Source organism: Streptomyces sp. JNUCC 64, from assembly GCF_054484115.1.
Genome location: NZ_CM137015.1, coordinates 3,396,164 through 4,311,004, shown reverse-complemented (window position 1 = coordinate 4,311,004; position 914,841 = coordinate 3,396,164). Strand labels below are relative to the sequence as shown.

The 914,841-nt window shown below is 73.0% G+C and carries 764 protein-coding genes, 16 tRNA genes, 3 rRNA genes, 20 pseudogenes, 2 CRISPR repeat arrays and 3 riboswitches (2 of these 808 only partly in view); of the genes and pseudogenes, 381 read left to right on the top strand and 422 right to left on the bottom strand.

What is annotated here, in order from left to right:
- Positions 1-908: the beginning of a PhoX family protein gene (locus tag ACVWNX_RS17760; RefSeq protein ID WP_454408128.1), read on the bottom strand. Its footprint begins 1,189 nt before the window's first position; only the first 908 of its 2,097 coding nucleotides appear in the window; it begins with the start codon at positions 906-908; its stop codon lies beyond the left edge, outside the window.
- A 236-nt stretch (positions 909-1,144) separates the two neighbouring features.
- On the opposite strand from ACVWNX_RS17760, the gene ACVWNX_RS17755 reads away from it, so the two are divergent.
- Together ACVWNX_RS17755 and metG are read left to right on the top strand one after the other, a co-directional pair.
- The gene (locus ACVWNX_RS17755) at positions 1,145-3,238 is read left to right on the top strand and encodes a VWA domain-containing protein (protein WP_454408127.1); all 2,094 of its coding nucleotides are present in this window, start codon (positions 1,145-1,147) and stop codon (positions 3,236-3,238) included.
- A 196-nt stretch (positions 3,239-3,434) separates the two neighbouring features.
- Positions 3,435-5,150 carry a methionine--tRNA ligase gene (gene metG, locus ACVWNX_RS17750; RefSeq protein WP_454408125.1) on the top strand — a complete coding sequence of 572 codons (1,716 nt, stop codon included), beginning with the start codon at positions 3,435-3,437 and terminating at the stop codon, positions 5,148-5,150.
- 106 nt (positions 5,151-5,256) lie between these two features.
- On the opposite strand, the gene ACVWNX_RS17745 is transcribed toward metG, so the two are convergent.
- The 5 genes from ACVWNX_RS17745 to ACVWNX_RS17725 all read right to left on the bottom strand — a co-directional run bounded on the left by ACVWNX_RS17745 (position 5,257) and on the right by ACVWNX_RS17725 (position 8,702).
- Positions 5,257-6,006, bottom strand: coding sequence for a ComF family protein (locus ACVWNX_RS17745; protein ID WP_454408123.1), 750 nt, complete (start codon positions 6,004-6,006; stop codon positions 5,257-5,259).
- A 16-nt stretch (positions 6,007-6,022) separates the two neighbouring features.
- Complete coding sequence (locus tag ACVWNX_RS17740) at positions 6,023-6,907, bottom strand: DNA-processing protein DprA (protein ID WP_454408121.1); 885 nt, start codon at positions 6,905-6,907, stop codon at positions 6,023-6,025.
- A 41-nt stretch (positions 6,908-6,948) separates the two neighbouring features.
- Positions 6,949-7,209, bottom strand: coding sequence for a Uma2 family endonuclease (locus ACVWNX_RS17735; RefSeq protein WP_454408119.1), 261 nt, complete (start codon positions 7,207-7,209; stop codon positions 6,949-6,951).
- On the bottom strand, positions 7,209-7,562 hold the full coding sequence (locus tag ACVWNX_RS17730) for a hypothetical protein (RefSeq protein WP_454408118.1): 354 nt from the start codon (positions 7,560-7,562) through the stop codon (positions 7,209-7,211). Before ACVWNX_RS17730 ends, ACVWNX_RS17735 begins: the two co-directional genes overlap by 1 nt.
- 258 nt (positions 7,563-7,820) lie before the next feature.
- Entirely contained in the window at positions 7,821-8,702 is an 882-nt protein-coding gene (locus ACVWNX_RS17725; protein ID WP_454408116.1) for a helix-turn-helix domain-containing protein, read from the bottom strand.
- A 177-nt stretch (positions 8,703-8,879) separates the two neighbouring features.
- Between ACVWNX_RS17725 and ACVWNX_RS17720 the strand changes: the two genes are divergently transcribed.
- From ACVWNX_RS17720 to ACVWNX_RS17710, 3 genes are all read left to right on the top strand, one after another.
- Entirely contained in the window at positions 8,880-9,818 is a 939-nt protein-coding gene (locus ACVWNX_RS17720) for an alpha/beta hydrolase (protein ID WP_454408114.1), read from the top strand.
- A gap of 46 nt (positions 9,819-9,864) precedes the next feature.
- Positions 9,865-10,779: an alpha/beta hydrolase gene (locus ACVWNX_RS17715; RefSeq protein WP_454408112.1), complete on the top strand. Its 915-nt coding sequence runs from the start codon at positions 9,865-9,867 to the stop codon at positions 10,777-10,779.
- A 488-nt stretch (positions 10,780-11,267) separates the two neighbouring features.
- Positions 11,268-12,572: a YncE family protein gene (locus ACVWNX_RS17710; RefSeq protein WP_454408110.1), complete on the top strand. Its 1,305-nt coding sequence runs from the start codon at positions 11,268-11,270 to the stop codon at positions 12,570-12,572.
- A 36-nt stretch (positions 12,573-12,608) separates the two neighbouring features.
- Here the strand turns inward: ACVWNX_RS17710 and ACVWNX_RS17705 are convergent, their stop codons facing one another.
- Positions 12,609-13,001 carry a hypothetical protein gene (locus tag ACVWNX_RS17705; protein WP_454408108.1) on the bottom strand — a complete coding sequence of 131 codons (393 nt, stop codon included), beginning with the start codon at positions 12,999-13,001 and terminating at the stop codon, positions 12,609-12,611.
- Positions 13,002-13,162: 161 nt separating this feature from the next.
- On the bottom strand, positions 13,163-22,033 hold the full coding sequence (locus ACVWNX_RS17700) for a tetratricopeptide repeat protein (RefSeq protein WP_454408106.1): 8,871 nt from the start codon (positions 22,031-22,033) through the stop codon (positions 13,163-13,165).
- 218 nt (positions 22,034-22,251) lie between these two features.
- Here ACVWNX_RS17700 and ACVWNX_RS17695 point away from each other — a divergent pair, with 218 nt between their 5' ends.
- Positions 22,252-24,522: a CHAT domain-containing protein gene (locus ACVWNX_RS17695; RefSeq protein ID WP_454408104.1), complete on the top strand. Its 2,271-nt coding sequence runs from the start codon at positions 22,252-22,254 to the stop codon at positions 24,520-24,522.
- Positions 24,523-24,735: 213 nt separating this feature from the next.
- Here the strand turns inward: ACVWNX_RS17695 and ACVWNX_RS17690 are convergent, their stop codons facing one another.
- Both ACVWNX_RS17690 and ACVWNX_RS17685 read right to left on the bottom strand, forming a co-directional pair.
- Complete coding sequence (locus tag ACVWNX_RS17690; protein ID WP_454408103.1) at positions 24,736-25,020, bottom strand: hypothetical protein; 285 nt, start codon at positions 25,018-25,020, stop codon at positions 24,736-24,738.
- Positions 25,011-27,407 carry an AfsR/SARP family transcriptional regulator gene (locus tag ACVWNX_RS17685; RefSeq protein WP_454408102.1) on the bottom strand — a complete coding sequence of 799 codons (2,397 nt, stop codon included), beginning with the start codon at positions 27,405-27,407 and terminating at the stop codon, positions 25,011-25,013. The genes ACVWNX_RS17690 and ACVWNX_RS17685 overlap by 10 nt, the downstream gene beginning before the upstream one ends.
- Positions 27,408-27,739: 332 nt before the next feature.
- Here ACVWNX_RS17685 and ACVWNX_RS17680 point away from each other — a divergent pair, with 332 nt between their 5' ends.
- Positions 27,740-28,951, top strand: a complete 1,212-nt coding sequence (locus tag ACVWNX_RS17680) for a helix-turn-helix domain-containing protein (protein WP_454408100.1) — start codon at positions 27,740-27,742, stop codon at positions 28,949-28,951.
- A 133-nt stretch (positions 28,952-29,084) separates the two neighbouring features.
- On the opposite strand, the gene ACVWNX_RS17675 is transcribed toward ACVWNX_RS17680, so the two are convergent.
- Genes ACVWNX_RS17675 through ACVWNX_RS17665 form a run of 3 tightly spaced genes read right to left on the bottom strand, consistent with a single transcriptional unit; the run spans position 29,085 to position 30,375 of the window.
- On the bottom strand, positions 29,085-29,294 hold the full coding sequence (locus ACVWNX_RS17675) for a DUF397 domain-containing protein (protein WP_454408099.1): 210 nt from the start codon (positions 29,292-29,294) through the stop codon (positions 29,085-29,087).
- Between the two features lie 47 nt (positions 29,295-29,341).
- Positions 29,342-29,542, bottom strand: coding sequence for a DUF397 domain-containing protein (locus ACVWNX_RS17670; protein ID WP_454408098.1), 201 nt, complete (start codon positions 29,540-29,542; stop codon positions 29,342-29,344).
- Positions 29,539-30,375: a helix-turn-helix domain-containing protein gene (locus tag ACVWNX_RS17665; RefSeq protein WP_454408096.1), complete on the bottom strand. Its 837-nt coding sequence runs from the start codon at positions 30,373-30,375 to the stop codon at positions 29,539-29,541. Before ACVWNX_RS17665 ends, ACVWNX_RS17670 begins: the two co-directional genes overlap by 4 nt.
- 156 nt (positions 30,376-30,531) lie before the next feature.
- Here ACVWNX_RS17665 and ACVWNX_RS17660 point away from each other — a divergent pair, with 156 nt between their 5' ends.
- The 4 genes from ACVWNX_RS17660 to ACVWNX_RS17645 all read left to right on the top strand — a co-directional run bounded on the left by ACVWNX_RS17660 (position 30,532) and on the right by ACVWNX_RS17645 (position 33,741).
- Positions 30,532-30,735 carry a hypothetical protein gene (locus ACVWNX_RS17660; RefSeq protein WP_454408095.1) on the top strand — a complete coding sequence of 68 codons (204 nt, stop codon included), beginning with the start codon at positions 30,532-30,534 and terminating at the stop codon, positions 30,733-30,735.
- 328 nt (positions 30,736-31,063) lie between these two features.
- On the top strand, positions 31,064-31,507 hold the full coding sequence (locus ACVWNX_RS17655) for a hypothetical protein (protein ID WP_454408093.1): 444 nt from the start codon (positions 31,064-31,066) through the stop codon (positions 31,505-31,507).
- Positions 31,508-31,691: 184 nt separating this feature from the next.
- Positions 31,692-32,588 carry a radical SAM protein gene (locus ACVWNX_RS17650; protein ID WP_454408091.1) on the top strand — a complete coding sequence of 299 codons (897 nt, stop codon included), beginning with the start codon at positions 31,692-31,694 and terminating at the stop codon, positions 32,586-32,588.
- Between the two features lie 4 nt (positions 32,589-32,592).
- Entirely contained in the window at positions 32,593-33,741 is a 1,149-nt protein-coding gene (locus tag ACVWNX_RS17645; RefSeq protein WP_454408090.1) for a methyltransferase domain-containing protein, read from the top strand.
- 40 nt (positions 33,742-33,781) lie between these two features.
- Here the strand turns inward: ACVWNX_RS17645 and ACVWNX_RS17640 are convergent, their stop codons facing one another.
- Complete coding sequence (locus tag ACVWNX_RS17640; protein ID WP_454408088.1) at positions 33,782-34,063, bottom strand: GntR family transcriptional regulator; 282 nt, start codon at positions 34,061-34,063, stop codon at positions 33,782-33,784.
- 183 nt (positions 34,064-34,246) lie between these two features.
- Here ACVWNX_RS17640 and ACVWNX_RS17635 point away from each other — a divergent pair, with 183 nt between their 5' ends.
- Both ACVWNX_RS17635 and ACVWNX_RS17630 read left to right on the top strand, forming a co-directional pair.
- Positions 34,247-34,642 carry a hypothetical protein gene (locus ACVWNX_RS17635; protein WP_454408087.1) on the top strand — a complete coding sequence of 132 codons (396 nt, stop codon included), beginning with the start codon at positions 34,247-34,249 and terminating at the stop codon, positions 34,640-34,642.
- Positions 34,639-34,833, top strand: a complete 195-nt coding sequence (locus ACVWNX_RS17630) for a hypothetical protein (RefSeq protein WP_454408085.1) — start codon at positions 34,639-34,641, stop codon at positions 34,831-34,833. Before ACVWNX_RS17635 ends, ACVWNX_RS17630 begins: the two co-directional genes overlap by 4 nt.
- 130 nt (positions 34,834-34,963) lie before the next feature.
- On the opposite strand, the gene ACVWNX_RS17625 is transcribed toward ACVWNX_RS17630, so the two are convergent.
- The gene (locus tag ACVWNX_RS17625; protein WP_454408084.1) at positions 34,964-35,920 is read right to left on the bottom strand and encodes a pirin family protein; all 957 of its coding nucleotides are present in this window, start codon (positions 35,918-35,920) and stop codon (positions 34,964-34,966) included.
- Between the two features lie 85 nt (positions 35,921-36,005).
- A pseudogene (locus ACVWNX_RS17620) lies at positions 36,006-36,500 on the bottom strand (glycosyltransferase family 4 protein); the annotation flags it as partial.
- Positions 36,501-36,530: 30 nt separating this feature from the next.
- Here ACVWNX_RS17620 and ACVWNX_RS17615 point away from each other — a divergent pair.
- Positions 36,531-36,758, top strand: a pseudogene (locus tag ACVWNX_RS17615) (response regulator transcription factor); the annotation flags it as partial.
- Between the two features lie 208 nt (positions 36,759-36,966).
- Here ACVWNX_RS17615 and ACVWNX_RS17610 read toward each other — a convergent pair.
- Positions 36,967-37,332 (bottom strand): PH domain-containing protein, encoded by a 366-nt coding sequence (locus ACVWNX_RS17610; RefSeq protein ID WP_454408083.1) that lies wholly within the window; start codon positions 37,330-37,332, stop codon positions 36,967-36,969.
- A gap of 256 nt (positions 37,333-37,588) precedes the next feature.
- Between ACVWNX_RS17610 and ACVWNX_RS17605 the strand changes: the two genes are divergently transcribed.
- The 3 genes from ACVWNX_RS17605 to ACVWNX_RS17595 all read left to right on the top strand — a co-directional run bounded on the left by ACVWNX_RS17605 (position 37,589) and on the right by ACVWNX_RS17595 (position 43,332).
- Positions 37,589-38,437, top strand: coding sequence for a CAP domain-containing protein (locus ACVWNX_RS17605; protein ID WP_454408082.1), 849 nt, complete (start codon positions 37,589-37,591; stop codon positions 38,435-38,437).
- Positions 38,438-38,811: 374 nt separating this feature from the next.
- Complete coding sequence (locus ACVWNX_RS17600; RefSeq protein ID WP_454408080.1) at positions 38,812-40,479, top strand: TlrC/CarA/OleB/SrmB family ABC-F type ribosomal protection protein; 1,668 nt, start codon at positions 38,812-38,814, stop codon at positions 40,477-40,479.
- 567 nt (positions 40,480-41,046) lie between these two features.
- Positions 41,047-43,332, top strand: coding sequence for an MMPL family transporter (locus ACVWNX_RS17595; protein ID WP_454408078.1), 2,286 nt, complete (start codon positions 41,047-41,049; stop codon positions 43,330-43,332).
- An 89-nt stretch (positions 43,333-43,421) separates the two neighbouring features.
- On the opposite strand, the gene ACVWNX_RS17590 is transcribed toward ACVWNX_RS17595, so the two are convergent.
- Together ACVWNX_RS17590 and ACVWNX_RS17585 are read right to left on the bottom strand one after the other, a co-directional pair.
- On the bottom strand, positions 43,422-44,186 hold the full coding sequence (locus tag ACVWNX_RS17590) for an ABC transporter permease (RefSeq protein WP_454408076.1): 765 nt from the start codon (positions 44,184-44,186) through the stop codon (positions 43,422-43,424).
- A 172-nt stretch (positions 44,187-44,358) separates the two neighbouring features.
- A complete protein-coding gene (locus tag ACVWNX_RS17585; RefSeq protein ID WP_454408074.1) occupies positions 44,359-45,285 on the bottom strand; it encodes an ATP-binding cassette domain-containing protein in 927 nt (308 codons plus the stop codon).
- 384 nt (positions 45,286-45,669) lie between these two features.
- Between ACVWNX_RS17585 and ACVWNX_RS17580 the strand changes: the two genes are divergently transcribed.
- Together ACVWNX_RS17580 and ACVWNX_RS17575 are read left to right on the top strand one after the other, a co-directional pair.
- Entirely contained in the window at positions 45,670-46,971 is a 1,302-nt protein-coding gene (locus ACVWNX_RS17580) for a hypothetical protein (protein ID WP_454408073.1), read from the top strand.
- Between the two features lie 130 nt (positions 46,972-47,101).
- On the top strand, positions 47,102-47,866 hold the full coding sequence (locus ACVWNX_RS17575) for a TetR/AcrR family transcriptional regulator (RefSeq protein ID WP_454408072.1): 765 nt from the start codon (positions 47,102-47,104) through the stop codon (positions 47,864-47,866).
- A gap of 25 nt (positions 47,867-47,891) precedes the next feature.
- Here ACVWNX_RS17575 and ACVWNX_RS17570 read toward each other — a convergent pair whose 3' ends face one another.
- Positions 47,892-48,590, bottom strand: coding sequence for a bactofilin family protein (locus ACVWNX_RS17570; RefSeq protein WP_454408071.1), 699 nt, complete (start codon positions 48,588-48,590; stop codon positions 47,892-47,894).
- 200 nt (positions 48,591-48,790) lie between these two features.
- Between ACVWNX_RS17570 and ACVWNX_RS17565 the strand changes: the two genes are divergently transcribed.
- Positions 48,791-49,183 carry a hypothetical protein gene (locus tag ACVWNX_RS17565; RefSeq protein WP_454408069.1) on the top strand — a complete coding sequence of 131 codons (393 nt, stop codon included), beginning with the start codon at positions 48,791-48,793 and terminating at the stop codon, positions 49,181-49,183.
- A gap of 172 nt (positions 49,184-49,355) precedes the next feature.
- Here the strand turns inward: ACVWNX_RS17565 and ACVWNX_RS17560 are convergent, their stop codons facing one another.
- Positions 49,356-50,162: a carbon-nitrogen family hydrolase gene (locus tag ACVWNX_RS17560; RefSeq protein ID WP_454408067.1), complete on the bottom strand. Its 807-nt coding sequence runs from the start codon at positions 50,160-50,162 to the stop codon at positions 49,356-49,358.
- 293 nt (positions 50,163-50,455) lie between these two features.
- Between ACVWNX_RS17560 and ACVWNX_RS17555 the strand changes: the two genes are divergently transcribed.
- Positions 50,456-51,277 (top strand): maleylpyruvate isomerase family mycothiol-dependent enzyme, encoded by an 822-nt coding sequence (locus ACVWNX_RS17555; RefSeq protein ID WP_454408065.1) that lies wholly within the window; start codon positions 50,456-50,458, stop codon positions 51,275-51,277.
- Positions 51,278-51,423: 146 nt separating this feature from the next.
- Positions 51,424-51,897 carry a GNAT family N-acetyltransferase gene (locus tag ACVWNX_RS17550; RefSeq protein WP_454414816.1) on the top strand — a complete coding sequence of 158 codons (474 nt, stop codon included), beginning with the start codon at positions 51,424-51,426 and terminating at the stop codon, positions 51,895-51,897.
- A 37-nt stretch (positions 51,898-51,934) separates the two neighbouring features.
- On the opposite strand, the gene ACVWNX_RS17545 is transcribed toward ACVWNX_RS17550, so the two are convergent.
- Together ACVWNX_RS17545 and ACVWNX_RS17540 are read right to left on the bottom strand one after the other, a co-directional pair.
- On the bottom strand, positions 51,935-53,521 hold the full coding sequence (locus tag ACVWNX_RS17545; protein ID WP_454408063.1) for an MFS transporter: 1,587 nt from the start codon (positions 53,519-53,521) through the stop codon (positions 51,935-51,937).
- Positions 53,518-54,312 (bottom strand): GntR family transcriptional regulator, encoded by a 795-nt coding sequence (locus ACVWNX_RS17540; protein ID WP_454408062.1) that lies wholly within the window; start codon positions 54,310-54,312, stop codon positions 53,518-53,520. The genes ACVWNX_RS17545 and ACVWNX_RS17540 overlap by 4 nt, the downstream gene beginning before the upstream one ends.
- A 331-nt stretch (positions 54,313-54,643) precedes the next feature.
- Between ACVWNX_RS17540 and ACVWNX_RS17535 the strand changes: the two genes are divergently transcribed.
- Positions 54,644-55,540, top strand: a complete 897-nt coding sequence (locus tag ACVWNX_RS17535; RefSeq protein ID WP_454408060.1) for a D-alanyl-D-alanine carboxypeptidase family protein — start codon at positions 54,644-54,646, stop codon at positions 55,538-55,540.
- A 129-nt stretch (positions 55,541-55,669) separates the two neighbouring features.
- Here the strand turns inward: ACVWNX_RS17535 and ACVWNX_RS17530 are convergent, their stop codons facing one another.
- Genes ACVWNX_RS17530 through pdhA (ACVWNX_RS17520) form a run of 3 tightly spaced genes read right to left on the bottom strand, consistent with a single transcriptional unit; the run spans position 55,670 to position 59,490 of the window.
- Positions 55,670-57,331 carry a dihydrolipoamide acetyltransferase family protein gene (locus ACVWNX_RS17530; RefSeq protein WP_454408058.1) on the bottom strand — a complete coding sequence of 554 codons (1,662 nt, stop codon included), beginning with the start codon at positions 57,329-57,331 and terminating at the stop codon, positions 55,670-55,672.
- Between the two features lie 15 nt (positions 57,332-57,346).
- Positions 57,347-58,327 (bottom strand): alpha-ketoacid dehydrogenase subunit beta, encoded by a 981-nt coding sequence (locus ACVWNX_RS17525; protein ID WP_454408057.1) that lies wholly within the window; start codon positions 58,325-58,327, stop codon positions 57,347-57,349.
- The gene (pdhA, locus tag ACVWNX_RS17520) at positions 58,324-59,490 is read right to left on the bottom strand and encodes a pyruvate dehydrogenase (acetyl-transferring) E1 component subunit alpha (protein WP_454408055.1); all 1,167 of its coding nucleotides are present in this window, start codon (positions 59,488-59,490) and stop codon (positions 58,324-58,326) included. Before pdhA (ACVWNX_RS17520) ends, ACVWNX_RS17525 begins: the two co-directional genes overlap by 4 nt.
- Before the next feature lie 336 nt (positions 59,491-59,826).
- Between pdhA (ACVWNX_RS17520) and ACVWNX_RS17515 the strand changes: the two genes are divergently transcribed.
- Both ACVWNX_RS17515 and ACVWNX_RS17510 read left to right on the top strand, forming a co-directional pair.
- The gene (locus ACVWNX_RS17515) at positions 59,827-60,507 is read left to right on the top strand and encodes a response regulator (protein WP_454408053.1); all 681 of its coding nucleotides are present in this window, start codon (positions 59,827-59,829) and stop codon (positions 60,505-60,507) included.
- A 136-nt stretch (positions 60,508-60,643) separates the two neighbouring features.
- Positions 60,644-61,087 carry a pyridoxamine 5'-phosphate oxidase family protein gene (locus tag ACVWNX_RS17510; protein WP_454408052.1) on the top strand — a complete coding sequence of 148 codons (444 nt, stop codon included), beginning with the start codon at positions 60,644-60,646 and terminating at the stop codon, positions 61,085-61,087.
- A 320-nt stretch (positions 61,088-61,407) separates the two neighbouring features.
- Here the strand turns inward: ACVWNX_RS17510 and ACVWNX_RS17505 are convergent, their stop codons facing one another.
- Positions 61,408-63,210: a protein kinase domain-containing protein gene (locus ACVWNX_RS17505; protein ID WP_454408050.1), complete on the bottom strand. Its 1,803-nt coding sequence runs from the start codon at positions 63,208-63,210 to the stop codon at positions 61,408-61,410.
- Between the two features lie 331 nt (positions 63,211-63,541).
- Between ACVWNX_RS17505 and ACVWNX_RS17500 the strand changes: the two genes are divergently transcribed.
- The gene (locus ACVWNX_RS17500; protein WP_454408048.1) at positions 63,542-65,188 is read left to right on the top strand and encodes a protein kinase domain-containing protein; all 1,647 of its coding nucleotides are present in this window, start codon (positions 63,542-63,544) and stop codon (positions 65,186-65,188) included.
- Positions 65,189-65,235: 47 nt separating this feature from the next.
- Here ACVWNX_RS17500 and ACVWNX_RS17495 read toward each other — a convergent pair whose 3' ends face one another.
- The 6 genes from ACVWNX_RS17495 to ACVWNX_RS17470 all read right to left on the bottom strand — a co-directional run bounded on the left by ACVWNX_RS17495 (position 65,236) and on the right by ACVWNX_RS17470 (position 70,037).
- Positions 65,236-65,673 carry a hypothetical protein gene (locus tag ACVWNX_RS17495; protein WP_454408047.1) on the bottom strand — a complete coding sequence of 146 codons (438 nt, stop codon included), beginning with the start codon at positions 65,671-65,673 and terminating at the stop codon, positions 65,236-65,238.
- A 130-nt stretch (positions 65,674-65,803) separates the two neighbouring features.
- A complete protein-coding gene (locus tag ACVWNX_RS17490) occupies positions 65,804-66,346 on the bottom strand; it encodes a bacterial proteasome activator family protein (RefSeq protein WP_454408046.1) in 543 nt (180 codons plus the stop codon).
- Between the two features lie 337 nt (positions 66,347-66,683).
- Positions 66,684-67,439 (bottom strand): hypothetical protein, encoded by a 756-nt coding sequence (locus tag ACVWNX_RS17485; RefSeq protein WP_454408044.1) that lies wholly within the window; start codon positions 67,437-67,439, stop codon positions 66,684-66,686.
- Positions 67,440-67,559: 120 nt separating this feature from the next.
- Complete coding sequence (locus ACVWNX_RS17480; RefSeq protein ID WP_454408042.1) at positions 67,560-68,537, bottom strand: NAD(P)H-quinone oxidoreductase; 978 nt, start codon at positions 68,535-68,537, stop codon at positions 67,560-67,562.
- Positions 68,534-68,869: a hypothetical protein gene (locus ACVWNX_RS17475; RefSeq protein WP_454408041.1), complete on the bottom strand. Its 336-nt coding sequence runs from the start codon at positions 68,867-68,869 to the stop codon at positions 68,534-68,536. The genes ACVWNX_RS17480 and ACVWNX_RS17475 overlap by 4 nt, the downstream gene beginning before the upstream one ends.
- Positions 68,870-69,200: 331 nt before the next feature.
- Positions 69,201-70,037 carry a phosphotransferase family protein gene (locus ACVWNX_RS17470; RefSeq protein ID WP_454408039.1) on the bottom strand — a complete coding sequence of 279 codons (837 nt, stop codon included), beginning with the start codon at positions 70,035-70,037 and terminating at the stop codon, positions 69,201-69,203.
- A gap of 155 nt (positions 70,038-70,192) precedes the next feature.
- On the opposite strand from ACVWNX_RS17470, the gene ACVWNX_RS17465 reads away from it, so the two are divergent.
- Together ACVWNX_RS17465 and ACVWNX_RS17460 are read left to right on the top strand one after the other, a co-directional pair.
- The gene (locus ACVWNX_RS17465) at positions 70,193-71,035 is read left to right on the top strand and encodes a helix-turn-helix domain-containing protein (protein ID WP_454408037.1); all 843 of its coding nucleotides are present in this window, start codon (positions 70,193-70,195) and stop codon (positions 71,033-71,035) included.
- Entirely contained in the window at positions 71,019-71,234 is a 216-nt protein-coding gene (locus tag ACVWNX_RS17460) for a DUF397 domain-containing protein (protein ID WP_454408035.1), read from the top strand. Before ACVWNX_RS17465 ends, ACVWNX_RS17460 begins: the two co-directional genes overlap by 17 nt.
- Before the next feature lie 99 nt (positions 71,235-71,333).
- On the opposite strand, the gene ACVWNX_RS17455 is transcribed toward ACVWNX_RS17460, so the two are convergent.
- From ACVWNX_RS17455 to pdhA (ACVWNX_RS17430), 6 genes are all read right to left on the bottom strand, one after another.
- Entirely contained in the window at positions 71,334-72,443 is a 1,110-nt protein-coding gene (locus tag ACVWNX_RS17455) for a potassium channel family protein (RefSeq protein WP_454408034.1), read from the bottom strand.
- On the bottom strand, positions 72,431-73,978 hold the full coding sequence (locus ACVWNX_RS17450; protein WP_454408032.1) for a molybdopterin molybdotransferase MoeA: 1,548 nt from the start codon (positions 73,976-73,978) through the stop codon (positions 72,431-72,433). The genes ACVWNX_RS17455 and ACVWNX_RS17450 overlap by 13 nt, the downstream gene beginning before the upstream one ends.
- Positions 73,975-74,892 (bottom strand): NTP transferase domain-containing protein, encoded by a 918-nt coding sequence (locus ACVWNX_RS17445; RefSeq protein ID WP_454408030.1) that lies wholly within the window; start codon positions 74,890-74,892, stop codon positions 73,975-73,977. Before ACVWNX_RS17445 ends, ACVWNX_RS17450 begins: the two co-directional genes overlap by 4 nt.
- A 145-nt stretch (positions 74,893-75,037) precedes the next feature.
- Entirely contained in the window at positions 75,038-76,633 is a 1,596-nt protein-coding gene (locus ACVWNX_RS17440) for a dihydrolipoamide acetyltransferase family protein (RefSeq protein ID WP_454408029.1), read from the bottom strand.
- Positions 76,633-77,643, bottom strand: coding sequence for an alpha-ketoacid dehydrogenase subunit beta (locus ACVWNX_RS17435; protein WP_454408027.1), 1,011 nt, complete (start codon positions 77,641-77,643; stop codon positions 76,633-76,635). The genes ACVWNX_RS17440 and ACVWNX_RS17435 overlap by 1 nt, the downstream gene beginning before the upstream one ends.
- Positions 77,640-78,929, bottom strand: a complete 1,290-nt coding sequence (pdhA, locus tag ACVWNX_RS17430; RefSeq protein ID WP_454414815.1) for a pyruvate dehydrogenase (acetyl-transferring) E1 component subunit alpha — start codon at positions 78,927-78,929, stop codon at positions 77,640-77,642. The genes ACVWNX_RS17435 and pdhA (ACVWNX_RS17430) overlap by 4 nt, the downstream gene beginning before the upstream one ends.
- 578 nt (positions 78,930-79,507) lie before the next feature.
- Between pdhA (ACVWNX_RS17430) and ACVWNX_RS17425 the strand changes: the two genes are divergently transcribed.
- Positions 79,508-80,062 (top strand): Lrp/AsnC family transcriptional regulator, encoded by a 555-nt coding sequence (locus ACVWNX_RS17425; protein WP_454414814.1) that lies wholly within the window; start codon positions 79,508-79,510, stop codon positions 80,060-80,062.
- A gap of 96 nt (positions 80,063-80,158) precedes the next feature.
- Here the strand turns inward: ACVWNX_RS17425 and ACVWNX_RS17420 are convergent, their stop codons facing one another.
- Positions 80,159-80,749 (bottom strand): TetR/AcrR family transcriptional regulator, encoded by a 591-nt coding sequence (locus ACVWNX_RS17420; protein WP_454408025.1) that lies wholly within the window; start codon positions 80,747-80,749, stop codon positions 80,159-80,161.
- Positions 80,746-82,260, bottom strand: a complete 1,515-nt coding sequence (locus ACVWNX_RS17415; RefSeq protein ID WP_454408024.1) for a 3-hydroxyacyl-CoA dehydrogenase — start codon at positions 82,258-82,260, stop codon at positions 80,746-80,748. Before ACVWNX_RS17415 ends, ACVWNX_RS17420 begins: the two co-directional genes overlap by 4 nt.
- A gap of 149 nt (positions 82,261-82,409) precedes the next feature.
- Here ACVWNX_RS17415 and paaN point away from each other — a divergent pair, with 149 nt between their 5' ends.
- The gene (gene paaN, locus ACVWNX_RS17410) at positions 82,410-84,107 is read left to right on the top strand and encodes a phenylacetic acid degradation protein PaaN (protein ID WP_454408022.1); all 1,698 of its coding nucleotides are present in this window, start codon (positions 82,410-82,412) and stop codon (positions 84,105-84,107) included.
- Between the two features lie 271 nt (positions 84,108-84,378).
- Here paaN and ACVWNX_RS17405 read toward each other — a convergent pair whose 3' ends face one another.
- The 3 genes from ACVWNX_RS17405 to ACVWNX_RS17395 form a co-directional block, all read right to left on the bottom strand.
- Positions 84,379-85,113 (bottom strand): TrmH family RNA methyltransferase, encoded by a 735-nt coding sequence (locus tag ACVWNX_RS17405; RefSeq protein ID WP_454414813.1) that lies wholly within the window; start codon positions 85,111-85,113, stop codon positions 84,379-84,381.
- Positions 85,114-85,431: 318 nt separating this feature from the next.
- Positions 85,432-86,805, bottom strand: a complete 1,374-nt coding sequence (locus ACVWNX_RS17400) for an HTTM domain-containing protein (RefSeq protein WP_454408020.1) — start codon at positions 86,803-86,805, stop codon at positions 85,432-85,434.
- Entirely contained in the window at positions 86,802-87,674 is an 873-nt protein-coding gene (locus tag ACVWNX_RS17395; RefSeq protein ID WP_454408019.1) for a DUF5819 family protein, read from the bottom strand. Before ACVWNX_RS17395 ends, ACVWNX_RS17400 begins: the two co-directional genes overlap by 4 nt.
- 847 nt (positions 87,675-88,521) lie before the next feature.
- Between ACVWNX_RS17395 and paaA the strand changes: the two genes are divergently transcribed.
- The 5 genes from paaA to ACVWNX_RS17370 all read left to right on the top strand — a co-directional run bounded on the left by paaA (position 88,522) and on the right by ACVWNX_RS17370 (position 92,474).
- Positions 88,522-89,604 (top strand): 1,2-phenylacetyl-CoA epoxidase subunit PaaA, encoded by a 1,083-nt coding sequence (gene paaA / locus ACVWNX_RS17390; protein WP_454408018.1) that lies wholly within the window; start codon positions 88,522-88,524, stop codon positions 89,602-89,604.
- Positions 89,601-89,897 (top strand): 1,2-phenylacetyl-CoA epoxidase subunit PaaB, encoded by a 297-nt coding sequence (gene paaB / locus ACVWNX_RS17385; RefSeq protein WP_454408016.1) that lies wholly within the window; start codon positions 89,601-89,603, stop codon positions 89,895-89,897. Before paaA ends, paaB begins: the two co-directional genes overlap by 4 nt.
- 104 nt (positions 89,898-90,001) lie before the next feature.
- Complete coding sequence (gene paaC / locus ACVWNX_RS17380; protein WP_454414812.1) at positions 90,002-90,712, top strand: 1,2-phenylacetyl-CoA epoxidase subunit PaaC; 711 nt, start codon at positions 90,002-90,004, stop codon at positions 90,710-90,712.
- Between the two features lie 164 nt (positions 90,713-90,876).
- The gene (gene paaD, locus ACVWNX_RS17375; RefSeq protein WP_454414811.1) at positions 90,877-91,419 is read left to right on the top strand and encodes a 1,2-phenylacetyl-CoA epoxidase subunit PaaD; all 543 of its coding nucleotides are present in this window, start codon (positions 90,877-90,879) and stop codon (positions 91,417-91,419) included.
- Positions 91,419-92,474, top strand: coding sequence for a 2Fe-2S iron-sulfur cluster-binding protein (locus tag ACVWNX_RS17370; RefSeq protein ID WP_454408015.1), 1,056 nt, complete (start codon positions 91,419-91,421; stop codon positions 92,472-92,474). The genes paaD and ACVWNX_RS17370 overlap by 1 nt, the downstream gene beginning before the upstream one ends.
- 39 nt (positions 92,475-92,513) lie before the next feature.
- Here ACVWNX_RS17370 and ACVWNX_RS17365 read toward each other — a convergent pair whose 3' ends face one another.
- From ACVWNX_RS17365 to ACVWNX_RS17350, 4 genes and pseudogenes are all read right to left on the bottom strand, one after another.
- Positions 92,514-92,843 (bottom strand): rhodanese-like domain-containing protein, encoded by a 330-nt coding sequence (locus ACVWNX_RS17365; protein ID WP_454414810.1) that lies wholly within the window; start codon positions 92,841-92,843, stop codon positions 92,514-92,516.
- Positions 92,844-93,216: 373 nt separating this feature from the next.
- Positions 93,217-94,089, bottom strand: a pseudogene (locus ACVWNX_RS17360) (hypothetical protein); the annotation flags it as partial.
- 325 nt (positions 94,090-94,414) lie between these two features.
- Positions 94,415-95,971: a DUF2252 domain-containing protein gene (locus ACVWNX_RS17355; protein ID WP_454414809.1), complete on the bottom strand. Its 1,557-nt coding sequence runs from the start codon at positions 95,969-95,971 to the stop codon at positions 94,415-94,417.
- Between the two features lie 257 nt (positions 95,972-96,228).
- On the bottom strand, positions 96,229-96,585 hold the full coding sequence (locus ACVWNX_RS17350; RefSeq protein WP_454414808.1) for a winged helix-turn-helix transcriptional regulator: 357 nt from the start codon (positions 96,583-96,585) through the stop codon (positions 96,229-96,231).
- Between the two features lie 405 nt (positions 96,586-96,990).
- Here ACVWNX_RS17350 and ACVWNX_RS17345 point away from each other — a divergent pair, with 405 nt between their 5' ends.
- Positions 96,991-97,650: an FMN-dependent NADH-azoreductase gene (locus tag ACVWNX_RS17345; RefSeq protein ID WP_454408013.1), complete on the top strand. Its 660-nt coding sequence runs from the start codon at positions 96,991-96,993 to the stop codon at positions 97,648-97,650.
- 120 nt (positions 97,651-97,770) lie between these two features.
- Here ACVWNX_RS17345 and ACVWNX_RS17340 read toward each other — a convergent pair whose 3' ends face one another.
- On the bottom strand, positions 97,771-98,880 hold the full coding sequence (locus ACVWNX_RS17340; RefSeq protein WP_454408011.1) for a hypothetical protein: 1,110 nt from the start codon (positions 98,878-98,880) through the stop codon (positions 97,771-97,773).
- A gap of 291 nt (positions 98,881-99,171) precedes the next feature.
- On the opposite strand from ACVWNX_RS17340, the gene ACVWNX_RS17335 reads away from it, so the two are divergent.
- Together ACVWNX_RS17335 and ACVWNX_RS17330 are read left to right on the top strand one after the other, a co-directional pair.
- A complete protein-coding gene (locus ACVWNX_RS17335) occupies positions 99,172-101,433 on the top strand; it encodes a heavy metal translocating P-type ATPase (protein ID WP_454408009.1) in 2,262 nt (753 codons plus the stop codon).
- Positions 101,434-101,787: 354 nt separating this feature from the next.
- Entirely contained in the window at positions 101,788-103,230 is a 1,443-nt protein-coding gene (locus tag ACVWNX_RS17330; RefSeq protein ID WP_454408008.1) for an MFS transporter, read from the top strand.
- Between the two features lie 114 nt (positions 103,231-103,344).
- Here the strand turns inward: ACVWNX_RS17330 and ACVWNX_RS17325 are convergent, their stop codons facing one another.
- Both ACVWNX_RS17325 and ACVWNX_RS17320 read right to left on the bottom strand, forming a co-directional pair.
- Entirely contained in the window at positions 103,345-103,965 is a 621-nt protein-coding gene (locus tag ACVWNX_RS17325) for a DUF4240 domain-containing protein (protein WP_454408006.1), read from the bottom strand.
- Between the two features lie 180 nt (positions 103,966-104,145).
- The gene (locus tag ACVWNX_RS17320; protein WP_454408004.1) at positions 104,146-104,520 is read right to left on the bottom strand and encodes a cupin domain-containing protein; all 375 of its coding nucleotides are present in this window, start codon (positions 104,518-104,520) and stop codon (positions 104,146-104,148) included.
- A 73-nt stretch (positions 104,521-104,593) separates the two neighbouring features.
- On the opposite strand from ACVWNX_RS17320, the gene ACVWNX_RS17315 reads away from it, so the two are divergent.
- The 12 genes and pseudogenes from ACVWNX_RS17315 (at position 104,594) to ACVWNX_RS17260 (ending at position 121,993) form a co-directional block, all read left to right on the top strand.
- Positions 104,594-105,067, top strand: a complete 474-nt coding sequence (locus tag ACVWNX_RS17315) for a MarR family winged helix-turn-helix transcriptional regulator (RefSeq protein ID WP_454408002.1) — start codon at positions 104,594-104,596, stop codon at positions 105,065-105,067.
- Between the two features lie 641 nt (positions 105,068-105,708).
- Entirely contained in the window at positions 105,709-109,167 is a 3,459-nt protein-coding gene (locus ACVWNX_RS17310; protein WP_454408000.1) for a helicase-related protein, read from the top strand.
- The gene (locus ACVWNX_RS17305; protein WP_454407998.1) at positions 109,164-111,905 is read left to right on the top strand and encodes a DUF1156 domain-containing protein; all 2,742 of its coding nucleotides are present in this window, start codon (positions 109,164-109,166) and stop codon (positions 111,903-111,905) included. The genes ACVWNX_RS17310 and ACVWNX_RS17305 overlap by 4 nt, the downstream gene beginning before the upstream one ends.
- A 34-nt stretch (positions 111,906-111,939) precedes the next feature.
- Positions 111,940-115,404, top strand: coding sequence for a DUF499 domain-containing protein (locus tag ACVWNX_RS17300; RefSeq protein ID WP_454407997.1), 3,465 nt, complete (start codon positions 111,940-111,942; stop codon positions 115,402-115,404).
- 122 nt (positions 115,405-115,526) lie between these two features.
- A complete protein-coding gene (locus tag ACVWNX_RS17295) occupies positions 115,527-116,492 on the top strand; it encodes a hypothetical protein (protein ID WP_454407996.1) in 966 nt (321 codons plus the stop codon).
- Positions 116,493-116,545: 53 nt separating this feature from the next.
- The gene (locus tag ACVWNX_RS17290) at positions 116,546-117,085 is read left to right on the top strand and encodes a hypothetical protein (protein WP_454407995.1); all 540 of its coding nucleotides are present in this window, start codon (positions 116,546-116,548) and stop codon (positions 117,083-117,085) included.
- A gap of 110 nt (positions 117,086-117,195) precedes the next feature.
- A complete protein-coding gene (locus ACVWNX_RS17285; protein ID WP_454407994.1) occupies positions 117,196-117,495 on the top strand; it encodes a transposase in 300 nt (99 codons plus the stop codon).
- Positions 117,492-117,791 (top strand): annotated as a pseudogene (locus tag ACVWNX_RS17280) (IS3 family transposase); the annotation flags it as partial. The gene ACVWNX_RS17285 and the pseudogene ACVWNX_RS17280, both read left to right, overlap by 4 nt.
- Positions 117,731-118,120 carry a DDE-type integrase/transposase/recombinase gene (locus ACVWNX_RS17275; RefSeq protein ID WP_454414807.1) on the top strand — a complete coding sequence of 130 codons (390 nt, stop codon included), beginning with the start codon at positions 117,731-117,733 and terminating at the stop codon, positions 118,118-118,120. The pseudogene ACVWNX_RS17280 and the gene ACVWNX_RS17275, both read left to right, overlap by 61 nt.
- Before the next feature lie 867 nt (positions 118,121-118,987).
- A complete protein-coding gene (locus ACVWNX_RS17270; RefSeq protein WP_454407993.1) occupies positions 118,988-120,256 on the top strand; it encodes a Mu transposase C-terminal domain-containing protein in 1,269 nt (422 codons plus the stop codon).
- Positions 120,257-120,284: 28 nt separating this feature from the next.
- On the top strand, positions 120,285-121,040 hold the full coding sequence (locus ACVWNX_RS17265) for a TniB family NTP-binding protein (RefSeq protein ID WP_454407991.1): 756 nt from the start codon (positions 120,285-120,287) through the stop codon (positions 121,038-121,040).
- 269 nt (positions 121,041-121,309) lie between these two features.
- Positions 121,310-121,993, top strand: coding sequence for a hypothetical protein (locus ACVWNX_RS17260; protein ID WP_454407989.1), 684 nt, complete (start codon positions 121,310-121,312; stop codon positions 121,991-121,993).
- A 210-nt stretch (positions 121,994-122,203) separates the two neighbouring features.
- On the opposite strand, the gene ACVWNX_RS17255 is transcribed toward ACVWNX_RS17260, so the two are convergent.
- Positions 122,204-122,515 (bottom strand): helix-turn-helix domain-containing protein, encoded by a 312-nt coding sequence (locus ACVWNX_RS17255; protein WP_454407987.1) that lies wholly within the window; start codon positions 122,513-122,515, stop codon positions 122,204-122,206.
- Positions 122,516-122,626: 111 nt separating this feature from the next.
- On the opposite strand from ACVWNX_RS17255, the gene ACVWNX_RS17250 reads away from it, so the two are divergent.
- The 3 genes from ACVWNX_RS17250 to ACVWNX_RS17240 all read left to right on the top strand — a co-directional run bounded on the left by ACVWNX_RS17250 (position 122,627) and on the right by ACVWNX_RS17240 (position 125,304).
- On the top strand, positions 122,627-122,941 hold the full coding sequence (locus ACVWNX_RS17250; RefSeq protein WP_454407986.1) for a hypothetical protein: 315 nt from the start codon (positions 122,627-122,629) through the stop codon (positions 122,939-122,941).
- Complete coding sequence (locus ACVWNX_RS17245) at positions 122,839-123,537, top strand: hypothetical protein (protein ID WP_454407984.1); 699 nt, start codon at positions 122,839-122,841, stop codon at positions 123,535-123,537. Before ACVWNX_RS17250 ends, ACVWNX_RS17245 begins: the two co-directional genes overlap by 103 nt.
- A 225-nt stretch (positions 123,538-123,762) precedes the next feature.
- Entirely contained in the window at positions 123,763-125,304 is a 1,542-nt protein-coding gene (locus ACVWNX_RS17240) for a hypothetical protein (RefSeq protein ID WP_454407983.1), read from the top strand.
- 213 nt (positions 125,305-125,517) lie between these two features.
- On the opposite strand, the gene ACVWNX_RS17235 is transcribed toward ACVWNX_RS17240, so the two are convergent.
- Positions 125,518-125,601, bottom strand: a tRNA-Leu gene (locus ACVWNX_RS17235).
- Between the two features lie 977 nt (positions 125,602-126,578).
- Here ACVWNX_RS17235 and ACVWNX_RS17230 point away from each other — a divergent pair.
- The 6 genes from ACVWNX_RS17230 to pknB all read left to right on the top strand — a co-directional run bounded on the left by ACVWNX_RS17230 (position 126,579) and on the right by pknB (position 134,883).
- Complete coding sequence (locus ACVWNX_RS17230; protein WP_454407981.1) at positions 126,579-127,454, top strand: FhaA domain-containing protein; 876 nt, start codon at positions 126,579-126,581, stop codon at positions 127,452-127,454.
- Positions 127,455-127,464: 10 nt separating this feature from the next.
- On the top strand, positions 127,465-127,977 hold the full coding sequence (locus ACVWNX_RS17225) for an FHA domain-containing protein FhaB/FipA (RefSeq protein ID WP_454407979.1): 513 nt from the start codon (positions 127,465-127,467) through the stop codon (positions 127,975-127,977).
- Between the two features lie 125 nt (positions 127,978-128,102).
- Positions 128,103-129,728, top strand: a complete 1,626-nt coding sequence (locus ACVWNX_RS17220) for a Stp1/IreP family PP2C-type Ser/Thr phosphatase (RefSeq protein ID WP_454407978.1) — start codon at positions 128,103-128,105, stop codon at positions 129,726-129,728.
- Between the two features lie 26 nt (positions 129,729-129,754).
- On the top strand, positions 129,755-131,182 hold the full coding sequence (locus ACVWNX_RS17215) for an FtsW/RodA/SpoVE family cell cycle protein (RefSeq protein WP_454407976.1): 1,428 nt from the start codon (positions 129,755-129,757) through the stop codon (positions 131,180-131,182).
- Positions 131,179-132,642, top strand: a complete 1,464-nt coding sequence (locus tag ACVWNX_RS17210) for a peptidoglycan D,D-transpeptidase FtsI family protein (protein WP_454407974.1) — start codon at positions 131,179-131,181, stop codon at positions 132,640-132,642. Before ACVWNX_RS17215 ends, ACVWNX_RS17210 begins: the two co-directional genes overlap by 4 nt.
- A 171-nt stretch (positions 132,643-132,813) precedes the next feature.
- Positions 132,814-134,883, top strand: coding sequence for a Stk1 family PASTA domain-containing Ser/Thr kinase (gene pknB, locus ACVWNX_RS17205; protein ID WP_454407972.1), 2,070 nt, complete (start codon positions 132,814-132,816; stop codon positions 134,881-134,883).
- Positions 134,884-135,039: 156 nt separating this feature from the next.
- On the opposite strand, the gene ACVWNX_RS17200 is transcribed toward pknB, so the two are convergent.
- From ACVWNX_RS17200 to ACVWNX_RS17180, 5 genes are all read right to left on the bottom strand, one after another.
- Complete coding sequence (locus ACVWNX_RS17200; RefSeq protein WP_454407970.1) at positions 135,040-135,804, bottom strand: class E sortase; 765 nt, start codon at positions 135,802-135,804, stop codon at positions 135,040-135,042.
- A gap of 51 nt (positions 135,805-135,855) precedes the next feature.
- Positions 135,856-137,649, bottom strand: a complete 1,794-nt coding sequence (locus ACVWNX_RS17195) for a class E sortase (protein WP_454407969.1) — start codon at positions 137,647-137,649, stop codon at positions 135,856-135,858.
- On the bottom strand, positions 137,646-138,284 hold the full coding sequence (locus ACVWNX_RS17190; RefSeq protein WP_454407967.1) for an aminodeoxychorismate/anthranilate synthase component II: 639 nt from the start codon (positions 138,282-138,284) through the stop codon (positions 137,646-137,648). Before ACVWNX_RS17190 ends, ACVWNX_RS17195 begins: the two co-directional genes overlap by 4 nt.
- The gene (locus tag ACVWNX_RS17185) at positions 138,281-138,457 is read right to left on the bottom strand and encodes a hypothetical protein (RefSeq protein ID WP_454407965.1); all 177 of its coding nucleotides are present in this window, start codon (positions 138,455-138,457) and stop codon (positions 138,281-138,283) included. Before ACVWNX_RS17185 ends, ACVWNX_RS17190 begins: the two co-directional genes overlap by 4 nt.
- Before the next feature lie 271 nt (positions 138,458-138,728).
- Entirely contained in the window at positions 138,729-139,517 is a 789-nt protein-coding gene (locus ACVWNX_RS17180; RefSeq protein WP_454407963.1) for a DUF881 domain-containing protein, read from the bottom strand.
- Positions 139,518-139,669: 152 nt separating this feature from the next.
- Here ACVWNX_RS17180 and crgA point away from each other — a divergent pair, with 152 nt between their 5' ends.
- On the top strand, positions 139,670-139,924 hold the full coding sequence (gene crgA / locus ACVWNX_RS17175; protein WP_454407962.1) for a cell division protein CrgA: 255 nt from the start codon (positions 139,670-139,672) through the stop codon (positions 139,922-139,924).
- Positions 139,925-140,290: 366 nt separating this feature from the next.
- Here the strand turns inward: crgA and ACVWNX_RS17170 are convergent, their stop codons facing one another.
- Both ACVWNX_RS17170 and ACVWNX_RS17165 read right to left on the bottom strand, forming a co-directional pair.
- Positions 140,291-141,190, bottom strand: coding sequence for a rhomboid family intramembrane serine protease (locus tag ACVWNX_RS17170; protein WP_454407960.1), 900 nt, complete (start codon positions 141,188-141,190; stop codon positions 140,291-140,293).
- A gap of 184 nt (positions 141,191-141,374) precedes the next feature.
- Positions 141,375-141,902: a peptidylprolyl isomerase gene (locus ACVWNX_RS17165; RefSeq protein ID WP_454407958.1), complete on the bottom strand. Its 528-nt coding sequence runs from the start codon at positions 141,900-141,902 to the stop codon at positions 141,375-141,377.
- Positions 141,903-142,171: 269 nt separating this feature from the next.
- Here ACVWNX_RS17165 and ACVWNX_RS17160 point away from each other — a divergent pair, with 269 nt between their 5' ends.
- A complete protein-coding gene (locus tag ACVWNX_RS17160) occupies positions 142,172-142,888 on the top strand; it encodes a DUF5324 family protein (protein WP_454407956.1) in 717 nt (238 codons plus the stop codon).
- A 243-nt stretch (positions 142,889-143,131) separates the two neighbouring features.
- Here the strand turns inward: ACVWNX_RS17160 and ACVWNX_RS17155 are convergent.
- Positions 143,132-143,204 (bottom strand) — tRNA-Ala (locus ACVWNX_RS17155).
- Between the two features lie 175 nt (positions 143,205-143,379).
- Here ACVWNX_RS17155 and ACVWNX_RS17150 point away from each other — a divergent pair.
- Both ACVWNX_RS17150 and ACVWNX_RS17145 read left to right on the top strand, forming a co-directional pair.
- Entirely contained in the window at positions 143,380-143,928 is a 549-nt protein-coding gene (locus ACVWNX_RS17150) for a helix-turn-helix domain-containing protein (protein ID WP_454407954.1), read from the top strand.
- A gap of 43 nt (positions 143,929-143,971) precedes the next feature.
- Complete coding sequence (locus tag ACVWNX_RS17145) at positions 143,972-145,771, top strand: serine/threonine-protein kinase (protein ID WP_454407953.1); 1,800 nt, start codon at positions 143,972-143,974, stop codon at positions 145,769-145,771.
- Positions 145,772-145,808: 37 nt separating this feature from the next.
- On the opposite strand, the gene ACVWNX_RS17140 is transcribed toward ACVWNX_RS17145, so the two are convergent.
- Together ACVWNX_RS17140 and ACVWNX_RS17135 are read right to left on the bottom strand one after the other, a co-directional pair.
- The gene (locus tag ACVWNX_RS17140) at positions 145,809-147,302 is read right to left on the bottom strand and encodes a hypothetical protein (RefSeq protein ID WP_454407951.1); all 1,494 of its coding nucleotides are present in this window, start codon (positions 147,300-147,302) and stop codon (positions 145,809-145,811) included.
- A gap of 306 nt (positions 147,303-147,608) precedes the next feature.
- Positions 147,609-147,737, bottom strand: coding sequence for a DLW-39 family protein (locus ACVWNX_RS17135; RefSeq protein WP_003999697.1), 129 nt, complete (start codon positions 147,735-147,737; stop codon positions 147,609-147,611).
- 364 nt (positions 147,738-148,101) lie between these two features.
- On the opposite strand from ACVWNX_RS17135, the gene ACVWNX_RS17130 reads away from it, so the two are divergent.
- Positions 148,102-148,728, top strand: a complete 627-nt coding sequence (locus ACVWNX_RS17130) for a DUF6344 domain-containing protein (protein ID WP_454407949.1) — start codon at positions 148,102-148,104, stop codon at positions 148,726-148,728.
- Between the two features lie 1,080 nt (positions 148,729-149,808).
- Here the strand turns inward: ACVWNX_RS17130 and ACVWNX_RS17125 are convergent.
- The 9 genes from ACVWNX_RS17125 to dnaA form a co-directional block, all read right to left on the bottom strand.
- Positions 149,809-149,882, bottom strand: a tRNA-Ile gene (locus ACVWNX_RS17125).
- Between the two features lie 106 nt (positions 149,883-149,988).
- The gene (locus tag ACVWNX_RS17120; protein ID WP_454407947.1) at positions 149,989-150,783 is read right to left on the bottom strand and encodes a DUF3566 domain-containing protein; all 795 of its coding nucleotides are present in this window, start codon (positions 150,781-150,783) and stop codon (positions 149,989-149,991) included.
- 17 nt (positions 150,784-150,800) lie between these two features.
- A complete protein-coding gene (gene gyrA, locus ACVWNX_RS17115; RefSeq protein ID WP_454407946.1) occupies positions 150,801-153,422 on the bottom strand; it encodes a DNA gyrase subunit A in 2,622 nt (873 codons plus the stop codon).
- Between the two features lie 41 nt (positions 153,423-153,463).
- Positions 153,464-155,584, bottom strand: coding sequence for a DNA topoisomerase (ATP-hydrolyzing) subunit B (gene gyrB, locus ACVWNX_RS17110; protein WP_454414806.1), 2,121 nt, complete (start codon positions 155,582-155,584; stop codon positions 153,464-153,466).
- Positions 155,585-156,348: 764 nt separating this feature from the next.
- Positions 156,349-156,873, bottom strand: a complete 525-nt coding sequence (locus ACVWNX_RS17105; RefSeq protein WP_454414805.1) for a DciA family protein — start codon at positions 156,871-156,873, stop codon at positions 156,349-156,351.
- A 221-nt stretch (positions 156,874-157,094) separates the two neighbouring features.
- Positions 157,095-158,216 carry a DNA replication/repair protein RecF gene (recF, locus tag ACVWNX_RS17100; protein WP_454407945.1) on the bottom strand — a complete coding sequence of 374 codons (1,122 nt, stop codon included), beginning with the start codon at positions 158,214-158,216 and terminating at the stop codon, positions 157,095-157,097.
- A 175-nt stretch (positions 158,217-158,391) separates the two neighbouring features.
- Entirely contained in the window at positions 158,392-159,267 is an 876-nt protein-coding gene (gene gnd, locus ACVWNX_RS17095; protein ID WP_454407944.1) for a phosphogluconate dehydrogenase (NAD(+)-dependent, decarboxylating), read from the bottom strand.
- A 231-nt stretch (positions 159,268-159,498) separates the two neighbouring features.
- Complete coding sequence (gene dnaN / locus ACVWNX_RS17090) at positions 159,499-160,629, bottom strand: DNA polymerase III subunit beta (protein WP_454407942.1); 1,131 nt, start codon at positions 160,627-160,629, stop codon at positions 159,499-159,501.
- 1,241 nt (positions 160,630-161,870) lie between these two features.
- Positions 161,871-163,955, bottom strand: a complete 2,085-nt coding sequence (dnaA, locus tag ACVWNX_RS17085; RefSeq protein WP_454407940.1) for a chromosomal replication initiator protein DnaA — start codon at positions 163,953-163,955, stop codon at positions 161,871-161,873.
- 529 nt (positions 163,956-164,484) lie between these two features.
- Between dnaA and rpmH the strand changes: the two genes are divergently transcribed.
- From rpmH to ACVWNX_RS17040, 9 genes are all read left to right on the top strand, one after another.
- Positions 164,485-164,622, top strand: coding sequence for a 50S ribosomal protein L34 (gene rpmH / locus ACVWNX_RS17080; protein ID WP_008746848.1), 138 nt, complete (start codon positions 164,485-164,487; stop codon positions 164,620-164,622).
- A gap of 21 nt (positions 164,623-164,643) precedes the next feature.
- A complete protein-coding gene (gene rnpA, locus ACVWNX_RS17075; RefSeq protein ID WP_454407938.1) occupies positions 164,644-165,015 on the top strand; it encodes a ribonuclease P protein component in 372 nt (123 codons plus the stop codon).
- Positions 165,012-165,368: a membrane protein insertion efficiency factor YidD gene (yidD, locus tag ACVWNX_RS17070; protein ID WP_454407937.1), complete on the top strand. Its 357-nt coding sequence runs from the start codon at positions 165,012-165,014 to the stop codon at positions 165,366-165,368. Before rnpA ends, yidD begins: the two co-directional genes overlap by 4 nt.
- A 3-nt stretch (positions 165,369-165,371) precedes the next feature.
- On the top strand, positions 165,372-166,640 hold the full coding sequence (yidC, locus tag ACVWNX_RS17065) for a membrane protein insertase YidC (protein ID WP_454407935.1): 1,269 nt from the start codon (positions 165,372-165,374) through the stop codon (positions 166,638-166,640).
- 15 nt (positions 166,641-166,655) lie between these two features.
- Positions 166,656-167,168, top strand: coding sequence for a Jag family protein (locus tag ACVWNX_RS17060; protein WP_454407933.1), 513 nt, complete (start codon positions 166,656-166,658; stop codon positions 167,166-167,168).
- 106 nt (positions 167,169-167,274) lie between these two features.
- Positions 167,275-167,991: a 16S rRNA (guanine(527)-N(7))-methyltransferase RsmG gene (rsmG, locus tag ACVWNX_RS17055; RefSeq protein WP_454407931.1), complete on the top strand. Its 717-nt coding sequence runs from the start codon at positions 167,275-167,277 to the stop codon at positions 167,989-167,991.
- A gap of 419 nt (positions 167,992-168,410) precedes the next feature.
- Complete coding sequence (locus tag ACVWNX_RS17050) at positions 168,411-169,487, top strand: ParA family protein (RefSeq protein ID WP_454414804.1); 1,077 nt, start codon at positions 168,411-168,413, stop codon at positions 169,485-169,487.
- Complete coding sequence (locus ACVWNX_RS17045; protein WP_454407930.1) at positions 169,484-170,470, top strand: ParB/RepB/Spo0J family partition protein; 987 nt, start codon at positions 169,484-169,486, stop codon at positions 170,468-170,470. Before ACVWNX_RS17050 ends, ACVWNX_RS17045 begins: the two co-directional genes overlap by 4 nt.
- Positions 170,471-170,769: 299 nt before the next feature.
- Positions 170,770-171,387, top strand: coding sequence for a GNAT family N-acetyltransferase (locus tag ACVWNX_RS17040; RefSeq protein ID WP_454407929.1), 618 nt, complete (start codon positions 170,770-170,772; stop codon positions 171,385-171,387).
- Positions 171,388-171,461: 74 nt separating this feature from the next.
- Here the strand turns inward: ACVWNX_RS17040 and trxA are convergent, their stop codons facing one another.
- The 8 genes and pseudogenes from trxA to ACVWNX_RS17000 form a co-directional block, all read right to left on the bottom strand.
- Positions 171,462-171,794: a thioredoxin gene (gene trxA / locus ACVWNX_RS17035; protein WP_454407927.1), complete on the bottom strand. Its 333-nt coding sequence runs from the start codon at positions 171,792-171,794 to the stop codon at positions 171,462-171,464.
- A gap of 49 nt (positions 171,795-171,843) precedes the next feature.
- On the bottom strand, positions 171,844-172,806 hold the full coding sequence (trxB, locus tag ACVWNX_RS17030; RefSeq protein WP_454407926.1) for a thioredoxin-disulfide reductase: 963 nt from the start codon (positions 172,804-172,806) through the stop codon (positions 171,844-171,846).
- 215 nt (positions 172,807-173,021) lie between these two features.
- On the bottom strand, positions 173,022-173,540 hold the full coding sequence (locus ACVWNX_RS17025; protein ID WP_454415048.1) for a hypothetical protein: 519 nt from the start codon (positions 173,538-173,540) through the stop codon (positions 173,022-173,024).
- A 318-nt stretch (positions 173,541-173,858) separates the two neighbouring features.
- Positions 173,859-173,972, bottom strand: a pseudogene (locus ACVWNX_RS17020) (hypothetical protein); the annotation flags it as partial.
- Positions 173,969-174,688: an RNA polymerase sigma factor SigM gene (sigM, locus tag ACVWNX_RS17015; RefSeq protein ID WP_454407925.1), complete on the bottom strand. Its 720-nt coding sequence runs from the start codon at positions 174,686-174,688 to the stop codon at positions 173,969-173,971. The pseudogene ACVWNX_RS17020 and the gene sigM, both read right to left, overlap by 4 nt.
- A gap of 33 nt (positions 174,689-174,721) precedes the next feature.
- On the bottom strand, positions 174,722-176,449 hold the full coding sequence (locus ACVWNX_RS17010; protein ID WP_454407923.1) for a protein kinase family protein: 1,728 nt from the start codon (positions 176,447-176,449) through the stop codon (positions 174,722-174,724).
- Positions 176,450-176,566: 117 nt separating this feature from the next.
- Positions 176,567-178,819 carry a murein biosynthesis integral membrane protein MurJ gene (gene murJ / locus ACVWNX_RS17005; protein ID WP_454407922.1) on the bottom strand — a complete coding sequence of 751 codons (2,253 nt, stop codon included), beginning with the start codon at positions 178,817-178,819 and terminating at the stop codon, positions 176,567-176,569.
- Between the two features lie 47 nt (positions 178,820-178,866).
- Positions 178,867-181,368 carry a DUF6049 family protein gene (locus ACVWNX_RS17000; protein ID WP_454407921.1) on the bottom strand — a complete coding sequence of 834 codons (2,502 nt, stop codon included), beginning with the start codon at positions 181,366-181,368 and terminating at the stop codon, positions 178,867-178,869.
- Positions 181,369-181,751: 383 nt separating this feature from the next.
- Here ACVWNX_RS17000 and ACVWNX_RS16995 point away from each other — a divergent pair, with 383 nt between their 5' ends.
- Positions 181,752-183,245 carry a CCA tRNA nucleotidyltransferase gene (locus ACVWNX_RS16995; protein WP_454407920.1) on the top strand — a complete coding sequence of 498 codons (1,494 nt, stop codon included), beginning with the start codon at positions 181,752-181,754 and terminating at the stop codon, positions 183,243-183,245.
- A gap of 82 nt (positions 183,246-183,327) precedes the next feature.
- Here the strand turns inward: ACVWNX_RS16995 and ACVWNX_RS16990 are convergent, their stop codons facing one another.
- The 3 genes from ACVWNX_RS16990 to ACVWNX_RS16980 all read right to left on the bottom strand — a co-directional run bounded on the left by ACVWNX_RS16990 (position 183,328) and on the right by ACVWNX_RS16980 (position 186,687).
- On the bottom strand, positions 183,328-184,626 hold the full coding sequence (locus ACVWNX_RS16990) for an MFS transporter (protein WP_454407919.1): 1,299 nt from the start codon (positions 184,624-184,626) through the stop codon (positions 183,328-183,330).
- A gap of 223 nt (positions 184,627-184,849) precedes the next feature.
- Positions 184,850-185,932, bottom strand: a complete 1,083-nt coding sequence (locus ACVWNX_RS16985) for an inositol-3-phosphate synthase (protein ID WP_454407918.1) — start codon at positions 185,930-185,932, stop codon at positions 184,850-184,852.
- A gap of 44 nt (positions 185,933-185,976) precedes the next feature.
- Positions 185,977-186,687: a PadR family transcriptional regulator gene (locus tag ACVWNX_RS16980; RefSeq protein WP_454414803.1), complete on the bottom strand. Its 711-nt coding sequence runs from the start codon at positions 186,685-186,687 to the stop codon at positions 185,977-185,979.
- Between the two features lie 393 nt (positions 186,688-187,080).
- Between ACVWNX_RS16980 and ACVWNX_RS16975 the strand changes: the two genes are divergently transcribed.
- Positions 187,081-189,951, top strand: a complete 2,871-nt coding sequence (locus ACVWNX_RS16975) for a transglycosylase domain-containing protein (protein ID WP_454407917.1) — start codon at positions 187,081-187,083, stop codon at positions 189,949-189,951.
- Positions 189,952-190,105: 154 nt separating this feature from the next.
- Positions 190,106-191,662 carry a glycosyltransferase family 87 protein gene (locus ACVWNX_RS16970; RefSeq protein WP_454407916.1) on the top strand — a complete coding sequence of 519 codons (1,557 nt, stop codon included), beginning with the start codon at positions 190,106-190,108 and terminating at the stop codon, positions 191,660-191,662.
- A 209-nt stretch (positions 191,663-191,871) separates the two neighbouring features.
- On the opposite strand, the gene ACVWNX_RS16965 is transcribed toward ACVWNX_RS16970, so the two are convergent.
- The 3 genes from ACVWNX_RS16965 to ACVWNX_RS16955 all read right to left on the bottom strand — a co-directional run bounded on the left by ACVWNX_RS16965 (position 191,872) and on the right by ACVWNX_RS16955 (position 194,668).
- Positions 191,872-192,903 carry an alanine racemase gene (locus tag ACVWNX_RS16965; protein WP_454407915.1) on the bottom strand — a complete coding sequence of 344 codons (1,032 nt, stop codon included), beginning with the start codon at positions 192,901-192,903 and terminating at the stop codon, positions 191,872-191,874.
- A gap of 107 nt (positions 192,904-193,010) precedes the next feature.
- Positions 193,011-194,132 (bottom strand): lipid II:glycine glycyltransferase FemX, encoded by a 1,122-nt coding sequence (locus ACVWNX_RS16960; RefSeq protein WP_454407914.1) that lies wholly within the window; start codon positions 194,130-194,132, stop codon positions 193,011-193,013.
- A gap of 221 nt (positions 194,133-194,353) precedes the next feature.
- Positions 194,354-194,668 carry a hypothetical protein gene (locus ACVWNX_RS16955; RefSeq protein WP_454407913.1) on the bottom strand — a complete coding sequence of 105 codons (315 nt, stop codon included), beginning with the start codon at positions 194,666-194,668 and terminating at the stop codon, positions 194,354-194,356.
- Between the two features lie 257 nt (positions 194,669-194,925).
- Here ACVWNX_RS16955 and rpsF point away from each other — a divergent pair, with 257 nt between their 5' ends.
- The 4 genes from rpsF (at position 194,926) to rplI (ending at position 196,630) form a co-directional block, all read left to right on the top strand.
- Positions 194,926-195,216, top strand: coding sequence for a 30S ribosomal protein S6 (rpsF, locus tag ACVWNX_RS16950; RefSeq protein WP_052578287.1), 291 nt, complete (start codon positions 194,926-194,928; stop codon positions 195,214-195,216).
- 74 nt (positions 195,217-195,290) lie between these two features.
- Positions 195,291-195,884 (top strand): single-stranded DNA-binding protein, encoded by a 594-nt coding sequence (locus tag ACVWNX_RS16945; RefSeq protein WP_454407912.1) that lies wholly within the window; start codon positions 195,291-195,293, stop codon positions 195,882-195,884.
- 44 nt (positions 195,885-195,928) lie between these two features.
- Positions 195,929-196,165 carry a 30S ribosomal protein S18 gene (gene rpsR, locus ACVWNX_RS16940; protein ID WP_003949403.1) on the top strand — a complete coding sequence of 79 codons (237 nt, stop codon included), beginning with the start codon at positions 195,929-195,931 and terminating at the stop codon, positions 196,163-196,165.
- A gap of 18 nt (positions 196,166-196,183) precedes the next feature.
- Positions 196,184-196,630, top strand: coding sequence for a 50S ribosomal protein L9 (gene rplI, locus ACVWNX_RS16935; RefSeq protein WP_454407911.1), 447 nt, complete (start codon positions 196,184-196,186; stop codon positions 196,628-196,630).
- Positions 196,631-196,750: 120 nt separating this feature from the next.
- On the opposite strand, the gene ACVWNX_RS16930 is transcribed toward rplI, so the two are convergent.
- On the bottom strand, positions 196,751-198,097 hold the full coding sequence (locus ACVWNX_RS16930; RefSeq protein ID WP_454407910.1) for an MATE family efflux transporter: 1,347 nt from the start codon (positions 198,095-198,097) through the stop codon (positions 196,751-196,753).
- Between the two features lie 450 nt (positions 198,098-198,547).
- Between ACVWNX_RS16930 and dnaB the strand changes: the two genes are divergently transcribed.
- Positions 198,548-200,038: a replicative DNA helicase gene (dnaB, locus tag ACVWNX_RS16925; RefSeq protein ID WP_454407909.1), complete on the top strand. Its 1,491-nt coding sequence runs from the start codon at positions 198,548-198,550 to the stop codon at positions 200,036-200,038.
- Between the two features lie 41 nt (positions 200,039-200,079).
- On the opposite strand, the gene ACVWNX_RS16920 is transcribed toward dnaB, so the two are convergent.
- Positions 200,080-200,562, bottom strand: coding sequence for a GNAT family N-acetyltransferase (locus tag ACVWNX_RS16920; RefSeq protein WP_454407908.1), 483 nt, complete (start codon positions 200,560-200,562; stop codon positions 200,080-200,082).
- Between the two features lie 148 nt (positions 200,563-200,710).
- Between ACVWNX_RS16920 and ACVWNX_RS16915 the strand changes: the two genes are divergently transcribed.
- Positions 200,711-201,265, top strand: coding sequence for a hypothetical protein (locus ACVWNX_RS16915; RefSeq protein WP_454407907.1), 555 nt, complete (start codon positions 200,711-200,713; stop codon positions 201,263-201,265).
- 1 nt (position 201,266) lies between these two features.
- On the opposite strand, the gene ACVWNX_RS16910 is transcribed toward ACVWNX_RS16915, so the two are convergent.
- Positions 201,267-201,881, bottom strand: a complete 615-nt coding sequence (locus ACVWNX_RS16910; RefSeq protein WP_454407906.1) for a hypothetical protein — start codon at positions 201,879-201,881, stop codon at positions 201,267-201,269.
- 224 nt (positions 201,882-202,105) lie between these two features.
- On the opposite strand from ACVWNX_RS16910, the gene ACVWNX_RS16905 reads away from it, so the two are divergent.
- Complete coding sequence (locus ACVWNX_RS16905; protein WP_454407905.1) at positions 202,106-203,494, top strand: serine hydrolase domain-containing protein; 1,389 nt, start codon at positions 202,106-202,108, stop codon at positions 203,492-203,494.
- 46 nt (positions 203,495-203,540) lie between these two features.
- Here ACVWNX_RS16905 and ACVWNX_RS16900 read toward each other — a convergent pair whose 3' ends face one another.
- From ACVWNX_RS16900 to ACVWNX_RS16890, 3 genes are read right to left on the bottom strand one after another with little or no spacing between them, the layout of a single operon-like run.
- Entirely contained in the window at positions 203,541-203,993 is a 453-nt protein-coding gene (locus tag ACVWNX_RS16900) for a GNAT family N-acetyltransferase (protein ID WP_454407904.1), read from the bottom strand.
- Between the two features lie 37 nt (positions 203,994-204,030).
- Positions 204,031-204,906 carry a GNAT family N-acetyltransferase gene (locus tag ACVWNX_RS16895; RefSeq protein WP_454407903.1) on the bottom strand — a complete coding sequence of 292 codons (876 nt, stop codon included), beginning with the start codon at positions 204,904-204,906 and terminating at the stop codon, positions 204,031-204,033.
- A gap of 5 nt (positions 204,907-204,911) precedes the next feature.
- Positions 204,912-205,448: a DUF2269 domain-containing protein gene (locus ACVWNX_RS16890; protein ID WP_454407902.1), complete on the bottom strand. Its 537-nt coding sequence runs from the start codon at positions 205,446-205,448 to the stop codon at positions 204,912-204,914.
- A gap of 647 nt (positions 205,449-206,095) precedes the next feature.
- Here ACVWNX_RS16890 and ACVWNX_RS16885 point away from each other — a divergent pair.
- Positions 206,096-207,538: a globin domain-containing protein gene (locus ACVWNX_RS16885; protein ID WP_454407901.1), complete on the top strand. Its 1,443-nt coding sequence runs from the start codon at positions 206,096-206,098 to the stop codon at positions 207,536-207,538.
- Between the two features lie 6 nt (positions 207,539-207,544).
- Here the strand turns inward: ACVWNX_RS16885 and ACVWNX_RS16880 are convergent, their stop codons facing one another.
- From ACVWNX_RS16880 to ACVWNX_RS16870, 3 genes are all read right to left on the bottom strand, one after another.
- The gene (locus ACVWNX_RS16880) at positions 207,545-208,027 is read right to left on the bottom strand and encodes an NUDIX domain-containing protein (protein ID WP_454407900.1); all 483 of its coding nucleotides are present in this window, start codon (positions 208,025-208,027) and stop codon (positions 207,545-207,547) included.
- A 174-nt stretch (positions 208,028-208,201) separates the two neighbouring features.
- Positions 208,202-209,371 (bottom strand): cystathionine gamma-lyase, encoded by a 1,170-nt coding sequence (locus ACVWNX_RS16875; RefSeq protein ID WP_454407899.1) that lies wholly within the window; start codon positions 209,369-209,371, stop codon positions 208,202-208,204.
- Positions 209,372-209,545: 174 nt separating this feature from the next.
- Entirely contained in the window at positions 209,546-209,923 is a 378-nt protein-coding gene (locus ACVWNX_RS16870) for a phage holin family protein (RefSeq protein ID WP_454407898.1), read from the bottom strand.
- Between the two features lie 150 nt (positions 209,924-210,073).
- Here ACVWNX_RS16870 and ACVWNX_RS16865 point away from each other — a divergent pair, with 150 nt between their 5' ends.
- From ACVWNX_RS16865 to ACVWNX_RS16850, 4 genes are all read left to right on the top strand, one after another.
- Entirely contained in the window at positions 210,074-210,391 is a 318-nt protein-coding gene (locus ACVWNX_RS16865) for a cupin domain-containing protein (protein ID WP_454407897.1), read from the top strand.
- A gap of 281 nt (positions 210,392-210,672) precedes the next feature.
- Complete coding sequence (locus ACVWNX_RS16860) at positions 210,673-210,885, top strand: DUF5326 family protein (RefSeq protein ID WP_454407896.1); 213 nt, start codon at positions 210,673-210,675, stop codon at positions 210,883-210,885.
- A 124-nt stretch (positions 210,886-211,009) separates the two neighbouring features.
- On the top strand, positions 211,010-211,774 hold the full coding sequence (locus ACVWNX_RS16855; RefSeq protein WP_454407895.1) for an IclR family transcriptional regulator: 765 nt from the start codon (positions 211,010-211,012) through the stop codon (positions 211,772-211,774).
- Positions 211,775-211,873: 99 nt separating this feature from the next.
- Positions 211,874-212,311 (top strand): SsgA family sporulation/cell division regulator, encoded by a 438-nt coding sequence (locus ACVWNX_RS16850; protein WP_454407894.1) that lies wholly within the window; start codon positions 211,874-211,876, stop codon positions 212,309-212,311.
- Between the two features lie 163 nt (positions 212,312-212,474).
- On the opposite strand, the gene ACVWNX_RS16845 is transcribed toward ACVWNX_RS16850, so the two are convergent.
- A complete protein-coding gene (locus tag ACVWNX_RS16845) occupies positions 212,475-214,286 on the bottom strand; it encodes a YibE/F family protein (RefSeq protein WP_454407893.1) in 1,812 nt (603 codons plus the stop codon).
- 231 nt (positions 214,287-214,517) lie between these two features.
- Between ACVWNX_RS16845 and thiC the strand changes: the two genes are divergently transcribed.
- The 8 genes from thiC (at position 214,518) to ACVWNX_RS16805 (ending at position 220,044) form a co-directional block, all read left to right on the top strand.
- Complete coding sequence (thiC, locus tag ACVWNX_RS16840; RefSeq protein WP_454407892.1) at positions 214,518-216,395, top strand: phosphomethylpyrimidine synthase ThiC; 1,878 nt, start codon at positions 214,518-214,520, stop codon at positions 216,393-216,395.
- 139 nt (positions 216,396-216,534) lie between these two features.
- Positions 216,535-216,765 carry a FitA-like ribbon-helix-helix domain-containing protein gene (locus ACVWNX_RS16835; RefSeq protein ID WP_454407891.1) on the top strand — a complete coding sequence of 77 codons (231 nt, stop codon included), beginning with the start codon at positions 216,535-216,537 and terminating at the stop codon, positions 216,763-216,765.
- Positions 216,762-217,169: a type II toxin-antitoxin system VapC family toxin gene (locus ACVWNX_RS16830; protein ID WP_454407890.1), complete on the top strand. Its 408-nt coding sequence runs from the start codon at positions 216,762-216,764 to the stop codon at positions 217,167-217,169. Before ACVWNX_RS16835 ends, ACVWNX_RS16830 begins: the two co-directional genes overlap by 4 nt.
- A 14-nt stretch (positions 217,170-217,183) precedes the next feature.
- A complete protein-coding gene (locus ACVWNX_RS16825; protein ID WP_454415047.1) occupies positions 217,184-217,363 on the top strand; it encodes a thiamine biosynthesis protein ThiC in 180 nt (59 codons plus the stop codon).
- Between the two features lie 136 nt (positions 217,364-217,499).
- Positions 217,500-217,721, top strand: a complete 222-nt coding sequence (locus ACVWNX_RS16820) for a type II toxin-antitoxin system VapB family antitoxin (RefSeq protein ID WP_454407889.1) — start codon at positions 217,500-217,502, stop codon at positions 217,719-217,721.
- The gene (locus tag ACVWNX_RS16815) at positions 217,718-218,137 is read left to right on the top strand and encodes a PIN domain-containing protein (protein ID WP_454407888.1); all 420 of its coding nucleotides are present in this window, start codon (positions 217,718-217,720) and stop codon (positions 218,135-218,137) included. The genes ACVWNX_RS16820 and ACVWNX_RS16815 overlap by 4 nt, the downstream gene beginning before the upstream one ends.
- Before the next feature lie 256 nt (positions 218,138-218,393).
- A complete protein-coding gene (locus ACVWNX_RS16810; RefSeq protein WP_454407887.1) occupies positions 218,394-218,966 on the top strand; it encodes an RNA polymerase sigma factor in 573 nt (190 codons plus the stop codon).
- Positions 218,959-220,044 (top strand): hypothetical protein, encoded by a 1,086-nt coding sequence (locus tag ACVWNX_RS16805; protein WP_454407886.1) that lies wholly within the window; start codon positions 218,959-218,961, stop codon positions 220,042-220,044. Before ACVWNX_RS16810 ends, ACVWNX_RS16805 begins: the two co-directional genes overlap by 8 nt.
- A gap of 161 nt (positions 220,045-220,205) precedes the next feature.
- On the opposite strand, the gene ACVWNX_RS16800 is transcribed toward ACVWNX_RS16805, so the two are convergent.
- From ACVWNX_RS16800 to ACVWNX_RS16785, 4 genes are all read right to left on the bottom strand, one after another.
- On the bottom strand, positions 220,206-220,925 hold the full coding sequence (locus ACVWNX_RS16800) for a peptidase inhibitor family I36 protein (protein WP_454407885.1): 720 nt from the start codon (positions 220,923-220,925) through the stop codon (positions 220,206-220,208).
- Positions 220,926-221,222: 297 nt separating this feature from the next.
- Positions 221,223-222,281: a hypothetical protein gene (locus ACVWNX_RS16795; RefSeq protein WP_454407884.1), complete on the bottom strand. Its 1,059-nt coding sequence runs from the start codon at positions 222,279-222,281 to the stop codon at positions 221,223-221,225.
- A 249-nt stretch (positions 222,282-222,530) separates the two neighbouring features.
- The gene (locus tag ACVWNX_RS16790; RefSeq protein ID WP_454414802.1) at positions 222,531-223,787 is read right to left on the bottom strand and encodes a metallophosphoesterase; all 1,257 of its coding nucleotides are present in this window, start codon (positions 223,785-223,787) and stop codon (positions 222,531-222,533) included.
- A 180-nt stretch (positions 223,788-223,967) separates the two neighbouring features.
- The gene (locus tag ACVWNX_RS16785) at positions 223,968-225,089 is read right to left on the bottom strand and encodes a LacI family DNA-binding transcriptional regulator (protein WP_454407883.1); all 1,122 of its coding nucleotides are present in this window, start codon (positions 225,087-225,089) and stop codon (positions 223,968-223,970) included.
- A 377-nt stretch (positions 225,090-225,466) separates the two neighbouring features.
- Here ACVWNX_RS16785 and hisC point away from each other — a divergent pair, with 377 nt between their 5' ends.
- From hisC to ACVWNX_RS16755, 6 genes are all read left to right on the top strand, one after another.
- Complete coding sequence (gene hisC, locus ACVWNX_RS16780) at positions 225,467-226,546, top strand: histidinol-phosphate transaminase (RefSeq protein ID WP_454407882.1); 1,080 nt, start codon at positions 225,467-225,469, stop codon at positions 226,544-226,546.
- A gap of 281 nt (positions 226,547-226,827) precedes the next feature.
- Positions 226,828-228,336: a cytochrome ubiquinol oxidase subunit I gene (locus tag ACVWNX_RS16775; protein ID WP_454407881.1), complete on the top strand. Its 1,509-nt coding sequence runs from the start codon at positions 226,828-226,830 to the stop codon at positions 228,334-228,336.
- Between the two features lie 17 nt (positions 228,337-228,353).
- Entirely contained in the window at positions 228,354-229,358 is a 1,005-nt protein-coding gene (gene cydB, locus ACVWNX_RS16770; protein WP_454407880.1) for a cytochrome d ubiquinol oxidase subunit II, read from the top strand.
- 191 nt (positions 229,359-229,549) lie between these two features.
- The gene (gene cydD / locus ACVWNX_RS16765) at positions 229,550-233,224 is read left to right on the top strand and encodes a thiol reductant ABC exporter subunit CydD (protein ID WP_454407879.1); all 3,675 of its coding nucleotides are present in this window, start codon (positions 229,550-229,552) and stop codon (positions 233,222-233,224) included.
- Positions 233,225-233,468: 244 nt separating this feature from the next.
- The gene (locus ACVWNX_RS16760) at positions 233,469-235,145 is read left to right on the top strand and encodes a sensor histidine kinase (protein WP_454407878.1); all 1,677 of its coding nucleotides are present in this window, start codon (positions 233,469-233,471) and stop codon (positions 235,143-235,145) included.
- Positions 235,146-235,469: 324 nt separating this feature from the next.
- Positions 235,470-236,534 carry a murein hydrolase activator EnvC family protein gene (locus ACVWNX_RS16755; protein ID WP_454407877.1) on the top strand — a complete coding sequence of 355 codons (1,065 nt, stop codon included), beginning with the start codon at positions 235,470-235,472 and terminating at the stop codon, positions 236,532-236,534.
- Positions 236,535-236,808: 274 nt separating this feature from the next.
- Here the strand turns inward: ACVWNX_RS16755 and ACVWNX_RS16750 are convergent, their stop codons facing one another.
- The 4 genes and pseudogenes from ACVWNX_RS16750 to ACVWNX_RS16735 form a co-directional block, all read right to left on the bottom strand.
- Positions 236,809-237,696 (bottom strand): HAD family hydrolase, encoded by an 888-nt coding sequence (locus ACVWNX_RS16750; RefSeq protein ID WP_454407876.1) that lies wholly within the window; start codon positions 237,694-237,696, stop codon positions 236,809-236,811.
- A 389-nt stretch (positions 237,697-238,085) separates the two neighbouring features.
- Positions 238,086-238,373 (bottom strand): annotated as a pseudogene (locus tag ACVWNX_RS16745) (LLM class flavin-dependent oxidoreductase); the annotation flags it as partial.
- Positions 238,374-238,943 carry a peptide deformylase gene (locus ACVWNX_RS16740; protein WP_454407875.1) on the bottom strand — a complete coding sequence of 190 codons (570 nt, stop codon included), beginning with the start codon at positions 238,941-238,943 and terminating at the stop codon, positions 238,374-238,376.
- Positions 238,940-239,908 (bottom strand): helix-turn-helix domain-containing protein, encoded by a 969-nt coding sequence (locus ACVWNX_RS16735; RefSeq protein WP_454407874.1) that lies wholly within the window; start codon positions 239,906-239,908, stop codon positions 238,940-238,942. The genes ACVWNX_RS16740 and ACVWNX_RS16735 overlap by 4 nt, the downstream gene beginning before the upstream one ends.
- Positions 239,909-240,050: 142 nt before the next feature.
- Here ACVWNX_RS16735 and ACVWNX_RS16730 point away from each other — a divergent pair, with 142 nt between their 5' ends.
- Genes ACVWNX_RS16730 through ACVWNX_RS16715 form a run of 4 tightly spaced genes read left to right on the top strand, consistent with a single transcriptional unit; the run spans position 240,051 to position 244,037 of the window.
- On the top strand, positions 240,051-241,211 hold the full coding sequence (locus ACVWNX_RS16730; RefSeq protein ID WP_454407873.1) for a glycosyltransferase family protein: 1,161 nt from the start codon (positions 240,051-240,053) through the stop codon (positions 241,209-241,211).
- A complete protein-coding gene (locus ACVWNX_RS16725) occupies positions 241,208-241,912 on the top strand; it encodes a hypothetical protein (protein WP_454407872.1) in 705 nt (234 codons plus the stop codon). The genes ACVWNX_RS16730 and ACVWNX_RS16725 overlap by 4 nt, the downstream gene beginning before the upstream one ends.
- Positions 241,909-243,144, top strand: a complete 1,236-nt coding sequence (locus tag ACVWNX_RS16720; RefSeq protein ID WP_454407871.1) for a hypothetical protein — start codon at positions 241,909-241,911, stop codon at positions 243,142-243,144. Before ACVWNX_RS16725 ends, ACVWNX_RS16720 begins: the two co-directional genes overlap by 4 nt.
- Positions 243,141-244,037, top strand: a complete 897-nt coding sequence (locus tag ACVWNX_RS16715) for a glycosyltransferase family protein (protein WP_454407870.1) — start codon at positions 243,141-243,143, stop codon at positions 244,035-244,037. The genes ACVWNX_RS16720 and ACVWNX_RS16715 overlap by 4 nt, the downstream gene beginning before the upstream one ends.
- Here ACVWNX_RS16715 and ACVWNX_RS16710 read toward each other — a convergent pair.
- Entirely contained in the window at positions 243,995-244,495 is a 501-nt protein-coding gene (locus tag ACVWNX_RS16710; protein WP_454407869.1) for an AAA family ATPase, read from the bottom strand. The two genes, ACVWNX_RS16715 and ACVWNX_RS16710, sit on opposite strands and share 43 nt — an antisense overlap.
- 101 nt (positions 244,496-244,596) lie before the next feature.
- Between ACVWNX_RS16710 and ACVWNX_RS16705 the strand changes: the two genes are divergently transcribed.
- From ACVWNX_RS16705 to ACVWNX_RS16695, 3 genes are all read left to right on the top strand, one after another.
- Entirely contained in the window at positions 244,597-245,514 is a 918-nt protein-coding gene (locus tag ACVWNX_RS16705; RefSeq protein WP_454407868.1) for an FkbM family methyltransferase, read from the top strand.
- Positions 245,515-245,705: 191 nt separating this feature from the next.
- On the top strand, positions 245,706-246,128 hold the full coding sequence (locus ACVWNX_RS16700; RefSeq protein ID WP_454407867.1) for an NUDIX domain-containing protein: 423 nt from the start codon (positions 245,706-245,708) through the stop codon (positions 246,126-246,128).
- A 62-nt stretch (positions 246,129-246,190) separates the two neighbouring features.
- Positions 246,191-247,093 (top strand): LLM class flavin-dependent oxidoreductase, encoded by a 903-nt coding sequence (locus ACVWNX_RS16695; RefSeq protein WP_454407866.1) that lies wholly within the window; start codon positions 246,191-246,193, stop codon positions 247,091-247,093.
- 63 nt (positions 247,094-247,156) lie between these two features.
- On the opposite strand, the gene ACVWNX_RS16690 is transcribed toward ACVWNX_RS16695, so the two are convergent.
- The gene (locus ACVWNX_RS16690) at positions 247,157-247,570 is read right to left on the bottom strand and encodes an SHOCT domain-containing protein (RefSeq protein WP_454407865.1); all 414 of its coding nucleotides are present in this window, start codon (positions 247,568-247,570) and stop codon (positions 247,157-247,159) included.
- 167 nt (positions 247,571-247,737) lie between these two features.
- On the opposite strand from ACVWNX_RS16690, the gene ACVWNX_RS16685 reads away from it, so the two are divergent.
- Complete coding sequence (locus tag ACVWNX_RS16685) at positions 247,738-248,763, top strand: CHAT domain-containing protein (protein WP_454407864.1); 1,026 nt, start codon at positions 247,738-247,740, stop codon at positions 248,761-248,763.
- A gap of 45 nt (positions 248,764-248,808) precedes the next feature.
- Here the strand turns inward: ACVWNX_RS16685 and ACVWNX_RS16680 are convergent, their stop codons facing one another.
- The gene (locus tag ACVWNX_RS16680; protein ID WP_454407863.1) at positions 248,809-249,096 is read right to left on the bottom strand and encodes an LLM class flavin-dependent oxidoreductase; all 288 of its coding nucleotides are present in this window, start codon (positions 249,094-249,096) and stop codon (positions 248,809-248,811) included.
- 355 nt (positions 249,097-249,451) lie between these two features.
- On the opposite strand from ACVWNX_RS16680, the gene ACVWNX_RS16675 reads away from it, so the two are divergent.
- Entirely contained in the window at positions 249,452-250,789 is a 1,338-nt protein-coding gene (locus tag ACVWNX_RS16675) for a serine hydrolase domain-containing protein (RefSeq protein WP_454407862.1), read from the top strand.
- Between the two features lie 121 nt (positions 250,790-250,910).
- Here the strand turns inward: ACVWNX_RS16675 and ACVWNX_RS16670 are convergent, their stop codons facing one another.
- Entirely contained in the window at positions 250,911-251,459 is a 549-nt protein-coding gene (locus ACVWNX_RS16670; RefSeq protein ID WP_454407861.1) for an RNA 2'-phosphotransferase, read from the bottom strand.
- A gap of 351 nt (positions 251,460-251,810) precedes the next feature.
- Complete coding sequence (locus ACVWNX_RS16665; RefSeq protein WP_454407860.1) at positions 251,811-253,832, bottom strand: SDR family oxidoreductase; 2,022 nt, start codon at positions 253,830-253,832, stop codon at positions 251,811-251,813.
- A gap of 486 nt (positions 253,833-254,318) precedes the next feature.
- Between ACVWNX_RS16665 and ACVWNX_RS16660 the strand changes: the two genes are divergently transcribed.
- The 6 genes from ACVWNX_RS16660 (at position 254,319) to ACVWNX_RS16635 (ending at position 258,773) form a co-directional block, all read left to right on the top strand.
- Positions 254,319-255,317, top strand: coding sequence for an ABC transporter ATP-binding protein (locus ACVWNX_RS16660; RefSeq protein ID WP_454414801.1), 999 nt, complete (start codon positions 254,319-254,321; stop codon positions 255,315-255,317).
- Complete coding sequence (locus ACVWNX_RS16655) at positions 255,307-256,206, top strand: ABC transporter permease (RefSeq protein WP_454407859.1); 900 nt, start codon at positions 255,307-255,309, stop codon at positions 256,204-256,206. The genes ACVWNX_RS16660 and ACVWNX_RS16655 overlap by 11 nt, the downstream gene beginning before the upstream one ends.
- Complete coding sequence (locus ACVWNX_RS16650) at positions 256,203-257,114, top strand: ABC transporter ATP-binding protein (RefSeq protein WP_454407858.1); 912 nt, start codon at positions 256,203-256,205, stop codon at positions 257,112-257,114. The genes ACVWNX_RS16655 and ACVWNX_RS16650 overlap by 4 nt, the downstream gene beginning before the upstream one ends.
- A 10-nt stretch (positions 257,115-257,124) precedes the next feature.
- Positions 257,125-257,844, top strand: a complete 720-nt coding sequence (locus ACVWNX_RS16645; RefSeq protein ID WP_454407857.1) for an ABC transporter permease — start codon at positions 257,125-257,127, stop codon at positions 257,842-257,844.
- A 193-nt stretch (positions 257,845-258,037) separates the two neighbouring features.
- Positions 258,038-258,328: an SGM_3592 family protein gene (locus ACVWNX_RS16640; protein ID WP_454407856.1), complete on the top strand. Its 291-nt coding sequence runs from the start codon at positions 258,038-258,040 to the stop codon at positions 258,326-258,328.
- 361 nt (positions 258,329-258,689) lie between these two features.
- Positions 258,690-258,773 (top strand) — tRNA-Ser (locus tag ACVWNX_RS16635).
- A gap of 653 nt (positions 258,774-259,426) precedes the next feature.
- Here the strand turns inward: ACVWNX_RS16635 and ACVWNX_RS16630 are convergent.
- The 9 genes from ACVWNX_RS16630 to ACVWNX_RS16590 all read right to left on the bottom strand — a co-directional run bounded on the left by ACVWNX_RS16630 (position 259,427) and on the right by ACVWNX_RS16590 (position 270,799).
- On the bottom strand, positions 259,427-260,218 hold the full coding sequence (locus ACVWNX_RS16630) for an HAD family hydrolase (protein ID WP_454414800.1): 792 nt from the start codon (positions 260,216-260,218) through the stop codon (positions 259,427-259,429).
- A 214-nt stretch (positions 260,219-260,432) separates the two neighbouring features.
- Positions 260,433-261,719, bottom strand: coding sequence for a serine--tRNA ligase (gene serS, locus ACVWNX_RS16625; protein WP_454407855.1), 1,287 nt, complete (start codon positions 261,717-261,719; stop codon positions 260,433-260,435).
- A 778-nt stretch (positions 261,720-262,497) separates the two neighbouring features.
- Entirely contained in the window at positions 262,498-263,433 is a 936-nt protein-coding gene (pheA, locus tag ACVWNX_RS16620) for a prephenate dehydratase (protein ID WP_454407854.1), read from the bottom strand.
- 101 nt (positions 263,434-263,534) lie between these two features.
- A complete protein-coding gene (gene efeB, locus ACVWNX_RS16615; protein ID WP_454414799.1) occupies positions 263,535-264,827 on the bottom strand; it encodes an iron uptake transporter deferrochelatase/peroxidase subunit in 1,293 nt (430 codons plus the stop codon).
- A 351-nt stretch (positions 264,828-265,178) separates the two neighbouring features.
- Positions 265,179-267,203 (bottom strand): copper resistance CopC/CopD family protein, encoded by a 2,025-nt coding sequence (locus tag ACVWNX_RS16610; protein WP_454407853.1) that lies wholly within the window; start codon positions 267,201-267,203, stop codon positions 265,179-265,181.
- A 14-nt stretch (positions 267,204-267,217) separates the two neighbouring features.
- On the bottom strand, positions 267,218-267,727 hold the full coding sequence (locus ACVWNX_RS16605) for a copper chaperone PCu(A)C (RefSeq protein WP_454414798.1): 510 nt from the start codon (positions 267,725-267,727) through the stop codon (positions 267,218-267,220).
- Positions 267,728-267,774: 47 nt separating this feature from the next.
- Entirely contained in the window at positions 267,775-268,440 is a 666-nt protein-coding gene (locus tag ACVWNX_RS16600) for an SCO family protein (RefSeq protein WP_454407852.1), read from the bottom strand.
- A 244-nt stretch (positions 268,441-268,684) separates the two neighbouring features.
- A complete protein-coding gene (locus ACVWNX_RS16595) occupies positions 268,685-269,491 on the bottom strand; it encodes a YcnI family copper-binding membrane protein (RefSeq protein WP_454407851.1) in 807 nt (268 codons plus the stop codon).
- A gap of 522 nt (positions 269,492-270,013) precedes the next feature.
- Positions 270,014-270,799 (bottom strand): hypothetical protein, encoded by a 786-nt coding sequence (locus ACVWNX_RS16590; RefSeq protein WP_454407850.1) that lies wholly within the window; start codon positions 270,797-270,799, stop codon positions 270,014-270,016.
- Positions 270,800-271,089: 290 nt separating this feature from the next.
- Here ACVWNX_RS16590 and ACVWNX_RS16585 point away from each other — a divergent pair, with 290 nt between their 5' ends.
- Positions 271,090-271,692 carry an ATP-binding protein gene (locus ACVWNX_RS16585; RefSeq protein ID WP_454407849.1) on the top strand — a complete coding sequence of 201 codons (603 nt, stop codon included), beginning with the start codon at positions 271,090-271,092 and terminating at the stop codon, positions 271,690-271,692.
- Between the two features lie 48 nt (positions 271,693-271,740).
- Here ACVWNX_RS16585 and ACVWNX_RS16580 read toward each other — a convergent pair whose 3' ends face one another.
- The 3 genes from ACVWNX_RS16580 to ACVWNX_RS16570 form a co-directional block, all read right to left on the bottom strand.
- The gene (locus ACVWNX_RS16580; protein WP_454407848.1) at positions 271,741-272,439 is read right to left on the bottom strand and encodes a hypothetical protein; all 699 of its coding nucleotides are present in this window, start codon (positions 272,437-272,439) and stop codon (positions 271,741-271,743) included.
- A 555-nt stretch (positions 272,440-272,994) separates the two neighbouring features.
- Entirely contained in the window at positions 272,995-274,518 is a 1,524-nt protein-coding gene (locus tag ACVWNX_RS16575) for an aminopeptidase P family protein (protein WP_454407847.1), read from the bottom strand.
- 193 nt (positions 274,519-274,711) lie between these two features.
- On the bottom strand, positions 274,712-276,178 hold the full coding sequence (locus tag ACVWNX_RS16570) for a PP2C family protein-serine/threonine phosphatase (protein WP_454407846.1): 1,467 nt from the start codon (positions 276,176-276,178) through the stop codon (positions 274,712-274,714).
- 615 nt (positions 276,179-276,793) lie between these two features.
- Between ACVWNX_RS16570 and ACVWNX_RS16565 the strand changes: the two genes are divergently transcribed.
- Positions 276,794-277,456, top strand: coding sequence for a bifunctional DNA primase/polymerase (locus tag ACVWNX_RS16565; protein WP_454407845.1), 663 nt, complete (start codon positions 276,794-276,796; stop codon positions 277,454-277,456).
- Between the two features lie 1,102 nt (positions 277,457-278,558).
- Here the strand turns inward: ACVWNX_RS16565 and ACVWNX_RS16560 are convergent.
- From ACVWNX_RS16560 to ACVWNX_RS16550, 3 genes and pseudogenes are all read right to left on the bottom strand, one after another.
- Positions 278,559-279,530, bottom strand: a complete 972-nt coding sequence (locus ACVWNX_RS16560; RefSeq protein ID WP_454407844.1) for a DUF5926 family protein — start codon at positions 279,528-279,530, stop codon at positions 278,559-278,561.
- 538 nt (positions 279,531-280,068) lie between these two features.
- A pseudogene (locus ACVWNX_RS16555) lies at positions 280,069-280,737 on the bottom strand (ATP-binding protein); the annotation flags it as partial.
- A 266-nt stretch (positions 280,738-281,003) separates the two neighbouring features.
- On the bottom strand, positions 281,004-281,852 hold the full coding sequence (locus tag ACVWNX_RS16550; RefSeq protein ID WP_454407843.1) for a glycerophosphodiester phosphodiesterase: 849 nt from the start codon (positions 281,850-281,852) through the stop codon (positions 281,004-281,006).
- A 577-nt stretch (positions 281,853-282,429) separates the two neighbouring features.
- Here ACVWNX_RS16550 and ACVWNX_RS16545 point away from each other — a divergent pair.
- The 5 genes from ACVWNX_RS16545 to ACVWNX_RS16525 all read left to right on the top strand — a co-directional run bounded on the left by ACVWNX_RS16545 (position 282,430) and on the right by ACVWNX_RS16525 (position 286,553).
- Entirely contained in the window at positions 282,430-284,049 is a 1,620-nt protein-coding gene (locus tag ACVWNX_RS16545) for a S1C family serine protease (protein ID WP_454407842.1), read from the top strand.
- A 43-nt stretch (positions 284,050-284,092) separates the two neighbouring features.
- A tRNA-Ser gene (locus ACVWNX_RS16540) sits at positions 284,093-284,179 on the top strand.
- A gap of 682 nt (positions 284,180-284,861) precedes the next feature.
- Positions 284,862-285,308 (top strand): hypothetical protein, encoded by a 447-nt coding sequence (locus ACVWNX_RS16535; protein WP_454407841.1) that lies wholly within the window; start codon positions 284,862-284,864, stop codon positions 285,306-285,308.
- Between the two features lie 123 nt (positions 285,309-285,431).
- Positions 285,432-285,743, top strand: a complete 312-nt coding sequence (locus ACVWNX_RS16530) for a hypothetical protein (protein WP_454407840.1) — start codon at positions 285,432-285,434, stop codon at positions 285,741-285,743.
- A 63-nt stretch (positions 285,744-285,806) separates the two neighbouring features.
- Positions 285,807-286,553 (top strand): histone deacetylase, encoded by a 747-nt coding sequence (locus ACVWNX_RS16525; protein ID WP_454407839.1) that lies wholly within the window; start codon positions 285,807-285,809, stop codon positions 286,551-286,553.
- A 43-nt stretch (positions 286,554-286,596) separates the two neighbouring features.
- On the opposite strand, the gene ACVWNX_RS16520 is transcribed toward ACVWNX_RS16525, so the two are convergent.
- The gene (locus ACVWNX_RS16520) at positions 286,597-287,256 is read right to left on the bottom strand and encodes a SigE family RNA polymerase sigma factor (protein ID WP_454407838.1); all 660 of its coding nucleotides are present in this window, start codon (positions 287,254-287,256) and stop codon (positions 286,597-286,599) included.
- A 362-nt stretch (positions 287,257-287,618) separates the two neighbouring features.
- Here ACVWNX_RS16520 and ACVWNX_RS16515 point away from each other — a divergent pair, with 362 nt between their 5' ends.
- Entirely contained in the window at positions 287,619-289,268 is a 1,650-nt protein-coding gene (locus ACVWNX_RS16515; RefSeq protein WP_454407837.1) for a long-chain fatty acid--CoA ligase, read from the top strand.
- A 62-nt stretch (positions 289,269-289,330) separates the two neighbouring features.
- On the opposite strand, the gene ACVWNX_RS16510 is transcribed toward ACVWNX_RS16515, so the two are convergent.
- Both ACVWNX_RS16510 and ACVWNX_RS16505 read right to left on the bottom strand, forming a co-directional pair.
- Complete coding sequence (locus tag ACVWNX_RS16510; RefSeq protein WP_454407836.1) at positions 289,331-293,833, bottom strand: hybrid sensor histidine kinase/response regulator; 4,503 nt, start codon at positions 293,831-293,833, stop codon at positions 289,331-289,333.
- 245 nt (positions 293,834-294,078) lie between these two features.
- Positions 294,079-294,555 carry an SSI family serine proteinase inhibitor gene (locus tag ACVWNX_RS16505; RefSeq protein ID WP_454407835.1) on the bottom strand — a complete coding sequence of 159 codons (477 nt, stop codon included), beginning with the start codon at positions 294,553-294,555 and terminating at the stop codon, positions 294,079-294,081.
- 315 nt (positions 294,556-294,870) lie between these two features.
- Here ACVWNX_RS16505 and ACVWNX_RS16500 point away from each other — a divergent pair.
- Positions 294,871-294,961 (top strand) — tRNA-Ser (locus ACVWNX_RS16500).
- Between the two features lie 352 nt (positions 294,962-295,313).
- Positions 295,314-295,386, top strand: a tRNA-Arg gene (locus ACVWNX_RS16495).
- A 210-nt stretch (positions 295,387-295,596) separates the two neighbouring features.
- Here ACVWNX_RS16495 and ACVWNX_RS16490 read toward each other — a convergent pair.
- A complete protein-coding gene (locus tag ACVWNX_RS16490) occupies positions 295,597-296,955 on the bottom strand; it encodes an erythromycin esterase family protein (protein ID WP_454407834.1) in 1,359 nt (452 codons plus the stop codon).
- 411 nt (positions 296,956-297,366) lie between these two features.
- Here ACVWNX_RS16490 and ACVWNX_RS16485 point away from each other — a divergent pair, with 411 nt between their 5' ends.
- The 4 genes from ACVWNX_RS16485 (at position 297,367) to ACVWNX_RS16470 (ending at position 302,263) form a co-directional block, all read left to right on the top strand.
- A complete protein-coding gene (locus tag ACVWNX_RS16485) occupies positions 297,367-298,206 on the top strand; it encodes a DUF2797 domain-containing protein (protein ID WP_454414797.1) in 840 nt (279 codons plus the stop codon).
- A 228-nt stretch (positions 298,207-298,434) separates the two neighbouring features.
- Positions 298,435-299,181 carry a response regulator transcription factor gene (locus ACVWNX_RS16480; RefSeq protein WP_454407833.1) on the top strand — a complete coding sequence of 249 codons (747 nt, stop codon included), beginning with the start codon at positions 298,435-298,437 and terminating at the stop codon, positions 299,179-299,181.
- A gap of 409 nt (positions 299,182-299,590) precedes the next feature.
- Complete coding sequence (locus tag ACVWNX_RS16475) at positions 299,591-301,213, top strand: MFS transporter (protein WP_454407832.1); 1,623 nt, start codon at positions 299,591-299,593, stop codon at positions 301,211-301,213.
- A 117-nt stretch (positions 301,214-301,330) separates the two neighbouring features.
- The gene (locus tag ACVWNX_RS16470; RefSeq protein ID WP_454407831.1) at positions 301,331-302,263 is read left to right on the top strand and encodes a TetR/AcrR family transcriptional regulator; all 933 of its coding nucleotides are present in this window, start codon (positions 301,331-301,333) and stop codon (positions 302,261-302,263) included.
- Between the two features lie 95 nt (positions 302,264-302,358).
- Here ACVWNX_RS16470 and ACVWNX_RS16465 read toward each other — a convergent pair whose 3' ends face one another.
- Positions 302,359-303,867, bottom strand: coding sequence for an MFS transporter (locus tag ACVWNX_RS16465; protein WP_454414796.1), 1,509 nt, complete (start codon positions 303,865-303,867; stop codon positions 302,359-302,361).
- A 221-nt stretch (positions 303,868-304,088) separates the two neighbouring features.
- Complete coding sequence (locus ACVWNX_RS16460; RefSeq protein ID WP_454407830.1) at positions 304,089-304,586, bottom strand: MarR family winged helix-turn-helix transcriptional regulator; 498 nt, start codon at positions 304,584-304,586, stop codon at positions 304,089-304,091.
- A gap of 179 nt (positions 304,587-304,765) precedes the next feature.
- On the opposite strand from ACVWNX_RS16460, the gene ACVWNX_RS16455 reads away from it, so the two are divergent.
- Positions 304,766-304,984, top strand: coding sequence for a hypothetical protein (locus ACVWNX_RS16455; RefSeq protein ID WP_454407829.1), 219 nt, complete (start codon positions 304,766-304,768; stop codon positions 304,982-304,984).
- A 169-nt stretch (positions 304,985-305,153) separates the two neighbouring features.
- On the opposite strand, the gene ACVWNX_RS16450 is transcribed toward ACVWNX_RS16455, so the two are convergent.
- The 4 genes from ACVWNX_RS16450 to ACVWNX_RS16435 all read right to left on the bottom strand — a co-directional run bounded on the left by ACVWNX_RS16450 (position 305,154) and on the right by ACVWNX_RS16435 (position 309,435).
- Positions 305,154-306,164, bottom strand: a complete 1,011-nt coding sequence (locus ACVWNX_RS16450) for a BtrH N-terminal domain-containing protein (RefSeq protein WP_454407828.1) — start codon at positions 306,162-306,164, stop codon at positions 305,154-305,156.
- Positions 306,161-307,072 (bottom strand): MerR family transcriptional regulator, encoded by a 912-nt coding sequence (locus ACVWNX_RS16445; RefSeq protein ID WP_454407827.1) that lies wholly within the window; start codon positions 307,070-307,072, stop codon positions 306,161-306,163. The genes ACVWNX_RS16450 and ACVWNX_RS16445 overlap by 4 nt, the downstream gene beginning before the upstream one ends.
- 291 nt (positions 307,073-307,363) lie before the next feature.
- A complete protein-coding gene (locus ACVWNX_RS16440; RefSeq protein WP_454407826.1) occupies positions 307,364-308,272 on the bottom strand; it encodes an RNA polymerase sigma factor SigF in 909 nt (302 codons plus the stop codon).
- 245 nt (positions 308,273-308,517) lie between these two features.
- On the bottom strand, positions 308,518-309,435 hold the full coding sequence (locus tag ACVWNX_RS16435; RefSeq protein WP_454414795.1) for an RNA polymerase sigma factor SigF: 918 nt from the start codon (positions 309,433-309,435) through the stop codon (positions 308,518-308,520).
- A 118-nt stretch (positions 309,436-309,553) separates the two neighbouring features.
- Here ACVWNX_RS16435 and ACVWNX_RS16430 point away from each other — a divergent pair, with 118 nt between their 5' ends.
- Positions 309,554-309,694 carry a hypothetical protein gene (locus ACVWNX_RS16430; protein ID WP_454415046.1) on the top strand — a complete coding sequence of 47 codons (141 nt, stop codon included), beginning with the start codon at positions 309,554-309,556 and terminating at the stop codon, positions 309,692-309,694.
- A gap of 466 nt (positions 309,695-310,160) precedes the next feature.
- Here the strand turns inward: ACVWNX_RS16430 and ACVWNX_RS16425 are convergent, their stop codons facing one another.
- From ACVWNX_RS16425 to ACVWNX_RS16385, 9 genes are all read right to left on the bottom strand, one after another.
- Positions 310,161-310,454: a Dabb family protein gene (locus tag ACVWNX_RS16425; RefSeq protein WP_454407825.1), complete on the bottom strand. Its 294-nt coding sequence runs from the start codon at positions 310,452-310,454 to the stop codon at positions 310,161-310,163.
- A 56-nt stretch (positions 310,455-310,510) separates the two neighbouring features.
- Positions 310,511-310,684 (bottom strand): hypothetical protein, encoded by a 174-nt coding sequence (locus ACVWNX_RS16420; RefSeq protein WP_454407824.1) that lies wholly within the window; start codon positions 310,682-310,684, stop codon positions 310,511-310,513.
- 469 nt (positions 310,685-311,153) lie between these two features.
- Positions 311,154-311,381 carry a hypothetical protein gene (locus tag ACVWNX_RS16415; protein ID WP_454407823.1) on the bottom strand — a complete coding sequence of 76 codons (228 nt, stop codon included), beginning with the start codon at positions 311,379-311,381 and terminating at the stop codon, positions 311,154-311,156.
- A complete protein-coding gene (locus ACVWNX_RS16410) occupies positions 311,378-311,818 on the bottom strand; it encodes a PIN domain-containing protein (protein WP_454407822.1) in 441 nt (146 codons plus the stop codon). Before ACVWNX_RS16410 ends, ACVWNX_RS16415 begins: the two co-directional genes overlap by 4 nt.
- On the bottom strand, positions 311,815-312,060 hold the full coding sequence (locus tag ACVWNX_RS16405) for a type II toxin-antitoxin system Phd/YefM family antitoxin (protein WP_454407821.1): 246 nt from the start codon (positions 312,058-312,060) through the stop codon (positions 311,815-311,817). Before ACVWNX_RS16405 ends, ACVWNX_RS16410 begins: the two co-directional genes overlap by 4 nt.
- A 102-nt stretch (positions 312,061-312,162) precedes the next feature.
- A tRNA-Ser gene (locus tag ACVWNX_RS16400) sits at positions 312,163-312,250 on the bottom strand.
- A gap of 62 nt (positions 312,251-312,312) precedes the next feature.
- Positions 312,313-312,744 (bottom strand): tRNA adenosine(34) deaminase TadA, encoded by a 432-nt coding sequence (gene tadA / locus ACVWNX_RS16395; protein WP_454414794.1) that lies wholly within the window; start codon positions 312,742-312,744, stop codon positions 312,313-312,315.
- A 166-nt stretch (positions 312,745-312,910) separates the two neighbouring features.
- Entirely contained in the window at positions 312,911-313,459 is a 549-nt protein-coding gene (locus tag ACVWNX_RS16390; protein ID WP_454407820.1) for a tRNA adenosine deaminase-associated protein, read from the bottom strand.
- 420 nt (positions 313,460-313,879) lie between these two features.
- Positions 313,880-314,098 carry a hypothetical protein gene (locus ACVWNX_RS16385; protein ID WP_454407819.1) on the bottom strand — a complete coding sequence of 73 codons (219 nt, stop codon included), beginning with the start codon at positions 314,096-314,098 and terminating at the stop codon, positions 313,880-313,882.
- Positions 314,099-314,222: 124 nt separating this feature from the next.
- Here ACVWNX_RS16385 and upp point away from each other — a divergent pair, with 124 nt between their 5' ends.
- Positions 314,223-314,858, top strand: coding sequence for a uracil phosphoribosyltransferase (gene upp / locus ACVWNX_RS16380; protein ID WP_454407818.1), 636 nt, complete (start codon positions 314,223-314,225; stop codon positions 314,856-314,858).
- A gap of 214 nt (positions 314,859-315,072) precedes the next feature.
- On the opposite strand, the gene ACVWNX_RS16375 is transcribed toward upp, so the two are convergent.
- Entirely contained in the window at positions 315,073-315,747 is a 675-nt protein-coding gene (locus ACVWNX_RS16375; protein WP_454407817.1) for a LytR C-terminal domain-containing protein, read from the bottom strand.
- Positions 315,748-315,897: 150 nt separating this feature from the next.
- Positions 315,898-316,194 carry a type II toxin-antitoxin system VapB family antitoxin gene (locus ACVWNX_RS16370; RefSeq protein WP_003949502.1) on the bottom strand — a complete coding sequence of 99 codons (297 nt, stop codon included), beginning with the start codon at positions 316,192-316,194 and terminating at the stop codon, positions 315,898-315,900.
- A gap of 131 nt (positions 316,195-316,325) precedes the next feature.
- On the opposite strand from ACVWNX_RS16370, the gene ACVWNX_RS16365 reads away from it, so the two are divergent.
- Entirely contained in the window at positions 316,326-318,029 is a 1,704-nt protein-coding gene (locus tag ACVWNX_RS16365) for a helicase HerA-like domain-containing protein (RefSeq protein ID WP_454407816.1), read from the top strand.
- A 108-nt stretch (positions 318,030-318,137) separates the two neighbouring features.
- Here ACVWNX_RS16365 and ACVWNX_RS16360 read toward each other — a convergent pair.
- The 3 genes from ACVWNX_RS16360 to ACVWNX_RS16350 all read right to left on the bottom strand — a co-directional run bounded on the left by ACVWNX_RS16360 (position 318,138) and on the right by ACVWNX_RS16350 (position 323,168).
- Positions 318,138-319,018, bottom strand: a protein-coding gene (locus ACVWNX_RS16360; protein WP_454407815.1) for an IS5 family transposase whose coding sequence is annotated in 2 segments (ribosomal slippage) — positions 318,138-318,658 and positions 318,658-319,018 — 882 coding nt in all. Because the reading frame shifts where the segments join, the coding sequence is not laid out codon by codon here.
- 146 nt (positions 319,019-319,164) lie between these two features.
- The gene (locus tag ACVWNX_RS16355) at positions 319,165-319,803 is read right to left on the bottom strand and encodes a hypothetical protein (RefSeq protein WP_454407814.1); all 639 of its coding nucleotides are present in this window, start codon (positions 319,801-319,803) and stop codon (positions 319,165-319,167) included.
- Positions 319,804-320,549: 746 nt separating this feature from the next.
- Positions 320,550-323,168 carry a hypothetical protein gene (locus ACVWNX_RS16350; RefSeq protein WP_454407813.1) on the bottom strand — a complete coding sequence of 873 codons (2,619 nt, stop codon included), beginning with the start codon at positions 323,166-323,168 and terminating at the stop codon, positions 320,550-320,552.
- A gap of 461 nt (positions 323,169-323,629) precedes the next feature.
- Here ACVWNX_RS16350 and ACVWNX_RS16345 point away from each other — a divergent pair, with 461 nt between their 5' ends.
- Positions 323,630-324,223, top strand: a complete 594-nt coding sequence (locus tag ACVWNX_RS16345) for an HhH-GPD-type base excision DNA repair protein (protein ID WP_454407812.1) — start codon at positions 323,630-323,632, stop codon at positions 324,221-324,223.
- Between the two features lie 137 nt (positions 324,224-324,360).
- Here the strand turns inward: ACVWNX_RS16345 and ACVWNX_RS16340 are convergent, their stop codons facing one another.
- Both ACVWNX_RS16340 and ACVWNX_RS16335 read right to left on the bottom strand, forming a co-directional pair.
- On the bottom strand, positions 324,361-325,095 hold the full coding sequence (locus ACVWNX_RS16340; RefSeq protein ID WP_454407811.1) for a siderophore-interacting protein: 735 nt from the start codon (positions 325,093-325,095) through the stop codon (positions 324,361-324,363).
- A gap of 138 nt (positions 325,096-325,233) precedes the next feature.
- Complete coding sequence (locus tag ACVWNX_RS16335) at positions 325,234-327,690, bottom strand: ATP-binding cassette domain-containing protein (protein WP_454407810.1); 2,457 nt, start codon at positions 327,688-327,690, stop codon at positions 325,234-325,236.
- Between the two features lie 448 nt (positions 327,691-328,138).
- Here ACVWNX_RS16335 and ACVWNX_RS16330 point away from each other — a divergent pair, with 448 nt between their 5' ends.
- Genes ACVWNX_RS16330 through ACVWNX_RS16315 form a run of 4 tightly spaced genes read left to right on the top strand, consistent with a single transcriptional unit; the run spans position 328,139 to position 332,107 of the window.
- Positions 328,139-329,683: an APC family permease gene (locus ACVWNX_RS16330; RefSeq protein WP_454407809.1), complete on the top strand. Its 1,545-nt coding sequence runs from the start codon at positions 328,139-328,141 to the stop codon at positions 329,681-329,683.
- Positions 329,680-330,117, top strand: coding sequence for a hypothetical protein (locus ACVWNX_RS16325; protein WP_454407808.1), 438 nt, complete (start codon positions 329,680-329,682; stop codon positions 330,115-330,117). Before ACVWNX_RS16330 ends, ACVWNX_RS16325 begins: the two co-directional genes overlap by 4 nt.
- Positions 330,114-331,556 carry a dipeptidase gene (locus ACVWNX_RS16320; protein ID WP_454407807.1) on the top strand — a complete coding sequence of 481 codons (1,443 nt, stop codon included), beginning with the start codon at positions 330,114-330,116 and terminating at the stop codon, positions 331,554-331,556. Before ACVWNX_RS16325 ends, ACVWNX_RS16320 begins: the two co-directional genes overlap by 4 nt.
- Positions 331,553-332,107 carry a potassium channel family protein gene (locus tag ACVWNX_RS16315; protein ID WP_454407806.1) on the top strand — a complete coding sequence of 185 codons (555 nt, stop codon included), beginning with the start codon at positions 331,553-331,555 and terminating at the stop codon, positions 332,105-332,107. Before ACVWNX_RS16320 ends, ACVWNX_RS16315 begins: the two co-directional genes overlap by 4 nt.
- Here ACVWNX_RS16315 and ACVWNX_RS16310 read toward each other — a convergent pair.
- The 5 genes from ACVWNX_RS16310 to ACVWNX_RS16290 form a co-directional block, all read right to left on the bottom strand.
- On the bottom strand, positions 332,061-332,375 hold the full coding sequence (locus ACVWNX_RS16310; RefSeq protein WP_454407805.1) for a 4a-hydroxytetrahydrobiopterin dehydratase: 315 nt from the start codon (positions 332,373-332,375) through the stop codon (positions 332,061-332,063). The two genes, ACVWNX_RS16315 and ACVWNX_RS16310, sit on opposite strands and share 47 nt — an antisense overlap.
- A gap of 318 nt (positions 332,376-332,693) precedes the next feature.
- Complete coding sequence (locus ACVWNX_RS16305; protein ID WP_454407804.1) at positions 332,694-335,177, bottom strand: UvrD-helicase domain-containing protein; 2,484 nt, start codon at positions 335,175-335,177, stop codon at positions 332,694-332,696.
- 238 nt (positions 335,178-335,415) lie between these two features.
- Positions 335,416-337,020, bottom strand: coding sequence for a toll/interleukin-1 receptor domain-containing protein (locus tag ACVWNX_RS16300; protein WP_454407803.1), 1,605 nt, complete (start codon positions 337,018-337,020; stop codon positions 335,416-335,418).
- A 192-nt stretch (positions 337,021-337,212) separates the two neighbouring features.
- Positions 337,213-337,809, bottom strand: a complete 597-nt coding sequence (locus ACVWNX_RS16295) for a DUF1700 domain-containing protein (protein ID WP_454407802.1) — start codon at positions 337,807-337,809, stop codon at positions 337,213-337,215.
- A complete protein-coding gene (locus ACVWNX_RS16290) occupies positions 337,806-338,177 on the bottom strand; it encodes a PadR family transcriptional regulator (protein WP_454407801.1) in 372 nt (123 codons plus the stop codon). The genes ACVWNX_RS16295 and ACVWNX_RS16290 overlap by 4 nt, the downstream gene beginning before the upstream one ends.
- 482 nt (positions 338,178-338,659) lie before the next feature.
- Between ACVWNX_RS16290 and ACVWNX_RS16285 the strand changes: the two genes are divergently transcribed.
- The 3 genes from ACVWNX_RS16285 (at position 338,660) to ACVWNX_RS16275 (ending at position 341,866) form a co-directional block, all read left to right on the top strand.
- Positions 338,660-339,889: a hypothetical protein gene (locus ACVWNX_RS16285; RefSeq protein ID WP_454407800.1), complete on the top strand. Its 1,230-nt coding sequence runs from the start codon at positions 338,660-338,662 to the stop codon at positions 339,887-339,889.
- A 151-nt stretch (positions 339,890-340,040) separates the two neighbouring features.
- Positions 340,041-340,526 (top strand): DUF7144 family membrane protein, encoded by a 486-nt coding sequence (locus tag ACVWNX_RS16280; protein ID WP_454407799.1) that lies wholly within the window; start codon positions 340,041-340,043, stop codon positions 340,524-340,526.
- A gap of 134 nt (positions 340,527-340,660) precedes the next feature.
- Entirely contained in the window at positions 340,661-341,866 is a 1,206-nt protein-coding gene (locus ACVWNX_RS16275) for a cation:proton antiporter (RefSeq protein WP_454414793.1), read from the top strand.
- A gap of 272 nt (positions 341,867-342,138) precedes the next feature.
- Here the strand turns inward: ACVWNX_RS16275 and aspS are convergent, their stop codons facing one another.
- Complete coding sequence (aspS, locus tag ACVWNX_RS16270) at positions 342,139-343,902, bottom strand: aspartate--tRNA ligase (RefSeq protein ID WP_454407798.1); 1,764 nt, start codon at positions 343,900-343,902, stop codon at positions 342,139-342,141.
- Between the two features lie 196 nt (positions 343,903-344,098).
- Here aspS and ACVWNX_RS16265 point away from each other — a divergent pair, with 196 nt between their 5' ends.
- Positions 344,099-346,267: an ATP-binding SpoIIE family protein phosphatase gene (locus tag ACVWNX_RS16265; protein WP_454407797.1), complete on the top strand. Its 2,169-nt coding sequence runs from the start codon at positions 344,099-344,101 to the stop codon at positions 346,265-346,267.
- A gap of 168 nt (positions 346,268-346,435) precedes the next feature.
- Here the strand turns inward: ACVWNX_RS16265 and ACVWNX_RS16260 are convergent, their stop codons facing one another.
- The 4 genes from ACVWNX_RS16260 to ACVWNX_RS16245 form a co-directional block, all read right to left on the bottom strand.
- Positions 346,436-347,278, bottom strand: a complete 843-nt coding sequence (locus tag ACVWNX_RS16260) for a calcium-binding protein (RefSeq protein ID WP_454407796.1) — start codon at positions 347,276-347,278, stop codon at positions 346,436-346,438.
- Between the two features lie 199 nt (positions 347,279-347,477).
- Entirely contained in the window at positions 347,478-348,539 is a 1,062-nt protein-coding gene (locus ACVWNX_RS16255; RefSeq protein WP_454407795.1) for an AI-2E family transporter, read from the bottom strand.
- A gap of 122 nt (positions 348,540-348,661) precedes the next feature.
- A complete protein-coding gene (locus tag ACVWNX_RS16250) occupies positions 348,662-349,609 on the bottom strand; it encodes a hypothetical protein (RefSeq protein WP_454407794.1) in 948 nt (315 codons plus the stop codon).
- Complete coding sequence (locus ACVWNX_RS16245; protein WP_454407793.1) at positions 349,606-350,592, bottom strand: protein phosphatase 2C domain-containing protein; 987 nt, start codon at positions 350,590-350,592, stop codon at positions 349,606-349,608. Before ACVWNX_RS16245 ends, ACVWNX_RS16250 begins: the two co-directional genes overlap by 4 nt.
- Positions 350,593-350,773: 181 nt before the next feature.
- Between ACVWNX_RS16245 and ACVWNX_RS16240 the strand changes: the two genes are divergently transcribed.
- Positions 350,774-351,013 (top strand): hypothetical protein, encoded by a 240-nt coding sequence (locus ACVWNX_RS16240; RefSeq protein WP_454407792.1) that lies wholly within the window; start codon positions 350,774-350,776, stop codon positions 351,011-351,013.
- 267 nt (positions 351,014-351,280) lie between these two features.
- Here ACVWNX_RS16240 and ACVWNX_RS16235 read toward each other — a convergent pair whose 3' ends face one another.
- The 3 genes from ACVWNX_RS16235 to ACVWNX_RS16225 form a co-directional block, all read right to left on the bottom strand.
- Entirely contained in the window at positions 351,281-351,946 is a 666-nt protein-coding gene (locus tag ACVWNX_RS16235) for a vWA domain-containing protein (protein WP_454407791.1), read from the bottom strand.
- Between the two features lie 79 nt (positions 351,947-352,025).
- Positions 352,026-352,526 (bottom strand): hypothetical protein, encoded by a 501-nt coding sequence (locus tag ACVWNX_RS16230; protein WP_454407790.1) that lies wholly within the window; start codon positions 352,524-352,526, stop codon positions 352,026-352,028.
- A complete protein-coding gene (locus tag ACVWNX_RS16225) occupies positions 352,523-354,178 on the bottom strand; it encodes a methyl-accepting chemotaxis protein (protein ID WP_454407789.1) in 1,656 nt (551 codons plus the stop codon). The genes ACVWNX_RS16230 and ACVWNX_RS16225 overlap by 4 nt, the downstream gene beginning before the upstream one ends.
- A gap of 455 nt (positions 354,179-354,633) precedes the next feature.
- Here ACVWNX_RS16225 and ACVWNX_RS16220 point away from each other — a divergent pair, with 455 nt between their 5' ends.
- The 11 genes from ACVWNX_RS16220 to ACVWNX_RS16170 all read left to right on the top strand — a co-directional run bounded on the left by ACVWNX_RS16220 (position 354,634) and on the right by ACVWNX_RS16170 (position 363,453).
- A complete protein-coding gene (locus ACVWNX_RS16220) occupies positions 354,634-355,488 on the top strand; it encodes a tellurium resistance protein TerA (protein WP_454407788.1) in 855 nt (284 codons plus the stop codon).
- Between the two features lie 348 nt (positions 355,489-355,836).
- Positions 355,837-356,409, top strand: coding sequence for a mycothiol transferase (locus tag ACVWNX_RS16215; protein ID WP_454407787.1), 573 nt, complete (start codon positions 355,837-355,839; stop codon positions 356,407-356,409).
- Positions 356,410-356,689: 280 nt separating this feature from the next.
- Positions 356,690-357,043: a hypothetical protein gene (locus tag ACVWNX_RS16210; RefSeq protein WP_454407786.1), complete on the top strand. Its 354-nt coding sequence runs from the start codon at positions 356,690-356,692 to the stop codon at positions 357,041-357,043.
- Positions 357,044-357,104: 61 nt separating this feature from the next.
- Entirely contained in the window at positions 357,105-357,896 is a 792-nt protein-coding gene (locus ACVWNX_RS16205; RefSeq protein ID WP_454407785.1) for a hypothetical protein, read from the top strand.
- A gap of 17 nt (positions 357,897-357,913) precedes the next feature.
- Entirely contained in the window at positions 357,914-358,765 is an 852-nt protein-coding gene (locus ACVWNX_RS16200) for a transporter substrate-binding domain-containing protein (RefSeq protein WP_454414792.1), read from the top strand.
- An 863-nt stretch (positions 358,766-359,628) separates the two neighbouring features.
- Positions 359,629-359,949, top strand: a complete 321-nt coding sequence (locus ACVWNX_RS16195; RefSeq protein ID WP_454407784.1) for a helix-turn-helix domain-containing protein — start codon at positions 359,629-359,631, stop codon at positions 359,947-359,949.
- A gap of 60 nt (positions 359,950-360,009) precedes the next feature.
- Positions 360,010-360,336, top strand: coding sequence for a hypothetical protein (locus tag ACVWNX_RS16190; RefSeq protein WP_454407783.1), 327 nt, complete (start codon positions 360,010-360,012; stop codon positions 360,334-360,336).
- A 122-nt stretch (positions 360,337-360,458) separates the two neighbouring features.
- Positions 360,459-361,175, top strand: coding sequence for an ABC transporter ATP-binding protein (locus tag ACVWNX_RS16185; RefSeq protein ID WP_454407782.1), 717 nt, complete (start codon positions 360,459-360,461; stop codon positions 361,173-361,175).
- Complete coding sequence (locus ACVWNX_RS16180; RefSeq protein ID WP_454407781.1) at positions 361,172-362,698, top strand: hypothetical protein; 1,527 nt, start codon at positions 361,172-361,174, stop codon at positions 362,696-362,698. The genes ACVWNX_RS16185 and ACVWNX_RS16180 overlap by 4 nt, the downstream gene beginning before the upstream one ends.
- The gene (locus tag ACVWNX_RS16175; protein ID WP_454407780.1) at positions 362,613-362,921 is read left to right on the top strand and encodes a hypothetical protein; all 309 of its coding nucleotides are present in this window, start codon (positions 362,613-362,615) and stop codon (positions 362,919-362,921) included. Before ACVWNX_RS16180 ends, ACVWNX_RS16175 begins: the two co-directional genes overlap by 86 nt.
- Before the next feature lie 52 nt (positions 362,922-362,973).
- Positions 362,974-363,453, top strand: a complete 480-nt coding sequence (locus tag ACVWNX_RS16170) for a hypothetical protein (RefSeq protein WP_454407779.1) — start codon at positions 362,974-362,976, stop codon at positions 363,451-363,453.
- 148 nt (positions 363,454-363,601) lie between these two features.
- On the opposite strand, the gene ACVWNX_RS16165 is transcribed toward ACVWNX_RS16170, so the two are convergent.
- Positions 363,602-363,892: a hypothetical protein gene (locus tag ACVWNX_RS16165; protein WP_454407778.1), complete on the bottom strand. Its 291-nt coding sequence runs from the start codon at positions 363,890-363,892 to the stop codon at positions 363,602-363,604.
- Positions 363,893-363,977: 85 nt separating this feature from the next.
- Positions 363,978-365,213 (bottom strand): cobalt-precorrin-5B (C(1))-methyltransferase, encoded by a 1,236-nt coding sequence (locus ACVWNX_RS16160; RefSeq protein ID WP_454407777.1) that lies wholly within the window; start codon positions 365,211-365,213, stop codon positions 363,978-363,980.
- A 17-nt stretch (positions 365,214-365,230) separates the two neighbouring features.
- Between ACVWNX_RS16160 and ACVWNX_RS16155 the strand changes: the two genes are divergently transcribed.
- Positions 365,231-366,031, top strand: coding sequence for a cobalt-precorrin-6A reductase (locus ACVWNX_RS16155; protein ID WP_454407776.1), 801 nt, complete (start codon positions 365,231-365,233; stop codon positions 366,029-366,031).
- Between the two features lie 289 nt (positions 366,032-366,320).
- On the opposite strand, the gene cobJ is transcribed toward ACVWNX_RS16155, so the two are convergent.
- The 4 genes from cobJ to ACVWNX_RS16135 form a co-directional block, all read right to left on the bottom strand.
- Positions 366,321-367,943, bottom strand: a complete 1,623-nt coding sequence (gene cobJ, locus ACVWNX_RS16150; RefSeq protein WP_454414791.1) for a precorrin-3B C(17)-methyltransferase — start codon at positions 367,941-367,943, stop codon at positions 366,321-366,323.
- Between the two features lie 176 nt (positions 367,944-368,119).
- Complete coding sequence (locus tag ACVWNX_RS16145) at positions 368,120-368,746, bottom strand: precorrin-8X methylmutase (protein WP_454407775.1); 627 nt, start codon at positions 368,744-368,746, stop codon at positions 368,120-368,122.
- Positions 368,747-368,779: 33 nt separating this feature from the next.
- Positions 368,780-370,441 carry a cobalamin biosynthesis protein CobG gene (locus ACVWNX_RS16140; protein ID WP_454407774.1) on the bottom strand — a complete coding sequence of 554 codons (1,662 nt, stop codon included), beginning with the start codon at positions 370,439-370,441 and terminating at the stop codon, positions 368,780-368,782.
- Between the two features lie 409 nt (positions 370,442-370,850).
- Positions 370,851-371,723, bottom strand: a complete 873-nt coding sequence (locus ACVWNX_RS16135; RefSeq protein ID WP_454407773.1) for a GntR family transcriptional regulator — start codon at positions 371,721-371,723, stop codon at positions 370,851-370,853.
- Between the two features lie 336 nt (positions 371,724-372,059).
- On the opposite strand from ACVWNX_RS16135, the gene ACVWNX_RS16130 reads away from it, so the two are divergent.
- Positions 372,060-372,512 (top strand): hypothetical protein, encoded by a 453-nt coding sequence (locus ACVWNX_RS16130; protein WP_454407772.1) that lies wholly within the window; start codon positions 372,060-372,062, stop codon positions 372,510-372,512.
- A 9-nt stretch (positions 372,513-372,521) separates the two neighbouring features.
- On the opposite strand, the gene ACVWNX_RS16125 is transcribed toward ACVWNX_RS16130, so the two are convergent.
- The 4 genes from ACVWNX_RS16125 to ACVWNX_RS16110 form a co-directional block, all read right to left on the bottom strand.
- Positions 372,522-373,415 (bottom strand): ABC transporter ATP-binding protein, encoded by an 894-nt coding sequence (locus ACVWNX_RS16125; RefSeq protein WP_454407771.1) that lies wholly within the window; start codon positions 373,413-373,415, stop codon positions 372,522-372,524.
- Positions 373,416-373,500: 85 nt separating this feature from the next.
- A complete protein-coding gene (locus tag ACVWNX_RS16120; RefSeq protein ID WP_459016866.1) occupies positions 373,501-374,484 on the bottom strand; it encodes a FecCD family ABC transporter permease in 984 nt (327 codons plus the stop codon).
- A gap of 29 nt (positions 374,485-374,513) precedes the next feature.
- Positions 374,514-375,614, bottom strand: a complete 1,101-nt coding sequence (locus ACVWNX_RS16115; RefSeq protein ID WP_454407770.1) for an ABC transporter substrate-binding protein — start codon at positions 375,612-375,614, stop codon at positions 374,514-374,516.
- A 299-nt stretch (positions 375,615-375,913) separates the two neighbouring features.
- A complete protein-coding gene (locus ACVWNX_RS16110) occupies positions 375,914-376,843 on the bottom strand; it encodes a nitroreductase/quinone reductase family protein (protein WP_454407769.1) in 930 nt (309 codons plus the stop codon).
- A gap of 946 nt (positions 376,844-377,789) precedes the next feature.
- Here ACVWNX_RS16110 and ACVWNX_RS16105 point away from each other — a divergent pair.
- The gene (locus ACVWNX_RS16105) at positions 377,790-378,884 is read left to right on the top strand and encodes an outer membrane protein assembly factor BamB family protein (protein ID WP_454407768.1); all 1,095 of its coding nucleotides are present in this window, start codon (positions 377,790-377,792) and stop codon (positions 378,882-378,884) included.
- A gap of 336 nt (positions 378,885-379,220) precedes the next feature.
- Here ACVWNX_RS16105 and ACVWNX_RS16100 read toward each other — a convergent pair whose 3' ends face one another.
- Genes ACVWNX_RS16100 through ACVWNX_RS16065 form a run of 8 tightly spaced genes read right to left on the bottom strand, consistent with a single transcriptional unit; the run spans position 379,221 to position 386,379 of the window.
- On the bottom strand, positions 379,221-379,814 hold the full coding sequence (locus ACVWNX_RS16100; protein ID WP_454407767.1) for a histidine phosphatase family protein: 594 nt from the start codon (positions 379,812-379,814) through the stop codon (positions 379,221-379,223).
- Entirely contained in the window at positions 379,807-380,568 is a 762-nt protein-coding gene (locus ACVWNX_RS16095) for an SDR family NAD(P)-dependent oxidoreductase (protein WP_454407766.1), read from the bottom strand. The genes ACVWNX_RS16100 and ACVWNX_RS16095 overlap by 8 nt, the downstream gene beginning before the upstream one ends.
- Positions 380,553-381,689, bottom strand: a complete 1,137-nt coding sequence (locus ACVWNX_RS16090; protein WP_454407765.1) for a hypothetical protein — start codon at positions 381,687-381,689, stop codon at positions 380,553-380,555. The genes ACVWNX_RS16095 and ACVWNX_RS16090 overlap by 16 nt, the downstream gene beginning before the upstream one ends.
- Positions 381,686-382,798: a glycosyltransferase family 9 protein gene (locus ACVWNX_RS16085; RefSeq protein WP_454407764.1), complete on the bottom strand. Its 1,113-nt coding sequence runs from the start codon at positions 382,796-382,798 to the stop codon at positions 381,686-381,688. Before ACVWNX_RS16085 ends, ACVWNX_RS16090 begins: the two co-directional genes overlap by 4 nt.
- Before the next feature lie 41 nt (positions 382,799-382,839).
- Entirely contained in the window at positions 382,840-383,415 is a 576-nt protein-coding gene (locus tag ACVWNX_RS16080; RefSeq protein WP_454407763.1) for a phosphoribosyltransferase family protein, read from the bottom strand.
- 49 nt (positions 383,416-383,464) lie between these two features.
- A complete protein-coding gene (locus tag ACVWNX_RS16075) occupies positions 383,465-385,264 on the bottom strand; it encodes a DUF4254 domain-containing protein (RefSeq protein ID WP_454407762.1) in 1,800 nt (599 codons plus the stop codon).
- On the bottom strand, positions 385,261-385,908 hold the full coding sequence (locus tag ACVWNX_RS16070) for a hypothetical protein (protein ID WP_454407761.1): 648 nt from the start codon (positions 385,906-385,908) through the stop codon (positions 385,261-385,263). The genes ACVWNX_RS16075 and ACVWNX_RS16070 overlap by 4 nt, the downstream gene beginning before the upstream one ends.
- Positions 385,909-385,911: 3 nt before the next feature.
- Positions 385,912-386,379 carry an NUDIX hydrolase gene (locus ACVWNX_RS16065; RefSeq protein ID WP_454407760.1) on the bottom strand — a complete coding sequence of 156 codons (468 nt, stop codon included), beginning with the start codon at positions 386,377-386,379 and terminating at the stop codon, positions 385,912-385,914.
- Between the two features lie 273 nt (positions 386,380-386,652).
- Between ACVWNX_RS16065 and ACVWNX_RS16060 the strand changes: the two genes are divergently transcribed.
- Genes ACVWNX_RS16060 through ACVWNX_RS16050 form a run of 3 tightly spaced genes read left to right on the top strand, consistent with a single transcriptional unit; the run spans position 386,653 to position 389,240 of the window.
- Positions 386,653-387,726 (top strand): helix-turn-helix domain-containing protein, encoded by a 1,074-nt coding sequence (locus ACVWNX_RS16060; RefSeq protein ID WP_454414789.1) that lies wholly within the window; start codon positions 386,653-386,655, stop codon positions 387,724-387,726.
- Between the two features lie 25 nt (positions 387,727-387,751).
- Positions 387,752-388,321 carry a cysteine hydrolase family protein gene (locus ACVWNX_RS16055; RefSeq protein WP_454407759.1) on the top strand — a complete coding sequence of 190 codons (570 nt, stop codon included), beginning with the start codon at positions 387,752-387,754 and terminating at the stop codon, positions 388,319-388,321.
- A gap of 4 nt (positions 388,322-388,325) precedes the next feature.
- On the top strand, positions 388,326-389,240 hold the full coding sequence (locus ACVWNX_RS16050; protein ID WP_454407758.1) for an FAD-dependent oxidoreductase: 915 nt from the start codon (positions 388,326-388,328) through the stop codon (positions 389,238-389,240).
- A 377-nt stretch (positions 389,241-389,617) separates the two neighbouring features.
- Here ACVWNX_RS16050 and ACVWNX_RS16045 read toward each other — a convergent pair whose 3' ends face one another.
- The gene (locus ACVWNX_RS16045) at positions 389,618-391,528 is read right to left on the bottom strand and encodes an amidohydrolase (protein WP_454407757.1); all 1,911 of its coding nucleotides are present in this window, start codon (positions 391,526-391,528) and stop codon (positions 389,618-389,620) included.
- Positions 391,529-391,823: 295 nt separating this feature from the next.
- A CRISPR array of direct repeats spans positions 391,824-392,280; the repeat unit is 29 nt; unit sequence GGGACCACCCCCGCACGCGCGGGGAGCAC.
- A 547-nt stretch (positions 392,281-392,827) separates the two neighbouring features.
- Positions 392,828-392,906, top strand: a riboswitch (cobalamin riboswitch).
- 236 nt (positions 392,907-393,142) lie between these two features.
- On the opposite strand from ACVWNX_RS16045, the gene cobN reads away from it, so the two are divergent.
- Positions 393,143-396,985, top strand: a complete 3,843-nt coding sequence (gene cobN, locus ACVWNX_RS16040) for a cobaltochelatase subunit CobN (RefSeq protein WP_454414788.1) — start codon at positions 393,143-393,145, stop codon at positions 396,983-396,985.
- A 470-nt stretch (positions 396,986-397,455) separates the two neighbouring features.
- Here the strand turns inward: cobN and ACVWNX_RS16035 are convergent.
- A pseudogene (locus ACVWNX_RS16035) lies at positions 397,456-397,671 on the bottom strand (sigma factor); the annotation flags it as partial.
- 116 nt (positions 397,672-397,787) lie between these two features.
- Between ACVWNX_RS16035 and ACVWNX_RS16030 the strand changes: the two are divergent.
- Positions 397,788-398,300, top strand: a complete 513-nt coding sequence (locus tag ACVWNX_RS16030; protein ID WP_454407756.1) for a DinB family protein — start codon at positions 397,788-397,790, stop codon at positions 398,298-398,300.
- An 18-nt stretch (positions 398,301-398,318) separates the two neighbouring features.
- On the opposite strand, the gene ACVWNX_RS16025 is transcribed toward ACVWNX_RS16030, so the two are convergent.
- Positions 398,319-398,495: a hypothetical protein gene (locus tag ACVWNX_RS16025; protein WP_454407755.1), complete on the bottom strand. Its 177-nt coding sequence runs from the start codon at positions 398,493-398,495 to the stop codon at positions 398,319-398,321.
- An 84-nt stretch (positions 398,496-398,579) separates the two neighbouring features.
- Positions 398,580-399,911, bottom strand: a complete 1,332-nt coding sequence (locus tag ACVWNX_RS16020) for an AAA family ATPase (RefSeq protein ID WP_454407754.1) — start codon at positions 399,909-399,911, stop codon at positions 398,580-398,582.
- A gap of 265 nt (positions 399,912-400,176) precedes the next feature.
- On the opposite strand from ACVWNX_RS16020, the gene ACVWNX_RS16015 reads away from it, so the two are divergent.
- Complete coding sequence (locus ACVWNX_RS16015) at positions 400,177-400,917, top strand: hypothetical protein (protein WP_454407753.1); 741 nt, start codon at positions 400,177-400,179, stop codon at positions 400,915-400,917.
- 153 nt (positions 400,918-401,070) lie between these two features.
- Here the strand turns inward: ACVWNX_RS16015 and ACVWNX_RS16010 are convergent, their stop codons facing one another.
- Complete coding sequence (locus tag ACVWNX_RS16010; RefSeq protein WP_454407752.1) at positions 401,071-401,529, bottom strand: hypothetical protein; 459 nt, start codon at positions 401,527-401,529, stop codon at positions 401,071-401,073.
- Positions 401,530-401,763: 234 nt separating this feature from the next.
- Positions 401,764-402,624, bottom strand: a complete 861-nt coding sequence (locus ACVWNX_RS16005; protein ID WP_454407751.1) for an AAC(3) family N-acetyltransferase — start codon at positions 402,622-402,624, stop codon at positions 401,764-401,766.
- 138 nt (positions 402,625-402,762) lie between these two features.
- Here ACVWNX_RS16005 and ACVWNX_RS16000 point away from each other — a divergent pair, with 138 nt between their 5' ends.
- Positions 402,763-403,485 (top strand): hypothetical protein, encoded by a 723-nt coding sequence (locus tag ACVWNX_RS16000; protein ID WP_454414600.1) that lies wholly within the window; start codon positions 402,763-402,765, stop codon positions 403,483-403,485.
- A gap of 205 nt (positions 403,486-403,690) precedes the next feature.
- On the opposite strand, the pseudogene ACVWNX_RS15995 reads toward ACVWNX_RS16000, so the two are convergent.
- From ACVWNX_RS15995 to ACVWNX_RS15980, 4 genes and pseudogenes are all read right to left on the bottom strand, one after another.
- A pseudogene (locus ACVWNX_RS15995) lies at positions 403,691-404,227 on the bottom strand (DUF3291 domain-containing protein); the annotation flags it as partial.
- Positions 404,228-404,938: 711 nt separating this feature from the next.
- Complete coding sequence (locus ACVWNX_RS15990; RefSeq protein WP_454414599.1) at positions 404,939-405,940, bottom strand: acyl-CoA thioesterase; 1,002 nt, start codon at positions 405,938-405,940, stop codon at positions 404,939-404,941.
- 5 nt (positions 405,941-405,945) lie between these two features.
- The gene (locus ACVWNX_RS15985; protein ID WP_454414598.1) at positions 405,946-406,338 is read right to left on the bottom strand and encodes a PPOX class F420-dependent oxidoreductase; all 393 of its coding nucleotides are present in this window, start codon (positions 406,336-406,338) and stop codon (positions 405,946-405,948) included.
- Positions 406,339-406,401: 63 nt separating this feature from the next.
- The gene (locus ACVWNX_RS15980; RefSeq protein ID WP_454414597.1) at positions 406,402-407,703 is read right to left on the bottom strand and encodes an alpha/beta hydrolase; all 1,302 of its coding nucleotides are present in this window, start codon (positions 407,701-407,703) and stop codon (positions 406,402-406,404) included.
- A gap of 215 nt (positions 407,704-407,918) precedes the next feature.
- Between ACVWNX_RS15980 and ACVWNX_RS15975 the strand changes: the two genes are divergently transcribed.
- On the top strand, positions 407,919-409,574 hold the full coding sequence (locus ACVWNX_RS15975; RefSeq protein ID WP_454414596.1) for an FAD-dependent monooxygenase: 1,656 nt from the start codon (positions 407,919-407,921) through the stop codon (positions 409,572-409,574).
- Positions 409,575-410,177: 603 nt separating this feature from the next.
- Here ACVWNX_RS15975 and ACVWNX_RS15970 read toward each other — a convergent pair.
- Complete coding sequence (locus ACVWNX_RS15970) at positions 410,178-411,137, bottom strand: NAD-dependent epimerase/dehydratase family protein (protein WP_454414595.1); 960 nt, start codon at positions 411,135-411,137, stop codon at positions 410,178-410,180.
- An 11-nt stretch (positions 411,138-411,148) separates the two neighbouring features.
- Positions 411,149-412,309 (bottom strand): ScbA/BarX family gamma-butyrolactone biosynthesis protein, encoded by a 1,161-nt coding sequence (locus ACVWNX_RS15965; protein ID WP_454414594.1) that lies wholly within the window; start codon positions 412,307-412,309, stop codon positions 411,149-411,151.
- Positions 412,310-412,465: 156 nt separating this feature from the next.
- Between ACVWNX_RS15965 and ACVWNX_RS15960 the strand changes: the two genes are divergently transcribed.
- A complete protein-coding gene (locus ACVWNX_RS15960) occupies positions 412,466-413,086 on the top strand; it encodes a ScbR family autoregulator-binding transcription factor (RefSeq protein WP_454414593.1) in 621 nt (206 codons plus the stop codon).
- A 163-nt stretch (positions 413,087-413,249) separates the two neighbouring features.
- Here the strand turns inward: ACVWNX_RS15960 and ACVWNX_RS15955 are convergent, their stop codons facing one another.
- The 3 genes from ACVWNX_RS15955 to ACVWNX_RS15945 all read right to left on the bottom strand — a co-directional run bounded on the left by ACVWNX_RS15955 (position 413,250) and on the right by ACVWNX_RS15945 (position 416,158).
- Positions 413,250-414,899 carry a pentapeptide repeat-containing protein gene (locus ACVWNX_RS15955; RefSeq protein ID WP_454414592.1) on the bottom strand — a complete coding sequence of 550 codons (1,650 nt, stop codon included), beginning with the start codon at positions 414,897-414,899 and terminating at the stop codon, positions 413,250-413,252.
- 201 nt (positions 414,900-415,100) lie between these two features.
- Entirely contained in the window at positions 415,101-415,322 is a 222-nt protein-coding gene (locus tag ACVWNX_RS15950; protein WP_454414591.1) for a DUF397 domain-containing protein, read from the bottom strand.
- On the bottom strand, positions 415,304-416,158 hold the full coding sequence (locus ACVWNX_RS15945; protein WP_454414590.1) for a Scr1 family TA system antitoxin-like transcriptional regulator: 855 nt from the start codon (positions 416,156-416,158) through the stop codon (positions 415,304-415,306). The genes ACVWNX_RS15950 and ACVWNX_RS15945 overlap by 19 nt, the downstream gene beginning before the upstream one ends.
- 849 nt (positions 416,159-417,007) lie before the next feature.
- Between ACVWNX_RS15945 and ACVWNX_RS15940 the strand changes: the two genes are divergently transcribed.
- From ACVWNX_RS15940 to ACVWNX_RS15925, 4 genes are all read left to right on the top strand, one after another.
- Positions 417,008-417,427: a hypothetical protein gene (locus tag ACVWNX_RS15940; protein ID WP_454414589.1), complete on the top strand. Its 420-nt coding sequence runs from the start codon at positions 417,008-417,010 to the stop codon at positions 417,425-417,427.
- A 122-nt stretch (positions 417,428-417,549) separates the two neighbouring features.
- A complete protein-coding gene (locus ACVWNX_RS15935) occupies positions 417,550-418,329 on the top strand; it encodes a radical SAM protein (RefSeq protein WP_454414588.1) in 780 nt (259 codons plus the stop codon).
- A 91-nt stretch (positions 418,330-418,420) separates the two neighbouring features.
- Positions 418,421-418,831 (top strand): hypothetical protein, encoded by a 411-nt coding sequence (locus ACVWNX_RS15930; RefSeq protein ID WP_454414587.1) that lies wholly within the window; start codon positions 418,421-418,423, stop codon positions 418,829-418,831.
- A complete protein-coding gene (locus tag ACVWNX_RS15925) occupies positions 418,828-419,034 on the top strand; it encodes a hypothetical protein (protein ID WP_454414586.1) in 207 nt (68 codons plus the stop codon). The genes ACVWNX_RS15930 and ACVWNX_RS15925 overlap by 4 nt, the downstream gene beginning before the upstream one ends.
- A 12-nt stretch (positions 419,035-419,046) precedes the next feature.
- Here the strand turns inward: ACVWNX_RS15925 and ACVWNX_RS15920 are convergent, their stop codons facing one another.
- On the bottom strand, positions 419,047-419,832 hold the full coding sequence (locus ACVWNX_RS15920; RefSeq protein WP_454414585.1) for a TetR family transcriptional regulator: 786 nt from the start codon (positions 419,830-419,832) through the stop codon (positions 419,047-419,049).
- A 345-nt stretch (positions 419,833-420,177) separates the two neighbouring features.
- Between ACVWNX_RS15920 and ACVWNX_RS15915 the strand changes: the two genes are divergently transcribed.
- Together ACVWNX_RS15915 and ACVWNX_RS15910 are read left to right on the top strand one after the other, a co-directional pair.
- Entirely contained in the window at positions 420,178-421,380 is a 1,203-nt protein-coding gene (locus ACVWNX_RS15915; RefSeq protein WP_454414584.1) for a sensor histidine kinase, read from the top strand.
- Complete coding sequence (locus ACVWNX_RS15910; RefSeq protein WP_454414583.1) at positions 421,377-422,204, top strand: response regulator; 828 nt, start codon at positions 421,377-421,379, stop codon at positions 422,202-422,204. Before ACVWNX_RS15915 ends, ACVWNX_RS15910 begins: the two co-directional genes overlap by 4 nt.
- Here the strand turns inward: ACVWNX_RS15910 and ACVWNX_RS15905 are convergent.
- From ACVWNX_RS15905 to ACVWNX_RS15895, 3 genes are read right to left on the bottom strand one after another with little or no spacing between them, the layout of a single operon-like run.
- A complete protein-coding gene (locus tag ACVWNX_RS15905; protein WP_454414582.1) occupies positions 422,119-423,273 on the bottom strand; it encodes a beta-ketoacyl synthase N-terminal-like domain-containing protein in 1,155 nt (384 codons plus the stop codon). The genes ACVWNX_RS15910 and ACVWNX_RS15905 overlap by 86 nt on opposite strands.
- Positions 423,270-424,499: a beta-ketoacyl-[acyl-carrier-protein] synthase family protein gene (locus ACVWNX_RS15900; RefSeq protein WP_454414581.1), complete on the bottom strand. Its 1,230-nt coding sequence runs from the start codon at positions 424,497-424,499 to the stop codon at positions 423,270-423,272. Before ACVWNX_RS15900 ends, ACVWNX_RS15905 begins: the two co-directional genes overlap by 4 nt.
- Positions 424,492-424,770, bottom strand: a complete 279-nt coding sequence (locus tag ACVWNX_RS15895; protein ID WP_454414580.1) for an acyl carrier protein — start codon at positions 424,768-424,770, stop codon at positions 424,492-424,494. The genes ACVWNX_RS15900 and ACVWNX_RS15895 overlap by 8 nt, the downstream gene beginning before the upstream one ends.
- A gap of 505 nt (positions 424,771-425,275) precedes the next feature.
- On the opposite strand from ACVWNX_RS15895, the gene ACVWNX_RS15890 reads away from it, so the two are divergent.
- Positions 425,276-426,316, top strand: a complete 1,041-nt coding sequence (locus tag ACVWNX_RS15890) for a ketoacyl-ACP synthase III family protein (RefSeq protein WP_454414579.1) — start codon at positions 425,276-425,278, stop codon at positions 426,314-426,316.
- Between the two features lie 527 nt (positions 426,317-426,843).
- On the opposite strand, the gene ACVWNX_RS15885 is transcribed toward ACVWNX_RS15890, so the two are convergent.
- On the bottom strand, positions 426,844-427,062 hold the full coding sequence (locus tag ACVWNX_RS15885) for an acyl-CoA carboxylase epsilon subunit (RefSeq protein ID WP_454414578.1): 219 nt from the start codon (positions 427,060-427,062) through the stop codon (positions 426,844-426,846).
- A gap of 761 nt (positions 427,063-427,823) precedes the next feature.
- Positions 427,824-429,425 (bottom strand): acyl-CoA carboxylase subunit beta, encoded by a 1,602-nt coding sequence (locus ACVWNX_RS15880; protein WP_454414577.1) that lies wholly within the window; start codon positions 429,423-429,425, stop codon positions 427,824-427,826.
- A 324-nt stretch (positions 429,426-429,749) separates the two neighbouring features.
- On the opposite strand from ACVWNX_RS15880, the gene ACVWNX_RS15875 reads away from it, so the two are divergent.
- From ACVWNX_RS15875 to ACVWNX_RS15860, 4 genes are all read left to right on the top strand, one after another.
- A complete protein-coding gene (locus tag ACVWNX_RS15875; protein ID WP_454414576.1) occupies positions 429,750-430,811 on the top strand; it encodes an AfsA-related hotdog domain-containing protein in 1,062 nt (353 codons plus the stop codon).
- Positions 430,808-431,545: an HAD-IA family hydrolase gene (locus ACVWNX_RS15870; RefSeq protein WP_454414575.1), complete on the top strand. Its 738-nt coding sequence runs from the start codon at positions 430,808-430,810 to the stop codon at positions 431,543-431,545. Before ACVWNX_RS15875 ends, ACVWNX_RS15870 begins: the two co-directional genes overlap by 4 nt.
- A 10-nt stretch (positions 431,546-431,555) precedes the next feature.
- Entirely contained in the window at positions 431,556-432,260 is a 705-nt protein-coding gene (gene fabG, locus ACVWNX_RS15865) for a 3-oxoacyl-ACP reductase FabG (protein ID WP_454414574.1), read from the top strand.
- A 225-nt stretch (positions 432,261-432,485) separates the two neighbouring features.
- A complete protein-coding gene (locus tag ACVWNX_RS15860) occupies positions 432,486-432,935 on the top strand; it encodes an ester cyclase (RefSeq protein WP_454414573.1) in 450 nt (149 codons plus the stop codon).
- A gap of 329 nt (positions 432,936-433,264) precedes the next feature.
- Here ACVWNX_RS15860 and ACVWNX_RS15855 read toward each other — a convergent pair whose 3' ends face one another.
- On the bottom strand, positions 433,265-433,852 hold the full coding sequence (locus tag ACVWNX_RS15855; protein ID WP_454414572.1) for a TetR/AcrR family transcriptional regulator: 588 nt from the start codon (positions 433,850-433,852) through the stop codon (positions 433,265-433,267).
- A gap of 242 nt (positions 433,853-434,094) precedes the next feature.
- Here ACVWNX_RS15855 and ACVWNX_RS15850 point away from each other — a divergent pair, with 242 nt between their 5' ends.
- The 10 genes from ACVWNX_RS15850 to ACVWNX_RS15805 all read left to right on the top strand — a co-directional run bounded on the left by ACVWNX_RS15850 (position 434,095) and on the right by ACVWNX_RS15805 (position 445,369).
- Positions 434,095-435,378 (top strand): alpha/beta hydrolase, encoded by a 1,284-nt coding sequence (locus ACVWNX_RS15850; protein ID WP_454414571.1) that lies wholly within the window; start codon positions 434,095-434,097, stop codon positions 435,376-435,378.
- A 342-nt stretch (positions 435,379-435,720) separates the two neighbouring features.
- Complete coding sequence (locus ACVWNX_RS15845) at positions 435,721-437,325, top strand: MFS transporter (protein WP_454414570.1); 1,605 nt, start codon at positions 435,721-435,723, stop codon at positions 437,323-437,325.
- A 151-nt stretch (positions 437,326-437,476) separates the two neighbouring features.
- Positions 437,477-438,493, top strand: a complete 1,017-nt coding sequence (locus tag ACVWNX_RS15840; protein WP_454414569.1) for a 4'-phosphopantetheinyl transferase superfamily protein — start codon at positions 437,477-437,479, stop codon at positions 438,491-438,493.
- 24 nt (positions 438,494-438,517) lie between these two features.
- On the top strand, positions 438,518-439,348 hold the full coding sequence (locus ACVWNX_RS15835; RefSeq protein ID WP_454414568.1) for an AfsR/SARP family transcriptional regulator: 831 nt from the start codon (positions 438,518-438,520) through the stop codon (positions 439,346-439,348).
- A gap of 47 nt (positions 439,349-439,395) precedes the next feature.
- The gene (locus tag ACVWNX_RS15830) at positions 439,396-441,156 is read left to right on the top strand and encodes an acetyl/propionyl/methylcrotonyl-CoA carboxylase subunit alpha (protein ID WP_454414567.1); all 1,761 of its coding nucleotides are present in this window, start codon (positions 439,396-439,398) and stop codon (positions 441,154-441,156) included.
- A gap of 243 nt (positions 441,157-441,399) precedes the next feature.
- A complete protein-coding gene (locus ACVWNX_RS15825) occupies positions 441,400-442,497 on the top strand; it encodes an SMP-30/gluconolactonase/LRE family protein (RefSeq protein WP_454414566.1) in 1,098 nt (365 codons plus the stop codon).
- 21 nt (positions 442,498-442,518) lie between these two features.
- Positions 442,519-442,971: an FAS1-like dehydratase domain-containing protein gene (locus ACVWNX_RS15820; RefSeq protein ID WP_454414565.1), complete on the top strand. Its 453-nt coding sequence runs from the start codon at positions 442,519-442,521 to the stop codon at positions 442,969-442,971.
- A gap of 7 nt (positions 442,972-442,978) precedes the next feature.
- The gene (locus tag ACVWNX_RS15815) at positions 442,979-443,407 is read left to right on the top strand and encodes a MaoC family dehydratase (protein WP_454414564.1); all 429 of its coding nucleotides are present in this window, start codon (positions 442,979-442,981) and stop codon (positions 443,405-443,407) included.
- Positions 443,408-443,664: 257 nt separating this feature from the next.
- On the top strand, positions 443,665-444,645 hold the full coding sequence (locus ACVWNX_RS15810) for an aldo/keto reductase (RefSeq protein WP_454414563.1): 981 nt from the start codon (positions 443,665-443,667) through the stop codon (positions 444,643-444,645).
- Between the two features lie 85 nt (positions 444,646-444,730).
- Positions 444,731-445,369, top strand: a complete 639-nt coding sequence (locus ACVWNX_RS15805; RefSeq protein WP_454414562.1) for an NAD(P)H-binding protein — start codon at positions 444,731-444,733, stop codon at positions 445,367-445,369.
- Between the two features lie 365 nt (positions 445,370-445,734).
- Here the strand turns inward: ACVWNX_RS15805 and ACVWNX_RS15800 are convergent, their stop codons facing one another.
- The 12 genes from ACVWNX_RS15800 to ACVWNX_RS15745 form a co-directional block, all read right to left on the bottom strand.
- Positions 445,735-446,949, bottom strand: a complete 1,215-nt coding sequence (locus tag ACVWNX_RS15800; RefSeq protein WP_454414561.1) for an LLM class flavin-dependent oxidoreductase — start codon at positions 446,947-446,949, stop codon at positions 445,735-445,737.
- Positions 446,946-448,346, bottom strand: a complete 1,401-nt coding sequence (locus tag ACVWNX_RS15795) for an NtaA/DmoA family FMN-dependent monooxygenase (RefSeq protein WP_454414560.1) — start codon at positions 448,344-448,346, stop codon at positions 446,946-446,948. Before ACVWNX_RS15795 ends, ACVWNX_RS15800 begins: the two co-directional genes overlap by 4 nt.
- 260 nt (positions 448,347-448,606) lie before the next feature.
- Entirely contained in the window at positions 448,607-449,566 is a 960-nt protein-coding gene (locus ACVWNX_RS15790; RefSeq protein ID WP_454414559.1) for a fumarylacetoacetate (FAA) hydrolase, read from the bottom strand.
- A 113-nt stretch (positions 449,567-449,679) separates the two neighbouring features.
- Positions 449,680-450,951, bottom strand: coding sequence for a pyridoxal phosphate-dependent aminotransferase (locus tag ACVWNX_RS15785; protein WP_454414558.1), 1,272 nt, complete (start codon positions 450,949-450,951; stop codon positions 449,680-449,682).
- 499 nt (positions 450,952-451,450) lie between these two features.
- The gene (locus tag ACVWNX_RS15780; RefSeq protein WP_454414557.1) at positions 451,451-453,442 is read right to left on the bottom strand and encodes an AMP-binding protein; all 1,992 of its coding nucleotides are present in this window, start codon (positions 453,440-453,442) and stop codon (positions 451,451-451,453) included.
- The gene (locus ACVWNX_RS15775) at positions 453,439-454,560 is read right to left on the bottom strand and encodes a Glu/Leu/Phe/Val dehydrogenase dimerization domain-containing protein (protein WP_454414556.1); all 1,122 of its coding nucleotides are present in this window, start codon (positions 454,558-454,560) and stop codon (positions 453,439-453,441) included. The genes ACVWNX_RS15780 and ACVWNX_RS15775 overlap by 4 nt, the downstream gene beginning before the upstream one ends.
- A gap of 152 nt (positions 454,561-454,712) precedes the next feature.
- Entirely contained in the window at positions 454,713-455,276 is a 564-nt protein-coding gene (locus ACVWNX_RS15770) for a type 1 glutamine amidotransferase (protein WP_454414555.1), read from the bottom strand.
- 11 nt (positions 455,277-455,287) lie between these two features.
- Positions 455,288-456,070 carry an amino acid kinase family protein gene (locus ACVWNX_RS15765; RefSeq protein ID WP_454414787.1) on the bottom strand — a complete coding sequence of 261 codons (783 nt, stop codon included), beginning with the start codon at positions 456,068-456,070 and terminating at the stop codon, positions 455,288-455,290.
- Positions 456,071-456,171: 101 nt separating this feature from the next.
- Positions 456,172-457,230, bottom strand: a complete 1,059-nt coding sequence (gene argC / locus ACVWNX_RS15760; protein WP_454414554.1) for an N-acetyl-gamma-glutamyl-phosphate reductase — start codon at positions 457,228-457,230, stop codon at positions 456,172-456,174.
- On the bottom strand, positions 457,227-458,078 hold the full coding sequence (locus tag ACVWNX_RS15755; protein ID WP_454414553.1) for an ATP-grasp domain-containing protein: 852 nt from the start codon (positions 458,076-458,078) through the stop codon (positions 457,227-457,229). The genes argC and ACVWNX_RS15755 overlap by 4 nt, the downstream gene beginning before the upstream one ends.
- Position 458,079: 1 nt before the next feature.
- Positions 458,080-458,265: a lysine biosynthesis protein LysW gene (locus ACVWNX_RS15750; protein ID WP_454414551.1), complete on the bottom strand. Its 186-nt coding sequence runs from the start codon at positions 458,263-458,265 to the stop codon at positions 458,080-458,082.
- A gap of 228 nt (positions 458,266-458,493) precedes the next feature.
- Positions 458,494-459,639 carry an isopropylmalate synthase gene (locus ACVWNX_RS15745; protein WP_454414550.1) on the bottom strand — a complete coding sequence of 382 codons (1,146 nt, stop codon included), beginning with the start codon at positions 459,637-459,639 and terminating at the stop codon, positions 458,494-458,496.
- 282 nt (positions 459,640-459,921) lie between these two features.
- Here ACVWNX_RS15745 and ACVWNX_RS15740 point away from each other — a divergent pair, with 282 nt between their 5' ends.
- Positions 459,922-460,716, top strand: coding sequence for a maleate cis-trans isomerase family protein (locus ACVWNX_RS15740; RefSeq protein WP_454414549.1), 795 nt, complete (start codon positions 459,922-459,924; stop codon positions 460,714-460,716).
- Between the two features lie 51 nt (positions 460,717-460,767).
- Positions 460,768-460,893 carry a hypothetical protein gene (locus ACVWNX_RS15735; protein ID WP_454414548.1) on the top strand — a complete coding sequence of 42 codons (126 nt, stop codon included), beginning with the start codon at positions 460,768-460,770 and terminating at the stop codon, positions 460,891-460,893.
- Between the two features lie 138 nt (positions 460,894-461,031).
- Here the strand turns inward: ACVWNX_RS15735 and ACVWNX_RS15730 are convergent, their stop codons facing one another.
- The 4 genes from ACVWNX_RS15730 to ACVWNX_RS15715 form a co-directional block, all read right to left on the bottom strand.
- Complete coding sequence (locus ACVWNX_RS15730; protein WP_454414547.1) at positions 461,032-462,318, bottom strand: response regulator transcription factor; 1,287 nt, start codon at positions 462,316-462,318, stop codon at positions 461,032-461,034.
- A 37-nt stretch (positions 462,319-462,355) separates the two neighbouring features.
- Complete coding sequence (locus tag ACVWNX_RS15725; protein ID WP_454414546.1) at positions 462,356-463,627, bottom strand: IS701 family transposase; 1,272 nt, start codon at positions 463,625-463,627, stop codon at positions 462,356-462,358.
- A gap of 476 nt (positions 463,628-464,103) precedes the next feature.
- On the bottom strand, positions 464,104-465,333 hold the full coding sequence (locus ACVWNX_RS15720) for an MFS transporter (RefSeq protein ID WP_454414545.1): 1,230 nt from the start codon (positions 465,331-465,333) through the stop codon (positions 464,104-464,106).
- A 381-nt stretch (positions 465,334-465,714) separates the two neighbouring features.
- Positions 465,715-466,266 (bottom strand): SDR family oxidoreductase, encoded by a 552-nt coding sequence (locus tag ACVWNX_RS15715; protein WP_454414544.1) that lies wholly within the window; start codon positions 466,264-466,266, stop codon positions 465,715-465,717.
- A gap of 370 nt (positions 466,267-466,636) precedes the next feature.
- Between ACVWNX_RS15715 and ACVWNX_RS15710 the strand changes: the two genes are divergently transcribed.
- From ACVWNX_RS15710 to ACVWNX_RS15685, 6 genes are all read left to right on the top strand, one after another.
- On the top strand, positions 466,637-470,029 hold the full coding sequence (locus ACVWNX_RS15710) for an AfsR/SARP family transcriptional regulator (RefSeq protein WP_454414543.1): 3,393 nt from the start codon (positions 466,637-466,639) through the stop codon (positions 470,027-470,029).
- 71 nt (positions 470,030-470,100) lie between these two features.
- Positions 470,101-470,373 (top strand): ribbon-helix-helix domain-containing protein, encoded by a 273-nt coding sequence (locus tag ACVWNX_RS15705; protein WP_454414542.1) that lies wholly within the window; start codon positions 470,101-470,103, stop codon positions 470,371-470,373.
- Positions 470,370-470,813: a PIN domain-containing protein gene (locus tag ACVWNX_RS15700; protein ID WP_454414541.1), complete on the top strand. Its 444-nt coding sequence runs from the start codon at positions 470,370-470,372 to the stop codon at positions 470,811-470,813. Before ACVWNX_RS15705 ends, ACVWNX_RS15700 begins: the two co-directional genes overlap by 4 nt.
- A gap of 137 nt (positions 470,814-470,950) precedes the next feature.
- The gene (locus tag ACVWNX_RS15695; protein WP_454414540.1) at positions 470,951-472,057 is read left to right on the top strand and encodes a class I SAM-dependent methyltransferase; all 1,107 of its coding nucleotides are present in this window, start codon (positions 470,951-470,953) and stop codon (positions 472,055-472,057) included.
- Between the two features lie 273 nt (positions 472,058-472,330).
- Positions 472,331-472,957 (top strand): hypothetical protein, encoded by a 627-nt coding sequence (locus ACVWNX_RS15690; RefSeq protein WP_454414539.1) that lies wholly within the window; start codon positions 472,331-472,333, stop codon positions 472,955-472,957.
- 178 nt (positions 472,958-473,135) lie between these two features.
- Positions 473,136-473,654, top strand: a complete 519-nt coding sequence (locus tag ACVWNX_RS15685) for a hypothetical protein (protein WP_454414538.1) — start codon at positions 473,136-473,138, stop codon at positions 473,652-473,654.
- A 259-nt stretch (positions 473,655-473,913) separates the two neighbouring features.
- Here ACVWNX_RS15685 and ACVWNX_RS15680 read toward each other — a convergent pair whose 3' ends face one another.
- Entirely contained in the window at positions 473,914-474,591 is a 678-nt protein-coding gene (locus ACVWNX_RS15680) for a hypothetical protein (RefSeq protein WP_454414537.1), read from the bottom strand.
- Between the two features lie 500 nt (positions 474,592-475,091).
- Positions 475,092-475,437 (bottom strand): annotated as a pseudogene (locus ACVWNX_RS15675) (ATP-binding protein).
- An 89-nt stretch (positions 475,438-475,526) separates the two neighbouring features.
- Here ACVWNX_RS15675 and ACVWNX_RS15670 point away from each other — a divergent pair.
- Positions 475,527-475,664, top strand: a pseudogene (locus ACVWNX_RS15670) (UTRA domain-containing protein); the annotation flags it as partial.
- 138 nt (positions 475,665-475,802) lie between these two features.
- On the opposite strand, the gene ACVWNX_RS15665 reads toward ACVWNX_RS15670, so the two are convergent.
- A tRNA-Gly gene (locus ACVWNX_RS15665) sits at positions 475,803-475,876 on the bottom strand.
- Between the two features lie 342 nt (positions 475,877-476,218).
- Here ACVWNX_RS15665 and ACVWNX_RS15660 point away from each other — a divergent pair.
- The 3 genes from ACVWNX_RS15660 (at position 476,219) to ACVWNX_RS15650 (ending at position 477,961) form a co-directional block, all read left to right on the top strand.
- Complete coding sequence (locus ACVWNX_RS15660) at positions 476,219-476,341, top strand: hypothetical protein (protein ID WP_454415056.1); 123 nt, start codon at positions 476,219-476,221, stop codon at positions 476,339-476,341.
- A gap of 467 nt (positions 476,342-476,808) precedes the next feature.
- Positions 476,809-477,384 (top strand): dCTP deaminase, encoded by a 576-nt coding sequence (gene dcd / locus ACVWNX_RS15655; protein WP_454414535.1) that lies wholly within the window; start codon positions 476,809-476,811, stop codon positions 477,382-477,384.
- 46 nt (positions 477,385-477,430) lie between these two features.
- Positions 477,431-477,961: a phosphoribosyltransferase gene (locus ACVWNX_RS15650; RefSeq protein WP_454414534.1), complete on the top strand. Its 531-nt coding sequence runs from the start codon at positions 477,431-477,433 to the stop codon at positions 477,959-477,961.
- Between the two features lie 96 nt (positions 477,962-478,057).
- Here the strand turns inward: ACVWNX_RS15650 and ACVWNX_RS15645 are convergent, their stop codons facing one another.
- The 8 genes from ACVWNX_RS15645 to ACVWNX_RS15610 form a co-directional block, all read right to left on the bottom strand.
- Positions 478,058-479,224 carry a Yip1 family protein gene (locus ACVWNX_RS15645; protein ID WP_454414533.1) on the bottom strand — a complete coding sequence of 389 codons (1,167 nt, stop codon included), beginning with the start codon at positions 479,222-479,224 and terminating at the stop codon, positions 478,058-478,060.
- A 518-nt stretch (positions 479,225-479,742) separates the two neighbouring features.
- A complete protein-coding gene (locus ACVWNX_RS15640; RefSeq protein ID WP_454414532.1) occupies positions 479,743-481,284 on the bottom strand; it encodes an FG-GAP and VCBS repeat-containing protein in 1,542 nt (513 codons plus the stop codon).
- A 423-nt stretch (positions 481,285-481,707) separates the two neighbouring features.
- Positions 481,708-483,987: a (Fe-S)-binding protein gene (locus ACVWNX_RS15635; RefSeq protein WP_454414531.1), complete on the bottom strand. Its 2,280-nt coding sequence runs from the start codon at positions 483,985-483,987 to the stop codon at positions 481,708-481,710.
- 354 nt (positions 483,988-484,341) lie between these two features.
- Positions 484,342-484,418 (bottom strand) — tRNA-Phe (locus ACVWNX_RS15630).
- Positions 484,419-484,445: 27 nt separating this feature from the next.
- Positions 484,446-484,520: transfer RNA gene (locus ACVWNX_RS15625), tRNA-Asp, on the bottom strand.
- 31 nt (positions 484,521-484,551) lie between these two features.
- A tRNA-Glu gene (locus ACVWNX_RS15620) sits at positions 484,552-484,624 on the bottom strand.
- Positions 484,625-484,779: 155 nt separating this feature from the next.
- Entirely contained in the window at positions 484,780-485,130 is a 351-nt protein-coding gene (locus tag ACVWNX_RS15615) for a metallopeptidase family protein (protein WP_454414530.1), read from the bottom strand.
- Positions 485,131-485,333: 203 nt separating this feature from the next.
- Positions 485,334-485,933 carry a hypothetical protein gene (locus tag ACVWNX_RS15610; RefSeq protein ID WP_454414529.1) on the bottom strand — a complete coding sequence of 200 codons (600 nt, stop codon included), beginning with the start codon at positions 485,931-485,933 and terminating at the stop codon, positions 485,334-485,336.
- A gap of 657 nt (positions 485,934-486,590) precedes the next feature.
- Here ACVWNX_RS15610 and ACVWNX_RS15605 point away from each other — a divergent pair.
- Both ACVWNX_RS15605 and ACVWNX_RS15600 read left to right on the top strand, forming a co-directional pair.
- On the top strand, positions 486,591-488,978 hold the full coding sequence (locus ACVWNX_RS15605) for a DEAD/DEAH box helicase (protein ID WP_454414528.1): 2,388 nt from the start codon (positions 486,591-486,593) through the stop codon (positions 488,976-488,978).
- A gap of 243 nt (positions 488,979-489,221) precedes the next feature.
- Positions 489,222-489,294 (top strand) — tRNA-Lys (locus ACVWNX_RS15600).
- A gap of 278 nt (positions 489,295-489,572) precedes the next feature.
- Here the strand turns inward: ACVWNX_RS15600 and ACVWNX_RS15595 are convergent.
- Both ACVWNX_RS15595 and ACVWNX_RS15590 read right to left on the bottom strand, forming a co-directional pair.
- Positions 489,573-489,887 (bottom strand): 4a-hydroxytetrahydrobiopterin dehydratase, encoded by a 315-nt coding sequence (locus tag ACVWNX_RS15595; RefSeq protein WP_454414527.1) that lies wholly within the window; start codon positions 489,885-489,887, stop codon positions 489,573-489,575.
- A gap of 23 nt (positions 489,888-489,910) precedes the next feature.
- A complete protein-coding gene (locus ACVWNX_RS15590) occupies positions 489,911-491,164 on the bottom strand; it encodes a helix-turn-helix transcriptional regulator (RefSeq protein WP_454414526.1) in 1,254 nt (417 codons plus the stop codon).
- Positions 491,165-491,463: 299 nt separating this feature from the next.
- On the opposite strand from ACVWNX_RS15590, the gene tgmA reads away from it, so the two are divergent.
- The 5 genes from tgmA to ACVWNX_RS15565 all read left to right on the top strand — a co-directional run bounded on the left by tgmA (position 491,464) and on the right by ACVWNX_RS15565 (position 495,362).
- Positions 491,464-491,754: a putative ATP-grasp-modified RiPP gene (tgmA, locus tag ACVWNX_RS15585; protein ID WP_454414525.1), complete on the top strand. Its 291-nt coding sequence runs from the start codon at positions 491,464-491,466 to the stop codon at positions 491,752-491,754.
- Positions 491,754-492,758 (top strand): MvdC/MvdD family ATP grasp protein, encoded by a 1,005-nt coding sequence (locus ACVWNX_RS15580; RefSeq protein WP_454414524.1) that lies wholly within the window; start codon positions 491,754-491,756, stop codon positions 492,756-492,758. The genes tgmA and ACVWNX_RS15580 overlap by 1 nt, the downstream gene beginning before the upstream one ends.
- The gene (locus ACVWNX_RS15575) at positions 492,755-493,846 is read left to right on the top strand and encodes a methyltransferase domain-containing protein (RefSeq protein ID WP_454414523.1); all 1,092 of its coding nucleotides are present in this window, start codon (positions 492,755-492,757) and stop codon (positions 493,844-493,846) included. The genes ACVWNX_RS15580 and ACVWNX_RS15575 overlap by 4 nt, the downstream gene beginning before the upstream one ends.
- A gap of 245 nt (positions 493,847-494,091) precedes the next feature.
- Positions 494,092-494,508 (top strand): hypothetical protein, encoded by a 417-nt coding sequence (locus tag ACVWNX_RS15570; RefSeq protein WP_454414522.1) that lies wholly within the window; start codon positions 494,092-494,094, stop codon positions 494,506-494,508.
- A 47-nt stretch (positions 494,509-494,555) separates the two neighbouring features.
- Positions 494,556-495,362: an alpha/beta fold hydrolase gene (locus tag ACVWNX_RS15565; protein WP_454414521.1), complete on the top strand. Its 807-nt coding sequence runs from the start codon at positions 494,556-494,558 to the stop codon at positions 495,360-495,362.
- Between the two features lie 294 nt (positions 495,363-495,656).
- Here the strand turns inward: ACVWNX_RS15565 and ACVWNX_RS15560 are convergent, their stop codons facing one another.
- Both ACVWNX_RS15560 and ACVWNX_RS15555 read right to left on the bottom strand, forming a co-directional pair.
- Positions 495,657-495,938, bottom strand: coding sequence for a hypothetical protein (locus ACVWNX_RS15560; protein WP_454414520.1), 282 nt, complete (start codon positions 495,936-495,938; stop codon positions 495,657-495,659).
- A gap of 167 nt (positions 495,939-496,105) precedes the next feature.
- Positions 496,106-496,261 (bottom strand): hypothetical protein, encoded by a 156-nt coding sequence (locus ACVWNX_RS15555; RefSeq protein ID WP_454414519.1) that lies wholly within the window; start codon positions 496,259-496,261, stop codon positions 496,106-496,108.
- A 229-nt stretch (positions 496,262-496,490) separates the two neighbouring features.
- Here ACVWNX_RS15555 and ACVWNX_RS15550 point away from each other — a divergent pair.
- The 4 genes from ACVWNX_RS15550 to ACVWNX_RS15535 all read left to right on the top strand — a co-directional run bounded on the left by ACVWNX_RS15550 (position 496,491) and on the right by ACVWNX_RS15535 (position 500,906).
- Positions 496,491-496,564, top strand: a tRNA-Met gene (locus ACVWNX_RS15550).
- Between the two features lie 221 nt (positions 496,565-496,785).
- Positions 496,786-497,931 carry a PP2C family protein-serine/threonine phosphatase gene (locus ACVWNX_RS15545; RefSeq protein WP_454414518.1) on the top strand — a complete coding sequence of 382 codons (1,146 nt, stop codon included), beginning with the start codon at positions 496,786-496,788 and terminating at the stop codon, positions 497,929-497,931.
- A 398-nt stretch (positions 497,932-498,329) separates the two neighbouring features.
- A riboswitch (cyclic di-AMP (ydaO/yuaA leader) is annotated at positions 498,330-498,473 on the top strand.
- A gap of 10 nt (positions 498,474-498,483) precedes the next feature.
- A complete protein-coding gene (locus tag ACVWNX_RS15540) occupies positions 498,484-499,596 on the top strand; it encodes a M23 family metallopeptidase (RefSeq protein WP_454414517.1) in 1,113 nt (370 codons plus the stop codon).
- 365 nt (positions 499,597-499,961) lie between these two features.
- Positions 499,962-500,906, top strand: coding sequence for an aldo/keto reductase (locus ACVWNX_RS15535; protein ID WP_454414516.1), 945 nt, complete (start codon positions 499,962-499,964; stop codon positions 500,904-500,906).
- On the opposite strand, the gene ACVWNX_RS15530 is transcribed toward ACVWNX_RS15535, so the two are convergent.
- Positions 500,887-504,729: an nSTAND1 domain-containing NTPase gene (locus ACVWNX_RS15530; RefSeq protein WP_454414515.1), complete on the bottom strand. Its 3,843-nt coding sequence runs from the start codon at positions 504,727-504,729 to the stop codon at positions 500,887-500,889. The genes ACVWNX_RS15535 and ACVWNX_RS15530 overlap by 20 nt on opposite strands.
- A gap of 91 nt (positions 504,730-504,820) precedes the next feature.
- On the opposite strand from ACVWNX_RS15530, the gene ACVWNX_RS15525 reads away from it, so the two are divergent.
- Positions 504,821-506,362, top strand: coding sequence for a hypothetical protein (locus ACVWNX_RS15525; RefSeq protein ID WP_454414514.1), 1,542 nt, complete (start codon positions 504,821-504,823; stop codon positions 506,360-506,362).
- On the opposite strand, the gene ACVWNX_RS15520 is transcribed toward ACVWNX_RS15525, so the two are convergent.
- The 4 genes from ACVWNX_RS15520 to ACVWNX_RS15505 all read right to left on the bottom strand — a co-directional run bounded on the left by ACVWNX_RS15520 (position 506,359) and on the right by ACVWNX_RS15505 (position 512,891).
- The gene (locus ACVWNX_RS15520; protein WP_454414513.1) at positions 506,359-508,071 is read right to left on the bottom strand and encodes a PrsW family intramembrane metalloprotease; all 1,713 of its coding nucleotides are present in this window, start codon (positions 508,069-508,071) and stop codon (positions 506,359-506,361) included. The genes ACVWNX_RS15525 and ACVWNX_RS15520 overlap by 4 nt on opposite strands.
- Before the next feature lie 470 nt (positions 508,072-508,541).
- Positions 508,542-509,288: a tRNA (guanosine(46)-N7)-methyltransferase TrmB gene (gene trmB / locus ACVWNX_RS15515; protein WP_454414512.1), complete on the bottom strand. Its 747-nt coding sequence runs from the start codon at positions 509,286-509,288 to the stop codon at positions 508,542-508,544.
- Positions 509,289-509,976: 688 nt separating this feature from the next.
- A complete protein-coding gene (gene lhgO, locus ACVWNX_RS15510) occupies positions 509,977-511,215 on the bottom strand; it encodes an L-2-hydroxyglutarate oxidase (RefSeq protein ID WP_454414511.1) in 1,239 nt (412 codons plus the stop codon).
- Between the two features lie 251 nt (positions 511,216-511,466).
- Positions 511,467-512,891, bottom strand: coding sequence for an MFS transporter (locus ACVWNX_RS15505; RefSeq protein ID WP_454414510.1), 1,425 nt, complete (start codon positions 512,889-512,891; stop codon positions 511,467-511,469).
- Positions 512,892-514,239: 1,348 nt separating this feature from the next.
- Here ACVWNX_RS15505 and ACVWNX_RS15500 point away from each other — a divergent pair.
- Positions 514,240-516,393: an asparagine synthase-related protein gene (locus ACVWNX_RS15500; protein ID WP_454414509.1), complete on the top strand. Its 2,154-nt coding sequence runs from the start codon at positions 514,240-514,242 to the stop codon at positions 516,391-516,393.
- Positions 516,394-516,526: 133 nt separating this feature from the next.
- Here ACVWNX_RS15500 and ACVWNX_RS15495 read toward each other — a convergent pair whose 3' ends face one another.
- Both ACVWNX_RS15495 and ACVWNX_RS15490 read right to left on the bottom strand, forming a co-directional pair.
- The gene (locus tag ACVWNX_RS15495) at positions 516,527-518,692 is read right to left on the bottom strand and encodes a sigma-70 family RNA polymerase sigma factor (protein ID WP_454414786.1); all 2,166 of its coding nucleotides are present in this window, start codon (positions 518,690-518,692) and stop codon (positions 516,527-516,529) included.
- Between the two features lie 495 nt (positions 518,693-519,187).
- Positions 519,188-520,057 (bottom strand): TetR/AcrR family transcriptional regulator, encoded by an 870-nt coding sequence (locus ACVWNX_RS15490; protein WP_454414508.1) that lies wholly within the window; start codon positions 520,055-520,057, stop codon positions 519,188-519,190.
- Positions 520,058-520,546: 489 nt separating this feature from the next.
- On the opposite strand from ACVWNX_RS15490, the gene ACVWNX_RS15485 reads away from it, so the two are divergent.
- Both ACVWNX_RS15485 and ACVWNX_RS15480 read left to right on the top strand, forming a co-directional pair.
- The gene (locus tag ACVWNX_RS15485) at positions 520,547-522,001 is read left to right on the top strand and encodes an NAD(P)/FAD-dependent oxidoreductase (RefSeq protein WP_454414785.1); all 1,455 of its coding nucleotides are present in this window, start codon (positions 520,547-520,549) and stop codon (positions 521,999-522,001) included.
- 122 nt (positions 522,002-522,123) lie between these two features.
- A complete protein-coding gene (locus tag ACVWNX_RS15480; protein WP_454414507.1) occupies positions 522,124-523,815 on the top strand; it encodes an ATP-binding SpoIIE family protein phosphatase in 1,692 nt (563 codons plus the stop codon).
- Positions 523,816-523,921: 106 nt separating this feature from the next.
- Here the strand turns inward: ACVWNX_RS15480 and ACVWNX_RS15475 are convergent, their stop codons facing one another.
- A complete protein-coding gene (locus ACVWNX_RS15475; RefSeq protein ID WP_454414784.1) occupies positions 523,922-525,256 on the bottom strand; it encodes an MFS transporter in 1,335 nt (444 codons plus the stop codon).
- A 125-nt stretch (positions 525,257-525,381) separates the two neighbouring features.
- Here ACVWNX_RS15475 and ACVWNX_RS15470 point away from each other — a divergent pair, with 125 nt between their 5' ends.
- The 4 genes from ACVWNX_RS15470 (at position 525,382) to rrf (ending at position 531,799) form a co-directional block, all read left to right on the top strand.
- Positions 525,382-525,930, top strand: a complete 549-nt coding sequence (locus ACVWNX_RS15470) for a MarR family winged helix-turn-helix transcriptional regulator (RefSeq protein ID WP_454414506.1) — start codon at positions 525,382-525,384, stop codon at positions 525,928-525,930.
- Between the two features lie 668 nt (positions 525,931-526,598).
- Positions 526,599-528,126, top strand: a 16S ribosomal RNA gene (locus ACVWNX_RS15465).
- Positions 528,127-528,460: 334 nt separating this feature from the next.
- Positions 528,461-531,588: ribosomal RNA gene (locus ACVWNX_RS15460) — 23S ribosomal RNA — on the top strand.
- Between the two features lie 94 nt (positions 531,589-531,682).
- Positions 531,683-531,799, top strand: a 5S ribosomal RNA gene (rrf, locus tag ACVWNX_RS15455).
- Together the 16S, 23S and 5S rRNA genes form the textbook arrangement of a ribosomal RNA operon.
- A gap of 121 nt (positions 531,800-531,920) precedes the next feature.
- On the opposite strand, the gene ACVWNX_RS15450 is transcribed toward rrf, so the two are convergent.
- The 8 genes from ACVWNX_RS15450 to ACVWNX_RS15415 form a co-directional block, all read right to left on the bottom strand.
- Positions 531,921-532,598 (bottom strand): response regulator, encoded by a 678-nt coding sequence (locus ACVWNX_RS15450; RefSeq protein ID WP_454414505.1) that lies wholly within the window; start codon positions 532,596-532,598, stop codon positions 531,921-531,923.
- Positions 532,595-533,914: a sensor histidine kinase gene (locus ACVWNX_RS15445; protein ID WP_454414504.1), complete on the bottom strand. Its 1,320-nt coding sequence runs from the start codon at positions 533,912-533,914 to the stop codon at positions 532,595-532,597. Before ACVWNX_RS15445 ends, ACVWNX_RS15450 begins: the two co-directional genes overlap by 4 nt.
- A 79-nt stretch (positions 533,915-533,993) precedes the next feature.
- Positions 533,994-535,619 carry a type IV secretory system conjugative DNA transfer family protein gene (locus ACVWNX_RS15440; protein WP_454414503.1) on the bottom strand — a complete coding sequence of 542 codons (1,626 nt, stop codon included), beginning with the start codon at positions 535,617-535,619 and terminating at the stop codon, positions 533,994-533,996.
- The gene (locus tag ACVWNX_RS15435) at positions 535,616-537,025 is read right to left on the bottom strand and encodes an ATP-binding protein (RefSeq protein ID WP_454414502.1); all 1,410 of its coding nucleotides are present in this window, start codon (positions 537,023-537,025) and stop codon (positions 535,616-535,618) included. Before ACVWNX_RS15435 ends, ACVWNX_RS15440 begins: the two co-directional genes overlap by 4 nt.
- Positions 537,026-537,281: 256 nt before the next feature.
- Positions 537,282-538,838: an SCO6880 family protein gene (locus ACVWNX_RS15430; RefSeq protein ID WP_454414501.1), complete on the bottom strand. Its 1,557-nt coding sequence runs from the start codon at positions 538,836-538,838 to the stop codon at positions 537,282-537,284.
- Positions 538,835-540,268, bottom strand: coding sequence for a hypothetical protein (locus ACVWNX_RS15425; protein ID WP_454414500.1), 1,434 nt, complete (start codon positions 540,266-540,268; stop codon positions 538,835-538,837). The genes ACVWNX_RS15430 and ACVWNX_RS15425 overlap by 4 nt, the downstream gene beginning before the upstream one ends.
- Positions 540,258-541,100, bottom strand: coding sequence for a hypothetical protein (locus ACVWNX_RS15420; RefSeq protein ID WP_454414499.1), 843 nt, complete (start codon positions 541,098-541,100; stop codon positions 540,258-540,260). The genes ACVWNX_RS15425 and ACVWNX_RS15420 overlap by 11 nt, the downstream gene beginning before the upstream one ends.
- 377 nt (positions 541,101-541,477) lie before the next feature.
- Positions 541,478-541,786 carry a hypothetical protein gene (locus ACVWNX_RS15415; protein WP_454414498.1) on the bottom strand — a complete coding sequence of 103 codons (309 nt, stop codon included), beginning with the start codon at positions 541,784-541,786 and terminating at the stop codon, positions 541,478-541,480.
- Between the two features lie 445 nt (positions 541,787-542,231).
- Here ACVWNX_RS15415 and ACVWNX_RS15410 point away from each other — a divergent pair, with 445 nt between their 5' ends.
- On the top strand, positions 542,232-543,257 hold the full coding sequence (locus ACVWNX_RS15410) for a C40 family peptidase (protein WP_454414783.1): 1,026 nt from the start codon (positions 542,232-542,234) through the stop codon (positions 543,255-543,257).
- A gap of 487 nt (positions 543,258-543,744) precedes the next feature.
- Positions 543,745-544,446: a phosphatase PAP2 family protein gene (locus ACVWNX_RS15405; RefSeq protein WP_454414497.1), complete on the top strand. Its 702-nt coding sequence runs from the start codon at positions 543,745-543,747 to the stop codon at positions 544,444-544,446.
- Between the two features lie 112 nt (positions 544,447-544,558).
- Here the strand turns inward: ACVWNX_RS15405 and ACVWNX_RS15400 are convergent, their stop codons facing one another.
- On the bottom strand, positions 544,559-546,184 hold the full coding sequence (locus ACVWNX_RS15400; RefSeq protein WP_454414782.1) for an FAD-binding oxidoreductase: 1,626 nt from the start codon (positions 546,182-546,184) through the stop codon (positions 544,559-544,561).
- A gap of 288 nt (positions 546,185-546,472) precedes the next feature.
- Positions 546,473-546,652 carry a hypothetical protein gene (locus ACVWNX_RS15395; RefSeq protein ID WP_454414496.1) on the bottom strand — a complete coding sequence of 60 codons (180 nt, stop codon included), beginning with the start codon at positions 546,650-546,652 and terminating at the stop codon, positions 546,473-546,475.
- 135 nt (positions 546,653-546,787) lie between these two features.
- Here ACVWNX_RS15395 and ACVWNX_RS15390 point away from each other — a divergent pair, with 135 nt between their 5' ends.
- The gene (locus tag ACVWNX_RS15390) at positions 546,788-547,624 is read left to right on the top strand and encodes a hypothetical protein (RefSeq protein WP_454414495.1); all 837 of its coding nucleotides are present in this window, start codon (positions 546,788-546,790) and stop codon (positions 547,622-547,624) included.
- A gap of 301 nt (positions 547,625-547,925) precedes the next feature.
- Complete coding sequence (locus ACVWNX_RS15385) at positions 547,926-548,303, top strand: hypothetical protein (RefSeq protein WP_454415055.1); 378 nt, start codon at positions 547,926-547,928, stop codon at positions 548,301-548,303.
- Positions 548,304-548,543: 240 nt separating this feature from the next.
- On the opposite strand, the gene ACVWNX_RS15380 is transcribed toward ACVWNX_RS15385, so the two are convergent.
- Positions 548,544-548,936 carry a metal-sensitive transcriptional regulator gene (locus ACVWNX_RS15380; protein WP_454414494.1) on the bottom strand — a complete coding sequence of 131 codons (393 nt, stop codon included), beginning with the start codon at positions 548,934-548,936 and terminating at the stop codon, positions 548,544-548,546.
- Positions 548,937-549,153: 217 nt separating this feature from the next.
- Between ACVWNX_RS15380 and ACVWNX_RS15375 the strand changes: the two genes are divergently transcribed.
- Both ACVWNX_RS15375 and ACVWNX_RS15370 read left to right on the top strand, forming a co-directional pair.
- Complete coding sequence (locus ACVWNX_RS15375) at positions 549,154-549,774, top strand: DUF47 domain-containing protein (RefSeq protein ID WP_454414493.1); 621 nt, start codon at positions 549,154-549,156, stop codon at positions 549,772-549,774.
- 6 nt (positions 549,775-549,780) lie between these two features.
- Positions 549,781-550,779 carry an inorganic phosphate transporter gene (locus ACVWNX_RS15370; RefSeq protein WP_454414492.1) on the top strand — a complete coding sequence of 333 codons (999 nt, stop codon included), beginning with the start codon at positions 549,781-549,783 and terminating at the stop codon, positions 550,777-550,779.
- A gap of 355 nt (positions 550,780-551,134) precedes the next feature.
- Here the strand turns inward: ACVWNX_RS15370 and ACVWNX_RS15365 are convergent, their stop codons facing one another.
- Both ACVWNX_RS15365 and ACVWNX_RS15360 read right to left on the bottom strand, forming a co-directional pair.
- Positions 551,135-552,283: an asparaginase gene (locus ACVWNX_RS15365; protein WP_454414491.1), complete on the bottom strand. Its 1,149-nt coding sequence runs from the start codon at positions 552,281-552,283 to the stop codon at positions 551,135-551,137.
- Between the two features lie 62 nt (positions 552,284-552,345).
- Entirely contained in the window at positions 552,346-552,978 is a 633-nt protein-coding gene (locus tag ACVWNX_RS15360; protein ID WP_454414490.1) for an RsiG family protein, read from the bottom strand.
- Positions 552,979-553,161: 183 nt separating this feature from the next.
- On the opposite strand from ACVWNX_RS15360, the gene dtd reads away from it, so the two are divergent.
- Complete coding sequence (gene dtd / locus ACVWNX_RS15355; protein WP_454414489.1) at positions 553,162-553,587, top strand: D-aminoacyl-tRNA deacylase; 426 nt, start codon at positions 553,162-553,164, stop codon at positions 553,585-553,587.
- A 34-nt stretch (positions 553,588-553,621) separates the two neighbouring features.
- Here dtd and ygfZ read toward each other — a convergent pair whose 3' ends face one another.
- From ygfZ to ACVWNX_RS15325, 6 genes are all read right to left on the bottom strand, one after another.
- On the bottom strand, positions 553,622-554,608 hold the full coding sequence (ygfZ, locus tag ACVWNX_RS15350) for a CAF17-like 4Fe-4S cluster assembly/insertion protein YgfZ (RefSeq protein ID WP_454414488.1): 987 nt from the start codon (positions 554,606-554,608) through the stop codon (positions 553,622-553,624).
- Positions 554,609-554,642: 34 nt separating this feature from the next.
- The gene (locus tag ACVWNX_RS15345; RefSeq protein WP_454414487.1) at positions 554,643-555,143 is read right to left on the bottom strand and encodes a Fur family transcriptional regulator; all 501 of its coding nucleotides are present in this window, start codon (positions 555,141-555,143) and stop codon (positions 554,643-554,645) included.
- Between the two features lie 167 nt (positions 555,144-555,310).
- Positions 555,311-555,883: a heme-binding beta-barrel domain-containing protein gene (locus tag ACVWNX_RS15340; protein ID WP_454414486.1), complete on the bottom strand. Its 573-nt coding sequence runs from the start codon at positions 555,881-555,883 to the stop codon at positions 555,311-555,313.
- 212 nt (positions 555,884-556,095) lie between these two features.
- Complete coding sequence (locus ACVWNX_RS15335) at positions 556,096-556,983, bottom strand: hypothetical protein (protein ID WP_454414485.1); 888 nt, start codon at positions 556,981-556,983, stop codon at positions 556,096-556,098.
- Positions 556,980-557,759 (bottom strand): hypothetical protein, encoded by a 780-nt coding sequence (locus ACVWNX_RS15330; RefSeq protein ID WP_454414484.1) that lies wholly within the window; start codon positions 557,757-557,759, stop codon positions 556,980-556,982. The genes ACVWNX_RS15335 and ACVWNX_RS15330 overlap by 4 nt, the downstream gene beginning before the upstream one ends.
- Positions 557,756-558,463, bottom strand: a complete 708-nt coding sequence (locus ACVWNX_RS15325) for a hypothetical protein (RefSeq protein ID WP_454414483.1) — start codon at positions 558,461-558,463, stop codon at positions 557,756-557,758. Before ACVWNX_RS15325 ends, ACVWNX_RS15330 begins: the two co-directional genes overlap by 4 nt.
- 102 nt (positions 558,464-558,565) lie before the next feature.
- Here ACVWNX_RS15325 and ACVWNX_RS15320 point away from each other — a divergent pair, with 102 nt between their 5' ends.
- A complete protein-coding gene (locus ACVWNX_RS15320; protein WP_454414482.1) occupies positions 558,566-558,928 on the top strand; it encodes a DsrE family protein in 363 nt (120 codons plus the stop codon).
- 252 nt (positions 558,929-559,180) lie between these two features.
- Here ACVWNX_RS15320 and ACVWNX_RS15315 read toward each other — a convergent pair whose 3' ends face one another.
- From ACVWNX_RS15315 to ACVWNX_RS15285, 7 genes are all read right to left on the bottom strand, one after another.
- Positions 559,181-559,432: a DUF3099 domain-containing protein gene (locus tag ACVWNX_RS15315; protein WP_454414481.1), complete on the bottom strand. Its 252-nt coding sequence runs from the start codon at positions 559,430-559,432 to the stop codon at positions 559,181-559,183.
- 255 nt (positions 559,433-559,687) lie between these two features.
- On the bottom strand, positions 559,688-559,975 hold the full coding sequence (locus ACVWNX_RS15310; protein ID WP_385490085.1) for a DUF1416 domain-containing protein: 288 nt from the start codon (positions 559,973-559,975) through the stop codon (positions 559,688-559,690).
- 29 nt (positions 559,976-560,004) lie between these two features.
- The gene (locus ACVWNX_RS15305; protein ID WP_454414480.1) at positions 560,005-560,844 is read right to left on the bottom strand and encodes a sulfurtransferase; all 840 of its coding nucleotides are present in this window, start codon (positions 560,842-560,844) and stop codon (positions 560,005-560,007) included.
- Positions 560,845-561,041: 197 nt separating this feature from the next.
- Positions 561,042-561,149, bottom strand: coding sequence for a putative leader peptide (locus ACVWNX_RS15300; protein ID WP_385490079.1), 108 nt, complete (start codon positions 561,147-561,149; stop codon positions 561,042-561,044).
- Positions 561,150-561,546: 397 nt separating this feature from the next.
- A complete protein-coding gene (locus ACVWNX_RS15295) occupies positions 561,547-562,293 on the bottom strand; it encodes an LmeA family phospholipid-binding protein (RefSeq protein ID WP_454414479.1) in 747 nt (248 codons plus the stop codon).
- A gap of 172 nt (positions 562,294-562,465) precedes the next feature.
- Positions 562,466-564,148, bottom strand: coding sequence for a hypothetical protein (locus tag ACVWNX_RS15290; protein WP_454414478.1), 1,683 nt, complete (start codon positions 564,146-564,148; stop codon positions 562,466-562,468).
- 9 nt (positions 564,149-564,157) lie between these two features.
- Positions 564,158-564,412 carry a MoaD/ThiS family protein gene (locus ACVWNX_RS15285; protein ID WP_454414477.1) on the bottom strand — a complete coding sequence of 85 codons (255 nt, stop codon included), beginning with the start codon at positions 564,410-564,412 and terminating at the stop codon, positions 564,158-564,160.
- Positions 564,413-564,921: 509 nt separating this feature from the next.
- Here ACVWNX_RS15285 and ACVWNX_RS15280 point away from each other — a divergent pair.
- The 3 genes from ACVWNX_RS15280 (at position 564,922) to ACVWNX_RS15270 (ending at position 567,606) form a co-directional block, all read left to right on the top strand.
- Positions 564,922-565,722, top strand: coding sequence for a response regulator transcription factor (locus ACVWNX_RS15280; RefSeq protein WP_454414476.1), 801 nt, complete (start codon positions 564,922-564,924; stop codon positions 565,720-565,722).
- A gap of 316 nt (positions 565,723-566,038) precedes the next feature.
- Entirely contained in the window at positions 566,039-567,061 is a 1,023-nt protein-coding gene (locus tag ACVWNX_RS15275) for a LacI family DNA-binding transcriptional regulator (protein WP_454414475.1), read from the top strand.
- A gap of 215 nt (positions 567,062-567,276) precedes the next feature.
- Positions 567,277-567,606 (top strand): YciI family protein, encoded by a 330-nt coding sequence (locus tag ACVWNX_RS15270; RefSeq protein ID WP_454414474.1) that lies wholly within the window; start codon positions 567,277-567,279, stop codon positions 567,604-567,606.
- 135 nt (positions 567,607-567,741) lie between these two features.
- Here the strand turns inward: ACVWNX_RS15270 and mshD are convergent, their stop codons facing one another.
- Positions 567,742-568,668 carry a mycothiol synthase gene (mshD, locus tag ACVWNX_RS15265; protein WP_454414473.1) on the bottom strand — a complete coding sequence of 309 codons (927 nt, stop codon included), beginning with the start codon at positions 568,666-568,668 and terminating at the stop codon, positions 567,742-567,744.
- 224 nt (positions 568,669-568,892) lie between these two features.
- On the opposite strand from mshD, the gene ACVWNX_RS15260 reads away from it, so the two are divergent.
- The 4 genes from ACVWNX_RS15260 (at position 568,893) to ACVWNX_RS15245 (ending at position 572,209) form a co-directional block, all read left to right on the top strand.
- Positions 568,893-569,423: a hypothetical protein gene (locus tag ACVWNX_RS15260; protein WP_454414472.1), complete on the top strand. Its 531-nt coding sequence runs from the start codon at positions 568,893-568,895 to the stop codon at positions 569,421-569,423.
- 145 nt (positions 569,424-569,568) lie between these two features.
- Positions 569,569-570,288 (top strand): ATP-binding cassette domain-containing protein, encoded by a 720-nt coding sequence (locus tag ACVWNX_RS15255; protein WP_454414471.1) that lies wholly within the window; start codon positions 569,569-569,571, stop codon positions 570,286-570,288.
- A complete protein-coding gene (locus tag ACVWNX_RS15250) occupies positions 570,285-571,535 on the top strand; it encodes an ABC-2 family transporter permease (RefSeq protein ID WP_454414470.1) in 1,251 nt (416 codons plus the stop codon). Before ACVWNX_RS15255 ends, ACVWNX_RS15250 begins: the two co-directional genes overlap by 4 nt.
- Positions 571,532-572,209, top strand: a complete 678-nt coding sequence (locus tag ACVWNX_RS15245) for a hypothetical protein (RefSeq protein WP_454414469.1) — start codon at positions 571,532-571,534, stop codon at positions 572,207-572,209. The genes ACVWNX_RS15250 and ACVWNX_RS15245 overlap by 4 nt, the downstream gene beginning before the upstream one ends.
- Positions 572,210-572,473: 264 nt before the next feature.
- Here the strand turns inward: ACVWNX_RS15245 and ACVWNX_RS15240 are convergent, their stop codons facing one another.
- Positions 572,474-572,737 carry a hypothetical protein gene (locus ACVWNX_RS15240; protein WP_454414468.1) on the bottom strand — a complete coding sequence of 88 codons (264 nt, stop codon included), beginning with the start codon at positions 572,735-572,737 and terminating at the stop codon, positions 572,474-572,476.
- Positions 572,738-572,906: 169 nt separating this feature from the next.
- Here ACVWNX_RS15240 and ACVWNX_RS15235 point away from each other — a divergent pair, with 169 nt between their 5' ends.
- Positions 572,907-574,730: a bifunctional metallophosphatase/5'-nucleotidase gene (locus tag ACVWNX_RS15235; RefSeq protein ID WP_454414467.1), complete on the top strand. Its 1,824-nt coding sequence runs from the start codon at positions 572,907-572,909 to the stop codon at positions 574,728-574,730.
- A 142-nt stretch (positions 574,731-574,872) separates the two neighbouring features.
- Here the strand turns inward: ACVWNX_RS15235 and ACVWNX_RS15230 are convergent, their stop codons facing one another.
- The 3 genes from ACVWNX_RS15230 to ACVWNX_RS15220 form a co-directional block, all read right to left on the bottom strand.
- Positions 574,873-576,288, bottom strand: coding sequence for a sensor histidine kinase (locus ACVWNX_RS15230; RefSeq protein WP_454414781.1), 1,416 nt, complete (start codon positions 576,286-576,288; stop codon positions 574,873-574,875).
- A gap of 185 nt (positions 576,289-576,473) precedes the next feature.
- A complete protein-coding gene (locus tag ACVWNX_RS15225; protein ID WP_454414466.1) occupies positions 576,474-577,211 on the bottom strand; it encodes a response regulator transcription factor in 738 nt (245 codons plus the stop codon).
- A gap of 130 nt (positions 577,212-577,341) precedes the next feature.
- A complete protein-coding gene (locus ACVWNX_RS15220) occupies positions 577,342-578,535 on the bottom strand; it encodes a S1C family serine protease (RefSeq protein WP_454414780.1) in 1,194 nt (397 codons plus the stop codon).
- Positions 578,536-579,262: 727 nt separating this feature from the next.
- On the opposite strand from ACVWNX_RS15220, the gene ACVWNX_RS15215 reads away from it, so the two are divergent.
- The 10 genes and pseudogenes from ACVWNX_RS15215 to ACVWNX_RS15170 all read left to right on the top strand — a co-directional run.
- Positions 579,263-579,781 (top strand): GntR family transcriptional regulator, encoded by a 519-nt coding sequence (locus tag ACVWNX_RS15215; RefSeq protein WP_454414779.1) that lies wholly within the window; start codon positions 579,263-579,265, stop codon positions 579,779-579,781.
- Entirely contained in the window at positions 579,778-580,737 is a 960-nt protein-coding gene (locus tag ACVWNX_RS15210; protein WP_454414465.1) for an ABC transporter ATP-binding protein, read from the top strand. Before ACVWNX_RS15215 ends, ACVWNX_RS15210 begins: the two co-directional genes overlap by 4 nt.
- Positions 580,734-581,828, top strand: a complete 1,095-nt coding sequence (locus ACVWNX_RS15205) for an ABC transporter permease (RefSeq protein WP_454414464.1) — start codon at positions 580,734-580,736, stop codon at positions 581,826-581,828. The genes ACVWNX_RS15210 and ACVWNX_RS15205 overlap by 4 nt, the downstream gene beginning before the upstream one ends.
- Positions 581,829-582,141: 313 nt before the next feature.
- Positions 582,142-584,373, top strand: a complete 2,232-nt coding sequence (locus tag ACVWNX_RS15200; protein ID WP_454414463.1) for an RNA degradosome polyphosphate kinase — start codon at positions 582,142-582,144, stop codon at positions 584,371-584,373.
- A complete protein-coding gene (locus ACVWNX_RS15195; protein ID WP_454414462.1) occupies positions 584,354-585,676 on the top strand; it encodes a CHAD domain-containing protein in 1,323 nt (440 codons plus the stop codon). The genes ACVWNX_RS15200 and ACVWNX_RS15195 overlap by 20 nt, the downstream gene beginning before the upstream one ends.
- On the top strand, positions 585,673-586,251 hold the full coding sequence (locus ACVWNX_RS15190; RefSeq protein ID WP_454414461.1) for an NUDIX hydrolase: 579 nt from the start codon (positions 585,673-585,675) through the stop codon (positions 586,249-586,251). The genes ACVWNX_RS15195 and ACVWNX_RS15190 overlap by 4 nt, the downstream gene beginning before the upstream one ends.
- A gap of 231 nt (positions 586,252-586,482) precedes the next feature.
- A complete protein-coding gene (locus tag ACVWNX_RS15185) occupies positions 586,483-587,301 on the top strand; it encodes a DUF5753 domain-containing protein (protein ID WP_454414460.1) in 819 nt (272 codons plus the stop codon).
- Complete coding sequence (locus ACVWNX_RS15180) at positions 587,298-587,621, top strand: DUF397 domain-containing protein (RefSeq protein WP_454414459.1); 324 nt, start codon at positions 587,298-587,300, stop codon at positions 587,619-587,621. The genes ACVWNX_RS15185 and ACVWNX_RS15180 overlap by 4 nt, the downstream gene beginning before the upstream one ends.
- Positions 587,622-587,773: 152 nt before the next feature.
- The gene (locus tag ACVWNX_RS15175; RefSeq protein WP_454414458.1) at positions 587,774-588,943 is read left to right on the top strand and encodes an RCC1 domain-containing protein; all 1,170 of its coding nucleotides are present in this window, start codon (positions 587,774-587,776) and stop codon (positions 588,941-588,943) included.
- A gap of 355 nt (positions 588,944-589,298) precedes the next feature.
- Positions 589,299-589,940, top strand: a pseudogene (locus ACVWNX_RS15170) (YdcF family protein); the annotation flags it as partial.
- A gap of 172 nt (positions 589,941-590,112) precedes the next feature.
- On the opposite strand, the gene ACVWNX_RS15165 reads toward ACVWNX_RS15170, so the two are convergent.
- Positions 590,113-590,622 carry a hypothetical protein gene (locus ACVWNX_RS15165; RefSeq protein ID WP_454414457.1) on the bottom strand — a complete coding sequence of 170 codons (510 nt, stop codon included), beginning with the start codon at positions 590,620-590,622 and terminating at the stop codon, positions 590,113-590,115.
- 275 nt (positions 590,623-590,897) lie between these two features.
- Between ACVWNX_RS15165 and ACVWNX_RS15160 the strand changes: the two genes are divergently transcribed.
- The 3 genes from ACVWNX_RS15160 (at position 590,898) to ACVWNX_RS15150 (ending at position 595,384) form a co-directional block, all read left to right on the top strand.
- A complete protein-coding gene (locus ACVWNX_RS15160; protein WP_454414456.1) occupies positions 590,898-592,109 on the top strand; it encodes a hypothetical protein in 1,212 nt (403 codons plus the stop codon).
- Positions 592,110-592,562: 453 nt separating this feature from the next.
- Positions 592,563-593,954: a hypothetical protein gene (locus ACVWNX_RS15155; protein ID WP_454414455.1), complete on the top strand. Its 1,392-nt coding sequence runs from the start codon at positions 592,563-592,565 to the stop codon at positions 593,952-593,954.
- A 494-nt stretch (positions 593,955-594,448) separates the two neighbouring features.
- Positions 594,449-595,384, top strand: coding sequence for an alpha/beta fold hydrolase (locus ACVWNX_RS15150; RefSeq protein ID WP_454414454.1), 936 nt, complete (start codon positions 594,449-594,451; stop codon positions 595,382-595,384).
- 124 nt (positions 595,385-595,508) lie between these two features.
- Here the strand turns inward: ACVWNX_RS15150 and ACVWNX_RS15145 are convergent, their stop codons facing one another.
- Positions 595,509-595,811: a hypothetical protein gene (locus tag ACVWNX_RS15145; protein ID WP_454414453.1), complete on the bottom strand. Its 303-nt coding sequence runs from the start codon at positions 595,809-595,811 to the stop codon at positions 595,509-595,511.
- A gap of 280 nt (positions 595,812-596,091) precedes the next feature.
- Here ACVWNX_RS15145 and ACVWNX_RS15140 point away from each other — a divergent pair, with 280 nt between their 5' ends.
- From ACVWNX_RS15140 to ACVWNX_RS15115, 6 genes are all read left to right on the top strand, one after another.
- Entirely contained in the window at positions 596,092-596,529 is a 438-nt protein-coding gene (locus tag ACVWNX_RS15140; protein WP_454414452.1) for a hypothetical protein, read from the top strand.
- Positions 596,530-597,576: 1,047 nt separating this feature from the next.
- On the top strand, positions 597,577-598,710 hold the full coding sequence (gene pstS, locus ACVWNX_RS15135) for a phosphate ABC transporter substrate-binding protein PstS (protein WP_454414451.1): 1,134 nt from the start codon (positions 597,577-597,579) through the stop codon (positions 598,708-598,710).
- Between the two features lie 287 nt (positions 598,711-598,997).
- Entirely contained in the window at positions 598,998-600,008 is a 1,011-nt protein-coding gene (gene pstC, locus ACVWNX_RS15130; protein ID WP_454414450.1) for a phosphate ABC transporter permease subunit PstC, read from the top strand.
- Positions 600,005-601,078: a phosphate ABC transporter permease PstA gene (gene pstA, locus ACVWNX_RS15125; protein WP_454414449.1), complete on the top strand. Its 1,074-nt coding sequence runs from the start codon at positions 600,005-600,007 to the stop codon at positions 601,076-601,078. Before pstC ends, pstA begins: the two co-directional genes overlap by 4 nt.
- A gap of 29 nt (positions 601,079-601,107) precedes the next feature.
- Entirely contained in the window at positions 601,108-601,884 is a 777-nt protein-coding gene (pstB, locus tag ACVWNX_RS15120) for a phosphate ABC transporter ATP-binding protein PstB (RefSeq protein WP_454414448.1), read from the top strand.
- A gap of 218 nt (positions 601,885-602,102) precedes the next feature.
- Positions 602,103-603,368: a GNAT family N-acetyltransferase gene (locus ACVWNX_RS15115; RefSeq protein ID WP_454414447.1), complete on the top strand. Its 1,266-nt coding sequence runs from the start codon at positions 602,103-602,105 to the stop codon at positions 603,366-603,368.
- Positions 603,369-603,604: 236 nt separating this feature from the next.
- Here the strand turns inward: ACVWNX_RS15115 and ACVWNX_RS15110 are convergent, their stop codons facing one another.
- The 8 genes from ACVWNX_RS15110 to ACVWNX_RS15075 form a co-directional block, all read right to left on the bottom strand.
- Entirely contained in the window at positions 603,605-604,180 is a 576-nt protein-coding gene (locus ACVWNX_RS15110; RefSeq protein WP_454414446.1) for a tetratricopeptide repeat protein, read from the bottom strand.
- A 59-nt stretch (positions 604,181-604,239) separates the two neighbouring features.
- Positions 604,240-605,166 carry a hypothetical protein gene (locus ACVWNX_RS15105; protein ID WP_454414445.1) on the bottom strand — a complete coding sequence of 309 codons (927 nt, stop codon included), beginning with the start codon at positions 605,164-605,166 and terminating at the stop codon, positions 604,240-604,242.
- Between the two features lie 121 nt (positions 605,167-605,287).
- On the bottom strand, positions 605,288-605,449 hold the full coding sequence (locus ACVWNX_RS15100) for a hypothetical protein (RefSeq protein ID WP_454414444.1): 162 nt from the start codon (positions 605,447-605,449) through the stop codon (positions 605,288-605,290).
- A gap of 172 nt (positions 605,450-605,621) precedes the next feature.
- Positions 605,622-606,800: a helix-turn-helix domain-containing protein gene (locus tag ACVWNX_RS15095; RefSeq protein WP_454414443.1), complete on the bottom strand. Its 1,179-nt coding sequence runs from the start codon at positions 606,798-606,800 to the stop codon at positions 605,622-605,624.
- 202 nt (positions 606,801-607,002) lie between these two features.
- On the bottom strand, positions 607,003-607,209 hold the full coding sequence (locus ACVWNX_RS15090) for a hypothetical protein (RefSeq protein ID WP_454414442.1): 207 nt from the start codon (positions 607,207-607,209) through the stop codon (positions 607,003-607,005).
- Positions 607,206-607,604 (bottom strand): hypothetical protein, encoded by a 399-nt coding sequence (locus ACVWNX_RS15085; protein ID WP_454414441.1) that lies wholly within the window; start codon positions 607,602-607,604, stop codon positions 607,206-607,208. Before ACVWNX_RS15085 ends, ACVWNX_RS15090 begins: the two co-directional genes overlap by 4 nt.
- 82 nt (positions 607,605-607,686) lie before the next feature.
- On the bottom strand, positions 607,687-608,451 hold the full coding sequence (locus tag ACVWNX_RS15080) for a radical SAM protein (RefSeq protein ID WP_454414440.1): 765 nt from the start codon (positions 608,449-608,451) through the stop codon (positions 607,687-607,689).
- A gap of 13 nt (positions 608,452-608,464) precedes the next feature.
- Positions 608,465-608,884 carry a hypothetical protein gene (locus ACVWNX_RS15075; RefSeq protein WP_454414439.1) on the bottom strand — a complete coding sequence of 140 codons (420 nt, stop codon included), beginning with the start codon at positions 608,882-608,884 and terminating at the stop codon, positions 608,465-608,467.
- Positions 608,885-609,704: 820 nt separating this feature from the next.
- On the opposite strand from ACVWNX_RS15075, the gene ACVWNX_RS15070 reads away from it, so the two are divergent.
- Together ACVWNX_RS15070 and ACVWNX_RS15065 are read left to right on the top strand one after the other, a co-directional pair.
- Complete coding sequence (locus tag ACVWNX_RS15070) at positions 609,705-610,547, top strand: helix-turn-helix domain-containing protein (RefSeq protein ID WP_454414438.1); 843 nt, start codon at positions 609,705-609,707, stop codon at positions 610,545-610,547.
- The gene (locus ACVWNX_RS15065) at positions 610,531-610,746 is read left to right on the top strand and encodes a DUF397 domain-containing protein (RefSeq protein ID WP_454414437.1); all 216 of its coding nucleotides are present in this window, start codon (positions 610,531-610,533) and stop codon (positions 610,744-610,746) included. The genes ACVWNX_RS15070 and ACVWNX_RS15065 overlap by 17 nt, the downstream gene beginning before the upstream one ends.
- A gap of 88 nt (positions 610,747-610,834) precedes the next feature.
- Here ACVWNX_RS15065 and ACVWNX_RS15060 read toward each other — a convergent pair whose 3' ends face one another.
- The gene (locus ACVWNX_RS15060; protein ID WP_454414436.1) at positions 610,835-611,236 is read right to left on the bottom strand and encodes a hypothetical protein; all 402 of its coding nucleotides are present in this window, start codon (positions 611,234-611,236) and stop codon (positions 610,835-610,837) included.
- A 378-nt stretch (positions 611,237-611,614) separates the two neighbouring features.
- Between ACVWNX_RS15060 and ACVWNX_RS15055 the strand changes: the two genes are divergently transcribed.
- Entirely contained in the window at positions 611,615-612,289 is a 675-nt protein-coding gene (locus tag ACVWNX_RS15055) for a LuxR C-terminal-related transcriptional regulator (protein WP_454414435.1), read from the top strand.
- Between the two features lie 103 nt (positions 612,290-612,392).
- On the opposite strand, the gene ACVWNX_RS15050 is transcribed toward ACVWNX_RS15055, so the two are convergent.
- Positions 612,393-613,019: an RICIN domain-containing protein gene (locus tag ACVWNX_RS15050; RefSeq protein ID WP_454414434.1), complete on the bottom strand. Its 627-nt coding sequence runs from the start codon at positions 613,017-613,019 to the stop codon at positions 612,393-612,395.
- A gap of 202 nt (positions 613,020-613,221) precedes the next feature.
- Entirely contained in the window at positions 613,222-614,418 is a 1,197-nt protein-coding gene (locus tag ACVWNX_RS15045) for a helix-turn-helix transcriptional regulator (RefSeq protein ID WP_454414433.1), read from the bottom strand.
- Between the two features lie 380 nt (positions 614,419-614,798).
- On the opposite strand from ACVWNX_RS15045, the gene ACVWNX_RS15040 reads away from it, so the two are divergent.
- Complete coding sequence (locus tag ACVWNX_RS15040; protein ID WP_454414432.1) at positions 614,799-615,788, top strand: HAD family hydrolase; 990 nt, start codon at positions 614,799-614,801, stop codon at positions 615,786-615,788.
- Positions 615,789-615,792: 4 nt separating this feature from the next.
- Here the strand turns inward: ACVWNX_RS15040 and ACVWNX_RS15035 are convergent, their stop codons facing one another.
- The 5 genes from ACVWNX_RS15035 to ACVWNX_RS15015 all read right to left on the bottom strand — a co-directional run bounded on the left by ACVWNX_RS15035 (position 615,793) and on the right by ACVWNX_RS15015 (position 620,645).
- Positions 615,793-617,628 carry an ABC transporter ATP-binding protein gene (locus tag ACVWNX_RS15035; RefSeq protein ID WP_454414431.1) on the bottom strand — a complete coding sequence of 612 codons (1,836 nt, stop codon included), beginning with the start codon at positions 617,626-617,628 and terminating at the stop codon, positions 615,793-615,795.
- A 262-nt stretch (positions 617,629-617,890) separates the two neighbouring features.
- Positions 617,891-618,319 carry a lasso peptide biosynthesis B2 protein gene (locus ACVWNX_RS15030; protein WP_454414430.1) on the bottom strand — a complete coding sequence of 143 codons (429 nt, stop codon included), beginning with the start codon at positions 618,317-618,319 and terminating at the stop codon, positions 617,891-617,893.
- On the bottom strand, positions 618,316-618,612 hold the full coding sequence (locus ACVWNX_RS15025; RefSeq protein ID WP_454414429.1) for a PqqD family peptide modification chaperone: 297 nt from the start codon (positions 618,610-618,612) through the stop codon (positions 618,316-618,318). Before ACVWNX_RS15025 ends, ACVWNX_RS15030 begins: the two co-directional genes overlap by 4 nt.
- A complete protein-coding gene (locus ACVWNX_RS15020; RefSeq protein WP_454414428.1) occupies positions 618,606-620,369 on the bottom strand; it encodes an asparagine synthase-related protein in 1,764 nt (587 codons plus the stop codon). Before ACVWNX_RS15020 ends, ACVWNX_RS15025 begins: the two co-directional genes overlap by 7 nt.
- A 102-nt stretch (positions 620,370-620,471) precedes the next feature.
- Entirely contained in the window at positions 620,472-620,645 is a 174-nt protein-coding gene (locus tag ACVWNX_RS15015; RefSeq protein WP_454414427.1) for a hypothetical protein, read from the bottom strand.
- Between the two features lie 204 nt (positions 620,646-620,849).
- On the opposite strand from ACVWNX_RS15015, the gene ACVWNX_RS15010 reads away from it, so the two are divergent.
- Complete coding sequence (locus ACVWNX_RS15010; RefSeq protein ID WP_454414426.1) at positions 620,850-622,241, top strand: helix-turn-helix domain-containing protein; 1,392 nt, start codon at positions 620,850-620,852, stop codon at positions 622,239-622,241.
- Here the strand turns inward: ACVWNX_RS15010 and ACVWNX_RS15005 are convergent.
- The 5 genes from ACVWNX_RS15005 to ACVWNX_RS14985 all read right to left on the bottom strand — a co-directional run bounded on the left by ACVWNX_RS15005 (position 622,194) and on the right by ACVWNX_RS14985 (position 625,723).
- Positions 622,194-622,583, bottom strand: coding sequence for a hypothetical protein (locus ACVWNX_RS15005; protein WP_454414425.1), 390 nt, complete (start codon positions 622,581-622,583; stop codon positions 622,194-622,196). The genes ACVWNX_RS15010 and ACVWNX_RS15005 overlap by 48 nt on opposite strands.
- Entirely contained in the window at positions 622,580-623,326 is a 747-nt protein-coding gene (locus ACVWNX_RS15000; RefSeq protein ID WP_454414778.1) for an AAA family ATPase, read from the bottom strand. Before ACVWNX_RS15000 ends, ACVWNX_RS15005 begins: the two co-directional genes overlap by 4 nt.
- 26 nt (positions 623,327-623,352) lie before the next feature.
- A protein-coding gene (locus tag ACVWNX_RS14995) for an IS5 family transposase (RefSeq protein WP_454414777.1) occupies positions 623,353-624,284 on the bottom strand; the annotation gives its coding sequence in 2 pieces (ribosomal slippage) (positions 623,353-623,840 and positions 623,840-624,284; 933 coding nt in all).
- Between the two features lie 193 nt (positions 624,285-624,477).
- On the bottom strand, positions 624,478-624,804 hold the full coding sequence (locus tag ACVWNX_RS14990; RefSeq protein ID WP_454414424.1) for an SPASM domain-containing protein: 327 nt from the start codon (positions 624,802-624,804) through the stop codon (positions 624,478-624,480).
- A 61-nt stretch (positions 624,805-624,865) separates the two neighbouring features.
- Positions 624,866-625,723 (bottom strand): class I SAM-dependent methyltransferase, encoded by an 858-nt coding sequence (locus ACVWNX_RS14985; RefSeq protein WP_454414423.1) that lies wholly within the window; start codon positions 625,721-625,723, stop codon positions 624,866-624,868.
- Positions 625,724-625,864: 141 nt separating this feature from the next.
- On the opposite strand from ACVWNX_RS14985, the gene ACVWNX_RS14980 reads away from it, so the two are divergent.
- From ACVWNX_RS14980 to ACVWNX_RS14970, 3 genes are all read left to right on the top strand, one after another.
- Entirely contained in the window at positions 625,865-626,542 is a 678-nt protein-coding gene (locus tag ACVWNX_RS14980) for a TetR/AcrR family transcriptional regulator (RefSeq protein ID WP_454414422.1), read from the top strand.
- A 375-nt stretch (positions 626,543-626,917) separates the two neighbouring features.
- Positions 626,918-627,568, top strand: coding sequence for a TetR/AcrR family transcriptional regulator (locus ACVWNX_RS14975; protein WP_454414776.1), 651 nt, complete (start codon positions 626,918-626,920; stop codon positions 627,566-627,568).
- A gap of 98 nt (positions 627,569-627,666) precedes the next feature.
- Positions 627,667-630,033, top strand: a complete 2,367-nt coding sequence (locus tag ACVWNX_RS14970) for a HelD family protein (protein ID WP_454414421.1) — start codon at positions 627,667-627,669, stop codon at positions 630,031-630,033.
- Positions 630,034-630,276: 243 nt separating this feature from the next.
- Here the strand turns inward: ACVWNX_RS14970 and lpdA are convergent, their stop codons facing one another.
- The 6 genes from lpdA to ACVWNX_RS14940 all read right to left on the bottom strand — a co-directional run bounded on the left by lpdA (position 630,277) and on the right by ACVWNX_RS14940 (position 637,298).
- Positions 630,277-631,689: a dihydrolipoyl dehydrogenase gene (lpdA, locus tag ACVWNX_RS14965; RefSeq protein ID WP_454414420.1), complete on the bottom strand. Its 1,413-nt coding sequence runs from the start codon at positions 631,687-631,689 to the stop codon at positions 630,277-630,279.
- A 181-nt stretch (positions 631,690-631,870) separates the two neighbouring features.
- Positions 631,871-632,431, bottom strand: a complete 561-nt coding sequence (locus tag ACVWNX_RS14960) for a TIGR03618 family F420-dependent PPOX class oxidoreductase (protein WP_454414419.1) — start codon at positions 632,429-632,431, stop codon at positions 631,871-631,873.
- 247 nt (positions 632,432-632,678) lie between these two features.
- Positions 632,679-634,085: an MFS transporter gene (locus tag ACVWNX_RS14955; protein WP_454414775.1), complete on the bottom strand. Its 1,407-nt coding sequence runs from the start codon at positions 634,083-634,085 to the stop codon at positions 632,679-632,681.
- A 525-nt stretch (positions 634,086-634,610) separates the two neighbouring features.
- On the bottom strand, positions 634,611-635,486 hold the full coding sequence (locus ACVWNX_RS14950; RefSeq protein ID WP_454414418.1) for a class I SAM-dependent methyltransferase: 876 nt from the start codon (positions 635,484-635,486) through the stop codon (positions 634,611-634,613).
- 229 nt (positions 635,487-635,715) lie between these two features.
- Entirely contained in the window at positions 635,716-636,204 is a 489-nt protein-coding gene (locus ACVWNX_RS14945) for a MarR family winged helix-turn-helix transcriptional regulator (protein WP_454414417.1), read from the bottom strand.
- A 233-nt stretch (positions 636,205-636,437) separates the two neighbouring features.
- On the bottom strand, positions 636,438-637,298 hold the full coding sequence (locus ACVWNX_RS14940; RefSeq protein WP_454414416.1) for a DJ-1/PfpI family protein: 861 nt from the start codon (positions 637,296-637,298) through the stop codon (positions 636,438-636,440).
- A 238-nt stretch (positions 637,299-637,536) separates the two neighbouring features.
- Here ACVWNX_RS14940 and ACVWNX_RS14935 point away from each other — a divergent pair, with 238 nt between their 5' ends.
- Complete coding sequence (locus ACVWNX_RS14935) at positions 637,537-638,724, top strand: hypothetical protein (RefSeq protein WP_454414415.1); 1,188 nt, start codon at positions 637,537-637,539, stop codon at positions 638,722-638,724.
- A 276-nt stretch (positions 638,725-639,000) separates the two neighbouring features.
- On the opposite strand, the gene ACVWNX_RS14930 is transcribed toward ACVWNX_RS14935, so the two are convergent.
- Genes ACVWNX_RS14930 through ACVWNX_RS14920 form a run of 3 tightly spaced genes read right to left on the bottom strand, consistent with a single transcriptional unit; the run spans position 639,001 to position 640,804 of the window.
- Positions 639,001-639,414 (bottom strand): VOC family protein, encoded by a 414-nt coding sequence (locus ACVWNX_RS14930; RefSeq protein WP_454414414.1) that lies wholly within the window; start codon positions 639,412-639,414, stop codon positions 639,001-639,003.
- 10 nt (positions 639,415-639,424) lie between these two features.
- On the bottom strand, positions 639,425-639,844 hold the full coding sequence (locus tag ACVWNX_RS14925) for a helix-turn-helix transcriptional regulator (protein WP_454414413.1): 420 nt from the start codon (positions 639,842-639,844) through the stop codon (positions 639,425-639,427).
- 27 nt (positions 639,845-639,871) lie between these two features.
- Positions 639,872-640,804: an aminoglycoside phosphotransferase family protein gene (locus tag ACVWNX_RS14920; protein WP_454414412.1), complete on the bottom strand. Its 933-nt coding sequence runs from the start codon at positions 640,802-640,804 to the stop codon at positions 639,872-639,874.
- A gap of 233 nt (positions 640,805-641,037) precedes the next feature.
- Here ACVWNX_RS14920 and ACVWNX_RS14915 point away from each other — a divergent pair, with 233 nt between their 5' ends.
- Positions 641,038-641,793, top strand: a complete 756-nt coding sequence (locus tag ACVWNX_RS14915) for a hypothetical protein (RefSeq protein WP_454414411.1) — start codon at positions 641,038-641,040, stop codon at positions 641,791-641,793.
- 141 nt (positions 641,794-641,934) lie between these two features.
- On the opposite strand, the gene ACVWNX_RS14910 is transcribed toward ACVWNX_RS14915, so the two are convergent.
- Both ACVWNX_RS14910 and ACVWNX_RS14905 read right to left on the bottom strand, forming a co-directional pair.
- Complete coding sequence (locus ACVWNX_RS14910) at positions 641,935-642,762, bottom strand: MerR family transcriptional regulator (RefSeq protein ID WP_454414774.1); 828 nt, start codon at positions 642,760-642,762, stop codon at positions 641,935-641,937.
- A gap of 153 nt (positions 642,763-642,915) precedes the next feature.
- Positions 642,916-643,889, bottom strand: a pseudogene (locus ACVWNX_RS14905) (helix-turn-helix transcriptional regulator); the annotation flags it as partial.
- 194 nt (positions 643,890-644,083) lie between these two features.
- On the opposite strand from ACVWNX_RS14905, the gene ACVWNX_RS14900 reads away from it, so the two are divergent.
- From ACVWNX_RS14900 to ACVWNX_RS14885, 4 genes are all read left to right on the top strand, one after another.
- Entirely contained in the window at positions 644,084-645,046 is a 963-nt protein-coding gene (locus ACVWNX_RS14900) for an alpha/beta fold hydrolase (RefSeq protein ID WP_454414410.1), read from the top strand.
- A gap of 149 nt (positions 645,047-645,195) precedes the next feature.
- Positions 645,196-645,678, top strand: coding sequence for a helix-turn-helix domain-containing protein (locus tag ACVWNX_RS14895; RefSeq protein WP_454414409.1), 483 nt, complete (start codon positions 645,196-645,198; stop codon positions 645,676-645,678).
- 2 nt (positions 645,679-645,680) lie between these two features.
- The gene (locus ACVWNX_RS14890) at positions 645,681-646,382 is read left to right on the top strand and encodes a hypothetical protein (RefSeq protein WP_454414408.1); all 702 of its coding nucleotides are present in this window, start codon (positions 645,681-645,683) and stop codon (positions 646,380-646,382) included.
- A 150-nt stretch (positions 646,383-646,532) separates the two neighbouring features.
- Positions 646,533-646,874, top strand: a complete 342-nt coding sequence (locus ACVWNX_RS14885) for a DUF2516 family protein (RefSeq protein WP_454414407.1) — start codon at positions 646,533-646,535, stop codon at positions 646,872-646,874.
- 172 nt (positions 646,875-647,046) lie between these two features.
- On the opposite strand, the gene ACVWNX_RS14880 is transcribed toward ACVWNX_RS14885, so the two are convergent.
- The 3 genes from ACVWNX_RS14880 to ACVWNX_RS14870 form a co-directional block, all read right to left on the bottom strand.
- The gene (locus ACVWNX_RS14880) at positions 647,047-648,498 is read right to left on the bottom strand and encodes a PP2C family protein-serine/threonine phosphatase (protein WP_454414406.1); all 1,452 of its coding nucleotides are present in this window, start codon (positions 648,496-648,498) and stop codon (positions 647,047-647,049) included.
- A 369-nt stretch (positions 648,499-648,867) separates the two neighbouring features.
- Positions 648,868-650,001: a C40 family peptidase gene (locus ACVWNX_RS14875; RefSeq protein ID WP_454414405.1), complete on the bottom strand. Its 1,134-nt coding sequence runs from the start codon at positions 649,999-650,001 to the stop codon at positions 648,868-648,870.
- Between the two features lie 456 nt (positions 650,002-650,457).
- Positions 650,458-651,243 (bottom strand): class I SAM-dependent methyltransferase, encoded by a 786-nt coding sequence (locus tag ACVWNX_RS14870; protein WP_454414404.1) that lies wholly within the window; start codon positions 651,241-651,243, stop codon positions 650,458-650,460.
- Between the two features lie 865 nt (positions 651,244-652,108).
- Here ACVWNX_RS14870 and mshA point away from each other — a divergent pair.
- From mshA to ACVWNX_RS14845, 5 genes and pseudogenes are all read left to right on the top strand, one after another.
- Positions 652,109-653,467: a D-inositol-3-phosphate glycosyltransferase gene (mshA, locus tag ACVWNX_RS14865; protein WP_454414403.1), complete on the top strand. Its 1,359-nt coding sequence runs from the start codon at positions 652,109-652,111 to the stop codon at positions 653,465-653,467.
- 135 nt (positions 653,468-653,602) lie between these two features.
- Positions 653,603-654,079 (top strand): annotated as a pseudogene (locus tag ACVWNX_RS14860) (type III secretion system chaperone family protein); the annotation flags it as partial.
- A gap of 350 nt (positions 654,080-654,429) precedes the next feature.
- The gene (locus ACVWNX_RS14855) at positions 654,430-656,466 is read left to right on the top strand and encodes a YncE family protein (protein ID WP_454414402.1); all 2,037 of its coding nucleotides are present in this window, start codon (positions 654,430-654,432) and stop codon (positions 656,464-656,466) included.
- 259 nt (positions 656,467-656,725) lie between these two features.
- On the top strand, positions 656,726-658,162 hold the full coding sequence (locus tag ACVWNX_RS14850) for an FG-GAP and VCBS repeat-containing protein (protein WP_454414401.1): 1,437 nt from the start codon (positions 656,726-656,728) through the stop codon (positions 658,160-658,162).
- 132 nt (positions 658,163-658,294) lie between these two features.
- Positions 658,295-659,731, top strand: coding sequence for an FG-GAP and VCBS repeat-containing protein (locus ACVWNX_RS14845; RefSeq protein WP_454414400.1), 1,437 nt, complete (start codon positions 658,295-658,297; stop codon positions 659,729-659,731).
- Positions 659,732-659,831: 100 nt separating this feature from the next.
- Here the strand turns inward: ACVWNX_RS14845 and ACVWNX_RS14840 are convergent, their stop codons facing one another.
- Positions 659,832-660,593, bottom strand: coding sequence for a phosphoglyceromutase (locus ACVWNX_RS14840; RefSeq protein ID WP_454414399.1), 762 nt, complete (start codon positions 660,591-660,593; stop codon positions 659,832-659,834).
- Between the two features lie 231 nt (positions 660,594-660,824).
- On the opposite strand from ACVWNX_RS14840, the gene ACVWNX_RS14835 reads away from it, so the two are divergent.
- A complete protein-coding gene (locus ACVWNX_RS14835; protein ID WP_454414398.1) occupies positions 660,825-662,237 on the top strand; it encodes an MDR family MFS transporter in 1,413 nt (470 codons plus the stop codon).
- A 271-nt stretch (positions 662,238-662,508) separates the two neighbouring features.
- Here ACVWNX_RS14835 and ACVWNX_RS14830 read toward each other — a convergent pair whose 3' ends face one another.
- Positions 662,509-663,078: a MarR family winged helix-turn-helix transcriptional regulator gene (locus tag ACVWNX_RS14830; RefSeq protein WP_454414397.1), complete on the bottom strand. Its 570-nt coding sequence runs from the start codon at positions 663,076-663,078 to the stop codon at positions 662,509-662,511.
- 484 nt (positions 663,079-663,562) lie between these two features.
- On the opposite strand from ACVWNX_RS14830, the gene ACVWNX_RS14825 reads away from it, so the two are divergent.
- Positions 663,563-664,003 (top strand): hypothetical protein, encoded by a 441-nt coding sequence (locus tag ACVWNX_RS14825; RefSeq protein WP_454414396.1) that lies wholly within the window; start codon positions 663,563-663,565, stop codon positions 664,001-664,003.
- Between the two features lie 189 nt (positions 664,004-664,192).
- Here the strand turns inward: ACVWNX_RS14825 and ACVWNX_RS14820 are convergent, their stop codons facing one another.
- Both ACVWNX_RS14820 and ACVWNX_RS14815 read right to left on the bottom strand, forming a co-directional pair.
- A complete protein-coding gene (locus tag ACVWNX_RS14820) occupies positions 664,193-664,828 on the bottom strand; it encodes an NADPH-dependent F420 reductase (protein WP_454414395.1) in 636 nt (211 codons plus the stop codon).
- Positions 664,829-665,593: 765 nt separating this feature from the next.
- On the bottom strand, positions 665,594-667,408 hold the full coding sequence (locus tag ACVWNX_RS14815) for a trypsin-like serine protease (RefSeq protein ID WP_454414394.1): 1,815 nt from the start codon (positions 667,406-667,408) through the stop codon (positions 665,594-665,596).
- A 706-nt stretch (positions 667,409-668,114) separates the two neighbouring features.
- On the opposite strand from ACVWNX_RS14815, the gene ACVWNX_RS14810 reads away from it, so the two are divergent.
- Positions 668,115-668,258, top strand: a complete 144-nt coding sequence (locus tag ACVWNX_RS14810) for a hypothetical protein (protein WP_454414393.1) — start codon at positions 668,115-668,117, stop codon at positions 668,256-668,258.
- Between the two features lie 288 nt (positions 668,259-668,546).
- Here the strand turns inward: ACVWNX_RS14810 and phoU are convergent, their stop codons facing one another.
- Positions 668,547-669,227, bottom strand: coding sequence for a phosphate signaling complex protein PhoU (phoU, locus tag ACVWNX_RS14805; protein ID WP_454414392.1), 681 nt, complete (start codon positions 669,225-669,227; stop codon positions 668,547-668,549).
- A gap of 200 nt (positions 669,228-669,427) precedes the next feature.
- On the opposite strand from phoU, the gene ACVWNX_RS14800 reads away from it, so the two are divergent.
- Together ACVWNX_RS14800 and ACVWNX_RS14795 are read left to right on the top strand one after the other, a co-directional pair.
- Entirely contained in the window at positions 669,428-670,723 is a 1,296-nt protein-coding gene (locus ACVWNX_RS14800) for a sensor histidine kinase (protein WP_454414391.1), read from the top strand.
- Positions 670,720-671,400 carry a response regulator gene (locus ACVWNX_RS14795; RefSeq protein ID WP_454414390.1) on the top strand — a complete coding sequence of 227 codons (681 nt, stop codon included), beginning with the start codon at positions 670,720-670,722 and terminating at the stop codon, positions 671,398-671,400. The genes ACVWNX_RS14800 and ACVWNX_RS14795 overlap by 4 nt, the downstream gene beginning before the upstream one ends.
- 106 nt (positions 671,401-671,506) lie before the next feature.
- Here the strand turns inward: ACVWNX_RS14795 and ACVWNX_RS14790 are convergent, their stop codons facing one another.
- Positions 671,507-672,217 carry a copper chaperone PCu(A)C gene (locus ACVWNX_RS14790; RefSeq protein WP_454414389.1) on the bottom strand — a complete coding sequence of 237 codons (711 nt, stop codon included), beginning with the start codon at positions 672,215-672,217 and terminating at the stop codon, positions 671,507-671,509.
- An 872-nt stretch (positions 672,218-673,089) separates the two neighbouring features.
- Here ACVWNX_RS14790 and ACVWNX_RS14785 point away from each other — a divergent pair.
- The 7 genes from ACVWNX_RS14785 to ACVWNX_RS14755 all read left to right on the top strand — a co-directional run bounded on the left by ACVWNX_RS14785 (position 673,090) and on the right by ACVWNX_RS14755 (position 680,414).
- Positions 673,090-673,572 carry a CarD family transcriptional regulator gene (locus ACVWNX_RS14785; protein ID WP_003953493.1) on the top strand — a complete coding sequence of 161 codons (483 nt, stop codon included), beginning with the start codon at positions 673,090-673,092 and terminating at the stop codon, positions 673,570-673,572.
- Between the two features lie 552 nt (positions 673,573-674,124).
- A complete protein-coding gene (gene ispD / locus ACVWNX_RS14780) occupies positions 674,125-674,892 on the top strand; it encodes a 2-C-methyl-D-erythritol 4-phosphate cytidylyltransferase (protein ID WP_454414388.1) in 768 nt (255 codons plus the stop codon).
- A complete protein-coding gene (ispF, locus tag ACVWNX_RS14775) occupies positions 674,882-675,382 on the top strand; it encodes a 2-C-methyl-D-erythritol 2,4-cyclodiphosphate synthase (protein WP_454414387.1) in 501 nt (166 codons plus the stop codon). Before ispD ends, ispF begins: the two co-directional genes overlap by 11 nt.
- A gap of 191 nt (positions 675,383-675,573) precedes the next feature.
- Positions 675,574-675,978, top strand: coding sequence for a PPOX class F420-dependent oxidoreductase (locus ACVWNX_RS14770; protein ID WP_454414386.1), 405 nt, complete (start codon positions 675,574-675,576; stop codon positions 675,976-675,978).
- A 104-nt stretch (positions 675,979-676,082) separates the two neighbouring features.
- On the top strand, positions 676,083-677,480 hold the full coding sequence (cysS, locus tag ACVWNX_RS14765) for a cysteine--tRNA ligase (protein WP_454414385.1): 1,398 nt from the start codon (positions 676,083-676,085) through the stop codon (positions 677,478-677,480).
- Positions 677,481-677,615: 135 nt separating this feature from the next.
- Positions 677,616-678,563 carry a 23S rRNA (guanosine(2251)-2'-O)-methyltransferase RlmB gene (gene rlmB, locus ACVWNX_RS14760; RefSeq protein WP_454414384.1) on the top strand — a complete coding sequence of 316 codons (948 nt, stop codon included), beginning with the start codon at positions 677,616-677,618 and terminating at the stop codon, positions 678,561-678,563.
- A gap of 135 nt (positions 678,564-678,698) precedes the next feature.
- Entirely contained in the window at positions 678,699-680,414 is a 1,716-nt protein-coding gene (locus tag ACVWNX_RS14755) for a DoxX family protein (RefSeq protein WP_454414383.1), read from the top strand.
- 394 nt (positions 680,415-680,808) lie between these two features.
- On the opposite strand, the gene ACVWNX_RS14750 is transcribed toward ACVWNX_RS14755, so the two are convergent.
- From ACVWNX_RS14750 to ACVWNX_RS14740, 3 genes are all read right to left on the bottom strand, one after another.
- A complete protein-coding gene (locus ACVWNX_RS14750; protein ID WP_454414382.1) occupies positions 680,809-681,540 on the bottom strand; it encodes a nucleotidyltransferase family protein in 732 nt (243 codons plus the stop codon).
- Positions 681,541-681,662: 122 nt separating this feature from the next.
- Positions 681,663-682,109, bottom strand: coding sequence for a hypothetical protein (locus ACVWNX_RS14745; protein WP_454414381.1), 447 nt, complete (start codon positions 682,107-682,109; stop codon positions 681,663-681,665).
- A gap of 281 nt (positions 682,110-682,390) precedes the next feature.
- Positions 682,391-683,521, bottom strand: coding sequence for an ABC transporter ATP-binding protein (locus tag ACVWNX_RS14740; RefSeq protein ID WP_454414380.1), 1,131 nt, complete (start codon positions 683,519-683,521; stop codon positions 682,391-682,393).
- 226 nt (positions 683,522-683,747) lie between these two features.
- Between ACVWNX_RS14740 and ACVWNX_RS14735 the strand changes: the two genes are divergently transcribed.
- Positions 683,748-683,821 (top strand) — tRNA-Thr (locus ACVWNX_RS14735).
- Positions 683,822-684,021: 200 nt separating this feature from the next.
- On the opposite strand, the gene ACVWNX_RS14730 is transcribed toward ACVWNX_RS14735, so the two are convergent.
- The 11 genes and pseudogenes from ACVWNX_RS14730 to ACVWNX_RS14680 form a co-directional block, all read right to left on the bottom strand.
- Entirely contained in the window at positions 684,022-684,825 is an 804-nt protein-coding gene (locus tag ACVWNX_RS14730; RefSeq protein WP_454414379.1) for a class I SAM-dependent methyltransferase, read from the bottom strand.
- A 60-nt stretch (positions 684,826-684,885) separates the two neighbouring features.
- Positions 684,886-685,902 (bottom strand): phosphoketolase family protein, encoded by a 1,017-nt coding sequence (locus ACVWNX_RS14725; protein ID WP_454414773.1) that lies wholly within the window; start codon positions 685,900-685,902, stop codon positions 684,886-684,888.
- Between the two features lie 108 nt (positions 685,903-686,010).
- Positions 686,011-686,933 (bottom strand): annotated as a pseudogene (locus tag ACVWNX_RS14720) (phosphoketolase family protein); the annotation flags it as partial.
- Between the two features lie 98 nt (positions 686,934-687,031).
- A complete protein-coding gene (locus ACVWNX_RS14715) occupies positions 687,032-688,192 on the bottom strand; it encodes a GGDEF domain-containing protein (RefSeq protein WP_454414378.1) in 1,161 nt (386 codons plus the stop codon).
- A complete protein-coding gene (locus tag ACVWNX_RS14710) occupies positions 688,176-688,907 on the bottom strand; it encodes an HAD family hydrolase (protein ID WP_454414377.1) in 732 nt (243 codons plus the stop codon). The genes ACVWNX_RS14715 and ACVWNX_RS14710 overlap by 17 nt, the downstream gene beginning before the upstream one ends.
- On the bottom strand, positions 688,904-690,067 hold the full coding sequence (locus tag ACVWNX_RS14705; protein ID WP_454414376.1) for an enolase C-terminal domain-like protein: 1,164 nt from the start codon (positions 690,065-690,067) through the stop codon (positions 688,904-688,906). The genes ACVWNX_RS14710 and ACVWNX_RS14705 overlap by 4 nt, the downstream gene beginning before the upstream one ends.
- A complete protein-coding gene (locus tag ACVWNX_RS14700) occupies positions 690,067-691,131 on the bottom strand; it encodes a radical SAM protein (protein WP_454414375.1) in 1,065 nt (354 codons plus the stop codon). Before ACVWNX_RS14700 ends, ACVWNX_RS14705 begins: the two co-directional genes overlap by 1 nt.
- A 91-nt stretch (positions 691,132-691,222) precedes the next feature.
- The gene (locus ACVWNX_RS14695) at positions 691,223-691,645 is read right to left on the bottom strand and encodes an ATP-binding protein (protein WP_366117399.1); all 423 of its coding nucleotides are present in this window, start codon (positions 691,643-691,645) and stop codon (positions 691,223-691,225) included.
- 122 nt (positions 691,646-691,767) lie between these two features.
- Positions 691,768-693,009 (bottom strand): helix-turn-helix domain-containing protein, encoded by a 1,242-nt coding sequence (locus ACVWNX_RS14690; protein WP_454414374.1) that lies wholly within the window; start codon positions 693,007-693,009, stop codon positions 691,768-691,770.
- A 67-nt stretch (positions 693,010-693,076) separates the two neighbouring features.
- Positions 693,077-694,270, bottom strand: coding sequence for a helix-turn-helix domain-containing protein (locus ACVWNX_RS14685; RefSeq protein WP_454414373.1), 1,194 nt, complete (start codon positions 694,268-694,270; stop codon positions 693,077-693,079).
- A gap of 657 nt (positions 694,271-694,927) precedes the next feature.
- Positions 694,928-695,965: a hypothetical protein gene (locus ACVWNX_RS14680; RefSeq protein ID WP_454414372.1), complete on the bottom strand. Its 1,038-nt coding sequence runs from the start codon at positions 695,963-695,965 to the stop codon at positions 694,928-694,930.
- A gap of 477 nt (positions 695,966-696,442) precedes the next feature.
- On the opposite strand from ACVWNX_RS14680, the gene ACVWNX_RS14675 reads away from it, so the two are divergent.
- The 3 genes and pseudogenes from ACVWNX_RS14675 to ACVWNX_RS14665 all read left to right on the top strand — a co-directional run bounded on the left by ACVWNX_RS14675 (position 696,443) and on the right by ACVWNX_RS14665 (position 698,609).
- Positions 696,443-697,642, top strand: coding sequence for a hypothetical protein (locus ACVWNX_RS14675; RefSeq protein WP_454414371.1), 1,200 nt, complete (start codon positions 696,443-696,445; stop codon positions 697,640-697,642).
- A 95-nt stretch (positions 697,643-697,737) separates the two neighbouring features.
- Positions 697,738-698,352, top strand: a pseudogene (locus ACVWNX_RS14670) (transposase family protein).
- A gap of 188 nt (positions 698,353-698,540) precedes the next feature.
- Positions 698,541-698,609 (top strand) — tRNA-OTHER (locus tag ACVWNX_RS14665).
- Between the two features lie 348 nt (positions 698,610-698,957).
- Here ACVWNX_RS14665 and ACVWNX_RS14660 read toward each other — a convergent pair.
- Positions 698,958-699,758: a nucleotidyltransferase domain-containing protein gene (locus tag ACVWNX_RS14660; RefSeq protein ID WP_454414772.1), complete on the bottom strand. Its 801-nt coding sequence runs from the start codon at positions 699,756-699,758 to the stop codon at positions 698,958-698,960.
- A gap of 186 nt (positions 699,759-699,944) precedes the next feature.
- Here ACVWNX_RS14660 and ACVWNX_RS14655 point away from each other — a divergent pair, with 186 nt between their 5' ends.
- Complete coding sequence (locus ACVWNX_RS14655) at positions 699,945-700,685, top strand: pyridoxine/pyridoxamine 5'-phosphate oxidase (protein WP_454414370.1); 741 nt, start codon at positions 699,945-699,947, stop codon at positions 700,683-700,685.
- 68 nt (positions 700,686-700,753) lie between these two features.
- Here ACVWNX_RS14655 and ACVWNX_RS14650 read toward each other — a convergent pair whose 3' ends face one another.
- The gene (locus tag ACVWNX_RS14650) at positions 700,754-701,719 is read right to left on the bottom strand and encodes an NmrA/HSCARG family protein (protein ID WP_454414369.1); all 966 of its coding nucleotides are present in this window, start codon (positions 701,717-701,719) and stop codon (positions 700,754-700,756) included.
- 137 nt (positions 701,720-701,856) lie between these two features.
- Here ACVWNX_RS14650 and ACVWNX_RS14645 point away from each other — a divergent pair, with 137 nt between their 5' ends.
- Positions 701,857-702,525, top strand: a complete 669-nt coding sequence (locus ACVWNX_RS14645; protein ID WP_454414368.1) for a TetR/AcrR family transcriptional regulator — start codon at positions 701,857-701,859, stop codon at positions 702,523-702,525.
- Between the two features lie 209 nt (positions 702,526-702,734).
- Here the strand turns inward: ACVWNX_RS14645 and ACVWNX_RS14640 are convergent, their stop codons facing one another.
- Together ACVWNX_RS14640 and ACVWNX_RS14635 are read right to left on the bottom strand one after the other, a co-directional pair.
- Positions 702,735-703,361, bottom strand: a complete 627-nt coding sequence (locus tag ACVWNX_RS14640) for a hypothetical protein (RefSeq protein WP_454414367.1) — start codon at positions 703,359-703,361, stop codon at positions 702,735-702,737.
- Positions 703,362-703,422: 61 nt separating this feature from the next.
- Complete coding sequence (locus tag ACVWNX_RS14635; RefSeq protein ID WP_454414366.1) at positions 703,423-706,407, bottom strand: AfsR/SARP family transcriptional regulator; 2,985 nt, start codon at positions 706,405-706,407, stop codon at positions 703,423-703,425.
- A 161-nt stretch (positions 706,408-706,568) separates the two neighbouring features.
- Here ACVWNX_RS14635 and ACVWNX_RS14630 point away from each other — a divergent pair, with 161 nt between their 5' ends.
- From ACVWNX_RS14630 to ACVWNX_RS14615, 4 genes are all read left to right on the top strand, one after another.
- The gene (locus ACVWNX_RS14630; RefSeq protein WP_454414365.1) at positions 706,569-706,991 is read left to right on the top strand and encodes a hypothetical protein; all 423 of its coding nucleotides are present in this window, start codon (positions 706,569-706,571) and stop codon (positions 706,989-706,991) included.
- Positions 706,992-707,065: 74 nt separating this feature from the next.
- Positions 707,066-708,448 (top strand): VanZ family protein, encoded by a 1,383-nt coding sequence (locus ACVWNX_RS14625; protein WP_454414364.1) that lies wholly within the window; start codon positions 707,066-707,068, stop codon positions 708,446-708,448.
- A 131-nt stretch (positions 708,449-708,579) separates the two neighbouring features.
- On the top strand, positions 708,580-708,954 hold the full coding sequence (locus ACVWNX_RS14620; RefSeq protein WP_454414363.1) for a peptidase inhibitor family I36 protein: 375 nt from the start codon (positions 708,580-708,582) through the stop codon (positions 708,952-708,954).
- Complete coding sequence (locus ACVWNX_RS14615; RefSeq protein WP_454414362.1) at positions 708,915-709,916, top strand: hypothetical protein; 1,002 nt, start codon at positions 708,915-708,917, stop codon at positions 709,914-709,916. The genes ACVWNX_RS14620 and ACVWNX_RS14615 overlap by 40 nt, the downstream gene beginning before the upstream one ends.
- Before the next feature lie 192 nt (positions 709,917-710,108).
- Here the strand turns inward: ACVWNX_RS14615 and ACVWNX_RS14610 are convergent, their stop codons facing one another.
- Positions 710,109-711,485: a hypothetical protein gene (locus ACVWNX_RS14610; protein WP_454414361.1), complete on the bottom strand. Its 1,377-nt coding sequence runs from the start codon at positions 711,483-711,485 to the stop codon at positions 710,109-710,111.
- Between the two features lie 165 nt (positions 711,486-711,650).
- On the opposite strand from ACVWNX_RS14610, the gene ACVWNX_RS14605 reads away from it, so the two are divergent.
- Positions 711,651-712,565, top strand: coding sequence for an ATP-binding protein (locus tag ACVWNX_RS14605; RefSeq protein WP_454414360.1), 915 nt, complete (start codon positions 711,651-711,653; stop codon positions 712,563-712,565).
- Positions 712,566-712,965: 400 nt separating this feature from the next.
- Here the strand turns inward: ACVWNX_RS14605 and ACVWNX_RS14600 are convergent, their stop codons facing one another.
- From ACVWNX_RS14600 to ACVWNX_RS14590, 3 genes are all read right to left on the bottom strand, one after another.
- On the bottom strand, positions 712,966-713,757 hold the full coding sequence (locus ACVWNX_RS14600) for a DUF2785 domain-containing protein (protein WP_454414359.1): 792 nt from the start codon (positions 713,755-713,757) through the stop codon (positions 712,966-712,968).
- 356 nt (positions 713,758-714,113) lie between these two features.
- Positions 714,114-714,698: a PASTA domain-containing protein gene (locus ACVWNX_RS14595; RefSeq protein WP_454414358.1), complete on the bottom strand. Its 585-nt coding sequence runs from the start codon at positions 714,696-714,698 to the stop codon at positions 714,114-714,116.
- Positions 714,695-715,216: a SigE family RNA polymerase sigma factor gene (locus ACVWNX_RS14590; protein ID WP_454414771.1), complete on the bottom strand. Its 522-nt coding sequence runs from the start codon at positions 715,214-715,216 to the stop codon at positions 714,695-714,697. Before ACVWNX_RS14590 ends, ACVWNX_RS14595 begins: the two co-directional genes overlap by 4 nt.
- A gap of 741 nt (positions 715,217-715,957) precedes the next feature.
- Between ACVWNX_RS14590 and ACVWNX_RS14585 the strand changes: the two genes are divergently transcribed.
- The 3 genes from ACVWNX_RS14585 (at position 715,958) to ACVWNX_RS14575 (ending at position 720,109) form a co-directional block, all read left to right on the top strand.
- Complete coding sequence (locus ACVWNX_RS14585) at positions 715,958-718,369, top strand: restriction endonuclease (RefSeq protein WP_454414357.1); 2,412 nt, start codon at positions 715,958-715,960, stop codon at positions 718,367-718,369.
- A gap of 165 nt (positions 718,370-718,534) precedes the next feature.
- Positions 718,535-719,452 (top strand): aminoglycoside phosphotransferase family protein, encoded by a 918-nt coding sequence (locus tag ACVWNX_RS14580; protein WP_454414356.1) that lies wholly within the window; start codon positions 718,535-718,537, stop codon positions 719,450-719,452.
- 138 nt (positions 719,453-719,590) lie between these two features.
- Positions 719,591-720,109, top strand: coding sequence for a GNAT family N-acetyltransferase (locus ACVWNX_RS14575; protein ID WP_454414355.1), 519 nt, complete (start codon positions 719,591-719,593; stop codon positions 720,107-720,109).
- Between the two features lie 138 nt (positions 720,110-720,247).
- On the opposite strand, the gene ACVWNX_RS14570 is transcribed toward ACVWNX_RS14575, so the two are convergent.
- The 3 genes from ACVWNX_RS14570 to ACVWNX_RS14560 form a co-directional block, all read right to left on the bottom strand.
- Complete coding sequence (locus ACVWNX_RS14570) at positions 720,248-720,847, bottom strand: dihydrofolate reductase family protein (RefSeq protein ID WP_454414354.1); 600 nt, start codon at positions 720,845-720,847, stop codon at positions 720,248-720,250.
- Between the two features lie 142 nt (positions 720,848-720,989).
- Positions 720,990-722,540 carry an MFS transporter gene (locus ACVWNX_RS14565; protein WP_454414353.1) on the bottom strand — a complete coding sequence of 517 codons (1,551 nt, stop codon included), beginning with the start codon at positions 722,538-722,540 and terminating at the stop codon, positions 720,990-720,992.
- 242 nt (positions 722,541-722,782) lie between these two features.
- The gene (locus ACVWNX_RS14560; RefSeq protein WP_454414352.1) at positions 722,783-723,892 is read right to left on the bottom strand and encodes a zinc-binding dehydrogenase; all 1,110 of its coding nucleotides are present in this window, start codon (positions 723,890-723,892) and stop codon (positions 722,783-722,785) included.
- Between the two features lie 240 nt (positions 723,893-724,132).
- Here ACVWNX_RS14560 and ACVWNX_RS14555 point away from each other — a divergent pair, with 240 nt between their 5' ends.
- Positions 724,133-724,798 carry a pentapeptide repeat-containing protein gene (locus tag ACVWNX_RS14555; protein ID WP_454414351.1) on the top strand — a complete coding sequence of 222 codons (666 nt, stop codon included), beginning with the start codon at positions 724,133-724,135 and terminating at the stop codon, positions 724,796-724,798.
- A 188-nt stretch (positions 724,799-724,986) separates the two neighbouring features.
- Positions 724,987-725,481 carry a hypothetical protein gene (locus ACVWNX_RS14550; RefSeq protein WP_454414350.1) on the top strand — a complete coding sequence of 165 codons (495 nt, stop codon included), beginning with the start codon at positions 724,987-724,989 and terminating at the stop codon, positions 725,479-725,481.
- A 28-nt stretch (positions 725,482-725,509) separates the two neighbouring features.
- Here ACVWNX_RS14550 and ACVWNX_RS14545 read toward each other — a convergent pair whose 3' ends face one another.
- From ACVWNX_RS14545 to ACVWNX_RS14530, 4 genes are all read right to left on the bottom strand, one after another.
- Complete coding sequence (locus tag ACVWNX_RS14545) at positions 725,510-726,010, bottom strand: hypothetical protein (RefSeq protein ID WP_454414349.1); 501 nt, start codon at positions 726,008-726,010, stop codon at positions 725,510-725,512.
- A 305-nt stretch (positions 726,011-726,315) separates the two neighbouring features.
- Complete coding sequence (locus ACVWNX_RS14540) at positions 726,316-727,551, bottom strand: LLM class flavin-dependent oxidoreductase (protein ID WP_454414348.1); 1,236 nt, start codon at positions 727,549-727,551, stop codon at positions 726,316-726,318.
- A gap of 869 nt (positions 727,552-728,420) precedes the next feature.
- The gene (locus ACVWNX_RS14535; protein ID WP_454414347.1) at positions 728,421-729,107 is read right to left on the bottom strand and encodes a response regulator; all 687 of its coding nucleotides are present in this window, start codon (positions 729,105-729,107) and stop codon (positions 728,421-728,423) included.
- Complete coding sequence (locus ACVWNX_RS14530) at positions 729,104-730,387, bottom strand: sensor histidine kinase (RefSeq protein ID WP_454414770.1); 1,284 nt, start codon at positions 730,385-730,387, stop codon at positions 729,104-729,106. The genes ACVWNX_RS14535 and ACVWNX_RS14530 overlap by 4 nt, the downstream gene beginning before the upstream one ends.
- 692 nt (positions 730,388-731,079) lie before the next feature.
- Between ACVWNX_RS14530 and ACVWNX_RS14525 the strand changes: the two genes are divergently transcribed.
- Positions 731,080-731,709 carry a GlcG/HbpS family heme-binding protein gene (locus ACVWNX_RS14525; RefSeq protein ID WP_454414346.1) on the top strand — a complete coding sequence of 210 codons (630 nt, stop codon included), beginning with the start codon at positions 731,080-731,082 and terminating at the stop codon, positions 731,707-731,709.
- A gap of 1,002 nt (positions 731,710-732,711) precedes the next feature.
- On the top strand, positions 732,712-734,148 hold the full coding sequence (locus ACVWNX_RS14520) for a M1 family metallopeptidase (protein WP_454414769.1): 1,437 nt from the start codon (positions 732,712-732,714) through the stop codon (positions 734,146-734,148).
- Positions 734,149-734,743: 595 nt separating this feature from the next.
- Here ACVWNX_RS14520 and ACVWNX_RS14515 read toward each other — a convergent pair.
- Positions 734,744-735,319, bottom strand: a complete 576-nt coding sequence (locus ACVWNX_RS14515; RefSeq protein ID WP_454414345.1) for a TerD family protein — start codon at positions 735,317-735,319, stop codon at positions 734,744-734,746.
- A 243-nt stretch (positions 735,320-735,562) separates the two neighbouring features.
- On the opposite strand from ACVWNX_RS14515, the gene ACVWNX_RS14510 reads away from it, so the two are divergent.
- From ACVWNX_RS14510 to arfB, 3 genes are all read left to right on the top strand, one after another.
- Positions 735,563-736,954 (top strand): FG-GAP and VCBS repeat-containing protein, encoded by a 1,392-nt coding sequence (locus tag ACVWNX_RS14510; protein ID WP_454414344.1) that lies wholly within the window; start codon positions 735,563-735,565, stop codon positions 736,952-736,954.
- Between the two features lie 182 nt (positions 736,955-737,136).
- Positions 737,137-738,519: an FG-GAP and VCBS repeat-containing protein gene (locus ACVWNX_RS14505; RefSeq protein WP_454414343.1), complete on the top strand. Its 1,383-nt coding sequence runs from the start codon at positions 737,137-737,139 to the stop codon at positions 738,517-738,519.
- A gap of 94 nt (positions 738,520-738,613) precedes the next feature.
- A complete protein-coding gene (gene arfB / locus ACVWNX_RS14500) occupies positions 738,614-739,042 on the top strand; it encodes an alternative ribosome rescue aminoacyl-tRNA hydrolase ArfB (RefSeq protein WP_454414342.1) in 429 nt (142 codons plus the stop codon).
- A gap of 132 nt (positions 739,043-739,174) precedes the next feature.
- Here arfB and ACVWNX_RS14495 read toward each other — a convergent pair whose 3' ends face one another.
- Positions 739,175-739,750, bottom strand: a complete 576-nt coding sequence (locus ACVWNX_RS14495; protein ID WP_454414341.1) for a flavin reductase family protein — start codon at positions 739,748-739,750, stop codon at positions 739,175-739,177.
- A gap of 513 nt (positions 739,751-740,263) precedes the next feature.
- Between ACVWNX_RS14495 and cdgB the strand changes: the two genes are divergently transcribed.
- Both cdgB and ACVWNX_RS14485 read left to right on the top strand, forming a co-directional pair.
- Entirely contained in the window at positions 740,264-741,952 is a 1,689-nt protein-coding gene (cdgB, locus tag ACVWNX_RS14490; protein WP_454414340.1) for a diguanylate cyclase CdgB, read from the top strand.
- A 1,099-nt stretch (positions 741,953-743,051) separates the two neighbouring features.
- A complete protein-coding gene (locus tag ACVWNX_RS14485; RefSeq protein WP_454414339.1) occupies positions 743,052-744,038 on the top strand; it encodes a carbohydrate-binding protein in 987 nt (328 codons plus the stop codon).
- Between the two features lie 295 nt (positions 744,039-744,333).
- On the opposite strand, the gene ACVWNX_RS14480 is transcribed toward ACVWNX_RS14485, so the two are convergent.
- From ACVWNX_RS14480 to ACVWNX_RS14470, 3 genes and pseudogenes are all read right to left on the bottom strand, one after another.
- Positions 744,334-745,281 carry a 1-phosphofructokinase family hexose kinase gene (locus ACVWNX_RS14480; RefSeq protein WP_454414338.1) on the bottom strand — a complete coding sequence of 316 codons (948 nt, stop codon included), beginning with the start codon at positions 745,279-745,281 and terminating at the stop codon, positions 744,334-744,336.
- Positions 745,282-745,516: 235 nt separating this feature from the next.
- Positions 745,517-746,662 (bottom strand): N-acetylglucosamine-6-phosphate deacetylase, encoded by a 1,146-nt coding sequence (nagA, locus tag ACVWNX_RS14475; protein ID WP_454414337.1) that lies wholly within the window; start codon positions 746,660-746,662, stop codon positions 745,517-745,519.
- A gap of 377 nt (positions 746,663-747,039) precedes the next feature.
- Positions 747,040-747,996 (bottom strand): annotated as a pseudogene (locus ACVWNX_RS14470) (ROK family protein); the annotation flags it as partial.
- 241 nt (positions 747,997-748,237) lie between these two features.
- On the opposite strand from ACVWNX_RS14470, the gene ACVWNX_RS14465 reads away from it, so the two are divergent.
- From ACVWNX_RS14465 to otsB, 4 genes are all read left to right on the top strand, one after another.
- Complete coding sequence (locus ACVWNX_RS14465; protein ID WP_454414336.1) at positions 748,238-749,476, top strand: extracellular solute-binding protein; 1,239 nt, start codon at positions 748,238-748,240, stop codon at positions 749,474-749,476.
- A 431-nt stretch (positions 749,477-749,907) separates the two neighbouring features.
- On the top strand, positions 749,908-750,126 hold the full coding sequence (locus ACVWNX_RS14460; RefSeq protein ID WP_454414768.1) for a DUF3263 domain-containing protein: 219 nt from the start codon (positions 749,908-749,910) through the stop codon (positions 750,124-750,126).
- A gap of 156 nt (positions 750,127-750,282) precedes the next feature.
- Positions 750,283-751,080, top strand: coding sequence for an SAM-dependent methyltransferase (locus tag ACVWNX_RS14455; protein WP_454414335.1), 798 nt, complete (start codon positions 750,283-750,285; stop codon positions 751,078-751,080).
- A gap of 106 nt (positions 751,081-751,186) precedes the next feature.
- Complete coding sequence (otsB, locus tag ACVWNX_RS14450) at positions 751,187-752,044, top strand: trehalose-phosphatase (protein ID WP_454414334.1); 858 nt, start codon at positions 751,187-751,189, stop codon at positions 752,042-752,044.
- A 126-nt stretch (positions 752,045-752,170) separates the two neighbouring features.
- Here otsB and ACVWNX_RS14445 read toward each other — a convergent pair whose 3' ends face one another.
- From ACVWNX_RS14445 to ACVWNX_RS14435, 3 genes are all read right to left on the bottom strand, one after another.
- The gene (locus tag ACVWNX_RS14445; protein ID WP_454414333.1) at positions 752,171-753,625 is read right to left on the bottom strand and encodes an alpha,alpha-trehalose-phosphate synthase (UDP-forming); all 1,455 of its coding nucleotides are present in this window, start codon (positions 753,623-753,625) and stop codon (positions 752,171-752,173) included.
- 135 nt (positions 753,626-753,760) lie between these two features.
- Positions 753,761-754,033, bottom strand: coding sequence for a hypothetical protein (locus ACVWNX_RS14440; RefSeq protein WP_454414332.1), 273 nt, complete (start codon positions 754,031-754,033; stop codon positions 753,761-753,763).
- A gap of 294 nt (positions 754,034-754,327) precedes the next feature.
- Entirely contained in the window at positions 754,328-755,335 is a 1,008-nt protein-coding gene (locus tag ACVWNX_RS14435) for a glucosyl-3-phosphoglycerate synthase (protein WP_454414331.1), read from the bottom strand.
- 132 nt (positions 755,336-755,467) lie between these two features.
- Positions 755,468-755,656, top strand: a riboswitch (SAM riboswitch).
- A 17-nt stretch (positions 755,657-755,673) separates the two neighbouring features.
- On the opposite strand from ACVWNX_RS14435, the gene thrC reads away from it, so the two are divergent.
- The 4 genes from thrC (at position 755,674) to groL (ending at position 760,416) form a co-directional block, all read left to right on the top strand.
- Complete coding sequence (thrC, locus tag ACVWNX_RS14430; RefSeq protein ID WP_454414330.1) at positions 755,674-756,960, top strand: threonine synthase; 1,287 nt, start codon at positions 755,674-755,676, stop codon at positions 756,958-756,960.
- A 314-nt stretch (positions 756,961-757,274) separates the two neighbouring features.
- On the top strand, positions 757,275-757,550 hold the full coding sequence (locus tag ACVWNX_RS14425) for a MoaD/ThiS family protein (protein ID WP_454414329.1): 276 nt from the start codon (positions 757,275-757,277) through the stop codon (positions 757,548-757,550).
- 496 nt (positions 757,551-758,046) lie between these two features.
- Positions 758,047-758,250, top strand: a complete 204-nt coding sequence (locus ACVWNX_RS14420) for a cold-shock protein (protein ID WP_037910665.1) — start codon at positions 758,047-758,049, stop codon at positions 758,248-758,250.
- 543 nt (positions 758,251-758,793) lie between these two features.
- Positions 758,794-760,416: a chaperonin GroEL gene (gene groL, locus ACVWNX_RS14415; protein ID WP_351243527.1), complete on the top strand. Its 1,623-nt coding sequence runs from the start codon at positions 758,794-758,796 to the stop codon at positions 760,414-760,416.
- A 215-nt stretch (positions 760,417-760,631) separates the two neighbouring features.
- On the opposite strand, the gene ACVWNX_RS14410 is transcribed toward groL, so the two are convergent.
- Positions 760,632-760,883 (bottom strand): hypothetical protein, encoded by a 252-nt coding sequence (locus tag ACVWNX_RS14410; RefSeq protein WP_454414328.1) that lies wholly within the window; start codon positions 760,881-760,883, stop codon positions 760,632-760,634.
- Between the two features lie 483 nt (positions 760,884-761,366).
- On the opposite strand from ACVWNX_RS14410, the pseudogene ACVWNX_RS14405 reads away from it, so the two are divergent.
- The 4 genes and pseudogenes from ACVWNX_RS14405 to ACVWNX_RS14390 all read left to right on the top strand — a co-directional run.
- Positions 761,367-761,792 (top strand): annotated as a pseudogene (locus ACVWNX_RS14405) (MarR family winged helix-turn-helix transcriptional regulator); the annotation flags it as partial.
- A gap of 330 nt (positions 761,793-762,122) precedes the next feature.
- Positions 762,123-764,441 (top strand): MMPL family transporter, encoded by a 2,319-nt coding sequence (locus ACVWNX_RS14400; protein WP_454414327.1) that lies wholly within the window; start codon positions 762,123-762,125, stop codon positions 764,439-764,441.
- 554 nt (positions 764,442-764,995) lie between these two features.
- A complete protein-coding gene (gene melC1, locus ACVWNX_RS14395; protein WP_454414326.1) occupies positions 764,996-765,436 on the top strand; it encodes an apotyrosinase chaperone MelC1 in 441 nt (146 codons plus the stop codon).
- A gap of 19 nt (positions 765,437-765,455) precedes the next feature.
- The gene (locus ACVWNX_RS14390; protein ID WP_454414325.1) at positions 765,456-766,280 is read left to right on the top strand and encodes a tyrosinase family protein; all 825 of its coding nucleotides are present in this window, start codon (positions 765,456-765,458) and stop codon (positions 766,278-766,280) included.
- 125 nt (positions 766,281-766,405) lie between these two features.
- On the opposite strand, the gene ACVWNX_RS14385 is transcribed toward ACVWNX_RS14390, so the two are convergent.
- The 4 genes from ACVWNX_RS14385 to ACVWNX_RS14370 all read right to left on the bottom strand — a co-directional run bounded on the left by ACVWNX_RS14385 (position 766,406) and on the right by ACVWNX_RS14370 (position 771,590).
- On the bottom strand, positions 766,406-768,148 hold the full coding sequence (locus ACVWNX_RS14385; protein WP_454414324.1) for a PTS transporter subunit EIIC: 1,743 nt from the start codon (positions 768,146-768,148) through the stop codon (positions 766,406-766,408).
- 56 nt (positions 768,149-768,204) lie between these two features.
- Positions 768,205-769,230: an N-acetylmuramic acid 6-phosphate etherase gene (gene murQ / locus ACVWNX_RS14380; protein WP_454414323.1), complete on the bottom strand. Its 1,026-nt coding sequence runs from the start codon at positions 769,228-769,230 to the stop codon at positions 768,205-768,207.
- Between the two features lie 133 nt (positions 769,231-769,363).
- Positions 769,364-770,317, bottom strand: a complete 954-nt coding sequence (locus tag ACVWNX_RS14375; RefSeq protein WP_454414767.1) for a MurR/RpiR family transcriptional regulator — start codon at positions 770,315-770,317, stop codon at positions 769,364-769,366.
- Between the two features lie 184 nt (positions 770,318-770,501).
- Complete coding sequence (locus ACVWNX_RS14370) at positions 770,502-771,590, bottom strand: AraC-like ligand-binding domain-containing protein (protein WP_454414322.1); 1,089 nt, start codon at positions 771,588-771,590, stop codon at positions 770,502-770,504.
- Between the two features lie 714 nt (positions 771,591-772,304).
- Between ACVWNX_RS14370 and ACVWNX_RS14365 the strand changes: the two genes are divergently transcribed.
- The 4 genes from ACVWNX_RS14365 (at position 772,305) to ACVWNX_RS14350 (ending at position 777,362) form a co-directional block, all read left to right on the top strand.
- Positions 772,305-773,552: a helix-turn-helix domain-containing protein gene (locus ACVWNX_RS14365; protein ID WP_454414321.1), complete on the top strand. Its 1,248-nt coding sequence runs from the start codon at positions 772,305-772,307 to the stop codon at positions 773,550-773,552.
- An 828-nt stretch (positions 773,553-774,380) separates the two neighbouring features.
- A complete protein-coding gene (locus ACVWNX_RS14360) occupies positions 774,381-775,139 on the top strand; it encodes a hypothetical protein (RefSeq protein WP_454414320.1) in 759 nt (252 codons plus the stop codon).
- 187 nt (positions 775,140-775,326) lie between these two features.
- Positions 775,327-776,217: a radical SAM protein gene (locus tag ACVWNX_RS14355; protein ID WP_454414319.1), complete on the top strand. Its 891-nt coding sequence runs from the start codon at positions 775,327-775,329 to the stop codon at positions 776,215-776,217.
- On the top strand, positions 776,214-777,362 hold the full coding sequence (locus tag ACVWNX_RS14350) for a methyltransferase domain-containing protein (protein WP_454414318.1): 1,149 nt from the start codon (positions 776,214-776,216) through the stop codon (positions 777,360-777,362). The genes ACVWNX_RS14355 and ACVWNX_RS14350 overlap by 4 nt, the downstream gene beginning before the upstream one ends.
- Positions 777,363-777,589: 227 nt before the next feature.
- On the opposite strand, the gene ACVWNX_RS14345 is transcribed toward ACVWNX_RS14350, so the two are convergent.
- Positions 777,590-777,850, bottom strand: coding sequence for a GntR family transcriptional regulator (locus ACVWNX_RS14345; protein WP_454414317.1), 261 nt, complete (start codon positions 777,848-777,850; stop codon positions 777,590-777,592).
- A 345-nt stretch (positions 777,851-778,195) separates the two neighbouring features.
- Between ACVWNX_RS14345 and ACVWNX_RS14340 the strand changes: the two genes are divergently transcribed.
- Together ACVWNX_RS14340 and ACVWNX_RS14335 are read left to right on the top strand one after the other, a co-directional pair.
- Positions 778,196-778,402 (top strand): hypothetical protein, encoded by a 207-nt coding sequence (locus ACVWNX_RS14340; RefSeq protein ID WP_454414316.1) that lies wholly within the window; start codon positions 778,196-778,198, stop codon positions 778,400-778,402.
- The gene (locus ACVWNX_RS14335) at positions 778,399-778,596 is read left to right on the top strand and encodes a hypothetical protein (protein WP_454414315.1); all 198 of its coding nucleotides are present in this window, start codon (positions 778,399-778,401) and stop codon (positions 778,594-778,596) included. Before ACVWNX_RS14340 ends, ACVWNX_RS14335 begins: the two co-directional genes overlap by 4 nt.
- Positions 778,597-779,296: 700 nt before the next feature.
- Here the strand turns inward: ACVWNX_RS14335 and ACVWNX_RS14330 are convergent.
- The 4 genes and pseudogenes from ACVWNX_RS14330 to ACVWNX_RS14315 all read right to left on the bottom strand — a co-directional run.
- Positions 779,297-779,593, bottom strand: a complete 297-nt coding sequence (locus tag ACVWNX_RS14330; protein ID WP_454414314.1) for a DUF4031 domain-containing protein — start codon at positions 779,591-779,593, stop codon at positions 779,297-779,299.
- Positions 779,590-779,916 (bottom strand): hypothetical protein, encoded by a 327-nt coding sequence (locus ACVWNX_RS14325; RefSeq protein WP_454414766.1) that lies wholly within the window; start codon positions 779,914-779,916, stop codon positions 779,590-779,592. Before ACVWNX_RS14325 ends, ACVWNX_RS14330 begins: the two co-directional genes overlap by 4 nt.
- Before the next feature lie 145 nt (positions 779,917-780,061).
- Positions 780,062-781,339 carry a Cmx/CmrA family chloramphenicol efflux MFS transporter gene (locus ACVWNX_RS14320; RefSeq protein WP_454414765.1) on the bottom strand — a complete coding sequence of 426 codons (1,278 nt, stop codon included), beginning with the start codon at positions 781,337-781,339 and terminating at the stop codon, positions 780,062-780,064.
- A gap of 506 nt (positions 781,340-781,845) precedes the next feature.
- A pseudogene (locus ACVWNX_RS14315) lies at positions 781,846-782,526 on the bottom strand (HD domain-containing protein); the annotation flags it as partial.
- Positions 782,527-782,986: 460 nt separating this feature from the next.
- On the opposite strand from ACVWNX_RS14315, the gene ACVWNX_RS14310 reads away from it, so the two are divergent.
- Entirely contained in the window at positions 782,987-783,688 is a 702-nt protein-coding gene (locus ACVWNX_RS14310; protein WP_454414313.1) for a copper homeostasis protein CutC, read from the top strand.
- 140 nt (positions 783,689-783,828) lie between these two features.
- On the opposite strand, the gene ACVWNX_RS14305 is transcribed toward ACVWNX_RS14310, so the two are convergent.
- Positions 783,829-785,994 carry a HelD family protein gene (locus ACVWNX_RS14305; RefSeq protein ID WP_454414312.1) on the bottom strand — a complete coding sequence of 722 codons (2,166 nt, stop codon included), beginning with the start codon at positions 785,992-785,994 and terminating at the stop codon, positions 783,829-783,831.
- A gap of 209 nt (positions 785,995-786,203) precedes the next feature.
- On the opposite strand from ACVWNX_RS14305, the gene ACVWNX_RS14300 reads away from it, so the two are divergent.
- From ACVWNX_RS14300 to ACVWNX_RS14290, 3 genes are all read left to right on the top strand, one after another.
- Positions 786,204-786,818: an SRPBCC family protein gene (locus tag ACVWNX_RS14300; protein WP_454414311.1), complete on the top strand. Its 615-nt coding sequence runs from the start codon at positions 786,204-786,206 to the stop codon at positions 786,816-786,818.
- Positions 786,819-786,922: 104 nt separating this feature from the next.
- Positions 786,923-787,141 carry a hypothetical protein gene (locus tag ACVWNX_RS14295; RefSeq protein ID WP_454414310.1) on the top strand — a complete coding sequence of 73 codons (219 nt, stop codon included), beginning with the start codon at positions 786,923-786,925 and terminating at the stop codon, positions 787,139-787,141.
- Positions 787,142-787,503: 362 nt separating this feature from the next.
- The gene (locus ACVWNX_RS14290; RefSeq protein ID WP_454414309.1) at positions 787,504-788,211 is read left to right on the top strand and encodes a hypothetical protein; all 708 of its coding nucleotides are present in this window, start codon (positions 787,504-787,506) and stop codon (positions 788,209-788,211) included.
- Between the two features lie 190 nt (positions 788,212-788,401).
- Here the strand turns inward: ACVWNX_RS14290 and ACVWNX_RS14285 are convergent, their stop codons facing one another.
- Complete coding sequence (locus ACVWNX_RS14285; RefSeq protein ID WP_454414308.1) at positions 788,402-790,051, bottom strand: DNA repair helicase XPB; 1,650 nt, start codon at positions 790,049-790,051, stop codon at positions 788,402-788,404.
- Positions 790,052-790,308: 257 nt separating this feature from the next.
- Here ACVWNX_RS14285 and ACVWNX_RS14280 point away from each other — a divergent pair, with 257 nt between their 5' ends.
- A complete protein-coding gene (locus ACVWNX_RS14280) occupies positions 790,309-790,575 on the top strand; it encodes a hypothetical protein (RefSeq protein WP_454414307.1) in 267 nt (88 codons plus the stop codon).
- Between the two features lie 41 nt (positions 790,576-790,616).
- Here the strand turns inward: ACVWNX_RS14280 and ACVWNX_RS14275 are convergent, their stop codons facing one another.
- From ACVWNX_RS14275 to ACVWNX_RS14260, 4 genes are all read right to left on the bottom strand, one after another.
- On the bottom strand, positions 790,617-791,375 hold the full coding sequence (locus ACVWNX_RS14275; RefSeq protein ID WP_454414306.1) for an NAD(P)-dependent oxidoreductase: 759 nt from the start codon (positions 791,373-791,375) through the stop codon (positions 790,617-790,619).
- Positions 791,376-791,645: 270 nt separating this feature from the next.
- Entirely contained in the window at positions 791,646-794,036 is a 2,391-nt protein-coding gene (locus tag ACVWNX_RS14270; RefSeq protein ID WP_454414305.1) for a tetratricopeptide repeat protein, read from the bottom strand.
- Positions 794,033-795,667 (bottom strand): hypothetical protein, encoded by a 1,635-nt coding sequence (locus tag ACVWNX_RS14265; RefSeq protein WP_454414304.1) that lies wholly within the window; start codon positions 795,665-795,667, stop codon positions 794,033-794,035. Before ACVWNX_RS14265 ends, ACVWNX_RS14270 begins: the two co-directional genes overlap by 4 nt.
- Positions 795,668-795,778: 111 nt before the next feature.
- The gene (locus ACVWNX_RS14260) at positions 795,779-798,634 is read right to left on the bottom strand and encodes a helicase C-terminal domain-containing protein (protein ID WP_454414303.1); all 2,856 of its coding nucleotides are present in this window, start codon (positions 798,632-798,634) and stop codon (positions 795,779-795,781) included.
- Positions 798,635-798,979: 345 nt separating this feature from the next.
- Here ACVWNX_RS14260 and ACVWNX_RS14255 point away from each other — a divergent pair, with 345 nt between their 5' ends.
- On the top strand, positions 798,980-800,203 hold the full coding sequence (locus tag ACVWNX_RS14255) for a hypothetical protein (RefSeq protein ID WP_454414302.1): 1,224 nt from the start codon (positions 798,980-798,982) through the stop codon (positions 800,201-800,203).
- 138 nt (positions 800,204-800,341) lie between these two features.
- On the opposite strand, the gene ACVWNX_RS14250 is transcribed toward ACVWNX_RS14255, so the two are convergent.
- From ACVWNX_RS14250 to ACVWNX_RS14235, 4 genes are all read right to left on the bottom strand, one after another.
- Positions 800,342-801,061, bottom strand: coding sequence for a flavin reductase family protein (locus ACVWNX_RS14250; protein ID WP_454414301.1), 720 nt, complete (start codon positions 801,059-801,061; stop codon positions 800,342-800,344).
- 234 nt (positions 801,062-801,295) lie between these two features.
- On the bottom strand, positions 801,296-802,135 hold the full coding sequence (locus tag ACVWNX_RS14245) for an ABC transporter ATP-binding protein (protein ID WP_454414764.1): 840 nt from the start codon (positions 802,133-802,135) through the stop codon (positions 801,296-801,298).
- A 185-nt stretch (positions 802,136-802,320) separates the two neighbouring features.
- Complete coding sequence (locus ACVWNX_RS14240) at positions 802,321-803,448, bottom strand: FecCD family ABC transporter permease (protein WP_454414300.1); 1,128 nt, start codon at positions 803,446-803,448, stop codon at positions 802,321-802,323.
- A 154-nt stretch (positions 803,449-803,602) separates the two neighbouring features.
- Positions 803,603-804,595 carry a FecCD family ABC transporter permease gene (locus ACVWNX_RS14235; protein WP_454414299.1) on the bottom strand — a complete coding sequence of 331 codons (993 nt, stop codon included), beginning with the start codon at positions 804,593-804,595 and terminating at the stop codon, positions 803,603-803,605.
- A gap of 208 nt (positions 804,596-804,803) precedes the next feature.
- On the opposite strand from ACVWNX_RS14235, the gene ACVWNX_RS14230 reads away from it, so the two are divergent.
- Positions 804,804-805,505 (top strand): HAD family hydrolase, encoded by a 702-nt coding sequence (locus ACVWNX_RS14230; RefSeq protein WP_454414298.1) that lies wholly within the window; start codon positions 804,804-804,806, stop codon positions 805,503-805,505.
- 163 nt (positions 805,506-805,668) lie between these two features.
- On the opposite strand, the gene ACVWNX_RS14225 is transcribed toward ACVWNX_RS14230, so the two are convergent.
- Positions 805,669-806,208, bottom strand: a complete 540-nt coding sequence (locus ACVWNX_RS14225; protein ID WP_454414297.1) for a hypothetical protein — start codon at positions 806,206-806,208, stop codon at positions 805,669-805,671.
- Between the two features lie 230 nt (positions 806,209-806,438).
- The gene (locus tag ACVWNX_RS14220; RefSeq protein WP_454414296.1) at positions 806,439-806,708 is read right to left on the bottom strand and encodes a hypothetical protein; all 270 of its coding nucleotides are present in this window, start codon (positions 806,706-806,708) and stop codon (positions 806,439-806,441) included.
- Positions 806,709-807,956: 1,248 nt separating this feature from the next.
- Between ACVWNX_RS14220 and ACVWNX_RS14215 the strand changes: the two genes are divergently transcribed.
- Positions 807,957-808,340, top strand: coding sequence for a cold-shock protein (locus tag ACVWNX_RS14215; RefSeq protein WP_454414295.1), 384 nt, complete (start codon positions 807,957-807,959; stop codon positions 808,338-808,340).
- Positions 808,341-808,510: 170 nt separating this feature from the next.
- Here ACVWNX_RS14215 and ACVWNX_RS14210 read toward each other — a convergent pair whose 3' ends face one another.
- The 4 genes from ACVWNX_RS14210 to ACVWNX_RS14195 all read right to left on the bottom strand — a co-directional run bounded on the left by ACVWNX_RS14210 (position 808,511) and on the right by ACVWNX_RS14195 (position 812,536).
- Positions 808,511-809,458 carry a 1,4-dihydroxy-6-naphthoate synthase gene (locus ACVWNX_RS14210; RefSeq protein WP_454414294.1) on the bottom strand — a complete coding sequence of 316 codons (948 nt, stop codon included), beginning with the start codon at positions 809,456-809,458 and terminating at the stop codon, positions 808,511-808,513.
- Complete coding sequence (locus ACVWNX_RS14205) at positions 809,455-810,198, bottom strand: futalosine hydrolase (protein ID WP_454414293.1); 744 nt, start codon at positions 810,196-810,198, stop codon at positions 809,455-809,457. Before ACVWNX_RS14205 ends, ACVWNX_RS14210 begins: the two co-directional genes overlap by 4 nt.
- Positions 810,199-810,211: 13 nt before the next feature.
- The gene (locus tag ACVWNX_RS14200; RefSeq protein WP_454414292.1) at positions 810,212-810,730 is read right to left on the bottom strand and encodes a DUF2771 domain-containing protein; all 519 of its coding nucleotides are present in this window, start codon (positions 810,728-810,730) and stop codon (positions 810,212-810,214) included.
- 402 nt (positions 810,731-811,132) lie between these two features.
- Positions 811,133-812,536, bottom strand: coding sequence for an MFS transporter (locus tag ACVWNX_RS14195; RefSeq protein WP_454414291.1), 1,404 nt, complete (start codon positions 812,534-812,536; stop codon positions 811,133-811,135).
- A gap of 972 nt (positions 812,537-813,508) precedes the next feature.
- Between ACVWNX_RS14195 and ACVWNX_RS14190 the strand changes: the two genes are divergently transcribed.
- The gene (locus ACVWNX_RS14190) at positions 813,509-814,600 is read left to right on the top strand and encodes a DUF3027 domain-containing protein (RefSeq protein ID WP_454414290.1); all 1,092 of its coding nucleotides are present in this window, start codon (positions 813,509-813,511) and stop codon (positions 814,598-814,600) included.
- 343 nt (positions 814,601-814,943) lie between these two features.
- Here the strand turns inward: ACVWNX_RS14190 and ACVWNX_RS14185 are convergent, their stop codons facing one another.
- Genes ACVWNX_RS14185 through ACVWNX_RS14165 form a run of 5 tightly spaced genes read right to left on the bottom strand, consistent with a single transcriptional unit; the run spans position 814,944 to position 818,045 of the window.
- Positions 814,944-815,387 carry an NUDIX hydrolase gene (locus ACVWNX_RS14185; RefSeq protein WP_454414289.1) on the bottom strand — a complete coding sequence of 148 codons (444 nt, stop codon included), beginning with the start codon at positions 815,385-815,387 and terminating at the stop codon, positions 814,944-814,946.
- 16 nt (positions 815,388-815,403) lie between these two features.
- Entirely contained in the window at positions 815,404-816,195 is a 792-nt protein-coding gene (locus ACVWNX_RS14180) for an STM4013/SEN3800 family hydrolase (RefSeq protein ID WP_454414288.1), read from the bottom strand.
- Positions 816,192-816,671, bottom strand: coding sequence for a hypothetical protein (locus ACVWNX_RS14175; protein WP_454414287.1), 480 nt, complete (start codon positions 816,669-816,671; stop codon positions 816,192-816,194). Before ACVWNX_RS14175 ends, ACVWNX_RS14180 begins: the two co-directional genes overlap by 4 nt.
- Entirely contained in the window at positions 816,664-817,020 is a 357-nt protein-coding gene (locus ACVWNX_RS14170) for a hypothetical protein (RefSeq protein ID WP_454414286.1), read from the bottom strand. Before ACVWNX_RS14170 ends, ACVWNX_RS14175 begins: the two co-directional genes overlap by 8 nt.
- On the bottom strand, positions 817,017-818,045 hold the full coding sequence (locus ACVWNX_RS14165; protein ID WP_454414285.1) for a radical SAM protein: 1,029 nt from the start codon (positions 818,043-818,045) through the stop codon (positions 817,017-817,019). Before ACVWNX_RS14165 ends, ACVWNX_RS14170 begins: the two co-directional genes overlap by 4 nt.
- Positions 818,046-818,288: 243 nt before the next feature.
- On the opposite strand from ACVWNX_RS14165, the gene ACVWNX_RS14160 reads away from it, so the two are divergent.
- The 17 genes from ACVWNX_RS14160 to ACVWNX_RS14080 all read left to right on the top strand — a co-directional run bounded on the left by ACVWNX_RS14160 (position 818,289) and on the right by ACVWNX_RS14080 (position 842,082).
- Complete coding sequence (locus tag ACVWNX_RS14160) at positions 818,289-819,650, top strand: tetratricopeptide repeat protein (protein WP_454414284.1); 1,362 nt, start codon at positions 818,289-818,291, stop codon at positions 819,648-819,650.
- A 35-nt stretch (positions 819,651-819,685) separates the two neighbouring features.
- Positions 819,686-820,525, top strand: a complete 840-nt coding sequence (locus tag ACVWNX_RS14155; protein ID WP_454414763.1) for a glycosyltransferase family 2 protein — start codon at positions 819,686-819,688, stop codon at positions 820,523-820,525.
- Between the two features lie 199 nt (positions 820,526-820,724).
- Positions 820,725-822,218: a CRISPR direct-repeat array (repeat unit 29 nt; unit sequence GGGACCACCCCCGCACGCGCGGGGAGCAC).
- 460 nt (positions 822,219-822,678) lie between these two features.
- A complete protein-coding gene (locus tag ACVWNX_RS14150) occupies positions 822,679-826,056 on the top strand; it encodes a sacsin N-terminal ATP-binding-like domain-containing protein (protein ID WP_454414283.1) in 3,378 nt (1,125 codons plus the stop codon).
- 234 nt (positions 826,057-826,290) lie between these two features.
- The gene (locus tag ACVWNX_RS14145; RefSeq protein ID WP_454414282.1) at positions 826,291-827,103 is read left to right on the top strand and encodes a calcium-binding protein; all 813 of its coding nucleotides are present in this window, start codon (positions 826,291-826,293) and stop codon (positions 827,101-827,103) included.
- A gap of 399 nt (positions 827,104-827,502) precedes the next feature.
- Entirely contained in the window at positions 827,503-828,348 is an 846-nt protein-coding gene (locus tag ACVWNX_RS14140) for a calcium-binding protein (RefSeq protein ID WP_454414281.1), read from the top strand.
- 242 nt (positions 828,349-828,590) lie between these two features.
- The gene (locus tag ACVWNX_RS14135) at positions 828,591-829,436 is read left to right on the top strand and encodes a DUF5707 domain-containing protein (protein WP_454414280.1); all 846 of its coding nucleotides are present in this window, start codon (positions 828,591-828,593) and stop codon (positions 829,434-829,436) included.
- Positions 829,437-829,677: 241 nt separating this feature from the next.
- Positions 829,678-830,562: a calcium-binding protein gene (locus ACVWNX_RS14130; protein WP_454414279.1), complete on the top strand. Its 885-nt coding sequence runs from the start codon at positions 829,678-829,680 to the stop codon at positions 830,560-830,562.
- A 249-nt stretch (positions 830,563-830,811) separates the two neighbouring features.
- Positions 830,812-831,612, top strand: a complete 801-nt coding sequence (locus ACVWNX_RS14125) for a calcium-binding protein (protein ID WP_454414278.1) — start codon at positions 830,812-830,814, stop codon at positions 831,610-831,612.
- Between the two features lie 403 nt (positions 831,613-832,015).
- The gene (locus tag ACVWNX_RS14120) at positions 832,016-832,852 is read left to right on the top strand and encodes a calcium-binding protein (protein ID WP_454414277.1); all 837 of its coding nucleotides are present in this window, start codon (positions 832,016-832,018) and stop codon (positions 832,850-832,852) included.
- A gap of 371 nt (positions 832,853-833,223) precedes the next feature.
- Positions 833,224-834,054, top strand: coding sequence for a calcium-binding protein (locus ACVWNX_RS14115; protein ID WP_454414276.1), 831 nt, complete (start codon positions 833,224-833,226; stop codon positions 834,052-834,054).
- A gap of 370 nt (positions 834,055-834,424) precedes the next feature.
- Positions 834,425-835,285 carry a calcium-binding protein gene (locus tag ACVWNX_RS14110; RefSeq protein WP_454414275.1) on the top strand — a complete coding sequence of 287 codons (861 nt, stop codon included), beginning with the start codon at positions 834,425-834,427 and terminating at the stop codon, positions 835,283-835,285.
- A 467-nt stretch (positions 835,286-835,752) separates the two neighbouring features.
- Positions 835,753-836,589 carry a hypothetical protein gene (locus ACVWNX_RS14105; protein WP_454414274.1) on the top strand — a complete coding sequence of 279 codons (837 nt, stop codon included), beginning with the start codon at positions 835,753-835,755 and terminating at the stop codon, positions 836,587-836,589.
- A 261-nt stretch (positions 836,590-836,850) separates the two neighbouring features.
- Entirely contained in the window at positions 836,851-837,708 is an 858-nt protein-coding gene (locus ACVWNX_RS14100; protein ID WP_454414273.1) for a calcium-binding protein, read from the top strand.
- A gap of 271 nt (positions 837,709-837,979) precedes the next feature.
- Complete coding sequence (locus ACVWNX_RS14095; RefSeq protein WP_454414272.1) at positions 837,980-838,840, top strand: calcium-binding protein; 861 nt, start codon at positions 837,980-837,982, stop codon at positions 838,838-838,840.
- Positions 838,841-839,021: 181 nt separating this feature from the next.
- A complete protein-coding gene (locus tag ACVWNX_RS14090; protein ID WP_454414271.1) occupies positions 839,022-839,864 on the top strand; it encodes a calcium-binding protein in 843 nt (280 codons plus the stop codon).
- Between the two features lie 238 nt (positions 839,865-840,102).
- Positions 840,103-840,942 carry a calcium-binding protein gene (locus ACVWNX_RS14085; protein WP_454414270.1) on the top strand — a complete coding sequence of 280 codons (840 nt, stop codon included), beginning with the start codon at positions 840,103-840,105 and terminating at the stop codon, positions 840,940-840,942.
- A gap of 318 nt (positions 840,943-841,260) precedes the next feature.
- Positions 841,261-842,082, top strand: a complete 822-nt coding sequence (locus ACVWNX_RS14080; RefSeq protein ID WP_454414269.1) for a hypothetical protein — start codon at positions 841,261-841,263, stop codon at positions 842,080-842,082.
- 136 nt (positions 842,083-842,218) lie between these two features.
- Here ACVWNX_RS14080 and ACVWNX_RS14075 read toward each other — a convergent pair whose 3' ends face one another.
- From ACVWNX_RS14075 to ACVWNX_RS14040, 8 genes are all read right to left on the bottom strand, one after another.
- Positions 842,219-843,388 carry a GNAT family N-acetyltransferase gene (locus tag ACVWNX_RS14075; RefSeq protein ID WP_454414268.1) on the bottom strand — a complete coding sequence of 390 codons (1,170 nt, stop codon included), beginning with the start codon at positions 843,386-843,388 and terminating at the stop codon, positions 842,219-842,221.
- Positions 843,385-843,927, bottom strand: a complete 543-nt coding sequence (locus ACVWNX_RS14070; protein ID WP_454414267.1) for a MaoC family dehydratase — start codon at positions 843,925-843,927, stop codon at positions 843,385-843,387. Before ACVWNX_RS14070 ends, ACVWNX_RS14075 begins: the two co-directional genes overlap by 4 nt.
- Entirely contained in the window at positions 843,924-844,769 is an 846-nt protein-coding gene (locus tag ACVWNX_RS14065; RefSeq protein WP_454414266.1) for an HpcH/HpaI aldolase/citrate lyase family protein, read from the bottom strand. Before ACVWNX_RS14065 ends, ACVWNX_RS14070 begins: the two co-directional genes overlap by 4 nt.
- 8 nt (positions 844,770-844,777) lie before the next feature.
- Positions 844,778-845,008, bottom strand: a complete 231-nt coding sequence (locus tag ACVWNX_RS14060) for an acyl carrier protein (protein WP_454414265.1) — start codon at positions 845,006-845,008, stop codon at positions 844,778-844,780.
- Positions 844,998-846,008, bottom strand: a complete 1,011-nt coding sequence (locus tag ACVWNX_RS14055; RefSeq protein ID WP_454414264.1) for a beta-ketoacyl-ACP synthase III — start codon at positions 846,006-846,008, stop codon at positions 844,998-845,000. Before ACVWNX_RS14055 ends, ACVWNX_RS14060 begins: the two co-directional genes overlap by 11 nt.
- Positions 846,005-847,030 carry a 4-hydroxy-2-oxovalerate aldolase gene (dmpG, locus tag ACVWNX_RS14050; RefSeq protein ID WP_454414263.1) on the bottom strand — a complete coding sequence of 342 codons (1,026 nt, stop codon included), beginning with the start codon at positions 847,028-847,030 and terminating at the stop codon, positions 846,005-846,007. Before dmpG ends, ACVWNX_RS14055 begins: the two co-directional genes overlap by 4 nt.
- A gap of 14 nt (positions 847,031-847,044) precedes the next feature.
- The gene (locus tag ACVWNX_RS14045; RefSeq protein WP_454414262.1) at positions 847,045-847,914 is read right to left on the bottom strand and encodes an acetylating acetaldehyde dehydrogenase; all 870 of its coding nucleotides are present in this window, start codon (positions 847,912-847,914) and stop codon (positions 847,045-847,047) included.
- Between the two features lie 73 nt (positions 847,915-847,987).
- Positions 847,988-848,779: a 2-keto-4-pentenoate hydratase gene (locus tag ACVWNX_RS14040; protein WP_454414261.1), complete on the bottom strand. Its 792-nt coding sequence runs from the start codon at positions 848,777-848,779 to the stop codon at positions 847,988-847,990.
- A 192-nt stretch (positions 848,780-848,971) separates the two neighbouring features.
- Between ACVWNX_RS14040 and ACVWNX_RS14035 the strand changes: the two genes are divergently transcribed.
- Positions 848,972-850,345, top strand: a complete 1,374-nt coding sequence (locus tag ACVWNX_RS14035; protein WP_454414260.1) for a hypothetical protein — start codon at positions 848,972-848,974, stop codon at positions 850,343-850,345.
- A 2-nt stretch (positions 850,346-850,347) separates the two neighbouring features.
- Here the strand turns inward: ACVWNX_RS14035 and ACVWNX_RS14030 are convergent, their stop codons facing one another.
- Positions 850,348-851,088, bottom strand: coding sequence for an NUDIX hydrolase (locus ACVWNX_RS14030; RefSeq protein ID WP_454414259.1), 741 nt, complete (start codon positions 851,086-851,088; stop codon positions 850,348-850,350).
- Between the two features lie 422 nt (positions 851,089-851,510).
- On the opposite strand from ACVWNX_RS14030, the gene ACVWNX_RS14025 reads away from it, so the two are divergent.
- A complete protein-coding gene (locus tag ACVWNX_RS14025; RefSeq protein ID WP_454414258.1) occupies positions 851,511-852,305 on the top strand; it encodes a calcium-binding protein in 795 nt (264 codons plus the stop codon).
- 133 nt (positions 852,306-852,438) lie between these two features.
- On the opposite strand, the gene ACVWNX_RS14020 is transcribed toward ACVWNX_RS14025, so the two are convergent.
- The 5 genes from ACVWNX_RS14020 to ACVWNX_RS14000 form a co-directional block, all read right to left on the bottom strand.
- Entirely contained in the window at positions 852,439-852,645 is a 207-nt protein-coding gene (locus tag ACVWNX_RS14020; RefSeq protein ID WP_454414257.1) for a hypothetical protein, read from the bottom strand.
- Positions 852,642-853,025 carry a hypothetical protein gene (locus ACVWNX_RS14015; RefSeq protein ID WP_454414256.1) on the bottom strand — a complete coding sequence of 128 codons (384 nt, stop codon included), beginning with the start codon at positions 853,023-853,025 and terminating at the stop codon, positions 852,642-852,644. Before ACVWNX_RS14015 ends, ACVWNX_RS14020 begins: the two co-directional genes overlap by 4 nt.
- 83 nt (positions 853,026-853,108) lie before the next feature.
- Positions 853,109-853,873, bottom strand: coding sequence for a radical SAM protein (locus ACVWNX_RS14010; protein ID WP_454414255.1), 765 nt, complete (start codon positions 853,871-853,873; stop codon positions 853,109-853,111).
- 72 nt (positions 853,874-853,945) lie between these two features.
- Complete coding sequence (locus ACVWNX_RS14005; RefSeq protein WP_454414254.1) at positions 853,946-854,350, bottom strand: hypothetical protein; 405 nt, start codon at positions 854,348-854,350, stop codon at positions 853,946-853,948.
- A 274-nt stretch (positions 854,351-854,624) separates the two neighbouring features.
- Positions 854,625-854,876, bottom strand: coding sequence for a hypothetical protein (locus tag ACVWNX_RS14000; protein WP_454414253.1), 252 nt, complete (start codon positions 854,874-854,876; stop codon positions 854,625-854,627).
- Between the two features lie 91 nt (positions 854,877-854,967).
- Here ACVWNX_RS14000 and ACVWNX_RS13995 point away from each other — a divergent pair, with 91 nt between their 5' ends.
- The 5 genes from ACVWNX_RS13995 to ACVWNX_RS13975 all read left to right on the top strand — a co-directional run bounded on the left by ACVWNX_RS13995 (position 854,968) and on the right by ACVWNX_RS13975 (position 858,794).
- Entirely contained in the window at positions 854,968-855,807 is an 840-nt protein-coding gene (locus ACVWNX_RS13995) for a helix-turn-helix domain-containing protein (RefSeq protein WP_454414252.1), read from the top strand.
- Positions 855,804-856,013, top strand: a complete 210-nt coding sequence (locus ACVWNX_RS13990) for a DUF397 domain-containing protein (RefSeq protein WP_454414251.1) — start codon at positions 855,804-855,806, stop codon at positions 856,011-856,013. Before ACVWNX_RS13995 ends, ACVWNX_RS13990 begins: the two co-directional genes overlap by 4 nt.
- Before the next feature lie 469 nt (positions 856,014-856,482).
- The gene (locus tag ACVWNX_RS13985; protein ID WP_454414250.1) at positions 856,483-857,487 is read left to right on the top strand and encodes a chymotrypsin family serine protease; all 1,005 of its coding nucleotides are present in this window, start codon (positions 856,483-856,485) and stop codon (positions 857,485-857,487) included.
- Positions 857,488-858,046: 559 nt separating this feature from the next.
- On the top strand, positions 858,047-858,361 hold the full coding sequence (locus ACVWNX_RS13980) for a hypothetical protein (RefSeq protein ID WP_454414249.1): 315 nt from the start codon (positions 858,047-858,049) through the stop codon (positions 858,359-858,361).
- Between the two features lie 217 nt (positions 858,362-858,578).
- Complete coding sequence (locus tag ACVWNX_RS13975; protein ID WP_454414248.1) at positions 858,579-858,794, top strand: DUF397 domain-containing protein; 216 nt, start codon at positions 858,579-858,581, stop codon at positions 858,792-858,794.
- 177 nt (positions 858,795-858,971) lie between these two features.
- Here ACVWNX_RS13975 and ACVWNX_RS13970 read toward each other — a convergent pair whose 3' ends face one another.
- Entirely contained in the window at positions 858,972-859,709 is a 738-nt protein-coding gene (locus ACVWNX_RS13970) for a GbsR/MarR family transcriptional regulator (RefSeq protein ID WP_454414247.1), read from the bottom strand.
- Between the two features lie 223 nt (positions 859,710-859,932).
- Here ACVWNX_RS13970 and ACVWNX_RS13965 point away from each other — a divergent pair, with 223 nt between their 5' ends.
- Together ACVWNX_RS13965 and ACVWNX_RS13960 are read left to right on the top strand one after the other, a co-directional pair.
- The gene (locus ACVWNX_RS13965; RefSeq protein ID WP_454414246.1) at positions 859,933-860,604 is read left to right on the top strand and encodes a DUF4097 family beta strand repeat-containing protein; all 672 of its coding nucleotides are present in this window, start codon (positions 859,933-859,935) and stop codon (positions 860,602-860,604) included.
- 106 nt (positions 860,605-860,710) lie between these two features.
- Positions 860,711-861,841 carry a serine hydrolase domain-containing protein gene (locus ACVWNX_RS13960; RefSeq protein WP_454414245.1) on the top strand — a complete coding sequence of 377 codons (1,131 nt, stop codon included), beginning with the start codon at positions 860,711-860,713 and terminating at the stop codon, positions 861,839-861,841.
- Positions 861,842-861,937: 96 nt separating this feature from the next.
- Here ACVWNX_RS13960 and ACVWNX_RS13955 read toward each other — a convergent pair whose 3' ends face one another.
- The 3 genes from ACVWNX_RS13955 to ACVWNX_RS13945 form a co-directional block, all read right to left on the bottom strand.
- The gene (locus ACVWNX_RS13955) at positions 861,938-862,537 is read right to left on the bottom strand and encodes a hypothetical protein (protein WP_454414244.1); all 600 of its coding nucleotides are present in this window, start codon (positions 862,535-862,537) and stop codon (positions 861,938-861,940) included.
- Positions 862,538-862,773: 236 nt separating this feature from the next.
- The gene (locus tag ACVWNX_RS13950; protein ID WP_454414243.1) at positions 862,774-865,203 is read right to left on the bottom strand and encodes an HAD-IC family P-type ATPase; all 2,430 of its coding nucleotides are present in this window, start codon (positions 865,201-865,203) and stop codon (positions 862,774-862,776) included.
- Positions 865,204-865,392: 189 nt separating this feature from the next.
- The gene (locus ACVWNX_RS13945) at positions 865,393-865,755 is read right to left on the bottom strand and encodes a DUF2530 domain-containing protein (protein WP_454414242.1); all 363 of its coding nucleotides are present in this window, start codon (positions 865,753-865,755) and stop codon (positions 865,393-865,395) included.
- A 286-nt stretch (positions 865,756-866,041) separates the two neighbouring features.
- On the opposite strand from ACVWNX_RS13945, the gene ACVWNX_RS13940 reads away from it, so the two are divergent.
- The 3 genes from ACVWNX_RS13940 (at position 866,042) to ACVWNX_RS13930 (ending at position 869,758) form a co-directional block, all read left to right on the top strand.
- Positions 866,042-867,496, top strand: coding sequence for an NCS2 family permease (locus ACVWNX_RS13940; protein WP_454414241.1), 1,455 nt, complete (start codon positions 866,042-866,044; stop codon positions 867,494-867,496).
- A gap of 223 nt (positions 867,497-867,719) precedes the next feature.
- Positions 867,720-868,844 carry a helix-turn-helix domain-containing protein gene (locus ACVWNX_RS13935; RefSeq protein WP_454414240.1) on the top strand — a complete coding sequence of 375 codons (1,125 nt, stop codon included), beginning with the start codon at positions 867,720-867,722 and terminating at the stop codon, positions 868,842-868,844.
- Positions 868,845-868,927: 83 nt separating this feature from the next.
- Positions 868,928-869,758, top strand: coding sequence for a hypothetical protein (locus ACVWNX_RS13930; RefSeq protein ID WP_454414239.1), 831 nt, complete (start codon positions 868,928-868,930; stop codon positions 869,756-869,758).
- Positions 869,759-870,337: 579 nt separating this feature from the next.
- Here ACVWNX_RS13930 and ACVWNX_RS13925 read toward each other — a convergent pair.
- A pseudogene (locus ACVWNX_RS13925) lies at positions 870,338-870,508 on the bottom strand (ribbon-helix-helix protein, CopG family); the annotation flags it as partial.
- A 145-nt stretch (positions 870,509-870,653) separates the two neighbouring features.
- On the opposite strand from ACVWNX_RS13925, the gene ACVWNX_RS13920 reads away from it, so the two are divergent.
- The 3 genes from ACVWNX_RS13920 (at position 870,654) to thpR (ending at position 873,966) form a co-directional block, all read left to right on the top strand.
- Positions 870,654-871,091, top strand: coding sequence for a MarR family winged helix-turn-helix transcriptional regulator (locus tag ACVWNX_RS13920; protein WP_454414238.1), 438 nt, complete (start codon positions 870,654-870,656; stop codon positions 871,089-871,091).
- A gap of 579 nt (positions 871,092-871,670) precedes the next feature.
- Entirely contained in the window at positions 871,671-873,017 is a 1,347-nt protein-coding gene (locus ACVWNX_RS13915; RefSeq protein WP_454414762.1) for an MFS transporter, read from the top strand.
- A gap of 301 nt (positions 873,018-873,318) precedes the next feature.
- Complete coding sequence (thpR, locus tag ACVWNX_RS13910; RefSeq protein WP_454414237.1) at positions 873,319-873,966, top strand: RNA 2',3'-cyclic phosphodiesterase; 648 nt, start codon at positions 873,319-873,321, stop codon at positions 873,964-873,966.
- A 145-nt stretch (positions 873,967-874,111) separates the two neighbouring features.
- On the opposite strand, the gene ACVWNX_RS13905 is transcribed toward thpR, so the two are convergent.
- On the bottom strand, positions 874,112-875,104 hold the full coding sequence (locus tag ACVWNX_RS13905; RefSeq protein ID WP_454414236.1) for an aldo/keto reductase: 993 nt from the start codon (positions 875,102-875,104) through the stop codon (positions 874,112-874,114).
- 67 nt (positions 875,105-875,171) lie between these two features.
- Positions 875,172-875,753: a Uma2 family endonuclease gene (locus tag ACVWNX_RS13900; RefSeq protein ID WP_454414235.1), complete on the bottom strand. Its 582-nt coding sequence runs from the start codon at positions 875,751-875,753 to the stop codon at positions 875,172-875,174.
- Between the two features lie 246 nt (positions 875,754-875,999).
- Here ACVWNX_RS13900 and ACVWNX_RS13895 point away from each other — a divergent pair, with 246 nt between their 5' ends.
- Entirely contained in the window at positions 876,000-876,992 is a 993-nt protein-coding gene (locus tag ACVWNX_RS13895; RefSeq protein ID WP_454414234.1) for a WD40 repeat domain-containing protein, read from the top strand.
- 80 nt (positions 876,993-877,072) lie between these two features.
- Here ACVWNX_RS13895 and ACVWNX_RS13890 read toward each other — a convergent pair whose 3' ends face one another.
- Positions 877,073-877,933 (bottom strand): TetR/AcrR family transcriptional regulator, encoded by an 861-nt coding sequence (locus ACVWNX_RS13890; protein WP_454414233.1) that lies wholly within the window; start codon positions 877,931-877,933, stop codon positions 877,073-877,075.
- A gap of 142 nt (positions 877,934-878,075) precedes the next feature.
- Here ACVWNX_RS13890 and ACVWNX_RS13885 point away from each other — a divergent pair, with 142 nt between their 5' ends.
- The gene (locus ACVWNX_RS13885) at positions 878,076-879,101 is read left to right on the top strand and encodes an ATP-binding cassette domain-containing protein (protein ID WP_454414232.1); all 1,026 of its coding nucleotides are present in this window, start codon (positions 878,076-878,078) and stop codon (positions 879,099-879,101) included.
- Positions 879,098-880,045 (top strand): ABC transporter permease, encoded by a 948-nt coding sequence (locus tag ACVWNX_RS13880; protein ID WP_454414231.1) that lies wholly within the window; start codon positions 879,098-879,100, stop codon positions 880,043-880,045. Before ACVWNX_RS13885 ends, ACVWNX_RS13880 begins: the two co-directional genes overlap by 4 nt.
- Before the next feature lie 128 nt (positions 880,046-880,173).
- On the opposite strand, the gene serC is transcribed toward ACVWNX_RS13880, so the two are convergent.
- Together serC and ACVWNX_RS13870 are read right to left on the bottom strand one after the other, a co-directional pair.
- On the bottom strand, positions 880,174-881,292 hold the full coding sequence (gene serC, locus ACVWNX_RS13875; protein WP_454414230.1) for a phosphoserine transaminase: 1,119 nt from the start codon (positions 881,290-881,292) through the stop codon (positions 880,174-880,176).
- 174 nt (positions 881,293-881,466) lie between these two features.
- Positions 881,467-882,438 (bottom strand): helix-turn-helix transcriptional regulator, encoded by a 972-nt coding sequence (locus tag ACVWNX_RS13870; protein ID WP_454414229.1) that lies wholly within the window; start codon positions 882,436-882,438, stop codon positions 881,467-881,469.
- Positions 882,439-882,518: 80 nt separating this feature from the next.
- Between ACVWNX_RS13870 and ACVWNX_RS13865 the strand changes: the two genes are divergently transcribed.
- Positions 882,519-883,253, top strand: coding sequence for an alpha/beta fold hydrolase (locus ACVWNX_RS13865; protein WP_454414228.1), 735 nt, complete (start codon positions 882,519-882,521; stop codon positions 883,251-883,253).
- 26 nt (positions 883,254-883,279) lie between these two features.
- A complete protein-coding gene (locus ACVWNX_RS13860) occupies positions 883,280-884,356 on the top strand; it encodes a winged helix DNA-binding domain-containing protein (RefSeq protein ID WP_454414227.1) in 1,077 nt (358 codons plus the stop codon).
- Between the two features lie 162 nt (positions 884,357-884,518).
- On the opposite strand, the gene ACVWNX_RS13855 is transcribed toward ACVWNX_RS13860, so the two are convergent.
- From ACVWNX_RS13855 to ACVWNX_RS13835, 5 genes are all read right to left on the bottom strand, one after another.
- Positions 884,519-885,880 (bottom strand): cytochrome P450 family protein, encoded by a 1,362-nt coding sequence (locus tag ACVWNX_RS13855; protein WP_454414226.1) that lies wholly within the window; start codon positions 885,878-885,880, stop codon positions 884,519-884,521.
- Positions 885,877-886,569 carry a GTP-binding protein gene (locus ACVWNX_RS13850; RefSeq protein WP_454414225.1) on the bottom strand — a complete coding sequence of 231 codons (693 nt, stop codon included), beginning with the start codon at positions 886,567-886,569 and terminating at the stop codon, positions 885,877-885,879. The genes ACVWNX_RS13855 and ACVWNX_RS13850 overlap by 4 nt, the downstream gene beginning before the upstream one ends.
- Positions 886,550-886,909 carry a DUF742 domain-containing protein gene (locus tag ACVWNX_RS13845; RefSeq protein WP_454414224.1) on the bottom strand — a complete coding sequence of 120 codons (360 nt, stop codon included), beginning with the start codon at positions 886,907-886,909 and terminating at the stop codon, positions 886,550-886,552. The genes ACVWNX_RS13850 and ACVWNX_RS13845 overlap by 20 nt, the downstream gene beginning before the upstream one ends.
- Positions 886,906-887,400: a roadblock/LC7 domain-containing protein gene (locus ACVWNX_RS13840; protein WP_454414761.1), complete on the bottom strand. Its 495-nt coding sequence runs from the start codon at positions 887,398-887,400 to the stop codon at positions 886,906-886,908. Before ACVWNX_RS13840 ends, ACVWNX_RS13845 begins: the two co-directional genes overlap by 4 nt.
- A 113-nt stretch (positions 887,401-887,513) precedes the next feature.
- The gene (locus tag ACVWNX_RS13835; protein ID WP_454414223.1) at positions 887,514-889,838 is read right to left on the bottom strand and encodes a sensor histidine kinase; all 2,325 of its coding nucleotides are present in this window, start codon (positions 889,836-889,838) and stop codon (positions 887,514-887,516) included.
- Between the two features lie 992 nt (positions 889,839-890,830).
- Here ACVWNX_RS13835 and ACVWNX_RS13830 point away from each other — a divergent pair.
- Positions 890,831-894,193: an FAD-binding and (Fe-S)-binding domain-containing protein gene (locus ACVWNX_RS13830; protein WP_454414222.1), complete on the top strand. Its 3,363-nt coding sequence runs from the start codon at positions 890,831-890,833 to the stop codon at positions 894,191-894,193.
- 117 nt (positions 894,194-894,310) lie between these two features.
- On the opposite strand, the gene ACVWNX_RS13825 is transcribed toward ACVWNX_RS13830, so the two are convergent.
- Positions 894,311-895,336 carry a LysR family transcriptional regulator gene (locus tag ACVWNX_RS13825; RefSeq protein ID WP_454414221.1) on the bottom strand — a complete coding sequence of 342 codons (1,026 nt, stop codon included), beginning with the start codon at positions 895,334-895,336 and terminating at the stop codon, positions 894,311-894,313.
- Between the two features lie 400 nt (positions 895,337-895,736).
- Here ACVWNX_RS13825 and ACVWNX_RS13820 point away from each other — a divergent pair, with 400 nt between their 5' ends.
- Positions 895,737-896,735: an EamA family transporter gene (locus ACVWNX_RS13820; RefSeq protein WP_454414220.1), complete on the top strand. Its 999-nt coding sequence runs from the start codon at positions 895,737-895,739 to the stop codon at positions 896,733-896,735.
- Between the two features lie 512 nt (positions 896,736-897,247).
- Positions 897,248-898,492: a 2-oxoglutarate and iron-dependent oxygenase domain-containing protein gene (locus ACVWNX_RS13815; protein WP_454414219.1), complete on the top strand. Its 1,245-nt coding sequence runs from the start codon at positions 897,248-897,250 to the stop codon at positions 898,490-898,492.
- Positions 898,493-899,030: 538 nt separating this feature from the next.
- Here the strand turns inward: ACVWNX_RS13815 and ACVWNX_RS13810 are convergent.
- Entirely contained in the window at positions 899,031-900,179 is a 1,149-nt protein-coding gene (locus ACVWNX_RS13810) for a citrate synthase 2 (protein WP_454414218.1), read from the bottom strand.
- A 425-nt stretch (positions 900,180-900,604) separates the two neighbouring features.
- On the opposite strand from ACVWNX_RS13810, the gene pdxH reads away from it, so the two are divergent.
- From pdxH to ACVWNX_RS13795, 3 genes are all read left to right on the top strand, one after another.
- Positions 900,605-901,333 (top strand): pyridoxamine 5'-phosphate oxidase, encoded by a 729-nt coding sequence (gene pdxH / locus ACVWNX_RS13805; RefSeq protein WP_454414217.1) that lies wholly within the window; start codon positions 900,605-900,607, stop codon positions 901,331-901,333.
- A 423-nt stretch (positions 901,334-901,756) separates the two neighbouring features.
- Positions 901,757-902,299 carry a hypothetical protein gene (locus ACVWNX_RS13800; protein WP_454414216.1) on the top strand — a complete coding sequence of 181 codons (543 nt, stop codon included), beginning with the start codon at positions 901,757-901,759 and terminating at the stop codon, positions 902,297-902,299.
- A 6-nt stretch (positions 902,300-902,305) separates the two neighbouring features.
- Positions 902,306-902,869, top strand: a complete 564-nt coding sequence (locus ACVWNX_RS13795) for a TetR/AcrR family transcriptional regulator (protein ID WP_454414215.1) — start codon at positions 902,306-902,308, stop codon at positions 902,867-902,869.
- Between the two features lie 18 nt (positions 902,870-902,887).
- Here the strand turns inward: ACVWNX_RS13795 and ACVWNX_RS13790 are convergent, their stop codons facing one another.
- The 5 genes from ACVWNX_RS13790 to ACVWNX_RS13770 form a co-directional block, all read right to left on the bottom strand.
- Positions 902,888-904,048 (bottom strand): aminotransferase class V-fold PLP-dependent enzyme, encoded by a 1,161-nt coding sequence (locus ACVWNX_RS13790; protein WP_454414214.1) that lies wholly within the window; start codon positions 904,046-904,048, stop codon positions 902,888-902,890.
- Positions 904,049-904,318: 270 nt separating this feature from the next.
- Positions 904,319-904,765: a hypothetical protein gene (locus ACVWNX_RS13785; protein ID WP_454414213.1), complete on the bottom strand. Its 447-nt coding sequence runs from the start codon at positions 904,763-904,765 to the stop codon at positions 904,319-904,321.
- Positions 904,766-904,792: 27 nt separating this feature from the next.
- Positions 904,793-905,053: a Clp protease N-terminal domain-containing protein gene (locus tag ACVWNX_RS13780; RefSeq protein ID WP_454414212.1), complete on the bottom strand. Its 261-nt coding sequence runs from the start codon at positions 905,051-905,053 to the stop codon at positions 904,793-904,795.
- 549 nt (positions 905,054-905,602) lie between these two features.
- Positions 905,603-906,517 (bottom strand): alpha/beta fold hydrolase, encoded by a 915-nt coding sequence (locus ACVWNX_RS13775; protein ID WP_454414211.1) that lies wholly within the window; start codon positions 906,515-906,517, stop codon positions 905,603-905,605.
- A gap of 1,517 nt (positions 906,518-908,034) precedes the next feature.
- Positions 908,035-908,727, bottom strand: a complete 693-nt coding sequence (locus tag ACVWNX_RS13770) for a metal-dependent transcriptional regulator (protein ID WP_454414210.1) — start codon at positions 908,725-908,727, stop codon at positions 908,035-908,037.
- A gap of 514 nt (positions 908,728-909,241) precedes the next feature.
- Between ACVWNX_RS13770 and ACVWNX_RS13765 the strand changes: the two genes are divergently transcribed.
- Positions 909,242-910,060, top strand: coding sequence for an SIS domain-containing protein (locus ACVWNX_RS13765; protein WP_454414209.1), 819 nt, complete (start codon positions 909,242-909,244; stop codon positions 910,058-910,060).
- Positions 910,061-910,361: 301 nt separating this feature from the next.
- On the opposite strand, the gene ACVWNX_RS13760 is transcribed toward ACVWNX_RS13765, so the two are convergent.
- Both ACVWNX_RS13760 and ACVWNX_RS13755 read right to left on the bottom strand, forming a co-directional pair.
- A complete protein-coding gene (locus ACVWNX_RS13760) occupies positions 910,362-911,762 on the bottom strand; it encodes a PAS domain-containing protein (protein WP_454414208.1) in 1,401 nt (466 codons plus the stop codon).
- A gap of 1,140 nt (positions 911,763-912,902) precedes the next feature.
- Entirely contained in the window at positions 912,903-913,562 is a 660-nt protein-coding gene (locus ACVWNX_RS13755; protein WP_454414207.1) for a bifunctional DNA primase/polymerase, read from the bottom strand.
- 356 nt (positions 913,563-913,918) lie between these two features.
- Between ACVWNX_RS13755 and ACVWNX_RS13750 the strand changes: the two genes are divergently transcribed.
- Positions 913,919-914,841: the 5' portion of a transcriptional regulator gene (locus tag ACVWNX_RS13750; RefSeq protein ID WP_454414206.1), read on the top strand. The gene runs 460 nt beyond the window's last position; only the first 923 of its 1,383 coding nucleotides appear in the window; it begins with the start codon at positions 913,919-913,921; the stop codon falls past the right edge of the window.

Here is a 914,841-nt window from a genome sequence, read left to right as displayed (position 1 = left end):
GGGTCGGTGACCCGGTCCGCGTGGCCGAAGTACTGGTTGAAGTTCTCCTCGCCGTGCAGGGTCGTCCCCCACGGCGTCTCGCCGCCCGCGCAGTTGTTGAGGGTGCCGAGGACGGTGCGGCCCTTGGGGTCGGCGCCCGTGCGCACCAAGGGGTGCCCGGCGACCGGGCCGCTCAGCCGGAACGGGGTGCTCATGGTGAGCCGCCGGTTCAGCGGGTGGCGCGGCACCACGGAGAGCCGTCCGGTGCGGTGCCGCTCCTCCACCACGACGACCGACAGCCCGTGCGCGGCCCAGGCGATCTCCACCTGTTCGCGGGTCGGGTTCTCGGGGTCGTAGCCCCGGAACATCAGCACCTCGTTGGTGTACTCGTGGTTGGCCACCATCACCTGGCGGCCGTGCTCCCGGGGCAGCGGCAGCACGCTCAGGAAGTCGTTGTTGTAGCCGAACTGCCCGGCCTGCGCCGCCGCCGTCTGACGGTCCGGGTCGAAGGCCGGGGCGCCCCGCAGGATCGGGTCGCCCCAGCGGATCACCACCTCGCGGGCGTAGCCCTCGGGGACGGTGACCGCGTCCTCGGTGTTCGGGGCGACGGGCGTGAACCGCAGCCCCCGCACCGGACGGTCCTGGGGCCGGTGACGGCCGCCCCCGGGCCCCGCGACGGGGGCCGCCTCGGCCCGCCCCGCCCCCGGACCGGCGAGCGCCCCGCCCGCGACGGCCCCGGCGACGGTGACCACGGCGGTCGCGCGCATCAGGGACCGGCGGCTGACCGCCGCCGCGATGACGTCCCCGGCGTACGCGTTCCCGCTGGTGTTCGGCACCTCCCCGAAGCAGGCGTCGCCGCAGCGGTAGCGGCAGGTGAGGGCGGAGCGACCGCCCGGGTGAGTGGTGATCAACGGCAGCGTTCTGCGCACGTCTCGCTCCCCTTTTCGGGATCTGTTCGGCTCGGTGTGCGTTCGGCGTGAACTTAGGGCCCTGCCCTTGTGAGGGGAGGGACGAAACATGAACGCGGAGTGAACCTGGCACGGAGGACGGGGTGCCGTTGGGCCGTCGGGGTGGGTCGGCCGGTGATCGTCCGGGCGTTTGGCTAACCTTACGTAGCCGTCCTGGCCAGGGATTGACAGAACAACTCATCTGAAGGGTTGCGCACATGGGCATTCTGAGTCGGCTGCGGGGCGTGTTCGGTCGCTCGAAGAAGTCCGAAGGCCCTGTGCGGGGCACCGGGGAGGACGCGGCCGCGCTGCCCCCCGGGGAGCGGACGGACGCGACGGACGCGGACCGCACCGAGGCGGACCGCGCCGGGGCGAAGGCCACGGCGGAGGCGACCGTTCCGTCGCCCGCAGGTGAGCCTCCGGCCACCGCCACCGCGTCTTCCACGGCTTCTACGTCTTCTACCGCGTCCGCGTCCGCGTCCGGGTCCGCTTCCGGGTCCGCTTCCGATGAGGACGACGCGGACGCCGTCACGGGCACGGCGGCGACGGCGGGGGCGCGGGTGCCCGCGCAGTCGTCCGTCGCGGACGAGCTGGTCTCCGCCGCCTTCGACCACGTGACCGTCCCCCGTCCCGCCGAGCCCGCGCGCGGTGCGTCCGCGGTGGTCCCGGCGCAGTCCACGGCACCCGCCGCCACCTCGTCCGGCGCGGGCCCGTCCACCACGGAGCCCACGCCGTCCGCCGGGTCCGGCAGCTCGGGTGCGTCCAGTACCCCGGCCGCGTCCGCCGGGTCCGGTGCCGGCACCGACGCCGCCGCCGCCAAGCCCACGATCCCCGCGCCGGCGGCGGAACCGGAACCCGGCCCGGGCCCGGTGCCCGCGCCCGCCGGGCCGACCACGGCCGGGGCCGAGCCGGTGACCGAGCCGGAGGCCCGGCGGGTGACCGTGCCGGAACCCGCCGCCGAGCCGACCCCCGAACCGGTCGCGACGTCCGGGGCCGAGGCCGGGGCCGCCGAGGCGACCCCCGAACCGGAGCAGGCGACCGCGTCCGAGCCGGTGACCTCGCCCGAGCCGGTGGCGGTCGTCGTACCGGAGACGGTCACGGAGCCGGAGACGGAGACGGTCACCGCTCCGGCGGCCACCGCACCGGAGCCCACGGCGGCGCCGGAACCGGAGTCGGTGACCGCCGAGTCCGCGCCCACCCCGGCCCCGGAAGCCGCACCGGAACCGGCACCCGAAGCGGAGGCCGCCCCGGAACCGACGGCGACGACCGAGGCGCCGGAGACGGCCGGGACGTCCGAGGTGGCCGAGGCACCCGAGCCGGACGCGACGGTCGAGGTGACCGAGGCGCCCGAGCCCGACACGACCCCGGAGCCGGACGGAACGGCCGAGGCGGCCGGGTCGGCCGGGACCCCGGAACCGGCCCCGGCCCAGGAAGCCGCGACCGACACCGACACCGACACCGACAAGGCGACCATCCCCGACGAGACGGCCGCCCTGGACGAGGCGACCGTCCCGGACACGGTCACCGTCCCGGACGGGACTGCCGTCCCCGACGCCTCAGTCGACATCGACGAGGCGGCGGCCCCGGACGAGGCGACCGTCCCCGACGAGACGGCTGACGCCGCCGCCGGAGGGAAGCCCGCCTGGAGCCTCGCCCGGGTGCGGAGCCGGGCGCCGGGCCTGGTCGCCGGGTACAAGGCGGCGGGCGCGGCCCTGCGCAAGCGGGAACTGGCGGGTGCCCGGCTCCGGGTGTATCTGGTGCTGGACCGTTCCGGCTCCATGCGCGGGTACTACAAGGACGGCTCCGCGCAGAGCCTCGGCGAGCAGGCGCTCGCGCTCTCCGCGCATCTGGACGGGACGGCGACCGTCCCCGTCGTGCTGTTCTCCACCGAGGTGGACGGCACCGGGGAGCTGGACCTCACCGCGTACGAGGGCCGGGTCGACGAGCTGCACGCCGCCGCCGGGCGGATGGGCCGCACCAGCTACCACGCGGCGATCGACGCGGTCGTGGCCCACTACGAGGGGTCCGGGGAGACCGGACCCGCGCTGGTCGTCTTCCAGACCGACGGTCCGCCGGACGCCAAGGGCCCGGCGAACGAGGCGCTGGCCGCGGCGGCCCGGCTGCCGCTGTTCTTCCAGTTCGTGGCGTTCGGCGAGCACGAGGCCAAGGGCTTCGACTACCTGCGGAAGCTGACCGCCCAGAACGCGGGCTTCTACCACGCGGGCCCGGCGCCCCGGGAGCTGACCGACAAGGAGTTGTACGAGGGGCTGCTCGCGGCGCTGCCCGGCTGGCTGGCCGCGCGGACCGGCTGAGCCCGCCGCGCACCGGGGCTCCAGCGGCGCCCCGCCCGGGAAAACTCCGGGCGGGGCGCCGCTGCCCGTCGGATAGGATTCGTGGATTCCGTACCCCGCCGGACGGGCCCGCGCGGCCCGCCCCACCGGCCCGGCCGGAAGACCACCACGGCACCTCGCACCACACCGCACACACCGCGACCCGGGAGCAGCCTCCATGGCTCGACACCTCATCACCAGCGCCCTTCCGTACATCAACGGGATCAAGCACCTGGGCAACATGGTGGGGTCCATGCTTCCGGCGGACGTGTACTCCCGGTACCTCCGCCAGCGCGGCCACGACGTCCTGTACATCTGCGCCACCGACGAGCACGGCACCCCCGCCGAGCTGGCGGCCAAGGAGCGGGGCCTGCCGGTGGACGAGTTCTGCGCGCGGGCGCACGACGCGCAGAAGGCCGTGTACGACGGCTTCGAGCTGGCCTTCGACTACTTCGGCCGCAGCTCCTCGGCGCAGAACGTGGAGATCACCCAGCACTTCGCGCGCAAGCTGAACGAGAACGGGTTCATCGAGGAGCGGGCCATCCGCCAGGTGTACTCGCCCGCCGACGGCAGGTTCCTGCCGGACCGGTACGTCGAGGGCACCTGCCCGCACTGCGGGTACGACAAGGCGCGCGGCGACCAGTGCGAGAACTGCACCCGGGTGCTCGACCCCACGGACCTGATCAACCCGCGCTCCGCGATCAGCGGGTCCACGGACCTGGAGGTCCGCGAGACCAAGCACCTCTTCCTGCTCCAGTCGAAGCTGCAGCCCGAGGTCGAGGCGTGGATCGACGAGGTCGGCGGCGCCTGGCCGCAGCTGGCGTCCTCCATCGCCCGCAAGTGGCTGACCGAGGGGCTGCACGACCGGGCGATCACCCGTGACCTGGACTGGGGCGTGCCCGTCCCGGCGGACACCTGGCCGGAGCTGGCGGCCGAGGGCAAGGTCTTCTACGTGTGGTTCGACGCGCCCGTCGAGTACATCGCCGCGACGAAGGAGTGGGCCGACGCCGCGCCCGCCGGGGAGACCCGGGACTGGAAGTCCTGGTGGTACGAGTCGGCCGACACGGTCCGCTACACCCAGTTCATGGCCAAGGACAACGTCCCGTTCCACACGGTGATGTTCCCGGCGACCGAGCTGGGCGTGCGGGAGCCGTGGAAGAAGGTCGACTACGTCAAGGCGTTCAACTGGCTGACCTACTACGGCGGCAAGTTCTCCACCTCGCAGAAGCGGGGCGTCTTCACCGACGCGGCGCTGGAGGTGCTGCCCGCCGACTACTGGCGGTACTTCCTCATCGCGAACGCCCCCGAGTCCGACGACTCCTCCTTCACCTGGGAGCACTTCACCGCCACGGTGAACAAGGACCTCGCGGACACCCTGGGCAACTTCGTCAACCGGGTGCTGTCGTTCTCCCGGAAGCGGTTCGGGGACGAGGTCCCGGCGGGCGGCGTCCCCGGGGCGGCCGAGGAGCGGCTGGGCGAGGAGATCGCGCGGCTGCTCGCGGAGTACGAGGAGCAGCTGGACGCCCTCCAGTTCCGCAAGGCGGCGGCGGCGCTGCGCGCGCTGTGGTCGGCGGGCAACTCCTACCTGGAGGAGAAGTCCCCCTGGCTGGAGATCAAGACCGACCCGGAGGCGGCGGCGCTGACGCTGCGCACCGCGATGAACCTGATCCGGCTGTACGCGGTGGTGTCCGAGCCGTTCGTCCCGGCCTCGGCGAAGGCGATGCGGGGCGTGTTCGCCCTGGCGGACGACACGGCGCCGTGGGTCACGGCCGCCGAGGCGACGGCCCTGGACGCGGTCCCGGCGGGCACGCCGTTCACGGTGCCGCCGGTGCTCTTCGCCAAGATCACCGACGATGACCTGGAAGGCTTCCGGACCCGCTTCGGCGGCGAGTAGCCCCTACCCGCACCCGACCTCGCCGAGGGGGCGGCACCGGACGACCGGTGCCGCCCCCTCGCGGCGTACCGGCGTGGGCGGCCGGGAGCGGTGCGCCCGGCGGCCCTCAGGCGTGGATTCCGTCGCGGAGGACGCAGATCCCCCAGGAGAAACGGCGCAGCATCGCCTGCTCGACGTGGGAGGCCGTGGTCCCGTAGCCGATGTTGAGATGGCGCCCCAGGACGACGACGGCCACCCGTCCCGCGCCCGCCGACTTCAGGGTGGCGGCGGCCGACTGGGCGTGACTGCCGGTGGTCCAGGTGTCGTCGACGAGGAGGACGTGTTCGCCCCGCAGCCGCTGCGAGGTGTAGCGCTCACGGGACGGGACACGGCCGAGCGAGGTCGCCTTCGGGCCGGGGACGAGCAGGTCGCGGAAGCGTTCGCGGGTGACGGCCACCGTTTCGGCGACCATGGAGCGTAACGGGTGGTCGACCCGGCCACGGGTGCTGGGAACCGTGGTGACGACGTCGAAAGCCGGTATCTCGCAGCGCTCCGCCACACAGTTCTCGTGCAGGGCGAGGAAACGCCAGAGGACGGCGGCCAGCCCGAGGCGGAAGTGCTGCCGTTGGGGTCCTGCGGCGTTCTTGTAGCGCCAGAGTTCGTTGGCGTACTGCCGGCCCTTCAGTGCCAGGCTGACCGGGACCACGAGGTCCGCCACACTCGTTCCGAGCGTCCGGTCCGCCTCATGGCACGGCCAGCAGCGGAGGTACCCGGGGCCGACGGGCCCGTGGCAGACCTGGCACACGGCGGGGTCGGGCAGCAGGGGGTGGACGAGGAAGTTGGCGTAGCGGGCGGAGATTCCGGCGACGGTGGTCAATCCCGTTGCTGCCTTCCTATGCCCAGGTCAGTTCGCCCGTGGTGGGGACGAGGGAGTCGATGTCCTCGAAGACGTCGTCCGGGCCGTCGATGACGGTGGTGTTCGGTCTGCTGGCGTACTCGCGAGCCCACTCGTGCGACATCAGTGACTCCATGAGGAAGACCCGGCGGCCGTGTTCCAGTGCCAGCCGGGCCTGCATCCGGGCACCGCTGCGGTAGGCCGCCTCGACGACGACGGTGGCCAGGCTGTAGCCGCTCATCACCGCGTTGCGCAGGGGGAACGACGTCTTCGAGGGCGGGGCGTCCGGCCAGAACTGGGAGACGACCAGTCCACGGCGGGCGATCTCCTCCTGGAGGCGGGCGTTCCGCGCCGGGTACGCCCTGCGCAGCCCGGTGCCGATGACGGCGACGGTCCGGCCGCCGACGGCGAGCGCGGCGTCATGGGCCGCGGTGTCGATGCCCGCGGCCAGTCCGGAGACCACGGTGACCCCGCGTGCCGCCAGTCCGCCCGCGATGGCGCGGGCGTGGGCGACGCCCTCCGCGGTGGGCTCGCGGGTGCCGACGACGGCGACCCGCAAGTCGTCCTCGACGGGGGTTCCGCGCAGGAAGACGAAGGGCGGACGCTGGTGCACCAGCCGCAGGTACAGCGGGTAGTCCTCGTCGAGGATCGTCACCAGGCGCATGCCCTCGCGCCGCCACGCGGCGATCTCGGTGACGACGGCTTCCAGGTCCACCGGCGGTTCGGCGGTGAAGAGGGCCGCCTGTCCCGAGGCGTCGAGCGCGCTCTCCAGTACTTCCCGGGCGCTTCCCACGGTTTCGATCTGGTCGGTCAGATCGGACCAGGAACGCGTTCCGCGCCGCAGCAGCGCGATCACCGCGGCCTGCTCCAGCTCCTGATCCATGCGGGAAGTATAGGGAAGCACCCCCGCTCCGGCCCCTCGCCTCATGCCACCCACCCCGTCAGCGGTTCCGTGTCGAGGTCGAAGCCGACCGGGTCCGGCAGCGGGACCGTCTTGCCGAACGGCACCGTCAGCACGGACTCGTAGCGGACCCCGTCGGGCAGGGAGTGGACCTTGACCTCATGGGTGTCGCGGTCGATCAGCAGATGGACGGGGATGCCGGTCTCCGCGTACGCGCGGGGCTTCTCGATCCGGTCGCGGCGGGTGGCGTCCGGGTGGGCGGGGGAGGTCACCTCCACGGTCATCAGCACGCCGTCGGCGGGCGACCACGCGCCGTGCCCGAGGAGGCGTCCACGGGGGCGAGCACCCCGTCGGGGCGGGCGCAGCCCGACGGCCGGGTCGTCAGTCCGACGCCCCGGTCGGCGTGCAGCCACCACCGGGCGTCGTGCCGGAGGCAGCGGAGCGTCAGCCACTGGAGCATCCGCCCGTGGGTCCCGTCCGGCTGGGGTCTCCGTACGATCCGCCCGTCGACGAACTCCAGCCGCAGGGTCTCGTCCACCCGGCATCCCCAGCGGGCGAACGCCTCGAAGTGCTCCCGGTCCAGGGGACCGGGGGCGGGCGAGGCGGAGGCGAGGAGGGCGAGCGGTGGCGGGCGCATGCGTCGGACCCTAGGCCCGGAGGGCCGGCGTCCCGCGTGGATCGGGCTGTTGTTCGCACCATCCGATGAACGGGCGCGCGGGGGCTTGCGGGACGGCGCCCGGTGTGGACCCCCGCCCCTTCCGGACGGGGGTCCGTCACCGCGGCGGTCGCTTCGGGACGTCGGCCGTCGTCATGGTCGGGGACGCCCTGCCCGCCGAACGGCCAGGGGCGTGGTCCGGGCCGTGGCCGGTGGGCGGGGCGGGCGGCTCAGCCCGGTTCACGGGTGCGCCGCCATGGTGGTCGCCGCCCAGGCGGCCAGCAGTTGCAGGCGCTCGGCGGTGGGCGAGGCGGGCTCGGCGACGTACGCGGACAGGGTGACGGAGGGAGAGGAGTCGAGGGTCAGCTCCTCGAAGCCCAGGACGAGTTCTCCGACCTGGTGGTGGTGGAGGGTCTTCCTGCCCGCGCGGTGGACGCCGACGTCGTGGGCGGCCCAGCGGGTTCTGAACTCGGTGCTCCGCGTGGACAGCTCGCCGACGAGCTGTATCAGCTGCTTGTCGTGCGGCGTCGCGCCGGCCTGGGCACGCAGGATGCGCACGCACGCGGCGGCCGCGTCGTCGAGGTCGTCGTAGAAACCGGCCGCGGCGGGGTCGAGGAAGACGACGGCGGCCAGGTTCGGCGCGGCGGCCGACGAGCGCCGGGTCGGGCTGGTGAAGGCCATGTCGAACAGGGCCCGGCCGAGAGCGTTCGACGCGACGACGTCGAGCCTCTTGCTCAGGGCGATGACAGGGGTGGCGCTCATCGCGTCGATGAGCAGCTGTACCTGCTGCGGCACGCCCGCCGCGGCCTTCGGCTGGCTCCTCGCCCGCGAGGGGCGGCGCGCGGTACGGGCGAGGTCGTAGAGGTAGGCGTTCTCGTCCTCGGTCAGCTGAAGGGCGCGGGCGAGGGCGTCGAGGACCTCGTCGGAGACCCCTGTCAGGTCGCCCTTCTCGATCCGGGTGTAGTAGTCGACCGAGACGCCGGAGAGCATCGCGACCTCCTCCCGGCGCAGGCCGGGGACGCGGCGCGGGCCGCTTCCCTTCAGGATGCCGGCCATGTCGGGGGTGATCTTCGCGCGACGGGCGGCCAGGAAGTCCCGTACGCGCTCGTCCTTCGGTGCCATGGCTCAACGCTATGGGCTGTCCCGGTCGGGGACCAGGTTCCGCCAGAGCCCCCCACGAGGGGGGTTCCATCACAACCTTCCGCGCTCGGTCGAGGGCGACCACAGTCGATGTCGTGGGAGCCGACGGGCACCGGTCCGCGGCCCGAACCACGATGAGCAGGATGGCCAGGAGGAATCATGACCGAACGAACCGAGCGCGTGAGTTTCCGTTCCCCGGGGATGGCCTGGGACCTGGCGGGAATCCTCCACCTTCCCTCGGATTTCGACGAGAACGGCTCCTATCCGGCGGTCGTGAGCGTTCACCCGATCGGCAGCTGCAAGGAACAGACCGCCGGCAACGTGTACGCGAAGGGGCTGGCGGAGGCCGGCTACGTGGTGCTGGTCTTCGACGCCAGCTACCAGGGGGAGAGCGGCGGTCAGCCCCGTCTGGTCGAGGATCCCGCGCAGCGCGTGGAGGACATCCGCGTCGCGGTCGACCACCTCGTGACACTGCCGTACGTGGACGCCGACCGCATCGGCGGGATCGGGGTCTGCGGGGGCGGCGGCTACGTCGTCAACGCGACCATGACCGACCGCCGGATCAAGGCCGTCACCAGCATCACGGGCGTGAACTTCGGGCGCCTCAGCCGCGAGTCGTTCAGCGGCTACGACCCGATCGGCGCCCTGGAGCGGATGGCGGAGCGGCGCACCGCCGAGGCACGCGGCGGGGACGCGCGCGTCGATGACCTCCTGCCCGCCTCGGTCGGGGCCGGACGGGAGGCGGGGCTCACCGACATCGACGTGCTGGAGGCCACGGACTACTACAAGACCGACCGGGGACGGAGCGCGGGCGGCGCCACGAGCGTGATGCTGTCGCGTCACGCCGCGGCGATCGGCTGGGACGCGTTCTTCGGCGCCGAGCAGCTGCTCACCCGGCCCCTGCTGGTGGTGATCGGCGACCAGCCGGGCGGGTTCGGCGCGTACCGCGACGGCCAGGAGATCTACGGTCGCGCGGCCTCGAAGGACAAGCGGCTCCTCGTCGTGGAGGACACCTCGCACTACGACCTCTACGACCGGCCGGAGCCGACGCGCCAGGCCGTCGAGGCCGCGGCGGAGTTCTTCGGCGCCCATCTGTGAGCCCACCCCACCCGAAAATCCGTTCGACGACAGACCCGAGGACGTCATGAGCGAGAACATCAGCATCGAGACCCTGAACGGCTACGGCACCACCCTCGCCGCGGTGATCAACTTCCCGGAAGGCTTCGACGCGTCGAAGAGCTACCCGGCGATCGTCGTCTCCCACCCGGGCGGCGGCGTGAAGGAGCAGACCGCCGGCCTGTACGCGGCCAGGCTCGCCGGGCGGGGCTTCGTGACCGTCGCCTACGACGCCTCCTTCCAGGGCGCGAGCACCGGGGAGCCGCGGCAGCTGGAGAACCCCCATGTCCGCACCGAGGACGTCAGCGCCGTGGTCGACCACCTGACCACGCTCGACTACGTGGACGGCGACCGCATCGGCGCGATGGGCATCTGCGCCGGGGCCGGCTACACCGCCAACGCCGCGATCAACGACCCCCGCATCAAGGCCGTGGGCACCGTGAGCCTCGTCAACATCGGCCAGATGTTCCGCAACGGCTGGACGGGCGACGTCGCCGACGCCGACGCCGCCCCCGTGCTCGCGATGGGCGCTCAGGCCCGCACCACCGACGCCCGGGGCGAGGACAACCCCTTCCCGCTCGCACCGATGCGCGAGGAGGACGCGCCGAACGAGGAGCTGCGCCAGGCGTGGGAGTACTACCACACGCCGCGTTGCGAGCACCCGAACGCGCCGGGCTTCATGACCGCGCGCAGCCTGAGCCAGATCATCACCTACGACGCCTTCCACAAGGCCGAGGCGTTCCTCACGCAGCCGCTGCTCGTGATCGCCGGCAGCGAGGCCGGATCGAAGTGGATGAGCGACGACCTCCTCGCGCGCGCCGCGAGCCAGGACAAGACGCTCCACGTCGTCGAGGGCGCGAACCACATGGAGCTCTACGACGGCGAGAAGGAGGTCGCCGAGGCCGTCAGCGAGCTCGGCCCCTTCTTCGCCGACAAGCTCTGACCCGGGCAGTCGTCGCCGCCTCCTACCTGGAGAAGTACGCGGACAGCGAGTACTCGGTGACGATGTCGACCGAGCCGGTCCGCCGCAACACCCTGGAGGTGGTCCCCGAGGCGTGAGGCACCGGACGCGTGCGGCGGTCCGGGCGGGAATGCCGGTGTCCGGGTGCCGTCGGCAAGGAGGGCGTCCCCGGCCCGGTTGTCCCTCCCCGGCCCGGTTGTCCCTCCCGGGCCCGGTGGTCCCTCCCGGGCCCGTGGCCGGGTGGGCCGGTGCGGCCCGGTCCTACCCGACGGGCCGGGCCTCCGCGTCGGCCGATCGGTCGACCCCGGGGTCGACCGGACGGCCGGGGGACCGTGGCCGGGTGGGGAACCGGTGGGCGGGGCGTACCGGGCAGGCTGGGAGGACCACCCGACCCATCCGACTGCCCGGCCCCAGCCCACCCTTCCCCCGGCACGGTCCCCGTGCCCTCCCGTCCCGGACAGGAGCCCACGATGTCCGCGAAGTTGCCGAAGTCCGCGAAGTTCCCGAAGCCCGCGAAGCCCGCCGAGTCCCCGGCGTCAGGCCCGGTGTCGTCAGGCCCGGTGTCGTCGGGCCCGGCCCTGGTGGGCGGGGGTCTCGTCCTCGTCCTGGCCGTGCTGCTCGGCGGCTGCGCCCCCGGCGGCGCGTCCGGCTCCGCCGCCGACGGCCGCGCCCCGGAGCGGTCCTCCGGCCGGACGGCGCCCGACGGGTCCTCCGGCCGGGCGTCCGACGGTCCTGGGAGCCCGTCCGGCCCGGGGGACCCGTCCGCCCCGGGGACCCCGACCGGTCCCGCCCCGCAGGGCGTCACGCCCGGCGGGACCTTGCTGGTGGCCGACTTCGGGGCGGACACCGTCACGTTCCTGGACCCGGAGCGCGGTCCGCTCGCCTCCGTGCGGGTGGGGACCGCCCCCTACGGCATCGCGCTCGGGGCGGACGGGCGGGCCTGGGTCGCCACCGCCGAAGGGGTCGCCGTCGTCGACACCCGCACCCGGAAGAGCCTCGGCCGGATCCCGTACCGCACCGCGACCGGGCCGGTCGGCGACGGGGAGTACCGGGGCGGCGGCATGGGCCTGGCGCTCGCCCCCGACGGGCGGCGGCTGTACGTCGGCGTCAACGTGCCGGACGGGCCGGGCGTGCTGGAGGTGATCGACACCGGGCGGCGGGAGGTCGTCGGCACGGTCCCGGTCGGGCGCCGTCCCTTCGACGTGGACGTGGCACGCGACGGGTCCGAGGTGTACGCCACCAACCACGACTCGTTCGACGTCACCGCCGTCCGGACCGGCACCCTGGACGCCCGCCGCTTCGAGGTCGCGCCCTACGGCACCGAGGGCGGCCTCGGCTCCTGGCTGAAGCCGCACTACGCGGTGGTCCGCGACGACGGACGGCTGCTGCTGCCCTTCGAGGGCGAACGGCTCGCGGTGCTGGACCCCCGTACGGGGAAGGTCACCGTCGAGCGGATGACCGCCGACACCCATCAGCACGGGGCCGCGCTCACCCCCGACGGCACCCTGCTCGTCGTCGGCACCGGGCCGGTCGGCGAGGCGACCGGCGAGCCCTCGCTGACGATCCGCGACCGGGACGGCGACGAGCGGACCGTCCCGCTCGACGGCCCGCACGAGGACGTGGCCGTGTCGCGGGACGGCCGGACCGCCTACGTCACCGGGGGCTTCACCCGCGCCGGGTACTGGGACGGGATCACCGTCGTGGACCTGGAGCGGGGCACCGCCCGGCGGCTGCCCGGCGGCACCCGTCCGCTGGGCGTGGTGGTGCTGCCCTAGCCACGGGAAGACCGGGGCCGGGGGCGGAGGGCCGGGTCAGCCGCCGAGCGCCGAGTAGATCCCGGCCGCCGTGCCGAACGGGGCGAGGGTTTCGCCCGCGTCCGCGAGGATGTCGCGGATGGTGCTGGCGTACCGGCGCAGCCTGCCGGGCTTCGGCTCCTCCTCGCGGGCCTCGCGGTCCAGGTTGTCGACCGCGGTGTCGAGTTCCTCCGCGTCGCGTTCGGAGAGTTCCGCGCGGACCTCCGCGATCTCGGCGCGCAGCCGCTCGATCTGTTCGAGCAGCGTCGGGGACTCCTCCCCGGCGGCGGGGGCGGTGCCGTCGTTGACGGTGCCCGTGCCGTCGCCGACGTTGCCGATGTTCACCTTCGTCCCGTCGCCGGAGGTGACCGCGCCGACGGGGCCGTTGAAGGTGTTGCTGGTCTCTGCCATGGAGGGTGCCTCTTCTTCTCGTTCTTTCGGTGGTGCGGTTCTCGTGGGGTTTGTGGGGTCCGTGGAGTCCGTGGTCCTCGTAGGGCTGGTAGGGCTCGTGGGGTTGCTGGCTTCTTCGGGTGCGGGTGCGGGTGCGGGTCCGTGGGCGGGTGCGGGTCGGTTCAGGGGGCGGACCCCGGCCGCCGTCGGTCGCCGACCCGTTCGACGTCCACCTGGGCGCCGTCGCCGGTGACCGCGCCGACCGGGCCCCCGAACTCGTTGTGCCGCTGGTCCACCCGGCCGCCGGTGCTCTGGCTGGTGGCCGTGGTCTGGTTGATGACGGTCACCCCGGGCCGCTCGGGCGGGACCGGTCCGGCCGGGTCCGGCGGGAGGGTCGCGCGCAGCTTCGCCGCGAGGGCCGCCGGGCTGGTGACCCGGGGGGTGCGCGGCTCCCTGAGGACGTTGAACAGGATGTCTCCGACCGGGCCGTCGACCAGGACGGCCGTCCTGTCGCCGGAGGTGGAACCGTCGCTCGGCCAGGGCAGCCGCCGTTCCGTGTCGAGGAGTTGGTGGAGCAGCGCGGCGAGGGCGACCGTGTCGTGCTGGGCGGTGCGCGGGGCGCCCGGTTCGCACTGGGGGCGGTAGTAGACGGAGTCCCAGGTGGGCGGGGTCTCGCCGGGGCGGTCCGGGTCGGGGACGCCGCTGTGGCCCCAGCCCGCGATCCGCACCCCGTCGTCGTGGAGCGCCAGGTGGTCGGGGTGGATGTCGCCGTGCGGGACGCCCCAGCGGCGGTGGACCTCGTCCAGCACGTCGCAGACGTCCGCGATCCAGCGGACGGCGGCCTCGGCGGGCACCGGCTCGTCGGGGTTGAGGTAGCGGTCGAGGGTGCGGCCCTCGACGTCCTGCTGGAGGAGCCAGTCGCCGCAGGCCCGCCAGCGCCCGGGCAGCGCGGGCAGCGCGGTGGTGGGCGCGAACCGTTCGACGGTGGCCCGGGGGTCGCCCTCGGCGAGGAGGGTCGCCCGGTACTTGCGGCCCGAGCCGTCGCGGACCCGCCAGACGGGGCGGTCGTCCCGGGTGGACCGGGCGGTGACCTGGAGCCCCTCGCGCTCCAGCGGCGCCGTCTGCGGGTCGGCCTCGGGGCCCTGGACGCGCCCGTTGTCGAACCAGCGCTCCACGATCGGGTTGACCCAGGCCAGGGTGGACCCCTCCTCGCGGCGCAGTAGCCCCAGGTCGACGTAGTCGGCCAGCTCCTCGCACTTGGCCTCGCTCCAGCCCGCCTTGACGTCGCCCTCGTCGCGGGAGTCCATCAGCCGGTCGGCGACCTCGAACAGCAGCGGCGGGATCTTCTCGGCCGCGTCGTACTGGTCGAGCAGCCCGGTGACGGCGCCCTCGCCGCCGACCACCGCGCGCACCGCCTCCTTCACCAGCGGGGGGTCCACCACCCGCCGCCCCCGCTCCTCCAGCAGCTTCGCCAGGGTCTCGCCGATCAGGTGCAGATGGTAGGGATGGCCGAGGGTGGCCTCGTAGACGGCGATGGCGGCCCGGTCGAGCACCTCGACGGCGAACCCGTCCCGGTCGTCGTGGAAGCCCTGGTGGACGACCTGCATCGCGTGCAGGGCCTCCAGCAGTCCGATGGGCAGCGGATCGGAGACGTCGGTGCCGATGAGGGTGCCCTCCAGCAGCGTCTGGAGCTGGGCGTAGGTGCACGAGCCGCTGAACAGCAGGGCGATCTCACCGCGTTGGACGAGGTCCCGCAGCACCCCCATGACCTGCCGTTTGACCTCGGGGGCGGTCTCGTAGCCGCGCAGCAGCTCCTGGCACTCGTCGATGATGACGAGCGGCTTGACCACCTCGTCGGGCCACACCGACCGGCGCACCCGCTCCCACCAGTCGGCGAACGCCGTGACCAGGGCGGGGGATCCGTCCCACCGGGCGGTGGCCGGTTCCCGTTCCGGGTAGAAGCGCCCGAGCTGGAGCTTCGCGTCGTCGGCGATCGACGGCAGGATGTCACGCACCGGATGGGCCGCCGACTGTCCGCTGACCAGCAGCGGGAACAGCCGGGGCACCGGCCAGTCGGCGGGCGGGAGCAGCGAGCCGGTGGTGGGGTTGTGCAGCCGCCGCAGGTCCTCGATCAGGGACGTCTTGCCCGCCCGCCGGGAGCCGGTGATCAGCTGCGGGCTGACGGGCGCCTCCGTCGCGTAGGCGAACGTCCGCCGGATCTGGGCCTTCTCCCGCTGGCGGCCCACGAACATCTCCTTGCCGGTGCGGGCCCTCGGGGTGAACCGCCGCCGGACCGCGTCCCGCCGGGCCAGGGACTCCACCGGCACCTCGTAGCGCACCGGCCCGGACCACTCCTGGTCGGGGAACCGCCACCGCAGGGTCAGGGCGACCGGGTCCCCGGTGGCCGGGGCGGCGGCCCCGGCGATCACCAGCGAGCCGCGCTGGGAGTCCTCCGCCGACAGGTCGTCGCCCTCCCAGCCGTACGCGGCGCCGCCCTCCCCGGATGCGGTGACGGCGGCGGCCAGCGGCGGCTGCTGCCCGGTGCGCAGTTCGAACACCGCCTCGACGGGCCCGTCCCCGATCCGGGTGGCCCGCAGCTCCGCCAGGACCGGGGCGCCCTGCCGGAGCCGCTGCTTGGCGGTGCGCTGCCAGTGGGCCCGCAGCGCCCGCTGGACGGCGGACACGCACTCCCCGTACGGGGAGCGGCGCAGCAGCAGGTCCTCGGCGAGCGGGTCGCTCTCGGCGAGGGCGGCGGCGGTCTCGGCGATCAGTCCGGTGACGGGTCCGGCGGGCGCGTCCGGCGCGTCCGGCGTGTCCGTCGGCCCCGCCGTCCTCGGCGTATCCGTCGTGTTCGGCGTGCTCGGTCTGTTCGACGGGTCCTGGACGTCCGTGGTGCCCCGGGGGTCCGGCGCGCGCCGGGCGTCCGTCGTGTCCGAGGCGGTGGGGCCGGTGGCACCCAGGCCGTTGGCACCCGGGGCGGTGGCACCCAGGGCGGCGGGACCCGAGCCGTTGGCGTCCGGGCCGGTCGCGTTCGCGCGGGTGCCGCCCGGGTGGGCGGTGGCGAGGATCAGCCGGGCCTGACGGTCCCAGCCGGTGGCGAGCCGGGCCACCACCGCGCCCGCCAACGGGTCCACCCCGGCGGCGAGTTCGGCCATGAACCGGGCCACCCGGTCGGGCAGTCCGGCGTCGGGCGGGGCGGTGGCGATCTCCTCGGCGAGGGCGACGACGGCCCGGGGCGGCGGCGGCTGGGTGCCGGTCTCGCCCTTGCGGGCGAGCAGCGCGCGGGCGGCCCCCGCCGGGTCGGGGTGGCCGTGCCGGGCGCACAGCCGCTCCAGCGGGGCGGTCACCTCCGCGATGCCCGCCCCGTAGTCGAGGGCCTCCCAGAGCCGGACGAGGGCCGCGCCGACCCGGTCGGCGTCCGCGTACACGTCGAACAGGTGCAGTCGCCGGGCGACCAGTTCGCGGCGCTGCTCGGGGGTGCGGGAGTTGCCGCTGTGGTGGCTGGTGCGGCGCAGGAACGACAGCAGCCGCACCGGCTCGGCGGCGAGGTGCGCGGCGATCCGGTCGATCTGCGCGGGCGCCAGCACCGGCGCCCCGCTGGTGTTGAGGACCTCCGGGTAGTCGACCGCGAGCGCCTCGTCCACCAGCCGCTCCGGGGTCGGGGTCCGCTCCCCGGCCAGCCGGTAGGCGGTGATCGCCCGGTCGGTCAGCTCCGGCCGGCCGCCCCGGTCGGCGAGGACCGCGGCGACCGCCGCCGCCCGCATCCCCGGCGGGCCGGGCCGCAGCCTGCCGTACTCCAGCAGCAGTTCGGCGGCGGCGGCGGGGCGGTCGCAGGTCTCGGCCCCGGCCCGCAGCCCGGCCTGCGCCCAGACGTCGGCCTCGCCGCGCCACCAGCGGGGCGCGGCGGTCAGCAGGGCGTCCGCCTCGTCGTAGCGGGCGCGGGCGTGGGCGAGCTGGACCAGGATCTCCAGCCGCACCTGCGGGGTGCCCGCCATGTCGGACAGCCCGCGGATCTCGTCGTCGACCTCCTCCTGCTCGGCGGCGCTCAGCCCGGGCAGCTCGTGCAGCCGGATCAGGCACATCGCGGCGGCGTTGGCGATGCCGACGTGCCAGGGGCGTCCGGAGACCAGGGCACGGGCGTGGGTGGCCGCCGCCTCCCAGTCCTCGGCCTCGGCGGCGGCGAGCATCTCCTCGGCGTCGGCGAGGAGTTCGGGGGGCGCGACCCGTTCCGCGAGGCGGGCCTTCTTGCCCTCGCGCAGGGCGGTGCGCAGCGCGGTGCGGTGCGGGGCGGGCCGGTAGCGGGTGAGCGCGTACTGGTCGAGGAAGTCGATGGTGCTGCCGTAGGCGGTGGCCAGCAGTGCGACGGCCCGGGCGCGCGGGGTGGAGGCGTCGATCCACACCGGTCCGGGCGCGGCCTGGACGGCCTTCTTCGCCTGCCGTCCCTGCGGGTCGAGGAGGTAGGCGGCCTCGGCGCAGCTGGGGTTGCGGGCCAGGGTCTGCTGGGCGTAGCGGGCCCGGCCGTCGGTGTCCTGGAGCTCGTGGCTGGCCTTGGCGAGGGTCAGGTACAGCTCGAAGCCGGACTCGGGGCGCAGATGCCGCAGCAGGGTGTCCCGCAGCTCGCGGACCCGGCCGACCTTGTGGGCGATCCGCACGGCGGGGCCGAGGAGTTCGGGGTGGGCGGCGCTGTCGTCGATCCAGCGGGCGAGCAGCTCCCACGCCTCGGCGGTCAGCTGCGCGGTCTCCAGCACCATCACCAGGGCGGCGACGGTGGCCGGGTCGGGGGTCTGGAGGGTGAACAGCTCCCGGACGGTGGCCGCGTGCCGGTCCTGTCCGGCCCGGTCCAGCCGGACGGCCTTGCGCACCGCGTCGGCGGCGAGCCGGAAGTGGTGGGTGCTGGGCTCGTTGCGGCACTGGGCGACCAGCCGGGCGGCGGTGGACTCCGCCTCGGTGATCAGCGGGGCGGCGCGCGGCGGGTGCGGGGCGGCGACCGGGGCGGCGGTGTGCGCGGGGATCCGTCGGGGCGCCGTCGCGGGCCGTAGCGCGGGGCGCGGCACGGGACGGCCGACCACCTCGAACAGCGGGGTCAGTTCCCGCAGTTGCTGCGCGGTGAACGGGCGGCTGCTGACCCGGGCGTGATAGCCGAAGGTGTCGGCGGCGGCCCGCAGCCGTCCGGTCGCCGCGTAGGCGCAGCCGAGGTTCCAGGCGGCGCCCGCGGTGAGCCACATGTCGTCGGCGTAGGCGCTGTGCAGCCGCAGCGCGTCCTCGGGGCGCCCGGCGATGACCATCTGGCCGAGGGCGTTGCCGAGGGCGACGGGGTGCGCCCGCACCGCGTCGATCCACAGGTCCACCAGGTCGCCCTGGCCGGCGGTGACCGGCGGGTGCTGGGCCCGCCAGATCCCGACGAGGGACGCCTCCGGCTCCACGATCCGCACCAGGTGCGGCTGGATCTCGTGGCGGTCGGCGCGGACCGCGGTGCCCGTGTCCTCCCGCACCGGGGGGCAGGCCGGGTTCAGCTCCTCCAGGATGCCGCCCGCCCGCGCGGCCCGGTCGCGCAGGTGCAGTACGCGGGGCAGCCGCTCCGGGGAGATCCACAGCACACAGCTCTGGAGGACCTCGACGGCCTCGTCCCAGTACCGGTTGTCCATCAGCCAGGTCGCCAGGTCGCGGGCCGCGTAGTCGTCGCGGGCGTCCATGACGGCCTTGATGACCAGGTTGAGGGTGCCCGGCGGCGGCACGCTGAGCCGCATGCCCCGCAGATGGGCGATGACGGTCGTCAGGTCGTGGCCGGGGCGGGGGGCGCCGGAGCGGGCCTCGTCCAGCAGCTCCGGGAGCCGTCCGTCGAGCAGGGCCCGGGCGACTCCGGGCCGCCCGTGGTCCGTCGTCCGGCCGCCGGTCCCGTAGCCGGAGCTGTAGCCGGTTCCGTAGCCGGAGCCGTAGCCAGCGGTCCCGTAGCCGCCGGTTCCGGGGCCGGTGGGGGCGCCGGGGCCGCCACGGCCGGGGGGCGGGGCGGTGAGGGCGGCGGGGGAGAGCCCGGAGGCCCGCTCCAGGCGTTCCTCCAGCGGCTGGGTCCAGTGCGGTCCGGCGCCCTTGGCCCGGGCCCGGGCGAGTTCGGCGCGGGCCACGTCCAGGTCGGTGCAGCGGCGGTCGAGGGCGACCCGGGCGAGTTCCACGTGGTGGCGCCAGCTGAGTTCGCCCCGGGCGGCGGCGATCCGCTCCACGGTGGCGCGGGCGGCGGCCAGGTCGCCCCGCTCCCGGTGCACGCGCATCAGCAGGTACGCGGCCGGGGCGGAGGGGTTGGCGGTGAGGAGTTCGTCCAGCAGCCGGACGGCGTCGTCCGTGTTGCCGCCGTCGTGGAGTTCCTTGGCGCGGGCGGCGAGCGCGGGTTCGTCCACGGGGGTGGCGGATCCGTCCGCCGCGCCCTCCGCCCCGCTCGGCGGGCCGGGCGCGGCGGCCCTGGGCAGCGGGGAGGGCTCGCCGTGCCGGGCGCAGTAGACGTCGAGGGCGGCCCGCTGGGCGGGGTCGGCGGTGCCGGGCAGGATCCGGGCGAAGACCCGCAGCGACTCCAGCGCGGCGGGGTCGTCCCCGACGGCCGCGTAGGCGCAGGCGACGTTCCACACGGCGGCGGCCCGGTAGTACTGGGCGTGCGCGTGCCGCCGGTACAGCTCCAGCCCCGCGCCCGGGTCCCCGGCCCGTACGTACCAGCCGACCGCCCGCCCCAGCGCGACCGGCGAGCCCTCGTCGACGGCCCGCGCGAAGTGCGCGGCGGCGGCCTCCGGCGAACCGTCCCCGACGGCGTCGGCGGGCGGGTCCTCCAGCAGCGGGACGAGGACGAGCTCCTCGTACGGGACCGGGGCGGGCACCGGGGGCGGTGGGGTCACCGGGGGCGGTGGGGCTGAGGGGGGTGTCGGGGGTGTCGGGGGTGTCGGGGGTGACGGGTCCGGGGTCGATGGGTCCGATGGGGCTGACGAGGCCGACGGGTCTGACGGATCCGGGTCCGGGTCCGGGCCTGGTGGGACTGACGGGTCCGATGAGGCCGACGGGTCTGACGGGGGTGACGGGGGTGACGGGGGTGACGGATCCGGGTCCGAGTCCGAGTCCGGGTCCGGTGGGGCTGACAGGTCCGACGAGGCTGACGGGTCTGACGGGGCCTCTGAGGTGGTGGCCGCCGGGACGGGCGGGTGGCCGAGGGCGAACACCGCGTCGGCGCCCGGGTCGTCGCCGCGTCCGCGCAGCTCCTCGGCCAGTTCCTGCCACAGCCGCCAGCGGTGGGCGTCGCCGATGGTGGCCCGCAGGGTGTCGCCGCTGCCCGGCGAGGTGCGGTCGAGCAGGGCGGCGGCGACCAGGACCGGGTCCCGGGGGGTGAGGGTGCCGGGGGGTACGGGGGCGGGGTCCGCGAGCGCGGGGTGCGCGGGGGCGAGGGCCGTCGCCGGTTCCGTCGCTGGGGCGGGCCGTTCCCCGGCGCCTTCCGGGGCGGTCGCGTGGACGTGCCCGGGGGCGTACCCGGAGGTGGCGGGGGCCGGTTCGGCGGTGGGACCGGTGCGGTCGTCGGGTGCGGGGGCGGAGTCCGGTGCGGAGGGGGTGGCGTCCGGCGCGGGTGCCGGTTCCGGTACGGAGGCGGTGGGGTACGGCGCGGGCGCCGGTTGCGGGGTCAGGGCCTGTTCGACGACGTCGAGGTACCGCTCGGCGGTGTGGAGGTCTCCCCCGGCGGCGTACATCGCGGCGGTGCGGACGTGCAGCCGCAGCAGCCCGTTCCCGTCCGGGCCGTTCCCCTCCGGGCCGCTTCCGGTGGGGCCGTCGCCGCTGGTCCCTCCGGTCCTGCCAGTGCCCCTGGCCCCCTCGGCACCACTGGCCGTGCTGGTCCCGTCAGCCCTGCCAGCCCCGCTGGCCCCACCAGCCGTGCCGTCACCGCTGACCCCACCGGTCCCGCTGGCCCCCTCGGTCCCGCCGCGTCCGCCGTCGCCGTCGGGGGCTCCGCCAGGGATCCCGTCGCGGTCCAGGCCACCCGGCCCGTCCGCGCCGAGCGCGCGTTCCGCGTTCCGCAGCCGTCGGACGACCGTCAGCCGCCGGTGCTCCTCGGCGAGCCGTTCGGCGGCGGCCTCCGCGCGGGGGACGTCCCCGTCGTCCAGCGCGTCGTCCACGGCGTCCCGCAGCGGTGCGAGCGCCCCGGCGTCGGACGGGTCCGCGCCGTCCGTCAGCCCGGCCGCCCAGGCGCGGAGTTCGTCCAGCGGGGCCAGGTGCGGGCGGAGTTCCCCGTCGGTCAGGCCCCAGTCGCGGACGGCGGCGGCGACCCGGTGCGCGAACCGGGGGCCGGTGTGGTCGAGGGCGGCCCGGGCCAGCGCGACGAGGACCGGCGTCCCGTCGTCGGTGTACGGGGCGTCCGGGTCGGGGCCCGGTTGGAAAGCCGCCGCCGCGACGGGCGCGAGGAGGCCGTCGAAGCCGTCGGCCGTGGTGAGCGGCTGGGGCGCCGGGTCCTCGCCGTCGGTGGCGCCGGTCCACAGCAGGGCCGCGCGCCGCAGCAGCGCGGCGAGGGCGGGGCCGTCCGGGGCGGCGGCGGAGCGGGCGGCCCGGACCAGCCGGGTGACGAGGCCGCCGTCCCCGTACGGGTCGCCGCCGGGCGGTGGGGCGGCGGGGGCGCCGCCCGCCCGCAGCGCGCGGCGGCGCAGGGCGAGGACGGCGGGGACGGCCAGCGCGCTCAGTGCCCCGGGCGGGAAGCGGGGGTCGTCCGGGGCGGATGCGTCGCCCGCCGTTCCCGGCCCGCCGGGACCGTCCGGCTCGTCAGGACCGTCCGGGGCGTCGGGGCCGTCCGGCTCATCGAGGTCCGGCTCGTCGGGACCGTCCGGGAGCCCCGGTCCGTCGTCCGGGTCATGGTCCGGCTCGCGGTCCGGAACGCCGTCAGGGACGTCAACGTGGCCCGGAGAGTCGTCCGGGACGTCGTCGTGGAGGAGGAAGGCGGACAGGGCGCGGCCCGTGTCCCGGATGTCTTCGCCAGACCAGCTGAGCAACCCGAACCCCCGCGCGCCGAACGCCGTGTCCGTGCCGATTCTATCCGGCACGGCCGAATACTGACCGCTCGTCACGAGCGCTACGGCGTACGCGGATCGTCCTCGTCACGCGCGTTCAGACGCGGGCGCGCGCCGGTCGGTTGCGGGGGCGCGCGTCTACTCTTCCCGCGCGCCGGGCGTTCACGCCCCACTACGCTCGGTACCGGACCGGTTTCTAGGAGCGTACGACGCGGGGCGCCCGGACGGACGGCCGGAGAACAGGGGCACACATGGGCGGCAAACAGATCCCGGTTCCGGAGGACCACCGCCGCGCGGCCTTCGGGCGCTGCGTCGACAAGGGCCTCCGGATCCTCAGGCGCCGCAAGGCCGTCACCGCCGGTCCGATGGAGGAGCGGTTGCGGGCCAGGGCGTCGGCGGAGTACGACCGGATCAACCAAGCGGTCGACACGCTGTGGTTCGACTACACCATGGAGCTGGCGCGGCAGTACAACGCGGAGTTCTGGGCGGTGGCCGCCCGGGCCACGGTGGCCAGCTGGCTCCTTCCCGAACACCGTGCCGCGCGGCGTCAGGCCGTGCTCGCCGAGCGGGCCTTCGTGCGGTGGGAGGAGGCCCTGCTGAGCGAGGGCGTCCTGCCGTTCCTCTCCGAGGCGGCCCGCGAGGAGGAGCGCCTGAGCAGGTACGGCGACGGACCCGTGGACCGCGACCCGGTGGACCGACCGGGTTCCGGCCCCGCTCACGGAGCCGCCGACACCCACGCCGACCAGGACGTGGACGACTCGGACACCGACGCGGACGCGGACACCGGCAAGGGACAGGGTCCCCCCGGGGACGTCATCCCACCCGACCCCGACCCACCGGTCACCCCGGTGCCGAAGAAGCCGAAGCCGGGCGGCGAACCCGACGTCCCGTTCGGTTCCGCCGTCACCGAGCCGCGTTCCCGGCCCGACCCGCCCGAGCCCGGCGGGGTCCCCGGACGACCGGTCCCCGACGACCCCCGCCGACTGCTCGTGGAACTGGTCGAACAGGCCCCGCCCGACACGGACGTCCCCCTCCACGTCCAACTGGTCCGGGACGGCGGTCCGGGCGTGCCGGGCAAGCCACTGCGTCCCTTCCCCGTGCCCCGGCAAGGGGGCACCCGGGTGCTGGTCACCGTGCACGCCCCGGGCCTCCTCGCGCTCGGCGACCTCCAGCAGGAGGTGACGGTCCGGCCGGGGGAGGACTCCGACGTGCTCACCTTCGGGCTGCGCACCACCGGACCCGGCCCCCGGACGGTGACCGTCCGGGCCTTCCACCGGGGCGCGTTCCTCGGTGAGGTCCGCGTCGAACTGTCGGTGGGGACGGGGACGCCCGCGCGCGGCGGACCGCCCCGGACGGCGGCGGCCCTCGCGGCGGCTCCCGAGGGCCCGGGCGAGGTCACCCTCCAGGTGCTGCGCGGCGTGGACGGGGCGTACACCTTCCAGCTCATCGGGGAGACCTTGTACGCCCCGGAGTCGTTGTCGTTCCGGACGCACGGCGGCGACCCCCGGCTGATCTCCGAACGGGTGTACCAGGAGCTGCGGCAGGCGGCGGCCGACGCCGGGCCGGGCGGGGCGGACGGCGCGGCGGCCACCCGGCGGCTGCGCAACCTCGGGGTGGAGCTGTGGGCCTCGGCGGTGCCGGAGGCGGTGCGCCGCCAGTTCTGGACGGAGGCGGACCGGATCTCCTCGGTGAACGTCCTCGGCGAACACGACCTCGTCCCCTGGGAGTTGCTGTACCCGCTGGACAGCTCCTCGGAGGGTCCGGGGTTCCTCGCCGAGTGGCTGCCGGTGACCCGGCAGACCTTCGGACAGCGCCGGACCGACGTCCTGGACCTGCCCCGGGCCGCGTTCGTGGTGCCGCCGCAGTCGCCGCCGGACGCGGCCCTGGAGGTCGAGGCGGTGCGGCGGTTGTTCGCCGGGGGCGCGAACGGCCCGGCGGTCCTCACCGACGGCTCGGCGGTCACCGCCTTGATGGAGGGCGGCTACCGCGGGCTGCTGCACTTCGTGTGCCACAACTCCTTCACCACTGAACGGGGTTCGGTGGTGAAGATGGCCGACGGGCCGTTCGACCCGGTGGATCTGGCGTATGTGAGCGGGTCGGGGGCGCTGCGCGAATCCGGTCCGCTGGTGTTCTTCAACGCCTGCCGAAGCGCTGGGGAGATCGACTGGTTCGGGGGCACCCTCGGCTGGGCGCCGCAGTTCCTGCGGGCGGGCGCGGGCGGCTTCGTGGGCACCCTGTGGCCGGTCCGCTCGGACACCGCCCATGACTTCGCCCGCGCCTTCTACACCGAACTCCTGACGAACCGGGCCACGCTGGGCGCCGCCTCGCTGGCGGCCCGCCGCGCGGTGCGGCGCGGGGACGGCGACCCGACCTGGCTCGCCTACGCGGTGTACGGCAGCCCGCACGCCCGCGCGACCGTCCCGGCACCGCCGTCCGCCGCGTCGCCACCGCCGCCCGTCCCGGGCCCGTCCGTCCCGGGTGCGCCTGTCCCGGGTGCGCCCACGCCGGGCCCGCCCGTCTAGGGACCGCCTCCCCCGGGAACGTCCGCCCCGGACCCCGTGATGTTCCCGGAGGAGTGACCGCGACGCCGCGCACCCGCCCGACCTCGGGGGTACGGCGGGACAGGAACCCACCCGGGCGGTACGCGGACGCACCCGTACGCACCCGTACGCACGGGAACGGACGGGGCCGGACGGGGACGGCGCCCGGGAACGTCACCCCGCCGCCGCAGCCCGTCACCCGACCCCGGCCGCCCCGACCGCCGCGTCAGGAGTCAGCGAACCGCCCCCGGCGAACGCCGCCGCGAAGACCGTCGCGCCCAGGGTCCGCCGGGCGCGGTCGGCGATCCGGTCCACGTCCCCGCGTTCGGCGCGGGCCAGCGGCGCCCCGGTGGCGGCACGGGCCGCCGCCGCGCTGCCGAGCAGCAGCGCGGCCCCCGCCGGATTGGTCTCCGCGACCGCGCCCGCCAGCCCCTCCAGGGCGAGGGCGACCGCCCTGGGGTCCCCGGTGGTCAGCGCCACCCGGTGTCCCTCGCGCTGGAGGGCCAGCGCCTCCCGGAGGTCCCCGCGCAGCTCCGCGACGAAGCCCAGTTCCGCGAGGACCAGCGCGTTGGCGCCCTCCAGCCCGACCTCGCGGTGCCAGTCCAGGACCTTCCGCAGCTGCCACTCGGCCTCGTCCAGGCTCCCCTCCCGGCGGGCACCGAGACCGAGCCCCAGCCGGGCGTTGGCCTCCCCGGCGCGGAAGTCCAGCGCGGCGGCCTCCCGCAGCGCCTCCCCGTGCCGGGCCCGGGCGGCGGCGAAGTCACCGGTGAGCAGGGCGATCCGGCCGAGTCCGGCGAGCAGATCGGCGGCGAGCGTGGAGAGTCCGAAGCGGCGGGCGGTGACGAGCGCCTCCTCCAGCACCGCGCGGGCCCCCGCGTGGTCCCCGTGGATCTCCGCGACGGAGGCCCGCGCGTACACCGACCACAGCGCCCCGCAGTCGTCACCGAGCGCGGTGAAGAGCCCGGCCCCGCGCTCGGCGTCGGCGCGGGCCCCGTCGAGGTCCCCGCGCAGCAGCCGCTGGGCGGACCGGTCGCTGAGCGCGGCGGCCTCGCCCCAGCGGTCGCCGAGCGCCCGGAAACCGTCCAGGGCGGGCCCGGTGAGCGCCTCGGCGGCGGCGAGGTCGCCCGTCCCGGCGAGCCCGTGTCCCAGGAACCACCGCGCCCAGACCCCGTCCGGACCGCCCGGGCCGTCCCGACCGCTCGGGTCGCCAGGGCGAAACCGGGGGCCGAGGCGGCGGCGCGGGCCGCGAACAGCTCCACCCCGCCCGCCGCGTCCAGCGGCGGCACCTGCCAGAGCGTCTCGGGGGCCAGCGCCAGCGACTCCCGGCTGGTGGCGAGGACCACCAGGCCGGGGGCGCGCCGCAGCAGCGCCTCCACCAGCGAGGCCGTCTCGTCCACCACGTGTTCGCAGTTGTCGAGGACGAGCAGGACGCGGGTGCCGCGCAGCGCGGCGGCCAGCTTGTCGACGGGTCCGCTGGGCGCCTGGGCGCCCCACACCCCGTCGTCGCGGAGCCCGAGGGCGGCGGCCACCGCGTCGGCGGGGTCGCCGTCCCGGGCGAGTTCCACCAGCCAGACGCCGTCGGGGAAGGCGGCGCGGGCCCGGTCGGCGACGGCCAGCGCCAGCCGGGTCTTGCCCACCCCGCCGGGCCCGGTGAGGGTGACCAGCCGCCGCCCGGACAGCAGCTCCGCGACCTCGGCGACCGCCCCGTCCCGTCCGACGAGTTCCCCGGGCGGTGCGAACAGATTGGTGCGCGGGGCGGTGGCGGCGCGGGCGAACGGCGGCGCGGGGACGGCGGGACGGGCGCTCAGCGCGGGGTCGCTGAGCCCGGGATCGCTCGGCCCGGGATCGCTCGGCCCGGGGTCGCTCAGCGCCGGGTCCTGGCGCAGCACCGCGCCGTGCAGGGCGACGAGTCCGGGCGACGGATCGACCCCGAGGTCGTCCGCGAGCCGGTGCCGCAGCCGTTCGTAGACGGCGAGCGCCTCGCCCTGGCGGCCCGACCGGTACAGGGCCCGCACCAGGACGCCGACGAGCCGTTCGCGCGTCGGGTGCTCAGCGGCCAGCGGGGCGAGTTCGGCGGCCAGCGCGAGGTGGTCGCCCGCCGCCAGCCGGGCCGCCGCCCGTTCCTCGACGGCGGTGAGCCGCTCCTCCTCCAGCCGCTGGACGGCGGTCCGGGCGAACGGTTCCTCCGCGACGTCGGCGAAGGCGGGCCCCCGCCAGGTTCCGAGGGCGTCCCCGAGCAGCGCGGCGCGGGCGTCCGGGTCGGCCACCCGTCGGGCCCGCCCCACGAGCGCCCGGAACCGGTCCGCGTCCACCGTCCCGTCCTCCAGCACCAGTTGGTACCCGGGAGCGCGGGCGGCCAGCAGCTCCCGCCCACCGGGCCGCGCCTCGTCCAGCGCCCGGCGCAACTGCGACACCTTGGCCTGGAGGGCGCGCCGGGGGTTGCCGGGCGGTTCCTCGCCCCACAGGTCGTCGATCAGCCGGAACGCGGCGACGGGCCGCCCCGGCTCGACCAGCCGGGCGGCGAGCAGCGAACCCAGCAGCGTCCGCACCTTCCGCTCCGGCACGGGCACGACCCGCCCGTCCGGCGCCCGCACCAGAACCTCGCCCAGCACCTCGAAACGTACGGGGCCGGGGTCGGGGTCGGCGCCCCCGGCCGGGTCGGTGCCCATGGCTGGTTCGGCGCCCACGGCCGGGGCGGTGCCCGGGGGCGGGTCGGTGCTCATGGCCGGTTCGGTACCTGCGGCCGGGTCGGCGGTCATGGCCGGTTCGGTGCCCGGGGGCGCGTGGGTGCCCACGGCTTGGTCGGCGCCCGGGTCGGCGTGGGTGCCCATGGTGTGGTCGGCGCCCGGATCAGCGCGGGTACCCACGGGACGGTCGGTGCCGTCCGTCCCCCTCACCCCGGCCCTGTCCCCGCCCCTGCCCCCGTCTCCGTTCCCGTTTCCGTTCCCGTCGCCCCGATGGTCGTGGCCCCCGCGCACGTTCAGCCCCCGCTCGCCGTGTCGTCACCCACCGCCCTTCGCGGACGGCGTCCCCCACGGCACCTTGTCACACGGGAGGTTGGCGACGATGGCGCATTTCCGCCGCCGCTCCCGGGCCACGGGGGTCACCCGGCGATCTGGTCCGCTTCCGAGTGCGCCCCCGACTGGGACCCCGGCCGCTCGCCCTCGGTCTCTTCCTCCCTCTTGCGTACCGTGGCGGCGTGGCGAACGAAGACCTGGGGCGGACGCTGCGCCGCCTGCGCCGTCTGGGATCCCTGACGCAGGAGGAGCTGGCCGAGCGGGCCGGGGTGTCGGTCGATGTGATCAGACAGCTGGAGCAGGGGCGGAAGCACTCGGCCCGGCTGCCCACACTGCACGCGCTGGCGGGCGGCCTCGGGGTGGAGCTGACCACGCTCCTGGGGGACCCGCCCGCCGTCGCCGCCGGAGGGGAGAGCGACGGACCGCGTTTCGTGGCGGTGCGCCGTGCCGTCATGCCCGTGCTGGGGGCGCCCGAGCCGGAGCCCCCGGGGCCCGGTTTCTCCCTGGACGGACTGCGCGAGCGGATCGCGGAGGGCTGGACCCGCTACCACGCGGCCGAGTTCGACGCGGTGATGGCGGCCCTGCCGGAGGTGATCGCGGACGCGCGGACGGCGACCGCGTCGACCGGGGACGAGCGGGAAGCGGGGTTTGCCGTCCTGGCCAAGGCACTCCAGCTCGCCGGGCACCTCGCCGTGCGGATGGGGAAGACGGACCTCGCCCTGATCGCCCTGGAGCGGGCGATGGACGCGGCGGGACGGTCCGCCGATCCGCTGCTGCCGTCGATGGTCGTCAACTCGACGGCGTGGACCTACCAGCGGCAGGGCCGGGTGACGGACGCCCTGGACATCGCGCTCCGCGCCGCCGACGGTCTGACGGAGGCGGGCCGCACCGACACCGCCGACGGGTTGAAGGTGTGGGGCGCGCTGACCATGAGCGCGGCCACCTCCGCCGCGCGCGGCGGCGACTACGAGCGCGCGGCGGCGATGATGGCGACGGCGGATCGGGAGGCGGCCCGGGTGGTGAAGCTGCCCGACCGGGGCGACGACCGCATGGTCAGCGTCTTCAGCCCGTCGTCCGTCCGCATCGAACGCGTCCGGCTCGCCGTCCAGTACGGACATCCCGAAGACGCCCTGGCCCTGGCGAAGGGGATGCGACTGAGCAAGGACACCCCGCCGTCCTGGCGGACGTGGCTCCTGCTCGACGTGGCCCGCGCCCACACGGACACCGGGGACGCGGCCGGGGCGGTGAAGGCCCTGGAGTCACTGCGCCGGGTGGCACCGACCTGGATACGGCACCACACCCTGGCCGTGGCGATCGTCCGGGACCTCCGGGCCCTTCCCCACCAGCCGCCGGGGCTGAAGCAGTTGGCGGATTTCCTGAGCGTCGACGCTTGAGCGGACGTCCCGTCCCCGGGGCTCCGTACCCCCGCCGCTCACGGACCGCGAACAGGACGTCCCTCGGGCAGCGAAGAGCCCCACCCGCTCTCCGCTTCCGGAGGCGGGTGGGGCTCCCGTGGTCTTGCGCGGCCTACAGCTCCGCGTGCTTGACGCCCGCCACGAACGCGACGAACGCCGAAGCCGGAACGGCCAACGCCGGGCCGCTCGGGTCCTTGGAATCACGGACGGGGACCACGCCCTGCGAAGCCGCGAGGTTGACGGCGACCTCTACACACTGGCCACCATTCTCACTGTAGGAGGACGTGACCCACCGAAGGGGACGGTGGTTGGTCTTGGCCATCAGATGCCCTTTCGTAGGCGGGCGGGGCTCCCGTCGTCTTGTGGGTTCTACAGCTCCGCGTGCTTGACGCCCGTCACGAACGCGGCGAACGCCGAGGCCGGAACGGCCAGCGCCGGACCACTCAGGTACTTGGAATCACGGACGGGGACCACACCCTGCGAAGCCGCGAGGTTGACGGCGACCTCTACGCACTGGCCACCGTTGTTGCTGTAGGAGGACTTGTACCAGCGGGGGGATTCGGTCGTCACGGGTTTCCCTTTCGCAACTGTTGGATCATGGCCACAGACGCTGCCTGCGGAAGCGCTTCGGCCTGCAACTGATGGTATGCCGCCAACATGGGCAGTACGAACGTGCTTTCGCGTTCGAGATGGCCTCGCTGGGTGGATTCGGCGTACGACATGACCGTACGGTCCGACATGGTCAGCACGGTGATCGGGTAGTCGAAGGGGCGACGAACGCCCATGGAGAACGGAGCAACCTGAAGGATGGTGTTCGGCAGCTCCGCGAATTCGATCAGCCTGAGCAGCTGAGCGTCCATGACGTCCGGGTCTCCCACGGGCCGCAGCAGGCAACTCTCGTCCAGCACGATGAAGATCAGGGGCGGATGCCGCCGCACGAGCGCCGCCTGCCGTTCCGCGACGAGCGCCACTCGCTCGTCCGCCTGTTCCTGGGTGATCGCCCCTCGCTTGACAGCACTATCAGCGAGCGCCTTGGCGTAGTCGGGCGTTTGCAGCAGCCCCGGGATCACCCCCACGTCGTACAGACGCACCTCGGTCGCCCGCGCCTCATAGGTGGTGTACTCCGGGAAGCCCTCCAGCAGAGAGCCCTTCCGGAGTTCGCTCCAGGCGTTTTCGAAGGAGTTCGTGGTTCCTTCGAGTCCGAAAGCGGTGTCCAGTCTCCTCGCCACGCGACGGGTCGGCGGTTTGCGGCCGGTTTCGACGGCTGAAACGTGCTGACCGGAGTAGCCGATCAGTTCGCCCAGCTCCTCCTGGGTCCACCCGCGCGCCTCACGCGTACTGCGGACGCGGGCCCCGTAGGCCGCCTCCGGACTGGCTTCGGGGTTCAGCTCTTTCCGATTCACGGAACGAGAACCCTCCTTCCTTCGAATCTGCCACGTTGAAGGGAACCGGACTCTAGGCCACCCTCAGTGCTCCCAGTAGTGATTTCACTACGGAGAGGAGTGGCCATGGTGGGTGAGACCGTAGCGCCTCAGGAGCTGCCGTCAGACCAACTCCGCGTGAATGACCTCGCGTTCGACATCCGCAGAGGGGTCGTCGGTGTGGTCATGGACATCACCTGGGGCCCGGTCTACCTCCGTCCGCCCGGCGGCGGCGTCGAGTGGTGCGCCCGCCGTGAGGACGTCCGTCCCGCGACGGTCACCGACCGACTCCGCCCCGCGCTGAACGAGTTGAACCTACGGAGCAGTCGAGGAGGCGTATAGCCATGAGCGGACGGTTTCGTCACATCGAGTGGAGCCTGCGACGGTTGGACTTCTGGGGGGCGAGGGCGTGCGCACAGTGCGTTTCGGGCTCCCCCCAGTGCGGGGCGGTTCCGCCGCCGGGGCCTGAGTCCCGTACCGACGAGGGTGCGATGCGGTGGGTGGAGTCCCACTTCCGGGAGACCGGTCACCGCCGGTTCGACCGGACCCTGTTCGAGACGGTCCAGTGGGATCCGCCCGACGAGGTCGACCCGCGCGCCCTTCCCGGGGTGACCACGTGATCGGGCGGCGTCTCAGCGGGAGGGGCGGCCGTACCCGTGGGGCCCCGGCGGTGCTGGACGATCCCGTCCCCCTGTACGTCGCGGGGGTCACCGAACAGCCCGCTTACCGTGCGCTGGTGTTCGCGGAGGGGCCCGTCGTGGGCACCGCGCGGCGTGGGCGGGCGGTGCTCGGGGCGTTTGCCAGTCCGTATCCGGGGCGGGTGCTGCGGTGGCTGCGGGGTCAGGCGTTGCGGATCGCGGACGGTCTGGACCCGGACCCGTCCGCATGGATGAACCCGCAGGTCCTGTTCCCGGACCCGGACGCGCACCCCGGGGACGTCCCCGCCACCCTCCGCGACTGGGCACTGAGGGACGGCGTCCGGAACGAGGCCCGCCGCCGACTCCTCGCCGGGGAACCGTTCGCGTTCCTCAGCTCCGACCACTCCGGGGCGTACGCCCTGACCGCGTGGCCGCTCCACTCCGGCCGCCACCACCCGGCAGGCGGGGAGACATGACCGGCATCCGGCCCCCGACCGGCGCCCCGCACGATCCGACGAACCGCGCGGCACGCCGGACGTGTTGGAGAAGCGACCCGGTGCCGCCCGCTGGACCTCCCCCTGCCCCGCTGTCCTGTCGCCCGGCAGGGGAAGCCCCACTCACAGCAAACCCGCAACCTTGACACAGTGAGAAGGAAGGCCCATGACGCTGATCAACGAACCACCCCCGCCACGAAGGGCGTTCGCGGGGATCGCCTCGCTGGAGCTGGAGATCACCGGGAAATGCCAACTCGCCTGCTCGCACTGCCTGACGGAGTCCAGCCCGCAGGCCAAGCACGGCGCGATGACGTCCGGGGACTGGCACCAGGTGATCGAGGACGCGGCGACGCTCGGTATCCCGCACGTTCAGCTCATCGGGGGTGAGCCGACGACCCACCCGCAGTGGCGGGAGTTCGCGGAACTCGCCCTGTCGCTGGGGCTGTCGGTGGAGGTGTACAGCAACCTGTTCCACGTCCGGAACGAGTGGTGGGACCTGTTCACCCACCCCCGGGTTTCCGTAGCGACCAGCTACTACAGCGACCAGGCCGAGCAGCACGAATACATCACCAACCGCCCCGGCAGCCACGACCGCACCCGCAGCAACATCCGGGAAGCCGTCCGCCGGGGAGTACGGCTCCGGGCCGGAATGGTCGAGATCTTCCCCGGACAGCGCGTCCGTCATGGGCACATCGACCTTCAGGGCATGGGCGTCAAGCGGATCACCACGGACCGGGCCCGCGCGGTAGGCCGCCAACGACTCCCGGGACAGACACCGACGCTGGACGAGATGTGCGGCCGGTGCACCCGTGGACGCGCCGCCGTCCTCCCGAACGGAAACCTCGCCGGGTGCGTACTCGCCCGCGACTTCCCGGCGGGCAACGTCCGGCAGACCCCGCTCGCGGAACTCCTCGGCGGGGACGCGTGGGCCACACTCGCCGCGAGCATCCCGGCCCGTGACACGGGGTGCGCCCCTGACTGCAACCCCGGAAAGGACGGCAGCGACTGCGCGCCCGCCGAACAGGACGCGTGTCTGCCGAAGTACCCCGTGGCGGAAGGCTGAGCACGTGAACTGGGAGACACGGGCGGGTGCCCTCGCGGCGCGGGTGACGGATCCCGACTCGCGGTGGCGTTCCCCGGTGGCGGGAGTGCCCCGTCACGCGTTGGTGCCCCGCTGGTGGGAACGCGTGGACGGACGTTGGACGTTACGGGACGGTGCCGACGACCCCGGCGCCTGGGCGGACGCCGCCTACGCGGACACCTCGCTGGTGACCCGGGTGGGCTCGCTCCACGCCGACCACGCCACCCACGACGACCACCCCGAAGGCGCCCCCACGTCGTCCGCCACACTGCCCAGCCTGGTCGTGGCCATGCTGCGGCACGGACGGATCGGGGACGGGCTGGACCTCCTGGACCTGGGCACCGGCGCGGGCGGTCTCACCGCGTACGCGTGCGCCCGGCTCGGGTCACGGCACGTGACGAGCCTGGACGTCGACCCCTATCTGACCGCCGTCGCGGCGGACCGGCTCGCCCGGCTCGGGATACGGCCGACGTTCCTCACCTCCGACGCCACCGAGGAGGTCCCGGGCTCGTACGACCGGATCGTCGCGACCGTCGGCATGCCTCCCGGCCCCGGACTCCGCCCCGTGCTGGGCGCGCTCCGCGAAGGCGGACGCCTGGTGACCGCCCTCGCCCGGACGACCCTGATCCTCACCGGCTGGAAGCAGCCGGACGGAGAGGTGGTCGGGAGGGTCGAACGGGACTGGGCGGGTTTCATGCTCACCCGCTCCGGCGACGACTACCCTCCCGCGCTCACCGTACTGTCCGCCCTCGCCCGGAACGCCGACGGGGACGACGTCAGCACCGGACGGTATCCCGTCGTGAACGTGGCGGAGGCGTGGGAACTCCGTTCCATGCTCGAAGTGGTGGCGCCGGACGTCGAATCCGGATACGAGACCAGTGGCCGCACGCGCACCGTCTGCCTGACCCACCCGGACGGTTCGTGGGCACGGGCGACAGCCGATTGGACCGATCCACCGGAGGTCCACCAGAGTGGACCCCAGCGGTTGTGGGACACGGTGGAACGCATCCGTACCTGGCAACTCGCCGAAGGCGCGCTGCCCTTGTACGGCGCGACGGCCCGCGTCACCCCGGACGGAGTGGTCCACCTGTCCCGGGGCCGCTGGCGCGCCTCCCTCGGGCAATCGACCGTGTGAGCGACGAAGGGCGCTCCGGCCGGGGCACGCGGGGGCGTGGCTAGCGGGTGGTCCGGCCGCCCTCTCCCGGCTGGTCGTCCCCGGCGGACCCGGTCACGAACGACCCCTTGCCCCACTCCGTGTAGATGACGCCCTGCTCCCGGAGTTCCCGCACCGCGCGACGGGCGGTCATGGGGGCCACTCCATGAGCGGCGGACAGTTCGGCGTCCGAAGGGATGCGGTCACCCGGCCCGTACGTCCCCGCCTCGATTTCGGCGAGCAGCGCGTCCCGCACCCGCATGTACGGGGCGCGCGGGGCACGGGGGTCGGGGGTCTCAGGCATGGCGCGAGCCTAGACAGCCGACCGGCATCCCGCGACTTATAGGAGTAGAGAACTTAGAAGAGATAGAGAACTTAGAGGTGTTGGTCTATCGTCATCCGGGACACACACGCAAAGCGCCCCGACAGACCGTTGCAGCGGTCCACCGGGGCTCCGCCAAGACAGCTTTTGGGAGCTGACTGACGTATGCGCGATCGTATCGCCCGTGCTCTCGTATGGGTGCTCGCCCGTCTGCCCTTGACGCGCCGGACCCGTCCCGGCCGCCATTCCCTCGACCACTTCGCCCGGTCCACGGCTACGGCCACGCCCCGGCCCGCGTCCGCCGCCGCCCCCGCCCCCGCCGCCGGGGCGGAGCCCGCGCCGGATCCGGACGTGTGGCGTCGTCCCTGGACCGGTCCCAGTTCGGCGGAGGCGCTGGAGGTCTTCCGGGCGGAGGAGGCCCGGTACCTGTCCGTCGAGCAACGGGAACGGTTCTACGCGACGGCGTTCGCGGAGCGCGGTTACGACTATCCGTACGTCGCGCGGGGCGTCCACCAGGTTCGGCCCCGGACGGCGGGGACGCCGGAGGGGATGGCGGCATGACCCGCGACGCCCTCGTCAGCGGACCGCCCGCCCAGTCCGGCGCCCACTGCTGCGTCTGCGGATGCTGGACCACCGCGCCCGTCGTCATCGGCTACGGCGGCACCAGCAGAACCGGCGCCGTCACCCACCGGGTCTGCCCCCGCCACATCGGCGGAGGAGCGTGCACCGTGGACCACGCCCCCGCGCGTTAGCGCTCCGGAACGGAAACGGAACCCCGCCCGGCCGAGTGCCGGGCGGGGTTCCGCCGTTCGTCTCCCGTTGCGGGCGTTCACCCACGGACAGCCATCGGGACGCCCGCCGGGACGGCCGTCCGGACGGCCGTCACATGCCGTGGACAGCCGGGATCGTGCCGAGGCGGCCCTTCTGGAAGTCCTCGAACGCCTGCTGGAGCTCCTCGCGGGTGTTCATCACGAACGGACCGTAGTGGGCCATCGGCTCCCGCAGCGGACGGCCGCCCAGCAGCACGACCTCCAGGTCGGGGGTATGCGCGTCCTGCTTCTCGTCGGCGCGGACCGTCAGCGACGCGCCCTTGCCGAAGACCGTCGTCTGGCCCCGGTGCACCGGACGGCGTTCGGCGCCGACCGTACCGCGTCCCGCGAGGACGTACGCCAGGCCGTTGAAGTCCCGCCGCCAGGGCAGCGTCACCTCCGCGCCCGGCCGGACCGTCGCGTGCACCATCGTGATCGGGGTGTGGGTGATGCCCGGCCCCTCGTGACCGTCCAGCTCACCGGCGATGACCCGCAGCAGCGCGCCGCCGTCCGGCGTGGTGAGCAGCTGGACCTCGCCGCCCCGGATGTCCTGGTAGCGCGGGTCCTTCATCTTGTCGGCGGCGGGCAGGTTCACCCACAGCTGGAGCCCGTGGAACAGACCGCCCGAGGCCACCAGCTCCTCCGGCGGGGTCTCGATGTGCAGCAGTCCGCTGCCGGCGGTCATCCACTGGGTGTCGCCGTTGGTGATCGTGCCGCCACCACCGTTGGAGTCACGGTGGATGAAGGTGCCGTCGATGATGTAGGTGACGGTCTCGAAACCTCGGTGCGGGTGCCACGGGGTGCCCTTGGGCTCGCCCGCCGCGTAGTCCACCTCGCCCATCTGGTCCATCATGATGAACGGGTCCAGATGGGTGTAGTTGATCCCCGCGAAGGCCCGGCGCACCGGGAAGCCCTCGCCCTCGAAGCCGCTCGGAGCGGTGGTCACGGCGAGCACCGGACGCGCCTCGGCGTCCTTCGGCACGGTCACCCGGGGCAGGGTCAGCGGGTTCTCTACGGTCACAGCGGGCATGGTGGGTACCTCCTCGTGGAACCGAGTTTAGTTGAACATAGAACTTCTTGCCACTCGGAACGGTCCCCCGGTGCCCGGCATTCCCTCAGCGCGCCGGACCGTCCCCGGAAGCGGCGGACCCCGGGCCGTTCCCGGAACCGGAAGCGGCGGACCCCGGACGGGCGGGGGGAGCGACGGACCCCCGGCGGGCCACGGGAACGGCGGGCAGGTCCAGCCACTGTCGCAGCGCCGCGTACGAACGGTCCCAGTCCCACTCCTCCCGGACCCAGGCCCGTCCCCTCCGTCCCATCCCCTCCGCGAGCCGGGCGTCGCCCAGCAGCCGGACCAGGCGGTCGGCCACCGCCGCCACCGACCGGCCGTCCACGACGTAGCCCGTCTCCCCGTCCCGGACCGCGTCCGGAGCGCCGCCGGAGTCCCCCACGACGACCGGCAGCCCCGCCGCTGCGGCCTCCAGGTAGACGATGCCCAGGCCCTCCACCTCCAGTCCCCGCCGACGGGTGCGGCACGGCATCGCGAAGACGTCGGCCGCCGCGTAGTGGCCGGGAAGCGCGGTATGGGGGTGGCCGCCTGCGAAGACGAGTTCGCCGGGGGCCGTCCGACGAGGCGGGGGCCCGTCCGGGGCGCGGAGGGGCTGACCGCGCGGGAGACGGAGGTACTGGTGCTGATCGCCCGGGGGCTGTCGAACGCCGGGATCGCGGCCCGGCTGGCCATCACCGACCACACCGTCAAGACGCACATCAACCGGCTGTTCGCCAAGCTCGGGCTGCGGGACCGGGCCCAGGCGGTCATCACCGTGTACGAACGGGGGCTGGTGCGGCCCGGCGACCAGGGAGCGTGAGGGCTCCGGGCAGGGCGCGCCCACCCGGAAGGGCGCCGGGGCACGCGCGGAAGAGCGCCGGGAGCACGCGCCGCGCGAGGGGGTGCCGGAAACGGCGAGGGCCCGGGCCGGACGACCGGACGACGACCAACGACGTCCGGACCGGCCGACCCGGGCCCCACACGGCGCCCGGCGCCACCCGCGACGGCTCAGCGGGTCACGCTACGGCTCAGCGGGCCACGAACTGGGTGAGGATCGCCTGCACCTCGTAGATGTCCACGCCCTTGGTGAAGGTCTTCTGGATCGGCAGCGAGTTGCCGGAGACCCACAGCTTCAGCTCGGCGTCGAGGTCGAACGTCCCGGCGGTCTCCACCGCGAAGTGGGTGATGCTCCGGTACGGGATGCTGTGGTACTCGACCTTCTTGCCGGTGATGCCCTGCTTGTCCACCAGGATCAGTCGGCGGTCGGTGAAGAGGATCGCGTCCCGGACGAGCTGGTAGGCCGCGTGGACCTGCTCCCCGTGCCCCAGCAGCTTGGCGAAGTCGTTCGCCGCCTGGTTGGGGTCGATCGTGTGCGCGTTGCCGAACAGTGCCATGGCCCTGCCCCCCGTAAGAAGATTCGTACGAATTGACGACCGTCATGTCGTATCACACCGTCCGGGCGCTTGCCGAGCCTTTCCCCGCCCGGGGCGGGACGCGGTGCGCGGCGGTTCCCCGCCACCCGATCGGGTCATCCGGGGGGACGGGGACCGCCGTCGCGGGCGATCTCTCGTTAGGGGGAGCGGAGTTCGGGCCGCCGGTACGCGGCCACGGACCACCGGGGGGACCGGACCGCTCACCCTGAGGACCATCGTGGACGACCAGTCAAGGACGCCGACCGCAACGAGTGCCCGCCGCCGTGCACGGCACGGACGGCACGGGCGGTGGCGCGCCGCGCGTCCCGGCGGACGGGTGTGGGGCGCCCTCGCCGCCGCCGTCCTGCTGGGCGCGGGCGCCGTGGCCACGGGCTCGGTGTTCGGCACGCCCGGCGGGGTCGCCTCCGGCGCGGTGCCCGCCGCCACGGCGCCCGCCCGGCCCGCCTCACCCCCGCCCGGCGGCCCCGCCCCGGCCACCCCGGCGCCCGGCGCGACCACCGTGCCCGCCCCCGCGCCCGGAACCCCCGCCCCGGGCGGCGCCCCCGCCCCGGCCACGTCGGGACCCGGGACACCGCCCGCGCGGGAACCCGCCCCGGCGGAGACCGCCGGGGCGGCCCCCACCCCCCGGTCCGGCCCCGTCCGCCCCGCGCCCGGGCGGGCCGACGGCGCCGGATCGGGCATGGTCGCCCAGGTCGCCGCGCTGGTGAACGCCCAGCGGGTGCGGGCCGGTTGCCGTCCCGTCGCCGTCGACGCCCGGCTGAACCGGGCGGCGCTGCGGCACAGCCGGGACATGGGGCTGCGCGGCTACTTCGACCACGTCTCCCCGGAGGGGCGGAGCGTGGGCGACCGGGTCACCGCCGAGGGCTACGCCTGGTCGGCCGTCGGGGAGAACGTGGCGGCGGGACCGGAGAGCGCGGCGGAGGCGATGCGCGGCTGGATGGCCAGCCCCGGCCACCGCGCCAACGTCCTCGACTGCGCGTTCACCCACATGGGACTGGGCGTCGAGGGCGTCGACACGTCCGGCGGACCGCACTGGACCCAGGTCTTCGCGGCCCCCGCGAAGTAGGCCGCCCCCGGCGGCCGGAGGGCACGCGGCCGGAGGGTACGGCGGCCCGGGGCCGGAGGGCACGCGGCCTGGCGACCCGGGGCCGGAGGACGCGGCACCCTGCCGGACGGAGGGGTGGGCCACCCGGGGCGGCCCACCCCGGTCCGGGCGAACAGGGTGGGCCGCCCGCACCGCCCGCACCGGACGGGGCACGGTCGGCGGGTGGCCCACCCGTCCACCACTAGACGAGACGTATCGTCTTGACAGCTCGCCCATCGCCCCGTACCTTCGTGCCCATGGGAACTCTGTGATGACAGCACGCGCCACCGCGTAGAGCCTCGCTCCGCCGTGGACGCACCGCCGCCCGTCCGTCATCACCGAAGGGGGTTCTGCCCTTGCGTGCCCATACCGCCACCGCCCAACTGACCGTGCGCGACCTCACCAAGCGCTACGACGAGAAGCCCGTCCTCGACCGCGTCCACCTCTCCGTCCGGCCCGGCGAGAAGGTCGGCGTGATCGGGGACAACGGCTCGGGGAAGTCCACCCTGTTGAAGCTGCTGACCGGCCTCGAACGGCCCGACAGCGGTGAGGTCACCGTCAGCGCGCCCGGTGGCATCGGCTACCTCGCGCAGGCGCTCGACCTGCCCGCCGACGCCACCGTCCAGGACGCGATCGACCTGGCGCTGACCGAACTGCGGGCCTTGGAAGCCCAGTTGCGCCGCGACGAACAGCGGCTGGGGACGGCCGACGAGGGCCCCGCCCTCGCCGCCGCCCTCACGGAGTACGAGCGGCACCTCGCCCTGTACGAGGCCCGCGACGGCTACCGGGCCGGGGAACGCGTCGACATCGCCCTGTACGGGCTCGGCCTGCCCGGACTGGCGCGCGACCGCGCGCTCGGCTCGCTCTCCGGCGGTGAGCGGTCCCGGCTCGCGCTCGCCGCGACGCTCGCGGCCCGTCCCGAGCTGCTGCTGCTCGACGAACCGACCAACGACCTGGACGACCAGGCCGTCGGCTGGCTCGAAGCGCATCTGCGCGAGCACCGGGGCACGGTGGTCGCGGTCACCCACGACCGCGCCTTCCTGGCCAACCTGACCAGCACGATCCTGGAGGTCGCGGAAGGAAGGGTCACCCGGTACGGCGACGGCTACGCCGGCTACCTCACGGCGAAGGCCGCCGAGCGCGGTCGCCGTCTCCAGGAGTACCAGCACTGGCGCGACGAGCTGGCGCGCAGCCGTCAGCTGGCCGAGTCGAACGCGGTGCGGCTCGGAGCGATCCCGCGCAAGGCGCCGATGGCGAAGTTCGGGCACGGAGCGTTCCGGTCCCGGGACCGCAGCCACGGGGCGACGGTCCGGATCCGGAACGCGAAGGAGCGGGTCGCCCGGCTGACCGCCGCGCCGGTCGGGCTGCCTCCCGACCCGCTGGTGTTCGCCGCGTCGGTGCCCACCGGCACGACCCACGGCGAGGCCGTCGACTGGGCGGTCGGGCCCGTCGCCGAACTCGTCGGCGTCCAGCTGGACGACCGGCTCGACCTGCCGGAGTTGTCGATCGCTCCGGGCGAGCGGCTGCTCGTCACCGGGCCGAACGGCGCGGGCAAGTCCACCCTGCTCGGGGTCCTCGCGGGCGAGGTCCGGCCGGAACGCGGCACGGTGCGGGTGTCCGGGAAGGTGGGGATGCTGCGACAGCACCAGGTGCCGTGGCCGTCGGGGCTGAGCGTGCTCGGCGCGTTCGCCCACGACCGGCCCGGCGACCGGGAGGAGCAGCGCGATCTGTTGCTCTCCCTCGGCCTGTTCCGGCCCGCCGACCTGCGGCTGCGGGTGGGCGAGCTGTCGTACGGGCAGCGGCGCAGGATCGAGCTGGCCCGGCTGGTCACCCGGCCCGTCGATCTGCTGCTCCTGGACGAGCCGACGAACCACCTCGCCCCGGCCCTGGTCGAGGAGCTGGAGCGGGCCCTCGCCTCGTACGAGGGGGCGGTGGTGGTCGTCACCCATGACCGGCTCATGCGGGAGCGGTTCGCCGGGAGCCGCCTCGACCTGGCCGGTGGGCGACCCGTCGCGAACGGCTGACCACGGGCCGGTGCCCCTTCGCGCAGTTCCCCGCGCCCCTTTCGGGGGCGCCCACCTGAGGCCGTGGGCCCCTGCGGGCCGGTGGGGCCCGTTCGCGCAGTTCCCCGCGCCCCTTGCGGGGGCGGGCGCCTGGGGCCGTGGGCCCCTGCGGGCCGGTGGGGCCCGTTCGCGCAGTTCCCCGCGCCCCTTGCGGGGGCGGGCGCCTGGGGCCGTGGGTCCCTGCGGGGCGGTGGGGGTTGGGCGCGCGGGTCCCGCGTCCCAGCGGGGGCGTCCATCTGGGTCGTGGGTGCCGGAATGGGCCCGTGTACGGAGGCGCCCCGTAGGGGCGCGGGGAACTGCGCGAGCGACCACAGCGCACCCGCACAGGACAACGCACCCCAGCCAGAACCGCCCCGAAAGGGGCGCGGGGAACTGCGCGAACAACCACAGCGCACCAGCACGGGACAGCGCACCCCGGCCAGGACCGACCCGGAAGGGTGCGAGGAACCGCGCGAACAACCAAGACGGACGTCACCCGTACCGACCGGCGGGCGTGCGCGGCGGCGTCCGGCGGGTTTGACTCGGGGCATGCCAGCCACCGGCACGCCCGCCACCGGCGCACCGCACGGGGACCGGCCCGGCCCGCTGCGGCGGGTCGGGGAGTTCTGCGCCCGCCGCGCCGTCCCTGTCCTCCTGGTGTGGCTGGCCGCGCTCGTCGGGCTCCAGGTGCTGCACCACGCGTACGGCGGCACCTACTCGGACGACTTCTCGCTGCCCGGCACCCAGTCCCAACAGGGCCTGGACGTGCTGAAGGAGCACGATCCGGCCGCCGGGGGCTACAGCTCGCAGATCGTGCTGCACGACCCCGACCACCCCCTCACCTCGGTGAGCGGCCCCCTCGCCCAGACGGTCACCGCGCTCCAGAAGCTGCCGGACGTCCTCTCCGCGCAGAACCCGCTCGACGCGCCCCCGCCCCCCGCCGGACAGCCCGACGTGGGACCGCTCTCGACCGACGGGCGCACCGCGTACGTCACCGTCCGGTTCTCGGTGCAGCCGTCCACCCTGGGCGAGGACTATCTGCACGGGGTGGACGAGGCGGTGGCGCCGCTGCGCTCGGCGGGCGTGGACGTCGAGTACGGCGGACCGCTCGGCGAACTGGCCCGCCCGGAGGCCAACGACCGGCTCAGCGAGGCGATCGGGTTCGCCGTCGCGATCGTGGTGCTGCTGCTCGGCTTCGGCAGCGTCATCGCGGCGGTGCTGCCCCTGGTCACCGCGCTGATCAGCGTGATCTGCGGGCTGGCGCTGCTGGCCCTGCTGGCCGCCGCCTCGACCTTCGCGACCGTCTCCCCCACCCTCGCCACCATGATCGGGCTGGGCGTCGGCATCGACTACGCCCTCTTCCTCGTCACCCGGCACCGGCAGGGCCTGATGGACGGCCGGGACCCGGTGGCCGCCGCCGGACGGGCCGCCGCCACCAGCGGCCACGCGGTGCTGCTCTCCGGCTGCACGGTGGTCATCGCGCTCTCCGGGCTGTGGGTGTCGGGCATCGCCTTCATCGGCAAGCTGGGGCTGGCGGCGGCGGTCACCGTGGTCACGGCGGTGCTCGGCGCGCTGACCCTGGTCCCGGCGCTGCTCGGGCTGATCGGACGGCACGTCGACCGGCTGCGGGTGCGGACCCCCGTCGCGGAGACGGACGCCGAGCCCGGCGAGGAGGTCACCGGGGCCTGGCACCGCTACGCGCTGCGGGTGGAGCGGCGGCCCTGGTGGTTCGCGGGGGCGGGCGTCGCGCTCCTCGCGGTGCTGTCGATCCCGGTGTTCTCCCTCCAGCTCGGGCACATCGGGGACGGCGCCGACCCGACCTCGTTCACCGACCGGCGGGCCTACGACCTGATGTCCTCCGCGTTCGGCCCCGGCTCCAACGGTCCGCTGACCCTCGTCGTCGACCAGTCCGACGTCCCGGCGGCGGACCGCGCGGCGCTGGCCTCCCAGGCGGCGAAGGCGCTCACCGGGGTGCCGGACGCCGCGTACGTCACCGGGCTGAAGCCCACCTCCGACGGGGACGTGCTGATCGGCACCGCCTACTCGGTGGCCTCCCCGCAGGACGAGCGGACCACCGACCTCGTCAACCGGCTCCGTGACGACGTGCTGCCCGAGGCGGTGTCCGGCACCGCCGCCCACGGTTACGTCACCGGGACGACCGCCGCGCAGGTCGACTTCCTGGACATCGTCGCCGCCCGGCTGCCGTGGATCATCGCCGCCGTGGTCGGGCTCGCCTTCCTCGTGATCCTGGTGGTCTTCCGGGGCGTGCTGGTCGCGCTGAAGGCGGCGGTCCTCAACGTGCTGTCGATCGCCGCCTCGTACGGGGTCGTCGTCGCGGTGTTCCAGTGGGGCTGGGGCGGGCCCGCGCTGGGGGTGAACGGGACCGTGCCGATCGAGAGCTACGTCCCGATGATGATGTTCGCGATCGTCTTCGGGCTGAGCATGGACTACGAGATCTTCTTGCTCTCCCGGGTGCACGAGGCGTGGCTGCGCACTGGTGATCCCAAGGCGAGCGTGGCGCACGCGCTGGAGATCACCGCACGGGTCATCACCTGCGCCGCGCTGATCATGGTGAGCGTCTTCGCCGCGTTCGTGCTCTCCGACGACATCGTGGTGAAGATGCTGGGACTCGGTCTCGCGGTGAGCGTGCTGGTGGACGCGACCGTGGTGCGGCTGCTGCTGGTCCCCGCCGTGATGACGCTGCTGGGGCGCGCCGCCTGGTGGACGCCGCGCTGGCTGGACCGCGCGCTGCCCACCCTGCACGCGGAGGGCGAGCCGGACGCCCCGCCGCCGTCACCTCCGACGCGCGGCGACGACCGGCCCCCGTCCGGCTGACCCTCCGACCGGCCACGCCGACCAGGAGGGTTCGCACCGCGCCACCGGACGTCCACGGGCCGGACCCACCGCGCCTCGACGGGCCCGGCTCACCGGACGCGGCGGCGGAAGAGCGGGACGGACAGCGCCATGGAGCAGACGGTGACCCCCGCGCACCAGGCCAGCGCGGTCCACGGACGGTTCCCGGCGGGCTGGTCCAGCAGCAGCGCGCGCAGCGACTCGATCAGCGGGGTCAGCGGCTGGTGCTCGGCGAAGCCGTGGAGCCAGCCGGGCATCGTCTCGATCCGCACGAACGCGCTGGACGGATAGGGCAGGAACATCATCAGGAAGGTGAACCCGCCCGCCGCCTCGGCGGACTTGGCGAGCAGCCCGAGCGCGGCGGCCAGCCAGGAGACCGCCACCACCCAGGCGACGACCAGCCCCGCCGCCGCCAGGTACGCCGCCGGCCCCGCCGAGGGCCGGAAGCCCATGGCCAGCGCGACGCCGAAGACCAGGACGGTGGAGACCGCGTTGCGGACGACCGAGGCGACGACGTGTCCGGCGAGGACGGGAACGCCTCCGATGTCCGCCGCGCGGAACCGGTCGACGATCCCGGCCCGCAGGTCCTCGGCGACCGGGACGGCGAGGGCCCCCGCGCCGAACCCGGCGCACAGCAGCACCGCCCCGGGCACCACGTAGGTGAGGTACGCGGTGCCGGTGTCGATGGCGCCGCCGAAGAAGTAGACGAAGACCACCATGAGCAGCACGGGCAGCGTCACTCCCGTGATCAGGGCGTCCGGGCTGCGCCCGGCGATCCGCAGCGCGCGGCCCGCGAGGGCGCGGGTGGTGGTGAGGGCGTGGACGGCGGTCGTCATCGGCGGGCTCCCCCGGACGGGTCGGACACGGATACGGATACGGGTACGGGGACGGGGACGGGGACAGGCGCGGATACGGGTACGGGTACGGGGACAGGGGTGGGGACGGGTACGGGCCCCGGGTCGGCCGGGAGCGCGGTCCGCGCGCCGTCGGGCAGCGGCGGCCGACGGCTCACCGGGACGTCCCCGTCAGCGCGAGGAAGACGTCGTCGAGGGTGGCCGTGCGCTGGTGGAACCGTTCGACCTCGGTGCCGTCCGGGTCGAGGGCGTCCAGCAGCGCCCGCGCGTCCCGGGCGGTGCCGTCGGTGGCGATCCCCAGGACGAGGCGCCCGGGGTCCCGGTGGGCGACCGTGGCGCCGGGCAGCCGGGCGGCCAGCCGTTCGTAGGCGGCGCGGGAGACGAGCACCAGGTCCAGCCGGTGCCCGGCGACCCGGGCCTTCAGCTCGTCGGGGGTGCCCTCCGCGACGATCCGGCCCCCGTTCAGGACGCTGACCCGGTCGGCCAGGACGTCCGCCTCCTCCAGGTACTGGGTGGTGAGCAGGACGGTGGTGCCCTCGGCACGCAGTTCCCCGACGATCCGCCAGAGGTCCTGGCGGCCACGGGGGTCGAGGCCGGTGGTCGGCTCGTCCAGGAAGAGGACCTCGGGCCGGGAGACCAGACCGGCGGCGAGGTCCAGACGGCGGCGCATCCCGCCGGACCAGTCGCGGGCGATCCGTCCGGCGGCGTGGCCGAGGTCGAACCGTTCCAGCAGTTCGTCCGCGCGGGCCCGGGCCGCGCGGCGGCCGAGCCCGGCCAGCCGTCCCGTCATCCGCAGGGTCTCGGCGCCGGTGAGGAGGTCGTCGACGGCGACGGACTGTCCGGTGAGGCTGATCCGGGCGCGGACCGCCGCGCGCGCCGTGACCACGTCGTGCCCGGCGACCTCGGCCACCCCGGAGTCGGCGGTGGCGAGGGTGGCGAGGACCCGCACGGTGGTGGTCTTCCCGGCGCCGTTCGGCCCGAGCAGGGCGTGCGTGGTGCCCGGTGGGACGTCGAGGTCGAGACCGTCCAGGACCCTCAGCCCGCCGTAGGACTTGGTCAGGCCCGCCGCGTGAACGCCCATGCCGTCACCTCTCCGTTCCCTGCCCGGCGCGCGGTCGGGCGCGCCCGTTCCCCCGGTGCGCGGGTCCCCCCGCCACCCTTCTGCGTATGCCATACGCTCTACTGCGTAAGTAATACACAGAACGCCTGGGGAGGTCAACGGGGAACGTCGGGGCGGGCGTTCCCCGCGACGGGACCCCACCCCGACCGCCGGTTCCCCCACCCCGACGGACATCGACGGCCTCCCGCCCCGGCCCGGCGGACCGCCGTGGGCGAGAATGCGCGACGACCGACCGACGCACCCGCCCGGCCCCTCCGCCGCGCACCGACCGCGCGCCCACCGCGCAGAACCGTGAACGACGCACGAAGCACCACGCACCACGCACGACGACCTGGAGGAACGGCCATGCGGACAGCGGCAGCACACCCGACCCGGAGCGACCGTAGAAGGAACGACCGGCGCGGGAGCGGACGGTGGAGGAGGCCGACGACCGCCCTCGCCCTGATCACCGCGCTCATCGCCACGGGCTGCGGCACGGGCTCCGGAGAACCGGGCGGCTCCGGCGGGGCGTCCCGCAGCGGCTCCGGCTCCGGCGGCAAGGGCGGGGAGGTCGAGCAGACCAGCTTCAAGTCCCCCCTCACCTGGGAGTTCGAACACGTGGCGGACTTCAAGGGCCAACTCGCCGACCTCGCCGCCCGCACGGAGGACGACATCTGGGCGGTCGCCACCGAAGCCCCGCAGGGGCGGGCCACGAGCCTGCTGCGCTACGACGGCACCCGCTGGACGACCGAGCCGCTGCCCGGCTTCATGGAGTCCCACAAGGGACCCCTCCTGCTGGAGCGGATCGGCGACGAGGCCCTGTGGCTGCGGCCCCTGGAGAACCGGCCGCCCTACGGGCAGGAGGACGCCGCGATGCCCTGGGCGCAGTGGGACGGCAGCCGCTGGACCGAGATGGCGGAGCCCCCGCGCGGGCCCGTCTGGGACGTGGAGGCGACCGGCCCGGACGACGTCTGGGTCCTCGACGGCGACAAGAACGTCCAGCACTGGGACGGCACCGACTGGACCCCGACCGGGCTGTCGCACCGCGCCGTCGACCTCGCGGTGGCCGGTCCGGACGACGTCTGGGTGGTCGGCAGCCGGGACGAGGGGCCGGGCACCGAACTGGACTACGGCACCTTCTCCCAGCCCGCGTCCTCCCACTGGGACGGCACCTCCTGGAAGGCGGTGAAGACCCCGTTGGCCCGCTTCACCGGTCCGATGCCGCCGGAGCCCAGCGCCTCCCTCGGCCAGGTCTTCGTCCTCGACGGCGGCGAGGTGCGCGCGCACGGGGGCGCCGATTTCAACCGGGGCGAGGTCGACTCCGAGCCCGAGCCCCTGGAGATCCAGCTCCGCTGGGACGGCTCCCGGTGGGTGGAGCACGGTTCGGTGCCCGACATGTGCGCCCAGCGGGTGCCGCTGGGCCAGGACCGCGCGGGGCTGTTCCTCCACGGCAACTGGCACCTCACCGAGAAGGGCGAGTGCCTGCGGATCAAGCGGGCGCCGCTGCCCTCCTCGATCACCGTCCCCGAGGGGGCGCGGACCTCACTGCGGGTGGAGCGGCTCCACCGGCTGCCCGACGGCACCTGGCTGGGCGCCGGTTACGTCACGACCGGCTCCAGCGACCGCTACGACGCCCCGGTCGTCGTCCGGCTGACGAGCGACGACTGACGGACGGTGCCCCGGTGGGCCGACGAGCCGTCGGTCCGCCGGAGCACCGCACCGCACCGCCCTAGGATGAGGACGCCCGGCGGCCGGACCCGGGAGCGGACGCCCACCGGGCAGCAGGGAGAACACAGCGATGCCGGAGCGACCGGACCCGGGGCTCCCCGCCAGCCTGGAAACCGCCTGGGGCCTGCGCGAACGCCCCGCCAAGGGCCCGCGCCCCGGGCTCGGGCTGGACCGGATCGTCGGCGCCGCCGTCGCGCTCGCCGCCCGCGAGGGAGTCGACGCCGTCTCCATGGGCCGCGTGGCCAAGGAGCTCGGCGCCTCCACCATGGCGCTGTACCGCTACGTCGCCGCCAAGGACGAGCTGTACGTCCTCATGGCCGACGCGGGCGTCGGCGCCCCGCCGCCCCTCCCCGAGCACGTCACCGGCTGGCGCGAGCTGCTGACCACCTGGGCGTACGCCCAGCGCGAGGCACTGGCCCGGGCGCCCTGGCTGCTGCGGCTGCCGGTCACCGGGCCGCCCGTGACCCCGAACCAGGTGGCCTGGATGGAACGCGGCCTCGCCGCGCTGGACGGCACCGGTCTGCGCGGCGCGGAACGGCTGGGCGTGCTCACCCTGGTCGGCGGCTTCGTCCGCACCCAGGCGACGCTCACCGCGGACCTCGCCGACGCCCTCGCCCGCGCCGGGGACGACCCCGGCCAGGCCCTGACCCGCTACGCCCGCGTCCTGCGCCGCTTCACCGACCCGGTCCGCCAGCCCGCGCTCACCCGTCTCCTCGACGCGGGCGTCTTCGACGGCCTCGACGAGGACCCGGACGCCGACTTCCGCTTCGGCCTGGAACGCGTCCTGGACGGTCTCGCCCCCCTGGTCGCCCGGCGGACGGACCCGGCGCCCTGAGGTCCGGCGGACGGACCCGGCGCCACTAAGGTCCGGCGTCCGGTCCGGCGGCCGGCCCCGCGTCCGGTCCGGCGTCCGGTCCGGCGTCGTCCCGGAGGAGACGGCGGCCGTCGCGCAGCGCGGCCTCGCACCGGCTGCCCCGGACCCGGCCCTCCGCGTCGAGCAGCTCCGGCAGCAGCAGGTCGTCGCGGACGCGCCGGTCGTCGGTGGCCTCGCCCCGGACGGTGAAGTGGCCCGGCTCGCCCGCCAGGACCGCCCGGGGCGGACGGGCCGAGAGCAGCCGGAACCAGTCCGTGAGGACGATGACCTCCGCCCGGGTCTCCCCGAGGACGGTGAGGTAACCGCCGTCGTCACCGAGGGAGCCCAGCAGCGCGCCCTCGACGGTGAGGTCGCCGCGCACCACGACGCTCGGGTTGCCGCGCAGGATCACCCGGCGGGCCCGGAGGTCACCGGTCACCAGCAGGAAGCCGCCGTACCCCTCGTTGACCCAGTCCAGGGTGCCGTCGACCACGAGGTCGCCGTCGACGATGACGTTGGTGTGGCAGAAGTCGTCCTCGTCCGTCTCCGCGACGAAGTCCCCGTCGACCCGCAGGTCACCCCGGTGGAGACGGGTCTCCTGCTCGTCGTCGTACTCCTGGTACGGGTACTCGACGTGCGCGGAGACGCCGAAGCGCGCCTCCGCGTCCTGGACGGCGAGTACGTCGAGGTCGTCGAACCGGGTCATCTCTTCCTGTCTCCGAGAGGTGTCGAGGGTTTGTCGTGAAGGCGGACGGTCCCCGCCCCGAGGCCGGTGCCGGGGTGCGGACCGGTACCAGAGGCCCGGACCGGTACCGGGGGTGCGGACCGGTACTGGAGGCCCCGACCGCCCGCGTTCTGAGTACCCGGACTCAGGCGCCCGCCGCCCGCGCCCGGTTTCCTGGAGACATGGCCTCCACTCCCCGGACCGACCGGGATCTCCCGCCCACCGTACGGGAGTTCCCGTCCACCGCGCGGGAACTCCCTTCGCTGATCCCGCCGCTGGTCTCCACCCTGGTCACCGTCCCCGGCGCGCTGCTCGCCTGGTTCTTCGTCGGGCTGTCGCCGATGGCCTGCGGCTCCTGCGAGGGTGGCGTGCTCGAACGGTTCGACCGCGACTTCGCGTTCGCCTACACCCTCTTCGGGTACGGGATGCTCCTCCCGGCGGCCTCGCTGGTCGCGGCGTGGGCGCTGCCGTGGCGGGACCGGTTCGCGGCGGCCCGGTTGCTCTGCGCGACAGCCGCGCCGTTCCTGGTGGGCGGGCTGACACTGGCGTTCCACCTGCTGGTCGACTGGCCCTGACGGCCCGGCACGGCGCGGCACCCGCCCACCCGGTACGACGGACGGACCGGGACGTCAGCCCACCGCGAGGGCGGACGGACCGGAACGTCAACGCACCGTCGCGGCGGACGGACCGGACCGTGCCGTCAACGGGCCGGGCCGGGCCAGGAGGTCAGCGGGCCGGGCCGGAACGTCAGCGGGCGGTGCCCAGCCGACGGTCCTTCAGCGCAGGGAACTGTTCGCGGACGGTCGCGACCTGCGCCGGGTCGAAGTCGACGGTCAGCACCGCCTCCTCCGCGCCCGGCACCTCGCCGAGCACCTCGCCCCACGGGTCGATCACCGCGCTGTGCCCGGCCTGCGGCACCCCCGCGTGGGACCCGGCGGAGCCGCAGGCGAGGACCAGGCACTGGTTCTCCACGGCCCGCGCCCGCGCCAGCAGCGACCAGTGGCCGCGCCGCCGCTCGGGCCAGCCCGCCGGGATGACCAGGGCCTCCGCGCCCGCGTCCACCAGCCCCCGGAACAGCTCCGGGAACCGCAGGTCGTAGCAGGTGGCGAGGCCCAGGGTCAGTCCGGGCAGCCGGACGGTGACGAGTTTCTCCCCCGCGCCCATCAGCACGGCCTCGCCCTGATCGAAGCCGAAGCGGTGGATCTTGCGGTAGGAGGCGGCGAGGGAGCCGTCCGGGGCGAAGACCAGGGAGGTGTTGTAGAGGGTGCCGTCCGGGTCCCGCTCGGGGATGGAACCGGCGTGCAGCCAGACGCCCGCCTCGTTCGCGGCCTTGGCCATCGCCTCGTGGGTGGGGCCCTCCAGCGGCTCGGCCTCCGCCGCGAAGGACTCGTAGGCGAACGCGCCCGTCGTCCACAGTTCCGGGAGGACCACCAGGTCCGGGCGGCCGGGGCCGTCGTCCCGCCCCCGTTCGCGCACCAGCGCGGCGACCCGGGCGCGCCGGGACGCGACTGACTCGGCGTCATCGGCACCGGTCTGGATGAGTGAGGCGCGCACACTACCACCGCCTTGGCGTTCGGGCCGTCCACACGGCCTACGATCGTCACACGAAAGCACTGCCGGGGTGCCCGCAACCAGCGTACTGTGCCTTTCCGGGGAGCCCCCGGACCCCCGACCGTGCCCGAGCCCGTACCCATCACGTACGGCCTGTACACCCCGTACAGGCGCCGCACCACCCGCAGCACCGCGGGAGGCGGCCTTCCGCAGCGCAGCGGGAGGCAGCCGCGGAACCACCGCCTCCCGTCCCCGCCACACAGCCCGCCGCACGCACCAACCGCCCGAGGGGTCTCGTGAGTCTCCATCCCAGCCTTCAGAACTACGCCGACGCCTGGACCCACTCCGTGGAAGCCGTCTCGGAGCTGGTGAAGCCGCTCGTGGAAGGGGAGTGGAACCGCGCGACGCCGTGCCCCGGCTGGTCGGTGCGGGACATCGTCTCCCATGTCATCGGGCTGGACTGCGAGATGCTCGGGGACCCCCGGCCGATCCACACCCTGCCCCGCGACCTGTACCACGTGAAGACCGAGCACCAGCGGTACATGGAGATGCAGGTCGACGTCCGGCGCCACCACACCGGACCGGAGATGACGGCGGAACTGGAGTACACCGTCATCCGGAGGTCCCGTCAGATCCGCAACGAGAACCGTCAGCCCGACGCCAAGATCCGCGGTCTGCTGGGCGCCGAGGAGACCCTGGAGTCCGCGATGCGCCGCCGCGCGTTCGACACCTGGGTCCACGAGCAGGACCTGCGGGTCGCCCTCGGCCAGCCGGGCAACCTCGACTCGCCCGGCGCGCACGTGGCGCTGGACGTGATGCTGGAGGCGCTGCCGAGGATCGTCGAGGGCGCGGGCGCGCCCCCGAACACGGCGGTGGTGGTGGACGTGCACGGGCCCGTCGAGTTCCTGCGCACGGTCCGGGTGGACGCCGAGGGGCGCGGCTCCGTCGACGGGGCGCCCTCGCTGGGCCCGCTGGTGACGCTCGGCACCGACTGGGAGACGTACTCCCGGCTGGCCTGCGGCCGGATCACCGCCGCGCAGGCGGGCGACCGGCTCAAGACGGAGGGCGACCAGGAGTTCGCCGCCGCGATCCTGCGCGACTTCTCCCTGACCCCGTGACGGACCCCGCCCCCGAAGACCCCACGCGGACCGTCCCGGAGGGCGCACGGATCGTCCCGGAGGGCGCTCGGACCACTCACGACGGCGCCCGGCCCGCCCCCGAAGGCCCCACGCGGCCCGTCCCGGACGGCGCGCGGATCGTCCCGATGGGGCCGGAGCACGCCGCGCGGGTGCTGGCGGTCTACCAGGCGGGGATCGACGAGGGGGACGCCACCTTCGAGCGGACCGCCCCGTCCTGGGCGGACTTCGACCGGGGCAGGCTGCCGGAGCACCGGCTGGTCGCCCTGGACGGCGCGGACCGGGTGCTGGGCTGGGCGGCGGTCTCCCCGGTCTCCGCCCGGGAGACGTACTCCGGGGTCGTCGAGCACTCCCTCTACGTCCACCCCGGCGCGCGGGGGCGTGGGGTGGGCCTGCTGCTGCTCCGGGCGCTGCTGGACTCCACCGAGGCCGCCGGGATCTGGACCGTCCAGTCCGGGGTCTTCCCCGAGAACACCGCCAGCCTCGCCCTGCACGCCCGCGCCGGGTTCCGGGTGGTCGGCACCCGTGAGCGGGTCGGCCGTCACCACGGGCGCTGGCGGGACGTCGTCCTCCTGGAACGCCGCAGCCCCGCCGTCGGCTGAGCCGCCGGACCGCACCGGGCCAGCGGGCCGGGGACCGTCACGCCGGGACGTGGACGGTGGTCACCCGGCTGGCGACCGACCGCTCCCGTTCCCGGCGGGCGGCCCTGCGGCGCAACCGGACGATCTGCGTGACGCCGAGGGCCTGGGTCACGAACACCGCCGAGAACGCCACCCGGAACTCCCCGTCGGTCAGGTCCAGCAGCACCCCGACCGCCAGCAGCGTCACCATGGACGACACGAAACCGCCCATGTTGACGATCCCGGAGGCGGTGCCCTGCCGTTCCGGCGGGTTGGCGGGGCGGGCGAAGTCGAAGCCGATCAGCGAGGCGGGGCCGCACGCGCCGAGCACCACGCACAGGGCGACCAGCAGCGCGAAGGGCGCCCGTCCGCCCGGCCAGGCCAGGGTGAGCGCCCAGAACGCGGCGGTGGTCCCGACCGTGCCGAGGACCAGGGGCAGCCGGGCCGCGTGGTGGCGGGCGATGAGCTGTCCGAAGACCAGCCCGACGGCCATGTTGGAGACCACCACCAGGGTCAGCAGGTTCCCGGCGGTCTCCGGGGCGAGCCCCTGGGCCCGCACCAGGAACGGCAGCCCCCACAGCAACAGGAACACCATCGCGGGGAACTGTCCGGTGAAGTGCGCCCACAGCCCGAGCCGGGTGCCGGGCTCCCGCCACGCGGCGGCGAGCTGCCCCCGGACGGAGAGCGGCGCGGTGACCGACGCACTGGTCGACGCACCGACCGGCCCACCGGCCGGTGCCCCGCCCGGCACCCGGTCGCCGTCGGGGGCGCGTTCGGCGCCGGGGTCCCGGTCGGCGCCCGTCCGCGCCCCGGCCGCTCCCGTCCCCGTCCCCGTCCCCGCGACCGCACCCGTCCCCGGGGCGGACTCCGGAGCCGGTACGGAGGCGGAAACCGGACGTTCCGGCGACGGACGTTCCGGCGAAACGCGCGTCCGTGAGGGGCGCTCCGGCGAAGGACGACCCGGCTCCGGACGGACGGGCCGCTCCCGGAGGAACAGCAGCAGTCCGAGGACGACGACCCCGGCGACCGCGCTGCCCCCGAACGCGGCCGTCCAGCCCACCTCGTGCAGCAGCCGGGCGATCACCAGCGTGGAGACCAGGTTGCCCGCCATCCCGGCGAACCCGGCGAGCTGCGCCATCAACGGCGCCCGGCGGGCCGGGAACCAGTGGGCGCCCAGCCTCAGCACGCTGATGAAGGTCATGGCGTCGCCGCACCCCAGCAGCACCCGGGCGGCGAGGGCCGTCCCGTACGAGGGGGCGAGCGCGAAGCCCAGTTGCCCCGTCGTGAACAGGACGGCCCCGAGTATCAGCACCCGTTTGGTGCCGAACCGGTCCACCAGCAGCCCCACGGGTATCTGCATGCCCGCGTAGACCAGCAGTTGGACGATCGAGAACGCGGAGAGCGCGGAGGCCCCGATCGCGAAGCGGTCGACGGCGTCCAGCCCCGCGACCCCCAGCGAGGTGCGGAAGACGACCGCGACGAAGTAGACCGACACCCCGATCGACCAGACGGCGACCGCCCGGCGCCCCCCGGGCGGGCCGTCGGCGGGGGAGCCGGACGGAGTGCCGGAGGGGGCACCGGAGGGGACCGCCGCCCCGGCGCTCACCGGACCTCTCCCCGGACGAGGTCCGCGACCCCGCCGATGTGCCGCCGGACGATCAGCGCGGCCCGCTCGGCGTCCCCGGCGCGCAGCGCTCCGAGGATCTCCTCGTGCTCGGCGAGGGCGCGGGCGATCCGGTCGGGGCGCGCGTGCATCATGGCGACGCCCATCCGCAACTGCCGGTCGCGCAACTGCTCGTAGAGCCGGGACAGGATCTCGTTGCCGCCGCTGCGGACGATCTCCAGATGGAAGCGGCGGTCGCTGACGGCCGCGTCCGCGTACCGTCCGGCCGCCGCGTGCTCCCGCTGCTCGGCGAGCAGCCCGGCGAGCCGCTCCAGCAGCGCGGGCGGAGCGGGCACGGCCTTGCGGACGGCGTGCTCCTCCACCAGCAGCCGGGTCTCGACGACGTCCGCGATCTCCCGCGCGGAGACGGGCAGCACGAGGGCCCCCTTCTTCGGGTAGAGCCGGATGAGCTCCTCCGCCTCCAGCCGCAGCAGGGCCTCCCGCACCGGGGTCCGGGAGACGCCGACCGCCTCGGCCAGCTCCCCCTCGGTGAGCAGGGTGCCGCCCTCGTAACGGCGGTCCAGGACAGCCTGCTTGACGTGCTGGTAGACGCGGTCGGCGGCGGGCGGGCGCCGGACGGGGGGCCCGGCCGCCGGAGCCGCCCCCGGGACGGCCCCCGGGACGGCCTCCGGAGCGGGCGCGGAAGCGGGAGCCGGGACGGACCCGGCGGCGGACGCGGTGGCGGGCACGGCGGACGCGGTGGCGGGCACGGTCGGGGCGACGGAGACGGGCATGCGCACAGGTTAGATACAACACGTACGCATGGGGAGGGGCGTCCGGATCGCGGACCCGCGCGGACCCGCGCGGCAAGGGCGCGACAGGGGGCGCGCGGCCCGGCGGGGGCGCCGTACGGGGGCGCTGTACGAGGCGTGTGGGAAGCCAGTGATAGTGGTGCATGAGGTGGTGTGTGGCGACAAAGCACCCCCTGAAAGATTTTCCGTGGGACACAGTGATTTCTTTGTCTTTTGCGCGCATCCCCAGGAGGCTCCCGACAGTCTCCATAAAGGCGGCGTACCACGCCGCCACGCACGCATGCCGATCCCAGGGGCGTTTGGAGCATTCACGTTGATTACAGGCATCAAGGGCATCCGGCGCGCTTCGGCCGTGACGGTGAGCCTCACGGCCGGAGCGGTGCTGGCGGGCGGCGTGACCGCCGGCCAGGCGGTGGCGGCGACCCCCACGCCGCCGTCCGTCAACGCCAAGGGCGGTTTCGTCATGGACCACGCGACGGGACGGACCCTCTACGGCAAGACCGCCGACACGAAGCGCAACACCGGGTCCACCACCAAGATCATGACCGCCAAGGTGGTCCTGGGCCAGCGGAACCTGAACCTGGACTCCAAGGTCACGGTCCAGAAGGCGTACAGCGACTACATCGTGTCCCGCAACGCGTCCTCCGCGCGGCTGATCGTCGGGGACAAGGTCACCGTCCGCCAGCTGCTGTACGGGCTGATGCTGCCGTCCGGCTGCGACGCCGCGTACGCGCTGGCCGACAAGTTCGGCACCGGGTCCACCCGGGCCGCCCGGGTGAAGTCGTTCATCGGCAAGATGAACGCCGAGGCCCGCAGGCTGGGGATGACCAACACCAAGTTCGACTCGTTCGACGGCATCGGCAACGGCAACAACTACTCCACGCCGCGCGATCTGACCAAGCTGGCGAGCAGCGCGATGAAGAACTCCACCTTCCGCACCATCGTGAAGACCAAGTCCACCAAGCGGAAGGTCACCACCCGCAACGGCGGTTACCGGTACATGTCGTGGACCAACACCAACAAGCTGCTGGGCACCTACCGGGGCGCGGTAGGCGTCAAGACCGGCTCCGGCCCGGAGGCCAAGTACTGCCTGGTGTTCGCCGCGACCCGGAACGGCAGGACCGTGGTCGGAACGGTCCTGACCGCCACCTCGGACGCCAACCGCACGGCGGACGCCAAGAAGCTGATGGACTACGCGTTCCGCCGGTGAGCGGAAGGGTCCGAGAACCGAAGGACCGCACGGGAACGGGCCCGTCCCGGCGCACCGGATCCGCTCCGGCGCGCGGGACGGGCCCGTTCCGCGTCCCGGGCCGGGAATCCTCCCGGCCCGGCGGTCCCCTCAGGACCAGACGATGAGGCGCTTGGGGTCCTCCAGCACCGCCGCGGTGTCGGCCAGCACCCGGGAGCCCAGCTCCCCGTCGACCAGCCGGTGGTCGAAGGAGAGCGCGAGCGTGGTGACCTGACGGGGCTTCACCTTGCCCTTGTGGACCCACGGCTGGAGCTTGATCGCGCCGACCGCGAGGATCGCGGACTCCCCCGGGTTGAGGATCGGGGTGCCGGTGTCCACTCCGAAGACGCCCACGTTGGTGATGGTCACCGTGCCGTCCCGCATCGCCTCGGGGGACGTCCGGCCCTCCCGGGCCGTGGTCACCAGCTCCGCCAGCGCCTCGGCGAGCTGGGGCAGCGTCTTGTCGTGCGCGTCCTTGACGTTCGGGACGAGCAGGCCCCGGGGGGTCGCCGCGGCGATGCCCAGGTTCACGTAGTGCTTGAGGACGATCTCCTGGTTCTCCTCGTCCCAGGAGGCGTTGATCCCCGGGTTGCGCTTGATCGCGACGAGCAGCGCGCGGGCGACCAGCAGCAGCGGGTTCACCCGCAGCCCGGCGAGCCCGTAGCGGTCGGCGTCCCGCTTCAGCTCGTCCACCAGCTTCATCGTCCGCGTCACGTCGACGGTGATGAACTCGGTGACGTGCGGGGCGGTGAACGCCGAGGCCACCATGGCCCGCGCGGTCGCCTTGCGGACGCCCTTCACCGGCACCCGGGTCTCCCGCCCGACGGCGACCGGGGCCGGGACGGCGCTCTCCGCCGTCTCCACCGTCTCCACCGCTTCCGCCGTCTCCACGACCGCCGGGGCGGCCGGGGCGTCGACCGGGGCGGCCGCCGCGTGGACGTCCTCCCGGGTGACGATCCCGCCGGGTCCGGTGGGCGTCACGGCGGCCAGGTCCACCCCCAGGTCCTTGGCCAGCTTGCGGACCGGCGGCTTGGCCAACGGCCGCGAACCGTTCGCCACGGGGGCCGCCGTCACGGCGGGGGGCGCGGAAGCGGGGGGCGCGGGCGCCACGGGCGCGGGCGCCACGGGCGCGGGCGCAGGCGTCGGGGGCGCGGAAGCCGCAGCCGCAGCCGCAGCCGCGTTCGCGGACGCCCCAGCCGACGAGGCCGGTGCCGATACCGATGCCGGGGCCGACGCCGATGCCGGTACCGACGGCCCGGAAGGCGCGTTGGACGCGGAGGGCGCGGCCTTGCGGGGACGGCGCCTGGTGGAGCCCTCCGCCACGCCGTACCCCACCAGGACCGGCTGCCGCCCACGCGGCGCCTCGTCCCCGTCGCCGCCGTCCGCCCCGGTGACCGGAGCCCCGACGGCCGGACCGGCGTCACCGGACGCGGACCCGGACGCAGGCGCGGACCCGGCCCCGGCCCCGGACCCGGAAGCGGAAGCGGACGCACCCGCACCCGCACCGCCGGTGTCCACCGTGATGATCACCGCGCCGACGTCCACGGTCGTTCCCGCCGGGAAGCGCAGCTCCGCCACCACCCCGTCGTAGGGGATCGGCAGTTCGACCGCCGCCTTGGCGGTCTCCACCTCGCACACCACCTGGCCGTCGGTGACGGTGTCACCGGGCTGGACGTACCAGGTGAGGATCTCGGCCTCGGTGAGGCCCTCGCCCACGTCGGGCATCCTGAACTCGCCCACCGAACCCACGGGCACCTGTGTCATGGTCGTCATCTCCTCCTCTCCCCTCTAGTACGCCAGCGAGCGGTCGACGGCGTCGAGCACCCGGTCCAGACCCGGCAGGTACTCCTCCTCCAGCCGGGCGGGCGGATACGGCGCGTGGTAGCCGCCGACCCGCAGGACGGGGGCCTCCAGGTGGTAGAAGCAGCGTTCGGTGATCCGGGCGGCGATCTCTGCGCCCGCGCCGAAGAACACCGGCGCCTCGTGGACGACGACCAGCCGCCGGGTCCGCTCCACCGACCGCTGGACCGCGTCGAAGTCGAGCGGGGAGACCGACCGCAGGTCCAGGACCTCCAGCGAGCGGCCCTCCTCCGCGGCGACCGCCGCCGCCTCCAGACAGACCTTCACCATCGGCCCGTAGGCCGCCAGCGTCAGATCGGTGCCCTCGCGGACGGTCTCCGCCTTGTGCAGCGGGCCGGGGATCGCCTCGGTGTCGACCTCGCCCTTGTCCCAGTACCGCCGCTTGGGCTCGAAGAAGATCACCGGATCGTCGCTCTGGATCGCCTGCTGGAGCATCCAGTACGCGTCGGAGGAGTTCGAGGGGGAGACCACCTTCAACCCCGCGACGTGCGCGAACAGCGCCTCCGGGGACTCCGAGTGGTGCTCCACCGCGCCGATGCCGCCCCCGTAGGGGATGCGGACCACGACCGGGAGCTTGATGGTGCCCAGGGCGCGCGCGTGCATCTTCGCCAGCTGGGTGACGATCTGGTCGTAGGCCGGGAAGACGAACCCGTCGAACTGGATCTCCACCACCGGCCGGTAGCCGCGCAGCGCCAGCCCGATGGCGGTGCCGACGATGCCGGACTCGGCGAGCGGGGTGTCGATCACCCGCTCCTCGCCGAAGTCCTTCTGGAGGCCGTCGGTGACCCGGAAGACGCCGCCCAGCTTGCCGACGTCCTCCCCCATCACCAGGACCTTCGGGTCGTCGTCGAGGGCCCGGCGCAGGGACTCGTTGATCGCCTTGGCGATCGGCAGCTTCGTCACGGTCATGACCGGTCGTCCTCTCCGTCCGCGAACGACGCCTGGTAGGCGGCGAACTGGGCCCGCTCCTCGTCCACGAGCGCGTGACCGTCGGCGTACACGTTGTCGAAGAGGGCCAGCGGCTCCGGATCGGGCATCGCCCGCACCACCTCGCGCACCCGCTTGCCCAACGTCTCGCTCTCCTCGTCCAGTTCCGCGAAGAACGTCCCGTCCGCGTGGCCGCCCGCCTCCAGATGGGCGCGCAGCCGGGCGATCGGGTCCTTCGCCTCCCAGGCGAGCCGCTCGTCGTCGGGGCGGTAGCGGCTGGGGTCGTCGGAGGTGGTGTGGGCGCCCATCCGGTAGGTGAACGCCTCCACCAGGGTGGGGCCCTCGCCCCGGCGGGCCCGGTCCAGGGCCCAGCGGGTGACGGCGAGGCAGGCCAGCACGTCGTTGCCGTCGACCCGGACGCCGGGGAAGCCGTACCCCTGGGCGCGCTGGTACAGCGGGACGCGGGTCTGCCGCTCGGTGGGCTCGGAGATCGCCCACTGGTTGTTCTGGCAGAAGAAGACGACCGGCGCGTTGTAGACGGCGGCGAAGGTGAACGACTCGGCCACGTCGCCCTGGCTGGAGGCGCCGTCACCGAAGTAGGCGACCACCGCCGAGTCCGCGCCGTCCTTGGCGACGCCCATGGCGTACCCGGTGGCGTGCAGGGTCTGCGAGCCGATGACGATGGTGTAGAGGTGGAAGTTGTTGGTGGTGGGGTCCCAGCCGCCGTTGTTGATGCCCCGGAACATGCCCAGCAGCAGCGTCGGGTCCACCCCGCGGGTCCAGGCGACGCCGTGCTCGCGGTAGGTGGGGAAGACGTAGTCGTCGGAACGGGTGGCCCGGCCGGAGCCGATCTGCGCGGCCTCCTGGCCCAGCAGCGAGGCCCACAGGCCCAGTTCGCCCTGGCGCTGGAGGGACGTGGCCTCGGCGTCGAAGCGGCGGGTGAGGACCATGTCGCGGTACAGCCCGCGCAGCTCCTCGGGGGTGACGTCCTCGACGAACGCGGCGTACTCGGCGAGCGCCTTCGTGGGCTTGACCCGCTTGCCCTCGGGGGTCAGAAGCTGGACGGGGTCGGGTACCGCGCCCGGTGTCCTCTTCGCGGCGGCGCGCTTGCGCGGCCCCCGCGAGGCAGTGCTCTCCACGGTCACGTGCTGCTCCTCCGTCGGTCCGGCCGCCCGGGTTCGCCGGGAGGGCCAGTGCGGTCGCCCGTCTCCGGGGCCGCGCACGGGGTGGGTGCGCTTCGTCCGGGAACAGGCGTGACAGGTGCCCCGGCGAGCGACCTGCACTTAGCACGTTACCCAGTGTCGCGCCTCGCCGCGAAACCCTTCTGACCTGCAATTTTCCTTGGATTTCCAAGTAAATCGCGCCGTTCGGGAAGTCTCGCTGGTCAGGGCGCCGCGCCGGGTGCGCAGGAGAGCCGGGACAGCCGAACGGTAACCCGGGGGCCCGGAGCGGGGGAAGAGATCGTGTGTGAGACTGGGCCCGTGCGAGAAGAGGGAAAAATTAGGGTATTCCTTCTGGACGACCACGAGGTGGTCCGGCGCGGCGTCCACGAGATGCTGTCCGTCGAGGACGACATCGTGGTGGTCGGGGAGGCGGGCACGGCGGCCGAGGCCCTGGCGCGCGTTCCGGCGGCGCGGCCCGACGTGGCGGTCCTCGACGTCCGGCTGCCGGACGGCAGCGGGGTCGAGGTGTGCCGGGAGATCAGATCCCGGGACGACTCCGTGCAGTGCCTGATGCTGACGTCCTTCGCCGACGACGAGGCCCTCTTCGACGCGATCATGGCCGGGGCCTCGGGATACGTCCTCAAGGCCATCCGGGGCAACGAGCTGCTGACCGCCGTGCGGGACGTGGCCGCCGGGAAGTCCCTGCTGGACCCGGTCGCCACCGCGCGGGTGCTGGAGCGGCTGCGGGACGGCGGCTCACGCCCCGGTTCCCGCCCCCGGGACGCCGACGAGGAGAAGCTGGCCTCGCTGACCGACCAGGAGCGCAGGATCCTCGACCTGATCGGCGAGGGGCTCACCAACCGGGTGATCGGCGAGCGGCTGCACCTGGCCGAGAAGACCATCAAGAACTACGTCTCCAGCCTGCTGTCCAAGCTGGGCATGGAGCGCCGTTCCCAGGCCGCCGCCTATGTGGCCCGGCTCGACGCCCGGCGCGGCTGAACCACCCGTTCGGGTCGTCCCGCACCGCGCGCCGCGGTTCACCCGTCCCCGTTCCGGGCGATTCGGGACCTTGGTCCCGGATCCCGGGGGGCCGGTTTCCCTGGCGCTCGGCGCGGGCATCGCCGACATTGATCCCATGCCCATGTCCCCGCCGCCGGCCGGCCGACAGGACCGCCCTCAGGACGAGCGGCGGGCCCTCGCCCTGCTCGCGGGCGCCGACCACGGCCGGGTCGCCACCAGCATGCGCGCCCTGCCGTTCCTCGCGGCGGCCCGCCACGTCCTGACCGGGGACCGGCTGCTGCTGCGGATGCACCGCGGCTACGGGTACCACCAGGCGTGCGTCGGCAGCGTGGTCGCCTACGGCGCGGACAACCTCGGGCGCCGCGCCCCGGGCGCCACCGAGTGGTCCGTCCAGCTCGTCGGGATGTGCGACGCGGCCGTACCGACCCCGGCGGAGCTGCTGCTCTTCGGCCCGCCGCCGCACGGGGTGGACGGCGAGCCGTACGACCCGGTGTACCTGCGGATAGAGCCGCAGTTCATCACCCTGCACGAGTCGGACCCGGGGGGTCCGGCCGTCTGAGACCGGACCCCCCGGAGTCCGTGGACGGTGCCCCACGGGTCCGTGGACGGTGCCCCCCCGGGTCCATGGACGGTGACCCTCCGGGTCCGGGTGGCTGATGTGCGCGGGGCCCTCGGGGCACGAGCGCGGCGGCCCGTCGGACGGGCCGGACGCGGCGGACGGCAGGCGGGCCCGGACGCGGGCGGACGGCAGGGCCGAGTCAGGCCGGGGGCGGCGGACGGCGCGGAGTCAGGCGGGCGGGCGCGGCGGACGGCGTGGGGTCAGGCGGGCGGGCGCGGGACGCGTGCGCGGAGCGGATACCGTACGCGTCCCGGCGCGGGTCAGGCGGTGGTGCCGCCCTCGCCGCCCGTGGTCCCGCTGGTGCTCCCGGTGCCGCTCGTCCCGGTGCCGCCGCCGGCGCCCCCGGCGTCCGCGCCGCCCGTGGTGGTGGCGCCCCCGGCGTCCGCGCCCCCGGTGGTCTCGCCGCCGGTCGTCTCGCCGCCCGTGGTCTCGCCGCCGGTCGTCTCGCCCCCGGTGGTCTCGCCGCCCGTGGTCTCGCCACCGGTCGTCTCGCCCCCGGTGGTCTCCCCACCGGTGTCGCCGCCGCCCGAGTCGGTGCCGCCGCCGGTGGTGGTGCCACCGGTCGTGGGCGGCTTGCTCGGGGGTTGCGAGGTGTTCTTGGTGGGCGGCTGCTGGGTCTGCTGACCACTGCTGCCACCCGGCTGCTGACCGCCGGGCGGGTTGTAGGTGCCGCCCCCGCCGCTGGTGGTCCCGCCGGTGACGGTGGACTGCCACTCCGTGGACTTGCTGGGAGTGGTGTCCTCCTCCTTCTTCTCCGGCTTCTTCTCGGGCTTCTTGGACTCGGTCGCCGGGGGCTTCTCGTTCTTCGGGGTCTCGTTGTCGCCGCCCATGCCCTTGACGGCGAACGCGACGCCCGCGATCACGGCGACCACCGCCAGCGCCGCCACCAGCCACAGCCGGTTGCGACGGCCGCCGCCGGAACCGCCCTGGTCGTCGTAGCCCTGCTCGTAGGAGTAGCCGTTGTACCCGCCGTAGCCGTCGTCGCCGATCGGCCGGACCATGGTCTGCGGGATCTGCGCGGTGCCCGCGTCGGGGTGCGGCAGCGCCGCCGCCCCCGGAATGCCCATCGCGGGGGTGTGCCCGCCGTCGTGGCTGGTCACCGGCCCGGTGTTCCAGGTGCCGGTGTGGCTGCCCTGCTCGTACAGCATCTGGATGCCGTACTGGATCAGCCCGCGCATCTCCTCGGCGGTCTGGAACCGGTCGTCGGGGTCCTTGGCGAGGGCCCGCATGACCAGGCCGTCCAGCTCCGGCGGCACCCCGTCGGAGACCTCGGACGGGGGCACCGGCACGTCCTGGACGTGCTGGTAGACCACCGACAGCGGGGTCTCGCCGGTGAACGGCGGGCGCAGCGCCAGCAGTTCGTAGAGCAGACAGCCCGTGGCGTACAGGTCGGAGCGGTGGTCGACGGCCTTGCCGAGGGCCTGCTCGGGGGAGAGGTACTGCGGGGTGCCCATGACCATGCCGGTCTGGGTCATGGTCGACTGCGCGCCGTGCAGGGCGCGCGCGATGCCGAAGTCCATGACCTTCACGGCGCCGTTGTGCGTGATGATCACGTTGGCGGGCTTGATGTCGCGGTGCACGATGCCGTGCTGGTGCGAGTAGGCGAGCGCCTCCAGCACCCCGGACACGATGATCAGCGCCTGCTCGGGGCCCGGGGCCTCGGCGTTGATCAGCAGATCGCGGATGGTGCGGCCCTCGACGATCTCCATGACGATGTAGGGGACCGTCTGACGGCCCACCTGGTCCTCGCCGGAGTCGTACACGGCGACCACGGAGTGGTGGTTGAGCCCGGCGACCGACTGCGCCTCGCGGGTGAACCGCGCCTTGGACACCGGGTCCTCGGCGAGGTCGGCGCGCAGCAGCTTCACGGCGACCGTCCGGCCCAGGCGGATGTCCTCCGCCGCGAAGACCTCGGCCATGCCGCCCCGGCCCAGGCGGTGGGTCAGCCGGTACCGGCCGTCCCCGACCAGACCGCCGTTGCCCCAGTTCTCCGGGGCGTCGCCTCCGCCGCCGCCGGATGACTCGGATTCGGACGGGCCCTGGCCGTGTTGCGTCTGTGCCATCGGTCCTCGCCGTCGTTTCTGCCCGCGTGCGCGCGGTCGTTGTCACGGGTATCCGCCGAACCACGCTACAGCCTCCGCCGACCGCGACGGCCCGAGATGGACCGGCCATCAAACCCGTAACGAGGTGTTCTGGGCAAATCCCTCGCGGCTTCGGAGGCACTCGGTAACGCTCACGCGACGCTTCGTTCGCGTACGGTCACGGAACGGGCATCGAACTTGACGTGTCACTGCCCTCCGGCAGACTTGGCCGGGAATCGCACCATCGATACACCGAGCGCGGGAGCCGGGCCGGCCAGGCCGTGGCGGGCCGGGCCGACGGGGGACGCAGACCATGAGCCAGGACGGCGCACAGGCCCGCTACGCAGGGCGTTCGGTCGGCGGCGGACGGTACCAGCTGCGGGACCTCCTCGGCGAGGGCGGCATGGCCTCGGTCCATCTGGCGTACGACTCGGTGCTGGACCGCCAGGTGGCGGTGAAGACGCTGCACACCGAACTCGGCCGGGAGCCCGCGTTCCGCGAGCGGTTCCGGCGCGAGGCGCAGTCGGTGGCGAAGCTCACCCACACCAACATCGTGTCGGTCTTCGACACCGGTGAGGACGAGCTGAACGGCGGCACCACCCCGTACATCGTCATGGAGTACGTCGAGGGGAAGCCGCTCGGCTCGGTGCTGGAGTCGGACGTCCGCCAGTACGGCGCGATGCCCACCGACCAGGCCCTGAAGATCACGGCGGATGTGCTGGCGGCGCTGGAGATCAGCCACGAGATGGGGCTGGTCCACCGGGACATCAAGCCGGGCAACGTCATGATGACCCGGCGCGGCGTGGTCAAGGTGATGGACTTCGGCATCGCCCGGGCCATGCAGTCCGGGGTCACCTCGATGACCCAGACCGGCATGGTCGTCGGCACCCCGCAGTACCTCTCCCCCGAGCAGGCCCTCGGCCGGGCCGTCGACGCCCGCTCCGACCTGTACTCCGTCGGCATCATGCTCTTCCAACTGGTCACCGGACGGCTGCCGTTCGAGGCCGAGACGGCGCTGGCCATCGCCTACGCGCACGTCCAGGAGGAGGCCGTCGCCCCCTCCGCCATCAACCGCTCGGTGCCCCCCGCGGTGGACGCCCTGGTGGCCCGGGCGCTGCGGAAGAACCCCAACGAGCGCTTCCCCAGCGCCGAGTCGATGCGCGAGGAGTGCCTGCGGGTCGCCCAGTCCCTCCGGGCGGTCGCGCCCAGCATCGTGCCGGGCGCGCCCACCGCGAGCGGCGCGGGCGTCGGCTCCGCCGTCTTCCCGCCCGTGGACCACGGCACCACGGCCCCGCCGCCCGGCCCCGTCCACACCCCGTACACCCCGGGCCCCGGCCCCTACGGTCCGCCCACCCCGTCCCCGGTCCCGACGCCCGCCCCCGCCACCGGCCCGGGCTACGGCTATCCGCCGCAGCAGGGCTATCGGACCCCGGCGCCCGGCCAGCCCGTCGGCTACCAGGCGCAGCCCACCTACGCCATGGCCCCGCAGCACCAGACCCCCGCGCCCGCCCGCCGCAAGGGCAGGCGGATCGGGGCGGGCGTGATCGTCGCCGCCGCGATCACCGGGGCGCTGGTCTGGGGACTGGACTCCGCCTTCGACGGCAACGACGAACCGGAGGAGAAGCCCGAGCGGACGCCGGCCGCCGCCGCCACCAACGGCGCCAACGGCTTCCGGGGGCCGGACACCACGAAGACCATCGACAAGACCGAGTGCACCGAGCCCGAGACCTCGTACAGCGACGAGAGCATGGTCCAGATGCCGGACTTCACCTACCGGAACTGGACGTCGGTGCTCGACTGTCTGCAGGCGGCGGGGTGGAACTACGACAAGCGTGCCATCGACGAGAACACCTTCGGCAAGGACGCCGTCATACGGCAGTCGCCTGCGGCGGGAACCGATTTCGACCCGGAGAAGCCTCCGACGGTCCAGTTCGACATCTCCACCGGTAATCCGTCCTGACGTGTTCGGGGTGAGGTTCCGGGCGCCTCACCCCGAACACGAGGTTCCTAGGTGTAGGGATTGCTCTTGGGGAAGGTGCTGCAACTGTCGACGAACGTGCTGCCGTTGAACCGGGCCGCCTGGATCTCGACACCCGTGATCCCGTCCGGCCAACGCGCCGAGGTGTCCCAGATGTCGTAGCCGCCGCTGGTCGTGCCCGAGGCCGTGTAGTGGTTCCACTTCCACTTGACCTCGCGATAGCGCGAGTCGTACGTGATCAGCCGTATCGCGGGGTGGTAGCCGTCAGCCTTGGTGTCGTCCACCTTGAGCCTCAGCGGATCGATCTGCGATCCGGAGACGAAGAAGCCGGTGTACGAACCCCTGACTCCGGTACGTGAGCAGGAGTCCGTGACCATGGACGACGCAGCCGCCGGGGAGGCCCCGAGCGGTACGGAGAGGCACGCCAGGACTCCGACGGAGATGAGCGACGACTTGGGGAACCGCATATGAATCCTCTTGCCTGGGAGACATGGATGCGGTGATCTTTTCACTACTCGTTGGCATGTATCGAACATGCAGGGCTCTGATGGCCCACACCACAGGACCGTGGGGTAGGCCACCAGAGGCAACAGGCTCCTACAGGTACGGGCCGCCCGTGCGGCCGCCGGGGTGGAGGTGGTCCTCGTCGCCGCCGACCCCGGGCGGCAGGGCGCGCCGCATCTGCTCCAGCTGGGCGCGGGCCGCCATCTGCTGGGCGAACAGGGTGGTCTGGATGCCGTGGAAGAGGCCCTCCAGCCAGCCGACCAGCTGCGCCTGGGCGATCCGCAGCTCCGCGTCGCTCGGCGTCGCGTCGTCCGTGAAGGGCAGCGACAGCCGCTCCAGCTCGTCCACCAGCTCCGGGGCCAGCCCGTCCTCCAGCTCCTTCACCGAGCTGGCGTGGATCTCCTTGAGCCGCTGACGGCTCGCCTCGTCGAGGGGGGCCGCCCGCACCTCTTCGAGCAGCTGCTTGATCATGCTGCCGATGCGCATGACCTTGGCGGGCTGCTCCACCATCTCCGTCACCGGGACCTCGCGGAGGTCGTCGTCACCGCCGCCCCCGCCGCCGAGAGCCATCCCGTCCTGGCCCACGACCAGCACCTGCGGGCTCTCCTGCGACCGTTCGTTCCTCGGCATCTCCATGCGGTCATTGTCGCGCACCCGGACGCCCGGCGGGGCGGTGCCCCCGAACGGCGGGGGGCCGTCCCGTCCGGCCGGACGGGGCGGGGGCGCGGGCGGAGCGCGGGGCGCGGGGCGCGGGGCGCGGGGCGCGGGGCCGCGGGGCGCGGGGCCGCGGGCGGGGAAGGCGGCGGGGTGGGGCCGGGACGGGCGGCCGAGGGCAGGGCGGGGCAGGGGTGGGACGGCCGCCGTCCACCGCCGTCGTCGTCACCGGTCGCTGACCACGTCCGTCGGTCACGGCTAGGGGGACAGGCCCGTCGGTCACGGCCGTCGCTCAAGGCGGGGGGCCAAGCCCCGTCGGTCACGGCTGGCGCAGGCGCCAGCCCAGGTAGCCGAGGCCCAGGCCCATCAGCAGCAGACCGCCGCCGAGGGTCACCACCTGGGAGGCCGGTTCCCCTCGGGTCAGGGACTGGTTCGGCGGCTCGTTGTCCACGGCCGGGTCGGCCCCGGTCCCGTCGCCGTCCCCGCCGTCCCCGTCCCCGCCGCTCCCGGCTTCGAGGTCGCCGTACGGGTGCGGGTACGGGTCCGGCTCGGCGCGGGTACCGGTTCCGGGGTCCGTCCCCGGGGGCCGGGAGCGGTCCGGCCGGGGGGCGGTCGCGGTGCCGGGGGGCGTGCGGGGGTCAGGGGTACGGGCCGGGGCGGAGGTGCTGGTCAACGGGGGCTCGGACTCGGGGCGGCCGGGGTGCGGGCGGCCCGCTCCCGGACGGCTCCCGGCGCGGGACTCCTCCGGCGCGGGGACTCCGGTGCGGACCGGGGCGCCCGCCGCCGGGGACGTCAGCACGGTGATGTGGGGACGGGCGGGACGGGACGGACGGGTGGGGCGCGTGGCGCCCGGGGGACGGGTCCCCGGGGTGCGGGTGGGACGGGCGCCGGGGGGACGGGTCGGCTGTCCGTACGCCGTTGCGGCGGGCCGCCCGGGCGTCTGCGGGGAGGTGCGCGCGGGGGCGGGCGGGGGGTCGGCGGAGCGGACCGGGCCGGGGTCGGCCGGTCCCAGCAGCAGTGCCGTCAGGACGATCCCCGTCCCGGTCCCGCCGAACGCACCCAGCCACGCAGCCACAGCGACCGCCCTCCGACAGAGCCATTCCCGGACCCACCCTCACACCCGCCGCCGCCCCCGGCACCCCGGAGGACGCCGTCCGGGTGCGGCGGCCCGGGGTCCGGTCTGGACCGCCGGGGTTCAGACGGTGAGCAGGACCTTGCCGACGTTGTCGCCGTCCTCCAGTACCCGATGGGCCCCGGCCGCGTCCCGCATCGGCACCGCGCGGTCCACGACGGGCCGGACGCGCCCGGCGGCGACCAGCGGCCAGACGTGCTCGCGGACCTCGGCGACGATGGCGGCCTTCTCCGGCCCCGGGCGCCCCCGCAGCGAGGTCCCGGCGACCGTGGCCCGCTTGGCCAGCAGCGCCGCGATGTCCAGTTCGGCCCGGGTGCCGCCCTGCATCCCGATGATGACGAGCCGTCCGTTGACGGCCAGCGCCCGGACGTTGCGGTCCAGGTACTTCGCCCCGACGATGTCGAGCACCACGTCGGCGCCCGCGCCCCCGGTCGCCTCCCGGACCTCCGCCACGAAGTCCTGGCGGTGGTAGTCGATCAGGACGTCCGCGCCCAGCTCCGCGCAGCGGCGCAGCTTCTCCGGGCCGCCCGCCGTCACCGCGACCCGGGCCCCGACCGCCTTGGCGAGCTGGACGGCGAGGGTGCCGATGCCGCTGCCGCCGCCGTGCACCAGTACGGTCTCGGCGGGCCGCAGCCGGGCGACCATGAAGAGGTTCGACCAGACGGTGCAGGCCACCTCGGGCAGGGCGGCGGCCTCCACCAGCGAGACGTTCCCGGGCCTCGGCAACAACTGCCCGACCGGGACGGCGACCCGTTCCGCGTAGCCGCCGCCGGACAGCAGCGCGCACACCTCGTCCCCGACGGCCCAGCCCGTGACCCCGGGGCCCAGCGCGGCGATCCGGCCGGAGCACTCCAGGCCGGGGTACGGGGAGGCGCCGGGCGGCGGGGCGTACAGGCCCCGGCGCTGGAGCAGATCGGCCCGGTTGACGGCGCTGGCGACCACCTCGACGAGGACCTCGCCCTCCCCGGCGACCGGGTCCGGCGCCTCCGTCCAGCGGAGGACTTCCGGCCCGCCCGGGGCCGTGATCGTGATTGCCTTCATGACGCCACGCTACCCAGCGGAACGTCCCGGCGACCGGCGCCGGGACGGATTCCCGTGCGGGGACGGATTCCGGCGCTGGAACGGGTTCCCGTGCCCGTACGGGTCCGGGCGCCCGGGCGGGTCGCGGGGAAGGCGGCGACTCCGGGGAAGGGACGGCTTCCGGGCAGCCGCCTGCCGTGGATCGTCCGGGGGCCGACGTCCACCCCGTAGGTGGCGAGCAGCAGCGCGCGGCGCCGTTCGGCGGTGACGCGTTCGTAGGTCCCGGCCCGTTCCTCGTGGGCCCGGAGGTAGGGCCGGACGAGCTGAGCGTCCTCACCCCGCAGGGGCAGCACATCGGTGCTGTAGGGACTCCGGTGCGCCGCCGTACGGGACGGATCACCCGCCAGAGGGGTGAAGGGAGGCGCCGGGTTGACGGCCCGGTGACGACCCGTTCCGGGCAGAAGCACGGAGAGCACCGCGCAGAGGAACCGGAAGAGAAGCGGAGAACGCTGCGTGCGATGGCGCGCCGGAACGGCACGCGCGGTAGAGTTGCGCATGGCGACTGGTTTTCCTTAGACCTACGGTCGTCCGGCCCCGGGAGTGTTGGTAGCACTCGCCGGGGCGAATTTTTGATTATGGCGGAACGGACCGTAGCACGCCCGGAGTTGGCGTGTTATTCGAACTTCAGTGCCGCTGACCAGGGATTCCCAGAAGCGCCCGGACATTGCCGTTACCCCTCCGGGAATCCTCCTCCCCGATCTGCGCCACCGACTGTCGGCACAGTGCGTTCACATACGCCTCGACGGCCTTCGGATCAGCCGCCCGCCAGACCGGGAAACCGTCGAGCCAGGCGAGGGCGGCGGCGGGTTCATGGTCGAACGCCATGAGCCAGACGGCGGTGTTCGCCGCGTCGATCCACTCCGGACCCAGCGCGGGCATGGCCCAGTCGATGACATGGGCCACACCGTCGTCACTGATCAGGATGTTGTGAGGGTTGATATCGGTGTGCAACAGGGTGTTCCCGTAAAGGAGTTCTGCCTCCCCGGGCTCCAGGAACCCCTCGAAGCGGTCCGCGATACGAGGAATCCCTTGCCGGACCAGGGACACGGCAAGGCTCTCCGGGCTCTCCACTGACCTGCCCATCCGGGCCACGGCCCGCTGGATGGCGGCGAGGTCACGGGTTCCCGGGCCGAGGTCGGCGTACCGCCCGTCGACGTAGTCGAAGGCCAGCAAGCACCAGCCCGCCGCCCGCACCTGGTGGCGGAGTCGCGGGGAACACCCCGCGCCCGTTCCGTGGACGACGACCTCGGTGCGCAGTCCCGACATCCCCTCGTCGTCCGACGTCCGCACCCCCTTGAGGAAGAGCCGCCCGGACCGGGCCGTCCGCGCGTCCAGGGCCACGGTGCAATTGAATCCATGGGGGATGGAGGCAGACGCCTCAACCACCCCGGTTTCCCTTTCGACCGCGTCCCGCAGTTCCAGCGGAAGCTCTTCCCAGTGGATCCGGTCAAGTTCAATCATGAGCCCTCGAATTCTTTGGACACTCGTACGAGTACCGGGCCACTCCCCTCTCGGGGAGGTTCACCCTGAACGCTCATATCGTTACTCCGAGTGCCCTACGATCGCCAGCGGTCGATGTCTCAGAAACCTGGACCGAGACACGGAGGAGGCCCAAGTTGGCTCAGAAACCGGCTACGTTGACGCCCGACCGCAGCGCTCGCCACCTGTTCGGCGCCAAGGTGCGGTGGTACCGCGAGGGGCGCGGATGGAGCCTTGACGCGCTAGCGACCCAGGTCACGGTCAGCAAGGCACATCTGGCCCGGATCGAGAAGGCCGAGCGCATGCCTCCGCCCGAGTTGCCCGCCTTTCTCGACCAACCGTTCGCTTCCAACGGCCTCTTCAGCGACCTGTACGCCCTGTGCAAGAAGGAAGCTCACCCGGATCAGTTCCGGCGGCGCATGGAGCTGGAAACGCTGGCCACGGTCGTCAAGGAGTACACGCCCCAGCTCATGCCCGGCCTGCTGCAAACCGAGGCGTATGCACGCGCCCTGTTCCGCACCTACGACCCGACCGCCTCAGAGGAGAAGGTCGACGAACTGTGGACGCTACGGCTGAGCCGTCAGGCACTCCTGGTGGGGAGCCCTCCGCCGCGATACTCGGTGATCCTGGATGAAGCCGTACTGCGGCGGCCGTACGGCGACCGGACGGTCATGCGCGACCAGTTGGGCAAGCTGTTGGACCTGTGCCTCACGCCGACCTCGTTTATCCAGGTGATCCCTTTCTCCCACGGCGGCCACGCTCTCGCGGGGGGCTCTTTCGCGCTCTGGACCCTTGACTCCGGGAAGCAAGTAGCCTGGGAAGAAAGCATGAGCACGGGAGCGCTGTTCGAAGAGAAGGACGAAGTGAGCATCAGGGCTCGTGCCTACGATCTGCTGAGCGCGTCCGCTTTGTCCCCCAAAGAGTCTGCGGCTTTCATCCGAGCCGCGATGGAGGAACTCCCCCATGAGCACCGCCCCTGACGCAGCCCGCGCTCACTGGGTCGCGTCAAGCCACAGCGGCAACGGAGGTGGCAACTGCGTCGAGTGGGCACCCGAGTACGCCTCCGCGACCGGTGTGGTTCCCGTGCGGGACTCCAAGGTGGCGGACGGACCGACGCTGACCGTCACCGCCGCCGCGTTCACCGCGTTCGTCCGGGGCGTCAAGCACACGGGGCTGTAGACAGACTGGCGACGTACGACGAAGCCCCGCTCCCTCGGACGGTTCGAGGGGGCGGGGCTTCGTCGTGTGTCAGGTACGGGCGAGGGCCCGGGTGGTGGGTCAGCCGCTTTGGTGGGTGCGGGTGTCCGAGGAGGCCGGGGGGCGGGGATTGCCCGCGCGGACGATGGTGATCAGCCGGTCCGTCAGCTGGAGTTCGCCGAGGGTGGGGTCGTCGTAGCCGAGGACGCGGTGGCCCCGGACGACGCTGACCACGAGGTCTTCGGTCTGCCGGGCGGTGAGTCCCACCTCGGCCTTTATGACGGGGCGTTCCACGATGTCGAGCCCGCTGCCCTGGTGGATCAGGTCCTCCATGACGCGGCCCGCGCTGGGGCTGAGCACCGAGAGGCCGAGCAGCCGCCCGGCGGCGCTGGCGCTGGTGATGACCGCGTCCGCGCCGGACTGCCGCAGCAGCGGCGCGTTCTCCTCCTCGCGGACCGCCGCCACGATCTTCGCGCCACGGTTCAGCTGCCGTGCGGTGAGCGTGACCAGCACCGCCGTGTCATCGCGCTGGGTGGCGATGATGATCTGCCGGGCCTTCTGCACCTCGGCGCGGAGCAGGACGTCGCTGCGGGTGGCGTCACCGATCACCCCGACGAACCCCTCGGCGGTCGCGGCCTCGATGACCTTGCTGCTGGGGTCCACGATCACCACGTGGTCCTTGCTCAGCCCCGTCGCGCAGACGGTCTGCACCGCCGAGCGCCCCTTGGTGCCGAAACCCACGACAACGGTGTGGTCACGCAAGTTGGACCTCCAGCGGCTGAGCCGCCACTCCTCCCTGGTGCGCTCGGTGAGCACCTCCAGGGTCGTACCGACGAGAATGATCAGGAACACCACCCGCAGCGGGGTGATGACGAAGATGTTGGTGAGCCGGGCCCCGTCGCTGACCGGGGTGATGTCGCCGTAACCGGTGGTCGAGAGCGTGACGGTGGCGTAGTAGAAGGCGTCCAGCAGATCGACCGAGTCATCGGAGTTGTCCCCGTACCCGGCACGGTCGAAGTAGACGATCAGCGCCGTGCCGACCAGCACCGCCAAGGCCAGCAGCAGGCGCTTGCCGACCTGGCGCAGCGGTCGTTCGACCACCCGTTTGGGCAACTTGATGCGCCCGGTGACCAGATGTTCGTCGGCCTGACGGGCAATCGCGTCATGGCCTGGAAGTTTCACGTGAAACACACCCCAAGTGCGGACATGGACCAGGGAAGATCGAGAATCTCCAGTTCCCCGCCCGCCACGGCCCCGCCCGGCGGTACGACCGCCAGACCGTCGGCCACGGCGATCCCCCGCAGCATCGCCGGACCGCTGTAGTGCAGCGGCACGGCCGTGTCGTCGCTCAGCGCCACGGGGACCAGCCGGGTGTCGCCGGGGTGCCCCGTCACCTCCTCCCGGACCCGGGCCGGGTACGGCTCCGGGGCGGTACGACCCGCGAGGGTGCGGATCAGAGGTTCGGCGAGGGTCAGCAGCCCGGAGACCGCGGCGAGCGGATTGCCGGGCAGACCGACGAGGAACTGGGTCCGGCGGGCGGTGGGGGCCACCAGCCGGGCGAGCAGCATCGGATGGCCGGGACGGACCCGCACGCCGTCCACGAGGAGTTCGGCCCCGAGGCGTTCGAGGGTGGTGTGCACATGGTCGACCGGACCGGCGGCGGTGCCCCCGGTGGTCACGATCAGATCGGCGGTGGCGGCGGCCACCGCCCCGTACAGCTCCTTGGCGTCGTCGCCGAGGTGCCGGACTGCGGTGACCTCCGCTCCCAGGGCGCGGAGCCAGGGCGGCAGCAGCGGGCCGAGCGCGTCCCGGATCAGTCCGTCGTGGGGAAGCCCCTCCCGTAGCAACTCGTCACCGAGGACGAGCACCTCGACGGTGGGGCGCGGCACCACGGTGAGGGTGTCGTACCCGGCGGCGGCGGCGAGACCGAGGGCGGCCGGGGTCACCAGGGTGCCGGACGGCAGCAGGGGGTCGCCCCGGCGGCACTCCTGGGCCCGGGCGCGGATGTCCTGCCCCTGGGAGACCGGGCGGTCCGGGTGGAGCTGGCCGTGGTGGTCGGCGCGGGCGCGCTCGGTGCGGACCACGGCGGTGGTGTCCGGGGGGACCCGCGCCCCGGTGGCGATCCGGACGGCCTCGCCGTCGGTGAGGGGGAGGGGGCCGGTGTCCCCGGCGAGGAGGCCGTCCTCCCGGAGGGTCCAGGGCGCCGGACCCGACACCGCCCAGCCGTCCATGGCCGAGGTGTCGAACGGCGGGAGGTCGGTGAGGGCGGTCAGGGGTTCGGCGAGGACCAGACCGGGTGCGGTGCGCAGCGGGACGGCGACCGGTGCGCTGGCGCGGCGGGCGGCGGTGCCCGCGGCCTCGGCGAGGCGCCGTGCGGCGGGCCAGGGGACGGCGTGGGGCGCGCGCGGGGCGGTCCGCTCGGCGTCCGTTCCGGTTCCGGGTCCGGTGCCGTCGTGGTGGGGTCCGGCGGGGCCGGGGGCCGTTCCGGACGGGGTGTGGTGGTCGGGGCCGGGGGGCCGGGCGCCGCCCGGTGCCTGGTGCTTGCCGCGCCGTCGGCCGGTGGCGGGCTGGGCGCCGGGGGCTCCCGGGCGGTCCGTCGGGCCGGAGTGGCCCGCGTGACCGGGGTGGCCGACGTGGCCGGGGCTTCCCGGTTCTCCGGGGTGGCCCGGATCGCGGGTGAGGGCCTCGTACAGGGCCAGGTGGTCGTCGGGTGGCGGGGTGCTCATGAGGCACCGGGGTGGTCGGCACGGGGGGCCTCGGGGGCGGGGTCCGGGACGGCCGCGCGGGCGGGGACCGGTTCGGGAGGTTCCTCCGCCCAGCGGACGGCCAGTCCGGCGGCGCGGCGGGCGGCGGCGGCCACCGCCGCGGGGTCGCCCCCGGCGCGGGCGGCCGCGAAGCCGACGAGGAACGTCGTCAAGGGGGCCGCGGGACGGGCCACCCCGTGGGCGGCGTCCCGGGCGAGATCGAGCAGCAGCGCGGTGTCGACGTCGAGTTCGATGCCCAACTCGTCCTTGACCGCGGTCATCCATTCGTCCAGCACCCGTCCATGCTCCCTGATCCGTGCCCGGGCCGAGGCGATGTCCTCCCAGGTGTCGCAGTCGAAGGAGGCGACGGGATCGGTGAGCGTGGTCACGGAGAGCCGGGCCACGAGGTCCCGCAACGGCGCTCCGGCCAGGGTGCCGCGCTCCCGGGTGTGATCGGCCAGCGCCCGGCGCAGGGCGTCCGTGCGGTAGGCGGCGACCAGGGGCTGCGCCCGGCCGTCGGCGTCGGCGAGGAGCACCGCGTCGGCCCGGTCCGCGCGCAGGGCGGCGACCAGGCCGTGGACCGTCGCCGGGGTGAGGAACGGCAGATCGGCCGAGAGGGCCACCGTGACCGGGGCGGTGACCTGCCGTACCCCCGCGTCCAGCGCCGCCAGGGGACCCGTCCCGGACGGCTCCTCCCGGGCCCACCGCACCGGACGGGCGGTGGGGCGGGGCTCCGCGACGACGACGGTGGTCCGGGCGGTGCGGCAGGCGGCGAGGACCCGTTCGAGCAGCGCGCGCCCGCCCACCCGGACTCCTGGCTTGTCGGCCCCGCCGAGACGGCGGGCGGCGCCCCCGGCGAGGACCACGGCGTCATGGGCGCCGTCGTGCGCGGTCATCCCCCGAGTATGGGTCAGCCGCCGGGCGGGCGGGCCCCGGGGGCCGGGGAACCGATGGGTGGCCGGTGGGCCCGTGGGGTGGGGGGTTGTGGGACCGGTGAGTGGTCAGGGGGACTCGTGGGTGGTCAGGGGGACTCGTGGGTGGTCAGAGGGTGCGCAGCAGGACGGCGGGCTGTTCCACGCAGTCGGCGACGTAGCGGAGGAAGCCGCCCGCGGTGCCGCCGTCGCAGACCCGGTGGTCGAAGGTGAGCGTCAGCTCGACGACCTGGCGGACCGCCAGCTCCCCCTCGTGGACCCAGGGGCGCGGGATGATCCGTCCGACGCCGAGCATGGCGGCCTCGGGGTGGTTGATGACCGGGGTGGAGCCGTCGACGCCGAAGACGCCGTAGTTGTTGAGCGTGAAGGTGCCGCCCGTGAGCCGGGCGGGCCCGAGCGTGCCCGCCCGGGCGGCCTCGGTGAGCCGGACCATCTCCGCGTTCAGCGACTCCGTGTCCCGGGCGTCGGCGTCCTTGACGACCGGCACCACCAGCCCGCGCGGGGTCTGGGCGGCGAAGCCGAGGTGGACGGCGTCGTACCGGACGATCTCGCGGGCCTCGGTGTCGACGGTGGCGTTCAGCTCGGGGTGCCGGGCGAGCCCCGCCAGGCAGACCCGGGCGAGGAGGGCCAGCAGGGAGATCTTCGGCCCGTCCCCCGCGTTCATCGCGGCGCGCGCCCGCAGCAGCTCGGTGGCGTCCGCGTCGACCCAGACGGTCGCCTCGGGTATCTCGCGACGGCTGCGCGACAGCTTGTCCGCGACGGCGCCGCGCACGCCCCGCAGCGGGATCCGGGTGGTGCCCGCCGCCTGGGGACGGGCGGCGGGGCGGTCGGTGGAACGGTCGACGGCCGGGGTCCGGTCCGACGGGGCCGGGCGGCCGGTGACCGCCGGGACGGGTTCCTGTCCCGGGACGGGGCGCAGGGGGGTGCGGGCGGCGAGGGCGTACTCCACGTCCGCCCGGAGGATCAGCCCGTCGGGGCCCGATCCGGCCAGCTCGGTGAGGTCGATGCCGTGCTCCCGGGCCAGTCGGCGCACGATCGGCGAGATCACCGGGACGGGCCCCTCGGTCCGCGCGGCGGCGGGGAGGTCCCCGGAGGCCGGGCCGGTGCTCCCGGTGCCCGGGCCGGTGTCCCCGGGAGCCGCGTTCCGGGGCGCGACGAGCGGGGCGGGACGCACCCGGCGACGGCGGCGCGCGGCGGCGGTACCGGTGCCGTAGCCCACGAGGACGTTGCCCGAGGCCCCGTCGCCGCGATCGCCCGGTGCCCCCTCGGCGGAAGCGGCGGGAGCAGGGGAGACGGGGGAGCCCGAAGCGGTGCCGGTGCCGGTGCTGGTCTCCGTGTCGGCGGCGGGCACGGTTGAGGCACCCCTGGCGGACCCGGTGGCTCCGGTACCCCCAGCGGACCCGGTAGACCCGGCGGACCCGGTGTCCGGGGACGCGCCGTCGCGGGCCCCGGTGGCCCCGGCGCCCACCGCGACGGTGATCAGCGGTGCCCCGACGGGCAGCTCGGTGCCCTCCTCCCCGAACCGGGCGGTGACGACGCCCCCGTACGGGCAGGGCACCTCGACCATCGCCTTCGCGGTCTCCACCTCGACCACCGGCTGGTCGACGGCGACCACGTCACCGACCTGGACGAGCCAACGGACGATCTCCGCTCCGGTCAGCCCCTCTCCCAGATCGGGCAGTCTGAATTCCAGCACCTGTGCCATCAGCCCTCCGCCTCCCACTGAAGCCTGGCCACGGCATCCAGGATCCGGTCGACGCCCGGCAGGTGGTGCCGTTCGAGCATCGGCGGCGGATACGGGATGTCGAACCCGGCCACACGCAGTACTGGTGCCTCAAGGTAATGGAAGCAGCGCTCGGTGACCCGGGCGGCGATCTCCCCGCCCGGTCCGCCGAAGCCGTTGGCCTCGTGCACCACGACCGCGCGGCCCGTGCGGCGGACCGACGCGCAGACCGTCTCGTCGTCGAACGGGACCAGCGACCGGAGGTCCACCACCTCCAGGTCCCAGCCCTCCGCGACGGCCGCCCCGGCCGCCTCCAGACAGACCGGGAGGGAGGGCCCGTACGTCAGCAGCGTGGCCGTCCGGCCCGGGCGCCGCACCACCGCCCGGCCCAGCGGCGCCACGGTCTCGGGGTGCTCCGGGTCCCAGTCGGCCTTGGACCAGTAGAGCCGTTTGGGCTCCAGGAAGAGCACCGGGTCGTCGGAGGCGATCGACGCGCGCAGCAGCCCGTAGGCGTCCGCGACGGTCGCCGGGGTGACCACGTGCAGCCCCGGGGTGGCCAGGTAGTACGCCTCGGAGGAGTCACTGTGGTGTTCGACACCTCCGATGCCTCCGCCGTAGGGGACCCGGACGGTCAGCGGCAGGGACAGGACGCCACGGGTGCGGTTGCGCATCCGCGCGACGTGGGAGACGAGCTGCTCGAAGGCGGGGTAGGCGAACGCGTCGAACTGCATCTCCACCACGGGCCGGAGTCCGTACATGGCCATGCCCACGGCGGTGCCGAGGATGCCCGCCTCGGCGAGCGGGGTGTCCGCGCAGCGCTCCTCGCCGAACTCGGCGGCGAGGCCGTCGGTGATCCGGAAGACCCCGCCGAGCGCTCCGACGTCCTCTCCCAGGACGTGCACGGCCGGGTCCTCGGCGAGGGAGTCCCGCAGCGCGCGTCCCAGGGCCTGGGCCATGGTCGAGGGCTTCGTGGTGACGGCGGCGGCGCTCATCGTCCGGCCTCCGTTCCGGTGCCGGTGCCGGTGGTGGCGACGGGGTCCGTGCCGGGGCCTCCCGTACGGGCTCCGGGGGCGGGGCCCGACCCGGTGCCGGGCCCGGGGCCGGTGTCCGGACCGGGGGCGGGGCCCGGGTCCGGCCCGGTGTCCGTACCGGACGGATCGTCGTCGGCCTCCGCCGCGGCCAGTTCCGCGCGCAGCCGGGCGGCCTGTTCGCGCAGCTGGGGCGTCGGCTCCGCGTAGACGTGCGCGAACAGCTCCAGGGGGTCGGGCACCGGGTCCCGGTGCATCCGGGTCCGCAGATCGGCGGCCATCGCCTCGGCGGCCTCGTGGACGGTCCGCAGCGTCTCCTCGTCGAGCAGACCGCGTTCGGTCAGCTCCGCGGCCACCAGGTCGACGGGGTCGTGGCCGCGCCACACCTCGACCTCGGAGGCGTCCCGGTAGCGGCCCGCGTCATCGGCGTTGGTGTGGGCCTCGACGCGGTAGGTGACCGCCTCGACCAGGGTGGGTCCACCGCCCTCGCGCGCGTGGCGGACCGCTTCGGTGAGGACCTCGTGGACGGCGAGCACGTCGTTGCCGTCGACGAGCCTGCCGCGCATCCCGTATCCGACGGCCTTGTGGGCGAGGGAGGGGGCGGCGGTCTGCTTGGCGAGCGGGACGGAGATCGCGAAGCCGTTGTTCTGGACCAGGAAGACGACCGGGGCCCGCCACACGGCGGCGAAGTTCAGGGCCTCGTGGAAGTCGCCCTCGCTGGTGCCGCCGTCCCCGACCAGGGCGAGCGCCACCACGTCGTCGCCCTTGAGGCGGGCGGCGTGGGCGAGGCCGACGGCGTGCGGGAGCTGGGTGGCGAGGGGGGTGCTCAGCGGCGCCACCCGGTGGGCGAGGGGGTCGTAGCCGGTGTGCCAGTCGCCGCGCAGCAGGGTCAGCGTCTCCACCGGGTCCACCCCACGGGCGATCACGGCGAGGGTGTCCCGGTAGCTGGGGAACAGCCAGTCGCGGTCCGCTAGGGCGAGCGCGGCGCCGACCTGGCACGCCTCCTGCCCGGTGCTCGACGGGTAGACGGCGAGGCGGCCCTGCTTGGTGAGCGCGGTGGCCTGGGCGTTGAAGCGGCGGCCCCGGACCAGTTCGGCGTGGAGCCTGAGCACCAGCGCCGGGTCCACCTCACGGGCGGCCGGGGTGCCGAGCACGCGGTACGGCTCGGCGTCGGGCAGCAGGGGCGTGGGGTCGGTGCGCGGGGTCCAGGCGGGGGGCGGGGTGGGGGTATACGTCCCGTGCTGGTCCATGACCGGTGTGCTGCCGTGCCTGTTCACGTTCACGCGTGCACCTCCTCGTCGACAGGGCTCCTCGTGGGAGCGGTCGAGGCGCCGACGGGGGTGTGCGCCTCACCTACCGATTGTTCGGTCAGCGGCACATTCTGGCTACAGGCGCCGTCAGGCTGTGGACAAACGGCTATCCACAGCCTGGGATGGGCGCAGCACGTCCATGGTAAGGAGGCCGGGGGACATGGCGGCTGAACGAATGGTCCACGGGGCCGGTGGCAGGGCCGTCGACGGGGCTCTGAACAGGGCCGGGGCGGAGACCCGGGACGCGGCCAGGACGGAGACCCCGGGCGGAGCGGGGGCCGGGGCCCGGGGCGGAGCCGGGACGGACCCCGGGGACGCGCACGGGGCTGGTGGGACCGAGGGGGACGGTGGAGCCGGAGGGGTTTGTGGGGGCTGAAGAAGGCGAAGGCACTGAGCGGGCCAGAGTGGCCACGGGGAACAGAGGGAGTGGGGGTGCCGTGAGAACCACGGGTGCCGGAGAGAGCGGTGACCTCGGCGGGCAGGACACCGGGGGCGGGCGGGACGACACCGGGGGCGAGCTGGACACCGGGTACGAGCCGGAAGCCGGGTCCATACCCACGGCGCCCTCGCCGCTCCCCGCGCTCCCTCCCCCGCCGCCGTCCCTGCCGCCCCTCCCGCCGCTCCCGCCCCGTCCGCTGGACGCGATCGACCGGGACATCCTCCAGATCCTCCAGGCCGACGGCCGGGCCTCGATACGGTCGGTCGCCGAACGGGTCCACGTCTCGCGGGCCAACGCGTACGCGCGGATCAACCGGCTCATCGACGACGGGGTGATCCGGGGGTTCGGCGCCCGGGTGGACCACGAGCGGGCGGGGCAGGGCGCCTCCGCGTACATCACCCTGAAGATCGTCCAGAACTCCTGGCGCACGGTCCGCGAAGAGCTGCGCGCCCTGCCCGGGGCCGCGCACATCGCCCTGGTCAGCGGGGACTTCGACGTACTGCTACTGGTCCACTCCGCCGACAACCGGGCGCTGCGCGAGCTGGTGCTGACCCGGTTGCAGGCCATCCCCGAGGTGCTGAGCACCCGGACGCTGCTGGTCTTCGAGGAGGACCACCTCGATCCGGAGCCGTGACCGTCCCGGGAACGGACGGGCGGCCCCGGACCCGGACCCAGACCCAGACCCGGCGAGGCTAGGCGGCGGGGACAGCGGGGAGCTGCGGGGCGGCGGTCAGGGCTGGTGGCGCAGCCCCTCGAAGACCAGTCGGACGACGGCCTCGCGGACCTCCCGGTCGCCCTGGCCCCGGGTGTCGGGGCGGTACCACTCGACGATCGAGTTGATCATCCCGAAGACCAGCCGGGTCGCCAGCCGGACGTCCACGTCGGCGCGCACGTCGCCCTCGTCGGCGGCGGCCCTCAGCAGTTCGGAGACCCGGTGGTCGAACTCCCGGCGGCGCTCCAGGGCCCACCGTTCGGTGCCGGTGTTGCCGCGCACCCTCAGCAGCAGCGTCACGTAGGGGAGTTCGTCTATCAGCACCTCCACCATGCGCCGGGTGACGTGCTCCAGCCGCCGTACGGCGGGCCCCACGCGCGCGTGCTCCTCGTCGAGGATGCCGAACAGCCGGTCCAGGGCCCGGCTGACAGCCCGCCGCAGCAGCTCCTCCTTGCCGGTGACGTGGTGGTAGATCGACGACTTGGAGATGCCCGCCGCCTTGGACAGGTGCTCCATGGAGGTGCCGTCGTAACCGCGCTCGTTGAAGACGGTCACGGCGACCGCGAGCAGGGATTCCGGGGTGTACGTGTCGCGCTTCACGGCGGTCATGAGGCGGGCTCCCGCTTCTCGGAGGCGTAGGCGTGGCGGTAGAGCGCCAGCGAGGGGGCGTAGCGGCCCGAGGGGTCGCGCAGATGGAGGTCGTCCAGCAGGGAGTGGGCCCAGCTGCGGCCGAGCCGGTGGCTCCACTCGAAGGGCCCCAGCGGGTAGTTGACGCCGAGCCGCATGGCGGTGTCGACGTCCTCCTCGGTGGCGACGCCCCGGGCGACCGCGTCCATGGCGAGGTCGATCAGCCGGGCGACCGTCCGCGCCACGATCATCCCGGGCACGTCCCCGATGACGCTCACGTCCTTGCCGAGCGCCTGGAACAGCCCGACGGCCTCCCGCAGGGTGCGCGGGCTGGTGTCCTGGGAGGCGGCCAGGGCGATCCGGGTCGCGGTGCGGTAGTCCAGGGCCAGATCGAAGTAGACGACGTCCCGGAACTCCACGGAGGTCTGTCCGTCGGCCAGGGCGAGCTGTCCGCCGCCGGGCAGGATCAGCCGGGTGCCGTGGTCCTCGTCCTCCTCGCGCAGCGGGATGCCCGCCCCGCGTATCAGCTCCAGGAGCGTCCCGGCGGGCCCCAGGTCGCCCTCGACGACCACGTGGGCGGGCGGGGGCGCCGGTTCCGCGGTGTGCGGTTCGGGGCGTTCGGCGTCCTCCCCGTACGCGTACCAGCCGCGTCCCGACTTGCGGCCGAGGGCGCCCGACTCGACGAGGCGCCGCTGGGCGAGCGACGGGGCGAACTTCACGTCCCGGAAGAACGCCTCCCACACGGCGTGGGTGACGGCCTCGTTGACGTCCTGACCGATGAGGTCGGTGAGTTCGAAGGCGCCCATCCGGAAACCGCCGCTCTCGCGGAGCACCGCGTCGATGGTGGCCGGGTCGGCGCCCTGGTACTCGTGGACGGCGAACGCCTCGGCGTAGAAGGGCCGGGCGATGCGGTTGACGATGAACCCGGGGGTGTCCGCGCAGGCCACCGGGGTCTTGCCCCAGCCACGGGCGAGTTCGTAGGCGCGGGTGGCGGAGGCGAAGTCGGTGGCGGCGCCGGAGACCACCTCCACCAGCGGCAGCAGCGGCGCCGGGTTGAAGAAGTGCAGCCCCACGCAGCGGCCCGGCACCCGCAGGGCGCCCGCGACGGCGGTCACGGACAGGGACGAGGTGTTGGTGGCGAGCAGACAGTCCTCGCCGACGACGTCCTCCAGTGCGGCCAGCAGCCCCTGTTTGACGTCCAGCCGCTCCTGTACGGCCTCCACCACCACGTCCGCCCCGGCGAGCCCGGCGAGCGAGTCGACGGGCTCCAGACGGGCCAGGGCGGCGTCCCGGGCGGCGGCGTCCAGCCGTCCCTTGGTGACCAGCCGGTCGAGCCGTTCGCCGATCGCGGCGGCGGCCGCGGCGGCGCGCCCGGGCTCGGCGTCATGGAGCAGTACGGGGTGCCCGGCGGTCAACGCGACCTGGGCGATGCCCCGGCCCATGGTGCCGGTCCCCACCACGGCCACCGGACCGCTGAGGTCGATTGTCGTCATGCTCGCAGATCCTCCCGCACGGGGTTTTCCACAGGTTCGCCGGACCCCCTTGAACCGACCGATCGTTCGGTTACTCTAACTCTGTCCGCCCGTTCCTGCCCAGTTCGCCCGGCTCACGGCAGCCCGGCCCGAGGAGGAGTTGGTCCCCCATGCCCGCCGCACCCACCCCGCACCCGCTGATCGCCCGCCACCGACCCGTGCTGGACCGGGCCCTGGAGGCGATCGGCACCCGCGCGTACTGGTCCCCCCACCCCGAACACCCCAAGGCGTACGGCGAGGACGGCGGGCTGGGCCCCGAGGCGGGCGAGGCGGCCTTCGAGGCCCTCCTCGGCACCCGGTTCGACCTCGGCCAGCCCGGCACCGACGACTTCACCGGCGACGAGACCTCCCCCTACGGCCCGAAGCTCGGCGTCACCTACCCCCACCCGGACCCCGAGGTGCTGCTCCCCGCGATGCGCGCCGGACTGCGCGCCTGGCGCGAGGCGGGCCCCGAACTGCGCGCCACCGTCTGTCTGGAGGTCATCGCCCGGATCAACGCCCGGACGCACGAGTTCGCGCACGCCGTCATGCACACCAGCGGACAGGCGTTCATGATGGCGTTCCAGGCGGGCGGCCCGCACGCCCAGGACCGGGGCCTGGAAGCCGTCGCGCACGCCTACGCCGAGCAGGTCCGCGTCCCCGGGTCCGCCGAGTGGACCAAGCCCCAGGGCAAGCGCGACCCGCTGACCCTCGCCAAGCGCTTCACCCCCGTCGGCCGGGGCGTCGCCCTGGTCATCGGCTGCAACACCTTCCCCACCTGGAACGGCTACCCCGGCCTGTTCGCCTCGCTCGCCACCGGCAACGCCGTCCTGGTGAAGCCCCATCCGCGCGCGGTGCTGCCGCTCGCCCTCACGGTCCGTACCGCCCGCGAGACCCTCGCCGAGGCGGGCTTCGACCCGAACCTGGTGGCACTCGCCGCCGAACGCCCCGGCGAGGGGCTCGCGAAGACCCTCGCCACCCGCCCCGAGATCAGGATCGTCGACTACACGGGGTCCACCGGCTTCGGCGACTGGCTGGAGGCCCACGCCCGGCAGGCCCAGGTGTACACCGAGAAGGCGGGCGTCAACACCGTCCTCGTCGACTCCACGGACGACTACCGGGGCATGCTCGCCAACCTGGCCTTCTCGCTCTCCCTGTACAGCGGCCAGATGTGCACCACGCCGCAGAACCTGCTCGTCCCCCGCGACGGCGTCGCCACCGAAGCGGGCCACAAGAGCCGCGACGAGTTCACGGCGGACCTCGCGGCGGCGGTGGACGGCCTCCTCGGGGACGACGCCCGCGCGCTCGCCCTGCTCGGCGCCCTGGTCAACCCGGCCGTACGGGAACGGCTGGAGGCCGCCCCGGACCTCGGCGAGGTCGTCCTCGCCTCCCGTACCGTCCACCACCCGGACTTCCCGGACGCCGTGGTCCGCACCCCCGCCCTCGTCGCCCTGGACGCCACCGGGCCCACGGGGGACGCCGAAGCCCCCTACCTGGACGAGCACTTCGGGCCCGTCTCCTTCGTGGTCACCACCGGGTCGACGGAGGCGTCGACCGAGCTGCTGCGCCGCACCATCCGGGAGAGGGGGGCGATGACGGTCGGCGCGTACACCACCTCCGAGGAGGTGGCGCGGGCCGTCGAGGAGGTCTGTCTGGAGGAGTCCGCACAGCTCTCCCTCAACCTCACCGGCGGCGTCTACGTCAACCAGACCGCCGCCTTCTCGGACTTCCACGGCTCGGGCGGCAACCCCGCGGCGAACGTGGCCCTGTGCGACGCGGCGTTCGTCGCCAACCGCTTCCGGGTGGTGGAGGTGCGGGGCACGGTGTGACCGGCCGACGGCCGGGGCTCCGGGCCGTCCGGGGCGAGCCGGGCCGACCCGGTCCGGTCCGTCCGGTCCGGCGGCACGGTCGGGGTGGTGGACGTGGCGGGCGTTCCGGCGTCCACCGGTCGCCGTCGGACGGGCCCGGCGCCGCCGTCGCCGTGGTGGCGCTCCGGCCAGGTGTCACGGCCGTTGGGACGGCCGTCGTGACGGGTACGGGGCGGGGACGGCGGTCCAGCGGTCCAGCGGTCCAGCGGTCCAGCGGTCCAGCGGTCCAGGGTCAGACCGTCGGGCCGCCGGGCGCGTTCTTCCGGGCCGACCAGTGGAACAGCGCCATGGCCACGCTGGTGGCGAGGTTGTAGCTGGAGACGCCCGGGTTCATCGGCAGGGACACCAGCCGGTCGGCCCGGTCCCGCAACGCGTCCGACAGCCCGGTGCGTTCGGAGCCGAAGGCGAGGACCGCGTCGTCGGGGAAGGCGACGTCCCGGATGTCGTCCCCCTCGGCGTCGAGGGCGAACAGGGGCCCGTCGGGCAGCTCCGCCACCTCGTCCACCCGTTCCACGGCGGTCGCGAAGTGCAGCCCGGCGCCACCCCGGACGACGGTGGGGTGCCAGGGGTCCAAGGGGCCCGTGGTGATCACTCCGGTCGCCCCGAACCCCGCCGCGAGGCGCACCACCGCGCCCGCGTTGCCCAGGTTGCGGGGCTGGTCGAGCACGACGACGGGGGCGGTGCGCGGCAGCCGGGCCAGCGCGTCGAGGTTGGCGGCCCTCGGGGGCCGTTCCGCCAGCGCGGCGACGGCGGTGGGGTGGAGCCGGGGCACCAGCCCGCGCAGCCGCGCCCCGTCCACCTCCACCAGCAGCGCGTCGAGCGGCGCGGCCACGTCGGGGGCCAGCTCCGCCGCCAGGGCGAGGACGGCGTCACGGTCCACGGTCAGGGCGACCGGGACGCGCGCACCGAAGCGGAGGGCGTGCTTCAGGGCGTGGAACCCGTCCAGCAGCACGGAAGCGTCGGCCAGCCGCCGCCAGGCGCGTACGGCCTCTTCGGCACCGCCGAGGCCGTCGGCACCGTCGGCGCCGCCGAGGCCATCGGGACCGTGGGCGCTATCGGGACCGTGGGCGCCTACGGGACCTTCGGCGCCTTCGGAGCCCTCGGTGCTGGCGGGGCCGTCGGGACTGACGGGGGTGCCAGGACCGACAGGGCCGTCGGAGCCGTCGGGGTGCGGGGGGCCGCCCGTCGCGTTCATGCCGGTCAGCCTACGTGCGACGGGGGCGGACCCGTACGGTCCGCCCCCGTCGCACCTACCGCCTTCCGTCCCGTCCCGGGGCCGTACGCCTCAGCGCAGGGTCTTCGTGGACGGGGCGGGCGCGACCGCCTCCCCGGGCGGTGACGGTCGCGGTGGAGCGTCCGGCGGGGTGTCGGTCCCCCCGGCGCGCGGAGCGGCGGCCCCGGCCCCGTCGCCGTTCCCTCCCTCGGACGGGGCCCGCTCCGACTCGGCCGGCGCGGTCGCCGCGCCCGGCACCTTCCGGAGGCCCGGGACGCCGAGTCGGCCGAGGCCCCGGAGCAGTCTCCGCCAGACCCGTTCCGCCCGGCGGCCGACCCTCCGCAGGAACGACGTCGGCAGGAACACCGCGTCGGCGGCGATCATCGCCAGGGAGAAGAACGGCAGCCCCAGGGTCACCGCGATGACGCTGTGCTCCAGGATCATGATCGCCAGGAGCACGTTCTTCACCTTGCGGTTGAACAAGGTGAACGGGAAGGCGACCTGGACGATGACCGTGCCGTAGGTGACGAGCATGACGAAGGTGCCGGACTGCGTCATCAGGTCGGAGAGCGCGGGCCACGGCGAGAAGTAGTCCAGGTGCAGCGGGTAGTAGGCGGCCGTGCCGTCCTGCCAGCGGCTGCCCTGGACCTTGTACCAGCCCGCGGTGGCGTAGATCAGACACGCCTCCGCCATGACGACGAACAGGCCCGCGTTGTGGACCGTGTTGGCGATGACGTCCAGCAGACGGCGGTTCGGGTGGTCGGGTCCGCCCCGTTCGGCCCCCCACCACAGGCCGAGACCGGCCCACACCGTCCAGAAGACCAGCAGCCAGCCCCATCCGGCCTTGCCGCTGAAGGTGACGGCCGACAGGGCGACGCCGAGGACCCACCACAGGGCGGGCCCCGCCCAGTCCTCGCGGACGCGCTCCCCGCGCGCGAGGGCCGCGCTCCGCAGCCGCGCCCGGCGGGCGTCCAGGGACCACACCTGGCCGCATCGGGTGAGCACCAGGTAGATCGCCATCAGATGGATGACGTTGTCGCCGCCGTCCCCTATGAAGATGCTGCGGTTCTGGAGGGACAGCACCCCGACCATGAACAGCACGGACATGGTGCGGGTGCGCCAGCCCAGCATCAGCAGGAAGCTCGACAGCACGGCGATCCCGTAGACCAGCTCGAACCACAGCGCGCTCTGGGACCACATGAGCACCGTGAACGAGCCGTTCTCGGCGATCAGGTCCCGGGCCATCTCCCAGCCCCACGGCCCGTCCGGCCCGTACAGCTCGTGGCGGTGGGGCAGTTCCCGCAGCAGGAACAGCAGCCAGGTGAGGGAGAAGCCGATCCGGATGACCGCTGACTGATAGGGGCCCAGGGCACTGCCCGTGACCAGGTTGACCCCGCGCGCGAACACGCCGCCGACGTCTTTCACCGTGTCTCCGACGCCCTTCACCGTGCCGCCTCCGTCCGGTCCGTACCGGCCGTGCGGCCCGTGCCGTCGTCCCGCGTGCGCGGGTCACCCGCCGCCGTCAGCGGCCTGTCCTCGTCGGTCACCGGCCACCAGGGCATCTCCCGGTGGACCGGACGGGTGTCGATGGTCTCGTCGCTCCAGGACGGGGGCGCCACGTTGGTGGTGGCGGCCCGCACCTGGACCCGCTCGATGACCGCTCCGCGCCCGTCGGGTTCCGCGTCCAGCAGCCGGTCGAGCCGCATCACGACGATGCGCCGCAGATAGCGGTCGGAGAGGTTGCCGCGGAGCCCGGTGGGACGGTTCTCGGCGTCGTGGGACGAGGCGAAGAAGTCCCAGGCGCGGCGGAGCTGGTTCTGCTGGGTGTGGCTCGGCACGAGGTTGCCGTCGATGCCCTCGCCGTCGAGCGCGGTCAGGTCGTACCAGTCGGTGGTGCGCGCCCCGCCGTCCGCGTCCCGCAGGTCCGCCCGGGCCTGGACGGCGATGTTCTGCTGCAGCGGGTTCGGGGCGAACAGCTTCCAGTTCTGCTCGAACTCGGGCAGGACCCACTCGTTCACCCGCTCGCTGTGCTGCTTGGTGAGCGTGTTGGAGGGCGCCACGTGCAGGAACACCATGGCGAGGTGGATGCCGGTGACGACGACGACCAGCGCGAGCACGATGGCGGCGGTGATCTGCTGCCCCAGGGGCAGCCCCGCTATGCCCGGCCTGGGCGGGGGCGGGGGGCCGGTGGGGGGCGGTCCGGCGGGGGCGGTCCCGTCCGGTCCGCTCGGTCCGGACGGGCCATCCGTTCCGGACGGTGCGTCCGGTCCGGGCCGTCCGCTCCATCCGCTCCGTCCGGGCTGTCCGGTCGGCACGCCGGGCGTTGACGGCGCGCTCGGTCCGAACGGTCCCGGGGCCCCGAACGGTCCGCTCGGTCCAGGTGGTCCGAACGATCCGGACGGTCCCGGTGATCCGGACGACCTGAGGTTTCCCGATGGCGCGGACGGCCCGGCGGGGGCAGCCCACACGCCCGCACCCGAGGACGTTCCCGGCACCGGGCCCGTGCCCGGACCCTTGTCCGCCGCCGTGGCCGGAGCCATGCCGCCCCCGGCGCCCCCGGCGGCGTCCGTCTCCGCGTCCGTCTCCGGGGCCGTGGCCGGAGCCATGCCGTCCCCGGCGCTCCCGGCGGCGGCATCCGTCCCCGTGGCCCGGGAACCCTCCGCTTCCTCCGGGCGCTCCACGCTCCTCGCGGCCCCCACGGGCTCATCGGCCCCTGTACGCCCGGCGGCCCCCGCACGCGCCGTGGCCGACGCGGTCTCGGCCGCTGGGGCCTCCGCAGCCGCCGCGGCCTCAGCGGCCCGCGCGCTCTCCACGGCGCCGGGAGCCCCGGCGCCGTCCCCGGGGTCCGTCTCCCGGTCCCCTCCCGGGCGCCCGGAGGCCCCGGTTCCGGCGGCGCCGCGCGCCCCGCTCTCGTACGACTCCATGCTCGTCCGCTCCCCGCTCCCTGTCCCCGTTCCGCGCCGCCCCTGTCACTTCCGCATCGGAACGGTACTCAGGGCGGCCCGCCCCGCACAGCGCCCTGGGGTTATCCACAGGGTTGACACCCTACGGGGGCGGACTCACCATGGAGACAACTAACCGAACGATCGGTCGGCCCGAGAGGGCGGCCCGGCCCGGACGGAACCCGGCCCCGGACCGACGACCGAGACGAAAGGGACGGGCATGGCGACAGCAGCGGCACGGGCGCCCGGCGCGGCGGCGGGGGACCCCACGGCCACCGTCGTGGAGGACACGGCCGTCCGCGAGGCGGTCTTCGACGCCACGGTCGCCGCCGACGAACGGATCGAACCCCGCGACTGGATGCCCGACGCCTACCGCGCCACCCTGGTCCGTCAGATCGCCCAGCACGCCCACTCCGAGATCATCGGCATGCAGCCGGAGGCGAACTGGATCACCCGCGCCCCCTCCCTGCGCCGCAAGGCCGTCCTGATGGCGAAGGTGCAGGACGAGGCCGGGCACGGGCTGTACCTCTACAGCGCCGCGGAAACCCTCGGAGTGAGCCGTGACGAGCTGCTCGACCACCTCCACTCCGGCCGCCAGAAGTACTCCTCGATCTTCAACTACCCCACGCTGACCTGGGCCGACGTCGGCGCCATCGGCTGGCTGGTGGACGGCGCGGCCATCACCAACCAGGTCCCGCTCTGCCGCTGCTCCTACGGCCCCTACGCCCGGGCGATGGTCCGCGTCTGCAAGGAGGAGTCGTTCCACCAGCGCCAGGGGTACGAACTGCTGCTCGCCCTCAGCGAGGGCACCGAGGCCCAGCACGCGATGGCGCAGGACGCGGTGGACCGCTGGTGGTGGCCGTCCCTGATGATGTTCGGCCCCCCGGACGACGAGTCACCGCACTCGGCCCGGTCCATGGCGTGGAAGATCAAACGCCACTCCAACGACGAACTGCGCCAGCGCTTCGTGGACATCTGCGTCCCCCAGGCCGCCCGGCTGGGACTCGCCCTCCCCGACCCCGAGCTCCGCTGGAACGAGGAGCGGGGCCACCACGACTTCGGCCCGATCGACTGGGCGGAGTTCCGGGAGGTCCTCAAGGGCAACGGCCCCTGCAACGAGGAGCGGATCACCCGTCGCCGCCGGGCCCACGAGGAGGGCGCCTGGGTCCGGGAGGCCGCCGCCGCCCACGCCCGCAAGCGCGACGCCCGCGCCTCCGGAAACGCCCCGGACCCGTCCGGCAACGCACCTGGCCCCGCCACCGTTTCCGTCCCCGTTTCCGTTCCCGGAGGAGCGACGGCATGAGCGACACCGAACCGGCGGACTGGCCCCTGTGGGAGGTCTTCGTGCGCTCCCGCCGAGGGCTCTCGCACACCCACGCGGGCAGCCTGCACGCCCCCGACGCGCAGATGGCCCTGTACAACGCCCGTGACCTCTACGCCCGACGCGGCGAGGGCGTCTCCCTGTGGGTGGTGCCCTCGACCGCCGTCACCGCCTCGTCCCCGGACGAGAAGGACCCGTTCTTCGCCCCGGCCGCCGACAAGCCCTACCGGCACCCCACCTTCTACGCGATCCCGGACGGGGTGAAACACCTGTGACCCCCGCGCACCCGGCACCCGCGACGAACCCGGCGGACCCGGCGGACCCGGCGGACCAGACGGACCAGACGGACCAGACGGACCCGGCGCGGACGGCGGACCCGATGACGGTGCCCGCCGCCCTGGCGATGGGCGACGACGCCCTGGTCCTCTCGCACCGGCTCGGCGAGTGGGCGGGCAACGCCCCCGTGCTGGAGGAGGAGGTCGCCCTCGCCAACATCGCGCTGGACCTCCTCGGCCAGGCCCGCGTCCTGCTCTCGATGGAGGGCGACGAGGACGAACTGGCGTACCTCCGCGAAGAGCGGGCCTTCCGCAACCTCCAGCTGGTGGAACAGCCCAACGGCGACTTCGCCCACACCATCGTCCGGCAGCTCTACTTCTCGACGTACCAGCGGCTGCTCCACGAAGGACTGGCGGACGGGACGACCCCGTTCGCACCGCTCGCCGCGAAGGCCGTCAAGGAGGTGACCTACCACCAGGACCACGCCGAACAGTGGACGCTGCGGCTCGGCGACGGCACGGAGGAGAGCCACCGCCGCGCCAGCCGCGCCACCGAGGCCCTGTGGCGGTTCACCGGGGAGATGTTCATCCCGCTGGGCGACGGCCTCGGCCTCGACTGGACCGCGCTGCGGTCCGCCTGGCTCGCCTCGGTGAGCGCGGTCCTCGACGCCGCGACGCTCCCCCTGCCCGAGGGCCCGGACACGGGCGGCTGGCGCGCGGGCGGCGGCCGCCGGGGCGTCCACACCGAACCCTTCGGACGGATGCTCGCCGAGATGCAGCACCTGCACCGCAGCCACCCGGGGGCGTCGTGGTGACCCGCGCCGCCCACGCCCACGGCACCCGGCCCGGTACGGACACCGGCCCCCGCCCCGGTACGGAAGCCGGTACGGACACCGGCGCACGTTCCGGCACCGGACACCGCCCCGGTACGGACACCGAACCGGAAGGAACGGGCGCGCCGGAAGGGACCGGCACCGCGCTGGAAGCACGGCTGCGGCGGCTCGCCGGATCGGTGCCCGACCCCGAGCTGCCCGTCCTCACCCTCGCCGAACTGGGCGTACTGCGCGCGGTGCGGTCGCTGGGCCCCGGCCGGGTCGAGGTCGACCTCACCCCCACCTACACCGGCTGCCCCGCCGTCGAGACCATGGCCGCCGACATCGAACGGGTCCTCCACGACCACGGCGTCCCCGAGGTCACCGTCCGCACCGTCCTGGCACCCGCCTGGAGCACCGACGACATCACCGCCGAGGGCCGCCGCAAACTCCTCGACTCCGGCATCGCCCCGCCGCGCCCCACCGGGGCCACGGCGCCCACGGGACCGGTCCCCCTGGCACTCGGCCCCACCCGCACCACCTCCCCGGCCCGCCCCGCGCGCCCCGATCCCGCCGCCTCCCCCGTGGCCTGCCCGGTCTGCGGCTCCCCCGACACCGAGCTGCTCAGCCGGTTCTCCTCCACGGCGTGCAAGGCCCTGCGCCGCTGCCGTACCTGCGCCGAGCCCTTCGACCACTTCAAGGAACTGTGATGGCCCGCTTCCACCCGCTCCGGGTCACCGCGGTCGACCGGCTCACCGACGACTCCGTGGCCCTCACCCTGAGCGTCCCGGAACACCTGCGCACCGCCTACCACCACACCCCCGGCCAGCATCTGGCGCTGCGCCGCCTGGTGGACGGCGTGGAGGTCCGCCGCACCTACTCCATCTGTTCCCCGGCCCCCGGTCCCCCCGGACCCCGGAGCCTGCGCGTCGGCGTGCGGCTGGTCGAGGGCGGGGCCTTCTCCTCGTACGCGCTGAAGGAGATCGCCGTCGGCGACGAACTGGACGTGATGCCCCCGGCGGGCCGCTTCACCCTGGAACCCGCCCCCGGGCGGTACGCGGCGATCGTCGGCGGCAGCGGGATCACCCCGGTGCTGTCCATCGCGGAAACCCTGCTCGCCCGGGAGCCCGGGGCGCGGTTCTGTCTGCTGCGCGGCGACCGGACGACGGCGTCCACGATGTTCCTGGAGGAGGTGGCGGACCTCAAGGACCGCTATCCCGACCGGTTCCAGCTGGTGACCGCGCTGTCCCGGGAGGAACAGGACGCGGGGCTCCCCGCCGGGCGGCTCGACCGCGAACGGCTGACCGGTCTGCTGCCCGCGTTGCTGCCCGTGGGACGGGTCGCGGGCTGGTACCTGTGCGGGCCGCTCGGCCTGGTGGAGGGCGCGGAGGCGGCCCTGCGGGACCTCGGCGTACCCCGGTCCCGTGTCCACCAGGAGGTCTTCCACGTGGACGCCGCCCCGCCGCCGCCACCGTCCCGGACACCCGCGCACAGCACGGTCACCGCCCGGCTGGACGGCAGGTCGGGCACCTGGCCGGTGCACGACGGCGAGAGCCTGCTCGACGCCGTGCTGCGCAACCGGTCCGACGCCCCGTACGCCTGCAAGGGCGGGGTGTGCGGCACCTGCCGGGCGTTCCTGGTCTCGGGCGGGGTCACCATGGACCGCAACTTCGCGCTGGAACCGGAGGAGACCGACGCCGGGTTCGTCCTGGCCTGCCAGTCCCACCCGACGACGGAGGAAGTGGAGCTGGACTTCGACCGGTGACCTTCCGGCCGGGGCGGGCGCGGGACCGGCCCGGAAAGGTCAGATCACATTGCCCGGCTGGCCCCGGCCGTCGACGACCGGACGCCCCGCGGCCTCCCAGACCTGCATGCCGCCCTCGACGTTCACCGCGTCGATCCCCTGGTTCACCAGGTACATCGCCACCTGCGCGGACCGCCCGCCGGAACGGCAGATCACATGGACCCGCCCGTCCTGCGGGGCGGCCTCCGTCAGCTCCCCGTAGCGGGCGACGAAGTCGCTCATGGGAATGTGCAGGGCGTCCGACGCGTGCCCCGCCTCCCACTCGTCCAGTTCGCGGACGTCCAGCAGGAAGTCACCGTCCGAGAGGTCCGAGACACCGACCGTGGGCACAGCAGATCCGAAATGCATGCCCCCGACGCTACCCGACGCGCACGACCCCCTCAGGTTCCTCCGGCCCATTCGGCGCGATCAGGACTCCGGGCCGCTGGGACCGGCCCACTGAGACCGGCCCGCTCAGGACCCCGTCCGGTCCTGACCGCGTCCGGTCGGTCCTGACCGCGTCCGGTCCTGACCGCGTCCGGTCAGTCAGGCCCGGGACCGGTCAGGACTCCGGCCGGTTCCGGGGCTCCGGCGCGGGGCCGGGCGCCTCCTGGCCCTCCCGCCGAGCCTCCGTCATCGTCGGCAGATCGGCGGGGTCGACCCCCGGCACCGGGATCGTCCGGCCCGACACCACGGACGGGTCCAGCCCGCGCCGCACGAGTTCCCCCGACAGCCCGGCCAGCTCCGCCTCCCGCTCGGCGACCTGGGCGAGCAGCTGCTCGGCGATCTCGTTCAGCAGCTCGTCCGGATCGTCCGGGGCCATCCGCAGCATCGCGCCGATCGCACCCTCCTCCAGCTCCCGGGCGACGACCGTCAGCAGTTCCTTGCGCTGGGACAGCCACTCCAGCCGGGCGTACAGCTCCTCGCTGCGGCTCGGCCGGCGCTCCGGCGGCACGGGCCCGGCCGCCCACTCCCCGGCCAGTTCCGCGAGCAGCGTCTCGTCGCCCCGGGAGTAGGCCGCGTTGACCCGGGTGATGAACTCCTCGCGCCGCTGGCGCTCGGCCTCGTCCTGGGCCAGATCCGGGTGGGCCTTGCGGGCCAGTTCCCGGAACAGCTTGCGGGCCGCCTCGCTGGGCCGGACCCGCTCCGGGGCGCGCACCGGCTGATCGGTCAGCATGGCCTCGGCCTCGGGGGACAACCCGTCCGAGGAGAGCCAGCCGTGGAACAGTTCCTCGACTGCGGGCATCGGCATCACCCGGGCCCACGCGTCGTCCGCCGCCCGCCGGTCCTCGGCGTCACCGCTGAGGGTGGCCCGCGCCTCCGCGATCCGGGCGTCCAGCTCGTCCAGGCGCGTGTACATGGGACCGAGCTTCTGGTGGTGCAGCCGGGAGAAGTTGTCGACCTCGACCCGGAACGTCTCGACCGCGATCTCGTACTCGATCAACGCCTGCTCGGCGGCCCGCACGGCACGCTCCAGCCGTGCCTCGGGACGCGCCCCGACGGACTCGGCGGGCTCGGCGGAACCAGCGGACCCAGCAGATCCGGCGGGCTCGGCGGTCGGGGCGGGCTCGGTGCCCTCGGCTTCGGGACTCGTCACCCGACCACCCTAGGCCACGGGGCGGAGAGCGGAACGGGGGTGGGCGTACCGGGGGGGGCTCCCCCCCTCCCCTCCCCCCTCCCACCCCACCCCTCGTCCCCACCCACACGGCCCATGGCACATGGCAGCCCGGCGCCGCGCAGTCCCAGCCCAGCCCAGCCCAGCCGCAGAACGACCGCCCGGCTGACTGGCCGACGGACCGTCTGACCCGTCTGGCCGCCTCACTGGCTGACCGACCGACCGCCCCACCGACCGGCCTGCTGCCCGACCGGCGCCCGCCGCCGATCGCGCGGCGGGCTCACGGCGGCTCGCGGCTACCCCGGCGTCACACCCCCGTCTCCGCGGCGATCCGGCCGCCGCGCACGGCCTTCACCAGATCGGCGTGGTCCTCCTCCGTACGGTCCGCGTACGCGACGGCGAAGGCGGCGACCGCCGTGTCGAACTCGTCGTTCTTGCCGCAGTAGCCCGCGAGGACCTGGGGGTCCGCGCTGTGGGCGTGGGCGCGGGCCAGCAGGGCACCGGTCATCCGCCCGTAGTCGTCCAGCTGGTCCGGGGCGAGGGCGGCGGGGTCGACGCTGCCCTTGCGGTTGCGGAACTGCCGTACCTGGTAGGGACGGTCGTCGACGGTGGTCCAGCCCAGGAGCATGTCGCTGACGACCTGCATCCTCTTCTGCCCGAGCACCACCCGACGCCCTTCGTGCCCGACCGGGGGCACCGCGAACCCGGCGGTGACCAGGTGCGGAACGAGCGCGGACGGCCGGGCCTCCTTGACCTGGAGGACCAGGGGCTCGCCCAGGTGGTCGAGGAGCAGGACGACGTACGACCGGGTGCCGACGCTGCCCGTGCCGACGACGCGGAACGCCACGTCCTGCACGCTGTAGCGGGCCAGCAGCGGCAGCCGGTCCTCGGAGACGGTGTCCACGTACCGCGCGAGGGACGAGGCGACGGCCGCCGCCTCGCGGTCGGGTATCCGGCGCAGGACCGGTGGCGCGTCGACGAACCGGCGCCCGCCGCCCGGGACGGGTTCGGTGGACTTCGCGGCGAACCGGCCGCTGGTGTTGTTGCGGGCCTTCTCGCCGACCTTGCGCAGGGTGCCCGCGAGGTCCTGGGCGTTGGCGTGCGAGACGAGTTCCTCGTCGGCGATGGCGTTCCACGCGTCGAGCGCGGGGAGCCGTGCCAGCAGACGCATCGTGCGCCGGTACGCGCCGACCGCGTCGTAGGCGGCCCGCTGGCAGGTGTCGTCCTTGGCGCCCGTCTCCCGGCCGGCGAGGACCAGCGAGGTGGCGAGCCGTTTGACGTCCCACTCCCAGGGGCCGTGCGCGGTCTCGTCGAAGTCGTTGAGGTCGATGACGAGTTCGCCGCGCGCGTCGCCGTACAGGCCGAAGTTCGCCGCGTGCGCGTCACCGCAGAGCTGGGCGCCGACACCGGTCGTGGGGGTGCGCGCGAGGTCGTACGCCATGAGTCCGGCGGAACCGCGCAGGAAGGCGAACGGGCTCGCGGCCATCCGGCCGACCCTGATCGGGGTCAGCTCCGGCAGCCGTCCGAGGCTCGACTCCTCGACGGCGGCGACCGCGTCCGGGCGCGCCGGGTCGAGGTCCAGACGGGCGTGGGCCGTGCGCGGAAGGCGTTCCCGCAGCGCCTTCCCGACGTCCTTGACCGACCGGCCCCCGGTGCCCTGACCGGCCGGGCCGGGTGCGCGGTGCGCGAAGCCGCGCACCTCCGGCAGCCGCGCCGACCTCGGCGGGCCGTCCGACGGATCGGCGTCGGCCTGGCCGTTCAGCCCGACCGCTCCGGCCACGGCTCCGGCGACCACCTTGGCGACCGCCTTCGCCAGGGCGGCCGTGTCCCTGCCGGACCTCGCCCCCATCAAGCCCTCGACCATCACGTCCCCCTCCCTGCGCGGTTCCGGCCACGGCCGGGCCCGCACGGCTCGCCGTGGCGAGCGCGTGAACAGCAATCGGGCGAAACGGTACCCGGCACTCGCGCTTTCGCGTCAGCCCTGTGGATAACCCGGCCGCGTCCCGGGCGCGCCGCTGGGCCCGGGCTGTGGATAACCCGGCGCAGAGCGAGCGGACACCACCACACCCGCCACAACACCCACCGCACCCACCGCCCTGACGGCCGACAGGCGCTCCGCCGCTACTCCCCGGGGGTCGTCCGGCCGCGCCGCGCCTCCTCGGACGCGATCTGCTCCCGGCACGCCTGCGCCTTCTCGGGGAGGTGGGTCTCGGCCCATTCCCCGAGTGCGACGAGCGCGGGCTTGAGCGCCGCTCCCGCCTCCGTGAGCCGGTACGCCACCCGCAGCGGCGGCCCCTCCACCACCTCGCGCAGGACGAGGCCCTCACCGGCCAGTTCGGTGAGCCGGTCCGACAGCATCCGCTCGCTGATGCCCGGGATCGCCCGGCGCAGCTCGGAGAAGTGCGCGGGACCGCCCAGGAGCACGGTGACGATCAGGCCGGTCCAGCGTTTTCCGAGCAGTCCGAAGACCCGGGTCATACCGCTGTCCACGGTCGCGCAGGGTCCGGCGTCGAAGCACACCCCCGCAGGCTCCCGCTCCCGCTCCGGTCCCGCCGCGGTTTCCGGTGCCGCCACCGGCTCGCCGCCCACCGGCTGGAACGCCGCCCCGCGCGCGCCGGAACCGGCGGGCGGGAGCGGCACCTCGCCACGGGTGAAGAGACCCGTACCGCTCGCCACGTCCGCCGCCACGTTCACTGCGTTGCTCTCCGGGGCCGCCATGCCCCCCAGAGTACTGCCCCACCCTCCATGGATGAAAAAAAGTAAGTAGCTGTGTTACTAATAGTTCCAGAAGGAAAGGCAGCACCTTACGTTCCTTATGGTTCCCGGTGTCGTGCGTCCACGGGCGTGCGCGCGGGCCGTCGCTCACACGATTCGGAGACCGAAATGGCCACCCTCCTGCACCTGGACTCCTCCCTGTTCCCGACCGCGGGCTCCGCCTCGCGCCCCGTGACCGCCGCCTTCCGCGAGGCGTGGGAGGCCCAGCATCCGAACGGTTCCGTGGTCTACCGGGACCTCGCGGAGAACCCCGTCCCGCACCTCGACGCGATCACCGCGGGCGCCTCGTTCGCGGACCCGGCCACCCACACCCCCGAGCAGGCCGCCGCGTTCGCGGGCCGGATCGCCCTGATCGAGGAGCTGGAGCGGGCGGACGCCGTGCTGATCGGCGCCCCCATGTACAACTTCTCCATCCCCTCGACCCTCAAGGCGTGGCTCGACCAGGTGATCCTGCCGGGCCGCACGGCCGGGGGCAGCTCCACGCTGAAGGGCAAGCACGTCACCGTCGTCGCCAGCCGTGGCGGCTCGTACGCGCCGGGGACCCCCCGGGAGGGCTTCGAGTACGTGCAGAACTACCTGGGCGACCTGCTGAGCGACATGCTGTCCCTGGAGGTCGACTTCATCGTTCCGGAGCTGACGCTGGCCCGGTCGAACCCGGCCATGTCGGAACTGATCCCGCTGGCCGACGCCTCCCGCGCCAAGGCCCTGGCGGACGCGGACACCAAGGCGAAGGACCTCGCCGACCGTCTGGTCGCCGCCGCCGTGTGACGTTCCCCCGCTCCACTCCCGACACCTGACGCCGGTGGGGCGCGGAGCCTCGGCTCCGCGCCCCACCGGCGTCCTCGTACACGGACGGTCGGCCACCCGTTCGACGGCCGACCGCACCCCTCAGTGCTGGTGGCCGTCCCCCTCCGCCTCACCGGACCCGGAACCGGACCCGGCACCCTTCCCCGAGCCCTCCGAGCCTTCCGAGCCCCCCGGAGCCCCCTGCTCACCCGATCCGTCCGAGCCACCGGCGCCCCCGGCCGCGCGCACGGTGAACGCGGCCGTCCGCACCTCGCCCCCGTGCTGGAAGTCGAGGAACAGCCGGTAGGTGCCCGCGCTGGGCGCCGTGGCGGTGAAGGACACCTCGGGGCCCGGTTCGGTGGTCCCGTCGCCGGGCTCGCCGTTGGGGTGGACGTGCAGGTACCCGAGGTCGCCGGAGCGCAGGGCGACGAGGTGCCCGTACGCCCCCAGGTAGGGCTGGAGGTCGGTGACGTCCCGGCCGCCCTTGGTGACCTTGAGCCTCAGCTCCTCCGCCGAACCGGGCCGCAGCGCGCCCTCCAGGGTGACCCGGTACCCGTCCACGGTGGCCGTCCGGGAGGCGGCGGGCACCTTGGTGGGCCGGTAGTCGCCCGAGACGGCGAGGTCGGCGCCGAGGGTGAGGTTCCCGGACGCGCCGCCGTCGGACGCGTCCGGCCCGGGCGTGAAGTCCGCGAAGAGCCGGTAGTCGCCCGCCCTGGGCAGCTTCACGGGGGTGCTCCAGGTGCCGTCGGCGGCCCGCACCGGGTGCAGATGGCGGTAGGTGTTCAGATCGCGCGAGGCCACGATGAGGTGGAGGTCCTTGCCGTGTTCGCGCTTGAAGGACGTGAGCGCGTCGCCCTCGCCGTCCCGGATGACGAACTCCAGGTCGGCCGTCCGGCCCGCGGCTACGCGCGGGGTCCTCAGGTCGACGGCGTAACCCCGCTCGGCCACCTGGAGCCCGCCGGGAGCCTCCGCGCCGCCCCCGGCCTCCTTCCCGGAACCCGAACCCGGACCCGAGCCGGAGCCCGACCCCGATCCCGACCCGGCCTCGGAAGCGGCCCCCGAAGCGGCCCCCTTCCCGCCCGGAGTCGCGTGCCCCTGATGGGCGGCGGGCTCGGAGTTCACGGGGTCGACCCCGTTGCCGACGCCGTAGGCCGTCCCGAAGGCGACCGCCAGGGCTGCGGCGTAAGCGCTGATCTTCACTGCGGTGTTCATGGCTGCTGCTCCTGTTGGCGTCGCGGGGCGAAGGCGTCGGACAGTGGAGGGGAGGGACGCGGAGGCGCCCGGGGAGGGAGCGGATCGGAAGGCGCGTCCTCCCGCCGTCCCCACTCCCGCAATCTATACCCCTGGGGGGTATATTTCCACTCCCCTCCCACCCTTGCGATCGATAGGGGGTGGGGGTATACATGGAGTCGACGCCAGATACCCCCTCAGGGTATATTGGAGCCACACTGGAGAAGCCCACCGGACCAGCCCTCCCCCAGGGCCGACGCACGAGGAGCAGTGATGAGCAGCACGCTCGCCCCGACCGAACAGGTCGAGCTGGCCATCGGCGGCATGACCTGCGCCTCGTGCGCCGCCCGGATCGAGAAGAAGCTCAACCGCATGGACGGCGTGGAGGCGACCGTCAACTACGCGACCGAGAAGGCGAAGGTCACCTACTCCGGTGAGGTCGCCGTCGAGGACCTGATCGCGACGGTCGAGGCGACCGGTTACACCGCCGCGCCGCCCCCGCCGCCCGCCGCCGCGCGGGACGCGGAGTCCGCCACCGGCGCGGGGGCCGACGAGGACGACGAGCTGCGTCCGCTGCGCCAGCGCCTGGTGACGGCGGTCCTGCTGTCCGTCCCGGTCATCGCGATGGCGATGATCCCCGCACTCCAGTTCGAGTACTGGCAGTGGCTGAGCCTCACCCTCGCCGCTCCCGTGGTCGTCTACGCCGCGTGGCCCTTCCACCGGGCCGCCTGGACCAACGCCAAGCACGGCGCGGCCACCATGGACACCCTGATCTCGGTCGGCACCGGCGCGGCGTTCCTGTGGTCGCTGTGGGCGCTGTTCTTCGGGACGGCGGGCGAACCAGGGATGACGCACCCCTTCGAGTTCACCATCGCCCGCACCGACGGCGCCGGGAACATCTATCTGGAGGCCGCGGCCGGAGTGACCGCGTTCATCCTGGCCGGGCGGTACTTCGAGGCCCGTTCCAAGCGGAAGGCGGGGGCGGCCCTGCGCTCGCTGATGGAGCTGGGCGCCAAGGAGGTCACCGTCCTGCGGAACGGGCGCGAGGAGCTCATCCCCACCGGGGACCTCGCGGTCGGCGACCGTTTCCTGGTCCGTCCCGGCGAGAAGATCGCCACCGACGGGACCGTCGTGGAGGGCTCGTCGGCGGTGGACGCGTCCATGCTGACCGGCGAGTCGGTCCCGGTGGAGGTCCAGGTCGGCGACGCCGTCACGGGCGCCACGCTGAACGCGGGCGGACGGCTGGTCGTGGAGGCCACCCGGGTCGGCTCGGACACCCAGCTCGCCCGGATCGCCCGGCTCGTCGAGGACGCGCAGAACGGCAAGGCCGCCGCGCAGCGCCTCGCGGACCGCATCTCCGCGGTGTTCGTCCCCGTGGTCATCGCCCTGGCGCTCGGCACCCTGGGCTTCTGGCTCGGCAACGGCGCCGGTCTGACGGCGGCCTTCACCGCGGCGGTCGCCGTACTGATCATCGCCTGCCCGTGCGCCCTGGGCCTGGCCACTCCGACCGCGCTGATGGTCGGCACCGGCCGGGGCGCCCAGCTCGGCATCCTGATCAAGGGCCCGGAGGTCCTGGAGACCACCCGCAAGGTCGACACGATCGTCCTGGACAAGACCGGAACGGTCACCACCGGCCGGATGACCCTGCTGCGCACGCACACCGCCGAGGGCCAGGACGAGACCGAGGTGCTGCGGCTGGCGGGCGCCCTGGAGCACTCCTCGGAGCACCCCATCGCCCGGGCCGTGGCCACCGGCGCCGAGGAGAAGGCGGGACCCCTCCCGGTCCCCGAGGACTTCGCCAACGTGCCCGGCCTGGGCGTGCAGGGCGTCGTCGAGGGCCACGCGGTCCTGGTCGGACGGGAGCGGCTGCTGGCCGAGTGGGCGATGGAACTGCCCCCGGAGCTGAAGCGCGCCAAGGACGAGGCCGAGGCGGCCGGACGGACGGCCATCGCGGTGGCCTGGGACGGCGAGGCGCGGGCGGTGCTGGAGGTCGCGGACGCGATCAAGGACACCAGCGCCGAGGCGGTGCGGCGGCTGCGCGACCTGGGGCTGACGCCGATCCTGCTGACCGGTGACAACAAGGCGGTCGCCGAGTCGGTGGCCCGCGAGGTCGGCATCGACGAGGTCATCGCGGAGGTCATGCCGGAGGACAAGGTCGCCGTGGTCAAGCGCCTCCAGGAGGAGGGCCGTTCGGTGGCGATGGTCGGTGACGGCGTGAACGACGCCGCCGCGCTCGCCCAGGCCGATCTGGGACTGGCGATGGGCACCGGCACCGACGCCGCGATCGAGGCGGGCGACCTGACCCTGGTCCGGGGCGACCTGCGGTCGGCGGCCGACGCGATCCGGCTCTCCCGCAAGACGCTCGGCACCATCAAGTCCAACCTGTTCTGGGCGTTCGCCTACAACGTGGCCGCCCTGCCGCTCGCCGCGGCGGGTCTGCTCAACCCGATGATCGCGGGCGCCGCGATGGCGTTCTCCTCGGTCTTCGTGGTCGGCAACAGCCTCCGGCTGCGCGGTTTCCGCGCCACCACCTGACGCACACCCGAAGGGCCCCGCCCCGGTCACCCGACCGGAGCGGGGCCCTTCGCCGTGCCCGCCCCCGAGCGCGCAGCACAGACACCACCGCACACACCGCACACACCGCACACACCGCACACACCGCAGCCATCGAGCGCACACCGCGCACGTCATGAGCACTCGTCACGAGCGCGCACCGCGCACGCCCCGGGCGGTCGGCTCCCCCCTCCTCCCCCTCTCCCCCACACCCTTCCGAAATACCCCTAGGGGGTATATGGTTCAGAGCGAAACGGAGATACCCCCAAGGGGTATCCGTTCGCTGTGCTGCGCCGCGAAGGGCGGGCAGGACGGCCGGACCGAAGGGGAAGAGCGATGTCGACCGTCAACCCGAGACGCTGGTGGGCACTCCTGGTGCTCGCCACCGCCCAGTTCATGGTGATCATGGACACCTCGATCATCGGAGTGGCCCTCCCCGAGATGCAGCGCGACCTGGGCTTCTCCCAGGGCGATCTGCAGTGGGTGTTCAACGCCTACGTCATCGCCTTCGGCGGTCTGCTGCTGCTCGGCGGACGGCTGTCCGACCTGCTGGGCGCCCGCCGGATCTTCGTCTCCGGCTGGGTGGTGCTGATCGCCGGTTCGGTGGTCGCCGCCGCCGCGAGCACCGCCTGGGTGGAGATCGTGGGCCGCGCGGTGCAGGGCGTGGGCGGCGCGCTGATCGCCCCCGCGTCGATGACCCTGCTGATGATGCTCTTCGGCCACGACTCCCGGGAACTCGGCAAGGCGCTCGCCCTGTACGGCGCGGCGGCCCCCGCGGGCGGCACCGCCGGAGTCTTCCTCGGCGGGGTGTTCACCGAGTGGGCCAGCTGGCCGTGGGTCTTCGTCATCTACGTGCCGATCGGCATCGCCACCCTGCTCGCCACGGGTCTGCTGCCCGCCGTCGCCGGACGCCGGGGCTCGGTGGACGTCCTCGGCGCGGTGTCCGTCACCGCCGGACTGGCGCTCGCGGTGTTCGCCCTGGTCCGCGCCCCCGAAGTGGGCTGGACGAGCACCGGTACCGTCCTCCAGCTGCTGGGCGCCGCCGCCCTGCTGGCCCTGTTCCTGCTGGTCCAGCGGTCGTCCCGGACCCCCCTCATGCCGCTGGGCGTCTGGCGGACCCCGGGCCTCGGCATCTCGAACCTGGCGATGACGCTGCTCGGCGCCGCGTGGATCCCCATGTGGTACTTCCTGAACCTCTACCTCCAGCAGGTCCTGGGCTACGGGGCGTTCGCCAGCGGCGCGGCGCTGCTGCCCATGACGGGTCTGCTGATGCTCTTCATGACGCTGATCACGGCGCGGCTGCTGGGCCGCCTCGGGGCGAAGCCGCTGATCGTGAGCGGTCTGCTGGTCCTGGCGGCCGGTCTGCTGTGGCTGTCGGCGGTGGAGCCGACCGGCACCTTCCTGGTGGACGTGCTGCCCGCCTCCCTCGTCGCCGCGACGGGCATGTCGCTGGCCTACATCCCGGCGATGATGTCGGCGATCTCCGGAGTCCCGCAGGAGCGGGCCGGTCTGGCCTCCGGCATCGTCAACACCACCTACCAGGTGGGCTCCGCCCTCGGCCTGGCCGCGCTCACCGCGCTCGCCACCTCCCGGGGCGCGGGCGAACCGGGCGACCTCCCGGCGCTCACCGACGGCTTCTCCGCCGCCTTCCTCGGAGCCGCCGCGGTCGCCGCCGCCGGTGCCCTCCTCACCCAGCTGCTCATGAGGACCCCGAAGGGCTCCGCCCCGTCCTCCGCCGCCGGGGACCCCGCCCCGTCGACCGGGCGGGTGGCCGCCTGACCCTCAAGGGAACGGCCCGACCCACCAGAGGCCCTGACGGAGGTTCACCCCACCGTCAGGGCCTCCGCGCGTCCTCCGTAGGACAGCGCCCGGCGGACGCCCCGCGGCCCGGGCTCAGCGGGCGTCGTCCTCCGCGTAGAGGACGGAGAGCCGGGGAAGGCGACGCGCCATCTCGTCGGGATCGTCGAAGTCGAAGTCCTCGCCCATGTCGTGGCCGCCCGCCCCGGACGACCCCGACGACGACTCCGAGGACCCCGACGATCGCGACGCCCCGGACGCCGACCGGGACGCCCGGTACTCGTCCCACGCGTCGTAGAAGGCGTCCCCCTCACCGGTGAGACGCCGGAACGCGCCGAGGGCCCCGTAGTTGGCGTCCTCGTCGAAGACGGGCTCGTCGAGTCCCGTCCGGGCCGCGTCGATCACCGCGGGGTGCCCGGCGAGGCTGTCCGGGGAGGCCGCCGCCTTCTCGTACCACTCACGGCCCAGCCCGATCAGCCCGGCCCGGAAGTCGATGAACCCGTCGTCCGAGCACCCGCCGCCGATCAGATAGGCGGCGGCCCACACGTCCCACCGGTACACGGCCCCGTGCAGCTCCTCGAAACGTTCCTGGTAGCCGAGGATCTCGTCCGGGGAACGGGTGGCCAGCTCGTCGACCAAGGCGTCGGCGAAGGACGTGTCCCCCGTCACCGCCGAACGCGCGGTCCCGACGACGTCCCAGAACTCGTTGATGTCCATGGGTGGACCCTGCCACCCGGGTGTGACACCGGCCCCACGACGACGGGACCGACGACTGCGCGCCCCCACGACGACAGGGCCCCACGACTGCGCGGCTCCGGCGGAGTGACCGGACGGCCCCGTCCCCGACTCAGCCCTCATACCTGCGTGGCCGGGGACCGCCTCAGTCATCGTGGACGGTCACTCGGCCCACGGAAGCGGGATCTTGTCCTCGCCGCCGGGCAGCAGCGCCTTGCCGCCGACGGCCATGGCGACCAGCGCCTCCGCCGGTCCGCCCACGGCCTTCAGCCGCCGCACCGCGCCGGCGGGCACGATGACGGCCTGACCGGCCTTGGCCTGCCCGGTCTCCCCCTCGATCTCGACCTCGAACTCGCCCGACAGGGGCATCCACACCTGCTCGCGATCGATGACGTGCACCGGCGTCGCCGCGTCCGCGCCCAGCTCCACCCGCCAGGTGCTGATCTCGGCACTCCCCTGGCTGGGGGCGGCCAGACCGAACATCGAACCGGCCGGGGTCTTGGTCGTCCGCTGCTCGCTCTCGCTGACCACGTTCATGACGCCTCCCATATAAAGCAGCTTTACTTAGTGCGAGTAAAGCGACTTTACATGAGTGTGTCAAGATGAACCGATGGAGAACCACGACCCCCTTGAGAGGACCCCGCTCACCTTCCTGCTCGGGATGGCCTTCCAGTTGGTCCTCTCCGAGTTCGTGGGCCGGCTCGACGCCGCGGGCTACGCCGACCTGCGCCCCATGCACGGCCTGGTCTTCCAGGTGCTGCACGGCTCCGGCGCGACCAGCAGCGAGCTGGCCGAGGAACTCGGAGTCACCAAGCAGGCCGCCGGCCAGATCATCGACGACCTGGAGAAGCGGGGTTACGTGGAACGCCGCCCTCATCCCGCCGGAGGCAGACGCAAGCTCGTCGTCCTGACCGACAAGGCCCTGCAGCACCTCTCGGTGGCCGGACGGGTGCTGCACGACCTGGAGGCCCAGCTGACCCGGCAGCTGCACGAAGTCGGCGGACAGGTCCCACGGGCCGAACTCGCGGCCATCATCCGCACGCTGGCGGGCGACGCGATCCCGCCGCTGCGCCCCGTCTGGTGAGACGGCGCGGCGGTACGGCCGGAAGGCACGACCCCGACAGAACGCCAGTCGGTCCGGAACGACGGAACCCGACGCTCCACGACCCCTCGACGGCCCGGACGGTCATCCGTGCGAGAACCGTCCCGCCGGAACCGGAACGACAAAAGCGAGACGGTCGGCATCGTGATCACGATGCCGACCGTCTCGTCTCGTCTGTCTGTTCTGTCTGTCTGTGGGGCACCGACGAAGGTCGCTGATCAGGCCCTACGAGCTGCATCTGAAGATCGTTTCCCGTGGTGCTGGGCCGGTTTTCCCACAGCGCAGGCCAGTGGGTTCATGACGTCGCAGAGAAGGACGACATGGCCTCTGCACTTTCCGCGCCGCCGAACAGCCTCCTCCGTTCCTTCCCGCGCCTTTGGGACGCGGCCTGTTCCTGGACTTGCGCTGAGCTGGGCGGAGCAACCCCACTGGCGTGCACCGAGTGGAGGGTACGAGGCTGAGAGCACGGCAGTGAGTGTCCGAACTAGGGCATCATTGGAGCCAATAAATCGCATGATCGTTCATGAGTGTCGTCGGCAGGAGGGTATGGCATGTCTGGGCACAGCCCTCTCCGTCTCGAGGACCTCACACCCGGCCGGGTGATATCGGGTATCACCCCCAGCGTGGACGTCGCGGTCGTCGCACTGCAGATGTTCGGTGACGCTGCCGCTCAGGTCACCTACCGGCGCCCCGACGGCACAGTGGAGGAGACAATCCTCTACCGGGACCACGAAAGCAGGCTGGCTCCCGGTGCGTCTTCCTCCAGTCATCAGGGGTTCGATGCCGACCCTGAGCTATTTCGCCTCGCCGCAGAGGCCCTTCGTATCCGCATGGCTGCTCGTGGGGACGCGATGCTGGCCGTCTCCACCAGCCTGCTCGACCCGCTGCCGCACCAGATCCAGGCGGTCTACAACGAGCTGCTGCCGCGTACTCCGCTGAGGTTTCTCCTCGCTGATGACCCTGGCGCCGGTAAGACGATCATGGCTGGTCTCTACATCAAGGAGCTGGCCCTTCGAGGCGACCTGGAGCGCTGCCTGATCGTCGCCCCTGGCGGCCTTGTCGATCAGTGGCAGGACGAGCTCCTGGAGAAGTTTGGCCTCGACTTCACCCTGCTCACCAAGCAGCTCGTCGATTCCACGATCAACGGCAGTGTCTTCGACAAGTACCCTCGGCTCATTGCGCGCATGGACTCTCTTGCTCGCTCCGAGGAGCTTCAGGAACGCCTGGCGGAGTCCGCGTGGGACCTGGTCGTAGTGGATGAGGCGCACCGCATGAGCGCCAGCTACTTCGGCTCCGAGCTCAAGACCACCAAACGGTATGACCTCGGACGTCTCCTCGGTCGTCTCACCCGCCATCTTCTACTCATGACAGCGACTCCTCATGCGGGCGTTGAGGAGAATTTCCAGCTGTTCATGGCGTTGCTTGACGGCGACCGCTTCGCGGGCAAATACCGGAACACGGTCCATCAGCACGATGCCTCGGGCCTGATGCGCCGCATGGTCAAGGAGGACCTGCTCGCCTTCGACGGTAAGAAGCTCTTTCCCGAGCGGCGTGCCTATACCGTGCCGTACGAGCTCTCCCCGCCCGAGCAGGAACTGTACGAGCGGGTGACTGAGTACGTCCGCGACGAGATGAACCGCGCCGAACGGCTCGATGGCCGCCGCGGCAACCAGGTCGGCTTCGCCCTCACCGTCCTGCAGCGCCGCCTCGCCTCCAGCCCGGAAGCGATCGGCAAGTCTCTGGAGCGTCGACGCAGACGGCTTGAAGGCAGGCGGGACGAGATGCTGGCCGCCAAGCAGCACGCCGAGCTCGGCCTGACTGCGCCCGCTCCCCAGTTTTCCCGCGCGTCAATCGGGATCGAGTCGCTGGACAGCGAGCTGGATGACCTCACCGGCGAAGAGCTGGAGACCCTGGAAGAGGAAGTCGTCGATGCCGCGTCGGCGGCGCTGACCGTCGCGGAACTGGAACTGGAGATCGACAGCCTGCGGAAGCTGGAGCGGCTCGCCACACGAGTCCTGACCCTGGGCGAGGACCGCAAGTGGCTGGAGCTCTCAGCCCTGCTCCAGGACAACGAACACATGCACGATACAGAAGGGCGCCCCCGCAAGCTCATTGTCTTTACCGAGCACCGAGACACCCTCGAATACCTCTCCCGACGCATCCGGGCACTCATCGGACGACCGGAAGCCGTCGTCGCCATCCACGGCGGCACACCGCGCCAACAGCGGCGCGACATCCGCGATGCCTTCAACCAAGACCCCGATGTCCTGGTACTGATCGCTACCGACGCCGCCGGCGAGGGCCTGAACCTGCAGCGCGCCCACCTCATGGTCAACTACGACCTTCCCTGGAACCCCAACCGCATCGAGCAGCGTTTCGGCCGTATCCACAGGATCGGCCAGAGCGAGGTCTGCCACCTGTGGAACCTCGTCGCCGACAACACCCGAGAAGGCCAGGTCTTCCAGCGGCTTCTCGACAAAATCGAGCAGCAGAGCAAAGCGTACGAAGGCAAGGTCTACAACGTCCTCGGCGAGATCTTCGAAGGCGAGCCGCTGCGCGAGCTGCTGATGGAAGCCGTCCGCTACGGAGACGACCCGGCCACGAAGACCCGGCTCGACCAAGTCATCGACGCCCGGGTCGGCGAACGTGCCGTCGAGCTGATCAAGGGGCTCGCGCTCGATGCCCAGGTGATGGGCATCGAAGACGTACACAAGGTACGGCTGCGCATGGAGGAGGCGCAGGCCCGCCGCCTGCACCCGCACTATGTGCAGGCATTCTTCCGGGACGCCTTCGCGCGGCTGGGCGGCCAGCTCCGGCCCCGCGAAGGCGGACGTTTCGAGATCACCCACGTGCCAGTGATCCTGCGCGAGTCCGGCCGCCGCGGCAGCGGTCTCGGTGGCGTGGCGCAGCGCAAGTACGAGCGCGTGTGCTTCGACCGTGAGCGCATCACCGTGCTGGGAAAGCCACGCGCCGACCTCATCGCGCCGGGGCACCCCCTCTTCGACGCAGTGCTGGACGAGACCGTGAACCAACACGGTGACCTGCTGGGCAAGGGAACCGTCCTGATCGACGCGGCCGACGCGAGCGACCAGCCTCGGCTGCTCGTCGCCCTGGCCCAAGACATCCTCGACGGTCACCGGCGCCCCGTGGACCGCACCTTTGCCTTCACTGAGCTGCTGCCCGACGGCGGGGCCAGGAATGCCGGCCCAGCGCCGTACCTCGACTACCGCCCGCCGACCCCGATGGAAGCCAAAGCGGTCAAGATCCTGCTAGACGAGGACTGGCTGCGCGACGGCGGGAGCGCGCGAGCACTTGACTGGGCGATCCGCGAAGCGGTGCCCGATCACCTCAGCTCGGCCCGGGAACGACTTCTGCCGGTCATAGACCGCACACGGGTCCAGGTCGAGCAGCGACTCAAACAGGAGATCAGCTACTGGCATGCCCAGGCCGGCAAGCTCGAACAGGACCTTGCCGGAGGTAAGCGGGTCCGCCACCGCCCGGAGAAGGCGCGCGCCTGGGCCGAGGAACTGGAAGTTCGGCGCGAGGAACGCCTGGCCGACCTGGAGAAGGACGCCGCCCTACAGCCCAAGCCCCCTGTCGTCGCGGGCTTCGCCCTCGTGGTCCCGGTCGGCTGGTTGGTCAAGGTAGTTGGAGCCGAGGATGAGGCGGCCCTCGCGCCGTTGCATGCGACGGATGGATACGAGACCGACCGCCGAGCGGTTGCCGCGGTGCTACGCGCGGAGAAGGAGCTGTCTCACATCCCGAAGGAGATGACGCACAACAACCCCGGGTACGACATCCGCTCGCTCACACCGGACGGTCACCTTGTCCACATTGAGGTGAAGGGCCGTCGGGTGGGGGCGGAGCAGTTCTACATCAGCCGAAACGAGATCCTGGTCGCCAAGAACCGCGGCGACCAGCATCGCCTCGCCCTCGTGGCCGTCCACCCGGATGGGCCCGCGCACGACGAGGTGCGGTATCTGCGCAATGCCTTCGCCGACACTGAGTTCGGAGACCTGAAGGCCGAAGGGCTCCTGCTGTCCTGGCAGGACGCTTGGAGCAAGGGAGGAGCCCCGCAATGAGCGGCGCGATACGTAAGAGCGAGGCGGCACCGCGCAGGCGGAAGCTCATCGAGGTGGCGTTGCCGATCGATGCCATGAGCAAGGCCAGCAAGGCGGACAAGGACCGCAAGGTCGGCACCATCAAGAACATCCACAAGTGGTTTGCCCCGATGCCGACTCCGGCCTGGCGGGCGCTGCTTTTCGCCGCGGTCGTGGACGACCCGGGCGACGAGCAGAAGCGCGCCGAACTGTTGGGGATCATCGAGGGCCTGGTCCCGGAGAAGGGTACGGCTCCTTCGGAAGAGGCACTGAAGAAGGCCAAGGCAGTGCTAGCCGAGCAGGAGCAAGACCTGCCCCCAGTGCTCGATCCGTTCTGCGGCGGCGGTTCGACGTTGGTCGAGGCACAGCGGCTTGGATTCCCGACCGTGGCGAGCGACCTGAACCCGGTGCCGGCCCTGGTGACCAGGGTGGAGACCCAGCTCATACCCGCTGTCCTTGGCAAGCCCCCGGTCTCCGGTGACGACGGCGGATTCGAGGGCACGTCGGTCGACCCGATGGCCGGGCTGCTCGCTGATATCAAGCACTACGCGAAGCGCGTCGAGGACAAGGTCAAAGCCGAGGTCGGCTATCTGTACGAGCCGGTGAAGGGCGGCGAGGTCGTCGCCTGGCTCTGGGCCAGGACTGTGCCCTGCACCAACCCGGCGTGCGGGGTCACCATCCCGCTGTACAGCTCGCCCTGGCTGAGCAAACAAAAGGGGCGCGAGGCATGGCTGCGGCCAGCGGTAAAGGGCGGGCGCGTTTGCTTTGAGATTGGAACAGGGCTGGATGAAGAGGTCCCTGAAGCAACGAAGAGGGCAGGACGCGGTGGAAAATTCACCTGCCCGGCATGCGGTACCGAGGTGGACGAGAAGTACGTACGCAAGGCAGGCATCGACGGCTGCATGGGGCTGCAGCTGCTCGCGATTGCTGTAGATGACGAGTCCGGGCGGCGGTTCGTTCCCGAGCGGAAGGACTCCGTAGCCGTGGAGCTGGATCTGCCGGACGAGATCCCGGAACTAGAATTCCCTGACAATACGAGGGACTTCCGAACCCAGTTGTATGGCCTGCACCGGCAAGCAGACATCTATACCCCGCGTCAGCTGCATATGCTGGGAGCCTTCACGGATGCGGTGGCCGAGGTGTCGGGGTGGGTTGAGCGAGACGGGGGCGATGCGGATCAGGCGAAGGCCATCGCCTCTACGCTAGCTATATGCATTGGCAAATTGGTCATGGCCAATTCCACTCAGTCTCGTTGGCAAATCGACTCACGTCATGGTTCTGCCAAGGCACAGCCTGCTTTTGGGCGTCAGGCCCTGCCCATGGTGTGGGACTTCGTTGAGGTCAACCCCTTCTCACAAGGAGCAGGAGGGTGGTTCAGCCAGCTGAAGTCAATGCTGAGCGGTATAAATGCGCTGCCCCGCGACGCCCCTGGCGGTGAATCTGTTCAAGCTGATGCCCGCACTGCTGGTTCTCTTGTCCCATCCGGCAGCGCTCTGATAGCGACTGACCCTCCGTACTTCGCTCAGATCAACTACGCCGACTTGAGTGATTACTTCTACGTGTGGCTTCGTCGTGCTGCGCGAGACCTGCACCCGGACCTCTTCGGCACTATGGCCACCCCCAAGACCGAGGAGCTGATTGCAAACCCTCACCGTCACGGTGGCCAGGAGAAGGCTCGTCAATACTTCATCGACGGTTTCACAGAGGTCTTCTCGTCCCTCAAGCAGGCCTCCCGCGCCGATCTCCCGATCATTGTCATCTATGCCCACCGTCAGGAGGAGACCAAAGATGGAGAGCTGACTTCCTCCGCTTGGGACGCTCTCCTGGAGGCGATGTTGGCTGCTGGCGTGAGTGTCGTCGGCACGTGGCCGCTCCACGCGACGCACAGTTCACGTCAGATCGGCCATGGAGCTAATGCGCTCGCCTCCTACATCGCGATGATCTGCCGTCCGCGTCCCGAGTCCGCTAGCACCCTGGACCGCCGAGGTTTTCTCCAGGCCCTCCGCCGAGAGCTCCCCGAGCGCATCAAGCCGTTGCAGCAGAGTTCCATCCCGGCCGTCGACCTTGGTCAGGCTGCCATCGGTCCCGGCATGGAGATCTTCTCCCGGTATGCCCGGGTGACCGAGCCTGACGGCTCGGCCATGCGCGTACGTACCGCTCTCTCCCTCATCGCCAAGGCTCTCGACGAGCTTCTCTCCGAGTACGAGGAGGACTTCGACGCCGACACCCGGTGGTGCATCAAGTGGTTCGAGGAGAAGCAGTGGGAGACAGCCGATTTCGGTGAGGCCGACAAGCTGGCCAACCGCTACAACACCTCCGTCCCTGGCCTGGTCCACGCCGGGGTTGTGAAGTCGGCGGCTGGCAAGGCGGCGCTCATCAAGCCCGCTGATCTCCCGGCTGGCTATGACCCGACCACCGACGACCGTCTTACCGTCTGGGAGGTGGCCATGTATCTGTCCCGTCTGATCGAGGGCAAGGGCGTGGGTACTGGCATCGACGCGGCCGGAGATTTCCTCGCCCGCGCCCGTACCCGCCCCGAAATCGACGAGGACACTGTGAAGGGACTGGCGTACCTCTTGCACAGCGTGTGCGAGCAGCGAGGCTGGACGGAGAGCCAGCGGTGGTTCAACAACCTCGTCAGTTCCTGGCCTGATCTGCAAACGGCGGCTCGCGCTGCCGACCGGCAGAAGGTGAAAGTCAGTGAGGACCAGTTGTTCTGACAGGTAGGGCCGAAAGGCACACAAGGGGGCGGGCATGCAGAGCGACCACACAGCGTACGGCGACGGCAGCACCACACCGGACGTCGTGGAAGCGACAGTAGACAGGACTGCGGAGACCATGGCAATCAGCAACCACGACCGCATCGGACAGATGGTCCGAGTGCTGCCCGATGGGCTGCTTCCCCTCGTCGAGCGGGAGATGGCACGACGCCAGGGGGAGACGTGGTTCGCGGACGCGGAAGCCGAGGAGCGGGAGAAAGGGCGCGCACTGGCGTCCAAGCGTGATCCTCAGTTCCTCCTCAACTTGCTGCAGCGCTACTGGGGCTCGTACTTCCGGCATGCGCTGCCCGGTGCGGTTCGCGGGTACGCGAGCGAAGTGAACGACGTGCGCAACCGGTGGGCGCACAATGCGACGTTCTCCTCGGACGACACCGTGCGCTCTCTCGACACCGCGGAGCGTCTGCTCACCGCGGTCGGCGCCCCCGCTGAACTGGTCGAGCAGCTTCGCAAGTCCCGTATGGACCTTCAGCGGACCACGATCGCGGAGGAGACCCGGTCGAAGACACGGCGGCTGGCTGCCATGCCGAGCATCGCTGCTGATGGGCTCAAGCCCTGGCGGGATATCCTCATCCCGCACGAGGACGTGGCGCGCGGTGGCTTCAATGCCTCTGAGTTCGCGGCCAACCTCCACCAGGTCGCGAAGGGCGAGGGCGCGCCGGAGTACACCGAGCCCGAGGAGTTCTTCCAGCGGACCTATCTCACCGAGGGGCTGCGCGATCTGCTCAGCAAGTCACTGCGTCGAATAGCCGGCGACAACAACGCCTCGCCCACGGTGAATCTGCAGACCAACTTCGGTGGCGGCAAGACCCACTCCATGCTGGCGCTTTACCACGTGTTCTCGCCGGGGCTCCAGGTGCAGCGACTGCCGCAGGAGATGCAGGAGCTCATCGCGGCCTCGCCTGCGAAGAAGCTGCCTGAGGAGCCGGTGCGCCGCGCCGTCCTCGTGGGCACCGCGCTGGCTCCAGGACAGCCTGATGAGAAGGCCGACGGCACCAAGGTCAACACGCTGTGGGGGGAGTTGGCCTGGCAGCTAGGCGGCCGACAGGCGTACGACGTCATTGCCGCATCCGACCGCAGCCGTACCAACCCCGGCTCCGAACTGCTGCAGGACCTCCTCGCAGCGTACGCGCCCTGTCTGATCCTTATCGATGAATGGGTGGTCTACGCGCGCCAGTTGGTATCCAACGACGGCCTCGCGGGTGGCACGTTCGAGACGCACTTCTCGTTCGCCCAGTCCCTGACCGAAGCGGTAGAGGCGGTGAGCGGTGCACAGCTGGTGATGTCCATCCCGGCCTCGGAGAACGGGAAAAGCACGGCGGCGGATGCCGATGAGATCGGCGGTGAGGCTGGGCAGGCAGTCCTGGACCGGCTGCAGAGTGTCATCCACCGCAAGGCTGATGCCTGGCGTCCGGCGAGTTCTGATGAGTCCTTCGAGATCGTGAGGCGTCGGCTCTTCGAGACCCCCTCCGGCACGGCACAGGTAGAGATCAACACGGTTGCGCGTCTCTTCGGGAAGTTCTACGGCATGCACAAGCCGGACTTCCCGGCAGGTGTGGATGCCCCGGACTACGAGCGCCGGATCAAGTCCACGTACCCGATCCACCCCGAGCTTTTCAGCCGTCTCTATGAGGACTGGTCGACGCTCGACCGATTCCAGCGCACCCGTGGTGTGCTGAGGCTGATGAGCGCGGTGATCCACGCGCTCTGGCGGAACCAGAATCAGAGTCCCATGATCATGCCGGGTGACATCCCACTCGACGATCCACGGGTAGCCAGTGAGCTCACCTACTATCTAGCGGACCGCTGGAAGCCAATCATCGACACCGACGTCGACGGGCCGGACTCGACCCCAGTCTCTGTGGACAACGAGAAGACCGTCCTCGGACAGCGCGCAATGAGCCGCCGTATCGCACGCACCGTCTTCATGGGCTCCGCACCCACCGTCAACGCGGCCAAGAAGGGCCTGTCCGATCCGTACATCCGACTCGGCATGGCCATACCCGGCGACTCCTTGGGGAACTTCCGGACCGCGCTCAACACCCTCGCGGACCGGTCGACGTACTTGTACAGCGACTCCGACCGCTACTGGTTCGACACCCACGCCAACATCACGCGCACCGCGAAGGACGAAGCCGACCGCCTCATCGACCGGAACGATGACGTGTGGGCAGAGATTGTCCGCCGGCTGAGCCCGATCCAGCACCGGCGCGGGGACTTCGGGGCCGTGCACATCGCACCGCAGCACACCAAGGATGTCCCCGACCTCGATCAGGCGCGTCTCGTGCTGCTCCATCCGAAGCACGTACACACCGGTGGCAAGACCGTTCCAGACACTCCGGCTCTGGAATTCGCGCAGGAGACGCTGATATCCCACGGCACAAGGAATCGGCTGCACCAGAACACCCTGGTGTTCCTGGCGCCCGACAAGAAGGACATCGGCACCCTCATGGAGGCGGTGCGCGAATACCTCGGGTGGAAGAAGGTGCTGGACCGGCAGCTTGAGCTGGACCTCACCGAGAGCCAGCGCCGCCAGGCCCAGACCAGGCGCGACCAGGCGAACGAAAAGGTTGAACTGCGTATCGGCGACGCCTACCGCTGGGCGCTCATCCCCGAGCAGGAACCGGGCGCCCCCATCACCTGGGAGCACCTCAAGGTGGACGGGGGCCGCGCCGACGACGCCGCTGTGCGCACCGCCGAACGCCTCAAGCGGGAGGGCATGCTGTACCTCCAGCAGGCGCCGGCATTGCTCCACCAGAAGCTCACAGGGCCGCTGTCCCGTATCTGGGAGCAGGACGGGCACATCACGGTGGGGCGGCTGTGGGAACTGCACACTGCCTACCCGTACATGTACCGCCTCGTGAACCGCCGGGTCCTCGACCAGGGCATTGATGATGTCCTGCCGATGCTGACCTGGGAGACAGAAGGCTTCGCCCTGGCTGCTGGATATGACGAGACAACCGGCCGCTACCAGAGGCTCGTGCTGCCCGGCGGCGATGCCCGCTTCGGGCAGATCACGGACGGCACCCTTCTCGTCCGCGTGGACAAGGCGATCAGCCAGCGCCAGTACGACGAGGAGACAGCCGCTCAGAAACGAGAGTCGGCTGCCGTGCCAGCCTCTCAAGGATCCGTGACCCCGACTGTGAACGCGAAGGTCGGCGAGACCGCGGTCAAGCAGACGGAGAACTCTCAGCAGCCAGTGCTCCCCAAGGTCCCGACCCGGTTCTACGCCAACGCGCAGCTCACACCGGAGCAGTACAGCAAGAACGCCAGCAAGTACGTCCTCGAAATCCTTCAGCACCTTGACTTGATCGGAACCGAGGTCGAGATCACCGTCGAGATCCAGGCGAGGCGCCCAGAGGGCTTCCCTGAGGACAAGGTGCGGATCCTGAAGGAGAACGCCAACACCTTGAAGCTGAACGCCGAGTTCGAAATCGAATAGCCGCTACCGACTGCACGCTGGGCTCCACCGATTGATGGCTGCGGAGCCCAGCGTGACAGACCGTCACGGGTAAGCCTGAGCGGCTAGGCTGGTCGAGAAGCATCATCGTTACGGGGGAGCGAATGGCTGCACGCAATCGCGACAGGACGGTACATTTCTACCAAGTCGCCGACGCTAAAGAACCTGATGCGCCGCGCTTGCCGCGTCAGGACTGGAATGTCAAGCTGCGGCGCCTCCTCGACATACCTCTCCCCGACCGCACGGTCGAATCAGGCGGGGAGACCCTCATCGGCGCGGTGGATCCGCTGCAGCCCGCCCCGCACCTGCTCTTGGCGAAGGTCCGCCGGGACGTACCCCAGCAGATCAACTTCGACGATGGCTCCTTCAGTCATCTGCAACTCGCCGCGAACCAGGGCCTGGTCGACGTCACCACCGTGTACTTCCTCTCTTTTGGGAACGTCATGGCAACGATGAGCGGCGGGATCTCGGCGCCCCGCGTGAGCACCATCCAGCGATGGTTCAACGGTATGCATCTGATGAGCGAGGAGATCGAGCTTCGGCCCGTTGTCGACGCCCGGTCGCGCGAGAAGCTCGCACGAGCCAACGCTGTGGAAACGCTCACCATCAGGATTCAGCCCGAACCGCAGGACAGCCCGACAGCATTGCGCGGCAGCTCAGACCTCGGCGCCGCGATCAGCAAGATGCACCAGGACTACCCGGACATGACGATCACGCTGACGCTGGAGGTCCCGAAGAAGCGCCGATGGTACTCGCCTCGGCGTCGGTCGCGCGGGCAGCGGCAACTCCTGGACTCAACCACAGCCTTCGCACGGGACATCGGTGACTGGCTCGACAACAGTGACGCCGTGGACACCGCACGGGCGACGGCTCACATCGACGACTGGAATCAGCAGGCGACGGACGAGAAGATCGATTTCGTGGCCGAGCGCATCACCGCGAAGTGCCGGGTCCCGCTTGAGTCGACCGACGGGCACTCGGTCGATCTCCACGTAGCACTGACCGAATTGGCGCGTGTGGCGCATGAGCACGAGCGGATCCTCAGAGCCGCTGTCGGTGCCGACGTCTAGGCTGGAACGCGACAGGGGGAAGTGTTTCTACTGGTCGCGCAGGGGGATTCAGGATGCCTGGCACAGGAGTCGGACCGCGGTGGCTGATAAACAAGTGGCTCGCCAGGCCAGCTTCCGACTGGCTGATTGTGCTCGTCGGCCTCAGCGCGCACCTCGCGTGGGTCCACTGGACTGGGAGTGGTGATCTCCTTGGGAAGCCGCGACGCGAGCAGCGCCTGGCGATCTATACGACCGGAGCCACAGTTGTCGCCGTGACGGGCAGCTTCATCACGGCAGCCATCGCTCAGTACGCCGCAGCCACAGGGAGGAGGATGCGAACGCTCCGAACCACAGGGCACCTGGGGTCGCAGTTCCGTCGGAACTGGGTCAGCATCCTGTCGGCCACGCTCCTGGTCGCTGGAATCTGTCTGTTGGCGACCGTCCTTGACGTCACTGAGGGTGACTCTGGTGGTGTTCATTGGATGGTGGAGGCTGCGTTCGTTCTCTGCGTGGCGCGGTCATACCGGCTGCTGTGGCTGCTCAATGCAGTCATTCTGGCTACTGATCGCGATCTGGCAGAGCCTGCTCCGGATCGCCAGCAACTGACGACGTGACGATCGCGCTGGCAGGACTAAACATGATCTCCGTGCGGTGGTTGAACCTTCCCCTTGATCGTGGACACCTGGAGACTGGGATCTTGAGGTTCCAGAGGAAGTAGCACCAGGTGGGAAGCAAGTACACGAAGCGGTACACCGCGGAGTTCAAGCGGGACGCGATCGCGCTCGTCGACTCCACGGGCAAGACAGTCACCGCTGTCGCCCGAGAGCTCGGCATCAGCTCGGAGTCCCTGCGCGGCTGGTACCGACAGGCCAAGGCCGACCTGGGTGAGGGACGGCCCGGTGAGCTCACCACGGCCGAGCGCGAGGAACTCAGGCGGTTGCGCAAGCTCGCCGCCGAGCAGGCCAAGACGATCGAGGTCCTGCGAAAAGCCGCGGTCTTCTTCGCGAAGGAGAACGACCGGTGAACGACACGTACGCGTTCATCGAGGCGGAGAAGACCACCCACGGCGTCGCTTTCCTCTGCAGGCTGCTGAAGGTGGCCCGTTCCTCCTTCTACGCCTGGCTCGCCGCGACGAAGACCCGGGCCGCCCGCGCGGCGGCCGACGAGGCCCTGGTGCACGAGATCGCCGTCATCCACGTCGCCTCCCGCCAGACCTACGGCGTCCCGCGCATCCACGCCGAACTGCGGCGGCTGGGGCAGTGCGTGAACCGCAAGCGCATCGCCCGGCTGATGCGCGAGCACGGCATCCAGGGCGCCCACCGCCGCAGGCGGCGGTCGCTGACCCAGCCCGACAGGAAGGCGAAGCCGGCACCGGACCTGATCGGCCGCGACTTCCACGCCGCCTGCCCGGCACGAAGCTGGTCGGAGACATCACCGCCCTGCCCACCGGCGAGGGCTGGCTCTACCTTGCCTGCTGGATGGACCTGGCCACCCGCGAGGTCGTCGGCTACTCGATGGCCGACCACCACCGCGCCACTCTCGTCGTCGACGCGCTGAAGATGGCCGCCGGCCGCGGCCGCCTCCAGCCCGGCTGCATAGTGCATTCGGACCGCGGCAGCGAATACACCAGCAGCCAATTCCGTTGCTAAATAGCCGAGTTGAACCTTCGGCAAAGCTGTGGACGCACCGGATCTTGCTTCGACAACGCCGCCGCGGAGAGTTTCTGGGCCCTACTCAAAGAAGAGATCGGCACCCGCGTCTGGCCCGACCGGGCCACCGCCCGCGCCGAGGTTCGACTTCATCGAGACCTTCTATAACCGCCGCCGGCTGCGCAAGCACAAGACCTTCGGCTACCTCACCCCAGCCGAGACCCGACAGCGGCAACAGCACGCCCTCGCCGCGTAACGAACGAGTGTCCGAGATCACGGGGAAGCTTCAGGTGCACTGTTCAGCTCGGTGTGGTCGGCCTGGGTTTGGATGGCGGCGGCGACTTCGACTGCATGAACCTGATCGAGGCTTTCTAGAGTCGGCGGTGGCGTCCATACGCACCTGAGCACCGCCCACCCCGCCACGAAGCTCCTGGCAGGACTGGCGGTCTTGGTCAAGACCCCGTCTGCCAGGAGCTTCATCATTTGCGCAACAGCCTAACTTGCCTTCAGAGCCGTCGGATTGGAATGGAATCAGCCTTGGCGTAGCTGTTGGGGACGGCTCGAGGCGGGTTGGTTAGTTGTAGCTGGTGAACAGTGTGGTGTTGTCGTAGAGCCAGTCCTGTGAGGGGGCTGTCCAGCTGACGACGCCAGGGTTGAAGGATGCGGCAGGTGTGGCGGTCCAGGTCACTGTTCTGACGGTGCCGTCCTTGCGGTGGTCGAGGGCGCCGAGGTCGTCCTGGCCGTCGCCGTCGTAGTCGCCGACGACGAGCTGGCTGCGGTTGATGTCCCAGTTTCCGGCGGGGCTTTCGATGGTGACCTTGGCGGATCCGAACCGGTCTCGGTCGGGCAGGGATTCGGCGAGGGGCCGTGTCCGAACTGCCGGACCGCCGGCGATTGACGGTGGAGGGGCTGCGCCGCAGAGTGGCTGCCCTGGTGGAGCAGCGCCACGGGGTGGGAGGGGTAGCGCTGCCGTCTCGTTCCGCCTTCCACCGGCTGTATGCCGAGGCCACCGGTGCGGGGTTGCTGGAGGGCAGGGTTTTCACCTATCCCGGCCAGCGGTCGTCGCACTGGCCGGGACGGTACGTCGTGCTGGACACGGTGCGGATTCCTTCGCGATTGGGTGCTCTTGGTTCCTACGGCCTTCCTGAGGTCGTCATCGCCGTGGACGCCGACTCCGCCTGCGTTCTGACCGCCGTGGTCCACAGGGACAGACGGACCCTTGACGGGGCGGCTCTGCTGGCCCGTATGGGAGTCCCCGACGATGTACGGGCGCGATGGGCTGGTGATCACCTTCTGCCCGATGCCGCCCTGCCGTCGGGAGGGGCGCCGCTGATCCGCCCGCAGACCGTTGGGATGGCTGGTATGCCGGCCAGCCTGCGGGGCTTCTCTCAGGCGTGCACCCGGCTGGGTGTGCGCATTCGGCAGCACATGCCGCACGTCACCGGTCGCGAGCAGCACGTAGACCTGCTGGTCGCGCGCATGGCCGACCAGCTCGCCGACCTCCTGGGCAGCGGGGAGGGGATGGTGCTGGAGGATGTCCAGGCGCGGGTGGACGAGTGGGTTCTTCACGTCTGGCCGCGCACCCGGCTCAGCGCGGGTGCCGAGGGGTTCGCCGTGCCGGGCGCGGAAACGCCCGCCCAGCGCTACACCGCTCTCGTCGCTCAGGCCAGCTGGCTGGCCACGCCCTGGTCCCCCGATGTGTTCGCGGATCTGCTGCCCCGGGCCACCCGGGCGATTTCACCGGTGGGCATCACCCTGCACGGCTGCATCTACAACAGCTTGGAGCTGCAGCGGAGTTGGGGATCTCCGCCGCCTGGTGTCAGGGCCGTGGCCGAGGTCCGCTGGGACCCCTATGACTTCCGGCGGGTGTGGCTAGATGCCCCGGATGGGCGGTGGGTGACCGTACCGTTGTGTACTGGCAGACGGCCCTCATCACTCCAGTCGTCCTTTTACGAGAGGCAATTTGCCCGGTTCCAGCGAGGGGAGACAGCTCCTGCCGCCCCGTCGTCCGGTGCCGGCACCCGTACGAGCATCACGGCAGGCCACCACGCGCACGTGGCTGCCCCTGCAGGCGCCGTCGCCGGCCGCGCTGGACGCGACCCGCCTGGCATACCACGCCCAATTGCCCATCCTTAGCGGGGAAGTTGTTGCCGCGGCCGCCCGTGTGCAGGAGTTGGTCACAGTGAACGAGCATTCCCCGGGTGCTCGTCATGGGCTTCTGGTGCACGGGGTGGCTGCCACCGGCAAGACAACCGTGCTGGTCGAATCCGCCCGTTGGTACACCAGCCGGCACCCCAGCGACCAGGGAGATTCACCTCACCGACCCGTGATCCAGGTCTCTGTTCCGCAGACCGTCACGCCGCGGATGCTGCTCACCGAACTCATCCTGGCCGCTGGGGTATCCGTCGCCACCCCCTCGCGCATCACCGTCGCCGATCTCATGTGGCAGGCGCGTGCTGCCCTGACCGCCAGCGGCACCGGCCTCATCCTGGTGGACGAAATCGACGGCCGCCACCTGCGGGCGGGCGCCGGCACCTCAACGGCCCGGGTGCTGCGGGAGCTACACGACTGGCTGCCGGTCACCTTCGTCTTCGCCGGGCCCGAGCTCTGTCCGGCGGATACCTCCGCCTGCTGGGAACAGCGGCGTCTGGCACTGGTGAGGCTCACGGGCAGATCCAGCGACGCGGCCTGGCGCACAACGGTCATCCAGGCGGAGGCAGCGTTGCGGCTGCGGCACCATGTCCCCGGCACCTTGTCGGATCTGGCCGACCATCTCCAAGAGATCACTGGTGGAAGCATCGCACGGCTGGCCTACCTGGTGCGCAGCGGAGCGATCCGCGCCATTCACAACGGCACCGAGTCCCTCACCCGCGAGGAGTTCGACGCCCTGTCCGGCCTGTGGGGCTCGCAGGCCTGCTGAGCCGACCTCCGCCACAATGCCCTCACGCGTCTGCCGCGACGAGGACAGCAAGAGCCGGACAGACGCTGGACAGAGCGCCAACTGGTCAACTCACGCGGGACATTGACCGGCATGGCGCACCAGTAAGGAGGGATAGATTTCGTACTGGTGTCTGACAATAGAATGGGTAATCCCGGAAAATGCGACTATAGGAAGCGAATTCCGCATCTACACCCGAGCGCTCACACATCCAGCTGACAATCAGCAGCCGTTCACCCTAACGTGTTTGCATGGCCTACGAGTCGATGGCCGAGGGCCTCCTCGCGGACCCTGCGGACCTGATGGACCTGCTGAACCGCCGGTGCAAAACCAAACTTCTGCAATACGACCAGACCATCCCCGAGCTGGAGCAGCAGCTCGGGGAGATGCGGAAGAAGCGTGAGGAAGTCCTGGCACTGATGACCCGGAACATCTCCGCCCTCACCGACTGGCACGCCGTCCGCGAGGGCGCCGAGCAACTCGGTTTGCTGGAGTCCTCAACGGAACCGACGCGCCTGTGGGTGGTTCCCGACGAGGAGCAGCCGCCCTCTCGTGATGGGTACGGGACGCCTGCTTCCACGGCGGTGCTCCAGCCGGAAGGGGCCTCCGGGCAGGACGAAGCTCTCGTGTCCTCAGACGGCTTCGCCTCAGAAACCCCGTCCGCGACCACGGCACCGACGCAGCCGGACCTGGTGCTGGTGAGGGGGCAGCGACGCCGCGAGATCCTGACCCTCATCGGTTCCAAGCCGCACGCCACGTGGAGCGTGGCAGGCGTCGGGGCACTGCTGGGAATCGAGAAAGAGGACGCGCCCGGCTTGCATCGCGTGCGCGAGCTACTACGCATACTCGCCCTTATCGGCGCCCTGGAGCGCATCACCACCGAGGGCGACATTCACGTGCACTACCGACCGCGCGGCACCTGGAGGTTCATCTGACCCAGGGCTGCAACAGCGCCCGCTGACATAACACTTCACCACACATATGAACCGTCGCCGCAGGTTCTTTACGCCCTGGATTACGGCCAGGGTCTGCGGCGACGGGGCCAGTAAGGCCGTTCCCGACAGTACCCGTGTCCATCTAGCCGTGTCGGGCATTCGGCCATCTTCGCCTGCTCCTGCTTCAGGAAGCCGAATGCCCATGCGAATTCACTCCGGTGGATTGCCCGGGTTCCGCCCGGGCCACAGGTCCACATCGAGTTCCTTCTCCAGGGTCGCGATCGTCAGCAGGTCGCACCAGACCTGGCCAGCCAGCACCCGGCTGATGGTGATCCGGTCCACTCCCGTCCTGCGGGCGACCTCCACAATCGTCCAGCCGTGCTCCTCGATGGCGCGCCGCAGGCGCGCGGCCACTTCCTGGGCGACCTGCGCCCCGTGGTGGTCGTCAAGCACGGCGTGCGACCAAGCGCCCTCGAGCAGGTACTCGGCGGGCTTGCGACGGCGCTTGTCTCCTTGTGACACAGCGAAGAGTGTCGCCCATACGGACCTCCCGGCATGACAGCGGCCGCCACCTCCACTGAATGTTATTGGAATAACACCCCTCCTGGGGTCTATTCCTGGTGGAGAGTCGTCATGGATGCGATCGAGCAGTACCGGCCCGAACTGCCCGCCCCCGTATGGGAGCGCATCGGGCCCGGCTGCCGGCGCGCGGTCACCCGGGCCAAGCCCAACACCCCCAAGCAGGCACGGGAATGGATGGGCGCGCTCGCCCACGCCACCGCCCACGCCGATCTCTGCGGACGCCCGGCCGCAGCCGAACAGGTCCTGGCCCCCGAGTCGGTCGAATGGTCCCTGGCCACCGGCTGCCTGCACCTGAGCGACGGCACCTGCGGCAACTACGGGGCCGCCTGGGGCACCTGCGCCGGGCCCTGTTCGGCCCCGACCTGACCACCGGAAAACCGGCCGCCTACGCCGGGTCGGACTCCTCCAGGCCGTACAGCACGGCCGAACAGTCCAGCCTCTTCGCATCCGCCCGCTTCCAGCCCACCGCCGAGCTGCGCCACGGCAGTCTGACCCTGCTCGCTCTGGGCCTCGGCTGCGCACTGGACTCACCGGAGATCATCCCGCTTCGTGCTCACGACGTACGGGTCGCGCCCAACGGGGAAGTGGCCGTCGCGGTCCGCGGCCGTCGCGGCCGTCTCGTGCTGTGCCGCACTTCCTGGGCGCCGGTCCTCGCCGACGCCGCGGCCCAGGCCGCCGAACCCGGGCAGGTCCGCTATCTCTTCCGCCCCAGCGGCTACGCCCGCAACCCCAACACCGTCACCAACTTCATCGCCCGCACCAAGGCGTCACCCGGCACTCCGCCCCTGGTGATGGGGCGGGCCCGGGCCACCTGGCTCGTGGATGCGATCGAAGCCCGCATGCACCTGCCGACCCTGATGGCCGCCGCCGGGCTGACCACCCTGCGCTCCATCGACCGGATCATGCCGTACGTCCGCAACCTCACCGCCGAGCAGGCCGCAGCCGCGCTGAAGGGGCTGTGATGACGAGCCGCCTCGAACGACACGACCGCATCGCCAGGCTCCGCACCCGCCGCGTCACCGTCCCCGACCAAGACGTCATCGACCTGCTGTCGACCCTGGGTGCCGAGGGGCTAGTAGAGGAGGCCGCGCGGCCCTGGCCGAGCAACGCACGGGCGCCCGCGCCACCTCAGCGCCGAAGGGCTGCTGCTCGGCATGTACCTGTGCTCCGTCCTGCACTCCGGAGCCGTGATCCTGACCGCCGTCGCCGACCTACTGGCCTTCGGCATCAGCCAGGCCATGCGCGACCGGTTCGGGATCCCCCACTACGCCGACAACGACCAAGGTTCCGAAGCCTTCTACGCGGTCGTACGACGCCTCTTCCACAAGATCGTCGACTCCATCGACCCGTCTCCTCTGCCTAAGAACCACCGCATCCCCCTCACCGACGCAGCCGAACTCCAGGCCGCAGCCGATGAAGCCGCCCTCGCCGACAAGCGCTCCCTGCTCGTCCACTTCTCCAACAAGATCCTCGGCACCTCCCTGCAGCCGGCCCACGCCCTGCTCCAAGAGACCTGGGAAGGCGACACCGTGGTGGACGCCACCGTTGTCGGCGCCTACGCCAAGGGCCTCGCCCCGGACAGCGAGGTCACCTCCACCGACCCCGACGCCGGCTGGTACGTCCGAGGCGCCCGCCACGAGGACCCCCTAGCCCTCGAAGAAATCGCCCCGCCACCCGAAAAAGGGGAGGGTGGCAAGAACACGGGCAAGGCCAAGCGCCGAAAGGTAAAGAAGAAGCTGTACGGCTTCGATGCCAGCCTGATCGTTGCCCGCGGCACCAGCTCCGACGGCGCCCCGCTCCCGGACGGCTCCGCCGACCCCGACACCGTCCCAGCACTGATCATCGCCTTCGCCCTGGAAAAGCCCAGCTGCCGCCCCGGCGAGGTCGCCGTCAAAGCCCTGCTCCAAGTCGATTCCCGTTACCCGCGCGGATACCTCGCCGGTGACCGCCTCTACAACGGACAGAGGGCAGAGGTCTTCCAGCTGCCCATCCGCGCCCTGGGCTACGCCCCCGTCTACGACTACACCAAGGACCAGCTCGGCGTGCAGGGCAGCGTCGCCGGGGCCCAGCTCGTCGAAGGATCGTGGTACTGCCCCTCCATGCCCGCCCCCCTGGTCACCGCCACCATCGACTTCCTCGCCAAGCGGATCGATAAGGACACCTGGATCAAGCGCATCCGGCTGCGCGCCACCTACCTGCTCATGCCGAAAGAGGCCGCAGACGACGAAGGACACCGCCGGATGATGTGCCCCGCCGAAGCCCGCCGCGTCCAGTGCATCCTCAAACCGCACACCATGGGGACCGGTATCCACCTGCCCTTGGTCGACCCCGCCCCCAGCCCCACCAAGCCAGACCGCATCTGCACAAAACGCAGCGTCACCATCCCGCCCCAGGCCGGCGCCTCACAGTGGCAGGCCACCCAATACGGGGGCGACGAATGGCAGCGCGTCTACTTCCGCCTCCGTAACGCCATCGAAGGCATCAACGGCTTCGGCAAGGACCCCCTGCACGAACGCATGGAAGCAGCAGGCACCCGCCGCGTTCGCGGCATCGCCGCCCAAACAGTGCTCCTCGCCTTCCAGCTCGCCCACGTCAACCGCCGCAAACTCGCCAGCTGGGCCGACGCCGTCGCTCTCCACGGCAACCGCCCCCGCCGACACCCCACTCGCCGACGCAAAACCCTCCCCATCGGCTCCTGGGCGCCCAAGGGCCACATCAAAGAGACCTGAACCACCCGACGCACCCACCCCGGGGCCACAACCGAAGATCACCTCAACCACCACTGCCAGCGGCCCCAGGCCGCTGGCAGTCATCCGTGTGAGCACCCTCGCCCCGCCCCAACAGCCAAGATCCATCGGGGCATAGCGAAACGGTCGGCATCATAATCATGATGCCGACCGTTTCGTCGATGCAACTAGAGCACTCTCGTCGGTGCTCCCCTGTGCGCGAGGGGGGAGTTGAACCCCCACGCCCTTTCGGGCACTGGAACCTGAATCCAGCGCGTCTGCCTATTCCGCCACCCGCGCGTGGGTGTCGTCTTTGGGTCCCTCACCGCTTGGTGCGGGCGCCTTCCGACATGCAGAAGATTAGCACGCTGGGGAGGGTGCCTTCACATCCGTATATACGGCCCCGTCCACCCCGCCCGGCCTCCCGACGGCCCCGCTCCGCTCCGTGTCCGCGCACTCACCGGCCGGGAACGGAACGCACCCCCGCGCTCACGCGTTCTTCACCTGTGGAGAGCGGCGGAAGGACGACGCGTACTACAAGGAGGACGAACCGCGCGGGGAATCCGGAGGGCCGGACCAACGAACGGACCAACGGGCCGACGGACCGGCGGACGGGACAGCGGGCGAACGGGCAGACGGGCGGACGGGCCGAAGGACCGGACAGCGGGCGGACGGGCAAGCGGCCGGACGGACGAACAGTCGACGGACGGCGGGCGGACGGTCGGCGAGAGGACGGCAGGCAGCGGGCGGACAGGACAGTGGACAGCACGGACGGCTGGCGAACGGGACGGCGGACAGGACCGACGGCTGGCGAACGGACGGCGGACAGGACCGACGACCGGCGGGCGCACGCGGCGAAGTGGCGTCCGGGAGGGCCCCGGGCCGTACCGGACGGGCCCGGGGAACGTCCCGGAGCGCCCCGTCGCACCGCACCGCCGTCGTCCCCGTCCTGTCCCAACCCGGCACCAGCCGCCCTCCGGTCCCCCGGTATGGACCTGAGCGCTCGCCGTGTGCGGGACACTGGCTCCGGGGCACCTCTACGATCCCCCTGGGAACAGGTTGTCGAGGTGGTCATGCGACCGCCGCGACGGGGAAGGGGTTCGTAGGGCACGGGTGCGGGACGGCCGTTCGCGGACGGATCGCCGCCCCCGCCACGGGGCGGCCCTGTGAAGGTCGACACTCGTGGGTCGGTGAGACAGGGGGAACCAGCCGATTTACCGGCGCGTGGATACGATCAGTAAGCAGTACCAGGACGGCAGCGAAGGAGGAGGTGCCCCATGGGAGTCCTGAAGAAGTTCGAGCAGCGCCTCGAAGGTCTGGTCAACGGCACCTTCGCCAAGGTCTTCAAGTCCGAGGTCCAGCCGGTCGAGATCGCCGGAGCGCTCCAGCGCGAGTGCGACAACAACGCCACGATCTGGAACCGCGACCGCACCGTCGTCCCCAACGACTTCATCGTGGAACTGAGCACCCCGGACTACGAACGCCTGAGCCCCTACTCGGGCCAGCTCGGCGACGAACTGTCCGGCATGGTGCGCGACTACGCCAAGCAGCAGCGGTACACCTTCATGGGCCCGATCAAGGTCCATCTGGAGAAGGCCGAGGACCTCGACACCGGCCTCTACCGGGTCCGCAGCCGCACGCTCGCCTCCAGCACCTCCCAGCCCGGCGGCGGACCGCAGGGCCCCGGCGGCGGAGCCCAGGGCGGCCCCGGTCCCGGACGCGGCGGCGGACCGGGCGCGCCCGGCGGCGGCCCCGGCTACCCGAACCAGCCCCCCGGCGCTCCCCCCATGCCCGCCGCGCCCCCCGGGTTCCCCGGCCGTCCGGGCGCGGACCGCCCCGGCGGCCCCGGCCCCGGCTCCGCGCCGGGCACCCAGACACGGCACTGGATCGAGATCAACGGCACCCGTCACCAGATCTCCCGCGCGACGCTGGTGCTCGGCCGCAGCACCGAAGCCGACGTGCGCATCGACGACCCCGGCGTCTCCCGCAGGCACTGCGAGATCCGGACCGGCGCGCCCTCGACGATCCAGGACCTCGGGTCGACCAACGGCATCGTGGTCGACGGACAGCACACCACCCGCGCTACGCTCCGCGACGGCTCGCGGATCGTCGTGGGCAGCACCACCATCATTTACCGGCAAGCCGAAGGGTGAAGCGGGGGCAATGTCAGAGCTGACCCTGACGGTCATGCGGCTGGGTTTCCTGGCCGTTCTGTGGCTGTTCGTGATCGTGGCCGTCCAGGTCATCCGCAGCGACCTCTTCGGTACGCGGGTGACCCAGCGCGGCGCCCGCCGCGAGAGCGGGCGCGCCCAGCAGACCGCCCGCCAGGCCGCGCCCCCGCAGCAGCGCGGCCAGCAGGGCGGCGGCCGTCAGCGGCGCGGCGCCCCCACCAAGCTCGTCGTCTCCGAGGGCACCCTCACCGGCACCACGGTCGCGCTCCAGGGCCAGACCATCACGCTCGGCCGGGCCCACGACTCCACGATCGTGCTGGACGACGACTACGCCTCCAGCCGCCATGCCAGGATCTACCCCGACCGGGACGGCCAGTGGATCGTCGAGGACCTCGGGTCCACCAACGGCACCTATCTCGACCGGGCCCGGCTGACGACCCCGACCCCGGTTCCGCTCGGCGCGCCGATCCGCATCGGGAAAACCGTCATCGAGCTGCGGAAGTAGTACTACGTCATGAATGAGCGCCAGCGCGAGCGAACGGAAGCGGTCCGGACGACGGACATTGGCGCGTTCCCGACCGGAGGGTGGGCACGGTGCGGAGGTACCCGGAGCCGACGGGCGAGGTGCGCATGAGTCTGTCACTGCGCTTCGCCGCCGGATCGCACAAGGGCATGATCCGTGAGGGCAACGAGGACTCCGGTTACGCCGGGCCCCGGCTGCTCGCGATCGCGGACGGCATGGGCGGTCAGGCCGCCGGTGAGGTCGCCTCGTCCGAGGTGATCTCCACGCTCGTCACCCTCGACGACGACGTGCCCGGTTCCGACATCCTCACCTCGCTCGGCTCCGCCGTGCAGCGGGCCAACGACCAGCTCCGGATGATGGTCGAGGAGGACCCGCAGCTGGAGGGCATGGGCACCACGCTCACCGCCCTGCTGTGGACGGGTCAGCGCCTCGGTCTGGTGCACGTCGGCGACTCCCGCGCCTATCTGCTGCGGGACGGCGTCCTCACCCAGATCACCCAGGACCACACCTGGGTGCAGCGGCTGGTGGACGAGGGCCGGATCACCGAGGAGGAGGCCACCACGCATCCGCAGCGTTCGCTGCTGATGCGGGCGCTCGGCAGCGGCGACCACGTGGAGCCGGACCTGTCGATCCGCGAGGTCCGCGCCGGTGACCGCTATCTGATCTGCTCGGACGGGCTGTCCGGGGTGGTCTCCCACCAGACGATGGAGGAGACCCTCGCCAGTTACCAGGGCCCCCAGGAGACCGTGCAGGAGCTGATCCAGCTCGCGCTGCGCGGCGGCGGCCCCGACAACATCACGGTGATCGTCGCCGACGTCCTCGACATCGACAGCAACGACACCCTCGCCGTCAGCCTCTCCGACACCCCGGTGGTGGTCGGCGCGGTCGCCGAGAACCAGCACCAGCTGCACGAGGGCAACGCGATGCAGACCCCGGCGGGCCGGGCCTCCGGTCTCGGACGGCGGGTGCCGGGCCAGGGCGGGGGCGGCGAGTTCGGGCCTCCGGGCAGCGGCGACGCGTACGCCCCGGAGGGCGGGTACGGCGCCTACGGCGACGACGACCTGACCAAGCGACGGGGCGGCCGGCGCTGGCTGAAGACGTCGTTCTTCGTGGTGCTGGCGCTCGCCGTCACGGGCGGCGGGCTGTACGGCGGCCACCGCTGGACGCAGACCCAGTACTACGTGGGCACCAAGGACGAGCACGTCGCGCTCTACCGGGGCATCAGCCAGGACCTGGCGTGGCTGGACCTGTCGAAGGTGCAGAAGGACCACCCCGAGATCGAACTCAAGTACCTCCCGCCCTACCAGCGCAAGCAGGTGGAGGCGACGATCGCCGAGGGCGGACTCGACCAGGCGACCGACAAGATCAACGAACTGGCGGTCCAGGCGTCCGCCTGCAAGAAGGACGCCGAGCGCCGCGAGGCCGAGCGGGAGAGCGCCAAGCCCGGCGAGGGCGAGGCGGGCGGCACCACCGGTACCGCGCGCCGGTCGGCGGCCCCGGAGGCGACCGGGGGCACGGACTCCGTCGGCGGTGGCGGGGGAGGGGCGCGGCCCGCGAGCCTGCGCCAGGCCCCCACCCCGACGCCGACCGCGTCCGCGTCCGCCACCGCGTCCACCCCGCCGACGCCCGGTGCGAGCGAGAGCCGCAAGCCCAGTTCGCCGCCCGCAGCCACACCCGGCCCCAGCTTCTCCGACGAGGAGCGGAAGCTGGTCTCGCTGTGCGGTAAGCAGTAAGCAGCCGTGAGGGGCCCTGTCACACCATGAGCAGTAACTCGACGACGCACACCTCGACCATCGGTGCCATCGGCGCGCCCAGCAGGCGCAACACCGAGCTGGGCCTGCTGGTCTTCGCGGTGGTCATCCCGGTGTTCGCCTACATCAACGTGGGTCTGGCCATCGACGGCGAGGTGCCCACCGGGGTGCTCGGCTACGGCATCGGGCTGGGGCTGCTGGCGACCGTGGGCCATCTGGTGGTCCGGAAGTTCGCGGCCTACGCCGATCCGCTGCTGCTGCCGCTGGCGACCCTGCTGAACGGGCTGGGGCTGGTGGTCATCTGGCGGCTGGACCAGTCGCCCCGGCTGCACGCCCTGGCCGAGTCGCAGGGCAACGAGTTCGTGGCGGCGGCCCCCCGGCAGCTGCTCTACTCCGCGATCGGCATCGCGCTGTTCGTCGCGGTGCTGCTGCTGCTGAAGGACCACCGCATCCTCCAGCGGTACACCTACATCTCGATGGCGGCGGCGCTGGTGCTGCTGCTGCTGCCGCTGGTGCCGGGCCTCGGCCGGGACGTCTTCGGCGCCAAGATCTGGATCAGCGTCGCCGGGTTCTCCATCCAGCCGGGCGAGTTCGCGAAGATCGTGATCGCGGTGTTCTTCTCCGGCTACCTGATGGTGAAGCGGGACGCGCTGGCGCTGGCCAGCCGCCGGTTCATGGGCCTCTACCTGCCGCGCGGCCGGGACCTCGGGCCGATCCTCACCATCTGGGCGGTCAGCCTCCTCGTCCTGATCTTCGAGAACGACCTCGGCACCTCGCTGCTGTTCTTCGGCATGTTCGTGATCATGCTGTACGTGGCCACCGAGCGGACCAGCTGGATCGTGATCGGCCTCGGGATGTCGGCGGCGGGCGCGGTGGGCGTGGCCTCCTTCGCCGGTCACGTCCAGGCCCGCGTCGACGCCTGGCTGGACCCCTTCGGCTGCTACGACACCTCGGGCGCGTGCACCCAGATCGCCCAGTCCATCATGTCGTTCGGCTCCGGCGGGGTCCTCGGCACCGGGCTCGGCCAGGGGCACTCCGACCTGATCGGCTTCGCCGCCAACTCCGACTTCATCTTCGCCACCATCGGCGAGGAGCTGGGGCTCGCGGGCGCCATGGCGATGCTGCTGCTCTACGGGCTGATCATCGAGCGGGGCCTGCGGACCGCGCTCGCCGCCCGGGACCCGTTCGGCAAGCTGCTGGCGGTCGGTCTGTCCGGTGCCTTCGCCCTCCAGATCTTCGTCGTCGCGGGCGGCGTGATGGGACTCATCCCGCTGACCGGCATGACCATGCCGTTCCTCGCCAACGGCGGTTCGTCGGTGATCGCGAACTGGGCGCTGATCGGCATCCTGATCCGGATCAGCGACACCGCCCGCAGGCCCGCGCCCGCGCCCGCCTCGAACCCCGACGCCGAGATGACCCAGGTGGTCCGCCCGTGAACAAGCCCGTGCGCCGGATCGCGATCTTCTGCGGCCTGCTGGTCCTCACCCTGCTGCTGCGGGACAACTGGCTCCAGTACGTCCAGGCGACCGACCTCCAGGACAACGCCAAGAACCGCCGGATCTCCATCGAGCGGTACGCCCAGCCGCGCGGCGACATCATCGTGGACGGCAAGTCGATCACCGGCTCCGCCAAGACCAACGGCAGCGACTACGCCTACAAGCGCACCTACAAGAACGGCCCCATGTGGGCGCCGGTCACCGGGTTCGCGTCGCAGGCGTTCGGAGCGACCCAGCTGGAGTCCATCGAGGACGGCATCCTCACCGGCAACGACGACCGGCTCTTCTTCCGCCGCACCCTGGACATGGTCACGGGCAAGAAGAAGGAGGGCGGCAACGTCGTCACCACCCTCAACGGCGCCGCCCAGAAGGCCGCCTTCGAAGGGCTCGGCGACAAGAAGGGCGCGGTCGCCGCGATCGACCCGGAGACCGGGGCGGTGCTGGCGCTGGCCTCCACCCCGTCCTACGACCCGTCGTCCTTCGCGGGCAACTCCCTCAACAAGGACACCCCGGTCTGGAACAAGCTGAAGAAGGACCGCGACGAGCCGATGCTGAACCGCGCGCTGCGCGAGACCTACCCCCCCGGTTCGACGTTCAAGGTCGTCACCGCGGCGGCGGCCCTGGAGCACGGCCTGGTCGACGACCCGGACGACAAGACCGAGACGCCGCTGCCGTGGGTCATGCCGGACACCCGCACCGAGCTGGAGAACGACGGCCCGCTGCCGTGCAAGGACGCGACCCTGCGCAACGCCCTGAAGGTGTCCTGCAACACCGTCTTCGGCAAGGCGGGCTCCGACCTCGGCAAGGACAAGATGCGGGAGACGGCGGAGAAGTTCGGCTTCAACTCCGAGCACTTCGTCCCGGTCCGCGCGAACGCCTCGGTGTGGCCGAAGGAGATGGACCGCCCGCAGACCGCGCTCAGCTCGATCGGCCAGTTCGAGACGGCCGCGACGCCGCTGCAGATGGCGATGGTGGCCGCCGCGGTGGCCAACGACGGCAAGCTGATGACGCCGTACATGGTCCAGTCGCTGCAGGCGCCGAGCCTCGACGTGATCGAGAAGCACGAGCCCAGCGAGATGAGCCGGCCGCTCTCGGAGGACAACGCCCAGAAGCTCCAGTCGATGATGGAGACGGTGGTCGACGACGGCACCGGCCGCAACGCGCGGATCGACGGCGTCAAGGTCGGCGGCAAGACGGGCACCGCGCAGCACGGCGTGGACAACAGCGAGAAGCCGTACGCGTGGTTCATCTCGTACGCCAAGACGGACTCGGGCTCCCCGGTCGCCGTCGCGGTGGTCGTCGAGGACAGCGACGCCAGCCGGGGCGACATCTCCGGCGGCGGGCTGGCCGCCCCGATCGCCCGGGACGTGATGAAGGCGGTCATCGACAGCGAGAAGTGACTCCGGTCACCTTTCGGTCCCGACGTCGCACGTTGCGGTACCGGTCGTGTATCGGGTGACGCGCACGGCCGGGGCAGGCGGGACGAGCCGGGTACGGTAAGCCTCGGACAGCACACCGCCGGACCGTACGACGACGGTACGGTCGGGACCGACGGAGAGGGCTGGAAAGCTATGGAAGAGCCGCGTCGCCTCGGCGGCCGGTACGAGCTGGGCCAGGTGCTCGGCCGCGGTGGCATGGCCGAGGTGCACCTCGCGCACGACACCCGGCTCGGCCGCACCGTCGCCGTGAAGACGCTGCGGGCCGACCTGGCCCGCGATCCGTCGTTCCAGGCCCGGTTCCGCCGTGAGGCCCAGTCGGCCGCCTCGCTCAACCATCCGGCGATCGTCGCGGTCTACGACACCGGCGAGGACTACATCGACAACATCTCCATCCCGTACATCGTGATGGAGTACGTCGACGGTTCCACCCTGCGGGAACTGCTCCACTCGGGCCGCAAGCTGCTGCCCGAGCGGTCCATGGAGATGACGATCGGCATCCTCCAGGCCCTGGAGTACTCGCACCGCAACAACATCGTCCACCGTGACATCAAGCCCGCGAACGTCATGCTGACGCGCACCGGGCAGGTCAAGGTGATGGACTTCGGCATCGCCCGTGCGATGGGTGACGCCGGAATGACGATGACGCAGACGTCCGCCGTCATCGGCACCGCCCAGTACCTCTCCCCGGAACAGGCCAAGGGCGAGACCGTCGACGCCCGCTCCGACCTGTACTCCACCGGCTGTCTGCTGTACGAGCTGCTGACCGTGCGTCCGCCGTTCATCGGGGACTCCCCGGTGGCGGTGGCGTACCAGCACGTGCGCGAGGAGGCCCAGCCGCCGAGCGTCTTCGATCCGGAGATCACGCCCGAGATGGACGCGATCGTCCTGAAGGCGCTGGTCAAGGACCCCGACTACCGCTACCAGTCGGCCGACGAGATGCGCGCCGACATCGAGGCGTGCCTGGACGGCCAGCCGGTCGCGGCGACCGCGGCCCTGGGCGCCGTGGGGTACGGCGGCTACCCGGGCGGCGGCTACGACGAGCAGCCGACGACGGCGCTGCGCCCCCAGGACGGCGCCCCGGCGACCACGATGATGCCGCCGGTCCCCGCCGACGACGGCTACGGCTACGACGACCGCCCGGACCGCCGGCGGCAGAAGAAGAACAGCGCCTCCACGGTGATGCTGGCCGTGGCGGGCGTCATAGTGCTGGTCGGCGCGATCCTGCTCGGCAAGTGGGTCTTCAGCGGCGACCCCGGCAACGACCCCGTCAAGGTCCCGACCTTCGTCGGGCTGACCAAGGCGGAGGCCGAGGGCCGGGCGGAGAACGCCAACCTCCAGCTCAGCCTGGACAGCAAGCCCTGCGAGGACCAGCCCAAGGGCACGGTCTGCAAGCAGGACCCGGCCCCGGACACCGAGGTGGAGCCGAAGACGGTCATCAACCTGACCGTCTCGACGGGCGCCCCGAAGGTCGCCGTGCCGAACGTGATCGGCGACGACGTGGACTCGGCCACCAGCAAGCTGGAGGACGACAAGTACGGGTTCGACGTGGACACGAAGTACAAGCAGTCCGACGCGCCGGTCGGCGAGGTGCTCGACCAGGACCCCGTCTCCGGCACCGAGGTCGAGAAGGGCGAGTCCGTCACCCTGACCGTGGCCAGGGCCAAGGAGCGGACGGCCGTCCCCGATGTGTCCGGTCAGACCTGTGACACGGCGAAGCGCCAGCTCCAGGACAGCGACCTGGTCGGCACCTGCACCGAGGTCGAGTCCTCGGAGGCCGACCCCGGACAGGTCTTCGGCCAGTCGCCCGCGGCGGGAACGCCCGTCTCCCCCGGCTCCACCGTCAACCTCCAGATCGCCAAGGCGCCTCCGGAGGAAGAAGAGGAAGAGGAGGAGCCGCAGAACGTCCAGGTTCCGCAGCTGGTGGGGCTGACGCTCGGCGAGGTGAAGCAGAAGCTGGCGGACGCCGATCTGAAGCTCGGCCAGGTCGGCGGCTCGCAGGACGACGCCGCGATCGTCGTGGCCGCCAACCCCATGCCGGGGACCGAGGTCCCGTCCGGGACCCAGATCTCGGTGCAGACCACGGCCGGCAACGCGAACGGCAACGGGAACGGCGGGAACGGCACCCCGGGCGGGGGCGGTGACGGCGAGGAAGGCGACAACGACGAGATCGGCTTCTTCGGCGGGACCTTCGGCGGGCGCTGAGCGCCCCGACAGCCGGTGAGGGCCCCGGTTCCCCGCGTACGGCGCGGGGGGCCGGGGCCCTCGTCATGGGCGGTACACGGGGCCTCGTCACGTCCGGGACCGGGGCCTCGCCATGTCCGGCGTCCGGGCCCTCGTCACATCCGGGGGGGGGGAGCCTCAGCGCAGTTCGGCGGGCGGCGTGCGCTCGGCGTCCACCTTCTCGGTGCGGACCATCTTCCCCCACACCACGTACCGGTAGGTGGAGGTGTACTTGGGGGTGCAGGTGGTGAGCGTGATGTAGCGTCCGGCCTTCTTCGCCCCGGACTCGCGGGGCACCGGGTCGAGGACCTCGACGTTGTACTTCGAGGTCTGTGGCAGCACCGCGTACACCTCGTAGACGTACCAGGTGTCCTTGGACTCGAAGACGATCGGGTCGCCCTTCTCCACCTTGTCGATGCGGTGGAACTTCGCCCCGTGCCCGTCCCGGTGCGCCGCCAGCGAGAAGTTTCCCTTCCGGTCCTGGGGGAGGGCCGACTTCACGGGCTTGGTGTAGTACCCGGCGACCCCGTCGTTGAGCAGACCGGTCGCGGTGCCCTTCTTGATCAGTATCTCCTCGCGGCCGTTCATCGTCGGGACGTGCAGGAACCCGATGCCGTCCTTGGTGTCCAGCGCCCCGGGGCCGCGCGGGCCCTCGTCGGCCCAGGTGTCCCGGACCCGGTCGCCCTGGCGGTCGGCCTCCCGGTCGGCGACGACGTTGGTCCACCACAGCGAGTACACGACGAAGAGGCCGAGCACCAGCCCGGCCGTGATGAGGAGTTCGCCGAAGACGCTGACCGCGGCGGCGACCCGGCCGCGGCCCCGCGCGGGAGCGGTCCCGGGCCCGCCCGGCGACTGCTCCGCGTCCCCCTCGGCGCGCCCGTCCGCTTCTGTCGTCGCTCCCACTGCACCGTGCCCCGTCTGTTCCGTGCCTCCGCGCGCCCCGTGCCTCGTGCCTCAGCCGAGGAGCGCGTCCGGCTTCCCCTTGGAGCGCGGCCGCTCCTCGGCCATCTTGCCCCACACGATCAGCCGGTACGTGCTGGTGAACTCGGGAGTGCAGGTCGTCAGGGTGAGGTAGCGGCCCGGGGCGGTGAACCCCGATCCGCGCGGGATGGGTTCGAGGACGGCCACGTTGCTCGGCGGGGTCTGCGCCAGGGAGCTGGTCATCTTGTAGACGAAGTACGTGTCCTGCGTCTCGACCACGATCGGGTCGCCCGGCTTGAGGCGGTTGATGTAGCGGAACGGCTCGCCGTGCGTGTTGCGGTGCCCGGCGACCCCGAAGTTGCCCGTCTTGGCCTGCGGCATCGCCGTCTTCAGCCGGCCCTCGGCGTAGTGGCCGACCATGCCCCGGTCGAGCACCTTCGCGTCGTCGGTGCCCTCGGCGACGGGCACCACCACGTCGAGGGTGGGGATGTGCATCAGGGCGAAGCCCTGGCCCGGCTCGAAGGACCCGGGCGCCCGCTTGCCCTTGGCCCAGTCCTCCTGGATCTGGTCGGCCTCCCCCTGGGCCTGCGCCTGGGCCCGGACGTTGGTCCACCACAGCTGGTAGGTGACGAACAGCAGCATGAGGGTGCCGACGGTGATGAACAGCTCGCCCAGCCCCCGGCTGACGACGACCCCGACCGTGGGCTTCCTGGACCGCGCCTCCCGGCGCGCCTCGGCCCGGGAGAGCGGGAGTCCGTCCGCCTCGTCGTCGTAGTCGTCGTAGTCGTCATACCCGTCGTCGCCGTCGTCGGCGGCCGCGTGGTCGGCGACGGGGTCGGGGGCCCCGGGGGAGTCCGCCCGGTCTGTCCGCTCCGGCCGCTCCGGTCGGCTCGGGCGCTCCGGGCCGGACGCGTACCGCTCGTAGGCGTCGCCGTCGTCGGTCCGCTGCCGCCGGTCCCGGTCGTCCCGGGGGCCGGGGGCCCCAGACGGCCCGGTGAGGACCGTGGAACCGTGGGGTGGCGTTCCCGTCGGGGCGCCGCCCGCTGTGCCGCCCTGACCGGCTCCGGGGGCCGTGAAGCCCGGTCCGGGGACGGGGGCCCCGGGGTGGAACGGCTGGGCGGGCCCGTCGGGGGGCCGGTGGAACCCGCCCGGGGCGGGACCGGCGGGCGCGGTCGGCTGGTGACCGACGTACGCCGCGGGGGCCTGGCCGGGGCCGGGGCCGGGGTACGGCTGGGGGGCGTGGGGCTGCGGAACGTGGGGCTGGGGGGCGTGGGGGTGTCCCACGGGGTACTGCCCGGCGGGGTAGCCGCCGGGGGGGTACTGGCCCTGCGGGAGGGGGGCCTGGGCGGGGTGGCCCGTCGGCGGACGCGTTCCGGTGGGCGTTCCGTGCCAGTCGCGGGCGTAGCCCTGCGGGTCGTACCACTCGCCGGGGAACCCGGGGGCCTCGGTACCGCCGTGGTGGGCGGGCGCCCCGCCGTACGGGGCGGACGGGTCGGGCAGGGGGTCGTAGAGCGGGTCGGCGAGCCCCCGCACGGCCGCCTCGTACGAACCCGGCGTGCCCGGGGAGGACGTCTCGTACCCCGGCTGCCCGTACCCGGGTTGCTGATAGCCGGCCTGCCCGTACCCGGCCTGTTCGTATCCGGGTGGTTCGTATCCGGCCTGCGGGTACCCGGTCTGCGCGTACCCGGACCGGTCGTACGACGGGTCCTGTCCGTACCCGGGCTGCCCGTACGCGGTGTCTCCGTACGGGAACGCGTCACCGTACGAGGGCCCGTGGTCCGCCGGGTCCAACGGTCCCGAGTCCCGCTCGGGCCGTACCGCTGTCACGCGGAGGCCCTGCCCACCACCGGGGCGAGCCCCGCCGATCTGGCCACGGCGTCGCCGTACCCGCATTCGGCCAGCCAGTTGGCCAGCATCCGGTGGCCGTGCTCGGTGAGCACCGACTCGGGATGGAACTGCACGCCCTCGACCGGGAGTTCCCGGTGGCGCAGGCCCATGATGATCCCGTCGTGGGTGCGGGCCGTGACCTCCAGCTCGTCCGGGACGGTCGTGGGCTCCGCCGCCAGCGAGTGGTAGCGGGTCGCGGTGAACGGGGAGGGCAGCCCCGCGAAGACCCCGCGTCCGGTGTGCTCCACCAGCGAGGTCTTGCCGTGCAGCAGCTCGGGGGCGCGGTCCACGACCCCGCCGTAGGCCACGGCCATCGACTGCATCCCGAGGCAGACCCCGAAGACGGGGACCCCGGTCGCCGCGCAGTGGCGGACCATGTCGATGCAGACCCCGGCCTGCTCGGGGGCGCCGGGACCGGGCGACAGCAGGACGCCGTCGAAGCCGTCCTGGGCGTGGGAGGTGGAGACCTCGTCGTTGCGGAGCACCTCGCACTCGGCACCGAGCTGGTAGAGGTACTGGACCAGGTTGAAGACGAAGCTGTCGTAGTTGTCGACAACCAGAATGCGCGCGCTCACGGGGTGGGGGCCCTTCCCTCGTCGACGGTCACGTCGTTGAAGGGGAGCAGGGGTTCGGCCCACGGGAACACGTACTGGAACAGCACGTAGACGACCGCCAGCGCGAGGATGAGCGACAGGATCGCCTTCACCCACGCGTTGCCCGGCAGATGCCGCCAGATCCAGCCGTACATGCCGTCCCTACTCGCCGTTGGTGTTGCTGTGCGCCAACCAGAGTACGGGGACGGGGCCCGGGAGAGAGGGGGTTGGCGTGCAATCCCCCCGTCGAGCAGGACGGACGGCCGGACCGGGGCCCGCGCGGCGCCGCAAAGCGACCGGCTTGCCCTGTTCGACCGGCCGGACTCCGCAGGGAATGTTCCACGTGAAACGACGGGGTGGGACGTAGATCACGTCCGGCCGGGAGCAGCGGTCCGGCGGGACGGGCGAACGGGGAATCGCCCGTGGTCAGGGCCGGGGCGCGGGCCGTGCCTGGTGGAGGTCCACGGTTCCCTCGTAGCCGGGGAGCGTCACCCCGCCCTCGTCGTCGACCTTCCACCCCAGGCCGTAGGCGTTCACGTACAGCATGTAGTTCTGGATCGCGGGGGAGGCGGTGAGCGACTTCTTCAGCTTGGAGGGGTCCCCGACCGCGGTGATCTTGTACGGGGGCGAGTACACCCGGCCCTGGAGGATCAGGGTGTTGCCGACGCAGCGGACCGCGCTGGTGGAGATCAGCCGCTGGTCCATGACGCGGATGCCCTCGGCCCCGCCCTGCCAGAGGGCGTTGACCACGGCCTGGAGGTCCTGCTGGTGGATGACCAGGTCATCGGGCTGGGGCTCCGGGTACCCGGGCAGCTTGGGCCCGGCGTCCGGGGGAGCGTCGTTCAGGGTGACGGTGATCGCCTCACCGCGCAGTTCCCGGGTGCCCGCCTGGTTCTCCAGGGCCTTCAGCCGCGCCTTCTCGGCCCGGGTGGCGCTGCCGTGGCCGTCCTTGGCGAGGGCGTCCACGTCATCGCGCAGCAGCCCGTTGGCCTCTTCCAGCTCTCCGTTGCGGTGGCTGCGTTCCTTGATCAGGTCCGAGAGCCTGAGCAGGGAGGCGTCGGTGCGGATGTTGGTGCCCTTGGCGGTGTTAAAGCTGGTCACGAAGAGGAGTCCGGCCAGTGCGAAGACCCCCGCGGTCAGTACGCGCACCGGACGCGGACGCTTCCTGCGGGCGGGGGTGGTGTTCACACCGGGGGAGTCGGCAGAATTGCTCAACGTACCCTTGCTCCTTACCGCGCCGAGGAAGCACTACGCTAACGGACGCCAGGGGAGCGATCATTTTCCCCCCGGCGGTTCGCTTGTAGGCTGCCCCGGAGCCCGCCAACGTCCCCGCGCGGCCACGCAGCGCATCGACAGGAGAGCCCCTCGTGCCGAAGTCACGTATCCGCAAGAAGGCCGATTACACGCCGCCCTCGGCGAAGCAGTCGACCGCGATCAAGCTGACCAACCGCAGCTGGGTCGCCCCGGTGATGCTGGCGATGTTCTTCATCGGCCTCGCCTGGATCGTCGTCTTCTATGTGACGGACGGCAAGCTGCCGATCGACGCCCTGGACAACTGGAACATCGTCGTCGGCTTCGGCTTCATCGCTGCGGGCTTCGGCGTCTCCACCCAGTGGAAGTGACCTCCTAGCTCCACCCCTCAGCCCCGGCCGGACCCTTCCCTCACGGTCCACGGGGCCCTTCGGGCTGCCTTCGACCGGGTCGTGGGCAGCGGCTCCGGGGTCGCTTCCCCGGTGGGCCGCCCACCGTCCCGGCCAAGTTATCCACAGACCTTTTCCACAGTGGGGAAAAGGTCAGAAGATCTGTGGATAACCCATCACGCGTTGACGCTGATGTGACTGGCCTACCGGGATCCGAAAACACGTTCGCCCCTTGTCCTGGCTGGGGAAACCCAGCTCAGGCACAAGGGGCACAGACGTTCCCCACAGCCCGCGCAAGATCCGCCACTCGCTGTGGACAACCATCGGGGCCGGTCGTTCGTCGGGGCCTCAGGCGAGTGTCGCCGTCCGCGCCACGATGACCACCACCGTGACCAGCAGGACCGCCGCACAGGTCCCCCACTGGACCAGGGCGCGCCGCTCCCGGGGGGCGTGCACCATGCCGTAGGCGATGGCCAGTCCGGCGATCAGACCGCCGACATGGGCCTGCCAGGCGATCCCGGACATGCTGAAGGTGAAGATCATGTTGATCACCAGCAGGGCGATCACCGGGCGCATGTCGTAGTTGAGACGCTTCACCAGCACCGCCGTGGCGCCGAACAGTCCGTAGATCGCGCCCGAGGCGCCCAGCGAGGCGGAGACCGGGTCGACCAGCACATAGGTGAGCGCGCCGCCCGCCAGCCCCGAGATGAAGTACAGGGCGAGGTAGCGCGTCCGTCCGAACGCCTCCTCCAGCGGGCCGCCCAGCCACCACAGGCTGAGCATGTTGAAGGCGATGTGCCACACCTCCTGGTGCGCGAACATCGACGTCACCAGCCGGTACCACTGCCCGTCGGCCAGGCCCTCCATCGCGAACTGGGGCGAGGGCCAGGCCCCGATCAGGAACAGATCGGTGACCAGCCGCTCGTTCGTCTGGATGGCGATGAAGACGAGGAGGTTGATCGCGATGAGGATCTTCGTGACCAGTCGGGGGTCACGGGCCACCGGGGCCCCGGTGAGGGTACGGGGGTGCTGGGCCATGGGCGCGTGACCGGTGCCGGAGCCGTCGCGGACACAGGAGGGGCACTGGAACCCGACGGAGGCGCTGATCATGCACTCCGGACATATCGGCCGCTCACAGCGTGTACAGCTGATGCCGGTCTCCCGGTCGGGGTGCCGGTAGCACGTGGGCGGGCTCTGGGCGTCCCGCGGGCCCCGCGTTCCGTGTGGTCCGCCTGGCGCCTGGTCCATGGGGGTTCCCCTCAATCCGATTCGTCCGAAGGCGTACGCGGATCGCACGGCCCCGTGGGTCCCGGTTCCCGGGGACGGCCCGGTCAACACACCGCCCCGCCCTCCATGACGGACGGGCGGGGCGGTTTGTTCCCGGGCCACCTACTTCGTCCCGTGGACGGGACGGAGGTAACGGTGGTGGAGGTCAGCGCGTCTCGACGACGACCGACTCGATGACCATCTCCTGCACCGGACGGTCGGTGCGCGGGTTGGTCTGGGTGCCCGCGATGGCGTCCACGACCTTCTTGCTGGCCTCGCCCTCGACCTCACCGAAGATGGTGTGCTTGCGGTTCAGCCAGGCGGTCGCCTCGACCGTGATGAAGAACTGCGAGCCGTTGGTGCCCGGACCCGCGTTGGCCATGGCCAGGAGGTACGGACGGTTGAACTGGAGGTCCGGGTGGAACTCGTCCTTGAACTGGTAGCCGGGGCCACCCGTTCCGTTGCCCAGCGGGTCGCCGCCCTGGATCATGAAACCGGGGATGACCCGGTGGAAGACCGTGCCGTCGTACAGCCGGTCGCTGGACCGCTTGCCGGTCTCGGGGTGAACCCACTCGCGCTTGCCCTCGGCAAGCTCGACGAAGTTCTTGACCGTCTCGGGCGCGTGGTTGGGCAGGAGCCGCACCACGATGTCGCCTTGGTTGGTCTTCAGGGTGGCGTAGAGCTGCTCAGCCACGATCTGCCTTCCGTTGTCTTCTGTGACTCCCCGATCCTCGCACGAGCCGGGCGCGCGGCGCCCGCCGAGGGGATCGGAGCGATCTTCCCCCCTTCCTGCCCCTCGCCCGCCCGGAGGATGCCTGGTCCGTCTCCGTGACCCGGATGCCCTTCCTCACATGCCGGGGCGCGGGACGGCAGGCATGATCCTCAAAAGGGTGGAAAGGTGAACGGTGACCCTGCCGGGGCCGCCCCCGGACATTGACGTACGCCACCGAGGAGGAGGTTCTCGTGACCCGCATCGACAGCGTGCGCGCCGCGACCGGTTCGGCGAAGGACAGCGTGCTGCACGCCGCGGAAGTGGTGGCGCCCTACGCCGATACGGCCAAGGACCGGGCCGTGTACTACGCGCAGGAGGCCCGGGTGCGACTGGCGCCCAAGGTCTCCTCCGCGGCTCATCAAGCGGCCGAGCAGGCCCGCATCCAGTACGGAACCCATCTGGCGCCCCGGATCGAACAGGCCCGGACCCATGTACCGCCGAAGATCGACCACGCCGCCCATGAGGCCGCCGCGCGCACCCGCCTCGCCGCGCGCCAGGCGGCGGAGTACTCCCGTCCCCGGATCGAGCAGGCCGTCGCCGCCGCGGGACCGGTCCGTGACGAGGCCGCTTCCCGGGGCGTCGCCGCCCTCGCCGCGCTGCGCGGGCAGATCTCCGCCGAGGAAGTGCGCGATCTGCTCCACAAGCAGGAGCGCCGGGCCCGCGCCGGACGCGTCGGCAAGGGTCTCCTTCTGCTGGGGCTCACGGCGGGCGCCGCCTTCGCCCTCTGGAAGTGGTGGGACCGGCAGGCCAACCCGGACTGGCTGGTGGAGCCGCCCGCGGCGACCGAGGTCCCCGAATCCCTGACGTCCCTGAACGCGGTGGACGGTTCCCCCGCCGCGCTGGACCCCGAGGTCGAGGCCAAGCAGGCCCAGAACGACGCCGCGTCGGACCTCCCGGAACGGGAGTGATCCCACCTCCGGTACCGCACCCCGGAACCGCCGCCGGACCCCTTCACCTCGGATGACGCCCCACGGACCACCGCTCGCCGACCGGTGGAACCCCGTGGGGCGTTCCCATGACAGCACCGGCGATGTTTCACGTGAAACGTCGCCGCCCGGGTGTTTCACGTGAAACGCTCACGCGGAGTCCACAGCAACCCACACGAAGCACCCCCCTGCCCGGAAGGATCCGGTCAGGGGGGTGCTGAGGTGTGGAGCCTAGGGGAGTCGAACCCCTGACATCTGCCATGCAAAGACAGCGCTCTACCAACTGAGCTAAGGCCCCGAGCCGATACGGACGGGCTGGTGGAGCCGGTCCGTGTCGTGGAACAGGGTACCGGGTCACCCCCGGAATTCCGCAAAAGGATTGGGGTCCCCGTGAACGACCACTCTCCGTAGGATGCTCGCACGCGCTTCGCTACAGCGAACCGCGGCACTTGGGGAAGCGATGGGGAGACGCAATGGACGCCGCACAGCAGGAAGCCACCGCAAGAGCGAGGGAACTTCAGCGGAACTGGTACGGGGAGCCGTTGGGGGCGCTCTTCCGCAGGCTGATCGAGGACCTCGGGCTGAACCAGGCCCGTCTCGCGGGGGTCCTCGGGCTCTCGGCGCCGATGCTGTCCCAGTTGATGAGCGGCCAGCGCGCCAAGATCGGCAACCCCGCTGTCGTCCAGCGCGTCCAGCAGCTCCAGGATCTCGCCGCCCAGGTCGCGGACGGCAGCGTCAGCGCCGCCGAGGCCACGGAGCGGATGGACGAGATCAAGAAGTCCCAGGGGGGATCGGTCCTGAGCAACACCGCTCAGACCACGAACAGTTCGGGCGCGCCCACCGTCAAGCGGGTCGTCCGTGAGATCCAGTCCCTGCTGCGTTCGGTGGCCGCGGCGGGCGACATCATCGACGCGGCGGACTCCCTGACCACCACCCACCCCGAACTGGCGGAGTTCCTCCGGGTGTACGGGGCCGGACGCACCGCCGACGCGGTCGCCCACTACCAGGCACACCAGAGCTGAGCCCAGGCCCAGCCGGAGGCACCACGGGGAGCGACGTACGACGATGGGCGAGGTCTTCGCCGGCCGGTACGAACTGGTCGATCCGATCGGACGCGGAGGAGCCGGGGCGGTCTGGCGTGCCTGGGACCACCGGCGCCGCCGGTACGTGGCCGCCAAGGTCCTGCAGCAGAGCGACGCGCACACCCTGCTGCGCTTCGTCCGCGAGCAGGCCCTCCGCATCGATCATCCGCATGTGCTCGCGCCCGCCAGCTGGGCCGCCGACGACGACAAGGTCCTGTTCACCATGGACGTCGTCGCCGGTGGCTCCCTGGCCCATCTGATCGGCGACTACGGGCCGTTGCCGCCCCGGCTGGTCTGCACCCTCCTCGACCAGCTGCTGGCCGGGCTGGCCGCCGTCCACGCCGAGGGCGTCGTCCACCGGGACATCAAACCGGCGAACCTCCTGCTGGAGGTGACCGGCGCCGGGCGCCCCCATCTCCGTCTCTCCGACTTCGGCATCTCCATGCGCAAGGGCGAGCCCCGGCTCACCGAGACCGACTACGTGGTGGGAACGCCCGGCTACTTCGCCCCCGAGCAGATGCTGGGCGCCGAACCGGACTTCCCCGCCGACCTGTTCGCCGTCGGGCTCGTCGCGCTCTACCTCCTCCAAGGCGCCAAGCCGGACGCCAAGGCGCTGATCGAGCACTTCGCCGCACACGGCACCCCCTCGGCGCCGCGCGATGTGGACGAAGCCCTGTGGCAGGTCATCGCGGGACTGCTCCAGCCCGATCCGGAGGCCCGTTTCCGTACCGCGACCGGGGCCCGCAAGGCCCTGCTCTCCGCCGCCGAGATGCTGCCGGAGCCCAGTCCGGACGACGAACTGGTCGAGGTCTTCGACCAGATCGGCCCCCTGCCGCCGGGGTTCGGCCCCGACGGCCCCGCGGTCCGGGCGAAGGGAGCCCCCGACGCCTCCGGCACGGTCCGGCCGCCCCTCGCCCCGGACGGCACACCCCCTTCGACCCCCGCCCCCCTGCCCGTCGCCCCTCCGGCGGGACCGGGTCCGGGCCCCGCCCCCCACGGCCCGTCCACCCCCGGGACTCCCGCCGCCGTTCCCCCGCCCGACCTCTCCACACCTCCCCCGCACCCCCCGTCGGCCGCCCCCGCGCCCCTGATGTCGGAGACCGGCAGCTTCCATCTCCCCCCGCCGCCCGGAGCGCCACAGGAGCCACCCGGCCCGCCGTCCGCCACCGACCCCTTCCCGGGAAACGCCGCCCGGCCCCCGACCCCCACCCCGCCCGCGGCTCCGCCCCCGCTCCCTCCGGCCCGGCCCTGGGCGACGGACCCCCGTCCGTCCGTGCCCCCGCGCCCGCCCGGTTCCCCCGGGTCCGGGGAGTATCCGACCGCCACGCCCCCGCCCACCTACGCCCCGTACCCGGCGCTCCCGCCCGCCCCGGCGCCCCAGGGCCAGGACCGCCACCCGTTCCCCGTCTCCCCGGCCGGACCCGCGTACCCCCACGCCACCGGTTACCCCCCGTACTCCCGGCCCGCCCCGGAGCTGGAGTCCGAACCGTCCGGGCCGTTCCCGGTCCCCTTCCCGACGGGCGGCCCCGACGCCCCCGTCGCCCTGGAGTTCGCGGAGGCGGACACCGCCGACGGACGGACGGGCTCCTTCCGCCACCAGGACTCCCCGCAGCGCACCGCCCCGGGCGCCCCCGGCGCCCTGGTCGCCGGGGAGAACCGGACGGCCACGGGCTCCGGACACCGCAGACGCCGACCGGGACCGCCCCCGAAGGTGACGGTCCCGGTCCTGCTGCTCGCCCTGCTCTGTTTCGCGGTGGGCGCCTGGGCCCTGACCCGGATCTGAGGAACCGGCCCGGGTTCCCCCGAGGGGCCCGGCCCGGCTACCAGCCGCCCGGGCCCGGACGGAACCCCGCCCCGGTGTCGGTTCCCGCCGTCCCCCCGGACTCCGGAGGACCGACCGGCCCCGGGAGGGCGGGCACCCCGGCCGGGACGGGCTCCGCGTTCCCCCTCCGGCGTGCCCGGGCGGCCCGGCGCCGCGCCACCACCGTCCACAGCACCAGGAAGAGCACCAGGGCCGTCCCCGTCGCGAACGCCCCGGCGGCGACCTTCTTCATCACCGGCCCCCGGGCGAAGGCGGCCCCGCCACCGGCGGCGTCCCGATCCGGTCCGGGCTCCCCCTCCAGGGCGGCGGCGCCGAACTCGACCGCGGGCAGGGGCCGTCCGTCGTACGCGGGCGGGGGCCCGGCCTCCCCCTTGACGCCCACCTTGAGCCGCACCCCGATGGGTCCGTCCCCGAACTGCTCGGCGACCGCCTCGCTGAGGTGCACCGCCAGGTAGTACCGTCCGCCGAACCGCATCCCGTTGACCTCGTCGGACACGGCGAACCGGTTCTCGTACCGGACCGGTGGCAGCGGTCCGAAGGAGACCGCCTTCTGCTTGCCGTCATAGGTGCTCTGGACCTGCTCGACGGGGCCGCGCGCCGGGTTGAACAGCGAGGCCACCAGCCCCGCGGGCACGTAGCGGCCCAGTCCGCGCCCGCCGCCGGGCGCGTTGGGACCGTCCGGAGCGGCCGCTCCGTCGGTGACCGAGTCCAGTTCCACCCGCGCGGAGAGCTGCTGCCCCCAGTCGACGGGCACCCAGTAGTAACGGGTCTCCCCGGCGCGGAGCCGGTCCTGCCAGACGCCCTGGTCGAGGCGGGTCGCGGTACCGAAGCCGTGGCCGCCCTCACGCGTGCGGGGGGTCCCGGTCACCGGGGTGGGCGAGGCCGAGTCCCAGGTCGTCGGGGCGGTGCTGGGGACGGCTCCCCGGACCGGGGGCTCCAGCGAGAAGCGCAGTTCGAGGTCCCAGGGCTCCCGGGACGACGCCGTGTCGCCCTCCCGCTCGATCACCACGTAGTACGGGCCGGCCGCCCGGCAGCCGAAGGTGCGCCCCCCGGTCCGGCGGGCCGCCCACGCCGTGAGGGGACGGGGGCTCTCGGACGCGCCGAACCGGGCCCGGTCGGAGAGGCAGCTGACGCCGTTGGCGTCCTGGACGGCGAGCGAGTACCCGTCCTTGAAGGAGAGCTCCGCACCGGTCTCCGGCACGGCCGTCGCCGAGACGTAGGCGCTCTCCGACGTGCCCAGTTCCATCCGGTAGTAGAGCTTGCCCTCATGGGGCAGCACGCTCCGGTACGTCTTGCCGGGCACCAGCCGTGGGGCCCCGGCGGTGCCCCGGGCGCCCTCGACCTCGGGGGCGCCCGCCACGAAGGCGTACGGCTCGGGCCGCCCCTCCGCCGCCAGGGCCGTCGGCGCCACCGCCAGTGACAGCGCCGTTGTGGACACCGCTCCCGTGGACACCACGCACAGCGCGGCCCCGGCCGCCAGCGTCCCCCTCACTCCTCTGAACCACCGACCCGCCAGCCGCGCCCTCACGCGCCCACCCCTCGTTCGCCCTAGTCGTCGCCGTCACGACGGCCGGGTCGGCGGCCCGGTGGCCACCCCCGTCGTCGCCGGTCGTACCCGGTCGTGCCTGGTCGTACCCCGTCGTGCGACCGGGGCGGAGCGCGCCGCCCCCGCGCGCCCCGCCCCGGACCGTTCAGCCTCCGGACCGTTCAGCCCCGGATCGTTCCGGCGCCGTCCGGAACGCACGAAGGCCCCGGCCGTTCGGGCGGCCGGGGCCTTCGGAGTGAAGGGAGTCGTTGATCACGAACCCGTGGGCACGGAGTCGGTCGCCTCCGTCCACAGATCCTGCTCGGCGCGATCCGCCTGGATCTGGCGGTACACGAGGAGCCCGCCGATGGCGGCCAGTGCGACCAGGAGAAGCTTCTTCACCGCGCGACCTCGTCTTTCCTTGACGTAGGGGACCTCTGGCGCCCGACTATACACACCGGCCGATATCGATCAGTGACCTACCGGCAGGGGCTCAACCACCGCTCCGGAGACCGCCCGAAACGGCCCGCGAACGACCGGGGAACGACCGGGATCGAGCGGGAAGGAGCGGGCCCGGGGGCACTCCGGTCGCCGCTACCACGGGGTGGCGTTCACCGCATCCGCTGATCCTTCCGGGCGGATACCCCCATCCGTGTGGTGTTCATCTGAAGATCACCGCGCCACTCCCACCGGTCCTTCCTTCGCGGCTCTCCATACACATGATGAGGAAAGTACGCAAATCGCCCAACCTGAAAGTGAGGGAATCATGGCCAGGAACAAGGTCATGACGCTGTGGACGGCGCTCGTCACCGCGATCATCGCGATGCTCGCCGCCCTGGGGTTCGCGTCCCCCGCCGCCGCCGCTCCCGTACCCCGGAGCGAGGCACCCCGCAACAGCGCGCCCGCCGTCCGGGAGGCCCGGGTCCCGGCCGCCGCGCCCGCGCGGTACGCCCGGTCGCTGCCACCCACGATGAAACAGCGCATCGGCGCCGAGGCACACGGGTCGACACCCAGTTGCCGGGCCTGCGCGACGCCCCAGGACTTCGACGCGGTCCTCGCCGACACGGTGAACGCCGCCTTGGCCGCCCAGGAACGACCGGACTCCCCACCGGCACGCCCGCACTCCCCGGCCGAAGCCCCGGCCACCGCTCCCGGCAGCGCCCCGGAGTCCGAACAGTCCCCCGTCGTCGCCCCGTCGAACGTGCGGGGCAACGGACACGGTGACCCCGCGCCGCTCCCCGCGCCCCGTCCACCGCACCACGACGGTCACCTCGACCACCTCCCCGCGCACAGCGAACTGAGCGCCGTCGCCCCCTTCGCCTCGCTCGCCCCGCTCTCCGTCGCGGACGCGGCGCTCGCCATCCCCGCGGGCTACGTTCCGGCCTCCCGCTGAACGGCACGCCCGCGTACCCAGTACGCGCGCACCGACCCACGCCCCCGTCGTCTCCGGTGGCCCCCTCCGACGGCCCCCTACGGCCCGGACGACCACGGGCCCGACGCGCGAAGTCCCTCCCGCACCACCCGGCCCGGTCCGGCGACGCCCCGGAGAGCACCGCGCCACGGACCCCGCACCCCGTCACCAGGCCAGGTGGCACCACCAGGGCAGAACGCCCCGGGGCCCGGCACCACACCCGGCGCCCTGGACCGGCCCACTCGGTGAGAGTTCGTCCCCGACAAGGACGAGAGCACGGCTTCATCCGGTCCGTCACCACGAAGACGACGGACGACCGGAACCGCACGACGACACTTCCCAGTACTCCTCCGCCAGCGGTCGAACGAACGGCCCTGACCGTCTGACGCCCTGACCGACCAGGTCGGCGACCGACTCCCCGACGAGCCCCGGACGCCCACCCCGGACAGGACCACCGCAGCACCGCGAAGCACCACGGGAACGGCCCCGGGCCCATGACTCCCGGACCACCGTCCCCAGCCCCTCCGTACGAGTCCTTCCGCACGACTCCTCCGTACGAGCCCCTCCGCACGACTCCTTCCGTACGAGAGCCCTTCCGTACGAGCCCGCAGCACGAAGCCCTTCACCCGAGCGAGCCCTCAGGCGAAGCCCTCCGCACCGCCCTCACCGGCAGCGGCCCGCGGCGCCAGCCGCGCACCCGGTCCCGGCCCGTGCCCCGCCGCCAGGCGACGCGCCCTCGCGTCCCGGCCGAAGCGCGGCACCGCCTCCCCGGGCGCTCCCACGCGTTCCCCGACGGGAACGCGCCGTCGGCATGCCCGCACCCGGCCCGGACGCTTTCCCCGCGCCCCGCGATGCCCCGCGCGCCCGGCCACCGGCCGCCCGGCACACGCCCGCCCGGCACCCCCCGCCTCCCCACCACGCGCGGCCGAAGGCCCACCGGTCACCGAGCGCACCCCGGCCACCCCGGCAGCCCGGCCACCCAGCCGCCCCGAGCCGTCCCTGGCCACGGGCGGGCACAACGAAAAGACCCCCGACCGGAACCGGTCGAGGGTCTTCGTCATGTGGGGCTAACAGGATTTGAACCTGTGGCCTCATCCTTATCAGGGATGCGCTCTAACCAACTGAGCTATAGCCCCGCCGCGCTGTGCGCTGACCTCTGAAGATTAGCGCACGACGCGCTCAGTCCCAAAATCGGTGACCGGGCCCCCTGAGGGGCCCCGGCACCGGCCGGACGGCCCGGGACTACTCGTCCTCGGCGAGCGTCAGCTCCACCCCGCCGACGAAACCGGCGGACAGGTTGTAGATGAAGGCGCCGAGGGTGGCCAGCGCGGTGGCGAGGACCACGTCGATGACGGCGATGATGCCGGTGAACATCAGCACCCGGGGCAGCGACAGGAAGGACTGCAGGTCGAAGCCGTTGGACTCGTTGGAGCCGGTGGCCTCCGAGATGGTGCCGCCGACCGTCGAGAAGACGCCCATCGCGTCCATGACCATCCACAGCACCGCCGCGGCGATGATCGTGCAGATCCCGAGGGCGATGGAGAGCAGGAAGCTGACCTTCATCACCGACCACGGATCGGCCTTGGCGACCCGCAGCCGGGCCTTGCGGGTGCGCGGGGAGGTGCGCGCCCCCGTGCGCGGCACCCGGACGCCCGCCCCCGAGGTGGCGCCGGAAGCCCCCGCGGGGGCCGTCTGGTACGCCTGGGGCGGGTGGTAGGGCTGGGCGGGCCGCTGGGCGCGTTCGCCCGGCAGCGGGCCGTCCGTACCGTCCTGGGCGCCCCCGGACGCGCCGGGCCGACCGTCCGGGGCCCCCTCGTACCCGTCGTGCTGCTGGGTCCGCGGACCTCGGGTGTCCGTCACTGTTCCCCCCTGGGAGACATGGGATTCATCGGAGGCGTCAGACCCCGCGGCGGAGCCCCGGGCGCCGTTCTTCGAGGTGGCGCGCGCACCGGTGGGTCCGGCGGCCCGGGCCTCGCGGCCCTGGGCTCCCGCCGGTCCCCCCGGGCCCGCGGCCCCGGCGCCCGTGGCTCCGCTCACGTGTCTCACTCCTCGCGCTACTCGGCCGCGGGCACCGTGCCCTCGTCCGTGCCCTGGTCGGCGCCGGTGGTCCCCGTGGCGTCGGCGGTCGCGTCGGTACTCACGCCGTCCTCGGCGTCCTCACCGTCGACCTCCTCGGCCTCACGGCCGGCCTCGGCGTTGCGCGCGATGCCGACGACGGCGTCGCGCTTGCCCAGGTTGATCAGTTGAACGCCCATGGTGTCACGGCCCGTCTCCCTGACCTCGTTGACTCGCGTACGAATCACACCGCCGCCGAGCGTGATGGCGAGGATCTCGTCGGTCTCCTCGACCACCAGCGCGCCGACCAGCGAACCGCGGTCCTCCACGATCTTGGCGGCCTTGATGCCGAGGCCGCCGCGCCCCTGGACGCGGTACTCGTCGACGGGGGTGCGCTTGGCGTACCCGCCGTCGGTGGCGGTGAAGACGAACGTACCGGGCCGGACGACATTCATCGAGAGGAGTTGGTCGCCCTCGCGGAAACTCATGCCCTTCACACCGGACGTGGCCCGGCCCATCGGGCGCAGCGCCTCGTCCGTCGCGGTGAACCGGATCGACTGCGCCTTCTTGCTGATGAGCAGCAGATCGTCCTCGGCGGAGACCAGTTCGGCGCCGATCAGCTCGTCGGCCGTGCCGTCCGTGCCGTCGGTGTCGCGCAGGTTGATGGCGATGACGCCGCCGGAGCGGGGCGAGTCGTAGTCCTTGAGCGGGGTCTTCTTGACCAGGCCCGCCTTGGTCGCGAGGACCAGGTAGGGCGCCGCCTCGTAGTCGCGGATGGCGAGGATCTCCGCGATGGCCTCGTCCGGCTGGAAGGCCAGCAGGTTGGCGACGTGCTGGCCGCGCGCGTCCCGTCCGACGTCGGGCAGCTCGTACGCCTTGGCGCGGTAGACGCGGCCCTTGTTGGTGAAGAAGAGCAGCCAGTGGTGGGTGGTGGACACGAAGAAGTGGTCGACGATGTCGTCTTCCTTGAGCTTCGTGCCGCGCACGCCCTTGCCGCCGCGCTTCTGGGAGCGGTAGTCGTCGGTCTTGGTGCGCTTGACGTAGCCGCCGCGCGTGATCGTGACGACGATGTCCTCTTCGGCGATCAGGTCCTCGATGGACATGTCCCCGTCGAAGGGCACCAGCTGGGTGCGGCGGTCCTCGCCGAACTTCTCGACGATCGCGGCGAGTTCCTCGCTGATGATGCCGCGCTGGCGGACCGGCGAGGCGAGGATCGCGTTGTACTCGGTGATCTTCGCCTGGAGCTCGTCGTGCTCCTGGATGATCTTCTGGCGCTCCAGGGCGGCGAGCCGCCGCAGCTGCATCTCCAGGATGGCGTTCGCCTGGATCTCGTCGATCGCCAGCAGCCCCATCAGGCCCGCGCGCGCCACGTCGACGGTGTCGCTGCGCCGGATCAGGGCGATGACCTCGTCGATGGCGTCCAGGGCCTTCAGCAGACCGCGCAGGATGTGCGCGCGCTCCTCGGCCTTGCGCAGCCGGAACTTGGTGCGGCGGACGATGACCTCGATCTGGTGGTTCACCCAGTGGCGGATGAACGCGTCCAGCGAGAGGGTGCGGGGCACCCCGTCGACCAGGGCCAGCATGTTGGCGCCGAAGTTGGTCTGGAGGTCGGTGTGCTTGTAGAGGTTGTTGAGGACGACCTTGGCGACCGCGTCCCGCTTCAGCACGATGACCAGGCGCTGGCCGGTGCGGGAGCTGGTCTCGTCGCGGACGTCCGCGATGCCGCCGATCCTGCCGTCCTTCACCAGGTCGGCGATCTTCTGGGCGAGGTTGTCGGGGTTGACCTGGTAGGGCAGCTCCGTGACCACCAGGCACTGGCGGTTCTGGATCTCCTCGACCTCGACGACCGCGCGCATCGTGATGGAGCCGCGGCCGGTGCGGTACGCCTCCTCGATGCCCTTGCGGCCCACCACCAGGGCGCCGGTCGGGAAGTCGGGGCCCTTGATGCGCTCGATCAGCGCGTCCAGCAGCTCCTCGTGGCCGGCCTCGGGGTGCTCCAGGTACCACTGGGCGCCCGACGCGACCTCGCGCAGGTTGTGCGGCGGGATGTTGGTCGCCATGCCGACCGCGATGCCCGCCGAGCCGTTGATCAGCAGGTTGGGGAAGCGGGCGGGCAGGACGGTCGGCTCCTGGGAGCGGCCGTCGTAGTTGTCCGTGAAGTCGACGGTGTCCTCGTCGATGTCGCGGACCATCTCCATCGACAGCGGCGCCATCTTGCACTCGGTGTAGCGCATGGCGGCGGCGGGGTCGTTGCCCGGGGAGCCGAAGTTGCCGTTGGAGTCCACCAGCGGCATCCGCATCGACCACGGCTGCGCGAGGCGGACCAGCGCGTCGTAGATCGAGGAGTCGCCGTGCGGGTGGTAGTTGCCCATGACGTCGCCGACGACGCGGGCGCACTTGTAGAAGCCCTTCTCGGGCCGGTAGCCGCCGTCGTACATCGCGTACAGCACCCGGCGGTGCACGGGCTTGAGGCCGTCGCGGACGTCGGGCAGCGCGCGCGAGACGATGACGGACATCGCGTAGTCGAGGTACGAGCGCTGCATCTCCGTTTCGAGCCCGACGGGCTCGATGCGCATCACGGGCTCGGTTTCGGACGTGCCTGCGGGGGTCTGGTCGGTCATGCGGGTGCGGGTCCTTTCTGCGCGGTCAGACGGAGACCGACTCAGATGTCGAGGAAACGGACGTCCTTGGCGTTGCGCTGGATGAACTGGCGGCGGGCCTCGACGTCCTCGCCCATGAGGACGGAGAACAGGTCGTCGGCCTGGGCGGCGTCGTCCAGGGTGACCTGGCCGAGGACGCGGTGCTCGACGTCCATGGTGGTGACGCGCAGCTCCTCGGCGTTCATCTCGCCGAGGCCCTTGAAGCGCTGGATCGAGTCCTCCCGGATCCGCTTGCCGTTCTGACGGCCCAGCTCGATCAGGGCGTCCCGCTCACGGTCGGAGTAGGCGTACTCGAAGTCGTCCCGGCCCCACTTGATCTTGTAGAGCGGGGGGCGGGAGAGGAAGACGTGCCCGGCCTCGACCAGCGGACGCATGAAGCGGAAGAGGAAGGTGAGCAGCAGGGTGTTGATGTGCTGACCGTCGACGTCGGCGTCCGCCATCAGGATGATCTTGTGATAGCGCAGCTTCTCGATGTCGAAGTCCTCGTGGACCCCGGTGCCGAAGGCCGAGATGAGCGCCTGGATCTCCTGGTTGTGCAGGATCTTGTCGATCCGGGCCTTCTCGACGTTCAGGATCTTGCCGCGGATCGGCAGGATGGCCTGGTACATCGGGTCGCGGCCGGACTTCGCGGAGCCACCGGCGGAGTCGCCCTCGACGATGAAGATCTCGCACTTGGTGGGGTCGTTCGACTGACAGTCGGAGAGCTTGCCGGGCAGCGACGCCGTCTCCAGCAGGCCCTTGCGCCGGGTCAGGTCGCGCGCCTTGCGGGCCGCCACGCGCGCGGTGGCCGCCTGGATCGACTTGCGGATGATGTCCGCGGCCTCGTTGGGGTTGCGGTCCAGCCAGTCCGCGAGGTGGTTGTTGACGACCTTCTGGACGAACGTCTTGGCCTCGGTGTTGCCCAGCTTGGTCTTGGTCTGGCCCTCGAACTGGGGCTCGCCGAGCTTGACCGAGATGATCGCCGTCAGACCCTCGCGGATGTCGTCGCCCGTGAGGTTGTCGTCCTTCTCGCGCAGCAGCTTCTTGTCGCGCGCGTACCGGTTGATGAGCGCGGTCAGCGCGGCGCGGAAGCCCTCCTCGTGGGTGCCGCCCTCATGGGTGTGGATGGTGTTGGCGAAGGAGTACACGCCCTCGCTGTAACCGCTGTTCCACTGCATCGCGACCTCGAGGGACAGCATCCTGTCCTTGTCCTCGGCCTCGATGTCGATGACGGTCTGGTGGATCACCTCGCCCTTGCGGGAGTTGAGGTACTTCACGAAGTCGACGATGCCGCCCTCGTAGTGGTACGTCACCGTGCGGGCGTGCGCCTCGGTGTCGTCACTGGGCTGGTCCGTGTCGGCGCCGCTGGTCGCCTTGGCGGAGTCGCGCTCGTCGGTGAGCTTGATCGTCAAGCCCTTGTTGAGGAACGCCATCTCCTGGAAGCGCCGCGACAGCGTCTCGAAGGAGTACTCGGTGGTCTCGAAGATGTCCGGGTCGGCCCAGAAGGTGACCGAGGTGCCCGTCTCCTCGGTGGCCTCGCCCTGCGCCAGCGGAGCGGTCGGAACGCCCAGCTTGTAGTCCTGCGTCCAGTGGTGGCCGTCCGTCTTCACCTCGACGGCGACCTTGGTGGACAGCGCGTTCACCACCGAGACGCCCACCCCGTGGAGACCGCCGGAGACCGCGTAGCCGCCGCCTCCGAACTTGCCGCCCGCGTGCAGGACGGTCAGCACGACCTCCAGGGCCGGCTTGTTCTCGGAGGGGACGATGCCGACCGGGATGCCACGGCCGTTGTCGACCACCCGGACCCCGCCGTCGGGCAGGATCGTGACGTCGATGGTGTCCGCGTGACCGGCCAGGGCCTCGTCCACGGAGTTGTCCACGACCTCGTACACCAGGTGGTGCAGACCGCGCTCACCGGTCGAGCCGATGTACATGCCGGGGCGCTTGCGGACGGCGTCCAGACCTTCGAGGACGGTGATCGCGCTCGCGTCGTAGGACGCGGAAGCGGCCGTCCCGGGGTCCCCGGGCGCTTCGGGTGCGGCCTGGTCGGCCTGAACGGCTCCGGCGGTGTCGCCGGAGCCGGTGGACGGGATGGTCTCGTTGGGGTTGCCGGAATCGGCCACGAAGCGCCCTTTCTGGCACAGCGCGAGCCAGGCACCCGGCAGTGGCCGGAGCGGCTGCGGCGTGTTGCGTTGGTGAGCCTGTATCAGCGTTGCTCGGTGTGTGTCCCACGAGTGGGGCGGGATTGTCCTCCAGTCTACCGGTAGCGCTGACAGTGATGGGGCTTTGCCGGTACCTGAGTCCGCATGTGCCGCCCTGAACCGGTCTCTTCTGACTCCCCATATGCGCCCCAGGGGCTCAAGTGGTCCAGGGCGGCACTCAGCGCTTCGGGGCGTCAACCCCGAGCGACCGTGCGCGGACCGTCCGGAAGGCGGGGTTCCCGGGGGCGCCGCACCGGAGCGCGCCACCCGCCCGGACACCTCGTACGGCTCCTCCGTCACACCGCTCCCACCTGCGGAGATGGCGACGGATCGGGCCGGAACGGGCCCGGACGGCGACGGCGGGGCAGGGGCCTCGGAAGGGCGACGGGGACGGCCGGGGCGCCGCGAACGCGCGCGGGGCGGCACCGGGCGGGCGGCGACGGCTCCGGGACGGGGCCGGAGCGAGGGGCCGGGACGCGGTGACGGCGGCACGGAAGACCGCCCCGGGACGGACCGCCAGGGTGACGCACACAACGACCGGGGTACCGGAAAGAGCGCCGAGACGACGGGAAGGACTGCGGGAAGGCGGCGGGAAACGCGGGAAGGGGGGGAGGGCGGGAGGAACACCTGGGAGGGCCGGGCGGCCGAGGGCGGCGGAAGGAAGGGGTGGCGCATGCCCGGGAGGGCGGGAAGAGCCGGGCCGTACGTCAGCCGTAGGTGTCGCCGGGGCCCGAACCGCCCGGCGCGCGCAGCGGACCGAAGCGGCGGGCGGGGCCGCCGGGGCCCAGGACCTTGATCAGCCGTACGGTGCCGTGGCCCAGGTCCGCGTTGAGCCGGGCGACGAGCTGCGGAGCGAGCAGCCGCAGCTGGGTCGCCCAGGCCGTCGAGTCGCACTGCACGGTCAGCACCCGCGCGTCCTCGTCGTACCGCTGCGGCACGCAGTGCTTGGCCAGGTCGTCGCCGACGATCTGCGGCCAGCGGCCCATGACCCCGCCGACCGCCGCCGGGGTCTCCCAGCCGCGCTCGGTGATCAGCCGGTTGATGGCCGCGCCGAGCGCCATGGGGTCGCGCCCGTCGGCGCGCGCGCCGGAGCGCAGACCACCGCGCCGGGCCTGCCGCTTCTGCGCCGCCGCGTCGCCCCGCGCACGGGCCTGTTCCTTCGCGGCGCGCAGCGCCACCCGGGCGAGGTCCACCCCGCTGGGGGCGGCGGACGCGGGGTCCACGGGGCTCAGGGGGCCACTGGTGCCGCCGGGGGCGCCACGGCCGCCGACCGGGCCCGTGGAGCCGCCTGGGCCGCCCCGGCCGCCGATGGGCCCCGTGGGGCCGACCGGGCCGCCGGCCCTGCCGCCCCCGGGGGCTCCGCCGCCTCCGAGCGGGCCGTGGGACCCCTGGGGGCCTTGAGAGCCCCGGGGGCCCTGGGGGCCGCCGAACCCGCCCCCGCCGCCGATTCCGTTCACAGCCGCTCCACCGCGCTCCCGGCCACCGCGTACCGCGCGCCCGTCAGGACGTCCGGCACGTCGTCGTCGACCGCCGCCGTCACCAGGACCTGCTCGCCCTGGACCACCAGTTCCGCGAGCCGTTCCCGGCGGCGGGCGTCGAGTTCCGCGAAGACGTCGTCGAGGACCAGTACCGGCTCGTTGCCCTCGGAGCGCAGCAGGTCGTACGAGGCGAGGCGCAGCGCCAGCGCGTACGACCAGGACTCGCCGTGGCTGGCGTACCCCTTCGCGGGCAGGCTGCCCAGCCTCAGCACCAGGTCGTCGCGGTGCGGTCCGGCGAGGGTGATCCCGCGTTCGATCTCCTGCGTCCGCACTCCGGCGAGCGCGTCGAGGAGCTGTTCGTACAGTTCCTCGCGGGTGACGCCGTCGCCGGGGGCGGAGGGCTTGTACTCCAGGGTCAGCGGCCCGCCGCCGGGCGCGAACCGCTCGTACGCCTTGTCGGCGAGCGGCTGGAGGACGGTGATCAGGTCGATCCGCTGGGCGAGCAGCTCGGCTCCGGCGCGGGCGAGGTGCTGGTCCCAGACGTCCAGGGTGGACAGGTCCATGCCACGACCGCCGTGCCGCCGGGCCAGCGCCGCCGACTTCAGCAGGGTGGTGCGCTGCTTGAGGACCCGGTCGTAGTCGGAGCGGACCCCGGCCATGCGCGGGGAACGGGCGGTGACGAGTTCGTCCAGGAAGCGGCGGCGCTCGCCGGGGTCGCCCTTGACCAGGGCGAGGTCCTCCGGCGCGAACAGCACGGTACGGAGGATGCCGAGCACGTCACGCGGTCTGACCTGCGAGGACCGGTTGATCCTGGCGCGGTTCGCGCGGCCCGGGTTGATCTCCAGCTCGACGAGCTGCTGACGCTCGCCCTGGCGGACGGCGGCCCGCACCACGGCCCGTTCGGCGCCCGCGCGGACCAGCGGGGCGTCCGAGGAGACGCGGTGGCTGCCGAGCGTGGCGAGGTAGCCGACGGCCTCCACCAGATTGGTCTTGCCCTGTCCGTTGGGGCCGACGAAGGCGGTGACGCCGGGCTCCAGCGGCACCTCGGCCGTGGCATACGAGCGGAAGTCGGCCAGCGACAGATGCGTGACGTGCATGGTCGTGGCCGACCTCCCTCGGTGCGTGGTGCGGTTGGTGCGGGTGCGCGCCCGTGGGCGCGCGGCGTTCCCGGGGACTGGTGGCGGCCCGTGGCGGGCGGTCACCGGTTACCGGGACGCGGACGGTGCTCCGGGCCCGGTCCGGTGGTGGACCGGACCGGGGCGCCGGATCGGGTCAGGCCTTCTCCACGGCGTGGCCGCCGAACTGGTTGCGCAGGGCGGCGATCATCTTCATCTGCGGGGAGTCCTCCTGGCGCGAGGCGAAGCGGGCGAACAGCGACGCCGTGATCGCGGGCAGCGGCACCGCGTTGTCGATCGCGGCCTCCACCGTCCAGCGGCCCTCGCCGGAGTCCTGGGCGTAGCCCTTGAGCCCGTCGAGGTGCTCGTCCTCGTCCAGCGCGTTCACCGCGAGGTCGAGCAGCCAGGAGCGGATGACGGTCCCCTCCTGCCAGGAGCGGAAGACCTCGCGCACGTCGGTCACCGACTGCACGGCCTCCAGCAGCTCCCAGCCCTCGGCGTACGCCTGCATCATGGCGTACTCGATGCCGTTGTGGACCATCTTCGCGAAGTGCCCGGCACCGACCTTGCCCGCGTGCACCGAGCCGAACTCGCCCTCGGGCTTGAGGGCGTCGAAGATCGGCTGGACCTTGGCGACGTTCTCCTCGTCGCCGCCGTACATCAGCGCGTAGCCGTTCTCCAGGCCCCAGACGCCACCGGAGACACCGCAGTCGACGAAGCCGATGCCCTTGAGCCCCAGCTCCACCGCGTGCCGCTCGTCATCGGTCCAGCGGGAGTTCCCGCCGTCGACGACCACGTCGCCGGGCTCCAGGAGCGCGGCCAGCTCGTCGATCGTGGCCTGGGTGGCGGCGCCCGCCGGGACCATCACCCACACCACGCGCGGGCCCTTGAGCTTGCCCACCAGTTCCTCAAGGCTGTGGACGTCGGCGAGGTCCGGGTTCCGGTCGTATCCGATGACGGTGTGACCGGCGCGGCGGATGCGCTCGCGCATGTTGCCGCCCATTTTGCCGAGACCGACGAGACCGAGCTCCATCAGAGGTTCCTTAAAGTCGCGATGTGGCGTACGGACAGCTGGTGCGTCCGCGTCCGCAGCCTACGCCCGCGCTGGTGCGCACAGCTGTGGGTCCGGCCGCTCATACGTACTCCCACCTGCGGATCTACCCCGGCTGGCGGGCGCGGGGCCGGCGGCCACCGGGATCGCGTCCCGGAACCGACGGCCCACCGCGCCACGGGGGCGGAACGATGAGGGCCGGACGGCGGGCGGTCAGCCGGAGAGGCGCACCGGCATGATCAGGTACTTGTAGGCGTCGTCGGCCTCGGCGTCCACGGCGGGGCGGCCGCTGAGCAGCGCCGGCTTGGTGGACGTGGTGAACGACAGCTGGGCGACCGGGGAGTCGATGGCGCTGAGCCCGTCGAGCAGGAACGTCGGGTTGAAGGCGATCGAGATGTCGTCGCCCTCCAGCACCGCGTCGACCCTCTCCACAGCCTGTGCGTCGTCGCTGGAACCGGCCTCCAGGATCAGCACGCCCTGCTCGAAGCTGAGCCGCACCGGGGTGTTCCGTTCGGCGACCAGGGCCACGCGCTTGACGGCCTCCACGAAGGGGGCGGTCTCGATCACGGCGACCGAGTTGAACTCCGTCGGGAACAGCGTGCGGTACTTCGGCAGGTCGCCTTCGAGGAGCCGGGTGGTGGTGCGGCGGCCCGCGCCCTCGAAGCCGATCAGGCCCTCGCCGGAGCCCGAGCCGGACAGCGCGATGGTGACGCTGTCGCCGCTGGTGAGCGCCTTGGCGGTGTCCAGCAGCGTCTTGGCGGGCACCAGGGCGACCGCGGAGGAGTCGGCGACCTCGGGCTTCCACAGGAACTCGCGGACCGCGAAGCGGTAGCGGTCGGTGGAGGCCAGAGTGACCGTGTCGCCCTCGATCTCGATGCGCACACCGGTCAGCACCGGGAGGGTGTCGTCGCGGCCCGCGGCGATGGCGACCTGGGCGGCGGCCGCGGCGAAGACCTCGCCGGGGACGGTACCCGTGGCGGACGGCATCTTCGGCAGCGCGGGGTACTCCTCCACCGGGAGGGTGTGGAGGGTGAAGCGGGAGGAGCCGCAGAGCACGGTGGCCCGGACGCCGTCGGTGGAGATCTCCACGGGGCGGTTGGGCAGCGCGCGGCAGATGTCGGCGAGCAGCCGGCCGGAGACGAGGACGGTGCCGTCCTCCTCGATCTCGGCGTCCACCGAGACGCGCGCGGAGACCTCGTAGTCGAAGCTGGACAGGCTCAGGGCGCCGTCCTCGGCCTTCAGCAGAAGGCCGGCGAGGACCGGCGCCGGGGGACGGGCCGGGAGGCTGCGTGCCGCCCAGGCCACTGCCTCCGCGAGTACGTCGCGTTCCACCCGGATCTTCACCTAAGCCCGCCTCCTGCTGTTGCTACCGCTCGCGCCCTGTCTGGGGGGCGTCACCGCGCTCCGTGGGCGATGGCGCCGCGTCCGCCGTCTGTCGCCGTCCCCAGGTTGGGGAGGACTCCGGGACCAGTCTGACGCACGGCACTGACAGTAGGTGCCGCTCGCGGTCAAGTCGCGCGAACGGGCTCGTGGGCCGACGGGGCCGAGTTGTCCACAACCCAGGCTTCGAGGCGGATTCCCAGGTAACTCTAGTCGGTAGTAGTAGTAGGCCCTGTGGATACCGTGGATAACCTCGTTTTCGCAGCTCAACGGCTGTTTTTTATCCACTGGCCCTGTGGGTGGGGGAGGTGGATAACCCCGCCTCGCTGTGGACAGCCGAAAGTTGTGCACACCTGATGCACAGGAGGGGGCGAGTTCTCCCCAGCGCCGTCCCCAGTTTTACCCAGGTTCCCCACAGCCCAATCCGGCACCTCGATGTGACGCCTTTCACTCGCCCCGGTGATCAGGCGCGTTGGGTTGCCGAACAGTGGACAGAACTGTGGAGAACCTCCGTCACGCTGGGGACAACCCCCTCCGACCTGTGGGCGGGCGGTGGACAACCCCGGCGGCCCCCTGTGGACGGATCACTTGTCCACACCCTGTGGAGAGAGGTTTTCCACGTTTCCCCAACCACTTGAGCTGGTCCGTTGACCGTACGGGGCACCTGCCTGTGGACACCGTATGGACAACTCGGCGGTCCCCAGGGTGTGGAAACGAGAAAGTCCCCGGATCTGTGGAGAACACCCGTAACCCCCGGGCCTATTCGAACAACGACGGTGGGCCGGCGACGGCACGGGGTCCGGCACGGGCACCGGACACCGGCTCCCGAGGCGGTGGGAGCCGCCCAAACGGCTCTGTGAAGGGGAGGTGACGGGGCGACGGGGCCACGGGGAACCCGTGGGAACGAAGAGGCCCCGGTCTTCCCCGCCCCGTTCCAGGGGAGTTCCCGGGGCCGGTGCTGGGGCCGGAGCGGCTTGCGGGGAACGCGGAACGGGAGGGGCGACCGGGGCTGCCGGGCTACCGGGTCGTCAGAGTGCCCCGGGCTGTCACTGCCAGGGCGACCGGGACGGTCAGGGCGGCTGAAGCGCCTCGGGGGCGCCCAGGACGGTTCGGACGGCCCCGGACCGCCCGCCGGGGAGGTCCGGCGCGGGCCGGGAGGGAGACCGGACGGGGCCTCGTCGCCCGCGGGGCCGGGAAGGGGCCCGCTAGCCGTTCTTGATGCGGTTGGTGAGTTCGGTGACCTGGTTGTAGATCGACCGTCGTTCGGCCATCAACGCCCGGATCTTGCGGTCCGCGTGCATGACGGTCGTGTGGTCGCGTCCGCCGAACTGCGCCCCGATCTTCGGGAGCGAGAGGTCCGTCAGCTCCCGGCACAGGTACATCGCGATCTGCCGCGCCGTCACCAGCACCCGGCTGCGGGACGAGCCGCACAGGTCGTCCACGGTCAGCCCGAAGTAGTCGGCGGTCGCCGCCATGATCGCCGTGGCGGTGATCTCGGGCGCCGAGTCCTCGCCCCCCGGGATCAGGTCCTTCAGCACGATCTCGGTGAGCCCCAGGTCCACGGGCTGCCGGTTCAGCGACGCGAAGGCGGTCACCCGGATGAGGGCGCCCTCCAGCTCCCGGATGTTGCGGGAGATGCGCGAAGCGATGAACTCCAGCACCTCCGGCGGTGCGTTGAGCTGCTCCTGTACGGCCTTCTTGCGGAGAATCGCGATGCGCGTCTCCAGTTCGGGCGGCTGCACGTCCGTGATGAGCCCCCACTCGAACCGGTTGCGCAACCGGTCCTCCAGGGTCACCAGCTGTTTCGGCGGCCGGTCCGAGGACAGGACGATCTGCTTGTTGGCGTTGTGGAGCGTGTTGAAGGTGTGGAAGAACTCCTCCTGCGTCGACTCCTTGTCCGCGAGGAACTGGATGTCGTCGACCAACAGGATGTCCATCTCGCGGTAGCGCTTGCGGAAGCTGTCGCCCTTGCCGTCGCGGATGGAGTTGATGAACTCGTTGGTGAACTCCTCGGAACTGACGTACCGCACCCGGGTGCCCGGGTACAGGCTGCGCGCGTAGTGCCCGATCGCGTGCAGCAGATGGGTCTTCCCGAGGCCCGACTCCCCGTAGATGAAGAGCGGGTTGTACGCCTTCGCCGGGGCCTCCGCGACCGCGACGGCGGCGGCGTGGGCGAACCGGTTGGACGCGCCGATGACGAACGTGTCGAACAGGTACTTGGGGTTCAGCCGAGCGGTGGGCTCGCCGGGGCCCCCGGCCCCGTGCTGCCCGGCGGAGCCGGAGCCGGGCACCCCGCCGGACGCCCCGTGGACGGCCGGACCGCCGGTCCGCGCGCCGTGCGTGCCCCGGGGCCCGGGACCCGCGCCGACCGGGCCGTCGGCACCGCCGTCGAGGGGGCCCGCGCCGCCGTGCGGCCCGCGCGGACCGCCGGGCCCGCGCGGGGCCTCGGACGGCTCGCCGCGCTCACCCCGGTCGGGGTGGCCGGACCGCCGGTCGGCGCCCTCGTACGCCACGTGCCGCGGCTCGTACGGCGGGCGCTCCCCCTCGTAGCCGGGGCGCTCGCCGTCGTACTGCGGGCGGTCCGGGCCGTAGGGGGCGCGCTCGGACTCGTACGGCGCGTGGTCCGGGGCGTACGCGGACCGTTCCGGCGCCTGGCCGCGGTAGTCGTGCCGCTGCTGGCCCGGGGAGGCGTACGGGTCGCGCTCCGGGAAGCCGAGCCGCTGCTGCTGCCAGCCGTAGTCCTCCTGCGGACGCGGCCAGGCGCCCGGCTCGGGGCGCTGGTAGTCCGGGTAGGCGGGGCGCGCGGTCGGCAGCTGGTCGGCGCGGCCGCCCGGCTGCTGGTCCCCGTGGGGGCCCGCCGGCTGGTCCGGGCGGGGGCCCGGGCGCTCGTCGGAGGGGTGGCGGCCGTAGCCGTCGTACGGGTCCCTGGCGGACCCGGGAGGCGTCTGGCCGGGCTCCTCGTACCGCTGCGGCGGCACGGGGGCGGCCGTGGGCGCTGAGCCCGGCTCGGCGCCGGCGGTCTCGTCGACGGTGATCGCGATGCGGATGGGACGCCCGCACTCCCGGCTCAGGGTCTCGCTGACGACGGGCGCGAGCCGCCCCTCCAGGACGCCCTTGGCGAACTCGTTGGGCACCGCCAGCAGGGCGGTGTCGAGCACCAGCGCCAGGGGCTGGCACCGCTTGATCCAGTGTTCGTCCTTCGCCTCGACCCCCTGCCCGCGACCCTCCCCGAGGAGCTGTTCCAGTACGCGTGGCCACACTGCGGCAAGATCGGCAGGTACGTCAGCCACGGGGCACGCTCTCTCAGCAGGTCCCGGACGGTCCGGTGCGCGGGACGGGGTCAGTCAGAAGGAAGAACCCGGGGTGCCGGGCGGGGAACGGTCGGGTTCGGTGCGGGGGGAGGGGGTCCGCGGAACGCGGAGGAGACGAATCGGAGTCAAGCCACGGTAGTCAGGGCGACCGGTGCGGTTCAAGTTGTTGTCCACAGGCTGTGCATAGTGTCTCCCGGATGCCTCCCCGCCGTGGCCACCCGGACGTCGTCCGTGGTGGTGGGCGGCCCGCCGCCGGGCGGCTCGGGGCGGCCGCCACAGGGCCCCGGACCTGCGCACGAGCCTCTGGTTTGACCGGACGACCCGGCCGCGCGTACCGTAACCAGGTCGAGTTGTCGATGGCTGCTGCCGCCTGCCTCCGATGGGCACAGATCACCTCTAGTGATCGTGAAAGCGGTGCACTCGGGCGTAATACGAGCTTCTCGTGGGCGCACGGTGACAGCCAGGCGGCAACGGCCCCGACAACCACCGATTTTTCTGGAGCCCCCGAGTGAGCAAGCGCACTTTCCAGCCGAACAACCGTCGTCGCGCCAAGACCCACGGCTTCCGGCTGCGGATGCGCACCCGTGCCGGCCGCGCGATTCTCGCGTCCCGCCGCACCAAGGGTCGCGCCCGCCTGTCCGCCTGATCGTAGTCAGGTCATGACGTCGTGCTGCCTACCGAGCATCGGCTGAGGCGGCGCGAGGACTTCGCGACCGCGGTACGCCGAGGACGCCGGGCCGGACGCCCGCTCCTCGTCGTCCATCTACGCAGCGATGCCACCGACCCGCACGCGCCTGGGGAGAGCGTTCCCCCGTCGCGTGCGGGTTTCGTCGTCAGCAAGGCCGTCGGCAACGCGGTCGTCCGCAACACCGTGAAACGCCGGCTGCGCCACCTGATGCGCGAACGGATCGACAGGCTGCCCCCCGGTAGCCTGGTCGTCGTGCGGGCGCTGCCCGGATCGGGCGACGCCGACCACGCCCATCTGGCCCGAGACCTCGACGCCGCCCTCCAGCGGCTGCTGGGAGGGGGCACGCGATGAAGTACCCGCTGCTGGCTCTGATCAAGCTGTACCAGTGGACCATCAGCCCGCTGCTGGGGCCGGTCTGCAAGTACTACCCGTCGTGTTCCCACTACGGCTACCAGGCCATAGACCGGCACGGAGCGATCAAGGGCACGGCACTGACCGCCTGGCGGATCCTGCGGTGCAATCCGTGGTCGCTCGGCGGAGTCGACCACGTTCCGCCGCGCAAGCGTCCGCGGTGGCACGAAACGCTGCGCGACGCCTGGCGCGGACGCAAGGGCGGGAACGCCGCCCTCGGCGCGCCCTCCGGAGACGGTTCCGTCCCCGTGAGCCCGGCCGCCGAGCCCCCGTCCCATGCTCAAGGAGCTTGATTAGTGGATGACATCGTAAGTTCGATCGCCAGCTTGTTCAGCTTTATCACCACGCCTGTCTCCTGGGTGATCGTCCAGTTCCACAAGCTGTTCGGCGCCATCTTCGGCCCCGACACGGGCTGGGCCTGGGGCCTGTCGATCATGTTCCTGGTGATCCTGATCCGGATCTGTCTGATCCCGCTCTTCGTGAAGCAGATCAAGGCGACCCGGGCCATGCAGACGCTCCAGCCCGAGATGAAGAAGATCCAGGAGCGCTACAAGAACGACAAGCAGCGTCAGTCCGAAGAGATGATGAAGCTGTACAAGGAGTCGGGCACCAACCCGCTCTCCTCGTGCCTTCCCATCCTGGCGCAGTCGCCGTTCTTCTTCGCCCTGTACCACGTGCTCAACAGCATCGCCTCGAACAAGACGGTCGGCGTCATCGACCAGCCGCTGCTGGAGAGCGCGCAGAAGGCCCACATCTTCGGCGCCCCCCTCGCGGCGAAGTTCATGGACAGCGCGGCGAAGGTGGAAGCCCTCGACTCCACGCTGCTCAACGTGCGCGTCGTCACCGCGATCATGATCGTCCTGATGTCGCTGTCGCAGTTCTACACGCAGCGCCAGCTGATGACGAAGAACGTCGACACCACGGTGAAGACGCCCTTCATGCAGCAGCAGAAGATGCTGATGTACGTCTTCCCGGTCATCTTCGCCGTCTTCGGCATCAACTTCCCCGTCGGCGTCCTCGTCTACTGGCTCACCACCAACGTGTGGACCATGGGGCAGCAGATGTACGTGATCCGCCAGAACCCGACGCCGGGCTCCAAGGCCCAGGGCGACTACCTGGAGCGCCTCCTCAAGCAGGTCACCCAGAAGAAGAAGATCGGCAACCGTCGTGACCGCGCGGCTGTGAAGATCATCGTTGCCAAGGGCCGTGACCGCAACGAGAACGAGCGCCGCTTCATCAACGGCCTCACCAAGGTCGGCCTGGCCGCCCAGACGGACGGCGCGGTCATGGTCAGCGATGTGCCGACCACCGAGGCCGAGGACGGCACGACCACCACGGGCCGCCGCCAGCAGCCCAAGCGGCAGTCGAAGTCCCAGCGGCACACCCGGCAGCCCGCCACCCCCGACACCCCGAAGACCTCGCTCACGAAGTCCGAGGGTGACACCCCGGCGGCCAAGCGCCAGCCCAAGCCCGCGGGCGGTCAGCCCGGCTCCGGTACCCGCAGCAGGGCCAAGAGTGGCCAGCGCAAGGGCCCGCAGCGTCCATCGCACCCCTCCAAGAAGTAAGAAGGAGTCCATCCCGTGACGGAAGGCACCACCTCCGCCGCCGCTGCCGAGGGCGACACCCTGACCCGCCTGGAGCAGGAGGGCGAGATCGCTGCGGACTACCTTGAGGGTCTGCTCGACATCGCCGATCTCGACGGTGACATCGACATGGACGTCGAGGCCGACCGCGCCGCGGTGTCGATCATCAGCGACAGCAGCGGCCGCGACCTCCAGAAGCTCGTCGGCCGTGACGGCGAGGTCCTGGAAGCGCTCCAGGAGCTGACGCGCCTCGCGGTGCACCGGGAGACCGGTGACCGCAGCCGTCTGATGCTCGACATCGCCGGTTACCGTGCCAAGAAGCGCACGGAGCTGTCGGAGCTGGGCGCCAAGGCCGCCGCCGATGTGAAGAACACCGGTGAGGCGATCAAGCTCGACCCGATGACGCCCTTCGAGCGCAAGGTGGTCCACGACGCGGTCAAGGCCGCCGGACTGCGGAGCGAGTCCGAGGGCGAGGAGCCGCAGCGGTTCGTCGTCGTGCTCCCCGTCTGATCGACCCGTGATGTCCCCGGCCCCGTCTGTTCGCAGACGGGGCCGGTCTTTGTCAGCCTGATAGTCAGCACCCAGTGCGCTAACGCGGTACGGAAGGACGGTCCCCGTGACGGAGGCAGCGGAACTCCCCCCGGCGCCCGAGCAGGCCCGGGAGGTATTCGGCGATCGATTCGACGACGCCGTCCGGTACGCCGAGCTCCTGGCCGAGGCGGGGGTGCGACGCGGGCTCATCGGTCCTCGCGAGGTGCCCCGCCTCTGGGAACGCCACCTGCTGAACTGCGCGGTCCTCTCCGAGGTCGTGCCGACCGGCGTCACCGTCTGCGATGTCGGCTCCGGCGCGGGTCTGCCCGGTATCCCGCTGGCCCTGGTCCGCCCGGACCTCAAGATCACTCTGCTGGAGCCGCTGCTGCGGCGCACCAACTTCCTCACCGAGGTCGTGGAGCTGCTCGGGCTCGACCATGTGACCGTGGTGCGGGGCCGGGCCGAGGAGGTCCTGGGCAAGCTCACCCCGGTCCATGTGGTGACCGCCCGCGCGGTGGCTCCCCTGGACCGGCTGGCCGCCTGGGGCGTCCCTCTGCTCCGTCCTTACGGGGAGATGCTGCTCCTCAAAGGCGACACCGCCGAGGAAGAGGTCAAGAACGCGGGGGCGGCGCTCAGCAAGCTCGGCGCCGTGGAGACCTCCGTGCTCCAGGTCGGTGAGGACGTCGTCGATCCGCCCGCCACGGTGGTGCGGGTCGAGGTGGGGGAGAGCCCCGGTGGAGTCCGGTTCGCCGCGAAGCGGGCCAAGGCTGCCCGTGCGGGTCGGGCGCGACGTCGTCGCTGAGAGCCCGTCGCCGGGACCATGGATCCGAGGCCCCCTCGGTGATCGCCGCACTGACGGTGGTCACCGAGGGGGCCTTTCCGCTTCGCCTGATCGGCGGTCCGGAGCCGACCGCGCCGACGACCATGAGAGGTGTCCGAGCGGCTTTCCTCGGATGAGGCAGTGGCGTACTCCACACAAGCTGCCCCACTGATCCACTCCGGAGTGTCGCGCTGGCGCGGCATTGATGGCTCGGCATCGTGTTTCACGTGAAACGTCGCTCACTGCTGCACGGCATCATCGGACGCGGCCGGGCCGCGTCCGAACCCCGCGACCGGAAGCCCCTGGGCTCGCTGAAGTCACCCACAGGGGGAACGGAGTTTTCCACAGAGGTGGATTTCTCCACAGAAGCACGGGCCTCGCTGGTTCACCACCCCGATGGCATGGGAGGCTCTGTTCATCGCGAGCCTGAAGCCGAGGAGAGTGAATCCTTGCGGTCCGACGCCAACATCGCGGGACCGATGACCGATCCGGTCCCCGGTCCCCGTACCGAATCGGTGGGGGAGGATGTTTCACGTGAAACACCGCCGCCGATGGACGACACCCCTATCGGTCGTGCTGCCTCTATGGCGATGGAAGCGCTGAACCGGACCGGAGGCGGTCTGCCACGGCCGGAACAGACCCGCGTCATGGTGGTCGCCAATCAGAAGGGCGGCGTCGGGAAGACCACCACCACGGTGAACGTCGCCGCCTCGCTCGCGCTGCACGGCAACCGTGTTCTGGTGATCGACCTTGACCCACAGGGCAATGCCTCCACCGCGCTGGGCATCGACCATCACGCCGACGTACCGTCCATCTACGACGTACTGGTGGAGAGCAAGCCGCTCGCTGAGGTGGTCCAGCCCGTTCCGGATGTCGAGGGACTGTTCTGCGCTCCGGCCACCATCGACCTGGCCGGGGCGGAGATCGAACTCGTCTCGCTGGTGGCCCGGGAGAGCCGTCTTCAGCGCGCGATCCAGGCGTATGAGCAGCCGCTGGACTACGTCCTGATCGACTGCCCCCCTTCACTCGGCCTTCTCACCGTCAACGCCCTGGTGGCCGGTGCCGAGGTTCTGATCCCGATTCAGTGCGAGTACTACGCGCTGGAGGGTCTGGGGCAGCTTCTGCGGAACGTCGAGCTGGTCCGTGGCCATCTGAACCCCACACTGCATGTGTCGACGATCCTGCTCACCATGTACGACGGCCGGACCCGGCTCGCCTCCCAGGTGGCGGAGGAAGTCCGGACCCACTTCGGTGATGAGGTTCTGCGCACGAGCATTCCCCGGTCGGTCCGTATCTCCGAAGCGCCGAGCTATGGACAGACCGTACTGACCTACGACCCGGGGTCGAGCGGTGCCCTCTCCTACCTGGAGGCCGCGCGAGAGATCGCGCTTCGGGGAACCGAGTTCGTGTACGACGGGCAGCATGCCCACGCGGGTCACCAGAACAAGCAACAGAGCACGGCGGAGGGGATTCAGTGAGTGATCGACGTAGGGGCCTGGGCCGAGGGCTCAATGCCCTGATCCCGGCGCCCGAGAAGTCTGGCCCGGTGGTCGGCCCGGGTGCCTCCCTGCCGCGCGCCGCTGTGGCTCCGGACAATGCTCCGAGCGCGTACTTCGCCGAACTGCTCCTCGACTCCATTACGCCCAATCCCCGTCAGCCCCGTGAGGTCTTCGACGAGGACGCCCTGGCGGAACTGGTGGTCTCCATCAAGGAGGTCGGTCTCCTCCAGCCCGTGGTGGTCCGCCAGGCCAGTCCGGGCCGCTATGAGCTGATCATGGGGGAGCGGAGGTGGAGGGCCTGCCGCGAAGCCGGACTCGACCGCATCCCGGCGATCGTCCGAGCCACCGACGACGAGAAGCTCCTGCTCGACGCCCTGCTGGAGAACCTCCACCGGGCCCAGCTCAACCCCCTGGAAGAAGCGGCGGCCTACGACCAGCTGCTGGAAGACTTCAACTGCACCCACGACCAGCTCGCGGATCGCATCGGCCGGTCGCGGCCCCAGGTCTCCAACACCCTGCGGCTGCTCAAGCTCTCCCCCGCAGTGCAGCGCAAGGTGGCGGCGGGCGTCCTCTCGGCAGGGCACGCCCGTGCGCTGCTGTCCGTCGAGGACCCGGAGGAACAGGACCGGCTCGCCCTGCGGATCGTCGCCGAGGGGCTCTCGGTGCGCGCCGTCGAGGAGATCGTCACCCTGATGGGGACCGGACCTCAGGCCGCGCCCCGGTCCAAGGGGCCGAGGGCTGGAGGACGGGTCTCCCCCGCGCTCAGCGATCTCGCCACCCGGCTGTCCGATCGCTTCGAGACCCGGGTGAAGGTGGACCTGGGCCAGAAGAAGGGCAAGATCGTCGTGGAGTTCGCCTCCATGGAGGATCTGGAGCGCATCCTCGGCACCCTGGCCCCGGGCGAGGGGCAGGTCCTGCAGAAGGGACTCACCACGCAGGCGCCCGAGAGCCCCGAGAGCTGAGTGACCGTCCCGCGTACGCGGGGAACAGACAAGAGCGGGCCGACCCGGTGCACACCGGAAATCGACCCGCTCTTTGCTCTCCCAGCACGTTAGCGTTCAGGCATCGTGGATACGATCAAAGGCATGGCGCCTGTGTCCGATGAGGCCGGTCGGACGGCGCGCGGGTCACCAGAGGGATCCCCTGCGATGGTGGTCGTGGATCTCGCCTTGGCCCCGGCGGGCCGATCAGCCCACTTGGGGAACGGAGCGCTCCTGCGGTCGCCCCACGACCGTGGGCGAGGGAAAGAGGTGCTGCCTCCATGGGGCGTCGGCTCGTGCCGCTCACGCTGGACAACCTGATGGATCTCCCCACCCGCTGCCGCTCCTGTGTGTTCTGGGAGCTGGACCCGGTCAGCGGCCAGGCCGCGGTGAAAGCGGGCCGGTCCGACCTGGAGAAGGAAGCCTGGATCTCCGCTGTCCTTCTGGACTGGGGATCCTGTGGACGTGTGGTGTACGTGGACGAGGTCCCGGTCGGCTTTGTGCTCTACGCCCCTCCTGCCTATGTTCCCCGTTCCATCGCGTTCCCGACCAGCCCGGTATCCGCCGACGCCGTTCAGCTGATGACGGCCTGGATCATGCCGGGCTACCAGGGCCAGGGGCTGGGGCGGGTGATGGTGCAGACCGTGGCGAAGGATCTTCTCCGGCGGAACTTCCGTGCCATCGAAGCGTTCGGCCAGGCGCGGTGGGAGAAGCCCGCATGTGTTCTTCCAGCCGATCACCTGCTGGCGGTGGGCTTCAAGACCGTTCGCTCGCACCCGGTCTTCCCCCGTCTTCGGCTTGAGCTGCGGACCACGCTCTCCTGGAAGGAAGACGTGGAGCTGGCTCTTGACCGTCTGCTGGGCGCTGTTCAGAAAGAACCAGTGCTGAGGCCCCTGTAGCGATGTTTCACGTGAAACGGGGACCCACCTCCTGCGAGGTGGGTCCCCGTTTCACGTGAAACATTCGCCGGCCGTCAGTCGGCGATGAACTCCTCAAGGTCACGCACGATGGCGGCCTTCGGCTTGGCTCCGACGATCGTCTTGGCGACCTCGCCGCCCTGGTAGACGTTCAGCGTCGGGATGGACATCACCCCGTACTTGGCGGCCGTCTCCGGGTTCTCGTCGATGTTGAGCTTGACGATCTCGATCTTGTCGCCGTACTCGTTGGCGATGGCCTCAAGCGACGGCGCGATCTGGCGGCACGGACCGCACCACGCGGCCCAGAAGTCGACCAGGACGGGCTTGTCGTTCTTGAGGACATCCTCGTCGAAGGAAGCGTCCGTCACGTTCTTGAGGGTGCCGGCCACAGCGGGCTCCTTAGTTCGATGAAGCGATGAAGGGGATGGAGGAGGGAGGTCAGACAGCGGCGGCCGTGGCCGCTTCGGCGTCAGCCTGAGCGGCGAGGTACCGCTCGGCGTCGAGAGCGGCGGAGCAACCGGTACCGGCGGCGGTGATCGCCTGACGGTAGGTGTGGTCGACGACATCGCCGGCGCCGAACACACCCGTCTGGTTGGTGCGGGTCGAGGGGGCTTCCACCTTGAGGTAGCCCTCGTCGTCGAGGTCGAGCTGTCCCTTGAACAGCTCGGTGCGGGGGTCGTGCCCGATCGCGATGAACAGGCCGGTCACCGGAAGCTCGGACTCCTCGCCGGTCTTCAGATTGCGCAGGGTGAGACCGCTGAGCTTCGGGTCACCGTGGATCGCGGCGACCTCGCTGTCCCAGATGAACTTGATCTTCGGGTCGGCGAAGGCGCGCTCCTGCATCGCCTTGGAGGCACGGAGCGAGTCCCGGCGGTGCACGATCGTCACCGACTTGGCGAAACGGGAGAGGAAGGTGGCCTCCTCCATCGCCGTGTCACCGCCGCCGATCACGGCGATGTCCTGGTCCTTGAAGAAGAACCCGTCGCAGGTGGCGCACCAGGAGACACCGCGTCCGGAGAGCGCGTCCTCGTTCGGCAGTCCGAGCTTGCGGTGCTGGGAACCGGTCGTGACGATGACGGCCTTGGCGCGGTGCACGGTACCGGCGGTGTCCGTCACGGTCTTGATCTCGCCCGTGAGGTCGACGCTGACGACATCGTCCGGCACCAGCTCGGCACCGAAGCGCTCAGCCTGGGCGCGCATGTTGTCCATGAGGGCCGGGCCCATGATGCCGTCCTGGAACCCGGGGAAGTTCTCCACCTCGGTGGTGTTCATCAGCGCACCACCGGCGGTGACGGCGCCCTCGAAGACCAACGGCTTCAGGGACGCCCGCGCGGTGTAGAGCGCCGCCGTATACCCGGCGGGACCGGAGCCGATGATGATCACGTTTCGGACGTCGCTCACGGCTTCATTCCTCGTCTCTGGAGACTGCTTCGCACTTCCGGTGGAAGCCGGACTCGAAGGGCTCCCACACCACCCAACGGATACTACGGGGCCCGCATTCCCCAAGCCGCCGGGCGCACGGGCGCTGTTGTGGAGCGGTGCCCTCGCCGCCGGACCGGAAGGCGCCCGGTCCGAGCTTGGTGTCCGGGCGGTGCCGGGCCCTCACCTGGGACGGTTCAGGGACGGGGGTAGGAGTGGGTGAGAAGCACGGAGCCCGGTCCGGCTGAGCGTCGAGTGACGCAGGTCGCGTCCACGACGTACGCGGAGACCTGAGCGGCGTCGGAGGCGTGGGGCAGGACGACCAGGTACGCGGGCTTGCCCGCGTAGGTGCCTTCCTGGGCGGCGAGAGGGCGTTCAGTGCGGGAGATGCCCTGCCGCACGCACGGTGGCACCTGAGGGTCCGGGGAGGCTTCCACGGAGTCCTCGCCCCGCAAGGGTGCAGTCGGTTGGGGCGGGGCATCACCGGCGGCGGCACCGAAGGAAGGGCTGTCGGTGCCGAAGGGGACCGCCGTCGAGGAGCTCAGCAGTTCGGTCACCCGGCTGCGGAGATCGCCTTCAGAGAAGCTTTCCCGCGCGCCCTCCGCGCTGACGGTCCGCTCGGGCGAGGCGTCCGGGGTGTGGCCGCTGCTTCCCGCCGACTGGATGAGGAGCGATCCCAGCCCGAGAGCGGCGAGGGCGAGGGAAGCGCCGATCACCGCCGCTCCCATTCGCCTCGACCGCTGCCGGGAGCCGGGACCGGACGTTCCCCGGCTCCGTACGGAGGGGCGCCGGGACGCGGGCTTCCCCAGCCGTGTGGGAAGTCCCGATGTTTCACGTGAAACATCGGGAGCGAGCGCGGAGGCCGGAGCGGTGCCGTCGGGTCGCTCGACCGGTGACGCGCTCCCCGTCTGTTCGGCGGCGAGGGCGAGCTCCACCCGTGCCACCACCGTGTCCGGCATGGGCTCGTCCGCTGTGGCGCCCAACAGGAACCGGAGCTCTTCCAGTGAGGCGTGCAACTCGGAGCACTCCGGGCAGAGGTCCAGATGCTGTTGGAGGGCTATGGCTCGGTCGGGCGACAGCAGGCCCTCCGTGAGGTCTGAGATCTCTTCGACCGCCGGGTGCCCGGCCGTATCGGTGCTCGTCGTCACGCTCGCCCACCTCCGCCCTTCACCGCAGGGGAATCCGTTGTGTCCGCCTCGGGCGGTGCTCCTGCGGGTGGGACGGTTTGCCCCCGGCCCTGGTTCCTCCGACCGTCCGACTTCTCGTCCTTCTCGCTCTCCGGGGTTCCCGCTCTGGCCCGGAGGTGGGAGAGCAGTGGCAGCAGCTTGGCTCTGCCACGGGCGCACCGGCTCTTCACCGTGCCGGGCGGGACCTCAAGCACGCTGGCGGCTTCGAGGACCGAGTACCCCTGCATGTCGACCAGGACCAGGGCGGCCCTCTGCTCGGGCGGGAGCGTCGCGAGGGCCTTGACCAGCTGACGGTGGAGATCTTTGCGTTCGGCCGGGGCGTGGGCCGATTCATGGGGCTCCAGCAGCTGCTCCAGCCGCTCGGTGTCTTCGACCGGCGCCGTCTTCCGGGTCGCCGCCTTGCGGGCGCGGTCCAGGCAGGCGTTCACGGTGATCCGGTGCAGCCAGGTGGTGACGGCGGCGTGCCCACGGAAGGTGTGGGCGGCCCGGTAGGCGGAGACCAACGCGTCCTGGACCGCGTCGGCGGCTTCCTCCCGGTCTCCCAGGGTGCGCAGCGCCACGGCCCAGAGCCGGTCGCGGTGGCGCCGCACCAGCTCGCCGAAGGCGTCCGGGTCGCCGTCGACATGGAGTGCCAGGAGTTCCTGGTCTCCCACCCCGCTGTGGACGGCGTCGGCCACGGTCGAACCACCCCTCCCGGAACCGCCGGTGTGTCAGCCGGTGAACTTCACGTCCGTGATGGCCTGCTTGTAGCCCGATCCGCTGTACTGGTCGCCCGTGGCATAGGGCAGCTCGGTCAGCCAGAGGACGACGTACCGGGTCTTGGAGGTCTTCTTGACCTCGATCTTGAGTTCCTTGCCCGAGGCGGTGGACGTCGCGAGCTTCTTCATCGAGCTGACCGGAGTCGAGGAGGACAGCGAGTCCGCCGCGTACAAGGTGCCCGTGGTGCGGTCTCCGCCGTAGTTGAGCCCTATCGTCGCGGAGGCGAGGGACTTCTCCGTACCGAGGTCGTAGACCAGCCCGACGCCCTGCTTGTAGGGGGCGAGCACCGGACCGTCGTTGAAGGACCGGGTGCGCCAGTACGTCGAACTGTCGCCGTCGTGGGTGAGACCCGCGTCATTGGCGTGCTGAGGGGTCCCGTCCGGGTAGTACTCCGCCGAGCTCTGGATGGTCAGGGGGCGGGGCGGCTTCTTCTCGGTGTTCTTCTTGTTGGTCTTCACCGGCTCGGTGGTCTCCGGCTCGGCGGCCTTGTCCTTGTCCATCAGGGCGTCCGCGAGCTGCCAGCTGCCGAGGCCCAGGGCGGCGATCAGCAGCGCGGACACCGCCCACTTCAGGGCCTTGCCCGTACGGCTCTGCAACGGCGGCGGCGGAGCGGGGATCGGGACGGTCGCTCCCCGGGGACCACCCGGGCCGGGCCGCCCGTAGGCGCCCTGCTGGTAGGTGGTGCGCTGGTAGTCCGGAGGGGCGGCGAAGACGGGCTCCGGCGGGCGGATGCGCGGCATCTCACCGATGGCCCGGACCAGGTCGTCCGGGGTGGTGCACGGCGGCTCCTGGCGGGAGGCGGTGGCGCCCTCGTTGACGAGGGCCCGCATGGCCAGCTCGGAGAGTCCCCGATGGACCCCCGCGCGCACCTGGTCGGGGGCGATGAGGCCGACGCCCTTGGGCAGCCCGTGCAGCCCGTGGGCGTCGCTCTCGTACGGCCAGCGCTGGGTGAGGCAGGCGTACAGCAGTGCGCCGATCGCCTCGGTGTCCGCACGCTGGGGAGTGTCGGAGGTGATGCCGCGCAGCGCGGCGTTCACCGCGAGACCGCGGATCCGCCACTGACCGGTGGAGGTCCTGAGCACCGAACCGGGGGTGAGCCGCAGATGGGCCAGCCCTTCGCGGTGCGCGGCGGCCATGGCCATCGAGACCTGGGAGGCCATCTGGTAGGCGTCGTGTGCCTCCAGGGGCCCGGCCGCCAGCAACGCGGTCAGCTCGATCGCGTCGGGCAGCCACTCGTGGACGACGTAGACGAGGTCGTTCTCCTCGACGGCGTCCAGCACCTGGACGAACCGCGGATCGCCCAGCAGCGCCGATGACCGGGCGGCCGCCAGGACCGAGCGGGCCCGGGAGTGGTCAGCGGGCAGGATGTGGACGCCGACGGCACGGCGGAGCTTCTCGTCCACCGCGCGCCAACTGCTGAAACCGTCCAGACGGGTGACGCACTCTTCGAGGCGGTAGCGCCGGGCCAGTTTGTGGCCGCTGTGCAGCTCCGGCGGGGCGGTCCGTTCCGTCCCGTCCGTGGTGTCGCCGTTCTCCGCGTCCGTGTCCGTGGTGTTCTGCTCCCCGGTCTCGCCGGTCCTGGCCACCCCGTCGGCCGTGGTCTGTCCCGCCTTGGCGGTCAGCGGCTCGTCACCGCTGTTGTCTGCCACGTCGACGGCAGCCGTGCTCCGTTCCGCCACCGTCGTTCCTGCCTCCCCAGTCGTTGCGCGCTGTCGTCGCCCAGGCCAATTGTGCCCACAGTCCGGCGCTATGCACGACACACGAAGGGCACCGATGGTTGTGCGACTGCCCCGTTCTCAGCGTCCCAGACGTCCCCGCACCATGCCGACCATCGAGTTCAGCTCCTCGATGCGCATTCTGCGGGCCGCGAGGTAGAACACCGCCAGCAGAGCGACCCCGCCGACGAGCAGGGCCGCCGACGAGCCGAGCACGCCGTAGCCGAGGAACCGGGTGACGCCGTAGCCGACCGCGCCGCCGACCAGGGCCGCGGGGATCGAGGCCATGGACAGCCGCGCGTACGTCCGGACCACCTGGGCACCGTCCAGGTCGCCGCCGAGCCGGGTGCGCAGCCTCCGCCAGGCGACACCCACGCCGACCGCGTAGGCGAGGCCGTAGGACGCGGCCATGCCGACCACGGCCCACCGCGCGGGGAGGACGACGTAGCAGACGGCCGAGGCGCTGGCGTTGACTGCGGCGACGATCACGGTGTTGTAGAAGGGCGTCCGGGTGTCCTCGTAGGCGTAGAAGCCCCGGAGCACGACGTACTGCACGGAGAAGGGGATCAGCCCGAGACCGAAGGCCATCAGGATGTAGCCCATCGACTGGGCCGAGGTGACGCCGGTGGAGGCGAAGAGCAGGGTGCACATCGGCACGCCGAGCGCGACGAACATGAACGACACCGGGACGATCGCGACCGCCGAGGTGCGCAGACCGCTGGAGATGTCGTCGCGGACCGCGCCCGGATCGTCGTCGTGGGCGGCACGGGAGATGCGGGGCAGCAGCGCCGCCATCACGGAGACGGTGATGATGGCCTGCGGCATGCCCCAGATCAGCTGGGCGTTGGAGTAGGCGAGGAGGCCCGCGCCGTCCTGGTCCGCGGCCTTGCCCGCCGCGGTCGCCAGCTGGGTCACGACCACGACCCCGGCCTGGTTGGCCAGCACGAACAGCACGGTCCACTTGGCGAGCTTGACGGTCTTGCCCAGACCGTGGCCCTTCCAGTCGAACCGGAGCCGGAAGCGGAAACCCGCTTCCCTCAGGTAGGGGATCATCGCCAAGGCCTGGACCACCAGGCCGAGGAGGGTGCCGATGCCGAGCAGCCGGATGCCCTCGTCGGGAATGGTCGTCACCGCGACACCGGATTCGGCGGAGGTGCCGTACACCCAGATGAACAGTCCGAAGGTGGCGATCATGACGATGTTGTTGAGGACCGGCGTCCACATCATCGCCCCGAATTTGCCCCGGGCGTTCAGGATCTGCCCCATCACCACGTGCACACCCATGAAGAAGATCGTGGGCAGGCAGTAGCGGGCGAAGGTGACGGCGACGCTGTTCGCCGCCTCGTCGTCGGCGATGGAGTCCGACATCAACTGGATGAGCAGCGGAGACGCGAAGACCGATACGGCGACGATGACGCCGAGGACCACCATCACCAGCGTGAGCAGCCGGTTGGCGTACGCCTCGCCGCCGTCCTCGTCCTCCTTCATGGAACGGACGAGCTGTGGGACGAACACCGAGTTCAGCCCGCCGCCGATGCTGAGGATGTAGATCATCGTGGGCAGGGTGTACGCGACGGTGAACGCGTCACCGAGCAGGGAGGCGCCCAGCGCCGCCGTGATCACGACCGTGCGGACGAAGCCGGTGAGGCGGGACACGATCGTGCCGGACGCCATCAGGGCGCTCGACTTCAGCACGCTGGAACCGCGTCCCTTGCGCGGCGCCGGTGCGGCGGCCTCGGCCCGGGGCGGGGGCTCGGGCGCCGGAGCGGGCACCACCGGGGCGGGGGCGGCCGGCTGGCCGGGCGGCGGGTAGCCGCCGCCCGCAGCCGGGGCGACGGGCTCGTAAGCGGGCCGGGTGGCCCCCGCCTGCTGCTGATCGCGGAAGAGGTGGGCGAACGCGTCCGGCTCGTGCCGCTGGTCCCCCGCCTGGCTGACCAGGTCGTCGACGCCCACGAACTGTGTCGTCCGGGCGTCGTCGCCGTACGGGAGGTGCTGGGTGGGCCCCTCGGGCTCGGGCGCGGGGGGCTGCGCCCACAGCCGGGGGTCCGGGGCGTACTGCGCGGGCGGCGGGGCGTAGAGCTGCTGGGGGTCCTGGTACGTGCCGGGCGGCGGCGGGGGGTGCGCGGCACGGTCGTAGAGGGCCTCCGTCACCGGGTCCTGCGCGGAGAGGTCCTGGCCCCGGTACGGGTCCTGGGCGTAGGCGTCCTGGACGTACGGGTCGGTCGGGGGCTGCTGGGACGGGTGAAAGGGGTCATGGGGATGCGGAGGGGGCCCCTGGGCGGAGGGGTCGCCGCCCGCGCCCTGTCCGCGGTCACCGTCATACGGCGCGTTCATGGTCTACCCCACCTCATCGTCCCCGGGCCCACGGGCCACGACATCGCTCAACGGTCCACTCTCTCACCCGTGCCGGACGGGTCGGCGCTTTCCGCAGCGGTGTCCGGCGTCGGGTCACTCGGCTGCTCGGGTCCGGTTCCCCCGGAAACGGCGGCCGGTGTGCTCTCGTGTTCCCCCGCGTTCACGGCCGTCTCCCGTGGTTCCACGGAGCTCGCCGCTCCGGTCGCGTCCTCCTGACCGGCGGGGTCACCGGCCGTCGTCCCGTCCACCGGGGAGGAGCCCCCGTCGGCCGGTGCGGCGCTCTCTTCCGCCGGGGCGGCTCCGGCCTCTTCCGCCGCCCGTCGGGCCGCCCGCTTGCGCTGGTGGTACATGCGGAACCCGGCGAGCACGAGCAGCAGCAGGCCCCCCGCGATGACCAGCATCACGGTCGGGGTCACCTCGTTGACCTGCACCCGGAAGCGCATCTTCTCGCCGTACAGCTTTCCGTCGGCGGTGTAGAGCTGGGCCTCCACGTCGACGATGCCGTTGGCGTTGGCGTTGGTGTCGAACTTCAGGGTCTGGACGCGCTCGCCGCCCAGCTTGACCGGCTGCTCGTCGTACGCCGTGTCGCCGATCTTGAGACGGTTGGGCTTGGTCGAGGTGAGCCGGAGCCGGAGGTTCGTGACCCCTTGGACCAGGTTGTTCTTGACCGTGACGGGGATGGTGGCGCTGCGCCCGGAGAGCTGGGCGTCGGACTTCTCGATCAGCTGGACGCTGTCCATCAGGGTGGCCAGATGCGCTTCCACCCCGGCGCGGAACGCGTTGCCCTGCGCGGTCCTGCCCCGCCACGACGTGGACATCCCCCGGTCGATCGCGCGTCCGACGGGGGTCACCACCCGGTGGGGCGCGGTGAGGACCGTGCTGAAGCTGTCGAGCTTCTCCTGGGTGTTCCGGATCTGCTGGAACGCCGCGACGCCCAGTTCCCGCTTGCGCAGGTGCTCGGGGTAGGCCCGGGCCGACGGCACCCGGGTGGTCGCACCGGGGTCCGGCTTGGCCTTCGCGGCGGCGGTGAGGTCCTGCGCCCGGGTCCAGCGGCCCTCCTGGAGCGTCTGGAGCGCCTTGGCCATGGACTGCGCCTGGTTGCCGGACGGCATCCGCTGCGGGGCCACCACGACGCTCCGGGGCTCCCCCGGGTCCTGGAGCGTGATCATCAGGCTCTGGGCGAGGAACTCCTGCACGGCGAGCGTCGCGTCCTCGGCACGGCTCAGATCGCCCTGGAAGACCTTCGACAGCCGTGCGTCGGCGACCACGGCGGTCGTTCCATCGCCGATGGGACGAGGCGCGCTCGGCGTGTACATCAGCCCGCCCGTCTCCACGAGGCTGTCGCTGCGGGCGATGACCGTATCGGCCCCCGCCGAGGTCGCCACGTCGATGACCGACGGGTCGACGGCGCCTTCGGCGGGCCAGGCGAAGTGGGTGACCGGCTTCACGTAGAGCGTCGACTCGACGGTCAGCGCCGCCACGTCGGTGGCGTTCTTGAGGTGGCTCAGCGAGCCGCCGACGCTCTTCCCCTTGTGGGCGAGCGAGGCGAGATCGGGGTCGGCGAAGGGCAGCGCCACGACCGTCTCGTCCTTGACGGCCTCCTGGAGGTCGGTGAGCCACTGACCGGCGACCGCGCGGTTCTTCCCCGCGACGGTCAGCTCGCCGTCCTTGATCCGGTAGCCCTGGGCCATCGCGTCGACGGAGGCCAGCAGGTCCGGGTCGATCACCCAGGTCACGTCCAGCGTGCTGCCGAGTGCCAGCAACTGCTGGAGGCGCCCGCCCGGGCCGATCTCCTTGGCCAGGCTGTCGTCCTCGAACACACGGGTCTGCTGGTCGTTGGAGCCGGTCTCGGCCGTCAGATGGGTGGACGAGATCAGCGGCCAGAGGAACGCCGTCTTCGTCTTCGCGTCGGAGTCCTTGGGCTGCCACGGCAGGAAGGCCCGCTCGATGCCGAGCACCTGGTCGTAGGGCTGGGCCGAGGACCGTCCCGTGAGGGCCGCGCCGAGCTGGTAGACGCCCTCGGTGTCGAGGTCCAGCTCCTTCACGGGCACCGAGATGCTGAAGTCCTGGGTGAGGCCCGGGGCGAGCTTGCCGATCTTCGCCACGTAGTCGCCACCGACCGGGGGGCCGTCCACCCCCGGCAGGTGCTTGGTGCGCCGGTCGGCGGCGTCGAGCGCGCTGCGGGTCCGCAGCACCTGGCCGACCAGCAGGTCGACGTGCGCGTCGGTGATGGTCCGCTTGCCGGTGTTGGTGACGGTGCCGCGCACCGTCAGGGTGTCGTTCTCGGTGGGCGCGGTCGGGGTCAGCGCGTCCAGGGAGACGTCGACGACGCCCTTGGAGCGGTCAGCGGCAGCCCTGGGGGCGTTCTGCGGGGCGGAGGCCGCCCGGGCGTCCGCGTGGGCCGGGACGGAGGCGGGAAGGGCCGCCGCCGCGAGTAGCGGCAGTGACAGGGCCAGGGTTCCGGTGCGCCGGAGCCACCGGCGGGCAGGTGAGGGACTGGTCCCCGTGAAGTCTGCCGCCTCGGCCACGCGCTCGCCCGTCCCTCGTCGTCATCAGTGGTCGCCCTGAAGTGCGTCCACGCATGGTAACGAGGTGGGCTGCTCACAAGTGCCGCGGTCCACCGCCGATCATGCCGCGATCGATCATGGAGTGGTGATGTTCCGCCTGGCCCCGCCCGGCACGCGGAACAGGGAAACATCGGGTATCCGCTCATGACCGTACTCATGCGGTTATTCACGATCATGAGTCTCAGGCGGCTTTCGTCCCGGTGGGGAGACCCGGAGGGGGAAGGCCAGGGGTGGCTCGTTCGCCCGCCGGGCCCCGGGGAAGGACAGGACGGCGCCGAGGCGCCCCCGACCGCCCGCGTTCGGGGCGCTCGGCCGGTGCCGGGGCACGCGTACCCTTTTCTGTTGTGCCGAACGCCAACGAAGACAACCTCAGCGCCCTGAGCCAGGCGCAGCACCGTGCTGTCAGCGAGCTGCTGCGGGTCTCCCCCGTCGCCGACGAGCTGGCCCGTCGATTCCAGCAGGCGGGGTTCTCCCTCGCCCTGGTCGGTGGCTCCGTCCGTGACGCGTTGCTGGGCCGTCTCGGCAATGACCTGGACTTCACCACCGATGCCCGCCCCGCCGATGTACTCAAGATCGTTCGGCCCTGGGCCGACTCGGTCTGGGAGGTCGGGATCGCCTTCGGCACGGTCGGCTGTCAGAAGGACGCCGAGGTCGAGAACCCCGAGGGCCCGGGGGGGCCGATCGTCCAGCGGTTCCAGATCGAGATCACGACCTACCGCTCCGAGGCGTACGACCGGACCTCGCGCAAGCCCGAGGTGTCCTACGGCGACTCCATCGAGGACGATCTCGTCCGTCGTGACTTCACGGTCAACGCGATGGCCGTCGCCCTGCCCGAGAAGGAGTTCATCGACCCGTACGGCGGGCTGGGGGACCTGGCGGGACGGACTCTCCGTACCCCCGGGACGCCGCAGGACTCCTTCTCCGACGATCCGCTGCGGATGATGCGAGCCGCTCGGTTCGCCGCACAGCTGGACTTCGAGGTCGCGCCCGAGGTCGTCGAGGCGATGACGGGCATGGCCGACCGCATCGGGATCGTCTCGGCGGAACGGGTCCGGGACGAGCTGAACAAGCTGATCCTCTCCGGGCACCCCCGCAAGGGCCTCACCCTGCTGGTGGAGACCGGGCTCGCCGAACGGGTGCTGCCCGAGCTTCCGGCGCTCCGGCTGGAGAGGGACGAGCACCACCGGCACAAGGACGTCTACGAGCACACCCTGATCGTGCTGGAACAGGCGATGGCGCTGGAGACGGACGGTCCTGACCTCCAGCTGCGGCTCGCCGCGCTGCTCCATGACATCGGCAAGCCCCGCACCCGGCGGTTCGAGTCCGACGGCCGGGTCTCCTTCCACCACCACGAGGTGGTCGGGGCGAAGATGACCAAGAAGCGGATGACCGCGCTGAAGTACTCCAATGACCTGGTCAAGGAGGTCTCGCGATTGGTCGAGCTGCATCTGCGCTTCCATGGCTATGGCACCGGGGAGTGGACGGACTCCGCCGTTCGCCGGTACGTCCGTGACGCGGGTCCGTTGCTGGAGCGGCTCCACAAGCTGACGCGCTCCGACTGCACCACCCGTAACCGGAGGAAGGCCACCGCGCTCTCCCGGGCCTATGACGGACTGGAGGAGCGCATCCAGCGGCTCCAGGAGCAGGAGGAGCTGGACTCCATCCGCCCGGATCTCGACGGGAACGAGATCATGGGGATCCTGGGAGTGGGTCCGGGGCCGGCGATCGGTCGCGCGTACGCCCATCTGCTGGAACTGCGACTGGAGAACGGCCCCCTGGAGCGGGACGCGGCGGTGGCCGCGCTGAAGGAGTGGTGGGCCACTCAGCCGCAGAGCTGATGGCCGCTGGTCATGTTTCACGTGAAACATGACCAGCGCGCGGTGAAGGGGTGGTGTTTCACGTGAAACACCACCCCTTCTCTCATGCTCCCGTGACGGGGGTGGAGCGCTGGTGAGGACGGTTGCGGGCCAGGAACAGGGCGACCGCGGCGTAGAGGCACGCCACGGTGATCACCAGAGGAGTCGAACGGCCGTCCGGTGGCAGCATCAGCGCGGCCACTCCGGCGGCACCGACGAACGCGACGTTGAACAACACGTCGTACACGGCGAAGATCCGCCCCCGGAAACCGTCGTCGACTGAGGACTGGACGACCGTGTCCGTGGCGATCTTGGCGCCCTGCGTGGCCACTCCGATGAGGAAGGCAGCGGCGAGTACGGGCACCGGGGTGAAGGGCAGGACCAACGCGGGGCTCAGCACGGCCACGGAACCGGCGCACACCGTGATCCACCCATGGGGCCCCAGCCGTCCTGCGGCCCATGGGGTGATGAGCGCGGCGACGAAGAACCCGGCACCGGAGACACCGACCGCGAGACCCAGCAGAGCGAGCCCTCGTTCCGCGGAGTCGTCCCCGGGAGCCCAGGCGTACCGGCACAGCATCAGCACCATGACGGTCAGCGCGCCGTAGCAGAACCGCATCACCGTCATCGCGCCCAGCGCTCTGGCCGCCGCCCGGCGCCCGGGGCTCCTCAGATGCCGTACACCGGCGATCAGCCCGTGCGCGGTGCCCTGGAGCTGCTCCCGCAGCCGCACACGACGGTGGACGGGCTCGGGGCCGAGCGCTCGCTTCCCGATCCGCAGCGCGGCGAGCGCGGTGGCCAGGTAGAGAACGGCGCCGAGGACGACGACGGCGGCATCGGAGTCCGAGACGAGCAGACGGACTCCGAACGCGAGGCCACCACCCGCCAGGGCGGCGAGGGTGCCCGCGGTCGGCGACAGGGAGTTCGCGATCACCAGCCGCTCGCCGTCCACCACCCGGGGCAGCGCGGCCGACAACCCGGCGAGGACGAAACGGTTGACGGCCGTGACGCAGAGGGCGGAAGCGTAGAAGAGCCAGTCCGGAACCTCGCTGAGGATCAGAACGGCGGTCGCCACGGCCAGACCCGCGCGCAGCAGGCTTCCATGGAGGAACACCTGGCGTCGGGGCCAGCGGTCGAGCAGCACCCCGGCGAACGGGCCGACGAGGGAGTACGGCAGGAGGAGGACCGCCATCGCGGAGGCGATGGCGGCGGGGGAGGTCTGCTTCTCGGGGGAGAAGACCACATAGGTGGCGAGCGCCACCTGGTACACGCCGTCGGCCCCCTGGGACAGCAGACGGACGGCGAGCAGCCGCCGGAAGCCACGGAAGCGCAGGAGAACGCGCAGATCCCGTACGACGGCCATGGGCCCACCCTCACATACGCGAGGGGTCCCCGGGCGGAAACCCGGGGACCCCTGTACGGCTTCGTGCGAGGGCGGACGACGGTCCTCCCGGAGGGAAGCGGGTCCTCGGCGCGCGGGGCGCGCCGAGCACCCGCTCCTGTGGTCACTGCGGTGACGGTGTCCCCGGCCCTGGAGGGGCCTAGGGAACCGTCACGGCGTGCCGGGTGGGGGCCGCCGCGAGCGGTCAGCGCTCGGCTTCACCCTTGATGAACTTCTCCACGTTCTCGCGGGCCTCGTCGTCGAAGTACTGGACCGGAGGCGACTTCATGAAGTAGCTGCTCGCCGAGAGGATGGGGCCACCGATGCCCCGGTCCTTGGCGATCTTGGCGGCGCGCAGGGCGTCGATGATGACGCCGGCGGAGTTCGGGGAGTCCCAGACCTCGAGCTTGTACTCCAGGTTCAGCGGGACGTCACCGAACGCACGGCCCTCCAGGCGGACGTACGCCCACTTGCGGTCGTCCAGCCACGCGACGTAGTCGGACGGGCCGATGTGGACGTTCTTCTCGCCGAGCTCCCGGTCGGGGATCTGCGAGGTGACGGCCTGCGTCTTGGAGATCTTCTTGGACTCCAGCCGGTCGCGCTCCAGCATGTTCTTGAAGTCCATGTTGCCACCGACGTTCAGCTGCATCGTGCGGTCCAGGACGACGCCCCGGTCCTCGAACAGCTTCGCCATGACGCGGTGCGTGATGGTGGCACCGACCTGGGACTTGATGTCGTCACCGACGATCGGCACACCGGCCTCGGTGAACTTGTCAGCCCACTCCTTGGTGCCCGCGATGAAGACGGGGAGGGCGTTGACGAAGCCGACCTTGGCGTCGATGGCGCACTGGGCGTAGAACTTCGCCGCGTCCTCGGAGCCGACGGGCAGATAGCAGACGAGGACGTCGACCTGCCGGTCCTTGAGGATCTGGACGACGTCGACCGGGGCCTCGGAGGACTCCTCGATGGTCTCGCGGTAGTACTTGCCCAGACCGTCGAGGGTGTGGCCGCGCTGGACGGTCACGCCGGAGGACGGGACGTCGCAGATCTTGATGGTGTTGTTCTCGCTGGCGCCGATGGCGTCCGCCAGGTCGAGGCCGACCTTCTTGGCGTCCACGTCGAAGGCGGCCACGAATTCCACGTCACGGACGTGGTACTCGCCGAACTGCACGTGCATCAGGCCCGGGACCTTGGACGCCGGGTCGGCGTCCTTGTAGTACTCGACGCCCTGCACCAGCGAGGCGGCGCAGTTGCCCACGCCGACGATGGCTACGCGAACCGAACCCATTCCGGTTGCTCCCTGTGTGTACTCGGTGAAGTCCTGAGTGGACTTCACATGGCGGTGTCATCGGACGGATCCGGCCGGGAGGTGTCCCCGTGCCGGGGCAGGCCGCCCGCTTTCCCTGAGGTGTCCTGCTGAGCTGTGCCGGGGCGAGCGGAGTCCCCGCCGGGGGCCGGGGCGGACGGCTGCTGCCGTTGGTCCCGCCCCACCCGCTCGCTCTCGATCAGCTCGTTCAGCCAGCGCACTTCCCGCTCCACGGACTCCATTCCGTGACGCTGAAGTTCGAGGGTGTAGTCGTCGAGGCGCTCCCGGGTCCGTGCCAGGGAGGCGCGCATCTTCTCCAGACGCTCCTCCAGCCGGCTTCGGCGCCCTTCGAGGACGCGCATGCGCACGTCCCTCGACGTCTGCCCGAAGAAGGCGAAGCGAGCGGCGAAGTGCTCGTCCTCGTAAGCATCGGGACCCGTCTGGGAGAGCAGGTCCTCGAAGTGCTCCTTACCTTCCGCGGTCAGCCGGTAGACGATCTTCGCGCGGCGCCCCGCCAGTGGTGCGGCGAGGGTGTCCTCGGAGGCGCCTCCGGACTCCTCGATCAACCATCCGCTGGCGACGAGGGTCTTCAGGCAGGGATAGAGCGACCCGTAGCTGAAGGCGCGGAACACCCCCAGCGATGTATTGAGTCGTTTCCGCAGCTCGTAGCCGTGCATGGGGGCCTCGCGCAGCAGGCCGAGGACGGCGAACTCGAGGATGCCGGAGCGCCTGCTCACCATCGCCTCCTTGCCGGTCCGCTGTGGCCGTCCGCCGGGGCCGAAGCCCCCTTCCCGGCCTTTATGCCGAGCTGATGTATCGACTCGATACATCACGACGATAGAACGGCCTTCCGCATGCGACAAGAGGGAGCACGGTGAACGGCGTCACATCACTGATTCGTGCGAAGCAAGTTGCCTGATTTGGGGTGAACTTCAGGACTAGGCGGGTTTTGACGGTGCGTAGTCTGTGCGGCATGCAGTTCAGCGGGAACCGAGGGGCGTGGCAGCACGTCATGGTTCTGGACGCATTGCGGATGGGTGTCGAGCGGTGCCGTGTCCGTATATCGGGGGAATCGGAAAGCAGCCGCCGTTCTCAGGCGCGGGAGCGCCTGCCCTAGGAGTAGTCGTTCGATGAGCGAGCACCGTCGGAAACCGCCGCAGCCGCAGAGTGGCGGACGCGCCGCGGCGCGACGCGGCACGTCCGGATCCGTGGGCCGGCGCGCGGCCCCGCACAGCACGGAGTCCCCGTCCGCCTCGTTTGGCCCTCCCGAGGGGGACCACGACGCGGAGGAGCGCCCTTACGGAGGCCGGGCGGGCGCCCGGCGGGCCGCCCAGCGGTCCGGGGGCTCCCGGCGGCGGCCGACCGAAGGCGGCCGTGGCGCGGGAGGTGCGGGCGGTGGGCCCGGGCGGGGCCGCGGTCGCGGCGGGCAGCCCGCCAAGAAGCGGTTCATCGACTATCCGCGGTCGGGCAAGTACGGGTGGCAGCGCTGGATGCCGTCCTGGCGGCTGGTGACCGGTGTCTTCATCGGCTTCCTGGGCGTGCTGATGGGGGCCGCGGGCATCGGGTACGCCTTGGTGGACGTACCCGACCCGAACAAGGCCGCGAAAGCCGAAAGCAACGTCTTCTACTGGGCCGACGGCACCCAGATGGCAGCCACCGGGGGTGAGAAGAACCGCCAGATCGTGGAGATCGACCAGATCCCCACGTCGATGCAGGAAGCCGTCATCGCCGCCGAGAACGCCACGTTCCGCAAGGACAAGGGCGTGGACCCCGTGGGCATCGGGCGGGCGGTGGTCAACATGGCCACGGGCGGGGACACCCAGGGCGGCTCGACGATCACCCAGCAGTACGTGAAGAACACGTTCCTCAGCCAGGAGCAGACGGTCACCCGCAAGGTCCAGGAACTCTTCATCTCGATCAAGGTGAACGCCAAGAACACCAAGGACGAGATCCTCGCCGGCTACCTCAACACCGCCTTCTACGGGCGCAACGCCTACGGCATCCAGGCCGCCGCGCAGGCGTACTTCCACAAGGACTCCGAGCAGCTTGAGCCCGAGGAGTCCGCCTTCCTGGCCGGTCTCCTCAAGGGACCGAACCTCTTCAACCCCGACGGTGGGGTGGGCTCCGCCGCCACGCCCGAGGCCAACCGCGAGCGGGCCGAGAAGCGGTGGCGCTGGATCCTGGACCGCCAGGTCGAGGTGGGGCTGATGGACGCCTCGGAGCGGCAGAAGTACACCAAGTTCCCCAAGCTGGAGAAGCAGCGCTCGACGCTCGCCGGCCAGACCGGGTACCTGGTCGACGTCGCCAAGGACTACGTGGCGAAGAAGACCGGCCTGAAGCCGGAGCAGCTGGAGCAGGGCGGGTACCACGTCTACACGACCTTCGACAAGAAGAAGGTCCAGCAGCTGGAGAAGGCGGTGGACGAGACCAGGAAGGGATTCCTGGACGAGGACAAGCGGAAGAAGGACAAGCACGTCCAGTTCGGTGCCGCCTCGGTGGATCCTAAGAACGGCAAGATCGTGGCGCTCTACGGAGGCAAGGGCTACGACGAGGGCCACTACACCAACAACGCCAACACCAGTGGTGTGCCCGTCGGCTCCACCTGGAAGCCCTTCGTGCTGGCGTCCGCGATGGAGTACGGCACCTACGCCAACGGCCGCAAGCCCCTGTCGGTGATGACCAAGTACAACGGCAACGACCTGATCGTCATCAACGACAAGAACGGCAACCCGATCGAGGACGCCAAGGGCCGCCCCTTCCGCCAGAAGAACGAGGGCACCAAGGAGTGGGGTGACGTCACGCTGTTCGACGCGATGCAGGACTCCATCAACACCCCCTTCGTCCAGCTCGGCATCGACGTGGGTCTCGCCAACACCCGCAAGACCACCAAGAGGCTGGGCATCCTGGAAGAGAGCTTCGACAAGAACAACCTCGGGAACGCGTCGTTCTCCCTCGGTACCTCGACCCCGAGCGCGATCCGGATGGCGGACTCCTACGCCACCTTCGCCAACTCCGGGAAGCAGTACGAGCCCTACTCGGTGACCAGGGTCGTCAACAGCAAGAAGGAGGAGCTGGAGGGCTTCGAGCCGCCCAAGCGGTCGAACGCCCTGCCCGCCCCCATCGCGGACACCATCACCAAGGTGCTGGAGAACGTCGTCCAGAACGGCACCGCCAAGCGGATCAAGGACATCGGGTTCCCGGTGGCGGGGAAGACCGGCACCACGGACAAGAACAAGTCCGCCTGGTTCGTCGGGTACACCCAGGAGCTGTCCACCGCGGTCACCCTGTTCCGGACCGACCCCAAGGAGGGCAAGCTGCTCTCCATGAACGGCACGGGTGGAGTGGACTCCATCCACGGTGGTGACATCCCGGCGCAGCTCTGGGAGGACTACATGTCCGAGGCCCTGAAGGGCGTCGATCACAAGCCCTTCCCGGATCCCGACGAGTACGGCGAGGTCTACAGCTCCGCTCCCCCCTCGTCTTCCGCTCCCCCGGCCACCGAGGAGCCCGCGGAGGAGACCGAGGAACCGACCACTCCGCCGACCACGAAGGAGGAAGAGGAGGAGGAAGAGGAAGAGGAGCCGACCACTCCGCCGACCACGGACAAGGAGTGCGAGGAGTGGGACTGGGACTGCAACGTCGGAGGCTCGGCGAACCAGGGCGCCGCGAACGGTGGTGCTGACGGCGGGGCGACCAACGGCGGGGCGACGAACGGCGGCGCGACGAATGCCGGGGCCACCAACGGCGGCGCGACCAACGCCGGAGCCACCAACGGCGGGGCGACCAACGGCGGGGCGACGAACGGCGGCGCGACGAATGCCGGGGCCACCAACGGCGGCGCGACCAACGCCGGAGCCACCAACGGCGGGGCGACCAACGGCGGGGCGACGAACGGCGGCGCGACGAATGCCGGGGCCACCAACGGCGGCGCGACCAACGCCGGAGCCACCAACGGCGGCAACGACGGAAGCTTCTTCGGAGGGACGGGGGCCGCTCCCTAGCGGGCTCGTCCGGCCGGGCGGCTCCGTGAGGAACCCCCCGAGCGCTCACTGAGCGTGGTCGATGTTTCACGTGAAACGAGGGTCATCGCACATCCTGTGCGGTGGCCCTCGTTCCGTCTCGGCCTCCGCGAGGTTCGTACGGCAGGATGTCGCCATGCCCAGTGCAGAGACGACGCCGCCCGACGCGCACCAGCCGACTACGGCTCCACGGACCCGGACGGACGTGGTCGCGCCCACCCGGGAGGACAAGGTCGCCGCGACCGGCAGCGAACTGATCGGCGGGCCGCTCGGCCGCCGGGCTCTCACCGGGACCAACTGGTGGACACCGGTCCGGGTCGTCGCACTGGTGATGATCGGGATGTTCGCACTCGGCATGGTGCAGAAGTTCCCCTGCTACGACGGTGCCTGGTTCTTCGGCGCCAGCTCCCAGTACACCCACGCGTGCTACTCGGACATCCCGCACCTCTACACGGGCCGGGGCTTCGCGGACGGTCTGATCCCCTACTTCGACCGGTTGCCCGGCGACATGGAGTACCTGGAGTACCCGGTTCTCACGGGTGTCTTCATGGAGGTCGCCGCCTGGCTCACCCCCGGCAGCGGAAGCCTCCAGGACCAGCAGCAGATCTACTGGTTCGTCAACGCGGGCATGCTGATGGTGTGCGCGGTGATCATCGCGGTCTGCGTGGCGCGGACCCACCGCCGACGCCCCTGGGACGCCCTGCTGGTGGCCCTGGCGCCCGCGTTCGCCCTCACGGCCACCATCAACTGGGACCTCTTCGCCGTGGCCCTGCTGGCCGCCGCGATGCTGATGTGGTCCCGGGGCCGACCCCTCGCCTTCGGCGTCCTGCTGGGACTGGCGACCGCCGCCAAGTTCTATCCGTTCCTGGTCCTGGGACCGCTGTTCCTGCTCTGTTTGCGAGCGGGCAGATGGCGGGAGTTCGGGACGGCGCTGTTCGGGGCCGCAGGGGCCTGGTTGGCCGTGAACCTCCCGGTGATGGTGCTCGCCCCCGAGGGATGGGCGAAGTTCTACTCGTTCAGCCGGGAACGCGGTGTCGACTTCGGCTCCATCTGGCTGATGATCTCGCAGCGGATGAATCTCCACATCGCCCCGGAGAGCGCCAACAACTACGGGATCGTCCTGATGGTGGTCATCTGTCTGGCGATGATCCCGCTGGCCCTCATGGCGCCCCGGCGGCCCCGGTTCGCTCAGCTCGCCTTCCTGGTGGTCGCGGCGTTCATCCTCACCAACAAGGTCTACTCCCCCCAGTACGTACTCTGGCTGGTGCCGCTCGCCGTGCTGGCCCGGCCCCGCTGGCGGGACTTCCTGATCTGGCAGGCGTGCGAGGTGACGTACTTCCTCGGCATCTGGATGTACCTCGCGTACACGACCAGCGGTGACGACCACCGTGGACTGCCGCCGGACGGGTACCACGTCGCCATCGCGGCGCATCTCCTCGGGACGCTGTACCTCTGCGCGGTGATCGTCCGGGACATCCTGCGGCCCGACCGGGACGTGGTGCGGCGCGGCGGTGACGACGACCCTTCGGGCGGGGTGCTGGACCGGGCGTCCGACGTCCTCGTGATCCGCCGGGCCGTACGGGGGGAGCGGCAGCCGGAGCCGGAGGCGGAAGGACGGGTCGGCTGGGGACGGCCGGCGGAACGCGGTACCGAGCAGGACGACCCGGAGGCCGTTCGCCCTCGGCGAACATAGCCCTCCGCGAGCATGAGGAAGGGGCGGCACCCCGTCGAACCGGGTGCCGCCCCTTCCTCATGCTCAGCCGGACTGCCGGACTGCCGGACTGCCGGACTGCCGGACTGCCGGACTGCCGGACCGCCGGACTGCCGGACCGCTGAGCGCCGTTCTCCGGAGCCGGGGCTCCAGGGCCCCGGAACTCCGTCCCCGTGGCGGCCTTCGGCCGGTCAGCGTTCCACGAGGCGGTCGAACTGGGTCGTCGTGTGCCGCAGATGGGCCACCAGTTCGTCGCCCACCCTCGGCTCGGGGGCGTCCGACGGCACGAACAGGATCGACACCTGCATGTGCGGGGGCTCCGCGAACCAGCGCTGCTTGCCGCCCCACACGAAGGGCGAGAGGTTGCGGTTCACCGTCGCCAGACCGGCGCGGGCCACGCCCTTGGCGCGGGGCATCACCCCGTGCAGCGCCTTCGGCGACTCCAGGCCGACCCCGTGCGAGGTGCCGCCCGCGACGACCACCAGATAGCCGTCGGAGGCCACCTTCTGCTGGCGGTAGCCGAACCGCTCGCCCTTCGCCACCCGGGTGACGTCGAGGACCGCGCCCCGGTACTCCGTGGCGTCGTGGTCCCCCAGCCACAGCCGGGTGCCGATCCGCGCCCGGAAACGGGTCTGCGGGAACTGCTGCTGGAGCCGTGCCAGCTCCTCGGCCCGCAGATGGCTGACGAACATGGTGTGCAACGGCAGCCGGGCCGCGCGCAGCCGGTCCATCCAGCCGATGACCTCCTCGACGGCGTCCGAGCCGTCGGTGCGGTCCAGCGGCAGATGGATGGCGAAGCCCTCCAGCCGGACGTCCTCGATCGCGGCGTGCAGCTGGGGCAGGTCGTGCTCGCTCACCCCGTGCCGCTTCATCGTCGACATCACCTCGATGACGACGCGGGCGCCGACCAGTCCGTGCACCCCGTCCACCGAGGACACCGAGCGGATCACCCGGTCCGGGAGCGGTACCGGCTCCTCACCGCGCCGGAACGGGGTCAGCACCAGCAGATCCCCGCTGAACCAGTCCTTGATCCGCGCGGCTTCGTAGGTGGTGCCGACGGCCAGGACATCCGAGCCGAAACGGGTGGCCTCCTCGGCGAGCCGTTCGTGGCCGAACCCGTAACCGTTGCCCTTGCAGACCGGGACAATGCCCGGGAACTGTTCGAGCACCTGCTTGTGATGTGCCCGCCAGCGCGCGGTGTCGACGTAGAGCGTGAGCGCCATGGCCGGTCCCGGAACCTTTCTCGTGGGTTCGGTGTGACTACAGAGGTAACGGACGGAAATTCTGCCAAGTGCCCGGGACGACCCGTGCACCGGAGCGGCGGATGCGCTCAGCGACGCGACATGTAGATGTCGAGCGCCTTGTGGAGCAGCTTGTTCAGGGGGAAGTCCCACTCGCCGAGGTACTCGGCCGCCTGGCCGCCCGTGCCGACCTTGAACTGGATCAGGCCGAACAGGTGGTCGGACTCGTCCAGGGAGTCCGAGATGCCCCGCAGGTCGTAGACGGTCGCCCCGAGCGCGTAGGCGTCCCGCAGCATGCGCCACTGCATGGCGTTCGACGGACGGAACTCCCGTCCCTTGTTGTCCGACGCCCCGTAGGAGTACCAGACGTGGCCGCCGACGACGAGCATCGTCGCCGCCGACAGGTTGTCGTGGCCGTGGCGGGCGAAGTAGAGCCGCATCCGGTTGGGGTCCTCGGTGTTGAGGGCCGTCCACATGCGCTGGAAGTACGACAGCGGCCGGGGGCGGAAGCGGTCGCGCACGGCCGTGATCTCGTACAGCCGCTGCCACTCCTCCAGGTCGTGGTAACCGCCCTGGACGACCTCGACGCCCGCCTTCTCGGCCTTCTTGATGTTCCGTCGCCACAGCTGGTTGAAGCCCTTGTGGACGTCCTCCAGGGAGCGGTTGGCCAGCGGCACCTGGAAGATGTAGCGCGGCTGCACGTCACCGAAGCCCGCGCCGCCGTCCTCGCCCTGCTGCCAGCCCATGCGCCGCAGCCGGTCGGCCACCTCGAAGGCGCGCGGCTCGATGAAGTCGGCCTCCACGTCGCGCAGCCGCTTCACGTCCGGGTCCTGGATGCCCTTCTTGATGGAGGCGGACTCCCAGCGGCGGATGATCACCGGCGGGCCCATCTTCACCGAGAAGGCGCCCTGCTGCTTGAGGTGCGCCAGCATCGGACGCAGCCACTCGTCGAGGTTCGGGGCGAACCAGTTGATGACCGGGCCCTCGGGCAGATACGCGAGATAGCGCTTGATCTTGGGGAGCTGCCGGTAGAGCACCAGGCCCGCGCCCACCATCTCGCCGGTCCTGCTGTCGAACCATCCGAGGCTCTCCGAGCGCCACTCCGCCTTGACGTCGGCCCAGGCCGGAACCTGCATGTGACTTGCCGCGGGCAGGCTCTGGATGTACGCCAGATGCTGCTCTCGGCTGATGGTCCTCAGGGTCAGGCTCATGCGGGGCGCTCCTCGGGCTCGTATGTCCCCATGCTGACAGGGGCTCCGGCTCTCGCGCCGAAGCCTACTGCGCCCGGGGAGCACCCCGACTGGCCAGTACACCTCTTCCGTTCACGCACCCCGTTCCCGGGGACCGCGTCCGTGGAGCCGGAACGCGGGGCGCACCCGTCGCGGGTGGGTGCGCGGGGTGCCGGACGCGGGTGTCCCGGCCGGGCCTCCCGTCAGCCGATGACACCGCCGAAGAGGCCGCCGTGGGCCATTCCGATGAAGAAGCCGACGGCCGAGGCGCCGAGTCCCAGGATCAGGCCGAACCGTTCCCGGGTGGTCTCGGAGATGTACTGGCCGTAGCCGCCCACCAGGATGCCCGCCAGCCCGGCCCAGGAGCTGAGCAGGTGGAGGCCGCTCCAGAGGGAGGAGATGATCGCCGTCAGCCCCAGGACCAGGGCGAGCACGACGAGGGTGTCCTGAAGGGGATGGGGTTTGCCGTCGGTGGCGAAGATCGAGACACCGGTGTTGGGTCGCATTGCCTGTGCCATGGGGCACCTCCTGCGGAAGGGCGGCGCGTCGTAGCGCCCTACTACCCGATGAGTACAGAGTGCGACGGGGTACCACCGGATTTCAACCGGAAGCGGATGGGCGGGTAGTCTGTACGGTCTGCACCGGTGTCTGCCCATGAGCGGCCCGGCCCGGAAGGGGTCGGCTGTCAGTGGGCGCCGATACCGTTGCGTACGCATCACAACCCTCCTGCCACGGAACGACCGTGGCCGTTGAGTCCAGAGGAGGTGGGTTTTACATGCGTCACTACGAGGTGATGGTCATCCTCGACCCCGATCTGGAGGAGCGCGCTGTCTCCCCCCTGATCGAGAACTTCCTTTCCGTGGTCCGCGAGGCCAACGGCAAGGTCGAGAAGGTCGACACCTGGGGCCGTCGTCGTCTCTCGTACGAGATCAAGAAGAAGCCCGAGGGCATCTACTCGGTCATCGACCTGCAGGCCGAGCCCGCGGTCGTCAAGGAGCTCGACCGGCAGATGAACCTGAACGAGTCGGTCCTCCGGACCAAGGTCCTCCGTCCCGAGACCCACTGAGCCACCGGCTCAGAGGTTCCGGGACTTCCGAGTAGCAGCACAAGCAGCCAGCAGCAATCGCCGAGAGGTTCCCCATGGCAGGCGAGACCGTCATCACGGTCGTCGGCAATCTTGTCGAAGACCCCGAGCTGCGCTTCACCCCTTCCGGTGCGGCGGTCGCGAAGTTCCGTATCGCGTCCACCCCCCGCACCTTCGACCGGCAGACCAATGAGTGGAAGGACGGCGAGAGCCTGTTCCTGACCTGCTCGGTCTGGCGCCAGGCGGCGGAGAACGTCGCCGAGTCGCTTCAGCGTGGCATGCGCGTCGTCGTGCAGGGCCGTCTGAAGCAGCGGTCCTACGAGGACCGTGAGGGTGTCAAGCGCACGGTCTACGAGCTGGACGTCGAGGAGGTCGGCCCCAGCCTGCGCAACGCCACGGCCAAGGTCACCAAGACCACCGGTCGCGGCGGCCAGGGCGGGTACGGCGGCGGCGGTGGTGGCGGCCAGCAGGGCGGTTGGAGCGGTGGCTCCGGCGGCGGTCAGCAGCAGGGTGGCGGCGCTCCCGCCGACGACCCCTGGGCGACCGGTGCCCCGTCCGGCGGCGGCCAGCAGCAGCAGAACAGCTGGGGCGGTGGCTCCGGCGGTGGCCAGCAGGGCGGCGGAGGCTACTCGGACGAGCCCCCCTTCTAAGGGTGGCCCGTACCCACACTTCTTGATCACACAGGAGATACACCATGGCGAAGCCGCCTGTGCGCAAGCCTAAGAAGAAGGTCTGCGCATTCTGCAAGGACAAGGTCACGTACGTGGACTACAAGGACACGAACATGCTGCGGAAGTTCATTTCCGACCGCGGCAAGATCCGTGCCCGTCGCGTGACCGGCAACTGCACGCAGCACCAGCGTGACGTCGCCACGGCCGTGAAGAACAGCCGTGAGATGGCGCTGCTGCCCTACACGTCCACCGCGCGATAAGGGAAGGGTGACCGACACATGAAGATCATCCTCACCCACGAGGTCAGTGGCCTCGGTGCCGCCGGCGACGTCGTCGACGTCAAGGACGGGTACGCCCGCAACTACCTGATCCCGCGGAACTTCGCGATCCGCTGGACCAAGGGCGGCGAGAAGGACGTGGCGCAGATCCGCCGCGCCCGCAAGATCCACGAGATCGCCACCATCGAGCAGGCCAACGAGATCAAGGCCCGCCTCGAAGGTGTCAAGGTCCGTCTGGCCGTCCGCTCCGGCGACGCCGGTCGCCTCTTCGGCTCCGTCACCCCGGCCGACGTCGCTTCGGCGATCAAGGCCGCCGGTGGCCCCGAGGTCGACAAGCGCCGCATCGAGCTGGGCTCGCCGATCAAGACGCTGGGCGCCCACGCGACGTCCGTGCGTCTGCACCCCGAGGTTGACGCCAAGGTCAACATCGAGGTGGTCGCGGCCTGAGGCCGTGTCCTTCAGCAGTGAGTGGGGCCGCATCCCGGTGGGGTGCGGCCCCACTCGCGTCTGTCCTTCGGGTGGGCGCGGTGGGCTGGCCGCGCTGTTTCACGTGAAACAGCGCGGGGCTCAGCGGGTGGCGCCGGTGACGATCCAGCGACCGGACCGGGCGCGTGACCAGAGGGTCAGCATGCGGATGGCCATCATCAGGCTCATGGCGCCCCAGAGGGCGGTGAGACCGCCACCGAGCACCGGGACCAGCAGTGCCATCGGGACGAAGGCCGCCAGGGTGACGACCATCGCTCCGGCCAGATAGGGGCCGTCCCCTGCTCCCATGAGCACCCCGTCGAGAACGAACACGACACCGCAGATCGGCTGGGCCAGGGCGATGACGGCCAGAGCGGGGAGTGCCGCGTCCTGGACGGCGCCGTCGCCGCTGAACAGCGGGATGTAGAGCGGGCGGGCCAGGACGACCAGCGCGCCCAGGACGACCCCGGAGATCACCCCCCACTCCACCATCCGACGGCAGACGGCCTTGGCGCCCTCCGGGTCGTTCGCCCCCAGATAGCGGCCGATGATCGCCTGCCCGGCGATGGCGATCGCGTCGAGTGCGAAGGCCAGCAGGAACCAGAGGTTCAGCACGATCTGGTGCGCGGCCACCTCCGCGTCACCGAGACGGGCGGCCACCGCCGTGGCGATCATCAGGATCACCCGGAGCGAGAGGGTGCGGACGAGCAGCGGGGCGCCGGCCCAGGCGCTGGCGCGTATGCCCGCCGCGTCCGGCCTGAGCGATGCCCCGTGGCGCCTGGCGCCCCGTACCACGACGTATCCGTAGACGGCCGCCATGCCGTACTGGGCGATGACCGTGCCCCAGGCCGATCCGGCGACGCCGAACCCGGCCCCGTAGACGAGGACCACATTGAGGACCGCGTTGGCCGCGAAGCCGCCGATGGCCACGTAGAGGGGCGTCCGGGTGTTCTGGAGGCCGCGCAGCAGGCCGGTGGCGGCGAGGACGACCAGCATGGCGGGAATGCCGAGGACGGAGATCCTGAGGTAGGTGAGGGCGTAGGGGGTAGCGGTGTCGGACGCGCCGAAGAGGTCGATCAGGGCGGGTGCCGTCGGCAGGGCGAGCGCGGTGACGGCCGCTCCGAGCAGAACGGCCAGCCAGACGCCGTCGACGCCTTGGCGCACGGCGGCCTGGAGGTCGCCCGCGCCGACCTTGCGGGCGACGGCCGCGGTGGTGGCGTAGGCGAGGAAGACGAAGACGCTCGACGCGGTCAGCAGCAGGGCGGAGGCGATGGCCAGTCCGGCCAGTTGGGCGGTTCCGAGGTGTCCGACGATCGCGCTGTCGGCCATCAGGAAGAGGGGCTCGGCGACGAGTGCGCCGAAGGCCGGCACGGCGAGGGTGACGATCTCCCGGTCGTGTCGGCGCCGGGCAGCCTTGGTCGTCGCGGGCACCTGTGTCATGTGCACCAATGTAATCGTCCACAGGTAAGAGATGCAATTGCACAGCAACCCTTACTTCGCGGCGGGAGTGATCCCTTTCGGCGGGGAGCTTCCGTAGATCTTGGTCCGCTTGGGGAAGTTTTTCTTCTGCACAGCCGGTGGATGGGAAAAGGCCAGGTCAGAGAGGGTCGATCGAGAACGGCGAGGGCTTGTTCACAGCACTGTCCACCGGCTCGTGCACAGGTTTCGGCGGTTTCTCCACAGCGTGGGGCCACTTTTCCACAGAGCCTGTGGATAACCAGATTGGCTGACGGTGCCCGCGGGCCTACCGTGGTCCGGCGCCCGTCCTGTCCCCCGGCGTCGGAAACCTCGCATAACCGACGCGTCGCAACTGGAGTCGGGCCTCTTATTTGTCAGTGTCGTGCCGTAGGAATGAGGGGCACGGCGAGGTCCGCTCGGCGGACGGGAGGAGGCGGCCCGGTGAGCATTTCCGAGCCCTTGGACGAGCCGTGGGCCGACAGCGGGCCCGGTGACCGGCTGCCCGCCTCCCGCCAGCGCGGCGAGCGGGGACGCGGCCGTGAGGGCCGGGGCGACCGGGGTGACCGGTCCGACCGGGGCGGCGACGGCTGGGACGGAGCCGGGCCCGCCTTCGAACGGGTACCGCCCCAGGACCTGGACGCCGAGCAGTCCGTGCTCGGCGGCATGCTGCTGTCCAAGGACGCCATCGCCGACGTCGTCGAGGTCATCAAGGGCCACGACTTCTACCGGCCCGCGCACGAGACTATCTTCCAGGCGATCCTGGACCTGTACGCCAAGGGCGAGCCCGCCGACCCCATCACGGTCGCGGCGGAACTGACCAAGCGCGGCGAGATCACCCGGGTCGGCGGCGCCTCCTATCTGCACGGCCTGGTCCAGACCGTGCCCACGGCGGCCAACGCCGAGTACTACGCCGAGATCGTCCACGAGCGGGCGGTGCTGCGCCGACTGGTCGAGGCGGGCACCCGGATCACCCAGATGGGATACGCGGCCGACGGCGACGTCGACGAGATCGTCAACAGCGCGCAGGCGGAGATCTACGCGGTCACCGAGCAGCGCACCAGCGAGGACTACCTGCCGCTCGGCGACATCATGGAGGGCGCCCTCGACGAGATCGAGGCGATCGGGTCGCGCAGCGGGGAGATGACCGGCGTACCGACCGGGTTCACCGACTTCGACTCCCTCACCAACGGTCTGCACCCCGGCCAGATGATCGTCATCGCCGCGCGTCCCGCGATGGGAAAGTCCACGCTCGCCCTGGACTTCGCGCGCGCGGCCTCCATCAAGAACAACCTGCCGAGCGTGATCTTCTCCCTGGAGATGGGGCGCAACGAGATCGCCATGCGGTTGCTGTCCGCCGAGGCCCGGGTGGCGCTGCACCACATGCGGTCCGGCACCATGACGGACGAGGACTGGACCCGGCTGGCCCGTCGGATGCCCGACGTCTCCGCGGCCCCCCTGTACATCGACGACTCGCCGAACCTGTCGATGATGGAGATCCGGGCCAAGTGCCGTCGGCTGAAGCAGCGCAACGACCTCAGACTGGTCGTCATCGACTACCTCCAGCTGATGCAGTCGGGCGGCTCCAAGCGGGCCGAGAGCCGTCAGCAGGAGGTCTCCGACATGTCCCGTAACCTCAAGCTCCTCGCCAAGGAACTGGAACTCCCGGTCATCGCCCTCTCCCAGCTGAACCGTGGCCCCGAGCAGCGCACCGACAAGAAGCCCATGGTCTCGGACCTGCGCGAGTCGGGTTCCATCGAGCAGGACGCGGACATGGTGATCCTGCTGCACCGCGAGGACGCCTACGAGAAGGAGTCGCCCCGCGCGGGCGAGGCCGACCTGATCGTCGCCAAGCACCGAAACGGCCCCACGGCGACCATCACGGTCGCCTTCCAGGGCCACTACTCGCGGTTCGTGGACATGGCCCAGACGTAGGGCGGTGGCGCCCGCGGTGGCCTTTCCGGGCCTTCGGCCGTTCACGGGCGGAGGAACTTCACCAGTGTCCGCTGCCCGGTGCCCTCGGGTAGCGGGGCCTCGGCTCCGTGGGGCACGAAGCCGTTGCGCCGGTAGAGGGCGAGGGCCCGTTCGTTGCCCTGGATCACCGTCAGGGTCAGCTCGGCGGCGCCCGTCCTGCGGGCCCATCGCTCCACCGTGGTGAGCAGGAGGTCCCCGACGCCACGGCCCCGGGCGTCCGGATCGACCCACACCGATCTCAGTTCGCGCGCGGTGCCACCGGGGGCGGGCACTCCGCGGGCCATGCCCACCACCCGGCCGTGCAGCAGTGCCACGACGTTGTGCGTTCCGGGCGTCTCGAAGCGTGCCCGCCACAGCACCTCCCCGCCTCTGTGCCAGTCCGCGGGCCGGGACGTGAAGGCGTGCGGGGAGTCCGCCAGGGCGGCGCGGCGGGCGTCCCGCCACAACGGCCAGTCGTCGGTGGAGAGTACGCGGGTGTGCACCATGCGGGCGAGTCTTCCGTGGTCCCCGTGGCGCGTCCACCGGCGGGCGGTGGGGTCGTCCCCGGGGCGGTGGGCCGTCTCCCCCGCGCGGTGGAGGGGGTCGGACCCGGGGGACGATCCCCCGCCGCGTCCGGTCCCCGAGGGTGGAGCCATGACGCCGAGCCTCCTTCACGCACCCCCGTCCGCCAGCGGCACCGAGCGCCCGGTGCCCCGCTGGGCGACGCGTCTGGCCTACGCGCTGCCGCTGCTCCTGCTGCCGTCGTGTCTGTGGCGGCTGCCCTTCGCCCTGCACTTCGAGATGGGACAGGTCCAGGAACTCCCCATGCCGCCCTACTGGGTGAGCGTTCCGTACGTCCTCGTGCTCAGCGCGCTCTCGGAGCTGACCGCGCTCCTGACCATCGGGCTGGTGCGGGGCTGGGGAGAGGTGGTGCCCGCCCGGGTCCCGTTCATAGGTGGCAGACGGGTGCCCCCGCTGGCGGCCGCCGTTCCGGCCGTCCTCGGTGGACTGGTGCTCACCTTCCTGTTCACCTCCGTCCCGCTCGGCGACGGCCGCGGTCTCACGCCGTACGGAGTCATCGAGACCGTGGAGTACACGAGCGGCGGCTGGGAGGCCCTCGCGGCGGTGTGCGTCGGTCCCGTCGGGCTGTGGGGGCCCGTCACCGTCGTCCTCGCGATGGCCTATTACCGTCGTCGCACCCGGGGTTAGATCACCCGGTGCCGGTGCCGGTGCCGTCGTCCGGGTGGGAGGGCGGGAGGGAGCGTGCACGGGCGGGCGGGCCGGAGGGTCCGGCGATGCCCAGGTCCGTCCGCATCACCTCGCGGAGTTCATGGAGCAGGTCCCGGGCGGCGTCGATCCCGGCACCGGCCGTCTCCAGGGACTCCCCCTCCCGCGCGGTCCCGTTGGCGAGCCGCTTGAGGAGCCCGTGGAGCCCGCTGAGCGCCGCGTTGGACCGTCCGGCGGCCGCGAGCACCTCGTCCGGGACGACCATCTGGGCCTGTGCGTAGGACTCGCGGTAGACGGCGCGGTGCTTCTCGACCTCGGCCGCGCCCTCGTCCCCGGGGGCGCCGAGCCGGAGTTCGTGGAGCCGGTCGCTGAGCGCCGTGAGGTACTGGCGGGCGGTGGTGTTCAGCGCGACATGGCTCGTCCGGCGGGCGCCGAGCGTCTCCTCCCTGGCGCGGTCCTCGCGCTCGGCGCGATGGAGCCACACGGCGTGGTCCAGCTCCTTCCGCTTGGCACGGTCGGCGCTGCGCTGGGTCAGCCAGGTCGCCGCGAGCGTTCCGCACACACCGATCAGCGCGATCAGCAACGCACCGGTCTCCACCGTTCGTTCTCCCCCGCCTCGACCTCTTCCCGGTCCGGGCGCCGAGCCTAGCGGGCGACCGGGCGGTGGGCCCAGTACCGACGACCGGCCACGGAGGAGCCGGTCGGGGAACGGGGCACGGAGGGGCCGGCCCCGGAGACGGGCACGCCCGGTCCGGGACACGGGCACGAGCGACCCGGGAAATGGACTCGACGCGACGGCGGCGGGGGCGATGGACTGGGGGGATGACGACTTCCGCCGAAGAACTGCTGCCCGCCACCCGCCGGTCCCTCCTGCATCTGCTCGCCGTCACCCAGGCCGAAGGGCGGGCGCCCTCGGTGGTCGCCGGGGTGGGCAGGGGCGGGACGCTGGTCTGGGACGGGGCCCGCTCGCCGGAGGACGGGCCCGCCGTCGGCGCGGACACCCAGTACCGGATCGGGTCCATCACCAAGACCTTCACCGCGGTGCTGGTGCTGCGGCTGCGCGACGAGGGGCTGCTCGACCTCGGCGACCCGCTGGAGAAGCACCTGCCGGGGACGGAGGCCGGTGAGGTCACCATCGCCGAACTGCTCGCGCACACCGGGGGACTCGCGGCGGAGAGCCCCGGGCCCTGGTGGGAACGGACTCCGGGCGCACTGCGGCCGGAACTGTCCGATGTGCTCGGCGAGAGCCCGTTCCGGCATCCGAAGGGCCGGCTCTTCCACTACTCGAACCCCGGGTACACCCTGCTGGGCGCCCTGGTGGAGGAGATGCGCGGGGCCCCGTGGGAGGAGGTGCTGCGCACCGAGGTCCTGGAGCCGCTGGGGCTCAGCCGCACCGGGGTACGGCCCCGGGCGCCGTACGCCGAGCCGTGGGCGGTGCACCCCTGGGCGGACGTGCTGCTGCCCGAACCCGCCGAGGACCTGGGGCTGATGGCACCCGCCGGCCAGCTCTGGTCGACGGTCGGGGACCTGACGCGGTTCGCGGCGTTCCTCGCCCGGGGCGACGAGCGGGTGCTGAGCGCGGAGTCGGTGCGGGAGATGCGGACCCCGGCCGCCCCGGCGGCCACCCCGGACCTGGCGGCGGGCGCCTCCTACGGGCTGGGCACGCAGATCCTGCACCTGGGCGGACGCACCCTGGTCGGGCACTCGGGATCGCTGCCGGGCTTCCTCGCCGCGCTGTTCTTCAGCGTCGAGGACGACGTGACCGCCGTGGTGCTCGCCAACTGCACCTCCGGGCCCGCGGTGGTGGGGACCGCCGTGGAGTCGGTGCGGATCGTGGCGGAGGCCGAGCCCCGGCTGCCGGAGCCGTGGCGCCCGCTGCCCGAGGTGGATCCCGGGGCCCTGGAGCTGGTGGGGTCCTGGTACTGGGGGACCTCCCCGCACGCGCTCCGGCTGACCGTGAACGGCGGGGTGCATCTGGCGCCGTTGAGCGGGCGGGGCCGGGGCTCCGCGTTCCACGCCGCCGAGGACGGGACCTGGGTGGGGCTGGAGGGCTACTACGCGGGTGAGGTCCTGCGGGCGGTCCGCCGTCCCGACGGCTCGGTGAGCCATCTCGACCTGGGCTCGTTCGTCTTCACCAGGGAGCCCTATGACGCCGACGCCCCCGTTCCCGGCGGGGTGGACCCCGAGGGGTGGCGGGGCGGAGCCGGGTAGGGCACTCGCGCGCCCGGGGCGGGGGGTCCGGCCCCGGGCACACGGTTCAGAGCGCCAGCTTGAACCCGACGTGGGACGCGGTGAAGCCGAGTCGCTCGTAGAAGCGGTGGGCGTCGGTGCGGGTGGCGTCGGAGGTGAGCTGGACCAACTGGCAGCCCTGACGGCGGGACTCGGCCACGGCCCACTCGATGAGCAGGGTGCCCAGACCGCCGCCGCGTTCGTCGCGGTGCACCCGGACGCCCTCGATGACCGAGCGCACCGCACCACGGCGGGAGAGCCCGGGCATCACGGTGAGCTGGAGCGTGCCGACGACCCGGTCGTCCCGGACCGCCACGGCCAGGAGCTGGTTCGGGTCGTCGGCGAGTCGCTGGAAGACCGCCCGGTAGGGGGCGAGGTCGTCCGGCGACTCGCGCCGGGAGCCGAGGGGGTCGTCGGCGAGCATGTCCACGATGGCCTGGAGGTCGTCGTCGGTCGCCGGACGTATGTCGATTTCTGCCATGTCCGCAGCCTACGACCGGTCGGCGCGGGTTCCCCGGTCAGCCCGCAGCGACGGTCAGGGGGGCGAACCGCCGGGTCCAGTCCCCGGGGAGGTCCACCGTGCCCCGGACCATCACGTCGTTGTGGAAACCCCCGGTGAGACCGCTGGCCCGGAGCCAGGACAGCAGTTCCTCGTGGCGGACGTCCACGTCCACCCGGACCGGACGGCGGGCGTCCTCGGCGAGCGCGATGACGAGGGCCCGTGCGGTGTCGGTGTCACGGGCGACGAGGGGGCCGACGACCTCGGTCTCGGTGTTGGGCCAGATCCCCGCGTAGCCGATGATCCTGCCCCGCTGCTCGACCACCCGGATCCGGTCCGCGAAGGCCGGGAGCCGGGTGATCACATGGGTCCGGTCGGTGCCGAAGACCTCGCCGTCCAGCCGCAGCAGGGCGGGCAGGTCCTCGGCGGTGGCCGGACGGGTGGTCACCCGGGGGGCGGGACCGGCCGGGACGAAGGTGCCCCAGACGCTGGTGACCCCGCCGATCGTCTTGAACCCCAGTTCCTCGTAGAGGGGACGGCCGCTCGGGGTCGCGTGCAGGGTCAGGGGCGTCGAACCCGCCTCCGTGAGGACATGGCGCATCAGATGCCGCCCCACCCCCTGGCGGGCGTACCGCTCGGCGACGAGGACCATGCCGACCGCATGGAGGTCGGGGGCGCCGGGAGGACCGTACGAGGTCACCACGCAGGCGCTGAGCAGTCCGTTTCCATCGGGGGCGGCCATGCCGTAGCCGGTTCCGGCGGCGAGGAGCAGACCCCACTTACGGTCTTCCCGCGACCAGCCGCGGTCCTGAGAGAGATCGGCGCAGAGTGAGGTGTCCCGGGGGGTCAGACGGCGGACGGGGAGGGCGAGGAGGGAGGGGGAAGGTGTCGACACGCTGGTCAGGCTGTCTGACGGACCCCCCTGGCGTCCACCGCTTTGCGAGCTCTCGTCCTGATGTTTCGGCCACGACGGGTGAGTCCCCACGGTTTGAGGACCGAGATGACCGCCATGAAGACGTACGTGCCGAGGGAGACGGCCGGAGGGAAGACCAGATCCAGGGTGCCGGTGATCCGTTCTCCCGTAGCCGCCCGGGCCGCCGTCTCGCTGACCTCGGGACGCAGGGCGAAGACCGAGGCCGTGGTGGCGGCGAGGGTCAGGAAGAACTTGGTGGCGATCCAGCGGTGGGCGAGCAGCCCCCAGGCGGTGCCGAGGGAGAGCGCCAGCCCGGTGGCCAGGGTGGTGAGGGAGAGCGGGACGATCAACCAGTCCGTGAAGACCGCCATGGAACGGTACGAGGCCGCCACGGTGCCGGGGGCGTCTGTGACGACCGCGGTGAGGGCCAGTGCCAGCAGGGCGAGCGAGAGGCCCAACCAGCCCGCTGAGAAGACGACATGGAGGACGAGGACGGCCCGGCGGGCCCGACGGCTTAGTTTCACGTGAAACACCGTCCCGCGCGGAACGGGCGCCCGTCGTCTGGCAGGGGGAGTAGTCCACGGTACGCGGCTCGGAGTACGGGTTCGCCGGGTTCGGGCCGGGAGGCCGGGCGGGTGCCGGGTCCCGGGTCCCGGTGCCGGGTCGGGTGCGCGGGTCGTGCGGGTGCGTCGTGTGAGGTGTGCGGGGCTTCTGGGGGAGCCTGGGTGAGGGGTGGTGGACGGGGGTGAGGCGTGGGGAGGGGAATCCGGGGAAGACGACCCGTGAAGGTCACCCCTGTTCGAACGGTCCGTCACGCCGACGCGCTGTACGGGGTATCGCACGCGTGTGTGTGGCATACGGGTAGGGTCGGCTGCGGTTCGTGATCGCGGGGGAACGGTGTGTCGCCGTCGCGGGGGGATGTGAGGCGGGGCAGCGTAGCCGGGCGGGGTGATCGAAGTCCCGCACTTCGCACTTCGCGCCCCCGTCGGGCGCCCGAGTGGGAAGCTCTTATGTAACGACTGCGGTCAATATCACGACTGTCCAAGTTGTCCTTTCTGGGGGAGATCTGCGATTCATTGGGCGCGGATACCGAGAGGGCGGGGCGGGAAACGCGTTTCCCCCGTGCGGGAGTGCACGGATCGACCGAGAGATGCTTGAGGCGAGGCAGAGAATGGACGCTCCGGCCACCACATCGGCCAGTGGCACCACCGAGGGGAACAACGGCGCCGTGGAGAGCGGTGGTTGGTTCACCCCCCGGACCGCCACCGAACCCGCTCCGGACGGGAACGCCCCGGCGGAGCGCCCCCGGATCGCGGCGATCCGACCCGTGGGACGCGGCGCCCCCGGCGCCCTCGTGCCCGCACCGTCCACGGAGGGGCACCGGGGAGAGGCCCTCCCCGCCGGTACGGGGCCGCGAATAGACGATCCGTCAGGAGACGACGCATCGACCGCCCCCGCCCCACCGGCTCCTTCCCGCCCGGCGGCGCCGTCCTCCGCGCCCTCGCCCGACGCGGTGCTGATCCGGCGGACCCTGGAGGAGATCGCACCCATCGCCGACAAGGTCACCTCGTACTTCTACGCGCTGCTGTTCATCCACCACCCCCCGCTGCGCGCGCTGTTCCCCGTCGCGATGGACGTCCAGCGGGACCGGCTGCTCAAGGCCCTGCTGTTCGCCGCGGAACACGTCGACGACACCAGGGTCCTGGTGGAGTACCTGGAGAACCTGGGGCGCGGCCACCGCAAGTACGGCACCCGGCCTGAGCACTACCCGGCCGTGGGCGAGGCGTTGATAGGGGCGCTCTCCCGGTACGCCACCGCCTCCTGGGACGGGGCGTCCGAGGCCGCCTGGGTCCGTACCTACACCACGATGTCGCAGGTCATGATCGACGCGGCGGCGGACGACGAACTGCGCGCCCCCGCCTGGTGGCACGCGGAGGTGGTCTCCCATGAACTGCGCACCCCCGACATCGCGGTGCTCACCGTCCGCCCCGGCCAGCCGTACTCCTTCCTGGCCGGTCAGTACACGAGCATCGAGACCCCGTGGTGGCCACGCGTCTGGCGGCACTACTCCTTCGCCTCGGCGCCGCGTCCGGACGGGCTGCTGTCCTTCCATGTGAAGGCGGTCCCGGCCGGTTGGGTCTCCAACGCCCTGGTCCGCCGGGCCCGTCCGGGCGACGTCATCCGGCTGGGTCCCGCCATGGGCTCCATGACGGTGGACCACACCACCAGCACCGGGTTGCTCTGCCTCGGCGGCGGTACGGGGATCGCCCCCATCAAGGCCCTGGTCGAGGACGTCGTGGAGCGCGGTCACCGTCGCCCCGTCGAGGTGTTCTACGGCGCCCGGACCGATCTCGACCTCTATGACCTACGGACGATGATGAGCCTCCAGCACGCGCACCCCTGGCTCTCGGTCCGCCCGGTCATCGACGCCCGGGCGAGGCTCCAGTTGCCCGACGCGGTCCGGGAGTTCGGCCCCTGGTCCGAGTACGACGCGTATCTGTCCGGCCCGCCCGGGATGATCCGCAACGGGGTGCACACCCTGCGGGAGGTCGGGGTCGCCGCGAGCCGCATCCGTCACGACCGGGTGGAGGAACTGGTGGCGGCCGGGAACTGAGGTCCGTCAGCCCAGATCGGGGGCGTGCATCGCCCGGACGCCCTCGATGTTCCCGTCGAGGTAGTGGCGCAGGGAGAGCGGTACGAGGTGGACCGAGGCGATGCCGACCCGGGTGAACGGCACCCGGACGATCTCGTACTCCCCGCTGGGCTCCTCGACCTCGGGGCCGTGGCGCAGGGAGAGGTCCAGCGAGGCCACCCGGCAGACGAAGAAGTGCTGCACCTTCACCCCGGTCGCGCCGCCGTCCTCCCCTATGTGTTCGACGGTGTCCACGAAGCAGGGGACGACATCGGTGATCTTCGCCCCCAGCTCCTCGTGCACCTCCCGGTGGAGGGCGTCGACCACCGTGGCGTCCTCCGGCTCCACACCACCGCCGGGCGTGACCCAGTACGGGTCCACACCGGGCTTGGTCCGCTTGATCAGGATCAGCTCGTCGCCGTCCAGCAGGATGGCGCGAGCGGTGCGTTTGACCACGGGACGGACCGTCATGGGAGAAATGTGGCCCGCTTGGTTCCACGTGAAACATCGCCCTCCCGGCGGCGGCTCCGTTCGGCGGCCGGGCGGGGGCGGCGGACGGAGCCGTCAGTCCCCGAGCGATCCGGCCGGTAACGGCGGCCCCGGCCCGGCGGCGCCTCGCCCCCGGTGTCCTCGCGGGCCGGGGAGTCAGACGGCGGTGGCGTGGTCGAGCGCCCGGAGCACGTCCCCGAGCAGGTCGTCGGGGTCCTCGATGCCCGCCGAGAGCCGGATGAACCCCTCGGGCACCGGATCGCCGCCCCAGCGGCGGCGGCGCTCGGCGGTGGAGCGGACCCCGCCGAAGCTCGTGGCGTCGTCCACCAGCGTCAGCGCCTCCAGGAACCGTTCGGCGTGGGCGCGGGACGGCAGGGTGAAGGACACCACGCAGCCGAAGCGCCGCATGTGCCGGACGGCGACGGGATGGGCGGGGTCACCGGGCAGTCCGGGGTAGCGCAGGTCCGTCACCCCGGGCCGGTCGCGCAACGCCTCGGCGAGGGCCAGGGCGTTGGCGTTCTGACGGTCCACCCGGATCTGGAGGGTGGCCAGGGAGCGGTGCGCGAGCCAGGTCTCCATCGGCCCGGGGATGGCGCCGACCACCTTCCGCCAGTGCCGCACCCCGGCGGCGGCCTCCGGGTCGCGGCAGCTGACGTAACCCAGCAGGAGGTCGCCGTGACCGGTGAGCTGTTTGGTCCCGCTGGCCACCGAGAAGTCCGCGCCCAGTTCCAGCGGGCGCTGGCCGAGCGGGGTCGCGAGGGTGTTGTCGACGGCGACCAGGACGCCCCGCTCATGGGCGGCGTCGATGACGCGTCGCAGGTCGCAGACGTCCAGCCCGGGGTTGGAAGGGGTCTCCACCCACAGCAGCCGGGCTCCGTCGAGGGCGTCGAGCTGGGCGGCCCCGGCGGTCGGGGCGGTGCGGACCTCGACCCCGTACGCGGTGAGCCGCTCGGCGAGCAGGGGCAGCGCCTGATAGCCGTCGGAGGGCAGGACCACCCGGTCCCCCGCGCCGAGCCGGGAGAAGAGCGTCGCCGAGATCGCCGCCATCCCGGAGGCGAACACCACGGTCTCGGCGCCGCCCTCGGGGTCCTCCAGCTCGCTGACGGCCCGCTCCAGCAGTGTCCAGGTCGGGTTCTCCTCCCGCGCGTAGCGGTAGGGGCCGGTGGCCTCGCCGGGGAGGTGGAAGTGCGCGGCGAAGACCGGGCCGGGCAGCGCGGGCTCGTGCTTCACCGGCTCGGGCAGCCCCGCCCGGACGGCGCGGGTCCCGTCGCCGGTCCCCGTCGCGTCCCTCAGCGGCTCCCCGGCCGTACCGTCCGCCGTCGCCATCGTCTGCTCCCTCGGTCGTCGCGGTGGCGGCGCTCCGCCGCGCCGTCGCACGGCACCGCGCGCCCGCCCGTGGGCCGTCCGGCCCGGTGCCGCCGTCACCAGGGTCGGGTATGTCCGGACCGTTCGGGACGGCGGGGCCGCCGCGGACGGGTGCCCGGGGCGGGCCGCGGTGGATCAGTCGTTGTCGGGCAGGACGACGTTCAGGGCCCAGGAGACCACCGAGATGATCAGACCGCCGAACACGGCGGTCCAGAAGCCGTCCACGTGGAAGCCCACGTCGAGCGCGTCCGAGACCCAGGAGGTGAGCAGCAGCATCAGGGCGTTCACCACGAGGGTGATCAGTCCCAGCGTCAGGATGAACAGGGGGAAGGTCAGGATCTTCACCACCGGCTTGACGACGATGTTCACCAGACCGAAGATCAGCGCGACGACGATCAGCGTGAGCGCCTTGGCGCCCGTGCTGTCCCCGGTCAGGGTGATCTTGTCGAGCAGCCAGATCGCCACGGCCAGGGCACCGGCGTTCGCGAGCGTCTTGACGAGGAAATTCATCATGTGTCTGATCGTGACAGACGCACCCGGTCGGGTGACCCGTGCGTACGGTGACCTTCATCGCGCGGACGGCTTCCCGGGACGCTTCCGCAGCGGCGCGGGCGGGATCGGACACAGGACCGGGCAGGACCGGACAGGAACGGGCAAGGGCTGATGAAGGCATTCCGACTGGACGAGCTGGAGATCGAGCGGGCCGCCAACGACGGCGCGTACCTGCAGTTCCTGCGGGAGCGGAACATGTCGGTCGGCCTCTACGCGCTCGACGCGGGGGAGCAGGACCCCCAGCGACCGCACGGCCAGGACGAGGTGTACTTCGTGGTGAGCGGACGGGCGTCGATCACCGTCGGCCTGGAGACCACCACGGTGGCCCGGGGCAGCGTGGTCTACGTCCCGGCCGGAGTCGCCCACAAGTTCCACCACATCACGGAGGACCTTCGGGTCCTGGTGGTGTTCTCCCCTCCGGAGGGCTGAGCGGACCGTCCCGGAGGCCCTCCGGAGGACGGAGTCCGGTCTCGGGGTTCCCTCAGGGTGCGGTCAGGGGAGGACAAGGGGCCGACGGCGTCCGCCGGGCCCCCGGGCGTCCTAGCATCGAGAGCGGATGACGAGGAATCGCATCCCGCGCGCCTCCCGTGCCCGTCGCGGTACGGGTCCGGTCACGGCGCGGCGGTCCGGGACGACGGGGGTCCGGGCCGCCCGCCCGCGCGGGGTGCGGCGGCACCGGGGACGGTGACGCGGAGCGGAGGGAAGGAAACGTGCGGGAGATCTTCGCGAGGCTGCCGTGGTGGGTGAAATGGGTCGCGGTGCCCCTCGTCGTGCTGTTCGTGTTCGGCGGAATGATCGTCGGGGTGCTCTCCGTCCTGGTGGCGGTGCTCTTCAAGGTGCTCGCCCTGGTGGCGCTGGTCGCCGGACTCGTCTACCTGGTCCGGAAGTTCACGTCCTCCTCCTCGTCACGGGGTGACTGGTAGCACGCCCGCGCGGTACGGGTCCGGGGCCGGATCCCCCTCCAGGGGGAAGATTGCCCGGGAACCGGGGATGGTCCGGACCGGACGACTACAGTCGACCGGACCCCACTCGCCACGGGAGTGAGTCTTGACCCCGGATGATCCCGTTCCCACCCTGATCGGCTCCGTGCGACGCGCCCTGCGGTTGCTGGAAGCGGCGGCGGCACGCCCCGGGGGCGCCCCCGCCAAGCAACTGGCGCGCGAGGCCGGGGTGGCCCTCCCCACCGCGTACCACCTGCTGCGCACCCTCGTCCACGAGGGCTATGTGTGCCGTGAGCGCGGGGTGTACCGACTGTCGGAGGCCACCCAGCGGCTGGGCGGCGCGGGGGTCCAGCAGAATCGTCGCGGCATGATCCAGGACGCGCTCGCGCACTGCCACGACGTCCTCGGCGCCCCCGTGTACTTCGCGGTCTACCGCGACGGCGAGATCGAACTGGTGGCCGTGGCCGACAGCCCCGCCCATCCCGCGATCGAGGAGTGGGCGGACTTCCGGGAGACCGGGCACGCCCACGCGCTCGGCCAGTGCCTGCTGTCCCAGCTCGGCGAGAAGGCCCGCCGCGACCATCTCCACCGGCACCCCGTCCGCTATGTGACGCCCTACTCCGTGCGGGACGAGGAGAGCTTCCTGCGGCGGCTCGCGGCGGTGGACCGGATGCAGCCGGTGCTGGAGCACCAGGAGTACGCGCTCGGCGCGGTCAGCGCGGCGATGCCCCTGATGGCCGGGGCCACCGCGATGGCCGTGGGCTTCTCGCTGCCCGCGCACCAGGAGGACCGGCTGCTGCCGACGCTCGCCCGTTTGGAGCGGGAGGTCGGAAAGCTACTAGGGACACTCGATTTCTCTATCAGCATCTGAAAACTCACTCCTTGTGATCTGTCGTGTACTTTAAGCAAGATGCCATGAGTGTCAGGGGGCTCATTCCTGGCCAGTCGACGCCACACGACGGGGTAGCCAATGCGCGAGTCGGTACAGGCAGAAGTCATGATGAGCTTTCTCGTGTCCGAGGAACTCACCTTCCGCATTCCCGTGGAACTGCGGTACGACAGTGCCGATCCCTATGCGGTGCGGCTGACCTTCCACCTACCCGGCGACGCGCCCGTGAGCTGGACGTTCGGCCGTGAGCTGCTGGTCGACGGGGTCGCCGAGCCCTGCGGGGACGGCGATGTGCACATCGCCCCGGACGATCCGGAGGTCCTCAGCGATGTGCTGATCACCCTTCAGGTCGGCGCCGAGCAGGCCGTCTTCCGGGCCGGGGTGGCGCCGCTGATCGCGTTCCTCGACCGCACGGACAAGATCGTTCCGCTGGGGCAGGAGCGGGCCATGGCCGGATTCGACTCCCTGCTGGACCAGGCGCTGGACCGCATCCTGGCGGAGGAGCAGAGCGCGGGTTGACGTCCCGTCAAGACGGCGCCGTCGTGCCACGGGCCCGTCCGGTGCGGCGGTCGTCGTGCGGACGGGCCCGTGGGGCGGGACGGTGCCTGTGGGACGAACAGCCCCTGTGCGGCGGATGGGCCTGCGGGACGGAAACGGTCCCGTGGGGCGGAGGGTGCGCCCGTCAGCCGCCGGTGCGGGTCTTGCGGCGGCGGCCTCGGCCCCCGGGCGACGGGACGGTCCGCGCGGGGACGGGCGCGGTGCCCGGCCGGTCTGCGGCGACCACCAGCGTGGCCAGCGCCGTGGTGACCGGCACCGAGGCGACGAGTCCGATCGAGCCGACCAGGGTCCGGACGATCTCCTCGGCCACCAGCTCGCTGTTGGCCACCGTCCCCACGGAACTCTGCGCGATCGAGAACAGCAGCAACAGCGGGAGCGCGGCGCCCGCGTAGGCCAGGACCAGGGTGTTGACCACCGAGGCGATGTGGTCCCGGCCGATGCGGATGCCCGCCCCGTACAGGGCCCTCCTGCTCATCGTCGGATCGGCCTGGTGCAGTTCCCAGACCGCCGAGGTCTGGGTGACGGTCACGTCGTCGAGCACACCGAGCGAGCCGATGATCACACCGGCCAGCAAGAGGCCGCTCATGTCGATCGACGGGTAGAGCCCGTGGATCAGCCCGGTGTTGTCGTCGGTGTCGCCGCTGAGCGCCGCCCAGTCGATGAACAGCGAGCCCAGCACCCCGATCAGCAGCAGCGAGACCAGCGTCCCGAGCACCGCCACCGAGGTCCGGGCGGACAGCCCGTGGCAGGTGTACAGCGCGATCAGCATGATCGCGCTCGCTCCGATCACCGCGACGACCAGCGGGTTCGACCCCTGGAGGATCGCGGGCAGGATGAAGAACGTCAGCACCAGGAAGCTCACCGCGAGCGCCACCAGGGCCATCAGCCCGCGCAGTCGGCCCACCGCGACCACGGCGAGCGCGAACGCCCCGGCCAACAGCGCCATCGGGACGCCGCGGTTGACGTCCGAGACCGCGTACTGGAGGTCCCGAGGGGCGTCCGGGGCGTAGGCGACGATCACCTCCTGTCCGGTCTCCAGCTTGCGCGAGGCGTCGGGCTGCACGATCTCCGTGAAGGTGCGGCCGGTGTGCGGTCCCGAGGTCACCTCGATGGTGGCCTTGCCGCACTTCCCCTGGGACCGCCGCTGGGCCTCGGCCCCCTCGGGGGTCGAGGTGTCGCCGTTGGGCGGGACGGCACTGGCGTTGACGGAGGCGCAGTCCACCGGGTCGACCCGGGTGACGGTCGCCTGCTGGGTCTGGCGGTCGAAGCCCACGCCGGTGCGCTCGTGGGCGGGGGCGCCGCCCGGCCACAGGACGGCCAGCCCCACGACCACCGCCGTGGCGAACGGGATCAGCACCGCGGCGATGATCCGGCGCAGCCGCGCCGAGACGGGGGCGGCCGGACCGTGCGCGTGGGAGTGACCGTGGCCGCCGTGACCGCTTCCGTGGCCGCTTCCGTGGCCGTTATGGCCGCTGTGACCTCCATGGCCGCTGTGGCCGCTGTGGCCGTTGTGACCTCCCTGGCCACCGCCGTACCCGCCCTGCCCGCTGTTTCCGCCGGGGCTGCCGGGGCTGTCGGGGCTCCCAGGGCTTCCGGGGCCGCTGTACCCCGGGCCGTTCCGCCCGCCGTGTCCGCCGCCGTATCCGGCGTAGCCGCCCGGCCCGGCGTCCGGCCCGGAGTAACCCCCGGGTCCGGAACCGCCCGGTCCGCCGTGGCTTTCCCGCCCGCCGTGGCCGTGGCCGTGGCCGGGGCCGTGGTCAGGACCGGGGCCGTAGCCGTGACCTGAGCCGTGGTCGCCCCGGGCTCCGCCCTCGCCGGACGCCCCGGGGTCGGAACCGGAGCCGGGGCCGGACGGGAAGGGGCCACGGGCCGTCGCGGGGGACGGCGTCCAGGGCTGCCCGGGGGGCGGGACGGGGGGCTGCGGCGTGGTGGTCACCGACCGATCATCGCAAGAACGGCGGGGGCCCACTGTTCAGCACGCCAGGCAGGACGCTAGCGTGGAGGCACCTTTTGCACACGCGGGAGCTCGGAGCACCGGGCTGAGAGGGCGCTGACCTCCGTACCCGGACCCACCCGACGCCTCACGCGGACGGGTGTTCCGGCGGAGTACCGCTGCGTCGACCGCTGAACCTGTTACCGGGTAATGCCGGCGTAGGGAGTAGGTCTCATGACCATCAAGGACGCACGCACGCCTGCCGTGGACGCGGTCGCCGCCACCGACGACGGGACCGACGCGGCCGTCGCCACGGACGGCGAGCGGGTCTCCACCGGGGACGGCGCGGCGCCCGCCGGGACCGGACCGGTGCCCGGCTGGCACAAGGCGTACGTCGAGGGCGGCCGTCCCGACCTCCGGGTGCCGGTCCGTCAGGTCCACCTCACCAACGGAGGGTCGGTGACGCTGTACGACACCTCCGGTCCGTACACCGATCCGCAGGCCGACACCGATGTGCGCCGTGGACTGCCGCCGCTGCGGGAGAACTGGATCGTCGAGCGCGGCGACACCGAGGAGTACGCGGGCCGTCCGGTCCGCCCCGAGGACGACGGGATCAAGCACACCTCGCCGCGCGGCGGGCTGCGCAACCTCGACGCGGTCTTCCCCGGCCGCCCCCGGCTGCCCCGCCGGGGACGGGACGGACGGCGGGTCACCCAGCTCGCGTACGCGCGCCGGGGGGAGATCACCCCCGAGATGGAGTTCGTGGCGGTCCGCGAGGACGTCGAACCCGAGGTCGTCCGGGCGGAGATCGCGGCCGGGCGGGCGGTGCTGCCCGCCAATGTGAACCACCCGGAGATCGAGCCGATGATCATCGGCAAGCGGTTCCTGGTGAAGGTCAACGCCAACATCGGCAACTCCGCCGTGACCTCCTCCATCGAGGAGGAGGTGGAGAAGATGACCTGGGCGACCCGCTGGGGCGCCGACACCGTCATGGACCTCTCCACCGGACGCAACATCCACACCACCCGCGAGTGGGTGCTGCGCAACTCCCCCGTGCCGATCGGAACGGTCCCGCTCTACCAGGCGTTGGAGAAGGTGGACGGCCGGGCGGAGGAGCTGACCTGGGAGATCTACAAGGACACGGTCATCGAGCAGGCCGAGCAGGGCGTGGACTACATGACGGTCCACGCGGGCGTCCGGCTGCCGTACGTGCCGCTCACGGCGCGGCGCAAGACGGGCATCGTCTCGCGCGGCGGCTCGATCATGGCCGCGTGGTGTCTGGCGCACCACAAGGAGTCGTTCCTGTACGAGAACTTCGAGGAGCTGTGCGAGATCCTCGCCGCCTACGACGTGACGTACTCGCTGGGCGACGGGCTGCGCCCCGGCTCCATCGCGGACGCCAACGACGAGGCGCAGTTCGCGGAGTTGCGGACGCTCGGTGAACTCAACCGGATCGCCAAGGGGTTCGACGTCCAGACCATGATCGAGGGCCCCGGGCACGTCCCGATGCACAAGATCAAGGAGAACATCGACCTCCAGCAGGAGATCTGCGAGGAGGCGCCGTTCTACACCCTGGGCCCGCTCACCACGGACGTCGCCCCCGCGTACGACCACATCACCTCCGGGATCGGCGCCGCGATGATCGCCTGGTGGGGCACGGCGATGCTCTGCTACGTGACGCCCAAGGAGCACCTGGGCCTGCCCAACCGCGACGACGTCAAGACCGGCGTCATCACCTACAAGATCGCCGCGCACGCCGCGGACCTGGCCAAGGGGCACCCCGGCGCCCAGGAGTGGGACGACGCGCTGTCGGACGCCCGCTTCGAGTTCCGCTGGGAGGACCAGTTCAACCTGGCGCTCGACCCGGAAACGGCCCGGTCGTTCCACGACGAGACGCTGCCCGCCGAACCGGCGAAGACGGCGCACTTCTGCTCCATGTGCGGGCCGAAGTTCTGCTCGATGAAGATCTCCCAGCAGATCCGCGACGAGCACGGCGACGGTTCCACCGCCGTGGCCTCCGCCTTCGACGCCGAGGCTGAGGCCGGCATGCGCGCCATGTCCGAGGAGTTCGCCGCCCGCGGCAACAAGGTCTACCTCCCCCTCGCCGACTGACCCCTCACACCTCCCGAGCGCCGCCCCGACCGACGTCGGGGCGGCGCTCGGCGTCCTGCCGCCGGGACGCGGAGGCGCTCCCGGCGCACCCATCCTCCGGGTGTCTGCATTTTGCAGAAGTTGAAGCTATAATGCAGACATGACAGTCCTCACCATCCGGGACGTCCCGGACGACCAGATCCAGACCCTGAAGGTCCGCGCGTCCCAAGCCGGCAAGTCACTCCAGGCGTTCATGCAGGACCTGATCGCCAAGGAGGCGTCCAGGCCCACGATGGCGGAGATGATGACGCGGCTGAACCGGGAGACCACCGCCGACGTCAACACCGTCGATGTCCTCGCCGCCATCGACGAGGGGCGAGCCGGGCGTTGATCGTCATCGACTGCTCCGCCCTCGTCCTGGTCCTCACGGCCCACGGTCCCGACGGAGACCTCATCCGCGGCCGGGTGGCCGAGGCCGGGGACGTCTACGCCCCCACCCTCTTGGACTACGAGATCCAGTCGGCCCTCCTCGGCATGCGGCGCGGCGGCAAGCTCACCGAGAAGGAAGTGGAGCGGGCGGTCGCCGCGTACCGGATGCTCCCCATCGCCAAACGGGAGACGTTGCCCTTCTGGGAGCGGGTGAAGAAGCTGCACGCCAACCTCAGCGCCTATGACTCCCAGTACGTCGCCCTGGCGGAAGCCCTGGGCGCGCCGCTGATCACCAGTGACGCGCGGATCGAGCGGAGCGGTGCGGCGAAGTGCGAGGTCGAGGTCTTCTCGGTCCACTCGCAGTGACGCGGCTCGTCGCGATGGTGCCTTTACTGAGCTTCTGCTCGATGAAGATCTCCCAGCAGATCCGCGACGAGCACGGCGACGGTTCCACCGCGGTCCAGGGCGCCTTCGACGCCGAGGCCCTGGCCGGTATGCGGGCCAAGTCCGAGGAGTTCGCGGCTCAGGGCAACCGCGTCTACCTCCCGCTGGCGGACTGACGCACGCACGTGACCATGACGGACGCCGCTCCCGGAGGCTGACCTCCGGGAGCGGCGTCCGGCGTTCTCCAGCTCGGTCCTGGTCGGGCGCTGTTATATTCAAAGATATTGTTGGCCTTATATAAAGGAGGCATGCATGAGTGTGACGACCATCGATCTGGACGATGACGCGCTGGCGAAGGCCCTGCGGTTCTCCGGAGGCGCGACCAAGAAGGACGTGGTGAACGCCGCACTCCGCGAGTACGCCGACAGACACGAGCGTGCCGCCAGACGCGCTCGGCACACGCAGGCCGCGCAGGAGTGGGACTACGAGGGCTGGCAGCAGCTCCATGACGCCGAGAAGCGGGTAGCGGAGTGATCCGATACCTCGCGGACTCCACCGCCGTGTGGCGCCTGCTCCGCGAGCAGCACCTGAACGACGCGTGGGGGGAGGACATCGACCTGCGCCTGATCGGGTCCTGTGCTCCCCAGCGCACCGAGTTCCGACGTTCCGCCCGCAACCTCGTCCACTACGAGCAGATGGGCGAGATGTTCGCCGATCTGTACCCCGACGTGCCCCTGCCGAAGAACCTGTGGGGCTGGATCGAGTCCGCCCAGTTCCGGCTCGCCCAGAGCGGTGGCGCTGTCCGAGCGCTGTCCACCGTCGACCTGATGATCTGTGCCACCGCGGCCCACCACGGGCTGATCGTCCTGCACGACGACAATGACTTCGCCACCGCTGCCGGGGTGCTGACCGACGTCCTCCAACGCAACGTCCGCGACGCTCCGCGCTAGGCCGTCTCATACGGATCTCGCTGTGCTCGCGGCCTCGGGCGACCGGGTGCACCCGCCGATGGCCGAGTGATCCTCCGGGCGCCCGACGCGCCCCCCCGCGCACGCCCCCGGTCCGCGCCGTCCACGCGCGGACCGGGGGCGCGACCGCGTCCGGGCCCGTCTCCGTCCGGCCGTCGACGGGTCCGTTCGCGAGGGGCGTGCGGAAGATCCCTGTAAGGCGGTGGTGGTCCCCGTACATAGAGGGGGTGGAGGGGACGTGACCACAACGAGCAGCGAACAGCGCTTCACCGAACTGTACGAGCGCCACTACACGGACGTCGACGCCTACGTGCGCCGCCGCATCCACTCCGACCAGGTGCGGGACGTGGTGTCGGAGGTGTTCCTGGTCGTCTGGCGCAGACTGGACGACGTCCCGGACGGCGCGGTCCTGCCGTGGCTGTACGGGGTCGCGCGGAACACCCTGGGCAACACGTACCGCGTGGACCAACGGCGGCTCAGACTGGTGGAACTGATGGCCACCCAGCCGCCGGGAGACGTCGACGACCACGCGGACTCCGTCGTGGGACTGATCGACCTGGCGTCGGCCTTCGACCGGCTCGGGCCGTCCGACCAGGAAGTGCTCCGGCTCACCCTGTGGGAGGAGCTTCCGGCCCGGGAGGCCGCGCGGGTGCTCGGCTGCGGCGCCGCGGCCTTCCGGGTCCGGCTGCACCGGGCCCGCAAACGGCTGCGCAGACAGCTGGCCGAGATGCTCTCCGGTGAGGTGGTCCCCTCCACGGCCGCGCCCGGCAGGCGTGTGCACCAGACGAATTGGGGTGCTACCGATGCGTGACAGTGAGAACCGGCTCCGATCCCTCGACCCGGCCGCGTTCCCCGGCGCCCGGGAGGGCGCGGAGGTGCGACGAGCGGCGCTCGAACGGATTCTGGCGACCCCCCGCGAGGGGGCGACGAACGGGGAGGGCGCGGGATTCCGGAAGGAGACGGCGGCCGGGAGGGAGACGGCGCCCCGGAAGGGGGCGGCGCCGGGGAAGGAGGGTCGCCGTTCCCGGCGGCTGGCGTTCGCGGGGATGGTGACCGCCTCCGTCGTGGTGGCCGCCGCCATGGGGTACCAGGTGCTGGGCGGCGCCACGGCTCCCCCCGCGCACGCCGCGACCCCGCCCCCGCTGGAACTGAGGGAACCCCGGGAACCGGGTCGCCCGGCGGCCGGCGTCCTGGAGGAACTCGCCCGCCGCGTCGAGCGGTTGCCCGGGGAACCGGGGCGGGGCGGGGCGCCGGAGCACTTCGTCCAGGAGACCTGGTCCCTGTCGACCCGGATCGACGGGGTCCGGGTGACGTCGGCGGTGGTCCCCGAGCGCCGGGAGACCTGGAAGCGGCCGGACGGTTCCCTGGCCTGGCGGGCCCGGACCCAGCCGCCCCGGTTCGCGACCCCCGAACAGCGCCGGACCTGGGAGGACTCCGGGGCGGTCGGACGGCGGTCGAGCGAGCGGGGCGGCACCGCGGGCGCGGACGGCGGAGACGGCCCGCCCCCGGGCGACACCGAGGGGATGCGTCGCTGGCTGGGCGCGGACGCACCCGGCGGGACGGCACCGGGGCGACTGCTGGAGACCCTCTCGGAACGCCATGTGGACCACCGGTTCGGCCCGGCCCAGCGGGCCGCGGTGCTGAGGGTGCTCGCCTCGGTCGAGGGCGTCGTCCACCGGGGCGGCACCCGGGACCGGGGCGGCCGGGCCGGGGAGGCGTTCTCCGTGGAGTCGGACGGCGGGGGGCTGCCCGAGCGCGTCACCCTGGTGTTCCACCCGGAGGACGGACGGCTGCTCGCCTACGAGGAGGAGCTGACCGAGGACCCGGGGGCACTCGGCGTGCGGATCCCCGCGGTGGTCATGTACGTGACCTATCTGAAGACCGGGTGAGGGCCCGGAGGCCCGTCCGGTGAGCCCGTGGCCCGGCTGGTACCGACCCGGCCGGTGCCGGAGACCGTCCGGTCGGGCCCGGGTGCGACCGTGCCGGACCGGACGGTCCCGCCGTGCGCGCGGTCCCTCCCGCACGGCGGGCGGCGGTGGTGCGCCGTGGCTCAGGTGGTGCGGAAGCAGTCGGCCCGGTTGTCCAGCGAGTTGGGCAGGGAGGCGCTCTTGGAGTGGGAGCGCTCGACCCAGAGGAGGGAGGCGGCGCCCCCGCAGCTGCTGTCCTGACCGGAACGGAGCCGTCCGGACACCTCGATGGTCAGACCGCCCTTGTTCGACCAGGAGGAGGTCCGGTTGAGGAAGGCGTAACGGGCGAAGTGGACGACGCCCGACTGCCGGGAGTTCCACTGGAGGCGGCGGCCCGCGTAGTTCTTGAACTGGTAGAAGCAGTACCAGTCGTTGCCGAAGACCTCGGTCGGGCAGTTGTCGGAGGCCGAGACGCCGTCCGAGGGTTCCGTTTCGCCCGGGGGGAGCTCCTCGTCCGCCACGACACCTGCGCCGGGCCCCTGGGGCGTGACCACGGTGACGGTCCCGGTGGGGCCCGTGGGGCGGGAGGGTGAGGCTCCGGACGTCCTGGCCTCCAGGGCCCGGGCGGCGGGGCTGCTGGGCGGGGCGGTGGTCTCACCGGGCAGTGGGAAGGCCAGGATCGCCCGGCCGTCGTCCCAGGCGATTTCGTTCCTGCTGATCTGCACGCCCCCCGTGGTGGTGGCGAGAACGGAGTCGATCTCTTGCTGGAGCGAATCCGGGGCGGCTGACGCGAAGGCGTCAGGGGCCAGGACGGTACTGAGCAGAACGGCACACGCGGCGCTGGATATACGAAGCTTGCCCATTCTCATCTGGTTATGTCCCCACACGTGTTCGGTGTACAGATGTACGACTGATTACGTCAGGTGAGAATGTTCTCACAGAGAGGGTTCGCTGGGGGAGGGCCTGGCCCCGGTCTTCGCCGGAGTGGCGCAAATGAAGAGCAAACGTCCGCTTGGGCGGTTGACGGCACCGTCCGGACGGCCGACGCCACGGCTGGGGGCGGCCGACGCCACGGTCGGGAACGGTCGTGGGACGGCCGACGGCACCGTGGCTCGTCCCACGGTGCCGTCGGTCCGTCAGGGCGAGGGCCGCTCCGGTGATCACTCCGGCCGGTGTTCGGGGCCCCCGAAGTCCGGGCTGCTGTAGTCCGGACGGGAGTAGCTGGGGCGCGGCGCGGCCGGTCCCCGGTCGGGGCTGCTGAATCCCGGCCGGTGGTAGCCCAGGTGCGGGATCCGTCCCACGGGTGCCGGTGCGGCGGCGACCTCGTCCGGCCCGTCGGTCACCCCGGCCCCGGCCACGGCCTCCCGCAGGAACGGCACGATGCCCCGGTCCCGCAGCGCCTCGTGCCAGTCGTGCCGGGCGGCGGCCAGCCGGGCGTCCGTTCCGTCGGCCGGATCGGCCCGCACCGCCGTGGCGTCGTTGCGGACCGCGGTGAGCAGCAGTCCGGCGGCGGCGACCAGGATCGCGAGGGCGGTGATCCCGCCGAAGGCCCAGCCCGTGGTCAGCAGGGTCCGGCCGATCGCCAGTCCCGGGCTGACGGCCTGTAGGGCGTACCCCACCAGCAGGAAGATCACCGCGGCGGCCCCGGCGAGGACGGGGGCGAGCACCGCGATGACGGCGAGCACCCCGGCGCCGGACGTCCTGTCGGTGCCGTCGTCCCCGGAGCCGTCACGGCCCCGGCCGGGAGCGCCGCCGGAACCGGCTCCGGGCGCGGGCCCGGTACCGGCTCCGGGGCCGGACTCGGTGCGGGTGTCAGGATCATGACCAGTACGAACGTCGGGAACGGTGCCGTCGCCGTCGCCGTCGCCGTCGCCGTCGCCGTCACCGGCATCCGGTCCGGAACCGGGTCCGGGTCTGGTGCCGGTGCCGGTGCCGGGTCCGGGGTCGGGCCCGGTGTCGGGTCGTGGGGCTCCGCCCCGTCGCGCCCCGTCCTGGCGCGCCCGGTCGCGGAGCCGGACGTACAGCTCGTACTCGGTGGCGGCGGCCGCCGCGATCCGGGTGCTGGCCTCCAGTGCTCCGGCGCGCAGCCGCGCGGTGTCCGGTGGGCGTCCGGCCGGGGCGAGGTCCGGGCGGTGCGGGGCGGTGCGCAGCACCTCGTCGAGGATCCGCTCGTAGGCGACGCGGTCCTCGGGCGGGAGCGGACGCGGAACGCTGTTCATCTGGCATCCCCCGATCTCCGTAGGGCGGGTGGCCCGCAGGGGTGTGAAGCCGTCGGGCAGGTTACGGAGGGTGACCTGCCGAGCCCTGACACCACGACGCCCGGCGGGGTGAGCGGGGCGACGCGGTGACGAAGGGGTCCACGGGTAGGCCGATGGTAGGGCCGACCCGCCGTGCCGTGACAGGGGATTTCCGAAAAAGGTCCCCCGGGGTCACGGGAGTCCCCGCCGCCCCGGAGGGACGGGGAAGCCTCAGTCGTGCAGGGGGAGTTGCTGGACCAGCAGCTTCCCGGCCATGGTCACCCCGCCGTCCATGGCGATGGCCAGCCCGTCGGCGTAGACGTGTGGTCCCTCCACCACCGGGCCGCGGCTGTCGTCGTCCTCCTCGGAACCGGCCTCGCCCAGCAGATAGGGGATGGGGCTGTGACCGTGGACGATCCGGGAACCGCCGTAGGCGGCGAGCAGCTCGCCCGCGGCCCTCGGCCCGGACTCGTCCCGGAAGGCGAAGCGCTTGGTGAACTTGCGGAACAGGTCCCAGCACTCGTCGGGGTCGTTGCGGGTCAGCGTCTCGCGGACGGTGTCGTTGACGTCCTCGATGGAGTCGCCGTAGTCCAGGTAGGCGGTGGTGTCCGAGTGCAGCAGCAGATGGCCGTCCTCCTCCACCATCGCGTCGAGCCGGGACATCCACTGCAGATGGTGGTCCTGGAGCCGGTCCATGTCGTACTTCTGGCCGCCGTTGAGCAGCCAGGCCGCCTGGAAGGTGGCCGTGCCCGCGCCGGAGTTGACCGGCGTGTCGCCGAACCGGCGGGCGCCGATGAGCAGCAGCTCGTGGTTGCCCATCAGGGCCTTGCAGTAGCCCCCGGCGGCGGCGGCCTCCGCGGACAGCCGCATGACCAGGTCGATCACCCCGATGCCGTCGGGTCCCCGGTCGGTGAAGTCGCCGAGGAACCAGAGCCGGGTGTTGCCCGCGGCCCAGCTCTCGTCGGCGTCGATCAGACCCGTCGCGCGCAGGGCGGCGACCAGCTCGTCCCGGTAGCCGTGCACATCGCCGACCACGTACAGCGGGCCGGGGCCCTCCGGGCCGCGCGGCGCGGGGGCCGGGGCGGTGGAGACCGGGACCTGGAGGGTGTCCCCGCGGTTGATCACCGGGAGGTCGCGCTGGGTGGGGGTGTACCCCTCGGGCTCCAGGCCGTCCTCGTAGGGGGCGGAGCCCTGGGCGGGCGCCTCGCCGGGCGGCGGGGGGTAGGCGGCGGAGCCGAACGCGGCCGTGGACGCCGGGTGCTCCGGGCTCCCGGCGGGGTGCCCGGGGACCGCCGCGACGGGCGCGCCCTGCGGGGGGACCGTCGGGGCGGCCGGTGGTTCCAGCCGTGGATCGGTCCGCTCGGCGGCCCGCTCGGAGTGGACGGGGCCGGCCTCGTGCACATAGGCCGGCACGCGGAAGTCACGCACCGTCGGCGTCCGCACGACGGGTCCCTGACCTGCCCCCTGAGTCATCGACCCCTCCACCACCTCGCGCCGCAACTGCACCGGATCGGACTGCCTGGTCGCAGCGGCCCGCGGTGTCGTCCGCCCATCATAGGAATGCGGCTCGCGCTGTGTGATGACCCAGGGGTGGTGAATCGGAACGGCGACCCGGTTCACCGCGCATTTCTCCCGAATTGGGCGGCGACCGGGTGTCCGTTCATCCGGCTATCCGGCGTGTGGCGACCGGGGAGGGCTGACGGTGGTCCGGGGATGACGCCGCTCGGAGGAGGTGCGGACGATCAGCTCCGTCGGTATCACCTGCTGGACCGGCTGGTCGGAGTCCACCCCCTCGATCGCGTCGATCAGCAGTTGGACGACGGCGGTGCCGATCCGGCGCGGCTTGAGGGAGAGGGTGGTGATCGGCGGTTCGGTGGTGGCGTAGACGGTCGACTCACTGCAGCACACGAGCAGCAGGTCGTCCGGAACGCGCAGGCCGTAGCGCCGGGCGGCAGCCAGCAGGTCCGTGCCGTTGGGGTCGAAGAGCCCGTAGACGGCGTCCGGGCGGTCGGGGCGGGCCAGCAGCCGGTCGGCGGCCACGGCGCCCGCGCAGGGGTCGTGCGCCGGGTACGCCTCGTAGACGGGGTCCTGCCCCACCCGCTCGCACCAGCGCAGGTACGCCGTCGTGGAGAGGTGGGTGTACGTGTCGGTGGTGGTGCCGGTGAGCAGCCCGATCCGGCGCGCCCCCGCCTCGGCGAGGTGGTCGAGGATGCCGAGCACGGCGGCCTCGTGGTCGTTGTCCACCCAGGCGGTGACGGGCAGCGAACCGGCGGGGCGGCCGTCCGACACCACGGGCAGGCCCTGGCGGACCAGCTCGGTGACGACGGGGTCCTTGTCCGAGGGATCGATGACGACGGTGCCGTCGAGCGCGACGTTCGACCACACGTCCACCGGGCTGCGGCGGGACGTGGCCGGGAGGATGACCAGGGCGTATCCCCGGGCCAGCGCGGCCGAGGTGGCGGCCCGCGCCATCTCCGCGAAGTAGGCGAACTCGGTGAAGGTGAAAGGTTCATCCCCGTACGTGGTGACGGTCAGCCCGATGAGGCCGGACTTCCCGGTACGGAGGGTGCGGGCGGCGGCCGAGGGGCGGTAGCCCAGCCGGTCCGCGACCTCGCGGACGTGGCGCCTGGTCGCGTCCGGTAACCGGCCCTTGCCGTTGAGGGCGTCGGAGACCGTCGTGATGGAGACACCGGCGGCGGCGGCCACGTCTCTGATGCCCGCTCGGCCCGGCCGGCCGCCTCGGCGGGGGGTGTCCGCCCGGCTCACCTGGTGCTTCCCTGCTGCTGTCATGGCGTGCCGATAGTAGGGCTCCGGGGGTGTGGTGGACCGGACGCGGATTCACGCGTTGACAGGGACGTTTCTGCATGGATTCGTTGCTCCACCACCCAGGAAATGCATGGAAGTTGGTGGATCGACCACAGGATCCCGGCATGTGGTGGGGTGTGCGCCTGGTCGGGGTGCCAGGTCTCGAAGAGGTCTCAACTCACCTTGACGAGGGACGCGCGCCACGGCGTGAGCCAGGGGCGCGCGACATCCATGCGCGCGCCGTCACCAGGGGCGGGAGGCGTGTGGAAGCCCGGAGGGAGGGCGCGAGGGGTTGTCTGCGGCCGGAATCCTCTTAGGGTGTGGAGCATTCGTGCGTGGTTCGAGTCGCGAGGAGTGGCGTGGTGAGCGTGCAGAGTCCCAGGCTTCGGGCGGAGCTGGCGGGGGTCCCCGCCTACACCCCGGGAAAGCCCGCGGCGGCCGGTGGTCCGGTGGCGTACAAGCTGTCCTCGAACGAGAACCCCTACCCCCCGCTGCCGGGGGTCATGGAGCGGGTGGCCGCGGCGGCCGGGAACTTCAACCGGTACCCGGACATGGCGTGCTCGGAGCTGATGGGCGAGCTGGCCGAGCGGTTCGCGGTGCCGGTCGGCCATCTGGCGACGGGCACCGGCTCGGTGGGCGTGGCGCAGCAGCTGCTCCAGGCGACCTCCGGGCCGGGCGACGAGGTGGTCTACGCCTGGCGGTCCTTCGAGGCGTACCCGATCATCACCCAGATCAGCGGGGCGACCTCGGTGCGGGTGCCGCTGGCACCGGGCGAGGTGCACGACCTGGACGCGATGGCGGACGCGATCACCGAGCGGACCCGGCTGGTCTTCGTCTGCAATCCGAACAACCCGACCGGGACCGCGGTGCGCCGGGCCGAGCTGGAGCGGTTCCTCGACCGGGTGCCCGGGGACGTGCTGGTCGTCCTGGACGAGGCGTACCGGGAGTTCGTCCGGGACCCGGAGGTGCCGGACGGCATCCAGCTCTACCGGGACCGCCCGAACGTGTGCGTGCTGCGGACGTTCTCGAAGGCGTACGGGCTCGCCGGGCTGCGGATCGGCTTCGCGGTGGCGCACGAGCCGGTGGCCGCGGCGCTGCGGAAGACGGCGGTGCCCTTCGGGGTGAGCCAGCTCGCCCAGGACGCCGCGGTGGCGTCGCTGCGGGCGGAGGACGAGCTGCTGGGCCGGGTGGGTTCGCTGGTGTCGGAGCGGAACCGGGTGTACGGGACGCTCACCGGGCAGGGGTGGACGGTGCCCCCGTCGGAGGCGAACTTCGTCTGGCTGCCGCTCGGGGACCGTACGGGTGACTTCGCCTCGGCGTGCGAGCGGGCCGGAGTGGTCGTCAGGCCGTTCGCGGGGGAGGGCGTACGGGTCTCCATCGGCGAGACCGAGGCGAACGACCTGTTCCTGCGGACCGCGGAGGCGTTCCGCGCGGAGCTGTGATCACCGTCTCCCCGGTGGGGTGAGACTCCGCTCAGAGAAGGCCACTGGCCCCCGAGACCTTGGTTTCGGGGGCTTTGTGCTGCCCGCGCCTGGGTTCATGGGGTCGGTGCGGGGATGTTTCCTCCGCTAAGGGGGACCCCGGGTGCAAGCGTCGGGAATGGGTGGGACATAATGCTTGTGAATGTGAACGCGTTCACAAGCGCGCCTGGATCATCCTGTTATGTCAGGGATCAATGGGGCAAGACTGCGGCTGTGAACACGGCACGTAAGGAGAAGGAGACGTGGACCTTGCTCTGGCGCCGGAGACTCTGGCGCGATGGCAGTTCGGCATCACAACCGTCTACCACTTTCTGTTCGTCCCTCTGACGATCTCCCTGGCGGCCCTGACCGCCGGACTGCAGACGGCGTGGGTGCGCACGGGGAAGGAGAAGTACCTCCGGGCCACCAAGTTCTGGGGCAAGCTCTTCCTGATCAACATCGCCATGGGGGTCGTCACCGGCATCGTGCAGGAGTTCCAGTTCGGGATGAACTGGTCGGACTACTCCCGCTTCGTCGGTGACGTCTTCGGGGCGCCGCTCGCGTTCGAGGCGCTCATCGCCTTCTTCTTCGAGTCGACCTTCATCGGACTGTGGATCTTCGGCTGGGACAAGCTGCCGAAGAAGCTGCACCTGGCCACCATCTGGATGGTCTCGATCGGCACCGTGCTGTCGGCGTACTTCATCCTGGCCGCCAACTCCTGGATGCAGCACCCGGTCGGCTACCGCATAAACGAGACCGCCGGGCGCGCCGAGCTGACCGACTTCTGGGCGGTCCTCAGCCAGAACACCACGCTCACCCAGGTCGCCCACACCCTGACCGCCGCGTTCCTCACCGGTGGCGCGTTCATGGTCGGCGTCGCCGCGATCCATCTGATGCGCAAGAAGCACGTCCCGGTGATGAAGACCTCGCTGCGGCTCGGGCTGGTCACCGTCGCCGTCGCCGGTCTGCTCACCGCCGTCAGCGGGGACCGGCTGGCCAAGGTGATGTTCGAGCAGCAGCCGATGAAGATGGCCGCCGCGGAAGCGCTCTGGGACGGTCAGGAGGGCGCGCCGTTCTCGCTCTTCGCCTACGGGGACGTGGACAAGGGCCACAACACCGTCGCCATCGAGATCCCCGGGATACTGTCCTTCCTCGCCCACGACGACTTCGACTCCTTCGTCCCCGGCATCAACGACGTCAACGCCGCCGAGCAGGCGAAGTACGGCCCCGGTGACTACCGGCCCAACATCCCGCTGGCCTTCTGGTCCTTCCGCTGGATGATCGGCTTCGGGATGGCCTCCTTCGCCATCGGGCTGCTGGGGCTCTGGCTCACCCGGAAGAAGTTCCTGCTCCCTGAGCACCTGAGGGTGGGCGAGGACGAGATGCCGCATCTCGTGCTCTTCCGCAAGAAGGCCCTCCACCCCCGCTGGGGCCGCTGGTACTGGCTGCTGGCCGGGTGGACCCTGGCCTTCCCGCTGATCGCCAACTCCTGGGGCTGGATCTTCACCGAGACGGGCCGTCAGCCGTGGGTGGTGTACGGGGTGCTGGAGACCCGCAACGCGGTCTCCCCCGGTGTCAGCCAGGGCGAGGTCATCACCTCGATGGTCGTCTTCACCCTGCTCTACGCGGTCCTCGCGGTCATCGAGGTCAAGCTGCTCGCCAAGTACATCAAGGCGGGCCCGCCCGAACTCACCGAGGCCGACCTCAACCCGCCCACCAAGATCGGCGGCGACGACCGCGACCCCGACCGGCCGATGGCCTTCTCCTACTGACGGAAAGGAGCTGAGACGTGCAACTCCACGATGTCTGGTTCGTCCTGATCGCGGTCCTGTGGATCGGCTACTTCTTCCTGGAGGGCTTCGACTTCGGCGTCGGTGTCCTGACCAAGCTGCTCGCCCGCGACCGGCCCGAGAAGCGGGTGCTGATCAATACGATCGGCCCCGTCTGGGACGGCAACGAGGTCTGGCTGCTCAGCGCGGGCGGTGCCACCTTCGCCGCCTTCCCCGAGTGGTACGCCACCCTCTTCTCCGGGTTCTACCTGCCGCTGCTGCTGATCCTGGTCTGTCTGATCGTGCGCGGGGTCGCCTTCGAGTACCGCGCCAAGCGGCCCGAGGAGAACTGGCAGCGCAACTGGGAGAACGCGATCTTCTGGTGCTCCCTGCTCCCCGCGTTCCTCTGGGGCGTGGCCTTCGGCAACATCGTCCGGGGGGTGAAGATCGACCAGAACAAGGAGTACGTGGGCAACGTCCTCGACCTGCTCAACGGCTACGCCCTGCTCGGAGGGCTGGTCACCCTGACCCTCTTCACCTTCCACGGCGCGGTGTTCGTCGCGCTGAAGACCGTGGGGGACATCCGGGTGCGGGCCCGTCGGCTCGCCACCCAGGTCGGTCTGCTGACGGCGGTGCTGGCGCTGGGCTTCCTCCTCTGGACCCAGATCGACCAGGGGGACAACGGCAGCCTGGTCGCCATGATCGTGGCGGTCGCCGCGCTGGTCGCCGCCCTGGCCACCAATCTGGCCGGACGGGAGGGCTGGGCGTTCGCCTTCTCCGGCGTCACCATCGTCGCGGCGGTCACCATGCTCTTCCTGACGCTCTTCCCGAACGTCATGCCGTCCTCGCTGGACCCGGCCTGGAACCTCACGGTCACCAACGCCTCGTCCACTCCGTACACCCTGACGATCATGACTTGGTGCGCGGGGATCGCCACCCCGGTCGTCCTGCTCTACCAGGGCTGGACGTACTGGGTGTTCCGCAAGCGGATCGGTACCCAGCACATCGCGGAACCGGCGCACTGATCCGTTCCGAGGGCGGGCCTCCGGGCTGATCCGCCCCAGGGCTGATCTCCGCGCCGATCCACCCCCGGACCGACCTCCGCGCCGATCCGTCCGAGGGCGGGACCCGCACCCGTGTCCCGCCCTCATCGCTCCTCCCCCAGGTCGTGTTTCACGTGAAACACGACGAGACGACCCCCGAGGGTGTGTTTCACGTGAAACCGATCGACCCGCGACTGATCCGCTACGCCCGTGCCACCCGGGGGTTCCTCGGGGCGGTGGTGGGTCTGGGGCTGGTCGGGGCGGGGCTGGTCATCGCCCAGGCCATGCTGATCGCGGAGATCGTGGTCGGGGCGTTCCAGCGCGGTCTGTCCGTGAGTGAACTGACCACCCCGTTGCTGGCCTTGGTGGCCGTGACGCTGGGGCGTTCGGCCGTCTCCTGGCTGACGGAGCTGGCCGCGCACCGGGCCAGCGCGGCGGTGAAGTCGGAGCTGCGGGGACGGCTGCTGGAGCGGGCGGGCGCGCTGGGGCCGGGCTGGCTGAGCGGACAGCGCACGGGGTCGCTGGTGGCGCTCGCCACCCGGGGCATCGACGCCCTGGATGACTACTTCTCCCGCTATCTGCCGCAGTTGGGGCTCGCGGTCGTGGTCCCGGTGGCGGTGCTGGCCCGGATCGTCACCGAGGACTGGGTCTCGGCGGCCATCATCGCGGGGACCCTCCCGCTCATCCCGATCTTCATGATCCTCATCGGGTGGGCGACCCAGGCGCGGATGGACCGGCAGTGGCGGATGCTCTCCCGGCTCTCCGGGCACTTCCTCGACGTGGTCGCGGGGCTGCCCACCCTCAAGGTCTTCGGCCGGGCCAAGGCCCAGGCCGAGGCGATCCGCACGATCACCGGTGACTACCGGCTCGCCACCATGCGGACCCTGCGGATCGCGTTCCTGTCGTCCTTCGCCCTGGAACTCCTGGCGACCCTGTCCGTCGCCCTGGTCGCCGTCACCATCGGCATGCGGCTGGTGCACGGCGGCCTCGACCTCTACACCGGACTGGTCATCCTGATCCTCGCCCCCGAGGCGTATCTGCCGCTCCGCCAGGTCGGCGCGCAGTACCACGCCGCCGCCGAGGGGCTCGCCGCCGCCGAGGAGGTCTTCGAGGTCCTGGAGACCGAGGTGCCCTCGGGCGGGACCCGGGCCCTGCCCACCGCCCGCGAGGAACTGGGGCTCCGCTTCGAGGACGTCAGCGTGCGCTACCCGGGACGGACGGCGGACGCGGTCAGCGACGCGTCCCTCACCGTGGCGCCGGGCGAGACCGTGGCGCTCGTCGGGCCCAGCGGCGCAGGGAAGTCCACCTTGGTCACCGCCGCCCTCGGCTTCGTCCGCCCCCATCGGGGACGGGTGCTCGTCGGCGGGGTCGACCTCGCGGAGGCCGACCGGGAGCTCTGGCACCGGCAGGTCGCCTGGGTGCCGCAGCGGCCCCAGCTGTTCGCGGGCACCCTCGCCGAGAACGTACGCCTCGCCCGTCCCGACGCCGATGACACCGCCCTGCGCGCCGCCCTGCGGGACGCCGGGGCCCTGGAGTTCGTGGACGCGCTGCCCGCCGGGACGGAGACCCCGCTGGGTGAGGACGGGGCGGGGCTCTCCGCCGGACAGCGGCAGCGCCTCGCGCTCGCCCGGGCCTTCCTCGCCGACCGTCCCGTGCTGCTCCTGGACGAGCCGACCGCCGCCCTGGACGGGGAGACCGAGGCCGGGATCGTGGCGGCGGTCCGACGGCTGGCGGTCGGCCGGACCGTGCTGCTGGTGGTGCACCGGCCCGCGCTGCTCTCCGTCGCGGACCGGGTCGTCACCCTGGCCCCACCCGCCGACCCCGGGCCGACCGGAACGGAGACGGCGGGCGCCCCGACGGTGGGCGCCGGGATCGCCGCCGACCACGCGGCACGTCAGCGTCCCACCGGGGCGGACCCGCTCGGGGAGCTGACGGACCGGGGCAACGCCTTCGGCGACGAGCTGTTCCAGCCCACGGAGGAGCGCGAGGAGCGGCCGTCGGAGGCGGCGGCCGGTACCGGGGGCGGAGACGCGTCCGGCGCGGTCGGCGAACCGGGGCGCGGGTCGCGGTCGGTGTTCGCACGGGTGCGGGAGGCGGCCGGGCCCCGGCGGGGGCGGCTCGCCCTCGCCCTGCTCTTCGGCGCCCTGGCACTGGGCAGCGCCGTCGGACTGATGGCGGTCTCCGGGTACCTCATCTCCCGGGCCTCCGAACAGCCGCCGGTGCTCTATCTGATGACGGCCGTCACCGCCACCCGCACCTTCGGCATCGGACGGGCCTGCTTCCGCTACGCGGAGCGGCTGGTCTCCCACGACGTGGTGCTGCGGATGCTGGCCGACACCCGGGTCGCCGTCTACCGGCGGCTGGAACGGCTCGCCCCGGCGGGGCTGCGCGCCACCCGGCGCGGCGATCTGCTGTCCCGGCTGGTCACCGACGTGGACGCGCTCCAGGACTACTGGCTGCGCTGGCTGCTTCCGGCCGGGGCCGCGCTCGCCGTCTCCCTCGGGGCCGTCGGGTTCACCGCCTGGCTGCTGCCCGAGGCGGGCGCGGTGCTCGCCGTGGGGCTGCTGGCGGCGGGAGCGGGCGTGCCGCTGCTGTCGGGCGCGGTCGCCCGGCGGGCCGAACGACGGCTCGCCCCGGCGCGCGGAGTGCTGGCGACCCGGGTCGCCGATCTGCTCACCGGCACCGCCGAACTGACCGTCGCGGGCGCCCTCCCCGACCGTGCCGACCGGGCCCGCCGCGCGGACGCGACGCTCACCCGGATCGCGTCCCGGGCGGCCAGCGCGACCGCCCTGGGCGACGCGCTGACCACCCTGATCACCGGGCTCACCGTGACCGGCACCGCGCTGTTCGCGGTGGCGGCGGTCGCGGACGGACGGCTGAGCGGGGTCGCCACGGCCGTGGTGGTGCTGACCCCGCTGGCCGCGTTCGAGGCGGTCATGGGAATGCCGTTGGCGGTCCAGTACCGGCAGCGGGTGCGCAAGAGCGCCGAGCGGGTGCACGAGGTGCTGGACGCGCCCGCGCCGGTCCATGAGCCCGCCCGGCCCGCCGACCCGCCCGCCTCCCCGTTCCCGCTGCGGCTGGACGGGGTCAGCGCCCGCTACGAGGGGCAGCGCGGCAACGCGCTCGACGGGGTGGACCTGGTGCTGGAGCGGGGGCGCAGGATCGCCGTCGTCGGGGCCTCCGGCTCCGGCAAGACGACCCTGGCCCAGGTCCTGGCGCGGTTCCTCGATCCGGAGGCGGGGACGTACACCCTCGACGGGGTCGGGACGGACACCCTCGACGGGGACGCGGTACGGCGGTCCGTGGGGCTCTGCGCCCAGGACGCGCACCTCTTCGACAGCTCGGTGCGGGAGAACCTGCTGATCGCGCGGCGGGACGCGGGGGAGGCGGAGCTGCGGGCGGTACTGGCCCGGGTACGGATGCTGGAGTGGGCCGACACGCTGCCCGACGGGCTGTACACCTTGGTCGGCGAGCACGGGGCCCGGCTCTCCGGCGGCCAGCGGCAGCGGTTGGTGCTGGCGCGGGCGCTGCTCGCGGACTTCCCGGTGCTGGTGCTGGACGAGCCGGCCGAGCACCTGGACCTGGCCACCGCCGACGCGCTGACCGCCGATCTGCTGGCCGCCACCGAGGGCCGCACCACCGTGCTGATCACCCATCGGCTGGCCGGGCTGGAAGCGGTGGACGAGGTGATCGTGCTGGACGCGGGGCGCGTCGTCCAGCGCGGGCCCTACGGGGAACTGGTGGCGGTGGACGGACCGTTGGCCGGGATGCGGGACCGGGAGGCCGCGGTGGAACTGCCGATGGCGGCGGTGGCCGTGCCGGAGCCGACCGTGGTGGCCGTGGTGTAGCCGATCGGCGGTGGCGGTGGCGGTGGCCGTGTGAGGCGGTGGCGGTGCGGGCCCGTTGGTGCGGGCCGCCTCGCCGCCCGTGGGCCCGTTCATGGGCCCGTAGGTCCGTAGGCCCGTAGGCCCGTAGGTTCGTGGGCTCGTCGGCGGGGAAGCGGGGAAGCGGGACGGGAGGGCGCGGGAACGGGGTAGGCGAGGGGAGACGGACGGGTCACCGGGGGCAGCGGAAGGTCACTAGGGTTTGGACATGGCAGGGAAGCGGGACGGCGACGAGGCACTGGGGATGTCCGGGGAGCTGGCCGCCCGGGTGCCGCAGCTGCTGGACGCGATGCGTTCGGTCGGCACCGGGCTGGAGCTGCACTCCACCCTCGACCGGATCTGTGAGACGGCGGCCGAGCTGGCCCAGGCCCGTTACGCGGCGATCGGAGTGGTCTCCGAGGACGGCGACGGGCTCTCCGACTTCGTCTACCACGGGATCGACGAGGCGACCGCGAAACGCATCGGACGGCTGCCCGACGGTCAGCGCGGGCTGCTGGGCGCGCTGATCCACCACCCCGAACCGGTGGTGCTGGCCGACCTCTCCGCCGACCCCCGCTCCCAGGGCTTCCCCGCGCACCATCCGCCCATGCGCAGCTTCCTCGGCGTCCCGATCCGGGTGCACGGCGAGATCTTCGGCAACCTGTACCTCACCGAGAAGCACGGCGGGGCCGAGTTCGACGCGGACGACCTCAGCATCGTCCGGGTCCTGGCGACCGAGGCGGGCATCGCCATCGGCAACGCCCGGCTGTACGGGGCCGCCCGGCAGCGGGCCCGCTGGATCGACGGTTCCGTCGCGGTGACCACCGCCCTGCTCTCCGGCGGGGACGCCGAGGACGCCCTCCAGGTCGTCGCCGAACAGGCCCGCCAGCTGTCGGACTCGGCCGCCGGGATCGTGCTGCTGCCCGCCGAGGAGGGCGGGCTGGAGATCGTCGCCGTGGCCTCGGCGGAGCCGCACGGGGCGCTCGGGGTGGTCGTCCCGCCGGACAGCCCGATCGCCACGCTGCTGCTGGCGGGCGAGCCCGTCTTCCTGGACGACGCGGCCGAGGACCCCCGGGTGACCAGCGAGATCGTCCGCCGGTACGGACCGGCGATGCTGCTTCCGTTGCAGAGCGAGGGCCGGGTGCGCGGCTCCCTCGTCACCCTGCGGGAGCGGGGTGACCGCTCCTTCACGGAGGCCGAACGCACCCTGGCCGGACAGTTCGCCGCGCAGGCGGCCCTCGCCCTGAAGATGGCCGAGGCGCAACGGGACCGGGAGCGCCTCGCCGTTTACGAGGACCGGGACCGGATCGCCCGCGATCTGCACGACCTGGTGATCCAGAGGCTGTTCGCCACCGGGATGATGCTGGAGAGCGCCCAGCGCCGGTCCGGGGACCCGGCGGTGCGCGACGGCGTCGGGCGGGCCGTCGACGAGCTCGACGTGACGATCCAGGAGATCCGCACGGCGATCTTCGCCCTTCAGCAGGGTCCCGCCGAGGCGCCGTCCGGGCTGCGCACCCGCATCCTGCGGGAGATCAACACGGCCGCCGTGCCGCTGGGCTTCAAGCCCGCGCACCGGTTCCTCGGACCGGTGGACGCGGTGGTCGGCGAACCCAGCGGGAAGAACCTCATCGCGGCCCTGCGCGAGACGCTGTCCAACGCCTTCCGGCACGCCGAGGCCACCCGGATCGAGGTGGTGGTGGACGCCACCGTCACCCTGCCCGACGGACGCCCCGGGGTCCGGCTCACGGTCGCCGACGACGGCGTCGGCATCCCGGAGGGCGGACGGCGCAGCGGGCTGCGGAACCTGCGGCGGAGGGCCGAGTCCCTGGGCGGCGACAGCTGGTTCGGGCCCGGCATCGGGGAGGACGGCACGGGCGCCAGCGTGGTGTGGCAGGCACCTCACTGACCCCGTCGCTGGTTCGCCGCCGACCCCGGTACCCCGGTCCCCTGGTCCCCTGGTCGCCCCGGAGGCGTCCCTGACCGGCTCCCCGGCTCTCCTACCGGCTCCCCCGGCTCCCAGGCGCCTCGACCGGCCTTCGTACGGGGCCCTGAGCGGCTACGACCGTCCCCTCGTACGGCGCCGACCGGTGTCCGTCAGGTGCCCGGCCCCCGGGTCCGCCCCGGGACGGGCCCTGTCCGGCGGTACCCGCTGATCCGTACGGAGCAGCCCGTCCCCCGTCCGTACGAGCAGTGCGCGCCGGTGACGTCGGATCACGTAACGATCCGTCATATGCCCTTCCTCCGGCGTCGCCGCCCCGTGCTCCTGCCCGCCGCGCTCTGCGTGCTGCTCGGCCTCGCCGCCTCGCACGTCAGCGCGTACGACGATCCCCATCCGCCCGGACTGCCCGTCGGGGAGAGCGCGGGCGCGGAGGTCGAGCGGCTCTACGAGGAGGCCGCCGAGGCGGCCCGCGCCTACGAGGAGGGGCGGCGGGAGGCCGCCGCCCAGCGGGCGCGGGCCGGAGAACTGGAACGGGGGCTGGCCCGGGAGCGGCGGTCGCTGGAGGAGCTGCACACCGATCTGGGCCGGATCGCCCGTGCCCAGTACCGGAGCGGCGGGGAGATCCCGTACACCGCGCGGATGCTGCTCGCGGACCGTCCGCAGGACGTGCTGCGGGGGCGGCGGGCCGTCGAGCAGGCGGAGCTGGCGGTCCGGGCCAGGATCGAGGAGAGCCGGAGGGCCGAGCGGCGGCTGGCGGGCGACGAGGCGGCGGCCTCGCGGGAGTGGCGGGCGCTGGAGCGCCGCAACGAGCGGCTCGCCGCGTTGAAGCGCGATATCGAGGGGAAGCTGGAGGAGGCGCGGTGGCGGCTGAGCAGCGAGGCCGAGCGGGCGGTGGCGGCCGGGCGCTGCGCGGGGCCCGTCCGGCTGGCGAGCGCCGAACCGCCGCCCCCGGGCGAGTGGGTGGCGCCGCTCGCCGGGTACGCGCTGTCGGCGGGGTTCGGGGGGACGGGGCAGCGCTGGGCTAACCGGCACACCGGGCAGGACTTCGCCGTGGCCGAGGGGACGCCGGTGCGGTCGGTGGGCGAGGGCCGGGTGGAGGGCGTGTCCTGCGGGGGACCGTTCGGGATCGCGGTGGTGGTGGCCCACCCGGACGGCTACTACACGCAGTACGCGCATCTGTCGTCGGCGGCGGTGGAGCGGGGGGAACGGGTGGCGGCCGGTCAGTGGATCGGACTGTCCGGGACGACCGGGAACTCCACGGGGCCGCATCTGCACTTCGAGGCGCGGGTGACGCCGCAGCTGGGCTCCGGCGTCGATCCGGTGCCGTGGCTCGCCCGGCGGGGCGTGGTGCTGTGATCCGGTCCGGGGCGGGGGCCGTCGGGGCGGGGCCCGGCCCGGCACCCGGCCGCCGGGGTCCGTGCGGCGACCGGATCAGCGCGGCTTACCGGGCCTGTGGGTCGACCGGTCCCGTGGGTCGGCTGGGGCGGCTGGGTTGGCTGGGTCTGACGGGGCCAGCAGGTCCGGTGGGTGGCGGGGGATGGTCCGGTCGGGGTGCGGAGGGTGCCGGAGGACTGCCCGGGTCGGGGTCCGGAGGGTGCCGGGGAACGCGCGGGGGAGGTGGGCGGGTGGCCTAGTAGTACTCGGCGAGGACCCGCTCGATGACGACCGCGACGCCGTCGTCGTTGTTGGCGCTGGTCAGCCCGGAGGCGACGGCCAGGACGTCGGGGTGGGCGTTGTCCATGGCGTAGGAGGTGCCCGCCCAGCTCAGCATCTCGATGTCGTTGGGCATGTCCCCGAACGCGATGACCTCGGCGGGGGATATCCCCCGCTCGGTACAGCACAGCTCCAGGGTGCTGGCCTTGGAGACGCCGGGTCCGCTGATCTCCAGCAGGGCGGTGGGGCTGGAACGGGTGACGTTCGCCCACGGTCCGACGGCCGCGCGGGCGAGGGCGAGGAAGGCGTCGGGGGCCAGCTCGCGGTGGTGGGCGAGCAGCTTGAGCAGGGGCTGACCGGCTGCGGCCCCGTCCGTGAGGAGTTCCTCGGCGGGGGCGACGCTCTCCCCGACGTCGAGCTTGAGCGGCGGGTACTCCGGTTCGTGGTGGAGGCCGCCGGTGCGCTCCATGGCGAAGGCCGTGCCCGGAGCCGCCGCCCGCAGGGCCTCCACGACCCGTCGGGCGATGGGCGCGGGCAGCTCGCGGACCTTGAGGAATCGGGGGTTCACCCAGCCGTCGCGCAGATCCACCACGGCGGCTCCGTTGCCGCAGATCGCGATGCCGTGGCCGTGCAGATGGGCGCTCACCACGTCCATCCAGCGGGCCGGGCGGCCGGTCACGAAGAAGACCTCGATCCCGGCCTCCTCGGCGGCGGCGAGGGCGGCGACCGTACGGGGGGACACCGACTTGTCGTCCCGCAGCAGGGTCCCGTCGAGATCCGTGGCGATCAGCCGGGGCGGGAGGGCGGAGGTGGCCGTCGTCCACGGCCGCGGGGATGCAGACGTCACTCCGCCATTCTCGCGCATATGCCAGCACGTGCGTGCGAGGGTTCGCACATCTGAGTGGATTTCCGGGCGGTTCCGTGCGGCGATCGTCGGTCCGCCGTGGCCCAGCCGCTCGGTTCCGCCACGGCGGACCGGGCCGGGCGGGGGCGTTCTCCCAGGTCAGCACCGGTGGGTGTGGTGGAGCAGAGGTGCCCCGGGGCGGTCCGCCGGGACGGCCCCGGGTCGGGCGGTCCGCCGGGGTTGCCCGGGGCGCCCGCGGCCCGGAGGGCACCCGGGTGCGTCCGGGCGGCAGTGCGACCGGTGCCCCGGTCGTGCAGGCGGTCCCGGCCGACCGCCCCGGGGCACCCGCGCGCCCAGGCCGTCCCGCGCCCGGACCGGCTCGGGCTCCCGGGCCGCCCCGGGCGCCCGGATCAGCCCAGCTGTCCGAGTGCCTCCGTGGCGATCCGTTCGAAAACGTCCTGGTCGGCGGCGAAGTCGGAGTCCGGGACGGGCCAGTGGATCACGATCTCGGTGAAGCCCAGCTCCCGGTGGAGCCCGGCGAACTCGACGAAGGCGTCCAGCGACCGCAGGGGGTCGCTCCGGTCCGGGGTGAACCCGGTGAGCAGCACCTTCTCCATGGCGTCGGCGTCCCGTCCGAGGTCCGCGCACGCCTGGCCGAGCCGGTCGGCCTGGTCGCGCAGGGCCCGCCGGGACTGCTGCTACTGCTCGTATGCCCACGCCCGGCCGGTCTGGCGGTACTCCTCGACGGGGATGGGGGCGGTACCCGTCCGCATCCGTGCGGTGTAGAGCAGGCCGTCGAGGTGGTCGATCTCGTGGTGGACCAGCCTGGCGAGCCCGCGTTCGTAGGTGGTGGTCACCAGCTGGCCCTCCAGCGTCGTGGTCTCCACGGTGATCCACAGCGGCCGGGGGACCAGACCGCGGACGTCGAAGAACGACAGGCAGCCCTCGTACTGATCGTCCACGTCGCTGGAGCTGTCGGTGATGCGGGGGTTCAGCAGGACGATCGCAGGGGCGGCGGGGTCGGGAGGCTGGACCACGGCGGCGGCCCGGCCCACCCCGATCTGCGGAGCCGCGATGCCCATGCCCTTGGCGAAGGGGTGGACCTGCCCGATCCGCTCCATCGCGGAGAACAGTTGCTCAATGACCTGCTCGGCTGCCTCCCGCTGGGTCGGCAGGTCGAAGGCGCGGGCAGGTTCGGCGAGCACGGGGGCGCCGTTCTGAACGACCCCGAGGACGCGCATCTGCTCGCTGGGCCGCACCTGGATCACCTGAACTCCCCTTGTTGCAATTGATGTTCGGGCCGCGCCCGGAACCGCCATTCCAGACGGTACCGGGTGTGGAGTGGAGGTGTGGTCGTGCTCCAGGAGAAGACACGCATCCCGCCCGCGTCGTGCTGGACCGGGGCCGTCCGCAGCGGCGCCGCCTCGGCGGTCATGGAGGTCTCGGTGCCCCACACGGCGGGATCGAGGTCGGCAGGAAAGGTGAGTTCGACCGTCAGGTGCTCGGTGGGCAGGCGGACGGCACGCTGGAACCAGCGGCCCCACTTCTCGTCACCCACCGAGTACGCGTACTCGATCCACACCGACTCGCCCGGGTAGAGAGGGAAACGGCCCTGTTCGTTGTTGAACAGCAGCCACACCTCCTTGAAGGCATCGCGGTCGTGCTTGGCCTGCCAGCGCATCGCCTCACCGCGGCAGGTGGCGGCGAGGGCGAGTTCGTCCCAGGCCAGCGGGTGCTCGCGGTAGTGGGCGTTGGACCGTTCCGGCTCGCCCGGATAGCGGTCGACGCTGATGCGGATCAGGTAGCGGGTGATCGGCTCACTGCCGGTGTTCCGCAGCAGTCGGCGCATCGTGAGCCGGTAGAGGCGGCCGTCGTAGTCCAGACGGGCCGCATCGTGTTCGACGACGATCGCCGAGCCGGTCGCGTACGGCTGCTCGGCCCTGCGGGAGGCCGGTATCGCTGCTGGGGCCGAAGGGGCCTTGGCCGTCTCGTAGTCCAGCCAACGATTCCAGATGGCCTTGCCCGCGTTCAGGGCCTGCTCCGCACGGCGGGCGAAGTCCTCCGTCGGCTTGTGACGGCCCGACTCGACATGGCTCACGTACGACGGGTCGAAGCCCATCCTTCTGGCTAACTCCCGCTTGGCCAGACCTCGCACCTCACGCCAGTAGGCGACCTCCGCCGCGAACGCCTCGGCGGCCTGCTCGACCGTCAGAGCGTCGTCCCGCGCGTCCATCAAAGCTCCCGCCCCGGCCGTCGGATGAGATGAATGAACCGTAAGTGATCTCGATTCACCATTCTGTCACGGTCCCGTTCGCCAGTTTCCTTCCTTCACCGGCCCAGGTCGACCCGGGCCCAGACGAGGAGGGTCCCCCGCGATGCGCGTGCTGTATCTGCTCAACGTCTCCAACTCCAGCCAGCTGTCCGCCGACTCCGGCTTTATCTTCGCCGACCTGCTCGCCCCGGCCCTGACCGACGCCGGAGCCGAGGTGACCATGGCGTCCCCGGTCCCCACCGGGGACGCCCGCGTGCACTTCGCGCCCACCATCTCGCCGTCCACCAAGTACCGGGCCCGCTTCGATCCGGGCATGGACGCCCTGGTCACCCTGATCCGCGACCGGCGGCCCGAGGTGGTGGTGGCCAACCAGATCGAGGCCGCCCCCGCGATCCGGGCCGCGCTCCTGGAAGCCGGGGTGGACGCGCCGATCGTCGGCTACTGCCATTACCTGCCGTTCTCCTTCACCAACACCGACACCGGAGCCCTGGAGCTGGACCCCTCGATGAACGACCGGGGTCTGGGCCGCAGCGTGCTGCTGGCCTTCGCCGCCGGCCTCGCGGCCTGCGACCGTGTCCTGGTCCATTCCTCCACCGCCGCTTCCTGGACCGCCGCGGCAGCCGCCCGCACCGGCGTCGACCTCGGCGACATGCTGCACATCGTCCCCGCCCCCAGGGACACACGGCTGGTGCGCGACCCGGCCGACATCACCCCGCCCGAAGGCAGGGCCACCGGCATCTACAACCACCGCCTGTACAGGCACTACGGCACCGCCCGTTTCACCCGGCTCGCCCGCCGTCTCGTCGCCGACGCCCCGGTGCGGCTCACGGTGATGGACCTGCTCGGCACCCGCAGCCCCGAGCGCGTCCGCCTCGACCCCAGCCCCGAACGACACTTGGAGGAGTTGGCGACCACGGACGGCGTCACCATCGCCTCCGACCGCGGCGACCGCATCCGCTACCGCAACCTGCTGGCCGATGTCCACTTCGGCATCGCCCCTTTCCGTCCCGGCTGCCCCTGGTCCATGTCGGTGATCGACTGCCAGGCGATGGGCCTGCCCGTGATCGGCCCCCGCATCGGCTGGCTGACCGAGCACATCGACCACGAGCTGCTGTTCGACACCGATGAGCAGGCCGTCCAGCTTGCCGAGCGCCTCGCCACGGACGCCGAGTTCTACCTGGTGCACGCCAAGCGCGCGTACGCCTCCACCGCGGACCTCACACCCGCCGTGGTGGCCGCCCGCTACCTGGAGGCGATCAAGTGACCGGCTTCGACGCCGTCCAGCTCTCCTACGACGAACCGCTGGCCGGCTCCCTGCACACCCGCCTCGCCCGAGTGCTGGGCGGCACCGTCAAACGCCTTCACGGAGTCCGTGGGATGCGACGCGCCTACCGGCTCACCGCCGAGATGGTCGACTCCGAGACGTTCTTTCTCGCCGACGGCGACTTCGCCATCGACCCCGAGTTCCCCACCGCCACGGTAGAGCCGCTTTCCGACGGGGTGGCGATGCGGGTCTGGCAGGCGGTCAATCCTGTCAACGGCCTGACCTACGGCTACGGCGGGCTCAAGCTGATCCGCCGTTCGGCGCTGAGGGAGATGGGCCAGGCCGTCGACGTGCTGGCCGCGCTACCCGGTCGGGTCGAGTTCTGCCCCCAGTCCGCCGGAATCACCCGGTTCAACCAGACTCCGTTCCACACGTGGAAGGCGGGCTTCCGCGAGTGCGCGATGCTCGCGCGCGGCAGCGAGTACGGCATGACCGACGCCTCCGCCCAGGAACGCATCGCCGCATGGACGACCAGCCGCGACGGCGAGTTCGCCGCCTACGCGGCGGCCGGCGCCCGCGACGGACTCGGCTTCGCCAAGGCCGTAGCCCGCGACCCCCAACGCTTCGAGGCGCTCAACGACCCGCCCTGGCTGCACCAGCACTTCACCACGCTGTACGGCGAGCAGGCGGTCACGGGATGAACACCGCCCCCGAGCCGCTGGTGCTGATCGAGCCGTACGCGCACCGGGTCGGCGGACACCACCAGCGGACTCTGGCGGCGCTCGCCGCCGCGCGACCGGACAGTCTCGTCATCGCCCCGGGCGACCCGAGCGAGGACCTGGGCCCGCTGGTGCGGGCCGGTACCCGGGTCGCCGTCGGTCCTGCCGGGCCCGCGGCGAAGGTTCTTCTGGCCGCCGCGCGGGCGGCAGCACGGGTCTCCGCAGTCGGCCAGCGGGCCTTCGCCTCCCGGTGCTGGCCAGAGGCGGTCCGAAGGTTTCCACACCAGGTCGCCCTCCTCGCCCGGTGCATGACCGAGGCCGCCTGTCTTCGCACCGCGCGCCGTCTCACCCGGCATGCGTCGGCAGTGGTGATCCTCAGTGCGAGCGAGGCACTGCACGGCGCCGCCGCCCTGCTCGGTGGCACCCCGCACCTGCGGTTCATCCACGAGGTGGTCACCACCGAAGACCGTCCCGTCCGGTGGCTGGGTCGGCTCGCCCGCGCGGGCGAGAAGCGGGTGATCGCGCTGTACCCGACCATCACCGTCCGCGACCAGGTCGCACCGGCCTTCCCCCGCCTTCCCGGTGAGGTGCGGACCTTCGCGGTCGACGACGGCCGTCCGCTGACCGATGCCGAGCGCGACGGAGCCCGCGCCGCCTTCGCGATCCCCGCCGACGCGAAGGCGGTGTGCGTGGTCGGCGGCTGGTGGCCGTACAAGGACATCCTCACCATCGACGCCGCCCTCGGCCGCCTCACCACCCCACTGCACGTCCTGGTGTGCGGCACCCCACTGGACGACGCCGTCCTGACACGTTGGCGCCAGCTCCCCAACGTCCGGCTCCACACCGTGGCCGGTCCGGTCGACGACCAGGTCCTGCGGCTCGTCTACGCCGCCGCCGACGCGGCCCTCGTCGCCCGCAAGCCCGGCGTGGGCAAGGAATCAGGACTGGTCATGGACGCCGTACGTCTCGCCGTCCCGCTGATCGTCTCCGCACACGACCCCGAGCTGACCGCCCGGCTCACCGGGGAGCCGTGGGCCCGGCTCTTCCCTCCGGGCGATCCGAACACCCTCGCCAAGACGCTGGACCAGCTCGCGACCGACGCGCCCACCCGCCCGGAACCTTCGGCGCGCGGAGTCCTGGCCATGCACTCGGCGGCCGAGCAGGCCGCCTTTCTGACCCACACCTACACCCGTCTGGCCAAGGAGCGCCGATGAAGACGCCCGTCCCTCCCGCCCTGGTAGCGGTGGTCGGCCCGGTCGAACCGGCCCTGCTGGCCGCCTGGACCGCCCACTACCGCCGACTCGGCGTCGAGCGGTTCCACCTTGCCTTCCACTTCCCCGACCACGTCCACGACGCCTGGCAGAACCAGCTTCTCGCGGTCAGTCGCGACCTCGGCATCGTCCCCGTCCGGATCAGCACCGGGCCGTGGCACGAGCACACCAACACCCAGCTCCGTGACTCGTTGCGCGAGCGGGCGGGGACCGGCTGGCACCTGATCGCCGACTCCGACGAGTTCCAGGCCCACCCCGCCCCGCTCACCGAGATGATCGCCGAGGCCGAGGCCGCCAAGCAGAAGGTGATCGGCGGGCTGATGCTCGACCGAGCCACGAACGACGGCCGCTTGGCCTTGTGGCGCCCGGAAACCGGACTGGACCGCGCCTTCCCGCTCGGCGGGCACCTCACCCACCGACTCCTCAAGGGCGACCCCCGCAAGATCGTCCTCGCCCACTCCTCGGTGACTGTGACGTCCGGAAACCACCGGGCTCCGGGCCACAAGCCCGCCCTGGACAGGCTCGCGTGCGTGCACCACTTCAAGTGGCGCTCGGGCGTCCTGGACGACCTGCGCCGACGGGTCGACCGGTTTACCTCCAGGGAGTGGGCCGAGCACACCCCGGCCGTCCGTAGCGAGGCGTCCCGCTTGTTGCAGCACATCGACCGTCACCACGGTCGCATCGACGTCGCCGATCCCCGTCTGGCCTTCCGCCACGTCACCCTTGATCGCCTGCCGGACGGCTGGGCCGCCGAAGCCGCCAAGATCGCCACCACCTGGCGCCCGCACACGCCTCAGAGCCAGTCCGGCTCCACGATCTCCTCGCCCTCGCCATGAGGTGTCTCGAAGCGGGCGAAGAAGTCCTCCAGGGCCTCCGGCGTCACGACGAGCGCGTTGGCGTCCTCCCGGTCGTTGCGCTCCGCCAGTCTGCGTAGCAGCTCGTCCCGTTCCACCGGGAAGTACAGCAGCCGCCACCGCGCGCCGGCTGACTCCACCAGCTCCTTCATCGCGTCGCGGTCCTTACGCGGCCACAGCCCGTGGTCCCAGACCACGTCCCGGCCCTCGGCGACCAGCTCGGCAAGCCGCTCGTGCAGCTCGGCAACGACCGGGGCCTCCTTCTCGAAGTAGGTGTTCTCCGGGTAGGCCACGCCGTACCGACCGTGCCGCTCGAAAACCACCTCGTCCACCGACAGCCGCACAGCGCCCTCGGGCTCCAGCTTCCGCTGGGCGTAGGTGGTCTTCCCCGAACCGGTGAGCCCCACCAACAAGAACACCACCGGAGTGCGCTCGGCCACCGCCAACTCCCCTCAACACCAACAGCGTTCCTTGGCCAGTCTGCCACCGCCGACCAGCTCAAGGCCCCATTCCTCAGCACCACCACCCCGAAGGAGCCGCCGTGTCCGTCTCCGCACTCGCCCGCATGCTGCGGGCCTACGTCCGCTACGCCCCCGGCGCCGTGGGCAAGGCCCGGCTCGTCGGCAGCTTCCTGGACGAACACCTGCGCACCCGCCCCGTCCGCACCACCGTCCGGCTGCGGTCCGGCGACAGGGTCGGTGTCATCACCAGCGACGTCATACAGCGCTACCAGTACCTGTTCGGCGAGTGGGAGCCGAACCTGAGCGCCTTCCTGCGCGACCGGCTCCGCCCCGGGGACACCTTCATCGACGTCGGAGCCCACCGCGGCGCCTTCAGCCTCTTGGCCTCTCACGCCGTCGGCTCCCACGGCCGAGTCGTCGCGATCGAGCCCTCCCCGCAGTTTCACGACGACCTGACTACCGCCACCACCGCCAACCACCGCACCAACATCCGAGCCGTCCGCTCCGCCGCCTCCGACACCCACGGCATCCTGACCCTGTACCTGGAGGACCCCGCCAACCTCGGTCACACCACCGCCGTTCGGCCCTGCCACTTCCACACTGCCTTCGACGTGCCGACCGCACCCCTGACCGACCTGATCAGCGGAGCAGAGCTCGCCACCACCCGGATCATCAAGATCGACGTCGAAGGTGCCGAGGCAGCAGCCATCCGAGGGCTGTTGCCCGCGCTCTCACAGCTGCGCGATGACGCGGAACTCGTCATGGAAGTCACCCCCAGGCTGCTGACCAAGCAGGGTGAGAGCGCCGCCGACATCATCGACACCCTGCGTGGGCACGGCTTCCACGCGTACACGCTCACCAACGACTACGACCCGGCCAGCTATCCCCGGGCCATGCACCGACCGCAGCCGCCCATTCGATGCGTCACGGTCCCCGAGGAAATGACCGACCTGGTGTTTTCGCGCACCGATGCGCACCATCTCGCATCTGGGCGCTGAACAGCTCCCGCACGCGTCGAAGAAGGTCGTTGACGCCAGACGCCCGCAAGTCCCCGAAGCCTTCGAGCGCATTTACGAGGAGTGGACACGGTGATCAGCAACAGCGTGATGAACAGTCGCAATGCGGTCTGCGTGATCGTCCACGACAAGGACACCGAAACGGTCGCATCCCTGCTCTACGGGGCCCGCAGTTGGTCCCCGCAACCGGTCTGGACCCTCCCGGCGGCAAGGCCGAACCCGGCGAACCCCTCGACGAAGCCGCCGCCCGCGAACTCAAGGAGGAGACCGGCCTGCTCGTCGACCCGGCTGACCTCTCACTCGTCCATGTCGTTCACGTCGAACAGGGCTGGGACCGGGCTGGGCAGTTCGTGCTCTTCGCCTTCGCCACCGACACATGGACCGGCGAACTGACCAACACCGAACCGGACAAACACCTGGCGGTCCGGTGGGTCGCGGCCGAGCGCCTCCCCGAGCCCGCGTTCCTGACCGCCGTGCAAGCCCTTGCTGCGTACAGGGCCGGCGGCCCGTCCTTTTCCCGCTACGGATGGCCGACCGCCACCGCAAAGCGAGCGGGCTCCCTGGGCGGTCTGCCCGACACATGGCACCGTGCCTGATCAGTAGGGACTCGCCTACGTCGAGCCACGACCAGGGCCGCGCTCGACGTAGGCTCACCAGCATGAGCCTGCGCCTGAGCACCGTGATCCTTTCTGTCGACCGCTGGCACGAGGCAGGCCGCGCGAAGTGGCAGCGCGCCGAGGAGCTCGGCTTCCACACCGCGTACACGTACGACCACCTCTCTTGGCGGACCTTCCGCGACGGCCCCTGGTTCGGCGCCTTGCCCACACTCACCGCCGCCGCCACGGCGACAGACCGCCTGCGCCTGGGCACCCTCGTCACGTCGCCTAATTTCAGGCACCCAGTGACGCTCGCCAAGGAACTGATGTCGCTGGACGATGTCTCGGGCGGTCGGGTCACCCTCGGCATCGGCGCGGGAGGAAGCGGCTTCGACGCCACCGCGCTCGGCCAGGAGGCGTGGACGCCCCGGGAGCGGGCGGACCGGTTCGGGGAGTTCCTGCCGCTGCTGGACCGGCTGCTCACCGAGCGGGAGGTGGACGTCGAGGGTACTTTCTACTCGGCATCGGAGTACCGCAATGTCCCCGGCTGCGTACAGCGGCCCCGGCTGCCGTTCGCGGTGGCTGCGACCGGTCCGCGCGGGATGCGGCTGGCCGCACGGTACGGGCAGGCGTGGGTGACGACCGGCGATCCGAAGCTGTACGACGAGGGCACCCCCGAACAGTCGGTGGAGGCGCTGCGCGGCCAGGTCGAGAAGCTCGGCGAGGCTTGCGCCGAGCTCGGCCGGGACGCAGCCGAGCTCGACAAGATCCTGCTGCACGGCTTCACCCCGGACCGGAACCGCCCTCTGGAGTCGGTCGACGCCTTCGTCGACTTCGCCGGGCGCCACCGCGACCTCGGATTCACCGAGATCGTGATCCACTGGCCGATCCCCGACTCGGATTTCGCCACGAACGATGCTGTCTTCGAAAAAATCTCCACGGAGGCAGTTAGACAGCTGGGATGACGTACTTCTTTAAGCGATTCACCAGCTCTTCTGGGTACAGATGTGACGGATCACGTCAACACCTCAGCGATTATCCCGAAGGATGCGCGCCTTGGCTTCGGAAAATTCCTGATCGGTCAAGTGGCCGGCGACGTGAAGTGATGCCAGCTTGGTGAGTTCATCAGAGATGCCACCTGCGACTTCGCTAGCTGTCGATTGTCCATCAACCTGAACCTGTGGCTGCGCTCTACGGAAGCGCTGAAGGAACTTATTCACTGTTTCTTTGATGCGGTCATCTGCTCCGGTTGTCTGCACGAGAAACTGAACCGTAGCGACAGTTAGACCCGCAGCGCCCAATGCATCGCGTGTCTGCTGTGGCGGCCGGTAGTCAACCTCACATTGCCCCTCTTCTCTAAGCATCTGCGCGAGAACTCCGGCAAGAGTCGGCGGCCCCTGATACGTGATCCGCGTAGTTCGCGATGCGTTTCTGTCGTTCATGGCTAAATCCTCCTCAGGTTGCCTTCAATTAGTCAAGAGTCCACTCGAAACCCCGCGAACCTCGATGTGCCCCGACTGAGGTTCAAGTCGACTGTCGCCAGAGGGTGTAGCGATGTCAGTGGCCCCCCCCGTAACGTGGCCCTAGGCAACGTCGAGAGGCTACGAACATGCAGGCGAGCTCCTATCGCAGTCAGCTGGAGCGCAAGAACAAGGCCCGTGCTGACGCGGACAAGAAGGTCGGCGAGTACCGCCGCAAAGAGGCCGACAAGCGTGCCGCTGCCACGAAGTCGCGGGCTGCAGCAGCGAAAACTAGGAGTGCCAGCACGGCAAAGAGGAAGCTCCGTGAAGCCAGCAGACACGAGAGCCAGGCTAACGCCGCTGCCGACGAGGCTGCTTCATGGAGCACCAGATCGGCAAAGCTCGGCAAGGAGGTAGCTGCCCTGCAGGCGAGGCTGGCGAAGGCGGAGGAAGCGGAGAGGGAAGCAGCTGCGCACCGCTCAGCGGCCGCGCACAGAGCGATTGACAGTCGCCTGGGTGCGACGGAGCAACAGGTGGAAACCGTGCTCAAGGAGCTGAGGGCACCGAAGCCGGAGAAACTGCGGGTATTGATGTTGGGTGCCTCGCCAGCGGGGGACCTCCGCGTAAACCGTGAACAGGCAGAGATCCGGAGCGGTGTGGAGAGAGCGCTGCACCGCGACCTCGTAGAGCTGGACGTGCACCCGGCCGCAACGACGGAGCATCTCCTTGATGGGCTGACCAAGTTCCGACCCCACGTGGTGCACTTCTCGGGGCACAGTGAAGCGGACCTGCTCGTGTTCGAGGAGGATCGCGACGAACTGCACGGAGGGGCAGAGGTGTCCGCCGAAGCCTTCGCCAAGGCCATCGCGGCTCCCGATGAACCGCCCGTGCTTGTCGTTCTGAACTCGTGTCACTCCGCTTCCCACCTCAAGCGTCTGACCGAGTTGGTGCCTTTCGCGATCGGGATGGCAGACGCGATCCCCGACAAGGAGGCGCTCAAGTACGCCGCTCGCTTCTACGCCACCGTTGCCAACGGCCAGTCGATCCAAGCCGCCCACGAATTTGGACGAGTAGCCATCGCGGTCGCCGGCCTGCCAAGCAGCGATCTGCCGACTTTGGAAAGCGCTCCTGGGTTCGACCCAAGAGCTGCGTTCCTTGTCAAGCCACCTCAGTAGCTACAGAACCGTCCCTTGCCTACCGAAAGACGGCATTGCCGCAGGTCAGCTCGCGATAGGTGAAAAAGGCTTGACTGAGGTGACGAGGGTGCCCAGGCGCATCCGTTCGGTGACGGTCGCGGCGGCCGTCAGCGTGGGCACGGTGCCGAACCAGGGGCCGTTCCGGAAGGTCCGCCACGACAGGTGGTCGTAGGTGTACGCGGTGTGGAAGCCGAGTTCCTCGGCCCGCTGCCAGGTCTTCTGCCCTTCGGCCCACCGGTGGATGGGGAGGATCACGGTGCTCAAGCGCATGGGGCCGACCCTACGCGTGCCTCGCCGCCCGCTGACCCGCATCGGGCGGACGAGGTCAGGTGAGGGGGGTGACCGGTTCCTGACGTTCAGCCCTCCATGAAGGACGTGTTCCGGTCGTGGCGCGACGGTTTTCCGCCGTTCTGGTGGGCGGCCGGGTGGCGTCGTCCGACCTCCGTCCGCCATGGGGGCCCTGCCCACCAGCGGTTTCACTCCACTGTGCTGACTACCCGTCAAGCGAATACATCGCGCCACGCGGCGATCCGGGCTATGGCCCCGGACGGCCTTCCGTGCAGCAGCATGGCTCCGGGACCGGCCCGGGCGGTCACGGCTCGTCCGGTCCCGTTCCGACCGACACGGCCACAGGGCCCGTCCACAGGACGGGAGACGGGGAGAGACGATGCACCGACGCACGGCCACGGGAGCCATCGCACTGGGTTCGGCGCTGCTGAGCCTGGGCGCGGTGGTGCCCGCGCAGGCGGCCCACGGGACGACCGGCGGCAGCACCACCGAGCGGACCGCCGCGACCGGGACGCCCGCCGAACGGGCGGCGGGCGCGCCCACCGCCACCACTCCGGACACCGAGGCCCTGCGCGCGGTGCTCCGCAAGGCGCTGACCCAGGGCGCGCCCGGCGCGATGGCGCGGATCGACGACGGCGGCGCCACCCACCGGATCGCCGAGGGCCTCGCCGACCGGGACACGCTGCGCCCGCTCAGCACCGCCGACCGGTTCCGGGTCGGCAGCGTCTCCAAGACCTTCACCACCGTGGTGGTGCTGCAACTGGTGGCCGAGGGCGCGCTCGAACTCGACACCCCGGTCAACCACTACCTCCCCGAGCTCCTGCCCGACGACCGCATCACGGTGCGCCACCTCCTCAACCACCGCAGCGGACTGTGGGACTACACCAACGACCTGTTCCAGCGGACGGTCCCCGGCTTCGAGGCGGTCCGCGAGCGGGTCTTCACCCCCCGGGAACTGGTCGGTCTGTCCCTGACCCGGACCCCGTCCCCGGCGCCGGGCACCGCGTACTCGTACTCGAACACCAACTTCGTGGTCGCCGGGATGCTCATCGAGGAGGTCACCGGCGCTTCGGTCGGCCGGGCGTACCGGTCCCGGATCATCGAGCCGCTCGACCTGGAGAACACCACCTACGTGCACCCCGAGACGGGCATCCCCGGACGGCACGCGCGCGGGTACCTCACCCCGGACGAGGCGGGCGCCCCGCTGGTGGACTCGACCCGGCAGACCGCCTCCTGGGCGCAGGCCGCGGGCGCGGTGATCTCCAACACCGGTGACCTCAACCGCTTCTTCAAGGCGCTGCTCGGCGGACGGCTGCTGCCCGAGGCCCAGCTGACGGAGATGCTGCGGTGGTCGCCCACCAACGCGGCGGGCACCCAGTTCTACGGGCTCGGGCTGCGCCGCCGTGACCTGTCGTGCGGGGTCTCGGTGTACGGGCACACCGGCACCGTGCAGGGCTACTACACGTACGCGTTCACCTCCCGGGACGGCAAGCGCAGCGTCAGCGCCCTGGCCAACACGTCCAACAACGGGACCGTGCTGACGACGATGGCCGGGGTCCTGGACGCGACCTTCTGCGGCACCGGTACGGGCACGGGCGCCGCCGGGGCCAAGGCGAACGGGGCGGACGGGGCGCGGGGCGCCGCCCCGGCGCCGTCCGCGCGGACCGGTTCCGAGGCCGTGTACGAGGACATCGCCCCCGGGGTCGCCCGGCGCTGAGCGGCCCACGGGCAACGGTGATCGGTGAATGGTGAGGGGTCCGGCCGTCGGTCGGGCCCTTCGCCGTTCGCCCCTGTCGGGTCGTCCGCGTCTTTGCCCCAGCAGGGGTGGCGCGGGACCCTCAGCGCGGATCGGGGAAGCACAGATAGTCCGGGGGTACGGACCGCGTCAGCCACACCCCGTTGCCGCTGACGCGGAACTCGTGACCGTCCCGGTGCAGCTCGCCCGCCCGGACGCCGAGCACCACGGGGCGTCCGCGTCGCGCCCCCACCCTGGTCGCCGTCTCGCGGTCGGGGGACAGGTGCACGTCGTGCCGGGCCATCGGCCGGAGCCCCTCCGCGCGGATCGCCGGAAGGTGGGCGGCGACCGTACCGTGGTAGAGGTGCGCGGGCGGGGGCGCGGGGGTGAGACCCAGGTCCACTTCGACCGTGTGGCCCTGCTGGGCCCGGATGCGGTCGCCCTCGACCGAGAACCTCCGTTTGTCGTTGACGGCGACGACGTGGTCGAGTTCGGCGCGGGTGATCGGGAAGCGGTTGGCCGCCGCCGCGGTGAGCAGTTCGTCGATCCCCGTCCAGCCGCCCGGGTCGAGGGTCAGTCCGATGCGCTCGGGCCGGTGGCGCAGATGCTTCGACAGGTACTTCGACACCTTCACGGTGCGTCTCGCGTCCATCGCCTCAGCGTGCCCGGCGCCGGTACATCCCCGCACATGATTTTGGGTTCAGAGGTTTGATCCACAGTCAAGTTGCGTTATCCACAGGTAGTTGGGCTGTTCTGTGGATAACTACTCTTTCTTTCATGGCCATTTGGGTGATTTGCTTTATTTTTTGGTGTTTTGGGGTTTTGGTTTCAATGTCCTTTTGTGGGGGTGGAGTTCGCGGTGGGGAAGGGTGCGCTCGCGGGCGGGACTGTGGAAGGGGAGGGGAGGCTGGAGATTAGTGACGGAGTGTCAAATGGTTTGGAGGGTACGGTGATGGACGGGTTCGCTGGAGCAACCGCATGGTGGGGTGTGTGTGTTAGTCGGTCAGATGCTCCAGCCTTTCCGGGCCAGGGTGCGTAGGACGCCCGGAGCGAACCTGGACAACAGGCGTACCGCGTGGGCCTCGGGAGCCACTTGGACCACCGCGCGGTCCTGGACCACCGCCCGCAGCACCGTGGCGGCCACCTTCTCGGGCGGGTAGTCGCGCAGCCGGTACAGCCGGGTCGCCTTCCGGCGGAGCTTTTCCTCCTCCTCCGGCGTGGTTCCGGCGAACCGGGTCGTCCCGGTGATGCCGGTGCGGACGATCCCCGGACAGACCGCCGTGACCCCGACGCCCCGCCCCGCCAGTTCCGCGCGGAGGCTCCCGCTGAGCGCCAGCACCGCGGCCTTGGTCGTGCCGTACGCGGGCAGGGAGCGGGACGGCAGATAGGCGGCGGCCGAGGCGATGTTGACGATGTGGCCGCCCTGGCCGCGCTCGGCCATCCGCGCGCCGAAGAGACGGCAGCCGTGGATCACGCCCCACAGGTTGACGTCCAGCACGCGCCGCCACTCCTCGGGGGTCGTGTCCAGGAAGGCCCCGGACAGACCGACCCCCGCGTTGTTCACCAGGACGTCCACCACGCCGTGTTCGGCGGTGACCTTCTCGGCGAGCCGCTCCATGGCGTGTTCGTCGGTGACGTCGACGGTCTCGCTCCAGGCTCCACGGGCCCCCGCCGCCAGTGCCTCCCCGGCGGTGCGGGCGGCCGTCTCCCCGTCCCGGTCGACGACCACCACCCGCGCGCCCGCGCCTGCGAACGCGAGGGCGGTGGACCGTCCGATGCCGCTGCCCGCCCCCGTGACCAACACCAGCCGCCCGGCGAACCGTTCGCCGTACCGCGCGGCCGTCCCCGCGGCCCGCGCGGACGGCCGGGGTCCCCACGCGGATGGCTGCGGGGCCCCCGTGGACGGTGTGCGGGGGCGGGCGGTGGCTTCTCCGGCCGCGCTCCCCATGGTGCCTCCGGCGGTTCCTTCGGCCGCGCCCGAGCTTTCGCCCGTGTCCTCGGCGGCGCCCTCAACAGTGCCTCCGACCGTGCTTTCCGACGTGTTCCCGGGCGGGTTCCCCGCCGTGTTTCCGGTCGGGTCCTCGGTACGGGCCATGGTGGGGGTCTCCTCCGGGTGCGCGTGTCCGTGGTCGTTCGCGAAGTCCGCGATCCAGGTCGACAGGGGGTCGGGGTGGGTCCGGGGGATCCAGTGCCCGGCGTCGATCACCCGGCGGGTCAGCCCGGGTGCCCACCGCTCCAGGTCGTCGTAGAGCGCGGGGTGGAGGAACCCGTCCCGTAGCGGTACGACGAGCTGGACGGGGACGTGCGCGTACGCGTCGGGGCGGGGGGAGCGGACCCGGGCGCGGACGTTGTCCCGGTACAGCCACGCGCCCCGCGCGCCGTCCGAGGGCGCCGAACGGGCCGGGTGGGCACCGGGCGGCACCCGCTCGGCCCGCGCGAGGTACCGGGGCCACCAGCGGCCGACCGGGCCGAGCCACACCCGTTCCGCGAGGCCCGGCACCTGGAGCGCCGCCACGTACCAGGACCGGACCGACTGCCGGAGCAGTTGCGCCGTCCCCCGTGGGGTCGGGCGGCTCCTGCGGCGCGCGGCCCAGTGCCCGAAGTGGTCGAGGGACGGACCCGACACCGAGGTGAAGGAGGCGATCCGGCCCCGGGTCCGGGCCACCGTCACGAACTCCCAGGACTGCACGGACCCCCAGTCGTGCCCCACCAGGTGCACCGGCCGGTCCGGGCTGACCGCGTCCACGACGGCGAGGAAGTCGTCCGTCAGCCTCTCCAGCGTGAAGCCGCCGTCCAGCGGGTGAGGGGCCGTGGAACCGCCGTGCCCGCGCACGTCGTAGCGCACCACGTGGAAGCCGTGGCGGTCGGCGAGCCGTTCGGCGACCTCCGCCCACACCTCCTTCGAGTCGGGGTAGCCGTGCACGAGCACCACCGTGGGCCGCCGGGGGTCACCCGACCCGCTCACGCACAACTCCACCCCGTCCGCCGTTCGTACCCGGCGTTCGCGGGTCTCTTCCGGATCCATCCGTCCGTCCACCGTCCCCCGCTGTCCTTCGTGCTCGTACCCGGCCCGTACCCGCGCCGGTACCGGGCCCGTACCCGCGCCGGTACCCGTGCCCGTGCTCGAGCGCGCGTCCCGGTCCGGAGGCCCGGAGCCCGTGAGGCGTCGCCCGTCGGCTCACCGTCCGTCACCGAACGGCCCGTTCCGTGTTCGGAACGTGACGCTCTCGACTGTCGCCCGACCCGGCCGACCGCGTCAAGGCCACCCCGTCCGCCTGTGGATAACCCGCCCGCCCCGCGCCCTCCACTCCGTGCCCGGAGCCCCGGTGTCCGGCCCCGGCGTCCGCCGCGACCGCCCGCCGTGCCGCCCGCCGCGCCGCCCGCCGTCCGGCGGGGCGGCATGGCACCTGAGGACGACCCCTACGGGGCCGTAATACTGAGGTCTGAGGCCAGGGCGGCACCTTGGGCTGACGACCGGTGTGGTCCGCGCCACTACCGTCGAAGCGTGACTGTGATCGTGACCGAAAGCCTGAGCAAGCGGTTCCCGCGGGTGACCGCGCTCGACCGGCTCTCCATGGACATCGGACCCGGGGTGACCGGGCTCGTCGGTGCCAACGGGGCCGGCAAGTCCACGCTCATCAAAATCCTGCTGGGTCTGGCCCCCGCCACCGAGGGCCGCGCCACCGTGCTCGGGCTCGACGTCGCCACCGAGGGCGCCGCCATCCGCGAGCGGGTCGGGTACATGCCGGAGCACGACTGCCTCCCGCCCGACGTCTCGGCCACCGAGTTCGTCGTCCACATGGCCCGGATGTCCGGTCTGCCGCCCACCGCCGCGCGCGAACGGACCGCCGACACCCTGCGCCACGTCGGCCTCTATGAGGAGCGCTACCGGCCCATCGGCGGGTACTCCACCGGCATGAAGCAGCGGGTCAAGCTGGCCCAGGCCCTGGTGCACGACCCCCGGCTGGTCTTCCTCGACGAGCCCACCAACGGCCTCGACCCGGTCGGCCGGGACGAGATGCTCGGTCTGATCCGTCGCATCCACACCGACTTCGGCATCTCGGTGCTGGTGACCTCCCACCTCCTCGGCGAACTGGAGCGCACCTGCGACCACGTCGTCGTCGTGGACGGCGGCAAGCTGCTGCGCTCCAGCTCCACCACCGACTTCACCCAGCGCACCGCCACCCTCGCCGTCGAGGTCACCGACAGCGACGAGCACCCCGACGGCACCCGGGCGCTGCGCGAGGCGCTCGCCGCCCGAGGCGTCACCACCGACGCCGGTGACGGACTGCCCGGCGCGGGTCACATCGTGCTGCTCACCGCCGACGGCGAGGAGACCTACGACCTGGTCCGCGACACCGTCGCCGACCTCGGCCTCGGCCTGGTCCGCATGGAACAGCGCAGGCACCACATCGCCGAGGTCTTCCGCGACGACCCCGGCACCGAAAGCGCCGCGCCGGGCACCCCCGCCGGTCCCCAGCGGAAGGAGACGGTCCGCCATGGCGACTGAGCAGTCCACGGCCGGTGCCCAGACCCAGATCCACAACATCGGCTACCGGAACTACGACGGCCCCCGGCTCGGCCGGGCCTACGCCCGCCGCTCGCTGTTCTCCCAGACGCTGCGCGGCTCCTACGGACTGGGCAGGTCCGCCAAGTCCAAGGTGCTGCCGATGCTGCTGTTCGGCGTGATGTGCGCCCCGGCGCTGATCATGGTCGCGGTCGCGGTGGCGACCAAGGCGAAGGAACTGCCCCTGGAGTACACCCGGTACGCGGTCGTCCTCCAGGCCGTCATCTCGCTGTACCTCGCCTCGCAGGCGCCGCAGGCCGTCTCCCGGGACCTCCGCTTCAAGACGGTGCCGCTGTACTTCTCGCGGCCCATCAAGCACACGGACTACGTCCTCGCCAAGTTCGCGGCGATGGCGTCCGCCCTGTTCATCCTCACCGGCGCCCCGCTGCTGATCCTCTACATCGGCGCGCTGCTGGCCAAACTCGACTTCGCCGACCAGACCGAAGGGTTCCTCCAGGGCATGGTCTCCGTCGCCGTCCTCTCGCTGCTCTTCGCCGGCATCGGTCTGGTGATCTCCGCCGTCACGCCCCGCCGGGGCTTCGGCATCGCCGCCGTGATCGCCGTGCTCACCATCTCTTTCGGGGCCGTCTCCACGGTCCAGGCCATCGCCTACGAGCAGGACAGCGCCGGGTCCGTCAGCTGGCTCGGACTGCTCTCCCCGGCCACCCTCCTGGACGGGTTCAACACCGCGTTCCTCGGCGCCACCTCCGCCTTCCCCGGCGGCGAGGGCCCGGGAGCCGGTCAAGGAGTCGTCTACCTGCTCGTCATCCTGGCCGTCATCGCGGGCAGCTACGCCCTGATGGCCCGTCGCTACCGGAAGGCCGGGCTGTGACCACCATCGAGATCGACCACGCCTCCCGCTGGTTCGGCAACGTGGTCGCCGTCAACGACATCACCATGACCATCGGGCCGGGGGTGACCGGGCTCCTCGGGCCCAACGGCGCCGGGAAGTCCACCCTCATCAACATGATGGGCGGCTTCCTCGCCCCCTCCAACGGCACCGTCACCCTCGACGGCCGCACCATCTGGCGCGACGAGGGCATCTACCGCCACCTCGGCATCGTCCCCGAGCGCGAGGCGATGTACGACTTCCTCACCGGCCGCGAGTTCGTCGTCGCCAACGCCGAACTGCACGGCCTCGGTGACGAGGAGGCCCGGGAAGCCCTCGCCACCGTGGCGATGGAGTACGCGCAGGACCGCAAGATCTCCACCTACAGCAAGGGCATGCGCCAGCGGGTGAAGATGGCGTCCGCGCTGGTCCACCAGCCGTCGGTGCTCCTCCTCGACGAGCCCTTCAACGGCATGGACCCGCGCCAGCGCATGCACCTCATGGAACTGCTGCGCCGGATGGGCGACGAGGGCCGCACCGTGCTGTTCTCCTCGCACATCCTGGAAGAGGTCGAACAGCTCGCCTCCCACATCGAGGTCATCGTCGCCGGACGGCACGCGGCGAGCGGCGACTTCCGCCGCATCCGCCGGCTGATGACCGACCGCCCGCACCTGTACACCGTCCGCTCCAGCGACGACCGGGCGCTCGCCGCCGCGCTGATCGCCGACGCCTCCACCGCCGGGATCGAGATCGACCTCACGGAGGGCGTGCTGCGCGTCCAGGCGGTCGACTTCGGCCGCTTCACGGCCCTGCTGCCCCGGGTCGCCCGCGCGCACGGCATCCGGCTGCTCACGGTCTCCCCGTCCGACGAATCCCTTGAGTCCGTGTTCTCTTACCTGGTCGCGGCGTAGGAGGCCCACGATGTACGACCCCACTGTCGCCCGGCTCACCTACCGGGCCCTGCTCGGCCGTCGCCGCGCCCTCATCCTCTTCGCGCTGCCCGCGCTGCTGATCGCGCTGGCCGTGGCCGTGCGCGGGTTCACCGGGGCGGACGACCAGGTCGCCGCCGACGTGCTCGGCGGCTTCGCCCTCGCCACCATGGTCCCGATCATCGGGGTGATCGCCGGAACGGGGGCCATCGCGCCCGAGATCGACGACGGCTCCGTGGTCTACCTGCTGGCCAAGCCGATCAAGCGGCCCTCGATCATCTTCACCAAGCTGATCGTCGCCATCGCGGTGACCATGGCGTTCTCCGCGCTGCCCACCCTCGTCGCGGGCTACATCCTCAACGGCAACGGGCAGCAGATCGCCGTCTCGTACACCGTGGCCGCGCTCGTCGGCTCCATCGCCTACGCCGCCCTGTTCCTGCTGCTCGGCACGGTCACCCGGCACGCCGTGGTCTTCGGTCTGGTGTACGCGCTGGTCTGGGAGGCCGTCTTCGGCACCCTGGTGGTCGGCGCCCGGACCCTGAGCGTCCAGCAGTGGTCGCTCGCCGTGGCGCACGAGGTGGCGGGCAACGACCTGGTCACCTCGGACGTCAGCCTCACCTCCGGGGTGGTGCTGCTCAGCGCGGTGACGGTCCTCGCGACCTGGTACGCGGGCCGGAAGCTGCGCACCCTGAAGCTGGCCGGGGAGGAGTGAACCCGGCCTCCGGTACGTCCTCCGGGACGCTCTTGAGCCCCTCTCCGGGTCCCTCTTCCGGAACGCTCTTCGATACCTCTTCCGGTACGTCCTCCGGGACGATCGTCCGGCCGTACTGACGGCGCCTTCACCTCGCCCGGGAACACTGGGGGAGGCCGGGCCGTTGGTACGGCACGCCGAGGAAGGAGCCACGATGGCAGCGGAACCGACGCCGCGGGGCGGTACCCCGGAGGAGCCCGACCGGGGCGCTCGCGCCGACCGGGACTCCCGGGCCCCCGGGGACTCCCCGGACGGCTGGGACGCCGTGGAGCTGGACGAGGCGTTCGTCCGGTCGGCGGAGACGAAGGAGCCGTCCGCGCGGGCCCGGATGCTCGCCGAACGGTGGCGGGGACGGGCCCCGGACCCGCAGCCCTGGCGGTCGGACGAGCCGCCCGCCGGGTGGTTCTGGTCGAAGGCGCGGCGCAGGAAGTGGCGCCGGAAGTGAACGAACGCCGCCGCCCCGGACGCACCGGCGTCCGGGGCGGTACGCGCGCGTGGGCTCCGGGCGCTGGTCCGGTGCCCGGGACGGCCCGTTCCGGGTGCCCCGTCCCGGGTGGCGCGTCCGGGGATTAAATCGATGGCGGTTAACTCCGCTCTGCGGGACAGTGGTTGTGTCCAGCCGGTTCGTCCGGCGTCACCGACCGGGGAGGAGCGAGACGTGTACCTGAGTAGTCCGTCCCGTTCCCCGCAGGGCGGCGGGCGGGGCGCGGCTCCGGAGTAGTCACTCACTCCGTCGAGTCCGCACCGTACGGGGAACCGCCCGGGGCGACCGCTTCGAGCGCGCGAGAGCGCGGGTCGCCCCTCCCGGAGGATTGGCCGAGTGGTAAGGCACCGGCTTGCTAAGCCGTGGTCGGGTTCTGCCCGCGCGCGTTCGATCCGCGCATCCTCCGCGAAAACGCTTGTCGCTGTGACGTTCGGTGGTCGCTTTCGGTACGCCGTCCCCGTGGGGTACGGGGTGCGCACCCGCGCGGTTCCTCGCGCCCCTTCCGGGGCGCCGCCGGGGTGCGCTGACCCGCGCGGGTGCGCGGGGCCCGTTCGCGCAGTTCCCCGCGCCCCTTTCGGGGCTGCTTCTTGGGGTGCGTTGTCTTCTGCGGGACGTGGTGGGTTGTTCGCGCAGTTCCCCGCGCCCCTTTCGGGGCTGCCTCTTTGGGTGCGTTGTCTTCTGCGGGATGTCGTGGGTTGTTCGCGCCGTTCCTCGCGCCCCTTCGGTGCGCCCCGTCAGGGGCGCGGGGAACTGCGCGAGGAACCCATCACCGGCCGGTGGACGGGGAACGAGCGGCGGGAGCGGACCCCAGCGCACCCGCACAGGGAGGCGCACCCCGGCCGGGGCGCACCGAAGGGGCGCGGGGAACAGCGCGGGCGACCCACCACCGGGCCGTGGCCGGGAACGGCGCGGCGGGAGCGGGTGACCCCAGCGCACCCGCACAGGGCAGGGTGGCGCGCGGCCGGGCCGAGACGTACCGAAGGGGCGCGGGGAACGGCGCGGCCCAGCCCGGGGCGCCCGGCGGCCCAGCCCGGGGCGCCCGGAAGGGCGCCGTCGGGGTCAGCGGTGGGCGAGGAGGCGTTCGAGGGTGACCGCGATCCCGTCGTCGTCGTGCGACGCGGTGATCTCGTCGGCTACGGCCCGTACGTCCCGGTGCGCGTTGCCCATGGCGACCCCGTACCCGGCCCAGCCGAACATGGGCAGGTCGTTCGGCATGTCGCCGAAGGCGATGGTCTCCGCGGCCCGTACCCCGAGCCGGCGCGCGGCGAGCGTCAGCCCGGTCGCCTTGGTGAGCCCCGTCGGCAGGAGTTCCACTATCCCGGGCCCCGCCATGACCACCTGGACCAGGCCGCCCACGGCGGCCCGCGCCGCCTCGGCGAGCGCGTCGTCGCCCATCCCGGGCCGCTGGATGTAGATCTTGTTCAGGGGTTCGGCCCAGACCTCGGACCGGTCGGTGAAGGGAATGTACGGAAGGGCGCTGCCCGACTCCGTGACGTACCCGGGCTCGCAGATCACGTTCCCGTCCAGTCCGTCCCGGCTGACGGCCAGCGCCAGGGTGCCCACCGCGTCCTCGATGCGGTCCAAGGCGGCGCGGGCCGTCCGGCGGTCCAGGGTCACCGAGGTCAGCAGCCGTCCGGCGCCCGCGTCGTACAGCTGGGCGCCCTGGGCGCACACCGCGAGGCCCCGGTAGCCGAGGCCGTCGAGGATGTCCCGGGTCCAGGGGACCGCGCGCCCGGTGACCACGATGTGCGCGGCCCCGGCGGCGGTGGCCGCCTTGAGGGCGGCCCGGGTGCGCTCGGAGATGGTGTGGTCGCTCCGCAGAAGCGTTCCGTCGAGGTCGGTGGCGACCAGCCGGTAGGGGAAGCCGTCCGCCGGGACCGGGCCGTCCGCCGCCGGGGCGGGGGCCGCCCGACGGGCCGACGGCAGGGTGACCCGGGGGGACTCCCCGGCGGCCGCCGCCACCGCCTCGGTGGAGGCGGGGCGGGCGGGCTCGGCGGGGGACGGCGCGGGGCTCACGGGCTGATCGACTCCAAACTCGTTCGGGCGCCCGCGCGCGGGCCGTGCGTCACTTCGTCGGTTCGAGGACCTCGCGGCCGCCGAGGTAGGGCCGCAGCACCTTCGGCACCACCACGGAGCCGTCGGCCCGCTGGTGATTCTCCAGGATCGCCACGATCGTGCGCGGGACCGCGCACAGCGTGCCGTTCAGCGTCGCCAGCGGCTGGAGCACCTTCTTGCCGTCGCGGTTGTCCCGCATCCGCACGGACAGCCGCCGGGCCTGGAAGCCGTCGCAGTTGGAGGCGGAGGTCAGCTCGCGGTACTTGCCCTGGGTGGGGATCCACGCCTCGCAGTCGAACTTGCGCGAGGCGGAGGAACCGAGGTCACCGGAGGCCACGTCGATCACCTGGAAGGGCAGTTCGAGGCCGGTGAGCCACTGCTTCTCCCACTCCAGCAGCCGCAGGTGCTCGGCCGCGGCGTCCTCGGGCGCGACGTACGAGAACATCTCGACCTTGTCGAACTGGTGGACGCGGAAGATGCCCCGGGTGTCCTTGCCGTAGGTGCCCGCCTCGCGGCGGAAGCAGGGCGAGAAGCCCGCGTAGCGCAGCGGGAGGCGGTCCGCGTCCAGGATCTCGTCCATGTGGTACGCGGCGAGGGGGACCTCGGAGGTGCCGACCAGGTAGTAGTCGTCCTTCTCCAGGTGGTAGACGTTCTCGGCGGCCTGGCCGAGGAAGCCGGTGCCCTCCATGGCGCGCGGGCGGACCAGCGCGGGGGTGAGCATCGGGATGAACCCGGCCTCGGTGGCCTGGGCGATGGCCGCGTTGACGAGGGCCAGCTCCAGCAGGGCGCCGACCCCGGTGAGGTAGTAGAAGCGCGAGCCGGAGACCTTGGCGCCGCGTTCGACGTCGATGGCGCCGAGCGCCTCGCCCAGCTCCAGGTGGTCCTTGGGCTCGAAGCCCTCGGCCGCGAAGTCGCGGATGGTGCCGTGGGTCTCCAGGACGACGAAGTCCTCCTCGCCGCCCACCGGGACGTCGGGGTGGACCAGGTTGCCGAGCTGGAGGACCAGCCGACGGGTCTCCTCCTCGGCCTCGTCCTGGGCCGCGTTGGCCGCCTTCACGGCGGAGGCCAGCTCACCGGCCTTCTTGAGCAGCTCCTGCTTCTCGTCCCCGGTGGCCCGGGGGATGAGCTTGCCGAGCGACTTCTGCTCGGAGCGCAGCTCGTCGAAGCGCAGCCCTGAGGACCTGCGTCGCTCGTCGGCGGAGAGCACGGCGTCGACGAGGGCGACGTCCTCTCCACGGGCGCGCTGCGAGGCGCGGACACGGTCGGGGTCCTCACGGAGCTGGCGAAGGTCAATCACCCCTCAAGGCTACCGGTGACCGCTTCCGGCCCACGACTTCCTCATCCGCCCTGTGAGCAATATCCCGGTTGGGTGGAAATGGGGTGCGTGGCGGAGGGGCGGGAGCGGGAGAGCGGGCGCCCGGCGGGAAAGTGGCGGAAAGGGGGCGTTTGGCGGGGTGGGAAGTGGGGTGCCGGGTTTTCGGCGGACGCTTTCCGGAGGGTGGGAGGGGCATTTCCGAGTGTCGGTCCGGGGTCACGGGGCGGGGCCCGGGACGTTCCACCCGGCGGGGGCGGACGCGCGGGCGCGGGTGCCGTTCCCGGAGTCCGGGCGTCCATAAAACGCGCCCGCTCGCTCGTTCCGGGGAGGCGTCCGGCGCCCCGTTGACCTCGTTCGCCGTACGGGAAGGGCGAGTTGGCGGTGTGGTGCGGACGGTGTTGTCCACAGGGAGGGGATGCGGGAAAAGTTATCCACAGGCTGTGGGGAAGATCTGTGGATTTCCGCCCGCTCCCTTCCGCTCTCCCGTCGGATGCCGGGGAACCTCGGGGGAAACCGCGCTGCGACACACTTTCGAGTGGAATTCGCTCCCCCGGAAGAGGTGATGAAGGGAAAAGGGTGGACGGACCCCGATGCGGAATGGTGGACGGACCCCCCGGAGTCCTCTTGGGCCACCGGGTGCGCCCTCCCGTGTTGTCGACTTGTCCCCAGGTGCGGGGAGGTGCCTGTGGATAACTTTTGAAGAAGGGAAACCCGCAGGTGACGGACGGGTGGTCGGGACGTACGACTAGCTGATCAGTGGCTAGAAACGTCCGTCGAGACAGCGGGTCAGCCAGTCCGACGCCTGGGAGAACTCCCGGTCCGAGGTACCCGGCCGGATCGGACCCACCTCGCTCGGGGACACTCCCGCCCTGGGGTACGAGCCCAGGAACCGGACCTCCGGACAGACGCGTTTCAGCCCCATCAGGGCCTCCCCCACCCGGCGGTCGGTGACGTGCCCCTCGGCGTCGACCGAGAAGCAGTAGTTGCCGATGCCCTCACCGGTCGGACGGGACTCGATCCGCATCAGGTTGACCCCCCGGATCGCGAACTCCTGGAGCAGGAAGAGCAGGGCTCCCGGGTGGTCGTCGCCCAGCCAGATCACCACGGACGTCTTGTCGGCCCCCGTCGGCGCGGCGGGCCGGGCCGGACGGCCCACCAGGACGAACCGGGTCTCGGCGTTCGCCGCGTCGTGGATGTCCGTGACCAGCGGTTCCAGCCCGTAGGTCGCCGCCGCGAACTCTCCCGCGAAGGCCGCGTCGTACCGGCCCTCCTGGACCAGCCGGGCCCCGTCCGCGTTGGAGGCGGCCGACTCCCACACCGCGTCCGGCAGATGGGCCGCCAGCCAGTTGCGGACCTGCGGCTGGGCGACCGGGTGACCGGTCACCGTCTTGATCCCGGAGAGCTGGGTGCCGGGCCTGACCAGCAGCGCGAACGCGATCGGCAGGACCACCTCGCGGTAGATCATCAGCGGCTCGCCCCGCGACAGCTCGTCCAGGGTCGCCGTCACCCCGCCCTCGACCGAGTTCTCGATCGGGACCAGCGCCCCCGACGCGCTCCCGTTCCGCACCGCGTCCAGCGTGGCGGGTACCGACACCATCGGCACCAGCTCACGGGTGGCGGCTTCCGGAAGCGTACGGAGGGCGGCCTCGGTGAAGGTTCCCTCGGGGCCCAGATAGGTGTAGCGAGTGGCCGACATACGGTCACCCTAATGGGCTCGCGGACGCCGTCCGCGCATTTCCCGGCCGTGCGACGGCGGCCCCGCGCACCGCCCCGCGCTCCCCGCCGGTCACCTCCGTCTCAGCCCTCCAGCAACGCCTGCCCCACGTATCCGCCCCGTTCCGCGCCGCCCGGCACCGCGTACAGCCCGCTCGTCTCGTGCCGGACGAACCGCGACAGCGCGTCCCCCCGGTCGAGCTTGCGCTGGACCGGGACGAAGCCGCGCGCCGGATCGGCCTGCCAGCACACGAACAGCAGCCCCGCGTCCGGGACGCCCTTGGTGTCGTACCCGTCGTGGTACGAGAACGGGCGGCGCAGCATGGTCGCGCCCCCGTTCTGGTCCGGACGGCTGATCCGGGCGTGCGCGTCGAGCGGGATCACCAGGGCCCCGTCCGGGCCCACCTTCTCCAGATCGGGTTCGGTGGCCTCGTCGCCCCCGGTGAGCGGGGAACCGTCGGACTTGTGACGCCCTATGACCGCCTCCTGCTCCTTCAGGGAGAGGTCCTCCCAGGGGTCCAGGAGCATCCGGATCCGCCGGACCACCGCGTACGAGCCGCCCGCCATCCAGGTGGGCGAGCCGTTGCCGGGGACCTCGGCGGTACCGGTGCCGCCGCCGTCCGGACGGTCCGGGACGAAGATCCGCCGCTGGAAGTCCGGGTCCGAGGGGGCCGGATTGCGGGTCCCGTCCACCTGGCCCATCAGATTGCGGGCCGTCATCGGCCGGGCCGTGGCGCCCGGGGAACGGTTGAAGCCGTTCATCTGCCAGCGGACCCGGGCCGCGCCGCCCGCCTGCTTCTGGATCGCCCGCAGCGCGTGGAAGGCGACGAGCCCGTCGTTCGCGCCGATCTGCACCCAGAGGTGGCCGTCGCTCCGGGCCTTGTCCAGCCGGTCCGAGGAGAAGTCCGGCAGCGGGTCCAGGGCCACCGGGCGCTCCCGCTCCAGCCCAGTCCGGGTGAAGAAGCCGTGCCCGAAGCCGAAGGTCACCGTCAGCCCGGAGGGCCCGGCGTCCAGGGCGATCCCGGTGTCCCCGTCGGTCTCCTCGCCCGCCATCAGCCGCTCGGCCGTGGCCGACCAGCGGCGCAGCAGGGCGGTCGCCTCCCTGCGGCCCGCGCCCGGGGCCAGGTCGAAGGCGACCAGATGGCCCCGGGCATGGGACGGGGTGGTGATCCCGGGCTGATGTTTCCCGTGAAACATTGCCGTGTCCGTGCCAACCGAGGAGAGCGGGGTGGCGCCGGGGCTCCCCGGCCCGGCCAGCGCGTAGCCGGAGGCCGCGCCCGCCGCGCCGAGCGCGAGCCCGGTGGCCCCGGCGGTGCCCAGCAGCCGTCGCCGGGTGACCCCGGCGGGGCCGGAGCCGGGGTCACCCGGACCGGCGATGGGGGCCGCCCCGGGGCCCGAGCCCGCCCCGGGGCCCGAGCCTGAGCCGCGGCCACCCGTACCGGCGGTGGGGCCCGGACCGGAGCAGCCGGGACCTGAGCCGGGACCCGGGCCGGGACCCGGGCCGTCGGTCGCCGGAGAGCCGTCGGCCGCCGTCGCGCGGTCGGTCGGCGTCGGGCCTCCCGGAGCGCCGGGCGCGGTGGAGCCGTCCGAGGCCGTCCGGGAGCCGGGCGCGGTCCGGGAGCCGGACGCCTTCTGGGAGCCGGACGCCTTCTGGGAGCCGGGCGGCGTCCGGGGGCCGGACGCCGCCGTGGCGCGGGATTTCTTCGGGGTGGTGCGGTCCGCCATGGTTCAGCCGATCTTCACGTTCTTCTTCACCGTGACCTGGTCGATGTCGGAGGTCCGTACCGTCACCGCGACCTCCCACTCGCCCGCCACGGGGAGCTGTACCCCGCTCGCGCTCCAGTGTCCGGTGGCGACCCGGTCCGGGGCGACGGTCAGCGGGCCGATGTCCTTCTTCTTCTCGGTGAAGGCCACCTGGACCTCGGGCACCTCGAAGCCGCTCCCGTTGGGCCGCTCGACGTAGACGTGCAGCGCGTTGGTGCCGGTCAGCCCGGGGTCCAGCTCGATCAGCGCGACGCCCTTGCCGTTCCGGGCGCCGGTGTCGAACGGCAGTTTCACGGCGAGCGGTCCGGAGCGCGCGGCCCCGGCGCTCGCGGCGGCCCGTTCGGCGGCCTCCTCGGTGCGGGAGGGCTCGGTCGCGGTGAGCGCGGTGGTCACCGCGAGCAGCACCACGGCGACGGCGGTCTCGGCGAGGACCGAGCGGCGCAGCCCCGCGCGGGCGGGGTCGGCGTCGCGGGCCCGCTTGACCCGGGCGGTGGCCACGGCGGCCCGCTGCCGGGCGAGCTGGACGGCCCGCTCGCCGCCGGGGGCTCCGGACGCCCCGGCGTCGGCGGTGCCGGGGACGTCCGGGGCGTCAGCGGTCCCGGTGGTGCCGGTGGTGCCGGTGGTGCCGGAGGGGGCGCCGGACGGGTCGTCCGTCCCGTCCCCGGAGGCGCCCACCGACGCCGGGCCCCCGGCCAGCCGGGCGGTCCAGCGGCGGGAGAACCAGGCGACGGCGAGCACCACCGCGACCAGCGCCACCTTGAGCAGCAGCAGCCGTCCGTACTCGGTGCCGGTGAGCCCCGACCAGCTGCCGACCTGGCGCCAGGACTGGTAGAGCCCGGTCACGGCGAGGACGACGACGCTGCCGAAGGCGACCGAGGAGAAGCGGCGGACCGCCCCGGCGTCCAGCGAGGGGGCCCGGTACAGGGCGGTCAGCAGGGTGACGAGTCCGCCCAGCCAGGCCGCGACGGCCAGCAGGTGCACCACGTCCAGGGGCATGGCCAGCCCGGTCTGGATACCGGTCGAGGCGTGCTCGGAGAGCGCCCAGGTCGCGGCTATCCCGGAGGACACCACCACTCCGCCGACCGCCAGCCCGAAGGTCAGGTCCCGCTGCCGGGCCCCGTCCCCGTCCGCACCGGATTCCGTACCCGTCGAGCCGGTCCCGGAGCCCGTGGACGCGGGGTCCGTGCCCGGTTCCGGGCGGCCCGCGACCGCGCGGGCGTAGGTGCCGAACAGCACCGCGATGAACAGCGCGGCGGCGGCGAGCAGCAGCAGCCGGGAGACGAGGGCCGCGCCGGTCTTCGTCTGGAGGACCTCGCCGAGGAGCGCCAGGTCGAAGACGTCACCGAGCGAGCCGGAGCGGGTGTAGGCGCCGCGCGTCAGCAGCAGGGACAGGGTCGCGGCGGCGAGCGCGAGCCAGCCGCCGACCACCACCCGCTGCACGGACCGCACGCCCGACCCGCGCGGCCAGCAGACCAGGACGAAGGCCGCCCCGCCCGCCATGAGCGTGAACCCCGCGTACGACACGTACCGTCCGAGGTCGTAGAGGATGCCGACGGCCCCGCCGCCCGCGCTCTGGTCGGGCAGCGAGACGGCCGTCTCGGAGGGGGCGCCCACCGAGAAGGTGAAGGCGCCCGCGACGGGGTGGCTGTCGGCCGAGACGACCTGGTAGGCGACGGTGAAGGTGCCGCCGGGCAGCCCCGGCTTCAGCTTCACGGAGTACGCGTTGGTGCCGCTCTCCATGGTCGGTCCGGTGTCGGCGCGGTCGCCCCGCGGGTCGAGCACCCGCAGGGAGTCGTCGGCCAGCGCCACGTTCTCGGAGAAGGTCACCGAGACCTGCTCGGGCGCCTCCTCGACCACCGATCCCCGTGCCGGGACGCTCCCGGTGAGCGCGGCGTGCGCGGAGACGGGCGCGGCGGCGGCCAGCAGCGCGCCGGTGACGGACAGGAACAGCAGGAGCACGGTTCCCAGACGGGGAACGACGGTCCGCACGGTGGGGCCCTCCCTCAGTGGTGGTCGGCGGCGGACGACGGCGACGACGACCCGGTGTGCGCCGGGTTGTACGTGGCCTCGCGGACGGGTGCCTTCACGGTGACGACGCCCGCCTTCTCGAAGCGCAGCCGCAGCGTCACGGTGTCGCCCCGGACGGGCTTGCGGGTGAGGCCCTCGAACATCAGGTGGTTGCCGCCGCGCGCCAGCTCCAGCCGGCCGTCGGCGGGCACCTCCAGCGAGCGCCGCTCCCGCATCCGCCCGTCCTTGGTGCTGTGCAGGGTGACCTCGTCGGCGAGGTCGCTGGTGACGGAGGTGAGGGCGTCGGCGCCGCCGGAGTTGGTGACGACGAAGTACCCGGCCGCCAGCGACTTCGTGGGCGGCGCGGGGACGTAGGCGCCCTCGACGGTCAGCTCGGGCGCGCCGTCGGAGGCGGTGGCGCCGCCCCCGCAGCCGGTCAGCAGCAGTCCGGCGGCGGTGACGACGGCGGTGGTGACGAGGGCCGTCCGGCGGCCGGGGCGGGCCACCGGGCGGTCGGGTCGGTCGGGACGGTCGGTGCGGCGGCCGGGGCGGATCACGGGTTCTCCCCCTTGATCAGCTTGGGCAGGTCCCGGGCGTAGTCGTCGATGGAGGTCGTCTCGCCGTTGTAGAGGACGTATCCCTTGTCCGTCTTCGGGGAGAAGGCGATGACCTGCTTGCCGTGCGTCGACTCGATCTTGCCGTCGGCGTTCTTCTTCGGCGGGTCGATGGCGATGCCGAGCTGACGGGCCCCGGCCTGGATGGTGTCGAAGTCGCCGGTCAGCCCGGTGAACGCCGGGTCCTGGGCCTTCAGCCAGGCGCCGAGGGACTTGGGGGTGTCCCGCTCGGGGTCGCTGGTCACCAGGATGACCTGGAGCGCGTCCTGGTCGGCCTTGGGGAGCTGCTTCTTGGCCTGGGCGATGTTGCCCATGGTCAGCGGACAGACGTCGGGGCAGTTGGTGTAGCCGAAGTAGAGGAGCGTCGGCTTGCCCTTGGTCGCGGCCCGCAGGTCGAAGGGCTTGCCCTTGGTGTCGGTGAGGACGAGGTCGGGCTTGGCGAAGGGGTTGTCGAGGACGGTGCCCGCCTTCTCCTTGGTCTGCTCCGCTTCCACGGCGACCGCCTTGGTGGAGTCGTCGTCCTTCCCGCCGCCACCGCAGGCGGACAGGGTGAGGGCGGCGGTGGCGAGCAGGGCGGCGGCGACGAGGGTCTTCTTGGTACGCATGGGGCAATTCTCCAGAGGGGCGGTCCATGGCCGTCGGCCGGACCGGGGAGGGGCCGACGGGCCCGGTCCGCCCGGGGGTCGGGCCCCGGACCCGGCGGATGGCGCCGGGCCCGGGACCGGGGGTGTGGGTCAGCTCGTGACCCGGGGGTGGGTCAGCGGTTCCGCGACCCGGGACGGGTCGGTTCCGCGACCCGGGACGGGCCAGAGCCGACCGGGGTGGGCCGGCTCGGTGACCCGGGGCGGGTCAGCTCCGGGCGTCGCCGCGACGGCGGCCCGCGAGCACGCCGAAGGCGACTCCGGCCGCGCCGACGGCGATGCCCGCGACGCCGAGCACCCGGGCGGTGGTGTCACTGCCGTGCGAGGAGGACGCCTCGTCCTTCGCGTCGTCGTCGTGGCCGTGACCGTCCTTCTCGGACTTCCCGTCCTTCTCCGCCTTCTCCTCGGCCTTCTCGTCGGCCGCGTCCTCGGCGTCCTCCTTGGCCGAGTCGCCCGAGGCACCGCCGTGGTGGCCGTCCTCGGCGTCGCTCAGCTCCAGCACGGGCGCCGGGAACCGGGGCTCCTCGGCACCCTCCTGCGGCACCTCGATCCAGCGGACGACCTCCTTGTTGGAGTACGTCTGGAGGGCCTTGAAGACCAGCTGGTCGCTGTCCTCGGGGAGCTGGCCGACGGAGAGCGGGAACCGCTGGAAGAAGCCGGGCTCGATGCCCTTGCCCTCGGCGGTCCAGGTGACCTTGGTGACGGCCTCGGTGATCTCGTTGCCGTGCACCTTGAGCGGCTTGTCGAGCTTGCTCTTGGTGACCTTGGCCTTCCAGCCCGCCACCGGCTGCGGCAGCACGGACGCGAGCGGCTGGTCGGCCGGGAAGGAGATCTCCAGCTTGGTGGTGGAGGCGTCGTCGCGCTCGTTCGGCACCTTGAAGCCGATCGTGGCGTAGCCGCCCTTCGCGGCCTCTCCGTCGGGCTGCACGGTGACGTGCGCGAACGCGGGGGACGACAGCGCGAACGCGGCGGCCACGGTGGTGGCGGCGGTCAGCAGCACACGGGTCTTGTTCATCGCGGAAGACACTCCAGTCGCCATGGCTCTCCATGGCTGTTTCGGTGGTGCGGGTCATGACGGACGGGTGGCCACGACGGCGCGCCGTGCGGTTTCGTCCGGGAAGACGCGGACGGCCGGGCGCTGGTGGCCTGTACGGGGTGATCCGCCGGTACCGGCTCCCCGCCGCACACCGTCCGCAACCCGTCGTCCTGACGCGGACGCCGTCCTCCGGGGCACGGACGCGCGGCACGACGGACGGTGCGGCACGACGGACGCGCGGGCGTACGGAGGTACGGGCGTACGGGAGGTACGGGCGTGCCCCGCGCGGGACGCGCGGTGCGGACGGACACCCGGTGGCGGCGCGTTCGCCGGACGGACGACGACCCACGCGCGGCGGTGCGCTACGCGTGACGGACGTCCGGACGGTGGACGCGGTCCGGGCACGGGTGACGGGTACGGGAGCGGTGCGGGCGGCGGCCGGACGCGGTGCCGCCCGGGCTCACCGGCCGGGGGTGCCGGACCGGTGCGCCGGGACGCGGATCACGCGCCGACGGCCGTCATGACCGGCGGACCCCGCCGGATCACCGTGTGCTGGAGCGCCTCGGCCCGGGGCCACGGCACCCAGGACCGGTCGGCGGGCGGCACGGCGGGACCGGTGCCGGGGACCCCGGTCAGCCCGGCGAGCTGCGCCCGCACCAGGGCGAGGGCGGCTCGCAGCGCGCGGACCGTGGCGCCCGCCGCGACGCCCTGCGCCGAGAGACGGGCGAGCCGGACCAGGGCGAGGTCGCCGTGGCGCAGCAGCCAGCCCGCTGCGAGGGCGGCCAGGAGGTGGCCGAGCAGCATCGGCAGGGTGGGCAGCAGTCCGGCGAGTCCGGCGGCGCCCGGGTCGTCCAGGTGGTGGGCCGGGCCCGTGGCGGCGCCCGGCAGCACGCCGGAGACCTCCAGCACGCGCTGGGCCTGGGCCGGTCCCATGGTCGAGGCGCCCGCCCCGCAGACCAGTTGGGCGGCCTGGGCGATCAGGGAGGAGTCCCCCGTCACCCCGGTCCCGCCGTGCTGGCCGACGCCGAAGACGGAGTGCAGCACCAGCTGGCCCACGGCCAGCAGCGCGGCGATCCCCGGCAGGGAACGGGCCCGTCCGGCGAGCGGCACGGCCACCGCGAACACCCCGAGGAACCCGGCCGCCACCGTCCATGGCGGGACGGTCTCGTACGAGGCCAGGACGTGCCCCGCCGCGGACAGCACGACGCAGACCGCGGCGAACACCGCGGCCCGCAGCAGCCGGAGGTCTCTCCCGGCGCGTTCCTCGTACCGGTGGGGGGCAGTCATGGCCGGGTCATCATCCCACTGGGGGGTCGGGACGGGTACGGCCGGGGCGGCTCCCGGCGCGTGACCCGGCCGGGCGCCGTCCGTCCCCCGTCCGGGCGCACCCGGCCCGGTACGGATGGGGCACCCGTCCTCGCCGGTGGCCCCTGGTGCGCGGGGTCCGTCCGGGCGGGTCGGTGCCGTCCCGGGCGCCGGTCGGCCGTATGGGCGGCATCACGTCGGCCGCGCGATTGCCGTCACGCCCTGATGGCAATACGTAACGGTATGTCGAGCCGTGGCCGGGAGGCAGGAGCATGAGCATCTCGTGGTCTGTCCACTTGCGGCGCGACGCCGCGAGCGTCCCGCTGGCACGGCGGTTGCTGATGCGCACGATGGAGACGGCGGGGGTGGACCCGGAGGTCTGCTACGAGGTCTCGGTGGCGCTCAGCGAGGCGTGCGCCAACGCGGTGGAGCACGGAGGGGCCCCGCACCCCGGCGGCGCCTCGGGCGCGTACCGGGTCACGGCCTACCTGGACGGCGAGAAGTGCCGGATCGAGGTCACCGACTCGGGTCCCGGTTTCCCCGTCGGCCCCCGCCCCGGCCCGTACGCGGCCCCGGCAAGGGCGGGGGAGGCGTCCCCTGCGGCGGCGGCGGGGCCGACCGGGCCGGTCGCCGGGGGGAGTCCGGCTCCCGCGACCGGGCCCGTGCGGGTGGGTGACGCGGTACCGGAGGACGCGCGGCCGGGGGCGGTGCCGGGGGCGGTCGAGGACGAGGCCGAGCACGGAAGGGGGCTGCGGATCATCCGCGAACTCGCCGACCACGTCCACTTCGCCAACCGGCCGGGCCCCGGCGGCGCGGTCGTCAGCTTCGACAAGAACCTCAAGTGGTGCGAGGGCGCCCCGCTGGCGATGGCCTGACGGCGCCACGGCACCCCCGCCGTCCCGTCCCCTGCCCGGGCCGACCGTTCAGAGCACGGTCTCCAGCCGCAGCGGGTCGGGCAGCCTGCGGTGGTAGCGCCGCAGCAGGGGCGCCTTCACCCCGGCGGTGACGGTGCAGCTCAGCTCGGTCGCCGCCCCGGCTCCGCAGCGGACCACCAGGCTCAGCGGATGGCTGCCGGTCAGCTCGGTGGCCTCGGTGCGCCGGAACTCCCAGGCGGGGGTGGAGCCGCCGGGGTCCAGCGCCTGGACGAGGGGCTGGTTGCTGGTGAAGGCGACGGTGCGGCCCACCTCGCCGAGGGAGGCGTCCGCGCCGAGCAGGGACAGCTGCGGCCCGATCCGGCGCACCCGCTGCACTTGGACGGGGTCGGTGATCCGCAGCGGGTCCATGGAGTGCGCGACGGGCGGCGGCGCCCAGGCGGTGGACGACAGCGTCAGCGCGACATGGGCGAACTCCAGCCGGGGGCGGCGGGGTTCGGTGGCGAAGGTGAGCGAGAGCCGGACCAGGTAGTGGTCGTACAGGGCGGCCTGGTCGGCGGCGTAGCGGGCGAGGTCCGGATCGGCGGCGAGTTCGTCGGGCGTCAGCCGCAGCGCGTGCGGTCCGCCGAGCCGCACCCGTCCGGCGAGCGGCGCGTCGGGGGCGCCGTCCGGGGCGTCGTCCCGCAGTAGATCCGCCGGGGTCAGGACCAGGTCGGTCTCGACGAGTCGGGGGTCGGTCAGCTCGATCACGCGTCGCCTCCGTCCGGACACGTGCCGCGAGGACGGGTCCGGCCCTGACGCCGGTCCCCCTCGCCGTCCCCCCGCGGGCGCCCGAGGCCGTCAGGGTAGCGGGGCCGCCGGGGCGGCGGGGCCGAGTGCGCCGGTCCCCCGTGGGGCGCGAGGCCGCCAAGGGTACGGGGCGCCGGACCCCGACACGGGAACGCCCCCGCCCCCGGCCGGTGGGGCCGGGGACGGGGGCGGGTGTTCCAAGCGGCGCGACGACACGACGGCCCGGTGAGGGGTCGCTCGCGCAGTTCCCCGCGCCCCTTCGGTGCGCCCCGGCCGGGGTGCGCCGCCCTGTGCGGGTGCGCTGGGGTCCGCTCCCGCAGCTCGTTCCCCGTCCACCGGCCGGTGATGGGTTCCTCGCGCAGTTCCCCGCGCCCCTGACGGGGCGCACCGAAGGGGCGCGAGGAACGGCGCGAGCGACCCACGACATCCCGCAGAAGACAACGCACCCCAAGAGGCAACCCCGAAAGGGGCGCGGGGGACGGCGGGACGGCGCGGCGACGCGGCGTGCCGCGGGGGTCAGCCCTCGCGCTGGAGCTTCGCCATCCACAGCTCGATCTCGTCGGACCGGCGCGGCAGCGCGGCCGACATGTTCCGGTTGCCGTCCTCGGTGACGAGGATGTCGTCCTCGATCCGGACGCCGATGCCCCGGTACTCCTCCGGCACGGTGAGGTCGTCGGCCTGGAAGTACAGACCGGGCTCCACCGTCAGGCACATGCCCGGCTCCAGGGTGCCGTCCACGTACGTCTCGGTGCGGGCGGCGGCGCAGTCGTGCACGTCCATGCCGAGCATGTGACCGGTGCCGTGGAGCGTCCAGCGGCGCTGGAGGCCCAGTTCGAGCACCCGCTCCACCGGGCCCTCGACGAGCCCCCACTCCACCAGCCGCTCGGCGAGCACCCGCTGCGCGGCGTCGTGGAACTCGCGGTACTTGGCGCCCGGGCGGACCGCGGCGATCCCGGCCTCCTGGGCGTCGTACACCGCGTCGTAGATCTTCTTCTGGAGCGCGGTGAAGGTGCCGTCCACCGGCAGGGTGCGGGTGACGTCGGCGGTGTAGAGGGTGTGGCCCTCCACGCCCGCGTCCAGCAGCAGCAGGTCGCCCGCGCGGACCGGGCCGTCGTTGCGGACCCAGTGCAGGGTGGTGGCGTGCGCGCCGGAGGCGCAGATCGAGCCGTAGCCGATGTCGTTGCCCTCGACCCGGGCGCGCAGGAAGAAGGTGCCCTCGATGTACCGCTCGCTGGTGGCCCGCGCCTTGTCGAGCACCTTCACGACGTCCTCGAAACCGCGCACGGTCGAGTCGACGGCCTTCTGCAGCTCGCCGACCTCGAAGGCGTCCTTGACCAGCCGGGCCTCGGAGAGGAAGACCCGCAGCTCCTCGTCGCGCTCGCCGGTCACCTTGTCGGTGAGGGCGGCCTCGATCCCCGCGTCGTAGCCGCGCACGACCCGGACCGGGCCGGTGGCCTCGCGCAGCGCGCCCGCCAGCTCGCGGACGTCGGAGGCGGGCACGCCGTACAGCCGGGCGGCCTCGGTGAGCGAGTCGCGGCGGCCGACCCACAGCTCGCCCTGGCCGTCCAGCCAGAACTCGCCGTTCTCGCGGTTGGAGCGGGGCAGCAGGTAGATCGTGGCGTCGTGCCCGGTGGCGGTGGGCTCCAGGACGAGGACGCCGTCCTCGGTCTGGTTGCCGGTGAGGTACGCGTACTCGACCGAGGCGCGGAACGCGTACTCGGTGTCGTTCGAGCGGGTCTTCAGATTGCCCGCGGGAACGACGAGGCGCTCACCGGGGAAGCGCGCCGACAGCGCCGCGCGCCGCGCGGCCGTCTCGTTCGCCTGGGGGACGGGGGCGAGATCCTCGCGCTCCGTGTCCGCCCAGCCCGACCGCATGCTTTCGGCCAGTTCTTCGGATACGCCGGGGTAGAGCCCGTTCTTGCGCTGCTTGACCGGCTCCTCCTCCTCGGTGCCCTCCGAAGCGTCCGCGACGCCCTGCTCCTCCGGGTTCGCCGGGTATGCGAGCGTTTCAGCGGTCTCCGGGTTGAGCTCCTCCGACACGGTCTTCCTCCTTGGATGCGGCTTTGGACCCCCTCCATCGTACGGTCGTGCGGAAGGGGGCCCATGGCCGGAAGCCGTGCTCTGTGTGGTCGCCATGTACATGGGACGGGGTCCGGCCGCCCGGACCCCGTGCGTCAGCCGGAACGCCAGCCGGAACGCCAGCCGGAACGTCAGTCGAACAGCGCGCGGAACCTCAGTCGAACAGCGCGGCCAGCAGGACGACGTCCTCGTCGCTCTCCGGATCGTCCAGCCCCCCGGGCAGCACGGCCCGCAGCACGTGGTCGACGATCCCGTCCGGGTCCTTCCGCGCCTCTTCCGGCACGCTCGCCGCCGCCCCGTGCAGCCGGGCGTAGGCCCGGTCCATGGGTTCCCCGGTGCGCCGCAGCAGCCCGTCGGTGAACAGCAGCACCGTTTCTCCGGGCTCGGGGCGCAGCTCCACGCTCGGCGCCTCCCAGCAGGCCAGCATCCCGAGCGGCGCGGACAGCGAGGTCTCCACGTACTCGGTGCGCCGCGCGCCGACGACCAGCGGGGGACAGTGGCCGGCCCCCGCGAGGACGATCCGGCGCGCGGCGGGCTCGCAGTACGCGAACAGGGCGGTCGCCCCGCGCGCCGGTTCGGTCAGCCGCAGCAGCAGTTCCAGATCGGACAGGACCGCGACCGGGTCCTCGCCCTCCATCACGGCGTACGCCCGCAGCGAGGCCCGCAGCCGCCCCATCGCGGCGACCGCGCCCGGCCCCGACCCGTTCACCGAGCCCACCGAGAGCCCGAGCGCGCCCTCCGGCAGCGGCAGCGCGTCGAACCAGTCCCCGCCGCCGCGCGGCCCGCTGTGGTGGCGGACCGCGAGCCGTACCCCGGGCACCCTGGAGAGTCGTTTCGGCAGCAGTTCCCCGGCGAGCGCGGAGCCCGTCGCGCGGGCCCGCTCCAGTTCGAGGAGACGGGCGAGGTGCTCCCCGGCGTGACGGACGTAGCGGCCGACGAGACGGCGCTGGCGCTCGTCGGGTTCGGCGGGCTCGTCGTACAGCCACACCGCGGCGCCGAGCCGACCGGGCTCCCCGGCGCTCAGTGGCAGCGCGTAACTGGCCGCGTACCCGAGGCGGGCGGCGACCTCGCGGTGCCGGGGGTGCAGTCCGTCGTCGGCGAGCAGGTCGGGCTGGGCGATCGCCCGGTCCCCGCCCGTCGCGTCGAGGATCCGCCCGTAGGACGTCGAGCCCCGGGGAACTGTCTCGATATGGCCGATGTCGGCGCGGGCGAGCCCCAGTCCGACCGTGGTGTCCGGGCCCCGGCCGTCGGCGGGTTCCAGGACGACCAGCCCACGGCGCGCGCCGACGAGGGCGGCTCCGGCGCACAGCACCTCGCGCAGGGCGCCCTCGACCGTCGTCACGGGCGCCAGTCGTTCGATGAGCTCGTGCAGGGTGGTGAGGTCGGACACCCAACCGGCCAGCCGGTCCTGGAGGGCCGCCCCGGCGGGCGCCGCCTCGCCGGGCGGACCGGGCGCCGTGCCTCCGTCGGCCGTGGCCGTCCCGGCCGTCGGGGACGCCGTGGCCTGGCCGGTCCCGGGGCCGGGTGACGGCGTGACGGATGGGAGCGGCGCGACAGTCTGGGCCGGTGCGGGAACCGTGGAATCGATTCCGGCCACTTTCGGTGGAAGGGGATTAGTCATGATGTCCGGCTCCCGGGCCGGCGCGTATTGCTGAATAGCATCGCAAACCCCCTGTCATTCCCGCCGTGTCGACAAGGTATCCACATCTACACGCACTGGAGAGGGGATGTCCAGCATTGTCCTGCTGATATCCCTGGTGTCCATGAGGCGATCGAGAAGGTCACAACTTGGCCAAAAATGCCCCAAGGGAACGGCCTATTGCGGTCGACTGGCATTGTTCGACGGAGCGTCATAGCGGTCTTGTTGGGTACGTAATCGGTGAAGGCCAGGGGTGGCCCGGCGCGCGACACCGCGCCTTGGGGAACCTGGCGGCGGAACCGGGCGTCATCACCAGCAGTGACCGTGCCCCATCCTCCGTGGCAGGCAAGCGAGTACGACGCGTGACGGCACCGGACCCACGCCGTCGCCCGACGCCACGGCCAGCTCGACAGACGCGGCAGCGGAACGGCCGCACCCAAGGATCGGCCCCCCGGGGCTCCCCGTGCCATGGGCAGGGGTGTGACGCGCACGTACGCAGGGTGGAACACCGTTTCGTACGCACGGTTATACGCATGGTAATTGATCGACACATGCTGTGATGTGGTCTTCGGCGTTCAAGGAAAGGAACGAGCGCTCATGCGCGAGATCCTCGGAAGGCGACGCGGGCTCCTGTCCAGGCGCAACGGCGGGAGGCCCGAGGTCATCGGCGCGGCCCTGACCTTCGCGACGCACTGGCGGTGGCCCGTACTCCCGGGGGTGGGGACTCTGCCGCGCGGTGGCGGCTGTTCCTGCCCCGACCAGGACTGCGGGGTGCCCGGCGCGCACCCCTTCGACCCCGGGCTGCTCGCGGCCACCACCGACGAGCGGATGGTGCGCTGGTGGTGGACCAACCGGCCCGCCGCGCCCGTCCTGCTGGCCACCGGCGGCGGCGCGCCCTGCGCCGTCAGCCTCCCGGCCCTGGCGGCGGCCCGGGCCCTCACCGCCCTCGACCGGGCGGGCGTCCGGCTCGGCCCCGTCGTGGCGACCCCGGAGCGCTGGGCCCTGCTGGTCGCCCCGTACTCACTGGAACGGCTGGGCGAACTGCTCTACGCGAAGGACCACGTCCCCGGTTCGCTCCGGTTCCACGGTGAGGGCGGTTACCTCGCCCTGCCGCCCTCGGGGACCGGCGCGGGAGAGGTGCGCTGGGAGCGCGCCCCGCTGCCGGGTTCCGCGCGGCCCTGGGTGCCCGACGTCGAGGCCGTGGTGGACGGCGTCGTGGAGGCGCTCGTCCGTCCGGAGGTGAACGCGCCCGAGGTGTAGGCCGGGCGCGCGGGCCCGCGCGACGGCGCGCGGTTCCCTCCGCACACCGACGGACGGCACGGGACCGGACGGGACCGGACCGGACTCGCGCCAGGCGCGCGACCGGTACGGGACCGGCAGGACCGGGACGGACGGAAGAACGGTTCGACGACGGCCCCCGGGTGGACTCACCCGGGGGCCGTCGTGCGTCCTCGTGCGGTGGGCGGTGGGCGGTGGGCGGTGGGCGGTGGGCGGTGGGCGGTGGGTGGTGGGGTCCCGGGGTGCGCGTTCGCACGTTCGCGTACGCACGCGCGGTCGGGAGCCGCCGCGCCCGCCGGGGGAGCCGGTGCGTCGCGTGCCGTGGCGCCGCGAGGGTGCGGGCGGTACGGCGGCGCGTAGGTTCGACGGGTGCGGGGAGCATGAGAACGCGCGGGCCGGAAGGGGTGGTTCCGGGGGTGGGGGGCGCCGGGATCGTGGATATGGCCGATTCCGGGGGTGCGGCGGCGTCGGGTGAGGGTCCTGGGGCGTCCGTGAGGGTCGCCGGGACGGAAGGAGCGGGCGCCCGTACGCGGTGCCGGGCGGTGGAAGGGCGCCGGGGCGGAGGAGTGCGGCGCGCGGGACGGACGACGGTGCTCGACGGGTGCTCTGCTCGCCCTTTCGCGGGTGTGCATGACAACTGCGTTGATCAACGAGGGAGTTGAAGACGCTGGTGGGATGCGGGACGCCGCGCGGCGCGCGCCCGGAACGGGCGCGGACATGAGAACGCCCGGTTGCTGGCGACGGGGGATGCACCAGCAACCGGGCTATCCGAACCGTAACAAGAGATCGCCGGTTCGCAAATTCGATGTCGTCTATTCGGACAGCGATTCGCGCGTGAGAGCGGGTAGTTGTGACAGGGGTCACCCCATTCCCGTGCTGACCGGTCGGTCAGTGACGGGGCGCCCGCGAGGGGCGCGCGCCGTTCGCGCGGGGTGCCCCACCGGGGCCGCCCGGTCCGGGACGGCCGGGGCCGGTCGGGAACGGCGAGGGACGGGTCCGGTGGAGTGGCCCCGACCGATCGCCGCCCGTCGGGGGCGGTGCGGGAGTCCGGACCCCCGCACCGCCCCCGACGGGTCGACCCGGCTCAGCTGAGGGTGATCTGACGGTTCGTGAGGCCGCCGCGCGCCCGTCGCTCCTCGGGCGTCAGCGGGGCGTCCACCGCGAGCGCGGCGGCCAGCCGTTCCGCGAACGCGGCGGCGGGCTTCTCCACGTCCTCGGCGGTGACGCCGGTCGGCAGGTCCCACACCGGGACGGTCAGACCGTGCGCCCGGAAGGAGCCGACGAGACGGGTGCCCTCGCCCAGCGAGGAGGCCCCGGCCGCGTGCAGCCGGGCGAGCGCGTCGAGCAGCTCCTCCTCGGAGTGGGGCATCACCCAGCGCAGATGGTTCTTCTCCGGGGTCTCGCACCAGTACGCGGCGTCCACGCTCGTGAGCTTGACCGTGGGGATCGCCGCCTCGTTGGCCCGCTCCAGGGACGCGGCGACGTCCGGCGCGGCGTTCCGCGCGTCCGGCACCCAGAACTCGAAGCCGGTGTGCACCACGGGCGCGAAGTCGCTGTCCGGGGCGATCAGGTCCTGGAGCCGGGGGCCGTCGGCGGGGGCCCGGCGGCCCTGCACGGGCGTCCCCGGCTCCGCCTCCAGGGCACGCAGCAGGGTGTCGGCGAGGTCGCGGCTGAGGTCCCCGGAGGAGGTGTCGTTCTGGACACCGAGGAGGACGGAGCCGTCGTCGCGGCGCAGCGCGGGCCAGGCCATCGGCAGGACCGTCGCCAGCGTCACCGAGGGCACGTCCTCCGGGAGGCCGTCCCGCAGCGTCAGCCCGGCGGTCGCCGCCGGGACCAGCTCGCGCAGCGCCACCCAGTCCCCCTCGCCGGGCAGCCCCTCGAAGGGGCGCTGGACCAGCTCGGTCGCCGCGTGGGAGGCGGCGCGGCCGTGGCATGCCTTGTACCGCCGTCCCGATCCACAGGGGCAGGGCTCGCGGGCTCCGACGACGGGGATGCTGCGGTCGTCGGCACCGGCGGAGCGCGGCTTGGCCTTCGTCTGGGGGCGCTTCTTGGCCATCGTGCGTGTCTCCCGGTCGCGGCTGGTCTCGTAACTCCGCGAGCCTATCCGCTCACACCGACGGCGCCGCCGCCGCGCCGCGTCCCGCGGTGGCGGCACGGGGGACGGGGGCTCAGGGGCTCGGAGGCTCGGGCGCTCAGGGACCTGAGCGCCCGCTGCCCACGGCCGATGTCCGCTGCCCGATGGCCGGAGCGGTGCGGCGGTCGTCGGCGGGGTGCGGGCCGGGTCGGGCGCCGGGGCGGGTGAGCACGCGGGCGCCGGGGAGCGCGCGGCCGAAGACGGGTGCGCGGGGCGCGGGCGCTGGGTACGCGCGGGGACGTGGGCGCACCGGAGGCGCCGACCGTCAGGGGCGGCCTCGTCCGAGCGGGCCGAAGGCGTCGCGTTCCAGGTCGCGGCGGAGACCGTCCAGCCCCGGGCCGTCGAACCCGGTTCCGCCCGGCCCGGTTCCGTCCCGCCCGGGACCGTCCTGCCCGAGGCCGTCGAAGTCCGGTTCACCATCATCGCGGCCGAGGTCGCCGAAATCCGGCTCGCCGTCGTGACCGAGGTCGCCGAAGTCCGGTTCGGAGGGCAGTCCGGGCAGCGGCCCGGACGACAGCGAGGGGAGTCCGGACAGCTCCGTGGACGGGGTGGCCGGTGGGGTGGTGACGCGCGTAGCGAAGTCATCGGACGAGTGCGCCGGGCGTACGCCACCGCGCACCACGACCCAGACGGTCACCTCGCCCCGGGCGTTGTCGCGGACCCCCCAGTCCTCCGCGAGGGCCGTGATGATGTTGAGCCCGCGACCTCCGTGGGCGGTCACCGAGGGCGTCGAGGGAACCGGGCGGGTCGGGCCGCCGCCGTCCGTCACCTCGACCGTCAGCCGTCCCGTGGCGTCGGCCCGCCACGCGGCCCGGACGTCCCCGTCGCCCGCGAGCGCGTCACCCAGCGGCCGACCGTGTCGGCACGCGTTGCTGAGCAGCTCGGAGAGGATCAGCACCGCGTCGTCGACGACCGCTTCCGGCACTCCGCCGCCACGCAGTTGCGCCCGCATCCGGCGCCTCGCCTGTCCCACGCCCGCGGGGCCGTGGGGAACGGCCACGCTCGCCGACGTGGGCACCTCCTGTGTCACCACCAAAGCCACCCCCGAGACCTCCTTCGCCCCACGCCACCGTGTGGATGCCCCATTGGACTGGACCGGAAACCGGCCCGCCCGGCCCTGGTGTCGCACTCCTGCCCACTGGACACGGGGCGAACGCGCCAGCGCACACCCCGTGACCGGCGCGGGGTCCGGAGGTGCCCCGGTGGCTCCGCCCGGCCGGGCGCCGGAAGGGGCCGGTGAAGGCCCCGGGACCAGGGGGGCGGAGGCGTACGGGGTGCGATGGCGGAGGGAAAGGGAGGAAGGGGGGAAAGGGAGGGAAGAGGAGAAGGAGAACGATAGGAGCGGAAGAGAAAGAGAAAGAGGAAGAAGGGGATGGGGAACGGGAGGGGAGCCGGTCAGTGGGTCCGGCCGAGCTGGGCGAGGACCTGGCGGGGGCGGTTGGTGATGATCGCGTCGACGCCGAGGCGGGCGCAGAGGTCGACGTCCGAGGGCTCGTTCACGGTCCACACGTGCACCTGGTGGCCCGCCTCCCGGAGCCGTGCCACGTACTCCGGGTGACCGCGCAGGATGCGCAGCGAGGGGCCCGCGATCCGCACCCCCTTCGGCAGCCGCCCCTCGCGCAGCCGTGGGGTCAGGAACTGGGCGAGGTACACGGTCGGCAGCGTCGGCGCGGCGGCCCGGACGCGGTGCAGCGAGCGGGCGGAGAAGCTCATCACCCGGACCGGGGAGGTCTCCTCCGAGTCCGGGGCGTCGAGGCCGAACCGCTTCAGCAGGACGAGGAGGCGTTCCTCGACCTGCCCGGCCCAGCGGGTGGGGTGCTTCGTCTCGATGGCCAGCTCGACCGGCCGTCCCGCGTCGGCGACCAGTTCGAGGAGCCGTTCCAGGGTGAGGACCGAGGTGTCCGCCCGGTCCGGACTGGCCTCCCAGTCGGGGCTCTCCTCCCAGCCGGGGCCCTCCCGGCCCGCCGAGCGACGCTTCCAGGAGCCGAAGTCGAGGGCGGCGAGGTCGGCCAGTTCGAGGGCGGACACCGCGCCGCGGCCGTTGGACGTACGGTTGACGCGGCGGTCGTGCACACAGACGAGCTGGCCGTCGGCGGTGAGGCGGACATCGCACTCCAGGGCGTCGGCGCCGTCCTCGACGGCCTTCCGGTAGGCGGCGAGGGTGTGCTCCGGCTCGTCTTCGGAGGCGCCCCGGTGGGCCACCACCTGGACCGGACGGGACGGGTGCCGGGGTGTGTGGGTCACCGCGTCATCGTGCCATCCGCAGGTCACCGTGGTGTGAACGAACGGTGATCTCGTCCGGCTGGGGGACCTCCGGCGATGTGTCCCATATGTCTGGCATAAAGAATGTCATCGTACGCACAGGATCGGCTTATGGTGCCCTGATGCCGCGTAGGAAAAGCTACGTGGAACCGTCTTCACCGCGGACCGGACTGACCATGGACGGACCACGGCGGAGGCCCCCGGCGGACCGGGGCACCGGAGCCGGACCACCGGACCGGCACCCGGCCGGGACGGACGACCCGGGACCCCGGGCCCGACGATCCGGAACGGACGCCCCTGGGACGGACGGAAGGACTGGAAGGACCGGGGCTGGAACGAACGGGACCGGGAGCGACTGGGAACGGACGGACCACCGGCGGGACCACCGGCCGGACCGACAACCAGGAAGCACCACCCAAAAGCACCGCCCGGAAGCACCACCCCCGAGAGCACCGCCCCGAAACCGCCGATCGAAGCCGATGGAAAGCGTCGACCGCACCGCCGACCCGAACCACCGACCGGCACCGTCGACAGACCCGTGGACCGAGGAGAGAGAGCTGTGAGCACCGAGAACGAGGGCACCCCGGTGACCCCGGCACCCCCCGCCCCGTCCGTGCCTCCCGTGCCTCCCGCACCGGTGGACGCCTCCACCGCCCCGGACGCCGCCGCCCCGGCGGCCCCTCCCGCGCCCCAGCCCCCGGCCGCCGCACCGCCCGCGCCGCACCCCGACCCCGCGCACGGCGCCTCCGGACCCGCCGTCCCGGGGGCCACCCCGCCCCGCCCGGACGCGGCCCCTGCGCCCTACGCCTCCTATCCGCCGCCGAGCCCGCCCGCCCCGACGGGCCCGGTCGCACCGGCGGGTCCGCCGACCACGCCACTGAGCGAGTACCCGCCGCCGACCGCGCCGACCGCGTCACCGGTGCCGCCCACCGAGCAGTGGCCGCCGCCCGCCGTGCCCGCGTACGCCGAGGCCGGAGCCGGGAACGGGGGCGGCTGGGGCGCCTCGTACCACCCGGCGGAGACGGCGGGGACGGCGGAGAACCCGGGGAAGGCGCCCGGTCGCCGTCGCGGCGGACTGGTCGCGGCCGTCGCCGCGGCGGCGCTGTTCGCGGGCGCCCTGGGCGGCGGCATCGGCTACCAGGCCGCGAAGAGCAACGACGACTCCTCCGGATCGACGACGGTCGCCGCCTCCGAGGGCCCGGCCGATCTGAAGCGCGAGCCCGGCACCGTCGCGAACGTCGCCGCCGGGGCGCTCCCCAGCGTGGTCACCATCGACGCCAAGGGCGGTGACGGCGAGGGCGGTACGGGCACGGGCTTCATCTACGACCGCGAGGGCCACATCCTCACCAACAACCACGTGGTGGCGTCGGCGGCCGACAGCGGTGAACTCTCCGCGACCTTCTCCAACGGCAAGAAGTACCCGGCCGAGGTGATCGGCCGCGCCCAGGGCTACGACGTCGCCGTCCTCAAACTGAAGGACGCCCCGAACGACCTCAAGCCGCTGCCGCTCGGCAACTCCGACAAGGTCGCCGTCGGCGACTCGACCATCGCGATCGGCGCCCCGTTCGGCCTCTCCAACACCGTCACCACGGGCATCGTCAGCGCCAAGGACCGCCCGGTGGCCTCCAGCGACGGCGGCAACACCAAGGCGTCGTACATGAGCGCGCTCCAGACGGACGCGTCGATCAACCCGGGCAACTCGGGCGGTCCGCTGCTGGACGCCCGGGGCGCGGTCATCGGCGTCAACTCCGCGATCCAGTCGGCGGGCAGCGGAATGGGCGGCGCGGGCCAGGCGGGCTCCATCGGCCTCGGTTTCGCCATCCCCATCAACCAGGCCACCACCGTCGCCCAGACCCTGATCAAGACGGGCAAGCCGGTCTACGCGGTCATCGGGGCGTCGGTCTCGCTGGAGGAGAACGGCGAGGGCGCGACCATCACCCAGGAGGGCGCGAACGGTTCGGACGCCGTCACCCCCGGCGGCCCGGCGGACAAGGCGGGCCTCCAGTCCGGCGACGTCATCACCAAGCTCAACGACACGGTGATCGACAGCGGCCCGACCCTCATCGGTGCGATCTGGACGCACAAGCCGGGGGACACCGTCAAAATCACCTACGAGCGCGACGGCAAGGAACGTACGACCAACGTGGTCCTGGGCGAACGCGAGGGCGACAGCACCTGACCCGTTACTCTTGTCCCCGCGCCGCCCCCAGCGGACGGCGCGGGGAGACGTGCCCGAGCGGCCTAAGGGAACGGTCTTGAAAACCGTCGTGGCAGCGATGTCACCGTGGGTTCAAATCCCACCGTCTCCGCACACCTCAACGAAATAGCAGGTCGGAAGGGGTGCCCCGGTTCGGGGCACCCCTTCCGCGTGCTTGGGGCATCTCACCCCGAGTCGCTGGGGTCCCGCTCTTGACCAGGGTGTGTGGCCAACCTGTGGCCAGGGGCCAGGGGCCAGGGGCCAGGGGCCAGGGGCCAGGGGCCTGTGGCCGCCCGGCCGCCCCGCCCGGCGTCGGCCTCCCAGGCGGACGTACAAGGGCGTGGGTGGCGGGACGGTTCAGGCGGGCGCGCGGGCGGCGCCGTTGTGTGGTTCCGCCGCGCCCCGCGCACAAGCCGGCCTGGAATTCTGAGCGGAACTTGAGGTTTCAGGCGGCCGGTCCCGGACAGTCCGGTTGACACTCCATGCTTGTTCGCGAGCGATAAGACCCTTTTGCCGGGAAGGCTTGTTGAGGTAATCAACGCTTCACCCTTTTTGTCGTATGCGTTGATTACCGGCAGGTCATTTTTGAATCGCTAGAAGGGCTGACCGCGAAAAGCTACGGTCTGGGCACCTCCTGGGCGGAGATTCCAGGAGGTGCGGGCACCACCCATTCGGCGCACACGGTTTGCAGGCCATGAGTGCGTCGACGGCAGCGCCCGCACCGTCATACCCAAAGGAGCAGAATAGTGAATCGCTGGTCTGTTCGCATAGGTGCCCTCGTCACGCTATCCGCTGTGACGCTGGGCGCTGCGGCCACCTCGGCGCAGGCCGTCCCCCAGTCCGCCGTCCCGTCCGTCCGGGCCGCTTCTCACGTGACCGTGGGCGGATACGGCTCCACCGCGTCCCAGCAGGCTTTCGTCCGTTACCTCGACTCGGTCCCGGGGCAGCGGCTCATCAGGGACTCCCGCCTCTCCCCGGCCCAGGTCACCGCCCTCTACTCGGGCAACGACATCGGTTCCCAGGGATGGCTGGACAGGATCAGGAAGAGGGCGCTGAAGTCGGCCTTCAACTCCTTGCCCGAGTCGTGGAAGAAGAAGCTGACCAACTGGGCAAGGGAGGGGAAGTCCTACTTCCTCGCCAAGTGGAACACCCTGCCCGGCTGGGTGAAGAAGACGCTGACGCTCGGTGGCGTGCTTTCCGTCAGGACGGTGGTCGAGTGGCTGATCGAGATCATCCTCTGATGCTTTGGAGCCCGTGAAGCACTCTCACGGGCTGTGGAACACCCGCGTGCGTCCACACGGTCTTCCGATACGTGTGGACGCACGTTCCCTCCACACGTATCCACCTGAGACCGGAAGGCAATCATGAGTGAGTCCGTTCGGAGCGAGGAAGTCCGGGACGCCTTTGGACCGGTGCGGCTCCTCGTCCCCTATCTCCTCTTCGTCGTCGGTGACGCCGGTGTCCGGAACACGGCGCCGGACGACCGGCCCGTGCTGTTCTGGCTGTTCGAGGCGGTCGTCGTGCTCGCCGTGGTGGTCGCGGTGACCCGGCTCCGGTGGATGACGCGGGTCCACCGGGCCACCGCACTGCCGGGATGGACCCGTTCGCTGGGCGTCCTCCTGGCGCTGTACGGCCTCTACGTCCTCTTCCGCGCCGTTGACGGCATCGTTCCCTGAACGGGTGGTCCACTGGAGGAGCACCGCCCGGCCCGTTCGTCGTGACGTTCCCAGGGGGTCACCGTGAGCACCGCCCGCACCCTCACGCCCGTGCGACCCCGGGTGCCCGGCGCACGGGTCTGGTACGCGTCGTACGGGTCCAACATGGACACCGGACGGCTCGCCCATTACCTGCGCGGCGGACGACCGCCCGGAGCGGCCCGGGAGTGCCCGGGGTGCCGTGACCCCAGCCCGCCGGAACGGTCCGTGCCCGTACTGCTGCCGGGCGGGCTGTACTTCGCGACCGAGTCACCGCTGTGGACCGGCGGCAGGGCCTTCTACGACCCGGACGCCCCGACGGTGCTCCGGGCGCGCGCCCACCTCGTCACCGCGCGGCAGTTCTCGGACATCGTGGCCCAGGAGATGTACCGGCGGCCGGGCACCGACCTCGACCTCTCGGCGGTCCTGCGCGACGGGCGGGCGGCACTGGGCTCCGGCCGGTACGAGACGCTGGTCTGCCCCGGAGCGCTGGAAGGGCTCCCCGTCCTGACCTTCACCGCCCCCTGGCGGGCCGAGGACGTCGAGGTGACGACCCCCGCCGCGGCCTATCTGCGCCATCTCGCCCGAGGGCTGCTCGACACCGGGGCCTGGGACGCCGCGGACGTGGCCCGCTATCTGGCCCGAGCGCCGGGCGCCGCAGGGCACTGGACACCACGGACCGTTTCGGAGCTGATCGGCGACGGCGTCAGCGACAGCCACGGCGACGGCACCACTGCCGACACCGGCGGCACCGGCGGCACCGGCTCCTCCACCGGTACGCCCACCGACTGACGCGGCCCGTCCGGGACGGGTGCGGGGAGCGATCCGGGCGGGCTCAGGCGGCCTTGAGTTCCGGGTCCTCGCGCAGTTTGCCCAGCGCGCGGGAGACCGCGCTCTTCACGGTGCCGATCGAGACCCCGAGCACCTCGGCGGTCTGCGCCTCGCTCAGGTCCTCGTAGTACCGCAGGACGACCATGGCGCGCTGCCGGGCCGGAAGCTTCATGATCGCCCGCCACATCGCGTCCCGGAGTGCCTGCTGCTCGGCGGGGTCGCCCAGCGGGACCGTCTCCGGTTCGGGCAGCTCGTCGCAGACGAACTCGTCCACCTTGCGCTTGCGCCACTGGGAGGTCCGGGTGTTCACCAGCGCCCGGCGGACGTAGCCGTCCAGGGCGCGGTGGTCCATGATCCGGTCCCAGGCGACGAAGGTCTTCGTCAGCGCGGTCTGGAGCAGGTCCTCCGCGTCGCATGGGTTCGCCGTCAGCGACCGGGCGGTGCGCAGCAGGACCGGGCCCCGGGCGTGCACGTACGAGGCGAAGGAGGGGTAGGTCAGATGGGCCACCGGGGCCGGGGCGGAGCCGCCCGTCGCGGTGACGGGTGCCAGGGCCCTCAGGGGCGTCACGGTGGCCGGTATCGGGTTCGGGGCCGCGGGAACCGTGGTCATCGGTGCCACGGGCGTCGATGCGCTGGTGCAGACGGGCGCGATGGTTGCGGTCATGGGCTCCACGCTAGGTTCGGCCCCCGTCCGGCGGATCGCCCGCAGGTCCCGAAGCGGTGTCCGCCTCAGGTTGTAGGAGTGCGGTCAGCCCTACCTACTGGAGGTGGAGACCCCGAGGAGGGCTCTCGGGGTTCGGCGGGGGACTTCCCGGAGCGACCGGGAGCCGCTCCGGAGCCCGCCCGGACGCCACCGGGCGCCCATGGACGCGCACCGCCCAGGTCACCCCGGACGCCCCGACAGTAGTGACAGACCGTCCGGGACGACCGCAGAATCGGCTCACCGGCGGCTCCGCGCCCGCCGCGTCACCCCGGACGGCGATCCCGCCGCCCCCGCCGTACCCATCGCGTCTCCCGGAGGCCCCCGTGCTGAGCACCATGCAGGACGTACCCCTGCTGATCTCCCGGATCCTGCACCACGGAGCGACGGTCCACGCCTCCTCCCAGGTGATCACCTGGACCGGGGAGGACGGCCCCCGGCGCCGCAGCTTCGCCGAGATCGGGGCCCGGACCGCGCGACTCGCCCACGCGCTCCGGGACGACCTCGGAGTGCGCGACGACGACCGGGTCGCCACGCTCATGTGGAACCACGCCGAGCACGTCGAGGCGTACTTCGCCGCGCCCTCGATGGGCGCCGTGCTCCACACCCTGAACCTGCGGCTGCCCCCGGCGCAGCTCGCGTGGATCGTGAACCACGCGGCGGACCGGGTGGTCCTGGTGGACGGTTCCCTGCTCCCGCTGCTCGCCCCGCTGCTGCCCCGGCTCACCACCGTGGAGCACATCGTGGTGTCCGGACCGGGCGACCGTTCCCTGCTCGACGGCGCCGCCCCGCAGGTCCACGACTACGAGGAGCTGATCGCGGGCAAGCCGACCGGCTACGACTGGCCCGTACTGGACGAACGCCGGGCCGCCGCGATGTGCTACACCTCCGGCACCACCGGGGACCCCAAGGGAGTCGTCTTCTCCCACCGCTCGGTGTACCTGCACTCGATGCAGGTGAACATGGCCCACTCCATGGCGCTCACGGACGCCGACACCAGCCTCATCGTGGTGCCCCAGTTCCATGTGAACGCCTGGGGACTGCCGCACGCCGCGTTCATGAGCGGGTTCTCCCTGCTGATGCCCGACCGGTTCCTCCAGCCCGGACCGCTCGCCGCGATGATCGAGGCCGAGCGGCCCACCCACGCCGCCGCCGTTCCCACCATCTGGCAGGGCCTGCTCGCGGAGGTCACCGCCCGCCCACGGGAGCTGTCCTCCCTGAACCAGGTCACCATCGGCGGCTCGGCCTGTCCGGCCTCGCTGATGACGGCCTTCGACGCGCTCGGCGTACGGGTCTGCCACGCCTGGGGGATGACGGAGACCTCTCCGCTCGGCACCATCGCCCGGCCGCCCGCGCACGCCGTCGGCACCGACGAGGAGTTCGGCTACCGCCTCACCCAGGGCCGTTTCCCGGCCTCCGTCGAAGCGCGGCTACGCGGCCCGGGCGGGAACCTCCTGCCCTGGGACGGCGGCTCGGCGGGCGAACTGGAGGTCCGGGGCCCCTGGATCGCGTCCGCGTACTACGGCGGGCCCGACGGGGAACCGCAGCGTCCCGCCGACAAGTTCAGCGAGGACGGCTGGCTGAAGACGGGTGACGTCGGCACCATCAGCCCCGACGGGTACCTCACCCTCACCGACCGGGCCAAGGACGTCATCAAGTCCGGTGGGGAGTGGATCTCGTCGGTGGAGCTGGAGAACCTGCTCATGGCCCACCCCGGGGTCGTGGAGGCGGCGGTCGTCGCCGTACCCGACGAGAAGTGGGGCGAACGGCCCCTCGCCACGGTCGTCCTCAAGGAGGGCGCCACGGTCGGCTTCAAGGACCTGCGGACCTTCCTCGCGGACAAGGTCGCCAAGTGGCAGCTTCCGGAACGCTGGAGCCTCGTCGAGGCCGTCCCCAAGACCAGTGTGGGGAAGTTCGACAAGAAGGTCATCCGTAAGCGGTACGCGGACGGCGAGCTGGACGTCACCCATCTCTGACGGGAAGTGGCGGTGTTTCACGTGAAACACCGCCACCGCCCGCTCAGTTCGTACCCGTCCGCTCAGTTCGTCCCGATCCTGGCCAGCAGATCGACGATCCGGCTCTGCACCTCCGCGCTGGTCGAACGCTCGGCGAGGAACAGAACGGTCTCCCCCGCCGCGAGCCGGGGCAGCTCGGTGTGGTCCACAGCGGCGGTGTAGACGACCAGGGGCGTCCGGTTCAGCTGACCGTTCGCCCGGAGCCAGTCCACGATCCCGGCCCGACGGCGACGGACCTGCATCAGATCCATCACCACCAGGTTGGGACGCATCTGGGTGGCCAGGGCGACCGCCTCGGCGTCCGTCTCCGCCCGGGCGACCTGCATCCCCCGGCGCTCCAGCGTGGACGTCAGGGCGAGCGCGATCTCCGGGTGCTCCTCGATCAGCAGCACCCGTGGCGGATGCTGCTCGCTGTCACGCGGCGCCAGGGCCTTGAGCAGCACGGCGGGATCGGCCCCGTACGCGGCTTCCCGGGTCGCCTGGCCCAGCCCGGCCGTCACCAGGACCGGGACCTCGGCGGCCACCGCGGCCTGCCGTAGCGACTGGAGCGCGGTCCGGGTGATCGGTCCGGTCAGCGGGTCCACGAACAGCGCGGCCGGGAAGGCGGCGATCTGCGCGTCGACCTCCTCACGGGAGTGCACGAGCACCGGACGGTACCCACGGTCGCTGAGCGCCTGCTGGGTGCTCATGTCGGGCGCGGGCCACACCAGCAGCCGACGCGGGTTGTCGAGCGGCTCGGGCGGCAGCTCGTCGTCCATCGGCCGGGGGTACGGCTGGTCGGCGACCTCGATCGCACCACCCGGTCCGTCCAGCGGCTCCGGCCCCTCGTCCGCGTTCTGGTCCGGCGCCCCTATGGCGTACGACCGTCCGGGACCCGTGGCGGGGCCCGCGAGCCGGGTCTGCGGGGCACCGGCCGGAGCGGGCTGCTGCGGCCTGCCCTGCTGGTCGGACGGCTCGGGCTGGTCGGACAGGGCGTCCGGCCGGGTGCCGAGCTTTCGCCGACGCCCCGAACCGTTGGACGCCCCGCCCGGCGGGAGGGCCGGACCGCCCGGCGGCACGGTCCCGGACGCCACGGACCCGGGCTGCGCGTCGGCGGCCGACCGCGCGACGGGTACCCCCTGCCCGAGCGTCCGGACGTTGAAGGCCCGCGCCTGGGAGTCGTACGTCCCCTCCGCCCGGTCTGCCTCCGTCCGGTCCGCCGCGACCGGCGCGGGAGCGGACTGCCGGGGGAGCGGCGGGGCGGTGGACACGGGCGGGGTGGGTGCCTGACCCGTCCACGCCGTTCCGCCGGGCTGCGCCGACCGTCCCGGCCGCCCCGGCTGTCCGGCGGTCCCCGGCTGGGCTCCCGGCCCGGCGGGCACCGCGTGGTCCGGCTGTCCGGCCGTCACCGGGTGGTCCGTCGGAAGGGACTCCGTGACGGGGACGGGACGCGCGGGAGGCAGCGGCTGACCGCCCTGCGGCGGCTGCGGCGGCCGAGCGGGCTGGGCGACGCGCGCGGGCTGGGGCGCGGCGGTCCGCGCCGGGACCCCGGGACCGGCCTCGACGTCCGGTACCGCCTGGGCGGGCAGCCCACCCACGGGCACCGGCCGTCCGGGTTCGACCGGACCGGCGGGCCGGGGGAGCTGCCCCGGGTACGCGGACGGGGCGGCAGCGTGGGCCGCCGCCGGAACGGGCACCCCGGCGGCCGGAGTGATCTGCGCCGGGACACCGCCCGCCGGAACGCCCTGCGGCGGAACCGGCCCGCCGGGCCCACCGGGCGCATGGGACCCACCGGCCGGGCCGGGCGCGCCGGGGAATCCGGTCTCCGGGTACCCGGGTGCCTGCTGGGGAACGGCGGGGTACGGAGCCGGGCCGTGCGGATCGACGGCCTCTCCGCCCGTGCCGCCGCCCGCGCCCACGGCCCGCCGCCGCCCGGTGGGGCGTTCGGTGGGGTGGGGCTGGGGCGGCGTGTGCTCGTCGAGGGGACCGCGCGGGTCCCGTCCGGCGTGCGCCTCGTGCCCGGGGGCGCCCGCCCGGTCCGCCCCGGCCGGGGGCAGCGCGAAGGGACTCCGGGGGGCACCGTCCTCGGCGCCCTCCACGGGCTGGCCGGAGGCAGCGCGCTCGGCCGACGCGGGGGCCAGCGCCCGGCGCGCCGGGCGGGCGGCCGGGGGCTGGGCCGGGGCCTGGGCGGCCGGAAGCCCGTGCGGGCCGCCGGGGACACCGGGCTGCGCCGGACCGGGGGGCACGGGGCGGCCCGGCAGCCCCGCCGGGTTCACGGGCTGGGGGCCGCTCGGCGCGTCCACCGCCGCCGGGGGCAGCGCGGGCATCGCGGACACGGCGGCCTCCCGCGCGTCCGGCCCGGATGGCCCGGACTGCCCGGACGGCAGTGCCATAGGTGCTCCGGCGGGCGGCACCTGGCCGAGCCCGGCCGGGCCGTGGGCACCGTGCGGCCCGCGCGGACCGTCACCGGCGGGTGCGTCGGCGCTGGGCCTGCCGCGCCTGCGGCCCGTTCCGTCCGTCGTGGACGCGTCCGCCGGGGGAAGGGCCATGGCGGATCCATGGGTTCCACCAGATCCGGTGGAACCGTCGGGGGCGCCCACGGGGGCCTCCTCCGCCTGACGTCCGCGCCGTCGCCCGGTGGGCACTCCGGTGGGCACCTCGGCGGGTGCCCCGCCGGGGGCGTCCTCCGGGCCGTCGTCCGTTCCGGCGGGCGCGCCGTGCGGGTGGGCGCCCTCCAGGAAGGCGTCCGTGGAGCCCCGGCGGGCACGCCGCCGTCCACCACGGGTGGCGTCGCCGCCGGTCCCCGATCCATCGGTACCGGTGTCGGCCGCGGCCCCGGCGGACGGACCGGCCGCTTCGACGACGGCCTCTCCGACGGTCTCTCCGGCGGCCGGGGCGGGGTCGGCGGGCACCGCACCGGCGCCGCCGCCGATCGGCACCTCCAGGACGTAGGCGCGGCCGCTCATCCCCGGCACCTCGTGCGTCTGGAGCACGCCGCCGTGCGCCCGCACGATGCCCCGGACGATCGGTTCGTGCACCGGGTCGCCGCCCTGGAAGGGGCCCCGGACCTCGATCCGGACCACCTCGCCGCGCTGTGCGGCGGCGACGACCACCGTCGAGTCCAGGTAGCCGTTGGCGACGACCGGCGCGTTGCCGGTGGAGTCCACGCCCGCGACGTCCGCGATCAGATGCGCGAGGGCCTTGGCGAGCCGTTCCGCGTCCACCTCCGCCTCGATCGGCGGGGCGTGCACGGCGAACTGCGCCCGGCCCGGTCCGATCAGCTCCACGGCGCCCTCGACCCCGGCCGTGACGACGGCGTCCAGCATCGCGGGGCGCCGGTCCAGCACCTCGGTGCCCCGGTCGAGCCGCTGGTAGCACAGGACGTTGTCGACCAGGGTGGTGATCCGGGAGTACCCGGCGGCGAGGTGGTGCAGGATCTGGTTGGCCTCGGGCCACAGCTGTCCGGCGTCGTCGGCCGCCAGCCCGGCCAGCTCGTGGCGCAGCTCGTCCAGCGGGCCGCGCAGCGAGGTGTCGAGGACCGCGACCAGCTGGTCGTAGCGGGCCGCCTGGGCCTCGTAGCGGTCCTTCTCCCGTTCGGCGAGGGCCGCGTACCGGTCCTTCTCGGCGGCGATCTCCTCGGCGTGCGCCTCCGCGCTCTCCGCCAGCCCGGCGGTGTGCTCCTCGCGCAGCCGGGCCAGCTCGGCGGCGTGCTCCCGCTCGCCCCCGGCCTTCTCCTCGGCCAGCTCCTCGTACGGCCTGCGGTCGGTGAACGTCATCACCGCGCCGACGAGCTGGTCACCGTCCCGGACCGGGGCGGTGGTGAGGTCGACGGGGACCTTGTCGCCCTTCTTCGCCCACAGGACCTGCCGGCGCACCCGGTGCTTGCGGCCCGACCGGAGGGTGTCGGCCAGCGGCGAACCCTCGTACGGGAACGGCTCGCCGTCGTCCCGGGAGTGCAGGACGAGGGTGTGCAGCTCCTTGCCGCCCAGCTCGTTCGCCCGGTAGCCGAGGATCTGCGCGGCGGCCGGGTTGACGAGGACGATCCGCCCGTCGAGATCGGTGCCGACGACCCCCTCGGACGCGGCCCGCAGGATCATCTCGGTCTGCCGTTGCGAACGCGCCAGCTCGGCCTCGGTGTCCACGGTGCCCGACAGGTCCCGGACCACGAGCATCAGCAGCTCGTCACCCGTGTAGCCCTGACCGTCGTACGCCTGTTGACCGTTCTCCAGATTCGCGGATGTGACCTCGACCGGGAAGATCCCGCCGTCGGTGCGGCGCGCGGTCATCCGCTTCGGCTTGGTGCGGCCCCGGGGGTCGGTGCTCTCCGGACGGCGCATCGAGCCGGGGATCAGCCGCGAATCGAACTCCGGGAGCAGGTCCAGGAGCCCCCGCCCCACCAGCGCGGTACCCGGCGCCTCGAACGCCTCCAGCGCGATGGTGTTGGCGTTGACCACGGTTCCGTTGGCGTTGACCAGCACCAACGCGTCCGGGAGTGCGTCGAGTATGGCTGCGAGGCGAGCAGCGCCTCGGGATGGCCTGCTGCTCACGAGACGCTTCCTCCCTGTTCCGGCATCCTGCCGACCACGAAGGCCATCTTGCCGCGCGGTCCGCAACGTGTCACGCGGGAGTCTACGACCCTGGGTTGCGCTCGCGACGGCGGACGTCCGAGGAGTCGCCACGGGCGGGGTGCGGGGGATCCGGTCCCCCTCCGGGTCCTTCGGGGCTGACCAGGCGGGGGCGCGGTCGGGCCGGGTCCGGGGGTCGGCCGGATCCCGTGGCGGCCCCGGGAGCGTCAGGACGGCCCCGCGCCGGGCAGCACGGGCACCAGGCCGTTCCAGCGGGAGATCTCACAGCCGTCGGTCCGGGAGAAACGGGCGTCGACGTACCGGCCGTACCAGCGGCCGGTGATCCGCGCGGTGGCGCCGCCGCCGTGCTGGAGCGAGCAGGCGGCGTACGGGGGGACCGGTGCGAAGGGGTCGCTGCCACGGGAGGAGAGTTCGGCGAGTCGTTCGCACGCCCGGGCCGCCTGCGGATGGGTGCCTCCGGCGGGCCCGCATTCGAGACGGTACGTCCCGTCGACGGCCCGCCCGGTGCCCTTCACCACGACGGTGAGCTGGTCGGCGCTGGTGAGGATCGGCGGCAGCGGCACCCGGTCCAGGGCGTGGGCGGTACCGGGGCCCACGGCGAGCCCCGAGAGGGCGGTGAGGGCGGCCGCGACGGTACGGAGGACGCGGAGCCGTGGTGTCGGCGTCGGCATCGACTGGGGCATGGGGGTCCTTCGGCGAGGGTGCGGGGCGGGGCGGATCGGCCCCGTGGGCGCGGAGCGCGCGTCCGACCGGTCTAACGCGCGGACGGGAAGCGGGTTGCGGACCGGGTGTCCGGTCCGCGTCGCCCCGTGCCGTCTCCGTCGGCCGGGCGCCGGTGCGGAGGGCCGCGCACGCGCCTTGTGTCTCCGTACCCGGCCCCGACCGGGGCTTTGCCCTGCGGGCGGCACGCCTAGTACCGTGGGGGGCGATTGGTAACGGCCCGCTGGGCTGTGTCATCATCTGCACGCACCACTCGCGCTCGCGTGGGCGGTTGTGCTGGAGGCGTCGCCTAGTCCGGTCTATGGCGCCGCACTGCTAATGCGGTTTGGGCCTTAAAGCCCATCGAGGGTTCAAATCCCTCCGCCTCCGCGCTCATGATCCTGGAGCCCCGGTCCCTACGGACCGGGGCTCCAGGCGTTTCCCGGCTGGGGCTGGGGCTGGGGCTGGGGCTGGGGCCGACGGGTGGCGCGGGCCGTACCGGACATGCGGTTCGGGCGGGTGGTGTTCTCGGTCACGAGACGGGGCGGACGGCACTGCGGCCAGGGCGCGCGAGGCTGGCCCGGGCGCCCCCGCAGGGGCTGGCTGCCTAGGTAAAAGCGCAGGTCAGAACGGGTGCGGGGAATGGATTTCGCCTCACGCCGCCGTTCATGTAATGTTGTTCCCGCAACGCCGACCGGGACGAAAGCCCGAGCGGGGGAGCAAGCGAAACAAGAGAACACAAGCACTCGTAGCTTAACGGATAGAGCATCTGACTACGGATCAGAAGGTTGCAGGTTCGAATCCTGCCGAGTGCACATCGAGACCGAGGCCCCGTGGATCATTCCACGGGGCCTCGGTCGTTTATGGGGCTTTGGGGAGCGGGCTGCTGGAGGGTGGGGGTGTGGGGGGCCGGTGTCCGCGTCGGTGGGGGGCTCGGGGCGGTCCAGGGCGGTGGGTGCTTCGTGGCGGTGGGGTGCCCTCGCGCCCGGGCGGGAGCCGGTTCGGCGGGGTGGTGGCGGGGTGGATCAGCGCAGGGGGACGGCGGCTTCCACGCGGTGGAGGTGGACCAGTACGTCGTAGCCGTGGATCAGGTTCTGCGGCTTGGTCATCACCTCGGGGACGTGGGTGGCGGGTACGAGGAAGGTGGGGCGTGCCGTGTTCAGCCAGCGGCCCGCGACCGGGTCCCGGCCCGCCCGGCGCAGGTCGAGGTAGTAGTCGCGGTGGCGGACGCGGTCCAGGGTGTGCTCGTTGCTGCCGTGCGCGGCGGGGCCGGTGTCGAAGGTCTGGACGTCGCGGGTGTCCCGGTGCGCGGCCAGGTAGCCGCCGCTGTGGATCGAGGTGCCGATGGCGAGGTACCCGCGGCCCATCATGCGGCGGAGCCACTCCCCCTGGGTCACCGGGTACTGCTCGGGCCACGGCGACTTGTAGGTGACGTGGCCGTTGTGCGCCGCGGCCACCACCTTCTGCCCGGTCCGCTGCTGCCACCACAGCGTGTTCTTCGCCATCGAGCGGTCGCGGTGCAGATGCAGGGCGGAACCCTCCAGCGAGTACATGACGGCCATCTGTGAGATGACCCTGGCCTCCTGGAGCACCCAGGGGTCCACGCCGTCGGTGCCCTCCAGGAGCCGGTGCGCGGCGCGGGCGTCGTCCGCCAGGGCCTGCTTCCGCTCCCGGGGGAGCGCGTTGACGGCCTTCATCCGCTCCGCCACGCCCTCGGGCAGCGCGCGGAGTCCCGCGTACCGCTCGCGCAGTCCGGGCAGGAGAGCGGGCCGGTGCTCCGCGGCCCAGTCCAGGACGCGCGCGTACTGGGCGCGGCCCACGTCACCGATGTCGTTGCCCATGATCCGTATCTGGTGGGGGGCGGTGCGGTTGTGCTTCCGCATCCAGCTGAAGAGCCGGAAGAACTCCTCGGTGCGCCAGGACTTGTAGTCGCCCTGGAACTCCTCGCGCAGGATGGTGCGGAGATCTCCCCTGCCCGTACGGATGTGGGAGTCCAGCCGGACCCCGGTCGACCAGGGGGCCTCCATGGCGAACGTGGTGAAGCCCTCCTCGGCCACCAGGTGCCGGAACAGGCGCTCCCGGAAGGTGAACACCTCCTTCGACCCGTGGGTGACCTCACCGATGCCGACGACGCGGGCCCCCCGGGTCATCTGCCCCAGGGCCGCCAGATCGCGGGGGGAACCGCCGTCCGGCGCCGTGGTCCGCAGCGGATGCGCGTACCGCTCCAGAGCGGCGACGACATCCTGGCCGGAGGACTCCGAGACGGGGATCCGTACGGTCGTGGGCACGTCGGAGGCCAGCGCGGGGGCGGCCGACAGAACGCCCAGCGCCGCCGCGAGGGCGAGCGCGGCGGACAGGCTGCGGCGCGCGGATGCTCGGGTCATGGATGGCCTCCTTGGTCGATCGGTCGACCGGTCGACCGGTGGGCGGGGAGGCGGTGCGCCTCTTCCCGGTACCTCAACCCTGCCGTTCGGCGGCTCGGCGGACCATGAGGCAGGCACCCGGATGGTGGTGCAGCGCGCACCACCTCAAGACCTGTGCTGCGCAACCGGATCGGCCTGTGGTGGGCCGTTCCCGAGGGGCACGCCTCGCGGCGGGCGGGGCGGCCGGTGGTGGGGGGCGCTTTCCCCCGCTTTCGCCGATGTTCTGTTGGCACATCACCACAGGGGCTCGGGCGGTTCCTAGACGGGTACCGGCCAGCGCTGTCCGGGCCGTTGTCAGTGGGCGGGGGTAGCGTCGGGAGGGTGACGTGGTGGTGTGCGGGGGTGCGGTGGGACGCGGGGCGCGGGGTGCCGTTGGTCGGGTGGCGGGGGGACGGCGGAGGGGTGCGGGAGCGGGAGGTCCGGCGGGGGGAGTGGCTGGGGTTCCGGGTGGTGGGGGAGCGGCGGTGCGGGGGAGTGGCGCGGGGCGGCCGGTGGACGCCGTGTCCGGGGGCGGCCGTGGTGGGGGCGCGTACCACCCGGGCGCAGTGCGAGGAGTGCGCGCGGCTCGACCGGTCGCGGTCCGTCGCCGCCGACACCGCCCTCGACGACCCCCGTCCGTACCGGGTGTACCTCGCCTGGTTCGGGGAGGGGCTGGTCAAGGTCGGCATCACCCGGGCCGATCGGGGGTCCGCCCGGCTGCTGGAGCAGGGCGCCGTCGCGTTCGTCTGGCTGGGGACGGGGCCGCTGATGGCCGCGCGCCGGACCGAGGAGTCGGTGCGCACCGCCCTCGGCGTGCCGGACCGCGTCCCGTACGACCGCAAGCGGGCCGTCCGCGCCGCCCTGCCCGGGGTCGCCGAGCGGGCCGCCGTCCTGCGGGAGCTGTACCGGACCGCGACCGTGCTGCCCGGGTGGCCCGAGGCGCTGCGCCGGGAGACGGAGTGCGCGGTCGTCGACCACGGTGACGCGTTCGGGCTCGCCCGGCTCCCGCCGAACACCGGGGTGGTCACCGCCCTGCGGGACGGCGGCCTGGTGCGCGGCACGGTGCTCGCCGTCGCCGGACCCGATCTGCACCTGGCGCCCGGCGGGGGCGCGGTGGTCGTCCTCGACGGCCGGCTGATGGCCGGGTGGGAGCTGGTGCGGGACGCGGAAGGCACGGGGACGGTCACGGTTCCGGTGCGGGACGTGTCCGTGGTGCAGGGCGGGTTGTTCTGAGAGAGGGGTCGGGGAGGCGTGTTCTGAGGGGGGCCGGGGCGGGTCGTCCCGAGAGGGGGGCGGGGCGGGGCGTTCCGGGAGGGGGGCGGGGCGGGGCGTTCCGGGAGTTCCGGGGCGGTTGTCGTGGGAGGTTCAGGACGGTCGTCCTGAGGGAGGCGGGTCGGATTCTCAGGGTTTTCACAGGTGACCCACATTGGGGTTTCAGAGCCCGTCGGGAGGCTCTTCCACATGACCGCGATCCAGGAACGCACGGACACGACGAAGCCGGACGGCACGCCGGTCCGGGTCCTCGTCGTCGATGACGAGTCGTCCATCACCGAACTGCTGTCGATCGCCCTGCGCTGTGAGGGCTGGCGCATCCGCAGCGCGGCGGACGGACGGAGCGCGCTGTGTGCCGCGCGGGAGTTCCGGCCCGACGCGGTCGTCCTGGACGTGACCCTGCCCGATCTCGACGGCCTCTCCGTACGGGCCCGGCTGCGGCGCGAGAACCCGGGCGTCCCGGTGCTGTTCCTCACCGGGAAGGGCGTCACCGACCGGATCGCCGGGCTGACGGCCGGGGGCGACGAGTACGTCACCAAGCCGTTCGGGCTGGAGGACGTCGTCGGTCGGCTGCGCGGGCTGATCCGGCGGACGGGGACGGCCGCCCCGCACGGCGGCGGAGCGCTGCTGGAGGTCGGGGACCTGACCCTGGACGAGGACAGTCACGAAGTGACCCGGGGCGGGACCGCGATCCACCTCACGGCCACCGAGTTCGAACTGCTCCGCTATCTGATGCGCAATCCGCGCCGGGTGCTCAGCAAGGCCCAGATCCTCGACCGGGTCTGGAGCTACGACTTCGGGGGCCGGGCCAACGTCGTCGAGCTGTACATCTCCTATCTGCGGCGGAAGATCGACGCCGGTCGTCAGCCGATGATCCACACGCGGCGCGGCGCCGGGTACCTGATCAAGCCCGCGCAGCAGGAGCAGCCCGTCTGATCCGGGCTGCCGTCCGGTCCGATCCGTCGTCCGGTCCAGGCGGTCGTCCGGTCCGGTCCGGTCGGTCCGGCCGCAGTCGGTCCGACGTGCCGCCGGTCCGGTCACGGTCGGTCAGCCGTTGGTCGTCAGCGGTCAGTGTTCTCGGGTCCGTGATCGTCCGTTCGTGGTCGTGGGGTCCACGGCGGCGGTCGGCGCGGCCATTCCGAAGACAGCCCCGGTCCCGTCCACCTGTGGGGAGGTGTGACGGGGCCGGGGCTGTCGTGTTGCCGGGTGACCGGGCGCGTCGGGGCGGTGGCGGGTGGTCCGCCGGACGGGTTCCGGCAGGTAGCGGAAACTATTACCTGTACGGCGTATAGGAGGTGTTCTACAGTGTATGGCGATCAGTCATACGCTGTATAAGGAGTGTGGGATGTCCGCCATGGCCGCTCAGAACCCCCAGGTGTCCTCCGGGCACCCACGGCGGTGGCTGATCCTCGGGGTGATCCTGTTGGCGCAGCTCACCGTGCTGCTCGACAACACCGTCCTGAACGTCGCCATCCCCTCGCTCACGCGTGAACTCGACGCCTCCTCCGCCGACATCCAGTGGATGATCAACGCCTATTCGCTGGTGCAGTCCGGGCTGCTGCTGACCGCGGGCAGCGCCGCCGACCGCTACGGCCGCAAGCGGCTGCTCATCGCCGGGCTCGCGCTCTTCGGGATCGGCTCGCTCGCCGCCGGACTCGCGCAGACCTCCGGCCAGCTCATCGCCGCCCGGGCGGGGATGGGCGTCGGCGGGGCGCTGCTGATGACCACCACCCTCGCGGTGGTCGTGCAGATCTTCGACGAGACCGAGCGGGTCAAGGCGATCGGGCTGTGGTCCACCGTCAACTCGCTCGGGTTCGCCGCCGGGCCGCTGCTCGGCGGCGTCATGCTCGACCACTTCTGGTGGGGCGCGATCTTCCTGATCAACATCCCCGTGGCGCTGACCGGGCTGTGGGCGGTGGCCCGGATGGTGCCGGAGTCCAAGAACCCCCGGGGGGACCGGCCCGACCTGGTGGGCGCGGTGCTGTCGACCATCGGGATGACCGGCGTCGTCTTCGCGATCATCTCCGGGCCGGAGCACGGCTGGACCTCCGGCCGGGTGCTCGCCTCGGCGGCGGTCGGCGCGCTGGTGCTGGGCGCGTTCGTGCTGTGGGAGCTGCGGGTCCCGCATCCGATGCTCGACATGCACTTCTTCCGGAACCAGCGGTTCGTCGGCGCGGTCGCGGGCGCGGTCCTCGTGGCGTTCGGGATGGGCGGTTCGCTGTTCCTGCTCACCCAGCACCTCCAGTTCGTCCTCGGCTACGGCGCCCTGGAGGCCGGGGTGCGGACCGCGCCCCTCGCGGTCACCATCGTGCTGCTCAACGTCGTGGGCCTCGGCGCGCGGCTCGTCCCCCGGCTGGGCACCCCCGTCACCATCGCCGTCGGCATGTCCCTGCTGGCCCTCGGGCTCGCCCTCGTCGCCCTGCTGGCGGGCGGTACGGACGGCACCTACGCCGGGATGTTCGCCGGGCTGGTGGTGATGGGCGCGGGCATCGCCCTGGCCATGCCCGCCATGGCCAACGCCATCATGAGCGCGATCCCCCCGGCGAAGGCCGGAGTGGGCGCGGGCGTCAACGGCACCCTGGCCGAGTTCGGCAACGGGCTCGGGGTCGCCGTCCTGGGCGCCGTGCTGAACGCCCGGTTCTTCGCGCTGGTCTCCGCGGCCTCCCTCCCGGCGGCCCTCGCCGCAGCCTCCGACGCCGACGAGCGGCGGGAGATCACGGACGCCTTCGCCTCCGGGCTGGCGACCAGTCAGCTGGTCGGGGCCGCGGCCGTGTTCCTCGGCGGACTGCTCGCCGCCGCGCTGCTCCGCCGGGCCGAGCGCGCCGAGCGGGTCGAGCGCGTCGGAGGTGACGGGTCCGGGACCCCGTCCGGGGGCGGTGACGGGGGCGGTGGTGTCGGTGGGGTCGGTGATCCGGTCGCCCAAGGCGGTGCCGCGGGCGAGGGGAGCGGGGCCGTGAGGCGGTCCTGACCTGCGCATACCATGCGGAAGCGGGCACCGTACGGGGCGACGGCCGGTGCGGTGCCCGCGTCAGTGGGTGCGCGGGCGCCGTCGCGTACGGTTCCCGCAACGGGAGAGAGGTGCGCGATGGCGAAGGAAACCGACCGGGGCGGGCGCCCGGCCAGAGCGAGCGTCTGGCTGACGGACGGAACACGGCGCGAGGCCCGGTCCCGTCGCGGCACCCAGCCCTCGCCGTCCGGACTGGACCGGGACGTCATCACCCGGACCACCGTCCGGATGCTGGACGAGGAGGGCATCGCGAAGTTCTCGATGCGGCGGCTGGCCGCCGGGCTGAACGTCACCGCCATGTCCGTCTACTGGTACGTCGACACCAAGGACGACCTGCTGGAGCTGGCCGTCGACGCGGCGTACGGAGAGCTGCGGTTGCCCGTGGTGCCCGGCCCGGACGGTGACGGCACGGGTACGGGTGCCGATGCCGGTACCAGTGCCGACTGGCGGGAGCTGCTGAGGGACACCGCCGCCGAGTACCGGGACCTGCTGGTGCGCCACCCCTGGCTGTCGGCGCTCGCCGGGCACTTCCTCAACATCGGTCCGAACTCACTGGAGTTCTCCCGCGTCGTCCAGGGGATCGTGGGCGCCACGGGACTGCCCGCGTCCGGGCAGATCGGGGCGATCGCCGCCGTCTTCCAGTTCGTCTACGGCTTCGGGACCATCGAGGGCCACTACGTCCAGCGGAGCGCGGAGGCGGGGATGAGTCAGAACGACTTCTACACCGAGGCGTTGAGCCTGATCTCGCGGGTGCCGGGCTCGGCCGAGGTGTGGGAGTCGTCGGCCGCGCTGATGGCGGCGCGCGGCGGGGACACCGTCGAGGAGATGCGGGACCGGGACTTCGCCTTCGCGCTGGAGCTGCTCATCGCGGGGATCGAGACGATGATCGAGCGGGCCGCCGCCCGGGACGACACGCCCGGTCCGTCCGGCCAGTCCGGTCCGCCTGGCCTCTCTGGTCCCTCTGGTCCGTCCGGTCCGTCCGGTCCGTCCGGTCCGTCCGTCCAGGAGTGATCCTCCGGGGTCCGTTCGGGTCGGCGGACCGCCTCCGGCCGGTGCCCCGGGCCGGTGGGTCCGGGCCGGTGGCCCGTGGGCCCGGGCGGTCCGGGTCAGCCCCGGCCGCCCCGTAGCGGCACCTCCTTGATGAACACCGTGATCAGCAGGGCCAGCGCGGCCAGTGGCGCGGAGAACAGGAACACGTCCGCGATGCCGTGCCCGTAGGCGCTCTCCAGCACCCCGCGCAGCGGTCCCGGCAGCGCGTCCATGTCCGGGATGGCCCCGTCCTCGGCGCCGCCCCCGCCGAGCGCCGCGCCCGCCGGGCCGAGCGCGGCGAGCCCGTCCCGCGCGTGGTCGCCGATCCGCGCCGACATCAGCGCCCCGAGCGCGGAGACCCCGACCGCGCCGCCGAGCGAGCGGAAGAACGTCACGACCGAGCTGGCCGCGCCCAGGTCCTCGGGGCCCACCTGGTTCTGGGTGCACAGCACCAGGTTCTGCATCATCATGCCGATGCCCAGCCCGGTCAGCCCCATGGAGAGGGCGAGGTGCCCGTACGGGGTGTCGTGCCGCATGGTGCCCAGCAGGCCCAGCCCGGCGGTCAGCAGCACCCCGCCGGAGACCAGCCACGCCTTCCACCGTCCGGTCCGGGTGATGACCAGCCCGGACACCGTGGACGAGACGAACAGCCCGACGATCAACGGGATCGTCAGCAGCCCGGACATCGTCGGCGACTCGCCCCGCGCGAGCTGGAAGTACTGGCTGAAGAACACCGAACCGGCGAACATCACCACGCCCACGAACAGGGAGGCGAGCGAGGCGAGGGCGATCGTCCGGTTCCGGAACAGGCGCAGCGGGATGACGGGGTCGGCGGCCCTGCCCTCCACCCATACGAAGGCAGCGCCGAGCAGCAGCGACCCCGGGACCATCAGCGCGGTCTGCCAGGACAGCCAGTCGTAGGCGTTCCCGGCGAACGTCACCCACACCAGCAGCAGGGAGACGGCCGCCGAGACGAGGAACGCGCCGGTCCAGTCGACCTTGACGTCCCGCCGCGCCACCACCGGCAGCCGCAGGGTCTTCTGCAGCACGATCAGCGCGAGCACCGCGAACGGCACCCCCACGTAGAAGCACCAGCGCCAGCCCAGCCAGGGGGTGTCGGTGATGACCCCGCCGAGCAGCGGGCCGCCGACCGTCGCCACGGCGAAGTTCGCGCCGAGGTAGCCGCTGTAACGGCCCCGTTCGCGCGGGGAGATCATCGCGGCCAGCACGATCTGGGCGAGCGCGGACAGTCCGCCGACCCCGACGCCCTGGACCACCCGGCAGGCGATCAGCGCCCCCGGGCTCTGCGCCAGCCCGGCGACCACCGATCCCGCCACGTAGATCACCAGGGATATCTGGACCAGCAGCTTCTTGGAGAACAGATCGGCCAGCTTGCCCCAGAGCGGGGTGGTCGCGGTCATCGCCAGCAGGGACGCGGTGACGACCCAGGTGTACGCGCTCTGGCCGCCGCCGAGGTCCCCGATGATCTCGGGCAGGGCGTTGGAGACGATGGTGGACGACAGGATCGCCACGAACATGCCGAGCATCAGGCCCGACAGGGCCTCCATGATCTCCCGGTGGGACATCGCCTCCCCGGGGGACGCCTTCTCCCGGTGGCCCGTCCCCTTCCGGTGGCCCGTCGGCGGCGGACCGGCCGTGACCGTGGACGTGGACGTGGCGGTGACCGTGGCCCGCGCCTGGTCCACCTGGCCTCGGTGGCCGTCGTGGCCGTCGAGGTCGTCGGGACCCTCGTGGTCGCCGTGGCCGCCGTGGTCGCCGTCCCGGGTCCCCGGCCGTGTGGTCGTCGTCATGCGTGTGTCGTCCGTTCCTGTTCTCGGTCTCCCGGCTGCGCCGCGCGGGCGGGCCGGTGGTCACCGAACTCCGCGCGGAGCCGGGCCAGCAGGGTGGTGAGCCGGGTGACGTCGTCCTCCGGCCAGTGGCCCAGCCGATGGGCCACGGCCGCCACGCACCGGTCCCGCACCTCCGCGAGCCGTGCCTCACCCGAGGGGGTGAGCCGCAGGACGCGCGACCGTCCGTCGTCCGGGTCGGGGAGCCGGACGACCCAGCCCCGCGCGGTGGCCTGGCTGACGTGGCGGCTGGTCACCGACGCGTCCACCGCCAGCAGCTCCGTGAGCCGGGTGGTCCGCAGCGGGCCCTCGCGGGACAGGACGTGCAGGACGGCGGCCGGACCGGCCGGGCAGTCGGCGGGCAGCAGCCGGGCGAGCCCCCGGTTCACGGCGCCCACCGCGTTGAGCTGCCGGACCAGTTCCCCGTACGCGGCGGACCGCGCGGTGGCCAGGGCCATGCCGCCCCCCTCCCTCTTTTTCGTTGCTTGCAGCAACCATAGAGGTTCATTGGTTGCTGCAAGCAACAGAAGGGGGCGGGCGGGGCTAAAAACCTGGCAAACCCCGGTGCCGGAAGGACGTCACCGGGGCCCACCCCGCCCTTGGGGCCGTCGCCCGGATTCGGCTAGGGTCCTGCCCCATGGCACAGAACCCCCAAGCCCCACAAGGCCCTCAGGGCGGCAACGACCCCGCGGGCAGCACCCAGATGTTCCGCGCCTTCGTCGACGAGGGCGGTCCCTCCTCCCGGGGCTCCGCCCGGCGGGCCGCGCGTTCCTCCGGCCCCCGGCTCGGTCTGGTCCTCGGCGTCGTCGCCGGGATCGCGGTCCTCGCGGGCGTCGTCTGGCTGGCGCTGGCCTGACCCCGCGCGGGGTGACCGGCCCGGCGCCGGTCACCCCCTCCCGGGCAAGCCCCTTTCCCGGGCCCCTTTCCCGGGCTCTTGTGCCTGGGCTCCTCCCACGGTCCCCTCCCCGGTCCCTTTCCGGGTCCCCTCCGAGGCTTCCCCCCCGGTCCCTTCCCTGAGGCGCTCCTCAGGTCGCCCCGGCCCCCAGGCCGCTCAGCGTCTCCATCGCCTCGCGTTCCACCCGGGCCGCCTCGCCCAGCAGTGCCCCGGCCCGGACCAGCGGGTGTTCCCCGCCCGAGGTGCCCGCCTCCGCGATCAGGGACGGCACCTCCGTCCACAGGGCGGCGGCCTCGCCGTACCGCGCGTGGCCGGTCCGCAGCCGGTCGTCGTCGAGCCGGCGCGCGCACTCGCCGAGGAAGTCGCGGTACAGATTGCGGAACAGGGCGCCCCCGGTGCCCGCCTCCTCCATCATCCGCGCCGCGTGCGGCAGATCGTGTTCCGGACGGTCGGCGCGACGCAGCCAGGTGGGCACCAGCCGGGCGGCCTTCTCGACGCCCCGGTGGCCCAGGTTCGCCATCGGCGGGTGGAGGAAGGCCGTGGCGCAGGCGGTGACCGCGCCGGTGACGGCGGCGGCGATCCGCTCGTCCGACGGGGGCTCCCCCGGCACGGTCAGGGTGAACGAACGGTTCCGCGCGGTCAGCGGGCCGCGCGCCGACCGGGCCTCGGCGAGGCTGGTGAGGCTGGTGGTCACCGCGCCGCCCTGCGGACCGGTGTCCACCAGGTGGGCCCGGTGGTCGTCGTAGCCGTACAGGGCGACGACGTGTCCCCCGAACCGCACCCGGGGGGTGAAGTACTCCAGGTGGTGGCTGTCGAGTTGGAGGCCGACGGGGTGCCCGGCGGCCAGTCCGGCCGTCACGTTCTGCCACGCCTTGCGGACGGAGGCGGTCTCCCGGACGGTCAGCTCCAAGCCGAGCCGGTCGGCCAGGTTCCGGGTCAGTTCGAACGGTCTGACCCGGCCGCCGAGGAAGGGGAAGTCCAGGTTCCGGGCGTCCCAGTAGACGAAGGACAGCCCGGCGCCCAGACCGAAGAGCAGGGGTTCGGAGAGGTCGAGCCCCTCGTGGCGCAGCAGTACGCCGAGGGCCGTCGTCTCGCAGTGCGCGGTGCCCCGGGACTCCACCCCGGGCAGGACGACCGTCATGCCGCCCGCCCCTCGTCGTCGACGCGGTTCCCGGACGCGGTCCCGGGGCCGGTTCGGGGAGTCGTCCCGGGATTGGTGGTGGCGTCGTCGCGCCGTCGTCCTCCCCCGCCGTCCCGGACGGGGACGACCAGCCGGGTCACCAGTTCCTCCGGGGGCGCCTCGCCCGGTCCGACGAGATACGCCTCGCGCACCGGCGCGCGCGGGTCGAGGCCCTGTTCGTGGAGGGCGGCGAAGAGCGCGTGATAGGCCAGCGGGAGCCGGGAGTACGGTCCGACGTGCGTGGTCTCGGCCACCTGGCCCGCGGGCAGGACCACCGGCCGCAGCGGTTCCGGGACCGCCCCCGACGGGACGTCCGCCCCGACGGCGAACTCGGTGCGCTCGCCGAGGTCCAGGGGGTAGAGCGCCCACAGCGGCGGCTTCCAGCCGGTGCCCGTCCCGTTGAGCGCGGAGAGCAGCCGTGCCACGCATCCGGCGGTCCGCTCCCCGATCTCCTCGGGGGCGGCGACCGCCCGGACGACGGCCAGACGGCGTTCGGGCTCCTCGCCCCGGGACACCCGGTGGCCGGGCGGGCCGCCCTCCGCCAGGTGCTCCAGCACCTCCATCCGGGCCCGGTCCCGGCGGATCCGTTCGGCCAGCCGGTCCCGTTCGGCGAGCAGCAGCGGGGCCCGCTCGGCGGGTCCGGCGGCCAGGGCGCGGGCGATCACGGCCAGCGGCAGGTCCATCTCGCGGAGCAGGGCGATGGTCAGGGCGTCGCGGGCCCGGGCGGGGTCGTAGAGGCGGTAGCCGGTGCGGGTGTCGACCCGGGTGGGGGTCAGCAGCCCCGTCGCGTCGTAGTGCCGCAGTTGTTTGACGCTCAGTCGGCACAGCCGGGCGAACCGGCCGATGGTGAGGAGTTCGTCGTCGCGCATGCGGAAAAGGGTGGACCCTCCCACGGGGGGAGGGTCCACCGGGCGATCGGGTAGCCCGTCGGTCCACGGAAACGGTTCGCCGGACCGTCGTGGAACCGGTTCGCCGGGCGTGACGGGAACGGTTCGCCGGGCCGTCGTGGAACGGTTCGGGGAGCCGGTCCGCCGGGCGGCACGGGAACGGTTCGCCGGAGCGACCGGGCGCCCGGGTGGCTGAGCGCCTGGGTGGCCGAACGTCCGGGCAAGCGGTGTCCGGGCGGGCGGTGTCCGGGTCCGCGTCCGGGAGGGGCCCGGTCAGTCGGAGGTGAGGAGTCCGTCGCGGAGTTGGGCGAGGGTCCGGGTCAGCAGCCGGGAGACGTGCATCTGGGAGATGCCGACCTCCTCGCCGATCTGGGACTGCGTCATGTTCGCGAAGAACCGCAGCATGATGATGCGTCGTTCGCGCGGCGGGAGCTTGGCGAGCAGCGGCTTCAGGGACTCCCGGTACTCGACGCCCTCCAACGCGGTGTCCTCGTAACCGAGTCGGTCCGCGAGGGAGCCCTCGCCGCCGTCGTCCTCGGGGGCGGGGGAGTCGAGGGAGGAGGCCGTGTAGGCGTTGCCCACGGCGAGCCCGTCGACCACGTCCTCCTCGGACACGCCCAGTACGGCGGCGAGTTCGGGGACGGTGGGCGAGCGGTCGAGCTTCTGGGACAGCTCGTCGCTGGCCTTGGTGAGGGCCAGCCGCAGCTCCTGGAGGCGCCGGGGCACCCGCACCGACCAGGAGGTGTCCCGGAAGAAGCGCTTGATCTCGCCGACGACGGTCGGCATCGCGAACGTCGGGAACTCCACGCCGCGTTCGCAGTCGAAGCGGTCGATCGCCTTGATCAGGCCGATGGTGCCGACCTGGACGATGTCCTCCATCGGCTCGTTGCGGCTGCGGAACCGGGCCGCCGCGTACCGCACCAGCGGCAGGTTCAGCTCGATCAGGGTGTCGCGGACGTAGACGCGCTCGGGGCTGTTCTCGTCGAGGGCGGCGAGCCGCAGGAACAGCGAACGGGACAGCGTCCGGGTGTCGATGGCGCCGGAGGGGACGAGCGGCTCCGGGGGTTCGGCGACCGTGGGGGGTGCGGCGGCGGCGAGCGGGGTCCCGGTGCCGTGAGGCTCGGGCGCGAGTTCGCTCTTCGTGAGCGTGAGCACCTTCGAGCTGCCCTGTTCTGCGGACATGCCACCCCCTTGAGGTCGCTGACGGTCGGCGGCCGGCCGTCCCTCCGTCGGAACGTAGCCTCCACCTGAATACCGGCGCCAGAGCCCCGGCAAACGCGCTTCCGGCAGAATGTCACATGTCGGCAACACGCTGTAGTGACATGTCGACATCGAGTGGCTGACGACCCGTAGGGTACGGGTGGATTTGCCGCTGTATGCGGCCTGTTCGCCGGGTACCGGCGCACGGAGGGTGCAACCCTTTCCGGCTACGCCTCGATCCTGTTTGCGGACCGCAGCCGCGCGAAGCTTCGCGCCAGCAATCTGGACACGTGCATCTGGGAGACGCCCAGCTCCGCGCTGATCTGTGACTGCGTCAGATTGCTGTAGTAGCGCAGCAGCAGGATGCGTTGTTCGCGCTCGGGCAACTGGACGAGCAGGTGCCGCACCAGGTCGCGGTGCTCGACCCCGTCCAGGGCCGGGTCCTCGTAGCCGAGCCGGTCCAGCAGCCCCGGCAGCCCGTCGCCCTCCTGTGCGGCCTCCAGGGAGGTCGCGTGGTACGAGCGCCCGGCCTCGATGCAGGCGAGCACCTCGTCCTCGCCGATCCGCAGCCGTTCGGCGATCTCGGCGGTGGTGGGGGAGCGGCCGAAACTGGTGGTGAGGTCCTCCGTCGCCCCGTTGACCTGCACCCACAACTCGTGGAGGCGGCGCGGGACATGGACGGTGCGGACGTTGTCGCGGAAGTAGCGTTTGATCTCGCCCACGACGGTCGGCATCGCGAAGGTCGGGAACTGCACCCCCCGGTCGGGGTCGAAGCGGTCGATCGCGTTGATCAGGCCGATGGTGCCGACCTGGACGACGTCCTCCATGGGTTCGTTGCGACTGCGGAACCGGGCCGCCGCGTACCGCACCAGCGGCAGGTTGGCCTCGATCAGCGCGCCGCGCACCCGGGTGTGCTCCGCGGTGCCCGGTTCCAGATGCCTGAGCTGGGCGAACAGCACCTGGGTGAGGGCCCGGGTGTCGGCGCCCCGGGCACGCTGGGGGGTGGGCGCGGCGGGGACGCGGGGGTCGGCGGGCGCGTGGGGCACGGAGGGGTCCGCCGGGGCGCCGCCGGTCCCCGGAACGGGGGTGCGGGGGGCCGTCGCGCACGGTCCTGTGTCATGGGGGGCGTGCCGGGGTTCGAGCAGTGCGCCGGGGCCGGTGGGGGGCGCCGTCGGGTGTTCACCGCACAGAGGGGGCGCGAGAGGGAGCGCGTGGGGGCGTTCATGGGGCACGGAGGGCGCTTTGGGGTCGACGGTCCCCGTGGTGCCCGTCGGTACCCGGCTCTCCCTGGCGCTGATGGTGCCGACGGTGCTGATGGCGCCGATAGCGCCGATGGTGTCGGGTGGGGCGGTGGCGTCGGCGGTGGCCGACGTGCTTGACGCGGCTTCCTGGGGCGGAGCCTGAGGCGCAGTACTGGCCGGCACGGTCAACGCCACCCCTTCGACGCGCTGGTTCACCTGGATCCCACTCGTCCTGCAAAAGCGGTCATAGCATCACAAGACATGTGCACTGTGTGCAAGCACCCTAAAACACCGTGTTGAGGGACATATATCCGATAAAGGGAGCCTGGGGAGAGGGCGAGGGGAGCCCAAGGAGTGTCCGTGGAGAGCCCGGAGAGCCCGGAGAGCCCGGAGAGCCCTCCACGGAGACCGTGGAGGGCGGCGCCGTCGAGTCGGCGGGGACGGCGTGGTGCGGTGCCGGGCGGTGCCGCGGTGGTGGCGACGGCGGCCGGACGGTGGCCGGGGCGGCGGCCGGGGCGGTGGGTGCGCGGACCGGCGCGGGGTGACGTGACCGGGTGCGCGGGGCGGGGCGGGTGCCCGGAGCGGGTGCCCGGGGCGGGTGCCCGGGGCGGGTGCCCGGGGCGGCGCGGTCAGAACTCGTAGTCGGCGATCACCCAGGTCGCGAACTCGCGCCACTGGGCCACTCCGGCCTGGTGCGCGGGGTGTTCGAGGTACCGCTTCAGCGCGTCCGCGTCGGCCACCGCCGAGTTGATCGCGAAGTCATGGGCGATGGGACGGTCGCTGATGTTCCAGGCGCACTCCCAGAACTCCAGCTCCGGGATCTGTCCGCCCAGCGCGCGGAACGCCTCGACCCCGGCGGCCACGCGCGGTTCGTCGCGCCGCACGCCGTCGTTGAGCTTGAACAGGACGAGGTGGCGGATCACGGGGACTCCTCGGTGGGGCGGGCCGCGCCGCGCGGTACGGCGGCGGTCGTCGGGGGCTAGCCGCCCGCGTTGGCGACCCAGGTCATGAAGTCGCCGACGGCCTGAGCGGCGGTCGAGACGCCCTCGAAGCCTATCTGCACGTAGTCGGCGGCCTTGGCCGGATCCGTGATGACCACGTAGAGCAGGAAGACCACGACCACGTACAGAGCGATCTTCTTCGCGTGCACCATGGCGGTGCCCTCCCCTGTCGACCAGCTGGTACGTCCCCCGTCACCGGCGGTGCAGTGTATCCCGGGACCAACGGCCCGCCCATCGAGGTCCTTTGTCCATCGTCGGGGAGGGGCTCCGGACGGCAGTCTGGGACCTGAGCCCGGCGGAGTCTGGCAGGAACCCGCGCGGGGCTCAGGGACGAACCCCCCTGCGGGGTCCGGGCCTCCCCGCGTGTCCCTCACGTGGTCCGGGCCGGGGGATCGTCCTCATGGGAGGGGTGGCGGACCCCCGTCGCCGCCCCTCCCGCCAACGACGTTCCCGGCGGTGGGGCGCGGGGAGCCAGCGGCACGGCGGGTCGTGGGGGCCCGTCGTGCCGTGCCCCGCGGCGGTGACGCCCTTGGGCCGGCGCGGGGCGTGCTCCGTCAGGAACGCCCTCCGGCGGACGGGCCCGACTTCTCCGGGTTCTCCGGGCCCGGGGCGACGCGGGGGCTACCCGCCGTGCCACGCCCGGCGGGCCTCCTCGATCTCCTCGGGGGTGAAGGGGCCGTGCTCGTCCTCGTACGCCTCGACGATCTCCCTGGACCTGGTCAGGGCGAGGGCGTGCCCGATCGCGTCGGAGACGTACCGCGAGCGCCTCTCCGTCTCCGTGGCCCGACGGGGCGTTCGGCGGGACGGCTCCGCAGCCCGGGGCGCGTCCGGTGGGAGCGTCGCCGTCACAGGTCTTCGGGCAGCAGACGGAACGCCGGGTGCCCCGTCAGCGGCCGGATCATCCGGAAGCGCCGGTCGCCGGTGAACAGCACGTCGGTGCGGTAGGCGGCGGCGAGGGCGACGTTCATGGCGTCCGTCAGTCCGACGCCCTTGCCGCCGTCCGCGTCCGCGTAGCCTTCGGCGACCGCGATCGCCGTGCTCAGGTGCGCGGAGACCGGAGGGATCTCGAAACGGCGGGTAGCCGTGTTGCGTTCGATGAACCGTGCCGCGGTCAGGGCCTTCCGGACCCCGGCGCGCGCGGTGAGCAGGTAGTCCAGCTCGGCCAGGACCATGGGCGGGACGACCAGGTGGCTGATGGCCGCCAGGGCTTTCCGGTGCTCGTCGTGGTCGGTGAGCCTCGGGTCCAGCAGGCGGTACAGCGCGTTGGTGTCGGCGATCGCGATCACTCGGAGCCACCCATTCCCCGGAGCGTCTCCTCGATGTCCTCGTCGGTGAGGTCGGGCAGCCCGAGGTCGGGCAATTCGATGAGGCCCATGGGGTCGGTGGGATACGGGGGGACGTCATCACCTATGGGGACGACGCGGGCGACCGCGACCCCGTTCTTGGTGACGGTCACCGTCTCGCCGCGCGCGGCGGCGGCGAGGATCTGCGAGGACTTCTGGTTGAACTCGCGTGCGGTGGCTTCCATGTACTACATGTTACTACCGCCGTCCGTTCCGGTGCGCGTCCTTCCGCGCCGGAACGCACGACACCCCCCGATCGTGTCGCCACGGTCGGGGGGTGTTGAGAGCGGTAGCGGTGGGATTTGAACCCACGGTGACGGGTTACGCCACACTCGCTTTCGAGGCGAGCTCCTTCGGCCGCTCGGACACGCTACCGGGGGAGACATTACCCCATGGGGTACCGTGCGCCGAAATCGATATCCGGACCGGCCCCGGGGTCAGCGGCCGGTGCGGAAGAAGTCGGTGAGGAGGCGTCCGCACTCCTCCGCGAGGACCCCCGCCACCACCTCCGGGCGGTGGTTCAGCCGTCGGTCGCGGACCACGTCCCAGAGGGAGCCCGTGGCGCCCGCCTTCTCGTCGCGGGCGCCGTAGACGACCCGGTCCAGCCGCGCCTGGACCAGGGCGCCCGCGCACATCGTGCAGGGCTCCAGGGTGACGACCAGGGTGCAGTCCGCCAGCCGCCAGCCGCCCAGCGCGGCCGCCGCACGGCGGATCGCGACGATCTCGGCGTGGCCCGTCGGGTCGCCGGTGGCCTCCCGGTCGTTGTGGCCGGTGGCGAGGGTGTCGCCGCGCGGCCCCAGCACCACCGCGCCCACCGGCACGTCCCCTTCGGTCAGGGCCCGCCGGGCCTCGTCCAGGGCCAGCCTCATGGCCCCCTCCCAGGGGCCGCGCACCGCGTCGCTCACGGGTCCAACCTACGACGCCCGGCGCGGAGGCGCGGACGGTCCGGTGCGGGGGCGCGGACGGTCCGGTGCGGTGCGCGGGCGGTTCGGTGCGGAGGCGCGGACGGTGTCGTCCGCGCCCCCGTGGCACGTCCTAGCGCACCGCTTCGAGGATCTCCGACGCGCCCAGGGCCTCGGCGATCCCGCCCAGCGCGTCGCCCGGGTCCAGCGCCCGCAGTTCGCGGCCGGAGACCCCGAGGTCCCCGAGCAGGTCCGCGTCCCCGAGCGGTCCGGACGCCATCGCGTCCGCCCCGTCCGGGGCCTCGTCGCCGGTTCCCTCCTGCCCGGAGGCCGAGCCCTCCGGCTCACCGTCCTCCGTGCCGTCGAGATCGAGGGAGTCCAGGTCGACGTCGTCGTCGCCGTACTCCCGGCCGATCAGCTCGTTCGTCAGGATCTCCCCGTAGGAGCTGCGGGACGCGGCGACCGCGTCCGAGACGTAGAGGCGGGGATCCTCCTCGCCGTCGACCCGGACGACCCCGAACCACGCGTCCTCCTGTTCGATGAAGACGAGGACGGTGTCGTCGTCCTGTGCGGACTCGCGGGCCAGGTCGGCCAGGTCCGACAGGGTCTCCACGTTGTCCAGCTCTGTGTCGCTCGCTTCCCACCCGTCTTCGGTGCGCGCGAGCAGTGCGGCGAAGTACACCGTGACTCTCCCACTGGTCTGAGGCGTGCCGCTTGGGGTTCCCCCCGGCGGAGGTCGCGGACGGGCCGTACGGTGCGTGTGTCCCGCCCATCGGAATCGTGGCAGAAACCACGGCGCTAGGAGGGGTCTTCCGCCCGCTGTGTGCGCGTCGCGTCCTCCGCCCGGGGTGTGCGCCACCTCGGACGACCGCCGTCGCGCTCCTCGCGCGCGCCCGCCGCGAGCCGCTTCCCGCCGGGGCGGGGCCGCCCCGGACGCCCTCCGGGACGGCGCGCGCGACGGTCCCCGGGGGCGCCCCGCCCGTCCCGGAACGTGTCCGGTGTCACGTCCGTCACGGTGCGCGCGTCCGTCCGCCGGGCCGGTGATCCGCCCCGGTCGGACCGGATCGGGCGGGTGGTGCGGGGACGGACGGATCGGACCCGATCAGCCCCGGAACGTCCGCATGCGCATCGCCTGCCGCATCCGTGCCGCGCGCGCCCGGCGCGGCCGCACCCGGCGGCGCAGTTCCCTCGCCTCGGCCAGTTCGCGGAGGAACTGGGCGCGCCTCCTGCGGCGTTCGGGGTCGGTGAGGGAGGCCGCCGGACGTTCGGCGAGGGGGATCGTCTCGGGGTCCTCCCGGGGCTCCCGGGATCGCTCCGGCATGGGGTTCACTCTCCGGTGGGCCGCGCTCGGCGGCGGTCGCTGACGGTGGGTCCCTCCCACTTTCCCCCGATCGGCGGTTTTGATGCCAGCGCGGGCGGCTTATGACCCCGGTTACTGTGTGGGCATGCGTCTCCACGTCGTCGACCACCCGCTGGTCGCCCACAAGCTCACCACCCTGCGCGACCGGCGCACGGACTCCCCGACCTTCCGCCGGCTCGCCGACGAACTGGTCACCCTCCTCGCCTACGAGGCGACCCGCGACGTGCGGACCGAACAGGTCGACATCGAGACCCCCGTCACGCCCACCACCGGGGTCAAGCTGTCGCACCCCCGTCCGCTGGTGGTCCCCATCCTGCGGGCCGGGCTCGGCATGCTCGACGGCATGGTGCGGCTGCTGCCCACCGCCGAGGTCGGCTTCCTGGGCATGATCCGGGACGAGGAGACCCTGGAGGCGTCGACGTACGCCACCCGGATGCCGGAGGACCTGTCCGGCCGCCAGGTCTACGTCCTCGACCCCATGCTGGCGACCGGCGGCACGCTCGTCGCCGCGATCCGCGAGCTGATCGCCCGGGGCGCCGACGACGTCACGGCCGTGGTGCTGCTCGCCGCGCCCGAGGGCGTCGCGGTGATGGAGCGGGACCTCGCGGGGGCGCCCGTCACGGTGGTCACGGCCTCCGTGGACGAGCGGCTGAACGAGAACGGCTACATCGTGCCGGGCCTCGGCGACGCGGGCGACCGGATGTACGGCACGGCGGAGTAGGTCCCCCTCCCCGCCTCCCGCCTCTTCGTCCCCCTCCCCGCCTCTTCGTCCGCCTCCCCCCTCCTCGTTCCCTTCCTGTCCTCCCCGGCTTTCCGTTCCTTTCCGTCTCCGCGCCCGTCCGGGGTGCCGGGTACGGACGAAGCCCCCGCCGAACGGCGGGGGCTTCGCGCGTGACGGGGGCGGACGGCGCGGTGGGCGCGGGAGTCCGGCCGGGTCAGCGGCGGCAGTGCTTCGGGGTGGACGGGGACGGGGCGGGCTTCGGCTCGGCCAGGGCCGCGAGGGCGCGGGTGGCCGTGTCCTTCGGGGCGAGCCGGGCGAAGGCCGTGCCGATCACCAGGTCGACGTCGGCGGTGGTCCGCGCGTCGGTGCGCTGCTGGGCGCCCGCGAGCTGGGCGGCGAGCACCGGCAGGGCGCCCCCGGCGGCGGACTTCGCGCCGATCACCAGTCCGGTGCCGGGCACCTTCTTGTCGTAGCGCTTGGTGGCGTTGCCCACCTCGCCGATGGCGAAGCCCCGTTTGCGCAGCTCGTCGGCGGTCTTCTTGGCGAGGCCGCTGCGGGGGGTCGCGTTGAGGACGTTGACCTTGACCTTGGCGGGCTTCGGGAGCGCGGTCGCGCCGTCGCGGGCCGCCTTCGCGGCCTTGGTGCCGGGGGAGGGGGACGCGGACGCGGTGGCGCAGCCGGGGCCGCCCGCCGCGTTCGCCCGGTCCCCGCCGCCGGTGAAGACGTCGACGAGCTGGAGGGTGCCCCAGCCGATCACACCCACGGCGACGAGGGACGCGACGCACGCCAGGACGACCCTGCCGCGCCGGGGGCCGCGCCGCATACGCGGATACTTGGCCCCGGTGATGCGGTACTCGCCGCCCATGCCGGGGGGTGTGAGCATGCTCATGTGCGCAGCGTAGTGCCGTGCGGCGGCAATGCCTACTAAATGATCATTCGGGGGTGAATCCCGCTACCCGAAAGGGTCAACAGCGGTCCGCCGCCGGGCGTACCGAGCGCGCCGGACGTACCGGGGCGGCGGGGCGCGGGACCCGGGCGGTCAGTCGAGTTCGAGGACGCGGGCGTGCAGGACCTGCCGTTGCTGGAGCGCGGCCCGCACCGCCCGGTGCAGCCCGTCCTCCAGGTACAGATCGCCCCGCCACTTCACGACGTGCGCGAAGAGGTCGCCGTAGAAGGTCGAGTCCTCGGCGAGGAGCGTTTCCAGGTCGAGCTGGCCCTTGGTCGTCACGAGCTGATCGAGGCGGACCGGACGCGGTGCGACGTCCGCCCACTGCCGGGTGCTTTCCCGGCCGTGGTCGGGGTACGGCCGGCCGTTTCCGATGCGCTTGAAGATCACACGGAAAGCCTACCGGTCAAGTCTCTCCGGGCGCAGCCATGGCGGCCCAGTGGGAGGCTGACGCATAACGTGTATCGCGGTACGAACCGGCATCAGTCGCGGCGCGGCGCCAGGGAACAGGGGCCAGAACGATGAGCGAGAGCCAGTCGAACCCGGCGTCCGGAGGGGACCGGGACGAGGTTCCGGCGTCCGGTGCGTCGTCCGGTGCGTCGCCCGTCGAGGGCTCTTCCGGTTCCTCCAGCGGGTCCAGCGGGTCCAGCGGGTCCGACGGGTCCGGTGCGGGGCTGCCCGCGCCCGCCGCCGGGATCGCCGCCGGGTACGCCTTCGAGGGGCCCGCGCTGGAGCTGGGGGCCCTGCTGTGGGAGGGGGCCGTCCTGCCGGGTGCCCCGGTGCGGGTGCCGCTGGCGACGCTCAACCGGCACGGGCTGGTCGCCGGGGCCACCGGCACCGGCAAGACCAAGACCCTCCAGCTCGTCGCGGAACAGCTCTCCGCGCGCGGCGTGCCCGTCTTCCTCGCCGATGTGAAGGGGGACGTCTCCGGGATCTCGGTGCCCGGGGAGCCCGGCGAACGGGTGCGCAAGCGCGCCGCCGAGGTGGGGCAGGCGTGGGAGCCGGGCGGGCGCCCCTGCGAGTTCTACGCGCTCGGCGGGCTCGGGCGGGGCGTTCCGGTGCGGGCGACCGTCACCAGCTTCGGGCCGGTGCTGCTGTCGAAGGTGCTCCAGCTGAACCAGACCCAGGAGCAGTCGCTCGGTCTGGTCTTCCACTACGCCGACGCCAAGGGCCTGGAGCTGGTCGACCTCAAGGACCTGCGGGCCGTCGTCGCGTTCCTCACCTCCGAGGAGGGCAAGGCGGAGCTGCGGACGGTCGGCGGGCTGTCGACGGCCACCGCCGGGGTCATCCTGCGGGCGCTGACCGCGTTCGAACAGCAGGGCGCGGGGGTGTTCTTCGGGGAGCCCGAGTTCGACACCGGGGAGCTGCTGCGGACGGCGGGCGACGGGCTCGGGGTGGTCTCGCTGCTCGAACTCCCCGCCGTGCAGGACCGGCCGCAGCTGTTCTCCACCTTCCTGATGTGGCTGCTCGCCGACCTCTACCACGACCTGCCCGAGGTCGGTGACCTCGACCGTCCCAAGCTGGTGTTCTTCTTCGACGAGGCGCACCTGCTGTTCAACGGGGCGTCGAAGGCGTTCCTGGAGGCCATCACCCAGACCGTCCGGCTGATTCGCTCCAAAGGGGTAGGGGTCTTCTTCGTGACCCAGACGCCGAAGGACGTGCCCGCCGATGTGCTCGGACAGCTCGGCAACCGCGTCCAGCACGCGTTGCGGGCGTTCACCCCCGATGACCAGAAGGCGTTGCGGGCGGCGGTGAAGACGTTCCCCCGTTCCCCCTACGACCTGGAGGAACTGCTCACCACCCTGGGCACCGGGGAGGCCGTGGTGACGGTGCTGGGGGAGTCCGGGGCACCCACCCCGGTGGCGGCGACCCGGCTGCGGGCGCCCGAGTCCCAGATGGGCCCGCTGGCGCCGGAGGCGCTGGAGGCGGCGGTGCGCGGCTCGGAGCTGTACGAGCGCTACGCGCGGGCGGTGGACCGGGAGTCGGCGTACGAGCGGCTCGCCGCGCGGGCCGAGCCCCCGGCGTCCGCCCCGGCGTCCGCCCCGGAGCCCGGTGCGGGGACGGCGCCGGGGCGGGCGTCCGGCGAGCCGGTGGTGAGGGACGAACCCTCGCTGGTGGAGCAGGTGGTGGGCAGCGGGGCGTTCAAGTCGCTGGCCCGCTCGCTGGGTTCGCAGCTGGGCCGGGAGATCAGCCGCTCGCTGTTCGGGACGGCCCGTCGCAGGTGAGTCCCGTCCCCGTCCGGTACGGGGCCGGGAACGGGGCCCGGTCGCACGGTGCTCGCGGGCTTACGGCGCGGTGTGCCTGACGATTTCCACTAGGCACTGTCCGGCGGATCACTGGCGGAGCCAGAGCCGGACCGCTGCTGCGGTGACGGTGCCGTGGAAGACGTAGGCCCGCTTGTCGTAGCGGGTTGCGACCGCGCGGGAGTTCTTCAGCCGGTTGATGGTCCGCTCGACCTCGTTGCGCCGTCGGTAGCGTTCACGGTCGAAGCCTGTGGGCCTGCCACCCCGACTGCCTCTGCGTCGGCGGTTGGCCCGCTGGTCCTTCGGTTCTGGAATTGTGTGCCGGATCCGACGTCGTCGCAGGTAGCAGCGGTTTCGACGGGAGCTGTAGGCCTTGTCGCCGCTGACATGGCCGGGTCGTGTCCGGGGCCGTCCGCCCAGCGGCCGGGGAACCCGGATCCGGTCCAGGACCTCCACGAACTGCGGGGCGTCGCCCCAATGGCCCGGTGTGACCACGAGGGCCATGGGGCGGCAGCCGCCCTCACCGGCGAGGTGGATCTTGCAGGTCAGGCCGCCCCGGGACCGTCCGAGTCCCTCGTCGGGGCGGTGGTGCCGGGGCGTCGTTCTTTTTTCGGGATCCGTGGCCGGGCCTTGCGGGCGCCAGCCGCGTGCTGATGGGCCCGGCAGGACGTCGAGTCGACGCCGACCATCGACCAGTCGATCCGCCCCACGTGGTCGGCGTCGGCCAGGACCGCCTGCAGGATCCGGTCCCAGGTGCCGTCCGCCGACCAGCGGCGATGACGTTCGTAGACGGTCTTCCACGACCCGTAGCGTTCCGGCAGGTCACGCCACGGCACACCGGTCCGGACCCGGAACAGGATTCCGTTGACCACCATCCGGTGGTCGTTCCACCGGCCGCCCCGGCCACCCAGAGGCGGCAGGTGCGGCGACAGTAACGACCACTCGCGATTCGTCAGATCCCCCCGGCCCATGCCCCAACCAACGAACCACCGGCCAGAAAGTCACATGATCCGCCGGACAGGGCCTAGGCCCGCGAAGGCGGTGGCGGACAGGAGCAGGGTGGGTCCGGCGGGGCGCTTGCGGTCCCGGGCGACGCCGTGCGCGGCGGGATGGGGAATCACTTCGACGTCAGATCGCTCATGACCGAACCAGCGGTACGCATGGGAATCTCGGTCAGCCTTGACGAAAGACTCGAAAAGTCCGCAGGGTGCCACTCTCCGCCGCCCTCGTCCAGAACTTCGTCCATGACCTGTTCGGCACCCTGGACCCGTGTGATCCGGCGGCGCGCCAGGAAACGGGGCGTGGGATTTTCCCCGTCCACGAAATAAGTGACGTGATCGTCTGCCGTGGAGTCGAAAGTGTCCAGTACGAACCGGTCGAGTGAAAGGAACGGCTTTCGCTTGAGGGCACTCGTGAAGTTCCCGTAAGGAACGCTGACTCCGTACAGGTCGATCATTTCCTCGATGCTGTAGCCGCCGCCCCGCTCGAACATGAGGACAATGGGTTCGTAGGGGTGCGGCAGGTCAGGCAGCTCATCGGATCGAACAGCGGCCCATCGCACCGCGGACGCGCAGAGAACGCGGATGGTGTAGGTCGACACCGTGGCCGCGAAATCCCCTAGCTCTTCCGTCACGTCGGCATCCAGCTGGAACCCGGGCACGGCCAGGTGCGCGACATCGAAGAAGGGCCAGCGTTCGGGCACTCCGTAAGCATCAGCCCAGAGTGCCGCACGGCGCATGTGCTCACCCATGAGCATGCGCCGACTCTCGCGATGGGAATAAGATTTCTCCCACTCGTACCATTCCACCGCGCGAAGCCTGTTCAGCACATCCCGAGAATTTTCGTTACTCACAAGCGATCCGTTAGGTCTGGGCCCAGCCCGTCAATGAGGTCTGGCGGCGCGACCCCATACCCCTCTGCGGAACCGAAGTAGGTCGGCTCACCTTCCTCGCAGGGGACTCCAAGCAGCTCATCGAGCGCTTTGAGTGCGGCGGTCAGGCGAGGTGCGTTACGTCGCCACACCTCCGGATGTGGCCGACCCCGGAAGTCGCACTCACCCCAGATGTCATGAAAGACAGAAACTTCAGCCAGCGGACCTAGATCACTAGGCGTCACGGACAATTCCACCAGCCGTCGCTGCTTATGCGAGTTACCCTCCTCGTCGTACCAGTCGCCACTCCCCGTGACGAGGATGCTCAAAGGCTCAGCCGAATCGAAGCCGACTGGCCTGCATCGCAGAACCCTCTGCGCCAGCTCAGCGCTGGCAGTTGGAGCCGACGAGAGAACCAATTCCGTCGAAACGCCAGTCCAACCCGGCCCGGGAGCGGACCAACCCCACTCCATCCCAGTCGGCTCCAAAAGGCCATGCCGGGATAGCACATCCGACATTCGGTTAGCATTTTCCAGAGCAGGCTGAAGCCCTACAGGAATAATCCCGTCAAGGTCCCAGATCCATGAAGCAACATGCTCGGGCGCTCGAAGCAAAAGCGACAAAATGGATCCTTAAGAGTTTGATAGAGGACGACCGGGGTGGACCGTAACAGAACCATCATGGAAGCGCATCTCGAACACTGCATCCGTCTTATTCGCTGCGCTCTCCACCCTCCCCAGAATCTGATCAGTCAATGACGTCAAGTTATCGTCGATCTCCAGAATTGCGGTCTTCCTGCCCGCCTCGCCCAGCAACTGCTTTTCGGAGATGCCCTTCACCGCCGACCTGATTCCAGTAACTGATTTCACGTTTTTCAGCTGCCACCCCGCATCGATCTTCCCATCATTCCTCAGCAGCACATCCAGGTCAAGCTTATTTTCGGGAAGCTTGAGCTCGAACTCCAGTCCCCTAGCTCCATCTTTGAGTAGAGCATCCGCATGAGAAAGTGCTTGATAAACGGCCGGGATCATTTCCTTCGATTTGCAATCGGAGAGGACTTGTCGAATTCCAGGAATTTCCGTGAACTTTCCACTGGAGATGAGCTCGGCTACCCCTTGGCCATAATCTGACTTCCTGAGTCCATTCAGAATCCGCTGCTGGTCCTGTAGATTAATCTTCTGGTGGTCAAGTGCTGCCGTCACTCCGGCTTCCTGATCTGCCCGCATTATTCCGGTCGGCGAGCTTGTGGTTGCCTGTCCGACGGTGAAGCGCCCTTCGTTCGCACCCGGTAGATGGGCGAGAGGGTTGCCCGTGCCAATGCCGCCCACGTCACCAGGGCCTCCCACTGAAGCGTCGTCCGCTCCGGGCCCGCCCGTACCTGGTTGGTGCCCGGCTGGCGGCTTCGAGGCGTCGTCGCCGTACCCATCCGTTGTGTCTCCGTCACCGCGCAGAACACGGTCGTCCGTACGTCCCCCACCAGACGGGCCATCCGCAGTCGGGGTTGGCGCGGGGTCACGCGTAACGCCAACTGGTGGCTCATCGTTGTGGCGGCCGCCTGCCGCCGTATCCATTCCGTCCGCTCCGCCCCTGGGCAGATCGCCCCCGCCGGGAGCGCCCCCGCCCGGCGCCGTTCCACCCGGCAGCGCACCGCCACCAGTAGCCGCGCCGCCGCCGGTCACCGCACCACCACCGGGTGCGGCACCGTCCCCCGGAACCCCGCCACCCCCCGCCCCGACGGCACCCCCCGTACCAGCACCGGCACCGGCGCTCGCGCCGGCCGCCGGTCCCCCGCCCGCCATCGCCGGTTCCCGGGCCCCGGCCTGGGCCGGTGGGGTCTCGGCGCGTGCCGGTGAGGGTGGGGTCTGTGGGCTGGTGGTGGAGTGGGGGTCGGGGTTGGTGATGTCGCGGGGCATCGTGTCGGGCTTCGGGGTGCCGGTGGCGTCGAGGATCTGGCCCGTGCGGGTGTCCAGGTACTGGGGGGCGCCGCTGGCGTCGTCCGGCAGTCGCACGGTGTGCGCCGGATCGGGGGCGGTTCCCGCGCCCGCCGCCGGACTACCCGCGCCCACCGCCGGGGCGGCCGGGGTGGCTGGTGCGGCCGGGGTGGCGGACGCGGGGACCTCGATCCGCGCGCCCGCGTCCGTCTGTCGTAAACCGGCCAGCAGATCGCCGACCTTCACCGTGACGACCTTGCCGCCCCTGGCGATGTGGGTCACCGGATCGAGGAGGCGGCCGGTCCTGCCGAGCGCCCCGATCACCCGCGCCACCGAACCCGTCTTCGCCGCGGCGCCCGCGCCGCCGGTGAACACCGTCGTCAGCACGTTGAACGTGGCCGCACCCGCCGCCCGCGACGGGTTCGTCCCCCACTGGTCCCAGGCCACCAGCGCCTTGCCGGTCTCCTTCACCGCCGTCCGCGAGTCCCGCAGCCACGCCGGAAGCCCGTCCTCCGGCACCGTCCAGTACACCGCCCCCACCACCGGCACCGCCGAGACCGCCAGGCCCGTCACGACCTTCGCCAGCCCCGTCCACGCCTGGCCCGCCGCGTCCCAGCCGTCGACCCCCACCAGGGTGCCCAGGCCACGGACCGTCCCCCACAACCCGTCGACGAAGACGCCCTTCAGGAAGGACCCCGCATGGTGGTGGACCTCCCACCACCGATGGGACTCCTCCACCCGGGAACCCCACGGCAGCTCCCGCACCTTGTCCAGGTCGCCCCCGGCGAACCCGTACATGTCCGACGCGCCCGAACCGTCGTCCGCGACGAAGTGCGTCCCGCACACCAACGCCGTGATCTTGTTGGCGCAGGTCCGCTCCGCCGCCCAGAACGCCGCCACCGCCGCGTTCACGTCCTTCACCAGGTCGTTGTTCTCCCCGACCCTGTCCCCGTCGTCCTTCCAGTGCTCGTCGCCGCTGATGCCGTTGACGAACCGGGTCGCGTCCAGCCGGAGCTGCCTGAGCCGCGCGTCGATCGGACGGACCTCCGCCGCGTACTCCGACAGCGCCGTCGTCACCGCCTCCAACTGGTCCGCGAACACGTCCGTCTCCGACTTCACCGGACCCGTCGTCGCGAACAGCCGCTCCGCCTCCGGAGCCGTGTAGAACGCCGACAGCCCCTGGAAACGGGCGTGCACGTCCGCACCCGCGTCACGGAACCGGCCCGCGGCGGCACGCAGCACCCCCCGCTGCGTCTCCAACTCCTCCAGATCCCCCGTGAACTGCGGAATCGCCCCCGGATCGATCGCCCCACCACTCACCACAGACCCCCGTACCCGTATCGACCCGACCCGTTCCGGTCACGGCCCCGCGTCCCGTCACCCGCCCGACCGTCAGCCCGCGGCCCGCGTGGCCGCCGGATGACCGGGCGGGGGACCGCCCTGACCCGGTAGGTCGACCACAGGCTCCTTCTGGCAGATGCGGTGTCCAGTCGCTTGGCCACCGAGGACCGCTTGGAGCGAACCGTCCGGCGGGTCGGCGACCGTGTTTGCCCGAGCCTGTTCGCAGACGGGTGCCAGCAGGGGGAACGCGATTCGTCCGTACCTGGTTCCCCCAGCCTGTGTGCGCCGTCTTGTCGTCCCCAGCTCGACCGGATCACGGCGTCGGGTGACCGAAACGCGGCGGGCAAGGGCGTCGTGGGGGACGGGGCCGTATCGAGCGGCTGGAGCTGGCGGGCGCGGCTCGTGTGCGGGGGTGGCGGTGGGGCCGCATCATCGGGGGTATGGACGTGAACCTTCACCTCGCCCAGGAGCCGGCGGCGGACGCGCTGCTGAGCCGCAGTCCGCTGGCCGCCCTCGTGGGGATGCTGCTGGACCAGCAGGTGCCCATGGAGTGGGCGTTCGCCGGGCCGTACACGATCGCCCGGCGGATGGGCGACGACGACCTGGACGCGCACGCGATCGCCGCGTACGACCCGGAGGCGTTCGCCGCGCTGCTGTCGGAGAAACCCGCGGTGCACCGCTACCCGGGGTCGATGGCCCAGCGGGTGCAGCAGCTCTGCCGTTACCTCGTGGAGCACTACGACGGACGGGCCGAGGCGGTGTGGGAGGACGCGGAGACCGGCGAGGAGCTGCTGAAGCGGCTGGTCGGGCTGCCCGGCTTCGGGCAGCAGAAGGCGCGGATCTTCCTGGCGCTGCTCGGCAAGCGGCTGGGGGTGCGGCCCACGGGCTGGCGGGAGGCGGCGGGCGAGTACGGGGAGGCGGGCTCCTACCGCTCGGCGGCCGACATCACCGGACCCGAGTCGCTGGCGAAGGTGCGCGCCCACAAGCAGGAGATGAAGGCGGCGGCCAAACGGGCGAAGGCGGCGGGCGGGTGAGTCCGGGAAGGGGACCCGCCGACCCGCCGCTCCACCCGTCGTGGCGTTGACGGGGCGGAACCGGGCTGAGAGCCGCCACAGCCCGGGTCCGCCGTCTGGCGCACGGCCCACTGGGAAGGACCGTGCGACCACCCCCGCTACGCCGGACGCCAGTACCCGAGGGCCTTGACGCGCGGCTTGGGGACCGACAGCTCCTTGCGCAGATACGCCGCGAGCGCCCGTGTGGTGACGGTGTCGCAGGCGATCCAGACGTAGAACTCGTCGGGCCCCCGGTGTTTCCCGAGGAGGTCCGGGAGGGTGGACCGGACCTCCTCGACGAGTCCCGCGCCGGAGTCCCGGCGCGGAACGACGCGCAGATCGTGCCGGGCGGGGTCGACCCGCGTCGGCAGCCGTTCGTCGAGCGGGTGGGAGGTCTCGTACCAGATGGTGGCCGTGGACCCGTCCAGCGCGTCGAGCAGCGAGTTGATCGCGGGCAGGGACGCCGGGTCCCCGATCACGTAGAGGTGCGAGGGGGCGGGCTCGGGACGGGTGAACTCCGTTCCGTGCACCGTCGCCTCGATGGTGTCGCCGGGGCGGGCGGCGCGCGCCCAGTCGCTGGCGGGGCCCTCGTGGAGGACGAACTCCAGGCTGAACGTGCCCCGTCCCGGGTCCGGGTCGACCAGGGTGTAGCCCCGCTGGTGCGGCCGTCCCGCGTTCTCGAACCAGAGCCGCACCCACATGGTGGGATGGGTCCCGGTCACCGCGAGCATGCCGCCGTCGGTGAGGTGGACGCGGCGCATGCGGTCGTTGACCACCTCGGTGGCGGTCACGGTGAAGGTGAAGTCCTTGCCGCGCAGCAGCTTGAGGACGGCGCCCTCCCATCCGTGCCCCATCGTCCGCTCCCGTTCCTCACCGCACATCGTGGACAGGGGCCCCCGGAGTGACTCGTAACCCCGGGGGCCGTTGAAGTTAGGTTAGCCTAACCTCGGTCCTCTTGGCGAGGTCGTCGCGGAACGGGCTCCGCGCGGGGGTCAGACCCCCAGGTACGCGCTGAGGTGCCGGGCCGTCAGCGACTTCCCCGACGGGGCGCTCCCGACCAGCTCGGCCGGGGTGCCGGTGAAGACGACCTCCCCGCCCGCGTGGCCGCCGCCCGGACCGATGTCGACGATCCAGTCCGCGTGCGCCATGACCGCCAGGTGGTGCTCGATCACGATCACCGAGTTGCCGTCGTCCACCAGCCGGTCCAGCAGCGCCAGCAGCTTGTCCACGTCCGCCATGTGCAGTCCCGTGGTCGGCTCGTCCAGGATGTACGTCGAGGACTTCTCCGCCATGTGGATGGCGAGCTTCAGCCGCTGGCGCTCGCCGCCGGAGAGGGTGTTGAGCGGCTGCCCCAGGCGGAGGTAGCCGAGGCCGACGTCCAGCAGCCGGGTGAGGATGCGGTGCGCCGGGCCGGTGGGGAAGAACGCGTGCGCCTCGGCCACCGGCATCGCCAGGACCTCGCTGATGTCCTTGCCGTCCAGCCGGTACTCCAGCACCTCCGGGGTGTAGCGCTTGCCTTCGCAGCGCTCGCAGACGGACGCCACCCCGGCCATCATCGCCAGGTCCGTGTAGACCAGCCCGACCCCGTTGCAGCCGGGGCAGGCGCCCGCCGAGTTGGCGCTGAACAGGGCGGGCTTCACCCCGTTGGCCTTGGCGAACGCCGTGCGGATCGGGTTCAGCAGACCCGTGTAGGTGGCCGGGTTGGAGCGGCGCGAGCCCCGGATGGGCGACTGGTCGGCCACCACCACCCCGTCCCGGTGCGCCAGATGGCCGTGGATCAGCGAACTCTTCCCGGAGCCCGCGACGCCGGTGACCACCGCCAGCACGCCCAGCGGGACGTCCACCGAGACGTCCTTCAGGTTGTGCAGGGTGGCGTGCTCGATCGACAGCTGTCCGGTGGGCTTGCGGACCGTGTCGCGCAGCGGGGCCCGGTGGCTCAGATGGCGTCCGGTGAGGGTGTCCGAGGCGCGCAGCCCGGCCACGTCACCGCTGTACTGGATCAGCCCGCCGTCGGTCCCGGCGCCCGGGCCGAGGTCCACCACGTGGTCGGCGAGGGCGATGACCTCCGGCTTGTGCTCGACGACCAGCACGGTGTTGCCCTTGTCGCGCAGCCGCAGCAGCAGGTCGTTCATCCGCTGGATGTCGTGCGGGTGCAGTCCGGTGGTGGGCTCGTCGAAGACGTAGGTGACGTCGCTGAGCGCCGAGCCGAGGTGGCGGACCATCTTCACCCGCTGGGCCTCGCCGCCGGAGAGGGAGGACGAGGTGCGGTCCAGGCTGAGGTAGCCGAGGCCGATCTCCACCAGCGAGTCCAGCAGTGCGCCGAGGGCCGCCAGCACCGGGGCGACGGGCGGCGCGTCGAGGGCGCGGACGAACACGGCCAGGTCGCTGATCTGGAGCGCCGCGCACTCCGCGATGTTGCGTCCCTCGATCCGGCAGTCCAGCGCGGCCCGGTTGAGCCGGGCGCCCTCGCACTCGGGGCAGGTGGCGAAGACGACCGCCCGGTCCACGAAGGCCCGGACGTGGGACTGCATCGCCTCCCGGTCCTTGGCGAGGAACGACCGCTGGATGCGCGGGATCAGGCCCTCGTAGGTGAGGTTGCTGGTGCCGACCTTCACCTTGGTCACCGGCTTGTGCAGCAGGTCGTACAGCTCGGTCTCGGTGTAGTCCGCGACCTTCTTCGCCGGGTCGTAGAAGCCGGACCCGGCCAGCACCTTCCACGGCCAGGAGTCCACCGGGTAGCCCGGGATCAGGACGGCGCCCTCGTTCAGGGAGAGCGAGCGGTCGACGACCTGGTCGACGTCGATGTCGGATATCCGGCCGATGCCCTCGCAGCGCGGGCACATGCCCTCGGAGCCGTTGAAGCTGAACGCCTCGGAGGTGCCCGCGTACGGCTGTCCGATCCGGCTGAAGACGATCCGCAGCATGGTGTACGCGTCGGTCGCGGTGCCCACGGTGGAGCGGGAGTTGGCGCCCATCCGCTCCTGGTCGACCACGATCGCCGCGCTCAGGTTGCGCAGTCCGTCCACGTCCGGGCGGTTGGGGGCGGGCATGAACGACTGGATGAAGCTGGTGTACGTCTCGTTGATCAGCCGCTGGGACTCGGCGGCGATGGTGCCGAAGACGAGCGAGGACTTGCCCGAGCCGGAGACCCCGGTGAAGACGGTGAGCCGGCGCTTGGGGATGTCCACCGAGACGTTCCGCAGGTTGTTCTCGCGGGCGCCCCGGACCTCGATGAGGTGGTGCCCGTCGGCGGCCGGGTTCGCGGGGTGCGCCGGGGGCGCGGGGTGCGCGGGGTCGGTGGGGTTCGCCGGGTTCGCCAGGTTCGCCGGGCTCACGGGGGTCGCGGGGTGCGTGGAGTCGGTGGGGGGCGTGGGGGCCGTGGGTGTGGCGGGGGCCGGTGGGGCCGGGGTGGTGCGGTGCGTGCTCTGGTGGTCGGCCTCGGCCTGCATGACTCTCCTCGGGCGGCGCCTGGTGGCACGGCGGCCCGCGTGGGCGGGGGCGTCGTGCCAGTCGTGAGCGCACCAGGGTACAGGTAATTGGATACGGTGTACGCAGTATTGCTGGCGGAAACCCGCCAGGTGGTTGGCCGGGAGGGGGCGGTGTCCCGCCGGGTGGGCGGGGCCTGGGGTGACCGGTCAGGTGGTTCGGGTGTTCCCGGGGTGGTCGGGTCCGGTGGGTGGGGTGCCTCCGGTGCGGCCGGAGGCGCGGGACGGTCGGGGCGGGGTTTCCTCGGGCGGGGTGAGGTTTCCTCGGGCGGTCCGGTGGTCGGGCGGACGGGCGGGCGGCGGTCCGGTGGGCTCGGGGGCGTTCACCCGGACGGCGCCCGGGGGCTGCGGCCCGTCCCGGTCCGGCGGAGTGTGGGGGTGTTCCTTCCCCGGACGGCTGCGAGGTGGCCGCGTGAGCGCGATGGACGTACCCGAAGACTCCCCCCGGGGGACCGCGAGGGAGGCGCCGAGGGCTGCCGAGCGGGCCGGGGCCGCCCGCAGTGCCGCGAACCCCACCCTCACCTGGGTGACCCTCGCCCTGATGACCACCGCCTCGGTGGCCAGTCTGCGGGCCGCGCCGACCATGGCCGTCTACGGGCTGGCCTGCGTGTTCCTCTACCTGGTCCCGGCGATCGCCTTCCTGCTGCCGACCTCGCTGGTCTCCGCCGAACTCGCCTCCGGCTGGAGCGGCGGCGTCTACCGCTGGGTCAGCGAGGGGCTGTCCAAACCGCTCGGCTTCCTCGCCGTCTGGTGCCAGTTCGCGATGACGATCTTCTACTACCCCAGTCTGCTGGCCTTCGTGGCCAGCACCATCGCGTACATCATCGATCCCGCGCTGGCCGCCAACGGCCTCTACACCGCCATCGTGATCATGGTCCTGTACTGGACCGGGGTGTGGGTCTCCGCGCGGGGCACCGGGACGCTGGCCGGGCTGTCGTCCTGGGGCCTGATCATCGGCACCCTGGTCCCGGGCACCCTGCTCGTCGTCCTCGGAATGGTCTTCCTCGGCCAGGGCAACCCGTCCGCCGCGCCGATGGACGCCGCCAACCTCTTCCCCCAGTGGACGGGACTGGCGAGCCTCGTCCTCATCGTCAACAACTTCCTCAGCTACTCCGGCATGGAGATGAACGCCGTCCACGTCTCCTCGCTGAAGGACCCGCCGCGCGAGTTCCCCAAGTCGATGTTCCTGGCGATGGGCCTCGTCCTGCTGATCTTCATCCTGCCCGCGCTGGCCATCAGCTGGGTGGTCCCCTCCGACCAGCTCAGCCTCACCGCCGGGGTCATGCAGGCGTTCGACGCGTTCTTCTCCTACTTCCACATCGGCTGGCTCACCCCGGTCGCGGCCGTCGCGCTCATCGCCGCCTCCCTCGGCGGGATGCTCACCTGGCTCGCCGGACCCTCCAAGGGCCTGCTGCTGATCTCCCGCGAGGAGGGCTACCTCCCGCCCTTCCTGCAGAAGCTCAACAAGCACGGCATCCAGCAGAACATCCTGGTGACCCAGGGGATCGTCACCACCGTCATCGCCCTGATGTACGCGCTGATCCCCAATGTCTCCAGCGCCTACTGGATCTTCTCGGTGATCACCACCCAGGTGTACCTGATCGTCTACCTGCTGATGTTCGTCGCCGCCGTCCGGCTGCGCCGCACCCAGCCCGACCACCCGCGCGGCTACCGCGCCCCCGCGCTGCCGCTGCTCTGCGGGGTCGGACTGCTCGCCTCGCTCGCCGCCCTCGCCATCGGGTTCGTGCCGTCCTCGCAGTTCGGCGGCGGCAGCGTCTGGCTGTACGTCGGGATCGTGGGCGGCGGGCTGGTCATCCTCGGGCTGCTGATCCCGTTCGCCTTCCTGAAGCTGCGGCGGCCGAGCTGGCGCACCGCCGCGGCGGACGGGGAAGAAGGGGACGGCACCGGCCCGGCGACCGGCTCCGGCTCCGGTACCGGCGAGGGGAGCGCCTCATGAGTCCCACCCGTTTCGCGTCCCAGCACAAGTGGATCTACATCGGGGCGGTCCTGCTGCTCGCCGCCCTGGTGGTGATCGGGATCATCCAGTACGAGACGGTCCGCACCACCAACCAGGCGACCAAGAAGGCCAACCAGCTCGCCGACCTGCTGGAGGCCGACGGCTTCCGCCGCCCCGACCCGGCGGCCGTCGCCCGCGCCCTCGGCACCGACGGCGGGATCGTCTGCGAGGACCCCGACTCCGCCCTCAAGTCCGCGCTCTGGAAGGTCAACCTCTCCAACGGCGCCACCGGACCCGGCCAGCGGCCGGTGATCTCCGACCGGCAGGTGGTCGAGGCGGAGGCGATCGTCCTCGGCGTCTACTGCCCGGAGCAGCTGAAGCAGATCCAGGACCGGATCGACGACCTGAAGACCTCCGACACGGTGAGGCGGTGACTCCGGTGACCCCGGTGAGCGACGGCGACCCGACCCCTTCCGGTACTTCCGCCGGTGCTCCTTCCGGTACCGGTAGCGGTGACGACCTCGGCGCGGCGGTCGCCGGGCTGATGGACCGCGCCCGCGCCGACCTCGCGGAACTCGTGGCGATCCCGTCCGTCGCGGACCCCCGCCAGTACCCGCCCGAGGAGTGCGCGCGGGCCGCCCGCTGGGTCGCGGACGCCTTCACCGGGGCCGGGCTGCACGACGTCCACCTCGCCGAGACCCCGGACGGCAGCCACGCCGTCATCGGGCACCGGCCGCCCCCGCCCGGCGCCCCGACCGTGCTCCTCTACTGCCACTACGACGTGCAGCCCCCGCTGGGGGAGGACGCCTGGCACTCGCCGCCGTTCACCCTCACCGAACGCGACGGCCGCTGGTACGGGCGCGGCACCGCCGACTGCAAGGGCAACATCGTCATGCACCTCACCGCGCTGCGGGCGCTCGGCGCGGACGGCGTCCCGGTGGGGCTGAAGTTCGTGGCGGAGGGCTCCGAGGAGCAGGGCACCGGCGGGCTGGAGCAGTACGTCGCCCAGCACCCCGAGGAGTTCCTCGCGGACGCGCTGCTGGTCTGCGACACCGGGAACGCGGCGGTCGGCGTCCCCACCGCGACGACCTCGCTGCGCGGGCTCGCCAACGTCGTCGTCACCGTCAGCACCCTGGCGGGCGAGGTGCACTCCGGGATGTTCGGCGGCCCCGCCCCCGACGCGCTGGGCGCGCTCGTCCAGGTGCTGGCCTCGCTGCGGGACCCGGTGGACGGCGGCACCCGGATCCAGGGGCTGCCCGCCAACGGCGTCTGGGAGGGCGTCGGATACGACGAGGAACAGTTCCGCCAGGACGCCGGGGTGCTCGACGGGGTGCGGCTGACCGGCTCCGGCACGGTCGCCGACCGGCTGTGGGCCCGGCCCGCCGTGACCGTGCTCGGCATCGACTGCCCGCCGGTCGTGGGCTCGGCCGCCGCCGTCCCCGCGACCGCCCGCGCCCGGGTCAGCCTGCGGGTGCCGCCGGGCACCCGGCCCCAGGACGCCCGGGACGCGCTCGCCGCCCATCTGGAGCGGGAGGTCCCGTGGGGCGCCCGGGTCACCGTCGAGGACGAGGGCGTCGGCTCCCCGTTCCGCGCCGCGACCGGCGGTCCGGCGTACGCGGCCCTGGACCGGGCCATGAGCGAGGTCTACGGGCGCCCGATGGAGTTCCTCGGCCAGGGCGGCTCCATCCCGCTCTGCAACGTCCTCGCCGAGACCTATCCCCGGGCCGAGATCATCCTGATGGGCGTGGAGGAGCCGCGCTGTCTGATCCACGCGCCCAACGAGAGCGTGGACCCGTCCGAGATCCGGCACATGGCCGAGGTGGAGGCCCGCTTCCTGCGGCACTACGCGGCGGCGGGCCGGTCCCGGGCGTGACGCCCTCCCTCTCCGGTGACCGCCTGGTGTCCGACCCGGTGTGGCGGTGGGCGGCGATCGGCGGCGCGGTCGCCGTCCTGGTGGGGCTGTACTTCCTGGTTCCCGAGCGGGCGTTCGGGCCCGAGCGGCCGGTGCTGAGCTGGTCGGTGTTCGTGGTCGCCCTGGTGGCGATCGCCTATCTGATCCTCCATCACATCCGGGACGTGCTGCTGGAGCGGGAGGGCACCCATCCGGCGTTCGCGATCCTGGTGCTGATGTGCGCGACGGTGCTGGTCTTCGCCGTCGCCTACCGGGCGCTCTCCCGGGACCCCGGCGAGTTCGAGGGGCTGACCACCCGGGTGGACTCGCTGTACTTCACCGTCGTCACGCTCGCGACGGTCGGCTTCGGGGACATCACCGCGCACGGGCAGTCGGCCCGGCTGGTGGTGATCCTCCAGATCGTCTACACCTTCGTGTTCCTGACGGCCGCCGCCACCGCCCTGACCACCCGGCTGCGCTCCCAGCTCACGTCCCGCTCGGCCGGGCGCCGTGACGGTCGGCGAGCTCGCTGATCCGGGCGGCCAGCGCGACGTCCTTCGCGGTGATCGCGCCGCCCGCGTCATGGGTGCTGAGGGCGAAGCCGATGGTGGCGTAGAGGACGCGCACGGCGGCGTGGTGGTCCAGCTGGTCCTCGACGGCCGCGACCGCCGCGTACAGGGCGGGCAGATCGGCGCGGTCGGCGGTGAAGGACGCGGTCAGCCCGCCGTCGCGCACCGACCAGTGCGGCAGTGCGGCGAGGGCCTCGTCCAGTTCGGCGGGGGTGAGGGGGGCGGTGGGCATCGGGGGCTCCTCGGGTCGGGTGCTTCGGTGTCCGTCCGGTGTTCGTCCGGTTTCCGTTGGTGTTCGTTCGGTGTCCGTCGGCGTGCTCGGGTGTTCTCCGGCGTTCTCCGGGTGTGGGTCCGTTCAGCCGGTTGTACACCGGGGGGTGGGGCGGGGGGCCCGATTCGTACGGAGGCGGGCGCCGCCGGGCCCGGACGGGGTGCCGCCGGAAGCCAGCCGGGCGGGGCGGTGCCGTCAGGGGCCCGGTTCCGTCAGGCGCCCGGCCCGGTTCCGTCAGGAGGGCGCGGGTCCGCGTCGTCAGGAGGAGGTACGGGTCCGTCAGGAGGGGGTGCGGACCGTGCCCAGCCACAGGACGTCGCGGGCCCGGGTCATGGCGACGAAGAGCTGGCTGCGGGAGAGCGCGGCCCGTTCGTGTTCCGTTCCCGTCCCGGTCCGCGTCTCCGCCTCCGTCGCGGTTGCGGTCCCCGGTTCCGGGGCGGGGGCGGTGCCGTCCGCCTTGGCCGACGCCGACAGTGACGCCGACGCCGACGCCGACGCCGACGCCGACGCCGACGCCGACAGTGACGGGGACGCGGACCGGGACGGGGACGGTGACGGCGGGACGGTGACGTCCGGCAGGTACACCCGCTTGAACTCCAGCCCCTTGGCGCGGCGGTAGCTGCCCAGCTTCACCGCCTCGACGGGGTGGCCGTCGTACTGCTCCAGGGTGCGGACGGGGACGCCGGCCCGGGCCAGCAGCCGCTGGTAGCGCTCGATGGCCCGGGTGGACGGGCACAGGACGGCCGTGTCGGCCAGCTCCGCCGGGGTCAGCGCGCGCAGCGCGTCCAGCAGGGCGCGGTCGTGCTCGGCGACGCTGTCCGCCGCGAACCGCTGGACCTCTCCGTCGTGGTACGTCAGGTCCACGTCCTGTCGGGCGGGGCTGCGCAGTCCGTCGAGGTCCTCGAAGGCGTCGTCCGCGACGACGGCGAGCGCCGCCTCCAGGATCGACTGGCTGTTGCGGTAGTTGACGCGCAGCACCTGGCCCCGGTCGCCACGGATCTCCACGCCCGCGTCGGAGAGCCGGAAGCCGCCCGGGTAGACGGCCTGCTGGCCGTCGCCGACGAGCAGCAGACCGTTGGGGGCGTCCCCGGTCAGGGCGTGCACCAGTCGGACGCCCACCAGGGTCAGGTCCTGCACCTCGTCCACGATCACGGAGGTGTACGGGGTGGGCGGCCGCCGTCCGTCCTCGCGGCGCGCCTCCGCCAGGGCCAGCGACAGCAGGTCGTTGAAGTCGTGCACCCCCCGGTCGGCGCGCAGCCGCTCGTACGTCCGGTACAGCTCCCACACCGCCTGGCGGTGCGTACGGCGCAGGATCGTGCGGCGGCGGCGCCGGGTGAGTGCCGCGTACTCCTCGAAGGCGGTGAGGCCACGGCCCTTGATGACGTAGTCGATCTCCTCCTGCCAGTAGCCCGGCGCGGAGTCGATCTCGGCGAGCGGGCCGTCCCGGCCGACGTCCTTCCAGGCGAGGCTGAACGCGGTCGCCGCCTTGCCCGGGTGGAGGTTGACGGGCACTTCGCGGCCGCGGAGGAACTCCACGGCCCAGGAGTGCAGGCTCCGGAAGTCCACCCGGTCGGCCGCCGCCGGGGCCATCGCCTTCAGGAAGGTGCTCTGCACCCGGGGCAGGTTGTTGGCGAAGGTCACGTAGAGCACCCGGCCGTGGGCGCGCTGCGCGAGGTGGGCGGCGCGGTGCAGTCCGACGACGGTCTTGCCGGTGCCGGCGGGGCCGCTGATGCGGGCGGGGCCGGTCCAGTTGCGGCGGACCAGGGCGGCCTGGTCGGGGTGGAGGAACGTCATCCACCGCTCGATCGGCTCCCGCCGCGCCTCGGCGAGCACGGCCTCGCGCAGCCCGTTGAGGTCGAACAGGCCGTCGGGGTCGAGGAGTTTCCTGGGGTCGATGGGGGAGGAAGGGGCTGAAGGGGCCGAAGGGGCCCCTGGGGTGGAGGGGGTGGTCGGTGCGCCGGGGGCTCCGGCGGGCCCGTCCGGGGTTCCAGGGGCTCCGGCACGGCTCGGTGCGCGGTCCGGTGCGGGGTCCGGTCCCCACGCTGGCGCGGGAACCGGTGCGTGCGGGGTGGAGGGGGCGGGGGAGCCGTGTGGGATCCGCTGGGTGCCCGGGGTGCCCGGGGTGCCCGGGGTGCCTGGAGCGCTCGGAGCGTTCGGGGTGCCCAAGGCGTCCGGGGTGCCCGGAGCGGTGACGACGGAGTCCTCGTAGTCGGGGAAGACGCGTTCCAGGTGGTCGGCGATGGCCCGGATCTGGGCGGGCTGGAGCCGGGCGCGCTCGGACAGCAGCGCGGGGCCCGCCTCGCGTTCCCCGAGGAGGCGGACGCGGCCCAGCGAGGTGTCCAGCCGTCGTCCCGCGAAGACCATCAGCGGGCGCACCGCCACCGGGGACAGCCCCAGCGCGCCGACCGCGCCCTCCGCGACCCGGGTCACGGCGAGCAACTTGCGGACGTGCTCACCGCGCGGGTCGCCGCCGGACCGCAGTTCGCCGTCGACGACCTCGGGGGCGGTCCGCCAGTTCTTCACGTCCACGACGAACACCCCGCCGGGGCCGACGAGCAGCATGTCCACGTTGGCGGCCCGGGTGCCCGGCCACCGCCGGTCGACCAGCATCCGCCAGCCGCGTTCGGTGAGCATCAACAGCTTGGCCGCGACATCGCGTTCGCCGTCGCCCGCCGCCTGCCAGCGCAGGGCGGCGAGCCGGGCGGCCCGCCACTGCTGGTGCAGCAGCCGTTCCTGCCGCCGCGCCTCCTGAGCCCGGCGCATCGCCGAATCCCCCGCCGCCATCGTCGCCCCCCGAGGCCCGACAAGACCTAGCACACCGTGTAGCGATCATAGGACGTTGAGCGATGGGGGTGGCAGGGCGTCTCCGGGGAGCGCTCTCCCCTCGCCCGTCCCCGTACCTCTCCCCGTACCTTTCCCCGCACTTCTTCTCCCCGTGCCTCTCGCCGCATCCGTCCCCGTGTCTCTCGCGGCACCTTTCGTGGTGCTCCCCGCGTCCCGCTCACGACGACGGTCCCGTCCGCGGACCGTGCCACGGGTTTCCGCCGGGGTCCTGTGCCCAGGGCGTGCCGGGGTCCTGTCCCCAGGAGGTACGGACCGGGCCGGGGCCCCAGGGTGCCTCGGGCGCGGGGGGAGCCGTCCCGTCCGGCGTCGGCGGCTCCTGGGCGGGGGGCGTTCCGTTCGGATGCGCGGGGGCGTCCTGTGCCGGGGCCGTCCCGTCCGGATGGGCGTGGACGTCCTGTGCCGGGAACGTGCCGCCGTGGTCCGTGCCGTCAGCGCCGTGCGTGCCGTGCGTGCCGTGCGCGTCGTGGACGCCGTGGTCCCGGTACGGTTCCGGATCACCGGTCGGGGCGTCGTCCCGGGACGCGTCGTCCACGTCCCGGCGCATGGCCTCGGCGGCTTCCCCGTTGCCCGACGCCTCCACCATCCGGGCGATGCGGTGGACGTACCCCGCCCATTCGTCCGACCCCCGCACGACGCCCAACTCGTCGAGCAAGCCGGACAGATGACCGTTCACCCGGACACCGCGGCTCTTGCGGAGCGCTTCGGGTTCCGCCGGGTGGTTCCGGTCCCGCTGCCGCAGGGTCAGCCGCACCCGGGTCGCGTAGGCCAGCACCGTTCCCGAGTCGTCGTGGACGGGGGTGCCGAGCAGCCCGGCCAGCCGGTGGCCGAGGTACGCGCCACGGGTGGGGTGTTCCGCCCGGGTGCACCGCTCCACCCGGTCGAGCACCGCGGCCACGGCGACGGCGGACGGGTCGCCGTGCGCCGTGGAGTCGGCACGCCAGCGGACCACCGCCGAGAACAGGAAGGGGTATCCGGACAGCGCGCTGCTCACCTGGACGTCGGTGACGACGGACTCCATGAAGGGCGGTTCGGAGCGCGGACGTCCACGGGTGCCACCCGGCGCGAACGCGATCAGCAGCGCTCCGGCCACGACGGCCGGCAGCGCGTACCAGGCCCAGCCGGGCCAGCCGAGGGCGATGGCGGTCACGAGGGCGGCGGCGATCAGCGAGCGGCCGTCCTCCTGCCGGAGGACCGCCCGCGCCCGTGTCGGGGCGGCGGCCCTGTCCCTTCTCCGTTTCCCCGCCGGGGCTTCCCCCACCGGGCGGAGTCCGGGCGGGGCCGCCGGGGTGAGGGCCGGGGCGTCGGGGACGAGCCGGGCGATGTTCTCCGTCAGTCTCGACAGGTCCGCTTCGGCGTTGCGGTGATCGAGCCTCAGGTACTGGCGGTCGGCGAGCAGGTCCAGTCCGTCCGGAAGGTCCTCGTGCCTCAGCCGGGCGGTGCGGCCGACCAGGAGGGGCAGGACCACGGCTCCTGCCCGGTGGGCCTCCAGGATCTCCCTGCGGGGCCAGTCCCCGGGATCCTCCAGCGCGGGGCGGCCGTCCGCCGTCCGGGCGTCCAGCCAGCGCGGCCCGATCACGGCCAGCAGCACGCGGCAGCTCCGGGCGGCGGTCAGTAACTCCTGCGGGAAGCGGCTTCCCGGGCTGATCGACTTGCCCGCGCGGAAGACGCTGGCGCTTCCGAAGACGCGGGAGAGCTCCCGTTCCACGAGGGTGGCGGTCGCCTCCTCGTCACCGGTCCGGTAGTTCACGAAGACCATCGACATCGTGAAGTGCCTCTTTCGTGGTCGCCTGGGCCTGTTGGCCTGAGAGCGGCACACCGAATGAGTCTCCGGTCGGTTCGCGGATCGAGGAGTTCCCGACACGCGTGGTGCGGGGCGTCTGTGCCGCCCGTACGGCCTACCCGAGCGGGAGGTCCGGGACGCGCGCGGGCGGCCGTTCGGGACCGTGGCGCGGGGTCAGGCCCGTGCCTTCGCCCGTCGCCACAGGTAGCGGACGGTCAGCCCGGCGCTCACCAGCCAGATGACCTGGGTGAGCAGCAGTTCCAGCGGGCCGATGCGGCCGCCCGCGCTGCCCATGCCGAACAGCAGCAGGAACAGGGTCACCGGGGCGAACAGGATCGCCACGCTGGCGATTACCTTCTCCCCGCCGCGCCAGAGCGGGTCGATCCACAGGAGGACGAGTGCGGCGAGGACCACGAACGCGCCGATCCGGGGGCTCACCGTGCAGATCGGCGAGGCGAGGGCCAGCACGGCGAGCAGGCCCTTGGTGCGGGAGGTGGGCGCGGGGCGGGCGGGGGCGTCGGCCGTGGTCGGGGCCGTGGGCTCCTCCGCGAGGGCCGCCGCGGCGACCGTGCGGGGGTCGCCGAGCGCGTCGAGGACCCGGCGGACGTCCGTGTCGGAGGCCGTCCCGGCGAGGGAGGTGAGGATGTGCTCGCTGAGGTCCGTGAGGAGTTCCTCGCGGCGCGCGGCGGACAGCGGGGCGCACTCCTGGCGCAGGGTGTCCAGGTAGGCGCGGACGAGCGGGTGGCCGAGGGCCGTGGGCGCGGTGTTCATGAGTGGGTCCCCCCCGAGGTCAGAAAGTGGTCGACCGCGTCGCGGAACGGCGGCCAGCTCGCGGAGAACTCCGCGAGGGCGGCCCGCCCGGTGTCGGTCAGGGTGTAGTAGCGGCGCGCGGGGCCGCTGGGCGACTCGCGCAGGAAGGTGTCCACCAGCCGGTCGCGGCGCAGCCGGGACAGCAGCGGGTAGATGGTGCCCTGGCTGGTGGTCATCACCCGGACCGCGGAGAGCCCTTCGAGCAGTTCGATCCCGTAGCGGGGACCGTCGCGCAGTTGGGCGAGGACGCAGTACTCCAGGACGCCCTTGCGCAGCTGGCTGACCACCTTCCCTTCGGCCGGTGCTGTGCTTGCCTCGCCTTGTTCCATGCAATGCAAGGTACCTGGCGCGGGGAGCGCACGGCAAGGGAGTCCGGGCGGCGCGGCGCGTCGGTTACCCGACGGTGACGATCTCCGCCGGACGGTGACGTTCCCGGCCGGGCGCCTCCGGTCCTGGCCGGGTGCCTCTGGTTCCGGTCGGGTGCCTCCGGTTCCGGTCGGACGCTTCGCGTTCCGGTCGGGTGACGGACGCTCACCCGGTCGGGCCGGGCCGGGTCGCGGTACGCCGTCCGGCGCGTGAGCCTGACGGGCACAGGCCCCGGGTCCGCCCGCGTCCGGCCGCAGTCGTACGGCGAGGAGATCCCATGCCCGGTGGTGACGGGTCCGTGCCCGGTGACGAGGGGAACCCGCCCGGGTCCGGGGGCGGACCTCTGCCCGGTGCCGGTGCCGGTGCCGGTGCCGGTGCGGGTGGCGGGGCTCGGGCCGTTGCCGGGAGCGGCGGAAGTGGTGACGGGGGCGGGGACGAACTCGCCGTGTTGCGGGCGCGGGTGGCCGCGCTGGAGAGCGGGCGGGAGCACGTCTCCCGGCACCGGGTGCGGGGGTTCTTCGCCGCGCTGCTGATCGTCGTCGGGTGCGTCCTCGCCCCGCTGTCCGTGCTCGCCTCCTGGACCGCCGACGAGGTCGGGAACACCGACCGCTACGTGGCCACCGTCGCCCCGCTCGCCTCCGACCCCGATGTGCAGAAGGCGGTGGCCGACCGGGTCACCGACGCGGTGATGACCCGCCTCGACCTCCCCGCCCTGCTCTCCGACGTCGCCCCCGCCGACCGGCCCCGGCTGGAGAAGGCGTTGGGCGCCCTCAGCGGTCCGCTGGAGGGCGCCATCCGTTCCTTCGTCCACGACCGGGCGCTGGACGTCGCGAAGTCGGACGCCTTCGCCCGGGTGTGGACCGAGGCGAACCGGCAGGCCCACGACTCCCTCGACCGCGCCCTCACCGGCAGCGGCGGCGGCACCGTCCAGCTCACCGACGGTGCCGTCACCGTCGACCTCGGACCACTGGTGGACCGGGTCAAGCAACGGCTCGTCGACGAGGGGTTCACCGCCGCCGGGCGCATCCCCGAGGTGCACACCCACCTCACCGTGGCGAACGCCCCCGACGACAGCGCCCTCGCCAAGGTCCGGGTCTGGTTCCGGATCCTCCAGATCCTCGGCAACTGGCTGCCCGTCATCGCGGCGGCCCTGGTCGTCGGCGGGGTGCTGCTCGCCCGGCGGCGACGGCGGGCCCTCATCGCCGGGGCGCTCGGCGTGGCCTTCGCCGTGGTGCTGCTGGGCGCCGGACTCACCCTCTTCCGCTCGTTCTACCTGGACGCGCTGCCCACGAGCGTCTCCCGGGACGCCGCCGGGTCGGTGTACGACGCGATGGTCCGGTTCCTGCGGGCCTCGGTGCGGGTGGTCGCCGCCCTCGGGGTGGTCGTCGCCCTGATCGCCTGGGTCACCGGGGACGGGCGGTGGGCCCGTGCCACGCGGGAGGTGTGGGCCGACGGCGTCGGCGGCGCCCGGCGGTTCGCCGACCGGGCCGGGTTCCGGGCCGGACCGGTCGGGCCCTGGGTGCGGCGGTACCGGGTGCCCCTGGGATGGGGGCTGGTGGGGGCGGCGGCGCTCGCGCTGGTGCTGTGGTCGTGGCCGACGGCCGGGGTCCTGGTGGGGCTCGGCCTCGGGCTGCTCTTCGCCCTCGCCGTGGTCGGATTCCTGGCGGGTCCCTGACCCGGTGAGCGTCGTCCCGTCGAGGAGGACGCGTACGGCTCCGGTGCCCGGCGGGAGGCCCGGTGTCACCCGGTCGGCGTCGCCCGTGTGGCGGTGTGCGGGGGGCGGGACCACGTTGGAGGGCAAGGTTCCGTACGACGAAAGGTCCCCCATGAGCGACGACACGCCTCCTCCGGCGGGGGACGCGGGCACCCCACGGGCCGCCGGTGGCACCCCGTGGGACCACGGCCCCGCGCCCCGGCCCGATCCGCGCGGCGGATGGGTCGTGGGCGGAGTGCTGTTCGCCGGAGTGCTGCTGCTGTGCAACGGGATCCTGGCGATCCTCCAGGGCATCTCGGCCATCGCCGAGGACGACGTCTACCGACGGGTCGGCTCGTACGTGTACGAGATCAACCTGACGGGCTGGGGCTGGGCGCTGCTGATCATCGGCGCCATCGCCGCGGTCACCGGCTGGGGGCTGCTCAGCAACGCCGACTGGGCCCGGATCACGGGCATCGTGCTGGCCTCGCTGAGCCTGGTCGCCCAGTTCCTGTTCCTGCCCTACTACCCCCTCTGGGCGATCGTCGTGATCGCCATCGACGTGTTCATCATCTGGGCGCTGGTCGCCGACCACCCGGGGACGACGCCCGTGCCGTAGCCGGGCCCGTGCCGTAACGGGTGCCGGGCGGCCGGGTACCGCCCGGCACCGGTCGGCGGGGCGGACGACGTCCCGCCGACCGGTGCCGTAACGGGTACCCGACCGGTCCGACCGGCGGAGAGGGCGGCGTGCGCATGGACCGGGCCGGAACGCTTCTGCTGATCCTCGCGATCGCGGTGCTCGCGCCGCTGCTCGCCCACGGCCTCGGGCGGTGGGTCCGGGTGCCGCTGGTCATCTTCGAGATCGGTCTCGGCGTCCTGGTCGGTCCGGACGTCCTGGACCTGGTCCGGCCCGACGAGGTCGTCGACACCCTCTCCGACCTCGGGCTGACGATGTTGATCTTCCTCGCCGGGTACGAGATCGAGTTCGCCGCCGTCCGGGGCGACACCCTCCGCCGCGCGGGCGGGGCCTGGCTGGTCGCGCTGGCCGCCGGACTCGCCGTCGCCCTCGTGGTGAGCGGCGGGGACACCGCCAAGGCCCTCGTCATCGGCACCGCCCTCACCAGTACCGCCCTCGGCACGATCCTGCCCGTCCTACGGGACACCGGGGCGCTGCGCGGCCGGTTCGGCACCGTGGTGATGGCCTTCGGGGCGGTGGGCGAGTTCGGTCCCATCATCGCGATGGCCCTGCTGCTCAGCGGGCGTTCCCCCGGGGTCTCCACCGTGCTCCTCGTGCTGTTCGCGCTGATCACCGCCGGGGCCGTGTACTGGGCGGCCCGCCCCCGCCGCCCCTGGTTCGCCCGGATCGTCGCCGCCACCCTGCACACCAGCGGACAGTTCGCGGTGCGGTTCGTGATGCTGCTGCTCGCGGCGATGCTGGCGCTGGCCGGTGCCTTCGGCCTCGACACCCTGCTGGGCGCCTTCGCGGCGGGCCTGCTGACCCGGCTGGTGCTGCGCGGCGCGGTGCCCGACGAGAGCGAGGAGATCCTGGGCAAGGTCGAGGCGATGGGCTTCGGTTTCCTCGTCCCGGTGTTCTTCGTGGTGACGGGGATCGAGTTCGATCTGCGGTCCCTGCTGGCGGGCGGGCGGGAACTGGTGCTGCTCGGGGTGTTCCTCGCGCTCTTCCTGCTGGTGCGCGGGGTGCCGGTGTGGGCGCTGGCCCCCCGTGACCTCGGCGGCGGGGACCGCCGGGCGCTCGCCCTCTACTCGGCGACCTGTCTGCCGCTGGTCGTGGCGATCACGGCGATCGGGCTGGACGAGCGGGTCGTCACCGAGGGGGAGGCGGCGGCGCTGGTCGGGGCGGCGATGGTCTCCGTCCTGGTGTTCCCGCTGCTCGCGGCGCGGGCCCGGGGCGACCGCCCGGCGCCCTCGGAGACCACGGAGGCCGCCGAGACCTGGTGAGACCTGGTGAGGGCCAGGGCCCGTTCCCGAGCCATCACCCGTGCCCGTCCGGACCGGCCTCCCGTACGGAGGACCGGCCTCGCACGCGGACCGGCCTCCCGCCCGGACCGGCCTCCCGTGCGCACCAGCTTCCCGTACGCACCAGCTTCCCGTGCGCGCCGGCCCCCCGCCCGGAAACGGCTTCCGCGCGGACCGCGCGGACCGCGCGCGGACGGCGAAGGGCCCGCGACCGTGGTGGTCGCGGGCCCTTCGTGGCCGTGGAGCGGGCCGGACTACTTCGGCTGCGGCTTGCGCACGGTGAGGTGCAGCTCGCGCAGACGGGACTCGTCCAGCTCGGTCGGGGCGCCCATCATCAGGTCCTGGGCGTTGCCGTTCAGCGGGAAGGCGATCGTCTCGCGGATGTTCGGCTCGTCGGCGAGGAGCATGACGATCCGGTCGACGCCCGGGGCGATGCCGCCGTGCGGCGGGGCGCCGAAGCGGAACGCGCGCAGCATGCCCGCGAACTCCTGCTCGACGGTGTCGCGGTCGTAGCCCGCGATCTCGAACGCCTTGAGCATCACGTCCGGCTCGTGGTTGCGGATCGCGCCCGAGGACAGCTCGACGCCGTTGCAGACGATGTCGTACTGCCAGGCCAAGATGTCCAGCGGGTCCTTCTCCTCCAGGTCCTTCATGCCGCCCTGCGGCATGGAGAACGGGTTGTGGGAGAAGTCGATCCGGCCGGTCTCCTCGTCCTTCTCGTACATCGGGAAGTCGACGATCCAGCAGAAGCGGAAGACGCCCTCCTCGAAGTGGCCGGAGCGCTTCGCGGCCTCGACGCGGACCGCGCCCATGATCTTGGAGACCTCGTCGTACTCGCCCGCGCCGAAGAACACCGCGTGCCCGGGGGCCAGGGCGAGCCGCTTGGTCAGCTCGGCCACGTCCTCCTCGGTGAGGAACTTGGCGATCGGGCCGGTCAGCGAACCGTCCTCGCCGACCCGCACCCAGGCCAGGCCCTTCGCGCCCTGCTCGACGGCGTACTCACCGAGCTGGTCGAAGAACTTGCGGGGCTGGCCGGAGACGTCCGGCACCGGCAGCGCGCGCACGTGCTTGCCCGCGAACGCCTTGAAGCCGGAGCCCTCGAAGACGTCGGTGATGTCCACCAGCTCCAGCTGGGCCCGCAGGTCCGGCTTGTCGGAGCCGTACTTCGCCATCGACTCGCGGAACGGGATGCGCGGGAACGGCGAGGTGACCGGACGGCCGCCGCCGAACTCCTCGAACAGCTCCGTCATCAGCTTCTCGATGGGCTGGAAGACGTCCTCCTGCTCGACGAAGGACATCTCCACGTCGAGCTGGTAGAACTCGCCCGGCGAACGGTCCGCGCGGGCGTCCTCGTCGCGGAAGCAGGGCGCGATCTGGAAGTAGCGGTCGAAGCCGGAGATCATCAGCAGCTGCTTGAACTGCTGCGGGGCCTGCGGCAGCGCGTAGAAGCGGCCCGCGTGCAGCCGGGACGGGACGACGAAGTCACGGGCGCCCTCGGGGGAGGTCGCGGTGAGGATCGGGGTCGCCATCTCGTTGAAGCCGAGCGCCGTCATCTTGTGGCGGATCGCGGCGATCACCGCGGTGCGCAGCATGATGTTGCGGTGCATGCGCTCGCGGCGCAGGTCGAGGAAGCGGTACTCCAGGCGCTTCTCCTCGTTGACCCCGTCCTCGGCGTTGATCGTGAACGGGATCTGCTGGGCGGCGCCCAGCACCTCGACCGTCTCGGCCTCGATCTCGATCTCACCGGTGGGCAGCTCGGCGTTGACGTTGTCGGCGCCCCGGGAGACGACCTTGCCGTCCACGCGGACGACGGTCTCCTTGGTCAGCTTGTCCAGCACCTCGGCGGCCGGGGTGCCCGGGCGGGCCACCAGCTGGGTGATGCCGTAGTGGTCGCGCAGATCGATGAAGAGGATGCCGCCCAGGTCGCGCCGATTGTGCAGCCAGCCGCTGAGCCGGACGTCGGTGCCGACGTCGGAGGCGCGGAGCTGGCCGCAGGTGTGGGACCTGTACCGATGCATCGTGGTTCATCCAAGTCTTGACGGGGTACGTGCCGGGCCCGTCAAGGTTACCGTCCGGCTCCAAGATCCTCGTCCGGCTTTCCCGGGGGCGGGGGCGGGCCGCCGTCCGGTCCCGGGGGCGTGCCGCGTCCGGCCCCGGACCCGTCCGGCGGGGACGCGGTGGCCTTTTCCGGTCGGATATTCCTACAGTGGGGCAATGCGTACCGAAGAGCCGCCGCCGTCCGCCCTGCCCGGGGCCGACGAGGTGCTCCGGCGGCTGCGCACCGGACGCTGGCACTGGGACACCGCGAACGGGATCGTCACCGTGGACGCGGAGGCCGCCCGGCTGCTCGGACTGGAACCCGTCGCGGCGGAGATCAGCGAGGCCCGGGTGCGGGCCCGGTTCCACCCCGTCGACTGGAACGAGATCGACGGCGTCGTCCGGCTCGCCGTCGCCGAGAACTCGCTGGCCGAGGCCCGGCTGCGGGTCATGGACGACCGGGGCCGGGTGCTGCGCGTGGTCCGCAGCCGCTCCCAGCCCGCCTACCACCGCGCCACCGGCTCCTACGAGCTGGTCGGCGTCCTCCAGGAGATCGGGGAGCAGCCGCCGGGCGCCGCCGCGCACTCCCCCGTCACCGGCGACTGGCGCCGCTCCCGGGAGGCGTTCCTGCTGGACGCGGGGCGCGCCCTGGCCGAGGCCCGGTCCACGGCGGAGGTGCTGCGGGTGGCGGCCCGGCTGTCGATGCCGGGCTTCACCCCCGACGGGCTCGCCGTCTTCGGGGTGGCGGGCGACCACCTCACCGTCACCGGCCACCACGGGCACGCGCCCGGCGCGGAGGGGCCCTTCGCGGCGATGCCGCTGGACACCGACTACCCGGCGGCGGAGGTGGTGCGCACCGGCCGCGCCGTCTATCTGTCCTCGCCGGACGACTACCGCCGCGCGTACCCGACGGCGTGGCGGCTCGCCGAGTCCTTCGAGCGGCAGTCCTGGGCGTTCCTGCCGCTGGTCGTCGCGGGACGCACGATCGGCGCGTGGATGGCCGCGTTCGCGTACCGGGTGACGTTCACCCCCGACGAGCGGGCCGTGCTGACGACCGTCGCCCGGATGCTGGCGCAGGCGCTGTCCCGGGCGGGCACCGCCGAGAGCGAGCGGGAGCTGACCGACGGCCTCCAGCGCTCGATGCTGCCGAACCTCGGCCCCGAGGTGCCGGGCGTGGGCCTGGCCGCCCGGTACGTGCCGACCGGCGGCGGGCTCCAGGTCGGCGGCGACTGGTACGACGTGATCCCGCTGCCGTCCGGCCGGATCGCCCTGGTCATCGGGGACGTCCAGGGGCACGACGTCCGGGCGGCGGGGCTGATGGGCCAGCTGCGGGTCGCGCTGCGGGCGTACGCCGCCGAGGGCCACCGGCCGGACGCGGTGCTCTCCCGCGCGGGACGGTTCCTGTCCGGGCTCACCGACGCCGTCCCGTACGGGGCGGCGGGCCCGACCCCGCCCGGGGACGCCGACGGCTCCCGCTTCGCGACCTGTCTCTACGTGGAGGCCGATCCGCGCACCGGGGTCCTGGAGATCGCCCGCGCGGGCCACCCGGACCCGGTCATCCGGATGGCCGACGGCACGGTGCTGCACCGGTCGACGGCCGGGGGACTGCCGCTGGGCATCGACCCGGACACCGACTACCCCACCACCCGGATGGTCCTGGAACCCGGCGAGACCCTGCTGATCTGCACGGACGGGCTGATCGAGACCGGCGGCCACGACTGGGACACCGGCTGGGCCCGGATCCGGGGGACGCTGGACGGGCACGGCGGCGGCGCGCTGGAGGAACTGGCGGACGCCCTGGTGCAGGCGGTGCACGGCCCGTCCTCGCACCACACCCCGGGTCCGCTGGCGGACCGCCGGGAGGACGACATCGCGCTGGTGCTGCTGCGCCGCGACGCGCGGACCGAGCCGGTGTCCCCGGCGCGGCGCACCCGGCTGACGGTCGCCCAGGCGGAGCCCCAGCGGATCGGGGTGGCCCGACAGCAGGTCCGGGAACTGCTGCACGACTGGGCGGACCGGGAGCAGGTCGACTCGGCGGTCCTGATGGTCTCCGAGATGGCGACGAACGTCCTCGTCCACACGGACGGCGACGCGGTGCTGACGGCGGCGGTGACCGGCGAGCCCGGCGGGCGGCGGCTGCGGGTCGAGGTGACGGACTCCAGCGACGACCTGCCGCACCGCCGCGAACCCGGCGAACTGGCCTCCTCCGGGCGGGGCCTGGTGCTGATGGAACTCCTCGCGGACGAGTGGGGCGTGGCCCCCCGGGGCGAGGGCAAGAGCATCTGGTTCGAGCTGGGGGAGGGGGCGGGGGGCTCGGGCGGTCCCGCCGGTCCCGCCTCCCGCTGATCCCGACGGTTCCGTCGATCCGGTCAGACAGCCGGGGTGTCGCGGGGTGTCGCCGGGCGGCGACCGTGCCCTCCGAGGGCGGGGCGCCGCCCCGGGGGGGGCGAGCCCCGGGACGGCGCCCCGTTCGTGTGCGGGGCCGCGTCGCGCGGCGCCCGTCGTGCGATGGGGTCAGCGCACGTCGACGGAGCCGGCCTTCGAGGTGGCCGCGCCGGTGGTGGCGGAACCGCCGTAGGCCAGACGGTAGCCACCGTCGGCCGACGCCTTCACCGTCGTCCGCACGCTGCCCCCGCTGCCCGCCGGGACCGTCTTCACCGTCGTCCAGGCGCTGGCGCCCCGCTTCTTGAACTGCACCTTCACCGCGCCGCTCGCGAAGCCCGCGTACCGGTGGTCGTCCCAGCTCGCCCGGGTCAGATCACCGGTCACCGTGATGTCCGCGCCCCGCCGCACCGGACCCGGCGACACGTCCGCTGTCACCTTCGCCGCCCGCTTGATGGAATGCTTCGTGTGCTTGTCGTTGTCGTACAGCTTGTCGTTGCCACTGAGCGCGAGTACCACCACGTTCCAGCGACCCGCGAAGGCGTTCGCCAGGTCGGCGTCCGCCACCCGGGACTTCGGGTCGGCGACGAGCTTGAAGGTGCACGTCAGGGTCGTCCGGCTGGAGCTGTCACAGGGGTCGTCCTGGAGCTCGGGGGGAGGCAACAGGGCGTACGGGGCGCGGTCGACGTCGGGCCCGCCCTTCCACAGCCCGGCGAGTCCGGCCTTCACCCCCTTGGGGTGCTGTGCGGTGAACTTGAGGGTGAACGTCTTCTTGGAGGTGCCGACCACCAGGCCCTTGCCTCCGTTGATCTTGATGCTGGTGATCTTGGGGGCATCGGCAGCAGCAGTGGCGGCCACCGAGCCGGAGCGTAAGGACGAGAGGGCGGCCCGGTCGTCCGCGTGTGCGGCGGGAGTGGTGGCGGCGGTCAACGCCAGGGCGCCGGTCGTCAGAGCGACGAAGGCACGGGTCTTCATGCGGTGTCCTGATCCTTCGCGGGCGGGCCGTCGGCCGCCCCGGTTGCTCCCCGGAGCGCACGGGCCCGCAGCCCGAGGTCGATGATGGAGGCGATCTGATGATCACTCATGTACTGGGACACCGCAGGGGTTCAGACGGTTGTATGGCGATCCTCGTGAACGCGGCCCGGGCCCACACGGGTCCGGGGCCGTCGGCGGATCAGGGGGAAGCGGGGGGACCGCCCGGGGGCGCCGTCCGGTAGTGGTCCCGCAGTTCCGAGAGCACGCCGAACGCCGCCGCCGTCAGCGGCACCGCCAGCAGCATGCCGAGGATGCCCGCCACCGACGCGCCCGCCGTGATCGCCAGCAGCACGATCGCCGGATGCATCTGCACGGTCCGGCTCTGGATCATCGGCTGGAGCACCTGTCCCTCCAGCACCTGCACCGCGAGGACCACTCCGAGGGCCCACAGGGCGATGACGAACCCCCGGTCCGCGAGGGCGACGAGGACGGCGACCGCCCCGGAGATGAACGCCCCCAGGTACGGGATGTACGCCCCGACGAAGACCAGCGCGCCCAGCCCCACCGCGCCCGGCACCCTCAGCACCAGCAACCCCACGGTGATGCACACCGCGTCGATGAACGCGATCACCGTCGTCCCGCGCATGAACCCCTCGACCGCCCGGAACGCGCGGCGGGCCATCGCCTCCAGGGTCCGGCCGGTGCCGCGCGGCGCGAAGGAGTGCAGCGCGGTCAGCGCCCGGCCGGAGTCCCGCAGGAAGAAGAAGATCAGCAGCAGCGCCAGCACGGCGGTGGCGATCATCGTGCCGACCACGCTGATCCCGGTGATCACCCCGGAGGCGGCGGTCCCGCCGAACTTGCCCAGCAGCTCCTTCGCGTGGGTCGCGAGGTCGTCCAGGGAGGTGCCCGCCGCCCCGAAGTGGTCCGCGATCGAACGGCTCGCCACCCGTAGCGAGTCCAGGATCTGTGCCCCGGAGTCCACCAGCGCGGCGACCACGATGTACACCGCCCCGCCGACCACCGCCAGCACGGCCGCGCAGGTCAGCCCCGCCGCGACCGAGGCGTTGACCCCCGCCGCCACCAGCCGCCGGTACAGCGGACCCAGCAGGGCGGTGCCCAGCAGCGCCAGCAGTACCGGGGTGACCGCCGTCTTGAAGACGACGCACAGCCAGATCCCGACCGCCAGCACTCCGGCGACCAGCAGGAACGCCACGCACCACGCGGCGGTGCGCCGGACCGGTTGGGGCAGCGGGGTGAGCACGGGTCCAGCCGACCAGTCCCGGCGCCCGCCCGCCGCACGGACGCGGCGAACGGGTGAGCCGGTCGTTCCCGGGCCCACCCGTTCCGCCCGTGCCCGGTAGCCGCCTGCGCCCGTCGCGCCGCTCAGTCCCGCAGGTTGATCGTGCCGCGGCGGCGTTCCCCGTCGAACTTGGCGCGGTCCACCGGGGGGCGGGGCGCGGGGGTGGCGGCCGTCAGCCGGATGACCTCCCGGCCCGCGAGGGCGACCCGCCACTGGCCGAGGTCGGGCCGGGAACCGTACGGGCCCGCCGCCTGGTCCAGCAGCCGCCGCACCGCCGCCTCCCGCCGCTCGTCCAGCACCCCCGGCACCGGGGTGAACGGGGTGCCCGGCGCCGCGTACGGATCGCACGCGAGGACCCGGCTCATCGCGAGCGCCGTCTTGTAGCGGTCGCTGTCGACGGTGACCGTGCCGGGCGGGGCCCCCGGATCGCCCCAGTCGATGGTGTCGGCCTGGGCCAGCACCGGCGCCCGCCCCACCAGCCGCGCCCCGTCGCAGTCCAGCAGGTGCACCGCCGGGGCGGGCCGCAGCGTCCACAGCACGTTGGCCGCCGACAGGTCGCCCAGCACCAGGCCCATGGTGTGCAGCCGGTGCAGCGCCTCCACCAGGGCCACCGCCAGCGCGAGCCGCTCGTCCGGCGTCGGCTGCGCCACCGCCCGCCACGCCGCCTTCGGCGGGCGGGTCAGGAACGCCAGCTCCGTGAGCTTGACCTCCCCGGTGGCCGTCGTCCACGTCATCGCCTCGGGGGCGCGCCGCATCAGGAAGCCCGTGACCCGGCCCCCGTCGACCACCCGGCACAGCGGCCACGCGGCCTCCGCGTCCAGCCGGTCCCGGTGGACCGGGTCCAGCGCGCGCCGCACCGCGACCAGTCCGGCGAGCGCGTCCCCGTCCACCCGCCGGGGGTCGCGGTAGCCCTTGTACAGGGTCCCGGGCCGGTCGGTCAGGAGGAACACCTCGCCCTGGCCGCCGTCCCCGATCCGCCGCCCGAGGGGCAGGGCGGCGAGCGGGACGTCCGCCCCGTCGGCCTCGCTCATGTCCGCCGCCCCTCCCACAGGCACACGGCGGTGCGGTCGTCGTCGTAGGACTTCACCCGGTACTGGAGCTGCCACAGGAAGTCGACCGGTCCGGGGACGGTCCCGGTGCCCCAGGCCGCGGCGAGGAAGTCGCGCATGCCGCCGTCCCCGGCGAGCGGGGTGGACAGTCCGTCGGTGCACAGCACCAGGACGTCGCCCTCCTCGGCCGGGCCGAACACCAGGGACCGGGCGAACCGGGAGCCGGGCAGCGCGGCGGTGCCGGTGTCGATGATCCCGGAGCCTTCGGGACTCCCCGACGCCTCCCGCTCCTCGCCGAACACGTCCACGTTCCAGACGCCGTCCCGCAGCAGGGCCGCCCCGCCGTCCCCGACCGCGAAGAACCCCCGGTGCCGCACCGCCGGATCGAGCGGGACGAGCACTCCGCGCAGGGTGGTCGAATGGTCGGCGGGCCGCCCCTCGCGCCGGGCGATCCGCTGGACGAGCCCCTCGGCGGCGCTGCCCACCGCGGAGTTCACCAGGGCGCCCAGCGTCTGTTCGTCGCGGTCCCGCAGCGCCTCCTCGATCCGGTCGGCGTACCGGTCGAGGAAGAACGCGACCAGCCGCGTCATCTCGTGGGACCCGATGTGCGAACGGGCCGCCGAGCCCACTCCGTCGGCGACGGTGAGCAGCAGCAGTCCCCGGTCCGGGGCGGAGCCGCCGAGCCGGGTGACGCCCAGCGCGTCCTGGCGGGGTTCGCCCTCGTAGCGGTGCGAGTCCCCGCGTACGGAGGCCGCCCGGACGGTGAGCGGGCCGTGGGTGGCGCCGTCCACGACGATGTCCGGCAGCACCGCGCCGTCGAGGTCGTCCCGCACGGACGGCAGGGCGCCGGGGCGCGGCGGGTACAGCGGCGGCTTCGGTCCGCTGTGCGGCGGGGCGCCGAGGAGGGGAACGGCGGGGGCGGGGGCCCGGTCGCGGACGGGAACGGGAGCCTCCGGCTCTCCCACCGTCGGTCCGGGGCCCGGTCCCGCGCCCGTTCCTTCCGCCGTTGCCGCCGTCGTCGCTGCTGCCGGTGCCGGTGCCGGTGCCGGTGGCGTCGGGGTCCGGGGCTCCTGTGGTTCCCGGGGTCCCTCCGGCCGGGGCGGCGTCTGGGACGGGGACGGGTGCGTCCCGGCGGCCGGAGGAACGGTGACGTCCTCCGAAGTGCCCTGCGGCTGGGACACGTTCGCGCGCGGGGAGACGGGGTCCGGGGAGGGCGACGGCGTCGGGTCCTGGAACGCGGGGTCCGGTATCGCCGGGGGCAGCGGGGCCGACCGGGACACGGGCGGCGGGGAGGCGACCGGCCCGGGAACGGACGGCCGGGCGGTGGACGGCCGGGCCGTGGACGGCCGGGGGACGGACGGCGGCTGGGGGCCGGGCGGGTGGTAGGCGATCGCGCCGACTCCGGGCGGCAGGGTGTCCCAGGTCTCGTCGAGGGCGTCGGCGGTGTCCGTCCGGTCGGCGCCCGGGTCCTCGTCCCCGGGGCCCGACGCGGGCGGCGGCCAGGTCCGGTGGAGGCCGCCCGGCCCCGGTGCGTCCGGCTTCGGTACGTCCGACACCGGTACGTCCGGCCGCTGTGCGCCGGGCCGTTGGGGACCGGGCCGCTGTGCGTCCGGCTGGTGGTGGGTGTCCGGCTGGTGCATGGTGCTCGCCGCCTCAGAGCTTGTCGAGGGAGACGGTGGTGAACCCGGGCACGGTCTCGTCCACGGCCAGGTTGAACCCGCCGCTGCCGTCCGCCGGGATGCTGCTCGCGGAGCGCACGATGGACCGGGTGAGGCTGGCCGCGAACTCCCGCAGCGCCTGCGCGGCCGACACGTTCCGGTCCTGCTGCATGAACGCCCGGAAGTTGGCCACGTGCCCAATCGTCGCCCGGTCCGCCTCGCCGATGCCGAACGCGATGATGTTCGGCCGGTAGCGGGCGTCGATCAGCTCCTTGTGCGCCTGCTGCCAGTCGTCGTCGGTGGGGCCGCCGTCGGAGAGGAAGAAGACCACCGGCCGGTACACGTCGTGGCCCTCGGCCTTGAGCCCGTTCACGTCCGCCTCGATGCAGGTCCGCAGGGTGCGGAACGCCTCCCCGTACGCGGTGAGTCCGCCCGCCGCGAGCCCCGGCAGGCTGTCGATGTCGCTGAGGTCCACCAGCGGTTGGAGCACCTTGGCGTCGCTGGAGAAGCCGATCAGGCAGAACCGGGTCTTGTCGGCGACGGTCGGGTTGGTGCTGATCTCGCGGTGCAGTTCCGGCAGCGCGCTGTTGATGCTGTCGAGGGGGTCCCCGTTCATGGACCCCGACTCGTCGCACACGAGATAGAAGGGAAGGATCTGCACGGTTCTGGTACCTCCGGGCGGTGCTGGTGGGAAATCCGGGCGGTGCGGTGTGGTGCGGGCGGTGCGGTGCGGGCAGGGGTCAGTAGCTGTAGAAGTAGATCTCCAGATCGGCCGAGCCGGGGGCGCCGCCCTTCCAGAAGTCGCGGGTGGTCGTCCCCTCGAACATCCCCGGACGGGCCTTGGCCAGCAGGGAGTTGACCCGGTTCGCGTAGGCGCCGCCCGCGCCCGGGTCCGGATGCCTGCCGAAGGTGAGGACGAACGCCGCCTGCCGCCCCTGGTGCGGGGCGGTGACCGCGCGCAGCCTCCGCACGATGCGGTCGGTGTCGCCGCTCGCGGCCGTGAGGGAGACCCGCACCGGCTTGCGGTTCACCGCGCGGGGGCCCTTCGGCCGCTTCTTCGACTGGCCGTCGGCGGAGGCGGAGGGGCCGGGGCGCTTGCCCTCGGCGGCCTTGACCGGATCGCCCTGGTCGCCCATCGCGACCAGGGCGAGCACCAGCAGCAGATCCGCGAAGAGCCAGCCCGCGAGGTGGAGCGGGTGGTAGCGGCGGGGCCGTGCCGAGGCCGATGTCCGGCGGTTCACCGGGGGCCCGCCGGATCGGTCGGGCCGGTCGGGCCGGTCGGGTGCGCAGGGTCGGTCGGGTGCGGCGCGGTGGGAACACCGGCGTCGGCGTCGGTGTGGGCATCGCTGTGGGCACCGGCGTCGGCGGGCCGGGCGTCGGTCACCGGCCAGGCCCCGGCGGGCCGGGCGTCGCGCGGTTCGTCGTCCACCCAGGGGCCGTACGGCCCGCCGCCGTGCCCGGTGCTCTCCACCCCGCTGCCGGCGCGGCCCTCGGTGCTGCTGGAGCGCCCGGGACCGTCACCGACCGGTGCCCGCGGCACCGGTACCGGTCCGCCGGGGCGGGAGACGGTGGGCCGACCGGTGGGATGACCGGTGGGACGACCGTCCGGACGTCCGCCCGGACGCGCGCCCGGGTGGAGTTCGGGACGGAGATCGGGGTGGGCGTCGGGGTGGGCGTCCAGGTGGACGTCCGGACGTGGGCCCGCGCCCCCGTCCGGTCGGGGACCGGAGAACCCTCCGGCCCGGGCCGCCTCCGCGACGACCGTGACGAGTTCGGCGAACCGTTCGGCGGTCTCCCGCAGCGCGGCGGCCTCGTCCGCGAGCCGCCGGACCGTCTCCCGCGATCCGGCGACGGCCCGCGCGGTCTCCTCGGTGACCTCGTCCAGCCGGTCCAGCACCCGCGCCGACACGTCCGTGGCGACCTCCGTCGCCGTGGTGAACGACCGCTGCGCGGCGCCCAGGGTGTGCACCGAGTCCTCGACCCGCCGTCCGGCCTCCCCCAGCTCGTCGCGGACCTCTCCGCTGACGGCCCGGACCCCGTCGAGGGCCTTGCCGACCCCGTCGCCGGTGGTGCGCACGGCCGTCTCGACCCGGGTGACGGCGTCCTCCAGCGGACGGGTCGCGGCGTCCACCGAGGCGAGCCGCCGTTCCGCGCCGTCGAGCGCCTCCCCGACGGCGGTCGCGGCGGCCGTCAGCTCCTTCTGGGTGACGGACGAGCGCCGGACCAGCGAGCCCAACGACCCTGCGGCCTTGGTGAGTTCGGCGGTGAACCGGGCGGGGGAGGGCAACCTCTCCTCGTTGAGGAGGAGTTGGGCGCGGGTCAGCACCGGGACCAGCCGGGCGAGCAGTTCCTCGGCTGCGCGGCCCGCCTCGGCCTCCCGGCGGTCCTCGCGGGCCCGCCGGACCCCGTGCAGGGCGGTCAGCACCAGCAGGACGACGAGCGCCCCGGTGGCGAGCATGGCCACGTTGCCGAAGGTGGACCAGCCGGTGAGCCGTCCGTCGAACCCGGTCTGCCACAGCTGGAGGAACGGCCGGGCCGCCATCTTCGGGTCCGACCCGATCAGCGCCTCGTACGCGCTGGACGCCCGGGTCAGTCCGACCCAGGTGAGCAGCAGCGGTACGAAGACGAGCGCCCCGAGCGCCGCTTCCAGCAGACCCCACAGCCGTCCGCGCCCGGGTTCGTCGCCGGGGGCGGGCCGGACGCTCTCGGGCCGGGCGTACGCGGCTAAGAGGTCGAGTTCCGTCCAGGGTTCGAGGTCGCTGTCGCCGATCCCCTGGAGGGCGTCGGCCAGCGTCGTCAACTCGTCGCGTCTGGACGCGAGTCCGGGCTGACCGGCCAGGTCCCTGAGCTGTCCGGCGACCGTGTCGCGGTCCGCCAGTACCCCAACGGGCATTGCCACCCCATAGAAGAGAACGATCACGAGCGTACGAACGAGCGTGCGGATGCGGACACGGGGAGTGAGGAGGGGTGGGTGCGGGTGCGCTCCGGAGCGGCCGGAGTGTCCGGGCGTCCGGAGTGCCTGGGCGTCAGGCGTCCGTCCGACCCGAGCGCCGGGTGTCCGTCCCGAGCGCCGAGGCGTCCCGAGTGCCCGGAGCGTTCCGGCGTGCCCGGGGTGTCCCGGTGCGCCCTGGAGCGCGGCGGGTTCCCGGAGGGGCGCGGTGCGCCACGGCGCGCGCGTGCCGTGGTGGCCGGAACCGGACCGGGTGGGCCCGTCCCGGCCCGTCGCGCCGATCGCCCTCTCACCCCCGTGCCCTGCCCCGTGCGCGGCGGCCGATACTAGCGCACAAGGCGCGGACAGGGCATATGATCCGCTTTGTTTCCAAGGGAGTTGGGAGCGCGAGGGGGACCATGAACACCAGCGAGCACCGTCCCGGGGACGACCGCCGACGCGAGGTGATCAACCTCCGGAACCCGGCCGCCCCGGCCCGCCCCCGCCCCCGTCCGGCACCCTCGTCCCCCTCCCCTTCTCCGGCCGTTCCGTCACCGCCCCCGGCCCCGGCCCCTGCCCCGCCCCCAGCCTCCCCACCGGCCCGGACCCCGCTGACCAGGGCCTCCTCCCGGGACGCCGACCGCCCCCGGATCCCCGCCCGGACCCGTCCGACGGAACCCCCGCCGGGGCCCGTCGCGTCCGACCCGCTCGTCCTCTCCGCCGACCGGCCGCAGACCCGGATCGGCGGCCGGGGCGTCCTCCAGGCCAACCTCAACTGGCGGCCCGGGGTGGCCGCTGATCTGGACCTGGGCTGTCTCGCCTCCTTCCGCGCGGGCGACGGAACGGCGGTCCAGGCCCTCGGGAACGCGTACGGGTCCCTCACCTCCTGGCCGTACGTGCTCCTCGACCACGACGACCGCACCGGTACCAGCGCGGACGGCGAGACCCTGCGCGTGGACCTGGACCGGGCGCACCTCTTCGACCGGTTGCTGCTCTACGTGTACGTCTACGAGGGGGCCGTCGACTTCCGGAGCCTCGGCGCCACCGTGACGGTCACCGCGCCGGGTCGGCCCGGCGCCGTCATCCACCTCGACGACTCGCCGTCCGGTGCCACGGCCTGCGCCATCGCGCTGATCCGCCCGGCGGTCGACGGCCTCTCGGTCCGCCGGGAGACCCGTTGGTTCCGTCCGGCGCCGGAGCTGTGGATACAGCAGCAGATCGACGCGGCGTACGGCTTCGGCTTCCAGTGGGTCTACGCGAGCAAGGACGCCTGACACGGCGCCCGTTCCGCCCCTTCGCCCTCCTTCGGCCGTCCGCCGTCGTGGGCCGCTCGCGCAGTTCCCCGCGCCCCTGACGGGGCACGTCCAGGCCCGCCCCCGGAGGTGTGGGTGGGGAACCCGAACCTGGACTCCGCGCGGAGGGGCGCCCCCGAAGGCGCGCGGGTGGACAACCCGCGCGTGGCGCACCTGGGGAGGGCCCCGAAGGGGCGCGGGGAACTGCGCGAGCGACCACGGCCGACCCGCAGGTGGCGTACAGGCGTGGCGCCCCGGACCCCGGAGCCGCCCCGGACCCCGGGGCGTCCGGGGAAACCCATTGGTGGGCGGAGCCCCTCGCGGACGACCATGGCCCTCATGACCGAGACACCCGCACGATGGACCCAGGCGACCGTCTACCCCGACATGTGGACGGACCCGGACGACGACCCCCGAGACCGGGGCGACCGACCCGGCCCGGAGGGCGAGCGCGCGACCCTCGACGAGTACCTCGCCGACTACCGCGCCACCCTGCGGATGAAGTGCGAGGGCCTGGACCCGGAGCAGTTGGCGCGCCGGTCGGTCCCGCCGTCGACGATGTCCCTGCTCGGCCTGGTCCGGCACCTCGCCTCCGTGGAACGGGACTGGCGGGGCTGGCTCGACGACCCCGAGCCGCTCCCGAAGCTGTACGGGGCGCGGGACGCGGACTTCGACGGGGCGGTCGCCGACCGGACCGTCGTCGACGCGGCCTTCGCCGACCTGGCGCGGGAGCAGGCCGCGACGGACGCCGCGCTGGCCGCGCTCCCGGACCTGGGCCGCCGGGTGGGCGAGGACCGGATCGCGGTCCGGGAACTGCTGGTGCACCGCGTCGAGGAGTACGCCCGCCACTGCGGCCACGCGGATCTGCTGCGCGAGTGCGTGGACGGCAGGGTGGGCCAGTGACCGGGTAGCCGCGCGGGGGCGGTGACCGGCCGGGCGGGACGGCGACCCGGTGGGGGCGCCGCCTGGTTCGCACCGGCCGCTGACCGGGGCCTGGGGCCGGGCGGCGGCGGGAGGGCCGCGTACACCCGGTGCGGCCCCGCCCCGGCGGGGCCCGCGAGGGCACAACGTCCAGGTGCGCGGCCCGGGTTCGGCCAACTACGCGGAAGCCCTGATATCCGGCTTCGCTCCCGCTAACCTCTGTAACCCTTGTCACGCGTCTCACGGGGGAGGTGGACAGAGCGTGATCCGTTGGCGAAAGGCCGCGCTGGTCGCGGCGGGGGCGGTGGCCACCGTGTCGACGCCGGTGGTCTGGCTCCTGGGCGATCCGGACACCGGGCAGCTGGTCGGCGCCTCGGTCCAGGCCGGGGCCGGGATCGCCGCGCTGCTCGCCCCGTTGCTGTGGCGGACCGGTGGGCCGGCCCCGCACGTCGAGGCCGTCGACACCGGGAAGGCCGTGGCCCGGGGCGGCGGTTCCGCGAACAGCGGGGTGCGACTGGGCGGGACCACGGGCGGCGGGACGGTACGGGCCGAGCGCACGGGCGACGCCACCGCCGAGGACGGCGGCACCGCCAACTCCGGGGTCACCGATGGCTGAGCCCACGGAGAACGGCGGAGGACGTCCCGGGAAGCGGACGCCGCCGGAACGGAAGCCCACGGTGTCCGCGTCCGGGACGGGCGAGGCCCGGGCCAGCGACGGCGGCACCGCCGTCAGCGGATCGGTCGTCGGCAGCACCGTCAGCAGCACGACGATCGCCCACCAGAACAACCGCTGGTACTCCCTGTTCTCCGGGGAACGGACCGCTGGACGGAGCCTTCTGCCGTCGCTCGTGCTCTTGGGCGTCGTCGTGGCGCTGGTCAGACAACCCCAGGGCCGCATGAGCCAGTTCACCCTGGTGTACGTGCTGCTGGGCGCCGCCCTGCTGGCGTCCGTGGCGCTCGCGTTCCTCGCCGGGGAGACGACCGGCGGGCGACGGGCGGCACCGCCCCCGGCACGACCGTCGCGAGCCCCTTCCGCCCGGACCGGTATCGCGCTGCTGACGGCGCTGCTGTGCCTGGTCGCCACGGGGACCGGGCTGCTGCGCGTGGAGTACCTGCGCGACCACGGCGAGGTGAGCGCCGCGGGCCGCTACACGCTCAAGGGCGCCACCGGGGTGGCGGACGGAGGGGCGGCGACCCTGATCCTCGACGGCGGGACGGACCGGGACCGGGTGAAGTTCACGGTCGCCTTGGGGGAGCCCTACCGGGGCGAGGGGAACTGTGTGCCAGGGGCCCGTCTGGGCGTGGCGCTGGAAGGAACGCCGGAGACCTCCGTCAAGTTGGTCAAGGCCGTCGCCACCGCCGATCTGCGGATCGGCGGTGGCGACGGCACCCGGATCCTGCTCATCGTCCACGTCGACGACGGTTGTTCGGTGAACCTGAGGGTCACCGATGTCCTTCTGTACGGCTGAGGAGTGGTGAACGCGTGATGTGGACGGTTTCCAGACGGGGGACGGCGGCGTGCGTGGCCCTGGCCCTCCTCGCGACGGTCACGGCGTGCGCCGGTGACGAGAAGGAGAAACGCGATTTCCTCGGCCTCACCCGCGTCAACATCGCGTACAAGAAGGACCAGCCGAACACCTCTTATTTCATGGACGACAAGCCCACGGGCTTCGACGCGTACCTGGGCTCCTACGTCGCGGAAGAGCTGGGCGTCCAGCAGTCCGAGAAGACCGTGCGGTCCAAGCTGCGCGAGACCGAGATCATCGTAGGGAAAGCCGACCTGGTGATCGGCACCTACTCGATCACCCCGGACCGGGAGGACGAAGTCGCCTTCGTCGGGCCCTACATCCAGACGCGCCAGGGGTACCTGGTCGGTCCGAAGGACCCGTACATCGACACGGAGGACGGCCTCATCGGGAAGCAGGTCTGCACGATCGAGGACTCCACCGCCGCCGTGGCCCTGCGGAAGAAGGGCATGGAGGTCAACGAGGTGGACAATGCGTCCGAGTGCATGGACTCGCTGCTCAAGGAGGAAGTGCACGCCTTCTTCCTGGACAAGATGATCCTCTACGGGTTCATGGAAGACCACCTCGACGAGGAACTGCACGTCATCGAGGAGAACATCGGTGTGCCACAGCGCTACGGCATCGCCATGCCGAAGGGGTATCCGGAGGACTGCGAGGCCCTGAAGGAGATCGTCAAGTCCTATGTGGAGGGCAGCGAGTGGAAAAAGGACTTCACGGCGTCGCTGAGTAGCTTCGCGGAAGAACACCCGGAACGGGTGGAGAGCTACCGGCCCTCCTCCGATGCCGTCGACCAGTACTCCTGCAAGGGCTGACGGGGGCCCGCCCCCGCGACGTGCCCCGCCCAGGGTCCGCCCGTCCAGGAGGCCCCTGGGCGTGAGGACCGTCCGGCGTGGGCCCGGACGCCCCTGGACGCCCCGGATGGCCTCCGGGCGGGCCTCGCGCCACCCTCCCAGAAGGCCCCCGGACGGCGCGGAACCCTCCCGGCGGGGGCCCCGGCGGGGGTCCGGACGGCCGGTCCGGGGGCTTCGGACCGCCTCCCCGGCAGGCCCGTGACCTGTGGCCCCGCTCCCACACTGGCTGATACGGGACGGTCGCCACGAGCCGTGCCGCCGCCCGCCCCGGGGCCGTCCGGCGGGCGCGGCGCGCGTCGTCCCGCCGAGGCCCGTGGATCCCCGTCCCGGGCCCGTACCGGAGCCGGAACGGGCCCGTCCACGCCGCCGTTTCCCGCCGCCCGCGAGGGCCGGAACGGCACGGTCTCCCGTGTCCGTCGCGTCCGGGTACGTCCGTGTGTGTCCAGGGCTGACGGGCGGCTGACCGGGGCGTGATCGGCGTTGCCGGACGGCACCGGGTGGTACTGGGCGGCACAGGGTGTCAACAGGCTTGCTCCGTAAGGGTGTTGGCGCCCCTGAGCAGGGGAATTGTCCTTGGGGAGGAGGGCCCGGGGGCCTGTCGGATCTGGTCGTGGCGCGGCGGCGTGCGGACGCATTCGGACAACGCGGCTGCCGTGCTTGCGCGGTTGCGAATCAGCCGTTTCACTTTCTTCAAGAAGAGAGAGAAAAGGGAGACGAGCGGTCGGCTCCGTGGACCACCGGGAACGGCGGGCCGGGGTGCGACAGGCCCGGCCCCGGGGTTCAAACCGATCGCTGGCTCACGAAACGCATACGGGGAGCGTATTGTGAATCTGTCGCGAGAAATGGACATTCCGGGTCACAGAGTGGCGGTCGGATGCGGTGGCCCGCTGGATCTTCCCCAGTGGGTGCGCGAGGCCGATCTGACGCTCCTGACGGCGCGTGAGCGAGAGATCCTCTCCGCACTGGGCGATTGCCTGCCGAATACAGGTATCGCCCGTCGCTGCGGGATATCGGAACGGACGGTCAAAAAGCATGTGACCAGCATTTTCGTGAAGCTGGCCATCTCCTCGCGGGCGGAAGCGGCCGTGATGGCCACCTACCGCAAGGGCGAACTGATCGGTGGATGGTGTCCTTCCGGACACTAGCTCACCACTCGGCGGGCGTGACATCTTCGCCAGACCTGAATCTCCGGAAGGGAGAAAACAGTGTCTGTGTCCACTCTGGCACCGGAATCCGTCGACGTCCGACGCGAGTCGATCAAGTCGAGGTTCGACCGCGCGTCCGTCTCCATGGCCAGCTACGCGTCCACCGCGCCGAGCCGGGTCGCCGAGTCGATCCACACCCGGATCGACAAGGGGCTCGTCCGCTTCGACGCGTGGTTCCTGGTCTTCGTCGCGGTCATCCTGGCGCTGGGAGCCACCCTGCTCATCGGGATGGCGATCTACTGCGTGACGAAGCAGGGCGGCAAGTCCTTCAGCGGCGCCTGGTCGTTCAAGAACTTCGGCCTGAAGGTCAGGTTCGAGTGCGTCTAGCGACGGTCGTCTGACAGTGGCCGGTCCGGGCCCTTTGCAGCAGGGCCCGGACCGTCCGCTCTCCAATGTATCCTCCGGGCTGCCCGAACGCGTTCCGCCGGGCCTGGCGAAAGACCGATGCAGTGAGCCAGCTGGACGTCCAGAACCTCACCTATTCCTACGACGGAACCGTCAACGTCCTCTCGGACGTCTCCCTGGCGGTCGGCGAAGGGGAGATCGTCGGGTTGATCGGACCCAACGGCTCCGGTAAATCGACCCTGATCAAGAACATCTTCGATCTGCTGCGGCTCCAGTCGGGCTCCATTCGCATCGGCGGCCATGAACACACCACCGCGGCGGCGAAGTCGGAGGCGGTCTACCTCTCCAGCAACGACTATCTGCCGGAATTCCTCACGGGTCGCGAATACCTGACCCTGATGGGCACCATGTACCAGACCGGGGTGGACCATTCGGAGGCGCGCGGACTGTTCCGCCGCTTCTCGATGGACGGCCGTTACGACGACCTCATCGAAGACTATTCCCATGGAATGCGGAAGAAGACGCAGTTGGTCGCCGCGCTCGTCATGCGACGCCCCCTGACCGTCATCGACGAGACCCTCAACGGAATCGACCTCGAAGCCCTCCACCTCGCCGAGGCGGAGCTGGGGCGCCTCCGCGACGAGGGCCGCTCGGTCGTGCTGTGCACCCATGACTTCCCGGTCCTGGAACGGCTGGCCGACCGGATCGTCTTCCTCGACCTCGGGGACGTGATCCAGGACGGCCCCACGGACCGGCTCGGCGCCGAACACGGCTCGTTGAGCGCCATGGTGTTCGACCACATCGGGACGGACGACCGGTGACCGTCCGCCTGCGGCACTCCGCCGCCCTGGCCCGGATGCTCCTCGTCTTCTTCCGCCGCCGGGTGCTGCGGCTGGGCGTGCTGCGCTCCACCCCGGTACGGGTCTTCGCGGTGTCGGCGAGCCTGCTGCTCCTGGGGACCATGTGCGTCTCGGCGTACCTCTTCCTGGAACCGCTGACCGGGGAGCGGGCCGTATGGCGGGTGCTGTTCGACACCTCGACGATCTCCCTGATCCTCTGGACGCAGATCGCGTTCCTGCTGGTCAAGGTGCTCTTCGTCAACGCCGAGGGCATGCTGAGGCTGAGCCATCAACTCCCCCTCACCAACCGCGAACGCGCGGTGGCCTTCCTGATGTACGAGGCCACGATGACCGGCGTGGTGGCCGGGGTGGGCCTCTTCTCCTTCGCGGTCAGCGCGCTGGTCCTGCTCGGCCCGGCCGCCCTCGCCCCGCTGACGGTCTCCGTGGTGCTGCCGAGCCTGCTGGTCTACCTGGCGCTCAGCGTCCTCTACCAGCTGCTGGCCCGGCTCTGGTCGCTGATCGGACTGCGGCGGATCGGGAGCGTGCTGTCGCTGCTGGTGCTGTTCGTGCTGCTGGTGCTCTACTCGACGCGGACGGACGCCATGGCGGCGGGCCTCAGCCGGGCGTACCTGGACGACCGTCCCTACCGGATCTGGGCGACCGCGCCCTCCTGGGCCCGGGACGAGTTCGGCACCCTCCCCACGATCGCCGCCGGGCTGCTCGCGGTGGCCGCGCTCACCGTCCTCACCCTGGCCCTCACCCCCAACCAGCACGTCCAGCAGTCCCGTTACCTGAAGGTCCCCGCCCCGGGCTGGACCCGCCGGGTGCTCGGCCCGTACGATTGGTGCCTGCTGCGCAACTCCCAGACCGCGGTGGCCGCCGCGCTGGCCGTGGCCCTCTTCCTCTATCTGGCGGTCCGCTCCGACAGCAGCCCGCTGTGGGGGTTCACCGTCCTGTCGATGGGCGGCCTCTACCAGTACACGGCCACCGAACCGCTGCGGGCGCTGCCCGGCGCCCGGGTCGGCGCCTGGCGGATCTACGGACGGCTGGTGCGGGCCCAACTCGTCCTGCTGGCCCTGTTCGTGGTGCCCGGGGCGGTGGTGGTGCTCCTCGCGGACCCCGGCCTCTGGGCGTCGAGCGCGGGGGCCGTCCTCGGCGGCCTCGGCGGGGTGGTGATCACGACCTGTGTCAGCGTCGTCTTCCCCGCCGAGAAGGACAACCCGCTCTCCGTGTTCCTCGGCCTGTCCACCGTCGCCGTCGTGTTCGCCCTGCTCGCCCTCGGGCTGGGCATGCTCAACCTGCCGACCTGGGCGGTGGCCTGCTCCCTCGTCGCCGCCGTCGTCCTCTTCGTCTGGTACGCCGTGCAGGGCATCCGGGCGAGCGAATCCAGGAGAAGGAATGAGAAGAGCGCTCCCGGTCGTGACCGCCGTCGCCGGGTCGGCCCTGCTGACCCTGACGACCTCGGTACTGGCCCTGCTGTACCTCATGTTCTCGACCGACGGTGACCGCGCCGGGGTCTACCGGGAGACCCTGTTCGGGGCGGTCTCCTTCCGCACGACGGGGAAGGCGAACGGGGCGACCGACGTCACCATGGGCGTGGAGAACCCCACGGCCCTGATCCTCCTCTTCGTGCTCTACGCCGTCGTCCTGTTGTTCGCCCATCTGATCTACCGGGGGTTGAAGCAGCGCCGTGACGAACTCATCAAGGGGATGTCCGGCAACGCCTGAACCGTCGCCCCCGGCCCGGGAGGTCCCGGCGGTCCACGCGGTCGCCGGGGCGGTGGCCCGGCAGGTCTGGCCGCTGCTGGCGCTGGTGAGCGCGGCGCTGGCGGCGGCCCTGGTCTGGTACACGAGGTCCGGGGACGGGGTGCTGCTCCGGCTGGCCTGGGAGCTGTTCGAGACGGCGGCACTGGGGCTGGTCGGCTCCTTCGCCCTGCACGAGTCCGCGCACGTCGTGGTCCTCCGGCGGATCCCCACCGTGACCCGGGTCGCGCTGGTCCGGACGGGCTGGCGCACCTCCGTGGTGCCCGAGGGAGACATGACGGCCCGTCAGATCGTGGCGGTGGCCGTCGCCGGGCCCGCCGTCTGCGCCCTGGTCGGCGCCGCGCTCTGGCTGTCCGCCCTCGACCGCGTACTGGCCTGGTGGTACCTCGCCCATCTGGTGTTCCTGCTGCCGTTCTTCGGCGACGGACGGAGCCTGCGGCTCGCGTTGCGGGTGCGGCGGGAGGCACGCGGGGACGGGGACGGGGACGGAGGCTAGGGGACGGGGACGGGGGCCGGCTGTCCCCCGTCCCCTCCAGTTGCCGGAGCCCGGAGCCCGGAGCCCGGAGCCCGGAGCCCGGAGCCCGGAGTGCGGAGAGCGGAGTGCGGAGAGCGGTGCGCGCGCTGCGGCCGGGGCGCCGCGCGGGTCACCGGATCCGGACGGTGTCCGCCTCGAAGGTCTCGTGTCCGCCCGGGCCGACCCAACCGACCAGCAGTCCGGTGCAGTTCGGACCGGACCAGGCGTAGGCGGTCCGGTCGGTGCGGTTCTCCACGTCCAGCGGCCAGGTGCGCCGGTCGTAGCAGCCGCTGGGGTTCTCGAAGTGCCGGTAGCCGTCGATGATCAGGACGCCGGTGGCCGCCGCCGCCGACGAGGGCACGGCGACGGTCAGGGTTCCGGCCGCGGCCAGCAGGGCGAGGGTGTGGACGAGACGGCGCATGGATGCCTCCCGGAAGGCGGCCCGGAGGGGTGGGCTCCCCTCCCGTCGGCCGCTGCCCCTGGCCCTACCCGCGCGGTGCGCCGGACTACCGTACGGGCGGCCCCTGGGCCGGGGCCGCGCGGCCCACGATGACGCCCGCCCGGTCGATGCAGACCACGTCCACCGCGACGGGCGCCCCGCGCAGCACGGCCAGGGACTCGTCCCGGGCCGCCGCCGCCACCAGGTCGCCGAGCGGCACCCCGGCCTCCTCCGCGAGCCGCAGCGCGCCGAGGCCGGTGTTCGCGGTGGCGATCGCCCCGGTCAGCGCGGCGTCCGCGCCGCCCTCGGCGGCCAGCGCGGCGAGGAAGGACTTGTCCACCTGGGAACGGGCCGAGTGCAGGTCCAGATGGCCCGCCGCCAGTTTGGACAGCTTGGCGAAGCCGCCGCAGACGGTGAGCCGGTCGACGGGGTGGCGCCGCAGGTACTTGAGGACGGCGCCCGCGAAGTCGCCCATGTCCAGCAGGGCGTCCTCCGGCAGCCCGTACAGTCCGGTGACGGTCCGCTCCGAGGTGGAGCCCGTGCACGCGGCGACGTGGACCCGTCCGGCCGCGCGGGCCACGTCCACCCCGCGCCGGATGGAGTCGATCCACGCGGAGCACGAGTACGGCACCACGATGCCGGTGGTGCCGAGGATCGACAGCCCGCCGAGGATGCCGAGCCGGGGGTTCCAGGTCGAGCGGGCGATCTCCTCGCCGTGGTCGACGGAGACCGTCAGCTCGACGTCGCCGCTGCCGCCGTGGCGCCCGGCGACCAGCGCCACGTGCTCCCGCATCATCTGCCGGGGCACCGGGTTCACCGCCGGTTCGCCCACCGCCAGCGGCAGCCCCGGCCGGGTGACCGTGCCGACGCCCGGCCCCGCCCGGAACACCACCCCGGAGCCCGGCGGCAGCGCCCGTACGGTGACCCGGACCAGCGCCCCGTGGGTGACGTCCGGGTCGTCGCCCGCGTCCTTGACGATCCCGGCCGTCGCCGCCGTGCCGTCGGCGGCCACCGCCTCCACGGCCAGCGCGAAGGACGGGGTCTGGCCCCGGGGCAGGGTGATCGTCACGGGGTCCGGGAAGTCCCCGGTGAGCAGCGCGGTGTACGCGGCGGTCGTCGCGGCGGTGGCGCAGGCGCCGGTGGTCCAGCCGGACCGCAGACCGGTGTGCTTGAGTTGGGCACCGCGACCGCCGACGGGGTTCACCGCCGTCCCGGTGCCGGCCCCGTCGTCTGCGCCCGCGCTGGTGGCGGTGCCGCTGTCGGCGCTGGTGCCGGTGTCGTCGTCCGAGCGGTCAGTGGCCATGAGAGGAGTCCGGTTCCGTGCACGTGCTGATCCTGGGAGGGACGGCCGAGGCCCGTCGGCTCGCCGCGCTGCTCACCACGGACGTGGCGGCGGACGCGGAGGCCGGTACGGCGACGGGGGCGGGTGACGGGGGTGTTCCGGCGCTCCGGGTCACATCCTCCCTGGCCGGACGGGTCGCCGCGCCCCGGCTGCCGCCCGGCGAGGTGCGGATCGGGGGGTTCGGCGGGGCGGAGGGGCTCGCCGACTGGCTGGTCCGGGAGCGGGTGGACGCGCTGGTGGACGCCACCCACCCGTTCGCGGAGCGCATGAGCTTCCACGCCGCGCGGGCCGCCGCCGTCACCGGGGTGCCGCTGGTCGCGCTGCGCCGACCGGGGTGGGCGGCGGTGGACGGCGACGACTGGCGTCCGGTCGGTTCGCTGGCCGGGGCCGCCGCGCTGCTGCCGTCGCTGGGCACCAGGGTGTTCCTCACCACCGGACGGCTGGGGCTCGCCGCGTTCACCGGCACCCCGGAACTGGACCGGCTGTGGTTCCTGACCCGGTCGGTGGACCCGCCGGAGCCGCCGGTGCCGCCGCGCGGCGAGGTGCTGCTCGACCGGGGTCCGTTCACCCTGGACGGCGAGCGGGAGCTGTTGGCGGCCCACCGCATCGACGTCCTGGTCACCAAGGACAGCGGCGGCCCCGCCACCGCGCCCAAGCTGACCGCCGCGCGGGAGGCGGGGGTGCCCGTGGTGATCGTCCGCCGACCGCCGGTGCCGGGGGGCGTCCCGGTGGTGACGGGACCGGAGGACGCGGCCCGCTGGGTGCGCGGCCGCCGCTGAACCGGCCGGGCGGCGCGCGTCGGGTGCGTCTGCCCGGCCGGGTGCGTCTGCTCCGTCCGGTCCGTGTGGCCGGTCCGGTCCGTGTGTTCCGCTGGGGCCGTGTGCTCCGTCCGGTCCGGGTGTCCGGGCCGGTCCGCGTGCCCCGTCCGGTCCGTGTGTCCGGTCCGGCTCGCGGGTCCTGTCCGGTCCGCGTGTGCCGCCCCGTCCCCGTTCCCGTACCCGGGCTCGGTAACGGGGGCGGGTACGCGCACGGTCCGGCCGCCGTTCCCGTTTCCGTCCCCGTATCCGGTCACGCCTCGGGGTAACGGCGGGGCGTCCACACCACCGTCCCGTCGTCGACCGAGCCCTGACCGGCCTGACCGTTCCGGTCCCCGTCGTGGTGGGCGTCCTGGCCGCCGCGCCGGACCCGTCGGGTCTGCGAGGAGCCGACGATCAGCAGGGTGCGCATGTCCACCTGGGCCGGGTCGAGGTCGGCGAGGGAGACGATCCGGATCCGTTCGCCGTCCCCGCCGACGTCCCGGGCCATCACCACCGGGGTGTCGGGGGCGCGGTGCTCCAGCAGCAGCTCACGGGCCTTGCCGACCTGCCAGGTGCGGGACCGGGAGCCCGGGTTGTACAGGGCGAGGACGAGGTCCGCGGCGGCCGCCGCGCGCAGCCGTTCCGCGATGACCTCCCAGGGCTTGAGCCGGTCGGAGAGCGAGATCGTCGCGTAGTCGTGGCCGAGCGGGGCGCCCGCGCGGGCCGCCGCCGCGTTCGCGGCCGTCACCCCGGGCAGCACCCGCACCGGAACGTCCCGGTAGACCTCCTCGGAGGCGACCTCCAGTACGGCGGTCGCCATGGCGAAGACCCCGGGGTCGCCGCCGGAGACCACCGCGACCCTTCGGCCGCGCGCGGCGAGTTGAAGGGCGAACTCCGCGCGCTCGGACTCCACCCGGTTGTCGGAACCGTGCCGGAGCTGGCCCGGGCGGCGCGGCACCCGGTCGAGGTAGGTGGTGTAGCCGACGAGGTCGTCGGCGGCGGCGAGGGCGCCCCGTGACTCGGGCGTCAGCCACAGCGGGCCCGCCGGTCCGGTGCCCACGACGACGACCTCGCCGCGCGGCCGGACGGTACTCCCCGCGCTGTCGGTCCTCCCGTCGGCGGTGCCCCCGGCGTCGGTGTCCGTACCGGTGTCCGTACCGGTGGCGGTGTCCGTACCGGCGCCGGTGGGCGCGGGGTCGGACACGGGCGCCGGGTCGGGCCGTTCGGCGTCGATCCGGCTGGGCAGCACGGCCACCGAGAAGTAGGGGACGGAGTCCTCGTCGACGTCCGCGAGGGTGCCGACCCGCTCCCCGTCCATGGTGGCGCGCTCCACGTAACGGGCCTCGGGGAGCCGTCCGGCGGCGTCCAGGGCGCGGCGGACCTTGCCGAAGGTACGGCCCAGCTTCATCACCACGGCGGAGTCGGTCGCGGCGAGGCGGGCGGTCAACTCTTCCTCGGGCAGGGTGCCGGGCAGGACCGTCAGTACCTCCTCGGCCTCCACGAGCGGGGTGCCGAGCCGGGCGGCCGCCGCGCTGACCGAGGTCACGCCGGGCACCACCTCGGTGGGGTACCGGTGGGCCAGCCGCTTGTGCATGTGCTGGTAGGAGCTGTAGAAGAGCGGGTCGCCCTCGGAGAGGACGGCGACGTCGCGGCCCGCGTCCAGGTGCGCCGCGAGCCGTTCGGCGGCCTCCTCGTAGAACTCGTCCATCGCCCCCCGGTAGCCGCCCGGGTGGTCGGTGGTCTCCGTGGTCAGCGGGTAGACCAGCGGCTCCTCGACGTGGTCGGCCCGCAGATGGCGGGCGACGATCGACCGCGCGATCGAGCGTCCGTGCCGGGCGCTGTGGTACGCGACCACGTCCACGGCGGCGATGACCTCGACGGCCCGCACCGTCATCAGCGAGGGGTCGCCGGGCCCGAGCCCGACCCCGTACAGCCGTCCGGTACGGCGCGTGGTCCCGGTCGGTTCCGTCGGTCCAGTCGCTTCCGTCCGTCCCGTCGATCCCGTGGGTCCCGTCCGTCCCGTGGGTTCCGTGGGTTCCGGCCGTCCGGTGGCGGTGCCGCTGCCCATGCTCACTCTTCCTCGCTCGCGATGGCGTTGAGCGCGGCGGCGGCCATGGCGCTGCCGCCCCGCCGTCCCCGCACCACCAGGTACTCCAGCCCCGACGGGTCGGCGGCCAGGGCGTCCTTGGACTCGGCGGCGCCGATGAAGCCGACCGGCACGCCGATGACGGCGGCGGGGCGCGGGGCGCCCTCGCGGACCATCTCCAGCAGCCGGAACAGCGCGGTGGGCGCGTTGCCGACGGCGACCACGGAACCTTCCAGCTTGTCCCGCCACAGTTCCAGGGCGGCGGCGCTGCGGGTGGTGCCCATCTTCGCGGCGAGGTCCGGCACCGAGGGGTCGGACAGGGTGCAGAGCACCTCGTTGTCGGCGGGCAGCCGCTTGCGGGTCACCCCGCTGGCGACCATGTTGGCGTCACAGAGGATCGGCGCCCCGGCGAGCAGCGCCGCACGGGCGCGCGCCACCACGGAGGGGGAGTGGGCGAGGTCGTGGACGAGGTCGACCATGCCGCAGGCGTGGATCATCCGGACCGCGACCCGTCCGACGTCGGCGGGCAGCCCGGTCAGGTCCGTCTCGGCGCGGATGGTGGCAAAGGACTGGCGGTAGATCTCCGCCCCGTCCTTCTCGTAGTCGAACACTTCGCTTCTCGCTCACTCGCTCGTCGTGCACGGTCATCGTGCGGTGCGTGCCGCCGCCACGGTAGTCGCGAGGGTCGCGGGGTCCGTCACCGAGGTGCCCCGAGCCGCCCCGTCGCCCGGGCGGACCCCGTCCCGTGCGCCCGCGTCCCCGGCGGTGGTGACCTCGTATCCGGTGGGGGTCGCGACGACGTCGACCCGGTGACCCCGGGGACGGCCGCAGCGGCGGGCACAGCCGGACCAGTGGACGGGGAGGGCGGGCCCGGCGCCCTGGACCCCGGCTGCCTGGAGGTGGACCCCGGTTCCTTGGCTGCGGGCCCCGGCTCCCTGGACGTCCTGCGCGGGGGCGGCGGTGTCCGGCGTGTGGGCGGTGGTGGTTCCGCGCGAGGTGGTGTGGTCGGTGTCGGTGTCGGTGTCGGTGGTGTCCGTGTCGGTGGTGGTGGTGCGAGGGGCGGCCTGGGCGGAGGTGCTGCCGTGCGGGGCGGTGTGGACGGTGGTGGCGTCGGCGCGCACGTCGGAGAGGGACTTGGCGCAGCCGGGGCGGCCGACGCAGGCGGTGACCCCGTCCCAGGCGGAGCCGGGTCCGGTGACGAGCCCGACGGCGGCCAGCTCGGCCAGCTCGGCGGGGGCGGCGCCGGGGAGGACGACCCCGCGCCAGGGGGTGAGCCGCAGTTCGCCGCCGGAGCGTTCGGCGGCGCGGAGCAGGGCGGCCCACTGGGACGGGGTGAGCCGCCCCAACGGGACGAGCACGCTGACGCCGCCGGGCAGGGCACCGGGGGCGGGGGGCCCGGGGACGGGGGTCACGGCGGGGCCTGCGGCGGTGGTGGGGGCGTGGTGTACGGAAGCGGCCGGGGCGCGGCCCGCGACGGCGGTCAGGTCGTGGTCCGTGACGGTGGCCGGGGCCTGGCCCGCGACGGCGGTCAGGGCCCGGCGGACGGCGTCGGGGCCGCCGGGCAGATCGGTGATCCGCCAGACGCGGTCGGCGCCGGAGGCGCGGGCGGTACGGGCGGCGGCGAGGAAGGCCCGGGCGGCGAGGACGGCGGTGCGGGGGCCGTCGGCGGCGGGGACGGTCAGGGCGGCGCGTCCGGCACCGGTGCCGATCAGCACGGTGGCGGTGTCGCCGGGTCCGGCGAGGAGGGTGACGTCCGGCTCCAGGGCGGCGGTGTCGCCCCGCCCGTCGTCCACCGCGAACAGGAACCGTCCGGACAGGGCCGGGGTGTCGGCGTCGGCGCACAGCAGGGCGTCGAGTTCCCGCAGCCAGGGCCCGACGGGACGGTGACCGCGTCCGTCCAGCCCGGACAGCGGTGAGGCGACGACGTTCCGGACCCGTTCGTGGGCGGGGGAGGGCAGCAGGCCCGCCGCGTCCAGTACGGCGGCGAGTTCCGTCCCGCAGCCTTCGGCGAGCCCTCTGAGCTGGACGTTGCCACGGGAGGTGAGGTGCAGATCGCCGTCGCCGAGGCGTACGGCGGCGGCGCCCAGCCGGTCCGCCTGGGCGGTGGTCAGGACCCCGCCGGGGAGGCGGACGCGGGCGAGGGCGCCGTCATCGGCGGAGTGCAGCCGCAGGGCGCCGGGGCAGGCGTCGCCGCCGTCCCCGGTGTCCGGCCCGGCGGCGGTCGCGGCCCCCGTGGCGGTCGCGGCCCCGGCGGTGGGGCCGGGGCCGGGGGTCTCCTCGCGGTACGGCTGCTCCACGGACGGCATCCCCCGAGGGTACCGAGGGCGTCCGGACGGTCCGGAGGGTCGTCGTACGGAACCCCGGCCGACGTCCCCGCAGCCGGGGCACTCCCTGCGGTCGGGGAGCACGCGGCGGGTACGCGCACGGAGGGACCACCCCCGCGTACGCGGGGAACGGCCGTCCGCACCGGCCGGGCGGGTGCGCCACGAGGGCTACCCCCGCACGCGCGGGGAACACCGCTGCGCCGCGCGCTTCTCCTCCGCCGCCGCGGGACCACCCCCGCATACGCGGGGAGCACCGTGCGGGCCAACTCTCCGTCGTCGAGTAGATGGGACCACCCCCGCGCGCGGGGAGTACATCTTGGCGTTGGCGAGCTGCTCCTCGCGGAGCGGACCACCCCCGCACATGCGGGGAGCACGCGGTGATGCCGCGGGCCTACGTCGCGGAGGCGGGCTCACCCCCGCTCGCGCGGGGACCGTCCGCCGGGTCCTCGTCGTGGGACCGTCCGGGCCGGACCACCCCCGCACGCGCGGGAACCGCGAAGACGGGCGCTGGACGCTCGTCACCGGGCGCCGGACCGTAGACCGCGACCCAGCGGTCCCCGCGCATCACGATGTCCGCCGTCTCCACGGGCCGCCCGCTGGACCGGTCGTAGTACGTCCGCTCGACGGCGAGGACCGGACCCGGCGGCGTCATCCCCAAGGTCTGCGCTTCCGCGCGGTTCGCCTGTCGTGCGCGGACCCGCTCGACGGGCTCGCCCACCTCGACGCCGATGACCCGCATGCGCGCGGCGACGCCCACACCGGCGTAGGGGCCGACCTCGGGCAGCGCGATCAGGGACTGCCCGGTGAGGGCGAGCGGTTCCCAGGACTCGGCGAGCTGAACGGGCTGGTCGTCGACGAGGTACACGTATGAGGTGCGCATGACCGGTGCGCCCGGAGCGATGGCGAGGCGGGTGGTGACGGGGTCACCGGCCTGTTCGGTCGTGGACTCGTGCTGCCAGGTCCCCACCGACCCCTGCTCGGCCGCTCCCCGCGCGAACGGGCTGTCCTCGGAGCCCGGCCGGTGACGGCGGACCAGGGTCTCCGGGGACTCGGCGCTCCGCACGTAGTGACCGGCTCCGTGCCGACTGACCACGAGTCCCTCGTCCGCGAGGAGCCGGTAGGCGCCGGAAGCCACGCTGCTACTGCATTCCCACCGGGCGCTGATCTCCGCGACGGACGGGAGACGGGTGCCGGGCGGCAGTTCGCCCCTCTCGATCCGCGACCGGAGTTCGTCGGCGACCTGCAAGTACAACGGCGGGCTCACTCTGTGTCTCCTATCCGTCTACTTGCGTAACAGAGTAGTGGTCGCGTCGTTACTCTCACATGAGAGTCAACTCTTGCGTGAGAGTGGGGTGGGGTGTGGCGATCGGTCGGCGTGTGAGGGAGTTGCGGGCCGCCCTGGAAGACGTGACCGGTGTGCCCGTCCCCCTGTCCGTCTCGCGTGGACCCGCCCGGGTCCGGGTTCCCGCGCCGCCCGCCTCCGACCCGGTGTGGCCCGCACTGCTCGCGGTGATGCGGAGGGCGGACCGATGGGGAAGCGGGGACGCGGTGACGGACGAGGGCGCGGAGCTCTGGGCCGAAATCGACGGGGAGGAACGCGATGACGCACGTTCACGGTGACCCGGGCGCACCCGGGAGCGGGGAGCCGTCAGGGACGCTGACCGACCGTCTGGCCGAGTGGGCCAGAGGCAGGAACGCCGGTGAGCGGGCGGCGGTCGCCGCGCTGGTGGCGGAACGGGACGTACTGGCCCGTCCGGACGTCCGGGACCTGTTGGTGGTGGACACGGGAACGCGCGCCCACTGCGACTGGGCGCGCTTCGAGACCCACTACCGGGAATCCCTCGAACTCGACCACAGCGAGCGGGCGTTCCTCGACTTGGTCATGGCGATCAGGTTCCCGCGACTCGTGCCGCTCTGGTTGGTGGAGAACCTGGGGGAGCGGCGGTTGGCCGTCTTCCTGCGGGCGCTGGCCGCTGTGGTGGGGGCGGACGGGATCACCGTGGCCGTCGGCGTGACGGTGAGCCTTCGCACGCGCGGGGGCGTCCCTTCCTGAGCCGCGCCGTCACCCGGGCGCCACGCCGTTCCGGTCGGAAACCCGGTCGTCCCGGTCGTCCCGGTGGTCCAGGTGGTCCAGGTGGTCCAGGTGGGGCGGCGCGGTGGCGGCCCCGGTCCCGGAGGGGGCGTCGGCCAGGGGACGGGCCCCGTAGCTGACGCGGACGACGCCGTCGGCGTGGCGTTCGGCGCTCGCCCGGACGCCGAAGACGTCGGCCAGCAGGGCCGGGGTGAGGACCTCCAGCACCGGGCCCGCCGCCGCGACCCGGCCCTCCCGCAGGACCACCAGGTGGTCGCAGAGACGGGCGGCCAGGTCCAGGTCGTGCAGGACGGCCAGGGTCGTCACACCGGTGCCGCGGATGAGGTCGAGGAGTTCGAAGCGGGCCCTGATGTCGAGGTGGTTGGTGAGTTCGTCCAGGACCAGCAGGCGTGGCCGCTGGGCCAGGGCGCGGGCCAGGAGCACCCGTTGGCGTTCGCCGCCGGACAAGGACGCGTAGTCGCGGTCGGCGAGGTGACGGACGCCGCAGCGGTCGACGGCGTCGGCGACGATCCGGTGGTCCTCGGGTCCGTCGCGGCCGAGGAGCCCGTGGTGGGGCGCGCGGCCCAGGGCGACGATCCCGGCGACGGTCAGCCCGGCGGTGTTGCCCGCCGCGTCCTGGAGGACGGCGGCGGTGCGGCGGGCGGCGGCGCGGGAGGACAGCGTCCACACGTCGTCGTCCCCGACGCGGACCACGCCCTCCGCCGGGCGCAGCGAACGGTAGACGGCGCGCAGCAGCGTGGACTTGCCGCTGCCGTTCGGTCCGACGAGGCCGACGACGTCGCCCTCGTGGACCTCCAGGCTCACATCGCGCAGCACGGGGTTGTCGTCGAGGGTGATGCGCAGGTGGTCGACGGTGAGTCTCATGCGTCAGTCGGTCCAGTCCCTCGTGCCGGTCGGTCCGGCGCCTTGTGTTCGGTCCGGCCCTTCGCGTTCGGTCGGCGCTCCATGGTCAGTCCAGCCCCTTGTTCCGGCGCAGCAGCCACAGGAAGAAGGGGGCGCCGAGGAGGGCGGTCAGGATGCCGAGGGGCAGTTCGTTGGGGCGGTTGACGGTGCGGGAGAGGAGGTCGACGAGGACCAGGTAGACGGCGCCCAGCAGCGCGGTGAGCGGGAGCAGCCGCCGGTGGTCGGCGCCGAGGGTCATCCGCACCAGGTGGGGGACCATCAGACCGACGAAGCCGACGCTTCCGGCGACGGCGATGATGGTCCCGACCAGCAGGGCGCTGAGCACCAGCAGCGCGGCGCGCAGCCGGTTGACGTCGACGCCGAGCGCGGTGGCGGACTCGTCGCCGGTGAGCAGGACGTTGAGCCGCCGCCCGAAGAGGCCGAGCAGCACGACGGTCGTGACGACCACCACGGTGACGGTGGGGACCTGGTCCCATCGGGCACCGGCCACGCTGCCCAGCATCCAGAACATCACCGTCCGCAACTCGGTGGGCGAGGCGTGGAGTTGGATGTAGCTGGTCGCGGAGAGCAGCACGTAGCCGACCGCGACGCCCGCCAGCACCAGCCGGACGGGGGCCAGCCGTCCACGGCGCTGTCCGAGCGCGAAGACCAGCGCGCCGGAGGCGAGCGCGCCGAGGAACGCCGCCGTCGTCACCCCGAGCCCGGCGAGGACGGCGCCGCCGCCGAGGGTGATGACCAGGACCGCGCCGAGCGTGGCGCCGTAGGAGAAGCCGAGGACCAGGGGATCGGCGAGCGGGTTGGACACCACCGTCTGGAGCACGGCGCCGGAGACGGCGAGCCCCGCGCCGACCAGGGCCGCCAGGACCACCCGTGGGGTGCGGAAGTCCCAGACGATCTGGTCGAGCGCCGGGTCCCCGGGCGGGCCGCCCACCCCGGCGACGTGGTGCAGCACGATCGCCCACACCTCGCCCACGGGAACCGTCACCGCGCCGAGGCTGATCCCCACGATCATGACGATGACCAGCGCCACCGGCAGCAGGACGAAGGCCAGCGCGACCCTCAGCCGATGGCGTCCGGGTACAGCTTCTCCGCGATCTTCCGCACGGCCAGGTCGTTGCTCGGACCGAGGTACATCGAGTCGGACAGCGTCAGATACGTCTTGTTCTCGGCGGCCGGCCACTGGGGGAACTCCTTGAGCAGCTTCTCGGCGTAGGCCGCCGGGTCCGGGTCGTTGTAGGCGATGACGAGGAGCGCGTCGATGTCGGTGGCGGCCACCTTCTCCTTGCTGAGGTCGGCGAACGCCGTCTCGGAGGCGTGCTCGAAGGCGTTGACGGCCCCGGCCTTGGCGAGGATGTCGTTGTAGATGCCCTTGGCGACGACGGAACTGAAGTCGTTGCCGCCCATGGTCATGTTGGAGAACAGCACCATGACCTTCGGCTTCTTCCCGCCCTTGCCCTTGCCCTTGACGCCCTCCACCTGTTCGGCGACCTCGGCGATCCGTCGCTCCGAGTCGGCGATGAGCCGTTCGGCCCGGTCGCTGACGCCGAAGACCTTCCCCATGTCCCGCAGCAGCCGATGGCTGTCCTTGAGGGTCATCCTGGAGGTGTCCTGGTCACAGCCCTGCGGGGAGACGTAGCTCTTGGCGCCGACCCCGTCGAGCTGTTCCCGGGTGGCGAAGCCGTTCTTCTCGTCGAAGCCGTACGAGGTGGTGGAGAGGACGAAGTCCGGGCGCAGACCGAACATCGCCTCCCGGGGGACGTCGAAGGCGTCGTTCAGCTTGATGCCCCCGGTGGGCAGCTTCTTGATCGCTTCGGCGCGGCCGGGCACCTCGGAGGCTCCGTAGCTCTGCTGGTTGGCGACGATCCTGTCCTCCAGACCGAGGGCGAGGAGGGTGGAGACCTCGGCGACGGAGGCGCCGTTCATCACCACGACGCGGCCAGGGGCCTTGTCGAAGGTCACCTTCCGCCCGCAGTTGTCCAGGGTCACCGGGTACCCGGACGCGGTGCCTCTGCCGTCCCCGCCGCCCCTGCCGTCGGACGCGGTGCCGCCACCGCGCGACGGGGCGTCGACGGTGGCGGGCGGCGACGACCCGCCGCACGCCGCGACGCCCAGACACAGCGCCGTGGCCAGGACGGCGGCGACTGGCCGGTTGAGGGACATGCGTGCTCCTGGGGCGGCGCGGCGAACGCCTTGGGGGCCGGTTCGCTGGAGTAGTCGGGACCGGGTGAGCCCGGGTTCCCGGGGCGACGGACTACTGCCATGTCCGTTTGCTGACTGTTCTTGGAGGGCGACTTGTGCTTTCGGGGTCTGTGACGGGCGGGGAGTTCCGCTGCTCCGCCCGACCCCGCCCGGCCCTCCCCTCCCCGGGTCCGCCTCCGCACGCGCGGGGGCGGACCCGGTCATCGGCGCACGGTGCTCCCGCGCGGGGGCGGGCCGACGGTCCCGGGGAGGGGTCGCGTTCAGGCGGTGGCGGTGGCGGTGGCGGCCGACGGCGGACCGGGCGGGAAGGGGATCCCGGAGAGCAGCGGCAACAGCGACTCCTCCTCGTAGTCGAGGTGGGCGTTCAGCTCCGAGGACATCCGGGCCAGCTCCTCGCGGAACCGCTCCGGGTCGGCGCGCGTGATCTCGGAGAGCAGCGCGCTCAGCTCCCGCTGGAGCCGCGCCACCGTGACGTGTTCGGTCCGCAACCGCTCGAAGACGTCCGCCAGGTGCGGGTTCCGTGCGGCGAGCGCGGGGAACACATGGGCGTCCTCACCCGTGTGGTGGACCTCCAGCGTCTGGCAGAAGGCCAGGCAGTGCTGGCGGATACGGAGCCCGAGCCCCACCGACGGCACCGCGCCCCCGCCCTCGTGCGCGGCGGCGGCCTTCGCGAAGTACTCGTCCACCTCGGCACTCACATGACGCAACTGCCCCCGCAGCCACACATGTACCTCGACCATCTTGTCGGCGAGGCTCCGCACCTCCGCCGGGCCCTCGCCCGGAGCGGGGTCGCTCTTCCGCAGCACCACCACGGGCAGGACCCGGCTGGTGTTCTCCTGGTACTCGCCGTAGCCCGGTTCCGAGGCCACCACGTGCGCGAACAGCCGGTCGCGCTCCCCGCCCTCGGCCGGTACCGCGACCGCCTCGAAGGAGTCGGCGCCCACCTCCACCCGCACCAGGGGGTTCGCGAGCAGGTTGTGGTACCAGTCAGGGTGCTTGGGCCCGCCCAGGTTGGAGCCGACGACCAACAGCTCGTCGCCATGGGCCACATACCCCAGTGGGACGGTCCGCTCCTCGCCCGACCGGGCGCCGGTGGCGGTGAGCAGCAGCAGATCACTGCCCTCGAAGTAGCCACCGACCTTTCCCCGGTTCGCGCGGAACTCGTCGATGACGGACTCATTGAAGGACATACGGGGCCGGACTCCTTAGGCGAGGCGACAGAAGAAGATGAAGAAGGGGGAGGGGGAGAAGTGCGCGCGCACAGGGCCGCGCCAGCGGCAGAGGCGCTGGAACGTCCACCGAGAACGACGGTGCGGAAACGGCGGTGCGGGCACGGAAGGAAGGGCGACACGGCCGACTAGAGCGGCGGTGCGGGCACGACGAGGTGCCTGTCAGGCAAAGCCTGCGAGAAGAGGACGCATGGGGATGATCCCTGACGTACGGGCGGTCGCCCGGTGACCGGCCGGGCCACTTCTCTTTGGCCGGTTCCACGCGCCGCGCCTCTCATTGAAACGAGGGCTTGGGGGCTTGTCAACGTGGGTGGATTGGCCGGGCCGCCCCCGCAGATGCGGGGAACACGCCGCAGACCGGCAGGGCACGCTCGCCCGCGAGGGGCCACCCCTGCGGGGAGCACCCGGGGTCGGGTGCTAACTTCCGCGCTCGGTTTTGGGTTCAGCGTCGTCGCGGGGGATTGCTCGCGGGACCGGTCCTGATGTGCGCTGCCCGCTCCGGCGAGGGCCTGGCGGAGGTGCCGCTGACCCGTCGGCCCTGGGAGTTCTGGGGATCAGTGGTAGGTCGGCCATGGGAGAAGCGTCACGAGGGGGCACGCGGCTCGTTCGTCGGCTTTCGGCCAGTGTCCGAGCAACCGCATTCGACCGTGTGCGGGACGTGACACGCTGCGGTTTGATCATCAGTGGCAGCGTTGCCTTGCTGTGAGTGGAAAGGGAGTTCATGCGCGCGCGGCGGTTCTGTCTTGTTGCCCTTCTCGCCATCGGCCTGTCGGCCTGCGGTTCTTCGGCAGGTAGGGGTCCGGCAGACGGGGTTCCGTCGGATTTCTCCTCGGAGGGGTCCGCGGAAAAGCGGAGGCCGGAGCGCGTTCCGCACGATCCGCCGGAGGCGTTCACGGCCCGGGGAGCGGTGGCCCTGCCGCTGGAGGCGACAGCGGGCCGGACCAATCTGCTGGGCGATGTGCGTGACCTCGCGGTGGCTCTGCACCGTACGTCTGCGTATGTGGCCTCCGCTGATCGAATGCAGACCGTGGACCTGACCACCGGGAAGGTGGTGGCGGTGGCGCGCCCGCGCGCCAAGGCCCTGGGCGAGGACCATGATGCGACCGCGCCGCTCGTGTCGGCCGACGGCTCCCTGGTGGTGACGCCGTTCGTCACCAGACAGCCCGGCACTGGAACGCAAGGTCCCTCAACGGAGCTTGAGGTCGTCGCCACCTCGCCAGAGACAGGAAAGGCCGCCTGGAGCACATCGCTCGAAATTCCGCGAGCATGGGCACAGGGGGATAACTCCACACCCGAAGCTCACGTGGTCGGCTTCGCGGGCGGCAACGTCATCGTGACTGTGTACACCGGCTACAACGCGGCGACGTTCGGTATCGACATCACCACGCACCAGGTGCGGTGGACAGCACAGAACATCCGGACGCGGGCTGTCACAGCCGAGGCCGCGGTAGGTGTCGATATTCTCGGCGGATTCGGTCCCGACCAGTTGGTCGGGACCGACCCGGCCACCGGCAAGGAGAAGTGGCGGGCAGAAAAGAGCATCGGTGGCACCACCGTCGAATCTGCCGGCCCGTCCCTTGTCCGGGTGCGGGGCTACGCCGGTGACCGTGGCACGCGCTTCGACCGGCTCTTGAAGCCTGGCACCGGCAAAGTACAGGCGGACGTGCCTGAGGGCCTGGATAATTTGAGCTGCCCGTTCGACCAGGCCAAGACTCTGGTCTGCACGTCTCAGGACCGCCTTGTCGCCCTGGACTCCACCAGCGGCAAGGAACTCTGGCGGCTGGAGGACGGCCAAGCCGACGGCCGTTTCGCCCCGGATGTCACAGCATCCTGGCACGGCAGGATCTACGCCCGGGCCTCGTCGGCCACCGCGGTGGCCCTTGACGCCCGGACCGGCAAGGACAGGCCTGCCGGGCTCGACGTCGCTCCGGTATTGGTTAACGAATACCAGGGCCTGGTCCTGGTGGACCGTGAGCTCCTCGCCTACCCCACTACGGGCTGAGTACGTTCGGCAATCATGACCACCGAATCTCTCCGCGAGAGCTCCTGCTGGTCGAGGAATGGAAAATCTCGGCCCCGCTGACCTAGCAGATGTTGCCGACAGGCTCCGGGCACAGGCCGCACGGCTTGACGAGACCCGCAAGATCCTCGTTCAAGAAAAGATCGACTGGGAAGCCGACGCTTAATGAGGTTGCTGGCGAGGGAGGATTGAGGGGCGTGGTCCTGGCGCTCCCGGCATCGGAAATCAGGTGCCGGGGTCGTGGCGCAAGCTTTGAGCCCAGACGTACTACGAACCGGAGGGTCTCTCGGCAGGCACGGTGGTTGGTGTGTCGGCCATCTATGGGGCAGACCGCTGAGGGCCGGTTGCCGTTCGTTGATGGATGGTCAGAAGTCGAAGTTCGGCGAATCGCCATGGCGTCTTCGCGGCGGTGGTGAAGGCGGCGGGGCCTTCTTGAAGGCGGGTGAGGACGCCGAGGAGAAGGGTGTGGGAAACGGCCAGGAGGGGGCCGTGGCGCCCGGCGGCGTGGTGGAGGAAGGCGGCGCAGTGGCGCGCGCGGGTGTGGAGGTCGGTGAGGCTTTCGCCGTCTTCGCAGCGGAGGGAAGGGTTCGCGAGGCGGTGAGCGCGCCAGACGCGGTAGACCGGGGGATAGGTCTCGGAGGTGTGGCCGAGGACGATGCTCGGGGCGCGCCATTCGGCGAGGAGGCCGGAGGTGGCCACGATCGGCAGGCCCGTGAGATGCGAGACGAGGGTGGCGGTCTGGCGGGCACGGGGAATCGGGCTGGTGACGATCGCGGTGACGCCATTGGGGAGGGGGAGGGACCGGCGTACCTGGTCGCGGCCCTCCTGCGTGAGGGCGGCATCGTGCGGGGCGTGGTGGCCGGGGCGGTGGCCTTGGTAGGCGCCGTGGCGCATGAGCCAGATGTCAGCCAAGGATCCAGCCCCCGTCCACGCGCAGGGTCTGACCGGTGATGAAGCTGGTGTCGTTGGTGGCAAGGAAGGCAACGGCCGCGGCGATGTCTTCCGGGCGGCCCCGGCGCTGGACGCACTGGCGGGCGAGCTGGCGGGCGGTTATGGCCTCCGAGTCGTCGACGACGGTGTCCTCGGCGGGGACGCGAATCGAGCCAGGAGCGACACAGTTCGCTGTGATGCCGGCGGGGCCGAGTTCGCGGGCGAGAGCGCGGGTGAGTCCTTCGAGGCCGGCTTTGGCGCTGATGTAGCCGGCGAGCTCGTGGCGGCCCGCGGTGGCGAGGACCGAGCCGATGGTGATGATCCGGCCCCAGCCGATTGCCTTCATGGAGGGGCTGAGTTCACGGGCGAGGAGGTAGTGGCTGGTCAGGTTGGTGGCGAGGGCATCGTCCCAGCGGGCCGGTGTCGTCTCCGTCCACGGTCGGCGGGGATAGGCACCGGCGTTGCTGATCAGGATGTCGATCGGGCCGAGCCGGTCGTGGGCCTGTTGGCAGATGGCGTGTACGGCCTCGGCGTCGCGGACGTCGGCTCCCAGGGAGATCACGGTGCCGCCGCTGTCGGTGATGCGGGTGGCGAGCTCGGCTGCGGCTCGGTCGTCGTCGAGGTGGGCGAGGGCGACGGTGGCTCCATCGGCGGCGAGACGGCGGGCGATGGCCGAGCCAATGCCACCGGTGGCTCCGGTGACCAGAGCGGTGCGGCTGTTCAGGGGGCCGGGCATGGCGACTCCAGCGGGCAGAAGTAGGTGGTGGGGCCGAAGGCGGGGCTCATGGCCTCGGCGAGTCGGGCGAGGAGTACGAGCCGGTCCTCGGGGGCCAGGTCGGCCAGGCTGTAGATGCCGAGGATGCGCATGGCCAGGTAGGGGCGGAGGAGGTTCGCCAGGTCCTCGCCGGGCCAGAGGCGGTCAGCGACCGGCCGTACGAGCTGGTTCCAGTACGCGGTCACGGCGGCTCGCCGGGGCGCCGAGAGGCGCGGAGCGTAGTCGATGTGGATGGTCTTGGTGGTGTGGTCGACGTCTGCTCGCCGGATCTTCGGGGTGTTGGCGGGGACGTGGTCGAAGGTGGCCGGGTGGTCGGCGAAGGCGCTCCGGTTGTAGGTGGGGACGAGCCAGCCGCCGAGTGCGGAGGCGTACCAGAGGAAATTGGCGAACTCGCCGAGGACGCTGTTCATCCCGGCGGTGTCGTAGTCGAACCAGGCGAGCGGGTGGGCGAGGTTGACGTCGGTGGGGTCGCCTTGGGTGAGGGCCGCCCAGACCGGCTCGGCCGTGGCGAACTGGGCGCGGAGCCAGCGGAGGGTGGCGGTCCAGTCGAGGCGGTGCCGAAGGCCGTTGATGCTCAGGGTGTAGGTGTCGAGGCGGGAGACCGGGACGTCGATGAGGTTGTCGGCGACCAGGAAGTCCTTCCCGGCGTAGTACGTGTCGAGTCGGCCACCGGGCACTGCGCGCTCCCAGTACAGCTTGCGGACGACGTGCGCCGGATCGGCCGGCCATGCTGTCGCGAGGATGACCTCGCGGTACGCGGTCGTGAGCCGGTCCATGTAGATGCGGAGGTCGCCGCTCGGTTCGTCCGCGTTGAGGAGGTCGAGCAGGAGCCCTTGGTCAGTGCCGCCGGGGAGACGCTCGTACGCGAGGAGGTGCCCGCCCGGCACGCGCAGATGGGCATGGAGGGCGGGGACGCGGTAGTGCCGGGCCAGACGAGCGTGGCCGCGGATCTCCTCGCGGGCCTCGGCCGGGTCGCGGGTGTACTTCAGGAGCAGCGGGCGGCTGAGAAGGTCGACGGGGCAGAGCAGGTTGCGGGTGAAGCGCCGTACCGGACCGATCCGAAGGGGAGGCCGGAAGGTCATCGCCCCGCTCCGTCGAGCAGTTCGACGCCGACCTGGGCCAGCGCGGCGGGCGGGAAGATGTCCATGTGAACGTCCGTGTCCGGGGCGATGGCGTCGCGGACGGGGCAGAGGTCGCCCTGGTGCATGCGGTCGGACAGGTCGGTGGCGACGGCGTGGTGGTGCGGCAGGCCGGTACGCCACTTGCTGTGGCTGTGGCGCGCGTACAAGCCGATGACAGGCGGGGAGCTTCCGTTCCGGCTGCGCGCCATCGCGGCGAGGTGGGTGAGTCCGGTGTCGTTGCCGACGATCAGGTGGCAGTGCGGGAAGAGGTCGGCGAGGTGATCGGCCGGCATCCCGTCGAGGCGGAGGACCTGCACATGGCGCTGGGGTGCCTCCACCGTGACGCAGGGGTCGTCGCCCGGGTTGCCGCCGACGAGCAGCAGTCGGGCCTGAGTCTGTTGGGCCCCGGCGATGTGCTCGGCCAGGGTGATGTATCGCTGGGTTGTGTAGTCCTTGCGCTCCGGCCAACTGGTGGCGGTGATAGCGGCGATGTTCAGCCCGCCGAGCCAGCCCGCCGACCGCAGTTCCTCTAGGAGGTTGTTCGGCCTGGTCACGAGGGTGGGAGCGAAGGGGGCCGTGGCTGGCAGGCGGAGACCGAGGCGGCGCTCCACCGCCATGTAGTGGCGGGCGGGCAGGTCCGGGTGGGCGCGGCCGTCGGTCGACCAGCAGGGCGGGGCGGCCGGGTCGAGCACCAGGCTCACCGCCGCCGTCGACCCGTGCGTCTCGATTCCCGCGTGGTCACCGATCACGGCCCGATGGCCGCTGTGCGCGTATGCCTGAGACTGCGTGAGCAGCCCGGTGCGGGCGATCAACCTCGCAGACGGCCCGACTGCACGGACGACCACGCGAACCGAGCGCAGCCGCAGCCAGTCGAGGACCGCACGGACCCCCGACAGCGCCAGGAGGGTGTCGCCGAGCTTCCCCTCGAACGCCGCCACGACCTCGCCGCACCCGCTCAGCCGGTGGACAAGCTCGGCGGAAGCGGCAAGCGGGAGCGGTGCGCCGACGGGAACGCTGTCACGGTCGTATCCGAGCGGGGTGGTGTGGACGGCCCCGGCGGGGATGACCACGGAACCGTGATGGAACCGGATCCCAGCCGGGGCGACCGCGGTCACGCCGGGCCTTCGATCGTGGTGAGCGAGACCAGGGGCAGACCGAGCTCGGTGAGCAGGTCGCGGGCTCCGCGGGTGGTGTCCTCCACCAGGCAGGCCGCCGCCAGCGGGACGGCGTCGGCCTCACGGAGACGGTGGGTGAGGTCGGCCAGGGTCCGGCCGGTGGTGATCTCGTCGTCCACGATGACGATGCGCTGGCCGGGGGCGATGCCGTACGCGAAGACGTCGGTGCGCATCGCGTGGGGCTCGCTGAAGCGGACCGCGCCGTCGAGGGGAAGGTGCAGCTTCCAGGCGATCTTGTACGGGAGGTGAGCGGCGCCGGCGAGGGAGACGGTCGGCAGGATGCCGCCGGCGTCCAGGCCGAGGAGGAAGTGCACGGAGCCGAGTCCATCCGGCACCTGCTCCTGGAGCAGACGCCACAGGTCGGCTCCGGTGTGGGCGAGGGTATCGGGGTGGACCGGGTCCTCCAGACCGTCCAGGGAGTGGATGACGCGCTCACGGCGGCTCGTGGCCCCGACGCTGAGGCGTTCGACGATCCGTGCGGAGAAGGACGGGACAGCGATGGTTTCGGGCATGGCGAAGCTCCTGTCAGGTGGAGAAGCGAAGAAGGAGGGGGGAGGTTGTTCAGGCAGCGAGCTGGTCGGCGTACCAGGAGAGGAACTGGTCGACCGCCGTGGTGACGGGCTTGAGGACGAGTTCTGTGTCACCGTCGCGCCAGGCATTGGCGATCTCGGCCAGGGAGGGCACTGAGACGGTGCGCAGACCCGGCATGTGGGAGGCCGCGGCGAGGATCCGGTCGGGGCCGGACTCCCACTGGTTGTGCTCGCGCAGGACGAGGCGGCAGGCGAGCACGAGGTGCTTGTAGAGCTGCCGCAGGGCGGCAGGCCCCGCGTCGGCGCGTAGGCGGCGCATGGTCAGGACGACCTGGGGCAGTTCCCGGATGGCGGCGAACACGAGCTCGTCTCGGCCGATCGTCGGCAGTTCGAGGTCAGGTGCGGCGTGCAGAACGGGGCTGCCGTGCTGGAGCTGGTGGAGGACGAACGCGAGAAGCGGGGTGAGGCGCCGGGCGGTCAGTTCGCCGGGGGTGACGAGGGTGGGGCCGAGGGAAGCCGAGCCGCCCAGAGCGGTCCGGTACTGCTCCAGGGCCTCGTGGACCCGGCCGATGACTCCGTGCTCGGCGATCACCAGAAGGTCCAGGTCGGACCAGCCGGCGATCCAGCCGCCCTCGCCGGGGCTGCCGGTCAGGGCGGCGAGCCGTACGTCAGGCCCGTATGCCCGTACCGCGTCGGTGAAGTCGGCCGTCGCCGAGGCGACAACGGCCGGCAGACCCAGTCCGTACGGGGTGGCCACGCGCGGCGACGTGGCGGCGGGCGGGGCGGCGATGCGCCGGAGACGGGCGCGGAGAGCGGCGACGCTGCCAGCGTTGTCGATCACATGATCGGCGAGCGCGACGACCTGATGGGCACCACGGCTCATCTTGATCTCGTCCTTCGCGGCGACGGCCTGGGCCTGAGTCCCGGACCGCTCGACGCGTACGGCGAAGGAAGCATCCAAGTAGACGATCTGGAGCGTGTCGCCCATGAGGTGCTTGAGCTCGGCGATCGAGGCGTCGTCGTGAACGGACTCGATGGTGAACAGCGAAGTGTCGACGTGGGCGTCCGCGAAGCGGTTCAACTCGCCGAGCAGCAGTTCGGCCTGCCGCCGGGCCGACAACGCGTACGGGTCAGCAAGGCCCTCCCGGTGGGCCGCCTGCCGCAGCAGGAAGCCGATCTTGAAGCGCTGGGCACCGCACGTGCGTTGGACGAACTCGGCGCTGGTGCTCTTGCCGCACTCGCTCAGTCCACCGAAAGCGATGACCTGGCGCAGGCGCCGACTCGGTTTGACCTCCACAGGAGCTGCGTCGTCCCGACCGTACAGCTTGAAGCGGGCCGGCACGGGGAGTCGACGGCGGCCGGAGAGGACGTCGGAGACCAGTGCGTCGAGGGCGGCGCACAGCTCCTCCCGCTGGCCGTGGAGGGCGGGGACTCGGCGGCGGGCCACCTCGTCCCGGGTCGCCGCCCGCTCGCTGTGCCAGATCCGCAGCGTCAGCACTGACAGACGGTCGACGACGGAAGCGAGCGTCTCGGTGTGCATCGGCGCATCGGCGCGGCCCGCGTCCGCCAGCGAACCGAGGACCTCGTCGGCCCGCTCGGCGAGCACGTTGCGTTCGGCGTTGAGCTGGTCTATCTCCCGCTTGCAGTCGGCGACCTGGGCAGCGGAGAGCAAGGCGCCGCGCACCCGGTCCTCGGTGCCCCATAGGTGTCCGTTGACGGTGTGGAGTCGGGAGACGGTGTTGTCCAGGCGGTGCCGGTCTTTGTCCGGGAGCGTGGCTATGGCGCGGGCGAGGCCGGGCGACAGGACCAGGGGCGGGCAGCTCTGGGTCACTGAGGACTCCCCTCAGCGAGTGGGCTGAGGCCAAGGCGATCGAGGACGTCGGTGTGTACGTCGTCCAGGGAGCGGCCCTCGCAGTCCACGACCGTGTTGTACGAGCCGTGTTCGGTCTGGTGGAGCAGGACCGCGTGCAGCGACTTCTGATAGGCCGGGTAGATCCCGGTCCACGGGCGGCCCTCACGAGCGCTCGTCACGGCGTAACTGCGCTCGGGGTCAAGGGACGGGAACAGGAGAATCGAGGTCTCGGAGGTTGCGGCTCGCGAACCGGCGATGTCCACCACGGTCTTGAACGCCTCTCCGACCGTTAGCCCGTCCTTGACCACACAGGTCGCGGCGGCCACGGCGAGAAGCATGGGCAGGCCCCGGTCGAGCAGGCCCGTGCGCCCCTCCTCGCGGGCGGCGGCCCGCCTGGCGTGGCCGACGAGCAGCATCTCGGTCAGCTCGACCGTCGTGGACGTCTCGAACCACCACCGGGCGTAGTCGCCGGCCGCCACTCGCGCCCACGCCTCGGGGTCGTGCTCGTGGACCGCGCCCAGCGGCTGGAAGCCGTCCCACCGCTCGGCCAGCCGTACCAGGTGGGTCGTCTTGCCGACGTTGTCAGGGCCGTTGAGACTGACGAAGTCCGGGGCCTGCGTCATCGCTCACGCCTCGCGGATCGGGGTGTCGAGGACGGAGACGATCGCGTCCGTGTTCGCGGCGATGAACTCGGCCAGCTCCGGCGGCATCAGGTTCAGCTCGCGGACAACCTCGGCGGTGAAGGGCATCCGGACCACGTCGTACCCACCCCGCTCCGGCTTGGCGAACTCCGTTCCCGTACGCGCGGCCAGGTCCATCGACTCCAGGCGCGCGGCGAAGATGTGCTGGACGCCGACGCCGCCCTCCAACTCGTCGGTGATCAGGTGGACGAGCTCGGCGCGCGCCAGCTTGCCGCCCAGCTCCTCGAACACCTCCCGGTGCAGCGCCGCCTCGATGGTCGCGTCGTCCGGCTCGACCCCTCCGCCGACGGTCACCCAGTACGGCTCCCTCCCCGGCTTGGTGCGCTTGATGAGGACGAGTTCGTCGTCGTCGAGGAGGATGGCGCGGGCGTTGCGCTTGACGATGCCGGTCATGCCGTTTGCTCCTTCTGAGGGTGGTACGGGAGAGAGCGGGCGGAGGGCCGCTCCGGTGGCGGTGGACACTCCTGCTGGGTGGAACCAGCATGGTGCAGGGCGATAACGGGGTGTGACGAACGGGCGCTGCAGCAATGTCGCACCACTGCTGAACGAGGCTGGCTACGCTGGTCGTTTCGGCGTTCCACCGGGTGACGGAGAGGGGGTACGACGGTGGTCACGGTGCAGCGATGGTCCGGCCGGGAAGCCCGGCTGTTACGCGACGCCCTCCGCATGAGCCTGCGGGACTTCGCTGCGTACCTGGGCGTCAGCGACCGAACGGTGTCGAACTGGGAGGGTGGCGGAGCGAGTTACCAGCCTCGTGCCGAATCTCAGGCCGTCCTGGACACCGCGCTCGGCCGCGCTTCGGCCGACGCGAAGGCACGATTCGCGGCGGCGCTGGGAATGAGTGACGCAGTTGCATCCGTCGTGGGCCGGATCGAAGTCGACTCCCACAAGTTCCTGCCGGTCTTCATCGGTGTCGAGCGCTCCCGCCGACTCCGCGCACATATGACACCGAGCGTGGACGACCAGTGGTTGGAGTTCTCCTCGGCCCGAGTGGACCACCCCGAAGCGCGGGACTGCGTCCTGTACGTCTTCGCGTGCGGGGTCGCCGTCTTCCACCTCGTTCAGCCGCACGAGCCCGCCGCGCTCACCGACCTCGCCGTCTGGCGCTACCGCACGTACGCCTCCGATCTGCCCTGGGTACGAGACAAGCTCCGCGATCTCCTGGACGAAGACCACACCTCCGTCCCCAACCCGGAGTACGTCCTCTCCCTGTACTGGGTCACCTCCGGCCCGTGGGCGGGAGACGCCCACGACACCGCACTGCGCCTGCTGTCCACGCCCTCGGTTCTGGTCGACCGCGGCGCCCCGGACGGACCCTCACCCCTGGACGGCACGGTCGAGGAGTCGCTCCTCGCCACCGGCTTCGACCATCCGGACATCGTGTCCTTCGGCGTACGGGGGGTCTCCACCGGCTACGCCGGCTGGTCCGGTGTCGCCTACGCCTCCCACTCCCGCGAGCGCAGCCTCAGCATCGACGAGTTGGTCGCCTGCGAGCTGGCCGTCCAGGCTCTGTGGTGCTTCACGCGCCAGATCCAGCAGATGATCGAGGACGGCCAAGACCCCTCCATGCCCGAGCAGTACGGCTGGCGCTTCCTGCGCGCCGCCTACTCCCGGCTCACCACCGCCCGAGCCCAGGAGACCGCGCAGCACGTCCTGATGCGGGAGGCCATCATGAAGACCAGCGGGCTGGCCGAACGGCTGCGCGCCGCGCAGGACGCTCTGCGGGAGAGCGTCGACTGAGAAGACGGGGCAGGGGAGACAGCGCATGGACATCGGCACCGCCGTGCTGGTCGTGATCGACATGCAGAACGGCTTCGTGAACCACCACAGCCGCCACGCCGTGTCAGCGGTCTCCGACCTGGTCGCCCAGTGGTCTGCCGCCGGCCGCCCCGTGGTCTTCACCCGGTACTTCAACTATCCGGACAGCCCCTACGAGCGCTTCTTCCAGTGGAGCCGACTCCAGGAACCGCCCGAGACCGACATTGTCACCGAGCTCGCCGACGCTGTCGCCCACGCCCACGCGGTCGTCGACAAGACCGGGTACACGCTCCTCACCCCGGATGCCACCGAACTGATCCGCCGGGCCGGCTGGACCGACCTCGTCTTCTGCGGGATCGCCACCGAGAGCTGCGTCCTGAAGTCCGCCGCCGATGCCTTCGAGTACGGTTACGCGCCCTGGATCGTCACCGACGCCTGCGCCAGCGACGCCGGTCCCGACGTCCATGACGCCGGACTCCTCGTCGCCCGCCGCCTGATCGGAACCGGCCAACTCGTCACCGCCGAACGCGTGATGAGCCAACTCACTGCGCACGCCGAGGCGCCGGTGCTGGAATAGCCCCATGTCCGACACGCTGTACGACACCGACCTGATCGTCATCGGCGGAGGCCCGGCCGGCTGCGCGGCCGCGCGCATGGCCGCCAGCGTCGGCATGCGCTCGATCTTGGTCGAGCCGGACCGGCTGTGCCGCAACCTCTACCGGATCCCGGCCTTGAACAACGTCCTCGGCGGCTACACCAGCGGCCCCGAGCTGGCCGACTCCATCGTCGCGGAGCTGAAGGGCACGGAGCTGTGCCGTCTCGAACTCGGCCGGCACGTCACCGAGCTTCGTGCCGACGACGTCCACGTGACCGTCACCGTCGACACGGGCGTCCGTCTCGCCGCTCCGTACGCCATCGTCGCCACCGGTGTCGGCCCCCTCCAACCCCGAGACGCCACCTGGATCACCGCACCCGACGGCCTGACCCTGCCCCCGCTCTGGCAGGCCGAGGCGGACGACGCCGAGGGCCGGACACTTCTCGTCCTCGGCGGCGACCGCCCGATCGGCACCTTCCTGCGCGCCCACCCGACCACCGGCACCCGCCTGCTCGTGGCGTACCCGACGGCCGACGAATACAAGATCGAAGAGGTCCGCGAGGACCCCCGCGTCACGCTCCTTCCCGTCGAGCACCTGATGCTGGGGCCCGCAGAGGGCGCCGTGGTGTCAGCGGAAGCGATGGGCCAGGGCGGCACCCCGCAGACGATCGCGGCGGATGCCGCCTACCTCAACATCGGCAACGCCCCCACCGCCCCGTCCGGCGACCTGGCCCGTGGCGTGGACGGATACTGTCCGCCTACCGACCAGCATCCCCGCGTCATCGTGGCCGGCGACCTCCGCTCCGCCCGCTTCCAGCGGATCATGACCGCCTTGGGTTCGGGGAGCGAGGCCGCACTGCACGCCTACTACGCGGCCAGGGAAGTGCTCACCAAGAGCTGAGGCCACCTCGGCGGGATACGGCGACGGCGCTCGGAAGTGAACCTCCTTGGCCAGTGAGGCCGAGACGGCGGTCGCCGCTTCCATCGTCGTTCAGGACGGGCGCGTCGGCGGTGAGGCGGTCATCGCGAGTGATGACGAAGTAGCTGACCTGGGTCGCGCACAGAGAGATTCCGCAGTACGTGCCGTACGGGCTGTTCGAGCCGCTGCCGTTTTTGGCAAGAAGTTGGGATTCCGGTAAATCGGTCATGGTGTGACGTCGTTCGCAGGGGACGCTGTGTGCGGGGGCGTGGGGCTCGCCTTGGTGCCGTCAGCGTTCTTCATGGTGTCAAAGTACTTTGGGCGGAGTGGAGTTCGCGCCCGGTTCGGTGCGTGTGGGGTCATTCGGTCGGGGCGCACCCTCCGCAGGCCCGGTGGCGGTCCGTCATCGAGGGGCGGCGGGTGGTTCTGGTCGCCGCGCCGCGTGCCCGTGCGGCCCTGCCCGCTGTCGTGTCCCGGTCGTAGACCGGTGTGCCGTTCACGAGGGTCAGTCGTACCTCTGTGTCGCTGATCTCCCGTAGCGGTACGCGGGTCACGTCACGGTCCAGGAGGACGAGGTCGGCCGCGCGGCCCGGGGTCAGGGTCCCGGTGCGGTGTTCCGTCCGCAGTTGCCGTGCGGTTCCGGCGGTGTGCATGCGCAGGGACGCCGTGCGGCTGATGGCCTCGCGTTCGGGGTGGAGGGGACCGTCCGAGTCCGCTCCTTCCCGGTCGATCGCGGTGCGGACCTGGTTCCAGACGTGGAGCGGGTCGACGGGCCAGTCCGAGCCGCCCGCCAGCAGCGCGCCGTGCCGTTCCAGGCTCCGTGCGGGGAAGAGGCGGCGGTGGCGTTCGGGGCCGATGTACGGGAGGAGGGCGTCCACCGTCCAGGCGTCCCGCATCGCCCACTGGAGCTGCATCGAGGCCACCACGCCCAGCCGGGCGAAGCGGCGGAGGTCGTCGGGGTGGACCAGTTGGAGGTGGGTGATCGTGTGCCGGCTGCCCCGGCGTCCGCCCGCGCGCAGGGCCGCCTCGTAGCCGTCCAGGGCGACCCGGACCGCCCGGTCGCCGATCGCGTGGGCGTGGATCTGCCAGCCCTTGGCGTCGAGGAGCACCGCGAGGCGCGCGAAGTCCGCTGGTTCGACCTGGAGTTGGCCACGGTTGTCCGTGGGGCGGCCGTCGCCGTCGAGGTACGGCTTCAGGAGGGCGGCGGTGCGGGCCGGGTACTCCATCACCCCGTCCACGAACACCTTCGCCGTCCGCAGGTCCAGTCCCGGGACCTCCGCGTACCGGCGGCGGGTGGCCCGCAGCCAGCGCAGGCCCTCCCTCGGCTCCCGGATCTCGTGCGCGTCGAGCCGGAGCGCGGCGGAGATCCGTTGCGGGAGCCGTCCGGTGCGGGCGAGTTCGGCGTAGACGTCGAGGTGCCATTCGTCGGCGGAGGCGTCCAGGAACGCGGTGACGCCTTGCGCGGCCGCTTGCTCCAGTGCCCGTGCGGTCGCCGCGACCACCTTGTCGAGGGGCTGGTCCGGCAGTAGCCGGTGGACCAGCCCTTGGGCCTCCTCCTTGAGGAGTCCGGTCGCCGCGCCGTCGGCGTCCCGCTCGATCTCGCCGCCCGGGGGGTCGGGGGTGGTCGCGGTGATCCCGGCGAGTTCCAGCGCCCTGCGGTTGACCCAGGTGTTGTGGCCGTCGGTGCCGAGGATGGCTATGGGGCGCCGGGTGGGCAGGGGTTCGAGGTGGCGGTGGTGGGCCGTGGTTCCGGTGGGGAGCAGGCCCACCGGGTCCCAGTCCGCCACGACCAGCCAGCCGTCCGGTTCGCCGCCGTGCGCGGGGTCGGCGAGGAAGTCTCGTAGGTGGTCCCGTAGCGCGGGGAGGGTGAGTTGCCGGTAGCCGAGGCTGGGGTTGAGGGTCGCGGCTCCGGCGGCGACGGGGTGGGCGTGACCGTCCACGATCCCGCTCATGACGGTTCCCCGCCGCGCGTCGACCACCTCGGTGTCCCGCCCCGCGTACCGGCGGCGCATCGCGCTGTCCGACCCGGTCGCCAGCACCCGTCCGTCCCGACCGACCGCGATGGCCTCCCGGACCGGCTCTCCGCGCACCCCCGTGAACACCCTCGCGTTGTGGACGACGAGTGCGGCTGAGCGTCGCTTGGCCGCCGCAGCCGCCGGTCCGGCTCGCTCCGGGGCGGTGGCGGCTCCGGCGGCTGTCGGCACGAGCGCGGCAGTTCCGGCGAGCGTTGCGGAGAGGATGAGCTGACGTCGCGAAGGTATGTGGTTCATGACCTCCATCGTGTGCGGGCAACTGGCTTTGCGGCGAACTGTTTTCCGCAGGTCCATAGCTCCGCAGGCGCGGAGATCACGCTGGCTGGTTGTCTCGCTGTCTGCCCTTGGTGGGGTCATCCCCGCAGGTGGCGGGGAGGCAGGACAGCACCGCAAGCGGCACGGCCCCGGTCGCGGGACCACCCCCGCACGCGCAGGGACCACGCCTCCATGGCCTTGAGCGCCAACTTGGACTGGGGACCACCCCCGCGCGCGGGGAGCACCATGCCCGTGCCGATTTACTGGGTGTGCCACCGGGACCACCCCCGCACGCGCGGGGAGCACCGTGCTGGTCAGCGGGCGGTGAGGCCCTTGATGGGACCACCCCCGCACGCGCGGGGAGCACGGACTTGAGCGACGTCATCGGCTGGATGCCCAGGGACCACCCCCGCACGCGCGGGGAGCACGACGGCGGTCGCCCGATGAGCCAGGCCGACGAGGGACCACCCCCGCACGCGCGGGGAGCACAGGACGATCTCGGGGCTGTCGGGGAACCATCCGGGACCACCCCCGCACGCGCGGGGAGCACCCGTCGGCTCGCCGTTACGCGGCCGACGGTGGAGGGACCACCCCCGCACGCGCGGGGAGCACCACAGACAAGCGCATCGAGCGTCCTTGAGACAGGGACCACCCCCGCACGCGCGGGGAGCACCCGCTCACGCGGATCCTGGCGACGACGGTCATGGGACCACCCCCGCACGCGCGGGGAGCACTCTTCCTGACCTGGGACGTTACCCCGGCCCACCACCGTTTTGGGCAAGAACTTGAGAGTCGGGCCAATAGGTCAAAACGCCCGAACCGTTCATCGTGGGTGCCAGGCAACGCGAGCCGTAGCCCTCCCCGTTGACGTCGTCCACGTTCCCCACGACGTCAACGTACTCCGACACCCTCACCGCCCCACCACGAACCCGAGAACCCACCGAACCGAATCCGAATCCGAGCCCGAGCCCCGCCAGCCACCGAGCCCGCCGAACCCCATCGAACCGAAACCGAACCCACCGAACCCGCCACCAACCGACAAGCCCCTCACCGCCCCGCCACGAACCCGAGAGCCCCACCCACCCCAAACCCCCGGTCAACCCCGCGCCCCCGCAACCCACCCACCCCCACCGCCCCCGAAGCCCCCGGACCCCCGTCCCCGCCAAACGGGGCCGCCGTGTGGGAACCCGCACGTCGGGCGCCATTCAGCCGGGCGGGCAACCTGCATACGATGTCCCCGGCGGGCCAACCGGGCCCGCCATCGCCACGACGGCACCAGGGGAGGAAGCCGGTGCGACTCCGGCGCGGTCCCGCCACTGTGTCACCGGCCCAGCGACTGGGTCGGCCGAGCCAGGAACTCCCGCCGTCCGACACCACCCGGGGCGCGGACACCCCGAGGAAGGCCGACGTCGCATGCAGCACTCCACGAACGAGCCCGGCGACCGCCCCCAGCCGGTGACCACCCCCGAAGGCCAGCCCGCCACCCCCGGAGCCCAGCCCGACGCACCGGAAGCCAGCGCCCCGGAAGCCGACGCGTCGGAAGCCCGCACCCCGGGCACCACCGTCCTCCTCCTCTCCACCTCCGACACCGACCTCCTGAGCGCCCGCGCCGCGAACCGCCTCGCGGACCACGTCACGGAAGCGACCGACGGCAAGAGCGACAGCGCCACCGACAGCGCGACCGACGGAACCCCCGCCCCCGCCCCCGGAACGGGCACCGGCACGGCCACCCCCGCCGTCCCCTACCGCTTCGCGAACCCCTCCCGCCTCCCCCTGGACGAACTCCCCGCGCTGCTGGACGGCGTAGGACTGGTCGTCGTCCGGCTGCTCGGCGGGGTGCGGGCCTGGCAGGACGGGCTCGACCGGGTCACCGCCAGCGGGCTCCCCGTCGTGGTGCTCTCCGGCGAGCAGGCGCCGGACGCCCAGCTGATGGCCGCGTCCACCGTCCCCGTCGGCCTCGCCGCCGAAGCCCACGCCTACCTCGCGCACGGCGGCCCCGACAACCTCGCCCAGCTCGCCCGGTTCCTCTCCGACACCGTGCTCCTCACCGGCCACGGCTTCGAGCCCCCGGCCCCCGCCCCCTCCTGGGGCCCGCTGGAGCGCACCGAACGCGCGCCCAGGGCCACCACCGGGGCCACCACCGACCGCGCGCCCGAGCCCGCCCCGGAAGGAACGACCGACCGCACGGCCGAGGGAACGACCGACCGCACGGCCGACGACACGACCAGCCGCACAGGTGACGAGACGACCGACCGCACGGCCAACCCCACAGCCGACCGCCCCGTGCCCACCATCGCCGTCCTTTACTACCGGGCCCACCACATGAGCGGCAACACCGCCTTCGTGGCCACGCTCTGCGACGCGATCGAGGACGCGGGCGGCCGGGCGCTGCCCCGCTACGTGGCGTCCCTGCGCACCCCCGAGCCCGAGCTGCTCGCCGAGCTGCGCGCGGCCGACGCCGTCGTCACCACCGTGCTCGCCGCGGGCGGCACCCGGCCCGCCGACGCCTCGGCGGGCGGTGACGACGAGTCCTGGGACGCGGGCGCGCTGACCGGGCTGGACGTGCCCGTCCTCCAGGCGCTGTGTCTGACCTCCTCGCGGGCCGCCTGGGAGGAGAACGACGAGGGCGTGTCCCCGCTGGACGCGGCGACGCAGATCGCGGTGCCCGAGTTCGACGGCCGCCTCATCACCGTCCCCTTCTCCTTCAAGGAGATCGACGAGGACGGGCTGCCCGCCTACGCGGCCGACCCGGAGCGCGCCGCGCGGGTCGCCGGGATCGCGGTGCGCCACGCCCGGCTGCGCCACCTCCCGGCGGCGGAGAAGCGGCTGGCGCTGGTGCTGTCCGCGTATCCGACCAAGCACGCCCGGATCGGCAACGCGGTCGGCCTCGACACCCCCGCCAGCGCGGTGGCGCTGCTGCGCCGGCTGATCGCGGAGGGCTACGACTTCGGGCCCGCCGAGGAGATCCCCGGCCTGGTCTCCGGCGACGGCGACGAGCTGATCCGCGCGCTGATCGACGCGGGCGGCCACGACCAGGACTGGCTCACGGAGGAGCAGCTCGCGGCGAACCCGGTGCGCGTCCCGGCCGCCGACTACCGCCGCTGGTACGCCACGCTCCCCGAGGAGCTGCGTTCGGCGGTGGAGGAGCACTGGGGCCCGCCGCCCGGCGAGATGTTCGTGGACCGCACCCACAACCCGGACGGGGACATCGTCCTCGCGGCGCTGCGGCGCGGGAACCTGCTGATCGTCATCCAGCCGCCGCGCGGCTTCGGGGAGAACCCGATCGCGATCTACCACGACCCGGACCTGCCGCCCTCGCACCACTACCTCGCCGCCTACCGCTGGATCGCGTCCGCCCGCGAGGAGGGCGGCTTCGGCGCCGACGCGATGGTCCACCTCGGCAAGCACGGCAACTTGGAGTGGCTGCCCGGCAAGAACGCGGGCCTCTCCGCCGCCTGCGCGCCCGACGCGGCCCTCGGCGACCTGCCGCTGGTGTACCCGTTCCTGGTGAACGACCCGGGCGAGGGCACCCAGGCCAAGCGCCGGGTGCACGCCACCCTCATCGACCACCTGGTGCCGCCGATGGCGCGCGCCGACAGCTACGGCGACATCGCCCGGCTGGAACAGCTGCTGGACGAGTACGCGCAGATCTCCTCCATGGACCCGGCGAAGCTCCCGGCGATCCGGGCGCAGATCTGGACGCTGATCCGGGCCGCCCGCCTCGACCACGACCTGGGTCTGGAGGAGCGCCCCGACGACGACGGCTTCGACGACTTCCTGCTGCACGTCGACGGCTGGCTGTGCGAGGTGAAGGACGCGCAGATCCGCGACGGGCTGCACGTCCTCGGCGCGCCCCCGGCGGGCCCGGACCGGGTCAACCTGGTGCTGGCGATCCTGCGGGCCCGTCAGATCTGGGGCGGCACCACCGCCCTGCCCGGGCTGCGCGAGGCGCTCGGCCTGGACGAGTCGGCGGCCACCCGCACCGGCGCGGACGCCGCCGAGGAGGCCGCCCGCACCCTGGTCGAGGCGATGGAGGCGGCCGACTGGGACCCGGCGGCGGTCGCCGTGGTCGCCGCCGACCAGAGCCCGGACGTGGCCCGGGTGCTGGACTTCGCGGCCCGTGAGGTGGTGCCCCGGCTGGCCGCCACCCGCCAGGAGCTGGACCACGCGGTGCACGCCCTGAACGGCGGGTTCGTCCCGGCGGGCCCCTCGGGTTCCCCGCTGCGCGGACTGGTCAACGTGCTGCCGACGGGCCGCAACTTCTACTCGGTGGACCCGAAGGCGGTTCCGTCCCGGCTGGCGTGGGAGACGGGCCAGGCGCTCGCCGACTCGCTGCTGACCCGCTACCGCGAGGACAACGGCGAGTGGCCCACCTCCGTCGGGCTGTCCCTGTGGGGCACCAGCGCGATGCGCACGGCGGGCGACGACGTCGCGGAGGCGCTGGCGCTGCTCGGGGTGCGCCCGGTGTGGGACGACGCCTCGCGCCGGGTCACGGGCGTGGAGGCGGTCCCGGCCGAGGAGCTGGGCCGTCCGCGCGTCGATGTGACGCTGCGCATCTCGGGCTTCTTCCGGGACGCGTTCCCGCACGTCATCGGGTTGCTGGACGACGCGGTGCGGCTGGTCGCGGAACTGGACGAGCCGGACGAGGTCAACCACGTCCGGGCGCACGTCCGCGCCGACCTCGCCACGGGCACCGACGCCCGCCGCGCCACCACCCGCATCTTCGGCTCCCGCCCGGGGACCTACGGGGCGGGGCTGCTCCAGCTCATCGACTCCCGCGACTGGCGCACCGACGCCGACCTGGCCGAGGTGTACACGGTCTGGGGCGGCTACGCGTACGGCCGGGAGCTGAACGGGCGCCCGGCGCGCGAGGAGATGGAGAGCGCGTACAAGCGGATCGCGGTGGCGGCGAAGAACACCGACACCCGTGAGCACGACATCGCCGACTCCGACGACTACTTCCAGTACCACGGCGGCATGGTGGCCGCGGTGCGGGCGCTGCGCGGTACGGCGCCGGAGGCGTACATCGGCGACTCGACCCGTCCGGAGACGGTCCGCACCCGCACCCTGGTCGAGGAGACCTCGCGGGTGTTCCGGGCCCGGGTGGTCAACCCGAAGTGGATCGAGGCGATGCGCCGCCACGGCTACAAGGGCGCGTTCGAGCTGGCCGCGACGGTGGACTACCTCTTCGGGTACGACGCCACCACCGGCGTGATCGCCGACTGGATGTACGACAAGCTCACGCAGGCGTACGTCCTGGACCCGGAGAACCGCGCGTTCCTCCAGGAGGCCAACCCGTGGGCCCTGCACGGCATCACGGAACGGCTGCTGGAGGCGGAGTCGCGCGGCCTGTGGGCCAAGCCCGACCCGCAGACCCTGGAGGCCCTGCGCCAGGTGTTCCTGGAGACGGAGGGCGACCTGGAGGGCGGCGAGGAGTAACCGACGGCCGGGGCACGGGACCGAGCCGGTAGCCGGTACGGGACCGAGCCGGTGGCTGGCAGCCGGTACGGGCCGGTGACGGTCCCGGGAACACCACGGACGTACGGAACGGCCGGGGTTCTTCATACGGTACGGAACCCCGGCGACCGGCCCCGAACCGTCCGGCAACGGCCCGGGGACGCGGTGGTCGGCCGCGCCCCCGGACCTCCGGCCCCCCGGCCGGACGGGCGGCGGCGCCGTTCAGGCCGCCGCCGACCGCGTCATCGTGGACGCGTAGCCGCCCCCGCCCGGGTACACCCAGGCACCCGCGAGGGTGTTCCCGTCGGCGCTGAAGGTGCCCCGGTAGTGGGCCGGCGTCGCCCGTTCCGCCGCGCTGGGCTCGGTCGCCGGACCCCAGTCGGCGCGGCGCGGCGGGAGGCGGAGGCGGCCGTCGCGACCTCCCGCTCGCGGGCGGGCCCGGCGAGGAAGTCCAGACAGACCCGGGTGGCGATCCGGTACAGCCAGGGGCGCAGCCGCTCCGGGTCGTCCAGGGACTCCCGTTTGCGCCACGCCCGGATCATCGTCTCCTGGACGAGGTCCTCGGCGTCCGAGTGGGAGCCGACCATCCGGTAGCAGTGGACGCGCAGTTCGGCGCGGTGCCGCTCCGCGCGGGAGGGCAGGTCCCGCGCCGTCGTCTCGTGCGTCATCGGCCGAGGCTATCCGTCCGGGAGGACCCGGCCCGGCGGGGGCGGGAAGACGCCGTGTTCGCCCCGCGGCGAGGATCTTCCCGTCGACGGCTTCGGCCGCTGGCGATAATCGACCGATGAGCACCATCGACCGCCCCATGCCGCCACTGAACGCCGACGAGCGCACGACGCTTGAGAGTTGGCTCGACTTCCACCGCACCACCCTGGCCATGAAGTGCGAGGGCCTGGACGACGAGCAGGCCGCCGTCGCGTCCGTGCCGCCGTCCGGCTTCACGCTGACCGGCCTGGTCCAGCACATGGCGGAGGTGGAGCGGAACTGGTTCCGCCGCGTGCTCGCCGGAGAGCAGGCCCCGCCCATCTACGACCCGGGGGCCGACCCGGACGCCCCCGACGGCGGCTTCGACCTCGCCGAGGGCGCCACCCTGGGCGACGCCCTCGCCACCTGGCACGCGGAGATCGCCCGAGCCCGCGAGCACTGCGCCGCCCGCGCTCTGACCGATACGGGCCGCTTCATGGACCAGGACGTCAACCTCCGCTGGATCTACGTCCACATGATCGAGGAGTACGCCCGCCACAACGGCCACGCCGACCTGGTCCGGGAACGCGTCGACGGCACCACCGGCGTGTAGCGCGGGACCGGGCGGCGTCTAGCCGACCCGCTGACCGTTGATCGCGAGGGCGAGTCGCCACATGCCGGTGGACGGATTGACCTCGTGCTCCTTGCCCTCGGGAGCCAGGGAGCGGGCGTTCCGCACCGCGTCCTCCCAGCGGGAGCCGCCGTAGTGCCTGGCGAAGTCCACGGTCTTGTTCGCGGGGACGTCCACGAACTTCTGGAGCAGCCGCCGGACCGCGCGGTAGTCCGCCAGCCAGCGCTCTCGCGGTTCTCCGAGGGGCGCGTCAGATCGGTCTCACGCGTCGGACGGCTCCGGTGCGGCCGACCGCTCGGTTTGGGAGTCCTGGCCAGGACCCTCCCACCTCCTCAACACGGCCTGGGCGAAGGCGTCGTCGATGAACGGGACCCCACCGTAGCTGCCGCCCAGATAGCGGCGCTCCCGGTTCTCGTCTTTGCGCGGCTTGAACTCGGCCAGCGAGAAGACCGACGTCTCCCCGTATCCGTCCTTCTCCACGAACCACACCTGGTCCCGCTTGAGGATGTCCTCCCCGTCCCGGCGACCCAGCAGGCTGGCGTCGTGCGTGGTGAAGATCAGCTGTGCGCCGCGCGGATTGGTCTCCGGGTCCTGAAACAGACCGATGAGCCGCGCGGTGAGCAGCGAGTGCAGGCTCGCGTCGATCTCGTCCACCACGAAGGTGCCGCCCCGGCGCAGCACCGCCAGGAACCTGGGCGCCTGTTCGAGCAGTGCCTTGGTTCCGGCGGACTCGTCGCGCAGCTCCACCCGCACCATGCCGTGGCGGCCGCGATGCCCCAGCCAGGGCCGTCGGAGTTCGCGCGGTCCCTCGTCCTCCAGCGTGCGCAGGAGGTGCGCCGGAACCCGTCCCCCGAACTGGCGGCGCAGCTCGTTCTCGTCCAGGAGGACGTTCTCCAGGCCGCACTCCTCGATCCCGAGGTCCGCGGCCCGCAGGAGGTCCATGATCTCGGGGTACCGGTCCGCGTCTTCGAGCGCTCGCACCGCGGACAGCCCGTGCGCGCGGAGGCCCGTCGCGGCGCGGAACTGGAGCTGATGGGCGAACCAGTCGTACACGGGACGGAAGTCCTGCTGCTTGGAGCGGGCCGCCAGCGACAGGAAGAGGACGTTCGATTCGGTGATGCTCCGGACCAGGTCCAGTTGCCTGGAGGACTGCGAGGTGCCCGGCTCGACCTCGTCCCCCTCCCGGGAGAACAGCTGCCTCTTCCTGCCGTTGGGATAGCTGTCGAGCCATTCCTCGACCACGCGGTCGTCGTCCACGCCGAAGCCGTACGTGTAGCGCACGCCGTCCAGCAGCAGATCGGCGATGTACCACGACGGCTCGGTCCTGGCCTCGTCGTCCAGGAGGAAGGGGTGCCGGTCGACCCCGCCGTCCGGCTCCGCGTCCCGATGGGAGGAGACGACCATCCGGGCCATGTACTGGAGCGCGCCCACCAGGTTCGACTTGCCGGAGGCGTTGGCGCCGAAGACGCCGACGACCGGTACGGCCCGCCAGGCGGTGTTCTCGGGACGGTCCGCGTCGTACACGGGGTGCAGATTGAGCTGCTGCTCGCGGCGGATGGAACGGTGGTTCGTCACCCGGAAGCTCAAGAGCACGGACGTGCACCTCCCTGACCGGTCGTGTGACTAGCTATTGAGGACGTCTGTGCCAGTTAACCGCTAGCACATTGCTCCGGCAATGCGTTATGGCGAATCATAGGTCCGTTCGTGTGGAAAACCCGTGCGGGAGGGAGATCGGGCACTGTCGCCGGGTGTCCCCCGCCGAGGCATCCTGTCTGGAAAAGCAGGGTTCGGCGGTGGCGGGAAGACGCCGTGACGCGGCTGCGGTACGGGCTGCGGAGTGGCTGGAAACGTACGGTTTATGTCCGGGTGGAGGGGGACGGCGATTCAGTCGGTGCTGGGGAACATCGTGATCGGGCTGGTGACCAGTCTGCTCGGCGGCGGGATCGTCTGGGCCTGGGAGCGGGCCAAGCGGACCCGCGCGGAGAACCGGCGGGCCGCGTTCTTCGGGGTCCGGCCGGGCGGGGAGTGCCTGGTCGTCCTGGGGGAGCGGTTCGACGCGCCCGGCGCCTCGGCCCACCGGGACGTCCGCGCCGCGATGGAACTCGCGTTGCTCGCCGGTGAGCTGGGCTGCCGGGTGGAGATGGAGACGGGCGGGTTCCGGGGCGGCAACGGCGACCGCACCGAGTTCTGCGTGGGCGGGCCGCTGGCCTCCAACCTCCGCACCCGGGGCCATCTGGCCGCGCATCTGCCCGGGGCGGTCGTCCACCCCTACGAGCCGGGGCACCCGGACTCGGTGGCCATCACGGTCGGCGGGACGACGTACCCGTTCCACAAGGGGGACGTCGAGTACGCCCTGGTCGCCAAGTTCACCCCGGAGGAGTCCGGCGCGCCCGTGTTCGTGGTGGCCGGGCAGTCCTCGCTGGGCAATCTGGCCGCGACCCACTTCCTGCGCCGCGAGTACGGCCGCGTGGCGCGGGAACTCGCCTCGCTGGAACGGTTCTGCCTCCTGGTCCGCGTCTCCGGGATCGCGACCTACGCCCACCACCGCGCCGAACTCGCCCGGGACGTCACCGCCGACGCGTTCGGGACGGACGGCTAACCGGACGGGCGGTGACCCGCGCGGGCGGTGAGCACGAAGGCGGGGCCCCCGGTCCCTTCCGGGGCGCGGTCCGCCCCGGACGGTCGACCGTGAGGCCCCGCCCGTCGTCCGTCACCGCCCGGAACCCGCCGGGCCGGAGACGGAACCGCCTCGCTACGCGATGCCGTTACAGTACGCGGTGCTACCGCCGGGGGTGCCGACCGAGATGTAGACCTTGCGGCCCTCGGGGATGTTGAAGTCGACGACCTTGGACTGACCGGAGCCCATGTCGAACTCCCAGTTCCGCTCGATGGCGCTGCCGCTCGCGTTCGTCCACTTCAGCGAGTAGCCCATCATGGCCCCCGACCAGTTGTTGATCGACAGCTTCTCGGAGGCCGCCTTGAAGGTCGCCTTCGCCGCCTTGCCCGGGTCGTTGGCCCGGTAGATCAGGGCGGTCAGGTCGTGGGCGCCCGGGTCGCCGTCCGCCGGGAACTTGTCGCAGTCGACGGTCCAGTAGGGGGCGGGGACCGGGGCCGCCTGGGCGTTCCCCGGCACCGCCAGGGCGACGGCGGCGACGGTCGCGGCCGCCAGTCCGGCGGCACGGGCGAGGTTCTTCGTCTTGGAGATCTGCATGGTGGTTCCAGCCTCTCTCGGTGCGAATCGTGGTGAGTCGTCGCAGATCGTTGCGACAGCCACACAATTCCCCAGGACCGAACATGGATCAATGAGCCCTGTGTGACTGGCCGGAAATGATGTGACCAGTGGGGAGGGAGGGGCGGCAGAGGACGGACATCTCTGATATAGGGGGTGGAACCCGCCTCCGCAGGGCGGTTTTCCGCCCAGGGGACGGGCCGCCAGTCCGCACGGTCAGCCCGCTCCCCCCTCCGCTCCCGTCGTCGGGGGCCGGTGCGCGGGCAGCCACCGTTCCGCGTACGCGACGGCGTCGGCCAGCGGGAACAGCCGGGCCGTGGCGGCGCCCACCGTCCCCCGGACGACCGGGCGTTCCGCCTCGAAGGCGGCGCCCAGCTCGTCGAACCCCTCGGCGGACACCGCGACGTCCCGCACCGTGTGCCACACCCGTCCCGCCGGGGTCATCAGGGCGAACGAGACGTCGGCCCGGGGCGAGTCCACCCGGTACTCGGCGAGGTGGAACGCCGTACAGGTCGAGTAGCCGGTGCCGAGCAGCAGCACCCGTGCCCCCGCCTCCTCCAGCCGGGCGAGCGGGCTGCGTTCCCCCAGCGCGCAGTCGGGCGGGTGACCGCCGACGATCTTCGCGGCGCCCGGTCCCACGGCGGCGAACGAGGTCTGCGGATGGTCGCCGCGCAGGGCGCCCGGCCAGCCCCGGACGGTCTCCGGGACGACGCCGATGCCGTAGCTGGGGGTGACGCGCGGGTCGTAGGCGGGCATCGTGGCGCGGATCTCCGGCCACCATGCCTCGGGGACCGGCGGGTCCTCCCAGTGGCGGGGGTCCGAGTTGTCGCCGGAGTGGGTGGGCACCACCAGGGTGCCGTCCGGACCGAGCGCGTCCAGCAGCGCGGTGACGAGCGCGGGCGCCCCGCCGCAGACCCAGCCGAGGGCGCTGAGGGAGGAGTGCACGAGCAGGGTGTCCCCGGGGCGTACCCCGAGCGCGCGGAGGTCGGCACCGAGCGAGTCCCGGGTGCACATCGGGCCGCTGAGGGGCGGTACGGGCGATGCGGGGGGCGCGGGGGGTGGGGTTTCGGTGGGCATGTTCGGAGTCTTCAGGGAGGTGGCGGGGCGCGCCACGGAGTTTCCGGTGGCCTCGGCGGGGGCCCGGCGCTCCGGACCGGTGCACGGCGGCGGGGAGCCCGATGGCCGTCGCCCCGGGAGCGCGACTACTGTGCGCGGATGTCGTACCGACTCGACGCCGTCGTGGGTGACTTCGACCGTTTGCGGAACTGGGCCGCAGGGGCGGCCCGGGCCGGGGCGGTGGTGGCCCCGCTCAGTCAGCGCATGGGGCTGTCGCCGCTTTCCGCCGCGCTCCGCGCCGACCTGCCGCATGTGCTCGGTGACCTCTCACGGGGCGGACCGGTGGCCCGTCTGACGGCGGACTTCTGGGGCGGCGCCGGGGAACAGACCGCCGCCCTGTGGCGGGGCGGCGCGCTCGACTGGGGGCCGGTGCGGGCCTCGGAGTTCGACGGTCCCCGGGAGGACTGGCCCATCAACGCGGCGCTCGCCCGGCTCGGTGTGACGCCCGCGGGTCCCGGCGCCCCGGAGCACCGCGATCTGTTCGTGGTGGTGGGCCTCGGCCGGGGGCGGGACGAGGCGGACTGGCACCGGGCCGCGCTGGACGCCGAGGACGCGGCCGACTACGACGAGTGGGAGGTGGGGGAGCGGGTCCGGCGGGAGTCCGAGGAGCGTGCCGTGGCCGAGCGGGCCGCCCGTGAGCGGCTGGCCGGTGTTCCGGTGCCCCTCGACGGCACGGAGGTCATGGTCCTGCTCGGCATGCCCCCGGGGCGGGCGGTGGGGGCCGCCGTCCGTCACCTCCAGCGGCTCCACCTCGACCACGGCCCCCAGTCCCGGGAGGAGGCCGAGGCCGCGCTGCGCGCCTGGGCGGCGGAACGGGGCTGAACGGCCAGCGGGCGGGCGGCGGGCGGCGCCCGCCTCGCGCGGGACCTCAGCGGGTCCCGGCGCCCGCCTGCCTGACGCCCGCCTGCCTGACGCCCGCCTGCCTGACGTCCCCCGGCCTGGCGCCCTCCGGCCCGGCGTCCCCCGAGCGGTCGTCCTCCGGCCTGACACCCTCGGGGCGGTCGTCGTCCCCCGGCCCCGTGGCCCCCGGCCCCGCGCCCCTGTCCCGGGTCGGGGTTCCCTCCGGGGTGAACGCGTGGGGGAAGGGGAAGGCGTACGGGGAGGGGCCGTGCTCGTGGAGGTGGCGCAGCCGGGAGACCCCGTCCCGCCAGGTGGGCGTCACCTCGTCGGGGAGCCACCAGAACGCGTGGTTCGGGTGCCGTGCCCGCTGGAACCAGTCGTGGCGCCTGGTCAGCGCCGCCCGGTGTGGGCGCCTGTAGAGGGCGTCGAAGGCGGGGCTCAGTCCGGTCCAGAGCGAGAGGGCCGTGGCCAGGGCGGTGGTGTCCACCGTGCGGCCCTTGTCGTACCAGGCTGGTACGGCGAACTCGCCCCACACGCCCCAGTCCAGGTCGAAGTGCGCGCCCCGGGCGCCGTCCGCCGCCTCGGCGTGCGCGAGGTATCCGGGCTGCTGGCCGATCGCACGGTAGACGGCCTCGCCGCGCTCGTGGAGTTCGCGGGTGAGGGGAGCGGGACCGGCGAGCGGGGACTTCAGGACGCCGAAGGTGTACAGGGCGAGACGGGGCATGCGTTCTCCCTGGTCAGGGGTGCCCGGTGGGGAACCGGTTCGGTGGCTCACGCGTGGGGGCGCGGGGGTTCCCGGGCATGACGGACCAGCCCGTCGCGGGCCGCTCGTCAGCCGGGGGAACTCCTCCGCGACCGGGGGCGATCGCCGGAGACGCGGGTGAAGGCAGCCGCCTTCACCGGCCCTGTCGAAGTTGCGTTTTCCCTGCTCACATGGCCTCTCAACGGGCCATCGCCGGGCAGGTGTTCACGGATGCCCGTGGATGCCCGCGGATGTCCAAGCCGTTCAAGCCGTTCAAGCCGTTCAAGTTCTCCGTGGCTTTCAAGGGTTTCAAGTTTTCCGGCAGGTTCCCGCAAGGTCCGGCAGGCAGGGTGGTACCCACGCGCCGCCGGGAAGGGCGGCCCGGTGGGCGCGGCTTCTCACGCGGTCGCGGCGCGCGCCGGGGGTCCGGTAGGCACCCGGGGCGTCGTCACCGTCCCGGGCGTCCGGTGGCCGTCCGGGGCGACGGGGGGAGAGCGGGGGTGACCGGTGCGACCGGTCACCCCCGCTTCCGCGTGTCCGCCCCGGCCGCACGCCCGCCGGTACCGCCCCGGCCGCACGCCGCCGCTGCCGCCCGCCGCGAGCCCGGCCGGTCCGGCCCCGCCGGGTGGCCGCCACGAACTGACGGGCCGACCGGTGGTGGGGGCACCGGTCGGCCCGTCCGGGGGGAGGGCGTCAGTCGGTCTCGGGTTTGGCGACCACCCAGGAGAAGGGGTCGATGTCGGTGTCGTCGAGGAACGGGCCGACGGGTTCGGCGGACCGCCCGCGACCGGGGCGGATGACGCCCTCCTGGACCACGGAGGCGGCCAGCGTGCCGTCGGCGGTGTAGACGCTGGCGTGCGCCAGGGCGCGGCCGTCGGCGTAGGAGGGGCTGCGCTGCTCGTACAGCAGCCACTCGTCGGCCCGCAGCGGGCGGTGGAACCACATGGCGTGGTCGAGGCTGACCGCGATGCCCTTGCCGTCGTTGGAGCGGCCCGTGTGGTGGTGGGGGGAGGCGGAGTCCAGCAGGGTGAGGTCCGACAGATAGGCGACCAGGCTCTGGTGGAGCGCGGGCAGACCGGCCTCCGCGCCGGGCGGCAGCTCCCGGATCCGGAACCAGACGCGGGTGGTGGTGCCGGGCCCGCGCCCGCCCGCCCCGGGTCCCGCGCCGGACGACTCGTCCACGTACCGGACGTCGACGGCGTCCCGCACGTCCGACAGCAGCCGGATGACCCCGGGATGGACCTGTGGCGGTGCCGCCTCCGTCGCCGGGCGCAGCCGGTGCGGGGCCGGGGCCGTCGCCATGGTCACCTGGTGGTTCGGGCCGGGGCGGGAGGCGCTCTTGAACGACGCCGTCAGATGGAAGACCTCCCGTGGCGTCCGGCCGGTCCGCTGCACGGCCACGACCCGTCGGCTGGAGAAGGTGTGGCCGTCGCGGAGCCGCTCCACGCGGTAGGTGAGGGGCGCGTCGGGGTCGGCGCGGAAGAGGAAGTAGCCGTGCAGCGAGTGGGGTTCGCGGCCGGTGGGGACGGTACCCGCGGCGGCGGCGAGCGCCTGGGCGACGAGGTGGCCGCCGAACACGGCGGGGGCGCCGGTGGGACCGCCCGGCCGGGAGCGGAACTCGTCGTCGGCGGTCCGGTCCAGGGCGAGGGCGTCGACGAGACGCCGTACGGGGGAGAGCGGGGGCGCGGTCGTCATGGCCGTCACTGCCAGCTGGCGGTGCGCGGGCGGACGGCGATCGCGACCCGGTCCGGGGCGTCGCCGGGCAGTGCCCCGTCCAGCGCGCGGCCGTACCGTTCGGCGAGCGCGGTGAACAGCGCGCACTCCGGGTCGGGTTCGATTCGTTCGACCATGCCTCGTACCTCCAGGTAGCGGTAGGGCCGCTCCGGGTCGTTGACGGAGACCGCGACCCGGGGTTCGGAGCTGATGTTGCGGTGCTTGCGGCGGGTGGTGGTGCTGGTGAACCAGAGGAGTTCGCCGTCCCAGCGCGTCCACATCGGGTTGGACTGGGGGGTGCCGTCCGGACGGACGGTCGCCAGGTGCACGAACAGCGGGCGTTCCAGCAGGTCGAGGTGGCTGCGCGGGAGGACGGACATCTCGGCTCCAGGATCGGGCGGCGGGAGAACGGCGGCAGAACGAAGTGGAGGGCGGTCTGGTGGTCAGGCGGTCTGGGGCTGAGGCCGGGTCCGGGGCCGGGTCGTCACCGCTTCCAGGAAGGGAATCGCGGTGTGCAGGAAGGAATTCCTCTCCGGAGTCGCCAGCAGGATGTCCTGGTGCAGCATGGAGAAATCCGAGTGGAGGCTCAGATGGGGAATCCGGGTGTTCACCGCGAGCTGTTTCGCGGCCCGCCCCACCGTGCCCCGGGCGAAATTCGACTCGAAGACGTGGACGGGAAGGTCCAGCGTTCTGGTGTGGGCCAGCCGCAGTCCCAGGAGCCGGGTGGTCTCGGTCTCCGTGAAGCCGATCGCCGCGTGGTAGTCGAGCATCGCGCGGGCCGGTGAGTACCACTCGCGGGCCGACCGGTGGGCGTCGCCCGCGTGGACCCCGGCGACCCGCTCCAGCGGGCAGGGCCCGGTGTCGAGCCAGTCGCCGGAGTCGGTGAGCCGCCCGGACCGGACCGCGTGCCCGAGCTGCGGTGCCAGGGTGTCGGCGAGCACCCCGAACAGTCCCGCGTTGGTCAGCGGCCTGCCGAGGGCGAACGGGGCGGGCAGCGCCCCCGCCAGGGCCGCCGGTCCCCGGGGGTCGGCCAGCGCGTGGCGGGCGGCCAACTGCCACCAGACCGCGCCGGTCTCGGGCTCCGGGCCGAGCCCCAGGGCCGCGCTCATGCCCGGTTCGAAGACCGCGCCCCCGGCGATGTCCGCCAGCGCCGCGCGGGCCTGCCCGGGGGTGATCCCGGTGGGGATGCCCGCGCCCTCGTAGGCGTCGTAGGGGCCGCCGTCGGCGATCATCAGCCCGCTGAGGCCGTCGGCGCCGGGGCGGCCGTCGAAGTCCCAGGCGGCGTAGCACAGGGCGGTCAGCCCACCGAGGGAGTGACCGCCGAGGACGACCTGACGGCCGCCCGCACGGGCCTCGTCGACCGCCGCGCGGACGTCGTCCAGCAGCCCCGCGAGCCCCCACTCCCCGGCGCCGGTGGCCGCCGGGTCGGCCCGGCGGTAGCGGCCGGACAGGTAGTGGTCGCGGGCCCGCGCCAGATCGCCGGAGAAGCCGGTGCGGTCGGCGAGTTCCTGCTGGCGGCGGTCGAGGGCCCAGACCTGGAGCCCGTCGACGGCCCGTACGAGGTCCCCTGCCAGGTGGAGGAAGACGCTCGCCCCGTAGCCCCGGGGCGGGATCAGCAGCAGGACGCGGGACGCCGTGTCCGGGCCGGTCCTGAGCAGCCGGGAGCCCTGGCCGCCGGTGAGCCGTCCATAGGTGGCCGCAGGGGTTCCCGGCGCGTTGGAGCGGGGGATTTCGGTGATCGTCACGGTGTCTCCGGCTCTCGGTGCGGTCGGGTGGGCGGACCACACCTTTCCATCGTGGCGTGGAAGGGAGATAAAAGATGAATCGAATTCCCGGAAGGTTTCCGATGGGCTGGAAATGACCGCCGGGTCTTGTCGGGCAATTCAATTCCGGGGCATGGTCGGAATGTTCGCCGGTCGTGTGGAAGAGGAAGCCGAAGAGGGAGAGGGAGTGAGTCGGCATGAGGAATTCGCCGGAGATCCTGGTGATCGGTGCGGGCCCCACGGGGCTGACGCTGGCCGTCGACCTGCTGCGCCGGGGCGTCCCGGTCCGGGTGGTCGACCGGGACGACGGCCCGCATCCGCACTCCAAGGCGATCGTGCTGTGGCCGAGGACCCTGGAGGTCTTCCGGGCGCTGGGCGTCGACGGGGAGATCGTCCGGCGCGGACTGCGACTGTCGGCGGCGGGCTACTACTCGGGCGGGCGGCGGGTCGCCCGGATCGGCTTCGGGACGCTGCCGGGCTCCCGTTTCGGGGCCCCGCTGTCGCTGCCGCAGCGGGAGACCGAGGAGGTGCTGCGGGCGGAACTGGGCAGGCTCGGCGGCGAGGTGGAGTACGGGGTGACGCTGAGCGGGCTGGACACCTCGGGCGCGGTCCCCCGGGCCCGGCTGGACGGCCCCCGGGGCACCCGGCACGTCGACGCCCCCTGGATCGTCGGCTGTGACGGGGCGCGCAGCGCGGTGCGCCGCCTGGCCGGGATCGGTTTCGACGGGCTCACCTATCCGCAGACGTTCCTGCTGGCCGACGGGGAGTGCGAGACCGGACTCCCGCACGACGAGGCGCACTACTTCATGACGGACCGGGGGGTGCTGGTCGTGGTGGGGCTGCCGGGCGGCCGGTACCGGGTGTTCGCCGGGGTCGACGCGCTCGACGGGACGGCCGGGCCGCTGGCGTCGCTGCGCCGGGTCGCGGCCGAACGCAGCCCGGTCCCGCTGTCGTTGGCCGACACGGACCGGACCGGGGTGTTCCGGGTGCACGCCCGCCGCGCCGACCGGTTCCGCTCCGGGCGGGTGCTGCTGGCGGGCGACGCGGCGCACATCCACAGTCCGGCGGGCGGCCAGGGACTCAACACGGCGGTGGAGGACGCCCACGCGCTCGGCTGGCGGCTGGCGCTGTCCGACGCGGAGTCGGTGGAGCACGAGGTGGACCGCTGGGAACGGGAACGGCGGCGGGTCGCCGCCGACGTGGCGGCCGAGGCGCACCGGCAGACCCGGATGTGGACGCTCACCGGCTGGCGCGGCCGGGCCCGGGACGCCGCCCTCGGCTGGGGGCAGCGCACCGGGCTGCTCGACCGGGTGGTGCCGCCGAGGATGGCCCGGCTGCACCACACCCACACCGGGCACGGCGCCCCGGTCGGCCGACTGGTGCCCGGCCGCCGGATCCCGGACGTCCCGCTGGGCGGTCCACCGCTCGTCCACGCGCACGACTTCCTCTCCCCGGGGCGTCCGGTCCTGCTGGTGCTGGCGTCCGACGGCGCGTCACGCGGCCGGGAGCGCGAGGTCGCCGAGCTGCTCGGGACGGTTCCCCACCGGCCGGGGACCGTGCCGAGCACCCGGGTGCTGATCTCGTCCGGTCCGGCCGGACCGGACGGACCGTTCGGCCAGTCCGGCGCGTTCGGCCAGTTCGGCGAGCCGGGTCCGTCCGGCCTGTCCGGTCCGTCCGGCCGGCCCGGCCCGTCCGCCGTGGTGGCCGACGGACGGGTCCGGGTGGTGTGCGATCCCCTGGGGGTGGCCCATCGGGAGGTGCGGGTGCCGGGGCCGGTGGGGGTGCTGATCCGCCCCGACGGCGTGGTCGAACGGGTGCTGAGGCCCCGGCTGGGGGCGTCCGCGCGGGAGTGAGGCGCGGGCGGCTCCCGGGTCCGGCTTCCGGCTTCCGGTGCGGGTTCCGGCCCTGGCCCGTCCGGTCCCGGTTCGGTCCGCCGAGGCGTTCCGGGAGGCGTCGGTCCGACGGTGCCCGGGTTCCGACGGTGCCCGGTCCGGGCGGGTCGGGCGGGGGCGTCGGCCCGGGGGCTTCGGCCTCGTGGTCGCGGACCGCTGTCCCGGGTCGGTCGGGTATCCGGCCGTGAGCCCTCCCGGGACGGTCCGGGAGACCGGTGGTCCGGCGGCGGAGGCGCGGTCCGGGGCCGGTGGTCAACGCGGCCTGGTGGCCCAGGTGGTCCGGCTGGGTTCCGGTGGTTCACGTGGCCCGGGTAGGGCGGATGGCGTCCGGGTGGTGACCCGTGGTCCAAGTGGTCCGGCCGGTCCGCACGGTCCGCACGGTCCGGGTGGTGACCCGGTACTCCAAGCGGTCCGATGGTGGCCGGTGCGGTGCGGTGCGGTGCGGTGCGGTGCGGTGCCGGTGGCCGGATGGCTGGCGGTCGAGCGGTCGAGCGGTCGGCCGGGTGGCCGGGTGGCCGGTGGTGGGGGTGTGGGGCCCGGCCGGTCGTCGGACGGGGCGTTCCGTCAGACGGGGACGCTGCCTGCGCCGACCGGTACCGGCGCCCCCAGGGCCCGTCGGTACGCGTGCGCGTGGGCGGCGAACCGGGCGGTGAACCCCGGTCCGGGGCTGAGGCCCAGATCGGCCCAGAGCGGGGTGCCGTCGAACCAGTGGTCCGTGGTCACCATCGCCAGGTCGTGCCGGGCGCGGCCGTCTTCCCGGAGCAGGACCTGAGCCTGTGCGGCGCTCATGTCCCGTTCCGGCCAGTCCGTCCCCGACACCTCGGCGACGGCCCTGAGGAACCGCTCCCACCGGACCGGTTCGGGATGGCAGGCGTGGTAGACGGAGGAGGTCAGCCGGTCCGCCGGGGCCAGGGCCAGGGCGACCAGGGCCCGCGCCAGGTCCTCGACGGCGATGACCGACACCGACGCCCGCCAGCCGTCCACCGTGGCGGGCAGCGCGCGCAGCAGCCCGGCCAGCGCGGGCACCACCCGGGTGTCCCCCGGGCCGTGCACCAGGTGCGGGCGGACCACCAGGCCCCCGCCGTCGAGGACGGCGTCCTCGCCCTCGGCCCGGCTCCGTGAGGTGGCGGACAGCGGGGCGCGCGGCAGGTCCTCGGGCCGGGCCCGCCGGAAGGTGCCCCGCCCGTACACGGCGGCCGTGCTGAGCTGGACGAACCGCGCCACTCCCGCGCGGCGCGCCTCGGCCACCAATGCGGCGGTGCCCCGGGCGTTGACCGCCGCGCACCGCTCTTCGTCGCCGCCGATCAGGGAGGCGCAGTGCAGTACGGCGTCCGCGCCGTCGCACAGACCGCGCAGGGTGGCGGGGTCGGCGAGGTCCACGGGGACGGTCCGGGTGCCGGGCGGTCCGGGCCGGACGGGCCGCCGGTGGCTGGTCAGCCGGACGGTGACGCCCCGGTCGGCGGCGGCGAGGGCGACCTGACGCCCCACGAAGCCGCCCGCTCCGGTGATGACGACGGTGGGCACGGAAGCCCGCCTCACCGGGCGTGGCGGGGGCGCAGGGTGACGTCGGCGGTGAAGACCGTCTCGCCGTGCTGGACGCCGCGCACGGCCGTGGTGATCTCGCCGCCCACGCTCGGCGGAGCCGGGTCGGCCTCGATCCAGCAGGGCGCGTCGAGTTCGGCGTACCGGGCGAAGTGGCTGTCCAGGGCGACGGGCAGGGCGTCCGGGAGTCCGGTCGCGGCGTGCGCGGCCTGGCGGGCGGCCTCCAGCAGCACCATGCCGGGGACGTGGTCGACCGGGTGGTCGAAGAAGTTGGGGTGCTCGGTGTCGACCCGCAGCTGCCAGCGGTGGGGCCGGGAGGGGTCGGCGGCGGCGAGGACGACGTCGCGCTGGCTGGTGCGGCCGACGGTGAAGGGGCTCAGCCCCAGGGGTATCGGCAGCGCCGTGCGGGTGGGACGGTCGCCGCGCAGCCGCTGGTAGACGGCGGGGCTGGTGCAGCTGAACCCGGCGGTGGCGGTGGCCGCGGTCCGGCCCTCGCGGACCACCGTGACCTGGTAGGTCATCCCGGTCATTCTTCTGCCCCGGCGGGTGATGTCCTCGCAGTCGACGCGGAGTTCGACGTCGGTGGGGGTGGGACCGGCGGCCAGGCCCTCGGGCGTCACCGCGAACGCCATGTTCCACATGAGGAACTGGTGGCCGAACGGGACGTCGTACTCGGCGTGGGCGAGCAGCGCGCCCGCCTGGCGGACCGACTCCACCAGCAGCATCGGGTCCTGGTAGCCCCCCGCCGGGACGAACAGCGCGTGGCCGCGCGGCCATTGGGCGCCGATCGAGAAGTAGTCGGAGCGCAGGGGTTTCCAGTGGGTGAGGAAGACTTCGGAGACGGCGGCCCGGTGCACGTACTGGCTGGGCACGGTGGTGGTGAGCGGCGACGGGAGCGCTCCACCGGGCCGGGGGCGAGGCGCGGCGACGGCCGGCGCGGTGTGGTCGACGGTGACCCCGTGGTCGGCGGCGCGTCCGTGACCGGTGGTCTGGGTCTGGCTCTGGGTCTGGGCGTGGCTCTGGGCCTGGGGCTGGGGCTGGGGCTGATCCACAGCGGGTAAGGCGGCGGTTCCCTGGGCTTCACCCGTGGTGAGGGCGCCTTCGGCGGCGCGGCGGCGGTGGTCGTTGAGCGTCGTACTGAGCGTGCGGCTCATACAGATCAACCTGTCTTCTGGGCAGGGCGGACAAGCGCTTTTGCACGCAGGTCCCCCGTCTGCGCTGTCAAAATCACCGTGCTGAGAGTAAGATACAGACAGGTCGGTCCGGTTTCACAAGGGGGCTGGCGCACATTCGACAAGACTGAGGCGAACATGGCAGTTCAGGAGCGGGGAGAACGGTCCAGGCGCGTGATTCTGGAAGCCGCCGCGAGCGTCTTCGACGAACGGGGCTACGACGCCGCCAGCACCACCGAGATCCTGGCGCGCAGCCGTCTGACGAGAGGTGCGCTCTACCACCACTTCCCCTCCAAGGAGGCCATCGCCATGGCCCTGGTGGAGGCGCAGAGCGAGGCCCTGGTGGCACCGGAGCGCGCCATCCGGCTCCAGGCCGCCATCGACCTCACGCTGATGTACGCGGTCCGGCTGAAGAGCGATCCCGTGCTGCGGGCGAGCGTCCGGCTGACCGTCGAGCAGACCTCGTTCCCCCACCCCGGACGCACGCCCTACCAGCAGTCGGCCGAGGCCATCCTGGGGCTGCTGCGCCAGGCCGATGAGCACGGCGAACTCCTGCCGGGGCTCGACCTGGAGGAGGTCACCCAGTTCGTGGTCGGCGCGTTCACCGGGATACAGCTGATGTCGCAGGTCTACTGCGGACGCGCGGACCTGGTGGAACGGGTGGCGTCGATGTGGCGGCTGCTGCTGCCGGGCATCGCCACGTCGGGTCTGCTGACCCGGCTCACCGTGGAGCTGGAGCCGGGCGGGCGGGGGCGGTAGGGCGACCCGGAGGGGTCGGAGTCGCCGGGCGTGCTCGGCGGGCGGGGCGGACCGGGCGGGCCGGAGGCGCCGACGGCCGGGTAGGCGGCCCGGACGTCCACGGGGCCCGTGTGCGGGGCCTCCGTGCGCGGGGCTCTTCGGTACGGGCTCCGTGGCCCGGCGGTCAGCGCTTGACACGGCCACGGACGGCGAGGACGCCGAGGGCGAGGAGGGTGGGTTCGAGGAGGCGGGACGTCATCTCGACGTACGTCCCCACGGTGGTGAGGTTCTGGCCGCTGGAGCGGAAGACCACCGAGTTGACGGCGACCCGGGTCGCCTTCTCCGCCCGCTCCCAGGACAACCGCTCCGACCAGCCGCTCTTCAGGACGGGGTCCGGGGATTTGGTCGTCAGGCTGACCTTGCCGCCGCGCAGGGTGCCGGTGGTGGCCGGTTCCGGGCTCCGGTCGGGCAGTCCGAAGCCCATCAGGAGCAGCACGGTCACGCCCATGGACGCGAACAGCCAGCCGAAGGCCCGCGAGGCGCGCAGCCCGTACCCGGACAGCAGCCAGTAGGCCCACAGCAGACGGCGCTCGCCCCAGGTGGTGCCGGTGCGGTCGTGGCGGCGCATCTCGGACTCGCCGTAGTAGAAGTCGGCGGCCCCGGGTTCGTTCTTCCCGTCCTCGAAGGCTTTGCGCAGGTGACGGTAGAGGGCGGCTACGTCTACGGGGTCGGGGGTGCGGGCGGCTACCTCCGCTGGGTCGGGGTGGAAGGCGTAGGCCGGGTAGATGGGGACTACGGAAGGGGGCTGGGGCTCCGGGGAGTGCCACCCGGAGTGCTCGCCGAGGGTGTGGGCGCGCCAGTGGTGTTCCTCGGCGAGGGTGCGTCGGCGGGTGTAGCGGACGGGCAGGACACCGTGTCGGCGCTGGCCGGTCGGGGGCTCGGCGAAGGTGGTGCGGCCCTCGAAACGGATCTGGTCGAGGTGGAAGGCCCCGGAGAACAGGCAATCGGTCAGATCGGTGTCGGTCAGCACCAAGTGCGCCGCGTCCACGCCTTGTACGGACAGGACGCGTACCCGGTCCGGGGGACGGGGCTCCCCGGGGCTGGTGTCTGCCAGCGGGGACTCGTCCAGGGCCCTTCTGTTGCTATAGGTGAAGAGGACGGGGTGGACGACGACCGCAGTGGGGGCAGTGAGAACCGCGTGGCTGAGGTCCAGATCCGCGTACCGAAGCCGCACGACGGCCGTCGACTCCCACCTGGTCCGCACGCACAGCACATCGGCTGCGGCTATTTCCAGTTCCGCTGGCAGGATGAATACGGCCCCCGACAAATTCACCCGACCTCCACACGCTAACGGCCCCAATGCCGACATGCCCTCGAACCGCACGTTGGTGAACCAGGCGTCGCGGGAGAACTGTGCCCCATCGAACCGGGCATTGCCGGAAAACTGCGCTTCGCTGAACCAGGCGTCGCCGGAGAACTGTGTCTCACGGAACCAGGCGTCGCCGGAGAACTGTGTCTCACGGAACCAGGCGTCGCCGGAGAACTGCGCTTCGCTGAAGAAGGCGTCGCCAGTACAGGGCTTACCAGTGGTGGGGTCGATGAGGGCGCGGAGGAGGGCGCGCAGCAGGTCTGGGGTGAAGGGCGTGCCGCGGTGGTCGATGTCGTCGCCGGGGGTCAAACCGGTCAGATAGGCGGTGCGGTCAGCGTCGGTGAGGTGGGCCAGGCACGCGATGTAGTTGGGGACGTGTATGCCCCGGCAGCCGAAAGGGTTGGTGTCCTGGTCCGCTCCGTGCCCGCAGTGGGGCCAGTCGGGCGGTGGTAAGGGGGTGCTCATGGTGGGGCGGCTCCACAGACGCGCGTTGAGTACCGGGAAGGTATGAAGGAGGACGTGTGGAGGGCCGGGATGGGTTCAGTCCGGTTGTGGTTCGGTGTCGCCGTCGGCCTCTCGGCGCCCGGGACGGCACGCGAAGACCCCGCCGTCCTCGGAGGTGGGACCGGCGGGGTCGTGAGGGTTGGGGTGTGGGTACGGCGGCGACTAGCCAGCGAACTTCCCGGACTTGACGCCCCCGACGAACGAGGCGAAGGCGTGCGCGGGGAGGTGCAGGACGGGGCCGCTCGGGTTCTTGGAGTCACGGACGGGAACGGTGCCGGTCACGGAGGCGTGGGCGGGGGACCACTCGATGCAGTTGTCGCCTGCTTTGATGCCGCTGTAACTCGACTTGATCCACTCAGCCTGGGTCAGGTGTCGGTTGTCCACAACTTCTCCATGTACGTGGTGATGAGTTCCGTGCTCTGCTGAGCGGTCAGCGCTTCACCCATCAGATCAGTGAAGGCACTTGTGCCGACTCGGACGGGTTCGGCTTCTTTGATGATCGCCGCAGTGTTGAACGCCTCTACGTACACTACAGTCGCCTGGTTCGACAGGATCAGGACAGAGATGGGCGCACCAATCAGCCGATGAGCACCAGCCGCGAGGGGGACGACCCGGACACGGGTGGTAGGGCGGTCAACGTGCTTCAGAAGCGAAGCCAACTGCCCATGCATGACCTGGTTGTCGCCCACGCGCCGCATGAGCACCGACTCGCAGATGATGACGCGGAGATCAGGTGGCATGGCGGACCGGAAAATCTCTTGGCGCTTGATCCGCTTCTGCACCAGTGCGGCGATCTCCGCTTCACTTCCTCGCGGGTAGCCCTTCCGGAAGAGGGCATCAGCGTAGCCAGGCGTCTGCAACAGTCCGGGAACGAGGCCCGTATCCCACTCCCAGATCGCCTTGGCCTTGCGTTCCAACGCCAACCGATGCCGGAACACAGCGGGGCGACTGGCGTCCGTGCACTCCTCGTACAGATCCGTGAACACCCTGCCCGTGCCGAAGACCTGATCGAACAGCTCGGGCAGCTCTGACGGGATGGGGCAGTCGGTGGACTCCAACCGGCTGATCGTCGACTTGGACGTACGAGTGCGCTGGGCCAGTTCCGTCTGCGTCATGCGCCCCGGCGGGTACAGCTCCCTCGCGTTGAACAGCTCCTCGGCGAACCGGCGCCGGGGATTGTCCTTTTTCTCTTTACCACTGGCCGACACGCGCTTTCCCACGCCTCTGGTCACCACCCTGTTCCCGTGCCTTTTGCCTGGTCAGACGGTTTTGCATATGCCGCGATTCCCGTGGTTCAGGTTGGGAACCGAAGTCCTTCCCAACGTACTCGCCGAGAGTCCATCGTTGGACGCGGAAAGTCACGAACGTAGTCCCCGGGACGATCCCTTCACAGTGCTGTCCTCGTTCCGGCGAAGGGCGGCGCGGGCGTCGCCGTTCGCGGTGGCCCGGGGAGTAAGGACGCACGAAGTGCTGAACGCGATGGACAAGGGTCCACCGGGGCTCCGCGACACGGTTCCGAGACCCCACCACGACAGCCTCCACCTCCACAGCGAAGGCGGGGAGCCGTATGCGTGCTGGTGACGAACTTGCCTTTGGCGTCCTCGCGTTCGACGCGGGGCGTGGGGTGGTGGGGATGGTCATGGAGGTCACGTGGGGGCTCGTCTATCTCCGTCCGGAGGGCGGTGGGGTCGAGTGGACCGCGCGTCGTGAGGACGTGCGTCCGGCGACGGTCCTGGACCGGATCCGTCCCGCGCTGAACGAGTTGAACGTACGTAGCAATCGCGGAGGTTTGTAGGGGTGGGCAGGCGGTTTCGTCATATCGAGTGGAGCCTGCGACGTTTGGAGTTCTGGGGCGCGAGTGCGTATGCACAGTGCGTTTCCGGTAACCCCCAGTGCGACGCGACCCCGCCGCCCGGTCCGGAGTTCCGTACGGCCGAGGGCGCGGCGCGGTGGATCGAGGTTCACTTCCGCGAGACCGGTCACCGTCGCTTCGACCGGGCGCTGTTCGAGACAGTGCAGTGGGACCCGCCGGAGGACGTCGACCCGCGTACCCTCCCGGGGGTCACGACGTGAGCCAGCCTCCCGAGCCCTTGCCCCGGTACCGGGCTCAGGTCGTCGCGGAGTGGTCCTCGGTCTACGGGGACTGGAACACGCGGATGGTCCTCGGGACGTTCACCAGCCCGTATCCGGGACGGGTGCTGCGCTGGCTGCGCAGGCAGGCGTTCCGTGTCGCGGACGGGCTTGATCCGGACCCCGATGGTGGGCCGATCCATCTGGACGCGTTGAACGAGGTCCCGTTCCCTGACCACGAGTTCCCCGGTGACGCACCCACCCGGCTGCGCTCCTGGGCGTTGCACGAGGATCACGCTCCCGCGATACGGCGGCTGCGCGGCGGAGGCACCGTCCGGGTCGTCGCGGCGGAGTACGGCGAGCGGTACGTGCTCACCGCCTGGTCCGACACCGCGACCGCGGCCGTCCCCGGGACCTGAGTCCCGAGCCCGAGCGCCGCGCCCAAGCCGGGTCCGAACCTTCCCCCTGCCGCGCTGTTCTGTCGCCCGGCAGGGGGAGCACCACTCAAACCGCAACCTTGACACTGTGAGAAGGATGGCCGATGTCGCTGGACAAGGAACCGCCTCCACCCCGGCTGCCGTTCGCCGGGATCACCGTCCTGGAGCTGGAGATCACCGGGCGCTGTCCCCGGCACTGCGCGCACTGTCTGTCCGAGCCGGAGCCGTGGGCGGCGCCCGGGACGATGACGCCCGACGACTGGCGGCGCGTCATCACCGACGCCGCCGGGCTCGGGGTGCCGCACCTGCGGTTGATCGGCGGCGAACCGACGCTCCACCCGCACTGGACCGACTTCGCGGACCTCGCGCTGTCGTCCGGGATGACCGTGGAGCTGTACAGCGACCTCGTCCGTATCCGGGACGACTGGTGGGAGTTGCTCGCCCGGCCGGGGATGGGCGTCACCACCGGGTATCACAGCGACTCCGCCAACCAGCATGAGTACCTCACCGGGTATCCCGGCAGTCACAGCGACACCCAACACACCATCAGACAGGCCGTCCAGCGTGGGGTTCGCGTCCGGGCGCGGATCACGGACACCTTTCCCGGGCAGCGCATCCGTTGGGCCCGCGCAGATCTCAAAGCGATGGGCGTTACCCGAGTCACTTTAGATCGTTATCACACAGGGGCGCGTAGTCCTGTCTCCGGGACGGACCCCGGACCGGGGCTGGACGAGACGCACGCCCATCACGCACGAGGACGTCTCACCGTCCACCCCAATGGCAACCTCACCGGCTGCGCACTCACCCCCGACACCCCCACCGGAAACCTCCGGCACACCTCACTCACCGCACTACTCGACGCCAACCGTCGAGCGACCACCTGAGCCACCACACACAAACAAAGACGCCCCAGGCGACCGGGCCAACGGTCCACCTGGGGCTCGCCAAGACAGCTGATTAGGAGCTGACCGACGTATGCGTAAGCGTATCTGCCATGCCCTCGTATGGGTGCTGATCCGCCTTCCCCTCACCCGCCGGAGCCGTCCCGGGCGGCACACCGCCGAACACCTGGCCCGGACCGAACCCGCATCCGTACCCGCACCCGTGCCCGTCCCCACCTCCGTAACGGACCCCGCACCCGCACCGGAGCCTGCCCCGAACCCGGATGCGGACCCGGACGCGAACCCCTGGCGGCGCCCCTGGACCGGCCCCAGCTCAGCCGAAGCCCTCGCGATCTTCCGCGCCGAAGAAGCCCGGGACCTGAGCCCCGAGCAGCGCGAACGGTTCTACGCCACCGCCTTCGCGGAACGCGGCTACGACTACCCCTACCTCGCACGAGGCGTCCACCAGGCCACGGGGACCGGGACCGGGACGGCCGCCGCATGACCCGCGACGCCCTCCTCCTCGACGGCCCGCCCGCCGCGACCGGCGCCCACTGCCACGTCTGCGGACGCTGGACCACCGTCCCCGTCGTCATCGGCTACACCAGCCGCACCGGCAGCGGCGGCGACACCACGTCCGTCACCCACCACACCTGCCCCCACCACCTCGCCGAGGACGAACCGTCCATGGACCAGCGGACCCCGTAGGGCCCGTGGGCCTCAAGGGCGCCGGGGCCCCGGCCTCGGGAAACGTTCCTGGTCGGACGGGTACGGGGTGCCGTACCCGTCCGGGCCGTGGGACGGGTACGGGGTTCCGGCGGGACCGGCCGACCCGGGGGCGAACAGCGGGCGCAGGGTCCGCCAGATCCGGGCGGAGGTCGCGGGCGACCACCAGGTGGCGTCGGTGCGGCCGAGGGACTCCAGTCCGCAGAGGACCGCCGTCGCCAGGTCGGCCAGGTCCTGTCCGTCCGGTCGGGCTCCGTTCGGACGGGCTCCGTCCGGTCCGGCCCCGGACGGCCGGTCCCCGGACCGGTGCGCGGAACCGTCCGCCCCGGCGCCGGACGGGGCGTCCGGGCCGGGCGTCAGCAGGGCCGCGACCCGGCGGCGCACGGCGTGCAGCATCTCCTGGCGCAGCTCCCGCGCGCGGTCCGTGGAGCCGCCGGGGTCCAGGCGGACGCCCGCCCGCACGGTGGGGCGGTCGCGCAGGGCCTCGCCCAGCAGGGTGGCGAAACGGGACAGGGCGGTGACGGCGGCGTCGTCGGGCGGACCGGACAGGGTGGTCGCGAACGCCTCGTCGATCAGGGTCACCACCTCCCGGCGGGCCTGGTCGTGGACGGCCGCGGCCACCGCCTCCTTGTGGGTGAAGTGGTGGTAGAGCGCGCCCCTGCTGACTCCCGCTCGTCGACAGATGCTGACCAGCCCGGCGGCCTCGGGGCCGCCGTCGGCGATCAGCTCGGCGGTGGCCCGGACGATGGCCCGACGGGTTCGTTCGGCACGTTCCTGCATCAGGCGGCACGTGTCCTTCCTCGTGTGGGGCGGTGGCGCGGGTGGTGCGACGCGCCCCTTATGAGAAACCCAGTCAAGCATCGCGACACGCCAACATACAAGCCTGTCTGTTTAAATCGTTTTCTCATCTACTCTGTGGGGTTGCGCTGTCGGGTTCCGTTCGGGGGTGTCCGCAGTGGCGCTGAGCAGGGGTGGCGGAGAAATCCGGCAGAAGTGGGGGGAGTTGGGGGGTGTGGAGGGTGTGGCGCGGCGGCTTGCGGTAGAGGGAACTCTGAGGGCACAATCAAACAAGTCTGTTTGTTAGCGCCAAGGTTGGCCGCCCGGTACTTGAGCGTGAGGAGTCTGATGGACAACTCGACTTCCCCGAGACCACCGACGGACGGAGGGTCCCCGGTGGTCACCGCCGGGTGCGCGTTCGCGGAGGCCCTGCAAGAGGGCCTGGTCCGGGCCGTGCGCCCGGACACCCTGCCCTGGCCGCCGGTCCGTTCGCCGGTCCGGTCACCGGTCCGGCGGGGCGCGCCCCCCGACGGGGCCCGTCCGCCGGACCCCGCGCGGAACGTGCTGCCCAGCGGGGAAAGCGAGGCGGTCCTGCGCCGGTTCGCCCTCGCCCTGCCCGCGGTGCTGCCGCCCGCCGACCGCGAACGGCCCGCCGTGACGGCCGGGTTGCTCTCCTTCGCCCGCCGGGTGCTGGCCCGCGCGGCCCGCGACGAGGGGGCTCCCGTCCGGTCCTTCCTGCCCGCCGTGGCCGACCTCGGCCCGCACCACCTGGTGGCGGCGGTCGGACTGCTCTACGAGAGCGTGCTGCTGGAGATCGCCACCGCCCCGCCGGGCGCCACCGGGCCGGGCGGCGCCCCGCTGCCCCGCGCCCTCGCGGCCGTGGGGGCGGTCGCCGATGCGCTGCGCCACGCCGGGGCCGCCTTCTGGCGCGGCGACGACGGCTGGAGCGAGTCCCGGCGGATAGCCGGACGGCTGCACGACGAACTCGGCAGCTCCCTGGCCGTGGCCCTCTACCGGGTGGAACTCGCCGCCGACCAGCCGGACGCCGCCGGGAACCACCTGGAGATCGCCCGCAGGGCGCTGCGCGCGGCGACCGCCGAGAACCGCAGCCTGCTCGCCGGACTGCACCGGGGCACCCGCACCCCGCCCCTGGGCGAGGCGCTCGACGCGTTCCTCGCCGACCTCCGGGTGGACCCCGACGTCACCGTGCGGATCACCGGTGACGAGACCCTGGCGCCGGAGCGCTGCCGCCGCGAACTGTTCCTCATCCTCCGGGAGATCCTGCGCAACTGCCTCGCCCACGCGCGGGCCGAACGCGTCGACGTGACCGTGCGCACCACCCGGCGCTGGGTGTACGCCCGGGTCGAGGACGACGGCGTGGGCTTCCTCGCCCGGCGGATCCGGGACGACGACCCGGACGACCCGGACGCCGGGCACGGCCTCCAGTGCGTACGGGAACGGGTCGAGGACCTCGGCGGCAGGCTGCGCGTCACCAGCGCCCCCGGGGAGGGCGCCCGCACGGAACTCCATCTGCCGCTGGTCCGGTCGTGACCGCCGGAGCCCCCGCCGAGGGCCGGGAGCGCCGCACGCGGTCCGCCCGTCTCGTCCTCGCCGACGACCACGTGCTGTTCCGGGAGACCCTCGCGGACCTGCTGAACGCGCAGCCGGGACTGACGGTCGTGGGGCAGGCGGGCGACGCCCGCGAGGCGGTGCTGCGCGCGCGGGAGGAACGGCCCGACCTGCTGCTGCTCGACGTCCAGATGCCGTACAGCCAGGGCGCGGGCACGGTGCGGGCGCTGCTCGGCGCGGCTCCGCGCACCCGGATCCTGTGTCTGTCGGCCTTCGCCTCGGCGCATCTCGTCGACGAGGCGCTGGCGGCGGGGGCCCGGGGCTTCGTCCACAAGGGCGTCGACCGCGAGGCGCTGCTGCTGGCGATCGGACGGGCCCTCACCCAGCCCCAGCACACCACGGTGCTGGTGCCCGCGACCACCGGGCAGGCCCCGGTGGCGGAGGAGCCGCTGTCCCGCCGGGAGTACCAGGTGCTGGTGTGCGCGGCCTCGGCGCTGAGCAACCGTCAGATCGCGGACCGGCTCGACATCACCGAGGGGACCGTGAAGCGCCATCTGAACAACGTGTTCCGGAAACTGGGCGCGGTGTCCCGGCTGGACGCGGTGACCAAGGCGGCCCAGGCGTCGCTCATCCCCCACCCCGCGGTGCCCTCCGCCGAGCCGGGACCGGTCGCCGGGGAGACGGTTCCCCCCGGCGACCGCCGGGTCCCCGCGCCGTCGCTCACCGAGCGGACGGCGCGGCTTTCGGGCGGACCGTCCGGCGCACCACCGCGGCGCCGACCGAACCGTCGTGTCCCACTGAGGTGACCAGCCCCGTGGCCCGTCCGGACGCGGCCTCCGGGGTGGCGTCCCAGTGCGCCAGCAGCGCCGCCAGCTGAAGGCCGGCGCTGACGCTGTGGGTCTCGCCCAGCACCTCCCGCACGCGCAGCACCTCGGGTGTCCGCCCGTCCAGCGCCCGGTGGAGGCCACGGGCCTCCACCGCGCTCCAGCCCGGGGCGCCGCCCGCCCCGGCCGACACCACCGAGACGTCCGCCGCCCCGGCGCCGCCCGCCCGCAGCGCGTCCCCGACACACCGCGCGAGCGCCGCGACGACCGCCGTCGGGCCGCCGTCCAGCGGGGCGAACGCCACCTCGCAGGCGGTCAGTTCGACCACGGGCGCGTCGCCCCGGGGCGCGTCGTCCGTCTCCAGGACGAAGACGGCGCCGCCCTCGCCGAGCGCCGCCCCCTCGCCGAGGCCGCCGCCACGGTGCCAGGCCCAGGCGCTCTGCGCGCTCAGCTCCTCCACCCCGCCGGCCAGCAGCCGCTTCGCACGGCCGGTCGCCAGCAGGGTGCGGGCGTAGCGCAGCGCGGACAGGGTGGAGACCCGGCCGCCCGCCAGGGACGCGTTCGGACCGGTGAACGCGTGCCGCATCGCCACCTGGCTGGCGCCGTGGTTCAGCAGCAGCCCGGGGAAGAGCGACGGGCTCACCAGGTACGGGCGGTCCGCCTCGAAGCTCTCGCGGAAGAACTCCCCGAAGGCGCGGGCGCTCCCGGTGCTGGTGCCGAGCACCACCCCGGTGTCGGGGCAGCCGTCCTCGACGGGCCGGGGCAGGTCCGCGAGGGCCAGCTCCGCCGCCACCATGCCGAGGGTGCTGGTGCGGCTCAGCGCGTTCAGCCCCTTGCGGCCCAGATGCTCCCGGGGCTCGAAGTCCGGCACCGGCAGCAGCCGCAGACCCGGCGGCGCGGGCTGGTCGCCCAGCGCCGCCGCGCCCCCGTCACCGGGGGGCAGGGTGCCGGTGCGGACCGCCTCGTACAGGGCCTTCCCGCCGGAACCGGCGGCGCTGAGCACGCCGTGGCCCGCGATCCGGACGGCGGTGGACTCGGTGACGACGCTCATGAGGCCCTCCCCAGCATCACGATGGCGTTGTTCCCGCCGAAGGCGAACCCGTGGTTCTGCACGACCTTCGGGGTGGCGGCCCGCGCCCGGCCGGGCACGCAGTCCAGATCGGGGCCCAGCGCGGGATCGACCGTACGGACCGTCGACGTGGGCGGCAGGAACCCGTCCCGCAGCGCCGCGCAGCAGGCCAGCGCGCCGAACCCGCTGGCGGCCCCCATGGTGTGGCCGAGCATCGACTTGATGGAGCTGATCGGCGGCACCCGCCCGCCGAACACCTCGCGCACCGCCGCCACCTCGGTCTTGTCGTTGGCGGTCGTCCCGGTGCCGTGGGCGCACACGTAGTCGACGTCGTCCGGGGCGATCCCGGCGTCGCGGTGGGCCCGCCGGATGCACTCCGCGATGCCGTCCCGGTCCGGCTGGGTGGGATGCTTGGCGTCGCAGGTCAGGCCGTAGCCGAGGACCTCGGCGTAGATGCGGGCGCCCCGGGCCACCGCGTCGTCCCAGGACTCCAGGACGAGGGCCGCGCCGCCCTCCGCGGTCATGATGCCGCCCCGGTCCTCGTCGAACGGGCGGCACAGGTCCGGGGCGATGGCGCCCAGCCGGTGGAACCCGGCGTGGGTGGCCCGGTTCACCGAGTCGGCGCCGCCGACGACCATCACGTCGGCCGCGCCGCCACGGATCAGGTCGAAGCCGTACCCGATGGCGTAGTTGCTCGCCGAGCAGGCGGTGCCGAAGGTCTGGGCCTCGCCGCGCAGCCCGAGCTCGCTGTTGACGGCCGAGGCGACGCGGTCCGCCGGGGCACGGGAGACGAGATCGCCGTCGATCCCCTCGATGCCGTGCTCCAGCCACTGCTCGGAGAGTTCCTGGAAGGCCCGGGACTCGCCGTTGGTGGTGCCCATGGCGCTGCCCGCGCGGGCGTCCGACAGGTCGTCGCCGTCCCAGCCCGCGTCACCCACCGCGAGCCGGGCCGCCGCGGCGGCGAACTGGCCGCTGCGGCCCCACCGGGCCGGGTCCAGCCGCTCCAGGTGCTCCTCGGGGCGGAAGTCGTGGACCTCACCGGCCTGGGCGTGCTGGAAACCGGAGCTGTCGAACGAACTGATCGGCGAGATGCCGCTGCGGCCCTCCCGGACGGCCTCGGTGAACGCCCCGGCGCCGATGCCGAGGCTGCTCACCGCGCCGAGCCCGGTGACCGCGACGCGTCGCGACCGGCGTCCGGACTCAGACATGGGCGGGCGCGGTGGCGTGCTGGGCGATGAGCGAGTAGGCGGTGCCCAGGTCGTCCAGGTCCACCAGGTCGTCCTGGGGGATCTCGATGCCCAGGTTCTTCTCGAAGCGCGAGTACATCTCGATGATCAGCAGCGAGTCCGCCTCGAAGTCCTCGCTGAAGCTGTGGTGGTCGCCGACCTCGTCGGTGTCGACCTCCAGCACGTCCGCCACGATCTCCCGGACCCGGGCGCGCAGTTCGGGGGAGAGTTCCTTGTTCGCGTTGACCGACATGGTCGTTTCCCTTCAGCGAGGGCAGCCCGTGGGCGCTGCCGTCCGTCGTACGGCTTCATGGATGGGATGTGGGACACCGGCGCCTCCGCCTTCCAGAGGCGGGTGGGGCCACGCGTACGGCGGGACACGCGGCGACCGCGTGCGGACGTACGGGTGGAAGGGCGCCGGGAACGCGGGCCGCCCGGAAGGCGGTTCCCGAAAGCGGTGCGCGGGCTTGAGTGACGCGGTACCGCGGCCTCTCAGTACCGCGGTACTGAGGGGCTGTGGTACTTCGGTGCTTTAAATGGTTGAACTGGTTGAGCCGCTCGCGATGCTTTCGGAGCACCTGTTCCGGTGCCGCTGGAAAACCATGCTGCCATAGCGCCGACGCCGTCGAAAAGGCTCGCCGATCGAATTCCGGACGTCTTTCATGCGGGTTTGACGCGCATTCGATTTCCGCTGGAAAGAATCCGGTGTATTGCGGGGCGGTATCCGTCCGCACGCCCGAAGCAGAGGGGGCCCTGTCATGAGAACCACCGCACCGGTGGGCATTGCCTCGGCGGCCGTGTGGCTGCCGGTGACGAGGGACAGCGCGACGAGTGCCGTGGCCGAGCGGCGGGTCGAGGAGAGCGTCGCCCGGGACCTGGGGGAGCCCCGGCTACCGGTCGCCGAGGACGTCTCGGCGCCCGAGATGGCCGTGCTCGCCGCCCGGGAGGCGCTGCGCGGCGGCGGGGTCGACCCGGCCGACGTGACCGTGCTGATGCACGCCTGGATGCACTACCAGGGCCACGACCTGTGGTCCCCGGCCCACTACATCGCCCACCAGCTCGGCGCCGAACGCACCGTCCCGGTGGGCATCCAGCAGATCTGCAACGGCGGCGCCGCCGCCCTGGAGCTGGCCGTCGCCCGGCTCTCCCTCGCCAAGGGCTCCCGGCACGCCCTGGTCACCACCGCCGACCGGTTCACCGACCCCAACTTCGACCGCTGGCGCAGCGACTACGGCGCCGCCTACGGGGACGCGGCCACCGCGGTCCTGCTCCGCCAGCCCGCCCGCGCGGGCGACCCGCTGCTGCTGCGCGCCCTGCACACCGCCGCCGCACCGCACCTGGAGGCGATGCACCGGGGCGCCGACCCCTTCGCGCGGGTGCCCCGGGAGAACTCGCCGGTCGTCGACATGCGCCGGACCAAACGGGCCTATCTGCGGCAACACGGGGTCGCGCCCTTCAAGAAGGTCAACCGGGAGATGATCGACTGCGTGGTCCACGGGGCGCTGTGGGACGCCGGGATCGCTCCCGACGACCCCCGCATCCGGTTCGTGCTGCTGCCCCGGCTCGGACGCAAGACGCTCGACAACGCGTGGATCCCCACCCTGCGGGAACTCGTTCCCGCGCCCTCGGTCGACTGGGGCTGGGACACCGGGCACCTGGGGACGGGGGACATGCTCGCGGGGCTCCACGAGGTGGTGCGGCGAGGCGCGCTCGCACCTGGGGAGGTGGGGCTGCTGCTCAACGCGGGGGCGGGGTTCACCTGGTCCTGCGCGGTGGTCGAGTCACCGGCGGACGGCTGACCACCGGCCTCCGCCCACCACGGCCGTACGGTGCGGACCGCCCGTACGGTGCGGATGGCCCGTACGGTGCGGATGGCCCGTACGGTGCGGATGGCCCGTACGGTGCGGATGGCCCGTACGGCGCGGATGGCCCGTACGGCGCGGGCGGCGCTTGGGCGGGCCCGTACCGCGTGGGTGGCCCGTACGGTGCGCGTGTGGACCCGGACGGCCCGGGTCGTACCGGCAACCCTCTGTTGTCGGTACGACCCGGGCCGTCGTGCGTGCGTGCGTCCGGGGGCTTCGGTCGTCGGTTCCGCGCGGGTGCGCTGTGGTTGCCCGCGCAGTTCCTCGCGCCCCTTTGGTGCGCTTGGGTTCGGGTGTGTTGTCCGGTGCGGGTGCGCTGTGGTTGTTCGCGCAGTTCCCCGCGCCCCTTTGGGGCGCTCCGGCAGTCGGTCCGGTGCGGGTGCGTTGTGGTTGCCCGCGCGCCTTTGGTGCGCTTCGGCTTGGGTGGCTCGTCCGGTTGCGGTAGTGCTGCGGGTGGGGCGGGGTCAGCCGGGGAGGACGCGCCAGGATCCGGCGGGCTGGTAGGGGCCGGTTCCCCGCCAGCCGGGGGTGGCGGGGGGTTCCTCGGTGGGGGGCGGGGTGGTGCCCCGGGACAGGACGACCACGGCGAGCGCGGCCAGTTCGTCGGGGGTGGGCGCGCCACGCACCACGCTCAGTTGGGGCGGGGCCCCGGGCGGGGGCGTGGGGTCGGGGGTCGGGCGCATGACGGCTCCTCGGGGTGGGTTCTCCCGTGAACGGGACGGGTGCGGGGCGGGGGCGGGGCGGGGGCGGGGCCCTCCGGTAGTCGGTCCGGTGCGGGTGCGCTGTGGTTGTTCGCGCAGTTCCCCGCGCCCCTTTGGTGCGCTTGGGTTCGGGTGCGTTGTCCGGTGCGGGTGCGTCGTGGTTGCCCGCGCAGTTCCCCGCGCCCCTTCGGTGGGCTTGGGTTCGGGTGCGTTGTCCGGTGCGGGTGCGTTGTGGTTGTTCGCGCAGTTCCCCGCGCCTCTGACGGGGCGCCTTGGTCGGGTGCGTTGACCCGTGCGGGTGCGTGGGGCCCGTTCGCGCGGTTCCCCGCGCGCCTGGCGGGGCCCGCACTCGCCCCCGTGCCTTGACGGGGCCGGTACCGGTTCCTTGCGGGAGGACCCCGTTCGGGAGTGCCCCGCAGGGGCGCGGGGAACTGCGCGAGCGACCACAGCGGACCCGCGCGGGACCGGCTTGGCGGGGCCCGTACCGGTTCCTTGCGGGAGGGCCCCGTTCGGCGGGTGCCGTTCGGGGGTGCCCCGCAGGGGCGCGGGGAACTGCGCGATCAGCCACGACGCACCCGCGCGGGACCAGCCCGCAAGGGCCCGTAGCGCGCTCCTTGCGGGAGGGCCCCGTTCGGCGGGTGCCGTTCGGGGGTGCCCCGTAGGGGGCGCGGGGAACTGCGCGATCAGCCACGGCGGACCCGCGTGGGACCGGTGGCCGGAGGGACCCGATGGGGCCCGAAGGGTCACATCGGGGGGTTGCCGTGTTTGCGGGGGACCTGCTGTTCCTGCTTGGAACGCAGCACCCGCAGCGCCTCCACCAGCACCGACCGCGTGGTGCGCGGGTCGATCACGTCGTCGACCAGACCCCGTTCCGCCGCGTAGTACGGGTGCATCAACGCCTCCCGGTACTCCTCCGTCAACGCGCTCCGGGTGCCCTCCGGATCGTCGGACGCGGCCACGGCCCGCCGGTGGATGACGTTGACCGCCCCCTCCGCCCCCATCACCGCGATCTCGTTGGTGGGCCAGGCGTACGAGAGGTCGCAGCCGATGGAACGGGAGTCCATGACGATGTACGCGCCGCCGTACGCCTTGCGCAGGATGACCTGGACCCGGGGCACCGTCGCGTTGCAGTACGCGTACAGCAGCTTCGCGCCGTGCCGGATGATCCCGCCGTGCTCCTGGGCGGTGCCGGGCAGGAACCCGGGCACGTCCACCAGCGTCACCAGGGGGATGTTGAACGCGTCGCAGGTCTGGATGAACCCGGCGCCCTTCTGCGAGGTCTCGATGTCCAGGACCCCGGCCAGGTGCCGCGGCTGGTTGGCCAGCAGCCCGACGGTCCGCCCGTCGATCCGCGCCAGCACGCACAGCAGGTTCGGCGCCCAGCGCTCGTGGACCTCCAGGAACTCCCCGTCGTCGACCAGCCGCGCGATCACCTCGCGCATGTCGTACGGCTGGTTGGGGTCGGCCGGAACCAGCCGCAGCAGCTCCTCGTCCGGCTCGTCGCCGTCCGGCGGCGCGGGCACGGCCGGGGGCAGCTCCCGGTTGTGGGAGGGCAGCAGGGACAGCAGGTAGCGGACGTCCTCCAGGCAGGACCGCTCGTCGTCGTAGACGAAGGCGGCGGCGCCCGACACGGAGGCGTGCAGATCGGCCCCGCCGAGCTGCTCCTGGCTCACCTTCTCGCCGGTGACGGCCTCCACCACGTCCGGTCCCGTGATGAACATCTGGGAGATCCCGCGCACCATGAACACGAAGTCGGTCAGCGCGGGGGAGTACGTCGCGCCGCCCGCGCACGGGCCCAGCATCACGCTGATCTGCGGGATCACCCCGGAGGCCCGGACGTTGCGACGGAAGATGCCGCCGTAGCCGGCGAGGGCGGACACCCCCTCCTGGATGCGGGCGCCCGCCCCGTCGTTGAGGCTCACCAGCGGGGCGCCCGCCGCCTCCGCCAGGTCCATGATCTTGTGGATCTTCTCGGCGTGGGACTCGCCCAGCGAGCCGCCGAAGATCCGGAAGTCGTGCGCGTAGGCGAAGACGGTCCGGCCGTCTACCCGGCCCCAGCCGGTCACCACCCCGTCGGTGTGGGGGCGCCGGCGCTCCAGCCCGAACCCGCTGGCCCGGTGCCGCCGCAACGCCTCGACCTCGGTGAACGTGCCCTCGTCGAAGAGCAGCTCCAGGCGTTCGCGCACGGTCAGCTTCCCGCGCGCGTGCTGGGCCCGGGTGGCGTCCGCTCCGGGCCCGCCGCGCACGGTCCGCCGCAGCCGCAGCAGCTCCTCGGCGCGGTCCCCGGCGTCCGGGGGCGACGGCGGCGCCGGGGCGGTGACGGGGCGGTCGTCCAGAGCAGTCATCGAAACGCACTCCCTTGGGGTGAACGGCGGAAGGACGGGTGGGGCGACGGTCGGGGAGACGGAAGGAAGGGCCTTCCGGGTACCGGTGTCCTTCCAGAATCCGGTGCCGCCGTGAAAGTTGACTAAAAGCCTTTCCGGGAGCGCCGTCGCGCGTTCTTCGGGGAAATGCCTTGACGCGGATTCCATGGCGCTTCTATGCGGGCTCGAAATCATGGCGGCACAGGCCCGCTCACCGCTCCTCGCTCCACGGGGAATCGTCAGAAACCCCTAGCGCCATTTCGAGGAAACCCGCCGCAGGCGGCACCGGACAAGGAGTCCCCGCGTATGACAGCGCCGACTGAGACAGTGCCGACCGAAACGGCCCCGCCGCATCCGCCACCCGCCCTCGCCTTCGCCCGCACCATCGACCGGGGGCTCGTCCACCGGGCGGCCGTCTCCGAGGTCCTGGTCACGGATCTGGTGCGGACCGGGCCCGAGGAGTTCCTCGCCGGGGCCCAGCTCCCCCTCGGCCACGCCTACTTCAGCGACCACGCGCGCACCCCGGTGACCTACGACTTCCTGCTGCTGCTGGAGGCCGCGCGCCAGGCCGGTACCGCGGCCTCGCACCACCAGCTGGGGATCGTCCGGGACACCGTGTTCCTCGTCAACAACTGGTCCGTCCGGATCGAGGACCTCCCGGCGCTCGCCCCCGGCGAGCGGCCCGCCGAACTCGCCCTGGCGGGCGTCGTCACCCCGGTCCACGCGGCCGGTGGACGGCTGAAGGCGGTGGGCTCCTCGGTCGAACTCGCCCTCGGCGGGCGGGTGGTGGCCCGGACGCGGATCGACGTGGGCGTGGCGGCCGGTGCCGACTACGCCAAACTGCGCTACTTCCAGCGCCGGTCCGCCCCGCCGCTCACCTCCGAACTGACGGGCTCCGGGCGCGGCGTCCCGGCGGACCCGGCCTCGGTGGGCCGACGCGACCCGGCCAACGTGGTGGTGGGCGAGCCGGACCGGCTGGCCGACGGATCGGTCCGCGCGCGGGTGGAGCCGCTCTTCGGTAACCGGAGCCTGTTCGACCACACCTACGACCACATCCCCGCCATGGTGCTGACCGAGGCGGCCCGTCAGCTCGCCCATCTCGCGGGCGTGCCCACCGACCGCGCCGTGGTCGGCTGTGACGCGGTCTTCACCCGGTTCACCGAACTGGACCTGCCGCTGGTGGCCACCGCCCGGCGCGTCGCGGGCCCGACCGGCGGCGGTGACGGCACCGGCGACGGCTCCGGGAACGGCTCCGGGGGTGCCTTCGGGGACGCCTTCGAGGTCGTCTTCGAGCAGGACGGCGTGGAAGCCGGACGGATCGCGCTGGACTTCGCCCCGGCGCCCGGCCCGCTCGGCGGGACGGCGTGAGCGCCCCGGCGCGGCGGCCACCCGTCCGCGCGGTGTGGTCGGACTTCGGCGGGGTGCTGACCCCGCCGATCCCCCAGGACCTGGCGACCTTCTGCGCCCGCACCGGCATCCCGGCCGACGCCTTCCGCACCGCCATGGCGGCGGTCGCCGAGCCGTTCGGCGGCGATCTGATGGCCCCGCTCGACACCCCGCTGCTCAGCGAGGACGAATGGGCGGGCCGGATGAACGCCCGGCTGCGCGAACTGGGCGTGGAGGCCGACCTCACCGGCTTCGGCGAGCGCTGGTTCGAGGGCCGGGAGACCAACCACACCTGGCTGGCGCATCTGCGGAAGCTGCGCGCGGACGGCGTCTTCGTGGGGATGCTGTCGAACATGCCGCCCGCCTGGGACCGCCACTGGCGGCGCATGGTCCCGCCGGAGGGGCTCTTCGACGCGCTCGCCCTGTCCTTCGAGATCGGGGTCCGCAAGCCGCAGCGCGCCATGTTCGAGGCCGCCGCCGCTCTGGCGGGCGTCACGGCGGCGGAGTGCGTCCTGGTCGACGACATCGAGGCCAACTGCGTCGCGGCCGAGGCCGCGGGGTGGCGGGCCGTCCACTTCACCGACACCGACGGGGCGGTGGCCGACCTGGCCCGCTTCCTGCCCGCACCGGCCGGGACCGCGTCCCCGTCAGGGTCCCCGTCCGCCCCCGTGACCGTGTCCGCCCCTGTGACCGCGTCCGTGTCCCCGTCCGATTGAAGGAGAACTCATGTCACGCACTGTCCTGGTCACCGGTGGCAACCGGGGGATCGGCCTGACCATCGCGCGTGCCTTCGCCGACAACGGGGACAAGGTCGCCGTCACCCACCGCGGTGGTGAGGCCCCCGACGGACTGTTCGGCGTGCGCTGCGACGTCCGGGACCCCGAGGGCGCCCGGCGGGCGGTGGCGGAGGTCGAGGCCCAGTTCGGTCCGGTCGGCGTCCTCATCGCCAACGCCGGGATCACCCGGGACGGACTCGCGCCCACCCTCAAGGAGGAGGACTTCGAGGACGTCATCCAGACGAACCTCATCGGCTCCTTCCGGATGGCCCGGCTGGTGTCCCGGTCCATGATCAGCGCCAAGTGGGGACGCATCGTCTTCATCTCGTCGATCATGGGGTTCCTGGGGTCCCCCGGTCAGTCCAACTACGCCGCGTCCAAGTCCGGGATGCTCGGTCTGACCCGCTCGCTGGCCTGGGAACTGGGCTCGCGGAACGTCACCGTCAACATGGTCACCCCGGGGCTGATCGAGACCGAGATGATCGAGGCGGTCAGCGACAAGCGGCGCGCCCAGCTGCTCGCCCAGACCCCGTTGCGCCGGACCGGCACCCCCCAGGAGGTCGCCGAGGTCGTCCGGTTCCTCGCGGGCGACGGCGCCGCCTACGTCACCGGGGCGGCGGTCCCGGTCGGCGGCGGCATCGGCATGGGCCAGTAGCCCCGCGGCCCCGCCCACCACGGCGCCGCACGTGCCCCGGCGCCGTGCCCCCTCACCCCGTCCCCACCCCTCACCCCGTCCCCACCCCTCACCCCGTCCCCACCCCTCACCCTCACCCACCCTCACCCCGCTCCACCCGTCCCCTTTCATCCGTCACGCACGACGACCGGCCGCGGGACCCCTCGCGGCCGGGAAACGACCCACCCACACGGAAGGAACACCGTCATGACCGACGACGAAGTCCTGCAGGTCGCCCTGGACATGGGCCGCATCTTCAACGAAGGCAACCTCGACCTCGCCTACAAGCTGGTCTCCGAGGACTTCGTCGACTACGAGGCCCCCGAGGGCGCGCCGACCGGGCCGGAGGCGTACGCCAACACCGCCCGCTGGATGCGCACTGTGTGGGCGGACGCCAAGTGGGAGGTCGTCGACGGCTTCGCCAAGGGCGACAAGGCCGTGCTGCGGCTGATCTTCACCGGCCGCCACGTCGAGGACTTCATGGGCGTGCCCGCCACCGGCAAGGAGGTGCGGGTCCAGCACCTGCACGTGTACCGGATCGCCGACGGCAAGGCCGTGGAGCACTGGGCCGTCCGTGACGACCTGGAACTCTTCCGCCAGCTCGGCGCCTGGGACAAGCCGCTGAAGGGCGCGCCGAAGCCGGTGCCCTCGGTCTGATCCCCCCGTCCCGCCCCCCTGGGCCCGGCTCCGTCCTCCCCCGGAGCCGGGCCCACGGCTGTCCGCGCCCCGCCCACGTTGTCCGCCCCCGGCTACGGCTGTCCGGGCGCCCCGGCCCGCGCGGGGGCGTCGGCGTCTCCGCCCACGGCCGTCCGCCCCGGTCCGTCCGGGGCGTCGTCGCCGTCGCTTCACGGGGAGCCCGAAACGCCTTGGAGGCGCATCCGCGTACACGGATGCGCCTCCAAGGCGTTTCGGGCTCCGGGCTCCGGGTCTGGGTGGGGCGTTCCGGGGTGTCAGGGCGCTCGGGGGCCCCGCACGCGGGGGACGGGTCAGGAGCGGTCCGGGCCCAGGCCCTTCAAGAGGGTGTCGACCACCGCCGCGGCGAGGGTGTCCGGGTCGGCGGACCCCTCCGCCTGGACCTGGATGGCCTGCTCGATCAGCGCGTGGTAGACCCGCCGCGCCCAGTCGAGGTCGGTGTCGGGCCGCAGCAGACCGGCCTGCCGCGCCCGGTCGAGCAGCACGTGCCCCTTGGCGAAGATCCGGTCGTGGGCGGCGACGGCCTCCGGCGCGCGCAGCTGCGGCTGGCCGACGGTGTAGCGCCAGCCGCTCTTCACCTGGATCACGTTGGCGGTGATCTGGTGCAGCGCCACCAGGGGCGGCGCGGTCTCCGGCCGGCCCACGTCGATGGCCTCCTCGACCTGCCGGAAGGCGTGCACCGCCATGGCGTCGATGAGGGCCTCGCGGGAGGTGAACCTGCGGTGCAGCGTGGTGCGGGCGACGCCCGCCGCGGCGGCGATGTGGGCCAGGCTCACGGTGGGGTCCTTGCCCAGCTCCCGTTCCGCCACTTCCAGGATCGTGCGCACGGTGCGCTCCGCGTCCGCGCGCAGGGGCCGTTCTCTCGTCGTCGATTCCGCCATGGGGTGACCGCCTCTCGGGTGTCCGGCCCGGTGGCCGGTTCGGGGTCCGGTTCGGGGTCCGGCTCTCGGGTCCCGGCTCTCGGGGTCCGCCGGGTGTCTGCTGGGGGCTCTACCCAGTTTAAGTGACACTAAAGTAGCAAGACAACGCCTAGATGCGTCACTAGTGTTGCAGTTCCAGTTTTCTCTGATACGTTGATGTTGCAGTTCGAGAGGGAACTGCAACTACGTAGGAGTGGATGGTCATGGCGCAGGCTCAGCAGGACTGGATCGAGGCGTACGAGTTCGTCCGGGGCGTCCAGGCGGCGGGTCCGGCGGAACTACAGCAGGTCGGCGTACTCAAGGTCGGGCCGGAGTCCGCCCGCCGCGTCCTGGTCCTGCTGGGCGGCCGGGAGGGGGGCGCGGGGGTCTTCCGGCACACCGCGCGGACCCTCGCCGCCGCCGCGGACGGCCTCCAGGTGTGGGCGGTCGACCGCCGGGAGCAGAACCTCGCGGACCTCTCCGGTTTCGCGAACGCCCCCGAGCAGGCCACCGAGTACTACCTGGGCGGCCACTACCAGGTGCAGGACCCGGCCGAGTCGGGCTACGCCGCCCAGTGGGGCCTGGAGGTCCTGCTGGAGGACGTGCGCCGGGTCGTCCTCGCCGCCTCGGACGGCGGACGCCGGGAGGTGGTCCTCGGCGGGGTCTCCGTCGGCGGCAGCGAGGCCCTGCTCTACGCGGCCTGGGACTTCGACGGCACCCCCGGCTACCGGGACCTCGCCGGACTGGCGGTCGTCGACGGCGGTGTGCTCAACGCCTACTCCGGCGCGGGGATGGAGTTCGAGCTCCCGCTGGAGGCCGCCAAGGGCTGGCTCGGCGCGATCGAGTCGGGCGCCGTCTTCGAGGACTTCACCAGCACCACCACCGGGCTGGGCGACCGCCCCGAGTCGGCCGCCCTCTGGTTCCAGCTCGCCGCCCAGCACGCCCTCGCCGACCCCGACGGCCCCGCCGTCCTCGGCGACCGGGTCCCCGAGATGTTCCGCACCGAGGGCAAGCTCACCAACCTCGGCCTCTTCGGACGGCTCGTGGACGCCGCCCACGCCCACCCCTCGTACTCCGTCCAGGCGGGCCACCCGAACGAGGACGGCACCTGGAACGACGCGGGCCCCACCCGGCTGCGCACCGTCGCCGAAGCCTTCGCGGGCCCCCGCCCCGGCGCCTGGACCTGGTACACGCTCAACCGCGTGATGCTCGACCTGGTCGCGGCCATCGACTTCCGCGAGACCGAACTGACCCGGCTGCTCGGACTGCGGGTGTCCCACCCGGACACCATCGACGTTCCGCTGTACGTCTTCCAGTCCGGGCTGACGCGCGGCACCACCGGCCAGGCGGCTGCCTCCGTCACCGCGGCCAGCCGCATCCCCGAGCTGTCCCTGCACGGCGACCCCGCGCTCACCCACCAGGACGTCGTCTACGCCCAGTGGGACGACAACCGGTTCCTGCGGACGCTCTCGCAGTTCCTCGACGGTCTGCCGCGCCGCGACAGCTGAGCGTCAGCGCCGCCCCGACCCGGGGCGGCGGGGGTGCCCCCCGTCCTCCCGCCGCCCCGCTCCTCCGCCCTCCCCCCACGCACACGCGCGTACGCGCGGGCGCGACCCGGACGGCCCGCTCGGCCGCCCCACCGGCCGCCCGTCCGGGACACCGCTCCCCGCGCGACCGCCCCGTCCCCGGCTCACCCGCTCATCCCGCTCACCACGCCGCGGACTGCCTCCCACCCCGCTCGCCCCGTCGCGGACGGCGGCTCCCCCCACCCGGCGCCCGTCCAGGCGCCCGCCCCGTCCCCGTCCCGTTCCGCTCACGCCGACCACCCTGACTGACCAAGGAGAGCTTCGATGGCTGCCGCCACCCCGGAGGCGCCGCCCCGCGCGGGCCTCACCATCTTCGCCCTGTGCCTCGCCGTCTTCATCGTCCCCTACGGGCTCAGCAGCGCGCCGGTCGCGCTGCCCGCGATGGGCGAGGACCTCGACGCCGGTGTCGTCCCGCTCCAGTGGGTCGTCAACGCCTACAACGTCACCGCCGCCAGCTTCATGATGGCCGCCGGGTCGATCGCCGACCGCATCGGCCGCAAGCGGGTCTTCTCCTTCGGTGTCGTGCTGTACGCCGTCTCCGCCCTGATCGGCGCGCTCGCCACCGACATCGTGGTCGTCGACGTCGCCCGGGGTGTCGCCGGTGTGGCCGCCGCGGCGATGATGACCGCCGGGGTCTCGGTCATGGCCAACATGTTCCAGGGCGCCGCCCGCACCAAGGCGTTCGCCTACGTCGGCGTCACCATCGGAGCCGGGCTCGCCATCGGCCCGACCAGCTCCGGACTGCTCGTCTCCTCCTTCGGCTGGCAGTCCATCTTCTGGGTCCAGTTCGTCATCGCGGCGGTGTCCCTGCTCGGCCTGCGCCTCGTGACGGAGTCCAAGGACCCCGACGCCAGCGCGGTCGACTGGCCCGGCACCGTCACCTTCACGCTCGCCCTGTTCTTCTTCACGCTCGGTGTCATCGAGGGTCCGGCCTGGGGCTGGGACAGCCTCGGCGTCATCGGACTGTTCGTCGCCTGCGCCGCCCTGCTGGTCGCCTTCGTCATCGTCGAACGCCGCCAGAAGCGCCCGATGTTCGACCTCAGCCTGTTCGCCGAGCCGCGCTTCATGGCGGTCAACCTGCTGGCCACCGCCGTCTCCTTCGGCTTCGTCGGCCTGATGGTGCTGCTGCCCTCCTACCTGGTGGGCGCCAACGGCCTCACCGACAGCGGCGCCGGTCTCACCATGCTGCTGCTCACCGCCCCGGTGCTGACCTTCCCGATGATCGCCGGCCGCATGGTGCAGTCCGGCATCCCGATGCGTCCGATCCTCAGCGGCGGTCTCGTCCTGGTCGCCGCCGGTCTGGCCTGGCTCACCGTCGTCAACCCCGGCATCGGCACCCTCGAACTCGCCGGACCGCTGATCCTGGTCGGCATCGGCATCGGCCTCATCTACGGTCTGATGGACGGCGCCGCCGTGAGCACCGTCCCGCCCACCAAGGTCGGCATGGCCAGCGGCATGTTCAACACGATCCGCCTGGCCACCGAGGCCGTCGCGGTGGCCGGCATGGTCGCCGCCCTGGTCTCCCTCGTCCAGAACCGCATCGCCCCGGACCTCGGCGACTACACCGAGGGCACCGACCTCGACGCCCGGGGCGTCACCGACAGCGTCACCAGCGGCAACCTCGACCATGTGACGGACGAGGTGCCCGCCGCGACCCGTGACTCCTTCACCGACTTCCTCGGCCAGGGCTACACCTTCGGCTTCCAGGCGGTCCTGTGGGCAACCGTCGCGATCTGCCTGGTCAGCGCGGTCGTCATGCACATCATCCTCAAGGACCGCCCGCAGCCCCTCCCGGAGACCAGCCCCGAGGAGCTGGCCGGGAAGGACGACGCGGACGCCCCGCGCCCCCGCGTGGACGCGACGCTCTGAGCCACCACCGGGCCGACGGGTCTCCCGGACACCGAACGGGAGGCCCGTCGAACACCCCAGGGCCGCAGAGCCCGGACAGCGCACCCACGGCCCGGCGGGCGACCGATGAGACCGGTCGCCCGCCGGGCCGTCCCCCTCCCAGGAGGCAGCCATGCCCCGCACACTGCGGCGTCCCCTTCCGACCCCGACCCCCGCCCCGGCCCCGGCCCAGACCACGGCCCCGGCTCCGGTCCCGGCCCAGACCACGGCCCTGACCTCGACCACGGCCTCCGCCCGCCTCACCGCCCGCCTCACCGCCCGGCCCGGCGCCCGGCCCACCGCTCCCGCCCCCAGCGCCGTCATCGGCACCCTCCTGGACAGCCCCTTCCCGGCCACCGCGCTCGCCCTGAGCCGCCCGCCGACCGACCCCCTCGCCCCTCTCGACCCCGTTTCCACGGGGTCCCCGACCCCCCTGGCGCCCCCGGCCTCCGCACCGCTCCACCCGGAGGAGCAGCGACTGCTGGGAACCCTCCCGCCCGCCCGGCACCCCGACTTCACCGCGGGCCGGATCGCCGCGGCCCGTGCCCTGCGCGCGCTCGGCGTCGAGGGACCCGTGCTGCGCGACGGACGCCGCCCCGTCTTCCCCGCCGGGTCCCACGGCTCCATCAGCCACTGCGTGGGCCACATCGGGGCCTGCCTCGCCAGCGTCCACCCCCGGGTGGTCGCCCTCGGTACCGACCTGGAACGCACCGACCGGCTCAGCTGGGACGCCGCCCGGCTGGTCTGCACCCCGAGGGAACGGGACTGGGCGGCGCGGGCCCGTCGCCCCGAGAGCCGCCTGGCCGTGGTGTTCTCGGCCAAGGAAGCGATCTACAAGGCCCTGTCGGCGCTGGGCGCCCCCGCACCCGTCTTCCACGACATCGAACTGTCCGTGGTCCGGGGCCGTCTCGTGGCCCGACCCGCCAGGGGACTGCTGCCCGCCCGCCGAAGACTTCTCGGCTGGGTCCGGCTGCTCCCCGGCAACCACGTCATGACCTCGGTGGCGGTGCTCGTCGGCGGGGGCGGACCGGAGTCGGTCGTCCCGTTCTCGGTCGCACATTCGATGTGGTCCGAATCAACCTTCGATTCAGTTCCCTGTCGTCCCCCCGGGCCTCCGTGCGAGGCTGGCGTTCCGCTGGTGCCGAAATAATTCGGCCAATCCACGGGGGGATTGATGCTCCAGTTCAGAGTTCTCGGCCCGTTGGAAATCCGACTGGGCGAGGAGAGGATGTCGGTCCCCCGGGGGCCGAAAGTACGCCAGCTCCTCTCGCTCATGATCCTTCAACCCGGCGCGGTCGTCCCGCACGGACTACTGGTCGACGAACTATGGGGAAAGAACCCGCCGAAGACGGCGTTGTCCACGGTGCGCACCCACGTCTACCACCTCAGGAAGATGCTCGACGAGGCGATGGGCGGCGACGCCCCGGCCAATCTGATCGACACCTGGTCCGCCGCCTACATGCTCCGCGCGTGTCCCGAACAGGTCGACGCGGAACTCTTCCTCCAACTGGCCCGGAAGGGGGACTCGCTGCTGCGCGGCGGGCACGTCGACGAGGCGTCCCGGGTGCTCTCCCAGGCGCTTGACCTCTGGGGCGGAGGGGTCCTCGCCGACGTCGGCTGCGGTCCCGTCCTCACCCAGCACGTCCAGCACCTCCAGGAGATGTACATGCGGGTGCTCCAGCAGCGGATCGAGACGGACATGCGGCTCGGCAGGCACGGCGGGCTCGCGGCCGAACTGCGCAGCCTCGTCGCCCGCCACCCGCTCAACGAGTGGCTGCACGGCCAGCTCATCACCGCCCTCTACCGCAGCGGCCGTCGCGGAGAGGCGTTGAACGCCTATCAGGAACTCCGGGGAATTCTCCAGGAAGAACTCGGACTCGATCCGTCGGTTTCCCTGCAGAAGATGCAACAGGTGATTCTCTCCGGTCGCGACGAGGCCGTGCTGAACCATCCGTCGCACGGGCCGTGGGGAATGGGATTCGAGAGTCTCCCCGACGCCTGTTGAAAGAGCCGGGGCCGTGGGCCCGGCGCCATCACACCAGAGGAGTTCGCGTGCGGAAGGTGCTCATCGCCAATCGGGGCGAGATCGCGGTTCGAGTGGCCCGGGCGTGCCGGGACGCGGGGATCGGGAGTGTGGCGGTCTATGCGGAGCCGGACCGGGACGCGGTGCATGTGCGGGTCGCGGACGAGGCGTTCGCGCTGGGTGGGGACACCCCGGCGGCGAGTTACCTCGACATCGCGAAGGTGCTGAAGGCGGCTGGGGATTCCGGTGCCGACGCGGTGCATCCGGGGTACGGGTTCCTCTCCGAGAACGCGGAGTTCGCGCAGGCGGTGATCGACGCGGGGCTGACGTGGATCGGTCCGCCGCCGCAGGCGATCCGGGATCTGGGCGACAAGGTCGCGGCCCGGCACATCGCCCAGCGCGCGGGTGCCCCCCTGGTCGCGGGCACCCCCGACCCGGTGTCGGGTGCGGACGAGGTGGTGGAGTTCGCGCGGGAGAACGGTCTGCCGATCGCGATCAAGGCCGCGTTCGGTGGCGGTGGCCGCGGGCTGAAGGTGGCGCGGACGCTGGAGGAGGTGCCGGAGCTGTACGAGTCGGCGGTGCGGGAGGCGGTGGCGGCGTTCGGGCGCGGCGAGTGCTTCGTCGAGCGCTACCTGGACCGGCCCCGGCACGTGGAGACGCAGTGTCTGGCGGACCGGCACGGCAATGTCGTGGTCGTGTCGACGCGGGACTGCTCGCTGCAGCGCCGTCACCAGAAGCTGGTGGAGGAGGCCCCGGCCCCGTTCCTGTCCGACGCGCAGAACGCGCAGCTGTACTCGGCGTCGAAGGCCATCCTGAAGGAGGCCGGGTACGTCGGCGCGGGGACGGTGGAGTTCCTGGTGGGGGCGGACGGGACGATCTCGTTCCTGGAGGTCAACACCCGTCTGCAGGTGGAGCACCCGGTGACCGAGGAGGTCACGGGCATCGATCTGGTGCGGGAGATGTTCCGCATCGCGGACGGCGAGGAGCTCGGCTACGACGACCCGCTGGTGCGCGGTCACTCCTTCGAGTTCCGTATCAACGGCGAGGACCCGGGCCGCGGGTTCCTGCCCGCGCCGGGAACGGTGACGGTGTTCGCGCCGCCGACCGGTCCGGGCGTGCGGCTGGACGCCGGGGTGGAGTCGGGCAGCGTCATCGGCCCGGCCTGGGACTCGCTGCTGGCCAAGCTGGTCGTCACCGGCGCCACCCGTGAGCAGGCGCTCCAGCGCGCCGCCCGCGCGCTGGACGAGTTCCGGGTGGAGGGCATGGCGACCGCGATCCCGTTCCACCGGAAGGTCGTCACCGACGAGGCGTTCACCTCGTCGCCGTTCCAGGTCCACACCCGGTGGATCGAGACCGGCTTCGTCAACGACATCCCCCCGTTCTCGGCCACCCCGGCCGACACGGACGCGGACGTCGACGAGAGCGGGCGGGAGACGGTGGTCGTCGAGGTCGGCGGGAAGCGCCTGGAAGTCTCCCTGCCCGTCTCGCTCGGCATGTCCCTGGCCCGCACCGGCCTCGCCGCCGGTGCCAGGCCCAAGCGGCGCGCGGTGAAGAAGTCCGGCCCCGCCGCCTCCGGCGACACCCTCGCCTCCCCCATGCAGGGCACCATCGTCAAGGTCGCCGTCGAGGAGGGCCAGGAGGTCAGGGAAGGCGACCTGGTCGTCGTCCTGGAGGCCATGAAGATGGAACAGCCCCTCAACGCCCACCGCTCCGGCACCGTCAAGGGCCTCACCGCCGAAGTCGGCGCCGCCCTCACCTCCGGCGCCGTCATCTGCGAGATCAAGGACTGACCCGACGCCCAGGTCCCGTGCGCACCGCCGTCGCCGGTCCGGGCGATCCGCGCCGGGCGATCCGCTCCGGGGCGACAGCGCTGGGGCGACAGCGCCACCCGTTCCCGTCCGGCGACCGGCTCGTCCCGTCCCTCGCCCTTCCGTAGCCGTCGTCCGCTGGCCTCGGTGCCGTCCCGTCCGGCGGCCCCGTACGGCCCGGCTCCGTTCCGCTCCACCCCGTTCCCTCCGAAGGAGAGTCCCACCATGTCCCACCCTCCGAGCCGCAAGCGGGCGTCCGGCGCCACGGGAGTGCTCGCCCTGGCCGCCGCGCTGACCCTGTCGTTCGCCTCGGTGTGCCAGGCGGGCGAAGCCCCCTCGACGCCCGGCGCGGCTCCCGTCGCCGTGACGAGGGCCGCCGCCGCGTCCACGACCGCCCTGCCGCCCGTGATCAACGGCACCGGGCACGCCATCCACCCCGAGGGCTTCACCTGGGACCCGACCCGTGGGGCCTTCCTCATCGGCTCGCTCCGCTACGGCACCGTCTCCGTGGTGGGCGCCGACGGAGTGCCCCGGACCCTCGTCGACGAACCCAGCATGGTCGCCACCGGCGGCATCAGAGTCGACGCGGCCCGCAACCGCCTCCTGCTGACCTACGGGGACGTCTACGCGGGGCCCAACGCGCTGCTCAGCGTGGGGTCGACGCCCGAGACCCGGGGCCGGTACGTCGGGCTGGCCGTCTTCGACCTGACGACCGGTGAGCTGCTCAAGCGCGTCGACCTCGGGCAGGGGACGGGGCTCCAACTGGCCAACGACCTCGCCCTGGACCCGGCGGGCAACGCCTACGTCACCGACTCCTTCACCGGGAAGATCTTCAAGGTGACCCCGGAGGGGAAGGCGTCGACCTTCCTGTACCACCCGATGCTGGACGCCGGTTACGACGGCGGACTGCCCAACGTCGGCGTGAACGGCATCGTCTACCACCCGGACGGCTATCTGATCACCGTCCGCTACGACACCGGCCAGCTCTTCCGCATCCCGCTGAAGAAGCCCGGCGCCGTCCGCGAGGTCAAGGTGGACCGGCGGATACCCGGCGCCGACGGCATGGCCCTCGCCGCGGACGGCACGCTGTACGCGGCCACGAACACCATCCGCTCCACCGGAGTGGACGCCGTGTTCAAGATGCGCTCCACGAACGGCTGGAAGCGGGCCCGCGTCGTCAGCGAGCAGTCGTCCCCCGAGGCGTCCCCCACCACGGTGGCCCTCACCCCGTCCGGCGACTACGTGCTCAGCAGCAATGTCAACGTCCTCTTCCAGAGCGGCGGCACCCAGACCCGTGACGGCTTCGTCCTGCGACGCTACTGACCACCAGAGGAGGAACGGGACATGGCGCTCGACCAGTCCTTCGCGGGCCGGAGCTATCCGCCCACCCCGCCCTACGAGGTGGGCCGGGAGAAGATCCGCGAGTTCGCCCGCGCGGTGGGCGACCCGCACCCGGCCTACCGGGACCCCGGGGCCGCCCGGGCCCTCGGCCACCCCGATGTGATCGCCCCGCCGACCTTCGTCTTCGCCCTCACCTACGCGGCGGCGGGACAGGCCATCCGGGACCCCGGGCTCGGCCTCGACTTCGACCGGGTCGTCCACGGCGGCCAGCGGTTCGCGCACACCCGGCCGGTGCGCGCGGGGGACCGGCTCTCGGTCACCACCACCATCGAGTCGCTCGGCTCGCTGGGCGGCAACGACGTGGTGGAGATCCGGGGCGACGTCCACGACGAGGACGGCGACCACGTCACGACCGACTGGATCAGGCTGGTGGCCCGTGCCACCGGGGAGGAGTGAGGCACCCGTGTCGACGAAGACCGCGTACGGGGACGTCGAGGTCGGCACCGAGCTGCCGACGCGCGCGTATCCCGTCACCCGCGCCGACCTCGTCCGGTACGCCGGAGCCTCCGGCGACTTCAACCCGATCCACTGGAACGAGCGGTTCGCCAGGGAGGTCGGGCTCCCGGACGTCATCGCGCACGGCATGTTCACCATGGCCGAGGCGGTCCGGGTGGTCACCGACTGGGCGGGCGACCCGGGCGCGGTCGTCGGCTACGAGGTGCGCTTCACCCGGCCGGTGCCCGTGCCCGACGACGGCCGGGGCACCTCGATCGAGGTCGGCGGCAGGGTGGCGGCCCTGCTCGACGACCGCACCGTCAGGGTGGACCTGACGGTCACCCACGAGGGGGCGAAGGTCCTCGGCAGAGCGCGGGCGACCGTCCGGCTGGCCTAGGCCGCGCCTCCGCCGCCGGTCGCCCGCTGTCGGCCGTTCGCCGCCCGCCCCGCCCCGCCGCGCGCCGTCGGCTGTCGGCAGTTCACCGTCTGCGGTCTGGGGTCCGCCGTCCGCCGTCCGCCGTCCGCCGTCCGCCGGGCGCCGGGCGCCGGGCGTCGGCCCCGGGCCACCCGGACGTCCGACGCGGGCGGCGGCGCCAGCGCGGGCGGCGGGGCCCGGACCCCGCCGCCCGTCCACCCACCACCCACAGGAGAGCGATGTACCAGCGCCGGTTGTCCACCCTCGACGTCTCCGCCCTCGGCCTCGGCTGCATGGGCATGAGCGACTTCTACGGCCCGGGCGACGACACCGAGTCGATCGCCACCATCCGGCACGCCCTGGACCGGGGCGTCACCCTGCTCGACACCGCCGACATGTACGGCCCGTTCACCAACGAACGGCTGGTCGGCCGGGCGATCGCGGACCGGCGGGACGAGGTCGTCCTGGCCACCAAGTTCGGGGTCGAGCGGGAGCCGGACGGCACCGACCGGGGCGTCAACGGCCGCCCCGAGTACGTCCGCGCGGCCTGTGACGCCTCCCTGGAGCGGCTCGGCGTCGACCACATCGACCTCTACTACCAGCACCGTGTCGACCCGGGCGTCCCCGTCGAGGAGACCTGGGGCGCGCTGTCGGAGCTGGTGGCGGCGGGCAAGGTGCGGCACCTGGGGATCTCCGAGGCGGCCCCGGCGACGGTCCGCCGGGCGCACGCGGTGCACCCCGTTACGGCGGGCCAGTACGAGTACTCCCTGTTCAGCCGGGACGTCGAGGACGAACTGCTGCCGACGCTGCGGGAACTGGGCATCGGCCTGGTCGCCTACTCGCCGTTCAGCCGGGCCCTGCTCACCGGCACCGTGTCGGGGCCCGCCCAGTTCCCGGCGGGTGACGTCCGACGGCTGGCGCCGCGCTTCCAGGAGGACAGCCTGGCCACCAACCTGGTCCTGGTCGAACGCCTCCGCGAACTCGCCGCCACGGTGGACGCGACGCCCGCCCAGCTCGCGCTCGCCTGGCTGCTGCACCAGGGCCCCGACGTGGTGCCCATCCCGGGCACCCGGCGCCGGTCCCGCCTCGACGAGAACCTGGGCTCCTACGACCTCCCCCTCACCGACGAACTGGTGCGGTCCCTGGAGGAGGCGGTCCCCGCCTCGGCCGTCGTCGGCGGGCGCTACGACGCCCGGCGGATGGCCACGCTGAACCTGTGACCACGGCGGCGGACGGCCGCGCCGACCCGTCACGGCCGCCGCCGCGCGACCCCGAGAACCGACGAGAGAACCAGAGGAAGACCACATGACCATCACTGTCCTGGGCGCCACGGGAGCGACCGGCCGCCTCATCGTCGACCAGCTCATCGGGCTGGGCCACTCGGTGCGCGGCGCCGTCCGGAAGCCGGAGAAGGCGGCCAGGTCACGGGGCGGCGTGGAGTTCGTCCCGTTCGACCTGGCGTCCCCCGGCGACGGGTTCGCCGCCGTGTTCGACGGCACCGGGATCGTCGTCAACGCCGCCGCCACCGGCAGCATGATGCCCCGGCAGGCCGACAAGATCGACCGCCAGGGGGTGATCGCGGCCATCGACGCGGCGGCCCGGGCGGGGGTGAAGCAGTGGGTGCAGGTCTCCATGATGGGCAGCGGCGACTCCGCGCGGGTGCCCGCCTATCTGCGCGCGACCGGCCGGGCCAAGCACGCTGCCGACCTCCACCTCGCGGAGTCGGGGATGACCTGGACGGTCGTCCGCCCGCCGTGGCTCACCGACGGTCCCGCCACCGGCCGCGTCACCGTGGGCGACCAGGTCGCCGAGGGGTCCCTGAGCCGGGCCGACCTCGCGGCGGTCGCGGTCGCCGCGCTGACCGTCCCGGCCGCGCACAACCGGATGTTCGAGGTCACCGGGGGCGGCGGCCCGATCGAGCGGTCCCTGACGGGGCTCGCCTGACCGCGTAGGCCGCCCGCGCCCGCAGGGGGCGCCGGGGCGCCGGGAAGGGGAGGAGCGGGGGTGACCGGTGCGACCGGTCACCCCCGCTCCGGGCCCGCCGGGTCCACCGTGCCCGTGCCGTCCACGGCGTTCGGCACGCGTGACGTCCGTGGGTCACGCGGGAACGCCCGTGGCGGCCGTGACGGGACGGCGGTTCCGTGACGCCCGGCGGGTGCTGCGGGTGCGCTGCGAGCGCGCTGTGGGTTCGGCCGGGCTCAGCCGGGTTCGGCCGGGCCAGCCGGGTCCGGGCAGGCCAAGCCGGGTCCGGCCGGGTAGCAGGGTCCGGCCGGGTCAAGCCCCGTTCGGCCGGGGGCCGTGGCCCCCGCTCACCGCACCCCCGCGTACCGGCTCCGCGGGCGTTCCAGGCCCAGGTGGCCCCGGAGGGTCGTGGACTCGTACGCGGTCCGGAACGCGCCGCGCTGCTGGAGGACCGGGACCAGGCCCCGGGTGATCCCGTTGAGGTCGTGCGGCAGGGTGCCCGGGCGCAGCCGGAAGCCGTCGAGTCCGGCGGCGCGCCAGTCGAGGAGCAGATCGGCGAGTTCGCCGGGGGTGCCGGTGAAGACCTCGGCGTCGGAGCCGAGGGGCGCGCCGTTCAGCTCGTCCAGCCGGGCCTTGCGGTCGGCGGCGGCGCCCGGGGTCTCGTCCAGGAAGACCAGCAGGTCCGCGAAGCGCCGCAGCGGATGGGCCCGGAGGTCCCGGCCGACGCGCTCCACCGCCTCGTCCACCTGGGCGAGCACCGCCTTGGCGTCGGCGCGGTCGTGCGGGGTGACGTAGACGACGTCCGAGGCGCGGGCCGCGAACTCGTACGGGGTGGAGGCGTGGGCGAGGCTCGTCACCAGCGGCTGGCCCTGCGGGGAGCGCGGGGTGATCGACGGGCCCCGGACGCTGAAGTGCTCGCCCTCGAAGTCGATGTAGTGCAGCCGGTCGCGGTCGATGAAGCGGCCGGTGGCGGCGTCGCGGATCTCCGCGTCGTCCTCCCAGCTGTCCCAGAGCCGTCGCGCGACCTCCACCACGTCGGCGGCCTCCGCGAACAGCGGGCGCAGCCGGGCGGCGATCAGCTCCGGGTCGACGGCGTCCTCGTCGGTGACCTGCGGGGTGGTCCGGCGGCCGAAGTGTCCGGCGTCGGCGGCCCGGGAGGCGATCTGCGGACGCCAGCCCGCCCGGCCCTCGCTCGCGAAGTCCAGGGTGGCGATGCCCACGGCGAGGTGGAACGGCTCGGTGTGGGTGACGTTGGTGGTGGGCACCAGCCCGATCCGGCGGGTGACCGGGGCGAGCCAGGACGCCAGCAGCACCGCGTCCAGGCTGCCCCGGACCTGGTCGACGCGGTCGTCGGGACGGTTGAAGGCCGCCGACTGGAGGCCGAGCGCGTCCTCCAGGGTGACGAAGTCCAGCAGGCCGTGTTCGGCCTCGGTGACCAGGTCCGCCCAGTACCGGGCGGTGAACAGCCCGCCGGGGCGGGCGCCCTCGGCCCGCCAGGCCGCCGGGTGCCAGCCGGCGTCGTGGAGGGCGACGGCGAGGTGGAGGGGGGCTGCTGCGGTCACGATTCCTGCCTCTCGGTGCTGCTGCGGTCGGCGCGCGCGGCGCGGTCGGCGCGGTCGGCGTGCGCGGGCGCGCCCAGGCCCAGGTGGTCCCGGAGCGTGGTGCCGGTGTACTCGGTGCGGAGCACGCCCTTCTCCTGGAGCAGCGGCACCACCCGGTCCACGAAGTCGTCCAGGCCGTCGGGGGTGAGGTGGGGGACGAGGATGAAGCCGTCGGCGCCCTCGCTCTGGACGAAGTGGTCGATGGCGTCCGCGACGCTCTGCGGCCCGCCGACGAAGGTCTGCCGTCCGCCGACCTCGATGATCAGCTCACGGATGCTGAGGTTCCGCTCCTCCGCCAGCTTCCGCCAGCGGCGGGTGGTCTCGGCGCGGCCCTTGCGGAACACCGAGTGGCCCTTGAGGAAGTGCGACTCCGGTTCGGGCTCGACATCGGGCAGCGGACCGTCCGGGTCGTAGTCGGACAGGTCGCGGCCCCACACCGCCTCCAGATGGGCGATCGCCGTCTGCGGGCTCACCAGGTCGCGGGTGATCTCCTCGGCGTAGGCGGCGGCCTCGGCGTCGGTGTCCGCGACGACCACGTTGGCGGTGGGCAGGATCTTCAGGTCGTCGTGCGAGCGCCCGTAGCGGGCCAGCCGTCCCTTGACGTCCCGGTAGAAGGCGCGGGCCTCGTCCAGCTGGTTGTACTTGCTGAAGATGACGTCGGCGTCGGAGGCGGCGAACTCCCGTCCGGCGTCGGACTCCCCGGACTGGATGATCACCGGGTGGCCCTGCGGTCCGCGCGGGGTGGTGAACCGCCCCTCGATGTCGAAGTGCTGCCCGTGGTGGGCGAAGGCGCCCGCCCCGGCCCGGACGAACTCCCCGGCCGTGACGTCGGCGCGGACGTCGTCCGGCCGCCAGCTGTCCCACAGCTCCCGGGTGGTGCGCAGGAACTCCTCGGCGCGGGTGTAGCGGTCGGCCTCGGGGAGGAAGCCGCCGCGCCGGAAGTTCTCGCCGGTGAAGGCGTCGTAGCTGGTGACCACGTTCCAGGCGACGCGCCCCTCGCTGAGGTGGTCGAGGGTGGCGAACCGGCGGGCCACCTCGTACGGCTCGTTGAAGGTGGCGTTGACGGTGGCGGCCAGCCCGAGGCGCTCGGTGACGGCGGCGAGGGCGGCGAGCACGGTGACGTTGTCGGGGCGGCCCGCGATGTCCAGGTCGTAGATCCGGCCCTTGTGCTCGCGCAGCCGCAGCCCCTCCGCGAGGAAGAAGAAGTCGAACAGCCCGCGCTCGGCGGTCCGGGCGAGCCGGATGAACGAGTCGATGGCGATCTGGCTCTCGGACCGGGGGTCCGACCAGACGGTCACGTTGTGGATGGCGGGCAGTTGCGCCCCGAGGTGCACCTGCTTCTTCGCTCCGGCGGGCACGATGCGGTCTCTCCTCCTGCGGGCCGGACGCCCCGGGGACGGGGGCGTCGGGCGAACGGGTCGGGCGTACGGGTCGGACGTCGGCCCGACGGGATGGGTCGGGGTGGGGCGAACGGCTGCTCGCGGGACAGATGTGCGGTACACGGTCCGCCCCCCGAGCGTGCACGGACCGATGGGGTCCCGCACAGGCGCGGAGGGCGGTTTTCACGCGCTGTTCACGGCGCTGGAACGGAAGCCGCCGCGTCCGGAGGGGACTTGACCTACGGGGCGGCCGGGGCCACCGGGGCGAGCGGGGTGGGCGAGACGTACCGCACGGTGTTCTGGAACGCGACCCCGTGGCTCTTCACGTCGATCGCGATGGTGTCCCCGTCCTCGATCCGGAAACCGTCGTGGAAACTGGCCTCGTCGGCGCCCAGCAGCACGTAGTTGAGCAGCCCGGGACGACGGACGGCGGGGAACGAGAACAGGTGCGCCGCCATGTCCTGGACCCGGAAGTACAGGGCGTCGCCGCCGCAGTCGAAGCCGCCCTCCCAGGCCGTCGCCCCGTCCCGGGTGATCGTCACCCGGCCGGTCACCGAACGCGGCGGCTCGCCGAGGAACAGCCACGGCGTCAGCGCGGTGTCGCACAGCTTGCAGTACGGGTTGTAGCCGGGGTCCTGGCGGTGCAGCCCGATGTCGCACAGGTCGTTGCCGAAGGTGTAACCGGCGTAGTGCGGGGTGCCGTCGGCGTCGTTGACGTACACCAGCGCCACCTCCGGCTCCTCGATCAGCGCCACCGGACGGGCCGGGACGTTCAGCGGCTCGCCGGGCAGCCGCACCCAGTCCCCGAAGCCCTTGAAGAACCAGCGGGGCGGCACGAACTCGGCGTCCTCCGGGGCGGTCTGGCCGTCCCACTTCTTCTTGTGGGTGCCCATGAACCCGCTGAGCAGCGCGTTGTTGGTGGCCGTCGGCAGCAGCGGCGGCAGCAGCCGGACCTCCGGGTCGTCCACGGCGACGCTGACGGTCGGCGCGCCCTCGGCGACGGCCGCCCGCACGCTCTCGGCGGAGCCGTCCCCGGCGGTGAAGGCCGCCGCGAGCGCGCCCTCCGCCACCTGGTGCAGGGTCCACGGCACCCCGGGCTCCGGAAGCCCGAAGCCGACGTACCGCGCGCCCCGGTAGGCGGCTTCGAACAGGACGGGGGGCAGGTCCGATGAGGGGGTGGGGGTGGGGGACAGGGACATGGGGTCCTACCTTCTCGTGGTGGGTCTGGACTGGTCGTTCGTGAGGCCGGGGGGCGGGACCCGGGGGTTCCGGGTGCGGTCGGCACGGGCCCGCCGCCGGACGGGGGGACGGCTCAGGTGCCGGTGAGGTCGGCCAGGGCCGTGGCGATCAGGTCCACCGACTCCCGCACCCACGGGAGGGCGAGCGGATCGCCGGACGCCAGCGCGGCCTCCCGCTCGGCGTCGGAGTCGCCGTACAGACGGCTCGTCGCGGCCCGGATCCGCAGCGGCGAACCGGTCTCCCCGAAGGCGCTCGCCGCGAGGACGCCCACCCCGTGCCGCTCCAGCAGGAAGCGGGCGATCCCGTCGCCGTCGCGCACCTGGTGGACCTCCGCCAGCCGCTCCCGCAGCGGGGCGAAGTCCGGGTAGAGGTAGCAGGTGGCCACGACCGGCGCGAGCAGCGCGCCCACCGCCGTGAACCGCTCGGCGACCGCCCGCGCCACCGTCCCGTGCAGCCGGCGGCCCGCCGCGATCCGCTCCACGACCTCCGGCGGCTCCCCGAACGCGTACGCGGCGGCCGACTGCACGGGCGCCGGGGGACTGGACCAGATCTGGCTGGCCACCGACACCAGCCGGGAGTGCAGGGCCCGCCCCTCCGCGCCGTCCGGCAGCCGGGCCACCCCGGTGCGCCAGCCGCCGAGCCCCAGGTTCTTGGTGAGGCCGGTGGTGACGATGGTGCGTTCCGGGGCGTGGAAGGCGGGCGAGACGGCGGGCGCCTCCGGGTCGTACACCAGGTCGCCGTAGATCTCGTCGGAGACGATGACCAGGTCCAGTTCGCGGGCGACGGCGGCCAGCCGCCGGACGGTGTCCGGGGCGGCGACGGTCCCGGTCGGGTTGTCCGGCACGGTCACCACCACCGCCCGGGGCCGCTGCCCGGCGGCCCGCGCCAGCAGCACCGCCTCGCGCAGCAGCTCCGGATCGGGCACCCCGCCCTGCCCCGGCACGATCGGCACCGGCAGCGGAACCGCCCCCGCCAGCCGGGCCTGCGCCGCGTAGCTGACCCAGCTGGGCACCGGGACCACGACGTCGCCGCCGACCGCGATCAGCGCCGCGAACAGCAGGGACTTGCTGCCGGGACCGGCGACGACCAGCCCGGGGTCGGTGGGCAGCCCGCGCCGCTCCCAGTACCCGGCGGCGGCGGCGCGCAGGGCGGCGCTCCCGGCCACCGGCCCGTAGGCGTTCTCCCCGGCCGCCGCCGCGAGCCGGGCGACCAGCGAGGGGAGGGCGGGCAGCCCGATCTCCCCGCTCGCCATCGGCAGCACCCGCTGCCCGGCCCGGCGCCTACGGGCCAGGACCTCGTCGGCGGCGAGCGTCGCCGACATGGCGACCGGCGTGGCTTCGGGCATGAGCACTCCAACGGACGGAACGGGCCCGTCCCCCGGGGGCGGGGAACGGAAACGGAACGGAAGCGGAAGCGGAACAGAGATGGGGACGGGGACGGGCGGGCTTGGGCGGGGTGCCCCGGGGCCGGAGCGCCCCGGGAGCGGAGGTCGCGGCCCCGGGCCTGCCGAGGGGGCCGGGGCCGCGACCCGTTCCGGTGGCCGGGCCCCTGGGGGAGGGCCCGGCACGTGGGACGGCCGGTCGGTTGGTCGGGGTTCGCGACCCCGGAGGCCGGAGCCCGGAGCCCCGGGGGTTCGCGGACCGGAGGCCGGGGGCGGCCAAGCGCGGCGGGCCGGACGCCCGTACGGGACGGGAGCCGTACCGCGACCGCGACTCGTACCGTGCCGGGGCTGGGACCGGACCGCGACCGGTTCCCGTCCCACGCCCTGGACCGCGACCGGGACCCGTACCGCGCCAGAGCCGGGACCGGAACCAGAACCGGAATGAGTACCGGAACCGGAACGGTCAGACCGGGGCGGACACGGAGTCAGGTTCGGAGGCCGCGCCGGACGCCCGACCCGGTGCCGCGCCGGACGCCGTACCGGAGACCGAACCGGACACCGGACCCGGTGCCGTACCGGACGCCGCACCCGCGCCGAACCGTTCGCGCAGCTCCGCCTTGCGGACCTTCCCGGTGAGCGTCTTCGGCAGCGCGGCCAGCGACTCCACCCGGTCCGGCAGGAACCGGGGCTCGAACCCGGACCGCCGCAGCTCGGCGCGGACCTCGTCCAGCGAAGGCCCGTCTGCCCCGGCCGCCGGGACCACGACCGCCAGGATCGCGCCCCGCCCGGAGGCGTCGTCCGGCGGCAGCTCCACGTACGCGGCCTCCACCGCCCGGGGATGGTTGCCGGTGACGGCCTCCAGCTCCGTCACCGGGGCCACCCGCCCGTCGCGGACGATCGCGTCGCGCGCCCGGCCCAGGACCCGGATGCCGCCCCGGCCGTCGTCCCGGGCGAGGTCCCCGGTGTCGAACCAGCCGTCGGCGTCCAGTTCGGCGTCGAACGCGTCCTGCCGCGCGTGGTAGCCCAGCGCCAGCGAGGCGCCCCGCACCTTGAGCCGCCCCACACCGCCGCCGTCGCTGTCGGCGCCGTCGGCGTCGGCCGCGCCGCCGTCCCCGGCCGCCGCCCCGGGGGGCAGCTCCGAGGTGACGATCAGGGTGCTCATGGCGTCGATCGCGCGGCCGTTGCTGCGCGCCGCCCAGCCCTCGGGGTCCTCCGGCCGGGTCGTGGTGACGGGACCGTTCTCGGACATGCCCCACAGCGAGTGGGCGCGCGCCCCGAGCGTCTCCCGCACCGCGTCGGCCAGCTCCGCGAGGACGGGCGCCGAACCGATCACCACGTGCCGCAGGGTGCCGGTGTCGCGCGGCGCGGCCCGCTGGGAGGCCACCACGTCGGTGAGCGTGGCGGGCGGCCCGTACAGCAGGGTGGCGCGGTAGCGGGCGACCAGGTCCAGCAGCACCTCGTTGCGGCGCACGTCCTGGAAGGCGACCGTGCCGCCGAGCAGCACACTGGCCAGCACGCCCTGGGCGAAGCCCGAGTAGTGGACGAGCGGGGTGGACACGGCGGCCACCCAGTCGTCCCCCGCGCCGAAGGCGTCCACATAGCCGCGCACCGCAGAGTGGACGGTGTTCTGGCTGTGCAGCACGCCCTTGGAGGGGCCGGTGGTGCCGGAGGTGAACAGCACGACGAACGGTTCGTCGGCGGTCAGCGCCAGACCGTCCAGCGCCGCCGTGGCGCCCGCCGTCTCCTCCCGGGGCGCCGCCACGAAGTGCTCGTGGAAGGAGAGCGCCCCCTCGGGCACCGGTCCGTCGACCACCACCACGTGCTCCAGGGTGGGCAGTTCGGCGGCGAGCCGGGTGACGGTCCCGGCCAGCGGGGTGCCCGACCACTCGGGGAGCGTGATCGCCACCCGGGCCCCGGTGAGCCCGAACCGGTGGCGCAGCTCGTCCTCCGGGCAGATCGGCGAGACCGGGCAGATCACGGCGCCCACCCGCTGGCAGGCGAAGATCAGCGCCACCATCTCCCAGCGGTTGGGGAGCTGGACGGCGACGAAGTCCCCGCGCCGCACCCCGAGGTCGAGCAGCGCCAGCGCGAACCGGTCGGTCAGCCGGGCGAGTTCGGCGTAGTCCAGGGTGTCGGTGCGGGACTCGGCGACCCGGCGGCCCGCGACGGCGAGTTGGTGCGGACGCTCCCGGGCCTGGCGCCACAGGTCGTCCAGGAAGGTCTCGTCCCGCCACCAGCCGCGCTCCCGGTACCGCGCGCCCGGGTCCTCGACCGCGCCGACCGCGCCGACCGTACCGACGGCGCCGACTGTGCCCTCGCCCTCGCCCGTGCCCGCGCCCGGACCTGCGGCCTGGTCGCCGGTGGCCCCGGGAACGGGAACGTCACCGGGAACGGCCCCGGGAACCGGAACGGCACCGGGAACGGCGGAGACGGTGGCGGCCCCGGTGGACGTCATCGCCGCCGCCCCTGCGCCCGCCGCACCGACAGCAGTTGCGGCAGCGGGTCCCCGGCCGAGCCCGAGGCGATCTCCAGCAGGTCCCGGGTGTTCTCGCGGACCCGGTCCCCGATCCAGTCGAAGACCCACGCCTTGCGCGCCTCGGCCCCGAGGTCGAAGGGCACGACCCGGGTGACGGCGAGGGCCGCCGAGCCCGCCCCGCCGATGTTGGCGATCACCCCCGGCACCAGGGTGCCCCCGGCGGCCCGCACCTTCTCCTTGGCCGCGTCGCTGGAGGCCAGGTTGGCGCCCTCCACGACCAGGGCGGCGCGCAGCCGGTGCGCGTTGGCGTCGTCGAGCGCGTACTTCTGCGCGGCGAGCACCAGCAGATCGGCGTCCACGTCCAGCCAGGCGTCCGGCCCGGTGGCGACGGTGACGTCGTCGGGGAGCCGGTCCCGGTCGATCAGCCCGAACTCGTCGGTGATCGAGATCAGCCGGTCGACGGGCAGCCGCTCCGCGCTGATCGTGCCCCGGACGTCGGCGATCCCGACGACCCGGTGGCCGCGCTCCTCCAGGAACCGGGCGACCGCCCGGCCCACCGCGCCGAAGCCCTGGACGACGACCCGGGCCGGGCCGTCGTGGCCCGCCGCCTCCAGGGCGGTGACCGCGGCGACCCCGACCCCGTGGCCGGTGGCGTCGATCAGCGGCTCGTAGTAGGTGCGCCAGTCGATGGGCATGTCCGGGACCCCGGTGCGGTAGCGGGGGTCGTAGCGGGCCTCGTCGAAGAAGACGGCCCGGTCGGCGGGGGTGACGCCCATGTCGATGCCGAGGTGGATGCCGCCGTGCAGCAGCGGCTTCACGGTCCGGCCGAAGGTGCGGAAGGTCTCCTCCCGGTCGCCGCCCTGGGCGACGATGCCGCCCTTGGCGCCGCCGATGGGGAGCCCGGCGAGGGTGAACTTGTGGGTCATGTCCCGGGCGAGCCCGGCGACCTCCTCCTCGGTGACCCCGGCGGTCATCCGCACCCCGCCCATGGCGAGGCCGTCGTAGAGGGAGTCGACGACGACCCAGCCCTTGATGTCGCCGCCGCTGCCGTTCAGATGGACCGTGAAGACGGGGTCCTGGGGTTCCAGCTCACTCACTTTGACAAGTCCTCCGGTGCGTCGGTGGGGGTTCGGGGCGGACGGGCCCTCATGGCCTGGCCTGGCGTGGCACGGCCCGGCACGGCACTGGGCGGGGCGGGACCGGGCCGTACCGGTGGGACTGGCCCCCGACCGGTACGGCCCGGCCGCCCTCACTGGTAGAGCCGGGCGAAGCCGCGCAGGATCTCCAGGCCGTCCTTGCGGAACTCCAGGTGCGCCTGGGAGCCGAGGATCCGGCCGTCGTCGGAGCGCAGGAACTCCACCGGGGCGTGCTCGGAGCGCCCGATGGAACGGAAGCCCTCCGGGGCCTTCTGGAGGTACAGGGTGTGCCGGTGGAACACCGTCACGGTCGGCCCCACATGGGCGAAGAGCGGTTCGTCCTGGTCGACGTGGGCCTGGTGCCCGCCGACCCGCTGCGGGCCCTCGGCGAGTTCGCCGCCCGCCGAGACGGCGAGGATCTGCATCCCGCCGCAGATCCCGAAGACCGGGACCTTGGACTCGTTGACGAGGTCGATCAGCGGTTTGTAGTGGTCGCGGTCGTAGGCCCGGACCTTGGTGCCGCTGAGGACGACCGCCTGGTAGCGGCCGTCGAGCCGGTCGGGGAGGGACGCCACGTTGACGGCGTCCGTGTCGGAGCCCAGTTGCTCGAAGCGGGCGCGCAGCTGGTTCAGGGAGAGGGTTCCGTTGTTGACGACCAGCACACGGGATCGTGCCACGTGCTCGCTCCTCAGGCTCGGGTGATGACGGTTCCGGTGCGGGCGGCCAGCAGATCGGTGACCGGCGCGCTGCCGATCACGACCCGCTCCACGCCCCGGTCCAGGGCCTCGCCCGCGGCGCGCAGCTTCTTGCGCATCCCGCCGGTGGCGCCCTTGTCGCGGAACGCGGCGGCGGCCTCGGCGGTGATCCGGTGCACGGGCGCCCCGTCCACCAGCAGATGGGCGACGTCGGTGACGAGGACCAGGTCGGTGGCGCCGGTCGCCCCGGCGAGGGCGGCGGCCGCCCGGTCGGCGTCCGTGTTCACCTCCCGCCCGGCGGCGTTCCGGGCCAGCGGGGTGACCAGCCGGACCTCGCCCGGCCGCAGCTCCGCGAGCGGTCCCGGCTCGACCCCGGTGATGGGTCCGACGAGGTTCTCCAGCTCGACGAGCCGCTTCTCCCGCCACCACCAGCGCTCGGCCTCGCCCGCGTCGACCAGCCCGTCGCTGCCGAGCAGCCGTTCGGCGCTCAGTCCGCGCCGGGTCAGCCGGCCGAGGACGTCCTCGGCCAGCCGGGCGCTCACCGTCTTGATGTCGGCGATGACCTCGGGGGTGGTCCAGCGGCTCTGGTTGCCGTAGCGGTCGCGCAGGATCGCGGACGGCTCGCGGTAGCGGGGGTCCAGCTCCCGCAGCGGCTTGGACCAGCCGTGCACCAGGATCAGCGGACGCTCCCGGCCGTGCGCGGCGAGGTCGTCCCACCAGGTGCCTTCGAGGTCGTCCAGGCAGCTGCCGCCGAGTTTGACGACGGTCGGGGCGATCCGACCGGTGCCGGTGGGCGCGGAGCCGTCACCGTCGGCGGGGGTCGGCGCGGCCGACGGGGCTGATGGGTTCGACGTGGCCGATGTGGTCGGTGCGGTGCTCACGCGGGCATCACCGGCTGCATGGTCAGTCCCGTCTCCTCGGGCAGTCCGAAGCGGAGGTTGGTCACCTGGACGGCCTGTCCGGCGGCGCCCTTGACCAGGTTGTCGAGGGCGGCGAGGACCACGATCCGCTCCGCCTCCTCGTCCACCAGGACCGTCACGTCGCAGTAGTTGGAGCCCAGCACGGCCTGCGGGTCGGGCACCGGGATCAGCGTCTCGGTGTGCCGCCGCACCCGGACGAACGGACGCCCCTTGTAGAAGCGGAGGTAGGCCCGCTGTAGCTCCCTCGCGTCGACCGGCTGGTCGGTGAAGACGTAACTGCTGGTGAGCAGCCCGCGCACATGGGAGACCCCGTACGCGGACATGCTGAGCGAGCCGATGGAGCCCGCTCCGTCCTCCCGCCGGAGGAAGTCCCCGACCTCGGCGGCGTGCCGGTGGCCGGTGGGGGCGTAGGGGGCGATGGCGCCGCTGCGGAACGGGTGGAGGTCCGCGGTGCGCAGCTGGAGCCCGCCGCCGCTGGAACCGCTCTTGCCGTCCACCACCACGGTCCGCAGATCGAGGCCGAGCCCCTGGACGAGGGGCGCCAGCCCCAGGGTGATCGCGGTGGCGTAGCAGCCGGGCAGCGAGATCAGCGGGGCGTCGGCGAGCCGGTCCCCGATCAGCTCGGGCACCCCGTACACGAAGCGTTCCGCGAGGTCGGGGCGGCGGCTGACCTTGGGGTACCAGCGGTCGTGCAGCTCGGGGGTGCGGATGCGGAAGGCACCGCTCAGGTCCACGATCACCGGGACCCGGTCCGCGAGCAGTTCGGCCAGCTCCGCCGAGACGGGCGCGGGGGTGGCGAGGAACAGCACGTCCACCCGGTCCGCGACGTCCTCGGTGACGGGCTGCACGGTCAGCGACGAGGCCAGCCGCAGCCCGGGGTGCAGCTCGGACGGGCGGCGCCCGATGTGGGAGGACCCGCCGAGGAAGGTGAGTTCCAGCTCCGGGTGCTGGGTGATGAGTCGGATGAGGTCTCCGCCGGCGAGCCCGGAGGCACCGACGACTCCTGCGCGGATCATGCGAGCAGCTCCTGCAGATGGCGGCCGATGGCCGACGGGACGTCCGCGCCGGTGGAGGCGGAGACCGCCCGGAACGCGGGGGCGTGGTTGACCTCGTTGACGAGGAGGCCGTCCGGGGTGCGGAAGAGGTCCACCCCGTAGATGCCGGGGCCGAGTTCGGCGACGACCGCGTCCACGATCTTCGCCACCTCGGGGTCGTGGGCGAGGGCGCGGTGGCTGTTGCCGAGGGCCGCGTTGTTGCGCCAGTCGGTGCCGCCGCTGGCGAACTCGGCGGCGCCGACCAGCTCCCGCCCCACGACCAGGCAGCGCACCGAGGTGCCGCCGCCCACGTAGGGCTCGACGAGCCCGGCCTGTTCGAAGGCGTGCCCCAGGTCCTCGACGTAGTCGTAGACGGACTGGGCGGTGTCGGCGTCCCGGATCAGGGTGACGCGCTTGCCCATGCCGCCGAAGACCGGCTTGAGGACCACGGGGAGCTCCAGCTCCTCCAGGGCCCGGGTGAAGTCCTTGCGGGACAGCACCAGCCGGAAGTCGGTGACGGGGACGTCCGCCGCGCGCAGCAGGGTGCGCAGGGCGGCCTTGTTCTCACAGGCGTGGATGGCCCGGGCGGTGTTGAGGACGCGGACCCCGGACGCCTCCGCGAGGGAGGCGATCAGTCCGCCCCGGGTGTAGCTGCGGCTGCGGACGAGGACCACGTCGTAGCCGCCGACGGAGGGGGCGTCGGGGTGGCCGAGGCACAGCGACTCGTCGTTGACCCACTCGGCGTGCAGTCCGAAGTCGGGCGCGGACTGGATCAGCAGGCGTTCCTCCCAGCCGAGCCGGTCCGCGACGACGGCGATCTTCCCGCCCATCTCACTGGCCCCAGTCGCGGAGCTGGACCTCGACCATCTCCAGCTCCAGCAGCCCGTCCCGCACGCCCTCGACGCGCAGGGTCAGCAGGCACTCGGGGCAGGACAGGGTCTCGCCCTGGGTGACGGGGGGCACGGTCAGGTCGGTCTCGCACTCGGGGCAGACACCGGTCAGCGTGGCGGTGGACATGGGACGACTCCGTTCGTGGTGCGGCAGGGGTGGTGGGAGGTCGTTGGGGGTGGGGGTGGTGAGGCTGTGGGGGTGGGGGTACGGGGGTGGTGCGTGGTGCGGGACGCGCGGGGGTGGACGTGGGGGTGGGGCTTCCGGGCCGGGTGGGGCCGGGCCGGGCGGAACCGTCAGGGGAACCGGAACCGGAACAGTCAGGGGAACCGGAACCGTCAGGGGAACCGGAACGGGTCAGGCGTCCCGGAAGTCGACGGCGGCCTTGCGGATCGCGTCCCGGTCGAGCAGCGGACGTCCGCCGTCCTCCTGCCGGGCCACCAGCCAGGGGGTGAAGGCGTCGACGTCCACGAAGATCCCCGAGTCGGCCAGCGCCCAGGAGACCAGGGCCGGGGTGAGCCGGGTGCGGACCAGCAACTCGCGCCGGTTGCCGACCAGTTCGGCGGGGAGCGTCTCGTACGCCTCCGGGTGGTTGAGCTGGCCCGGCAGCTCGTACGCGAAGGCGTGCGAGGTGGTCGGACCCGACTGGAAGGCGTCCCCGAGGCCCGCGCCGCGCAGCGCGACCCGGGAGAGTTCGGTGAGGTGCCCCAGATCGAAGCGGGTGTCGTCGTACAGGACCCGCAGCGAGGTCAGCAGCTCGGCCAGCGGGGCGTTGCCGCCGCGTTCGCCGATGCCGCCGACGGTCGCGGAGATCCACTGGGCGCCCGCGCGGACGGCGGCCAGCGAGTTGGCGACGGCCATCCCCAGCATGTTGTGGGAGTGGATCTCGATCTCGGAGCCGTCGATGGCGGTGAGGTCGGCGATCACCTCCTCCATCTGCCAGGGCGAGAGGTAGGCGACGGTCTCCGCCAGCCGGAACCGGTCGGCGCCCGCCTCGAACCCGGCGGCCACGTACGGCACCAGCCGCTCGGCGGGGGTGCGGGCCCCGTCCTCACCGCTGAAGGTGACGTGGAAGCCGCGCTCCTTGGCCTGGGTGATCGCCGAACGGGCCAGCGTCTGGAGGAACTTGGGGCTGGGGGAACCGAGCTTCAGCTTGGCGTGCTGCTCGGAGGTGGGGATGGAGTACATGATGTGCCGGACGCCCAGGCGCTCGGCCTCGTCCAGCGCGGTGGCGACCTGACGGCGGTCGCGGACCACCACCAGCGTCATGGACCGCTCCGGTCCGACCGCCTCGTGGGTGGCCAGCACCAGATCGGCGTCCTTGGAGCCGGGGCCGGACACCATGCCGACCTCGACCAGCTCGACACCGGTGCGCACCAGCAGGTCCGCGATGGTCGCGGCGTCCTTCGGACCGAACTCGACACCCGCCATGTGCGCGGAGTCCCGTAGGGTCGCGTCGGAAATCCGCGGCCGGGGAAGTGCTTTTCCGGGTATTGCTGCCATTTCCTTCACTACCTTCTTCCGTGTGGCTTCCGTGTGGGGGCCATGGACCTTCTTCTTCCGAAGACTTCCGTGAAGCGGAATCAGCAAGGACGCGGCAGGAGTAGCGCTGGGACAACTCTCCGACGCCGGGCCGGGGAGCGGCAAGCTCCGCACTGTCAGGGCTCTGTTGGGAAATGTCAGGCAGTGTGAGGACGGAAAACCCGTTCAAGGATCGTGTCCGACGGTGACAAATATCGGCGCCGGACGGCGCGGGGGGCGTGGACGGGCCCTACCGTGAGGCGCATGGATCTCTTCTCGCTGCCCCGGCTCGGCGTCGTGGTACCTCCGGAGAACCCCACGGCGGAGCCGGAGTTCAACCAGCTGCTCGGCTCCCGCGTGAATGTCTACACGGCGCGTTTCCCGGTGACGCCCGGGAGCGGCCTCAGGGAAATGCTGGAGACGTACAACGACGTCCTCCCCGACACCCTCGCCGACTTCGGCGGGATGCGACTGACCGCCGCCGTGGTGGCGTGCAGCGCCTCCCACTACCTGCTCGACCCCGACGGGGACCGGGCGTTCTGCGCGGAACTCTCCGCCCGGGCGGGCTTTCCGGTCCGCTCCTCGACCCAGGCGATCCTGGCGGCCTGCGAGGCGCTGGGGGTGACCCGGCTGTCGCTGGTCTCCCCGTACCAGTCCTGGCTCACCGACGCCTCCCGGACCTTCTGGGAACGGGCCGGGCTCACCGTCGACGGGGTGGTGCGGGTCCCGGCCGCCCGGGACGCGGCCGGGGACGACCACTTCGACCCGTACGAGGTGACCACCGGCACCCTGCTGGAACGGGTGCGGGCGGCCCGGCTCCCCCGGGACACCGCGCTGCTGTTCACCGGGACGGGCATGGGCACGCTGGCCGCCCTGGACGTCCTCGCCCGGGAGGACCCCGGACGCGTCCTGCTGACCTCCAACCTGGCCTCGGCCTGGTGGGCCCTGGGTGCCGCCGGGCACCCCGTCGGGGGCACCGCTCGTGACGCCGTCCGGGGGGACGCCGCCCGTGACGTCGCCGAACACCCCCTGATACGCCGCCTGGAACGGGCGGCCTGAAGCACGGGAACGGCACGGTGCGGGGCGAGCCGGGGCCGTACGCTTCCCGCCTTGGCCTTGGCCTTGGCCTTGGCCCTGGCCCTGGACCCGACCCCGACCCCGACCCCGACCCCGACCCCGACCCTGGCCCTGGCCTTGGACCCGGACCCGTCGCCCCGCCCGTCCGGTCCGGTGTGATCCGGCCTCGCTCCGTCCGGCCCGGTCCGTCCGGTCCGTCCGGTCCGTCCGGCCCCGCCCCGTCCGGCCCCGTCCGGTTGGGGCCGGGTCCGGGGCCGGGGCCGTCGGGTCTGGACCGGACGGGCGGGGCGACGGGGTTCAGCCCCAGAAGGCCCTGGCCACCCCCGTCGCACCGGACGTCCCGGGCACCCCGGTGGCCCCCGCCACCCCGGACGCTCCCGTCACCCCCGGCGTCCCAGGGAAACCGGACACCCCGGAGAACCCGGAAGCGCGGGAAGCACCAGAAGCACCGGAGACACCGGAGACACCGGAGACACCGGAGACACCCGGGGCACCCGGGACACCCGGGGCACCGGAAGGATCGGTGAACGCCGGGGCCGACCCACCGTCCCCGGCAGCCTCGGCGGCCCAGGTCATCCCGGCCAGCTCGGCCACGCCGACCGCCCCGCTCCAGCCACCGCCCCCGCCGCCGCTCCCGACGAGGGACGCGCCACCGTCCCAGACGAGGTCCCCACCGTGACCGGCCCGGACCCCGGTACCGACCCCGGCGCCCCCCGTACCGCCCCAGGCCGCGCCGCCGATCCCCGCACCGCCCACGGCCCCGTCACCGAAGCCCGCGCCGGACCCGTACCCGGCACCGGACCCGTACCCAGTACCGGACCCGGTGTCGTACCCGGACCCGTACCCGGCGCCGACCGCACTGGTGCCGTCCCCGGCCCCCGTACCGGACCCGGTGCCGTCCCCGGCGGACTCCGTCCGCCATCCGTGGCCCATCCGGTAGCCCACGCCCCGGACGGTGATGATCCACCGGCTGGACCCCAGCTTCGCCCGCAGACTGCTGACGTGCGTGTCGATGGTCCGGCTGGCCTGCGCCCAACTGCTGCCCCACACCCGGGACATCAGCTCCTGCCGGGACAGCACCGTCTCCGGGCTGGTCGCCAGGGCGTGCAGCAGCGCGAACTCCTTGGACGTCACCGGGACGACCCGGTCGTGCAGCCGCACCTCCTCGGTGCGCGGATCGAGGTGCAGCGGACGCAGCGAGATCGGACCGCCGCCGGTGGCCGCGGCGGGACGGGCCCGGCGCAGCACCGCCTCGATCCGGGCCCCGATCTCCCGGAACCCCCAGGTCGTGACCACGCAGTCGTCCGCGCCCGCCTTCAGCGCGAGGACCCGGTCCAGTTCGTCGTCGAGGTCGGTGACGGCGATCAGCGGGGTGTCGCCGTTGCTGCGCAGCGTGCGGCAGACCTCCAGACCGTCGATGTCGGGCAGCTCCAGGGAGAGCAGCACCAGGTCGGCGCCGAGGTGGGTGCGCAGGGCGCGGGCCCCGGTGTCCACCCGGACGGTGGTGTAGCCCTGCCGCCGCAGGGCGTCCACCATGGCTGCGGTGGCGGAGGCGTCGTGCCCCACCACGAGGACGTTGGTCATGCCTGGCACCCCGATCTTCCCGTCTTCCCGCCCCTGGTCAGCGTGTGAGCCCGATGAGTTCCGCGGCGGCCGGGATCCCGGCCGTGGCCGTGGTCCGGGCCGTGGCCGTGACCACGGTTCCGGGGGCCCGGTGCGGTGTCACGGGCACGCCCTCGGGCCCGTGACGCAGGTGCTGGTAGACGTAGGCGGCGGACGCCATGGTCATGTGGTGGTGCCAGCCGGGGAAGGAACGCCCCTCGAAGTCGAGTACCCCGTAATCCCTTTGAAGCGTGTCAACGGTCTTCAGCGCGCGGGTCCGGCCGCGCCCGAGGGCGAGCAGTTCCTCCACCCGCCCGTCGGTGAGGGTGGTGAGCCAGTAGCGGGTGGGCAGCCGTCCGTCGGGGTCGGGCCGTTCGATGACGCGGTAGGTGCGGGGGTCGGCCTCGTCGCGGGTGTCGAGCCGGGGCAGCCGGACGGTGCCCGCGTAGGTGTGCACCGGGACGGCCTTGGTGGAGCCGTCCTCGGTCTGCGCCAGGGCCACGTGGGACTGCCGGGCGCGGCGCATCTCCATCAGCGCGCCGACGCCGCTGACGGTGGGCACCCGGCCGGTGAGGACGACCTGGCCCGGGTCCACCTCGCACATGATGTCCAGCCGCAGCCGGGCGAGTCCGGCGAGGACCCCGCCCGAGTCCTGGCAGCGGGACAGGTCGAGGACCCAGGGGAGGTGCGCCAGCCCGGAACGGGCCAGCGCGGCGGCGTACTCCAGGACGTGGGCCCCGGCCGGGCGCCCGGTCTCGGTCTCCGGCACGCGGGCCCGGCGGCGGCGCTGGCCGTCCCAGCCCCAGGCGCCGTCGAGGACGAGCCGCCAGTCGAGGGGGAAGCAGTGCGGTTCGCCGATCAGGAAGAGCCCCAGCGCGCGCTGGCAGCTGAGGGTGCGACCGGTCGCGGCGTCGACCCGGTGGTGCACGCCCACCGTGTGGACACCGCTCTTGGGGACGATGAGTTCGGCTACGGTCACCGCCTGCGGGGCCGACCCCGAGGCCGCCCGCAGGGCGAGTCTTCGGCGTACGGGTTCCCATTCCCAGGGACTGGAATTGATGAACTGGTGCAGTCCGCGCACCGCGGCCGGAGGTAAGGACTTGGCCTGTCCCAGCCGGTGCGGGGTTTTCTTTCCGGGAGCGTGGATCAGCGCCCAGAGATACTCACTGGCCCAGCGGCGCTGTTCCACCCGACGGAGCGTGGTAAAGATATCCTCCACGAACGCCCGTACACTTGCTCTGTCAATGGTTCTGTCACTTGCGGCCGTCGTGCGTATCTCGCTGGACAGCATGTGACACTGCACCCCCGTCTTCGCTCTTCTACCTGAACGGACCGCATCCGTGCCGATGCGGGAAGCTGCCACGCAGCCACCAAAATACCGTCCGTGGTGGCTATTTGAAGAGGGTGATCGTTAGCTTTGACACTTCGGGGCCTGATCTGCGGAAACAACTCCCCAGGTGGGCAAGGGAGTCCGGCGGAACGTCAACAGCGTATGAACAATTGGGCCGGGGTGGAAACGTCCGGCGTTCCGGCACCCGTCGACGGCCTCCCCGCCGGGGGCGGGAAGCCCGTGGACCGGGGCCCGGAAGCGGTCGGAACCGTCTTCCGGACCCCGGCCGGAACCGCCTCCCGGGCCCGAGGGGGAACGGGCTCCCGGACCCCGGCGGGACCGGCTCCGGGGAGTGGACGGAGCCGGTCCCGCCGAAGGCGGAGGGAGGCGGAGGCGCGGGGTGACGGACGCCGGTCCCCGCGAGCCGTTCGCGGACCTCAGTCCGCGAGCCGCTTGGCCGGGAAGCCGTGCTCCCGCGCGTACAGCACGACCGCCAGCACGGGCGCCAGCAGCACCAGCACGCTCCACGGGAAGGACCCGCTCCCGGACAGGTTGAGCAGCAGCCCGCCGACCACGCCGCCGACGGCCATGGCCACGTTCCAGAGGGTGACGAGCATGGCCTGCGCGGCGTCCGCCGAATCGCCGCCCGCCTGCCCGGCGGCGGTCTGGAGCAGGGTCGGGATGCCGCCCCAGCCCAGGCCCCACAGCACGGCGGCGACGTACACCAGGGCCGTCTGGTCGGCGAGCACCGCCAGCAGGGCGGCGCCCACCGCGACCAGCAGCGTGCTGGCGACGGTCAGCGTCCGGACGCCCTGGTGGATGCGGGCGCCGACGACCCACAGGCTCGCCAGCGAGGCCGCGCCGAAGACGAGGAGCACCAGGTCGGTGTCGCCGCCCAGGCCCAGGTCGTCCAGGAAGGTGGCGATGTAGGCGTAGAGGATGGTGTGCGCGAGGACGAAGACCAGGGTGACGAACAGGACCGGGGAGACCCCGGGGACCCGCAGGGTCGCCAGCATCTTCGGCCGCTCGCCGCGCGGCTGGCCCGGGTAGTCCGGCACGATCGCCGCGATCCACACCAGCAGCAGCACGGTGAGGCCCGTCATGGACAGGAACGCCACCCGCCAGTCGGTGACCTCGCCGAGGAACGTCCCGGCGGGCACGCCGACGGAGAGGGCGACCGGGATGCCGGCCATGGCGATGGCGATGGCCCGGCCCTGGAGGTGGGCGGGCGCCATCCGCCGCGCGTATCCGGCGAGCAGTGCCCAGGCGAGGCCCGCGGCGACGCCCGCGACGAACCGGGCCACCATCGTCACCCCGTAGTCCGAGGACACGGAGGTGACGGTGTTGGCGACGGCGAAGCCCGCCATGGCGGCGAGCAGCAGCCGCTTGCGCCGCCAGGCGGAGGTGGCGGCGGTCAGCGGGATCGCGGTCAGCGCGGTGCCGATCGCGTAGATGGTGACGGTCTGCCCGGTCGCGGACTCGCTCACGCCGAGGTCGTCGCTCATCGCGGGCAGCAGCCCGGCGGGCAGGGTCTCGGTGAGGCTGGTGATGAAGACCGCGGTGGCCAGGGCGAGGAGGGCGAGGAGCGGAAGCCCCTGCCGTTCCCCGGCCTCCGGCGCGGCGGTGTCCGCGCCGGAACCGGCGGCGGTGTCGGGTGCGGTGCTCATGTCGTGGTGTGCTCCGGGTCTGGTGGGGACGGGACGGAACCCCCGGTCACGCGGCCCGCCCCGTACGGCCGGGAGCGGCCGGACGGCGGACGACGCACCGGGAGGAACCGGGGGGATCGAAGGAAGCCGAAAGGGAACGCGAACAGGAACTGGAGGGGGAAGGGGGCGGAGAAGGGGGCGGAGAAGGGGGCGGGGGAGAGGGAGAGGGAGAGGGAGAGGGAGAACCGGACGGGTGGTGCCGGGGGTCCCCGGACGCGCACCGACCGAGCCGGGACGGATGCCGCCCGGGTCCGGACGGATGCCGGTGTCCGCAGGGGTCCCGGTGTCGTCCGCAGGGGTCCGGGTCTCCACGGGGGTCCCGGGGTCCGGACGGGCAGCCGGTCACGACGGGTCGAGCCCGCCGTCCACGGGCAGCCGGGCCCCCGTGGTGAAGGTCGCGTCCGTCGCCAGGAACAGCGCGGCCCGGGCCACCTCCTCGGCGGCGCCGAGCCGCCCCAACGGCGGTGGCGGCCCGGCGGCGGCCCCCGGCCCGGCGATCCGGTCCGGTGCCACCGCGTTGACCCGGACGCCCCGGTGGGCGAGTTCCCCGGCGAGCGCGCGCACCGCCTCGGGAACGGGCGCCCGCGCGGTGAGCACCACCGCGCCGCCGTCCGTCACCCGGGGCAGCAGCGGTCGCGCGGTGGGCACGGCGTCGGCGAAGAGCAGATCGACCCCGCCGCCCCCGTCCCCGGAGTCGAGGTGCGCGTCGAGGGCGGCGGGCTCCACCACCCGGGCCGAGGACCCGAGTTCGGTGCCCCAGCGCAGCCGGTCACCGGGCGACGCGACGGTCAGCACGACCCGCGCGCCCCCCTCCACCAGCCGTTTCGCGATGGCCAGGCCGATGGCGGTCGTCTCCCCGACGACCACGGCCCTACGGCCCGCGTACCGGGTCATGTCCCGTGTCACCCCCCGCTGTTCACGTCGTGGACCGGTGTCCGGGCACCGGTGACCCGACTGTGCCCGCACCCCCTTCGGAAAACCTTCGGAACCGCTTCGGACGGCGTCCGGCCGTACCGGGACGGCGCGCCGACCGCCCGGGCGGCGCCGAGCCGCGACGGGCCCGCGGACCGCTCGACGGGCACCCGCGGACCGCTCACGGCCCGCCGGCCCCCGCCCGCTCCCCACCGGGGGTACGAGGTCGGCCCCGCCTTCCCCTCCCGGAGGTGCGAGGCTGGCTCCGCCCTCCCCCTCCCGGAGGAGCGAGGCCGGGCCCGCCCTCTCCGGCCCCACCCTCCCCACCGAAGGTGCGATTACAGTGATCCGCATGCGCTTTGGGGTGCTCGGACCACTGACGGTGTGGGACGACCGGGGAGAGGCGGTCAGGGTTCCCGAGGTCAAGGTCCGCGCCCTGCTCGCGGACCTGCTCGCCCACGACGGCGGCCCGCTCTCCACCGACCGCCTCATCCACGACCTGTGGGGCGACCGCCCCCCGGCCCGCCCCTCCGGCGCCCTCCAGGCCAGGGTCTCCCAACTCCGCCGGGCCATCGGCCGCGACCGGGTGCCGCGCCAGCCCCCGGGCTACCGACTCCGCCTGGAGGAGGGCGAGTCGGACGCCGCCCGCTTCCGGACCCTGGTGACCGAGGCCCGCCGGGTCCCCGACCCCCGCGCGAGGGCCGCGCTGTTCACCGAGGCCCTCGGACTGTGGCGGGGTCCCGCGTTCGCGGACTTCGCCGACGCGGAGTTCGTCCGGGAGGCCGTCCACCGCCTCACCGAGCAACGGCTGTCCGCCGTCGAGGAACAGGCCGGGGCCCGGCTGGCGGCGGGCGACCACGTGCTGCTCGCCGGGGACCTCGCGGCCCCGGTCGCGGAACACCCGCTGCGGGAGGGCCTGCGCGCGCTGTACATGCGTGCCCTCTACGCGGCGGGACGGCAGGGCGAGGCCCTCGCCGCGTACGAGGACCTGCGGGCCCGGCTCGCCGGGGACCTGGGCGTCGACCCGGGCCCCGGGATCAGCGCCCTGCACCGCTCGGTCCTCCGCCAGGACCCGGCATTGGCGGCCCCGGGAACCCTGGGAACCCCGCGAACCCCGGGAGCGGCGAAAGCGGTGAAGGCGGCAGGAGCGGCGGAACCCTCCAACCTCCCGGAGGACCACGAAAACCCCACCCGCACCCCCCACCTCCCCCACCCCCCTCACGGCCCCCACACACCCCGTGCCACCCACCCGCCGCACCCCATCCACCTCCCCACCCCCCTCACCCCCCTCATAGGCCGGGACCGGGCCCTGGACGAACTGGCGGGACACCTGGGCGCGGCCAGGCTGGTGACGCTCACCGGACCGGGCGGCGTGGGCAAGACCCGGCTGGCGGTGGCGGCGGCCTCGGCGGACGCCCGCACCGCCGACCTCCCCGACGGCGTCTGGCTGGTGGAACTCGCGGGGGTCCGCACCGCCTGCGCGGACGACCTGGCCCAGGTGGTCACCACCACCCTCGGCATCCGCGACGACGCCCCGGCGGCCCTCCCCGGCGCGGGCACCGGCGGCCCGTCCCCGTCCCACCGGCTGGCCTCGGTGCTGCGGGACCGCCGCACGATGCTCGTCCTCGACAACTGCGAACACGTCGTGGAGGCGGCGGCCGGGCTGGCCGGACACCTGCTGGGGGCCGCCCCCGGGCTGCGGGTCCTCGCCACCAGCCAGGAGCCGCTGGGCCTCACCGGCGAGGTGGTGTTCCAGGTCGAACCCCTCGGCACCGACGACGCCGTCCGGCTCTTCCTGGACCGGGTCGCGGCCCGCGCCCCCGGCCTCGGCGGCCTCGCCCCGGCCCCGTCCGACGGCCCCGACCGGGCCACGGTGGCCGAGATCTGCCGACGGCTGGACGGCATCCCGCTCGCCCTGGAACTCGCGGCGACCCGGGTCCGGGCGCTCGGCGTCACCGAACTGGCGGCCCGGCTGGGCGACCGCTTCCGGCTGCTGACCTCGGGCCAGCGCGGGGCGCCCGCCCGGCAGCAGACCCTGCGCGCGGTCATCGACTGGAGCTGGGAGCTGCTCAGCGCGCCGGAGCGGATCGTGCTGCGCAGACTGGCCGTGTTCGGCGACGGCTGCGACCTGGCGGCGGCCACCGGGGTGTGCGCGGGGGACGGGGTCGCCCCGGACGAGGTCCTGGACCTGGTGACCCGGCTGGTGGACCGGTCCCTGGTGACCGTGGCGCACCACCCGACGGGCCCCCGCTACCGGCTGCTGGAGTCGGTCACCGCGTACGCGACCGAACGACTCCACGAGATGGCGGACCTCACAGCCGTCCGGGACCGCCATCTGCGCCACTACCTGGACCTGGCCGAACGCACCGGCCCCGGGCTGCGCGGAGCGGGACAGCGCGCCGGACTCGCCCGACTGGACGCGGAGTCCGGCAACTTGCGGGCGGCGCTGGACGAGGCGCTGCGCCGGGCCCGCGCGGGCGAACCGGACGAGGCCGTCCGGCTGGCGACCGCGCTCGCCTGGTACTGGCTGCTGCGCGGCCGCCTCAACGAGGCCCGCCGCACCCTGGGCGCGGTCCGGGAAGCGGTCCCCGCCCCGGCGGCGGACTCCCCTCCCGTCACCGAACTCTCCCTCCTACGAGCGGCGTTCGCCCTGCTCACTGGGGCCCGGGAGACGGTGGACGGGGCGGGAGCGGCCCGGGTGGCGGCGGGGGTGCCCGATCCGGTGCGCCGGGCCCGGGCACTGTGGCTGTGCGCGTACGGGCTCTTCCAGGCGGGGACGGTGGCCGACGCCGAGGAGCTGAACGCGACGGCGCTGGAACTGTTCACGACGGCGGACGACCGGTGGGGCACGGCGGCGGCGCTGGGACTGCGGGCGACGCTGGGGCTGGTCCGGGGGGACCTGACGGGGGTCGGCCGCGACGGACTGCGCGGCGCGGCGCTCTTCCGCGGACTGGGCGACCTGTGGGGCGAACTCCAGACGGTGTCGCCGCTCGCGGCGCTGGCCGAGATCAAGGGCGACTACGCGGACGCGGAACGCCGTCAGCACGAGGGACTGCGGATGGCGCGCGAACTGGGCCTGGAAGCCGAGGAGTCGGCGCGCCTCTCGGGCCTCGGCCGCCTCGCGCTGCTGGCCCGGGACTGGGACCGGGCCCGCGACCTCCACGAACGGGCCCGCCGCCTCGCCGCCGACCAGGGCTACAAGTACGGGGAGATCCACTCCGAGATGGGCCTGGCCCTGGGGGCCCGCCGCCGGGGACGGCTGGACGAGGCGGAGGCCCACCTCCTCCGCATCCGCGACGGCTTCGCCGACCTCTCCTCCCCGGCGGGCGACCATCTGCTCCTCGCCGAACTCGGCTTCATCGCGGAACTCCGGGGTGACCCCGCCACCGCCGCGGACCACCATCTGCGCGGCCTGGAGGTCGCCCGCGCCCTGGCCGAACCCCGCGCCCTGGCACTCTCCCTGGAGGGCCTGGCGGGCGCGGCGGCGACCGACGACCCGGAGCGCGCCGCCGTCCTCCTGGGCGCCGCCGACACCGCCCGCCGCGACGCCGGAGCCCCCCTGCCCCCCGCCGAACGCGCGGACGTCGACCGCGTCACGACCACGGCCCGCACCGCCCTGCCCCCCGCGACGTACGAGTCGGCGTTCACCCGGGGCACGAGGATGACCACCCCCCGAGCCACCGCCTACGCGAGAGAAACCAACCCCCACCCCCCGAAACCGACCACCGCCGGCGATGGTGCGTAACGGAGCGGCTGCGGGGAGCGAGTCGCGAGGATCCAGGTACATCAACTTGGTACATGGACTACCATTGGTACATGACCATGAAGCGGACGAACGTATACGCCGACCCGGAGGACCTGGCGATCATCAAGGAGGCCGCCAGACGCCGGGGTGTGAGCGAGGCTGAGATCATCAGGCAGGGCATCCATCTCGCGGCCATGGCCAACCGGGTGTGGGACGAGCCGCTCTTCTCGCGTGTTACCGAGGGTCCGGGTCGCACGCTTTCCAAAGCCGAGGTCCGTGACGCGGTCGCCGACAGGGTCTTGCGGAAGGTCAACGACGACCCCGACACGGGGGATGCCGCGTGATCATCGTCGTCGCGGACACCTCCGGCCTGTTGGTGGCGCTCGACTCGAAGCATCCGGAGCATGCCGCGGCCAACGAGGCGATCATGGCAGCCGGTCTCTTGGTCATGTCCCCCTTGCTGTTGGCCGAGCTCGATCACATCGCCACGCGTGAACTGGGACGGGCGGCAGCGCGCGCCGCGATCGACGACTTGCGGCGCTGGATGATCAGGGGCAGGGTCATCGCGCCGGAGATCACGGAGAGCCACCTCGGCACCGCCCAGTCGATCCGTGCTCGCTACGAAGCGCTGAACCTCGATCTGGCCGACGCCGTCAATGTGGCGTTGGCGGCCGACTATGACACCGACGCGGTCTTCACGTTCGACCGTCGTGATTTCCGGGCGATTCGCCCTTTGGGTCGCCACAAGGCGTTCCGGTTGCTCCCCGACGACTTGCCGCTCTGACGAGCTAGCCAACCCACGAGCCGCAGGAGAACACCCGGTATAACCTGAAATGAGGCCACCGACCCCACTGGACACCGCCCGGACCCCGCTGGACGCCCAGACGATGCCCGCATCCCGCATCCACCGAGGAGGCGGTCATGCCGAGCCCAGAGACGCGGAACCCCGAGAGCCCGGGGACAGAACCGGCACGGGCAGACCCCGCCCGCCAGGAGGCGTTCGCCGCCGAGGTCGCGGACGTGCTCAACAAGGCGGCGCTGGCCCTGCTCACCGGAGTCGGCCACCAGTGCGGCCTCTTCGACACCCTGGCGAGCCTGCCGCCGTCCACCAGCGCGGAGGTCGCCCGCGCGGCGGACCTCGACGAACGGTACGTGCGCGAGTGGCTGGGCGGCATGGTCGTCGGCGGGTTCGTCACGTACCGGCCCGGGGACCGGACCTACGTCCTACCGCCCGAACACGCGGCCTCGCTGACCACGGCGGCGGGCCCGGACAACCTGGCGGGCATGATGCCGTACATCGGCCTCATGGGCGAGGTCGAACAACAGGTGGTGCGCTGCTTCCGGGAGGGCGGCGGCGTCCCGTACTCGGCCTACCCCCGGTTCCAGGCGCTCCAGGCCGAGGAGACCGCCCGGATCTACGACCTGGCACTGGTGGACGTGATCGTCCCGCTCGTCCCCGGCCTCACCGAACGCCTCCGGGACGGCATCGACGCCCTGGACGTGGGCACCGGCCAGGGCCACGCGCCGCTGGTCCTGGCGAAGGCGTTCCCGGACAGCCGCTTCCACGCGCTGGACCGCTCCCGGGACGCGATCGAGGCGGCCCGCGCCGAGGCGGACCGCGCGGGCGCCGACAACGTCCACTACTCGGTGGCGGACTCCACGGAGATCACCGGCGAGTACGACCTGATCACCGCGTTCGACGTGATCCACGACCTGGCCCGCCCGGCCGCGACCCTCGCCGCCGTCGCCCGCGCACTGCGCCCCGACGGCACCTTCCTGATGGGCGACATCGCCGCCTCCAGCGCACTGGAGGAGAACGTCGGCCACCCCTTCGGCCCCGCGCTCTACGGCTTCTCCGTCTTCTACTGCATGACGACGTCCCTCAGCACCGGAGGCGCCGGACTGGGCACGGTATGGGGCCGGGAGACGGCCCTGCGCATGCTCACGGAGGCGGGCTTCACCCACGTCCGGACGGCCTCCGTCGAGGGCGACCCGATCAACGTCTACTACGTGGCGACCAAGAACTGAGCACCACGAAAACCCACCGGAACCGCCGGACGCCCCGGGAACCCACCGGCACCACCGGACGCCCCGGGAAACCCATCGGCACCACCGGAAGAAGCCGGCGACCGACGCCGATCAGGGGAAACCGAGACGACGACGGACCAGAGCCCCCGCTCCGGGCCCAGCACCCACGCCCGCGACCGCAGCCCGCCCGACGACCGCGCCCCTGACCACCACAGCCCCCGACCACCCCCGAGACCCCACCCTCTGTCACACCCCCTCCCTAAACTCCGCACCATGGGCCTCTCGATCTCCGTAGGACTCCTCCACGACCAGGCGCGCGACGACCGGGAGGGCTACGAGCACCACCTCGCCGCCTTCGACCGCCTGACCCGGGCCCTCCGCGCGGAGGGCGTCACCTGGGAGGAACCGGGCCCGCCCGCCCCGCCGACACCGCACACCTTCTCCGGAGGCTTCCCGTACGGCGACCTGACCCGGCTGCGCCGCGCCCTGGTCCTCGCCCAGGCCGCACCGGACGAGCCGGTCCCACCCGCCCCGCCCACCGACGACGAACGCTGGCACCACGACCTGACCCGCGTCGAGGACGAGACCCTGATGTTCGCGTCCCACCTCCTCTGCCACGCCGACAACGCGGGCTACTACGTCCCGGTGGACTTCCCCGACCCGCTGTTCCTGCCCCGGGAGGCGGGCGTGGCGGGCGGCGGCATGGTCGGCTCCACCCACCGCCTCCTCGCCGAACTGACCACCCTGGCCCCAGCCCTGGCGATCGACCCCACGATCCCCACCCCACCCGCACCACCCACCGACGAAGACCCCCTGTCCCCGGAACGAGGCGCCTGGCACCAACTCCACCGCGCCTGCCGGGAAAGCCTCGCCGGAGGCCATGCGATCGTCTTCCACTGAGCGACGGCGAACGACCGCCCGGCCGTGCTCACCCACCCGGGGCGTGGTCCGCGGCCACCGAAACGATCGACAGGAACTCCGTCCAACCGCGACCATGTGACCACACGGGCGAACGACCAAGGGGGATGCGGTGGCGCAGCGCACGCCGTGCGGGGATTGCGGACGCATAGAAGACGTGATGACGGTGGAAGCCCTCTACCAGGCCAACAGCGGCACGTACGGCGGCATGTCGACGGGCGGCGCGAGCGGCATGGTGAACGGACGCTTCACCCGCCTCAGCACCCTCACATGGACCTCGGGACGGACCCGGACCACGCTCGGCGGCTTCGTCTCCCCGCCCCAGCGCCGAGGCTTGCTGCGGACCAGGGCGGGACGGACGGCCAAGGCGGTGTTCCTGGCCGCCATCGCGATCTTCTGCTGGGCCGTCGCCACCGACCAGCCCGAGTTCTGGGCGGCGATACTGATCCCGGGCGCCGTCGCCCTCTGGACGAGCAGACTGCGCCAGTACTTCACCGACCGGGCCAGCATCGGACGACGTCTGGAGATCTGGCGCGAGTTCCTGGTGTGCGTGCCGTGCAACACCGCCTTCCTGTCGGCCCAGTCGACCCAACACCTCGGCCTCGCCGTCCCGGGCTGGCGGGTCCCCGTCAACGGCCTCCACATCGCCGTCACCCGCCTGGCGACCAAGGGCCACTGACCCCCGCTCCGGAGCCGGCCTCCCGAGTGGAGCGGGCGACGAGAACCGAACTCGCGCTCTCAGCTTGGGAAGCTCGGGTTCTTCGGTGGCGGTTACCGCGCTGACCTGTGGCGAAGTCATGTTGAGCCTTGATCCCGCCCTCGAGAACTTCCCACTACGGTCCGCAGAGGTCCACAGTTGTTCGCGGTCTGTCGGGCGCGGAAATCGTCAAGTCGCCATCTCTACCCAGATCGCTTGGTGACTGAGCATCAGGGATAGTTCAGTCCCCCGGTTGCCGGTGCAGTCCTGTCGGGGATACCGCTCGGCCGGTCCCGGTGTCGACGACCGATGAGTGCTCCGGTATCACCACCTTTGAGAGAGCTGACCAAGCAGCGAGAGTTAGTTGGGCCAGACTGGGCACGGATTGTGCATTGATCGCACCACGAGAGCGACTTTTCGTGAGGTTTCGTGGCTGCCAGTCGCCGGATGTACGCCGTCGGCGGCTATTCAACGGCGGGGCAGTTGCCACCTGTAGAGCGTGCTCCAGCGCAAGGCCGCAGACAGTTGAGCCCATCTCCTCAACCAGCAAGCGTTCGTGCACAGGCGCTTCGGGAACCAGCAGCGGCCAGCGGATCACCACCACCCGCTCCCAGAGCTCGGGCGGCACCGTATTGGCCAGGTGGTGGCTCTCGCCCACCGGCAGGTCCCGCAGCCGGCGCTCAGCCTCCTGCGTCTGTCCTACGTAGCAAAGGCCTGCACCGGTGCCGAACACCCCGTAGAGGGCAGGGCCTGTGACGGCTGGGCTGTCTCCTTGCGCTTCGGTCAAGAGAGCGCCGACGCGATGAGCGAACTGAAAGCGGCGCTCCTGCCACCGCGCAAGCAGTTCAGGATCGGCCAACAGGGTCGTCAGCGATGCCCGCCAACCGCGGTAGGCATCGTCGTACATCTGATCATCCACGTACCGCAGCGTAGACCTTGGCCAGGACCCGGGTCCGGTCCTGGCACCTGCAGGAAAACGCGAATCGGTAGTCCGCCCGCGCCGTCAGTTCTACGAACCTGTTCAGTTCTACGAACCTGTAGAGAAAGTTGTAACTCACTCGGTCAGGCGGTCCCGAAGCCAAAAACATGCAAGGGAGTTCGGCGCCCCGAAACTTGCCAGTGCCAGGAAGGCCACCGGTCTGATCGTCCACACGAGACGGACGTCGGCGTGGGCCACCGATACGGTGCAGGGTTCGGAGCGGAGGAGGGTCAGCCTGGTGTTCACCCGTCCCTCGCGCAGCCAATGCCATGCCTCGTCGGAAGAGGTTCCGTCCAAGAGGGGGAAGACGGTGCGGAGCGTGTCGGCGATCCAGCGGTCCGCTTGGCGTGCCGTGTAGGCGTCGAGAGCCCCTAACCGCGCTGGTCGTCGTTGGCCGGTGAGGTCTTCCGACCAGCATTCGCACCAGTAGCCCCGCCTGGTCACGTCGCCCCGCACGGGCGGCCTCCTCCGCGAGGGTCCGCGTACAGCTCCGCGGTGACGGTGTGGCCGTGGTCGCTGTCGTGGACGACGACCCGGTGGGCGATCGCGCTGACCATGCCCAGTCCCCTGCCGTGCTCGGCGTCCTGGTCCTGCTCGTGCCCGACCCTGGGGGTTCCGTCGACGCCCCCGTCGTCGGAACACGGACACCGCGACCACCTGCGCGGAGACGCAGACTGCCAGATGAAAGCTGCCGTGCTCCCGGCCACTCGGGGTGTGCGGGATCGCGTTGGCGCTCAGCTCGCTCACGGTCAGTGCGGCGTCGTTGGCCAAGGGTGATCCACACAGGACACCATGGGGTCAGCGGCGGGCTCGGCTGACTTTTTCGGGGAAGCCGGGGCAGGAGGACGGTCCCCAGACCCTCGCTGCACTCGTATGTCCGACTCGCCCCCGGCGTCCCGGTCATCCACCTCATCCGTACCGCCTACGACACCGAAGGCCGCGCCGTGGAGGTCTGTGACACCGTCATGGCCGCCGACGCCTACGTGCTGTCCTACCAACTCCCAGCGACCTGACGAAGGCGACGCGGAGGGGTGAAAGCGCCCAGGGATGTTGAGTAGCCGATGTCGACGCTGGCGCCGTCCCGGTGGCCGGAGGGGATCGCAGTCCGGCCAACAAACAACCCTCAGACCGACGGCCTGAGGGTTAAGTGGTGGAGCGGGTGACGAGAATCGAACTCGCGCTCTCAGCTTGGGAAGCTGATGTTCTACCATTAAACTACACCCGCGAGTGCAACCGGTTGGACCGGTGATGCATCGCGCTTCACTCTACCCCATGCCCAGCCCCCGTCGTTCCCGGCGCGGGGCCAGGGTGTCGTGGCCCGCTGGACGCGGGTGCGGCTCGCGGGAGTTGGGGCGTACGGTGGCTCCCGCGCGCGGGCGGGGCGGCGAGGTTCCGGTGACGGAGTGCCGCCTGGAGGGGTGTTCGTTCGTCCCGTAATGTGCGCTTCGCGGAGCTTCGGTGGGCGCCCCAGAGGGGCCGCCCCGCTGCCCGCCGCCGTTCATGGACCGTGGGAAGGGACTCAGAGGACTTGATGGAGCGCACTGTGGTTCGTTGTGCCGAAGGGCATGTGTTCAGCACCGCTTCGTTCCCGATGCGGCAGGCCGGACGGCTCGGCCCCGGCCGGCTGCTGCGCTGCCCCCGCTGCGCCCGGCTCCGCAACGCCGTCCCCGTCCCGCCTCCCAAGCGGTAGCCCGTACCGCGCCGGGTACGGACCGTGCCGGGTACGGCCCGCAGCGGGTAACCCCTGCGGGCCGCGCCAGCTCCGCACCGCCGTCCCCGTCGCGGCCGTCCCCGCCGCGCCCGCCAAGCGCTGGCCCGTACGCGCCAGGGAACGACCCCTCAGCGGTGGTCCCGTACGCGGGCCGCGCCAGGGAACGACCCCAGCGGTGGTCCCGTACGCGGTTCGGGCCGGGCAACGGCCCCTTCAGCGTTAGCTCACACCGCGAGCGCAGCCGGTGGCCCCATCGCGCCGGAGGCCCCCGGAAGCACCGCTGACCGCATCGGACGCCCCGCCGCACCCCCTGGAAGGGGGCGGCGGGGAGCGCGGCCCGTCCGGTGGCGGCTCGGCGCCCGCCCGAGGGGCCTCCCGGGCGGCCGCCCGGTGCGCCGGGGCGCCCGGCGGCGCGGGGCACGCCCCGCACTGCGTATCCTCGGGACGTGCTTCTCTCAGACAAGGACATCCGGGCCGAGATCGACGCGGGACGGGTGCGCATCGACCCGTACGACGAATCGATGGTGCAGCCGTCGAGCATCGACGTGCGGCTCGACCGCTACTTCCGGGTGTTCGAGAACCACCGGTACCCGCACATCGACCCCTCGGTCGAGCAGGCGGACCTGACCCGGCTGGTCGAGCCCGAGGGCGACGAGCCGTTCATCCTGCACCCGGGCGAGTTCGTGCTCGCCTCCACCTACGAGGTGATCGGGCTCCCCGACGACCTGGCCAGCAGACTGGAGGGCAAGTCCAGCCTCGGCCGTCTCGGGCTGGTGACGCACTCCACCGCCGGGTTCATCGACCCGGGCTTCTCCGGGCACGTGACGCTCGAACTCTCCAACCTGGCGACCCTGCCGATCAAGCTCTGGCCCGGGATGAAGATCGGCCAGCTGTGCCTGTTCCGGCTCAGCTCGCCCGCCGAGTTCCCCTACGGCACCGAGCGCTACGGCTCGCGCTACCAGGGACAGCGCGGCCCCACCGCCTCGCGCTCCTTCCAGAACTTCCACCGGACCCAGGTGTGACCCCGCGCCCGGGCGCCCGTCCCGTCCCCGGAAAGGCCCGCGCGGCATGAGCGAGTCCACGGCACCCGGCGCCGGAGCGCGGGAGAACCTCACCTACGAGCGGTTCGGCGCCGCCGTCCGTGAGCTGGCGCAGACCGTCGCGGACGACGGGTACCGGCCCGATGTGATCCTCTCCATCGCGCGCGGCGGGGTCTTCGTCGCCGGGGGCCTCGCGTACGCCCTCGACTGCAAGAACCTGCATCTGGTCAACGTGGAGTTCTACACCGGCGTCGGCACCACGCTCGCGATGCCCGTGATGCTCGCCCCGGTCCCGAACGCGATCGACTTCACCGACAAGAAGGTGCTCATCGCGGACGACGTCGCGGACACCGGCAAGACGCTGAAGCTCGTCCACGACTTCTGTCTGGACCATGTGGCGGAGGTCCGTTCCGCCGTCGTCTACGAGAAGTCCCACTCGCTCGTGAAGTGCGAGTACGTCTGGAAGCGCACCGACGAGTGGATCAACTTCCCGTGGAGCGTCGAGCCTCCGGTCCGTCCGGCCGGTGCGCCGGTCACCCCGTCCCGCGAGGCCCTGTAGTCATCCAGCCCGTGGATACGGGTACGCGAACGGGCCCGGACGGATCGTCTCCGTCCGGGCCCGTTCGGGTACCGGTGCCGCGCGGGGCGCGGTGGCTCAGAACGTGCCGAGCTTGATGATCGACAGCAGTGCGGCCAGCTGGATGGCCGAGGCGCCCAGCGCCTTGGGCCACGGCAGGTCGTGCGACCTGCTCATCATCAGGGTGAGCAGCGCGCCCGCCGCGAGCCAGGTCGCCCAGCCCAGGATCTGCACCAGGGGCGCGTCCCCGCCCAGGAACATCGCGAAGACCAGTCGGGGCGTGTCCGTGAGGGCCATGATCAGCATCGAGAGGCCGACCGTCGGCTGCCAGGCGCCGTCGCCGCCGAGCTGACGGCCCAGGGTGTGGGTGACGACGCCGAGCACGAACGCGCCGAGCACCATCACGACGCCCGTGAACAGCGCGTACGGCACCGTCGCCGACAGCGTCGAGGAGAGGGCGTCCTCGCGGGCGCCGTCGAAGCCGAAGATCGCCAGCAGTCCGTAGAGGAACGTCACGACGAGGGCGGGGCCCCACACCGCGTAGTCCCGCATCCGCAGGAAGGTCGCCGCGGGGCGCAGGACGATGCCCTTCAGCAGTTCCTTCCACGGCAGCGGCGGACCGGCGGGCGGCGCCGACGACTGGCCCGCCTGGTAGATGCCGCCCTGCTGGTAGGGCTCCTCGCCGAAGGTGAACGCCTGGGTGTGGCCGGGGTTGTTGGCCGCGTACGGGTCCGGGCCGGGACCGGGGCCGCCGTGCTGCTGCGGGTGGTGCCCGCCGCCGTCACCGAAGTACTCCGGCTCCCCGTACCCGCCGCCGTGTCCACCGTGCCCGCCGTGTCCGCCGGACCCCTGGGCCTGCGGCCAACCGCCGCCCGGGCCACCGGGGCCACCCGGCCCGCCGGGACCCTGCTGTCCGTATCCACCGTGGCCGCCGCCCCGGCCGCCGTACGGCGGCTGCGCGGGGCCGGGCCCGGACGGTCCGCCGTATTGAGGGGGCTGCCCGTGCTGCGGGGCCCGTCCGCTGGGGCCCTGGCCGGGCGCGGGCGGTCCGCCGTACGGCGCCCCGGGGGGCTGCTGTCCGTACGGCTGCTGCTGCGGGGGCCGCTGCCCCCGCCCCTGGGGTGCGCGGTTGTCCCGGCCGCGTCCGATCCTGAATCCAGCCACGTCATCGAACGTACCCGGTCCGGCGGGTCGGCGTGCCGGGGCGGGGGCCCGGGGCCGGGCTTTGCGGCCGAGCTGTGACATCCCCTAAGGGAGCCCCGGACGGGGCCCGTTCGAGGCCCGGTCCCGTGCCGTCCGGCCCCGGACGCCCCGTGCCGTCCGGCCCGGATGCCCATGCCGTCCGGCCCCGGACGGACGGCCACCGCGGGACGGCCACCGCGGACGGTCACCGGGGCTTACCTCTGCGGCTGACCACCCGGGCTGACCACTGAGGCTGGGCCACCGGGACCGACCACCGTGACGGTCGGCCCCGGCTGACCGGCTGACCACCACGTCACGCGCGGGCCCCCAGGGGCCCGGCCCTCCCGGGGCGTGGGCGGGGCGTGGGCGGGGCGTCCGTCCGCCCCGCCCACGCCCCACGGGTCACGCGCCCCACGGGTCACGCGCCCCACGGGTCACGCGCCCCACGGGTCACGCGCCCCACGGGTCACGCGCCCCACGGGTCACGCGCCCCACGGGTCACGCGCCCCACGGGTCACGCGCCCCACGGGTCACGCGCCCCACGGGTCACGCGCCCCACGGGTCACGCGCCCCACAAGGGGCTACTCGTCGATCGCCGCCCCGAACCGCGAGGTCCCCGTGGCCGGGGCCCCCGCCCCGAACACGGAGGAGCCCACCGAGGTGGCGCCGCCCCGCGAGGCGGGCAGCAGCCACACCCGCCCGGTCGTGAGGTTCTCCCCGGGCGCGGCGGCGACCAGCGCGTAGCGCCCGTACCGGTCGGGCCCGGTGAAGCGGACCTGCGAGCCCCACTGGTCAGCCTTCTCGGGACGCCCCGGCACCCCTCGGGAGTCCTGGTTCCAGTGCGAGCCGCCCCGGCCGGTGAGCCCGGTCACCGAGCCGCGCAGCACCCACACCGCGCCCGCGTCCAAGACCCCGCCCACGTCCTCGGCGGGGGCGCCGACCGCGACGTCCGCGTATCCGTCGCCGTCGGCGTCCGCGACGGAGAGGTCACCGCCGAAGCCGTCGCCGGGCTCGGAGACGCCCGCGACGCCGGGGGAGTCCTGGCTCCACACCTGCGGCCGGACTGCCGGTCCGTCCGGGCCGCCGTAGCGGACGCCGATCCGGCCGCCGTTGTTCGGACCGGGGTTCCCCAGGTGGTCGGGAAGTCCGTGCACCAGGTCGTCGTAGCCGTCGCCGTCGATGTCGCCGGAGGCGGCGACGAGGCCCCCGCTCATGACGCGCACGGACATCGGGCCGCGCGGGCCGCCCTCGTAGTAGGCGGACAGGGCCGGGGAGCCCGTGCCCGGGCCGGTGACGACGAGGTCGGCGAGGCCGTCGCGGTTGTAGTCGCCGGTGGTGAGGTCGGTGGGGACGACGTGACGGCTGTTGCCGCTGAGCCCGGTGCGGGAGACCGGCTCGGCACCGGGCCGGACGGTGTCCGGCCCGGACGCGGCGGCGTCCATCGGGGCGATGCCGCCGGGGGTGCCGTCACCGGGGACGCCGCCGGTGGGCTGGGGGACGGCCTTCCACCTCAGGAGTTCCAGCGCGCTGCCGGCCTCGATCTGGTTGTCCCCGACGACGAGCAGGTCGCCGGGGTGGGCGGCGCTGAAGCGGGCGGCGGCGATGGCCCTGCCGAACTGGCTGCCGCCGATCGGTTCCCGGGCCTCGACCCAGGTGGCGGAGCGGGCGAGCCCTGTGGGGCCGCCCCACAGGACGGTGACGCCGCCCGCGCTCCGGAGCCCGTACAGGTCCTCGTCGGGGATGCCGACGATGAGTTCGTCGTGGCCGTCGGCGTTCAGGTCGCCGGTGGCGAGCAGCTTGCCGAACCCGTCCTGGTGCTCGGGGGAGCCGGGCACCCCGGGGGTGGCCTGGCTGATCCGGACGGCGGGGCCGGTGCCCGGGCCCAGCGCGGAGCCGTACCGGACGGTGACGTGCCCGGCGGCGAACTTCCCGTTGACGGTGGCGCCGGGGGCCGCGATGACGAGGTCCTCGTGGCCGTCCCCGTTGAAGTCGCTGTTGCGGTCGTTGGCGTAGGTCCCGCCGGGGGTCCCCGCGTGGGCGGGGGTGGCGAGGGTGAGGCCCGCGCCGGAGGCGACGAGGAACGCGGCCGAGGCGAGAGCGGTGGCCGATCGTTGGTTGCGCACGTACAGCTCCTCTGGAGGAAGGATGTCCGGACGAGCGGGGGTTGGGGGAGGGGCCCGGGTCTCCGTCCGGCCTCTGGTCGACAAGGGGCCCGGGGGAAGGGTCGCATGACTTCCGTACGCACGTACGGCGTTGGTGGGATCGGCGGTACGTCCGGCCCCCGGCCGACCGCCCTTCCCGGCGCCCCACGGCGTATCCCCGACTACGTTCCCGGGGAGTCCCTCCCCCGTGGTCCGGACCCGTCACCCGGTGGGCGAGGACGGCGTCCACCCTGGTGACGGTCCGGACGACGGGTCCGGCCAGGGGCTCCGGAGCGGGCCCCGGACAGCCGGACGGCCGGACAGCGACCCCGGATGGCCGGACAGGGCCCCCGGACAGTCGGCCAGGGCCCCGGGCGGCCGGCTAGGGCCCCGGAGACAGCCGGATCAGCCGACGGGCTCCGGTGCCGGGGTGTCCTCGGCGGGGGCCGCCCCCGCCGGGGGCTCGCCGTCGACGGGAGCCGTCCGCACCGACTCCAGCAGCAGCTGGGCCACGTCCACCACCTGGAGGGACTCCTTGGCCTGGCCGTCGTTCTTCTTGCCGTTGACCGCGTCGGTGAGCATCACCAGGCAGAACGGGCACGCGGTGGAGACGATGTCCGGGTTGAGGGACAGGGCCTCGTCGACCCGCTCGGTGTTGATCCGCTTGCCGATCCGCTCCTCCATCCACATCCGGGCGCCGCCCGCGCCGCAGCAGAAGCCGCGCTCCTTGTGGCGGTGCATCTCCTGCTGGCGCAGCCCCGGCACCCGGTCCATGATCTCGCGCGGCGGCGTGTAGACCTTGTTGTGCCGTCCCAGGTAGCAGGGGTCGTGGTACGTGATCAGCCCCTCGACGGGGGTGACCGGGACCAGCCTGCCCTCGTCGATGAGGTGCTGGAGCAGCTGGGTGTGGTGGATGACCTCGTAGTCGCCGCCGAGCTGCGGGTACTCGTTGGCGAGGGTGTTGAAGCAGTGCGGGCAGGTGGAGACGATCCGCTTGGCCGACTTGGGCTTGCGGGTGCTCTCGTCCTCGTCGTCCTCGCCGAAGGCCATGTTCAGCATGGCCACGTTCTCCTGGCCGAGCTGCTGGAACAGGGGCTCGTTGCCCAGGCGGCGGGCGGAGTCACCGGTGCAGCGCTCGTCCCCGCCCATGATCGCGAACGAGACGCCCGCCATGTGCAATAGCTCCGCGAACGCCTTGGTGGTCTTCTTCGCCCGGTCCTCCAGGGCCCCGGCGCAGCCCACCCAGTAGAGGTAGTCGACCTCGGTGAGGTCCTCCAGGTCCTCGCCGACGACGGGCACCTCGAAGTCGACGTCCTTGACCCACTCCAGACGCGCCTTCTTCGCCAGGCCCCAGGGGTTGCCCTTGCGCTCCAGGTTCTTGAGCATCGTGCCCGCCTCGGAGGGGAACGCGCTCTCGATCATCACCTGGTAGCGGCGCATGTCGACGATGTGGTCGATGTGCTCGATGTCGACGGGGCACTGCTCGACGCAGGCGCCGCAGGTGGTGCAGGACCACAGCACGTCCGGGTCGATGACGCCGTTCTCCTCGGCGGTCCCGATCAACGGGCGCCCGGCCTCCGCCAGCGCGGCGGCGGGCACGTCCTTCAGCGCCTCGGGGCTCCCCTTCTCCTCGCCCTCCATCGTCTTGCCGCCGCCCGCGAGCAGATAGGGGGCCTTGGCGTGGGCGTGGTCGCGCAGGGACATCACCAGCAGCTTGGGGGAGAGCGGCTTGCCCGTGTTCCAGGCGGGGCACTGCGACTGGCAGCGCCCGCACTCCGTGCAGGTGGAGAAGTCGAGCAGGCCCTTCCAGGAGAAGTGCTCGACCTGGCTGACGCCGTAGACGTCGTCCTCGCCCGGGTCCTCGAAGTCGATGGGCGCGCCGCCGGAGGTCATCGGCAGCAGCCCGCCGAGCGCGGTGCCGCCGTCGGCGCGCCGCTTGAACCAGATGTTGGGGAAGGCCAGGAACCGGTGCCAGGCCACGCCCATGTCGGTGCGGAGCGAGACCGTGATCATCCAGATGAACGAGGTGGAGATCTTGATCATCGCGAAGAGGTAGACGAGGTTCTGCTGGGTGCCGACGTCCAGCCCCCGGAAGGCGGCGACGAGCGGGTACGACACCAGGTACGCGGCGGTGTACCCGTCCACGTGGTGGAGCGCGCCCTCCAGCCCGCGCAGCACCAGGATCGCCAGTCCGATGACGAGGATGACGTACTCGACGAAGTACGCCTGGCCCATGTTGGAGCCCGCGAACCGGGACTTACGGCCCGCCCGGCCCGGCAGCGAGAGCTGACGGATCACCATGAGGGTGAGGATGCCGAGGACGGTGAGCGCGCCGATCAGTTCGGTGAAGACCTCGTACGGGGCCCAGGTCCCGATGAGGGGCAGGCTCCAGTCGGCCTGGAAGAGCTGCCCGAAGGCGTGCACCAGGGTGAGCACGAGGGTGAAGAACCCGACCGAGACGAACCAGTGGGCGACGCCGACGACGCCCCACTGGTTCATCCGCGTGTGGCCGAGGAACTCCCGGGCCACCGTCAAGGTCCGTCCTCGCGGATCATCCGTACGAGTGCCCGCCGGGACGTCCTGGCCCAGGCGGACGAAGCGGTAGATCTGGGCGATGGCCCGGGCGAACAGGGCTGCGCCGATCGTGGCGAGCACCAACGACACGATGATCGCGGCGAGTTGCATGGAGGCTCCTCGGGCCTGCGCGTGCGGATTACTAAGCGGTAACTTACCCGGTTTGCTAGAGGGTACCCAGATGTCGGGCCGCACTGTAGTCAGTCCGCCGGTGATCTGTGTCGCTGAGGCCACCCTGAGTGAGAGGCGGGGCGGGCGGGAGCGCGACCGGGAGGGGGTCGCGCGGGGGCGGGGGCCCGTCGTCGGGTTCCCAGGGGCGTACCCGCTGGGCGTCCGGGTACGCGCCGGGGGCTCGGGGCGCCATGGTCATTGCCCGAATGATGCCGCGCTGACCTTGAGGGCCGCACTCGTCGCCGAGGACGACGAAACGCCCCGTACGGCGTGCCGTACGGGGCGTTCTCGCTCTGGTGGCTGGGGCCGGGATCGAACCGGCGACCTATCGCTTTTCAGGCGATCGCTCGTACCAACTGAGCTACCCAGCCACGCAGTTCGCCGAGGCGATCTGCAAGCGGTCCTGACGGGATTTGAACCCGCGGCCTCCACCTTGACAGGGTGGCGAGCACTCCAAACTGCTCCACAGGACCTTGATCGTGTCGCGAGAATTCTCGCACACTGTGCCCCCAACGGGATTCGAACCCGTGCTACCGCCTTGAAAGGGCGGCGTCCTAGGCCGCTAGACGATGAGGGCTATCGGCCCGCCTGCGCGCTTTGCAGCGCGTCGGGGACGTGAGAAGCATATGGGATGGCGGGAGGTATCGCCAAAACGGTTTCCGGGCCCCTCCCCGAGCCCCGCCCCCGGCAGGGGCGGAGGCGGCGGTGGGAGGGGCGGGCGGGCCGGGCGGGTCAGCCCCAGCCCAGTTCGTGGAGGCGGTCGTCGTCGATGCCGAAGTGGTGGGCGATCTCGTGGACCACGGTCACGGCGACCTCGTGGACGACGTCCTCGGGCGTCTCGCAGTAGCGCAGGGTGGGGCCCATGTAGATCGAGATGCGGTCCGGCAGGACGCCCGCGTACCACTCGCCCCGCTCGGTCAGCGGCGTCCCCTCGTAGAGCCCCAGCAGTTCCGGGTCGTCGGCGGAGGGTTCGTCCTCGACGAACACGGCCACGTTGTCCATGACCCGGGTGAGTTCCGGCGGGATCGTGTCCAGCGCCTCGGCGACCAGCTCTTCGAAGGACTCTCGCGTCATCTCCAGCACGGGTCCATTGTCGCCGGACCGGCGCCGGACGGGTGGTCCGGGACGGGACGGCGGTCCTGGACGGGTCGGTCCTGGACGGGGCTGTCGGTCCGCGACGGTCGGTCCGGGGTGGTGCGGGTCGGGTACCGGTTCGGGCGCCGCCGGTCCGGGGGCGGTACGGGTCCGGGCGCCGTCGGTGCCCGCCACCGACCCGCGCCGCCGGTTCACGCTACGGGGGCGCCCGCCTCCGCCGACGGCTCCCCGTGGCCCGGACGGCCGGTGCGGCCCGCCGCCTGGCTCTGCGGCGGGGGCTCCCCGTCCGTGGAGGGCGAGGGTTCCGCCGGGGTGGGCTCGGGGGGCGCGGGCGGTTCCGGGGTGGGCTCCGGGGGTTCCGGTTCGGGGGTGGGGGTGGGCGGCGCGGGCGGCGGTTCCGGGGGCTGCGGGGTGGGCGCCCCCGGCTCCACGGGCGGCGGGGGGACGGTGACCCCGGCGGGCGGCGCGGGTTCGGGGGCGGCGCGGCCGGGGGGAGTGGAGCGCGGGGCGGCGGTGCCCCGCGAGGGGGTCTTCCGGTCGTCCGGGTCCTTCGGCTTCCCGCTGTGCCGGGCCTTCTCGTCCCGCCCGCCGTCCGAACGGTGACCCTGGGTGCTCTCCGCGGCCCGGGGGTCACCGTCCGTCTCCACGGCGCTGTCGCCGCCCCGGGAGCCGGAGGAGGACGGGCGGGCGCCGGGGCGGGCGGCCTCCTCGCCGACGCTGACGCAGCCCGCGGTGGCGGCGAGCGCCGCCGCCAGAGTGGCCAGGCGGACGGGTACGGACAGGGAACGCACGGCCACCTCCGGGGCGGGTGTACTGGCTACGGTTGTCCAACTCCCCGTTCGGGCAAGAGGACACGGAGCCCGGCGGGCCGGAGCCGCGCGGTTACGGGCCCGTTACCCGGGGAGACCGTCGTCCGCGCTCGTCGGGCGCGGTGCGCGGACCCCGGTGGCGGGCGGGCGGACGGTGGTCGTCCGATGGGCGTCCGGTGGTCTTCCGGCCGGTGTGGGCAGGCGGGTTGGCGTCGCTTCCGGCGCCGGGCCGTGGCCCCGGGGTACGGGGTACGCGCGGGGCCGGACGGGGCGGGAAGTGGAATGGGCCAGGGGTGCGGAAGCGGGGCGGGAAGCGGGTCGGCCAGGGGTCCGGACGGGGTGGGAAACCGGACGGGAAACGGGGTGGGCCGGGGTTCGGGCAGGGCGGCGGACGGGGTCCGGCCGGGGCCGGGGTGAGGCGGGTCACGGCGGACGCATTTGCCTTGGGGGTCCTCGGGTGCGTATGGTGGTAGATCGTTTGATCCCATTTGCCCGGCGCACTCCTCACAGAGCGAGGAACGAAGCGCGCCGCGTGTGGCGCGTACTCCCTTGCCGTGACCGGACCGCATTGAGGCGGTCACTCGCAGCTTTCACGGAGTTTGGGCGCGTGCCGTGAACTCCGGAAGGTTCGCATTTCGCATGTCCGTTTCCCCCGCTGACCGTGCCGTTCTCGACGAGAACGCCGACCTCGACCCCAGCACCAGCACCCAGGAATCCCCCGCAGGGACCGTCACCGAGGCCCCCGAGGCCCTCGTGAACGACCCCACCGACGCTGACGCCGCCGACTCCGTCGAGACCGCTGAGGTCTCCGAGGTCGTCGAGGCCGAGGAGGAGCCCGAGGCCGAGGCCGAGGAGCCCACCATCACCTTCGGTGACCTGGGGCTGCCCGAGGGCGTCGTCCGCAAGCTCGCCCAGAACGGGGTCACCACCCCGTTCCCGATCCAGGCCGCGACCATCCCGGACGCGCTCGCCGGACGGGACATCCTGGGCCGTGGCCGCACCGGCTCCGGCAAGACCCTCTCCTTCGGTCTGCCGCTGCTCGCGACCCTCGCGGGCGGCCACACCGCCAAGAAGCGCCCCCGTGGCGTCATCCTGACCCCCACCCGTGAGCTCGCGATGCAGGTCGCGGACGCCCTCCAGCCCTACGGCGACGTGCTCGGCCTGAAGATGAAGGTCGTCTGCGGCGGCACCTCCATGGGCAACCAGATCTACGCGCTGGAGCGCGGCGTCGACGTCCTCGTCGCCACCCCCGGCCGACTGCGGGACGTCATCAACCGGGGCGCCTGCTCGCTGGGCGACGTCAAGGTCGCCGTCCTCGACGAGGCCGACCAGATGGCCGACCTGGGCTTCCTGCCCGAGGTCACCGAGCTGCTCGACCAGGTTCCGCAGGGCGGCCAGCGGATGCTGTTCTCCGCCACCCTGGAGAACGAGATCGACACCCTCGTCAAGCGGTACCTCAACGCGCCCGTCACCCACGAGGTGGACCCGTCGGCCGGTGCGGTCACCACGATGACCCACCACATCCTGATCGTGAAGCCGCGCGACAAGGCCCCGGTCACCGCCGCGATCGCCGCCCGCAAGGGCCGCACCATCATCTTCGTCCGCACCCAGCTGGGCGCCGACCGGGTCGCCGAGCAGCTGCGTGACGCCGGAGTGCGCGCCGACGCGCTGCACGGCGGCATGACGCAGGGCGCCCGCACCCGCACCCTCGCGGACTTCAAGGACGGTTACGTCAACGTCCTCGTCGCCACGGACGTCGCCGCGCGCGGCATCCACGTCGACGGCATCGACCTGGTCCTCAACGTGGACCCGGCGGGCGACCACAAGGACTACCTGCACCGCTCCGGCCGTACGGCGCGCGCGGGCCGCTCCGGCACCGTCGTCTCGCTGTCCCTGCCGCACCAGCGGCGCCAGATCTTCCGTCTGATGGAGGACGCGGGCGTCGACGCCTCGCGCCACATCGTGGGCGGCGGCGGGGTGTTCGAGCCCGAGGTCGCCGAGATCACGGGTGCCCGCTCGATGACCGAGGTCCAGGCCGACTCGGTGGCGGGCGCCGCCAAGCAGGCCGAGCGCGAGGTCCAGGACCTCGCCAAGCAGCTGGAGCGCGCGCAGCGCCGTGCCACCGAACTCCGCGAGGAGGCCGACCGGTTGATCGCGCGGGCCGCGCGCGAGCGGGGCGAGGACCCCGCCGAGGCGCTGGCGGAGGCCGCTTCGGCCGAGGCCGGGACCGCCGAGGCGACGGCCCCCGCCGACGCTCCGGCGGACGGCGAGACCGTCCGTGCGGAGGCCGCGGCCGAGACCGCGCAGGCCCCCGTGGAGCGCCCGTCGTACGACCGTCGTGACGGCGGCGACCGTGGCGGCTTCCGTCGCGACGACCGCCGTGACGGCGACCGTGGCGGCTTCCGCCGTGACGACCGCCGCGATGGCGACCGTGGTGGGTTCCGTCGTGACGACCGCCGTGACGGCGACCGTCCGGGTTTCCGTCGCGATGACCGTCGTGACGGCGGCGACCGTGGCGGCTTCCGCCGCGACGACCGCCGTGACGGCGACCGTGGTGGCTTCCGCCGCGATGACCGTCGTGACGGCGAGCGCGGTGGGTTCCGTCGTGACGAGCGCCGCGATGGCGACCGTCCGGGTTTCCGCCGTGACGACCGTCGTGACGGCGAGCGCGGCGGCGACCGTGGTGGGTTCCGTCGTGACGAGCGCCGCGACGGCGACCGTCCGGGTTTCCGCCGTGACGACCGCCGTGACGACCGGGGCGGGTTCTCCCGCGACCGTCGCGACGGCGACCGTCCCGAGCGCGGTGGCTTCCGCCGCGACGACCGTCCCTCCGGTCACCGGGGCGGCGGCGACCGTCCGTTCAACCGCGACCGCCGCGACGACCGCCCCGCGGGCGGCCACCGCACCGGCGGCCACGACCGTCCCTTCGGCCGCCGTGACGACCACCACCGTGGCGGCACCGGCACCGGCACCGGCGGCGGCTTCAACCGCCGTGACGACAAGCCGCGCTGGAAGCGCAACGGCTGATCCCGTACCCGTGGGTTGAGCCGGGTGCCGTTCCCTCCGGGGAGCGGCACCCGGCTCGCGGCCGTTCGGGGGCGATGCCCGAAAAGCAGCACGCGCCCGGGCGCCGGAAGTGTCAGGATGGCCCCGTACCGCCTCGCGGACGACCACCGCCCGGGCCCCCGGCCCGACCACTCCGGCCGAACCCCGCCACCACCGGGGGATGGCCCCCGTCCGTGTCCGACGCCCCGCTATGCTGCGGGGTAGGGGCCGTTAGCTCAATTGGCAGAGCAGTGGACTTTTAATCCATTGGTTGTGGGTTCGAGTCCCACACGGCCTACCGCACGCGGGGGCGGGCGCGAGCCCGTTCCCGTGAGGAAGCGCCCCATCCGGCTTGAGCCGGGTGGGGCGCTTTCCATGTGACGGCCCCTGACCGCTGGCGGCCGTGCGTGCCTACGGTCAGCGGCTTCCGTCCCTGACCGACGACCCCGGACCGCGGTGCCGCACCCCGTGTCGCCCGACCTGGCGTACGGGAATACGGGAATCAGGCCGGAACCGGGGGCCGTCCTGATCCCCGTACTGGACCGAACCCGTACGCGCGGGGCCCGGACCCTCTGGTCAGCCCTCCGCCGGGCGGGCCCCGTGTTCGGTCGCGAGGGCGGTGAGGCGGGCGGCCAGGGCGGTGTCGAGCACGGTGATGGCGCCCCCGGCGTCATGGGTGTTGAGGGCGAAGCCGATCGTTCCGTACAGGACGGTGACCTCGGCGTGGTGGTCGGCCTCGTCCTCAGCCGCCGCCACGGCCGCGTAGAGGGCGGGGAGGGCGGGACGGTCGGCTTTGAAGGCGGCGGTGAGCTTTCCGTCCTCCGCGGTCCAGCCGGGGAGGTCGGCGAGGGCCTGGGCGAGTTCGGCGTCGGTCAGCGGTGCGGTGGCCATGGGGATTCCTTCGTTCAACGGTTTCAAGCGGCGAGCGGCGCGAGGGCCTTGACGAGGCGGTCGCCGATGGGGTCGTCGTGCCAGGGGCTCATGCCCTCGCGGAGGGCTTCCAGTTCCTTGCGATGGCGGGCGGAGCGTGTCTGGGCGGCGATCCCGGCGGATTCGGTGGCCAGGGTCACGGCGTGTTCGGGCTCGCCGGTGGCGGCGTACGCGGCGGCCTGGCGGGCGAGGTAGACGCCGGTGTCACGGCGGGCGGCCGGGGGCATGTCGGCGTTGACCCGGTCCCAGATGCGCCGGGCCTCCTCGTGCAGGCCCATGCGGCCGTAGCAGGTGGCGCGCTGGACCTCGAAGAAGTACGCGTTGTGGTGGACTCCGCCCCAGGGCACGGCCGGGTCCGCCGCTTCGACCACGGCGGACGCGTCGTCCAGGAGCCGGTCCACGGCGGTGCGCTCGCCGAGGAGCGAGTGGCCGTGTGCTTGCTGGTGCATCAGGTTGACGCGGATGCGGTTCGAGAGCCGGTTCCGCTCGCTCAGTCCCTGTCGGCACAGGTCGACGGCGGCCCGGCCGTCGCCCAGGTCGGATCGGAGGCGGGCCATGTTGGAGAGGACGTACGCGTTCAGATCGGTGTTCCCGAGCATCTGGGCGTCCATCTGGGCGATGCCGTGCCAGTACGCGGTGGAGTCCCATAGGCCCGCGTCCTGGTGGAGCCATCCGGCCAGTGCGGCGTAGGTGACCCCGACGTGGATCAGTTCCTCCCGCACGGTGCCGTTGGCAGCTCGGGTGAGATCGCTGATCAGCCGGTACTGCTCGGTGACGGTCCCGATGAGGTCGAGGGGGCCGAGCATCATGTCGGCGGTGTAGTGGCCGCCGAGCTGCTGGTAGAAGTAGCCGACCAGAGCCGGATCGATGTCCCTGGGCCTGAGATCGGCAGGGCTCACCATGCCGAGCGCGGCGACCGATCCGGTGGTCAGAAAGCTGCGGCGTTCCATGGAAGATTCCTCCTCCGCGATGCGCAGTCGGGCCGGGTGCCCAGGTGGGGGAGTGAAACCGAGGTGCTCGGGGCTGAGGCCGAAGGCGGCGCGCAAGGCGGCGGCGGTGTCGGGCCGGGGCCAGCCGGGCTTGTCGGACTCCCAGCGGCGGTAGGTGCGCACGCTGACGGTGAAGTACGGATCTCCGAGCACGAGCCGGCCCGCCGCGCTGATCTCCTCGGCCGCCGTCTCCTGGGACAGCCACCCACGATCCAGCCGCGCCGCCCGCAGCCTGCCATTGGTCCTCACTCTTCCCCCTCGCGCTCGACCTCTTCAACGTAACGCTCAACTGATCTGCCCATACCCGGCGTTACGGGAGATCGGCCCATCTGTTCGAAGTGGCCGGTGAACGGCCGCAGTGTGGCCGTCGGGCTTCCTGGCCGTCCCGCAGGTTCCGGCGGTTTCCTGTAACGGTCAGCCATCCGCCACCGAGCGGCAGGCACGCACTGAGGAACTTCCACGCCCTGCCCCGGCGCACACCCACCCGTTCCCGGTCCAGCTGGCCCGGGAACACCCGAGCACCATCACCCACCAGGAAAGGGGAATCCATGTCCCTGTTGCTGGAACGCGTCCCGTCCCTCTCCCACGAGATCGCCACCGAGCCCGCCGGACCGGTCGCGACCCGCCCGTTCGGTCTGGACAGCCTGACCGGCCCGGTGCCGGTCCACGGTCGCCGCCCGGTGCTCACCATCGACCCGGTCACTCAGCTCTCCCTGGTCGACGGCCTCCCGGCCGATACCCACCCGACCATGAGCAAGACCTCCTGCAACACCGAGTCGGACGGCAAGGACGCCATCGCCGTCGACACGGACCAGAACGACGACGAGTACGACGACTGATGACGTTCCGCGTCAGTCAGGGCACGCGCGGCGGACTCCCGCCGCGCGTGCTCGTCGTCACCCACGCCCTGGACCCCACCGCGGACTTCGTCCTACGGGAACTGAACGAACGCGGGGTCCCGTTCTGGCGGACCGATCTCGCCGACTTCCCCACCCGTACGTCCTTGCGCACGGAACTGGGAGCGGACGGCCGCTGGACCGGCTCCCTGCATGACGACACCCGAGGCGTCGACTTGTCGGAGCTGCGGGCGGTGTGGTGGCGCAAACCCACGGTCCACGAACTGCCGGAGTCGATGAGTGGCCCGGAGCGCCGGTTCGCCGTCGGGCAGGCCAAGCGGGCGATCACTGTCCTCGGCTCGCTGCCCGGGGTGCTGTGGGTGAACCGCCCGCAGACGAACGTCGACTGCACCAAGCCGGTGCACCTGGCCGCCGCTGCCGCCAGCGGGCTCCAGGTACCGGAGACGCTGATCACCAACGACCCGGCCGCCGTTCCACCTTTTGCCCGGCGGTGCGGTGGGCGCATCGTGACGAAGGTGTTGGGTGGGATCGTGCACACCGAGGGCGGCACCCGGGGCCAGCTCTACACCCGCCGGGTTCCCGAGGAACAGTGGGCAGATCCCCGGATCGCGCTGACCGCACACCTCTTCCAGCGGGAGATCATCGACCGGGCGTACGAGGTCCGCGTCGCGGTCGTCGCCGGACGGCTGTTCGCCGCCGCGATCCAGGCCCCGGCCGGGCACACCGGGCCGGACTGGCGTCAGGACTCCGATGCCTTCACCCACACCGCCATCGACCTGCCCGCCTCGATCGCGGACGCGGTACGCGAGATGACGCGCCGCCTCGGCCTGGTCTTCGCCGCCTTGGACTTCATCGTGGACGCCCGGGGCGCGCACCACCTGGTCGACGTCAACGCGGGCGGCCAGTGGGCCTGGATCGAACCCACTCGCGAACCGATCACCCACGCCATCGCCGACCTCCTCCAGAAAGGCACCATCCACCCATGACCACGGATGACCTGCCGACCCGGGCCGCAGAAGCCCGCCGCGCCCTCGCCCGAACCCTGGTGGACGCGGGTGACCTCAGAGACCCCGAATGGCGCCGAGCCTTCGAGGAGGTCCCCCGGCACGTCTTCGTCCCGTACTTCTACGCGCCTTCTGGAGAGCGGATCTCCGGCGACGACCGGTGGTTCGCCGCCGTCCACGAAGACCGCAGCCTGGTCACCCACCGTACGGACGGCGCGGCGACCTCCTCCAGCTCGCAACCGTCCCTCATGGCCACCATGCTCGAAGCACTCGCCGTGAGGGAGGGGATGAACGTCCTGGAGGTCGGAGCCGGTACCGGCTACAACGCGGCCCTCCTCGCCCACCGCCTCGGCGACGACCACGTCACCACCGTCGACATCACCGAGGACATCACGGGCCCCGCTCGCGAACGTCTGGCCACCGCCGGATACCAACCGACCGTGATCACCGGCGACGGTTCCCTCGGAGTGTCCGACCGCGCCCCCTACGACCGCGTCATCGTCACCTGCGGCCTCAGCTCGGTGCCTCCGGCCCTGCTCCAGCAGCTCACGGACGACGGCTTCCTCCTCGCCCCCTTGGGTAATGCCCTGGCCCGCGTCCACCCCACGGGCCCCGGTGCCGCCACCGGTCGCTTCCTCCCGCACGGTGCCTTCTTCATGCCACTACGCCACACCTCGGCCGACGGCCTCCCGACTCGCCGCCCACCACTACCGACCGGCCCCGGGCGTCCCTCCACCCTCCTCGCCGCGACCATCGCCGACAACCACTTCCGTTTCCTCGCGGGCATCGCCGTACCTGGTCTCACCTGGCAGTACGACCTGAGTGAGAGCGGTGAGATCACGGGAGCCCGGGTCTGGCACCCTGACGGCTCCATCGCCCACGCCTACCCCGACACCACCGTCACCGAGGCGGGCCCCCGCCCCCTCTGGGCCGCCCTCGAAGAGGCTTACCGGACCTACCGGATCGAGGACCGTCCCACCCCGGACCGCTACGGAGTCACCATCACCTCGGAGAGCCAGCGAGCTTGGCTCGACAGTCCCGAGGGGCCCGGTTGGATCTTGGGCGGATGAACCGAGGCCACGTGACCCCAGTAGGCGCGGCCCGCTGGGGTCGGGCTGTCAGGAGAGAATGGCGATAGCCAGGCTGATGATGATGTTCAGCCAGCCTGGGTTGGACCACCCCTCCGCGTCTGTCGGAGGGGGCGAAGCCGTGTCGGGACGAGTCCGGGGCGGATCGGGGCGGGTGCGCGGCGGACGTCCTCCTTGTCCACGGCCCGGTACTGACCGGGCGTGGGGGTGTGGGCAGAATGGGTGTCATGGACATCAGCCCCGGTCTGCTGCTCGTGATGGGCGTCGGGGGCGTGGTCGTCGTCGCGGTGCGGCTGCGCTCGCGGCGGAAGCGGGACGCCCGGCTGATCGCCCAGTGGAACAACTTCCAGCGGCGGCGCGCGGTCGGTGACGGGCACCTCCTCCAGGTGACCCGGGTCTACCAACGGGCGCGTCGGGGTTCGAAGGCCGTCATCACCTGGTGCGACACCGGGCTCCGGCAGGACGCGTGGTTCTGGGAGTGGCACGTCCCGCCGGGCGCTTACCTCCTGGTCTCCGCGACCAGCGGCTACGGGCCGCACAGTCGCAATCCCCATGTGCTCTACGTCCATCCCTCCCAGGTCCGCTCGTGGGTGCCCGCCCAAGCTGCCCGGGCCGCCCGGCGGCGCGGGGTGGGCACGCCGTGACCCCGGCCCTCGCCACCGGTGACGGCCTTCCCAACCGGAGGAGTCGTGTGGACTGGTCGGAGCGGATCGTCGTCCGTGCGGGCGTGCGTGTCTCCTGTCGGGACTGGGGAGGGGCGGGGGCGCCCGTCGTCCTGTTGCACGGGCTGGCCGGGCACGCCGGCGAGTGGGACGTCATCGCCCGTGGTCTGAGCCCCCGTCACCGGGTCGTCGCCGTGGACCAGCGCGGTCACGGTGCCAGCGAGCGCAGGCCGGGGGACGTCTCCCGGGCCGCGTACGTCGCGGACGTCGTCGCCGTGGTGGAGCGGCTCGGGCTGGAGCGTCCCGTCCTGGTGGGCCAGTCGCTGGGGGGCCACACCGCCCTGCTCGCCGCCGCCGCGCACCCCGGGCTCTTCCGTGGGCTCGTTCTGGTGGAGGCCGGGCCGGGCGGTCCTAGCCCCGGGGTGCAGAAGGAGATCGGGGGGTGGCTCGACTCCTGGCCCAGGCCGTTCCCGTCGCGGGAGGCCGCCGTCGCGTTCTTCGGCGGAGGTCCGGTCGGCGAGGGCTGGGCGGCCGGTCTGGTGGAGCGCGACGGCGGCTGGTGGCCCGGGTTCGAGCGCGAGGTGATGGTCGGGTCGCTGGCGGAGAACGCGCGGCGGTCCTTCTGGGACGAGTGGTCGCGGGTCGACTGCCCGACCCTGGCCGTCCTCGGCCAGTCCGGGATCATCCCGCCCAGGGACGTCGACGGGATGTTCCGGCGACGGCCCGCCGCGACCGTGGCCCTGAGCGTTCCGGGGACGGGGCACGACGTCCATCTGGAGCGTCCGGAGGTGCTGCGGGACGCGCTGCGCGAGTTCCTCGCGGGACTCGCCGCCTGAGCCTGAGCTTGAGCCTGATCCCGATCCGGGGTCCTTGGGCGCTTCCCGGTGCCTCCGTGCTTTTCCGGTTCCTCCGGTCCCACCGGTCCCACCGGTCCCACCGGTTCCTCCGGTCCCTCGGTCCCGCTGGGCTTCCCGGCTTGTCTGGTCCTTTCGGGGCCTCGGGCTCTTGGCGGGTCCGGTCCTCTCAGCGGGTCCTGTGGTCCCCGTGACCCCATGGCCTCCAGTGGACGGGGCGGGTGCGGTCCCGTCGCGTCTCCGGCGGCCTTCCCGGGCGGTTCCGCGCGGGGCCGGTCAGAGGAGTTTGCTGCGGGCCGCTCCCGGGCCCGCCGCCGCGCGGCGGCCCCGTGCGGGGCGGTGGCCGCGTCCGGTGCGCCGGTCGCCGTCGAGTCCGGCCGCCCTGCGGGCCCAGCGCGCGACGGTCTCGGCGGGCACCCCGATGCTGTCGACGATCCGCGCGGCCTTCTCGCGGCAACCCGGTTCCGGACAGGCGACCGGGCTCATCGGCCGGGAGGCCGCCGAGGCCCCGGTCGAGGCCCCGGTCCGGGCGCCGGTCTGGGGCGCGGTCTGGGGCATCGCCGGGAGGGGGGCGGGTGCCCCGCCGGGCCTTCCGGCTGGCTTCCCGGGAGGGGACCCGGCGGGCTTCCCGGGAGGGGCGCGGCGCGCGGTCGGCGGGACGGGGTCGGGCGGTAGGTACCGGGCGGCGCAGCCCAGGCAGATGTACCACGTACGCATGGGGACTCCTAGTGGGATTGACCGGTCCCGGAGCAGGTTCCGCAGGCCCCGGTCCAGCGTCGGACGACGGGTTGCTGGCGGCCCTCTTCGTCGGTCTCCACCGTGTGCCGTTCGTGTTCGGTGAGTCCGGTGCCGCCGCAGGCCGGGCAGGTCTCGTCACTCATGGGCCCAGGATGACCGACCGGGTGGCCCCACGCCGGGGTTCCGGCACGACGCCACCCGAACCGGGCAGCCCCGCCGCCTCCGGCGTTGACCCCCTGGTGCGGGGCGCGACGGGAGGGGTGCGGGGCGTGCGGTGGTGCGTCCGCGCGCGGCGGGGACGGAGCGACGGGGGGAGCGGGCGGAAAGTGGTGAGGGACCACCTCTGACGTGGTGTAGAGTTGGGTTTACCGACGCGGGGTGGAGCAGCTCGGTAGCTCGCTGGGCTCATAACCCAGAGGTCGCAGGTTCAAATCCTGTCCCCGCTACTCAGTACGAGGGGCCCGGAAGTCATCGACTTCCGGGCCCCTCGTCGTATGCCCGGCCGATGCGTGCCCGTATGTCCGGCGGGTGCGTGCCCGGGTGCCCGGCCGATGGGCGCGCGCGGCCCCGCGCGGTCCGCTCACCCGTACGGCTCCGCACGGCTCGCCCCCCGGGGAGGCGCGGGCAAGCCTGGGGTGAGCGGACGGAAGGCGGCGGGAGACGGTACGTGGGCCACGGAGGTGAACCGACCGGCGACGGGCCCCCGGCCCCCGCGACCGGACGCCCGGCGGTCCCCACCGGGACTCCCTCGGGCTGGGTCGGACGGCTCGTCCGGGCGCTGCCCGTGCTGCTGATCGTCGCGGGAGTGTTCTACGACGAGCTGACCCCGGCGCGCTTCACCGCAGCCCCGCTGTTCGCCGCCGCCCCGCTCGCCGCGGCCCCGTTCTACGGGAGGCGCGGCACGGTCGCCGTCGGGCTGGCCGCCTGTGCCGCCGCCATCGGCGAGCGGATCGAGGACGGCGCCCTGGGCCGCGCCGAGTCCGTCACCGACCTGGCCACGATCGTGACGGTGTCCGTGCTCGCCGTCGTCATCAACCGCCTCACCCGCCGCAGCGACGCCCGGCTGGCGTCCGCGCGGGAGATCGCGGAGGCCGCCCAGCGGGCCGTGCTCCCGGAGCCGGCCGAACGGATCGGCGGGCTGGACATCGCCGCGCGCTACGAGGCCGCCCAGGCCGACGCGTCCATCGGCGGCGACCTGTACGCGGTGCAGGACACCCCGCACGGCGTCCGGCTGGTGGTCGGGGACGTCCGGGGTAAGGGGATGAACGCGGTCTCCGCCGTCGCCGTGCTGATCGGGGCGTTCCGCGAGGCCGCCGAGCAGGAGGCGGACCTGGAAGCGGTGGCCCGCCGCCTCGAACGCGCCCTCGCCCGGGAGGAGGTGCGACGTCGCGAGGTCGACCTCTTTGAGGGGTTCACCACCGCCGTCCTCGCCGAACTGCCGCACGGCCGTGACGTCGTCCGGATCCTCAACCGGGGGCATCCGCCGCCGCTGCTGCTCGCCCCGGACGGCGGGCTGACGGTGCTGGTGCCGGCGCTTCCGGCGCTGCCGTTGGGGATGGCCGACCTCGGGGTGTGGCCGGACCTCTGCGAGGAGGTGGCCTTCCCGCCCGGGGCCTGTCTGCTCGTGTACACCGACGGGCTGTCCGAGGCCCGGGACGCGCGCGGGGAGTTCTTCGATCCGGTGCTCTGGCTCGGCGGGCGGACCTTCGTGGGGCCGGACGCGCTGCTGACGTCCGTCACCGGGGCGGTCCTGCTGCACACGGGCGCGGGGCCGGAGGACGACATGGCCCTCCTCGCCGTGCGCCGTCCGTGAGACGGCACCCCCCCCGGGTGCCCACCCTCGGCCTCGGCCCCGGCCCCGATTGCGGTTGCGGCGGTGGTCGGTCGGGGACGGCGTGGCCCCCGGGGCCCCCGGGCGCTCCAGGCCCCCGGGGGCGGCTCGGTGCTCGTGGGGCGGCGGCCCCGGCCCGGATCTCACCGCCCGTAGTCGACGGCTCGCGGTCCGATAACGACTGAGTATCCGTCAAAGAAAGTTTGGCGCACCGGGGAATAATCTTCGACCGTCAACTCGCCCGGTTCCGCCCGCCCGTGTCCCGATAAGTCCCCGTCATGGGCGTTAATGATCAACCGGAAGCGCTTGGAATCAGGCCCCCGGGTCTATTAACGTTCGATAACGCAGCGCGGTCGTCCCAGCCGTCACAGAGTCGGCTCCGCGCGCACGCGCCGAATCCCGCGAGGGAACCGGGGAACCACCACCATGGGGTGAATCGGACGGCCCTCTCGCGAGGCTGCCCGTAGGAGACCTTCCTGCTCCGAACCCGTCAGCTAACCCGGTAGGCGAGAAGGAAGGAAGGAGTACGCCTCAGTGGCGTCCAATCGGCCTGCCCCCGAAGCTCCCTACGCGCCGAACACGGCCGAGGACGGGGCTTACTCCCCCTACGGTCGCGTCTACGGCCCCGAGGTCACCGAGGGCGAGGTGCGGGAGGTCTGGAACCCGACCGCGGACACCGTCCGGCCCGTGCGCGGCAAGCACCGCGTCGCCAAGCAGCGCGGCGGACTCGCCCGTAGCTCCACGGTCCTGGGCGTCGGCGTCATCGCCGCCGTCGGCGCGGGCGGCATCGCCACCGCGCAGGGCGGCAAGCCCGCCATCCAGATATCGATGCCGGACTTCGGCTCGATCATGCCCGGGGACTCCGAGGAGCCCGAGGCCGACACCACCACCGCCGCCGCCCCGCTGACCGGCGCGGGCATCACCTCCGCCGACGCCGCCGAGGGCGCCACCGACGCGGGCGAGGCGCTGCGGGCCCGCATCATGCAGCAGGCCGAGCAGCAGCAGGACCAGGCCGACGCCGCCACCCGCGCCGCCGCCGAGAAGGCCGCCGCGAAGAAGGCCCTCAAGGACGCCGCCGACGCGGAGGCCAAGGCGAAGGCCAAGGCGGACGCCGAAGCCAAGGCGAAGGCCAAGGAGAAGGCCAGGGCCAAGGCGGAAGCGGAGCGCAAGAAGGCGGCTGCCGAGGCCAAGGCCAAGGCGGAGCAGGCCGAGAAGGCGGAGAAGGAGCGGCTGGCCAAGCTGGCCGGAAGCTTCGTCCTCCCGCTCTCCGGCTACTCGCTCACCGCGACCTTCGGGCAGGCCGGCGCCATCTGGTCGTCCGGCGCGCACACCGGCCTCGACTTCGCCGCCCCGACGGGCACCCCGCTGAAGGCCGTCGGCAGCGGCACCATCACCCAGGCCGGCTGGCACAACTCGTACGGCTACTTCACGATCCTCACCCTCAACGACGGCACCGAGATCTGGTACGCCCACCAGTCGTCCATGAACGTGAGCGCCGGTCAGAAGGTCGCCACCGGCGAGGTCATCGGCCGTGTCGGCTCCACCGGCAAGTCCACCGCCTCCCACCTCCACCTGGAGGTCCACCCCGGTGGCGGCGGGGGCGTCGACCCGGCCGCCTATCTGCGCGGCAAGGGCCTCGGTCTCTGACCGTACGGCCACGCCGTACCCCTCTGATCCACGGTCACTCCGTCCCTGACTTCCCGGTGCGCCGGGGCACCCTCGCCCCCGTGCGCCGGGACGGTCTCCGGAGCCCGTCGTTCCCCACTTCGACGGGGACCGCGCGGCCGTCCGTACCCCCGGCGGCCCCGGTTCCCCGACGGTTCCCCCCACGCCCGGAGTTCCGGCGGCCCTGACGCTCATCCCCCGACGTCAGGGCCGTCGGTCCCCCCCCTCGGAGGTTCCACCGGGTCTTCCGGGGGTTCCCCCGGGTTCCGGGAGTTCCACCGGCCTCCCCCCCCAAGTCCCACGGTCCCGACGGAAGACCCGGGCGCGCACCGGTGTTGACTACGGGCATGACCTCTCTGCGCCCGCTCGGCCCCTCCGGCATCGACGTCTTCCCCCTCGCCCTCGGCGGCAACGTCTTCGGCTGGACCGCGGACACCTCCCAGACCTTCGCCGTCCTCGACGCCTACACGGGCGCGGGCGGCAACTTCGTGGACACCGCCGACTCCTACTCCGCCTGGGCGGACGGCAACCAGGGCGGCGAGTCCGAGACGCTGATCGGCCGGTGGGTCGCCGCGCGCGGCAACCGCGACGACGTCGTCATCGCCACCAAGGTCGGTTCCCACCCCGAGTACAAGGGGCTGTCCGCCACCACCATCAAGGCCGCCGCGGACGCCTCCCTCACCCGGCTCGGCACCGACTACATCGACCTGTACTACACGCACTTCGACGATGTGACCGTCCCCGTCGAGGAGATCGTCACCGCGCTGGACGACCTGGTGCGCGCGGGCAAGGTCCGGGCCGTGGCCGCCTCCAACCTCACCCCCGAACGGCTCCAGGAGTCCCTGGACTTCGCCGACCGCGAGGGACTGACCCGGTACGCGGTCCTCCAGCCCGAGTACAGCCTGGTCGCCCGGAGCGGCTACGAGAACGGGCTGCGGGAGGTCGCCTCCCGGTCCGGGCTGGCGTCCGTCCCCTACTTCGCGCTCGCCTCCGGCTTCCTCACCGGCAAGTACCGGCCGGGCGCCACCGTCGACAGCGCCCGCTCCGGTTCGGCCTCCCGCCATCTGTCCACCGAGCGCGGCCCGCGGGTGCTCGCGGCCCTCGACACCGTCGCCGCCGAGCGCGGTGCCGAGGTCGCCACGGTCGCCCTCGCCTGGCTGGCCTCCCGTCCGACGATCGCCGCCCCGCTGGCGAGCGCCCGCACCCCCGAACAGCTCCCCGCGCTCCTCGCGATGGCGGAGCTGGAGCTGACGGACGCCGAACTCTCGCTGCTCAGCGAGGCGTCCGCCTGACGCCGTCACGGGACCCGGACCGGTCGCGCCGCCCGCTGCCGTGGCGGGACCGGTCGCGCCGTCGGTCCGGGGTCCGGGCGGGGTGGGCGACGCCGTCTTCGAGGTCGATCCATCCGCCGTCCCGCCAGACGACCTCGAAACCGTCCTGGGGCCGGAGTTCCGGCCAGCTAGGACAGAGCGTCCGGTAGGGGACGCCGGGCAGGCGCCGCCCCCACTCCGCCCGGTCCAGGCCGCCCCGCACCCGGGCGCAGACCGTCCGGGCCGCCGCGTCGGCGGAGAGCGGATACCGCCGGGCCGCCGTGTGCGGGGTGGTGACGGTCAGTCCCCGGCCGTCCGGGGCGAAGGCCAGGGCGAGCACCGGGCCGTCCGCGCGGGGCAGCGGCCGGCCCGCCCGGTCCGGCGCGGCGAGGTCCCACAGCCGTAGCTCGCCGTCCTCGTCCCCGGCGGCGAGGGTCCGGCCGTCGGGTGAGAACGCCAGGGCCGAACCGCCCCCGGACGGGCGTTCGCCGCCCGGGGAGAGCACGGCCAGCCGCAGTGCGCCCAGACCGTCCCAGAGCGTGATCCGTCCGGTCTGGTCGATCATCGCCATATGGGCCCGGTCCGGGGCGAACGCCACCGCCACGGGGGTTCCCTCGCCGTCCATCAGCTCTTCGGGAACGCCCCCGTCGGGGTCCAGCCGCTGTCGGCGGTCCGTGAACAGGGGGAGCCCCGGGCCGCTCGCCAGCAGGGCGCCGTCCATCGGGCGCGGGGGCGACCAGCGGGGACGGCCCGGCGCGGAGGCGTCCGCCGGACCGTGGGGCAGGAGCGCGGAGGACGTCGTCGTCACCAGGTCGGGGGAGGCCCGGGAGACGGACACCCGGCTGCCGTGCCAGCCGAGCACCAGACCGGTGATCCCGGAGCGCGCGGGCAGGGTCACCACGGCCCGGCCGTCGCGCGCGTCCCGGACGACCACCCGGCCCCGGCCGTCCACCTGGGCGAAGCGCCGTCCGTCGCCCTGGAAGCCGAACCGGGCGGCGCAGCCGGGCCCGCAGTCGTCCGGCGCGTCGAGGCTCCGCCGGAGCTTTCCCCGGGCGTCCCTGAGCTGGTGCGTTCCCGGCCGGGCGGTCAGCAGGGAGCCACCGTCCGGGCTGAACCCGGCCGCCACGATGAGCGGGCGTTCGCGGGTGCGGAGGCGGGCTGGGTCGAAGCGGACGGTCCGTACCGTCGTCCGGGGCGGCGCACCCTCCCGGTAGCGGAGGGTGCCGCTGGTCAGGTCGAGGCGCGGGGCGTGGGCGGTCGTCCCCGTGGGCACCTGGAGGACGGGGACGGTCGGCTCGTCGGTCCGCCACAGCCGGAGGACCCCGGCCGTGAGCGTCGCGACGTGGGAGCCGTCCGCGCCGAACGCCACGCTCGGCTCGCCCTCCGTCCGGATCCGCCATCGCTCCCGGCCGGTGCGAGCCTCCCGGACCCGCAGTCCGTCGGGACCGGGGAAGGCCAGGGCCCGGCCGTCCGGGGTGAAGACCAGTTCGTCGCCCCGGCGGCAGTCGGCCCCGGTCGCCCAGCGCGCGGGCAGCCGACGGCGTTCGCGGACGTCCCAGAGCTGGAGGGGGTCGTCGTCCGGGCAGAAGGCCGCCAACCGGTCGTCGGGGGAGAGGGCCACCTTGTTCAGCTCCCCCGAGCGTACGGCGGGGGTACGGAGCAGGTTCCGCCCGGTGCTCGTGGACCACAGCTGGAAGGGGCGGTCACGGGCATGGGTGGCGACGGTCCGTCCGCCGGGGCCGAACCAGGCGTCCGCCGTCCTCCTCCCGGGCCCGAGGCCCGGGGTGGTGAACCGCGCCGAGCCCAGGTCCCACAGCCGCGTTCCGTCCGGGGTGGCGATGGCGGCGGTCCGGCCGTCCGGGCTCACGTCCCGGATCCAGCGGGTGCGGGAGCCGGTGCCGGGCGCGCTCCGGAGCGGATGGGCCAGCTCCACGTCCCAGCGTTCGGTGGCCTCCGGGCCGACGCGGAGCAGTGTGGCGCCGTCCCGGGTGAACACCTCCCAGGCGTGCCGGGACGGGCTCTCGTCGGAAACGGGGGTGAAGGCCGAGGTGTGGGGCTGGGCGGCCGACGCGAACAACGCCTGTTCCGTCTCCGGCAGTTCCGCCGCGTGCCAGGCCGCCAGACTCAGCCGCATCGCCAGCTCCGGATCACCGGTCCGCAGCTCCTCCGCCGCCGCCGCGAGCCGTCGGGCGTCGGCCTCCACCGCGCGGCGCCCGCTCACCCCGCCCTGGTGCCAGGCGGCCAGTCCCGCGACCACCGCCACACAGAGCAGCAGGGACAACGCCACGGTGAGCAGGCGCAGTCGGCGGGCGGTCCGGGTGGCCGTGCGCAGCGCGCTGTCCTGGGCGCGGAGCGAAGCGAGGAGGAAGGCCCGCTCATCCGGGGTGAGCCCGAGGTCCCGGGCGCCATGTTTCACGTGAAACACCTCGCGGACCGACTCCAGTTGAGCGCCCCGGTACAACGCCCCCTCGTCCCGCCCCCACGCCTCCCAGCGCTGGGCGGCCTCGGTCAGCCCCCGGTGCAGCCGCAGCGCCTCGCGATCCTCCTCGACCCACTGGCGCAACCGGGGCCAGCCGCTGATCAGGGCCTCGTGCGCCAGATCGACCGTCTGGTCGTCGACGGTGAGCAGCCGGGCCCGGACCAGCCGCTCCAGCACCCGGGCGGAGCCGGGCGAGACGGCCAACTCGGCACGCGGGGCCGGGCGGCGGGTGTCGGCGGTGGCGTCACCGGGGGAGATCAGCCGGAGCAGCAGCCGCCGGGCGGTATGGACCTCGTCCGTGTCGAAGTCGTCGAGCACCCGTTCCGCGGTGTGCGCGAGGGCGCCCCGCACCCCGCCGATCGCCTCGTACGCCTCCTCGGTGAGCGTCCGGCCCCGGCGGCGGCGCCAGACCTCCCGTAGGGCGTGGGCCATCAACGGCAGCCCGCCCGGCGCGTCCACCGTGTCCGCGACGATCCGCGAGGTCAGGGACCGCTCCACGATCAGCCGTTCCGCCGTGGCGGGTCCGACCACCGCCTCCCGTAGCTGGGGCGGGGTCATCGGGCCCACCACCAGCACGGTGTCCCGGAGGGCGGCGGCCAGCGCCGGACGCTCGGCGCACCGCCCGATGAAGTCGGCCCGCACCGCGACCACGGTCCGGACGCCCGGCCGGGTCAGCAACGCGATGAACGCGTCCCGCTCGGCGGGGTCCCGGCAGAGGGTGAACACCTCCTCGAACTGGTCCACCAGCAGCAACGCGCCCTCGGTGAACAGCCCCCGATGGGTACGGGCCGGGGTGGGCCCGGGGGTGAGCAGCCGGATCACGGTGAACGCGTCCCCGCCCCCCTCCCGGAGCGCGGGCACCAACCCGGCCCGCAGCAGCGAGGACTTCCCGCTTCCCGAGGCGCCGACCAGCGCGGTGAACGGGCGGTCCCGCACCAGCTTCCGCAGCTCGGCGACGAGTTCGTCCCGGCCGAAGAAGCGGGCCCCGTCCCCGGTGCCGAAGCGGGCGAGCCCGGGATACGGGCCGTCGTCCCCGTCCCCGGCCCCGTCCGCGAGGGCCGCCTCCCCCGCCCTGAGCCCGCGCCAGCGGCGCTCCCACCCCTCCGGATCGCCCCCGCACGCCCGGACGTAGGCGAGGACCACCGGCAGGGACGGCAGCCGCTCACCGGACGCCGCCGCCGAGAGGGTGGAGGCGGAGTACGGGGACCCGGCCGCCATCGCCCGGTAGGTGGGCGCACCGGCCGTCCGCCGTAGTTCCCGCAGGGCTTCCGCGAAGGCCCCGACCGGCCCCGCACTCGGATCGAGTGGCTTCTCCCGACGCCCCATCCCACCCTCACCCCCGGCCCGGAGCATAGGCGAATTGATTGACGCGGGCCGGTGACCTGCCCATCAACCCCGGGCCCGGTGGACTCGCCGCATGATCGACGACACCCTGTCCGCTCCCCGCTCCGGCGCCGCCCCTCACCCGGCCACCGCTCCCGGTTCCGTCGGCGGGTCCCGCCCGGCCACCGCTTCCGCCGGCACGTCCCGCCTGGTCACCGCTTCCGGTTCCGTCAGCACGTCCCGTCCGGCCGCCGTCCCCCGTTCCCCCGTCCGTCCGCCCCGCACGCCGTCCGCCTGGACGGTCGCCCTCGCCCCCGCCGTGCTGATGGCGGCCCTCGGGCTCTGGGGCATCCGCAGGGAGGGAACGCTCTGGGGCGACGAGGCGGTCACCTACGCGATGGCCCAGCGCGACCCGTCCGAGATCGTGCGGACCCTGCTCTCCGTCGACGTCGTCCACGGTCTGTACTACCTGCTGACGCACGGGGTGTTCACGGTCACCGGCCCCGGACTGGTCCCCCTGCGACTGCCCTCCCTCCTGGGGATGTGCGCGACCGCCGCCGGGGTCGCGCTCATCGGCCGACGACTGGCGGGCCCCCGCGCCGGACTCCTCGCCGGGCTGTTGCTGCCCCTGCTCCCCGACGCCCAGCGGTACGCCCAGGAAGGCCGTTCCTACGCGCTGGTGTGCGCGCTGGTCACCTTCGGCACCCTGCTGCTGTGCGCACGACGGTGGCCCGCCTACGCGGTGGTCATGCTGACGGCGTGTCTGCTGCACGAGTTCGCGGTCCTGGCGCTGCTCGCCCACGGGGTGACGCTGGCCCCGCGCCCGCCCCGGGGCTGGTGGGCCGCCGCCCTGGCCGTGGTGGCGGGCCTGACCCCGCTGGCCCTGTTCAGCGCCACCCAGTCCGGCCAGGTCGACTGGATCACCCCGCCGGGGACGGGTGATCTGGTCCTCCTCGTGGTGCTGGCGGTGCTGGGCTGGTGCGCGGGCACCACCACCGGGGGCCGCCGGGTCCGCGCGGTCGCCCTCCCGCTGCTGCTCCTGCCGATGGGGCTGCTGATCGCCGTCTCCTTCCTGCACCCCCTCTACGTGGACCGTTACGTCCTGCCCCAGGTCATCGGGGTGGCCCTGCTGACCGGCGCGGTCCTCGACCGCCACTGGTCGACGCTCACCGCCGGGACCGCCGCCGTCGCCGCCGTGGCCTCGCTGATCGTCCTCGGCCCGCCGCTGAGGTCACCGGAGAGCCGCAAGAGCGACGTCGGCGCCGTGACGGAGTTGATCCAGCGGATGTCCCGGCCGGGCGACGGCGTGCTCTTCCTCCCCGGACCGCACCGGGGCTGGACCCTGGCCCACCCCGGGGCGCTCACCGGGCTGACCGATCTGAGCCTGGGCCGCTCGCCCCGGGCCTCCCACACCCTGTTCGGCGTCGAGGCGCCGCCCGGGGAGGTCAGGGACCGGCTGCTGCGCCACCGGGGCCGGGTGGTCGTGGTCCGGGGCCCGGCGGACGAGCCGCTGGACCCCGGGGCGGTGGAGACGGCGAAGCGGACGGTCCTCGCCGCGCACTTCGTCCGGTGCGCCGAGCGGACGGCCAACCAGGCCCGGGTCGCGATCCACGTCCGCGACCGCGCGGACTGCTAGACCGTCCCGTCCCCGGGGGCTTCGGCCGGTTCCGGCGCGGTGGCCGGGCCCAGGCCGGGCGTCTTCGGCGGGGCGCCGGTGGGTGCGCCGGTGCCGGTGCCGGGCTGCCCGTACCGGGGCGGCGCGGGAGCCGGGTGGACGGGGGCGGGGGCCCCGGGGCCCGGGTGGCCGTACCCGGGGCGGCTCGGGACGGGGTGGCTCGCGACGGGGTGGCTCGGGACGGGGTGGCCGTACCCGGGGTGTGCCGGGACCGGGTGGCCATGGGCGGGCGGCGACCCGTACGCCGGGTGGGCCTGGCCCGGGTGGCCGTACGCCGCCGTCGGCCCGTACGGGGCCGGGTGCCGGTGCGCGGCGGTCTGCCCGTACGGGCCCGGATGGCCGTACGCGGTCGGGTGGCCGTACGTGGTCGGCGGGGCGGCCCGGCCCGGGTACCCGTACGCGGTCGGCTGCCCGTGCGGAGGCGGGGCGCCGTACGGGAAGGGGGCGCCGTACCCGGGGGCGGGACGGGGGAAGGCGTGGAGCGCGGCGTGGGCCAGCGCGGGGCGCACCGCGTGACGGCGGGCCCAGAGGCCGTCCAGCAACCGCCGCTCCACGGCGACGAAGTCGGCGCCCGCCCGGCCCAGGGCGCCCCGGCGGCGCAGGAACGCCAGCTCGGTCGCGTCCCGTTGGTATCCGCGGACCACCCGCCGCAGCTCCCGGCCGCCGTGGTGGCGCGCGTGGTCCAGGGCGCCGCCACGGCCCCGCATCGATCCGAGGGCCAGCGGTTCCGGCGGGCTCAGCCAGCCCGCCGCCACATAGGCGGGCAGTTCCTCGCGGAGCGCGCGCAGCTCCCGCTGCCGGGTCCAGACCGCCAGCCAGGTCAGCAGCCCGAACACCGGCACCATGAACGCCGCGTACACCACGAAGAACCCGAAGTCGCCGAAGGTCGTGGACCCGTTCCACAGGGCGTGCAGCCCCATCGCCAGCAGCAGTCCGCCGACCGGGGCGAGCACCCGCCACACCCGCCGCCGGGGCGCCGCCTGCGCGGCCAGCCCGAAGCCGATGCCGGTCACCACGGTGAAGAGCGGGTGCGCGAACGGCGACAGCACCACCCGGACGAAGAAGGTCACGGCGGTGACGGAGGCCAGGCCCGCGTCGCCGTTGGTCCGGTCGGTGTCGAAGGCGGTGCCGAGGTAGAGGACGTTCTCGGTGAACGCGAACCCGGTGGCGGTCACCCCGGCGATCACCACCCCGTCCATCAGCCGGGTCAGCCCGCGCCCCCGGAACAGGAAGATCAGCAGGATCGCGGCGGCCTTGGCGGACTCCTCCACCACCGGGGCTATGACCGTGGCCCCCAGGGTGTCCGCGCCGTGCGGGTCGGCGGTCCGTACCGCGATCCAGCGGGTGGCGAAGCTGTTCGCGACGATCGATATGAGCGCGGCGGCACAGGAACCCCACGCGAAGCAGAAGGCCGTGTTCCGCCAGGACCGGGGCGCCACCCGGTCGAGCCAGCGGAACGCGCCCACCAGCAGCGGCACCGGCAGCACGGCCAGCCCCAGCCCCACCAGGAACCCCTCGTGCCCGGTCTCCTGCCGCACCAGCGCCAGCAGCACCACCCCGCACAGCGCGAGCACCGCCGCGAGCCCGCCGGTCCGCACCTTCCGCCGCCGCCACCAGGGCACCCGCGCCACCTCGGTCAGCGCTCCGGTCAGTGCCCCGGGGGGCGTCACGGGGGGTGCCGGGTGGTGGACCGTGGGCGGTGCCGCGGACTGTTCCGTGCCGGGTGCGGCCGGTGACGGTCCGTCGGACGGGTGCCCCACGGACGGCGGCGGGGAGACGGGCCCGGACGGCGGTCGGAAGGCGGGCCCGGCCGGTGGCGGTGGACCGGCGGTGGGCCCTGGCGGTGGCGGTGCGCCGGGGACGGGACCGGACGGCGGACCGGAGACCGGCCCGGGTGGCGCCGGTGGACCGGGGACCGGCCCGGACGGCGCCGGTGGACCGGGGACGGGGGCGGGTCCGGGTCCGGGGACGGGCGGGGGCACGGGCCCGGGGGGCTCGTCGCCTCCGGCCGGGTGCCGGGCAGGGGAGGTGGCCATCGCCTCGACCCTACGGCGCGGCCCGCGCCTCGCGCGACGCCCCGTACCGCCCGGCCGGTCCGCCCGCCCCGCTGTCCGACGGGAGCCCGACGGCCGCCCGGCGACTACTCGGCGTCCGTCGGGCGCTCCGTCGCCGACCTGCGGAACAGCACGTCACGCACCACATGGCCCTTGTCCAGCCCCTGCCCCTCGAACCGGGTGCGCGGCCGGAACTCCGGCCGGGGCGCGAACCCCCCGTCGGGCTGGGTGTTCTCGAAGTCGGGGTGCTCGGTGAGCACCTCCAGCATCCGCTCCGCGTACGGCTCCCAGTCCGTGGCGCAGTGCAGCAGCGCGCCGGGCTTCATCCGGCTCGCGGCGAGCGTCAGGAACTCGGGCTGGACGATGCGCCGCTTGTGGTGGCGCTTCTTGGGCCAGGGGTCGGGGAAGTACACGCGCAGCCCGTCCAGGGAGGCGGGCGGCAGCATCCGGGTGAGCAGGATGATCGCGTCACCGTTGGCGACCCGGACGTTGGTGAGCCCGGCCTCCTCGGCGAGGTTCAGCAGATGGCCCTGGCCGGGGGTGTGCACGTCCACCGCGAGGATTCCGGTGCCGAGGTCCCCGGCGGCCATCCGCGCGGTCGCCTCGCCCATCCCGAAGCCGATCTCCAGGACGACGGGCAGCCCGTCGAACAGTTCCTCCAGATCGAGGACGCGGCTCCCGTCCACGTCGAGGCCCCACACCGGCCACAGCCGTCGGATCGCCTCGGCCTGGCCCCGGGTGACCCGGCTGCGGCGCGGCTGGAAGCTGCGGATGCGCCGGTCGAAGTGGGCGCCCGCGGGGTCGGGCGCGGGGCCCTCGCCGGGCGGGAACATCCGCGACCGCCCGGGCCCGCCGCGCCCGTCGGCGGAGACGGTCCCCGCGACCTCGGCGGATCCGGCGCCGGACGCGCCGGGAGCACCGGGCTCGCCGGGAGCGTCAGGGGCGTCGGCCCCACCGGAAACGTCCGGAACTCCGGACGGACCGGACGGACGTGCCGAGTCGGATGGACCGGACGGACGTGCCGCGTCGGACGGGCCGGACGGGTGTGCCGCTCCGGACGGGTGGGCCGGGCCGGGTCGGGTGGCCGGGGGGCTCTGGGGTGATTCGTCATGCTCGGACACAGTGCCTGCGATTCTACGGAGCCCCGCCCGGCCCCCGCCTCCCACGGGCCGTCCACCGGACCGTCCACGGGGCCGCACCGTGGCGGAGGCGGCAGCGGAGACGAAGACCGCCCGGCGCTCCGGGCGGAAACGAGCCCGGTGGCCCGCCGACAACGGCCCGGTCCCGTGGGACGGCCGCGTCTCGTCCCGCCCTGCGCCGCCCCATCCGATCGGCCGTCCTGTCACGTTCCGTACGCCTTGTCCGGCCGGGAGACCCAGAGTCCCGATCCGGCCCGGAGCCCCGGCCCACAGTCCCGGCCCACAGCCCCAGCCCACAGTCCCGGCCCGGAGCCCCGGCCCGGAGCCCCGGCTCAGAGCCCCGGCTCAGAGCCCCGGCCCGGCGGGACGTCCCGGCGGGGGCTCAGTCCCCCGTGGCGGCGAGCATCCGCAGCGCCCGTCCCGCGACCTCGCGGCCGATGGGGAGCGAGGCCGTCGCGGCGGGGGAGGGGGCGTTCAGCACGTGGACCGCCCGGGGTCCCTCGCGCAGCAGGAAGTCGTCGACGAGGGTGCCGTCCCGCAGCACGGCCTGCGCGCGGACCCCGGCGGCCGTCGGTATCAGGTCGTCGGCGGTGACCGACGGCAGCAGCCGCCGCACCGCCCGGGTGAACGCCCGCTTCGACAGGGAGCGGCGCAGCTCCCCGCCGCCGTACCGCCAGTGGCGGCCCGCCAGCCGCCAGGAGCCGGGCCAGCCGAGCGTCCCGGCCAGCTCGGTGGGGTCCAGGGTGCGCCATTCGTACCCCTCGCGGGCCAGCGCGGGGACGGCGTTGGGCCCGACGTGCACCCCGCCGTCGACTCCGCGCGTCAGATGCACCCCGAGGAACGGGAACGCGGGGTCGGGCACCGGATAGACCAGGCCCCGCACCAGCTCCGGCCGGGCCAGCTCGTAGTACTCCCCCCGGAACGGGACGATCCGGACCTCCGGATCGTCGCCGGTCAGCCGGGCGATCCGGTCGCAGTGCAGCCCCGCGCAGTTCACCAGGACCCGGGCGCGCAGCACCGTGCCGTCCGAGGTGCGCACGGCGACCCCGCGTTCGGGGCGCCGGTCGATCCGGACGACCTCGGCGCCGTAGCGGACCTCCGCCCCGGACGCCTCGGCGAGCCGCCGGGCGACGGCGGCGTAGTCGCAGATCCCGGTGGTGCCGACGTGGATCGCGGCGATGCCCCGGACGGCGGGCTCGGCCTCCGTGATCTGGGCGGGGCCCAGCTCGCGCACGGGGATGCCGTTCTCCCGGCCGCGCTGGACCAGTCCGTGCAGCCGGGGCAGCTCCGCGCGCGAGGTGGCGACGATCAGCTTGCCGGTGACCTCGTGGGGGACGTCGTGCTCGGCGCAGAACTTGACCATCTCGGCGGCGCCCGTGACCGCGTACCGCGCCTTGAGGGAGCCGGGGCGGTAGTAGATCCCGCTGTGGACGACCCCGCTGTTGCGCCCGGTCTGGTGGCGGGCGGGACCCGCTTCCTTCTCCAGCACGGTGACCCGGGTGCCGGGCGCGGCGCGGGTGATCGCGTACGCCGTCGACAGACCGACGATCCCCGCGCCGATCACCAGCACCTCGCAGTCGTACGCCACCACGCGCCTCACCTCCCGCTCCCGATAATGCACTGCGCCACTGACAGCGGCGCCAAACCCGGGAACGGCGGCTACGACGGAGTCCACCCGGCCACCATGGGCCGGCCACCGTGGACCGACCAGCGCGGACGGGGCGTGCGGACGGCCCGGTGCGGACGGCCCTCCGTGACCGGTCGCTGTGGACCGGTCGGTACGGACCGGTCGGTACGGACCGGCCCCGTGGACCGGCGCCGTGGACCGGCCCCGTGGACCGGCCTCGCGGACCGGCGCCCCGAGCCGGGCCCCTACGCCGGGGCCATCAGCAGCGGACGGGCCCGCTCGCGCAGCTCGACCACCCGGGGCTCGTCCCCGTACGGCTCCAGCCGGTGCAGCAGGTCGCGCACGTACTCGGTGGTCCGGGCGGAGGAGATCCGGCCCGCGACCTCCACCGCGCGCACGCCCTGGGCGCAGGCCGCGTCGAGGTTGCCCGACTCCAGCTCCGCGACGGCCGACACCACCAGCCGCAGCCCGTGCGAGCGGACGAACTCCTCGGTCGGCCGGGACAGGGCCTGCTCGGTGAAGCGCCGGACCTCGCGGGGCGCCTTGAGGTCGCGGTAGCACTCGGCGGCGTCGGCGGCGAACCGGTCGTACGAGTAGAAGCCGAGCCACGAGGGGTCGTGGTCGCCGTCCCGGGAACGCTCCAGCCAGCCCTCGGCGGCCTTGAGCGCCGCCCCGGCGGCCTGCGCGTCCCCGGCCCGGGCGTGCGCGCGGGCCTCGACGAGCCGGAAGAAGCTCATGGTGCGGGCCGTGGCGAGCCCCCGGTTCCGCTCCAGGGCGGCCTGCGCGAGGTCCACGCCCTCGTCGCCGAAGCCCCGGTACGTCGCCTGGAGCGACATCGACGCCAGCACGTACCCGCCGAGCGGCACGTCGGCCGCCGCGCGGGCCAGCCGGAGCGCCTGGATGTAGTACCGCTGGGCGGCCTCCTGCTGTCCGGTGTCGAAGGCCATCCAGCCCGCGAGCCGGGTGAGCTCGGCGGCGGCGCCGAACAGGGCTCGGCCGACCTCGTCGGAGTAGGAGCCGAGCAGCAGCGGGGCGGCCTCCACCCGTAAGCACTCGGGGACCATGGAGGAACGCCAGTCGCCGCCGCCGTACTTGGAGTCCCAGCGCCGGGCGTCCTCGGCGGCCTCGCGGAGTTTGGTGACGTCGCTGTGGCCGACCTTCAGGGCCGACCCGCTGTCCTCGGCCGGGCTCGCGTCACGGGCGACGGAGCTGTCGGCCGGGGTTATGAGCCAGCGGGACGCGGGCGTGGCGTACGCGCTGACGGCGAAGGACCCGGCGAGCGACTGCCAGATGCCGCCGCTCCCGGCCCGGCGTCCGGCGAGGTCGAGCCGGTACAGCTCGGTCGCGGACTTGACGGCCGCGCCCACGTCGCGGGGGAACGCCAGCCCCACCTCGGGGGCCGGGTCGGCGTCGGCCAGCCCGATCTCGTGCAGGGGCACCGGGCGGCCGAGCTTCTGTCCGATGGCGGCCGCGATGAGGTGCGGGGCGGCGCCCTGCGGCACCATGCCCTTGGACACCCAGCGGGCCACGGAGGTCTTGTCGTAGCGGAGCGTCAGACCGCGCTGGGCCCCGAGGTCGTTGACCCGGCGGGCCAGTCCGGCGTTGCTGATCCCCGCGAGGGCGAGAACGGCGCCGAGTTTCTCGTTCGGTCCGCGTTGCTCCCTGGACATGCGCCACCCCTCGACACAGACGGCCGCCGCGGCGGCCGGTGACCGCGCGGCATTCGCGTCGCGCCCCCCGGGGGCCGCCCCGGGCGTCGGCCGCATGAGCGGATGGCCGTACCCAGAGGTATATGCCCCTGCGAAACACAGACACACACAGCGTAGTTCGGCGCATCCCATGCGTTAAGAGGCATAGTTCCGGATGGCGAGATTGTGGCGCGTGCCCCGTCCGCCCCCCGCTCGTCACGTGCTCCAGTCGTGTGGCCGTGCGCCCGGGTGTGCGCTCTTCTCGCTGGAGGGGCCGGTGGGTTCCATGGATGGTGCGTGGGTCGGCCCGCTGAACTGCTTCCAGTGGGCTGGGGGACACCGCCGCCTTCATCCCCGCGGGTGGCGGACCGGTCCGGGAGGTGAACACCACCTCCCGGACTGTGCGTTGTGCCCGTAACGGTCCGCATTGAGGACCTTCGGGCTTCCCGGCGTGCCCAAGTTGGCCGAATATCGACCCTGTCGGCCTCCTTGGGTACGCCGGTTCCCCGTTCCGCCGGGCCGGGACGCCGACCGGGGACGCCGTGCCCATAAGCCCCTCCCGCCCCCATAGGCGGCGGACCGCCCGTCCCCACGCCGTGGAGGGCTCCGGAACGGGGCGCGTACCCCACGGTAGGCCGTATACACCCGCCCGGGACCTCCGGGCATATCGCCCGGCAGTGGATGCGTCATCCGGACGGGAACGCGGAGGTCGCGAGGGGGTGCCGGGGCCCAGGGGGCGCCCGGGGCGGCGGGGGATCGCACGGGGCTCACTCGGGGGTCGCACGGCGCTCGAAAGGGGCGCGCGCCGGAGTGCGGCTCGGCGGAGCGCCCCCTGGCCGCCCGTGACCGGCCCGGTCGGCCCCGGTCGCGGCCTTCGGGGCGCCCACCCCGGATCGGGGGGAGGGCCGACCACGAGGACGACCCTCGACCCGTCCGGGAAGGCCGACCGTCCCCTTCGCCGGGAAGCCCACCGCCGCCCCCGGACCGGCAGCCGACCGCGTCCCCCGTCGGGCAGCCCCACCGCCGCCCCCGCCCGGAGGGCGAACGTCACCCCCGTCGGGAAGGCCGACCACCACCCCCGCCCGGACGCCGGACGGCACCCCGCCGGGATGCCCAACGGCGAGCGGGCCGGACGCCGACCGCCGCCCCGCCCGGCAGCCGACCGCCGCCCCACCCGGAAGCCGGACGGCAAGCGAGCCGAAAGCCGAACGGCAAGCGGCCCGGAAGCCGAACGGCGAGCGGGCCGTGAGGCGTTACCCCGGGCCTCCTTCGTGGCAGCATGGTCCCGTTCGTACGGTGCACTGGTTGTCCACAGCCTGTGGAGGCGTCGATGCGGTGGTTGGTGGGGTGGAGCAAGGCCGCCCCCGGCACGTCCGGACACGGCGCCGGGAGCGTCGCCGGACCCGACGGTGAGAACGTCCAGCCCGTCGGCTCCCAGCCCCTGTGGGAGGGCCCCGACCCGCTGTGGGCGGTCGGGGACTGGCGCCCCGACGAGATCCGCACCGTCGGCACCCCCGACGCGGGCGGCCACCTCGCCGTCCTCGGCACCTGCGGCGCCACCGACGAGGAGCTCCGCCTCGGACTCGTCGCCGCGCGCGGCGGCGCCCTGCGCCACCTCACCGTCTGGCCCGGCAGCTACACCGCCGTGGTCCGCACCGGCCGCCGGGTCACCGTCGTCGGCGACCTCGCGGGCGCCCGTCCCGTCTTCCACACCCCCTGGGCCGGGGGCACCGCCTACGCCACCGCCGCCCTCCCGCTCGCCGACCTCGTCGAGGCCCACCTCGACATCGGCCACCTCGCCGCGCTGCTCGCCGCCCCCGACGTCCCCGAGGCCCTGCACGACTCCACCCCCTACCTCGGGGTCCACCGGGTCCCGCCCGGCCACGCCCTGATCCTGCGTCAGGGCGCCCGGGAGATCGCCGGGTACGACCACGTCACCTCCCTCGCCGTCGCCGCCCCGCCCACCGACGCCGCCAGCGCCGTCGCGGGGGTGCGGGACGCGCTCGTGGAGGCCGTGCGCGCCCGGTTGTCCGCGCCCCGGCACGTCCCCGGCGCGCTCGCCGACCCCGGACCCGTCCCCGGGATGGGCCCCGCCGAACGCCGCGCCGCCCGCGGCACCCCCGCCCCCGGCATCGGCGCCGACCTCTCCGGCGGCCCCGCCTCCGCCACCCTCGCCCTGCTCGCGGCGGGACTGCCCGGCGTCCCCGGCACCGTCCTCGGCCACGGCACCGGCGGCGGCGAACGCCTCCTCGCCGTCACCTTCAACGACCTCACCGCCCGCGCCGCGCCCGGCGGCGCCGACCCCCAGGGCGACGAGATCGCCCGCGCCGGGGCCCTCGCCGCCGACCCCCGCCTCCACCACGTCGTCGTCACGGGCGGCGAGGAGACCCTCCCGTACGCCGACCTGGACGGCCCGCTCACCGACGAGCCCGGCCCCTCCCTCGTCACCGCCGCCCGCCACCGCGCCCGGCTCGCCGCGGGCAGCGCCGACCACCTCACCGGACTCGGCGCCCGCCAGGTACTCGACGCCCACCCCGCCCGGCTCGCGGACCTCCTGATGGACCGCAAGCGCCGCCATCTGGTCCGGCCCGTCGCCGCCCTCAGCAAGGCCGACGGACCCCTCTCCGTCCTCGTCCCCGCCCGGATCTACGGCGCCGCCCGGCGGCTCGCCCGCACCCCCTACCGGGCGGGCGTCGACGGCCTCGCCGAACGGCTGCTCCGCCGACGGCTGGACGAACCCGCCGGAGCCGTCGGGGCCTCCCTCGCCGCCCTCGCCTGGGCGCGCCCCGGCCCCGCCGCCCGCTGGCTCACCGGAGAGGCCCTCGCGGAGGTCTCCGGCCGGGTCCAGAGCGCCGCGAACCGCCCGGGACCCGGCCCCGGCCAGCGCCCCGGCGACTTCCGGGCCCGCGCCGCCCTCGCCCGGCACGCCGCCGACCTGCGCGTCCTCGAACAGGCCGCCGAGGTCCGCTTCCAGCGACTGCACGCCCCGTTCCTCGACAACCAGGTGGTCCGCGCCTGCCGGGCACTGCCGGAGGCGCTGCGGGTGCGGCCCGGCGCCCGCGCCGAGATCCTCCGCGACGTCCTGGAGGGCGCCGGGGTCTCCGACCTCCCGCCCGGCTGGGGCACCCCGTCCCACGCCCCCCACGCGGCCGCCGCCCGCGCCGGACTGCACGTCGCCCTCGACGACCTGACGGCCCTGTTCGACACCCCGCTGCTCGCGGACGCCGGACTCGTGGAGGCCCGGGTCGTCCGGGAGGCCCTGCGCGCCGCCGCCGAGGGCCAGGCCCTCTCCCCGGACGGCCTCGCGGGCCTCGCGGACCTGGTCTCCGTCGAACTCTGGCTGCGCCGGCTGCTGGCCCGGCGCGGCACCTGCTGGACGGGCACCCCCGCCCGCCAGCGCGCGGTGCCCACCGGCACGGTCGTCGCCGAACGGGGCGCCCTCGGCCGGACCCGGGGCGCCCTCGGCACGGCGGCCCGCCCCTGACCGGCGCCCGGCTGACCGCCCCCGCTGACCGCTGACCGGCGCCCGCCCCGGCCCGACCGGAGGGGACGAACGCGGCAAGGGATGACGAAACCGCCCCCACCGGACGTCCCGCCCCGCCCCGGCGGGCGGACGCTCAGCAGCTGAACCGGGAACTCGCCCAGTCCGCCAGCACGTAGGTGTCGAGCACCGAGTCCGGCTCCACGACCAGCCGGACCGTGGACCGTCCGGTCAGGTCGACGCTCACGGGCACGCCCGGCTCACCGGCCCGCACCAGCGGCGACCGCCACAGCAGGGCCCCGTCCGCGTGGACGGAGAACCGCACCGCGCCCGCGCCCAGCGACAGGTCGTCCACCCCGGCCACCGCCTCGTAGGAACGGCAGGCGCGGTTGAGGTCGATGGTCACCGACGACCGTCCGTGCACGGTCACCCCGTGCGGATGGACCCGGCCGCCGATCATCAGCCCCCGCCGCTGCCACACCCAACTGCTCTCCCCTGGCCGCATCTCGGGCCCGCCGCCGTCCCCGACCCCCGCGTACCGCAGCTCGCTCCACTCGTACACGACGGGCGGCGCGGGCGCTTCGGGCTCCGGCTCGGGGGAGGGCGACGGCGACGGGGTCGGCGTGGGTGTCGGTGTCGGCGTCGGGGTGGGAGTGGGCTCGGGAGACGGCGACGGGGTCGGGGTGGGCGTCGCTTCCTCGGGGCTGGGCGAGGGCTCGGGCGTCGGCTCCGGAGACTCCGAAGGCGCGGCGGGCTCCGGAGTCGCCGGGGGCACGGACGGCTCCGGGGCGGGCTCCTCCGCCGGGGGCTCCGGCGCGGCGGCCGGGGGCGCCCCGGCCGGTTCGGGTTCGGACGGCACCGGTTCCGGCTTGGCGACCGGTGGTGCCTCCCCCGGCTGCGACAGCGGCGGCTTCGCCTTCGGCCGGTCGGGCTCCGAGGCGTCGTTGCCGACCAGCGCCAGCGCCACGGCGACGGCCGCCGCCACGGCGACCGCCGCGCCGATGCCCGCCTTGACGGGCCCGCCGACCGCCTCCGACAGCGCCGCGCCCCCGGCGTTCCCGCCGGAGGCCCCGGCGCCGCCCGCCGTCCCCCCGGCGGACCCGGCCGCGCCCCCGGCACCCGACGAACCCCCGGTGACCCCGCCGCTCGCGGCGGCGGCCCCGCTCGCCGCGCTCGCGGCGGTCCCGCCGCCGACCAGCGCGGCGACCTTCGCGTACCCGGCCGCCCCGAACCAGCCGATGACGGCGATGGGCACGACCGCGGGGATGCCACCCGCGACTTCCTTGATCTGCCCCGCCGCGAGACGGCAGCGGGCGCACTCCTCCAGGTGCTTGCGCAGCCCCCGCTCGGCCCGCGCCCGCAGACCGCCCCGGGCGTAGGCGCCCAACCGGTCCGCGTACCGGGCGCACTCCTCGTCGGCGGTCAGCGCCGCGCTCACATGGGCCTGGAGGTACGCCTGCTTGAGCCCCTCGCGGGCCCGGCTGGCCAGGACCCGGGTGCCGTTGGCGTCCAGCCCGAACAGGGTGGCGACCTCGCTGGGGGACTCGTCCTCGACCTCGGTGTGCCAGAGCACCGCCTGCCAGCGCTCCGGGAGGCTGCGGAACGCCCGCATCGCCATGGAGCGTTCGGCGGCGCGCATGGCCCGGACGTCGGCGCCCTCGTCGACGGAGGTGCCGTCCGCGACCTCGGAGCCCCGGGCGGCCTGCGCCGCGAACAGCGCGAAGTCGTCGACGAGTTGCTCCCGCCGGGCGGACTTCGTCCAGTGCGCGGCGACCCGCCGGACCGTGGTGAGCAGATAGGCCCGGACGGCGTGCTCCGGACCGGAACCGCCGCGCACCGCCTGGAGCATGCGGGCGAAGACCTCGGCCGTCAGGTCGTCGGCGGTGTGCCCGTCACGGCAGCAGGTGCGCGCGTAGCGGTACACGGCCCGCGAGTGACGGCGGTACAGCTCCTCGTACGCGGAGTCGTCGCCCCCGCGCATCCGTCCGATCAGTTCGGCGTCGGCGGGCGGGAGGTCGGGGGAGGGCGGCGGACCGGTGTCCCCCGCCGGGTGGGCCGCAGGGGCCGTGTGGTTCTCGTGGTGCCGCTGCTGCGGCACGGCCGTTCCGAGGGCGACGGCCCCCGGTGCGGCGGGGTTCGCTATGTCCCCGTCGGTGGGCCCGTCCGTCGCCCCGTCGGGCGTTCCGTCCGGCGCGCCGTCAGCCGCGCGGGCCGGTCCCCCCTGGCCGGGCACCTGGGGCGCCGAGGGGCTCCGGGCCCCTCCGGTCGCGCCCTTCGGTTCCTCCGGCCCGTCCACGTCCATCACGCAAAGCACCCGCCCGCACACTCTACGACCACCGGGCAAGGGTGCCACACCGTCGTCACGGCCTCACGGGATACCCCGGGCCGCCACTCATCCGAGACATTCTGTTCCGGCCATTGACTTCCGGCCAGCGCGCCCCAACGGTTTCCCTGCCAAAGGGACTTGGGGCGCGGTGGGGCATATCGGACGTCTTCCGCGCGGTCCGGGTTCTGGCTGGATTCCTCCCCCGGAACCGCTTCCGGAGCCCGGGAACCCCGCCCCCGGCTCCGTCCGAACGGCTCCGCGCACCTCCGTCCGGACGGCGTCGGCCCGCCCGGACGAGCCGCGCGGCCCGTCCACGGCAACGGGCCGCCCGGACGGGCCGCGCGGACGTACCCGCCCACGCGCCTACGCCCGGACGTACCCGCCCACGCGCCTCCGTCCGGGCGGCCCCGCCCGCACGCCTCCGTCCGGGGCGGCCCCGCTCACGCGTCGCCGCGCCGTCGCCTCGCGCCGTCAGGACGGCCTGGAGCGCAGCCCCTCCAGCAGGATGTCCAGCAGCCGTGCCGACGCGGCGGCCTGCTGGGCCGCGTCCGGCAGCGAGGGAGCGGCCGTGGCGATCACCAGCAGCACGTCCGAGACGGTCACGTCCCGGCGCAACTCCCCGGCCGACCGGGCCCGTTCCACCAGCCGTCCGACCACGTCCAGCAGCGCGGCGACCCCGGCGTCGCCCCCGAGTTCCCCGGCACCCCCGGCGCCCGTCGCACCGCCGCCGCTCCGGGCCCCGCGCTGCTGCGGCACCCGGGCCTCGTCCCACTCCTCGCCGCCCTGGGCCGGGAAGCCCGCGCCGGCGAGGCCGGACCCGGCGGGAGCGGATCCCCCCGGGTCGGCGGCGGCGCGGTCGGCCGCCGCCCCCGTGAGGTCCGGTTCCGCGCCGCCCCGGGCGTCCTCGTCCAGGACGCCCACCCGCAGCACGTGCGGCGGCAGCAGCCGTCCCGCGCCGGAGGCCACCGAGGTCCGCAGGAACCGCGACAGCGCCGACCAGGGCTCCTCCTCCTGCCCCAGCGCGGCCCGCGCCTGGTCCGTCAACCGGGCGGTCTCCTCCTCGGCGATCCTCCGCACCAGCACGTCCTTGCTGGGGAACCGCCGGTACACCGTGCCCACTCCGACCCGCGCCCGGCGGGCCACGTCCTCCATCGGCGCGCCGTACCCCAGCTCGCCGAACACCTCGCGCGCCGCGCGCAGCACGTGCTCCAGATTCCGCTGGGCGTCCACCCGGAGCGGCGCCGTGCGCGACGCCTCCGCGCTTCCGCGCTGACCGGTCCCCGCCGTCGCGCCGGACGCCAAGGTGGGCGTGGTCGTCCACTGCTGATCCTGCGTATGCATATGTTTCCCCCGGTTTTAGACGTCTCCCCCCGGAGACGCTCCCCGCCGTCGGCAGTCGGAGCGGAAGAGGGACCGGAACGTGTGCGGGACGGGCCCCCTGGGGTGGGCCCGTCGAGTGTGTCCCCCGACACCCCGACGTCACACGAACATAGTTGAGCAGGGGTGGATTCAGAAGGGGCACGTTCCGCCACACGGACCGCCCGATCGGAGTACGCCCCGGTTCCACCCCTAATGGATGGGTTGACCTGGGCCCGCTCCCACCCTCTGACCTGCGTGTCCATCGAAAACCCGACCCGTGCGCGAACCCTCTCGGAAGCCCCCCGGACGAGGGCCTCCCACCCACTTCCGGTCACACAAATTGCTCAGGCTGTGGACAAACTCCCGAGCCCGTTGCGTCATGGGTGGGTGAAGGCCGCCAACCCCCCGGGAACACCGCCCGGACCGACGCCCGCCACCCGCGTCCTCGTGATCGGCGGCGGGTACGTCGGGATGTACACCGCCCTGCGCCTCCAGCGGAACCTGGCGGCGCGGATCCGGCGCGGCGAGGCCGAGGTCGTCGTGGTCGCCCCCCGCCCCTACATGACCTACCAGCCGCTGCTGCCCGAGGCCGCCGCCGGAGCGGTCTCCCCCCGCCACGTCGTCGTCCCCCTGCGCCGCGTCCTCGACCGCTGCCGGGTCATCACCGGCGAGGCCCACAGCGTCGACCACACCAAACGCTCCGCCACCGTCACCACGGTCGCCACCGCCGACGAGGGCACCGGCGCCACCACGATCACCTACGACGAACTGGTCCTCGCCCCCGGCTCGGTCTCCCGGGTGCTGCCCGTCCCCGGCCTCGCCGACCACGGCATCGGCTTCCGCACCGTCGAGGAGGCCATCGGACTGCGCAACCACGTCATCGAACAGCTCGACATCGCCTCCTCCACCCGCGACCACGAAGTCCGGCACGCCGCCCTCACGTTCGTCTTCGTCGGCGGCGGCTACGCGGGCGTCGAGGCCCTCGCGCAACTGGCCGACATGGCCCGCTACGCCGCCCGCCACTACCACAACCTCAGCCCCGACGACATGCGGTGGATCCTCGTGGAGGCGTCCGACCGACTGCTCCCCGAAGCCGACCCCGGACTCAGCGCCTACACCCTCAGCGAACTGCGCAGACGCGGCGTGGACGTCCGGCTGCGCACCCGTCTCGACAGCTGTCTTGGCCGGGTCGCCGCCCTCGACGACGGCACCCGGCACCCCACCCGCACCCTGGTGTGGACCACCGGGGTCGCCCCGCACCCCCTGCTCAACGCCACCGACCTGCCGCTGACCGGCTCCGGACGGCTCAAATGCACGGCACAGCTGACCGTGGACGGCGCCCCCCACGCCTGGGGAGCCGGTGACGCCGCCGCCGTCCCCGACCTCACCGCCCCCGGCACCCACACCGCGCCCACCGCCCAGCACGCCCTGCGCCAGGCCCGGCTCCTCGGCGACAACATCGCCGCCGCCCTCGACGGCAGACCGCTGACGGCCTACACCCACCGGCCCACCAGCTCCGTCGCCACCCTCGGCCTCCACCAGGGCGTCGCCCGCGTCCGGGGCCGCCGCGTCACCGGCTACCCCGCCTGGCTGCTGCACCGCGTCCACCACCTGCGCCGGGTGCCGACCGCCAACCGCAAGGCCCGCGTCCTCGCCGAATGGGTCCTCGCCGGGCTCTTCACCCGCGAGATCGTCTCCCTGGGCTCCCTCGAACACCCCAGAGGCGACCACTTGGGAGGCGACGCCACCGGAGGCGACCCCTTCGGAGGCCACCCCTTCGGAGGCGGACACCCCGGCTCCGGACCCGGCACCGGACCCGGCACCGGGAGCGGCTCCGTACCGGGGCCCGGCACCGGAGACGGCCCCGGACGGCCGACGGGGGACACCGCCCCCGACGACCCGAATGACCCGAAGGGGTCGTCCTGACCGAGACGGGGAACTCCCTCCGCGCACCCGACGTCTGACGGATGTCGGACCAATCGGCCAGACTGGCTCCCGCGACCCACGGGCGGCCCGCCCGCCCCTCGACCCCACGAGGCTTCTACCCAGTGAACTTCACGCGCTGGAGCGCCCGGCTCCCCGGAACACAGCGCCGCGCCGCCGCCCGATCCGAGCACCGCGCCTCCCCGGCGGCACCGGGCGACAACCCCGTCCCCGCGGCCCGCGGCGAACACCCCACCGCACCCGACACGTCCACCGACGTCCTCGCGGACCTGCCGGTCCCCGCGGTCCTCGACCGGGCCCCGGCCCTCGTCGCCCTCCTCCACGGCCCCGCGCACCACCTGGCGTACGTCAACGACGCCTGGACCACCGCGTTCGGCCCCCGCCCCACCGGCGCCCCCGCCCACGAGGCCCTGCCCGAACTGGGCGAGCTCAGCCTGCTCCCCCTCCTCGACCAGGTCCTGCGCAGCGCCAAACCCCGCACGGTGAAGTCCCGCAAGGCCCCCGACGGCCGCTCCTACACCTTCACCTGCACCCCGCTCGACCGCCCCGGCACCCCGGACGGCGCCCCCGGCGGCGTCATGGTCTTCGCCGTCGACGTCACCGACCACGCCGAGGCCGCCGAACGCCTGCGCGCGGGCGAACGCGGCCAGCGCGAGACCGCCGTCACCCTCCAGCGCTCCCTGCTCCCCCAGGAACTGGAGGAACCCGACGACCTCCGGGTCGCCGCCACCTACCACCCCGGCGGCACCGAGGCCGCCGTCGGCGGCGACTGGTACGACGTCATCACCCTCGGCGGCGGCCGCACCGCCCTCGTCATCGGCGACGTCATGGGCCGGGGGGTGCGCGCCGCCGCCGTGATGGGCCAGCTGCGCACCGCCGTCCGCGCCTACGCCCGGCTCGACCTGCCGCCCCACGAGGTGCTCCAGCTCCTCGACGGCCTCGCCACCGAGATCGACGCCAACCAGATCGCGACCTGCGCCTACGCCGTCCACGACCCCAACGAGGGCACCCTCGTCTACGCCTCCGCCGGACACCTGCCGATCCTGGTCCGCGACGAGCACGGCACCGTCCACCGCGCGGCCGAGCCGACCGGCCCGCCGCTCGGCACCGGCGGCTGGCTGCACGCCTCCGGCACGGTCCCCCTCGCCCCCGGCTCCACCGCCGTCCTCTACACCGACGGCCTGGTCGAACGCCGGGGCGAGGACATCGACGACGGCGTCGCGGCCCTCGCGCACGCCCTCGCCGGGGCCACCGGCACCCCCCAGGTCGTCTGCGACCGCCTCATCCGCACCGCGGGCGTCACCGCCGACCACGACGACGACGTCGCCGTCCTGGTCCTCCAGCACCCGGCCCGCACCGGTCCCGACGGCGAGCTGTTCCGCAACGCCGCCCTGGAACTCCTCGGCGGCGTCGAGGCGGCGCCCCGCGCCCGGGCCTTCGCCTCCGGAGTCCTCGCCAGCTGGCGCTTCCCGCCCGACCTCCACGACCTGGGCGTCCTCGCGGCCAGCGAACTCGTCGCCAACTCCCTCCAGCACGGCACCCCGCCGATGCGGCTGAGACTGCGCCGCACGGACCGCCGTCTGATCATCGAGGTGACCGACGGGGACGACCACCTGCCCCGCCGCCGCCAGGCCGAACCCGTCGACGAGGCGGGCCGGGGCATCGCCATCGTCGCCACCATCGCCGCCGCCTGGGGCTCCCGCCGCACCCCCGACGGCGGCAAGTCCGTGTGGTGCGAGTTCACCCTCCCGACCCCCGACCAGCCACCCACGACGACCGGCACCACCACCCCCTGACACGACGGACGCCGCCCCCGGGACGGACCCGGGAGCGGCGCGACACCGAACGGACGAGGGACAGGGGACGAGGGGGAAGCAGGGGGACGGGAGACGAGCCGGCGTCCTACGCCCCCACGCCCGCTTGAGCCCCGCTCGCGGCCACGGTCGGGACCCCGCTCGCGGTCCCGACCGCGACCGGCGCCTCGGCTCCGGCCGTAGGGGCCTTGCCGAGCGCGACCACCCGGGGCGCGGCCAGCGACGGCTGGTTCTGCTCCGGGGTGAGTTCCCGGCCCAGCCGGACGGCCAGCCAGGTGATCCCCAGCGAGAACACCAGGAACGTCAGCACGTACGGACCGTGCAACGAGGCGCCCATCGGACCGCCCACCGCCGGACCCACCGCCAAGGCCAACTGCTTGACCAGCGCGAACGCCGAGTTGTACTGGCCCACCATCCCGCTCGGCGCGAGATCCGCGACCAGCGGGGCCACCGTCGGCGACAGCAGCGCCTCGCCCAGTCCGAACAGCGCGTACGTGGAGATGAACGCGGCCGTGGCCATCGCCTGGCTGCCGTTGCCGAGCCCCGCGTACGCGGCGGCGGCCCAGGCCACCGCCCAGATCAGCCCGACCGACGCGATCACCCGCGACCGCTTGCGGTACTCGACGAACCGCAGCACCGCGAACTGCGCGATGACGATCACGGCCGTGTTGGCGGCCAGCGCGACGCCCAGCGTCGACGGCGAGATCCCGGCCGCCTCCACCCCGTACGCGGCCAGCCCCGACTCGAACTGTCCGTAGCAGGCGAAGAACAGCACGAACCCCAGCACCATCAACTGCACCATCGCCCGGTGCCCCAGCAGCGACCGCAGTCCACCGCCGGTACGGCCACCGGTGACCGGCCCGCCCGGCCCGGACTCCGCGACGGGCATCCGCACCCCGGCCGCGATGGCGCCGAGCACCAGGAACATCACGGCCTCGATCAGGAACAGCACGGTGAAGCTGCCCGGCCGGTGCTCGTCGACGAGCTGTCCGCCGATGAGACCGCCGACGCCGAGGCCGAGGTTCTGGAGGAAGAACTGCGTGGCGAAGGCCCGGGTCCGCCCGGCGGGCTCCGAGCACCACACGATCATCGTCGCCAGCGCGGGCTGCATCACCGCGGTGCCCGCGCCGAGCACCGCGGCCGAGGCCACCGCCGTCGCGGCGGTGCCCGACACCCCGAGCGCCAGGGCGCCCACCGACGCCGTCACCGAGGCGCCGACCAGCACCGGCAGCGGACCGCGCCGGTCGATGACCCGGCCGACGAAGGGCAGGGCGATCAGCGCGGCCACCGCGAACGCCGCGAGCACCAGCCCGGCGACCGTCGGTCCCAGATCCCGCACCCGCGCCACATAGACATAGAGGAACGGCACCGTGAAGCCGATGCCGAACGCACTCAGCGCGCTGCCCGTCTGGATCCGGCGCATCGCGCCCTTCGCCCTGGTCACTTCCACCTGCCCTTACCTATGAAGACTTCAAAACTAAAGTTAGAACTTGAACAGTATACGCAGAAGGACTTCGATGCCAAGTGGGTTCATGTCATACTGCGGCCATGCCTCACACCCCGGCCGAGGGCGAGCCGAGCCTCGACGAACAGATCGCCGCCTATCAGCGCGAGTTCCAGGGCCTCGACCCCCAGGTCGAGAAGATCGTGTCGGCCCTCGGCCGGCTCAACCGGCGGATGAGCGTCGCCTACGGCCGCCAGACAGCGACCCTCGGCATCAGCAACGCCGAGTGGGAGGTCCTCAAGGCCCTCGTCCTCTCCGGCGCCCCCTATCAGCTTGGCCCTGGAGACCTCGCCAAGCGCCTCGGCCTCACCCCCGCCGCCATGACCCATCGCATCGACCGCATGGTCGGCGAGGGCCTGGTCACCCGGGACCGCGACGAGACCAACCGGGTCCGCGTCATCATCGAGCTGACCGAGCACGGCCGGGAGAAGTGGCTGGAGGCCATGCGCCTCGCCTCCGTCTTCGAGGAGGACCTCCTCCAGGACCTCTCCACCGAGGAGCGCACGGTCCTCGGCGAGGTCCTCACCCGCTTGCTGCGCCGGGTGGAACACGCCCAGCCGGACGCGGGCGGCCGTCTCACCGACCTGGACTGACCCGGGCCCGCCCGCCGGAAAAGAACTTGACCTGCGGCGGTTGACAGGCGTCCCGCCGATCCGTAAGGTTCTCCGAGTTGCCGCCGAGCCGTAACGGTTCTGCGTCAGCACCTCTCGCCGCGTCAGCGGCAACCAAACTCTTCGTACGAACCCCAGCGGGAATGTTTTCGGCCTGCCCGAATTCAATTTCGATGGGCCCTGGACCTCGATTATGAGTCTCCGGGGAGACCCGCTAGAGTTTGAAACGTCGGAACGGCCGCGAGGCCCGGAAGACAAGCAGGAATCCCGTTCGACAGGGAATCGGATCGAAACAAGATCTGATAGAGTCGGAACCGCCGGAAAGGAAAGCGCGGAAGCGCTGGACTGGAAAGCACCGAGGAAATCGGATCGGAAAGATCTGATAGAGTCGGAAACACCGAAGGGAAGCGCCCGGAGGAAAGCTTCAGCCGAGAGGCTGGGGTGAGTACAAAGGAAGCGTCCGTTCCTTGAGAACTCAACAGCGTGCCAAAAGTCAACGCCAGATATGTTGATACCCCGTCACCTAGACCACTCGGTCTGGTGATGAGGTTCCTTTGAAGAAATACACAGCGAGGACGCTGTGAACAGTCGGGGATATTCCTCCCCGGTTTGTTCCGCTCTCGTGGTGTTCACCCGATTACGGGTACACATTCACGGAGAGTTTGATCCTGGCTCAGGACGAACGCTGGCGGCGTGCTTAACACATGCAAGTCGAACGATGAACCGGTTTCGGCCGGGGATTAGTGGCGAACGGGTGAGTAACACGTGGGTAATCTGCCCTGCACTCTGGGACAAGCCCTGGAAACGGGGTCTAATACCGGATATGACCTGCCCCTGCATGGGGGCGGGTGGAAAGCTCCGGCGGTGCAGGATGAACCCGCGGCCTATCAGCTAGTTGGTGAGGTAACGGCTCACCAAGGCGACGACGGGTAGCCGGCCTGAGAGGGCGACCGGCCACACTGGGACTGAGACACGGCCCAGACTCCTACGGGAGGCAGCAGTGGGGAATATTGCACAATGGGCGAAAGCCTGATGCAGCGACGCCGCGTGAGGGATGACGGCCTTCGGGTTGTAAACCTCTTTCAGCAGGGAAGAAGCGAAAGTGACGGTACCTGCAGAAGAAGCGCCGGCTAACTACGTGCCAGCAGCCGCGGTAATACGTAGGGCGCGAGCGTTGTCCGGAATTATTGGGCGTAAAGAGCTCGTAGGCGGCTTGTCGCGTCGGTTGTGAAAGCCCGGGGCTTAACCCCGGGTCTGCAGTCGATACGGGCAGGCTAGAGTTCGGTAGGGGAGATCGGAATTCCTGGTGTAGCGGTGAAATGCGCAGATATCAGGAGGAACACCGGTGGCGAAGGCGGATCTCTGGGCCGATACTGACGCTGAGGAGCGAAAGCGTGGGGAGCGAACAGGATTAGATACCCTGGTAGTCCACGCCGTAAACGGTGGGCACTAGGTGTGGGCAACATTCCACGTTGTCCGTGCCGCAGCTAACGCATTAAGTGCCCCGCCTGGGGAGTACGGCCGCAAGGCTAAAACTCAAAGGAATTGACGGGGGCCCGCACAAGCGGCGGAGCATGTGGCTTAATTCGACGCAACGCGAAGAACCTTACCAAGGCTTGACATACACCGGAAAGCATCAGAGATGGTGCCCCCCTTGTGGTCGGTGTACAGGTGGTGCATGGCTGTCGTCAGCTCGTGTCGTGAGATGTTGGGTTAAGTCCCGCAACGAGCGCAACCCTTGTCCCGTGTTGCCAGCAACGGTTTCGGCCGGTTGGGGACTCACGGGAGACCGCCGGGGTCAACTCGGAGGAAGGTGGGGACGACGTCAAGTCATCATGCCCCTTATGTCTTGGGCTGCACACGTGCTACAATGGCCGGTACAATGAGCTGCGATACCGTGAGGTGGAGCGAATCTCAAAAAGCCGGTCTCAGTTCGGATTGGGGTCTGCAACTCGACCCCATGAAGTCGGAGTCGCTAGTAATCGCAGATCAGCATTGCTGCGGTGAATACGTTCCCGGGCCTTGTACACACCGCCCGTCACGTCACGAAAGTCGGTAACACCCGAAGCCGGTGGCCCAACCCCTTGTGGGAGGGAGCTGTCGAAGGTGGGACTGGCGATTGGGACGAAGTCGTAACAAGGTAGCCGTACCGGAAGGTGCGGCTGGATCACCTCCTTTCTAAGGAGCACTTCTTAGCCTTCCAGGTTTCGGTCTGGTTGGTTCAGAGGCCAGTACACCGGCGAATGTCCGGTGCTGGTTGCTCATGGGTGGAACGTTGACTATTCGGCTCGTGCTTGGGCCGGAGGCCGCTAGTACTGCTTGTCACTTCGGTGACGGGCGTGGAACGCGTGATCTTCGGGCAAGGGCGGGCCGGGCATGCTGTTGGGTGTCTGAGGGCACGGCCGTGATGGCTGGGTCTTCGGTTGCCGACCCCGGTAAAGGTCTGTTTCGGCGGGCTGTGACGGGTGGTTGGTCGTTGTTTGAGAACTGCACAGTGGACGCGAGCATCTGTGGCCAAGTTTTTAAGGGCGCACGGTGGATGCCTTGGCACCAGGAACCGATGAAGGACGTGGGAGGCCACGATAGTCCCCGGGGAGTCGTCAACCAGGCTTTGATCCGGGGGTTTCCGAATGGGGAAACCCGGCAGTCGTCATGGGCTGTCACCCTTGCCTGAACACATAGGGCATGTGGAGGGAACGCGGGGAAGTGAAACATCTCAGTACCCGCAGGAAGAGAAAACAACCGTGATTCCGGGAGTAGTGGCGAGCGAAACCGGATGAGGCTAAACCTTGTATGTGTGAGACCCGGCAGGGGTTGCATGCAGGGGGTTGTGGGATCTCTCTTTTACAGTCTGCCGGCTGTGAGGCGAGTCAGAAACCGTTGATGTAGGCGAAGGACATGCGAAAGGTCCGGCGTAGAGGGTAAGACCCCCGTAGCTGAAACATTGACGGCTTGCTTGAGAGACACCCAAGTAGCACGGGGCCCGAGAAATCCCGTGTGAATCTGGCGGGACCACCCGCTAAGCCTAAATATTCCCTGGTGACCGATAGCGGATAGTACCGTGAGGGAATGGTGAAAAGTACCCCGGGAGGGGAGTGAAATAGTACCTGAAACCGTGTGCCTACAAGCCGTGGGAGCGTCGCACAAGGGAGCTTGCTTTCTTGTGTCGTGACTGCGTGCCTTTTGAAGAATGAGCCTGCGAGTTTGCGGTGTGTTGCGAGGTTAACCCGTGTGGGGAAGCCGTAGCGAAAGCGAGTCCGAATAGGGCGTTTGAGTAGCATGCCCAAGACCCGAAGCGGAGTGATCTAGCCATGGGCAGGTTGAAGCGGCTGTAAGAGGTCGTGGAGGACCGAACCCACCAGGGTTGAAAACCTGGGGGATGACCTGTGGTTAGGGGTGAAAGGCCAATCAAACTCCGTGATAGCTGGTTCTCCCCGAAATGCATTTAGGTGCAGCGTCGTGTGTTTCTTGCCGGAGGTAGAGCACTGGATAGGCGATGGGCCCTACCGGGTTACTGACCTTAGCCAAACTCCGAATGCCGGTAAGTGAGAGCGCGGCAGTGAGACTGTGGGGGATAAGCTCCATGGTCGAGAGGGAAACAGCCCAGAGCATCGACTAAGGCCCCTAAGCGTACGCTAAGTGGGAAAGGATGTGGAGTCGCAGAGACAACCAGGAGGTTGGCTTAGAAGCAGCCACCCTTGAAAGAGTGCGTAATAGCTCACTGGTCTAGTGATTCCGCGCCGACAATGTAGCGGGGCTCAAGCGTACCGCCGAAGTCGTGTCAATCCAGCATATAGGGCCAACGCCCGCTGGGTTGGGTAGGGGAGCGTCGTGTGCCGGGTGAAGCCGCGCCGGAAGGCAGTGGTGGACGGTTCACGAGTGAGAATGCAGGCATGAGTAGCGATACACACGTGGGAAACGTGTGCGCCGATTGACTAAGGGTTCCTGGGTCAAGCTGATCTGCCCAGGGTAAGTCGGGACCTAAGGCGAGGCCGACAGGCGTAGTCGATGGATAACCGGTTGATATTCCGGTACCCGCTGTAGAGCGTCAAACATTGAATCCTCTGATGCTAAGCCCGTGAAGCCGCCTGCCTCCAGTTTTGCTGTGGGTGGGAGTGGTGGAGCCGGTGACCCGAGGTGGTAGTAGGTGAGTGATGGGGTGACGCAGGAAGGTAGTCCAGCCCGGGCGGTGGTTGTCCCGGGGTAAGGGTGTAGGGCGTCGGATAGGTAAATCCGTCCGGCATGTGCCTGAGACCTGATGCCGAGCCGATTGTGGTGAAGTGGATGATCCTATGCTGTCGAGAAAAGCCTCTAGCGAGTTTTATGGCGGCCCGTACCCTAAACCGACTCAGGTGGTCAGGTAGAGAATACCGAGGCGTTCGGGTGAACTATGGTTAAGGAACTCGGCAAAATGCCCCCGTAACTTCGGGAGAAGGGGGGCCATTTCTGGTGATGGGCTTCGCGCCTTGAGCTGGGGGTGGCCGCAGAGACCAGCGAGAAGCGACTGTTTACTAAAAACACAGGTCCGTGCGAAGCCGTAAGGCGATGTATACGGACTGACGCCTGCCCGGTGCTGGAACGTTAAGGGGACCGGTTAGCTGCATTTCGGTGTGGCGAAGCTGAGAACTTAAGCGCCAGTAAACGGCGGTGGTAACTATAACCATCCTAAGGTAGCGAAATTCCTTGTCGGGTAAGTTCCGACCTGCACGAATGGCGTAACGACTTCTCGACTGTCTCAACCATAGGCCCGGTGAAATTGCACTACGAGTAAAGATGCTCGTTTCGCGCAGCAGGACGGAAAGACCCCGGGACCTTTACTACAGTTTGATATTGGTGTTCGGTTCGGCTTGTGTAGGATAGGTGGGAGACTTTGAAGCGGCCACGCCAGTGGTTGTGGAGTCGTTGTTGAAATACCACTCTGGTCGTGCTGGATGTCTAACCTGGGTCCGTGATCCGGATCAGGGACAGTGTCTGATGGGTAGTTTAACTGGGGCGGTTGCCTCCTAAAGAGTAACGGAGGCGCCCAAAGGTTCCCTCAGCCTGGTTGGTAATCAGGTGTTGAGTGTAAGTGCACAAGGGAGCTTGACTGTGAGACCGACGGGTCGAGCAGGGACGAAAGTCGGGACTAGTGATCCGGCGGTGGCTTGTGGAAGCGCCGTCGCTCAACGGATAAAAGGTACCCCGGGGATAACAGGCTGATCTTCCCCAAGAGTCCATATCGACGGGATGGTTTGGCACCTCGATGTCGGCTCGTCGCATCCTGGGGCTGGAGTCGGTCCCAAGGGTTGGGCTGTTCGCCCATTAAAGCGGTACGCGAGCTGGGTTTAGAACGTCGTGAGACAGTTCGGTCCCTATCCGCTGCGCGCGTAGGAGTCTTGAGAAGGGCTGTCCCTAGTACGAGAGGACCGGGACGGACGAACCTCTGGTGTGCCAGTTGTCCTGCCAAGGGCATGGCTGGTTGGCTACGTTCGGGAGGGATAACCGCTGAAAGCATCTAAGCGGGAAGCCTGCTTCGAGATGAGGGCTCCCACCCACTTGATGGGGTAAGGCTCCCAGTAGACGACTGGGTTGATAGGCCAGATATGGAAGCCGGGTGACCGGTGGAGTTGACTGGTACTAATAGGCCGAGGGCTTGTCCTCAGTTGCTCGCGTCCACTGTGTTGGTTCTGAAACCACGAACAACCAGCACTCTTCCCTGGTAGGGGAGTGTGTGTTGGTGTGTGTTTCGTAGTGTTTCGGTGGTTATAGCGTTAGGGAAACGCCCGGTTACATTCCGAACCCGGAAGCTAAGCCTTTCAGCGCCGATGGTACTGCAGGGGGGACCCTGTGGGAGAGTAGGACGCCGCCGAACTAAAATTGCATGAAGCCGTGTGTCCCGAAGAGAATTTCTTCTCTCCGGGACACACGGCTTTTTCGCGTTTCCGGGGAGTTTTCCCCTTGGAGGGGCGCGGGAGGGGGCCCGGCGGCCCCCCTCAGGACGGCTCGACCAGCTTGGTGTCGTACGCCAGGATGACCGCCTGGACGCGGTCCCGGGCGCCCGTCTTGGCGAGGACGCGGCCGACGTGGGACTTCACCGTGGACTCGGCCAGGTGCAGTCGGGCGGCGATCTCCAGATTGGTCCAGCCGCGGCCGATGACGGTCAGGATCTCCAGCTCCCGTTCCGTCAGCGAGGCGATCCGTTCGTTCCGGGCGGGGTCCGGGCCGTCCTCCCGTTCCGTACCGGCGGGCAGGTGCCGGGCGTACGCGTCGAGGAGGCGGCGGGTCAGGCCGGGGGAGACCACGGCGTCGCCCGAGGCCACCGCGCGGACGCCGGAGAGCAGTTCCTCGGGGAGGGCGTCCTTGACCAGGAAGCCGCTGGCGCCCGCGCGCAGCCCCGCGTGGGCGTACTCGTCGAGGTCGAACGTGGTGAGGATCAGGACCCGGGTGCGGTCGCCCGTGGCGACGATCCGCCGGGTGGCGCCGATGCCGTCGAGGCCCGGCATGCGGATGTCCATCAGGACGACGTCGGGGCGGAGTTCCGCGGCGAGCCGGACGGCGTCCGTTCCGTTGGCGGCCTCGCCCACGACGGTCATGTCGTCCTGGCTCTCCAGGAGCATGCGGAAGCCGAACCGCTGGAGCTGCTGGTCGTCGGCTATGAGCACGGTGGTCACGTCGGGACTTCCTCGGTCAGGGGCAGCCGGGCGTGGACCCGCCAGCCGGTGGAGCGGCCGTGGCCGTCGGTGACGGGGCCGGCGTCAAGTGTGCCCCGGTACAGGGCGGTGCGTTCCCGCATCCCCGTCAGGCCCCGGCCGGAGCCGTCGGCGGTCGTGGGAGCCGGGCGGCACGGGCCGCTGTCGGTGACGCGCACGCTGACGTGGTCGGCGGCGTAGTCGACCCGGACCCGTGCGCTGGTGCCCGGTCCGGCGTGCTTCATGGTGTTGGTGAGGGCTTCCTGGACCAGTCGGTACACGGTCAGCTGGAGGCCGGGGGGAACGTCGTCGGGGGTTCCGTGGAGGGCCGCGTCGACCGTCAGTCCGGCCGCGCGGACCCGTTCCACCAGGGCGTCGAGGTCCGCGAGCGCGGGTTGGGGGGTCAGTTCGGCGGTGGGGGCGGACGACGGGTCCTCACGCAGGACGTCCAGGACGCGACGGAGTTCCCCCAGGGCCTGGCGGCTGGTGGCGGCGATGGCCTCCAGGGCTTCCGCGGCGCGCTCGGGGGACTTGCGCGCCGCGTACGCGCCGCCGTCGGCGAGACCCGTGATCACGGACAGGTTGTGGCCGATGATGTCGTGCATCTCCCGGGCGATCCGGGCGCGTTCGGCCGCGGCGGACAGCCGGGCCTGCTGGTCGCGTTCGGTCTCCAGCCGTCGGGCCCGTTCCACGAGGGCGGCGGTGTACTCCCGGCGCCCGCGCACCACCGTGCCCAGCAGGACGGCGATGACGGCCAGCCACAGCGGCTGGACGACCGTCTTGGACCAGCCGGCCTCCGGGAACCGCAGGGCGCCCGCCACCAGGGGCGCGGCCGTCAGCGCCAGCGACCACCACAGGGTGCGCGAGGGCAGCCGGAGCGCGATGTGGAAGACGACGAGGATCTGGAGCAGACCCGCTTGGAGGCTCGCACCGGAGAGGGAGTTGAGGAGGAGGAAGGGGCTGATGGCGAGCAGGACGGCGAAGGGGTGCCGCCGTCGCCAGAACAGGGGGACGGTGAAGCCGAGGGAGAGGGCGAGCACCAGCCCGTCGGCCACCCTTGGGTCGAGGGCGACCGTGCGCCAGCCGCCGCCGTGGTAGTCGGTGAGGGCCGCGCACAGCCACAGGAACGTCAGGGCGCCGTCCCAGAGGTACGGGTGGCGCGCGTCGACGGCCCGGACGAACCCCTGCCCCCGGGTCGTCAGCCGGGTGTGCACCGGCGGGGGTGGGGTGGACGGCGCCGGGTGGGGGCCGGGGGCGGCAGTGGACCCGGTCGGGGAGGGCGTCTTCGTTCTGCGCACCCGGTCATCGTCGTACGGAGTCGTCCGTCGCGCATCGGCCCCGGGTCCCGGAGCCGGGGCCGAGTCTCGTACCGGGGTACTACCGGGCGGCTTCCGGGAGTTCCTCGCCGGGCCAGCGGGCGCGGGCCTGTTCGCGGGAGCGGAGCAGCGCGAGGGTCGGCAGTCCCCGTTCGGCGCCCGTGGCGATCAGCGCGGGCAGCTGGGGGAGCGGTGCCACGGCCGCGACGTCGTCGAGGACGAGGGCGAGTGGTGGGTCGAGCCGACCGGAGGATGACCGTTCGGCCATGCGCCGGCCGCGCTCGACCACGCTTGAGGCCAGAGCCGTGAGGAGGGGCATGGCTCCGGGGTGGGGCTTGGGATCCTCGATCGCCTCGCCCACCAGATAGAGCGTGCCCCCTTCGGCCGCGAAGGAATCCAACGCGAGCCCGTCGGTTCGGTTGGGGGTGCAGACCTCGCGGATGTGCACCGTGGAGAGCGCGGACAGGGCACGGGCCGTCAGCTCCTGGGCCATGTCCCGGCGTTCGGGGTGGGCGGTGAGCGCCGCCTCCAGCTCGCCCGCGCTGCCGGGGGCGGCCTTGGGGTGGGTGCGCAGGGCCCGGACCGCCTCCTGGACCTGGCCGCCCTGGGCCCAGCGGTGGACGTGCCGGAACTGGCGTCCGTCGACGGCGGCGGCGTGCAGGAAGCAGCGCAGCAGGGTCTCGGCGGTGTCGGCCACCGCCGCGTCCAGCCTGGCTCCGGGCCGGACCGGCGCGAGCAGGGCCTTGGCGCGTTGTCCGGCCGTGTCGCGGTCCTCGCAGCCGCTGCCGGGGGACCAGTGGAGCCGGGCCGGGGTGTCGCAGAGGTGGAGGGGGTCGTAGAGGAGGACGGGACCCAGTTTGGCGCGGGCGTCCTTGGTGTCGGCCCAGAGGGTGGGGTCGGAGGTGACGACCAGCGCGGGGCCCTCCGCGTCCCGGACGGCCTGGAGGGCGAGCGGACGGCGGACCCCGGGCGGGCCGAGGACCAGGGGGCCGGGCGGGACGGGGAGCGGGGTGGGTGCGGGCGCCGCTGCCGCTGGTGAGACCAGTGTGGTCAGCGTGGTGGGCGCGGGACCTTCGGGGGCTTCGGACGCCGGGTGTTCGGGCGGGGCTTCAAGCGCCGAGGCGGGTGCGGCTGGGGTGGCGGCGGAGGCGGGTGCCGGGGGTGGTGCCTGGGAGGGGAGCGGGGTCGTGGGGTGGGTGTCGGTGCGGGGGGTCTTGTGGAGTGAGGGGCCGGGGGCGTACCGGTCGTCGGGGGCGTGGGACCGGTCGTGGCGGGCGTGCTGGCGGGCGCGGGCGCGTTCGGCCCGGGTGAGACCGGTGCGCAGCCAGGTGACCAGGCTCATGACGAGGAACCCGAGGAACGCCAGCAGGGCGGTCTGGACGCCGAACACGGTCCAGAACAGTCCGTGGCCGGAGAGCTGCCGGGCCGGGGTGGCGGGCCAGGCGCCGGGCAGGTCGCCGGGGGCGGTGATCAGGTGCCGGAGCGCGGCGGGTGTGTGCGGGAAGGCGACCCGCTCGGGCCACGCCCCGTGCGCCAGCCAGCCGGAGAGCCCCGCCGACGACCAGATCAGCAGGGTCGCGCCGAGCAGGGTGGCGAGTCCGCCGACCAGCAGGGAGTCGGGGACGCCGCGCTGCCCGCGGGGGGCTTCGTCGTAGCGGTCGCCGGGTCCTCGGGGGCGGACGGTCACGCGACCGTCGATTCGGACGGGTCGCCCCACTGCTGTTCCACGAAGCTCGCGGCGCGTTCCTCCGCCTCCAGTTCCGCCGCGCGCAGTGCCTCGTCCCGGGTGGTGGAGGACTCCGTCATGGCGCGGTCGGTGAAGACCAGGGGGCGTTCGGCCTCGGTGACCAGGTGTTTGACGACCTGGACATTGCCGTTGACGTCCCAGACGGCGATGCCGGGGGTGAGGGTGGGGATGATCTCGACGGCCCAGCGGGGCAGTCCGAGGACCCGGCCGGTGGCGCGTGCCTCGTCCGCCTTCTGGGCGTAGACGGTGCGGGTGGACGCCATCTTGAGGATGGCGGCGGCCTCCTTGGCGGCGGCGCCGTCGACGACGTCGGAGAGGTGGTGGACGACGGCGACGAACGAGAGGCCGAGGCGGCGGCCGAACTTCAGCAGCCGCTGGAAGAGCTGGGCCACGAACGGGCTGTTGATGATGTGCCAGGCTTCCTCGACCAGGAAGATCCGCTTCTTGCGGTCGGGGCGGATCCAGGTGTGTTCCAGCCAGACGCCGACGATGGCCATGAGGATGGGCATGGCGATCGAGTTGCGGTCGATGTGCGAGAGGTCGAAGACGATCAGCGGGGCGTCGAGGTCGATGCCGACGGTGGTGGGGCCGTCGAACATGCCGCGCAGGTCGCCGTCGACCAGCCGGTCCAGGACGAGGGCCACGTCCAGGCCCCAGGCGCGGACGTCGTCTATGGCGACGTTCATGGTCTGGGCGGACTCGGGTTCGGGGTGGCGGAGCTGCTCCACGATGTCGGTGAGGACGGGCTGCCGGTCCACGATGGTCTCGTTGACGTAGGCGTGGGCGACCTTCAGCGCGAAGCCGGACCGCTCGTCGAGGCCGTGGCCCATCGCGACCTCGATGATGGTGCGCAGCAGGGCGAGCTGGCCGGTGGTGGTGATCGCCGGGTCGAGCGGGTTGAGCCGGATGCCCATGTCGAGGGCGGCGGTGGGGTCGAGCCGGATGGGGGTTATCCCCAGCTCCTGGGCGACGAGGTTCCATTCGCCGACGCCGTCCTCGCCCTGGGCGTCGAGGACGACGACCTGCCGGTCCCGGAACCGGAGCTGGCGCAGTACGTAGGTCTTCTCCAGCGCGGACTTGCCGTTGCCGGACTCGCCGAGCACCAGCCAGTGGGGGGCGGGCAGCTGCTGCCCGTAGAGCTGGAAGGGGTCGTAGATGTACCCCTTGCCGGAGTAGACCTCGCGGCCGATGATCACGCCGGAGTCGCCGAGGCCGGGGGCGGCCGTCGGCAGGTAGACGGCCTGGGCCTGGCCCGTGGAGGTGCGCACGGGGAGGCGGGTCGTCTCCACCTTCCCGAAGAGGAAGGTCGTGAACGCCTCCGTGAGGACGGACAGCGGGTCACGCATCAGTTCATCAGCTCCCGTCCACGCACGACACCCTGGCCCCGTTCTCCGATCATCCCCGGTGGCTCCGGTTCCTGTCCGTTGGTCCGCCGTGCGTGTCCGCTGACCTGGTTTCCGTCGGACCGGTGTCCGTGGACGCGGCGGGGTCCGTCGAGCCGGTGTCCGTCGGCTCTGTGCCCGTGGATCCGGTGTCCGTGGGTTCGGTGTCCGCCGGCCCGTCGTCCGTGGGGCTGGTGTCCGTCGGTCCGGTGGTCACCGGTCACTTCCGGATGCCGGTGGCGAAGGGCAGGGTGTTGACGAAGGCCCGGTGGTGTTCGCGGTCGCACCACTCCAGCTTGAGGTAGGACTTGCCCGCGGAGGCGCGGATGGTGCGCTTGTCGCGGGCGAGCGCCTCGGGGGAGCGGGAGGAGACCGTGATGTAGCCGACGAGGTTGACCCCGGCGGCGCCGGAGGCGAGGTCCTCGCCGCGCTGGTCGAGCCGGGAGTGGGCGGCGAGGTCGCGGGGGTCCACGGTGCGGTTCATCTTGGCGGCGCGGCTGGCGTCGGCCTCGTCGTTGGTCTTCTCGGTGAGCATCCGCTCGATGGCGATCTCGGTGGGTTCGAGGTCCATGGTGACGGCGACGGTGCGGATGACGTCCGGGGTGTGGACGAGCAGGGGGGCCAGGAAGTTGACGCCCACCGGGGTCATCGGCCACTCCTTCACCCAGGCGGTGGCGTGGCACCAGGGGGCGCGGGTGCTGGACTCGCGGGTCTTGGCCTGGAGGAAGGTGGGCTCCACGGCGTCGAGTTCGGCGGGCCAGGCGTTGCGCTTGGTCATGGCCTGGATGTGGTCGATGGGGTGGTCCGGGTCGTACATGGAGTGCACGAGGGAGGCCAGCCGGCTCTGGCCGAGGGGCTGGCGCAGCCGGATGTCGGCCTCCTGGAGGCGGGAGCAGATGTCGGCGAGCTCGCGGGCCATGACGACGGCGAGCCCGGCGTCGCGGTCGAGGCGGCGGCCGTTGCGGGCGCGGGTGGCCCGGGCCATGGCGGTGGCCTCGGCGGCGAGTTCGCGGCTGTGGTGCATGCAGGCGACGAGGTAGGCGCGGTGCTGCTCGCTGCTGGTGGACACCATGGACTGGAGCTGGTCGTAGGAGTCCTGGAGCCAGCCGGGGGCCTGGGCGTCACCGCGCTGGGCGACGTCCTTGGCGTGGGCGTCGGGGTCGGCGGGCAGGGTGCGGGCGAGCATCTGGATGCGGGTGACGAAGCCGTCGCCGTTCGCCACGTGCTTGAGGAGGGTGCCGAAGCGGTCGACGAGGGCTTCCTGGTCCTCGGAGTCGCGCAGTCCGACGCCGGGGCCCTCGATCTCGATGGCGGCGGTGATCGTCTTGCGGTCGGCGTGCAGCAGCACGGCGATCTCGTCGGGGCCGAAGGGGGCGGAGAGCCAGGTGATGCGGCCGATGCCGGGGGGCGGGCCGATCTCGACCTCGCGCCCGTCGAGGGCGATGCCCGCCTCGGGGGCGGCCGAGCGGTAGGTGGTGCCGCGCTTGAGCTGGCGCTTGTAGCTGCGGTTGATCTCGAACCACTTGTAGAAGGTGCGCCGTTTGTAGGGCACGTAGACGGCGGCGAGCGCGAGCAGCGGGAAGCCGACGAGCAGCACGATCCGCAGGGAGAGCACGGGGACGAGGAGCCCGCACATCATGCCGAGGAACGCCCCGCCGATGATCATGGCGATCTCGCCGCTCTCGCGGTTGCGGCCGACGACGGCGTTGGGCCGGGCCCGGCCGATCAGATACGTCCGGCGGGGCGTGGCCGGGTGGGACAGCGATTCGGTCGTCAACGCCCTTCACCTCCCGTGCGGTTGGTTGTGCGGTTGGTGCTGGCGTGCGGGGTGTTCAGCGGGCTGGAGCGGGGCGCCGGGGCGGCGGGGCCGCCCGTGCCTCCGCCGCCCCCGCCGCCGGTGCCCCGGGAGCCGTGGGCGGCGACGCCGCCGCTGACCGGGTTGGCGGGCCGGGGGCCGCCCTGGCCGCCACCGGTGTTGTCGGCGCGACCGCTGTGGGTCTTGATGCCCTGGGAGACGAGTGCGGCGGGGGAGCTGATGACGGCGGCGGCGCGGTTCTCGGCGCCCTGCTGGAGGCGGTTGTTGCGGGAGTGGACGATGTCGTCGCCGAAGCCGGGGACGAAGCGGTAGATCATCGCGCTGGCGAAGATGGCGAGCAGGATGATCGCGAGCCCGGAGACCACGGCGGAGAAGGCGTCGGGTCCGTCGTCGGAGGCGGACAGGGCGCCCGCGAGGCCGAGGACGATGACGATGATCGGCTTGATGAGGATGACCGCGATCATGATCCCGGCCCAGCGGCGGACGTGGCCCCACAGGTTCTTGTCGACGAGTCCGGCGTAGACGACCGTGCCGAGGAGCGCGCCCACGTAGAGCAGGGCGGCGCGGATGACGAGTTCGAGCCAGAGCACCCCGGCGGCGAGGATCGAGACCAGGGAGACGACGACCAGCATCACCGGTCCGCCGCCGATGTCGTCGCCCTTCTCCAGGGCTTCGGAGAACGAGCCGAAGAAGACGTCGGTCTGGCCGCCGGTCGCCTTGGCGAGGACGTCGGTGACGCCGTCGGCGGCGGAGACGACGGTGTAGAGGATCAGGGGGGTGAACGCGGAGGCGATGACGGTCAGCCAGAGGAAGCCGACGGCCTCGGAGAGCGCGGTGCCGAGCGGGACGCCCCGGACGGCCCGCTTGGCGACGGCCAGCAGCCACAGCAGCAGGGTGAGGATGGTGGAGGCGGCGAAGACGACGGCGTACTGCTTGAGGAAGGTCGGGTTGGTGTAGTCGACCTCGGCGGTCTCCTTGACGGCCTCGGAGAGCTTGTCGATCGTCCAGGAGGCGGCGTCGGCACAGCCCTTGGCGAGGGCGTTGAGGGGGTCGAGGGCGTCGGAGAGGGTGTTGGCGGGGTTGTCGGCCCCGCCGCTGCCGCCGGTTCCGCCTCGGTCGCCGTCTTCGCAGTAGTCCTTGGCGGGACCCCGGATGAGGTCGCAGGGGTCGTTGGACGCGGAAGGGCTGGGGCTGGCGCTGGGGCTGCCACTGGGCGTGGAGCCGCCGCTGGGCGTGGGGGTCGGTTCCGCCACGGCCCGGGTGGCGAGCAGCACGGCGGTGGTCTGCGCGGCGGTCACCAGGGCGGTGAGCGTGAGCGCGCGACGGGTACGTGGGGCGCGGACGGCGCTGTCGTGGGGACGCGCGTCGCCGGGCTGTCGCCTATCGGGCATACGTGAACCCTCCGTACTGTTCGACGGCCTCCGCCAGGTCGTCGGCGGTGGACGCCCTCTGGTCGCGTCCGGTGGGGACGGGTCCGTCCCGTTGTTCGAAGTCGACGACCTTCCAGTCGCCGTCGGTCCAGCGCAGCTCGTACGTGGTGGTGTGCCAGCTCTCGGTGACCGGGTTCTTGGAGGTCTCTCCGGCGAAGCCCAGCAGGGCGGTGTACCAGACCGCGACGGTCGCGGTGTCGGCGTCGGACTTCTCGACCTTGGTGCCGACGGGGACCGTCCGGGAGACGAAGGTCTGGCCCTCCGGCGCGCCGCCGTCGGGTTCGAGGCCGAGCCGGGCCAGGAACCCGGGTGCGCCGTACGCCTTGTCGAGAGCCGTGCGACGGGCTTCGGCGGCGTCGGGGACATGGGTGGCGGTGATGATGGCGTTGCGTCGCTGGGGGTCGAACATCTCCGCCGACCCCAGGGCCACCGCGAAGTTCGCCGCCGCCGACTGCGCCCCCTGGGCATCGCGGGCGAACCCCTTGGCGATGCCGTTGAGGGAGCCCTCGACGGGCCGGGTGCCGCTGGCGGCGGTGGAGTCGGCGCGGGGGCGGTCGCCCTCCGGGCGCGCCGTGGACGGTTCGTCACCGCCCCGGTTGACGAGGGCGATCGCGGCGATCAGCAGCACGACGATCCCGACGGCGGTGATCAGGCCGCGGGAGGAGGAGCGGGCGGGGCGCCGGGGGCCGTCCCCGTCGCGTTCGGGCAGCCGGGTGCGGGTCTGGCCGCTGCCGCCGGGCCCCTGCCGCCCGTAGGGGTCGGGATCGCCGTACGTCTCGTCGTCCGGGCTCATCGCGGGTGCGTCCCCTCGGTGTCGGGTCCCGTGGCGCGGTGCGCGCGGGTGCCGGGCGTCCCCGTGCCGTGGCGCGCGGGGTCCCCTCCCCGCTCACCACGGGCCACGGCTCCGTACCGTCCACCCGGGCCGGCCGGGGACGCCGTCCGTCCGGAGGAGGCGGCGCCCCCGCGCCCGGGCGTGTCGGCCCGGCGGCGCGCCGGGAGCGGCCGTGCTGGTGTCCGCGCGGACGCGGTGTGGTGACTTGGCATCAGGGGACGCAACCTCAGCGGTGGACGGACGGGCGGGGGCGGACGGTGCGCGCCCGGTCCGGCGTCCGGCCCGGTGGTGCGGGCCGCCGGGCGCGGCGGCGGGGGCGGGGTCGCGCGGCCACCCGGCTACACGGCCATGCCGTACACGATGGTGAAGAGCGTGCCGAGGGAGCCGATGATGAACACACCGGTCAGTCCCGCGACGATGAGGCCCTTGCCCTGTTCGGCGCTGAACGTGTCGCGCAGCGCCGTGGCGCCGATGCGCTGCTTGGCGGCGCCCCAGATCGCGATGCCCAGGCACAGCAGGATGGCCGCGGCCATCACCACCTGGATCATCACCCGGGCCTCGTTGCCGAGGTCACCGAAGGGCCCCCAGTCCGGGGCGATCCCGCCGATGATGGTGGTGATGTCGCCCTTTTCGGCTGCCATAAGCATGTAACTCACCGCCCCTGTACGGGTAGTTCCCGACCCCCCGCGAGCGCGCAGGGGTCACGCTCATTCTCGCTGACGAATCCGCCTCAGCATGTCGACTTGGCGTCTTTCGCTGGCTGGTTTCGTACAAATTATTGTTCACCGGCCCCACGCGGTGGCGTGAAGTGGTGCACGGAGACCGTGTGGTGACTCTGTGTATCACGAGGCGTCACGCCGGGCAATGACGGCCCTGCGCAACCTCACATGTGTTCGGTCGTTAAGCCCTTTTCCCCTCCGTGGCCCGCTCTGCACCTCGCGCTCCGGGCCGTCGGGTGTGCGCCGGGTGCCCCATCGGGTGCGCGCGAGGGCGCGTCGACGCGACCCGCACTCCCCCGTTGCGCTCCTGTCGGCCCCCGGTACCGGGCCTACACTGGCGGACGGCGTGGGACTCGCCGGTGCGGAGGAGGGGTTGACGGTGCGTAGGGCACGCGGGGCCTGGATCGTCGCCGGAGCGGTCGTCAGCGGCGGCATCGGCTTCGTCCTCCTCCTGGTCGTCGGCACCTTCCTGGTCGCCGGGAACCTCGCATCGGGCGGCGGCGGACGGCAGGTCGGGCTGGCCAAGGGCGCGGTGCCCGCCGCCTACCAGCCCCTGGTGTCGAAGTGGGGCAACCTCTGCCCCGCCATCAACCCGGCGCTGCTCGCCGCCCAGCTGTACCAGGAGTCCGGCTTCAACCCGAAGGCGCAGAGCCACGCGGCGGCCCAGGGCATCGCCCAGTTCATCCCCGGCACCTGGGCGGCGCACGGACTCGACGGGGACGGGGACGGGGACCGCGACGTGTGGGACCCCGCCGACGCGATCCCCTCGGCCGCCTCCTACGACTGCAAGCTGGCCAAGTACGTCGAGGACGTTCCCGGCGACCCCACCAAGAACATGCTCGCCGCGTACAACGCGGGCGCCTACGCCGTCATCAAGTACGGCGGGGTGCCCCCGTACCGCGAGACCCAGAACTACGTGAAGATCATCACCAGTCTGGAGGAGAGCTTCGCGCGGCCCGTCGGCCGGGTGGAGCCCTCGCGCCAGGCCGCCGCGGCGATCCACTACGCCCAGACCAAGCTCGGCACCCCCTACCTCTGGGGCGGCACGGGCACCGCCGCGCAGGGCGGCAGGTTCGACTGCTCGGGGCTCACCCAGGCCGCGTACCGCACCGTGGACATCGAGCTGCCCCGGGTCGCCAACGACCAGTACAACGCCGGACCCCACCCCAGCCGCGACGAACTGCTCCCGGGTGACCTGGTGTTCTTCTCGGACGACCTCACCAACTCGCGGGCCATCCGGCACGTCGGGATCTACGTGGGTGGCGGCTACATGATCGACGCGCCGAGGACCGGCGCGGTGATCCGCTTCACCCCCATCGACACCAAGGACTACTTCGGGGCGACCCGGGTCACCGAGGACGGCGCCGAGGCGCTGCCCACCCGCCCCCCGTCGGCCTGAGGCGCGCCATGACGACCGCGACGGCTGTGACGACCGAGACCACCGTGACAGTCGTGACAGCCGTGACGGCCGCCGGGAACGGGACGAACAGGGCGAACGGGGCGGCTGCCGGAGTGGCCGGGACGCCCGGGGCGGGGTGCGGACGGGGACCCGTCCCGTGTGATGATGAGGAAGATCGGCACGCGCCACGGCGCGACCGGGTGTCCCCGCCCCGTGCCCGCCGCCCGGACCACGGCGACGCGTCTCTCTTGGATAACGTCTCAGTGATCTTTCGGTTGAGGGTGGAACGCGTTCCGGGGGGTCGTGCGTTCCTCGGAGGTGTGGCCCACGGGCCCGTTCCGGGGACCCCGGAACGGAACCGGGTGCCGCGCCGGACGGACCGGCGGCGGACACCGCGCGGGCCACGGGGATCAACGGGGGTTGATCGAGGAGGCGCACCGCCGGGTGCGCCCCCGGAAACGACACACCACGAAGGGGCCGCGGCACGATGGCTGGACTCGACGACTCCGGGTCGAACCCCGATGTCAGTCTGCTCTACGAGATCAACGGCCTGGCCAAGGACGCCCCCACCTGGTTCGACCACACCATGGAGTACGTGGGCGAGTACGGCCTGATGTTCGGGCTGGTCCTGCTCGGGGTGTGGACCTGGTGGAAGCTGCGGGCGAGCGCGAGCTGCCTGGAGGAGGCGGCGCAGTCGGCCGCGGCCGTCATCTGGGTGCCGCTGGCGGCGGCCCTCGCCGTCATCGTCAACATCCCCATCCGGGGCTTCGTGGAACGGCCCAGACCCTTCCTCGACCACGAGGGACTGGAGGTCCTCATCCAGGGGAAGACCGACTACTCCTTCGTCAGCGACCACTCCACCCTCGCCATGGCGATGGCGGTCGGCATCTTCATCGCCCACCGCAAGTACGGACTGATCGCCATCGTGATGGCGTTCTTCGCCGGGGTCTCCCGCGTCTACATGGGCGTCCACTACCCCACCGACGTGATCGGCGGCTTCGCGCTGGGCACCGCCGTGGCGCTGCTGCTCGCCCCGCTCGCCGCCCTGCTGCTCACCCCGCTCACCCGCGCCGTCGGGCGCTCCCGGCACGGCTCCTGGCTGATCCGGCCGAGCACCACCCCCGACCTCCCCCGCAACCGGGTCGGCGACCCGGGTTCCCGCTCCGGGGAACGCGACCTCGCCGCCTGAGGAACGCCCCTCCGGACCGAGGACGCCCTCCCGCCGGGCCGTCATCCGTCACCTCCCGGTGCCGGTGGCGGCCCGTCGCACGTCCAGGCGCCCTCACCGGGCACCCTTGCGCCTACAGGGACTGCGGGAAGACGAAGAACCCCGTGGGGTCGTACGCCGCCTTCACCGCGCGCAGCCGCCGCGCCGCCGGACCGTAGTAGGCGGTGCGCCAGTCGGCCAGCGCCGGGTCCGTGTAGTTCTGGTAGGCGGCCCCGGACGCGTACCGCCGCAGCGCGGTGTGGGTGCCGTCCAGCCATCCCCGGGCCGCCGTGCCCGCCGTGCCCTCCGGCCAGGACACCAGGTACTGGGCCAGCATCCGGGACCGCCGGTGGACGAACGCGGTGGCGGTCGGGGCGACCCGGTTCACCGCGCCCCCGAGCGCCGTCAGCGACACGCTCCCCGGTCCGCCGCGCACCCCCTCCACCCGGCCCAGCAGGGCCCGTGTCCCCGCCTCGGACAGCGACCGGTCGAAGAAGGCGGAGCGCGCCGCGTACGTCTCCCGGCCCAGCGCGCCCCGTGGCGAGCGGCCCGGCACCTTCCCCGGCAGTCGGCACCGCTCGGCCTCCCCGAAGCCCGAGCACCCCGCGTACACCTCCATCGCCGCCGCGTACGACAGGGGCCGCAGCGAGACTCCGGTCGCCGGGGCCCCGACCCGGTCGGCGAGGCGGTCCACGGCGTTCCGCAGTCCGCCGTGGGTGCCCAGCGAGAAGCAGTTCACCGCGACCCGGGGGGAGCCGCCGGGGGCGCGGGACAGATGCAGCGACGACCAGATCTCGTCGGGCTGCGCGGGCCCCCACTCCTGCCACGCCCGCACCACCGCCGCCGCCCGCGACCACGGCCAGGTCAGCCGTCCCGAGACGGCCCGGGACACCGGACGGGTGCGGAAGCGCAGCTCCGTGACGACGCCGAAGTTCCCGTTGCCCGCGCCGCGCAGCGCCCAGAACAGGTCGGGGTGCTCGTTCCGGTCGACGGTGAGCCGCCGTCCGTCGGCCGTGATCACCACCGCCCCGGTGAGGTGGTCGCAGGTCAGACCGTAGGCCCGGGACACCACCCCGTGTCCGCCGCCGAGGGCCAGCCCGCTGATGCCGACGGTCGGACAGGACCCGGCGGGCACCGTCACGCCCCGCGCGGCGAGCGTCCGGTACACCCCGATGAGCCGGGCCCCCGCGCCCACCACCGCCTCACCGCCGTCGATCCGGGTGCGGGACAGCCGGGACACGTCGACGACCAGCCGTCCGTTCCCGGAGGACCAGCCCGCGTACGAGTGGCCACCGCTGCGGATCGCCACCCGAAGGCCCCGCGCGCGGGCGTACGCCAGGGTGGTGCGGACGTCCGCGTCGTGCGCGGGGTAGGCGACGGCGGCGGGCCGCAGTCCGTCGAAGCGGGTGTTGTAGAGGACCCGCGCGGTCGCCCAGTCCGCGTCGCCCGGCCGGACCAGGGACCCGTCGAGGTCCGCCGCGAGGTCCCGCCACCGGGCGGCGGCGGTCGCGGTACGGGCGGGGGTGACCGGGGGACGCGACGGGGCCGGGACCGGGACGGCGGGCGTCCGGGCTCCGGAAGCGGACGCGATGGTGGGGGCCGCCGGGGTGGCGGGGGCCGCCGTCCGGGGTCCGCCGCCGTCCGCGCACCCCGCGACGAACGGGGCCGCCCCGGCCGCCGCCACCGCCCCGATCGCCCCGATCAGCGCCCGCCGTTCCAGCCCACGCGGTTCCGGTCCGCCCCGTTCCGGTCCGCCTCGTTCCCGGCCGGGTTCCCGTCCGGGCCGTTCCCGCTCCAGCCGTTCCCGTCCACGTCGTTCCATCGAGGTCCCTCCCCCCGAGGGCGCGCGCCCTCTCCCCCTGACGGGCCGCCAAGAGCCCGGACGGATACGTCACGCGTACCCGGACACGTAGACGTACCCCGTCCGGGCGCCGTTCCCCCGGCGGGGCGGTCAGTGGCGGGTGGTACGGATGGGTACGGGTGGTGCGGGGGCCGCAGGGGCGCGGGGTCAGCGCAGGGGGGAGGACAGATGTCCCTCGGCGTCCGAACGGGCCTTGCTGCGGGCGCGTCGGGCGGCGCCCCGCCAGCCGCAGTCGCAGTGGGCGGCGACGAAACGTCCCTGTTCGACGGTGACCGTGCGGTGCGCCGTGGGGGACGGGGGCTCGATCGGTTCCAGCTCGTGGGCCACGGAACCACGGTAGCCCCCCGGACGCGCGGTGCGAACCGGGGCGTGACGGGCGCCCGCACGGGTCGTTAGGCGGAACGACACAGCACGGGGCGTGCACCCGTCCCGACAACTACTCCACAGCCCTGGGGGTCGGCGATGGTGGTGCGGCGGTACGGGCGCGGCGGCACGGTGGCCCTGGGCGCCGCCCTGGCGGGGCTGCTGGCGGGGAGCGCCGGATGCGCGGGGGGCGGCGGAGTCGCCGACCCGCCGTCCGCGACCGCCGCAGAGACGGTGCGACGGGCGGCGGCGCGGCTGGCGGACGCGGGGACCGCGCGGGCCCGCACCGCGATGGACATGGCGACCGGCGGCACCCGGGTGACCATCCGGGGCGAGGGCGTCTACGACTTCGGACGGCGGCTCGGACGGCTGCGGGTGGTGCTGCCGCAGGACCCCACCGGCAGTCCCCGGCAGCGGCCCATCACCGAACTGCTCACCCCCGGCGCGCTGTACATGAAGAACCGGGGCGCCGGGGTGCCCGCCGACAAGTGGGTGCGGGTGGACACCGGGTCCGTCTCCGACGGGAACCTCGTCACCGGTGGCGCCACCGATCCGCTCGCCGCCGCCGAACTGCTGCGCGGCGCCCGGGCCGTGCGGTACGTGGGGGCCACCCGGGTCGGCGGGACGCCCGTGCGGCACTACCGGGGCACGGCGGACCTGGCCCGGGCGGCGGCGGTGGCCCGGGGGGAGACGGGACGGGCGCTCGCGGCGGCGGCGAAAGGGTTTTCCACCAGCGCGGTCCCCTTCGACGTGTACCTGGACGAGCGGGGGCGGGTGCGGAAGGTGCGCCACCAGTTCAGCTTCGTGAACGAGCGGCACGCGGACGCGGTGGCCGTCGCCTCCACGGTGCTGCTCTTCGGCTTCGGCTCCCCGGTGGACGTCCGGCTGCCGGACGCGGGCGACATCTACGCGGGCCGGATCGCGGAGGAGGCGTGAACGGCCGGCGGGGACGGTCGGCGCGGACCGCGCGGGGAGCGGGGTCGTGGACGGCATCGGCATCGGGAACGGGAACGGGGCCGGGGCCCGTGCGGTCGGCGGGGGAGCACGGAGCGCGAGGGGGCGTGCACGGCGCGCGAGCCGTGGCGGGGCGCGGGAGGGAGTGGAGGGGGCGTAGTCGACAGGACGGGGCGGAAATGGCCCGTCCGTGCCATGCGCGGTGTGTAGTCGCTGCCTACGCTAGGAAGCCGGTGGCGGCCAGGAAGAGGTGATGTGGGTGGCTCCGTCCAGTGGAACGGCCGTGCAGGACCACGTCGCCCTCGCCGAGATCGAGCTGTGCGGCGAGTTGATCATCGCCGCGAGCACCACGGGCGAGGAGCGGCTGAGCGCCGCGCGGATCGACGAGGTGCTGCGGGTCCGGGACGCCCGGGACGTCCGGCCCGACGCGGTGCGGTCCGGGGAGCCCGGGACGGCGGGGTCGGCGGGGACGGCCGGGGTGACCGGATCCCTCGCGGCCGGGTCCCTCGGGGAATCCGGGACGCTCGACGGGGCCGGGACGGCCGGTGGGGTCGAGGCGATCGACGGACGCGGCGCACACGAGGTGCGCGGCGGCCTCGACGGGCGCGGCGGTCCGGCGGGTCCGGGCTGCCGGGGCGTCACGGGCCGCTTCTGGGCCTGACGTCCGGCTTCGGCGACGGCGACGGCGGCGGTTGCGTGACGCCGGATGCGACAGCGTGCTGAGGACGGCGGCGTGACATCGGCCGCGACAGCGTGATGACGGCGGGTACGACGAGGTGACGACGCGACGCGGCGGTGCGGACGGCACCGCCGCCGCGCGGACGGCGCGGGGCGGGCCGGTCGCACCGCCGCGTCGGGACGGCGGGGGACGGTCCGGGTCCGTGGGCTGACCGGCGGGGGGTCAGGTGCGGAGCATCCGGGCGATCGCCTTGGTGGCCTCCTCGACCTTGTCGTCGATCTCGGAGCCGCCCTTGAGGGCCGCGTCCGCGACGCAGTGCCGCAGGTGCTCCTCCAGCAGCTGGAGGGCGAAGGACTGGAGCGCCTTCGTGGACGCGGAGACCTGCGTGAGTATGTCGATGCAGTAGGTGTCCTCGTCGACCATCCGCTGGAGTCCGCGGATCTGCCCCTCGATCCGTCGCAGCCGCTTGAGGTGCTCGCTCTTCTGCTTGTGGTAGCCGTGGATGCCCAGGTCGTGATCGGTGATCACTTCGGTGGTGCCCTCGGCGGCCGTCGCCGCGCCGGGGCCGGAGCAGCACGCGCCCGACGTCGTGGATCCGGTCTCGGTGCTCGTCATGGCGTCCTCCGTACTGTCGCCGCGCGCGGCGGCCACCCTCGTTTGCATACCCCTGGTGGGTATATGGTACCGAACTTTTCCGGGTACGGGAGGGTTGTCCGGACCCGGTGCCACCCGTCACCGTGGATGAGCGACACTGGTGGAACGCCGGTTAGCCGTGACTGGATGATGCGCCTAGCATCAGCCTGACCGAAACCCAGCATCCCGAGGACCCCACGTGCGTTTTCGTCTGACCCCCAGGGAGACGAGCTTCTACGACATGTTCGCCGCGTCCGCGGACAACATCGTCACGGGCTCGAAGCTCCTGATGGAACTGCTCGGGGCCGACGCGCCGGACCGGGCCGAGATCGCGGAACGCATGCGGGCGGCGGAACACGCGGGGGACGACGCCACGCACGCCATCTTCCACCAGTTGAACTCCTCGTTCATCACCCCGTTCGACCGCGAGGACATCTACTCCCTCGCCTCCTCCCTCGACGACATCATGGACTTCATGGAGGAGGCCGTCGACCTGGTCGTGCTCTACCAGATCGAACGGCTGCCGAAGGGCGTCGAGCAGCAGATCGAGGTGCTGGCGCGGGCGGCCGAGCTGACCGCCGAGGCGATGCCGCACCTGCGCACCATGGAGAACCTCACCGAGTACTGGATCGAGGTCAACCGGCTGGAGAACCAGGCCGACCAGATCCACCGCAAACTCCTCGCGCACCTCTTCAACGGCAAGTACGACGCCATGGAGGTGCTCAAGCTGAAGCAGATCGTCGACGTCCTGGAAGAGGCCGCCGACGCGTTCGAGCACGTGGCGAACACGGTGGAGACCATCGCGGTCAAGGAGTCCTGAACCCTCGTGGACACCTTCGCCCTGGTCGTGACCATCGGGGTCGCGCTCTTCTTCACCTACACCAACGGCTTCCACGACTCCGCGAACGCCATCGCCACCTCGGTCTCCACCCGGGCGCTCACGCCCAAGGCGGCGCTGGCGATGGCGGCGGTCATGAACCTCATCGGCGCGTTCCTCGGCAGCGGGGTCGCCAAGACGGTCAGCGAGGGACTGATCGAGACCCCGCACGGCTCCAAGGGGATGGGTATCCTCTTCGCCGCGCTGGTCGGCGCGATCCTGTGGAACCTGGTCACCTGGTACCTGGGGCTGCCCTCGTCCTCCTCGCACGCCCTCTTCGGCGGCATGGTCGGCGCGGCGCTCGCGGGCGGCACGGACGTCATCTGGTCCGGGGTGCTCGACAAGATCGTCATCCCGATGTTCGTCTCCCCGCTGGTCGGGCTGGTCGTCGGCTACCTGGTGATGTGCGGGATCCTCTGGATGTTCCGCCGGGCCAACCCGCACAAGGCGAAGCGGCACTTCCGGATCGCCCAGACCGTCTCGGCGGCGGGCATGGCGCTGGGGCACGGCCTCCAGGACGCGCAGAAGACGATGGGCATCGTCGTCATGGCGCTGGTCATCGCCGACGTCCAGGACTCCGGGGACGCCATCCCGGTGTGGGTGAAGATCGCCTGCGCGGTGATGCTGTCGCTCGGGACGTACGCCGGGGGCTGGCGGATCATGCGGACGCTCGGCCGCAAGATCATCGAGCTGGATCCGCCCCAGGGGTTCGCGGCGGAGACCACCGGCGCGTCCATCATGTTCGGCTCCGCGTTCCTGTTCCACGCGCCGATCTCCACGACCCATGTGATCACCTCGGCGATCATGGGCGTCGGGGCGACCAAGCGGTTGAACGCGGTGCGGTGGGGGGTCGCCAAGAACATCGTCCTGGGCTGGTTCATCACCATGCCCGCGGCGGCGCTCAGCGCTGCGCTGAGCTTCTGGGTCGTTCAGCTCGCCTTCGGCTGAGCGGGGCCCTCCCGGGTGGGTGCGCGTCGCCTCCGGCGGGTGCGCGTCGGGGTCCTCCGGTCGTGGACCCGTCCAGGCCGGTGGGCGTCCTTCGCGCAGTTCCCCGCGCCCCTAGTTCCTGCCTCGGACGGTGCGTTGTCTTCCTCGGGTCCGTCGTGGTTGTTCGCGCAGTTCCCCGCGCCCCTGACGGGGCCTGGTACGGCATCGGCACCGGGCCTGCTCGGGGGCGCCCCGAAGGGGCGCGGGGAACGGCGCGAGCGACCCCCACGCGCCCGCGCGGCAGCCCGGACCGGAAGCCCCCCGGACCGGAAGGCCGCCCCGGGAACGGGTGGCGCACCGGAAGAGGGGCGAGGGGCTAGAACGCGGCGCGTACCGTGCCGACCTCCGCCGAGCCGCCGGTGAGGCCCACGTGACCGATGCGGTCGAGGACCCCGTCCCGGACCCCGAGCCGTCGCAGCGCCTCCGCGAGGACGGGTCCCAGCGCCCGCCCCCCACCGTCCTCGATCTTGAACGCCAGGGCGCGCCCGTCGGGCAGCGCGACCGCCTGGACGGCCTCGGCGCCCATCTTCGCCAGCGTCCCGGGCACCGCCCGCATCAGCCAGGTGTCGGCCCGCCGGGTCCCGGCCACGTACTCGGGGTGCGCGCGCATCGCGTCGGCGACCCGGCGTTCGGGGGAGCCCACGGGCGCCAGGACGTAGGAGCGGAACGCCCGCGCCAGCCCGGTGAGGGAGAACGCGAACAGCGGCGCCCCGCACCCGTCGGTGCCGGTGGCGGCGACGGTCTCCCCGGTGGCCGACTCGACCGCCTCCCGCACCAGCAGCTGGAGGGGGTGGCCGGGGTCGAGGTAGGAGTCGAGGGGCCAGCCGTTGCGCAGACAGGCGGCCAGCATCGCGGTGTGCTTGCCGGAGCAGTTCATGACGATCCGCTCCCGGACGCCCCCGGCGGCGAGGTACGCCTCCGCCTCCACCGGGTCCAGCGGGAGGTCCGGCGGGCACTGGAGCAGCTCGGCGGTGAGCCCGTAACGGGTGAGCAGGGCCCGGGTCAGCGCCAGATGGAACGGTTCGCCGGAGTGGCTGGCGGCGGCCAGGGCGAGCCGTTCGCCGGTGAGCGGCACCCCCGCCCGCAGCACCGCCGCGGCCTGCATCGGCTTGCCGGTGGACCGGGGGAACACGGGCGCGTCGACGTCCCCGAGGGCCAGTTCCACCGTCCCGTCGGCGCCGAGGACGACCAGGTGCCCCCGGTGCCGTCCCTCCACGAACCCGGAGCGGACGACCTCGGCGAGCACCGGCGGCGCGACCGCCGACGGGACGGCCGGCGCGGCCGTCGGCCCGGCGGGTCCGCCGCCGGGCCCGGAGCGCGGAGCGGACGCGGGAGCGCCCCCGGAAGGGACGGCGGGCCCGGGGGTGGCCCCGGAAGGGACGGCGGGCCCGGGGGCGGCCCCGGACGGAACGGCGGGCCCGGACGAGGACGGGGGCGGGAACGGCGGCGCGGGGCTGGCGGACATGGCGGGTGGCCTCCGGGGAACGGCCCGCGACCGGGTCGCCCGGGATCGCCGGGCCGACCGCGTCAGGCGAGCAGATCGTCTACTTGTGCTTCGCCCTCACGGTACCTGCGGGCGATCTCGGCACTGCATCCGTCGGCGGTGCGCTGGAGGGCCTGCCGCCGTCCCGACACCTGCTGCTCGTACTGGACGAGCCGCCCCCGGGCGTCCCGCAGTTCCTGGTCGGTGCGGGCGGCGAGGTCGGAGAGTTCGACCTCGCCGAGGGTCTCGGCGGCCAGCCGTCGGTACTCCTCGCCCCGGGGGGTGCCCACCGTGACGTGCCGGGCGGAGGAGCGATGCCGGGCGGGCTGGTCGGTGAGGATCTCGGAGAGCCGGTCCACGACGGGGGTCTTGGGGTCCGCGCGCCGGGCGAGTTCCGCGCGCAGGATGTCGATGCGGCCCTGGAACAGCCGTCTCACGTAGCTGAGGTCGGCCTCGTCCCGTTGCGCCTCGCGGCGCAGTCCGCGCAGTTCGGGCAGGGTCAGCGCGGCCAGGTCCACAGTGGTCAGCCGGTCGAACAGCGGGGTCCCCGCGGTGCGCTGCGCGGGTGGTCGCGCGCCGGTCCGGGCGCCGCCCTTCACGGCGCCGCGCGCCCGGGGGCTCGTGCGGGTCAGTGACACGGGCACGGGCTGCTGGCGCCCGGTACTCGATGTGCTCATGTGATCGACAACCGTCCCCTCGACCGGTGCGGTCTACCGCCTGGGGAGCATCGTGCCACCCCGAGTGGGCGCTATGTGACCGAGTGCCCCCGATCGGCCCCGGATGGGGGGTTCGGGAGCATGCGGGTGCCCCCGGATGGGCGCGGGGACACGGGGCCGGGGGATGAGGGCATGATGGGGCGCATGCGAGCGGTGGTGCAGAGGGTGGACGGGGCGGCCGTCGTCGTCGGGGACGAGACGGTCGGGGAGATCGACGGGGAGGGGCTCTGCGTCCTGGTGGGGGTGACCCACGAGGACACCCCGGAACAGGCGGCGCGACTGGCCCGCAAGCTGTGGACGCTGCGGATCCTGGACGGGGAGCGGTCCTGCTCCGACACGGGCGCCCCGTTGCTGGTGATCAGCCAGTTCACCCTGTACGGGGACGCCCGCAAGGGCCGTCGCCCGACCTGGAACGCGGCGGCGCCCGGCGAGGTCGCCGAGCCGCTGGTGGACGAGGTCGTGGAACGGCTGCGGGAGCTGGGGGCGAAGGTCGCGACCGGCCGGTTCGGGGCGTCGATGCGGGTGTCCCTGACGAACGACGGCCCGTTCACCGTGCTGCTGGAGGTCTGACCCTCCCCGGGACGGTACCGGGCCCCGCCCCGGCTCAGGGTTCGACGACGGTCTCCTGGGCGGCGGCGGTCCCGTCCGCGAGGAGTTCCGCGTCCACCGGCACGTTCCGCTTGATCAGGGCGAGGGCCACCGGCCCCAGTTCGTGGTGGCGCACCGAGGTGGTGAGGAACCCGACCGGACGTCCGTCGGGGCCGTCGGCGGCGCGCCGCAGTTCGGTGCCCCGGGGCGGCAGGTGCACCTCGCTGCCGTCGAGGTGGAGGAAGACCAGCCGACGGGGCGGCTTGCCGAGGTTCTGCACCCGGGCGACGGTCTCCTGGCCCCGGTAGCAGCCCTTCTGGAGGTGGACCGCGCCGCCGATCCAGCCCAGCTCGTGGGGGATCGTCCGGTGGTCGGTCTCGAAGCCGAGGCGCGGCCGGTGGCCCTCCACGCGCAGGGCCTCGTAGGCGAGGATGCCGGCCGGGGGGCCGTACGGACCGTCCGCGCCGTCGGCGCCGAGCGCGGCCAGCCGCTCGCGCGGCAGGAACAGGTCCCGGCCGTGCGGGGTCTCCCGTACGACGACGCCGCCGTCCTCGGGGACGGGGACGATCGACCCGGCGGGGAGGTGGACCACGGCGAAGTCGTCGGTGCGGTCGGCGACCTCCACCCGGTAGAAGAACCGCATCGACTCCAGATAGGCGATCAGCGCCTCCCGGGTGCCCGGCTCGACGTGCGCCCAGGTGGTGGTGCCGTCGTCCACCAGGTACAGGGCGTGCTCGATGTGCCCGTTGGCGGAGAGGATCAGCGCCTCGGTGGCGCGGTGCGGCGGCAGATCGCTGACGTGCTGGGTGAGCAGCAGGTGCAGCCAGCTCAGCCGGTCCGCACCGGTGACGGCGACGACTCCCCGGTGGGAGAGGTCCACGAAGCCGGTGCCGCGCGCGAGGGCGCGCTGCTCGCGGAACAGGTCACCGTAGTGGCCCGCCACGCCTTCGTCCACGCCCTCGGCGGGGACGGCACCGGGCAGCGACAACAGGGGGCTCTTCATAGTCACTCAGGTTACGACCCGCGACGGCCCCGGATTATTTCCCGTCCGGGTCGGCGTTCCGGGCCCCGCCGTCTCCGGCCCCTCCGGCGGCCCCTCCGGCGGTCCCGTCGGCGGGGGCGGCGCGTCGGCAGTCGCCGCACCGGCCGAAGATCGCGAAGTGCTTCATGTCGGTGTCGAAGTCGAAGGCGTCCCGCAGCTTCGCGGTGAACTCGTCCGCGACGGTGTCGTCGGCCTCGGTGACGCCCGAGCAGTCCCGGCACACCAGGTGCAGATGGTGGTGGCGGGCCGCGAGGTGGTAGGTCGGCGCCCCGTGCCCGAGGTGCGCGTGGCTGACCAGCCCCAGCTCCTCCAGCAGCTCCAGGGTGCGGTACACCGTGGAGACGTTCACCCCGGAGGCCGTCTTGCGGACCTCGCAGAGGATGTCGTCGGGCGTCGCGTGCTCCAGCGCGTCCACCGCTTCCAGCACCAGCTGCCGCTGGGGCGTCAGCCGGTAACCACGGCTACGGAGGTCGGCTTTCCAGTCGGGGCTCACCACCCGGCCAGTGTAGGCGGGGGCGGCCGGGTCGGGGGCCGGGACGGAGCCGGAGGGCCGCCGGACGGTCCCGCCGTCCGGAAACCGACGGCCCCCGGCGCGCGGACGGAAGCCGCGTGCCGGGGGCCGGGGTGCCGACGGGGTCGGCGGGGGTTCCGGGGGGACCGGGCCTAGCGGAAGAAGGCGATGCCGTCGTCCGGGAGGTCGCCGAGGTCCTTCGCCCAGTTGGCGACGTCCTCGGGGGTGACGACCTTCTTCAGATGGGCGGACATGTAGGGGCGCAGCGGGACGTCGGGCGTCTGCTTCTCGCCGACCCACATGAGGTCGCTCTTCACATAGCCGTAGAGCCGCTTGCCGCCGGTGTAGGGGCCGGAGGCGGCGGTGCGCGCGACCGCGTCGGTGACGAGGTCGATCTGCGGCTTCTTGTCGGCCAGCTCCCCGTACCAGATCTCGACGACGCCGTCGTCGCGGACCATCGTCACCTCGACCTTGCGGTCGGCGTCGATCCGCCAGAACCCGGACTCCGACTCCAGCGGCTTCACCTTGTTGCCGTCGTTGTCCAGGATCCAGGTGTGGGAGCGGTACTCCAGGAAGTCCCGTCCGTCGTGGCTGAAGGTGACCTCCTGTCCGAAGTTGGCCTTCTCGGCGCCGGGGAAGTCGGTCACGCCCGCGCCCGCCCAGTTCCCGAGGAGGAAGGCGAGCGGGACGAGGTCCTTGTGCAGGTCGGACGGGATCTCGATCATGAGCTGGGGTTCCTAGGTGGGGATCAGCGCTGGCCCTGGTACAGCTTCTTCACGGTCAGTCCCGCGAAGGCGAGGACGCCGACACAGACGAGTGCGAGAAGAACTTCGAAAAAGATGACCACGGGGTGCTCCTCGGTGGGCGGTCGGGCGGTACCGGCGGTACCGGGCCGGGCCCCAGTTTAGTGGGCGGGGGCCCGGCGCTCGCGGTGAGGTCAGCCGAGCAGCTGACCCTGGAGCACCACGGTCTGCTGGAACGGGACGTCCCGGACGCCTCCGGCCCGGGACTGGACGACCAGACCGACGACGTCACCCGCCTCCAGGAAGGCGAGCCGGGTGTGCTCGCGGCCGTGCGGCGGCACCTCGGTGAAGACGTGCGCGCGCACGTTCTCCGGGTGGGCCTCCTCCGGGTACTCCTTGTCGGGCCGGGTGACGTGCGCGTCGAGAAGCGCCTGCTGGGACCCGTTCTCGTCCCAGCCGTGCTCCCGCCGCCAGGACTCGGCCATGCCCACGCCGCCGAACCGCAGCAGGTAGATCCGGGTGCGGGTGCCGTCGGGGGTGGTCCAGCCCCGGGCGGCGACCCGGCGCACCGCGTGGTCGGCGAGGTGCTGGCGGACCTCCGCCCGGTGTTCCGGCCGGGCGAAGAGCCGGGCGTACCCGGCGGGCGTCAGCCAGCCTTCGCGGGCCCGCAGGTCCGGGTCGGGCTTCGCGCCCCGGGGCGCGGGCAGCAGCAGTCCGCGCAGGGCCGCGTGGTGGACGGACGCCTCGTTGGAGGCCGCGAACGGGGCGGGCGCGCCCTCGGGCAGGGCGGGCCGTTCGATCCGGGGGTAGTCCCACCGGCCGTCGGACCGGGTGGCGAGGCCGGGCAGATCGGCGCGGTCGGCCCGGGTCAGACCGTAGGCGGTGGCGGTGGCCGTGGCGGCGAACACCAGGACCGCCGCCGTCCAGCGGACGAGGGCGGCCCGCCGTCGCCGCCTGTCGGCGGGGGCCGGGGCGTTCCCGGTCCCCGCGTCGGTGGCGGTGGCGGGGTCTTCGGGCGGTCCGTCGGGGGTGCCGGGCGGTGTGGCCGGGGTGGGGGCCGGAGCCCGGTCGTCGGTGGTCATGTGGGCTGCCCCTGTCGGGTGAGACGGTCGATCTGGTCGCCGACGAACTCCAGGTCGTCCTGGTTCACGGCTCTGGCCGCGTGCACCTGGGCGAGCATCACCACCCCGCCCCCGTGGGCCACGCACTCGACCGCGTCCGCCCGCTCCGGGGCCTCGGTCCTGCTGTCCAGCCTTTCGCGGGGCGTGCGATGGCAGCGGACACCGTCGTGCCCCCGGGGGGAGGGCCCCCGGGTGACGCCGGGTTCCCCGCTGATCCCCCGGTCCAGGGAACGCGCCATGGCCCGTGCCGTCCCCTCGCCCGGGTGGATGAGGAAGACGGTGACGGTGTGATGGCCACCTAGATCGGTGTAGGCCCGCGCGGCCACGGTCCGGACGTCGTACTCGATCGTGGCGTCGACTAGATGGGGGAGGGCGACACCGGACCAGGCGGCGTCCCCCGCGTCCGTCCCCCATTTCATGAAGGCGAGGTTGCCCACTTCCGTGAGGCCCTCTCCGGGGGGACCGATCGGAACGACGTCGGGACCCGGGGCGTACCAGTGGTCAGCGATCTCGTAGGGCATGAGGAGCGCGGTGAGTCCGTCGGGACGCTCCTCCCGCTCCTCCCGTTCTTCCGTGGCCTCCTCGAAGGCCCAGACCGGCGCGGGCGGGGTGCGGTCGGCGGTGGCCACGGTCACGGCGGTGGCCGTGACGGCCGTGACGGTCGCGCCCGTCAGGGCCAGGACCGTCAGCCGCTGGGACCACCGAGACCGTCGTGCTTCCGAAGTGCTCGTGTTCACAGTCGTGCCACCTGTCGTCGGGCCAGCTCCCTGATCTCCTTCTCGGGGACGGGGGTGTCATCCGTGATCCAGATGTACATGGAGACGTCACCACGCCAGGCGAGGGACTCGCTGAGGTACTTCCTGGACGCGTCGGGCTCCTTGCCCGAGTACACGACGCCGTTGCCCGACCCCGGTATGTCTGACGCGCGGGGTGTGTAGAAGCCCAGGATGCGGGGGAGCCCGTGGGTACGGCCGTTGTGGTACTGGTCGAGCTGGATGCTGACGTGCCGGCCGTCGATGACCCATTGGACGGCGACGGAACGCCGGAATTCGTGCTGGATCAGCGTTCCGAGCCGTGCTGGTGGATCGCGGTAGCGCAACAGGTTCTCGTCCAGTCCGACCCAGCCCGGGGCCCGTACCTCGCGCGCCCCGCGCGGCTTGGCCAGCAGCAGCTCGCGCAGATCGCCGTCCGTGCGGTCGGCGGGGTCCGCCAAGGCGTGGTCGCCGGGGGGCGCGGTCGGGACGACCGGCTGGGAGAGCGGGGGGAGCGGGGCGGGGGTCCGGTCGGCCTGGATCAGATAACCGGCGCAGGTTCCGGCGACGAGGCCGAGCGCCACCGCCGTGGCGAGGAAGGTCAGCGTTCTTCGCCAGGGCCGGAGCAGGAGCCGGGGCTGTGGCCGGGGTCCTCCTCCCGGTTCCTCGTGGGGAGTTGGTGGTGTCAAGGGTGCTCCTGGGGTGGTTGGGGCGCCTGGGATGAGCCGGGTGCGCAGGGGAGACGCGTGGGCGCCGCAGGTGGTTGCGGGGCGCGCGATTACGATTCGGGCATGGCGAAGAAGCTCGTGATCAAGGTGACGGCGGGGGCGGACGCGCCCGAGCGGTGTTCTCAGGCGTTCACGGTGGCGGCGGTCGCCGTGGCCAGCGGGGTCGAGGTGTCGCTCTGGCTGACCGGGGAGTCGGCGTGGTTCGCGCTGCCCGGCCGCGCGGCGGAGTTCGAGCTGCCGCACGCCGCCCCGCTGCCCGAGCTGATCGAAGGGGTGCTGGCCGGGGGATCGGTCACCCTGTGCACCCAGTGCGCCGCGCGCCGCGACATCACCCAGGACGACGTGCTCGACGGGGTCCGGATCGCGGGGGCGCAGGTGTTCGTCCAGGAGGCGCTGGGGGACGGCGTCCAGGCGCTCGTCTACTGATCCGTCGCGTCCGGCGGGCGGGACACGGGTACGGGGTCGCGGGCGGTCACGGGTACGGTCCGCCGGGGCGGTCTCGGGTACCGGCCGGTCACGGTCGCCAGTCCGTCACGGTCGCCGGTGCGGTGCGGTGCGGTGCGGTGCGGTGCGGTCCGGCCGGTGTGTGACGTCGGCGCGTTCCCGTCCGTCGTGCGCGGTCGATCCGTCGCGGGTGTGGTCGGCCGCGCGTACCGGGCCGTCGGCGCCGGGGACCGGTCAGCGTTTGCCGTCCAGTTCGTCCCACCACTCGTCGGACTTGGGGTCCCCGGAGGGGGCGTCCCACCAGCGGTCGTCGGGGCCGCGCCGGTTGGCCATGATCGCGGCGACCGGCGGGATCACCATGGCCACCAGGCACATCGCCACGGCGGCCGGGACCGACCACAGGCGCACCACCGACCAGGCCAGGACGAAGAGCACCACGCACGTGCCCATCATGGCGAAGTACACATGCCGCCTGCGTGCGTACATGTCTTCAGCGTACGTCCGGGGCGGGCGTCCGGGCCCGTTCTGGCGGTGCTCCCGGCCGGTTCCGCCGGAGGGGTGGAGGCGGTGCCGACGGGGCCGGGTGCCCCGTCGGCACCGAGACGGGCCCGGCCCGGCCGGGGCCGCGCGTTGCCCGCGTGGGCAACGCGCGGGCAACGCGAAAGCCCGGAGGCCCGTACCCGGTCCAGTGGCGTCCAACCCCCTGGGGTACGGCCCTCCGGGCCGCTTTCGCGCGTGCCGTCAGACGGCGATCGCGACCTCCGCGAGGCCGCCCGTCTGGGCGACGACCGTGCGGTCCGCGGTGCCGCCGGGCACCAGCGCCCGGACGGTCCACGTGCCCTCGGCGGCGTAGAAACGGAACTGACCGGTGGCCGAGGTGGGAACCTCGGCGGTGAACTCGCCGGTCGAGTCCAGCAGCCGGACGTAGCCGGTCACGGGCTCGCCGTCACGGGTCACCTGGCCCTGGATGGTGGTCTCACCGGGCTTGATCGTCGAGGCGTCGGGGCCGCCGACCTTCGCTCCACACATAACGCTTCTCTCCTGCTGGCTTGGGTCGGTTACTTGGCCGGGCCGAGCTCGATCGGCACGCCCACGAGGGAGCCGTACTCGGTCCACGAGCCGTCGTAGTTCTTGACGTTGGTCACGCCGAGCAGCTCGTGCAGCACGAACCAGGTCAGGGCGGAACGCTCACCGATGCGGCAGTACGCGATGGTGTCCTTGGCGAGGTCGACCTGCTCGTCGGCGTAGAGGGCCGTCAGCTCCTCGTCCGACTTGAAGGTGCCGTCGTCGTTGGCGTTCTTCGACCACGGGATGTTGCGGGCGCTCGGCACGTGGCCGGGACGCTGCGACTGCTCCTGCGGCAGGTGGGCCGGGGCGAGCAGCTTGCCCGAGAACTCGTCGGGGGAGCGCACGTCGACCAGGTTCTGGGAGCCGATCGCGGCGACGACGTCGTCGCGGAAGGCGCGGATCGAGTTGTCCAGGGCCTTGGCCTTGTACTCGGTGGCCGGGCGCTGCGGGATCTCGGCGACGAGGTCGCGGGAGTCCAGCTCCCACTTCTTGCGGCCGCCGTCGAGGAGCTTGACGGACTCGTGGCCGTAGAGCTTGAAGTACCAGTAGGCGTAGGAGGCGAACCAGTTGTTGTTGCCGCCGTAGAGGATCACGGTGTCGTCGTTGGCGATGCCGCGCTCGGAGAGCAGCTTCTCGAAACCGGCCTGGTCGATGAAGTCGCGGCGGACCGGGTCCTGGAGGTCCTGCTGCCAGTCGACCTTGATGGCGTTCTTGATGTGGTTCTTGTCGTACGCCGAGGCGTCTTCGTCGACCTCGACGATGACGACCTTCGGGTTGTCGAGGTTGGCCTCGACCCAGTCGGCGTCGACCAGGACGTCGCTGCGGCTCATGCTCGTTCTCCTCCGGGGCAGTTCGGGGCAGTTGCGGCGGGGCTGAAAAACGGTGATCCAGGCGGGCGGGCGGCGCGGTGCCCTGCTGGGTGACGGCGTCGTCGGTGCGTGGCCTGGTGGAACGGCCGCCCGGGGGCGGCTGGTGAGGCGGGGTCGCGCGGTTCGCTCGGGTTCGGTGACCGGGGCCGCGGGTCCGCTCAGACGGTGCGACAGAGCATGGCGGCGACGCGGCACAGGTCGACTGCCCGCCGCTTCGTCAGGTCCGCCTGTCCCCGCGTACGGGGACCGCTCAAATAGCACTGCATGGGGACGATCGTAGGTAGCCGTGGGCGGCCATGTCACCGGCGTTTCATATGACGAGACGCGATCATCCGAAGAGTGAGATCAATGCCTGGTGGGAACGGTCGCGGGCGGGGCGGCCCGGGCCGTCCGACGGGATCCCATCTGCGGTACGGACTGCGTCGTCTCGCAGTGTGGACGGAGTGGGCTCCGGGGGCCGGGACCGGCCCGTCGGGGGCCCGCCGGGGCCCGGTGGCGGGCCCGTTCGTGGGCCCGGTCCTGGGCCGGTGGACGGCCGGGTGCCGGTCGTGGGCCGGTCCGGAGCGGGCGTCGCCGGTGGGTGATGGCGGTGGTGGCGGCTGACGGCGGCGACCGCTGACGGGCCGCGCGCCGGTCGACCGCGGTGGCGCCGTCGACCGGGGACTACCCGACGAGGCGGACGTTCGAACCCTTCACGGAGATGTTCACCCCGTCGGGGGCGGCCTCGACCTTGTCCAGCTCGATCCCGGCGGGCAGGTCGCTGATCCGCTGCCGGAAGTCGGTGATCTCGCGGATCTTGTCCTCGGCGACCGGCACCCCGAGGTTCGGCAGGTCGTCCGCGTCCACCGTCACCTCGCCGTTGCGGACGGTCGCGGAGCTGGTGACGGTCAGGGGCTGCGGCAGCTTGCGGCCCATCACGGTGGCCTCCACGTTCACCGCGATCTTGCCGTCGCCCCCGTCGGCCAGTCCGACGACCCGCGCGGTCACCCCGGGCGCCAGCTGGACCGGCTCGACCCGCGCGGCCTTCAGCAGCTCGGGGTAGGAGACGAGCGCGGTGCCGGTGGCGCCGCGCGCGGTGGCGGAGGAGAAGTCGCCGGAGAAGTCGACCCCGGACATCCGCGCGGTCAGCCGCTCGATCCGGACCGGCTTCGCCCCGCTGCCGCTGCCCGTGCCCGCGTTGGCGTCGTAGCCGTCGATCGACACCTCGACCTCGTCGAGGGTGCCGCCCAGGGCCTGGGTGAGGAAGGGGAACCCCTTGATCGAGACGTCGGGGGTGCTCTCCAGCCCCTCGCTGGTGCGCAGTCGCTCGGCGGCCTCACCCTCCGCGAAGTTCACGGCGAGCCGGTCCGCCGCGACGAACAGGCCGCCGAGGACGACGGCGATGATCAGGAGTATTCGCAGAGCGCGCATGGCCGGTTGGGTCCCCCCGCAGCATCGGACGTAGACGGCGAGCCTAACCCCGTCCACAGGCTGTGGACGGGGATGGCGTCCGGTTGTCGACCACCTGTGACGAGCGCGGTCCGACGGCGCCCGCGCGGGCCCCGTCGAGGGTGTCCGCCGGGCGCCCGCCCCCTTCGGGGGGTCAGCCCAGGGCGCGGCCCAGGAAGTACACCGCCGGGGCGGCGGCGGCCAGCGGCAGGGCCACGCCCGCCGTCATGTGCACGAACCGCGAGGGGTAGTCGTAGCTCGCGGCCCGGTGCCCGACGAGCGCGCAGGCCCCGGCGCCGAGGCCGAGCAGCGCGCCGCCGCTCCCGCCGAGGTCCGTGAGGGCCCCGGCCGCGTACCCGCCCGCGCCAGCGGCGAGCAGCGCGGCGACCACCGACACGGGGGTGGGCAGCGGCAGCGCCCGGACGACGATCCCGGCGGCGATCGCGAGCGATCCGGCGACCACCGCGTCCGGGTCGGCGCCGAGGTGCCCGGCGGCCACCACCGCGAGCGCCCCCGACACCACCTGCACCAGCAGTCCGGACAGCCGCTCGTCGGCGCCCGCCCGGCTGCGCAGGGTCAGCACCAGGGACAGCAGCACCCATACGCCGAGGGTGCCGAGGACCGCCGTGGGCGCGTCGTCCCGGCCCGCCGCGAGCAGCGCCGCGTCGGCGACCAGGCCGCCCAGGAAGGCCAGGGCGATGCCCTGGCGCGCGGGCCACATGCCGTTCAGCCGGAACCAGCCCGCGGCGGTGACCGCCTGGAGCAGCACCACCGGGAGCACGAGGGCGTACTGGTGCAGGGCGCCCGCCCCGGCGATCAGCAGGGCGAGCAGCGCGGTGAGCGCGGCGGGCTGGAGGCCCGGTTCCAGGATCTGCGGCCTGCCCTCCGCGCGGGCGCGGTCGGCGGCGGTCGCGTAGCGCGGTTCCTCGGGGGCGTCCGGGGTGCCCGGGGTGCCCGGGGTGACCGGGGCGCCCGGGGCTCCGGGGGCGGCCGTCGCCGGGGTCGTCGCTTCCGCCGTTCCCGCCGTCCCTGCCGTCCCCGTCGTTCCCGCCGCTCCGGTCCACTGGGCGTCGGGGCCGTTGGGGGTGCCCCGGCCGTACGTCTGCGGGGGCCCGTACGCGGGGTCCGGCTGGGCGGGGGCGTGCGGGGCGGCCGGGGGGACCCGCTCGGGGCCGGTCCGGGGCGGCGGCGCGTCCTGGCGGACGGGGGGCTGGAGCTGGGTCTCCCAGGTGGGCGCCTGCCACTGCTGGGTCTGCGGGCCCTCGTCGTACGGACGCTCGGCGAAGCCCGTGTGGCCCGTGTGGTCCGCGTGTTCCGTGGCGCCGGTAGTGCCGGGGGTGCCCGGGTAACCGGTGTGGCCCGTTTGGCTGGAAGAGGACTGTGGGTACGCGACGGCCGGGGCTCCGTAGGGCTCCTGGGGCGCGTAGGACTGGGGAGCCTGCTGGTACGGGGCTGCCTGCTGATGGTGCTGGGGCGGGTGCGTCGCATGGGTGCCCTGGTGCGGAGGCTGCCCGGGCTGCGCGTGCTGCCCCGGGTGCGCATGCTGCCCGGGCTGCGCGTGCTGCCCCTGGGAGTACCGCTGATCCTGCGGGTACTGCTGTCCCTGCGGGTACTGCTGACCCTGGGAGTGCTGCTGACCCTGCGGGTGGGGGTGGCCCTGGCCTTGGTGGTGGCCCTGGTGGGGAGGCTGGCCCTGGTACGGGTCCCGCTGCGGGTACGGGTCGGACCCGTACGGGCCGTGGGAGGCGTCCGTTCCGGGGGAGCCGTCGCCGTACTCCGGGCCCGTGCCGTACGGGGGGCCGGGCGGGAACGCGTGGTGGTCGGACTGGTCAGGCATCGTGCGGGGTCACCCTCCTGCGAACGGCGGGAGCACCTCGACCGTGCCGCCCTCGGTCAGCCGTACCGTCTCGTGCCCCTTGGTGCCGACGGCCGTGCCGTCGACCAGGAACGAGCAGCGGTCCAGCACCCGTACCAGCTCCCCGGGGTGGCGTCGCCGCGCCCCGGCCAGCGCCTCGGCCAGGTTCCCGGCGTCGAACGGTTCCTCCGCCACCCCCGTGGCGGCCTTCGCCGCGGCCCAGTAGCGGATCGTCCCCCTCGCCATCTCTCGTTCCTCCGGAGTCCTGCGCGTACGGGTCGTCGTCCGCCCCATCATGCCGTGCCCCGGGGCGCCCGCCGTCCTTGGCGCGGGGCGTGCTCCGGGGCACGGGGGACGCGGTCACCGTCCGGCGCCGTGAGCGGCGGCACACCCCGGACGGCCCGTTCGCTCTGCCCGGCGGGCGGGGGCGTGGGCTATTCTGCTGGCAGAGGACTCGGGCGAAGCAGCCCCCGGGTCCTTTTGTGCTTTCCGGCGCTTTGTATACGACTCCGGCCCCGAAGCGGGACGGAGCGTATGGAGCGGACAGAAGCGACAATGTGTGGGAAGCCGTGGGAAACGGTTTCCCGTACGAAGCGGTGGCAGTACCGAGCAGTACCCGAGCAGTACCGAACAGTGTCGAGCAGTGGCAGTACGAAGCAGTGCCGCAGACGTCCTCGCAGGGACCGAGGAGGAACCGACGTCATGGACGAGCGAACCGTGCACACAGGCCGAGCGACCCGGGTGGGTGGGGCGCGATGAGCTCTCTGCTGCTCCTGACCAACGCCCTCCAGCCGTCGGCGGAGGTGCTGCCCGCGCTGGGGCTCCTGCTGCACAACGTCCGGGTGGCCCCCGCCGAGGGGCCGGCCCTGGTGGACACCCCCGGGGCGGACGTGATCCTCGTCGACGGACGGCGCGACCTGCCGCAGGTGCGCAGCCTCTGTCAGCTGCTGCGCTCCACCGGCCCCGGCTGTCCGCTGATCCTGGTGGTGACGGAGGGCGGGCTCGCCGCCGTGACCGCGGAGTGGGGGGTCGACGACGTCCTGCTGGACACCGCCGGTCCCGCCGAGGTCGAGGCCCGGCTGCGGCTGGCGATGGGCCGCCAGCAGATCGTGTCCGACGACTCCCCGATGGAGATCCGCAACGGTGACCTGTCGGTGGACGAGGCCACCTACAGCGCCAAGCTGAAGGGCCGGGTGCTGGACCTCACCTTCAAGGAGTTCGAGCTGCTCAAGTACCTCGCGCAGCACCCCGGGCGGGTGTTCACGCGGGCGCAGCTCCTCCAGGAGGTGTGGGGGTACGACTACTTCGGCGGCACCCGTACCGTCGACGTCCACGTACGGCGGCTGCGCGCCAAGCTCGGCCCCGAGCACGAGTCCCTGATCGGGACCGTCCGGAACGTCGGGTACCGGTTCGTCATCCCGGAGAAACCAGAGAAGTCCGACAAGTCCGAGAAGTCGGAGAAGGTCGACGAGCTGGGCCGGTCCGGCCGGGCGGGTTCCGGTGGACCGGGCGGTCCGGCCGGGACGGGCGCGCGGTCGGTGCGCGTCGGGCGCTGAGCCCCGGCCCGGCGATCGGGGACGCGGAGCCCCGGCCCGGCGATCGGGGACGCGGAGCCCCGGCCGGGTGGTCGGGGACGCCGGGTCCCGGCCGGGCGGTCGGCGGAACGGTCCGCGCCGACGGGTCGCGCGTTCCCCTGCGGGGGGGGGCGCCGGATGGTCTACTGAGGGCCGCGCGCTGGCGCGGGCGCCCGGCGCGACGGTCCCGGGCGGTCGTGGCGAGACGGGTCACCGTCCCGTCGCACCCCGGTAACCATGGGATTCCAGCGGGCGGACGACCTGCTCAAACTGGGGTCTCTCCGCGTAGACTTCGCGCGTGGCCAAGGTGACTCGGGACGATGTGGCGCGACTGGCGGGTACGTCGACCGCGGTCGTCAGCTATGTGATCAACAACGGACCCCGGCCGGTCGCCCCGGCCACCCGGGAACGGGTGCTCGCCGCGATCAAGGAGTTGGGGTACCGCCCCGACCGGGTCGCCCAGGCGATGGCCTCCCGTCGCACCGACCTCATAGGCATGATCGTCCCGGACGCGCGGCAGCCGTTCTTCGCGGAGATGACCCACGCGGTGGAACAGGCGGCGGCCGAGCGCGGCAAGATGGTCCTGGTCGGCAACTCCGACTACCTCGACGAACGCGAGGTGCACTATCTGCGGGCGTTCCTCGGAATGCGGGTCTCCGGTCTGATCCTGGTCAGCCAGGGCCCCAGCGAGACGGCCGCCGCCGAGATCGACGCCTGGGACGCCCGGGTGGTGCTGCTGCACCGCAGGCCCGAGGCGATCGAGGACGTGGCCGTGGTGATCGACGACATCGGCGGGGCCCAGCTCGCCACCCGCCATCTGCTGGAGCACGGGCACCCGTACGTCGCCTGCCTCGGCGGCATCGAGGAGACCCCGGTGGTGGGCGACCCGGTCACCGACCACGTCGAGGGCTGGCGCCGGGCCATGGCGGAGGCGGGGCGCTCCATCGAGGGGCGGCTGTTCGAGGCCCCCTACAACCGGTACGACGCGTACCGGGTCGCGCTGGAGCTGCTCGCCGGGCCGGACCGGCCGCCCGCGATCGTCTGCGCCACCGACGACCAGGCCATCGGGGTGCTGCGGGCCGCGCGGGAGCTGCGGATCGACGTGCCGGGCGAACTGGCCGTCGCCGGGTTCGACGACGTGAAGGAAGCCGGGCTGACCGATCCGCCGTTGACCACCGTCGCCTCCGACCGGCCCGCGATGGCCCGCGCCGCGGTGGACCTGGTCCTGGACGAGGGGCTGCGGGTGCCGGGCTCCCGGCGGGAACGGCTGCGGCTGTTCCCGTCCCGTCTGGTGATCCGCCGGTCCTGCGGCTGCCACTGATCCCGTTCCGGGCCCGTCCCGTTCCGGCGTCGTCCGGTACCGGCGCCGTCCGGTACCAGCGGTGCGGAGTACCGGTGGCGCGGAGTACCGGTGGCGCGGCCACCGATGAGAAACGGTTCCCCGCGTCGTCTACCCGGGGACCGACGGACACCCGCACCGCGTCAGGTCGCTCCGGCGGCCGGGGGCGCGGTCGCCCGGAGAGAGAAGAGCAGACCATGCAGTTCGCACTCATCTACTCGTACGACCCCGCCGCCGCCGGACCCGGTGGGGACGACGAGGTGACGGAGTGGATCGCCCTCGACCAGGAACTCACCGAGGCCGGGATAAAGGTGCACGAGGCGGGGTTCCACCCCGGCGCCGAGGGCCGGACGGTCACCGTCCGCGAGAGCGGCGCGGTCGTCACGGACGGCGTGGCGCCGGGCGTCACCGTGGCCGGGTACTACGTGCTCGACGTGCCGGACGAGGAGGCCGCCGTCTCCTGGGCCCGCCGGATCCCCACCGCCCGGTACGGCCGGGTCGAGGTGCGCCGGGTCGCCGTGGTCTGAGTCCGCCCGTCGCGTACCGGGGAACACCGCTTCCCCGGGCCCGCCGCTTCCGGTGGCGGGGACCCCGCCCCGGGCCGGGCCCGTCCGGCCCGGGGTGACCCGAACCGCCCCCGGCCCGGCCGGTCGACGCGGTGCCTAGGACTCCGAGCGGTACATCAGGTCCGTCTCGTGGGTGACGAAGCCCAGGCGTTCGTAGACCTTCACGGCGGCGGTGTTGTCGGCGTCGACGTAGAGCATCGCGGTGGGCACGCCGGTCGCCGCGAGGTGGCGCAGTCCGATGGTGGTGAGGGCCTTGCCGAGGCCGCCGCCCTGGGCGCCGGGGCGCACCCCGACCACGTACACCTCGCCGAGTCCCTCCTCGGCGTGGGTCTTCGTCCAGTGGAAGCCGACGAGTTCGCCGTCGCGCTCGGCGAGGAAGAACCCGGACGGGTCGAACCAGGGCTCGGCGGTACGGGCGTCCAGGTCGCGCTGGGTGAGGGAGCCCTGTTCGGGGTGGTGGGCGAAGGCGGCGGCGTTGACCGCGAGCCAGGCCGCGTCGTCCTGTCCGGGGACGAAGGTCCGTACGGTGACGCCGTCGGGCAGGACCGGGTCGGGCAGGTCCAGGTCCGTCAACGGGCGCCGCATCTGGCGCAGTTCGCGGAACAGGGTCAGTCCCAGGACCTGGGCGAGGTGGCGGGCGGCGGAGTGGCCGCCGTGCGCCCAGACCCGCAGCCGCTTGCCGGAGGCGGCCAGCAGGGCGGAGCCGAGGGCGCGGCCGTGGCCCCGGCCGCGCTCGCCGGGCCGGACGACCAGCTCGGCGGCGGGGGCCTCGACCGGGTCGGTGTCCTCCAGCTGCGCGTAGCCGACGAGCGCGTCGCCGACGAGCAGCAGCAGATGGCTCACCCCGTCCCGGGCGCCGCCGCGCAGATGCAGCCGCCCCTGCTCGGACACGGCGGGCTGGCCGTCCGCCCGGGCGGCCTCCGCGATCAGCTCCAGTACGGCGTCCGCCTGCCCGGCGGTGAGCGCCGTCAACGTCTCGATCCGCCGGAGCGGCCCTCCCACGGGCACAGTCTCACTCGTCATGCTCCGACCTTACGGCGCGGGGGCGGAAGGGGGCGGGGGTGCGCCGGTACGCGCCCGGGTGGGTCCCGGGAGGCGGCGGGAGCCTCAGATATACCTCAGAGACCACGCGGAATGATGTGTTCCATCCGACGTGTTCTATAACTTCAACGTGTCAACGCGATCGATGAAGTGCTCGACCACTGCTGTCGATCGCTTACGGGAACGATCATTCTTCCGGGGGAAGCATGTCTCAGACGAAGCGCTCCACCATGCTCAGACGCGCGGTCGGCGCGAGCGTGATAGCCGTGGTGGCCGTGGGGGCGGTCCCGACCGCCGCGCAGGCGCTCAACTCCGTCCGCACCTGGAACGCCAGCTCGAACCCGCTGAAGGTGACCGGCTACGGCAGCACCGGCTACGCCTACGGCACCTGGAAGGTCTACAACAGCTCCAGCGGGACCCGCTCCCAGGCGAGCACCTACAGCAAGCTGTCGAACGCCGACGACCACAAGGTGTACGTCGAGCTCGAAACGCAGGTGAACGCGGGCTACTGCGTCCAGGCGTCCAAGTACATGTCCTGCACCCAGCAGTACTGGGACCACGCGAGCGACGAGACCGACCACCACAGCAGCAAGTCCTACGTGTACAAGAGCGCCTCGACCGGTGTGGCGGGGACCGCCGACTACGCCCGTGGCAAGGTGCGCGCCCTGCTCGACATCCCGTGGCGCAGCGACCCGGCGACGGGCTGGTCCTACACCGACGGCGGCGACAAGTACTGACCCGCGCCGGGGGCGGCGACCCCGCCCCGGCACACGGCGCCGCGCCTGACGCGGGCGGCCGCGCGGCGGGTGAGCCGCGCGGCCGCGACGGCGGCCGGCCCTTCGCACGGCCCATGTCGGTACACGAGGAGAGAGATCGGCACCGGTGAGTGAGCATCGCCTCAGCTGTGAGGAACTGGTCAAGGACCACGGGGGAAGTTTCCAGTTGGGGCCGCTGTCGTTCGCGCTGGACGAGGGCGTGACGTGTCTGGTCGGACCCAACGGGGCGGGGAAGTCGACCTTCTTCCGTCTCGCGGCGGGCATCGAGAAGCCGACCTCGGGGACCATCACCCTGGAGACCGGCGGGGACCGCCGACTCGGGTACCTGCCGCAGGAGCCGGACCTGCCGCGCGGCGCCACCTGTGAGGAGTTCCTGCACTACGTCGCCTGGGTGCACCGGATCCCCCCGAAGCGGCGCTCCGGCGCGGTGGCCGACGCCCTGGCGCGCGTCAACCTGACGGAACGGCGCGGGAGCAGGATCCGGACGCTGTCGGGCGGCATGGCGCGACGGCTCGGCATCGCCCAGTCGCTGATCCACGACCCTGCCCTGCTGCTGCTGGACGAGCCGACGGCCGGACTCGACCCCCGGCAGCGCATCGCCCTGCGCGAGACGATCTCGTCGGTCGCCGACGGCCGTGTCGTCCTCGTCTCCACCCACCTCGTGGAAGACGTCCGGGGCCTGGCCGACCGGGTCGTCGTCCTCGACGCCGGATCGGTGGTCTTCGACGGCGACGTGCCCGCGCTGGAAGGCCGGGCGGCCGCCGACGCCCCCGGTGACACGGACCTGGAACGGGCGATCGCCACGCTGATGGGGGACGCGGAGTGACGCGCGCACGGTACGCCTTCAAGACCCTCGTCGGGCCCTGGCTCGCGCTGCCCGCCGTGGTGCTGGAGGCGGTGAACTTCGCCCAGCGGGGCATGCCCTGGCGGGGCGAGGCGCTGTGGACGGTGGACTGGTTCGCCATCGCCCTGTTCATCCTCGGCCCGCTGCTCGCGGGCGGCGCGGCGGTCGACGCCGCCCGGTTGTCCCGGCCCGGGAACATCCACCTCGTCCTGACGACCGGACGGCCCCACCGGCCGTACCTGCGCGCCGTGGCGTGGGCCGCCGGTCCCGTCCTGGCGGTGCACCTGCTGACCATCGTCGTCGGCCTCGTCGTCAGCGGCGCGCACGGCTCGGTTCCGTGGGCCGGTGTCGTCTCGGCGGCGCTCGTCCAGAGCGCGGCGGTCGTCTGGTACGCCGCCCTCGGGTCGGCCGTCGGCCGCTTCGCCAGCCCGCTGGTCGCCGGTGCCGTGGCGGCCGTCGGGGCGTTCGCCCTGATCTACCTGCTCGGGGAGGGCGGCAGTTCCGGCTTCAACCTCCTCTCCCTGGGCGGCGCCACGGTCTCCCGGCTCGGCTACGACTACGCCCCCGGATACCTCGCCGCCCAGCTCGTCCTCTTCGTCGTCACCGGCGCGCTGCTGATCGGGCTGCCGCTGCTCCAGCGCTCCGGACTGCGGCTGCCCACGGCCGTCGGCGGCGGGTGCGCCGCCCTGGCGGTCGTGCTGGTCGCCGCCGGACCCCACGTGCTGCCCGCCGACCGGCTCACCTCCGTCGAGGCGGCGCCCACCGACTGCTCGGGCACCGCGCCCGAGATCTGCCTGTACCCCGAGCACCAGCGGTTCAAGGCCCAGGTCGTTGGGCACGTGCGCACCCTCACCGAGGCCGCGGACGCGGCCGGATACACGTCCCTCGTGCCGGAGCGCTTCGACGAACTGAGCCGCACCTACCGCGTCGGCGACCCCACCGTGACCGGGATGGAGATCCCCGCCGACTCCTACGCCTCCGGCGAGGTCCGGATCGAGGACGTGGCCTCCGCCCTCGTCCGGCCCCTGCACTGCGACCTCATGTACGAGGAGCCGGGCCCGGGCCCCGCGTACTGGAAGGAGGAGTTCTCCCTCTACGCCACGCTGCTGAACGCGGCCGGGGTCAAGGTCGACCCCAGGGAGTTCCCCGCGCCTCCCGAGATCCTCTCGCCCCGGGAGGTCGAGAAGATCAAGAGCGGCCACCGGACGTGCGCCCTGGAGAGCGCGTGACCGGCGCGGCCCGCACCCTGCGGGCCTGGGCGGGCGTGCACGCCGCGCGCCCCGCCCTGGTCCTCCTCGCGGTGACCGCGGCGCTCTCCCCGCTCTGTGCCCAGGCCATGCTGGACAGCGTCGGGTTCCTCCTCTTCGACACCCCCGTCTCCCTCCTCCTGCTCCTCCCGGTACTCGCCGGGATCGCCGTCGGCATCGGCTCCCACGGCACCGCCCGCGTCCCGCTCCCCGAGCCCGCCCGCCTCGTACCGGCGCGCGTCGGCTGGCTCCTCGCGCTCACCGGCCTCGCCTGCGCGGCCGTGACCACCGCCCAGCTCGCCGGGCCGGAGCTCGCCTGGCAGCCCGCCGTGCGCAACGTGCTGCTGCACTCGGCGCTCGCCGTCCTCGCCACCGGACTCCTCGGGCCCACCCTCGCCTGGCTGCCTCCGGTCTCCCTGACCTTGATCTGCATGCTCTTCGGGTATCCCCCCTCCGAACCCGGCTACTACGGATGGGCCATGATCATGAAAGAGACCGTGACGACCGGCCAGTGGGCCGTCACCGCGGCCCTCTCCCTGACGGCCTGCTCCTTCTACGCCGTCGCGCCCCGGTTCACCGGCCACATCGGGCGATTCGCCCGCCCCGCCGCTCCGGCGCGCGGGACGCCCCGTCAGCAGAAGCGCCCGCTCCCCTAGAGCGGGACGGAAGGACCACCATGCAGCAGGTGTGGAGCGTCGTCGTCGCGCTCGTCCTGGTCAACGTCATCGGCTTCGGCCTCGCCCTCCTCTTCCGGAAGGTCAGCAGGATCCGCAGCCGCCGCCGGGGCTGACGTCCGTCCCCCTCCCGGTCCGTGCGGTTCCGCCGGTCCGTGCGGTGCGGTCGTTCGCGCGGTTCCGCCGTGCCGGGGGACGGGCGGCCTCCTCCGCGCGCCTCGTGTCGGTGAGCACACCGACCCCGCATCACGTGGTGGCGTCCCGCTGACCGGCGAACGCCTTCCGGAGCGCGCGGCCCATCAGCGCGCTCTCCTCGTCGCTCACCTCCACGCCGAAGTGCTCGGCGAGGTAGGCGCGGGTCCGTTCGGCCCTTTCCCGTTGTTCCTCGCCGGTCAACGTGGTCTCCACGAGTTCCCGCGTCAGCGCGCCGATCGACGTCCCCCGCGATTTCGCGACGGCGGCCAGACGGTCATGTGTCGCGGAGGACACTTGGATGACGGCATCGGACATGAGGGGAGTATCCATCAGGGTGGGTTCCCAGGGAGCCGCCCCGGCCCCGTACCCCGCCGTTCGCCGGGCCGCAACCAGTCCGTGACCCTCACCCCCTGTTGCGCTACGCGCGTTGACCCTAGGCTGCCCCCGACGTTCCACCGACAACCGCACCCACCCAGGGGGGCCCGTGCGAACCCATCCGACTCCGTCCAGGAGGACCATCCGCGTCCTCGCGGCGGTGGCCGCCGCCGCCACCGTCGGCGCGCTGACCGCCGCTCTTCCCGCCTCGGCCGACTCCGGCCGGGGCGACCGTGACGGTCACCGTGGCCACGGCCACGGCAAGTCCCGCACGGTCGACGTCCAGCTGCTCTCCTTCAACGACCTGCACGGTCACCTGGAGCCCCCGTCGGGGTCCTCCGGGACGGTGACGGAGCGTCAGCCCGACGGGACCACCAAGTCGATACCGGCGGGTGGCGTCGAGTACCTCGCCACCTCCCTGCGCGAGGCCCGCAAGGGCAAGCCGTACTCGGTGACCACCGCCGCGGGCGACCTGATCGGCGGCACCCCCATGCTGTCCGGGCTGTTCCACGACGAGCCCACCATCGAGGCGCTGAACGAGCTGGACCTCGACGTCGCGGGCGTCGGCAACCACGAGTTCGACGAGGGCAACAAGGAACTCCAGCGCATCCAGAACGGCGGCTGTCACCCGACGGCCGGGTGCTTCGTCGAGGGCCGGAAGTTCGAGGGCGCGGACTTCCCCTACCTCGCGGCGAACGTGACCTACGAGAAGAACGGCCGCACGGTCCTCCCCCCGTACTGGGTGTGGAAGGAGAAGGGCGTCAAGATCGGGTTCATCGGGCTGACCCTGGAGGGCACCCCGGACGTCGTCGCGGCGGACGGGATCAAGGGCCTGAAGTTCCACGACGAGATCGAGACGATCAACAAGTACACCAAGGAACTGGAGCGCAAGGGCGTCAAGTCGATCGTCGCGGTGATCCACGAGGGCGGCTACCCGGCCTCCACCGCGTACAACTACGACTGTGACTCCCCGGGCGCGGGCGACGGCATCTCCGGGCCGATCGTCGACATCGCCAAGGCCGTCTCGCCGCAGGTCGACGCGCTGGTCACGGGCCACACCCACCAGCCGTACGCGTGCTCCATCCCCGACCCGTCGGGCAAGCCGCGCACGGTGACCTCGGCGGCGTCCTTCGGCCGTCTCTACACCGACACCACCCTCACCTACGACCGCCGGACCAAGGACATCGTCCGCACCAGCGTGAAGTCCACCAATCACGTGGTCCGTCGCGACCAGCCCAAGGCGCCGGACATGACGCGGCTGATCGACCGCTGGAAGACGCTGGCCGCGCCGGTCGCCAACCGTCCCGTCGGCCACATCTCCGCCGACCTCCCGGGCCGTGGCTCCACCGCGCCCGAGACCCCGCTCGGCGACCTGATCGCGGACGCGCAGCTCGCGCAGGGCAAGGCGCTGGACCCGAAGGCCGTCGTCGCGCTGATGAACCCGGGCGGCATCCGCTCGGACCTCACCTACGCGGCGAGCGGGACCGAGGGGGACGGCGTCGTCACCTACGGCGAGGCGTTCACCGTCCAGCCGTTCGGCAACACCGTGAACCTGGTCGACCTGACCGGCGCGCAGCTCCTCACCGCGCTCAAGCAGCAGGTCACCGGCAACAACACGGCCTCCCCGAGGATCCTCCAGGTCTCCTCCGGCCTCACCTACACGCTGGACCTGACGAAGACCGGCGGGGACCGCGTGGTCGACTCCACCGTCCGGCTGAACGGGGCCCCGCTGGACCCGAACGCCACCTACCGCGTCGTCCTGAACAACTTCCTCACCGGCGGCGGCGACGGCTTCACCGAGCTGGGCAAGGGCAAGAACATGCTGGTCGGCGGTGACGACCTGAAGGCCATGACCGACTACCTCGGCGCCAACTCGTCGGCCACCGCGCCGCTGAACCCGCCGAAGGCGGACCGCATCACCGTCGTGCGGTAAGCACGGACGGTCCCCCCGCACGGGGGCCTTCCCCAGGGAAGGGGCTCCCGGAAGGGGTGGAGGGGGTGGTGGGGACGGAATCCGTCCCTACCACCCCCTCCCGCGTTCCCGTCTCCCGCGCGGCGGGGCCGGTCCGTCGGGCTCAGGCGTCGTCGGCCGGGCCGCCCGGTCCGTCCGGGGGCGGGGTCGGGGCGCCCGGCAGCCGCACCGTGACCAGGGTGCCGCCGCCGTCGGCCCGCTGGAGGCGCACCGCGCCGCCGGACTGCTCCACCGTGCGGGCCACGATCGACAGCCCGAGCCCCGAGCCGGGCAGCGCGCGCGCCGACGGCGAGCGCCAGAACCGGTCGAAGACGTGCGGCAGTTCCTCGGCGGGGATGCCCGGCCCGTGGTCCCGTACGGTCAGTTCGCCGTCGCGCAGCACCACCGCGATCTCCCCGCCGGGCGGGGAGAACTTCACCGCGTTGTCGAGGACGTTGACCACGGCCCGTTCCAGCGCGGCCGGTTCCCCGCGCACGTACCAGGGCGCGAGGTCGGCGGTGATCGTCAGCTCCGGCCCGCGCAGCCGGGCGCGGCGCAGCGCCAGGTCGGCCAGGTCGTGCAGGGCCAGGACCCGCACCTTGCTGGCGCTGTCCGGGCGGGACAGCTCCTGGAGGTCGCCGATGAGGGAGGCCAGCTCCGTCATCTGCGCCTTGACGGAGGCGAGCAGCGCGGCCCGGTCGGCGGGCGGCAGCGCCCGGCCCGTCTCCTCGCTGCGGGCGAGCAGTTCGATGTTGGTCCGCAGCGAGGTCAGCGGGGTGCGCAGCTCGTGGCCCGCGTCCGCGATGAGCTGCTGCTGGAGTTCCCGGGAGGACGCGAGGGCCGCGGTCATCGCGTTGAACGAGCGGGACAGCCGGGCGATCTCGTCGTCGCCCTCGGCGGGGATGCGCACGGTCAGGTCCTGGGTGCGGGCCACGTGCTCCACGGTCCGGGTCAGCTGGTTGACCGGGCGCAGTCCGGTGCGGGCCACCAGGGTGCCGGTGGCGCCCGCGATGACCACGCCGAGCCCGGCGGCCAGCGCGAGGACCAGGGCGAGGTTGGAGAGGGCGTCGTCGATCTCGGAGAGCGGGCGGGCGATCGTCATGGCGTAGGGCACGCCCCTGACCCGGTAGGTCAGGGCCCGGTACTCCTGGCCGTCGGCGTCCCGCGCGGTGTGGAACACCTGGCTGAGGTTGCCCCGGGCCACCTCCTTGTCCGACTCGGTGACGGTGAGGGGCGCGCGGCCGTAGAGGAGACAGCTGTCGCCGTCGCCGTCGACGGCCTGGAGTACGCCTCCGGCCAGGCCGCTCTCCTCGCTGGGGTCCTCCGGCGGACAGTTGAACCGGGCCTTGTCGTTGACCAGGATCGACAGCCCGGGCGAGTCGGGCCGGTTGGTCATCAGGGACTTCTCCAGCGAGACGACGAGCGCCTCGCGCACCACGAACCAGCTGACCACGGCGACGGTCGCCACGGCGAGGGCCACGGTGGCGGCGACGAGCAGCGCCAGCCGGGAGCGCAGGGGGAGCCGTCGCAGTCTGCGCAGCGGGCCACCGCGTTCCGGTACGGTCGTCTCCGGTCCGGTGTCCCCCGTTCCCGGGCTCCGGAGCTGGTCCGGTTCCGTGTTCCCCGCCGGGTGGGCGGTCGGCGGGTGCGGTCCGTCGGGCGTCCCGGACGGGTCGGGCACCCCGGACGTGCCGGGTGCGCCGGACGGGCCGGGGGCGGTCCCGCTCACGTGGTGGCCTCCGGGCCGCTCGCCCGCAGGACGTACCCCACGCCCCGGACGGTGTGCACCAGCCGGGGCTCGCCGCCCGCCTCGGTCTTGCGGCGCAGGTACATCACGTACACGTCCAGGGAGTTGGAGGTCGGTTCGAAGTCGAAGCCCCACACCGACTTGAGGATCTGTTCGCGGGTGAGGACCTGGCGGGGATGGGAGAGGAACATCTCCAGCAGGGTGAACTCGGTCCGGGTCAGCACCACCGGGCGCCCGGCCCGTCGGACCTCGCGGGTGGCCAGGTCCATCCGCAGGTCCCCGAAGGACAGGACGTCGCCCTCCTCGGCCTGTCCGGCGCTCGCCGCGTAGGAGCCGCGTCGCATCAACGCCCTCACCCGGGCGAAGAGTTCGTCCAGTTCGAAGGGCTTGACCAGGTAGTCGTCGGCGCCCGCGTCGAGTCCGGTGACCCGGTCCCCGACGGTGTCGCGGGCGGTCAGCATCAGGATCGGGACCCGGTTCCCGGCGGCCCGGATGCGGCGGGCCGCGGTCAGTCCGTCCATCCGGGGCATCTGGATGTCCAGGATGATCAGCCCGGGGCGGGTCGCCGCCACCCGTTCGAGGGCGTCCGCGCCGTCGACGGCGACCTCCGTGGCGTATCCCTCGAAGGCGAGGCTGCGTTGCAGGGCCTCGCGCACGGCGGGTTCGTCGTCGACGATCAGGACGCGCTGCTGTTCGCCGTCGGGGGCGGAGTTCATCGGTGCGGCTCCGGGGTGGGGTGGGGTGCGGGGTGATCCCGGGCTCGGGCGGTCCCGGGCTCGGGCGAAGGCCCCGGCGGGCGCGGTCGGGCCGCGGTGCCGGGGCCTCCTGGGTACCGTACGGGGCCGGTCAGCCCTTCGTCCCGGCGCGCAGCGCGGGGAGGTCGGCCTTCACCGTGTCGACGGGGATGGCGAAGCCGAGGCCCACGCTGCCCGCCGCGCCGCCGCCCGCGCCGCTCGGGCTGTACATCGCGGAGTTGATGCCGATGATGTGCCCGTTCATGTCGATGAGCGCGCCGCCGGAGTTGCCGGGGTTCAGAGAGGCGTCGGTCTGGATCGCCTTGTAGGTGGTGGTGCTGGAGCCGGTGTCGCCGTTGAACTCCCGGCCGTCGAACTCGAACGGCCAGCCGCCGCCGGGCTCCCGGGGGCGTTCCTGGTCGCTGCCGACCGTCACGTCACGGTTGAGGGCGGAGACGATCCCGCTGGTCACGGTGCCGGTCAGGCCCTCGGGCGAACCGATCGCCACGACCTCCTGGCCGACCCGGACCTGGCTGGAGCTGCCGAGCGTCGCGGCCTTCAGCCCCGAGGCGTCCCGCAGCTTGATCAGCGCCAGGTCCTTCTTGCTGTCGGTGCCGACGACGTCGGCGGTGTACCGCTTGCCGTCGCTGGTCGTCACCTGAACGGTGGAGGCGCCCGAGATCACGTGGTTGTTGGTGATGATCTCGCCGTCCGCGGTGATGATCACGCCCGAGCCGGTGGACTGTCCCGCGCCGCCGGACGCCTTGATCTCCACGGTGCTGGGGGTGACCGCCTCGGCGACCCCGGCGACCGTGCCCCGGCTGCCGGTGGACACCGGGCTGGCGGGGACGGCGGCGCTGGTGGTCTCCCGGCCGGTCAGCTCCTGGATGCCGAAGGCGGTGCCGCCGCCCACCGCGGCGGCGACGATCGCCACGGCGGCCAGCAGGGCGAAGGGGCGCCGGGCGCGGCGCTTGGGGGCGGGCGCGGGGGCGCCCTCCTCGGAGACGGCCTCGGGGCCGGTGGGGCCGCCCGGGGCACCCGGGCCGCCCGGGGCAGCGGGGTCGCCGGGGGCGGCGGGGTCACCGAGGCCGCTGGGGTCGCCGAGACCACTGGGGTCGCCGAGACCGCTGGGGCCCTCCGGGCCGGGGCCGCCCGCCGCCACGGGGCCGCCCGCCGCCACGGGGGCGACGGGTCCGGCCGACGCGTCCGGGGCGGACGGCGGACGCGGCGCGGTCGGCGCGGTCGGCGAGGCCGGGACGGTCGGGGCGGGGGCGCCCTCCGGGACCGGGCTGGTGCCGTAGGTGATCGTGGGGGCGTCGGCGTCCACGGCCGGGGACCCGGTCGAGGAGGAGACCGGGGCACCGGCCGTGGACGAGTCGGCGGCGGACCCCGCGAAGGGGCGTCCGCCCGTGGTTCCGGGAGGTGCGGGGGGCTCGGCGGGCGGGGGCGGGTAGCCGACCGGGGACGGGGGGCCCTGCGGCGGCGGGTACGAGGCCCACGCCGGGCGCCCGGCGTCCTCGTGCCGTCCGACGGCGTCCCCGTGCCGTCCGGCGGTCGCGTCGCCGTACGCGCCACCGCCCCCGTACGCGCCCCCGTACCCGCCGTGCGGGTGCGGCTGGGGGTACGGGTGGTGCGCCCGGGGGGCCTCGTGGCCCTGGGGCGCGTGCGAGGTCTCGTGGGTGGTCGCGTGGGTGGTCGCGTGGGTGGTCGCGTCCGGGGCCCCGCCGGTCTGGGCGCCGTACCGCTGCTCGTCGTCACGCTCGGGGTAACCGCCGTCGCGGCGGAGGCTCTCGGTCATGTCCATGAGCCTGGCCGGGGCGTATGAGAGCGGGCTGAGGACGAGCTGAGAAGCCCGACAGAAGCGAGTATGCCCGATATAAGGGCGCGGGGCGCAAGGGTTCGATTGGGGCGCGTGATGCGAAACGGCTCGATGTTCTCGCAGGTCAGAGGTGATGTTCCGGTTTCCGCTTGACGATCACCGCCCTGTTGCACCACCCTTTCACTACTCAATTAGTGAAAGGGTGGTTGACCGAGTGGTCGAGTACCGGATCGACCGGCGAAGTGGCGTCGCCACCTACGTCCAGATCGTCCAGCAGACGAAACAGGCGCTCCGCCTCGGACTGCTGGAACCGGGGGACCGGCTCCCCACCGCCCGCGAGGTCGTGGAAGCCACCGCCATCAACCCGAACACCGTGCTCAAGGCGTACCGGGAGCTGGAGCGCGAAGGGCTGGTGGAGGCCCGGCGCGGCCTCGGCACCTTCGTGCGCCGGACCCTCGGGGCGGGGGCGGCGGACTCACCGCTGCGGGCCGGACTGGCGGCGTGGGCGGTCCGCGCCCGTACCGCCGGACTCGACCGTGACGACGTGTCCGCGCTGGTCGCCTCGGTCCTGGACGAGCACTTCGGCGCCGACGGCGGGACGCCCGCCACACCGCCGGACCAGGCACAACCGACCCGGGCGGCACAGGCAGCGCGCCCGGCTCGGACGAACCGACCGACACATCCGACCGCACCGTCCGGCGACGGGCGGCAGCACGAGGGGGACACCGCATGACCGAGACCGCCATCGAGGCGGAGGGCCTCGGCAAACGCTACGGCGGGCGCCGGGCCCGGACGGCCGGGGGAACGGGGGGCTGGGCCCTGCGGAACTGCGGCTTCCGGCTGCCCGCGGGGCGCGTGTGCGCCGTCGTGGGGCCGAACGGCGCGGGCAAGTCCACCCTGCTCACCCTCGCCGCCGGACTCGCCCACCCCACCGAGGGCACCCTGTCCGTCCTGGGCACCGACCCGGCGGCGGCCCGCCCCCGGATCGCGTACGTCTCCCAGGACAAGCCGCTGTACCCCCGGCTCACCGTGGACGAGACGCTGCGGCTCGGCGCCGAGCTGAACCCGGGCCGCTGGGACGCCGCGATCGCCCGCCGGATCATCGGCGGCGGTGACGGCGACGGCGAGGGCCACGGCGCCCTGCCGACCGGCTCCCGGATCCGGAACCTCTCCGGCGGCCAGCGCACCCGGGTCGCCCTCGCGCTCGCCCTCGGCAAGCGGCCCGAGCTGCTGCTCCTGGACGAGCCGATGGCCGACCTCGACCCGCTCGCCCGCCACCAGCTCATGGGCACCCTCCTCGCGGAGGCCGCCGAGCACGGCACCACCGTGGTGATGTCCTCGCACATCCTCGGGGAGCTGGCCACCGCCTGCGACTTCCTGCTGCTCGTCGACGGCGGCCGGGTCCGGCTCGGCGGCGGCATCGACGACCTGACCGCCGCCCACGCGCACGTCACCGGGCGCGGACCGGTCGAGGAGCTGTCCGCGCACACCGTCGTGGAGTCCCGGGCCACCGGCCGGGGCACCACCGCCCTCATCCGCCCCTCCGGACCCGTGGGCCCCGGCTGGGAGACCGTGGAACCCACCCTGGAGGACGTGCTGCTCGCCCATCTGCGCTCGCCCGGCGCCCCCGCCCTGCTCACCCCGAGCGCCGACCCGGCCGCCCGCGCCCGTACGGAGGTGGCCGCGTGAGCGCCCCCGAGACCACCACCCGGCCGAAGGCCCCGACCCCGGACCGGGCGCCCGGGACCCCCGCCAGCCCGGCCGCCCACGGCCTGCTGTCCTCCCTGCGGTCCGCCCGCCTGGTGCACCGGCGCGCGATCCTGACCAGCGGGATCCTGGTGGTCGCGGCCGCCGTCGTGACCTTCGGGCTGTACCTGTGGCAGCGGCTGGCGCCGGACCGGGAGCGCTGCATGCTCCGAGAAGGCGAGATGGCCAGCGGGGACCGTCTGAAGACCCTGCTCGAATGCGAGGAGAGCCTCTTCGGCTATGAGCAGGCGGCGTCCTGGTACCGCCTGCTCGGCACCGAGATGGACGGCTGGATCTTCGCGCCGGTCCTGCTCGGGGCGCTCTTCGCGGCGGGTCCGCTGATCGCCCGGGAGCTGGAGGCGGGAACGTTCCGGCTGGCCTGGACCCAGGCCGAGACCCCCCGGAGCTGGCTGACCGGACGGCTGGTCCTCGCCGCCGTGGTCGCGACGGTGGTGGGCGTGGTCAGCGTCGGGCTGTTCCGCTTCGTCCGGGCGACGTCCACCGAGACTCTCTGGGCCTGGTCGCAGGAGTACACCTTCCCGGCGCTCGGCCCGGTCCTGGTGTCCTATCTGGTGCTGGGCGTCGCGGTCGGCGCCCTCGCCGGACTCGTGCTGCGCCGGGTGCTGCCGGCGATGGCGGCGACCACGGTGCTGACGGGGGGATGCCTCGTCGCGTTCCACCAGGTGCGCATGTACCTCTGGCCGTCCAAGAGCGTCGAGTGGGCGCTCTCGGACAAGCAGCAGTGGCCCATGCCCGGCCACGCCCACGTCATCGACTACGGGCTGCTCAAGTCCTCGGGCGAGCGGCTGGCCAGGGACTTCCAGCCCTGCGACGCCCTGCGGTTCGGCAGCAAGGGCGGCGACAAGGCGTACGAAGCCTGTCTCGCGGACCGCGGGATCACCGGACGCTGGGCCGACTACCACCCCCAGTCCCACTTCTGGCCGCTCCAGCTGGTCGAGACCGCCCTGGTCCTGGCCGTGGCGGCGGCGGTCGTGTTCATCGCGCTGAGGGTGCTGCGCAGGCTGGTGCCCTGAGTCCCTTCGGAGGCGCCGTGCCCCGGGCGCCGTAGCCCGGGGCACCGACCGGGACGGGTGGAACCGGGCGGGTCGGGGGGCCCGCCCGGTTCCACCCGTCCCCGTCCCCCGGCCGCCCCGTTCCCACCCGCGTCCCACCCCCGCCCCCACCGTTCCGCCCCCGTCACCTCCCCGTCACCGCGCATTCAGACGGGCTTGCCACCCTCGCGGCATGCAGCCCGCCGTGCCCGCGCCCCGCGCCAACGGGACGCCCGTGCTCCCTCCCGCCCGCTCCGACGCGCCGCCCCGCCCGGTGAGACGGAACAATGGGGTCATGAGTCAGCCAGACGCCCAGGCCCAGGTCCAGCACGCGCAGCCCTCCGTGGGCTCGATCGCCGCGCACCGCCCGCACACCGTGTCGGCGGTGGTGTCCGATCTGGAACCGGACATCGACGCCGATCTCGACGACTACGAGGACGACGGCCCCGAGGGCGCCCAGCTTCCCCAGGGGCGCTTCCTGGACCGGGAACGCAGCTGGCTGGCGTTCAACGAACGGGTCCTGGAACTCGCGGAGGACCCCACCACGCCCCTCCTCGAACGGGCGAACTTCCTGGCCATCTTCGCCAGCAACCTGGACGAGTTCTTCATGGTCCGGGTCGCCGGTCTGAAGCGCCGGATAGCCACCGGGGTGGCCACCCGCTCGGCCTCCGGACTCCAGCCCCGCGAGGTGCTGGACATGATCTGGGCGCGCTCCCGGGAGCTGATGGCCCGACACGCCGCCTGCTACCAGGAGGACGTGGCCCCGGCCCTCGCCGAACAGGACATCCACCTGGTCCGCTGGGGCGAGCTGACGGACAAGGAGCAGGCGCGGCTGTTCACCCTGTTCCGGCACCAGATCTTCCCGGTGCTGACCCCGCTGGCCGTGGACCCCGCGCACCCGTTCCCGTACATCTCGGGGCTCTCGCTGAACCTGGCGGTCGTGGTCCGCAACCCGGTCAGCGGACACCGGCACTTCGCCCGGGTCAAGGTGCCGCCGCTGCTGTCCCGCTTCCTGGAGGCGTCGCCCTCGCGGTACGTCCCGATCGAGGACGTCATCGCCGCGCACCTGGAGGAGCTGTTCCCGGGCATGGAGGTGCTGGAGCACCACATGTTCCGGCTCACCCGCAACGAGGACCTGGAGGTCGAGGAGGACGACGCGGAGAACCTCCTCCAGGCCCTGGAGAAGGAACTGATGCGGCGCCGCTTCGGCCCCCCGGTGCGGCTGGAGGTGGAGGAGTCCATCGACCGGTACGTCCTCGACCTGCTGGTGCGGGAGCTGAAGATCAGCGAGGCGGAGGTGTACCCGCTGCCCGGCCCGCTGGACCTCACCGGGCTCTTCGGCATCTCCTCCCTGGACCGGCCGGAGCTGAAGTACCCCAAGTTCATCGCGGGCACCCACCGCGACCTCGCCGAGGTGGAGTCGGCGTCCGCGCCCGACATCTTCGCCGCGCTGCGCGAGCGGGACGTCCTGCTGCACCACCCGTACGACAGCTTCTCCACCTCGGTGCAGGCGTTCCTGGAGCAGGCCGCCGCCGACCCGGGCGTCCTCGCCATCAAGCAGACCCTGTACCGAACCTCCGGCGACTCCCCGATCGTCGACGCGCTCATAGACGCGGCCGAGTCCGGCAAGCAGGTGCTCGTCCTGGTGGAGATCAAGGCCCGCTTCGACGAGCAGGCCAACATCAAGTGGGCCCGCAAGCTGGAGGAGGCGGGCTGCCACGTCGTCTACGGCCTCGTCGGCCTGAAGACCCACTGCAAGCTGTCGCTGGTGGTCCGCCAGGAGGGCGACACCCTGCGCCGCTACTCCCACGTCGGCACCGGCAACTACCACCCCAAGACGGCCCGGCTCTACGAGGACCTGGGGCTGCTGACCGCCGACTCCCAGGTCGGCGCCGACCTCTCCGACCTCTTCAACCGGCTCTCCGGCTACTCCCGCCGCGAGACGTACCGCAGGCTCCTCGTCGCCCCGAAGTCGCTGCGCGACGGGCTGATCTCCCGGATCAACAAGGAGGTCCAGCACCACCGTTCCGGGCGACCCGCCTACGTCCGCATCAAGGCCAACTCGATGGTGGACGAGGCCCTGATCGACGCCTGCTACCGGGCCTCCCAGGCCGGGGTGCCCGTCGACATCTGGGTGCGCGGCATCTGCGCCGTGCGCCCCGGCGTGCCCGGCCTCTCGGACAACATCCGGGTACGGTCCGTACTCGGCCGCTTCCTGGAGCACTCCCGGATCTTCGCCTTCGGCAACGGGGGCGAGCCCGAAGTGTGGTTCGGGAGCGCCGACATGATGCACCGCAACCTCGACCGACGCATCGAAGCGCTCGTCAGGGTCACCGACCCCGCCCACCGCGCCTCCCTGAACAGGCTGCTGGAGACCGGGATGTCCGACTCCACCAGCTCCTGGCACCTGGGCCCGGACGGCGAGTGGACCCGGCACGCCACCGACGCGGACGGCCAGCCGCTGCGGAACGTCCAGGAGATGCTCATCGACGCCCGGAGGCGCAGGCGTGGCACACCGAAACCTTGACCCCGTGGTCCTGCCCCCGGCGGGCGACGTCCTCGCGGCCTACCTCCAGGGCCGCGCCACGGACTTCCTCCGCTCGCTGAGGGCGGACCGCGCGGCCGGGCCCGGCGGCCCGGGAACCGGGGCGGCGCACGCCGCCGCCCCGGCCCCGGCGGCGGAGCTGCGCCGCTCCGCCCGCCGCATCAGCGCCACCCTGCACACCTTCCGCCCGCTGCTGGACGGCGAGTGGTCGGACGGGCTGCGCGCCGAACTCGCCTGGGTGTCGGGGACCCTGGCCCGGGAACGGGCGCACGGGGAGCGGCTGGAACGGCTGCTGACGGCACTGGCCCGGCTCTCCGGCCGGACCCCCGTCCCGGGACCCGGCCCGGTGCCCGACCTGGTGGGCGCCCCGGCCTCCGCCTCGGCCACCGCCTCGGCCACCATCTCCGCTTCCGCCTCCGCTTCCGTGACGGCGCCCCGGTCGGCCCGGACCCGCGCCACCACCGCGCCCGCCAGTGCCACCAGCGGTTCGGCCTCCGCCCCCGTCACCACCGTGGGCCCGCCCGCCGGGGCGCCCGCCGCGCCCGGTTCCGGCGGGCCGCTGGCGCTGGGCGCCGCCAAGGCCGGTGCCCTGCTGGAACGACAGCTCACCCTGGCCCGGACCCGGGCCCACACCGCCTCCCTGGAAGCCCTCGGCTCGGCCCGCTTCCACGCCGTCGCCGACGCCGTCGCCGTCCTCGCCAGCGAAGTCCGCCTCGCCCCCGGCGCGGCCACCGCCCCGGCCACCGCCCTGGTGCCCCTCGCCCGGGAGGCGGAGGCCCGGCTCCTCGACGCGGCCCGCGCCCTGCCGCTGCTCACCGCGGGCCACCCCTACAACGCCCAGGCCCTCGTCGACGGACTGACCGCCGGTCCCGCCCCGCAGACCCAGGACACCCCCTGGCACCAGGTGCGACTGCTGCTGAGGCTGCACCGCTACGCCCGCGAGGTGCTGCGCACGGTCCCGCACGACGGCGGCACGGTCCCGCACGACGGCCCGGCCCCGTACGGCGGCGGTCCGGCCCCCGGCGGCGGCCCGGCCCGCGACGGGGCCCCGTTCCCCGGCGACGGACCGGACGCGGCGCGGCTGCTGCGCGCGGGCGGCGCCCTCGACCGCCACCGGGACGCCTCCGAGGCCGCCGCGGCGGCCGCCACCGCCGCCCGCACCCCGCGCATCGCCCCGGCGACGGCGTACGCCCTCGGGGTGCTCCACGCCGACCAGCGCCACGAGGTGGAGGCGGCCCGCTACGCGTTCCAGCGGGCCTGGACCCGGGAGACGACCGGCCGATGAGCGACGACGACCACCCCACCACGAGCGGCACCGGCCCCACCGGCCCGGCGCCCGGTACGGGTCCGGTGCCCGGTACGGACCCGGCGCGCGGTACGACGGGCGCGCCCCGGACGGTGCGCGCGGCGGGCTGCGTGCTGTGGCGGCGCGCGCCGCACGGCGACGGCATCGAGCTGTGCCTGGTCCACCGGCCCCGCTACGACGACTACAGCCACCCCAAGGGCAAGCTGAAGCGCGGCGAGGAACCGCTGGCCGGGGCGTTGCGCGAGGTGGCGGAGGAGACCGGGTACACCTGTCTGCCCGGGACGGTGCTGCCGACCGTCCGCTACGAGGCGCGCGGCCGTCCCAAGGAGGTCTCCTACTGGGCGGCGGAGGCCACGGACGGCCGGTTCGTCCCCAACGACGAGGTGGACCACCTGCTGTGGCTGGTCCCGGACGAGGCCCGCGACCGCCTCAGCTACCCGCACGACCGGGTGCTGGTGGACGCCCTGTTGACGGCACCGGGCTTCACCGGCCCCGGCGACGGCCCGGGTTCCGGCTCCAGCCCCGGTCCCGGCTCGCACGGCGGGACCCCGTAGCTTCCGGACCCCCCGGACGACTGACCGGACGAACTCCCGTCCGGTCGCTCAGCTGATCGAACTGGCCACCCCTGTGCGGGTCTTGACGGCGCCGGATGTCGTTCTCGTGCCCCATCCGGCCCCCTATCCGATCACGGAGCGTGTGCGACGCCCCGATGTGGCTAGCCGGGCGTAACCTCCGGAAGGGGGGAAGAGTTTCCAAACCGCCCGAAAAGCACTGGAGTTGAACATATGAATGAAGGGTCGGGCGCGCCCGCGGACGGTTTGGAATGGTTCGGCCGCGAGATCTCCGAAGCGCTCCTGCACAAGGGGGTGAACCCCCAGGACCTCGCCGACGCGACGGGGTACGAGGTGCCGTACGTCCTCAAGGTGAGCAGCGGCACCGCGCTGCCCTCCGCCGCGTTCGCCAAGGGCTGCGACCGTTACTTCGGCACCTCCGGCTGGTTCACCCGGCTGCTCAACCGCCTCAACGAACGCGGCCACCCCGGCTGGTTCGTGCCGTACCTGAAGCTGGAACGGGAGGCCGCCCGGATCGAGGACTACAGCAACACCTTCGTGATGGGGATGCTCCAGGTCCCCAGCTACGCGGAGGCGGCCTTCCGTGCGGCCTACCCCCGCGAGGACGACGACCAGATCAGGGCCCGGGTGGACGCCCGGATGCGCCGCCGCGAGGTGATGGACAGCGCCACCCCGCCGCTGCTGTGGATCATCGTGCACGAGGCGGTGCTGTGCACGGTCGTCGGCAGCCGCGCCATCATGACCAGCCAGCTGCGCCATCTGGTCCGCCAGGCCGCCAGCCCCCATGTGACGCTCCAGGTGCTGCGGTTCGCGGCGGGCGCCCCGGCCTCGTCCATGGCGTTCACCCTGCTGAAGCCGACCGACGGGCCGACGGTCGTGTACTCGGAGGCGCGGGAGCTGGGGCACGTCAACGACTCGGCGGCGGCGGTGGGCAACGCCCGCACCGCGTACGAGCGCCTGCGGGCCTCCGCCCTCTCGCCGGACCTGTCGGTGGCGTTCATCCGCGAGATCGCAGAGGAGCACTCCCGGTGAGCCCGCCGCACCACCCCGGCCCCGGCCCAGGTCCCCGCCCGGACCCCCGTCCCGCCGCCGATTCCGCCCCCCGCGCCGCCGCCGGTCCCGCCCGTGTGGCCCCCCGCCCCGCCGTTCGTGCCGTCCGTCCCGTCCCGTCGTGGACCAAGAGCACGTACAGCGGCGGCGAGGGCGGCCAGTGCGTGGAGTGGGCGCCGGGTCCGGCGCCCGGGCTGGTCCGGCTCCGCGACGGCAAGGTCCCGGACGGCCCGCGTCTGCTGCTGACGGCACGGGCGTTCGCGGGGCTGGTGGACCTGGCGCGGGGCGCACCCGGGACGTGAGCGAGTGCGCCCCGCCGGGCGGGCGCACGGTCGCGCACGGTTGACGCGACGTCCCCGACCTCGAACACGCACAGTGATAGAAGAGTTGCGCAACGCAACCGAGGCGGAGGGCTCTCGTCCCGCCGCGCGATCACCTGAGGATGATGACGACGATGAACGCACGCTCGCACGGCCGGGGCCCCGGTGCCCGTGCCGTGACCGCCCTCCTGGGGCTGCTCGCGGTGCTGGCCGCCTGGGCCGTGGTGCCCGGCGCCGCGCACGCCCAGGAAGGCCGGGTCAAGGGCTGGGGCGCCAATGACAACTACCAGCTCGGCGGCACGCTGACCGGCGCCAAGTACAAGCCCGTGACCATCCCCGGCGCCACCGGCAGCGACATCGACAGCCTGGCCGCCGGTTACTACCACAGCCTGTCGCTGCTCTCCAACGGGACGGTCGAGAGCTGGGGCCGCAACGCCGAAGGCCAGTTGGGCATCGGCAACGTGGCCTCCCAGGAGCAGGCGTCCACCGTCACCGGGCTGCGGGGCGTCGTCGCGGTCGCGGCGGGCAATTACCACAGCCTGGCGCTGCTGGCCGACGGCACGGTGCGCGCCTGGGGCCGCAACAGCGAGGGTCAGCTGGGCGACAACACCGCGGCCCAGCGGAACACCCCGGTGACCGTCGCCGGGCTCACCAACGTCGAGGCCATCGCCGCCGGGGCCCTGCACAGCGTGGCCGTCCTCTCCGACGGCACCGTGAAGACCTGGGGCTACAACGCCAACGGCCAGCTCGGCGACGGCAGCACCACCAACCGGACCACCCCGGTGACCGTCACCGGCCTGGCCAACGTCCGGAGCGTCGCGGGCGGCAACGCCCACACCCTGGCCCGCCGCGCCGACGGCACCGTCTGGGCCTGGGGGCGCGGCTCCGAGGGGCAGTTGGGCGACAACACCAGCACCCAGCGGCTCACCCCGGTGAAGGTGGACGACATCACCACCGCGCGGGAGATCAGCGCCGGCGTCTACCACAGCGTCGCCCGGCTCGCCGACGGCACGGTGAAGACCTGGGGTTACAACGCCCAGGGCCAGCAGGGCGACGGCACCACCACCAACCGCCCCCAGCCGATCACCCTCGACGGCGCGACCAACGTCCGCGCCGTCTCGGCGGGCGCTTACCACACCCTGGTCCTGGACCGGGACGGCAAGGTCAGCACGGTCGGCTACAACAACAACGGCCAGCTGGGCGACGGTTCCGCGACGAACCGCACCGCGCTGACGACCCCGGTGAACAGCCTCAGCAACGTCTCGCTGATCGCGGCCGGCGGAGAGTTCAGCCTGGCGGCCTGACGCCCCGGACCCGCACCCCGCCCGCGACCCGGCCGCACCCGCCGGGCGGACGGTGACCCGGCGGACGGGCGGTGAGCGGCGACCCCGGCGGACGGGACGAGCGATCGTCCCGTCCGCCGTTCCGTTCCGCCGGGCGGTCGGCGGGGGACGGCGGGGGGGCTTCGCCACGAAGGCCGCACGAACATCCGCCCGGCACCGGAACGCACGGCGGCGGCGTCCCGCGCGCATGTTCCCGTCGATGCCCGTGAAGCGCCTGTGTAGCGTGATCCGCGTGCGACGTCGTCACCGCTTCCACTCCTCCCCGAGCACCGGTCCGGCCCGAGGCGGCCCCGACCCGGCGCGCGACCGGGGTCCGGTGATCCCGGAACAGGAGTGGCGGGACGCCCGTGTCGTCTGGGACTACCACCGGATGGGGCACGCCCCACGGCCGTGCTCGGTCGCGGTCGGGCTCGGCAGCCACGACCTGGGCGTCGCGACGGCGGCGGTGGAGGCGTACCGGGCGGGGCTGGTGCCGCTGATCGTGTTCACCGGGGCCAACAGCCCCACCACCAGGGCCCGTTTCCCCGAGGGGGAGGCCGTCGCCTACCGGCGCCACGCGCTGGACCTCGGGGTGCCGCCCGAAGCCGTCCTGGTCGAACCGCGCGCCACCAACACCGGGCAGAACATCACCTACGCGCGACGGCTGTTGGAAGAGTCCGGGGCCGGCGTCTCGTCCGTCCTCCTGGTGTCCAAGCCCTATGAGCAGCGGCGGGCGTACGCGACGGCCCGCAAGCTCTGGGACGGGGTCGACGTCGTGTGCGTCTCGGCCCCGATGGAGTTCTCCGAGTACGTCGACGGCATCGGTGACGCCCGACTGGTGATCGACATGCTGGTGGGCGCGCTCCAGCGGCTCGTGCTCTATCCCCGGCACGGGTTCATGATCGAACAGGAGGTCCCCGGGGACGTCCTCGCCGCGTACCGGCGACTGTGCCGGGCGGGCTTCACCAGCCGCCTGGTGGCGGAGGGGGGCGGTGCCGGTCCCGGTGCGGGCGTCAGCGCGGGTGCGGGTGCCTCTGCGGGTTCCAGCACGGGTGCGGGTGTCGCTGCGGGTCCCGGTGACGCGGACTCGGGTACGGACTCGGGTACGGGTACGGGCGGCGGCGCGGACGCGGACCGGGCGTCCGGCTGAGTCACGTCGAGCGGTCGCCCCGGCTGTGCGCCACGCGGAGGGCGTCGGTCAGGGCTTCCGTCAGCCGTGCGATGACGAAGCGGAGTTCGGTGTCGGTGAGGCGGGGCTCGGCGAGCATCGCGTGGGTGTGGCCGAGGAGGTCGGCGGCCATGGACAGCTGGGTGGCCTCGACGCCGTCGGCGAGCCGGGCCAGGAACCCGCCGCCGTCGGCGCCGTCGGTCGCCAGGTAGCAGGGTCCGCCCTCCGGGGACGACCAGGGGAGCAGCCGCAGCCCCGGGGCGGGGCTCCGCGACCGGTCCCCGAACCGGAACCGCACGGCCCGCGTCACCGGCTCCGCCACCGCCTCCACCCCGGACGGCTCCGCCTCCCACTCCCGTCCCCCGCCGAGCGGCCGCAACAGCCAGCGCCCGCCCACCTCCCCCATGAACGTCCCGACCCTGTCGCACCGGGTGTCCCGGACGAGGACGCCGGGCTCGGGCGGGAGGCGGTGGTCGTGGTGGTCGGTGGTCATGTCGGCTGCCTCTCCGTCGGGTTCCAGCGGTCCGGGGCGCGAACTCCTCGCCCCACGGGACCAGTCAATGAGAGGGCGAAGCGGGTGGTAACCCCATGAAGGGGCCCCCGTGGCGAGTACAGTCCGTGGGGATGCCTCAGCAAAGGGTGAGCATGTACTTTCCGGTATCGCCAGGCGCCCTTCCCCCGACCCTCCAAGCGGACGCCCGGGTGATCGCCGCCCTGGGGAGGCGGGACATCGGGACCGTCTTCGCGCTCGCTCGTCAAGAAGCGGGCATGAGCTACAACCGGCTGAGCGAGGCGACCGGGATCCGGGCCGAACGGGTCAGCCAACTCGCCCGGGGCGAAGGCGTGATCACCTCACTGCCCGTGCTGGAGCGGGTCGCCGACGGGCTCAGGATTCCGGGCGGACGCTTAGGCTTGGCGATGAGGCCATGGGAGACGGGCACTCCGTCCCCTCCGCCGGACGACCACGATGGAGACGATCCGATGAAGCGCCGCGACATCCTGCGCGGCGCGCTCGCTGCCGGTACGGCAGGTCCCGGGCTCGCCGCTGCTTTGTCCGCCACCCGTCACGACATCGACACCGCGCTGACGGCCGACCGGAGCCCCGCCGACCTGGGGTTCTGGGAAGCGACGGCGGAACGCCACGGCCACGGCTACCACGGGCGGTCGCCGACGGAGATCCTGGCCGGACTCCTCGACGACTTCGCCGACCTCGGCGCCCGGTTGTCCGAGTCGCGGACGGTCAAGAGCCGGGTGGCGTTGTGTCAGGTGGCCGGGCGGATGGCGGGCATGGTCGCCGTCGTGCTGCACGACCTGGGGCAACACCGTGAGTCCCACCGCTGGTTCGGAACGGCCGCGCGGGCTGCGGAGCAGTCCGGTGACGGCGTCCTGCACGCGTGGGTGCTCGCCCGCGAGGCGATGGTTCCGCTCAACTACGGTGCCCCCAGGGCGGCCGCCGAACTCGCCGGGCGGGCCCGGCACCTCGCCGGAGGCACTCCCTCCGCCGCCGCCGCGCTCGCCGCCGCCGTCGCGTCCCGCGCGCACGCGGCGGCCGGACGTCACGACGAGGCCCGCCGGGCGGTCGCCGAGGTGGAGGGTGTGGTCGGACGGCTGGCCCCGGACCAGCGGGCCGACACCTGGTTCGGTTACCCGGAACAGAAGCACCACGTCCATCTGAGCCAGACGTTCACCCTGCTCGGGGAGACGGACCGGGCCTACGCGACCCAGCGGCGGGCCTTGGAGCTGACCCGCACGCCCTCGCGGATGACCCGTGCCCTCATCGCCCTCGACACCGCCGCGTGCCGGGCCCACGACGACGAGCCCGAGGAGGCGGCCCGCCTCGCCGTCGAGGCGTACGAGGCGCTGCCCGACGCGTACCGGACGGGTCTCACCCGCACCCGCGCGGTCGCTCTTCACCGGGCGCTGCCCACCGGCACCCCGGGCCGCGCGGCTCTCGGCGAGGCGCTGGCGACCGTGGCCTGACCGGCCGGAGAGCCCTTCGGGGGACCGCTGGTGAGCTGATCGGGACGGCGCTCCGGACCGCCTGGGGACGCGGTACCGAGTGCCGCGTGAGGGCGGTGCGGGAGGGGGCGTTGATGCGCTATGCTGATCATGTGCTCGCGACCGGAACAACCGGTTGAGAGGCTCGCGTTGGTGGTCCAAGGAAAGACACCCCACTTCCCGTGGGGGGATGCAGGTGCAAGGCCTGCCCAGCGCTCCGGATGAAGGCCCCGATTCCCTCACAGGGATCGGGGCCTTCGCTCGTTCCGTGTTCCCGTGCGGTCCGGAGCCGCCCGGCCCGGTGTCCTTGGCCCGGTGGGCGGTGGACGGTGGCCCGGGGCGGTCCCGGGGCGATGGCGGCCGTCGTCGCGCGGCCCCGAGCGAGGTGCCGGATTAGTGTGACTCGTACGACCACTGTCACGGGGGAGCGCGAACATGTCCGAAGGCGTCACCGTCCCATCGCCCGTCACGATCATGATCGGGGGCGGCGGCGCGGCCCTGGCCCGCCCGGCGGGGGCGCTGCTGGTCGACGACTGCGGCAGCCTCTACCACCGGGGCGTGCTCGACGACCTCGGGCACACCCCCGATCAACTGCGGGGGCTGGAGAAGTACGGTTTCGACCCCCACGCCTTCGCCGGGCCCACGGACCGGCTCCCGGCACTGGCCGTCCGGGCCTGGCTGGACCAGCTGGCCTCCACCTCGGGGCCGGTGGTCAACGGCATCGGCGAGTTCGGAGTGGACCGGGAGCGGCGGCTCGTCGCGGTCGTCCGTCCCACGGAGGGCGACGGGGTCGTCCTCGAAGTCGAGGGCGTACCCACCCTCGCCCCCGGGTTCCCCCAGCAACTCGTCCCCGGCACCACCCCCGACCTGCACACCTACGGCCGGGCCACCGAAGTGCTGCTGAACCGTCTGCTCGCGTCGGGCCCGGCCCCGGACGACCTCCTGGTGCCGTCGCTCATCGACCTGCTCAGCCGGGGGAGCGGCCCGGCCGAGCTGCTGGCGTTCCTCGGACGCGTCGATCCCGTGGCGCTCACCACGGTCAGGGAGCCGATCCGGGTGATCGAGGCGTGTGCCGCCCTGGTGCGGTCCAAGGCGGCCGTCGGACCGCTGTGCTTCGGAGACCCGCTGGTGCACGGGTTGCAGTCCGTCACCGCCGTCGACAGCTGGATCGTGGCGGGCGGCGGGGACCACGCGCTGGCCGCGGCGGAGGCCGTCCTCAGCGGGAACCCGGCCGCCCGGGTCACCGTCGTCGCGGGCGCCCTCGACGCGGCGGCGGTCAACACCGCCCGGTACCCCGCCCTGTTGAGCCGTCACACCGTGGACGGCGGTGGTGACGGACGGCTGGAGTTCCGCATCGGCGCCGAGCCCGGCCCGATCACCCTCACCGGGGCGGGCCGCTACTCCGAGGGCGGGGTGGAAGCCGACGGGTACGTGACGGCGATCGGCCGGGCCCGCGCGCTTCCGCTCGCCGTGCAGAGGCTGGAGAGCTGGGTGCGGGGCGCGCGCGGCCGGATCGAAGGCACCCTGCTCTTCGACACCGACCTCCAGTACCTGGGCTACCGGCTGCACTTCCTCGCCGAGGGGCTGACCCGTCAGGTGGACGTCACCGGCGCCGCCTCGTGGTTCCTGCCCGCCGGAGTGTTCCCGGCGGAGCAGGCCCGGCGGGTGGAGCTGATGGGGGAGCGGGCCGTGCCGCCGGAATCGGGCCGCACGGCCACCGATCTGGTGACGGTCGTCGAGCAGGGCGCCCGGCTGGCCGTCGCCCGGCAGCGGGGAACGGTACGGGAGACCGCGACGGTGCCGGAGCGCTGGGTCCCTTCCGCCTGACCGTCCCTTCCGCCTGAACCGTCCCTTCCCTCTGGGTCGTCCCTTCCCTCTGGGGCGTTCCTCCGCCCCGAGTCGTTCCTCCGCCCTGAGCTGTTCCTTCGTCCTGAGCCGTTGCCTCTGCCCCGCCCGTTCGTCCCGCCCGTTCGTCCGGTCCGCTCGTCCGGTCCTCTGTCTGGCCGGTCCTTCGCCCGGCCCGTCCGTCCGGCGCGTCCGGCCTGCCCGTTGTGGTGGGGGCCGGTGGGAGTGTCCGGTCGGGGTGGGCGGGACGCCGGGGCGGGGCCCGCGACCATGTGCGTGCCCGGTGGTAACCGGTTGCCGCGGTGATCTTCGGCTGCGTAGGGTCGCCGGGACATCGGGCAGCCGTTCGGTTGCCCCGGCCCGGCTTCCGCGTCCGGCCTCCGCGTCCGGCGGGGCGGTGGCCAGCGCGGGCCCGGCACGGGCGGGCGTCCGGCCGCGTGCCGTCGTCCCGTGCGGGGGCAGAGAGTGAGTGACAGATGCAGCCCACCTTCGTCCTGGTCCACGGGGCCTTCGCGAACTCCTTCTCCTTCGCGCCGCTCCAGGCGGAACTGGGCCTCCTCGGGCACCGTTCCGTCGCGGTCGACCTCCCCGGCCACGGGTTCGGGGCGACCTACACCCCCGCCTACCAGGCGCCGCAGGACCTCGAAGGGCTCGCCGTCGCCCCCGGCGCGATCAAGGGGGTCACCCTCGCGGACAACGCCGCCCATCTGATCGGGGTCCTGGAGCGGGCCAAGGAGAACGGGCCGGTCGTCCTCGTCGCGCACAGCCGGGGCGGCATCACGGTCACCGCCGCCGCCAACGCCCGCCCCGACCTGATCGACCGGCTCGTCTACGTCGCCGCCTGGTGTCCCGTCGAACTCGACGTCAACGACTACTACGCCGAGCCGGAGATGGCCTCCGTCGACGCCGGGGCGATCGCTCCCGCGCTGGTCGGCAACCCCGCGGAACTCGGGCTGCTGCGGGTCAACTTCCGCACCGCCGACCCCGGGACCCTCGCCGCGTTCAAGGCGGCGTTCTTCGCCGACGGCACCGACGAGGAGTTCCTGACCTTCCTGAACACCTTCCAGCCGGACGAGAACCTCGACGTCGGCACCTCCGCCGACCGGGCGCGCGCCGACACCTGGGGCCGCGTCCCGCGTTCCTACGTCCGGCTCGCCGACGACGCCAGCCTGCCGCCCGCGCTCCAGGACCGGCTGATCCGCGAGGGCGACGCGCTGACCCCGGAGAACCTGTACGACATCCACACCCTCGCGGGCAGCCATCTGCGCTGGCTGGTCCATCCGGCACCGGCCGCCCGGGTCCTCGGCGAGATCGCCGCGCTCACCGGCTCGAACGGGTCGGTCAGGTCGGACGGCGCCGACGGTTCGGACGGGTCGGACGGCTCCGACGGCTCCGACGGGTCGGTCGGCTGACCGTTTCGCCGCTCCGTCCGCTCCGTCCGAACCGTCCGGTGCGTCTCCCGTGTCCGCGTCCGGCTGGCCGCGCGGTGCCCCGGCCGTAGCGGTCGGGGCACTGCGGCGCTTCACCCCCGGGCCGTCATCCGCGGGTGGTCCCGGGGCGTGTGCGGACGGGTGGCCGGGGGGTCCGGCGGTCCGGGGGCGGGACCGGTTCCGGGCTCAGGGGGGTCACCTCCTCCGGGGCGGCCCGCCACTCGTCGCCGGTGTCCGGGCAGCGCAGGGCCCAGCGGTCGTCCGCCGGGCCGAGGAACGCGCCGGAGCGGTGGCGGCCGGTGTCGAAGAGGAGCGCCCCGTGCGTGGGCGGGACGAGTGCGGTGCCGTTGGCGGCTTCGTGCAGGCCGTGGCGGCGGGCGCGGGCGGCGACCGTGCGTCTGGTCGGCATCGGTTTCCCTGGTCGAGGCGGGTGAGGGCGAGGGCCAAGGGGGGTGACGGAAGGTAAGGCTATCGGCGCGGTGGGTGAGTGCCCAGCCGTTCGGCACGATCCGTTCGTCCCGGTGCCCGACGCCCGGAGCGACCTCGTCCCCCGTCCGGCGCCGGGTGCGACCTCGTCCCCCGTCCGGTGTCTGGCGGGACTCCGTCCCCCGCCCGGTCCCGTCCGCGTGATCCGTCGTACCGTCGTCCCTCCGCCCGGACGCCGTCCGGGCCCGTACCCAAGGACCCCCATGCTGTTCACCGCCGCCACGGACGCCGAGATGGAGACCTTCCTCGTCGAGGTGGGACGGCACCTCGGCACCCTTGATGCCGAGGTGTACCTGGACCTCTTCGCCGACGACGAGATCACCGAACCCGGGCCCCGGCGGCTCTTCGACGAGATGCGGCGGGAGGCCCTGGAGGCGCACCGGGTGGCTCCCCGTCGGTCCTGGTGGCGCGGTGCGCGACGGGAGCCCTCGTACATGGGGGAGTCGCTGGACCTGTCGACCGCCGCGGGGCTGGAGCGGTTCGCGCGGTTGGCGCACCGGGTCATCGGGTGCGAGGCGGTGCTGGGCGACCGGCTGGTGTTCAGCACGGTCGAGAACGAGCGGACCGTGTGGCTGGGGCTGCCCGCCGGGGACGTCGACGGGATCGTCGCGCGGGCGGGGGTCGCCTTGGCGGTGCGCTGACGCCTGCGGCGGGCGTTGCTGGTGGGTGCGCTGTGGTTGCCCGCGCAGTTCCCCGCGCCCCTTCGGTGCGCTCCGTTCCGGGCACGTTGCCCGGTACGGGTAGGGACGGGACCTCCCGGGGGTCCGTCGTCGGCCTCCGGTCGTGGTCGGCTGGTCGCGCAGTTCCCCGCGCCCCTGACGGGGCTGCGTCGGCAGCGGCAGCCAACGGGCCCCGCAAGGGGCGCGGGGAACTGCGCGAACGGCCCGCCACGAGCCTGCACTCGAAAACGGACCAGCGGAAGCGACCCCCGCAGACCCGAACAGGACAACGCACCCCAACCGAGGCGCACCGAAGGGGCGCGAGGAACGGCGCGGCAACCACAGTGCACCCGCACCCGACGGCGTGGCCGCACCACAGCGCACCGAAAGGGGCGCGGGGAACGGCGCGAGTGACCCACCACGCACCCGCACGGGACCGCGTACCGCAAGACGCGCCCCGCACGACGAGGACCGCGTACCGCAAGTCGCGCCCCGTACGGGACCGCGTGCCGGGAAGGCGTGCGCCGCGCGTAGGGGCGGCGCGTGGAAGGGCGGCGCGCCCTGACCGTACTCCTTCGCTTCGGGCCGATCACCCGTACGGCGGGGTCCACGCACACGCTTCCGCCCCGTTCGGCGGCACCATCGGAGACGACCCCGCAGGCGGACGGGGCGCGCGTCCCCGTCCGCCCGGCCGGCGCACCGCGCGCCGGGGCGACGCCCCCGCCCCGTCGTGACCGGCCGGCGAGCCCGCCGTGAGCGTTCCGTGACCGCACCACACCGACCGCACGGGTTCACCGGCCGTTCACCCGCGTCCATCGGTCACTTCACCTGTTCTGCCTAATTTCGGCCTTACCGGATGCGGACCGGGGCCAGAACGGCCCAGCGGACCGCACACGGCGCACGCACGACCCGGACACCCTCCGGGCCGCCCCGCACGCCGCTCGCGCGGCGCGCGAACCAGGACGGTCCGACCGACACACGCATGCCGCCGCAGCACGCGGGGCGGCTCCTGGAAGGAACTCCCGAACAGTGAAGCTTCAGCGCAAGAACCGGCTGCGCGCCCTCTCCCTCGGTGCGGTCGCCGTCTCCGGCGCCCTGGCCCTCACGGCGTGCGGCTCCGACGAGATGGGTACCGGCGCGAACGGCACCGGCGGCACCCAGGCCGCCGCCACCGGGTCCATCGACTGCGCGGGCGCCAAGGGCGAGATCCTGGCGGCCGGGTCCTCCGCGCAGAAGAACGCGGTGGACGCCTGGGTGAAGCAGTACCAGGCGGCCTGCAAGGACGTCCGGATCAACTACAACCCCAAGGGCTCCGGCGCCGGGATCACCAACTTCCTCCAGGGGCAGACGGCCTTCGCCGGTTCCGACTCCGCGCTCAAGCCGGAGGAGATCGCCGAGTCCGCCAAGGTCTGCGAGAACAGCCAGGCGATCGACCTGCCGATGGTCGGCGGCCCGATCGCGGTCGGCTTCAACGTCCCCGGGGTGGACACCCTGGTCCTGGACGCCCCCACGCTCGCCAAGATCTTCGACGACAAGATCAAGACCTGGGACGACGAGGCGATCAAGAAGCTGAACCCCGGCGTCGACCTCCCCGACACCAAGGTCCAGGCGTTCCACCGCTCCGACGAGTCGGGCACCACCGACAACTTCACCAAGTACCTGAAGGCCGCCGCCCCGGGCGACTGGTCCTACGAGGGCGGCAAGGCGTGGCAGGCCAAGGGCGGCCAGTCCGCCCAGGGCTCCTCCGGCGTCGCCCAGCAGGTCAAGGAGACCACGGGCGCCATCTCCTACTTCGAGCTGTCGTACGCCAAGGACGGCATCAAGACGGTGGACGTCAAGACCGACGCCACCGAGCCGGTCAAGGCCACCACCGAGAACGCCTCCAAGGCGATCGCCGCCGCGAAGATCGTCGGCAAGGGCAAGGACCTCGCCCTGGAGCTGGACTACAAGCCGACCGCCGAGGGCGCGTACCCGATCACCCTGGTCACGTACGAGATCGTCTGCGAGAAGGGCAACAAGGCCGAGACGCTGCCCGCCGTGAAGTCCTTCCTCGGCTACGTCGCGAGCGAGGACGGCCAGGCCCTGCTGCCCGCCGCCGGATACGCCCCGCTCCCCACCGAGATCGCCACCAAGGTCCGCGAGACCATCGCGTCGCTGAGCTGAGCTGAGCTGAGCCGGGCGGTTCGCCCGCCCGGCCGGACCCGCCCGGCCGCCAGCCGAACGGCTGGGCCGGGCGGGCCGAACCGCCCGGCCCACCGACCGCCGATCGCCCAGCCGACCTGCCTGAGAGCGTGCGGGCGACCCGCGCCCCCGACTCCCTCCCCCCGCCCGGGGGCCCGGCCCCCGCCGGGACCCCGGACGGGGCGGGAGCACGGGCCGCCCGCACCCGTCCGGTGCACCGCCGCCCGGAGCCGCACCCCACCGTGCGGCCCCGCAGACCGGAGAAACCCATGGATATGCCCACCAAGGACATCGTTCCCCCACCCGCCGCCCCGCCACCGGCCCCGGCCGACGCGGGCCCGCTGCCCGTCCGGGGCGCCACCCGCCCCGGTGACCGGATCTTCCTCGGTCTGACGCGCGGCTCCGGGATCTTCCTGCTGTCGCTGATGGCGGCGATCGCGGCCTTCCTGACCTACCGCGCCGCCCTGGTCCTCACCAAGAACGAGGGCAACTTCTTCACCACGTTCGAGTGGAACACCGGGGTCAACCCGCCGGTGTTCGGCATCGCCGTGCTCGCCTTCGGCACCGTCGTCTCCGCCCTGATCGCCATGGTCATCGCGGTCCCGGTCGCCGTCGGCATCGCGCTGTTCATCACCCACTACGCGCCGCGCCGCCTCAGCGGACCCGTCGCCTACGTGATCGACCTGCTCGCCGCGGTGCCCTCGATCGTCTACGGCCTGTGGGGCGCGCTGGTCCTCGTCCCGCATCTGACCGGGCTGTTCAGCTGGCTGGACACCTACTTCGGCTGGACCGGGATCTTCGAGTGGCAGGGCGGCGCCCCGCGCTCGATGCTCACCGTCGGCATCCTGCTGGCGATCATGATCCTGCCGATCGTGACCAATGTGTCCCGCGAGGTGTTCAAGCAGGTCCCCAAGATGCACGAGGAGGCCGCGCTCGCGCTCGGCGCCACCCGCTGGGAGGTCATCCGGATGGCGGTCCTGCCGTTCGGGCGCTCCGGGGTGATCTCCGCGTCGATGCTCGGCCTCGGCCGCGCGCTCGGCGAGACGATGGCGGTCGCCACCGTCCTGTCGCCGACCTTCCAGATCAACGCCAGCCTGCTCGACCCGGGCGGCGGCACCTTCGCCCAGAACATCGCCAGCAAGTTCGGCGAGGCCAACACCACCGGACAGGACGCGCTGATCGCCTCCGGCCTGGTGCTGTTCGTCATCACCCTGCTGGTCAACGGCGCGGCGCGGGGCATCATCGCCCGCCGCAAGGAGTACTCGGGGGCCAACGGATGAGCCAGCCAGCCACCACCGAGCGGCCCGCGCCGCCCCGCTCCCGCATCCAGGGCGCGAGCCTGCCGGCCTGGACCCCCTGGGCCCTCGCCGGGGCGTCCACCGCCCTCGCCGTCGCCACCGGCCTGCTGTTCGACCTGCACAGCGAGGTGCAGTGGGGCCTGATCGCCGCGCTGCTGTTCGTCGCCCTCACCTACGGCGTCGCCGCCCGGGTGGAAGGACGACGGCAGGCCCGCGACCGGGTCGCCACCAGCGTGGTCTGGGTCGCGTTCCTGCTCGCCGTGATCCCGCTGGCGTCCCTCATCTGGGAGACCGTCGAGCGGGGCGTGAAGGTCCTCGACGCCTACTTCCTCAGCCACTCGATGGGCGTGACCGCCGACACCGAGACCGGCGGCGGCATCTACCACGCCCTCATCGGCACCCTGGAGCAGGTCGGCATCGCCACCCTGATCGCCGTGCCGATCGGCGTGCTCACCGCTATCTACCTGGTCGAGTACGGCCGGGGGAAGCTCGCGGCGGCCGTCACCTTCTTCGTCGACGTGATGACGGGCATCCCGTCGATCGTCGCGGGCCTGTTCGTCCTCAGCTTCTGGATCCTGATCCTCGACCTGGGCCCCTCCGGCTTCGCCGGCGCGCTCGCCCTGGCCATCCTGATGATGCCGGTCGTCGTCCGCTCCACCGAGGAGATGCTCAAGCTCGTCCCGAACGAGCTGCGCGAGGCGTCCCTCGCGCTGGGCGTGCCCAAGTGGCGGACCATCCTCAAGGTGGTGCTGCCCACCTCCATCGGCGGCATCACCACCGGCGTGATGCTCGCGGTCGCGCGCATCACCGGTGAGACGGCGCCCGTGCTGCTCCTCGTCTGGGGCACCAACTTCATCAACAACAACCCCTTCGAAGGGGCGCAGGCGTCGCTGCCGCTGTACATCTACCAGCAGTACGCGAACAGCGCGGGCTCCGGCGCGGCGTACGACCGCGCGTGGGCCGCGGCGCTCACCCTGATCGCCTTCGTCATGATCCTGAACCTGGTGGCCCGCGGCATCGCCCGCTGGAAGGCCCCGAAGACCGGTCGCTGACGCGACCCGCCGAAAGAAGTGTGACTCCCATGGCCAAGCGAATCGACGTCAGCGGCCTCACCGCGTACTACGGCTCCCACCGGGCGATCGAGGACATCTCGATGTCCGTCGAACCGCGCAGCGTGACGGCCTTCATCGGCCCGTCCGGCTGCGGCAAGTCGACGTTCCTGCGCACCCTCAACCGGATGCACGAGGTCACCCCCGGCGGCCGGGTCGAGGGCAAGGTCCTCCTCGACGGCGAGGACCTGTACGGCACCGGGGTGGACCCGGTCGCGGTGCGCCGGACGGTCGGCATGGTGTTCCAGCGGCCCAACCCGTTCCCCACCATGTCGATCTTCGACAACGTGGCGGCGGGCCTCAAGCTCAACGGCTCGTACAAGAAGTCCGAGCTGAACGACGTGGTCGAGAAGTCGCTGCGCGGCGCCAACCTCTGGAACGAGGTCAAGGACCGGCTGAACAAGCCCGGTTCGGGGCTCTCCGGTGGTCAGCAGCAGCGGCTGTGCATCGCCCGCGCCATCGCCGTCGAGCCGGACGTGCTGCTGATGGACGAGCCCTGCTCGGCGCTCGACCCGATCTCCACCCTCGCCATCGAGGACCTGATCGGGGAGCTGAAGGAGCGGTTCACCATCGTCATCGTCACCCACAACATGCAGCAGGCCGCGCGGGTCTCCGACCGGACCGCGTTCTTCAACCTGGCGGCGGTGGGGCAGCCCGGGCGGCTCGTCGAGATCGACGACACCCAGCGGATCTTCTCCAACCCCTCGGTGCAGGCCACCGAGGACTACATCTCCGGCCGCTTCGGCTGAGCCGGCCGCCCGGGACCGGACCGGTCCCGGGCCCCGGGTCCCGGACCGCTCCGGGAAGGACTCCCCGCGGCGCTGCATGGCGGTGCCGCCGCGGGGACACAGGGCCCGCCCCCCGGACACCGGGGGGCGGGCCTCCGCCGTACCCGGGACCCCGGGCGCGGGCCGGGCCCGTGGAAAAGAAGGCGACAGGCGGGAAACGCGGGGCTTAGCGTGACGGGATGGGTGGAGAACGAATCGATGTGCGTCCGGTCCGGGAAGAAGAGCTGTCGGACTGGCTCCGCGCGCTCAGCACCGGCTTCCTACGGCCTCCGACGCCGACCGCGAACGACCTGGCGGCGCGCGCGGAGGTCTTCTCGCCCCGGGTCGCCGGGGCGTTCGACGAGGGCCGCTGCGTCGCCACGTACCGCTCGTTCACCCAGGAGCTGATCACCGTGGGCGGCGCCACCGTCCGCTCCAACGCGGTCAGCAACGTCACCGTCAGCGCCACCCACCGCCGTCGCGGACTGCTCAGCCGGATGATCGACGCCGATCTGCGCGCCGCCCGGGAGCGCGGCGAGACCGTCGCGTCGCTGTGCGCCGCCGAGTACCCGATCTACGGGCGCTACGGCTTCGGCCCGGCCGCCCGCTGCACCGAGTGGCGGATCGACGCGACCCGCACCGGACTCGACCCCCGCCGCGCCGCCACCGCCGAACCCGGCGCCCGTCTCGAACTGGTCGACCAGGACACCGTCCGCGCACTCGGCCCGGCGCTGTACGAGCGCGTCCACCGTCAGCAGCCGGGGGCCGTCGACCGCGACGAGCGGTGGTGGCGGCGGAACACCGGCGCCCTCCGGCTGGACTCCGACCCGTGGACGGAACCCTTCGCCGTGCTCTACCGGGAGCCGGACGGCACGGTCGCCGGACTGCTCTCCTACCGCGTCGAGGACAAGTGGGGCGACGGCCACCAGCCGTTGAACACCGCCACCGTCGACCAGCTGCTGGCCACCACCCCGGCGGTGGAACGCGCGCTGTGGGAGTACCTGTGCGCGGTCGACTGGATCGCCACGGTCCGCACCGGCCCGCGCGCCCCCGACTGCCTGGTCGCGGACCTGTTCCCGGACGCCCGGGCCGCCCACGCCCTCTCCACGGCGGACTGGCTGTGGGTGCGGCTGCTGGACGTGGCCGCCGCGCTGGCCGCCCGGAGCTACGAGACCGCCGGATCGGTGGTCCTGGAGGTGGTGGACGAGCCACTGGGCGCGGGCGGTTCCTCGGGGGGACGGTTCCGGCTGGACGCCTCGCCCGAGGGCGCCGAGTGCGTACGGACGACCGCCCCGGCCGATCTCACCCTCACCACCGGCACGCTGTCCCGGCTCTGGCTCGGGGACGCCTCGGCGGCCCGGCTGACCGCCCTCGGCCTGGTCACGGAGGAACGGACGGGCGCCGCCCTCACGGCCGACGCGCTGTTCCGCACCGCCCGGTCGCCCTGGTGCTCCGACACGTTCTGACCGTCCGGCCGTTCTGACCGTCCGGGCCGTTCTGACCGTCCGGGCCGTCCGGGCCGTCCGGGCCGTCCGGGCCGTCCGGGCCGTCCGGGCCGTCCGGGCCGTCCGGGTCGTCCACGGCTGACGGGGCCGGGCCGTTCGCGGCGGGTCCGGGAACGGGGAACCCTGCCCGCTCCCGGACCGGTGTTCGGGCCGTGGGCCGTGGTGAGGGATGGGAGCCAGCGGATCCACCGTCGGCCTTACCGTGCCGCTTCCGCCCCGCCCTCCGCTGAGGCGTGGCTGATCAGCTGTTCGACGCGGTCGAGGGCGGCCTGGGTGGATTCGATCAGAGCGGTGTCGCCCTTCGCGGTCCGCAGCCGGAGGGCTTCCTGGAAGTGGGCGCGGGCCGATGTGAGACCGCCCTGTTCCATGAGGTGCTTGCCCAGGTGCTGGAGGGCGAAGTCAACGAGATCCGGGTGCCGGTCCCGGGCACTGTCCAAGGCCCTGCGGTAGAGCGCTTCGGCGGTGTGCGCCTGGCCGACGTAGCGGTACGCGTCGCCGAGGTTGAGTTCGTTGGCCACGACGGCTCTGGAGTTTCCGCTGGCCGAAGCCAGTTCGAGCGATCGCCGCAGGAACCTGAGCGCGTCGTCGTAGTCGCCCAGGGCCAACAGACCGATGCCTGTCCAGCGGGCCAGGGACCGTGCTCCGGCAGCGTCCGCTCCTTCGGCCAGCGTCACGAATTCCTCGCGGATCCTCGCTACGGCGGTGGACAACCGGGCGCGGTCGACGGGGACCATGCGAAGGGCCTCGTCCTGTGCGATGAGGTGCTGGAGCATTCATCCGTCCTTGCTCGGTTCCGGTTCCGGTTTTCCGCGCCTGGGTCCGGTCGCTGACGCTAGAGCCGGTCGGTCCGGCGGCGCAGGCCAGCCAGCAGATCCCTGCCGTGCGCGGTGAAGTGCTCACCCTGGAGTTCGAGCTGGTCCATGAGGTAGCGGACGGCGGGAACGCCCTCCTGGTAGGCGGCCTGGAAGTGGGCGCGTTCGTCGGCGGTCAGGTCGTCGCGGTCGAGCTCGCTCCGGCGGAACCGCAGGAGCTGGTTGTACACGTACGTCGCGTGGAAGGCCCGGTCCACCTCCCAGAACTGGTTGCGGGCCACCCCTTGCGCCACACGCCACGCGATCTCGATCTTCGGGGAGGTCTTCGAGGAGTACCCGTCGGCGAAGACCTGGTGCGTCAGGACGTGGAAGCTCACCGACTGGTGGACCGCCTCATGCAGGAGGTTCTCCGCCAGGAAGAGGGGGGACGGCTCCGGGCCGACGGTGTTCGGCGGGATGTGGTGGAGTGCCTTCCCGGAGAACACGACGATGTACGGGAGCGCGGGATCACTGGAACTGGTCAGGGACGAAGCGCGCACGCCCGGCTTGAGAACCACCCACAGCAGCCCCCGGACGAACTCCGAGACGAGGGCGAAGCCGTCGGGGTGGGCGGTGGCCAGCCTCTCCAGCGCCTGGGTCAGCGCCACGCGCCGCCCGACGGTGTGCGGGGCGATCTCGTAGCCTCCCAGGCTGATCTCGCGGGCGATCTGTTCCGGCAGTTCGCCCTCGAACCAGGTGAAGCGGGCTCCGGCCACCTCCACGCTGTCGCCGCTCAATGCGCGGGCGTGCTCGGCGTACGGGATGCCGGACTTCACCAGGTGCTCCATCAGGACGAACGGAAGGGCCTGCTCGGCGTCGTCCTCGCGCAGACGGATCAGCGCCGGGTCGTTTCGGCCGAGGTCGAAGAAAGAGCCGGGCTCTACGCGGGTGGTGATGGTGGTGTGCACTGTGGGCCTCCTTGACGGGATACGGGTCTCTTGGATGAGAAGGCGGGTCGGTCCGAGTGCTCGTCCCGGGCCGACCCGCCATGCCGTCGGCTGACCGGCGTCAGCGCGGCGCCAGCCAGGGTCAGACCGTGCGTGTCTCCGGTTCGAAGACGCCGTCGGGAACGGAGTGGTCCAGTCGCCGGGTCAGGGACTCGACGGCGTGCGTCTCCGGTTCGAAGACACCGTCCGGAACCGAGTGGTCCAGTCGCCGCGTCAGGTCGTTGACCTGGAGGGTGTCGGGCATGATCATGCTCCTCTCTGTGGTGTGCGGGCCAGGGTGCCGGTCCCGAAGGGGGAGCGACGGGTACCGGCCGCCCGCTGGTCTCCAGAGTGGTCGCTCCGTCGCAGACGGTGAAGAGCGGTGGTGTGGCACTACCCGGATTCGTGCCGGGGCGATGTCCTATGGGGCGTAGCGGTTACGCGAGGGTGGCCCCGATGATCTTTGCGATCTTCCGGGAGCGGGAGGTGGTGGCGTGGCCGGCGCGTTGGGCGATGACGCCGGGGAGAGTCTGGTGGCGTACCCAGTCAGGTTGCTCCGCGCACACCGTCAGCAGGGTGTCCAGGCAGGTGTCGTACTGCCGGGTGTCGCACTGGGCGAGGGCGATGTCGAGGCGGAGGCGGTTCCGCGCGGCCTGGTGCAGCGGGGACCAGTCGTGCACCTGCTCCGCGAGGTTCAGGGCCTTCGCGGCCTTGCCGGTGGACACGGCGATACCGACGGCCTGGGCGGTGACGGCGGCGGGCCCGAACGCGGTGCCGTTGACCATGACGTCACGCCCCAGCCGGGCGGCGACCGCGAAGCCCTGGGACAGCAGGTCCTCGGCGGCGGCATCCCCCTGACGGGCCGCGACCACGGCCGCGAAGGTGACGTGCCACCCGTAGGTCGCGAGCAGTACGGGATCGCGGTCGCTGTAGGCCGGTTCGATGCTGGTGTAGGAGAAGCCCGCGGTGCGCTCGGCGTCATCGAGTCGGGCGTCTCGCAGGTAGACCCATGAGCGCCCCGAGGCCACGCAGGCTTCCCGCACCGGATCGCCTGCCTGCCGGGCCTGGTCGGCGGCGTGGCCGATGGCGGCATAGGCGAGATCGCGGGCTCCGAGTTGGTTGGCGACGTAGGCACCCAGACGGTAGGCATCGGCGAGAACGCCGCGTGCGGCCATACGGCGGTCTTCGGTGCTGTCCGTCAGGGCCGTTGCCGCGTCCCGGACACAGGATGCGGCGAACTGCCCGGCCACCCCGGTGCGCCCGGCCCGGTAGGCGTCCCAGCCCGCCGCGAGGTCGCCAGCGAAGTCCACGGGCTCTCTGCCGGTGCCGATCCCAGCCGCGGTGTCGTGGACCGTGCGCGACAGTTCGCGCAGGGTGGTCCGGTCGTCCGCGAGCATCGCTCTGCGGGGGGCCTGCTGACCCACGATCACGGAGACGTCGGCTCCCAGGGCGTGGGCGAGCCTCATGAGGGTGGGCAGCGAGACCTGGCCCCGGTCCTGCTCGGCCTTCCGGATCGTGGCGATGGACAGGCCCGCGTTCTCGGCGAGTTCTTCCTGGGTGACGGCTCCGCGCAGCAGCTTGATCCGCTGACCGGTGGTGTACGCGTTCCACTTCATGGCGCCCCCTTCGTCTAACGGGGACGGTACCGCCACCTTTGGAGACCCACGCCGATCCTCAGCGGACCGTGCTTCGCGGCGGCGTCTTCCCCCGCACCGGAGTGGAAGCGGGCACGGGCCGGACGGGTACGGGATGCCGTACCCGTCCGACCCGGAGCGTTTCCCGGGGCCGGGGCCCCGGCGCCCTTGAGGCCCACGGGCGCTAAGGGGTCCGCTGGTCCGTGGACGGTTCGTCTTCGGTGAGGTGGTGGGGGCAGGTGTGGTGGGTGACGGGTGTGGTGTCGCCGGTGGTTCCGGTGCGGTTGGTGTAGCCGATGACGACGGGGACGGTGGTCCAGCGTCCGCAGGTGTGGCAGTGGGCGCCGGTCGTAGTGGGCGGTCCGTCGTGGAGGAGGGCGTCGCGGGTCATGCGGCGGCCGTTTCGGTCCCGGTCCCCGTGGCCTGGTGGACGTCTCGCGCGGTGTATGGGTAGTCGTAGCCGAGCTCCGCGAACGCCGTCGCGTAGAACCGTTCGCGTTGCTCCGGGTTCAGGTACCGGGCTTCTTCGGTGCGGAAGATCGCGAGGGCTTCGGCTGAGCTGGGGCCGGTCCAGGGGCGCCGCCAGGGGTTCGCATCCGGGTCCGGGTCCGGGGCGGGCTCCGGTGCCGGTGCCGGTGCCGGTGCCGGTGTGGGGACGGGTGCGGGGCCGGATGTGGGTTCGGTCCTGGCCAGGTGTTCGGCGGTGTGGCGGCCGGGGCGGGTCCTGCGGGTGAGGGGGAGGTGGATCAGGACCCATACAAGGGCATGCCAGATATGCTTACGCATACGTCGGTCAGCTCCTTCAGCAAGCTGTCTTGGCGAGTCCCGGGTGGACCGTTGCTGCGGTCCGCCCGGGGCGTTTTGTGTTTCAGGTGGTGGTCAGTAGTGCGGTGAGTGGGGTGCGGCGGAGGTTTCCGGTAGGGGCCCCTGGGGTGAGTGGGCAGCCGGTGAGGTTGCCGTTGGGGTGGACGGTGAGGCGTCCTCGTGCGTGGTGGGAGTGGGTTTCGTCCAGCCCTGGTCCGGGGTCCGTTCCGGAGACCGGGTTGCGTGCCCCTGTGTGATAACGATCTAAAGTGACTCGGGTAACGCCCATGGCTTTGAGATCTGCGCGGGCCCAGCGGATGCGCTGCCCGGGGAAGGTGTCGATGATCCGGGCGCGGACGCGAACCCCGCGCTGGACGGCCTGTCTGATGGTGTGTTGGGTGTCGCTGTGGCTGCCGGGGTGTCCGGTGAGGTACTCGTGCTGGTTGGCGGAGTCGCTGTGATAGCCGGTCGTCACGCCGATCCCGGGCCGGGTGAGCAACTCCCACCAGTCGTCCCGGATACGGACGAGGTCGCTGTACAGCTCGACGGTCAGCCCGGACGACAGGGCGAGGTCTGCGAAGTCGGTCCAGTGGGGGTGGAGGGTCGGTTCGCCGCCGATGAGGCGGAGGTGGGGGACGTTGAGGGTCGCTGCGTCGGTGATGACGCGGCGCCAGTCGTCGGGGGTCATCGTCCCGGGCGCGGTCCAGGGCTCCGGCTCGGAGAGGCAGTGGGCGCAGTGGCGGGTGCAGTGCCCGGTGATCTCCAGTTCCAGGACGGTGATCCCGGGGAACGGCTGCCGGGGCGGGGGCGGTTCATCAACCAGCGGCATCGGCTGATCCTTATCACTGTGTCAAGGTTGGGGGTTCGGTCGCGGTGTCGGACCAGGCGGTGAGGACGTAGCGCTCGCCGTACTCCGCCGCGACGACCTGGACCGTTTCTCCGGCGCGCAGTCGTCGTATGGCGGGTGCGTGGTCCTCGCTCAGGGCCCAGATGCGGAGGCGGGTGGGTGCGTCACCGAGGGCTGCGGGGAACTCGTGGTCCGGGAAAGGGATTTCGTGCAGTGCTTCCGGGTGGATCGGGCCGCCGTCCGGGTCCGGGTCGAGGCCGTCGGCGATGCGGACCGCCTGTTTGCGGAGCCAGCGCAGGGCCCGTCCCGGGTACGGGCTGGTGAACGTTCCGAGGACCATCCGGGTGTCCCAGTCCCCGTACGCCGAGGACCACTCCGCGACTACCTGCGCCCGGTAGTTCGGTGACGGGCTCACGTCGTGACCCCCGGGATGGTGAGCGGGTCGACGTCCTCCGGCGGGTCCCACTGCACCGTCTCGAACAACGCCCGGTCGAACCGACGATGACCCGTCTCCCGGAAGTGAACTTCGATCCACCGCGCCGCACCCTCGGCCGTACGGAACTCCGGACCTTTAGGCGGAACCGCATTGCACTGGGGCGAACCGGAAACGCACTGTGCATACGCACTGGCACCCCAGAACTCCAAACGTCGCAGGCTCCACTCGATGTGACGAAACCGCTTGCCCACCCCTACAAACCTCCGCGAGTGCTACGTACGTTCAACTCGCGCAACGCGGGTCGCAGCCGGTCCAGGACCGTCGCCGGACGCACGTCCTCACGACGCGCGCACCACTCGACCCCACCGCCCTGCGGGCGCAGATAGACCGGACCCCAGGTGATGTCCATGACCATCCCCACGACTCCACGCTGGACGTCGAACGCGAGAGTGCCAACCGTGAGTTCGTCACCGGACACGGCACGGCCCCCCGTTCCGGCGCCCGCCGACAACAACGCGGCGAAGCTTCCGCACCGCCGTCCTGTCTCGTTCCATGACCGTCCTGATTTCACTTCCAGGGCCGAGCGAATCCGCGTGAGAGCGGCACTCGGACACCTCGGAACCGCGTGCGACAACCTCTGGTGGCGCCTGTTCGGATTGCCGATCGCCATTACGGCGAGGGGAACGGGCTGCATCGCCAGGGGTGTTCACTCTGAACGCATCTATCGTCACGCGGAGTCCCCGCGATTTCCACCAGCCAATGTCTCCAGTTCCGATTTGGAGATGCAGAGGAGGCTTGTATGGCTCAGCGACCCGCACAATTGACCCCGGAGCGAAGCGCCCGCCATCTGTTCGGCGCCAGGATGAGGCGCTACCGGGAAGCGAACGGGTGGAGCCTCGACGAGATGGCAACCCGTGTCACGGTGAGCAAGGCTCACTTGGCCCGGATCGAGAAGGCAGAACGCATGCCCCCACCCGAGTTGCCGACCACGCTCGATCAGATGTTCAACGCCAACGGCCTCTTCAACGACCTATACGCGCTGTGCAAGAAGGAGGCGCATCCGGATCAGTTCCGACGGTGGATGGACTTGGAGGCGATGGCCACGGTCATCAAGGAGTACACCCCTCAGCTCATGCCCGGTCTTCTGCAAACTGAGGCGTACGCTCGCACGCTGTTCCGCATCCATGATCCGAAGATCACAGAGGAGAAGATGGAGGAACTGTGGACGCTGCGGCTGGGCCGACAGTCCCGTCTACTGGGAAGCCCTTCGCCGGACTACTCGGTGATCCTGGAAGAGGCCGTACTGCGGCGGGTTTACGGTGGCCCGGCGGTCATGAGGGACCAGTTGGTCAAGCTGCTGGACCTGTGCCTCACGCCGTCATCCTTCATCCAGGTGATCCCCTTCTCACGCGGTGCTCACGGGCTCCTAGGAGGATCTCTCTCCCTCTCAACCCTCGGCTCTGGGAAACGAGTAGCCTGGGAAGAGAGCATCAGTACGGGAACACTGTTCGAAGAACATCACGAGGTGCAGAGCAGGTTCCGTGCCTACGATCTGCTCAGCGCATCCGCCTTGCCGCCCACCGAGTCTGCGGCTTTCATCCGAGCCGTGTTGGAGGAACTCCCAGATGAGCACCACCCCTGATCCAGTCCACCCTCAGTGGGTCGCGTCGAGCTACAGCGGCAACGGAGGAACACACTGCGTCGAGTGGGCCCCCGCGCACGCCTCCGTGACCGGCACCGTCCCCGTCCGCGATTCCAAGAACCCGGGCGGTCCCGTTCTGAACCTCCCAGCCCACGCCTTCGCCTCGTTCGTGGCGGGCGTCAAGCGGGCGGGCCTGTAGGGACGGCGGCAAAGGGCCCCGTCCGCCTCCGGAAGCGGAGACGGACGGGGCCCTCGGCGTGTCCGGGCGGACGTTCGTGGGCGACGCGCTACGAAATGCCCACGCAGCTGGAGGGGCGGCCGACCTTGCACAGGTAGATCCGGACGTCGGCGACCTTGCTCCAGGCGCCCGAGGCGGGGATCTGGCGGTAGCGCCCGTTGTTGACCCAGGCCCTGCCGTTCCATTTGCTGTACTTCGCGTAGAGGCTCACGCGGTAGCCGTCCGTGGAACAGCGGTCCCTGAGGGCGAAGTCCCAGTCGGTCTTGTAGGACTGCTTGCCGTTGTAGACGGCGGTCTTGTACCAGTGGTAGGTGCCCTTGGCGTAGCCGCAGTCGTCGCGGAGACGGGCCCGGTAGGTGCCGCCCTCCGCCTCGGCGGGGACGGCGAGGGACAGGACGAGGCCAGCGCCCGCGGCGGCGACGGCGAGCGTACGGGAGAGTCTGGAAGCCACGACGAACTCCTTGTCGGTCAGGACGCGGGAACGCGACGAGCGTTTCGGCGCGGAACGGATTTCCGAGCGGCCCGGTCCCTGATCGGGTCGTCGGGCCTTCCCCGCCCTCAACGTCACACAGCCGCCTTGGAGAAACCTTCGGCGTCCCTTGAATCCCCAGCTCGGAACCGTTCCCCGGACCCGCTCGGGCGGGGCCCCAGTTTTCTGGGGTACGACGGCCCGGGCCGCTCTGGGAACCTCCTCGGTGGCCCGGGCGGTGTCCGCCGCACCGGGAGGAGGGAACCGGTGCGCGGGGGACCGGACCCGCGCCGGACGTCCCTCCGGGGGCGGGGCGCCCGGTCCGGCTCCGGGCACCGTTCCGCCAGGGGGAGGAACACGATGGACGGCACAGCGGCAGCGGAGGTCACCGTCGTCGTCATGGACGGCGATCCGGTCTTCCGGACGGGGCTGACGGCACTGCTCGGCTCGGTGCCCGGGCTTTCGGTGGTGGGCGAGGCGGCGACCGCCGACGAGGCCGTCGCGGCGGTGGAACGGTACCGGCCCCGGGTGGTGGTGACGGACCCGCGCCCCGGCCCGGGCGGCGGCTCCGGGATCGACACGGCGCGCCGTCTGCTGCGGTTACGGCCCCAACCCGCCGTCCTGGTCGTGACGGTGACCGCCGACGACGATTCCGTGATCGCCTCGCTGCGGACGGGGGCGCGCGGCTATCTGCTCAAGGGGGCGGGCCGGGCGGAACTGGAACGGGCGGTCCGGGCGGTGGCCAACGGCGAGATCCTGCTCGGGGCGGGCGTCGGCGGACGCGTCGTCGCCTGGGTGGCCGACTTCTGCCGGGGCCGTCCCGTCCCGGTGCTGCGGGGGCTGACGCCCCGGGAGCACGAGGTGCTCGACCTGATCGCCCGTGGCCTGGACAACGCGACGATCGCCCGCCGCCTCACGGTGAGCCCGAAGACCGTGCGCAACCACGTCTCCACCGTCCTCACCAAGCTCCACACCGCCAGCCGGGCCGAGGCGATCGTCCGGGCCCGGGAGGCGGGTCTGGGCGGGGAGCGCTGAGCGCGGGCCGCGCGGTCGGTGCGGTCGGTGCGGTCGGTGCGCGGGGCACCGGAAAGCGGGTGCGGCCGGACGCCGTCCGGCCGCACCCCCGTCACCGTGAAGGTCAGGCGATGCGCCAGTGCTGGTTGACCTGGGCGGTGCCCAGGCAGTCCCAGAGCTGCGTCCGGCCCGGGTTGTCGTTGATGGTCTGGAGGTGCCCGTCCAGGCAGCGGCCGTTGGTCTCGACGGTCACCGTGAAGGTGTTCGGCAGATTGGTGACCGGCCGTATCCGCCAGTGCTGGTTGGTCTGGGCGGAACCCACGCAGTCCCACACCTGCGTCCGGGTGCCGTTGGCGCCGATGGAACCCCAGTCGGCGTCCAGGCAGAGCCCGCTGGACGCGTTCCGCAGCTCGTAGTAGCCGCCCGCCGAGGTGTAGACCCAGGCGATGTCCCACTTCTGGCGGGCGTCGTTGGCGTCGCAGTTCAGCAGGCGGACGTCGGAGCCGATGACGTCGCCCTTCGCCTGCAGACAGCGGTCGTTGTAGCGGTTGCGGATGGTGACCGAGCCCGCGGCGGCCAGTCTCTTGCCCGCCGCGAGCTGCTCGGGGGCGGCGGGCGCCTTGGCGGCGGACGACTCCGTGGCGGCCGACCGGTCCACGGGCGCGGGACCGGCCTGGGCGGTGCCGCCGGTGGCCAGCAGGGCGGCGGGGAACACGACCGCCGCCACCGCGGCGATCAGGGCCTTCCTCATCGTACGTACCTCTTCTCGCGGTTGCGGATGTGCCGCCGTCGGGCGGCGGTCGCCATCCTGCGCGGCGGGGCGTCCCGGGCACACGGGGCCGGTGTCCCGGCGGTCCGGGCAGTTCGGCCGGGCACGGGGTGCTGTTCCCGGCTCATGGGTGCCGTCCCGGCCGCCCACCAAGCGGCGGACGCGTGCCCGGCGGAGGCGCGGTTCAGGCCGCCCCTCCGCCCCCGTCCAGCAGCGTCGGCCCCACGTGCCGGACGAAGAGGCTGGCCACCAGGTCGCGGCGGCTGCGGACGCCGGTCTTGTCGAAGACCGACGTCAGATGCTCCTGGACCGTGTACGGGGAGAGGTGCGTCAACCGGCTGATGGACGCGGTGGAGTGGCCGCTCAGCACCAGCGCGGTGATCTCGGCCTCCCGGGGGGTGAGCCCGTGGGCCGCCGTGATCAGCGCGATGTGCTCGCCGGGGCCTGCGGGTTCGACGGCGACGGCGACCCGCGCGGGACCCCGGGCGTCGAGCCGCCACGCGTGCAGCCGGACCCGGCCACGGGTCCGGGTGTGCGCCCACGAGGCGAGGGAACCGGCGGAGCCCGGGGCGCGCACCGCCGCCGCCACTCCGTAGAGCGCGGGGGGCAGCCCGCGCGCCGTCCGCCCCCTCGGCGGGGCACCGCACGGTTCGCCGGGGCACTCCCCGCCGCCGTGCCCGGTCCGGTGACGGCCCCGGCCCGGACAGGGCTCGTCGGGGGCCGGGAGCTCGTCCAGCCAGAGCCCGGCGGTGGGGCTGAGCTGCACCGGCGCGTACTCCTCGTCCAGCAGGACCAGCGCGGGCGCTGGGCCCGCCGGGCCGGTGGCCCCCTGGACGGCGCGACCGGTGAGGTGGAGCCTGCGGAGGGACTCCCCCAGCGGCCGGGCGACGGCCCGGGCGACGACGCCCGCCTCGGGGCCGTACGGCGGGGTGCCCGGTCCGGTGCTGAGGATCAGGGCGCCCCAGGCCCCGTAGCGGTCGCGCAGCAGGATCCGCACCTCGTCGGTGAGGCCCAGGGGCCGGATGATGTCGCGGTACCGGGGGCTGCGGTCCCGCACCCCGCCGACGGCCTCGCCGAGGACGCCCACGGGGACGGGCCCCCGGGCCAGTTGCGGCAGGCCGTTGACGTCGCCCTCCCGGTACTCGATGTCCAGCATGCGCGGCAGGTAGCGGACCGGGACGGCGTTCCGGTAGTACCCGCCGGTGACCATCAGGGTGGCGGGGTCGACGGTGATCCCGGCCCACACCTCGGAACCGAGCACCGGGCGCAGCGCCCGCATCACCCCGCCGAAGAACTCGTCCACGTCGTTCGCGGTGGCTCCCGCGCGCACGGCGGCGTCCCGGATGCGGCCGACACGTTCCGCTCCCCCGTAGCGCGTCATGCCCCCAGGTTAGAACGGAGGCGGGCCCGTCGTCCCGGGGTTGGACGGCCCGTCACGGCACGGGATTCGGGGCGCCGTTACACACCCTGTCCGTGCGGCCCGCCGTCCCCGTCCGTGCGGCCGCCGTGCCCTGTCCGTGCGGCCGTCGTCCGGTACGGGCCGCCGTCGCCCGCGCCAGCCACCGTCGTCCGGACCGGCTGTCGCCGTCCAGGGGTGCCCGGGGCCGTTCACCCCCGTTCACCCTTCGCCCGGGGCCGCCCCCTGGGAAACCGGCGCCGGGCGGCCGACACTTTCCGGGAGACCTCCGGTCCTCCGCCGTCGGCCCCGGACCCTCCCGGAGCCCCCGGCGCCCGCCTACCCGAGTGGGTGACCCCGAGACGGTGACACACCAGACCGAGCACATCGAGCACGGCGAACGGGTCGAGCACGCCGACCACGGCGCGTACGGCGAACGGGCTGAGCGCGGCGACCACGGTGAACGGGGTGAACGCGTCGAGCGCGGTGAACGGGCCGAGCGCAGCGAACGGGCGGAGCGGTCAGAGCTGTTGGCGGACGCGGTCGGGCGGGCGGAAGTCGTCCTCTTCGGCTTCGACGGGCCCCTGTGCCGGTTGTTTGCCACGCACCGCGCGGAACGGGTGGCGTCGGGCCTCGCGGAGTGGCTGGCGGGCCGGGGGCTGCGGGGGCTGCTCACCGAGGAGGAGCGGGCGCTCGCCGATCCGCACGTGGTGCTGCGGGCGGTGGACCGCAGACGCCCCGGTGACGAGTTGGTGGCCGCGCTGGAGGAACGGCTGACCCAGGAGGAGGTGCGGGCCGCCGCCACCGCCCGGCCCACCGCCTGGGCCGACCCGCTGGTCCGCACCTGGACCGCCGTCGGCGCCCGGCTCGCCGTCACCACCGACAGCTCGCCCCGGGCCGTCCGCGCCTACCTCGCCGGACGCGGACTCACCGACTGCTTCGCCCCGCACGTCTACGGCCGCACCCGGCAGCTCCAGCTCCTCAAGCCCGAACCCCACTGCCTGGTCAGGGCGTTGACCGCGACGGGCGTCGACCCGTCCCGGGCGCTGCTGCTCGGCGACACCCCCGACGACCTCCGGGCCGCCCGCCGCGCCGGGGTGCCGTTCCTCGGCCACGCCCGGGGCGACGCCCAGCGGACCCTGCTGCGCCGGGCGGGCGCCGAACTGACCGTGGACTCCCTGGAGGACGTGCTGCGAGCGGTGGAACGCGCCGGGCGGGCCGGGCTCGGGGGCCCTTCGGGGACTGGGTGTCCGGGGCCGGGGGTGCTTGAGGCCGGGGCGATCAGGACCGGGGAAGCCGGGGCGGGCAGGGCGACCGGAGCGGCCGGGGCCCGGCCTCGCCCACGAGCTTGTTAGCGGCTCAATGAGCCTTTCCGTCTTGAAGCCGGTGGAGTTCGGCGAAGATGCCGCCGGGCAGGTCAAGGAGCTGTTGGTACGTGCCCGTTTCCGCGACCGCTCCTTGGCGCATGACGACGATCTTGTCCGCTCCGCGTGCGTTGACCAGACGGTGGGTGATGAAGAGCGTCGACCGGCCGTCGTCGGAGAGGCTTCTCAACCGGTTGAACACCTGGTGCTCGGCGCGGGCGTCGAGGGCGGCCGTCGGTTCGTCGAGGATCAGGACCGGGGCGTCGCGGTGGAAGGCTCTGGCGATGGCGATGCGCTGCCACTGGCCGCCGGAGAGGTCGTGTCCGTTCCACCAGGAGCGGGCGAGGGAGGTGTCGAGGCCATCGGGGAGGGCCGCGAGCACGGTGTCAGCTCCGGCGAGTTCGGCTGCGGTGTGCACGGCCCGGTCACCTTCGGGGCGGGGCTGGCCCAGGGTGATGTTCTCCCTCGCGGCCAGGGGCCAGCGCGTGTAGTCCTGCGGGACCATCGCGGTGTTGGACCAGACGGTGTCGGGGCGCAGGTCGGCCAGGTGCTCGCCGTCCCAGGTGACCGTTCCGGTCGTGGGCAGATAGAGCCCGGTCAGCAGTTTCGCGAGGGTGGTCTTGCCCGACCCGTTCTCCCCGACGAGAGCGATGACCTGCCCGCGCTCGATGTCGAGGTCGACGCCGTGGACGGCGGGTGCGTTCTTGCCGGGATAGGTGAAGGTCAGGTTGCGGGCGCTGATCCGCTGTGGCCCGTCCGCTGGGGCCTCTTCGGCGCCGCGGCGCATGGCCCAGGTGCTGGCGGTGTCGAGGAACCGGGCCCAGTCGGCGACGTACAGACTCGTTCCGTACAACTGGGCGGAGGCCCGGACGCTCCCAGCGAGGGAGGCGTTCGCGGTACGGACCACGAGGATGGCGGTCACCGCGGTCGCGACGGACATGGCCCCGGTGAGGGACAGGTGGATGATGCCCGCCCACACGGTGGCCACGGCCACGGTCGCGATCAGATCCCCTACGCCCTGGGTGAGCGCGGCCCGGCGGGACGCGGCGATCCGCTCGGTCTCCAGACGGCCGGAGATGACGCGGTACTGGTCGAGCATGAACGAGCGCATCGTTCCCGCGCGCAGTTCGGCGGCGGTGCCCCGGTCGGTGGTGTACTGCGCCAGGACCCCGCGAAGGCGGGTGTCGGCCAGGTTGCGATGGGTCGCGTCGTGGTCGAGTCCGGCGGCGCGCACCGCTCCCCAGATCCGGGGGACGACGGCCAGGAGCACGAGTGGGACGAGCCCGGCGTGGAGGGTGGCGACGACGGCGACCGAGGCGATGAGCTGCGCGCACGCGGACACGAGGCTCTGCGCTCCGGTGATCAGCTCGGGCATGCGCTCCGCGCCCTGGGTGGCGGCGAAGCGTCCGTCTTCGAAGGCGGGGTTCTCGTAGGCGCTCAGCTCCGCGTCGACCGAGGCGGTGATCACCGCGAGGTCGGCTTCGCGGGTGACGCGGGGGGCGAGGGTGTTGGCGGTCAGACGGGCTCCGGCGTCCGCCAGGTAGCCGCCGCACACGGTCGCGGCGACGATCAGTAGCGCGGGCAGTGCTTGGTCCAGGCGCTGTGTCGCGGTGCCGGGGGCCAGCAGAGCGGTCAGGAGGGTGGAAGTGGCCCGGAGGGCGACAGCGGTCAGGAGCGCGCAGGCCAGGGCGCAGGCGGTCAGGGTGAGGGTGGCGCGGCGGTCGGCCCGCCAGCTCAGGTGCCAGGCGCGGAGCAGGGTGGCGGGAAGCCGCGCGGCGATGGCCCGGGTGCTGATGCTGTGGGTTTTCGACCCGTCTTCTTTGAGGCGCATCACGGGCGGTGGACCGGTCGCGGGGGCGGGTTTCGTGGCGACGGACGGGCTGGTGCCGGGAGGGCCCGCGGTGGCGGTGGTCGGAGTCACCCGTCCCATTGGCGGGGAGCGGGCCGGTGGCCTCAAAGGGGTTAGTGGGGGCGTGGGGGCATCGCAGCACGCCAAGCCCGTCCCAGGGACAGCGGTGCGAAGCGGAATTCACTCGTGAGGGTGAACTGCCGTGCCGGGTGGGCGGGACGCTGGTCCTGCCCCGCCCGGTGGTCTACGGGGTGATGTAGACGGGGGTCCACGGATGGTCCGTGCCACCGGCTTCGTCGGCGCCGACGAAGGTGCCGTCCACAGTGGCGACCCAGGCGTGGAACGCGGCGGGCGGAGTGCGGGCGCCGAGTACGAGGTGGCAGCGGCGGCCGGTGAACGCGACGGCGAGGACGGTGCCGAGTGACCGTTCCTTGCAGTCGATCTGTCCGCGCCACCAGGCCGGTTGGGAGGCGACCACGGCCGCGTAGACCCGGGCCACCCGGTGCTGATCGGCGGCGGGGAGGCGGCGTGTGGCTCGGGCGAGCCGGACGCGGGCCCGCATCCGCCAGGTGTCCGGCAGCGCTCGGACGGCGAGCGCGATCGAGAGGGCGGTGGTGGCGGCGAGCCGCAGCGGCCACGACGGGACGGTGGGTGCGTGGATCATCTGCGTCATCGCGACCGCCTCCGCCAGCGGCTCGCCCGGGGGGTGGGTGGGAGGACGAGCAGTCCGAGGCCGCGCAGATGGCCGAGGTAGGCGTGGATCGCGTCCCGGGTAACGGGAAGGTCGCCGTCCGGCCCGGCGAACTCCATGGCGAGGAGGTTCATGTCGCCGCCTTCGGTGAGGGTGTGCCAGATGGCGGTGCCGTCCCGGTCGAGGACGGTCCACCGGCCGGACCGCAGGTCGAGCACCGCAGTCGCGTCTTCGTCGGTGCGGGCCCAGTGGACGTGCGCGGGCGGGGTCAGCACACCGTCTCCCTCCTCACCGGCCACGGGTGTGCGTGGTGGGCGGCGAGCCACTGACAGGTCATCGTCAGGCGCTGGAGATCGTAGAGGGCGTCCGCGCGGGTGCCGCCGACAGCGGCCAGGGCCTCCAGCACGGGCACCGGGTCGAGCAGGCCGTGGGTGACGAGCGGACTGGTGCGGATCAGGGCGGCGATCCGTGGCCGGTGGTGGAGCATTCCGGCCGTGAGCTGTCTGGTGAAGCTGCCCTTCGAGCGACGGCCGGTCAGCCACGCGGGCAGCCGGGGCAGCGCGGCGGCGAGCAGGGGTTTGAAGGTGCTGAGGCCGTGGCGTTCGGCGGGCGGGATCGCGAACGCGGCCCGGACGACCTGACTGTCGAGGAAGGGGTGGACGGGCCGGATTCCCCAGGCCGCTGCCAGCGGGGCGGTGTCCCGGGCGTCCGCCGCGATCAGCCGCAGGGAGGCGTTCTGTTCGGACAGGTCGGCGCGGACCGGGGCGATCGTGCGGGCGGCCTCCCGCAGCAGTCCGGCGACCTGGCGGCGGGCGTCAGGGGTGAGCCACTGGCTGGACCCGCCGAGGTGGCACCAGGTCCACACCCCGGACCGGCGGGTGTCGGCCGGGCCCTTCTCCAAGCGGTCGGCCGCCTCCTCCAACGCTCCGGCGTGCCCCGCGTCGGCGGCTTCGGTGATCGCCCGCCACATGGTGCGGGGAGAGCGGTTGCGGGCCCTGGCCCAGTTCGTCACCTCGCGCCGCGCGGTCCGCCGCTGCCCGTCCTGCACCATGCCGACCCATACGGCGCTGCACGAGTCGAGGACGACGTCGCCACCGTGCCCGGTGAAGTGCAACGGCAGTCTCGCGGCGGGCCGCAGGTAGAGGTGGTGCTGGCTCATGGTCAGGCTCGCGGCGGCGGGCTGCTCGGGCACCGGCTGGACGGCCGACCAGTCGAACGGCAGTTCCCCGACCTCGCCCCGGGCGACGTGAAGGGGTGTGCCGATGTGCCCGGCGACCCGGTGGGCGAAGGCGAGATCCTCCGCGCTGGTGTAGCGGTCGCTGTAGGTGACGGCACTGATCTCGCCGACCTCCGCCGCGAGGACGGCCACCGAGGAGGAGTCCAGGCCGCCGGAGACGTCGGCTCCCGCCCGGCCCCCCGCCGCGGACATCCGCCCGTGGACCGCGCGTTCCAGCGCTGCCGCGAAGTCGGTGGCGCCGTCGGCGAGCGTGAGGGCGCGGTGGACTCCGCTCACGTCGATCACCCGGGGTCCGCCCGGTCCGAGGAGGAGTCCGAACCCCCCGGGGACGGCACGGACGCGGTCGTAGACCGTACGGTCGGGCCAGTGCTCCGCTCCGGCCGCGATCCGCGCGGCCATCATCACGAGATCCGGTTGTGCGTCGTGGTGGGCGGCGAGCCGGCGGGCACTCGTGGACCAGATGGTGCCGGTGCCGTGCCTGCGGTAGAACACGGACCGAAGCCCGGACACGTCTCCGCAGACGAAGCCGTGGGTGGCGGTCTGCGCGACCACCCAGTACGAGCCGGGCAGGCTGGTGAGGTCGGCCCACCGGCTCCCGGCCGCAGCCCGCAGCAGTCCGCTCTCCTCGCCGGGGGTGAGGAGGAAGTCGCCCACCACCGCGACCCGGGTCTCTCCGTCGGCGAGCACTCGCGCCCTGCAGTTCTCCTCGATCCGTACGCCCGGGATTCCCTCGGCGGGCGGACCAGCGCTCCATAACGGCGCGGAAGCGCCGCCGGTGATCCATTCCCCACTCATCGGCTTCCCCTCTTTCCTCGGTGCTGTACGAGCCCTGGGGGGCCGACGCGATAGGCCCCCCAGGAATTCACCATGCGAAATGGGTCACTGGGGTCACACGGGTCACTCGAACCACATGGCCCCGGAATTGTCCCCGTCGTTGTTCGGCTTGCGGCCGAGGGTGGACGTCTCGACGGAGAAGCTCTCGGGGAGCGCGATGAACGGCACGGCGACCGTCGGCTGGGCGTCGGTCTGTTCCGTAAGGTTGATCGCGGTGATGGTGGGCGTGGAAAGCATTTCCTGCCTCCTTGATTCGAATCCGGATTCCGCTTCGAACACCTCGACGGTGCTCTCCGGAGGCGGGTCGCGCCCAGAGGAAGGCTGTATACGACGGCCTTATGGAACGCCGTTCAGACGAATTTCAGAGTCCCCTGACAAACCGTCACGGTGGCTCTAGGGTGACTCGCGACCTGTTCAGTCCGTCCCCTACGAGGGGGATTTGTGCACCCCGAGGAACTGATCGTCCCGCACGGGCTGTGGGACCACCCCACGATGCGCCGGGCACTCTCCGAGCGCGACATGGGAACAGTCCTGCGCCGCTTCCGCCAGCACACCGGCATCAGCCAGACCAAGATCGGCGCACTCGTCGGACTGTCACAGCCGGACATCAGCGCGATCGAGCGCGGGGTGCGCGAGGTGACAAGCGCCGACGTGCTCGAACGCATCGTCACCGGCTTGGACATCCCGGCTGACCTTCCTCCCCTGGCCTCCGCAACAGACCGCTTCACCCCCGCAGGCCCCACTAGTGTGGGCGCCGGAGCCGACCCGGCCGACCCGGAGGACGATGTGAGACGCCGAGACCTCATGACTGGAGCGGCGGGGATCAGCGCCGCGCTCCTCACCCCCCAATCCGCTCACGGCGTCCCCCGGCCCACCACCCCGACGGCCCATCTGGAGCGGACCCTGTTCGAGTCCGGGGCCACGGCGCGGCCTGTACCACTCAGCGAACTGGACATGGCACTCACCCGGGCGCGCGCGGCGTTCTCCGCCGCCAACTACAGCCAGCTTGGAGCCGTGCTCCCCCCGCTGCTCGCCACGGCCGAGGCCACCCGGGACCGGGCCTCCGCCGGGCGGGCCCGTGACCTGGCACATGCCAGCGTGGCCCGCTGCTACGTCCTCGCCACCGAACTCGCGGTCAAACACCACTCCCCGCTGGCACTGGCCACCTCGGACCGGGCACTGACGTCCGCCCGCGCGAGCGGTAGTCCCCGGGTCATCGCCGCTGCCGCCCGGATGGTCGCCATCACCCTGCGCCGCGCGGGCAAGGCGGCGGAAGCCGCCCGGTTCCTCACCCGCACGGCGCTCGCCCTCACCGAAACCCACCACGGCGACCCGTCGCCCGCCGTCCTCGACGCGAAGACCGTCCTGCTCCTCACCGCGGGATACAGCGCCGCCGTGGCGGGCGACCGCAGCACCGCACTGGACCTGCTGAACGAGGCGGACGAGACCGTGAGCCGGATCCCCCGTACGCACCGGAGGCTGGACGGACTCTTCGCCCAGGGCGCCAGCACGTCGGAGTGCGCCATGTACCGGATCAGCAGCTACAACGCCCTGCGCACACCGGACGACGGAATCACGTACACCCGCCGTCTCGATCCCTTCAGCCTCGCCAGCCCGGAAAGGACGGCGAGGTACCTGACCGACAGCGGCCGTATGTGGCACCAGATCGGCGACGGGCCCCGCACCTATGCCGCGCTGCGCGCGATCGAGCGTGCCGCGCCCGAGGAACTACGGCGCCCCGCTCTGCGGACCCTGACGACCGACCTTCTGCACAGCCCCCAACATCTACCCGGCATCCAGGACTTCGCCAGCCGCCACGGCGCGCTCGTCTGAACGGACGAGGAGCTGCGAGGGGGTTCCTAGGGAGTCATGAGGAGAGGTGGCGCAGGAGTCGTCGTGCGTGTTCGTTGAGGGGTTGGGCGAGGTGGGGGTGGTCGCCGAGCCGGGTCCGTGGGCCCACTGGGTCAGCTCGGAGGCGACGCGGAGCCAGCGCGCGCCGTCCGGACTGTGGGCGGGGGCGCTGATGGAGCGGTCGCGCCAGCCGAAAACCGGCTCGCCGGTGACGGTGAGGCCGAAGCGGGCGGCGGCGCGGTCGAGGTTCTGCCGCATCCAGACGCGGAAGCGCCGGTCGGCCTCGGTGACGTCGTCGGAGCCCGGGTCCGGGGTGGTGGTCACGGGACGATGTGGCGGAGGTAGGCGTTCGGGTTGCTCAGGTAGCGGCGCCAGTGGTCGACCAGTTCCAGGTCCTCCCAGGCGGTGCGGTGGAAGCCCCGGTCGCCGACTTCGATGATCTCGGCGCCGGGGGTGGAGGCCAGGACGGGCGAGTGGGTGGCGCAGACGACCTGGGCGCCGCTCTCGCCGAGCTGGTGCATCAGCCCGACGAGCTGGAGGCACCCGGTGAAGGACAGCGCGGCCTCGGGCTCGTCCATGACGTAGAAGCCGGGGGCGTCGAACATGGCGCGGAACATGGTGAGGAAGCCCTCGCCGTGGCTCATGGCGCTGGTGTCCTCGTCCCAGTACCCGGGGACGCCGCCGAGGTTCTCGGTCATGTCGAACGCGGTCTCGGCCCGGAGGAAGAAGCCCTTCTTGTGACGGCGGGGCCCGGCGAGCATCCGCGCCCCGGCCCGGGTCGTCTCCGCGCGCAGCACCTCGCCGAGCGGGGTCTTCGTCGCGTCGGGCCGTCCGTGGAGCCGGGCGAGGCGTCCGCCGTACGCGTCCAGCGTGAAGCTCTCGGCGACGGCCTCCACGAGCGTGGACTTCCCCGAGCCGTTGTCCCCGACCAGGAACGTCACCGGCCGGGCGAAGGACAGCCCCTCGTCGAGGAGCTGGGCGACCGCGGGCACGGTGAACGGCCACCGGCCGCGCTCGGTACGGTCCGGGGCGAGCCCGTGCGGTACGGAGACCCGGTCGACGAACACGCTGCTCCTAGGACTTGTCCGGCCGATCATGTTCGGAGCCAGATGGTGAGGGCTGCGGCGGTTGCGGTGCCGAGGTAGACATAGCCTCGTTTGTCGTAGCGGGTGGCCACTGCTCTGGCGTTCTTGAGCCGGTTGATAGCCCGTTCAACGGTGTTGCGCTTCTTGTACCGCTCTTCGTCGAAGCCGGGTGGCCGTCCGCCGCGTGACCTTTTGCGCAGGCGGGCGGCCTGGCTGTCGGTCTTCTCCGGAATCGCGTGACGGATACCCCGGCGCCTCAGATACTCACGGCACGGGCCGTTGCTGTAAGCCTTGTCCGCGGCCAGGCTGTCCGGCTTCTTCCGGGGCCGTCCCGGCCCGGGTCGGGGCACGCGAATCTTCTCCAGCACAGGCTTGAACTGGGTGCAGTCCGCCCGCTGTCCTGGCGTCACGATCAGGGACAGCGGGCGGCAGCGGCCGTCCGCGCTCAGGTGGAGCTTGGTGGTGAACCCGCCCCGCGAGCGGCCCAGGCCCTCACCGCCAGCACCACCTCCACCAGACGGGCGTGAAGGCTCTGCCACGCCGTTTCGCCCTGGTGTTCTGCCGCCGCGCCCCCTTTTGAAGCGGGCACCGGTGATGCTTCGGTACGGGCACCGGCGGCGTGCTGGTGAGCCCGAACGATGGTGGAGTCGACCGAGATGTCCCAGTCGATCTCCCCTGCCGCGTCGGCCTCGGCCTGGACCTGCTGGAGCAGGCGTTCCCAGGTTCCGTCCGCCGACCACAGGCGGTGGCGTTCGTAGACGGTCTTCCACGGGCCGAACCGTTCGGGCAGGTCACGCCACTGCACGCCGGTCCGCACCCGGTGCAGAATCCCGTCGATCACCTGCCGGTGGTCCCGCCACCTGCCACAACGCCTGTTGCTGACCGGCAGGAACGGCCGCAGCCGTTCCCACTCGGCATCACTCAGATCACCCCGCCCCATGTCCACATCAACGACTCGGACGCGAGGTAGTCACATGATCGGCCGGACAAGTCCTAGTCGTAGTTCGGCTGGCAGCCCCTGTTCGGGGTGCAGGGGCCCGCCCCGGTGGGCCAGCAGGAGGGGTTGCAGGCCGGTCCGCACGACGGCCCGCATCGCGGGTCGCACGGCTGAGAAGGGTTCCCGTCCGCCGTGGTCACCGCGCGGGCGGCGAAGTCGGCCGCCAGCTCCTCCCCCGCACCCGCTGGGCCCCGGGGCCGGCCAGGATATCGACCAGGGCGGCGTTCAACACGTTCCCGACGGGCACCCAGCGGGAGAACACGCACGGCCAGACCGAGCCGTCGGGGGACACGGCGATCACCCCGGAGACGCAGTGGCCGCAGAGCTGGGAGGTGTCGGGCGTGCGCTCACGCACGCCCCGGCCGACCTGGCGCAGCCGGTCCGTGCCGATCCGCCGGACCCCGAGTGAGACGGACCAGGAACCGATCCACACCGGGCGATACCCCCGCGACAACCGCGTCATGCCGGACGTATCGGACTGGCCGTCACTATGGCCGAACCTGCCCGCCCGGCCCGGGAGGTGTCTAGCCCCCGGCTGGGCGGACCGCCGTGACCAGCCAGGACGTGCTGAGCAGTCGGACCGTGCCGTCCGCCGTCTCATGGGCGCGCAGACGGTCCGTCAGGGCGCGCCGGGCGCGGTCCCGGGTGGGCTCGTCGGACGTCTCCATCAGATGGCGGCCGGGGCCGGTGCCCAGGAGGAACTCCGCCGCGTCCCCGGCGTCGCGCCCCCACGTCCCGTGCGCCCGGATTCCGTCGACGCCCACGTCGGTGAACCCCGCCGTGGTGAGGACCTCGCGGACGCGGTCCGGCGCGGCCAGGGAGAACATCCCGGGCGGTCCCGGCCGTCCGAAGCCGTCGACGGGCAGGAAGCCGCCCAGTGCTGACGTCACCGTCGTGACCCAGTCGTTGAGGGCGCCGTCCGCCGGACAGACGAACGCCAGCCGTCCGCCGGGCCGCAGCGCCCGGCGGACGTTGCCGAAGGCCGCGACCGGGTCGGCGAAGAACATCACCCCGTAGCGGCTGACCGCCGCGTCGAACGCGCCCTCCTCGAAGGGGTGCGTCTGGGTGTCGCCCCGGACGAAGGAGACGTTGGCGATGCCCTCCCACGCGGCGCGGGACCGCGCCGCCTCCAGCATCGGACCGGACAGGTCCAGCCCGAGCGCCTGCCCCCGGGGAGCCCGGAGCGCGGCCAGCCGGGTGGTCTGCCCGGCGCCGCAGCCGAGGTCGAGGACCCGGTGGTCGGCGGCGATCCCGGCGGCGTCGAGCAGCGGTTCGTCGAAGCCCTCGTTCACGGCGTTCCAACGGTCCTGGTGGCGGGCCCAGTAGGAGCCCTCCGGGCCGTTCCACGCTTGCGCCTGCTCGGTGTTGACGATGCCCGGCACGGGTGCCTCCTAGGGGGAGCGAAGAATGATGGGCGCTTGCCCAAACAGTATGGGCGCTCGCCCAAACCGGCAAGCCCGCTTATCATCGACCTGGGCCGCCCCCCTCGGGAGAGCGGCGGCCCGGACCGGAGGAGGGGCCTGATGTCACCGCGCGGAGTGGCGACGCCGGACGTGCGCGAGCGGCTGTTCGCGGCGGCCGAGCGCGTCGTGGAGCGGGACGGGCCCGGCGCGCTCACCAGTCGCGCCGTCACCACCGAGGCGGGCTGCGCCAAGGGGATGCTGCACACGCACTTCGCGGGGCTCGACGCGTTCGTGGCCGAGCTGTGCCTCGACTGGCTCGCCCGGGCGGCGGAGAAGGCACGGGAGCTGGCCCCGCTCGCCGGGCGGGGCACGGTGACGGGCAACCTCGACGCGGTGGTCCTTCCGCTGCTCGACTCCGGCGGTCTGGCCCTCTCGGGCCTGGCCATGAGCCGTGCCGCCAGCGCCCTGCTGGTGCGGGAGGCGCTGGCGGGCGGGGCCCCGGGCTTCGGCGCGATCGAGGAGGCCGTCGCCGCCTATCTGACGGCCGAGCGGCGACTGGGCCGGGTGCCGGAGGGCGTCGCCCCGGACCTCGCGGCCCTCGCCCTCGTCGGCACCGCGCACCATCTGCTGATGACGAGCGGGCCGGGCGCCTCCGCCCCCGCTCCCCGGCTCCTCATGGCGCGGCTGGTGGCCGCGTTGGTGAACGGTTCTGGGGCGGGGGGCGGCCCCGTGTCGGATGCTTCTGTGCCGGTGGACGGTCCCGTGTCGGTGGACGGCGGGGAGTCGTCGGCCCGCTGAGCCGGTGGGGCCGTCTGGTGCCGCGAGTCCGTGATCGCTCCGTCCCGCTCCGCCCGTCGCATAGCCGTCGTCCGGGGCGCCTCCGGGTCGGACGGGGTCGGACGGGGTCGGACGGGGTCGGACGGGGTCCGGGAGGCGCCTCACCGGGTGGGCTCCCCCTCTCCGTCTCGCGGGCGTCGCGCGGTCGGCCCGCTCGACGGTCCGGGCCGGTCCGGCAGGGGACGGCCTAGGCTCGTCGCCGTGAGCGGTGAGAACGGGAACGGTACGGGTGCCACGGGCGGTGCGGGTGGCGTCGGAGGTCCGGGCGGTACGGGCGACGCCGACGGTCCGGGCGGTACGGGCGACGCCGACGGTCCGGGCGGTACGGGTGTCGTGATGGGGTTGCGGGAGCGCAAGCGGCTGCGGATGTACCGGGAGGTGTCCGACACGGCGATCGGGCTGTTCCTGGAGCGGGGGTTCGACGCGGTCTCCGTCGCGGAGGTCGCGGCGGCGGCCGGGATCTCCAAGCCCACGCTCTTCCGGTACTTCCCGGCCAAGGAGGACCTGGTCCTGCACCGGTTCGCCGACCATCAGGACGAGGCGGCCCGGACGGTGACGCGGGCCCGTGCCGAGGGGCTCGCCCCGCTGACCGCGCTGCACCGCGACTTCCGTGCCGCACTCGACCGCCGCGACCCGGTGACCGGTCTCAACGACGAGCCCGGCGTGCTCGCCTTCCACGGACTGCTGTACGGGACGCCCGCCCTCGTCGCCCGGCTGTACGGGTACCTGGAGCGCGCCGAGGAGTCGCTCGCGCGGGCCCTCGCGCCGGACGCCCCCGAGGGCCCGGTCCCGGTGGCGGCCCGGTTGGCCGCCGCGCAGATCACCGCCGTGCGGAGGGTCCTTGCCCAGGAGAACTGGCGGCGGATCGCGGCGGGGGAGAGCGCGGAGTCGGTGCGGCCGGACGCCCTCGCCCACGCGGACGCCGCCTTCGCCCGGCTGGGCGACGGACTGCCCGGGTACGCCCGTCCGGAGGGCGTCTCGGGCTGACCTCCCGCCGATCTCCCGCCGACCTCCCGGACTTCTCGGAGGGTTCGGAACCGAGTAAAAAATGTAACCCAGTTAAGTTTTTCGGCTAGGGTCGTTCCATGCCGCGTTCCGACACCGCGCCCGACGCCCCCGCATCCGTACCCGCGCCCCCACCCGCTTCCGTCCCCGTCCCCGTTCCCCCGGCCCTCCGGGAGGAGCGGGCCCACCACGACCGCTGCCGGGCCGCGCTCGCCGCGATGGCGGCGGACGCCGACGAGCACGTGGTTACCGGGGCGGACGTCTCCGCCTCCGGGGCCGACGCCGAGGTGCTGGGGCGAGCGCTGCGCACCCGGGCCCGTCGGATGCGCGAACTCCCCGGAGGGCCGCTCTTCTTCGGACGTATCGACTTCGCCGCGCAGTCGCTCCCGCCCGGGACGGAGGGGGAAACGGGGGAGGGGGCACCGGGCGGCCCGGGCGGCCCGGGCGGGCCTGACGGGCCTGACGGGCCTGACGGCCCGGGCGGGCACGCCGGGCAGCGGTACCACATCGGGCGGGGGCGGATCAGCGAGGACCCCACCGCCCCGCCGCTGGTGGTGGACTGGCGGGCCCCCGTGGCGCGGGCGTTCTACCAGGCCACCCCGGACGACCCCCGGGGCGTCGCGGTCCGCCGCCGGTTCGGCTGGGCCCCCGGGGCCACCGGCGGGTCCGAGGAGCTGACCGCCTTGGAGGACGAGCACCTGGACCCCTCCGCCGCGCCGGGTCCCGTTCCGTCCGGCACCGTCCCGTTCGGCACCGTTCCGTCCGGTCCGGGGCCGTCTGGTCCGGGACGGTCCAGCCCCGTCCCGCCCGGCAGCGGGGACCCCCGAGGCGGGGAGCCCCACCACGGGGAGCCCAGAGGAGGGGACCCCCGGGGCGGGGAGCCCGGCGCCGGGGAGCCGGACGGGCTGCTCGCCGCCGAGCTGCGGCGCCCCCGCACCGGCCCGATGCGGGACATCGCCGCCACCATCCAGCCCGACCAGGACGACCTGGTCCGCGCCGGTCCCGACGAGTCGCTGTGCGTCCAGGGCGCCCCCGGCACCGGCAAGACGGCGGTCGGGCTGCACCGGGCCGCGTACCTGCTCTACACCCACCCCCGCCGGATCAGCCGCGCCGGACTGCTCGTCCTCGGCCCCAACCCGACCTTCCTGCGGTACGTCGCCCAGGTGCTGCCCGCCCTCGGCGAGGACGGCATCGCGCAGCTCACCGTCGCCGACCTGGTCGCCCGGCGTCCGGCGCGGGCCCGGGACGGCGCGGCGGCGGCCCTCGTCAAGCACGACGTCCGGATGGCGGAGGTGCTGCGCCGCGCCCTGTACGCCCGGGTGCGGCCCGGGGCGGCCGTCCCGGACGGGCTCGTCGTCCCGGACGGCGCCGCCCGGCTGCGGGTGCCCGCCGACCGGCTCCGGGACCTCGTCGCGGACGTCCTCGACGAGGAACCCCCGTACGGCACCGGCCGGGAGCGGGTCCGGGCCCGGACGGTGGCGCTGCTGCGGGAGGCCGCCGAGCGGCGCGGCGGGCCCCGGGGCGAGGGGTGGGCGCGGCGGCTGGAACGGTCCCGGCCGGTCACCGCGTTCCTGGACGCGGTGTGGCCCCAGGTGGTGCCCGAGGAGGTGCTCGCCGGGCTGCTGGGGTCACCGCCGGAGCTGGAACGGGCGGCGGACGGGCTGCTCGACCCCGCCGAACGGGCGGCCCTGCGCTGGGAGTCGCCCCCGCGCTCGTACCGTTCGGCGCGCTGGACGGACGCGGACCTGGTGCTGCTGGACGAACTCTCCGGACTGGTCGCCCCGCCCGCCGGGTACGGGCACGTCGTGCTGGACGAGGCGCAGGACCTGTCCCCGATGGAGTGCCGGGCCGTCGCCCGCCGGGTGCCGCGCGGCGCGTTGACGGTCCTCGGCGACCTGGCGCAGGGGACCACCCCGTGGGCGGCCCGCTCCTGGTCCGAGACCCTCGCCCACCTGGGCCGACCCGACGCCCGGCGGACCGCCCTGACCAGCGGGTTCCGGATGCCGCAAGCGGTGGCCGCGTTCGTCGGCCGGCTGCTGTCCGAGCTGGACGTGGACGTGCCGCCGCTGCGGTCGGCGCGCCGGGACGGCACCTTGATGGTCCGTCAGGTGCCGGACACCGCCGTCGCGGTCGTCGCGGCGGTGCGGGCCGCGCGGGCCGCCGGGACCGGGTCCCTCGCGGTGATCGCGGCGGACGCGGAGGTGCCCCGGCTGCGGGTCGCGCTCACGGCGGCGGGACTGCCCCCGGAGCCGGACCCGACGGGCCCCGGGCCGGTCCTGCTGCCCGCCACGGTGGTGAAGGGGCTGGAGTTCGACCACGTCGTCGCCGTCGAACCGGCCGCCGTCCGGGAGGCCGAGGCCCGGGGCGCCCACCGGCTGTACGTGGTGCTGACCCGGGCGGTCGGCCGGCTGGAGGTCCTGCACGAGCGCCCGCTGCCGTTCGGGTGACACCGGCCGGGCGGCGCTCGCCCGGCCTTCTTCGCCCCCGGCCCCCGTCCGCGCGCGGGCGCGGATCGTCGGGACGGCGACCCGCACTGGTGCGTCCACGGGCCCCGTCCGCGCGCGGACGCGTCCGGACCACGTCGGCGGTGCCGGGTGCCGGGGTGACGGGCCAGGGCCCCCGTCCGCGTACGTCCGCGTACGTCCGTGCGCGTCCGTGTGCGTGCGGCCGGGGGCCCGTCCCGTCGTGGATCAGAAGTTGATCATGTGTCCCGCGAGGCCGTGCACGGCCTCCTTGACCGCCTCGCCCAGCGTCGGGTGGGCGTGCACGTTGCGGGCGACCTCGTGCACCGTGAGGTCCCACTGCTGGGCCAGCGTCAGCTCGGGCAGCAGCTCGGTGACGTCCGGCCCGATCAGATGGCCGCCGAGCAGTTCCCCGTACCGGGCGTCGCTGATCAGCTTCACGAACCCGACGGTGTCCCCGAGCCCGTGCGACTTCCCGTTCGCCGTGAACGGGAACTTCGCCACCTTCACGTCGTACCCCAGCTCGCGGGCCTGCGCCTCGGTGTAGCCGAAGCTCGCGATCTGCGGCTGGCAGTAGGTGGCGCGCGGGATCATCGCGTAGTCGAGTTCCATCGTCTCCGCGTCCGCGATGGTCTCCGCCGCGATGACGCCCATCGACTCGGCCGCGTGCGCCAGCATCAGCTTCGCGGTGACGTCCCCGATCGCGAAGATGTGCGGCACCGAGGTGCGGCAGCGGGCGTCCACGTCGATCGCGCCGCGCTCGGTGATCCGCACCCCGGCGGCCTCCAGCCCGTACCCGGTGACGTTCGGCGCGAAGCCGATCGCCTGGAGGACCTTGTCGGCGGTGAGGACCCGCTGCGAGCCGTCCTTGCCGGTGACCGTCACCCGCACCTCGGGGCCCGACTCGTCGATGGAGTCGACCCGGGTGGAGGTGAGCACGTCGATGCCCAGCTTGCGGTACTGGCGGGCCAGTTCGGCGGAGACGTCGGCGTCCTCCAGCGGGGCGATCCGGTCGAGGAACTCGACGATCGTCACCTTCACCCCGTAGTTGTGCAGCACGTACGCGAACTCCACGCCGATGGCGCCCGCGCCCGCGATCACGATGGACCCGGGCACGTCCTCCGCGAGGATCTGCTCCTCGTAGGTGACGACCCGTTCGGTGCGACGGGTGCCGGGCAGCAGCTTCGGGGTGGCGCCGGTGGCGATGACGCAGTGGTCGAAGGCGACGGTCCGCACGGTGCCGTCGGCGGCGGTGACCTCAAGGGTGTGCGGGTCGGTGAAGGTGCCGCGCCCGTCGATCTCGGTGATGCCGTTCTTCTTCATCAGGTAGTGGACGCCCTTGACCCGGCCGTCCGCGACCCGGCGGCTGCGGCGGAACGCCTCCCCGTAGTCGAACGACACCGTGCCGTCCACCCTGATGCCGAAGGTCTTGGCCTCGTGGGTGAAGAGGTGGGCGAGTTCGGCGTTCCGCAGCAGGGCCTTGGTGGGGATGCAGCCCACGTTCAGACAGACGCCGCCCCAGTACCTCTCCTCGACGACCGCCACCTTCTTGCCGAGCTGGGCGGCCCGGATGGCGGCGACGTACCCGCCGGGTCCCGCGCCCAGGACGACGACGTCGAAGCGGTCTACTTCCGTGGTCATGGAGTGCTCCCTGCCCTGTGGTGGTGTACCCCTCGATGGTCGCACCAAGGCCGTCCGGAGCCGAGCCGGACCACCCCCGCCGGGGGGCGGACCGGACCCTCCTGCGGACGGTTCCGGTGCCCGCCGTCCGGGTGACCAGGGCGTCTCCTGGCGGAGGTGGCGCGCGGCGGCCGACGGCCGGTCAGCCGGTGACGTCCAGGGCGGTCCCGTACAGCCGTTCGACCCGCAGCCGGAGCACCACCCGGCGCTCCTCGACGGCCGTCTCCAGGAAGTCCCGTTCGGCGGCGGGGTCGTCGAACCCCGGTGTCAGCGCGAGGAGTTCCCGTCCGACCGCGTCGCCCGGTTCGACGGTCGGCGCGGACACCTCGACGGTCCCCTCCGCCACCGCGAACGACCAGACGTCCGGCCCCTGGACGTGCAGCGCGGCGTGCGGGTCGCGGCGCAGCAGCCGGGGCTTGAGCCGGTCGGCGGTGGTGGAGACCCGCAGGACGCGCTCCTCGGGCGACCAGCGGTACAACACGGTCGAGAGGTGGGGGTGCCCGGTTGACCGGACGGCGGCGAGCGTCCCGAACTGGGCCCCGGCGAGCAGGTCGGAGAGCGCGGCGTCGGTGAGCACCCGGGGCGGGGGGCCGGACCGGCGCCGGGGGGCCGCCCCCTTCTCGGGGGCGGCGATCCCTTCGGCGCCTTCCCCGGTGGGGGCGGCTTCGGCGGGGGTGCTGGCGGGGGCGGGGTGCGTGGTCATGGGGTGCCTCCTGGGCGTGGACGTGCGGGTGGGTCGTGGACTTGGGCGGGGCGGGGCGGGACGGGGCGGGGTACGGGCAGGGTGGTGCGGGTGCGGGTGCGGGTGCGGGTGCGGGTGCGGGTGCGGGTGCGGGTGCCGGGACGGGTTGGGGACGGGGGTGCGGTGGGGTTGTGGTGGGGACGGAGGCGCGGTGGGGGTGCCGGGTGCGTATGGGACGGGCGCGGTGGGGTCAGCGGCTGTGCTGGGGTCAGAGGGTGTGGACGTGTTCCGGGGCGGCGGGACGGTCGTCGGGCGAGGTGCCCGGTCCCGTCCCCGCTCCGGCGGGGGTCCGCAGGACCGCCCAGGCGACGGCGAGCGCGGTCACCAGCAGCCCCGCGCCGACGGTGAACGCCAGCCGGTAGCCCTCGGTCAGCGCCTCGGCCGGGGTGGTGCCCGTCGCCGTCAGGGCCTCCGCACGGCCCGCCGCCAGGGTGGCGAGGACGGCGACCCCGAGCGCTCCGCCGATCTGCTGGGTGGTGTTGAAGAGTCCGGAGGTGATCCCGGCGTCGTCCGGGCGGGCCCCGGACATCCCGAGCGAGGTGAGCGCGGGCAGCGCCAGCCCGAACCCGGCGGTGAGCGGCATCAGCGGCAGGATGTCGGTGAGGTAGTCGGCGTGGACGGGCAGCCGGGCGAGCATGACCAGCAGGACGACCAGCAGGGACAGCCCCGCGAGCAGCACCCGGCGCTCACCGAAGCGGGCGTTCAGCCGGGCCGAGACGCCGAGGGTCACCGCGCCGGTCACCAACGCGGCCGGGAGCAGCGCGAGTCCGGTGTCCAGGGCGCCGTACCCCTGGACCTTCTGGAGGTACAGGGCGACGAGCACCTGGAACGCGAACAGCGCGGCCACCATGAGCAGTTGGACGAGGTTGGCCCCGACGACGGTGCGGGAGCGCAGCACGCGCGGCGGCAGCAGCGGGTTGCGGGCCCGGGCCTGGCGCACGGCGAACGCGGCGAGCAGCAGCAGTCCGAGTCCCGTCAGCGCGAGCGGGGCGGGCGCGGTCCAGCCCGCCGACTCGGCCCGGACGACCCCGTAGATGCCGGTCATCACGCCGGCGGTGACCAGGAGCCCGCCGGGCACGTCCGCCCCTGCGGAGAGTCCGGCGCCCCGGTCGCGGGGCAGCGCGGCGGCGGCGAGGGCGAGGACGGCGGCCCCGATCGGCAGGTTGACGAAGAAGATCCAGTGCCAGGACAGCCCGTCGGTGAGGACCCCGCCGAGCACCTGGCCGAGGGAGGCGCCCGCCGCTCCGGTGAAGCTGAACACCGCGATGGCGCGGGCCCGTTCGGCGGGGGCGGGGTAGAGCGTGACGAGGATGCCGAGGCCGACGGCGGCGGCCATGGCGCTGCCGACGCCCTGGAGGAAGCGCGCGGCGACCAGGGTGGCGGGCCCGGTGGCGAACCCGGCGAGCACGGAGGCGGCGGTGAAGACCCCGGTACCGGCGAGGAACATCCGGCGGTGGCCGATGAGGTCGCCGAGGCGTCCGGCGAGCAGCAGCAGTCCGCCGAAGGCGATCAGATAGGCGTTCACGATCCAGCTGAGGCCCGCCGGGGTGAACCCGAGGTCGCGCTGCATCGCGGGCATCGCGACGGTGACGATGCTGCCGTCGAGGACGGTCATCAGCAGGCTCGCGGCGACGGCGGTGAGCGCCCAGCGGCGCGGAAGCCCGGGGCGGCGCGCGCCCCCGGGTTCCGGTGGCGGGGCGGTCGCCCGTCCGTCGCGGGGGCGGTCCGGGCGGCCGTCCGGACGGTCCGGGTGTCCTGGGGCGGTGTTGGCGCTGGTGCTGGCGTTGGTGGCGCCAGTGGTGGCGTTGCTGCCGGTGACGGGCTTGGTGGTGGCGGAGGGGCTGGTTGCGCTGGCCGGGGGAGCGGGGTGGGGGGCGAGCCGGGGTGCTGCGGACATGCCGGGTCTCCTGTCGGACGGTGGCTCCCCGGGGCGGGGTGCCGGATGCGACGACAAGATTGACCGTAGCAGATGGTTTTGTTGCAGACTATTTGTTTCGGTCTCTCTTTCTGTCCATGGCGGCATCCCGCCGTGCCGCCGGGCCCGCCGCTGCCTCCGCCTCCGCCTCCTTCCGCTCCTCTCCGCCCTCCGCGTCGGTACCGGCCTTCAGGGGGCGGTTCGCCGTTCCCCGAGGGCGGCGGTTCACCGTTCCCTTCGGAACAGCGCGGCCCAGAGGAAGGGTTCGCCGAAGTGCGGGGAGTCCGGCGGTTCGTCGCGCACCCGGCGGGACGCGACCTCCGTCAGCCCGGAGAAGATCCACCGCAGCGACTCGGGCGTGTAGGCGAGCCCGCCCTGGGGTCCGGCGTCCCGGTACAGCTCGCGGTCGGAGAGTTCGGAGCCCATCGCCCCGGCCGCGAAGCAGACGAGGGCGAAGTGGCCGCCGGGGGCCAGCGTCCGTTCCAGCAGGTCGAGGTAGCCGATCCGGCGGTGCGGCGGCAGATGGTGGAAGCAGCCGGAGTCGACGATCAGGTCGTAGGGGCCGCTCGGTGCCGTGGGCGCAGTGGGTGCCGTCGGGGTCGGGGCGAAGGCGTCGCCGGTGTGGAACCGGATGTCGGCTCCGGCCGCGCGGGCGCGTTCCGCCGCCCAGGCGACGGCGGTGGGGGAGAGGTCCACGGCGTCCACCGCGAAACCCCGCGCGGCGAGGTGCAGGGCGTTGCGGCCGGGTCCGCAGCCCAGATCGAGCGCCCGGGGCCGGACGAGGGGCCCGTCCGCGCCCTCTTGGCGGGTCGTGGGCTCCGCCCGGGCCCGGTCCTCCCGGTGGACCGTGCGTTCCGGGCGGGTCGTGCGCTCGGGGCGGTGCGGGCTCGGTGGCCGGGTGGGGACCGGGCCGCCCGGGGCGAGCCACTCGGCCAGGCTCTCGTCCGGCTTCTCCGTGAAGAACGGCACGGGCCGGTCGCGGTCCGCGTAGAAGCCGTCCCACCAGTCGCCCGCCCGGGTCGTCCACCGGTCGGCGGACGGGGCGAACAGTCCGTCGAGAAGCCGGTTCACATCGTCGGCGCTGCGAATGTCGCGGTCCATGAGGACCCCCCTCCGTCTTCGGTAACGGTAGGGAGTGGGGCGGCGAAAGGCCAGGTCAGGCGGGGTGCGGCAAGGGTTCGGGGAAGGCGTTGGCGGTCGGCTGGGCGACGGCCGTGACGGGAGCGGGTCCCCGGGTCCGGTCGTACCCCGGACGGCCGTCGGAGGTGGCGTCGCGGCCCGTCCCGGGGTGCTGTGGGGCGGGGCGGGCGGGGCTTCTTCCGGAGGTGGGCTACTTCGCCGAGCGCCGGGCCCGGCGTACCGGCTGGGGGCTCTCGACGGGGGTCGACAGCGGCCCCTCGGTCAGCTGGCGCAACGCGTTCAGCAGGGTCTCGCGGTCCCCGTCCGGGAGGGTGCCGAGGGCCTCGCGGTGCACCCGGTCCGCGATCTCCTGGCTGCGCCGGGCGAGCTCCGCGCCCGCCTCGGTGACCGCGATGATCCGGGCGCGCCGGTCCGTCCGCGACGGTCGGCGCTCGGCGAGGCCCGCGTCCTCCAGGGCGTCGACCGTGACGACCATCGTGGTCTTGTCCATGCCGCCGATCTCGGCGAGCTGGATCTGGGTGCGCTCCGCCTCCAGGGCGTGGACGAGGACGCAGTGCATCCGCGCGGTGAGCCCGATCTCCGCGAGCGCGGCGGCCATCCGGGTGCGCAGTACGTGGCTGGTGTGGTCGAGGAGGAACGAGAGGTCCGGTTCCGTGCGGACGGGCGCGGTGAGGGTCATGGCGTCCAGGGTACCCAGATTTCGTCCCGTGCGGGATTATCCGCGAGTGGATGATCTGGGGTCCTTCGTGGGCGCATCCCGTACGGAGCGCGCCCGTCCCGGCGGGACGGGACGGACCCCGTGCAGGGCGGGTCCGCGCACGGGACGGGACCCCCTGCAGGACGGGAGGGTTGCGGTGGGTACGGGCTGCGCGCCGTACCCGCCGCGCCCTCCCTGGCGGCGGCCCGGGTCCGTCAGGTGGCCGAGTCCTTGAGCAACTGGATCGCCAGGGCCTTGATCTCCGCGCTGGCCTTCTCCGGGCTGCCGGAGTCGAACGGCGGCGCGGGGTCGTACTCGATCGCCAGCTGCGTCGCCCGCGCCAGGTCCTCGCCGAACATCCGTGCGGTCAGTTGCAGGGACATGTCGATCCCGGCGGACACCCCCGCCCCCGTCATGATCTTCCCGGCCTCCACGAACCGCTGGGGCGTGTACACCGCGCCGTACGTCTTCAGGTGCTCGCGTGAGGCCCAGTAGGTGGTGGCGGGCAGGCCCTTCAGCAGTCCCGCCGCCCCGAGGATCAGCGAACCGGTGCACACCGACGCCGTCCAGCGGGTGTGCTGGTGCACCCGCCTGATCCAGGCGAGGGTCCGGGTGTCGGCGATCGTCGCGAGGGTGCCCCGCTGCCCGCCGCCGGGGATCACCAGCACATCGGCGCGCGGCACCTCGCGCAGCGACCGTTCGGCGGTGAGGGAGAGTTCGCCGGTGTCGGTCCGCACCGGTCCGCGCCGGGTCGCCACGGTCGTCACCCGGACGCCCGGCAGTCGGCACAGCGTCTCGTACGGTCCGACCGCGTCCAGGGCGGTGAACCCGTCGAACAGCAGGAGGGCGAGGTCCAGTCGCGGGACGCCCGGTCCGGCGGCGGGGCCCGCCTTGGCGGCGTCGGCGGCCCCCGTGACGCCCGCGCTCTCCGTGACGCCCGCGCTCTCCGTGACGCCCGCGGCCTCCGTGGCGTTGGCGGTCCCCGTGGCGCCGACGGCCGCTCCCGCGCCGCCCAGGGTCACCGCGGCGGCGCCCTTCAGCACCCGGCGGCGGTCGTGCGCACGTGCGTTGGTCATCCCGGTCTCCTCCGTTCGTGGGGAACGGCCCGGTGTGTGGCGGCCCGTGTCCGGGCGGCCGTCCCGGTCCCTCGTCCCCCGTCCCCGTACCCCCGCCTTCGCGGCGGGTCGTACCAGTAGTCGGCGGCGACCGGTCGGAGGTTCCCCCGGATTTCCCTTCGCCTTCTCCAACTCCCTTGTGTGGAAGGGGTGATGACGGACATCGGGCGTGTCAGTCGGGGGACGTACGGTCGGTGGCATGGAGATCCACGACGCGGTACGGGCGGACGGCGGCCGGGGCGCGCCCGAGGAGGGCACGGCGGGTGCCGTGGGGGAGCCCGCACCGGCCGATCGCGCCGAACACGAGCATCTGCGAAGGCTGTTGGGTCCGGTCATGGCGTCCCACGTCCTCTCGGGGGACTGCGACCGGGTGGCCGGGGCGCTGGTGGACACGTCCGTCGGCGGCCCCGAGGGGTATCCGGAATTCCTCCGGCGGTCGGAGGGGTACGCCCGGCTACCCGAACGCCGACGGCGACTGATCCTCGACGCGCTCGCCCGGCGGTGGCCGGAGGCGGCGGACACGCCCTGGTCGGCGCCCGCCGAGGACCGGCGGGCCGGGCTGCTGCGCTCCGTCGTCCTGGTCGGCCGGGGCCTCCCGGACCTTCCGCTGGCGGCCGAACGCGCCGCCTACGTGGCGGAGGCGGGGGAGTACGACGTCCTGAACCCCGTCGTCCCGTTCGAGGCCCTGCCCGCGCAGGAACTGGCCGAGGGACGGCGGCTCGGCGCGGCCACGATCGCCGCCCTCCGCCGCACCGTGGCGTTCGCCGAGGCCACGGACTACCTCGACGGTTTCGTCTCCGACTTCGTCGCCACCCTCACCGACCCGGTGCTCGACGTGGGGGAGGCGTGGGCCGAACGCGCCATGGCCGAGGACCGGTTCGACGCCCGCCCGCTGCTGGCGCACGCGCTGACCGTCACCGGGACGAAGCCGACGGCCCGCTGGGAGCGGGACGCCCGCGCGGTCCTCGACGCCTCGGGCGACCCGGCGGCGGTGCGGGACGCCGTCCTCGACTGGCTCGCGCTCGTGGACCGGCCCCGCACCCTGCCCCTCAAGCCCGATTCCGGCCCGGAGAACGCCAACGAGCTGTACGACGCGCACAACGTCACCGCTCTGCGCGGACTGCTCTGGACGCTTCCGCTGCTGCCGTCGCGCCCGGACGCCCCGGGCGTGCTCGGCGCGCTGGTCGGGAGCGCGCTGCGGAAGGTGCCCGGTACGGGGGCCCGGAGTCCCCGGGTGGCGGGCGCGGCCGTCCGCGTCCTCGCCCGTACGGACGGTGGGGCCGCGCACGCCGAACTCGTCCGGCTGGCGGCGCGGCTCGTCCACCGGCCGACGCTCAAGGCCGTCACGAAGGCCCTCGCGGAACGCGGGCCCGCCGCCCCGTCCTGACCCGTCCCGACCCCGGCGGAGTCCACACCCCACTCCGGGCCCGCTCCCGGCCCCGCCCACACGGACGGCACCGTCTCCGCCCTCCCCCGAGGAGACGGAGACGGTGCCGGAAGCGGCGGCCCGGAAGCCCGTCACCCGGGAGGCCGGACGACGGAAGCCGCGCCGGGACGGTCAGCGGAAGCCGGAAGCCGGAAGCCGGAGCCGGACGAGGTGAGCCAGCGACCGGAAGCCTGACGACGTGGGCCGGACGACGTGGGCCCGTGACCGTGAGCCGGGCTAACCGCGTGCCTGGACGAACCGCACGACGTTCCCGGACGGGTCGCGGAACGCGCAGTCGCGCACCCCGTACGGCTGGTCCGTCGGCTCCTGGAGCACCTCGCCGTCCGCCGCGCGGATCTTCTCGAAGGTGGTGTCGCAGTCGGCGGTCCGGAAGATGACGCCGCGCAGCAGCCCCTTGGCGAGCAGTTCGGCCACCGCCCGCCGGTCGGCGTCGGTGGCGCCGGGGTCCGCCAGCGGCGGCTCCAGCACGATCTCCACATCGGGCTGCGCGGGCGAACCGACGGTCACCCAGCGCATCCCCTCGAAGCCGACGTCGTTGCGTACTTCCAGTCCGAGCGCGTCGCGGTAGAAGGCGAGCGCCTTCTCGTGGTCGTCGACGGCGATGAAACACTGTCCCAGCGTGATGTCCATGTCCTTCACGCTACGGACCGGGAGCCGATGCCGCTTCTCCGTTCCTGACCGGTCGGGTGCGGATCTTGGCGATGCAGGCCGGAACGGCGGCGCCGGGGCCGTGGTCGAGCGCCCGGTACGCGCTCGGACTCATGCCCACCAGTTCGGTGAACCGCGAGCTGAACGAGCCCAGCGAGGTACAGCCGACCGCCATGCACACCTCGGTCACGCTCAGGTCCCCGCGCCGCAGCAGCGCCTTGGCCCGCTCGATCCGACGGGTCATGAGGTAGCTGTACGGGGTCTCCCCGAAGGCGGCGCGGAAGCTGCGCGAGAAGTGCCCCGCCGACATGTGCGCGCTCCGCGCCAGCGCGGGCACGTCCAGCGGCTGGGCGTAGTCCCGGTCCATCCGGTCGCGGGCCCTGCGCAGCAGGACGAGGTCGGAGAGGAGCATCCCCTCACGGTACCGCCCGGGCGGAACTCAGCGGCCGGTGACGGTGACGGTCACGGCGGGGTCGTCGTCCGAGAGGACCGCTTCGAGGCGGGCCCGGCACTCGGTGACGAAGGCGGGGAAGGTGTGCCAGTAGTAGGGGATGCCGACGGCGGCCACCGCGACGGCCCAGGCGCGGGCCCGGGCCCAGGTCGCGTCGTCGAGGTCCAGCGCGTTCCGGTAGGCCCGCCGGGCCGGGGCGGGCAGGTCCCAGACGGCGGCGTGCTCGGCGTCGGGGAAGCCGACCGAGAGCCCTCCGAAGTCGATGACCGCGTGCAGCGCGCCGTCCCGCACCAGGAGGTTGCCGGGCTTGAGGTCGCCGTGGAGCCAGCCCGGGGGCCCGGCGGGGGCGGGCAGCGCGAGGCCGGACCGCCAGACCCGTTCCAGGGCGTCGACGTCCAGCTCGGCGCCGAGGAGCGCCCGGCAGCCGTCGAGCGCCTCGCGGACCCATCCGTCGCACGGGCCCAGCTCGCCCCCTCGGTACCAGGCGAGGTCGCCGGTACGGGTCGCCCCCATCAGACCGGCGCGGTGCAGCTCCCGTACGGTCGCGGCGAGGTCGGTCCCGAAGGCGTGCCAGTCCCGGACGGTGTCCGGGCCGGCCACCTCCCCGTCGATCCACCGGTACACCGACCACACCAGGGGGAACGCCTCGGTGGGCGCCCCGGCGTGCACGGGCTCGGGCACCGGACGGGACAGCAGGGGCGCCAGCCGGGGCAGCCACTCCCGTTCCTTCCGCACCGCCCCCTCGTTCCCGGCGGTCCGGGGGAGCCGCACCAGCAGCTCGTCGCCCAGCCGGTACACGGTGTTGTCGGTGCCCGCCCCGGCACGCGCCAACGGCAGCCCGGCCCACTCGGGCCGCTGCGCGGCGAGCAGCTCCCGGACGACGGACTCGTCCACGGGGACCTCGTTCTCATGAAGCGTCACGGGGCGAGTCTCACGGGTGACGGGCGCCCGGGGCCAGCGCTTTTCCCGGCCGTGGACCGCTGGCCCGGCGGACCGCTGGACCGCTGGACCGCTGGACCGACAACCTGGCGACCCGGCGGACTACCGGCGAACCGACGGACTACCGAACGAACCGACGGACTACCGAACGAACCGACGGACTACCGGCGGACCGGGACGGGAACGGCGCGCCGCCGATCTGCTTGGATCCCCGCATGACGGATTGGTCGCGACTCCACCACGCCTACGGCCCGGCGGACGGCATACCCGCGCTGCTGGACCGGATCGCCACCGAACCGGAGCCGGAGCTCTGGAACGATCTGTGGTCGGCGCTGTGCCATCAGGGCAGCGTCTACCCGGCCAGCTTCGCGGCGCTGCCCTGGCTGGCCGGCGTGGCGGAAGCCGACGACCGTGAGCAGTCGGTGAACGCCCTGGGCCTGGCGGGCTCGATCATGGCGGCCGCCGGTCCGCCGCACGGGACCGACCACCCCCGCGCGCGGTACGCCGTGGAGGTCCAGCGCCTCCTGACGGCGGCGGACCGGCGGCTCCGCACGGCCTCCGACCACGACGGCGCCGACTACGTCCACCTGCTGGAAGCGGTGCTGGGCTTCGAGGGCGTGGTGGGCTGGAGCGAGGAACTGGCCTGGGGCCTGGACAACGAGGAGTACCAGATCGACTGCCCCGGCTGCCGGACCGACCTGTTCGTCGTGCTCGGCGAGCGGGGGTTCTTCTCCTCCAGCGAGGACCACGCCCTCGCGGACGGGGACGTGGAGACGAGGCCGCTGCTCCCGGCCGACCCGGCGGACCTGGACGGCATCGGCCGACGTCTCCACGACCTGGCGCTCTCCGACGGCCAGCACCGGGTCGCCCACGCGCTGACCCACGTCTTCGGTCACGCGACGTGCCCGGACTGCGGAACCCGCTTCTCCGTCGCCGACCGGATCGTCCCCGCCCCGCCAGCCGCACCGTGAGGAGCCGCCGGGACGGCGATCGCGCGGTCACCCGACACCGGGTGGGTCAGGCTCCGGCCCTGGCTCCGGCTCCGGCCTCGGCACCAGAGCCAGGGCCGGAGCCGGAGCCGGAGCCGGAGCCGGGCGGCGGTCCCGGGCGGGTCAGGCCCCGGCCACCGGTGCCTGGAGTTCGGTCACCCACTCGTCCCGGTCCGGCGGGCACTCCAGGCTGATCTCCCGGGGGTATCCGGTCGCCCGGTGGCCGTTGCCGTCGATCCAGCGGGCCAGGGCCTGGGCCGTGGGCAGCACCGTGTCCATCGCGCCACGGTGCACGATCGTCGCCGCCCGCTCCACGGGCGGCAGATCGAGCACCCGGAAGGCGTCGTCCCGGAGGGGGAGGTGGGCCGCGACCTCGATCCCGGCGTGCACCCTGATCCGGCCGTCGCCCTCCGGCGCGTCCTCGTAGCGGGCGATCCCGGGGCCCGTGGGCGTGACGCCCGCCGCCTCCAGACGCCGGAACAACTCCTCGTAGAGGGGCCCGACGACCGGGCCCACGTCCTCGGGTTCGAAGCTCGCGGCGATCGCGGTCAGCTCCGCCACCCGGACCGCCGGAAGGCTCTTGACGACGACATCGTTCGTGGGCATGCGCCCCTCGCTCTCGATCGACCGGAGCCTCGCCTCGACCTGGACCAGGCGCGCGGCCGTCGCCGCCATGCCGGCCTCCAGCTCGGCCCGCCGCAGCCGCAGCATGGCGCGCAGTTCCTCCGTGCTGACCTCCTCGTCCAGGATCCGCCGGACCTGCTGGAGGGTGAGTCCGAGGTCCTTGAGCGCGATGACCCGGTTGAGACGGGTGAGCTGGACGGCGGTGTAGGAGCGGTAGCCGGTGGCGGGGTCGACATGGGCCGGGCGCAGCAGCCCGATCGCGTCGTAGTGACGCAGCATCCGGACCGAGACGCGGCCGTGCCGGGCGAAGTCTCCGATGGTGAACATGATGGCTCCGAGTCCAACGCCTGACACGGTGTGAGGGTCAACCCGCGCCCCTTCCGGCACCCGGTGACCACACCGACGGTAGCCCGGACCCCGGCCGCGCGACGCCCCGGCCGGAGCCTGAGCGCCACTCCGGCACCCTCGACACTCCAGGACGTGTCGGGCGCCCCGGGCGCGGGGTCTCACCCGTACCGTGCGACGAGCGCGGCGCCGATCGAGGCCAGCCGGTCCCGGACCCCCGGAGGGCCGGTCACCTCGACCCACTCCACCAGCCCGGCGAGTTCGCCCGCGAGCATGTACTCGTCATGGCCACGGATCAGGACCTCGACGCGGCCGTCGGCGGCGGAACCCCCCACCACGAGCCGCGCGCCGAGCGCCATCCGGAGCAGGTCGATCCCGTGGGGCACGCACACCGCCCGGATCTCCAGGGGCGTCCGCTTGCGGTCGACCTCGTCGGCGATCTCGCGCCAGCTCCCGGCGAGGTCGAAGCCCTCGGGCCGGTGCACCGGGTCACCGGTCGGGGCGACGGACGACACGCGGTCGATCCGGAAGCTGCGCCGACCGGCCCCGGTGTGGGCGACGAGGTACCACGACGGACCCTTGGCGACGACGCCCAGCGGGTGGACGGTCCGCTCGGTCCCGGCGCCTTCGCGGTCGACGTAGCCGAGCCGCACCTGGACGCCTCGGATCACCGCGTCCTGGAGTTCGTCGAGGAAGCGGGGCGGCGGGTACTCGATCCGGTCGGCCCCCCACCCCCGTGGGTCCGTGACCAGCGACGACGCCGCCGCCTCGGCCTGCCCCCGGAAGGGTTCCGGCAGGGCGTGGACGAGCTTGCGCAGCGCCGTCTTCACGGTCGGCGTCGCGGCCGAGGCCGGTCCGGCGACCAGGAACAGGGCGCGGGCCTCGCTCGCGGTCAGCCCGGACAGATCGGTGCGGGCGCCGCCCACGAGGCGCCAGCCGCCGCCCCGCCCCCGCACCGAGTACAGGGGCACCCCGGCCATGGCCAGGGCGTCGAGGTCGCGTCGCGCGGTGCGTTCGGAGACCTCCAGCTCCCGGGCGACCTCCGCCGCCGTCACCCGCTCGCGCCGTTGCAGCAGCAGGAGGACGGCCACCAGCCGGTCGGTTCGCATGCCGATGACGCTTTCACACAAACCGGTCATGAGGTGACCGGTTTGGCTGGGCAGGATGGCGAAGCGACCTCGCGGAAGAGTTCCCCGCACCGCTACCCGAATTCACCGCCCGGTTGTCCGAAGCGGATGGGGCCCAGGTGTCCGAAACGGATGGAGCCCGGGTACCCGAAACGAATGGAAAGAGGAAAGAAGAAATGTTCGACCCAGTCGATCCAGCCGATCCGGCCGATTTTCCCGAGCCCGTTCTCATTCCGGTCAACGGAGTGGAGCTCGAAGTCTTCGAAGCGGGCCGGGAGAACGCGGGAAAGCCCATCGTGCTCTGTCACGGCTGGCCGGAGCACGCCTTCTCCTGGCGCCACCAGATGCCCGCCCTCGCGGCGGCGGGCTACCACGTCATCGTCCCGAACCAGCGGGGGTACGGGAACTCGTCCCGTCCGGCCGGGGTGACGGAGTACGACATCGAGCACCTGACGGGTGACCTCGTCGCCCTGCTCGACCACTACGGATACGAGGACGCCACCTTCGTCGGCCACGACTGGGGCGCGATGGTCGTCTGGGGACTGGCCCTGCTGCGTCCGGACCGCGTGAACGCGGTGATCAACCTGAGCGTGCCGTACATGGAACGCGGCGAGAAGCCCTGGACCGAATTCCTGGAAGAGGTGATCGGCGAAGATTCCCACCTCGTCCACTTCAACCGGAAGCCGGGCGTCGCGGCCGCCGTCTTCGACGAGAACGCCTTCCGTTTCCTCCGCAACCTGTACCGGAAGAACGAGCCCCCGAGGGAGCCCCGGCCGGGTATGCCGCTGATCGGGCTGGCCAGGGCGGAGAAGCCGCTCGGCGATCCCGTCATGAGCGACGACGAACTGGCCGTCTTCGTCTCCGCCTTCGAATCGACGGGGTTCACGAGCGGAGTGAACTGGTACCGGAACCTCGACCGCAACTGGCGTCTGCTGGCGGACGCGGACCCGGTCGTCCGGCAGCCCGCGCTCATGATCTACGGCGACCGGGACGCGGTCCAGAAGTCCCCGAACCTGGCGGAGTCCGTTCCCCGGGTGGACGTGGTCAGCCTGGACTGCGGCCACTGGATCCAGCAGGAGGAGCCGGAGGAGGTCAACCGGCTGATGCTGGAGTGGCTGGAGCGGCAGGACGCCCACTGACGGCGTGACTGCCTGCTGACGGCAGAGTGATGCCCGCTGACGGCGGGACGACGCGCGCTGACGGCGGTGCGCCGCGCGACTCACCCGCGCGGCGCACTTCTGCAAGCATCCGCTTGCAATTGTTAGCAAGGTTGGTGCACGGTAGGGCCATGGCATCGCTCAACGTCGGCAACCTCGGTGAGTACCTCCGTGAGCAGCGGCGCGGCGCGCGGCTGTCGCTGCGGCAGCTCGCCGAGGCCGCGGGCGTCTCGAACCCGTACCTGAGCCAGATCGAGCGCGGGCTGCGCAAGCCCTCCGCCGAGGTGCTCCAACAGGTCGCCAAGGCGCTGCGGATCTCCGCCGAGACCCTGTACGTCCGGGCCGGGATCCTCGACGAACGGGAACGGGACGAACTGGAGACGCGGGCCGTCATCCTCGGTGACCCCTCCATCAACGAGCAGCAGAAGCAGGTGCTGCTCCAGATCTACGAGTCCTTCCGCAAGGAGAACGGCACCGACGGCCCCCGCCCCGCGCGGACGCCCGCCGAGGACGGCGCGATACCCGGGTCCGGATCCGGGGCCCCGTCCGCCGACCGTCCCGCCCCGCCGACCCACGACGCATCCGATCCCGACGTGATCCAGGAGGACCGCTGACCATGGCCATCACCGACGACCTGCGCAAGACCCTCTCCGACCCGACGCCCCTCTACTTCGCCGCGGGCACCGCCGACCTGGCGTTCCAGCAGGCCAAGAAGGTGCCCGGCCTCGTCGAACAGCTCCGCGCGGAGGCCCCCGGCCGGATCGAGGCGGTCCGCAACGCCGATCCGAAGGCCGTCCAGGACAAGGCCGCCACCCGGGCCCGTGAGGTCCAGTCGACCGTCCAGGAGAAGGTGAACGAGTTCCTCACCGCGCTCGACGGCGACTTCAAGAAGCTCGGCGACTCCGCCCAGGACCTCGCGCTGCGCGGGGTCGGCGTCGCCGCCGAGTACGCCGTCAAGGCCCGTGAGACCTACGAGAAGGTCGCGGAGCACGGCGAGCGGACGGTGCGGACCTGGCGGGGCGAGACCGCCGACGGCGTCGTCGACTTCGCCGAGGTGGTCGAGGCGGAGCCCGGGTCCCCGCGCACCCCGGCCGGTGCGGGCAGCGGGTCCGCGCCCGTGGCCTCCGACCCGGACGCCGACCGTCCCGCGCCCCGCGCCGCCGCGCCGCGCACCGGCCGGGCCCGGCCCGCCTCCCCGGCCCGGACCGTCCCGGCCCAGGACTCCGCCGCCCACGGAGCCCCGGCGAAGAAGCCCGCCCCGAAGCGGACCACGACCCGCAAGCCCTCGACCCGCAAGGACGTCCCGCCCGCCGGATGACGGTGGACGGCCCGCCGCCCCGGGGCCGACGGCCGCCGCTCCGGGGCGGCCCGCCGGGGCGGGCGAAGGGCCGGACCCGTTCGGCGTGCCCGGCCCGCCGAACGGGTACGGTGGCGGCGTAGGACGTTTTCGACACGGGTGGTGAACGCTGTGCTCCGAGAGGGATTCGGCAATGTGCTGTGGCTGCTCTACACGGCCATGCTCATCATGGCCGTGGTCGCGCTGGTGATGGCCGCCGTCGCCCGCGACGACGCCTATCGCGCGGCCGAGAAGCAGAGCAAGGCGTTCTGGATGATCATCCTGGGCATCGCCGTCGCCGTGAACCTGCTGATCCCGATGCTCTTCCTGCAGATCGCCGGGCTGATCGCGACGATCGTCTTCTTCGTGGACGTGCGCCCCGCGCTGCGGGCCGTCTCCGGCGGGGGACGCGGGGGCCGTCGGGGCGGCAGCAGCAGCGACGGCCCGTACGGGCCGTACAACGGCGGCCGCTGAGTTCCGCGCGGCCCCGCACGCACTACCGCTCGCTTCGTACGGCTCCTTCGGGGGCGGCGTCCTCGCCGCCCCCGAAGCCGTTTCGCGTGCCGTCTGCCGTCAGCCGTCAGCCGTGCGGTCGGACACCGGCCGGGCGCACGGGTGACGTGCGGTCGGACACCGCCGGGCGGCGTCAGTCCCCCGAGGTGCCCGGACCCGGCTCGCGGTCCAGCAGGACCACCGCCACGTCGTCGGTGAGGTCCCCGCCGTTGAGGTCCCGCACCTCGCTCACGGTCGCGTCCAGCAGTTCCTCCCCGCGCATTCCGGTGGCGAGCTGACGGCGGACGAGGTCCACCATGCCCTCCTGCCCGAGCCGCCGGTTGCCGTCGCCGACCCGGCCCTCGATCAGCCCGTCGGTGTAGAGCATCAGGCTCCACGTACCGCCGAGTTCGACCTGGCGCCGTGGCCAGCGGGCGCGCGGCAGCAGCCCCAGCGCGGGGCCGCCGCTCTCGTACGGGAGCAGCTCCGCGAGCCGTCCGGGACGGGCCACCAGCGGGGACGGGTGACCGGCGAGGGACAGTCCTGCGCGACGGCCGTCGGGCGCGATGTCCACCGCGCAGAGCGTCGCGAAGATCTCGTCGCTGCCCCGCTCGTACTCCAGGACCTGCTGGAGCGTGGAGAGCAGTTCGTCCCCGCACAGCCCGGCCAGGGTCAGCGCCCGCCAGGCGATGCGCAGCTCGACGCCGAGCGCCGCCTCGTCCGGCCCGTGGCCGCAGACGTCGCCGATCATCGCGTGCACGGTGCCGTCGGGGGTGCGCACGGCGTCGTAGAAGTCGCCGCCGAGCAGCGCCCGCGAGCGACCGGGGAGGTAGCTGGCGGCGAAGCTCAGCCGGGCGCCGTCCAGCAGCGGCTTGGGCAGCAGCCCGCGTTCCAGCCGGGCGTTCTCCTGGGCCCGCAGCCGGGACTCGGTGAGCTTGCGCTGGGCGGCGTCCGCCCGCTTGCGCTCCACCGCGTACCGGATCGCGCGGCTCAGCAGCCGGGAGTCCAGCTCGTCGCGGAACAGGTAGTCCTGCGCGCCGACCCGTACGGCCTCCGCGCCCCGCTCGGCGTCACCGGAGGTGGTGAGCGCCAGCACCGCGTGCCGGGGCGCCAGGCGCAGGACGTGCCGGAGCGAGGCCAGTTCGTCCGGCGCCGCCGCCGTGTCCGTCCCGCCCGTACCGCCCGTCCCGGCACCGGGACGGGACTCCCCGCCGGGACGGGACTCGCCCGCCGCCGTGGCCCGCTGCCGTGCCCCGGCGGAGCCCGGGGGCGGCGACAGCGCCAGGTCCAGCAGGATGCAGTGGACGTCGTCGGTCAGGAGCCGCTCGGCCTCGGTGAGGTTGCGGGCGGTGCGGATGCGGATCGGTTTCCCGGTGGAGTCCAGCAGATCCGGGATGCTCAGCGAACCGGCCGGGTCGTCCTCGATCACCAGCAGGCTGAGACCACCGCCGGACGAGGCCGCCGAACAGGTCCGGGCGTCGCTCGTCCCCGGCTCCGCGGTCGCGCTCGGCGCGGTCGCCGACGCGGAGGCCGAGGGAGCCGTCGTATGGGCCGGGTCGTTCTCCACGGCCGGTATCGCGCGTGGCCGCGGTACGGGTGCGGGCATCGTCTGGATTCCTTCCCTCCCCCCGAGGGCGCGGCGGGACGTCGAGCGACGCACCGCCAGACGGGGACCATAGCGGTACCCGGTGGTGCGAGGGAACGAGGTATCGGAAGCTGCCGGGTAATCGGCCTCCGTCATATGCCGCATCCCCTCCCGCAATTGGACAGCGGACCGTGGTGGGGGTGTCCGCAAGGGATGACGAACGTCACCCCGCGAGGGTTGAGCCGCCCCCGGTGACGTGCCCTACGTCACGTGCGACCGGCCCGTTCCGGCCGTCCCACCAGGTACCCGGCGCCGGGCACCCCGCTGTTCACTCCCGCTCCGGCGACCCCGCCCGCCTCTGCCCCCGGGCCCCGCCGCCAACAGGGGGCCTCAGCCGGCGTCCGGCCGGACCACGCCGAGTATCGGCATCGAGCCCGCTCCCGCCACCGTGACCGTGCGGCCCGGGCGCGGGGAGTGGATGATCGACCCGTCCCCGATGTACATCCCCACATGGCTGGCGTCGGCGCGGTAGATGATGAGGTCGCCCGGGCGCAGGTCCTCCTGGGACACCCGGGGCAGCGACCGCCACTGCTCCTGGGAGGTCCGGGGTATGGGGACCCCGGCGGCTCTCCACGCCTGCTGGGTGAGTCCCGAGCAGTCGAAGGAACGCGGCCCCTCGGCGCCCCACTCGTACGGCAGGCCGAGCTGCCGGGTCGCGTACGCGACGGCGTCCTTCCCCCGGGCGTCGCCGGACCCCTCGGCGTCCTTCGGGGTCCAGGTGCCGAGCCACTCCTGCTGGGCGGCCCGCCCGCTGTCCTCCTCCATACGCCGCAGCCGTTCCCGTTCCCCGGTGACGAGGGACGCCTCCAGCGCCTCGGCGGCGGCGAGCTTGCGGGTGACCTCCCGGCGCGCGGTGTCCTTGTCGTCGCGGGCTTCGGTCAGCTTCTCCTGGTTGGCGACGGCGTCCTTCGCGTAGATCCGCAGGTTCTCCTGGCTCCGGGACAACTGGGTGATCAGCCCCTTGGCGGCCCGCTGGCCCGCCAGGACCCGGCCGACGCCTTCGAGGAAGAGTTCGGGGTCGTCGCTGAGCGCCAGCCGGGTGCCGTCCGGGACGCCCCCGGACCGGTACTGGGCGCGGGCGGCGGCGCCCGCGCGGTCCTTCAGCCGGTCCAGCCGCCGCTGGCCCATCTCGATCTTCTCGTTGAGGTCCGCGATCGTCGACGCCTGCGCGCTGATGGCCTCTTCGGCCGCGTTGAACGCGTCGGTGGCCACCGACGCCTCGTGGTAGAGCCGGTCGAGCCGCTTGCGGACGTCCTCCAGCCGGTCGGTGCCGTCCGCGCCGTCACGGTCCGCGCCGTCACGGTCCGCGCCGTCCGTCCGGTCCGCCGTTCCGCCGGGGGTCCCGCTGCCCTCCGTGGCCGGGGGCGTCGGCCGCGCGGGCGTCGCCAGGGCGGTACCGGGCGCCGACCACAGGGCTCCCACGCACACCGCCACCACGGCCGTCGCCGCCAGGATCCGCTTCACCCGCACTGTTCCTCCCCCTCCACGCACACCGATCCCCGCCGTTCCCTGTCTTCGTTGCCCGTTGCCCGTTGCCCGGGTTTGGCTGTCGGCTGTCCGGGCCCCGGCCGTCAGAGGCCCCGGCCGTCCGCTCTCCGCCGCGCCCGTTCCCCGGTCGTCCCGCCTCCCGCCCCCTGTGCCGTGCCACGCGTCTGGTGGCTCGCACCGGGATGACGACCGGCTCCGACGCTTCGTTCCCGCCGGAGCCTGCCCGCACAGATGTTCACTCGAACGCGTGAGGGGGCTCTGTCGGGGTGACGGAAGCCGTCAGCCGACGGGTAAGACAGCCAGGACGGCCTCACCGTTGCACGGCGGCCGTGACGCGTTCGCCCGGCGCCGGGCGCCCGGCACGTCCAGCGCCCGGCACCTGGAACCCTTCGGCACCTCCGTGCTCCCTCCCCGGCGCCCCCGCCGGAGGCGTCAGCCGCCCGGCGCCAGCGCCGCCCACCCGAGGGTCACCTCGCCCTGGCGCCACCGCGCCGGACCGTCCACGACCGGCCAGCCGGCCGCCCGCAGGTCCCGTACCGACCGCAGCCACCGCTGCCGGACCCCGTACGAGGCGTAGGGCGCCGCCGAGTCCCACGCCCGGTCGAAGTCCCGTAGGAACGCGTGCACCGGCTCGCCCGGGACGTTGCGGTGGATCAGTGCCTTGGGGAGCCGCTCGGCGAGGTCGGAGGGGCGTCCCAGCGAGGCCAGCCGGGCCGCGAAGGTCACCGTGCGCGGGCCCTCGGGGCCGAGCGCCACCCAGACGTGACGGCGTCCGACCTCGTCGCACGTGCCCTCGACCAGCAGCCCGTCCGGGGCGAGCCGGTCGCACAGCCGTCGCCACACCCCGGGCACCTCGGACTCGTCGTACTGCCGCAGCACGTTCGCCGCGCGGATCAGCACCGGTCGGCCCGGCAGCGGCACCTCGAACCCGCCGTGCCGGAACTCCAGCCCCTCGCGCGCGTACGGCGCGGCGGCCGCCACCCGTGCCGGGTCGATCTCCACGCCGACCACCCGCGCGCGGGGCGCCACGGTCCGCAGCCGGTGCAGCAGCTCGACGGCGGTCCAGGGCGCGGCGCCGTAACCGAGGTCCACGGCGACGGGGTCGTCGGCGCGGCGCAGGACGGGGGCGTGGGTGGCGGTGATCCAGCGGTCCATGCGGCGCAGCCGGTTCGGGTTGGTGGTCCCGCGGGTCACCGTCCCCACGGGTCGGGAGGACATGACCACGAGGGTAACCAGCGCCCCACGCGCGTACCGCCGTGGCCGGCGCCGGTCGCGCCCGCGCCGATCGCCGGCAGCACCCCACGCGCGCGTACCGCCGTGCGCGGGTACGGGCACGCCCGCGACGGCGGCGAGCAGCGCTCCACGCGCGCGCGTACCGCCGTGGGCACGTGGGGCTCCGGGGCCCGGCGGTCCTCTCAGCGCCCCACGCGCGTGCCGCCGGGGACGGCGGCAGGGCGTAGGCGACGACCGCGACACCGCCCCACGCACGCGCGCGTGCCGCCAGGCTGGACCGCCAGCCCCGCCGGAACCCCGCCGCGGCGCCCCCACGCGTGTGCCCCCCCGTGGGACTGGCGGGTGTGGTGGTCCTGGCAGAGGTCCGCCCCCACACGCGCGTGCCCCGGAACGCCGGGCGGACGGGGAGGTGTGGGCCGGGCCGCCCTCCCCCGCGCGTGCCCCCGTGAGCGGGGTGATCGGGCATGGCGGCGGCCCGCCACGGCGCGCCCGCCGCCCCGTCCTCCCCGGGGAGGGAGCCGCCTCCAGGGTGCGCGCCCCGCGCGCGTAAGCCCTCCGTACGGCTGGCTCCGGACTTCCGGAACCGTCGCTGACCTGCGGTGTTGATGAACGCAACGTAATAGTTGTGCAAAATGGGAAGGGAACGGAGCCGTCGTGCGTTGCAGGGCTCCGGAGGGTCGGCCATGCCCCTCCGCCATCCTCCGGTGCCCGCGCGCCCCGGACCGGGGCGGAACGGCACGGCCGTGGGGACACGCGATCACGGGGCGGTCCCGGGCCCGTACCGGCAAGGGAGCCGGACGGCACCACCTCCCTCACCACGACCGGAAGCAGCCGCGAGGAGGACCGCTTCGTGAGCCATTACGCGAGCAGGCTCGGGCGACGATCCACCGCTTCCCCACCCCGTTCCCCGTCCCGGCTGAGACTGCCGGGCACCCACCGCAAGCCCCGCCGCGTCGCGATGCTCAGCGTGCACACCTCCCCCCTGCACCAGCCGGGCACCGGTGACGCGGGAGGCATGAACGTCTACATCGTGGAGCTGGCCAGACGGCTGGCGGAGATCAACATCGAGGTGGAGATCTTCACCCGGGCCACCACGGGCGGGCTGCCGCCCACCGTGGAACTGGCCCCCGGCGTCCTGGTGCGCCACGTCGACGCGGGCCCCTACGAGGGCCTCGCCAAGGAGGAGCTGCCCGCCCAGCTGTGCGCGTTCACCCACGGCACCATGCAGGCGTGGGCCCGCCACCGCCCCGGCCACTACGACCTCGTCCACTCCCACTACTGGCTGTCGGGCCACGTCGGCTGGCTCGCCGCCCAACGCTGGGGCGTGCCCTTGGTGCACGCCATGCACACCATGGCGAAGGTCAAGAACGCCAGCCTCGCCGACGGCGACACCCCCGAACCGGCCGCCCGGGTCATCGGGGAGACCCAGATCGTGCGCGCCTCCGACCGGCTCATCGCCAACACCGGCGAGGAGGCCGACGACCTGGTCGGCCACTACGAGGCGGACCCCGGCAAGGTCGCCGTCGTCCACCCCGGCGTCAACCTCGAACGCTTCCGCCCCGCCGACGGGCGGCTCGCCGCCCGCGCCCGGCTGGGGCTGCCCCCCGACGCCCTGGTGCCGCTCTTCGCGGGCCGCATCCAGCCGCTGAAGGCGCCGGACGTGCTGCTGCGCGCGGTCGCCGTCCTGCTGGCCGAGCGGCCCGGTCTGCGCGCCCGTCTGGTGGTCCCCGTGGTCGGCGGCCCCAGCGGCACCGGCCTGGCCCGTCCGGAGGGGCTCCAGAAGCTCGCCGCCCGGCTGGGCATCGCCGATGTGGTGCGTTTCTGCCCGCCGGTGCCCCAGGAGGAGCTGGCCGACTGGTTCCGGGCCGCCTCGGTCCTGGTGATGCCCTCGCACAGCGAGTCGTTCGGCCTCGTGGCGATCGAGGCGCAGGCGACCGGCACGCCGGTGCTGGCGGCCCGGGTCGGCGGACTGCCCGTCGCGGTCCGGGACGGCGTCACCGGGCATCTGGTGGCGGGCCACGATCCGGTCGCCTACGCGCGCGTGCTGGGCGCGTACGCCGACGACCCGGCGATGTCCTTCCGCATGGGCGCCGAGGCGGCCCGGCACGCGGAGTCCTTCGGCTGGGGCGCCGCCGCGGCGGCCACCTCGGACGTCTACACGGCGGCCCTCCAGGAGTACCGCCGCACCGCCCGCACCCACCACGGCTGAGGCGCCCCCGGCCCGTCCGGGTCCCACGCGCGGTGGAACCCGGACGGACCCGGCGGGTGGGCCGGACGCGTGCCGTGGCGTTCACCACGGCGGCACCCGGTCCCCGCCACCAGGGCGCTCCCGTAGTCTCACCGCATGGCTGACGCGGCGGTGATCATCGAGCGGGCGCTGAGCGAGGCGGGGATCGACTGGGAGAGCCCCGAACCGGGCACCTACGTGGCGAAGCTCCCCGGCACCCGCAAGCTCTTCACGACCGTCTCCCTGGTCGTCGGCGCGCACACCCTGTCCCTGAACGCGTTCGTCGTGCGGCACCCCGACGAGAACGCGGAGGGCGTGTACCGCTGGGTCCTCGAACGCAATCTGCGGCTGTACGGCGTCGCGTTCGCCCTCGACCCGCTGGGGGACGTGTACCTGGTCGGCAGGGTGCCGCTCGCGGCCGTCACCCCGGGAGAGGTCGACCGGCTCCTCGGGTCCGTCCTGGACGCGTCGGACGGCGCCTTCAACACCCTGCTGGAGCTGGGCTTCGCGACCTCGATCCGCCGCGAGTACGCCTGGCGGGTGTCCCGGGGCGAGTCCACCCGCAACCTGGACGCGTTCACCCACCTCACCCGGGACGTCCCGGCCCCGGACCACCCGACGCCCGCGCCGCCGCCCCCCGCCACGGACGCCGTCACGACCCCCGCGACGGACGACGGCACGCCCGCCGCCACGGCTGCGCGGGGCCGGACGGACACCGCCACGGACGTCGCCACGGACACCGCCCCGGGCGGACCGGGCCGCCCGGACCCGTGGGACGGGCCGTCGCGGCCGTAGGGGTCGCGGAGGCCGTGGGACCGTAGGGGGCAATCCCCGTAAACCGGGTGTCACAGGCATGGCCTACGCTGCTGATCACCGGCCCCGCACGGCCGTTCGCGGCGTGCTCCGGGCATCGCGCGGCCGGAGGCACCAGGGGGGTTCAACACGTGGGTACGCGCACCATTCCGACGGCGACCGCGTTCGCCGTCCTCCTCGGCTCCGCCGCGCTCGCGGCGGGCCCGACCGGGACCGGTCCGGCCGTGGCCGACTCCACCAGGGTCCTACGGGTGTCGTCCGTCGGCGACATCGTCGTGGACGACGTCAGGGAACAGCTCTTCGTCTCCGACCCGAGGCGCGGCAGACTCGTCGTCACCGACTTCACGGGCCGTGTGACCAGGACGTTCACCGATCTGCCAGGGGTCCGGGGGCTGGAACTGTCCGCCGGGGGAGAGGTGTACGCGGCGGTCGGCGACGACGACCTGATCATGACGCTGGACGCGGCGACGCTGACCGAGACCGGGCGCCACGACCTTGACGCCGAGGCCCCCCACGACCTCGCGCTCGCGGGCGGGAAGCTCTGGTTCAGCCACGCCTCGGGCCTCGGCTCGCTGGACTTCACGGCAGACGGCACGGACCGGAACGCGACCGGGAGCACGGACGGGAACACGACCGGGAGCACGGCCCCGGACACGGACGGGGCCCCGTACACGGACCCCGTCGAGCGGCTCGTCGAGGTCCCCGAGCCGCAGCCGCACCTCGGCGCCGACCCGGCCGCCCCGGGCGTCCTCGTCACGGCGGCGGACGGCGTCGCCACCGTCTACGACGTCTCCACCGGCGAGGCGGTCCAGCGCGTGCGGCGCGGCATCGGGGCGGACGACGTCCGGCAGATCGACGTCACCCCCGACGGACGGCGGGTCGTCGTCGCGAGTGCCACCCCGCACGAGCACGTCGCCTACTCCACGGCGGACCTCTCCCGCGCGGCGACCTACCGGACGCACCCGTACCCCGTGGCGGTGGCCGTCGCCCCGGACGGCACGGTCGCGGCGGGGACGGTCAGCCGGTACGACCCGGACGTCCACGTGTTCCCCCAGGGACGCCTCCGCCTCGTCCGTTCCTACGACTTCCCCAACACCGGCGACACCAGCGCCTCGGACGTCCTGCTCCCCGGCGCTCTGGCCTGGACGCGGGACTCCCGGCGGCTGTTCGCGCTCACCGCCAACAGCCGGGGAACGGTGGCCCTGCGGGTGTTCGACGCGCCGTCCAGGGCGCTGCCCAAGGTGAGCCTGTTCCTGCCGTCGAGCGCCGAGCGCGCCCGGCGGCTGACCGTCACGGGACGGCTGTCGGCGACGGTCCCGCTCCCCGTCGGCACCCCGCTCCGGGTCACCCGCACCGATCTGGAGTCCCCGCGCGGCAGGACCCTGCCCGTCGTCCGGACGACGACGGGCGGCGCGTTCTCGTTCCGGGACACCCCGTACTCCGGCGGCAAGGTCACCTACCGGGTGACCTTCGGCGGCGGCCCGTCCCACGCCCCGGCGACCGGCGCGGAGAGCGTCCGGGTCTCCCGGGCGGCGCCCGCCCTGCGGCTCGACGCGGACGGCACCGTCCACCCGTACGGGACGCCGGTGCGGTTCACCGCGACGCTCGGCGGGACGCACGGGGGCCGCACGGTCAGCCTCTACGCCGACCGGGCCGGCGACGGGCGCGGCCGGACGCTCGTCAGGACCGGCCGGGTGACGGACGACGGTCGGATCTCCACGACGCTGCGGCTCACCCGTGACACGCGGGTCACGGCCGTGTACGGGGGCGACTCCCGGACCGCGCCGGGGTCCGTGACGAGCTGGGCCGGGAGCCGGGTGCGGATCTCGACGACCCTGGAGGGCCACTACAGGACCGCCCGGACGGGTGGCGTCACCACCCACCACTTCCGCCCTTCGCGTCAACCGGTCGTCGACACCACCATGACGGCCCGCCCCGGCCGTCGCCACCAGGTCCGGGTGGAGGTCCGCCAGGACGGCCGCTGGAAGGAACGGACCACCCGTTACATCGAGGCCACCGCCGACGGCCGCACCAGTTTCCGCCTCCCCGTCCCGCGCGCCGAGGGCGTCCGGGCCCGCGTCCGGGTCTCCTACGTCAACGCCCGTTCGGGGGACCGGGTCCACTCGACGACCCGGGGGGCCTGGAAGTACCTCACCTTCACGGGATGACGACCGTCGCCGCCGGGGCTCCGGCTCCGGAACCCCGACGACGGACGGGTTCCGGAGCCGGACCGGCCCGGCTCCGGAACCCGTCGCGGACCGGCCAACTGGTGCCGCGCCGCCCCCCGTAGGACAACCGGCCGGCGTTCTGGACGCCACCCGCACCACCACGGGATGGGCGCCCGGGTACAACCCTTCGCCGGTGGCGCGGGTCGTACGTCGTCGAACGCTTCGGTTCACCGGGGTCCACCGAACGGGGAGCATGACCTTGCGCATTCGTGTACGCACCTTGGCCGTCGCGGCGGCCTCCGCCCTCGCGGTGACGGGACTGACCATCCCCACCGCCGTGGCGGCGCCGCCCACCGCGCTGGCGGACGACTTCAACGGTGACGGCTACCGCGACCTGGCCATCGGCACGCCCATCGCGGGCGGCGGCGTCGTCACCGTGATGTTCGGCTCGGCGGACGGCGTCAGCCCCGAGCGGTCCGTGAACGTCACCCAGAACACCCCCGGAGTCCCCGGGACTTCCGAGCGCGGCGACCACTTCGGCGACAGCGTCACCAGCGGGGACGTCAACGGCGACGGCTACGCGGACCTGATCGTCGGGGCGCCCCGGGAGCAGTACCAGACGGACTCGTACGCGCCGAGGGGCGTGGTGAACGTCATCTGGGGCGGGGAGCGGCCGTTCACGTCCGGCGGCATCATGCTGACCGGCCCGGACTCCCGGGCCGGTCTGTTCGGGACGGGGGTGGCCTTCGCCGACATCGACGGCGACGGCACCGGCAACCTGGTGGTCGTCGGCGCCAGGAGCTTCTGGTGGTACCCCGACGGCACGCCCACCCAGGGCGGCGCGCTGCCGCCGGAGGCGGACTTCCTGCCCGGGCACGTGCTCCTGGACGGCATCGTCGCGGGCCGGTTCTCGAACACCGACGGCAGGGACTTCGTCCTGGTCGGACGGCACACGGAACGCGGCGGCGACTACGCGGGGCTGCTCCGGGGCGGCCCCGGGGACATCGGCCGCTCCTACGCGGAGCTGACCGACACCCCGGGCGCCCCCGCCAGCACCTGGGACCGGGCCGCCTCGGCGGGCGACATCGACGGCGACGGCTACGACGACCTGGTCACCGGCAACACCAAGGCGGCCGGGACCAAGGGCGGTTCGTTCACCGTGCGGTACGGCGCGGCGGCCGGTCTGCCCGCCGCCGGGACGACGTACCACCAGGGCACCCCCGGCGTCCCGGGCGCCGACGAGGTCGGCGACGACTTCGGCTCCGCCGTCGCGGTGGGCGACGCGACCGGCGACGGCCACGCGGACGTCGCGGTCGGCGCCGGTTACGAGGACATCGGCGGGCACCGCAACGTCGGCAACGTCGTCCTCCTCAAGGGCGGCCCGGACGGACTGACCACCCGCGGCGCCCAGTCCTTCCACCAGGCCACCAAGGACGTCCCGGGCAAGGCCCAGGCCGGTGACCACTTCGGCTCCTCGCTGCGGCTGCGCGACGTCAACGGCAACGGCAAGGCGGACCTGGCGATCGGCGCGTCCGGCGAGGACGTGGTGCCGGACGGCTACGACGACGGTGCGGCATGGGTGCTGCGCGGCGCGGCGGCGGGCCTGACGACGACCCACGCGACCGCCTTCAACGCGAAGCACTTCGGCTTCCCGGAGGTCAAGGGCCGCAAGTTCGCGGACGTGTTCGGCCGCTGACCGCCCTTTCCACCTCTCTTCCCTCGCTTCCGCGCCGGTTCCCGCTCCGGGTACAACCCTTCGCCGGTGGCGCGGGTCGTACGTCGTCGAACGCTTCGGTTCACCGGGGTCCACCGAACGGGGAGCATGACCTTGCGCATTCGTGTACGCACCTTGGCCGTCGCGGCGGCCTCCGCCCTGGCGGTGACGGGACTGACCACCCCCGTCGCCGTGGCGGCACCGTCCGCCCCGTTGGCGGACGACTTCAACGGCGACGGCTACCGCGACCTCGTCGTCGCCACGCCCATCGCGGGCGGCGGCACGGTCACCGTGCTGTTCGGCTCGGCGGACGGCGTCAGCCCCGCGCGGTCGGTGAACATCACCCAGGACACCCCCGGCGTCCCCGGGGTCTCGGAGCGCGGCGACCAGTTCGGTGACAGCGTCACCAACGGGGACGTCAACGGCGACGGCTACGCCGACCTGATCGTCGGCGCGCCGCACGAGCGGCTCCAGCAGGGCTCGGACGCGTCGAACGGCGTGGTGAACGTGATCTGGGGCGGCAAGCGGCCGTTCACGTCCGGCGGCATCATGCTGACCGCCCCGAAGCCCGAGTTCCACCAGTTCGGGACGGGGGTGGCCTTCGCCGACATCGACGGCGACGGCACCGGCAACCTGGTGGTCGTCGGGAACAAGACCTTCTGGTGGTACCCGGAGGGCACGCCCACCCAGGGCGGCGCGCTGGCCCCGGAGACGGATTTCGTGCCCGAGGACGTGCGGCTGCGGGCCGTCGTCCCGGGCCGGTTCTCGAACACCGACGGCAAGGACTTCGTCCTGATCGGAACGAACACGAGGTCGGGCGGTCAGCACCTGGGACTGCTCCGGGGCGGCCCCGGTGACATCGGCCGCTCCTACACGCACCTCGATGGCTGGCCCGCGTGGGGCGGCTTCGTCGCGGGCGCGAACGTGGCGGCGGGCGACATCAACGGCGACGGCTACGACGACCTGGTCAACGGCATCACGTACCTGAACGAGATCAAGGGCGGTTCGTTCACCGTGCGGTACGGCAAGGCGAGCGGACTGGCCCCCGGGGGGACCAACTACTTCCAGAACACCCCCGGCATCCCGGGAACCGGCGAGTACGGCGACGACTTCGGCTCGGCCGTGGCGGTGGGGGACGTGACCGGTGACGGTTACGCGGACGTCGTGATCAGCGCGATGAACGAGGACGTGGGCAACCGCCGCGACGTCGGCAACCTCGTGTTCCTCAAGGGCAGCCGGGTCGGACTGAGCACGCGCGGCGCCCAGTCCTTCCACCAGGCCACGCCGGGCGTGCCGGGCCCCGCCAAGTCCGGCGACCGCTTCGGTTCCTCACTGGGACTGCGCGACATCAACGGCAACGGCAAGGCGGACCTGGCCATCGGCGCGTACGGCGCGGACGTGGTGCCCGGCGGCTACAACGACGGTGCGGCGTGGGTGCTGCGCGGCGCGTCGGCGGGCCTGACGACGACCCGCGCGACCACCTTCGACGCGACGGACTTCGACTACCCGGTCGTCGAGGGCCGAAGGTTCGCGGACGCCTTCGCCCGCTGACCCGTCCGGCCCGGGCCCGTACCGGGCCCGTCCTCCGGACAACAGCGAAAAGCCCCCCGTCGGCGGTTCTCCCGCCGACGGGGGGCTTCCTCGTGCTGGCCTACTTCTTCTTGCCCTGGTTCTTGACCGCCTCGATGGCCGCCGCTGCGGCGTCCGGGTCGAGGTAGGTGCCGCCCGGGTTGAGGGGCTTGAAGGCGGCGTCCAGCTCGTAGGAGAGCGGGATGCCGGTCGGGATGTTGAGGCCCGCGATGTCGGTGTCCGAGACGCCGTCCAGGTGCTTGACCAGGGCGCGCAGGCTGTTGCCGTGGGCGGCGACCAGCACCGTGCGGCCGGTCAGCAGGTCCGGGACGATGCCGTCGTACCAGTACGGGAGCATCCGGTTGACGACGTCCTTGAGGCACTCCGTGCGGGGCCGCAGCTCCGGCGGGATCGTCGCGTAGCGCGGGTCGTCGCTCTGCGAGAACTCGGTGCCGTCCTCCAGCGCGGGCGGCGGCGTGTCGTACGAGCGGCGCCACAGCATGAACTGCTCCTCGCCGAACTCGGCGAGCGTCTGCGCCTTGTCCTTGCCCTGGAGGGCGCCGTAGTGCCGCTCGTTCAGGCGCCAGCTGCGGTGCACCGGGATCCAGTGGCGGTCGGCCGCCTCCAGCGCGAGCTGGGCGGTGCGGATCGCGCGCTTCTGGAGCGAGGTGTGCACGACGTCGGGCAGCAGGCCCGCGTCCTTCAGCAGCTCACCGCCGCGGACCGCCTCCTTCTCGCCCTTCTCGTTCAGGTTGACGTCCACCCAGCCGGTGAACAGGTTCTTCGCGTTCCACTCGCTCTCGCCGTGGCGGAGGAGGATCAGCTTGTACGGTGCGTCGGCCATGCCCCCGAGCGTAATCGAACCCCTGCGCCCGCCGCGCGCCCGGTCCGGCTCCTGATACGTCCGCGCCCCGGCGGGGCGCCCGTGTGGACGGGCCCGTCGCATCCCTGCCCTGAGCTGGTCGATTGACGGTCCCCGTCAATTCACTGGCGAACCCCGGCCCGCTCTGAGTAATGTCTGCTTACACGTTTCGACACTTACATTGGCACTTGGGGTGCCCAGGGGGAGGCCCGCATGGCGGTCAGAGGCACCCGGTCCGGGGGAGCGGGCCGGACGGACGGCGGAAAGGGGCCCCTCCCCGCCGTCCGCCGCGCGCTGCGGGAGACCGTCTCGGGGCTGCCGCCCGCCTTCTGGTGGCTGTGGACCAGCACCCTGGTCAACCGGCTCGGCGGCTTCGTCGCCACGTTCATGGCCCTGTACCTCACCCTCGACCGGGGCTACTCCGCCTCGTTCGCGGGGCTCGTCGCCGCCCTGTACGGGCTCGGCGGAGTGCTCTCGTCGCTGGTCGCCGGGGTGATGGCCGACCGGCTCGGCCGCCGTCCGACCCTGCTGATCGCCCAGGGCTCCACCGCCGTCTCGGTCGCCGTGCTGGGACTCGTCCAGCACCCGGCGGCCATCGCCGCCGTCGCCTTCCTGGTCGGCGCGGGCACCAACGCCTCCCGTCCCGCCGTCCAGGCGATGATGGCCGACATCGTCCGCCCCGAGGACCGGGTGCGGGCCTTCTCCCTCAACTACTGGGCCATCAACCTCGGCTACGCGGTCTCCGCCGTCGCCGCCGGGTTCATCGCCGAGTACAGCTATCTCGCCGGGTTCCTCGGCGAGGCGGTCATGACGATGGCCTGCGCGATCGTCGTCTTCGTCAAGCTCCCGGAGTCCCGTCCGGAGCGCACCGCCCGGGACCGGGACGCGGAGCCGGAGGTGCGGCTCGGCTCGGTCCTGCGCGACCGTCGCTTCATGGGGGTCGTGGGGCTGTCCTTCCTGGTCTCGCTGATCTTCATGCAGAGCACGGTGGGCCTGCCGATCGCGATGGGGGACGCCGGACTCAGCCCCGCCCAGTTCGGCATGGCCATGGCGGTGAACGGGGTCCTGATCGTCGTCCTCCAGATCCCGGTCACCCGGTTCATCCAGCACCGCGACCCGCGCATGCTGCTGATCGCCTCCTCGCTGGTGCTGGGCATCGGCTTCGGACTCACCGCCTTCGCCGACTCGCTCGCCGTCCTGATGCTGACGATCGGCGTCTGGACCCTCGCGGAGATCGTGAACGCCCCGACCCAGACCAGCCTGGTCGTCCGGCTCTCCCCGGTCCACGGCCGGGGCCGCTACCAGGGGATGTACACCCTGTCCTGGGCCGTCGCGAGCCTGGTCGCCCCACTGATGTCCGGCTATGTGATCGATGGGCTCGGCGCGGACTGGCTCTGGGCGAGCTGCGCGGTGCTCGGCGCGGTCGCCGCGTTCGGGTACTGGGCGCTGATGCGGGGGCTGCCCGCCCCGGGGAAGGTCGCGGGGGCGCCGGAGTCCCCGGGCGGGGGAGCCCCGGCCGGAGCGGGCCCGACCGAGGACGGGCCGGTCGAGGCCGGGCCGGTCGAGGGGCGTGGCCCGGTGCCGGGAGCCCGTCCGGCGGTGGAGGACTCGACCGCGCGGGCCTGAACCGCCGCCGAGGCCCGACGCGGGCGGTGTTCGCCGGGGCGCGCCCGCCCATGGGGTGCCCCGGCGGGTGCGGTGCGATGCGGCGGGTCCGGGCCCGGGCCCGACGGTGAGGGGGGAGCGGTCACCGGGAGCCGTGTGGCGCCCGGGAACCCCGTGCCGCCCATGCCGCAAACGCACCCGTGCCGCCCCCGCCCCAAACGTCCCCGTCCCGCACGGCCGCACGCGCCGTCCGGAACGCGCTCCCGTCACGCGGACCCGTCACGCGGACCCGTCACGCGGACCCGGTCCCCCCGGCTTCGAGGTGGGCGGAGAGGCGCCGCTGGTTCCCGGCGAGCCGTAGGCACAGATGCCGGAGCTGGTGGAGTTCGGCGTCGGTGAACCCGTCGTACAGGGCGGTCATCGCGCGCCGGGTCGGCGCCCGGAACTCCTCCAGCCAGGTCAGACCGGCGGGGGTGACGCGGACCAGGACGGCCCGGCGGTCCGTGGGGTCGGGGTCGCGTCGCACGAGCCCCTCGCGTTCCAGGGTGTCGACGAGGCCGGTGGCGTTGCGCGGGGTCATCCCCGCCGAGCGGGCCAGCTCGCCGGGGTTCGCCCCGTCCGCGCCGAGGGCGCGCAGCCGCAGCAGGACGTCGACCGCTCCCGCGCTGAGCCCGCGCCCCTCCGCGCCGAGGGCGCGCAGCCGTTCGACGGCCTTGTGCGCCGTCCGCACGGCGGCCGTCGCCTCCAGCCGGAGCGTGTCGTCGCCCGTGGTCAGATCGGCCATGGCCAGCCGGACCCGGGGGTCGTAGAGCGATCCGTCCGGATCGTGTGAGAGACCGTCAGATGTAGTTACGTGCTTCATGATGTATGGATACAGAACCCTGCCGCGCCCGGTCAAGGGGTGAGTGGGCGGTGGTCGGGTGGGGTGCGGGGTCGGAGGGCGGGGGTGGGGTCCGGGATTCGGGATGAGGGGGCGTTCAAATCGGAATGGGGAATTCCGATAAATGGATTCAGGGTGTGGTGGCTTTGGCCTTTGAGTGGGATGGAATCGTTGACTGGATGCCGTGGGCAGGCATAAGTTGATGATCATGTTTGGCCCGGCTGTGGTCCGGTGGGCGGCAAGAAATATCGGTTGCCTGAAAGTGGGAAGTCGACTATGTCCAGCGGTGGGGTTGGGGGCCCTGCTGTGGCCCTTCCCGCCTGCTCCTTGCGGTGTGTCGAGGCGTGTCGGCGGGTTGGTGTCGCTGGCGGGAGACGCCCCGGCCGGGCTTTTCGAATGCCGGAATCCAGTGCTTTCTGGAGATCGGCCATCCCGCTTCCATCCTTTTAAAGAAAGGCCCTGTGTAATGCGTTTCGGTATCAAGAACTCGCGCCGTGTCTCGATGGCGGCCACGGCCGTGGCCCTGGCGTCCGCCGGAGTTCTCCTCCAGGCCGCGCCTGCGTCCGCCGGTACGACCATCTCCGTCTACACGACCGACGGTGGCTGGGGCCCGAAGGGCGGGGCCGGACTGTTCTGGCACGACGGCAACGGTGCAGCCGGGGACCGGGAGGTCTTCGGTGCCCGCGACCAGCAGGGCGACGGCAAGCGCGTGGTCGTGCAGCTCGCTTGGAGATCGGGCGGCGCGATCCAGACCGCGACGGTCGAGGACACCAACGGCGCGAACAACGGCGTGGTCACCGCCTACGCCTACATTCCCGAGGGTGCCCCGGTCACCGTGACGGTGTGCCTCCAGGACGGCCCCGGCGCCGCCTGGAAGTTCTGCGGCAGTCGCGAGGCCATCGCCTGACGCCTCCGAGGGGCGGAACCCGGAACCCCGAACCGCCGTAGCGCGGAACCCGGGGGCGCGGGACCCGGCGCCCCCGGGCCGTGGCCGTCGCGCCGCAGGCGGCCGTACCCACCCGTGCGACGCGGCCCATGGTCCCGCCCGGGTCCCTCGGGTCACGCTCACGTTCGCCGGAGGGGACCTCCCACCCGCTCAGAGCAGCGAGCGGGCCTCCTCCGCCGTGGGCGCCCGCCCCAGGGACCCCTCGTGGAGGTCGCCGAACACCTCGATCCGACGGGACTGGTCGATGCCCCCGACCGGCACCGGATCGAACCCGGCCGCCCGGATCAGCCGGGCGGCCTCCTCGCCCGCGCCCGGGTCGTCCGTGGCGTAGAACCCGGCCGCCCGCTCCGGCTCCCGTCGCGCGGCGGCCTCCAGCGAGGCGGCCGTCAACGTGCCGAACGCCTTGACGGGACGGGCGCCCTCCGGCAGCAGCCCGGCGATGATCACCCCGGCGGACTGGTCCTCGGGGATGGTCTTGGTGAAGTCGCCGTGCTCGTCCACGGCGATGGGGTTCGACGGGTCGACGACCACCTTGCCGGACAGCCGGTCCCCGTACCGCGCGACGAGTTCCTTGATGGTGTCGAACCAGACCGCGAGGATCAGCGTGTCGGCCATCTCCACCGCCTGGTCCACGGTGGTGGCCGTCGCCCGTTCGCCGAGCCGGTCGGCCAGTTCCCGGGTCCGTTCCAGGTCCCGGGACGCCAGCAGGACCGACTCCCCGCCCGCCGTCAGATCGGCGGCCAGCCGGGACCCGATCGCCCCGGTGCCGATGATCGCTGTGGTCACGTCCTCGCCCTTCGTCCGCGCCTGGCCGCCGGGGGTGTCCGGCACGACCCGTACGGCCGGGACGGCCTGTACGGCCCGGGTGGCCCGTACGAACCCCTACGGCCCGTACGACCCGGGTGACCCGTACGGTCCCGGCGACCCGGCCTGTCCCCGTTCCGTACCGTCCCGTCCCGGACCGGGTGTCCGTCCCCGGCCCAGTACAACAGCGCCCCGGCGGCACGGCACCGCCGGAGCGACCGCCCGGGTGACCGGCGCGGCGGACGGAACGGACGGGAAGAGCGGACGGCCCGGCCCGGACAGGCCCGGACCGACAGGGCGGGATCGACAGGACGGGACGGAACGGGAAGGGGCGGAACGGGAAGGGGCGGACCGTTCGGAGCGGGCGGGACGGGGAAGGACGGGCGGAACGGGGAGGCCCGGACTCCCCGGCCCGTACGGACCGGGGGCGCACGGGCTCCGGACCGCCCGCCCCCCACGCGCCGGACCCACCCGCCCCCGGGAAACGGGTGCCGGGTGGGCCACAAGGGAAACGCGCCGGCCCCGTACGGGACCGGCGCGCCCCCGGTGCGACCCCCGGCGGTGCGGGAGCCGCGTCGGCGTACCGGACGGACGGCGTACCGTCCGCCGTCAGAACGGCGAACCCCTCAGCGCGGCCGACCGGTCGGAAACGGCGAACCGGCTGGAAACGCCGAACCGCTCAGCCCGCCGAACCGCTCACAGCGTCGAACCGCTCAAAGCGTCGAACCGCTCAGCGCGCGGAACCGCTCAGAACAGCAGGCTGTACTGGTTGTAGCCGGAGCCCAGGGCGACCCGCGCGCCGAACGCGGACGAGGACGCCTTGCCGGTGCCCGGGTACAGCCACAGCTTGCCGCCGGAGTCGCGGGCGAGGACGTCGGCGATGCCGTCGCCGGTCGTGTCGCCGTTGCCGACCAGGGCGGTGAACTTCCAGCCGGTGCGGAGCTTGACCTTCGACGCGAACGGCGCCGACGCCTTGCCCGTGCCCCGGTACAGCCACACCGTGTGCGAACGGTCGCGCACCAGCAGGTCGGCCTTGCCGTCCCGGTTGAAGTCGCCGCGCCCGAAGAGCTTGCCGCCCTTCCAGGCCCCGTTGACGGCCTTCTTCTTGGCGCCGAACTTGCCGTTGCCCTTGCCCGGGTACACGTACACGCTGCCCGCCGAGTCCAGGGTGGCCAGGTCCGGCCAGCCGTCACCGGTGAGGTCGCCCGGCGCCGCGTACGACTTGGAGCCGCCGCCCACCGTGGTGACGCCCATCCACGTCCAGCTGCCGCTGGAAGAGGTCGAGTTGCGCACGTAGAAGCGGTGCAGCTTGCCGTCCACCTTGTTGCGGATCAGCAGGTCCTGGTAGCCGTCCCGGTCGAGGTCCGTCTGCAGCCCCCAGCTGGCCTGCTGCCAGCCGGTGCCCTCGGAGGTGCGGCCCGCCAGCGAACGGCCCCGGCTCTTCTGCTGGTACAGGGTGCCGGACGGGGTGCTCGCGAGCAGGTCCGCGCGGCCGTCGTAGTTCTGGTCCGCGTCGTAGAGACGGCTCTGGGTGTCCCCGACGTACGTCCGGACCTTGGCGAAGACCGGGTACGCGCCCTTGGCGATGCACCGCTTGACGCCCCAGGAGACGATGCCCGCGATCTTGCCGCGGACGATCAGCGGACCGCCCGAGTCGCCGTGGCAGGGGCTGTTGGTGCCCGTGTCCCGGCCGGTGGCGGGCTTGCCCGCGCAGACCATCTCACCGGCGACGAAGAAGTCCCGGCCGATGACCCGCCGCATCGCGGTGTTGCAGGTGCTGTCCGCGACCATCGGCAGGCTCACCTTGCGCAGCTTCGACGCCTGCTGGGCGCCGGAGCTGCCCGAGGTCAGACCCCAGCCGTAGGCGGTGCCGGTGGTGCCCCGCTTGTACAGCGCGCTGTCGCCGGTCCCGGCCAGCCGCAGCCACTTCTGCTTCACGGGACGGTCGAGGGTGATGACCGCGACGTCGTTGCGCAGGGTGTCGTGGTTGTACTTGGGGTGCTTCCACACCCGGTGCACTCCGGCGAGGGTGGCCCCGCCGCCCTCGTCGCCGAGCTTGGTGGCGCCCGTCAGGGTGGCGCCCCACTTCTTCCAGTTGAGGCCGTGCACGCAGTGCGCGGCGGTGAGCACCTTGTTGGCCGCGACCAGGGAGCCCCCGCAGAACGAGCCCTTCTGGGTGTCCCGGTTGTAGTACCAGAGCTGGGCCATCCAGGGCGCGGCGCTGACCGTGCTCTGGGAGCCGCCGATGATGAACGGCTGCGGACCGGCACCGGCGTCGGGGCCCTCCCCGGCCGTCCGTGCCGCACCGGCGACGGCCTGGCGCGCGTTCTGCGCGAGGGTGGACCGGGTCGCGTCGGCGACCCGTTCGCGCAGCTCACCGGCGCTGGCGGGGGCCGGGGCCGGCGCGACCGCCGGGGTCGGCAGACCGCCGGGCTCCGGGGTCGCGGGCGCGGCGACGGCGGGCAGCGCGGAGCCGCCCGCCAGCAGTGCGATCGAGAGCGCGGCGGTCGCCGCGGCCCGTACGGCACCGGGTCTACGGCGCCGGAATCGGGCGAGAGTCATCTGTGTACCCCCCACGGGTGTGATGCGAACGGAACCGCAAGGGGGGCGGTGGCACGACGTCGATCCACGCGAGCCGGTCCGCGCGAGCCGATCCGCGCGGGCGGTCCCGTCGGCACGGCCGACATCCTTCGCGAAGCTCCCCCTTCGGCCGTGCGATTCTAGGGTGCCCGCCCCGGCCGGTGCGACCGATAACTCCTGGGACCTCAGACACACCTGAGCCTCCGTCGCCCCCCGCCCGTCGCCCCGAGGCTCCCGACACCGCCCCCGGAGCGCCCGAAGAACACGGGCAACGAGAACGAGCGCCCTCCGCGCCCTCCACCCACCGTCACCCCCCCACCGCCACCGCCACCGCCCACCACCGTCACCGCCCACCGTCACCGCCCACCGCCACCGCCCACCGTCACCGCCCACCCCTCGACGCCCCTGAAGGGCCCCGGCCGTCCCCTCCGAGGGGGTCCGGGCAAACCCGTGCGGCAAGCGCCGGACGAGGGGGCGCGGACGCCCCGGCCCCCGTCCCGTCCCGCCCCGTCCACCCCACCCGCCCCACGCCACCCGGTGGACGACCCGCTCCGCGGTCCCCCCGGCCGCCGCCCGGACGGCCCGCCCGCTCCCGACGCGTGGGTGCGCCGTTGACGCGCCCGGCACCGCCGCCGTCCCATGGGGAGACGGAAGACGCCACGCCATCGCGTCCCAGGGAGGGAACCCCATGGCCGAGTCCCGTAAGCCCGACACCATCAACGACACCCCCGAGCCGTCCCGCCTCGCCGTGCTGAGCGCCTGCGGCTGCGGCTCGGGCTGCTCCTGCGGCTGCCAGTCCGGCGGCGGCTGCAAGTGCGGCGGCGGCTGCTAGAAACGCCCCCGCGCACCGGCCCACCGGCCCGCACCGGCGCCCCCGCGCACCGGCCGCACCGGCCCAGGTGCCGACACCAGCACGAACCGTGCCCCGTACGGGAACCTCCCGTACGGGGCACGCGCCGTCGAACCAGACCGGCCGACCGACCGGACCGACCCCGGCCCCCGACCACCGGGAGCCGAAGCCCGAAGCCGGGAGCCGAAGCCGAGGCTGGGAGCCGAAGCCGGGAGCCGAGGCTGAAAACCACGGCCAAGGCGACAGCCAAGGGGCCAGGCAACCGAAGCCCTAGACCCCCTCCACCGGCGAAGTGCTCTGCGTCAGCTCGTCCGCGTGCTCCCCGGTGACGAGGTACACCACCCGCTTCGCCACCGACACCGCGTGATCGGCGAACCGCTCGTAGTAGCGGCCCAGCAGCGTCACGTCCACGGCGGTCTCTATCCCGTGCTTCCACCGCTCGTCGATCAGGTGCTGGAACAGCGTGCGGTGCAGCAGGTCCATCTCGTCGTCGTCCTGCTCCAGCTGCATCGCCAGGTCGACGTCCTTGGTGACGATGACCTCCGCCGCCTTGGCCATCAGCCGCTGCGCCAGCTGCCCCATCTCCAGGACCGTGGCGTGCAGGTCACCCGGCACGGCCCGGTCCGGGAACCGCAGCCGGGCCAGCTTCGCCACGTGCTGGGCGAGGTCCCCGGAGCGCTCCAGGTCCGCGCTCATCCGCAGCGAGGTCACCACGATCCGCAGGTCCGTCGCCACGGGCTGCTGCCGGGCCAGCAGCTCGATGGCCCGCGCCTCCAGGTCGTGCTGGAGGTCGTCCACCTTCTGGTCACCGGCGATCACCGCCTCCGCCAGCTTCAGGTCGGCGTCCAGGATCGCGGTCGTGGCGCGTCCTATGGCCGAGCCGACCAGCCGGGCCATCTCGACCAGGTCGTCACCGATCGAGTCCAGTTCCTCGTGGTACGCGTCACGCATACTGAGTCGTCCCTCTCTCACATCCGCTGGGGCACCCGGTGCTCGTGCACCCCACGCTCCCACGTTCCGGGGCGTACGCGTCCGACTCCGGCACCGGGAGTGAATCACCCCTTTCCCCTCGGTGAACTCTGGGCGACGAGTGTCGGAGCCGACACCGGGATGGCTGTGGACGGCTCCCGGAGCGTGCCTAACCTGGAGGCATGGACGTGAACGCGGCGGTCGCCGCAGCGGCGGCGCTCGCCGGGGTGCTCACCGGCGTCATCGCCATGCTCGCGTTCCGCTGGAGCGAACGCGACCTGAAGCGGCCCCCGCGCAGCTCGCTGCAGACCGAGCCGGTGCTGCCGCCGGGCGTGGACACCGTGCTGTCGGTGCTGCGCTCCTCGGCGGTGGTCCTGGACGAGGCCGACAGCGTGGTCAAGGCCAGCTCCGCGGCGTACGCCCTGGGACTGGTGCGCGGCGGGAAGCTCTCCATCGAGCCGATGCTCCAGATGGCCCGGGACACCCGCCGGGACGGTGAGATACGGCAGGTCGAACTGGATCTGCCCCGGCGCGGCGCGGGTCGCGGCGGGGAGGCGCTCGCCGTCTCCGCCCGGGTCGCCCCGCTCGGCTCCCGGCTGGTGCTGCTGCTGGTGGAGGACCTCACCGAGGCCCGTCGCATCGAGGCGGTCCGCCGGGACTTCGTGGCGAACGTCAGCCATGAGCTCAAGACCCCGGTCGGAGCGCTCTCGCTGCTCTCCGAGGCCGTCATGGACGCCTCGGACGACCCGGAGGCCGTGGAACGGTTCGCCGGGCGGATGCAGATCGAGGCGACCCGGCTGACCAGCCTGGTGCAGGAGCTGATCGACCTCTCGCGGGTGCAGAACGACGACCCGCTGGAGTACGCCGAGCCGGTCCGGGTGGCCGATCTGGTGGCGGAGGCGATCGACCGGTGCCGTCACCAGGCGGGCACCAAGCAGATCACCATCGCCGCGGCCGGGACCGCGGGCCTCCGGATCCTGGGCAACCGCGGCCAGCTCGCGGCGGCCCTCGGCAACCTGGTGGAGAACGCCGTCAACTACAGCGCGGCCCGCACCCGGGTGGGCATCGCCGCGCGCCGGGTGCCCCAGCCGGGCGGCGACCTGATCGAGGTCGCCGTCACCGACCAGGGCATCGGCATCCCCGACCGGGACAAGGAGCGGATCTTCGAACGCTTCTACCGGGTCGATCCGGCCCGCTCCCGCGCCACCGGCGGGACGGGTCTGGGCCTGGCCATCGTCAAGCACGTGGCCGCCTCGCACGGCGGGGAGGTCACCGTGTGGAGCACCGAGGGACAGGGCTCCACCTTCACCCTGCGACTGCCGGAGGCGCGAGCCGCCGCCGGTCGCGCGTCCCTGGAGCCCGGCCCCGGGTCCTCCGCCGGCGATCCCGGCGCGGACCACGGGGACGGCGACGGCTCCCCGGGCTCCCCCGTCACACCCCCGTACGCACCGCTCCCCTCCCCGGAGGTCCTTCCGTGACCCGAGTGCTCGTCGTCGAGGACGAGGAATCCTTCTCCGACGCCCTGTCGTACATGCTCCGCAAGGAGGGGTTCGAGGTCGCCATCGCGGCCACCGGGCCCGACGGCCTGGACGAGTTCGACCGCAACGGCGCCGACCTGGTGCTGCTGGACCTGATGCTGCCGGGGCTGCCCGGCACCGAGGTCTGCCGCCAGCTGCGCAGCCGCTCCAACGTCCCCGTGATCATGGTGACCGCGAAGGACAGCGAGATCGACAAGGTCGTCGGGCTGGAGATAGGAGCCGACGACTACGTGACCAAGCCCTTCTCCTCCCGGGAGCTGGTGGCCCGCATCCGGGCCGTGCTGCGCCGCCGGGGCGAGCCCGAGGAGGTCACCCCGGCCGCCCTGGAGGCGGGCCCGGTGCGGATGGACGTGGACCGGCACGTGGTCACGGTCGGCGGCGCCAAGGTGGACCTGCCGCTCAAGGAGTTCGACCTGCTGGAGATGCTGCTGCGCAACGCGGGCCGGGTGCTGACCCGGATGCAGCTGATCGACCGGGTGTGGGGCGCCGACTACGTGGGCGACACCAAGACCCTCGACGTCCACGTCAAACGGCTGCGGGCCAAGATCGAGCCGGACCCGGGGGCGCCCCGCTACCTGGTGACGGTGCGCGGCCTCGGCTACAAGTTCGAGCCGTAGACCGCGCGGCGCCACGGGCGCCGTACGCGCACGCGCCGGAGGGCGGGACCCAGCGAATGGGTCCCGCCCTCCGGCGTCGTACGGGTCGCGCGCGGTGCGCGGGCGCTCAGCCCTGGCTGGTCGCGGTGGTGTCGGCGGCCGGCTCGGTGGCTTCGTCGGCCGGCTCGGTGGCCGCGCCGGTGGCGTCCTGCGCCCCCTCGGTGGCGGCGACGGTCGCGTCGGGGCTGGCCGCGTCGGTCGCGTCGGCCGAGGCGGGCTTCTCGGTCGACGAGGTCTCCTTCACCTCCGGGGCGGGGGCGGCGGGCGCCTCGGTCGGGCCCCAGCCCTTGAAGTAGGACGAGGCCGGGACCACGAAGCTGTCGACCTTCACGTCACCGGTCTCGCTGAACGCGTAGGTGACGGTCTGGGCGTCGCCGTCCTTGACGGCCTCCCGGCCGCTGGGCAGCACGGCGACGGCGTTGCCCTCGCCGCCGATGACCACGTAGCCCCCGGCGGGGACGACCACCGGGCCGGTGCCCGAGGCGGCCACCAGCTCCGCCTTCCCGCCGTCCGCGACGGTGACCGACTCCAGGGTCTGGTCCTCGGTGCCGTCGTTGTAGACGGTGGCGGAGACGACGGCGGGGCCCTTCGCCTCCAGCTCCGGCTGGGTGATGATGTTGGAGTTCTGGACCTGGATCGTGCCGACGGTGACGGCGGCGTTGTCCGGCTTGATGCCCAGCGTCTGGGCGTTCGTTCCGGCGCCGCAGGCGGCGAGCGAGGCGATCGAGAACGCGATGGCGGTGGCGGCGAGGGCGCCGCGTCGAAGGCTGCTGCTCACGGCGGCGGCAACTCCTAGAACGTGGGCGGTACGGAAGGGTCCTGCGGTGGTGCTCGCCCGTACGGGTGATGCCGGTCGTACGGGGTCCTGCGGTGCCGACGGGCCCCGGGGGGCCTGCTGGCGGGCTTAGGTTATCGACCCGCTCTCCGGCCACCGCACCCGACCCGCCCCCTGGGCGCTCCGGGCCGCCCGGCCCGGGTCGCGGACCCGGCGCGGAACCGCTGGCCGACCGGCCCCGGACCGGGCGGCGGGAGACGGGACGAAGGGCGGGGGAGGGCGGGGAGATGACGGACGGGCGGGTCCTCTCGTCGGTGCCCCGTCGTCGTCGCCGCGGCCTTTCCCGGGGCACTGGAGAACCCGGGGAAGCGTCACGGGTAAGTCGGCGGAAGCGGGTGCGTCGGGGTTACGGAAGCGGGTGCGTCGGGTTACCGGAGCGGAGACCCGAAGGGTTATGCGGGTTTTCCCGCAATCACGGGTAACTCGCGGGCTAACTCACGACTGACAATGCACACCGTACGGCGGAATTGATCAACCGGCTCGGGGTGATCAATTCCGGAACACGGCCCCGGACGCCGAACGGAGTAGCGGGAACACCGGGAAGTGCCCGGAAGTGGCCCGAAGCGAACCCGGCAAACCGGGACGTTCGCCCCCTTGAGGTCCGCCGTCCGGGTGCGTAACGTGCACGTTTCACCCCACCCGGACAGCCGCTCCCACCTGCGCATACCCGCCGCGCGGGCGTCCGCCGATCCCGTCCGCAGCACGTTCCCGTTGTTGTTGTCAAGCCCCGAGATATGCCCTGACCTGCGGAAACGCCATTCAGTGGGCGCCGTATCCGTGTTACCCTTGATAGCCACGGAAGGGGTACCTGTCACATGACGTTCAAGGTTGGCGACACCGTGGTCTATCCCCATCACGGGGCCGCGCTGATCGAGGCCATCGAAACTCGCCAGATCAAAGGCGTGGACAAGACCTACTTGGTGCTGAAGGTCGCCCAGGGTGACCTGACGGTACGTGTGCCAGCGGACAATGCGGAGTTCGTCGGCGTGCGTGATGTGGTCGGTCAGGACGGGCTGGACCGGGTCTTCGAGGTGCTGCGCGCGCCGTACGCCGAGGAGCCCACGAACTGGTCGCGTCGTTACAAGGCGAACCTGGAGAAGCTCGCCTCCGGCGATGTCATCAAGGTCGCCGAGGTCGTGCGCGACCTGTGGCGCCGGGAGCGCGAGCGCGGACTCTCCGCCGGTGAGAAGCGCATGCTCGCCAAGGCCCGCCAGATCCTGGTGAGCGAACTCGCCCTCGCGGAGAACACCAACGAGGACAAGGCCGAGGCACTGCTCGACGAAGTGCTCGCGTCCTGAGCGATCCACACCGTCCCGCGACGGGGTACCGAGCGCGTCCTCACCGACGCGCCCGCCCCTGACGCGGGGACATGCCGTGGCGCCCGATGACCCCACCAGGTCGCCGGGCGCTGCGGCATCTCCGTCTCCGGCGCCCCCGTCGTCCCCCGTGGCCCCCTGACCTCACGGGCTCCCTGACCTCATGGAACCCGTACGGCTGATCCCGTGGAACCCCTGCGGGCGCCGTGGATCCGGTGGGGTGGGAGTGGGAACGGCGAGGCGCCACGGCGCGGCCACCGTTCCCCGTGCTCCGCGGTACGGCGCGGCGGGCGTGCCCCGCATGCGGACGCGGCACCCTCGCGCGCACCCGCTGGACCGGTGGAACCGCCCGGAACGAACGCCCCCGTGCCCCGCTGGTACCGCCCCTGGTGTGCCGGCCCCGGCTGCGGCTCGACCGGAAGTCACGGAAGGGTCCGATCGAGGCGTCGCGCCCGGCACTGCCCCCGACCACCGGCCGGGGGTACCCCCAGGCCATACCCATGTCGCCCGAGTACACAAACCTGAACGGAAGCGATGTCTGACGATCCGCGCCCAGCGCCACCCGCCGCCAAGGCCGCGGCCGTGATCCCCGCGGCGGGCCGCGGGGTCCGTCTCGGCCCCGGCACCCCCAAGGCCCTCCGCCTCCTCGGCGGCACCCCCATCCTGATCCACGCCGTCCGCGCCATGGCCGCCTCCCGGGCCGTCTCCCTGGTCGTCGTCGTGGCCCCGCCCGACGGGGCGGCCGAGGTCAGGGCGCTGCTCGACACCCACTCCCTGCCCGAGCGCACCGACTTCCTGGTCGTCCCCGGCGGCGCCACCCGCCAGGAGTCCGTCCGGCTCGGCCTCGCCGCCCTCCCCGAGGACGTCGACACCGTCCTCGTCCATGACGCGGCCCGCCCGCTGGTGCCCGTCGAGACGGTGGACGCCGTCGTCGCCGCGGTGCGCGAGGGGGCGCCCGCCGTGGTGCCCGCGCTGCCGCTGGCCGACACCGTCAAGGAGGTCGAGCCGCGCGACCCGGCCCGCCCCGACGACCCCGAACCGGTCCTCGCCACCCCCGAGCGGTCCCGGCTGCGCGCCGTCCAGACCCCGCAGGGCTTCGACCGGACCACCCTGGTCCACGCGCACACCACGGTCCCCGTCGACGGGGACGGCGCCACCGACTGCGCCGGGATGGTCGAGCGCACCGGGAAGCCCGTCGTCCTCGTCCCCGGGCACGAGGAGGCGTTCAAGGTCACCAGGCCGCTGGACCTGGTGCTGGCCGAGGCCGTCCTGGCCCGGAGGAGGGCCACCGATGGCTACTGATCCGGTCATTCCCCGGGTGGGGATCGGCACCGACGTCCACGCCTTCGAACACGGCCGTGAACTGTGGTGCGGCGGACTGCTCTGGGACGAGGCGGAGAGCGGCGGCCACGGGCTCGCCGGGCACTCCGACGGGGACGTCGCCGCGCACGCCGCCTGCGACGCGCTGTTCTCCGCCGCCGGGGTCGGCGACCTCGGCGCGCACTTCGGCACCGCCCGCCCCGAGTGGGCCGGGGCCTCCGGGGTCACCCTGCTGGCCGAGGCCGCGCGGATCGTCCGGGCCGCCGGGTTCGAGATCGGCAATGTGTCCGTGCAGGTCATCGGGGTGCGCCCGAAGATCGGACGGCGCCGGGCCGAGGCCGAGCGGGTGCTGACCGCCGCCGTGGGAGCGCCGGTCGCGCTCTCCGGCACCACCACCGACGGCCTGGGGCTCACCGGCCGCGCCGAGGGCCTCGCCGCCCTCGCCACCGCGCTGGTCTACCCGCGCGGCTAGGCCGTAAGGGACGGCCCGGTCCGCGAGGGACGGCCTTGCCCCCCGTCCGCCGCACCCGCCCCCCTCCGGTCGGCGGGTGCGGCGGGGCGGACGGCCGACGGCCGGGTTCGGAGCCGGTCCGGCGGGGTAGCGGTAGCGATCAGCACGTGTGTGCGTATCGCGTGCGCGTCTCGCGGCAGAAAGGGAACCCCGTGTCCGACCAGCTCCCCGACCAGGTGAAGGCCCTGCTCGACGGCCCCGTGTTCATCTCCGTGGCGACCATCCAGCCCGACGGCAGCCCGCAGGTGTCCCCGGTGTGGGTCAAGCGGGAGGGCGACACCGTGGTGTTCTCGACCACCGTCGGCCGTCAGAAGGAGAAGAACCTGCGCCGCGACCCCCGGGTCACCGTGCTGCTCCACCCCTTCGACGCCCCCTACACCTACGCGGAGATCCGCGGCACCGCCGAGCTGACCACCGAGGGCGGCGACGAGCTGATCGACGAACTGTCGGTCAAGTACACGGGCAAGCACTTCGCCGAGTTCAAACCGGATTACACCGAGGACGCCCAGCGCGTCGTGGTCCGTATCACCCCACGGAAGGTGGTTGGCCAGATCTGATCCCTCGGGGCGGCGCCCCCGCACCCCCCTCGTTGTCGCGAAATCGGTGTCCCGTGGGCCCTAGGGGTCGCGGGGCACTGCCCCACGCCCACTACCCTGGGGGGGTGACTATTCGCCTGTACGACACCAGCGCCCGGCAGGTCCGTGACTTCGCCCCCCTCACCCCGGGCTGTGTCTCGATCTACCTCTGTGGCGCGACCGTGCAGGCCGCCCCGCACATCGGACACATCCGGTCGGGCCTCAACTTCGACATCATGCGCCGCTGGTTCGCCTACCGCGGCTACGAGGTGACGTTCGTCCGCAACGTCACCGACATCGACGACAAGATCATCCAGAAGTCCGCCGAGCAGGGCCGCCCCTGGTGGTCGATCGGCTACGAGAACGAGCGCGCGTTCAACGACGGCTACGCCGCGCTCGGCTGCCTGCCGCCCACCTACGAGCCCCGCGCCACCGGCCACATCACCGAGATGGTCGAGATGATGCGCGCCCTCATCGAGCGGGGTCACGCCTACGAGGCCGACGGCAACGTCTACTTCGACGTCCGCTCGTTCCCCGGCTACCTGGAGCTGTCCAACCAGGACCTGGACGAGCTGCGCCAGCCCTCCGGCGACGGCGAGACCGGCAAGCGCGACCCCCGGGACTTCGCCATGTGGAAGGCCGCCAAGCCCGGCGAGCCCGACTGGGAGACCCCCTGGGGCCGGGGCCGTCCCGGCTGGCACCTGGAGTGCTCCGCGATGGCCCACAAGTACCTGGGCACCGCCTTCGACGTGCACGGCGGCGGCATCGACCTGATCTTCCCGCACCACGAGAACGAGATCGCCCAGGCCAAGGCGTACGGCGACGAGTTCGCCCGCTACTGGGTGCACAACTCGTGGGTCACCATGAGCGGCGAGAAGATGTCGAAGTCGCTCGGCAACTCCGTGCTCGTCAGCGAGATGGTCAAACAGTGGCGGCCCATCGTGCTCCGCTACTACCTCGGCACCCCGCACTACCGCTCCACCATCGAGTACAGCCCCGAGGCCCTGCGGGAGGCCGAGTCGGCGTTCGCCCGGATCGAGGGCTTCGTCCAGCGGGTCGTCGAGAAGGCCGGGACGGTGGAACCGGCCGACGAGGTGCCGCCCGCGTTCGCCGAGGTCATGGACGACGACCTGGGCGTCCCGCAGGCGCTCGCCGTCGTCCACACCACGGTCCGCCAGGGCAACAGCGCGCTGGCCGCCGACGACAAGGAGGCCGCCGTGGCGCGGCTCGCGGAGGTCCGGGCCATGCTCGGCGTCCTCGGGCTGGACCCCCTCGACCCGCACTGGTCCGGCGAGACCGACCGCGGCGAGGACCTCCACGGCGTCGTCGACACCCTGGTCCGGCTGGTGCTCCAGCAGCGCGAGTCCGCCCGCGCCCGCAAGGACTGGGCCACCGCGGACGCGATCCGCGACCAGCTCAACCAGTCCGGGCTGGTCATCGAGGACGGCGCCCAGGGCCCCCGCTGGACGCTCGGGCCCCGCTGAGGGACGTCTGACGGTCCCCTAGCACACCGACGCGAGGTGCCGCCCGCCCCGGCGGGCGGCACACTCGTACACGTATACGCATCCGGTCCGCGCGGAACCTCCCGGGGACCGGTCCTCCACAGAACGGGATGGGTCATGGCCGCAAACAACCGCCGCATGTCCGGCAAGAAGGGCGCGCAGGTCGGAAGCGGCGGCCAGCGGCGCAGGGGCCTGGAGGGCAAGGGCCCCACCCCGCCCGCCGAGATGCGCAAGGGCCACGCCAAGCAGCGTGCCGCCAACGCCAAGGCCCGGCGCGCCCAGGGCCGTCCCGCCACCCCCCGGGGCCGTGGCGGCCGGGGCACCTCCGAGCTGGTCGTCGGCCGCAACCCGGTGGTCGAGGCGCTGCGCGGCGGGGTCCCCGCCACCACCCTGTACGTCCAGCAGTTCATCGAGAACGACGAGCGGGTCCGCGAGGCGCTCCAGCTCGCCGCCGAGCGCGGCGGCATCCACCTCATGGAGGCCCCGCGCCCCGAGCTGGACCGGATGACCGACGGCCTCAACCACCAGGGGCTCGTCCTCCAGGTGCCGCCCTACGAGTACGCGCACCCCGAGGACCTGGTCGCCGCCGCCCACGACCAGGGCGACGACGTGCTGGTCGTGGCCCTGGACGGGGTCACCGACCCGCGCAACCTCGGTGCCGTCGTCCGCTCGGTCTCCGCGTTCGGCGGCCACGGCGTCGTGGTGCCCGAGCGCCGCGCCGCCGGGATGACCGCCGGTGCCTGGAAGACCTCGGCGGGCACCGCCGCCCGCACCCCGGTGGCCCGCGCCACCAACCTCACCCGCGCCCTGGAGGCGTACAAGAAGGCCGGGATCACGGTCGTCGGCCTGGCCGCCGACGGAGAGGCCGAGGTCGGTGACCTCGCGGCCCTCGGCGGGCCCGTCGTCATCGTCGTCGGCAGCGAGGGCAAGGGCCTGTCCCGGCTGGTGGGGGAGACCTGCGACGTGCGGGTGCGCATCCCCATGCCGGGCGGCGCCGAGTCGCTGAACGCCGGTGTCGCCGCGGGCGTCGTCCTCTACGAGGCGGCCCGCCAGCGCCGCCGCTGACCACCCGCCCACGCGGCACGGGGCCCGTCGGCACCCCTGGATTCCAGGGGGCCGGAGGGCCCCGTCGGCTTTTGTCGGGGGCCGGACATCTTCGGCGGGTCAAGGCAGTGTCCTAACCTCACGTCACTCGGTTAGATGAGTGTGGACACCAGAACACCCCGCACACTCACGGGGGCCCGCTCGTCGGGATTCGACGACGCTCCCGCGCTGAGCATGGTGAAGGTGCCGAGCGATCCGGCGCAGGTCATCGTCAATCACGCCAGCTTCCGCGTGCAGCTCAACGGCGTGCCCAAGCGTTCCGCGCGCATCGACCGGGGCGCCGACGGCGCCCGCGTCACCGCAGGATCCGTGGCGCGCCGTCGCGCGCCGGTGGTCTGGACCGGCCGGTCCGCGCCCGGCGACACCGCCGCCACCGGACTGCTCCAGGCGGTACGGGAGACCGGCGTCCGCCGCGCCGCCGGACCGGCCGACGGCGGAGCCACCCAGCTCATCCCCCGGGTGACCCCGCGCACCGCGCCCGACGACACCGTCACGGGCCCCGGCCCGGACGCCACCCGGCTGCTGCCCCATCAGCTCCGCGACTCCCGGAGCGCCTACGAGGAGACGGCCGGGATGCCGGTCGTCACCGAGCGCGGCCCCGGCGACCGCTACGACGGCGACCACGACGACTACGACGGTCACGACGACTACGACGGCCACGGGTACGACGACCGGGCCGCCGGGTACGACGGGGGCGAGCCGTACGAGCGGGAGCCCGACGAGGAGGACGGCGCCCGGGAGCGGCGGGACGTCTACTACCCGGGCCGTCGGCTGAACCTCGGCGTGGTGCTGCTGCCGCTGCGCGTCTTCCTCGGTTTCATCTCCATCTACGCGGGCCTGGGCAAGCTGAGCGACCCCGTCTACTTCGACGGCGGCGAGCGCGGCTCCATGATGAAGTGGCTGAACTCCCTGCACCCCTGGGCCCTCGCGGAGCCGCTGCGGGACTTCGCCCTCCAGCACCCGGTGGGCGCCGGGCTGACCATCGCCTTCCTCCAGGTGCTGGTCGGCGTGCTGACCGTCCTCGGACTGTGGCAGCGGGTCGCCGCCGTGGTCGGGGCGCTGCTGTCGGCGGCGCTGATCGTCACGGTGAGCTGGCGGACCGTCCCCGCCTACGACGCGCCCGACATCATCTACCTGGCCGCCTGGTCTCCGCTGATCATCGCGGGCGCCCCGGTGTACTCGGTGGACGGACGCCTCGGCTCCGAGGCGTGGCGCACCCTGGGCCCGCGCGCCGGACTCTGGGAGCTGCGCGGCCGGGTGCTGCGGCGGGGCGCGGTCATCGCCTCCGTCGCGGTGGGCCTGACGATGCTCCTCGGCTCGGTCCTCGGCGGCGCCGTACGGGACGCCGACCGGGTCACCGTGCCCGCTCCGGGCCAGGCCCCGCGCAACGAGCTGCCCGGTTCGCCGCTGCCGCCGGAGCCCGACGAGCGCCGCCGCGAGGGCAGCCGCTCGCCGTCCCCCTCCGGCACCCCGACCCGCGACGCCCGCGAGGCGTCCGCGGTGCCCACTCCGGCCGCCACCCCCGGCGCCGCCACCGGCGCTCCGCCGACCGCCGGGGCCACCGGCGCCGGGACGCCCAGCGAGACCCAGGGCACCGTACAGCGGCCCCCGGCCCGCGAGACCCCGCCGACCCGGGCCCCCGCGACCACTACGGGTCCCTCCTCGGGCGGCGCCTCGACGGGCAGCGCCGGGGAGACCACCGGCTCCACCTCCACCGGCGGCGCCACCGGCTCCACCGCGACCGGCGGCACCGGCTCCTCCACCGGCGGCGCCGAGGAACCGCCCGGCCTGGTCGGCGGCCTGATCGGCTGACCCGGCCCCGGAACGGCGGCCTGACCGCCGGACCGGCCCCGGCCAGCTCCGCACGACCCCGGAAGGGCCGGGCAGGACCCGAAGGACGACGAAGGGGCCACGCGTACGGACGCGTGGCCCCTTCGTCGAGGCCGGGACGGGCGGACGACCCGCGCGAACGCCGGGCGCTGCGGAGCCCCGGTCCGACGGAGGCCGGAGTCGACGGAGCCCCGGTCCGACGGAAGCCCGAGTCGGCGGAGCCCCGAGCTGCCGAGCGCCCGGGCAGCTGGTACCCGGGCGGCTGAACGTCCGGGCGGCTGAGCGCCCGAACGCGGCTGAGCGTCCGGGCGGTGGTTCAGCGTACGAGGGCCCAGCGCGCGAGGGCTCAGCGTACGAGAGCCCAGCGTGCGAGGGCTCAGCGTGCCAGGGCGGCGAGCTCCTTGGAGGCCTCCGTCAGGTCCTTCGCCGTGTCGATGGCCCGCCAGTACGCGCCCTGCGGGATCGGGAAGCCCGCCAGCCGCTTGGCGCGCGCCAGCCCGGGGAAGGTGGTGCGCTCGTGGTCCCCGAGGTCGGGGAGCAGCTCGGTGAACGCGGCGGAGAAGACGTACACGCCCGCGTTGATGAGGAACGGGGACGGCGGCGCCTCGACGAAGTCGGTGATGTGTCCGAAGCGGTCCGTCTCGACGGCGCCCCAGGGGATGCGGGGGCGGGCCAGCGCGAGGGTGGCCGTGGCGTCCCGCTCGGCGTGGAACGCGGCCATCTCACGCAGCGAGAAGCGCGTCCAGATGTCGCCGTTGGTGGCGTACCAGGGCCGGTCGGGGTGGGGCAGGTGTCCGGCGGCGTACTTGAGGCCGCCGCCCCGGCCGAGGGGCTCCTTCTCCACGACGGTGGTGACCCGCAGCGGCAGGTCCGACGACTCCAGCCACTCCTGGAGGACCTCGGCGAGGTGTCCGCACGAGACGACGGCGTCGGTCACGCCCTCCTCCGCGAGCCAGGCCAGCTGGTGCCCGATGATCGGGGTCCCGGTGCCGGGGATCTCCACCATCGGCTTGGGCCGGTCGTCGGTGTAGGGGCGCAGCCGCGAACCCTGGCCCCCGGCCAGGACGACGGCTTGTGTCGGACGCTCGTGGGCGTGCGGATCGGTCATGCCGAAACCATACGCGTCGACGCCGCGCGTCTCGCGGGCCCACCCGGTGCGTGGTCCGGGCGGCCGCGGGGCGCGCGGCGTCGTGGTCGGGCCGGTGGGGCCCGGGTGCGGTGGGGGTGCCGTCAGAGCTGCGTGGCGACGCCGGAGGCGAAGGCCGTGTCGCAGACCGGGCGGGCGTAGGACTGGGCGCGGGCCGGTCCGTAGCTGCGGACGGCGGCTCGGCCCAGGGAGCGGGCGATGGAGACGCAGTGCTTCGCGAGCGAGGGCCTGCGGTCGACCTCCTGCTGGAGGTGGGTCAGGGCGGTGCCCGGGTCCTTCTCCTGGAGTTCGCGCAGCAGTCGTTCGCGCAGCACCTCGTGGGCGGCGGGGGCCTTGGCCTTGGCGCGGCTGGGCACGCTCTCGGCGGACGCGGTGAGCACCGAGTCCTGGGAACCCGACCAGTTGACGGAGGTGACCGCGAGGGTGCCGGACAGCACCATCACGACAGGCAGGACGAAGGCGAGGGAGCGGCCGATGCGGCGGGCAGGGCCACGCCTCCGGCGCTGCTTGTAGGTGTGGGAAAGCGTCACGCAGGGCAGCGTAGCGGCCGGTAGTCATGTGAAGACACTTAGTCACCCTCTTGAGGGACGGTGACGCGCCTCATTCGCATGATCGTGTTGACGAACAGGAATCGAAACGCCGGGCGTGGTGGCATTTGGCCTGCCGTGAATGCCCGGTTCCGCCCCTGGGGTGCGGGTGCTGCCGATGGTGCGTGTGTGGGCGCTGATGCGGGAAGGGCCTGTGCCCCCGGAGACTCCGGGGGCACAGGCCCTTCCCTACCGCGCTGCCGCCGTCACCGGCGGCGCCGGCGTCAGTCGCTGAGGCGCGCGCCCGTGGAGGTCGAGAACACGTGGGTCTCGCCCGGACGCGGCACGACGTGGATGTCGCTGCCCTTGTCGGGGACCTGGCGGCCGTTGACGCGGACGACCAGTTCCTTGGACTCGCCGCCGACCTCGGCGGTGCCGTAGACGTAGGCGTCGGCGCCGGTCTCCTCGACGACGTTGACGCGGACGGCGAGGCCGGCCGGGGCGTCGGCGGAGCCCTTGGCGAGGGAGGCGGCGCCGCCGTGCTCGACCACCTCGAAGTGCTCGGGGCGGATGCCGACGGTGACCGTGCGGTCGCCGCCGTCGGCGGCGGCGGTCACGGCGTCACGGCCGACCGGCACCACGGAGTTGCCGAACTTCACGCCGCCGTCGGTGATCGGGACCTCGACCAGGTTCATGGCGGGGGAGCCGATGAAGCCGGCGACGAAGAGGTTGGCCGGGCGGTCGTACATGTCGCGCGGGGAGGCGACCTGCTGGAGCAGACCGTCCTTGAGCACGGCCACGCGGTCGCCCATGGTGAGGGCCTCGACCTGGTCGTGGGTCACGTAGACGGTGGTGATGCCGAGGCGGCGCTGCAGCGAGGCGATCTGCGTACGGGTGGACACGCGCAGCTTGGCGTCGAGGTTCGACAGCGGCTCGTCCATGAGGAACACCTGCGGCTCGCGGACGATGGCACGGCCCATCGCGACGCGCTGGCGCTGACCACCGGAGAGGGCCTTCGGCTTGCGGTCCAGGTACTGGGTGAGGTCGAGGATCTTGGCGGCCTCTTCGACCTTCGCGCGGATGTCCGTCTTGTTGACGCCCGCGATCTTCAGGGCGAAGCCCATGTTGTCGGCGACCGTCATGTGCGGGTACAGCGCGTAGTTCTGGAACACCATGGCGATGTCCCGGTCCTTGGGCGGGAGGTGCGTGACGTCGCGGTCACCGATGCGGATCGCGCCGCCGTTGACCTCCTCCAGGCCCGCGAGCATGCGGAGCGAGGTCGACTTGCCACAGCCGGAGGGGCCGACGAGGACGAGGAACTCGCCGTCCGCGATGTCGATCTCCAGGCTGTCGACGGCGGGCTTGGTGCCGCCCGGGTAGAGGCGGGTCGCCTTGTCGAAAGTTACGGATGCCATGGCTGTGAAGCCCCCTTCACCGGCAGGAACGTGCCGGACGATCCGAGTAAAGGAAGTGGTCCGCCCCCGTACCGGGAGCGGCTGACACATTGGTTTAGTCCACTCGGGTGAACTGCCTCAGGACGCTACCCGCCGTCCACCGATCTGTCATCCGTTGCGGGGGTGTGAACTTCGTCGACATTTCCCGACGGGCGGCACCCCTCCTCTGGGTACACTGCTCGGGCACGCCTCCTTAGCTCAGCTGGTCAGAGCGCCGCTCTTGTAAAGCGAAGGTCGTCGGTTCGAATCCGACAGGGGGCTCCGACGCGCACCCCCGAGCCGGCCTCCGCCCCGGCTCCGGCGGTCCACCTACGGCCCCGGACCTCGTCCGGGGCCGTTCGCGTGGGTGGCGCGGGAGCGGACGCGGGCCCGGTGGGCCGGAGGCCTCGGTTCACCGGGCGGCACCGGGTCGATCTCCTCGTACGGGCCTGACGAGGGTCTGCGGCACTGGAGGACCGCCATCAGGGGCGGGTGGCGATGATCGCTTCGGTGCGGACGACCTCGTCGAACCGGCCGTCGGGGCGGAAGCCGAGAAGGGCGGCGCGGAGGTCGTGGGTGAAGGCGTCCTGGTGGTCGCCGAGCTGTGCGGGGCTGGAGTAGGAGAGGCTGAGGACGTAGCCGATCACCTCGTCGACGGTGCGGGTGAGGGCGCGGTCCCAGCGGGCGGTCTCGACGTGGGAGAACGGCGAGCGTTCCAATACCTGTCGGTGGCTCTCTGCGGGGTGGGTGTACGTACCCGATCCGGCTCGGCGTTCGGGGCCGAGGTAGTGGGTGCGGATGTCCGCGACCACGTCCAGCCAGGGGGCGGGTTCGAGGTCTCCGGGGGCGCCGCCGGAGACGATGACGACGGCGCCGCCGGGTTCGGTGATCGGTTCGAGGTCGCGGAGGACCTGGTCGCGGTCCATCCAGTGGAACGCGGCGCCCATCACGGTGAGCGTGATGGGCGGGAGGTCCATGCCGGGGAGGGTGGTGGAGTCGCCCTGCCGCCAGTCGACGGTGGTGATGCCGCGTTCGGTGGCGAGGCGGCGGGCTTCCGCGAGCATGCCGGGTTCGGGGTCGACGGCGATGACCTCGGCCACGTGGGCGGCGAGCGGGAGGGCGAGGACTCCAGTGCCGGTACCGAGGTCCAGGACACGCTGGCTGCCGTCGAGGTGGAAGCGTTCGGCGAGGAAGGCGTAGAGGGCCGGGTCGTACCCGGGGCGGTACCTCGCGTAGTAGGGGGCGGTCGAGGCGAAGAGTTCGGCGGGGTCGCGGTGCGCGGTCATGCGGTCAGTCTTTCGTCCGTGCGTGGGGGAGGCGGATGGGAAGCGGACGGCGTCGGGGGTTCAGCCGCCGTGCGGTGCCGACAGCTCGGTGGCGCGGGCCGCGAGGGCGGCGGCGGACATCCTGCACGCGTCCAGTAGCCCCTCGGCCGTCGTGGGGCGCCCCGGGTCGCGGTAGCCGACGACGTGGAACCGGTCGGCCGCGCCCCGGGCGGCCAGGAGTGCGCGGACGGCTCCCGCGTGGGTCGGTACGGCCATCAGGACGGGGGCGTCCGTGGTGAACAGGCGGGTGAAGCGGCGCGCGGTCAGTGCGCAGGGCCGTCGGGACGCCGGGCCGAGGACGGCGAGGTCGTTGACGTGGACGTAGCGGATCTTCAGGTCGGGGCGGGTGGTGCGCAGCAGGGTTGCGGCGGCGGACAGTTCGCGTGCCGGGACGTCTCCGGCGGAGGCGAGCACCAGGTCGGGGCTGCGGCTCCGGTGGCTGAGGTGCGGCCAGACGGCGGCACCGGCGGTGAGTTCCTCGCGGAACGTGTCGGGCGGGAACGACCCGGTGCCGTGCTTGTCCGTGATCAGGAAGTTGACCCGGTCCCGTCCGGCGAGCATGACCGTGAGCACGGCGGCGGCGCGGGTGGCGTCGGCGGGGGTGTAGACGTGCACCGAGCCGTTCTCGGTCTCCAGCATCGACGAGACCAGACCGGGGTTCTGGTGGGTGTGGGTGTTGCGCCAGCCCAGCGAGGTGATCAGGTAGTTGACGTTCGGCAGTCCGCCGTGCCCGGCCGCGTACCGCAGGCCGCGGTGCTTGAGGTGCTGGACGAGCAGGCTGGTGTTGACGGGGGCGAAGGCTTCGTACGTGGCCAGGAGGGCGTCCCGGCCGGTCTCGGTGAAGCCCTGGAGCCAGGCGTGGCAGATCTCCTCGTTGAGGATCTCGGTCGCCCAGGGCGGCAGCGTGCCGTCGGGGGTGAGTTCCAGGCGGTTGGACGCGATCTCGTCCGGGCTGAACAGGCGGAAGCCGCCGGTCGCGGCCCGTTGCTTGATCGCGGCGCTGACCGTGGGCGATGGCCGGGGCCCGGGCGTCGGCATCGGCAGCGGGGCCTCCGGTTCGCCGGTCGGTGGCGGTGGCGGTGTGCCCGGGAGCGCTCGGCGGACCAGGCCGGCGGGCCGCCCTTCGGCGGTGAACAGCTCGGCCGGACGGTAGGACGTCAGCCAGGTCTCCAGCGCCGCGAACTCGGCCTCGTCCCGGCAGGGGTCGCGCAGCGGCGTCTTGTGGACGGCTGGCTTGCCGAGGAGCTGTCGTTCACCGACGCGTTCGGGCCCGGTGTGGCCCTTGGGCATGGTCAGGACGATCATCGGCTGTCGTCCGTGGCAGTCGAGCGGGCGGAGACGGGCCAGGGCGTCACCCAGCAGTCGGCGGAAGCCGGTGACGTCGGTGCCTCCGTGGGTGAAGGGCTCGTAGCCGAGTCCGGTGAAGTAGTCGTGGACCTCCGACTCGTCCATGCCCGCGAGGAGGGACGGTCCGCCCATCCGCAGGCCGTTGGCGAGCACCACCGGCAGTACGGCCCCGTGGTGTCCGCTGCCGATCAGCGCCCTGCGGGCCAGCCAGGCCGCCGCCGTCGCCCCGGTCTCCAGTTCACCGTCGCCGATCAGCGGGACGACGAGGCGGTGCGGGGCGTCCAGCGCCATGCCCTGGGCGACGGCGAGGGCCGGGCCGAGCTGGCCGCCCGTGTAGCGGACGCCCGGGACGAGGGGGTGACCTCCCCGCCGAGGGTGTTCGGGTGGGGGAACCGGGAGACGAGGGCCCGTAGTTCGGGCACGGACCAGCCCGGCCCACTGCCGGTGAGGCGCAGGGTGTTGTTGAGGTAGGCGTGCGCGAGGACGGACGGTCCGGCGTGTCCGGCGCCGTGCAGGACGAGCAGTTCGCCGCCGACGGGTCTCCGGGCGGTGAGCGGTCCGAGGTGCGCGAGCATCCAGTTGACCGGCGGGCACACCCCCCAGTGCCCGCGCGGGGACTCCTTGACGTCCGTCGGTGCGAGCGGGCGGGCGAGGAGCGGGTTGTCGTCGAGGTACAACTGCGCCGCGCACAGGTGGTTCAGGGCTCGCCACAGGGCGTCCACGGCTTCGTCCGGAACGGCCCGGGCGGCGAGGCGGGACGCGTGGCTCCAGTCGGGGAGCCGACCCGGGGGTGTGGCCGGGGGCACGTCGTCGGGTCGGGTCACGGTCGGCTCCGGGTGTGCGCGGACAGCGCGTCCACGACGGCGGTGATGCGGGCCGTGCGGATGTCGGGCGAGGACGCCTCGGTGATCAGATGGAGCGCCTGGGCCCGTTCGGGCGCGGGCAGCACGGTCCAGTCGAGCCGGGCGAGCGCCAGGGCTTCGGCCAGGTCGTCGGGAACGCTGCGGACGGACGGGTCCCGCACCCCCTGGACGGCGAGCGGTACTCCGGGGACGTCGTCGCGGACGCTCGCGTACGGGACCGCCGCCTGACCTCGCAGCGCGACTGCGGCGACCGTCCGGGCCGTACCGGTCGGGTGGGTGACGCGCAACCGTCGGCCGCGCAGCCCGGCCGGACCGGTGCACGGCAGCAGGAGCATGTCGCGGGTGCCGACCCGGGCGGGACGGGCGAGGACGTGGAGGACCTCGTCGGAGCCCGGTAGCGGCAACAGGGCGTGCGGGTCCCGTTCCCGGTCACCGGGCAGGTTCGACGGGGGCTGGGTGACGGCGATGATCCCGCCCTCGCCGCCCCGGGCCCGGCGGGCCGCCTTGTGGGTGAACAGGCAGCGGTCCACCGTGGACAGCAGTCCGTCGGTGAAGGCGTGCTTCCACGCGCTGCCGTCGCGGTCCGGCGGGAGGTCGGCGGGGGAGACGAGGGCGAGCGCGAAGGACACCAGTACGGGGAGTTCGGCGGCCAGCCGGTCCCGGAGTTCCGCGACGGCCCGGTGGAAGGAGGGGGCGTCGCGGACGGCGGCGGCGACGATGACCTCGTCGCCGCCGAAGGTCGCCGCGCACCCGGCGGTGAAGGGCTGTTGGTGGAACCAGGTCCGGGTGGTGGCGCCGAGGCGGGCCATGACCTTGTTCCCGGCGAGGTGGCCGTAGCAGTCGGCGCTGGTCGCGTTCGCCTTCTCCACGTGGTCCTTCAGCCCGTCGACGTCGCCGATCGCCAGTCCCACCAGGTGCCCGGAGCCGAGGGCCGAGGCGAGGGCCCGGGGGACGTTGCTGTGGAAGTCGGGGAAGGCGACCAGACCGGTCACGGCGTCCTCGCGGCTGCCCTCGCACCAGGTCCGCAGCGGCAGCCGGGCCGAGTCGAAGAAGGGGACGGAGCGGGCCAGCGGATCGCGGGCGGAGTGCTCGTCGTAGGTGTCACAGGTCGGCTCCATCGCGGACCTCCGGTTCTCTCGTGAGGGCCTCGGCGGGCCGGGCTGGCAGGAGTCGGGGCAGGGACGTGAGCCGGTGGAGGCGCGGGGCGTCGAGCGGGTCGGGGAGCGGGCGTCCGGCGGGCCGCTGGCGGTCCAGCCACGCGCCGTGCCAGCCCGCCGAGGCGGCGCCGACGACGTCGGCCCGCAGCGAGTCCCCGACGTGCAGCAGTTCCCGCGGTGTCAGGCCACTGACCCGTTCCACGTGGGCGAAGGCTTCCCGCTCGGGCTTCACCGCGCCGATGTCGGCGGAGTGGAAGACGTCGTCCAGCAGGTCGTGGAGAGCCGGTGGCGGCGTCTCCGGAACGGAGGAACCCAGGCTGTTGGTCAGCCCGTACAGCGCGAACCCGCGCTGTCGCAGGGCCGCCAGGGCCGGGACGGCGTCCGGGAACAACTCCGGAGCGGAGGCCCGCTGGCGGGCCCGGTCCAGCACCGAGACCAACGGCCCCAGGAGGGCGGGACGGTGGAAGGCGGTCGCGAGGTCACCGGCCAACTCCTCCGGTGTCGTGCGGCGGCGCTTCGGCCCGTCCTCCATGACCAGGCGGGCCCGGTCCAGGGAGATCCCCAACAGCCGGGCGACCAGGCCCGTCGTCGGCTCGGGCTCCGCACGCACGAGGGTGCCGCCCAGGTCGAAGCAGATTCCCCGCACTCGCGACCACCGGGCGGGTGGGCCGGTCATCCGTCCGCCTCCAGCACCGGTGCGGCTTCCGGCACCACCGGCGGTGCGGCGAGCCCGGCGGTGGCGCGGACCGGCAACGCCCCCTCCCGGGGCACCAGGGGTTCGGCGAAGACGTGCTGCCGCAGTGGTTCCAGCGTCAGGTGCCACTCGACGGCGGGGACCTCGTCCCGGCAGCAGGACCCGGCCAGGGCCAGCGCGGCGGTCAGCCGGTCGCCGTGCGGGAAGGTCGCCATGCCCAGGTCCGCCGCGAGTTCCGTGGTGTGCAGGGACCGGGCCAGGCCGCCGGACCAGCCGGGGTCGGTCTGCCACACGTCGACCGCCCCGCCGGTCAGCAGCCGGATCTGCTCGTCCTCGTCGGTGGCGTGTTCACCGGCCGCCAGGGGCACGCCGGACCCGGCGGCCCTCAGTCGGTGCCAGCCCCAGGAGCCGGGTTCCACCAGTTCCTCGGCGAACGCGACGTCGAGGTCCGCGAGGACGGGCAGCAGCCGTACGGCTTCGTCCGGTCGGCACCGGCCCAACCCGTCCACCATGAACCGGGTGTCGCCCGCCGCACGCCGCAAGGAGCCGAGCACCGTTGCGACCTTCCGGGGACCGGCGTGGACGAGGTGCTCGGTCAGCGGCCACTTCTGCCCCCAGAAGCCCGCACCGCCGATCCAGGCCGCCGCCTCGGGGGCGGCCTCGTGCTCCGGATCGAGCCCGAGTGCGGACGCGTACGCCGGTACGTGTCGGCGTACGGTGCCGCCCAGCAGGTCGGTGACCGTCGTTCCGGAGGCCCGGGAGGCCAGGTCCCAGCAGGCCAGTTCCACGGCGGAGGCCGCCCGGCGGGCGTGGGCACCGCGGTGGTGCCGTCCGGTGCGAGGGCGGTGCGGGAGGCGGCGCGGGGCCGCCGCGTCGTGTCCGACCAGTCCGGCGGCCAGGTCGTCGAGGACGATGCGGAGCACGGCTTCGCCGACCGGTGCGTGCCAGCCCGAGACGTCGTCCGCCACCAGCTCGATCGCGAACCGGGTGCGGTGCTCGGCCCAGGCGGGCCCCGCCGGGGGCACCGCGCACGCGGCGAGCGGGCCGGGTAACCCGTTCGGGAGGCCCGCCGCCTGCGGAGCCAGCCGCCAGGCCCTGACCGCCCGGACGGTCGTCGGGAGGGACGTGGTGCGGGTCGTCATCAGACCTTCGCCCCCGTCAGTTCTTCGCCCGCGAAGGTGAAGCACCACGGACTGCGGTAGTTCTGCCACCACTGGGGCCGCAACCCGCCGTCCTCGAAGAGTTCCTCCAGGCAGCGGCGCATCGACAGGCGCCACTCGATCGTCTCCGACCCGGGGGTGCGGTAGACGTCCATGAACGGGTTGTGCGCCTGGTAGGTCTGGAACCTGGGGAAGGCGGTGGTGACGGGCACGAAGCGCTTCAGGTTCCCGATCGCGTCTTCCAGCGGGTCCAGGCCGACGATGTACGTGAAGTCGGTCGTCAGGTCGCGTCGCTTGGCCCGGTCCAGGGCGGTGACCATCTCGGCGGGAGTGAGCTTGGCCTTGGACTCCTTGAGGATCTGGCGCCGCTCGGTGAAGCACTCGGCGGTCAGGGTCAGGTGGAACGAGCCCAGCCCGGCGGCGGCGTCCAGCCCCCGCTCGCTGGTCAGCACCGAGGACAGGAAGTGGAGGGTGCCGGTGCAGCCGTTGCCGCGCATCGCGGAGCGCACCTCGGTGAGGTGCTCGACGGCGAGGTCCTCGTACAGGAAGCAGCCCGTGCACACGGTCACCGTGTCCACCGCCGACAGGTCGTCCATCCCGGAGTTCGCGGCCAGCGCGGCGAGGTAGCCGGACAGGTCGAGCGGTCTGATCCTCGGGTCGGAGGCGTCCTCCAGGGTGTTGGGGCAGAACACGCAGCCGGTGCACTGGGAGCGCGCGTTGGAGTTGAGGGTGAGCATCTTCGTGCCGTTGCGCCAGTAGCCGAGGACGGCGTCGTCGTCCTCGATGCCGTCGACCTCGCCGACCTTCACCCCGCCCAGCCGCAGTTCGTGCTCGTCCAGTTCGAACGGCGAATCCCTGCGGCCCAGGGACAGGATCAGGAACAGAGGGTCGGCGGGCCGGGAGTCCAGCCGGAGGCGGAACCTCATGCGTGGCTTGGTAAGCGGGGACCGGGCTCCGGAGGCGTTCAACGCGATGAGCAGCACGTCCTCGGGGTTGACGTTCCACGTGCGGGCCACTTGTTCCAGGTGCCGAACCGATTCGAGCATGTGCCTTCCCTTCTCCCGGCCCGGTGCACGGCGGTGCGGTGCGGGCGGCGGATGCGTTGCGGGCGGTGCCCGCGCGTCGTCGTCGTGCGGGTCAGACGGGGAGCGGCGCGAGCGGAAGGCGGACGACGATCCGCTTGCCTCCGTTCGCTCCGTCCGGGACCACGTCGTGGCTCCCGTGGACCTCCGCGACCAGGGCGGACACGATCCGCAGACCGCGCCCGCCGTGGTCGTGCGCGGTCGGCAGGGCCTTGGGCTTGAACGGGTGCGTGTCGGTGACGGTCAGCGTGAGCGCGTCGGCGTCGGCGGTGAGGCACACCCCGGCGGTGGGCGAGAGGACGGCCGCGTGCCGGACCACGTTCGCCACCAGCTCGGTGACGATCAGGCACGCGGTGTCCACGACGTCCCCCGCCAGACCCCAGCCGCACAGCACCTTCGCCGTCTCGTGGCGGCTCCGTGGCACGGACTCGACCCTGGAGACGATCTGGAACTCGTGGCGCATCGGCGCATCGGCCATGGCTCGGCTCGCCCTTCCCCGCCGGGCGGGACCTCCACCCGATCAGGCAACCGAAGGTAAGCAGGTCGTCACGGAGGGGTGTTCACCGCCGTGAACCCCCTCCCCCAGCGGGGCGCCGGGTTTCAGGCCCTGAGACCCATGCGGTGGGCCAGTCCGCGCAGGTCCCGGGCGGCGTGGGAGGGCAACTGGCGGTCGAGGAGGCCGGAGACCGTCTCGCGGACCAGCGCGTTGGCGTGGATACGCTGCGGGGCGGCCCGCTCGGCGGTCAGCAGTTCGGCGACCGCATCGGCGTCCCGGCCCCTCATGTGGGCCAGCGACCGCCCGAGGTCGGCGTGGAACGCGGCCTCCCGCCCGGGAGCCTTCAGGACTGCGGGGCGGACGCCGTGCCGGGCGGCGACGGCCGCTCCGTGCAGGCCCAGGTCCGTGTTCAGGCTGACCTCGTGGATGCCGACGTTCGTCGGGCCGAAGTTCAGGTGCCACGCCTTGGTCTCGCCGGTGCGCACGGCCAGGTCGGCGGCCTCGGAGAGGTGCCCGGCCACTTCGCGGGCGCGGTCGGCGCCGGAGCGGCGGACGTCCTGGGTCAGACAGGTCGCCCGGATCAGGTGCAACTCGCCCAGCAGGGCGTGCGCTTCGAGGCCCGAGAGGTGACGTTCGACTTCGTCGGCCGCTTGGTCGGCCCGGGCCAGCGCCTGGGCCGGGCTACCGGCCGCCATGAGGACGTGCGTGTGGAAGAAGCCGGAGAGCGCGGTGTGGACCGGGTCGTCCAGTTCGGCGATCGCCTCGGCGGCGCGGGTGACGGCGATGAACGCGAGGTCGGTGTATCCGAGGTTCTTCAACAGCAGTGTGCAGGCGGGGTGGTAGGCGTCGGCGAGCAACCGCAGCAGCCGTCGGCGCTCGCCGCCGTCCGCCGCCTCGACGGCGGCGTGCAGGTCGGAGAGGAGGACGGGCAGCCCGGTGGCGACCTTCCCGTATTCGGCAGCGTGGTACAGCCGGTTGGCCTCTCCGACCCGATCGGCCAGGACGGAAAGCGGCGTGCCCGGGGTCGGTCGGTCCGGTGGCGCGGTCATCGTCATGCCCATGAGCGCCAGACGCAGGGCCGGGATCGCGGCGTGGGCGGATTCGGCCTGCTGCGGACCGGCCGGTGCGAACGGCTGCCCGGTCAGTTCGGAGGGCGCCATCCGGAGGGCTTCGGCGAGGGCGGTGATGTGCCCGGTGCGGTCGAGGTGCCGGTGCCCGTTCTCCACCATCGACAGGAACCCGGTCGACAGCCCCGACAACCCTGCCAGGGTGCGCAGCGAGACGCCGCGCTGCCGACGGGCCGCCCGGAGCCGCTGCCCGATGTGGTCCTCGGGGAGTTCGCTCATCAGCACCGCCCGGGTTCGATGGATTGGTCCGTAGCGTACGGCGAAGACCCTTGTGGACAGGGCGCTTTCAGGTCATGCGGCGGGTCCGGCGGGAGGGCGGGGCGAGTCCCGCCCGTTCGGCGATCGGGTGGACGGCGTCGGCCACCGCCGGGGTGTCGGCACGGCTGGCCAAGGCGGAGAGCAGTTCGCGGGCGAAGGGGTCGAGGCGTACCCGTAGGGGTGCGATCGCCTCGGCCTCGACCAGGTCGGCGGCGGCTCGGACGGTGTCGCCGACCCGCGCGGCGGCCCCCGCCGAGATCAGCAGGACCTGGGCCTGTTCGACGGGGCGGAGCGCGGTCCGGGCCGCCGCCGCACGGGCGTACTCGGCTGCTTCGTCCGGGGCGCCGTACTCAAGGGCGGCGGCGGCTCGGGCCACTGCGAGGGTGGCCGAGTCTCGCTCGTCGTGGGCGCGTCGAACGGCGGCGGTCAGCAGTCGCTCGGCCTGCTCGCGTCTCCCGGCTATGGCGTGCGCGAAGGCGGTCAGCGCCGACAACTCCGCGTTTCCACCTGCGGTGTGCTCGGCGCGGGCGGCACGGGCCAGGGCGTACTCGGGCGCACCCAAGTCGATCAGGAGCCGGACCTCTTCGAGCAGTACGGGGAGCGTGGCGGGGGCTCCCGGACGGGCGCGGTGGAGGAGCGTCCAGCCAAGGTCCCGGTACCCGAGCCGCCGGAGGAGTCCGGCCGCCAGGACGTGGGCGTGCACCCGGAGTTCCTGTGCCCGCTCGTCGCTCGCCGGGGTGGGGAGCAGGGGAACGACGTGGTCCGCAGCCCGGATCAGTTCCGGCAGGGCCAGGGCCAAGGCGTGCTCGTCGCCTGTTTCCTCGGCTGCGACGGCGGTTCTCAGGAGGGCGGCGAGGTCATCGGCGGACTCCGTCGTCCAGGTTGGGGACTGGGGTGGTTTTGCGAGGTGGCGGCGCAGGTGGAAGGCCACGGCGCGGACCGCCGCGTGCTGCTCCCCCGTCGGGGAGTAGGGCTGCCCGGTGAGCTCCGTCGGATCGATCCGCAGCGCGTTCGCCAGAGCGGCCAGCACGCCGCGACGGTCCACCCAGTCCTGGCCGGTTTCCCACCGTGAGACGTCTTTGGTGGAGACGCCAGTGTGCTCGGCGAGATCGGCTGGGGTTAGGCAGCGGCCCACCCGCCAAGCGGACAAAAGGGCGCCTATCGGCCCTCCTGTGGGAGCCTTGTCTGGCTTCCGTATCTCTGGGCTGCTCGCAGAGCCCACTGGTCAGCTCCTGTCTCCCGGGACAGGTCCACGCATCCCTGGATGCGAGACCTGTGTGCATCCTTCCCAGGAAGCACAGTAGTCACATCGCAAGGCGTGAGCCGAATGGCCTTGATTATTTTTATGCCCGACGGGCTGCACGCTAATTGCGTCTGCCTTGTGTGGGGATTATGGGTAATTTTCTGAATTTACCATTCTGTTCTCTGTGGGCCCAGGATGGTGGTTGGCTGCAGTGGCCCTGAAAGCGGTTGCCTTTCTTGCTTACCGGGCGTGAGCGAACTGGACAAGGAAAAGGGCAACGAGCGGCGGTGGAGGAGGCTTTGCCTTGTGGGTGTTGGCCCAGGTTCGATTCCAGTGTGGTGCTCTATGGCCTTCTGATCTGTAGCCCTACGTGGACCGGGTCATTGACGGCCTAGCGGCCACGCATCGCGTTCCTGTGGCTGCCACTGCCCAGTATTGGCCACTGTGGTTTGCTGTACTTCGCTGCTGTACAGCCGAAGCCCGCTCAGCCTGGCCAAAGGGCCCATCGTCCGGGCTCGATCTTCACCATAACCAACGACGCGACTTGCAGCCTTTCCGGCGACCAGGCCCTTGTCGCCCAGGTCGTCCAAGGCAGCAGCATCGTTCGTGACCATGGCGATGGTTCCACCCTGCGCCCTAATCCCCTTCTGCCCACTCGTCGAAGAGCGCGGCAGTGATGGCGCCACACTGAGCCACGAGCTGAATAAAGCTGGAGATGTCATGCCGAGGGAAGTAGAGGGGGACGACACCAAAGAAAGGCTGAGACAAATCCACCTTGGCCATGTCCACATTGGGAGGCAGATTGTAATGCATCAACATATTACGAAAAGGCCTGGCCTTCCGATCCAGGATATCCTGTACTGATTCCAAATTCATGATGCGATCGGCGATCGCAGCGGAACGCGCGGCGAGCCGATAGGATGGATCTTCCAATAGAATATGCACACTGCGCAATACCTGATAAAGTGAAAGGTATCCGATTTTGAAAGCCGTGTAGTCGAGGTGGCGGCGATCAACGCCAGACGTCATGACGATTTCGGCGAAATTGAGCATTGCGCGGAAGGTTGTGAGTATTGCATTCAGCTCGGGCGTGTCTGGTCCGTTGAAGACCTTGCGGTAGTACTTACTTGCGCGCACATCGCGTGACTCATCCAGGACCGAAGCGCTCAACGAAGTTATAAAGGTATCCGCCCCCTGGTCATCTAGACTGGCCCCCAAGCCTGAGAAGTAAGATCCGTACTCCGCAAAGACTGCTCGGATGTGCGATCCACCCTCATCGGCGAGCAGTTCGTTCGGCTCAAATCCGAGATGGAACGTCGCAGCGTGGGTTGTTGTTACTAGTCGCCCGCCATAGCTATACAGACCGAGATCGGATTCCAAGAAGCGAGCCAGCGGAAGCCACGTTTTACCAAGGAACTTGGCGGAATGTGCGGTGAACACCTCGTCTCGAAAATACGAAATCTGCCCCTCGATGCCTCGCTTGGTGTCTTCGAAAAGCTTCAATGAATGGCGAGATCGGGCACTAACGGCGACTGTATCCTTTTCGAATACTGCAGTGATGTTGGCATCGACCTTCCTCGCCTTCTGTAGAGATTCGTGCATGACGAGCGAGAAATATGGCGCCATGCAGAAGGCCAACACGGAGTTCAGTGAATCGTCGCCGTGGTGCCTCACGTCTCGAAAGTAGCGACCGAAATAGTTCGCGTCGCTAAAGATTCCAGACCATATTACGGCAGCCTGCATTTCCGTCCCCATGGAGCATGACTATGTCAGCAGGTTGGCACGCTGTCGATACTATTTGGCAAGTGCGGCCCTGCCCCGGCCGTCTCGCCTCCGGAGGGTGCCGGTCAGCCTGCTGGGAAACCGCCTGTGCAGGGCAGGAGGTGAGAATTGAGGCCAGACCACGCCGTGGCCGGGTGCTGGCTTCCATCAACGGCCTTCCCGCATCCGCTTCAGCAGTTCGATGCACCAGCCGCCAGGCAGCCCCCGAGGCCCTCGCGTCGGGAGTCGTGGGCGTTCAAAGCGTCCTGTGTACCCCATTGGTCAGCAGGCGATGTCAGACTGGACGGGCCGCTGAGGCTCCTCTGGGATCATGGGGCAGATATGGTCGGACTTTAACGAGGCCTCGTACAGCGTGGGTAAGCATCGGACATGAGGGAGGGGCAGGCCGTGGCAGAGGGTAACCCTGATCTGAGCGAGCTCAGCCGGGTATTCGACGAGATCACCGAGAATCCGGTCACAGGGGAAGTGGTAATGAATTTCCGTGATGGCCGGGTAGTGGGATTCAACCTGGGCGCTGGCGATCCAGGCAGCGCACTCAGGAAAGTCTCCTACTGTTTTTCTAGTGGGGTAATTCGCCTAGAAAGCGTGCGTGGAGATCGTTTTGAGGTGGACCCGGAGGGGGCAACTCCTGAGTCAACCCGCCCTCCAGTCGTTTACTTGGATCAATGTCACTGGAGTACGCTATGTAACTCTATTTTTGACCGCGCTCGGGTTCGAAATGAGAAGGACCTTGAAGCTGCAGAGCTCTTGATTGCATACGCTGAGGCAGGGCGTGTGATCGTCCCGGTGTCATCCGCCCACGCCCTTGAGACCTCGGCACTGTTTGACGAAAGGCGCCAGAATCTCGCGTCTACCATCCTTAGGATTTCACGGGGATGGCAGATGCGGAGTCCTGTAGCGGTGCGAAAACATGAGATGGGTCAAGCGCTTTTGGAAGCGTACTCAGCTCGCGCTGCTCTACCTGAACTCGACGTCTTTAGCCTAGCTGCTGGCGCTATGGACACGAAGGAGCATGTCACCGAAACGTTTGATCTTCCGCCGGGCTTGTCGAAATTGACCAACAGGCTCACGGCATTCGCTAGCATTTACGACGTCCTTATGAATCCGGAGAGAGTTCCGTCCCCGACTGTAGGCTGGCATGAGTACTTCAATAGGGTCGCCATGGATCCAGAATTTCAAGCGCGATCGCCCAGGCAGAAAGCGATCGATGGGCGAGCCTTGGCTATTAGTGATGTGGTGTCAGAAGGTGTCGCTGCGGCTCACAGTTTGGGTATTCCAGTAGGGGAACGGCTGGCTGTTGAGCTTTTTGACCGAATCGATTCCATGCCCTCACTTCGGGTGTATGGGGATGCGATTGGTCATCGGCTGGCTATCCGTGCTAGGTGGGAACCGAATGACCTTATTGACATGCTCTATTTGGGGTGCGCTGCCGCGTATGCCGATGTGGTGGTGGCTGAGAGAGTGGCCACAAACTACCTACAGAGTTCGTGGAGGGGTGGGAATCAACCATGTCCAGTTGTAGCAAAACTCCCTGACGCCGTTGAGAAGGTTTCGCATCTTCTGGGTTAATGGGCCTTTTTCGGCCTGCTTGTGATGTAAGGCGGCTGGGCTGACAACGTGGTGAAGCCCCTGGTGGGTGGGTTTTCGACTTCCTCACGGAGCAACTGCGTCGCCACCGCCACGCGATCGGCTCCCGGTGGCGATGCCTGAGCGCTGGCCGTCAGTCCCTGCTCACCCTCGCCCATCTGCGGATAGGACACACTTATGCCCAGCTCGCTGCCGGGTTCGGGCCTACCGCTATGTCACCGAGGCGGTCGACCGCCTCGCCGCGGACCAGCCGTTCTGCTCTGGCAAACACAAGAAACACGGGATGCACGTGCAGATCATCGCCGACCCCTTCGGCCGACTGCTGTAGGCCTCACTGGCCCTGCCCGGAGCCGTCCACGACATCCGCGCGGCCCGCGAACACGGCATCATCGCCACCCTCGCCGAGGCAGACATCCCGTGCGGGGCCGACAAGGCATACCGAGGCTCCGGCGGCACGGTCCGCATCCCATGCTGGGGAACGGTGGGAAACCCTGTCGGCAGGCCAGCAGGCCGTGAACCGGTCCCACTTAAAGATTCGGTCCCTCGTCGAACGCCGTCGCCGCCATCCTCAAGTCCTGGCAGCTCCTGCGCAACCGCAGTGCTCGACCACCCGCATCACCAGCCTCGTCCAAGCCGTCCTCACCCTTCATCTGACCAGCTCAAGGCGAGGATGGAAAAGGCTCAAGGGGTGAGCCCGAGGTATCGCCACCGTCCACACCCTTTCGGTGGCCTCGTGCTGTCTCGCGACGCCAGCGTCCCTGCTGGAAACTGGCGTGAGCGATGCGTGAGCGGACGTCGTGGCACGAGGTGTCATGCGCGGGATCGGCCATGAGGCCGGGTGACGCTGATCAGGTAGAACAACACCACCCGGCAGCGCCAGGCACCCCTTGGCACGAACCCGAACCCTCTTGTAAAGCGAAGGTCGTCGGTTCGAATCCGACAGGGGGCTCCGACGCGCACCCCCGAGCCGGCCTCCGCCCCGGCTCCGGCGGTCCACCTACGGCCCCGGACCTCGTCCGGGGCCGTTCGCGTGGGTGCGGTGCGGTGCGGTGCGGTCCGGCTTCGGTGCGGTCCGGGACGATCCCGGACCGTCCTCCCGGGGTGCCGGCTGCGGCCACCGTCACTCCGTAGGGCACGCGCCCGAGCCCGGCGCGGCCGGTACGGAAGGGGCGTCCCGTGCGCCGTGATCCGGACGCCGCTCGCCGGGTGGAGGGGCGGCACCGGTCGGCGGTTCGTTCCCGGGGGCCTGAGGGTCCGGGTGCGGGCCGTCCTGTCCGGGTGCGGGTTCGTGGTCCGGTCAGGCGCTGTCGAGTCGGGTCAGGACCTCGGTCGTCAGGGTGTCCGCGGTGTCGAGGGCGGTGGCGAGTTCCGACGGGTGGGGGCCGGGGAGGGCGAACAGGGAGTGGGCGCGGGCGGCGAAGTCCGGGGGCGCGGCGGGCAGGGCTCCCGCCGAGCGGACCGCGCCCTTCTCGTTGAGCAGCCAGCGGCGGGCGTCCGCGTGCAGGGCCTGGACGAGGAGGCCCACCGCGCGGAACAGGCATCCGGAGACGTGGAAGGCGTCGCCGCGGGCCGCCCCCTTGCGGGCACCGGCCAGGGTGAACGGGGCCTCCCAGCGGGCGTTGTCGATCAGGGCCCTCCGCAGCGGCTCCGGGTAGTGACGGGTCTCCTCCCGCAGGGCCGTCAACTCGCCGTACGGGTCGGCGAGCAGACGTCCGGCGGTCACCTCGCCCACGTACGCGTGCGAGTACACCCCGAGGGGGTGACCGGCCTGGACGCCCACCTCGAAGCGGCCCGTCCGGCACTCCTCCCAGACGCGGCGCACCCGGTCCAGGTCGCGGTAGATCCAGTCCACCGGCTGACCGTCGACGGTCAGCCACGCGCCGCCGTCCACCCAGGGGCCCCAGCCGCCCGGTTCCGTCACCTCCACCGGTGCGCCCGCCAGCCCGGTGGCGAGGCGGCGCAGTGCCGAGGTGTCCAACGGCTTCCGGTAGTAGAGGCCCAGGTCGACGTCCGAGCCGGGGCCGTGCGTCCCCGTCGCCCGGCTGCCGCCCAGGCACACCCCCACCACGCCCTCGACCTCGGCCAGCCGGTCCGCCATCTCCTGTACGCGCTCTTCCACGTGCCCAGTCTCCCTTCTGTTGTTGTCCTGCCGGTTCTCTCCCCCCTCGCTCGGCTGCGGCCCGGTTCGTCGTCGGGGCGGTGGCTGGATCGGGGCTGTCGGTTCCGGGAGGTTCCGGATACTTGGGGGGACGGGAGCGGGCGGCGGTGCGCGGGAGGTTCGGGGATGGGTGAGCGGGGCGGTCAGGGGGGCGGGGGCGTTCGGGAGTGGTTGCGGGGGTTGGAGGTGTTCGCGGGGCCGTTGGGGGAGTTCGAGACCGATGCCGCGCCGGGTGAGCCGGTCGCGTTGTTCCTCGACTGGTTGCGGGAGGCGGTGGCGGCCGGGGCGCCCGATCCGCACGCCATGACCCTGTCGACGGTCGGGGAGGACGGGTTGCCCGACGCGCGGGTCCTCATCCTCAAGAACGTGGACGCCGGGGGTTGGCAGTTCGCCGCGCACCGGGGCAGTCCGAAGGGGCGGCAGCTGGCCGCGCGGCCCGGGGCCGCCCTCACCTTCTACTGGCCGTCGCTCGGCCGCCAGGTCCGGGTGCGCGGCACCGTCGTGCCGGAGTCCCCGGAGAACAGCGCCGCCGATCTGCTGGCCCGTTCGGAGGCGGCCCGTGCCGAGGTGCTGCTCGGGCGCCAGAGCCGCCCGCTGAGCGGGGCCGGTGAACTCCACCGGGCCTTCGGGGAGGCGCTCGCGCGGGTCGAGGCGGATCCCGGGCTGGTCAGCCCGGAGTGGACCCTCTTCACCCTCGTCGCGCGTGAGGTCGAGTTCTGGCAGGCGGACAAGGGGCGGGCCCATGTCCGGTTGCGTTATGAGCGGGGGGAGGTGGGCTGCTCCGGCGGTGGTTCGGGTGGTTCGGGCGGTTCGGGCGGTGCGGGCGGTGCGGGTGGGGTGTGGGGGCGGCAGTTGCTCTGGCCCTGAGGCGGTGGCGTCCGGGTGTGTCCAGGACGGTTCGGGGCGCGGTCGGTGCGGGCCGTGTGGTCCGGGGGTCAGGTGCTGAGGTGGGTGGCGATGGCGTCGGCGCCGCCCCGTTCCAGCCAGGCCGGGAAGTCCAGCAGGCCGGGGTGGCGGCGGCGCAGCGCGGGGACGTCCGCCCGCCAGATGCCGCGTGGGTCGGCGAGGGCGCGCGCGGCGCGGTCGGTCAGACCCGCCCGGGCCGCCGCCCCGGCGTCGGCCTGCCGGTAGGTGACCTCGGTCCCGTGGTGGCCGCGCCGTCGGAGGTGGTGGGTGATGAGCCGTGCCGTGGCGTCGGAGGTCAGCTCGTCGCCCGCCAGTTCCAGGGCCTGGCCCAGGTACCCGGCCGGGTCGGCGAAGGCCCGCGCCGCGAAGGCGCCGATGTCCGTCACCGCGATCAGCTGCACCGGGGTGCCGGGGGCGAAGAGGTGACGCAGGACGCCGTCCGCGTCGATGCCGCCGAGCGGTAGTCCGGGCAGGGCGTGGTTCTCCATGAACCGGACCGGGCGCAGCACCGTGGCGGGCAGTCCGAGCGCGTCGATGTGCTGCTCGACGGCCCGTTTGGTCTCCCAGTAGGGGATGCCGGTGTCCCGTTCGGCGCCGCCGACCGAGGCGAAGACCAGATGGCGGACGCGGGCGGTCGCGGCGGCGTCGGCGAGGTTCCGGCCGCGCCGGACCTCGCGTTCGCCGTCCAGGTCGTCCGGGGTGACGGCGAAGACTCCGTGGGCGCCGGTCAGGGCGGCGCGGAGGCTGTCGGGACGGTCCAGGTCGCCCTGACGCAACTCGGCGCCCATCGAGGTCAGTCGGCGGGCCGCCGGGGTGGTGGGGTCGCGGACCAGGGCCCGGACCGGCCAGCCGTCCGCCAGTAGACGAGTGACGGTCGCGCCGCCCTGCCGGCCCGTGGCGCCGGTGACCAGGACGGGGGCGTCCCGCCGTCGGGCGGTCGTCGTCCCGGCTGTCGGGAGCGGGGAGGCGGACGGGTCTTCGGCGGGGTGCGGCACGTTCGGCCTCCATGGGGTGAGAGGGGTCGCGAAGCGGCCCCGGGCCTCGGCGGCGTCGGTAAGGTGAGATCGCCTCGGAAATATATCGAGGCAGCCTCAACTTATCCAGAACGCTTGTACCGTACGGGAGTTCGGCCATGGTCAGCGATGTCCCCCCGGCGCGTCGGCGCCCCCTGCGCGCGGACGCGCGTCGCAACTACGAGAGGCTGCTCGTCGAGGCGGAGGCCGTCTTCACCGAGCACGGCGCGGACTTCGCGCTGGAGGAGATCGCCCGCCGGGCCGGGGTGGCGGGCGGCACGCTCTACGGGCACTTCCCCACCCGACGCGCCCTGCTCGGGGCGTTGCTGGGCGACCGGACGCGTGCCCTGGCCGAAGCCGGTACGGTCCTGCTGGACGCTCCCACGCCCTTCGGCGGGCTGGTCGACTGGACCCGGCTCGCCCTGCACCACACGGTTCTCTACCGGGGGCTCGCGCCGACGTTCATGCGTGCGATGGAGGACGAGGGCTCGGAGCTGCACGCCGCCTGCCAGGCGGTGCTCGCCGCCGTGGACGCCCTGGTCGACCGGGCGCGGGACGCGGGGGAGGTGCGGCCGGACGTCACCTCGCGGGATGTGTTCGCGCTGGTCACCGCCGCCGCGTGGGCGGGCGAGCAGGGGCCCGCCGGACAGGGGGAACGGTTGCTCGCCTTCACCCTGGACGGGTTCCGGACCCTGGACGGCCGCCGGGTGTCGGACCGGCTCCGGGTGTCGGCGGAGGGGCGTGTGGTGTCCGGCGGGCAGGTGGGGACGGGGGCGCGTCCGGTGTAGGGGGCGCGTCCGGCCCGCCGGGGCTGGCGGGTGGTGGGTCGGTGCTCGTTCCCGGTCGGCCGGTGTCCGTTCCCGTGTCCGTTCCCGGTCGGGCGGTGGCGGTTCCGGGTTGGGCCGGTGTCCGTTCCCGGTCGGGCGGTGGCGGTCGCGGGCCGGGGTGGTGGGTCGTCGGTGGTGTCCGTTCGTCCGGTGGCGGTGCGCGTGGTCCGTCAGGGCTGGGGGAGCGGGTGGAAGAAGGGGCCGTCCGGGGGGAAGTGGTGGGCGCGGAGGGCCCGTTCCTCGTCGTCGACCGTGAGGTAGGTCCACATCCACTCGGTGAAGGACTGGTCGGACTCGGTGTACCCGGCCTCTTCCCCCGGCCCGTCGATCACGCCGATCCGCCATCGGTCCGACGCGTCGCGGGGGACGCGGAAGTACGGGGTCTGGCCGGTCGTCGCGTGGCCCCAGGGGAAGAGCCGGCCCGGTCCGGTGCCGAACCAGTGCGGGCGCACCTCGTTGCCCGGGCGCACCTCGTTCGCCGGGGGCGCCAGGGGCGCCGGGCGCGCTGAGGGCGCGGGGTCTTCCGGGGCGCCCGGGTCTTCCGGGGGGTCGGCCCAGAGGCCGGGCTCCTCCCGGATGGCGTCGCCGAGGTTGAACCACGTGGTCGCGGGGTGGAAGACCGAGAGCTGGTCGTTGATCAGTACCGGCCCGTAGGCGTCGGCGAACCGGCGGAAGTCCTCGGGGAAGCGGGCGCCCGTCTCCCGTTCGAGGGTCCGCCACGGCTCCGGGTCGGAGGACAGGAACCCCGGTTCGCCCAGGAGCTGCCGGAGGTCTTCGAAGGCCGGTCCGGGGCTCATACGGTGCTGCCTTCCGTCGGTGGTCCGGGTGGGGCGGGGGAGAGCGCGGCCACGGTCGGTTTCACCCTCCCGCGCTCCTCGCGGAGTCCAGGAACCGCAGACCGGTGAGGCAGTCGTGGAGGATCTGGGTGAGGGACCGCTGCTCGGCGATCTCCAACGCCTGCCACCAGTGACTCCTGGCCTGAGTGGTGTCGCCGAAGTGGAGATGGGCGCGGGCGAGCGCCTCCAGCGTCTCGGCGACGTGGTAGTCGTTCCCGATCTTCCGCGCCAGCCGCAGTGACTCGTGAAGGCAGGCGAACGCCTCTTCCCTGCGGTCCTGCAGACGGAGTGAATCCCCCAAGGTGGTCAGGGTCGTGGCTGTGTCCTGGGGCCTGTCCTCCCCGCGCCGGTGGGCCAGGGACTGTCTGAAGGCGTCCTCCGCGGCCTCGGCGTCGCCGACGGCCAGGAGCGCGGTGCCCAGGGAGTGCAGATGCGCGGGCGTGGGTTCGCCCCGCTTCAGGCGGAAGACCTCACGGATCGCGGCGAGTCCCTCCTGCGCCTGCCCGTTCTGGGCGCACACCAGCCCGTAGCCGCACAGGGCACTGGCCTGGAGCTCCGTCTCGCCGATCCGCTCGTACAGGTCCACCGCCTGGGCGAGATGGCCGACGGCCGTCTGATTGCGGCGTGCGGCGCCGTGGGCGGTACCGATCATGTTGTGCATGTGCGCCTGGCCCCGGAGGGAGCCCACGCGGACCGCGGTGGCGAGCGCGTCGCCCGCGGGCCCCTCCCACTCCCCGGCGGCCCACCAGTGGGCGTGCACCCAACCGGACAACCCGTGCCCGATGCCCCAGGCCAACTCGGGTCGCGAACCGGCGGAGGCGGTACGCACGGCGGCGGTGAGTGCCGGGAGTTCCTTCGTGATCCACGCCAGCGCGCCCTCGGCGTCGTGGAAGGCGGGCAGCGCGGCGGAGGTGTCCGGTGCCGGGTCCATGACGAGGGCGCCAGTGGTGACCATGGCGTTGGCGGCGTGGAGCGCCGCCGTGTACCACTCCACCAGCCGTACCAGCGCGTCGGACTGCCGACGGGATTCGGCGTCCTTTCGGCCCTCGGTGTTCCCCACGGCCCGGGGCCCCGGTGAAGGCCCGTCGGGCCTCCCGTCGCCCTCGCGGTGTTCGGCGGCGAGTTCGGCGGCGAACTCGCCCAGCAGGTCGTGGAAGCGGTAACGGCCGGGGACGGGATTCTGCAGGAGGTGGGCGTTGACCAGGATGTCGAGCAGGTCGAGCGTGTCGTCCACGGGAAGGCCCAGGAGCGCGGACGCCGCCTCGGCCGTCAGGGGATGGGAGGGCCACAGGCCCAGGCACCGGAAGGCCGCGGCCGCGTCCCGCTCTTCGGCGCGGTCGCTGCCGTCGAGGGCCTGATAGCTCATCAGGAACACCTTCCGCACGTCCAGGTGGTCCAGTTGCAGCGCGCTCAGCCGACGGCCCTTCTGGTGGAGGCGGTCGGCCGTGAGCGTGATCGGTCGTGAGCCGTGCTGTGAGAGGCGTGCCCCGACGACGCGGAGTGCCAGGGGCAGGCCGACGCAGGCGGCGAGGATCCGCTCGACGGCGACGGGCTCGGCCGACAGCCGGTCCGCCCCGCAGATGGAGGTGAGCAACTGCCGCTGTTCGTCCGCTCCGAACGGCTGCAGATCGATCCGACGGGTCGGAGCCAGTCCGGTCAGCGCGTGACGGCTGGTGATGACGACGGCGCTCGGCCCGCTCCCGAGGAGCAGGGGCGTCACCTGTTGTGCGTCACGCGCGTTGTCGAGGAGGAGCAGGACCCGGCGCTCGGCGAGGGTCGCCCGGTACAGGGCCGCGAGGTCGTCGGTGTCCTGGGGGAGCGTCCTGGCGGGTACGCCGAGGTCGGTGAGGAACCGGGCGAGCAGATCGTGGGCGGGACGGGGGGACCCGGCGCCGAACCCCCTCAGATCGGCGTAGAGCTGGCCGTCGGGGAAGACGTCACGGGTGCTGTGGACGGCTCGTAGGGCGAGTGTCGTCTTGCCCATGCCGCCCATGCCGGAGACCACCACGAGCGTGGGCCGGGCCGCGCTCGGCCCGGTCCGCAGATGCTCCGTGAGCGATGCCAGTTCGGCGGCCCGCCCGGTGAAGTCGGCTGTGTCGCGGGGCGTCTGGAACAGGGGGACGGGGGCGGTGGCGCCGCCGGACGGGGGCGGAGCGGGCACCGTCACCTCCGGGACCCCGCCGCCCGCCCCCGGTATCCGCCCGGCGACGGGAACGGGGCCGCCTCCCGGCTCCGAACGGCGCTCCGGCGGTGCGGCTTCCCGACCGTCCAGCGCGGTGTCCCCGGCGAGGATCAACCGGAACGCCTGCTGGGCGGCGGGCGTGGGGTCGATGCCGAGGTCGTCCGCCAAGGCGACGCGCAGCCGGTGGTACGCGGCGATGGCGTCCGCGGTGCGGCCGTCGTGGTGCAGCGCGGTCATCAGCTGGAGGTGGAACGGTTCGTGCAGCGGATGATCGGCCGCGTGACGTGCGAGATCCGCCGTCACCTCATGGGATCTGCCGCTCCGCAGATGAGCCTCGAAACGGTACTCCAGGGCCTGGAGGCGCAGCTCCCGCAGATGCGCCACCTCGGGGGTGTCGCGGAGCGTGTCGAACTCCGCGAGCGGGTCTCCCCGCCACAGGTCCAGGGCGGCGGAGGTCTCCTGACCCAACACGTGCCAGTCGTCGGCACGCCGCGCGGCGCGCGCCCGTTCGAGTGCCGCCAGGAACAGGTCCGCGTCGAGTTCCTCCGGACGCACGTCCAGGAGGTAGGTGCCGCCAGCGGCGTGCAGACGGTCCTGGTGAGGGCCGAGAGCGGTGCGCAGCCGTGCGATGTGGTTGTGCAGTGACGCCTGCGCGGTACGCGGTGGGCGGCCCTCCCACACGGCTGCCGACAGACGTTCCACGGTGACCCGCTGCCCCGGAGGAAGGAGGAGCCGTGCCAGCAGCACCGCAGGCTTCGCACCTGGTATCCGTCGGCGCTCGCCCGCGAACTCAAGGCTCAGCTCACCGAGAATCCCGAATCGCAACAACACAGACCCCCCGAGTACACAGCGGCGCTCTTCGTCCATGGTCATGTGACAGCGCGCTGTTGGGGCCATGTTAGAGAGGCGTTGTCAGCGGTCGGGAGGATCGGGCTCAGACGGCGGCGAACGGTCCGCCGTCCCCATCCCAGCCCCTGGAGCGGACTGTGAGAACCCGTCCCGTCATGACCCTCGTCGCCGGCTTGGTGGCCCTTTCGGCCGTCGTCGCGCCCAGCGCGCTGGCCGGAGGCAACTGGAGCTACGGCATCTCGAAGACGGAGCTCACCAACGGAACCCTGTGGACCAAGATCCAGACCGACCGGAACTACCCGGGCACGCAGCCCAACGGGGAATGGTGGTGGGAGATGTACGAGAGCTTCGACAAGCGGAAGGGCGGTGCGATCACCGCGCAGTTCGGCTTCAACTACCACGGCCACAGCTACAGCAAGGGCTGGTTCACCCAGACCGCGGGCACCACGTCCAATGAACGTTTCGACGGACTCGGCTTCAACGACTGCTCGCACGTCGTCGGCTGGCTGGCGGTCAGCGGCCAGGGCACCTTCTACAACGCGCCGGTCACCATCTGCTGACGCCGTGCGGCCGGCTCACCCCGGTGGGCCGGCCCCCGCCTCCCCGACCGGTCACGTCCACAGGAATGCCTGCCATGATCGAAGCCGCATCCGGCGCGAACCCGGCCCTCCTGGCCGTCTTCGCCTTCCTCCTGCTGATCGCCGCGCTCCTCTCCCGGACGGTCGCCCGCCGCTCGGGGCGGCCCTTCCTCCCCCTGCTGGGAGCCGGGGCGTCGGCGGCCCTGGTCCTGGCGGTGACCCTGACACCGGTCCACAGCGGGGCCCCCGCCGCCCGGGTGTGCACGTTGCAGCAGGACAGCGTGGGGGCGGTGCTGGCCACGCAGGGCCTGCTCAACATCGCCCTCTTCGCTCCCCTGGGGCTCTTCGCCACCCTGGCCACCCGCCGTCCCGTCTCCGTTCTCGCCGGATCCTTCCTGCTCTCCGGCGGCATCGAGGTGGCACAGGCGCTCGTTCCCGGTACGGGGCGTCTGTGCGACAGCGCGGACTGGCAGAGCAACGTCCTCGGCGCCGCGATGGGATGTCTGGCGGGCGCCCTCCTCGCACGCGGCCGTCAGCGGACGGAAACGGGGCGGACCCCGCTGATGACGGGCCGGGACGTGCGCCGGGGAGCCTTGCTGGCGGTGGTCGGAGCCTGTGGGCTGGCGGCCGTGGCCACCCCCACGCTCGCGCTCACCGTGGCGGAAGCCAACCTGGGGCACCGGGCCAGTCCGGAGCAGACCGCGGCGGCCACGAAGGCGGTGCGGGAGTTCTTCGGTGACGGCGCGGAGCCCACCCGCATCGGATACAGCCCGGGCCGGAACTCCGGCCCGGGCCGGGTGGAAGTCGGAACCGCTCAAGGCGGTCTCACCCTGGAGTGGCCCTCGGGCCAGGTCACGGAAGGACAGTTGCGGGCGGTGTCCGTCGAGCCGGCGAAGGGCCAACGGCACGCCGACGCCCGCTACCTGCGGATGGCCACGGCCTTCGCCCGGACCCACTTCCCGTGGGCGCTGCGGGACAGCCGCAGCACGGTGCACCCGGCCGGCGGCCCCGACTCCCAGGCCAAGGCCGTCCAGTGGCGCACCCGGGTGGACGGCGTCCTCATGCCCATGCGGCTCGACGTCGTCCTCGGCGGGGACGGCGCCGTCCTCAGCTTCTCGGCCCGGGCCACCGCTTCCCCCGAGCTGCCCCGTGCCACCGTCACCCGCGAGGCGGCCCATGCCACCGCGCTCGGCACCCATCCGGGCGGACGCGTGACCAGCAGCGAGCTGGTCGCCCGCCAGGACGAGGCGGGGCGATGGCGCCCGTGCTGGATGGTCGCGTTCGAAATGCCCGGGGACGCGCCTTCCTCCGGCACGGGGACCGGAGGTCCGGGGACCGGCGGATCGGGAACCGGTGGACCGGAGAGCCGGATGAGGGGCGTCATCCTCGACGGCATCACGGGAAAGCCCCTGCCCCCGCCGTCGGCGCTCGGCCGCTGACTCCTCCCGGGTCCGTCTCCCCCCTTCCCCTCTTTCCCCCCAGCCCTTCTGTCCTGTCCCCGCCCACGCGGCCCGGACCTTAGGTCTCCGGGCGCGCCCGGGCACCACCAGCACCGTGAACGGAGCATCACATGAAGCACCTCATCGCCAAGGCGGGCGCCGCCGCCGTCGGCACCGCCCTGCTCGTCGGCGGCCTGCTCGCGACCGCCGCGCCGGCCAACGCCGCCTTCACCGACTGCCCCTCCGGCGCCCTGTGCGCCTGGCTGTCGCCGAACGCCGGAGGAACCCCCGGGACCGTGTACGGCGACAACGCCAATCTGCTGCAGTACAACAAGTTCAACAACGCGGAGTCGGTGGTGAACGCGGGGGTGACCTGCAACGTCCGCATCTACGCGGGCACCGGCTACACCGGCGCGTCCGATCTCCTCGAACGCGGCTACGGATACGGCGACCTCAGGAACACCCCGTGGTTCCGCAACATCGCGTCGAACAACTGGTGCGTCTGAGCCGTACCCCGGCCGGCCGACTCGCCCTCGGTGCCGTGGCCGTGGCCGTGGTCGCCGTCGCGGGATGTTCCGCCGCGGGGGCGCCCGGCCACGACCCCGTCGAGGGGGCTGACGTCCGGCCGCTGTCCGGGGTCACCCACTTCTCCCACGAGTCCGGGGTCCGACTGCACGACCGGGTCGAGGAAGCGGTCGCCACCTGCATGTCCGGGCGGGGCTTCAGGTACACACCGGTGGTCGCCAACGCCTCACCCCGTTCCGCCGGGACCAACCCCTACGGGCTGCTGACCCCGGGGGCCGCCGCGGCCGACGGGTACGGCATCGTCGGCGAGTTCCTGCACCGGAGGCGGAATCCGTCCCCCACCGGCGCGGTGCCGCCCGGGCAGGACGGCGAACGCCACGAGCGGTGGAAGGAGTCGCTGCTGGGGACCCCGGACCGACGCGTGAGCGAGGTGCTGCCGGACGGCCGGACCGTGGAGTACTCCCCCGACGGATGCGCCTTCCGGGCTTCCGAGGAGGTCTACGGGCCGGGCTGGGGCGTGCTGCGGGCCTCGGTGGAGCAGCTCTCCGGACGGGTGCTCAAGGGCGTCGAGAACGACCCCGCCTACCGGGCGTCCGTGCGCCGCTGGTCCGTGTGCATGGCCGACGCGGGGCGCCCGGCCCCCGCGTTGCGGACGCTCCGGGACGCGGTCGCCGCCCGCGTCGATGACGCCTCCGGGGACCTGGAGGCGTTGAAGCGTCTGGGCGCCGCCGAGATCGCCGACGCCACCGCCGACGCTTCCTGCCAGCGGGAGGTACGCCTCGCCGAACGGATCGGGGAGATCCAGAACAGGCTGGAGCCGGGCTTGCTCAAGCCGGAGGACCGGCGGCTGGTGGACCGGTTCGACGCTCTCAAGCGGGCGGCCCTCCAAGCCGTGTCACGGTCGGCACCGGACGGTGAACGCGCCGACGGTCCGCCGGAGTGAGCCCTCTTCCCCGGAGACCGGCGCGCCTGACCCAGGGGAGCGGCCGCGCACCGACCAGCGGCCCCGTCCGGACGCGGGAGTCCGGCCGTCGCCGACGGGCGGACACCGTGCACCGTACCGGCACTCCGACGCGTCCCGCTGGTGGGCCGGTACGGTGCCCCGACCGCGTCCCGGTCGGGGCGACGACCGGCCTCAGGCCGCCTTGAGGGCGGCGATCTCGCCCACGCGTTCGGCGAGCCGTCCCGTCGTGCCGACCGGGGCGTGGCGGCGCAGCACGCCCCGCAGGGTCCGGAAGTGGCCGTCCGCCCGGGCGCTGCTCACGTGCTCGTACTCGTCGAGGAACCGGCCCCAGCTGTGACACGCCGCGTCCAGGTGGCCGAGGGCGAGCTGCCGTCCGGCGAGGACCGCGTAGGCGTGGGCGCGGCCCTGGCGCTCCTGTGCGGGCTGGTGCCGGATCGACTGCTGGAGGACCCGGATGCTGCCCGGCAGGTCCCGTTCCTCGTGCAGCACGTGCGCCACGTGGAACAGCCACGCTGTCCGGTCGTAGCCGCCGATCGCCTCCCGTCTGCTGTCGGCCTTGGAGAGCGCCACCTCCGCCTCCCGCAGCCGTCGGTGCGCCAGCGCGCGGTCGCCCGTCATCGCCGCCGCGTGCGCCTGCTGGCCGCGCAGGAACGCCACCAGCCGGGGGGCCGCCGTCGGGGCCGCCTCGGCCGCCGAGTCGGCCAGTTCCAGCGCCTTGCGGCCGTGGCCGAGGTTCGACGCCTGGAGGGACATCCCGCGCAGCGTGCGGCAGTAGGTCACCTGGTCCTCCGCCTCCCGGGCCAGATTGAGGGCCCGTACGTAGTACTGCTGACCCATGCCGTGGGCCTTCTCGTACATCGCCATCCAGCCGGTGAGGTACGCCAGGTCGGCCGCCGCGGCGAGCATGTCCTTGCGGACCGGTTCGGTCGCCTGGGCCTTGAGCCAGGGCCCGACCGTGTTCACGAGGAACGCGGAGGCCATGGGCATGGCGTGCGCGGCGCCCAGTTCGTCGAGGATGTCCGCGATCCGCTCGGTCATCGTCCGCACCGACCAGACCTGGGAGGCCCCGATCCGGACGGTGCGGTGACCTGGGCGCCAGTCCGCCGAGGGGCGGGAAGCGGCGTGCGCGGGTGTGAACGCCGGGAGGGCGAGCGCCGCCGAGAACACCGAGGCCGCGAGCACGCCCCGGCGGGACGGGTCCATCGTCGCCCGGCCCAGTTCGATCAGTTCCTCCACCACGTCGCCGCCGGCGGCGACGCCCGGCTCACCGGTCGGGACGGGGCGCGCGGCGGGCGCCAGGCCCGCCTCGGCATGGGTCACCGGCCGTCCCAGCCGGGCCGACAAGGCTTCGACGATCAGTACTCTGACCTGCGGTCTCGGTGCCGTCCCCGCGATCCAGTGCGCTACCGCCGTCCGGTCGTACGTCAGGCGTAAACCCGCCTGCGGTCCCAGCCGGTTCACCTGCTGCGCGAGCTGCGTCCGGGTCCATCCGGCCTCGTCGAGCAGCCGGGCGAGGCTGGGATTGGGAGTGCGCTTCCTCGTGGCCATGACCTCAACTCCCCGTGCCGATCTGGGTGTTCACGGTATTCACGGTCCCACTGGTCTCCAACGGTACCGGTGAACACCGCCCAGACGGTTACCTCTTGCACGGACATTGAAGACCATCCATCGACATCGATCGACACTGAACGAACCAGTCCCTTGGAGAACAGGGTGAGCGGCACCAGAACAGTCGGCCTCGGGGGCGCGCGTGCGACGGCGGACGCGGGGGCGCGCCCGGGGGCGGCGGGCGCGGTGGTGGAGGGCGGGTGCGCGGTCAGTTTCCTGCGCACCTCGCGTAGGGACGGGGCCCTCACGGAACGCGACCGCGCGCGGCCCGGACAGGTGCGCCGCATCGTCCGGGCGCAGTTACGCCACTGGGGGCTGGACGACCTGGTCGAGACCGCGCAGCTGGTCGTGAGCGAACTGGTGACCAACGCGTTCCAGCACGGGCGCGGCGAGGAGGTCGGCATCCGGCTCGGCCGCGCCGGGCGCACGGTACGGATCGAGGTGCGCACCGGGTCGGTCGGCGAGCCGCTGCCGTTCCCCCGGGCCGGGGGGGCCGGAGGGTCCGGTGTTCCGGGGGCTGCCGCTGTGGTGTCCGGGGCTTCCGGGGCGCCCGAGTCCCCCGTGGTGTCCAGGCCCTCCGCGGGGCCCGGTCCTTCCGCTGTGAACGTGAACGGGGGCGGGGGTGGGGACGGGGGCGCCTCCGGTCCCGTGAACGGTCCGGTTCCCGTGACCGGTCCGGTGAACGGCTCCGGGCCCGCCGGGGGCGGCGGGCCCTTCGGCTCGGCCGTGGTCACCGCCCGCCCCGGGCCGCGTCCCGGCGTCCGTCCAGGTCGGCGTCCCACTCCGCGCGAGGTGTTCACCCGGACCCCGTCCCGTCCGGTGCCCCGGACCGTCCCCGGTGCCGCCCCCGTCCTTCCGCCGCCGGTGCCCGGTCCGCTCGCGGCGCCCGATCCGCTGGCGGAAGGGGGACGGGGACTGACCCTGGTCGAGGCGCTCGCCGACGGGTGGGGCGTCCAGGACGGGGGCGCGGTGGTGTGGTGCGTGCTGTCGTCGTCGACGGGGGACGACGGGCGGGGGTGACGGGCGGGGCGACCGTCCGGCCCGCCGACGCCTTCCCCCGTACGCGGACCCGCCGTTGCCTCGTCCGTCCCCGTTCCTGTCCCCGTCCCCGTTCCTGTTGCCTCGCCCGTTCCCGTTCCGTCCCCCGTCCGTCTCTGTTCCCGTTTCCGTTCCCCCGTCCGTCCGTCTCCGTTGCCCGTTCTCGTTTCCGGGGGTCGGTACTGGTGGGCTCTCGTATTCAACCGTCGCCGGTTCTCCGAGAGTCCGACTGACTGATTACCGTGTGTGATTGCTGGCGGCGTACGGCCGCGCGTCCCGCCGGTCTCCTTGAGGAGGTAGCCGGTGTGCGCGACCGGTGCCAGCCCCGTCGTCTGTGGTGGGCGTGCGCGTCGGCCTGCCCAGCCGGACCGGATGCGGTCGGTCAGCGTCTGACGATCCGGTCGAGGACGGTGGCGATGGCGGACTTGAACGCGTCGCGGTGGTGGAGGGGCTGTGCGGGCAGTTCGCTGGTGGGGCGCACGCCGCGGTCGGCGAGGATGTAGAGCAGGCGCAGGGTGCGCAGGCAGTTGCTGATGTGGGCGGGCACCGGGACGCTGATGCGGTCGGCCCCGAAGCGGTCGGCGATCGGGTCCAGCCAGCCGACGGCGTCGTGTTCGCTCAGGTCGGTGCGGGTGAGGACCTGGGCGATCGCCCGGGCCAGGCGGTCGTCCTCCAGTTGGTCGTAGACGTGGTCGGTGGACGCCGTCAGCCGCGCGGCGGCGAGGTCCAGCATCCGCACCGGCGCCACCTCGGGGTGGCGGCCGAAGCCGGCGAGCAGGTCCGCGCCGTGGGCCACCGCGTGCAGCCAGCCGAGTGTCTCGTCGTGGCCGCGCAGATCCCGCTCGGCCGGGTACCAGCGCTCGAACGCGATCACCCAGTCGGCCTTGAAGTCCCCTGCGTTCACCAGCATGTTGAGCACGAGTGGGGCGAAGGTGCGGGCCTCGACCCGCGGGTCGGTGAACCGGACGGCCATCTCGTCGCCCAGCCCCAGCCGTCGGGACCTCCCGATCACGCCTCGGGCGATCCAGGTCGCGAGGACGGTGTGGGGCGCGCCGTCCCGGACCAGTGGATCGGGATCCGCCAGCGCGCGGGACAGCTCGCGGACGAGGTCGTCCATGGGCCGGTCGGCGGGCACGGCGCAGTCGGCGGCCTCGACGCTCTTCCAGTCGATCATGACGGGCAGAATAGGTTCTTGCCATTGCCGCACAGTCGGATTCTTATGACTGGCACGGTGTCAGCAGCGAGGGTGCGGCGGTGCCGTTGTCGCTGGACCGCGACGAGGCCATGGCGCGGCCGGGACGGGGAGTCGGCGGTCGGCGCGCGCACGGGCGGAGCGTCTGCGCGCGCGTGCTCCGCCGACGCCACGGCCCTGCGCCCCACCGGCAGGAGCCCTCCCCGCACGCGCCCCTCGGAAAAGTCCGGCAGCGGCCCGGAGGGGCGGGCGTCCAGCCGGTGCGTCGCGGTCGGCGGACTGCCCGGCACCGGCCCCTGGGTCAGTCGGCCGGTGCGCGGGCCGAGGGGCCCGGTCGCTCAGGTTCCGCCGGGTTTGCCCGTCGAGACCAGCAGGAGGACGGACGAGCCCGGTGCCACCGGTTCCGCGCCGCCCCGGGGCTGACTGCTGATCACCTGCCCGGCGGGAGCCTTCCAGTCCGTGTGCCGCATGATCGTGCAGCTCAGTCCGAGTCCGCGCAGCAGGCTTCCGGCCTTTTCGACCTGCATGCCGGCCAGGTCCGGCAGCGCGATGCCCGCTCCCGCGGTCCGCTCCCGCTCCTGTGCCGGAGTCGGATCGGCGCTTCCGCTCCTGGGGCTGCCGGTGGCGAGCGGGGTGCACGCCCCGTTCGCCGGTGGGGACAGGGACGGGGACGGGGAGGCGGCGGGCGCGTGCGGCGCGGGCTTCAGCGCGAAGAACCCCACCGTGGCACCCGCCAGCACGCAGCACGCCGCGGCGGTGCCGAGGAGCGCCCGGCGGGTGCGGCTGCGGCTGACGGCTCGCTCGATCGCGGCCGCGTCGACGACCGGCGCCGTCGGCCCGTCGGCGAAGGAGGCCACCGCGGCACGCAGCTCGGCTTCGATGCCCGGCTCGAACGGGGCCGGTCCGGACGACGTGTTCCTCACTTCGTACCTCCGAAAGCGGTCGACGGCGTGTGCGGCGCCCGGGCGCCCGGTACGGAATCGCGCAGCTTGGCCAGGCCGCGGGCGAGCTGGGACCTCACCGCACTCGAAGAGATGTCCAGGACGTCGGCGACCTGCCGGGCGTCCAGATCGTGCAGGTAGTACAGGACCACCACGCTGCGCATGCCCATCGGCAGCCCGAGCAGTGCCTCGATCAGTTCCGCGCGCAGCTCCACCTGCCCGAACCGGTCCCGGGGGTCGGCCGTCTCGGGCACCCCCGACAGCCCGGGGCGCTCGCCCAGGCGCGACAGCCGCCGCCAGCGGTCGTTGGCCAGGTTGACCAGCACTTTGCGTACGTACGCCTCCGGCGAGTCCGCCACCGCGACCTTCCGCCACTGCCGGCACGCCCGCTCCAGCGCCTCCTGCACCAGATCCTCGGCCACGTGCACGTCACCGGTCAGCGCATACGCGGTGCGGAACAACGCTCCCGACCGCTGTGCGACGAACTCCGTGAATCCGATGCCCGGACCGCTCCTGCGAAACCTCACCCGCCGACCTCCTCTCCTCGTCCCGTCCCGATCACTGCCCCCATGACGACGGAACGGGGCCGAGTGCTGCACCGAGCCACCGGCAGTGACGTGAATCACAGCCGGGACGGAAGGGTGTCCCAGGATCTCGCGCCGCTGCCGCCCGGGGTGCGGGCGGGGCCCGGCGAAGCGGAGGGCCGCCGGGCGGGCGGCCCGCGGTCGGCCGAGAAGCAGCGGGTGCCGGACCACGTCCGGCACCCGCTGCCGGGAACGGGGGGCCGTCCCCGCAGGCGCGGGGAGCAGTCGCGCATCCGGCGCAGCGCCTCGTCGGCCTGGGGGCCATCCCCGTCCGCGCCGGGGCGCCGTAGAACGCCCCGTACCGGGACGCCTGCTCATCCGTCAGAAACTCGACCGGCACCCCGGACCTCCAGGCAGTTGATCAACACGACCGCCGAAGGTTCAACCACCACGGAACCGCAGGTCAACGGGCTCCGGAGAGCACGGAGGGCTTAGCGCCGGTTTCGTTCCGATGTTCCTCGGCCCCCTTTCCCGGTCCGTCGGTCCGTCGGTCCGTCAGCCCGTCGAATCAGGTGAAAACCTGTCGGATGGCGTTCACCTCGGTAAGACTGGGAGGTCGGGGACGGGGCGGCCGGGGCAGACGGGGTGGCCGGGCGGAACGCCCGTGGTCCGGGTGACGGTGGCGCGCGAGCGCGTGGAAGACAAGGGGCGGGCTCGGTGGGGCGGCGTACGGGTGGGCTGATCGGGGCGTGGGCCGAGGCCCAGCGGCAGCAGCAGCGGCAGTACGAGGAGGCCCGGCGGCAGCAGGCGCGACAACAGCGGGCGCACGAACGCGAACAGCGGTCGTACGAACGCGACCTCGCCCGGATGCACCGCGAGCAGCGGGCCGCGTACCGCGCGGCGCGGGAGGCCGACGCGCTGCGCCGCACGGAGGAGATCGAGGCCCGGGTGGCTGAGCTGTCCGGGCTGCTGGTCGCCGGGTGCCGGGCGCCCGCGTTCCGGGTCGCCGCGCTGCGCCGGGAGGAACGGATCGCGGAGTTCGCGCCCGGCCCGCTCGCCGTGCCGGTGCCGGTGCCGGACCCGAGGGCGTACGTCGCGCGGGACGGCGGCTGGGGGCCCGGCGCCCGGGCGCGCGCCCAGCGGGAGGCCGAGGAGCGCTACCGGCGGGACTGGGAGGCGGCCCGCCTCGCGGAGGAGCGGCGGCTGCGCGAACTCGCCGACTACCGCCACCGCTACGAGACCTGGGCCGCCGCCCGGATCGCCGAGGCCCGCGCCCACAACGAGGGCACCGGCGCGATGACCGCCGCCCTGCGCGCCGCCGAACCCGACACCGTCGTCGAGTACTTCTCGGCGGCCCTGTACGCCAACTCGGTCTGGCCGGAGGGCTTCCCCCGGCAGGTGACGGCCGCCTTCGACCCCGGACCCCGCCAACTCGTCCTCGGCTGGGAGCTGCCCGCGCTCGACGTCGTCCCCGAGGCGCGGGCCGCCCGCTACCTGATCAACGCGGACCAGGTGAAGGAGACCCCCCGGCCGGTCACCCAGCGGCGCGCCCTGTACCGGGAGGTCCTCGCGCAGAGCGTGCTGCTGGCACTGCGGGACGTCTTCGCCGCCGACGAGTACGGGCTGCTGGCCTCCGTCGCGCTCAACGGCTTCGTGGACGACTTCGACCCGGCGACCGGTCGTCGCGCGGAGATCGTCGTCGCCTCGGTGCTCGCCGACCGGACCGCGTTCGACGGGCTGCGGCTGGCGACGGTGAACCCCGTGGAGTGTCTGACGGACGCCCTGCGCGGCACCCTGTCGGCCAAGCCCGACCAGCGGACGGCGGTCCGTCCGGTGCGGACCCCGGAGCAGGTCGGCGCGGAGGTCGTCAGCCACGGCGGGGGCGACGAGCCGGACCTGCTGGAGATGGACCCGCTGGCGTTCGAGGACCTGGTCGCGGAGTTGTTCCGGGCCCGGGGCATGCAGGCCGTCACCACCCAGCGGTCGGGAGACGGCGGGGTGGACGTGGACGCGGTGGACCCGGACCCGATCAGCGGCGGCAAGATCGTCGTCCAGGTCAAGCGCTACCGGAACACCGTCCCGCCGAGCGCGGTCCGCGACCTGTACGGGACCGTGCAGGACCAGGGCGCCAACAAGGGCGTCCTGGTGACCACTTCGGGCTTCGGGCCCGGTTCGTACACCTTCGCCAACGGCAAGCCGCTGACCCTGGTGTCCGGCGCCGAACTCGTCGACCTGCTGCACATGCACGGGTTGCGGGGGCGGCTCGGTGGCGGTGACCGCAGTGGCGGCGGCGGGAGCGGCGCGGGGGCGCGGGGGGCTTCGGACGCCGTGACCCTCGCCCACGGTCCGGCCGCCACCGGGTCCGTCCCGCGTCCGGGCGCCGGGTCCGTCTCCGGAACGGCCGGTGGAACGGCCGACGGGCCGGGTGGCGTTCCGGCGGGGGTTCCGGGTGGCGGGCCCGGGGGAGCCAACGCGCCCACGCTCCTGCTGCCGACCGGCCCCGACGGGCTGCCGGTGTCCGGTGGCGCGGGGGCGTCGGCCTTCCCGGGCCCGCGCCACGACGGCGGTGACGACACCCACGGGGACGCCGCCCACGGTGACGCCGCCCACGGGGACGACGGCTACGGGGACGACGGCTACGGGGAGGAGTACAACGTCCTCGGGATGTCCTGGTCGGGCGCGGTCGCCCTGGACGTCTGCGCGCTGGTCTGCCGGGGCGGCCGGGTGCTGGCCGACGACTGGTTCGTGTTCTTCAACAACCCGCGCACCCCGGACGGTTCGGTGCGGATGCTCGGCGGGTTCGGCGGCGACCGGGCCGCCGTCCGGGTGGCGTTCGACGGTCTGCCCGCCGGGGCCGACCGGCTCGTCCTGGTGGCGGCCGTGGACCCGGAGGTCAACCCGGACGCCGACCTCGCGGGGTTCACCGGGGCCGGGATCCGGCTGCGGGACGCCGACGGCACGGAACTCGACCGGCTGGAGGTCTCCGACGGCCGCCCCGGCGAGACGGCCCTGGTCCTCGGCTCGTTCCGGCGCCGGGCGGGCGGCGACTGGGACTTCGTGGTGGGCGGCAAGGGGTACGAGGGCGGGCTGGAGGCGTTGGTGGAGGACTTCGGCATCGAGGTGGAGTGAGGGCGGGGCGGGACGCCCCTCGACGGGACGGTGGCCCGGACCCGTGCCCCGTGCCCGATGCGCCCGGGGGTGCCCGCCGCCCGGGGGTGAACGGGTCCCCCCGGGCGTGGGACCCCGCCGGATATTCGGGCGCGGTCCGGACGGCCGCTGCCTAGGATCGGTCGGATGACCGAGAAGCGGCCGACGCGCCCCGGGTTCGAGATCCCGGCCGAACTGATCACCAGCCAGCACAAGTTCAAGGGGGAGGCGGGCCGCGCGTTCATCGCGGACCTGCCGGAACGGGGCGCCGGGTTCCTCGACCGGTGGGAGCTGACCCTCACCGGCCCCGCTATGCACGGCATGGCCTCCCTGGTCCTCCCGGTGGTGCGCGCCGACGGCACGCCCGCCGCGCTGAAGATGCAGGTCGCGGACGAGGAGAGCGAGCACCAGGCCCGCGCGCTGCGGATCTGGGACGGTCAGGGCATCGTCCGCCTCCTGGAGGAGGACGAGGAGACCACCACCCAGCTGCTGGAACGGGCCGACGAGTCCCGTCCGCTGTCGGACGTGCCGGACTCCCGCGCGGCGGTCGCCGTCATCGCGGACCTGCTGGCCCGGCTGACCGCCGTCCCCGGACCGGAGGGCGTGCGGCACCTCGCGGACATCGCCGCCGACATGCTCACCGAGCTGCCCGGCGCGCTGGAGCGGGTGGCCGACCCCGGGGCCCGGCGGCTGCTGGAGGCGTGCGGGGGCGCGGTGCGCGAGGTGCTGCCCGAGCCCGGCGACCGGCTGCTCCACTGGGACCTGCACTTCGAGAACGTGCTGGGCGCCGACCGTGAACCCTGGCTCGCCATCGACCCGAACCCGCTGGTCGGGGACCCGGGCTTCGACATCATGCCCGCGCTGGACAACCGCTACGAGGACGACGAGGTGCTGTGGCGCTTCGACCTGCTGGTCGAGCGGCTGGGCCTGGAGCGGGGGAGCGCGGCGCGCTGGACCCTGGCCCGGGCGCTCCAGAACTCGCTGTGGGACGTCGAGGACGGCGAGTCGCTCCAGGACATGCAGCTGCGGATCGCCACGCTGATGCTGGAGCACCGGCTGGGCTGAGTCCGGGGCGGCGGCCCGGGGGCCCGGGGCCTAGGGAGCCCGGGGCCGGAGGGGGACTCGGGGACCGGGGCCGGGCGGGGGCGTCTCACCCTCCGGGAGCACTGGACCGTTGTCCGATACACGGGGTTAACTGCGGCCATGATTCGTACCGCCACCCCCGACGACGTCCCCGTCATCCACGCCATGGTCCGCGAGCTGGCGGACTACGAGAAGGCCCTGCACGAGGTGCGGGCCACCGAGGCGCAACTGCGCGAGGCGCTGTTCGGGGAGCGCCCGGCCGCGTACGCGCACCTCGCCGTGGACGAGGCGACCGGCGAACCGGTGGGCTTCGCGCTCTGGTTCCTCAATTTCTCCACGTGGCGCGGGACGCACGGGATCTACCTGGAGGACCTGTACGTCCGTCCCGGCCGTCGCGGCGGCGGCCACGGCAAGGCCCTGCTGACGGAACTGGCCCGGATCTGCGTGGAGCGCGGCTACGAGCGGCTGGAGTGGTCCGTCCTGGACTGGAACCAGCCCTCGATCGACTTCTACCGCGCGCTCGGTGCCCGGCCCCAGGACGAGTGGACGGTGTACCGGCTCACGGACGAGGCGCTGCGGAAGGCGGGCGCGGCCCCGGGCACGGATGATCCGGCCCCGGTCGCGGACCCGGCGGTCTGACCTTCCCGCCCTGGTGGTCCGGCCTCCCCGGGGCACCGGTCCGCCGGGCCGCCGGTCCGCTGGGTCCTGGAGCGGCGGCCCGGTGGCCCGGTGGCCCGGGGACGGCGTGGACGGCGCGGACGGCGCGGACGGGGCCTCCTACTTGCCCGCCGCGCGGCGATAGGTGGTGACCTGGACCCCGGTGGGGCTGGTGACCGCCGAGGCCAGTTCCAGGGTGCGCAGTCCGCCGTCCACGGGGAACACGCTCTTCCCGCCGCCCAGCAGCACCGGCATGATCATCAGCCGTAGCTCGTCGACGAGGTCCTCCGAGAGCAGGGTGCGCACCAGGGACGGGCTGCCCATGACGAGCAGGTCGCCGCCCGCGGTGCCGCTCAGCTCCCGCAGCCGGGCCACGGCCCCCTCGGCGGGGATGAGCGTGGAGTTCTCCCAGGTGAGGAGGTCCGCCGGGGTCAGGGTGCCCGACACCACGTACTTGGGGATGGTGTTCATCCGGTCGGCGAACGGGTCACCGGCCCGCTCCGGCCACGCCCCGGCCATCGTGCGCCAGGTGCGACGGCCGAAGAGCAGGGCGTCCGCCGAGGACAGCGCGGTGTCGATGAAGCCGCCGACGACCTCCGGGTCGAAGAACGGGTGGGACCAGCCGCCGTGGGCGAACCCGCCGTCGGTGTCCTCCTCCGGTCCGCCCGGTGCCTGCACGACCCCGTCCAGACTGATGAACTCGCTGATCACTATGCGCACGGAACACGCTCCTCTTCGGTCACCGGGTGCTGATGTCAGCACAGACTGCCCTACCTGCGTGAACTCATCGTCCACAGGGGCAGATGACGACTTCACGACATGACGACTTCCCGGTGACGGAGGGGGCGGCCGACCCGGTGGTTCACGGTTCCGGAACGGGCCGGGAGCGGGGGTCCGCGACGGTTTCCGGATGGGGCGAGGGACGGCCCGTCACCATCGTCCCGGCGACCACCGCGGCCAGCAGCATGATCCCGACGGCCCACCAGATGGCGACCGTGTAGCCGTGCACCACGCCCACGTTGGTGAGCCGGGCCACCGCCGCCGGGTCCCGGGCCTCGGCCGGGGTCAGCCGGGCCGCCACGTACGCGCTCGCGGAACTCGTCGCGATCGTGTTGAGCAGCGCCGTCCCGATCGAACCGCCCACCTGCTGGGAGGTGTTGACGGTGGCGGAGGTGACCCCGGCGTCCCGGGGCGCGACGCCCAGCGTCGCGGTCGCCATCACCGGCATGAACGTCATGCCCATCCCCAGCCCCAGCAGCAGCTCCGAGGGCAGTACGTGGGTGGCGTACTCGGCGTGCACGGTCAGCTGGGTCAGGATCACCAGCCCGCCCGCCGCCAGCACCAGCCCCGGCACCATCAGGGCCCGCGGCGACACGCGCCGCATCAGCCGTGCCGACACCTGGGTGGAGCCGATGATGATCGCCGCGGTCATCGGCAGGAACGCGACGCCCGCCTTCAGCGGCGAGTACCCGAGGACGGTCTGCAGGTAGTACGTCAGGAACAGGAAGGTCCCGAACAGCCCGATCGTCACCAGTGCCATCGTCAGGAAGCAGCCCGCGCGGTTGCGCTCCCGGATCACGTGCAGCGGCAGCAGCGGATGGGGGGAACGCGTCTGCCACACCACGAACGCGGCCAGCAGCGCCACCCCGCCCAGCAGCAGCCCCAGCACCAGCGGGTCGGTCCAGCCGCGCGGCTCCGCCTCGCTGAACCCGTAGACGATCGCCACCAGTCCGCCGCAGCCCAGCAGCACCCCGGGGACGTCGAGCGCCGACTCCCGGTGCCCGGGGTGGTCGTGCAGCAGGGTCAGCGCCCCGGCGACGGCGATCACGGCGATCGGCACGTTCACGTACAGGCACCACCGCCACGACAGGAACTCGGTCAGCACCCCGCCCATGACCAGTCCGATCGCGGCGCCGCCGCCCGCGATGGCGCCGTAGACCCCGAAGGCCCGGGCCCGTTCACGGGGGTCGATGAACGAGGTGGTCAGCAGGGAGAGCGCGGAGGGCGCGAGCAGCGCGGCGAACACGCCCTGGAGGGCGCGCGCCCCGAACAGCATCCCGGAGCTGACGGCCGCGCCGCCCAGCCCGGACGCCACGGCGAAGCCGACCAGCCCGATGACGAACGTCCGCTTGCGGCCCACCCGGTCGGCGATCCGTCCGCCCAGCAGCAGCAGACCGCCGAACGCCAGGGTGTACGCGGTGATGACCCACTGCCGGTTGGAGTCCGAGATGCCGAGGTCCCGCTGGGCGGACGGCAGGGCGATGTTCACGATCGTCGCGTCGAGCACCACCATCAGCTGGGCCAGCGCGATGACGACGAGCCCCCACCAGCGGTGGCGGTCCGGCGCGGCCCCGTCGGCCGCCGACCCCGCCGCCGGTCCGGCCGCGGGGGCACCGCTCGGGGGCGTACTCACCCTGACAGAACACCATGGAACGGGACGGATCGCATCTGCGGCCCGGGCGCTGTCGGGCGGCGGTCGGGGGAGTGGTCCGTCCGTCCCTCGTGGTGTCCGTGCGGTGTGGTGTCCGTGCCGTGTGGTGTCCGTCGCTCGTGGTCCGTGGTCCGTCCTGTCCGGGCGCGTTCCCCGTCGCCGTGTGGTCCGGTCGCCGTGTGGTCCGGTGCCGCCTGGCCGGGGTGCCGCCTGGCCCGGGTGGCTCAGGGCTCCAGGACGACCTTGCCCGCGGTCCGGCGGGTCTCCAGGTCCCGGTGCGCGCGGGCCGCCTCCGCGAGCGGGTAGCGGGTGACGGCCGGGACGAGCGCCCCCCGCGCCGCCAGCTCCAGCGCCCGGGTCTCCAGGGTGCGCAGCGGGTTCCCGCCGCCCACCCGTTCCAGCATCCGGGGGCCCAGGACGTAGGTGGAGGTCAGCCCCCGCTCCCGCAGGTACGCCTCGTCCGGCTGGTACGGTCCGTCGTCCTCGCCGGTGCCGCCGTCCTTGCCGAACCAGCCGAACCAGCCGAAGACGAGGTGCCGTCCGCCCGGGGCGAGCAGGTCCACGGCGGCGCGGGCCGTGTCGCCGCCCACCCCGTCGTAGACGACGGTCGCGCCCCGGGGCCCGCCGGTGCCGTCCGGATGCGTGCCGGTGCCGCCCGTACCGTTCGGGTGCGTACCGTCCGCACCGCCGGTACCGTGCGCGCCGTCAGCCAGGAACTCCCGGACGACGGCCGCCCAGCCCGGCTCCCGGTAGTCCACCGCGAGGTCCGCCCCCGCCGCCCGGACCCGGTCGAGCTTGGCCGGTCCGCCCGCCAGTCCGACGACGACCGCGCCCGCCCTCTTCGCGTACTGGGTCAACAGGGTGCCGAGGCCGCCCGCCGCCGACGGGACGATGACCACGTCGTCGGGTCCGGGCTCGGCGAACTGGACGATCCCCAGCGCGGTGCGACCGGTTCCGATCATCGCGACCGCCGCCGCGAAGTCCAGCGGTTCCGGGACCCGGTGCAGCCGCGCGGCGGGGACGGCGGCGCGCTCCGCGTACCCGCCGGGGTTCATCCCGATGTGGGCGACCACCCGCCGCCCCAGCAGCGCGGGGTCGGCGCCCTCGCCGAGCGCGGCGACGGTGCCCGCCACCTCGCGGCCGGGGATGGTGGGCAGCGGGGTCGGCCCCGGCCCCGGTCCGGCCTCCCCCGCGCGCAGGGCGGTGTCCAGGACGTGCACCCCGGCGGCGGCGACGTCGATCAGCACCTCGCCGGGCCCGGGGACGGGGTCGGGGACCTCCTCCCACACCAGGTTCTCGGCGGGGCCGAAGCTGTGCAGACGGACGGCGCGCATGACGACTCCTCGTGGGACGGGGCGGGGCGGCCCGGCCGGTGGCCGACCGGGCACCGCCAAGCCTGTTACCTCAAGCAGCCTTGAGGTCAACCGTCAACCGTCGGCCGGAGCCGGAGCCGGAGCCGGAGCCGGAGCCGGAGCCGGGACAGGGGGCCGGGGGCGGGGGCGGGGGCGCCCGGAGTGGGCGCGGTCCGGGCGCGTGGGCGGGGCGCTGTCAGTGGCCGGGTGCAGGATGGGGGGATGACGCGTGACGCGGTGGTACGGAAGGCGAAGCGGCCCGGTATCCGGCTCCCGGAGCTGGTCCCGTTCGACGGGGCGGGGCTGGAGCCCGACGGCGACTACGACGGGGTGGAGTTCACGGACCTCGACGGAGCCGACGGGGACGGCGGCGGCGCCCACTTCCTCGACTGCCGTCTGACGGGCCCCGTGCTGGACCGCGCCCGGCTGACCCGGGCCCGGTTCACCGACACGGTCCTCACCGGGGCCCGGGGGGTCGGGACGGACCTCGCGGAAGCGGTGCTGCGGGACGTCGAGCTGGTGGACGCCCGGCTGGGCGGCGTCCAGCTGCACGGCGCGACCCTGGAGCGGGTGGTGGTCCGGGGCGGCAAGATCGATTACCTGAACCTCCGTCAGTCCAGGCTCAGGGACGTGGTGTTCGAGTCCGTGGTCCTCGCGGAGGCCGACTTCGGGGGCGCCGTGCTGGAACGGGTGGAGTTCCACGACTGCGTGCTGAAGGGCACCGACTTCACGGCGGCCCGGATGAGCGACGTCGACCTGCGGGGCGCCAGCGGGCTGGAGACGTCCCGGGGTGCCGGTGGACTGCGCGGGGCGGTCATCAGCCCGGCGCAACTACTGGACCTGTCGTGGCTGTTCGCGGCGGAGGCGGGGGTGCGGGTGGAGGGGTGAGGCCGCGCTGGCCCGGGCGGGCCGGGTGCCGTCCCTTCCCGGTGGAAGGACGGTTCGGCACCCGGACCAGAATGGACGGACCGGCGCACCCGGCGGGGCGGCGGACCTGTGGAGCAGGGGAGCAGCGGGGGCACATGGACACGTATCCAGAGGGTCGTTCGGGTCGTTCTGCGGGGGTGACGGGCGGGGTGACGGGGTTCAGGCGGCCGGGAGTCGGGCGGCTCATCGCGGCTGTCGTCGCGCTGTGCGTGGCCTCGGGCGTCCTGGGCTGGTGGCTGTGGCGCGACGATCCGGCGCCCTACGCCTTGCGGGACGCTCCCGAGGCGCGTCTGACGGTCCGGGCCGCCGAGTCCGACTACCCCGAGGCCGCACGGCTCGCCCGCGAGACCGAGCACCTGCTGAGGGTCTACGTCCAGCGTCTCCGGGCGGGTGACGCCGAGGACCTGGCCCGTATCGGCGCCCCCTGGTACTCGGGCCGGGAGGCGGCCGCGCGGGATCTGATCTCCGGGTTCGGCGCGGCGGCGGACCGGCCGGTGCGGGCCGTGGTGGCGGACCCCGTCGTTCCCGGTCTGGCCGACGTCTCGTTCCGTTTCGCGGACGGAAGCGAACAGCGGCTGCACCTCACCCGCGCCGACGGCGTCTGGTGGCTGGCCTTGGGCGACGGCGATCCCATGAAGCCGTAGCGTCGCGGCGCGGCCCGGTCGGTGCGCCTCAGGGCAGCCGGGGGAAGCGGGACTGGAGGGTCCAGACCGTCGGGTTCTCCGCCAGGTCCTCGTGCAGGTCGATCAGGTCCGCGAGCAGGTCGTGGAGGAAGTCCCGGGCCTCGCGGCGCAGTTCGGCGTGGGCGAAGGACAGCGGCTTGTCGCCCACCGGACGCCACTCCGCCTCGACGTCCACCCAGCCGAACCGCCGCTCGAACAGCAATCGGTCCGTCGACTCGGTGAAGTCCAGCTCCGCGTACTGCGGCTCCGACGCCCGGGACCCCAGCGGGTTCCGGTCCAGCCGCTCCACGATGTCGCACAGCGCCCACGCGAAGTCCAGTACGGGCACCCATCCCCAGGCCGTGGACAGCTCGCGGTCCGTCTCGGTGTCCGCGAGGTACACGTCCCCGCAGAACAGGTCGTACCGCAGCGCGCGGACGTCCGCCCGCCGGTAGTCCGTCTGCGGCGGGTCCGGGAAGCGGTTGGAGAGGGCGTAGCCGATGTCGAGCACCCTTCGATGGTGTCACGCCCCGCGCCCACCGCCCGCCACTCGTCGCCTGTCGCAACGTCCGCCGCCCGCCACTCGTCGCCTGCCACCGCGCCCGCCCGCCGCCCATGCCCATGCCCGCGCCTGTGCCGCCCATGCCCGTGCCGACCGTCGTGTTCCCGGGCCACGGCGGCCCGCGCCCGCGCCGGTACGGCCCGTCGCGCCGGTACGGCCCCGCCGCCCTGTACGCCCACCGTTCCGGGACGGCCCGGGTGCGGCCCGCCGTCCCGGTACCGGCCGCGTCGTACCGGGGCGACGGGCCGTCGGCCTCACCTGGGCAGCGGCACCACGGGCGACGGGACCGGCGCCACCGGGGCGGACCGACCGGACCCGTCCGGCGCGGACCCGCCGGGCGCGGACCTGTCAGGCACGATGCCGTCCGGCGCGGACCCGCCGGGGACGGACCCGTCGGGACGGGCCCACAGCCCCCGTGCTGCCAGCAGCGGCAGCACCCCCTCACCGAACCAGTACGCCTCCTCCAGGTGCGGGTAGCCCGACAGCACGAACTCGTCCACCCCGGCGCGCTGGTACTCCTCGATCAGGTCGGCCACCTCGCCGTGGCTGCCGACCAGGGCGGTCCCGGCGCCGCCGCGCACCAGACCGACGCCCGCCCACAGATTGGGGTGGATCTCCAGCCCGTCCCGGCTCCCGCCGTGCAGCGCCAGCATGCGGTGCTGCCCCTCGGACTCGCTGCGGGCCAGTCCCTCCTGGACCTCCCGGATCCGTTCCGGACCGAACCCCGCGAGGTGCCGGGCGGCCTCGTTCCACGCCTCCTCCGAGGTGTCGCGGGTGATGACGTGCAGCCGCACGCCGAAGCGCGGGCTCCGCCCCTCGGCCGCCGCCAGCGAACGGATCCAGGCGATCTTCCCGGCGACCTGGGCCGGGGGCTCGCCCCAGGTCAGATAGACGTCCGCGTGCCGGGCGGCGACCGGGCCCGCCGCGGCCGAGGACCCGCCGAAGTAGATCTCCGGGACGGGCTCGGGCAGCTGCCCGAGCCGCGCGCCCTCCACGCGCAGGTGCTCGCCCCGGTGGTCGACCGTCCGGCCGTCCCAGAGCCCCCGGACGACGCCCAGGAACTCGTCGGTGCGGGCGTAGCGGCCGTCCTTGTCGAGGAAGTCCCCGTACGCGCGCTGCTCCTGGCTCTCGCCGCCGGTGACGACGTTCAGCAGCAGACGGCCGCCGGTCTGCCGCTGGTAGCTGGACGCCATCTGCGCGGCCAGCGTCGGGGAGAGGAACCCGGGTCGGAACGCGACGAGGAACCGGAGCCGTTCGGTGTGCTGGCTGATCATCGCGGTGGTGAGCCACGCGTCCTCGCACCAGGCGCCGGTGGGGGTGAGCGCCCCCACGAAGCCGAGTTCCTCGGCGGCGCGGGCGATCTGGGTCAGATAGGCGACGGTCGGCGGCCGGACGCGTCCCGCCGCCGTGACGGTGGTGCCGTGTCCGCCGCCGACGACGTGGCGGCTGTCCCCGTTGGTGGGCAGGAACCAGTGGAAGGTGAGTGTCACGGGGATCTCTCCGTTGCGAGTGGGGCCGTCCGGCCGTCCCGGCCCGTCTCCGGGGCGCGCCGAGGCGTTCGGACACGCCGTGACCACCGGGAAGGACCAGCACGGGAAGCGGGGGCGAAGGGGAGGGGGGCGGGGGAGTGCCGGGAACGTGCCGCCGACGGCGGGGGTGCGACAGCCGGGCCCCGCTACGGCGACGGAAGCGGCGGCGGCGAGGACAGCGGGGCGGCGACGACCACGACCACGACCACGACCACGACGGCGACAGTGGCGTCAGGGGTCGGTTTCGTCGACGAGCGGGCTACGGGTACGGGTACGGGTACGGGACGTCGTCCGGGGCGCCGTGCTCGTAACCGGGCGCGGCGCCGGGGAACGGCGGTGTCAGCGGCCGGGGCGACAGCCCGAACTCGTCACCCGTGCGAGGTCGATGTGACGGCGCCTGGTCAGCCGACGCATGGGCGCCCCTTCCGCACGGTCCGGTTCGTGGTCGATCGACGGCCAGCGTAATGGCCCCGCCCCGACGGGGCCATGGCGCCCGCGCCGCCACCGGCCCGGGGAGCGCGCGTCCGGGCACGGCGACCGTGTCCGGACGGGGTGCCACGACCGTCCCGGAGCGGGTACGACGACCGCCCCCGAACGGGTACCGGGACCGTCTCCGAGCAGGCGCCGCCACCGTCCCCGAGCGGGTACCGGGGGACCGTTCCCGAACGGGTACCAGAGGGACCGTCCCTGAACGGGCGCCGCCACCACCCCCGAATGGGCGCCGCCCCCGCCCCCGAACGGGCGCCGGGGGACCGTCCCCGAACGGGCGTCGCGGCCGGTCCCGGGCAGGTGGCCCACCGCCCTCGGCCGGGCCGCGCCCCCAGGGACCCTCAGGCGAGCAGTCGCCGCTCCGTGGCCACGGCCACCGCGCCCGCCCGGGTGTCCACGCCCAACTTGTCGTAGATGCGGCCGAGATGGGTCTTGACGGTCGCCTCGCTGATGAACAGGGCCCGGGCGATCTCCCGGTTCCCGAGCCCCCGGGCGAGCTGCCCGAGGATGTCCCGCTCGCGGTCCGTGAGGGACGGGCGCGGGCTCCGCATGCGCTCCATGACCCGGCTGGCGACGGGCGCCGACAGCGTGGTGCGCCCCTGCGCGGCGGCCCGGATCGCCGCGAACAGCTCCTCCGGGCGCTCCGCCTTCAGCAGATAGCCGGTGGCCCCCGCCTCGATCGCCCGGGTGATGTCCGCGTCGGTGTCGTAGGTGGTGAGGACGAGCACCCGGCCGCCGTCGGCGGCGATGCGCCGGGTGGCCTCCACCCCGTCGATGCCCTCGCCGAGCTGGAGGTCCATGAGGACCACGTCCGGCGTCAGCTTCGCGGCCATGGCGACCGCCTCGTCCCCGCCGTCCGCCTCCCCGACGACCTCGAAGTCCGGTTCGCTGCCGAGCAGCGCGAGCAGCCCCGCCCGGACCACCACGTGGTCGTCGCAGAGCAGCAGCCGCACGGGCGGCCGACCCCCACCGGAGGTGCCGTCCGGGGTGCGGGGGCCGCCGTGGCCGTGGTCGTCGTGCGGGCTCATCGCCGCTCCAATCGGGAGGGTCCGGAGGGCCGGGAGGGCCGGGAGGGATCGGGCAGGGGCACCGACACCGTCAGGACCGTGCCCTCGGACGGTGCCGACTCGATGCTGAGGGTGCCGCCCAGCGCGCGCACCCGGGCCCGGATCGCGGGCAGTCCGTGCCCCCGCACCCCGGTCGGCGACCCGGGGACGTCCTCGGGGACGAACCCCTGGCCGTCGTCCGCGACGTCGAGGACGATCTGGTCGCCCAGACAGGTCAGGGTGACCGCCGCGGTGGTGGCCCCGGCGTGCTCCCGGACGTTGGCGAGGGCGCCCTGCGCGATCCGCAGCAGCGCCGACTCGGTGCGCTCGGGAAGCCCGGCGGGGGTGCCCTCGACATGGAACCGCACCGGCAGTTCGGCGCGCGACTCACGGGCCGCGACCCGGCGCAGCGCGGCCACCAGCCCGCCGCCCTCGGCCAGGTCGGCGGGGGCCAGGTCGTGGACGAAGCGCCGCGCGTCGGCGAGGCTGCGCTCCGCGATCGAGGCGGCGGCGCGCACGTGCGCCCGGGCCGTCGCCGGGTTCGCGTCCCACACCCGGTCGGCGGCCTGGAGCAGCATCCGCTGGCTCGACAGCCCCTGGGCGAGGCTGTCGTGGATCTCCATGGCGAGCCGTTGCCGCTCGGCCAGGGTGCCCGCGCGGCGCTCGGTCGCGGCGAGTTCGCGGCGGGTGCGGATCAGATCGTCGATCAGCGCCCGCTGCCGGGCCGTCTGGCGCTGCATATGGACGAACCCGGCGGTCGCGATGGCGGCGACGGCGGGCGGCGCGAGCAGCAGATTGGGGTCGAAGCCGCCCGCGAGCCGCAGCTGGGCGGCCACGACGAACGCGGTGAGGACGGCGATCAGGGCGAGGGCGGGACGCGGCGGGAGGGTGCGCAGCCCGGTGTAGAAGAGGGGCACCGCGCACCAGGCGAAGCTCGGCGCGAGGACGACGAGGACCACCCACACCGCGACGACCAGCCCCAGCCAGGGCAGGACGGGGGCCCGGGGCCGCCACCACCCGCCGGACCGTCCTCCGGACCGCCTTCCGCCGGACGGTTCGCTGGCGGGCGGCTCTCCGGTGGACGGTGTCCCGCTGGACGGTTCCCCCGGGTGCGGGCCGCTGCCGAGGGCCGGGCCCAGGACGTACAGCAGGGCGAGGGCGACGGACAGCGCGATGACCCACGGGGTGCGGGGCTCCCCGGGGTGGCGCAGCAGGAACCGGGCGAGCGAGGCGCCGAGCAGCAGGAAGAACGCGGAGTGCATCACGGCGGCGAGCCACCGGGCGTCCGGGTCGGCCCCGGCCCCCACCACGAACCCGGCCCCGACCTCCGGCCCGCGACCGTCCCCGGCCCCGGACGTGACTCCGGCCTCCGGACCGGGAACGTCCCCGGCCTCGGATGCGGCCCCGACCTCCGGCTCGGGAACGGCTCTGGGCCCGGACGCGGCCCCGGCCCCGGCTCTGGGCGCGGACGCGGACGCGGACGCGCGCTCGGGCTCGGGCCCGGGAGCGGCCCCGGATTCGGACGCGGCCCTGGACGCGGACTCGGGAGCGGGCTCGGACACCGGACCAGCGGGAGCGCCGGTCCCCGTACCAGGACCGGGATCGGGACCGATACCGGTACCGATGCCGGGGTCAGGAATGGAGTCAGGGCCGGAGGCGGGGTCCGGTCCGGCGCTGGGTACGGCGGCTTGGGGGTCCCGGGGCCGCGCGCTTCCCGGACCCGGTTCGGTTTCCGGCATACCTCCCATTGTGACCCGGTGGTCCGCCGCCGGGGTCATCCGATCGGTTGACCCCGGGGTCGACCGACCCGCGCCCCGGCGGTGGCCGGTACGCCGACGCCCCGGCGCCGGTTCCGGCCCGAGGATCGAAGCAGAGCCGGTCACCACCGCACCGGCCACCCCGGCCCCACCGGCCGGGAGCCGGAACGCAGCACCGAAGGGCAGGACCCGTCACCATGAACCGCACCCCCGAGACCGCCGAGACCACCACCGCCACCACCGCGACGACCGAGCCGCGCCACCGCGCCGGGGGCCGCTTCTCCCGTCGGGCCCGCCTCGGCGTGGGCGCCCTCGCCCTGGGCGCGCTGGCCGCCGGGACGTTCGGCGCGGTGTCGGCGAGCGCCGAGTCCCCGGCCGCCGCCAGCCGCTCGACGGTGACCTCCGACGCCACCAGCCGTCACCTCCAGCAGACCACGCACCTCACCGTCGACGCCGCGACCCGTGCCGCCCAGGCCGCCCTCGACGCGGCCGAGAAGGAGAACCAGCGGGTGACGGTCGCCGTGGTGGACCGCAACGGCAACACCCTGGTGACCCTGCGCGGCAACGGGGCGGGCCCGCAGTCGTACGAGTCGGCCGAGAAGAAGGCGTTCACCGCCGTCTCCTGGAACGCGCCCACGTCCGAGCTGGTCAAGCGGCTGGCCCAGACCCCCAACCTGAAGGACATCCCCGGCACCCTCTTCCTGGGCGGCGGCGCGCCGGTCACGGTGAAGGGCGCGCCGGTCGCGGGCATCGGCGTGGCGGGTGCGCCGTCGGGCGACCTGGACGAGAAGTTCGCCAAGGCGGGCGTCGCGGCCCTGAACCGCTGACCCCGCGCGTCCCGGGGTACGCGGGCCCGGTACTCCGGCCCGCGTACCCCGGTCCCGCACCCCGGCCCGCGTACACCGGGTCCCGTACCCGGGTCCCCTGGCGCCCTGCCCCTTCGGCTGCCCCTTCGGCTGCCCCTCGGGGCCTTCGGCGGGGGGCCTTTCGGTCGTCGGTTCCGCGCGGCTCGTCCGTGGCTGTTCGCGCAGTTCCCCGCGCCCCTGACGGGGCCCTGCCCGTTCCCGATCCCTGACAGGGCCCGCACCGTCCCCGTTCACCCACCCCGGCCTCGCCCCGGCCCCGGCCTCGCCCCGGCCCCGGCCTCGCCCCGGCCCTGGTTCGGTCTGGCCCCGGACAGGACCAGGTTGGTCCCGTTTCGTCGGCACCGTCCCGCTCGGGAGTGCCCCAAAGGGGCGCGGGGAACTGCGCGAGCAACCCCCGAGCACCCGCACGGGACAACGCAGCCGCACCAGAGCGCCCCGAAAGGGGCGCGAGGAACTGCGCGAACAACCACAGCGCACCCGCACTCCACGGCTCAGCCGCACCAGAGCGTCCCCGATAGGGGCGCGGGGAACTGCGCGAACAACCACAGCGCACCCGCACAGGACGACGCCCCCCGGCCAGGGGACGCACCCGACAGGGGCGCGAGGAACTGCGCGAGCAACCCCCAACCCGCCGCACGGACCGGCCCGACGACCGCCAGGCCCCCGGACCTCCCGTTCCCCCGGACCTCCCGGTCCACCACCGCCCCGCACACCACACCAGGCGACGGAGAACGCCCACCGACCCGGCGACGGGGACCGGGCCGAGCCCCGGCCGGGACAGCGACCGGACCGGCTCCGGAACGGAGAGGGCAGGCGCCCCAGCCTCGTGCCGCATACGATCCCGGTGTGGACCCCGCCCACGACCCCCGGCACCCCCACCCAAGCGCCCGACGCGCCCCGCGCGCCCAACGCGCTCCGCGCACCCCCCGCACCCGAACCGCCCTCCCCCGCCTCGCCCTCACCCTGACGCTCGCCGTCGCTGCGGGCTGCGTCCCACCCCTGGCGGCGGGGCCCGGGGCCCGCAACGAGGGGGCAGCCGGGGCGGGCGACCCGTACTTCCCGCTGCTGGGCAACGGCGGCTACGACGTCACCCACTACGACCTCGCCCTGACCTACGAACCGGGCACCCGTCACCTCACCGGCACCGCGACCCTCACCGCCCGGGCCACCCAGGACCTCGCGGCCTTCCATCTGGACCTGCTGGGGATGACGGTCCGTTCGGTCACCGTGGACGGCGCGGCGGCCCGCGTCGAACGCGACGGTCAGGAGCTGGCCGTCCGCCCCCGGACGTCCGTGACGCGCGGCGCGGACTTCCGCACCACCGTCCGCTACGCGGGCCGCCCCCGGACGGTCACCGACCCGGACGGCTCGGAGGAGGGCTGGCTGCCCACCGCCGACGGGGCCGTCGCGCTGGGCCAGCCCACCGGCTCCATGGCCTGGTTCCCCGGCAACCACCACCCGGGCGACAAGGCCGCCTACGACATCGCGGTCACCGTCCCCGAGGGGCTGACGGCCGTCTCCAACGGCGAACCGCGCGGCACCCGCACCGCCGACGGCCGCACCACCTTCCGCTGGCACGCCGCCGAACCGCTCGCGAGCTACGCGGCGACCGTGGCGGTGGGCCGCTTCGAGGTCACCACCGGCACCCTGGACGCCGATCCGCTCACCGAGACGGACGGCGTCAAGGACGGCGACGGGCGCCGCGCCCTGTCCGTGCACACGGCCGTCGACCCCCGGGAGGCGAAGGCGGCCCGGAAGACGCTGGCCCGGCTCCCCGAGGTGCTGACCTGGGCGGAGCGCTCCTTCGGCCCGTACCCGTTCTCCTCCACCGGGGCGATCGTGGAGCGGACCGGCGACGCGGGGTACGCGCTGGAGACCCAGACCCGTCCGGTGTACCCGGGCGCCCCGGACCTCCTCCTCGTCGTCCATGAACTGGCCCACCAGTGGTACGGGGACTCGGTCACCCCCCGGACCTGGCGGGACATGTGGCTGAACGAGGGGTTCGCCACCTACGCCGAGTGGCTGTGGGACGAGGAACACGGGGGACGCACCGCGCGGAGCGTCTTCGACGCGCTCCACCGGGGCGACTACTACGACGAGCCCGGCGCGGACGCCGCCGTCTGGGCCTTTCCGCCCGCCGTTCCGCCGGACGCGGCGCGGATCTCGCAGGCCCCCGTCTACCAGCGCGGCGCGATGGTCCTGCAACGGGTGCGCGACACGATCGGGGACGCCACGTTCCGGAGGCTGCTGCGGGAGTGGCCCGCCGCGCACCGCCACGGCACGGTCGACACGGCGGTCTTCACCGCGTACGTCGAGCGGTTCGCGCCCCGGCACCGCCGGGCGCTGCGCCGGGTGTGGGCCGACTGGCTCTACGGCGAGGGCCGCCCGCCCCGCCCCTGACCCGTGCTCTTTGTCGGGCCCTGCGGCCGTGGGTCCGGGCCCTCAGGCCGTCCGTTGCGCGCGGGCCCGTCGTGGCCGCTCGCGCAGTTCCCCGCGCCCCTATCGGGGCCCGTCCGCGTCGGCGAACGGAACCGAGGGGCGGTACGGGGCCATCAGCGGGAAACGAGCCGGTGCCGGTGGACGGACGGGGGGGAGAGACACGGGCCCCATCAGGGGCGCGAGGAACTGCGCGAGCAACCACAACACACCCGCACAGGACGACGCCCCCGGCCAGGACGCACCCAATGGGGGCGCGGGGAACTGCGCGAACACCACAACGCACCCGCACTCCACGGCGCACCCAGCCCGGGACGCACCCAATAGGGGCGCGAGGAACTGCGCGAGCAACCACAACGCACCCGCACCGCACGGCGCACCCGGCCAGGGGACGCACCCGACAGGGGCGCGGGGAACCGCGCGGGCACCCCCCCCGTACGGGGCAACCGCAAGGCCCCCGGAACGACCTGCTCGGTTCCGGGGGCCTTCCACGCCCCACACACGTGCGGACGGACCACGAGGGCCCGACGGACGCCGGGGGAGGGGAGAGAGGCGGACGTCAGACGTTGACGCCGAAGTCCTGGGCGATGCCGACGAGGCCGGAGGCGTAGCCCTGGCCCACCGCGCGGAACTTCCACTCCGCGCCGTTGCGGTACAGCTCGCCGAAGATCATGGCCGTCTCGGTGGCGGCGTCCTCGCTGAGGTCGTAGCGGGCGATCTCGGAGCCACCGGCCTGGTTGACGATGCGGATGTACGCGTTCCGCACCTGGCCGAAGTTCTGGCTGCGGGACTCGGCGTCGTAGATCGAGACCGGGAAGACGATCTTGTCGATGTCGGCCGGGAGCGCGGCCAGGTTGACGTTGATCGCCTCGTCGTCGCCCGCGCCCTCACCCGTCCGGTTGTCACCGGTGTGGACGATCGTCTGGTCCGGGGTCTGCTTGTTGTTGAAGAAGACGAAGTGACCGTCCGAGTAGACCCGGCCCTGGTTGTTCACGGCGATGGCCGAGGCGTCGAGGTCGAAGTCGGTGCCGGTGGTGGTCCGGACGTCCCAGCCGAGGCCCACCGTGACGGCGGTCAGACCCGGTGCCTCCTTGGTGAGCGAGACGTTGCCGCCCTTGGACAGGCTTACAGCCATGGGGATGTCCCTTTCCTAGTGATCTGTCGGTCTTCGTACCGAGGACGAAGTTACCGTCATCCCTATGAACGCCGCGTGAGTGCCTCAAGGTTCCTGGTGCCCCGCGTTTCTTCGCTTGTCGATCACACGTTCGAATCAACGATGATCCAGGACGTACAACCATCGGTGCCCCCGGCGGGTCAAGTCCCCGTGGGGCACGCACCGTCCGAGGTGCGTCACCAGACGAGAACCACGGGGAGTCCCTTGTCCTGGCGACTGAAATCACGTCTCGCCCTCGCGACGGCCACCGCCGCGGCCCTCGCCGGAGGTCTGCTGACGGCCGCCGGGAGCCCGGCCGCCGCCGCGCCCGCCGCGCCCGCCAAGCACGCGGACGACTTCAACGGGGACGGCTTCCGCGACTACGTCCAGCGGACCCATGGAAAGGTCGTCGTGACGTACGGGACCGCGACCGGCCCCGGCTCCCGGACGGAGGAGTTCACCCAGGCCGGGCCCGGCATCCCGGGAGAGCCCAAGCGCTATGTGGAGGACAGCGACTACTTCGGCGTGAATCTGGCCCCCGCCGACTTCAACCGGGACGGCTATGCCGACCTGGCCGTCAGCGACCCGGTCGAGAAGGCGAACGGCCTGGCCGCGCGGGGCATGGTGATCATCATGTGGGGCTCGCGCTCGGGGCTCGGCGCCAAGGCCACGGAACTGCCCATCCGGAACCCCGACCGGAGCAAGCGGTTCGGTTCGGCCCTCGCCACCGGGGACTTCAGCGGCGACGGCAAGCCCGACCTCGCGGTCCTGGACGCGGACGGCGTGTACGTCTACCGGGGCGGTTTCTCCTCCCGGACCGGCCGCACGGGACCGGTGACCCTCCACAAACACCGCGATCTGAGGCATGTCACCGGACTGGTGGCGGGCAAGATCACCAAGGACCGGACGACGGACCTCTATCTCCTCAGCAGTGGCTGGGACCGGGAACGGCGCGAGTCGACCTCGGACGTGTGGCTCCTGCGCGGCGGCGCCAAGATCCACTTCGGCGGCCACCGGGCCTACCGCGCCAAGGAGCTCTTCAGGGAGGGCGTCATCGCGGACTTCGACCGCGACGGCTACGGGGACCTGGTGGTGCCGGAGTCCCATCACCGGACGCGGCGCGGCGCCGTGGTCGTGATCCCCGGCGGCAGCGGAGGCCCCGGCGCCGCCCGCCGCCTCACCCAGGACACCCCGGGCATCGCGACCGGCTCCCGCGAGGACGACAACTTCGGCTCGGCGGTCGCCACCGGGAACCTCGACGGAGACCGCTATCCCGACCTCGTGGTGAGCGCGGTCGGGGAGGAGGTGGCCGGTATCCGGTACGCGGGCGGGGTGCACGTCCTGCGCGGCGGCCCGCGCGGCCTCACCGGCACCGGCTCGCGGTGGATCACCCGCGCCACCCCGGGAGTCCCCGGCGAACCCACCAGGGGCGGGCTGTTCGGCGCCAGCCTCGCCGGCCGCGACCTCGACCGCGACGGCCACCCGGACGTCATGGCGTCCGACACCTACCGGGACGGCGAGGAGCGGGCTTCCAGCAGCGTGGTCCTGCCCGGCGGACGCGACGGCGTACGGCCCGCCGACGCCTACGAGGTCCCGGTGACCGCGGACCTTCCCTAGGCCGTCCGGGCCGGGCGGACCACCGCCGCCCGGCCCGGAACGGGCACGAAGGAACGCGAAGAGACAAAAAGGGGAACGAAGGGGCGCGGGGGAGGGGCACCGGAAGAAGAAAGACTCCGAGCGCGTACAACCCCCGGCCCCCCGGGTGAGTCTTGCGGGCGCGCACCGCGCGAGGTGCGTCCATGACAAGAACACGGGAGAGCGCGTTGTCCTGGCACTTGAGATCACGTCCGGTCCTCGCGGCGGCCCTCACCGCCGCCCTCGCCGGAGGTCTGCTGACGGCCGCCGGGAGCCCGGCCGCCGCCGCGCCCGCCAAGCACGTGGACGACTTCGACGGGGACGGCTTCCGCGACTACGCGCAGTCGGGCTCCGGGGAGTTCACCGTGACGTACGGGACCGCGACCGGCCCGGGCTCCCGGACCAAGACGTTCACCCAGAACAGCCGTGGCATACCTGGCCGTTCACTCAGTGACCGCGAGTACTTCGGTGAGGAACTGGCCACCGCCGACTTCAACCGGGACGGTTACGCCGACGTGGCCGTGAGCGACTCGTACGAGAAGGTGGGCGGCCGGGCCGTGCGGGGCATGGTGGTCATCGTGTGGGGCTCGCGGTCGGGGCTCGGCGCCAAGGCGACGTCCCTGTCCGTCCGGCACTCCGAAAGCCGGAAGCAGTTCGGGAGGGCCCTTGCCGCCGGGGACTTCAACGGTGACGGCAAGCCCGACCTCGCGGTCGCCGACCATTCGAGCGTGTACGTCTACCGGGGCGGTTTCTCCTCCCGGACCGGTCGCACGGGCGCGGTGACCCGGCATGAGCACCGCCGTCTGATGGAGACCCACGGACTGGTGGCGGGCAAGGTCACCAAGGACCGGGCGACCGACCTCTACGTCCTCGGCCAGGGCTACGACCAGGCGCGGTCCCTGCTGACCTCGGACGTGTGGTTCCTGCGCGGCGGCACCACGGTCCGGTCGGGCAAGTACCGGACGGTCAAGCGTGACTTCCCGTACCTCGGCGTTCGCGGGGTCATCGCGGACTTCGACCGTGACGGTTACGGGGACCTCGCGCTGCGGGAACAGAAGTACCGCTCGTTCCGGGGCGCCGTGCTCGTGGTCCGTGGCGGCAGCGGTGGGCCCGGCGCGTCCCACCGTCTCACCCAGTCCACCCGGGGCGTCGCGACCAGCGCCCGCGCGGAGGACGACTTCGGCGCGCGGATCGCCACCGGGAAGATCGACGGTGATCGCTATCCCGACCTCGCCGTGAGCGCCCAGGGGGAGACCGTGGCCGGTACGCGGGCCGCGGGCGGGGTGCACGTCCTGCGCGGCGGCCCGCGCGGGCTCACCGGCACCGGCTCGCAGTGGTTCAGCCGCGCCACCCGGGGCATCCCTGGTGAACCAGTCGAATACGGTCAGTTCGGTCAATATCTGGCGGTCCGTGACCTTGACCGCGATGGCCACGCGGACGTCCTGGCGTCCGAATGGCGCACCCTCAGCGTGGTCGTACCCGGTGGGCCCGGCGGCGTACGCACCGCCGACGCCCGGGAGATCCAGCTGAAAGCCGAACTCCCGTAGACCCGGTACCCGGGGCCGGAGGACCCGGCCCCGGGTACCCCCACCCCCGAAATGAGGGTGACGCGGACGCCCCGGGGGCGCGACCATGGACCCCATGTCCGGTCCTCATGTCATCCGTGGCTCGGTCCTCCTCCCGGAGGCCGAGCTGATGTGGCGTTTCTCCAAGTCGTCCGGGCCCGGGGGCCAGCACGTCAACACCACCGACTCCCAGGTGGAGCTGCGTTTCGACCTGGCGCGCACCACCGCGCTGCCGCAGGTCTGGAAGGACCGGGCGCTGGCCCGGCTCGCCGACCGGCTGGTGGACGGGGTGGTCACCGTCCGGGCCTCCGACCACCGTTCCCAGTGGCGCAACCGCGAGACGGCGGCCGTCCGGCTCGCCTCGTTGCTCGCCGAGGCCACCGCGCCGCCGCCGAAGCCCCGCAAGGCGACCCGGATCCCCCGGGGCATCAACGAGCGGCGGCTGCGCCAGAAGAAGGCCCGCGCCGAGACCAAGCGGGGCCGCTCCGGCCGCGACTGGGGCTGACCGGCACCCGGGCCGTCCCCCTGCCCGCAGGACGACCGGACCCCTGCCCGCAGGACGACCGGGGGACGGCCTGAGGGACGGGGGACGGGGAAGGGGACGAGGACGGGCCGGAAGGCCGGAAGGGTGGGGGGGCTACCCCAGCGTCCGGTAACGCCCCCGGAAGTACGTCAGGGGGCCGCCGTCCGGGCTCGGCAGGTCGGCGGTGAGGACGCGGCCGATGACCAGGACGTGGTCGCCCGCCGGGACCCGCTGTTCCGTGCGGCACTCCAGGGTGGCCAGCGCCCCGCCCACCAGCGGGGCGCCCGAGACCTCGCCGCGTGCGTAGGGGATGTCCTCGAAGAGCAGCCGGTCGCTGATCCGGCCCTTCATCGCGAACCGGCCCGCTATGTGGCGCTGGCTCTCCGCGAGGACGGACACCGCCCAGTGCGGCTGTTCCGCCAGCAGGTCGTCCATGCGGGAGCCCTCGCGCAGGCTGACGAGGACCAGCGGGGGATCGAGGGAGACCGAGAGGAAGGCCGTCGCGGTCATGCCGACGTCCTCGCCCCGGGGCCCCTGGGGCGACAGCGGCGGCTCGTGGGCGGTCACCAGCACGACCCCCGCGGCCAGGCGGGACATCGCGGCGCGGAACTCGTCGTGGCTCACTCCCCCAGGATGCCCGGCCGGGGCGTCGGCGGGAGGGGACGGCACGGGCAGGGAGGTCTTCAGCACGCCCGTCACGCTAGCCGTGGACCGTCCCGCGCCGCATCGGCCCAGGGATCGAGACCGGTCCTAGGTCCATAGGACCGGTTTCCCCCCGGGAGCGGGGGTCGCCGGGGTACGGTCGGCTTACCCCCATGAAGGGAAATGGATGTGTATACCCAACGCCGTATGTATCCAAAACCCTTTTCGGCGATTTCCGGAAGCATATTCCGGAGTGTCGAATGCGCCCCCCGGGCCCCTCTGCACCGCCCTCCCGCGACCCTGGAAACGCCCGTCAAGCGGGGCCACGGTGGCCTCAGGGTTTGCGCGCAGCAAACGGGGCACGGATCTGTCTATGCGCGTCGATTGGCATATTCGTTAGATGTGACATGAGTCACAGCGCCCGATATTTGTTGACCCTGTGTACCGGCTGGACAGCTCACTGTGATTCAGTGGCGGGGACGCCGCACTCAGGTGCACTCGGGCGCACTCAGCCGATGAGATAACGCTGGAGTTGCCGCCGACGTCTCGGGGAGGGCAAGCATGGAGACCGAGTCGGAGCCGTACGTCCGCCTTGCGACCCTGCGGCAGCTGCATCAGGTCATGGCCGACATGAACACGGCACGCAGCCTCGCGGACACCGTGCAGACCGTCGCCAACGGGGTCGTCACGGGGCTGGGCTACGAGCTGGCCGCCGTCAACCTCGTCCGGCCGGACGGGGACCTCGTCGTCGCCGCGTTCGCCGGGAACGCGTCCGCCGAGGCGCTGATCACCGGCCGGGTCGGCTCGCGCACCTCGTGGGACCGGCGGCTCGGCATGGGCGAGCGCTGGGGCAGCCTGATCTTCATCCCGCACAGCGAGGGCTGGGTCCTCGACGAGGACGACGTCCCGCAGTGGTACACCGACGGCCCCGAGCCCCGGTTCGAGGACGAGTGGCACCCCGCCGACCGCCTCCTGGCCCCCCTCTACGCCAACGGCGGCCTCCCCGGAGAGCTGATCGGGGTCCTCTCGGTGGACCGCCCGCGCAACGGGCGGCTCCCCGGCGCGTGGGGGCGCGAGGCGCTCCAGATGTACGCGTTCCAGGCCGCCATTGCGATAAGCAACGCGCGTCTGCGAGCAAACATGCAGCGGGCGCTCGTCCGGCTGGAGCGCGAGCAGCAGGCGCTGCGGGCCAGCGAGGAGTCCTTCCGGCAGGCGTTCGAGTACGCGCCGAGCGGCATGGCCATCGCCGAGATGGGCGGTGACCAGCACGGACGCATCCTGCGCACCAACGACGCGCTGTGCCGTCTGCTGGGCCGTCCGGCGTCCGCGATGCGCCGCTACTCCTTCTCCGACCTGGTCCACCCCGAGGACATAGGGACCCTGCTGCGGACCTCGGCGGAGGGCGGGCGCGCCGAACTGCGGCTGGCCCGGCGCGACGGCACCTACATCTGGGTGTCGCTGCGGAACTCGGTCGTCGCGGACGCCGCCGACGGCCCCCGCTTCCTGCTCACCCACGTCGAGGACATCGAGGAGCGCAAGCGGCGCGAACTCCAGCTCGCCCACCGGGCCAGCCACGACGCGCTCACCGGGCTCCCCAACGCGGCCGAGCTGCGGGCCCGGCTCTCCTCCCGGCTCTGTCGCCGCCCGCAGGGCGCCGCCGCGCGGGACGGGGCGGGGGAGACGGCGGACGCCGCGTACGGCGGGCCCGGGGCGCACGGCTTCGACCAGGCGGAGGACCTCGCGGAACGGGCGGCCCGGGCGGCCGAACGGTTCGACACCCCGGCGGGCGAACCCGTCGTCGGCTACGACCACGTCCACGTCGTCGCCCCCGAGGGGGAGCAGGACGACGGGACGAAGGGCCTGGCCGTCCTCTTCTGCGACCTCGACGGCTTCAAGTCGATCAACGACCGGTTCGGCCACCACACGGGGGACGCCGTCCTCATCGAGGTCGCCCGACGGCTCACCAGCGGGGTCCGGGACGGGGACACCGTCGCCCGGCTCGGCGGCGACGAGTTCGTGGTCCTCGCGGACGGCCTCGGCAGCGCGGACGCCCAGGACCTCGCGGTGCGGCTGCGCAACGCGATCATCCCGCCCATCCGGGTGGACGGCCGGGCGGTCCGGGTCGGCGCGAGCTTCGGCATCGGCTGGGCCTGTTGCGGGATGACCGCCGAAGAGGTGCTGAAGTCTGCCGACCAGCTCATGTACGTGGAGAAGCGGGCCCGCGCCAAACAACAACGCAGAGCGGGCTGACCCCCGCCCCCGTTCCCCGGCTCCGGCCCCCCGGTGGGCTCCCGGAGCCCGGGGCCCGAGCTCCCCGGGCCCCGCCAATCCCGGGCCCACGCACCCCGGGCAGCCGCCCTCCGGGCACCCGCGCCCCCGGGCAGCCCCCCTCCCGGCACCCGCGCCCCCGGGCACCCGCACCCCCGGGCAGCCGCCCTCCGGGCACCCGCGCCCCGGGGCACATCCCCGGGCACTCGCGCCCCCTCGGGCGGGCGTCGGGGACTCCTGCCGTCGTCCGGGCCTCCGGCCGTGGGGCGGGGCCCTTCGCTCGTCGGTTCCGCGCGGGCCCGTCGTGGCCGTTCGCGCAGTTCCCCGCGCCCCTTCGGTGCGTCCCGGCTGGGGTGGCGGGGTCCGGGGCCGTCCGGGCGGGTCTCGTCCGCGGGCCCGTTGTGGCCGTTCGCGCAGTTCCCCGCGCCCCTTACGGGGCCCGTACCGCCCCCGTTCACGGATACCGACCCCCGACACCAGCCCCCGTTCCCCAACACGGCCCCCGCCCCGCTCAGGAGCGCCCCAAAGGGGCGCGAGGAACTGCGCGAGCAACCCCCGAACACCCGCACCGGACAACGCGACCGCACCAGAGCGTCCCGAAGGGGGCGCGGGGAACTGCGCGGGCAACCCCCGAGTACTCGCACCGGGCGACGCGACCGCACCAGAGCGTCCCGAAGGGGGCGCAGGGAACTGCGCGAGCGGCCACGACGGGCCCGCACGGACCCGACGACCGCAAGGCCCCCGGGACCTCCCGCCCCCGAGGTCCGGGCCGGGGCCGGGGCCGCGACCGTCCCCCGGCCCAGGCCCAGGTCCGGACCGCCCAGGTCCGGACCACCCCGCGCCGGGCGCGTGAGGCGCTCGCGCCGGGCGGCCGGACCCCCGTGGACGCTCCCGGCGGGCGCCCCGCCGCCCGGCGGGCACGCGCCGTGGTGTCCGGGAGCGGTGTGGTTCGTGTGCTGTTCCGGGATTCGGATGCGAGGTGGGGAACCGTCACCCAATGGGATGAGTCGGAACGGGTAGGCTCGCCCGCATCACGCGTATGGGACCTTCGCGTGAGCAGACCTTGAGGAGTGACCCAGGGATGACCGCCGGAGACAACGGCAGCAAGCCCGAGGACGACGACCCGTTCGGCTATCTGTACGCCGACGGCCAGGCGTCCGGGGCCACCCCGCCCAGCGGCGGCGGCTACGGCTACCCGGGCCCCCGCTCCTCGTACCACCAGGTCCGCCCGGTGGGCGAGCGCCAGTACGGCGGTCCGCCGCAGGGCCACGCCCAGCAGCCCACCGCCGCCTACGGCCAGGTCCCCCCGCAGCAGGGGTACGGCCAGCCCCCGTACGGCCAGCCCGGCCAGGTACAGGCCCCGGGCGGCCCGGGCGCGCACGGCGCCCCGGGCGGGCAGGGCGGCGGCCGGGGGCGCGGTCCGAACACCAAGGGCATCCTCATCGGCGCGGTCGCGGTCGTCGCGGCCGTCGTCATCGGCATCGTCGTGGTCGTGGTGAACGGCGACGACGACAAGGAGCCGGCCGCCTCGGACAAGACCGCGACGGCGCCCGCCCAGGGCCCCGACGGCGGGGACGAGGGCGACAAGGACGACAAGGACGACGAGAAGGCCGAGGAGGAGCCGGAGGAGCCCGGCGAACTGCCCCGGCTCGACGCCAAGGCGCTGAAGCTGGAGGGCGGCACCAGCACCGCCTCCGACGTGGAGGGCGCCAAGGCCGCGGGCGGGGTGTACGTCACCGGCTTCGACAAGGTCGGCGCGGCGGTCACCTGGACCATCGACGACCTGCCGGACCCCGGCAAGTACACCGTGTTCGTCGGCTACGGGGTGCCCGGCAAGGACGCCAACGCCACCCTCACCGTCAACGGCACCGCCCAGACCCGCCCCTTCAGCCTGAAGAACTTCGCGCGCGCCGCCGAGGGCGATCTGGAGAAGGGCTGGACCCAGTCCTTCGGCTACATCGACCTGAACAAGGGCACCAACACCATCAAGCTGTCCTGCGAGGACGGCAACGACTGCGACGTCAACCTGGACCGGTTCTGGCTGAAGAAGGGCTGGGTCTCGGAGTGACCCCCGCCCGCTGACCGCCCCGGTACGCCTCCGGTACGCCTCCGGCACGGCTCCGGCACGGCTCTCCCGGGACGACCCGGTACGGTTCCGGGCCCGTACGGTCCGGGAGCGGTCCCCGTGCCGTCCCGTACGGTCGGGAACGGTCCCGCGCGGTCCCGCAACCGTCAGGGACGCTCCCGTACGGTCCAGGACCGCCTAGCTCCGGAACCGCCTGGCTCCGGAACCGTCCCGCTCCAGTACCGCCCCGGTGCGGAACCGTCCCGCTCCGGGACCGTCCAGCTCCCGAACGGTCCCCTCAGCCTCCGGCCGGCTCCGCCGGCTCCGCCGTGACCCGGACCCGGCCCAGGTACTCCGTGTACGCGGCGGCGTCGAACTCGCCCGCCACCGGCGCCCGCACCGTCGCCGCCGACAGCGCCACCGCCCGCGTCAGCCGCACCGGCCAGGGCTCGCCCGTCACCAGCGCCGACAGCAGCCCGGCGACCGCCGAGTCCCCGGCCCCCGTGGGGTTGCCCTTCACCAGCCCCGGCGGCCTCGCCCGCCAGCGGCCCTCCGGGGTCACCGCCAGCAGCCCCTCGGGCCCCAGCGAGGCGATCACCGCGTGCGCGCCCCGGCGGCGGGTCTCCCGGGTGGCCTGCGCGGGGTCGTGGGAGCCGGTCAGCTCGGCCAGCTCCCCGGCGTTCGGCTTCACCAGGTCCGGCCGGGCCGCCACCCCGCGCCGCAGCGGCTCCCCGCTGGTGTCCAGCAGCACCGGCACCCCCGCCGCCCGCGCGGTCCGCACCAGCCGCGCGTACGCGCCGACCGGGACCCCCGGCGGCAGGCTGCCGCACAGCGCCACGGCGGAGGCGGTGGGCACCAGGGAGTCGTAGCGGTCGAGGAGGACGTCCCACTCGGGGCCGGTGACCGGCGGGCCGGACTCGTTCAGCTGGGTGGTGTTCCCGGTCACCGCGTCCACGACGGCGACCGTGCGCCGGGTGGCCGCGACGGTGGGCACCAGCGCGTCGGTGATCAGCCCGGCCCCGTCCAGCGCGGCGAGTCCCGCGCGCAGCGCCCGGCCCGTGCCGCCCCCGGCGAACCCGGTGACCGTCACCCGGTGGCCGAGGGCCGCGAGCACCCGGGCCACGTTCAGCCCCTTGCCGCCGGGCCGTTCGATGACCTCGGTGACCCGGTGCGAGGCGTGCGGGCGCAGGGACGGGACCCGGTACGTGAGGTCGAGCGCGGTGTTCAGCGTGACCGTCAGGATCACCGTGGGCCTCCCCCGGAGGGTGCGCCCGCCGGACCCCGGCTGCCGCCCCCGGCCCCGGACGGGGACCGGTCGTGCCGGGCCGTGCCGGACATGGCGGGTCGGTCGTGCCGGGCGGTCCGGGTCGGGCGGTCCGATCGTTTCCGGTTCTGATCATGCCAAAGAGACGGCGGTCGGCACAGACCCCGTGCCGACCGCCGTCTCCCGGTGACGTGTTCCCCGCCGTCGCGGGCCGGGCTCAGCCCAGCTCGGGCTCGACCACCCAGGCGCCGCGCCGCATCACGCCCTTGAGCGCGAACGACTCGTCCAGGACGACCAGGTCGGCGTACTTGCCGGGCTCCAGCGAGCCCACCGAGTCGTCGATGCCGAGCAGCGCCGCCGGGTTGGCGGAGATGGCCCGCACCACGTCCTCGACGGGCAGCCGGTCGACGGTCACCGCGCGCTGGAACGCCCGGTCCAGGGTGAGCGTGGAACCGGCGATGGTGCCGTCCCCGGGGAGCCGGGCGACCCCGTCGCGGACCTCCACCTCCAGCGGGCCCAGCCGGTAGTCGCCGTCGCCGAACCCGGCCGCGTCCATGGCGTCGGTGATGAACGCCACCCGTCCGGCGCCCGCGTGGTGGAAGGCCAGCTCCAGCGCCGCCGGGTGCAGATGCGTCCCGTCGTTGATCAGCTCGACGGTGACCCGGGGGTCCGCCAGCAGCGCGGCGATCGGCCCGGGCGCGCGGTGCCCGAGCACCGGCATCGCGTTGAACAGGTGGGTCGCGACGGTCGCCCCCGCGTCGATCGCCTCGACGGTCTGCTCGTAGGTGGCGTCGGTGTGACCGATCGCCGCGATCACCCCGTGCTCCACCAGCAGCCGGACGGAGTCGGTCCCGCCGGGCAGCTCGGGGGCGAGGGTGAGCATCCGGGCCTGGCCGCGCGCCGCGTCCACCAGCTTGCGGACCTCGGCCGGGTCCGGGTCGCGCAGCAGGCCCTCGGAGTGGGCGCCCTTGCGACAGGGGGAGATGAACGGGCCCTCGAAGTGGACGCCCGCGATCTCGCCCTGCTCGGCCAGTTCGGAGAGCAGTCCGGCCTGCCGGGCCAGGGAGTCGATCTCGCCGGTGACGGCGGAGGCGACGAGGGTGGTGGTGCCGTGCAGCCGGTGGGTGTGCACGGCGCGCAGGATCTCGTCCACCGAACCGCCGGAGAACGAGGCGCCACCGCCGCCGTGGTTGTGCAGGTCCACGAACCCGGGGACCACCCAGTGGCCGGTCAGGTCGAGGGTGGGGACGGCGCCGGGACGGCCGGGGACGATCCGCTCGCCTTCGACGGTGACCTCACCGCCGTCCACGATCCCGGTGGGCAGTACCACCCGGGCGCCTGCGAGCACGTTGCTGGGGGCCATCAGGCGGGTACCTCCGAGGAGTCAGAGTGTCCGGACCCGCGTGGTCCGGAACGGGATGCCTTGCCTTTCTTGGTGACCGCCTTGGCGCCCTTGCCGGTGCCGCTCTTGGCACCCTTGCCGCCCTTGCCGGTCTTCCCGCCCTCGTCGGCACCACCCGGGCCGCCGACGTCACCCGTACCGCTCGTGCCACCCGTACCGCTGGTGTCACCGGTACCGCTGGCGTCACTCGTGCCACCGGTCGTCCCGGAGTCACCACCGCCGGTCTTGCCACTCCCGGCGGTGGTGCCCTCCCGGACCTCCCGGACCTCCCGGACGTCCCGGCCCGTGCGGTCCGCGCGGACGGTGACGGTCCCGGAACCGTCACCGGTGCCGGTGCCGGTGACCAGGTCCCAGGCGAGCAGGCCCGCGCCCAGGCACCCGGCGCTGTCGCCGAGGGCCGCGGGGACGATCCCGGGCATGCGCTGGAAGGTCACCCGGCGCCCGACGGCCGCCCGCAGCGGTGTGAACAGGGTCTCCCCGGCCTCGGCGAGCCCGCCACCGATGATCAGCACCCGGGGGTCCAACAGGGTGAGCGCGGTGACCAGCCCGTCCGCGAGGGCGTCCACCGCCTCCTGCCAGACCGCGATCGCCCGGGGGTCGCCCGACTCGACGGCCTTGGCGCAGTCCGCCGCGTCCGCCGACGGGTCGCCCGCCGCCTCGGCCCAGGCGCGGCTCACCGCGCCCGCCGACGCCAGCCGCTCCAGACAGCCGCGCTGTCCGCAGCCGCACTCGGGCCCGCCGGGACGGACCACGATGTGGCCGATCTCTCCCGCGTAGCCGTGCGCGCCGGGCTCTATCCGGCCGTCGATGCCGATGGCGCCCGCTATGCCGGTGCCGAGCGGCACGAAGAGGAAGCGGTCGGCGCCCTGGCCCGCGCCGATCCGTCCCTCCGCGAGGCCCCCGGTCCGGACGTCGTGGCCGAGGGCCACCGGAACGCCGTCGAGACGGTCGCTGAGCAGCTTGCGCATGGGCACGTTGCGCCAGCCGAGGTTGGACGCGTACACCGCGACCCCCGCCTCGGCGTCCACGATGCCCGGGACCGCGACACCCGCGGCGGAAGCGGTGACGCCGAAGTGCTCGACGCCGTACGAGCGCAGGTCCGCGGCGAAGTCGAGGATGCCCTCGACGACGGCCTCGGCGCCGCGCTCACGGCCCGTTGCCCGGCGGGCCGTGTGCAGAAGCGTTCCGTCGTTCGCCACGAGGGCGGCTTTCATCCCGGTCCCGCCCACATCGAGGGCGATGACGTGTTCTCCGGCCGGGGGTCCGGGGGGTGTCTCCCGGGTCGTTGCAGTCACGGGTGACAGTGTCGCGTGTAGACGGCCAAGAGGTCTAGTCCAGTTGCGGTACGCGCCCCATGGTCACGGAACGTTGCCGAAGTGATACGGCCACCCCCTCGACCCGGCCCCTCGCGGCCCGACAGACTCGCCGCCAACTGATCGGCGGGGCCCGCCACCCGGGTGGTGCGGGCGTGCGAGGGGTGGGGACACGGACGTGCGGCGTCGCAGGACGAGACTGGTCGCGGCAGGCGCCGCGCTGGTGCTGACCACGTTACTGAACGGATGCGGAACCGGCGGTGAGGAGCCGGACGGGGACACCACCCTGACCCTGGTGGCCGCCGACTACGGCGACTCCCCGGGCAACGGCAGCGCCGAGTACTGGGACGACCTCGTCGTCGACTTCCGGAAGGACAACCCGGACATCGACGTCGAGGTGACCGTCCTGCCGTGGACCGAGATCGACGCCCGGGTCAAGGACATGGTGGCCGAGGGCGAGGCGCCCGACATGGCCCAGATCGGCGCCTACTCCGACTACGCGGCGGACGGCGCGCTCTACAGCGCCGACGATCTGCTCTCCGTGGTCGTCCAGGCCGACTTCCTGCCGGTGCTCGCCGACGCGGGACAGCTCGACCGGGTCCAGTACGGGCTGCCGTTCGCGGCCTCCACCCGGCTGCTCTTCTACAACAAGGCCCTGTTCCGCAAGGCCGGGATCACCGATCCGCCCCGCACCTGGAAGGAGCTGAAGGCCGCCGCCGTCCGGCTCCGCCAGGAGGGCGTCGACTACCCCTTCGCGCTGCCGCTGGGTCCCGAGGAGGCCCAGGGCGAGACCCTGACGTGGCTGCTGAGCGGCGGCCACGACTACACCGACGGCAAGGGCGCCTACGACTTCGACGACCCCGCCAACGTCCGGACCCTCACCTGGCTGCGGGACGAACTCGTCCGGGAGGGCCTCACCGGCCCCACCCCGCCCTCCCGGCTGAACCGGGCCGCCGCGTTCTCCGCGTTCGCCGAGGGGGACGTGGGCATGCTCAACGGCCACCCCACCCTCATGCGCATCAGCGAGGCGAAGGACGTCGAGTACGGGATGGTCCGGATGCCCGGCCCGGCCGAGGAGAGCCTCTCCTCGCTCGGCGTCGTCGACTGGCTGATGGCGTTCCGGGAGAACGGCCACCAGGAGGAGATCGGCCGGTTCCTCGACCACGTCTACCGCAAGGAGAACGTCCTCGCCTTCTCCCGCCGCTACGACATGCTGCCGGTGACCCACACCGCCGCCGAGGAGATGTCCAAGCACCGCGACGACAAGGAGCTGCTGGACTTCCTCGACCGGCTCCAGGCCGCCCGGCTCTACCCCGTGGACAAGACGTCCTGGCCCCAGGTCAGCGCGGACATCAAACAGCGGATCGGCGCGGCGGTGGACGACGGCGGCGATCCCGAGCGGGTGCTGCGCACCATCCAGCGGCGCGCCCTGCGGGCCGCCGAGGACAGACCGGGCGGCTGAGCCGCCCGGCCCGTCCGGTCCGTCGACGGGCTCGCCCCCCGGTCCCGTCCCGGTCCCGTTCCGTCAGGGGCGGGGCGGGACCGGACGGGTAGGTTGGGGGGATGGCGGACGACGAACCGGGCGACGGGCCCGACGGCGGCCCGGTCGACCGGCTCGACGGTGGACCGGGCGACCGGGCACGCGACCGTCCGGACGCCGGACCGGACGGCCGTCCCGACGACGGTCCGGAGAACAGACCGGCCCACCGGCCCGACGGCGGCCCGGGCGGTGAGCCCGGCGACGGTCCGGACGCCGGGCCCGACGGAACGGAACGGGACGGCCGTCCCGACGCCGGACCCGACGACGGGCGGGACGACCGGTCAGGCGAGCGCGCGGACGCCGGACCGGCCGACGGACCACCCGACGGACCAGGTGAGCGACCGGCCCACGGGCTGGGCGAGCGGGAGCGCGGGGTGCTGGCGCTGGAGCGGCTGAGCTGGTCCGGCCCCGGCGCCAAGGAGCGCGCCGTCCGGGAGCGCCTCGGGATGGCGCCGGTCCGCTACTACCAGGTGCTGAACGCCCTGCTGGACGACCCGCGCGCGCTGGCCCACGACCCGGTCACCGTCAACCGGCTCCGCCGGCTGCGGGACACCCGCCGCGAGGGCCGCTGAGCCACCCCGGGACGGGACGGGCGGCGGCAACCGGACGGTGGGCCTCCGTGGTCGGGTGCCCGCATAGTGGGACCCCGGTGGCGCCGGAGCCGTCGGGGTCACCGCGAACCGTGAGCACGCGCGCCCGCGCGCGGCAGCCGACGAAGGGCGAAGGCCATGGCGTTACCGCCGATCGAGATCGACACCAGCCGACCGCATCCGGCCCGGATGTACGACTACTACCTGGGCGGCAAGGACCACTACGAGGTCGACCGGGAAGCGGCCGAGCGGGTGGTGGCCCTGGCCCCCGACGCCAAGCGGATCGCCCGCGCCAACCGGAGGTTCATGCACCGGGCCGTCCGCCATCTGGCGCGGCGCGGGATACGGCAGTTCCTCGACGTCGGCACCGGCATCCCGACCGAGCCCAATCTGCACCAGGTGGCGCAGGAGGTCCGCCCCGACGCGAAGGTCGTCTACGTCGACAACGACCCGATCGTGCTGCGCCACGCGGAAGCGCTGCTGCGCGGCACCCCCGAGGGACGCACCGCCTACGTCCAGGCCGACGTCCGGGAGCCGGAGAAGATCCTGGCGGCGGCCCGGGAGGTGCTGGACCCCGCCGAGCCGGTGGCCCTCTCCCTGGTGGCGCTGCTGCACTTCGTCCCGGACGATTCGGACCCCTACGGACTGGTGGACGCCCTGCTGGAGCCCCTGGCGCCCGGCAGCGCCCTGGTCCTCACCCACGGCACCAGCGACTTCCACGACCCCGAGGTGTTCGGCGGGATAGCGGAGGTCTACCGGAAGAGCGGCATACCGTTCCGGTTGCGGACCCGCGAGGAGTTCAGCCGCTTCTTCGACGGTCGGGAACTGGTCGAGCCCGGGGTGCGGGTGGCCGACGACTGGCGCCCCGAACCCCATGAGGCCGCCCCCGAGGGCACCACCTCGATCGGCTTCTACGCCGGGGTCGCCCACAAGTGACCTCCGGTCCCGGTCCCGGCGCCCGTCCGCGAGGGCGGGCACCGGGACCGGCCGCCGGTCGGTGCGGTCCGGCGCCCGGGAGGACCGTTCAACTAGGCTCACCGCCATGGGAATCCCTCGTGACTCCGTGCCCGAGCCGACCACCCCCGAGGGCCGCGCCGCCCTCGCCGCCCTCCTCTCCGACCCCGCCCGCGCCGTGGTCGCCCTGGACTTCGACGGCACCCTCGCCCCGATCGTCGACGACCCCGAACGGGCCCGCGCCCACCCCGGCGCGCTCCCCGCGCTCGGCGCCCTCGCCCCCGCGCTGCGCGGGACCGCCGTGATCACCGGCCGTCCCGCCGCCGTCGCCGTGCGGGCCGGGGGCCTCGACGGCGCCCCGGGCCTCGACCGGCTGGTCGTCCTCGGCCACTACGGGGCCGAACGCTGGGACGCCGCCACCGGCGAGGTCACCGCCCCGCCCCCGCACCCGGGCGTGGCGGCGGTCCGCGCCGAACTGCCCGGGGTGCTGCGCGCGGCGGGCGACTGGCCCGGCACCTGGACCGAGGACAAGGGCCGCGCGGTCGCCGTCCACACCCGCCGCGCCGAGGACCCGACGGGCGCGTTCGAAGCGCTGCGCGCCCCGCTCGCCGCCCTCGCCGCCCGGCACGGACTGATCGTGGAGCCCGGCCGCATGGTCCTGGAGCTGCGCCCGCCGGGCGTGGACAAGGGCGCCGCCCTGACCCGGTACGTCCGGGAGACCGGCGCGCGGACCGTCCTCTACGCGGGCGACGACCTCGGGGACCTGCCCGCCTTCGCGGCGGTGACCGCGCTGCGCGCCGAGGGCGTGGCCGGACTGCTGGTGTGCAGCGGCAGCGCGGAGGTCACCGAACTGGCCGAACGCGCCGATCTGGTGGTGGACGGCCCGGCGGGCGTCGTCGCGCTGCTGGCCGCGCTCGCGGCGGAGCTCCACGCCGACGGGACCTGACCCCACGGGCCGCCCTGCCCCCGCGATCCGTCCGGTGTGGCGAGCCGTCCGGCCCGGGGCGCCGGCCCATCGGCCTCGGGGTCCGGTGCGGCGAGCCGTCCGGCCCGGGGCGCCGACCCGTCGGCCTCAGCCCCCGTCGTCGTCCGGGCCCCGCTCCAGGGCCCGTAGCTGGTCGAGGAACCAGCGGGTCGGGGGCAGCGCGGTCGCGGCGGCGGCCAGGTGCTTGGTGCGTTCGGCGCGCTCCGCGTCCGGGGTGGTGAGCGCGGTCAGCAGGGCGTCGGCGGTGGCGGTGACGTCGTACGGGTTGACGGTCAGCGCGTACCCGCCCAGTTCCTCGAAGGCGCCCGCCTCCCGGGACAGCACCAGGACGCAGCCCCGGTCGGAGACCACCGGGATCTCCTTCGCCACCAGGTTCATCCCGTCCCGCACCGGGTTGACCAGCGCCACGTCCGCGAGCCGGTAGGCGGCGAGCGACCGGGCGAAGTCGTCCTCCACGTGCAGCACCACCGGCGTCCAGTCCGGCGTCCCGTACCCGGCGTTGATCTCGGCGGCGAGCCGGGACACCTCGGCGGTGTAGTCGCGGTAGACGGCGAGGTCCTGCCGCGACGGGTACGCGAACGCCACGTGCGTCACCCGCTCGCGCCACTCGGGGTGGCGTTCCAGCAGGTCACGGTAGGCGAGCAGACCGCGCACGATGTTCTTGGACAGCTCGGTGCGGTCGACGCGGACGATCGTCCGGCGCGGGGCGCCATCCGGGCCGGTGCCGATCTGGGCGCGCAGCGCGGCGGACCGGTCGGCCACATCGGGGCGGTGGGCGCGCTCCCGCAGGAAGTCGGCGTCCGCGCCCAGGCCGTGCACCCCGATCCGGGTGGTGCCGGTGCCGCCGGTGATCTCCTCGCAGCAGGCGGTGAACGCCGCCGCCCAGCGGTGGGTGAGGAACGCGGCGCGGTCGGCGCCCAGGATGCCGCGCAGCAGCTGTTCCGCCACGTCGTCGGGGAGCAGCCGGAAGTAGTCGACGGGTGCCCACGGGGTGTGCGAGAAGTGCCCGATCCGCAGATCGGGCCGCAGCTCCCGGAGCAGCCCGGGCACCAGCGCCAGGTGGTAGTCCTGCACCAGCACGGCCGCCCCCTCGGCGGCCTCGTCGGCGAGCGCCCGGGCGAAGGCGGCGTTGTACTCCTCGTACGCGGCCCAGCGGGCCCGGAAGGCGGAGTCGAAGACCGGCTCCAGCGGGGTCTGGTACAGCATGTGGTGGACGAACCACAGCACGGAGTTGGCGATCCCGTTGTAGGCGTCCGCGAACACGTCCGGCGGGATGTCCAGCATCCGCACCCGCTGGCCCCCGGTGTCCCCGGGGTCGAGGGCGCCGCCGGTGCGGCGGACCGCCTCCCGGTCGCCGTCGCCGAGGGCCGCGCACACCCAGACGGCGTCCGCGTCGGGGCCGATCGCGGAGAGCCCCGAGACCAGTCCGCCCCCGCCCCGGCGGGCGGTCAGCGCGCCGTCGTCGCCCACCGCGTACGAGACGGGACCGCGGTTCGACGCCACGAGGACCCGTGCGCCCCGCCCACCCTCAGAGAAACCCATACGGCGATACCTCGCCCGGCCCCGCCGCCCTCAAACGTCGCCTCCGAGCCACCGCCGGGCCGCCGCCGGGCCTCGGCGCGCCGTCGTTCCGGGGGCCGTGGTGACGGGTCCCGGCCGCGTCCCGGGCGACGGTCCTCAGCCGCGTTCCCGGGCGGCGGACTTGCTGCGGACGGTGGCGACGAGCAGCCCGCCGACCGCGCACAGGGCCGCGCCGAGACCGCCGTACAGATGCGGGGAGAAGCCGTCCGGGGCGGCCCGGCGTTCCGGCGCCCGCGCCGCCCCGGGCGCGACGGTCCCGGCGGCGACGGTCCGTCCGGCCACGGCCGCGGTGGCCGGACCGGCGGACACGACGACGGTGGCGTCCGTGGGAGGCGCGAGCACCGGATACGCGGCCGAAGCCGACGTCACGGTGAGCGCCGATGCCGCGAGAACCCCTGCCGTCCACACGGCCGTCCGCCGGACGCCACCACTGTTCCCCTTACCCGCTCCACGCGGAAGGAACATAAGAACATGGAGGAATTTGCCCATAAGTCGAAAATCTAGACATTCCTCCAAGTCGGACGGAGGTGCCACGCGGATCCGCCCCACCCCCGCGCACCCGATCGCCGACCGGTCCCGCCGCGTGACGCCGAGCCGACGCCGACGCCGCGCGGCGCCAGGTGGCCGCCGGGGCGCGTGACGCCCCGTGACCGCCGGGCGTCGTCAGGCGACCCGGCGGGCCGCGTACTCCGCCACCGAGGCCATCGGCGGCCGCTCCTCCGTGTCGACCGGGTACGTGCGCGGCTCGAACCCCCCGGCGCCCCGCTCGAACTGCGTCAGCTCGGGCCGCAGCAGATGCCCCCGGGCCAGCCGCAACTGCGCGGTCCGGTAGACGGCGGCGGCCATCCGTCCCAGCGCCTGGCCGTCCTGGTGGCGGTGGCGCCGCACCCCCACGTCCACCTGCCCCAGCGCGTCCAGCCCCACCGTGTGCAACGCGTCCACCAGCAGCCCCAGCTCCACCCCGTACCCCACCGGGAACGGCAGCCGTTCCAGCAGCGAGCGGCGGGCCGCGTACTCGCCGCCCAGCGGCTGTACGAAACCGGCCAGCCGGGGCCAGTGCATGTTGAGCACCGGCCGGGCCAGCAGCTCCGTCACCCGGCCGCCCTGCCCGGCGGCCCCGGCGGAACCCGAGGACCCCGGCGCCCCGGCGGACCCGGGGCCCTCCGCGCCGGAGGGGCCGCCGAACGGCCGGTCGTACATCGCCTTCACGAAGTGCACGTCCGGCTCGGTGAGCAGCGGGCCGACGATCCCGGTGACGAAGTCCGCCGAGAACTCCCGCAGGTCCGCGTCCACGAAGCAGACGATGTCACCCCGGGTGACCAGCAGCGAACGCCACAGCACCTCGCCCTTGCCGGGCACCGCGGGCAGCCCGGGGAGGATCGCGTCCCGGTGCTCCACCCGCGCCCCGGCCGCCGCCGCCACTTCCGCCGTGCGGTCCGAGGAACCCGAGTCGACCACCACCAACTCGTCGACCAGCGGCGCCGGACCGCCCATCAACGTGTCCCGGATCACGGTCACGATCTGGCCGACCGTCTCCTGTTCGTCGAGCGCGGGCAGCACCACACTGACCGTGGCCCCCGAGGCCCGCTTCGCCGCGGCGAGCTGGTGCTGCGGGCGGTCGGCCACGGACCAGGAACGCCTGCTCAGCCAGTCCTCGACTTCTTCCAGCACGGTCAGTGGCTCCCTACTGTGATCCATCTCGCGGTGCGGACGACTATCTCAACCGTCCTGGCCTTCGGTTACAGTCTTGAACAACGCGTACGACCGTCGCATGTCGGGGGCCGGACGCCGACAACCGCATACCGCTCATCCAGAGGGGCAGAGGGATACGGCCCGTTGAAGCCCCGGCAACCCTCCAGTCGGTCACTCGTACACCGCCCGCCACTTGATCCGATCCACGCGATCGATCACGGCGGAGCCGTCGCGAGGCTCCCGGCTCGGGAAGGTGCCAATTCCGTCTCGTGACGAAGCGCGTCACGGGGAAGATGAGGAGAAAGGGCCTCGCCTCCATGGCTGTTCAGACCGTTGCATCCACCACCGACACCGCTCCCGACCTCGGGCCCGCCAAGGCGCTGTCCTGTCGCGAGTGCGGCGAGCGCGTGCCGCTCGGGCCGGTCTTCGCCTGCGAGCTGTGTTTCGGGCCCCTTGAGGTCGCCTACGAGCTGCCGCTCGGCGACCCGGAGGGGCTCCGCAAGAAGATCGAGTCGGGCCCCGAGAACATCTGGCGCTACGCCCCGCTGCTGCCCGTCCCCGCCGACGTCGCGAGCAAGCCGAACCTCAACCCCGGCTGGACCAAGCTCATCAAGGCCGACAACCTCGCCCGCGAACTGGGCGTGACCGGCGCCCTGTACGTCAAGGACGACTCCGGCAACCCGACGCACTCCTTCAAGGACCGCGTCGTCGCCCAGGCCCTGGAAGCCGCCCGCGCCTTCGGCTACACCACGCTCTCCTGCTCCTCCACCGGCAACCTCGCCGGTGCCGTCGGCGCCGCCGCCGCCCGCGCCGGCCTGCGCTCCTGCGTGTTCATCCCGCACGACCTGGAGCAGGCCAAGGTCATCACGGCCGCCGTCTACGGGGGCGAACTCGTCGCCATCGAGGGCACCTACGACGATGTGAACCGCTTCTGCTCCGAGCTGATCGGCGACCCGCTCGGCGAGGGCTGGGGCTTCGTCAACGTCAACCTCCGCCCGTACTACGGCGAGGGCTCCAAGACGCTCGCCTACGAGATCTGCGAGCAGCTCGGCTGGGAGATCCCGGACCAGCTGGTCATCCCGATCGCCTCCGGCTCCCAGCTCACGAAGATCGACAAGGGCATCCAGGAGCTGATCAAGCTCGGTCTGGTCGAGGACAAGCCCTACAAGATCTTCGGCGCCCAGGCCACCGGCTGCTCCCCGGTCTCCGCCGCCTTCAAGGCCGGACACGACGTGGTCCGCCCGCAGAAGCCCGACACCATCGCCAAGTCGCTGGCCATCGGCAACCCGGCGGACGGCCCCTACGTCCTCGACATCGCCCGTCGCACCGGCGGCGCCGTGGAGGACGTGGACGACGCGGCCGTCATCGAGGCCATCTCGCTGCTCGCCCGCACCGAGGGCGTCTTCGCGGAGACGGCGGGCGGCGTGACCGTCGGCGTCACCAAGAAGCTCATCGAGTCGGGTCTGATCGACCCCGCGCTCACCACCGTCGTCATCAACACCGGCGACGGCCTCAAGACCCTCGACGCGGTGACCGACCGGGCCACCGCCACCATCAAGCCGAACCTCGACGCCTTCCGCGAGGCGGGTCTCGCCACGGGCTGAGCCCGCACCTGCCCGGGCGACGGCCCGCACGACCGTCGTCGCCCGGGTGCCTCCCGCCGGTTCCCGGCGCGGCCGGGCCCCGGGCGCACCACACGCCGTACATCACGCCGCACGTCGCGGCGCGCGTCATCCGTCGCGGCCCTTCGCGATGCGCGGCGGACGGCGCGCGACACCCCGCGCCCGCCCGTCCCGCTCCCGGGGCGGGCGCCCGCACACCTCGCGTCGCCCCTCCCGCCCCGCCACCCGCCCCGCCTCCCTCCTTCCCCCCTCTCCCCGTCCCGCACTCCTCCGGAAACGACCGGAAAGGCCATTCCATGAGCGTCACCGTCCGCATCCCGACCATCCTGCGCACCTACACCGACGGCAAGGCCGAGGTGGCCGCCGAGGGCGCGACCCTCGGCGAGGTCATCGCCGACCTGGAGAAGAACCACCCGGGCATCGGCGGTCGCGTCCTGGACGACCAGGGAGCCCTGCGCCGCTTCGTGAACGTCTACGTCAACGACGACGACGTCCGCTTCGAGCAGGGCCTCGGCACCGCCACCCCGGACGGCGCGGGCATCTCGATCATCCCGGCGGTCGCGGGCGGCTGACCCCGCCGGGCCGGGCGGGCCGCTCCCTGTCCGGCCCGCCCGCCCGCCCTTCCCGCCCGGCCCTTCCGCCGGGCCCCGCCCCGCCCGACGCTCTCCGTGACCGGACCGGACCCCTCCGCAAGAGAAGCGGAAGAGGTCATTCCCGAGGATTGAACGCGATAGGGTTGGGGAAACGGCTCGCGCATTTGTGCTTCACACAAATGACTTCTCAGCCGCTCGCCGACAAGATGCAGCCAAACAGCATTACCGAATTGGCCGCTCTGTGTCATTTGTCGGGCCCGACTTGCCCTGAATTCGCGGGCATTATCTGGATATCTCCGATCGGTCGCGCCCAGATTTCTCGTCCAGTTGACCTGTTGCAGACGGCAGTTGGACAGATACATTCAGCGGCGGTCGACGCGTTCCGGCGCACACCCCCAACCGTTGGGGGGTGGAGGTCTGACCCGGGCCCGCGGAGCGCGGTCCTGTGCAAGGGCCAGTAATAGGGGAGTTAGGCATGGCTCAGGGCACCGTCAAGTGGTTCAACGCGGAGAAGGGCTACGGCTTCATCGCGGTCGACGGTGGTGCGGATGTTTTCGTCCACTACAGCGCCATCCAGATGGACGGGTACCGCACCCTTGAAGAGGGCCAGCGAGTCGAGTTCGAGATCTCGCAGGGTCAGAAGGGGCCGCAGGCGGACATGGTCCGCTTGGCCGTCTGAAGTACGCGTCGACTGACTGCGACGTTCCGAGGGGTCCGTACCCGGCTAGGGGTGCGGACCCCTCGCGTCGTCAGTCCCTCTGTCTTTCCGTCTCTCCGCTGTTTCTCTGTCTCTCTGTCTCTCCGAGCCTCCGTCCGCGCATCCGTCTGCGTCCCGGACGGACGGCGCCAGGGGCGCGTCCTCGCTCCCGTTGTCCGCTCCCGCCCGCTTCCGCGCCGTGCGCGCCCCATGTGCCGCGCGCTCCCGTCCGTTCCGGCGTGTACTCCGCGCACCGCGCTGACCTGCGGCGGGACCGGGAGGGACGGTTCCTGGAAGGGCAAGCCGCTTGCACTCGCACCGGTCGAGTGCTAATCATTGGCGTTAGCACTCTACGAGTGAGAGTGCTACGAAGGACCGGGTCGGTGAGGCCCGCGGGCCGGGTGGGGCAACGAATCGCCCGGCGTCGCAGGCCGTCCGTCGCGGGCGCCAGCGCGGTCCGAACCATCCGCTCCACGCCGTAAGGGCGCGGGTAGGACCCCCTTCAGTCCGGGAGGACCACTTCACATGGCCAAGATCATCGCGTTCGACGAGGAGGCGCGGCGCGGCCTTGAGCGCGGTATGAACCAGCTCGCCGACGCCGTCAAGGTCACCCTCGGCCCCAAGGGCCGCAACGTCGTCCTTGAGAAGAAGTGGGGCGCCCCCACGATCACCAACGATGGTGTCTCCATCGCCAAGGAGATCGAGCTCGAAGACCCCTACGAGAAGATCGGCGCCGAGCTGGTCAAGGAGGTCGCGAAGAAGACGGACGACGTCGCCGGTGACGGCACGACGACCGCGACCGTCCTCGCCCAGGCGCTGGTCCGCGAGGGTCTGCGCAACGTCGCCGCGGGTGCCAACCCGATGGCCCTGAAGCGGGGCATCGAGAAGGCCGTCGAGGCCGTCTCCGCCGCCCTGCTGGAGCAGGCCAAGGACGTGGAGACCAAGGAGCAGATCGCCTCCACCGCCTCCATCTCCGCCGCCGACACCCAGATCGGCGACCTCATCGCCGAGGCCATGGACAAGGTCGGCAAGGAAGGCGTCATCACCGTCGAGGAGTCCCAGACCTTCGGTCTGGAGCTGGAACTCACCGAGGGCATGCGCTTCGACAAGGGCTACATCTCGGCGTACTTCGCCACCGACATGGAGCGTATGGAGGCGTCGCTCGACGACCCGTACATCCTCATCGCCAACTCCAAGATCGGCAACGTCAAGGACCTGCTGCCGCTCCTGGAGAAGGTCATGCAGTCCGGCAAGCCGCTGCTGATCATCGCCGAGGACGTCGAGGGCGAGGCCCTGTCCACGCTCGTCGTGAACAAGATCCGCGGCACCTTCAAGTCCGTCGCCGTCAAGGCCCCGGGCTTCGGCGACCGCCGCAAGGCCATGCTCGGCGACATCGCCATCCTGACGGGTGGTGAGGTCATCTCCGAGGAGGTCGGCCTCAAGCTGGAGAACGCGACCCTGGACCTCCTGGGCCGCGCCCGCAAGGTCGTCATCACCAAGGACGAGACCACCATCGTCGACGGTGCCGGTGACACCGACCAGGTCGCCGGTCGCGTGAACCAGATCCGCGCCGAGATCGAGAACTCCGACTCGGACTACGACCGCGAGAAGCTCCAGGAGCGCCTGGCGAAGCTCGCGGGCGGCGTGGCCGTCATCAAGGCCGGTGCCGCGACCGAGGTCGAGCTCAAGGAGCGCAAGCACCGCATCGAGGACGCCGTCCGCAACGCGAAGGCCGCCGTCGAGGAGGGCATCGTCGCCGGTGGCGGCGTGGCCCTGCTGCAGGCGTCCGCCGTCTTCGACAAGCTGGAGCTGGAGGGCGACGAGGCCACCGGTGCCGCCGCCGTCAAGCTGGCCCTGGAGGCCCCGCTCAAGCAGATCGCGGTCAACGCCGGTCTTGAGGGCGGCGTCGTGGTGGAGAAGGTCCGCAACCTGACCCCGGGCCACGGCCTCAACGCCGCGAGCGGCGAGTACGTGGACATGATCGCCGAGGGCATCCTCGACCCGGCCAAGGTGACGCGCTCCGCGCTGCAGAACGCCGCGTCGATCGCCGCGCTGTTCCTCACCACCGAGGCCGTCATCGCCGACAAGCCGGAGAAGGCCGCCGCGGCCGCTCCGGGCGGCATGCCCGGCGGCGACATGGACTTCTGAGCCTCCCGGCTCGGACTTCCGTCGCACAGCGGTACCAGTACCGAGGGCGGCACCCCGATGGGGTGCCGCCCTCGGGCGTTTCCGGGACGGCTCGCGGGGGCGCGTTCCGGGTCGCCCCCGGGGCGCGCTCCCGGCGCCGTTCCCGGTGCGGGCGTTCCGTTGAGGGGCCGACGCTCCGGAACCCTCCGGGTGCGGTGGGCGCGCGGGCCATCCGGCTATCCGAACGCGGCGGACAGCGGCAGCCGGACCTCGGCGACGGTCACCCCGATCCGGGCGAGCCGCTCCACGGCCCAGCCGACCGCCTCCCGCGCGGAGGCCGCCGGCACGGTGCAGGGGAACCGGACGCCGCCCGGGTCCTCTTCCCATCCGACCTCGCCCCCGGCGAGCCCGTCCGCCCGGTCGAACGCGTCGGACTCCCGCTCACCCGGGCGGGTCTCCGGGTACAGGACGAACGCCCAGTCACGCACAGCCGGTGTGCTTCCGGGTCGCTTCAGCGCGGCTTCCACGTCAGGCTTCGGATGCCGGTCATTCTTCACGGGCCTACCTCCTGACGGGGCAACGAACGCGAACTGCCGGGGTCACCGGAGCGGAGGCCCAGGGTGCGTCCGTCCCTTCCGTCCGGCCGCGTCGGGGGCGGCGACCGGGCGGGGTCAAGGGGTGGGGGGAGGGGAGGGGTTAAGAGCGTTAAGCGGCTTGAACGGCTTGAACGGCTTGAACGGCTTGAACGGCTTGAACGGCTTGAACGGCTTGCGGCGGGTGCGTGGGTGCGCGAGGTGCGCGGGCCCAGGGGGTGGACGGTTCTGTCCCGGGGGAAGTGGTCTCGGCGGCCCCTGGCGTCACCGCGCCGGGTCGCGTCCGCCGGTACGCTGCCGGGCGTGGACGGCGGTGCGGGTGGCGGGAACGGTGACGGTGACGGCGGGAGCGGCGGCGCGGGGGCGTCCGCGCGGTTGATGGCGCTGGCGGTGTCCCTGCGGCGGGTCAACGGCGGGATCAACCGGCTGACGCACGCCTTCGCCACGGCCCACGGTCTGCACCCGACGGACGTCAGCGCGCTCGCCACCGTCCTGGACGCGGAGGAGCCGGTCACCCCCGGGCTGCTGCGGACCCGGCTGGGGCTCACCTCCGGGGCGGTGACCGCCTGTCTGGACCGGCTGGAGCGCGCCGGGCACATCCGTCGGACCCGGGACGAGACCGACCGCCGGGTGGTGCGCGTCGAGTACGCGGACGAGGCGCGGTTGGCGGCGCGGGCCTTCTTCCGGCCGCTGGCGGTCGCGGGGGAGCGGGCCCGGCTCCGGTTCGACGACGCGGAACTCGCCGTCGTGCTGCGGTTCCTCGACACGTTCAGCGAGGAGATGGGGCGGTTGGAGGGGGAGCCGGAACCGGCGCCCTCGGGTCCGGCGGCCTCTTCGGGGGCGGTGTCGTCGTCCTCCGGTTCGGTGTCCTCGGCGTCGGTGTCCTCGACCCCGGTGTCCTCGACCCCGGTGTCCTCGGCCTCGCCGCCCTCGCCGCCTCCGCCTCCGCCCTCGCCGCCTCCGCCTCCGCCGTCGCCGTCCTCGCCTCCGGCGGCGCGCTGAGCCTGGGCCGGGGGCTCTTCTGGTGCCTCCCAGGTCGGTCGGTCACCCCCTACCCTCCAGATATCTCAATGCATCAAGATAATCTCCAGGCAGGACAGCCCGTCGCCCGTCGAGACAGCGGATGTATCGCCCATGCCCCGCAGCGCCCGTTCCGTCAGCCCTTCCGGTTCCGCCAGCCCCTCCGGGGCCGCCGGGCCGGTCCGTCCCGGCCGCTCGTCCCGGGCCGGCCGGCTGCTGGTCCCGTTGGTCCTCCTGCTCGTCTGGCTCGGTGTGGGCGGGGCGCTCGGCCCGTACGCGGGGAAGCTGGGGGAGGTGGCCACCAACGACCAGGCCGCGTTCCTGCCCCGGAGCGCCGAGTCGACCCGGGTCCTCGACCTCCAGGACGACTTCCGGCAGACCGGCGCACTGCCGCTCGTCGTGGTGTGGACCGCGAGCGGGGGCGGTGACGGCGCCGCGTTGCCGGGGGCGGCGCGCGGCGCGGCCACCCGGGCGGTGGCCGGGCTCGACGGTTCGCCCGCGCTCGCCGGGGCGCCGTCGCCCGCCCTCGTCTCCGACGACGGCCGCGCGCTGCGGGCGGTCGTGCCGTTGCGGACCGACCTCGGCGACGGGCTGGCCGACGCGCTGGACGAGGTCGGGGAACGGGCCCGGGCGGTGCCGGGGACCGTCGTCCACCTCGCGGGCCCGGCGGCGTCCCAGGCGGACCTGAAGAACGCGTTCGCCGGGATCGACGGGCTGCTGCTGGGCGTGGCCCTGGCCACCGTCCTCGTCATCCTGCTGCTGGTGTACCGCAGCGTGCTGCTGCCCCTGCTGATCATCGTGGCGTCCGTGTTCGCGCTCGCCCTCGCCTGCGCGGTGGTCTACGCGCTCGCCGAGCGGGGCGTGGTGCGGGTCGACGGCCAGGTGCAGGGCATCCTCTCGATCCTGGTGATCGGGGCGGCCACGGACTACGCGCTGCTGCTCACCGCCCGGTACCGCGAGGAGTTGACCCGCGAGGACGACCGGACGGCGGCGATGCGGGCCGCCCTGCGCCGCTCGGCCGGTCCGGTGGTCGCCAGCGCGGCCACGGTGGCGCTGGGACTGCTCGCGCTGCTGCTCAGCGATCTGACCAACAACCGCGCGCTGGGCCCGGTCGGGGCCATCGGCATCGTCTGCGCGGTCGCGGCGGCGCTCACCTTCCTGCCCGCCGCGCTGGTGCTGCTCGGCCGTGCCGCCTACTGGCCCGCGCGGCCCCATCGGGCGGTGGCTCCGGCGGGTCCGGCGGCTCCGGCGGGTCCCGTGGGTCCCGTGGGCACGGCGGGTGCGGCGGGTGCGGCGGGCTCAGCGGCTCCGGCGGATCAGGCGGCTCGGGCCGGGACGGACGCCGGGGTGCGGGCCGGGGCGGACGCCGGGGCGCGGGGCGGGTCGCACCGGCTCTGGCGGCGGGTGGCCGAGGTGGTGGACCGGGCGCCGCGCCGGGTCTGGGCGTTCACCCTGGCGGCGCTGCTCGTCTGCGCCGCGTTCGCCCCGGCGCTGTCCTCGCGCGGGGTGCCGCTGGACGAGACCCTCGTCGGGGACGCGCCGTCGGTGGCCGCCCAGGAGGTGCTGGGCGAGCACTTCCCCGGCGGGTCGGGCAGTCCCGCCGTGGTGGTCGCCCGGGCCGGTGCCCTGGAGCCGGTCACCGCCGCCGCCCGGGAGGTGCCGGGCGTCGCCTCCGTCCTCCCGGTGACGGCCGGTGGCGGTCCCGGCGGTCCGCCCCTGGTGGCCGACGGGCGGGTGCGGCTGGACGTCACCCTGGCCGATCCCGCCGACAGCGCGGCGGCCGAACGCGCCGTGACCGCGCTGCGGGAGGCCGTCCACGCGGTGCCGGACGCCGAGGCGCTGGTGGGCGGGGTGACCGCCCAGCGGATCGACACCCAGCGGACGGCGGCGGACGACCGGGCCCTGATCACCCCGGTCGTGCTGGCCGTCATCCTGGTCGTCCTGGTGGCGCTGCTGCGCTCCCTGCTGATGCCGCTGGTCCTGGTCGCGACGGTCGCGCTGAACTTCTTCGCCACGCTCGGGGTGGCCTCCCTGGTCTTCACCCATGTGCTGGGCTTCAGCGGGGTGGACGCCTCGGTGCCGCTCTACGGGTTCGTGTTCCTGGTGGCGCTCGGCGTCGACTACAACATCTTCCTGATGTCCCGGGTCCGGGAGGAGGCGGTCCGGCTCGGCACCCGGGAGGGGCTGCGGGAGGGGCTGGTGGCGACCGGAGGGGTCATCACCTCGGCCGGGGTGGTGCTGGCCGCGACCTTCGCGGCGCTGGGCGTCATCCCGCTGGCCTTCCTGATCCAGATCGCCTTCATCGTGGCGTTCGGGGTGCTGCTGGACACCCTGGTGGTCCGGTCGCTGCTGGTCCCGGCGCTGGTACGGAGCCTGGGGCCCCGGGCGTGGTGGCCGGGGGGCCCGGCGGGCTTCCGCTCGCCGCCTTCCTGACGGTCCGCAGTCCTGAAGGTCCGCCGTCCGGTCCGGCGGTCGTCCCCGTCCGGCGGCGGTCACCCTTGCGACGGCCGCCCCGCCCCGACGGCCGCCCCGCCCCGACGGCTCGCCGTCCACCCGACGGGCCGTCGTCCGTCCGACGGTCCGCCGGGTGCGTGACGGCCCGTCGGGTGGGGGTCGAGGGCGTGCCGGGCGGCGCGTCGGGCGGTTCGGGTGAATCCGGTGAACCGGACGTTCCGGGCGTCTCTGTGGTCCCGTTTCCGGCCATGTTCGGATCGTCGCCACGGGGCGGTGACGGACGGGGTGCCCGGGAAGATCTCCGTGTATGGGGCATGTTGACGGTGGGATCTTCGGTTCCGTGACCGTCGGCGCTGACCCGCGGTGAAGATCCAATCCGGTGGTCACCCCCGTGGCCTGCGAAGACGTGTCCGTATGGCAGCCAACCGATCGGGGCCCCCTTCTGCGGTGATCACTCCCCGTGTAGGCATGGTCGCGGCGGCCTCGGACAGTCCGGACGGCCGCCTCCCTCATGTCCCGGAGGTCTATTCGTCATGTCCCGACTCACCCGCCGTCAGGTGTTCCGCGTCGCGACCGGTGTCGCCGCGGGCGCCGCGCTCGCCGGTGCCGCGACCGTCGCCACCGCCACCGGTCCCAGCACCTCCAAGAAGCCCGCCCCCGGCGCGGGCGGACCCGCCGCCTTCGACGAGGTCTACAAGGGCCGTCACATCCAGGGCGCGCCCGACGACTCCGCCGCCGCCCGCGCGCAGGGCCAGGGCGGCCACGGCCATGGCCATGCGCACGGTCACAACGGCCACGCCACCTACCGCGTCCTGATCGACGGACGCGAACTCCAGGTCATGCGGCACAACAAGAGCGGCTGGAGCAGCCCGGTCAACCACTACGAGCGGTTCACCAGCCCGCGCGAGGCCGCGCGCGCCGCCGTGCTGACCCTCAAGGGCGCCCACGTCGTCCCCTTCACCCCCACCGTCTGAGCCGGGAGCCCCCTCCACCATGACCGTTCGGAAGAACCAGGCGAACCTCACCACCGCCGAGAAGAAGGCGTTCACCGACGCCGTGCTGGCGCTCAAGGCCAGCGGCAAGTACGACGAGTTCGTCGCCGCGCACAGACTCCGCTTCGCGCTGGACATGAACACCGGCATATACGTGGGCCACTTCGGCGCCTCGTTCCTGCCCTGGCACCGCAAGTTCCTGATCGACTTCGAGAACGAGCTGAAGAAGGTCAACTCCCAGGTCTCCATCCCCTACTGGGACTGGACCGTCGACAACTCGCCGACCTCCTCCCTCTGGGCGGCGGACTTCCTCGGCGGCACCGGACGCCCCTCGGACGACCAGGTCATGGACGGGCCCTTCGCCTACTCCACGGGCCAGTGGACGATCACCGTCCAGGCCGACACCCGCCCGTTCCTCGCCCGCAACCTCGCCTACCGGGTGCCCACCCTGCCCACCCGGGCGCAGGTGGACGAGGCCCTGGCCCACACCGTCTACGACACCGCGCCCTGGCGTGACGCCTCGACCGGCTTCCGCTCCGCCCTGGAGGGCACCGCCGGGTACATGAGCATGCACAACCGCGTGCACACCTGGGTCTGGGGGCAGATGGAGTCCAGCGTCTCCCCGAACGACCCGGTGTTCTGGCTGCACCACGCGTTCGTCGACAAGCTCTGGGCCGACTGGCACGCGCTCCACCCGACCAGCGCCGAGTACCTCCCCACCGGGGGCACGACCGATGTGATCGACCTGAACGAGACGATGCCGCCCTGGACCAACGCGACTCCGCAGAGCGTGCTGGACCACACGCAGTTCTACACCTACGCCTGACCCGTCGCCCCGCGGGCTTCCGCCGACGGGATTCCGTCCCCGTCGGCGGGGGCGCGCGGTTCCGGCGGACGGGTCGCGCACGGCTGGCGGGGATCGTACGCGGCCCGTCGGCGGGAACCGGCAGCTCAGACGCGTACGGGCGCCCGGTCGGGGCCCGGTCCGGGGTCGGCGTCCGGATCGGTGGCGGTGCCGGGCGCGGGTGCGGGCGGGGCGGTGCCGGAGCCGAGGTCCTGGGCCGGTGCCGGTGCCGGTGCCGGGTCCGGGTTCGCGTTCAGTTCGGTGAGGGACCGGTCGGTGAAGCCGAAGAAGTACGTGGCGAGGAATCCGGCCGCGTACCCGGTGAACAGCCCGCCCGCGTAGACGGCGAGGGTCGTGGCGAACCCCCGGTTGCCCTGGACCAGCGGGAACAGCGCCCAGCCGGACGGTCCGATCGCCGTCGCGCCCACCTTCGCGCCGAGCATCGAGAAGAGTCCGACGAACGCCCCGCCCGCCGCGCCGCCCGCGCACGCCGTCACGAACGGGCGTCCCAGCGGCAGCGACACCCCGTAGATCAGCGGCTCGCCGACGCCCATCAGTCCGGCGGGCAGCGCGGAGCGGATGGTGGCCCGGATCGTCCGGTTGCCGCGCAGCCGGACGAACACCGCGACCGCCGCGCCGACCTGCCCCGCGCCCGCCATCGCGAGCACCGGCAGCAGCACGGTGTACCCCTGCTGGTCGATCAGCGTGGTGTGCAGCGGGATCAGCGCCTGGTGGAGTCCGAGCATCACCAGCGGCAGGAACAGTCCGCCGAGCACCAGCCCGGCGAACACCCCGGTGTGGGTGAGCAGCCAGTCGGCGCCGGTGCCGATCGCCCGGGACGCCGCCCCGGCCGCGCTCATCAGCCCGTACACGGTGACCAGTCCGGTCAGCAGCAGGGTGAGCGTCGGGGTGACGATGACGTCCAGGGTCTCGGGGACCCAGCGGCGGCACCACCGCTCCACCGCCGTGGCGAGCAGCGCGGCGGCCATCGCGCCGAGCACCCCGCCCTGGCCGGGGGCGAGCGGATGCCCGAGGACGCTGATCGCGCCGACGCCCGGGAAGACCACGACCGCGGCGACCGCGCCGCCGAGCACCGGCGTCCCGCCGAACTCCTTCGCGGTGTTGAGGCCGACGAACACCGCGATCAGCGCCATGAAGCCGGACGCCAGCGCCCCGAGGACCGGGGTCAGCCACGGCACCAGGCCCGCGTTGACGAGCAGTCCGTTCAGTCCGGCGATCATTCCGCAGCCGATCAGCGCGGGGATCAGCGGGACGAAGACCGCGGCGATCCGGCGCAGCAGCAGCTTGCCCGGGGTCGCGTTGCGGCGCTTGCGGTCCGCGCGCAGGGCCGCGCCCCGGGCGGCCAGCGTCCCGGCGTCCACGGCCCGGTCGGGGCCGTTCCCGTTGCCGCCTCTGTTGCCGCCGCCGTGGCCGGTTTCCGTGGCCGTCCGGGTGGGGGCGGCCGGGTCGGTGGTGGACGCGGTCGTGGGGCCGGGGGTGGTGGCCGCCCCGGCGCGCAGTTCCTCGAAGGCGCGGGTGACGCGCGCCGCCCGGCCGGGGCCCAGCACGATCTGGTGGGTGTCGTCGTCCTCGACCACCCCGAGGACGGCGGGATGGGCCCGCACCCCGTCCTCGTCGAACCGGGCCGGGTCCACCAGGACCAGCCGCAGCCGGGTCATGCAGTGGGCGGCGGAGCGGACGTTGCCGGGGCCGCCGACCAGGGCCAGCAGCGCGCGGGCGGTGGCGCGGTGGGGATCGGGGGCGGGGGAGCCGGGCGAGGGGGTGTCCCCCGGTGGGGGCTGGTGGTGGTCCGGCGGGGGGTCCTCGTGGGGGGTCTCGGACGGTGCCATGGGTGCCTCGTGGTGGGGGGAGGGGCCGAGGCGGGGCGGTCGCGGTGGCGGTGGGGTCAGCCCGCCGCCGCCAGGGCCTCGCGCAGATGGCCGTCGGCGGTGGTGAGGAGCCGGTCGGCGGTGGGGGCGTCGACATCGGCCAGGATGATCAGGATGGCGTTCTTGACCTCGCCGCCCGAGGCGGTGAGGGCCCGTTCGACGGTGGTGTCGTCCGCTCCGGTGGCGAGCCCGACGATCCGTCTGGACCGGGCGCGCAGCTTCTCGTTGGAGGCCCGGACGTCGACCATCAGGTTCCCGTACGTCTTGCCGAGCCGGATCATGGTGATCGTCGAGATCATGTTGAGGACGAGCTTCTGGGCCGTCCCGGACTTCAGCCGGGTGGAGCCGGTGAGGAACTCCGGTCCGACGACCACCTCGATGCCGTGGTCCGCGGCGGCGGCCAGCTCGCTGTGCGCGTTGCAGGACAGCCCGACGGTCAGCGCCCCGTACCGCTTGCGCGCGTGCTCGACGGCGGCGACCGCGTAGGGGGTGCGGCCGGAGGCGGAGATCCCGACCACCGCGTCGTCGGCGGTGAGGCCCAGCGCGTCGAGGTCGGCGACGGCGAGTTCCCGGGAGTCCTCCGCGCCCTCGACGGCGGACACCATCGCGGTGGGGCCCCCGGCTATCACCCCGATGACCTGGCCGGGAGCGGAGTTGAAGGTGGGGACGCACTCGCTGGCGTCCAGTACGCCGAGCCGTCCGGCGGTCCCGGCGCCCGCGTAGACGAGCCGTCCGCCCCGGGCCAGCCGCGCGGCGATGCCGTCCACGGCGGCGGCGATCTCGGGCAGCCGCTCCGTCACGGCGGCGGCGACCCGGGCGTCCTCGGCGTTCATCAGCCGGGCGATCTCCAGGGTGGGCCGCAGGTCGACGTCGGCCAGCTCGGGACGGAACGTCTCCGTGGTGAGGGCGGCGAGCCGGGCCCGCAGCCGCGCGTCGGGCGGGGCGGTCGCGGACGGCCCGGAGGGCTGAGGGGGCTGGGAGACCCGAAGGGGCTGGGAGTTCTCGGAGGCGTCCTCGGTGGCACGTGTAGTGGAGGAGGGCATGACGGGCTCTTTCCGTTCGGGGGAGGGCGGGAGGAGCGGGGCGGAGGGCAGGAGTGGCGGGGCGGAGGGCGGGAGAGCGGCGGGGCGAGGTGCCGGTCCCCGGGCCGCCGGGGCGGCCCGGGGTGGCGGCGGGTCAGCGGCCGGGGGTCCGGCGGGTGCGGCGGTGGGCCAGGGCCTCGTAGGTGGCGGCGAGCGCGGGGCCCGCACGGTCGTAGGTGCGTTGGGCGACCCCGACGAACAGGCAGTCCACGACCAGGAGTTGGCTGGTGCGGGATGACATGGCGGCGGGTCGCAGCTCGCTGTCGCGGGCGGCGGACGTGGTGAGGACGTGGTCCGCGTACTGGGTGACGGGACCGTCCGGGAGGCCGGTCATCGCGATGGTGGTGGCCCCGCGCTCGAAGGCCACCCGGAGCGGTTCGATCACGTCGAAGGTGGAGCCGGACTCGGTGATCGCGAGGGCCACGTCACCCGGGCCGAGGTGGACCGCGTTGGTGACCGCCAGGTGCGGGTCGTGGTGGGCGTGGGCGACGAGCCCGATCCGCAGCAGCTTCTGGGCGAGGTCCTGGCCGACCAGGCCGGAGGCGCCGATCCCGTAGACGTCGATCCGGCCCGCCCCGGCGAGCGCGGTGACGGCCGCGCCGAGTTGCTGGACGTCGAGGGTGTCGGCGGTGTCGGCCAGCGTCTGGCGCTCCTCGTGGGCCAGCTTGGCGACGACCTCGGAGAGGGGGTCGTCCACGTTGATGGTGGCGGTCACGGCGGGGGCGCGGCCGGACGCCTGGTGGGCGGCGAGTCCGGCGAGCGCGAGGCGCAGGTCCCGGTAGCCGGGGTAGCCCAGCAGCCGGGCGGTGCGGACGACGGTGGCCTCGCTGGTGCCGGTGCGTTCGGCGAGTCCGGTGACCGTGAGCCCGGCGCAGCCCGCCGGGTCGGCGGCGACGGCCTCGGCGACCCGCTGCATGGAGCGGGTCATGGTGGGGGCGAGGGTGCGGACCCGGGCGGCGAGGGCCGCCGGGGGGACGGGTGCGGGGGCGGGCGCGGGGGCCGGGGCCGGGGTGCCCGCGGTCCCGCTCGTGTTCGCGTAGGTGTTCACGTCCCCGTGCGCGGGAGCGGTGAGCGGGTGCGGGGGCCGTGCCGGGGGCGCGGGCACGGCGGGTGTGGTGGGGGGCAGGGCGTCGGAAGTTTCCTTCACTATGTCCGTCACCCTTGGAAAGATATTTTCATACCGGTGGGTGGTCAAGGGGGCGGCGCCGACGGGGTGACGGACCGTCCGCTCCTCACCCGTTCGCGGCCTGCAGCGGTTCGCCGCCCGGCCGGGTCGTGTCCGACCGTGGCCCGTCCGGCCCGCCGAGCCGTTGGTCCGTGTCGCACCGGCCCGCGTCGCGAAGACCCGCGTCGTGACGGCCCGCGTCGCGGTGGGCCCGGGGGCTGACCCCGTAACGGGCGCGGAACGCCCGGCCGAACGCCCCCGCGCTGGTGAAGCCCCAGCGGGTGGCGACCGCGCCGATCCCGGGCGGGGGGTCGCCGTCCCGCAGCTCGGCGTGGCAGCGCTCCAGACGGCGGCGCCGGATCAGCGCGGCGACGCCCTCGCCGCGCTCCTCGAACATCAGGTACAGCCCGCGCACGGACAGTCCGTGCTCGGCGGCCACCGTCGCGGGGGTGAGCCGGGGGTCGCCCAGGTTCAGCTCGATGTAGGTGTCGACGCGCCGCAGCAGGTCGCGGGCGCGGACGGCGCGCCGGGGCGGGGCGGGGCCGTCGAGGTGTCCGGCGAGGAAGGCGGAGGCGAGGTCGAGGGCGGTGCCGCCGAGGTGGTCCAGTTCGTGCGGCGCGCAGGTGTCGCCCTCCGCGACCACCCCGGCCAGGAAGTGGCCGAGCACCCGGCCGAGCCCGGTGCTGGCGGTGAGCCGCCGTCCGAGGAGCCGGTCCACCCGGTCCTGGGCGAGCGGCACCTCGTTCCGGGGCACCTGGAGGATCATCACCCGCACCGGACGCCCGGACAGGGCCGTGGCCTGGTACCGGAACGGGTGCGAGGTGTCGAACAGCACCCAGTCGCCGGTGCGCAGGGTGGTGACGGGGTCGTCGCCCTCGAAGGCGATGCGCATGCTGCCCTCGCCGACCAGGGCCAGGTGGTACGCCTCCGGGTCCGCGTGCCGGATCAGGGCCGCGCTGCGGTGCGAGCGCAGCGACGGATAGCGGAAGGTGGCCAGCCGGACCGGGCCCAGCTGCGCCAGGGCGGCGCGGGCGGCGAACCGCTCCGGGGCGTCGACCGTGATCCGGGTCGGCGCGACGTCCCGGGCGATGACCTCCCGGAAGAGCTCGACGCCCTCGTCCCCGCTCATCGTGTCGGTGGACAGTACGGACCACATCCCCCGGTCCCCCTTCCCTGGGTCGCCCGTGGCTGGTCGGTCCACGGACGGTTTCCGGACGACCCTACGGCTCCGCGCGGACCACCGGCTAGACGTCCGGCGGGGCCCGGGGTACGGGGCCCGTCCGGGGCCCTTCCCCGGGTTCGTCGGACGCGGGTCCACTGGGGTCGTTCGCGCGGTTCCCCGCGCCCCTTGGGGCTGCTTCCACCGGCGCGTTCCCGGGTGCGGGCCGCGTCCCTGACGGGTGCGTTCTGGCCGGGGCCGCGTCGTCCTGTGCGGGTGCGCTGTGCTTGCTCGCGCAGTTCCCCGCGCCCCTTCGGGGACCCGACAGGACCCGTCCAGGGCGCCCCGTCAGGGGCGCGGGGAACTGCGCGACCGGCCGACCACGGCCGGGGGAGAAGACACGACCTCCGGGAGGGCCCCGGCGCGCCCGTACGGGACGGCGTGGCCCACGGCGCCGTCCACCAGGCGCACGGGGAGCGGGGCACCGTACCGCCGTCGCGGGGCCAGGACCGGATAGGCGACCATCCGCCGACACGGGCCGAGGGGGAGCGGCGGCTGCCGTGCGACGGCCGAGGCCGGATAGCTGGTCAGCCGTGCGGGCATCGCGGGGGTGAACCGTTCGGCGGCGGCAGCCTGACCACGGTGAAGAACCCCTACGGACAAGGTGTGTTGCGTCGGGCGGCGTACCGTGGAGGCCGAGGTGATGACCGGATGTCGCAGCTTGCGAAGAACGTCAAGAAGCACCGGCGCAAGGCGGGCCTGTCCCAGGAGGAGTTGGCGGGCGCGGCGGATCTGTCCGTCTCGACCGTCCGGAAGATCGAACAGGGTGGCGCGGTCCGCACCGAAACCCTCCACGCGGTCGCGCGGGGCCTCGGGATCCCGACGAGTGCCCTGTTCGTGGCGGACGCGCCGGTCCCGGTGCGTGGCGACGAGGCCACCCGGCGCGGTCTCGTCCCCCTCCGCATGGCGTTGATGCCACCTGTGGGGCTGGACGGGACGTACCCGGGACAGCCGCCGCACCCCTGGGCGGATGACCTGCGGAGAAGGATCATCGACACGCACGCGCTCTACCGCGCGGACCGGTTCGCGTCAGTGGCCGCCGCGCTGCCCGGGCTGTTGGAGGAGTCGGAGTCCGCGCGCCTCGCGGCGACGGGCGGCGAACTGCGTGCGGCGACCGTGACCCGCGCGCTCGCCCTGCTGGTGGCGGGCAAGTACCTCACCCAGGTGCGCCAGTACGACATGGCCTACCACGCGCTGGCCGAGGGCATCCGGCTCGCGCGGGACGTGGAGGCGCGGCGGGTGGCGGGCACCGGGATCGTCGGACTGGGCTGGCTGCTCCTCCGGCAGGACCGCTTCGCCGAGTGCTACCACCTGGCCGTGACCACGGCGGAACACATGGAACCCCGGCTGTCCGACACGGACGGCGCCAGACTGGGCCTCTGGGGCGAACTGTGGATGCGCGCCGCTGCCGCCGCCGTCCGCGACAACCGCCCCGATGACGCGGCCCACGCCCGCAGGATGGCAGGACGGGCCGCCGGTGGCATGGAACGCGAGGACCGTACGTTCCCGACGACCTGGGGCGGTTTCGGGCCCGTCAAGGTGGCTCTCAAGTCCATCGAGGACTGCCTGGTCACCGGCGACGGCAGGGCCGACGCGCTGGAGGTGCTGCGGCGTTCGAACATAGGGGTTCTGGAGCCGAGGGCACTGGCCCGCCTCGGCCACCCCGCCGAGACGGCCGACTGGTTCCGTCACCGTCTGGACGTGGCCCGCGCGCACACGCTCCTGGGCTCGCACCAGGAGGCGATGGACGAACTCACGGCCATCAGGGTCTCCGGATCCGAGTGGATCAGGCACCAACCCATGGCACGCAGGGTGACGGCGGACATCCTCGGATCGCGCAAGCGGACGCTGACCCGGGAGATGCGCGAGATGGCGGATTACCTGGGCGTCGACGAGTAAGTACCACGCTCCGTGTCACCTTCGGGGCGGAGCGTGGTGAACTCTCCCGCTCCGCCCGTGGTCTGACGCTCCGTCGTGCACCTACGGTCACCGTGAACCGTCCACGACTCACGGGGAAGCGATGACCACGACGTACATGGACGCGCGCGGAGCGCGCCACCGAACCACCGGTGAGCAGGTGCCTCCGGACGAGCCTTCTGAAGTGGGCGCACCGGCGCGCGATACGGCGTCGGGGCGGACCGGCGAGTGTCGGAGCGCGGTCGGCAGGCGCTGGCGACTGGGGCTACTGGGCGGTGGCGTCGAAGGGGGCGCGATGCCCACCAACGGCCGCCCCGGGCGCCGAGCCCGGAACGGCCACGTGAGGGCCTTCCACTGGCTGCCCCGCTGGTCGGCCGCCCACGCCCGAAGGGAGCCGGACTCCGCCCCACCCCACGCCTACCGTGCGCTGGTGTTCGCGGAGGGGCCTGTCGTGGGTACCGGGCGGCGTGGGCGGGCGGTGCTCGGGTCGTTCGCCAGTCCGTACCCGGGGCGGGTGTTGCGGTGGCTGCGGGGTCAGGCGTTGCGGATCGCGGACGGTCTGGACCCGGACCCGTCCGCGTGGATGAACCCGACGGTCCTGTTCCCGGACCCGGACGCGCACCCCGGGGACGTCCCCGCCACCCTCCGCGACTGGGCGCTGCGGGACGGCGTCCGGAACGAGGCGCGCCGTCTGCTCCTCGCCGGGGAACCGTTCGCGTTCCTCAGCTCCGACCACTCCGGGGCATATGCCCTCACCGCATGGCCGCTCCACCTCGGTCCCGGCCCCCACTGGCCCGCAGGTGGGCAGGTATGACCGAGGACCAGGCCCCGACCGACAGCCCCGCGCGGCTTGATGAGCTGCGCAGCGCGCTGGATGTGCTGGAGAAGTGGCCGGGTGCCGCTCACTGGCCCGACGTACAGACCCTGGCGGGCCGGGCCGCCCCGTTGGTGTGGGAGGAACTGAAGACCCGTTGGCTGTGGGACCAGTTGCCGTCCGCCGAGCGCGCGGCGGTGTACTGGGCGCTGGCCACCGGCCACGCCGTCCGCACCGGGTGGGCGCCGGAGGTCACCGACTGGCGGCCCGTCGTCGCCGGACTGGTCCGTGAGTGCGCGTTCTTCGCCTTCTGCTGCGAACCGCGGAACGCAGCCCGCTGGCCCGAAGCCGAGGGCCGTCTGAAGGAGGGCGAGCAGGCGGCACAGGGCCTCGCCTGGTACCTCTCCCTCCGCCCCGCCTGGCGCGCCGAGGTGTTCCGGCTGCTGGAGACCGGACACCGCGCGGACCCCGCCCCCGCTCCCGACGCGGTGCCCCCGTCGCTGTGGGGAACGCCGGGACTGGTCCAGCAGCGCTCGGGGACGGGGGACGGACCCCGGAGCGTGCCCGTGCGGGAGCGGGCGGAGAGCACGGACACGACCGTCCGGTTCGCCGCGCTGCCCGAAGGCTGGCAGGTGGAGACCATGCGCCGCATCGCCCTCGGACACACCCCCCATCAGGCCGTGACCAACGCGGCACAGGCCATCGCCGCGCTGCCCCACTTCGGTATCGCCCTCCACCCCACGCCCCCACCCTGACCCACCACCGCACGGCCCCGGCCCCGCTACTCCGTCCCCGCCGAACTGTTGATCCGGCTTCCCCGCGCGATCACCGGCGGGGGCGGACCCACACGCACGCACAGACCTCCCCTGCCCCGCTGTCCTGCCGCCCGGCAGGGGGAGCACCACCGCAGAACGACGTTGACCCTACGGAGAGGACCGGCCCATGACGCTGGCCATCGAGCCGCCCACGAAACCGTTCGCGGGGATCGCCTCGCTGGAGCTGGAGATCACCGGGAAATGCCAACTCGCCTGCTCGCACTGCCTGACGGAGTCCAGTCCGCAGGCCAAGCGCGGCGCGATGACGTCCGGGGACTGGCACCAGGTGATCCGGGACGCGGCGACGCTCGGTATCCCGCACGTTCAGCTCATCGGGGGTGAGCCGACGACCCACCCGCAGTGGCGGGAGTTCGCGGAACTCGCCCTGTCGCTGGGGCTGTCGGTGGAGGTGTACAGCAACCTGTTCCACGTCCGCGACGAGTGGTGGGACCTGTTCACCCACCCCCGGGTTTCCGTGGCGACCAGCTACTACAGCGACCAGGCCGAGCAGCACGAATACATCACCAACCGCCCCGGCAGCCACGACCGCACCCGCAGCAACATCCGGGAAGCCGTCCGCCGGGGAGTACGGCTCCGGGCCGGAATGGTGGAGGTCTTCCCCGGACAGCGCGTCCGCCATGGGCACATCGACCTTCAGGGCATGGGCGTCAAGCGGATCACCACGGACCGGGCCCGCGCGGTAGGCCGCCAACGACTCCCGGGGCAGACGCCGACGCTGGACGAGATGTGCGGCCGGTGCACGCGCGGCCGTGCGGCCGTCCTCCCGAACGGAAACCTCGCCGGGTGCGTACTCGCCCGCGACTTCCCGGCGGGCAACGTCCGCCAGACCCCGCTCGCGGAACTCCTCGGCGGGGACGCATGGGCCAAGCTCGCCGCGAGCATCCCGGCCCCGACCGCCGCCGGGTGCTCACCGGACGACTCCGCGTGCCAGCCCGGCCAGCCCGCCTGTCTGCCGAAGTTCCCGAACGCCCCGGAGACCCAGGGGGGTGACCGGTGACCGGGTCCCCGGACTGGCGCGCGTACGCCGCCACGCTCGCGGACACCGTCACCCCGGCCGGTTCACGGTGGCGCACGGCTGTCCAGAACACCCCCCGGCACGAGTTCGTCCCCCGGTGGTGGTGGGCCGAGAAGGACGGCGGACTACTGGCCGACGGGCCCACCGATCCCGTTCTGTGGCACCGGGTCGCCTACAGCGACACCACGGTCACCACCCGGCTCGGCGCGCTGCACGCCGACCACGCCACCCCCGACGCCCGCCCCGCGTGGTCGCCCACATCGTCGTCCACCCTGCCGTCCCTCGTCGTCCAGATGCTCCGCCACACCCGTATCGGCGACGGCATGGACGTCCTCGACGTCGGAACCGCGTCCGGGTACTCAACGGCCCTGCTGTGCGAACGGTTCGGGAGCGACCGTGTGACGAGCGTGGACGTCGACCCCTACCTGACCACCGTGGCGACGGAACGCCTCACGCGGGCGGGGCACGGGCCCACCGTGCTCACCGCGGACGCCACCGGCACACTTCCCGGCACCTACGACCGCATCGTCGCCATGGTCGCCATGCCCCGCGTCCCCGCGTCCTGGCTCACCGCGCTGCGTCCCGGCGGCCGTCTCGTCACCACCCTCGCCGGAACCACGCTGATCATCGGGGCGGAGAAGACCGCCGACGGCGGAGCGGTCGGCCGGATCGAACGGGACTGGGCCGGGTTCATGCACGCCCGGCACGGACCCGACCCCGCGCCCCGGCTGATCCAGCGGTTCCCCGACCACCGCGACCAGGACGGCGAGGACGTCACCACCGGCCGGTACCCCGTCCTGGACGTGTCCGCCGTGTGGGAGGTCTCCTCCCTGCTGTCGCTCACGGTGCCGGGCACCGAATCGCACTACGAACGCGCCGACGACGGCCGCCGGACCACGTGGCTGTTCCACCCCGACGGCTCATGGGCCCGCGCGACCGCCACCGGGACCACCCGCCCGCCCACCGTCCACCAGAGCGGACCCCAACGGCTGTGGGACGCGCTCGAACGCGTCCGCGACAAGGTCGCCGTCGAGGGCGCGCTGTGGCTGTTCGGCGCGGACGTCACCATCACCCCGGACGGCGTGTGCACCCTCGCGCGCGACGACTGGCAGATCACCGTCACATAGCCCGTTGACCCCGGCGCGTACGGCCCTTGCCCTTTCAGCCGCACGCGCCGGACCGAGGGCACCCCGCCCCGGGCACCGCCGTGCCCCGGGCCCCCTGGAGGTGCCCAGCCCCGCCCGCACACGCCCCCTTTCCGTGTGCGGGCGGGGGCCACCACCGTCCAGAACTGACCCGTCACCCCTGCGACCTGTACACCGGCACATCCGGCGCGGCACGCAGGGGAGTACAGCTAGGCCGCAGGGGTGGGCGGCGCGGCGACGTAGGTTCCACGGCCGGGCACGGTGTACACCAGCCCCGCGTCTCTCAGAACCGTGAGTGCTGACCGCACCGTGTTCCGCGCCACGCCGAAGCGTTCGACCAATTCGCTTTCTGAGCCGATGGGGGAGTCCGGAGGAAGAGCCCCCCTGGCGATCTCTGCACGCAGCACAGCGGCGATCTGTCGGTAGGGAGGCTCCGGCGCTCGTGGGTCGATCGCGTCGTGTGCAGTCATACAACCAAGCCTAGTCAGTCAGACCAAGCCGACTGATTCAGACTAGACGGGTCTGGACACGCCTAGACGGACCTATACAGGTTGCCCTACCGTCGAATGTGAAACGCCCCGAGAGGCCGCGCCAACGGTCCGCCCGGGGCTCCGCCGAACCAGCTTTCGAGGAGCTGACCGACGTATGCGCGATCGTATCGCCCGTGCCCTCGTATGGGTGCTCGCCCATCTGCCCTTGACGCGCCGGGTCCGTCCCGGCCGCCATTCCGTTGACCACTTCGCCCTGCCCACGGCGACACCCCGGCCCGCACCCGTACCCATCCCCGAGCCGGAGGCCGCGCCGGATCCGGACGTGTGGCGCCGTCCCTGGACCGGCCCCAGCTCGGCGGAGGCGCTGGGGTCTTCCGGGCGGAAGAGGCCCGGTACCTGTCCCCCGAGCAACGGGAACGGTTCTACGCCACCGCCTTCGCGGAACACGGCTACGACTACCCGTACGTCGCGCGGGGCGTCCACCAGGCACGACCCCTGACCGCAGGGGCGCTGGAGGGGATGGCGGCATGACCCGCGACGCATTGCTCGGCGGTCCGCCCGTCCGGTCCGGCGCCCACTGCTGCGTCTGCGGATGCTGGACCACCGCCCCCGTCGAAATCGGCTACACCAACCAGAGCGGCACCGGCTACATCACCCACCACGTCTGCCCCCACGACATCAACGGCGGCCAGTGCACCGTGAAGCATCACGTGGCCCTGGGCTAAACCCGCAGGTAGGGACCCCCGTCCGGAGCTGAGCCGGACGGGGGTCCCGCGCTTTCCAGCAATGTGTCGTTCGACATCCGTCCCGCGCAGTCCCCGCGCCCTTTCGGTGCGCTGTGGCTGCCCGCGCCGTTCCTCGCGCCCCTGACGGGGTGCGACTTATGGTGCGTGGTCCCGTGCGGGTGCACGGTGGTTGCTCGCGCAGTTCCCCGCGCCCCTTCGGGGCCCGACAGGACCCGGCCGGGGCGCCCCGTCAGGGGCGCGGGGAACTGCGTGACCGGCCGACCACGGCCGGGTGAGAAGGACACGACCTCCGGGAGGGCCCCCGGCGCGCCGGTACGGGACAGCAGGGCGTGCCCCGTCAGGGGCGCGGGGAACTGCGCGAGCAGCCGACCACGGCCTGAGGAGAAGCACGCGACCCCCGGGAGGCCCCCGGCGCGCCCGTACGGGACGGCGTGGCCTGACCGGGGCGGGCCCCGTCAGGGGCCGGGTGGCTGACCACGGCCGGAGGCGAGGCACGCGACCTCTGCGGCGCGCACCCGGACGAACGGGTGCGCGGATCGTGCGGAAACGCTGCGCGGAAAGCCGGTCCGCAGCCGCCCGCCACCCGTACCGTGCTGTCCCCACCCCCTCTCACCTGGACGTATGCCCGTGCGCCGTACCGAACCGTCGTGGTCCTGAGCCGCCCACCGGACGGCCCGGTTCAGCGGTCAGTCCCGTTGCCGGAGCCGCCGGAACCGGGGCGGTGCTTGGGGCGTCGCAGTCCGGCGTCGGTGAGGAGCCGGACGAGGTCCCTGCTGCGGACCTCCACCGCACCCGCCCGGACCGCGTCCGGATAGCGGTGGGACGGCAGGTCGTAGTGGTCGCGGTCGAAGGCGCGCGCCGGGACGCCGATGCCCGCCGCGAAGGCGTGCAGTTCGTCGAACGAGACGTCGCTGACCAGGTGCGACCAGAGGCGGCCGTGACCGGGCCAGGTCGGCGGGTCGATGTAGAGGGTCACGGGACGGCCGGTCCGGTGGCCCGGCCCAGGCCGCCGACCGGGGCGACGACCACGCCCGCCTCGGAGCACACCCAGTGCGGGTCGGGGCCCAGCTCGGGCTCGACGTCCAGGGCGTGCGGGTCGCCGGAGCCGCAGACCGGGCAGAGCGGCCAGCGCCCGTACCGTTCCAGCAGGGCGTCCTGGACGTCCTGCGCGACCAGCCCGGTCACGTACCCGGCGCCCTGCGGCCACTGCTCCGCCCACCAGCGGCGGTGCGCGACGGAGTCCTCCACCAGCGACACCACGTCCGCGTCGGCGACCTCCCCGGCCATGAGGTCGGCCATCACCAGCGCCCGCGCCGCGTGCAGCGCCTGTTCGATTCCGGACACGTTTCCCACCCCGTCATTGTGCGCCCCCGGCGGTGAGCACGCGGCCACCGCCGGGGGAACGGATGAACGGAACGGGAGCGGGCCGGGGCGGGCCGGGCGGCTACCGGTCCGTCGCCGTCGCGGCCGAGGACACCGCCGGAGCCGGGGCGTCCGCCGCGACCACCGGGTCAGCCGGAGCCTGCGCGTCCAGCGGCACCGCCCGGGGGCCGCCCGTGACCACCCGGGAGACCGCCGTCCGCCGGTGGACCCGCAGCGAGAGGGCGACCAGTCCGATCGCGGTGAGCAGCATCGCGGCGCCCGCCCACGCGGTCGCCGGGTAGCCCCAGCCCGCGTCGATGACCGTGCCGCCGAGCCAGGGCCCGCCGGTGTTGCCGATGTTGAAGGCGGAGGTGACGGTGGCCCCGGCGAGCGTCGGCGCGGCGCCCGCCACGTTGAACAGCCGGGCGTTCAGCGCGGGTGCCGTGTAGAAGGCGGAGACGCCCAGCAGGAACGACAGGGTGACCGTCGCGGCCGCCCAGGGGGACAGCAGCGCCAGCGCCGCCAGCAGCACCGTGGAGGCGGCGGTGCCGGTCAGCATCACGCCGAACAGGTGGGCGTCCGCGAACCGGCCGCCCAGCCAGGTGCCCAGCAGCGCGCCCAGCCCGAACAGACCGAGGACGGCGGGCACCCACCCCTCGGACAGGCCCGCCACATCGGTCAGCAGCGGGGCGAGGTAGCTGAACGCGCAGAAGACGCCGCCCGCCGCGAGCGCGGTGACCGCGACCGCCAGCCACACCTGACGGTCCCGGTAGATGCCCAGCTCGCGCCGGAGGCTCGGGGCCTCGGCGGGCACCGGGATGCGCGGGATCAGCAACAGCACGCCGATCAGCGCCACCAGGGAGGCCAGTCCGACCGCCCAGAACGCCGAGCGCCAGCCCAGGTGCTCGCCGAGGAACGCCCCGGCCGGGACGCCCAGCACATTGGCGATCGACAGTCCGCCGAGCATCACGGCCAGCGCCCGGGCCCGCGCGGTGACCGGGACCATCGCGATGGCCACCGACGCGCCCAGCGCCCAGAACCCGGCGCACGCCAGCGCGCTCACCACCCGGGACGCGAACAGCACCTCGTAGGTGGGGGCCACCGCGCCCGCCACCTGCCCCAGGCCGAAGGTGGCCAGCAGCGCCACCAGCGTGGTCTTGCGCGGCAGCCGCAGGGTGGCGATGGCGAGCAGCGGCGCGCCCACCACCATGCCCACCGCGAACGCGGAGATCAGCAGCCCGGCCTGCGGGATGGTGACGTCCATGTCCCGCGCGATGGCGGGCAGCAGCCCGGAGAGCATGAACTCGCTGGTGCCCAGCGCGAAGACGGACAGCCCGAGGACGTAGACGGCCAGTGGCATCCGTCCGCCCGGAGTGCCGGGGCCGCTCGGCCCGCCGGGACCGTTCGGGGTTCCGGAGCCTTCCGGCGCGGGAGTGGGAGCGGCGGGGGAGTCGGGCCGGGGGGCGGGCGTCCCGGAGGGCGGGGTGGCGGCGTCCTCCGGGACGCCGGGTATCGGCTCAGGCATGTCCGGTGACAACACCGGAGTCCCGGTCCGGCATTCCCGGAACCGGCGGGTTTCGCCACCGTTCACACGGACGACATCCGGGCCGACGCCCGGTCCCCTCCGGCCGGGGGCGCTTCCGGAGCCGGGATTCCGGCGGCGGGAGGGGGTGACGGTGAGGGGAGGGCGGATCAGCCGATTCCCTTCCCCTTCCCCTTCCCCTTCCCCTCTCCGCTCTCCGCGTCCGCCGCACGTGCCGTGGGAGCCGTACCCGCCGTGGGAGCCGTAGGGCCGGTGGGGCCCGTGGGAGCCGTAGGGCCTGTGGGACCCGTGGGAGCCGTAGGGCCTGTGGGACCCGCCAGTTCCGCCAGTTCCGTCAGCTCCGTCGTCAGGTTGCGGCGGGCGGGTTCCTCCCAGTGCCGGGCCCCGTGCGGGGTGCGGTAGAGCCGGGGCAGGGCGAGCAGCCGCCGCAGCACGTCCGCGCGGCCCGCGCGGAACGCCGGGGCGGGCACGAACCCGTACTCCTCGCGGACGGCGGCGGCGTACGCGCGGTACTCGTCGGGGGCGCCCGCGAGGACGGCGAGGTCGGCGTCGCAGAGCACGGCCCCGTCGCGGTCGCCGTCCGCCGGGTCGTGGCCGGTGGTCAGCAGCACCAGCCGGACCACCTCGTCCACCGCCGGGGCGGGGACCCCCAGCCCGGTCAGCGCCCGCCGCGCGAGCAGGGCGCTGCGCTCCTCGTTCTCGGAGCGGTCGGGCCGGTAGACCGCGTCGTGGAACCAGGCGGCGAGCCGGACCAGCGCGGGGGCGTCGGCGTACCCGGCCAGGGCGTCGACGTGCCCGAGCACGGCGGCCAGATGGGCGACGGTGTGGTACCTGCGCCGGTCCTCCCGCCACCGCCGCAGCAGCTCCGTCCCGTACGCGACGGCCTCGGGCCCCGGCTCGCCGCCCGCCTCCGCGACGGCCCGCTCCCAGCCCGCCAGCAGCACCCCGTCACCGGCCTCCGGTCCCGCGCCGCCGCCCGTATCCGTACCCGTTCCCGTTGCCATGGCCTCGCCCCTGTCCTCTTCCACGGCTTCCCATTGTCGTCGGGGTGGCGGGCCGGGCGGGTGGTCCCGGCCAGGGGGCCGACGGCCGGTTCCGGGCGCGGGGCGACGGACGGGAGCCGGGTGCGCCCGGCTGACCTGGGGCGTCGTCCGGAAGGGCGAACGGGACGCCTCCGCCTCCATGGGCGGTATTCAGTCGGCTTGGCGGGATACGGTCTGATCGCGGGTCCCGGCGTCTGTTGGTGAAAGCCCTTGCGGCGTAGGCTGGCATTGGACTAGACCTGTCCGGCTACCCGCTGGTACGAACCCCGCCTCCCTCATCCCGGCGGGAACCGGGTGACGGCCGTGACGTGCCTGGTCCGCCGATGTGTCCCGCCGCCGCGCGGGCCGCGCCGCACCGCACCACGCACACCGCACCGAACCCCGGGAACCCCCGGGACCGACCACCGAGAGATGGGGTCCCATGAGCAAGCGTGCACTCCTGGAGGTGATCGCCCTCGACGCGGGGGACGCCATCGCCGCCCGTGACGGAGGCGCCGACCGCCTGGAACTGGTCACCGACATGGCCGCGGACGGCCTGACCCCGTCCCCCGAGACCTTCGCGGAGATCCGGGACGCGGTGGACGTCCCCCTGCGGGTCATGCTCAGGCTCAGCGACGGGTTCGCCGCGGGTGACGCGCGCGCCGTCGAGGCGCTCGCCGCCGCCGCCCGGGGGCTGCGCGCGGAGGGTGCCGACGAGTTCGTCCTCGGCTTCCTCACCGAGACCGGGGAGGCCGACGTCTACGCCGTCGAGGCGCTCGCCGCCGAGCTGACCGGCTGCCGCTGGACGTTCCACCGAGCCATCGACCACTCCGCCGACCGGGACGCCCTGCGCAAGCAGCTCGCCGATCTGCCGGGGCTCGACACCTACCTCACCGCCGGGTCCGCCGCAGGCGTCGAGGACGGTCTGGGCACCCTCCTCGCCGAGGTCGCGCGCGCCGGTGAACCCGGCTACGAGCAGCGCGTCCTGGTCGGCGGCGGACTCCAGCTGCCGCACGTCCCGGTGCTGCGCGCCGGAGGCGTCGACGCCTTCCACATCGGCGGCGCGGCCCGCCCCGACGGCTGGTCCGGCCCCGTCTCCGCCGAGGCCGTCCAGAAGTGGCGCGAAGCCGTCGACGGCGGCTGAGCCGGACGGTTCGTACGTTCGCCTCCGCTACCTCCAGCCCGGAAGTGGCGCGAAGCGGTCGACGGCGGCTGACCCGGACGGTTCGGGCGCTCGCCTCCGCCGCCCCGCGCCCGTCCCGCCTCCGTCCCGTCCGCCCGGGGTCACCCCAGGGCGGGCGGCAGCGGCTCCGCGTGGACGACCGTCAGCCCGGACACCGCGCGGGTCAGCGCCACGTACAGCCGTCGCAGCCCGGTCCGCTCGTCCGGTTCGCCCGCGACCACCGCGCCCGGCTCGTCCAGGACCACGTGGTCGTACTCCAGGCCCTTGGCGAGCGAGGCCGGGACGAGGGTGAGCCGGGCGTCCGGACGGGTCTCCTCGCCGGGCGCCAGGTACGGGACGCCCGCCGCGTCCAGCGCGGCGGCGAGCGCGTCCGTCCGGGCGTCCGCCGCGATCAGCCCCACCGACCCCTCGTGCCCCAGCGCCCGCGCCACGGCCGCCAGCACCGCGTCCACCAGCTCCCCCGACGGGACGTGACGGACCGTCAGTGAACCGGGGGCCTCCCGCACCGAGTCCACCGCCGCCAGCCCCGGCGCGATGTCCGGCAGCAGCCGCGAGGCGTAAGCGATCACCTCGCGCGGCACCCGGAAGCCCGCCGTCAGCTCCTCCACCACCGCGTCCTCCTTGCCCAGGTGCCGCAGCGCCCCGGCCCAGTCGCGGGTCGCCCACGGCGTGGTGCCCTGCGCCAGATCGCCCAGTACCGTCGCGGACCCCGTCGAACAGCGCCGCCCCACCGCCCGGTACTGCATCGGGGACAGGTCCTGCGCCTCGTCCAGCACCACATGGCCGAGCGACGGCGTCCGCTCCACCAGGTCCCGCGCCTCGTCGATCAGCACCGCGTCCGCCGCCGACCAGCGCGCGCTCCGCACCCCGCGCGGCGCCCGCTCCCAGCGCACCGCCGCCCGCTCCTCCTCGCTCAGCAGATCACCGGCCCGCTCGGCGAGGAACTCCGGATCGGCCAGCAGCCGCAGCACCAGCGCGGCCGGATCGACCGGCGGCCACACCGCCCTGACCGCCGCCCGCACCGCCCGGTCCCGGGCCACCGCGTCCTGCGTCCGGTCGTCCGGCGCCTCGCCCGCCTCCTCCATCCGCACCAGCACGGCGTGCGCGATCCGCTGCGGCAGCGCCTCCCGGGCCGCCCCGTACCGCAGCCCGCGCGACTTCAACTCCTCGACGATCTCCGCGAGTTCGTACGCCGGAATCCGCCAGCGCCGGGAACCGCGCACCACCACGACCGGCTCGGTCGGCACCCCCACCGACGCGTACAGGGCCCGGCGCAGCACCTCGGCCATCCGGGCGTCGCCCTTCACCAGCGCGGCGGCCGGGGTGTCCGTACCCCGGACCTCCACGCCCTGTCCGACCAGCTCCCCGAGGGTGGTCTGCCGCACCTGGACCTCGCCCAGCGCGGGCAGCACCTGCTCGATGTAGCGCAGGAACGAGCGGTTCGGCCCGATCACCAGGGTCCCGGTCCGGGCCAGCCGCTCCCGGTGCGCGTACAGCAGGTACGCCACCCGGTGCAGTCCCACCGCGGTCTTCCCGGTGCCGGGCCCGCCCTGGACGCAGACCGTGCCGCCCAGCCCGCCCCGGACGATCTCGTCCTGTTCCGGCTGGATCGTCGCCACGATGTCCCGCATCGGACCCACCCGGGGGCGTTCGATCTCCCGCTGGAGCAGCGCGCTGGTCCGCTCCTCCTCCGCCGGGTCCGACAGCCGCTCGTCCTCGTACGCGGTGAGGTCGCCGCCGGTGTACCCGAAGCGGCGGCGCAGTCCGACGTCCAGCGGATCGGTGCGGGTGGCCCGGTAGAACGCCTGGGCCACCGGCGCCCGCCAGTCGATCACCATGGGGTCGCCCGCCGCGTCGTGCACGTGCCGCCGCCCGATGTAGAAGCGCTCGCCCGCCGCCTCCGCCCCGTTCTCGTCCCGGGTGCGGGCGAAGTCGACCCGCCCGAAGAACAGCGGGGTGTGCGCGTGGTCGGCGAGGGCCTTGATCCGCAGCTCGATCTGGTGCTGGAGGGCCTCCTTGTTGACCCAGTTCGCCGTGACGTCACGGATGTCCAGGGCCTCGACCTCGTCCCGCATCACCCGCAGGGCCGCCCGGGAGGAGGCGAGGTGCGCCTGCTCCCGGCCGAGCGGACCGCCGTCCGGCGCGCCGGTCCCTTCGGTCGCGGAGGCGGCGGAAGCGGTGGAGGCGGTGGGCGGGGTGGGTGTGACGGGAGGGGCCGGAGAGACGGGGGACGGGTCGGGGGAGGGTACGGCGGGCGTGCGGGACACGGGTGCGGGCCTTCCGGGCGGGTGCGGGCAGGGCGGGGGACCGTCCGGTTTCCGTCCGGGCGGCGGCACTCCGTGCGGGAGGCGGGCAAGAGCGGAGAGCTTAGGCGACCGGACCGCCCCGCGCCACCGGATTCACGGCGCATCCGTGACGCATGGCATACGCTTCGTGAGGTGAGGGGCAGACGTACGGCAGGCACGGAGGAGACCCGATGACACCGAAGCCCACCGGCCGCCTCCTGGCCACCGCCGAGGGCGTCGACCTGGTCTTCGCCCGTTCCTTCCGCGCCCCGGCCGCCGACGTCTGGGCGAGTCTCACCGACCCCGAGCGCACCGCCCGCTGGTTCGGCCCCTGGGAGGGCCACGGCGCCCCCGGCCGCACGGTACGGGTCCGGATGGCCTTCGAGGAGGGCGAACCGTGGTCCAGCGTCCGCGTCGACACCTGCGAACCGCCCCGACGGCTCGCCGTGACCACCCAGGACGCGTTCGGCTCCTGGCGGCTGGAGGCCCGGATCACCGAGTCCGGGTCCGAGTCCGGGGCCGGGGCCGGGTCCGTGATCGGCGAGGGCCAGGGTGAGGGCGAAGGGGACGGCGGGGACGGAGAAGGCGGAGGAGGCGGAGGAGAGCGAGGAGTGGTCAGCGAACTGCGGCTGATCCACCACCTCGCCGGCGCCGAGGGGATCGGTGAGGTGGGCCCGGGGTGGGAGTACTACCTCGATCTGCTCGTGGTCTCCCGCGAGGGCGGCGACGCCCCGAGGTTCGAGGACTACTACCCCGCGCTCAAGGAGTCGTACGAGAGGCTGAGGCCCCTCCCCCCTGAGGAGTAGGGGACGGCGTGCGGGTCGCCGTGGCACCTGGGTAGGACGGCGGCGGCGCCGGGTTCCTTCCTCGGACAGATGCCTCCGGCGTGCGGGAAACCGACACTGGAGGTATGAGCAGCGCAACCATCACCCCCGGTCCCGTTCCCACCGACCGCGCCGGTCTGCCCGGCCGTTCCGGCGCCACGGCCGTCACCGGCGAGCACCGGGCGCACCGCGTCGGCGACGCCCTGCGCGCCCTGAAGGTCTTCGCCTCGACGGCGTTCGGCGTCGCCGTGCTCGGCGAGTACGCCCAGGAGGCGGGCGTCCGCACCCGGGGCACCCACGCCTGAACCCCGGCCCCGTCCGCCCCGCCCACCGTTTCCGGGTACCCCGCACCTCCGCCGGACGTCCTGTCCGGCACCGTTCCCGAGTGCTTCCCCCGCCCCACCCCACCCCTGACATGGCGTAATACCGCCGTTCCCGACCGTGATGACTCATGGGTTCCAGACGCTGAGCGAATAGTTCAAGCCAAGATCGCCAAGTAGGGCACTTACTCGTTGAAGTGATCGTCCGCGGCCGGTGAAGATCGACCCCGTTCCGCCCGGGACGCCGCCCGACCTGCGGCTTCGCCCCGGGGTGAACCGTGCGGCCCGACCGGCCGCGCGTCAGGACCAATCGGGGAGCACCCTTGTCGAAGTCGGGAAACCGCGCCATGAGCGCACGCGGTGTCGTCATACGCCGGATGACGGTCGGAGCGGCCGGAATGGCCCTGCTCGTCGGCGGGACCGTGGGCGCCACCAGCGCCTGGGCCGCCGGAGGCGAGCAGCCCCCGGTCGAGCAGGTCGTGCCGGGGACGGAGGCGGTCCCGGCCGAGGAGGCCGTCCTCCCGGGTGAGGAGGGCGAGCTGATCGACGCCGGAGTCGTCGACACGGCGCCCCCGGTCAACCCGACCACGTTCCCGGGCGCGCTGCCCCCCGCCGGGACCGGGACCGCGTCCACCCTGGAGTACACGGAGCCCTCCGGGGCCCCGGCCGGGCACCCGGCCGCCAGCGCGGCGACGGTCAGGACCGCGTGGTGCAAGGGCACCGCCGACGTCCCGCACTGGTCGCGGGGCGGCGGCAGCGTCATCTACAAGACGCGGATCGAGTGCATCGGCAACATCCCCAGCGTGCAGGTGAAGGTCGACGGCACCCTGGTGCACATCGCGGGCGGCGGGCCGAACATCGCGGCGACCTCGTCCCAGACGCAGACCATCAGCACGCTCAACGGCAAGAAGACGTACTACACCCCGGTGCCGTCGGGCCGGAAGGTCCGTTACTCGGGCAAGTTCCAGGGCAGCTCGGCGTTCAAGATCGTCTCGCCGCGCCAGGGCAGCACGGGCACCGCGGGCAGCCAGATCCGGCAGGTCAACGTCCCGTAGCGGACCCCTGCCCCCCGTCGGCCCGACCCGCTGACCCGACCCCCGTCGGCCCGTCGGCCCGTCGACTCACCGGCCCGGCCCGGCCCCCGCGCGGGGGCCGGGCCGGTGGACGTCCCCGGACACCCGTGGACGTCCACCGGCGGGCGGGGCGCCGTGCGGGAACGGGACGGGGAACGGGCCGGGGCGGGCGTTACGCCGGGCGCTCCCCGAGCAGTTCGTCCGCGTCGACGATCCGGTACGCGTACCCCTGCTCGGCCAGGAACCGCTGGCGGTGCGCGGCGAAGTCCTGGTCGATGGTGTCCCGGGCGACGACCGAGTAGAAGCGGGCCTCGTGCCCGTCGGACTTCGGCCGCAGCACCCGGCCCAGCCGCTGGGCCTCCTCCTGGCGGGAGCCGAAGGTGCCCGACACCTGGATGGCGACCGTCGCCTCCGGCAGGTCGATGGAGAAGTTCGCGACCTTCGACACCACCAGCACCGAGATCTCCCCGGCGCGGAACGCGTCGAACAGCTTCTCGCGCTGCGCGTTCGAGGTCTCGCCCTTGATCACCGGGGCGTCGAGGTGCTCGCCCAGCTCGTCCAGCTGGTCGATGTACTGGCCGATGACCAGGGTCTGCTCCCCCTGGTGGCGGCGGACCAGCGCCTCGGTGACCCGCCGCTTGGTCGCGGTCGTCGCGCAGAACCGGTACTTCTCCTCCGGCTCCGCCGTCGCGTACGCCAGCCGCTCGGAGTCGGTGAGGTTGACCCGGACCTCCACGCAGTCGGCGGGGGCGATGTACCCCTGCGCCTCGATCTCCTTCCAGGGGGCGTCGAAGCGCTTGGGGCCGATCAGCGAGAACACGTCCGACTCGCGGCCGTCCTCCCGCACCAGGGTGGCGGTCAGCCCGAGGCGGCGGCGGGCTTGGAGGTCGGCGGTGAACTTGAAGACCGGCGCGGGCAGCAGGTGCACCTCGTCGTAGACGATGAGCCCCCAGTCCCGGGAGTCGAACAGCTCCAGGTGCGGGTAGATCCCCTTCCGCCGGGTGGTCAGCACCTGGTACGTGGCGATGGTGACCGGGCGGATCTCCTTGCGCGTCCCGCTGTACTCGCCGATCTCGTCCTCGGTGAGCGAGGTGCGGCGGACCAGCTCGTGCTTCCACTGGCGGGCCGAGACCGTGTTGGTGACGAGGATCAGCGTGGTCGCCTTGGCCTCGGCCATCGCCCCCGCGCCGACCAGCGTCTTGCCCGCGCCGCAGGGCAGCACCACGACCCCGGAGCCGCCGTGCCAGAAGCCCTCCACGGCCTGCCGCTGGTAGGGGCGCAGCGTCCAGCCGTCCTCCGCCAGCTCGATCGGGTGGGCCTCCCCGTCCACGTACCCGGCGAGGTCCTCGGCGGGCCAGCCGAGCTTCAGCAGCGTCTGCTTGATCTGCCCCCGCTCGGAGGGGTGCACGGCGACGGTGTCCGCGTCGATCCGGGCGCCCACCAGCGGGACGATCCGCTTGGAGCGCAGCACCTCCTCCAGCACCGGGCGGTCGGTGGTGGTCAGGACCAGCCCGTGCGCGGGGTGCTTGCTCAGGGTGAGCCGCCCGTAGCGGTCCATGGTCTCGGCGATGTCCACGAGCAGCGCGTGCGGGACGGGGTAGCGGCTGTACTCCACCAGCGCGTCCACCACCTGCTCGGCGTCGTGCCCGGCGGCCCGCGCGTTCCACAGGCCGAGCGGGGTGATCCGGTAGGTGTGGATGTGCTCGGGGGCGCGCTCCAGCTCCGCGAACGGGGCGATGGCCCGTCGGCAGGCGTCGGCCAGGTCGTGGTCGACCTCCAGGAGGAGCGTCTTGTCCGACTGGACGATGAGGGGTCCGTTCACGCGCGTCCCTTTCCTGCGGTTCCGCCGCGGCCGTGCCGCCCAGGGCCCTCCCGCGTCCGTGCGGGTCGGCCCGCGGCGCTCCGCGCGGGTGGCTAAACCTCCAGTCTGCCCGATGGACGGGAACGGGGGCGGGGCGCCGACCGGACCGGGGCGAGGGGGAGACCGCGCCGACCGGGCCGGACCACCGGGACGGGACGGGACCGGACGGGCCGGAGAAACGTCGGGGCGCCCCGACGGCCGCCCTCTACGATCTTCGTATGGACATTCGAGGAGTGGATCCGCGCGACACCACCTGGGAGTTCGACCGTGCCCGCTACCGGGTCCACTTCTGGGACCTGGAGAACACCGCGTCCGACGAGTACGAGGTCTCCGGCGAGGTCGACGTCGAGGAGGTCCTCGCCTGGGCCGCGCGGTTCGCGGGGGAGCACGGGTTCACCTACACCGTCTACGTCCACGTGCCCGTGGCGGGCGGCGGCCCGGGACTCATCCGGCTGACCGGAGTCCTCGGCGACCCCTTCGCCTGACCCCCGTCCCCTGCCCGACCGCCGTTCACCGCCCGTCCCGCCTACCCCGCTCGTCCCGTCGCCCCGCTCGCCCCCTTGGTGTCCCCCGGGGCACCCCCGTGGGCGCCGCCGTGCGCGAGGGCGCTGGGGGTGAGACGGCCGACGATCGCCGGGGCCTCCCGGACGAGGGCGTCATCGGTGAGCGCCTCGACCATGAACAGGGCGAAGTCCACCCGCCGGGTGCGGTCGCTGGCCAGGACCGGGTCGCCCACGTGGCGGCGCCAGACGGGCAGCCCCTGGCTCTCGCCCTCCTCCAGGGAGCTGCCGCGCACCACGGTCCACCGGGTGTCGCTGGCGAAGACCCGGCGGCACGCCTCCACCTGGTCGTCGATCTCCATCGCGCGCAGCAGCCTGCCGAGCACGGCGGCGATCCGGACGCCCAGCAGGAACGTCCGCGAGTACCGGTCGCGGCCGTCGCGGGTGATGTGCCAGCCGCAGGAGAAGACCAGCCGGGCGCCGGGCCGCGCGTGGTCGAGGACGGCCCGCGCGGTGCCGGACGCGTACTGCCGCACCCCCCAGGGCACCAGCACGGTGAGCACTCCGTCGCAGCCCTCCACCGCGCGCCGGATCACCTCCGGGTCGTCGGTGGCGCCGGGGACGACGGTGATCCGGTCCTCGAACCCGGCGAGCTTGGGGACGCTCTTCTCCCGGCAGACGCCGACCACCTCGTAGCCGCGTTCCAGCGCGTGCCGGACCATGTACCGCCCGAGCTTCCCCGAGGCCCCGACGACACAGACCCTCCCGATCCGTTCCGCACCCATGACGCGGCCCCCTTCCGGTCGAACGGCACCCTTATGCTGTAAGGCAAGCTAGCCTTACGGTGTAAGGAGGTCAAGGGCGTCGACGGGCCACGCCACGAGCACGGTCCGCCGGCTCACGGCGGACAGGCGCTCGTGCACACGGGCGCGCCGGGTGGGCGGCCTCACGACGTGTGCCTCCCGGTGCGGGTGTTCATGGGCGCACACCGGCCGTGACGGCCGCGTCAAGCGAGGAGGTCAGGAGGGGCGGCCGATCCGCCGGTCCGCGAGGGACTACGCCCCGCTCCGGGGACGGCGGGAAACGGCTCCGAACCGCCTCCGTACCTGGTCGGCCAAGTCGAGTAGTTGAGCGGCGCCCTCGGTGTCCTTGGCCTGCTGGCACAGCGCGGCGGCGTGCTCCAGGGTCTCCAGGGCTTCGGCGTGGCGGCCTCCCTGGATGAGGGTCTGCGCGAGATTCGCGAGCTCCACGGAGAGGGCGTGGTCGTCCTTGCCTTCGAGGAGCGCCTCCATGGCGAGGGTGTGCAGCCGGACGGCCTGCTCCCACGCCCCCCGCAACCGCTGGGCGGTGGCCATGTTGCCGAGGGTCATGCCCTCGCCGCAGCGGTCTCCCAGACGGCGGAAGATGTCCAGGGCCTCCCGTTGCGCGGTGAGGGCGCCTTCGGGATCCCCGACGGCTATCAGCGTGCCCGCGAAGTTGGACAGTTCGATCGCCCTCTCATGGGGGATGAGCAGACCGCCGTCCGCGCTGAGTGCCCGCCTGTGCATCTTCACGGCGTGCTCGGCGTTCCCGACGTTGCGCGTCATCTTGGCGAGGCTTCCGAGGGCCTGGGAGTACCCCCGCGTATCGCCCTGTCGACGGAAGACCTTCGCGGCTTTGCGGAGGGCTCGGGCGGCCTCCTCCAGCCGGTCCAGCTCGATCAACGTCTCGCTGGCGTTGCTCAGGGCGCCGGCCATCCCCCTGTGGTCCCCAGCGCGTCGGAGCAGCCGCTCGGCCTTGGTGTGAGCGGCCAGGGCCTCCTCGAACCGGCGCCGCTCGTGGAGGGCGAGCCCCAGGTTGTTGAGCGCGCCGCCCAAGGCCCGGGGCCTCTTCAGCTTCCGGCAGATCTTGACGGCCTTCGCGTGGACGCGGACCGACTTGCGTAGCTTGCGCATGTTCTGGAGCACTACACCGAGGGAGCTCAGCAGTGCTGCCTCGCGGGCTTCCTCCTTGAGCGCGCGGTTCGACAGGACGCCCGCGACCAGGACCAGCTGGGCGTCTTCCAGGTAACGCATCTCCGTCAGGAACCGCGCTACGGGCACGGCCAGGGCGGCGCACATCGGGTCGTCCCCGGACTCGTGTGCCCAGAGGGTGGCCGCGACCAGGGTGGGCCGCTCGGCCTCCAGCCACTCCAGGGCGGCGGCCCGATCGGTGAACGGGGGTTCCGTCGTGGAGGGCGCCGTCACCGGGCCGAAGAGCACCTGGCACGCCGACGTGGTCTTCGCGTGGAAGTGGAGCAGCAACCGTACGAGGTTTTCGCCCCACTCGTCGTCGCTCCGGAGGAGTTCCTCCCAGCAGTAGAGGCGCACGAGTCCGTGCTGACCCCAACGGCCGTAGGGGTCGAGCGGTTCGACCAGATGCCGTCGTGCCAGAGCCAACAGGAGCCGTTCGGTTTCCTTGAACGTGCCGCCGTACAGCAGCGCCGCCGCCTCGGTGGAGAAGTCCGGCCCGGGCTGCAGACCCATCCGGAGGAAGAGCCTGGCCTGTTCCTCGGAGAGCCTTCGGTGGGAGACCTGGAAAGCCGCGGTCACCGCCCGTTCCTCGCGGCTCAGCACGGAGAGCCGGGAATGCGTGTCCGCCAGGTCCCGGCGGAGATCGGACAGCGGGCGGGCCGGTGCGTCCACGAGGAAGGACGCGAGGATCCGCAGGGCCAGGGGCAGTCCACCGCAGAGCGAGACGAGCCGATCGGCTTCGTCCGCCTCGACGGCAACCCGGGTGTCCTCGGGCCGGGACGCGCGCACCGCGCCGTCCAGGAGGGCCCGGCCGTCGCCGACGGGGAGCTCCCGCAGGGTCAGGACCAAGGCGTCCAGCTCCGACAGGGAATGCCGTGAGGAGATGAGGGTGGCCGTCTTCCCGTCGCCGGGCAGGAGATGGCGGATCTTTCTCGTGGCGGGCACGTCGTCCAGCACGACCAGGACCCGTCGCCCGGCGTCGGACATCGCGGCGAGCTTGGAACGGAAGAGGTGAGCGCGCTCCTCGATCCCTGGGGGAAGGTGATCCGGAGGGACAGCGAGCGCGCGCAGGAGCGTGCCGAGCGCCCGCTTCGGCGACACCTCGTGTTTGGTGTCGTCGCCGTGGAGGCTGATGAAGAGGACCCCGCCGGGAAACCACCCCTCCCGCTCCAGTGCCTGGTGGGCGGCCTGGAGGACGAGCTCGGTCTTGCCCATCCCGGCGAGCCCCGCCACCACCACGGTGGCAGCCGTCTCACCCCGCGCCTTCGGGGCCAAGGCGTCGAGAAGCTGCTCCAGTTCGGCGTGGCGGCCCGCGAACCCGGCCGACTTCCGGGGCAGACCGGCGAGCGCGGGGTCCGGACGGTCCGGTACCACCAGGCTGTTGATGTCCCGCGCCTGGACGTTCACGCCCCCGAAGACGGGGCCCTGCAGACGGTTCTCGACGTGGTCGGTCACTCTCCGGTCCGCCGGTACCGCGCGACGGCCCTGCCGAAGGCGATGGCCTCGGCGATGGTGAACATGTCCCGGTTCTCCTCGGTGACCAGGTATCCGACCTTCCGCCAGGCGTACAAGAACGCCGGATCGATGCCCGTCCCGTCCGCGTGCCCGGCCATTTCCCGCAGCAGGCCGTCGAAGTGCTCCTTGGTGAGGGGCGCGGGTTCGTCGGCGTCCGGATCGAAGAACAGCGGGTCGTCCGGGCCCGGTTCCCGACCGAACTTCTCTCGAAACGCAGTTCGTTGCTGTTGGATGGCGGTCGCCAGCAGCTGTCCGTGTGGTGTGTCGGTGGAAAACCTCACGACGGAACTGCCGTCCGCGTTCCAGACGCGTTCGACGGGAGGTCCGGCCGGGCGGCGAGCGGTGTCCGCGGCACGGGACTTCTTACCGGTTTTCCGCAGCACCGCGTCCCGCACCGCCGCACGCCGTTCGTCCCATTCCCCTTCGGGATCGCTCGACTGGGTGTCGACGTCGTAGCCGTCCTCCGGTTCCCCTTCCCCGCCGTCAGGCGTGAGCCGGATCCTGGTCCGCGTTCCCGCCGCGTCCAGGAGGTCCTGGGTGATCTCCCCGTTCCGTGTCGGCACCTTGGTGATTCCCAGTTCGAAGGCCAGACGCGGCAGGGCGAGACCGGGAGAGCTGGTCCACAGCAGGGCGTCCGGGGGAATCGGTTCGGTGAACGCGGGCAGGGCGAAGAGCCGTCCGAGGGTCTCGGCGACGGACATCTCCCGCTCGGGAGCGGTGACGAGGAGGTCGAGCACCGGCGCCAGGGGTGACGTCTCGTCAAGGGAGAGCGCCCAGGCGAAGGCGTGCGGCCCCCTGACCTCCAGGGGTTCGCCGGGGTTCGCCAGGAGCGCCGAGTACAGGGCCGGGAGCAGCGTCCCGGAATCCTTCCGCACGGGCAGTCCGAGGTCCTCGAACCGCCGCAGTCCTTCCCGCAGAACGGCCTGAGGCGTGTCCTCGGGCCCTGACTCCTCCGCCGTCCGCTTCCAGAACCGTTCGACCCTTCGCCCCGCGTCCTCCGGCGGATCGGGGAAGGACCGCTCGAAAGACGGTCCGAGCACTTCGCGGCGGTCCGGGAGGGCCGCGGCGGGCAGCAGTCGGCGGGGCAGCCCACGCTGATCGAGCCCGGCCGCTTCGACCCGGCCGACCAGTGCCAGCATCAGGTTCCCGTCGTCCACGGGCCTTCCCAGTTCCCCGGCCGTGGAGACCGCCAGTCGGACGAAGCGCTGAATGCCCTGGCCGTGTACGGTGCCGCGCAGGATCCGCAGCCAGGCGTCACGCGCGTTGGCGAACGCGCACGGGTCCTCGTCGAAGGCGTCGGGCCCGGCGGCACCCAGGAACAGCGCGTCCAGCGGATCGATCGCCTGGTGCCAGTACGGGTCCGTTCCCTGTCGCTGGGCATGTCCCAGAAGCCCGTAGCCGAGCGCGTAGGCACCGGCCAGGCTGAGTTTCCGTGGAGTGTTGGTGCGCAGCAGCCGACCGAGGGCCTCCTCACCGGGTGTTCGCGGGACATCCGCGTCCTCGGCAGGGGAAGAGGCGACCTCCGTCCGCTCTCCCCGCTGCTCCTGTCCATTCCCTGACGGTGTGCCCATGGCCACTCTCCCGGATCTCCGTCCGACGCCCTCGGACGGGGGCCGACAGGGAATCCCGGAACCGTCCGCCAAGTCAAACGGCGGGCCTCCGGCCCGGGGAGGGCGCCGCGCTCAGTCCTCGTCCTCCGCCAGCTCCGCCACCCCCGTGATCCGGTGCAGCGGATACGTGCGGACCTCGTCGGCGGTGTGGTCGTACGCGGTGACGAAGCCGCCCTCCACCCGGACCGGGGCGATCACCCGCTGACTCGCGGCGCCCTCCGCGCTGACGTAGCCGATCCACAGCGTTCCGCCGGTCAGCACCGCCGCCTGGAGGGTGGCCAGCGTCTCCTGCGGGCCGGTGCGGGGCGGTTCGCCGCCCTGTTCGGGTTCCTCCTTGCGGGGCGCCGTCGCCGCCAGGTCGCCCGCGCGCACGGCGCGCACCGCCGCCCGCAGCAGGGTGTCGTCCGGGCGCGGCGGCCCCTCCACCACCGGCCGGGGCGGGGTGCGGGGCCCGGTCCGGTACGCGTGGGCGCGTGCGATCAGCACCTCGCCCTCCGGGGTCTCGGCGGCCGGGGCGAAACCCATCTCGCGCAGCCGCTCCAGCAGCGTCGCCGGGTCGGCCTGCGCGGCGAGCACGGTCGGCGCCAGCCGCCGCAGCCGCAGTCCCTGGGCCCGGCGGTCCGCCAGGACCTCCTCCAGCACGGCGGCGTCGTCGCAGCGCACGTACGCGGACGCCGCCCCGATCCGCAGCCGCCCGTGGCGCCGGGCCACGTCGTCCACCAGGTACGCCAGGGGCTGCGGGACCGGGGTCCGGGACCGCGCGGCGAGGAACGCGTGCAGATCGCTCGCGGTCATCCCGGCGTCCAGCGCCCGCCGCACCGACGCCGGGGTGAAGCGGTAGACCGTCGCCCCGCCCTTCGACTCGACGTCCGCGAGCACCGCGAGGGTCTCCGCGAGCGGCCGTTCCAGCGGGCCCGGCGCCACGGCGGTCAGATCGGCCTGGAGCAGGACGTGGTCCAACGGGTGCGGGATCAGTGGGGCCAGCAGCCCGGCGGCCCGTCCCACCGCCCGCTCCAGCGCGTCGACGGAACCGAACCCGGAACCCGGGCCCGAACCGGTCCTGGGACCGGGGCCGCCTTCGGTTCCGGTTCCGCTTCTGGTTTCGCTTCCGGGGTCGGGTTCGGAAGCGGATTCCGAACGGGCCCCCGTCCTCGGACCGGCGGAGCCCGCAGCCCCGGTGGAACCTGCGGCCCCGGTGGAGCCCGCGGAACGGGCCCCTGCGGAACGGGCCCCGGCCCCGTCCTCGTCGCCCCCCGCCAGTTCCCGCCCGTGCGCGGAGAGCGCCCCGCGCCCGGTGAACCCCAGCAGCTCCGCCTCCTCCAGCGCCCAGCGCGCCAGCCTCCCCCGGAGGTCGTCGGCCGCCCCGTCCCCACCGACGCCGAGCCCACCGGACGCACCGGGCCCACCGGAACCGGTACCGAAACCGGCCCCCGTACCGCCACCACCGGCCCCGCCGGTCCGCCCGGACCCCGACGGCCGGGGCGGACGCTCCCAGCGCAGCCGCGCCAGCACCGAGTCCGGCTCCGGCGCCGCCCCCGGGGGCAGCCCGGCGAGCAACGCGAGCACCCGTGCCCTGACCTCCGGCGCCGCGCCCCGGTCCAGCCCCGGACCCAGCGCCGACAGCGCCCGGTCCTTGGCGTCCCGGCCGCCCACCAGCCCCGGCACCCGGGTCCCCGTCAGCCAGGCCGAGACCAGCGTCCCCCACCGCTCGGCGGCGGGCCGCTCCAGCCACGCGTCGTACGCGGGGGTCGCCGCGAACCGCTCGTCGGCCTGCCCGTCCGAGGCGATCAGCCCGGCGGCGTGGGCGAGTTCCACCCAGAACGCGGCGACCGGCTCGGACACGTCCAGCGCCACCGCCGTCCGCTTCAGGTCCCGTACGCTCAGCCCGCCCGCGCGCAGTACCGTCGGGCCGCCCTCGTCCCAGTCCCGCAGCAGGTCCTCGACGACCGTCACCGCCGTGTACGCCTGCCCGGCCGCCGTGGCGTCCACCACCTGTGGACGGTGGTCGGCGCGGACCCGCACCGCCGGGGGCACCGGCTCGCAGACGCGGTGCGCCCGCCCGCCCCGCAGATGCAGTGCCACCTCGCGCGGCAGGACGACGGTGCCGGGCGCCGTCGGCAGCAGCAGTCCCCGGTCCAGCAACCACCGCAGCCGGGCCGCCGGTTCGGCCGTGATCTGCCCGTACGGCGGGCCCCACACCAACCGGTCCAGCGCCGCCAGCGACTCGGCGGGGGCGTCGGCCAGCAGCGTGTCCATCCGGTCGCGGTCCCCGAACAGCGCGGACAGCGCGGTGACCGCCGACACCGAGTCATGGGTGGTGCCCAGTCCGGCGGTCGTCAGGATCTCCTGGACGCGCCCGGGTGACATCCCCGCCGCCAGCTCGGCGACGGACGGGCCGAGCCCGGTCGGCGACGGGTGCTGGGGACCGGGCGCCAGCAGCTCCCGGGCGGTGCGCACCAGCCGCAGCCGCTCGTCGTCGCCCCACACCAGGGCCTGTTCCCGCAGGGTCGCCAGCGCGCCGGGCAGCGCCCGCGCCACCGCCGTGGCCGGACCGTCCGCGTCCTCCCCGTTCCCGCCGTTCGCTCCGGGCTCCCCGCTTCCCCCGGGCTCGCTCCCGGGGGCCCAGCCCTCGGGGGCCACCGGGTCGGCGCCCCGCAACAGCCGCTCCAGATCCGCGTATCCGGCCGGGTCCGGGGCCACCGCGAGGGCCTCGGCGACCTGCTGGGCGAACCGGTCCAGCCGCTCCAGCGCCCGCAGCACGCTGGCCCGGGTCCCGGCCCGGGTGGCCAGCTGGGTCAGGTCCCCGGGCACGGGGGTGAGCAGATCGGGCCGCGCCCGCAGGAGTTCCGCGAGGGAGGCGTCGTCGCGCGAGCGCAGGGCTTCCGCGAGGGACCGGGGCGGGGTGCTTCCGGGTGACTTGGCGCTCATCCGGTTCACGGTACTGGGTCCGCGCGGCCGGGCCGGGTCCCGTCCCCGGCCGCGTCGGGTCCCGCCCCCGCCCGGCCGGACCCGGAACCCGCCTGCCCGGGCCCGGAACCTGCCCGGACGGACCCGGAAACCCGGCCGGGCGGCTCCGGTGAGCGGGACGGCCGCCCCGGCGAGCGGGACGGCGGCCTCCGCCGGGCCGGGGACCGTGGGGGCCGCGAGGACCCCCCGGCCCGGCGGACCCGACCGCGTGCGGGGCCGGGACGGGTCGTGGGGGCGCGCGCGGACCCCGGACGATTCGGTACCGTCGCGCTGAGGGGTTCTCAGACGCGCCCCGGAGGGGACCTCGTGGGGATTGAGAGCGACCGGCTCGTCTTCGACTATCTGAGTCGGGTCGGCGACCTGGCACAACAACGGCAACTGCCGTCGTCCACCCGGATGCGCCTCGTCGCGGAGTTGCGGGACGAGATCGACCGCCACCGGGCCAGGGCCTCGGCCGACACCCCCGCCTCGGTGCGCCGCATCCTCACCCGGCTCGGCGACCCCGACGACCTGGTGTCCGGCGCGGGCGGCCGTCCCGCCGCCGACGGCACCCCCCTGACCGTCCCCGAACAACGCGGCCCCGACGCCCCGGCACCGAGCCCGTCCCCGTCTCCGCGCCCTTCCCCCCGCCCGTCCCCGTTCCGGTCCCGGCCCAGGTCCTCGTCCGCATCCCCGCCCCCGTCGCCGTCGCCGGAGAAGCCCGCGCCGCCGGAGGGGCCGACCGGGAAGCGGGCGGAGAAGCCGACGGAGGACGGCGGCCCGGAAGGACCGGGCGGGAAGCCGACGGCCAAGGGCCTGTGGCGGCTCGTCCGCCCCCGTACCGGGGGGAAGCCCGTCCCCGCCCGGGACGCCCCGGCACCCGGAGGGCACGCCGACGGCCACCGCCCGCCCGCGCCGCCGCACCTCGCCCCGCTGGACGAACTCGGTTCCGCGGCGGGGCCCCGCGACTGGTGGCGCAAGGCGGACTCGGGCCCGTACGAGGCGTTCGACAGCGTCCCCGGGTTCGTCGGCGGCATCGAGATCCCCGAGATACTGAAACCGCCGCCCGCCGCCGAGGGCGAGGGCGAGGACGAGGAACAGGATGGGGCCGCCGGAGGACCGGAGGACGGCACCGGCACCGGCCCGGACGCCGCCGAAGCCTCCGAAGCGACCGGGAAGGGCCGCCGGGGCGGTCTGGCGCTCGCCCTGCTCACCGGCTGGTCGAGCCCGCTGCTGCTGGTCGCCGCCGCGCTCCTGGTGGTGGGCGCGGTGCTGGGCAATCTGCTGGCCCTCGCCGGGGGCTGGGCCCTCGCCTGGCTCTCCAAGCGGCTGAGCCCCGCCGAGTCCAAGTTCGCGGTGCTCTGGCTGCCCGGACTGGCGCTGGCCGGGGGCGTGGCGTGGCTGTGGGGCCGGATGGAGGGCCGCTGGGGGCGGCCCATCGCGGAGGGCGCGTTCGACCAGGCGGTCGAGGGCACCTGGCCCTGGGTCCTCAAGTCGGCGGCGGTCGCCTCCGCCGTGTTCCTGGTCTGGCGGTCGCGCCGCAAGGGCTGACGGGGTCCGGGCCGACGCGGCCGGAGCTGACGACGTCCGGGCCGACGCCGCCGCCGGGGCCGACGGGGTCCGCCGCCGACGAAGCCCGGCGGCTCCAGACGGCCCGACAGCTCCGGACGGCCCGGCGGACGCGACCGCTCAGACGGCCGCAGCCCTGGTCGCAGCCGTAGCCGTAGCCGTAGCCGTGGCCCTGGCCGCAGCCGCAGCCGTGGTGGTCCCGCCGCCCGCAGCGCTCCCGAGCTGGTGCGGCAGCCTCCACCCCTCGGCGAGCCGCGACGGATGGACGTTGTCCCCACCGCCGAAGAACTCGCAGAACTTCATGATCAGCGGGTCCCAGCCGACCGGGTCCACGTAGTGCGTTCCCGGGATGACCAGCTCCTCCTCGACATGGGCGCGCAACACCTCGACCTCGAAGGCGGTGGCGTGCGACGGGGAGCCGCCGAAGGGCCGGGACGAGACGACCCGGCACTCCAACTGGACCGGGCACTGGGCGACCCGGGGCGCCCGGACCAGGTCCGACGCCTGCTCGGTCAGCCGCGCGGTGGCGAACTTGTCCGGCTCGTGGCGGTAGCCCTGCCGCACCTTGTAGTCCGGGACGTCCGGCCGTCCGGTGGTGAGGGCGATCCGGTCGACGGCGTCGACCATCGCCGACGAGGGCAGGTTGAGCACGCACTCGCCCTCCCGCAGCAGGTTCGCGGTGGTCCGGGCGTTGTTGCCCAGCCCGAGCATGCAGGACTGGCCGAGCCACCACGCCGAGGACATCGGCGCCAGGTTCGCCGTGCCGTCCTCGTTGAGCGAGCTGATCAGCACCACCGGAGTGCCGAAGTAGAGGACCTTGAGCCCGGGGACGACGTGCATGCGCGGTGCCTTTCGACGGAGTGCCGGACGAGGACCCGCTGAACCGGAACGCGGGCCTCCGCCGACCCTCCCGCGCACGGCACCACCACGCTGGCGGGAATGAGACATCGCTTTTCGGGCACCGCCCTCTGGAAGCCCTGGAAGCCCTGGAAGCCCTGGAAGCCCTGGAAGCCCCCGACCCGCGAGGGTGAAGGCCGGGGGAGAGGGGAGAGCGGCGCGCGGAAGCGGAAGCCGTCAGGCCGCCGCCGGGCGCCAGGGCAGACCCGGGACGACCAGGGGCGAGCCGGTGACCGGGTCGGGGACGACCACGCAGTCCAGGCCGAAGACCTCCCGCACCAGCTCCTGGGTGACGACCTCGGAGGGCGGGCCCTCGGCCACCACCACGCCCGCCTTCATCGCGACGAGGTGGTCCGCGTACCGGGCGGCCTGGTTGAGGTCGTGCAGGACCACGACCACCGTCCGGCCCCGGTCGTGGTTGAGCTGGCGGACCAGGTCGAGTACCTCCACCTGGTGCGAGATGTCCAGGTACGTCGTCGGCTCGTCCAGCAGCAGCAGTTCCGTCTCCTGGGCGAGCGCCATCGCGATCCACACCCGCTGCCGCTGGCCGCCGGAGAGTTCGTCGACGGACCGGTCGGCGAGCGCGGCGACGTCCGTGCGTTCCATCGCCTCGGTCACGGACCGCTCGTCCGCCTCTGACCACTGCTGCCACCACCGCTGGTGCGGCTGCCGCCCCCGGGCCACCAGATCGCCCACGGTGATCGCCTCGGGCGCCACCGGCGTCTGCGGCAGCAGCCCGATCTGCTGCGCGATCCGCTTGGTCGGCAGCTCCGCGAGGGAGGCGCCGTCCAACAGCACCGAACCGCCGCGCGGCTTCAGCAGCCGCCCGAGCGCCCGCAGGGTGGTGGACTTGCCGCAGGCGTTCGGCCCGACGATGACGGTGACCTTGCCGTCCGGCACGTCGAGGTCCAGTTCGCGCACCACGGTGCGCTCCTCGTAGGCGAGGGTCAGCTGACGGGCCCGCAGCCGCGCGCCCGCCTCCCCGCCCCGCCCGGGACGCCCGGCCCCGTCCTTCACCGGCCCGACGGCACCCTCCCCGGAAACCGTTCCGGCGGCCGTTTCGGTGGCCGTCCCGGAGGTCGTCCCGGAGGTCGGCTCGGAGGGCGCCCCCGGAACCGTCCCGGAGGCGTCCTCGGCGGCCGTTCCGGCCGGGGCGCCGGTGCCGCCGCCCGTCTTCTTCCCGGTCAGGGACTGCGACTGCGTCACTGGTTGCCTCCACTGCGGCTGCGGATGATGAGCCAGATGAGGTACGGGGCGCCGACTGCCGCCGTCAGCACCCCCACCGGGAGTTCCGTCGGGGCGAACAGCCGCCGCGCCAGCAGATCGGCGACCACCACGATCACCGCGCCGAGCAGCGCCGAGGACAGCAGCGGGATCTGCGCGGTCCGGGTCAGCCGACGGGAGACCTGGGGGGCGAGCAGCGCCACGAAGTCGACCGGCCCGGCGGTGCCGGTCGCCACCGACGCCAGCAGCACGCCCACCGCGACCAGTCCGAGCCGCACCCGGCCCAGCCGGACGCCGAGCGCGGTCGCCGTGTCGTCGTCCACGCCCACCCGGCGCTGGGCGTGCGCCGCCCACAGCACCGCCGGGAGCAGCAGCACCAGCGTCCAGACGAGCGGGGTCGCCTCCGGCCAGCCCCGGCCGTTGAGGGAACCCGTCATCCACACCTGGGCCTGCTGGGCCACCTGCTGGTCGCCCTTGGTCATGAACAGGCTGACGATGGAGCGCAGCGCCATCGCGATGCCGATGCCGATCAGCACGAAGCGGGTGGCCTGGAGCCCGCCCCGCCAGGCGAAGACGTAGACCAGCGCGGCGGCCAGGACGCCCCCGCTGATGCTCAGATAGGGCAGCGCGGCGTACGAGGTCACGCCGAAGGTCATGGCGCCGACCGTCACCGCCGCCGCGCCCTGGCTGATGCCGATGACGTCCGGGCTGGCCAGCGGGTTGCGGGCGACGGTCTGGATCAGTGCTCCGGCGACCCCGAAGGCGGCGCCGACCAGCAGCCCCACCACCAGCCGGGGCAGCCGCAGCGTCCCGACGACGAGTTCGTCCGCCGAGGGCTGTCCGCTGAGCACCCGCAGCACCTCCGCCGGGGAGACGAACGTCTCCCCGACCGACAGGTACGCGACGCAGGCCACGGCGAGCACCGCCGTGAGACCGAGCGAGGTGATCACGGCCCGCCGGTGCACCAGGAACGAGGCGCGCGACCCCAGCCGGACGGGTGTGTACCCGGCGGGCCCGCCGCTCTTGCGGACCGGGCCCGTCCCACCGCCCTCGGTCGTGTCGTGGACCGGGGCCCCGGGGGGCCCGTCCGCCGTGCGGAGCTTCATCCGCGTACCGCCTCTCGGGACGTTCGGGGGGCTCGGAGGGCCCGGGAGGCCGGGGCGGGGCCCCGGAAGGAGACTGGGGACGAGGTCCAGGCGGCCCGGGTGGCCCAGGCGGCCCGGGGCGCGCGGACGGCCCGGGGCGCGCGGGCGGCCGGGCTCACGCGGCGACCGTCTTCCTGCGCACCAGGACGATCAGGAACGGCACGCCGATCAGGGCCGTCATCACCCCGACGGGAACCTCGCTGGGCGGGAACACGATCCGGCCGACGGTGTCGGCGAAGAGCAGCATGACCGGGCCGAGCAGCGCGGCCATCGGCAGCAGCCAGCGGTGGGACGAGCCGACGAGGGCGCGGGCCAGATGGGGCACCGCGAGTCCCACGAACGCGATCGGACCGGCCGCGGCGACGCCCGCGCCGGTCAGCACGGCGGCGCCGAGCCCACCGGTGATCCGGACGGAGGCGACCTTCTGGCCGAGGCCCTTCGCCACGTCCTCGCCGAGCGCCAGCGCGTCCAGACCACGGGCCACCGAGACCACCAGGACCGTGCCGAGCAGCAGGAACGGCCACACCTGGGCGGCCAGTTCGGCGTCCCGTCCGGAGAGCGAACCGACCTGCCAGAACCGGAACTCGTCCAGCGCGGCTGCCTGGGTGGTGAGGACACCGGTCAGCACGGAGGCCAGCAGCGCGTTGAGCGCGGCGCCGCCGAGGGCGAGTTTGATCGGGGTGGCGCCGCCCCGGCCCCGGGAGGCGATCAGATAGACGGCGAGCGCCGCGAACCCGGCGCCCGCGAAGGCGAACCACACGTATCCGGTCAGGGTGTGGACGCCGCCGAAGGCGATGGCGAGGATCACCCCGACCGAGGCGCCCTGGCTGATGCCGAGGATGCTGGGGTCGCCGATCGGGTTGCGGGTGATGCCCTGGAACGCGGTCCCGGCGAGCGCCAGCCCGGCGCCGACCATCAGACCGACGATGGTGCGGGGCACCCGCAACTCGCGCACGACCACGGCGTCCTCGCTCGTCCCGCCGTGCAGCAGGGCGTCGAGGACCGTGGACGGGGCGATGGCCCGCGCTCCCACGGCGAGGCTGAAGACCACCGCGAGCACCAGGGCCACCACGGCCGCCAGCATCGCGACGGCACGTCTGACCGGCATCGGCGGCACTCCCGTGACAGCGAGGGTTGGTAAGGCTTGGCTAAGTCTAAGGGGGAACACTTTCCGGCCGAACCCCTGTCCACGGACCGGGCCCCCTTGACCGCCGGTTACCCCCGGTCATCCGTCGGTTTACCCCGGGTCATCCGCCGGGCCGTCCGCCCGGGAACGTACCCGGCGCGGGACGCCCGTCGCGGGACGGGTCGGCACAATGGGGGACGTGACCTCCGCGACGACGCCCTCCGCCCACCCCGGACGCCCCGGCCCCGCCGTGCCGCCCGCCGCTCCGCCCGGGGGCCCGCTGGTCGTCGGCTTCGACCTCGACATGACGCTGATCGACTCCCGCCCCGGCATCCGCGCCTGCTACGAGGCGCTGGCCGAGGAGACGGGGGTCAGCATCGACACCGAGCTGGTCGTCAGCAGGCTGGGCCCGCCGCTCACCGAGGAGCTGGCCAACTGGTTCCCGGCGGACCGGGTCGAGGAGGTCGCCACCCGCTACCGGGCGATGTACCCGGGCCGGGCCATCGAGCCGACCCGGGCGATGCGCGGGGCCCGGGAGGCGGTCGAGGCGGTGCGCGCGGCGGGCGGCCGGACGGTCGTCGTCACCGCGAAGTGGGAGCCGAACGCGGTGCTGCACCTGCGCCACCTGGGCATCGAGGCCGACGCGGTGATCGGCGACCTGTGGGCCGAGGCCAAGGCGGCGGCCCTGCGGGAGCACGGCGCCACCGTCTACGTGGGCGACCACGTGGGCGACGTGCGCGGCGCCCGCGCCGCCGGGGCCCTGTCCGTCGCGGTCCCGACCGGCCCCTGCTCGGAGGCCGAACTCCGCACGGCGGGCGCCGACACCGTCCTCCCGGACCTGACGGCCTTCCCGTCCTGGCTCGCGGCCCGGGGACACGCGGCACGGGGGTGACCGTCGGCCGGGGTCGACGGACGGTTCCGGCTGGACGGACGTTCCTCCAGCGGCCGCCGCCACTCGTCACGCCGGAAAGAACACCGCGCGGACCGGGTCGTCCGGTCCGCGCGGCGTTCTTCCGTCAGCGGCGTGCTCGCTCTTCTAGTCCGTAAGAGACGGCCTAGTACCAGCCGAACCAGAACGCCTCGATGGAGCGTGCCTTGCCGGTGGTGCCCATGATCTTGACGTCGCCGACGTAGGGGGCGCCACCCTGCCAGCCGACGTTCTTGACGTGGGCGTCTCCAGTGATACGGAACGGGGAGTCGCCCCTCCCGGGGCCGAAACCGTCGGAGTAGAACGCGATGGCCTCGATCGGGGTGTTCATACCCGTGGTGCCGATCTGGACCGTCTTCTTCTTGCCCAGGCACTGGTAGGTCGAGTCCCAGCCGTAGTTGGCCCGGTGGGCCTTGAAGCATATCTGGGCGACGTCGGTGCCGTGCGGGTAGCTGAACCGGATGGACTCCACGTTGAGCCCCCTGCCGGTGGTGCCCGCCCACTCGCCTACGCAGCGCCAGTCCTGCCAGCCGATGTTCTGGACGTGGGCCTGGTAGCAGAGCCCGTCGTTCGGAGCGGACCGTGCGGTGGCGGTGCCCGGCAGCGCGAGCGCGGCGGTGGCGGCGACGGCCCCCGCGATGAGGACGCGGAGCGTGCTTTTGATCATGACTTTCCCCCGAAGAGCTGTACCCGGCGTCGTCCCGACGCCGATCACGCGCTGTGGCGCGTGTGCTGATCAAGGTAGGTGACGGGTCACCTGTTTGAGGCGACGGAAACCGACGAGTGCCACGGCCGGAAACGTCCGCACGGCGGCCGGGCTGCCAAGCTGCCGGGCCGTTCGGACTCGTGACCGGGCTCCGTGAGCCGGTCCGATCGGGAGGGGGGAAGGCGGGCAGCCTAGACCGGCTGCCCGGCCGTTCCCTGGGCGGCGCGGGCCTGGCGGCGCTGGGCGGCGATCGTCCGCAGGACGCCCGCCCCCGCGATCGCGAAGCCGACGCCCATGAGCATGCTCAGCCAGAACATGAACGTGGGGAACGGGTCCGTTCCGAGGAACAGCGGGGCCACGGTGACCAGGGTGGCCACCGCGCCGATGATGAAGACGACCGCTCCGGCCCGGACCAGGCCGTCCCCGGGCGCCGTGGCAGTGGTGTGGGTTTCGTCGCGCACCCCACCAGGGTATCCGGCGCCCGGCCGGGAGCCCCGAGGGCTCCGGAGAGCCGTGGGCCCGCCCCGGGACCTGACCGCGGCCGAGCCGGGGCCGGACCGGGTCCGCCCCGGACCTGACCGGGGCCGAGCCGTGGTGGCGGGGCGGGGTGGCGGGGCGTCCCCGTCCCGGCCGGTGGTCCGGGGATTACCCGGCAATGGGCGGTCGCCGTTCCCGCCGGGATTTCCCCGCCGGACGGTGTACGGCGGGGTCCGTACGGTGGGCGACGGGAACCGTGCGGTGTTCCGGTCCGGTCGTCCGGAACGCGTTCCCTGTTTTCGGGAAAACCGGTTGACCGGACGGCAACGGTCTGGACCTCGAATCGATCGTGAGCGGGTCGGGGAATCGGTGTCTGGACCCGTCCGGAATGCTCGTGCGCGATCGCCGGGAACGGTTCCCGAACCCGTTCCGGATTCGGCCATCCTCCGCGCCCTCGCCGTCCGGCGCGGAAAGGAGCGAGCGGTTCGCCGGGTCGTTCACCGAGTCGTCCGCCGAGCCGTCCGCAGAGCCGTTCATCGAGCGGGCGAATGCGCCGAGAGGCGCCTTTTCCCTCGCCCTCCGAGTCTTTCTCCCTCCCGCTCACCCCCTTCCTCCTTCCCGCCTGCCGCCCTTCTTCCCTCCGTCCTCCACCACCCCTCGCCGCCCCTACGACTGCCCCTCCCGCCGTTCCCCGGCGTTCCGGCGTCCTCCCGTGGTCACCGGGCTTCCACGCCCCCGGTACGGGCGGTCCGAGGGCTGGCGGGCCGCCCCGGGCGCTGGGTGCCGGGCGCCGGGGCGGGGAGTACCGGCCATTTCCCGGCGGCCCGGAAACGGTTCCGTTCCCGGCTTCCCTTCCGGTGCCCTTCCCGTTCCGTACCGGGTTCCGTACCGGGCGGGCCGGATTTTCCCGGGGTGGTTTTCCCCGGAACCCGGGGCCGGGCCGTTCCCGCCCGGATCGTTCCGTCCCGGCGGCGAACCCGCCCGCCGCGAGCGGGGCGTGGCGCATTCCCCGTCCCCGGTTCCGGAGCAATGCGCCCGCGCGGGGCGCTTGTTCGTGCCACCTATGTGCCATGAGGGCCCGTCATCGCCTTCCCATAAGACGTCCCGGGCCTCTCCCACCGCTTCTCGACACGGGTCCGGGCTCTGGCCGTTTCTAGGGGTGATCAACGGGGGAGAGCCCCGGTAGGCTGGTGGCAACGTTGGCCTTGTGGAGCGGAAAGTGGGTGTGTGCTTTGCCGACTGGCAAGGTCAAGTGGTTCAACAGTGAGAAGGGCTTCGGCTTCCTCTCCCGTGACGACGGCGGCGACGTCTTCGTCCACTCCTCCGTGCTGCCCGACGGGGTCGACGTCCTCAAGCCGGGCCAGCGCGTCGAGTTCGGCGTGGTGGCGGGCCAGCGGGGAGATCAGGCGCTGTCCGTGACGGTGCTCGACCCGACCCCCTCGGTCGCCGCCGCCCAGCGCCGCAAGCCGGACGAACTGGCGTCGATCGTCCAGGACCTGACGACCCTCCTGGAGAACATCACCCCGATGCTGGAGAAGGGCCGTTACCCCGACAAGGCGTCCGGCGCGAAGATCGCCGGACTGCTGCGCGCGGTCGCCGACCAGCTCGACGTGTAAGCCCGCCGCGCGGCCCTCGCCGCCACGACGGCCCCCTCGCCGGCACACCGCCTTCGACGGCTCCCGACCGCCGTGTCCGGGTGGTCGTGTCCCGGCAGCCGCGTCCGAGACGTCGCGTCCGGGGCGTCACGTCCGGGTCGTTGAGCCGCCCGGACGCGACGGCGCCCCGCTCAGGGGAACGCGAGCGCGTCCGGGGCGAGTGGCGGGACGAGGCCCTCGTCCGCCGCGCGCGTCAGCAGTGCCCGCACCGCCGCGTACCCCTCGTCCCCGAGGTCGGCGGTGAACTCGTTGACGTACAGCCCGATGTGCCGGTCGGCGACGGCCGGGTCCATCTCCTGCGCGTGCGCCAGGACGTACGGCCGGGAGACGGCCGGATCGTCCCAGGCGGCGCGGACCGAGGCGCGGGCCGCCGCCGCGAGCCGCCGCAGCGTCGCCGTGCCCAGCGCCCGGCGGGCGACGATCGCGCCCAGCGGGATCGGCAGCCCCGTCGTGGACTCCCAGTGCTCGCCCATGTCCGCCAGGGCGTGCAGCCCGTACTCCTGGTAGGTGAAGCGGGCCTCGTGGATGACGAGCCCCGCGTCCACCCGGCCGTCCCGCACCGCCGGCATGATCTGGTCGAACGGCAGGACGACGATCTCCCCGACCCCGCCGGGCACCCGGTCCGCCGCCCAGAGCCGGAACAGCAGATAGGCCGTCGAACGCTCGCCCGGCACCGCGACGGTCCGCCCGGTGAGGTCCGCGCCCTCCTCCCGGGTCAGCACCAGCGGCCCGCACCCCCGGCCCAGCGCACCGCCGCACGGCAGCAGCGCGTACTGGTCGAGGAGCCAGGGCAGCGCCCCGTACGAGACCTTCAGCACGTCCAGTTCGCCGCGCTCGGCGAGGCCGTTGGTGACGTCGATGTCCGCGAACGTCACGTCGAGGGCGGGCGCGTCCGGCAGTCTGCCGTGCGCCCACGCGTCGAAGACGAAGGTGTCGTTCGGGCAGGGGGAGTAGGCGATCCGCAGGGGCGCTCCCGGGCCGTCAGCGGCAACGGCAGCGTCAGTGGTGGCGGTGGTGGCCGTCGTGGTGCCGGTGCTGCCGGTGCCGGTGGTGTCCGTGGTGCCGGTGGGGTGCGTCATGAGGGTTCCCAGCTCTCCAGGCTCTCCAGGACGGGCGCGCAGCCCGTGAAGGCGGTGGTCAGGGCGGCCAGCGCGTCCGCGATCCGCCAGGCCGACCGGTCGCGGGGGCCCACCGGGTTGGAGACCGCGCGGACCTCCAGCACCGGACGGCCCTGCGCGGCGGCCGCCTCCGCGACCCCGAAGCCCTCCATGGCCTCGGCGAGCGCCTCCGGGTGGCGGGCGCGCAGCGCGTCGGCGCGGGCGGTGGTGCCGGTGACGGTGGAGACCGTCAGCACGGTGCCCGTCGGGCAGCCCAGCGCGGCGGCCGTCTTCCCGGCGAGCCGGGCGGGCGGGAGGTGGGTGACGGTGCCGAAGCCGAGTCCGGTGACGGGCAGGAAGCCGTCCGGGTGGTCGTCACCGGTCTCGGCGCCCAGGTCGGCGACGGTGATCGCGTCGGCGACGACGAGCGAGCCGACCGGGGCCAGCGGCGCGAAGCCCCCCGCGATGCCCGTCGAGACGACGAGGTCGTAGGGGGCGCCGTCGAGGGCGGCGGCCGTCAGCGCGGCGGCGGTCCCGGCCGCCGCGGCCGCCGGGCCCACCCCGGCCGCCAGCAGGTCCCAGCGGGCCCCGGCGGTGGTGATCCGGCGCAGCGCCGCGCCCGGCACCGTCACCTCGCGCTGCTCCGACAGGAACGCCAGCGCCACCGCGTCCCGCTCGGCGGGTACCGCGGTGGCGACGAGGAGGCGGGCGGGCCGGGTCATCGGGCCGGGACCGTCAGGACGCCTTCTTGAGCTGGAACGACCAGAGCCCGGTGATCTTGTTCTCGCCGCCCTCGGCGAGGGTCACGGTGGTCCGCTCCCCGTTCGCGCCGTACTGCTCGTTGAAGAAGACGCTGCCGGGGATGGCGAGGTAGGTCTTCTTGCTGTAGTCGGTGAGCCGCTGACCGTTCAGGAGGATCGTCCACTCCTTCTCGGCGATGCTCGGGTCCACGCCGAAGCGGACCGTCTCGTCCGGGTCGACCTCGATGGACTTGACGTCCTCGGTGTCCTTCAGGCACTTCTCCACGTCGGCGGGCTTGATCGCCTTGCCGTCCTGGTAGCAGACCGCCTCCGAGTTCACGGACTCGTCCCCGACCGTGACGGTGGCGACGGCGGTCGGCTTCTCACAGGCCGACAGGACCAGCAGCGCGGCGGAGACGGCACCCGCGGCGGCGACGGTGCGCCGGAGCCGACGGGAGCGCGCGGAGGCCGGGGCTGACTTGAGGTGCGGCTCAGCCGCGGACAGGGACGTCATGGCGGAAAGGCTAGCGGGCGCCCGCCACCCGTGTGTTACGCGGGTACGGCGTGCCGTGTCCGCCCCGGCCCCCGGACGGGACCCGCGCCGGTACCGGGAAGGCGCTCCGACGGGACCCGCCCCGGCTCCGGGGAGGCGCTTCGGCGGGGCCGCTCCGGTCCGGGAAGGTCCCCCCGGCCGGGTCCTCGGCGAGGTCCGTCCCGGCTCGGGGAAGGGCTCACCGGGGGCCCGGACGGGTCGGCGGGGTGTGCCCGGACGGGGTTCCGCGGGAGCGGGGCGGCGGGGCGGGCTCGGGCGGCCCCGGGGACGGGGACGGAGGTTCAGGCCACCGGGGGATGGGAGCCCAGGCCACCGGGGGACGAGGGACGGGAGCCCAGGCCACCGGGGGCGAGGGACGGAGGCTCAGGCCACCCGGGGACGCGGCGCCGCGCCGTGCCGGGCCGCCGCGAGCAGCCCGCGGGTGGTCGTCAGCCAGCCGGTGGCGACGATCCCGGCGGCCACCAGCAGCCCCAGCGTGCCGTTCAGCGGCAGCACGATCCCGACCGCGCCGCCGAGCACCCAGGCCATCTGGAGGAGGGTCTCCGACCGGGCGAACGCGGAGGTCCGGACGAGTTCGGGGACGTCCCGCTGGATCAGCGCGTCCAGGGACAGCTTCGCCAGGGCCTGGGCGAACCCCGCGCACGCGGCCAGGCACGCCACCAGCACCGCCCCGAAGAAGACGGCCGCGACCACGGCCATGACGAGGACCCCCGCGGTCACCACCACGATGATCACCTCGGGGGCCCGGGTCCGCAGCCAGGCGCCGACCGCCGTGCCCAGCGCGTTGCCCGCCCCGGCGGCGACCCCGACGATCCCCAGCGACACCGCCGCGCTCTGCCCCGTCACCGGGTGCTCGCGCAGCAGGAACGCCAGGAAGAAGATGAGGAACCCGGACAGGCAGCGCAGCGCGGCGTTCGCGGCGAGCGCGTGGGTCACCGCCGGGCCGACGGTGCGCAGCCCGGGGCGCCGGGCGCCCCGGGACGGTTCCCCCGGCGGCCGGGGCGGCGGCGGCTCGGCGGTCAGCAGCGCCCGGACCTCGCCCTTGGCGGAGTCCACCTTGTGGGGCATCCGGAACGACAGGAAGGTCCCCGCCACGAACACCACGAACGCCCCGTACAGCGGCCAGCGCGGCCCCACGAACTGGAGTCCGGCCGCCACGGGCGCCGCCGCCCCGGTGGCCAGAAGCCCGGCGAGGGTGACCCGGGAGTTCGCCCGGACCAGGGAGAACCCGCTCGGCAGCAACCTGGGCACCACCGCGCTGCGGACCACCCCGTACGCCTTCGACGCGACGAGGACGCCGAGCGCCGCCGGGTACAGCTCCAGTCCGCCCGTGACGACGAACCCCGACAGCAGCAGCGCGAGGACGGCGCGGGCCAGCATCGCCGCCGCCATCGCGGCCCGCCGCCCGTGCGGCAACCGGTCCAGCAGCGGGCCGATCACCGGGGCGAGCAGGGTGAACGGGGCCATGGTGATCGCCAGGTAGAGGGCGACCCGGCCGCGGGCCTCGTCGGTGGGGACGGCGAAGAAGACGGTGGAGGCCAGCGCCACGGTGATCATGACGTCACCCGCGCCGTTCACCGCGTGCAGTTCGATCAGCTTGCCGAGGCCGGACTCGCCCGCTCCCTGCGCGTGGGTGGCCCGGCGGATGCCCCGGGCGGTCCCGGTGATCGGCAGGTGCAGGGCGCGGCCCACCGTGCGACCGGCCCGGCGGAGGGGGCCGGGTCCGCCCGGGGCACCGGACGAGCGGGACGACCTGGCGACTGCCACCCCGTCATAGTGCCCCCTGCGGGGCACGGGCGGCGCGGATACGGCGTCCGCCCGACGTGGCGTGGCCCACGTGTCACCCGGGGCGCGACGGGGAAGGCGGGCGCCGTCCGGTGCGCTCCCTGGTGTCCCCCGACGGCACCCGACGGCACCTGGCGGCCCGGGGCTCCTCCGTGTCCCGGTGTCCCCGGTGTCCGCTGAGGGCCCGGCGTGCCTGACGCGTCCGGCGCGTTCCCGCCGCCGTCCCGGGGCGGCGGCGGTGGCGGTCGCCGTACCCCGGGCGGCGGGGCCGTGGCCGGTACGGCGTTCGGTGCCGGCGGTGGCGGTGACGGTTGCCGTCCCCGGGCGGTGGCCGTGGCCGGTACGGCATCCCGGTACGGCACCCGGGGCGGTTGCGGCGGTGTTCCCGTCCGCCCCGGCGGCCTCCGGGGCCGGGGCGACGCGGGGGCCGCCCTGGCCGACCTCCTGAGGGGATCGGGATCCCGGAGACGCCCCGGCCGACGTCCCGGGGGATCCCGGAGACGCCCCAGCCAACCTCCTGGGGGATCCCGGAGATGTACCGGCCGACCTGCCGGGGGATCCCCGAGACGTCCCGATCGACCTCCTCGGGTATCCCGGAAGAGGCCCGGCCGGTCTCCGGGGAGGTCCGGGAAGAGGTCCCGCGCGGGGTCCCGTACGGGGTCCCCGGGGCCCCCGACAAGGTCTCGGGCCGGGAACGAACGCGAGCCGCACCGTACGCCGGTGTGGGCGCGGGCCGCCGGAGAGGGTAGCGTGCGTAACGCGCCTGCGGTGACTGGTCCCGGCCGCGCGCCTCTCGCCCGTCACGCAGAATGGATGGGCACTGGTGCGCCCGGGAGGCCGGGCGCGGACGTCGACGCGGCCCACAGGTCCGCTCCGTCCGCGTTCCCGGTGGAACCGGTCCGCCGCCCGACAGGAGGCGCACCCGTCAGACGGCGTAGGAGAGAAGCGATACCCGTGAGCGCAGCGACAACGCGAAGCCGCACCCCCGACCGTGCGTGTGCCGAGGCGGTCGAACTGGCCCGCGCCGCGGCCGAGGAGGCCGCCGCGCCGGGCGTGGTCGGCGAGCACGTCGGGATGGTCGTCGAGGGCGACCGGGTGCTCACCCACCTCTTCGAGTGCAAGGAACCCGGCTACCGGGGCTGGCGCTGGGCCACGACGGTCGCCCGCGCCTCCCGCGCCCGGGTCGTCACCATCGACGAGACGGTTCTGCTGCCCGGCCCGGACGCCCTGCTGGCACCCGAATGGCTCCCTTGGAGCGAGCGGCTGCGCCCCGGCGACCTGGGCCCCGGCGATCTGCTGCCCACCGAGGACGACGACCACCGCCTGGAGCCCGGGGTCACGGACCCCGGCGCGGCGACGGCCGGGGAGACCACCGGAACGGCAGAGGGGTCGGGGACGGCCGACACGTCCGGCGCGGCGGCGCCCACCGGTTCGGGTGACGCCGACGCGGCGGAGCCGGGCGAGGGCCCGGCCGCGCCCGGGGACCCGCGTCTCGCGGGCGGCTGGACGGGGGACGACGTGCCCGCGCCGAACTCGGTCCGCTCGGCCGACGCCGAGGAGCTGGCCGCCGCCGGGGAGGCGGCGCCCGGAGTGGACGGTCCGCCGCCCGCGCGCCCGGTGACGCCCACCCGGGCGGAGATCGCGTCGGTCGCCACGGAACTGGGACTGGGCCGGGTGCGGGTGCTGTCCCGCGACGGGCTGCGGGAGGCCGCCGAGCGGTGGGACCTGGCGTTCGGCGCCGGGACGCCGATGGCGCAGGCCGCGCCCTCGAACTGCGGCAGCTGCGGGTTCCTGGCCCCGCTCGGCGGATCGCTCGGACAGGTGTTCGGGGTCTGCGCGAACGAGTTCGCCCCGGCGGACGGCCGACTGGTCTCCCTGGCGTACGGATGCGGCGCGCACTCCGAGGCGGCGGTGGTGCCCAGGAGCAACGGGGTGCGGTCGCCGGTGCTCGACGAGACGGCGGTGGAGGTCTTCCCGCTGCACCCGACGGCGGACGCGGGTTCCGTGCCGCTGTCGACCCCGGCGGAGGACCTGGGCCACTCGTAGCCCGTCCGGGCGGGTGGGCCGTCGCGGGTCGTGGGCTCCCGTTCCGGGCCGCGCGTGAAGTGCGCCGTGCCGGTCCCGTCCGGTGGTGGTGGGCGGGGCCCGAGTCCGGTGGGGTCGTGGGTCCGTCCGCGCGGCGGGGCCACCCGTGGGGTGCGAGGTCCGCTCCGGCGCGCGGTGATGTGGCGTCCGTGACGCCAGTGACCCGAGCGGTCTCCGGCGCCGTGAGCGGCGCCGTGAGTGCTGCCGTCAACCGCTGTGCTGCCGCCCGCAGCCGCGCGTACGCCGGTCTCGCCCACTCGTGACGTGCGTGGGCGCCACCCCGTCCCGCCGGTCTGCGAGCCTTCTACGGCAGGCGTGGTGACCGCTCGGCGAGCATGAGGGCGAGGGGCCCGGCCGGGAGGAGGAAACGGCCGTCGGCGGCGGCGTCGACGGCGTTCCGCAGGGTCCACCAGGTGAGTTGGAAATCGTCCTCGCCAGCGGCGAGTTGCTGGGGGCCGAGGGTCAGTTCGCGGGCCTCGTACAGATGGACGCGGGCACCGCTGCCCAGGGTGATGGCGTACGTGCCGAGGTGCCGCCACCGTTCGGCGGTCACCCCGGCCTCTTCCCGCAGCTCGCGGCGGGCGCACTCCTCCGGGCCTTCGCCGGGTTCCAGGCGCCCGCCGGGCAGGAACAGGTACTCGCCGCCATGGTCGGGGAAGTCGGCGGAGAGTACGGCCACCAGCCCTTCCGCGTCCACGGCGACGATGACGGCCGCGTCCCGCTCGGGGCGCTCCGGTGCTCCGCTCATCCGTCGAGCGTACGGTTCAGCGCACCATGGCGGCGTACGGAACGTTCATCACCTCCGGGCGGGCCGTGCCACGGCCCCGGTAGCCGCCCTCGCCGAAGGCGTCGCCGTGATCGGCGCACAGGATGATCAGCCAGCGACGGCCGCTGGTCAGGGTGGTGACGAGGCGGCCGAGGTGCGGGTCGGCGTAGGCGAGGGCGGCTTTCTGTGACGTGGTGCTGTCCGTGCTTCGCCCGATGTAGTGCCCGTGGGGGACGTGGGTGGCCGAGACGTTGACGAACAGGAACAGCGGCCGGTCCGCGTGCGCGTCGGCCAGGGTGAGGGCCCGGTCGACCTGGTGTCGGGTGGAGTCCGGCTCCGGCGAGCAGAATTCCGGGCGCCAGTGGTCCTCGTCGAACATCGCGGGCAGGACCGATCCGAGCGGCGTCTCGCGGGAGAAGTAGGTGACCCCGCCGACGCACACCGTGCGGTAGCCGTGCTGCCCGAGCCCGGTGAGCAGGTCGGGGGCGTCGAACACGAACGTCTCCGGCGGCACGGTCTTGAACGCGGGTGGTCGGCACTCCCACAGGCGGGGCGGTTGCTCGGGCCGGGGCAGCTTGGGCAGGAACCCGGAGAAGTAAGCCATGTGGGCGGGGAGGGTGAACGTGCCGGGCGTCTGCCGGTGCTCCCACCGGCCGCCGGGCAACAGTCCGGCCAGGTGCGGGGTGAGTCCTTCTGCCAAGGCGTCGCGGGCGACGTCGTAGCGGAGGGAGTCGAGCGTGACGAACAGGATGCTGGTGCCGCTGCGGATCGTCTCGGCCGCGTCGATCACGTCCGCACCTCCTCGTAGGGGCGGATCCGGCCCCGGGACGCGCTGTTGACGGGGATCGGTACGCGGTCCTCGGCGATCATGCGACGGATCACCAGCAGCCCGGTCCGGTCGGCCAGCGGCTTCCCGTCCCGGTCGAAGCAGGTGATCGCCGCCCTGCCGCAGTCGGTGGCGACCCGTATGCCGGGTGCCCGGCCGACGCGGGCCATGGCCTCGACGAGCTGTTCCTCACTCGCGGCTCCGAGGTCGAGGACCTCGCAGGCGTAGTGCCGGGCGTTGACGGCGCCGCTGCCCAGCCGGTCGAAGAACCCGGCCGTGGCAGGGCGGCCGTCGTGGGCGACGACGAGCCGGTCGGCGCGAGCGGTGACGACGAAGCACGCGGCCAGCCACCACGCGACGGCGGTATGGATCTCGTCCGGGTACCGGCCGTGGGCACCGCCGTCACGGATCACGGTGTCGGTGTCGACGGGGTTAAGCACGTGGGCCTCCCAGATGGGTGGCGATCCGGTCGACGGGCTCGCCCAAGGTGAGGCCGTCGGTGGGCAGGACGACAGCGGTCGGGTCCGCGCTGGCGACGGTCTCGAAGTTCTCGCGGAGCCGCTTGAGCAGGGCGAGCTGCGGCAGGGGCCGCATGTGGGAGTCCCGGGACCAGGCGCCGTGGGGTTCGGGCAGGGTACGTGGGCTGGTGCCCTTGAAACGGGTCATCAGCAGCCGGGCGAGTGTGGTCTTCCCGACCCCGGAGACGCCCTCCAGGACGATGAACGGGCCCTGTCGGCCATCGTCGCGGGCGAGGGGCGCGTACGCGGGCGGCAGTTCGGCCTGGTTCACAGGGTGCCCTCCGTGAAGGCGGAGACGTGTCCGGCGACGGCTTCGGCCAGCCGGGCGGGCTCATGGAGCAGGTCGCGGATGTCCAGGCGGAGGTCGTCGCGCAGGAGGCACGGCTGGATGCCGCCGCCGTGGTCGGCGCGTAGCGACCAGAAGCCCTCGACGCACTTCGGCTTGACCGGGCAGGCACCGCACTGGCCGACGTGGTGGCGGCCGAGGTCCCGGTGGATGACTTCCACCGGGACGCCGTCCACGTCGAATATCCGGCGGCCCTGCCCGACCCCGGCGATCCGCACCCGCTCCGAGCCGGTGAGGGTCCGCAGATGACTGATGACCGTGTCGGCCGACACCGCGGAAGCGGCCCGGCCCTCGTTGAAGCCGGTACCGACGAGCTCGATGAACTGGACCGGCATCCGCCGGGCGAGGGCGAAGTCGAGGATGTCGCGGACCTCGTGCTCGTTCTCCTTCTGCAGCAGACAATTGATCTCCACGTTCGGGAAGATCTCCCGGGCCGCCTCGATGCCGTCCAGAACCAGGTCGATGCCGTAGCGGGTGCCGGCGATGGCCCGGATCGACTCGTCGGAGAAGTAGTGCAGGGACACCTTCACCGTGTCCAGCGGGGCCTCGGCCAGCCAGGTCTGGTGGGTGCGGACGCGGGTGCCGTTGGTGATCAACGTGTACGAGCCGCCCGGTCCGGGCGGCTCCAGGCCGGTGAGGACGGCCCGGGCGAGCGGAGAGGTCAGGGGCTCGCCGCCGGTGAAGAAGACCCGGTTCAGCCCCGCGTCCCGCACGGCCGCGATCAGGGTGAGGAAGTCGTCGGCGGTGAGTTCGCGCGGTCGAGGCTTGCGGGTCCGGTCGCGGCGGGTCACCGGGGGCGGCACATCGGCCTCGTTATGGCAGAACCAGCAGGCGATGTTGCAGACCGGGGTGAGGGAGATCCGGAACTGGCCGCCGAGGGCGGCGAAGTTCCGGAACGCGGTCCAGTCGGCCGCGGGGGCTGCGGGTGCGTCGAGAGGGACGGTGGTCACGGCTTCCTCCTGGTGAGTCGAGTGGTGGACTCCGGCGGCGTCGGGGCGGCCGGTTCGGGTGACGCGGGCACGGCGCCGCACGCGGTGGGCGGGCGGGTACCGGACCCCGACGGGTGGCTGGCGTGGCAGTGGCCCGCCGGGAAGGCTGGCTCTGAGTGAACCGCCGTGAGCGGAAGGTGAGTACGGTGGAGTCGGTGGCAACCCGTTCAAGGCGTTCAAGATCGGTTGCGGGAGGGGCTGGAATTGGCGGAGATCCGGACACCGAACAGCGCGTTGGCGGCCGTCATCGCCGAGGCCGGCGTCACCTACTACGCGCTCGCGCGCGAGATCCGTACCGTCGCCGCCGAGGCCGGCCAGAGGCTGAGCACCGGTCCCTCGGCTGTCGCCTACTGGTTGGCCGGAGGCACACCATCGGGCCAGACGCCGCACTACATCGCCGAAGCCCTCACCAGAAGGGTGAAACGGCGCGTGACGGTCGCCGGGATCGGCCTAGGCTGCGCAGGCACCGGGGAGGCGCTCGGCGCCGATCCGCTGGCCACCGCCGCCGATCTCGGGAGAGACGTGATGCTCCGCCGACGGGACTTCCTGAACTCCGCGTTCGCCGCGACCGCCGTCGGCCTGCCCCTGGTCTACGACCACGATGCCGTGGCCGCCCTCCTCAGAGCGGCCAGACGCGGCGGCACCGTCGGCTCTGGAGAGGTCCAGACGGTCCGGCAGCTCACCGAGACGTTCCGCGGCGTCGACGAGCGGCTCGGCGGGGGTCACGGTCTGACCACCGTCACCGCCTATCTGACCGACACCGTCGCACCGATGCTGGAGGCCCGCTTCCCGTCGGACACCGTCCGCGAGCAGGCGTTCGGGGCGGCCGCGCAGCTGGCGACGCTGGTGGGCTGGAAGCACCACGACCTCGGCCGCGAAGGCGCCGCGCAGCGCTACTACCTGCTCGGCTACCAACTGGCCTGTGAGGCCGACCGGGACGGGCACGCGCCCTGGCTGATGCGGGCCCTGACCCATCAGGCCCTCGACCTCGGCCATGTCGGCTCGTGCGTGGAACTGTCCGAGGAAGCGCTGCGGCGGGCGTCGGGGAAGGTCGACCGGCAGACCGAAGCGCTGTTGCTGGTGACGTGCGCCCGCGCGTACGGGGCCAGCGGGCAGGGCCGGAAGGCCGCCGCCGCGCTGCTGACCGCCGAGGACGCGGTCTCGGACACCCGCGAGCCGGCACGCCCGTACGCGGCGGCGTCCGGACCGGTGACGGCCACGGTCGCCTCGCACACGGGGAAGACGCTGACGGCCATGCGGGACCACGCGGCCGCCGAACGGCACTACCGGACCGCCCTGGCCGGACGCACCCCGGGCACCTACCAGCGCGTCCACGGCCTGACCATGGTCAACCTGGGCAAGGCGGTGGCCGCCCAGCACCGGCACGAAGAGGCCGTCGGCCTGTGGAACCGGTCCCTGGACTTCATGGACGGCGTGCTCTCCGACCGGGGCCGCAACGAGATCAGATCGATCCAGGCGGCGGCGGTCGGCTACCGCAGACGCGGGGTCCTCGGTGCCGCGGGCCTGGACCAGCGGGCCGCCGAGATGCTGAGGGCCACGGCGTGAACAGCGAGCCGACCGTGGGCGTCGTCGTGATCACCATGGGGGACCGGCCCCGCGAACTGAGGACCCTGCTCGACTCCGTGGCCGCCCAGGAAGGCGACCCGGCGACCGTCGTCGTCCTCGGCCAGGGCGTGGCACCGCCCGACCTGCCGGACGGCGTGACGGGTGTCGGACTACCGGAGAACCTGGGCATTCCCGGCGGCCGCAACGCGGGCGTGCGCTGGCTGCGCGACCACGGTGGCGTGGACATCGTGCTCGTCCTGGACGACGACGGGCTGCTGCCCCGCACGAACACCCTGACCCTGGTCCGGGAGGCGTTCACCTCGAACCCCCGCCTCGGGATCGTGGGCTTCCGCATCGCCGACGAACAGGGCGTGAGCCAGCGCAGACACGTCCCCCGGCTCGGTGGGGCCGACCCGTTGACCTCCGGCCCGGTCACCACGTTCCCCGGTGGCGCCCACGCCATCCGCAGGGCGGTGATCGATCAGGTCGGCGACTTCCCGGCCCCGTTCTTCTACGCCCACGAGGAGACCGACCTCGCCTGGCGGGCCCTGGACGCGGGCTGGGACATCGACTACCGCGCGGACATGGTGCTGCGGCACCCCCGCACCGAGGCGTCACGGCACGCCGTCTACTACCGCAACACCGGCCGGAACCGGGTGTGGCTGGCCAAACGGCACCTGCCCGCCCCGCTCGTGCCGGTCTACCTGGCGACGTGGGCGGCGTACACGCTGACGCAGAAGCCCCCGCTGCCGGGGCTCAGGGCGTGGTGGGCCGGGTTCTTCGAAGGGATCCGGGTGCCCTGCCCGCCGAGGAAGCCGATGCGGTGGCGGACCGTGTGGCGGATGACCCGGCTCGGGCGGCCACCGGTGATCTGACGCGGTGACCGGTCCGTCGGTCCGTCCGCTCCGTCGTCGGCACGGTCCGCGCGCCCACCTGCCCGTGACCGCAGGTCGCGCCTGTCGCGCAGTACGCCGACACCACACTGCTACGTCTGTCAGCAACTCCGCGTTCCAGAAACGGGACCCCCGCGCGCGGGGAGCACTTCACCGCCGACGTCACCGTGAACACCCCGACGGGACCACCCCCGCACGCGCGGGGAGCACGCGGACCTGTGGGGCCGTCCCGGCCCGGGGTAGGGACCACCCCCGCACGCGCGGGGAGCACGACGACCTCATCCACCGCCCCGCGATCCAGAAGGGACCACCCCCGCACGCGCGGGGAGCACGAGGCGACGCCGGTCACCCGCCGTTCGATGCCGGGACCACCCCCGCACGCGCGGGGAGCACCGATCTTGACGCGGAGGGCTCCGGCGGACAGTTGGACCACCCCCGCACGCGCGGGGAGCACGGCACCCCGCCCGTCATCAACAACTCGGCCACGGGACCACCCCCGCACGCGCGGGGAGCACGAGTCCATCTCCGCCCTGTCCGTCGACCGGCTGGGACCACCCCCGCACGCGCGGGGAGCACACCGCCTCCACCAAGTCCCTGGAACCGTACGAGGGACCACCCCCGCACGCGCGGGGAGCACTCCTCCCGGCGTCGGGCCCCCGCGTACGCGAAGGGACCACCCCCGCACGCGCGGGGAGCACGGCCTTCAGGCCGCTGGCCCCGGCGTAGAACCGGGACCACCCCCGCACGCGCGGGGAGCACCCCGCCCGTCACCGTCAGTGACCCGAGGGCCGGGGACCACCCCCGCACGCGCGGGGAGCACGACAGAGGCATCCAGTCCACGTGGAGCGACAATGGGACCACCCCCGCACGCGCGGGGAGCACCGGCGGTGCCCATCACCGCTGGGGCCTTTTTGGGGACCACCCCCGCACGCGCGGGGAGCACAGCTGATGGAAGAGGAAGTCAGGGGCCTGATGAGGACCACCCCCGCACGCGCGGGGAGCACTTCACGACGGACGCGTCCCCGGAGAACGAGTCGGGACCACCCCCGCACGCGCGGGGAGCACGCGTCGACGACTCCCGCCATCCCTTTGAACGTGGGACCACCCCCGCACGCGCGGGGAGCACTCTTGTTCCCGGAGGGGCCCCGCCGATTAAACGGGACCACCCCCGCACGCGCGGGGAGCACCGGTCCCAAACCTCGCCCCAGTCAATTCGACCGGGACCACCCCCGCACGCGCGGGGAGCACGAACCCGGCGTCGTCGTCCATGGTGACGCCGGGGGACCACCCCCGCACGCGCGGGGAGCACCAGCACCTTGGCCCGCTGGTGCTGCCCGGCCAGGGACCACCCCCGCACGCGCGGGGAGCACTCTGCGCCTACCCGAGCTGTGTAGCCGATGAAGGGACCACCCCCGCACGCGCGGGGAGCACCAGACCACGAACGAGTACGCGATGTCCGACCAGGGACCACCCCCGCACGCGCGGGGAGCACTGGTGGACGTCTGGGCAACACGGGGCTGCGGGGGGACCACCCCCGCACGCGCGGGGAGCACCTGGCAGAAGGACATCCGGATCATCGGCAACAGGGACCACCCCCGCACGCGCGGGGAGCACCTGGTGGGCCGCCCCTGGGTGGTTCAGCGGTGGGGACCACCCCCGCACGCGCGGGGAGCACTCTTCCTGACCAGCGGGTTTATCCCGCCGATCCACCGTTTTTGGCAAGAACTTGAAAGTCCGGCACTTCGCCCATAGCGCCCACCCCGTCCGTCCACCCCGGCCTCGCCCCAACTCCGCCCAGGCTACCGCCGAGCCGTCCAGCCCCGCCCCGTTCCGTCGAATCCGCACCCGGTGAACCCGGGCGCCGCGCCACCGCGCCCGAAGAGGCGCGGGGAACTGCGCGAGCGGCCACGGCGGGCCCGCGGCCGAAGACGGTCCCCGACCCACCCGGACCCCGGCCCGCCCGGACGGCCCCCGGTGCCCCACCGACCCGTACCGACCCCGCGCGGAACCGTGCGGCACCGCACGGACCCCCGCGAGGAAAGCCGCCCCCGCCCGAGGCGGTACCGTCGGGCGGCAAGGCCGAGCGGCCGGTTTCCGGGGTCGAGGGCCGAAGGACCGAGGACAAGGAGCCCCCCGTGAGCACGTTCGCGAGCGCCGCCGTACCGGCATCCGGAGCCCCGGACCCCTTCGGTACGGCACGGCTCCGGCAGGAGGTCCTCACCGCGTGGCGGGCGACACCGACCCGGTTCCGGGAGGACGCCAACGCCGAGGAGGACCTGGCGCTCGGCGGCCACCGCGACCGCCTGATCGTGGAGCTGGCGCAGAACGCCGCCGACGCGGCGACCCGCGCGGGCGTCCCCGGGCGGCTGCGGCTCGTCCTGCGGGACGAGGGCCCGCACGGCACGCTCACCGTCGCCAACACCGGCGCCCCGCTGGACGCCGAGGGCGCGCTCTCGCTCTCCACGCTGCGGGCCTCCGCGAAGCGGGGCGGCACCGACCCGGACGGCGGCCCCCGCGCCAACGGCACCACCCCGGACACCAGCACCAGCACCGGCGCAGACATCAGCACCAGCACGGGCACCGGCACAGGAACCGACAGCCGCACCAGCAACAGCACCGGCACCGGCACCGGCACCGGCGCCGGAGCCGTGGGCCGGTTCGGGGTCGGGTTCGCCGCCGTGCTGACCGTCAGTGACGAGCCCGCCGTGCTCAGCCGGGACGGCGGCGTCCGCTGGTCGCTGGCCGAGGCGCGGGCGCTCACCGAGGAGGCGGCGGGCGGCGACACCGCGCCCGGTTCGCTGGGCGACGAGGCCGGACGGCGCGCGGGCCACGTCCCGTTGCTGCGGCTGCCGCTGCCCGCGACGGGCGAGGTCCCCGCGCCGTACGACACGGCGGTGGTGCTGCCGCTGCGCGACGCCGCCGCCCGACAGCTCGCGGAGCGGCTGCTCAGCGGAGTGGACGCCGCGCTGCCGCTCACCCTGCCGGGCCTCGCGGAGGTCGTCGTCGAACTGCCCGACGGCACCGTCCGCACGCTCGCCCGCCGCGCCGAGGCCCCCTACACGGTGATCGAGGACTCCCGCGACGGCACCACCCGCTGGCGGACCGTCGGCCGGGGCGGCCCGCTGACCGCCGAACTCCTCGCCGGACGGCCCACCGAGGAGCGGCTGCGCCCGTACTGGTCGGTGACCTGGGCGGTGCCCGTGGACGGCGACGGCGCCCCGCTGCCGCCCCGCACCGCCCCGGTGCTGCACGCACCGACCCCCAGCGACGAACCGCTGGGCCTGCCCGCGCTGCTCGTCGCGTCCTTCCCGATGGACCCGACCCGTCGGCACGCCGCCCCCGGCCCGCTGACGGACCACCTGGTGGAGCGCGCCGCCGACGCCTACGCCGAACTGCTCGCCGCCTGGCGCCCGGTGGGCCCCGGGGTCGTCGACCTGGTGCCCGGTCCGCTGGGCCGCGCCGAACTCGACGGGACGCTCCGCGCGGCGGTCCTGGAACGGCTGCGCCGCACCGCGTTCCTGCCGCCCGCCGCCGACCGCGCCCCCGCCCCCGGGCTCACCCCGGAGGAGTGGGGCGGCGACGGCGAACGCGCCCCCGAGGACGGCCACGCGCTGCGCCCCCGGGACGCCGAACTCGTCGAGGGCGCCGGGTCGGACACCGTCCGGGTGCTCGCCGAGGTGCTGCCCACGCTGCTCCCGGCGGGGCTGGAGCGCCGCGCCGAGCTGCGCGCCCTGGGCGTGGCGCGGGTGCCGCTGACCGACGCGGTGGACCGGCTCGCCGGGCTGGAGCGGGAACCCGGCTGGTGGTGGCGGCTCTACGACAGCCTCGCCGGGGTCGACCCGGACCGGCTGACGGGGCTGCCGGTGCCGCTCGCGGACGGCCGGACGACGATCGGACCCCGTCAGGTGCTGCTGCCGGTGCCCGGTCAGGGCCCGTCCGCCGCCGAGGGCCCGGACGCCCCGGCGGTGCTGGCCCGGCTGGGGCTGAAGGTCGCCCACCCGGACGCCGCGCACCCGCTGCTGGAGAAGCTGGGCGCGCTGCCCGCCACGCCCCGCGCGGTGCTCACCACCCCGCAGGTGCGGGCCGCCGTCGCCGCCTCCCTGGAGGACGAGGACTGGGGCGACCCCTACGACGACGACCCGGCGACGGCCGGGGCGCCGGACGCCGAACAGCTCGCGGAACTCGTCCTCGGACTGGTCCGGGACGCCAACTTGTCGCCCGGCGACGAGCCGTGGCTGGGCGCGCTGGCCCTCACCGACGAGGACGGCGAACTCGCCCCGGCCGGGGAACTCGTCCTCGCGGGCAGCCCGTTCGCCCGGGTCATCCGGGACGGCGAACTCGCCTCCGTGGACGCGGCCCTCGCCGAGCGCTGGGGCGCCCAGCCGCTGACGGCCTGCGGGGTCCTCGCGGACTTCGCGCTGGTCCGCGCCTCGGACGTGGTCCTGGACCCCGACGAGTTGGAGCCACGGGACGGCGACTTCGCGGAGCCGGACGACGCCGGGCTGCTGGACGCGGTGGACGTCTGGTGCGAGGACGTCCTGGACCGGCTGCCGCACACGCCCGTGCCGCCGGTGGCCACCGAACTCGTCGCGGTGCGCGACCTCGACCTGGTGGACGACGACCGCTGGCCCGAGGCGCTCGCCCTGCTGTCCCGCCCGCCGCTGCGGGACGCGCTCACCCAGCCGGTGCGGGTGCTGCTGCCGGACGGCACCACCGAGTCCGTCCGCCCGTACACGGCCTGGTGGCTGCGCGGTCATCCGGTGCTGGAGGGACGGCGTCCGGCGGGGCTGCGGGCGGCCGGTTCGGACCCGCTGCTGGCGGGGCTGTACGAGTCGGCGGACGCCACCGGGTTCGAGGACGAGGGGGTGCTGCGGGCGCTCGGGGTGCGCACCTCGGTGGCCGCGCTGCTGGACGAGCCGGGCGGCGCCGCCGAGCTCCTGGACCGGCTGGCGGACCCGGAGCGGGACGTCACCCCGGCCCAACTGCACGCCCTGTACGGGGCGCTGGCCGAGCTGGACCCCGGCGAGGTGACGCTGCCGGAGGAGCTGCGGGCGGTCGTCGACGGCCGGGTCACGGTGGTGGACGCGGCGGACGCGGTGGTCGCGGACGCGCCGGACCTGCTGCCGCTGGCCGCCGGGCGCGCGCTGCTGCCGGTCCGCCCGTCGGTCGCCGCCGCGCTCGCCGAGCTGCTCCAGGTGCGGACGCTCGGCGCGGTGGTGACGGATCCGGTGTCGGACGACGGGGTGGTGCGCGTGGTGCCGGAGCCGGTGCGTACCCTGCTCGGACCGGCGACCCCGGCCACGTACACGGAACACGGGGAACTCACCGTCGGGGAGACGGAACTCGACTGGCACCGCACCGCCGACGGGGTGGTCCACGCGGCGACCCTGGAGGGCGTCGCGGCGGGCCTGTCCTGGGCGGCGGGGCAGTGGCCGCGACGGTTCGAGGTCGCCGCGCTGCTGGAGGACCCGTCGCGGACGGACGAGTTGGCGCGGGACCGCTGGTTCGACTGAGGGTTGTGCCGCGTTCTGCACTGATTCGTCCGGCGCCCGGCGTCACTTCGTCATGTGTGAACGCGGCTCACACGACAAAAAACTGTGGACGAGTGCAACCGTTCAATGGCATGGTGTGTCTTGTCCGTTGAGCCAACCGGCTCGGCAGAACCGGGCTCCCGTGCGGCCCCACGCCCCAGAACTGGGGGGTGGCGTGGATCGCCCCGGGAGTCCCCGAAACACATTGGGGAACTCATGCGCACCCGCGTATCCGCCGCCGTGGTGACCGGCGCCCTCGCCCTCACCGGCCTCGCCGTCCCGGCCGCGACCGCCGCTCCGGCCGCCGCGCCCGTGCCCGTCAAGATCACTGACGTCAAGGTGAACGGCGGCAAGGACGTGGTCGTGGGGACGACCGCGAAGAAGACCTTCACGATCACCTTCACGGCCAGCCACCCCGCGGGCATCGACCCCGACGCCCTGATCGTCCCGTGGCGCGGCAGCGACGTCGACGCCCCCGAAAGCCTCTTCCTGCCGGAGGAGTGGGGCGTCAACGCCGACGACTGCAAGAAGGTGACGGCGGCCCCGACCACCTCCAACTGCAAGGCGACGATCGTGGTCGACCCGACCTTCGACCTGGACAACAAGGACGCTGCCTCCTGGAAGACCGAGGTCAGCGTGTCGTCCAAGTACAGCGACTCGTACGACACCGCGTACTACGACTCCAACAACCTCAAGAGCTTCCGCTTCCAGCGGGCCGCCAAGCTCACCGCCAACGCCTCGCCCGAGCCGGTCACCCGCGGTGCCAACATCACCGTGACCGGTGCGCTCACCCGCGCCAACTGGGAGACCAGCAAGTACGCGGGCTACACCGCCCAGCCGGTGAAGCTCCAGTACAAGAAGACCGGTGCCACCACCTGGACCACCGTGAAGACGATCAACTCGGACTCGCGCGGCAACCTGAAGACGACCGTCAAGGCCACCGCCGACGGCTCGTACCGCTACAGCTTCGCGGGCACCTCGACCACCCCGGCGATCAACTCCTCCGCCGACGCCATCGACGTGCGCTGACGCACGACTGACGCACGACTGACGAGGGATTGACGCGCGACTGAGCGCGAGACCGACGGGGGCGCCGTCGCGGTACCGCCCCGGAGCACCGCTCCGGAGGACGGACCCACCGCGACGGCGCCCTCCGGCGTTCCCGGACCCGTTCCGGACGGTTCCGGAACCGTCCGGCCCTGGAACGTCCAGGCCCCGGCCCCCGAACCGGAACCGGAACCGTCCCGGACCGTTCCCTCTACAACCATCCGGCGTCGACGGCGGTCTGTTGGTGCGGAGTTCGGCGGAACGTCGCCGGACCCCCGTGACCGGCCGGACCGTCCACCGGGTGTCGCGCCCCGGCCGAGCGCCGTGGCGGCGCGGCGTCCGGCTCGGAGGGCACGGCCCCGACACCCGGGAAGAGTCCCCATGCGCATGCGTGCCCCCGTCGCCGTCGTCAGCGGCGCCCTGGCCCTCTCGGCCCTGACCGTTCCGTCCGCCCAGGCCGCCGGGGCCGACGGCGGCGGTCCGGCTCTGCCGGACGCCCCCGTCGCGTCCGCAGCGTCCGCCCTGGCCGCCGAGCGTCCGGGCAAGATCACCAAGGTCACCGTGAACGGCGGCAAGGACGTGGTGGTCGGTCTGACGAAGAAGCGGTTCGCCATCGAGGTGAAGGCACGTCACAACGGGGTGGCCGCCAAGGCCATGGCCTTCCCCTACCGGGGCAGCTTCGCCATGCTGGACCCCTTCCTCGCGCCCAGCTCCACGGGCCGCGAGCCCTGCTCCACCGGCAGGACGATCCTCACCTGCGCGTACTCCATCGACGTCGACCCCAAGACCGACCGGATCAACCCCGACCTCACCAACAAGGACGCGGGCGTCTGGAAGGTCTTCGCCCTGAGCGCCACGGACGAGGACGACCACCTCGACGAGGTGCCCCAGTACACGACCGTGAAGCTGAAGCGGGCGGCCGAGCTGACGGCCGACGCCTCGCCGGGGACGGTGCGACGGGGCGCGAACGTCACCGTCAAGGGCGATCTGACGCGGGCGGACTGGAACACCGTGAAGTACGGCGGTTTCGCGAGCGGCGCGGTGAAGCTCCAGTTCAAGAAGGCGGGCGGGACCTGGAAGACCGTGAAGACGGTCGCCGCCGACAGCCGGGGGAAGGTCAAGACGACCGTGAAGGCGTCCGCCGACGGCTCGTACCGCTTCACGTACGGCGGTTCCACCACGACCGGCGGGGCCAAGTCGGCCGCCGACCGCGTCGACGTGCGCTGAACCGACCCGGGGGAACGCGCTGACGGCAGACCCGGCGCACTCTCATCTCAGCGGCTGGCAAACCTGGTTGACGCATTTGCGCCACGGGAACCCGTGCAACCGTGGTGACGGGTGGGAGGTCTGGTGCTGTGGAGCCCCGGGCCCGGGGTTCCGTCTTCTCGACCGTCGGCCTCGTGAGCGCGCGCCCGGAACGACCGGGGGAGGGCGCGCGCCACGATCGGCCCTCAGTGACAGGACAACGTATGAAGACCCGTGCCTTCGTCGCACTGACCACCGGTGCTCTGGCGTTGACCGCCCTCTCCGTCCCGGCCGCGCACGCGGACGACCGGTCCGCGGCCCGTGTCTCCGCCGCCGGGGTGCTCGACCCGATCGTCAGCGACTTCAAGCTGAACGGTGGCAAGGACCTGGTGGTCGGCACCTCCGCGAAGAAGTTCACCGTCACCTTCACGGCGAAGCACCGCGACGGGGTGTACGACGCCCTGGTCGTTCCGTGGCGGGGCGGATCCTCCATCTGGGATGCGAAGAGGCGCCTGCTGCCCGATTTCTCAGAATCGGTCGAGCCTGCTCAGTGCACCCCGAAGGGCGGGACCACTGTCAAGTGCACGCAGAAGGTCATCGCTTACCCGAAGGGCTCAGAGCCCGTGAACGACCTGGACAACGCCAACGCGGGCCGGTGGAACGTGAGCGCCGCGCTGCTCGTTGACATGCGCGGGGGTGACGGGGGCCGCGAGTACGGTGACGACAAGTTCCGCACCGTCAGTGTGAAGCGGGCGGCGAAGCTGTCGACGCGGGTGGCGCCGGGCTCGGTGCGCCGGGGCGCGGACGTGACCGTCAAGGGCGATCTGACGCGCGCGAACTGGGACACCCACCGGTACGGGGGCTTCGCGAGCGGCGCGGGGAAGGTCGGCCTTCAGTTCAAGGAGGCGGGCGGCGTGTGGAAGACCGTGAAGACGGTCTCCGCCGACAGCCGGGGGAAGGTGAAGACGACCGTGAAGGCGTCCACCGACGGCTCGTACCGCTTCACGTACGCCGGTTCCGGGACGACGGGCGGGGCGAAGTCGGCCCCGGCGTCGGTCGACGTGCGCTGAGCCCGGACGGGCGCCCCCGCCGGGGGCGCCCACACGCGGACGGGACGACGTGACCGGTCGTCCCGCCGCGAGGAGAGGGCCGTCTTCCGGGAGCGGGGTTCTCGTACCCCGACCGGAAGACGGCCCCGACCCGGCCTGACCCGGCCGGAGGACCGCGTATCCGACCCGTCGGACGGAACACCGCGCGGTCCGGCCGGGGCCGGCCCTCGGAACACCCTGAACATGAGGAGCAGTTGACTTGATGCGTATGCGTGCTTCCGTCGCCGTGGTGAGCGGCGCGCTGGCCCTTTCCGCCCTCGCCGTCCCGGCCGCCCAGGCCGACGGCGACCGGCCGGAGACCATCTCGGAGGCGTTCCGACCGGTGACCGTGTCGGAGGCGTTCCAGCCGGTGACTGTCTCGGAGGCGTTCCGGGCGGCCGGTGACCGTGTGGGAGAGATCGGCAAGGTCACCGCGAACGGTGGCAAGGACGTGGTGATCGGCCTGTCGAAGAAGAAGATCACCGTCGATGTGATGTACAGGCCCGAGGGCGTGGACGTCCAGGCGTTCGTCAAGCTCTACCGGGGCGTCCTCAGCGACGGTGAGGCCCAGCCCGATTCCTCCATGTTCGCCTCCAGCTCCGACATCGTCAGCGCTACGAGGACGCACTACACCGACAGGACCGTCTTCGACGCCGACCCGAAGAACGACGGCTTCCACCCGAACCTCGCCAACAAGGACGCGGGTGTCTGGAAGGTCTATGTCTCGACGGGCCAGGAGCAGCAGGACATCCCCTACGACGAGAAGCTGGAGGCGGCGACCGTCAAGGTGAAGCGGGCGGCGAAGCTGACGGTGGACGCGGCTCCGGGCTCGGTGCGGCGGGGCGCGGACGTCGCCGTCAAGGGCGATCTGACGCGTGCGAACTGGGACACCAACGCGTACGGCGGTTTCCTGAGCAACTCGGTGAAGTTGCAGTTCAAGAAGCGTGGCGGTTCCTGGGCGACCGTGAAGACGGTTTCCGCTGACAGTCAGGGCAAGGTGAGCACGACGGTGAAGGCGTCCGTCGACGGTGAGTACCGCTTCACGTACGGCGGTTCCACCACGACCGGCGGGGCGACTTCGGCCGCCGACTTCGTCGACGTGCGCTGAGCCTGACGGGCGCCCCCGCCGGGGTGCCTTCGCAGGGTCGTACGGCGTTCCGTCGTTCGCCGTACGACCCCTGCGGCCCGCGCCCGCGTGCTTCCCGTAGCGGCAGATCGTCCACCCGCCGGACCCGCCGGACCCGCCGGACCCGCCGGACCGTCGCGTCCGTCGAGGGGCACCTGACCGGGCGGCGCACCCGGGCGGCGCACCCCGGGCGGGGCCGGTCCTTGAAACCTTCTGGAGATGAGTAATCCGATGCGTAGACGTGCTTCCGTCGCCTTGCTGAGCGGCGCCCTGGTCCTCTCCGCGCTGTCCGTCCCCGCGGCCCAGGCGGCCCAGTCCGATGTCGGGGCCGCCGGTGGGTCGCCCAGGATCAACAAGGTCACCGTCAACGGTGGCAAGGACGTGGTGGTCGGCCTCGCGAAGAAGAGGTTCGTCGTCGAACTGAACGCCTATCGCGGTCACGTCGCCAAGATCACAGGCCAGACCCAGGTCTACCGCGGCGCCATCAGGACACCGGACGCTTACCTGGGCTACACCCACTACACGGAGGATCCGTGCCACTGGTTGCCGGGCCTCACCTGCAAGGACCTCGTCGACGTCGATCCGAAGACCGATGGGGTCAACCGGAACCTGACCAACAAGGACGCGGGTGTCTGGAAGGTCTACGCCGCGCTCGTCGAGGACCAGCAGGACGGCGCCTACGACGAGAAGCTGGAGGCGGCCACGTTCAAGCTGAAGCGGGCGGCGAAGCTGACGGTGGACGTGGCTCCGGGCTCGGTGCGGCGCGGTGCCGACCTGACCGTCAAGGGCGATCTGACGCGCGCGAACTGGGACACCAACGCGTACGGCGGTTTCCTCAGTAACTCGGTGAAGTTGCAGTTCAAGAAGCGGGGCGGTTCCTGGGCGACCGTGAAGACGGTTTCCGCCGACAGCCGGGGCAAGGTGAGCACGACGGTGAAGGCGTCCGTCGACGGTGAGTACCGCTTCACGTACGGCGGTTCCACCACGACCGGCGGGGCGGCTTCGGCCGCCGACTTCGTCGACGTGCGCTGACACGTCGGACGGGGCCGCGCCGGACGCTCTCCGGGGCGGTCGGCGTGACATGACGACGGGGCGCTGCTCCGGGCGGGACCTTCACGGGACCTCTGCCCGCCCGGGGCGGCGCCCTTCCGCGTGCGAGGGCTCCCGTACGGGGTTCCTGTACGGGCTTCCCGTACGAAGGCTCCGCGTACGGGGCGTTCCGGGCGTAAGGTGTGATCCCCCTCACGGCCGGATGGTGCGGATCTTCCGTGACCGGTCGGAGAGGATGAGGCGTCTGTTCTCGTGGGGTCAGCCGACTCCACGATCGGCCGGGCGATCCGGTGAACGGCGTGCCCCGTGGACCATGGACCGGGGACGGCGCGTCGGGACCGGGTGCCGCTCCGGCAATCGAACCTGGGGATAGCTCTTGATACGCATGCGTGCCTCTGTCGCCGTCGTGAGCGGCGCTCTGGCCCTCTCCGCCCTGTCCGTTCCGTCGGCCCAGGCCGTGGGCGGCGGGTCGGACCTGCCGGACTCCTTCGCGGCGGCCGCCGCTCCCACCGGCAAGATCACCGGGGTCACCGTGAACGGTGGCAAGGACGTGATCATCGGTGTCTCCGCGAAGAAGTTCACCGTGAAGGTGGGCGCCTCCCACCCGCGCGGCGTCGACCACGTCGTCGCCGCGCTGTGGCAGGGGCGTGACATCGACACCACGGACGACGTGATCATCGGCATCGAGCCCGACACGTGCGCGCAGACCCGGACGACGGCCACCTGCACCTACACCTTCGAGGCCACTCCGAAGAAGCCCAGCCGCGACAAGCCGTGGCTGATCAACCTGGCGAACCGGCACGCGGGCACCTGGAAGGTCGCCGCCGTCGGGCTCAAGGACACTGCGAGCGAGGTCGATTCCGATGTCGTCGCGCTGGACGAGAACTACAAGACCGTCAAGGTGAAGCGGGCGGCGAAGCTGACCACGAACGCTTCGCCGGAGCCGGTGCGGCGGGGTGCGACCATCACCGTCAAGGGTGACCTGACGCGGGCCGACTGGGGCACCCTGAAGTACGGCGGCTTCGCGAGTGGTGCGGTGAAGCTCCAGTTCAAGAAGGCCGGGGGCACCTGGAAGACCGTGAAGACGGTCTCCGCCGACAGCCGGGGCAAGGTCAAGACCACGGTGAAGGCGTCGTCCGACGGCAGCTACCGCTTCACGTACGGCGGTTCCTCCACGACCGGTGGGGTCACCTCGGCCGCCGACCGGATCGACGTGCGCTGATCCGACGGGACGACGGGACGACGGGACGCGCCGAACGGTATCGGCGTGGCTGACGTGACGCGTTCACGGGGCGCCGCTCCGGGTGGGGACCTTGACGGGCTCCCACCGGGGGCGGCGCCCTTCCCGTTTCCGTCCCCTTCGTGCGGCTGTTGCGGGTGGTGTGACTGGGGACCGTGAAATAGATGAGTGCCGTGGTGCAACCTTTCGACGAGGGCGGAAGTCTCCTGTGTGGAGTCATCGGACTCCGTGACCTGCTGGACCGTCAGAGACCGCGCACCCCGTGAACCGGGGGGTGGTGCGCTGGACCGGGCGGACCGGCCACGGAATATCTGGGGAAGAGTTCTATGCGCATTCGTGCCTCTGTCGCCGTTGTGAGCGGCGCTCTGGCTCTTTCGGCCCTGTCCGTTCCGTCCGCCCAGGCCGCTGACGGGGTGCCGGGCCTTCCGGACTCCCTGTCGCCGTTCGCCACGGCTGCCGCGCCCGCCGCTCCCACCGGCAAGATCACCAAGGTCACCGTGAACGGTGGCAAGGACCTGGTGGTCGGCACCTCCAAGAAGAAGTTCACCGTCGAGGTCAGCGCCTCGAACCGCTCGGGCATCGACTTCGCCTTCGCCGCCCTGTGGCAGGGCCGGGACATCGGCAGCGCCGAGGACGTCCTCCTCCCTGACGTCCTCGACACCACGTGCCTCCCCAGCGGGTCGACGGTCACCTGCAAGCACACCTTCGTGGCCGACCCGAAGGCCGACGGCGTGGAACAGCTGAACCTGGCGAACCGGCACGCGGGCGTCTGGAACACCGTCGCCTCGGCCTTCAAGTTCCCGTCCGACCCGGACGCCGATCCCAAGATCGTCGCGCTGAACGAGAAGTTCAACACCGCCAAGATCAAGCGGGCGGCGAAGCTGACGGCGAACGCGTCGCCGGAGCCGGTGCGGCGGGGCGCGACCATCACCGTCAAGGGCGACCTGACGCGGGCCAGCTGGGACAACCACAAGTACAACGGCTTCGCGAGCGGCGCGGTGAAGCTCCAGTTCAAGAAGGCGGGCGGTTCCTGGGCGACGGTGAAGACGGTCGCGGCCGACAGCCAGGGCAAGGTGAAGACCACGGTGAAGGCGTCCGTCGACGGTGAGTACCGCTTCACCTACGGCGGTTCCTCCACCACCGGTGGGGTCACCTCGGCCGCCGACCGGATCGACGTGCGCTGACCTCCGACGGGACGCTGACGCGTTGAACGGCACCACACCGTAAGGGCCTCCGGCGCGGTCGATGTGGTGTCAAGGGCGCCGCCCCGGGAACGGGACCTCCCGGGGCGGCGCCCTTCTTCGTTCCCTCCCCCGCCCTGCCAGGCAGCCAGGGGAGGTGGTGCGGCTGAGGGCCGTGAAATAGGTGGGTGCCGTGGTGCAACCGTTTGGCGGGAGTGGATGTCTCCTGTGTGGAGTCATCGGACTCCATGACCTGCTGGACCGTCAGAGACCGCGCACCCCGTGAACCGGGGGGTGGTGCGCTGGACCGGGCGGACCGGCCACGGAATATCTGGGGAAGAGTTCTATGCGTATGCGTGCCTCTGTCGCCGTTGTGAGCGGCGCTCTGGCTCTTTCGGCCCTGACCGTTCCGTCCGCCCAGGCCGCTGACGGGGTGCCGGGCCTTCCGGACTCCCCGTCGGCGTTCTCCTCGGCCGCCGCCGCAGCTCCCGCGGAGCTGACGGGCAAGATCACCAAGGTCACCGTGAACGGTGGCAAGGACGTGGTGATCGGTACCGCTCAGAAGAAGTTCACCGTCGAGGTGAGCGCGTCCAACCCGACCGGCGTCGACTTCGCCGGTGCCATGCTGTGGCACGGGCCGGCCCTCGAAACGGCGAACGACTTCATCTCCGTCCACGACTTCGCCGGAGAAGAGCCGTGCAAGTACACGGCCACGACGGCCACTTGCAAGTTCGTCTTCCTGGCCAGCCCGAAGGCCGCTCCCGTGGAGGAGGAGCTGACGAACCTGGGGAACAAGCACGCGGGCACCTGGAACGTCGCCGCCTTCGCCGGCAAGGTCGTGGATGACCCCGCGAACCCGGACGGCCCCACCATCGAGCCCGTCGCGCTGAACGAGAAGTACAAGACGGTCAAGGTGAAGCGGGCGGCGAAGCTGACGGCGAACGCTTCGCCGGAGCCGGTGCGGCGTGGTGCGACCATCACCGTCAAGGGCGACCTGACGCGTGCCGACTGGGGCACCCTGAAGTACGGCGGCTTCGTGAGTGGTGCGGTGAAGCTCCAGTTCAAGAAGACGGGTGGCTCCTGGGCGACGGTGAAGACGGTCGCGGCCGACAGCCAGGGCAAGGTGAAGACCACGGTGAAGGCGTCCGTCGACGGTGAGTACCGCTTCACGTACGGCGGTTCCTCCACCACCGGTGGGGTCACCTCGGCCGCCGACCGGATCGACGTGCGCTGACCCCCGACGGGACGCGCTGAACGACGGGCCGCGCCGACGCGCCGACCCGGCGGGACGCGCCGAACGCCCTCGCGCCGGACGCCCGTCCGGCGCGGTGGGGACGGCTTGAGAAGTGACGGGGCGCTGCTCCGGGCGGGACCTTCACGGGACCTCTGCCCGCCCGGGGCGGCGCCCCTTCGCGTGCGGGGCCGCGCTCCCCGGGCCCGAGCGGTTGGAGTCGGCGCCCTCACGCCAGCACGGCCAGCACGGCCAAGGCGGCCAGCACGGCCAAGGCGGCCAGCACAGGCCAAGGCGGCCAGGACGGCCAGCGCACGGCGTACAACCTCCGTGCCCCACGGCGTGTCTAGAGCCGTGGAGTCCCGGGACCGATCCCGGTGACCCCGTCCCACGGCTCCGGTTCCGTGGACGCGCCCAGCGACTGGGGACGGCGCGCGTCCAGGGCCGGCCCACACGAACAGGAACAACGCATGATGAGAATCCGTGCCCTCGCCGCGCTCGCGACCGGCGCTCTCACCCTGACCGCCCTCGCCGTTCCCGCCGCGCACGCCGACGACCGGCCCGTCCGTCCGGCCGCCACGGGGGACCTCGACGGGGTGGTCACCGATTTCCAGGTGAACGAGGGTAAGCCCGTGGTGGCCGGCCTGCGGGGGAAGTCGGTCCGGTTCACGTTCACCGCGACCTTGCCCCAAGGGGTGACGGACAGTTCGGTGTCCCTGTGGCGGGGCCCGAGCCACAGCCAACCCGAGCGCATCATGCACGACAGCTACGAGGTTTCGGAGGACGAGGATTACCCCACCGACAGCAACTGCCGCAGCGTCAGCCAGACCACGGCCAAGTGCGTGGTCGAGGTGCCCGCGACCCCCTACGACCCGGACCGCCGGCACGCCCTCGACGACGCGCACGCGGGCCAGTGGAATGTGGCCCTCTCGGTGTCGCGCGACCAGGACGGCGGGGCGAGCGACACGTCGTACGGCACCGTCGACATCAAGCGCGCGGCACGGCTGTCGGCGGACGCGACGCCGGGGCCGGTGCGGCGGGGCGCGGACGTCACCGTGAAGGGCGCGCTGCTGCGGGTGAGCTGGGACAAGCAGTGGTACGCGGGGTTCGCGGCGGACCAGGTGAAGCTGCAGTTCAAGAAGCGGGGCGGCACCTGGAAGACGGTCAGGACGGTGGCGGCGGACAGCCGGGGCCGGGTGACGACCAAGGCGAAGGCGACGGTGGACGGTCACTACCGCTTCACGTACGGCGGTTCCGCCACGACCGGTGGCGCGACCTCGCCCGCCGACTTCGTCGACGTGCGCTGACCGGCGGAACGCGTCCGCCCCGACGGCCCGCGTGGCGGTTTCGCGTCGGAAAGCGGCGTGCAACCACCGTGCCCCCTCGCGGGTCTAGAAGCCGTGGAGCGGCGTGCGCGACGGTCGGCCCCGCGAACCACGAACCCGCAGGCCCACGGCCCACGAACCCACGGCCCACGAACCTGCGGACTCACAGCCCCGTAGATCCACAGACCCACAGACCCACAGACCCACGGACACCCACCACCCCACGGACGGACAGGACAACGTATGAGGACCCGAGCCTTCGTCGTGCTCGCGACCGGCGCCCTGACGCTGACCACCCTCGCGGTTCCCGCCGCGCACGCGGACGACCGGCCCGCCGATCCGTTCGCGGGGTCCGGCCCGGCGGCGCGGGAGGTGCGTCCCCTGGAGGACGAGATCGACCGCTTCGCGGTGAACGACGGCAAGGACCTGGTGGTCGGCCTCTCCCCGAAGGAGTTCACGGTCACCTTCACCGCCAAGCACCACAGCGGGATCAAGAGGGGCCTCGTGGCCCTGTGGCGGGGCGGCGCGGACGTCGAGTCGGCGGAGCGCGTCCTGGCGCCACAAGCGGCCGACGACGGGTCCATGCCGAACTTCTGCCGCAGCATCGTCCTGCGCTACTCCTCCTGCGCGGTCCCGCTCGTCGCCGATCCGAAGGGCGACATACCCGACGTCGACCTCAACAACGACTACGCGGGCCGCTGGAACGTGGCGGCGGCGCTGACCTACAACAACTCGGGCTACACCGCCATCGTCGACACCTTCGCCACCCACTACGTGAAGCGGGCGGCGAAGCTCACGGCGGACGCGTCGCCGGGACGGGTGCGGCGGGGTGCGAACGTCACGGTCGACGGCACCCTGACCCGGGCCGACTGGGACCGCGACCGGTACGTGGGCTTCGCGAGCGGGGCGGGCAAGGTGAAGCTCCAGTTCAAGAAGGCGGGCGGGACGTGGAAGACCGTGAAGACGGTCGCCGCCGACAGCGGGGGCAAGGTGAAGACCACGGTCAAGGCGTCCGCCGACGGCAGCTACCGCTTCACCTACGGCGGCTCCACCACGACCGGCACGGCCACCTCGTCCGGCGCCTCCGTCGACGTGCGCTGACGCACTGACGCGCACTGACATCCCGTCACCGCGTGCGCGCGGCGACACATGACCGGGTGCCCGACCGTGGCGCTTCCGGTGGGACGGCGGGGGAAACGGCCGACTCCGTCCGTCAGTACAACCGTGGGGAAGGGCGGACGGTCTGTTCCGGTGGAGTCGACGGACTCCGCGACCAGCCGGACGGGCGTCCGGCCGATGACGCACCGTGCCACGGGGGGACGGTGCGTCGACCCGGCCGAACGGTTCCGACTACGTGGGGAAGAAACCCTTGATGCGCATGCGTGCCCCGATCGCCGTCGTGAGCGGCGCTCTGGCCCTTTCGGCCCTGACCGCCCCGTCCGCCCAGGCCGCCGGGTCCGCCGACGCGGGGCAGCACCCGCCCGGCGCCCTCTCGGCGTTCGTGGCCTCTCCGACGACCGGCAAGCTCACCGGCATCGTCGTGAACGGCGGTGCGGACGTGGTGGTCGGCACCTCGGTGAAGAAGTTCTCCGTCGAGGTGGGAGCCTTCGACGAGGGCGGTGTCGAACGGGCCGCCGCCGCCCTGTACCAGGGCACCTACCTCACCGCGAAGGCGATGATCACCTCGTACGAGCCGCGCCCCGCCCCGTGCGAGCGCACCGCGACCTCGGCCACCTGCCGGTACGTCTTCGAGGCCCGTCCGAAGTCCCACTCCGGCAGCTCCCACCTGGACCTGAAGAACAAGCACGCCGGGGTCTGGAAGGTCGCCGGGGGCGGTTTCCGGAAGATCGACGGCCCCGGCCGGGTCGTCGCCGTCGCGGAGGACACCCACTACGGCGACGTCAACGTGAAGCGGGCGGCGAAGCTGACGGCGAACGCCTCGCCGGAGCCGGTGCGGCGGGGCGCGAACATCACCGTCGGCGGCACCCTGACCCGGGCCAACTGGGACACCCACCGCTACGACGGCTTCTCGGGCGGCACGGGGAAGGTGAAGCTCCAGTTCAAGAAGTCCGGCGGGACGTGGAAGACCGTGAAGACGGTCTCCGCCGACAGCCGGGGCAAGGTCAGGACCACGGTCAAGGCGTCCGCCGACGGCGCGTACCGCCTCACCTACGGCGGCACCACCACGACCGGCGCGGTGACCTCGCCCGCCGACACCGTCGACGTCCGCTGACGTCCGTTCGCGCGCGCTGACGTCCGTCACCGCGCGTACGAGGGCCGCCGGGTGGTCCGGCCCGGCGGCCCCGCCTCTCCGAACACGACCACGACCATCGGTCCCGCGGCCGTACGCCCTGGAAGCACGACGTACGGGGTGGCGCACGGCTCGCGGGGCCCGTACCGACAGGACACACCACATGAAGAGCCGTACCGCGGTCGCGCTGGTGACCGGTGCCCTCGCTCTGGGTGCCGTCGTGGTGCCCGCCGCCCACGCGGACGACCGGTCGTCCGCCCGGCCGGTGGCCGCCGCCCCGGAGGACGAACTGAAGATCACCGACTTCGTGCTGAACGGGGGCGAGAAGGAGACGGTGGTCGGCCTCCGGGCGAAGACCATCAAGGTCACGTTCACCGCGCAGTACCCGAAGGGGATCGACTACGTCACGGGGAGCCTGTGGCGGGGACCGAGTCCGGGCCAGGCCGAACGTCGGCTGCTCCCGTACTACACCGGTGGGGGCGGGGACGAAGGCGACCCCCAGACGTGCGTCTACGTCAGCCAGACCGAGGCGGACTGCACGCTGAACATCGTCGCCAACCCGAACGAGCGGGAATCCCGTTACGACCTCGACGACGCCAACGCGGGCCAGTGGAACCTGGAGCTCAACTTCACCGACTACGGCGAGCAGTGGGCCGGGCTCTTCCCCACCTACGCCACGCACTCCGTGAAGCGGGCGGCGCGGCTGTCGGCGGACGCGACGCCCGAGCCCGTGCGCCGGGGCGCCGACCTCACCGTGAAGGGCGCGCTGTCCCGGGTGAGCTGGGACAAGCAGTGGTACGCCGGGTTCGCTGCCGACCAGGTGGAACTCCAGTTCAAGAAGTCCGGCGGCACGTGGAAGACCGTGAAGACGGTCGCGGCGGACAGCCGTGGCCGGCTCAAGGCCACGGTCAAGGCGTCCGCCGACGGTCAGTACCGCTTCAGGTACGGCGGTTCCGCCACGACCGGCGCGGTGACCTCGCCCGCCGACACCGTCGACGTCCGCTGAGGTGTCGCGCGTCCGCGCCGGACAGCCTCCGGCGCGGACGCGCACCCGGCCGCCCGGGGCACCGGCGCACCCGGGCACCGGCGTGAAGGCGCGCCCGGCGACCGGCGCGGACGCGCACCCGGCCGCCCAGGCACCGGCCGGTGGAATTTTCACGCAATAGGCAATCATGGTCATCGAGCGGGCCCCGCGCAGCCGGAGCCCGCTCCGACGACCACTCCGAAGTGACAGGTGACACCACATGAAGACCCGTGCCCTCGTGGCGATGACGACCGGCGCCCTCGCCCTGACCGCCGTCGCCGTTCCGGCCGCGCACGCCGATGACCGCCCCACCGGCGCCGTCGCGCCGTTCGCCGCCCAGGCCGCCGCCCCCGCGCCCCTCGGCTCGATCGTCAGCGGTCTCAAGCTGAGCGGCGGCAAGGACCTGGTGGTCGGCACCTCCGCGAAGAAGCTCACCGTCACGTTCACCGCCAAGCACTCCAAGGGGATCAAGGACGCCATAGCGTTCCTGTGGCGGGGTTCGGACGTCAACGCGGCCGATCGCATGCTGACGCCCCCTCTGATGGGCGCTGCGGGCGACTTCTGCAAGAAGGTCAACCGGACCACGTCCACCTGCACCGTCGCGATCGTGGCCGACCCGAAGTTCCCGATCGACGAGTTCCGCCTCGACAACGCCAACGCGGGCAGCTGGAAGCTGGCCGTCGCCGTGCTCGCCGGGAACGACAAGGAGTACGGGGACGAGAAGTACCGCACCCACTCCGTGAAGCGGGCGGCGAAGCTGACGGTGAACGCCTCGCCGGAGCCCGTGCGGCGCGGTGCGACCGTCACCGTGAAGGGTGATCTGACGCGGGCGAACTGGGACACCCACCGGTACGCCGGCTTCGCCAGCGGCGCGGTGAAGCTCCAGTTCAAGAAGCCCGGCGGCACCTGGAAGACCGTCAAGACCGTCGCGGCGGACAGCCGGGGCAAGGTCAAGACCACCGTGAAGGCGTCCGCCGACGGCAGCTACCGCTTCACGTACGGCGGTTCCAGCAAGACGGCCGGGGTGACCTCGTCGGCCGACTTCATCGACGTGCGCTGACGCTGACGGGGACGCTGACGGGGACGGGCACGGAACCGGGGTCGCTGACGCGCGGAGCGTGCCGGGCGGCCCGCGCCGGATGACGTCCGGCGCGGGCCGCCGCCCCCACGGAAGCCCGAAGCCCGAAGCCCGGCCGTCCGGTTGTCGCATTGACGCCAACTCCCCCTGGAACCAAGGGGATTCAAGAGTGATCCCTCATCTCAAGAGCCCCCGGGCGCGCCGGTGGCTCGGGCCAACGACCCCGGCCCGCCGCGCGTCCCCGAACCACCGGGGGCGACGCCCGTCGCGGCGGCCCCAGCGACAGGACGACACCACCACATGAAGATCCGCCCCCTCGCCGTACTGGCGACCACCGGCACCCTGGCGCTGACCGCGTTCTCCGCCCCGGCGGCCCACGCGGACGACCGCCCCGCGACCCCGGCCGCCGGGGCCCTGCCCGCTTCGACGATCAGCGGCTTCGCGCTGAACGGCGGCGAGGCCCTCGTGGTCGGCACCTCCGTGAAGAGCTTCCCGGTCACCTTCACCGCGAAGCACCCCGACGGCGTCGGGACCGCTGCGGTCCTGCTCTGGAAGGGCGGCGCGAGCCTCGCGGAGGCGCGGCGCGTCCTGGGGCCGGACGCGTTCGACCACTCCTGCGACCCGGTCGACGCGACCACCTCCAAGTGCGCGGTGAAGGTGTACGCCGATCCGCGTTTCGCGGCGCCCGAGATGCCGCAGGACCACCTCACCGACGCCGACGCGGGCCGCTGGAACGTGGCCGTCGTGGTGGAGGACGGGAAGCAGCGCGTCCACTACGACGAGAAGTTCCGCACCCACTCGGTGAAGCGGGCGGCGAAGCTGACGGTGGACGCGGCGCCTGGGGCGGTGCGGACCGGTGCGAACGTCACGGTCAAGGGCGATCTGACGCGGGCGAGTTGGAACACCCACCGGTACGGCGGTTTCCCGAGCGCCGCGGTGAAGCTGGAGTTCAGGCCGACGGGCGGGCAGTGGACGACCGTGAAGACGGTCTCCGCCGACAGCCGGGGCAAGGTGCGGACGACGGTGAAGGCGTCGGTGGACGGCCACTACCGCCTCGCGTACGGGGGCGCGCGGACCACCGGCGGGGCGACCTCGCCCGCCGACTTCGTCGACGTGCGCTGAGACGACGGCCCGGCGCCGCCCTCCGCCCCCCACCGGGTCGGCACCCGGCGCCGCCCGCCACGCGACCGGCCCGGGGGCCCGCCCGCCGCGCCCGCCGGCACTCGGGCAGGCGGGAAGGGGGAGGCTCCCGCCGCTGTCAGAAGTGGTCCGGCAGCCAGGGCTCGAACTGTGCCGTGCTGCGGACGAGGGTCGTGAGCGCCTTCTCCGATGTGGTGTGGACTCCGGCCATGCGGGCCGAGGTGGTGGACCGGTAACCGCCGGCGTACCAGACCGCGAGCTGGCGCCGGGTGAAGGCCACCTGTCCCTCAACGTGGGTGGGGATGATCTCGGCCGCTCCGTTATTGAACTCGAGCATCCACCGGGCCCAGTCGCCGGTCTCGTTCTCGATCTCGATCGGGACGGCGGTGGTGAGGTCGGTGGGCCACCCGCGGAGCCGGATGGCCTCGGAGGTGTTGAGGATGCGGAGCATCCAGGGGTGCCAGGCTTCGGCGGTCGTGCGGTGGTGGCGGAGTCCGTGGAGGAGGGTGGGGCAGGGCGGGAGGGCGCCGCGCCGGAACTCGATGGTGCGGGCGCGGGTGTTGTGGTGTCCGAGGAAGGCGAACATGGCGGCGGCGGTGGGCTGGCTGGCGGCCCAGAAGTCGTGGACGGCCAGGCTCATGCCGTGGCGCTCGTGCCGTTTGGTGGTGAGGCTGAGCAGGCCGGTGGCGGGGTGGCCGGGCCGGGTGAAGCGGTAGGTGGTGAGGTTGCTCTTGTCGTGCTTCCACCGGGGCCACCAAGTGGGTCGGTGGACGGGGCCGTTCCACTGGCGGGCGAGGTCGCGCTGGAGGGCTTGGGCTTCGTCGGCCAGTCCGTGCTCGGCCTCGAAGTCCTCATGGGCGAAGGACTGTTTGAGATCGTCGGTGGCCACCTTCCACGCGAGGACGCCGGTGGGGGCTTCCCATCCAAGGCGGCGGGCGTAGCCGGTGGAGGAGGTCACGATCGTGGAGATCACCGCTCCGCGTTCGATCAGGGGGCGCAGTCGTTCGGCTGTCATGTCGGCGGCCAGGTGCTCGCCGCGCTCCTCGGGGGCGACGCAGCCGTCGCCGAGGCAGGCGCTGGGGACGGGGGCGCCGCCGAAGAACTGATCGACGAGGAGGCCCAGCCCGCCGGCGACGACCCGGCCGCCGCGGACGGCGACCTGGAGGTCGGCGTGCTTGCGCAGGTGGGTGATGTCCCCGACCGGGTGGCCGTAGGCGCGGGTGGCGAGCTGGTCGTACTGCTCCCACAGGCTGTCGTCGGCCGGGGCGAAGGTCAGCTGCTGGTTCATGGTCCGCCCTCAGTAGTGGGTGGCGTCGCGGGCGGCGTCGCGTCAAGAGGCACGAGGAAGGTGCGGGTGAAGGCCAGGACGCTGGCGCTGTTCTGGTTGTGTGCGCTGGTGTGGCAGGTGATGACCCCGGTGTCGGGACGGCTTTCGGAGGCCCGGCGGGTGAGGATCTTCGTCTCGGCGTACAGGGTGTCGCCGAGGTGGACGGGCGCGGTGAAGCGCACGTGGTCGACGGCGAGGTTGGCGGTGGTCAGGCCGCTGATGCTGCGGACGGTCATGCCGGCCACGAGGTTGAGGGTGACGCCGGAGCAGACCAGGATGCGGCCCCACTGCGTCTGGGCGCTGTAGTGGGCATCGGTGTGGATGGGGGCGGCATTGCCGCTCAGGGCGACGCCGAGGAGATTGTCGAGTTCGGTGACGGTCCGGCCGGGCCGGTGCTCGATGATCAGTCCGGGGGCGAGTTCGGGGTAGGACAGGCCGACGCTCTCACGTATCCGCTCCTCGCCGATCCGCCGGTAGCCGCGGGGCAGGCCGACGCTCATGACGTACGGTCTGTTTCGGCGACGAGCGCGCGGGCCCGGTTGAAGAAGGGGGTGCCGCGCATCTGCCCGTCCACGGTGGTCACCGTTCCGCCGCTGACGTCGGCGGCCGCGACGATGGCGCGGGCCTGGGCGATCTCCTCGGTGCTCGGGGTGAAGACCTCGTTGATCACCTGTACGTGGCGGGGGTGGACGCAGCCTTTGCCGTGGAAGCCGATTTCCTTGGCCCGTTCGGCGTCACGGCGCAGGATGCCGGGGTCGTCGAGTTCCCAGGTGGGGGCGTCGATGGCGGGGATGTTCGCGGCGGTCGCCGCGTTGATGAGAGCCGAGCGGGCGTAGCGGAGGGCCTCCCAGCCCAGGCCGCAGCGGACGGAGGCGGCGTAGTCGGCGGAGCCGAAGAGGACACCGCCGAGCCGGGGTGCGCGCATGATCGCGGGGAGGGTGTCGAAGGCCCGGGGGCTTTCGATCAGCGCCCAGATGTCGGGGGTGTAGCCGTCGGCGTCGAGTACGGCGGCGACGAGTTCGATGTCGCGGGGGGATTCCACCTTGGGGACCACGATGAGGTCGGGCCGGGTGGTGTAGGAGGCGAGGGCGGCGAGATCTTTGACGCCGTCGATCGTGGTGAGGCTGTTCATCCGGATACCGAGGGTGCACGGCGGGTCGGGGTGGGCGAAGAACGCTTCGGAGGTGGTGCGGGCGGTCTGCTTGTCGGGGAGGGCGACGGAGTCCTCGATGTCGACGACGGCGACCGCGGCGCCGGACTTCCGCGCGGTGGCGAAGCGGTCTTCGTGCAGACCGGGGGTGATGATCCAGGCCCGTCCGGGCGGGCGGCCGTTGCTGGTCACAGGGGTGGTCACCTTCCGTTGCGCTTGGTGGTGATGAGGAGGTCGAGCCGGCCGAGGGTGGCGGCGTTCTTGATGTCGCTGTCGCTGATGTCGATGCCGTAGCGGTCGGTGAGCAGGACGGACAGTTCGACGACGGCGAGGGAGTCGAGTCCGGCGTGGTCGAGGCTGGCGTCGTCGGTGAGCCGGTCGGCGGGCAGCTTGAGGTCGTCGGTCAGGATGCGGGTGAGGTCACCGGTCATGTCCGGCTCCTTTCGGTGGGATGGCTGTGGCGGGGAGGCCGGGCCAGGTGAGGGTGGTGGCGCCCCAGGTCAGTCCGGCGCCGAACGCGGTGAGCAGGGTGCGGTGGCCGGGCTTGAGTCGGCCGTCGGCGGTGGAGCGGGCCAGGAGCAGGGGGATGGACGCGGCGCCGGTGTTACCGGTCTCGGCGATATCACTGAGTTGGCGGTCGTCGGGGATGCCGAGCCGGCGGGCGGCGAAGGCGGTGATGCGGCTGTTGGCCTGGTGCGGGATCAGGCGGTCGATGTCGCCGAGTTCCCACCCGGCGGCGGTGGCGGCCTGGCGGGAGGCGGTGGACATGCGCTCGACCGCGTGGCGGAAGACCTCACTGCCGTCCATGTGCAGGGCGCCGGGGCGGGAGGCCCGGATCAGGTCGGCGCCGGTGCCGTCGCTGCCCAGCACCACCGGCCCGAGCGCCCCGGCCTCGTCCGCGCTGCCGCCGCGTAGCAGCAGGGCTCCGGCGCCGTCGCCGAACAGGGGGACGGTCGTGCGGTCCTCGGGGTTGGGAAGAGCGGCGAGGCGGTCGGCGCCGATGACCAGGGCGGTCCGTACAGTGCTGGTGGCGATGAGCCCGGCGGCGGTGGCAAGGGCGTAGAGGAACCCGGTGCAGCCGGCCGCGAGGTCGTAGGCGGGGATGCCGGTCAGGCCGAGTCGGGTGGCGACGGCGGGGGCGGTGGCCGGGCAGCAGCGGTCCGGGGTGGTCGTGGCCACCACCAATGCCTCTGCTGTGACCGGCTCCCCGTCGGCGAGTGCCTGGGCACCGGCCCGTACGGCGAGGTCGGCCGTGGACAGGTCCGCCCCGGCGACGTGCCGTTGGGAGATGCCGGTCCGCGAGCGGATCCACTCGTCCGTGGTGTCCAGATGTGCGGTCAGGTCGGCGTTCGCGACGACGTGCGGGGGCAGTGCCGCGCCGACCGCGCAGACCACGGCCGCACTCCCGCCGGCGACGGGTGCGGCGGTCATCGAGTGGCCGCCTTGAGCTGCCGGGCGACAGCGCCGATCAGGTCTTCCTGCCCGGCGACGACCTGCTGCTCGCCGAGGGCGAGGAACAGGTCGACGGGGTCGACGCCTTCGGCGTGTGCGGCCTGTAGGACGGGCCTCCTGAAGCCGGAGAACACCCCTGCGATTCCGCTGGCCACGGCGATCGAGTCGATGGACGGCGGGGCCTTCATCAGGCGGTCGGCGGCGATGTCGGCGGCGGCCAGGACTTCGCGCAGGCCGATCCCGGTCTCGGTGCCGCGACGCTCCAGGACGGCCACGAGGACTTCGAGCTGGGTGTTGCCGGCCCCGGCGCCGAACCCGCGGGCGGTCGCGTCGATGACGGTTGCCCCGGCGTCCACGGCGGCGAGGCTGTTTGCCACGGCCAGGCCCAGGTTGTTGTGGCCGTGGAAGATGACCGGCACGTTGACGGCGTCGGCGATGGCGTGCACGCGCTCGGTGACGTCGGACGGGAGGTAGTGCCCGGCGGAGTCCATGATGCCGACGGCTTGAGCGCCGAACCTCACCATCAGAGCGCACTGTTCGGCGAGTTCGCCGGGGCCGGTCATGTGGCTCATGAGCAGAACTCCCTGGGCTTCGGCGCCGAGGCCGCGGACGGCGCCGAGGTGGCGTTCGGTGACGTCGGCCTCGGTGCAGTGCGCGGCGATCCGTACGACGTCGGCGCCGTGGTGGACGGCGGCCTCCAGGTCGTCGGAGGTGCCCCAGCCGGGGGCCATGAAGACGCCCATCCGCGACGAGGTGAGGGCTTCTCGGACGGTGGTGAGCATCGTGGCGTCGTCGAGCTTGGAGCGGCCGATCTGGAGGCTGGAGGCGCCCAGGCCGTTGCCGTGGCCGACCTCGACCACCGGCACGGCGGCGGCGTTCGCGGCGATGGCGTAGGCACGGAGCTGGTCGGCGTCGAGCTGGTGGCCGACGGCGTGGTGGCCGTCGCGCAGGGTCGGGTCGTGCAGGAGGATCCGGGGCCGCTCGCGCGGGTGTGTGTTCACAGGTGGTGTTCCCTTCATCGGGAGACGGTGGCCGACTGCTCGGCGAGCAGGATGGCGGCGGCGTTGATGATGTCGACGCTTCCGGCATGAGGCGGCAGGCGGCCGCCGCCGGCGGTCACCTCCACCGCGACCGAGATCCGGCCCGGGTCCACGGCAAGCGAGGTCACCTGGAATCCGGGTGTGTAGGCGCGCACGGCCTGGGCGGCGGCCGCGATGCTCGTACGGACCGGTGCGGGGCGGATGCCGTCCGCGAGGACGGTCATGGCCACCCGGAACGGCGGGGCGGGCCGGGCGGGGCTGAGGTTGACCATCACCTTCACGTCTGCGGCACCGGTGAAGGTCCGGATCGCGGCGGAGGTGGTGGTGATGTACTGGTCGAGGTTCAGGCGGGTGGCCCGGCCGGCGCTCGCGCTCGCCCCGGTGGAGACCACCTCGATGTAGGTGGGGGTGCAGCGCCGGGAGATCGCGTACAGGACCGGAACGGCCGCCTGCCCGCCGCAGCTGACGAGGTTCACGTGACGGTGGGCCGCCGACCGGTGGCTGTTGACGCCCGGGACGATGACCGTGCCGAGCCCGGTGGGGGTCAGGTCGATCAGGGTGGTGCCGGTCGGGCGCAGCGCCGCCCAGTGTTCGGGGTGGTTGTCGGCGTTGGTGGCGTCGAAGACGACATCGAAGGGCCCGGCGTCCACCAGGGCGCGGATCCCGCCGGCCGTGGTCGGGTGGCCCATCTCGGCCGCCCGTCGCAGCCCCAGGCTGTCCCGGTCGCGCCCTGCCACCAGGGCGAGTTCCAGCTTCCGCGACTGGTGGATCTTGTCGGTGAGGTCGATGCCGATCAGGCCGGCGCCGAGTACCGCGACACGTAGACGCTGTTCGTCAGCAGCCATCGGCCGCTCCTTCGTTCGAGGGGAGGAAGGTGGTGCGTGAGGGAGAGGCGCGGGGTCGGCAGGGTGCTGCGGGTCAGCGCACGCGCAGTTCGACCGGCGGAAGACGTGGCGAGTGGGCGCGCACTGTGCTCCGGGTCTCCAACGGGAGGCTGGCGTGCACGGCCCCGGCCAGGATCAGCTGCCCGGCGCGCAGTCCGCCGCCGTCGCGGTGCAGCCGTCCGGCGAGCCAGGTCAGAGCACGGAGCGGGTCGCCGAGGACGGCGCGGCCCTCTCCGGTGGCCACCGCGGTGCCGTCGACGCTGACGACCAGCGGTTCGGCGGCCAGGTCCATGTCCGCGTCGAGCGGCACCATGGGCCCGGTGACCACCCGGGCACAGGACGCGTTGTCGGCGATGCTGTCCGCGACGGTGATGCGCCAGCTCGTGAACCGGGTGTCGATCACCTCCAGGGCGAGGAACACCTTCTCCACCGCTGCCCGTGCCTGGTCCGTGCTGACGCTCTCGCCCGCCAGGTCACGGCCGAGCCGGAAAGCGATCTCTGCCTCCACCCGCGGCTGCATCAGCACGGACCGGGCCATGGTGCTGCCGGTGGGCAGCACCATGTCGTCTAGCAGAACTCCCGAGTCCGACTCGTCGACGCCCATCTGTTCCTGCATGGCCTGAGAGGTCACCCCGGCCTTGTGGCCGATGACGCGGGCTCCGCCCAGGACCCGCCGGGCGACCCCCTCCCCCTGCACCCGGTAGGCGGTCTCCAAAGACAGCTCCGGCCTCCGGACGGTCAGCGCGTCGATCGGCACCCGCTCGGACTCCGCCGCTAGCAGAGCCGACGCCGTAGCGGCGATCCAGCGGTCATCCGGCTCGTCCATGACGGTCCCTCCTCGGGGCATGGGGCATCACCTACGGTTCAGATACGTGGGCGCGGCAGCAGAACCGGGGCGGTGCTGACACCGCCGACCGCCGGGTCCGAGCCTGATGAACAGTCAACCGGCGGGCTCTTCGCAGCGGTACGGTGATGGGCAGTCCAAGCGGTATATCGCGTATATACGGGGCAGGTGCTCATGACCACGCGCACGCCGAACGTCCAGCTCAGTGCCCTTGTCGCTGAATCCGGCCTCACCTACGAGGCGCTGGCCAAGGCGGTCCGCGCGGTCGCCGCCGAGTGCGGCGCGGACTTACGCACGAACAAGTCCAACGTCGAGCACTGGCTCGGCGGATCCGTGCCCCGTGGTGATACACCCCGCTACCTCGCGGTCGCGCTCTCCCGGAGCCTGGGCCGCCTCCTGACCACCGCCGACCTGGGCCTGCCGTCCCCGGCAGAGGCCGAGGATGACACCATCGGACTGTCCCTGGGGGGTGACCCCCTGGACGCTCTGCTGCCGATGTGGAGGTACGAGTTGGACCGCCGACGCTTCCTGGCGGCCTCCGCCTACTCCGCGGCCTCCGCCGCGTTACCCCTCAGCCACGTCCAGGACATCGCCGCCCGCACCACGGCCGCCCGCTCCGGATACACCGTCGGCATGGCCGAAGTCGCCGCCGTCCGCGACATGATCCACGCGTTCTCCGAGATGGACGAACGCCACGGCGGACAACATGGCCGCAGCGCCCTGGTCACTTACCTCCGCGACGATGTCGCCCCGCTGTGCCGGGCCCGGTTCCGTACCGACGAAGTCCGCCGGCAGATGCTGTCCGCCGCCAGCCGAGGGGTCCACCTGCTGGGCTGGAAGAGCTATGACGCGGGTCAGCAGGGACTCGCCCAGCGCTACTACCTCCAGTCCTACGCTCTGGCCGCCGAGTCCGGCCTGCGTGGGCACGACGGATTCGTGATGCGCACGATGGCCATGCAGGGCCTCAAGCTCCATCGTCCTGAGCACTGCCTGGGCCTGGCCGAGACCGGACTGAACCGCGCCAAGGGACGGGTCGATGCCCAGACCGAAGCTCTCTTCCGTGTCGTCCATGCCCACACCCTGGCCAAGAGCGGCAAGCGCCGCGCGGCCCTGGCCGAGGCCGAACACGCCCGCACCCTGCTGGCCGGCGCCCCGGGCGACGAGGTGCCGTTCTGGGCACTGGCCTGGGGCCCGCCGACCGCATCGGTGTACTCCCGCACCGCCAAGGTCCACGAGACAGTGGGAGACCACCGGGCCGCCGCCGAGCAGTACGCGCTGGCCGCCACGGCCCGCCCGGCGGACACCTACGCGCGGATCGTCGCCCTGGACCTGGTCGCGGGCGCGGAGATGCACCTCAAGCGCGGCAGCATCGAGCAGGCGTGCGCCGCCTGGCACCGGGCCATCGACCACATGGACGGTGTCCGCTCCGTCCGCACCCGCAAGGCCGTCTCCCGCATGCGTGGTGACCTCGCACGCTTCCGCGCCCGTGGCCTGCGGTGCGTGGCCGATCTCGACGAACGGGGACGTGACTTCCTGGCCGGTGCCTGACCTCAGCAGGACCCGGAGAAGCGGCTGACGATCGGCTTGAGGTAGTCCGCGTGCGGACCGGCCAGACCGGCGAGTTCGTCCGGTGTGCGCACCAGGGCGATGCCGTCGAGTTCGGGTTCACGTCCCTGGACGCGCTCGGCCGCGGCAGCGGCGGTGAAGGCCGCGCGCAGTACCGCCTCGGGAAGAGCCGGGGCAAGGTAGGTCAGACCGACACTGCCGTTCTCGCCGCGGGTGACGACCCGCAGCTTCAGAACCTCGGCCGCCGCACTGATCCCCAACTCTTCGGCGAGCTCGCGGGCGGCTTGGCCGGCCAGTGCCGATTCGTCCAGCACCGCCCCGTCCCGCGGCGGTTCCACAGATCCACCCGGCAGCTGCCAGCGGCCCGGGGCGGCAGTGGAGGGCGACATCCTCGCCACCAGCACACGGCCGTCGTCGGTCGGCTGAACGACGTTCACGAACAACGAGGGCAGTGCCGCAGCGCCGGGAACGCGGCGCAGCGCGTAGTGCCGGTAGGTCACCCGCACCCAGGACAGGCGCAGGATACGCGGGTCGGCCCGCTCCAGTCCCCCGCACGCCACCACGGGCCCGTCGAAGAGAGCGGGATTGGCCCGGACCGCCATGTCCCACACCCGGTCCCGGGCCTCAACGTCATGGGGCGGCAGCGGTGGTTCCGCGGCTTCGGTCAGCAGGAGCCGCTCGACGTCGAAGAGGTCAATGCCCACGGGAGACGGCGTTTCGGTCACCGGCTCATCGTAGAACCCGCTCCAGGCTTGACCGCCGACTCGGCCGAAACGGCCGCCTACGGGCGCCCGGCCGGCTGCTGGTCGCCTGTGTCCGCCCGGTCGGCGGGGGCCCGGGGGCCGGGTACCGTGGCCGCAGCCAGGTTCAGATGGGCGCCCGTGTCGAGATTCACCTCCCCGTACGCCCGCACGTGTGACCAGAACAGCGGGGTCAGGCCACGCCGGTCGGCGGACGTGAGGAGGTCCGCCCACCCCGTCCGGGTGGTCCACCCGGTCCCGCTCAACCCTCCCGCCCCGTCCGTGGTCTTGGGGGACGTGGAGCCGCCCGGCTCCCGGACTCGACCGTTGGCCCGGCAGCTCGCCCCGGAGCGGGGGGCGGCACGCGGCGGTGGCCGCCGGTCGCCCGCAGCGACCTGGGGAGAAGCATGCGCACCCGTGCCTTAACCGTTCTGGCGACCACCACCCTGGCCCTGACCGCCCTCGCGGTACCCGCCGCGCAGGCCGCCGACTCCAGAGCCGCCGACCCCGACGCCCCGCCCCGGATCCTCAAGGTCACCGTGAACGGCGGCAAGGACCTGGTGGTCGGCCTCAGCCCGAAGAGCTTCGACGTCTCGGTCACCGCCTCGCACGAACTCGGCATCACCTTCGGCGGGGGCTTCGCCTGGTGGGGCGACTCGGTGCAGAGCCCGTACCGCAACCTGATGCCCGACCGGCTCGAACCCCGGTGCGCGTCCACCGACCCGACGACCTCGGCGTGCGCTCTGCGCAACACCGCCGATCCGGCGCACCCGGACGACCGGAAGGACCTCACCAACGAGGTCGCCGGACCGTGGAAGGTCTACGCGGTGGCGCAGGCCCGGAACGGGCTCCAGGCTGACCAAGAGGCGGCCTTCTCCATCAAGCGGGCCGCCAAGCTCACCGTCAACGCGGCGCCGGAGCCGGTGAACCGGGGTGCGGACCTCACGGTCACCGGCACCCTGACCCGCGCCGACTGGGACAACGACCGCTACGCGGGCTTCACCAGCCGGGCGGTGAAGCTCCAGTTCAAGAAGGCGGGCACCACCGCCTGGACCACGGTGAAGACGGTCGGGGCGGACGCCCGGGGCAAGGTGAAGACGAAGGTGAAGGCGTCCGAGGACGGCACCTACCGTCTCGCCTACGGCGGCGCCCGCGCCACCGGCCCGGCCACCTCGACCGGGGACTACGTGGACGTCCGCTGACCCACGGCGCCCGCTGCCCCCCACTGACCGCGCGACGACAGCCCGACCCCGCCGCGCGGTTCCACGGGCGCCGTGCCCGGAACCCCCCGTCCGGTGTCGAGCCGGGCGGGGGGTTCCTGTCGGCCCTCCGGCGTCAGGGGGCCGTGAGGTGATCCGCGAGACGTTCGTCCCCGGCGATGTGACGGGGGCAGACGTGATGGGCGACGGTCGCGGTGTCGCTGTCGCCGCTGTGTCCGCTGTAGCCGATGACGACGGGGACGGTGGTCCAGCGTCCGCAGGTGTGGCAGTGGGCGCCGGTCGTGGCGGGCGGGCCGTCGAGGAGGAGTGCGTCGCGGGTCATGCGGCGGCCGTCCCGGTCCCCGTCCCCGTGGCCTGGTGGACGTCACGCGCGGTGTACGGGTAGTCGTAGCCGAGTTCCGCGAAGGCGGTGGCGTAGAACCGTTCGCGCTGCTCCGGGTTCAGGTCCCGGGCTTCTTCGGCACGGAAGATCGCGAGGGCTTCGGCCGAACTGGGTCCGGTCCAGGGGCGGCGCCAGGGACTCGGCTCCGGGACCGGTGCCGGTGCGGGGACGGAGACGGGCCGGGGGGCCGAGGTGGGGACGACGGGGACGGGCCCGGTTTCGGCGAGGTGTTCGGCGGTGTGCCGCCCGGGACGGCTCCGGCGGGTGAGGGGAAGGCGGATCAGCACCCATACGAGGGCATGGAAGATACGCTTACGCATACGTCGGTCAGCTCCTTCGGAAAGCTGGCTTGGCGAGTCCCGGGTGGACCGTTGGCGCGGTCCGCCCGGGGCGTTTTCTGTTTTCAGTTGTGGTCGAGGAGTGCGGTGAGTGGGGTGTGCCGGAGGTTTCCGGTAGGGGCCTCCGGGGTGAGCGGGCAGCCGATGAGGTTGCCGTTGGGATGGACGGTGAGACGTCCTCGTGCGTGGTGGGCGTGGGTCTCGTCGAGTCCCGGCCCGGGGTCGTTTCCGGACTCCGGGTTGCGTGCCCCGGTGTGATAACGATCTAAGGTGACTCGGGTCACGCCCATCGCCTTGAGATCTGCGCGGGCCCAGCGGATGCGCTGCCCGGGAAAGGTGTCCGTGATCCGCGCCCGGACGCGAACCCCGCGCTGGACGGCCTGCCGGATCATGTGACGGGTGTCGCTGTGACTCCCGGGATACCCGGTGAGGTAGTCGTGCTGGTTGGCGGAGTCACTGTGATAGCCGGTCGTCACGCCCATCCCGGGCCGGGCGAGTAACTCCCACCACTCCTGCCGGACTTGGACGAGGTCGCTGTACAGCTCGACGGTCATCCCCGACGACAGCGCGAGGTCCGCGAACCCGGTCCAGTGCGGGTGGAGCGTCGGCTCCCCGCCGATCAACCGGAGGTGCGGCACCCCGAGCCCGGCGGCGTCGGTGATGACGCGGCGCCAGTCGTCGGGGGTCATCGTCCCGGGCGCGGCCCACGGCTCCGGCTCGGACAGACAGTGCGCGCAGTGCCGCGCGCAGCGCCCGGCGATCTCCAGCTCCAGCACGGTGATCCCGGCGAACGGCCTCCGGGGCGGAGGCGGTTCCTTGTCCAGCGACATCGGCCATCCTTCTCACAGTGTCAAGGTTGGTGCTCCCCCTGCCCGACGACAGGTCAGCGGGGCAGGGGGAGGTCAAGGGGAACCGGACCCGGTCGCGGTGTCGGGCCAGGCGGTGAGGACGTACCGCTCGCCGAACTCCGCCGCGACGACCTGGACGGTGCCTCCGTCGCGCAGCCGCCGTATAGAGGGGGCGTGATCCTCGTGCAACGCCCAGGCCCGCAGCCGGGTGGGTGCGTCACCGGGGAACTCGTGGTCCGGGAACGGAATCTCGCGCAACGCGTTCAGATGGATCGGCCCGCCGTCCGGGTCCGGATCGAGCCCGTCCGCGATACGCACCGCCTGCCTGCGCAACCACCTCAGCACCCGCCCCGGATAGGGACTGCCGAACGTCCCGAGGACCATCCGCGTGTCCCAGTCCCCGTACGCGGACGACCACTCGGCCACCACCCGCGCCCGATAGGACGGTGACGGGCTCACGTCGTGACCCCCGGCAAGGTACGCGGGTCGACGTCCTCCGGCGGGTCCCACTGCACCGTCTCGAACAACGCCCGGTCGAACCGACGGTGACCCGTCTCCCGGAAGTGCGCCTCGATCCACCGCGCCGCACCCTCGGCCGTACGGAACTCCGGACCTTTGGGCGGAACAGCACTGCACTGGGGCGAACCGGAAACGCACTGTGCATACGCACTCGCCCCCCAGAACTCCAAACGTCGCAGGCTCCACTCGATATGACGAAACCGCCCGCGCACCCCTACACACCTCCGCGAGTACTACGTACGTTCAATTCGCGCAGCGCGGGCCGGATCCGGTCGGCGACCGTCGCCGGACGCACGTCCTCGCGACAGGCGCACCACTCGATTCCGCCACCGGGCGGGCGGAGGTAGACGGGACCCCACGCGGCGTCCATGACCACCCCCAACAGCTCCCGCCGGGTGTCGAACGCGAGGGTGCCGACCGCGAGTTCGTCTGGGGGTCTTTTCGGCACTACGGTCTCACCGGACATGACCACTCCTCTCCGTAGCCGCTCCGCTACCAGGGGAATTCAGAGTGGCCCAGCGTCGGCGCTCCTTCAACATGCCAACCAGGGAGAGCACATGGTCAACCGCAAGGAACTGAACCCCGACAGATCGCCGCACGCGGCGTTCGGCGCGCGTCTGCGCAGCTTGCGCGAGGAGCGGGAGTGGACCCAGGACGAGCTGGGTGTGCGCATGGGATATTCAGGACGACATATTTCGGCCGTAGAAGTCGGTCGCAAAGTGCCGACTCTCCCCGTCGCGCGCGGTGCTGACGCGGCACTCGGACTGGCCGATACCGACCAGTCGTTCGAGCGCGAGTGGAACAAGATGGAGTACGGCGTGCTGCTGGAGGGCTTCCCGGACTACGTCCGTCACGAAGCCCGCGCGGCCGAGATCCGGCTCTTCGATGTGGGTGCCGTCCCAGGACTCATCCAGACACCGGAGTACGCGGCGGCCATAGAACAGAGCTTTGTCACGCATGGCGCGATCCCGCCGGAACAGGCCGTCGAGCGGATCGAGTTCCTGGCCGAGCGGCAGGCGGCCGTGGCGCGTCCCGTACCGCCCGTCATCATCGCCGTCCTGGACGAGAGCTGCATCCGTCGCCTGGTGGGCGGCCCCGAGGTCATGAAAGCGCAGCTGGCCAGCCTGATCCGGTTCGCCGAGCTGCCGCACACCGTGTTGCAGATCGCCCCCTTCAGCCTGGGTGAGCGCCGACTGTTCAAGCGGCTGGTCCATCTGCTGACGATGGCTGACCGGTCCGTAATGGCGTACGTGGAGTCGGAGACCCATGGACATCTGGACCGCGAATTGGCTTCCGTGCTCCCGCTGGTGAGGGCCTACCATCAACTCCAGGCCGTCTCGCTCTCGCAAGCGGCATCCGTAGACCTGATCGATCAGGTACGAAAGGGCATCTCGTGACCGTAGAAGTCCACGTCTGGGTCAAGTCCTCCTACAGCGGTGGCGGCGGCGCGTGCGTCGAGTGGGCGCCCGCGTACGCGTCCGCGACCGGTACCGTCCCCGTCCGTGACTCCAAGGACCCGAGCGGCCCCGTCCTGAACCTCCCCGCGCACGCCTTCGCCTCCTTCGTGACGGGCGTCAAGACGGACGGGTTCAGCACCCTGTAGCCCTCGGCCCCACCGCACGACAACGAGCCCTGCCGCACCTCCCGCACCGGAAGCGCGCGGCAGGGCTCGTCGCCGTCCGCGTCCACGACTTCAAGAACCCGAGTGCCCGCCCCGGCAGGCTGACCGCTCCCGGCGGCGACCTCCCGGCTCCACAGCCACGGCGGGCAGCGTTCTGTGACATACGCGCAGAGCGGCCATGGTGTCCGATTCCTGGATCTGTGTTCGTTATTGCCCTGGTAGAAGTTGGTTGCTCGTGTGACACCTCCATGAAAAGCTTGGCCTGTGAATGTAAAGCGCTCGCAAAGGCTTCGGGTTCTTCGGGATCTGTGACCGGATCGCCAGAAGTTCGATTCGTGCGCTTTCGTTGCGAGTTCCGATAGTTTCTAAAACTTCAGGGGGGGCTGTGCCGGATTTTGAGGCAAGCCGCAGATCGCTTCGAATAACTTCTGTGGGGTCGACGATGGTCGCCTTGACGTTGTTCGCCGGAGTTTCGACCGCGCATTCGGTGGAGAAGGCCTCGGCGCCGGTCGAGACTTCCGTCTTCTTGAACACTGAAAAGCAAGGGGTCAAGTACGGGGGCCCAGAGCTCAACGAGATCCGACGGACTGCGGAAGTCCAAGGGATTTCGCTCGATGCTGCCATCGGTAACCATCTGGCTCATTCGCAGAGGCGTGCTCGTGCGCTGGCTCCGAATGAACCTGACGGCCCCGTGAGTACGCCATCCGGTTCCATCGACCTTCTGTCGGCAGGAGAACTTGAGGACATGGAGGCTATCGCTGCCGGAGAGGGGATAACTCTTGACGAAGCGATCAACCGATATGGCTGGCAGGATGAATTTGTAAAGGTCGCTGACGCTCTAGAGGCTCAGTATCCGGATAGCTTTTCTGGAGCTGAGAAGTTGGATAGGAGTGCCTGGTTCGCCTTCAAGGGGGCCGCTCCGGCAGAGGCATTGAATCTTATCTCCACTCTTCCGGTTCCTGCGGAGGTTGTCAGTCGGTCGTTCGCTGAGGTTGCCTTGGCTGCACAGGCGGCCGCGTGGGCAGCGGCAGCGCAGGCGCGAGGGGAGGTATTCAACGTGGCCTACGATATTCGCAGCGGAGTCATTCGGGCCGATGTGGAGGCGCCAGCGGCGATAGGGAGCGCGAGCGCGCGGGCTGTGACGTCCGCTCACGCTGTAGAACTCGAAAGCATAACTGACTCGCCGTTCCCGGTAGAGGTAACCATCACCCGGGGAGCGGCCCTCGAAGAGGAGAGTGGCTACATTCGAGGGGGAGGTCATCTCACCGGCTGCACCGCAGGGTTCAATTTGAAGTACATAACCGGCAGTACAAAGAGGCTGGGTACTGCGGGCCATTGCGCGGAAGGTAGCTCCTCCACTTACTCGAATCTGGTAGTGGCAGCACAAAGGTTGACGCCATTTGGAGCCATAAAGGAAACTGGGGTGACATCGGGTACGTTTCACACGGGACGATGACGCCCACGCGAACCTTCTATCACGCTAAGAACAAGACGAGATATGCCGATGGGCGTGCCGGAATGCCCTCTGTCGGTACCAGTCTCTGCAAGTACGGAAAAACTACTGGGAAGACTTGCAGCAAAGTAAAGTACCGTAACGTCTCGACCCCGAGGTTGAGGCACCTGGTGATGACGGAAAAGTACGTTTCATCGGGTGGCGACAGTGGTGGCCCTTGGTACAGCGGAGGAACCGCATACGGGATTCACTTGGGGAGCCTCCCCAAGGGGGGCGCGAAGCGTAGCGTCTTCACTCCGGCCTATCTGTTCCAGAATAAGGGCTATGACGTCTGGCAGCGGTAGGGGATAGTTTTCCACTCTGCGGGGCAAGCGGTTTTCGGCATGCCCCGCAGCTACATGTAAAGGTCTGATGAGTGAAGAGCTTTCGGCGGGCAAGCTACGTCTGCGCACTTCCATTGATGTTTCTTGCTTCTGCATGTGGAGGGCCTAAGGATGGTGCTGCAACGGATGAGGTGAAAGTCAAAGGAGCGGATCCCGGGATTATTGTTCACGAGTTCCGCATGGCCAAGGAGATGCTTGTCGGTGGCCGACTGGAGTATCGAGAGGACGGCAAGTGTTTTGTCGTTCACGCGGACAAGGGGGACGGTCCGGAAGAGGTGGCGCCCATTTGGCCTGACGGCGTGGAGCCGGTGAAGAAGGGCGACGAACGGGGGGTCAAGGTGCCCGGCTTCGGGACCATCATGGAAGGGGAAACCGTCGAGGCGAGCGGATCTTTCCTGGATGCCGATGACAAGATGGTGAAGAGTCTGGAATTGGACAAGGACTGCCGACCCGGTGGAGGGTTCGTCGTCTTCAACAAGGAATCGTTCACATAAGCCGACGTGTGACCGTTGGGCTTGGCGGGACCGAACCGGCCGAACGCGTCGGGCGAGCCGAACGGGCGAGGTTTGCGACGGGCGCCAGGGGGGACGGGTCCAGCGGGCTGTAGCCCTCGGCCCCACCGCACGACAATGAGCCCTGCCGCACCTCCCGCACCGGAAGCGCGCGGCAGGGCTCCCGTCCGTACCGCCGTAGCAGGGAAGGGAATCCGAGATGAACACCGACCCGACCAACGTCCAGTGGGTCAAGTCCTCGTACAGCGGTGGCGGCGGCTCCTGCGTCGAGTGGGCGCCCGCGTCCGCGTCCGCGACGGGCACCGTCCCCGTCCGTGACTCCAAGGACCCGAGCGGCCCCGTCCTGAACCTCCCCGAGCACGCCTTCGCCTCCTTCGTGACGGGCGTCAAGACCGGGGACCTCGGCGCCGTCTAGTCACCGCTCTGCGGGGGGCCACCCCTCACCAGGCCCGCCGTCCCGCGTCCGTGGACGGCGGGCCTTCGCGGGGCGCGGCGAACTCGGCTCTCCCGACCGGGCCGCAGGCGCTGCGAAGGGGTGAGCGCCGGGCCCGCCAGGACCGGGCGCCCGGGGCCGTCCGCCGGGGCGGCCCGGCTAGGGGGCGCCGTCAGTGGCCCCGCCGGGTGGGGTGTGGAGGATCGCGCGGGCCTGGTCGGCGGCGCGGGCGATGCTCTCGGAGACGAAGTCCACGTAGCGGGCGATGTTCTCCAGGCGGGTGGCGGCCGGGGTGTCGGGGCCGAGGACGCCGACGCCCTGCCGGGCGATGTCGCCGAGGTGGGCGGTGGACCGGGCGCTGGCCATCGTGGACTGGTACATGACGTCGTCGTCGACGACGTAGCGCTCACGGCGGTGGTCGTCGCGTTCACGGCGGATCAGGCCCTGGCCGCTGAGGAACGTGACCGCTTTGGAGACGGACGCCGGGCTGATCTGCAAGCGCCCGGCGAGTTCGGCGGCGGTGAGGCTGCCCGCGTCGGTGGTGTAGAGGCTGGCCAGGACCCGGGCCGTCATCCTGGGCAGGCCCGACTGCATGAAGACGGTGGCGAACGTCTCCTCGTACTCGCGCACCGCTTCGGCGTCGCGCCCGTGGGTCTGCGGGGGCGTGCCGGGGTCCGGGGCCGTGGTGGTCTTCCTGCGGCGGTGGGCGCGGCGTTCGGTGGCGCGGTGGGCGAGGTCGGCGCGGTAGGCGGCGGGGCCGCCGTTGCGCATGACCTCGCGGGTGACGGTCGAGGTCGGGCGGTCCAGCCCTCTGGCGATCTCCGCGTAGGAGAGGTCGTCGGCCAGTCCCAGCGCGATCCGCTGGCGTTCCTGCTGGGTGAGTCGGCCTCCTGGCATCGGGTTCTCCTCCGTGATCGTCCGTGGGCTCCCACAGTAGCGTTCACTTTCCATCCATTGCAACGTGCTACGCCTTGATCGTTGCGTTGAAACCTCTTCCATTGCAATGAATTAGCTGCTCTGAGCTGCTGTTATGTCGATCCATCGCAACGACGTGATTGCCAGATCTAGAAATGCAACGTAGCTTTTCCATCATCAGAAACAGCAACGGAAGGGCAGTACGATGCAGAAGTTCGACACCCCCACCCCGGTCACCGTCATCCTGAACGTCCCCGCCGGCGACATCCGCCTCATCGCCGCCGACCGGGCCGACACCACCGTCGAGGTCCTCCCCAAGAACCCGTCCACGGGCCGCGACGCGAAGGCCGCGGAGCGCACGGAGGTCGTCTACGGCGACAACGTCCTGCGGATCACCGCCCCGGAGGCGGACAACCAGGTCTTCGACCCCTCCGGGTCCGTCGAGATCACGGTCCAGCTGCCGGTGGGATCCCGCGTCGAGGCGAACGCGGCCCTCGGCGGGCTGCGGGGCGTCGGACGGCTCGGCGACGTCGCCTTCGAGGCCGCGCAGGGCACGGTCAAGCTCGACGAGGCCGCGAGCGTCCGGCTGACCCTCCAGTCGGGCGACGTCACGGTCGGCCGTCTGGGCGGCGACGCGGACATCAGCACCCAGAAGGGCGACCTCCGCGTCGACGAGGCCGCACGCGGCACGGTCACGCTGCGCACCGGGCACGGCGGGATCTCCGTCGCCGCCGCCCGGGGGGTCTCCGCCTCCCTGGACGCGGGCACCTCCTACGGCCGGATCAACAACGCGCTCCGCAACGCCGACGGCGCCGACGCCGCCCTCACCATCCACGCGACCACCGCCTACGGCGACATCAGCGCGCGCAGCCTCTGACCCGGACCCGGACCCGGACCTGGACACGGCCCGCGCCGATCCGGCCCGCTCACCCGCACTCCCTCCTCTCCCGCACTCCCCCCTCAGACCTGAAGGAGCACCCACCATGTCCCTCACCCTTGGCGACCAGGACCGTCCCGAGCTGCGGAAGCTCATCCACGGGATGATCGCGTCCGGCTTCACCGGTGTGACGATGCGCGTGCACGACGAGCGGGGCGAATGGGTCGGCAGCGCCGGGGCGCGCGAGCTGGGCGGGACCGAGAAGCCCTCGGTGGACGGGTACGTGCGGATAGGCAGCAACACCAAGACCTTCACCGCGGCCCTGGTGCTGCGGCTGGTGGCCGAGGGCGCGATCGAGCTGGACGCCCCGGCCGCCGACCACCTGACCGGGTTCGGGCTGGACCCGCGGATCACGGTGCGGATGCTGCTGCGGCACACCAGCGGGGTGTTCAACTTCACCGGCGAGTACCACGCCGACGGGACCTTCACCCCGGGGATCCCCGCCACGAACACGGGCCAGGAGTGGGTGGACAAGCGGTTCACGGCCTACCAGCCGGAGGAACTGGTGCGACTGGCGCTGTCCCGGCCCGCGCGGTTCGAGCCGGGAACGGGCTGGAGCTACTCCAACACCAACTACGTCCTGCTCAGACTGCTGGTCGAGAAGGCCACCGGCCGCTCCTTCGCCGGGGAGATGCGACGACTGGTCCTGGAGCCGCTCGGACTGTCGGACACCCTGGTGCCGGACGGCGACCCGGAGCTGCCCGAGCCGCACGCCCGCGCCTACTACCGGTACGAGGACGCCGGACGGACGGAGACCGTCGACGTCACCCGGCACGACCCCTCCTGGATCTCGACCGGCGGAGACATGATCTCCACCACCCGGGACCTCCACACCTTCATCTCCTCGCTGCTGAGCGGCAAGTTGCTGCCCGCCCCGCTGCTGGCCGAGATGTGCGAGCCGCACCCCGAGACCGGCTACGGCCTGGGCCTGTTCGTCCAGCAGGCGAGCGGGAACGGCGGCACCATCGTCACCCACAACGGCGGCGTGGCGGGCCACGGAGCGCTGATGTACAGCACGGCCGACGGCAGCAAGACCCTGACCGCCGCGCTGAACTACGTCGACGACGCCGCGCTGTCCCTGGCCGAGGCGTTCCAGAAGGCCGTGGCCCAGCTCGTCGAGGAGGTGTTCGGCGGTCAGGACACCCCGCCGGCCGCCACGACCGAACCGACTCCGTGACCGGACCGACTCCGCAACCGGGGCGACACGGCGCGGCTTCCCACGGAGCCGCGCCCCGGAAGCCCGCGCACCGGACCGGCGGGATCGGTGCCGCCCTCATCGGGTAGACAGGACACGGTCTTGGGCGGCGACCCTGAGATCCGCCTCGCAGTCCAGTTCCTGCGTGTACGTCGAGCCGCCCTGCCGGTAGTCGAAGCGGCACCACCGGAGGGATTCGTCGGGTGGCGCGGTGATCCTCACCTTCACCAGGTAGAACACGTCGCTGGAGGAACGGGCGGCGACCCTCAACGGCTCGTGGGCGTAGTTCTTGAGGTTGTCGAAATCGGGTGCGTGCGGTTCGCCCTCCTTCGCCAGCAGGGGCAGGCCCTCGGTGTCGTCCAAGTGGTAGGCGCCGTAGCCGAGCAACTCGACGCCTTGTGGGACACGTTCGACGCCGACGTCCGTGATGTCGATGGGGCGCGAGGAGACGTTCCGAGGAACGGGCAGCGCGAAGTACCAGACCTCGCCCACCCGGACGTGGTGGTTCCCCACGACCCCGCTGGACTGGGTGCCGTCGGTCGCCAACGCCGCTCCCGTTCGCGGCCCGTCACCGTCCTGGCCCGTGGAGCACTCCACCAGGGCCAGCGCCAGGGCCGCGAGGAGCGCGAGTGCCCTGGAACGGGCGGAAGACGCCCGGCTTCCCGTGGAGCGTGTCATTCTTCCCCCGCGTTTCGTGCCGTGAGCCGGTTCCGCTGCCTGCCGGTGATCCGCTGCCGACGTTCACGGCCGTACGGAGTGGATCTTCTTGTACCCGGTCGGGATTCTCCACCGCCGGGCGAGGCGCGGGGGCCGTTGGCGACCGGCTGACCGGCTGACCGGCTGACCGACCCCGTACCCGAACCGTCAGGTCCGGCCCCGTCACGCCCCCGGAACCGTCCCGCCCGCCCCCGGGCCTACGCCGGGAACCGTACGTCCACCCAGCGCCAGGCCAGCTCCAGCACCGCCGCGCCCGCCGCCGCGACGGCCACCGCCGTCCAGGGCATCACCACCCCCACCAGCTTCAGCGCGAAGAAGTGCTGGAGCCACGGCACCACCAGCACCAGGACGAACCCGGCGGCCATCGTCGCGACCAGCGCCAGCCGCCACCAGGTGTACGGGCGGGCGACGATCGCCAGCACCCACAGCGAGACCAGGAACAGGGTCAGCGTCGCCGCGCTGGTCTCCGCGTCCAGCGAGCCGGGCCCGGTGTAGTGGTGACGGGCCAGCAGATACGTCACGAAGGTGGCCGTCGCCGCGACGATCCCGCCAGGGATGGCGTACCGCATCACCCGGCGGACGAAGTGCGGCCGGGCCCGTTCCTTGTTGGGGGCGAGCGCCAGGAAGAACGCGGGGACGCCGATGGTGAGGGTGGATAGCAGGGTCAGATGCCGGGGGAGGAACGGGTACTCGACCTGGGAGAGCACCACCAGGATCGCGAGCAGCACCGAGTACACGGTCTTGACCAGGAAGAGGGTCGCGACCCGGGTGATGTTGCCGATGACCCGGCGGCCCTCCGCGACCACCGACGGCAGGGTGGCGAAGCTGTTGTTCAGCAGCACGATCTGCGCGACGGCCCGGGTGGCCTCCGATCCGGAGCCCATCGCCACGCCGATGTCCGCGTCCTTCAGGGCGAGCACGTCGTTCACGCCGTCGCCGGTCATCGCGACGGTGTGGCCACGGGACTGGAGCGCGGCGACCATCTCCCGCTTCTGCCGGGGGGTGACCCGTCCGAACACGGTGTGCTCGTCCAACGCGGAGGCCAGCGCGTCCGGTTCGCCGGGCAGCGTCCGCGCGTCCACCGTGGCGTCCGCGCCCGCGAGCCCCAGCTTCCCGGCGACCGCGCCGACCGACACCGCGTTGTCGCCGGAGATGACCTTCGCCCGGACGTTCTGCTCGGCGAAGTACCGCAGGGTGTCGGCGGCGTCCGGCCGCAGCCGCTGTTCCAGCACCACCAGCGCGACGGGCCGGGCGCCCACGGCCACCCCGCCGTCGCCGCCGCTGTCGTCGAGGGCGTCGAGGTCCCGGGCGGCGCGCGCCAGCAACAGCACCCGCAGGCCCTTCCGGTTCAGTTCCTCCGTCGCGCCGAGCGCCGGATCGTCGGGCGCCAGCAGCACGTCCGGCGCGCCCAGCAACCAGGTGCTGTTCTCGCCGTCCGCCTCGTCGAAGGCCGCGCCGCTGTACTTGCGGGCGGAGGAGAACGGCAGCGACCGCACGCACCGCCAGCCCTCCGGCACCGGATAGGCGTCGATCACGGCCTGGAGGGACGCGTTGGGCCGGGGGTCGGACTCCCCGAGCGCCCCGAGCACCCGGCGCACGTACGCCTCGTCGGTGCCGTCCAGCAGCACCCGCAGCTCGGTGACGTCCATCCCGCCCTCGGTGAGGGTGCCGGTCTTGTCGAGGCAGACGGTGTCCACCCGGGCGAGCCCCTCGATCGCGGGCAACTCCTGCACCAGGCACTGCTTGCGGCCCAGCCGGATCACCCCGATCGCGAACGCCACCGAGGTCAGCAGCACCAGCCCCTCCGGGACCATCGGCACGATCCCGCCGACCGTCCGGGCGATCGAGTCCCGCAGGTCGTGGTGCTGGGCGACCAGCTGGCTGATGATCAGCCCGGTGGCGGTCGGGATCATCATCCAGGTCACGTACTTGAGGATGGTGGAGATCCCGGAGCGCAGTTCGGAGTGGACGAGCGTGAAGCGGGACGCCTCCTCCGCGAGCCGCGCCGCGTACGCCTCCCGGCCGACCTTGGTCGCGGTGAACGCGCCGCCGCCCGCGACGACGAAGCTGCCGGACAGCACCGGGTCCCCGGGCCGCTTCACCACCGGGTCGGCCTCACCGGTCAGCAGCGACTCGTCGATCTCCAGCCCGTCCGCCTCGGCGCAGGTCCCGTCCACCACGACCTTGTCGCCGGGGCCGACCTCGATGAGGTCCCCGAGCACGATCCCGGCGGTCGGCACCTCGACCGCCGCCCCGTCCCGCCGCACGGTCGGCCGGGCCTCCCCGATCACCGCGAGCGAGTCCAGGGTGCGCTTGGCCCGCAGCTCCTGGACGATCCCGATCCCGGTGTTGGCGAGGATGACGAACCCGAACAGGCTGTCCTGGATGGGCGCGACGACGAGCATGACCGCCCACAGCACGCCGATGATCGCGTTGAACCGGGTGAGGACGTTCGCCCGGACGATGTCCGTCACCGAGCGGCTGCTGCGCACCGGCACGTCGTTGACCTCGCCCCGGGCCACCCGCTCGGCGACCTGCGCCGAGGTCAGCCCGGTCGCCGCGGTGCCGCCCGGCAGCGGGACGGGGTGCACGGGGTCGAGTTCGGCACCCGCGTCGATGTGGGTCATGGTCCGACGGTACGGAAGGACGGGGTTCCGGGCCCGTCGGGAACGGGCCGGATCGCCCACCCGGGGTCTCCCTCGGGGGGGATCTCCCTCAGGGGGAGGGGAGACGGGAGGGGGCGGGAAGGAGACAGGAGGGGGCGGGAGGGAGGCGGGAGGAGAGCGGAGGGGGAGCCGTCGGGCGCCCGGTCCGGGTCAGGCCCCGGCGGGGCTCCCGCTTCCGGTCCCGGCGTCAGGGCCACCGCTCCCGGAGCCCGAGCCGGGCCCACCGGCCCCGGTTCCGGAGCCGTCGGTGGCCGCCCGCTCCGCCGCGTGCCGCTTGATCGCGGCGTCCCGCTTGCGGACGTACCAGACGCCGATCAGCCCGAGACCGCCTCCGGCGAGGCAGGTCCACAGCCACCACAGGTGCCCGTGGTCCTCGAACCAGCCGTAGAAGGGGAGCTGGACGAGGAAGAGCGCGAACCACAGGATCGTGCCGCCCGTGATGGTGCCGACCACGGGGCCCTCCAGGGGCTCCGGGGCCTCGCGCTGGGGACGACTCGTGAGAGGACGGGACATGGCGGCGAGTTTATCGGCCGTGCCGTGGAGCCCCGGCGCCGCGCGGTGCGACCGGGCGCGGCCGGGAACGGCGTACTACGAGTGTGGCGGGGAACGGCGTACGACGGGCGCGGCCGGGAGCGGCGTACGGCGGTGGTGGGCGCCGCAGAGCACGCAAAGGCCCCGTACCCCGGGAGCCACACCGCATCTACGCGCGGAGATAGCGTTTGCTCCCCCTATATGTTCATACTGAAACAGTTCCCCGCTGGCCTGTTTCTCTCGTAGGAACCCACGACTGAGGTCCTGTATGTCCCCCTCGGCCACCGCCAAGGTCGACGCGGCCGGAGATCCTCCGGCCCCCACTCCGCCGACCAACGGCCTCGACCGCTTCTTCCGGATCTCCGAACGCGGCTCCAGCGTTCCGCGCGAGATCCGGGGCGGCTTCGCCACCTTCTTCGCGATGGCCTACATCATCGTGCTGAACCCGATCATCCTGGGCAGCGCGAAGGACATGTACGGCCATCAGCTCGACAACGCGCAGCTGGTCACCGCGACCGCGCTGACCGCCGCGTTCACCACCCTGCTGATGGGCGTCATCGGCAACGTGCCGATCGCGCTCGCCGCCGGTCTGGGCGTCAACACCGTCGTCGCCCTCCAGCTCGCGCCCCGGATGTCCTGGCCGGACGCGATGGGCATGGTCGTGCTGGCGGGCTTCGTGGTGATGCTGCTGGTGGCGACGGGTCTGCGGGAGCGCGTGATGAGCGCCGTCCCGCTGGGGCTGCGCAAGGGCATCGCGATCGGCATCGGTCTGTTCATCATGCTGATCGGCCTGGTGGACGCCGGTTTCGTGTCCCGCATCCCGGACGTCGCCGGAACGGTCGTCCCGCTCCAGCTCGGCAGCGGCGGCCACCTCACCGGCTGGCCGGTCCTGGTCTTCGCGCTCGGCGCGCTGCTCACGCTGGCGCTGATCGTCCGCAAGGTGCCGGGGGCCATCCTCATCTCCATCGTCACCATGACGGTGGTGGCCGTGATCATCGAGGCGGTCGCGGAGGTCCCGTCCTGGGGCCTGACCACTCCGAAGTGGCCGGGCAACCCGCTCTCCACCCCGGACTTCGGGCTGATCGGCGAGGTCAGCCTGTTCGGCGGGTTCGAGAAGGTCGGCATCCTCACCGGAGTGCTGTTCGTCTTCACCGTGCTGCTGTCGTGCTTCTTCGACGCGATGGGCACGATCATGGGCGTCGGCGACGAGGCCAAGCTGACCGACTCCAAGGGCAACCTGCCCGGCATCAACAAGGTGCTCTTCGTGGACGGCATCGCCGTCGCGGCGGGCGGCGCCACCTCCTCCTCGGCCACCACCTGCTTCGTGGAGTCCACGGCCGGGGTCGGCGAGGGCGCGCGCACCGGCCTCGCCAACGTCGTCACCGGCGGCCTGTTCACCCTGGCGCTGTTCCTGACGCCGGTCGCCACGATGGTCCCGTCCCAGGCGGCCACCCCCGCACTGCTCGCGGTCGGCTTCCTGATCCTGTCCGGCTCTATCCGGGCGATCGACTGGGACGACTACACCATCGCGATCCCCGCCTTCGTGACCATGATGATGATGCCGTTCACCTACTCGATCACCAACGGCATCGGCCTGGGCTTCATCACCTTCACCGTGCTGCGGGTGGCGGCGGGCCGGGCCCGCGAGGTGCCGGTCGCGATGTACGCGGTGTCCGCCGTGTTCGTCTTCTACTACCTGATGCCCGCGCTGGGCCTCACCTGACGGCCGCACGCCGTAGGGCCCGTCGCTCCGTTCACCGGGGCGGCGGGCCCGGTCCGTGGAGCGAGGACCGGGTGGGGTTGCCCGCCCGGCCCGCTTGACGGTCGAAAGCAACCCGCCCGGATAGAAGAAGTTGCTTAAATCCACGACTTGCCGATGTACCTAAACAGGGGGCATGCGGCAAGTTTTATGTGTCAGGGCGCCTGCCGCGTGCGACCATGACGCCATGGATCACGAGGAGCCCCCCACTTCCGAGGCGCTGCTCGAACAGGGCCTCGAAGCCCTCCGCGCCCTGCTCGGCGAGGACTGGCGGGTGGCGCTCCGCCAGGGCCCTCAGGACAGGTCCGGATCGGATCTCGCGCCGGACGCCCTCGTCAGCGTCGAGCCGCCCGACGGGCAACCGGCCACGAGGCTCCTGGTCGAGGCCCGACCGCACCTCACCCCCCGGGACGTCGAGCTGAGCCTGCTGCCCAAGGCCGACCTGCTGCGCCGGATGGGCATCGAGCTGCCCCTGCTGGCCGTCGCCCCGTGGCTCTCCCCGCGCACCCGGCAGGTGCTGCGCGAGCACGGCGTCGGCTATCTGGACTTCACTGGCAACGCGTTCCTGCGGATGCGGAGGCCGTTGGTCGTCATCGACGTCCAGGGGAGTGCCCGCGCGCCCAAGGCGACGCGCCCCCAGGCCGCCGGGCCCCGGCTGTCGGGGGCGAAGGCGGGACGGCTGGTCCGCCTGCTGGCCGATGTGGCCCCGCCCTACCGGGCCACGGACCTGGCCGCCGCCGCGAACCTCAGCCTCCCCTACGTCTCCCGGCTCCTGGACACCCTGGAGGAGCAGCTCCTCATCCGCCGGGACGGCAAGCTCGTCGTCGACGTCGACTGGCGGAGCATGCTGCGGGTCCGCGCGGAACAACTGACCCTGCTGCGGCACAACCCCTATGTGGGCGTGATCGCGCAGAACGGTGTGAAGGACCTCTGGGGGAAGCTGCGCGGCCGTTCCCACGTCGTGGGGTACGACATCGCCGTCACGGGGTCGTACGCGGCCCGGAGCGTCCGTCCGCTCGCGGTCGGGGGCCAGCTGATGCTCTACGTTCCGTCCGTCCCGGGGGCCGCCGACGACATGGGCGACGCCCTCGGACTGCTGCCGGTGGAGGAGGGGGCGGACGTCCTCCTGCTGCGCGCCCACGACGACGTGGTCTTCGAGCGGACCGCCGAGGCCGACGGAGTCCGCCGGGTCGCCCTGAGCCAGTTGGCGATCGACTGTCTGTCGGGCCCCGGGCGGATGCCCGCGGAGGGCGAGGCGGTACTGGAGTACATGGCCGAGAACGAGCGCCGGTGGCGGGCCGACGGACTCTGAGGCATCCAGCGGCAGCGGTATCAGGCCGCTTGGGAACGGACATCTGAGGCAGGGGGAGCACGGTGGCGAAGGTCCCGGACGGTGTGGACCGTCACGAACTGATGGTGGTGGCCCGGCGCGTCCTGCTGGACGCGCTCACGGCCCTCGACGGCCAGCTCGACGCGGTGACGGTGGTCGGCGCCCAGGCGGTGTACCTCCGGACCCCGCACGCGGCGGTCAGCGGGGCCGTGTTCACCTCGGACGGTGACCTGAGCATCGATCCACGGCGGCTGGGGGACCGGCCCCTGCTGGAGGAGGCCCTGCGCGCCGCGGGCTTCTCGCTGATGTACGAGAACCAGCCAGGGCTGTGGGCGCGCGAGGAGAACGTCGGGGGCGTCACCGTCCCGGTCGAGCTGGATCTGCTCGTCCCCAGGGAGCTGGCGCCGAAGATCGGGCGGCGCAGTGCCAAGGTGCCGCCGCACGGCCTCATGGCGGCGCGCTGGATCGAGGGTCTGGAGCTGGCGGCGGTCGACCGCTCCCCGATGACGGTCACCGGACTCGACGGCGCCGACATCCGTTCCGTCGAGGTCGACGTGGCGGGCCCGACGGCGTTGCTGGTGGCGAAGGCGTTCAAGATCAGGGACCGGCTGCGGGCGGCGGAGCAGCGGCCGGACCGGCTCTCCGACAAGGACGCGGCCGACGTCCTCCGGATCATGATGACCGCCCGTCCCGGCGACGTGGCGGCCACCTTCGAGAAGCTCCGGACGGACGACCGGGTGGGGGCGGTGGCGGTCCAGGGGCTCGGACTGCTGCGCGAGCTGTTCGGCGCGGCCCGCACCCCGGGTGTGGAGATGGCCGTCTCGGCCCTGCGCGGCGATGTGGACGAGCGACGTGTCCGCGCGCTCGCCCCCGCGTTCGTCAGCCGTCTGGGCTGAGGGGGCGCCCGCCGTCCGCCGCCCGCGCCGTCCGCCATCCGCCGTGGTCCGGTCCGGCAGGCCGTCTCACCACCGCCTCGCGGGAGCCGTGGGTCTGTAGGGGCCGGTGGCCGTCCTCGTGACGCCGCCGGCCCCCGGCGTTTCCGGGGCGGTGACGGACGTCAGCGCGCCGGTGCCGGTACCGATGACCGTGCCGCCGTCCACGCGCTGCCGGGGGGCGGCCGGGACCGGTGCGCTACCCGGTGCTCCCGGGGGGCCTGGCGGACGGGGTCCGGCGCTGGTGCCGGTACGGGGCGCGGCGCCCGGGGGCCTGGCGGTGCCCGGGGGCGCGGGGCTGTCCGTGGGCTGGGCGGGGACCTCCCGGACGGGTACGGGCGGGGGCTGGGGCGCCGGTGGGCGCGGGGGCGCGGGGGCGGACGCCGGGGGCGGGGCCGGGGCGGTGGCCGCCGGGACGCCGGGCGGAGCGGGGGCGGCCGGTGCGGGAGGCGCCGGGGTGCCGCGGGGCGGGACGGGAGGCGTGGAGGCGCCGGACGGGGCGGTGGCTGCCGGGGTACGGGACGGGACGGGGGCGGCGTCCGCGTAGAACCGTTCCGTCTCCTCCACCGAGGAGTGGAACCGCTCGTCGAAGTCGTCGCGCACCAGCGTCCCGATCACGTAGTCCTGGACGCTCATCCCGCGTTTCGCCGCGTGGCCCCGGAGCCGGTCCAGCAACTGCCCGTCTATGCGCAGGCTCAGTACGTGTGTCCCCATGTACCCGAGGGTCCCGGTCCGGGGTGGTGGGTTGTAGCACTTTCCGGCGCGCGCTCACCCGTACGGGTGATGATGGGGTGGGCGTGTCGGGGCTCACGGTTTAATGGGTGGTATTTAGGCAGGGTAATGAGTTACTCTAAAGAACATGCCTGACCAAACCCGTGACGACGACGCCGCGGCGGTGGACGCCCTCCGCTCGGCGGTCATGCGACTGTCCCGGCGGCTCAAACACCAGCGGGTCGACGAGTCGCTCAGCCCGACGGAGATGTCGGTGCTCGGCACTCTCGCCCGCTGCGGTTCCGCCACCCCCGGCGAGCTGGCCCGCAAGGAACACGTCCAGCCGCCCTCGATGACCCGCATCGTCGCGCTCCTCGAAGCCAAGGACCTGGTCAGGCTGGAGCCCCACCCCGACGACCGCCGCCAGAAGGTGGTCACCCAGACCGAGCGGGCCGAGGCCATGCTCGAAGAGAGCCGCCGACGGCGAAACGTCTGGCTGGCCGGTCTGGTCGAGGGCCTGGACGAGGACGAACGCGCCAAGCTGCGCGCCGCCGCCCCCGTGTTGGAGAAGCTCGCCCATCTGTAGACCCGCGCGCCGAGGAGGCGAAGCTCTTTGAGTACGGGACCCGGAGCAGAATCCGCCCCCGCACCACTACCCGAACCCGAACGTTCCACCCGCCCCGGCACCGGACCCGGTTCCGGCACCGGCCCTGACCGCCGCACCCACCTCGAACCGGACCCCGGCACCGTCCCGGACCCCGACTGTTCCGCCCGCGAGGGCCACGACGGCCGTGACGGCCGCGATGGTCGTGACAGCCACGACAGCCGCGTCGGCCACGGTCACGGCGGTCGTGACGGTCGTGACGGCCGCGACCACGACGGCGCCGAGGGCCACCAGGGCCACCGCCCCGTCCGCGCCGCGATACCCACGGGCGCGCCCGCGCCTGTCCAGCCGCCCGCCGAACCGTCCTCCGGGCGACGCCCCGCCGAGCCGTCCGACGAGCGGCACTCCACCGAGCCGTCCGACGAGCGACGCCCCACCGAGGAGCCGTCCGGCGGAGCGTCCGCCGCGCCCCGGAAGGGCCGTGGCGGCCGAACCGCCCGCGGTGGCTCCGACGGCCCCGGCGGCCGTACCCGACGCGGTGACCGCACCGGTCGCGGTGACCTGGCCGATGGCGGAGGCCGCGCAGGCCGCGGAGGTCGTGGAAGCCGTGGAGGCGGCGATCGCGGAGGCCGTCGGGACACCTTCTCCTCCCTCCGCATCCGCAACTACCGGCTGTTCGCCCTGGGCGCCGTCCTCGCCAACACCGGTGTGTGGATGGCCCGGATCACCCAGGACTGGCTGGTCCTCAGCCTCACCGGCTCCTCGGCCGCCGTCGGGATCACCACGGCGATGCAGTTCCTGCCGATGCTGCTGTTCGGGCTCTACGGCGGGGTCATCGCGGACCGCTTCCCCAAGCGGACGCTGCTCTTCCTCACCCAGAGCGCGATGGGCGTCGGCGGACTCTTCCTCGCCGCGCTCACCCTCAGCGGTCACGTCCAGGTGTGGCACGTGTACATGACCGCGCTCTTCACCGGCTTCGTCACCGTCGTCGACAACCCGACCCGGCAGTCGTTCGTCTCCGAGATGGTCGGCCCGGACCAGGTGCGCAACGCGGTCAGCCTGAACTCCGCCAACTTCCAGTCCGCCCGGCTGGTCGGCCCCGCCGTCGCCGGTCTGCTGACGGCCGCCGTCGGCCCCGGCTGGGCGTTCCTGGCCAACGGACTGCTGTTCCTCGGCCCGCTCACCGGACTCGCCCTGATGCGCTCCGCCGAACTGCACCGCACCCCGCGCCGCCCGCGCGGCAAGGGCCAGCTCCGCGAGGGGCTGCGGTACGTGTCCCGGCATCCGGAGCTGATCTGGCCGATCGTGCTGATCGGCTTCGTCGGCACCTTCGGCTTCAACTTCCCGATCTGGCTCAGCGCCTACGCGCACGACGTCTACGACGGCGGCTCCGGGATGTACGGGCTGTTCAACACGTTGATGGCGGCCGGTTCGCTGGTCGGCGCGCTGCTCGCGGCCCGGCGGGCCACCACCCGGCTGCGGATGCTGGTCGCGGCGGCGGTGGGCTTCGGGGCCCTGCTGATCGCGACGGCGTTCTCCCCGTCGCTGTGGGTGTTCCTGCTGCTGCTCGCCCCGATCGGGATGCTGGGCCTGAGCGTGAACGTCACGGCGAACTCGTCCGTCCAGCTCGCCACCGACCCGGAGATGCGGGGCCGGGTGATGAGCCTCTACATGATGGTCTTCGTCGGCGGCACCCCGCTGGGCGGCCCGCTGTTCGGCTGGCTCACCGACGCGTACGGGGTGCGGATCAGCCTCGCCGCCGGGGGGCTCGTCTGCGCGGTCTCGGCGCTGCTCGTCGGACTGGCGCTGGCCCGCGCCGCCGGGCTGCGGCTCCAGGTCGACCTGCGCCGAGGCCACCAGCACCTGCGGTTCGTGCCCCGACGGGAGGAACTGGCGACGGCGGCGTGAGACCCACGGCGCCCCACCGCCCGGAGCCGCGTGGTTCCCGGCGGGGCCGTCCGGCTCCGGACCGGCCGGACCGTGCGGCACCGGGCGGGCTGTCCCACGTTTCCGGCCGGCCGGGCGGCTCCGGGCGGGCTGTACCGCGCCCGATCGGGCCGGGCGGCTCGCGGCCGGGATGTCCCGGTTCCGGTGGGGCCGTCCGGCACCGGGCGGTGCGCTGGGCTGGCCGTACGGCTCCCGGCGGGGCTGCGCGGCAGGGCGGCGCGCGGGTGTTCCGTCCGGTGGCCCGGCGGGTGACCATGGGGCCATGAGACTGTACGCCGGGGTGCTGCCGCCGCCGTCCGTGACGGAGGAACTGGGCCGGGCGGTCGACGCCCTGCGGGACCTGCCCGGTCACGACCTCCTGCGCTGGACGGGACGCCCCGGCTGGCACCTCACCCTCACGTTCTACGGCGAGGTCCCGGAGGACTCGGTCCCCGAGCTGACCCGGCGCCTCGCCCGGGGCGCGCACCGCACCGAGCCGTTCGGGCTGGCGCTGGCCGGGTCCGGGAGCTTCGGCGAGCGCTCCCTGTGGGCCGGGGTGACCGGCGACACCCGCGCCCTGCGTCTGCTCGCCGACCGGGCGGAGGCCGCCGGTCGCCGGACCGGACTGGAACTGCGCGAGCACCGCCGGTACCGCCCGCACCTGACACTGGCCCGGGCCCGGGACGGCCGCCCCGGAGGACCGGCGACGAACGGCCGTCCCCGCCCGGCCGGGCGCGGTGGTTCCGGCCCGGCGGGGCGCGACGGGGCGGACCTCCGACCCCACCTGGACGCCCTCGCGGACTTCGCCGGGACGGAGTGGACGGTGCGCGAGCTGACGTTGGTCCGCAGCAACCTGCCGACCGGCGGGGTGCCGGGGGCCCGGCCCCGCTACGAGACGGTCGCCGCCCTGCCGCTCGGCGCGGCCGGTTAGGCTCGACACGTGGACCCGAAGACCAGGAACCGGATCATGGCCGGTGTGCTCGTAGTGATGTTCGTCGTCGTCGCCGTCGCCTCGGCCTTCGGCGGCTAGCCCCCGTACGTCACGGGGCCGCGCCCCGCTCGCCCGCCCGGCCCCGCTACCAGGCGAACGCCTCCGGGGACGGACCCGGCCCCGGGAACACGCGCTCCAGGGACGTCAGGACCTCCTCCGGCAGGGTCAGCGCCACCGCGCGCAGCGCGGAGTCCAGCTGGTCGGCGGTGCGGGGGCCGACGATCGGACCGGTGACGCCGGGGCGGGACAGCAGCCAGGCGAGTGCCGTCTCGCCGGGCTCCAGCCCGTGCGCGGCGACCAGGTCCTCGTAGGCGCCGACCCGCTCGCGCACCACCGGGTCCGCGAGGGCGTCCGCCGACCGGCCGGACGCCCGGCGCCCGCCCTCCTCCTGCTTGCGCAGCACCCCGCCCAGCAGTCCGCCGTGCAGCGGGGACCAGGGGATGACCCCGAGGCCGTACTCCCGGGCGGCGGGGAGCACCTCCATCTCGGCGCGCCGCTCGAAGAGGTTGTAGACGCACTGCTCGCTGACCAGCCCGAGACGGCCGTGCCGGGCGGCGACCTCGTTGGCCTGGGCGATCTTGTAGCCGGGGAAGTTGGACGACCCCGTGTAGAGGATCTTGCCCTGGGCGACCAGGACGTCGATCGCCTGCCAGATCTCGTCGGCCGGGGTGTCCCGGTCGACGTGGTGGAACTGGTAGAGGTCGATGTGGTCGGTGCGCAGCCGCTTGAGGCTGGCGTCGACCGAGCGGCGGATGTTCAGGGCGGACAGCTTGTCGTGGTTGGGCCAGCGGTCCCCGCCGCCGGGGCCGACCATGCTCCCGTAGACCTTGGTCGCGAGGACCACCTTGTCCCGGCGGTCGCCGCCCCGGGCGAACCAGTTCCCGATGATCGTCTCGGTGCGGCCCCGGGGCTGGCCGCCGTAGGTGTTCGCGGTGTCGAAGAAGTTGACGCCCGCGTCGAGGGCGGCGTCCATGAGCGCGTGGCTGTCCGGTTCGTCCGTGTGCGGACCGAAGTTCATCGTCCCGAGGACGAGCCTGCTGACCTTGAGCCCCGTGCGTCCGAGCTGCGTGTACTCCATGGGACCCCAGCCAACGGGGTACGGCGCGCTCGCGCAAGGATTCGGCGGCGGCCGGGTGGGCGGGGGATCAGTCCCGGGGGAACGCCCCGGTCGGCAGGGAGAGGCTGACCGGGGTGGCGGTCAGATTCAGATCGGTGCCGAACCGCACCGTCGTGATGGTGCGGTACTCGCCCCCCTCGGGTTCCAGGTGGACGTGGCACTTGCCCTGGTACGGGTCGGCGATGACGTACACCGGGACCTCGGCCCCGGCGTACGCGGCGAGCTTGGGCCCGTAGTCGTTGGCGGCCGTGCCCCGGGAGATCACCTCGGTGATGAACTCCACGTCGCGGTGGCTCCAGCGGCCCCGTCCGTCGGGCGCGGCGCCGTCCCTGAGCTTGACCACGTCGGGGGCGAATCCGTTCAGCTCGCCGGGGAAGTCGATCCGCACGTCGGAGAGGACCGCCACGTCCATCCCGAACCGGTCCTCCAGGGCCCTCACCACCCTGCGGATGATCTCCCAGTGCGCGGAGCGCTGCGGTGTCATGTAGACGTCTCCCCCGACGATCTCGGCTCGGTATCCCTCGGGGGTGGACATCTGCTCGAACAGTTCGTCGAGCCCTGGGACGTCCTGCTCGGCCATCTCGATCCTGCCGATCTCCGCGACGGTCATCGTGGCGCTCCTCCCCGACGCCCCGGAACGAGGCGTCCGCACACATCAACGATACGTACGACGAACGGGTTACGCCCGGTCATGAAGGGTGGTGTCTGCCCCGGTTCACCCTGGGATTCCGCTGCGCGCGTCCCGGGACGCGTGGGCCCGCTCCGGACGCGCGGTCCCGTCCGCGCGGCCGGTCCCGGGGCGGCTGTTCTCCGGTGACCTGGGTGAACCGGTGCGCGGGATGGCAGTCTTGAGGGCATGCGTTCGTTTCCGTCGGTGGCCGGTGCCGCCTGCCTCGCCGTCCTGACCGCCGCGCTCGCCACCGGGCCCGCGTCCGCCGCCGGGGACCCCGGTGCCGACGGGTTCACCATCGAGGACCCCCGGATCAAGGAGTCCAGCGGGCTGGCCGCCTCCCGCGCGCACCCCGGGATCTACTGGACGCACAACGACAGCGACGACGGCGCGCACCTGTACGCGGTGGACGCCCGTACCGGGAAGACCGTCGCCACGCTCACCCTGACCGGGGTGGGCCGCCCGCGCGACGTCGAGGCCGTGTCGATCGGTCCGGACGGCGACCTGTACGTCGGTGACATCGGGGACAACCTCGGCGGTACCTGGCCCTACGTGTGGATCTACAAGCTGCCGGAGCCGAAGAAGCTCGTCGACGCCAAGGTGAAGGCCACCCAGTACGTGGTCAAGTACGCCGACGGGGCCCGGGACGCCGAGGCGATGATGGTCCACCCGAAGACGGGCCGGGTCTACATCGCCGACAAGAAGGACGACGGCGGCTCCCTGTACGAGGGCCCGGCGAAGCTCTCCCCGTCCGGCACGAACGTCTTCCGGCGGATCGCGCCGATCGACCTGTGGGTCACCGACGGCGCGTTCTCCCCGGACGGTCGGCGGCTGGCGCTCCGGGGCTATCTGGGCGGAGTCCTCTACTCCTGGAAGGACGGCAAGCCGAAGCGGCTGGACCAGCTGCGGGTGCCGCTCCAGCGGCAGGGCGAGTCGATGACGTGGACCCCGGACGGGAAGACCCTGCTGTACGGCTCCGAGGGCGGCAACAGCGACGTGGAGCCGAGGACGGCGCCCGGGGCCTCCGGGGACGGCGGCGGATCGGGCTCCGACGGGAACGGCGACGGCGCGGCGGACGGCGCCGACGGCAAGGACGGCGGCCTCACCACGGGCACGGTCGTCCTCGTGGTGGCGCTCGCCGCGTTCTTCGGGGTGCGGAGGCTGCGGCGCGGCAAGTGAGGCCCACGGGGCCGGAGTCGGCCCCTTCCCCGGCCCGGGGAAGGGGACCCCGCCGACTCCGGGCCCGTGGGCTCAGCGCCTCAGGGGCTCAGCGCCTCGGTGTCGCGGACCCCGGCTCCGGCTCCGGTGGCCCCGCCCGCTGGGGCTGAGGTGAGGCCCTCCGGAGTCCCGTCCGCCGCCGGTGCGTCCGACCCGGCGAGCCGTCGTGCCACCAGGACCTCCAGGCCCTCCAGGATGCGCTGGAGTCCGAACGCGAAGTGGTCGAAGTCCATGCCGAAGGTGTCGTCGGAGAGGCTCGCCATCACCGGGAAACGTCCGCTCTTCATGACCCGCTCCAGGTAGGGCGCCTGAGCCGCCCAGAAGTCCTGGTCGGTCAGGTCCGACCGCTTCTTCGCCTCCACGGCGTGCACGTGGGTGCGGGCGACTCCGGACACGTAACCGTCGACCATGATGAGCACGGACAGCAGCTCGGGGTCGCTGAGGCCCATCGGGCGGATCCTGCTGAGCACCCGGTCCATGGCGGCGAGGGTGCCCGGCCCGAGGACGGGGCGGTGCTGGTTGACCTGGAGCAGCCAGGGGTGGCGCTGGTAGAGGGCGAGCGATTCGCGGGCCATGGCCTCGACGGCGTCCCGCCACGTCCCGGTGGGCGCCTCTTCGTCGGGGGAGGGCCCCTGCACCCGGTCGAGCATCAGGTCGAGGAGTTCCGCCTTGCCGGGGACGTACCGGTAGAGCGACATGGTGCCGGTGCCCAGTTCGGTGGAGAGCCTGCGCATCGAGACGGCGGGGAGGCCCTCGGCGTCCGCGATCCGGATCGCGGTCAGCACGATGCGTTCGACCGTGAGGGTCGGCTTGGGCCCCCGGGTGGGTCTGCGCCCGGGCTCCCAGAGCAGTTCGAGAGTGCGCTGGATGTCGCCGCTGCCACTGGTCTCGATGCTCTCCATACCGCGCAGTTTAAACCGTCCGTTTTCTAATTGGGTACGCCGTACTCGGTGTGGGGTACGCTGTACCCAGTTGGTGCGGGCCGGGCGGTCGGCGCGCTTGCGGTACGAGCCCGAGCAGGGGGCGGTACGGGGTGGAGGAACGATGAACGAGTACGCGGTGCGGGCCGAGGGGCTCCAGAAGAGGTACGGCGAGAAGCGGGCCCTGGACGGGTTCGACCTGGCGGTGCGGCGGGGGACCGTGCACGGGCTGCTCGGCCCCAACGGCGCGGGCAAGACCACCGCCGTCCGCATCCTGTCCACCCTGGTCAAGCTGGACGGCGGCCGGGCGACCGTGGCCGGGCTCGACGTCCGGACCCGGCCCCGCGAGGTCCGCTCCCGGATCGGTCTCACCGGTCAGTACGCCGCCGTGGACGAGGTGCTGACGGGGCGGCAGAACCTGGAGATGTTCGGCAGGCTGTTCCACCTCGGCGGCGCCGGGGCGCGCCGCCGGGCCACCGAGCTGCTGGAGCGGTTCGACCTGCTGGAGGCCGGGGACCGGGGCGTCGGCAAGTACAGCGGCGGGATGCGGCGCCGTCTCGACCTCGCCGCCTCGATGATCCTCACCCCCGACGTCCTCTTCCTCGACGAGCCCACCACCGGCCTCGACCCGCGCAGCCGGGGCGAGGTCTGGGAGGCCGTGCGGCGGCTGGTGGCGGGCGGCACCACGGTGCTGCTGACCACCCAGTACCTGGAGGAGGCCGACAAGCTGGCCTCCCGGATCACCGTCATCGACCGGGGCCGGGCCATCGCGGACGACACCCCCGACGGACTGAAGGACACCGTCGGCGGCGACCGGATCGAGGTCGTCGTCACCGAGGCCGCCGATCTGCCCCGCGCGGCGCGGGTCGTGTCCCGGGTGGTGGAGGGCGAGCCGGAGACCGACGCGACCGAGCGCCGGGTGCACGCCCCGGTGGTCGACCGGGTGGCCGCCCTCACCGAAGTCGCCCGCACCCTCCAGGACGAGGGCGTCCAGGTCGAGGACATCGGACTGCGCAGGCCCAGCCTGGACGACGTCTTCCTGCGGCTGACCGGCCAGCGGGCGGAGCGCTCCGGCGACGGGGAGACGGGCGCCGACGGCACGGACACGGCGACACGGCGGACGGACGAGCAGGGGAGGGCCGGGCGATGAGCACCACGGGCACCACGAGCACTGCGGGCACCACGAGCACTACGGGCGTGACGAGCGGGACCGAGGCCGGTACCGGTACCGGGAAGGGTGCCGGGAGCCCGACCGGCGCCGGCGCGTCCTTCCCGTCGGGGGGCGGGGAGGACGCGCCGCGCCACGGACGGCTCTACTGGGCCGTCGCGGACTGCTGGAGCATCGTCCGCCGGGGGATCACCCACTACCAGCGCCAGCCCATCGCCATCGCCTGGCAACTCGGCTTCCCGATCCTGTCGGTACTGCTGTACGGGTACGTCTTCGGCAGCGCGATGACCGTGCCGGGCGGCGGCGACTACCGGGACTTCCTGATGCCCGGCATGTTCGCGATGACCATGGCCTTCGGGTTCATCAACACGGCGACCGTCGTCGTCCACGACGCGACCAAGGGCGTCATCGACCGGTTCCGCTCCATGCCGATGGCCCCCTCCGCGGTGGTCTCCGGCCGGGGCGTCACCGACCTCATCGTGGCCTGCGCCGAGCTGACGATCCTGATGCTCACCGCGCTCGCGATGGGCTGGCGGCCGGACGGCGGGCTCCTCGGCGGGATCGCCGCCTTCGGACTCCTGCTGCTGCTCCGCTTCAGCCTGATCTGGGTGGGCGTCTGGCTGGGGCTGCTGGTCCCGAACCCGGAGGCGGCGGGCGGACTGTTCGCGGTCGCCTTCCCGCTGACGATGATCTCCAGCATCTTCGTCGCGCCCCAGCTGATGCCGGACTGGCTCGGCCACGTCGCGGCCTGGAACCCGATCTCCTCGACCGTCGCCGCCGCCCGTGAACTCCTGGGCAGCCCGGTCGGCAGCGGGGACTCCTGGGTGGAGCAGAACGCGGTGCTGATGGCCGTGGTCTGGCCGCTGGTGATCACGGCGGTGTTCCTGCCGCTGGCGGTGCGCCGCTTCCAGGGCCTCAGCCGCTGACGTTCCGGACGGCCGGAACGCGTGAGGGGGCGGTACCCGAGACCGGGTACCGCCCCCTCAGCCGTGCGCGTCGTCGGTCAGAACCACTCGACGGTCAGAGCCGCCCGACGATCAGAGCCGCTTGACGATCAGAGCTGCTCGATGACGTAGTCGATGGACCGCGTCAGCGCCTCGATGTCCGCCGGGTCGACCGCCGGGAACATCGCCACGCGCAGCTGGTTGCGGCCCAGCTTGCGGTACGGCTCGGTGTCCACGATGCCGTTGGCGCGCAGCGCCTTGGCGACGGCGGAGGCGTCCACCTCGTCGACGAAGTCGATCGTGCCGATCACGGCCGAACGCTGCGCCGGGTCCGCCACGAACGGGTTGGCGTACTTGCTGGCCTCGGCCCAGCCGTACAGGGTCCGGGCGGAGGTCGCGGTGCGCCGCACCGCCCAGTCCAGACCGCCCTGGCCGTTGAACCAGTCCAGCTGCTCGGCCAGCAGGAACAGGGTGGTCAGGGCCGGGGTGTTGTACGTCTGGTTCTTGCGGGAGTTGTCGATCGCCGTCGGCAGCGAGAAGAACTCCGGGATGTGACGGCCGGAGGCGTGGATCCGCTCGGCGCGCTCGATCGCGGCCGGGGAGAACACCCCGAGCCACAGCCCGCCCTCGGAACCGAAGGACTTCTGCGGGGCGAAGTAGTAGACGTCCGTCTCGCTGACGTCCACCGGCAGACCGCCCGCGCCGGAGGTCGCGTCGACCAGGACGAGCGCGCCCTCGTCGGCGCCCTCGACCCGCTTCAGCGGCATCGCGACACCGGTCGAGGTCTCGTTGTGGGTGTACGCGTACACGTCCACGCCCGCCTCGGCGACCGGCAGCGGATGGGTGCCCGGGTCGGCGCTGACCACGGACGGGTCCTGGAGCCAGGGGGCGAGCTTGGCGGCCTTGGCGAACTTCGAGGAGAACTCGCCGAAGGTGAGGTGCTGGGAGCGGGAGTCGATGAGCCCGTGGGTCGCGATGTCCCAGAACGCGGTCGAGCCGCCGTTGCCCAGGACCACCTCGTAACCGTCGGGCAGGTCGAAGAGCCGGCTCACGCCGTCCCGGACCCGGCCGACCAGGTCCTTCACCGGAGCCTGCCGGTGGGAGGTGCCGAGCAGTGACGTACCGGTGGCGGCCAGGGCGTCCAGCGCCTCCGTCCGCACCTTGGAGGGGCCCGCGCCGAAACGGCCGTCCGCGGGCTTGATGTCAGCGGGAATCTGGATCTCAGCCACGGAACGGAGCCTAGCCCCTCACCGGACGCCCCCGGCCGGGTGTCCGGCGGCTGAGACGGACTCTGAGACGGACTCCGGGGCGCCCTCCGGGACTGACTCCTGGACGGACTCCGGGGCGCCCTCCTAGACCGACTCCGGGGCGGCCTCTCGGGGGTGACGGGATACGCGCCGGATTCACCGTGGTGGTTCTTCCGGCCTCCGCCGGGCGGTCGCGGCGAGCCGGTCGGCCAGGTCCTGGAGCGCCTGCCGCAGTTCGTCGGGGTGGTGGACGGTGAAGGGCCATTCCAGGGAGGCGAGCAGATGCGCCATGCCGTCCAGCCGTTCCGCCCGTGCGCGCATGAGGACCCCGGTGGGCCCAGCGGTGAGGGTCACCGCCCTGCCCAGCCGACGGGCGATCTCGTCGAGCGGGCCGTGGATCGTCACCTCGACCTGCCAGCGGTAGGACCCCTGGGCGAGGGTCGAGGTCAGATGGGCGACGGGGTCGAAGCCGTCGGGCGCGGTGAAGCCGTGGCCCCGGGGGGTGACGGAGGCGACGCGGTCGATGCGGAAGGTGCGCAGGTCGTCGCGGAGGTGGTCGTGGCCGACGACGTACCAGCGGCCGGTGTGGAAGACCACGCCGTAGGGGTCGACGTCGCGTTCGGTGTGTTCCTGGCGCCAGGAGCGGTGGCTGATGGCGACGGTCGTGCGGGCGCGGGACGCCTGGGCCAGCGCCAGCAGGACGCCGGTTCCGGGTGCCTGCCCGATCACGGCGTCGGCGGTGAACGACAGGGTCTGCCGCATGGCGGCGAGCGGTTCGCGCAGGGCCTGCGGGAGCACCCGTTCGATCTTGGCCAGGGCCCCTGCGGTGGCCGGGGCGGCGGTGCCCATGCCCAGGCGGTCAGCGCCGAGCAGGCCGAGAACGACGGCGAGGGCCTCGTCATTGGTGAGGACCAGGGGCGGCATGCGGTAGCCACGGGCCAGCCGGTAGCCGCCGTGGCGACCGCGTTCGGCTTCCACGGGGATGCCCAGGTCCCTCAGCTGGGACACGTGCCGACGCACCGTGCGCACATCGGTGTCCAGGCGCTCGGCCAGCTCCGTCCCGGTGAGCCGGGCATGGGACTGGAGGAGTTCGAGCAGGGTCAGCACACGGGTCAGGGGACGCGACATCGATCACTCGGCATTTCAGGGCGGATTCTGTCCTGTATCGACTTTACGCTCCCCACAGCACCTCACTTCTGGGAGATCACATGGCCACCTTCGTACTCGTTCCCGGCGCCTGGCTCGGGGCGTGGGCCTGGGAAGACACCGCCCGCGCGCTGCGGGAGCGCGGCCACACGGCGCTGCCGCTGACCCTGACGGGCCTGGCCGAGCACGCCGAACAGGGCGGACCCGGGACGGATCTGGACACCCACATCGCGGACATCACCGGATTCGTCGAGCGGAACGGTCTCCGCGAGGTCACCCTGGTCGCCCACAGCTACGCGGCGGCCCCGGTGACCGGGGCCGCCGGTCGTCTCGGCGACCGGCTGGAGCGCGTGGTCTACGTGGACAGCGCCCCGTTCGCCGAGGGCATGCGCATGCTCGACCTCATGCCGCCGCAGGCGGCGGACGAGCTGCGCCGACAGGTCGACGCCTCCGGCGACGGGTGGCGGCTGCCGATACCGCCCTTCGAGGTGCTGGGCGCGTCCAGCAGCCTCGACGGGCTCGACGAGGACCGGCGGAACGCTCTGCTCACCCGCGCCACCCCTCAGCCGTTCGGCACGTTCACCCAGCGCCTCGCCGGTCCTGCCGAGCCCGGTCCCGGTGTGGACCGCGTCCTGATCGCGTGCCGTGACTTCACGGGGCTGCTGGAAGCCGGGGTGCCGATGCTGGCCCATCTGAACCAGCCGCCGTGGCGGCGCTTCGACCTGGCCACCGGGCACTGGCCGATGCTGTCCGCGCCCGCCGAACTCGCCGGTGTCCTCGACAAGGCCGTCTCCTGACCGCGTCGGCCGGGAGGCACGGCCCGATGCCCGACCACGAGAGCGTCCGAGGGCTGCGGGCCCGTGCGCAGGCGCTGGCGGGCGGAGTGCGCGAGGACTCCGCCGAGGCGGTCGTACGACGGGTCTTCGCCGTCCAGGCCCAGGACGCCACGGCCGCCGACCTGGGCATCCGGGTGCGCGGCCGGGACCTCACCGCCCGGGCCGTCCGCACGGCCTACGAAGAGGAACGGAGCATCGTCCGCAACTGGTACCTGCGCGGCACCCTGCACACCATCCCCAGCGACGACGCCCACTGGGTGCTGCGGCTGCTGGCCCCGCGACTTCTCGCGGCGTCCGGCCACCGCTACCAGCAGCTGGGCCTGGTCGACGAGCTGCGCCAGCGCGCCGACCGTCTCATCCGGCGCGTCCTCGCCGCGCACGGCCCGCTCACCCGGGCCGAGCTGACCGAGCGCCTCACCACCCTCGGCGTTCCGCCGGACGGGCAGGCGCCGTTCCACCTGATCCGCCACGCGGCACTCACCGGCGTCCTCTGCCACGGCCCGCGCCGTGCCGGTGAGGCCACGTACGTGCTGCTCGACGACTGGCTGCCCGCCACCGGGAGCTTGCGGCGGGAGGGCGACGACGCTCTCACCGAGCTGGTCCGCCGCTATCTGGCCGCGCACGGCCCCGCCGCCCCGGAGGACTTCGCCACCTGGTCCGGACTGCCGGTCACCTGGGCCCGCCGGGCCTGGAAGACCCTGGCGCGATCCGGCGTGATCACCGAGTACGGCGCGTGGACCGTGCTCGCCGGGCGGGCGGGGGAACTCCCCGGTCCGTCCGACGGACCGGACGTCCGCATGCTGCCCGCCTACGACGGCTACCTGATCGGCTACCGCACCCGGGAGCTGTCCGTCCCGGCTCCGCACCAGGCCCGCGTCTGGCCGGGCGGCGGCCTCATCCGGCCCACCGTCCTCGCCGACGGCCTGGCCGTCGCCACCTGGACCCGTGGCCCCGGCTCGCGCTCCGTCCAGGTGGACCCGTTCGAACCCGTCCCGCCCCGGACCGAGCGGGGCGTCGACGGGGAGAAGGAGGCGGTCGTCGGCTTTCTGCGGCCCACCGCGTAGCCGAGCCGCGTCCCGGGCCCGAAAGGGCGGCCCCCATCCCGCCCCCCCCAGGCCCCGGACGACGCTCGACATCACGACCACCAACGGCACGGGGCGACTTGGGCTCGGCCCGGGACCTGGGTCGGGACCTGGACCGGGGTCGCGCCCGGAACCGGGACCGGGTCAGCGGCGTGGGCCGAGCGCGGCTGCCGGGGTGAAGCGGACCGGCAGCCGGGCCACCCCCCGCAGCCAAGGTGACGGGCGGCGCGTCAGCTCCCCCGGGGCGACCGCCAGATCGAGGTCCGGCAGTCGGTCCAGGACCACCTCGATCCCGGTCCGCGCGATGACCTCCGCGATCTCCCGGGCCGGGAACGGACAGCGGTGCGCACCGTGCCCGAAGGAGAAGAACGCGTTGTTGCCGCCGGTCAACGCGGTGCGGTCGGCCCGGATCCCCGGGTCCGCGTTGGCCGCCGCCAGCCCCAGGACCAGCAGGTCACCGGCGCGCACCCGGCGCTCCCCGAGCACCGTGTCCCGGGTCGCCCACCGTCCGGCCACGTTCCGCACGGGCGGGTCCTCCCACAGCACCTCGTTCATCGCCTCGACCACACTGCGCCGACCGCCCGACAGGGAGGCCGCGAACCGGTCGTCGGTCAGCATCAGCCGCAGCGTGTTGCCGATCCAGTCGGCGGTCGGCCGGTGCCCCGCGATCAGCATCAGCGCCAGGTCCCGGGCGACCGCTTCGTCCGTTGGTTCCGTCTCAGCCGGTCCCGTCTCCGTCCGTTCCGCCGCGTCGGCCGGTCCGGTCGACCCGGCGAGCATCCGGGAGGCCACGTCGTCGCCCGGCGTCCGGCGGCGCTCCGTCAGCAGTCCGGCGACCGCCGCCGCCAGCCGCTCCCGTCCGCCGTCCGCCCGCTCGCCGCCGTCCGCGACCGCGACCAGCGCCGCCTCCAGCTCCGGGGCCGCCGCCGGGGGGAAGCCGAACAGCCGGGCCAGCACCCGGACCGGCAGCGGCACCGCGTACGCCGCGATGACGTCCGTCTCGCCCCGGGCGCAGAACCCGTCGACGAGTTCGTCGGCGAACCGCTCGGCGTGCTCCCGCAGCCGGAACGGGTCCTCCCCGGCCAGCGCGTCGGCGATCACCGCCGCCCGTCCGGTGTGCCGGGGACCGGTGGTGTGCAGGACGGTCGGCGCGTCCGGCCCGGTGTGCGGGGGCAGCGGCCAGCCGTCGGGGACGGCGCCGCGACGGTTCCACAGCGAGGCGTCCCGGCTGAACAGCTCCGGATCGGCGGTCACCTGGTGCAGCTCCCGGTAACCGAGCACCAGCCAGGCCGGGACCCCGTCGTCGAGCAGCACGGGCGCCACCGGACCGTACGTCCGGCGCAGTTCCTGGTGGAGGGCGGCGCTGGCGTCCGGCGCCCGCAACCGGCTCAGCGGGATCGGGGGAGGGGACGGGTCCACAGGTGCGTCCACGGGCGGCGGCCCGGCACGGGGGCCGGAACCGGAACTGGTGCCGGGACCGGTGCCGGAGTACGACGGGGTGGTCATCGCGGCGTCCCGTCCGGAGCGCCGGGAGCGTTGGGAGCGCTGGAGGCGTCGGGAGCGTCCGGGCGCGGCCGGGCAGCCGGGCCGGAGCGGGTCGTCAGGTGCTCGACCAGGGTGATGAGCACCCGGGCCGCCGACTCCCGGGAGCGCGCGTCGCAGTCGATGACCGGTACGTCCGGGTCGAGGTCCAGCGCCTCGCGCAGCTCGGCGGGGGTGTACGGGGGGCCGCCGAAGTCGTTGCGGGCCACGATGAACGGCGTGCCGATCTGTTCCAGCCGGTCCACCGCGTACCAGCAGTCGTCCACCCGACGCGTGTCCACCAGCACCACCGCGCCGAGGGCCCCCTCGAAGAGCTGGTCCCACAGGAACCAGAACCGGGGCTGCCCCGGCGCCCCGAACAGATAGAGCACATGGCGCGGTCCGAGCGAGATCCGTCCGAAGTCGAAGGCCACGGTCGTCTCCGACTTGGCCTTGACCCCGGTCAGGTCGTCCACCTCCGCACCGGCGCGGGTGAGGGTCTCCTCCGTGTTCAGCGGACGGATCTCGCTCACCGAGCGGACCAGGGTCGTCTTGCCCACGCCGAAGCCGCCGACGACCACGATCTTCAGACCGGTCTCGGCGGTCGGCTCCAGCGCGGGCCGCGCGGCGGGGCCGGTGGTGCCGTCCGTCTCTTCAGATTCTTCGGAGGCCATTGAGCACCTGTTCCAGGAGTTCGGAATCGGGAAAGCTCTCGCGCGGGAGCGCCCGGTGCGGATGCCGGGCGCTGACCCGGCCCGCCGCCAGCAGATCGGACAGCAGCACCCGGGTGATGCTCACCGGGAGCCGCAGGTCCGCCGCGATCTCCACCACCGCCGTGGGCAGTTCGCACATCCGCAGGATCGCGGCGTGCTCCGACTGCATCCCGGGCCTCGGCCCCGACTCCGCGACGATCAGCGTGACCAGGTCGAGCGGGGTGTCCGCGGCGGGTCCGCTGCGTCCGCCGGTGAGGGTGTAGAGCCGATCCGGCACCTCGTCCCGGGCGCGGCGGCTCACCGGCCGGGCGCGGTGCGCGGTCCCTCCGGGGCGCGGCGGCCGGCCGCGACGTCGTCCACGGCGCGGGGCTCCGCCGACAGATGCGCGCCGAGCTGCTCCACCAGTTCGTTCATGTGGTGGCCGACGATCCCGGCCTCCGCGTCCTCGGCGGCGACGACCGCGAGATGGGCGCCCTGTCCGGCCTCCATGATGAACAGCACCCCGCCGTGGAACTCGGCCATCGCCGAGCGCACCCCGCCCTTGCCGTCGCCGAACTCCACGGACGCGCCGTGGGACAGCGAGTGGATGCCCGCCGCGATGGCCGCGAGCTGGTCGGCCTGGTCGACGGAGAGCTCCGGGGTCCGGCACAGCTTGAGCCCGTCGCGGGAGAGGACCAGGGCGTGCCGGGCGCCCGGGGTACGGGCGAGCAGCCCTTCCAGCAGCCAGGCGAAGGTGTCGTCGACGGTGGTGGCGGTGGCGGCGGGGCCCGGCACGGTGACGGGACGGTCCATGTCCGCGCGGTACGTGGCCTTCGGGTAGGCCGCGTCGAACGCGTGGACCGGCGTCCCCGCGGTGGTGTCGGTGTCGGCGCTGGGAGCGGTGGGGTGGGGACGAGCGGTGCCGGTCATGGGGTGGGATCGCCTTCCTGGTGGTGCGGGACGTCGGCCGGGGGCGCCGGGGGACGCGGCGCCGGGCCGGGGGCCGGGGTGCCACGGACGGCCTCCCGGAAACTGCTGAAGCGGGCCGCGCGGGCGGCGGCGGCCACGGGGTCGGGGGCCGTGTACGGCTCCTCCCCGCCGTGCCGCCGGGCCTCGGCGGTGGCGAGGGTGCGGCCCCGGGAGCGCCGGGGGAGCGGCTCCGGCCGGGCCGTCTGACCCGCGCCCGGACCCGGGTCCGGTTCGGCGTCCGGTTCCGTGGTCCGTCCGGGGGCCCGCTCCGGAGCGGGCCCCTGCGGGACCCGTCCCCGTCCCGCCGTCGACCGGCCGTGGGACGGCGGGGGTTCGACGTCCACGCCGTCCTCGGCGAACGCGCGGGCGGCGGCGTACGAGAACGACAACGGGTGCGGGGCGGGCGCGGTCGGGCGGGCCGTCATGGGTGCGGGTGCGGGTGCGGGTGCCGGTGCGGGAACTGGCGCCGGTGCGGGAACCGGTACCGGTGTCAGCGCTGGTGCCGGTGGGGACTCCGGTACGGCTGGCGCGCCCGGTGCGGGGAGGCGCGCGGGGACGGCCCCTCCCCGGCCGTGGGCGACGGGCTCGGGGACGGCTCCGGACGCGGAACCGGCGACGGCTGCGGACTCGGTACCGGAACCACTGCCGGGCGGGGCGTCGGGTCGGGCGCGGGACCCGGTACCGGACCCGGACCCGGAACCCGAATCGGTCTCGGACCCGGTGCCGGGGACGGGGTCGGTGCCGAACTCGACACCGGAGGGGTAGGTACCGGACTCGGGGACGGTGTCGTCGGGGGACTCCGGCACCGGCAGCCCCGCGTACCGTGAGGGCACCGCGTCGGCGCCGGTCAGCAGCTCGCGGGGGACCATCATCACGACCCCGGTACCGCCCCGCGCCGACGGGCGGAACGACACCGTCAGCCCGTGCTTGCGGGCGAGCCGTCCCACCACCGCGAGACCCAGCCGGGTGCCGGACAGTCCGCCCAGCTCCGTCTGGTCGCCGGACACCGCCCGTTCGGCGCGCCGCAGTTGGAGGTCGCTCATCACCAGACCGCTGTCCTCGACGGAGAGGACGACCCCGGCCGGGACCTCCTCCACGTAGACGTGGACCTCGGCGGTCGGCGGGGAGAAGTTCGCGGCGTTGTCGAGCAGTTCGGCGAGCGCGTGCATGACGCCCTCGGCGGCGTGCCCGGCCACGGCGGTCTCGCTGGTGGAGTGCACCCGGACCCGCTGGTAGGCGCTGATCCGGCCCATGGCGCCGCGCAGGATGGACTCCATCACGATGGGACGGGCCCACCGGCGGCCGGAGCGGGCCCCGGTGAGCAGGGCCACCGAGTCCGCGAGCCGTCCGGTGCGCGCGGTGCGGTGGTCGATGTGGAGCAGATCGGCGAGGACGTTCTCGTCGTCGTGCTGCTCCTCCATCCGGCGCAGGTCCGCGAGGGTGCCGGTGGCCAGGGCCTGGAGCCGTCCGGCGGCGTTGGCGCAGGCGGCCAGGGTGGCGGCCCGGTCGGCGGTGGCGCGTTCGACCTCCTCGGCGAGCCGTGCGTTCTCGGCGGCGAGGCGGTCCCGTTCGGCGGTCAGCCGGTCGCGTTCGGCGCCGGAGTGCTCACGTTCCCGGTCGAGTTCGGTGCTCAGCCGTTCCCGTTCCCGGTCCGACTCGGTGGTGATCCGCTCCCGTTCCCGGTCGAACTCCGAGGTGAGCCGGGTCCGGGTCCGGTCGAGTTCGGCCGTGGCGTGGGCCCGGTGACTCGTCAGCTCCCGTGTGTGGAGGCCGTGTTCACGGTTGCGGCGTTCGGCGAGGGCGGCGCTCTCGGCGGCCAGCCGTCCGGTGTCGACGGCCGCGGCGGTCAGCCGGACGCGCAGGGCCGCGACGGTGCGCAGGGCGTGGCGCGCGGTCGCGACGGTGACGGCCAGCAGCAGGGCGCCCACCGCCGCGCCGCCCAGGACGGCCTCCCGCCGGGCGCCGGGCGGTACGGCCAGGGCGGCGGCGAGCGCGGCGCCCGAGGCGAGCAGCAGGGCGAGCACTCCGGCCAGGACGGAGGGCAGCGGCCGGACGCGGTCGCCGGACGGGACGGCGGGGGAGTGGAGGGCGGTGCCGACCGGCGGGGTGGGGTGGGAGAGCGGGAGGTCTCCGGTGGGGTGGGCCGTGGTGGGCGAGGGGGCCGTGGGGCCGGTGGTCGCGGCGGTGGGGGGACGGTGCCGCGCCGCGGCCGGGAGGTGCGGGGCGGGCGCGGGGTGCGGCGGGTCGGACGCGGGGCGCGCGTGCGGCGGGGGCGCGGTCATCAAACGTGTCCTCGGGTCATGTCCTCGGTGGGCGAGTCCACGGGGCGGTCGGTGAGCGGTGCCGGACGGGCCGGGTGCGGGCCGGGGAGTGGGGGCGGGGCCGGAGGAGGAAGGGGCTCGGGGACGGGGGACCGGTGGGGCCGTCCGGCGGGTTGGCCGCCCCGGCCGGACCGTCCTCCAGGTGACCAGGTGACCAGGTGACCAGGTGACCAGGTGACCAGGTGACCAGGTGACCGTCGACGGAGGTGCGGACAGGCGGACGTACGGAGGTGCGGGTAGCCCCTGGAGGGTCCCGAGGGGGCCGGGCCCCGGGGTGGTGGGCTGCGCCGAGTCGGACGACGGAGTGGGCCGGAGCGTCCCGTGGTACCGGGAGGAAACGCTCTCCGCTCAACTTGTCGCCACTATAGGAGAGTTCCCCATCGGTTTGGGAGCAATGGGTCGCGCGAATACGGGATTTCGTATCGCCGTGCTAAAGAATTGGTCTGAACCAATAGCCTCATGTGGGGTTCCTGTGTGTTTCGTGAGTGGACGGTTGTGTCCCGTGAGCGAACGGTGGTCGCGCGTGCCGTTTCGGTGGCCGGGTCCGCGAGGCATTTCCGCGCGGCTCCCTTCCGGGGGTGTCCCCGGAGCCCGTCACGGGGAGCGTTCCACGAGGAACGGCCGGGAGGTCGTCCCCTCGCTCCCTGAGGTGCCACTCCCGCCACATTCGTTTCCCCTGACAACTTCCGCCCCGTGTGTTTCCGTTCAACCCTCCCTCTCCCCACCCGGCGGCTCCCTCATGCGAGACATACCGACCGCCTTGTATACGGCGATCTGATTCCCCGTCCACCGTCGTGGGCGCGACTGGCCTACGTCTGGGAACGTTGGCACGTCGTGCCATTTCCCCGGCGTGGGCGGTGTTCATCTACACGCGTCGTCTACACGCGTTGTCTACGCGCGTCTACCGTCGATGTCGGACGGTGGCGCGGGACGGGCCGGGGGATGCTGGGGGAATGACGGATCACGGGACCGGAACCGAACCCGACGGCCTGCGGGCCGCGTTGCGGGAAAGCGTGGCCGGAGAGGTCGACTTCGGAACCACCGCCCGCGCCCTGACCACCATGGACGCCTCCAATTACCGCCGGGTGCCGTGGGGGGTGGTGGCACCCCGGGACGCGGACGACGTCCTCGCCGCGCTGACCGTCTGTCAGGAGTACGGGGTGCCCGTGGTCGCGCGCGGCGGCGGCACCTCGATCGCGGGCCAGGCCACCGGCACGGGCGTGGTCCTCGACTTCACCCGCCATCTGAACCGGGTCCTGGCGCTCGACCCGGAGTCCCGCACCGCGACCGTCCAGCCCGGCCTGGTCCTGGACCGGCTCCAGGAGGCCGCCGCCCCGCACGGACTGCGCTTCGGCCCCGACCCCTCGACGCACGGGCGCTGCACCATCGGCGGAATGGTCGGCAACAACGCCTGCGGCTCCCACTCGGTGGCCTGGGGTACCACCGCCGACAACGTCACCGCCCTGACCGCCGCCCTCTGCGCGCCCCCGTCGCCCGGCCCCTCCCCGTCCCCGTTCCCGTCCCCGTCCGGCAGCCCGTCCTCGCCCTCGTCCGGCGGCCCGTCCCCGTCCGGCAGCCTCCCTCCGTCCCTGTCCGGCGGCCCGTCCCCGTCCGGGAGCCTCCCGCCGGGCCCGGCGCCGTCCACCGTCCCGGGCCCCTCCGGCGGGGCGTCCACCGCGCCGGGCCTGGTCCGGCTGGGTCCCGGTTGGCGCGGGGCGCCCGACGGACTGCGTCCGCTGGTGGAGTCCCGGCTGGCCCTGCTGCGCACCGGGTTCCCGGAGCTGCCCCGCCGGATCTCCGGCTACGCTCTCGACGCCCTGCTGCCGGAGAACGGGGCGAACGTGGCACGGGCGTTCTGCGGTTCGGAGGGGACCCTCGGGCTGCTCACCGAGGTCACCGTCAAGCTGGTGGCGGAGCCCCCCGCCCGGGCCCTCGTGGTGCTCGGCTACCCCGACGAGGGCGCGGCGGCCGACGCGGCGCCCGGGCTGCTGCCCCACGGGCCGCTCACCGTCGAGGGCATGGCCGCCGACCTGGTGCCGCCGGGCGCGGCGGCCGGACTGCCCCGGGGCGCCGCCTGGCTGTTCGTGGAGACCGGCGGCGCGACCGGGGCCGAGGCGCGGGCCGCCGCCGGGCGGATCGCCCGCGCCGCCGACGCGCTCGACGTCCGGGTGGTCACCGACCCGGCCGGGCGGCGGGCGCTGTGGCGGATCAGGGAGGACGCGGCGGGCACGGCGACCCGGACGCCCGACGGCTCCGAGGCGTGGCCGGGCTGGGAGGACTGCGCGGTGCCGCCCGCCCGGCTCGGCGCCTATCTGCGGGACTTCCGGGCGCTGCTCGCCGCGCACGGTCTGCGCGGCACCCCCTACGGGCACTTCGGCGACGGCTGCGTGCACGTGCGGATCGACTTCGACCTGGTGACCGCCCCCGGGGTGGCCCGGTTCCGGACCTTCTCCGAGGAACTGGCGGACCTGGTGGCCGCCCACGGCGGTTCGCTGTCGGGGGAGCACGGCGACGGGATGGCCCGCGCGGAGCTGCTGCCCCGGATGTACGGGACGGAACTGGTCTCGCTGTTCGAACGGGTCAAGGACGTGTGGGACCCGCGCGGGGTGCTCAACCCCGGCGTGCTGACCCGCCCGGCGCGGCTGGACGAGGACCTCCGCTTCGCGGTGCTGCCCCGGGGGCCGGTGCCGGTGGCGTTCGGGTACCCGCACGACGGCGGGGACTTCACGGCGGCGGTCCGCCGCTGCGTCGGCGTCGCCAAGTGCCGCACGGTGACGGCGCCCGGCGCGGACGTGATGTGCCCGTCGTTCCGGGCGACCGGCGAGGAGGAGCACTCCACCCGGGGCCGGGCCCGGCTGCTCCACGAGATGCTGGCTGGTGCTGGTGCTGGTGCTGGTGCTGGTGCTGGTGCTGGTGCTGGTGCTGGTGCTGGTGCCGGTGCCAGTGGTGCCGGTGGTGCGGGTTCCGGCCCGGGAACGGGACCGGGCCCCGTTCCCGTTCCCGGTCCCGTACGGGGGACGGTCGTGACCGGCGGCTGGCGGTCCACCGAGGTCCGGGACGCGCTGGACCTGTGCCTGTCCTGCAAGGGCTGCCGCTCGGACTGCCCGGTCGGCGTCGACATGGCCACGTACAAGGCGGAGTTCCTGCACCACCACTACGCGGGCCGGATCCGTCCCGCGTCCCACTACGCGATGGGACGGCTGCCCCGCTGGCTCCGGCTGACCGCCGCGATCCGCGCCGCCCCGCTGGTCAACGCGCTGGCCGGACGGGAACCGCTGGCCGCGCTCGGCAAGCGGCTGGCCGGGGTGGACCCGCGACGGGACCTCCCCCGGATCGCCCCGGAACCGTTCACCCGCTGGCTGGCCCGCCAGCGCCGGACGGCGGAGCCCCCGTTCCGGCCGGACCTTCCACCGGGCTTCTCGCCGGACCTTCCGCCGGACTCTCCGCCGGACTTCCGGACGGGCTCCCCGGGTTCGCGGACGGGCTCCCCGCCGGGTTTCCCGCCGGACCGGCAACCGGACCCGGTGCTGCTGTGGCCCGACACCTTCACCGAGCACCTCTCCCCGGAGACCGGGCGGGCGGCCGTCCGGGTGCTGGCGGCGGCGGGCCGGGAGACCGTGGCGGTGGCGCCGGGGGTGTGCTGCGGGCTGACGTACGTCTCCACCGGCCAACTCGACCTGGCACGCCGGGTGATGACCCGCACCCTCGACCTCCTGGACCGGACTCCCGGCCCCGGCGCGGACGCCCCGGTCACGGTCCTGGAGCCGAGCTGCGCGGCCACCCTGCGCACCGACCTCCCCGAGCTGCTGCCCCACGATCCCAGGGCGGCACGGCTCGCCGGGAGGGTGCGGACCTTCGCCGAGACGCTGGAGGCCGAGGCGCCCGGCTGGCGTCCGCCCCGGCTGGACCGTCCGGTGGTCGGCCAGACCCACTGCCACCAGCACGCGGTCCTCGGCGACGCCGCCGACCGCCGGGTCAGGGAGGCCGCCGGGCTCACCGGGGAACTCAGCGGCGGCTGCTGCGGACTCGCGGGGAACTTCGGCTTCGAGAGGGGCCACTACGAGGTGTCGGCGCGGTGCGCGGAGGACCGGCTGCTGCCCTCGGTGCGCTCGGCGCCCCCCGGCGCGCTGGTCCTCGCGGACGGCTACTCGTGCCGCACCCAGCTCGCCCAACTGGGGGGCGTCCGGGGCGCGCACCTGGCGGAGGTCCTGGCGGACGGCTTGGCCGACGGCCCGGCGGACGGCCCGGCGGACGACGGCCCGGCGGACGGCCCGGCGGACGACGGCCCGGCGCGGGGGCTGCCGCCGGGGTCATGAGCCGTCCCGGCCCCGGTCCGGCGGGGAGCCCGGGGAACCCGGGGAACCCGTCCGGTGTCGTCCTCCGGCGGTGCAGGAGGGCGGACCGCTCTGTTCAGCGGGACGGACCCGTCCGGTTCAGCCGGAGGCCCTGGCCACCACCGACCGGGCGAGCGTCAGCAGGGCCCGGATCCGGGGGTCCTCGGTGCCCGCGCGCCAGGCGAGGAACACCGGGACGGGCGGGGCGTCCTCCAGCGGGACGTAGGTGACGCCCTGGTGGGGATGCATCTCGGCGGTCGAGGCGGCCGAGACGCCGACCGCCCGGTCCGCGGCGATGGCGGTCAGCCAGTCGTCCGTGTTGGCGACCTCCACCACCGAGACCGGCCGGACGGCGGCGGGCCACAGGTCCAGGGACGTCAGCCCGGAGACCGTGTTCAGGGCGATCACCCGGTCCGACAGGTCCGCCAGCCGCAGCGCGGCCCGGTCCGCCAGCGGCCCGTCCGAGGGCACCGCCGCGACCCGGCCCTCCTCGTACAGCCGCGCCGACTCCAGCCCGGGCACCCGGACGGCGGCGGGACCGCGCAGGAACGCCGCGTCGACCCGGCCCCGGGCCAGCCCCGCCGTCCGGTCGTCGATCCGCAGCAGCTCCAGCGGCGCGTCCGGGCGCTCCGCGCGCCAGCGCCTCAGCAGCGGGGTGGTGTACGGGCCCAGTGCCGACCAGGGGTGGCCGACCCGCAGCGGTCGGGGCGTGCCGCGTCCGGCGGCCAGGGCGTCCTCGAAGGCGGTGACGGCGGCCCGCGCCCGGTCCTGGAACGCCCGGCCCGCGTCGGTCAGCGCGAGGTGGTGCGTGGAACGGTCCACCAGCCGGACGCCGAGCGCGTCCTCCAGGGCGGCGAGGGTCCGCGACACGGCCGGCTGGGTGAGCCGCAGCCGGGCGGCCGCGCGGGTGATGCCGCCCTCCTCGGCGATGGCGAGGAAGCAGCGCAGATGCCGGATCTCCAGGGCGCGGGTGCCACTGGTGCCGGTGCCGGCACCGACACTGGTACCGCGTCCGGGCCTGGTCCCGGAGCCGCGTCTGGTCCCGGAGCCGCGTCTGGTCCCGGCGCCGCGCCCGGTGTCGGGACCGGCCCCGGTGCCGTCGCCGGGTCCGCTGTCAGCGCTCATGTCCGTGAAGCATAAGCGGCTCCCGATCGGCATTTCCCCGCACCGCGCGGGGCGCCTAGCGTGAGGGGTGGAGCGGACCGCCGTCCGGCGAGTCGTGCGGGAAGACGGTGGTGAGGGGCGCGCGATATTTGGTGGGCCCCATCGATTACGGTGCACTACAGTGAACTGAAAGTTCAGCTTCTTAGACTTCCGGGTGGCTTCGGATGGACTCCGGGCGGCCCGAACCGGCCCGAACCGGACTGGACCGGACTGGACCGGACTGGACCGGACTGGACCGGACCGGACTGGCCGACCGTTCCGCCTCGTTCCGTCCGCCCCGCTCGACTCCTGTTCGACTCCGCTCCGCCCGTCCGGCCCCGTCCGTTCGGTTCCGCTCCGACCCGCCCGAGAGAGGCACCCCGTGGACGTCCCGACCACCCCCGGCGTCACCACCGCCACCGCCCCGGTGGCGTCCGCCCCCTCCGCCCCCCTGCCCGGCGCCCCGGCCCAGGGCGCCGGACCCGCGCCCGGCGGCTCCGGAGGCGTCCTGGACCGGGCGGTCGGCCGGTACGGCTCGCTCGGGCCCGTCGGGATGGTCCTCGCGGCCGGGGTGTCCGTCCAGTTCGGGGCGGCCCTCGCGGTCGGGCTGATGCCCAGGGCGGGCGTCCTCGGCGTCGTCACCCTGCGCCTGGTCGTCGCCGCGCTGGTGCTCGTCGCCGTCTGCCGCCCCCGGGTGCGCGGGTACTCCCGCGCGGACTGGGCGACGGTCGTCGCCTTCGCGGTGGCCCTCGCCGGAATGAACGGACTCTTCTACCAGGCCGCCGCCCGCATCCCCATGGGCCCCGCCGTCACCCTGGAGGTGCTGGGCCCGCTGGTCCTGTCGGTGCTCGCCTCCCGGCGGCTGGTCAACCTGCTGTGGGCGGGCCTCGCGCTGGCCGGGGTGTTCCTGCTCAGCGGCGGCGGCTTCGGCACCCTGGACCCGGTCGGGGTCGCGTACGCGCTCGGGGCGGGCGCGATGTGGGCGGCGTACATCGTCTTCGCCGCGCGCAGCGGTCGCCGCTTCCCCAAGGCGGACGGGCTCGCGCTCGCGATGCTCGTGGCCGCGGCCATGATCCTGCCGTTCGGGGTGGCCGAGGCCGGTACGGCGCTGCTCGACCCGGTCGTCCTCGGGCTGGGCGCGGCCATCGCCCTGCTCTCCTCCGTCCTCCCCTACACCCTGGAACTCCTCGCCCTGCGACATCTGCCCGCCTCCACCTTCGCCATCCTGATGAGCCTCGAACCGGCCATCGCCGCGGCGGCCGGATTCCTCGTCCTCAGCCAGACCCTGACGGCGTCCCAGTCGATCGCCATCGCCCTGGTCATCGCGGCGAGCATGGGCGCGGTGCGCACCCAGGTGGGCCGGGGCAAGGCCACCGTCTGAGGCGGTGGCCCACGGTTCGCGACCCACGGCTCACGACCCACGGTTCGCGGTTCGTGATCCGTCGTCCACCGTCCACCGTCCACCGTCCACGGACTGTGCGGCTCGTGGGGTGCGGTCGGCGGTGCGTGGGGGCGCCGGTCCGTGGGTGCTCGTCGGGGAGGTGGCGTTCGCGGTCCGTGAGTCCGTGAGTCCGTGGCACGGAAGCGCTGGATGCGCTGGATGTGCGAGCGGTGTGACAGTGATGCGACTGGGGTGTGTGGGGCCTCTGTTGCGCATGGGTGACGGGGTGACAGGTGTGAGTGGCTGGCTGTGACCCACTCCACCTCCGGAGCGTCCCGCTCCGCAGTACGCTGGCGACATGTCTCCGCTCGTACGCCGACGCCACGTGGACTACGTCCGCGTCACGAGCACGGGTTGTCGACGCCCTGTCTGACCCCGGTCCCCGTCAACTCCGGCAGACGGCGCCCGCCTCCTCACGGCGGAGCCCCGCGCCGCACCCCAGCGGATCCACCATGACCCACCCCAGCCCGTCCGCGCCCCCGGCGCGTCCCCCGTCGCCCAAGGACCCGGAGCCCCACCGGCTCCCCCGCCCCCGCCCCCTCCACCCTCCGGTCATCGACCTCGGCGCGGCCGTCCGGGGTCCTCAGGCCCGCCGTCTGTTCCACGCCCAACTCCACGACGCCGCGCACCGCGTCGGCTGCTTCCACCTCGTCGGACACGGGGTCGGCACGGCGGAGACGCTCGACCTCGACCGCGCCGTCCGCCGCTTCTTCGCCCTGCCGGAGGCCGACCGGCGCGCCCTCGACATCGTCAACTCGCCCCACTTCCGGGGCTACGACCGGGGCGGTCCCGACCACCACGGTCCCGTCCGGGACGGCGGTGTCCGGGTCGGGCACGGGCAGCGGGACGGTGAACTCCCGCGTGAGCACGACCGGTTCACCATCGGGGCGGAACGTCCGGCCCGCCCGCCGTTCCCCGGACGGCCCCCGTACGGCTGGCTCCAGGGCCCCAACCAGTGGCCCGCCGCCCTGCCCGGACTGCGCACGGCCGCGCTCAGCTGGATGACCCGGCTGAGCGGGGTCGCCACCCGGCTGCTGCGCGAACTGCTCACCGCGATCGGGGCGCCGCCCGGCTTCTACGACCCGCTCTTCGGCGCGGACGCCCACCCGGTACTGCGCCTGGTCCGCCACAGCCCCGCCCCGGCGCCCGCCGCCCCGGTACCCGGCCCACCGGTACCCGCCGGTTCCGTACCCGGCCCCGTGCCCGTACCCGGGGCCACGACCGACGGCGGCGGTGACGGGGACGGCGACGGACCCGGGGCCCCGGGGGACGCGGTGACGGCCCCGGCGCCGCCCGGGTTCCTGACCCTGCTGCTCCAGGACGAGGCGGGCGGTCTCCGCGTCCAGCGCGAGGACGGCGCCTTCCACGAGGTGCCGCCGGTGCCCGGGGCGCTCCTGGTCACCCTCGGCGGGCACCTGGAAGCCGCCACCGGCGGCTATCTGGCCTCCGCGCGCCACCGGCTGGTCTCCCCGCCCGGCGCGGGGGAGCGCTTCTCGACGGAGTACTCCCACCATCCGCGTCCGGACGCCCGGGTGGACCCGCCGCCGTTCCCCCACGCGCCGAGGGCGCCCGGGGTGTTCCACGGCCCGGACGGTGGGCTCTCCCCGGAGTTCGGACGGGACGAGTGGCGGAGCCTGCTGCGCGCCCACCCCGAGGCCGCCGCCCGCCACCACGCGGAACGGCTCGTCCCGGCCTGACGCCCCTGCCCCGTACAGCCCCGCCCCGGGGCCGTCCCCGACCCGTCCCCGCCTCCACGCACCGGACGGCGGCGGCCACGGCCGCCCGGGGGCGGCGCCCGACACGCTGGGGCCATCCGCTCCCTGCCTCCCCTCCGGCCCGTGGACGGCCGCCCGCGCAGTTCCCCGCGCCCCTGACGGGGCCCCAAAGGCGCGCGAGGAACAGCGCGAGCAACCCAGTCGGACCCGCAGCCGAAGAAGGGACCCGCCCGTACGGCCCCGCACCCCGCACCCCGACCGGGGCGCACCGAAGGGGCGCGGGGAACTGCGCGAGCAACCCAGGCGGACCGGCAGCCGAAGAGGGGACCCGCCCGTACGGCCCCGCACCCCGCACCCCGACCGGGGCGCACCGAAGGGGCGCGGGGAACGGCGCGAGCAACCACGACACCCCCGCAGCCGAAGCCCGCACCCACCCGGAGGGACCCGCCCCGCCCGGACGGGACCCGCCCCCGATCCCGGACGGCTCCGCCGCGATCCGCGAGGACCCCCGCCGACCCCGTCAACGACCGGCGGAAGGACCGCCCTCGCCCGGCGGCCGAGGACGGGACGGAGGGACGACCTCCGCGAACCCGGGCACCGCCCGGGACCCCCGCGCCCCCGGGCCCACGTACCGGGCGGACGGCCGCACCAGCCGCCCGGTCCGCTTCTGCTCCAGGACGTGCGCCGACCACCCCGCCAGCCGGGCACAGGTGAACATCGAGGTGAACAGGTGCGCCGGGACCTCCGCGAAGTCCAGCACGATCGCCGCCCAGAACTCCACGTTGGTGGCCAGCACCCGGTCCGGACGGCGGGCCCGCAGCTCCGCCAGCGCGGCCGTCTCCAGCGCCTCGGCGACCTCGGAGCGGGGAGCGCCCAGCTCCCGGGCGGTGCGCCGCAGCACCCGGGCCCGGGGGTCCTCGGCCCGGTACACCCGGTGCCCGAAGCCCATCAGCCGTTCGCCCCGGTCCAGCGCCCGCCGGACGTACGCCTCCGCGTCCCCGGTGCGCTCGACCTCCTCGATCATGCCGAGCACCCGGGAGGGCGCGCCGCCGTGCAGCGGACCGGACATCGCGCCGACCGCGCCGGACAGCGCGGCGGCGACGTCGGCGCCGGTGGAGGCGATGACCCGGGCGGTGAACGTGGAGGCGTTCATCCCGTGCTCGGCGGCGGACGTCCAGTACGCGTCGACGGCGGCCACGTGCCGGGGGTCGGCCTCCCCGCGCCAGCGGACCAGGAACCGCTCCGCGACCGAACCGGCCGCGTCGACCGCCTGCTCCGGTACGGCGGGCCGCCCGCGCCCCCGCGCCGACCCCGCCACGCAGGACAGCGCCGCCGACGAGGCCCGCGCCAGGTCGTCACGGGCCCGTCCGTCGTCGACGTCCAGCAGCGGACGCAGCCCCCAGGCGGGCGCCAGCAGCGCCAGCGCGGCCTGGACGTCGACCCGGACGTCACCCGAGTGGAGCGGCGGCGGCCCGGAGCCGTCCGGGGGCAGCCCGGGGGCGAACGCCCCGTCGACGAGCAGCCCCCACACGTTCCCGAAGGGCACGTGCCCCGCGAGGTCCTCAAGATCGACGCCCCGGTAGCGGAGGGCGCCGCCCTCCCGGTCCGGTTCGGCGATCTCCGTCTCGAACGCGACGACTCCTTCGAGCCCGGGGACGAAGTCGGACATGACGGCTCCTGGTGTGCGCGGTGGGGGACGACGGAACGGGCGGCGGGCCTCCCGTGCTCAGGGGGACGGTCGGGGTGACGGCCGCCGGACGGCCGTCACCCCGGTGATGCCCCGTGGAGACGGCCGTCCAACCGGACCGCGACGGAAACCCCGCCCGGGGTGCCACCGCGCGGCCCTCCCGTGACACCGGGTGCCGCCTTCCCCGGCCCGCCCCCGCCCCCCCGGCCCCGGACGCCCCCAGCCGCCCCGGTCGCGAAACGGCCGGGAGCCGATCGGGACCGATGCGGAGCCGACCGGGAGCCGACCGGGGCTGACGGAGGCTGACGGGGATCAGGTCGAGGTCCGGGTCCGGCGCCGGGGGCGGCCGGTCGGGGAGAGGTCCCCTCGACCGACCGCTCCCGCCCGCCGTGCGGCAGGATGGCGGTGTGAACCGCGATGTGGCCGACCACCCCGACCCCGCCCTGATCCGCGCGCACTACCGGGAGCGGGGACTGGAGGCCGGGGAACTCGCCCCGCACCCCATGGAACAGTTCGCGCGCTGGTTCCGGGACGCGGTCCGCACCGCCGACGAGGGCGCCCTGTACGAACCGAACGCCATGGTCGTCTCGACGGCGGACGCGTCCGGCCGCCCCAGCTCCCGCACGGTCCTGCTGAAGCAGTTCGACCACGAGGGCTTCGTCTTCTTCACCAACTACGGCTCCCGCAAGGGCCGCGACCTGGACGCCAACCCGCACGTCGCGCTGCTCTTCCCCTGGCACCCGATGGCCCGCCAGGTCCTCGTCACCGGCACCGCCGCCCGCACCGGACGCGACGAGACCGCCGCGTACTTCCGCACCCGTCCGCACGGTTCCCAGCTGGGCGCCTGGGCCAGCGCGCAGTCGACGGAGATCTCCTCCCGGGAGGAGCTGGACCGGGCCTACCGGGAACTGGCGGCCCGCTACCCGGAGGGCGAGCCGGTGCCGGTTCCCCCGCACTGGGGCGGCTTCCGGGTGGTCCCCGGGACGGTCGAGTTCTGGCAGGGCCGCGAGAACCGTCTCCACGACCGGCTGCGGTACGTCCGGGAGCCGTCGACGACCACCCCCGAGGCCCCCGCCGCCGCCCCTGCCGCCGCCCCCGGGGCCGCCGGGTGGCGGGTGGAGCGCCTGAGCCCCTGACCGGCCGGGCCCGAGGCCCCCGCGTGCCCCCGCGCCCCCGCCGACCCGGCCCCGCACTCCGCGCGGCCCGTCGTGGCCGTTCGCGCGGTTCCCCGCGCCCCTGACGGGGCCCGTACCACCCCGTTCACCGACATGGCACCGCCCCCGCCCGGGAGTGCCCCGAAGGGGCGCGGGGAACCGCGCGAGCGACCACCGACCTCCCGCACGGGACGACGCGACCGCACCGCACCCCACCCGTCCGCGCTCCGTCCGCGCGACGGGCCCGAGCCGTGCCCGCGCACCCTGCACCCCGCCACCCGCACCCGCGCCGCCCCGCCCGCCCCGGACCGTCCTGAGCCGGACCGCGAACCGCCCGGACACCGCCCCGGAACCTTCGAACTGCAAGTGCATACAACTGGTGTGTACTACTAGTACACTCCTCTCATGAACACCAGGGAAATCCTCGTCAGAACGGTGGGCACCGCCCTCGTCACCGCCCTGCTCACCGCGCCGCTGTGGGTGCCCGGCTGGGGCCCGGGCATCCTCGGTGAGATCGCGGCGGCGGGGTTCGTCGGCTCGCTGGTCACGATCACCGTCTTCTTCGGGCTGGTCGCGCTCTACTGCCGCGCCCTCCAGCGCACCCTCGAACTGGTGCCGTCCGGAACCAGGACCGTGCGCCCCTCGTCGGTGTGGTGGATGTTCGCCATCCCCCACAACTTCACCGAGGACTTCTTCATCGTCCGGAACCTGACCGCCTCGCTGACCGCCGACGGACGACTGCCCGAGGCCTTCGTCCGGCGCTGGGCCCTGATCGGCTACGGCTGGTGCGTGTTCCAGATCCTGTCCCTGTTCCCCGGCGTCCCGGGATACGCGGGCGGCGCGCTGGCCATCGGGCTGTGGGCGGCACACTGGGTCATGACGGCCCGGGCGAACCGTGTGCTCGCCGTCCGGCAGACGGTCCCGTCGGCCGTCCCCGGCACCCCCTGAGGAACCATGGCCCTGCCCCGCTTCCACCGACTGTCCGACGACGCGAAGGCCGCGCTGCTCGCCGTCGCCCGCGCGCACTTCGCGCGGGACGGCAGGGACGCGGCCTCGTTCAACCGGATCATCAGCGAGGCGGGGATCTCCAAGACCTCCGCCTACCACTACTTCGACGGCAAGGACGACCTCTTCGACGAGGTCGCCGCCGACGCCGGCGCCCGGACCCTCGCCGCGCTCGGGCCCTGGGTCCCGGCGGCCACCCCGGACGAACTGTGGCGGGGCATGCGGACGGGGACCGTCCGGCTGCTGGAGCACCTGCGGGACCACCCGGACGACCGCGCGGTGCTCGCCGCCCGCGCCCCCGGGCCCGAGGACGGCGACCCGTGGATCGCCGAGGCCGTCGCCAACGCCCGTGACCTCGGGCTGATCGGCCCCGACCCCGGCCCCGAACTGATCACCCTGGCCACCGCCGCGCTGCTGGCCGCCCTGGACGGCTGGGCGCTGCATCACCCGGAGACCCCCGCCACCACCGTCGCGGACACCCTGGTGCTGCTGCTCGCGCGGCTGTGGAAGTGACGGGCGACGGTCCGGGGGTCAACGGAGCGCCGCCACTGCGCGGATCGCCCGCTCCACGTCCGCCGGGCCGGTCGCCAGGGTCGGGCCGAGCCGGACCAGACGCCGACCGTACGGAGTGACGTCGGCGACCACCCGGTGACGGTTCCTGAGGGCGGCCACCACTTCCCACGGGTCGTGTCCCTCCAGGGAGAAGGAGACGATCCCGCCGGAGAGCGCGGCGGACCCCGGGGTGACGAGCCGGACGCCCTCGAGTTCAGCGAGGCCCTCCTTCAGCCGCCCGGCCATCCCTGAGATCCGGCGCCAGACGCGTTCCTTCCCGATGGCCAGATGGAAGGAGAACGCCTCGTCGAGCGCCCACTGGTGCTCGAACGCGTGGTAGCCGCCCGGGGTGGCCGCCATTCCGGGGTCGACCACGGGCGGGGGGTGCTCGCTCATCCAGCCGAAGGACGGGACGACGGGTTCGACGGACCGCCAGGCGTCCCGCCTCCCCCAGACGATGCCGGTTCCCCTGGGGCCGTACAGCCACTTATGCGTGCCGGACATGAGGAAGTCGCAGCCGAGTTCCGCAGGGGTCTCGGTGGCCACCCCCAAGCCGTGCACGGCGTCCAGACAGACCAGGACGCGGTCCTCCTCCGCCCTGCCCCGGTTGATTTCCGCTACCGCCGAACAGATCATCGGGACGGGAATTCTGATGCCCGTCGTGGAATGCACCCAAGTGAGTGCCAGAACCCTGGTACGGGGGGTCAGGGAAGCGGTCAGCCGTTCCGTCATCTCTTCCGGAGAAGCGGTCGCGGGGTCGTCGTAGAGTCGCGTTCTGCGGAGGGTGACGTCATCGAGGACCGCCTTCGCTCGCAATGCCGCGTGAGTGGAATGGAATTCGTGTTCCGTGGTGAGGATCTCGCTTCCGGCGGGCAGCCGGAGACCCAGGTACACGGCCGCTATTCCGGCCGTGGTGCTTCCGGTGAGGGCCACTTCCGGCGTCGGCACTCCCAGGTATCCGGCGGCGGCCTCCCGTACGGCGACCTCCCGGTCCCCGTTCCGTTCCAGGGCGCCGCTGGTGTCCCGGTCGAGCTGGTCCCGGTACCGCGCGATCGCGGCCCGCACCGGAGCGGGGTGGGAGGCCAGCGTGTAGGCGGAGAAGTGCGCGAGGTCCGGGGAGAGGGCGAACTGGTCCCGCACCGACCGCCAGCTCCGGAGGCCGGGACGGTCCGGACCCCTCCCGGCCGGGAGGGCGGACATCCTCGCGGCGGGCCCCCTTCCGGCGGGCCCCCTCCCGGCGGCTTCCGCCGGGCCGCCGGAAAGCCCCGCCAAGCCGCCCGTGAGCCCCGCGTACACGATCCGTCTGCGGTCGATCATCCGTCCGTCTCCCTCCTCGTTCCTCGTCTTCCTCGCCGCGCCCCGCCGGCGGACGGCCGCACGGGCCGCCCGCCGACGGGGCACGGCCAGACCTCAGCACGCGAGCGCGTGGCTCCCTCGCGTGAACGCCGCGCGGACGGGTTCCCCGTCCACGGAGTGCGTGAAGCAACCGTTGAGGGCGCGCCAGGCCCAGTAGCCTTGGTAGAGGCCGCAACGCCACTGGTTCCCGGACGCGTTGATGACGTCCCCGTCCCGTGCCGGGGTGCACTCGGGCATGGACGCGCATTCGTAGACCACCGAGCCGATGCGGCACCAGGACTTGCCGAGCGCCCGCGACGGCTGGAGGTCGCCCCGCTCGTACTCGGCCCCCACGGAGGCGGCCCGGGCGGCGGGGCGGTCGTCGGCCGGGCGGTCCAGGGCGGGCGCGGAGACGCTCGCCGGACCGGTGAGCGCCGAGGCGGCGCCCGGTACGGCGAAGAGGGCCACCACGCCCAGCGCCACGGCGGTGAGGGCGAGGACGAGTGATCGCAGTGAGGACACGTATTCCCTTTCGCTTTCATCCCGCGCTTATTCGGGCGGGATCACCTTTCGAGTGGGGGTGTTGTATCCGGGTGAGGAGAGCACCTCGATGACTCTCTCCTCCAGTTCGCCGGGGTCGACGAGGGGGGAGATCGCCTGAGTGGGCACCGAATCGATGTCCCGGATGATCGCCAGGAAGAGGTGCTCCACGCCTAGGTAGGAGTGACCCAGATCGGTGGCGTTCCTCTTCGCGGCCTCGATGATTTCGAGAAAGCGCGGTGTGGGGGCGGGTTCCTGTTCATTGGCCACCCGGTGCCACCTTTCATTTCAGGTGCGTTCTCCAGGGCCCTGGAATTATTCGGATCTTAAGGGGGTGGCGGCAGGTGCCTGTAACCGTACTTTCGGCCAGTCTGCTTCTCCTGGGGCCCGCCCGAACGGACTGCCGTCCCTTTGCGGGGAGGGCTGACGGGAGGGGGTCGCCGTTCGGCCCGGTCAAGGCGAGTGCCCACCGCGACCTGCGGGGAGCGTCCCCGGAAGAGCGCTCCCCCCGGACGGCCGCCCCCGCCCCGCTGGCCAGGGGGCGGGCGGGGGCCCGGAGTTCACACGGATGAAGCATTCGGGAGGGTGCGGTGAACTCGCCGAGGCCGGAAAGGAGCGCCGGAGAGGGGACGCCGGGGAGAGCGGGCCCTTCGAAGACGGATCCTCGACGACGGACCCGGGGAGGAACGCCAGGGGGAGGGGACGTCCGTTCCGTCCGCCCCCTCCCCTCGCGGGACCGTGCCCCGGATCGTGCCGGGGCCGCGCGCCGGACTCGGCCCGGACTCGGCGCGCCCGGACTCGGCCCGGACTCGGCCCGGGCTACGCCCTGGACTCCGCCGTCCCCGTGGCCCCGGTGGCCCGGGTGGCTCCCTCGGGGACCTCCGCCGCCACCTCGGCGAGGAACGGTTCGACCGCCGCCCGCCACGCCTCCGGCTGGTCGTGGTGGAGGAGGTGCGCGGCGTCGGCCACCTCCGCGTACCGGCCGCGCGGCAGCACCCGCACCATCTCCTGGGCCTCCGCCCGGCCCAGTCCTCCGTCGATCCCGCGCACCACCAGGGTCGGGCAGCGCACCTGGGCCAGTTCGTCCCAGTGGGCGTTGTGCGCCCAGGCCGTGCGGGACGCCAGCATCTGCGCCGGATCGAAGACGGGCCGCCAGCCGTCCGGGGCCTCGGTCATCACCTCGGCGTAGAACGCGCCCCGCGCCGGATCGGGGCGCTCCAGCCACGGATCGGTCTCCCCGAACCACGTCCGGGCGTCCGCGAGGCTGGCGAACGGCAGCGGCCAGGCGTCGAACCACCGCTCCCACTCCCGCTGGGACGCCGCCCCCAGCGCGGACGGCCGCATGTCGCAGACGACCACGGCCCGGACCAGGTCCGGATGGCGGGCGGCGACCTGCCAGGCCGTCAGCGCGCCCATGCCGTGGCCGATCAGCACGGCGGGCGCCAGTCCCAGCCGCTCCAGGGCGGCGACGGCGTCCGCGATGTACGCCTCCCGGTCCCAGGGGCCGTCGGCGGGCTTGTCGCTGGCCCCGTGTCCGCGCTGGTCCAGCCCGACCGCGCGGTGCCGTTCGCCCAGCCAGCGGGCGGTGCCCGCCCAGTGGGACGACCGGCCCATCAGGCCGTGCAGTAACAGCACCCCCGGCGCGTCCGCCCGTCCCCGTCCCAGCGGTCCGGCGAAGTCCCAGGCGGCCAGGCGCACGCCGCCCGCCCCGGTCACGTCGATACGCCTCGCCATTGCTCCGGCACCCCCTCGGTGGCGGCCTCACGGGACCGCTCGCACACTCTTCTGGGTTGTCGCTGGTCTTCTCAGTGGGCTGGACGGTGCGGGTGGGAGGTCGCCGCCCCGCCCGCTGTTCGATGGCCGACGTGCGCCAGGTTATCGAACTCGTATTCGAAACGAGGGTCTTCGGTCCCGACACCCCTCGTTCGGGTGACGGGCGCCGGGGATTGGCCGCGACGGGCCGGGGGAGATCACCACCGGGAGGCGGGCCGCTCGGGGAAACCGGCCCGAGGGGAGTGACCCCGGGAGCTCGGGGCTCCGGGTCAGCGAGGGGGAGGACGGCCCCGGCGCCATCGGGCGCCGGGGTCCTCCGCCCGTCAGGGGTCCCGTGCGGACACGGGCCGTGTCGTCGGCGCGGGACGCGCGATCCCGTGGGCGCTCGTCGCCCCGGGCCGTGGTGGCGCGCCGGACGGTGTTCCGGGGCGTGCGGGGGGTGCGGGAGGCGCGGGGGACCGGGGTGCGGGCACGCGGACGCCGCGCGGTCCGGGTGGCGCGGCCCAGCGCGCCGTACCGGCCGTTGCCCCGACGTACCCCGCGTACCGCCCGCTGTGCGCAGCGCATCGCCCGCCCCTCCCCGGCCGAGCACCCGGGTCCTCCCACGCGGTCCCGGGCTTCGAGTCATATGCCTGACGCACAGCCTGACACGGGATCGGGGACTCCGCTGCGATTCCACACACAGAACGCGGGTCCGTTGTGAACGTGAACGCCCGCCGACCCCCTCCGGTGCCGTGCCGCCCCAACAGCCCCACCAGATCGGGGTGTTGGCGCGCGACGTTCACTCACCCGTTCCCCGCGACGGGTGGCGGGACGGACGGCACCCGCTCCGGGCACCGCGCGCATGGTCCCGGCCCCTGCCCGGGAAGCCGGGGCCGACCAGCACTGACCAGCACTGACCACGGCCGAACCCGACCGGCCTGGGCCCGACCCGTGCCTGGGCCCGACCGGCCCGGACCCGACCCGTGCCCGAACCGGTCCGTGCCCGACCCGACCCGACCCGGCCCGTGCCTGGGCCCGATCCACGTCCGACCCGGAGACGGACGGGGAACCGGACGGGAGACGGACGAAGAGAACGAGGCCGACAGCCCCCGCCCCGGGCCGACAGCCCCGCCCCGGGCCACCCGCCCCCGCCCCGGGACCACCGCCCCCGCGCCCGGGCCGAGCACCCGGCGGTCACGGCGACCCGCCCCCGACGACCGGACGAGGCCGGAACCACCCGACCGGAACCGCCCCCGGCAACCGGACGCGGTCACTACCGCACCGTTCAGCCGCTACCGCCCGAGTCGGAACCGCTCAGCCGGAACCCGTCAGGCCGGAACCCCCGGGGCCGGAACCGCCCGCCCGGAACCGCGAGGGCCACCGGCCACCACCGGCCACCACCGACCAGCGTCGGCGACCGCCGGTCACCGACCACCACTGGTCACCGACCACCACTGGTCACCGGCCACCGCCGGTCACCGACCACCGGTGACCGGCTACTGCTTCGCCACGAAGACGTGGGACGCGACCTCGGTCCCCAGCTCCGCGGCCTCTCCGCCGCTGCCGACCAGGACCCCGCCCGCGGCCTCCGTCACGCTGACGACCGAACCGGGGCGCACCCCCGCCCGCCGCAGCGTGTACATCAGCTGGGCGTCCGTCTGGATCGGCTCGCCGATGCGGCGGACGATCACCGTCTTGCCCTCGTCGCCGGGGTCCAGATCCGCGAGGGACACCATGCCCTCGTCCAGGAACGGATCGGCGGGGTCCTTCTCGCCCAGTTCCTCCAGCCCCGGGATCGGGTTCCCGTAGGGCGACTCGGTGGGGTGCCGCAGCAGCTCCAGCACCCGGCGCTCCACCGCCTCGCTCATGACGTGCTCCCAACGGCACGCCTCGGCGTGGACCTGCTCCCACTCCAGGCCGATCACGTCGACCAGCAGACATTCCGCGAGGCGGTGCTTGCGCATCACCCGGGTGGCGAGGCGTCGGCCCTCCTCGGTCAGCTCGAGGTGTCGGTCGCTGGCGACCGACACCAGACCGTCGCGCTCCATGCGCGCCACCGTCTGGCTCACCGTCGGGCCGCTCTGGTCCAGCCGCTCCGCGATGCGGGCGCGCATGGGGACCACACCCTCCTCTTCGAGTTCGAGGATGGTGCGGAGATACATCTCCGTGGTGTCGATCAGTCCGGACATACGTACGTGCCCCTCGTTCGGCTTTGCTAGTGCCGCACTAGCGAGTGCGCTGGCCCCTGGCCCCAATTCTTACGCATCGCGCCGACAAGCGGGCCCCACCTGCCGTACAGCGTCCGAGTACGCCCGTCCAGAGGGCGTCCGGCCCGTCCGCCGGAGGGCGGGGTTCCGCCGGGCCGCCCGGCCCCCCGGCGGACGGACAGGGCCCGTCCGCGTGGGTTCCGGTCCGTTCCGCGCGGGACCGGGAGGGAGGCTCCCGACCGGCCGGACACCCCCGCCGACCTGCCGGGACACCGGGAACGGAGGCCCTGGGCGGCGGCCCCGTCCGGCCGGTCGCCCGTATTGACAGCGCGGCGCTCCAGAACGCACCGTGATCCGCGACACGCGCGCGGACCGCTTCCGCGCGGGTCCCCCGTCACGGTGCGCGGCACGTCCCGCGCCCGGCGGCGGACCACCGGGGGACGGCGGACGGACCCCGCGCGCGGCGACGACGACCGTGAACGAAGGGGTTCGACGAATGAGCGACAGCGGGTCCACGGGGACCGGGAGCGCCGTGGCGGGCGGCACGGGGGACCGGGGGGCGGCCGACGGCGGCGCGCTCGCGGACCGGTTCTTCGACGCGGCCATCGGACTGCTCCAGCAGGTCCGCGACCTGGACGCGGAGGAGATCGCCGCGGCGGGCGCCCTCATCGCGGACACCGTCGAGTCCGGCGGACGGCTGTTCGCCTACGGCGCCGGGCACTCCTCGCTCGCCGCGCAGGACCTCGTCTACCGCGCGGGCGGTCTCGCCCTGATGAACCTGCTGACCGTGCCGGGCGCCGTCGTCGACGTGGTGCCCGCCACCCTCGGCTCCGCCCTGGAGCGCGTCGAGGGCCTCGCCACGGTGGTCCTGGACAGCGGTCCGCTGCGCGCGGGCGACCTGCTGATCGTCATCTCGCTCTCCGGGCGCAACGCGCTGCCCGTCGAGATGGCCTCGCACGCCCGTGAACTGGGCGTCCGGGTCATCGGCGTCACCTCGGTCGGGTACGCCACCGGCACCACCGCGCGCAACCCGTCCGGGACCTTCCTGAAGGACCACTGCGACGTCGTCCTCGACACCCGGATCCCGGTCGGGGACGCCGAGCTGACGCACGAGGGCATCGCCGCGCCGTTCGCCCCCGCCTCGACGGTGGTGACCAGCGCCGTGCTCCAGGCCGTGATGGCCACGGCCGCCGGGGAACTGGCCGACCGGGGCGTCGAGCCCCCGCTGCTGCGCTCCGGCAACGTCGACGGCGGACTGGAGTGGAACGACCGGATCATGGACGAGTACCGGGAGCGGATCTTCTACCGCCGGTGACACCGGACGCCACCGGTGGTCTTCCACCGCCGGTGGCCCGTCGCCGCCACCGCCGGTCCCCGACCGCCGTTGATCCGTGACCGTGACCGTGACCGTGACCGTGACCGTGACCGTGACCGTGGCCGCTGTCGTCCTCGCTGTCGGCGACGCCGTGACCGGTGGCCTCCGCCGCCGATGCCTCCCGCACCCGTCCCCCGTCTCCCTTCCGCCGCCGCTGACCCGGCGCCGGGGTCCACCGGGGCGGGCCCGTCCGCGCCAGCGGCCCCCGGCACGGACCGGAGGCCGCCCCGGACGGGAAGGGTCAGGCCCGGGGTGCCTCCAGCGTCCCGGCCAGGTCCACCGCCCCGGCGACCCGGGCGGCGACGCCCTCCGCGTAGGTGGCGTCCAGCCGTTCGAACTGTTCGCGGCTGGACGCGCGCAGGAAGGTCAGCACGCCCAGGGTCCGGCCCCGGCTGCGCAGCACCGAGCAGAGCGCGTGCACCGCGTCCTCCGGCCACTGCCGGGCCCGCGCCCACTCCCGGGCCCGGCCGGGCGGATCGACGGGCGCGCTGGCCCGCACCGAGCTGACGCGCTCCACGCTCTGCAACGCCGGGTGCCCGGGCCCGTACCGCAGCGGCAGCGCGGAGCGGTAGTGGGCGAGGCCGGGGCCGGGGGGCCCGGACGGGGTGGTCAGGGCGCGGACGAGCCGGGCGGGGGTGCCGTCGGGCCCGGGGGCCTCCGGGTCCCCGTCCACCGGGAAGAGGTCCAGCAGCACGTGGTCGGCGAACCCGGCGAGGGAGAAGTCCAGCTGGACGGCGACCGCCTCGGCGGGGTCCTCGCACTCGGCGGCGGCGCGCGCCGCCCGGTGCGACTGGTTGGCGCGGAAGCGCAGCTGGGTGGCCTCCTGCTCGGTCCGCTTGGACTCGGTGACGTCCTGGAAGAGCCAGCCCACGCCCAGCGGAACCGGTTCTTCGGAGAGCGGTGACGACAGCCGGACGAAGCCGCTGCGCCAGCACCGCCGGACGCCGCCGCCCGTCTGGCGGACCGTCACCCACAGATCGGCGGGGGCGGGCGGCGCCCCTTCCGCGAGGACGTGCGCGAGGGCGCCCTCCAGCTCCTCGACGCCCTGGGCGAGGAACTCCCCGAGGGGGCGGCCCAGCAGGGCGGTGCGCCCGCTGCCGAGCGCGGTGGCGGCGTGCGCGTTGGCGGCGGCGGGACGCAGATCGGCGTCGATGAAGACGACGCCCCACGCGGCGTCCTGGAACAGCGCCTCGCTGAGCGCGATGGACCGTTCCAGGTCGATCTGGGCGTGGACCTCGCCGAACGCGCAGTACACCCCGGCCGGCTCGCCGTCCGGGCCGCGCACCGCCGCCGACTGGGTGCGCACCAGCACCCGGCCGCCGTCCTTGGTGAGCAGCGGGAACTCATGGACCTGCCGCCCCCGCGCGGACATGGCGCCGAGCAGCCGTTCCTCGATCTCGGTGGCGTCGCCGGGCCGGGCGGCCCAGCCCGCGAACCCGCGCCGTCCGACCGCCTCGTCGGCGCTCCAGCCGAGCACCCGGCCCGCCTCGCGGTTCCAGTGGGTGACGACCCCGTCCGCGTCGAGCGCGCACAGCGCCGCGTCCATGCCGTCGAGCAGCGCCGCGAGCAGATCCGCGCCCTCGTGACCGGGGCCGGACGGCCCCAGCTCGTCGGTGGCCCCGCTCCGCCGGGAAGCACTCACCCTGGCACCCCCTGTCCGCCGGTACCGGGGGCACCGGGTCGTCTCTGGGGTACGCGTACCACTGCGCACGGGTACGTGTACCGCGCTCCGGCCTCATTCAACTCGAACGTGACCCACCCCACACAGTGTTCCCCGAAAGAGGCCGGACGGGGGAAGCGGCGGGGGCACGAGGGACGGATCACGGGGCTTTTCGGGGGCACTGGGGGCGGCTTTCGCGCAGGTGGGGGCGCAGGGGGGCGGACACCGCCGCCCGCGCGCCGTCCCTGCCCGCCCGCCCCCGGGTGGTCCCGGGCCGCTTTCCCCCGGTCCGCCCCGTCCCCCGTCCGTCCTCCCCGGCCGCTGGCCGGGGAGTGCTCCGGCGCCGGGCTCCCGGTCGGCCTCGGGCCCGCCCGGAAAATAAATCGGTTGAGCGCCTCCGGGGGCGTGCCTACGGTGGGGAGCACACGGAAGGGAGGTGGTTCGGATCATGATCGACATCCGGACGAGTGAGGTGGCTGCGGGCTAACGGCCCGTCACCCCACGCAGTGCGGTGCCGGACCAGCGCGCGGACGCGTGCGCGACCGGCCCAATCCACGCAGTCACCCGACCCGCGGGCCGCCGGTACGTCCGGCCGGCTCCACCGCCCCGAGGCGGTGGGACCAGGCTCGCGGGTCGCCCGCGTTCCCGGGCCTCCCGGGCCTCCCGGGCCTGCTGGTCCTCCTGGTCCTCCTGGTCCTTCGCGGCGGGGTTCCCTGGGCCTTCCCGGCTTCCCCGGGTCTTCCGGACCGGGCCGCCGGACCTTCCCCGCCTGGTCCTCCGCCCTTCGCGCTTCCCCGGGACGTCTCCGGGGCGGTCTCCCGGGGACCTCCGCCGACGCCAGCGTCCCGCCCGGACGGATGGGCGGACGGACGGGCAGGCGGGTGGACGAGCGGACGGGACGGGAGTGTTCGCCCGACGCCGGTGCGTACCGGAACGCACGCGCGGGCCCGCTCGGTGGGCGTCCGTCCGGTGGACGTCCCCGGTGCCGGTGGACGTCCGTTCCGGCGGGCGTCCGAGCGGACCCGCGTACGGAAGGGAATCGCCGCGCGCCCCGTGGTCCCCTCACCGTGGACGGCCCGGCCGTCCGCGTCCGACGGGCCCCCAGGGGCGCACGGGGGGCGGTTATCGGCGGGCCTCCCGCGCGCAGGCGTAGGCCAGCGGACTGATCAGCTCCTCCGCGTCCGGCAGCCACCGGTTGGCGGTGGTGGGACGGTTCGCCCACTGGACGGCGCCCCGGGTGCCGAACCGGGTCGGCGGAGCGGCGACGTACTTGCCCTCCCCGAGGGTGTCCAGGTCCAGCGAGGCGGGCGGCCAGCCCAGCTTGCGCACCAGGTCGGGCACCTTCGCGGTGGCGCCGGGCAGCACGAAGAACTGCACCCGCCGGTTGGGGGAGCAGATGACCGGACCGAGCGTCAGCTCCATGCGCTCCATCCGGGCCAGTGCCAGGAACCCGGCCGTCTCGGGCACGTCGATCACGTCGAAGGTGCGACCCGTGGGCATCAGGATCGACGCCGTCGGCTGGTTCGCCCACAGTCTGCGCGCGGTCGACGCGCTCCCGGTCGCCTGGGCCGCCCAGTCCTCACGCGCGGGGTGCGCCCCCGGCGCGGCACAGCCGGTGTCGCCGCACGAGCACCGGGGGACTCCGTCGACGGTCTCCATCCAGGTGCCGGGGAAGACGTCCCAGTGCCGCTCCTCGGCGTACCGCACGGCGGTGTCCAGCGGCGCCTCGCCTCGCTGCTGGGGGATCTGGGCGGTCGGTGTGACTGCGATGGTCTCTTCCACGTGCTTCTCAACTCTCGCTTCCTGTCGGGGTAACGGCCCTCCGGGCGCACGGGCGCGGTGCACCGGGGCCCGCGGCGGGGCGCATGGGTGCACTGGCAGGGGCGCGCGGAGGGTCGAGCCGCGGCTGTGGGTAACCAGGGTAGGGGCGGACTACCGGCCGTTACCCCGGCATTTCTCGTATGTCCCGCATCTTCCGTTTGTCGCCGGGGCATTGATCAGCGAGAAGCCGCCGCGACCGGCGACTGAACAGTGCGAAATCACCTGAACCGGACACGATGTCAGACAAGACCCGGACACGACCCAGACCAGACGAGGCGGCGGGCAGCCGGACGCCGCAGCAACAGGGGGTTCACGTCATGGCCGCACGGCCTCTCGTCGCGCGGCAGCCGAACGAACGGCTGCAAGCGCTCATCCAGGAAGCCGCCTGCTCCAATGCCGGACTGGCACGCCGCGTCAACATGTGCGGCGCGGAGCACGGACTCGACCTCCGCTACGACAAGACCTCCGTGGCCCGTTGGCTGCGGGGCCAGCAGCCACGGGGCAGGGCCCCCGCCATCATCGCGGAGGCGCTCGGCCGCAAACTCGGCCGCACGGTCACGATCGACGAGATCGGCATGGCCAACGGCAAGAACCTCGCCTCCGGCGTGGGGCTCCAGTTCTCCCCGACCGTGCTCGGCGCCATCGAGCAGGTCTGCGAACTGTGGCGCAGCGACGTGGGCCGCCGGGACTTCCTGTCCGGCTCCTCGGTGGCCGCGTCCGCGCTGGTGGAGCCCAGCCGCGACTGGCTCATCTCCACCCCGGACGCCCAGGTGGCCCGGCAGGCGGGCCCCCGGGTGGGGGTCTCCGACGTCGAGGCGGTCCGGGCGATGACCCAGGCCCTGGTGGACCTCGACCACCAGTACGGCAGCGGCCACGTGCGGCCGGTCGTCGTGCACTACCTCAACAGCGTGGTGTCCGGGCTGCTCGCCGGGTCCTACCGGGAGGCGGTGGGGCGGGAGTTGTTCGCCGCCGTCGCCCGACTCACCGAACTCGCCGGGTACATGGCCGTCGACACCGGGCAACCCGGCCTGGCACAGCGCTACTACATCCAGGCGCTGCGGCTCGCCCAGGGCGCGGGGGACCGTGGCTACGGCGGGTACGTGCTGGCCGCGTCCATGAGTCACCTCGCCGCCCAGCTCGGCAACCCGCGCGAGATCGCCCAGCTCGCCCGGGCCGCCCAGGAGGGCGCCCGGGGGCGGGTCACCCCGCGCGCGGAGGCCATGTTCCACGCGGCCGAGGC

What these genes read in the sequence shown, in the direction of transcription:
- groL (WP_351243527.1), top strand. Translation starts at nt 758,794, where the DNA reads ATGGCCAAGATCATCGCGTTCGACGAGGAGGCGCGGCGCGGCCTTGAG.
- ACVWNX_RS14690 (WP_454414374.1), bottom strand. Translation starts at nt 693,009, where the DNA reads ATGAGCGAACTCCCCGAGGACCACATCGGGCAGCGGCTCCGGGCGGCC.
- ACVWNX_RS15335 (WP_454414485.1), bottom strand. Translation starts at nt 556,983, where the DNA reads ATGACCACCGACGACCGGGCTCCGGCCCCCACCCCGGCCACACCGCCC.
- ACVWNX_RS15635 (WP_454414531.1), bottom strand. Translation starts at nt 483,987, where the DNA reads ATGCAACTCGCCGCGATCATCGTGTCGTTGGTGCTCGCCACGATCGGC.
- gyrA (WP_454407946.1), bottom strand. Translation starts at nt 153,422, where the DNA reads ATGACCGACCAGACCCCCGCAGGCACGTCCGAAACCGAGCCCGTGATG.
- ACVWNX_RS14360 (WP_454414320.1), top strand. Translation starts at nt 774,381, where the DNA reads ATGACCGAGGACCAGGCCCCGACCGACAGCCCCGCGCGGCTTGATGAG.
- ACVWNX_RS16715 (WP_454407870.1), top strand. Translation starts at nt 243,141, where the DNA reads ATGAAGACGCCCGTCCCTCCCGCCCTGGTAGCGGTGGTCGGCCCGGTC.
- ACVWNX_RS16520 (WP_454407838.1), bottom strand. Translation starts at nt 287,256, where the DNA reads ATGACCGCAACCATCGCGCCCGTCTGCACCAGCGCATCGACGCCCGTG.
- ACVWNX_RS15860 (WP_454414573.1), top strand. Translation starts at nt 432,486, where the DNA reads ATGACCGACGACGAAGTCCTGCAGGTCGCCCTGGACATGGGCCGCATC.
- ACVWNX_RS15185 (WP_454414460.1), top strand. Translation starts at nt 586,483, where the DNA reads ATGAATGAAGGGTCGGGCGCGCCCGCGGACGGTTTGGAATGGTTCGGC.
- ACVWNX_RS17570 (WP_454408071.1), bottom strand. Translation starts at nt 48,590, where the DNA reads ATGACCCGGTTCGACGACCTCGACGTACTCGCCGTCCAGGACGCGGAG.
- ACVWNX_RS16125 (WP_454407771.1), bottom strand. Translation starts at nt 373,415, where the DNA reads ATGAGACTCACCGTCGACCACCTGCGCATCACCCTCGACGACAACCCC.
- ACVWNX_RS16755 (WP_454407877.1), top strand. Translation starts at nt 235,470, where the DNA reads ATGCCCTTCCTCCGGCGTCGCCGCCCCGTGCTCCTGCCCGCCGCGCTC.
- upp (WP_454407818.1), top strand. Translation starts at nt 314,223, where the DNA reads ATGCGTCTCCACGTCGTCGACCACCCGCTGGTCGCCCACAAGCTCACC.
- ACVWNX_RS15725 (WP_454414546.1), bottom strand. Translation starts at nt 463,627, where the DNA reads ATGCTGTCCAGCGAGATACGCACGACGGCCGCAAGTGACAGAACCATT.
- ACVWNX_RS17450 (WP_454408032.1), bottom strand. Translation starts at nt 73,978, where the DNA reads ATGAGCACCCCGCCACCCGACGACCACCTGGCCCTGTACGAGGCCCTC.
- ACVWNX_RS15035 (WP_454414431.1), bottom strand. Translation starts at nt 617,628, where the DNA reads ATGCGCCTCAAAGAAGACGGGTCGAAAACCCACAGCATCAGCACCCGG.
- ACVWNX_RS14730 (WP_454414379.1), bottom strand. Translation starts at nt 684,825, where the DNA reads ATGACCGCGCACCGCGACCCCGCCGAACTCTTCGCCTCGACCGCCCCC.
- ACVWNX_RS17715 (WP_454408112.1), top strand. Translation starts at nt 9,865, where the DNA reads ATGAGCGAGAACATCAGCATCGAGACCCTGAACGGCTACGGCACCACC.
- ACVWNX_RS16885 (WP_454407901.1), top strand. Translation starts at nt 206,096, where the DNA reads ATGGACGCTCCGGCCACCACATCGGCCAGTGGCACCACCGAGGGGAAC.
- ACVWNX_RS15420 (WP_454414499.1), bottom strand. Translation starts at nt 541,100, where the DNA reads ATGAGCCCGGACGACGAGACGTACGGCGATCCCGACCCCTACGGGCGG.
- ACVWNX_RS14555 (WP_454414351.1), top strand. Translation starts at nt 724,133, where the DNA reads ATGACGCGTGACGCGGTGGTACGGAAGGCGAAGCGGCCCGGTATCCGG.
- ACVWNX_RS16505 (WP_454407835.1), bottom strand. Translation starts at nt 294,555, where the DNA reads ATGCCCCAGTCGATGCCGACGCCGACACCACGGCTCCGCGTCCTCCGT.
- ACVWNX_RS15780 (WP_454414557.1), bottom strand. Translation starts at nt 453,442, where the DNA reads ATGACGTCCACCGGGGCCGCCACCGTCTCCGCCGTTCCCGGTGCCGTT.
- ACVWNX_RS14725 (WP_454414773.1), bottom strand. Translation starts at nt 685,902, where the DNA reads ATGCCGACGCCCGGGCCCCGGCCATCGCCCACGGTCAGCGCCGCGATC.
- ACVWNX_RS17445 (WP_454408030.1), bottom strand. Translation starts at nt 74,892, where the DNA reads ATGACCGCGCACGACGGCGCCCATGACGCCGTGGTCCTCGCCGGGGGC.
- ACVWNX_RS17585 (WP_454408074.1), bottom strand. Translation starts at nt 45,285, where the DNA reads ATGGGCGTTCACGCGGCGGGCCTGACCAAGTCCTACGGCGGGCTGAGG.
- ACVWNX_RS13825 (WP_454414221.1), bottom strand. Translation starts at nt 895,336, where the DNA reads ATGAGCGCTGACAGCGGACCCGGCGACGGCACCGGGGCCGGTCCCGAC.
- ACVWNX_RS14505 (WP_454414343.1), top strand. Translation starts at nt 737,137, where the DNA reads ATGACAAGAACACGGGAGAGCGCGTTGTCCTGGCACTTGAGATCACGT.
- ACVWNX_RS14940 (WP_454414416.1), bottom strand. Translation starts at nt 637,298, where the DNA reads ATGACCAACGCACGTGCGCACGACCGCCGCCGGGTGCTGAAGGGCGCC.
- ACVWNX_RS15050 (WP_454414434.1), bottom strand. Translation starts at nt 613,019, where the DNA reads ATGAGGAAGGCCCTGATCGCCGCGGTGGCGGCGGTCGTGTTCCCCGCC.
- ACVWNX_RS17230 (WP_454407981.1), top strand. Translation starts at nt 126,579, where the DNA reads ATGGGAGTCCTGAAGAAGTTCGAGCAGCGCCTCGAAGGTCTGGTCAAC.
- ACVWNX_RS13975 (WP_454414248.1), top strand. Translation starts at nt 858,579, where the DNA reads ATGAACACCGACCCGACCAACGTCCAGTGGGTCAAGTCCTCGTACAGC.
- ACVWNX_RS14640 (WP_454414367.1), bottom strand. Translation starts at nt 703,361, where the DNA reads ATGAGCCCCGGACCGGCCTTCGAAGACCTCCGGCAGCTCCTGGGCGAA.
- ACVWNX_RS14890 (WP_454414408.1), top strand. Translation starts at nt 645,681, where the DNA reads ATGGCCATCACCGACGACCTGCGCAAGACCCTCTCCGACCCGACGCCC.
- ACVWNX_RS16165 (WP_454407778.1), bottom strand. Translation starts at nt 363,892, where the DNA reads ATGCGCCGTCTCGTCCACACCCTCGCCCTGCTGGCCGCGGCCGGAACC.
- ACVWNX_RS15320 (WP_454414482.1), top strand. Translation starts at nt 558,566, where the DNA reads ATGGCGAAGAAGCTCGTGATCAAGGTGACGGCGGGGGCGGACGCGCCC.
- ACVWNX_RS16825 (WP_454415047.1), top strand. Translation starts at nt 217,184, where the DNA reads ATGGTGCCTTTACTGAGCTTCTGCTCGATGAAGATCTCCCAGCAGATC.
- ACVWNX_RS15920 (WP_454414585.1), bottom strand. Translation starts at nt 419,832, where the DNA reads ATGCAGGAACGTGCCGAACGAACCCGTCGGGCCATCGTCCGGGCCACC.
- ACVWNX_RS14090 (WP_454414271.1), top strand. Translation starts at nt 839,022, where the DNA reads ATGAAGAGCCGTACCGCGGTCGCGCTGGTGACCGGTGCCCTCGCTCTG.
- ACVWNX_RS14445 (WP_454414333.1), bottom strand. Translation starts at nt 753,625, where the DNA reads ATGGGTTTCTCTGAGGGTGGGCGGGGCGCACGGGTCCTCGTGGCGTCG.
- ACVWNX_RS15845 (WP_454414570.1), top strand. Translation starts at nt 435,721, where the DNA reads ATGGCTGCCGCCACCCCGGAGGCGCCGCCCCGCGCGGGCCTCACCATC.
- ACVWNX_RS14705 (WP_454414376.1), bottom strand. Translation starts at nt 690,067, where the DNA reads ATGACGACCCGCACCACGTCCCTCCCGACGACCGTCCGGGCGGTCAGG.
- ispD (WP_454414388.1), top strand. Translation starts at nt 674,125, where the DNA reads ATGTCTGACGATCCGCGCCCAGCGCCACCCGCCGCCAAGGCCGCGGCC.
- ACVWNX_RS17300 (WP_454407997.1), top strand. Translation starts at nt 111,940, where the DNA reads ATGCAGAGCGACCACACAGCGTACGGCGACGGCAGCACCACACCGGAC.
- ACVWNX_RS14750 (WP_454414382.1), bottom strand. Translation starts at nt 681,540, where the DNA reads ATGACCGATCCGCACGCCCACGAGCGTCCGACACAAGCCGTCGTCCTG.
- mshD (WP_454414473.1), bottom strand. Translation starts at nt 568,668, where the DNA reads ATGACGAGTGAGACTGTGCCCGTGGGAGGGCCGCTCCGGCGGATCGAG.
- ACVWNX_RS17355 (WP_454414809.1), bottom strand. Translation starts at nt 95,971, where the DNA reads ATGGTCGAGGGCTTGATGGGGGCGAGGTCCGGCAGGGACACGGCCGCC.
- ACVWNX_RS17490 (WP_454408046.1), bottom strand. Translation starts at nt 66,346, where the DNA reads ATGGAGATGCCGAGGAACGAACGGTCGCAGGAGAGCCCGCAGGTGCTG.
- otsB (WP_454414334.1), top strand. Translation starts at nt 751,187, where the DNA reads ATGGGAATCCCTCGTGACTCCGTGCCCGAGCCGACCACCCCCGAGGGC.
- ACVWNX_RS15190 (WP_454414461.1), top strand. Translation starts at nt 585,673, where the DNA reads ATGAGCGACGACGACCACCCCACCACGAGCGGCACCGGCCCCACCGGC.
- ACVWNX_RS14205 (WP_454414293.1), bottom strand. Translation starts at nt 810,198, where the DNA reads ATGACCCGGCCCGCCCGCCTCCTCGTCGCCACCGCGGTACCCGCCGAG.
- ACVWNX_RS13870 (WP_454414229.1), bottom strand. Translation starts at nt 882,438, where the DNA reads ATGTCGCGTCCCCTGACCCGTGTGCTGACCCTGCTCGAACTCCTCCAG.
- ACVWNX_RS14525 (WP_454414346.1), top strand. Translation starts at nt 731,080, where the DNA reads ATGAACCGCACCCCCGAGACCGCCGAGACCACCACCGCCACCACCGCG.
- phoU (WP_454414392.1), bottom strand. Translation starts at nt 669,227, where the DNA reads ATGCGTGACGCGTACCACGAGGAACTGGACTCGATCGGTGACGACCTG.
- ACVWNX_RS16695 (WP_454407866.1), top strand. Translation starts at nt 246,191, where the DNA reads ATGAGCCTGCGCCTGAGCACCGTGATCCTTTCTGTCGACCGCTGGCAC.
- ACVWNX_RS16640 (WP_454407856.1), top strand. Translation starts at nt 258,038, where the DNA reads ATGGCAGCGGAACCGACGCCGCGGGGCGGTACCCCGGAGGAGCCCGAC.
- ACVWNX_RS15720 (WP_454414545.1), bottom strand. Translation starts at nt 465,333, where the DNA reads ATGAGCACCGCACCCGACACCGCCGCCGGTTCCGGCGCGGACACCGCC.
- ACVWNX_RS17440 (WP_454408029.1), bottom strand. Translation starts at nt 76,633, where the DNA reads ATGGCACAGGTGCTGGAATTCAGACTGCCCGATCTGGGAGAGGGGCTG.
- ACVWNX_RS15225 (WP_454414466.1), bottom strand. Translation starts at nt 577,211, where the DNA reads ATGAACTCCGCCCCCGACGGCGAACAGCAGCGCGTCCTGATCGTCGAC.
- ACVWNX_RS14235 (WP_454414299.1), bottom strand. Translation starts at nt 804,595, where the DNA reads ATGCCGGTCAGACGTGCCGTCGCGATGCTGGCGGCCGTGGTGGCCCTG.
- ACVWNX_RS16310 (WP_454407805.1), bottom strand. Translation starts at nt 332,375, where the DNA reads ATGCCCACCGCCCCCCTCACCCCCGCCGAACTGGACGAGGCCCTCGCC.
- ACVWNX_RS16090 (WP_454407765.1), bottom strand. Translation starts at nt 381,689, where the DNA reads ATGACCTTCCGGCCTCCCCTTCGGATCGGTCCGGTACGGCGCTTCACC.
- ACVWNX_RS16835 (WP_454407891.1), top strand. Translation starts at nt 216,535, where the DNA reads ATGACAGTCCTCACCATCCGGGACGTCCCGGACGACCAGATCCAGACC.
- ACVWNX_RS14100 (WP_454414273.1), top strand. Translation starts at nt 836,851, where the DNA reads ATGAGGACCCGAGCCTTCGTCGTGCTCGCGACCGGCGCCCTGACGCTG.
- ACVWNX_RS15295 (WP_454414479.1), bottom strand. Translation starts at nt 562,293, where the DNA reads ATGCGCGCTCTGCGAATACTCCTGATCATCGCCGTCGTCCTCGGCGGC.
- gnd (WP_454407944.1), bottom strand. Translation starts at nt 159,267, where the DNA reads ATGGAGCTCGGTCTCGTCGGTCTCGGCAAAATGGGCGGCAACATGCGC.
- ACVWNX_RS14335 (WP_454414315.1), top strand. Translation starts at nt 778,399, where the DNA reads ATGACCCGCGACGCATTGCTCGGCGGTCCGCCCGTCCGGTCCGGCGCC.
- paaB (WP_454408016.1), top strand. Translation starts at nt 89,601, where the DNA reads ATGAGCGACACCGAACCGGCGGACTGGCCCCTGTGGGAGGTCTTCGTG.
- ACVWNX_RS14045 (WP_454414262.1), bottom strand. Translation starts at nt 847,914, where the DNA reads ATGGCTGCTGACGAACAGCGTCTACGTGTCGCGGTACTCGGCGCCGGC.
- ACVWNX_RS15500 (WP_454414509.1), top strand. Translation starts at nt 514,240, where the DNA reads ATGCGGTGGTTGGTGGGGTGGAGCAAGGCCGCCCCCGGCACGTCCGGA.
- ACVWNX_RS13950 (WP_454414243.1), bottom strand. Translation starts at nt 865,203, where the DNA reads ATGACCCACATCGACGCGGGTGCCGAACTCGACCCCGTGCACCCCGTC.
- ACVWNX_RS15315 (WP_454414481.1), bottom strand. Translation starts at nt 559,432, where the DNA reads ATGTACGCACGCAGGCGGCATGTGTACTTCGCCATGATGGGCACGTGC.
- ACVWNX_RS16570 (WP_454407846.1), bottom strand. Translation starts at nt 276,178, where the DNA reads ATGACTAATCCCCTTCCACCGAAAGTGGCCGGAATCGATTCCACGGTT.
- yidD (WP_454407937.1), top strand. Translation starts at nt 165,012, where the DNA reads ATGAAGTACCCGCTGCTGGCTCTGATCAAGCTGTACCAGTGGACCATC.
- ACVWNX_RS13970 (WP_454414247.1), bottom strand. Translation starts at nt 859,709, where the DNA reads ATGCCAGGAGGCCGACTCACCCAGCAGGAACGCCAGCGGATCGCGCTG.
- ACVWNX_RS16110 (WP_454407769.1), bottom strand. Translation starts at nt 376,843, where the DNA reads ATGTCCTTCAATGAGTCCGTCATCGACGAGTTCCGCGCGAACCGGGGA.
- ACVWNX_RS17705 (WP_454408108.1), bottom strand. Translation starts at nt 13,001, where the DNA reads ATGGCAGAGACCAGCAACACCTTCAACGGCCCCGTCGGCGCGGTCACC.
- ACVWNX_RS14910 (WP_454414774.1), bottom strand. Translation starts at nt 642,762, where the DNA reads ATGTTCACCATCGGAGACTTCGCCCGGCACGGCCGCGTCTCGGTCCGG.
- ACVWNX_RS16275 (WP_454414793.1), top strand. Translation starts at nt 340,661, where the DNA reads ATGGACCGGGCCGGAACGCTTCTGCTGATCCTCGCGATCGCGGTGCTC.
- ACVWNX_RS13855 (WP_454414226.1), bottom strand. Translation starts at nt 885,880, where the DNA reads ATGACCACCCCGTCGTACTCCGGCACCGGTCCCGGCACCAGTTCCGGT.
- ACVWNX_RS15095 (WP_454414443.1), bottom strand. Translation starts at nt 606,800, where the DNA reads ATGAAGTGGAACGCGTACACCACCGGTCAGCGGATCAAGCTGCTGCGC.
- ACVWNX_RS15895 (WP_454414580.1), bottom strand. Translation starts at nt 424,770, where the DNA reads ATGTCGGTCAACGCGAACAAGGAACTCTCCCCCGAACTGCGCGCCCGG.
- ACVWNX_RS16295 (WP_454407802.1), bottom strand. Translation starts at nt 337,809, where the DNA reads ATGAACACCGCGCCCACGGCCCTCGGCCACCCGCTCGTCCGCGCCTAC.
- ACVWNX_RS15595 (WP_454414527.1), bottom strand. Translation starts at nt 489,887, where the DNA reads ATGGCCACCGCACCGCTGACCGACGCCGAACTCGCCCAGGCCCTCGCC.
- ACVWNX_RS14095 (WP_454414272.1), top strand. Translation starts at nt 837,980, where the DNA reads ATGCGCATGCGTGCCCCGATCGCCGTCGTGAGCGGCGCTCTGGCCCTT.
- ACVWNX_RS16975 (WP_454407917.1), top strand. Translation starts at nt 187,081, where the DNA reads ATGAGCGAGCACCGTCGGAAACCGCCGCAGCCGCAGAGTGGCGGACGC.
- ACVWNX_RS15880 (WP_454414577.1), bottom strand. Translation starts at nt 429,425, where the DNA reads ATGACTGCTCTGGACGACCGCCCCGTCACCGCCCCGGCGCCGCCGTCG.
- ACVWNX_RS16260 (WP_454407796.1), bottom strand. Translation starts at nt 347,278, where the DNA reads ATGAAGACCCGTGCCTTCGTCGCTCTGACGACCGGCGCCCTGGCGTTG.
- ACVWNX_RS14060 (WP_454414265.1), bottom strand. Translation starts at nt 845,008, where the DNA reads ATGACCGGTGACCTCACCCGCATCCTGACCGACGACCTCAAGCTGCCC.
- ACVWNX_RS15605 (WP_454414528.1), top strand. Translation starts at nt 486,591, where the DNA reads ATGTCCGTTTCCCCCGCTGACCGTGCCGTTCTCGACGAGAACGCCGAC.
- ACVWNX_RS14370 (WP_454414322.1), bottom strand. Translation starts at nt 771,590, where the DNA reads ATGTGGTCCGTACTGTCCACCGACACGATGAGCGGGGACGAGGGCGTC.
- ACVWNX_RS14420 (WP_037910665.1), top strand. Translation starts at nt 758,047, where the DNA reads ATGGCTCAGGGCACCGTCAAGTGGTTCAACGCGGAGAAGGGCTACGGC.
- ACVWNX_RS15840 (WP_454414569.1), top strand. Translation starts at nt 437,477, where the DNA reads ATGCCCCGCACACTGCGGCGTCCCCTTCCGACCCCGACCCCCGCCCCG.
- ACVWNX_RS17050 (WP_454414804.1), top strand. Translation starts at nt 168,411, where the DNA reads ATGGGAGGCTCTGTTCATCGCGAGCCTGAAGCCGAGGAGAGTGAATCC.
- ACVWNX_RS16420 (WP_454407824.1), bottom strand. Translation starts at nt 310,684, where the DNA reads ATGGTGCACGCGAAGAAGATCGCTCTGTACGTGGTCGTGGTCTTCCTG.
- ACVWNX_RS16160 (WP_454407777.1), bottom strand. Translation starts at nt 365,213, where the DNA reads ATGGCCACTGACCGCTCGGACGACGACACCGGCACCAGCGCCGACAGC.
- ACVWNX_RS16095 (WP_454407766.1), bottom strand. Translation starts at nt 380,568, where the DNA reads ATGCCCGGCCCCCTGAACAGCCGCACCGCTCTGGTCACCGGAGCCACC.
- ACVWNX_RS15805 (WP_454414562.1), top strand. Translation starts at nt 444,731, where the DNA reads ATGACCATCACTGTCCTGGGCGCCACGGGAGCGACCGGCCGCCTCATC.
- ACVWNX_RS16670 (WP_454407861.1), bottom strand. Translation starts at nt 251,459, where the DNA reads ATGGACGCGAGACGCACCGTGAAGGTGTCGAAGTACCTGTCGAAGCAT.
- fabG (WP_454414574.1), top strand. Translation starts at nt 431,556, where the DNA reads ATGTCACGCACTGTCCTGGTCACCGGTGGCAACCGGGGGATCGGCCTG.
- ACVWNX_RS15065 (WP_454414437.1), top strand. Translation starts at nt 610,531, where the DNA reads ATGAGCACCACCCCTGATCCAGTCCACCCTCAGTGGGTCGCGTCGAGC.
- ACVWNX_RS16965 (WP_454407915.1), bottom strand. Translation starts at nt 192,903, where the DNA reads ATGGCGCTCACGCTCTACGTCGACACCGCGCGCTGGCGGGCACATCAC.
- ACVWNX_RS13960 (WP_454414245.1), top strand. Translation starts at nt 860,711, where the DNA reads ATGTCCCTCACCCTTGGCGACCAGGACCGTCCCGAGCTGCGGAAGCTC.
- ACVWNX_RS14575 (WP_454414355.1), top strand. Translation starts at nt 719,591, where the DNA reads ATGATTCGTACCGCCACCCCCGACGACGTCCCCGTCATCCACGCCATG.
- ACVWNX_RS16465 (WP_454414796.1), bottom strand. Translation starts at nt 303,867, where the DNA reads ATGTCCCACCGGGAGATCATGGAGGCCCTGTCGGGCCTGATGCTCGGC.
- ACVWNX_RS14010 (WP_454414255.1), bottom strand. Translation starts at nt 853,873, where the DNA reads ATGTCGCTGGACAAGGAACCGCCTCCGCCCCGGAGGCCGTTCGCCGGG.
- ACVWNX_RS16730 (WP_454407873.1), top strand. Translation starts at nt 240,051, where the DNA reads ATGCGCGTGCTGTATCTGCTCAACGTCTCCAACTCCAGCCAGCTGTCC.
- ACVWNX_RS17290 (WP_454407995.1), top strand. Translation starts at nt 116,546, where the DNA reads ATGCCTGGCACAGGAGTCGGACCGCGGTGGCTGATAAACAAGTGGCTC.
- ACVWNX_RS15855 (WP_454414572.1), bottom strand. Translation starts at nt 433,852, where the DNA reads ATGGCGGAATCGACGACGAGAGAACGGCCCCTGCGCGCGGACGCGGAG.
- ACVWNX_RS17640 (WP_454408088.1), bottom strand. Translation starts at nt 34,063, where the DNA reads ATGCCTGAGACCCCCGACCCCCGTGCCCCGCGCGCCCCGTACATGCGG.
- ACVWNX_RS14145 (WP_454414282.1), top strand. Translation starts at nt 826,291, where the DNA reads ATGCGCACCCGCGTATCCGCCGCCGTGGTGACCGGCGCCCTCGCCCTC.
- ACVWNX_RS16955 (WP_454407913.1), bottom strand. Translation starts at nt 194,668, where the DNA reads ATGGCACAGGCAATGCGACCCAACACCGGTGTCTCGATCTTCGCCACC.
- ACVWNX_RS15555 (WP_454414519.1), bottom strand. Translation starts at nt 496,261, where the DNA reads ATGAGTGACGAGACCTGCCCGGCCTGCGGCGGCACCGGACTCACCGAA.
- ACVWNX_RS15985 (WP_454414598.1), bottom strand. Translation starts at nt 406,338, where the DNA reads ATGTCCGTCCTCCCGCGCAGCCACCTCGACCTGCTGGAACGCCCGCTG.
- ACVWNX_RS16900 (WP_454407904.1), bottom strand. Translation starts at nt 203,993, where the DNA reads ATGGCAGAAATCGACATACGTCCGGCGACCGACGACGACCTCCAGGCC.
- ACVWNX_RS15110 (WP_454414446.1), bottom strand. Translation starts at nt 604,180, where the DNA reads ATGCTCCAGCACCTCATCGCACAGGACGAGGCCCTTCGCATGGTCCCC.
- ACVWNX_RS16005 (WP_454407751.1), bottom strand. Translation starts at nt 402,624, where the DNA reads ATGCCCACCGAAACCCCACCCCCCGCGCCCCCCGCATCGCCCGTACCG.
- ACVWNX_RS15575 (WP_454414523.1), top strand. Translation starts at nt 492,755, where the DNA reads ATGACCACGGATGACCTGCCGACCCGGGCCGCAGAAGCCCGCCGCGCC.
- ACVWNX_RS15145 (WP_454414453.1), bottom strand. Translation starts at nt 595,811, where the DNA reads ATGCCGACCAGACGCACGGTCGCCGCCCGCGCCCGCCGCCACGGCCTG.
- ACVWNX_RS15990 (WP_454414599.1), bottom strand. Translation starts at nt 405,940, where the DNA reads ATGACGACCGCGCCCCCGCTCTCCCCCGTACGGCGTCTCGTCGACGCC.
- ACVWNX_RS16590 (WP_454407850.1), bottom strand. Translation starts at nt 270,799, where the DNA reads ATGACTGCCCCCCACCGGTACGAGGAACGCGCCGGGAGAGACCTCCGG.
- ACVWNX_RS13940 (WP_454414241.1), top strand. Translation starts at nt 866,042, where the DNA reads ATGTCCCCCTCGGCCACCGCCAAGGTCGACGCGGCCGGAGATCCTCCG.
- ACVWNX_RS15560 (WP_454414520.1), bottom strand. Translation starts at nt 495,938, where the DNA reads ATGCCCCAGACCGCGCCCCAGACCGGCGCCCGGACCGGGGCCTCGACC.
- ACVWNX_RS15730 (WP_454414547.1), bottom strand. Translation starts at nt 462,318, where the DNA reads ATGACCAACGTCCTCGTGGTGGGGCACGACGCCTCCGCCACCGCAGCC.
- ACVWNX_RS14320 (WP_454414765.1), bottom strand. Translation starts at nt 781,339, where the DNA reads ATGCCACTGGCCGTCTACGTCCTCGGGCTGTCCGTCTTCGCGCTGGGC.
- ACVWNX_RS14265 (WP_454414304.1), bottom strand. Translation starts at nt 795,667, where the DNA reads ATGGGCACACCGTCAGGGAATGGACAGGAGCAGCGGGGAGAGCGGACG.
- ACVWNX_RS16800 (WP_454407885.1), bottom strand. Translation starts at nt 220,925, where the DNA reads ATGGGCAAGCTTCGTATATCCAGCGCCGCGTGTGCCGTTCTGCTCAGT.
- ACVWNX_RS15260 (WP_454414472.1), top strand. Translation starts at nt 568,893, where the DNA reads ATGTCTCAGACGAAGCGCTCCACCATGCTCAGACGCGCGGTCGGCGCG.
- ACVWNX_RS17130 (WP_454407949.1), top strand. Translation starts at nt 148,102, where the DNA reads ATGGCCAGGAACAAGGTCATGACGCTGTGGACGGCGCTCGTCACCGCG.
- ACVWNX_RS16690 (WP_454407865.1), bottom strand. Translation starts at nt 247,570, where the DNA reads ATGAACGACAGAAACGCATCGCGAACTACGCGGATCACGTATCAGGGG.
- ACVWNX_RS15740 (WP_454414549.1), top strand. Translation starts at nt 459,922, where the DNA reads ATGGATCTCTTCTCGCTGCCCCGGCTCGGCGTCGTGGTACCTCCGGAG.
- ACVWNX_RS17565 (WP_454408069.1), top strand. Translation starts at nt 48,791, where the DNA reads ATGGCCTCCACTCCCCGGACCGACCGGGATCTCCCGCCCACCGTACGG.
- ACVWNX_RS15310 (WP_385490085.1), bottom strand. Translation starts at nt 559,975, where the DNA reads ATGTGTGGAGCGAAGGTCGGCGGCCCCGACGCCTCGACGATCAAGCCC.
- ACVWNX_RS17225 (WP_454407979.1), top strand. Translation starts at nt 127,465, where the DNA reads ATGTCAGAGCTGACCCTGACGGTCATGCGGCTGGGTTTCCTGGCCGTT.
- ACVWNX_RS16880 (WP_454407900.1), bottom strand. Translation starts at nt 208,027, where the DNA reads ATGACGGTCCGTCCCGTGGTCAAACGCACCGCTCGCGCCATCCTGCTG.
- ACVWNX_RS13865 (WP_454414228.1), top strand. Translation starts at nt 882,519, where the DNA reads ATGGCCACCTTCGTACTCGTTCCCGGCGCCTGGCTCGGGGCGTGGGCC.
- ygfZ (WP_454414488.1), bottom strand. Translation starts at nt 554,608, where the DNA reads ATGAAGAGCCCCCTGTTGTCGCTGCCCGGTGCCGTCCCCGCCGAGGGC.
- ACVWNX_RS15300 (WP_385490079.1), bottom strand. Translation starts at nt 561,149, where the DNA reads ATGCAGTGCTATTTGAGCGGTCCCCGTACGCGGGGACAGGCGGACCTG.
- ACVWNX_RS16225 (WP_454407789.1), bottom strand. Translation starts at nt 354,178, where the DNA reads ATGCCCGTTGGGGTACTGGCGGACCGCGACACGGTCGCCGGACAGCTC.
- ACVWNX_RS13830 (WP_454414222.1), top strand. Translation starts at nt 890,831, where the DNA reads ATGACGGATCACGGGACCGGAACCGAACCCGACGGCCTGCGGGCCGCG.
- ACVWNX_RS17595 (WP_454408078.1), top strand. Translation starts at nt 41,047, where the DNA reads ATGCCAGCCACCGGCACGCCCGCCACCGGCGCACCGCACGGGGACCGG.
- ACVWNX_RS14210 (WP_454414294.1), bottom strand. Translation starts at nt 809,458, where the DNA reads ATGACGCACCCCACCGGCACCACGGACACCACCGGCACCGGCAGCACC.
- ACVWNX_RS14390 (WP_454414325.1), top strand. Translation starts at nt 765,456, where the DNA reads ATGACCGTTCGGAAGAACCAGGCGAACCTCACCACCGCCGAGAAGAAG.
- ACVWNX_RS16220 (WP_454407788.1), top strand. Translation starts at nt 354,634, where the DNA reads ATGAACACCAGCGAGCACCGTCCCGGGGACGACCGCCGACGCGAGGTG.
- ACVWNX_RS15505 (WP_454414510.1), bottom strand. Translation starts at nt 512,891, where the DNA reads ATGTCCAGGGAGCAACGCGGACCGAACGAGAAACTCGGCGCCGTTCTC.
- ACVWNX_RS15785 (WP_454414558.1), bottom strand. Translation starts at nt 450,951, where the DNA reads ATGCCCGAAGCCACGCCGGTCGCCATGTCGGCGACGCTCGCCGCCGAC.
- ACVWNX_RS13955 (WP_454414244.1), bottom strand. Translation starts at nt 862,537, where the DNA reads ATGACACGCTCCACGGGAAGCCGGGCGTCTTCCGCCCGTTCCAGGGCA.
- ACVWNX_RS13895 (WP_454414234.1), top strand. Translation starts at nt 876,000, where the DNA reads ATGCGTTCGTTTCCGTCGGTGGCCGGTGCCGCCTGCCTCGCCGTCCTG.
- ACVWNX_RS15915 (WP_454414584.1), top strand. Translation starts at nt 420,178, where the DNA reads ATGGACAACTCGACTTCCCCGAGACCACCGACGGACGGAGGGTCCCCG.
- ACVWNX_RS14280 (WP_454414307.1), top strand. Translation starts at nt 790,309, where the DNA reads ATGGACATTCGAGGAGTGGATCCGCGCGACACCACCTGGGAGTTCGAC.
- ACVWNX_RS16445 (WP_454407827.1), bottom strand. Translation starts at nt 307,072, where the DNA reads ATGCGCGACGACGAACTCCTCACCATCGGCCGGTTCGCCCGGCTGTGC.
- ACVWNX_RS15270 (WP_454414474.1), top strand. Translation starts at nt 567,277, where the DNA reads ATGCAGTTCGCACTCATCTACTCGTACGACCCCGCCGCCGCCGGACCC.
- ACVWNX_RS17625 (WP_454408084.1), bottom strand. Translation starts at nt 35,920, where the DNA reads ATGCCCGCTGTGACCGTAGAGAACCCGCTGACCCTGCCCCGGGTGACC.
- ACVWNX_RS15200 (WP_454414463.1), top strand. Translation starts at nt 582,142, where the DNA reads ATGAGTCAGCCAGACGCCCAGGCCCAGGTCCAGCACGCGCAGCCCTCC.
- ACVWNX_RS15925 (WP_454414586.1), top strand. Translation starts at nt 418,828, where the DNA reads ATGACCCGCGACGCCCTCCTCCTCGACGGCCCGCCCGCCGCGACCGGC.
- ACVWNX_RS14580 (WP_454414356.1), top strand. Translation starts at nt 718,535, where the DNA reads ATGACCGAGAAGCGGCCGACGCGCCCCGGGTTCGAGATCCCGGCCGAA.
- ACVWNX_RS14900 (WP_454414410.1), top strand. Translation starts at nt 644,084, where the DNA reads ATGTTCGACCCAGTCGATCCAGCCGATCCGGCCGATTTTCCCGAGCCC.
- ACVWNX_RS17325 (WP_454408006.1), bottom strand. Translation starts at nt 103,965, where the DNA reads ATGGACATCAACGAGTTCTGGGACGTCGTCGGGACCGCGCGTTCGGCG.
- ACVWNX_RS16645 (WP_454407857.1), top strand. Translation starts at nt 257,125, where the DNA reads ATGTACGACCCCACTGTCGCCCGGCTCACCTACCGGGCCCTGCTCGGC.
- paaC (WP_454414812.1), top strand. Translation starts at nt 90,002, where the DNA reads ATGACGGTGCCCGCCGCCCTGGCGATGGGCGACGACGCCCTGGTCCTC.
- pknB (WP_454407972.1), top strand. Translation starts at nt 132,814, where the DNA reads ATGGAAGAGCCGCGTCGCCTCGGCGGCCGGTACGAGCTGGGCCAGGTG.
- ACVWNX_RS15960 (WP_454414593.1), top strand. Translation starts at nt 412,466, where the DNA reads ATGGCAGTTCAGGAGCGGGGAGAACGGTCCAGGCGCGTGATTCTGGAA.
- ACVWNX_RS16875 (WP_454407899.1), bottom strand. Translation starts at nt 209,371, where the DNA reads ATGGCGACGGCGGACGGTACGGCCGGGGAGCCGCTGAGGGACGCGACG.
- ACVWNX_RS15080 (WP_454414440.1), bottom strand. Translation starts at nt 608,451, where the DNA reads ATGCCGCTGGTTGATGAACCGCCCCCGCCCCGGCAGCCGTTCCCCGGG.
- ACVWNX_RS15905 (WP_454414582.1), bottom strand. Translation starts at nt 423,273, where the DNA reads ATGAGCGTCGTCACCGAGTCCACCGCCGTCCGGATCGCGGGCCACGGC.
- ACVWNX_RS17185 (WP_454407965.1), bottom strand. Translation starts at nt 138,457, where the DNA reads ATGTACGGCTGGATCTGGCGGCATCTGCCGGGCAACGCGTGGGTGAAG.
- ACVWNX_RS17530 (WP_454408058.1), bottom strand. Translation starts at nt 57,331, where the DNA reads ATGACGACCATGACACAGGTGCCCGTGGGTTCGGTGGGCGAGTTCAGG.
- ACVWNX_RS16365 (WP_454407816.1), top strand. Translation starts at nt 316,326, where the DNA reads ATGAGCGAGAGCCAGTCGAACCCGGCGTCCGGAGGGGACCGGGACGAG.
- ACVWNX_RS15695 (WP_454414540.1), top strand. Translation starts at nt 470,951, where the DNA reads ATGCCGAGCCCAGAGACGCGGAACCCCGAGAGCCCGGGGACAGAACCG.
- ACVWNX_RS13920 (WP_454414238.1), top strand. Translation starts at nt 870,654, where the DNA reads ATGCCTGACCAAACCCGTGACGACGACGCCGCGGCGGTGGACGCCCTC.
- ACVWNX_RS15750 (WP_454414551.1), bottom strand. Translation starts at nt 458,265, where the DNA reads ATGTCCACCGCCACGCTGACCGGTGTCTGCCCCGAGTGCGAGACCGAC.
- ACVWNX_RS15290 (WP_454414478.1), bottom strand. Translation starts at nt 564,148, where the DNA reads ATGCCTGACCAGTCCGACCACCACGCGTTCCCGCCCGGCCCCCCGTAC.
- ACVWNX_RS14240 (WP_454414300.1), bottom strand. Translation starts at nt 803,448, where the DNA reads ATGAAGCTCCGCACGGCGGACGGGCCCCCCGGGGCCCCGGTCCACGAC.
- ACVWNX_RS14610 (WP_454414361.1), bottom strand. Translation starts at nt 711,485, where the DNA reads ATGGCCACGAGGAAGCGCACTCCCAATCCCAGCCTCGCCCGGCTGCTC.
- ACVWNX_RS13965 (WP_454414246.1), top strand. Translation starts at nt 859,933, where the DNA reads ATGCAGAAGTTCGACACCCCCACCCCGGTCACCGTCATCCTGAACGTC.
- ACVWNX_RS16065 (WP_454407760.1), bottom strand. Translation starts at nt 386,379, where the DNA reads ATGACCGGCATCGTCAAGCGCAACGCCCGCGCCATCCTCCTCGACGAC.
- ACVWNX_RS17725 (WP_454408116.1), bottom strand. Translation starts at nt 8,702, where the DNA reads ATGGCACCGAAGGACGAGCGCGTACGGGACTTCCTGGCCGCCCGTCGC.
- ACVWNX_RS17495 (WP_454408047.1), bottom strand. Translation starts at nt 65,673, where the DNA reads ATGCGGTTCCCCAAGTCGTCGCTCATCTCCGTCGGAGTCCTGGCGTGC.
- ACVWNX_RS14485 (WP_454414339.1), top strand. Translation starts at nt 743,052, where the DNA reads ATGACCGCCGGAGACAACGGCAGCAAGCCCGAGGACGACGACCCGTTC.
- ACVWNX_RS16055 (WP_454407759.1), top strand. Translation starts at nt 387,752, where the DNA reads ATGGACATCGGCACCGCCGTGCTGGTCGTGATCGACATGCAGAACGGC.
- ACVWNX_RS14025 (WP_454414258.1), top strand. Translation starts at nt 851,511, where the DNA reads ATGCGCACCCGTGCCTTAACCGTTCTGGCGACCACCACCCTGGCCCTG.
- ACVWNX_RS16080 (WP_454407763.1), bottom strand. Translation starts at nt 383,415, where the DNA reads ATGCCCGAAACCATCGCTGTCCCGTCCTTCTCCGCACGGATCGTCGAA.
- pstA (WP_454414449.1), top strand. Translation starts at nt 600,005, where the DNA reads ATGAGCCAGCCAGCCACCACCGAGCGGCCCGCGCCGCCCCGCTCCCGC.
- ACVWNX_RS15365 (WP_454414491.1), bottom strand. Translation starts at nt 552,283, where the DNA reads ATGTCCGCCAGCCCCGCGCCGCCGTTCCCGCCCCCGTCCTCGTCCGGG.
- ACVWNX_RS14560 (WP_454414352.1), bottom strand. Translation starts at nt 723,892, where the DNA reads ATGCGCGCCGTCCGTCTGCACAGCTTCGGCCCCGCCGAGAACCTGGTG.
- ACVWNX_RS13890 (WP_454414233.1), bottom strand. Translation starts at nt 877,933, where the DNA reads ATGGAGAGCATCGAGACCAGTGGCAGCGGCGACATCCAGCGCACTCTC.
- ACVWNX_RS17220 (WP_454407978.1), top strand. Translation starts at nt 128,103, where the DNA reads ATGAGTCTGTCACTGCGCTTCGCCGCCGGATCGCACAAGGGCATGATC.
- ACVWNX_RS15020 (WP_454414428.1), bottom strand. Translation starts at nt 620,369, where the DNA reads ATGAGTGGGGAATGGATCACCGGCGGCGCTTCCGCGCCGTTATGGAGC.
- ACVWNX_RS15405 (WP_454414497.1), top strand. Translation starts at nt 543,745, where the DNA reads ATGGCTGGACTCGACGACTCCGGGTCGAACCCCGATGTCAGTCTGCTC.
- ACVWNX_RS15305 (WP_454414480.1), bottom strand. Translation starts at nt 560,844, where the DNA reads ATGAGCCGCAGCGACGTCCTGGTCGACGCCGACTGGGTCGAGGCCAAC.
- ACVWNX_RS16595 (WP_454407851.1), bottom strand. Translation starts at nt 269,491, where the DNA reads ATGAACAAGACCCGTGTGCTGCTGACCGCCGCCACCACCGTGGCCGCC.
- ACVWNX_RS16675 (WP_454407862.1), top strand. Translation starts at nt 249,452, where the DNA reads ATGCACCGACGCACGGCCACGGGAGCCATCGCACTGGGTTCGGCGCTG.
- ACVWNX_RS17315 (WP_454408002.1), top strand. Translation starts at nt 104,594, where the DNA reads ATGGAGAACCACGACCCCCTTGAGAGGACCCCGCTCACCTTCCTGCTC.
- ACVWNX_RS14185 (WP_454414289.1), bottom strand. Translation starts at nt 815,387, where the DNA reads ATGAGCGGAGCACCGGAGCGCCCCGAGCGGGACGCGGCCGTCATCGTC.
- ACVWNX_RS16665 (WP_454407860.1), bottom strand. Translation starts at nt 253,832, where the DNA reads ATGGATCCGGAAGAGACCCGCGAACGCCGGGTACGAACGGCGGACGGG.
- ACVWNX_RS15380 (WP_454414494.1), bottom strand. Translation starts at nt 548,936, where the DNA reads ATGACGAGCACCGAGACCGGATCCACGACGTCGGGCGCGTGCTGCTCC.
- paaN (WP_454408022.1), top strand. Translation starts at nt 82,410, where the DNA reads ATGCCCGCCGCACCCACCCCGCACCCGCTGATCGCCCGCCACCGACCC.
- ACVWNX_RS16290 (WP_454407801.1), bottom strand. Translation starts at nt 338,177, where the DNA reads ATGGAACAAGGCGAGGCAAGCACAGCACCGGCCGAAGGGAAGGTGGTC.
- ACVWNX_RS15485 (WP_454414785.1), top strand. Translation starts at nt 520,547, where the DNA reads ATGTACACCGCCCTGCGCCTCCAGCGGAACCTGGCGGCGCGGATCCGG.
- cdgB (WP_454414340.1), top strand. Translation starts at nt 740,264, where the DNA reads ATGGAGACCGAGTCGGAGCCGTACGTCCGCCTTGCGACCCTGCGGCAG.
- rlmB (WP_454414384.1), top strand. Translation starts at nt 677,616, where the DNA reads ATGGCCGCAAACAACCGCCGCATGTCCGGCAAGAAGGGCGCGCAGGTC.
- ACVWNX_RS14990 (WP_454414424.1), bottom strand. Translation starts at nt 624,804, where the DNA reads ATGACGCGGTTGTCGCGGGGGTATCGCCCGGTGTGGATCGGTTCCTGG.
- ACVWNX_RS15360 (WP_454414490.1), bottom strand. Translation starts at nt 552,978, where the DNA reads ATGAGCACATCGAGTACCGGGCGCCAGCAGCCCGTGCCCGTGTCACTG.
- trmB (WP_454414512.1), bottom strand. Translation starts at nt 509,288, where the DNA reads ATGTTCCCGCCCGGCGAGGGCCCCGCGCCCGACCCCGCGGGCGCCCAC.
- ACVWNX_RS15415 (WP_454414498.1), bottom strand. Translation starts at nt 541,786, where the DNA reads ATGCTTATGGCAGCCGAAAAGGGCGACATCACCACCATCATCGGCGGG.
- ACVWNX_RS17730 (WP_454408118.1), bottom strand. Translation starts at nt 7,562, where the DNA reads ATGCGCCCGCCACCGCTCGCCCTCCTCGCCTCCGCCTCGCCCGCCCCC.
- ACVWNX_RS14530 (WP_454414770.1), bottom strand. Translation starts at nt 730,387, where the DNA reads ATGCACTCCGCGTTCTTCCTGCTGCTCGGCGCCTCGCTCGCCCGGTTC.
- ACVWNX_RS15115 (WP_454414447.1), top strand. Translation starts at nt 602,103, where the DNA reads ATGGGTGGAGAACGAATCGATGTGCGTCCGGTCCGGGAAGAAGAGCTG.
- ACVWNX_RS15045 (WP_454414433.1), bottom strand. Translation starts at nt 614,418, where the DNA reads ATGACGCGCTACGGGGGAGCGGAACGTGTCGGCCGCATCCGGGACGCC.
- ACVWNX_RS17505 (WP_454408050.1), bottom strand. Translation starts at nt 63,210, where the DNA reads ATGGCACAGACGCAACACGGCCAGGGCCCGTCCGAATCCGAGTCATCC.
- ACVWNX_RS14930 (WP_454414414.1), bottom strand. Translation starts at nt 639,414, where the DNA reads ATGGACATCACGCTGGGACAGTGTTTCATCGCCGTCGACGACCACGAG.
- ACVWNX_RS15160 (WP_454414456.1), top strand. Translation starts at nt 590,898, where the DNA reads ATGAGCTACAACCGGCTGAGCGAGGCGACCGGGATCCGGGCCGAACGG.
- ACVWNX_RS15850 (WP_454414571.1), top strand. Translation starts at nt 434,095, where the DNA reads ATGGCGCAGGCTCAGCAGGACTGGATCGAGGCGTACGAGTTCGTCCGG.
- ACVWNX_RS15955 (WP_454414592.1), bottom strand. Translation starts at nt 414,899, where the DNA reads ATGAGCACCCCCTTACCACCGCCCGACTGGCCCCACTGCGGGCACGGA.
- ACVWNX_RS17320 (WP_454408004.1), bottom strand. Translation starts at nt 104,520, where the DNA reads ATGAACGTGGTCAGCGAGAGCGAGCAGCGGACGACCAAGACCCCGGCC.
- argC (WP_454414554.1), bottom strand. Translation starts at nt 457,230, where the DNA reads ATGATCCGCGCAGGAGTCGTCGGTGCCTCCGGGCTCGCCGGCGGAGAC.
- ACVWNX_RS14080 (WP_454414269.1), top strand. Translation starts at nt 841,261, where the DNA reads ATGAAGATCCGCCCCCTCGCCGTACTGGCGACCACCGGCACCCTGGCG.
- ACVWNX_RS15155 (WP_454414455.1), top strand. Translation starts at nt 592,563, where the DNA reads ATGTCCGAAGGCGTCACCGTCCCATCGCCCGTCACGATCATGATCGGG.
- ACVWNX_RS15530 (WP_454414515.1), bottom strand. Translation starts at nt 504,729, where the DNA reads ATGGGGCGTCGGGAGAAGCCACTCGATCCGAGTGCGGGGCCGGTCGGG.
- ACVWNX_RS14345 (WP_454414317.1), bottom strand. Translation starts at nt 777,850, where the DNA reads ATGACTGCACACGACGCGATCGACCCACGAGCGCCGGAGCCTCCCTAC.
- recF (WP_454407945.1), bottom strand. Translation starts at nt 158,216, where the DNA reads ATGCACGTCACGCATCTGTCGCTGGCCGACTTCCGCTCGTATGCCACG.
- ACVWNX_RS14925 (WP_454414413.1), bottom strand. Translation starts at nt 639,844, where the DNA reads ATGCTCCTCTCCGACCTCGTCCTGCTGCGCAGGGCCCGCGACCGGATG.
- ACVWNX_RS16305 (WP_454407804.1), bottom strand. Translation starts at nt 335,177, where the DNA reads ATGCGCCGGGCTCAGGAGGCGCGGCGGCAGGAACGGCTGCTGCACCAG.
- ACVWNX_RS16070 (WP_454407761.1), bottom strand. Translation starts at nt 385,908, where the DNA reads ATGACGCAGGCCCCGGACTTCGTCAGTCTCAACGGCCCTGACAACGTC.
- ACVWNX_RS17590 (WP_454408076.1), bottom strand. Translation starts at nt 44,186, where the DNA reads ATGACGACCGCCGTCCACGCCCTCACCACCACCCGCGCCCTCGCGGGC.
- thiC (WP_454407892.1), top strand. Translation starts at nt 214,518, where the DNA reads ATGACCATCAAGGACGCACGCACGCCTGCCGTGGACGCGGTCGCCGCC.
- ACVWNX_RS14625 (WP_454414364.1), top strand. Translation starts at nt 707,066, where the DNA reads ATGATCGAAGCCGCATCCGGCGCGAACCCGGCCCTCCTGGCCGTCTTC.
- ACVWNX_RS14400 (WP_454414327.1), top strand. Translation starts at nt 762,123, where the DNA reads ATGCCCCGCAGCGCCCGTTCCGTCAGCCCTTCCGGTTCCGCCAGCCCC.
- ACVWNX_RS17695 (WP_454408104.1), top strand. Translation starts at nt 22,252, where the DNA reads ATGGGCGGCAAACAGATCCCGGTTCCGGAGGACCACCGCCGCGCGGCC.
- pstC (WP_454414450.1), top strand. Translation starts at nt 598,998, where the DNA reads ATGGATATGCCCACCAAGGACATCGTTCCCCCACCCGCCGCCCCGCCA.
- ACVWNX_RS14915 (WP_454414411.1), top strand. Translation starts at nt 641,038, where the DNA reads ATGACGGATTGGTCGCGACTCCACCACGCCTACGGCCCGGCGGACGGC.
- rpsF (WP_052578287.1), top strand. Translation starts at nt 194,926, where the DNA reads ATGCGTCACTACGAGGTGATGGTCATCCTCGACCCCGATCTGGAGGAG.
- ACVWNX_RS14740 (WP_454414380.1), bottom strand. Translation starts at nt 683,521, where the DNA reads ATGGCATCCGTAACTTTCGACAAGGCGACCCGCCTCTACCCGGGCGGC.
- ACVWNX_RS17340 (WP_454408011.1), bottom strand. Translation starts at nt 98,880, where the DNA reads ATGAACACCGCAGTGAAGATCAGCGCTTACGCCGCAGCCCTGGCGGTC.
- ACVWNX_RS16440 (WP_454407826.1), bottom strand. Translation starts at nt 308,272, where the DNA reads ATGTCCGCAGAACAGGGCAGCTCGAAGGTGCTCACGCTCACGAAGAGC.
- ACVWNX_RS14310 (WP_454414313.1), top strand. Translation starts at nt 782,987, where the DNA reads ATGAGCAAGCGTGCACTCCTGGAGGTGATCGCCCTCGACGCGGGGGAC.
- ACVWNX_RS14895 (WP_454414409.1), top strand. Translation starts at nt 645,196, where the DNA reads ATGGCATCGCTCAACGTCGGCAACCTCGGTGAGTACCTCCGTGAGCAG.
- ACVWNX_RS14700 (WP_454414375.1), bottom strand. Translation starts at nt 691,131, where the DNA reads ATGCTCGAATCGGTTCGGCACCTGGAACAAGTGGCCCGCACGTGGAAC.
- ACVWNX_RS16530 (WP_454407840.1), top strand. Translation starts at nt 285,432, where the DNA reads ATGAGTGAGTCCGTTCGGAGCGAGGAAGTCCGGGACGCCTTTGGACCG.
- rplI (WP_454407911.1), top strand. Translation starts at nt 196,184, where the DNA reads ATGAAGATCATCCTCACCCACGAGGTCAGTGGCCTCGGTGCCGCCGGC.
- ACVWNX_RS16785 (WP_454407883.1), bottom strand. Translation starts at nt 225,089, where the DNA reads ATGACAGCAGCAGGGAAGCACCAGGTGAGCCGGGCGGACACCCCCCGC.
- ACVWNX_RS13900 (WP_454414235.1), bottom strand. Translation starts at nt 875,753, where the DNA reads ATGACCGTCGCGGAGATCGGCAGGATCGAGATGGCCGAGCAGGACGTC.
- ACVWNX_RS14275 (WP_454414306.1), bottom strand. Translation starts at nt 791,375, where the DNA reads ATGGGTGCGGAACGGATCGGGAGGGTCTGTGTCGTCGGGGCCTCGGGG.
- ACVWNX_RS16000 (WP_454414600.1), top strand. Translation starts at nt 402,763, where the DNA reads ATGTCGTACCGACTCGACGCCGTCGTGGGTGACTTCGACCGTTTGCGG.
- ACVWNX_RS14260 (WP_454414303.1), bottom strand. Translation starts at nt 798,634, where the DNA reads ATGAGCGCCAAGTCACCCGGAAGCACCCCGCCCCGGTCCCTCGCGGAA.
- ACVWNX_RS16060 (WP_454414789.1), top strand. Translation starts at nt 386,653, where the DNA reads ATGAGCCTGCGGGACTTCGCTGCGTACCTGGGCGTCAGCGACCGAACG.
- ACVWNX_RS15825 (WP_454414566.1), top strand. Translation starts at nt 441,400, where the DNA reads ATGTCCCACCCTCCGAGCCGCAAGCGGGCGTCCGGCGCCACGGGAGTG.
- ACVWNX_RS16450 (WP_454407828.1), bottom strand. Translation starts at nt 306,164, where the DNA reads ATGACGGTCGTCCTGCCCGGGGTGGAGTCCCGGGGCACCGCGCACTGC.
- ACVWNX_RS15390 (WP_454414495.1), top strand. Translation starts at nt 546,788, where the DNA reads ATGGTGGTGCGGCGGTACGGGCGCGGCGGCACGGTGGCCCTGGGCGCC.
- ACVWNX_RS14105 (WP_454414274.1), top strand. Translation starts at nt 835,753, where the DNA reads ATGATGAGAATCCGTGCCCTCGCCGCGCTCGCGACCGGCGCTCTCACC.
- metG (WP_454408125.1), top strand. Translation starts at nt 3,435, where the DNA reads ATGGCTCGACACCTCATCACCAGCGCCCTTCCGTACATCAACGGGATC.
- ACVWNX_RS14020 (WP_454414257.1), bottom strand. Translation starts at nt 852,645, where the DNA reads ATGACCCGCGACGCACTCCTCCTCGACGGCCCGCCCGCCACGACCGGC.
- ACVWNX_RS15030 (WP_454414430.1), bottom strand. Translation starts at nt 618,319, where the DNA reads ATGACGCAGATGATCCACGCACCCACCGTCCCGTCGTGGCCGCTGCGG.
- ACVWNX_RS17415 (WP_454408024.1), bottom strand. Translation starts at nt 82,260, where the DNA reads ATGACGACAATCGACCTCAGCGGTCCGGTGGCCGTGGTGGGGACCGGC.
- ACVWNX_RS15340 (WP_454414486.1), bottom strand. Translation starts at nt 555,883, where the DNA reads ATGATCGAGATCCCGTCCGACCTGCACAAGGACCTCGTCCCGCTCGCC.
- ACVWNX_RS16760 (WP_454407878.1), top strand. Translation starts at nt 233,469, where the DNA reads ATGGCAGGGAAGCGGGACGGCGACGAGGCACTGGGGATGTCCGGGGAG.
- ACVWNX_RS14970 (WP_454414421.1), top strand. Translation starts at nt 627,667, where the DNA reads ATGCCGCGTTCCGACACCGCGCCCGACGCCCCCGCATCCGTACCCGCG.
- ACVWNX_RS15975 (WP_454414596.1), top strand. Translation starts at nt 407,919, where the DNA reads ATGAGGAATTCGCCGGAGATCCTGGTGATCGGTGCGGGCCCCACGGGG.
- ACVWNX_RS17040 (WP_454407929.1), top strand. Translation starts at nt 170,770, where the DNA reads ATGGGGCGTCGGCTCGTGCCGCTCACGCTGGACAACCTGATGGATCTC.
- murJ (WP_454407922.1), bottom strand. Translation starts at nt 178,819, where the DNA reads ATGAACGCGCCGTATGACGGTGACCGCGGACAGGGCGCGGGCGGCGAC.
- ACVWNX_RS15525 (WP_454414514.1), top strand. Translation starts at nt 504,821, where the DNA reads ATGATCGACGACACCCTGTCCGCTCCCCGCTCCGGCGCCGCCCCTCAC.
- ACVWNX_RS16490 (WP_454407834.1), bottom strand. Translation starts at nt 296,955, where the DNA reads ATGACCCGAGCATCCGCGCGCCGCAGCCTGTCCGCCGCGCTCGCCCTC.
- ACVWNX_RS13775 (WP_454414211.1), bottom strand. Translation starts at nt 906,517, where the DNA reads ATGGCGAGGCGTATCGACGTGACCGGGGCGGGCGGCGTGCGCCTGGCC.
- ACVWNX_RS15015 (WP_454414427.1), bottom strand. Translation starts at nt 620,645, where the DNA reads ATGCTTTCCACGCCCACCATCACCGCGATCAACCTTACGGAACAGACC.
- lpdA (WP_454414420.1), bottom strand. Translation starts at nt 631,689, where the DNA reads ATGACCACGGAAGTAGACCGCTTCGACGTCGTCGTCCTGGGCGCGGGA.
- ACVWNX_RS13770 (WP_454414210.1), bottom strand. Translation starts at nt 908,727, where the DNA reads ATGTCCGGACTGATCGACACCACGGAGATGTATCTCCGCACCATCCTC.
- ACVWNX_RS15285 (WP_454414477.1), bottom strand. Translation starts at nt 564,412, where the DNA reads ATGGCGAGGGGGACGATCCGCTACTGGGCCGCGGCGAAGGCCGCCACG.
- ACVWNX_RS17295 (WP_454407996.1), top strand. Translation starts at nt 115,527, where the DNA reads ATGGCTGCACGCAATCGCGACAGGACGGTACATTTCTACCAAGTCGCC.
- ACVWNX_RS16685 (WP_454407864.1), top strand. Translation starts at nt 247,738, where the DNA reads ATGCAGGCGAGCTCCTATCGCAGTCAGCTGGAGCGCAAGAACAAGGCC.
- ACVWNX_RS14140 (WP_454414281.1), top strand. Translation starts at nt 827,503, where the DNA reads ATGCGCATGCGTGCCCCCGTCGCCGTCGTCAGCGGCGCCCTGGCCCTC.
- ACVWNX_RS16340 (WP_454407811.1), bottom strand. Translation starts at nt 325,095, where the DNA reads ATGGGGCACGGATGGGAGGGCGCCGTCCTCAAGCTGCTGCGCGGCAAG.
- ACVWNX_RS13795 (WP_454414215.1), top strand. Translation starts at nt 902,306, where the DNA reads ATGGCCCTGCCCCGCTTCCACCGACTGTCCGACGACGCGAAGGCCGCG.
- ACVWNX_RS13905 (WP_454414236.1), bottom strand. Translation starts at nt 875,104, where the DNA reads ATGGAGTACACGCAGCTCGGACGCACGGGGCTCAAGGTCAGCAGGCTC.
- ACVWNX_RS15820 (WP_454414565.1), top strand. Translation starts at nt 442,519, where the DNA reads ATGGCGCTCGACCAGTCCTTCGCGGGCCGGAGCTATCCGCCCACCCCG.
- ACVWNX_RS16920 (WP_454407908.1), bottom strand. Translation starts at nt 200,562, where the DNA reads ATGGTGCACACCCGCGTACTCTCCACCGACGACTGGCCGTTGTGGCGG.
- ACVWNX_RS15280 (WP_454414476.1), top strand. Translation starts at nt 564,922, where the DNA reads ATGAGCTCTCTGCTGCTCCTGACCAACGCCCTCCAGCCGTCGGCGGAG.
- melC1 (WP_454414326.1), top strand. Translation starts at nt 764,996, where the DNA reads ATGTCCCGACTCACCCGCCGTCAGGTGTTCCGCGTCGCGACCGGTGTC.
- ACVWNX_RS17480 (WP_454408042.1), bottom strand. Translation starts at nt 68,537, where the DNA reads ATGAAGGCAATCACGATCACGGCCCCGGGCGGGCCGGAAGTCCTCCGC.
- ACVWNX_RS15210 (WP_454414465.1), top strand. Translation starts at nt 579,778, where the DNA reads ATGACCGAGACCGCCATCGAGGCGGAGGGCCTCGGCAAACGCTACGGC.
- ACVWNX_RS14935 (WP_454414415.1), top strand. Translation starts at nt 637,537, where the DNA reads ATGGAGATCCACGACGCGGTACGGGCGGACGGCGGCCGGGGCGCGCCC.
- ACVWNX_RS16820 (WP_454407889.1), top strand. Translation starts at nt 217,500, where the DNA reads ATGAGTGTGACGACCATCGATCTGGACGATGACGCGCTGGCGAAGGCC.
- ACVWNX_RS15900 (WP_454414581.1), bottom strand. Translation starts at nt 424,499, where the DNA reads ATGTCTGAGTCCGGACGCCGGTCGCGACGCGTCGCGGTCACCGGGCTC.
- ACVWNX_RS14075 (WP_454414268.1), bottom strand. Translation starts at nt 843,388, where the DNA reads ATGAACCAGCAGCTGACCTTCGCCCCGGCCGACGACAGCCTGTGGGAG.
- ACVWNX_RS15070 (WP_454414438.1), top strand. Translation starts at nt 609,705, where the DNA reads ATGGCTCAGCGACCCGCACAATTGACCCCGGAGCGAAGCGCCCGCCAT.
- ACVWNX_RS16905 (WP_454407905.1), top strand. Translation starts at nt 202,106, where the DNA reads ATGACGACTTCCGCCGAAGAACTGCTGCCCGCCACCCGCCGGTCCCTC.
- ACVWNX_RS14035 (WP_454414260.1), top strand. Translation starts at nt 848,972, where the DNA reads ATGACCACGCGCACGCCGAACGTCCAGCTCAGTGCCCTTGTCGCTGAA.
- ACVWNX_RS16680 (WP_454407863.1), bottom strand. Translation starts at nt 249,096, where the DNA reads ATGCGGGTCAGCGGGCGGCGAGGCACGCGTAGGGTCGGCCCCATGCGC.
- ACVWNX_RS16600 (WP_454407852.1), bottom strand. Translation starts at nt 268,440, where the DNA reads ATGCGTACCAAGAAGACCCTCGTCGCCGCCGCCCTGCTCGCCACCGCC.
- ACVWNX_RS14120 (WP_454414277.1), top strand. Translation starts at nt 832,016, where the DNA reads ATGCGTGCCTCTGTCGCCGTCGTGAGCGGCGCTCTGGCCCTCTCCGCC.
- ACVWNX_RS15935 (WP_454414588.1), top strand. Translation starts at nt 417,550, where the DNA reads ATGTCGCTGGACAAGGAACCGCCTCCACCCCGGCTGCCGTTCGCCGGG.
- ACVWNX_RS15140 (WP_454414452.1), top strand. Translation starts at nt 596,092, where the DNA reads ATGCTGTTCACCGCCGCCACGGACGCCGAGATGGAGACCTTCCTCGTC.
- ACVWNX_RS16030 (WP_454407756.1), top strand. Translation starts at nt 397,788, where the DNA reads ATGAGCACCATCGACCGCCCCATGCCGCCACTGAACGCCGACGAGCGC.
- ACVWNX_RS13945 (WP_454414242.1), bottom strand. Translation starts at nt 865,755, where the DNA reads ATGTCCCGTCCTCTCACGAGTCGTCCCCAGCGCGAGGCCCCGGAGCCC.
- ACVWNX_RS14710 (WP_454414377.1), bottom strand. Translation starts at nt 688,907, where the DNA reads ATGACCGGCCCACCCGCCCGGTGGTCGCGAGTGCGGGGAATCTGCTTC.
- ACVWNX_RS14645 (WP_454414368.1), top strand. Translation starts at nt 701,857, where the DNA reads ATGGTCAGCGATGTCCCCCCGGCGCGTCGGCGCCCCCTGCGCGCGGAC.
- ACVWNX_RS15650 (WP_454414534.1), top strand. Translation starts at nt 477,431, where the DNA reads ATGAGCGAGTCCACGGCACCCGGCGCCGGAGCGCGGGAGAACCTCACC.
- ACVWNX_RS14785 (WP_003953493.1), top strand. Translation starts at nt 673,090, where the DNA reads ATGACGTTCAAGGTTGGCGACACCGTGGTCTATCCCCATCACGGGGCC.
- ACVWNX_RS16140 (WP_454407774.1), bottom strand. Translation starts at nt 370,441, where the DNA reads ATGCCGTCCGTGGAGCAGCCGTACCGCGAGGAGACCCCCGGCCCCGGC.
- ACVWNX_RS15755 (WP_454414553.1), bottom strand. Translation starts at nt 458,078, where the DNA reads ATGGGCGGGAAGATCGCCGTCGTCGCGGACCGGCTCGGCTGGGAGGAA.
- ACVWNX_RS17305 (WP_454407998.1), top strand. Translation starts at nt 109,164, where the DNA reads ATGAGCGGCGCGATACGTAAGAGCGAGGCGGCACCGCGCAGGCGGAAG.
- ACVWNX_RS14535 (WP_454414347.1), bottom strand. Translation starts at nt 729,107, where the DNA reads ATGAGCCCGCACGACGACCACGGCCACGGCGGCCCCCGCACCCCGGAC.
- ACVWNX_RS14675 (WP_454414371.1), top strand. Translation starts at nt 696,443, where the DNA reads ATGAGGGAGGGGCAGGCCGTGGCAGAGGGTAACCCTGATCTGAGCGAG.
- ACVWNX_RS15495 (WP_454414786.1), bottom strand. Translation starts at nt 518,692, where the DNA reads ATGGACGTGGACGGGCCGGAGGAACCGAAGGGCGCGACCGGAGGGGCC.
- ACVWNX_RS14715 (WP_454414378.1), bottom strand. Translation starts at nt 688,192, where the DNA reads ATGGAGCCGACCTGTGACACCTACGACGAGCACTCCGCCCGCGATCCG.
- ACVWNX_RS14755 (WP_454414383.1), top strand. Translation starts at nt 678,699, where the DNA reads ATGAGTGTGGACACCAGAACACCCCGCACACTCACGGGGGCCCGCTCG.
- ACVWNX_RS13835 (WP_454414223.1), bottom strand. Translation starts at nt 889,838, where the DNA reads ATGACCGCGCCCCCGCCGCACGCGCGCCCCGCGTCCGACCCGCCGCAC.
- ACVWNX_RS15790 (WP_454414559.1), bottom strand. Translation starts at nt 449,566, where the DNA reads ATGTCCCTGTCCCCCACCCCCACCCCCTCATCGGACCTGCCCCCCGTC.
- ACVWNX_RS14695 (WP_366117399.1), bottom strand. Translation starts at nt 691,645, where the DNA reads ATGGCCGATGCGCCGATGCGCCACGAGTTCCAGATCGTCTCCAGGGTC.
- ACVWNX_RS15165 (WP_454414457.1), bottom strand. Translation starts at nt 590,622, where the DNA reads ATGACCACCGACCACCACGACCACCGCCTCCCGCCCGAGCCCGGCGTC.
- ACVWNX_RS16750 (WP_454407876.1), bottom strand. Translation starts at nt 237,696, where the DNA reads ATGCGCGAGAATGGCGGAGTGACGTCTGCATCCCCGCGGCCGTGGACG.
- ACVWNX_RS15965 (WP_454414594.1), bottom strand. Translation starts at nt 412,309, where the DNA reads ATGAGCCGCACGCTCAGTACGACGCTCAACGACCACCGCCGCCGCGCC.
- ACVWNX_RS15055 (WP_454414435.1), top strand. Translation starts at nt 611,615, where the DNA reads ATGGACGGCACAGCGGCAGCGGAGGTCACCGTCGTCGTCATGGACGGC.
- ACVWNX_RS17170 (WP_454407960.1), bottom strand. Translation starts at nt 141,190, where the DNA reads ATGGACCAGGCGCCAGGCGGACCACACGGAACGCGGGGCCCGCGGGAC.
- ACVWNX_RS14840 (WP_454414399.1), bottom strand. Translation starts at nt 660,593, where the DNA reads ATGGCCGACGCACCGTACAAGCTGATCCTCCTCCGCCACGGCGAGAGC.
- ACVWNX_RS13995 (WP_454414252.1), top strand. Translation starts at nt 854,968, where the DNA reads ATGGTCAACCGCAAGGAACTGAACCCCGACAGATCGCCGCACGCGGCG.
- ACVWNX_RS15090 (WP_454414442.1), bottom strand. Translation starts at nt 607,209, where the DNA reads ATGACCCGCGACGCCCTCCTCCACGACGGACCGCCCACTACGACCGGC.
- ACVWNX_RS14870 (WP_454414404.1), bottom strand. Translation starts at nt 651,243, where the DNA reads ATGTCCTCCCGACCCGTGGGGACGGTGACCCGCGGGACCACCAACCCG.
- ACVWNX_RS17460 (WP_454408035.1), top strand. Translation starts at nt 71,019, where the DNA reads ATGAGCACCGCCCCTGACGCAGCCCGCGCTCACTGGGTCGCGTCAAGC.
- ACVWNX_RS16460 (WP_454407830.1), bottom strand. Translation starts at nt 304,586, where the DNA reads ATGGCCCTGGCCACCGCGCGGTCCGCCGCGTACGGGGAACTGGTCCGG.
- ACVWNX_RS17470 (WP_454408039.1), bottom strand. Translation starts at nt 70,037, where the DNA reads ATGATTGAACTTGACCGGATCCACTGGGAAGAGCTTCCGCTGGAACTG.
- ACVWNX_RS16375 (WP_454407817.1), bottom strand. Translation starts at nt 315,747, where the DNA reads ATGAGCATGCTCACACCCCCCGGCATGGGCGGCGAGTACCGCATCACC.
- ACVWNX_RS14055 (WP_454414264.1), bottom strand. Translation starts at nt 846,008, where the DNA reads ATGACCGCCGCACCCGTCGCCGGCGGGAGTGCGGCCGTGGTCTGCGCG.
- ACVWNX_RS15810 (WP_454414563.1), top strand. Translation starts at nt 443,665, where the DNA reads ATGTACCAGCGCCGGTTGTCCACCCTCGACGTCTCCGCCCTCGGCCTC.
- ACVWNX_RS14040 (WP_454414261.1), bottom strand. Translation starts at nt 848,779, where the DNA reads ATGGACGAGCCGGATGACCGCTGGATCGCCGCTACGGCGTCGGCTCTG.
- ACVWNX_RS15875 (WP_454414576.1), top strand. Translation starts at nt 429,750, where the DNA reads ATGACAGCGCCGACTGAGACAGTGCCGACCGAAACGGCCCCGCCGCAT.
- ACVWNX_RS17500 (WP_454408048.1), top strand. Translation starts at nt 63,542, where the DNA reads ATGAGCCAGGACGGCGCACAGGCCCGCTACGCAGGGCGTTCGGTCGGC.
- ACVWNX_RS17350 (WP_454414808.1), bottom strand. Translation starts at nt 96,585, where the DNA reads ATGACCCGGGTCTTCGGACTGCTCGGAAAACGCTGGACCGGCCTGATC.
- ACVWNX_RS16335 (WP_454407810.1), bottom strand. Translation starts at nt 327,690, where the DNA reads ATGCAGGCCGAGGCCGACCACCAGAGCACGCACCGCACCACCCCGGCC.
- ACVWNX_RS16355 (WP_454407814.1), bottom strand. Translation starts at nt 319,803, where the DNA reads ATGCTCATGGGTGAGCACATGCGCCGTGCGGCACTCTGGGCTGATGCT.
- ACVWNX_RS16565 (WP_454407845.1), top strand. Translation starts at nt 276,794, where the DNA reads ATGCGCGAGATCCTCGGAAGGCGACGCGGGCTCCTGTCCAGGCGCAAC.
- paaA (WP_454408018.1), top strand. Translation starts at nt 88,522, where the DNA reads ATGGCGACAGCAGCGGCACGGGCGCCCGGCGCGGCGGCGGGGGACCCC.
- ACVWNX_RS15745 (WP_454414550.1), bottom strand. Translation starts at nt 459,639, where the DNA reads ATGGCAGCAATACCCGGAAAAGCACTTCCCCGGCCGCGGATTTCCGAC.
- ACVWNX_RS15930 (WP_454414587.1), top strand. Translation starts at nt 418,421, where the DNA reads ATGCGTAAGCGTATCTGCCATGCCCTCGTATGGGTGCTGATCCGCCTT.
- ACVWNX_RS15475 (WP_454414784.1), bottom strand. Translation starts at nt 525,256, where the DNA reads ATGCGCCGGATCCAGACGGGCAGCGCGCTGAGTGCGTTCGGCATCGGC.
- ACVWNX_RS17345 (WP_454408013.1), top strand. Translation starts at nt 96,991, where the DNA reads ATGGCCACCCTCCTGCACCTGGACTCCTCCCTGTTCCCGACCGCGGGC.
- ACVWNX_RS16795 (WP_454407884.1), bottom strand. Translation starts at nt 222,281, where the DNA reads ATGAACAGCGTTCCGCGTCCGCTCCCGCCCGAGGACCGCGTCGCCTAC.
- ACVWNX_RS13860 (WP_454414227.1), top strand. Translation starts at nt 883,280, where the DNA reads ATGCCCGACCACGAGAGCGTCCGAGGGCTGCGGGCCCGTGCGCAGGCG.
- ACVWNX_RS14135 (WP_454414280.1), top strand. Translation starts at nt 828,591, where the DNA reads ATGAAGACCCGTGCCTTCGTCGCACTGACCACCGGTGCTCTGGCGTTG.
- ACVWNX_RS15835 (WP_454414568.1), top strand. Translation starts at nt 438,518, where the DNA reads ATGCTCCAGTTCAGAGTTCTCGGCCCGTTGGAAATCCGACTGGGCGAG.
- ACVWNX_RS14800 (WP_454414391.1), top strand. Translation starts at nt 669,428, where the DNA reads ATGGACGTGAACGCGGCGGTCGCCGCAGCGGCGGCGCTCGCCGGGGTG.
- ACVWNX_RS17635 (WP_454408087.1), top strand. Translation starts at nt 34,247, where the DNA reads ATGCGCGATCGTATCGCCCGTGCTCTCGTATGGGTGCTCGCCCGTCTG.
- thpR (WP_454414237.1), top strand. Translation starts at nt 873,319, where the DNA reads ATGAGACTGTACGCCGGGGTGCTGCCGCCGCCGTCCGTGACGGAGGAA.
- pdhA (WP_454414815.1), bottom strand. Translation starts at nt 78,929, where the DNA reads ATGGACCAGCACGGGACGTATACCCCCACCCCGCCCCCCGCCTGGACC.
- pheA (WP_454407854.1), bottom strand. Translation starts at nt 263,433, where the DNA reads ATGTCGGCCACTCGCTACACCTATCTGGGCCCCGAGGGAACCTTCACC.
- ACVWNX_RS16280 (WP_454407799.1), top strand. Translation starts at nt 340,041, where the DNA reads ATGAGCGACGACACGCCTCCTCCGGCGGGGGACGCGGGCACCCCACGG.
- ACVWNX_RS14515 (WP_454414345.1), bottom strand. Translation starts at nt 735,319, where the DNA reads ATGGCTGTAAGCCTGTCCAAGGGCGGCAACGTCTCGCTCACCAAGGAG.
- ACVWNX_RS16130 (WP_454407772.1), top strand. Translation starts at nt 372,060, where the DNA reads ATGACGCACGTTCACGGTGACCCGGGCGCACCCGGGAGCGGGGAGCCG.
- ACVWNX_RS14960 (WP_454414419.1), bottom strand. Translation starts at nt 632,431, where the DNA reads ATGACCACGCACCCCGCCCCCGCCAGCACCCCCGCCGAAGCCGCCCCC.
- ACVWNX_RS16970 (WP_454407916.1), top strand. Translation starts at nt 190,106, where the DNA reads ATGCCCAGTGCAGAGACGACGCCGCCCGACGCGCACCAGCCGACTACG.
- ACVWNX_RS16915 (WP_454407907.1), top strand. Translation starts at nt 200,711, where the DNA reads ATGACGCCGAGCCTCCTTCACGCACCCCCGTCCGCCAGCGGCACCGAG.
- ACVWNX_RS16990 (WP_454407919.1), bottom strand. Translation starts at nt 184,626, where the DNA reads ATGGCCGTCGTACGGGATCTGCGCGTTCTCCTGCGCTTCCGTGGCTTC.
- ACVWNX_RS14085 (WP_454414270.1), top strand. Translation starts at nt 840,103, where the DNA reads ATGAAGACCCGTGCCCTCGTGGCGATGACGACCGGCGCCCTCGCCCTG.
- ACVWNX_RS14835 (WP_454414398.1), top strand. Translation starts at nt 660,825, where the DNA reads ATGGCGGTCAGAGGCACCCGGTCCGGGGGAGCGGGCCGGACGGACGGC.
- ACVWNX_RS16560 (WP_454407844.1), bottom strand. Translation starts at nt 279,530, where the DNA reads ATGGCCAAGAAGCGCCCCCAGACGAAGGCCAAGCCGCGCTCCGCCGGT.
- ACVWNX_RS15150 (WP_454414454.1), top strand. Translation starts at nt 594,449, where the DNA reads ATGCAGCCCACCTTCGTCCTGGTCCACGGGGCCTTCGCGAACTCCTTC.
- ACVWNX_RS13815 (WP_454414219.1), top strand. Translation starts at nt 897,248, where the DNA reads ATGACCCACCCCAGCCCGTCCGCGCCCCCGGCGCGTCCCCCGTCGCCC.
- pstB (WP_454414448.1), top strand. Translation starts at nt 601,108, where the DNA reads ATGGCCAAGCGAATCGACGTCAGCGGCCTCACCGCGTACTACGGCTCC.
- ACVWNX_RS14810 (WP_454414393.1), top strand. Translation starts at nt 668,115, where the DNA reads ATGGCCGAGTCCCGTAAGCCCGACACCATCAACGACACCCCCGAGCCG.
- ACVWNX_RS13850 (WP_454414225.1), bottom strand. Translation starts at nt 886,569, where the DNA reads ATGGCCTCCGAAGAATCTGAAGAGACGGACGGCACCACCGGCCCCGCC.
- ACVWNX_RS14125 (WP_454414278.1), top strand. Translation starts at nt 830,812, where the DNA reads ATGCGTAGACGTGCTTCCGTCGCCTTGCTGAGCGGCGCCCTGGTCCTC.
- ACVWNX_RS13885 (WP_454414232.1), top strand. Translation starts at nt 878,076, where the DNA reads ATGAACGAGTACGCGGTGCGGGCCGAGGGGCTCCAGAAGAGGTACGGC.
- ACVWNX_RS17755 (WP_454408127.1), top strand. Translation starts at nt 1,145, where the DNA reads ATGGGCATTCTGAGTCGGCTGCGGGGCGTGTTCGGTCGCTCGAAGAAG.
- ACVWNX_RS17675 (WP_454408099.1), bottom strand. Translation starts at nt 29,294, where the DNA reads ATGGCCAAGACCAACCACCGTCCCCTTCGGTGGGTCACGTCCTCCTAC.
- ACVWNX_RS16405 (WP_454407821.1), bottom strand. Translation starts at nt 312,060, where the DNA reads ATGGAAGCCACCGCACGCGAGTTCAACCAGAAGTCCTCGCAGATCCTC.
- ACVWNX_RS17145 (WP_454407953.1), top strand. Translation starts at nt 143,972, where the DNA reads ATGGGCGAGGTCTTCGCCGGCCGGTACGAACTGGTCGATCCGATCGGA.
- ACVWNX_RS16050 (WP_454407758.1), top strand. Translation starts at nt 388,326, where the DNA reads ATGTCCGACACGCTGTACGACACCGACCTGATCGTCATCGGCGGAGGC.
- ACVWNX_RS15710 (WP_454414543.1), top strand. Translation starts at nt 466,637, where the DNA reads ATGCGCTTTGGGGTGCTCGGACCACTGACGGTGTGGGACGACCGGGGA.
- ACVWNX_RS17215 (WP_454407976.1), top strand. Translation starts at nt 129,755, where the DNA reads ATGAGCAGTAACTCGACGACGCACACCTCGACCATCGGTGCCATCGGC.
- ACVWNX_RS14295 (WP_454414310.1), top strand. Translation starts at nt 786,923, where the DNA reads ATGAGCAGCGCAACCATCACCCCCGGTCCCGTTCCCACCGACCGCGCC.
- ACVWNX_RS14385 (WP_454414324.1), bottom strand. Translation starts at nt 768,148, where the DNA reads ATGGCACCGTCCGAGACCCCCCACGAGGACCCCCCGCCGGACCACCAC.
- ACVWNX_RS14455 (WP_454414335.1), top strand. Translation starts at nt 750,283, where the DNA reads ATGGCGTTACCGCCGATCGAGATCGACACCAGCCGACCGCATCCGGCC.
- ACVWNX_RS17245 (WP_454407984.1), top strand. Translation starts at nt 122,839, where the DNA reads ATGGTCCCTGGCCACCGGCTGCCTGCACCTGAGCGACGGCACCTGCGG.
- ACVWNX_RS16015 (WP_454407753.1), top strand. Translation starts at nt 400,177, where the DNA reads ATGTCCGGGTGGAGGGGGACGGCGATTCAGTCGGTGCTGGGGAACATC.
- ACVWNX_RS17735 (WP_454408119.1), bottom strand. Translation starts at nt 7,209, where the DNA reads ATGACCGTGGAGGTGACCTCCCCCGCCCACCCGGACGCCACCCGCCGC.
- nagA (WP_454414337.1), bottom strand. Translation starts at nt 746,662, where the DNA reads ATGGCCCCCAGCAACGTGCTCGCAGGCGCCCGGGTGGTACTGCCCACC.
- ACVWNX_RS13840 (WP_454414761.1), bottom strand. Translation starts at nt 887,400, where the DNA reads ATGGACCGTCCCGTCACCGTGCCGGGCCCCGCCGCCACCGCCACCACC.
- ACVWNX_RS14230 (WP_454414298.1), top strand. Translation starts at nt 804,804, where the DNA reads ATGGGGGACGTGACCTCCGCGACGACGCCCTCCGCCCACCCCGGACGC.
- ACVWNX_RS17335 (WP_454408009.1), top strand. Translation starts at nt 99,172, where the DNA reads ATGAGCAGCACGCTCGCCCCGACCGAACAGGTCGAGCTGGCCATCGGC.
- ACVWNX_RS17720 (WP_454408114.1), top strand. Translation starts at nt 8,880, where the DNA reads ATGACCGAACGAACCGAGCGCGTGAGTTTCCGTTCCCCGGGGATGGCC.
- thrC (WP_454414330.1), top strand. Translation starts at nt 755,674, where the DNA reads ATGGCTGTTCAGACCGTTGCATCCACCACCGACACCGCTCCCGACCTC.
- ACVWNX_RS15470 (WP_454414506.1), top strand. Translation starts at nt 525,382, where the DNA reads ATGCCTCACACCCCGGCCGAGGGCGAGCCGAGCCTCGACGAACAGATC.
- ACVWNX_RS16480 (WP_454407833.1), top strand. Translation starts at nt 298,435, where the DNA reads ATGACCGCGATCCAGGAACGCACGGACACGACGAAGCCGGACGGCACG.
- ACVWNX_RS17420 (WP_454408025.1), bottom strand. Translation starts at nt 80,749, where the DNA reads ATGACCGCCGTGAAGCGCGACACGTACACCCCGGAATCCCTGCTCGCG.
- ACVWNX_RS14600 (WP_454414359.1), bottom strand. Translation starts at nt 713,757, where the DNA reads ATGATCGACTGGAAGAGCGTCGAGGCCGCCGACTGCGCCGTGCCCGCC.
- ACVWNX_RS14365 (WP_454414321.1), top strand. Translation starts at nt 772,305, where the DNA reads ATGTCGCAGCTTGCGAAGAACGTCAAGAAGCACCGGCGCAAGGCGGGC.
- ACVWNX_RS14830 (WP_454414397.1), bottom strand. Translation starts at nt 663,078, where the DNA reads ATGAAGCACGTAACTACATCTGACGGTCTCTCACACGATCCGGACGGA.
- ACVWNX_RS17550 (WP_454414816.1), top strand. Translation starts at nt 51,424, where the DNA reads ATGGGGCCGGAGCACGCCGCGCGGGTGCTGGCGGTCTACCAGGCGGGG.
- ACVWNX_RS15570 (WP_454414522.1), top strand. Translation starts at nt 494,092, where the DNA reads ATGGACATCAGCCCCGGTCTGCTGCTCGTGATGGGCGTCGGGGGCGTG.
- ACVWNX_RS15685 (WP_454414538.1), top strand. Translation starts at nt 473,136, where the DNA reads ATGACGGTGGAAGCCCTCTACCAGGCCAACAGCGGCACGTACGGCGGC.
- ACVWNX_RS16720 (WP_454407871.1), top strand. Translation starts at nt 241,909, where the DNA reads ATGAACACCGCCCCCGAGCCGCTGGTGCTGATCGAGCCGTACGCGCAC.
- ACVWNX_RS14815 (WP_454414394.1), bottom strand. Translation starts at nt 667,408, where the DNA reads ATGACTCTCGCCCGATTCCGGCGCCGTAGACCCGGTGCCGTACGGGCC.
- ACVWNX_RS16300 (WP_454407803.1), bottom strand. Translation starts at nt 337,020, where the DNA reads ATGTCGATGGTCTTCGTGAACTACCGGACCGGTGACGAGGAGGCGACC.
- ACVWNX_RS14825 (WP_454414396.1), top strand. Translation starts at nt 663,563, where the DNA reads ATGCGTTTCGGTATCAAGAACTCGCGCCGTGTCTCGATGGCGGCCACG.
- arfB (WP_454414342.1), top strand. Translation starts at nt 738,614, where the DNA reads ATGTCCGGTCCTCATGTCATCCGTGGCTCGGTCCTCCTCCCGGAGGCC.
- ACVWNX_RS14975 (WP_454414776.1), top strand. Translation starts at nt 626,918, where the DNA reads ATGGGGTTGCGGGAGCGCAAGCGGCTGCGGATGTACCGGGAGGTGTCC.
- ACVWNX_RS13980 (WP_454414249.1), top strand. Translation starts at nt 858,047, where the DNA reads ATGGCCAAGGAGATGCTTGTCGGTGGCCGACTGGAGTATCGAGAGGAC.
- ACVWNX_RS17435 (WP_454408027.1), bottom strand. Translation starts at nt 77,643, where the DNA reads ATGAGCGCCGCCGCCGTCACCACGAAGCCCTCGACCATGGCCCAGGCC.
- ACVWNX_RS14070 (WP_454414267.1), bottom strand. Translation starts at nt 843,927, where the DNA reads ATGAGCGTCGGCCTGCCCCGCGGCTACCGGCGGATCGGCGAGGAGCGG.
- aspS (WP_454407798.1), bottom strand. Translation starts at nt 343,902, where the DNA reads ATGCATCGGTACAGGTCCCACACCTGCGGCCAGCTCCGCGCCTCCGAC.
- ACVWNX_RS15100 (WP_454414444.1), bottom strand. Translation starts at nt 605,449, where the DNA reads ATGCCCGACACCCTCCAGGTCAACGACCTGACGCGGCGACTGGACCAC.
- ACVWNX_RS16475 (WP_454407832.1), top strand. Translation starts at nt 299,591, where the DNA reads ATGTCCGCCATGGCCGCTCAGAACCCCCAGGTGTCCTCCGGGCACCCA.
- ACVWNX_RS15645 (WP_454414533.1), bottom strand. Translation starts at nt 479,224, where the DNA reads ATGTCACAGCTCGGCCGCAAAGCCCGGCCCCGGGCCCCCGCCCCGGCA.
- ACVWNX_RS15490 (WP_454414508.1), bottom strand. Translation starts at nt 520,057, where the DNA reads ATGCATACGCAGGATCAGCAGTGGACGACCACGCCCACCTTGGCGTCC.
- ACVWNX_RS14290 (WP_454414309.1), top strand. Translation starts at nt 787,504, where the DNA reads ATGAGCGCACGCGGTGTCGTCATACGCCGGATGACGGTCGGAGCGGCC.
- ACVWNX_RS16850 (WP_454407894.1), top strand. Translation starts at nt 211,874, where the DNA reads ATGCGCGAGTCGGTACAGGCAGAAGTCATGATGAGCTTTCTCGTGTCC.
- ACVWNX_RS14950 (WP_454414418.1), bottom strand. Translation starts at nt 635,486, where the DNA reads ATGGACCGCGACATTCGCAGCGCCGACGATGTGAACCGGCTTCTCGAC.
- ACVWNX_RS16945 (WP_454407912.1), top strand. Translation starts at nt 195,291, where the DNA reads ATGGCAGGCGAGACCGTCATCACGGTCGTCGGCAATCTTGTCGAAGAC.
- murQ (WP_454414323.1), bottom strand. Translation starts at nt 769,230, where the DNA reads ATGCCCTCCTCCACTACACGTGCCACCGAGGACGCCTCCGAGAACTCC.
- ACVWNX_RS16385 (WP_454407819.1), bottom strand. Translation starts at nt 314,098, where the DNA reads ATGCCGGAGCGATCCCGGGAGCCCCGGGAGGACCCCGAGACGATCCCC.
- ACVWNX_RS16985 (WP_454407918.1), bottom strand. Translation starts at nt 185,932, where the DNA reads ATGGGTTCGGTTCGCGTAGCCATCGTCGGCGTGGGCAACTGCGCCGCC.
- ACVWNX_RS14130 (WP_454414279.1), top strand. Translation starts at nt 829,678, where the DNA reads ATGCGTATGCGTGCTTCCGTCGCCGTGGTGAGCGGCGCGCTGGCCCTT.
- ACVWNX_RS16265 (WP_454407797.1), top strand. Translation starts at nt 344,099, where the DNA reads ATGCGTACCGAAGAGCCGCCGCCGTCCGCCCTGCCCGGGGCCGACGAG.
- dtd (WP_454414489.1), top strand. Translation starts at nt 553,162, where the DNA reads ATGCGAGCGGTGGTGCAGAGGGTGGACGGGGCGGCCGTCGTCGTCGGG.
- ACVWNX_RS14620 (WP_454414363.1), top strand. Translation starts at nt 708,580, where the DNA reads ATGAAGCACCTCATCGCCAAGGCGGGCGCCGCCGCCGTCGGCACCGCC.
- ACVWNX_RS14355 (WP_454414319.1), top strand. Translation starts at nt 775,327, where the DNA reads ATGACGCTGGCCATCGAGCCGCCCACGAAACCGTTCGCGGGGATCGCC.
- ACVWNX_RS14660 (WP_454414772.1), bottom strand. Translation starts at nt 699,758, where the DNA reads ATGGCGGACCGGCTGGCCGAGGTCGAGGGCGTGGTGGGGGTGTGCCTG.
- ACVWNX_RS17260 (WP_454407989.1), top strand. Translation starts at nt 121,310, where the DNA reads ATGGCCTACGAGTCGATGGCCGAGGGCCTCCTCGCGGACCCTGCGGAC.
- ACVWNX_RS15890 (WP_454414579.1), top strand. Translation starts at nt 425,276, where the DNA reads ATGAGAACCACCGCACCGGTGGGCATTGCCTCGGCGGCCGTGTGGCTG.
- ACVWNX_RS16655 (WP_454407859.1), top strand. Translation starts at nt 255,307, where the DNA reads ATGGCGACTGAGCAGTCCACGGCCGGTGCCCAGACCCAGATCCACAAC.
- ACVWNX_RS15885 (WP_454414578.1), bottom strand. Translation starts at nt 427,062, where the DNA reads ATGCGCCCGACCCCCGACCCCACGCCCCCGCCCGGGGCCCCGCCCCAA.
- ACVWNX_RS14155 (WP_454414763.1), top strand. Translation starts at nt 819,686, where the DNA reads ATGGGGGACCGGCCCCGCGAACTGAGGACCCTGCTCGACTCCGTGGCC.
- ACVWNX_RS15715 (WP_454414544.1), bottom strand. Translation starts at nt 466,266, where the DNA reads ATGACCCGGTACGCGGGCCGTAGGGCCGTGGTCGTCGGGGAGACGACC.
- ACVWNX_RS14000 (WP_454414253.1), bottom strand. Translation starts at nt 854,876, where the DNA reads ATGTCCGGTGAGACCGTAGTGCCGAAAAGACCCCCAGACGAACTCGCG.
- ACVWNX_RS13935 (WP_454414240.1), top strand. Translation starts at nt 867,720, where the DNA reads ATGGATCACGAGGAGCCCCCCACTTCCGAGGCGCTGCTCGAACAGGGC.
- ACVWNX_RS17525 (WP_454408057.1), bottom strand. Translation starts at nt 58,327, where the DNA reads ATGACCGTGACGAAGCTGCCGATCGCCAAGGCGATCAACGAGTCCCTG.
- ACVWNX_RS13810 (WP_454414218.1), bottom strand. Translation starts at nt 900,179, where the DNA reads ATGTCCGACTTCGTCCCCGGGCTCGAAGGAGTCGTCGCGTTCGAGACG.
- ACVWNX_RS16045 (WP_454407757.1), bottom strand. Translation starts at nt 391,528, where the DNA reads ATGAACCACATACCTTCGCGACGTCAGCTCATCCTCTCCGCAACGCTC.
- ACVWNX_RS15690 (WP_454414539.1), top strand. Translation starts at nt 472,331, where the DNA reads ATGGGCCTCTCGATCTCCGTAGGACTCCTCCACGACCAGGCGCGCGAC.
- ACVWNX_RS13880 (WP_454414231.1), top strand. Translation starts at nt 879,098, where the DNA reads ATGAGCACCACGGGCACCACGAGCACTGCGGGCACCACGAGCACTACG.
- ACVWNX_RS15425 (WP_454414500.1), bottom strand. Translation starts at nt 540,268, where the DNA reads ATGCCCGATAGGCGACAGCCCGGCGACGCGCGTCCCCACGACAGCGCC.
- ACVWNX_RS17740 (WP_454408121.1), bottom strand. Translation starts at nt 6,907, where the DNA reads ATGGATCAGGAGCTGGAGCAGGCCGCGGTGATCGCGCTGCTGCGGCGC.
- ACVWNX_RS17575 (WP_454408072.1), top strand. Translation starts at nt 47,102, where the DNA reads ATGCCGGAGCGACCGGACCCGGGGCTCCCCGCCAGCCTGGAAACCGCC.
- ACVWNX_RS14655 (WP_454414370.1), top strand. Translation starts at nt 699,945, where the DNA reads ATGGGTGAGCGGGGCGGTCAGGGGGGCGGGGGCGTTCGGGAGTGGTTG.
- ACVWNX_RS17150 (WP_454407954.1), top strand. Translation starts at nt 143,380, where the DNA reads ATGGACGCCGCACAGCAGGAAGCCACCGCAAGAGCGAGGGAACTTCAG.
- ACVWNX_RS14225 (WP_454414297.1), bottom strand. Translation starts at nt 806,208, where the DNA reads ATGATCAAAAGCACGCTCCGCGTCCTCATCGCGGGGGCCGTCGCCGCC.
- ACVWNX_RS13800 (WP_454414216.1), top strand. Translation starts at nt 901,757, where the DNA reads ATGAACACCAGGGAAATCCTCGTCAGAACGGTGGGCACCGCCCTCGTC.
- ACVWNX_RS16960 (WP_454407914.1), bottom strand. Translation starts at nt 194,132, where the DNA reads ATGAGCCTGACCCTGAGGACCATCAGCCGAGAGCAGCATCTGGCGTAC.
- ACVWNX_RS17630 (WP_454408085.1), top strand. Translation starts at nt 34,639, where the DNA reads ATGACCCGCGACGCCCTCGTCAGCGGACCGCCCGCCCAGTCCGGCGCC.
- ACVWNX_RS14300 (WP_454414311.1), top strand. Translation starts at nt 786,204, where the DNA reads ATGACACCGAAGCCCACCGGCCGCCTCCTGGCCACCGCCGAGGGCGTC.
- ACVWNX_RS14955 (WP_454414775.1), bottom strand. Translation starts at nt 634,085, where the DNA reads ATGACCGTCCTCGACGGCAGCATCGTCACCGTCGCGATGCCCGCGATG.
- ACVWNX_RS16865 (WP_454407897.1), top strand. Translation starts at nt 210,074, where the DNA reads ATGAAGGCATTCCGACTGGACGAGCTGGAGATCGAGCGGGCCGCCAAC.
- ACVWNX_RS17650 (WP_454408091.1), top strand. Translation starts at nt 31,692, where the DNA reads ATGACGCTGATCAACGAACCACCCCCGCCACGAAGGGCGTTCGCGGGG.
- rpsR (WP_003949403.1), top strand. Translation starts at nt 195,929, where the DNA reads ATGGCGAAGCCGCCTGTGCGCAAGCCTAAGAAGAAGGTCTGCGCATTC.
- ACVWNX_RS16250 (WP_454407794.1), bottom strand. Translation starts at nt 349,609, where the DNA reads ATGAGCGAGGCCGACGGGGCGGACGTCCCGCTCGCCGCCCTGCCCCTC.
- ACVWNX_RS14945 (WP_454414417.1), bottom strand. Translation starts at nt 636,204, where the DNA reads ATGACCCTCACCGCGCCCGTCCGCACGGAACCGGACCTCTCGTTCCTC.
- ACVWNX_RS17710 (WP_454408110.1), top strand. Translation starts at nt 11,268, where the DNA reads ATGTCCGCGAAGTTGCCGAAGTCCGCGAAGTTCCCGAAGCCCGCGAAG.
- ACVWNX_RS16010 (WP_454407752.1), bottom strand. Translation starts at nt 401,529, where the DNA reads ATGCAGATCTCCAAGACGAAGAACCTCGCCCGTGCCGCCGGACTGGCG.
- ACVWNX_RS16325 (WP_454407808.1), top strand. Translation starts at nt 329,680, where the DNA reads ATGAGTCCCACCCGTTTCGCGTCCCAGCACAAGTGGATCTACATCGGG.
- ACVWNX_RS14015 (WP_454414256.1), bottom strand. Translation starts at nt 853,025, where the DNA reads ATGCGTAAGCGTATCTTCCATGCCCTCGTATGGGTGCTGATCCGCCTT.
- ACVWNX_RS16115 (WP_454407770.1), bottom strand. Translation starts at nt 375,614, where the DNA reads ATGTCCCTCAACCGGCCAGTCGCCGCCGTCCTGGCCACGGCGCTGTGT.
- ACVWNX_RS14980 (WP_454414422.1), top strand. Translation starts at nt 625,865, where the DNA reads ATGTCACCGCGCGGAGTGGCGACGCCGGACGTGCGCGAGCGGCTGTTC.
- ACVWNX_RS15435 (WP_454414502.1), bottom strand. Translation starts at nt 537,025, where the DNA reads ATGCGTGACCCGCTGTCCGTCCTCACGGAGGCGTTCACGACCTTCCTC.
- ACVWNX_RS15175 (WP_454414458.1), top strand. Translation starts at nt 587,774, where the DNA reads ATGAACGCACGCTCGCACGGCCGGGGCCCCGGTGCCCGTGCCGTGACC.
- ACVWNX_RS17330 (WP_454408008.1), top strand. Translation starts at nt 101,788, where the DNA reads ATGTCGACCGTCAACCCGAGACGCTGGTGGGCACTCCTGGTGCTCGCC.
- ACVWNX_RS15085 (WP_454414441.1), bottom strand. Translation starts at nt 607,604, where the DNA reads ATGCGTAAGCATATCTGGCATGCCCTTGTATGGGTCCTGATCCACCTC.
- ACVWNX_RS14200 (WP_454414292.1), bottom strand. Translation starts at nt 810,730, where the DNA reads ATGACGTCCCTGTCCGCGGCTGAGCCGCACCTCAAGTCAGCCCCGGCC.
- cobJ (WP_454414791.1), bottom strand. Translation starts at nt 367,943, where the DNA reads ATGACGGTGCGGGCCGTCGAGGTCATCGCCGCCGTGGACGTGGTCGCG.
- ACVWNX_RS17610 (WP_454408083.1), bottom strand. Translation starts at nt 37,332, where the DNA reads ATGGCACTGTTCGGCAACGCGCACACGATCGACCCCAACCAGGCGGCG.
- ACVWNX_RS16200 (WP_454414792.1), top strand. Translation starts at nt 357,914, where the DNA reads ATGTGGACGGTTTCCAGACGGGGGACGGCGGCGTGCGTGGCCCTGGCC.
- ACVWNX_RS16215 (WP_454407787.1), top strand. Translation starts at nt 355,837, where the DNA reads ATGGCCCTCATGACCGAGACACCCGCACGATGGACCCAGGCGACCGTC.
- ACVWNX_RS16585 (WP_454407849.1), top strand. Translation starts at nt 271,090, where the DNA reads ATGAGCATCTCGTGGTCTGTCCACTTGCGGCGCGACGCCGCGAGCGTC.
- ACVWNX_RS16735 (WP_454407874.1), bottom strand. Translation starts at nt 239,908, where the DNA reads ATGGACGCGCGGGACGACGCTCTGACGGTCGAGCAGGCCGCCGAGGCG.
- ACVWNX_RS17580 (WP_454408073.1), top strand. Translation starts at nt 45,670, where the DNA reads ATGCGGACAGCGGCAGCACACCCGACCCGGAGCGACCGTAGAAGGAAC.
- ispF (WP_454414387.1), top strand. Translation starts at nt 674,882, where the DNA reads ATGGCTACTGATCCGGTCATTCCCCGGGTGGGGATCGGCACCGACGTC.
- ACVWNX_RS13765 (WP_454414209.1), top strand. Translation starts at nt 909,242, where the DNA reads ATGAGCGACAGCGGGTCCACGGGGACCGGGAGCGCCGTGGCGGGCGGC.
- ACVWNX_RS17510 (WP_454408052.1), top strand. Translation starts at nt 60,644, where the DNA reads ATGCCCATGTCCCCGCCGCCGGCCGGCCGACAGGACCGCCCTCAGGAC.
- tadA (WP_454414794.1), bottom strand. Translation starts at nt 312,744, where the DNA reads ATGAGGCTGGCCCTGGACGAGGCCCGGCGGGCCCTGACCGAAGGGGAC.
- ACVWNX_RS14325 (WP_454414766.1), bottom strand. Translation starts at nt 779,916, where the DNA reads ATGGCCGACCTCATGGCCGGGGAGGTCGCCGACGCGGACGTGGTGTCG.
- ACVWNX_RS15705 (WP_454414542.1), top strand. Translation starts at nt 470,101, where the DNA reads ATGACCATGAAGCGGACGAACGTATACGCCGACCCGGAGGACCTGGCG.
- ACVWNX_RS16455 (WP_454407829.1), top strand. Translation starts at nt 304,766, where the DNA reads ATGGCACAGAACCCCCAAGCCCCACAAGGCCCTCAGGGCGGCAACGAC.
- ACVWNX_RS14250 (WP_454414301.1), bottom strand. Translation starts at nt 801,061, where the DNA reads ATGCACGTCGTCCCCGGGCTCAAGGTCCTCTACTTCGGCACTCCGGTG.
- ACVWNX_RS16805 (WP_454407886.1), top strand. Translation starts at nt 218,959, where the DNA reads ATGCGTGACAGTGAGAACCGGCTCCGATCCCTCGACCCGGCCGCGTTC.
- tgmA (WP_454414525.1), top strand. Translation starts at nt 491,464, where the DNA reads ATGTCCCTGTTGCTGGAACGCGTCCCGTCCCTCTCCCACGAGATCGCC.
- ACVWNX_RS15240 (WP_454414468.1), bottom strand. Translation starts at nt 572,737, where the DNA reads ATGTCCGATGCCGTCATCCAAGTGTCCTCCGCGACACATGACCGTCTG.
- ACVWNX_RS14880 (WP_454414406.1), bottom strand. Translation starts at nt 648,498, where the DNA reads ATGCCCGCACCCGTACCGCGGCCACGCGCGATACCGGCCGTGGAGAAC.
- ACVWNX_RS17540 (WP_454408062.1), bottom strand. Translation starts at nt 54,312, where the DNA reads ATGCCCGTCTCCGTCGCCCCGACCGTGCCCGCCACCGCGTCCGCCGTG.
- ACVWNX_RS17250 (WP_454407986.1), top strand. Translation starts at nt 122,627, where the DNA reads ATGGATGCGATCGAGCAGTACCGGCCCGAACTGCCCGCCCCCGTATGG.
- ACVWNX_RS15535 (WP_454414516.1), top strand. Translation starts at nt 499,962, where the DNA reads ATGACCTCTCTGCGCCCGCTCGGCCCCTCCGGCATCGACGTCTTCCCC.
- ACVWNX_RS16470 (WP_454407831.1), top strand. Translation starts at nt 301,331, where the DNA reads ATGGCGAAGGAAACCGACCGGGGCGGGCGCCCGGCCAGAGCGAGCGTC.
- ACVWNX_RS15580 (WP_454414524.1), top strand. Translation starts at nt 491,754, where the DNA reads ATGACGTTCCGCGTCAGTCAGGGCACGCGCGGCGGACTCCCGCCGCGC.
- ACVWNX_RS17370 (WP_454408015.1), top strand. Translation starts at nt 91,419, where the DNA reads ATGGCCCGCTTCCACCCGCTCCGGGTCACCGCGGTCGACCGGCTCACC.
- ACVWNX_RS14425 (WP_454414329.1), top strand. Translation starts at nt 757,275, where the DNA reads ATGAGCGTCACCGTCCGCATCCCGACCATCCTGCGCACCTACACCGAC.
- ACVWNX_RS16345 (WP_454407812.1), top strand. Translation starts at nt 323,630, where the DNA reads ATGGACGTGAACCTTCACCTCGCCCAGGAGCCGGCGGCGGACGCGCTG.
- ACVWNX_RS16870 (WP_454407898.1), bottom strand. Translation starts at nt 209,923, where the DNA reads ATGATGAATTTCCTCGTCAAGACGCTCGCGAACGCCGGTGCCCTGGCC.